This is a genomic window from Paenibacillus crassostreae (assembly GCF_001857945.1).
GTDB classification, from domain to species: domain Bacteria; phylum Bacillota; class Bacilli; order Paenibacillales; family Paenibacillaceae; genus Paenibacillus_AQ; species Paenibacillus_AQ crassostreae.
Genome location: NZ_CP017770.1, coordinates 57,672 through 980,417 on the forward strand (window position 1 = coordinate 57,672; position 922,746 = coordinate 980,417).

At 39.6% G+C, this 922,746-nt stretch carries 910 protein-coding genes, 1 tRNA gene, 17 pseudogenes, 3 riboswitches and 2 other annotated features (2 of these 933 running past the window's edge); of the genes and pseudogenes, 290 read left to right on the forward strand and 638 right to left on the reverse strand.

Features of this window, described 5'->3' with window-relative positions; all coding sequences use genetic code 11:
- From LPB68_RS00350 to LPB68_RS00370, 5 genes are all read left to right on the forward strand, one after another.
- On the forward strand, positions 1 to 898 hold the 3' portion of the coding sequence (locus tag LPB68_RS00350; protein ID WP_068655140.1) for a response regulator. The gene continues 695 nt to the left of window position 1, outside the view; the window shows 898 of its 1,593 coding nt (coding positions 696–1,593); its start codon lies beyond the left edge, outside the window; its stop codon occupies positions 896 to 898.
- Between the two features lie 37 nt (positions 899 to 935).
- On the forward strand, positions 936 to 2,687 hold the full coding sequence (locus LPB68_RS00355) for a sensor histidine kinase (RefSeq protein ID WP_068655138.1): 1,752 nt from the start codon (positions 936 to 938) through the stop codon (positions 2,685 to 2,687).
- Positions 2,688 to 2,958: 271 nt separating this feature from the next.
- A complete protein-coding gene (locus tag LPB68_RS00360; RefSeq protein ID WP_068655136.1) occupies positions 2,959 to 4,608 on the forward strand; it encodes a type 2 periplasmic-binding domain-containing protein in 1,650 nt (549 codons plus the stop codon).
- Between the two features lie 85 nt (positions 4,609 to 4,693).
- Complete coding sequence (locus LPB68_RS00365) at positions 4,694 to 5,584, forward strand: ABC transporter permease (RefSeq protein WP_068655134.1); 891 nt, start codon at positions 4,694 to 4,696, stop codon at positions 5,582 to 5,584.
- A gap of 19 nt (positions 5,585 to 5,603) precedes the next feature.
- Positions 5,604 to 6,494, forward strand: a complete 891-nt coding sequence (locus tag LPB68_RS00370; RefSeq protein WP_068655132.1) for a carbohydrate ABC transporter permease — start codon at positions 5,604 to 5,606, stop codon at positions 6,492 to 6,494.
- 94 nt (positions 6,495 to 6,588) lie between these two features.
- Here LPB68_RS00370 and LPB68_RS23805 read toward each other — a convergent pair whose 3' ends face one another.
- On the reverse strand, positions 6,589 to 6,705 hold the full coding sequence (locus tag LPB68_RS23805; RefSeq protein WP_099458654.1) for an IS3 family transposase: 117 nt from the start codon (positions 6,703 to 6,705) through the stop codon (positions 6,589 to 6,591).
- A gap of 291 nt (positions 6,706 to 6,996) precedes the next feature.
- Between LPB68_RS23805 and LPB68_RS00375 the strand changes: the two genes are divergently transcribed.
- The 17 genes from LPB68_RS00375 to LPB68_RS00445 all read left to right on the forward strand — a co-directional run bounded on the left by LPB68_RS00375 (position 6,997) and on the right by LPB68_RS00445 (position 20,120).
- Entirely contained in the window at positions 6,997 to 8,241 is a 1,245-nt protein-coding gene (locus LPB68_RS00375; RefSeq protein WP_068655129.1) for a hypothetical protein, read from the forward strand.
- A gap of 100 nt (positions 8,242 to 8,341) precedes the next feature.
- Positions 8,342 to 9,067 carry an ABC transporter ATP-binding protein gene (locus LPB68_RS00380; protein ID WP_068655128.1) on the forward strand — a complete coding sequence of 242 codons (726 nt, stop codon included), beginning with the start codon at positions 8,342 to 8,344 and terminating at the stop codon, positions 9,065 to 9,067.
- Complete coding sequence (locus LPB68_RS00385) at positions 9,054 to 9,806, forward strand: ABC transporter permease (protein WP_068655126.1); 753 nt, start codon at positions 9,054 to 9,056, stop codon at positions 9,804 to 9,806. The genes LPB68_RS00380 and LPB68_RS00385 overlap by 14 nt, the downstream gene beginning before the upstream one ends.
- Complete coding sequence (locus tag LPB68_RS00390) at positions 9,807 to 11,243, forward strand: sensor histidine kinase (protein ID WP_068655124.1); 1,437 nt, start codon at positions 9,807 to 9,809, stop codon at positions 11,241 to 11,243.
- Complete coding sequence (locus tag LPB68_RS00395) at positions 11,236 to 11,955, forward strand: response regulator transcription factor (RefSeq protein WP_068655123.1); 720 nt, start codon at positions 11,236 to 11,238, stop codon at positions 11,953 to 11,955. The genes LPB68_RS00390 and LPB68_RS00395 overlap by 8 nt, the downstream gene beginning before the upstream one ends.
- Before the next feature lie 267 nt (positions 11,956 to 12,222).
- Positions 12,223 to 13,098 carry a GNAT family N-acetyltransferase gene (locus LPB68_RS00400; protein ID WP_082865632.1) on the forward strand — a complete coding sequence of 292 codons (876 nt, stop codon included), beginning with the start codon at positions 12,223 to 12,225 and terminating at the stop codon, positions 13,096 to 13,098.
- A gap of 68 nt (positions 13,099 to 13,166) precedes the next feature.
- Positions 13,167 to 14,147, forward strand: coding sequence for a phosphotransferase (locus LPB68_RS00405; RefSeq protein WP_068655121.1), 981 nt, complete (start codon positions 13,167 to 13,169; stop codon positions 14,145 to 14,147).
- Between the two features lie 198 nt (positions 14,148 to 14,345).
- On the forward strand, positions 14,346 to 14,441 hold the full coding sequence (gene comI / locus LPB68_RS22565; RefSeq protein ID WP_157891894.1) for a competence inhibitor ComI: 96 nt from the start codon (positions 14,346 to 14,348) through the stop codon (positions 14,439 to 14,441).
- Positions 14,442 to 14,811: 370 nt separating this feature from the next.
- Complete coding sequence (locus tag LPB68_RS00410) at positions 14,812 to 15,342, forward strand: AAA family ATPase (RefSeq protein ID WP_068655119.1); 531 nt, start codon at positions 14,812 to 14,814, stop codon at positions 15,340 to 15,342.
- An 81-nt stretch (positions 15,343 to 15,423) separates the two neighbouring features.
- Positions 15,424 to 15,585: a hypothetical protein gene (locus LPB68_RS22570; RefSeq protein ID WP_157756145.1), complete on the forward strand. Its 162-nt coding sequence runs from the start codon at positions 15,424 to 15,426 to the stop codon at positions 15,583 to 15,585.
- Positions 15,586 to 15,852: 267 nt separating this feature from the next.
- Positions 15,853 to 16,299 carry a DinB family protein gene (locus LPB68_RS00415; protein ID WP_068655118.1) on the forward strand — a complete coding sequence of 149 codons (447 nt, stop codon included), beginning with the start codon at positions 15,853 to 15,855 and terminating at the stop codon, positions 16,297 to 16,299.
- Positions 16,300 to 16,539: 240 nt separating this feature from the next.
- On the forward strand, positions 16,540 to 16,704 hold the full coding sequence (locus LPB68_RS23235; protein WP_071193197.1) for a DUF2197 domain-containing protein: 165 nt from the start codon (positions 16,540 to 16,542) through the stop codon (positions 16,702 to 16,704).
- A 90-nt stretch (positions 16,705 to 16,794) separates the two neighbouring features.
- Positions 16,795 to 17,160 carry a DUF4180 domain-containing protein gene (locus LPB68_RS00425; protein WP_068655117.1) on the forward strand — a complete coding sequence of 122 codons (366 nt, stop codon included), beginning with the start codon at positions 16,795 to 16,797 and terminating at the stop codon, positions 17,158 to 17,160.
- A 284-nt stretch (positions 17,161 to 17,444) separates the two neighbouring features.
- Complete coding sequence (locus LPB68_RS00430; protein ID WP_068655116.1) at positions 17,445 to 17,912, forward strand: VOC family protein; 468 nt, start codon at positions 17,445 to 17,447, stop codon at positions 17,910 to 17,912.
- A gap of 52 nt (positions 17,913 to 17,964) precedes the next feature.
- Positions 17,965 to 18,318 carry a VOC family protein gene (locus LPB68_RS00435; protein WP_068655115.1) on the forward strand — a complete coding sequence of 118 codons (354 nt, stop codon included), beginning with the start codon at positions 17,965 to 17,967 and terminating at the stop codon, positions 18,316 to 18,318.
- Positions 18,319 to 18,576: 258 nt separating this feature from the next.
- Positions 18,577 to 19,296, forward strand: a complete 720-nt coding sequence (locus LPB68_RS00440) for a class I SAM-dependent DNA methyltransferase (protein ID WP_068655114.1) — start codon at positions 18,577 to 18,579, stop codon at positions 19,294 to 19,296.
- 134 nt (positions 19,297 to 19,430) lie between these two features.
- Positions 19,431 to 20,120: a DUF998 domain-containing protein gene (locus LPB68_RS00445; protein ID WP_068655112.1), complete on the forward strand. Its 690-nt coding sequence runs from the start codon at positions 19,431 to 19,433 to the stop codon at positions 20,118 to 20,120.
- Between the two features lie 158 nt (positions 20,121 to 20,278).
- Here the strand turns inward: LPB68_RS00445 and LPB68_RS00450 are convergent, their stop codons facing one another.
- Complete coding sequence (locus tag LPB68_RS00450) at positions 20,279 to 20,872, reverse strand: YdeI/OmpD-associated family protein (protein ID WP_068655110.1); 594 nt, start codon at positions 20,870 to 20,872, stop codon at positions 20,279 to 20,281.
- A gap of 523 nt (positions 20,873 to 21,395) precedes the next feature.
- Here LPB68_RS00450 and LPB68_RS22580 point away from each other — a divergent pair.
- Positions 21,396 to 21,653 (forward strand): hypothetical protein, encoded by a 258-nt coding sequence (locus LPB68_RS22580; RefSeq protein ID WP_068655108.1) that lies wholly within the window; start codon positions 21,396 to 21,398, stop codon positions 21,651 to 21,653.
- Positions 21,654 to 21,828: 175 nt separating this feature from the next.
- Here the strand turns inward: LPB68_RS22580 and lpxA are convergent, their stop codons facing one another.
- Genes lpxA through lpxC form a run of 3 tightly spaced genes read right to left on the reverse strand, consistent with a single transcriptional unit; the run spans position 21,829 to position 24,498 of the window.
- On the reverse strand, positions 21,829 to 22,611 hold the full coding sequence (lpxA, locus tag LPB68_RS00460) for an acyl-ACP--UDP-N-acetylglucosamine O-acyltransferase (protein ID WP_068655106.1): 783 nt from the start codon (positions 22,609 to 22,611) through the stop codon (positions 21,829 to 21,831).
- 16 nt (positions 22,612 to 22,627) lie between these two features.
- Positions 22,628 to 23,641, reverse strand: a complete 1,014-nt coding sequence (gene lpxD, locus LPB68_RS00465) for a UDP-3-O-(3-hydroxymyristoyl)glucosamine N-acyltransferase (protein WP_068655104.1) — start codon at positions 23,639 to 23,641, stop codon at positions 22,628 to 22,630.
- A gap of 23 nt (positions 23,642 to 23,664) precedes the next feature.
- Positions 23,665 to 24,498, reverse strand: a complete 834-nt coding sequence (lpxC, locus tag LPB68_RS00470; RefSeq protein ID WP_068655102.1) for a UDP-3-O-acyl-N-acetylglucosamine deacetylase — start codon at positions 24,496 to 24,498, stop codon at positions 23,665 to 23,667.
- Positions 24,499 to 25,066: 568 nt separating this feature from the next.
- Between lpxC and LPB68_RS00475 the strand changes: the two genes are divergently transcribed.
- The 6 genes and pseudogenes from LPB68_RS00475 (at position 25,067) to LPB68_RS00500 (ending at position 29,294) form a co-directional block, all read left to right on the forward strand.
- Positions 25,067 to 25,336: a hypothetical protein gene (locus LPB68_RS00475; RefSeq protein ID WP_162274303.1), complete on the forward strand. Its 270-nt coding sequence runs from the start codon at positions 25,067 to 25,069 to the stop codon at positions 25,334 to 25,336.
- Between the two features lie 24 nt (positions 25,337 to 25,360).
- Complete coding sequence (locus LPB68_RS00480) at positions 25,361 to 25,813, forward strand: GNAT family N-acetyltransferase (protein WP_068656604.1); 453 nt, start codon at positions 25,361 to 25,363, stop codon at positions 25,811 to 25,813.
- Between the two features lie 455 nt (positions 25,814 to 26,268).
- Positions 26,269 to 26,790: a DinB family protein gene (locus tag LPB68_RS00485; protein WP_068655098.1), complete on the forward strand. Its 522-nt coding sequence runs from the start codon at positions 26,269 to 26,271 to the stop codon at positions 26,788 to 26,790.
- Positions 26,791 to 26,866: 76 nt separating this feature from the next.
- A pseudogene (locus LPB68_RS00490) lies at positions 26,867 to 27,980 on the forward strand (aminopeptidase).
- 188 nt (positions 27,981 to 28,168) lie between these two features.
- A complete protein-coding gene (locus LPB68_RS00495) occupies positions 28,169 to 28,573 on the forward strand; it encodes a VOC family protein (RefSeq protein ID WP_068655096.1) in 405 nt (134 codons plus the stop codon).
- 277 nt (positions 28,574 to 28,850) lie between these two features.
- Positions 28,851 to 29,294 (forward strand): hypothetical protein, encoded by a 444-nt coding sequence (locus LPB68_RS00500; protein ID WP_068655094.1) that lies wholly within the window; start codon positions 28,851 to 28,853, stop codon positions 29,292 to 29,294.
- 92 nt (positions 29,295 to 29,386) lie between these two features.
- Here LPB68_RS00500 and LPB68_RS00505 read toward each other — a convergent pair whose 3' ends face one another.
- Positions 29,387 to 31,153, reverse strand: coding sequence for a sensor histidine kinase (locus LPB68_RS00505; RefSeq protein WP_068655092.1), 1,767 nt, complete (start codon positions 31,151 to 31,153; stop codon positions 29,387 to 29,389).
- Positions 31,154 to 31,587: 434 nt separating this feature from the next.
- On the opposite strand from LPB68_RS00505, the gene LPB68_RS00510 reads away from it, so the two are divergent.
- From LPB68_RS00510 to LPB68_RS00565, 13 genes are all read left to right on the forward strand, one after another.
- Positions 31,588 to 32,292, forward strand: a complete 705-nt coding sequence (locus tag LPB68_RS00510) for a phosphodiester glycosidase family protein (RefSeq protein ID WP_157756143.1) — start codon at positions 31,588 to 31,590, stop codon at positions 32,290 to 32,292.
- Between the two features lie 306 nt (positions 32,293 to 32,598).
- Positions 32,599 to 33,351: a GNAT family N-acetyltransferase gene (locus tag LPB68_RS00515; RefSeq protein WP_068655089.1), complete on the forward strand. Its 753-nt coding sequence runs from the start codon at positions 32,599 to 32,601 to the stop codon at positions 33,349 to 33,351.
- 52 nt (positions 33,352 to 33,403) lie between these two features.
- On the forward strand, positions 33,404 to 34,189 hold the full coding sequence (locus LPB68_RS00520) for an aminoglycoside adenylyltransferase domain-containing protein (RefSeq protein WP_068655087.1): 786 nt from the start codon (positions 33,404 to 33,406) through the stop codon (positions 34,187 to 34,189).
- Positions 34,190 to 34,195: 6 nt separating this feature from the next.
- Positions 34,196 to 35,017 carry a pentapeptide repeat-containing protein gene (locus LPB68_RS00525; RefSeq protein WP_083386540.1) on the forward strand — a complete coding sequence of 274 codons (822 nt, stop codon included), beginning with the start codon at positions 34,196 to 34,198 and terminating at the stop codon, positions 35,015 to 35,017.
- A gap of 26 nt (positions 35,018 to 35,043) precedes the next feature.
- On the forward strand, positions 35,044 to 35,217 hold the full coding sequence (locus tag LPB68_RS22125; RefSeq protein WP_232510148.1) for a hypothetical protein: 174 nt from the start codon (positions 35,044 to 35,046) through the stop codon (positions 35,215 to 35,217).
- A gap of 9 nt (positions 35,218 to 35,226) precedes the next feature.
- A complete protein-coding gene (locus LPB68_RS00530; protein WP_068655083.1) occupies positions 35,227 to 35,604 on the forward strand; it encodes a hypothetical protein in 378 nt (125 codons plus the stop codon).
- Positions 35,605 to 35,611: 7 nt separating this feature from the next.
- Complete coding sequence (locus LPB68_RS00535; protein WP_068655081.1) at positions 35,612 to 36,544, forward strand: phosphotransferase; 933 nt, start codon at positions 35,612 to 35,614, stop codon at positions 36,542 to 36,544.
- 35 nt (positions 36,545 to 36,579) lie between these two features.
- Positions 36,580 to 37,389 carry a class I SAM-dependent methyltransferase gene (locus tag LPB68_RS00540; protein ID WP_068655079.1) on the forward strand — a complete coding sequence of 270 codons (810 nt, stop codon included), beginning with the start codon at positions 36,580 to 36,582 and terminating at the stop codon, positions 37,387 to 37,389.
- Positions 37,390 to 37,490: 101 nt separating this feature from the next.
- Positions 37,491 to 37,982, forward strand: a complete 492-nt coding sequence (locus LPB68_RS00545) for an NUDIX hydrolase (protein ID WP_068655077.1) — start codon at positions 37,491 to 37,493, stop codon at positions 37,980 to 37,982.
- Between the two features lie 46 nt (positions 37,983 to 38,028).
- Positions 38,029 to 38,391 carry a VOC family protein gene (locus LPB68_RS00550; RefSeq protein WP_068655075.1) on the forward strand — a complete coding sequence of 121 codons (363 nt, stop codon included), beginning with the start codon at positions 38,029 to 38,031 and terminating at the stop codon, positions 38,389 to 38,391.
- A 67-nt stretch (positions 38,392 to 38,458) separates the two neighbouring features.
- On the forward strand, positions 38,459 to 39,061 hold the full coding sequence (locus LPB68_RS00555) for a GNAT family N-acetyltransferase (protein ID WP_068655073.1): 603 nt from the start codon (positions 38,459 to 38,461) through the stop codon (positions 39,059 to 39,061).
- Positions 39,054 to 39,482 carry a GNAT family N-acetyltransferase gene (locus LPB68_RS00560; RefSeq protein WP_068655071.1) on the forward strand — a complete coding sequence of 143 codons (429 nt, stop codon included), beginning with the start codon at positions 39,054 to 39,056 and terminating at the stop codon, positions 39,480 to 39,482. Before LPB68_RS00555 ends, LPB68_RS00560 begins: the two co-directional genes overlap by 8 nt.
- Positions 39,483 to 39,527: 45 nt before the next feature.
- Complete coding sequence (locus LPB68_RS00565; protein ID WP_068655068.1) at positions 39,528 to 40,514, forward strand: ROK family protein; 987 nt, start codon at positions 39,528 to 39,530, stop codon at positions 40,512 to 40,514.
- Between the two features lie 81 nt (positions 40,515 to 40,595).
- Here the strand turns inward: LPB68_RS00565 and LPB68_RS22585 are convergent, their stop codons facing one another.
- From LPB68_RS22585 to LPB68_RS00585, 5 genes are all read right to left on the reverse strand, one after another.
- Complete coding sequence (locus tag LPB68_RS22585) at positions 40,596 to 40,832, reverse strand: hypothetical protein (protein ID WP_157756142.1); 237 nt, start codon at positions 40,830 to 40,832, stop codon at positions 40,596 to 40,598.
- A gap of 85 nt (positions 40,833 to 40,917) precedes the next feature.
- Positions 40,918 to 45,024: a bifunctional nitrate reductase/sulfite reductase flavoprotein subunit alpha gene (locus tag LPB68_RS00570; RefSeq protein WP_068655066.1), complete on the reverse strand. Its 4,107-nt coding sequence runs from the start codon at positions 45,022 to 45,024 to the stop codon at positions 40,918 to 40,920.
- Positions 45,025 to 45,065: 41 nt separating this feature from the next.
- Positions 45,066 to 46,298, reverse strand: coding sequence for an MFS transporter (locus LPB68_RS00575; protein ID WP_068655064.1), 1,233 nt, complete (start codon positions 46,296 to 46,298; stop codon positions 45,066 to 45,068).
- A 377-nt stretch (positions 46,299 to 46,675) separates the two neighbouring features.
- Complete coding sequence (locus LPB68_RS00580; protein ID WP_068655062.1) at positions 46,676 to 47,710, reverse strand: NADH:flavin oxidoreductase/NADH oxidase; 1,035 nt, start codon at positions 47,708 to 47,710, stop codon at positions 46,676 to 46,678.
- A 44-nt stretch (positions 47,711 to 47,754) separates the two neighbouring features.
- On the reverse strand, positions 47,755 to 48,711 hold the full coding sequence (locus tag LPB68_RS00585) for a helix-turn-helix transcriptional regulator (protein ID WP_068655060.1): 957 nt from the start codon (positions 48,709 to 48,711) through the stop codon (positions 47,755 to 47,757).
- Between the two features lie 174 nt (positions 48,712 to 48,885).
- Here LPB68_RS00585 and modA point away from each other — a divergent pair, with 174 nt between their 5' ends.
- The 7 genes from modA to LPB68_RS00620 all read left to right on the forward strand — a co-directional run bounded on the left by modA (position 48,886) and on the right by LPB68_RS00620 (position 55,209).
- Positions 48,886 to 49,734 (forward strand): molybdate ABC transporter substrate-binding protein, encoded by an 849-nt coding sequence (modA, locus tag LPB68_RS00590; RefSeq protein ID WP_068655058.1) that lies wholly within the window; start codon positions 48,886 to 48,888, stop codon positions 49,732 to 49,734.
- Positions 49,734 to 50,396: a molybdate ABC transporter permease subunit gene (gene modB / locus LPB68_RS00595; RefSeq protein WP_068656600.1), complete on the forward strand. Its 663-nt coding sequence runs from the start codon at positions 49,734 to 49,736 to the stop codon at positions 50,394 to 50,396. The genes modA and modB overlap by 1 nt, the downstream gene beginning before the upstream one ends.
- A gap of 89 nt (positions 50,397 to 50,485) precedes the next feature.
- Positions 50,486 to 50,929, forward strand: coding sequence for a MarR family winged helix-turn-helix transcriptional regulator (locus LPB68_RS00600; RefSeq protein ID WP_068655056.1), 444 nt, complete (start codon positions 50,486 to 50,488; stop codon positions 50,927 to 50,929).
- A 48-nt stretch (positions 50,930 to 50,977) separates the two neighbouring features.
- Positions 50,978 to 51,919 carry a ring-cleaving dioxygenase gene (locus LPB68_RS00605; RefSeq protein WP_068655054.1) on the forward strand — a complete coding sequence of 314 codons (942 nt, stop codon included), beginning with the start codon at positions 50,978 to 50,980 and terminating at the stop codon, positions 51,917 to 51,919.
- 20 nt (positions 51,920 to 51,939) lie between these two features.
- Positions 51,940 to 53,004 (forward strand): LLM class flavin-dependent oxidoreductase, encoded by a 1,065-nt coding sequence (locus LPB68_RS00610; RefSeq protein WP_068655052.1) that lies wholly within the window; start codon positions 51,940 to 51,942, stop codon positions 53,002 to 53,004.
- Positions 53,005 to 53,084: 80 nt separating this feature from the next.
- Positions 53,085 to 53,480: a CHRD domain-containing protein gene (locus LPB68_RS00615; protein WP_418303848.1), complete on the forward strand. Its 396-nt coding sequence runs from the start codon at positions 53,085 to 53,087 to the stop codon at positions 53,478 to 53,480.
- Positions 53,481 to 53,619: 139 nt separating this feature from the next.
- Entirely contained in the window at positions 53,620 to 55,209 is a 1,590-nt protein-coding gene (locus LPB68_RS00620) for an alkaline phosphatase family protein (protein ID WP_068655050.1), read from the forward strand.
- Positions 55,210 to 55,305: 96 nt separating this feature from the next.
- Here the strand turns inward: LPB68_RS00620 and LPB68_RS00625 are convergent, their stop codons facing one another.
- Positions 55,306 to 56,922 (reverse strand): MDR family MFS transporter, encoded by a 1,617-nt coding sequence (locus tag LPB68_RS00625; protein WP_071193198.1) that lies wholly within the window; start codon positions 56,920 to 56,922, stop codon positions 55,306 to 55,308.
- Between the two features lie 34 nt (positions 56,923 to 56,956).
- Entirely contained in the window at positions 56,957 to 57,379 is a 423-nt protein-coding gene (locus LPB68_RS00630) for a MarR family winged helix-turn-helix transcriptional regulator (RefSeq protein ID WP_068655046.1), read from the reverse strand.
- Between the two features lie 331 nt (positions 57,380 to 57,710).
- Between LPB68_RS00630 and LPB68_RS00635 the strand changes: the two genes are divergently transcribed.
- From LPB68_RS00635 to LPB68_RS22130, 31 genes are all read left to right on the forward strand, one after another.
- Positions 57,711 to 59,267: an ABC-F family ATP-binding cassette domain-containing protein gene (locus LPB68_RS00635; RefSeq protein WP_068655044.1), complete on the forward strand. Its 1,557-nt coding sequence runs from the start codon at positions 57,711 to 57,713 to the stop codon at positions 59,265 to 59,267.
- Positions 59,268 to 59,492: 225 nt separating this feature from the next.
- Positions 59,493 to 59,768: a phosphopantetheine-binding protein gene (locus LPB68_RS00640; RefSeq protein ID WP_068655042.1), complete on the forward strand. Its 276-nt coding sequence runs from the start codon at positions 59,493 to 59,495 to the stop codon at positions 59,766 to 59,768.
- Between the two features lie 27 nt (positions 59,769 to 59,795).
- Positions 59,796 to 60,980, forward strand: a complete 1,185-nt coding sequence (locus LPB68_RS00645; protein ID WP_068655040.1) for a beta-ketoacyl-[acyl-carrier-protein] synthase family protein — start codon at positions 59,796 to 59,798, stop codon at positions 60,978 to 60,980.
- A 5-nt stretch (positions 60,981 to 60,985) separates the two neighbouring features.
- Positions 60,986 to 62,467 carry a phytoene desaturase family protein gene (locus tag LPB68_RS00650; RefSeq protein ID WP_232510180.1) on the forward strand — a complete coding sequence of 494 codons (1,482 nt, stop codon included), beginning with the start codon at positions 60,986 to 60,988 and terminating at the stop codon, positions 62,465 to 62,467.
- Positions 62,468 to 62,480: 13 nt separating this feature from the next.
- Entirely contained in the window at positions 62,481 to 63,626 is a 1,146-nt protein-coding gene (locus LPB68_RS00655; RefSeq protein ID WP_068655036.1) for a hypothetical protein, read from the forward strand.
- On the forward strand, positions 63,619 to 64,020 hold the full coding sequence (locus LPB68_RS00660) for an acyl-CoA thioesterase (RefSeq protein WP_068655035.1): 402 nt from the start codon (positions 63,619 to 63,621) through the stop codon (positions 64,018 to 64,020). The genes LPB68_RS00655 and LPB68_RS00660 overlap by 8 nt, the downstream gene beginning before the upstream one ends.
- On the forward strand, positions 64,013 to 64,726 hold the full coding sequence (locus tag LPB68_RS00665; RefSeq protein WP_068655033.1) for a hypothetical protein: 714 nt from the start codon (positions 64,013 to 64,015) through the stop codon (positions 64,724 to 64,726). The genes LPB68_RS00660 and LPB68_RS00665 overlap by 8 nt, the downstream gene beginning before the upstream one ends.
- Positions 64,727 to 66,043 (forward strand): DUF4872 domain-containing protein, encoded by a 1,317-nt coding sequence (locus LPB68_RS00670; protein ID WP_068655031.1) that lies wholly within the window; start codon positions 64,727 to 64,729, stop codon positions 66,041 to 66,043.
- 3 nt (positions 66,044 to 66,046) lie between these two features.
- Positions 66,047 to 67,108: a BtrH N-terminal domain-containing protein gene (locus LPB68_RS00675; RefSeq protein ID WP_232510179.1), complete on the forward strand. Its 1,062-nt coding sequence runs from the start codon at positions 66,047 to 66,049 to the stop codon at positions 67,106 to 67,108.
- Positions 67,071 to 67,523, forward strand: coding sequence for a 3-hydroxyacyl-ACP dehydratase FabZ (gene fabZ, locus LPB68_RS00680; protein ID WP_068656596.1), 453 nt, complete (start codon positions 67,071 to 67,073; stop codon positions 67,521 to 67,523). The genes LPB68_RS00675 and fabZ overlap by 38 nt, the downstream gene beginning before the upstream one ends.
- A complete protein-coding gene (locus LPB68_RS00685) occupies positions 67,520 to 68,515 on the forward strand; it encodes a beta-ketoacyl-[acyl-carrier-protein] synthase family protein (protein WP_068655028.1) in 996 nt (331 codons plus the stop codon). The genes fabZ and LPB68_RS00685 overlap by 4 nt, the downstream gene beginning before the upstream one ends.
- Position 68,516: 1 nt before the next feature.
- Positions 68,517 to 69,251, forward strand: coding sequence for a 3-oxoacyl-ACP reductase FabG (fabG, locus tag LPB68_RS00690; protein ID WP_068655026.1), 735 nt, complete (start codon positions 68,517 to 68,519; stop codon positions 69,249 to 69,251).
- Positions 69,251 to 69,970, forward strand: coding sequence for an SDR family NAD(P)-dependent oxidoreductase (locus LPB68_RS00695; protein ID WP_068655025.1), 720 nt, complete (start codon positions 69,251 to 69,253; stop codon positions 69,968 to 69,970). The genes fabG and LPB68_RS00695 overlap by 1 nt, the downstream gene beginning before the upstream one ends.
- 58 nt (positions 69,971 to 70,028) lie before the next feature.
- Complete coding sequence (locus tag LPB68_RS00700; RefSeq protein ID WP_068655023.1) at positions 70,029 to 71,324, forward strand: aminotransferase family protein; 1,296 nt, start codon at positions 70,029 to 70,031, stop codon at positions 71,322 to 71,324.
- On the forward strand, positions 71,317 to 72,693 hold the full coding sequence (locus LPB68_RS00705) for a phytoene desaturase family protein (protein WP_068655021.1): 1,377 nt from the start codon (positions 71,317 to 71,319) through the stop codon (positions 72,691 to 72,693). The genes LPB68_RS00700 and LPB68_RS00705 overlap by 8 nt, the downstream gene beginning before the upstream one ends.
- 4 nt (positions 72,694 to 72,697) lie before the next feature.
- Positions 72,698 to 73,393 carry an ABC transporter ATP-binding protein gene (locus LPB68_RS00710; RefSeq protein ID WP_068655019.1) on the forward strand — a complete coding sequence of 232 codons (696 nt, stop codon included), beginning with the start codon at positions 72,698 to 72,700 and terminating at the stop codon, positions 73,391 to 73,393.
- A gap of 5 nt (positions 73,394 to 73,398) precedes the next feature.
- Positions 73,399 to 75,657, forward strand: coding sequence for an FtsX-like permease family protein (locus LPB68_RS00715; protein WP_068655017.1), 2,259 nt, complete (start codon positions 73,399 to 73,401; stop codon positions 75,655 to 75,657).
- The gene (locus LPB68_RS00720; protein WP_068655015.1) at positions 75,657 to 76,250 is read left to right on the forward strand and encodes a 4'-phosphopantetheinyl transferase superfamily protein; all 594 of its coding nucleotides are present in this window, start codon (positions 75,657 to 75,659) and stop codon (positions 76,248 to 76,250) included. The genes LPB68_RS00715 and LPB68_RS00720 overlap by 1 nt, the downstream gene beginning before the upstream one ends.
- Before the next feature lie 15 nt (positions 76,251 to 76,265).
- Positions 76,266 to 77,114, forward strand: a complete 849-nt coding sequence (locus LPB68_RS00725) for an SDR family NAD(P)-dependent oxidoreductase (RefSeq protein WP_068655013.1) — start codon at positions 76,266 to 76,268, stop codon at positions 77,112 to 77,114.
- A 171-nt stretch (positions 77,115 to 77,285) separates the two neighbouring features.
- The gene (locus LPB68_RS00730) at positions 77,286 to 77,831 is read left to right on the forward strand and encodes a dihydrofolate reductase family protein (protein WP_068655011.1); all 546 of its coding nucleotides are present in this window, start codon (positions 77,286 to 77,288) and stop codon (positions 77,829 to 77,831) included.
- A gap of 303 nt (positions 77,832 to 78,134) precedes the next feature.
- Positions 78,135 to 78,872 (forward strand): hypothetical protein, encoded by a 738-nt coding sequence (locus LPB68_RS00735; protein WP_099458645.1) that lies wholly within the window; start codon positions 78,135 to 78,137, stop codon positions 78,870 to 78,872.
- Between the two features lie 11 nt (positions 78,873 to 78,883).
- Positions 78,884 to 80,572 carry a vWA domain-containing protein gene (locus LPB68_RS00740; protein ID WP_068655009.1) on the forward strand — a complete coding sequence of 563 codons (1,689 nt, stop codon included), beginning with the start codon at positions 78,884 to 78,886 and terminating at the stop codon, positions 80,570 to 80,572.
- Positions 80,573 to 80,594: 22 nt separating this feature from the next.
- Positions 80,595 to 81,734, forward strand: a complete 1,140-nt coding sequence (locus tag LPB68_RS00745) for a toxic anion resistance protein (protein WP_068655007.1) — start codon at positions 80,595 to 80,597, stop codon at positions 81,732 to 81,734.
- A gap of 201 nt (positions 81,735 to 81,935) precedes the next feature.
- On the forward strand, positions 81,936 to 82,757 hold the full coding sequence (locus LPB68_RS00750; protein WP_068655005.1) for a serine hydrolase domain-containing protein: 822 nt from the start codon (positions 81,936 to 81,938) through the stop codon (positions 82,755 to 82,757).
- Positions 82,758 to 82,853: 96 nt separating this feature from the next.
- The gene (locus LPB68_RS00755; RefSeq protein WP_068655004.1) at positions 82,854 to 84,632 is read left to right on the forward strand and encodes an acid phosphatase; all 1,779 of its coding nucleotides are present in this window, start codon (positions 82,854 to 82,856) and stop codon (positions 84,630 to 84,632) included.
- Positions 84,633 to 85,016: 384 nt separating this feature from the next.
- A complete protein-coding gene (locus tag LPB68_RS00760; protein ID WP_068655002.1) occupies positions 85,017 to 86,495 on the forward strand; it encodes an Lsa family ABC-F type ribosomal protection protein in 1,479 nt (492 codons plus the stop codon).
- 222 nt (positions 86,496 to 86,717) lie between these two features.
- On the forward strand, positions 86,718 to 87,272 hold the full coding sequence (locus LPB68_RS00765; RefSeq protein WP_068654999.1) for a biotin transporter BioY: 555 nt from the start codon (positions 86,718 to 86,720) through the stop codon (positions 87,270 to 87,272).
- 31 nt (positions 87,273 to 87,303) lie between these two features.
- On the forward strand, positions 87,304 to 88,122 hold the full coding sequence (locus tag LPB68_RS00770) for an energy-coupling factor transporter ATPase (protein WP_068654998.1): 819 nt from the start codon (positions 87,304 to 87,306) through the stop codon (positions 88,120 to 88,122).
- Positions 88,107 to 88,955 (forward strand): ATP-binding cassette domain-containing protein, encoded by an 849-nt coding sequence (locus LPB68_RS00775; RefSeq protein ID WP_068654995.1) that lies wholly within the window; start codon positions 88,107 to 88,109, stop codon positions 88,953 to 88,955. The genes LPB68_RS00770 and LPB68_RS00775 overlap by 16 nt, the downstream gene beginning before the upstream one ends.
- Positions 88,956 to 89,759, forward strand: a complete 804-nt coding sequence (locus LPB68_RS00780; protein WP_068654993.1) for an energy-coupling factor transporter transmembrane component T family protein — start codon at positions 88,956 to 88,958, stop codon at positions 89,757 to 89,759.
- Entirely contained in the window at positions 89,760 to 90,068 is a 309-nt protein-coding gene (locus tag LPB68_RS22130) for a CHY zinc finger protein (protein WP_082865563.1), read from the forward strand.
- 162 nt (positions 90,069 to 90,230) lie between these two features.
- Here the strand turns inward: LPB68_RS22130 and LPB68_RS00785 are convergent, their stop codons facing one another.
- The 3 genes from LPB68_RS00785 to LPB68_RS00795 all read right to left on the reverse strand — a co-directional run bounded on the left by LPB68_RS00785 (position 90,231) and on the right by LPB68_RS00795 (position 93,332).
- Positions 90,231 to 91,061 carry a carbohydrate ABC transporter permease gene (locus LPB68_RS00785; protein WP_068654991.1) on the reverse strand — a complete coding sequence of 277 codons (831 nt, stop codon included), beginning with the start codon at positions 91,059 to 91,061 and terminating at the stop codon, positions 90,231 to 90,233.
- Positions 91,061 to 91,933, reverse strand: coding sequence for a carbohydrate ABC transporter permease (locus LPB68_RS00790; RefSeq protein ID WP_068654988.1), 873 nt, complete (start codon positions 91,931 to 91,933; stop codon positions 91,061 to 91,063). Before LPB68_RS00790 ends, LPB68_RS00785 begins: the two co-directional genes overlap by 1 nt.
- 76 nt (positions 91,934 to 92,009) lie before the next feature.
- Positions 92,010 to 93,332 carry an ABC transporter substrate-binding protein gene (locus LPB68_RS00795; protein WP_068654986.1) on the reverse strand — a complete coding sequence of 441 codons (1,323 nt, stop codon included), beginning with the start codon at positions 93,330 to 93,332 and terminating at the stop codon, positions 92,010 to 92,012.
- Positions 93,333 to 93,592: 260 nt separating this feature from the next.
- Between LPB68_RS00795 and LPB68_RS00800 the strand changes: the two genes are divergently transcribed.
- The 4 genes from LPB68_RS00800 (at position 93,593) to LPB68_RS00815 (ending at position 100,124) form a co-directional block, all read left to right on the forward strand.
- Positions 93,593 to 95,311 carry a cache domain-containing sensor histidine kinase gene (locus tag LPB68_RS00800; protein WP_068656592.1) on the forward strand — a complete coding sequence of 573 codons (1,719 nt, stop codon included), beginning with the start codon at positions 93,593 to 93,595 and terminating at the stop codon, positions 95,309 to 95,311.
- Positions 95,312 to 95,327: 16 nt separating this feature from the next.
- Positions 95,328 to 96,833: a response regulator gene (locus LPB68_RS00805; RefSeq protein WP_068654984.1), complete on the forward strand. Its 1,506-nt coding sequence runs from the start codon at positions 95,328 to 95,330 to the stop codon at positions 96,831 to 96,833.
- Positions 96,834 to 97,035: 202 nt separating this feature from the next.
- Positions 97,036 to 98,058 carry an ABC transporter substrate-binding protein gene (locus tag LPB68_RS00810; protein WP_068654982.1) on the forward strand — a complete coding sequence of 341 codons (1,023 nt, stop codon included), beginning with the start codon at positions 97,036 to 97,038 and terminating at the stop codon, positions 98,056 to 98,058.
- 8 nt (positions 98,059 to 98,066) lie between these two features.
- Complete coding sequence (locus tag LPB68_RS00815; RefSeq protein WP_082865562.1) at positions 98,067 to 100,124, forward strand: iron ABC transporter permease; 2,058 nt, start codon at positions 98,067 to 98,069, stop codon at positions 100,122 to 100,124.
- 81 nt (positions 100,125 to 100,205) lie between these two features.
- On the opposite strand, the gene LPB68_RS00820 is transcribed toward LPB68_RS00815, so the two are convergent.
- Positions 100,206 to 100,661 (reverse strand): AraC family transcriptional regulator, encoded by a 456-nt coding sequence (locus tag LPB68_RS00820; protein ID WP_068654980.1) that lies wholly within the window; start codon positions 100,659 to 100,661, stop codon positions 100,206 to 100,208.
- A gap of 138 nt (positions 100,662 to 100,799) precedes the next feature.
- On the opposite strand from LPB68_RS00820, the gene LPB68_RS22590 reads away from it, so the two are divergent.
- Together LPB68_RS22590 and LPB68_RS00825 are read left to right on the forward strand one after the other, a co-directional pair.
- A complete protein-coding gene (locus LPB68_RS22590; RefSeq protein ID WP_068654978.1) occupies positions 100,800 to 101,012 on the forward strand; it encodes a hypothetical protein in 213 nt (70 codons plus the stop codon).
- 373 nt (positions 101,013 to 101,385) lie between these two features.
- The gene (locus tag LPB68_RS00825; protein WP_068654976.1) at positions 101,386 to 102,909 is read left to right on the forward strand and encodes a glycoside hydrolase family 43 protein; all 1,524 of its coding nucleotides are present in this window, start codon (positions 101,386 to 101,388) and stop codon (positions 102,907 to 102,909) included.
- Positions 102,910 to 102,987: 78 nt separating this feature from the next.
- On the opposite strand, the gene LPB68_RS00830 is transcribed toward LPB68_RS00825, so the two are convergent.
- On the reverse strand, positions 102,988 to 103,848 hold the full coding sequence (locus LPB68_RS00830; protein ID WP_068654974.1) for a helix-turn-helix domain-containing protein: 861 nt from the start codon (positions 103,846 to 103,848) through the stop codon (positions 102,988 to 102,990).
- A 192-nt stretch (positions 103,849 to 104,040) separates the two neighbouring features.
- On the opposite strand from LPB68_RS00830, the gene LPB68_RS00835 reads away from it, so the two are divergent.
- The 3 genes from LPB68_RS00835 (at position 104,041) to LPB68_RS00845 (ending at position 109,036) form a co-directional block, all read left to right on the forward strand.
- Entirely contained in the window at positions 104,041 to 105,744 is a 1,704-nt protein-coding gene (locus LPB68_RS00835) for an ABC transporter substrate-binding protein (protein ID WP_068654972.1), read from the forward strand.
- Positions 105,745 to 105,970: 226 nt separating this feature from the next.
- Positions 105,971 to 106,363 (forward strand): metalloregulator ArsR/SmtB family transcription factor, encoded by a 393-nt coding sequence (locus tag LPB68_RS00840; RefSeq protein ID WP_068654970.1) that lies wholly within the window; start codon positions 105,971 to 105,973, stop codon positions 106,361 to 106,363.
- A gap of 417 nt (positions 106,364 to 106,780) precedes the next feature.
- Positions 106,781 to 109,036 (forward strand): ATP-binding cassette domain-containing protein, encoded by a 2,256-nt coding sequence (locus LPB68_RS00845; RefSeq protein WP_068654968.1) that lies wholly within the window; start codon positions 106,781 to 106,783, stop codon positions 109,034 to 109,036.
- A 207-nt stretch (positions 109,037 to 109,243) separates the two neighbouring features.
- Here the strand turns inward: LPB68_RS00845 and LPB68_RS00850 are convergent, their stop codons facing one another.
- Positions 109,244 to 110,740 (reverse strand): glycoside hydrolase family 43 protein, encoded by a 1,497-nt coding sequence (locus LPB68_RS00850; RefSeq protein WP_068654966.1) that lies wholly within the window; start codon positions 110,738 to 110,740, stop codon positions 109,244 to 109,246.
- Positions 110,741 to 110,914: 174 nt separating this feature from the next.
- On the opposite strand from LPB68_RS00850, the gene LPB68_RS00855 reads away from it, so the two are divergent.
- Together LPB68_RS00855 and LPB68_RS00860 are read left to right on the forward strand one after the other, a co-directional pair.
- Positions 110,915 to 111,844 (forward strand): ArsR/SmtB family transcription factor, encoded by a 930-nt coding sequence (locus LPB68_RS00855; protein ID WP_068654964.1) that lies wholly within the window; start codon positions 110,915 to 110,917, stop codon positions 111,842 to 111,844.
- A gap of 223 nt (positions 111,845 to 112,067) precedes the next feature.
- Positions 112,068 to 113,240, forward strand: coding sequence for an MFS transporter (locus LPB68_RS00860; RefSeq protein ID WP_068654962.1), 1,173 nt, complete (start codon positions 112,068 to 112,070; stop codon positions 113,238 to 113,240).
- Between the two features lie 166 nt (positions 113,241 to 113,406).
- Here the strand turns inward: LPB68_RS00860 and LPB68_RS00865 are convergent, their stop codons facing one another.
- Positions 113,407 to 114,153 (reverse strand): EcsC family protein, encoded by a 747-nt coding sequence (locus LPB68_RS00865; protein ID WP_068654960.1) that lies wholly within the window; start codon positions 114,151 to 114,153, stop codon positions 113,407 to 113,409.
- A gap of 837 nt (positions 114,154 to 114,990) precedes the next feature.
- Between LPB68_RS00865 and LPB68_RS22595 the strand changes: the two genes are divergently transcribed.
- From LPB68_RS22595 to LPB68_RS22135, 10 genes and pseudogenes are all read left to right on the forward strand, one after another.
- Entirely contained in the window at positions 114,991 to 115,143 is a 153-nt protein-coding gene (locus LPB68_RS22595) for a hypothetical protein (RefSeq protein WP_157891897.1), read from the forward strand.
- 10 nt (positions 115,144 to 115,153) lie between these two features.
- Complete coding sequence (locus LPB68_RS00870; RefSeq protein WP_237087905.1) at positions 115,154 to 115,612, forward strand: phosphotransferase; 459 nt, start codon at positions 115,154 to 115,156, stop codon at positions 115,610 to 115,612.
- 169 nt (positions 115,613 to 115,781) lie between these two features.
- On the forward strand, positions 115,782 to 116,144 hold the full coding sequence (locus tag LPB68_RS00875; RefSeq protein ID WP_068654958.1) for a GntR family transcriptional regulator: 363 nt from the start codon (positions 115,782 to 115,784) through the stop codon (positions 116,142 to 116,144).
- On the forward strand, positions 116,144 to 117,019 hold the full coding sequence (locus tag LPB68_RS00880) for an ATP-binding cassette domain-containing protein (protein WP_232510145.1): 876 nt from the start codon (positions 116,144 to 116,146) through the stop codon (positions 117,017 to 117,019). Before LPB68_RS00875 ends, LPB68_RS00880 begins: the two co-directional genes overlap by 1 nt.
- Positions 117,016 to 117,732, forward strand: a complete 717-nt coding sequence (locus LPB68_RS00885) for a hypothetical protein (protein WP_068654956.1) — start codon at positions 117,016 to 117,018, stop codon at positions 117,730 to 117,732. The genes LPB68_RS00880 and LPB68_RS00885 overlap by 4 nt, the downstream gene beginning before the upstream one ends.
- A 364-nt stretch (positions 117,733 to 118,096) precedes the next feature.
- Entirely contained in the window at positions 118,097 to 118,837 is a 741-nt protein-coding gene (gene map / locus LPB68_RS00890; RefSeq protein ID WP_068654954.1) for a type I methionyl aminopeptidase, read from the forward strand.
- Positions 118,838 to 118,974: 137 nt separating this feature from the next.
- Positions 118,975 to 119,469, forward strand: a complete 495-nt coding sequence (locus tag LPB68_RS00895; RefSeq protein ID WP_068654952.1) for a pyridoxamine 5'-phosphate oxidase family protein — start codon at positions 118,975 to 118,977, stop codon at positions 119,467 to 119,469.
- Between the two features lie 612 nt (positions 119,470 to 120,081).
- The gene (locus LPB68_RS00905; RefSeq protein WP_068654948.1) at positions 120,082 to 120,792 is read left to right on the forward strand and encodes an alpha/beta hydrolase family protein; all 711 of its coding nucleotides are present in this window, start codon (positions 120,082 to 120,084) and stop codon (positions 120,790 to 120,792) included.
- Between the two features lie 484 nt (positions 120,793 to 121,276).
- On the forward strand, positions 121,277 to 121,381 hold the full coding sequence (locus LPB68_RS23255; RefSeq protein WP_232510143.1) for a DUF6254 family protein: 105 nt from the start codon (positions 121,277 to 121,279) through the stop codon (positions 121,379 to 121,381).
- A 104-nt stretch (positions 121,382 to 121,485) separates the two neighbouring features.
- A pseudogene (locus tag LPB68_RS22135) lies at positions 121,486 to 121,605 on the forward strand (transposase); the annotation flags it as partial.
- A 90-nt stretch (positions 121,606 to 121,695) separates the two neighbouring features.
- On the opposite strand, the gene LPB68_RS00910 reads toward LPB68_RS22135, so the two are convergent.
- The 3 genes from LPB68_RS00910 to LPB68_RS00920 form a co-directional block, all read right to left on the reverse strand.
- Positions 121,696 to 122,910, reverse strand: a complete 1,215-nt coding sequence (locus LPB68_RS00910; protein WP_068654946.1) for a sugar efflux transporter — start codon at positions 122,908 to 122,910, stop codon at positions 121,696 to 121,698.
- 296 nt (positions 122,911 to 123,206) lie between these two features.
- Positions 123,207 to 124,268 carry an NAD(P)-dependent alcohol dehydrogenase gene (locus tag LPB68_RS00915; protein ID WP_068654944.1) on the reverse strand — a complete coding sequence of 354 codons (1,062 nt, stop codon included), beginning with the start codon at positions 124,266 to 124,268 and terminating at the stop codon, positions 123,207 to 123,209.
- Between the two features lie 150 nt (positions 124,269 to 124,418).
- Entirely contained in the window at positions 124,419 to 124,820 is a 402-nt protein-coding gene (locus LPB68_RS00920) for a MerR family transcriptional regulator (protein ID WP_068654942.1), read from the reverse strand.
- A gap of 113 nt (positions 124,821 to 124,933) precedes the next feature.
- Between LPB68_RS00920 and LPB68_RS22140 the strand changes: the two are divergent.
- Positions 124,934 to 125,071: pseudogene (locus LPB68_RS22140) on the forward strand (PEP-utilizing enzyme); the annotation flags it as partial.
- Positions 125,072 to 125,096: 25 nt separating this feature from the next.
- On the opposite strand, the gene LPB68_RS00925 reads toward LPB68_RS22140, so the two are convergent.
- Positions 125,097 to 126,059 carry a helix-turn-helix transcriptional regulator gene (locus LPB68_RS00925; protein ID WP_068654940.1) on the reverse strand — a complete coding sequence of 321 codons (963 nt, stop codon included), beginning with the start codon at positions 126,057 to 126,059 and terminating at the stop codon, positions 125,097 to 125,099.
- Between the two features lie 109 nt (positions 126,060 to 126,168).
- On the opposite strand from LPB68_RS00925, the gene LPB68_RS00930 reads away from it, so the two are divergent.
- The 5 genes and pseudogenes from LPB68_RS00930 to ppsA all read left to right on the forward strand — a co-directional run bounded on the left by LPB68_RS00930 (position 126,169) and on the right by ppsA (position 131,059).
- The gene (locus LPB68_RS00930) at positions 126,169 to 126,648 is read left to right on the forward strand and encodes a GyrI-like domain-containing protein (protein WP_068654937.1); all 480 of its coding nucleotides are present in this window, start codon (positions 126,169 to 126,171) and stop codon (positions 126,646 to 126,648) included.
- 87 nt (positions 126,649 to 126,735) lie between these two features.
- Complete coding sequence (locus LPB68_RS00935) at positions 126,736 to 127,200, forward strand: phage tail protein (protein WP_068654935.1); 465 nt, start codon at positions 126,736 to 126,738, stop codon at positions 127,198 to 127,200.
- A gap of 144 nt (positions 127,201 to 127,344) precedes the next feature.
- The gene (locus tag LPB68_RS00940) at positions 127,345 to 127,980 is read left to right on the forward strand and encodes a hypothetical protein (RefSeq protein ID WP_237087906.1); all 636 of its coding nucleotides are present in this window, start codon (positions 127,345 to 127,347) and stop codon (positions 127,978 to 127,980) included.
- A 25-nt stretch (positions 127,981 to 128,005) separates the two neighbouring features.
- Positions 128,006 to 128,170: pseudogene (locus tag LPB68_RS23260) on the forward strand (phage tail protein); the annotation flags it as partial.
- Positions 128,171 to 128,443: 273 nt separating this feature from the next.
- Positions 128,444 to 131,059, forward strand: coding sequence for a phosphoenolpyruvate synthase (ppsA, locus tag LPB68_RS00945; protein ID WP_068654933.1), 2,616 nt, complete (start codon positions 128,444 to 128,446; stop codon positions 131,057 to 131,059).
- 477 nt (positions 131,060 to 131,536) lie between these two features.
- Here the strand turns inward: ppsA and LPB68_RS00950 are convergent, their stop codons facing one another.
- Together LPB68_RS00950 and LPB68_RS00955 are read right to left on the reverse strand one after the other, a co-directional pair.
- A complete protein-coding gene (locus LPB68_RS00950) occupies positions 131,537 to 133,135 on the reverse strand; it encodes a response regulator (RefSeq protein WP_068654931.1) in 1,599 nt (532 codons plus the stop codon).
- Positions 133,132 to 134,910 carry a sensor histidine kinase gene (locus tag LPB68_RS00955; protein ID WP_068654929.1) on the reverse strand — a complete coding sequence of 593 codons (1,779 nt, stop codon included), beginning with the start codon at positions 134,908 to 134,910 and terminating at the stop codon, positions 133,132 to 133,134. Before LPB68_RS00955 ends, LPB68_RS00950 begins: the two co-directional genes overlap by 4 nt.
- Before the next feature lie 283 nt (positions 134,911 to 135,193).
- On the opposite strand from LPB68_RS00955, the gene LPB68_RS00960 reads away from it, so the two are divergent.
- The 4 genes from LPB68_RS00960 (at position 135,194) to LPB68_RS00975 (ending at position 139,449) form a co-directional block, all read left to right on the forward strand.
- Positions 135,194 to 136,798, forward strand: coding sequence for an extracellular solute-binding protein (locus LPB68_RS00960; protein ID WP_068654927.1), 1,605 nt, complete (start codon positions 135,194 to 135,196; stop codon positions 136,796 to 136,798).
- Between the two features lie 255 nt (positions 136,799 to 137,053).
- Entirely contained in the window at positions 137,054 to 137,293 is a 240-nt protein-coding gene (locus LPB68_RS00965; RefSeq protein ID WP_157891898.1) for a hypothetical protein, read from the forward strand.
- Positions 137,294 to 137,586: 293 nt separating this feature from the next.
- Positions 137,587 to 138,510, forward strand: coding sequence for an ABC transporter permease (locus LPB68_RS00970; RefSeq protein ID WP_068654923.1), 924 nt, complete (start codon positions 137,587 to 137,589; stop codon positions 138,508 to 138,510).
- A 15-nt stretch (positions 138,511 to 138,525) separates the two neighbouring features.
- Positions 138,526 to 139,449: a carbohydrate ABC transporter permease gene (locus LPB68_RS00975; RefSeq protein WP_068654921.1), complete on the forward strand. Its 924-nt coding sequence runs from the start codon at positions 138,526 to 138,528 to the stop codon at positions 139,447 to 139,449.
- Positions 139,450 to 139,483: 34 nt separating this feature from the next.
- Here the strand turns inward: LPB68_RS00975 and LPB68_RS22145 are convergent, their stop codons facing one another.
- The gene (locus LPB68_RS22145) at positions 139,484 to 139,654 is read right to left on the reverse strand and encodes a hypothetical protein (protein WP_237087907.1); all 171 of its coding nucleotides are present in this window, start codon (positions 139,652 to 139,654) and stop codon (positions 139,484 to 139,486) included.
- 558 nt (positions 139,655 to 140,212) lie between these two features.
- Here LPB68_RS22145 and rsgA (LPB68_RS00980) point away from each other — a divergent pair.
- The 8 genes and pseudogenes from rsgA (LPB68_RS00980) (at position 140,213) to LPB68_RS01010 (ending at position 151,515) form a co-directional block, all read left to right on the forward strand.
- Positions 140,213 to 141,280 carry a ribosome small subunit-dependent GTPase A gene (gene rsgA / locus LPB68_RS00980; protein ID WP_082865561.1) on the forward strand — a complete coding sequence of 356 codons (1,068 nt, stop codon included), beginning with the start codon at positions 140,213 to 140,215 and terminating at the stop codon, positions 141,278 to 141,280.
- Positions 141,277 to 142,293, forward strand: a complete 1,017-nt coding sequence (locus LPB68_RS00985; protein WP_068654919.1) for an aminoglycoside phosphotransferase family protein — start codon at positions 141,277 to 141,279, stop codon at positions 142,291 to 142,293. The genes rsgA (LPB68_RS00980) and LPB68_RS00985 overlap by 4 nt, the downstream gene beginning before the upstream one ends.
- A gap of 408 nt (positions 142,294 to 142,701) precedes the next feature.
- Positions 142,702 to 142,902, forward strand: a pseudogene (locus LPB68_RS22150) (sensor histidine kinase); the annotation flags it as partial.
- Positions 142,903 to 143,190: 288 nt separating this feature from the next.
- Complete coding sequence (locus LPB68_RS00990; protein WP_068654917.1) at positions 143,191 to 145,749, forward strand: hypothetical protein; 2,559 nt, start codon at positions 143,191 to 143,193, stop codon at positions 145,747 to 145,749.
- Between the two features lie 41 nt (positions 145,750 to 145,790).
- On the forward strand, positions 145,791 to 146,510 hold the full coding sequence (locus LPB68_RS00995) for an ABC transporter ATP-binding protein (protein WP_068654915.1): 720 nt from the start codon (positions 145,791 to 145,793) through the stop codon (positions 146,508 to 146,510).
- Positions 146,500 to 147,891 (forward strand): ABC transporter permease, encoded by a 1,392-nt coding sequence (locus LPB68_RS01000; RefSeq protein ID WP_068654913.1) that lies wholly within the window; start codon positions 146,500 to 146,502, stop codon positions 147,889 to 147,891. The genes LPB68_RS00995 and LPB68_RS01000 overlap by 11 nt, the downstream gene beginning before the upstream one ends.
- Before the next feature lie 29 nt (positions 147,892 to 147,920).
- A complete protein-coding gene (locus LPB68_RS01005) occupies positions 147,921 to 149,006 on the forward strand; it encodes an efflux RND transporter periplasmic adaptor subunit (protein ID WP_068654911.1) in 1,086 nt (361 codons plus the stop codon).
- Between the two features lie 853 nt (positions 149,007 to 149,859).
- Positions 149,860 to 151,515: a M20/M25/M40 family metallo-hydrolase gene (locus LPB68_RS01010; RefSeq protein WP_068654909.1), complete on the forward strand. Its 1,656-nt coding sequence runs from the start codon at positions 149,860 to 149,862 to the stop codon at positions 151,513 to 151,515.
- A gap of 89 nt (positions 151,516 to 151,604) precedes the next feature.
- On the opposite strand, the gene LPB68_RS01015 is transcribed toward LPB68_RS01010, so the two are convergent.
- Positions 151,605 to 152,540 carry a dihydrodipicolinate synthase family protein gene (locus tag LPB68_RS01015; RefSeq protein ID WP_068654907.1) on the reverse strand — a complete coding sequence of 312 codons (936 nt, stop codon included), beginning with the start codon at positions 152,538 to 152,540 and terminating at the stop codon, positions 151,605 to 151,607.
- A 99-nt stretch (positions 152,541 to 152,639) separates the two neighbouring features.
- On the opposite strand from LPB68_RS01015, the gene LPB68_RS01020 reads away from it, so the two are divergent.
- From LPB68_RS01020 to LPB68_RS01035, 4 genes are all read left to right on the forward strand, one after another.
- On the forward strand, positions 152,640 to 153,398 hold the full coding sequence (locus LPB68_RS01020; RefSeq protein ID WP_068654905.1) for an IclR family transcriptional regulator: 759 nt from the start codon (positions 152,640 to 152,642) through the stop codon (positions 153,396 to 153,398).
- Positions 153,399 to 153,445: 47 nt separating this feature from the next.
- Positions 153,446 to 155,422: a YjhG/YagF family D-xylonate dehydratase gene (locus tag LPB68_RS01025; RefSeq protein WP_082865560.1), complete on the forward strand. Its 1,977-nt coding sequence runs from the start codon at positions 153,446 to 153,448 to the stop codon at positions 155,420 to 155,422.
- Complete coding sequence (locus LPB68_RS01030) at positions 155,422 to 156,999, forward strand: glycoside hydrolase family 43 protein (protein WP_068654903.1); 1,578 nt, start codon at positions 155,422 to 155,424, stop codon at positions 156,997 to 156,999. Before LPB68_RS01025 ends, LPB68_RS01030 begins: the two co-directional genes overlap by 1 nt.
- A 242-nt stretch (positions 157,000 to 157,241) precedes the next feature.
- Positions 157,242 to 159,317 carry a right-handed parallel beta-helix repeat-containing protein gene (locus tag LPB68_RS01035; RefSeq protein ID WP_068654901.1) on the forward strand — a complete coding sequence of 692 codons (2,076 nt, stop codon included), beginning with the start codon at positions 157,242 to 157,244 and terminating at the stop codon, positions 159,315 to 159,317.
- Between the two features lie 163 nt (positions 159,318 to 159,480).
- Here the strand turns inward: LPB68_RS01035 and LPB68_RS01040 are convergent, their stop codons facing one another.
- Entirely contained in the window at positions 159,481 to 160,380 is a 900-nt protein-coding gene (locus tag LPB68_RS01040) for an AraC family transcriptional regulator (RefSeq protein ID WP_232510140.1), read from the reverse strand.
- Between the two features lie 158 nt (positions 160,381 to 160,538).
- On the opposite strand from LPB68_RS01040, the gene LPB68_RS01045 reads away from it, so the two are divergent.
- The 17 genes and pseudogenes from LPB68_RS01045 to LPB68_RS01120 form a co-directional block, all read left to right on the forward strand.
- Positions 160,539 to 161,690, forward strand: coding sequence for a Gfo/Idh/MocA family protein (locus LPB68_RS01045; RefSeq protein ID WP_068654897.1), 1,152 nt, complete (start codon positions 160,539 to 160,541; stop codon positions 161,688 to 161,690).
- Positions 161,691 to 161,713: 23 nt separating this feature from the next.
- Positions 161,714 to 162,787 (forward strand): Gfo/Idh/MocA family protein, encoded by a 1,074-nt coding sequence (locus tag LPB68_RS01050; protein WP_068654895.1) that lies wholly within the window; start codon positions 161,714 to 161,716, stop codon positions 162,785 to 162,787.
- A 311-nt stretch (positions 162,788 to 163,098) separates the two neighbouring features.
- Positions 163,099 to 165,150, forward strand: coding sequence for a cache domain-containing protein (locus LPB68_RS01055; protein ID WP_232510139.1), 2,052 nt, complete (start codon positions 163,099 to 163,101; stop codon positions 165,148 to 165,150).
- 15 nt (positions 165,151 to 165,165) lie between these two features.
- Entirely contained in the window at positions 165,166 to 165,333 is a 168-nt protein-coding gene (locus tag LPB68_RS23265) for a helix-turn-helix domain-containing protein (protein ID WP_232510138.1), read from the forward strand.
- Between the two features lie 22 nt (positions 165,334 to 165,355).
- Positions 165,356 to 166,912 carry an extracellular solute-binding protein gene (locus LPB68_RS01060; protein ID WP_068654893.1) on the forward strand — a complete coding sequence of 519 codons (1,557 nt, stop codon included), beginning with the start codon at positions 165,356 to 165,358 and terminating at the stop codon, positions 166,910 to 166,912.
- Positions 166,913 to 167,221: 309 nt separating this feature from the next.
- Positions 167,222 to 168,166, forward strand: a complete 945-nt coding sequence (locus tag LPB68_RS01065) for an ABC transporter permease (RefSeq protein WP_068654891.1) — start codon at positions 167,222 to 167,224, stop codon at positions 168,164 to 168,166.
- 11 nt (positions 168,167 to 168,177) lie between these two features.
- A complete protein-coding gene (locus LPB68_RS01070; RefSeq protein ID WP_082865559.1) occupies positions 168,178 to 169,050 on the forward strand; it encodes a carbohydrate ABC transporter permease in 873 nt (290 codons plus the stop codon).
- Between the two features lie 45 nt (positions 169,051 to 169,095).
- Positions 169,096 to 170,652: an extracellular solute-binding protein gene (locus tag LPB68_RS01075; protein ID WP_068654889.1), complete on the forward strand. Its 1,557-nt coding sequence runs from the start codon at positions 169,096 to 169,098 to the stop codon at positions 170,650 to 170,652.
- Positions 170,653 to 171,206: 554 nt separating this feature from the next.
- On the forward strand, positions 171,207 to 171,608 hold the full coding sequence (locus LPB68_RS01080) for a MarR family winged helix-turn-helix transcriptional regulator (protein ID WP_068656579.1): 402 nt from the start codon (positions 171,207 to 171,209) through the stop codon (positions 171,606 to 171,608).
- Between the two features lie 24 nt (positions 171,609 to 171,632).
- Complete coding sequence (locus tag LPB68_RS01085) at positions 171,633 to 172,271, forward strand: nitroreductase family protein (protein ID WP_068654887.1); 639 nt, start codon at positions 171,633 to 171,635, stop codon at positions 172,269 to 172,271.
- Positions 172,272 to 172,279: 8 nt separating this feature from the next.
- Positions 172,280 to 172,576, forward strand: coding sequence for a putative quinol monooxygenase (locus LPB68_RS01090; protein ID WP_068654885.1), 297 nt, complete (start codon positions 172,280 to 172,282; stop codon positions 172,574 to 172,576).
- Between the two features lie 598 nt (positions 172,577 to 173,174).
- The gene (locus LPB68_RS01095) at positions 173,175 to 173,753 is read left to right on the forward strand and encodes a TetR/AcrR family transcriptional regulator (RefSeq protein WP_068654883.1); all 579 of its coding nucleotides are present in this window, start codon (positions 173,175 to 173,177) and stop codon (positions 173,751 to 173,753) included.
- A 261-nt stretch (positions 173,754 to 174,014) separates the two neighbouring features.
- Positions 174,015 to 174,713 (forward strand): SDR family oxidoreductase, encoded by a 699-nt coding sequence (locus LPB68_RS01100; protein ID WP_068654881.1) that lies wholly within the window; start codon positions 174,015 to 174,017, stop codon positions 174,711 to 174,713.
- Positions 174,714 to 174,812: 99 nt separating this feature from the next.
- On the forward strand, positions 174,813 to 175,886 hold the full coding sequence (locus LPB68_RS01105) for an alkene reductase (RefSeq protein ID WP_068654879.1): 1,074 nt from the start codon (positions 174,813 to 174,815) through the stop codon (positions 175,884 to 175,886).
- 172 nt (positions 175,887 to 176,058) lie between these two features.
- The gene (locus LPB68_RS01110; RefSeq protein ID WP_068654877.1) at positions 176,059 to 177,057 is read left to right on the forward strand and encodes an NADP-dependent oxidoreductase; all 999 of its coding nucleotides are present in this window, start codon (positions 176,059 to 176,061) and stop codon (positions 177,055 to 177,057) included.
- A gap of 182 nt (positions 177,058 to 177,239) precedes the next feature.
- Positions 177,240 to 177,793, forward strand: a pseudogene (locus tag LPB68_RS23810) (SDR family NAD(P)-dependent oxidoreductase); the annotation flags it as partial.
- Positions 177,794 to 178,147: 354 nt separating this feature from the next.
- Positions 178,148 to 178,403 (forward strand): annotated as a pseudogene (locus tag LPB68_RS01120) (VOC family protein); the annotation flags it as partial.
- Between the two features lie 422 nt (positions 178,404 to 178,825).
- Here the strand turns inward: LPB68_RS01120 and LPB68_RS01125 are convergent.
- Positions 178,826 to 179,377: a cysteine hydrolase family protein gene (locus tag LPB68_RS01125; protein ID WP_068654875.1), complete on the reverse strand. Its 552-nt coding sequence runs from the start codon at positions 179,375 to 179,377 to the stop codon at positions 178,826 to 178,828.
- 121 nt (positions 179,378 to 179,498) lie between these two features.
- On the opposite strand from LPB68_RS01125, the gene LPB68_RS01130 reads away from it, so the two are divergent.
- The 3 genes from LPB68_RS01130 to LPB68_RS23065 all read left to right on the forward strand — a co-directional run bounded on the left by LPB68_RS01130 (position 179,499) and on the right by LPB68_RS23065 (position 181,546).
- Complete coding sequence (locus LPB68_RS01130) at positions 179,499 to 179,939, forward strand: Lrp/AsnC family transcriptional regulator (protein WP_068654873.1); 441 nt, start codon at positions 179,499 to 179,501, stop codon at positions 179,937 to 179,939.
- A gap of 833 nt (positions 179,940 to 180,772) precedes the next feature.
- A complete protein-coding gene (locus LPB68_RS23060) occupies positions 180,773 to 180,913 on the forward strand; it encodes a hypothetical protein (protein ID WP_198402108.1) in 141 nt (46 codons plus the stop codon).
- Between the two features lie 300 nt (positions 180,914 to 181,213).
- On the forward strand, positions 181,214 to 181,546 hold the full coding sequence (locus tag LPB68_RS23065) for a hypothetical protein (RefSeq protein ID WP_204249605.1): 333 nt from the start codon (positions 181,214 to 181,216) through the stop codon (positions 181,544 to 181,546).
- 90 nt (positions 181,547 to 181,636) lie between these two features.
- Here the strand turns inward: LPB68_RS23065 and LPB68_RS01140 are convergent.
- Positions 181,637 to 182,017: pseudogene (locus LPB68_RS01140) on the reverse strand (NADPH-dependent F420 reductase); the annotation flags it as partial.
- Between the two features lie 225 nt (positions 182,018 to 182,242).
- On the opposite strand from LPB68_RS01140, the pseudogene LPB68_RS23270 reads away from it, so the two are divergent.
- The 13 genes and pseudogenes from LPB68_RS23270 to LPB68_RS01200 form a co-directional block, all read left to right on the forward strand.
- Positions 182,243 to 182,365, forward strand: a pseudogene (locus tag LPB68_RS23270) (winged helix-turn-helix transcriptional regulator); the annotation flags it as partial.
- Between the two features lie 260 nt (positions 182,366 to 182,625).
- The gene (locus tag LPB68_RS01145; protein ID WP_068654871.1) at positions 182,626 to 183,051 is read left to right on the forward strand and encodes a MarR family winged helix-turn-helix transcriptional regulator; all 426 of its coding nucleotides are present in this window, start codon (positions 182,626 to 182,628) and stop codon (positions 183,049 to 183,051) included.
- Between the two features lie 261 nt (positions 183,052 to 183,312).
- Positions 183,313 to 184,647, forward strand: a complete 1,335-nt coding sequence (locus tag LPB68_RS01150) for an NtaA/DmoA family FMN-dependent monooxygenase (protein WP_068654870.1) — start codon at positions 183,313 to 183,315, stop codon at positions 184,645 to 184,647.
- Positions 184,648 to 184,748: 101 nt separating this feature from the next.
- Positions 184,749 to 186,185, forward strand: a complete 1,437-nt coding sequence (locus tag LPB68_RS01155; protein ID WP_068654868.1) for a DHA2 family efflux MFS transporter permease subunit — start codon at positions 184,749 to 184,751, stop codon at positions 186,183 to 186,185.
- 159 nt (positions 186,186 to 186,344) lie between these two features.
- Positions 186,345 to 187,382 (forward strand): LLM class flavin-dependent oxidoreductase, encoded by a 1,038-nt coding sequence (locus LPB68_RS01160; RefSeq protein ID WP_068654866.1) that lies wholly within the window; start codon positions 186,345 to 186,347, stop codon positions 187,380 to 187,382.
- 32 nt (positions 187,383 to 187,414) lie between these two features.
- Complete coding sequence (locus tag LPB68_RS01165) at positions 187,415 to 188,542, forward strand: NtaA/DmoA family FMN-dependent monooxygenase (RefSeq protein WP_068654864.1); 1,128 nt, start codon at positions 187,415 to 187,417, stop codon at positions 188,540 to 188,542.
- 611 nt (positions 188,543 to 189,153) lie between these two features.
- Complete coding sequence (locus LPB68_RS01175) at positions 189,154 to 190,485, forward strand: NtaA/DmoA family FMN-dependent monooxygenase (protein ID WP_068654860.1); 1,332 nt, start codon at positions 189,154 to 189,156, stop codon at positions 190,483 to 190,485.
- A 35-nt stretch (positions 190,486 to 190,520) separates the two neighbouring features.
- Positions 190,521 to 190,592, forward strand: coding sequence for a 30S ribosomal protein S9 (gene rpsI / locus LPB68_RS23815; protein ID WP_157756165.1), 72 nt, complete (start codon positions 190,521 to 190,523; stop codon positions 190,590 to 190,592).
- 623 nt (positions 190,593 to 191,215) lie between these two features.
- Positions 191,216 to 192,502 carry an IS110 family RNA-guided transposase gene (locus LPB68_RS01180; protein WP_068654858.1) on the forward strand — a complete coding sequence of 429 codons (1,287 nt, stop codon included), beginning with the start codon at positions 191,216 to 191,218 and terminating at the stop codon, positions 192,500 to 192,502.
- A 706-nt stretch (positions 192,503 to 193,208) separates the two neighbouring features.
- Complete coding sequence (locus tag LPB68_RS01185) at positions 193,209 to 193,979, forward strand: nucleotidyltransferase domain-containing protein (RefSeq protein ID WP_068654856.1); 771 nt, start codon at positions 193,209 to 193,211, stop codon at positions 193,977 to 193,979.
- A gap of 304 nt (positions 193,980 to 194,283) precedes the next feature.
- Positions 194,284 to 194,760, forward strand: coding sequence for a GNAT family N-acetyltransferase (locus LPB68_RS01190; protein ID WP_068654854.1), 477 nt, complete (start codon positions 194,284 to 194,286; stop codon positions 194,758 to 194,760).
- Positions 194,761 to 195,104: 344 nt separating this feature from the next.
- On the forward strand, positions 195,105 to 195,404 hold the full coding sequence (locus LPB68_RS01195; protein WP_068656577.1) for an ArsR/SmtB family transcription factor: 300 nt from the start codon (positions 195,105 to 195,107) through the stop codon (positions 195,402 to 195,404).
- A gap of 211 nt (positions 195,405 to 195,615) precedes the next feature.
- On the forward strand, positions 195,616 to 196,641 hold the full coding sequence (locus LPB68_RS01200) for a zinc-dependent alcohol dehydrogenase family protein (protein ID WP_232510136.1): 1,026 nt from the start codon (positions 195,616 to 195,618) through the stop codon (positions 196,639 to 196,641).
- 129 nt (positions 196,642 to 196,770) lie between these two features.
- On the opposite strand, the gene LPB68_RS01205 is transcribed toward LPB68_RS01200, so the two are convergent.
- The gene (locus tag LPB68_RS01205; RefSeq protein ID WP_071193199.1) at positions 196,771 to 197,988 is read right to left on the reverse strand and encodes an IS110 family RNA-guided transposase; all 1,218 of its coding nucleotides are present in this window, start codon (positions 197,986 to 197,988) and stop codon (positions 196,771 to 196,773) included.
- Between the two features lie 1,039 nt (positions 197,989 to 199,027).
- On the opposite strand from LPB68_RS01205, the gene LPB68_RS01210 reads away from it, so the two are divergent.
- From LPB68_RS01210 to LPB68_RS01230, 3 genes are all read left to right on the forward strand, one after another.
- Positions 199,028 to 200,167, forward strand: a complete 1,140-nt coding sequence (locus tag LPB68_RS01210; RefSeq protein WP_083386541.1) for a protein kinase domain-containing protein — start codon at positions 199,028 to 199,030, stop codon at positions 200,165 to 200,167.
- A gap of 439 nt (positions 200,168 to 200,606) precedes the next feature.
- Positions 200,607 to 201,746: an SIR2 family protein gene (locus tag LPB68_RS01215; protein ID WP_068658637.1), complete on the forward strand. Its 1,140-nt coding sequence runs from the start codon at positions 200,607 to 200,609 to the stop codon at positions 201,744 to 201,746.
- Between the two features lie 1,540 nt (positions 201,747 to 203,286).
- The gene (locus LPB68_RS01230; RefSeq protein ID WP_068658631.1) at positions 203,287 to 203,511 is read left to right on the forward strand and encodes a fibronectin type III-like domain-contianing protein; all 225 of its coding nucleotides are present in this window, start codon (positions 203,287 to 203,289) and stop codon (positions 203,509 to 203,511) included.
- 79 nt (positions 203,512 to 203,590) lie between these two features.
- Here LPB68_RS01230 and LPB68_RS01235 read toward each other — a convergent pair whose 3' ends face one another.
- The gene (locus LPB68_RS01235) at positions 203,591 to 204,874 is read right to left on the reverse strand and encodes an agmatine deiminase family protein (RefSeq protein WP_068658629.1); all 1,284 of its coding nucleotides are present in this window, start codon (positions 204,872 to 204,874) and stop codon (positions 203,591 to 203,593) included.
- 203 nt (positions 204,875 to 205,077) lie between these two features.
- Here LPB68_RS01235 and LPB68_RS01240 point away from each other — a divergent pair, with 203 nt between their 5' ends.
- Positions 205,078 to 205,761: a response regulator transcription factor gene (locus LPB68_RS01240; protein ID WP_068658627.1), complete on the forward strand. Its 684-nt coding sequence runs from the start codon at positions 205,078 to 205,080 to the stop codon at positions 205,759 to 205,761.
- The gene (locus LPB68_RS01245; RefSeq protein WP_068658625.1) at positions 205,758 to 207,524 is read left to right on the forward strand and encodes a sensor histidine kinase; all 1,767 of its coding nucleotides are present in this window, start codon (positions 205,758 to 205,760) and stop codon (positions 207,522 to 207,524) included. The genes LPB68_RS01240 and LPB68_RS01245 overlap by 4 nt, the downstream gene beginning before the upstream one ends.
- Positions 207,525 to 207,601: 77 nt before the next feature.
- Here LPB68_RS01245 and LPB68_RS01250 read toward each other — a convergent pair whose 3' ends face one another.
- The gene (locus tag LPB68_RS01250; RefSeq protein ID WP_068658623.1) at positions 207,602 to 209,758 is read right to left on the reverse strand and encodes an amidase; all 2,157 of its coding nucleotides are present in this window, start codon (positions 209,756 to 209,758) and stop codon (positions 207,602 to 207,604) included.
- A gap of 350 nt (positions 209,759 to 210,108) precedes the next feature.
- Between LPB68_RS01250 and LPB68_RS01255 the strand changes: the two genes are divergently transcribed.
- Genes LPB68_RS01255 through LPB68_RS01265 form a run of 3 tightly spaced genes read left to right on the forward strand, consistent with a single transcriptional unit; the run spans position 210,109 to position 211,437 of the window.
- Positions 210,109 to 210,531 (forward strand): hypothetical protein, encoded by a 423-nt coding sequence (locus LPB68_RS01255; RefSeq protein WP_068658621.1) that lies wholly within the window; start codon positions 210,109 to 210,111, stop codon positions 210,529 to 210,531.
- Complete coding sequence (locus LPB68_RS01260) at positions 210,528 to 211,130, forward strand: hypothetical protein (RefSeq protein WP_068658619.1); 603 nt, start codon at positions 210,528 to 210,530, stop codon at positions 211,128 to 211,130. The genes LPB68_RS01255 and LPB68_RS01260 overlap by 4 nt, the downstream gene beginning before the upstream one ends.
- A complete protein-coding gene (locus tag LPB68_RS01265) occupies positions 211,090 to 211,437 on the forward strand; it encodes a hypothetical protein (protein ID WP_068658617.1) in 348 nt (115 codons plus the stop codon). Before LPB68_RS01260 ends, LPB68_RS01265 begins: the two co-directional genes overlap by 41 nt.
- Positions 211,438 to 211,772: 335 nt before the next feature.
- Here LPB68_RS01265 and LPB68_RS01270 read toward each other — a convergent pair whose 3' ends face one another.
- The 12 genes from LPB68_RS01270 to LPB68_RS01325 form a co-directional block, all read right to left on the reverse strand.
- Entirely contained in the window at positions 211,773 to 212,390 is a 618-nt protein-coding gene (locus LPB68_RS01270; RefSeq protein ID WP_068658615.1) for a hypothetical protein, read from the reverse strand.
- Between the two features lie 18 nt (positions 212,391 to 212,408).
- Complete coding sequence (locus LPB68_RS01275) at positions 212,409 to 212,612, reverse strand: hypothetical protein (protein WP_068658613.1); 204 nt, start codon at positions 212,610 to 212,612, stop codon at positions 212,409 to 212,411.
- Positions 212,613 to 212,702: 90 nt separating this feature from the next.
- Positions 212,703 to 213,722 (reverse strand): GTP 3',8-cyclase MoaA, encoded by a 1,020-nt coding sequence (moaA, locus tag LPB68_RS01280; RefSeq protein WP_068658611.1) that lies wholly within the window; start codon positions 213,720 to 213,722, stop codon positions 212,703 to 212,705.
- 63 nt (positions 213,723 to 213,785) lie between these two features.
- The gene (gene narI, locus LPB68_RS01285) at positions 213,786 to 214,478 is read right to left on the reverse strand and encodes a respiratory nitrate reductase subunit gamma (RefSeq protein WP_068658608.1); all 693 of its coding nucleotides are present in this window, start codon (positions 214,476 to 214,478) and stop codon (positions 213,786 to 213,788) included.
- 13 nt (positions 214,479 to 214,491) lie between these two features.
- On the reverse strand, positions 214,492 to 215,157 hold the full coding sequence (narJ, locus tag LPB68_RS01290) for a nitrate reductase molybdenum cofactor assembly chaperone (protein WP_068658606.1): 666 nt from the start codon (positions 215,155 to 215,157) through the stop codon (positions 214,492 to 214,494).
- A gap of 3 nt (positions 215,158 to 215,160) precedes the next feature.
- Positions 215,161 to 216,654 (reverse strand): nitrate reductase subunit beta, encoded by a 1,494-nt coding sequence (narH, locus tag LPB68_RS01295; protein ID WP_068658604.1) that lies wholly within the window; start codon positions 216,652 to 216,654, stop codon positions 215,161 to 215,163.
- A complete protein-coding gene (locus LPB68_RS01300; RefSeq protein WP_068658602.1) occupies positions 216,644 to 220,327 on the reverse strand; it encodes a nitrate reductase subunit alpha in 3,684 nt (1,227 codons plus the stop codon). Before LPB68_RS01300 ends, narH (LPB68_RS01295) begins: the two co-directional genes overlap by 11 nt.
- 5 nt (positions 220,328 to 220,332) lie before the next feature.
- Positions 220,333 to 220,602 (reverse strand): hypothetical protein, encoded by a 270-nt coding sequence (locus tag LPB68_RS01305; RefSeq protein WP_068658600.1) that lies wholly within the window; start codon positions 220,600 to 220,602, stop codon positions 220,333 to 220,335.
- A 20-nt stretch (positions 220,603 to 220,622) separates the two neighbouring features.
- Positions 220,623 to 220,952, reverse strand: coding sequence for a hypothetical protein (locus tag LPB68_RS01310; RefSeq protein WP_082865722.1), 330 nt, complete (start codon positions 220,950 to 220,952; stop codon positions 220,623 to 220,625).
- Positions 220,930 to 221,382 carry a hemerythrin domain-containing protein gene (locus LPB68_RS01315; protein ID WP_068658598.1) on the reverse strand — a complete coding sequence of 151 codons (453 nt, stop codon included), beginning with the start codon at positions 221,380 to 221,382 and terminating at the stop codon, positions 220,930 to 220,932. Before LPB68_RS01315 ends, LPB68_RS01310 begins: the two co-directional genes overlap by 23 nt.
- Positions 221,383 to 221,388: 6 nt before the next feature.
- Positions 221,389 to 222,885 carry a nitrate/nitrite transporter gene (locus LPB68_RS01320; RefSeq protein ID WP_068658596.1) on the reverse strand — a complete coding sequence of 499 codons (1,497 nt, stop codon included), beginning with the start codon at positions 222,883 to 222,885 and terminating at the stop codon, positions 221,389 to 221,391.
- A 220-nt stretch (positions 222,886 to 223,105) separates the two neighbouring features.
- A complete protein-coding gene (locus LPB68_RS01325; protein WP_068658594.1) occupies positions 223,106 to 224,206 on the reverse strand; it encodes a DNA alkylation repair protein in 1,101 nt (366 codons plus the stop codon).
- 119 nt (positions 224,207 to 224,325) lie between these two features.
- On the opposite strand from LPB68_RS01325, the gene LPB68_RS01330 reads away from it, so the two are divergent.
- Complete coding sequence (locus LPB68_RS01330; protein ID WP_068658592.1) at positions 224,326 to 224,688, forward strand: iron-sulfur cluster biosynthesis family protein; 363 nt, start codon at positions 224,326 to 224,328, stop codon at positions 224,686 to 224,688.
- Positions 224,689 to 224,700: 12 nt separating this feature from the next.
- Here the strand turns inward: LPB68_RS01330 and LPB68_RS01335 are convergent, their stop codons facing one another.
- Both LPB68_RS01335 and LPB68_RS01340 read right to left on the reverse strand, forming a co-directional pair.
- Entirely contained in the window at positions 224,701 to 226,533 is a 1,833-nt protein-coding gene (locus tag LPB68_RS01335; RefSeq protein ID WP_068658590.1) for a UbiD family decarboxylase, read from the reverse strand.
- Positions 226,534 to 226,615: 82 nt separating this feature from the next.
- Positions 226,616 to 227,503 carry an AraC family transcriptional regulator gene (locus LPB68_RS01340; protein WP_068658588.1) on the reverse strand — a complete coding sequence of 296 codons (888 nt, stop codon included), beginning with the start codon at positions 227,501 to 227,503 and terminating at the stop codon, positions 226,616 to 226,618.
- 175 nt (positions 227,504 to 227,678) lie between these two features.
- On the opposite strand from LPB68_RS01340, the gene LPB68_RS01345 reads away from it, so the two are divergent.
- Both LPB68_RS01345 and LPB68_RS01350 read left to right on the forward strand, forming a co-directional pair.
- Positions 227,679 to 229,286 (forward strand): glycoside hydrolase family 43 protein, encoded by a 1,608-nt coding sequence (locus LPB68_RS01345; protein ID WP_068658586.1) that lies wholly within the window; start codon positions 227,679 to 227,681, stop codon positions 229,284 to 229,286.
- 137 nt (positions 229,287 to 229,423) lie between these two features.
- On the forward strand, positions 229,424 to 230,791 hold the full coding sequence (locus LPB68_RS01350; protein WP_068658742.1) for an aldehyde dehydrogenase: 1,368 nt from the start codon (positions 229,424 to 229,426) through the stop codon (positions 230,789 to 230,791).
- Between the two features lie 115 nt (positions 230,792 to 230,906).
- On the opposite strand, the gene LPB68_RS01355 is transcribed toward LPB68_RS01350, so the two are convergent.
- From LPB68_RS01355 to tlp, 8 genes are all read right to left on the reverse strand, one after another.
- Positions 230,907 to 231,626: a class I SAM-dependent methyltransferase gene (locus tag LPB68_RS01355; RefSeq protein ID WP_068658584.1), complete on the reverse strand. Its 720-nt coding sequence runs from the start codon at positions 231,624 to 231,626 to the stop codon at positions 230,907 to 230,909.
- A gap of 158 nt (positions 231,627 to 231,784) precedes the next feature.
- On the reverse strand, positions 231,785 to 232,966 hold the full coding sequence (locus LPB68_RS01360) for an SGNH/GDSL hydrolase family protein (protein WP_232510227.1): 1,182 nt from the start codon (positions 232,964 to 232,966) through the stop codon (positions 231,785 to 231,787).
- A gap of 136 nt (positions 232,967 to 233,102) precedes the next feature.
- The gene (locus LPB68_RS01365) at positions 233,103 to 233,660 is read right to left on the reverse strand and encodes a nitroreductase family protein (RefSeq protein ID WP_068658582.1); all 558 of its coding nucleotides are present in this window, start codon (positions 233,658 to 233,660) and stop codon (positions 233,103 to 233,105) included.
- A 127-nt stretch (positions 233,661 to 233,787) separates the two neighbouring features.
- Positions 233,788 to 234,120: an AzlD domain-containing protein gene (locus LPB68_RS01370; protein ID WP_068658580.1), complete on the reverse strand. Its 333-nt coding sequence runs from the start codon at positions 234,118 to 234,120 to the stop codon at positions 233,788 to 233,790.
- The gene (locus tag LPB68_RS01375; RefSeq protein WP_068658578.1) at positions 234,093 to 234,833 is read right to left on the reverse strand and encodes an AzlC family ABC transporter permease; all 741 of its coding nucleotides are present in this window, start codon (positions 234,831 to 234,833) and stop codon (positions 234,093 to 234,095) included. The genes LPB68_RS01370 and LPB68_RS01375 overlap by 28 nt, the downstream gene beginning before the upstream one ends.
- A 133-nt stretch (positions 234,834 to 234,966) precedes the next feature.
- Positions 234,967 to 235,875 (reverse strand): aldo/keto reductase, encoded by a 909-nt coding sequence (locus LPB68_RS01380; RefSeq protein ID WP_068658576.1) that lies wholly within the window; start codon positions 235,873 to 235,875, stop codon positions 234,967 to 234,969.
- 44 nt (positions 235,876 to 235,919) lie between these two features.
- Positions 235,920 to 237,164: a DUF445 domain-containing protein gene (locus LPB68_RS01385; RefSeq protein WP_071193200.1), complete on the reverse strand. Its 1,245-nt coding sequence runs from the start codon at positions 237,162 to 237,164 to the stop codon at positions 235,920 to 235,922.
- A gap of 105 nt (positions 237,165 to 237,269) precedes the next feature.
- A complete protein-coding gene (tlp, locus tag LPB68_RS01390; protein WP_068658572.1) occupies positions 237,270 to 237,497 on the reverse strand; it encodes a small acid-soluble spore protein Tlp in 228 nt (75 codons plus the stop codon).
- A 178-nt stretch (positions 237,498 to 237,675) separates the two neighbouring features.
- Here tlp and LPB68_RS01395 point away from each other — a divergent pair, with 178 nt between their 5' ends.
- Positions 237,676 to 238,389, forward strand: a complete 714-nt coding sequence (locus LPB68_RS01395) for a glycosyltransferase family 2 protein (RefSeq protein ID WP_068658570.1) — start codon at positions 237,676 to 237,678, stop codon at positions 238,387 to 238,389.
- A 135-nt stretch (positions 238,390 to 238,524) separates the two neighbouring features.
- Here LPB68_RS01395 and LPB68_RS01400 read toward each other — a convergent pair whose 3' ends face one another.
- Complete coding sequence (locus LPB68_RS01400) at positions 238,525 to 238,821, reverse strand: hypothetical protein (RefSeq protein ID WP_068658568.1); 297 nt, start codon at positions 238,819 to 238,821, stop codon at positions 238,525 to 238,527.
- A gap of 136 nt (positions 238,822 to 238,957) precedes the next feature.
- Between LPB68_RS01400 and LPB68_RS01405 the strand changes: the two genes are divergently transcribed.
- From LPB68_RS01405 to LPB68_RS01415, 3 genes are read left to right on the forward strand one after another with little or no spacing between them, the layout of a single operon-like run.
- The gene (locus tag LPB68_RS01405) at positions 238,958 to 240,190 is read left to right on the forward strand and encodes an aminopeptidase (protein WP_068658565.1); all 1,233 of its coding nucleotides are present in this window, start codon (positions 238,958 to 238,960) and stop codon (positions 240,188 to 240,190) included.
- A 29-nt stretch (positions 240,191 to 240,219) separates the two neighbouring features.
- The gene (locus LPB68_RS01410; RefSeq protein ID WP_068658564.1) at positions 240,220 to 241,452 is read left to right on the forward strand and encodes an aminopeptidase; all 1,233 of its coding nucleotides are present in this window, start codon (positions 240,220 to 240,222) and stop codon (positions 241,450 to 241,452) included.
- Between the two features lie 48 nt (positions 241,453 to 241,500).
- Entirely contained in the window at positions 241,501 to 242,265 is a 765-nt protein-coding gene (locus LPB68_RS01415) for an SDR family NAD(P)-dependent oxidoreductase (RefSeq protein WP_068658561.1), read from the forward strand.
- Positions 242,266 to 242,562: 297 nt separating this feature from the next.
- Here the strand turns inward: LPB68_RS01415 and comI (LPB68_RS23275) are convergent, their stop codons facing one another.
- The 22 genes from comI (LPB68_RS23275) to LPB68_RS01525 all read right to left on the reverse strand — a co-directional run bounded on the left by comI (LPB68_RS23275) (position 242,563) and on the right by LPB68_RS01525 (position 264,031).
- Entirely contained in the window at positions 242,563 to 242,655 is a 93-nt protein-coding gene (gene comI / locus LPB68_RS23275; RefSeq protein WP_232510226.1) for a competence inhibitor ComI, read from the reverse strand.
- Positions 242,656 to 242,951: 296 nt separating this feature from the next.
- On the reverse strand, positions 242,952 to 245,858 hold the full coding sequence (locus LPB68_RS01420; RefSeq protein ID WP_068658559.1) for a glycoside hydrolase family 3 protein: 2,907 nt from the start codon (positions 245,856 to 245,858) through the stop codon (positions 242,952 to 242,954).
- Between the two features lie 311 nt (positions 245,859 to 246,169).
- Complete coding sequence (locus tag LPB68_RS01425) at positions 246,170 to 246,739, reverse strand: phosphoglycerate mutase family protein (RefSeq protein ID WP_068658557.1); 570 nt, start codon at positions 246,737 to 246,739, stop codon at positions 246,170 to 246,172.
- A 23-nt stretch (positions 246,740 to 246,762) separates the two neighbouring features.
- Positions 246,763 to 247,638, reverse strand: coding sequence for an aminoglycoside phosphotransferase family protein (locus LPB68_RS01430; protein ID WP_068658555.1), 876 nt, complete (start codon positions 247,636 to 247,638; stop codon positions 246,763 to 246,765).
- 148 nt (positions 247,639 to 247,786) lie between these two features.
- Entirely contained in the window at positions 247,787 to 248,179 is a 393-nt protein-coding gene (locus tag LPB68_RS01435) for a VOC family protein (RefSeq protein ID WP_068658553.1), read from the reverse strand.
- A 302-nt stretch (positions 248,180 to 248,481) separates the two neighbouring features.
- Positions 248,482 to 248,901: a hypothetical protein gene (locus tag LPB68_RS01445; RefSeq protein ID WP_068658549.1), complete on the reverse strand. Its 420-nt coding sequence runs from the start codon at positions 248,899 to 248,901 to the stop codon at positions 248,482 to 248,484.
- 96 nt (positions 248,902 to 248,997) lie between these two features.
- On the reverse strand, positions 248,998 to 249,741 hold the full coding sequence (locus LPB68_RS01450) for a GNAT family N-acetyltransferase (protein ID WP_068658547.1): 744 nt from the start codon (positions 249,739 to 249,741) through the stop codon (positions 248,998 to 249,000).
- A 71-nt stretch (positions 249,742 to 249,812) separates the two neighbouring features.
- Positions 249,813 to 250,022: a GNAT family N-acetyltransferase gene (locus LPB68_RS23280; RefSeq protein ID WP_232510225.1), complete on the reverse strand. Its 210-nt coding sequence runs from the start codon at positions 250,020 to 250,022 to the stop codon at positions 249,813 to 249,815.
- A gap of 1,117 nt (positions 250,023 to 251,139) precedes the next feature.
- Entirely contained in the window at positions 251,140 to 251,697 is a 558-nt protein-coding gene (locus LPB68_RS01465; RefSeq protein ID WP_068658543.1) for a GNAT family N-acetyltransferase, read from the reverse strand.
- 155 nt (positions 251,698 to 251,852) lie between these two features.
- The gene (locus LPB68_RS01470; RefSeq protein WP_068658541.1) at positions 251,853 to 252,359 is read right to left on the reverse strand and encodes an HIT family protein; all 507 of its coding nucleotides are present in this window, start codon (positions 252,357 to 252,359) and stop codon (positions 251,853 to 251,855) included.
- A 175-nt stretch (positions 252,360 to 252,534) separates the two neighbouring features.
- Positions 252,535 to 253,092: a DUF5412 family protein gene (locus LPB68_RS01475; protein WP_068658539.1), complete on the reverse strand. Its 558-nt coding sequence runs from the start codon at positions 253,090 to 253,092 to the stop codon at positions 252,535 to 252,537.
- A 594-nt stretch (positions 253,093 to 253,686) separates the two neighbouring features.
- Entirely contained in the window at positions 253,687 to 254,742 is a 1,056-nt protein-coding gene (locus tag LPB68_RS01480) for an ankyrin repeat domain-containing protein (RefSeq protein ID WP_068658537.1), read from the reverse strand.
- A gap of 568 nt (positions 254,743 to 255,310) precedes the next feature.
- Entirely contained in the window at positions 255,311 to 255,805 is a 495-nt protein-coding gene (locus LPB68_RS01485) for a hypothetical protein (RefSeq protein ID WP_068658535.1), read from the reverse strand.
- A 12-nt stretch (positions 255,806 to 255,817) separates the two neighbouring features.
- A complete protein-coding gene (locus LPB68_RS22620; RefSeq protein WP_157756198.1) occupies positions 255,818 to 255,970 on the reverse strand; it encodes a hypothetical protein in 153 nt (50 codons plus the stop codon).
- Positions 255,958 to 256,626, reverse strand: a complete 669-nt coding sequence (locus LPB68_RS01490) for a class I SAM-dependent methyltransferase (protein ID WP_068658533.1) — start codon at positions 256,624 to 256,626, stop codon at positions 255,958 to 255,960. Before LPB68_RS01490 ends, LPB68_RS22620 begins: the two co-directional genes overlap by 13 nt.
- A gap of 236 nt (positions 256,627 to 256,862) precedes the next feature.
- Positions 256,863 to 257,222 (reverse strand): avidin-fold protein, encoded by a 360-nt coding sequence (locus LPB68_RS01495; protein ID WP_068658531.1) that lies wholly within the window; start codon positions 257,220 to 257,222, stop codon positions 256,863 to 256,865.
- A 271-nt stretch (positions 257,223 to 257,493) separates the two neighbouring features.
- A complete protein-coding gene (locus LPB68_RS01500; RefSeq protein WP_068658529.1) occupies positions 257,494 to 257,847 on the reverse strand; it encodes a VOC family protein in 354 nt (117 codons plus the stop codon).
- Between the two features lie 231 nt (positions 257,848 to 258,078).
- Positions 258,079 to 258,717, reverse strand: coding sequence for an HD domain-containing protein (locus tag LPB68_RS01505; RefSeq protein WP_068658527.1), 639 nt, complete (start codon positions 258,715 to 258,717; stop codon positions 258,079 to 258,081).
- Positions 258,718 to 258,941: 224 nt separating this feature from the next.
- Positions 258,942 to 259,508: a histidine phosphatase family protein gene (locus tag LPB68_RS01510; RefSeq protein ID WP_068658525.1), complete on the reverse strand. Its 567-nt coding sequence runs from the start codon at positions 259,506 to 259,508 to the stop codon at positions 258,942 to 258,944.
- A gap of 246 nt (positions 259,509 to 259,754) precedes the next feature.
- Complete coding sequence (locus LPB68_RS01515; RefSeq protein WP_232510224.1) at positions 259,755 to 260,228, reverse strand: hypothetical protein; 474 nt, start codon at positions 260,226 to 260,228, stop codon at positions 259,755 to 259,757.
- Positions 260,229 to 260,910: 682 nt separating this feature from the next.
- Positions 260,911 to 262,716, reverse strand: coding sequence for a serine hydrolase domain-containing protein (locus tag LPB68_RS01520; RefSeq protein WP_068658521.1), 1,806 nt, complete (start codon positions 262,714 to 262,716; stop codon positions 260,911 to 260,913).
- Between the two features lie 619 nt (positions 262,717 to 263,335).
- Entirely contained in the window at positions 263,336 to 264,031 is a 696-nt protein-coding gene (locus tag LPB68_RS01525; protein ID WP_232510223.1) for an AlkZ-related protein, read from the reverse strand.
- 155 nt (positions 264,032 to 264,186) lie between these two features.
- Between LPB68_RS01525 and LPB68_RS01530 the strand changes: the two genes are divergently transcribed.
- Positions 264,187 to 264,672, forward strand: coding sequence for a zinc ribbon domain-containing protein (locus LPB68_RS01530; protein ID WP_068658519.1), 486 nt, complete (start codon positions 264,187 to 264,189; stop codon positions 264,670 to 264,672).
- Between the two features lie 78 nt (positions 264,673 to 264,750).
- Here the strand turns inward: LPB68_RS01530 and LPB68_RS01535 are convergent, their stop codons facing one another.
- Positions 264,751 to 265,755, reverse strand: coding sequence for an aldose 1-epimerase (locus LPB68_RS01535; RefSeq protein ID WP_068658517.1), 1,005 nt, complete (start codon positions 265,753 to 265,755; stop codon positions 264,751 to 264,753).
- A gap of 207 nt (positions 265,756 to 265,962) precedes the next feature.
- On the opposite strand from LPB68_RS01535, the gene LPB68_RS01540 reads away from it, so the two are divergent.
- Positions 265,963 to 266,550 carry an RNA polymerase sigma factor gene (locus tag LPB68_RS01540; RefSeq protein ID WP_068658515.1) on the forward strand — a complete coding sequence of 196 codons (588 nt, stop codon included), beginning with the start codon at positions 265,963 to 265,965 and terminating at the stop codon, positions 266,548 to 266,550.
- Positions 266,531 to 267,331 (forward strand): DUF4367 domain-containing protein, encoded by an 801-nt coding sequence (locus LPB68_RS01545; protein ID WP_068658514.1) that lies wholly within the window; start codon positions 266,531 to 266,533, stop codon positions 267,329 to 267,331. The genes LPB68_RS01540 and LPB68_RS01545 overlap by 20 nt, the downstream gene beginning before the upstream one ends.
- A gap of 71 nt (positions 267,332 to 267,402) precedes the next feature.
- Here LPB68_RS01545 and LPB68_RS01550 read toward each other — a convergent pair whose 3' ends face one another.
- The 4 genes from LPB68_RS01550 to LPB68_RS01565 all read right to left on the reverse strand — a co-directional run bounded on the left by LPB68_RS01550 (position 267,403) and on the right by LPB68_RS01565 (position 270,562).
- A complete protein-coding gene (locus LPB68_RS01550) occupies positions 267,403 to 267,885 on the reverse strand; it encodes a hypothetical protein (protein ID WP_068658512.1) in 483 nt (160 codons plus the stop codon).
- 85 nt (positions 267,886 to 267,970) lie between these two features.
- Positions 267,971 to 269,299: a hemolysin family protein gene (locus LPB68_RS01555; RefSeq protein ID WP_068658736.1), complete on the reverse strand. Its 1,329-nt coding sequence runs from the start codon at positions 269,297 to 269,299 to the stop codon at positions 267,971 to 267,973.
- Between the two features lie 304 nt (positions 269,300 to 269,603).
- Positions 269,604 to 270,098: a spore coat protein GerQ gene (gene gerQ, locus LPB68_RS01560; protein ID WP_418303813.1), complete on the reverse strand. Its 495-nt coding sequence runs from the start codon at positions 270,096 to 270,098 to the stop codon at positions 269,604 to 269,606.
- 77 nt (positions 270,099 to 270,175) lie between these two features.
- Positions 270,176 to 270,562 (reverse strand): cell wall hydrolase, encoded by a 387-nt coding sequence (locus tag LPB68_RS01565; protein WP_099458693.1) that lies wholly within the window; start codon positions 270,560 to 270,562, stop codon positions 270,176 to 270,178.
- 320 nt (positions 270,563 to 270,882) lie between these two features.
- Here LPB68_RS01565 and LPB68_RS01570 point away from each other — a divergent pair, with 320 nt between their 5' ends.
- From LPB68_RS01570 to LPB68_RS01580, 3 genes are all read left to right on the forward strand, one after another.
- The gene (locus LPB68_RS01570) at positions 270,883 to 271,833 is read left to right on the forward strand and encodes a carbohydrate ABC transporter permease (protein ID WP_082865719.1); all 951 of its coding nucleotides are present in this window, start codon (positions 270,883 to 270,885) and stop codon (positions 271,831 to 271,833) included.
- On the forward strand, positions 271,830 to 272,654 hold the full coding sequence (locus LPB68_RS01575) for a carbohydrate ABC transporter permease (protein ID WP_068658508.1): 825 nt from the start codon (positions 271,830 to 271,832) through the stop codon (positions 272,652 to 272,654). Before LPB68_RS01570 ends, LPB68_RS01575 begins: the two co-directional genes overlap by 4 nt.
- A gap of 158 nt (positions 272,655 to 272,812) precedes the next feature.
- Positions 272,813 to 274,168 (forward strand): ABC transporter substrate-binding protein, encoded by a 1,356-nt coding sequence (locus tag LPB68_RS01580; RefSeq protein ID WP_418303849.1) that lies wholly within the window; start codon positions 272,813 to 272,815, stop codon positions 274,166 to 274,168.
- A 72-nt stretch (positions 274,169 to 274,240) separates the two neighbouring features.
- Here LPB68_RS01580 and LPB68_RS01585 read toward each other — a convergent pair whose 3' ends face one another.
- From LPB68_RS01585 to LPB68_RS01635, 11 genes are all read right to left on the reverse strand, one after another.
- A complete protein-coding gene (locus tag LPB68_RS01585; RefSeq protein WP_068658503.1) occupies positions 274,241 to 274,660 on the reverse strand; it encodes a DUF2500 domain-containing protein in 420 nt (139 codons plus the stop codon).
- Between the two features lie 159 nt (positions 274,661 to 274,819).
- Positions 274,820 to 275,005 carry a hypothetical protein gene (locus LPB68_RS01590; protein ID WP_068658501.1) on the reverse strand — a complete coding sequence of 62 codons (186 nt, stop codon included), beginning with the start codon at positions 275,003 to 275,005 and terminating at the stop codon, positions 274,820 to 274,822.
- 153 nt (positions 275,006 to 275,158) lie between these two features.
- Positions 275,159 to 276,445 (reverse strand): WD40/YVTN/BNR-like repeat-containing protein, encoded by a 1,287-nt coding sequence (locus LPB68_RS01595; protein ID WP_068658500.1) that lies wholly within the window; start codon positions 276,443 to 276,445, stop codon positions 275,159 to 275,161.
- A gap of 271 nt (positions 276,446 to 276,716) precedes the next feature.
- Entirely contained in the window at positions 276,717 to 278,015 is a 1,299-nt protein-coding gene (locus tag LPB68_RS01600; RefSeq protein ID WP_068658498.1) for a hemolysin family protein, read from the reverse strand.
- A 238-nt stretch (positions 278,016 to 278,253) separates the two neighbouring features.
- A complete protein-coding gene (locus LPB68_RS01605) occupies positions 278,254 to 279,342 on the reverse strand; it encodes a DUF3900 domain-containing protein (RefSeq protein WP_068658495.1) in 1,089 nt (362 codons plus the stop codon).
- 234 nt (positions 279,343 to 279,576) lie between these two features.
- The gene (locus LPB68_RS01610; protein ID WP_068658494.1) at positions 279,577 to 280,497 is read right to left on the reverse strand and encodes a tyrosine-type recombinase/integrase; all 921 of its coding nucleotides are present in this window, start codon (positions 280,495 to 280,497) and stop codon (positions 279,577 to 279,579) included.
- Between the two features lie 42 nt (positions 280,498 to 280,539).
- Positions 280,540 to 280,803 (reverse strand): hypothetical protein, encoded by a 264-nt coding sequence (locus LPB68_RS01615; protein WP_157756197.1) that lies wholly within the window; start codon positions 280,801 to 280,803, stop codon positions 280,540 to 280,542.
- Positions 280,804 to 280,902: 99 nt separating this feature from the next.
- Complete coding sequence (locus tag LPB68_RS23070) at positions 280,903 to 281,109, reverse strand: hypothetical protein (RefSeq protein WP_068658489.1); 207 nt, start codon at positions 281,107 to 281,109, stop codon at positions 280,903 to 280,905.
- 7 nt (positions 281,110 to 281,116) lie between these two features.
- Entirely contained in the window at positions 281,117 to 281,701 is a 585-nt protein-coding gene (gene gerPC, locus LPB68_RS01625; protein ID WP_068658488.1) for a spore germination protein GerPC, read from the reverse strand.
- A 51-nt stretch (positions 281,702 to 281,752) separates the two neighbouring features.
- Positions 281,753 to 281,941 carry a spore germination protein GerPB gene (locus LPB68_RS01630; protein ID WP_068658486.1) on the reverse strand — a complete coding sequence of 63 codons (189 nt, stop codon included), beginning with the start codon at positions 281,939 to 281,941 and terminating at the stop codon, positions 281,753 to 281,755.
- A gap of 15 nt (positions 281,942 to 281,956) precedes the next feature.
- Positions 281,957 to 282,181: a spore germination protein gene (locus LPB68_RS01635; RefSeq protein WP_068658484.1), complete on the reverse strand. Its 225-nt coding sequence runs from the start codon at positions 282,179 to 282,181 to the stop codon at positions 281,957 to 281,959.
- Positions 282,182 to 282,294: 113 nt separating this feature from the next.
- On the opposite strand from LPB68_RS01635, the gene LPB68_RS01640 reads away from it, so the two are divergent.
- Together LPB68_RS01640 and LPB68_RS01645 are read left to right on the forward strand one after the other, a co-directional pair.
- The gene (locus LPB68_RS01640; RefSeq protein ID WP_068658482.1) at positions 282,295 to 282,744 is read left to right on the forward strand and encodes an Hsp20/alpha crystallin family protein; all 450 of its coding nucleotides are present in this window, start codon (positions 282,295 to 282,297) and stop codon (positions 282,742 to 282,744) included.
- 231 nt (positions 282,745 to 282,975) lie between these two features.
- Positions 282,976 to 284,196 (forward strand): MFS transporter, encoded by a 1,221-nt coding sequence (locus LPB68_RS01645; RefSeq protein WP_068658480.1) that lies wholly within the window; start codon positions 282,976 to 282,978, stop codon positions 284,194 to 284,196.
- 160 nt (positions 284,197 to 284,356) lie between these two features.
- Here the strand turns inward: LPB68_RS01645 and LPB68_RS01650 are convergent, their stop codons facing one another.
- A complete protein-coding gene (locus LPB68_RS01650; RefSeq protein WP_068658478.1) occupies positions 284,357 to 285,046 on the reverse strand; it encodes a DUF3221 domain-containing protein in 690 nt (229 codons plus the stop codon).
- 225 nt (positions 285,047 to 285,271) lie between these two features.
- Between LPB68_RS01650 and ppk1 the strand changes: the two genes are divergently transcribed.
- The gene (ppk1, locus tag LPB68_RS01655; protein WP_068658476.1) at positions 285,272 to 287,371 is read left to right on the forward strand and encodes a polyphosphate kinase 1; all 2,100 of its coding nucleotides are present in this window, start codon (positions 285,272 to 285,274) and stop codon (positions 287,369 to 287,371) included.
- Here ppk1 and LPB68_RS01660 read toward each other — a convergent pair.
- From LPB68_RS01660 to LPB68_RS01720, 13 genes are all read right to left on the reverse strand, one after another.
- Entirely contained in the window at positions 287,337 to 288,869 is a 1,533-nt protein-coding gene (locus LPB68_RS01660) for a Ppx/GppA phosphatase family protein (RefSeq protein WP_082865716.1), read from the reverse strand. The genes ppk1 and LPB68_RS01660 overlap by 35 nt on opposite strands.
- A 105-nt stretch (positions 288,870 to 288,974) precedes the next feature.
- On the reverse strand, positions 288,975 to 289,853 hold the full coding sequence (locus LPB68_RS01665; RefSeq protein WP_068658474.1) for an alpha/beta fold hydrolase: 879 nt from the start codon (positions 289,851 to 289,853) through the stop codon (positions 288,975 to 288,977).
- Between the two features lie 43 nt (positions 289,854 to 289,896).
- Positions 289,897 to 291,003, reverse strand: a complete 1,107-nt coding sequence (locus LPB68_RS01670; RefSeq protein ID WP_068658472.1) for a UDP-N-acetylmuramoyl-L-alanyl-D-glutamate--2,6-diaminopimelate ligase — start codon at positions 291,001 to 291,003, stop codon at positions 289,897 to 289,899.
- 149 nt (positions 291,004 to 291,152) lie between these two features.
- On the reverse strand, positions 291,153 to 291,401 hold the full coding sequence (locus LPB68_RS01675; protein ID WP_068658470.1) for a hypothetical protein: 249 nt from the start codon (positions 291,399 to 291,401) through the stop codon (positions 291,153 to 291,155).
- 23 nt (positions 291,402 to 291,424) lie between these two features.
- Positions 291,425 to 292,666 (reverse strand): hypothetical protein, encoded by a 1,242-nt coding sequence (locus tag LPB68_RS01680; protein WP_157756196.1) that lies wholly within the window; start codon positions 292,664 to 292,666, stop codon positions 291,425 to 291,427.
- An 8-nt stretch (positions 292,667 to 292,674) separates the two neighbouring features.
- Positions 292,675 to 293,514, reverse strand: a complete 840-nt coding sequence (locus LPB68_RS01685) for a hypothetical protein (RefSeq protein ID WP_068658466.1) — start codon at positions 293,512 to 293,514, stop codon at positions 292,675 to 292,677.
- Positions 293,511 to 294,200 carry an ATP-binding cassette domain-containing protein gene (locus LPB68_RS01690; RefSeq protein ID WP_068658464.1) on the reverse strand — a complete coding sequence of 230 codons (690 nt, stop codon included), beginning with the start codon at positions 294,198 to 294,200 and terminating at the stop codon, positions 293,511 to 293,513. The genes LPB68_RS01685 and LPB68_RS01690 overlap by 4 nt, the downstream gene beginning before the upstream one ends.
- On the reverse strand, positions 294,193 to 294,624 hold the full coding sequence (locus tag LPB68_RS01695) for a GntR family transcriptional regulator (RefSeq protein WP_232510222.1): 432 nt from the start codon (positions 294,622 to 294,624) through the stop codon (positions 294,193 to 294,195). Before LPB68_RS01695 ends, LPB68_RS01690 begins: the two co-directional genes overlap by 8 nt.
- 189 nt (positions 294,625 to 294,813) lie before the next feature.
- Positions 294,814 to 295,578, reverse strand: coding sequence for an ABC transporter ATP-binding protein (locus tag LPB68_RS01700; RefSeq protein WP_157756194.1), 765 nt, complete (start codon positions 295,576 to 295,578; stop codon positions 294,814 to 294,816).
- 19 nt (positions 295,579 to 295,597) lie between these two features.
- Positions 295,598 to 296,380, reverse strand: coding sequence for an ABC transporter ATP-binding protein (locus tag LPB68_RS01705; protein ID WP_068658461.1), 783 nt, complete (start codon positions 296,378 to 296,380; stop codon positions 295,598 to 295,600).
- 19 nt (positions 296,381 to 296,399) lie between these two features.
- Positions 296,400 to 297,200, reverse strand: coding sequence for an ABC transporter permease (locus LPB68_RS01710; protein ID WP_068658725.1), 801 nt, complete (start codon positions 297,198 to 297,200; stop codon positions 296,400 to 296,402).
- An 8-nt stretch (positions 297,201 to 297,208) separates the two neighbouring features.
- Positions 297,209 to 298,156, reverse strand: coding sequence for an ABC transporter permease (locus LPB68_RS01715; RefSeq protein WP_068658459.1), 948 nt, complete (start codon positions 298,154 to 298,156; stop codon positions 297,209 to 297,211).
- Positions 298,156 to 299,763 (reverse strand): ABC transporter substrate-binding protein, encoded by a 1,608-nt coding sequence (locus tag LPB68_RS01720; RefSeq protein WP_068658457.1) that lies wholly within the window; start codon positions 299,761 to 299,763, stop codon positions 298,156 to 298,158. The genes LPB68_RS01715 and LPB68_RS01720 overlap by 1 nt, the downstream gene beginning before the upstream one ends.
- 135 nt (positions 299,764 to 299,898) lie before the next feature.
- Here LPB68_RS01720 and LPB68_RS01725 point away from each other — a divergent pair, with 135 nt between their 5' ends.
- Positions 299,899 to 300,657 carry a class I SAM-dependent methyltransferase gene (locus LPB68_RS01725; RefSeq protein WP_068658455.1) on the forward strand — a complete coding sequence of 253 codons (759 nt, stop codon included), beginning with the start codon at positions 299,899 to 299,901 and terminating at the stop codon, positions 300,655 to 300,657.
- Between the two features lie 134 nt (positions 300,658 to 300,791).
- Here LPB68_RS01725 and rbsB read toward each other — a convergent pair whose 3' ends face one another.
- The 6 genes from rbsB to LPB68_RS01755 are packed head-to-tail and all read right to left on the reverse strand — an operon-like array spanning position 300,792 to position 306,470.
- A complete protein-coding gene (rbsB, locus tag LPB68_RS01730; RefSeq protein WP_068658452.1) occupies positions 300,792 to 301,709 on the reverse strand; it encodes a ribose ABC transporter substrate-binding protein RbsB in 918 nt (305 codons plus the stop codon).
- A 15-nt stretch (positions 301,710 to 301,724) separates the two neighbouring features.
- Positions 301,725 to 302,693 carry an ABC transporter permease subunit gene (locus tag LPB68_RS01735; RefSeq protein WP_068658451.1) on the reverse strand — a complete coding sequence of 323 codons (969 nt, stop codon included), beginning with the start codon at positions 302,691 to 302,693 and terminating at the stop codon, positions 301,725 to 301,727.
- Position 302,694: 1 nt separating this feature from the next.
- Complete coding sequence (locus LPB68_RS01740; RefSeq protein WP_068658450.1) at positions 302,695 to 304,176, reverse strand: sugar ABC transporter ATP-binding protein; 1,482 nt, start codon at positions 304,174 to 304,176, stop codon at positions 302,695 to 302,697.
- A 19-nt stretch (positions 304,177 to 304,195) separates the two neighbouring features.
- On the reverse strand, positions 304,196 to 304,594 hold the full coding sequence (gene rbsD, locus LPB68_RS01745; protein ID WP_068658448.1) for a D-ribose pyranase: 399 nt from the start codon (positions 304,592 to 304,594) through the stop codon (positions 304,196 to 304,198).
- Between the two features lie 2 nt (positions 304,595 to 304,596).
- A complete protein-coding gene (gene rbsK, locus LPB68_RS01750; protein ID WP_068658447.1) occupies positions 304,597 to 305,475 on the reverse strand; it encodes a ribokinase in 879 nt (292 codons plus the stop codon).
- Between the two features lie 5 nt (positions 305,476 to 305,480).
- The gene (locus LPB68_RS01755) at positions 305,481 to 306,470 is read right to left on the reverse strand and encodes a LacI family DNA-binding transcriptional regulator (RefSeq protein ID WP_068658445.1); all 990 of its coding nucleotides are present in this window, start codon (positions 306,468 to 306,470) and stop codon (positions 305,481 to 305,483) included.
- A gap of 183 nt (positions 306,471 to 306,653) precedes the next feature.
- Between LPB68_RS01755 and LPB68_RS01760 the strand changes: the two genes are divergently transcribed.
- A complete protein-coding gene (locus LPB68_RS01760; RefSeq protein WP_068658443.1) occupies positions 306,654 to 307,424 on the forward strand; it encodes a 3'-5' exonuclease in 771 nt (256 codons plus the stop codon).
- Positions 307,425 to 307,586: 162 nt separating this feature from the next.
- On the opposite strand, the gene LPB68_RS01765 is transcribed toward LPB68_RS01760, so the two are convergent.
- Entirely contained in the window at positions 307,587 to 308,060 is a 474-nt protein-coding gene (locus LPB68_RS01765; protein ID WP_068658441.1) for a DinB family protein, read from the reverse strand.
- 419 nt (positions 308,061 to 308,479) lie between these two features.
- Between LPB68_RS01765 and LPB68_RS23695 the strand changes: the two genes are divergently transcribed.
- Entirely contained in the window at positions 308,480 to 313,099 is a 4,620-nt protein-coding gene (locus tag LPB68_RS23695) for a S8 family serine peptidase (RefSeq protein ID WP_068658439.1), read from the forward strand.
- 137 nt (positions 313,100 to 313,236) lie between these two features.
- Here the strand turns inward: LPB68_RS23695 and LPB68_RS01775 are convergent, their stop codons facing one another.
- The 3 genes from LPB68_RS01775 to LPB68_RS01785 all read right to left on the reverse strand — a co-directional run bounded on the left by LPB68_RS01775 (position 313,237) and on the right by LPB68_RS01785 (position 321,462).
- Positions 313,237 to 318,957 carry a bacterial Ig-like domain-containing protein gene (locus LPB68_RS01775; RefSeq protein ID WP_198402157.1) on the reverse strand — a complete coding sequence of 1,907 codons (5,721 nt, stop codon included), beginning with the start codon at positions 318,955 to 318,957 and terminating at the stop codon, positions 313,237 to 313,239.
- Between the two features lie 343 nt (positions 318,958 to 319,300).
- Positions 319,301 to 320,872: an amidohydrolase gene (locus tag LPB68_RS01780; RefSeq protein ID WP_068658437.1), complete on the reverse strand. Its 1,572-nt coding sequence runs from the start codon at positions 320,870 to 320,872 to the stop codon at positions 319,301 to 319,303.
- A gap of 104 nt (positions 320,873 to 320,976) precedes the next feature.
- On the reverse strand, positions 320,977 to 321,462 hold the full coding sequence (locus LPB68_RS01785; protein WP_068658435.1) for a GNAT family N-acetyltransferase: 486 nt from the start codon (positions 321,460 to 321,462) through the stop codon (positions 320,977 to 320,979).
- Between the two features lie 156 nt (positions 321,463 to 321,618).
- Between LPB68_RS01785 and xerS the strand changes: the two genes are divergently transcribed.
- Positions 321,619 to 322,704 (forward strand): tyrosine recombinase XerS, encoded by a 1,086-nt coding sequence (gene xerS, locus LPB68_RS01790; protein ID WP_068658433.1) that lies wholly within the window; start codon positions 321,619 to 321,621, stop codon positions 322,702 to 322,704.
- A 72-nt stretch (positions 322,705 to 322,776) separates the two neighbouring features.
- On the opposite strand, the gene LPB68_RS01795 is transcribed toward xerS, so the two are convergent.
- The 7 genes from LPB68_RS01795 to LPB68_RS01825 all read right to left on the reverse strand — a co-directional run bounded on the left by LPB68_RS01795 (position 322,777) and on the right by LPB68_RS01825 (position 327,350).
- The gene (locus LPB68_RS01795; RefSeq protein WP_068658431.1) at positions 322,777 to 323,556 is read right to left on the reverse strand and encodes a DUF4247 domain-containing protein; all 780 of its coding nucleotides are present in this window, start codon (positions 323,554 to 323,556) and stop codon (positions 322,777 to 322,779) included.
- Positions 323,557 to 323,567: 11 nt separating this feature from the next.
- On the reverse strand, positions 323,568 to 324,074 hold the full coding sequence (locus LPB68_RS01800; RefSeq protein ID WP_068658429.1) for a DUF4178 domain-containing protein: 507 nt from the start codon (positions 324,072 to 324,074) through the stop codon (positions 323,568 to 323,570).
- A gap of 32 nt (positions 324,075 to 324,106) precedes the next feature.
- Positions 324,107 to 324,511 carry a DUF350 domain-containing protein gene (locus LPB68_RS01805; RefSeq protein ID WP_068658427.1) on the reverse strand — a complete coding sequence of 135 codons (405 nt, stop codon included), beginning with the start codon at positions 324,509 to 324,511 and terminating at the stop codon, positions 324,107 to 324,109.
- A gap of 108 nt (positions 324,512 to 324,619) precedes the next feature.
- The gene (locus LPB68_RS01810; protein ID WP_068658425.1) at positions 324,620 to 325,291 is read right to left on the reverse strand and encodes a PspA/IM30 family protein; all 672 of its coding nucleotides are present in this window, start codon (positions 325,289 to 325,291) and stop codon (positions 324,620 to 324,622) included.
- Between the two features lie 66 nt (positions 325,292 to 325,357).
- On the reverse strand, positions 325,358 to 325,693 hold the full coding sequence (gene lpdD / locus LPB68_RS01815) for a prenylated flavin chaperone LpdD (protein ID WP_068658423.1): 336 nt from the start codon (positions 325,691 to 325,693) through the stop codon (positions 325,358 to 325,360).
- A gap of 36 nt (positions 325,694 to 325,729) precedes the next feature.
- Entirely contained in the window at positions 325,730 to 326,662 is a 933-nt protein-coding gene (locus LPB68_RS01820; protein ID WP_068658421.1) for a dihydroorotate dehydrogenase, read from the reverse strand.
- Positions 326,655 to 327,350 carry a dihydroorotate dehydrogenase electron transfer subunit gene (locus tag LPB68_RS01825; RefSeq protein ID WP_068658419.1) on the reverse strand — a complete coding sequence of 232 codons (696 nt, stop codon included), beginning with the start codon at positions 327,348 to 327,350 and terminating at the stop codon, positions 326,655 to 326,657. The genes LPB68_RS01820 and LPB68_RS01825 overlap by 8 nt, the downstream gene beginning before the upstream one ends.
- A gap of 227 nt (positions 327,351 to 327,577) precedes the next feature.
- Between LPB68_RS01825 and LPB68_RS01830 the strand changes: the two genes are divergently transcribed.
- Positions 327,578 to 328,444, forward strand: coding sequence for a polysaccharide deacetylase family protein (locus LPB68_RS01830; RefSeq protein WP_068658417.1), 867 nt, complete (start codon positions 327,578 to 327,580; stop codon positions 328,442 to 328,444).
- A gap of 38 nt (positions 328,445 to 328,482) precedes the next feature.
- Here the strand turns inward: LPB68_RS01830 and LPB68_RS01835 are convergent, their stop codons facing one another.
- Positions 328,483 to 329,133: a 3D domain-containing protein gene (locus tag LPB68_RS01835; protein WP_068658415.1), complete on the reverse strand. Its 651-nt coding sequence runs from the start codon at positions 329,131 to 329,133 to the stop codon at positions 328,483 to 328,485.
- A 3-nt stretch (positions 329,134 to 329,136) separates the two neighbouring features.
- A riboswitch (cyclic di-AMP (ydaO/yuaA leader) is annotated at positions 329,137 to 329,305 on the reverse strand.
- A 192-nt stretch (positions 329,306 to 329,497) separates the two neighbouring features.
- Here LPB68_RS01835 and LPB68_RS23820 point away from each other — a divergent pair.
- On the forward strand, positions 329,498 to 329,851 hold the full coding sequence (locus LPB68_RS23820; RefSeq protein WP_082865713.1) for an MmcQ/YjbR family DNA-binding protein: 354 nt from the start codon (positions 329,498 to 329,500) through the stop codon (positions 329,849 to 329,851).
- Between the two features lie 290 nt (positions 329,852 to 330,141).
- On the opposite strand, the gene LPB68_RS01845 is transcribed toward LPB68_RS23820, so the two are convergent.
- From LPB68_RS01845 to LPB68_RS01880, 8 genes are read right to left on the reverse strand one after another with little or no spacing between them, the layout of a single operon-like run.
- Positions 330,142 to 330,717, reverse strand: a complete 576-nt coding sequence (locus LPB68_RS01845; protein ID WP_068658411.1) for a cysteine hydrolase family protein — start codon at positions 330,715 to 330,717, stop codon at positions 330,142 to 330,144.
- Positions 330,718 to 330,741: 24 nt separating this feature from the next.
- Positions 330,742 to 331,311, reverse strand: coding sequence for a cysteine hydrolase family protein (locus LPB68_RS01850; protein WP_068658409.1), 570 nt, complete (start codon positions 331,309 to 331,311; stop codon positions 330,742 to 330,744).
- 33 nt (positions 331,312 to 331,344) lie between these two features.
- Positions 331,345 to 332,427: an ABC transporter substrate-binding protein gene (locus LPB68_RS01855; RefSeq protein ID WP_232510221.1), complete on the reverse strand. Its 1,083-nt coding sequence runs from the start codon at positions 332,425 to 332,427 to the stop codon at positions 331,345 to 331,347.
- Between the two features lie 57 nt (positions 332,428 to 332,484).
- The gene (locus LPB68_RS01860) at positions 332,485 to 333,852 is read right to left on the reverse strand and encodes an MATE family efflux transporter (RefSeq protein WP_068658405.1); all 1,368 of its coding nucleotides are present in this window, start codon (positions 333,850 to 333,852) and stop codon (positions 332,485 to 332,487) included.
- On the reverse strand, positions 333,852 to 334,637 hold the full coding sequence (locus tag LPB68_RS01865; protein WP_068658403.1) for an ABC transporter ATP-binding protein: 786 nt from the start codon (positions 334,635 to 334,637) through the stop codon (positions 333,852 to 333,854). Before LPB68_RS01865 ends, LPB68_RS01860 begins: the two co-directional genes overlap by 1 nt.
- 23 nt (positions 334,638 to 334,660) lie before the next feature.
- Positions 334,661 to 335,467, reverse strand: coding sequence for an ABC transporter permease (locus tag LPB68_RS01870; protein ID WP_068658401.1), 807 nt, complete (start codon positions 335,465 to 335,467; stop codon positions 334,661 to 334,663).
- A 26-nt stretch (positions 335,468 to 335,493) separates the two neighbouring features.
- Positions 335,494 to 337,131 carry a PucR family transcriptional regulator gene (locus LPB68_RS01875; RefSeq protein ID WP_068658399.1) on the reverse strand — a complete coding sequence of 546 codons (1,638 nt, stop codon included), beginning with the start codon at positions 337,129 to 337,131 and terminating at the stop codon, positions 335,494 to 335,496.
- 41 nt (positions 337,132 to 337,172) lie between these two features.
- The gene (locus LPB68_RS01880; RefSeq protein WP_068658397.1) at positions 337,173 to 338,873 is read right to left on the reverse strand and encodes an allophanate hydrolase; all 1,701 of its coding nucleotides are present in this window, start codon (positions 338,871 to 338,873) and stop codon (positions 337,173 to 337,175) included.
- A gap of 390 nt (positions 338,874 to 339,263) precedes the next feature.
- On the opposite strand from LPB68_RS01880, the gene LPB68_RS01885 reads away from it, so the two are divergent.
- Both LPB68_RS01885 and LPB68_RS01890 read left to right on the forward strand, forming a co-directional pair.
- The gene (locus LPB68_RS01885) at positions 339,264 to 339,968 is read left to right on the forward strand and encodes an urea amidolyase associated protein UAAP1 (RefSeq protein WP_068658721.1); all 705 of its coding nucleotides are present in this window, start codon (positions 339,264 to 339,266) and stop codon (positions 339,966 to 339,968) included.
- A gap of 18 nt (positions 339,969 to 339,986) precedes the next feature.
- Positions 339,987 to 340,649, forward strand: a complete 663-nt coding sequence (locus LPB68_RS01890; RefSeq protein ID WP_068658395.1) for an urea amidolyase associated protein UAAP2 — start codon at positions 339,987 to 339,989, stop codon at positions 340,647 to 340,649.
- Between the two features lie 285 nt (positions 340,650 to 340,934).
- Here LPB68_RS01890 and LPB68_RS01895 read toward each other — a convergent pair whose 3' ends face one another.
- From LPB68_RS01895 to glgB, 4 genes are all read right to left on the reverse strand, one after another.
- Positions 340,935 to 341,657 (reverse strand): amino acid ABC transporter ATP-binding protein, encoded by a 723-nt coding sequence (locus tag LPB68_RS01895; protein ID WP_068658393.1) that lies wholly within the window; start codon positions 341,655 to 341,657, stop codon positions 340,935 to 340,937.
- Positions 341,644 to 343,110, reverse strand: a complete 1,467-nt coding sequence (locus LPB68_RS01900) for an ABC transporter substrate-binding protein/permease (protein WP_082865712.1) — start codon at positions 343,108 to 343,110, stop codon at positions 341,644 to 341,646. The genes LPB68_RS01895 and LPB68_RS01900 overlap by 14 nt, the downstream gene beginning before the upstream one ends.
- A gap of 192 nt (positions 343,111 to 343,302) precedes the next feature.
- Positions 343,303 to 344,751, reverse strand: coding sequence for a glycogen synthase GlgA (glgA, locus tag LPB68_RS01905; RefSeq protein ID WP_068658391.1), 1,449 nt, complete (start codon positions 344,749 to 344,751; stop codon positions 343,303 to 343,305).
- Positions 344,748 to 346,661 carry a 1,4-alpha-glucan branching protein GlgB gene (glgB, locus tag LPB68_RS01910; RefSeq protein ID WP_068658389.1) on the reverse strand — a complete coding sequence of 638 codons (1,914 nt, stop codon included), beginning with the start codon at positions 346,659 to 346,661 and terminating at the stop codon, positions 344,748 to 344,750. The genes glgA and glgB overlap by 4 nt, the downstream gene beginning before the upstream one ends.
- 186 nt (positions 346,662 to 346,847) lie before the next feature.
- Here glgB and LPB68_RS01915 point away from each other — a divergent pair, with 186 nt between their 5' ends.
- Positions 346,848 to 348,059, forward strand: coding sequence for a glucose-1-phosphate adenylyltransferase (locus LPB68_RS01915; protein WP_068658387.1), 1,212 nt, complete (start codon positions 346,848 to 346,850; stop codon positions 348,057 to 348,059).
- Between the two features lie 90 nt (positions 348,060 to 348,149).
- Here LPB68_RS01915 and LPB68_RS01920 read toward each other — a convergent pair whose 3' ends face one another.
- The 4 genes from LPB68_RS01920 to LPB68_RS01935 are packed head-to-tail and all read right to left on the reverse strand — an operon-like array spanning position 348,150 to position 352,333.
- Positions 348,150 to 349,580 (reverse strand): sensor histidine kinase, encoded by a 1,431-nt coding sequence (locus LPB68_RS01920; RefSeq protein ID WP_068658385.1) that lies wholly within the window; start codon positions 349,578 to 349,580, stop codon positions 348,150 to 348,152.
- A complete protein-coding gene (locus LPB68_RS01925; RefSeq protein WP_068658382.1) occupies positions 349,577 to 350,275 on the reverse strand; it encodes a response regulator transcription factor in 699 nt (232 codons plus the stop codon). Before LPB68_RS01925 ends, LPB68_RS01920 begins: the two co-directional genes overlap by 4 nt.
- On the reverse strand, positions 350,268 to 351,572 hold the full coding sequence (locus LPB68_RS01930) for a hypothetical protein (RefSeq protein ID WP_198402156.1): 1,305 nt from the start codon (positions 351,570 to 351,572) through the stop codon (positions 350,268 to 350,270). The genes LPB68_RS01925 and LPB68_RS01930 overlap by 8 nt, the downstream gene beginning before the upstream one ends.
- 35 nt (positions 351,573 to 351,607) lie before the next feature.
- Positions 351,608 to 352,333 (reverse strand): phosphonate ABC transporter ATP-binding protein, encoded by a 726-nt coding sequence (locus tag LPB68_RS01935; RefSeq protein WP_068658378.1) that lies wholly within the window; start codon positions 352,331 to 352,333, stop codon positions 351,608 to 351,610.
- Positions 352,334 to 352,645: 312 nt separating this feature from the next.
- Here LPB68_RS01935 and LPB68_RS01940 point away from each other — a divergent pair, with 312 nt between their 5' ends.
- Both LPB68_RS01940 and LPB68_RS01945 read left to right on the forward strand, forming a co-directional pair.
- Positions 352,646 to 353,563: an ArsR/SmtB family transcription factor gene (locus tag LPB68_RS01940; RefSeq protein WP_068658376.1), complete on the forward strand. Its 918-nt coding sequence runs from the start codon at positions 352,646 to 352,648 to the stop codon at positions 353,561 to 353,563.
- Between the two features lie 11 nt (positions 353,564 to 353,574).
- Positions 353,575 to 354,336: an HAD family hydrolase gene (locus LPB68_RS01945; RefSeq protein ID WP_068658375.1), complete on the forward strand. Its 762-nt coding sequence runs from the start codon at positions 353,575 to 353,577 to the stop codon at positions 354,334 to 354,336.
- Between the two features lie 42 nt (positions 354,337 to 354,378).
- Here LPB68_RS01945 and LPB68_RS01950 read toward each other — a convergent pair whose 3' ends face one another.
- Positions 354,379 to 356,604 carry a type IA DNA topoisomerase gene (locus LPB68_RS01950; RefSeq protein WP_068658373.1) on the reverse strand — a complete coding sequence of 742 codons (2,226 nt, stop codon included), beginning with the start codon at positions 356,602 to 356,604 and terminating at the stop codon, positions 354,379 to 354,381.
- 384 nt (positions 356,605 to 356,988) lie between these two features.
- Between LPB68_RS01950 and LPB68_RS01955 the strand changes: the two genes are divergently transcribed.
- Positions 356,989 to 357,255, forward strand: coding sequence for an AbrB/MazE/SpoVT family DNA-binding domain-containing protein (locus LPB68_RS01955; protein WP_068658371.1), 267 nt, complete (start codon positions 356,989 to 356,991; stop codon positions 357,253 to 357,255).
- 167 nt (positions 357,256 to 357,422) lie between these two features.
- Here LPB68_RS01955 and LPB68_RS01960 read toward each other — a convergent pair whose 3' ends face one another.
- From LPB68_RS01960 to pdhA, 7 genes are all read right to left on the reverse strand, one after another.
- Positions 357,423 to 358,910: a glutamate synthase subunit beta gene (locus LPB68_RS01960; protein WP_068658369.1), complete on the reverse strand. Its 1,488-nt coding sequence runs from the start codon at positions 358,908 to 358,910 to the stop codon at positions 357,423 to 357,425.
- A 205-nt stretch (positions 358,911 to 359,115) separates the two neighbouring features.
- On the reverse strand, positions 359,116 to 359,601 hold the full coding sequence (locus tag LPB68_RS01965) for a dihydrofolate reductase (protein ID WP_068658367.1): 486 nt from the start codon (positions 359,599 to 359,601) through the stop codon (positions 359,116 to 359,118).
- A 15-nt stretch (positions 359,602 to 359,616) separates the two neighbouring features.
- Complete coding sequence (thyA, locus tag LPB68_RS01970) at positions 359,617 to 360,411, reverse strand: thymidylate synthase (RefSeq protein ID WP_068658365.1); 795 nt, start codon at positions 360,409 to 360,411, stop codon at positions 359,617 to 359,619.
- A 179-nt stretch (positions 360,412 to 360,590) separates the two neighbouring features.
- Positions 360,591 to 362,015, reverse strand: coding sequence for a dihydrolipoyl dehydrogenase (gene lpdA, locus LPB68_RS01975; RefSeq protein ID WP_068658362.1), 1,425 nt, complete (start codon positions 362,013 to 362,015; stop codon positions 360,591 to 360,593).
- Between the two features lie 2 nt (positions 362,016 to 362,017).
- Positions 362,018 to 363,640 (reverse strand): 2-oxo acid dehydrogenase subunit E2, encoded by a 1,623-nt coding sequence (locus LPB68_RS01980; protein ID WP_068658360.1) that lies wholly within the window; start codon positions 363,638 to 363,640, stop codon positions 362,018 to 362,020.
- A gap of 36 nt (positions 363,641 to 363,676) precedes the next feature.
- On the reverse strand, positions 363,677 to 364,654 hold the full coding sequence (locus LPB68_RS01985; RefSeq protein ID WP_068658358.1) for an alpha-ketoacid dehydrogenase subunit beta: 978 nt from the start codon (positions 364,652 to 364,654) through the stop codon (positions 363,677 to 363,679).
- Positions 364,655 to 364,721: 67 nt separating this feature from the next.
- Positions 364,722 to 365,789: a pyruvate dehydrogenase (acetyl-transferring) E1 component subunit alpha gene (gene pdhA, locus LPB68_RS01990; protein WP_068658356.1), complete on the reverse strand. Its 1,068-nt coding sequence runs from the start codon at positions 365,787 to 365,789 to the stop codon at positions 364,722 to 364,724.
- A gap of 257 nt (positions 365,790 to 366,046) precedes the next feature.
- Here pdhA and LPB68_RS01995 point away from each other — a divergent pair, with 257 nt between their 5' ends.
- On the forward strand, positions 366,047 to 366,778 hold the full coding sequence (locus LPB68_RS01995; protein WP_068658354.1) for an alpha/beta hydrolase: 732 nt from the start codon (positions 366,047 to 366,049) through the stop codon (positions 366,776 to 366,778).
- A gap of 140 nt (positions 366,779 to 366,918) precedes the next feature.
- Here LPB68_RS01995 and LPB68_RS02000 read toward each other — a convergent pair whose 3' ends face one another.
- Positions 366,919 to 367,383, reverse strand: coding sequence for a low molecular weight protein-tyrosine-phosphatase (locus tag LPB68_RS02000; RefSeq protein ID WP_068658352.1), 465 nt, complete (start codon positions 367,381 to 367,383; stop codon positions 366,919 to 366,921).
- 134 nt (positions 367,384 to 367,517) lie between these two features.
- On the opposite strand from LPB68_RS02000, the gene LPB68_RS02005 reads away from it, so the two are divergent.
- Positions 367,518 to 368,159: a thiamine diphosphokinase gene (locus LPB68_RS02005; protein WP_068658350.1), complete on the forward strand. Its 642-nt coding sequence runs from the start codon at positions 367,518 to 367,520 to the stop codon at positions 368,157 to 368,159.
- Positions 368,160 to 368,425: 266 nt separating this feature from the next.
- Positions 368,426 to 368,935, forward strand: a complete 510-nt coding sequence (locus tag LPB68_RS02010) for a C40 family peptidase (RefSeq protein ID WP_068658348.1) — start codon at positions 368,426 to 368,428, stop codon at positions 368,933 to 368,935.
- 93 nt (positions 368,936 to 369,028) lie between these two features.
- On the opposite strand, the gene LPB68_RS02015 is transcribed toward LPB68_RS02010, so the two are convergent.
- The 28 genes from LPB68_RS02015 to LPB68_RS02145 form a co-directional block, all read right to left on the reverse strand.
- Entirely contained in the window at positions 369,029 to 369,715 is a 687-nt protein-coding gene (locus LPB68_RS02015; RefSeq protein WP_068658346.1) for a response regulator transcription factor, read from the reverse strand.
- 137 nt (positions 369,716 to 369,852) lie between these two features.
- Complete coding sequence (locus tag LPB68_RS02020) at positions 369,853 to 371,406, reverse strand: ABC-F family ATP-binding cassette domain-containing protein (RefSeq protein ID WP_068658344.1); 1,554 nt, start codon at positions 371,404 to 371,406, stop codon at positions 369,853 to 369,855.
- Between the two features lie 196 nt (positions 371,407 to 371,602).
- Positions 371,603 to 375,013: a DUF5704 domain-containing protein gene (locus LPB68_RS02025; protein WP_232510220.1), complete on the reverse strand. Its 3,411-nt coding sequence runs from the start codon at positions 375,011 to 375,013 to the stop codon at positions 371,603 to 371,605.
- Positions 375,014 to 375,028: 15 nt separating this feature from the next.
- The gene (locus LPB68_RS02030; RefSeq protein ID WP_068658342.1) at positions 375,029 to 376,249 is read right to left on the reverse strand and encodes an S-layer homology domain-containing protein; all 1,221 of its coding nucleotides are present in this window, start codon (positions 376,247 to 376,249) and stop codon (positions 375,029 to 375,031) included.
- A 125-nt stretch (positions 376,250 to 376,374) separates the two neighbouring features.
- The gene (locus LPB68_RS02035; protein WP_068658340.1) at positions 376,375 to 377,367 is read right to left on the reverse strand and encodes a hypothetical protein; all 993 of its coding nucleotides are present in this window, start codon (positions 377,365 to 377,367) and stop codon (positions 376,375 to 376,377) included.
- Positions 377,351 to 377,902 carry a hypothetical protein gene (locus LPB68_RS02040; protein WP_068658338.1) on the reverse strand — a complete coding sequence of 184 codons (552 nt, stop codon included), beginning with the start codon at positions 377,900 to 377,902 and terminating at the stop codon, positions 377,351 to 377,353. Before LPB68_RS02040 ends, LPB68_RS02035 begins: the two co-directional genes overlap by 17 nt.
- Positions 377,903 to 377,917: 15 nt before the next feature.
- Positions 377,918 to 378,253, reverse strand: a complete 336-nt coding sequence (locus LPB68_RS02045; RefSeq protein WP_162274305.1) for a hypothetical protein — start codon at positions 378,251 to 378,253, stop codon at positions 377,918 to 377,920.
- Positions 378,254 to 378,376: 123 nt separating this feature from the next.
- Positions 378,377 to 378,859: an ABC transporter permease gene (locus LPB68_RS02050; RefSeq protein WP_068658333.1), complete on the reverse strand. Its 483-nt coding sequence runs from the start codon at positions 378,857 to 378,859 to the stop codon at positions 378,377 to 378,379.
- Positions 378,860 to 378,900: 41 nt separating this feature from the next.
- On the reverse strand, positions 378,901 to 380,994 hold the full coding sequence (locus LPB68_RS02055) for a hypothetical protein (protein WP_068658331.1): 2,094 nt from the start codon (positions 380,992 to 380,994) through the stop codon (positions 378,901 to 378,903).
- Between the two features lie 7 nt (positions 380,995 to 381,001).
- A complete protein-coding gene (locus tag LPB68_RS02060) occupies positions 381,002 to 382,885 on the reverse strand; it encodes an ATPase, T2SS/T4P/T4SS family (RefSeq protein ID WP_068658328.1) in 1,884 nt (627 codons plus the stop codon).
- 7 nt (positions 382,886 to 382,892) lie between these two features.
- Entirely contained in the window at positions 382,893 to 383,723 is an 831-nt protein-coding gene (locus LPB68_RS02065) for a P-loop NTPase family protein (protein WP_068658326.1), read from the reverse strand.
- Positions 383,724 to 383,725: 2 nt separating this feature from the next.
- Positions 383,726 to 384,427 (reverse strand): hypothetical protein, encoded by a 702-nt coding sequence (locus LPB68_RS02070; protein WP_068658324.1) that lies wholly within the window; start codon positions 384,425 to 384,427, stop codon positions 383,726 to 383,728.
- A gap of 15 nt (positions 384,428 to 384,442) precedes the next feature.
- Positions 384,443 to 385,528, reverse strand: a complete 1,086-nt coding sequence (locus LPB68_RS02075; RefSeq protein ID WP_068658322.1) for an SAF domain-containing protein — start codon at positions 385,526 to 385,528, stop codon at positions 384,443 to 384,445.
- 107 nt (positions 385,529 to 385,635) lie between these two features.
- Positions 385,636 to 386,487 (reverse strand): hypothetical protein, encoded by an 852-nt coding sequence (locus tag LPB68_RS02080; protein ID WP_068658320.1) that lies wholly within the window; start codon positions 386,485 to 386,487, stop codon positions 385,636 to 385,638.
- 32 nt (positions 386,488 to 386,519) lie between these two features.
- On the reverse strand, positions 386,520 to 388,019 hold the full coding sequence (locus LPB68_RS02085) for a protein kinase domain-containing protein (RefSeq protein ID WP_068658318.1): 1,500 nt from the start codon (positions 388,017 to 388,019) through the stop codon (positions 386,520 to 386,522).
- A 237-nt stretch (positions 388,020 to 388,256) separates the two neighbouring features.
- Positions 388,257 to 389,297, reverse strand: a complete 1,041-nt coding sequence (locus LPB68_RS02090; protein WP_068658311.1) for an SAM-dependent methyltransferase — start codon at positions 389,295 to 389,297, stop codon at positions 388,257 to 388,259.
- Between the two features lie 6 nt (positions 389,298 to 389,303).
- Entirely contained in the window at positions 389,304 to 390,077 is a 774-nt protein-coding gene (locus tag LPB68_RS02095) for an ABC transporter ATP-binding protein (protein WP_068658309.1), read from the reverse strand.
- Entirely contained in the window at positions 390,074 to 390,394 is a 321-nt protein-coding gene (locus LPB68_RS02100) for a YbbN family protein (protein WP_068658307.1), read from the reverse strand. Before LPB68_RS02100 ends, LPB68_RS02095 begins: the two co-directional genes overlap by 4 nt.
- The gene (locus LPB68_RS02105) at positions 390,391 to 390,789 is read right to left on the reverse strand and encodes a cyclic-phosphate processing receiver domain-containing protein (RefSeq protein ID WP_237087908.1); all 399 of its coding nucleotides are present in this window, start codon (positions 390,787 to 390,789) and stop codon (positions 390,391 to 390,393) included. The genes LPB68_RS02100 and LPB68_RS02105 overlap by 4 nt, the downstream gene beginning before the upstream one ends.
- The gene (locus LPB68_RS02110; protein WP_068658304.1) at positions 390,746 to 391,552 is read right to left on the reverse strand and encodes an Fpg/Nei family DNA glycosylase; all 807 of its coding nucleotides are present in this window, start codon (positions 391,550 to 391,552) and stop codon (positions 390,746 to 390,748) included. Before LPB68_RS02110 ends, LPB68_RS02105 begins: the two co-directional genes overlap by 44 nt.
- Positions 391,553 to 391,638: 86 nt before the next feature.
- Complete coding sequence (locus LPB68_RS02115) at positions 391,639 to 392,442, reverse strand: TIGR01457 family HAD-type hydrolase (protein WP_068658302.1); 804 nt, start codon at positions 392,440 to 392,442, stop codon at positions 391,639 to 391,641.
- Between the two features lie 200 nt (positions 392,443 to 392,642).
- On the reverse strand, positions 392,643 to 393,569 hold the full coding sequence (gene rnz, locus LPB68_RS02120; protein ID WP_068658300.1) for a ribonuclease Z: 927 nt from the start codon (positions 393,567 to 393,569) through the stop codon (positions 392,643 to 392,645).
- A 95-nt stretch (positions 393,570 to 393,664) separates the two neighbouring features.
- Positions 393,665 to 397,111, reverse strand: a complete 3,447-nt coding sequence (metH, locus tag LPB68_RS02125; protein WP_418303814.1) for a methionine synthase — start codon at positions 397,109 to 397,111, stop codon at positions 393,665 to 393,667.
- 198 nt (positions 397,112 to 397,309) lie between these two features.
- Complete coding sequence (locus LPB68_RS02130; protein WP_068658298.1) at positions 397,310 to 397,723, reverse strand: FixH family protein; 414 nt, start codon at positions 397,721 to 397,723, stop codon at positions 397,310 to 397,312.
- A gap of 165 nt (positions 397,724 to 397,888) precedes the next feature.
- Positions 397,889 to 398,683: an HAD family hydrolase gene (locus tag LPB68_RS02135; protein WP_068658297.1), complete on the reverse strand. Its 795-nt coding sequence runs from the start codon at positions 398,681 to 398,683 to the stop codon at positions 397,889 to 397,891.
- A 21-nt stretch (positions 398,684 to 398,704) separates the two neighbouring features.
- Positions 398,705 to 399,235 carry a hypothetical protein gene (locus LPB68_RS02140; protein WP_068658296.1) on the reverse strand — a complete coding sequence of 177 codons (531 nt, stop codon included), beginning with the start codon at positions 399,233 to 399,235 and terminating at the stop codon, positions 398,705 to 398,707.
- Between the two features lie 52 nt (positions 399,236 to 399,287).
- Positions 399,288 to 399,464: a DUF896 domain-containing protein gene (locus LPB68_RS22160; protein ID WP_082865710.1), complete on the reverse strand. Its 177-nt coding sequence runs from the start codon at positions 399,462 to 399,464 to the stop codon at positions 399,288 to 399,290.
- 99 nt (positions 399,465 to 399,563) lie between these two features.
- Positions 399,564 to 399,938: a LysM peptidoglycan-binding domain-containing protein gene (locus tag LPB68_RS02145; RefSeq protein WP_068658295.1), complete on the reverse strand. Its 375-nt coding sequence runs from the start codon at positions 399,936 to 399,938 to the stop codon at positions 399,564 to 399,566.
- 172 nt (positions 399,939 to 400,110) lie between these two features.
- On the opposite strand from LPB68_RS02145, the gene lexA reads away from it, so the two are divergent.
- From lexA to LPB68_RS02165, 4 genes are all read left to right on the forward strand, one after another.
- Complete coding sequence (gene lexA, locus LPB68_RS02150; protein WP_068658294.1) at positions 400,111 to 400,737, forward strand: transcriptional repressor LexA; 627 nt, start codon at positions 400,111 to 400,113, stop codon at positions 400,735 to 400,737.
- A gap of 107 nt (positions 400,738 to 400,844) precedes the next feature.
- Positions 400,845 to 401,501: a pentapeptide repeat-containing protein gene (locus LPB68_RS02155; RefSeq protein ID WP_068658293.1), complete on the forward strand. Its 657-nt coding sequence runs from the start codon at positions 400,845 to 400,847 to the stop codon at positions 401,499 to 401,501.
- A 110-nt stretch (positions 401,502 to 401,611) separates the two neighbouring features.
- Positions 401,612 to 401,782: a YjfB family protein gene (locus LPB68_RS02160; protein ID WP_071193201.1), complete on the forward strand. Its 171-nt coding sequence runs from the start codon at positions 401,612 to 401,614 to the stop codon at positions 401,780 to 401,782.
- 287 nt (positions 401,783 to 402,069) lie between these two features.
- On the forward strand, positions 402,070 to 403,332 hold the full coding sequence (locus tag LPB68_RS02165) for a TraB/GumN family protein (protein WP_418303827.1): 1,263 nt from the start codon (positions 402,070 to 402,072) through the stop codon (positions 403,330 to 403,332).
- Positions 403,333 to 403,455: 123 nt separating this feature from the next.
- Here the strand turns inward: LPB68_RS02165 and glnA are convergent, their stop codons facing one another.
- From glnA to LPB68_RS02265, 20 genes are all read right to left on the reverse strand, one after another.
- The gene (glnA, locus tag LPB68_RS02170) at positions 403,456 to 404,784 is read right to left on the reverse strand and encodes a type I glutamate--ammonia ligase (protein ID WP_068658289.1); all 1,329 of its coding nucleotides are present in this window, start codon (positions 404,782 to 404,784) and stop codon (positions 403,456 to 403,458) included.
- A 30-nt stretch (positions 404,785 to 404,814) separates the two neighbouring features.
- Positions 404,815 to 405,225, reverse strand: a complete 411-nt coding sequence (locus tag LPB68_RS02175) for a MerR family transcriptional regulator (protein ID WP_068658287.1) — start codon at positions 405,223 to 405,225, stop codon at positions 404,815 to 404,817.
- A 79-nt stretch (positions 405,226 to 405,304) separates the two neighbouring features.
- On the reverse strand, positions 405,305 to 406,558 hold the full coding sequence (locus tag LPB68_RS02180) for a methionine gamma-lyase family protein (RefSeq protein WP_068658285.1): 1,254 nt from the start codon (positions 406,556 to 406,558) through the stop codon (positions 405,305 to 405,307).
- A gap of 24 nt (positions 406,559 to 406,582) precedes the next feature.
- On the reverse strand, positions 406,583 to 407,872 hold the full coding sequence (gene hflX / locus LPB68_RS02185; protein WP_068658283.1) for a GTPase HflX: 1,290 nt from the start codon (positions 407,870 to 407,872) through the stop codon (positions 406,583 to 406,585).
- A 22-nt stretch (positions 407,873 to 407,894) separates the two neighbouring features.
- Positions 407,895 to 408,887: an AAA family ATPase gene (locus LPB68_RS02190; RefSeq protein WP_068658280.1), complete on the reverse strand. Its 993-nt coding sequence runs from the start codon at positions 408,885 to 408,887 to the stop codon at positions 407,895 to 407,897.
- Between the two features lie 82 nt (positions 408,888 to 408,969).
- Positions 408,970 to 409,602 carry a YdcF family protein gene (locus LPB68_RS02195; protein WP_068658278.1) on the reverse strand — a complete coding sequence of 211 codons (633 nt, stop codon included), beginning with the start codon at positions 409,600 to 409,602 and terminating at the stop codon, positions 408,970 to 408,972.
- Positions 409,599 to 410,156: a ribonuclease FAU-1 family protein gene (locus tag LPB68_RS02200; protein ID WP_071193202.1), complete on the reverse strand. Its 558-nt coding sequence runs from the start codon at positions 410,154 to 410,156 to the stop codon at positions 409,599 to 409,601. Before LPB68_RS02200 ends, LPB68_RS02195 begins: the two co-directional genes overlap by 4 nt.
- Positions 410,157 to 410,396: 240 nt before the next feature.
- Complete coding sequence (locus tag LPB68_RS02205) at positions 410,397 to 412,991, reverse strand: transglycosylase domain-containing protein (RefSeq protein WP_068658274.1); 2,595 nt, start codon at positions 412,989 to 412,991, stop codon at positions 410,397 to 410,399.
- 122 nt (positions 412,992 to 413,113) lie between these two features.
- Positions 413,114 to 413,353: an RNA chaperone Hfq gene (gene hfq, locus LPB68_RS02210; RefSeq protein ID WP_068658272.1), complete on the reverse strand. Its 240-nt coding sequence runs from the start codon at positions 413,351 to 413,353 to the stop codon at positions 413,114 to 413,116.
- A 39-nt stretch (positions 413,354 to 413,392) separates the two neighbouring features.
- Positions 413,393 to 414,352, reverse strand: a complete 960-nt coding sequence (miaA, locus tag LPB68_RS02215; protein ID WP_068658269.1) for a tRNA (adenosine(37)-N6)-dimethylallyltransferase MiaA — start codon at positions 414,350 to 414,352, stop codon at positions 413,393 to 413,395.
- On the reverse strand, positions 414,336 to 415,121 hold the full coding sequence (locus LPB68_RS02220) for a class I SAM-dependent methyltransferase (protein WP_068658267.1): 786 nt from the start codon (positions 415,119 to 415,121) through the stop codon (positions 414,336 to 414,338). Before LPB68_RS02220 ends, miaA begins: the two co-directional genes overlap by 17 nt.
- A gap of 49 nt (positions 415,122 to 415,170) precedes the next feature.
- Complete coding sequence (gene mutL / locus LPB68_RS02225; RefSeq protein ID WP_068658264.1) at positions 415,171 to 417,024, reverse strand: DNA mismatch repair endonuclease MutL; 1,854 nt, start codon at positions 417,022 to 417,024, stop codon at positions 415,171 to 415,173.
- Between the two features lie 51 nt (positions 417,025 to 417,075).
- Entirely contained in the window at positions 417,076 to 419,706 is a 2,631-nt protein-coding gene (gene mutS / locus LPB68_RS02230) for a DNA mismatch repair protein MutS (RefSeq protein ID WP_068658262.1), read from the reverse strand.
- A gap of 37 nt (positions 419,707 to 419,743) precedes the next feature.
- Complete coding sequence (locus tag LPB68_RS02235) at positions 419,744 to 420,982, reverse strand: putative amidoligase domain-containing protein (RefSeq protein ID WP_099458684.1); 1,239 nt, start codon at positions 420,980 to 420,982, stop codon at positions 419,744 to 419,746.
- A gap of 113 nt (positions 420,983 to 421,095) precedes the next feature.
- Positions 421,096 to 421,647, reverse strand: coding sequence for an outer spore coat protein CotE (gene cotE / locus LPB68_RS02240; protein ID WP_068658259.1), 552 nt, complete (start codon positions 421,645 to 421,647; stop codon positions 421,096 to 421,098).
- 96 nt (positions 421,648 to 421,743) lie between these two features.
- Entirely contained in the window at positions 421,744 to 422,724 is a 981-nt protein-coding gene (locus LPB68_RS02245; RefSeq protein ID WP_068658257.1) for an aromatic acid exporter family protein, read from the reverse strand.
- 108 nt (positions 422,725 to 422,832) lie between these two features.
- Complete coding sequence (locus tag LPB68_RS02250; protein ID WP_068658256.1) at positions 422,833 to 423,675, reverse strand: ABC transporter permease; 843 nt, start codon at positions 423,673 to 423,675, stop codon at positions 422,833 to 422,835.
- A 92-nt stretch (positions 423,676 to 423,767) separates the two neighbouring features.
- Positions 423,768 to 424,541, reverse strand: coding sequence for an ABC transporter ATP-binding protein (locus LPB68_RS02255; protein WP_068658253.1), 774 nt, complete (start codon positions 424,539 to 424,541; stop codon positions 423,768 to 423,770).
- A gap of 28 nt (positions 424,542 to 424,569) precedes the next feature.
- The gene (locus tag LPB68_RS02260; protein WP_068658252.1) at positions 424,570 to 425,580 is read right to left on the reverse strand and encodes an ABC transporter substrate-binding protein; all 1,011 of its coding nucleotides are present in this window, start codon (positions 425,578 to 425,580) and stop codon (positions 424,570 to 424,572) included.
- A 157-nt stretch (positions 425,581 to 425,737) separates the two neighbouring features.
- A complete protein-coding gene (locus LPB68_RS02265; protein WP_068658250.1) occupies positions 425,738 to 427,255 on the reverse strand; it encodes a carboxypeptidase M32 in 1,518 nt (505 codons plus the stop codon).
- A gap of 116 nt (positions 427,256 to 427,371) precedes the next feature.
- Between LPB68_RS02265 and LPB68_RS02270 the strand changes: the two genes are divergently transcribed.
- From LPB68_RS02270 to LPB68_RS02290, 5 genes are all read left to right on the forward strand, one after another.
- Positions 427,372 to 427,938: a beta-class carbonic anhydrase gene (locus tag LPB68_RS02270; protein WP_068658248.1), complete on the forward strand. Its 567-nt coding sequence runs from the start codon at positions 427,372 to 427,374 to the stop codon at positions 427,936 to 427,938.
- Between the two features lie 168 nt (positions 427,939 to 428,106).
- Entirely contained in the window at positions 428,107 to 428,544 is a 438-nt protein-coding gene (locus tag LPB68_RS02275; protein ID WP_068658246.1) for a hypothetical protein, read from the forward strand.
- 5 nt (positions 428,545 to 428,549) lie between these two features.
- Entirely contained in the window at positions 428,550 to 428,831 is a 282-nt protein-coding gene (locus LPB68_RS02280; protein ID WP_068658244.1) for a YxcD family protein, read from the forward strand.
- A 271-nt stretch (positions 428,832 to 429,102) separates the two neighbouring features.
- Positions 429,103 to 429,468: a WGxxGxxG family protein gene (locus LPB68_RS02285; protein WP_068658242.1), complete on the forward strand. Its 366-nt coding sequence runs from the start codon at positions 429,103 to 429,105 to the stop codon at positions 429,466 to 429,468.
- A 116-nt stretch (positions 429,469 to 429,584) separates the two neighbouring features.
- Positions 429,585 to 430,718, forward strand: a complete 1,134-nt coding sequence (locus tag LPB68_RS02290; protein WP_068658241.1) for a zinc-dependent alcohol dehydrogenase — start codon at positions 429,585 to 429,587, stop codon at positions 430,716 to 430,718.
- Here LPB68_RS02290 and thpR read toward each other — a convergent pair.
- Complete coding sequence (gene thpR / locus LPB68_RS02295; RefSeq protein WP_082865708.1) at positions 430,707 to 431,156, reverse strand: RNA 2',3'-cyclic phosphodiesterase; 450 nt, start codon at positions 431,154 to 431,156, stop codon at positions 430,707 to 430,709. The two genes, LPB68_RS02290 and thpR, sit on opposite strands and share 12 nt — an antisense overlap.
- A gap of 219 nt (positions 431,157 to 431,375) precedes the next feature.
- On the opposite strand from thpR, the gene LPB68_RS02300 reads away from it, so the two are divergent.
- From LPB68_RS02300 to LPB68_RS02310, 3 genes are all read left to right on the forward strand, one after another.
- Positions 431,376 to 432,176, forward strand: coding sequence for a DUF2935 domain-containing protein (locus LPB68_RS02300; RefSeq protein WP_068658239.1), 801 nt, complete (start codon positions 431,376 to 431,378; stop codon positions 432,174 to 432,176).
- Between the two features lie 145 nt (positions 432,177 to 432,321).
- Positions 432,322 to 432,933, forward strand: a complete 612-nt coding sequence (locus LPB68_RS02305; RefSeq protein WP_068658236.1) for a pentapeptide repeat-containing protein — start codon at positions 432,322 to 432,324, stop codon at positions 432,931 to 432,933.
- A gap of 122 nt (positions 432,934 to 433,055) precedes the next feature.
- Positions 433,056 to 434,921 (forward strand): LTA synthase family protein, encoded by a 1,866-nt coding sequence (locus LPB68_RS02310; RefSeq protein ID WP_068658234.1) that lies wholly within the window; start codon positions 433,056 to 433,058, stop codon positions 434,919 to 434,921.
- 162 nt (positions 434,922 to 435,083) lie between these two features.
- Here the strand turns inward: LPB68_RS02310 and LPB68_RS02315 are convergent, their stop codons facing one another.
- Positions 435,084 to 436,055 carry a LacI family DNA-binding transcriptional regulator gene (locus LPB68_RS02315; protein WP_068658232.1) on the reverse strand — a complete coding sequence of 324 codons (972 nt, stop codon included), beginning with the start codon at positions 436,053 to 436,055 and terminating at the stop codon, positions 435,084 to 435,086.
- 132 nt (positions 436,056 to 436,187) lie between these two features.
- On the opposite strand from LPB68_RS02315, the gene LPB68_RS02320 reads away from it, so the two are divergent.
- Entirely contained in the window at positions 436,188 to 437,603 is a 1,416-nt protein-coding gene (locus LPB68_RS02320; RefSeq protein ID WP_068658230.1) for a glycoside hydrolase family 1 protein, read from the forward strand.
- A 143-nt stretch (positions 437,604 to 437,746) separates the two neighbouring features.
- Here the strand turns inward: LPB68_RS02320 and LPB68_RS02325 are convergent, their stop codons facing one another.
- Both LPB68_RS02325 and LPB68_RS02330 read right to left on the reverse strand, forming a co-directional pair.
- The gene (locus tag LPB68_RS02325) at positions 437,747 to 438,268 is read right to left on the reverse strand and encodes a DUF2798 domain-containing protein (protein WP_068658228.1); all 522 of its coding nucleotides are present in this window, start codon (positions 438,266 to 438,268) and stop codon (positions 437,747 to 437,749) included.
- Positions 438,269 to 438,329: 61 nt separating this feature from the next.
- Positions 438,330 to 438,890, reverse strand: coding sequence for a TetR/AcrR family transcriptional regulator (locus LPB68_RS02330; RefSeq protein WP_068658226.1), 561 nt, complete (start codon positions 438,888 to 438,890; stop codon positions 438,330 to 438,332).
- 174 nt (positions 438,891 to 439,064) lie between these two features.
- Between LPB68_RS02330 and LPB68_RS23725 the strand changes: the two genes are divergently transcribed.
- On the forward strand, positions 439,065 to 439,184 hold the full coding sequence (locus tag LPB68_RS23725) for a PepSY domain-containing protein (protein WP_332455182.1): 120 nt from the start codon (positions 439,065 to 439,067) through the stop codon (positions 439,182 to 439,184).
- A 71-nt stretch (positions 439,185 to 439,255) separates the two neighbouring features.
- The gene (locus LPB68_RS02340) at positions 439,256 to 439,696 is read left to right on the forward strand and encodes a DUF1259 domain-containing protein (protein WP_068658224.1); all 441 of its coding nucleotides are present in this window, start codon (positions 439,256 to 439,258) and stop codon (positions 439,694 to 439,696) included.
- A 67-nt stretch (positions 439,697 to 439,763) separates the two neighbouring features.
- Here LPB68_RS02340 and LPB68_RS02345 read toward each other — a convergent pair whose 3' ends face one another.
- From LPB68_RS02345 to LPB68_RS02440, 20 genes are all read right to left on the reverse strand, one after another.
- Entirely contained in the window at positions 439,764 to 439,955 is a 192-nt protein-coding gene (locus LPB68_RS02345) for a hypothetical protein (protein WP_068658222.1), read from the reverse strand.
- Positions 439,956 to 440,015: 60 nt separating this feature from the next.
- The gene (locus tag LPB68_RS02350) at positions 440,016 to 440,603 is read right to left on the reverse strand and encodes an MSMEG_1061 family FMN-dependent PPOX-type flavoprotein (protein ID WP_068658220.1); all 588 of its coding nucleotides are present in this window, start codon (positions 440,601 to 440,603) and stop codon (positions 440,016 to 440,018) included.
- A 33-nt stretch (positions 440,604 to 440,636) separates the two neighbouring features.
- Complete coding sequence (locus LPB68_RS02355; protein WP_068658218.1) at positions 440,637 to 441,491, reverse strand: ABC transporter permease; 855 nt, start codon at positions 441,489 to 441,491, stop codon at positions 440,637 to 440,639.
- Positions 441,488 to 442,402, reverse strand: coding sequence for an ABC transporter ATP-binding protein (locus LPB68_RS02360; RefSeq protein WP_068658216.1), 915 nt, complete (start codon positions 442,400 to 442,402; stop codon positions 441,488 to 441,490). The genes LPB68_RS02355 and LPB68_RS02360 overlap by 4 nt, the downstream gene beginning before the upstream one ends.
- A 112-nt stretch (positions 442,403 to 442,514) precedes the next feature.
- Positions 442,515 to 442,847, reverse strand: a complete 333-nt coding sequence (locus LPB68_RS02365) for an MDR/zinc-dependent alcohol dehydrogenase-like family protein (RefSeq protein ID WP_068658214.1) — start codon at positions 442,845 to 442,847, stop codon at positions 442,515 to 442,517.
- A gap of 74 nt (positions 442,848 to 442,921) precedes the next feature.
- Positions 442,922 to 443,830, reverse strand: coding sequence for an NAD(P)-dependent alcohol dehydrogenase (locus LPB68_RS02370; protein ID WP_068658213.1), 909 nt, complete (start codon positions 443,828 to 443,830; stop codon positions 442,922 to 442,924).
- Between the two features lie 75 nt (positions 443,831 to 443,905).
- On the reverse strand, positions 443,906 to 444,508 hold the full coding sequence (locus LPB68_RS02375; protein ID WP_068658211.1) for an ABC transporter ATP-binding protein: 603 nt from the start codon (positions 444,506 to 444,508) through the stop codon (positions 443,906 to 443,908).
- Positions 444,462 to 445,328: an ATP-binding cassette domain-containing protein gene (locus LPB68_RS02380; protein ID WP_068658209.1), complete on the reverse strand. Its 867-nt coding sequence runs from the start codon at positions 445,326 to 445,328 to the stop codon at positions 444,462 to 444,464. The genes LPB68_RS02375 and LPB68_RS02380 overlap by 47 nt, the downstream gene beginning before the upstream one ends.
- A 12-nt stretch (positions 445,329 to 445,340) precedes the next feature.
- Positions 445,341 to 446,213: an ABC transporter permease gene (locus tag LPB68_RS02385; protein WP_068658207.1), complete on the reverse strand. Its 873-nt coding sequence runs from the start codon at positions 446,211 to 446,213 to the stop codon at positions 445,341 to 445,343.
- A gap of 1 nt (position 446,214) precedes the next feature.
- Positions 446,215 to 447,183, reverse strand: a complete 969-nt coding sequence (locus tag LPB68_RS02390; protein WP_068658205.1) for an ABC transporter permease — start codon at positions 447,181 to 447,183, stop codon at positions 446,215 to 446,217.
- A gap of 19 nt (positions 447,184 to 447,202) precedes the next feature.
- Positions 447,203 to 448,852 (reverse strand): ABC transporter substrate-binding protein, encoded by a 1,650-nt coding sequence (locus LPB68_RS02395; RefSeq protein WP_068658203.1) that lies wholly within the window; start codon positions 448,850 to 448,852, stop codon positions 447,203 to 447,205.
- Between the two features lie 731 nt (positions 448,853 to 449,583).
- Positions 449,584 to 449,898, reverse strand: a complete 315-nt coding sequence (locus tag LPB68_RS02400) for a hypothetical protein (RefSeq protein ID WP_082865707.1) — start codon at positions 449,896 to 449,898, stop codon at positions 449,584 to 449,586.
- Positions 449,899 to 450,093: 195 nt separating this feature from the next.
- A complete protein-coding gene (locus LPB68_RS02405; protein WP_068658197.1) occupies positions 450,094 to 450,552 on the reverse strand; it encodes a hypothetical protein in 459 nt (152 codons plus the stop codon).
- Between the two features lie 149 nt (positions 450,553 to 450,701).
- A complete protein-coding gene (locus LPB68_RS02410; RefSeq protein WP_082865731.1) occupies positions 450,702 to 451,151 on the reverse strand; it encodes a hypothetical protein in 450 nt (149 codons plus the stop codon).
- Positions 451,152 to 451,296: 145 nt separating this feature from the next.
- The gene (locus LPB68_RS02415; RefSeq protein ID WP_068658194.1) at positions 451,297 to 451,761 is read right to left on the reverse strand and encodes a hypothetical protein; all 465 of its coding nucleotides are present in this window, start codon (positions 451,759 to 451,761) and stop codon (positions 451,297 to 451,299) included.
- 634 nt (positions 451,762 to 452,395) lie between these two features.
- The gene (locus tag LPB68_RS02420; RefSeq protein WP_068658192.1) at positions 452,396 to 453,298 is read right to left on the reverse strand and encodes a sensor histidine kinase; all 903 of its coding nucleotides are present in this window, start codon (positions 453,296 to 453,298) and stop codon (positions 452,396 to 452,398) included.
- Between the two features lie 30 nt (positions 453,299 to 453,328).
- The gene (locus LPB68_RS02425; protein WP_068658190.1) at positions 453,329 to 454,066 is read right to left on the reverse strand and encodes an ABC transporter permease subunit; all 738 of its coding nucleotides are present in this window, start codon (positions 454,064 to 454,066) and stop codon (positions 453,329 to 453,331) included.
- Complete coding sequence (locus LPB68_RS02430; RefSeq protein ID WP_082865706.1) at positions 454,059 to 454,979, reverse strand: ABC transporter ATP-binding protein; 921 nt, start codon at positions 454,977 to 454,979, stop codon at positions 454,059 to 454,061. Before LPB68_RS02430 ends, LPB68_RS02425 begins: the two co-directional genes overlap by 8 nt.
- A gap of 100 nt (positions 454,980 to 455,079) precedes the next feature.
- Complete coding sequence (locus LPB68_RS02435) at positions 455,080 to 455,772, reverse strand: response regulator transcription factor (protein ID WP_068658186.1); 693 nt, start codon at positions 455,770 to 455,772, stop codon at positions 455,080 to 455,082.
- Positions 455,773 to 455,836: 64 nt separating this feature from the next.
- A complete protein-coding gene (locus tag LPB68_RS02440) occupies positions 455,837 to 456,394 on the reverse strand; it encodes a hypothetical protein (protein ID WP_068658184.1) in 558 nt (185 codons plus the stop codon).
- Positions 456,395 to 456,660: 266 nt separating this feature from the next.
- Here LPB68_RS02440 and LPB68_RS02445 point away from each other — a divergent pair, with 266 nt between their 5' ends.
- Positions 456,661 to 456,978 (forward strand): hypothetical protein, encoded by a 318-nt coding sequence (locus LPB68_RS02445; protein WP_068658182.1) that lies wholly within the window; start codon positions 456,661 to 456,663, stop codon positions 456,976 to 456,978.
- Between the two features lie 108 nt (positions 456,979 to 457,086).
- Here the strand turns inward: LPB68_RS02445 and LPB68_RS02450 are convergent, their stop codons facing one another.
- The gene (locus tag LPB68_RS02450; RefSeq protein WP_068658180.1) at positions 457,087 to 457,305 is read right to left on the reverse strand and encodes a hypothetical protein; all 219 of its coding nucleotides are present in this window, start codon (positions 457,303 to 457,305) and stop codon (positions 457,087 to 457,089) included.
- Positions 457,306 to 457,665: 360 nt separating this feature from the next.
- Between LPB68_RS02450 and LPB68_RS02455 the strand changes: the two genes are divergently transcribed.
- Positions 457,666 to 457,896 (forward strand): hypothetical protein, encoded by a 231-nt coding sequence (locus LPB68_RS02455; protein WP_068658179.1) that lies wholly within the window; start codon positions 457,666 to 457,668, stop codon positions 457,894 to 457,896.
- 405 nt (positions 457,897 to 458,301) lie between these two features.
- Here the strand turns inward: LPB68_RS02455 and LPB68_RS02460 are convergent, their stop codons facing one another.
- From LPB68_RS02460 to LPB68_RS02490, 8 genes are all read right to left on the reverse strand, one after another.
- Positions 458,302 to 459,630, reverse strand: coding sequence for a serine hydrolase domain-containing protein (locus LPB68_RS02460; RefSeq protein WP_068658177.1), 1,329 nt, complete (start codon positions 459,628 to 459,630; stop codon positions 458,302 to 458,304).
- A gap of 199 nt (positions 459,631 to 459,829) precedes the next feature.
- The gene (locus LPB68_RS02465; protein ID WP_068658710.1) at positions 459,830 to 461,056 is read right to left on the reverse strand and encodes an MFS transporter; all 1,227 of its coding nucleotides are present in this window, start codon (positions 461,054 to 461,056) and stop codon (positions 459,830 to 459,832) included.
- A 174-nt stretch (positions 461,057 to 461,230) separates the two neighbouring features.
- Positions 461,231 to 463,900, reverse strand: a complete 2,670-nt coding sequence (locus LPB68_RS02470; RefSeq protein WP_068658175.1) for a winged helix-turn-helix domain-containing protein — start codon at positions 463,898 to 463,900, stop codon at positions 461,231 to 461,233.
- On the reverse strand, positions 463,897 to 465,852 hold the full coding sequence (locus tag LPB68_RS02475; RefSeq protein WP_068658173.1) for a GTP-binding protein: 1,956 nt from the start codon (positions 465,850 to 465,852) through the stop codon (positions 463,897 to 463,899). Before LPB68_RS02475 ends, LPB68_RS02470 begins: the two co-directional genes overlap by 4 nt.
- Positions 465,853 to 465,903: 51 nt before the next feature.
- Positions 465,904 to 467,202: a DUF4179 domain-containing protein gene (locus LPB68_RS02480; RefSeq protein ID WP_068658172.1), complete on the reverse strand. Its 1,299-nt coding sequence runs from the start codon at positions 467,200 to 467,202 to the stop codon at positions 465,904 to 465,906.
- Positions 467,195 to 467,452, reverse strand: a complete 258-nt coding sequence (locus LPB68_RS23730; protein WP_332455181.1) for an RNA polymerase sigma factor — start codon at positions 467,450 to 467,452, stop codon at positions 467,195 to 467,197. Before LPB68_RS23730 ends, LPB68_RS02480 begins: the two co-directional genes overlap by 8 nt.
- A 3-nt stretch (positions 467,453 to 467,455) precedes the next feature.
- Positions 467,456 to 467,740, reverse strand: a complete 285-nt coding sequence (locus LPB68_RS23735) for an RNA polymerase sigma factor (RefSeq protein WP_332455180.1) — start codon at positions 467,738 to 467,740, stop codon at positions 467,456 to 467,458.
- Positions 467,741 to 467,893: 153 nt separating this feature from the next.
- On the reverse strand, positions 467,894 to 468,733 hold the full coding sequence (locus LPB68_RS02490) for an oxidoreductase (protein WP_068658170.1): 840 nt from the start codon (positions 468,731 to 468,733) through the stop codon (positions 467,894 to 467,896).
- A 160-nt stretch (positions 468,734 to 468,893) separates the two neighbouring features.
- Between LPB68_RS02490 and LPB68_RS02495 the strand changes: the two genes are divergently transcribed.
- Positions 468,894 to 469,280 (forward strand): MerR family transcriptional regulator, encoded by a 387-nt coding sequence (locus tag LPB68_RS02495; protein WP_068658167.1) that lies wholly within the window; start codon positions 468,894 to 468,896, stop codon positions 469,278 to 469,280.
- 304 nt (positions 469,281 to 469,584) lie between these two features.
- On the opposite strand, the gene LPB68_RS02500 is transcribed toward LPB68_RS02495, so the two are convergent.
- From LPB68_RS02500 to LPB68_RS02550, 12 genes and pseudogenes are all read right to left on the reverse strand, one after another.
- Positions 469,585 to 470,460 (reverse strand): amidohydrolase family protein, encoded by an 876-nt coding sequence (locus LPB68_RS02500; RefSeq protein WP_068658165.1) that lies wholly within the window; start codon positions 470,458 to 470,460, stop codon positions 469,585 to 469,587.
- Positions 470,447 to 473,617: a GNAT family N-acetyltransferase gene (locus LPB68_RS02505; protein ID WP_068658163.1), complete on the reverse strand. Its 3,171-nt coding sequence runs from the start codon at positions 473,615 to 473,617 to the stop codon at positions 470,447 to 470,449. The genes LPB68_RS02500 and LPB68_RS02505 overlap by 14 nt, the downstream gene beginning before the upstream one ends.
- A gap of 221 nt (positions 473,618 to 473,838) precedes the next feature.
- Positions 473,839 to 473,948 (reverse strand): annotated as a pseudogene (locus tag LPB68_RS23825) (DUF255 domain-containing protein); the annotation flags it as partial.
- Between the two features lie 74 nt (positions 473,949 to 474,022).
- On the reverse strand, positions 474,023 to 474,889 hold the full coding sequence (locus LPB68_RS02510) for an aldo/keto reductase (protein ID WP_068658161.1): 867 nt from the start codon (positions 474,887 to 474,889) through the stop codon (positions 474,023 to 474,025).
- A 142-nt stretch (positions 474,890 to 475,031) separates the two neighbouring features.
- Positions 475,032 to 475,451 (reverse strand): RrF2 family transcriptional regulator, encoded by a 420-nt coding sequence (locus LPB68_RS02515; RefSeq protein ID WP_068658159.1) that lies wholly within the window; start codon positions 475,449 to 475,451, stop codon positions 475,032 to 475,034.
- Positions 475,452 to 475,561: 110 nt separating this feature from the next.
- On the reverse strand, positions 475,562 to 476,209 hold the full coding sequence (locus tag LPB68_RS02520; RefSeq protein WP_068658708.1) for a formylglycine-generating enzyme family protein: 648 nt from the start codon (positions 476,207 to 476,209) through the stop codon (positions 475,562 to 475,564).
- Positions 476,210 to 476,286: 77 nt separating this feature from the next.
- Complete coding sequence (locus LPB68_RS23300; RefSeq protein WP_068658157.1) at positions 476,287 to 477,417, reverse strand: hypothetical protein; 1,131 nt, start codon at positions 477,415 to 477,417, stop codon at positions 476,287 to 476,289.
- A gap of 719 nt (positions 477,418 to 478,136) precedes the next feature.
- Complete coding sequence (locus tag LPB68_RS02530) at positions 478,137 to 478,766, reverse strand: hypothetical protein (RefSeq protein WP_237087911.1); 630 nt, start codon at positions 478,764 to 478,766, stop codon at positions 478,137 to 478,139.
- Between the two features lie 47 nt (positions 478,767 to 478,813).
- Entirely contained in the window at positions 478,814 to 479,056 is a 243-nt protein-coding gene (locus tag LPB68_RS02535; RefSeq protein ID WP_068658155.1) for a helix-turn-helix domain-containing protein, read from the reverse strand.
- Between the two features lie 10 nt (positions 479,057 to 479,066).
- Positions 479,067 to 479,558, reverse strand: coding sequence for a DUF2975 domain-containing protein (locus tag LPB68_RS02540; protein WP_068658153.1), 492 nt, complete (start codon positions 479,556 to 479,558; stop codon positions 479,067 to 479,069).
- A 222-nt stretch (positions 479,559 to 479,780) separates the two neighbouring features.
- Entirely contained in the window at positions 479,781 to 480,350 is a 570-nt protein-coding gene (locus LPB68_RS02545) for an SF0329 family protein (RefSeq protein ID WP_068658151.1), read from the reverse strand.
- A gap of 33 nt (positions 480,351 to 480,383) precedes the next feature.
- Complete coding sequence (locus tag LPB68_RS02550) at positions 480,384 to 481,550, reverse strand: DUF4317 domain-containing protein (protein WP_068658149.1); 1,167 nt, start codon at positions 481,548 to 481,550, stop codon at positions 480,384 to 480,386.
- Positions 481,551 to 482,047: 497 nt separating this feature from the next.
- Between LPB68_RS02550 and LPB68_RS22175 the strand changes: the two genes are divergently transcribed.
- Positions 482,048 to 483,402, forward strand: a protein-coding gene (locus LPB68_RS22175) for an IS3 family transposase (RefSeq protein WP_099458683.1) whose coding sequence is annotated in 2 segments (ribosomal slippage) — positions 482,048 to 482,501 and positions 482,501 to 483,402 — 1,356 coding nt in all. Because the reading frame shifts where the segments join, the coding sequence is not laid out codon by codon here.
- Between the two features lie 33 nt (positions 483,403 to 483,435).
- Here LPB68_RS22175 and LPB68_RS02565 read toward each other — a convergent pair.
- Positions 483,436 to 483,762, reverse strand: a complete 327-nt coding sequence (locus LPB68_RS02565) for a hypothetical protein (protein ID WP_068658143.1) — start codon at positions 483,760 to 483,762, stop codon at positions 483,436 to 483,438.
- Between the two features lie 297 nt (positions 483,763 to 484,059).
- Positions 484,060 to 484,671 carry a TetR/AcrR family transcriptional regulator gene (locus LPB68_RS02575; RefSeq protein WP_068658139.1) on the reverse strand — a complete coding sequence of 204 codons (612 nt, stop codon included), beginning with the start codon at positions 484,669 to 484,671 and terminating at the stop codon, positions 484,060 to 484,062.
- A 440-nt stretch (positions 484,672 to 485,111) separates the two neighbouring features.
- On the opposite strand from LPB68_RS02575, the gene LPB68_RS02580 reads away from it, so the two are divergent.
- The 3 genes from LPB68_RS02580 to LPB68_RS02585 all read left to right on the forward strand — a co-directional run bounded on the left by LPB68_RS02580 (position 485,112) and on the right by LPB68_RS02585 (position 486,961).
- Positions 485,112 to 485,780, forward strand: coding sequence for an SDR family NAD(P)-dependent oxidoreductase (locus LPB68_RS02580; protein WP_198402154.1), 669 nt, complete (start codon positions 485,112 to 485,114; stop codon positions 485,778 to 485,780).
- A complete protein-coding gene (locus tag LPB68_RS23830) occupies positions 485,749 to 485,874 on the forward strand; it encodes an SDR family oxidoreductase (protein ID WP_198402153.1) in 126 nt (41 codons plus the stop codon). The genes LPB68_RS02580 and LPB68_RS23830 overlap by 32 nt, the downstream gene beginning before the upstream one ends.
- Positions 485,875 to 485,992: 118 nt before the next feature.
- Complete coding sequence (locus tag LPB68_RS02585; RefSeq protein ID WP_068658137.1) at positions 485,993 to 486,961, forward strand: SDR family NAD(P)-dependent oxidoreductase; 969 nt, start codon at positions 485,993 to 485,995, stop codon at positions 486,959 to 486,961.
- A 429-nt stretch (positions 486,962 to 487,390) separates the two neighbouring features.
- Here LPB68_RS02585 and LPB68_RS02590 read toward each other — a convergent pair whose 3' ends face one another.
- The 11 genes from LPB68_RS02590 to LPB68_RS02635 form a co-directional block, all read right to left on the reverse strand.
- Positions 487,391 to 487,882 (reverse strand): RrF2 family transcriptional regulator, encoded by a 492-nt coding sequence (locus LPB68_RS02590; RefSeq protein ID WP_068658135.1) that lies wholly within the window; start codon positions 487,880 to 487,882, stop codon positions 487,391 to 487,393.
- 50 nt (positions 487,883 to 487,932) lie between these two features.
- Positions 487,933 to 488,493 (reverse strand): class I SAM-dependent methyltransferase, encoded by a 561-nt coding sequence (locus LPB68_RS02595; RefSeq protein ID WP_068658133.1) that lies wholly within the window; start codon positions 488,491 to 488,493, stop codon positions 487,933 to 487,935.
- A gap of 240 nt (positions 488,494 to 488,733) precedes the next feature.
- Positions 488,734 to 488,961, reverse strand: coding sequence for a cyclase (locus LPB68_RS02600; RefSeq protein WP_068658131.1), 228 nt, complete (start codon positions 488,959 to 488,961; stop codon positions 488,734 to 488,736).
- Between the two features lie 151 nt (positions 488,962 to 489,112).
- Complete coding sequence (locus tag LPB68_RS02605; RefSeq protein WP_068658129.1) at positions 489,113 to 489,340, reverse strand: hypothetical protein; 228 nt, start codon at positions 489,338 to 489,340, stop codon at positions 489,113 to 489,115.
- A 297-nt stretch (positions 489,341 to 489,637) separates the two neighbouring features.
- Positions 489,638 to 490,180: a dihydrofolate reductase family protein gene (locus LPB68_RS02610; protein WP_068658127.1), complete on the reverse strand. Its 543-nt coding sequence runs from the start codon at positions 490,178 to 490,180 to the stop codon at positions 489,638 to 489,640.
- Positions 490,181 to 490,568: 388 nt separating this feature from the next.
- Positions 490,569 to 491,465: an RCC1 domain-containing protein gene (locus LPB68_RS02615; RefSeq protein WP_068658125.1), complete on the reverse strand. Its 897-nt coding sequence runs from the start codon at positions 491,463 to 491,465 to the stop codon at positions 490,569 to 490,571.
- 263 nt (positions 491,466 to 491,728) lie between these two features.
- A complete protein-coding gene (locus LPB68_RS23835; RefSeq protein WP_418303815.1) occupies positions 491,729 to 491,902 on the reverse strand; it encodes a hypothetical protein in 174 nt (57 codons plus the stop codon).
- Positions 491,903 to 492,367: 465 nt separating this feature from the next.
- Complete coding sequence (locus tag LPB68_RS02620) at positions 492,368 to 493,162, reverse strand: SDR family NAD(P)-dependent oxidoreductase (RefSeq protein ID WP_068658123.1); 795 nt, start codon at positions 493,160 to 493,162, stop codon at positions 492,368 to 492,370.
- A 168-nt stretch (positions 493,163 to 493,330) separates the two neighbouring features.
- A complete protein-coding gene (locus tag LPB68_RS02625; RefSeq protein WP_068658121.1) occupies positions 493,331 to 494,350 on the reverse strand; it encodes an AraC family transcriptional regulator in 1,020 nt (339 codons plus the stop codon).
- Positions 494,351 to 494,780: 430 nt separating this feature from the next.
- Complete coding sequence (locus LPB68_RS02630) at positions 494,781 to 495,314, reverse strand: DinB family protein (RefSeq protein ID WP_082865705.1); 534 nt, start codon at positions 495,312 to 495,314, stop codon at positions 494,781 to 494,783.
- 65 nt (positions 495,315 to 495,379) lie between these two features.
- Entirely contained in the window at positions 495,380 to 496,327 is a 948-nt protein-coding gene (locus LPB68_RS02635; protein ID WP_068658120.1) for a helix-turn-helix transcriptional regulator, read from the reverse strand.
- 78 nt (positions 496,328 to 496,405) lie between these two features.
- Positions 496,406 to 496,504, forward strand: a riboswitch (guanidine-I (ykkC/yxkD leader).
- A gap of 71 nt (positions 496,505 to 496,575) precedes the next feature.
- Between LPB68_RS02635 and LPB68_RS02640 the strand changes: the two genes are divergently transcribed.
- Together LPB68_RS02640 and LPB68_RS02645 are read left to right on the forward strand one after the other, a co-directional pair.
- The gene (locus LPB68_RS02640; protein ID WP_068658118.1) at positions 496,576 to 496,917 is read left to right on the forward strand and encodes a DMT family transporter; all 342 of its coding nucleotides are present in this window, start codon (positions 496,576 to 496,578) and stop codon (positions 496,915 to 496,917) included.
- Entirely contained in the window at positions 496,917 to 497,231 is a 315-nt protein-coding gene (locus LPB68_RS02645) for a DMT family transporter (protein ID WP_068658116.1), read from the forward strand. Before LPB68_RS02640 ends, LPB68_RS02645 begins: the two co-directional genes overlap by 1 nt.
- Positions 497,232 to 497,338: 107 nt before the next feature.
- On the opposite strand, the gene LPB68_RS02650 is transcribed toward LPB68_RS02645, so the two are convergent.
- From LPB68_RS02650 to LPB68_RS02695, 10 genes are all read right to left on the reverse strand, one after another.
- Positions 497,339 to 498,319 (reverse strand): aldo/keto reductase, encoded by a 981-nt coding sequence (locus LPB68_RS02650; RefSeq protein ID WP_068658114.1) that lies wholly within the window; start codon positions 498,317 to 498,319, stop codon positions 497,339 to 497,341.
- 142 nt (positions 498,320 to 498,461) lie between these two features.
- Positions 498,462 to 499,817: an FAD-dependent oxidoreductase gene (locus tag LPB68_RS02655; protein WP_068658112.1), complete on the reverse strand. Its 1,356-nt coding sequence runs from the start codon at positions 499,815 to 499,817 to the stop codon at positions 498,462 to 498,464.
- A 22-nt stretch (positions 499,818 to 499,839) separates the two neighbouring features.
- Complete coding sequence (locus LPB68_RS02660; RefSeq protein ID WP_068658110.1) at positions 499,840 to 500,685, reverse strand: carbohydrate ABC transporter permease; 846 nt, start codon at positions 500,683 to 500,685, stop codon at positions 499,840 to 499,842.
- Positions 500,675 to 501,631 carry a carbohydrate ABC transporter permease gene (locus LPB68_RS02665; RefSeq protein ID WP_332455179.1) on the reverse strand — a complete coding sequence of 319 codons (957 nt, stop codon included), beginning with the start codon at positions 501,629 to 501,631 and terminating at the stop codon, positions 500,675 to 500,677. The genes LPB68_RS02660 and LPB68_RS02665 overlap by 11 nt, the downstream gene beginning before the upstream one ends.
- Before the next feature lie 22 nt (positions 501,632 to 501,653).
- Positions 501,654 to 502,970: an ABC transporter substrate-binding protein gene (locus LPB68_RS02670; protein ID WP_068658108.1), complete on the reverse strand. Its 1,317-nt coding sequence runs from the start codon at positions 502,968 to 502,970 to the stop codon at positions 501,654 to 501,656.
- A gap of 146 nt (positions 502,971 to 503,116) precedes the next feature.
- Complete coding sequence (locus LPB68_RS02675; RefSeq protein ID WP_068658106.1) at positions 503,117 to 503,893, reverse strand: response regulator transcription factor; 777 nt, start codon at positions 503,891 to 503,893, stop codon at positions 503,117 to 503,119.
- A gap of 3 nt (positions 503,894 to 503,896) precedes the next feature.
- Positions 503,897 to 505,663, reverse strand: coding sequence for a sensor histidine kinase (locus LPB68_RS02680; RefSeq protein ID WP_068658104.1), 1,767 nt, complete (start codon positions 505,661 to 505,663; stop codon positions 503,897 to 503,899).
- Between the two features lie 179 nt (positions 505,664 to 505,842).
- Positions 505,843 to 506,232, reverse strand: coding sequence for a hypothetical protein (locus LPB68_RS02685; RefSeq protein ID WP_068658102.1), 390 nt, complete (start codon positions 506,230 to 506,232; stop codon positions 505,843 to 505,845).
- 53 nt (positions 506,233 to 506,285) lie between these two features.
- On the reverse strand, positions 506,286 to 506,888 hold the full coding sequence (locus tag LPB68_RS02690; protein WP_068658099.1) for a class I SAM-dependent methyltransferase: 603 nt from the start codon (positions 506,886 to 506,888) through the stop codon (positions 506,286 to 506,288).
- Positions 506,889 to 506,950: 62 nt separating this feature from the next.
- Positions 506,951 to 507,718, reverse strand: coding sequence for an AAA family ATPase (locus tag LPB68_RS02695; RefSeq protein ID WP_068658097.1), 768 nt, complete (start codon positions 507,716 to 507,718; stop codon positions 506,951 to 506,953).
- Positions 507,719 to 507,837: 119 nt separating this feature from the next.
- On the opposite strand from LPB68_RS02695, the gene LPB68_RS02700 reads away from it, so the two are divergent.
- Together LPB68_RS02700 and LPB68_RS02705 are read left to right on the forward strand one after the other, a co-directional pair.
- Entirely contained in the window at positions 507,838 to 508,419 is a 582-nt protein-coding gene (locus LPB68_RS02700; RefSeq protein WP_068658095.1) for a LysE family translocator, read from the forward strand.
- Positions 508,420 to 508,438: 19 nt separating this feature from the next.
- Positions 508,439 to 509,215 (forward strand): AraC family transcriptional regulator, encoded by a 777-nt coding sequence (locus LPB68_RS02705; RefSeq protein ID WP_068658093.1) that lies wholly within the window; start codon positions 508,439 to 508,441, stop codon positions 509,213 to 509,215.
- A gap of 146 nt (positions 509,216 to 509,361) precedes the next feature.
- Here the strand turns inward: LPB68_RS02705 and LPB68_RS02710 are convergent, their stop codons facing one another.
- The 3 genes from LPB68_RS02710 to LPB68_RS02720 form a co-directional block, all read right to left on the reverse strand.
- Positions 509,362 to 509,904: a polymer-forming cytoskeletal protein gene (locus tag LPB68_RS02710; protein WP_068658091.1), complete on the reverse strand. Its 543-nt coding sequence runs from the start codon at positions 509,902 to 509,904 to the stop codon at positions 509,362 to 509,364.
- A gap of 133 nt (positions 509,905 to 510,037) precedes the next feature.
- Complete coding sequence (locus LPB68_RS02715; RefSeq protein ID WP_232510219.1) at positions 510,038 to 511,057, reverse strand: phosphotransferase enzyme family protein; 1,020 nt, start codon at positions 511,055 to 511,057, stop codon at positions 510,038 to 510,040.
- Complete coding sequence (locus tag LPB68_RS02720) at positions 511,054 to 511,833, reverse strand: nucleotidyltransferase domain-containing protein (protein ID WP_068658089.1); 780 nt, start codon at positions 511,831 to 511,833, stop codon at positions 511,054 to 511,056. Before LPB68_RS02720 ends, LPB68_RS02715 begins: the two co-directional genes overlap by 4 nt.
- 208 nt (positions 511,834 to 512,041) lie before the next feature.
- Between LPB68_RS02720 and LPB68_RS02725 the strand changes: the two genes are divergently transcribed.
- Positions 512,042 to 512,470, forward strand: coding sequence for a VOC family protein (locus LPB68_RS02725; RefSeq protein ID WP_068658087.1), 429 nt, complete (start codon positions 512,042 to 512,044; stop codon positions 512,468 to 512,470).
- 424 nt (positions 512,471 to 512,894) lie between these two features.
- Here the strand turns inward: LPB68_RS02725 and LPB68_RS02730 are convergent, their stop codons facing one another.
- From LPB68_RS02730 to LPB68_RS02745, 4 genes and pseudogenes are all read right to left on the reverse strand, one after another.
- The gene (locus LPB68_RS02730; RefSeq protein WP_068658084.1) at positions 512,895 to 513,914 is read right to left on the reverse strand and encodes a ketoacyl-ACP synthase III; all 1,020 of its coding nucleotides are present in this window, start codon (positions 513,912 to 513,914) and stop codon (positions 512,895 to 512,897) included.
- A gap of 296 nt (positions 513,915 to 514,210) precedes the next feature.
- A pseudogene (locus tag LPB68_RS23840) lies at positions 514,211 to 515,046 on the reverse strand (formylglycine-generating enzyme family protein).
- Positions 515,047 to 515,218: 172 nt separating this feature from the next.
- Positions 515,219 to 516,112 (reverse strand): TauD/TfdA dioxygenase family protein, encoded by an 894-nt coding sequence (locus LPB68_RS02740; RefSeq protein WP_082865704.1) that lies wholly within the window; start codon positions 516,110 to 516,112, stop codon positions 515,219 to 515,221.
- A gap of 29 nt (positions 516,113 to 516,141) precedes the next feature.
- On the reverse strand, positions 516,142 to 517,026 hold the full coding sequence (locus LPB68_RS02745) for a TauD/TfdA dioxygenase family protein (RefSeq protein WP_068658078.1): 885 nt from the start codon (positions 517,024 to 517,026) through the stop codon (positions 516,142 to 516,144).
- 423 nt (positions 517,027 to 517,449) lie between these two features.
- On the opposite strand from LPB68_RS02745, the gene LPB68_RS02750 reads away from it, so the two are divergent.
- Together LPB68_RS02750 and LPB68_RS02755 are read left to right on the forward strand one after the other, a co-directional pair.
- Positions 517,450 to 518,217, forward strand: a complete 768-nt coding sequence (locus tag LPB68_RS02750; protein WP_068658076.1) for an ABC transporter ATP-binding protein — start codon at positions 517,450 to 517,452, stop codon at positions 518,215 to 518,217.
- Between the two features lie 38 nt (positions 518,218 to 518,255).
- Complete coding sequence (locus LPB68_RS02755; protein ID WP_099458682.1) at positions 518,256 to 519,080, forward strand: ABC transporter permease; 825 nt, start codon at positions 518,256 to 518,258, stop codon at positions 519,078 to 519,080.
- 238 nt (positions 519,081 to 519,318) lie between these two features.
- Here LPB68_RS02755 and LPB68_RS02760 read toward each other — a convergent pair whose 3' ends face one another.
- From LPB68_RS02760 to LPB68_RS02790, 7 genes are all read right to left on the reverse strand, one after another.
- The gene (locus LPB68_RS02760) at positions 519,319 to 520,383 is read right to left on the reverse strand and encodes a glycoside hydrolase family 43 protein (RefSeq protein ID WP_157891902.1); all 1,065 of its coding nucleotides are present in this window, start codon (positions 520,381 to 520,383) and stop codon (positions 519,319 to 519,321) included.
- Positions 520,384 to 520,398: 15 nt separating this feature from the next.
- The gene (locus LPB68_RS02765) at positions 520,399 to 521,361 is read right to left on the reverse strand and encodes a glycoside hydrolase family 43 protein (RefSeq protein WP_257786623.1); all 963 of its coding nucleotides are present in this window, start codon (positions 521,359 to 521,361) and stop codon (positions 520,399 to 520,401) included.
- A 15-nt stretch (positions 521,362 to 521,376) separates the two neighbouring features.
- A complete protein-coding gene (locus LPB68_RS02770) occupies positions 521,377 to 522,207 on the reverse strand; it encodes a carbohydrate ABC transporter permease (protein ID WP_068658074.1) in 831 nt (276 codons plus the stop codon).
- On the reverse strand, positions 522,200 to 523,123 hold the full coding sequence (locus LPB68_RS02775) for a carbohydrate ABC transporter permease (protein ID WP_068658072.1): 924 nt from the start codon (positions 523,121 to 523,123) through the stop codon (positions 522,200 to 522,202). Before LPB68_RS02775 ends, LPB68_RS02770 begins: the two co-directional genes overlap by 8 nt.
- Positions 523,124 to 523,147: 24 nt before the next feature.
- Positions 523,148 to 524,530: an ABC transporter substrate-binding protein gene (locus tag LPB68_RS02780; RefSeq protein WP_082865701.1), complete on the reverse strand. Its 1,383-nt coding sequence runs from the start codon at positions 524,528 to 524,530 to the stop codon at positions 523,148 to 523,150.
- 148 nt (positions 524,531 to 524,678) lie between these two features.
- Positions 524,679 to 525,530, reverse strand: coding sequence for a helix-turn-helix transcriptional regulator (locus tag LPB68_RS02785; RefSeq protein ID WP_068658070.1), 852 nt, complete (start codon positions 525,528 to 525,530; stop codon positions 524,679 to 524,681).
- A gap of 266 nt (positions 525,531 to 525,796) precedes the next feature.
- Positions 525,797 to 526,354 carry a TetR/AcrR family transcriptional regulator gene (locus LPB68_RS02790; protein WP_068658068.1) on the reverse strand — a complete coding sequence of 186 codons (558 nt, stop codon included), beginning with the start codon at positions 526,352 to 526,354 and terminating at the stop codon, positions 525,797 to 525,799.
- Positions 526,355 to 526,620: 266 nt separating this feature from the next.
- Here LPB68_RS02790 and LPB68_RS02795 point away from each other — a divergent pair, with 266 nt between their 5' ends.
- Positions 526,621 to 527,448, forward strand: a complete 828-nt coding sequence (locus LPB68_RS02795; protein WP_068658066.1) for an SDR family NAD(P)-dependent oxidoreductase — start codon at positions 526,621 to 526,623, stop codon at positions 527,446 to 527,448.
- 79 nt (positions 527,449 to 527,527) lie between these two features.
- Complete coding sequence (locus LPB68_RS02800) at positions 527,528 to 528,469, forward strand: aldo/keto reductase (protein WP_068658692.1); 942 nt, start codon at positions 527,528 to 527,530, stop codon at positions 528,467 to 528,469.
- Between the two features lie 256 nt (positions 528,470 to 528,725).
- On the opposite strand, the gene LPB68_RS02805 is transcribed toward LPB68_RS02800, so the two are convergent.
- Together LPB68_RS02805 and LPB68_RS02810 are read right to left on the reverse strand one after the other, a co-directional pair.
- Positions 528,726 to 531,050, reverse strand: coding sequence for an ABC transporter permease (locus LPB68_RS02805; RefSeq protein WP_068658064.1), 2,325 nt, complete (start codon positions 531,048 to 531,050; stop codon positions 528,726 to 528,728).
- Positions 531,050 to 531,754, reverse strand: a complete 705-nt coding sequence (locus LPB68_RS02810; RefSeq protein WP_068658062.1) for an ABC transporter ATP-binding protein — start codon at positions 531,752 to 531,754, stop codon at positions 531,050 to 531,052. Before LPB68_RS02810 ends, LPB68_RS02805 begins: the two co-directional genes overlap by 1 nt.
- A 240-nt stretch (positions 531,755 to 531,994) precedes the next feature.
- On the opposite strand from LPB68_RS02810, the gene LPB68_RS02815 reads away from it, so the two are divergent.
- Genes LPB68_RS02815 through LPB68_RS02825 form a run of 3 tightly spaced genes read left to right on the forward strand, consistent with a single transcriptional unit; the run spans position 531,995 to position 533,919 of the window.
- Positions 531,995 to 532,363: a GntR family transcriptional regulator gene (locus LPB68_RS02815; RefSeq protein WP_232510217.1), complete on the forward strand. Its 369-nt coding sequence runs from the start codon at positions 531,995 to 531,997 to the stop codon at positions 532,361 to 532,363.
- A gap of 4 nt (positions 532,364 to 532,367) precedes the next feature.
- Positions 532,368 to 533,240 carry an ATP-binding cassette domain-containing protein gene (locus tag LPB68_RS02820; RefSeq protein ID WP_232510216.1) on the forward strand — a complete coding sequence of 291 codons (873 nt, stop codon included), beginning with the start codon at positions 532,368 to 532,370 and terminating at the stop codon, positions 533,238 to 533,240.
- 1 nt (position 533,241) lies between these two features.
- A complete protein-coding gene (locus tag LPB68_RS02825; RefSeq protein WP_068658058.1) occupies positions 533,242 to 533,919 on the forward strand; it encodes a hypothetical protein in 678 nt (225 codons plus the stop codon).
- 633 nt (positions 533,920 to 534,552) lie between these two features.
- On the opposite strand, the gene LPB68_RS02835 is transcribed toward LPB68_RS02825, so the two are convergent.
- Positions 534,553 to 535,494, reverse strand: coding sequence for a helix-turn-helix transcriptional regulator (locus LPB68_RS02835; RefSeq protein ID WP_068658055.1), 942 nt, complete (start codon positions 535,492 to 535,494; stop codon positions 534,553 to 534,555).
- 118 nt (positions 535,495 to 535,612) lie between these two features.
- Here LPB68_RS02835 and LPB68_RS02840 point away from each other — a divergent pair, with 118 nt between their 5' ends.
- Positions 535,613 to 536,182 carry a dihydrofolate reductase family protein gene (locus LPB68_RS02840; RefSeq protein WP_068658053.1) on the forward strand — a complete coding sequence of 190 codons (570 nt, stop codon included), beginning with the start codon at positions 535,613 to 535,615 and terminating at the stop codon, positions 536,180 to 536,182.
- 311 nt (positions 536,183 to 536,493) lie between these two features.
- Here LPB68_RS02840 and LPB68_RS22975 read toward each other — a convergent pair.
- The 4 genes and pseudogenes from LPB68_RS22975 to LPB68_RS02850 form a co-directional block, all read right to left on the reverse strand.
- Positions 536,494 to 536,759, reverse strand: a pseudogene (locus LPB68_RS22975) (ATP-binding protein); the annotation flags it as partial.
- Positions 536,760 to 536,773: 14 nt separating this feature from the next.
- Positions 536,774 to 536,938 (reverse strand): hypothetical protein, encoded by a 165-nt coding sequence (locus tag LPB68_RS22185; RefSeq protein ID WP_232510214.1) that lies wholly within the window; start codon positions 536,936 to 536,938, stop codon positions 536,774 to 536,776.
- 62 nt (positions 536,939 to 537,000) lie between these two features.
- The gene (locus LPB68_RS22640) at positions 537,001 to 537,144 is read right to left on the reverse strand and encodes a P-loop NTPase family protein (RefSeq protein WP_157756190.1); all 144 of its coding nucleotides are present in this window, start codon (positions 537,142 to 537,144) and stop codon (positions 537,001 to 537,003) included.
- A gap of 12 nt (positions 537,145 to 537,156) precedes the next feature.
- Positions 537,157 to 538,284, reverse strand: coding sequence for an SGNH/GDSL hydrolase family protein (locus LPB68_RS02850; protein WP_068658051.1), 1,128 nt, complete (start codon positions 538,282 to 538,284; stop codon positions 537,157 to 537,159).
- Between the two features lie 215 nt (positions 538,285 to 538,499).
- Between LPB68_RS02850 and LPB68_RS02855 the strand changes: the two genes are divergently transcribed.
- Complete coding sequence (locus LPB68_RS02855) at positions 538,500 to 538,859, forward strand: putative zinc-binding protein (RefSeq protein ID WP_068658049.1); 360 nt, start codon at positions 538,500 to 538,502, stop codon at positions 538,857 to 538,859.
- 7 nt (positions 538,860 to 538,866) lie between these two features.
- Here LPB68_RS02855 and LPB68_RS22190 read toward each other — a convergent pair.
- From LPB68_RS22190 to LPB68_RS02865, 3 genes and pseudogenes are all read right to left on the reverse strand, one after another.
- Positions 538,867 to 538,992: pseudogene (locus LPB68_RS22190) on the reverse strand (DUF4256 domain-containing protein); the annotation flags it as partial.
- Positions 538,993 to 539,115: 123 nt separating this feature from the next.
- Complete coding sequence (locus tag LPB68_RS02860) at positions 539,116 to 540,108, reverse strand: aliphatic sulfonate ABC transporter substrate-binding protein (protein ID WP_068658047.1); 993 nt, start codon at positions 540,106 to 540,108, stop codon at positions 539,116 to 539,118.
- Between the two features lie 41 nt (positions 540,109 to 540,149).
- Positions 540,150 to 542,378: an arylsulfatase gene (locus tag LPB68_RS02865; protein ID WP_068658045.1), complete on the reverse strand. Its 2,229-nt coding sequence runs from the start codon at positions 542,376 to 542,378 to the stop codon at positions 540,150 to 540,152.
- Positions 542,379 to 542,704: 326 nt separating this feature from the next.
- On the opposite strand from LPB68_RS02865, the gene LPB68_RS02870 reads away from it, so the two are divergent.
- Genes LPB68_RS02870 through LPB68_RS02880 form a run of 3 tightly spaced genes read left to right on the forward strand, consistent with a single transcriptional unit; the run spans position 542,705 to position 544,083 of the window.
- Positions 542,705 to 543,031 (forward strand): PadR family transcriptional regulator, encoded by a 327-nt coding sequence (locus LPB68_RS02870; RefSeq protein ID WP_044876632.1) that lies wholly within the window; start codon positions 542,705 to 542,707, stop codon positions 543,029 to 543,031.
- Entirely contained in the window at positions 542,983 to 543,435 is a 453-nt protein-coding gene (locus LPB68_RS02875) for a permease prefix domain 1-containing protein (RefSeq protein ID WP_332455178.1), read from the forward strand. Before LPB68_RS02870 ends, LPB68_RS02875 begins: the two co-directional genes overlap by 49 nt.
- 15 nt (positions 543,436 to 543,450) lie before the next feature.
- Positions 543,451 to 544,083, forward strand: a complete 633-nt coding sequence (locus LPB68_RS02880; protein ID WP_068658043.1) for a hypothetical protein — start codon at positions 543,451 to 543,453, stop codon at positions 544,081 to 544,083.
- A 169-nt stretch (positions 544,084 to 544,252) separates the two neighbouring features.
- Here LPB68_RS02880 and LPB68_RS22645 read toward each other — a convergent pair whose 3' ends face one another.
- Both LPB68_RS22645 and LPB68_RS02885 read right to left on the reverse strand, forming a co-directional pair.
- Positions 544,253 to 544,456: a hypothetical protein gene (locus LPB68_RS22645; RefSeq protein WP_157756189.1), complete on the reverse strand. Its 204-nt coding sequence runs from the start codon at positions 544,454 to 544,456 to the stop codon at positions 544,253 to 544,255.
- A gap of 155 nt (positions 544,457 to 544,611) precedes the next feature.
- Entirely contained in the window at positions 544,612 to 546,066 is a 1,455-nt protein-coding gene (locus LPB68_RS02885) for a 4-hydroxyphenylacetate 3-hydroxylase family protein (protein WP_068658041.1), read from the reverse strand.
- Positions 546,067 to 546,222: 156 nt separating this feature from the next.
- On the opposite strand from LPB68_RS02885, the pseudogene LPB68_RS02890 reads away from it, so the two are divergent.
- Together LPB68_RS02890 and LPB68_RS02895 are read left to right on the forward strand one after the other, a co-directional pair.
- Positions 546,223 to 546,495, forward strand: a pseudogene (locus LPB68_RS02890) (GNAT family N-acetyltransferase).
- A gap of 37 nt (positions 546,496 to 546,532) precedes the next feature.
- Positions 546,533 to 547,387, forward strand: coding sequence for a GNAT family N-acetyltransferase (locus tag LPB68_RS02895; protein WP_068658039.1), 855 nt, complete (start codon positions 546,533 to 546,535; stop codon positions 547,385 to 547,387).
- 96 nt (positions 547,388 to 547,483) lie between these two features.
- On the opposite strand, the gene araA is transcribed toward LPB68_RS02895, so the two are convergent.
- Complete coding sequence (araA, locus tag LPB68_RS02900) at positions 547,484 to 548,977, reverse strand: L-arabinose isomerase (protein WP_068658037.1); 1,494 nt, start codon at positions 548,975 to 548,977, stop codon at positions 547,484 to 547,486.
- Between the two features lie 291 nt (positions 548,978 to 549,268).
- Between araA and LPB68_RS02905 the strand changes: the two genes are divergently transcribed.
- Both LPB68_RS02905 and LPB68_RS02910 read left to right on the forward strand, forming a co-directional pair.
- Positions 549,269 to 550,132, forward strand: a complete 864-nt coding sequence (locus LPB68_RS02905; protein ID WP_068658035.1) for a class I SAM-dependent methyltransferase — start codon at positions 549,269 to 549,271, stop codon at positions 550,130 to 550,132.
- Between the two features lie 4 nt (positions 550,133 to 550,136).
- Positions 550,137 to 550,850, forward strand: coding sequence for an RluA family pseudouridine synthase (locus LPB68_RS02910; protein WP_068658034.1), 714 nt, complete (start codon positions 550,137 to 550,139; stop codon positions 550,848 to 550,850).
- A gap of 81 nt (positions 550,851 to 550,931) precedes the next feature.
- Here the strand turns inward: LPB68_RS02910 and LPB68_RS02915 are convergent, their stop codons facing one another.
- Both LPB68_RS02915 and LPB68_RS02920 read right to left on the reverse strand, forming a co-directional pair.
- Positions 550,932 to 551,648, reverse strand: a complete 717-nt coding sequence (locus LPB68_RS02915) for a hypothetical protein (protein ID WP_068658032.1) — start codon at positions 551,646 to 551,648, stop codon at positions 550,932 to 550,934.
- A 96-nt stretch (positions 551,649 to 551,744) separates the two neighbouring features.
- Positions 551,745 to 551,939: a hypothetical protein gene (locus LPB68_RS02920; protein WP_068658030.1), complete on the reverse strand. Its 195-nt coding sequence runs from the start codon at positions 551,937 to 551,939 to the stop codon at positions 551,745 to 551,747.
- Positions 551,940 to 552,254: 315 nt separating this feature from the next.
- On the opposite strand from LPB68_RS02920, the gene LPB68_RS02925 reads away from it, so the two are divergent.
- Positions 552,255 to 552,476, forward strand: a complete 222-nt coding sequence (locus LPB68_RS02925) for a hypothetical protein (protein WP_068658028.1) — start codon at positions 552,255 to 552,257, stop codon at positions 552,474 to 552,476.
- Between the two features lie 100 nt (positions 552,477 to 552,576).
- On the opposite strand, the gene LPB68_RS02930 is transcribed toward LPB68_RS02925, so the two are convergent.
- The 32 genes from LPB68_RS02930 to LPB68_RS03080 all read right to left on the reverse strand — a co-directional run bounded on the left by LPB68_RS02930 (position 552,577) and on the right by LPB68_RS03080 (position 593,811).
- The gene (locus LPB68_RS02930) at positions 552,577 to 553,797 is read right to left on the reverse strand and encodes an MFS transporter (RefSeq protein ID WP_068658027.1); all 1,221 of its coding nucleotides are present in this window, start codon (positions 553,795 to 553,797) and stop codon (positions 552,577 to 552,579) included.
- Positions 553,798 to 553,863: 66 nt separating this feature from the next.
- Positions 553,864 to 554,277, reverse strand: a complete 414-nt coding sequence (locus tag LPB68_RS02935; RefSeq protein WP_068658686.1) for a MarR family winged helix-turn-helix transcriptional regulator — start codon at positions 554,275 to 554,277, stop codon at positions 553,864 to 553,866.
- A gap of 147 nt (positions 554,278 to 554,424) precedes the next feature.
- Positions 554,425 to 556,857: a DNA topoisomerase IV subunit A gene (gene parC, locus LPB68_RS02940; RefSeq protein WP_068658025.1), complete on the reverse strand. Its 2,433-nt coding sequence runs from the start codon at positions 556,855 to 556,857 to the stop codon at positions 554,425 to 554,427.
- A gap of 11 nt (positions 556,858 to 556,868) precedes the next feature.
- Positions 556,869 to 558,851, reverse strand: coding sequence for a DNA topoisomerase IV subunit B (gene parE, locus LPB68_RS02945; protein WP_068658022.1), 1,983 nt, complete (start codon positions 558,849 to 558,851; stop codon positions 556,869 to 556,871).
- Positions 558,852 to 558,927: 76 nt separating this feature from the next.
- Positions 558,928 to 559,917 (reverse strand): ABC transporter permease, encoded by a 990-nt coding sequence (locus tag LPB68_RS02950; RefSeq protein ID WP_068658020.1) that lies wholly within the window; start codon positions 559,915 to 559,917, stop codon positions 558,928 to 558,930.
- A complete protein-coding gene (locus LPB68_RS02955) occupies positions 559,910 to 560,893 on the reverse strand; it encodes an ABC transporter ATP-binding protein (RefSeq protein ID WP_099458681.1) in 984 nt (327 codons plus the stop codon). The genes LPB68_RS02950 and LPB68_RS02955 overlap by 8 nt, the downstream gene beginning before the upstream one ends.
- Positions 560,894 to 560,917: 24 nt before the next feature.
- Positions 560,918 to 561,739, reverse strand: a complete 822-nt coding sequence (locus LPB68_RS02960) for a GDSL-type esterase/lipase family protein (protein WP_068658018.1) — start codon at positions 561,737 to 561,739, stop codon at positions 560,918 to 560,920.
- Between the two features lie 203 nt (positions 561,740 to 561,942).
- Positions 561,943 to 562,707: a CAP domain-containing protein gene (locus LPB68_RS02965; RefSeq protein ID WP_068658016.1), complete on the reverse strand. Its 765-nt coding sequence runs from the start codon at positions 562,705 to 562,707 to the stop codon at positions 561,943 to 561,945.
- 245 nt (positions 562,708 to 562,952) lie between these two features.
- On the reverse strand, positions 562,953 to 563,960 hold the full coding sequence (gene mglC / locus LPB68_RS02970; RefSeq protein WP_068658014.1) for a galactose/methyl galactoside ABC transporter permease MglC: 1,008 nt from the start codon (positions 563,958 to 563,960) through the stop codon (positions 562,953 to 562,955).
- Positions 563,961 to 563,984: 24 nt separating this feature from the next.
- A complete protein-coding gene (locus LPB68_RS02975) occupies positions 563,985 to 565,496 on the reverse strand; it encodes a sugar ABC transporter ATP-binding protein (protein WP_068658683.1) in 1,512 nt (503 codons plus the stop codon).
- Positions 565,497 to 565,629: 133 nt separating this feature from the next.
- Positions 565,630 to 566,646 carry a galactose ABC transporter substrate-binding protein gene (locus tag LPB68_RS02980; protein WP_418303828.1) on the reverse strand — a complete coding sequence of 339 codons (1,017 nt, stop codon included), beginning with the start codon at positions 566,644 to 566,646 and terminating at the stop codon, positions 565,630 to 565,632.
- Between the two features lie 143 nt (positions 566,647 to 566,789).
- Complete coding sequence (locus LPB68_RS02985) at positions 566,790 to 567,767, reverse strand: substrate-binding domain-containing protein (RefSeq protein ID WP_068658011.1); 978 nt, start codon at positions 567,765 to 567,767, stop codon at positions 566,790 to 566,792.
- Positions 567,764 to 569,545 carry a histidine kinase gene (locus tag LPB68_RS02990; RefSeq protein WP_332455176.1) on the reverse strand — a complete coding sequence of 594 codons (1,782 nt, stop codon included), beginning with the start codon at positions 569,543 to 569,545 and terminating at the stop codon, positions 567,764 to 567,766. The genes LPB68_RS02985 and LPB68_RS02990 overlap by 4 nt, the downstream gene beginning before the upstream one ends.
- Positions 569,535 to 571,226: a response regulator gene (locus LPB68_RS02995; protein ID WP_068658009.1), complete on the reverse strand. Its 1,692-nt coding sequence runs from the start codon at positions 571,224 to 571,226 to the stop codon at positions 569,535 to 569,537. Before LPB68_RS02995 ends, LPB68_RS02990 begins: the two co-directional genes overlap by 11 nt.
- Before the next feature lie 217 nt (positions 571,227 to 571,443).
- Positions 571,444 to 571,899, reverse strand: a complete 456-nt coding sequence (locus tag LPB68_RS03000; RefSeq protein ID WP_232510213.1) for a GNAT family N-acetyltransferase — start codon at positions 571,897 to 571,899, stop codon at positions 571,444 to 571,446.
- A complete protein-coding gene (gene purT / locus LPB68_RS03005) occupies positions 571,892 to 573,079 on the reverse strand; it encodes a formate-dependent phosphoribosylglycinamide formyltransferase (protein ID WP_068658679.1) in 1,188 nt (395 codons plus the stop codon). The genes LPB68_RS03000 and purT overlap by 8 nt, the downstream gene beginning before the upstream one ends.
- Positions 573,080 to 573,223: 144 nt before the next feature.
- Positions 573,224 to 575,038: an ABC transporter ATP-binding protein gene (locus tag LPB68_RS03010; RefSeq protein WP_068658677.1), complete on the reverse strand. Its 1,815-nt coding sequence runs from the start codon at positions 575,036 to 575,038 to the stop codon at positions 573,224 to 573,226.
- A gap of 35 nt (positions 575,039 to 575,073) precedes the next feature.
- Complete coding sequence (locus LPB68_RS03015; RefSeq protein ID WP_068658005.1) at positions 575,074 to 576,846, reverse strand: ABC transporter ATP-binding protein; 1,773 nt, start codon at positions 576,844 to 576,846, stop codon at positions 575,074 to 575,076.
- Positions 576,847 to 577,099: 253 nt separating this feature from the next.
- Positions 577,100 to 580,786 (reverse strand): dynamin family protein, encoded by a 3,687-nt coding sequence (locus LPB68_RS03020; RefSeq protein WP_068658003.1) that lies wholly within the window; start codon positions 580,784 to 580,786, stop codon positions 577,100 to 577,102.
- Positions 580,787 to 581,002: 216 nt separating this feature from the next.
- Complete coding sequence (locus LPB68_RS03025) at positions 581,003 to 581,275, reverse strand: NAD/NADP transhydrogenase alpha subunit (protein ID WP_068658001.1); 273 nt, start codon at positions 581,273 to 581,275, stop codon at positions 581,003 to 581,005.
- Positions 581,276 to 581,307: 32 nt separating this feature from the next.
- Entirely contained in the window at positions 581,308 to 581,982 is a 675-nt protein-coding gene (gene nth, locus LPB68_RS03030) for an endonuclease III (protein ID WP_068657999.1), read from the reverse strand.
- An 89-nt stretch (positions 581,983 to 582,071) separates the two neighbouring features.
- Positions 582,072 to 584,798, reverse strand: coding sequence for an S-layer homology domain-containing protein (locus tag LPB68_RS03035; RefSeq protein WP_082865699.1), 2,727 nt, complete (start codon positions 584,796 to 584,798; stop codon positions 582,072 to 582,074).
- A gap of 198 nt (positions 584,799 to 584,996) precedes the next feature.
- Positions 584,997 to 585,587 (reverse strand): GerMN domain-containing protein, encoded by a 591-nt coding sequence (locus tag LPB68_RS03040; protein ID WP_068657997.1) that lies wholly within the window; start codon positions 585,585 to 585,587, stop codon positions 584,997 to 584,999.
- A 192-nt stretch (positions 585,588 to 585,779) separates the two neighbouring features.
- Positions 585,780 to 587,147: an N-acetylmuramoyl-L-alanine amidase family protein gene (locus tag LPB68_RS03045; protein ID WP_068658673.1), complete on the reverse strand. Its 1,368-nt coding sequence runs from the start codon at positions 587,145 to 587,147 to the stop codon at positions 585,780 to 585,782.
- A gap of 227 nt (positions 587,148 to 587,374) precedes the next feature.
- Positions 587,375 to 588,019 carry a GerMN domain-containing protein gene (locus tag LPB68_RS03050; protein ID WP_068657995.1) on the reverse strand — a complete coding sequence of 215 codons (645 nt, stop codon included), beginning with the start codon at positions 588,017 to 588,019 and terminating at the stop codon, positions 587,375 to 587,377.
- Between the two features lie 24 nt (positions 588,020 to 588,043).
- Entirely contained in the window at positions 588,044 to 589,573 is a 1,530-nt protein-coding gene (locus tag LPB68_RS03055) for an N-acetylmuramoyl-L-alanine amidase family protein (protein ID WP_068657994.1), read from the reverse strand.
- Positions 589,574 to 589,809: 236 nt separating this feature from the next.
- Positions 589,810 to 590,412: a 3-isopropylmalate dehydratase small subunit gene (gene leuD, locus LPB68_RS03060; protein ID WP_068657992.1), complete on the reverse strand. Its 603-nt coding sequence runs from the start codon at positions 590,410 to 590,412 to the stop codon at positions 589,810 to 589,812.
- 26 nt (positions 590,413 to 590,438) lie between these two features.
- On the reverse strand, positions 590,439 to 591,860 hold the full coding sequence (leuC, locus tag LPB68_RS03065; RefSeq protein ID WP_068657990.1) for a 3-isopropylmalate dehydratase large subunit: 1,422 nt from the start codon (positions 591,858 to 591,860) through the stop codon (positions 590,439 to 590,441).
- A 228-nt stretch (positions 591,861 to 592,088) separates the two neighbouring features.
- Positions 592,089 to 592,472, reverse strand: a complete 384-nt coding sequence (locus LPB68_RS03070; RefSeq protein ID WP_068657988.1) for a LytTR family transcriptional regulator DNA-binding domain-containing protein — start codon at positions 592,470 to 592,472, stop codon at positions 592,089 to 592,091.
- Positions 592,473 to 592,520: 48 nt separating this feature from the next.
- Positions 592,521 to 592,670 (reverse strand): cyclic lactone autoinducer peptide, encoded by a 150-nt coding sequence (locus LPB68_RS22195; protein ID WP_232510212.1) that lies wholly within the window; start codon positions 592,668 to 592,670, stop codon positions 592,521 to 592,523.
- Between the two features lie 6 nt (positions 592,671 to 592,676).
- Positions 592,677 to 593,192, reverse strand: coding sequence for an accessory gene regulator B family protein (locus tag LPB68_RS03075; protein WP_068657987.1), 516 nt, complete (start codon positions 593,190 to 593,192; stop codon positions 592,677 to 592,679).
- Entirely contained in the window at positions 593,185 to 593,811 is a 627-nt protein-coding gene (locus tag LPB68_RS03080; RefSeq protein ID WP_068657985.1) for a hypothetical protein, read from the reverse strand. The genes LPB68_RS03075 and LPB68_RS03080 overlap by 8 nt, the downstream gene beginning before the upstream one ends.
- A 166-nt stretch (positions 593,812 to 593,977) precedes the next feature.
- On the opposite strand from LPB68_RS03080, the gene LPB68_RS03085 reads away from it, so the two are divergent.
- Positions 593,978 to 594,886: a LysR family transcriptional regulator gene (locus LPB68_RS03085; RefSeq protein WP_068657983.1), complete on the forward strand. Its 909-nt coding sequence runs from the start codon at positions 593,978 to 593,980 to the stop codon at positions 594,884 to 594,886.
- A gap of 13 nt (positions 594,887 to 594,899) precedes the next feature.
- On the opposite strand, the gene LPB68_RS03090 is transcribed toward LPB68_RS03085, so the two are convergent.
- Positions 594,900 to 595,712: a carbon-nitrogen family hydrolase gene (locus LPB68_RS03090; protein WP_068657981.1), complete on the reverse strand. Its 813-nt coding sequence runs from the start codon at positions 595,710 to 595,712 to the stop codon at positions 594,900 to 594,902.
- A 161-nt stretch (positions 595,713 to 595,873) separates the two neighbouring features.
- Positions 595,874 to 596,089, forward strand: a binding site (T-box leader).
- 66 nt (positions 596,090 to 596,155) lie between these two features.
- Between LPB68_RS03090 and proB the strand changes: the two genes are divergently transcribed.
- The 3 genes from proB to proC all read left to right on the forward strand — a co-directional run bounded on the left by proB (position 596,156) and on the right by proC (position 599,537).
- Positions 596,156 to 597,259, forward strand: a complete 1,104-nt coding sequence (proB, locus tag LPB68_RS03095; RefSeq protein ID WP_068657979.1) for a glutamate 5-kinase — start codon at positions 596,156 to 596,158, stop codon at positions 597,257 to 597,259.
- Between the two features lie 143 nt (positions 597,260 to 597,402).
- Positions 597,403 to 598,656 (forward strand): glutamate-5-semialdehyde dehydrogenase, encoded by a 1,254-nt coding sequence (locus LPB68_RS03100; RefSeq protein WP_068657977.1) that lies wholly within the window; start codon positions 597,403 to 597,405, stop codon positions 598,654 to 598,656.
- A 23-nt stretch (positions 598,657 to 598,679) separates the two neighbouring features.
- Positions 598,680 to 599,537 carry a pyrroline-5-carboxylate reductase gene (proC, locus tag LPB68_RS03105; protein WP_068657974.1) on the forward strand — a complete coding sequence of 286 codons (858 nt, stop codon included), beginning with the start codon at positions 598,680 to 598,682 and terminating at the stop codon, positions 599,535 to 599,537.
- Between the two features lie 120 nt (positions 599,538 to 599,657).
- Here the strand turns inward: proC and LPB68_RS03110 are convergent, their stop codons facing one another.
- The 19 genes from LPB68_RS03110 to LPB68_RS03180 form a co-directional block, all read right to left on the reverse strand.
- Positions 599,658 to 600,536, reverse strand: a complete 879-nt coding sequence (locus tag LPB68_RS03110) for an NAD-dependent epimerase/dehydratase family protein (protein WP_068657972.1) — start codon at positions 600,534 to 600,536, stop codon at positions 599,658 to 599,660.
- Between the two features lie 25 nt (positions 600,537 to 600,561).
- Positions 600,562 to 601,692, reverse strand: coding sequence for a hypothetical protein (locus tag LPB68_RS03115; RefSeq protein WP_068657970.1), 1,131 nt, complete (start codon positions 601,690 to 601,692; stop codon positions 600,562 to 600,564).
- 23 nt (positions 601,693 to 601,715) lie between these two features.
- A complete protein-coding gene (locus LPB68_RS03120) occupies positions 601,716 to 602,165 on the reverse strand; it encodes a hypothetical protein (RefSeq protein WP_068657968.1) in 450 nt (149 codons plus the stop codon).
- Positions 602,162 to 602,710 (reverse strand): RNA polymerase sigma factor, encoded by a 549-nt coding sequence (locus LPB68_RS03125; protein WP_335582303.1) that lies wholly within the window; start codon positions 602,708 to 602,710, stop codon positions 602,162 to 602,164. The genes LPB68_RS03120 and LPB68_RS03125 overlap by 4 nt, the downstream gene beginning before the upstream one ends.
- A 262-nt stretch (positions 602,711 to 602,972) precedes the next feature.
- Positions 602,973 to 603,680, reverse strand: a complete 708-nt coding sequence (gene deoD, locus LPB68_RS03130) for a purine-nucleoside phosphorylase (protein ID WP_068657964.1) — start codon at positions 603,678 to 603,680, stop codon at positions 602,973 to 602,975.
- 59 nt (positions 603,681 to 603,739) lie between these two features.
- The gene (locus tag LPB68_RS03135; protein WP_068657962.1) at positions 603,740 to 604,660 is read right to left on the reverse strand and encodes an EamA family transporter; all 921 of its coding nucleotides are present in this window, start codon (positions 604,658 to 604,660) and stop codon (positions 603,740 to 603,742) included.
- A gap of 184 nt (positions 604,661 to 604,844) precedes the next feature.
- Positions 604,845 to 605,579 carry a DUF5643 domain-containing protein gene (locus LPB68_RS03140; protein ID WP_068657960.1) on the reverse strand — a complete coding sequence of 245 codons (735 nt, stop codon included), beginning with the start codon at positions 605,577 to 605,579 and terminating at the stop codon, positions 604,845 to 604,847.
- Positions 605,580 to 605,629: 50 nt separating this feature from the next.
- The gene (locus tag LPB68_RS22650) at positions 605,630 to 605,794 is read right to left on the reverse strand and encodes a hypothetical protein (RefSeq protein WP_157756188.1); all 165 of its coding nucleotides are present in this window, start codon (positions 605,792 to 605,794) and stop codon (positions 605,630 to 605,632) included.
- Positions 605,766 to 605,906, reverse strand: a complete 141-nt coding sequence (locus tag LPB68_RS22655) for a sigma factor-like helix-turn-helix DNA-binding protein (protein WP_418303816.1) — start codon at positions 605,904 to 605,906, stop codon at positions 605,766 to 605,768. The genes LPB68_RS22650 and LPB68_RS22655 overlap by 29 nt, the downstream gene beginning before the upstream one ends.
- A 6-nt stretch (positions 605,907 to 605,912) precedes the next feature.
- Positions 605,913 to 607,046: a phosphotransferase gene (locus tag LPB68_RS03145; RefSeq protein WP_068657958.1), complete on the reverse strand. Its 1,134-nt coding sequence runs from the start codon at positions 607,044 to 607,046 to the stop codon at positions 605,913 to 605,915.
- 61 nt (positions 607,047 to 607,107) lie between these two features.
- Entirely contained in the window at positions 607,108 to 607,434 is a 327-nt protein-coding gene (locus tag LPB68_RS03150) for a phosphotransferase (protein ID WP_068657956.1), read from the reverse strand.
- 19 nt (positions 607,435 to 607,453) lie between these two features.
- Complete coding sequence (locus tag LPB68_RS03155) at positions 607,454 to 607,762, reverse strand: hypothetical protein (RefSeq protein WP_068657955.1); 309 nt, start codon at positions 607,760 to 607,762, stop codon at positions 607,454 to 607,456.
- Positions 607,763 to 607,784: 22 nt separating this feature from the next.
- Positions 607,785 to 608,240, reverse strand: coding sequence for a GNAT family N-acetyltransferase (locus LPB68_RS03160; protein ID WP_068657953.1), 456 nt, complete (start codon positions 608,238 to 608,240; stop codon positions 607,785 to 607,787).
- A 21-nt stretch (positions 608,241 to 608,261) separates the two neighbouring features.
- Positions 608,262 to 608,528, reverse strand: a complete 267-nt coding sequence (locus tag LPB68_RS23940; protein WP_472462596.1) for an avidin-fold protein — start codon at positions 608,526 to 608,528, stop codon at positions 608,262 to 608,264.
- A gap of 12 nt (positions 608,529 to 608,540) precedes the next feature.
- Complete coding sequence (locus LPB68_RS03165) at positions 608,541 to 609,014, reverse strand: histidine phosphatase family protein (RefSeq protein ID WP_232510211.1); 474 nt, start codon at positions 609,012 to 609,014, stop codon at positions 608,541 to 608,543.
- A complete protein-coding gene (locus LPB68_RS23315; RefSeq protein ID WP_232510210.1) occupies positions 608,956 to 609,105 on the reverse strand; it encodes a hypothetical protein in 150 nt (49 codons plus the stop codon). Before LPB68_RS23315 ends, LPB68_RS03165 begins: the two co-directional genes overlap by 59 nt.
- A gap of 60 nt (positions 609,106 to 609,165) precedes the next feature.
- Positions 609,166 to 610,428, reverse strand: coding sequence for an MFS transporter (locus tag LPB68_RS03170; RefSeq protein ID WP_418303829.1), 1,263 nt, complete (start codon positions 610,426 to 610,428; stop codon positions 609,166 to 609,168).
- Between the two features lie 300 nt (positions 610,429 to 610,728).
- Positions 610,729 to 612,126, reverse strand: a complete 1,398-nt coding sequence (locus LPB68_RS03175; protein WP_068658668.1) for an RNA-guided endonuclease InsQ/TnpB family protein — start codon at positions 612,124 to 612,126, stop codon at positions 610,729 to 610,731.
- Positions 612,127 to 612,438: 312 nt separating this feature from the next.
- Complete coding sequence (locus LPB68_RS03180) at positions 612,439 to 612,861, reverse strand: DUF1801 domain-containing protein (protein ID WP_068657951.1); 423 nt, start codon at positions 612,859 to 612,861, stop codon at positions 612,439 to 612,441.
- 286 nt (positions 612,862 to 613,147) lie between these two features.
- Between LPB68_RS03180 and LPB68_RS03185 the strand changes: the two genes are divergently transcribed.
- The gene (locus LPB68_RS03185; protein WP_068657949.1) at positions 613,148 to 613,951 is read left to right on the forward strand and encodes an AAC(3) family N-acetyltransferase; all 804 of its coding nucleotides are present in this window, start codon (positions 613,148 to 613,150) and stop codon (positions 613,949 to 613,951) included.
- Between the two features lie 88 nt (positions 613,952 to 614,039).
- Here the strand turns inward: LPB68_RS03185 and LPB68_RS03190 are convergent, their stop codons facing one another.
- The 22 genes from LPB68_RS03190 to LPB68_RS03295 all read right to left on the reverse strand — a co-directional run bounded on the left by LPB68_RS03190 (position 614,040) and on the right by LPB68_RS03295 (position 635,759).
- Entirely contained in the window at positions 614,040 to 614,741 is a 702-nt protein-coding gene (locus tag LPB68_RS03190; protein ID WP_068657946.1) for a DnaD domain-containing protein, read from the reverse strand.
- 18 nt (positions 614,742 to 614,759) lie between these two features.
- Positions 614,760 to 616,055: an asparagine--tRNA ligase gene (gene asnS, locus LPB68_RS03195; RefSeq protein ID WP_068657944.1), complete on the reverse strand. Its 1,296-nt coding sequence runs from the start codon at positions 616,053 to 616,055 to the stop codon at positions 614,760 to 614,762.
- Positions 616,056 to 616,097: 42 nt separating this feature from the next.
- Positions 616,098 to 617,303 carry an acetate/propionate family kinase gene (locus LPB68_RS03200; RefSeq protein ID WP_068657942.1) on the reverse strand — a complete coding sequence of 402 codons (1,206 nt, stop codon included), beginning with the start codon at positions 617,301 to 617,303 and terminating at the stop codon, positions 616,098 to 616,100.
- Positions 617,300 to 618,172, reverse strand: a complete 873-nt coding sequence (locus LPB68_RS03205; protein ID WP_068657940.1) for a 3-hydroxyacyl-CoA dehydrogenase family protein — start codon at positions 618,170 to 618,172, stop codon at positions 617,300 to 617,302. The genes LPB68_RS03200 and LPB68_RS03205 overlap by 4 nt, the downstream gene beginning before the upstream one ends.
- Positions 618,173 to 618,308: 136 nt before the next feature.
- A complete protein-coding gene (locus LPB68_RS03210; RefSeq protein ID WP_068657938.1) occupies positions 618,309 to 619,811 on the reverse strand; it encodes an AAA family ATPase in 1,503 nt (500 codons plus the stop codon).
- Positions 619,804 to 620,334 carry a hypothetical protein gene (locus LPB68_RS03215; RefSeq protein ID WP_068657936.1) on the reverse strand — a complete coding sequence of 177 codons (531 nt, stop codon included), beginning with the start codon at positions 620,332 to 620,334 and terminating at the stop codon, positions 619,804 to 619,806. The genes LPB68_RS03210 and LPB68_RS03215 overlap by 8 nt, the downstream gene beginning before the upstream one ends.
- A gap of 219 nt (positions 620,335 to 620,553) precedes the next feature.
- Positions 620,554 to 621,069, reverse strand: a complete 516-nt coding sequence (locus tag LPB68_RS03220; protein ID WP_068657935.1) for a cell wall elongation regulator TseB-like domain-containing protein — start codon at positions 621,067 to 621,069, stop codon at positions 620,554 to 620,556.
- A 41-nt stretch (positions 621,070 to 621,110) separates the two neighbouring features.
- A complete protein-coding gene (locus tag LPB68_RS03225; RefSeq protein WP_068657933.1) occupies positions 621,111 to 622,421 on the reverse strand; it encodes an amidohydrolase in 1,311 nt (436 codons plus the stop codon).
- Positions 622,411 to 623,061, reverse strand: coding sequence for a redox-sensing transcriptional repressor Rex (locus LPB68_RS03230; RefSeq protein WP_068657931.1), 651 nt, complete (start codon positions 623,059 to 623,061; stop codon positions 622,411 to 622,413). The genes LPB68_RS03225 and LPB68_RS03230 overlap by 11 nt, the downstream gene beginning before the upstream one ends.
- A gap of 51 nt (positions 623,062 to 623,112) precedes the next feature.
- Positions 623,113 to 625,971 carry an ATP-dependent DNA helicase DinG gene (gene dinG / locus LPB68_RS03235; protein ID WP_068657929.1) on the reverse strand — a complete coding sequence of 953 codons (2,859 nt, stop codon included), beginning with the start codon at positions 625,969 to 625,971 and terminating at the stop codon, positions 623,113 to 623,115.
- A 184-nt stretch (positions 625,972 to 626,155) separates the two neighbouring features.
- Complete coding sequence (locus LPB68_RS03240; protein ID WP_068657927.1) at positions 626,156 to 626,785, reverse strand: tetratricopeptide repeat protein; 630 nt, start codon at positions 626,783 to 626,785, stop codon at positions 626,156 to 626,158.
- A gap of 122 nt (positions 626,786 to 626,907) precedes the next feature.
- Complete coding sequence (panD, locus tag LPB68_RS03245) at positions 626,908 to 627,291, reverse strand: aspartate 1-decarboxylase (protein ID WP_068657926.1); 384 nt, start codon at positions 627,289 to 627,291, stop codon at positions 626,908 to 626,910.
- On the reverse strand, positions 627,284 to 628,180 hold the full coding sequence (gene panC, locus LPB68_RS03250) for a pantoate--beta-alanine ligase (protein WP_068657925.1): 897 nt from the start codon (positions 628,178 to 628,180) through the stop codon (positions 627,284 to 627,286). Before panC ends, panD begins: the two co-directional genes overlap by 8 nt.
- Positions 628,181 to 628,182: 2 nt before the next feature.
- Positions 628,183 to 629,049 (reverse strand): 3-methyl-2-oxobutanoate hydroxymethyltransferase, encoded by an 867-nt coding sequence (panB, locus tag LPB68_RS03255; RefSeq protein ID WP_068657924.1) that lies wholly within the window; start codon positions 629,047 to 629,049, stop codon positions 628,183 to 628,185.
- Between the two features lie 256 nt (positions 629,050 to 629,305).
- Entirely contained in the window at positions 629,306 to 630,277 is a 972-nt protein-coding gene (locus LPB68_RS03260) for a biotin--[acetyl-CoA-carboxylase] ligase (protein WP_068657923.1), read from the reverse strand.
- The gene (locus tag LPB68_RS03265) at positions 630,270 to 631,550 is read right to left on the reverse strand and encodes a CCA tRNA nucleotidyltransferase (protein ID WP_232510230.1); all 1,281 of its coding nucleotides are present in this window, start codon (positions 631,548 to 631,550) and stop codon (positions 630,270 to 630,272) included. Before LPB68_RS03265 ends, LPB68_RS03260 begins: the two co-directional genes overlap by 8 nt.
- A 60-nt stretch (positions 631,551 to 631,610) precedes the next feature.
- Positions 631,611 to 632,783 carry an N-acetyl-alpha-D-glucosaminyl L-malate synthase BshA gene (gene bshA, locus LPB68_RS03270; protein WP_068657922.1) on the reverse strand — a complete coding sequence of 391 codons (1,173 nt, stop codon included), beginning with the start codon at positions 632,781 to 632,783 and terminating at the stop codon, positions 631,611 to 631,613.
- Between the two features lie 99 nt (positions 632,784 to 632,882).
- A complete protein-coding gene (gene bshB1 / locus LPB68_RS03275) occupies positions 632,883 to 633,575 on the reverse strand; it encodes a bacillithiol biosynthesis deacetylase BshB1 (RefSeq protein ID WP_068657921.1) in 693 nt (230 codons plus the stop codon).
- Positions 633,572 to 633,994 carry a methylglyoxal synthase gene (gene mgsA / locus LPB68_RS03280; RefSeq protein WP_068657919.1) on the reverse strand — a complete coding sequence of 141 codons (423 nt, stop codon included), beginning with the start codon at positions 633,992 to 633,994 and terminating at the stop codon, positions 633,572 to 633,574. Before mgsA ends, bshB1 begins: the two co-directional genes overlap by 4 nt.
- Before the next feature lie 20 nt (positions 633,995 to 634,014).
- On the reverse strand, positions 634,015 to 634,818 hold the full coding sequence (gene dapB, locus LPB68_RS03285; RefSeq protein WP_068657917.1) for a 4-hydroxy-tetrahydrodipicolinate reductase: 804 nt from the start codon (positions 634,816 to 634,818) through the stop codon (positions 634,015 to 634,017).
- A gap of 21 nt (positions 634,819 to 634,839) precedes the next feature.
- Complete coding sequence (locus tag LPB68_RS03290) at positions 634,840 to 635,379, reverse strand: tetratricopeptide repeat protein (RefSeq protein ID WP_068657915.1); 540 nt, start codon at positions 635,377 to 635,379, stop codon at positions 634,840 to 634,842.
- Positions 635,380 to 635,429: 50 nt separating this feature from the next.
- On the reverse strand, positions 635,430 to 635,759 hold the full coding sequence (locus LPB68_RS03295; protein WP_068657914.1) for a nucleotide pyrophosphohydrolase: 330 nt from the start codon (positions 635,757 to 635,759) through the stop codon (positions 635,430 to 635,432).
- Between the two features lie 185 nt (positions 635,760 to 635,944).
- Between LPB68_RS03295 and LPB68_RS03300 the strand changes: the two genes are divergently transcribed.
- A complete protein-coding gene (locus tag LPB68_RS03300) occupies positions 635,945 to 636,814 on the forward strand; it encodes a YitT family protein (protein ID WP_068657912.1) in 870 nt (289 codons plus the stop codon).
- 18 nt (positions 636,815 to 636,832) lie between these two features.
- On the opposite strand, the gene LPB68_RS03305 is transcribed toward LPB68_RS03300, so the two are convergent.
- From LPB68_RS03305 to LPB68_RS03365, 13 genes are all read right to left on the reverse strand, one after another.
- Complete coding sequence (locus LPB68_RS03305) at positions 636,833 to 637,672, reverse strand: sporulation protein YpjB (RefSeq protein WP_082865696.1); 840 nt, start codon at positions 637,670 to 637,672, stop codon at positions 636,833 to 636,835.
- Positions 637,673 to 637,751: 79 nt separating this feature from the next.
- Positions 637,752 to 638,393: a DUF1405 domain-containing protein gene (locus tag LPB68_RS03310; protein ID WP_068657910.1), complete on the reverse strand. Its 642-nt coding sequence runs from the start codon at positions 638,391 to 638,393 to the stop codon at positions 637,752 to 637,754.
- A gap of 76 nt (positions 638,394 to 638,469) precedes the next feature.
- Positions 638,470 to 639,339: a menaquinol-cytochrome c reductase cytochrome b/c subunit gene (locus tag LPB68_RS03315; RefSeq protein ID WP_068657908.1), complete on the reverse strand. Its 870-nt coding sequence runs from the start codon at positions 639,337 to 639,339 to the stop codon at positions 638,470 to 638,472.
- Between the two features lie 18 nt (positions 639,340 to 639,357).
- On the reverse strand, positions 639,358 to 640,029 hold the full coding sequence (gene qcrB, locus LPB68_RS03320) for a menaquinol-cytochrome c reductase cytochrome b subunit (protein WP_068657906.1): 672 nt from the start codon (positions 640,027 to 640,029) through the stop codon (positions 639,358 to 639,360).
- Positions 640,030 to 640,045: 16 nt separating this feature from the next.
- Positions 640,046 to 640,591: a QcrA and Rieske domain-containing protein gene (locus LPB68_RS03325; RefSeq protein ID WP_068657904.1), complete on the reverse strand. Its 546-nt coding sequence runs from the start codon at positions 640,589 to 640,591 to the stop codon at positions 640,046 to 640,048.
- 176 nt (positions 640,592 to 640,767) lie between these two features.
- On the reverse strand, positions 640,768 to 641,208 hold the full coding sequence (locus LPB68_RS03330; RefSeq protein WP_068657901.1) for a DUF2487 family protein: 441 nt from the start codon (positions 641,206 to 641,208) through the stop codon (positions 640,768 to 640,770).
- Positions 641,209 to 641,282: 74 nt separating this feature from the next.
- Entirely contained in the window at positions 641,283 to 641,462 is a 180-nt protein-coding gene (locus LPB68_RS03335) for an IDEAL domain-containing protein (RefSeq protein WP_068657899.1), read from the reverse strand.
- Between the two features lie 19 nt (positions 641,463 to 641,481).
- Entirely contained in the window at positions 641,482 to 642,612 is a 1,131-nt protein-coding gene (locus LPB68_RS03340; protein ID WP_068657897.1) for a hypothetical protein, read from the reverse strand.
- Positions 642,613 to 642,832: 220 nt separating this feature from the next.
- The gene (locus LPB68_RS03345) at positions 642,833 to 643,420 is read right to left on the reverse strand and encodes a histidine phosphatase family protein (RefSeq protein ID WP_068657896.1); all 588 of its coding nucleotides are present in this window, start codon (positions 643,418 to 643,420) and stop codon (positions 642,833 to 642,835) included.
- A gap of 36 nt (positions 643,421 to 643,456) precedes the next feature.
- Positions 643,457 to 644,059 (reverse strand): anti-sigma factor, encoded by a 603-nt coding sequence (locus tag LPB68_RS03350; RefSeq protein WP_068657894.1) that lies wholly within the window; start codon positions 644,057 to 644,059, stop codon positions 643,457 to 643,459.
- Positions 644,056 to 644,649, reverse strand: coding sequence for an RNA polymerase sigma factor (locus LPB68_RS03355; protein WP_068657885.1), 594 nt, complete (start codon positions 644,647 to 644,649; stop codon positions 644,056 to 644,058). Before LPB68_RS03355 ends, LPB68_RS03350 begins: the two co-directional genes overlap by 4 nt.
- A gap of 289 nt (positions 644,650 to 644,938) precedes the next feature.
- Positions 644,939 to 645,424 carry a competence protein ComJ gene (gene comJ / locus LPB68_RS03360; RefSeq protein ID WP_068657884.1) on the reverse strand — a complete coding sequence of 162 codons (486 nt, stop codon included), beginning with the start codon at positions 645,422 to 645,424 and terminating at the stop codon, positions 644,939 to 644,941.
- Between the two features lie 44 nt (positions 645,425 to 645,468).
- Positions 645,469 to 646,710: an MFS transporter gene (locus tag LPB68_RS03365; RefSeq protein ID WP_068657882.1), complete on the reverse strand. Its 1,242-nt coding sequence runs from the start codon at positions 646,708 to 646,710 to the stop codon at positions 645,469 to 645,471.
- A gap of 234 nt (positions 646,711 to 646,944) precedes the next feature.
- Between LPB68_RS03365 and LPB68_RS03370 the strand changes: the two genes are divergently transcribed.
- Complete coding sequence (locus LPB68_RS03370; protein WP_071193203.1) at positions 646,945 to 649,599, forward strand: cation-translocating P-type ATPase; 2,655 nt, start codon at positions 646,945 to 646,947, stop codon at positions 649,597 to 649,599.
- A gap of 241 nt (positions 649,600 to 649,840) precedes the next feature.
- A complete protein-coding gene (locus LPB68_RS03375; RefSeq protein WP_068657878.1) occupies positions 649,841 to 650,359 on the forward strand; it encodes a MogA/MoaB family molybdenum cofactor biosynthesis protein in 519 nt (172 codons plus the stop codon).
- Here the strand turns inward: LPB68_RS03375 and LPB68_RS03380 are convergent.
- From LPB68_RS03380 to spoIVA, 43 genes are all read right to left on the reverse strand, one after another.
- On the reverse strand, positions 650,354 to 651,088 hold the full coding sequence (locus LPB68_RS03380; protein ID WP_332455173.1) for a YwiC-like family protein: 735 nt from the start codon (positions 651,086 to 651,088) through the stop codon (positions 650,354 to 650,356). The genes LPB68_RS03375 and LPB68_RS03380 overlap by 6 nt on opposite strands.
- A gap of 15 nt (positions 651,089 to 651,103) precedes the next feature.
- Positions 651,104 to 652,111 (reverse strand): GTP 3',8-cyclase MoaA, encoded by a 1,008-nt coding sequence (gene moaA / locus LPB68_RS03385; RefSeq protein ID WP_068657874.1) that lies wholly within the window; start codon positions 652,109 to 652,111, stop codon positions 651,104 to 651,106.
- 45 nt (positions 652,112 to 652,156) lie between these two features.
- Positions 652,157 to 652,630 (reverse strand): molybdenum cofactor biosynthesis protein MoaE, encoded by a 474-nt coding sequence (locus LPB68_RS03390; protein ID WP_068657869.1) that lies wholly within the window; start codon positions 652,628 to 652,630, stop codon positions 652,157 to 652,159.
- A gap of 20 nt (positions 652,631 to 652,650) precedes the next feature.
- Positions 652,651 to 653,145 (reverse strand): cyclic pyranopterin monophosphate synthase MoaC, encoded by a 495-nt coding sequence (moaC, locus tag LPB68_RS03395; RefSeq protein ID WP_068657866.1) that lies wholly within the window; start codon positions 653,143 to 653,145, stop codon positions 652,651 to 652,653.
- A gap of 41 nt (positions 653,146 to 653,186) precedes the next feature.
- The gene (gene moaD / locus LPB68_RS03400; RefSeq protein ID WP_068657864.1) at positions 653,187 to 653,417 is read right to left on the reverse strand and encodes a molybdopterin converting factor subunit 1; all 231 of its coding nucleotides are present in this window, start codon (positions 653,415 to 653,417) and stop codon (positions 653,187 to 653,189) included.
- 24 nt (positions 653,418 to 653,441) lie between these two features.
- Entirely contained in the window at positions 653,442 to 654,476 is a 1,035-nt protein-coding gene (locus LPB68_RS03405; protein ID WP_068657862.1) for a ThiF family adenylyltransferase, read from the reverse strand.
- An 18-nt stretch (positions 654,477 to 654,494) separates the two neighbouring features.
- Entirely contained in the window at positions 654,495 to 655,091 is a 597-nt protein-coding gene (mobA, locus tag LPB68_RS03410) for a molybdenum cofactor guanylyltransferase (RefSeq protein WP_068657858.1), read from the reverse strand.
- Between the two features lie 15 nt (positions 655,092 to 655,106).
- The gene (gene narI / locus LPB68_RS03415; protein ID WP_068657857.1) at positions 655,107 to 655,787 is read right to left on the reverse strand and encodes a respiratory nitrate reductase subunit gamma; all 681 of its coding nucleotides are present in this window, start codon (positions 655,785 to 655,787) and stop codon (positions 655,107 to 655,109) included.
- A 5-nt stretch (positions 655,788 to 655,792) separates the two neighbouring features.
- Entirely contained in the window at positions 655,793 to 656,488 is a 696-nt protein-coding gene (gene narJ / locus LPB68_RS03420) for a nitrate reductase molybdenum cofactor assembly chaperone (RefSeq protein ID WP_068657856.1), read from the reverse strand.
- 168 nt (positions 656,489 to 656,656) lie between these two features.
- Positions 656,657 to 658,126, reverse strand: coding sequence for a nitrate reductase subunit beta (gene narH / locus LPB68_RS03425; protein ID WP_068657855.1), 1,470 nt, complete (start codon positions 658,124 to 658,126; stop codon positions 656,657 to 656,659).
- The gene (locus tag LPB68_RS03430) at positions 658,116 to 661,796 is read right to left on the reverse strand and encodes a nitrate reductase subunit alpha (RefSeq protein ID WP_068657853.1); all 3,681 of its coding nucleotides are present in this window, start codon (positions 661,794 to 661,796) and stop codon (positions 658,116 to 658,118) included. Before LPB68_RS03430 ends, narH (LPB68_RS03425) begins: the two co-directional genes overlap by 11 nt.
- A gap of 122 nt (positions 661,797 to 661,918) precedes the next feature.
- Complete coding sequence (gene mobB, locus LPB68_RS03435; protein ID WP_068657851.1) at positions 661,919 to 662,500, reverse strand: molybdopterin-guanine dinucleotide biosynthesis protein B; 582 nt, start codon at positions 662,498 to 662,500, stop codon at positions 661,919 to 661,921.
- Between the two features lie 77 nt (positions 662,501 to 662,577).
- Positions 662,578 to 663,840 (reverse strand): molybdopterin molybdotransferase MoeA, encoded by a 1,263-nt coding sequence (locus LPB68_RS03440; protein WP_068657849.1) that lies wholly within the window; start codon positions 663,838 to 663,840, stop codon positions 662,578 to 662,580.
- Positions 663,841 to 663,892: 52 nt separating this feature from the next.
- Complete coding sequence (locus LPB68_RS03445) at positions 663,893 to 665,401, reverse strand: nitrate/nitrite transporter (RefSeq protein ID WP_232510209.1); 1,509 nt, start codon at positions 665,399 to 665,401, stop codon at positions 663,893 to 663,895.
- A 115-nt stretch (positions 665,402 to 665,516) separates the two neighbouring features.
- Positions 665,517 to 666,440, reverse strand: a complete 924-nt coding sequence (locus LPB68_RS03450; protein WP_068657840.1) for a hypothetical protein — start codon at positions 666,438 to 666,440, stop codon at positions 665,517 to 665,519.
- A complete protein-coding gene (locus LPB68_RS03455) occupies positions 666,433 to 667,089 on the reverse strand; it encodes a response regulator (protein WP_068657839.1) in 657 nt (218 codons plus the stop codon). Before LPB68_RS03455 ends, LPB68_RS03450 begins: the two co-directional genes overlap by 8 nt.
- A gap of 8 nt (positions 667,090 to 667,097) precedes the next feature.
- The gene (locus LPB68_RS03460) at positions 667,098 to 668,342 is read right to left on the reverse strand and encodes a sensor histidine kinase (RefSeq protein ID WP_068657838.1); all 1,245 of its coding nucleotides are present in this window, start codon (positions 668,340 to 668,342) and stop codon (positions 667,098 to 667,100) included.
- Between the two features lie 186 nt (positions 668,343 to 668,528).
- Positions 668,529 to 670,223, reverse strand: coding sequence for a dihydroxy-acid dehydratase (ilvD, locus tag LPB68_RS03465; RefSeq protein ID WP_068657837.1), 1,695 nt, complete (start codon positions 670,221 to 670,223; stop codon positions 668,529 to 668,531).
- 21 nt (positions 670,224 to 670,244) lie between these two features.
- Complete coding sequence (locus LPB68_RS03470; protein WP_068657835.1) at positions 670,245 to 670,910, reverse strand: GntR family transcriptional regulator; 666 nt, start codon at positions 670,908 to 670,910, stop codon at positions 670,245 to 670,247.
- A gap of 263 nt (positions 670,911 to 671,173) precedes the next feature.
- On the reverse strand, positions 671,174 to 672,271 hold the full coding sequence (locus tag LPB68_RS03475; RefSeq protein WP_068657834.1) for a prephenate dehydrogenase: 1,098 nt from the start codon (positions 672,269 to 672,271) through the stop codon (positions 671,174 to 671,176).
- A 51-nt stretch (positions 672,272 to 672,322) separates the two neighbouring features.
- Entirely contained in the window at positions 672,323 to 673,402 is a 1,080-nt protein-coding gene (gene hisC, locus LPB68_RS03480; protein WP_068657832.1) for a histidinol-phosphate transaminase, read from the reverse strand.
- Between the two features lie 23 nt (positions 673,403 to 673,425).
- The gene (trpA, locus tag LPB68_RS03485; RefSeq protein ID WP_068657831.1) at positions 673,426 to 674,232 is read right to left on the reverse strand and encodes a tryptophan synthase subunit alpha; all 807 of its coding nucleotides are present in this window, start codon (positions 674,230 to 674,232) and stop codon (positions 673,426 to 673,428) included.
- Entirely contained in the window at positions 674,229 to 675,425 is a 1,197-nt protein-coding gene (gene trpB, locus LPB68_RS03490; RefSeq protein ID WP_068657829.1) for a tryptophan synthase subunit beta, read from the reverse strand. The genes trpA and trpB overlap by 4 nt, the downstream gene beginning before the upstream one ends.
- On the reverse strand, positions 675,422 to 676,096 hold the full coding sequence (locus LPB68_RS03495) for a phosphoribosylanthranilate isomerase (RefSeq protein WP_068657827.1): 675 nt from the start codon (positions 676,094 to 676,096) through the stop codon (positions 675,422 to 675,424). Before LPB68_RS03495 ends, trpB begins: the two co-directional genes overlap by 4 nt.
- 1 nt (position 676,097) lies before the next feature.
- The gene (trpC, locus tag LPB68_RS03500; protein ID WP_068657825.1) at positions 676,098 to 676,907 is read right to left on the reverse strand and encodes an indole-3-glycerol phosphate synthase TrpC; all 810 of its coding nucleotides are present in this window, start codon (positions 676,905 to 676,907) and stop codon (positions 676,098 to 676,100) included.
- Positions 676,897 to 677,922 (reverse strand): anthranilate phosphoribosyltransferase, encoded by a 1,026-nt coding sequence (gene trpD, locus LPB68_RS03505; protein WP_068658663.1) that lies wholly within the window; start codon positions 677,920 to 677,922, stop codon positions 676,897 to 676,899. Before trpD ends, trpC begins: the two co-directional genes overlap by 11 nt.
- Positions 677,923 to 678,041: 119 nt before the next feature.
- Positions 678,042 to 679,598: an anthranilate synthase component I gene (gene trpE, locus LPB68_RS03510; RefSeq protein ID WP_068657821.1), complete on the reverse strand. Its 1,557-nt coding sequence runs from the start codon at positions 679,596 to 679,598 to the stop codon at positions 678,042 to 678,044.
- A 325-nt stretch (positions 679,599 to 679,923) separates the two neighbouring features.
- On the reverse strand, positions 679,924 to 680,301 hold the full coding sequence (gene aroH, locus LPB68_RS03515; RefSeq protein WP_068657820.1) for a chorismate mutase: 378 nt from the start codon (positions 680,299 to 680,301) through the stop codon (positions 679,924 to 679,926).
- On the reverse strand, positions 680,294 to 681,400 hold the full coding sequence (gene aroB, locus LPB68_RS03520; protein ID WP_068657819.1) for a 3-dehydroquinate synthase: 1,107 nt from the start codon (positions 681,398 to 681,400) through the stop codon (positions 680,294 to 680,296). The genes aroH and aroB overlap by 8 nt, the downstream gene beginning before the upstream one ends.
- A gap of 2 nt (positions 681,401 to 681,402) precedes the next feature.
- Complete coding sequence (gene aroC / locus LPB68_RS03525) at positions 681,403 to 682,572, reverse strand: chorismate synthase (protein ID WP_068657818.1); 1,170 nt, start codon at positions 682,570 to 682,572, stop codon at positions 681,403 to 681,405.
- Positions 682,573 to 682,752: 180 nt separating this feature from the next.
- A complete protein-coding gene (locus tag LPB68_RS23080; protein ID WP_198402152.1) occupies positions 682,753 to 682,917 on the reverse strand; it encodes a hypothetical protein in 165 nt (54 codons plus the stop codon).
- Between the two features lie 92 nt (positions 682,918 to 683,009).
- Positions 683,010 to 683,843, reverse strand: coding sequence for a CheR family methyltransferase (locus tag LPB68_RS03530; protein ID WP_068657817.1), 834 nt, complete (start codon positions 683,841 to 683,843; stop codon positions 683,010 to 683,012).
- Entirely contained in the window at positions 683,834 to 684,277 is a 444-nt protein-coding gene (gene ndk / locus LPB68_RS03535; RefSeq protein ID WP_068657813.1) for a nucleoside-diphosphate kinase, read from the reverse strand. Before ndk ends, LPB68_RS03530 begins: the two co-directional genes overlap by 10 nt.
- An 18-nt stretch (positions 684,278 to 684,295) precedes the next feature.
- The gene (locus LPB68_RS03540; RefSeq protein ID WP_068657811.1) at positions 684,296 to 685,267 is read right to left on the reverse strand and encodes a polyprenyl synthetase family protein; all 972 of its coding nucleotides are present in this window, start codon (positions 685,265 to 685,267) and stop codon (positions 684,296 to 684,298) included.
- The gene (locus tag LPB68_RS03545; protein WP_068657809.1) at positions 685,264 to 686,130 is read right to left on the reverse strand and encodes a menaquinone biosynthesis protein; all 867 of its coding nucleotides are present in this window, start codon (positions 686,128 to 686,130) and stop codon (positions 685,264 to 685,266) included. Before LPB68_RS03545 ends, LPB68_RS03540 begins: the two co-directional genes overlap by 4 nt.
- 2 nt (positions 686,131 to 686,132) lie before the next feature.
- On the reverse strand, positions 686,133 to 686,738 hold the full coding sequence (locus LPB68_RS03550; RefSeq protein WP_068657807.1) for a UbiX family flavin prenyltransferase: 606 nt from the start codon (positions 686,736 to 686,738) through the stop codon (positions 686,133 to 686,135).
- Positions 686,735 to 687,607, reverse strand: a complete 873-nt coding sequence (locus LPB68_RS03555) for a UbiA-like polyprenyltransferase (RefSeq protein WP_068657806.1) — start codon at positions 687,605 to 687,607, stop codon at positions 686,735 to 686,737. The genes LPB68_RS03550 and LPB68_RS03555 overlap by 4 nt, the downstream gene beginning before the upstream one ends.
- A gap of 1 nt (position 687,608) precedes the next feature.
- Positions 687,609 to 688,367 (reverse strand): demethylmenaquinone methyltransferase, encoded by a 759-nt coding sequence (locus LPB68_RS03560; protein ID WP_068657805.1) that lies wholly within the window; start codon positions 688,365 to 688,367, stop codon positions 687,609 to 687,611.
- Between the two features lie 10 nt (positions 688,368 to 688,377).
- Entirely contained in the window at positions 688,378 to 689,133 is a 756-nt protein-coding gene (locus LPB68_RS03565; protein ID WP_068657804.1) for a heptaprenyl diphosphate synthase component 1, read from the reverse strand.
- Between the two features lie 112 nt (positions 689,134 to 689,245).
- Complete coding sequence (locus tag LPB68_RS03570; RefSeq protein WP_068657803.1) at positions 689,246 to 689,788, reverse strand: hypothetical protein; 543 nt, start codon at positions 689,786 to 689,788, stop codon at positions 689,246 to 689,248.
- 101 nt (positions 689,789 to 689,889) lie between these two features.
- Complete coding sequence (mtrB, locus tag LPB68_RS03575) at positions 689,890 to 690,111, reverse strand: trp RNA-binding attenuation protein MtrB (protein ID WP_068657802.1); 222 nt, start codon at positions 690,109 to 690,111, stop codon at positions 689,890 to 689,892.
- 253 nt (positions 690,112 to 690,364) lie between these two features.
- The gene (locus tag LPB68_RS03580) at positions 690,365 to 690,637 is read right to left on the reverse strand and encodes an HU family DNA-binding protein (RefSeq protein ID WP_068657800.1); all 273 of its coding nucleotides are present in this window, start codon (positions 690,635 to 690,637) and stop codon (positions 690,365 to 690,367) included.
- Between the two features lie 386 nt (positions 690,638 to 691,023).
- Positions 691,024 to 692,502 (reverse strand): stage IV sporulation protein A, encoded by a 1,479-nt coding sequence (spoIVA, locus tag LPB68_RS03585; protein ID WP_068657799.1) that lies wholly within the window; start codon positions 692,500 to 692,502, stop codon positions 691,024 to 691,026.
- A gap of 35 nt (positions 692,503 to 692,537) precedes the next feature.
- Between spoIVA and LPB68_RS03590 the strand changes: the two genes are divergently transcribed.
- Positions 692,538 to 692,753, forward strand: a complete 216-nt coding sequence (locus LPB68_RS03590) for a hypothetical protein (protein ID WP_068657797.1) — start codon at positions 692,538 to 692,540, stop codon at positions 692,751 to 692,753.
- 224 nt (positions 692,754 to 692,977) lie between these two features.
- Entirely contained in the window at positions 692,978 to 693,160 is a 183-nt protein-coding gene (locus LPB68_RS03595) for a hypothetical protein (protein WP_157891903.1), read from the forward strand.
- Positions 693,161 to 693,644: 484 nt separating this feature from the next.
- On the opposite strand, the gene LPB68_RS03600 is transcribed toward LPB68_RS03595, so the two are convergent.
- The 18 genes and pseudogenes from LPB68_RS03600 to LPB68_RS03685 all read right to left on the reverse strand — a co-directional run bounded on the left by LPB68_RS03600 (position 693,645) and on the right by LPB68_RS03685 (position 707,392).
- Positions 693,645 to 694,394, reverse strand: coding sequence for a hypothetical protein (locus tag LPB68_RS03600; protein ID WP_232510208.1), 750 nt, complete (start codon positions 694,392 to 694,394; stop codon positions 693,645 to 693,647).
- 37 nt (positions 694,395 to 694,431) lie between these two features.
- Positions 694,432 to 694,788 carry a 2Fe-2S iron-sulfur cluster-binding protein gene (locus tag LPB68_RS03605; protein WP_068658660.1) on the reverse strand — a complete coding sequence of 119 codons (357 nt, stop codon included), beginning with the start codon at positions 694,786 to 694,788 and terminating at the stop codon, positions 694,432 to 694,434.
- A 26-nt stretch (positions 694,789 to 694,814) separates the two neighbouring features.
- Positions 694,815 to 695,426, reverse strand: coding sequence for a nucleotidyltransferase family protein (locus tag LPB68_RS03610; protein ID WP_068657793.1), 612 nt, complete (start codon positions 695,424 to 695,426; stop codon positions 694,815 to 694,817).
- Between the two features lie 52 nt (positions 695,427 to 695,478).
- The gene (locus tag LPB68_RS03615; protein WP_068658658.1) at positions 695,479 to 695,781 is read right to left on the reverse strand and encodes a 2Fe-2S iron-sulfur cluster-binding protein; all 303 of its coding nucleotides are present in this window, start codon (positions 695,779 to 695,781) and stop codon (positions 695,479 to 695,481) included.
- 43 nt (positions 695,782 to 695,824) lie between these two features.
- Positions 695,825 to 696,004, reverse strand: a complete 180-nt coding sequence (locus LPB68_RS03620; RefSeq protein WP_068657792.1) for a DUF2768 family protein — start codon at positions 696,002 to 696,004, stop codon at positions 695,825 to 695,827.
- 152 nt (positions 696,005 to 696,156) lie between these two features.
- A complete protein-coding gene (locus LPB68_RS03625; RefSeq protein ID WP_068657791.1) occupies positions 696,157 to 696,432 on the reverse strand; it encodes a stage VI sporulation protein F in 276 nt (91 codons plus the stop codon).
- 67 nt (positions 696,433 to 696,499) lie between these two features.
- Entirely contained in the window at positions 696,500 to 697,540 is a 1,041-nt protein-coding gene (locus LPB68_RS03630; RefSeq protein WP_068658656.1) for an NAD(P)H-dependent glycerol-3-phosphate dehydrogenase, read from the reverse strand.
- Entirely contained in the window at positions 697,533 to 698,159 is a 627-nt protein-coding gene (gene plsY / locus LPB68_RS03635; RefSeq protein WP_068657790.1) for a glycerol-3-phosphate 1-O-acyltransferase PlsY, read from the reverse strand. The genes LPB68_RS03630 and plsY overlap by 8 nt, the downstream gene beginning before the upstream one ends.
- 11 nt (positions 698,160 to 698,170) lie before the next feature.
- A complete protein-coding gene (gene der / locus LPB68_RS03640; RefSeq protein ID WP_068657789.1) occupies positions 698,171 to 699,493 on the reverse strand; it encodes a ribosome biogenesis GTPase Der in 1,323 nt (440 codons plus the stop codon).
- Positions 699,494 to 699,705: 212 nt separating this feature from the next.
- Positions 699,706 to 700,941, reverse strand: a pseudogene (gene rpsA / locus LPB68_RS03645) (30S ribosomal protein S1).
- Positions 700,942 to 701,053: 112 nt separating this feature from the next.
- The gene (locus tag LPB68_RS03650) at positions 701,054 to 701,647 is read right to left on the reverse strand and encodes a lysophospholipid acyltransferase family protein (protein ID WP_068657784.1); all 594 of its coding nucleotides are present in this window, start codon (positions 701,645 to 701,647) and stop codon (positions 701,054 to 701,056) included.
- On the reverse strand, positions 701,644 to 702,351 hold the full coding sequence (cmk, locus tag LPB68_RS03655) for a (d)CMP kinase (RefSeq protein WP_068657783.1): 708 nt from the start codon (positions 702,349 to 702,351) through the stop codon (positions 701,644 to 701,646). Before cmk ends, LPB68_RS03650 begins: the two co-directional genes overlap by 4 nt.
- A gap of 109 nt (positions 702,352 to 702,460) precedes the next feature.
- Positions 702,461 to 702,679 (reverse strand): hypothetical protein, encoded by a 219-nt coding sequence (locus tag LPB68_RS03660; RefSeq protein ID WP_068657781.1) that lies wholly within the window; start codon positions 702,677 to 702,679, stop codon positions 702,461 to 702,463.
- 62 nt (positions 702,680 to 702,741) lie between these two features.
- Positions 702,742 to 703,395 (reverse strand): flagellar brake protein, encoded by a 654-nt coding sequence (locus LPB68_RS03665; RefSeq protein WP_068657779.1) that lies wholly within the window; start codon positions 703,393 to 703,395, stop codon positions 702,742 to 702,744.
- Positions 703,396 to 703,514: 119 nt separating this feature from the next.
- Positions 703,515 to 704,864, reverse strand: a complete 1,350-nt coding sequence (ypeB, locus tag LPB68_RS03670) for a germination protein YpeB (RefSeq protein ID WP_068657778.1) — start codon at positions 704,862 to 704,864, stop codon at positions 703,515 to 703,517.
- 353 nt (positions 704,865 to 705,217) lie between these two features.
- On the reverse strand, positions 705,218 to 705,913 hold the full coding sequence (gene prsW / locus LPB68_RS03675) for a glutamic-type intramembrane protease PrsW (protein ID WP_068657776.1): 696 nt from the start codon (positions 705,911 to 705,913) through the stop codon (positions 705,218 to 705,220).
- A 39-nt stretch (positions 705,914 to 705,952) separates the two neighbouring features.
- Positions 705,953 to 706,567 carry a genetic competence negative regulator gene (locus LPB68_RS03680; RefSeq protein WP_068657773.1) on the reverse strand — a complete coding sequence of 205 codons (615 nt, stop codon included), beginning with the start codon at positions 706,565 to 706,567 and terminating at the stop codon, positions 705,953 to 705,955.
- 462 nt (positions 706,568 to 707,029) lie between these two features.
- Entirely contained in the window at positions 707,030 to 707,392 is a 363-nt protein-coding gene (locus LPB68_RS03685) for a hypothetical protein (RefSeq protein WP_232510207.1), read from the reverse strand.
- Positions 707,393 to 707,484: 92 nt separating this feature from the next.
- Here LPB68_RS03685 and LPB68_RS03690 point away from each other — a divergent pair, with 92 nt between their 5' ends.
- Positions 707,485 to 708,363: a polysaccharide deacetylase family protein gene (locus LPB68_RS03690; RefSeq protein WP_068657771.1), complete on the forward strand. Its 879-nt coding sequence runs from the start codon at positions 707,485 to 707,487 to the stop codon at positions 708,361 to 708,363.
- 54 nt (positions 708,364 to 708,417) lie between these two features.
- Here LPB68_RS03690 and LPB68_RS03695 read toward each other — a convergent pair whose 3' ends face one another.
- Genes LPB68_RS03695 through LPB68_RS03705 form a run of 3 tightly spaced genes read right to left on the reverse strand, consistent with a single transcriptional unit; the run spans position 708,418 to position 710,233 of the window.
- Positions 708,418 to 709,260, reverse strand: coding sequence for a metallophosphoesterase (locus tag LPB68_RS03695; protein ID WP_068657769.1), 843 nt, complete (start codon positions 709,258 to 709,260; stop codon positions 708,418 to 708,420).
- A complete protein-coding gene (locus LPB68_RS03700) occupies positions 709,257 to 709,631 on the reverse strand; it encodes a hypothetical protein (RefSeq protein WP_068657768.1) in 375 nt (124 codons plus the stop codon). The genes LPB68_RS03695 and LPB68_RS03700 overlap by 4 nt, the downstream gene beginning before the upstream one ends.
- Positions 709,632 to 709,633: 2 nt before the next feature.
- Positions 709,634 to 710,233 carry a CPBP family intramembrane glutamic endopeptidase gene (locus LPB68_RS03705; RefSeq protein ID WP_068657766.1) on the reverse strand — a complete coding sequence of 200 codons (600 nt, stop codon included), beginning with the start codon at positions 710,231 to 710,233 and terminating at the stop codon, positions 709,634 to 709,636.
- 56 nt (positions 710,234 to 710,289) lie between these two features.
- Between LPB68_RS03705 and LPB68_RS03710 the strand changes: the two genes are divergently transcribed.
- Together LPB68_RS03710 and serA are read left to right on the forward strand one after the other, a co-directional pair.
- Positions 710,290 to 711,207: a hypothetical protein gene (locus LPB68_RS03710; RefSeq protein WP_068657764.1), complete on the forward strand. Its 918-nt coding sequence runs from the start codon at positions 710,290 to 710,292 to the stop codon at positions 711,205 to 711,207.
- A gap of 116 nt (positions 711,208 to 711,323) precedes the next feature.
- Positions 711,324 to 711,552: a binding site (T-box leader), on the forward strand.
- Positions 711,553 to 711,747: 195 nt separating this feature from the next.
- Complete coding sequence (serA, locus tag LPB68_RS03715; protein WP_068657762.1) at positions 711,748 to 713,340, forward strand: phosphoglycerate dehydrogenase; 1,593 nt, start codon at positions 711,748 to 711,750, stop codon at positions 713,338 to 713,340.
- Positions 713,341 to 713,503: 163 nt separating this feature from the next.
- On the opposite strand, the gene LPB68_RS03720 is transcribed toward serA, so the two are convergent.
- The 38 genes and pseudogenes from LPB68_RS03720 to LPB68_RS03900 form a co-directional block, all read right to left on the reverse strand.
- Positions 713,504 to 714,937, reverse strand: a complete 1,434-nt coding sequence (locus LPB68_RS03720; protein ID WP_068657761.1) for an ATP-binding protein — start codon at positions 714,935 to 714,937, stop codon at positions 713,504 to 713,506.
- 1 nt (position 714,938) lies between these two features.
- Positions 714,939 to 715,655, reverse strand: a complete 717-nt coding sequence (locus tag LPB68_RS03725) for a response regulator transcription factor (protein ID WP_068657760.1) — start codon at positions 715,653 to 715,655, stop codon at positions 714,939 to 714,941.
- A 184-nt stretch (positions 715,656 to 715,839) separates the two neighbouring features.
- Positions 715,840 to 717,099 (reverse strand): cytochrome c biogenesis protein CcsA, encoded by a 1,260-nt coding sequence (gene ccsA / locus LPB68_RS03730; RefSeq protein WP_068657759.1) that lies wholly within the window; start codon positions 717,097 to 717,099, stop codon positions 715,840 to 715,842.
- Positions 717,096 to 718,787 (reverse strand): cytochrome c biogenesis protein ResB, encoded by a 1,692-nt coding sequence (gene resB, locus LPB68_RS03735; protein WP_068657758.1) that lies wholly within the window; start codon positions 718,785 to 718,787, stop codon positions 717,096 to 717,098. The genes ccsA and resB overlap by 4 nt, the downstream gene beginning before the upstream one ends.
- Positions 718,784 to 719,311, reverse strand: a complete 528-nt coding sequence (locus LPB68_RS03740; RefSeq protein ID WP_068657757.1) for a redoxin domain-containing protein — start codon at positions 719,309 to 719,311, stop codon at positions 718,784 to 718,786. The genes resB and LPB68_RS03740 overlap by 4 nt, the downstream gene beginning before the upstream one ends.
- Before the next feature lie 126 nt (positions 719,312 to 719,437).
- Positions 719,438 to 720,178 carry a pseudouridine synthase gene (locus LPB68_RS03745; RefSeq protein WP_068657751.1) on the reverse strand — a complete coding sequence of 247 codons (741 nt, stop codon included), beginning with the start codon at positions 720,176 to 720,178 and terminating at the stop codon, positions 719,438 to 719,440.
- Between the two features lie 20 nt (positions 720,179 to 720,198).
- Positions 720,199 to 720,540 (reverse strand): hypothetical protein, encoded by a 342-nt coding sequence (locus tag LPB68_RS03750; protein WP_068657750.1) that lies wholly within the window; start codon positions 720,538 to 720,540, stop codon positions 720,199 to 720,201.
- 76 nt (positions 720,541 to 720,616) lie between these two features.
- Positions 720,617 to 721,150, reverse strand: coding sequence for a spore maturation protein (locus LPB68_RS03755; protein WP_068657749.1), 534 nt, complete (start codon positions 721,148 to 721,150; stop codon positions 720,617 to 720,619).
- Between the two features lie 6 nt (positions 721,151 to 721,156).
- Positions 721,157 to 721,792, reverse strand: coding sequence for a nucleoside recognition domain-containing protein (locus LPB68_RS03760; RefSeq protein ID WP_068657747.1), 636 nt, complete (start codon positions 721,790 to 721,792; stop codon positions 721,157 to 721,159).
- Between the two features lie 27 nt (positions 721,793 to 721,819).
- Entirely contained in the window at positions 721,820 to 723,016 is a 1,197-nt protein-coding gene (locus tag LPB68_RS03765; RefSeq protein WP_068657746.1) for a D-alanyl-D-alanine carboxypeptidase family protein, read from the reverse strand.
- 114 nt (positions 723,017 to 723,130) lie between these two features.
- On the reverse strand, positions 723,131 to 723,640 hold the full coding sequence (gene ytfJ, locus LPB68_RS03770) for a GerW family sporulation protein (protein ID WP_068657744.1): 510 nt from the start codon (positions 723,638 to 723,640) through the stop codon (positions 723,131 to 723,133).
- Complete coding sequence (locus LPB68_RS03775; protein WP_068657739.1) at positions 723,613 to 724,293, reverse strand: DUF2953 domain-containing protein; 681 nt, start codon at positions 724,291 to 724,293, stop codon at positions 723,613 to 723,615. The genes ytfJ and LPB68_RS03775 overlap by 28 nt, the downstream gene beginning before the upstream one ends.
- Before the next feature lie 235 nt (positions 724,294 to 724,528).
- Positions 724,529 to 725,134: an SMC-Scp complex subunit ScpB gene (gene scpB, locus LPB68_RS03780; RefSeq protein ID WP_068657734.1), complete on the reverse strand. Its 606-nt coding sequence runs from the start codon at positions 725,132 to 725,134 to the stop codon at positions 724,529 to 724,531.
- On the reverse strand, positions 725,103 to 725,894 hold the full coding sequence (locus tag LPB68_RS03785) for a segregation and condensation protein A (RefSeq protein WP_068657733.1): 792 nt from the start codon (positions 725,892 to 725,894) through the stop codon (positions 725,103 to 725,105). Before LPB68_RS03785 ends, scpB begins: the two co-directional genes overlap by 32 nt.
- Positions 725,895 to 725,978: 84 nt before the next feature.
- The gene (ribH, locus tag LPB68_RS03790) at positions 725,979 to 726,446 is read right to left on the reverse strand and encodes a 6,7-dimethyl-8-ribityllumazine synthase (RefSeq protein WP_068657732.1); all 468 of its coding nucleotides are present in this window, start codon (positions 726,444 to 726,446) and stop codon (positions 725,979 to 725,981) included.
- 35 nt (positions 726,447 to 726,481) lie between these two features.
- A complete protein-coding gene (locus tag LPB68_RS03795) occupies positions 726,482 to 727,714 on the reverse strand; it encodes a bifunctional 3,4-dihydroxy-2-butanone-4-phosphate synthase/GTP cyclohydrolase II (RefSeq protein WP_068657731.1) in 1,233 nt (410 codons plus the stop codon).
- A gap of 163 nt (positions 727,715 to 727,877) precedes the next feature.
- On the reverse strand, positions 727,878 to 728,543 hold the full coding sequence (ribE, locus tag LPB68_RS03800; protein WP_068657730.1) for a riboflavin synthase: 666 nt from the start codon (positions 728,541 to 728,543) through the stop codon (positions 727,878 to 727,880).
- 80 nt (positions 728,544 to 728,623) lie between these two features.
- Positions 728,624 to 729,724: a bifunctional diaminohydroxyphosphoribosylaminopyrimidine deaminase/5-amino-6-(5-phosphoribosylamino)uracil reductase RibD gene (ribD, locus tag LPB68_RS03805; RefSeq protein WP_068657729.1), complete on the reverse strand. Its 1,101-nt coding sequence runs from the start codon at positions 729,722 to 729,724 to the stop codon at positions 728,624 to 728,626.
- 279 nt (positions 729,725 to 730,003) lie between these two features.
- Positions 730,004 to 730,176, reverse strand: a riboswitch (FMN riboswitch).
- 254 nt (positions 730,177 to 730,430) lie between these two features.
- The gene (locus LPB68_RS03810) at positions 730,431 to 730,862 is read right to left on the reverse strand and encodes a peptidylprolyl isomerase (protein WP_068657728.1); all 432 of its coding nucleotides are present in this window, start codon (positions 730,860 to 730,862) and stop codon (positions 730,431 to 730,433) included.
- A gap of 95 nt (positions 730,863 to 730,957) precedes the next feature.
- The gene (locus tag LPB68_RS03815) at positions 730,958 to 731,944 is read right to left on the reverse strand and encodes a cation diffusion facilitator family transporter (RefSeq protein ID WP_068657727.1); all 987 of its coding nucleotides are present in this window, start codon (positions 731,942 to 731,944) and stop codon (positions 730,958 to 730,960) included.
- Between the two features lie 192 nt (positions 731,945 to 732,136).
- The gene (gene lysA, locus LPB68_RS03820; protein ID WP_068657726.1) at positions 732,137 to 733,468 is read right to left on the reverse strand and encodes a diaminopimelate decarboxylase; all 1,332 of its coding nucleotides are present in this window, start codon (positions 733,466 to 733,468) and stop codon (positions 732,137 to 732,139) included.
- A 133-nt stretch (positions 733,469 to 733,601) separates the two neighbouring features.
- Positions 733,602 to 735,161 (reverse strand): spore germination protein, encoded by a 1,560-nt coding sequence (locus LPB68_RS03825; protein WP_082865692.1) that lies wholly within the window; start codon positions 735,159 to 735,161, stop codon positions 733,602 to 733,604.
- A gap of 24 nt (positions 735,162 to 735,185) precedes the next feature.
- Complete coding sequence (locus LPB68_RS03830; protein ID WP_157756187.1) at positions 735,186 to 735,608, reverse strand: stage V sporulation protein AB; 423 nt, start codon at positions 735,606 to 735,608, stop codon at positions 735,186 to 735,188.
- Positions 735,608 to 736,252, reverse strand: a complete 645-nt coding sequence (locus LPB68_RS03835) for a stage V sporulation protein AA (RefSeq protein WP_068657723.1) — start codon at positions 736,250 to 736,252, stop codon at positions 735,608 to 735,610. The genes LPB68_RS03830 and LPB68_RS03835 overlap by 1 nt, the downstream gene beginning before the upstream one ends.
- A gap of 77 nt (positions 736,253 to 736,329) precedes the next feature.
- Complete coding sequence (locus LPB68_RS03840) at positions 736,330 to 737,541, reverse strand: GTP-binding protein (RefSeq protein ID WP_068657722.1); 1,212 nt, start codon at positions 737,539 to 737,541, stop codon at positions 736,330 to 736,332.
- A 590-nt stretch (positions 737,542 to 738,131) separates the two neighbouring features.
- Entirely contained in the window at positions 738,132 to 738,887 is a 756-nt protein-coding gene (gene sigF, locus LPB68_RS03845) for an RNA polymerase sporulation sigma factor SigF (RefSeq protein ID WP_068657721.1), read from the reverse strand.
- Positions 738,888 to 738,898: 11 nt separating this feature from the next.
- Positions 738,899 to 739,360: an anti-sigma F factor gene (gene spoIIAB, locus LPB68_RS03850; RefSeq protein WP_068657720.1), complete on the reverse strand. Its 462-nt coding sequence runs from the start codon at positions 739,358 to 739,360 to the stop codon at positions 738,899 to 738,901.
- Positions 739,357 to 739,710 carry an anti-sigma F factor antagonist gene (gene spoIIAA, locus LPB68_RS03855; RefSeq protein ID WP_068657719.1) on the reverse strand — a complete coding sequence of 118 codons (354 nt, stop codon included), beginning with the start codon at positions 739,708 to 739,710 and terminating at the stop codon, positions 739,357 to 739,359. Before spoIIAA ends, spoIIAB begins: the two co-directional genes overlap by 4 nt.
- A gap of 92 nt (positions 739,711 to 739,802) precedes the next feature.
- Complete coding sequence (locus LPB68_RS03860) at positions 739,803 to 740,984, reverse strand: D-alanyl-D-alanine carboxypeptidase family protein (protein ID WP_099458675.1); 1,182 nt, start codon at positions 740,982 to 740,984, stop codon at positions 739,803 to 739,805.
- Between the two features lie 236 nt (positions 740,985 to 741,220).
- On the reverse strand, positions 741,221 to 742,552 hold the full coding sequence (locus LPB68_RS03865) for a pyrimidine-nucleoside phosphorylase (RefSeq protein ID WP_068657717.1): 1,332 nt from the start codon (positions 742,550 to 742,552) through the stop codon (positions 741,221 to 741,223).
- Between the two features lie 57 nt (positions 742,553 to 742,609).
- On the reverse strand, positions 742,610 to 743,434 hold the full coding sequence (locus LPB68_RS23320; protein WP_335582304.1) for a purine-nucleoside phosphorylase: 825 nt from the start codon (positions 743,432 to 743,434) through the stop codon (positions 742,610 to 742,612).
- Positions 743,435 to 743,461: 27 nt separating this feature from the next.
- Positions 743,462 to 744,649, reverse strand: a pseudogene (gene deoB / locus LPB68_RS23325) (phosphopentomutase); the annotation flags it as partial.
- 35 nt (positions 744,650 to 744,684) lie between these two features.
- Positions 744,685 to 745,581, reverse strand: a complete 897-nt coding sequence (gene xerD, locus LPB68_RS03875; RefSeq protein ID WP_068657716.1) for a site-specific tyrosine recombinase XerD — start codon at positions 745,579 to 745,581, stop codon at positions 744,685 to 744,687.
- A 114-nt stretch (positions 745,582 to 745,695) separates the two neighbouring features.
- Positions 745,696 to 745,932 carry a DUF4227 family protein gene (locus LPB68_RS03880; protein ID WP_068657714.1) on the reverse strand — a complete coding sequence of 79 codons (237 nt, stop codon included), beginning with the start codon at positions 745,930 to 745,932 and terminating at the stop codon, positions 745,696 to 745,698.
- A 194-nt stretch (positions 745,933 to 746,126) separates the two neighbouring features.
- Positions 746,127 to 746,591, reverse strand: a complete 465-nt coding sequence (gene fur, locus LPB68_RS03885) for a ferric iron uptake transcriptional regulator (protein WP_068657712.1) — start codon at positions 746,589 to 746,591, stop codon at positions 746,127 to 746,129.
- 82 nt (positions 746,592 to 746,673) lie between these two features.
- On the reverse strand, positions 746,674 to 747,324 hold the full coding sequence (gene spoIIM / locus LPB68_RS03890; protein WP_068658650.1) for a stage II sporulation protein M: 651 nt from the start codon (positions 747,322 to 747,324) through the stop codon (positions 746,674 to 746,676).
- A 73-nt stretch (positions 747,325 to 747,397) separates the two neighbouring features.
- Positions 747,398 to 748,609, reverse strand: a complete 1,212-nt coding sequence (locus LPB68_RS03895; RefSeq protein ID WP_068657711.1) for an endonuclease Q family protein — start codon at positions 748,607 to 748,609, stop codon at positions 747,398 to 747,400.
- Between the two features lie 2 nt (positions 748,610 to 748,611).
- On the reverse strand, positions 748,612 to 749,190 hold the full coding sequence (locus tag LPB68_RS03900; RefSeq protein WP_232510206.1) for an NUDIX domain-containing protein: 579 nt from the start codon (positions 749,188 to 749,190) through the stop codon (positions 748,612 to 748,614).
- A 94-nt stretch (positions 749,191 to 749,284) separates the two neighbouring features.
- Here LPB68_RS03900 and mciZ point away from each other — a divergent pair, with 94 nt between their 5' ends.
- Positions 749,285 to 749,422, forward strand: a complete 138-nt coding sequence (mciZ, locus tag LPB68_RS22205; RefSeq protein WP_082865690.1) for a Z-ring formation inhibitor MciZ — start codon at positions 749,285 to 749,287, stop codon at positions 749,420 to 749,422.
- 117 nt (positions 749,423 to 749,539) lie between these two features.
- Here mciZ and LPB68_RS03905 read toward each other — a convergent pair whose 3' ends face one another.
- Entirely contained in the window at positions 749,540 to 750,685 is a 1,146-nt protein-coding gene (locus LPB68_RS03905; protein WP_068657707.1) for a tripeptidase T, read from the reverse strand.
- A gap of 89 nt (positions 750,686 to 750,774) precedes the next feature.
- Here LPB68_RS03905 and prli42 point away from each other — a divergent pair, with 89 nt between their 5' ends.
- Positions 750,775 to 750,876 carry a stressosome-associated protein Prli42 gene (gene prli42 / locus LPB68_RS22660; protein WP_099458674.1) on the forward strand — a complete coding sequence of 34 codons (102 nt, stop codon included), beginning with the start codon at positions 750,775 to 750,777 and terminating at the stop codon, positions 750,874 to 750,876.
- Between the two features lie 2 nt (positions 750,877 to 750,878).
- Here the strand turns inward: prli42 and lipB are convergent, their stop codons facing one another.
- The 5 genes from lipB to lpdA (LPB68_RS03930) form a co-directional block, all read right to left on the reverse strand.
- On the reverse strand, positions 750,879 to 751,586 hold the full coding sequence (gene lipB, locus LPB68_RS03910) for a lipoyl(octanoyl) transferase LipB (RefSeq protein ID WP_198402149.1): 708 nt from the start codon (positions 751,584 to 751,586) through the stop codon (positions 750,879 to 750,881).
- Between the two features lie 178 nt (positions 751,587 to 751,764).
- Complete coding sequence (locus LPB68_RS03915; RefSeq protein WP_068657706.1) at positions 751,765 to 753,138, reverse strand: dihydrolipoamide acetyltransferase family protein; 1,374 nt, start codon at positions 753,136 to 753,138, stop codon at positions 751,765 to 751,767.
- Between the two features lie 19 nt (positions 753,139 to 753,157).
- Positions 753,158 to 754,144: an alpha-ketoacid dehydrogenase subunit beta gene (locus tag LPB68_RS03920; RefSeq protein ID WP_068657701.1), complete on the reverse strand. Its 987-nt coding sequence runs from the start codon at positions 754,142 to 754,144 to the stop codon at positions 753,158 to 753,160.
- Positions 754,144 to 755,169 (reverse strand): thiamine pyrophosphate-dependent dehydrogenase E1 component subunit alpha, encoded by a 1,026-nt coding sequence (locus LPB68_RS03925; protein WP_068657700.1) that lies wholly within the window; start codon positions 755,167 to 755,169, stop codon positions 754,144 to 754,146. Before LPB68_RS03925 ends, LPB68_RS03920 begins: the two co-directional genes overlap by 1 nt.
- Before the next feature lie 175 nt (positions 755,170 to 755,344).
- Complete coding sequence (gene lpdA / locus LPB68_RS03930) at positions 755,345 to 756,766, reverse strand: dihydrolipoyl dehydrogenase (RefSeq protein ID WP_068657699.1); 1,422 nt, start codon at positions 756,764 to 756,766, stop codon at positions 755,345 to 755,347.
- A 197-nt stretch (positions 756,767 to 756,963) separates the two neighbouring features.
- Between lpdA (LPB68_RS03930) and LPB68_RS03935 the strand changes: the two genes are divergently transcribed.
- Positions 756,964 to 757,269, forward strand: a complete 306-nt coding sequence (locus LPB68_RS03935; protein WP_068657697.1) for a DUF2627 domain-containing protein — start codon at positions 756,964 to 756,966, stop codon at positions 757,267 to 757,269.
- Positions 757,270 to 757,461: 192 nt separating this feature from the next.
- Here the strand turns inward: LPB68_RS03935 and LPB68_RS03940 are convergent, their stop codons facing one another.
- Positions 757,462 to 757,764 carry a hypothetical protein gene (locus LPB68_RS03940; RefSeq protein WP_068657695.1) on the reverse strand — a complete coding sequence of 101 codons (303 nt, stop codon included), beginning with the start codon at positions 757,762 to 757,764 and terminating at the stop codon, positions 757,462 to 757,464.
- 89 nt (positions 757,765 to 757,853) lie between these two features.
- The gene (locus tag LPB68_RS03945; RefSeq protein WP_068657693.1) at positions 757,854 to 758,066 is read right to left on the reverse strand and encodes a hypothetical protein; all 213 of its coding nucleotides are present in this window, start codon (positions 758,064 to 758,066) and stop codon (positions 757,854 to 757,856) included.
- A gap of 93 nt (positions 758,067 to 758,159) precedes the next feature.
- On the opposite strand from LPB68_RS03945, the gene LPB68_RS03950 reads away from it, so the two are divergent.
- Together LPB68_RS03950 and LPB68_RS03955 are read left to right on the forward strand one after the other, a co-directional pair.
- Entirely contained in the window at positions 758,160 to 758,729 is a 570-nt protein-coding gene (locus tag LPB68_RS03950; protein WP_068657691.1) for a thymidine kinase, read from the forward strand.
- 82 nt (positions 758,730 to 758,811) lie between these two features.
- Positions 758,812 to 759,543: a ZIP family metal transporter gene (locus tag LPB68_RS03955; protein ID WP_068657689.1), complete on the forward strand. Its 732-nt coding sequence runs from the start codon at positions 758,812 to 758,814 to the stop codon at positions 759,541 to 759,543.
- Positions 759,544 to 759,567: 24 nt separating this feature from the next.
- Here the strand turns inward: LPB68_RS03955 and LPB68_RS03960 are convergent, their stop codons facing one another.
- Entirely contained in the window at positions 759,568 to 760,398 is an 831-nt protein-coding gene (locus LPB68_RS03960) for a stalk domain-containing protein (protein ID WP_068657687.1), read from the reverse strand.
- A gap of 195 nt (positions 760,399 to 760,593) precedes the next feature.
- Between LPB68_RS03960 and LPB68_RS23330 the strand changes: the two genes are divergently transcribed.
- A complete protein-coding gene (locus LPB68_RS23330) occupies positions 760,594 to 760,821 on the forward strand; it encodes a hypothetical protein (RefSeq protein ID WP_068657686.1) in 228 nt (75 codons plus the stop codon).
- 128 nt (positions 760,822 to 760,949) lie between these two features.
- Here the strand turns inward: LPB68_RS23330 and spo0A are convergent, their stop codons facing one another.
- The 31 genes from spo0A to LPB68_RS04120 form a co-directional block, all read right to left on the reverse strand.
- A complete protein-coding gene (gene spo0A, locus LPB68_RS03970) occupies positions 760,950 to 761,753 on the reverse strand; it encodes a sporulation transcription factor Spo0A (RefSeq protein ID WP_068657685.1) in 804 nt (267 codons plus the stop codon).
- Positions 761,754 to 761,961: 208 nt separating this feature from the next.
- Positions 761,962 to 763,296, reverse strand: coding sequence for a SpoIVB peptidase (spoIVB, locus tag LPB68_RS03975; RefSeq protein WP_068657683.1), 1,335 nt, complete (start codon positions 763,294 to 763,296; stop codon positions 761,962 to 761,964).
- Positions 763,297 to 763,412: 116 nt separating this feature from the next.
- Positions 763,413 to 765,137 carry a DNA repair protein RecN gene (gene recN / locus LPB68_RS03980; protein ID WP_068657678.1) on the reverse strand — a complete coding sequence of 575 codons (1,725 nt, stop codon included), beginning with the start codon at positions 765,135 to 765,137 and terminating at the stop codon, positions 763,413 to 763,415.
- 38 nt (positions 765,138 to 765,175) lie between these two features.
- Positions 765,176 to 765,625 carry a transcriptional regulator AhrC/ArgR gene (gene ahrC, locus LPB68_RS03985; protein WP_068657677.1) on the reverse strand — a complete coding sequence of 150 codons (450 nt, stop codon included), beginning with the start codon at positions 765,623 to 765,625 and terminating at the stop codon, positions 765,176 to 765,178.
- 28 nt (positions 765,626 to 765,653) lie between these two features.
- Positions 765,654 to 766,136, reverse strand: a complete 483-nt coding sequence (locus LPB68_RS03990) for a hypothetical protein (protein WP_068657676.1) — start codon at positions 766,134 to 766,136, stop codon at positions 765,654 to 765,656.
- A 66-nt stretch (positions 766,137 to 766,202) separates the two neighbouring features.
- Complete coding sequence (locus LPB68_RS03995; protein ID WP_068657672.1) at positions 766,203 to 767,045, reverse strand: TlyA family RNA methyltransferase; 843 nt, start codon at positions 767,043 to 767,045, stop codon at positions 766,203 to 766,205.
- A gap of 28 nt (positions 767,046 to 767,073) precedes the next feature.
- Positions 767,074 to 768,981: a 1-deoxy-D-xylulose-5-phosphate synthase gene (dxs, locus tag LPB68_RS04000; RefSeq protein WP_068658646.1), complete on the reverse strand. Its 1,908-nt coding sequence runs from the start codon at positions 768,979 to 768,981 to the stop codon at positions 767,074 to 767,076.
- A 104-nt stretch (positions 768,982 to 769,085) separates the two neighbouring features.
- Positions 769,086 to 769,991: a polyprenyl synthetase family protein gene (locus LPB68_RS04005; protein WP_068657669.1), complete on the reverse strand. Its 906-nt coding sequence runs from the start codon at positions 769,989 to 769,991 to the stop codon at positions 769,086 to 769,088.
- Positions 769,984 to 770,244, reverse strand: a complete 261-nt coding sequence (gene xseB, locus LPB68_RS04010; protein ID WP_068657668.1) for an exodeoxyribonuclease VII small subunit — start codon at positions 770,242 to 770,244, stop codon at positions 769,984 to 769,986. The genes LPB68_RS04005 and xseB overlap by 8 nt, the downstream gene beginning before the upstream one ends.
- Positions 770,228 to 771,598, reverse strand: a complete 1,371-nt coding sequence (gene xseA, locus LPB68_RS04015) for an exodeoxyribonuclease VII large subunit (RefSeq protein WP_068657667.1) — start codon at positions 771,596 to 771,598, stop codon at positions 770,228 to 770,230. The genes xseB and xseA overlap by 17 nt, the downstream gene beginning before the upstream one ends.
- An 11-nt stretch (positions 771,599 to 771,609) precedes the next feature.
- Positions 771,610 to 772,467 carry a bifunctional methylenetetrahydrofolate dehydrogenase/methenyltetrahydrofolate cyclohydrolase FolD gene (gene folD, locus LPB68_RS04020; RefSeq protein WP_068657666.1) on the reverse strand — a complete coding sequence of 286 codons (858 nt, stop codon included), beginning with the start codon at positions 772,465 to 772,467 and terminating at the stop codon, positions 771,610 to 771,612.
- A 37-nt stretch (positions 772,468 to 772,504) separates the two neighbouring features.
- Complete coding sequence (gene nusB, locus LPB68_RS04025; protein ID WP_068657664.1) at positions 772,505 to 772,957, reverse strand: transcription antitermination factor NusB; 453 nt, start codon at positions 772,955 to 772,957, stop codon at positions 772,505 to 772,507.
- Between the two features lie 207 nt (positions 772,958 to 773,164).
- The gene (locus LPB68_RS04030; protein WP_068657660.1) at positions 773,165 to 773,398 is read right to left on the reverse strand and encodes a DUF2273 domain-containing protein; all 234 of its coding nucleotides are present in this window, start codon (positions 773,396 to 773,398) and stop codon (positions 773,165 to 773,167) included.
- A gap of 14 nt (positions 773,399 to 773,412) precedes the next feature.
- A complete protein-coding gene (gene amaP, locus LPB68_RS04035; protein WP_068657658.1) occupies positions 773,413 to 773,958 on the reverse strand; it encodes an alkaline shock response membrane anchor protein AmaP in 546 nt (181 codons plus the stop codon).
- A 75-nt stretch (positions 773,959 to 774,033) separates the two neighbouring features.
- A complete protein-coding gene (locus LPB68_RS04040; protein WP_068657656.1) occupies positions 774,034 to 774,441 on the reverse strand; it encodes an Asp23/Gls24 family envelope stress response protein in 408 nt (135 codons plus the stop codon).
- A gap of 127 nt (positions 774,442 to 774,568) precedes the next feature.
- Positions 774,569 to 775,912, reverse strand: coding sequence for an acetyl-CoA carboxylase biotin carboxylase subunit (gene accC / locus LPB68_RS04045; protein ID WP_068657654.1), 1,344 nt, complete (start codon positions 775,910 to 775,912; stop codon positions 774,569 to 774,571).
- A gap of 112 nt (positions 775,913 to 776,024) precedes the next feature.
- Positions 776,025 to 776,516, reverse strand: coding sequence for an acetyl-CoA carboxylase biotin carboxyl carrier protein (gene accB / locus LPB68_RS04050; protein ID WP_068657652.1), 492 nt, complete (start codon positions 776,514 to 776,516; stop codon positions 776,025 to 776,027).
- A gap of 154 nt (positions 776,517 to 776,670) precedes the next feature.
- Positions 776,671 to 777,432: a SpoIIIAH-like family protein gene (locus LPB68_RS04055; protein ID WP_068657650.1), complete on the reverse strand. Its 762-nt coding sequence runs from the start codon at positions 777,430 to 777,432 to the stop codon at positions 776,671 to 776,673.
- A 41-nt stretch (positions 777,433 to 777,473) separates the two neighbouring features.
- Positions 777,474 to 778,112 (reverse strand): stage III sporulation protein AG, encoded by a 639-nt coding sequence (gene spoIIIAG, locus LPB68_RS04060; RefSeq protein ID WP_068657648.1) that lies wholly within the window; start codon positions 778,110 to 778,112, stop codon positions 777,474 to 777,476.
- Between the two features lie 15 nt (positions 778,113 to 778,127).
- On the reverse strand, positions 778,128 to 778,886 hold the full coding sequence (spoIIIAF, locus tag LPB68_RS04065; protein ID WP_068657646.1) for a stage III sporulation protein AF: 759 nt from the start codon (positions 778,884 to 778,886) through the stop codon (positions 778,128 to 778,130).
- A 16-nt stretch (positions 778,887 to 778,902) separates the two neighbouring features.
- Positions 778,903 to 780,099 (reverse strand): stage III sporulation protein AE, encoded by a 1,197-nt coding sequence (spoIIIAE, locus tag LPB68_RS04070; RefSeq protein ID WP_068657644.1) that lies wholly within the window; start codon positions 780,097 to 780,099, stop codon positions 778,903 to 778,905.
- Positions 780,100 to 780,116: 17 nt separating this feature from the next.
- Complete coding sequence (gene spoIIIAD, locus LPB68_RS04075) at positions 780,117 to 780,506, reverse strand: stage III sporulation protein AD (RefSeq protein WP_068657638.1); 390 nt, start codon at positions 780,504 to 780,506, stop codon at positions 780,117 to 780,119.
- Between the two features lie 10 nt (positions 780,507 to 780,516).
- Complete coding sequence (gene spoIIIAC, locus LPB68_RS04080) at positions 780,517 to 780,720, reverse strand: stage III sporulation protein AC (protein ID WP_068657636.1); 204 nt, start codon at positions 780,718 to 780,720, stop codon at positions 780,517 to 780,519.
- A gap of 13 nt (positions 780,721 to 780,733) precedes the next feature.
- Positions 780,734 to 781,252, reverse strand: coding sequence for a stage III sporulation protein SpoIIIAB (gene spoIIIAB, locus LPB68_RS04085; RefSeq protein WP_068657634.1), 519 nt, complete (start codon positions 781,250 to 781,252; stop codon positions 780,734 to 780,736).
- Positions 781,245 to 782,243, reverse strand: a complete 999-nt coding sequence (gene spoIIIAA / locus LPB68_RS04090; RefSeq protein ID WP_068657632.1) for a stage III sporulation protein AA — start codon at positions 782,241 to 782,243, stop codon at positions 781,245 to 781,247. The genes spoIIIAB and spoIIIAA overlap by 8 nt, the downstream gene beginning before the upstream one ends.
- Positions 782,244 to 782,371: 128 nt before the next feature.
- Positions 782,372 to 782,638, reverse strand: a complete 267-nt coding sequence (locus LPB68_RS04095; protein WP_068658645.1) for a YqhV family protein — start codon at positions 782,636 to 782,638, stop codon at positions 782,372 to 782,374.
- 166 nt (positions 782,639 to 782,804) lie between these two features.
- The gene (locus tag LPB68_RS04100; protein ID WP_068657630.1) at positions 782,805 to 784,058 is read right to left on the reverse strand and encodes an aspartate kinase; all 1,254 of its coding nucleotides are present in this window, start codon (positions 784,056 to 784,058) and stop codon (positions 782,805 to 782,807) included.
- 175 nt (positions 784,059 to 784,233) lie between these two features.
- Complete coding sequence (efp, locus tag LPB68_RS04105) at positions 784,234 to 784,791, reverse strand: elongation factor P (protein ID WP_068657628.1); 558 nt, start codon at positions 784,789 to 784,791, stop codon at positions 784,234 to 784,236.
- Positions 784,792 to 784,923: 132 nt separating this feature from the next.
- Positions 784,924 to 786,003: a M24 family metallopeptidase gene (locus tag LPB68_RS04110; protein ID WP_068657626.1), complete on the reverse strand. Its 1,080-nt coding sequence runs from the start codon at positions 786,001 to 786,003 to the stop codon at positions 784,924 to 784,926.
- A 42-nt stretch (positions 786,004 to 786,045) separates the two neighbouring features.
- Complete coding sequence (gene aroQ, locus LPB68_RS04115; RefSeq protein WP_068657624.1) at positions 786,046 to 786,492, reverse strand: type II 3-dehydroquinate dehydratase; 447 nt, start codon at positions 786,490 to 786,492, stop codon at positions 786,046 to 786,048.
- 81 nt (positions 786,493 to 786,573) lie between these two features.
- Entirely contained in the window at positions 786,574 to 787,068 is a 495-nt protein-coding gene (locus tag LPB68_RS04120; protein WP_068657622.1) for a YqhR family membrane protein, read from the reverse strand.
- Between the two features lie 184 nt (positions 787,069 to 787,252).
- On the opposite strand from LPB68_RS04120, the gene LPB68_RS04125 reads away from it, so the two are divergent.
- Positions 787,253 to 788,245 (forward strand): DUF1385 domain-containing protein, encoded by a 993-nt coding sequence (locus LPB68_RS04125; protein WP_068657620.1) that lies wholly within the window; start codon positions 787,253 to 787,255, stop codon positions 788,243 to 788,245.
- Positions 788,246 to 788,252: 7 nt separating this feature from the next.
- Entirely contained in the window at positions 788,253 to 788,585 is a 333-nt protein-coding gene (locus LPB68_RS04130) for a hypothetical protein (RefSeq protein WP_068657618.1), read from the forward strand.
- Between the two features lie 93 nt (positions 788,586 to 788,678).
- On the opposite strand, the gene LPB68_RS04135 is transcribed toward LPB68_RS04130, so the two are convergent.
- The 14 genes from LPB68_RS04135 to adhE all read right to left on the reverse strand — a co-directional run bounded on the left by LPB68_RS04135 (position 788,679) and on the right by adhE (position 806,977).
- On the reverse strand, positions 788,679 to 789,599 hold the full coding sequence (locus LPB68_RS04135; RefSeq protein WP_068657616.1) for a patatin-like phospholipase family protein: 921 nt from the start codon (positions 789,597 to 789,599) through the stop codon (positions 788,679 to 788,681).
- 70 nt (positions 789,600 to 789,669) lie between these two features.
- Positions 789,670 to 791,250, reverse strand: coding sequence for a family 10 glycosylhydrolase (locus tag LPB68_RS04140; RefSeq protein WP_068657614.1), 1,581 nt, complete (start codon positions 791,248 to 791,250; stop codon positions 789,670 to 789,672).
- 152 nt (positions 791,251 to 791,402) lie between these two features.
- The gene (gene mntR, locus LPB68_RS04145; protein WP_068657612.1) at positions 791,403 to 791,828 is read right to left on the reverse strand and encodes a transcriptional regulator MntR; all 426 of its coding nucleotides are present in this window, start codon (positions 791,826 to 791,828) and stop codon (positions 791,403 to 791,405) included.
- A gap of 162 nt (positions 791,829 to 791,990) precedes the next feature.
- A complete protein-coding gene (locus LPB68_RS04150) occupies positions 791,991 to 792,704 on the reverse strand; it encodes a cytochrome c biogenesis CcdA family protein (protein WP_068657610.1) in 714 nt (237 codons plus the stop codon).
- Between the two features lie 10 nt (positions 792,705 to 792,714).
- Complete coding sequence (locus LPB68_RS04155; protein ID WP_068657608.1) at positions 792,715 to 793,524, reverse strand: metal ABC transporter permease; 810 nt, start codon at positions 793,522 to 793,524, stop codon at positions 792,715 to 792,717.
- Positions 793,525 to 793,551: 27 nt separating this feature from the next.
- Entirely contained in the window at positions 793,552 to 794,310 is a 759-nt protein-coding gene (locus LPB68_RS04160; RefSeq protein WP_068657606.1) for a metal ABC transporter ATP-binding protein, read from the reverse strand.
- A gap of 33 nt (positions 794,311 to 794,343) precedes the next feature.
- On the reverse strand, positions 794,344 to 795,318 hold the full coding sequence (locus LPB68_RS04165; protein WP_068657604.1) for a metal ABC transporter solute-binding protein, Zn/Mn family: 975 nt from the start codon (positions 795,316 to 795,318) through the stop codon (positions 794,344 to 794,346).
- A gap of 152 nt (positions 795,319 to 795,470) precedes the next feature.
- On the reverse strand, positions 795,471 to 797,438 hold the full coding sequence (gene metG / locus LPB68_RS04170; RefSeq protein WP_068657602.1) for a methionine--tRNA ligase: 1,968 nt from the start codon (positions 797,436 to 797,438) through the stop codon (positions 795,471 to 795,473).
- Positions 797,439 to 797,865: 427 nt separating this feature from the next.
- Positions 797,866 to 798,120, reverse strand: coding sequence for a membrane protein insertion efficiency factor YidD (gene yidD / locus LPB68_RS04175; RefSeq protein ID WP_068657600.1), 255 nt, complete (start codon positions 798,118 to 798,120; stop codon positions 797,866 to 797,868).
- A gap of 5 nt (positions 798,121 to 798,125) precedes the next feature.
- The gene (locus LPB68_RS04180; protein WP_068657598.1) at positions 798,126 to 798,587 is read right to left on the reverse strand and encodes a Fur family transcriptional regulator; all 462 of its coding nucleotides are present in this window, start codon (positions 798,585 to 798,587) and stop codon (positions 798,126 to 798,128) included.
- A 173-nt stretch (positions 798,588 to 798,760) separates the two neighbouring features.
- The gene (locus LPB68_RS04185; RefSeq protein WP_068657596.1) at positions 798,761 to 800,851 is read right to left on the reverse strand and encodes a stalk domain-containing protein; all 2,091 of its coding nucleotides are present in this window, start codon (positions 800,849 to 800,851) and stop codon (positions 798,761 to 798,763) included.
- A gap of 176 nt (positions 800,852 to 801,027) precedes the next feature.
- Entirely contained in the window at positions 801,028 to 801,768 is a 741-nt protein-coding gene (gene pflA / locus LPB68_RS04190) for a pyruvate formate-lyase-activating protein (RefSeq protein WP_068657594.1), read from the reverse strand.
- A 60-nt stretch (positions 801,769 to 801,828) separates the two neighbouring features.
- Complete coding sequence (gene pflB / locus LPB68_RS04195) at positions 801,829 to 804,090, reverse strand: formate C-acetyltransferase (RefSeq protein ID WP_068657592.1); 2,262 nt, start codon at positions 804,088 to 804,090, stop codon at positions 801,829 to 801,831.
- A 274-nt stretch (positions 804,091 to 804,364) separates the two neighbouring features.
- Positions 804,365 to 806,977 (reverse strand): bifunctional acetaldehyde-CoA/alcohol dehydrogenase, encoded by a 2,613-nt coding sequence (gene adhE / locus LPB68_RS04200; RefSeq protein WP_068657590.1) that lies wholly within the window; start codon positions 806,975 to 806,977, stop codon positions 804,365 to 804,367.
- 335 nt (positions 806,978 to 807,312) lie between these two features.
- Between adhE and LPB68_RS04205 the strand changes: the two genes are divergently transcribed.
- Entirely contained in the window at positions 807,313 to 808,029 is a 717-nt protein-coding gene (locus LPB68_RS04205; RefSeq protein ID WP_068657588.1) for a Crp/Fnr family transcriptional regulator, read from the forward strand.
- 124 nt (positions 808,030 to 808,153) lie between these two features.
- Here LPB68_RS04205 and LPB68_RS04210 read toward each other — a convergent pair whose 3' ends face one another.
- The 10 genes from LPB68_RS04210 to LPB68_RS04255 form a co-directional block, all read right to left on the reverse strand.
- Positions 808,154 to 808,945, reverse strand: coding sequence for a formate/nitrite transporter family protein (locus tag LPB68_RS04210; protein ID WP_068658642.1), 792 nt, complete (start codon positions 808,943 to 808,945; stop codon positions 808,154 to 808,156).
- A gap of 13 nt (positions 808,946 to 808,958) precedes the next feature.
- Complete coding sequence (gene nirD / locus LPB68_RS04215; RefSeq protein WP_068657586.1) at positions 808,959 to 809,279, reverse strand: nitrite reductase small subunit NirD; 321 nt, start codon at positions 809,277 to 809,279, stop codon at positions 808,959 to 808,961.
- A gap of 36 nt (positions 809,280 to 809,315) precedes the next feature.
- The gene (nirB, locus tag LPB68_RS04220) at positions 809,316 to 811,757 is read right to left on the reverse strand and encodes a nitrite reductase large subunit NirB (protein WP_068657584.1); all 2,442 of its coding nucleotides are present in this window, start codon (positions 811,755 to 811,757) and stop codon (positions 809,316 to 809,318) included.
- Positions 811,758 to 811,927: 170 nt separating this feature from the next.
- Positions 811,928 to 812,647, reverse strand: coding sequence for an iron-sulfur cluster repair di-iron protein (ric, locus tag LPB68_RS04225; RefSeq protein ID WP_068657583.1), 720 nt, complete (start codon positions 812,645 to 812,647; stop codon positions 811,928 to 811,930).
- A gap of 83 nt (positions 812,648 to 812,730) precedes the next feature.
- A complete protein-coding gene (locus tag LPB68_RS04230; protein ID WP_068657581.1) occupies positions 812,731 to 813,417 on the reverse strand; it encodes a hypothetical protein in 687 nt (228 codons plus the stop codon).
- A 164-nt stretch (positions 813,418 to 813,581) separates the two neighbouring features.
- On the reverse strand, positions 813,582 to 813,899 hold the full coding sequence (locus tag LPB68_RS04235; protein ID WP_068657579.1) for a winged helix-turn-helix transcriptional regulator: 318 nt from the start codon (positions 813,897 to 813,899) through the stop codon (positions 813,582 to 813,584).
- A gap of 251 nt (positions 813,900 to 814,150) precedes the next feature.
- Complete coding sequence (locus LPB68_RS04240; RefSeq protein ID WP_068657578.1) at positions 814,151 to 815,119, reverse strand: sugar phosphate isomerase/epimerase family protein; 969 nt, start codon at positions 815,117 to 815,119, stop codon at positions 814,151 to 814,153.
- A gap of 53 nt (positions 815,120 to 815,172) precedes the next feature.
- Positions 815,173 to 816,255, reverse strand: a complete 1,083-nt coding sequence (locus LPB68_RS04245; RefSeq protein WP_068657576.1) for a Gfo/Idh/MocA family protein — start codon at positions 816,253 to 816,255, stop codon at positions 815,173 to 815,175.
- Entirely contained in the window at positions 816,248 to 817,015 is a 768-nt protein-coding gene (locus tag LPB68_RS04250) for a sugar phosphate isomerase/epimerase family protein (RefSeq protein WP_068657574.1), read from the reverse strand. The genes LPB68_RS04245 and LPB68_RS04250 overlap by 8 nt, the downstream gene beginning before the upstream one ends.
- A gap of 66 nt (positions 817,016 to 817,081) precedes the next feature.
- Positions 817,082 to 818,176 carry a Gfo/Idh/MocA family protein gene (locus LPB68_RS04255; RefSeq protein WP_068657572.1) on the reverse strand — a complete coding sequence of 365 codons (1,095 nt, stop codon included), beginning with the start codon at positions 818,174 to 818,176 and terminating at the stop codon, positions 817,082 to 817,084.
- A gap of 150 nt (positions 818,177 to 818,326) precedes the next feature.
- On the opposite strand from LPB68_RS04255, the gene LPB68_RS04260 reads away from it, so the two are divergent.
- Positions 818,327 to 819,148, forward strand: coding sequence for an AraC family transcriptional regulator (locus LPB68_RS04260; RefSeq protein ID WP_068657570.1), 822 nt, complete (start codon positions 818,327 to 818,329; stop codon positions 819,146 to 819,148).
- 75 nt (positions 819,149 to 819,223) lie between these two features.
- Here the strand turns inward: LPB68_RS04260 and LPB68_RS04265 are convergent, their stop codons facing one another.
- Entirely contained in the window at positions 819,224 to 819,541 is a 318-nt protein-coding gene (locus LPB68_RS04265; protein WP_068657568.1) for a hypothetical protein, read from the reverse strand.
- 222 nt (positions 819,542 to 819,763) lie between these two features.
- On the opposite strand from LPB68_RS04265, the gene LPB68_RS04270 reads away from it, so the two are divergent.
- Both LPB68_RS04270 and msrB read left to right on the forward strand, forming a co-directional pair.
- Positions 819,764 to 820,378: a TVP38/TMEM64 family protein gene (locus LPB68_RS04270; RefSeq protein ID WP_068657566.1), complete on the forward strand. Its 615-nt coding sequence runs from the start codon at positions 819,764 to 819,766 to the stop codon at positions 820,376 to 820,378.
- A gap of 107 nt (positions 820,379 to 820,485) precedes the next feature.
- Positions 820,486 to 821,454: a peptide-methionine (R)-S-oxide reductase MsrB gene (msrB, locus tag LPB68_RS04275; RefSeq protein ID WP_068657564.1), complete on the forward strand. Its 969-nt coding sequence runs from the start codon at positions 820,486 to 820,488 to the stop codon at positions 821,452 to 821,454.
- 178 nt (positions 821,455 to 821,632) lie between these two features.
- Here msrB and LPB68_RS04280 read toward each other — a convergent pair whose 3' ends face one another.
- On the reverse strand, positions 821,633 to 822,328 hold the full coding sequence (locus LPB68_RS04280; RefSeq protein WP_068657562.1) for a YitT family protein: 696 nt from the start codon (positions 822,326 to 822,328) through the stop codon (positions 821,633 to 821,635).
- Positions 822,329 to 822,702: 374 nt separating this feature from the next.
- Complete coding sequence (locus LPB68_RS04285) at positions 822,703 to 823,077, reverse strand: cupredoxin domain-containing protein (protein WP_068657561.1); 375 nt, start codon at positions 823,075 to 823,077, stop codon at positions 822,703 to 822,705.
- 189 nt (positions 823,078 to 823,266) lie between these two features.
- Here LPB68_RS04285 and LPB68_RS04290 point away from each other — a divergent pair, with 189 nt between their 5' ends.
- The 7 genes from LPB68_RS04290 (at position 823,267) to hmpA (ending at position 828,582) form a co-directional block, all read left to right on the forward strand.
- The gene (locus tag LPB68_RS04290; RefSeq protein WP_068657558.1) at positions 823,267 to 823,500 is read left to right on the forward strand and encodes a DUF2249 domain-containing protein; all 234 of its coding nucleotides are present in this window, start codon (positions 823,267 to 823,269) and stop codon (positions 823,498 to 823,500) included.
- Between the two features lie 12 nt (positions 823,501 to 823,512).
- Positions 823,513 to 823,851, forward strand: a complete 339-nt coding sequence (locus tag LPB68_RS04295) for a hypothetical protein (protein ID WP_068657557.1) — start codon at positions 823,513 to 823,515, stop codon at positions 823,849 to 823,851.
- 102 nt (positions 823,852 to 823,953) lie between these two features.
- The gene (locus LPB68_RS04300) at positions 823,954 to 824,496 is read left to right on the forward strand and encodes a DUF2249 domain-containing protein (protein ID WP_068657555.1); all 543 of its coding nucleotides are present in this window, start codon (positions 823,954 to 823,956) and stop codon (positions 824,494 to 824,496) included.
- Positions 824,497 to 824,510: 14 nt separating this feature from the next.
- Positions 824,511 to 825,755, forward strand: coding sequence for a hypothetical protein (locus tag LPB68_RS04305; RefSeq protein ID WP_068657553.1), 1,245 nt, complete (start codon positions 824,511 to 824,513; stop codon positions 825,753 to 825,755).
- Between the two features lie 20 nt (positions 825,756 to 825,775).
- On the forward strand, positions 825,776 to 826,069 hold the full coding sequence (locus tag LPB68_RS04310) for a metal-sulfur cluster assembly factor (protein ID WP_068657551.1): 294 nt from the start codon (positions 825,776 to 825,778) through the stop codon (positions 826,067 to 826,069).
- A gap of 30 nt (positions 826,070 to 826,099) precedes the next feature.
- A complete protein-coding gene (locus LPB68_RS04315; RefSeq protein ID WP_068657549.1) occupies positions 826,100 to 827,083 on the forward strand; it encodes a multicopper oxidase domain-containing protein in 984 nt (327 codons plus the stop codon).
- Positions 827,084 to 827,376: 293 nt separating this feature from the next.
- Positions 827,377 to 828,582 (forward strand): NO-inducible flavohemoprotein, encoded by a 1,206-nt coding sequence (gene hmpA / locus LPB68_RS04320; protein ID WP_068657547.1) that lies wholly within the window; start codon positions 827,377 to 827,379, stop codon positions 828,580 to 828,582.
- A gap of 107 nt (positions 828,583 to 828,689) precedes the next feature.
- Here hmpA and LPB68_RS04325 read toward each other — a convergent pair whose 3' ends face one another.
- A complete protein-coding gene (locus LPB68_RS04325) occupies positions 828,690 to 829,187 on the reverse strand; it encodes a Crp/Fnr family transcriptional regulator (RefSeq protein ID WP_068657545.1) in 498 nt (165 codons plus the stop codon).
- A 195-nt stretch (positions 829,188 to 829,382) separates the two neighbouring features.
- Here LPB68_RS04325 and LPB68_RS04330 point away from each other — a divergent pair, with 195 nt between their 5' ends.
- The 4 genes from LPB68_RS04330 (at position 829,383) to LPB68_RS04345 (ending at position 831,958) form a co-directional block, all read left to right on the forward strand.
- Positions 829,383 to 829,754, forward strand: coding sequence for a YhjD family protein (locus tag LPB68_RS04330; protein WP_157756186.1), 372 nt, complete (start codon positions 829,383 to 829,385; stop codon positions 829,752 to 829,754).
- Between the two features lies 1 nt (position 829,755).
- On the forward strand, positions 829,756 to 831,024 hold the full coding sequence (locus tag LPB68_RS04335) for a DNA polymerase IV (protein WP_068657542.1): 1,269 nt from the start codon (positions 829,756 to 829,758) through the stop codon (positions 831,022 to 831,024).
- Positions 831,021 to 831,503: a YhjD family protein gene (locus LPB68_RS04340; protein ID WP_068657540.1), complete on the forward strand. Its 483-nt coding sequence runs from the start codon at positions 831,021 to 831,023 to the stop codon at positions 831,501 to 831,503. Before LPB68_RS04335 ends, LPB68_RS04340 begins: the two co-directional genes overlap by 4 nt.
- Before the next feature lie 95 nt (positions 831,504 to 831,598).
- A complete protein-coding gene (locus LPB68_RS04345; RefSeq protein WP_068657538.1) occupies positions 831,599 to 831,958 on the forward strand; it encodes a hypothetical protein in 360 nt (119 codons plus the stop codon).
- Positions 831,959 to 832,082: 124 nt separating this feature from the next.
- On the opposite strand, the gene LPB68_RS04350 is transcribed toward LPB68_RS04345, so the two are convergent.
- From LPB68_RS04350 to LPB68_RS04365, 4 genes are all read right to left on the reverse strand, one after another.
- Complete coding sequence (locus tag LPB68_RS04350; protein WP_068657536.1) at positions 832,083 to 832,370, reverse strand: stage VI sporulation protein F; 288 nt, start codon at positions 832,368 to 832,370, stop codon at positions 832,083 to 832,085.
- 63 nt (positions 832,371 to 832,433) lie between these two features.
- Complete coding sequence (recG, locus tag LPB68_RS04355; protein ID WP_068658640.1) at positions 832,434 to 834,485, reverse strand: ATP-dependent DNA helicase RecG; 2,052 nt, start codon at positions 834,483 to 834,485, stop codon at positions 832,434 to 832,436.
- Positions 834,486 to 834,506: 21 nt separating this feature from the next.
- Positions 834,507 to 835,364, reverse strand: a complete 858-nt coding sequence (locus LPB68_RS04360; RefSeq protein ID WP_068657534.1) for a DegV family protein — start codon at positions 835,362 to 835,364, stop codon at positions 834,507 to 834,509.
- Positions 835,365 to 835,392: 28 nt separating this feature from the next.
- Positions 835,393 to 837,168, reverse strand: a complete 1,776-nt coding sequence (locus LPB68_RS04365; RefSeq protein ID WP_068657533.1) for a DAK2 domain-containing protein — start codon at positions 837,166 to 837,168, stop codon at positions 835,393 to 835,395.
- A 344-nt stretch (positions 837,169 to 837,512) separates the two neighbouring features.
- Between LPB68_RS04365 and rpmB the strand changes: the two genes are divergently transcribed.
- The 3 genes and pseudogenes from rpmB to LPB68_RS04380 all read left to right on the forward strand — a co-directional run.
- The gene (gene rpmB, locus LPB68_RS04370; protein WP_068657530.1) at positions 837,513 to 837,701 is read left to right on the forward strand and encodes a 50S ribosomal protein L28; all 189 of its coding nucleotides are present in this window, start codon (positions 837,513 to 837,515) and stop codon (positions 837,699 to 837,701) included.
- 313 nt (positions 837,702 to 838,014) lie between these two features.
- Positions 838,015 to 838,356: a transposase gene (locus LPB68_RS04375; protein WP_068659106.1), complete on the forward strand. Its 342-nt coding sequence runs from the start codon at positions 838,015 to 838,017 to the stop codon at positions 838,354 to 838,356.
- Positions 838,350 to 839,192 (forward strand): annotated as a pseudogene (locus tag LPB68_RS04380) (IS3 family transposase); the annotation flags it as partial. The gene LPB68_RS04375 and the pseudogene LPB68_RS04380, both read left to right, overlap by 7 nt.
- A 40-nt stretch (positions 839,193 to 839,232) precedes the next feature.
- On the opposite strand, the gene spoVM reads toward LPB68_RS04380, so the two are convergent.
- The 19 genes from spoVM to LPB68_RS04475 form a co-directional block, all read right to left on the reverse strand.
- Positions 839,233 to 839,313, reverse strand: coding sequence for a stage V sporulation protein SpoVM (spoVM, locus tag LPB68_RS04385; protein ID WP_068659829.1), 81 nt, complete (start codon positions 839,311 to 839,313; stop codon positions 839,233 to 839,235).
- 136 nt (positions 839,314 to 839,449) lie between these two features.
- Positions 839,450 to 839,710 (reverse strand): hypothetical protein, encoded by a 261-nt coding sequence (locus LPB68_RS04390; RefSeq protein ID WP_068659827.1) that lies wholly within the window; start codon positions 839,708 to 839,710, stop codon positions 839,450 to 839,452.
- Between the two features lie 4 nt (positions 839,711 to 839,714).
- Positions 839,715 to 840,377 carry a ribulose-phosphate 3-epimerase gene (gene rpe, locus LPB68_RS04395; RefSeq protein ID WP_068659825.1) on the reverse strand — a complete coding sequence of 221 codons (663 nt, stop codon included), beginning with the start codon at positions 840,375 to 840,377 and terminating at the stop codon, positions 839,715 to 839,717.
- A 3-nt stretch (positions 840,378 to 840,380) separates the two neighbouring features.
- On the reverse strand, positions 840,381 to 841,304 hold the full coding sequence (gene rsgA / locus LPB68_RS04400) for a ribosome small subunit-dependent GTPase A (protein WP_068659823.1): 924 nt from the start codon (positions 841,302 to 841,304) through the stop codon (positions 840,381 to 840,383).
- A 45-nt stretch (positions 841,305 to 841,349) separates the two neighbouring features.
- The gene (gene pknB, locus LPB68_RS04405; RefSeq protein ID WP_068659821.1) at positions 841,350 to 843,449 is read right to left on the reverse strand and encodes a Stk1 family PASTA domain-containing Ser/Thr kinase; all 2,100 of its coding nucleotides are present in this window, start codon (positions 843,447 to 843,449) and stop codon (positions 841,350 to 841,352) included.
- Entirely contained in the window at positions 843,446 to 844,222 is a 777-nt protein-coding gene (locus LPB68_RS04410; protein ID WP_068659819.1) for a Stp1/IreP family PP2C-type Ser/Thr phosphatase, read from the reverse strand. The genes pknB and LPB68_RS04410 overlap by 4 nt, the downstream gene beginning before the upstream one ends.
- A gap of 7 nt (positions 844,223 to 844,229) precedes the next feature.
- A complete protein-coding gene (rlmN, locus tag LPB68_RS04415) occupies positions 844,230 to 845,270 on the reverse strand; it encodes a dual-specificity RNA methyltransferase RlmN (RefSeq protein WP_068659818.1) in 1,041 nt (346 codons plus the stop codon).
- Between the two features lie 153 nt (positions 845,271 to 845,423).
- The gene (gene rsmB, locus LPB68_RS04420) at positions 845,424 to 846,806 is read right to left on the reverse strand and encodes a 16S rRNA (cytosine(967)-C(5))-methyltransferase RsmB (protein WP_082865765.1); all 1,383 of its coding nucleotides are present in this window, start codon (positions 846,804 to 846,806) and stop codon (positions 845,424 to 845,426) included.
- Positions 846,803 to 847,741: a methionyl-tRNA formyltransferase gene (gene fmt, locus LPB68_RS04425; RefSeq protein WP_068659816.1), complete on the reverse strand. Its 939-nt coding sequence runs from the start codon at positions 847,739 to 847,741 to the stop codon at positions 846,803 to 846,805. The genes rsmB and fmt overlap by 4 nt, the downstream gene beginning before the upstream one ends.
- 7 nt (positions 847,742 to 847,748) lie before the next feature.
- Positions 847,749 to 848,231 (reverse strand): peptide deformylase, encoded by a 483-nt coding sequence (gene def, locus LPB68_RS04430; RefSeq protein ID WP_068659814.1) that lies wholly within the window; start codon positions 848,229 to 848,231, stop codon positions 847,749 to 847,751.
- Between the two features lie 115 nt (positions 848,232 to 848,346).
- Positions 848,347 to 850,887 (reverse strand): primosomal protein N', encoded by a 2,541-nt coding sequence (gene priA / locus LPB68_RS04435; protein WP_068659812.1) that lies wholly within the window; start codon positions 850,885 to 850,887, stop codon positions 848,347 to 848,349.
- Positions 850,887 to 852,107: a bifunctional phosphopantothenoylcysteine decarboxylase/phosphopantothenate--cysteine ligase CoaBC gene (gene coaBC / locus LPB68_RS04440; RefSeq protein ID WP_068659811.1), complete on the reverse strand. Its 1,221-nt coding sequence runs from the start codon at positions 852,105 to 852,107 to the stop codon at positions 850,887 to 850,889. The genes priA and coaBC overlap by 1 nt, the downstream gene beginning before the upstream one ends.
- A 118-nt stretch (positions 852,108 to 852,225) precedes the next feature.
- On the reverse strand, positions 852,226 to 852,441 hold the full coding sequence (gene rpoZ / locus LPB68_RS04445; RefSeq protein ID WP_068659809.1) for a DNA-directed RNA polymerase subunit omega: 216 nt from the start codon (positions 852,439 to 852,441) through the stop codon (positions 852,226 to 852,228).
- Positions 852,442 to 852,486: 45 nt separating this feature from the next.
- A complete protein-coding gene (gene gmk, locus LPB68_RS04450) occupies positions 852,487 to 853,068 on the reverse strand; it encodes a guanylate kinase (RefSeq protein ID WP_068659852.1) in 582 nt (193 codons plus the stop codon).
- Between the two features lie 13 nt (positions 853,069 to 853,081).
- Complete coding sequence (remA, locus tag LPB68_RS04455; protein WP_044876249.1) at positions 853,082 to 853,342, reverse strand: extracellular matrix/biofilm regulator RemA; 261 nt, start codon at positions 853,340 to 853,342, stop codon at positions 853,082 to 853,084.
- Positions 853,343 to 853,399: 57 nt separating this feature from the next.
- Positions 853,400 to 854,296 carry a YicC/YloC family endoribonuclease gene (locus LPB68_RS04460; protein WP_068659807.1) on the reverse strand — a complete coding sequence of 299 codons (897 nt, stop codon included), beginning with the start codon at positions 854,294 to 854,296 and terminating at the stop codon, positions 853,400 to 853,402.
- Between the two features lie 35 nt (positions 854,297 to 854,331).
- A complete protein-coding gene (locus tag LPB68_RS04465; protein ID WP_068659805.1) occupies positions 854,332 to 856,209 on the reverse strand; it encodes a bifunctional homocysteine S-methyltransferase/methylenetetrahydrofolate reductase in 1,878 nt (625 codons plus the stop codon).
- Positions 856,210 to 856,384: 175 nt separating this feature from the next.
- Positions 856,385 to 857,221: a diaminopimelate epimerase gene (gene dapF / locus LPB68_RS04470; protein WP_068659803.1), complete on the reverse strand. Its 837-nt coding sequence runs from the start codon at positions 857,219 to 857,221 to the stop codon at positions 856,385 to 856,387.
- Positions 857,222 to 857,298: 77 nt separating this feature from the next.
- Positions 857,299 to 860,094, reverse strand: a complete 2,796-nt coding sequence (locus LPB68_RS04475; protein WP_068659801.1) for a calcium-translocating P-type ATPase, SERCA-type — start codon at positions 860,092 to 860,094, stop codon at positions 857,299 to 857,301.
- Between the two features lie 217 nt (positions 860,095 to 860,311).
- Between LPB68_RS04475 and LPB68_RS04480 the strand changes: the two genes are divergently transcribed.
- A complete protein-coding gene (locus tag LPB68_RS04480; protein ID WP_068659799.1) occupies positions 860,312 to 862,075 on the forward strand; it encodes an Rqc2 family fibronectin-binding protein in 1,764 nt (587 codons plus the stop codon).
- A gap of 98 nt (positions 862,076 to 862,173) precedes the next feature.
- Here the strand turns inward: LPB68_RS04480 and LPB68_RS04485 are convergent, their stop codons facing one another.
- The 7 genes from LPB68_RS04485 to LPB68_RS04515 form a co-directional block, all read right to left on the reverse strand.
- Positions 862,174 to 863,031, reverse strand: a complete 858-nt coding sequence (locus LPB68_RS04485; RefSeq protein ID WP_068659797.1) for a PHP domain-containing protein — start codon at positions 863,029 to 863,031, stop codon at positions 862,174 to 862,176.
- Positions 863,032 to 863,077: 46 nt separating this feature from the next.
- Complete coding sequence (locus LPB68_RS04490; RefSeq protein WP_068659795.1) at positions 863,078 to 863,968, reverse strand: selenium metabolism-associated LysR family transcriptional regulator; 891 nt, start codon at positions 863,966 to 863,968, stop codon at positions 863,078 to 863,080.
- A gap of 108 nt (positions 863,969 to 864,076) precedes the next feature.
- Positions 864,077 to 864,340, reverse strand: coding sequence for a YlbG family protein (locus LPB68_RS04495; protein WP_068659793.1), 264 nt, complete (start codon positions 864,338 to 864,340; stop codon positions 864,077 to 864,079).
- Positions 864,341 to 864,370: 30 nt separating this feature from the next.
- The gene (locus LPB68_RS04500; protein ID WP_068659791.1) at positions 864,371 to 864,805 is read right to left on the reverse strand and encodes a YlbF/YmcA family competence regulator; all 435 of its coding nucleotides are present in this window, start codon (positions 864,803 to 864,805) and stop codon (positions 864,371 to 864,373) included.
- A 117-nt stretch (positions 864,806 to 864,922) separates the two neighbouring features.
- A complete protein-coding gene (locus LPB68_RS04505) occupies positions 864,923 to 866,614 on the reverse strand; it encodes a hypothetical protein (protein WP_068659789.1) in 1,692 nt (563 codons plus the stop codon).
- The gene (locus LPB68_RS04510; protein ID WP_068659787.1) at positions 866,611 to 868,362 is read right to left on the reverse strand and encodes a DNA repair helicase XPB; all 1,752 of its coding nucleotides are present in this window, start codon (positions 868,360 to 868,362) and stop codon (positions 866,611 to 866,613) included. The genes LPB68_RS04505 and LPB68_RS04510 overlap by 4 nt, the downstream gene beginning before the upstream one ends.
- Positions 868,363 to 868,460: 98 nt before the next feature.
- Complete coding sequence (locus LPB68_RS04515) at positions 868,461 to 869,624, reverse strand: M20 family metallopeptidase (RefSeq protein WP_068659785.1); 1,164 nt, start codon at positions 869,622 to 869,624, stop codon at positions 868,461 to 868,463.
- Positions 869,625 to 869,804: 180 nt separating this feature from the next.
- On the opposite strand from LPB68_RS04515, the gene LPB68_RS04520 reads away from it, so the two are divergent.
- Positions 869,805 to 870,152 (forward strand): YugN family protein, encoded by a 348-nt coding sequence (locus tag LPB68_RS04520; RefSeq protein WP_068659783.1) that lies wholly within the window; start codon positions 869,805 to 869,807, stop codon positions 870,150 to 870,152.
- Between the two features lie 15 nt (positions 870,153 to 870,167).
- Entirely contained in the window at positions 870,168 to 871,391 is a 1,224-nt protein-coding gene (gene ftsW, locus LPB68_RS04525; RefSeq protein WP_068659851.1) for a putative lipid II flippase FtsW, read from the forward strand.
- 33 nt (positions 871,392 to 871,424) lie between these two features.
- Here ftsW and LPB68_RS04530 read toward each other — a convergent pair whose 3' ends face one another.
- The 6 genes from LPB68_RS04530 to LPB68_RS04555 all read right to left on the reverse strand — a co-directional run bounded on the left by LPB68_RS04530 (position 871,425) and on the right by LPB68_RS04555 (position 876,921).
- The gene (locus tag LPB68_RS04530; RefSeq protein WP_068659782.1) at positions 871,425 to 871,811 is read right to left on the reverse strand and encodes an Asp23/Gls24 family envelope stress response protein; all 387 of its coding nucleotides are present in this window, start codon (positions 871,809 to 871,811) and stop codon (positions 871,425 to 871,427) included.
- A gap of 203 nt (positions 871,812 to 872,014) precedes the next feature.
- Positions 872,015 to 872,302, reverse strand: a complete 288-nt coding sequence (locus LPB68_RS04535) for an Fpa/YlaN family protein (RefSeq protein ID WP_068659780.1) — start codon at positions 872,300 to 872,302, stop codon at positions 872,015 to 872,017.
- A 131-nt stretch (positions 872,303 to 872,433) separates the two neighbouring features.
- Complete coding sequence (locus LPB68_RS04540; RefSeq protein WP_068659777.1) at positions 872,434 to 872,679, reverse strand: HPr family phosphocarrier protein; 246 nt, start codon at positions 872,677 to 872,679, stop codon at positions 872,434 to 872,436.
- 95 nt (positions 872,680 to 872,774) lie between these two features.
- Positions 872,775 to 873,890 carry an aminopeptidase gene (locus tag LPB68_RS04545; protein WP_068659776.1) on the reverse strand — a complete coding sequence of 372 codons (1,116 nt, stop codon included), beginning with the start codon at positions 873,888 to 873,890 and terminating at the stop codon, positions 872,775 to 872,777.
- A 114-nt stretch (positions 873,891 to 874,004) separates the two neighbouring features.
- Complete coding sequence (locus LPB68_RS04550) at positions 874,005 to 874,823, reverse strand: hypothetical protein (RefSeq protein WP_068659774.1); 819 nt, start codon at positions 874,821 to 874,823, stop codon at positions 874,005 to 874,007.
- A 118-nt stretch (positions 874,824 to 874,941) separates the two neighbouring features.
- Positions 874,942 to 876,921 carry a sensor domain-containing diguanylate cyclase gene (locus LPB68_RS04555; protein WP_068659772.1) on the reverse strand — a complete coding sequence of 660 codons (1,980 nt, stop codon included), beginning with the start codon at positions 876,919 to 876,921 and terminating at the stop codon, positions 874,942 to 874,944.
- A gap of 440 nt (positions 876,922 to 877,361) precedes the next feature.
- Here LPB68_RS04555 and rpsD point away from each other — a divergent pair, with 440 nt between their 5' ends.
- Both rpsD and LPB68_RS04565 read left to right on the forward strand, forming a co-directional pair.
- On the forward strand, positions 877,362 to 877,961 hold the full coding sequence (gene rpsD, locus LPB68_RS04560; RefSeq protein ID WP_068659770.1) for a 30S ribosomal protein S4: 600 nt from the start codon (positions 877,362 to 877,364) through the stop codon (positions 877,959 to 877,961).
- A 154-nt stretch (positions 877,962 to 878,115) separates the two neighbouring features.
- Positions 878,116 to 881,220: a penicillin-binding protein 1A gene (locus LPB68_RS04565; RefSeq protein ID WP_068659768.1), complete on the forward strand. Its 3,105-nt coding sequence runs from the start codon at positions 878,116 to 878,118 to the stop codon at positions 881,218 to 881,220.
- 236 nt (positions 881,221 to 881,456) lie between these two features.
- Here LPB68_RS04565 and LPB68_RS04570 read toward each other — a convergent pair whose 3' ends face one another.
- Both LPB68_RS04570 and acsA read right to left on the reverse strand, forming a co-directional pair.
- A complete protein-coding gene (locus tag LPB68_RS04570; RefSeq protein WP_068659766.1) occupies positions 881,457 to 882,350 on the reverse strand; it encodes a hypothetical protein in 894 nt (297 codons plus the stop codon).
- 374 nt (positions 882,351 to 882,724) lie between these two features.
- Entirely contained in the window at positions 882,725 to 884,449 is a 1,725-nt protein-coding gene (gene acsA / locus LPB68_RS04575) for an acetate--CoA ligase (RefSeq protein ID WP_068659764.1), read from the reverse strand.
- 242 nt (positions 884,450 to 884,691) lie between these two features.
- On the opposite strand from acsA, the gene LPB68_RS04580 reads away from it, so the two are divergent.
- A complete protein-coding gene (locus tag LPB68_RS04580; RefSeq protein ID WP_068659761.1) occupies positions 884,692 to 885,324 on the forward strand; it encodes a GNAT family N-acetyltransferase in 633 nt (210 codons plus the stop codon).
- 40 nt (positions 885,325 to 885,364) lie between these two features.
- On the opposite strand, the gene LPB68_RS04585 is transcribed toward LPB68_RS04580, so the two are convergent.
- The 4 genes from LPB68_RS04585 to LPB68_RS04600 all read right to left on the reverse strand — a co-directional run bounded on the left by LPB68_RS04585 (position 885,365) and on the right by LPB68_RS04600 (position 888,151).
- Positions 885,365 to 886,072, reverse strand: coding sequence for a 5'-methylthioadenosine/adenosylhomocysteine nucleosidase (locus tag LPB68_RS04585; RefSeq protein ID WP_257786624.1), 708 nt, complete (start codon positions 886,070 to 886,072; stop codon positions 885,365 to 885,367).
- A gap of 83 nt (positions 886,073 to 886,155) precedes the next feature.
- Positions 886,156 to 887,169, reverse strand: a complete 1,014-nt coding sequence (gene ccpA / locus LPB68_RS04590) for a catabolite control protein A (protein WP_068659759.1) — start codon at positions 887,167 to 887,169, stop codon at positions 886,156 to 886,158.
- Positions 887,170 to 887,269: 100 nt separating this feature from the next.
- Positions 887,270 to 887,611: a bacillithiol system redox-active protein YtxJ gene (ytxJ, locus tag LPB68_RS04595; RefSeq protein ID WP_068659757.1), complete on the reverse strand. Its 342-nt coding sequence runs from the start codon at positions 887,609 to 887,611 to the stop codon at positions 887,270 to 887,272.
- Between the two features lie 87 nt (positions 887,612 to 887,698).
- Positions 887,699 to 888,151: a hypothetical protein gene (locus tag LPB68_RS04600; protein ID WP_068659755.1), complete on the reverse strand. Its 453-nt coding sequence runs from the start codon at positions 888,149 to 888,151 to the stop codon at positions 887,699 to 887,701.
- A gap of 225 nt (positions 888,152 to 888,376) precedes the next feature.
- Between LPB68_RS04600 and LPB68_RS04605 the strand changes: the two genes are divergently transcribed.
- Positions 888,377 to 888,904 carry a type 1 glutamine amidotransferase domain-containing protein gene (locus LPB68_RS04605; protein WP_068659753.1) on the forward strand — a complete coding sequence of 176 codons (528 nt, stop codon included), beginning with the start codon at positions 888,377 to 888,379 and terminating at the stop codon, positions 888,902 to 888,904.
- A 134-nt stretch (positions 888,905 to 889,038) separates the two neighbouring features.
- On the opposite strand, the gene ptsP is transcribed toward LPB68_RS04605, so the two are convergent.
- The 5 genes from ptsP to LPB68_RS04630 all read right to left on the reverse strand — a co-directional run bounded on the left by ptsP (position 889,039) and on the right by LPB68_RS04630 (position 895,130).
- Entirely contained in the window at positions 889,039 to 890,787 is a 1,749-nt protein-coding gene (ptsP, locus tag LPB68_RS04610) for a phosphoenolpyruvate--protein phosphotransferase (RefSeq protein WP_068659751.1), read from the reverse strand.
- Positions 890,784 to 892,670: a glucose PTS transporter subunit IIA gene (locus tag LPB68_RS04615; RefSeq protein WP_068659749.1), complete on the reverse strand. Its 1,887-nt coding sequence runs from the start codon at positions 892,668 to 892,670 to the stop codon at positions 890,784 to 890,786. The genes ptsP and LPB68_RS04615 overlap by 4 nt, the downstream gene beginning before the upstream one ends.
- 150 nt (positions 892,671 to 892,820) lie before the next feature.
- Positions 892,821 to 893,240 carry a CoA-binding protein gene (locus LPB68_RS04620; RefSeq protein ID WP_068659748.1) on the reverse strand — a complete coding sequence of 140 codons (420 nt, stop codon included), beginning with the start codon at positions 893,238 to 893,240 and terminating at the stop codon, positions 892,821 to 892,823.
- Positions 893,241 to 893,269: 29 nt separating this feature from the next.
- Positions 893,270 to 894,559, reverse strand: coding sequence for a 3-phosphoshikimate 1-carboxyvinyltransferase (gene aroA, locus LPB68_RS04625; protein ID WP_068659745.1), 1,290 nt, complete (start codon positions 894,557 to 894,559; stop codon positions 893,270 to 893,272).
- Positions 894,560 to 894,617: 58 nt separating this feature from the next.
- Positions 894,618 to 895,130 (reverse strand): shikimate kinase, encoded by a 513-nt coding sequence (locus LPB68_RS04630; RefSeq protein ID WP_232510261.1) that lies wholly within the window; start codon positions 895,128 to 895,130, stop codon positions 894,618 to 894,620.
- Between the two features lie 201 nt (positions 895,131 to 895,331).
- Here LPB68_RS04630 and LPB68_RS04635 point away from each other — a divergent pair, with 201 nt between their 5' ends.
- On the forward strand, positions 895,332 to 895,676 hold the full coding sequence (locus LPB68_RS04635; protein ID WP_068659743.1) for a hypothetical protein: 345 nt from the start codon (positions 895,332 to 895,334) through the stop codon (positions 895,674 to 895,676).
- Here LPB68_RS04635 and gndA read toward each other — a convergent pair.
- Entirely contained in the window at positions 895,660 to 897,069 is a 1,410-nt protein-coding gene (gndA, locus tag LPB68_RS04640; protein ID WP_068659741.1) for an NADP-dependent phosphogluconate dehydrogenase, read from the reverse strand. The two genes, LPB68_RS04635 and gndA, sit on opposite strands and share 17 nt — an antisense overlap.
- Before the next feature lie 174 nt (positions 897,070 to 897,243).
- Positions 897,244 to 897,840, reverse strand: coding sequence for a hypothetical protein (locus LPB68_RS04645; RefSeq protein ID WP_068659740.1), 597 nt, complete (start codon positions 897,838 to 897,840; stop codon positions 897,244 to 897,246).
- Positions 897,841 to 898,381: 541 nt separating this feature from the next.
- Here LPB68_RS04645 and LPB68_RS04650 point away from each other — a divergent pair.
- Positions 898,382 to 899,011: a YktB family protein gene (locus LPB68_RS04650; RefSeq protein WP_068659738.1), complete on the forward strand. Its 630-nt coding sequence runs from the start codon at positions 898,382 to 898,384 to the stop codon at positions 899,009 to 899,011.
- Positions 899,012 to 899,165: 154 nt separating this feature from the next.
- The gene (locus LPB68_RS04655; RefSeq protein WP_068659736.1) at positions 899,166 to 900,641 is read left to right on the forward strand and encodes an aminotransferase class I/II-fold pyridoxal phosphate-dependent enzyme; all 1,476 of its coding nucleotides are present in this window, start codon (positions 899,166 to 899,168) and stop codon (positions 900,639 to 900,641) included.
- 163 nt (positions 900,642 to 900,804) lie between these two features.
- On the opposite strand, the gene LPB68_RS04660 is transcribed toward LPB68_RS04655, so the two are convergent.
- The gene (locus tag LPB68_RS04660) at positions 900,805 to 901,119 is read right to left on the reverse strand and encodes a DUF1292 domain-containing protein (protein WP_068659734.1); all 315 of its coding nucleotides are present in this window, start codon (positions 901,117 to 901,119) and stop codon (positions 900,805 to 900,807) included.
- A 98-nt stretch (positions 901,120 to 901,217) separates the two neighbouring features.
- Complete coding sequence (locus LPB68_RS04665; protein WP_068659732.1) at positions 901,218 to 901,772, reverse strand: stalk domain-containing protein; 555 nt, start codon at positions 901,770 to 901,772, stop codon at positions 901,218 to 901,220.
- 484 nt (positions 901,773 to 902,256) lie between these two features.
- On the opposite strand from LPB68_RS04665, the gene LPB68_RS04675 reads away from it, so the two are divergent.
- Positions 902,257 to 902,994 carry an MBL fold metallo-hydrolase gene (locus tag LPB68_RS04675; RefSeq protein WP_068659729.1) on the forward strand — a complete coding sequence of 246 codons (738 nt, stop codon included), beginning with the start codon at positions 902,257 to 902,259 and terminating at the stop codon, positions 902,992 to 902,994.
- Positions 902,995 to 903,053: 59 nt separating this feature from the next.
- Here the strand turns inward: LPB68_RS04675 and LPB68_RS04680 are convergent, their stop codons facing one another.
- Both LPB68_RS04680 and LPB68_RS04685 read right to left on the reverse strand, forming a co-directional pair.
- On the reverse strand, positions 903,054 to 903,287 hold the full coding sequence (locus LPB68_RS04680) for a DUF3892 domain-containing protein (protein ID WP_418303830.1): 234 nt from the start codon (positions 903,285 to 903,287) through the stop codon (positions 903,054 to 903,056).
- A 156-nt stretch (positions 903,288 to 903,443) separates the two neighbouring features.
- Positions 903,444 to 903,887 (reverse strand): GNAT family N-acetyltransferase, encoded by a 444-nt coding sequence (locus tag LPB68_RS04685; RefSeq protein WP_068659725.1) that lies wholly within the window; start codon positions 903,885 to 903,887, stop codon positions 903,444 to 903,446.
- A 319-nt stretch (positions 903,888 to 904,206) separates the two neighbouring features.
- Here LPB68_RS04685 and LPB68_RS04690 point away from each other — a divergent pair.
- A tRNA-Val gene (locus LPB68_RS04690) sits at positions 904,207 to 904,278 on the forward strand.
- A 139-nt stretch (positions 904,279 to 904,417) separates the two neighbouring features.
- On the opposite strand, the gene LPB68_RS04695 is transcribed toward LPB68_RS04690, so the two are convergent.
- The 31 genes from LPB68_RS04695 to LPB68_RS04845 form a co-directional block, all read right to left on the reverse strand.
- Complete coding sequence (locus LPB68_RS04695) at positions 904,418 to 904,609, reverse strand: helix-turn-helix domain-containing protein (protein ID WP_068659723.1); 192 nt, start codon at positions 904,607 to 904,609, stop codon at positions 904,418 to 904,420.
- Positions 904,596 to 905,057: an ArpU family phage packaging/lysis transcriptional regulator gene (locus LPB68_RS04700; protein ID WP_068659721.1), complete on the reverse strand. Its 462-nt coding sequence runs from the start codon at positions 905,055 to 905,057 to the stop codon at positions 904,596 to 904,598. The genes LPB68_RS04695 and LPB68_RS04700 overlap by 14 nt, the downstream gene beginning before the upstream one ends.
- Positions 905,058 to 905,133: 76 nt before the next feature.
- Complete coding sequence (locus LPB68_RS04705) at positions 905,134 to 905,634, reverse strand: hypothetical protein (protein ID WP_068659719.1); 501 nt, start codon at positions 905,632 to 905,634, stop codon at positions 905,134 to 905,136.
- 79 nt (positions 905,635 to 905,713) lie between these two features.
- Entirely contained in the window at positions 905,714 to 905,938 is a 225-nt protein-coding gene (locus LPB68_RS04710) for a hypothetical protein (RefSeq protein WP_068659717.1), read from the reverse strand.
- A 73-nt stretch (positions 905,939 to 906,011) separates the two neighbouring features.
- Positions 906,012 to 906,215: a hypothetical protein gene (locus tag LPB68_RS04715; protein WP_068659712.1), complete on the reverse strand. Its 204-nt coding sequence runs from the start codon at positions 906,213 to 906,215 to the stop codon at positions 906,012 to 906,014.
- Entirely contained in the window at positions 906,212 to 906,757 is a 546-nt protein-coding gene (locus LPB68_RS22665) for a hypothetical protein (RefSeq protein ID WP_068659710.1), read from the reverse strand. Before LPB68_RS22665 ends, LPB68_RS04715 begins: the two co-directional genes overlap by 4 nt.
- Positions 906,758 to 906,777: 20 nt before the next feature.
- A complete protein-coding gene (locus LPB68_RS04725; RefSeq protein ID WP_068659708.1) occupies positions 906,778 to 907,719 on the reverse strand; it encodes a DUF3102 domain-containing protein in 942 nt (313 codons plus the stop codon).
- Positions 907,716 to 909,260 (reverse strand): PcfJ domain-containing protein, encoded by a 1,545-nt coding sequence (locus tag LPB68_RS04730; protein WP_068659706.1) that lies wholly within the window; start codon positions 909,258 to 909,260, stop codon positions 907,716 to 907,718. Before LPB68_RS04730 ends, LPB68_RS04725 begins: the two co-directional genes overlap by 4 nt.
- Position 909,261: 1 nt before the next feature.
- The gene (locus LPB68_RS04735) at positions 909,262 to 909,648 is read right to left on the reverse strand and encodes a hypothetical protein (RefSeq protein WP_068659704.1); all 387 of its coding nucleotides are present in this window, start codon (positions 909,646 to 909,648) and stop codon (positions 909,262 to 909,264) included.
- 13 nt (positions 909,649 to 909,661) lie between these two features.
- A complete protein-coding gene (locus LPB68_RS23340) occupies positions 909,662 to 910,411 on the reverse strand; it encodes a hypothetical protein (RefSeq protein WP_232510260.1) in 750 nt (249 codons plus the stop codon).
- Positions 910,411 to 910,863, reverse strand: a complete 453-nt coding sequence (locus LPB68_RS04745; protein WP_068659701.1) for a hypothetical protein — start codon at positions 910,861 to 910,863, stop codon at positions 910,411 to 910,413. Before LPB68_RS04745 ends, LPB68_RS23340 begins: the two co-directional genes overlap by 1 nt.
- A gap of 86 nt (positions 910,864 to 910,949) precedes the next feature.
- Positions 910,950 to 911,501 (reverse strand): RuvC family protein, encoded by a 552-nt coding sequence (locus LPB68_RS04750; protein ID WP_068659699.1) that lies wholly within the window; start codon positions 911,499 to 911,501, stop codon positions 910,950 to 910,952.
- Positions 911,498 to 911,833 (reverse strand): hypothetical protein, encoded by a 336-nt coding sequence (locus LPB68_RS04755; RefSeq protein WP_068659697.1) that lies wholly within the window; start codon positions 911,831 to 911,833, stop codon positions 911,498 to 911,500. The genes LPB68_RS04750 and LPB68_RS04755 overlap by 4 nt, the downstream gene beginning before the upstream one ends.
- A 17-nt stretch (positions 911,834 to 911,850) precedes the next feature.
- The gene (locus LPB68_RS04760) at positions 911,851 to 912,228 is read right to left on the reverse strand and encodes a hypothetical protein (protein ID WP_068659696.1); all 378 of its coding nucleotides are present in this window, start codon (positions 912,226 to 912,228) and stop codon (positions 911,851 to 911,853) included.
- Positions 912,206 to 913,540 carry a replicative DNA helicase gene (locus tag LPB68_RS04765; RefSeq protein WP_068659694.1) on the reverse strand — a complete coding sequence of 445 codons (1,335 nt, stop codon included), beginning with the start codon at positions 913,538 to 913,540 and terminating at the stop codon, positions 912,206 to 912,208. The genes LPB68_RS04760 and LPB68_RS04765 overlap by 23 nt, the downstream gene beginning before the upstream one ends.
- The gene (locus LPB68_RS04770) at positions 913,530 to 913,868 is read right to left on the reverse strand and encodes a hypothetical protein (RefSeq protein ID WP_068659692.1); all 339 of its coding nucleotides are present in this window, start codon (positions 913,866 to 913,868) and stop codon (positions 913,530 to 913,532) included. The genes LPB68_RS04765 and LPB68_RS04770 overlap by 11 nt, the downstream gene beginning before the upstream one ends.
- Positions 913,828 to 914,775 (reverse strand): conserved phage C-terminal domain-containing protein, encoded by a 948-nt coding sequence (locus LPB68_RS04775; protein ID WP_068659690.1) that lies wholly within the window; start codon positions 914,773 to 914,775, stop codon positions 913,828 to 913,830. Before LPB68_RS04775 ends, LPB68_RS04770 begins: the two co-directional genes overlap by 41 nt.
- Positions 914,776 to 914,789: 14 nt before the next feature.
- Positions 914,790 to 915,482 carry a hypothetical protein gene (locus LPB68_RS04780; protein ID WP_068659688.1) on the reverse strand — a complete coding sequence of 231 codons (693 nt, stop codon included), beginning with the start codon at positions 915,480 to 915,482 and terminating at the stop codon, positions 914,790 to 914,792.
- Complete coding sequence (locus LPB68_RS04785; protein ID WP_068659686.1) at positions 915,483 to 916,235, reverse strand: MBL fold metallo-hydrolase; 753 nt, start codon at positions 916,233 to 916,235, stop codon at positions 915,483 to 915,485.
- Complete coding sequence (locus LPB68_RS04790) at positions 916,232 to 916,726, reverse strand: hypothetical protein (protein WP_068659684.1); 495 nt, start codon at positions 916,724 to 916,726, stop codon at positions 916,232 to 916,234. Before LPB68_RS04790 ends, LPB68_RS04785 begins: the two co-directional genes overlap by 4 nt.
- Positions 916,723 to 916,935: a hypothetical protein gene (locus LPB68_RS04795; RefSeq protein ID WP_099458702.1), complete on the reverse strand. Its 213-nt coding sequence runs from the start codon at positions 916,933 to 916,935 to the stop codon at positions 916,723 to 916,725. The genes LPB68_RS04790 and LPB68_RS04795 overlap by 4 nt, the downstream gene beginning before the upstream one ends.
- A 139-nt stretch (positions 916,936 to 917,074) precedes the next feature.
- The gene (locus LPB68_RS04800; protein WP_068659679.1) at positions 917,075 to 918,001 is read right to left on the reverse strand and encodes a RecT family recombinase; all 927 of its coding nucleotides are present in this window, start codon (positions 917,999 to 918,001) and stop codon (positions 917,075 to 917,077) included.
- Between the two features lie 15 nt (positions 918,002 to 918,016).
- Positions 918,017 to 918,169 carry a DUF6906 family protein gene (locus LPB68_RS23845; RefSeq protein WP_418303817.1) on the reverse strand — a complete coding sequence of 51 codons (153 nt, stop codon included), beginning with the start codon at positions 918,167 to 918,169 and terminating at the stop codon, positions 918,017 to 918,019.
- Positions 918,166 to 918,525, reverse strand: a complete 360-nt coding sequence (locus LPB68_RS04805) for a hypothetical protein (RefSeq protein ID WP_068659678.1) — start codon at positions 918,523 to 918,525, stop codon at positions 918,166 to 918,168. The genes LPB68_RS23845 and LPB68_RS04805 overlap by 4 nt, the downstream gene beginning before the upstream one ends.
- Before the next feature lie 2 nt (positions 918,526 to 918,527).
- Positions 918,528 to 918,779, reverse strand: a complete 252-nt coding sequence (locus LPB68_RS04810; RefSeq protein WP_068659676.1) for a hypothetical protein — start codon at positions 918,777 to 918,779, stop codon at positions 918,528 to 918,530.
- A gap of 187 nt (positions 918,780 to 918,966) precedes the next feature.
- Positions 918,967 to 920,544, reverse strand: a complete 1,578-nt coding sequence (locus LPB68_RS04820) for an AAA family ATPase (protein WP_068659672.1) — start codon at positions 920,542 to 920,544, stop codon at positions 918,967 to 918,969.
- A gap of 58 nt (positions 920,545 to 920,602) precedes the next feature.
- The gene (locus LPB68_RS04825) at positions 920,603 to 920,983 is read right to left on the reverse strand and encodes a type II toxin-antitoxin system PemK/MazF family toxin (protein WP_068659670.1); all 381 of its coding nucleotides are present in this window, start codon (positions 920,981 to 920,983) and stop codon (positions 920,603 to 920,605) included.
- Between the two features lie 13 nt (positions 920,984 to 920,996).
- Complete coding sequence (locus LPB68_RS04830) at positions 920,997 to 921,272, reverse strand: hypothetical protein (RefSeq protein ID WP_068659668.1); 276 nt, start codon at positions 921,270 to 921,272, stop codon at positions 920,997 to 920,999.
- A gap of 70 nt (positions 921,273 to 921,342) precedes the next feature.
- The gene (locus tag LPB68_RS04835; RefSeq protein WP_068659666.1) at positions 921,343 to 921,627 is read right to left on the reverse strand and encodes a hypothetical protein; all 285 of its coding nucleotides are present in this window, start codon (positions 921,625 to 921,627) and stop codon (positions 921,343 to 921,345) included.
- 162 nt (positions 921,628 to 921,789) lie between these two features.
- Positions 921,790 to 922,506, reverse strand: coding sequence for a Rha family transcriptional regulator (locus LPB68_RS04840; RefSeq protein ID WP_068659664.1), 717 nt, complete (start codon positions 922,504 to 922,506; stop codon positions 921,790 to 921,792).
- Positions 922,507 to 922,721: 215 nt separating this feature from the next.
- Positions 922,722 to 922,746, reverse strand: partial view of a helix-turn-helix domain-containing protein gene (locus LPB68_RS04845; RefSeq protein WP_068659661.1) — the 3' end only. The gene runs 209 nt beyond the window's last position; 25 of the gene's 234 nt are visible here — the last part of the coding sequence; its start codon lies off the right edge, out of view — the gene reads right to left on this strand; its stop codon occupies positions 922,722 to 922,724.

The following is a 922,746-nucleotide window of genomic DNA, read 5'->3' on the forward strand; positions in this document are numbered from 1 at the left end:
CGATTATTTGCTGATGATTAATTCGGTTCGAACGGACTCCGCCCGTGCTGAGATCAAGAACCTGTGCGGCCTCATTCAACAAGCGATGAGGGATTTTATGAATTTAACGTTTTCCGTCGGCGTTAGTTCTGTTGTACATGACTTGAGGTGCTTGAGAACGGCTTGCCAGGAAGCGGATCATGCTCTTAGGAGTAGATTTTTTTTGGGAACCGGCCGAATCTTGTTTTATGAACATACCGGAACCGGGACTGGACGGAAAGAGATCAATTTCCTACGAAGCGGAGAATGGAAAACTGATTTTCGAAATGCGCTTGATAGCCATAAAGAAGAGAAATTAGTAAATATTCTGAATGAAATTCGGGCTAAATTGACATTTGATCAGGCAAAAGAACGTGTAATTCGGGAGTTTTATATTTGGTTGACCGAAATCATCAGCATTGAATTATCCTATGAGTGCAGGTTCCAGCTTCCACAAGCGGATATGTTGCCGTATGAGGCGGTGCTGGCCGCGGAGACTTGGGACGAAGTCCATAGTATTGTATTGAGCTATGCGAGACAGTACATCGTTGTCGGCCATCCGTTACCTGAGAGAAGCTATGCGGATCTTGCGGCTGATTTGATACACCGGGATTATGCCGAAGGGATTTCGTTGCTTAGTATCGCGAACCAGATCAACGTCAACCCATCGTATCTCAGTCGGGTCTTTAAGCAGGAGAAAGGTGAAAACTTCGTGTCATACTTGACCCGCGTGAGAATGGAACGGGCCAAGTCTTTTCTTGAGAGCCGGAAGTACAAGGTATCGGAAGTTGCAGATAGAGTCGGGTATCACAACTACCCCTATTTCAGTAAGATTTTCAAAAAAGTCGTCGGCATAAATCCCGAGGAATATCGCGGGTAATCCCATCCTTACAGGGAAGGAGATGCTGTGTGAACTAATGAGAAAGCGCTTACCATTTATAAGTATCAAATCGAAAATATTGATTATCTGCCTGACGGTCATCATCGTGCCGATCTTAGTGATGACGGCTCTCTCTTATTCCTCCTCTCAAAACTTATTGGAACGGAAATATACGGAATTGTTGATGGATATCGCCAAGCAGACGAATGTCCGAATCGACGAGTATTTTAAGGAAGTTGAAAAAATATCACTTGTGACCAGCTTCGGCATGAACAGTAACATGAACGATTCGTCAGAGAAAAATTATCCGATCCAGGAATTTCTTCGTGACGATAGCGAAGAGAACAAGAATGAAGTATACGGCATGATGATGAACTACGTGATGATGAAAGACCAGGAAATCTCCATCTATTTGTATAATTTGAACGGCGGACAAGATCTGATTGTTGGTGCCGATCAACCCTATGACTACACTTATCGTCCAACAACAGAAGAGTGGTTTCATTATTTTCAAGTTTCCACCAGCAAGATGATGATTCTGGATACTCACATCGATAGACAGACCAAGAACAACACGTTGGCGATCTCGCATATTCGCAAAATATTAGATACCGACAGCGGTACGCTGCTTGGGTTCATGGTAGTCAGCATCGACCTACATGTGATCGACATTGCCAGCAACAGGTTGCAGGAGTCCTTGCGCAAGCGCTTCACAATCGTAGATGAATCCGACAATATCATTTATAATGCTGATTTTTCATTGATCGGCCAGAAATTCTCCGATACGCTACGCCCGAGCAAGTCTGATCAAATCATCGTAGACAGCCAGTTCGCCCGTCAACGATGGACGACCTTTCTCTATATGCCGAGGCATGAATTATCGGCCGAGGGAAATATTTTGCGGCATAACATGTATCTCCTTGCTACGCTAATGCTGCTATTTCTCGTAATTGTCTCGATCTTTCTATCCAGTGTGATTACTCATCCGATCAAAAAACTAATGAGAAATATTCTGCTTGTCGAGAAGGGGCAGTTTGATCAGGTCGAAGAAATTCGCTCGCGCGACGAAATCGGTCATCTCTCTACTCGCTTTCAGAGGATGTCCCATGAATTGAAACGGCTTGTCGAGCGGATTCAACAGGAAGAAAAAGACAAGGCTTCCGCCGAAATACGCGCGCTACAGTCACAGATCAATCCGCACTTCCTCTATAATACGCTTGGTTCTGTAAAGTGGATCGCCTCTATGCAGCAGGCTGACAAAATCGTTGAAATGACGGATGCGCTTATCAAGATGCTGTTCTATGCCACACGGTCTGAAGGAGCTTTGGTAACGGTTCGTGAGGAGCTTGACAATCTTTACAATTACATGACGATCCAAAAAGTCCGCTATTACAATCGGATTCAATTGGTTATTGAGGCAGATGAGGAAGTTCTACATTACCGAATGCCCAAATTGATTCTCCAGCCAATGGTTGAGAATGCGATTTTTCACGGCTTAGCTTTGAAGGAAGAAGGTGGTGTGGTTACCGTCAAAGTCGAGCGTTCAAGTAGCGATGTTATGATCGAGGTTCATGACAATGGTGTCGGCATGGACGAGGAGACAATTCGGACCATTAAGGCTTCGCTTGCTCAAGAAAAAGATGGAATCGAACCCGAGAACATCGGTCTTTATAATGTAACACGGCGCCTTAAGCTTCATTATGGAGAGAGACATGGATTAACATTTGAGAGCGAATCGGAAATAGGCACAACATTCCGCATGGTTCTACCGAACATGAATGATGATTAGTAGGAAGAATCTAACTGGATCGTTGTGAAGCCAATCGAATTAAGGGGAAGCGACCTTTAGAATGGTCGCCTTTTCTTTTGGGGTACGTGTTGCTTATACACTTTTTTTACTTTCCCTTATATTATTTTTACTTTTGGAAAAATGTTAATACGGTTTTATAGGAAGGAAGTAAAGAAATCAACAAGGATTGGTCAATTCCGTTGATTTCTTGCTGCTGAATGCTTCTACTACAATAAAGAAGAAAGAAACTTATACCAAATGGGGGGTAAACATGAAAAGAAAGCCAATGATGTCTCTTTTATTATCCTTATCCTTAGTCCTTGTTCTGCTGTCAGCATGCACTAATTCGGCAAACAAGAACGAACCGGCCGTAAAGGGGGCTGAACCCAAACAGGCAACGAACGAAAAAGGGGAGATCGATTACGCATTCGGTGCCTACGAAGAACCCATCACGATTCATACCGTTCGTGCCGAATATGCATCCGCGCAATTCCAGAATGGAGACAACATGACAAAGAACGTTTGGACACGAGCCTATAAAGAGCGATTCAACATTGACGTAGTAACGGATTGGGTCACCGACGAGTATGACACCAAACTGAATCTGGCTATATCCTCCAATAAGCTGCCGGATGTATTTCATGTGAATCCGACACAATTGCAGCAATTGATTAAAGCAGACATGATCATGGATTTAACGGAGATATTTGATAAGTATGGTTCCGATCGTTTGAAAGGCTATATGGAAGCCGACCGTTCCAGTTATGAATCCGGGATGAAGGACGAGAAATTATACGGCATTCCCCAGTTGCACTGGGGTTTCATCGATCAGCCGGATTATATCTGGATCCGTAATGACTGGAAGGAAGAACTAGGGTTGCCGGATCCGAAGACGACAGACGACATTAAGAATATCGCTCTTAAGTTTAAGGAAGCCTATGGCGGTTTCGGTATTGCCGCCGATCAGACGCTCGATTATTTGAACCTGTTAGCCATCGGTTGGGGAGCCCATCCGGATATGTGGATCCCGGGCGAAGACGGGAAACTGACCTATGGTACGGTCCAGCCAGAGATGAAGGATGCGCTCGCCGCATGGGCGGAGTGGTACAAACTCGGCATTATCGATCCTGAATTCGCGATTAAAGACTTTAGTGCCATGAACGCTGGCGTTGTTTCCGGCAAATCCGGCATGCAACCCTATTACCAGTGGTGGGGATATAACCCAGGCGTTGACGTGGTCACCAACTTGGGCAAAGACTCGGTGTTCTATCCGTACAACATTCCGACCGACGATGGCAAGGAAGCAACACAATCCATCTTCTTTGCTAACGGTGTTTACACGGTTGTAAACAAAAACTATAAAAATCCGGAGGCGGCTATCAAACTGCTTAATTTCTACGCTTACATGCTTGATGAAGGAGCTCAGAAAGAAGATCAAGAAACGTTGTCATCCTTCCTGGACAACGATATTGCGCACGTAACCGGGGCATTCAAGATCATCAACCCAGAAACCGATTACGTACAATTCGAGCATGTAAACGAAGCGCTGAAAACAAACGATACGAGCAAGTTCACGACAAGCGGAATGTGGCAGAAGTATAACAACAGCGTGGAATATAAGAAAAACGGGACTCCGGCAGCCACCGGCGACTACCTTCAACAAGGAAGCCCGAAGCCTGCATACGGCTTTGGCAAATCCGTTCTTGATAACGAGCAATATATCAAGACCGCGTTATGGGGCGCTCCGCCAGAGGTGCTCGTGAAATACGGTTCGACCTTGGACGATATTCTAACGGAAGGCTTTACAAAGATCATCATGGGTGCTGAAAACATCGATTATTTCGATAAGGTGGTTGAAAATTGGCGAGCAGCTGGCGGTGACACGGTGACCGAGGCTGTTAATGAGATGTATTTGGAATAAGTGAAAAATACAAGAAATATCGAAGAGAGCGAGCTAGGCTCGCTTTCTTTTCCCAATATTGGCGATTCTGAATGGAGGATAGGACATGCTAAACAAAATATGGCGGCAGCGCGAATTCCATTTCATGCTGATTCCAGGAGTTGTTCTTGTTTTTATTTTCAGCTACCTGCCCTTTTACGGATTGATTATCTCCTTTCAGGATTATAATCCGGGACTAGGCTTCAATTCCCCATGGGTTGGAATGGAGAATTTTGAACACGTCTTTCATCAGCCTAACTTCTTGAGAACGATATGGAATACCCTGTACATGTCCGTGTTCAAAATCATAGGCGGCGTCATCGTGCCCGTCATCTTTGCTTTGTTGCTGAACGAAGTGGCACGAACATTTATCAAGAGAACATTCCAAACTCTGGTTTACTTGCCGAACTTTTTGTCTTGGGTCATTATGGCGGGGATCATGATTGATATTTTGGGCTCGGGAGGCATCGTGAATTCGTTTCTCGGTTTGTTTGGTGTGGCGCCTATCTCTTTTCTGGGCGACCCGTCGATATTTCCATGGTCGATGATCATAACGGACGTTTGGAAAGGATTCGGTTTTGGAACCGTCGTCTATTTAGCGGCATTGGCAAGTATTGACCCCGGTTTATACGAAGCGGCAGTCATTGATGGGGCGAAACGTTGGAAGCAAACGTTATATATTACATTGCCGTTGCTTACTCCAACGATTGTTCTCATGTCGGTATTGTCCCTGAGCAATGTCTTGAACGCGGGTTTCGATCAGATCTTCAATCTGTATTCACCTTCCGTTTACGAATCTGGAGACATCATCGATACGTATGTGTATCGGCTCGGTATCCAACAAGCGCAATATTCTGTAGGTACTGCGATCGGTTTGTTCAAATCGGTTGTTTCCTGCATCATGGTAACCTTATCCTATTTCCTTGCGCATCGGGTCGCCGGCTACCGAATATTTTAATGAAGGAGGAGGCAATCCCATGATTCAAGACAAAAGCCTGGGACGCAGGCTGTTCCAAGTGATAAATTACTTGATTCTGATTCTAACGTCGCTGCTCTGTATTCTGCCATTTGTAAACCTGCTTGCCGTCTCTTTCAGCGGCAGTGCGGCAGTATCCGCAGGAGATGTCGTATTCTGGCCGATTGATTTCAATACAAATGCTTATGAGTTTGCATTAAAGGGCGGGGAATTTTTCCAAGCTTTATGGGTGTCGGTCCAACGCGTAATATTGGGGACACTATTTAACCTTATCTTAATGGTTCTTACTGCGTATCCATTGTCCAAAACCAAGACCAAGGTAGCGGGTCGCGGCATCTATATGGGATTCTTCGTGATTACGATGCTGTTTAACGGAGGAATTATTCCGAATTACCTCATCGTTGTCAAAACGGGGCTTATCGATTCTCTTTGGTCATTAATCCTGCCGGGTGCACTTCCGGTTTTCAGTATGATCATTCTGATGAACTTCATTCGAGGTTTACCGGAAGAGATTGAGGAGTCGGCAACGATTGATGGAGCCAGTCCATTGCAGATTCTCATTCGCATCATACTCCCACTTCTTAAGCCGGCGCTTGCAACCGTCGGATTGTTCAGCATCGTTGGTCATTGGAATTCTTGGTTCGACGGCATAATCTATATGAATGACACAGCCAATTATCCGATACAAAGCTATTTGCAGACGTTGCTTCTCAACTTCGAACAGATTATGCAAAGATCGAACAATGATTATACTCAACTGCTGGCGATGATGAACGTGAGAACCGGACGCGCCGCTCAACTATTTCTGGGTGCTCTTCCCATTCTGGTTGTATATCCGTTCTTGCAGAAATACTTCACAACTGGTCTTGTGCTCGGTAGTGTGAAGGCATGATACTATTGAACTAAATCGGATATCAGTGTTGATAAGAAAAAATGAGGAACTCGCACTTGGTCAACACTTCATTTGGTAGACATTGTAGAAACACCTAGGTTACAAGCTGGTTCCTGTATTTAACAGGAATCAGCTTTTTCAATTTCCGTTGTGCTCTATCATCGTTATAAAAGCGAATGAATTCCTCAATACTTTTTTGTGCCTCATCGATACTTCATATATCATAAGGATAGAGTGCTTCGACTTTAAGATGAGAGAAGAAGCTCTCCATTGTGGCGTTGTCATAACAATCGCTTTTGCTGATCCTCAGATATACATAGAGCTCCTTTACGGTTTGTTTATGCTTAAGCTCGTCGATGACGACATATCTAATTGGTGGGTGTCCCTAGAAATGGATTCGTGTTTATATGAATTAATATTTTGTTAATATTTTCGCTATAAAGAATCAAGAATCATTTTATATACTTAGTCCATAAGTAATTATTGAAATGGAGTGAAGAGGATGAAAGTAAGCAAAACAGCAAAAACAGCAGCGATATTCGGAATTGGAGCATGTATTTTTGTAACGACTGCTTTTGCAGATATGGCATTGGGTTCGGGATATGATAAGCTGAAATCTTCGGCGAAGTATACCACAAGTCAATTGGAAAATGGGCTTAACAATTTTACGGTTGAACAAACCATGTCCGTTACATTGGATGATGAGATTGTCCAGTATCATAATTGGGTCCTGAAGACAGATAATGTTAATAAACGAACAGAAAATGTAACCGTCTCAAAATCATATAATGAGGATGAATCTGAATATTATGCTTATGATGATATGACCCATAGTGCATACAAAGATCGTCGAGATAACCAACTATATGTCACCGAATATTCATCTAACGAACGTAGAGAAGATTTCTATAAAGTGGAAGATCTTTTTCAAGAAGAAGGAGCTGTCGAGATTGAAAAAATCATTGACGCTGTTGTAGGTAATTTGAAAGATCTCGTTCAGGTTGATAAAAACAAAGAAGGTAACGATACCTTTAGCGGATCATTAAATACGTCTCAAGTACCTGCGTTAGTTAATGGAGTTAGTTCTTTTGGTATTAAACAAATTATTGGTAGTGAACATGAATCAAATCAAGATTCCTTGTTACCTAAGTTTACATCAGATATCTATGTAACCTCCGTCGAAGGTTTTGCAAGTGAAAATGAGCAAGGGATATTAACGCATTCACAAGGCTCTGTTTCATTCTCAGGTAAAGATATAAACGGTCAAGAGCATCAGATTGATGTGAGTATATCTATTGATTTAAAGGATATAAATAGCACTGTCGTAACTCCTCCTGACTTTACGAACGGAATTGTAAATCAATATGATGCTAATTCTACGCTTAATGAGAAGTATGAAGGGGCATATGTTAACAATATTGTTATCCAGGAAGGCTCTGACATTATTAAAATCGGTGAACGTAAGCTTGTTCTTGAAGAGATTAGTGATAATCAAATCATTGGAAATCTAGAAGAAACTGTGTATGAAGGTTATGAGAAGAAATATGAATCCAAGTCCCTAACGTTTACGAAAATCGAACAAAATAATTATCAAACCATAATTGACTATGTTGATCAGGAAGGTAATACAGGTAGCGCATTTATAAATAGAAATGAAGGATTGGATTCCATTTATTTCATTTATGGAGTAAATGGGGATATTCAACCGAACTTTTACAACGGAAATTATGTCAAAGTATTCGAATAATGATGATAGTGAAATAAAATAAGGCATCTGAAGGTAGGCGATCCCCTCTAAGGGGATTGCTTTGCCTTTGTTGGCTTAGTGAATGGAGGCAGACATAACAATGACTTGTGCAATTGAATTTGACCATCTGACCAAACTCTATAATAATGCTAGGGGAATTGATGACCTAAATCTAACCGTGCAGCAAGGCGAGATATTTGGATTCCTTGGACCCAATGGAGCAGGTAAAACAACAGTTATGAAAATGATGACTGGTTTAATAAAGCCGGATCGCGGTGATGTTCGTTTGTTTGGTTCCAGTGTGCAGAATCAATACATAGATGCGATACAACATGTTGGTAGTTTAATCGAAACAGCTGAATCCTTTCCGTATCTTACAGCCTTTGAAAATCTAAAACTTCATGGTAGATACTATGAACAGGTAGATAATAAACGAATTCATGAATGTCTTGAAATTACCGGTCTATCTAAATTCGCACATGAAAAAACAAGAAAATTCTCACTAGGTATGAAGCAAAGATTAGGAATAGCTACAGCTATTCTATCCGAACCAAAGCTTCTAATTCTGGATGAACCATTAAATGGACTTGATGTAGAAGGAATGCTTGATATTCGTGCATTAATCAAGAAAATGTCTTCTGAACAAGGAACAACTTTCTTTATTTCCAGTCATCTAATCCATGATGTCGAAGTAACTTGTACTCGAATTGGAATCTTATTAAATTCTAGGCTTACAAGTGTAGATTCAACAGAAACCATATTACAGAACTTTTCTTCGCTGGAACATTACTTTATAAATGAGGTGGAGCGTAATGCCCGGATTTAAAGCATCCTACATCAATGAATTGTTCAAAATACAAAAAAAGAAAAAACTAGTAATGGCGATTATACTATCGATATTAGCAGTTCTGATTGGACAAATTTCAGTAACGGTCGTTAATCAAAGCTTTGGCTTGCTCATTGTGAATAGTACAGAATTACCTCTGATGATATTAAGCGTTATGATGTATACCGTCTTCCCGCTATTTATAACGTTTATCGCAATTGATATGTTTAACGGTGAATTCAACAGTAATACAATGAAGTTGACCTTAACCAAGCCAGCTACACGATATTGTATTTTTACTGCCAAATTCGCGGCTATTGCAACAATCATAATCGTAAATCTATTATTTATACTTATTTTATCTCTTGTGATCGGTATCATTTTCAATCCATCATCAACGACGTTAGTGGGTATCGTGCATGCTCTTATCGCTTATTTCGTGAGTTTGTTTCCACTACTTGTTTTTGCTTTGCTTGTTATCGTATTAGCTAATATGGTACGTGGAGGGCTGACTGTATTCTTCTTAACAATCCTGATCTTTGGTGTACTTTACATAGGAGGTTTATTTTTCTCCCAAGTATCAAGCTTTTTATTTACGTCAATGTTTGATTGGTATCGATTATGGATCAGTGGGACTTTTCATCTATTTAAACTTTTACGTTTGAGCCTAATTATGATAGGATGTGGCATGATGCTCTATACCATAGGGTATACACTTTTTGAACGCAAGGTGATCTAATTGAAGTTATCTCGACGAGTCTTTCTATTTAATATATTATCTATCCTTCTTGCTATTGTTGTTGCGAGTCTGATCTATATGATTTCTATGGCGATCAGCACTCAGTTCAACATGACATCTGAGGCAACAGAGACGCTGGAACATACCATGGAAAGGCAAACTTTATTTGTTCAATTGGAAAAAGAAATCACACATCTCCCAGTGGAGAAGGTAACGGATGATATGGTGAATGCATTAAGTTCGCGACTCAAGCTAGTAGAAGCAGACATCGCTATCATACACAACCATACAGTTGTTGCTTCATCGATACCATTGAGTCGAGTAGATGTAATTGCATTGGTGCAAGGGTTCAACTTTTCACAGGATATCATCAATTTATCTAGTATGAAGGTCCAGTATAAAACCATTCCATTATTACAGGATAACGGCTATATCTTTCTGTTAAATGAATATCATGAGCAGACTTTTTCCATTTGGCTTAACGTCGCCGTAGCACTTATTACATTTTTGCTAGTATACATTGCCATGAGTGCCTATATATCACGTAAAATCACAAAGGGAATAATTCAGCCTATTGAACGTTTAAAAGAGGCTGCTATTCAAATTAGTGAGGGTGAATTAAATTCCTTCATTCCCGAGGAAGGGAATGGAGAGCTCCTGGAACTGTGTAAAGCGCTTGAACAAATGCGAATTAAATTGAAGGAATCTATTGATTTACAACAAAAATATGATAAGAATAGAAGTTTCCTTGTATCCAGCATTTCGCATGATTTAAAGACCCCTGTGACCTCGATTAAAGGTTATATAGAAGGCATCTTGGATGGTGTAGCTAATACACCTGAAAAGAAGCAGCAATATCTATTGACGGCACAACGAAAAGCCAACCTTATTAATACGATGATAGAGGATTTATTGCTTTATTCAAAACTTGATCTGAAACAGATGCCGTTTAATAAACAGCCTATTGATTTCGTTAGCTATATTACGGATGGAATACAAGAAAATATGGAACTCTTGAAATCAAATCGAGTTAGGATGGAGACCGAATTTAATATTAATAACAATTCCATGGTGTACCTCGATAGCGATCGATTCATGCGCGTGGTTCAAAATATCATAGATAATGCCCTTCATTATCATGAGAGGCAAGATCCTGTTATTACAATCATGCTTAGAGAGACATATTCCACAATTATTTTAGAAATAAAAGATAATGGTAAGGGTATGAAAGAGGGAGAGATAAATCGGATTTTTGATCGGTTTTATCGTTCTGATGAAGCTCGAACGGTAGATACGGGAAGTGGTCTGGGACTTGCGATTGCCAAACAAATCGTAGAAGCACATGACGGTAATATTTGGGCCAAGAGTCAAGAAGGTGTTGGTACTAGCATCTTAATATCATTACCAAATTACAAGGGGGGGAAAGGGCGTGAGTAAACGAATCCTTATTGTCGAGGACGATGTTTCTATCGCAGAGCTTCAAAAGGACTATTTGCAAATTAGCGGCTTTGAAGTCACGATTGTTGAGGATGGGAATCGCTGCTTATCCTTAATGGAACGTGAGCATTATGATCTGATCATTCTCGATATAATGTTGCCTGGCAAGGATGGTTTTGAAGTCTTGAATGTCATTAGAGAAAAAGAAGATATTCCTGTCTTGTTAGTAAGCGCACGAGCTGAGGAGATATATAAAATTAAAGGTTTAGGATTAGGTGCGGACGATTATATTACAAAACCATTTAGTGCGGCTGAATTAGTGGCAAGAGTACAGGCGCATGTGAAGAAATATGAGCGATTGGCTGAGCGGTTCTCACAACAAGCTCCTGATGATGAATATTTATATAAAAGAAATATGATTACGGCCCGTGGGCTAACGATTGATACAGATGCCAGACAAGTGTTTGTGAACGGTAAAGAAGTTGTTTTGCCCCAAAAGGAATATGATTTGTTATTATTCTTGATGCAAAATGCAAATCGAGTGTTCAACAAAGATGAACTCTTTGAACGAATATGGGGAATTGATGCTCTAGGTGATGTAACGACCGTCACGGTACATATTGCACGGATTCGTGAGAAAATCGAAGAACAGCCAAGTAAGCCAGAATATATAAATACAGTCTGGGGAGCAGGGTATCGATTCATGGTGTGAAAAAGACAAATTGCTGAATTAAGCAGTCTGTCTTTTTTTATCTATACATGTTGTTTGTATATGATATTTTTGGAGGAAATTGGATTGTGAAAGGCGAATGTATATATTCGAAGCTCAGTGGTATGAGTAATTTTTAAATAAGTAAAGAGTGATTATAACTTTTCTTTACTTATGAGAATGAATTATGGTGTCGAAAGGGGTATTTTATTGGGGAAATTAATACAGTTGTTGGACGGAATAGAAATACGCAATTTCCAACAAGATGACATGCCATTACTTGGTGAATTGTACAACTCGGTCAACGATAGAGAAAATGCTACGTTTTGGTGGGTGGGCGATTCGGAGAACTGGGTTAATGTGTTTTGTGCTTTTGAAAATGGAAAGATGGTGGCAAAGGGACAAGTCGAGGTGTTCAATATTGTTCCAAGTGGTCGCTCGACGAAAAGTAAACATGCGATCTATCTTAATCTAAAACCTATCCCAGAAAGAGAATCAGATCTCAATTTATTAGAACTACTCTATTCATATCTTTTCTCGCGTGCCAAGGAGATCAAAGAGTCTTTATCTCAGGAATACGCTACATATCTATATGTAGGTAACGATGCATCGGAGACTATCAATAGTCAATTTTTTATTGAGCAGAAGGGCTTCCGTCATAGTGAAAGTTTATTTACAATGAAACGCGACCTTAAGGAGCCGATTTCAGATTTGCCATTAAATGATGAGTTTCATCTGACGCATTGGAAAATGGAATCATCTCATGAAGAAGGAGAGTATTTGGAGTTGAATGCCGAGGTATGGCCTGATACCCCACTTGGGGTGGAGAGACTATCTCAATTCAAACAAAATTCACTGTGGACCGCGATAGTTGTTCGAGATGCCAATACGATTGTAGGTAGTTTAATGGTATGGCGGGAAGAGGATAAAGGAATTATAGAAGATGTTTTCGTACGTGATCCGTGGAGAAATCGTGGTATTGCAAAATATATGCTGACTCAAGCGCTGAGTTATTTAAAAAGTAATGAACTAGATTCTGCTGAATTGATGGTATTAACTACGAATGAGTCCGCATTGTCACTATACAGTTCTGTTGGATTTAATAAGATTAAAGAGGAAATACGATACGGTATTGAGCTTGGTTAGTAGAATGAATGGATTGTACATATACGTGACTAACTTTACGTGGTTGGTCATTTAAGGATGGTGTAAATATGAGTTTATTTCCGGTTGTATACTCACTCTTGTCTAAGCATGCGTTATTATTGCATATCAAAGACAATTATGAAGTTCATGAACCTATTAATTTAAAATACTTCCTTAGAGGCATGAACGATACTTATATTTTAGAGACTGGGTCAGGTAAATATATCTTTAGAGTATATCGTGCTGATAGAAGAAATAAATCAGAGATTTCTTTTGAATTAGATTTATTGAATTATCTAAATGAGAATGATGTAAGCGTATCAATTCCGATTACAAAAAAAGATGGCACACTCATAAACGAGTTTTTTGTCACTGAGGGTGTAAAGTTTGGGGTTATGTTTAGTTTTGCTGAAGGTAATGAAAAGCCTATTCATGCCGTAGAAGATAGTTATTTATATGGAAAATCCGTTGCTCAAATTCATAAAGTTACTGAAAATTTTAGAAGTGAACACGTAAGAAGTAATCTTAATTTGGAATATCTAATTGAGAAACCACTTAACATAATCAAATTACATATGGAACATCGTCAAGAGGATTACAATTTTATTATTGAACTAATCTTAGAATTAAAGGAACAGTTAGTGATGATGTTAGAAGAAGGCTTAGATTGGGGTATTTGTCATGGGGACTTGCATGGTAACACAAATGTAGCATTTACGGACAACGGGAAATTGACACATTATGATTTCGATATTTCTGGTTATGGGTGGAGATCTTATGATATCGCAGAGTTTAGATTAGCGAGAGAAATTCACAGTGGTCATAACAAGGACGAAGTTGAAAGGCTTTGGGAAGCTTTCCTACACGGGTACAGGGACGTAAGAGATTTCAGTGAAAATGATGTTAAAGCGGTTTCTATATTCGTTGCACTTAGACAACTGTGGCTCTTTGGCTTATGTTTTAGTGAATCAGAGCTAATAGGGGGAGCTGACTTCGATGATGGATTTATTGACAGTAAGATGGAGTATTTTAGGAAAGTAATTTTTTAATATTTTTCATAGCTCTTTTGGTGGATATAAAACATAAATCCTTCAACTCCACGATTTGATTCGTCGAGTAGTTAACAGGATACGATACATAAATCAAAATCATATAGGAACACTTGTACGTAATTGGAAATAAAGGTAAACTATAGATACAATTGAATCTTGGGTGGGCATGGTCTCCCTTCGAAGGGAGGTGAAGCCATGGAAGTAAAAGATGCAATAACGATTATGTTCCTATTTGGGACGTTTATCCTTGCTCTTTTAACATACATTAATAATAACAACAAGAAAAAGTAAAAACCCACCCATAGATTAAACGCCTAAGGTGGGTCTTGATTCCTGTACGACTTAGAAGGGAATAAACCATCCAAGCCAATTGTACTGACCAAGTGTACCAGCACTTGGTCTTTATTAAATATATAATAACACATTTGAAAACATGTATCCAAACAGAAAATGGTAGTAGCTCATAAATGAAATAGCACCGCATTCATGTATCGCCCCCTGTGTCATATGTATAATCATGAAAGATGATCAGACAACAAATGCCTCAGCCTAAGATTAAAGCTATCTAAGGGGAATCAACGTCAGGAATGCCAAACGTTAGCTGAAATCAGTTGAGAATAGAATAAAAAATAAATGTCGGTCTTAGCATGGGAGGATAAAGATGATAATTATGATTAATGGGGCATTTGGTGCAGGAAAAACGACCACTGCTCAGGTACTTCAAACACATATTCCAAACAGTATGATTTTTGATCCTGAAGTGATTGGTTATATGTTAAGGGAGATTATCCCTGAAGAAGTTAGATTACAAGAAGAAAGAACGGATGATTTTCAGGATATAGAATTGTGGAGAATACTAACTGTTAAAACGGTGGAAGAAGTAAAGAAAAAGTATAATAAACATTTAATAGTTCCAATGACAATATATAAATCTAGAAACTTTGAGTACATATTAAAGGAGTTCCAAAATATTGATAAACTTTATCACTTCTGTCTAATTGCTTCAGAAGAAACTATACATCAGAGGTTGGCTTCTCGAGGAGATAAAGAAGGAGGCTGGACCTACCAACAAACAAAAAAATGTATAAATACTCTAACAAATGAAGTATATAAAGAGCACATAAATACAGATCAACTAAGTACAAATGAAATAATAAATAGAATTCTGTTAAGGATTGGATTGATTAAGTGATCCTTGGATATTTCAAAGAAGTCAACTGACATTAGATGAAATCCCCATAAATATCAAAACCAATACATTGGAGGTATTATAATGAAACATTATGATTTTCTACCTGATGAACACATGGATCCAGTAATCGGGCTATTGCACTCCATGGTAGTGTATAACTACCAAAGATTGAGTAGTCTGGTTGATGGCCTTACACAATGTGTTCACGCATTGAAAGGCGATCTGTCTCGGTCCCAGAAGTAAAGTCGAGGAAGTGATTACCGGGACACATCTGCACCACCTACCCGTATCGCGGCCGGTCCTACGAACCTTAAGATGGTGGGACGTTGTGAACACGGAAACGTTATAGGAAATCGAACATCATAAAAACACACCATAAGTTCTTGATCATTTATTACATAGATGCTTTTCAGCTAACTGGTAGTTGAGTGTAAGAAGGGGGAGAATCTTGTTTTCTCTTTTTATAGAATTCATATAAAATAGGTGTTGATAATTTAGGAGGCGGTACCATTGAAAACAATCCATAATATGTTTGAGCATTTAAGCTGGGCTAATCAAAGTATTCTAGAAGCATTGCAAAATGTAGAGGTTGGGGAGCAACAGTTAAGTTTATTTTCTCATATTCTAAATGCTGAACAAGTATGGCTAACTAGATTAAAAGGTAAGGACAGTTCACAATTGCCCATCTGGTCGGATGGTGATATAACAGTCTGTACGAAACTTATTAAACAAAATGAAGAAAACTTCAAAACATATCTCGCTGAAATAGCAAAAACTGACCTAGATAACTTAATAACATACGCAAATAGTAGTGGTAAAGAGTTTATGACTTCTATACGAGATATTTTAACTCACGTAGCACTTCATGGTCAGTACCATCGTGGACAGATTAACTTGCGGCTTCGAGCAGATGGTAATGATCCAGTTAACATTGATTATATTACTTTTGTAAGATAGATGTATAAGATTAGGTAACCCCTCGATATTACGCTTTGTTGTTACGCTAAAAGGTATCCAAAGATATTTTCTGAGAAGTGGAATCAGGAGACATTAACCGGCTATGTCTAACGACCCGTTCCCTTCGATCACTTAAGCCAATGAGAAAGCCTCATTTAGATGTTCAGGAATATACTAGAGAACTGGTTACAATCTTCGATATATCAACTAAAAAGTAATGTGTCACTTAGGAGGATAACAATGTTTTACCAAGAGGTACTTTGTTTTAGTTGTAAAAAAATATTCAGAGTATACGAAGGTTCACTACAATATAAACAAGCAAAGGAAAGAAAGAGTAGTTTTTTTTGTTGCGAAGATTGTAGTCATAAAATACGCATTGAAGCAATCTTAAATTTCTTTAGATAGTTTTTTTTTGGAGAGTCCTACTAATAGATTGTGAAATAATGTACTTCAACTTTCGCAAATTAATGATTACATTTGAAGAGGGAGATCAATATGGACATTAGAAATATTATTAAGAATGGTGTAGAAATTGCTCTTGTAGATAGCAGTGAAATACTGATTAATGATACTCAGTCTGCCCTGGATCTTATGGCTACAATTAGATATCAAACAGGGGCTGATCGGTTTGTTTTAAATAAATCAGTCATAGATGAAAATTTCTTCGATCTGAGAACCGGACTTGCAGGAGAAATCCTTCAAAAATTTATCAATTATCAAGTAAAAGCTGCTATAGTAGGTGATTTCTCAAACTATTCAAGTAAAAGCTTAAGAGATTTCATATATGAGAGTAATAAGGGTAAAGATATATTTTTCCTGCCAAACGAAGAGCAGGCCATCGAAAGGTTAAGTAAAATCTAGATTCTTTATGAGCTATGATTATGAATGTAAATCGGAGATATCGTACATATCTGATAAACCAACAATGCATTCCTACTGCTGGCTTTCGCCCTTGATCGCTAAGAGGGAATTTCAAGGAGATTATTCAAGCGATGCGTATTCAACCATCTAGTCTGACGATCCGCTCCCTACGGTCACTTAAACTACTTGACGTCAGGAATACCATACGTTATAGGAATTCAGTGCAAACCATCAAGAGAAACCACTTAAATCATGAATTTATATTTTGAGAGGGGCAATATATTGTGGAAATTAACCAAAAAGCTGTAAACAATAAAACAGAAGTAAAGCTGGGACGTACAATTCAAGTAAGACTTGTTTCAGATTTAAAGAAATCTCAAGAATATTATCGAGATGTACTTGGATGTAAGGTAGATGACTGGGGGCATGCTGAAAGAGATGAGATGTTGTTTATTTTACAGCAAGCAACTTCACAAGATGATGTAAGACCCAATGCAATCTCACAAAAGCGCCCCAATTATCCGACAGAATGGGAAGGACCTGACCATGGATGGGATTCATTTATCCACATCTCATGGGAAGATTTAGATCAATACGTAGAAGAAGTACGTAGTAAGGGTGGAATAATTGCCATAGAGCCATTTACTGGAGCACATGGTAAGTGGGAGTTCAAAAATGCTCTTATTCAAGATATTGATGGTTATAATTTTGTATTAGGTGCAATGAGACTAAAGAATGAAGAGAATATATAGTTGATGGTATTTACCAGTACAAAGAATATTTAATAATATGGGAGGACTTCTGATGATTAGTCCAATTTTAAACAAAGTCGGTGCAACTTTTATTCCAGTTAGTAATTTAAAGAAGGCAAGAGACTGGTATTCAATCATTTTAGGTTTAGAAGTAAGGGAAGAATATTTAATTGATCATTTATATATCGTTCCAATGGACGGAACCGGGGTTGTATTGGATAGTCAGATCTACTCTAAAGAGAATGTATATAGAGTGCCAGCATTTCATTTTAATACGAATGATATAAAAACTTCTTACCAATTTATGAAAGATCAAGGTGTAGAATTATTAACTGAAATTGAGAATGGACATTGGTTTAATTTTAAAGATCCAGATGGTAATGTATTAATGATTTGTAAGTGCTAAAAAACAAAGACTATTTAGACTTATATTAATCCTTGAAGGTAATACAGAGAAGACATTGGCATAACATAACACCCGATTTACGCATCTAGCTGAAGCTTTCGGTCTTCCGAGGAATTTCGAAGAAATGGAATCAGCAGAGAACCCTACACCGACTAAGATAAGAGCCATCCGGACCTTCGGTCCTTATGCCGTTGGGATGTTATAAATGCGCAACAATACACGCAATTACCCAAAAACATTGATAAAGGTGGTATCAAGATGTTTGATAATAGCGCAGAAATCTATGATGCACTTTACAGTTTCAAAAATTATAAACATGAAGCTGATACAATTCGACAGTACCTTAACAGGCTAAACCCGAATGTAACCTCATTATTGGACGTTGCATGTGGAACCGGTAAACATATTGAATATCTCACAGATTATTTTACTATTGACGGGATTGATTTGAATGAGAGATTTATTCAGACTGCACAAAAGAGAAATTCATCATCAAATTTTTGGTGCGTCGACATGACTTCATTTCAACTGAATAAGAAATATGATGTTGTTATGTGTTTATTCAGTTCTATTGCGTACGTAAAGACATTAATTCGTGTTAAGGAGTCCATAGACCAATTTAAGAGGCATCTATCAGATACAGGAATAATAATTATTGAACCTTGGTATACACCAGATACATGGGAACCTGGTTTTGTTTCAGTATTAAATAGTGAAACTGAAAGTCATAAAATTAGTAGGATGTCACACGCAGCTAGAGATGGGGATATATCTATCTTAAACTTTGAATATCTTGTCGGTTCTATTCATGGGATCGAACATAAAAAGGAAAGGCACGAACTTGGATTATTTAAGCATGAAGAATTAATAGACGTTTTTGAGGCGACAGGGATGAAGGTCGAGTATGACTCTGAAGGAATAAGTGGAAGAGGTTTATATATATTAAGTTTTTTAAAAGAAGAGGACAACAGCGTATAACAATGTGTTCACACATCTGCGGACAAACCGTAAATTTAGTAGCTGGTGGAACTCAGCAGACACATCCGTAACACCTAAGTGCAAAATTAAATTTTTGATATTAAAATAAAATAATAGATAATGGAGTAACTAATATGAAGTTATTTGAAAAATATACAATGCCAATTGGGATGATTGGTGCAATAGCATATATATTACATACTGTAATTGGAAATTTATTATGGACTGAGTACAATCCTATAACTATGGATATTAGTTCACTGACAGCTGAGGGAGCTCCGAATACGAAACTATTAAAAATATTTACAAGTTTTTATGGTGTTTGTTCTGTTTTATTTGTGGCAGGACTAATTATTAAATCATTTAGGAAATATCATATATCAGTTCGCATAGGTTATATGATTATGATGATAATGCAATTGATTTCATTATTTGGTTATTATTATTTCCCTTTGAGCGGAGATAAAACAGATATGAATGTGCAAAATGTGATGCACATTGTGATTACTGTTTTAGTAGTATTTACAACAATTGCATCGGGATTTATACTTGCCTATGGTTACTTAAAGTATGAAAATATGATCAGATTTGGTAGATTTATACTTGTCATGGCAATAATAATTACTATAACAGGGGCAACTAATCCGATTGGTATTAGCAGGGGATTAAATGTATTAGGATTAACCGAGAGATTAGTAATTTACTCGTTACAATTCTTAATGTTTGTAATCTCGTATTACTACACCTTTTCTAAAATTGAGAACGATTATGATCTGAAATGTGTTAATGCATTGGGTGCCAAGCCCCCTCGGTCCCGGAAATAAAGTCGAAAAGGCGTGCATTTAATTGAATGCTTTTTCAATACAGTTAAGAACTACTTTCGCATGGCGACTCGCTTCGATAAACTGGCGCAGAGCTTCCGAACTTTTTTTAACGCTTGCTTCATTTCAAGTTTGGCTTGCTTAGGTTTGCATACACGCCCCTAATCATTTAATCCCTTTCCATTGAGAATTTGCTGCATATATTTTTTAACCCTTGACGCTCGAGTTTTGGATTGTTTGGCTTCAGAGAAATAATGAATGTATGCTCTTTGCCGTCCGGGTGTCAATGCTTCAAAAGCAGTTTTCAAGGCAGGGATTTCATCGAATTTATTTTGAACTTCTTCAGGAATTACGAATTCTGTATTCTTTTTAAAATCCACTTCCAAACCGGCTTTTTCAACTTCAATGGCTTCATGAATATAGGCTTTCAAGATGGATTCCATTTCAACTATTTCTTGAACATTGGTGAACCGAATCTGGCGCCCCGCCTGTACTTTCTCCGTTTGTTGGATTAGAATGCCATTGGCATCCTGTAACAAGGCACCTTTGATAAACAGAAGCGCACAGTATTCTTTAAATCCATGTATTAAAACGATGTTTTTTTTCTCAAACGTATAGCAAGGATGCATCCACTTAAATTCTTCGGTCAGTTCACAGTCAAGAACGATAGCTCTCAACTTCTCATATTCTTCCTTCCACTTTTTAGATTTACTTAAAAATTCATTAACCGTAGGATTCATTCTACTATTTGTCATCAAGAAACACCCCTTTCTTTATCGCTTATCTAGTATCTGCGTCTCATAAGTTTAATTGTACTTCTTTTTTATGGATTGTACAGTTTCGTACAAATTCTAGATAATAATGTGAAAATTGTGGGAAAATGGGAAGGTATTCAGAAAAATTGGGTTATTTAATCATCATATGAGCAGACTTTAACCGTTGTTGGAGAATGACTACTTCTGATAACAGAGCATTATCGTGGTGTCGTTTAAGCTCCTTGATCGCCAAGGGGATATTCCGTAATAAGCGCAAATCGTAGATATCTTATAAAGTACCTATTAGCAGTCAATGTTCCCAAGCGAGCAGCAAAGTTTGCCAAGAGAACTTGATTATCGTGATAATATTGATTATTCTCATTATTAAATTCATAATGAAGTCATAGTTTTTCAAGGAGGCGGTTCAATTGGTAACCATGATTATTCGGACAGAAATTAGAAGGATAGCGCCTAATCGTCCATAAACTGCGTGTTTCCTTCGTGATGAGGACGACCAGTACACATGCAAGAATATCAAATTATCAAAATGAATGATTTTTCAAGTCAGCAGATCGATCAAATCAGAATGCTAGAACAGCTGTGCAAGATATTCGATAGGTCAAGTTTGAGGGTGGGCATAGAAAGCCTTAAAGAGAAAGATGGAGATGAGGCGTTTCTTTGCAAAATTGAAGATCAGTTGATTGGTTTCCTTAGTTGGTATACTACGGATGGGATTGAAGCTAATATTAACGGTATGGTTCACCCGGAGTTTCGTCGTTGAGGCTGAAAATCAATGGTATTTGTTTAACTATACAGCAAGTCAATCTATTTATCAGTTAATTGATACCGCCTCAATGAACGGTTTTCTGACCACTATCAGTAATTCGGTTCCTTAAGGAAACAAATTTTTTCTTATTTAGCTAAGCGTAGTTTTTCACTATATAGAAAATATTAAATTATTTCGAACCCCTCATTCTTGCGATGCCACGTTCGGACTTGTTTAAGAATGCTAATGTATGCTCCTTAAACATGGATTGAGGCAAGTTATGAATCTCTTCGATTGCTTGAGCGAGTGGTAATTTTTTTCGGAACAAAAGGGTATTGATTCGTTTTATGGTCTTGATGTCATCATTAGTCATGCCGTTCCGTTTCAATCCAACAAGGTTAATGCCACATATTTTTGCACGATAACCACTGGCGATCGAGTAGGGTACAATGTCTAGATTGATAAAAGATGCAGCTCCAATCATTGAAAATCTACCAATCTTACAGAACTGGTGAATAGTAGCAGAACCACCGATGGTAACATTATCTTCAATTTCAACATGACCTGCAATTTGTACATTACCTGTAATGGTGGATTGGTTACCTATTACTACATCATGCCCGATGTGGACAATGCTCATAATCCAATTGTCGTCTCCAATTCGTGTCATACCGCCACCTTTTACTGTTCCTTTGCTAATCGTTGTGTATTCTCTTACGATGTTGTTGTTCCCGATGCTAAGATACGTTTCTTGCCCTTTGTGGGTTCGATCTATCGGAAAAGAACCAATGATGGCTCCTTGAAAAATATGGTTTTCTTCGCCGATTGTTGTGTGGGAGCCAATTAGAACATGACTTTCAATTTTGCATCCGTTCCCGATTTTGACGTTTTCCTCAATGATACTAAATGGGCCGATAGTGACATTTTCTCCGATTATCGCTGTTGGGTGAATGATTGCAGTAGAATGAATCAAATTTATTCCTCCTCATTTAAAAGTGTGTTTTTGTAATGTCTTCTAATTTCTTATTGAATTCCTTCAGTATTTTCGGAAGTCTCGCAAGCGTTGCATACTCCTTCAATTGTTCTTTATGAGGACGTGCAAAAATGCCAGATACAAATGATTTTTCCGGCAAGTCTTTGGCTACGCCTGATTTTGCCAAAACGACGGAATGATCGCCAATGGAGACATGGTTTGAGATAGTGCATCCACCTGCCAAAACAACGTAGTTCCCAATTTTTGAGGAGCCTGCAATCGCACATGTTGACACGACGATGCAGTGTTCTCCGATTTGTACGTTGTGCCCGATTACGACCATATTGCCAATTTTCGTTCCCTTTTTGATTATGGTGGAATCAATCGTTCCGCGCTCGATTGTTGTATTGGCACCAATTTCTACGTCATCCCCAATGACGACGTTCCCTATATGAGGAAATTTCAGATGTTTTTCTCCATCCCATTCATAACCGAATCCATCGGAACCGATGACGGAACAAGATTGGATGATGACGTTGTCACCAATTAACGTATCCTTTAAAATGGTAACATTAGGGTAGATTGAACAATTTTTACCGATCGTGACATTTTCGCCAATAAACGAATTTGAACCGATGGTGCTGTTATTGCCAATAGAAACGCCTTCTTTCACGACGGCGCCATCATCTACCTGCGTACAGCTACCGGATTTCAATGACAAATCAATCGTACTAGACGAGATTATTCCATTACTTTTCCTATCGTCTTGAAATGTCATTATCAAATGAATGAAGGCAAGTCTGGGATTCTTAACTTTGATGACTGGAATGCTATATTCACGAGTGTTTTCGGGGACAATCAATGCGGAAGCCTTGCAAGTAGCCAGTTGACCCATATTTTTTTCTGTTATGAAGGCAATTTGACCAATCTTGGCGTTCAATAGAGAGGCGATACTATGTATGACTACATCTTCATCACCAACTAAAAATCCATTCAATTTCTGAGCGATTTCTTTTAAGTTATATTCCATATTTATTCTCCCTTTAGTTGTGATTAATAAATATTGTTCAAAATCTCCTGTGCCAAAAGATTATTTAGGTGATGGGAAGTTCGTTCGCCATCAATTTTCGCTAAGAAAGGTGGAAGCAAAGCCAAGTCCCCCATAACATCTAAAAGCTTGTGTCGTGCGAATTCATCTGGGTAACGCAAATTAGGTATAATCTTTCCTCTACCAATTAGCAGGGCGTTTTCCAGAGAAGCACCTTTAATCAGTCCTTTGCTTTTGAGGTAGTCGATCTCTTTTTCGTAACCAAATGTACGTGCGGCTGCGATATTGATTAGAAAATCATGAGTGCCAACATTAAAAATAGCTGATTGATGAGTAAGGAATGAAAGGTTATGATCGTTTTTGAAGCCAATTGAATAGGATATCCCATCAAAGGGGGATGCTTCTATAAACGACAATCCTACTTCAACTCTAATGGTCTTTTTCAAGCGAAAATATCTTTTTTCAACTTGTTGTTCTAAAAGACCCACTTTACTAATTTTTGATGCAATAACGACAGCGCTTCCATCGAGAACCGGAATTTCTTCACCGTTGATGTCAACGATGACATTGTCGACGTCCATACCTCGAAGTGCAGACATTACATGTTCGACCATAGAAACTGAATAGTTATTATGATTTTTAAGCTGAGTGCAACGTTCGGTGTTTGAAACGTTCCCAACCGTGGCTTTAATTACTTCAAATGGTGTTACATCTGTTCTCCTGAATACGATGCCACTGTTCGGTGGTGCGGGGTGAAAAGTCATACATGTTGAAATCCCTCTGTGCAAGGTGATGCCCTCCAGTTCAAAGTTACTTGCAATTGTTCGTTGATTTACCATATAAACACCCTTTCGTTCATTTTTTATATTATAGGTTAATTTAGGGTTTTTTTGTAAAAAAAGTATTCTAAGAAAGATCCTTTCAAAGAATGGCATGGTTTTTGTATTTATCTGTTCCTATTTTTATATACAACATGAAACACTAATTCTCTTGAGAAACTTACAACGGAATATATGAAAATCTAAATAGATTTGTTAATGTAAGGAATGCGGGTACGTTATAGGGAATCAGCGTAAAGACATATGAAAACCAATAAAAAGCATTTGTGGTATCACTTGGGGGGATTTGATCATGAGTATAAGTTTCTTTCTTGTTAGACATGCAATAAAACCATGAAAGTGCTAGTTATACTATCGACAGTTTTGCATCAATCACACATTTAAGCTAACAAGACTTGTAAATACTGATTCAACTAGTAGGCAAAACATCTTTTTTGTTAACTTGATGAAGACACTGACATCATATAACAACTTATTCGCGCTTCGGATCATTCGGCTTTTTATCAAGAGAAAAGGTCTATTTCCACAAGCTAATATTGTATTATACCATCCTGGACACTTTCCTGAATTGAATAAAGATATATCCAATTTGTATCTAGAAGAAGGATTCGATGAGGTATGGATACCAGATTTACATAATAATTTTTTGAATGAAAATGAATATACATACCATAAAACAATATTAATATCTCAGGGTATTCCAGAGAACAGAATTAAACCTATAAAAGCACAACATAAGAATGAGAAGGGAAGAGATCGAGTAATAAGCGAGATAGGAAAGATTTCAGAAATATTAGAAAGACACAATGAGATATTAGCAGATTCGGAGATGTTGTAGTACTAAAGGAGAATATTCATGGATATGAAAATTAGATTATTAGAAGTTATCGAAGATTCACCTATAGAATTATTACTTCTTGCCGATCCTTCGGAGAAGTTGGTGAAAGAATATTTGAGCAGAGGTCAATGTTTCGTAGCAACAAAAAATGATGAAGTTATTGGTGTAATCGTACTAATAAGAACTCGTCCAGAAACTATAGAAATTGTTAATATTGCTGTTCGTGAAGATCACCAAAATAAAGGAATTGGAAAAAGATTAGTCTTATTTGCTATCGATAAAGCAAAAGAACAACATATAAAAACAGTAGAAATCGGAACAGGAAATTCAGGGTTGAATCAATTAGCATTATATCAAAAATGTGGATTTCGGATTACTGGAGTGGATCGTGATTTTTTTATCAGGCATTACAAAGAAAAAATATATGAAAATGGTATTCAAGTTATAGATATGATTAGATTAAGTCTTGATTTGTGATCGTTTTCCAAAAAGGTCGGCAGTATCCTAATAACATAAAACCAAATGAAAGAGGAAGAGATATGGGATTAATTGGACTTACCTTAAAGAAACTTATTCCCCACATCGATACAGAAGAACATCTCCAAAATACATCTTTAACAATTTTAAATAAAAATCAAATTAAATGGGATTGTGAACTGTATAACTGTATTAATCACTTAAAAGCTGAAAACTACGAGTAGTAAATTCGAAGAGGGATGATCCGTCATCTAATATAACATTTACGCTGCGGTCAGCAAGACGGCCCTTTGCGACATGCTATGAAAGAAGTGGAAATAATGGTAAAATATAGATACAATTGAATCCTGGGTGGGCATGATTCCCCTTAATCATAGAATTAGAGCCTAAGGTCAAGTCGAGATGTAATGTATTTGTATGAATATATAAATAGTACGATTTCAAAGGAGAATATTATGATTACAAGGCCAGAACCGAATGAACATTTACCTATAGTAAAGAAATATATTGACTCAGTACCTGAAGGCAATATTATTACCATCTTAAATGATCAATTTCAAAAAAATCAATCTTTATTAAATAATCTTACTGAAGATATTGGGAACTTTAGGTATGCCTCAGATAAGTGGTCATTAAAGAATGTTATTGGGCATATCGCTGATGTAGAGAGATTATGGAGTTATATGATTTTAAGAATAGCTCGTGGAGATGTAGGAGTATTATCAGGCTATGATCGCGATTTATTTGTTGCAAATTCATTTCGTGATAAACTTCCATTAATAATGGTACTTAAAGATTATGAAGCTGTCAGAAAATCTACAATCTCATTGATTGAAACTCTACCTGAAAAATCTATTAGTAATATTGGGGAGTTTAATAGTCATCCATTTTCTGTACGTGCATGTATTTATAGTATTGCAGGTCATGAAACACATCATATGAACATTATAAAATCTAAATATCTGAATATAGGGTAAATATGAAATTGATTCAGATAAAAATATAAATTTCAGCTGCGAAATAGTTACAAAAATATAGAGTAGGAGACTGACAATGAAAGATCCAAGAATTGAACAACTTGCTAAAAATCTTATTCAATATTCGGTGAAGCTACAACAAGGTGAAAAAATATTAATTGAGGTTGATGGTTTGGAAATCCCCTTAGCCAAGGAATTGGTAAAACAAGCTTATAGTGTCGGTGGAGTTCCATTTCTACTAATTAATAATCATGAAATATTGAGAGAGATATTAATTAGTTGTACGGAAACAATTAATTGCAATGGCATCCTACGACTTAAACAGAGTTAAGGATATGCAAGCCTACATACTCATTAGAGCCGGAGAGAATATGAGTGAATTAAGTGGCATTTCTCCTGAGAAAATGGGATTGTATAGAAAGCATTATTCGCAACAGATTAATGGCAGACGTTATAATCACACGAAATGGTGTATTCTTCGTTATCCTAATCATGCCATGGCTCAACAAGCGAACATGCCAACGGAGGATTTTGAGGATTTGTATTTTAATGTATGTAATTTGGACTATTCAAAAATGGATAAAGCTATGGATAATTTAGTTGAGCAAATGGACAAAACAGATAAAGTTAGAATTACAGGAATAGAAACAGATCTAGTGTTCTCTATTAAAGGTATGCCAACTATTAAAGATGCTGGAATCATGAATATTCCTGATGGAGAAGTATATACAATGCCAGTTAAGGATTCCGTCAACGGAGTTATTTCATACAATACACCTTCATTAAAAGAGGGGTTCACTTACGAGAATATTCGTTTTGAAATTAAAAACGGAAAAATTATTCATGCTACTGGAAATGATTCAGACCGAATTAATAAATTACTGAATACGGACCAGGGTTCGAGCTATTTTGGTGAATTTGGAATAGGTCTTAATCCATATATTGAAAATATAATGAAAGATACGTTATTCGATGAAAAAATATGGGGGAGTTTTCACTTCACCCCTGGATGTGTTCCAGTTAGTTCACCTGGAAATGAAAATTGGTCCGAACTACATTGGGATATTGTTAGCATCCAAAGACCCGAATACGGTGGTGGAGAAATCTGGTTTGATGATATATTAATTCGTAAAGATGGACTATTTGTTCCTGAAAATTTACAATGCTTAAACCCAGAAAACTTAAAGTGATGATACCAAACAAACTTATGTAATAACTACAATATATATAAAAGCATAATCTATCTACCGTATCCACTTACAATTGATTGTGCTTTGTCATGGATGGAACATCATGTTAAGAAAGAAAATCAATATGAGCATCTTATTTACTATGGAGTTATGAAAAAATTGAAATGAAGCGGTTGGAGGAGAAAAGTATGAAAAGATATATTTCTAGAATTTCTACAATAGAGATTCCTGTTTCAAATCTAAATGAATCGATCCATTGGTATACGAGTTTACTTGGATTAGAAGTGACACATCGTGATGATACTACAGCAGTACTGACATTTGATTCTTTAGGAGTTCCGGGTATCTTTCTATGTGAAACAAAAAGTGAAAATAGACTACAATTCCTCAACACGAATAATGATATCAAACATAGTGTGATTGATTTTTACACTAATGATCTTAACGGCTTCTATAATTTTCTAATAGAACAGGGAGTTCAGGTTGGAACATATAATATGATTACTGAGTTTGATACTGGTGGCTTTGGATTTGAAGACCCTGACGGAAATTTATTAGGTGCATGCAATGCTATTCAGCGAGGCCAAGAGTAAGATATGGAGTACGCTAGCAAATCCCCTAATAGAACTTTGTGAGGAGAGAGACTTTTGATAGAAACGGTAACTTTAGACATGAATAAGGAACCATTTTATATTTTGTTGGATATTTTTTGAAGGACTTTATTTTAGTTTCTTAGGTACCACTCCTGGCAAGGCGAGAGAAGTATATATTTTATTCGTTATCCTCGTAACCGTAGTAACTATTGGTATTGTTGCATGGGTATATAATAGAGTTTATTAATTTCACAAATACACCTGGAGGATTGATTTTGTGGGAAAAGGTAAATCCAGGAATAATTTATTACTGATGTTTTTTTGCTGCATTATATTTTCCTTGTTAGTAAGCCATGATGAATCAAGAGTTTTTTATCAAAAATTTGAAATAAATAACTACTATGGTTCTTTAATTTTAGATATCTTAATTAACTTTTTTTCAGCTTTTTTTATACTTAAGTTAGTTTCGAAATTGAGTTTTTTTGAACATTACCATAGATTTTTGCTGAATAATTTTAATAAAAAAACAGGGAAATTTATTTCTTTTGTAGTTGTTTTAATGTTACTCTTTTTAGTATTTTTACCTATTAACTATTTCATCGAACATCATTATATTGTAACTTTCTTAGGATATCATTGGTTGTTTGCATGGCTTTATTTACTAGACAGTTTTATAATTACTGAAACAACACATCACAATAGATCAGGAAATAAATCGTGAAGGTAGGACGGGTAATAAAGAAAAGGTGCATTTCGTTCAAAAGAACGTGAATGCACCTTTTTCTAATACGCCTTGAATAGGATCATTGAATATTAATCTTTATTCTTATACTCTCGATTTGTAAGTGGAATAAGAACAGTAAATGTAGTTTCCTCTTCATTACTTTCAACGTTAATTTGACCTTTATATTTTTTAACAATATTATTTACAATCGCTAGACCTAATCCGCTGTTGTTCTTTTTTGATTTTGTCGAGTAACCATGGTCGAAAATTTTTGAAAGGTATTCCTTTGGTATTTTGGAACCATTGTTTGAAATTCGGAAGGTCATATAGCCTTTTTGGACCGTTCCATACATAACCAACTTTTTCGTTGTTAGTTCTGTATCAATCATTGCATAAAAAGCATTATCGATGATATTTCCAATAATACGAACTGTATCCATTACTTTAATTGAACTTAGGTGAACTTTGTCAAATCCTTCAAAATCATGTTCGAATTGTATATCGTTTTCAGACGCTATAGCTAATTTGGTTTGGATTAATCCGCTAAAGGCAGGAATATGAATATTGATAATATTATTTAACGAAGTATTCATACGTGTGAGCGTTTTTAAATAATCATCCATAGCATCGTACTTTTTCAAACTAGAAAGACCAGCTAATGCGAAAATTTGATTATTGTAATCATGATGATATTCTTTAATCGTTTTAAATAAGCTATCTATATTATCCACATACATACTTTGAATATCAGATGAAATTTTATTTTGACGGTTTATGAAATGCGAGATAGTCCATAAAATTATTGTACTTATCGCAAGAGCTGCAAAGGATGCTAGAAGCATTTTTTCTTGCTTTTCTTTCATCATATTATCAATGATTTCGACATCAGATGTAGCAATAACGATTAATCGATTAAATTCTTTCGCCACATTCGTATCTAATTGTAGAGGAACATAGGATTTCATAACACGTTTACCATCTACGATTTGATCAAAATGTAGTGATTCTCCTTTACTAACTGATTGAGCAGCTAGATCTAAGTCTTCTTTTACAGCATATTCATAACTACCGAACAAGACTGTTCTTTCAGAATGCCAAATAGGGTATCCCTTTACTGGAGATTTCCATTCGCCTTGGAATATTTTATCGTTTAGAATTGCGATTTCCTTTAGAAAGGGATTATTCTCAATTAGTTTTTGGATGTGGAAATCTATCCCAGATATCTCATGAAATTTAAAAATGGAATCACTAGAAATATAAGTATTTATTAAATAATCGGTTGTTCCATCATTATAATAACCCCATTTTAATATTTTCGTAGGATCAGAGGTAGTGGTGTCATATTGACCAGCCCAAAAATTAGGGAGATTTTCACCGAAGTTTTCAATCGGAGTAGCTTCGTGTTTGTCGCTCATAAGTTGTTTAAACACGACATTCCATAATCCGTATGTAAATCTGCCTGTTTTCAATCCTATTTCATCAGGAATACTCGATTTCACCGCAACAAAATCATCTATTTCTTCTGAATATTTAAATAAAGTTATGCCATCAATTTGTAGCTTTTTACTCACTTCCAATAACTGTTTATTGGTCACATCTTCGAGTTTTGACGGAAGTTCGTTTTGAGCGGCTATAGCAGCATAGCGTAGGCCTTCTGCTAAAGATCCTTCAAATAAAAGTTCCCCAGCTTGAGCTGATTGAAAAGTAAATTTGAGGTTATCAATCATATCTTCAATATCTGTTTTCTGATCCTCAATAATCGTATTGCTTGCAGAATTGTAAAAAGACACATTAACAACGCTGAATAGAACTAGCATTGTTACAATGTAAATAGTCGCTATCGTTTTGGTTCTCATATAGCTAATAAACCCTCCTGTGCAAACTCTTGAAGCAAAGCGATTAAAATTTAGATTAATGCTAAATATTCAAATTAACATTTGCTTATGTAATTTTTTACTGTATAGATAATTCTTGCTAAAAGTTGTATCTATGCGTTATTAGTGGAATTGAATAATAAAGATAGAAAATGAAAGTAACAAGTATTACATCTTAATTATACTAGTGTATATGAATAAAAGTATATGCTATAAATGTTTGGTAATGTTATCCTATTTATTTTAAGATGGATACGGAGCAATTATGCAAGATTACTGTCAAATATAAAAGCGGTTAATAATTAGGGGGACGTATGGATATGAAAAGAAAAGGGTATGAAAGGTTCGCCGTTTTAAGACGTTCTTTTCCTTTTTACTTGTGTGCTTTCATTCTAATTTTGGGGGCCGGTTCTGGATTGCTTTTAAGTAAAGATGGCATTCCCGAAGATGCTAAGTACTTTCAAATAACCGCTGACAACGGGGTTGTTCTACATGTGCTGCGTACGGAACCGAGTAGTATTTCGCTTTATAGCATAAACGACAACGTCGTGCGATCGGAAACCAATGGAATCAATGGTGGATTCTTTTGGGATAATCAGTTGTTAAGTATCGCGGTTATGGATGGCATACCCGTTAACGGTAGCCCTAAAGAATATGGCTCAGGCTGGTTTAATATCAAATACGACCGAGGAACCATCGTATACGATCGGGTCACAGGGATGGTCGACGTACAACGAGCAGCAAGTGTCGACGATCTGCATATGTCAGACGCGACAAAATTCTGGGCGCAGGGCGGAGTCAGTATGAATTTAAAGGACGAAAGTAAGTGGTATAACTTAGCGGTCAAAGAAGAAAGGCTACCGTTTCCCGACGACGAGCGGCTTCGAAGTGCAATGGCCTATGATAATCTTGGAGAAATCTATCTGGTTGTAACTTCTTCCAAATGTACGGCAGGGCAATTTCGTACTGCTATTAAGAGAAATGTTGCCGTAGGAAATTTGAATGAGGCTATATTTCTAGACGGAGACGGTTCCTCACAATTACTCGCCGGTAACGTCAAATTGGAGGGTGATGCCCGAAAAGTGTTGCAGATGATCGGGGTAACCGGAGAGAGGCGCTAGAAATGCTAAATGGAAAATGGTATATCATCGGAGGATTGGAAAGTTATTTGAGACTCTGTAACTCTCCTTTTTTTAATTTCTAAAATTTACAACAAATGGTATAATCGAAGCCGGAACTTACATAATGAGGCAAACAAAGTGCCGGAAGAACAAATAAGGCCTTTAGATTCTCTAATGGTCAATATTCCAGAGGGTGAAGTAACCTTGAGAGATGATCGAATAAAAAGGAGTTGGAATGTCTATGGCTCCTATCGAGTTTTCCGTGGCGGTAGTTAGAGAAAATTCTATAAGAATGGAGAAGATAGCATGGTCGAAGTAGTAGATATAACACCAGAAAACATTAAAGAAAAAGGATTTTTTTGCATGAGAAGTAAACCTAAATCGCAAGGTTATCAGAATAAATTATCTTGGTTGTTAAATAGATTTGATGAAGGATTAAAACTGAAAATTATAGAAGTAGATGGACAACCTAAAGGCTTTATTGAATACATACCAATTGAATATGCTTGGCGTGCAGTTCAAGGGGAGAATTATTTATTAATTCATTGTTTGTGGATTGTAGGCAGAGGAAAAGGAAATGGGTATGGTTCAATATTATTAAATGAATGTATAGAAGAGGCAAGGCGCTTAAATAAGTCAGGAGTTGCACTGGTAACAAGCAGTCAAACATGGTTAGCTGATAAACATTTTTTTGTAAAGCATGGTTTTAAATCAATAGATCAAGCTCCACCGAGTTTTGAGTTACTTGTAATGAAGTTTGATGATCAAGCAGATCCAAAATTCAGTCATGGTTGGGATGAAAGGATTCAAAATTATCGAGACGGAATAACCATTTTTAGGTCAGATCAATGTCCATATATTGATGATGCAGTAAAGACAATTATAGAAGTTGCTAGTGAGAGAAACATACCAATAAGGGTTATTGAGTATGAGAATTCGGAAGATGCTAGATATGCCCCCTCTGCCAATGGAATATTCAACGTAATCTATAACGGGAAATTGCTAACATATCATCCAATTAACAAAAGGGAATTATATAAATTACTAGACCAAGCTTAGTTTAAGAGGTGCAGAACATAACCAAACAACAATTATTAAAGGTGTGATATTATTGGAAAAACAAATAAATTTAGACTCAGTCGTTGAGCTATTTAAGAAAGAACTTTCAGATGTACTCATTGGGATATATCTTCATGGGTCAATGGCTATGAAATGTTTTAATCCATCCCATAGTGATATCGATTTATTAATTATTACACGAGATAAAAGTCCTATTGAGACTTATCAGAGAATCGCGAAGCAACTTATTGTAATCGAAGAAGAGGAAATAAAAATTGCTAAGGGATTGGAATTAAGTATTATTTTGGAGAGAAACTTTAAGGATTTTGTTTACCCAACGCCTTTTGAATTTCATTATTCTGCGTTCCACAAGGAGAGATATAAGAATGAAGAGTTCTATTTCTGTGGTGGATATGATGATCCCGATCTAGCTGCTCATTTTGTAGTTGCATACAATCGTGGAATTACGCTCTATGGTCGACCTTTCAATGAGATTTTTAACTTAATCGACAAAAAATATTACGTAAATTCAATTACTTCTGATGTAAAAAATGCACAAGAGGAAATTGTGGATAATCCGATTTATTATGTTTTAAACCTATGTAGGGCTCTTCAATATTTACATGAGTCAACTATTTCATCTAAAAAAGAAGGTGGAGAATGGGCATTAGGGATATTGCCTAAGAAGTATGTTGATTTAGTTGATAAATGTTTAGCCAGTTATAACAATGCAAGTATCTCATTAGAATTAAACAACCAGTTCCTTTTAGATTTTGCGGAATACATGATAAATAATATCGATAATTCAAAGCTCAATTCACGCAACGAGGATGTGTAAATTATTGTGTCTAATAAATATAGTGCAGATTGTGAACAATGTTTTGGTTTATGCTGTGTAGCACTACCCTATGCAAAATCTTCAGATTTTGCGTTTAATAAAGATGGAGGGACACCTTGTCGAAACCTGCAAACGGATTATCGTTGTGGTGTACACAAAAATCTAAGAAATAAAGGTTTTCGGGGCTGTACGGTTTATGAATGCTTTGGAGCAGGTCAGATGATTTCCCAAGTTACTTACAACGGAAAAGATTGGCGAGAAAACCCTACGTTAGCTAAGGAAATGTTCGATGTATTTCCAATAATGCAACAACTGTATGAGATGCTTTATTACTTAAATGAAGCACTTAGCAATGATGATACTCAACCTATCCATAAAGACTTAAAACATATGGTAGCGGAAACTGAACGTCTTACTATGCAGGATCCCAAATTTCTCTTAGAGCTGCATGTCCCAACTCATAGGGCATTTGTTAATGGTTTACTGCTGCAAACAAGTGAATTAGTGCGTGCAAAAGTTAAGAATAACAAAGAAAAAAATAAACAGAATAAAGTTTTAAAGGGGAAAGATCTTATAGGTGCGAACTTAAGAGGTGCTAGTCTTATAGGTGACAATTTGCGAGGAGTTTTATTTATTGCATCTGATCTCCGAGATGCTGACATGAGAATGACCGACCTTATTGGTGCAGACTTTAGAGATGCTGATTTAAGTGGAGCTAATCTCACTGGAAGTATTTTTCTTACGCAAGCACAAGTGAATTCGGCTAATGGCGATAGTAATACTAAGCTGCCATCTACTTTAAACATTCCAAATCATTGGTTGAAATAAAATTTTAATCTTAAGGAGCAAACGGTATGATAGATATTTCTGAATTTGCTATAAATGAACCACTGAAGATCATTATTGGTGCTTCATCTCAATCATATCCTGGCTGGATACAGACTCAAGAAAATGGGTTGAATTTACTTAATAGAGATGATTGGGTGAAAAGTTTCGGTGATAGGAAAATTACATATCTTAAAAAATGAGGTGATGACATGAAGAAGTCCCTTTTTATTATCCTACTTACATTAGTATTTGTTGTTTCTTGTCAATCTAGTGATAATGTAGGGCAAGAGATAGAGGCCAATTTGAACAAAATTATAAATAACAAGGAAATAGCACACTCTAGTAATCCAAATGATTATATTAAACAGAATCAGAATGAATACGATAATATTATAAGTAAAGATGAACAAGGGCTCGAATATTTAATAGAAAATCTAAAAACTAGTAAAGAAGATGGATTAAAAGAATGGATAATGGCAAAGGCATGTAATGATATTTTGAAATCCGATAACCCGATCCAAGAATGGTCAACAGGGAAGGAATGGATTAACAAATATATGTTGCAAGGGCAGCTAGATGGAGGATGAAGATAATATGGATGATTGTAACATACAAGCAGAACGAATTGCTGCGGCTTATTTGCTAGAACAAGTGAAATCCTCATACCAGATCATCGGTAAAGGCTTCGTAAATCAAGTATTCGTAGTCGAGACGGAGTATCGGAAAGTTGTTATACGGATGAACGATAAAGGTACTTATCCTAGCTATATAAAAGAAAAATGGTGTATCGAGCAAGCAGCAGCAGTTGGCATTCCCGGGCCTGAGGTGCTGTCGATTGGTATAGCAGATGACACAGCATATATGATTCAATCTTTTGTAGATGGTGACAATGGTCTAGATAGTAGCGTTCTTAAGTCTGATATTTGGAGGCAGCTTGGTGTATATGCCGAACTTTTTCGTTCGATTCAAGTAAAGGGATACGGTGAAAATCTGATTGATCCAGTTCTTGGTGAGTTCCAATCACCTTCGCATGCAGGATCTGACGGTAGTTGGATAGGTTATGTGCAGTATAATATCAATAGTCTGACGGAGAATGATCGATTGATTGAGCTTGGAGTAATCACTCGGATGAAATCGCTGAAGGTACGACAACTCTTTGAGACTTTGAAGAAAGGATCATTTGACTTCGGTATAATACATGGAGATATCTCATTGAAGAATACGATTGTCAATCAAGCAGGTCAAGTTATATTACTGGATTGGGGTAGTGCAGAAGTAAGCGTGGTACCGCATGGAGAAATAATTTATTTGATACAGTGCCAAATCCAAAGCGGAGACCCGAATAATGAGGAATTCAAAGCATTCTTAGATGGGTATGGCATAAGTATAAATGATCTTGCTGAAATGAGACAATTACTACTATTAAGAGCTTTTGATAAACTTAGATGGGCAATTGATCGAAGTCCTGACCTGATCGAACCCTTTGCTGAGTACGCAAAGCAAGTTGTTGACATGGTGTTGGAATAGAAGAATGAATAATCTAAAAAATCATGGGGGTAATCATGGATAAAATCGTGAAATATTATAGTTCATTCGATGAGTGGGGACGTCTTGACCGGGAGCCGATTGAATTCCTAGTGAATCTACATTTTATAAAGCGGTATTTACCCGATCATGGAGTGATCCTAGATAACGGTGCGGGTCCTGGTAAATATTCCATTGAATTAGCTAAATCAGATTATCAGGTTACGCTTACTGATTTAACTCCAAAACTTGTAGAATTTGCGAAGGATAAAATAGCTGAAGAAGGAGTCAATCATCAAATTGAATGTCGAGTGGCTGATGCAAGAGATTTATCAATCTTTGCAGATCAAGGTTTTGATGCAAGCCTGATGTTGGGACCTATGTATCATTTGCAAACCGAAGTGGATCGCGATAAGGCTATCTCTGAACTGTTTCGAGTAACAAGAAAAGATGGCTATGTGTTTGTAGCCTTTATGTCTAGAATTAAGCATTTAACAACATCCATTTCATTCCCGAATGCTTGGAAGCCAAATCATACTGCGGATGGAATCTTAGAGTTTCTAGACACTGGCGTATTCAATCATAGTGATGAGGGACGATTTACGGGAGCGTATTATTTCAACATTGAAGACATTGAGCCAACTATGGAGAAGCATGGGTTTCAGACCGTTAAACTTATTGCATCGGGCAGTATTGCTGGAGGTATGAAGCCAGAACAATGGGATTATTGGCGGGAACAGGGAGAAGAAGAGTATCAAAAAATTATAAATATAATCATGGAATCAGCTGAGAATCCTTATATTCTTGGAGCCTCATCCCATTTATTATATATAGGGAAAAGGAAATAATAGTGATTTTTCTTAACGATTTCCTTACTTTTGTTTATGTTTATTATGAACCATCTTTCCTATAATGAAAGCGTAGTCAAAGTTGAAGGAGGGTTGATATTATGTTTTATGTGAATACAAGAGCAATAATTGAAAGAAAAATGGGTGCAGAAATAGAAATTGTCATTCAGAATAGGAACAAAGCAAATGAACCTATAACCATTGAATTACCCGGTGGACGAATTGAACCATTCGAATCACTAACGCAAGCCTTAAGAAGAGAGGTTAAGGAAGAAACAGGATTAGATCTCATTGTAATAGAAGAAGAAGATTTACGGATTGTTTCCGAGGGGGTTTACTTTGAAGTTGAATGTATACAGCCATTTGTCGCCTTTCAGACTATTAAAGGACCAGTAGATTCGGTTGGTTATTATTTTAGATGTAAAGCCGAGGGTGAATTATTGGACTCTGGTGACGAAACAACGGATATAAGATGGATTAATATAAAAGATTTGAAGGTTCTATTGGAGGATGATCCTAGACAATTCTCTGATGTAGACAGGGCTGGTATTGAATATTATTTGAAACATATAGAACGTAATGGATGCCGGTAATAACATTCGATGGTTAGTTGAACAAGAAATTAGAGGAGTGATATATATGATTAAAGGATTTCATCATGCCCAAATAACAATACCTATTGGTAAAGAAGATGAAGCTAAGAAATTTTACTGCGAAGTACTTCATTTGCAAGAGATTGAAAAACCAGATTCTTTGAAAGGAAGAGGTGGATTCTGGATTCAGGTTGGAGATAAAGAACTTCATATTGGGACGGAAGAAAATGTGGATCGAAGTAAAACTAAAGCACATATCGCATACGAAGTAACCGACTTATGTGAAATGGAAAGGCTATTAAAAGAAGTTGGTATAAAAAGATTAGAATCAATTGAAATACCGGGTTATGAAAGATTTGAATTTAGAGATCCATTTGGCAATCGAGTAGAATTTATTAAACGGAATTAGTTAGTTATTGAAATTATAACAATACATTACACAATAGAACTGCAGATATAAGAGAAAGGTGAAAATCATGGAAGTGGATATCTTATTCTCGGAGTCACCCGTTTTTGAAACAGAGCGGTTGATACTAAGAAAACTAAGTATGAATGACCTAGACAGTTATTTTGAATTTGCTTCGGATCCGATTGTGTCAGTAAGCACTCTATGGAATAGACATGAGACCATCGAAGATACAAAAGATTACCTTCATAAAGTAATGGGTAAATATGAATCCAAAGAGGCATTTCGTTGGGGAATTATATATAAACCAAATAATCAATTGATTGGAAGAACCGGTTTAATTAGTTGGGATGTGACGCATAGTAGAGCGGAGATTGGTTATGCTCTAGCAAGTCAGTACTGGAACAAAGGTATTATTTCAGAAGCAACACGGGAAGTAATGCGCTATGGATTCGAGAAACTAGAATTGAATCGAATAGAAGGAAGATGTAATTACAATAATGAAGGTTCTGCTCGGGTAATGGAGAAGCTGGGTATGAAGCTAGAGGGGATATTACGTGAACAATTAAAGATCAAGGGAACATTTATGGATCAAAGGCTTTATTCAATATTAAAGAGTGATTATGTAAGTACTATTAATAAAAGCAGTTCTAGGGGGATAAAAAATGAATAGTGAATATAAAACGTTAAATAGAGTACCTACAATTAAAGAATACATAAACCTTTGTAATGCAGTTGGCTGGAAAGATTATATGAACTTTGATGTTGCAGAAGAATCTTTAGCACAATCTTTATTTACTGTAGTTATTCAATATGAAGATCAGATCATTGGGATGGGAAGAGTGATTGGAGACGGAAAGATATATTTCTATATTCAAGATGTGGCAATTATACCAGAGCATCAAAATAAAGGGGTCGGTAATCTTATCATGTCTGCCATTACAGGTTTCTTAAAGGAGAATGCACCTGAGAAATCATTTGTTGGAATGTTTGCATCACAAGGAAAAGAAACGTTTTATCAGAAATATGGTTTTAATCAACATGAAGGAATGACAGGAATATTCGGAGTGAAACATGAAGGAGAAATAAAGTAAGTTCTACTAAAACTTTGTAATCTATGAAAAAGGAGTTTTATAAAAATGGATAGAAATCAGTTTATAGTAGGGATTGATCTTGGTGGTACTAACATTAAAGCGGCTATTTTTAATAATGAATTCAAAACGATAACTGAAAAGAGTATTTCTACAGAAGCGGCCCTAGGACCTAACCATGTATTGAATAGAATTATTGTAACCATAAAAGAAATGCTGGAGACAACAAATTTGTCAGTAAACGATATCAAATGTATGGGAATGGGTACACCAGGTCTATTAGATCCAGATGATGGGTTGTCTATTTTTTCTCCAAATTTTCCTAACTGGGAGAATATCCATGTTGTAAATTACATGAAAACTTATTTTGATTTTCCAACTTTCATTGATAATGATGTTCGTGTCAATCTTTATGGTGAATGGAGCTTTGGCGCTGGGGTCGGTTATCAAAACCTAGTATTAATTACATTAGGAACAGGATTAGGGTCTGGAATTATCAATGATGGAAAAGTTATTTATGGTAAAACTTCAAGTGCTGGAGAAATTGGACACATGAATATGTATAGAGAAGGAAGGCCTTGTAAATGCGGAAGTTCTGGGTGCTTAGGAAGGTACGTTTCTGCTATAGGAATGGTAAACACGTTTATTGAAAAACTCAATAATGGTCAAAGAAGTATCATTCAAGATTGGGTCGACCAAGACCAAAGTAAAATATCTGCAAAAATGATTTCTGAAGCATATGATCTAGGAGATCATCTAGCTATTGAAGTCTTACATGAAACTGGGAAAATATTAGGTTTTGGACTTTCTAATGTAATCAATTTATTAAACCCTGAAATCATTATTGTAGGTGGAGGCATGTCTGCTGCTGGAGATCGGTTGTTAAACATCGTTCGAGAAACCACTGCTAAACATTCATTAAAGTTATCTAATCAGGCATGTATAATACAGCAAGCTCAACTAGGAGAAAAAGCAGGAATGATCGGTGCCGCTACATATGCCAATGTGAGATTTACATCAATGTGGAGAAAATAACGATGAGCTTTTTCATCAACTGACAGTCGCCATGTTTCCTTACAGAAAAAAACCCACATAAGTGGGCCTTAGTAGATAGTATTAATCTATTACGGCAAATGTTCCTTCAACCAGAAGGAAGTGCCCTCCACGAACGAATGTCATAATTTTACTGACCGGTATCTTAGTCGCATGGGATATATCCATTACAATAGAATTAGGATGATCTGTTACATAGGTTCTAATATGTTCGTAATCGATCTTACAAGTTTCGCATATTCCTGTATTCGTTCTAGGTCTTAAATTACCGCAAAATTTACAAAGTATATGATCACTCATTGTAAGCCAAATCCCATCAAGTAATATAGTATTCAATATAAACTATATTACCATAAATTTAGAAATTATTCTCTGAACAATTCAATTAATATACATCCCGCAAATATCGTTTAGAATGAGACATCTCCCTGACATATCTTTCTGACTCTTCTTTAGTCATATTTCCATGCACTTGAATTATATTCTTGAGTGTTATATCGACTTCTTTAGCCATCGTTTCAGCGTCTCCGCATACATAAAAGTAAGCACCTTCTTGGATCCATGCCCACATCTCCATGCCATGCTCAAACATGCGATCCTGCACATATATTTTGTCCGGTTGGTCGCGTGAAAAGGCAGTATCCAATCTGTGTAAGCAACCCTCTTTCAGTAAGTTCTCTAGTTCTTCTTGGAAATAGAAATCACAATGTTCTCGTTGCTCTCCAAATATTAACCAGTTCTTGCCCTTGGCCTTCGTTACTTGACGTTCTTGTAAGAATGCGCGGAAGGGACCTACGCCAGTACCCGGACCGATCATGATTATGGGAACATCTTGATGATGTGGTGGACGGAAATGTGAAGTTTTCTGTATAAAAATAGGAATTTGTTGATTCTCATTCGCCCGATCAGCGAGAAAAGTAGAACATACGCCTTTACGAGCTTTACCATTGTGTTCATATCTTACTGTTGAGACGATTACATGTACTTCATCTGGATGTACTTTCTGACTAGATGAAATGGAATATAGACGAGGTTGTAGAACTTTGAGTGTTCTAATGAAATCTTCTGCCAGGGTAAAGCTATTAATCGGAAATTCCAGTAGTACATCAATCAGTTGTCGTCCCCCAAGCCAATCCTTCAGTTGTTCATTGTCCATCATCTTAAGTAACTGATTGAGTAGATTACTACCTGAATGATCCTGAACGAACTGTAGAAATTCTGGTGTTATACGAGTGATATCAAAATGTTGTAACAACGCTTTTTCGATTGTCATCTTACCCTTGCCTTCAATGAATACTAAAGAGGATGGTTGCAGTTTCATCGCTCCAAGAATATCTTCAACAAGTTGTGGGCAATTGGTCGGCCATATGCCAAGGGCATCACCAACATCATATTTCATTTGGGTATTTTTAAGGTTGAAAATAACATGCCGCGTTTCTTTCTCCGAGTTATCTGAATTTAGTCGATGATTAGACTGGATATTCGTATGAAACGGGTGATTTCGGTCGTATGTCATAACTTCCGTAGTAGCAGTTGTTTCTTTTATGACCAGATCGATATTGTTCATCCATGATTCGGCTTGATTATGGAAATCTGTATCGCAACAGACGAACTCAAAGGCTCTTTGAGCTCCAAGTTGCTCCATCCTAGCATCAAGTTGACGCCCGAATCCGCAAAACTGGTCATAATTCGTGTCACCAAAAGCAAGAACCGCAAATTGAAGCTGGGGTAAATGTGTCATGTCATCAGCACTTAGCGAATAGAAGAAGTTCTCACCGTTATCGGGAGGATCACCAGCACCAAATGTACTAGCAATGAATAAAACAAAACGTTCCGTGGATAGTTCTGATATAGAGTAGTCATTCATATTTAGTAATCGAATATTATACCCGGAACTTTGTAATTTCTTTGCACAGTCGATAGCAACATTTTCAGCATTACCGGTCTGTGAAGCCCATAGAATGGTGACAGGAAACTTGTTATCTTTATCTAACACTTTTGTCGACTCCATAGTCTTATCCGGCATGTGTAAGATTGAATTCGTTGGTATGAATTTAGCTTCAGGAAGATGAGTGCGGGAGAACATTCCAGCAAGCAAGCCATCCAGATAATCACGCTTTGACTCTTCAAGAGGTGCGCTGAGAGGAAGGAAGGGAACTCCAAAAGTTGATAATGATTCATCCGTACGTAGACTTGCTATGAAACCGGACAGGTATATTTTTTCGCGATGGTCTAATGTGATTGTCGATGAAGGTTGAATGTCCAACATACTCGCAAGTATATCAATTTGAGCCATAACCATTTCCTCCTTCTGTTTAGCAGTCTTAAGCTTGAGTTGATTAGTAACTCTTTCGAGTGAAACAGCACAATATTTAAATTCGGGCTGAAAAGAGATCGGATCTATGGCATCGTTAGTGACTTCGTTAATTGCAAGATTCTCACCAAAAATATCATTCCAATGGAAGGGTGCAAAGCAATTCCCAGGTCGAACTCTAGTTGTTATGACTGCCGGAAGTACTGCTTTACCTCGACGGGACCGAATTTCTACTAAGTCTTGATCGCTAATTAGGAGAATGGCAGCATCTTCTTCATGAATTTCGATAAAAGGACCCGCGTTTAGCTTATTAAGTATAGGAATTTTTCCAGTCTTCGTCATGGTGTGCCATTGATGTTGTAGACGACCTGTATTCAGGACAAAAGAAAACTCGTTGTCTGGCATTTCTGCAGGCTGCATGAATGGACGAGGCAGAAAGATACCCTTACCACTTTCAGTTGGGAATGCAAGGTTAGGTACGCTTCCATCATCATTCACCTTCAAAATTTGCGAGATACCATTATTCAGATATCGAATAGGATTACGATCATTGGGACTGTTCGGAGCACATGGCCATTGCATCGGTGTCTCGCTTAGTTTTTCATAGGAGGCACCTCGGATATCGTATCCGCTTTTAGGATTCCACGCTTGTTGGATCTCCTGGTAGACTTCGGATGCGGATTCATAGCTGAAAGCACTGGAGTACCCCATCTCACAAGCAACTCGGGCGATAATTTGCCAGTCGGGCAATGCTTCACCAGGTGGATCAACGGCTTTGTTCAACAATGTTAAGTTGCGTTCTGAATTGACCATAACGCCTTCAGTCTCAGACCATAATGATCCGGGTAACATAATATCTGCATATCGATTCGTCTCCGTGTGAAAAAATGCATCCTGCGTGATAACCAATTCAACTGCTTCGAGGGCAGCGATGACATTCTTGCGATTAGGGACGGTAGCGACTGGGTTGGTACAAATAATCCAACACGCTTTGATGTTTCCTGTCAGCATATTTTGGAACATAGAGATAGTTCCTGAACCTACATCAGTCTTCAGCGAGCCTTGAGGGATATTCCACATATTTTCGATAAAAATACGATCTTCTTCAACTAAAACAGAACGTTGTCCAGGTAATCCGGGCCCCATGTAACCCATCTCACGACCGCCCATCGCATTCGGTTGACCCGTGAGTGAGAAGGGCCCACTACCCGTTCTGCATATTTTACCTGTCGCTAAATGTAGATTACAGATGGCATTCGTATGCCATGTACCATGAGTACTTTGATTGAGTCCCATCGTCCAACAGGTCATCCATTCTGGCGACTCGCCGATCCATAGGGCTGCTTTGCGAATATCAGCTTCGGGTATACCCGTTATTTCTGCAACTATTTCTGGCGTATAATCATTTAGAAATTCAGTCATGTTCTCCCAACCCGAAGTGAATTTAGCAATGAAATTAGGATCCGCATGTCCGTTTTGGATCAATATATGCAGTATGCCATTTAAGAGAGCGAGATCCGTACCTGGCTTGATTTGTAAAAAGAGTGTTGCTTTATCTGCTGTATTGTTGCGTCGTGGATCCACAACAATCAATTTAGCACCAGATTTTACCCGATCCATCATGCGTAGGAATAGAATGGGGTGACAGTCGGCCATATTGGCACCAATGATAAAAAATAAATTCGTATGATCTATATCCTGATATGATCCTGGTGGCCCATCTGAACCAAGAGATAATTTGTAACCACTCCCAGCACTCGCCATACATAAACGTGAATTAGACTCGATGTTGTTCGTTCTGATGTAACCTTTAGCTAATTTATTGATCAAGTACTGTGCTTCTAGTGTCATTTGACCCGATACGTAAAAGGAGAGGGCATCGGGACCATGTTCATCGAGAATGGCGCGGAGTCGATGTGCTGTTTCACTAATTGCTAGATCAATACTCGTTCTCACGGGTTCATCCGTTCTCGACTGACGCCTATGAGCATATTCCAATCGTCCTGATTCTGTGATTGCTTGAGCACAAGTATTACCTTTCGTACACAATCTACCCTTATTCGTAGGATGCTCTTTATCTCCAGTGACTTTGACAACGTGGTTATTTGCTACTTCAAGTACAATTCCGCAACCAACACCACAATAGGGGCAGACGCTCTTTATTTTTTTATTTGTCATGTGGATTCACCGCCATTGGAGTGCTTAAGCACGGATTGAATTTAATAATTGATTCCAGATTCATTGGTAGCCCAAGATTTTCTCCATGAGCGAGTGACTACGTAGAATATAAGTGTTGTTGCTAGGACAATGGAGCCAATGACAAGAAATCCTGTAACGTGAGAACCTGTAGATTCTTTTAATGGACCCAGTATATATTTAGGTAACAGGAATCCTCCTAAACCACCTGCTGCTCCAACGATCCCAGTAACGACGCCAATTTCTTTAGAGAAACGTTGCGGAACAATTTGAAAAACAGATCCATTACCCATACCTAAGCAAGCCATCATCACACTTGTATATATAAGCATAATAAGGAATGAACTAGGCATTGTAGCGATGGCAAACGCACATAACGTAATGATGCTATACAGGACGGTTAAGAATCTCATGCCACCAATTCTGTCCGCAATCCAACCACCAATAGGTCTGAAAAAACTTCCCGCGATAACAGTAATCGTAACTAAGTAACCAACCTGTATCTTTGTGATTCCGCCTGGAACGATATGATCGCCATACACATCATAGAAGAAAATACTGAAATAGCTTGCAAATCCAACAAATCCACCAAATGTAATTGCATAGAACATAGAGAACCACCAAGTGTCGGCAGATTTGAATACACTTAGGTAATCTTTCATAGTTTTTGGTGCAGGTGCATTGGGAGCGTCCTTGGCCACAATCGCAAAGAAGATAATAACAAGAACCAAAGGAATGATTGCGATACCAAATACATTATGCCAACCATAAGCTTCCGCTAACTGAGGTCCAAAGAATGTAGCTAATGCAGTCCCACTATTCCCAGCTCCGGCAATCCCCATCGCTAGTCCTTGATATTCTGGAGGATACCACCGACTAGCTAACGAAAGGGATACAGCAAAACTTGCGCCAGCGATACCTAACAAGAATCCTATTGTTTGAACTTGAAGTATATTAGTTCCGCCCAACCAACCAAAGACTAGAGGTAATATCGTTAGCCCCATTCCAAGAAGGCCTGTTTTTTTAGAACCAATTCGATCAGCTAAGATTCCCAACGGTATCCGAAAAATAGAACCTCCAAGTATAGGAATCGCCACCATAGTCGCTTTCTGAGTATCTGTTAGCCCAAAATCCTTGGTAATGTAGAGCGATAGAGAACCGCAAAGTACCCAAATCATAAAACTAACATCAAAATAAAGAAAAGCTGACAATAAACTAGGAAAATGACCGGCCTTACGAAAACTTTTAACTTCCATCTCTATATTCTCCTCCATCCCATATAAATCAGGGTTATAAAAGGCCGATTCAACAAGATCCGCATAGTTGCGAATGATGTTTAATCGGCCTCGTTGCCCTAATAGTCAGCCACATCGTCGTGACTGACTGTATTCGATTAATGAGTTCTTATAGTGGTACTATAAGTAATTTTTATATGAATGTCAATAAACATAACGCAAAAAAACTTATTATATTTAATTATAGCTTGATTTTCTGATATTTATCTAAATTATGTAATGAAATTTTACATATACATATCATATAAGTAACATTATAATCAATGAGTTACTTATACCAATAAAATAAGCCGAAACACTCACGAAAGTGTTCGGCTCATGGCGTTGTACATGTTATGTTACATGCCTCTTAGATATTGTGCAGGAGGTACCACTTTATTGGTAACCGTCTTGATGGAATGAATTGCCCAATAAGGGTCATTCAACATTCCACGACCTACAGCAATAAGATCAGCATCATCATTTGCAATGGTTGCATCTGCGAGATAAGGATCATCGAGTCTACCAACTGCTATAACAGGTACGTTTAATGATTGTTTAAATGCTCGAGCAAATGGAATTTGATATCCTGAATGGTTAGCAGGCTTCACTTTTCCTGGAGGTGCTTCACCGCCACTAGATACATGAAAGATATCGACTCCAGCCTCTTTAAATTTCTCCCCTAACTTGAGGGAATGTTCTAGATCATAGCCTCCATCCATATATTCAACGGCTGAAATCCTCATGATTAATGGCATATCCGCAGGCATTACGCTTCGCACCGCCTCGATGACTTCAACTCCAAATCGAGACAAATCCTGGCCATATTCGTCTGTTCGGTTATTAATTCCTGGCGAATGAAACTGATGGAGTAAATAACCATGAGCGCCATGTAATTCGATCGTATCAAATCCCGCTTCAATCGCTCGTCTAGCTGTATCTTTAAACTGAGTAACCGTTACTTTAACTTCTTCGTTAGTTAGCGCTCTTGGTGGGTTCTGCGTCGAATTAATAGTACTATCATTTACTGGAATATCAGAAGATCCGACAGGTTGAATCGCATCTTCTGCTTTACGTCCCGCATGAGCAATTTGAATTCCAATCTTCGCACCATATTTATGAACTTCGTTAACGATTCGTTGATAAGCTGGAATCTGATCATCTGACCATAGTCCTAAATCTGCATTCGTGATGCGACCATCAGGGTCGATGTCCGTCATTTCTACAATGATAAGACCGGTTCCACCGATAGCTCTAGACACATAATGAACAAAGTGCCAGTCGTTTGGTATTCCATCTTTTGCTTCAACAGAATATTGGCACATTGGAGCCATAACGATCCGATTTTTTAACTTCAGACCCTTGTATGTAAATGTGGAATCTATTTGTACCATATAATCACTACTCCTCAATAATTTTATTTTCAAATAATATATCCTTACGTTTCCAGTAATATTTCCCCTGTCCGGGACAGATCATAACCCGCAATGGACTGAAGTTCTTTCCTGAATTCATCCGATCTTAGAATATGAAGTAGGGGCTCAATCCATATGTGATTATTTGCAGTTTTGAGCATAACAAGATCATAGTTTTCTTTGATTAATGGTATGAAATCGATATTGCCTACAATAGAAGCAGCTTTCTCGATGCCTACACCAACATCTGCTTCACCTGATGCCACCTTAGACGCTACCCCGAGATGATTGCTCTCCACTTGATTATAGCCCAATAGTTGATCGGGCTTTATTCCATGTAGACGTAGTTGTTCATCTAATAATACCCGAGCACCAGAACCTTTCTCGCGATTGGATAGACGTAAGCCCTTAGTGGCCAAATCAGCCCAAGTCTTTAATGATAGTGGATTTCCTTGCTTGACATACAATCCTGCATTTCTAGAGAGCAAATTGACAACGATATAAGAGTTGCCTACAAGAATTCTTCGGATATAGGGTAGATTGTATTCTCCTGTATCACCATCGAGAAGATGAGTACTGACAATGTCAGATTCACCCCGGTACATCGAGATTAAACTATCTAGGCTTCCTACATAAGCACGGAGTGGGCGTATTCCATCCATATGGGTCTCCATATATTTCGCTAGAATGTCAAGAACGAGATCCTGACCTGTAATAACGAGAGGTCGTAACCCAACATTAGTGGCTTGTGGTTGAGTCGGAGTTGGAGTTAGAGATTCCAATTTTATGGGCTGTTCGTTCATTGGTATTCCTTTGGATCGTTGTTTATAAGCTTCAAGGTCGATGGGGTCCACGCGCATCTGTTTACCAACCCGATATGACGCTAACTCACCTTTTTTTATTAAGTCATATACGGTGAGTTTAGATATCTTAAGTAACTTGGCAATTTCTTCGGTAGTATACGAGATATCGTCGGACATGATTTTCCTCCTTAATAACTTTTCTAGCTTTGTAATGATTAAGATTAGTGTAACATATTAGGATGTGACCGTTTTGTTAATAGTATTTACATGTGTTATTAATGGGTTATAATCAATACTAGATATAACTGATTATAACTAGTTATATCTAAATATAATAACGGAGGATAGATTATGTTCACTAGCAATAATAAAATATTCTTATCTATTCTATTGGCTATGACTTTTATATTAGCAGGATGTGGTACTACAAGTAATACTAATAACCAAATGAATTCAACTCATCTCAAAGACGATATAGATAATTCTGATCACGCCGTTGAGACAGTAGAACTGACGATTTCAGCAGCGGCAAGCTTAACTGATGCCTTAACGGAAATTATGTATACATATGAAGACAACAACCCGCATGTACATTTGAACATTAACTTTGGTGGATCTGGTGCACTTCAGCAGCAGATTGAACAAGGGGCACCCGTTGATATATTCATGTCTGCAGCAGTCAAGAATATGAATGCACTTGTGGACGAACAGTTAATTGATGCGGATCAACAGATTAATTTGTTGAAGAATGAACTAGTTGTAGTGACTCCACAAGATAACGGAACAACCGTTGATAAGATGAGTGATCTAACGAAAGATGCAGTGAAAATCATTGCTATTGGCATTCCAGAGAGTGTTCCTGCAGGAAACTACGCCAAAGCGGCACTAACTACTGTGAATCTATGGGATGTTTTGCAAGATAAAACGGTGCAAGCTAAGGATGTCAGACAAGTGTTGCAATATTTAGAAACTGGAAATGCGGATGCTGGATTTGTTTATAAGACAGATGCGCTAACATCGGATAAAGTAAAAGTTGCATTTACAGTTGATCAAGCCACTTATCCAGCAGTTCAATATCCGATAGGGATCGTGAAGGCTACTAGACAACTAATCGAGGCTGAACATTTCTATACATATTTACAATCGCAGGAGGCACTTGATGTGTTTATTAAATATGGCTTTTCTTCCTTAAACGAATGATGGATTCTATGAATTGGTATAATTTCTGGTTGCCCATACGACTATCTTTGCAAATCGCCTTATTATCGAGTGTAGTTGTTCTCTTGATCGGTGTAGCGGTTGCTTGGTGGATGTCTCGTCGGACCTTTAAGGGAAAGATCTTTCTTGAAACATTTTTTATGTTACCTTTAGTGCTTCCCCCAACAGTCGTAGGATTTCTATTACTAGTGTTGTTAGGGAGAAAAAGCTGGATTGGACAATGGATAGAGTGGTTGTTTAATGCACCCATAGTTTTCTCTTGGTGGGCTGGTGTTGTAGCATCGATTGTCGTTTCTTTTCCGCTAGTCTATCAAACGATGAAAGTAGGCTTCGGTTCCATCGACCGTGAATTGGAAGATGCAGCTCGTTCGATTGGGGCGAGTGAGTGGGGCGTATTCAGGTATATTACTCTTCCGTTAGCTTTTCGGTCGCTTATTACTGCATATATTCTTGGTTTTGCACGGGGGCTTGGAGAGTTCGGGGCTACTATAATGATCGCGGGGAATATCCCAGGCAAAACGCAGACGATTCCTACAGCCATTTATGTTGCAGTGGATTCGGGCAATACCGCAATGGCCTGGGCCTGGACATGTGCTATTATCGTAATCTCATTTGTATTGTTACTAATAAGTCGTAAAGGTTGATCTTGTGTTGCTAAAGGTTAACCTTTTTTGTTTGCTTTTTCATCAATTGAGTAGTAAAGTGATAACAAGCACTTAGGGGAGGAAACGAGATGCGTAATAATACGAAGGGCTCGTTAATCTGGTTACGCATACTACGTTTTACAAACCAAAGTAACCAGTTGTCGAATGCTTTTTTGAAACGATTTGATCTAACAATTGCTCAATTTGATGTACTTGTGCAAATACACACTTATCAGCCGCTGACGCAAATGGAGTTAGCTGAGAAAGCTACTGTTACACAAGGGGGTATTTCTCGGATGCTCGTTCGTCTTGAAAAGGAAGGCTATATTGTACGTAAACAAGATTGGAAGACGAAAACAATTAGTCTTACTGCAAAAGCCGAATCTATTCTGGAGCATGCAATGCCTGCACAGTTAGCATTTCAATCCTCATTGTTCCATGATGTATTAAGTGATGAAGAACAACGAATATTATATGAATTAATCACGCGTGTTCATAAACATAGCGAAAAGATTGAATTACCGACTGAGTAATTTTTTACTATCACTTGATTAGTCAAATCATATACAGGAGGGATATCAATGCATATTATTTCAGGACATCATCATATTTCGATGCTAACAAAAAATGCTCAAGTAAATAATCAATTTTATCAAGATATATTAGGACTTCGCAGAGTTAAAAAATCAGTTAATCAGGATGACCCTAGTATGTATCATCTTTTTTACGGAGATCTAGTTGGTAGTACAGGAACGGGTTTAACTTTTTTTGAAATGCCTAACGTGGGAAGAACCATTCAGGGTACCAATGCAATTACACAAATCGGTTTGCTTGTCCCATCATATGAAAGTCTAGTGTTCTGGAAAAAGCGTTTTGAGTTATTAGGTGTGAAGCACAATCAAATTACAACATATGCTGGGCGAGAAGCTTTGCATTTCGAAGATACGGATGGCTTACGATTGATATTGTTAAACAATAATGGTGATGCCGTTCCTGAAAGTTGGACTGTATGGAATGATTCCGTGATAGACCCACAGCATCGTATTCTAGGTATGGGTCCAATCGAGATTACAGTACGTTCCATCGATCGGTTAGCGAGAACACTAAAGGAAATGTTCGGTTATATAGAGGTGTCGCGCTCTGATCAAGATGCGATCTATCAATCTGTAGCTGGTCAGTCGTATGGAGAGATCGTCATTAAAGAATTGGAAGGAGTAAGTGAGAAGCCTGGAAGAGGGAGTATTCATCATTTAGCCATCTCTGTTAAGAACGTTGACGAGTTACAACATTGGGACAACATCGTTAAAGAACGTGGTTTCCATTCATCAGGAATTGTGGATCGTTTCTATTTCCAAAGCTTATATTTCCGTGAATCGAACGGTATTTTATTTGAAATAGCAACGGATGGTCCTGGATTCACTGTAGATTCAACAGTCGAGGAACTTGGTAAAACATTAGATTTACCCCCATTCTTAGAAGAACGTCGTGCAGAAATTGAATCTAATTTAACACCACTAGATTAACTAAAAGGGAGCTAATAAACATGGAGCAATATCGTATTCATCCAAGCAAGGGACTAGAATTTGGCTTATATTCGATTGGAGATCATTTACTTAACCCACATACAGGCGCAAAGATTAGTGCAGAGCAACGAATTCACGAATTAATTGAGGCAAGCAAATTAGCCGATGAGGCAGGGTTAGATGTATTTGCTGTTGGTGAAAGTCATCAGACAGGGTTTACAACGCAGGCTCACACGGTCATTCTGGGTGCAATTGCACAAGCCACAAAAAATATTAAAATTGCTAGTTCGGCAACGGTTTTAAGTACATCCGATCCGGTTCGTGTATATGAGGATTTTGCAACATTAGATTTGATATCTGGAGGGCGAGCTGAGATTGTTGCAGGAAGAGGTTCACGTGTAGGTGCATATAGTTTACTAGGATTTGATGTCAATGACTATGAAGAGTTATTTGAGGAAAAAATCGAACTTCTGATGAAGTTGAATAACGAGGATACAATTACATGGGAGGGTCAATTCCGCGCACCTTTACACGATGCTTCTATTTTACCGCAACCCCAATCAGGTCATTTGCCTATTTGGCGTGCAGTAGGAGGTCCCCCTGCTAGTGCAATTAAGGCGGGACATGCAGGAATACCAATGATGTTAACAACGCTGGGTGGACCAGCTATTAACTTTAAATTCTCGGTTGAGGCTTATCGTAATGCGCTTGCTGAAAGTGGATTTGATCCTGCGATATTACCGATTGCCACCACAAGTTTGTTCTATACAGCTGACACATCACAAGATGCACTACGTGAGTATTATCCTCATCTTCATACGGGAATGCAGTCTTTACGTGGTGGCGGGTATCCGAAACAACAATTTGATCAATCTACTGATTATCGAGAAGCACTTATGGTGGGTAGTCCACAACAAATTATTGAGAAAATTCTCTACCAATACGAATTATTTGGGCAACAACGATTCATGGCTCAAATCGATTTCGGTGGTGTACCGTTCGCTAAGATCGCGAAGAATATTGAACTGATTGCAACTAAAATAATGCCAGCGGTTAAGAAACATACAGCATCCGAACCTGTATAAAACATTCAAAATCAGAGGCTAATAAACAATCCACTCTTCTTCTTATCGAATACATTGGTGATAAGAGAGGAGTGATAACTATCAGAACATTTAGGACTTTCTTATCTGGACGAAGCGAAGTACCGCCTGTCAGAACATTTGCTACAGGCAATGCAGTATTCCACCTTAATGCTAGTGGCACTCGACTAAGATTTCGTCTAGTTGTCAATAATATCGCAAAAGTTACTCAAGCACATATCCATATTGGACGTGTAGGACGAAATGGCCCTGTTGTCGCATTTTTGTTCGGTCCGAGTAAATTTGGAATTTCAGTGAGACGTGGCGTTGTGTCTGGTGTCTTGACCAACCGTGATCTAGTCGGCCCTCTACAAGGGAGAACGATCCAAGATTTAGTCCGGGAGATCAATCGTGGTAACACTTACGTCAACGTGCATACCGAACAGTATCCGAATGGTGAAATTAGAGGACAAATCTAAATATAATGATATTACAGAAACAGCTGACATATAAAGATATGTCGGCTGTTTCTGTATCCATTGAATATGCATAACATATAGATAATAGTACAACCTAACCATGTTAACTACATCATGGTTAGGTTGGTGATATTTATTCATGCGTCAAAAAAATAGTTTATTTCTCATGTTGATCTGTATACTGCTATTAACTAGTGGATGCCTGAAACAAGAACCAGTACATAAGGAACAGGATTTAGTCCAAGTGAAATCTACAAATGATAAACATGTTAAAAAAGTGATCTTGCTACTAATCGATTCTTTAATGGCTCAAGCTATTGATGAAGGTATCGCGCAAAAAGAACTCCCAACTCTACAATTTCTGATACAACATGGTCAATATTATAAAGAGTTGGTCAGTTCTTTCCCCACCATGTCTGTGACGATAGATAGTTCGCTGCTTACAGGAACCTATCCAGATGGTCACCATGTCCCTGGGTTGACTTGGTATTCTACGAAAGAAAAGAAACTCATTAATTATGGAACTGGACCCATGGAGATCATTAATCATGGTGTTAATCCAGTATTAGAAGACGCGTTAATCAACTTGAACAGAAGCCATTTAAATCAAAAAATCCCTACTCTTTATGAAGATTTGGCACAGCGCGGGCTGAAATCTGGAAGTATTAACGGTTTGATATATCGAGGTCCCATTGGCCATGTATTAACCATTCCACCTTGGATTCAAGGTCCTACTTCTCTACCACGAACCATACCTGTCAAAGGACCGGATTATCTGTCTTTAGGATCGCTATCAGATCCGCTTGATGGATTGAAAGAACTTCCAGACGGATTAAGTAATCGCTTGGGTTTAAATAATCGATATTCCATTGAGACCGTCAAATATTTAATTCATGCGAATAAATTACCTGATTTCTTGTATGTATATCTACCTGATTTAGATCACCAAATCCATAAGAAGGGTCCTTCGGATCTAAAAGGTGTCAAGGAAATGGATAAACAACTTCAGTCTTTATTGCAGAGTTTTGGATCGCCAGAGGAAGCTTTGAAAAAAGCGACATTTATTGTCGTTGGAGATAGTGGAATGACCCAAATCTTGCCTGCTGAAGAAAATCCTCTGATCGAATTATCTTCCTTTTTCAACGACTATAAAGTGTTGCGAGATGGCGAATCTGTAACGGAAGAAACGGAAATCGTACTAGCCCTTAATGAAACGATGGCTTATGTCTATAAACTTAAAGCGGATAAGTTAAAAGACATTGCCTATCTATTAAAAGCTGATCCTCGGATTGATATCATTGCCTGGAAAGAAAAGAAGTGGATGTACGCCATTCAAGGCAATACCTCCAAAGAACTCAAATTTAAGGTCAATGGAAAACTAATCGATCCCTATCAGCAAAAATGGACAATCAAACAAGATGCTGAAGTGTTAGATTTGAAAATAAATGCTCAGCAACAAACTGTGAGCTATGGTAAGTATCCTGATGTACTGCAACGATTATATGGTGCATTGCATTCACACGACGGTGAATTTTTAATAGTTACTGCAAAACGTGGGTTTGAATTAGCGGATCGAAACTCACCGACACACAAAGGGGGTGGAGGTCATGGATCTATTGGAAAAACGGAGTCCCTAGTTCCTCTTATCATTAGTGGAACTGAACAAAAGCCACAATACTTACGGATCATAGATTTAAAATCGTTCCTGCTTAAACTTTTAACAAAGTAATGAAATATGCCAACCAGCTTCAGCATTGTAAAAAAACCTGCAATCGACCAATTCATTCATTGGTTGATTGCAGGTTTTCTTTCTTATATTTCCTGATTAAGCTTTATCTACAGCAAGTTTCTTTTCTTGATTTGCTTCCTCTGGAGTAGGCATTTCGTTTGATGTTCTAAGAGGTAACTCCTTCAGGAAGAAGACAAGAACAAAAGCAACTACGAGCACAATCGTTCCTGTTAAGAACACGGTTGACAACGTCAGACCCAGAGCATCACGAATTGAGTCGATCATTTGTGAGAATAAAGGCTGTATATCAGTTGGTAGACTAGCCTGAGTTTGCTCTAACAAAGGCTTATTCATCAGCGCCTGCGGATTAGCAAAAGAAAGCATTTGCTCCGTAACTGCAGGATCTATCTGAGAGAAATCTGGTGCAGATTCTGATTGCAAAGCATTACTCAAGTTCTTGGATAGATTATTCGCCATAACAGTACCCATCACCGCGATTCCGATCGTACCTCCGAGATTACGGAATAGTTGAGAAGAGGCTGTTGCTACACCTAACTCAGAGTGAGAAACTGCATTTTGTGTTGCTAGTGAGAACACCGGCATACCTAACCCTAGTCCAAGACCAAATACAGCCATACTGAGAACCGCCATTGGTACATTGTTCATGAATACCATAATGGTCATACCAGCAATCATGATGGGTATTCCGATTAAGGCATAACGTTTATACTTCCCGCTTTTAGCCATCAATTGGCCAGTAATTGCACTGGCTACAACCATGACGATCGACATAGGCATAGTTACATAACCAGCGTATGTTGCTGAGATACCCAGCACTCCTTGTACGAAAAAGGAGAGATAGATCATAGCACCCATCATTCCGAAGTTCATAATAAATCCAATAATATTGGATATAGTGACTACGTTGTTTTTAAATAGATGAAGTGGCAAAACCGGGTTCTTCGCTTTGGATTCGACCCAAATGAAGATAAGTGCTGAAATAACCGTTCCTGCCAAAAGACCAAGGATTTGTGAAGATCCCCAATCATATTGCGTACCCGCCCAAGTGAAAGCAAGAAGCAACGGAACAATAGTTGTTGTAAGGAATAGTGAACCCAAGTAATCAATGTTGGTTGACTCCCCACGTGTGCTTTTGGGAAACAAGGTAAGAATCATCACAAAGGCAACAACACCAAGTGGTAGGAAGATCCAGAACAGCCAATGCCATTCCATATTGTCAACTAAATATCCTCCAAGTGATGGTCCGAGAACGCTGGAGAAACCGAACACAGCCATCATTAGACCCATCCATTTACCGCGTTCGCGTGGAGGAAATAAGTCCCCAACAGCTGTAAATGCAGTGGATTGAATAATACCAGCACCAATACCTTGAATACCACGATATATAATAAACTGATACACGTCAGTAGAAGTTCCTGTCAGAAAGGCACCAATCATAAATAGTAAAATACCTGCCAATAGAAAAGGTTTACGCCCGAACATGTCTGACAGTTTACCGACCAGAACCGTAGCGATAGTTGATGTTAGCAAGTAAATATTAATCGTCCAAGTATAGTATTCCATGCCATCTAGGATAGAAATGATACGCGGCATAGCCGTACTTGTAATGGTCTGATTAATTGCTGCGAACAACATCGCAGCCATAGTTGCGATCATAATACTAAGTTTTCGTTTGCTTGATAAATGTTCCATTAAGTTATTCCCCACCATTATTCTAATTTTTTCTTTATCTATTACCTGATATTAATGTTGTAAAGATCCTTTTCAGATGCTCAACATCTTCATCGGGCAGTGTCTTAAAGTATGAACCTACAAGTTCTCGTTGATTCTCCTTTAGTCCTTGGACCATTTCTTCTCCTTTCTTGGTGATCGTTATATTAACAACTCTACGGTCATTTTCTGCGCGCTCTTTATTCACGTAGCCTTCAGTAAATAAATGATCTGTTATACCTGTGATAGCTGCAGATGTGAAGTTGAGAGAACAAGCTAGTTGGGATACTTTTTGAGGTCCGTCTTTAGATAACCTATAGAGCGTTTTACAATGTGTAATACTTAATTCGTGTCCTTGTTTATTCCAGTCTTGGGTGATTCCTTTTATAATGTTAGTAAACAAAGAGGAGATTTCATAAAAATCTTCATGATCAGCCAAAATTTGACCCCCTAGATAATTAAGTCGGAAATAAGTATATTCATAAAAATTTAGTTAACTACTTAATAATTAACGAATAAATTATTAACCGAACGAAATTATATCATGTGGTATAAATGCCGTCAAGAATCTATAAGATAATTTCAGTTTGCGCAATATATAGAAAGTTCATCCTTCGCACAATTTTCCTACAACTATTCTTAGATTAAGCTCGTCTAATGAAGATTAAATATCAAAAAATAGAGATGAGTTTAATATTTCTCCCATTGAGTTTTTACATCATTCTGCTTATAATATAACGATAAAAATATAACTAAAAAGGTGTCTATTCATGAGCATATTAAATGTTGAAGGATTAAGTCATGGTTTTGGAGATCGTGCTATCTTCAAGGATGTTTCATTCCGTCTACTGAAAGGCGAGCACATCGGATTGATCGGCGCAAACGGCGAAGGTAAATCTACTTTTATGAATATTGTTACAGATAAGTTGCAGCCTGATGAAGGGAAAGTCGAATGGTCTAAACGGGTTCGGGTCGGCTATCTAGATCAGCATGCTGTTCTAACCAAGGGATTAACGATTCAAGATGTATTACGAAGTGCGTTTCAATACTTGTTCGATCTTGAGCAAGAGATGAACGATATGTATGGCCGAATGGGCGATGTTACTCCAGAAGAATTGGAGAAGTTGCTTGAAGAGGTAGGAACAATTCAGGATACGCTAACAAGTCAAGATTTTTACTTGATCGATGCGAAGGTACAAGAGACGGCTCGCGGATTAGGTATTACAGATATTGGACTTGATCGTGACGTAAATGATCTAAGCGGTGGGCAACGCACGAAAATTTTACTTGCGAAGCTATTGCTAGAGAAACCTGACATTCTACTCCTCGATGAGCCTACGAACTATCTAGATGAGCAACATATTGAATGGTTGAAACGCTATCTTCAAGAATATGAGAATGCATTTATTCTAATCTCGCATGATATGCCATTCCTGAACAGCGTTATCAACCTTATCTATCATATGGAGAATCAAAAGTTGACCCGTTATGTTGGTGATTACGATCAATTCCAACAGGTCTACGAGATGAGAAAACAGCAGCTTGAATCTGCCTATAATCGTCAACAACAAGAGATATCGGAGCTGAAAGACTTCGTGGCCCGTAATAAAGCCAGTGTAGCTACGCGTAACATGGCGATGTCTAGACAGAAGAAGCTAGATAAGATGGATGTTATTGAGCTTTCGAAAGATAAACCGAAACCACAGTTCAACTTCAAGGAAGGGAAAACCGCTGGAAAGGTTATTTTTGAAGCTAAGGGCCTAGTGATCGGTTATGATAGTCCTTTGTCACGACCATTGGATTTGCAGATGGAAAGAGGACAGAAAGTGGCGCTTGTTGGTGCGAATGGGATTGGGAAGACCACGCTGTTACGTAGTATTTTAGGTGAGATTCCTGCATTAACTGGATCGATTGAGCTTGGATACAACCAAGAGATTGGTTATTTCGAACAAGAGATGAAGGAAGGCAACTATAATACATGTATTGAAGAGATTTGGGAGACCTTCCCTTCATTATCACAATACGAAGTACGTGCTGCACTTGCGAAATGTGGGCTAACCACGAAACATATTGAGAGTAAGATCGCTGTTCTGAGCGGTGGAGAAAAAGCAAAAGTGCGACTATGTAAGCTGATTAATCGCGAGTCAAATATACTCGTATTAGATGAGCCTACGAACCACTTGGACGTAGATGCGAAAGAAGAACTCAAGCGTGCTTTGAAAGCATACAAAGGAAGTATTATTCTTATTTCTCACGAACCTGAGTTCTATCAGGATATCGCAACAGACATCTGGAATTGCGAGTCTTGGACAACGAAAGTAATTTAACAAATGAGCCTATGGAGTGCTAACAATAATGTTAGTATTTCATAGGTTTTTTTGTGTGATAAAGATGTAATTACCAATAGGTCAAGTCATTATATTAAACGATCTATTAATAAAATTTTAATTAATAATAAATATTATGAAATATTAGAAGAATTAAACAATAATGTGCACTTATGTGTTATTCTATTTATATTAAAATAAATTTTACTATAGGAGGAAAATATTATGGAAAATATAGAAAAAAAGGTGTTTGAATTAATTGTTGATAGGCTTGAATTAAAGGATGTTCGGTTCGAAGATATAGATTACGATGATCCCATCTTTGCTTCATTTGATGAAGAAGGAAGAGGGATGCAACTAGATTCAGTGGATGCATTAGAAATTGTCGTTGGATTGAATGAAGAATTTGGTATTAAGGTTAGTGATGAAAACATGGCTGTATTTCGGAGCATTAGGACTATCGCTGAATTTATTCGTGAACAGCAGATTACGGTTGAATGAATTAAGTCTGAGATAGGGGTACAAGCGATGAAAAAAAGGGTCGTAATTACAGGTGTTGAAGTACTGAGCGCAAACTCCACAACTTATGATGATTTTGTTGAAGTATTAAGAACCGGAGAATCCGGTATTAAAGATTGCTCGATATTTGATACGATAAAGTTACGCACCAATAAAGTTGGCGAAATCCCTTTGGAATTTGATAGATTTGATGCTTCAAATGAAAAAGAACGGTTAGACAACATACTTGATAACACAATAAACAAATTATTTAATCAGACAGGAATTAATGCTGGCTATCTTCATCAAAAAGGATCAAGGGCCATACTTAGTTTTGCTACTTCCTTAGCCGGAAATGAAAAAATCATGGCATTCAGTGAAGGGAAAAGGGATTATCCCTACTTAGCTAAAATTCCGCAATTTCTAACTCATTTAAAAAAGAAGATTGGGATTATCGGTGAAAGCTATGTAACGATGACAGCTTGTGCATCAGGAACTGCAGCAGCAGGTATTGCCTATGATTGTATATTAAATGATAGTGCGGATATTGCAGTAGTAGGAGGTGCAGATCCACTAACATTATTTGCATGTGTAGGTTTTCATTCGTTGAAATCTCTTAGTAGTGATATATGTAAGCCATTCGATGAACGCAGAAATGGAATCAATATTGGTGAAGCTTCAGTTTTTTTCATCTTTGAAGAATATGAACATGCTATGAAAAGAAATGCGAAAATTTATGCAGAGGTTACCGGATACGGTATTGGAAATGATGCCTATCATATGACTACTCCGGATATTTCTGGTTTAGGTGCAAGTCGTACGATGTCCAAGGCACTCGATGCGGTAAAAAAAGTTGATTACATCAATGCACATGGAACGGCAACTATGATTAATGATGATATGGAACTTAAGGGAATAGAAGATGCATTTAAAGAGCTGGATCAGAAAGATCAGGTATTCATTTCATCGACAAAATCTATTTTTGGCCATTGTCTAGCAGCTGCTGGATCAGTGGAATTGGCTGTAGCCATTGCAGTATTAAATGAAGGTTTTATTCCCGCTTCAAGACGGTTTGAATCAAGAATGGTTACAAATGAAAAGTTTACTCTAGTAGAAGGAGATTCATTTGAATTTGAAGTGGGATATGTACTATCAAATTCATTCGCATTCGGTGGGAACACCGCCAGTATTCTATTGAGGAGGATGAGTCATTGAAAAACGTGGCGATCATCGGTTCAGGATTTGCTGGTATGACAGCTGCGGTGTTACTAGCTCAAAAAGGCTACAGAACTACGGTATTTGAGCGGCATTACAGATTGGGCGGATATGGACATAGCTTTCGTAGAAAAGGATTTGAATTTCATACTTCGATATATAAAATCCCCTCTCAATGGAATGGCTTAATGGAAGTAATGGATATCACTTTTGGCAATGATGAAAAAATGTTTTCGACATCGCAGTATATCTTTGAAGATTCTGGTGCAATCATATCTGGTGGAAATCCAGAACACCAACTTATTGAGAAGTTTCCTGAATCGTCTCAAATGCTTACTGATTTCTTCACAAAAATGAAGGATGTCGGAGAGTTATTCGAGAAAATTTTCGAATCTGGGTATAGCATCAAAAATTTAAAAGTTTCAGAAGCACAAACATATATTGAGTTTTCAAAAATGACAATTAGTGAACTATTGGACAAATATTTTGGAGATCAAACAAGGCTAAAAGATATGATCATGGCAACATTGGATTTCACAGGCGATAACATTGCCTTAGTCATCCCCGTTAGTCTAAAAGCCGTTAAACCCGATGTGGTAGATCAATTGCCTATTGGTGGAGCTCCAAGAATGATAGGCAGATTGAAAGAGCGTTTGATTCAGTATGGTGGGAAAGTCCGTTTGCGGGAAGAGGTAACCAAGCTAGAAATTGACGATTCAGGTGTCTGCATTAGATTTGAAACAAACAAAGATAATTACGAAAACTTTGATGAAATCATCGTCGCTTCAGATATTAATTTCTTTTATGATAAGTTGTTGAATTCTAATATTACTCATGATTTCAAAAAACAAGATTATGCGATATCCGAATCGAGTTTCTCCGTTTGGTTAGGACTTAATTGTTCTTATGAGGACCTATGTTTGCCATCAGAAACCGTATATTATTCACTAGCAAACAAGACTTGGGATCTTCTTTCAGTTCAAGAACCGCTAGTTCCAACCTCGGGATTTCTTTTTATAAGTGGTTTATTTAGTAAAGATCCTTTAAGTACACCCAAAGGAAAATCACAAGTGTGTATTGGATTGCCATGTAGCATGCAGTATTTTCAACAGTGCAAAGAATTGGGACTATATGAAGAAGTGAAGGCAGAGCTTGGAGCCAAATTGATTGACATCGTATCTGAATTAATTCCGAACATACGGGATTATATTTATATCCAAGAAATTGCATCGCCACTAACCTACTATTCCTATACCTTAAATACGAACGGTGCAACAATCGGATATCAAAAGAATAAAAATTTCGTATTAAGTTCGAAACGTCATAAAAATATCAATAAAAGTTTACGAAATATTACTTTTGGAAGCCAATGGACGTCACTTCATGCTGGCGTAATGGGAGCAATGGAGGAAGGAATTAAGGCAACTAATATTGTTTTGAAAAGATATGGTCATCTTCCTTATGACTATATGGAAAAATTACATTAGGATGTGAATAGGTTTGATAGTTAAATGCAATCCGATTACAGCGTACCTAATTGATCAATGGAAACAAAATGCCTTTTCAACTGAACCGAATATTACAACAATAACAACTACGAAAGATAAGCCTATTCCTCTTTTTTATGCAAATGATTGCAATGGTTATTTGGGATATTATCTAACTCAAGCCAATTTGCACCACCAATTCTCCAAAGAAAAAGTAAACATACTTCACATCGAAATAAATGATGAAAGCTTACAGTTCCCGATTCATACATATGATATTTTTTTTAAACATTTGATGCAACGATATCCTACAGAATCTGATGGTCTTACCATCCTTCAAGGGATTATTCAGCAGGTAGGACAAGAATGGTTTGAGTTTATCATCGAGGGTTTAGATTGGAAGAAATTCATGACATTACGTCACACGATTAAATATGCTGAATTGAACTTCATGGAGGTAGTTGAACAGCATATATCCAATGAAGAACTCCGTGAATTGTTTGTGTTATTACAACCGTATAGAGGCGATGTTGGATTCAATACGATGGCAGGATATTTGTATAAACAGCTCTTCGATATGCATAAAATGCCGGAATTCTGGATGTCAGCTCATCACTATAGGGGAGAGTATGAAACTGAGACCTTGGAAGAAGTAGAGATCTGTACATTTGTCGATGATGATAATGCGCAATATAAGGATCTATCATATACAAATTACAGTATTGTGTTTCACTCCTCTGATCTAAAGTTGAGTTCTGTTTTATTTACTAAAGTTAACATGGATGAATTTGCGCTTAACTTGTTCTTGTGGCCCTACGATTTCGTTGAAGTGGATTCTCCTCAAATATTCAAATTGGATGTATCCATTCCAGAGGATTTTACTGAGTTTGAGGAACTTCATGAAAAACTAGTAGACAAGCTGCAAAATATTGCGCCAGATTTCGAGATGCATAATATATATACACCAGAAGATTATCAGAATGGATATGGATTTAATCAAGGAACGGGTACACGTTGGGCACTTTCAGCGAAACAGGCTATGAAATTATCTACTAAACTAATGAGTAAGTCACTCTACAATCACTGGGGATATGCATGGTTTACTTCAGTTCCTATTTTTATTAATCATTGGAATGAAAAGGCGACACAATATGAATAGCTATTCATACTATTTCTATCCTCGTTTCTCAGACTCTGATGCATATAACATATTTCATCATGCTGCATACTACTACTGGTTTGAAGAAGCCAGATTTCAATTTTCTAGAGAAGTATTACAGTTCGATGAAGATATTATTTCTGGAAAGGATATTAAATTTCCGGTAATAGAAAGTTATTGTAAATATAAAAAAGCTATTCCGTTCAATACCATTCAACTTGAGATCCGTTTAGATTTTTCAATTACTAAGAGCAATAAAATTGTGTTCGAATATCGCGTTCTTAATGGAAAGACCCTGTGTGCTAGCGGAAAAACTGTACATGTCTTTTTATATCAGAATAAGTTGAAGTATGAAATTCCAGCTTGGTTTCTGGAGGGGATCGATATTGAGTAATATATACTTTTCGAAAAAAGTAGGGTATGTACTTAGGGAACCAGACGATATTTACTTTCATGCGATGTTCACTCTGTTGGAATATACAGGTTTACGAAATAATTCAATCATAGAAATTATGTATAATACCCGTGGTTACTTGATTTATGATTTGTTTGAAAAGAGATCTGAACTAAGAAAGATAGATTCACATAAATTACTTTCATATGGATTAGGTCTCTACTACGAACAGTTCTGTTTCAGAAATGTTGACCATTTCAAACATTACTTGCTACGTAATATGAAAATGAGACTATCTGTACCTCTAGTTAAAATAAATATGAGTGTACTTGGCTTACAAGATCATTCTTGTGAACATGTCTATGTGTTCTGTGTAGGTTACAACGAAACAAACGATGAGTTAATCATTATTCATCCCATAACAAATGAATATCATGCAATCCTCGCTACAGATAATTCCGAGACAGAATACGAGTTTATCCTTCTTAACTTCCCTGATATGTCAAAACCTAAGATGATCCATAATTACAACATTCGAATATTACATTATTATTATACGATTCTTAATCGAACAAAAGAGCAGTCAAGATGGTTGATAGGAAATGAAGCGATTCAACATATGACAAGCATCCTCATGACGACAGATTCTAATTTAAAGGTCCAATTGGATATGATGAATCATTTAGAAATGGAGGCTAATAAATAAATGGATCGTTCATTGCACCCTTCATGTTTAATAGCTACTTTCTCTAATACGATGAGGATACAAAATAAATTTAGCATCCATGATGATCTATTATTTGGTTTATCGAGAAGTTTTGATTTCCAATATGATATGACCAAACTACCTCTATCAGGAGAGACTCATACGTTTTGGGGTACCAATCTTGATGCATATATCAAATTAGCGACGGCCTTGAAATTTAAGTATATTGTTGTGTCCGTGGATGAAAATAACTTTATGGACGAACTTAAACTCAGGTTGGCTACCCATGGCAGTGTTGTTGTTGAAGTATCAATTAAAGAGTACTTGGATATCATCTTTCAAACTGATCTTAACGAATTTTTTGATGTAGTCATGGAAAGTAACACGAATCACACCATAAATGTGACCCGTATAGACGACGAAGTTCATTTTTTAGATAATTACAGCCTAAATCCTTTAACAATGGATATCGATCAGTTCATGAAATCTGTATTCCCAAAAGATGAGGCAATCATTCCATCGAGAGGAAGAATTCATTGTTTTGATGTTACTTCGATTGATCAAGAGGTAGGAAAGACGAAGTTACTAGAATGTATTCGAAGCAATATGCAAACATTCTTATATTCCACAAATACCTATACAGGAATGAGGGCTCTTCGTAGATTCCATAAAGAGATTGAGTTGATGTTTAAAGAAGATGATATCGACAAGAGAAAACGGAATATCTATATGTTCCAACTATCATGTTCGAAAGCAGGAAGCGGGAGTTTTTATCGCATAAATTATTTAAGGTTTCTAAAAAAGATAAGAACTTCTTTTTCCAATTCTGAGGAACTAGATAAGGTACAAAATATTTACAGTGAACTACACCACATGTGGAAAAAATTCAATGTTCTTATTAAAGGCTTGTTAGAAGAGCAAAACATAAATAACGAATTATACTATCAAGACATCGAAAATCATCTGGAATCTATTATTCAATCGGAGAAATTAGGATCAGAATTATTACTCGAGTTTTCATTAAGAAATATGGAGTTATTACAATTTTCAAATGAAGAGAGTGATCTTTCTTGGGAGTTCACTAATGTAAATTGTGCGTTGTATTTTGAAAAAATGAATTTGGATTATCAATTTAAATTCACAAATGTGTTATCAGACGTTAAGAATGATTATGTTCATTACAAGAACAAAGCCGAGGTCTTTATGGTCGATTATGAGCTAGAAAAACTCGTACCCTACGATGATGACTATGATTCAAATCATGACAATCAACAGACTTATCATTATTTTATTGTACATGCATTGGAGGCTGGATAGTTGATGATATTGAATCATGTCATAGACAATCACTCCATTGGCGTCAATTGTTGTACACGGTCAATAACAACCGTACTAAAGAGTAATAACATAGAAATTTCAGAGACAGATGTATTTGGAATGTCATCAGGGTTAGGTTTTATATATCAGTATTACAAAAATGAAGGTTACTTTGTCAGTGGTCGAAATGAGAGCCTAGAGTTGAATCTATGTTATCTACTTGGCATTGATTATAAACAAGGGTATTCAGATGATTTTGATCACACATGGATTTTGAATAAAGAGTATATCGATCAAGATATTCCCGTGATCGTAGATTTAAATATTGAGTTTCTCCCATATTACAAAGGTTATTTTGATGAAGGATTTAGGTTTGGTCTGCACAATGCTGTATTAGTTGGATATGATCATGAGCATGCTTATTTATTGGATGATCGATTTATAGATGTAAAAGCAGTTCCTTTAGATTTATATAAATTATCCCGTTCGTTAGATAATTCATCCAATGCCCCAAGAAATGGTTGGCGAGTCATGCTACCTGCAGCTGGTATAGATATTCGATGTGACCAATTCACTTTTTTCTTAGCAGTGGAGACGATGGTTTACCGAATGCTACATCCTTTTGCTTTTAAAATGGGTTTGGAAGGCATTCGGATGTTCTTCCGTGAGGTTAAGTTATGGTCCAAGAATTCGTTTGATGATGTTAGAAGACAAAATTATCAGACTGCAAGTTTTCTTCTTGAAAAGTTGGGAACAGGTGGAGGTAATTTTAGACGCATGTATAGTCGCTTTATTAAAAATTCATCGGAACGATATCATTTAGACAACGAATTCAACATCGTAAGTCAAAAATATGCCATTCTATCTGTTGAATGGAAGAGACTATCACAATTATTAGATAAAATGTCGCTAGATGATTCATTAATTTTACAACAAGAGTTTTTAGATATTTCATCGTTTATTTACGAACAGGAGAAGGAAGCAATTTATTTGCTTAAAAGACTATTGGAAGAGGGATATCCTTATGATGCAAAGGGAAGAAATATTAAGCGTATTATCACATAGGTACCCATTTTTATTTGTAGATAAAATTAAAGAGATTTGTTATATGGAATCTGTTATTGGTTATAAAAACGTTACCGGTAATGAGCCATGGGTAATTGGACATTTCCCTGAAAAAGCAATATTTCCTGGAGTACTCTTAATTGAGACAGCTGCCCAAATATGCGGGTTCATTTTCTATGATCAACAAAAGAAAAATGTATTATCAAATTCCTATCTTAGTAACGTGAAAAACTTCAAATTTTTAAAGCTTATAAGACCAGGAGATCAACTTGAAGTTAGAGGACAATTTATAACGAAGGCCTTCAATTTTGCAGATATAAAATGTGAAGTTTATGTCGATCAACAAAAAGTTGCGGAAGGAAGTCTTCGATATTATTTCGAAAATATTCCAAATGAACAGGAAGTGAACCAATGAAGTTAGAGATTGCAGGTGCAGGAATAATAACTACTGCAGGAATGAGTGCAAACGAAATATTGCAGAATCATCAGATCGATCAGGCTAACCATGGTATTCAAAATATAACGTTAAACTCTATCGATGGGAATGCCCTAAGAAGAACTACGCAGTATTCTAAAGTACTCATAAAATCAGCTGAGTTAGCACTTGAACAATCGGGAATTGATTTAAATCAAGTGAACAAAGAACGGTTTGGAACTATTATTAACACCGTATATGGTCCAATTGAAACAAATTTGAAATTTGCCAAGAGTGTCTTAAAGGGAGATCCTGATTTAGCTAGTCCGATGGTTTTCTCGAATACAGTTACAAATGCATCATTAGGACATCTTTGTATTACTTTCGGATTTAAAGGAGACAGTACCTTTTTGATGGGGAGCAACCCGATCAAATACTCAGATTTTTTGTTTAATAAAAAAACGATTGACCATATTTTAGTGGCAGGAATCGAAGAATATTCCGAAGGTCTTGCCATGGAGTACCAAAATTTTTATTCGGACAATCTAAAGCATGCTCCGGCAGAGTGTGGCGCTGCTCTAGTGTTAAGGAATGAGACTAATGAGGATGCTCTTGGATATATTTATAAAAGTTATGGCATGAGCTTATTATCGAATCCCTATTGGGAAACTGCAAATGAGAATGAATTTATGGAGAATCTGAATCTTTTATATAAGGAAGTTACAAATGATTTTGAAGATATTGATCTTGTGGTATTAGGTGCGGTAGGTACGCCATTAGAAGAAGCTGAGAAAGAGTTTTATAGCCATTTAGAATTTCAATCTATTAGAGAATTCAAATCATGTATTGGGGAAGTTTTTGGCGCAAGTTTAGTAGCCTTTATCGTTTTAGCATTGCAAATTTTTAATGAAAATAGAGATATTAGAAAAATTGCTGTCAATCATTTGGATGTATCTATGAATTATTTCACGGTCATTATTGGGAGGGAGTGAGATGGAGATGTTACGAGGGAAAAATATTCTTGTGACTGGTGGCACACGAGGAATCGGGAAAAACATAGTGGAGTGCTTAAGTGCCGCAGGTGCATATGTATCGTTCACCTACACCCAATCGGAACATGAAGCACGTAAAATGGAACAAACGTTAGAAAATGTTAAAAGCTATCGTTTAGCGCTTAATGCGGAACATGTGGATCAGCAATTAGAAGAAATCGCAAAGGAACATCGGACGCTACATGGTCTAGTAAATAATGCAGGAATTACAAATGATGGATTAATGCTTCTTCAGTCTGAAGCAAATTGGATGAAAGTAATTGATATCAACTTAATTGGTTCTTATAAAGTAACGAAAGCGTTCATACCAGCACTACTAAAGCAAAAAGAGAAGGCATCGATTGTGTTTATGTCCTCGGTCGCAGGATGTGTTGGGGTTGCTGGACAGACCAATTATAGTGTTGCAAAGTCAGGTTTGATTGCAATGGCCAAATCACTATCCAAAGAATTAGCTCCGAAAAGGATTCGTGTGAATTCAGTATCTCCAGGTTATATTGAAAGCGACATGACTGATAAACTACATCCTACTCTTCGTGAGACCTACAAGAAGAATATTCCGCTACAACGTTTCGGTCAACCTGAGGAAGTCGCAAATGTAGTTCAATTTCTTTTAAGTGAACAAGCTTCATATATCACAGGTCAAAACATCATTATAGATGGAGGTCTTATAAGTTGATGGAGGCTTTGAAGCGAGTGATTGTTCTCGGTGGTTGTGGTTTTATCGGTTCTAACATGGTCAACGCACTGACGGAACGGAATTACGATTGTATTGTATTAGATAATAAAGTTGAAGGACATCCACTAGCCTTCACAAATTTTCATGTAGATATTCGAAATCGTACGGAACTTGAAACAGCAATTACTACTATTTTTGAAGAATTCGGTCCTATTGAGGGGACGATATTTGCATCAGGCATCTCGAGAGCTGGTCATTTGTTAGATCAAGATTTCGAAGAATTCCTTGAAGTAATTGATGTGAATTTCTTGTCCGTCGCCTATGCGACGAAATATATGCTTCCTAATTATATTAAGCAAGGCCATGGTAAGTTATTATTCGTAGCCTCTGTATTTGCTACAATCGTAGCTCCTGAAATGATTGCTTATAATAGTTCCAAAGCTGCGTTGTTACAATTTGCTAAATCTATTACGGAAGACTTTGCATCAAGTCATATTATCTCGAATGTCATATCTCCAGGCTTCATCTATTCTCCAATGGTTGATGATGTACTAAATCAAGTGGGGAAGAATCCTAAATGGATGCATTTACTCGCAGGTTTACCAAAAAAATATATTGATTTGGATACAGTAATACATACGATGTTATATTTATTCGAACAAAATAATAGTGTGAATGGCGCTAATTTTATTCTAGACGGTGGCTACAGTATCCGATAGCAAAGGAGAGATTATTCTGCTAATAAATGATGATATCGACAAAGTGTGGCATTGTTTCATGCAGATGCAGGAATATATCAAAAACAAGCCACTTATTATTCAGAGAAGCGAAGGTAAATATCTATTTGATGATAAGAATCATGCTATATACGATGGAGTTTCGAGCTTATTAAATGCAAGTTATGGCCATAACATTGAACAGATTATTAGCTCTATGAAAGAACAGCTAGACATACTGGATAATAATAGTTTATTCCTATCAACTAATGAGCAATCCGTATTATTGGCTAAAAAAATAATCGAACTAACGAATGGTCATTTCTCCAATGTGTTTTTTACAAATAGTGGTTCTGAAGCAACAGAGACTGCTCTGAAAATAGCAAGGAAATATACTTTTAGAAAAAAAGGAATTGGAAATGGCAAAGTCATTGCTCTCAGAAACAGCTACCATGGGTCTACCATGTGTGCAACGCTTTTGTCTGGAAATGAACACGATATTCAAGGTATTTCGTTTGATGCTGGCTTTATACAAGTCCCTTTTCCGGAACCCCTTTATTACTCATCCGACGAAATTGAAGAGAAAGTGGATGAACACATCTTAGAGTTAAGAGAGATGGTAATACGCAATCCAGATGTATCAGCGATTATTACGGAGATTGTACAACTCTCCAATAAAGCATCCGTGGTTCCAAGTTCTTTTTTAGAAAAGATAAGATCTCTTTGTAATGAATTTGAGATATTGTGGATTGTAGATGAAATTGCAACAGGATTCGGAAGAACAGGTAGCTACTTTGCCTATCAATCATTAGATGTGGATCCTGATATTTTATTGTTAGGGAAAGCTATCAGTGGTGGTTATGTTCCATTAGGAGCAGTGTGTGTGATTAGGCCCATTTACGATGCCTTTATAGGGAAGGTTCAAGAGGGAAACGAACTCGCTCATGGATTCACTACATCTGGTCATCCGCTAGCTTGTAATGCTTCATTAGCTTGTATTCGATTCTTAGAAGAAAACAACTTAGTAGAGAACGCGAATGAAAAAGGACATATCTTGTTTGAATCATTAAATAAACTAATTCAAAACTATGATTTTGTCTTAACCATAAGTGGAAAAGGACTTTTACTGTCTATTATTTTTAAACCTGGAATAAAAGTCCCTATGATGCGTGAATGGGGTATCGCACATTTGATATCTAAACGACTTATTCATTATGGGCTACTGCTATATCCGGATAGCGACGATAGTCTAATTATTGCACCTCCACTTACCATTACTGATGAGGATATCCATTTTATTACCGATACATTATCCGAAGTATTCAGTTTGTTTTCCAATATTATCGCCTATGAATAAGTTCGATATTACTGTAGTTGGTGGGGGAATATCCGGTCTATTAATATCATGTTTATTAGTTGCACGTGGGTATCATGTGTGTTTGCTAGAATCAGGATCAAGGCTAGGAGGATATCTACAAAACATAACCAAAGATCAGATTCCTTATGGTGCTCATCATATAGCTATCCCAGATAGGGGGTTTATTGATCAATTATTCCAACATATAAATATCAAAATCTCTTCAGAACTAATTCCAGCTGATGACATAACCATCTTTCATAATGGCAAGAGATATGATCTGTCATTTAAATTAGATGACCTTAGGAAACAGTTAACGCTTTACTTTCCAAATGAAGAGGTTCAAATCAATAAATTTATTAATTATGTAAGATCTTTCGCACAAGCTTTAGCTGCGGACAATAAAGAAGATATAAAATCGATTTTTATGGATACAGTGTTTAAATCATTTGAACAATTTTTAAAAACCTATTTTCAGGACACTAAACTTATAGGTGTGTTATCGGCTATTGGACCTTCCTATGCAGATGTATATCTTGAAGACTCTGCATTTAGTTACCTCTCATTATTTGCAACTTATGGTGGAGGAACATATTATTTCAAAGACTATGGAGAATCGCTTATTAAGTCGTTAAGGGAATACATGGATAATTCTAACAGTATAATTAGATATAAATTTAAAGCTAATAAGATATGCAAACCTGACAATGAATATCATATTTATAATGATGATGGGCAGCAAATTATAACTGATCACATTGTCATTGCTTGTTATCCGGTTGATCTCCTACAGACATTGCCACAAACAAATGTACGACAACAAAAATTACTGGAGAAAATATACGAAATGAAAATTGGATCATCTGCATGGAGATTTTATTATAGAATTCCTCAAAAACTTTTTAATAACGAATACATTTATCACTATAATGAGTATCGTTCACCATGTTTAGATGGTAAAACACCAAATTTTATCATTAGTACAATGGATAAATCTAAAGGGCAGATCAATCTCATGGCAACGGTTGTTTGTCGATATATTTCCGAAGATCAAATACAAAATATTATATTGCCTCATCTCCATGCTGAAATCAAGTCTTTACTGCTTGTGGAAGACAAAAATATAGAACTAGCTGTATCGATTGGTAGATCAAATAGAGAAGTGGTTACATCCAATAAAAACGGCTCTGTTTTTGGGTGGGTTCGTGATGCTAAAGGGAATCTAATCTCTAATATGATTAAAAGTATTCCTACGGTATGGGAAGGCGTCTATGTCGTCGGTCATTGGTCGTCTACATTTGGAATTTACGGATCGATACTTACTGTCATCGATACGTTAGATAAGATTGATAAAAAGAGGGAGTGTTAACCTAATGTATTCAATTAACAATTTAAACAAGCATTACAGTAATGGTGAAATTTCACATCAAGTTCTCAATGATATCACTGTAACTATTGGCACAGGGGAGTTTTTGGCTATTCTAGGTCCTTCGGGTTCAGGGAAGTCAACTTTTCTAAATGTTCTTGGTGGACTGGATCGTGAATTCGAAGGAAATGTATTATTTATGGGTCATGATTTAGGTTCGTACAATGAAAAGCAAATGGTTGCTTTCCGCAGGGAGAATATCGCCTTTATTTTTCAAGAGTATCATTTACTACCGACATTGACCGTATATGAGAATGTGAAAGTAGGTCAATATCTGAATAAAAAGAACAGCTCAGTCGATGAAATATTAGAAAAAGTCGGATTGAAAGAACATAAACATAAGTTTCCAAATCAACTTTCAGGTGGACAAAAGCAGCGTGTTGCTATCGCCCGTGCGCTGATTAAAGGACCGAAGGTTATTTTTTGTGACGAACCTACAGGGGCTTTGGATAGTTCTACTGCAAAAATGATTATGAAATTATTGTTAGATTTGAATAAAGAACATAACGTTACCGTCATTATGGTTACACACAATCAAGAGTTGGTAAAGATATCAAATCGTTATATACGAATGATGGATGGAAGAATTCTATCCACAATACATAATAAACAGACATCTGATCTTGATGAGATTGGATGGTGAACTAGATGTTAATGAAACATTGCTCTAGATATTTATTAAACAAGAATCTATTTTTGTTCTCATCCATTCAACTTATGATAATCATCACAAGTTTTCTTGCTTTTACGTTAGTAACCATCAATTTGAATATCAAAGCCGTACAAGAAGAGTACCACAATCTTAATCAAGAAGATTTTCAATTTATTGCGAACTCAACTGCATATGATACCACTGATCCGGTCGCGTATAACAACGCAATAAAAACCTTAGAGAATAAATATGGATTTGAAAGTGAAATACAACGCTCTAAATATGCTTCCTTGAATGGAAACAATTATAGAATCATAAAAAATAATCAGAAAATAAATCAATTCTATTATGTAGAAGGTTCCATGGCGGTAAATCAAAATGAAATTGTAATCGATGTGGATACAGCTGAAGAAATGAAACTGAGTATAGGAGACACGTTTGAATTTTTGGACAATAAATATATGGTAAAAGGTATTGCCAGCTTCTCTGGCCTTGTTAATCCGAATATGAGCGCCACAAACTTTCAAATTTATAGGTCCGAATCTTCTAACTTAGTGTCTGTCAATGATAAGGTATATGATTCATTGAATCTGGAGGAAAAAGTATATACTTCAGGATTATGGTTAAATGGGTCTCAACAGATTTCTAGTGATGATGCGTCTTATGTCCAAGAAAGTAGCCATAATCCAGAAACGAAGACACTTGATCTTAGAATTCAAATGTTTCAAACCATTGTTGGTGTTTCGGTCTCTGTCATGTCTTCGATTGTTGCTATTATGCTTGCCTTAATTCTTATTAGGATGATCCAAGAGAACTTAAAAGTATTTGGAATTCTTAAGGCAATCGGATATAGAAATGTTGAGCTCGTGTTGAGTTTTATCCCGCTAGTCCTATTATTAGTGATTCCCGTGGTTATTGGCTTACTCATCGCTGAATTATTACAGCCATTCCTGTTTAGATTTATGAATACGGAATCGATGATACCTTTCTTAAATGTTAATATGGATTGGTCTTCGATCAGCGTAGTATTGGCGATTTACTTTTTAATAGTTATGACGTTTTCATTCTCTGTCATTTATCTGTACCTTGGCAAACAACCGATACGTCTTATTTGGAACAGTCATGTTGATAAGAATGGTCTCCTAAAAAGAATTCTGTTAAAAATCACAACTCGCAAAAACTTCCTAGGGAGTTTATCTTATAAAATAATGTTCAGAAATTTATTCGTATTGTGTCTAATTATTTTTTCGGGTTTTGCATTAGCAGTTCAACTATTTATAAGTTTTGCTATGGCTAATTTCCCTAATCAGATCGTAAACGCAGTTGAAGAACAATATCACTATAAATATAATACCGTATTTAAAAATAGCTTAAGTTTCTCCAAGATAGATTTCACAGATATGGACGCACAAGGATATGTAAAAAGGAATATGAAGATGGATAGTACGGATGGAAGCGAAGATGTCTCGTTGATTGCGCTAGAGACAAATGGCACAAGCCAGTATATTAATTTCTACGATTATGATACTCATAAAGATATTACTGGACAACTAGAGAATGGAATTATCGTTAGTAAGTGGTTTGCCAATAAATACAGCTTAAGGGTCGGAGATACTGTGTCCGTTATGGATCAAGACCATACGATTCTACTTCAAATTGCAGGAACCCACTTAGAATTACAGGGAAGCGAGTTATATACGTCTTTGGCTTATTATGGGGAATCTTTCACAGAACCCACCGAAGCATATCATGGATTATACAGTAATCAACTCTTGAATATCGATTCGAACGATATCCGCAATACACTGTTACAAAGTGATATTATTGAAGCAATGAGAATGTCTGTTGAAAACTATAAGGGTATTTCCGGAGGAATGCTTGTATTAGGAATTTTACTTGGGGGAGTATTGCTAAGTATTTCTATTTCAATCGCCATCAAAACTGGAGAAAAAAATATACTCTTGTTCAAATCATTTGGTTATACGAACAGAGAAATAAATCGTGTCTGTATTATAGGAAATATATATCCATTAATGATAGGAATTATTGTTTCGATACCTTACTATATTGTTTTAAGTGGATTACTGTTTGGTGAACTATCTAAGTCAACAAGGGTTTTTCTTCCTATGCAGTTGACTCTAACCAGTGTGTTGATCGTAATAGGAGGGACAATATTATTCTTCGCGATTATTGCTAGTATATATATGATGAAACTTAACAAAATCAAATCATTCCCAAAATTGCTGGTAGAATAATGGACATTGTGAAATGTTCTGTTATAAATACAAATTGTGATCAACTCATCTATTTTCAAATTAATACTTCAGGTGGACGGCTACTCCGTTTTGAAAAAGAACGGTTAAAGGATATTGCCAAGCAAAAATTAACAAGTGATTTACCTTTTATTGCAATCAGTTATGCATATCCACATGTCATCATATGGTATTCCATGTACAGAATAGCGGTAGATATCGAGTGTAACAACAAGATGAAAATTTCTTATGCTCCAATATTTACGAACAAAGAGGAGTTGACCTATTTTGGGAAACTCTTCAGAGAACACTCTGAGTTGAAACTTCTAACGATGATATGGACATGGAAAGAAGCAGTGGGAAAGTATTTTGGTGTCGGGTTGAAATACGGATATCAGACGATTCAAATCGAAGATAATCATTTTCATATATCTCCTGTTATATTAAAGGGCGTATGCACATTAGAATATATGTGGGGTATAAATGATGAATTTGCAATTACAATGATTCGTTCCGAGAACATCAAAACATACACTTTAACTCAGTTGCAAACGGCTTTGGGATTAAAAACATGTCGTACTATGTTCTATGTATGATTTTCGGAGGTGAACATGAGGGATTTTAAAGATAAAGTAGCTGTCATAACCGGAGCTGCAAGTGGAATTGGGCGCGCTATTGCCCTACATTGTGCGCAAGAAGAAATGAAGGTTGTATTGGCTGATATTGATGAAGAGGCTCTTGCAAGTGTTAAAGAAGAACTGTTATTAGCTGGGGTAGATATCCTTACTTTAACGCTTGATGTGACGAAAGAAGAAGATATTCAACGATTAGCTGACAAGACCATAGAGACTTTTGGAAGTGTAGATATGTTATTCAATAATGCTGGAGTTGAATCAAGCTCTTTATTATGGAACACTCCCATTGAAGAATGGGAATGGGTTCTCAATGTGAATCTATGGGGTGTAATTCATGCCATTAGGGTGTTTATTCCAATGATGCTTGAACAACAAACGAAGTGTTATGTCATTAATACAGCATCGCGAGTAGGTCTTGAGAGTGGGCCTGGAATTGGAATTTATCGTGTAACGAAACATGCCCTCGTCAGTCTTTCTGAAACATTGTATCACGAATTAAAGTTGGTTAATTCAAAAATCCAAGTCGCTGTTCTTTGTCCGGGGTATGTTCAAACGCAACTTTATAATTCAAATCGAAATGCCCCTGATAATGTTAAACATATTAAAAAGAAAGTTGTATCCCCTATGGAGAAAATCATAGAGCGGATGAACAAAGACGCCATGTTAAATGGTATGGATCCTTATGAGATAGCGAAGAAAACATTCGAAGATATTAGAAAAGGGACATTCTATATTCTTCCCGATTCAAATTCAAAAATTAGTGTTCAACAAAGAATGGAGGATATCTTAAAAGATAGGAATCCTACGGCTCACTTACCTAGATGATAATGCAGCATGTATTTAACAATAAATCAAAGATTACCAGATAAACGTGAATCCGGCACCCTTTGGTGCTTTTTCTATTTCATACATGCGACTTTCGTCTCAAATTGTGTCAACCATATAAGAGCTAATAAATAAACGAACACACATTTTATTATAATAGGGAGGACCACTATGAGTAATCAACGGAAATTGGTTTTGTTTATTGCTACGAGTTTAGATGGGTATATAGCTACACAAAATGAGTCTTTAGATTGGTTATTTAACGTTGAAGGGGAGGGGGATAATGGTTATTCAGAGTTTTATGAAACTGTGGACACCATATTAATGGGTAAAAAAACTTATGATTGGATAATGAAACACGAACCAGGAGAATTCCCATATATAAATAAAGAATGTTACGTTTTTACGAGATCACATGTAGAAGACACTAAAGATGTTAAATTCGTTAATGAGGATATAGTTAGTTTCACTAATAAACTAAAAAAAGAAAAGGGGAAAAACATTTGGATTGTTGGTGGAGGGGATTTATTACATTCCTTTATAAACAAAAAATTAATTGATGAACTTATACTAACAGTTGCTCCTTCTTTAATTGGTAAAGGAATACCGTTATTTAAAGAGGGAAATTATCAAACAGAACTTTCTTTAATAGGTACAAGGCATTTCAATCAATTTGTTGAACTCCATTATGAAGTTAAAAAAGAGATATCACAGTAACCGCGTGTAATAAAAACCACCTTTTTAAATAACTTTTAAAAAGGTGGTTTTGCTTCGTATTATTCACGAAAATGTAATCAGTGTTAAATATTTCATGTTATAGTGTCATTATGTGTAAATCCGTGAATATTCCAAATTAAGATAAGTCTGTTTGTTACCAAACCGAGAATCTTACGTAGAAATATTATCATATGCTGATAACAACCTGTTATCAAATACAATCCTGTCGGATGAAATTTGAGATTAGATAGGTGCACTTAGTAACATCTAAGTTTTTCCTAATGGGGAGAGGAGGTACAACAATTGACTATTTCAAAATACATAAAGCTACTAGGAATTATTGTTGGTGTTGTGGCTATGAATATTCTCGTGCTATCACCTGGATTCTTAGGGGTTAAGATCGGCGGAGATGCGCTCTCAACCGCATTTGGAGTAACGTTGCTATTCGTAAGTGCGCTTGTGTTACTTTACGGAAGTTATTCCCTACTGTTTAAGTCACCCATTGTTATTCCAGTCAAACAAATCAAAACGCGTGAGGACTATGAAGATGCTTTAATGCACTATAGACGAGTAAAACCGTTGGAGAAAGATATTACCCTTGCATTTGAGCAGTTGGAACGAATGGCGAAGCGAAAGGATACCTTGTTAAATGTTCTGAATCAAAGATTTGAATCGACAGAGTTAAGTTATAAGAAATTTGCCTCTGTTACGGAAGAGGTAGAAAAGCTATTTTACCTTAATATCAGAAGCATTCTGAATAGGCTCAATGTATTTGATGAATCAGAGTATGAGCGGGTGATGAATCCCAAAGCAACATCGTTTTCTAAGGAACTGCTTCTAGAAAAGAAAAAAGTCTATAACGAGTATCTGTCTTTTATAAAAAGTTCTATAGGTTCTAACGAAGAAATCTTGTTGAAGCTAGATAAGTTACTGCTTGAGATATCACGATTGGATAGTTTTGAGCTTGGTGATATTGAAGAAATGCCATGCATGCAGGAAATAGACATGTTGATTAAGCAAACCAAATATTATAAACAGTGAGGGGTGGCCCCATGACAAAGAAGAGTAAATTTTTCTTACTATCAGTTATGCTCGTGGTATTGGTGTTCGGTATTGTATATATAGGGGTTAATCTGACCTCGAATTTTGGGAAAACAGATAAAGAAGTATCCGTCGAAGATGCAGGTGAACGATTAAATAAGCTCTATTCCAAAATATCGGTAACTACGGAGACACCAGTAAAAGGACAAATCGATCTTAATCCCATTGATGTTGCAGAATCTTTACCCGATATATCTAAATTTCCTATTACCGTAGACAATACATCGGATTATTATGTAGAAATATTCTCTTCGACTGAGAAGTCGGGTACAGGTGTTGATGGCTGGTTAACGGATGTGGCAACTGAGTTCAATAAAGCCAACATAGACATCAACGGAAAAACGGCTTCTGTACAGATTCGGAATATTGCGTCAGGTACTGCCACCGATTACATCAAATCAGGGAAATATGTACCGGACGCTTTCACACCTTCTAACGAGTTATGGGGTGAAATGGTAAAAGCGAGTGGTGTTAATATTCAATTAGTATCGAATCGTCTCGTTGGGAATGTTCCTGGTATTGTTATGTCCAAAGTTAAATACGATGCACTAATAGATACTTACGGGTCAGTAAATGTCAAAACAGTTACGGAAGCCATCGCCAATAACGAGTTGTCTATGGGTTATACGGATCCGTTCGCAAGTTCAACAGGATTAAATTTTCTTGTAACAGCACTTAATACTTTTGATAGTTCAAATATTTTAGGTGATCAGGCTGTTCAGGGTTTTGAGAAATTCCAAGCTAATGTGCCATTTATTGCATCTACCACTTTACAAATGCGTGATGCGGCGAAATCTGGGATGCTTGACGGTTTTGTTTTGGAATACCAGACTTTTGCGAACGCTGCTGACTTAAAGGATGCGTATGTATTTACTCCTTTTGGTGTGAGGCATGATAGTCCGTTGTACGCATTAGGTGATGTACCAACAGATAAGTTGGACATCATTCAAAAGTTTGCAGAGTTCGTTGAGCAAGAGAAATACCAGAAATCAGCCACAGAAAAAGGGTTCAATCATCTTGATGAATATAAGTCTGAACTTGCAGTAGTTGAGGGTAGTCTTCTATCTTCAGCCCAGAAGGTGTGGAAGGAAAAGAAGAATGGAAGTAAACCAATTACAGCAGTATTCGTTACCGATGTTTCTGGTAGTATGGCAGGCGAGCCGTTAAACCGCTTGAAAGAATCGTTATTATCGGGGCAAAAGTATCTAGGCAAAGATAACAGTATCGGTCTTGTCTCTTATTCTAGTGGTGTATCCATTAACCTCCCTATTGGGAAGTATGATACGAATCAGCAATCGATGTTTGTGGGTACTGTGAATAGCCTGCAAGCGAGTGGGGGCACAGCTACTTTTGATGGAATCATCGTGGCTCTAAAAATGCTTCAAGATGAATTAGCACTTCATCCCGATGTTAAGCCAATCATCTTTGTCTTAAGCGATGGTGAGACGAACGAGGGATTTTCACTCAAGGATATCAAGGGGTTAATTGAGACCTACAAGATTCCTATATATACGATTGGATATAATGCCAACATAGAAGCCCTTCAAAGTATTTCTAGTATTAATGAAGCAGCTAGCATAAATGCAGATACAGATGATGTAGTCTATAAAATTGGAAACTTGTTTAATGTCCAAATGTAGTAAAAGCTAAGGGAGGGTTACGATGTCATTTACAATGGAATTACCAAGTCAAGAAGAGATCAAAGTAGCGATCGAAGAAGAGGTTAAGCCCGTTCCCGAAGAAGTGGCTAAGCTGAAAGAAGTGGCCGAGAACAACGTCGCAGCGATTATGGCATTAGATTTCGAATCTCTAGATAAGCGAAAAGAAATACTGCAGTCCATTGATACTTTTGGTCTTAATACAATGAAATCATCCTCAGATAAGAATACTTTACTTCAAGTGTCGGTAGGCAATCTCTCGAAGACAGGCGATGAAGGTGGGCAAGTAGCTCAAGGTCTAGCTGAATTGCACACACAATTGAAGGATCTGGACCCGAGTGCGATAGACTTTGCTAAGAAAGGTTTCCTCGGAAAGCTATTCAATCCGTTACGTGCTTACTTTCTTAAGTATCAAAAAGCAGATGTTGTCATTGCGGATATTGTTGTCTCTTTAGATAAGGGGAAGTCAACGCTTAAGAACGATAACACTACTTTAGAGATTGAACAACAGACGTTGCGTGAGCTGACCAAAAGATTGCAAAAAGAAATTCAGCTTGGCATGTTGATGGATGAATCAATTGATTCGCAAATCGAAGCGGCAAAACTACGTAATGAAGATCCTGACAAGATTCGTTTCATTACTGAAGAAGTACTGTTCCCTCTACGGCAGCGGGTCATGGATTTACAGCAGATGTTAGTAGTCAACCAGCAGGGGATTATGGCTATCGAAGTAGTCATTAGAAACAATAAGGAACTGATTCGTGGGGTAGATAGAGCTAAGAATGTTACGATTTCGGCATTGAAAATATCCGTAACCGTAGCAAGTGCTCTGTATAATCAGAAGATTGTTTTGAAAAAAATAGAGCTCTTAAATCAAACCACCAACGATCTGATTGCTGGAACTTCCAGACTGTTGAAGAATCAAGGAGTTGAGATCCAGAAACAATCGCTAGAAGCTAGTATATCGGTAGACACGATGAAACAAGCTTTTACGGATGTGTTGTCGGCTCTCGATTCAATCAGCACGTACAAGCAAGAGGCTTTGCCTAGAATGAGAGAAACGATTAATCAATTCCGAGAATTGGCTGATAGCGGCGAGACACAGATTCAACGTCTGGAGAAAGGACGTAAGTTGGGTCTGTAAAAGTAATCTGCTCTTAATGTAGTAAGTCTATTTAATATATGGGAATCAGTTATACATCGGGTGAGAGCAGATTTGCTCTCACCCGTTCTTTGTAATTAAACATTGGCATAAGCCGAGTCATAAATACGTATGAGTGATTTAGGCGACCCAGTGATTAAGTTATTGTTGAGTTGAAAATTGGAATGAAAGAGGTTGTTAAACATGATGAAAGTCATGAGTAAGTTAGTAATCATATATCTAATCTTTATACTTACGTCCTGTTCAGCACCTCAGAGCGAGGTAGATCATCCACCAGAAGTACACAAGGAAGTTATAGAGAACATTCCTGAAGAGAAAATCATAAGTTTTGAACAAAAACTTGATGACTATATGGATAATCTGAATTTTTCTGGATCCATACTTCTAGTTAAGAATAATAAGGTTAAGATCGCCAAAGGGTATAAAATGGCCAATTCTGAGGAAAAGAAAATAAATGGACCTGATACGGTCTTCCAGATCGGATCCCTGACTAAAGCTTTTACAGCTACAGCTATCATGCAATTACAAGAAGCGGGTAAGCTTCATATTGATGATCCTGTAAAAAAGTATGTAAAAGATTATCCTTATGAAAAGGTTACGCTCTACGAATTGCTTACCCATACATCTGGAATCCCAAATTTTACATACTTCCCAGATTACATAAGCAACATGCACATTCAAGTTAGCGTATCAGAGAATATAGACAAATTCAAAGATAAGCCTCTTGAATTCGAGCCTGCAAGCCAATTTAATTATAGTAATTCAGGATATATATTGCTTGGGGCAGTAATTGAAAACGTAAGTGGGGAATCTTATAGTCAGTATATCGAAGAGCACATTATATCACCATTAGGTATGGAGAGGTCAGGATATTTAAATGTAGAAAGAATGACTAATGATGTTGCCATAGGATATATGGAACCAGTTAACATAATTCCAATGAGAGTAATGAAATACGAATTGTCCAGAGAACGACTCGAGATTGGAGTCGTCTTTTCGTTTTAATTATTAATTAACAAAACTATGCTCTTTAGTTAATATACCAGCGATATAATGTGATTTGGCTGAAAAAAAGCATACTAGAGAGGAATTGATTTGAGAATGAAGTCATTAAAGAAACAAGTAATCGTAGCAGTACTATCTGTACCCATACTTTTAAGTTCCCTGGGTGGAAGTTATGTGAATGCGGCATCAACACCCGCAACAGTAACTCCCCCATCAGCTCCATCATGGGGCTATTTTGTAGATAACTACAAAAATAATAAAGCAGAAAATAAAACGGTAGATTCAAATCCGGCACTCGGGTTACTCTCCGAGTTTAATAATCTATGGACTGCGGGCACGACATGGAATACGGGTACCAAGCTAAACGATAGCGTTCTGAATCTCAATATTCTAAAAGTATTTAACACGTCTGTTCGTCGTACAGCCGAAGAGGCAGATGCAGCATATCTGGATGATCGCAGAAAGCAGAGCTACAGCGTAATCGATGGTCTGGGTTCGCTCGCTGATACATACCGTGCTAAAGCTGAAGCGACAACAACGATTAAGGATGTTGCTGCTGATGCCACAACCCAAAAATATAGTGACGAAGGTAATAACGCAGGTAGCGAAGATTCCGAACTAGGCAACATGGTGGGGTTGATCAATACTTTACGTGGTACATATTCTACAACGAACCCAGCTAAGGCTTACTTTAATTATCCCCGTCCGTTTCGTTGGGTCGATAACTCACTCGTAGTTTCTACCCTCATTCCTGTTCAGAATTCAGATCCAAGTAATGATGGTGGTTTTCCTAGTGGTCATACCAATGCTGCATATCTAAGCGCTATTGCCATGGCATATGCCGTACCAGAGCGCTACCAGGAACTGCTAACGCGTGCTTCAGATCTTGGCAACAGCCGTATTGTTGCCGGTATGCACTCGCCTCTTGATGTCATGGGAGGACGTGTCATGGCAACCGCATTGTCTGCGGCTATCCTGTCTGATCCTGACAATAATAGTTTGAAAACAGCCGCTTATCAAGAAGCGCATAGTGAACTATTAACGCAAACAGCAACAGCAACAGCAACAGATCTATACAGCGATTACGTTACGAACAAGAAAAATTATACCGATCGTCTAACATACGGCTTTAGCCAAATTGGATCTACGACTTCTCCCATGATTGTTCCAAAAGGAGCTGAAGTGTTGCTTGAGACACGTCAGCCTTATCTAGACAGTACACAACGTCGCTGGGTTCTGGCTACAACGGGTCTCCCTTCAGGCTATCCTGTACTTGATGATGCCGAAGGATGGGGAAGACTTAATCTCTATGCCGCTGCAGATGGCTATGGCGCCTTAGTCGATAACGTAACCGTGACCATGGATGCCCAGAAAGGTGGGTTTCATGCATTGGATAGCTGGCGTAACAATATTTCAGGTGTTGGAAAGCTAACCAAAAAAGGTACAGGTACGTTAAAGCTCGAAGGTAATAATACGTATTCCGGTGGTACACTGATTGAGCAAGGCATACTTCAAGGGGATTCGAAAACCGCTTTCGGAACAGCAAGTGTGACGAACAACGGAGGAACGCTACTAGAAAGTGTTGAGGGACAACTGATTATTGGAGAAAACTATCAGCAATCTGCTAAAGGTACGTTGGAACTTAGTATCGGTAGCAAAAATGATCTACTTCATATCAAGAAAGTAGCATCGTTCAACGGGAAATTACGTTTGAACTTTACGGACGGATATGTACCGGTTAATGGCACGTCAATAATAACGTTTGATAAACAAGAGGGATCATTTTCTGACATTGAAACTGTAGGTTTACCAAGCACTTATAAAGTAAAAGTGGTCTACGCATCTAAGAGTGTTCAAATAGAAGTGAGTAAATAACAAATCTTGTATAAGTAAAGGTTGATCTTTGATTGTTAAAGATCAACCTTTTTTAGTGGAAATAAGAATATAGTTATGATAAAATATTTGCAAATCAATGATTGGAGTTGGGAAAATGAAGTAATATTTCTTGCTAACTATGTTAAATAATAAAACAATGTATGAGTTTTTTTCGTATGTTTTATTTTTCATAAGAATTAAATTCATAATTAAGCTGCATAAGCGATTATGAATCTGATTCATGCAAGAAAGTTACTTTATCTTTTCACTCAATCAAAATATCCTTATCTGACTCCATGGCGGGTTGGATGAACTGTATTTATTTGAGCTACAAGAAAGTAACTTTCTTGTAGCTTTTGATTTTTCATACAGGAGGAATATTTTATGTCATTAATAAATGTTACAAACTTAACCTTTGCGTATGATGGCAGTTACGATAACATATTTGAGAACGTCAATTTCCAGATCGATACCGATTGGAAATTAGGATTTACAGGAAGAAACGGGAGAGGGAAGACGACATTTCTTAACTTATTACTTGGCAAATATGAATACAAAGGAAATATTTCAGCTAATGTTAGCTTTGAATATTTCCCATTTCATGTAGTAAATAAAGGAGAAAATACTCTTGATGTAATTGATAACATTTACCCAGACTATCTCCACTGGAAATTGATGCGTGAACTCTCTTTACTCGAGGTTTCCGAAGATGTTCTATACCGACCCTTTGATTCATTGTCCAATGGAGAGCAAACGAAGGTATTACTGGCTACTTTATTTCTGAAGGAGAATCGTTTTCTATTGATTGATGAACCCACCAATCATCTAGATATGAACGCAAGGAAACTTGTTAGTGATTATCTCAATGCCAAAAGTGGATTCATTCTGGTGTCTCACGACAGATCGTTTCTAGATAACTGTGTAGACCATATCCTCTCCATTAATAAGAGCAACATAGAAGTTCAAAAAGGTGATTTCTCCGATTGGTGGGAGAATAAAAAGCGTCAGGATAACTTTGAGCTAACGGAGAACGAAAAGCTAAGAAAAGACATTAAACACTTGGCGGAATCTGCTAAACGAACGAGTACATGGTCACATGAAGTAGAAAAAACAAAAAATGGAACAACGAATTCCGGTTCAAAGCTAGATAAAGGGTATGTTGGCCACAAAGCTGCTAAAATGATGAGTCGATCTAAAGCCATTGAGCATAGACAGCAATCTGCTATTCATGAAAAATCCAAACTTCTGAAAAATATTGAAAATTCAGATAGCTTGAAAATATCACAACTTGCATTTCACAAGAATCAACTTATTGAACTAGAAAAAGTATCCATAGTTTATGGCGAGAAGACGGTATGTTCGGATATAAGTTTTACGATAGAGCAAGGTGAGCGAATTGCCCTTTCAGGTAAAAATGGTTCTGGAAAAACAAGTATTATCAAGCTTATTTGCAGTGAGGATATACAATATACAGGTACTTTTAGGAAAGGGAGTCAGTTGAAAATTTCCTATGTTTCACAGGACACATCTCATCTCCAAGGAAATTTAACGGATTTTGCTGCTAAGTACGAGATTGACGAAAGCCTTTTTAAAGCAGTTTTAAGAAAGCTTGATTTTTCGAGAATACAATTCGAAAAGGATATTTCAGCTTATAGTGGTGGTCAGAAGAAGAAAGTGCTGATTGCAAAAAGTCTTTGCGATAACGTTCATTTGCACATTTGGGATGAACCTCTTAATTTCATTGATGTAATTTCTCGCATGCAGATAGAAGAGTTACTGCTTGAATACTCACCAACCATCCTTTTTGTGGAGCATGATAGAGGGTTCTACAATAGCATTGCAACAAAGGTTATTGAACTCTAAGGCTATCTATTATTTTAAGAGACAAAGTTTTGAAAAGCTGATCTTTAATAAATAAGATCAGCTTTTTTTTGTGGTGCAAATTTTTATAGCTAGTATCGATTGTTAACCTTATATTTATTTTATGGTTTACAATAGTGGAATATCAAGTTATTATCTAACTAATACATAGATGTCAAATCTAGTACAAAGTTAATATTTTTTCATAACAATGGAGGTATTTAAATGAAAACAAAAGAAATGGTTTATGCCGCATTATTTGCTGCATTAATCGGTGTATTAGGCATGATTCCACCCATTCCACTAGGTTTTATACCCGTACCCGTCACTGCACAAACCCTTGGTGTCATGCTAGCTGGATGCTTTTTAGGAAAGAAGACGGGTACGATTAGCTTAATTTTATTTATCGTTCTAGTCGCTTTAGGTTTACCTTTATTATCTGGTGGACGTGGAGGTCTATCTGTATTCGTAGGACCAACTATTGGATACTTTCTAAGCTGGCCAGTGGCCGTATTTTGCATCGGATATATGACTGAAAAAGTGTGGTCTTCGTTAAAAACATGGAAATTGATCGCCATTAATATAGTTGGTGGTGTTGTACTTATTAGTTTAATCGGTGCGCCGGTCATGGCTATGATTACACATACTTCTGTATGGGCTGGACTAGTGGGTGCTATCGCCTTTTTACCAGGTGATTGTATTAAAGCCATTATCGCAGCCGTGATAGTAACACAATTAAAATCTGTAAGTCCGATTGAACAAAACGCGCATAACAGATAGTTTATGAAATTGTGAATAGGTGTGATGAGGAATGAATTTAGAGAACACCAAGCTTATATTCGATAAAGTTCATTTTTCCTATAAAAAAGGGCAACCTGTCATCGAGAATATGAGCTTTACGATTGAACCAGGCCAGTTTGTGGCAATTGTCGGAGCCAATGGATGTGGTAAGTCTACGATTGCCAAGCTAATGGATGGATTGCTACTTCCAAAGGAAGGCCATGTGACTTTGAAGAGTCTCGACACGTCAAGACCTACAGATCTGGATATGATCCATGAGCAAATAGGATTTGTATTCCAAAACCCAGAGGATCAATTCATCACCACAACGGTTATGGATGAGGTGATATTTGGATTGGAAAATATTCGTGTGCCGAGAGAAGAAATACGAAGCAGGCTGGATCATGCACTAGAAGCTGTTCAGATGAAGGATTACATGAGGTCAATGCCACACCAGTTATCAGGTGGTCAGAAGCAACGCGTAGCGATTGCGGCGATTGTGGCCATGCGTCCGCAGATCATTATTTTTGATGAGGCTACTTCTATGCTTGATCCACAAGGGAGGGAGCAGGTACTTTCCATTATGAATGAGTTACACCGCCAGGGAATGACTATCATTCACATCACTCATCATATGGAGGAAGTATTATCAGTTGATCGTATTTTACTCATACATAAAGGCAGATTAGAATTTGATGGTGATCCATTAACCTTTTTTGAAACCGTAAACGTTACAGACTATCAATTAGAACCGCCCTTCGCGGTGAGATTAAATAAAATGTTACAAAAATCAACGCCATTAACGACAGATTGGAAGGAGATGATTCGCTTACAATGGTCTATCAACTAAACAATGTGAGCGTTCACTATGCCAATCAAGTGGCTTTGCAGAATGTCAGTTGCACAATCCAAGAAGGTAAATGGATTTCCGTCATTGGTCAAACAGGGGCTGGCAAGTCTACATTCGTCAAAGTGCTGAAGGGGTTGCTTCCTAGCGTCGATGGAGACTATTGGATAGATCAGGAGCCTATTCCTAGAGATGCCAAAGGACAATTAAAAGTCGTTCCTGACATAGGATACGTTTTTCAATATCCGGAGCATCAATGTTTTGAAACGAGCGTGTACAAGGAACTTGCCTTTGCACCGAAGCTACACGGATATTCACAACAGCAGATAACGAAGTCTATTGAAAAGATTTTACCCCAAGTGGGTTTGTCAGAAGAACTTCTTCCATTGGCACCATTTCAATTAAGCGGGGGACAATTACGGCGTGTAGCGATTGCTTCGGTATTGATGATGGATCCGAAATTACTTATTTTAGATGAACCAACAGCAGGTCTTGACCCAGTAAGCCGCACTGCACTGTTGCAATTATTAAAGCATTGGCAACAACAAGACAATCGTACCATTCTATTCGTATCACACCAGATGAACGATGTAGCTGAATACTCTGATGAAGTTATGGTATTTCATGAAGGATACCTAAGGGGGCATTATGCTACCAGCACTTTATTTCTTGAACAGACACAATTACTTGCGAAACTCGGATTATCACTTCCAGAACCTGTGCAGCTATTAAAGTTGGTCGAGGAATTATCTGGTCAGAAAATTAAGGTTGCAAGCTGTAGAGAGCAGGATATTATTGACAAAGTGTGGCCGATCTGGCACACAAGGAGTTGCTAAATGTCTAATACCGTATTAATAGGACAATATCTTGAGACAAATTCCTTATTTCATCGTCTAGATCCACGGACAAAAGTGTTAAGTATTATCGTCATCATGTTGAGTTTCCTAAGTTTAGAATCGTTCATTAGCTACGCAGTCGCTACTATCTTCGTTATTGGCATCATGTTGCTGTCTAGAATCCCACTTCATATTTTTGGGCGAGGATTAAAGCCTATCTTGTTTATATTGATGTTTGCCTTTCTTTATCAAGTCATGTTCACGCAAGGAGATGTCATTTGGTCTTGGTCATTCATCGAGGTGACATTGGAGGGTATACAAAATGGGATAAGATTACTCTGGCGAATTATTTTACTCATCTTACTCGCCTCCATTTTAACGTTAACCACAAAACCGCTAACCTTAGCCCATGGTCTAGAAAAGTTGCTAGCACCGTTATCCAGGTTAAAAGTACCTGTAGAGCAATTTTCATTAATGATCGTCATTGCAATTCGGTTTATCCCGACCATTTTACAGGAGCTAGATCGGATATTGTTGGCACAAAAGGCCAGGGGATATGATATTTCGTCTTTACCGCTACCGAAACGTATTTTTGCTTATATTCCGATTCTGATTCCTTTACTCTTCATGATTATTCAACGAGCCGAACAGCTAGCTTTCGCAATTGATGCACGTGCTTATGGTAAAGGTAAGGGGAGAACAGCCTATAATCAATTGAAATTTCAGCAAGTTGATTATCAAGTAGGTGGAATAGTTATGATGATGACGATGGCCTTGTTACTATTAAAAATCGGGGGAGTTTAGTTGAAAATATATGGGGCTGTCGTGGACAACGAAACACGATGTGTTCATTATCATACTGAACAAGATATTATCGCTATTAAGTTTAAGTGCTGCAATCGTTACTATCCTTGCTATAAATGCCATGAGGAGCACGCCAATCACAGCATCGAGCGTTGGCCACATGCCTATTTTGAAGAATTAGCCATCCTTTGCGGAAGCTGTCACACGGAGTTGACGATTCAACTGTATATGCATACAGCTAGTTGCCCGCATTGTCAGGCAATTTTTAATGAGAAATGTTATTTACACTATCCTATTTATTTTGAATGATTAGCCTACATCATTGAGATTGGCACTGTCAGTATGAGCGACCATGACATTGACGTATTTTTCTACTAAGCATGTGATATAGAAAGAGTGCCTCGCCTGTGAAAACGTTGGCGAGGCACTCTTTTGCACTTTAGGAGGTACTTTTTACAAACAAGGATAAGCTTAGCCCTTGACCGCCCCAGCTGTAAGTCCACTGACAATGTATTTTTGACAGAACAGATACAGGATGAGTACAGGTAGAGAGGTCAATACCAGATCCGCGAAAATCAAGTTCCAGTCTCGACTGTATTTTCCGTAGAAATTGTACACGGAAAGTGGCATTGTCCAGTCGGAGCTGTCGGTTAGGAAATAAAGCGGAATGGTGATGTCATTCCATACGGACATGAAGACCATAATAGCTACGGTTGCATTGACCGGAACGATTAGTGGAGTCACGATTTTGAGAAATACATCAAATGTATTGGCACCTTCCAGGAAGGCTACCTCATCCAGTGCTTTGGGAATAGAGCGGATAAATCCGCTGTAGAGAAATACGCTGAACGCGGTGTTGAGGGATGCATAGATTAAGATAACACTGGAGATGCTGCCGTAAAAACCCATCCACTGCACGACACGGATCGTTGTGATAGTGGACATTGGAGCAATCAGACCCATGAAAAAGAACATATACAGAAATCCAGACCATTTGGTCTCTCTACGAACTAGTATGAAGGAAGCCGCGGATGAGGTAACAATATTAAGAATGGAGGAAATGCTAGTAATCAATAATCCATTCAGAAAAGCACGCCCTAGACCACCTTCCCGGAACACTTCAGCATAGTTAGAGAATATCCACTTGTCTGGGAGCCGCAGTGAGAATTTCAGCACTTCAGAGCTGGTCATGAAGCTTCCGAAAACCATGATTAGCAGTGGTAAGATAATTAGCAGAGATGATAGGATTAGGAACCCTTCGACCAAATAGTTCCGCCAAGCCATTTTACGTGAATAACTCATTATTCCGATACCTCCTTACGCCGCATAAAAATCAGTAGTGGAATGGCAATGATGGTAACCACAGCGAATAGAAGTGTGTTGACTGCTGTACCTAATCCCCAACTGCCTTCACCGAACGAGCGCAGGATGATAGTACCCACCACCTGAGAGGCATTACCTGGGCCACCGCCAGTGAGAACAAATACTTCCGAGAACACTTTTAACCCCCCGATTAGGGTGAGCATCAGGTTGATGTTGATCGCAGGGAGCAGGAGCGGAAGTGTAATGCTACGGAAGCTTCTCCATGAACCGGCTCCATCGATGGTAGCAGCTTCATAATAATCTTTAGAGATGGACTGAAGTCCTGCCAAGTAAATTGCCATTTGGAAACCTACATGTTGCCAGATGGATACGGCGGCAATAGTCCAAATTACGATCGAAGGATCGGTCAGCCAAGCTTGATTCAGGGAATGCAGACCTATAGCGTCCAATACCCTGTTAATTGTACCGTCAGAACGTAGCATGGGTGTAAACACAATGCTAATAACCAATACGCTTAAAATCGATGGGGAATAGAATATAGCCCGGAGAATATTTTTTGATTTTAGCTTCATATTTAATGCAACAGCAAGCGCGATACCCAACAGATTTTTGCCAATTACGGTGACTACCGCAAAGATAAATGTATTCTTAAGAGCAAGGAGTAGGGTTTTGTCGGAAAAGATACGTTCAAAGTTGTCCCAGCCAATAAATATAATGGATTCCCGGTCCAGCCGCCAATCTGTGAACGAATAGTACAAGCCAGTGATTGCTGGGATTACAAAAAAAATGGAATAAATCAGTAATGCAGGCCAAATCAAATAATATGAGTAGAGTTTTTTTGATATTTTCATTTTTTCACACTCCAATATAGCTTAAGGACAGAATAAAGCCCTGATCCGGACTCTATTCTGCCTGTTGTATGGTTAATTAGAATCCCTCAACACCTTTGTCCTTCATCAATTGGCTAAATTTCTCATCCCAGGCATTGAGGACGCCTTGAGGGTCCAGCCCCCCAGTGAACTCGTCTTGAAGCAGGCGGTACAGCTCGCTGCGGTCTACAATCATGTAAGCATCAGTAGTAAGAATGGTTTTCTTAGGTGTGATGTATTGATCAAGAATCTCTTGCTTGTATTCTGGAAGTTCAGGTGTAGTAACGTCGCTGAAGTTCGACACATACCCCTGATCATCTACCATTTTCTGTGCTACTTCTTTGATAGCAATGAAATCCAAGAATTTCTTAGCTTCATCCATATGCTTGGCCTTTTTCGGTATGAATAACTGTCCACCCAGCGGGCTTCCACCTAGACTTGCATCTTCAGAAGAAGGAATGGCGAATAATCCCAGATGCATATTTGGATCTTTTTCGCTCACATTCTCAATCAGCCAGTCACCCATAAACATCATTGCTACTTCTTTTTCTAGAAATTTGCCTACAGCCATATCATAGCTATCGCTGAGAATGTCGGTGTTGGTGTAGCCTTTCTCATACACATCGTATTGCTGCTGCAGGAAGGTCTCAAACTCTGGAATGTCGGACCACTTTTTACGTCCCGTATTAATGTCGTCAAAAATCGTTGGTTCGTGTTTCGCAGCATAGTCGGCAAATGCGGCAGCTGGCCAAATGTTCGCGGCCCACGCATCTTTAAATGGCATAAAGACGGGAGTAATTCCGCTTGCTTTGATCTTCTCGCATACCGCTAAGAATTCTTCGAAATTGTTCGGAATGGTAAGCCCTAAATCTTTAAAGATATCCTTGTTGTAGACAACTCCTTGCATGCCTGTATCTTGGCTTACATGAAAGCTGTAGACATGTCCGTAAGCGGAGAGCACATCCTTATTCAGCAATCTGCTAACCCAGGGCTCGTTGTCGAGAATTTCGAAGTTGCGTTCCAAGTTAAGATCTGTCGTTGCACTGGCGAGGTTGTATTGAATAATGTCCGGTGTCTCGTTAACGGCGAGTTTGGTTTGCAGAACCGTTGCTGTCTGCTCAGCGGGAATTAGTTGAAGATTGACTTTAATATTGGTTTTCTGTTCGAATTCATCCAATAGATCCTGTGCGACAAACGCCGAATCCTGTGAACTCTTGGAAATGGCTAACTCAATGGTGACTTTACTGCCGCTAATGTTGTTTCCCGTGTCAGTTGCTGAAGCATTCTCACTATTAGTATTTCCAGATCCGCATGCAGCTAGCGAAACTGTCATTACACTGGCTAGTATGCCTGTTGCAATTTTTTTCATTTTGTCGTTCATAGTATCGCCCCCGAAATATAATTGTTTTACTCAACTGAATGCGTTTACATTTTGATTATAGAGTGATACCAGCATAACGTACATGTTTGTGTTTGACTCTTTCTGTGTAATATTCTGAACTGCGATATGCATCTTGTTCATTTGCTGTTTTGATTGTAAAGTAGGAACATCAACAAGTTCAAGGAGGATTCAACTTGCCTATCTTCAACAGAAAATTTGGCAACAGTAAGTATCAGACCAGCTTGCAAACGAAGTTCTTTATGACATTCGTATTTCTCCTACTTATTGTGTTGGGATGCTTTCTGGTCTATGTTAACTTTCTGGTCATCCAGCCCCTGAAGGGGAAAACGGAGAATGAAATGCAGATGACGGCCGCCAAGGTTAGCGATCAGCTGAACATCTATATCAATAATCAAAATCAACTATCTCAGCGAATTCTTTCGAATAAAGACGTATTCTCGCTACTGTCTGGTAGTGATTACTCGCGGCTTACGATTGAGGGCTTGACAAGAAGTCGCAAACTCAAAGATATCATGTTCCAGGCGATTGGCCCCAGTCTGAACATTGATGACATGATTATTTATGACCTTAATGGGGCAGAGATCGCTTCTTTTATCGGCTTCGCTGGTAACCCAACTTCGCTTGTACCGTTCCTGGAGGAAAGTGGTAACATTACCACTTGGAATGGAAGCGGTTACGCCTTGTATCGTCAGCCTTCAAATAGAATATCTTTTGTGCGGGCGATTATGAATCAGAACGGGCAGGTATTCGGCTATCTATCTATCCAACTGGATCAGGAATATCTGAAAAGATCTACATCCGGCATTCCGGACAGTAAGGTATATATTCTGGACCCGGAGAATCAGCTGATCTCAAGCTCGTCAGCACTTCAAGAAGGGCAGGAACTCCCCGAATTTGTAGCAACAAAAGCGACCAACGGAATCTATCTCGATAATAACCGTAACTATGTTGCCTATTACAAATCAGCCGAAACCGACTGGACAACTTACGTTGTAACCTCGAAGAGTTTTGTACTTGGACCAGTCAATTCGGTGAAATATATATCCATTTTGATCATTTCATCGTTAATTTTGTTCTCATTCGTCTATATCTACTTCTCGACCAAAAATCTATTGCTTCCTATCCGCAAGTTACGCAATCAGATTCTTCGAGTCAATTACAGCAATATGAATTTGAAGACGGATACGTACACCAACAACAATGAGCTGATTCAATTGAATGAAGCTTTTCAGGAGCTACTGGAACGACTACAGGAGTCTATTGATCGGGAAAAGCTAGCACTGCATGAAGAGGTGAAAGCCCGGAATTCAGCGCTTCAGGCACAGATCGCTCCCCATTTCTTCCACAACGTCCTATATTTGATCAGCATTGCATCGCAGGAGGGTAAGAATAGCTTGGTATCAGATATGTGTAAACATTTATCGGACAGCCTGCGATATATTGTGTCTTCTCCTTATCAGCATGTTAGTCTGACGGAGGAACTGAAGCATACTAAGCATTATTTGTCTCTGATTCAGCAGAATTTCGAGGATGATCTAGAATGGGAAATCGATGAGGATGAGGTGTTTGACCTGATCCAATTGCCACGACTAGTGATTCAGCCGTTCGTGGAGAACTGTATTGAACATGCTTTCAAATGCACCGATCCACCATGGAAGATCCAGGTAAAGGTTAAGGTCTACAATGGGCTGTGGGCCATTGAAATTAGGGATAACGGGGATGGTTTCTTACCTGGAAAGGTCAAGGAGATTCTAGACAATATCCAAAGCTCCGACTTAGGGGTTTACCAGCTCCAGCACAATACGTCCGGGATCGGTAATATGGGCATTGTGAACACAGTGAATCGATTGAAGCTGATGTACAAGAACCGATTATTCTTTAATATCTACAATCATTCAGAAGAGGGCAAGGGAGCAACGATCCAGTTGATTGCTTCGATGAGCAAAGAATTCTACTAAACTGGGAGGGACAAATATGTATTCTGCAATTATCGCCGAAGACAGTAAGCCGATTCTGAGAAATATCCAAACACTTATACAATCAACGGATCTTCCAGTCCGTATTACCGCCACTGTGTCGAACGGCATGGAGGCGCTAGAATATATAAAAGCACATCCTGTTGATATCCTACTGACAGATATCCGCATGCCTAAGCTGGACGGTCTTGCTCTAATTGAGCAGAGTAGGCTTGTGAATCCGAACCTGAAGGCTGTTCTGATTAGTGGATACAGCGATTTCGAATATACGCGAAAAGCGCTAAATTTGCAGGTGTTCGATTATCTACTAAAGCCTGTGGAGCGACACCAGCTTGTCGACGTTATGAATCGGCTAGTTAAGCATCTACACAAGCATCAAAGAAATGACATAGACCTTTTTGAGGGAATAGTGGAGCCAGAATTTCTCTCGAACTTGGAACTTGGAATGGATTTTTTCGTCGAAGACAAAATCATGTTGATCATTCGTAGGCAGCCGTTCACACGAGAACCGGAAGTAGGTAATTTTACTCAGAATGTACTTCAGGTATGTCTTACAAAAGCTTGTGGACCACATGGCTGCTGGGTATTTCCTGCATTGCTATCTGAACAGTTTATTGCCATAGTGAACAGTTCTATTCTGGATAACTATCCGTCTGTCCATGCCTGTATGGAGGCGCTGTCCAGTGAACTACAGACTGAGGCCATTAAGGTCTCCATCGCAGTAGTACCACAGCCAGCAGGGATACAAGCGTTGGTTAAGGACTATGGGAAGCTGGATACGATAATGAATGAACAGTTGTCTGTGTCGGGCGGTCTTATAGACACGATGTATTCCATGCCGAAGAGCATGCTACCCAGCGGTGAAATGGAGAAGTTGATGGGACTTTTTGCAGACATGATTGTACATCGGCAAAAAGAACGCTTCACTATACTACTCCAACAACAACTGCTGAATTTTAAAAGCAATAATATCCGAATGTCCGAATTGGATCGCTTCATCTGGTCCCTAGCGGAGGCCTTCAACAATATGGATACTCATAAGAATCCAAGGGACAGGCTGAGATTAGTAGAAGAAATACGGTGGCTGATGAATGGTGAGAGTTATGAGGCATTTGAGGAAGCGTTACTTTCGTGGACCAAACAGAACTTTGATAAGCTACAGGACCAGAATAAGAAGAGTAGTGAGGAGTTGTTCCGGCAGTTGGATCAATATTTGTTGCAAAATATTTACTCCCAACTGTCCATTGCGGACGTGGCGCTAAAATTTCATGTAAGCCCATCGTATATCAGTAGAATTATCAAAAAACACTCTCAGAGCACTTTTGTGCATTATTATATGCAACTTAAGATCTGCGAGGCTTGTCGGCTGATTGCAACTAGGCCCGAGTTGAAGATGAAGGATGTATCGGAGGTATTGTCTTTCGGGGATCAGCACTATTTCTCTAAGGTGTTTAAGGAATACACTGGATACAGTCCAACAGAGTATAGGGATGCCCGAAAATAACTGTTAATTAGGAGTGCCCCACCTTCTTTTTAGCTGTTTTCCACGTTGACCCGTCACTTTTTAAACAAATTTTAAATATTTACTTTGACTTTCCGGTAAATGGAATATATTATAACTAATATCATTAAAAATGATAATCATTATCACTCTATTGATAGTGATTATCATATAAAATTCATATGAATACTAGGGGGATATTAAATTGAGCAAAAAGTTATTGAGTTTACTCATGGTTATCGTTGTTATTCTCGTTGTCGCAGGCTGTGGTTCTAACCAAACAAATAGTTCGACAACTGACGGTGTAGCAACTGGAAATGCAGTCGCTACAAATACAGATAGTGAAATTACGAGCGAACCTATTGTACTAAAGGATGCTAAAGGCGAGTTAAAGCTGGACAAGCCCGCGCAAAAGATTGTAGTGCTGGAGTGGACATTTACCGAAGACATTATTGCGCTCGGCATGCAGCCGGTGGGAAATGCCGATAACGAAAACTATAAGTTGTATGTGACTTCAGAAGCATCATTGGATGAAGGTGTGACAGATGTTGGTACACGCGATGAGCCGAATCTGGAGACAATTGCTTCTTTACAGCCGGATCTGATTATAGGCGTTTCCGATAGCCACGAAGCGATATATGATCAATTAAAAGGTATTGCGCCAACGTTACTTTTTAGTCTCTATCCGCCTGAAGGAGAAGGTAATCATTACACGCAGATGGAAGAAATCTTTAGAACGATTGCAGTGGCTGTCGGCAAAACGGCGGAAGGCGAGAAGGTGCTCGCTGATTTGGATACGCATTATGCGGATGCGAAAGCAACTCTGGCCGCAGCAGGTAAGGAAGGTTTCAATTATGTGCTTACACAGGCTTATAGCTATCAGAATGCAGCACAGTTACGTCTCTTTTTGGATAACTCACTAGCTGTGCAAACTTTGAATCGAATTGGCCTGGTGAACGACTGGAAATCCGAACAGTTCGAGATGTGGGGATTCAGCACTTCTACCGTTGAGTCTTTACCTGCGGTTCAAGATTCGAATCTGATCCATATTGTACAAAAAGACGATGATATTTTCTCGAACGAACTAAAGGATAATTCCGTTTGGAATGGCCTCACCTTCGTGAAAGAAAAACGCATCTTCGGATTGGACAGCGCGACTTGGGTGTTCGGCGGTCCAATCTCCTCCAAAGTTATCGTGGATGAAGTTGTAGCCACATTAACAAAATGAGCACTTTGATGACCGGAACTAAAAAGAATAAAGCCTCAATCGGAATGACCTGGCGGTTAATGGGAATATTTGGGGGCGGTATTACCGCCCTTTTTGTTCTATTCGTGCTGAGTCTCTACTTCGGAGAGGCAAAAATCCCAGTTTCTACCGTTTTAGAAGCATTATTGAACCGACAAGATGTGATGGAGCATAATCTGCTTTGGGATATTCGGATGCCACGTACTGCAATAGGGATTATAGCCGGGGCAGCCCTTGCTGCAGCAGGAGCTTTACTGCAAACGATAACGAAAAACCCGCTTGCTTCCTCAGATACACTGGGCATCAATGCCGGGGCTTATTTTATGGTTGTCCTAGGCGTCGTTGCTTTCCCTGCTATGCAGCAACAGTTTCCATTTGTTTTGGCAGTTGCAGGTGGATTGTTGGCAGCATTAGCTGCTTATTTCTTGAGTGGAGGCCGGACGGCCACACCTGTTCGATTGGCGTTATCAGGTATGATAGTATCCATGGTGCTTGGAGCGTTTACATCAGCCATTCATATTTTCAAATCAACAGAAACACAAAATTTATTCTTATGGGGCGCGGGTTCCTTAATTCAGCTAGACTGGGATGGTGTTCAATTTGCGTTGCCTTTCGTTATCGTACTGCTTGGGGTAGCGATGTTCGCAGGCAGGCAATTCGATGCACTCGAGCTTGATGAGTCTACCGCTCGTTCACTGGGGCAGCGTGTAGAGTTAACTCGGGCGACGGGCCTTGGTTTATCGGTATTGTTGGCAGCGGTCGTGGTCAGCGTGGTTGGACCGATTGGATTCGTTGGTCTGGTCGCTCCACATCTTGTCCGGCTCAGTGGTCTTAGTAAACATCGTCTGCTCATTCCCGCAAGTGCGTTGTGGGGAGCGATACTCATTACGGTAGCAGATGTGCTTGCACGAATGGTGCGGAGCAGTCTGGGTGAAATGCCAGTTGGTGCAGTTATGGCGATTATTGGAGCACCTTGGCTCATTTGGTTGGTGCTTACCAAGATGAAAAATATATCCGGTTCAGGTAATGGTCAGTCATCTATGAGTATTGGTGGAACGTCGATGCGAATGCGATTTGCCATGACTGCGATATTCATGTCTGTTCTACTACTCGTAATCATGATCGCAAGCTTATCGCTTGGAGGCACAAGAATACCGATAAGTGATTTGCTGGGCAGTCTAATTGGCGGTAAAAATCAATCTTATTCCGTCCTGCTGAATTTACGGCTTCCGCGTACACTGGTTGCAGCGTTGGGTGGTATTGCGCTTGCGATAAGCGGTGTCTTGATTCAAAGTGCAGTTCGAAATCCGTTGGCAGACGCCTCCATTATTGGTGTGACCTCGGGTGCTGGGTTTGGTGCGATGGTCGTGATGGTGGCATGGCCGGGATTGTCGATAGTTGCACTTCCGTTTGCCGCCATTGTAGGTGGAGTTGTCGCAGCTGCCTTTGTGTTCTTTCTGGCATGGCGCAAATCCTTGAATCCGTCTGTACTTATCCTGCTTGGAATAGCTGTATCAGCAATCGGTTCTGCAGGTATACAGGCCATGATCGTTAAGGCAAGTCTGTGGAGCAGTAGTTCCTTTATATGGTTAACGGGTTCTACCTATGGACGAGGTTGGACTCAATTTTATAGTCTTTTTATATTGCTACTTGTGCTTGTTCCCGTTGCTTACTATTTAGGACGGAGATTCGATTTGCTGGCTTTTGGCGATGAGAGTTCAACAGGTTTTGGTTTGCCGGTACGAGGAACACGATTGTGGGCTATGATAATCGGTGTTTTACTTGCATCGGGAGCTGTTGCAAGCGTAGGGACGATTGGATTTCTTGGACTCATGGCACCGCATGCGGTGCGTATGATGGTCGGGCATCATACGAGACGCTCCATTATTTTGTCAGGATTGCTTGGTGGATTGCTTCTCGTCATTGCAGATACAATCGGAAGAACTATCATGGCGCCGAAAGAGATTCCATCAGGATTGATTATTATGCTGATTGGAGCTCCGTATTTCCTATTTCTAATGTATCGCTCGCTTGTCAGAAAAGGGTAGAACGATTTATAACTGATAGTTCGGCTTAACAGAAGGGAGTAGTTTGCTACGGCTACTACTCCTTTTTCTTGTCAAATAATACTATAACGGTATTACAGGCACACATAACTCGCAATAATCGTTGTAAATCATATCACCCTTGTATCTTTCAAGAATCGGTTTGGTATCAATTTGATATCCGCTGTTTTGTATCGCTGGAAAAATTTCAACCCATGCTTTTTGAATATCTTCCACTGTATGTTTGATTGTGTAAATAACATATTTCCCACCAGCAAGCTCACTTTCACATATTGAATTATCCATTTGATAATCGGCTGATATGACGACACAAGCATCATATCGACAGTTTTCGGAAGGTGTCGTCTCTGGGTTATCTTGCGGAATTCCGAGTATTATTGCCGATTCAGTAAGTAGATTTTTCTCCTTCATCCATTTTTTTAACTTTTCCATTACATGAATATTTCCAGGGCCATATTGTCCAACTTGTCGCATATATGCGATACGATATGTTGGAAGATTTTCGACGACAATATTCATATCTTCATTGTCCTTTCTATATCATATTTGCTACATTTCGTATGCTATCATGATATAAAAATATAATCATTTGATTTTTTTCATAATTCAAAACGTAGAGCCAAGAACCCCGAAGCGGTGATGAAGCACATTGATTTCATGACCAGAACTGAAACGGGACGGGTATTCAAGAACGGCTTTGAAGGAACACATTATACGGTGGAGGAGAATGGGCAGTTGGTGGTGAGTGACCAAGAAAAGTACACGAAGACCTGGTACAAAGATTGGTGGGCCAAAGAGAAGGACAACGTACTGGTATGGAGCGATTTCTACGAGATTTATGAACAGCAGCAGGCTGCTTTCAAGCAATAAAGTATCATGCTGCCCCAGTATTTGCCGTGTCGGCGACGAGTGCTATTTGGTCACGAGTTTATTGGAATATTTCCCTGGGGTCTTTATGCGTGTATGAACAAAGCAACTCTAATTACAATTTAACAAGAGTAAACGACAGCGTGGGTAAGTGGCGGGAGTATTGATGTCTAGATAATGCTACTTATACGACTTGAAAATGAAGGTTTATTATCTTGGATGTGAAATATAATGGATGTGGATTTAATGGAGCTTTATTTTCTCTATCCCATCTAGAAAACGTGAGGCACCACCGACCTGTGTGCGTTTATGAAACCGATAAAAATAAAAAGAAGCATAAGATTATCTAATGCTAACTAGACAGGAGTGCGGTTATATGCAATATACTAATCCCGTAATACCGGGCTTTCATCCGGACCCCAGCATTTGTCGGGCTGGTGATGATTATTATTTGGTCACAAGTACATTTGAATATTTCCCTGGAGTGCCTATTTTTCATAGCAAAGATCTAGTCAACTGGCGACAGATCGGTCATTGTCTTACAACAGAAGTACAGTTGCCATTAGCTAATTCATGGAGTTCAGGAGGGATATTCGCACCGACAATCCGTTATCATAACGGTTGGTTTTATATGGTGACAACCAACGTAAGCGGAGTCGGGAATTTCTTTGTTAAAACGAAAAACCCAGCAGAAACATGGTCAAATCCGATACTTGTTGCCCAGGACGGAATAGATCCATCGCTAACATTTGATGATGACGGACGCGTATACTTTCAGTCTTCCCGCACCGGTGATCAGGGTCATGCTATTTATCAGTGTGAAATCGATATTGAAACCGGCAGCATGCTGACAGAGAGCCACCTATTATGGAAAGGAAGTGGAGGGGCTTATCCGGAAGCTCCTCATGTATACAAAATAAAGGGTTACTATTATTTGATGATCGCTGAAGGTGGCACAGAATATGGACATATGGAAACCATCGCAAGAAGCAAACATCCATTTGGACCCTATGAATCTTATTCAAATAATCCTATTCTCTCGAATAGAAGTATGGAAAGTAGCATACATGCAACCGGTCATGCAGATTTGATAGAGACTCAGGACGGCAGCTGGTGGGCTGTTTGCTTGGGAATCAGACCGGCCTCATACCCTATGGCTCATCATTTAGGCAGAGAGGTGCATCTTGCTCCTGTAAGCTGGACATCTGAGGGTTGGCCGGTAATCGGCAATGACACGCATATCGAAACAGTCATGGAGTCTCCGAAGCTACCCGAAGTCCAATGGCCTGAGAAGTCGATCAGAGATAACTTTGACAGTTCAAATCTTAGATTGGATTGGACCTTTTTGCGAAATCCCGTGCAAGGAAGCTGGTCATTACAGGACCAACCAGGACATCTAGTACTGCATGGACATAAAACGTCTTTGAATGAAACGGGTTCTCCTGCCTTTGTAGGCAGACGTCTTTGTCACTTCACTTGTAAGGTAGAAGCACAGATGGAATTTGAACCGCTTAACGATGGCCAAGAAGCAGGATTAACCGTATATATGAACGAAAAGCATCATTATGATCTAGCTGTAAGGTCTATAGAAGGAAGCAAAATGATAGTCTTTCGGCGAACTGTCGGTTCACTGAAAGTAGAAGAAATCCGTGAATGTCCGGAGGGGCCAATTGTGCTTCAAATTCAGGCTCTGCGAGATAAATTTATAGCTTCAATCCGCACTCCAGAAATCGAACCCATTGAAATGGGGTGGGGGGAAACTCATTTTCTTAGCACAGAAATGGCAGGAGGTTTTACAGGAGTATTTGTTGCCATGTATGCAACCTCTGAAACGGGAGAATCCGCCCCTGCGTTATTTGATTGGTTCGATTATGAGCCGGTTGAATTGATGGAGAAATAAAAATAAATTTCAAGTGATTGTTGCAGCAGCTCAGAAGAGCCAGCTGCTATTTTTTTGTAAGATAGGGGACTAACGTATTTATTTTTTATTTCTAAAGGACTTAGGAGACATACCGTATGTTTTTTTGAATTGGCGCGTGAGGTAATTGCTGTCGTTAAAGCCGCACTCGTATGAGATTTCCGTAATTGAAAGATTAGTTTGATTTAACAACGTGCATGCTCGTTCTAAACGAAGACGCTGTAGATAAGCGATCGGCGTTGTCAGATAATAAGCCCGAAATAATCTATTTAAGTGTCTAACCGAAATATCTGATTTGGTCGCTATTTCTTCAAGTGTAACTTGCACAAGATAGTGATCCTCAATATAAGAAATCGCATTTGCTAGGTGCATTAGACTGGCATCTATTCCTTTCTCCTGATGGTCATATTGTCTTGATAAATAAACGACAAGTTCCATAAATCGGGAAGCGAGCATGGTTTTATAGCCGTGAATTTTCTCTTCATATTCCTTAATCATGATCGAAATGAGGGAGGCGACGTACTCCAGGCTTACAATCGATATGTTAAGTTTGCTTTTATAAGGATTAATACTACGATAAAACGGTTCCAAAATAAAAAGGGCTTGAAAACCGTTCAATGTTCGCAGATCAGATCCGGCAGAATTGAGCATTTCAGGTTTGTACATAATATTGCAAATTTTGAAGTCATACGGGTCCTTATAGGCATGCGAAGTTCCACTGTTAATAACAAAAACATTACCTTTTTTGATAAAAGATTCTTCGCTATTGACGATATGGGTAGCATGTCCATTCAGCACAATGACAAGTTCAGAAAAGTCTACATGGTTATGAAACGTAGTGTTCTCCTCATGTGATCCATACTGAATGAAAAAGGGGAAATGCTCATCCCTCGTAAACAAGTTCAAATATACATTACTCATACTTAATCGATTCCCACCTATAAAAAATTTATAATGTCTATATCATGCTATTTAATGACCTGAAAATCAAGGTTAACCGCCAAATTAATAGTTAAAATGAAAAAGGTAAAAGGGTAACATCAAATGATTAGGATGCCCTTCACAGATCAGTACGAAAGTCATATTTTGATAAAAATAAGGGGGAAAGATGGGATGATTACAATCTTATCCAAAAAAATTGGAATACTGGCTCTGACTAGTGCACTGCTTATTTCGGCAGGTTGTAGCAGTTCTGGTAACGATTCCGCTAGTACCAAATCTGGTAACAACGCAGACGATACAAGTCCAATTACGTTTTCTTTCTTTGGCGCTGACGCAAGTCCTAACTGGAACAACATGCAGGATGATGTGGGTAAAGAAATTACCGCAAAAACTGGCGTTACGCTAGAAGCGGAATACGATGTTGGTAGTGGCGGAGGACAAACCAAGATCGCTTTGATGGCGGCCAGCGGCCAATACCCCGATATCGTATATGCGAAGGGTGAACTCAACAAACTAGTTGATGCCGGAGCGATCATTGATCTAACAGATCTTATCGATCAGCACGCTCCCAATATTAAAAAGGTTATGAATAGTAACATGAATCGTATGAAATACAGTAATGATGACCAAGCAATCTACTCTATTCCGACTAACATTGGTGTAGATCAACAGGCCTTTGATGTAACCAACGGGTTTGAGGTCCAGCTTCGGGTATTAAAAGAACTGGGGTATCCAGAAATTAAAACGGTACATGATTTTGAAAGCGTACTAAAAGAATATGTAGCTAAACATCCAACAACGGATGGACTACCGACCATCCCACTTACACTGAACGCTGATGACTGGAAGATCATGATTACGGTAACCAATCAGGCTGATGTGACAACAGGTGGAACAAATGATGGCGAATATCATGTAAATCCCGATACTTATGAAGCTATGCTTCACTATAAACGGCCAGAAGAAAAGGATTATTTTCGCTGGTTAAATCACATGTATAACACAGGTCTGCTTGACAAAGATTCTTTTGTTCAAAAAGAAGACCAGTATAAAGCCAAAATTGCCAGTGGACGAGTACTTGGTCTCACCTCTGTGGAATGGGAATACCAGGACGCTGAAAATGCCTTGAAATCCGAAGGGAAGGACGAGTATACTTACGGGCATTTTCCGGTGACTTTGAATGAGCAGTATAAAGATCACTCTTTGCAGTCGATTGGTGTTGATGGATACGGTATTAGTATCACAACCGATTGTGAAGATCCGATCCGCGCGATCAAGTTCCTTGACTGGTTATCCTCAGAAGAAGGTCAAGTACTGAGAAACTGGGGCATTGAAGGCAAGCAATATAATGTAGAAGATGGGAACCGTGTTATTCCTGACGATATTCTTGACCAAAAAGTAAACGATGCGTCGAATTTCACGAAGGAAACAGGCATCGGTCTATATTCCATTTTTGGAGTCCGATATGGGGATGGCGTTAAAGATTCCACTAATAATTACTATACAACCAACTTCCCAGAACAAATTATCGCCAGTTACTCTGATGCTGAGAAAGAAACTTTAGCAGCTTATAACGCAACAACCTGGAAAGATTTGTTCCCCAGCGAAGATGAATTTCCTGTCAAAGAGTGGGGCGCATTATACAACATGCAGGCACCAACAGATGGAGACTATCCAGTCATTTATCAGAAAACACAAGATATTGTCCGCAAACGGATCCCAGAAGCAATAATGTCCAAACCGGCTGATTTTGATGGAATTTATGACAATTTTATTGATGAGTTGAACAAAGCTGGAGCAGAAAAAATGGAAAGTGAATATTCCGAATTGGTCAAAGCAAGAGTATCGCTCTTCACCGGCAAGGACGTTCAGTAATACCAAAGAGATTAGTAAGATGAAAAAGGCGACTTCTTCTTCGAATTATGAAGAGAAGATCGCCTTTCTTAAAATATAAGAAAGTATAAGTTGCATTAAAAAATACGAATCCGCTGGATATGACAATACAAGCATCATATCGACAGTTTTCATGTGGAGTTTAAGATTGTATTTGACACGACACCAAATGGTGTCTAAATATAAATAGTCATTTGGAGAGAATGTTGTGAACGATAATAACCAGTCGCGGGATGTATTTGACGCGATTGCAGACCCAACTAGGCGCCGACTGATTTACCTGCTAGCAGAGGCAGAGGAAATACCGCTTCATGAATTAACAGCACAGTTTCAAATGGGCCGTACAGCGGTATCCAAGCATTTGACAATCCTTAAAGAGGCCGGACTAGTACTTGACCGAAAAGTCGGCAGAGAAACGCGGTTTAGGCTGAACGCCTCTCCACTCAAAGAAACGGTCACCTTGACGCTTCAGGATTTAGGAGGCGGAAAGGTGAACCTTCATCTCGAACAATCCGGATTCTCAAATACTCAAGGACTCGAAGGTGCTAAGTATGGCTGGAGTGCTTGGTGCATCGAGCTTGAAAAGGTGTTGGAACAATAACCGCATTCGGCACTAACTATCTCCTCTCAAATGCTAATTTAGTGGGAACGATAATTGACTCTGCTTGACCGAATCATCATTAACCGGCTGCATGTCTTATGCATGCAGCCGGTTTATGTCTACTTAAGTCAATCTGATAAGATGGATAATATGAAAAGGTATCCTTTACAAAGTCCGGAGTTCAGTTCCCATTATGATTTTCTTAATTGAAGAATGGAGAGCATGAGGGTGGAGCCATCTCTAACCAATAAATTGTAATGTAAGGACACAATCTGAATATTCGGGAAAAAGCTATCGCATCATCTCCCTGGTTAGAAAAATAAAAGATGCAAATACGGGCTGCTGGACTTTCTATGCACGACGAATGGTACAATGTAAATTTAAGTTGAAATTAACACGATCGGAAGGATGTTAATCATGAGTGAATCTAATCAGGAATTTATCGTAATCTCAGGTGCGAGGGAAAACAATCTCAAGAACGTATCCTTGCGCATTCCCAAGCGAAAAATCACGATTTTCACCGGGGTGTCCGGATCTGGCAAGTCATCGATCGTCTTCGATACGATCGCCGCAGAATCTACACGATTGCTGAATGAGAACTTCAGCATGTTCGTGCGCACTTTCCTGCCCCGCGTTCCGCAGCCGGATACGGACGCGATCGAGAACCTGAGCATGGCCGTTATCGTGGATCAGAAACGGCTGGGCGGTGGTTCCCATTCCACGATGGGCACGATCACCGATATTTCTCCTATTCTTCGTCTTCTCTTCTCCCGAGTGGGCCAGCCTTTTGTTGGATCAGTGAACATGTTTTCGTTTAACGATCCGCAAGGCATGTGTCCCGAGTGCAACGGGATCGGTCGCAGGCTGGGCGTCGACATGAGCAAGGTGCTGGACAAGTCAAGGTCGCTGAATGAAGGGGCTATTATGTTACCTGACTATTCGGTAGGCGGCTGGGAGTGGAACATGATCGTGCAGTCGGGGGACTTCGATCTCGACAAGAATTTGAGCGATTATTCGGATGAGGAACTGGAGCATCTGCTGTATGCCAAGGCGAGGAAAGTAAAGATGGATTTCGCCGGAAAGGCAACGAATATTACAGTGGAAGGCGTCATTGAGAAATTCACCAACAAATACATCAAGCAGGATGTGAAGACGAAGTCCGAACGCACGCAAAAAGCGGTTACGCCTTTCATTTCCGAGGGCCCCTGCTCCAGTTGTCACGGCGCTAGACTCAGTCAGGCCGCGCTCAACTGTAGGATCAATGGACTCAACATTGCGGAGCTGTCCTCCATGGAGGTCGGACAGCTCATTAGCGTCATTCAGGAGATTAACGACGCGATCGCTGCGCCGGTCGTCAAGTCGCTGACAGAGCGGCTGCAACATCTGGTGGATATAGGACTTGATTACTTGACGTTGGACCGCGAGACTGATACATTGTCCGGTGGCGAGTCGCAGCGCGTCAAGATGGTGAAGCATCTGAGCGGCAGTCTGGTGGATGTCACTTATATTTTTGATGAGCCCAGCGTTGGCTTACACCCCCGTGATGTACATCGGTTGAATGAATTGCTTCAGAAGCTGCGCGACAAGGGCAATACCGTAATTGTCGTCGAGCATGATCCCGATGTGATCAAGTTGGCAGATCATATTGTCGACGTCGGGCCTTATGCTGGTAGCCGAGGAGGTATCATCGTGTATGAAGGAAGCTACCAAGGCCTACTGGAGGCAGGTACACTGACAGGTACCCATATGAAGCGGCCACTCCAGCTGAAGTATGATTGCAGGCAGCCATCCGGCAAGATGTCCATCAAGGATGCCGTACTGCACAACCTTCAGAACGTGAGTGTAGATATTCCAACCGGAGTGTTGACAGTAGTTACCGGTGTCGCCGGCTCAGGCAAGAGTACGCTGATTAACCAAGTATTTCTCAGCCAACATCCGGATGCGATCGTCATCAACCAATCGGCGGTAGGCGTGTCAACACGCTCGAATCCCGCGACCTACACGGGCATTATGGATGATGTGCGCAAAGCGTTTGCTTCTGCGAACAAAGTCAATCAAGGATTATTCAGCTTCAACTCCAAGGGGGCTTGCGAAAACTGCCAAGGGCTAGGTGTTGTTTATACTGACCTCGCATTCCTCGACAGCGTGAAGCTGCCATGCGAAGTTTGTGGAGGCAGACGATTCAAGGAAGAAGTACTCGAGTATAAGCTTAACGGCAAGTCCATTGCAGAAGTTCTCGAGATGACAGTGGAGCAGGCATTAGAATTCTTCCAGCTGAAAGAGGTTGTGCGCAAGCTCCAGGCGATGAGCGATGTGGGGCTGAACTATATAACGCTCGGCCAGCCGCTCAGCACGCTATCGGGCGGGGAATGCCAACGCATTAAGCTAGCAAGCGAGCTTCATAAACAGGGCAGTATCTACGTGTTGGACGAGCCGACGACCGGTCTGCATATGTCAGATATCGGTCATCTACAAGAGATCATGAATCGCCTTGTGGATGCCGGCAATACAGTAATCGTTATCGAGCACAACCTTGATGTGATCAGCCAAGCGGATTGGATCATCGATATGGGACCGGACGGAGGCAGCAAGGGCGGCCAGGTGGTATTCGAGGGCACACCGGCGCAGATTATCCATGCGGAGCAGTCGATCACAGGAAGATACTTGATGTAATCATCAATCCTCGTTGGTGCAGAGAAAATGGAGCAGGAATATACCAAATTAGTTAAAGTAAGAATGTTTCTCTTTACAGGTAAGGATGTACTATAATATTAACAAGCATATTGAAAAACCCTTACCAGCTTGAGGTAAGGGTCTTTATGCGTGTATGAAACAAAGCAACTTTGATTACAAATTATCAAGAGTAAACGATCAGACACATTAATAGTACTCGCAGCTAAAACGTGAAAACACTGCATTGCAATCAGGACTTTCTCCTGTGGCATATAAACCAATAAGTACACCTGTAAATCCTCCTGCTATTTCTGAGGAGAGATATTTCGTTTGCGCAGATCCAAGTAAAGTCTCAGTATCTTCAATCTGAACATAGAAGTGATAAAGAGTAGGAGTGGCCTTAATAATCAATGTAGCATGATTGCAATGGCCCAATTCTATAGCTTTTTCAGTTGATTTGATATCTCCGATATTAAGTCGTTCGATGACCTCGTATCCATGTTGATGGTTACGCAAGGCTAAATCATAATGGTGGTTTTCATCCATATAAAGAGTAATGCCAGCTTCACCATTCGTAAGGCTGATCTCACAAGAAATAACCGCGTTGAAGTCTTTTTGACGAATACCTAAAAATGTCGGGGATGCCGGAACATCTAGCGTCACTCCAGTTCCTTTAAGCTTTACCTTATCGGATTCTAACTGATAATGTTCTGCAACCGGATGACGAAGATAACACCAGTCCAGATTCCAATCCGTGTTTTCGAACGTGAAGACCTTTTTCTCTTGTTGAATGATTGTGTCAGTGATACGATCTGTCTCGAAACTCATAAGAGTGGTACCTTTATGTCCTGCCGTAAACCAGTCGTCTTCGCCAAAAGCAACTGGAGTAAGGAAAACTTCGCGTCCCAAGTGATGAAACGTAAGGTACTGTCCGGTTTGCCGGAATCCGAGATGAAGGAGCCACCAATTCCCTTCCTGATCTTGAACCAGATCACCGTGGCCGACTCCTTGCAGCTCGTAACCGCCTAAATTACGATTGGTCAGTACAGGATTGTTCTTATAGGCTTCGAACGGGCCGGAAGGTGAATTTCCGCGCGCATAAGTGACCATATGGCCATACTCCGTTCCGCCTTCAGATACCATCAGATAATATCGTCCATTAATTTTGTAAAGATGAGGACTTTCCAAATAACGTCCTCCGGTACCTTGCCAGACCGAACGACTTGGCGTTAACTTGCGTCCGGATTCAATTTCAATTTCGCACTGGACGATACCGCCAACTCCGTAATCGTCAGTCCCATTGCTCATGAAATACGTTTTACCCTCTTCAAAATATAAATCCGGATCGATCCCACCCTGGTCAACGTAGATTGGTTCAGACCATTCTCCGTAAATATCGTCAGTCCAAACATAGAAGTTTTGGTGTGTAGTGTCATTTGTGGTCGTCATGTAGAATCGTCCATTGTTATGACGCAGAGTGGGAGCAAATACACCTCCGGAACTGTTCACGGTGTCCAATTGAATCTGGCTTTTCCGGGTTAGGCAATGACCGATTTGGGTCCAATTTATCAGATCTTTGCTTTCAAAAATCGGAACGCCAGGGAAATACTGAAAGGAACTGCAGACAAGATAATAGGTGTTGTCCACTTTACAAACGCTTGGGTCAGGGTAGAAACCTTTAATGACTGGGTTATTGTAGTTCAATTGTCCACCTCTTCTTTAAATTTACATAAATAAGAATTCATTGTGATTACAAGCTAAGAAAATTAAACCCTATTGATCAAAAACTTTCAAGGCAATAGGGTTGAAGGTTCGCTTTAAATTTATTAAATTAATATATATATGATTTCAATAAATATCAGTCAGGAGATTATGTTTATGTTAAAAGCGAACGGGGAACCGAAATTCATGGCTTTATATGAAGCTCTGGCAAGCGATGTTAGATGGAGGATTATGGGTTTGATTGCGGATAACGAAATGAATGTGAAGGATATTGCAACATTGCTAGAACTTAGCCCCTCCATCATCACCATGCACATACGAAAACTCGAACAAGCTGAATTAATCGGGAGCCGCAGGATACGTCTAAATGGAGGAACTCATAAAATGTGTTTCCTCAAACAAAAAAACATCGAGATTAAACTACCATCCACCAGTATAACCACGAGGATTAGAGAGCAGACGATTTCTGTCGGTCATTATACCGCTTTTGAAGTACATCCTACATGCGGGCTCGGCACTCGTGAAAAAGAAATCGGAGTTTGGGATGACCCGCGCTATTTTCTCGATCCTGAGCGGGTTCACGCCGCCATTTTGTGGTTTGGAAAGGGCTATGTAGAGTACAAAACGCCTAACTATCTGCTTCCTGATCAAATTCCAGAGGCAATCGAGATTTCGATGGAACTTGCTTCTGAAGCGCCTGGCCTCCGTGATCATTGGCCTTCGGATATCGGATTCACGTTAAACGGTGTTTCGCTTGGAAACTGGACAAGCCCAGCAGACTTCGGAAGAGCTGCGCGTGGCAAGTATACGCCGGAATGGTGGCATCGAAATGTGAATCAATACGGATTATTGAAAACGCTCCGCATTGATTCATTGGGAACATTTATGGATGGAGAGTGCATGTCGGACGTGACTGTTGAGGATGTTATGCTAACGGAAAAATTCTGGACGCTTCGTTTCGTGGTTGATGAGAATTCCGTAAACGTTGGTGGATTGACGCTCTTTGGGGCTGGATTTGGTAATCATGACCAGGATATTGTAATTCGCGTATATCAAAACGATTTACATAGATTAAGGAATACCTAAAACGATGGAATAAATCTGAAATATCATATTATTGATATATTTAATCAAAATATAGGAAGTTTTCACTAATGAGATTCAATAATATTATATTTGTGATTCGAAGTTGGAATCAGATGAAAATTATAGATATGGAAGATAGGTAAAGAAAAAGTGAAAAGGAGAAAAGTATTCCAATGAATAACGTTAATAATGTAACAAAATCATTAATGAGGAGAGAGCCACGATGGTTATATTACTACTACTAATTATTTATCTCACATTTATAGGTCTAGGATTGCCAGACGCTTTGCTTGGCAGCGCTTGGCCCATTATGCAGCACGATATAGGTGCCACAGCAGAAATGGCTGGGTACGTAGCGTTAATGGTCTCATTATGTACGGTAATATCGAGTTTATTTGCTAGCCGATTGTTGCACAGATACGGCACAGGAAAAGTAACATTGGTCAGCATACTGTCTACGACGATTGCTTTGTTTGGATACTCTTTTTCAGATGATTTCATATTTCTAGTTCTTCTTGCTATTCCTTTGGGATTTGGTGCTGGTTCCGTGGATGCGGCATTGAGCAACTATGTAGCACTACATTTCAAAGCCAAACATATGAGTTGGCTACATTGTTTTTGGGGAATTGGAGCAGTTACGGGGCCAATTGTAATGTCATTTTGGCTGAATCATGAGAACAACTGGCGTGCGGGATACACTACGGTAGGGTTAATTCTATTTACTATAGCCGTGATATTATTGGCGTCGTTGTCTTTATGGAAGATCTTCGAGACAAGAAGAATAGAAGAAGGAAGCAACGAAAGAAAACTGGTCAGCAACAGGGAGGCTTTACGGATTCCGGGTGTGAAAATGTCCATGGTTACCATGCTCTGTTACAATGGTTCCGAAACAGCCGTTGGCCTATGGATGGCATCCTTTTTTATAGGAAATAAAGGGGTATCTCCGGGCACAGCAGCAGCTTTAACCTCCTTATTCTTTATCGGAATCATCATTGGACGAATTATATCTGGATTTCTTTCAACTAACGTATCTAGTAAAAATCTGATAAGATATGGCGCAATTGTAGGCTGTATTGGACTATTTATTCTTGTTTTGCCTGTCACTTATTGGATTGCGGCAGGAGCCCTATTTATGATGGGGTTGGGAGGAGCACCAATCTTTCCAAGTATTGTTCATGCAACACCGGAACGTTTTGGAGAAAAAGCTTCCCCAAGTGTAATTGGACTTGAAATGGCAAGCGCTTATATAGGTTCAACACTAATCCCATTAGTCATGGGTATTATTGCAAGTCAATTTGGAATGTCTATGATACCTATTATTTTGTTCATCCTTTTTAGCATCATGTTGGTATCTTCTGAAATGGTTAACGTAGTCTTGAGACGCAAGGTTGGATAACATTTGTATAGATGTGCCTATGTATATGTGTTAAAAACAGCTTACATAGCCACTCATTGAAATGATAGTTTATTGAAGAAACGAAGGCAGCAGATCTTAATGATCAGCTGCCTTTAGGTTTGTCCAAGCAACCATGTTTCTAGGATGTATATGGCGACAGAGAGAATTAACCCAAAACCTCGAAATCATCTTGCAATTTGCGCAGGCGGTAAGCGTTCATGGCGAATTCGCGGAGTTCTTCTAGAATGGTGTAATTCGCCCATGCGCCTGCGAAAGCTCCTATCCCAGGCACCATCTGAAGCATTTTCCGGAAGTCAATTGCGTCGCGATACTCGATTTGAAATATCCCCCAGTCCATATTCCGGGAGTATTCGGTGTCGGAGAGCCATTGTTCCTTTTCAATATGCCAATGCTTGATCGAATCCAACAACCTGGCACGGTTTTCCGACCCCGAAAACGTCATTTGAAATACCTTGAGAATGAATACCCTCTCGGAGAAATGTTTGGTGTCATAACCGTAAACATGCGCCAGCTCGAACAAAAATTTCATCTTGATCGCAATTAAAGCTGGAAAGTCTACCATGCTAAACATAATGCCGCCAGCTCCCGTTCCAGCACCTTCGGCAACCGCGATTTTTTGGTACAGGGCAAACAGCTCTTTCGCTTCTTGATCAGCAGACTCCAGTTCCAGAGTACGCTGCACCGGACGGCTAGGCGTATATTCCGCACCGAACAGTGCCGTGCGTACGATCGATCGTATGGTGGTCGTAATGATGCTGTGCACCTTCGGGGGAATCAAATGATTAATTCGTTTGCCGATAGTTTTCGATGTGTTTTCCAGCCATCCCGGAGGTTTGAACATTTGTTGTTCCCAGTTCGCAACTTCCCTCTTTACTTTATGTTCGTAATTCATGTTCAATCGCTCCTCCAAAAGACTTAGCTCTATTGTAAAGAATATCTCTGTGATTCGGAACAGACCGCGGCCGGGTACCGGACCTCGACTAAAGTCCAGCATCGCATAGAGGAAATATAAGATTGATATGTTCAACTCGAATGCCATTAAAGGTTTCTTGTGGTCCCTCACTTGAAGGTCGCAACGGACAGGATGTTTATATTTGGGGTTATTTCGGGCTAGAGTACATCTGTGTTCCACTTATTGGGGAATTCAGTCCTGGTGTTACCCAAAATATTGAATTTCTCCAACGGAACAATGCTAGCGACCATGTAACGCAACAATCCGTAGAGAACTTTTTATACACAAATTTGTGAACAGAAATAATGACATATACGAAGTGAACGACCGTAAAGATTGGCGAGATTGGCAAACTCTTAAGTAGCAAATTTGATCAACATCGATATTTTCTTAACATGCACTATGGAATCGAAATAGAATTTGGTATGCTCTTACAACTTTTTACACGTTAAATTTATAGAAAGTGCGGGGCTAAAGATATGTGATTAATACAGAGAGAGTAAGTTAGAGCAGGTACTTTTACGTGTATAACTTAAGACACGTTCATAAAGTTTTGAAGTGATACATTCACCATACTTTGTAATTATCCTTCCTGATGTTCTTAAAGAGGAACGCTGAAAAAACGAAGCAGGATAATTTAATTATATTTTTTTTACTATCCAGTTTATCAGTAGAAGCTGGTAAACTGGATACATTCTATTACGTGTTTATCTAGGAAGAGACAACTTTTTTGAAGAAGGTTATTTTAAATATGTTACTAGCTAAAGGAGAGATGCTATGATTTATAACGAGGTTGTTAAGATCGGTGATGCACATTTACTTCCATTAATATCGGAGTTGTACAAGTTGGAAGGCTATGAAATAAAGCTATTCTCTGCAGATGCTGGTAGAACACTTCAAAACTTTAGAAGATTTGGACATAAATCGTGAGTCTTACGGTATGGTTCATTTTGATTACAGCGATGGGAATTATATGATAGATTTTGATACAGGGAACATAACTGTTTTTGACTTCGATAACTCATGTTTCTGTTGGTATATGTATGACCTAGAAAATCTATGGACACATGGCGTGGGCTGGATACAATTTGAACAAGACGCCGGGAAACAAAGAGAGTTTATGGATGATTATTTTAATACAGTACTCGAGGGATACAAATCCGAGACCGAGATTGAAGATTCGATGTTGGATAAGTTACCATTATTCATTCAAATAACCCTCGTTGAAAATATAGTAGATGCATTCGAAGTGATGCGGAACAATGGAGAAGATCCAGCGTGTGATGAAGAGTTGTCCTATCGCATAAAATGTCTGGAAGACGATATCCCCTATGTGGGATTTTTCCATGAAATTTACTCGTGTGATGAACCCTTTGAGTATGAGGTGCGGAATATTTAGTCTGTGGTGGGCACATTCGGCATCCTTCTGCCTCTTCATGAGGTAGAGGGTTATTTTCGTTTATTTGGGCCGCAGCGGTTATAGACAGTAACCTCCTAATCATGTATAGTTGGTTAGATGAGTAACCAACCGTTCAACGTTAATTGTTCTTAGAGAAAAGAGGTATTAGATGAAACCGACATTGGATGAATCCCAACCAATCTTTCAGCAGATTGCCCAAATGATGATGGACGAGATCGTGGGGGGTGAATTGAACGAAGAGGAACAAATTCCTTCCGAAAATGAACTGTCACGCTTCTATAACATCAATCGGGCGACAGTACGGAAGGGTCTCCAGGCTTTGGTGGATGAAGAGATTATTTATAAACAAAGAGGAATAGGCATGTTTGTAAAGAGTGGAGCGAAGCTTCAATTGTTGAAGGAACGTCAGCTTCATTATCGAGAACAGTTCATCCTTCCCTTGTTGGAAGAAGCGAAGAGAATCGGAATAAGCAAGGAATCGGTCGTTCGGTTAATACAGGAGGAGGAGTAATGATGCTATACGTAAACGAAGTAGCATATTCGTACGATAACGTACCCGTTCTCGAAAAAGTATCGTTCGAGGAGAAGGAGCCGGTGATCGCGGGGTTGTGGGGTCGCAACGGGGCTGGCAAAACAACGCTGATGAGACTACTGGCCGGTCATCAACGGCCTCACGGCGGAACGGTTCAAGTTATGGGCTTGGCACCTTACGGTAACCCGGCGGCAGTTCGGCATGTCTGCTACATGCAGGAGGATCATCCGTTCAGCTCGATATGGACGGTACAGGATGCACTACGTTTCGGTCGATACTTCAATACCAACTGGGATCAAGCTACGGCAGACCATCTGATCGAAACTTTCAGATTGGACTCCAAGAAGAAAGTATCCAAACTGTCCAAAGGGATGAAGTCTGCGTTACAGTTTATTATCGGGTTATCTAGCCATGCTGACATAACGATACTCGATGAGCCAACGAACGGTCTGGATGCTGGGATGCGGAGAAAGCTGTATGAGGCATTAAGAGAAAGCCATGAGGATTCACCTCGTCTAATTCTAATTTCGAGTCATCATATTGAAGAAGTCCAAGCACTCTGCGAATCGTTGATCGTTATGCACAAGGGCAAGTTGCTGCATCATCAACCGATCGACGAGTTCCGCGAGCAAGGTATATGGTTGGTTGGCGAACGGAGCGCTGTCACAAACGTTATTGACGGTTATAAAGTGCTGGAGCAAAGCGTGATAGGATCGAAAATCAGGGTGATGCTCGACGCTCCATACTCGAAGCAATGGAAGGAGCAAGCGCAAGTTCATGGGCTTTCCATTGAAAAAGCTGACTTGCAAAATTATTTGTTAAATATAACGGAAGATGCGGAGGTATACGTATGAACGCAAGGAGCGCGGTATTTCGGTTGATGTACGAGGATGTGGGCTGGTATTTTGCTAAACTCTTGTTGTTATTCATTACCGTTCCGTTGACGATCGTATGGATCATCGTCGGCTTGGTCTTTGATCTCGATCGGGATACACTTGCTTCGATATCCGGGCCGACTTATTTCTTTATTCCCTTTTTCGGGCTCTTCGGATTCAAGTCCCTCTTTGCGATCTCGATCGGGATGGGAAGTACGCGGGAACAATTTCTTAAAGCTTTCTACGGCATAGGTTTGGTAGGCGTTATTTTCAGCATATTGTGTCTAAACTTATGCCAATACGTGCTATTGACAGTCTATCAATGGAATTCGGTAGAGGCAGGCATTATGCATGCTGCGAGGTTGTTTTTTAGGGAGTACCATTTCTTCGCCTATTTGTGGATCGATCTGATGGTAGGCATGGTTTGCTTCGGTCTTTCTTTCTTCGGCTATGCCATCGTGTATCGGGTAGGATTCACACGGAGCATTATCATGCTCATGATCGTAATGATCGCAGGCATATTTCTTTATTATGGAGGCACTATTTCGGCCTTGTTCGACTGGATGTCGAATTTCAAGATGAGTGTGATGACGATCGCTTCGTGCGTAGGGGCGGTGAGTCTGGCTGCATTATTCGCCACGTATCCGATGCTGCGCCATGCGCGATTACATCCGATGCTGAGAAAAGGTTAACGAACATGTGGATGGAACAGTATCAACAACATTTAGCGTCCGGATCAGGTGTACGAGCGTCATTAGAGAAGCGCACCCGGCAGAGATGCAATAGCCTATGACTTTTGAAAAAAAGAAAAGAGATAAAATTTAGGCCGCCAGTAGGGTGGCTATTTTAATTGTATCCACACTTTTTACGCCATAAACGTCCATATTCGGTACTTTTCTAGAAAAGGAAATGGATATTTATGATAATATAGAGGAGTGATTTTGAAGAATGTACTTAAAGTAACGGGCATTTAGTTGAAGGAAAAATTGTTTCGTTTATGCTAGAATCATAAATGGAATACTAATCATAAGATACTTTAAAAAGTGAGGATATACGATGATTGCAAAAACAGAAGAAGATTTTAATGGTTTGAAGGAAATTGGTAAAATTGTTGCCTCCATTAGAGATGAACTGGTACAAAGAACAATTCCTGGCATAACGACCAAAGAACTTGATGATATAGCCGGAGAGTTTTTAGAAAAAGCAGGTGCAGTTTCAGCCCCAAAAGGTGAATATGATTTTCCTGGCTATACTTGCATTAGCGTTAATGAAGAAGTGGCACATGGTATTCCGGGTCAACGGGTTATTCATGAAGGGGATTTAGTAAATATAGATGTTTCTGGTTCCAAAAACGGGTATTTTGCGGATACAGGAATCTCGTTTGTAGTAGGTGAAGGAGAAGAAGTATTAACGAAAATATGCGACGTTGCCAAAAAGGCATTTGAAGCAGGGCTTAAGAACGCAAAACCTGGTTCAAAAAAAAGTAGAATCGGAAAAGCAGTATTCCAAACAGCGAGAGAGAATGGATTAACTGTTATCAAAAACCTTACAGGACATGGTATTGGACGTACAATACATGAAGCACCTGACCATATTTTTAATTATAATGATACATGGGATAATGAATTATTAATGGAGGGGATGGTTATCGCATTCGAACCATTTATCTCGACCTTAGAAGAAGAAGTATCCCAAAAAGAAGATGGCTGGACCTATGTTACAGAAAAAAGTTTTGTAGCTCAATACGAACATACGATTATTCTTACGAAGGATGGACCGATTATTACTACATTGTAGGAGCTTCCAATAAGAGAATACGTATGAGTTTTGGCTTGACACTGACCTTCCTTTGGTCAGTGTCTTTTGTTATTCATAATAAGATTCTGAATTGGAAAAGATATAAAGAGGATAAAAAAACGAAATGAGGTGAACACATGTCGAATCAATCATTGTCAAACCAAGAGGCGATTGAGAAAGTCAGAGATCTGATTAAAGGGATCGACACAGCTATGCTCACGACGGTAACGGAGCAAGGATTGGTGTCACGTCCAATGAAGACACAAGAAGTTGAATTTGATGGTGACCTGTGGTTCTTGACGAAAAAAGATACTAACAAATATCAGGAACTCCTCCGTAATCGAAGTGTGAATGTAGCTTATGTAGATAAGTCCTACGTGTCTTTACGAGGAGAAGCAGAGTTGGTATCGAGTCCAGCCAAAATAAAAGAATTCTGGAACATTGCTTACGAGAAGTTGTTGGAGACTACACCGGACGATCCGAATCTCGTTTTGATAAAGATAAAAGCAGAGTCGGCCGAATATTGGGAAACGGGAAGTAAGACGAAGATGGTGAAGCAACTATTCTCGAAAATCACAGGAAAAGGATCAGATGAATCAAATCTGAACCAAACCGTTGACTTGAACGGATAACAGAATGCATGGAATCGAATCTCTAACTCCACAGGGTTGTTCCTGGAAAGGAGTAAAAAGAGCTTCGTGAAGACAACAACATTGTTAAACTGAAAGTCGCTCATATAGCGGCTTTTTTCATTTATGAGATGACGTCCTTGTCATTTGACGTTGAAAAAAGCTAATATAACTAAAAGATAACGGGCAGAGAGTGTAATCAATGTTCTTAAATTGTGTTTGTTATAACCTATATTGTTCTTCATAGTTTAAATTTCAATGATTTTTTTTGGAACTTTGATATCTTTTTAATTCCTTCAGTTCCAATAATACTTCCTACAGTCGCAATCAATATGCTTGAATAAATTATTTTGACCGCAAAATAAATAACGGATCCAGTAACCAAATCTAAGATTAAAAACTTTTTAATGGTTGATCCTTTAATTGTATAAAACACGAATTGGTTTTGTTTTTTTGATTTTAACATGCTCTCACACCTTTATCATTTTTTAAAAGATATGGAAAGAGAGGTTGTCATATACTTATTCCTTTTGTGTTGAGATAACTAATTTAAATAGACCGTATTATTTTTAATCGCGGGGCACTTATTCATCAAAAGGAGGTGGCTAGGAAATCATGATAGAGACGTACGTATCCTCCAATAGCACATGTACAATAAAGTGCCGCACGGTGGTTTGTTTTTTAGCCGGTGTATTGACTTATCGTAATAATTTTGAAGATGCTGCCAGTGAGATTGCCAAAAGATATCGAAATGTCAAAGTTGTGATGATCTTTCCCTATGGGATGGCAAACGGCACTACGGGTTCGTCGTTAATGCCTCTGCTGGCAAGGCAGCTTACTCAAGTTGGCTATGACCTGGCCCATGCCCAGTCCAAGCGGGTAACAAACGTAGCGCAAATCCTCCGCGAGCATGCAGTAGTGTCGGATCAGGTAATCCTTATCGGGCATAGTGCAGGAGGTGTGATCGCCTATCGGACAGGGCTTGATTTGGAGGAGAAGTACGGCTTTCAGCATATTCAAGTATTTGCAGTGGGATGTCCAAAGTTTCATTTGACGGACATTCCATACAATGACAGGTTTACATATATCACTGGCCAGAATCCGGACAGGATCACCCAAATTGGCAGCTGGCGAAAGCCGGGTTCTAGGGTATACCGAGGAAGACCGGGGTGCGAAATTCAAATGGAATTTAATCCAGCTCATCAGGGATGGCAGTTTCATGCTTCGTATTTTCTGAAATCGGCATGGACGGATTCAAACCAATTATTCCATACTAATTCAGAAAACTTGGTCTCCAAAATCCATGAACTGTACCCAGGAAACTGATTAATACCCTGATTAATACCTAATATGTTTATGTGAATTTAGGGAAGAATGCTTCAATGCTCCACGACTATATATCATATCATTTATTTTATATTCTCCGAATGTGAATTGAACCATGTAACAATATAAATTTTTTTCGGATATAGCATTTAAACCTGAAAGGTTTTTTTGAGTAGGCCGTGTCGGAGTTGAGGCTTCATCGCCGAATTATAACACTGACCCGAAGTATAAGTCGAAGTATAAGACTTTATTTTTAAACTCCTGATACGCCGCTTCGGATCGCTGTGAGCGGAGGTTCTAAAGTCCAAAGCAGGTGGAAGTGAACGGCACCTCCAGCACCATTTGGACTGAAAAGAGGAACAGTGTTACACTAAGCAATACCAAATATCCAACGTAAAAATATTATGAATGAACAGAGCCGAGGAATGACAAAATAAGAAAGTGGTATACATCTCAATCAATTTTCCAAAGGAGGATATCTGTTATGGCTCACCAGAAGAGAAGGAAAGATGCTGCCTGGAAGTCACGAAAGCAAGAACAGCATCCCCATGGTAAAATCAAATCGCTCAAGGAATTGTCCAGCGAATAGGACGAGGAGTATACTGCTTGGAAGAGAAGGACTGTCGGCGAAATTTACCGACAGTCTTCTTTCTTAAAAAATAAGAAAGTATAAAATTTTGGGTATACCACAGTTATTTAAAAAAGAAAGCAAAAGTAACACCGGCGATTATTGCTAGACTCCACACTTTTGGTTCAAGAGTCAACTTCAATCCTCTCGTTCATATGTTAGTTACAATGGGTGGATTAACAGAAAATTGGTGTAGGTGATGATGAACAAAAAACCATTCTCTTCTTCACATTAGAAGAGAATGGTCTAGAAGATTAAAAATGAGCAAATTAGGATTAAACCGCTAATTTTTGTGGTTCATTTACAGTGTGACGTCCACTTACCGCAAGCATGATTAGAGAAATAATCATGAGTATACAACAGAATACAAAGGAATACCGGTACCCTACAATACTGGCTAATCCCCCGCCAACAAGACTACCAACGAGTCTACCAATTGTGGATGAATTAGAGTAGAGCGTAGATGCATACCCAGGCTGGCTTGGAAGAAGATCCTGAATGTAGCTAATACCAATCGCAGAAATTACGGCAACAAACACGGCAAGCAGAATTTGAGCTGCAAGCATCTGCCACATCGAGTCTGAAATCATGACAACGACGTAATATACTCCTCCTAGAATGGAGCCACACATCATCAAGATTCTATTACTGTACTTTGCACTGAGTAGACCTAGCGTAATCATAAAAGGAATTTCCAGCGCAGCACAAATACTACTGACTAGACCAACATCGCTTGTTGTTCCCCCAAGATTGTTAGTAATAAAGAGGGCGGTATTAAGGCTACTTGTCCAGTGAGCTATATACATAAGTATCAGAATCAGGAAAGGAAGCAGAATATTATGGTTCTTACCCAGAGGGAGATTTTTTACTTCCACTTTAGCATTACTTCTTTTCAGTTCTTCTGTATTTGATTTGAGAAAAAGGAATATAAGCAAGGGAGCAAGCAGGAACACTCCGATCGTACCCGAGAATATCCCCTTAAACCCAACAGCAGCGATTAACATAGTACCGATTAATGGACCAATAATGAAACCAAGCGAGAAAGCAGAACGCAAGGTAGAATTAGCAAACGCATGATCAGTAAAATTACTCTTAGTCACTGCTTCTCTAGAAATGGCGAATAATTGAGGCATACCTGGTGCACCGAGGGCAGTAAACACAGTCATATAGATGAACAAGGTCGTAAAATCCTTAATGAGCAAGTATCCGCTAAAAGCCAATGCATTGCAGAGCATGGAGACAATGTAAATGTTTTTACGATTCATGCCGAGGTCAGAGCGTCTCCCGATTAGCATACTGATCCATATCCCAGCAATTAACGTGACGGCTAAAAAAATACCAAACATTCCAACAGATACTCCAAGCTGATCCGTAAAATAAATGGATAAAAAAGGTGAGCTGAGTGAAAGACCCATGCCCTGCAGTAACATACATAAAAAAAGTAAGCCATACGAAGGAATCGAAAATAGTGCAGTCAATCGTTTGATCATGATGTGAAGTTACTCCTCTATATTTGTTTAGATAGTCAATCTAGTTATAGTATACTTGAAAAAGACAGCAATAATATATATGATATTTCACTAGAAACCTCAACTATGGGCGGCAACTGTGATTTGCGAGTTGGATCGTAGGATGATCGTGCAAGGTGTAGATCATCAACAGCAGCTAAAGAAACGGATCGGTCAATTGATTCGATATACATCAAATAGAAAAAAAGCCATCGTTTTGTTCAAACTAAAACGATAGCCTTTTTCTTATGGTAGGAAGCGTTATGCTACTTTGCAAGTTATAAAGTAGAGATGTCAATAACGAATCGATACCGAACATCACTTTTGAGGACACGTTCATATGATTCTTCAACTTGGTCTGCACTGATCACTTCAATCATAGGAGCAATGCCGTGTTCATCTGCGAAATCGAGCATTTCCTGGGTTTCACGAATTCCCCCAACGAGTGAACCAGCTATGCTGCGACGACCCATAATTAATGAAAATACATGATACTTATCTGGTTTAGCTGGTGCACCAATATTTACAAGTGTCCCATCAATACGAAGCAGTGATAAATACGCATCAACATCCAGATTTGCAGACACCGTGTTTAAGATTAGATCAAAACGACCTGCTAGTCCTTTAAATGTAGCAGGATCACTTGTAGCAAAGTAATGATCTGCGCCAAATTTTAACGCTTCTTCTTTCTTATTAACGGAGCGACTCAATACTGTTACTTCAGCTCCCATAGCATGAGCAAATTGAATTGCTACGTGGCCAAGACCTCCCATTCCTACAATGGCAACTTTCTTACCTGGGCCAGTGTTCCAGTGTTTCAATGGAGAGAATGTGGTAATACCTGCACATAATAGTGGGCTTGCCACAGCCATATCCAGGCCGTCTGGGATTCGGACAACGAACCCTTCCGTTACAACGATTTTTTGGCTATATCCACCGTATGTTGGATTGCCATCGTAGTCTAGACCGTTATAGGTGTTGATAACACCTTTCGTACAATATTGCTCCTCTCCACTGAGGCAGTATTCGCATTCTCCACAGGAATCAACAAAGCAGCCAACGCCCACTCGGTCACCAACGACATATTTGGTCACTTCTGATCCTACTGCCTCTACGACTCCGGCAATTTCATGACCCGGAACCATTGGAAAGATTCCACCAGCCCATTCACCGAAGGCACTGTGAATATCAGAGTGGCAAATGCCACTATACTTAATGTCTATTAAGATATCGTATGGCCGTAATTCTCTCCGCTCAATAGTTGTCTTTTCAAATGAAGCTTTTGCACTTGGGACACTTAGAACACGTGTCGTCGTCATGGATTTATGATTATTGCACATAAAGATAACAATCCTTTCTTTTGTAAAATATTAAGTTGATTGAAGAAACTCGTAACAACGTAAGCAACAAAAATAGCTTAAGCCTTAAAGTTGACTTTAAGGCAAGACTTTTTTTGAAAATTATATAAAAGAACAGAGCGAGTCGCACTTTTATTTTACTAATAAGACCTCATTAAGCATGGATTTGTGGTAATTTTTTTCTAATTCGTCGTAGTATTCTATTTTCGATTCAATCTTAACAAAAGCGTTATCTAAGTCTCTTTGTTTCTCCATCATTTTTTCTTTATGTTTCTCAAATATTTGTTTGCGTTGCGAAGCTGTGCTTTCTCCTTCTTTTGTTAGTTCAACTACCGTACGTAACTCTGAAAGAGGTATGTCAGTTTTTCGTAAACATATAATCAACTCTAACCATAAAATATCTGATTCGTTAAAAATACGATTTTTATTTTCATCTCTATTTATAAAAGGTAGAAGACCCTCTTGTTCATAATATCGGAGTGTATGTGTAGGCAAACCTACCTTTTCTGCTGCTTCTTTTATATGAATTTTCATTGTATCCCTCCATAAATCTTATTTTATTTTAATAATTTTGTTCTTATTTCACTTTAATCTTTCCCTGAGGTTTTATTATAGACCTTAAAGTGAACTTTAAGGCAACCTCTTTAGTGATGACCCATGAAGCAGTAATCGCACGTGAATATGGCTTACCAGCAGTTGTCGGAGTGGAGAATGCTAACCAAATGATAAAAGTTGGGCAGCGAATTCACGTAGATGGAACAGAAGGGTATATCGAATTATTGTAATGGATGAATATGTCAAGTAAGATACTTATGGGCGGTATAAGCATAATCTTCCTTGTAAATCGTCTAAGACTTCTTCTGGTATCTCCCTGACCTTGATATCCTCACCTAGGAATAAAAGCCAATTGGTTATTTCCGTTACTTCTTCTGAATGATGAACATTGATAAAAGTCTTTAGAATGGCTGTGCTTTGGTAAGGATTCGTATAGGAAATTGAAATTTTTAAAGGATGGTATTTTTTGAACTGGGCAATCGCCTTTGGACCAAGTTCAAGGATAAGGTTGATTACTTCTTCCTGCTTGCTTAGTTGTTCTAAAATATTTTTCTTACTTACTCTCTTTTTGATAGGGTATGGTTTTACATCGGTGAGATTGTCGACAGGAAGAATCCGCCTCGTGTGTTCCTCTAAATCAAAGCCTTCGATTAGCCATAAGCTTTTTTCACGATAAAGGTGCAACATATAAATAGGATAAGACTTTAATTCCTTATCTTCTTTGATGGTAACAAATAAATAACTGTCCAACAAAAGGATTTGGATGAGTTTTTCTAACATAGGATGGGGTAGGTCTGACAGATCAAGAAGGTCGGGATTATGAGGGTTGGTCCCTTCAAAAAGCAATATTTGATTTAAAAGCACAAGGTCATCTTGCTGATTTTTTGAGATGAGGCCAAGTAATTTTTCAGATAAAGACTGTCGACTCTTTAGATAAGGGAGTTGTTGATTTCTTGTGGCCATAAAGGCAATAAAAAGAGCTTTAATCTCATTATCAGTAAAGCGGACAGTGGGCAGAACAGAGTTGTTCATGACAAAATATCCCCCATCCCTCCCAACTTCAGCGACAAGCGGCATTCCCATAGCTTCAATTTCTCTGACATCTCTAATAGCTGTTGAGCGAGAGATGTTAAATTCTCGCATGATTTCAGAAATCGTAAAGTGGGCGCGGTTGTTAATATAACGCATGATGATATTAATCCGTTCAACTTTTTTCATAGTGTCCCCTAAACAGTATCATTTTTTGACATGATTTAAGGCTATTATAAACCTATCAAGTGAAAAGACAACACATTTGATAAATTAAAAAAAGAGGAAGGTTTTGAATATGGCCAATTATACCCTTGAGGAAAAAGACAGCTTTATCGTTTTAGGTATTGGAACGGAGCTTAAGAGCGATTACACAGATTATGCCGGCATAAACAAGGAGAAGGCAGATTTTTGGTCAGAAATCGAACATGATGGAAGTCTTGGCACTTTAAAGGCCGTCGCTGCGAATGACTACATTTTTGCCGTGAACGAAGCGGTGAATAACAAAATGATGTACTATGCTGGCGTCATGACAGAGGCATCGGTACCAGAAGCGTCCAGAGTTATCCAATTTCCTAAGGGAGAATACCTCGTTGTTACTGGTGAAGGCAGGACGGCTGATGAGATGAGTAATACGCTTACGGGTATTGCCTTCGGTCAAGTCTTGCCGGAAGTAAAAGATATTGCCTATGTTGGCGGGCCAAATGCAACGGTTGAGATGGGACAACGAAACGGCTTGGTATTTGGTGAAATGTGGATTCCTGTTGTCAGGAAATAAAAGAGATCAGTGAATGCTTCCAATGCGAGTTTTGCCTGAAGTAGATTCTAAATTGTAACGTTTGCAAAACTTTTAGGAGGGATAATCATGTCCTGTATCGTTGATTTTAAAAATGTGTCTACGGTTGGATTAGAAACTTCTCCAATAGGAGAAGCGCTTGCTGGTTTACGAGCTAATGAAGCCCGCTACTTTATGAACAAATATAAGTATGAATTTACGGTTATACCAGCTAGCGAAAGCCACGATACCCTTGATTATGTGAACCAAATTTTGAAAGATGAACGTGATATTGAGTTTGCAGCCAGACCTTTAGAAACATCGCGTTTTCAAGTGGAAGATATTAAATTTGCCTACATCTTTTATGAAGATGGTCTTGTAGTCAATGTTATGTATACGGTTGATAATCCTAAGAAGCGGGCCGTTGGTTTTAAGCTCTCTGAGGGGATGGAGATACCAAAAGAGTTAGAAGGGAAGTTTAAGTTTGCCAGGCAGAAATCTAAACTAGCTGGAACCATTCGAGGCTCATTTTTTGTAATAAAAGGAGTATATTAAAGTATTACTATTCATATAAACCAGACCAACTCTCTGTTCGTCTGGTTTATATGAATGTGTCAGATTGTGAAATCAGTGGTTGTCTGAACATCAACTGTAGTAATGAAATATGCATGGACTAACGATAGAAAGGCGTGATTAATTGTGTATCAAAAGTATTCTGCTATCATGAAAATCTCGATTTTTGTCATAGTTCTAACTCTATCAGCATGCTCAGGAGCAACTGACCCTGCAGCCAACCCTGAAACTTCAACACCGGATAATGAAGTGGTCACGGTTCCTGCATCTGAGAACGAGAATAATCCCGAAGTGACGCGTCCCCAGACTGAAAGTTTTGATTTGATGACGAGTGAGGGTAACCAATCACATACGGCCACATTGCATCAAGGTGAAGGATTTTCCTTATACGTATTCGAAAAGTTTACTTTCGACGCTGCCGAAGGACGCCTGTTTTTTAGCAGCAATCCGGAATACGATGTCGAAATCGAATCGCTTACTGCAAATTATGATTTAGTGAAGCTTAAAACTGCAGGAAAAGAGGAGTTGGAAAAGTTCGGGGAAGTATCCGATTTTAGTGGTGAGCTTGTCGAACATCCCCTGGGTTCCGCCGAGATCTATCTTCAAGTCTCGAGTGGTGAAGGGATTAACGATTATATCGTGTGGAAGTCAGAAACAGGTGAGGCTTTCCTGTTCCGTCTTCACAATCCAAAAGGCGAAGAAGTCTCGGATTTTGCCGGTCCGGTCCTCGTTTCATTATCTACGGTTCAAAGTGATTCATAATGAACGAGGTTTTAGTACTTTCATAATATTTATCGTGAATAGTCTTGTGGTAAACGTTATGTATACGGTTGATGACCCTAAGAAGCGGGCCGTTGGTTCTAAGCTTTATGAGGGGATGGATGTACCCAAAGGGTTAGAAGGGAAGTTTGCTAGGCAGAAACGCCAATCGAGGATTTTATCCACTTTTTAGCTATTCGCACTTTCTATCAAGCTTATTTGGAGTTTAACGTAACGGTAAATTATATGAAGTATGATACTAATGATAGTGGGAAATCAAAAAAGAACATGGTAATTTTTACCAGGTTCTTTTTTATTGCATATAAAGAGACACGATGATATAATCGGATCACGACTTTAACAATTGAAAAAGGCATAAATATCTTATCTTACAATTATAGTTTATCATGCCGGTAAACTCTTGTCAAATCTTTTTTCTCAATTTAGTGATTAGGAGAGATGTAGAATGAATTCTTTGGTTCTCGGTTTTCAGGAAATAGAAAAAACGCAACTTTTGCTCGTTGGCGGAAAAGGGTTGAATTTAGGGGAATTATCAAAAATTCAAGGAATGCAAGTGCCAGAAGGATTCTGTGTTACAACCGTAGGATATCAACAAGCCATCGAACAAAACCAAACGTATCATGCTTTGTTGGATCAACTAACAATGCTAAAGGCAGAAGATCGAGATCAAATTGGTGAAATCAGCAGGAAGATTCGACAAATCATTATGGAAGCAGAAATCCCTTCTGATGTTGTAACAGCGGTTACTCACTATCTCTCCCAGCTTGGTGATGGTCATGCTTATGCCGTGCGTTCTAGTGCGACTGCTGAAGATTTGCCACATGCCTCTTTTGCTGGTCAACAAGACACCTATTTAAATATCATCGGTGTCGATGCCATCATGCAACATATCAGCAAATGTTGGGCTTCCCTGTTTACGGATCGTGCGGTGATCTACCGTATGAAAAATAAATTTGACCACAGTCAAGTTTATTTATCCGTTATCGTACAAAGGATGGTTTTCCCGCAGGCTTCAGGGATTTTATTTACCGCTGATCCGATTACTTCTAACCGAAAGCTGCTATCAATCGATGCCAGTTTTGGACTTGGGGAAGCACTGGTCTCTGGCTTGGTATCTGCCGATTGTTATAAAGTACAGGGAGAGGAAATCGTCGAAAAGATGATAGCAACCAAAAAATTGGCTATCTATGGACGAAAAGAAGGCGGAACAGAGACCAAGCAGATCAATCCCGATCAGCAAAAGACTCAAACACTTACTGAACAACAAATTTTACAACTAGCACGCATAGGAAGACAGATCGAGGCTTATTTTGGTTACCCACAAGATATCGAATGGTGTTTGGTTGATGAGACATTTTATATTGTCCAGAGTCGGCCAATCACAACTTTGTACCCGATCCCAGAAGCGAATGATCTAGAAAATCACGTTTACGTATCTGTCGGTCATCAACAAATGATGACTGACCCCATAAAACCATTGGGATTGTCTTTTTACCTGTTAATTACTCCTGCGCCCATGCGTAAAGCCGGCGGAAGGTTGTTTGTTGATAGTACAGCTATGCTGGCTTCACCTTCCGGCAGGGAAACTTTAGTAAATGTCCTGGGAAAATCCGATCCGCTCATAAAAGACGCACTCATGACCATCATTGAGCGCGAAGATTTTATCAAATTGTCACCAGATGGTGAAAAAGAACCGGGTCCCGCTAAAAGCAATAAAGGTAAACCACCTGCGGATTATCAAACATTAATCAAATACGATCCGACAATCGTTTCTGATTTGATTAAGCGTAGTCAAACATCGATAGAAGAGTTAAAACAAAACATCCAAACGAAATCAGGGTCGGATCTGTTTGGTTTTATTCTGGAAGATATTCAGGAATTAAAGAAGATTTTATCTGATCCACAAAGCTTTGGTGTGCATATGACAGCCATGAATGCTTCATCATGGATCAATGAAAAAATGAACGAATGGTTAGGTGAAAAAAACGCAGCAGATACGCTTTCTCAATCTGTACCGAACAATATCACTTCGGAAATGGGTCTGGCGCTATTGGATGTCGCAGATGTGATTCGTCCTTATCCAGAAGTAATAAATTACTTGCAACATGTACAAGATGATAATTTCCTGAATGGACTGGTTAAGTTTGAGGGCGGACAGGAAACCCAAGACGCTTTCTATGATTATCTCAGCAAATATGGAATGCGGTGTGCCGGAGAAATCGATATTACTAGAACTCGTTGGAGCGAAAAACCAACTACACTTGTCCCCATGATTCTTAGTAATATCAAAAACTTTGAGCCTAATGCTAGCAAACGGAAATTTGAGCAAGGGCGACAGGAAGCTTTGAAGAAAGAACAAGAGTTATTAGATCGATTGAAACAATTGCCGGATGGTGAACAAAAAGCCGAAGAGACAAAACGAATGATCGACCTAGTCCGGAATTTCATTGGTTATCGGGAATATCCAAAATACGGATATATTTATCGCTTCTTCGTTTATAAGCAGGCTTTAATGAAGGAAGCCGAACAACTCGTACAAGTGGGCGTTATTCATGAAAAAGAAGATATATACGATCTCACTTTTGAAGAACTTCACGAAGTCATACGCACAAATAAACTGGATTACCAGATCATCAGCAAACGAAAAGACGAGTACAAATTTTATGAAAAACTAACTCCCCCGCGTGTCATCACGTCCGATGGTGAAATCATTGTAGGCAAGTACAAACGAGAAAATCTCCCTGCCGAAGCTATTGTAGGTTTACCTGTTTCTTCCGGAGTTATAGAGGGCCGAGCACGTGTCATTTTAAACATGGAAGATGCTGATCTTGAAGATGGAGATATATTAGTCACCTCTTTTACGGACCCTGGCTGGACACCTTTGTTTGTATCCATCAAAGGTCTAGTCACCGAAGTTGGCGGACTGATGACCCATGGAGCAGTTATCGCACGTGAATATGGCTTGCCAGCAGTTGTCGGAGTGGAGAATGCTACCAAACTGATAAAAGATGGGCAACGAATTCGCGTACATGGAACAGAAGGGTATATCGAAATATTATAATTACTGAATACGTCAAGTAAGGTTTTTGTCATAATGGACGGCATTATTGAACAATCAACGGTTTCATAAATTTCCAGTTCGTATGTATACGATGCCCCTGGTTTCTCTCTTTCTGTTGGTAAGTATATGATAAATTGTAACTTTTCTGTGAGATGAAGGGACTGGGAGGTTAATGAACAGTCTTACTCTACTTTCCATTTTGTTGAAAATTTATAGGGACTAAAGTCTGTATTAATTTGATCCTAGTGTTAGAATAGAAAGTTCAATATAGTGGATATAATTACCGTCCACGTAGAGCTCTGCATGTGTGAAGCCATATGAAAAAAAGGCAGTGAGCGTCATGATCATTAATGCTGTGCCGGTAGTTAGAGTTGATGTTCGCTGATCCGATAATTTACTCCTTGTAATACTAATGAAAAAATCCCCCTCGTTCTGTAGTGACTCCATTATAGTCGGGGGATTTCTACGTTCAATGACTTAAGTCAAGATCTTCTTATACTCATTCGGCGACAGCCCGACCTCCTGCTTGAATAGCTTGGAGAAATAGGAATAGTTCGTATATCCGGTTTTGCTTGCAATGATGTAAACTGACAGATTGGTTGTCTCTAGCAGATGCTTTGCAGCGGCAATTCGGACTTGTATAACGTAGCTACCGAGGGAGATGCCGGTTTCCCGCTTGAACAGTCTGGCCAGGTAATCAGGATTGAGATAGACAATCTCCGACAGATCGTTGCGGGTAAGATCATCTCCGTAGTGCTCATGAATATACTGCTTAATCTCCTCCACGATCGATTTGCGCTGGGCGACGAAGTCGCGGTATTCCATGGCGGTATTAACCAGATACTTCAGATATTCCTCCATATCCTCGATTGAATGCAGGGAGTGGAGCAGTAGCTTGTCATTGGCCTTGCGGGCATACAATTTATGTACCTGAATGCCCTTCTGCTTGAGAAAAGAATACACCAGTTGCACGATATCCAGCCGATACAGGCCAAGCACGGAAGTGTCGAGCGACTTGTGGCTCAGCATGGTTCTTAAATAACGGATAGCCTCCTCCAGAAAAGCACTCAGCCTGTTCTGATTGAGCAACTCTTCCAGCTGGGCCAGATCCGGTGGGGTATAGGATGATTTCGGTTGACGCAGGTAGTTCTCCACCAGATAGGTCTGATTTCGACATCTCGTCAGCTCTTCGTCCATATTCAGTAGCTGCTTCAGGATGTTGCCAATTTGGTGCAACTCACCTGCCAAACCGATATTGCAGCAGGCGTCGCATTTTAGATAGGGAACGGCTTTTTGGATAAAAGAAGTCCCAGTAGCCTGTAGCACTACGGCATCCTCCGGTCGCTCATTCCACTTGAGGATGGCGATCCAGTTATAGTCTTTAAATTCCAGAATACTCTCGATCGTGTAATCGGAGCTTTGGAGCAGCTCATAGAGCAAATTCAGCAGCGCAAAGTCGAACAGATCCTTCTCTTCTTTGCCCATACTGCCGATATGGGGAAATACATTGAAAAGAATAGGCTGGATGAGATCGTTCATCTGATAGCACAGGTTCTGTTCTTTGATCGCATGGATGATGTCCACTTGTTTAAGCGGGAAGGAAGTGCTTCCGCTGACCAGCCTGCGCCAGAAATGCTCCAGGTTCTTGGACTGGTTCTTCTGCCAGAAGTAACCACCCAGAATGGCCTGCTCGTTGATCTGCTGCTCCTTGGCGCGGACAATTGCTTTTTGGATAATCAGCATCAGCTTGTCGAATTCAATCGGCTTGAGAAAATATTCAAAGCTCTGAAGCTCGATCGCTTTCTGGGCATAATTGAAATCCGCATAATTGGTCAGAAGGATCGTCTGCACGCTGTAATTTTGCTCTCTGATCCAGGCCAGCAGCTCTAGACCGCTGCCCTGGGGCATCTCAATGTCGGAAATCAGGATCTGCACCGGATGGTTCTCCAGAATTCCCCGCGCCTGGGCGACATTGTTGGCCGTATATACGGTTTCGATACCCAACAGCTTCCAGTCAAATTTTTTCTGCAGAGCTGCGATTACGTAGTAGTCGTCATCCACAAGCAATATATTCATAGTTTGCGCTCCATTTCTGTTGAAGGTTCGGGAAGATCCGGCAACATCAGAGTGATGCATGCGCCGCTGCCAGGCAAATTGGTGAATCTGACGGTTGCCAGATTGTAATACAGGTACTCCAGCCGTTTCAGCGTGTTCATAATGCCGATATGCGTACCTTTCGCCTGATCCAGCGGCAGTCCGGCCTCGAGCTTCTCTAGCACATTGGCCGGAAAGCCCGGCCCGGTGTCCGAGAATTGAATCTGCGTGGCTTCGATATCATCCTCCAGCAGGCACCGCTTCACTGTGAGCCGGATCTGAACTTCATTTTCCCGGGAGATGGCATATTTAATAGAGTTCTCAATGAAGGTCTGCAGCACGAGCGGCGGAATTTTCACGTCCTTGGCCTCCTCGCTCAGCTCTACTTGATAGCTGAAGGCGTCTTGGTAACGTTGCTTCTGAATCTCCAGATACATCTGCACATGCTCAATTTCATTCGCAAGCGGGACAAAGTTTTCGCCGCTCTGGAACAGATAGCGGAAATACCTGGAGGTGGTCATCGCCATATCCTCAATTTCCTGATACATTTGAATTTGGGCCATGCTGTATATGCTGGTCAGGCAATTCAGGAAGAAATGCGGCTTGATCTGCTGCTTCATATAATCCAGCTGGATGCGCTGCTTCTCCAGTTCCTGTTCATACATGGTGATCTTGAAGGTTTTGATCTGCTCTACGAGATCCTTGAACTGGGTATTGGCCTGCTCCAACTCAATGATTTTGCTGACCTTGTAGTCCGTCGGCTGGCTTTCTTCATTAATAAGCGCTAGATTTTCGGAGAAGCTTTGAATCGGCCCGAGCACTCTTTTATTGAAGAACAGTATAATGACAAACAGTGAAGATGTAACAATGAAGAACAGCAGGACAATCAGGAGCTGGACGATCATAATCTTTTCAAAGGCTCCGAACTTGATAACCATCTTCGCACTGAATGTTGTACCCAGGAACTCGCTGATAATCGTCGTTCGTGGCTGCATAAAGGAGGCGAAGCCTGTGTCTTCTGATATATCTTTGCCATTGTTCGAAATGGGGATGGTAAGGTCGGTGCCCTGATCATCCACGAGCGAAGCATAGCCGTTGGCCCCTAGATTAATTTCACGCAACGGGCGGATCAAGTTATCGGCGGAGATCAGTCCGATCAGATAGCGGTTGTTGTACGGGACAATGTTGATTACATAATATTTGCCGCCTACTAGGATGGGCGTCCATTTGGAATAGAACTTTTCGTACACCTCCTTGTCGTCGATAAAAGAAATAATCTGCTTCTTCAGCTCCAGATATTCGCCATAATTTACACTGATCGGCGCACAGTTCAGGAAGAATGACTGGTTTTTTAAATAATAGAAAAAGTTATATTCCTGTCCGTAATTCTTCTGCAGCTCGGCGAACCGGCTGTGCAGAATTTCGTTAGACTTGAAGAATTCGACGCTGTTGATGTCGTAGGCGTTCATTTTGTTCAGCGTTTCGTCATTCGCCAGCGTCCAGCCCATATAGTGATTCATGTAATCGAAATCATGATTGATACGATTGATGTACAGAGCCGCCGTATCCTTCAGATAGCGGGTGGATTGCTGCTTGACGATAATGATTGAAGTGATGCTGATCACCAGATCTACAATAAGAACCGTAACCGCTATAATAAGCATAGCTTTCACATAATGGCGGATCGGAAGCGGCTTGTGTAGTGCTGTTTCTTTGGCTATCACGTTTGTTGTACCGGGTCCTTTCTTGGCAATCATTTCTATGAATGCGTTTTAATAGGTAACATTAACATTATAAAAGGTTTGCTCCAAAAAAACATAAGAATAGAAAGGCATTTCGCCGTAAAGTCCGGAAAGCGCTAACAAAAGTCTGGAAATTGCTATTTTATGCTCTGTAAGACATAAATCCTGGCGTGCGAATTAATGGAGATAGTACCAGAGGTCCGAATAATGGCCCCAAAGTGTCCGGAATGAAAGGACCGGGGAGGTTATGATTACACATGTAAAGTAGAGTATATTTAAGAAACGGGGGATTATCACAATGGTCAAACAGGGCAACAAACTATCGGCCAAAAAGCTGGTAGCTGGATTTCTGGCAGCCGTGATGGTAGCAGGACTCGTAGGCTGCAGTAGCAACAATGAGAATACTTCAGCGGCAAGCGATACGAGCGACTTCAACAAGGAAGGCATGCCGATCGTTAATGAGCAGGTAACATTGAAGGTTCTGACGGTCCGCTGGGGCAGTATGGGAGATACCTTTACCCAGAACCAGTGGCTCAAGGATCTGGAGGGAAAAACGAATATCAAAATTGAATGGGAAGTCATGTCCTCCAATGACTGGGGAGAGCAGAAATCCATTATGCTGGCAAGCGGTACGCTTCCGGATGTAGTGCTGGGCAATCAGTCCTTCTCGGATTCGGATATCGTTAATAATCTCAGCTATTTCCGCCCGATTGATGACTACATCGATCAATACATGCCGAATCTGAAGGCAGCGATGGAAGAAACACCTGATATGAGAAAAATCAGCACCTTCCCTGACGGGAAAGTCTACTCAATGCCGACAAGACTTCCATCCCGTCCACAAAGCTCTCGTCAGCCTGTAATCAACAAGACCTGGCTCGATAATTTAGGCTTGGAGGTTCCGGAGACGATCGACGATCTGTATAACGTACTGAAGGCATTCAAGGAGCAGGATCCGAACGGAAATGGAAAACCCGATGAAATTCCTTATATCGAGATCAACAATGACACGATCAGTCCGTTCGGGATCGCTGATCTCAATAATAACTTCATGCTGGTGAAGGACGGTCAACCGGTATACTATCCTACTTCGGAAGAGTACAAGGAAGGCCTGAAATGGGAGAATAAATTATACGCTGAAGGTCTGCTCGATAAAGAGCTGTTCACACAAGACGATACGATGAGATCTGCCAAGTTCCAAAATCCGGATGCTCCGATTGTAGGCTTCACGTACCAATGGACTCCGGATGCTGTATTCGGTAAATGGAGCGACCAGTATGTAACCATTCCGCCGATTGCCGGACCGGATGGCAACCGTTACACCATCGGCAATCCGATCGGGATGAACCTGAGCCGCAACGAGCTGCTGATTACTACATCCAGTAAATATCCGGAGGTAGCCGCACGCTGGGCCGACGAGTTCTATACCAATGAAGCCAGCATCCAGAACTTCTGGGGCGCTATCGGTACCGTTATCCAGAAGAATGACGACGGCACGTACAGCCTGATGGACCCGCCGACAGGAACCAGCGCGGATGCTTGGTATTGGGATCAATCGCTGCGTGATTTCGGGCCGAAATACGTGAGCCCTTCCTTTGAGGAAAAAATTATCTTAAGTGAGAAGAGTGGAGACGGGCTGAAGCTACAACTGGATAAGCTGGGCAGCGAATTCGTTACTACACCGTTCCCTAACGTTATGTACACTGCGGAAGAATTCGAGGAACTTCCTACGCTGACCACGGACATCGACGGTTACGTGAATACTATGCGCGCCCAGTTCATTAGTAAAGGGAATATTGATGAACAATGGGATGCTTATGTGAAGCAGCTGAACGACATGGGTCTTGAAAAACTGATCAAAATCCGTACGGATGCATACGGACGTTATATGAAAGTGGAGTAAAATCGGGCCATCCGAACTTCAGGGAGGAAACCTCCCGCAAAGTGAAGGAAATCATGGAGAAACAAAAATAGATGGAGCGGTTTAAGCTTCATCTATTTTTTGATCTGCCAAAGATTCAGCAAAACAGTGAAAGGAGTGTATTGTCATGGCACAGCAGTGTGGTCTATTCCATTTATGTACGCAATCATAGCGGGGAGGGAACCTTCAAGGTCCTGGCTGTTCCAGGCGCTATATCCCATCAAGAAGTTGGATATTATGGCTCACAGCATGTACAGCCTAAAGGCGATGGATGAGGAAGACATCATATTCGGAACCCATACCTTGGCAGAACAAAAGCTGGTCGTGGTGTTCAGCCTGAAAGGCAAGATGGCCGAGGTAGATATGGGGTTTCTCGATGGAGTTTACGTAAATCTGATGGACCACAGCGAAGTAACCATCAACGGAGGCAAACTGCAGTTGAATTCCGGACCGGTTATTATCGGGATTCTCGAATAAAGAAATAATAATGCCGTCTATCGGAGGTTCACTGGGAAATGTATTTTTTTCCAGTGAAGAGTAGCCCTCACAACCAAAAGTCCGGAAATCAGCAGTAAAAGTCCATATAAAATATGGCTTCTTCCGCAGCGCGGATATGGCATCCCTTGTGCTTGAGACAGCGTCTCCAAAAGTCCGGTTAACGCTTCTATAAGGTCCGACAGGCGCAGAAAGTGAACGGTATACTGAAGAAAAATACACAGATAGGTTTATGCTTAGCGCATAGGCTCACAACACTTTTAGGAGGGGATTTCATGAGATCCGCTGGGACAATTCCAGGGAGAACGTTAGGACAAATGAAACGGAATTGGGGGCTGTATCTACTGCTGTTTCCCGCCGTGGTGCTTACCTTATTATTCGCATACAAACCAATGTACGGGGTTATAATCGCATTTAAGGATTATAGCCCAGCTCTGGGCATCGCTGATAGCCCATGGGCGGGATTTAAATATTTTGAGAAGTTCTTTAATTCCTATCAGTTCTCGAACACGATTAAAAATACGCTGATTATTAGCTTGTACAGCATGCTCACATTTCCAATCCCGATCATACTTGCATTAATGGTCAATCAGATGCGGCCAAACCGGTTCAGACGGTTTTTCCAGACTGTATCGTATATGCCGCATTTCATTTCAACGGTGGTTATGGTCGGACTGATGATGATCCTGCTGTCGCCAAGCACCGGTCTTGTCGGCAATCTGTACAGCCTGTTCGGTAAAGAGGCTCCCGATCTGATAGGATCTGCGAGTCTGTTCAGCAGCGTTTATGTCTGGTCAGATGTGTGGCAGCATGTTGGTTGGGACAGCATTATATTTATCGCCGCGCTCTCTGCGGTTGATCCTAGTCTCTACGAGGCAGCTACTGTCGATGGTGCAAGCCGCTGGCACAAAATCCGTTATATTGATATTCCAATGCTGATGCCGACAGCGGTTACACTGCTAATTCTGCGTGTCGGGGGGCTGCTTGGTATTGGTTTTGAAAAAGTGTATCTCATGCAGAACGATTTGAACGCCACTTCAAGCGAAATCCTGTCCACCTATGTCTACAAAATCGGGCTGCTCAGTAGCCAGTATAGCTTCTCATCAGCAATCAACCTGTTTAACACGGTTATTAGCTTTATTTTGCTGATCATCGTCAATCAGATTTCTAAAAAAATGAGCGAAAACAGCTTGTGGTAAAAGGGGAGAACTGGCATGGGAACACTTGCGCCTGCAGTTAAAGAAAATGCGAAAAAAATCAAAAACGACCGTTCCTCGGATACGGTTATGGAATATGTTATGTATGCAATTGCGGTGCTTTTTCTGGTCATCCTGATGTATCCGCTTTATTTCATCATTATCGCTTCATTCAGTGATCCTTCAGCCGTGGCCGGCGGCCAAGTATGGCTTTTTCCTAAGGGGTTTACGCTGGACGGCTACAAAGAGCTACTGAAGCATCAGAATATCTGGATCGGCTACCGGAATACGATTCTTTATACGGTGGTCGGTACAATTATCGGACTTGTTGTTAATATATCGGCGGCTTATGCATTATCCAGAAAAGATCTCGCAGGACGCAAACTTCTGTCGTTGTTTTTCATATTTACTATGTTTTTTAACGGCGGCTTGATTCCTACTTTCCTGACTATTCGTGATCTTCATTTGTATGATACGTTTCTGGTCATGGTACTTCCCTTCTCGGTGGGCGTGTTCAACATTATCGTCGCCAGGACCTTTTTCCAGACAAGTATCCCCGGGGATTTGTGGGAAGCAGCGCAGATCGACGGCTGCGGGAACCTCCGTTATTTTGTCCAGGTAGTACTACCGCTGTCCAAAGCGATTATTGCGGTTATTGGGTTATGGATCGCTGTCGGGCACTGGAATTCATATTTTAATGCCTTGATCTATTTGAAAAATCCGGACTTGCACCCGCTGCAACTGATTCTCCGCAACATTCTGATTACCAATCAGATGCAGTCCGGCATGGGGACAGGCGAGGCAGCGCAAATTGCCCTGCGCCTTGCAAATATGATGCGGTATTCCGTCATCATCGTCGCTACGATTCCTATTATGTGCGTATATCCGTTTGTGCAAAAATACTTCAATCAAGGGGTAATGATTGGTGCGGTGAAGGAATAGCCTGCTGTTCGTTACTTAACAACCAGGAAGAGGTCTATAGATGAAAACTAATATTCCGAATCGGATCCGTAGAAGCTTCCAGATCGATAGCACCACGTTCACCATTATAAAGATCCTGACTCGTTCCACTTCTGATAATTGTTGTATCTGAGAAAACAATACCTGCATTGTTTTGAAAATGATATCCGGGGAATACAGTGTTCATTCTGATACCAGAGGCGCCAACAGTATCTTCGAAATTGAGAACGAAGGTGGCCTTTCTCATGTTATATGCGATAGTTGGGGGATTGAGTTGCAGAGGTAGAGGACCGATAAAATTTACTTATAATCAAATTTTCCATTGAGCGCTTACAGAGGGTTATGTCACACTATAGAAGTGAATTCGTATTACAATTTTCCCCTCGAAAGGAGATGTTTGAAATGACTGCTTATATGGTATTGGTGGTTTTAACTTAACCGAATATCGGGCATAGTAAATTCCAGTCTTTGATGATAGCTTGGAATGAGAGCAACCGGGAATATCACCCGTGTTTTTTTGCTATGCCGTAAACAGTAACCTTTCGTGAATACTGCTGTTAGCGGGACTGGTCGTTGCCTTCGGCAACTGCTCGTCCATGCAACCTGGATATGATGTAGGTTGTATCCCTTTTGATTATAGCTGACTTTTGGCTTTCACCGCGAACAAGCATCTTCTTAGGAGGCTGCTTGTTCGCGGTATTTTTATGCCCAAAAACAACTTTAATGTTAGGAGAGGATCGATTCAATGATTGATTTGAAACAATATGGCTATATCGAAGCCGAAACGTCGCCGATAGGCTTAATACCCGGAAGGGTTACGGAACTACAACGAGAGCAATATACCGTTATCACCGAGCTAGGAGAAGTGACGGCTGTATTGAAGGGCGCGTTCTACCACACTGCGGGGAATCGGGAGGATTTTCCGAGCGTTGGCGATTTTGTCCTTCTACAATACAACGAAAACGGCGCTTCGCGCATTGCCAAATTGCTGCCCCGCCGCTCGAAATTTTCCCGCGCTGACTATTCAGGACACGCAGCAGGGTTTGTCAAAACTATACTTGAGCAAGTCGTAGCAACGAATTTTGATTACGTATTTATCGTATCGTCCCTAAACTCGGATTTCAAGGTCAGCCGCATCATGCGCTACCTGACACAGACGAGGCAGAGCGGCGGCCAGCCTGTCGTAATCTTAACAAAAGCTGACTTGGTCCCGGATTTCAGCGCACCGTTAGCTGAGGTTCAGAAAACCGATCCTAATGTGCCGGTACACGCAGTTTCCAGTCACACTGGGAGTGGTTTAGACAGGTTGAGTGAATATCTGCAACCAGGAAAAACCGTGGTATTCCTCGGCATGTCCGGCGTGGGGAAATCCTCGCTGGTTAACGCCTTGATGAATCAGGAAGTGATGACTGTCCAGGCTATCCGCGAGGTCGACAGCCGGGGCCGGCACACAACAACGCATCGCCAGCTTTTCATGCTCCCATCCGGTGCAATGGTTATTGATACTCCGGGTATGCGTGAACTTGGACTGTTCGATGCGGACGAAGGGATCAGCGTGGGATTTAACGACGTGGAGGAATTATTCACACAGTGTCGCTTCAATGACTGTCGCCATCAGACGGAGCCGGGCTGCGCAGTTCTTGCCGCCCTTGCCGATGGATCATTGGTGCCAGAGCATTGGGAGCGTTACCTTGTGCAGAAGCGGGAAAACAAGTTTGTAAATGATAAATCGGGGTATCTCATCGATAAACGGGCGTGGCAAAAGTCGATAGCTATGCAACATAAGGGTGAAAAAGGAGGATATAAGAAATGAACAACCATGATGCAAGATTTATAAAGCCCGAAGTACTGACGCTTGTTTTGAATAAAATGCTCAACAAGACGATAATCCGCGCAGATTATCAACTCAAAGAGTTGCAAGGCGGGACAATAGGAAATGTTCAGCTTGTAACAGGCACGGTTGAAACTTCTGATGGTGAAAATCTGCCGTATAAGATGGTTTGGAAAACAACGAAAAAATTTGAGCGTTATGGTGATCTAGATTCATGGCGAAGGGAATACGACCTCTATGCATCGGATTTCAAAAAGCTTTTCTTCGATTCGTTCCGTTGGCCGGAGTGTTACCACGCCGAAATAAATGGTGATGAGATTCAACTATGGATGGAATATATTGATGGTGTGTCAGGCTTAAATCTGACCCCGGAAATGTATGAACGTATAGCTGAGGAATTGGGGCGATTTCAAGGCAAGTTGTACACTGAACGACCAAACGTATTGCAGAATCTGTCCAATTTAAGCAATGTTGAGTTTACGAAAAACTACTATCTGCGGTATCGGTCATGGAATGTTTTGTATGATTACATACGCTCCGATGACTGCGAAATTCCTAAGCACTTGTGTAAAATGCTCATAGACTTAGATAACAATGCGGACGAAATATTCAGTCGCATTGAAAAGCTACCAATAGTGCTTTGCCACAGAGATTTTTGGGTGGCAAACATATTCTATTCGGACAGTAAAATCGTACTTATCGATTGGGATACCGCTGGATGGGGGTATATGGGCGAGGATATCGCGAGTTTAATAACGGATGAAGCGGATGTCTGTCATATGATTGAATACTATCAAAAATGCATTCCGGCGTATTACAGGGGTTTTTCGGAATATGCGGATGTGTCCCATATCACTGATCATTGTATCTATGAACTAATCCTTGCTATGTTCGGATACAGGCTTGTGGAGTGGTATAAATTCGCTGAGTCAACCGAAGATAAATCAATGCACCTTAATACCTTACAAAAAATCTATGAGATGAAAAATATGTAGATGAATATTACGATAAAATAATCAACTCTGCTCAATAACCAAGTAGGGAGTATATTGATCAAACACTAAAGTCGGAATACCAATGAAATAAGCTATTTTAAAAGAAATGAAAAGAAGAAATACATGACAAAAAACGAAGGCTATTTCCTAATGGAGATAGTCTTTTGTGCGCTTAGCAGCACAGCGACTAATGAGTGGAAGTCTCAAGCACACCGTAAGGTGGCGGAAGTGCATAGCTGACGGATAGTGCATAGTCTGTGAAGATATGTACGGAGGATCCGAAGGCAAACCCCGGAATAAACGGCAAACAACCAAGTTGGCTGACAGAGTCGGATAACCCTGCAAAAGAAGGGAACATCCAGTACCATCATAGACACTGGATGTTAGGAGGACTGGCTTCGGGCGAAAGTTGTAGATAAAATAAGTCTTCTATTTACACAGGTAAAGAAAGAACAGAAACAGAAGAATTAGGCAGAGTTACGTGTTCTACAAGCGCAAATCAAACCTCACTTTTTATTTAATACGCTTGAATCTATCAATGTTCTAGCGATGCAGAATGAGGGAGCGAAGGACAGCGTATCTATGTTGCTACGAGAACACACCATACTTTATGGAAGCTTTAGCTAGCATTCTGGTAGGACAGAGCACGGCAGAGGGGACTCTTCCCATTAGTTTGAACGAGGGACTTCATGCATTGTAGTGTAAATATAATAGGATGTATTTTTACAATATAAGCGAGAAGGTGGACACTTTGTATAAGTTGTCTACCTTCTCGCTTATTGCGTTAATGATAGCGTGTATCCTATGCCTATTGGCATATATAGTTACAACTTAGACACTATTGCCATTCCTTACCCAATTATAATTAGTCTAGTAAATTACTTTGGAGGTAAATAAATGAAAAATTTAAGAAATACATATAGCGTCGTGTTAGTAGGCTCACTTGTCATCTCGCAGTTGTCCGGATACACGGTATCTGCTGCGTCTACTGCATCTGGAGTCTCCGTCTATCCAAGTCCCGCGATTTCGGCTGTGACAGCTAGTGCAACAAGTAAATTAGGTTCGATTAAATTAGGCTCCAATTTCCAAGCTACACTCGAGGATGTCAATATATGGCCACAAGCTGGGGGCAATATTCTGACCTATACGCTTAACTATACTAATGGTAGCAATAGTAATGAGAATCTGCTCCATTACTTCTCAAGAGTTATTACACCCACTGGCTCCGTGATTCCGGGCAATCCGATTACCGGCGATGTGCTTAAGAAGAAGGTCATTTCCAAAGGGAATCTACGTGTGACGTACTATGTCAATATTGGCACGACGAATTCACTCAAAGGCTTGAAAATCCCCATGTATGTCTGGGATGCCAAAGTCAAAGGTTACTTGAGACAGGTGGGTAGCTTTAAACTGCCGACTAATTATTCCCCAACGGTTGCCATCGGTAAAAGTCTGAATACGACAATGAATGATCTACCTGTTACATCGTATACGGAGTCGTTACAAATCTATGAATATAGCGGAAAAGTATATGCTAAGGTTGGCGTTAGTCTGACCAATAAAGGGGATAAAATACTGGAAGACCCCGGGTATATGGTCTATTTGGTGTCTGCAGGAGGGACTTCGTTTGAAATGGTTCTAGATAGCGCTCAAGCGAGCTACAAGATTCAGCCCCAAGAGAAAAAGATAGTCTATTATATAACAGAGATCCCTGCCTATCTAAATACGAATAATATGAAGCTACAATTTGTTCAAAAGGATGAGACATTGAAGCTTGCTCTTCCCAAGTCCTCTTATAACCTGCCAGCGGCAACAAATCCTGATTTGATCGTTGAGAAAGATGTTGTCAAAAAAATCATGATTAACAACAATATGATCGAAACGCAATTGAACAATGCGACCGTATATGAAGAAAATAAAAAGGGCATGTGGTCTTTCCAACTGCGTTTAAGAAATACCGGCAACAAGGCAGTGAAAATGCCTTCCTATGATCTTGCTGTCAAATCACCAATAGGCAAAGCCTTTCCTGTCAATGCTAAAGATTTAAACGGATTGGTCATCAATCCATTGGAAGAAAAGATCATCCAGTTCGAGGTACAGGTACCACTTGAAGTGCAGCAGGATACGCTGCAATTGCAAATGGTTGAGGCAGTTAGTACTGTAGATTCACAAAGTTCCACAGCAGAGAATAAGGCAGTTATAGTTAAACCAGTGTTACCTATTGCTTATTATAATATTCCTTATAACCTTCGTACCAATACCCTCACAGGATACGAGTACCACGCCACGAATTCATATGGCTCTTTCGTATATAATCTGCTGTCTCTCCAACGTTTCCCTTGGATGGAAGACGATATTGTTGTAGCTAAATTACGCATTATTAACACTCAGTCAGTAACACTTTCCCTGCCTGAAATGAAGGGTGCATTAAAGATTGATTATGATGATTTGAAGGCTTCGACAGAGATATTTATGGATAAGCAATCTGTTGTACTAGCACCAGGTAAATCCGTGGATGTTAATGTCCTTGCCAAAATCCCTTACACAACGGATTTCAATCATATGCAAGTCAGTCTCTATTCTGTAGCAGATGAGCAGACTGTTCCGTTTCTTACACTCAGTACGAATAGCACTATGGATGCTATAAACACCATTGATCATGGAGGGATCTTTAGAATTACTGATCAAGGGAAGAACGCAACCATTCAGGAGAAAATGACCGTCGTTCATCACGGTGTCAGCTCCAACATCGTATCTACGGAATTGCTCATAAGTAATGAGGAAAGAAGACAAAGCAAGATGGTACGTCTCCACGCATATTACAAAACGACAAATGGTGAGTTTTACGAAGCTACTTCCAATCAACCAGAAGCTGCACTTAGTCCTGGAGGTAAACAATTAATTACGTTCTCGTCGAAGCTTCCTAAATCGGTGAACACTTCTGATCTCTCGCTTTATATGGGTTCTGGCATTACAGGTAATAAGTTAAGTGAACCGGGTCAAGAAGCAACTGGTTTTATCAATATAGCTTCTCTAGCACTGAATTCATATACACCATCGACCAATTTGGCACAGGTTACTCTATATCCATACACCTTATCTATTCATAGTTCCAACGGTAGGCTCCAAGAAGGTAGTGACAGTATAAAGATTGACGTGAACTATAATCTGTTCAGAGATGGTAGCTATGATACGGGAACTTCCAACCACAAACTTATGCTCAAAATGACGGATCCTTATGGCCAGTCACAGGAAAAAGCTTTAGCACTTGGCACAGATTTAACAGAAGGACATAATAATACGATTTCTTTGTCCTTCAGTAATGATCGATATAAGTCTCTGAACGGTGGTACTTACAGATTAACGTTATATGATGAAATTCAAGGTGAGCGGATCGAACTAGCAAGCCAAGAATACTCGTTAACTTATGAGGAACTCCCTGAAATGGAGAAATAGTATTTTATTAACAAGTATAAAAAGAAGGAGCAATAGTTATTATGTTGCGAGTCGAAAATATTACTCACTCATTTAAGAACGGTAATGAATGGACGCCGGTGCTTCATAACATCAACTTTGAAGTGAAGCAGGGAGAGATGGTGGCACTGCTAGGTAGCTCCGGATCTGGTAAATCCACATTACTGAATCTAATGGCCGGCTTGATGAAACCGACAGAAGGCGAAATTCATATTGCCGATCATAATATCGTTAAGATGAATGAGAACAAGCTTTCTATATTCCGAAGAAAGCATATAGGTTTTATCTTTCAAGCCTATGAGTTAATCACTAGTTTGACTGTCCGAGAGAATGTGGAATTGCCACTGGTGTTCCAATCTGTTTCTCCGTCCATACGCAAGCAGAAATCTCTTGCGTTACTAGAGAAGGTAGGTATTCCAGACAAAGCTGATCTGTTTCCTTCGCAGTTATCGGGTGGACAGCAACAGCGTGTTAGTATCGCACGGTCCTTGATTACGGAGCCGTCCGTCATTTTCGCTGATGAACCAACCGGTAATCTTGATTCGAAGACAGAAGAAGAAATTATTAGCATATTACTTCAACTGAATAAGACAATGGACACTACTTTTATTGTTGTCACGCATGAAACGGATGTAGCAGAACAAATGCAGCGGATTTTTACGCTTCGTGACGGTTATTTGGTACCAGAAAAGGGTGATTCTGCTGAAATGGTAACCCAAGGGGTGACAAACATTGAGAATTAGTGATATTTCACGCTTGGCTTGGGATCAGGTCAGACGCCGGAAAGTTGTCACAGGTCTTTGTATGGCTGGTATATCCATTGGCTGTGCAGCAATCATTGTTGCCTTAAGCCTTGGGGAATCCGCACAGAGTTATTCAGAAAAAACATTGAATCAATATTTAAAAATGGATGAAATCACAGTGATGCCTAATAGCGGAATCCCTTCTCAAGGTGGAGGTAACGGTAACGGTAGCGGCGGATCTGAGGAAATTACTAGTCTAGATCCTGGGAGATTAACCCGTCAGAAGTTGGAAATCATCCAAGGACTGAATCACGTAATCGCTGCTGCACCTTTTCAAGAATTAGGAAATATCCAGATGTACACAATGGATAACAGAATGGCCGATGTTCAGGTTATAGCAACGGATCTTCGCCTGCTAGCGAAATTTGATAAAACCTTTATGCAAGGAGGAGGTTCTGATTTGCCTAGCACGGCAGTTCTCAGCTATGGTGCCACATTGGGCTTAATCGATACGGAGACCCGACAAAAAATATTCGATGGAATGAATAACGATCCATTTAATATCCAGCTAAGGGAGCAGTACGACAGCTTAAGTATTCTTCCATCTGAGATGTATCAGCAGCAAATTCAACTACAAGCACAGGACTATTCCTCGATGAATGGGCAGACCTATAGCAGCAGTCCTCTACGTGTTAGCGGAATTCTTAACAAAGTTGCAGGAATAGACGATATGATGGCCGCCTACGACAAGGTTATCTATGTGTCACTAGAAAGCGCTGAGCGGCTAGTCGAAGAGTTGAATCTCCACAATGGTGCCGCTGGACAAGCAGGAGTCTATAACTCTGTTATTGTAAAGGTAGATAGCACAGATAACATCTTGCAGTTGGAGCAACTTATACAGAAGCTAACGTTAAGTACGAGTACGAATTTATATCAACAAGAGATGTTGGCACAAGAGTTCGATATGGTCAAAAAAGCAGCCTTGGGTGTAGGGGTATTTATTCTAATCATAGCTTCGATTTCCATTATCGTTGCGATGACCATGTCTACACATCAGCGACGACGTCAGATCGGTATTATGAAGGTACTGGGAGCCAACATGGGGCAAATCCGCAATATGTTTATTACTGAGGCTGCTTTGCTCGGATTAATGGGTGGTATTTTGGGTGTACTGATATCCTACTTGATTATATTTGCCATTAATCAACTCCTTGGCACACAAACAGGCACAGAACCAAGTGCAGGCGATATTGTATTTATTCCGATTATGACACTCCCGGTGGGCATAGCTTTTGCCTTAATGACAGGGGTGTTATCGGGAATTTATCCTGCAATTAGTGCATCCAGAACCGATGCGCTGACGGCAATTAAACGAGATTAGCAATTTCAAGTTGAGAGGAAGCCGAATTAATGAAGAGGATCATAAAGTGGATCATAATAGTATTGATCGTTTTAGGAATTGGGGTTACTGTATTTTTCACCATGAATAAATCGAATGAGCAAATGGAACTGATGGATATTCCGCAAGCTATCCCTTTTGAAGTGACTCAAGAAACGATAACCAATTCTGTGCAGGTAAAAGGGAAGTCAAAGTACGAGCACGAAACACTCGTATATGCCCCCTTCGCTTCCAAGGTAACGGAATGGAAAGTTGAAAATGGAGGTCAGGTAAAGAAAGGTGATGTGCTGTATATATTGGATCAATCAACACTAAAGAATGAAATTGCCTTACAAGAAGCAACGAACCGCAAGGCGAAGTTGGAAGCGGAACTGAATGAATTCGTAAGCCAACAGAATGATGAAGAAACAGCTCTTGGAGCGACAGAGGCGGAACGCTTAAAAGCACTTGCCGCCCAAGAGACAGGACGGTTAAATGATGAGTTGAATAAACTGAACGCGGATATCCAGAAGCAAGAGCTTGCAGAGAAGAAGGAAAAGCTAAAAACAGCGGTCTATAAAGCCCCGGCAACCGGAATTTTTCTATATGACAGTACGAGTGAGCGTCCACAATCTGTTACAGACAACCAATATATTGGTAAAATTGTAGATCTGAATAAGCTTGAATTCATTGCACTTGTGGGGGAACAGGATATTTTTCGAATTAAAGAAGGTATGAAGGTTGTCGTAAAAATGACCGCGTTGAAAGAATTAGAACTGTCTGGAGAGGTGACTAAGGTATCTAAATTTGCTGTGACCGCTGCAGGCGAGAATAATACAAATGCAGTGCCCCAATTTGAAGTAGTTATCACCCTTCAACCTAACGAGCATCTTATTGGTGGACTTAGTCTGAATGGTGAGATTGAGACCGTCCGCAAGGAGAAGGCCACCGTTGTATCTAATATTGCAATTATACGTGAGGGTGACATAGCTTACGTTATGCTGGATATGGGCAATGGTCAATATGAGCGTAGAGATATTGAGATTGGACTAGAAACAGCAGACAAGACAGAGATACTCTCGGGGCTAAATGTTGGGGATACGATTGTGTTGCAATAAGTAATCAAACCTACCAAACAAGAAGAATCTGCATTTATTGCGGGTTCTTCTTTGCTCAATAAGTACACGTGACATTTTATGATACAATCACTGTTCAACATTAGTTTCCTCATAGTAGATAAGATAGGTGAAAGATTCCATTTTACTGCGCTTTTAAACATAGATATGGATTAAAAAGATTAAAGTTGGTTATGGGCTAAGTTCATCAATTAATAACAAATTTCACTTCTGAGATGCCAATGATCTATGCCCAAATGATTCAAAAAAGTGGATAAATTAAAATACATAAGTTGATCTTGTTGAAGATCAGCTTTTTTTGTTATCTAGGAGTAAGAGGGAATGGGTATATGTTCTTGTCCTTTGCTCGAGACAAGAACTTGTACCGTTAGCCGCGGAGTCAAGTCCAGGACGTTTACAAATTTCGAATGACAACAATAATATCTCATTCAACACCGCTTATTAGCGTTCAAAGTAGGTTAGAATCAATTGTACTCCATAACACGGCATCTGTCGGAAGACAATAATATCTAATGCTAATCGACATAAGCCAAGAATATGTTACGGTGGACTATGATGATTATGCTAACAGACAGGATAGTTAAAGAAGCAGTATTGTAACAAAGGTAATTTTTACAATAATGTAGAATATCAATAATTAAGATATCATCTATTAGTGGGTGTAATTATGGATAATACTTGTTCTAAATGTAAGACAGCTACGGTTAAAGCTAATCTAGATAGTTTTCCCATTAGAATTCACTTTGATCGATAGGATATCCGAAACGTACAAGTGGTATAAGGTAAAGACATCTTCATTTAAGTAGAGGAATTTAGAGAGGTTGGGAGAAGAGCCATGAACCATTATCAATTTGAACAACCCATCCGAGAACAACATCAAGTGAAATACACAACAACAAAATGGGTAAATAGAATCGGTATACCAATCATCATAGTTGGTGCTATTCTAATAGGCCTACTGCAAATTAAATCTCCAGAGCCTGCGGATTTGAATGCACAGCCAGATTCGTTCTCGTCGGCACGTGCGATGGAGAAGCTCCAAATGATCGCAAAGGAACCGCATCCTATTGAAACACCTGAGCATGATAAAGTGCGTGATTATCTCATATCAGAGCTTGAAGGACTTGGCTTAAGTCCTGAAGTTCAAAAGACCTTTGTAACAAATGAATGGAGAGGGCATAAATTCTCCGGAAATATCGAAAATATTATTACGAGAATTCCAGGGACCGATAACAGTAAAGCGGTCATGATTGCAGGTCATTATGATTCTGTACCTACTAGCCCGGGAGCGGCAGATGATGGTGCGGCGATTGCTGCTATGTTGGAGACGGTGCGTACTTTACAAGTGTCTGGGCCGCTAAAGAATGATGTCATTTTGCTCATGTCAGATGGTGAGGAAGCAGGATTACTGGGAGCAAAAGCGTTTACGGATGAACATCCATGGGCTAAAGACGTTGGACTCGTACTTAATTTTGAAGCGCGCGGGAACAAAGGTGAGTCGTTTATGTTTGAGACGAGTGAGCAGAATGGCTGGATAGTAAAGGAGTTTTTGAAGGCAGCCCCACAACCGCTTGCTTATTCACTGCTCTATAATATCTATAAACTAATGCCTAATGATACAGACCTGACGATTTTCCGTGAGGGAGGATTAGCGGGACTAAACTTTGCCTTTGGATCGGGGTTAGACGCTTATCACCAGCCAATCGATACACCGGAAAATCTGGATCAAGCCAGCCTGCAGCACCATGGGGAATATATGCTTAGCTTGACTCAACACTTTGGCAATTTAGATCTGACTCAAGTGGAACAAGAAGATCGGGTGTATTTTAACGTAATCGGTTGGAATGTGATTAGTTATCCGGAGTCTTTGGCGACATGGTTCATGATCTTAGGTGTATTATTATTTGCCATAACCGTGTGGCACGGAATACGTAGAGGTCATATTCATCTTAAAGGGATGACAGGTGGATTCCTAATTACATTGCTGAATTTAGGGATTATATACGGTGTTGTTACACTTTTATGGAACGGATTAAAGGCAATAGTATCCGAAGATGAATATATTTCGTTACTGCTAGATCCTCAAATTAGTTTGTACTATCTTCTGGGATTATTGATCTTGACGGTCACTACTTCTTTCCTCCTCATACGTTTTCTTTCACGCTATATTCGTACAAAGAATCTTTGGATGGGCTCATTATTTCTATGGCTTATACTCTGTATTGTGACAACGTTGTATCTGACTGGCGGTAGCTATTTATTCACATGGCCTCTTATATTCAGCTTGATCGGCATGAACGTGTCCTTCCTGAATCGTGAGGGTTCGTTGACATGGATTTCGGCAGTATTTGCGACGGTTGGTTTCATTTTATTAACACCAATGATTCGGCTCGTGAATGATATGATGACGCTAGATTTAGCAGGAATACTAATGACAGTTTCAGGGTTAGCGTTCACTTTAATATATCCTGTGTTTTGTAGAAGGAACTGAGTGTTGATTTGATGCAGTGAAGCAGCAAAATAAGCAGAGCAGCGAGTCTCCACAGGGGAGAAGCGCTGCTCTGCTTATTTTGATTGCTATTATTCCCCAAAATTACCCGAAAAAGTGATGCCTGCCTTGTCGAAAATTTGCTTCAACTGTTGCTCCTTCCCGTCGTCCCAGGGGTTTGCCGGACTATGGCTGAAGGTAGGGACGGAGAGGCCGGCCAAGCGGACCGCTTCCTTGATGGTGGGGATGAACGGCTCATCGAGCGCATAGAGCGGCGGAATCTGAATCAGCTTCTGGTGGTACTCAAGCACCTCCGGCAGGTCATTGTTCTGATAGCTCTTATATAAGCCCAACATAAGCTGCGGGGCAAAATTGGCACTGGCTGCAATGGCACCGGCACCGCCTGCCGCGAGGGTGGGCAGCAAGTATTCGTCGAAGCCGCAGAACACCGCGAACGCCGGGTTGACTTCCTTGACAGTCAGAATCATCTGGCGGATATGACTAAGCTGGTCTACCGTTTCCTTGATGCCGACCACATGGGCGTATCGTACCGCAAGGCGTCTGACCAAGGATGGGCTTAAATCTTGTCCGGTAAGCGCCGGGAAGTTATAGAGCATAAGGGGCAGCGTTGATGCTTCGGCGATAGCGGCATAATGCGCGAACAGGCTTTCATCGCTTAGCTTGCAGTAGTAAGGATTGATAACGACAACACCGGTTGCACCGCTGCGGGCAGCATGCTGGGTAAGACGAATGGCCTCTGCAGTTGTGTTACTGCCTGTTCCAATCCAGACCGGAAGACGTCCATCCGTGTAGCGAATACAGAACTCCGCAATCTCTTCCCGCTCTTCTGCATTGAACTGGTTGAATTCCCCAGCGGTTCCCAGGAAGAACAGGCCGTGAACGCCTTTGTCAATCAAGTTGTTGATTAGAAGTTCCATCCCGTCACGATCAAATTTATGCTTCTCATTCAAAATAGTAGGGACAGGGGGGATAATGCCGGCATTTGTATGAATAAATTTATTTTTCATTTGTTTTTACCTCCTAGTTTGATATTATAAACTTGTGATTATTATATTGAACCTTGTGAGGATTATCAATTGTTGTTTTTAAGAGAGGGGATTGAAGGGGTGGACCGTAAATATTGGGTTCCCGCGTTAGAACGAGCCGATATGATTCTGACGGCGATTGCCAGGAAGCCGGGGGAATATAAAATGACCGATCTGTGCGAGGCCACAGCGATCAACAAAAGCTCAATGTTTTCCTTGTTACGGACGATGGAGGCTTTGAACTGGGTGAGTAAGGATGAGAAGGAAGCCTATGCCCTCGGAGCGGGAATGGCTTATCTCAATTCGGTGTTTATTGAATCGCATAAACAGAATTACAATTTGGTTGAGCAATTTTTGCAGGCTTCAATAGAGAGTGTCAAAAGCATCGGGGAGACCTTCCAGTTGTCCGTTCTGGACAGGAATGAAATCATATATCTAGCTAAACAGGAAGGGCCATCGCTGGTGAAGCTGGAGTCAAGTCCAGGCATGCGTTTTCCGGCCCATGCGACAGCGATGGGTAAGATGTTGCTTGCACTGCTTCCGCTTGAAGAACTGGAGAAGCAGTATCCAGACAAGATTTTATCTCCTGTAACATCTCATACCGTGACAGACTGGAAGGAATTCATGGTGAAAATGGCTGAAATCCGCTCCAATGGGTATGCGGTAGATGACGAAGAGATTATTCAGGGAATTTGCTGTGTAGCTGCTCCGATTACCGATTCTTCCGGAAGAGCCGTTGCTGCAGTGAGCACCTCTATGATGCGGCATGCTTACTTGGATAAACAGGATGCAGCGCTTCAGGAAGTCAAGCGGTTGGGGAAAAGCCTGTCTCTTGCTTAACATTTCGGTGCTTGCTCTACATTACAAGGTAGAAAGAAGGGCTTACAATGGAACTTAGCTTGCCAGAAATTATGAGGGAGAACTCAGGACAGTCCATACCTGTCGATACCGTTGCCGAAGGACCATCCGGCAGCCTCCCGATTACAGGTGATATGCTGCGGAATGCGCCGAGCGGTGAAATCTTCGGCATGACCCAGAATACGGGGATGGGCTGGAATCCGCTACTTTTAAATGGGTCGCAATATCTCATCTTGGGTACGATGGGGGGTATCCGGCGAGAGGACGGCAGTCCGATTGCCCTTGGATACCATACGGGCCATTGGGAAATCGGCTTGATGATGGAAGAGGTTGCTCACGAGATCACCGCACATCAAGGGATTCCGTTTGCTGGCTATGTCAGCGATCCCTGTGACGGCCGCTCCCAGGGGACAACGGGAATGTTCGATTCCCTGCCCTACCGGAACGATGCTGCTATGGTGCTACGTCGCTTAATCCGCTCTCTGCCTACACGCAAAGGAGTGATTGGTGTAGCCACCTGCGATAAAGGGCTACCCGCCATGATGCTTGCCTTGGCTGGCATGCGTGATCTTCCGGGGATTATTGTGCCGGGAGGTGTATCTCTGCCGCCTATTCACGGGGAAGATGCCGGTAAAGTGCAAAGCATCGGGGCGAGATTCAGTAATGGGGAACTGTCCTTGGAAGACGCAGCAGACCTCGGGTGCCGCGCCTGCGCAACTCCCGGCGGTGGATGTCAATTTCTAGGTACCGCCGCAACAGCACAAGTGGTCGCCGAAGCGCTAGGCATGTCGGTTCCCCATTCCGCTCTGGCCCCTTCAGGACAACCTGTATGGAAGAACATGGGGCGCCAATCTGCCCGCGCACTACTGCAAATGGAGCGTAGCGGAATGGTTATGAAGGATATTCTGACAGACCGAGCAATACGCAATGCCATGGTGGTTCATGCTGCATTCGGAGGATCTACAAATCTATTGCTTCATTTGCCCGCCATTGCACATGCGGCAGGACTAAGCATTCCGACCGTCGAAGACTGGAACGACGTCAACCGGAAGGTACCTCGTCTGGTCAGCGTGTTGCCGAACGGGCCGGTTCCGCACCCGACGATCCGCGTGTTTCTTGCGGGAGGCGTCCCCGAAGTCATGCTGCATTTGCGCCGACTGGGACTAATTGATGATTCCGTTCTTACGGTAACAGGGAGGACCCTTGGAGAAAACCTCGATTGGTGGGAAACCTCGGAAAGACGTCAGGACATGCGAAACCGATTGATTGAGGCTGATGGCATCGATCCGGATACCGTCATTATGAGTCCCCAAGAGGCGAAGAAACAGGGAATGGCCTCTACAATGACCTTTCCAACCGGAAATCTGGCTCCGCAGGGCTCGGTCATCAAGTCGGCAGCGATTGATCCCTCTGTTCTGGACAGTGAAGGCGTCTATCGGCATACAGGAAGAGTTAAAGTATTTACTGCGGAAAAAGATGCGATCCGAAGCATTAAGCTTGGACATATCCAGGCGGGAGATATCCTTGCCGTCATCGGTCGTGGACCCAGCGGTACCGGAATGGAAGAAACGTATCAGTTAACATCCGCGTTGAAGCATCTTCCCTTCGGCAAGTACGTTACTCTGATTACGGATGCCCGCTTCTCTGGGGTCTCTACAGGAGCATGCATTGGGCATATCGGTCCGGAAGCACTAGCTGGAGGCCCTCTTGGTAGACTCAGAGACGGTGACTGGATAGAGATTATTGTCGATACAGTTAAGCTTGAAGGAAGTGTGAATCTAGTTGGTGACGGGGAGCAATCGGGTAGTACGCAAGACGGAGCTGAACTTCTGGCTGTCCGCAGTGAGCATCCGTTCTTGGCCGTTGATCCGGGATTGCCGGACGATACTAGACTATGGGCTGCGCTACAGTCCGTAAGTGGCGGAACCTGGCAGGGCTGTGTCTATGATACCGATAAAATTATTGCCGCCTTAGATGCGGGCCGGCAAGCATTGGGGTGGAAATAATGAATAGAAATATAATTCAAAATCCGATTCTCCGCGGCTTTCATCCGGACCCATCGATCTGCAGAGTGGGAGAAGATTATTACATTGCCACATCTACATTCGAATGGTTTCCTGGCGTCCTCATTCACCATTCCCGCGATCTAGTTCATTGGCGTCCACTTACGCATGCGCTTACAAGACAATCACAATTGGATATGGAAGGGGATCTGGACTCCGGCGGTGTGTGGGCCCCGTGCCTCAGCTATGACAATGGAACCTTCTACCTCATCTATACCGATGTCAAAAGCAGACAGGGGGCATTCAAAGATACACCGAATTATCTGGTCACCGCTCCGAGTATCGAGGGTCCTTGGTCTGAACCGCTCTATCTGAACAGTAGCGGCTTTGACCCTTCTCTGTTCCACGATACCGACGGACGCAAATGGCTGATCAATATGTTATGGGATCACCGAACGTACAAGAACAGCTTCGCTGGGATAGTGCTACAGGAATATTCTACAGAGCTGGGGCAACTGATGGGTCCAGTGCTTCCTATCTATAGAGGGACAGAACTAAGGCTGACGGAAGGCCCTCATTTATACCATAAAGACGGCTGGTATTACCTCATTACAGCAGAAGGAGGCACTCAGTATGATCATGCAGTGACGGTAGCTCGGTCGAGGAATATTGAGGGTCCTTATGAAACTGATCCAAGCAATCCGGTCCTGACCTCTGCCGGCGATAGAGGGTTAGAACTGCAAAAGGCGGGGCATGCCTGTCTTGTTCAGACCCATACGGATGAGTGGTACATGGTCCATTTGTGCGGTCGACCGGTAAAGGATAAGTATTGCAACTTGGGCAGAGAAACTGCGATTCAGCGTTGTCGATTCACAAAGGATGAATGGCTGGCACTTGAGGATGGAGGCAACCGACCCTCCATTACCGTACAAGGTCCGAATATTCCGAGCCAACCCTTTGAGCTACCTGCTGAGAGAGATGATTTTAACTCGTCGGAGCTAGATATTCGCTGGAGTACCCTACGTGTTCCAGCCGATGACGCCTGGCTATCGCTTAAAGAACGGCGAGGTTTCTTACGTTTAAGAGGGAGAGAATCGATGAGTTCCATGCACCGCCAAAGTCTGGTTGCGTTGCGCCAGCAGGATTTTTACTGCAGCGCCGAAACTGAAATTGTATTCGAGCCGGAGCATTTTCAGCAGATGGCGGGGCTTATTGTTTACTATGATACGAAGGATTATGTCTATTTGCGAATCAGTCATGATGAGGAATTGGGGAAATGCTTGGGCATTGTTCGTTCCAAGGATGGTGTTTATGAGGATACTTTGTGTGCTGAGGTTCCCTTACGGCCCGGCGCGAGTTGCAAGTTGAAAGTGGTAATGGAGCGTGAGTTCATCCAGTTTTATTATAATGCTTCAGATTCTGGGTGGGAGAAGATTGGCTCAAGTCTGGATATCTCTCATTTATCTGATGATTTTCCGAGTTATATCAGATTTACGGGAACCTTTATCGGCATGTGCGTCCAGGACCTCGCTGGGACATTCAATGCCGCAGATTTTGATTATTTTGAGTACAAACAATAATAGGTTAATTTTTATTAGGTAGAGGTTATTTCGTAAAACACTGTTACGCTAACGAAAGTCGGTTGCTCAATAAATGCACAAAGGCAGAATAGTATCAATGTAACGAAACGTAAAATTCGCAATCTTGGTATATCCATCGGAAGCAATGGTAATTTACATCAGACGAGTATGGCTACCTCCGCGTGGGATTGAAATAACTGATTGGAAGAGCAGCGGTTTTGAGGTAATTAATGAGGTAGATAATGGGAAAGCCGCAAATGTGTGAAGATATAAAAGGAAAAGGTGGTTATCTAGTGGATTATCATGTTGCAATTCAAGGAAGCGATCAAGCACCGGGTACGGAGGCACAACCTTTCCGTACTATTTCCCGCGCTGCGGCTATAGCGGATCCGGGAGATATCATAACCGTGCATGCCGGTGTTTACAGGGAATGGGTCAACCCGGCCAATGGAGGCACAAAGGAACAGAGGATTGTATATCAGTCTGCCGGGGATGGAGAAGTGGTTATTACGGGTGCTGAACCTGTGGCTGACTGGAAAGACGAAGGGGATGGTGTCTGGAAGGCGGAGGTGCCAAACAGCCTGTTTGTCATCCGCAACCCCTATCAGACTAAATTGTACGGTGATTGGTTGTTCGAGGGTGAATTCGAGCCGCATCTAGGGGACGTGTATCTTGACGGAAAATCCCTGTATGAATGTGATAGCGTTAACAAACTGCACAATCCCCAGATTTGGCCGCAGGCTAAGTATGCGGATGACTCCTTGATGCAATGGTATGCGGAAGTAAGCTCAACTACCACAACCATATGGGCGAACTTCGGAGGCAAGGACCCCCGCCAAGAGAATGTGGAAATCAATGTGCTCCCTTATTGTTTCTGGCCTGAGAAGACCGGCCGTAACTATATTACCGTCAGGGGCTTTACGCTCCGGCAGGCATCTCCCCAGTGGGCTCCGCCAACGGCTTTGCAGGAAGGGCTTATAGGTCCCCATTGGAGTAAAGGCTGGATTATAGAGAATAACCTGATCAACGAGTCCAAATGTACAGGTATCAGCCTGGGCAAAGAAATAACTACCGGGCAGAACGAATTCTCGGACAAACGCAGCAAAGGCGGAACGCAACGGGAGCAAGAGGTTATTTTCCGTGCATTACGCATGGATTGGCATAAGGATCATATCGGAAGCCATATTGTCCGCAATAACGTAATTCATGATTGTGAACAGGCTGGAATCGTCGGACATTTAGGTGCTGCTTTTAGCCAGATCTACGATAACCGCATTTATAATATTCACCACAAGCGCATCTTCCACGGCGCAGAAGTGGGGGGAATTAAACTCCACGCCTCACTGGATACCCAGATTTGTGGGAATGTCATCTATAGCTCCTACCGGGCACTTTGGCTGGATTGGCAGGCACAAGGCACCCGCATCAGCCGAAATATCTTTTATGACAATTTGTCCGAGGATCTCTTTGTAGAGGTATGTCACGGCCCTTATATGGTGGATCATAACCTGTTCCTATCGCCTATGAACTTCCGCAATATGGCCCAAGGCGGTGCGTTTGTTCACAATCTGTTTACCGGAAGATTTGTGGTGCGCTCCGAGCTTACCCGCTATACTCCCTACCATATGCCTCATGAGACGGCAGTTGCCGGTTACAGCAATATCACGGGCGGAGACGACAGGTATTACAATAACATATTTATAGGTGATAACGATCCGAGTAAAGACCCGTTGCCTATGACCTTTTTCGAGCACCTTCCGCTCACTCCAAGGGAGGATATGCATTACGGCGGTGCCGCGGTGATGGATGGTGTACCGGACAACTCCCGATGTTACCTTCATCCTGCCGGACTGGGCGGCTACAACGATTACCCGAGTACTTATCAAAAGCAGTGGTGGGAATATACCAAGGAAGAAATTGCGGCTTTAAAGGAATCCGGTAAGCCGTTTCAGCCCGATAAGATGGCACTCCCCGTTACGATACAGGGCAATCTGTATTTGAAAGGCGCGGTGCCTAGTACTCATGATTTAAATGCAAAGGCTTATGTCGACAACGGGATCGAGATCGAAATCGATCTGGCTGCTTGCAAGGTACAGGTACATGTTCATAACCCTGAATTAATGCGTGCTGCAGCGCCTACGGTAGTCACAACTGAACTTCTCGGCAAAAGCTATCACGCTGAGATGTACTATGAGGAACCGGATGGATCTTCATATCGATTCGACCACGACTTCTTTCATAAGCTGCGACCGGAAAAAAATGTAACACCCGGACCGTTTGAACTATTTGACAACAGTCCGGTTGAGATAGTTCTGTAAATCGAATAAATATAGAAATACAGTATCTTGAATCTGCTGCTGAATGGAAACGGTGGTTTGCCTATATAACATATTTGAGAAAAGCTTGTTGTATTAGGCTTTTCTTTTTTTATGCAAGTATATGTGTCTCAATCAAAGTGCACAAAGATGCTAGACAGTATCTCTATTCCAAGCGAAACGAATGATTTATCCATCTTTTACGGTACTGGTGGGGCGTGACATCCATTTGTTCTTTAAATAGTTTGCAAAAATACGATACATTCGTCAAGCCTACCTCCTCAGCAATGAACGAGATGGGCTTGTTTGTCGTAGTTATTAAGCGAACAGACTGATGAATCCTGCGAGCAGCGATATATTGAGAAATGCTGACACCAGTTGCTTCTTTAAATAAATGAGAAAGGTGATAAGAAGAAAGGTGCAGTGATTGAGCCAAATCGTCTAACCGATAGGGAACATGATAGTTTTTTTCGATCCACTCTAGTATTCGTTCTACCTGGTGGCTTTTGCGTCCTACGGTAGAAACCGTCAATTGCCCCTCCAGCTCATCCCACAATGGCTTAAGCGTATGAAAGACATTTATAAGAAACAGTGAAACTTCTTCCGCACGGTTTGTTTCGTTCAAATAAGGTATGCGTTCCACAAAGGTTTTAAACAGGTGAACCAGGATATGTTGGTCATTGAGACCATACAGACAAGGGGAGGACAGATTCCCTAGATAGATATGCCTAAAGTAAGTATGGAGGATGGGCCACTTCTCGAAATAGGCTTCAAACATCGAGGGTTCAAAAATAGCCAAAGATCGTTCAAAACATGGGTTGTTCGAGTAGTCTAATTTAAGATGGTGAAGCTGATAGGGTTGAAAAATACAAAGCATACCCGGCTTAATCTCATAGCTTCGGTTGTTAACGATCATCGTTCCGGAACCTTGGTGGATCAACAGGAACTCGATACCTAGGTGGGAATGGAATGTTTCAATATGTTCTTTGTTTTCGCTTTTGCGTCTATAGGCGAAATGAATAGAGTTTTCATTGAAATTATATAGATCATATCGCAAACGGATCACCTCACCATGTTAGAATCTATTATAATTTTTTACTATAACCTGGAAACGGATAAACAGCAATACAACGTTATTTTTACCACATTACAGGAGCACAATGAAACTTCTTCCTAAGATAATATTGATTAAGGACATCAATAAGGTAAGAGGAGGGATTGACCATGCTAAAGGTTGCGATCATTGGAACAGGAGCCATCTCCATCACGCATATCAAAAGTTATTTAAAATTCAAGGAACGATGCGAGATTGTGGCTTTGTGTGATTTATATCCCGACAAAGCCGAAGCGAAGAAAATCGAATTCGGACTGGACGCTAAAGTTGTTAATGATTATAAAGAGCTTCTTCATGAGGAGATTGATCTCATTTCCATTTGTTTACCTCCGTATGCGCATGCTCCGATCGCGGTAGATTTTCTGAATGCGGGAAGCCATGTATTAGTGGAGAAGCCGATGGCATCCTCGCTCGAGGAATGCGACCTGATGATCGAAGCGGCGCTAAGGAGCGGGAAGGTGCTGTCAGTCGTAGCACAAAACAGGTTTACGAATCCAATCATGAAGCTGAAAAAGATGCTGGACACCAGACTCGCAGGCCCGATCCTCCATGCTCAGGTCGATTCCTTCTGGTGGCGTGGCCATAGCTATTATGATCTTTGGTGGCGTGGTACCTGGGAGAAGGAAGGTGGGGGGTGTACACTCAACCATGCCGTTCATCATATTGACGCATTGCTCTGGATGATGGGACGTCCTGAACAGGTGCAAGCCTTCATGAGCAATGTAGCACACGACAATGCAGAAGTAGAAGATCTGTCTATTGCAATGCTTCGTTATGCTAATGGGGCATTGGGACAGATTACGAGTTCGGTAGTGCATCATGGTGAGGAGCAACAATTCATTTTTCAAGGACAGCATGCCCGAATCTCAGCTCCTTGGAAATTTACTGCCTCTTCATCTAAATCGAATGGTTTTCCGGAAAAGAATGCCCAACTGGAAGAGCAGCTTCAACAGGCATACGATAGCCTACCGAACTTGCCATACGAGGGACATGCTGCTCAAATCGACAATGTCATGTACGCCATTGAGTCTGGAGAACCGCCATTGATTGACGGAATTAGTGGCCGAACAACTTTGGAAATGATCATGGCGATCTATAAGTCTGCCAGTACAGGTGAGAATGTCAGTCTTCCGCTGGTCGCCGGTGATCCGTTTTATACGAAAGCAGGCGTTCAACAGCATGCCATTCATTTTTACGAGAAAAGTGGACACGTTGAAAATTTCTCTGATCAACAGATCACGATCGATACAACTCAGGAATAAACAATCCTAATTTGAGGTGAATTATGAATAGTAAAGATGGAATGAACTATGCACCCGTTGGAAAACCGTCTCCTGTAGTCAACCCCGGCGAATTCGTCATAGCGGCCATTGCTCTTGATCACGGTCATATTTATGGCATGGTAAACGGGTTGCTAGAAGCAGGCGCTAATATCAAGTGGGTATATGACCGAGACCAAAAGAGAGCAGAGAACTTTAAGAGTAAGTATCCGCAAGTTCAAATTGCTTCTTCAGAAGAGGAAGTGCTGGCAGATCCAGAAGTTCAATTGGTCGCCGGTGCGGCCATTACTTCTCAGCGCTGTGCACTAGGACTACGTGTCATGGACGCGGGAAAGGATTATTTTACGGACAAAGCACCATTTACAACGCTGGAACAGCTGGAGCTGGCCCGTGCAAAGGTAATCGAAACAGGTAAAAAGTACATGGTGTATTACAGTGAGAGAATTCATGTCGAAGCTGCTGTATATGCGGGTCAACTGATCGACAGTGGGGCAATCGGAAGGGTCGTGCAGGTTACCGGCTTCGGACCGCATCGCTTGAACGCATCCGCACGTCCGGAATGGTTCTTCCAAAAGGAACATTATGGCGGTATTCTCTGCGATATTGGAAGTCATCAAATCGAGCAATTCCTGTATTATGCCGACTGCAAGAACGCCGAAGTGATGCACAGTAAAATCGCCAATTATAGCTGCCCTGAATATCCGGGACTTGACGATTTCGGCGATGCGACGCTACTAGGGGATAATGGTGCCACGAACTATTTTCGGGTGGACTGGTTGACGCCGGATGGTTTGAGCACTTGGGGAGACGGACGGACGCTTATTCTGGGAACGAAAGGCTACATAGAACTCAGAAAGTATGTTGATATCGGCCGAGACCGCTCAGGTGATCATGTCTACTTGGTCAACCAAGAGGGAGAATATCATTTCGAAGTAAGTGGGAAGGTCGGTTATCCATTCTTTGGTGAACTGATTTTGGACTGCTTGAATCGGACTGAAAATGCAATGACACAAAATCACGCTTTCCTGGCAGCGGAGTTATGCCTGATCGCTCAAAAAAGCGCATTTATCATTCAATAGTCAATGGTCTGTAACTGAAAACTTATATCGAGTTCGTAGGCCGATGTTCTATCCAACTGGATATATATAACATTTGCTAATATTCATTCCTTTTGAATAATTTAAAATGCCCAACAATTACTGATAAGTGAAGCAGATAGTTACGTCCTGATTGGATGTGTGTCTCTTATCAATTGTCGGGCTTTTATGCTGCTAATTACTGAATCGTATGGTTGGTATAGATTGATTAAATGGATAAATTACGATTTGAATTAACAAGTGTTTTTAGTTTGACGTTAGCATATTGGGAAGAAGATAGGAGCGTTGCGCACATGAAGAGGAAAAATTGGTTCTATCGCATGATGCTTTCGTATACTCCGATTTTCTTTGTGGTCATATCCTCAATCATATTTATTTTTTTTCTTGTGCTCAATAATACGGCAGAGAATAAGTATAGGGAGACCACAGAAGCCATCTTAGAACGGGTGGTCCATAATACGGATGTTCACTTCATGTTGATTGAGCGTAATGTTGTAAGTCAATTACTGAAGGACCGCACTATCCAATCCTTTTTTTCAGAAGGAAATAAATCCGCGTATCAATATTATGATATACAAAACAAATTAATTGAATTAAAGTCGACGTTCCCCTTTCAAAATACGATATACCTCTACAATGAAGCAGATGAACGAATCGTTTCTGATTCTGGTTCCTATTCTATCCAAAAATTTGGTGATCGAGAATTTCTCCAGACTAATTACGCGCTGGAAGAGCCAAGCGGTTGGAATAATCCCCGACCGTTTACACAAATGACCTTGGATGATAACCAACAGCATGTCGTTTCACTTGTGAAATATTACTATGATGGCGATAACAAAGTAGGAGCAGTCGCCGTAAACGTGTATTTAAGCTATTTTATCGATTACCTTAACAGTTTTAATGAAAGCGGCATCAATGTTATACAGTTAGCAGATGCCACATTTCACGAACCTTCCTATCAAGAGCCCAATTCTCCAGTTATTGTAGTTAGTTCTGATTACACGGGGTGGGAATATGCGGCAAGCGGCGTGGTTCAGAAGAGTTATAATGTGCTTTCTCACTTCTCTAAGGTATGGATGATTATTGTTGTAATGATCATTGTTATTGCCCTAATCGGGTTTACTTTGGTAACTCATATGCATTATAAGCCGATTGAGTCCATTCTGGAGAAGGTAGGTCATTTCTCTACACGGAAGAGTGAAGATTTAGGGATTAGAAAAACGAGAAAACAGAATGAGTTCGCGTTCATTGAGATGGCACTGGACCAGTTGATCAAGAAGTCACTCGACTACGAAAATCTGTTTAAGGAAGACAGCATGCTCAGAAAGCAAAAATTACTCCATGACCTTCTGTCAGGACATCAGGTGTTGTCGCAGGAACAGTTCAAGAACCAGCTTTCCGCTTGGAATGTATCGATTCAGTATGACCGGCTTAGTGTGATCGTTGCCGAAATCGATGATTATTCGGGCTTCACACAAAAGTATAAGCTTAGTGATCAACATTTACTTAAATTTATTGTAGAGAATGCCTTTCATGAACTGGGACATCAGAACAATATTTTCGTATGGCATGCCTGGATGGAGCCTGAGCGTATTGCATTTGTCACCCATCATCTGAAATCCGGATTTCATCACACCACAACAATAACAGAATTAGCCGAAGAACTGCAGAGATGGGTTCAGCTTAACCTGGAGTTAACCATTAGTATTGGAGTGGGGGCAGACTCAGATTCCATTATCAGTATCACAGAATCATATCAGAACGCAAAAGAAAATGTCTCCCTAAAAACCATTTTTGGTACCAACACCATCATTGACAACCGGAGAACCGCTGGAAAGTTAAGCCTGGACAGCTATGCCTACCTGCAAGTGCTGGAAAGCGCAGCTCAGTCCTTCCGCATGAATGAAAGTGATTGGAGAGAAAAACTGACGCATATTTTCAATAAGCTTCGGGAGATGCGGTTCGGGAAGTCTGATATGAATGTTTTCGTTTATAACTTCTTGATCCAGATCGAAAAGGTAATTGCTACCCTGTCCCCGGCTATTCAGGAAGGATGGAAAAACGACTACCAGCACTTAATTGTAGAATTGACGGATCGAATTGAAACGTTGGATAAGCTTGAAGAGAAGCTCATGACCTTGATGTCGGAATTCGAGGCCTTCGTGGATCTGGACCGACAAGCACGGAGACATCATAGCCTTGCTCTTCAGGCGAAATCCTATATTGATGCGAATTATGCCAATCCTGACTTATCCCTGACACGCGTAAGCGAATATCTCAATCTGCAACCCAGCACATTAAGTCAATTATTCAAGGAGGAGCTGGGCGGCAAATTTATAGATTAAGTTCTTAAGGTGAGATTGGAGCATGCCAAACACCTGCTAAAAGAGACAGATAATTCGATCCAATCCATTGCTGAACAAATTGGGTATTTGAATGTCATCTCTTTCTACCGTGTATTTAAGAAGGTTCAAGACGTGCCGCCAGGAGAATATCGAAATATGTACCGTGCCAGTCCGGACACTTAAATAATCATGGAGCGAGGAGCGGATGATCTTGATTGTCAGATATACCAAGTATCTCTTCATTGGATTGCTCATGTTACTGATGGGTTGCAGCGAACAGCTGGAGGCGGATCATGATGTTGTCAATCCTTTTGGAGATGAGAAGATGACAACATTAAGGATTGCGTTATTCGATAGGAATAATAAACCGAGCGATGCTCCTGAAATAACGAATAATTTCATGACACAATACATACAGGAGCAATTCGGAGATCCTAATCGAATTAAGATCGAATTCGTGACGATTCCCAGGTCGGAGGAAGTAGAGAAGCTGAATATTCTTATTAAGGCGAATCAGGCACCGGATATCGTCTTTACTTATCTAGAACCTGTCGTTGCAAATCTAGTATCCCGTGGTGCATTAACGGATCTGACCTCTTTACTTAATGAATATGGAGATGATCTCAAGCAGGTGCTGGGAGAAGAAGTTTTACAATATGGGGTATTTGAAGGGAAACAGTACGCTATTCCAGCCAAAAGAATATTACGGGCCCAAAGCACGACCCTGATCCGTGAGGATTGGCTTCAGGAAGTGGGACTACCGTTACCTGAAACAACAGAGGAGTTTTATACTGCCCTTAACGCGTTTAAGGAGAAGATGCCGGGAAAAGCGGGAGAGGAGGTTATCCCATACAGTCTCATTGATTATTACCATATGCTTCACCTGCAATATTCCTTTTGGGATTGGGACCACATTACGGAAGAAGACTTGTATGCGAATCCAAGATGGGTGATGCCTGGGAATAAGGATGCCTTCAGGTTCCTCAATCAGCTGTACCATGAAGGGCTGATCGATCCTAATTTTGCTTTTGATCGGGACATGAAAAAGTACAAAGAGGATTTCACTTACGGACGAATCGGAGCCACCACACCGAATACCATTGAGCCTGTATATATGGGTCATCTGGCAGAACTGAAGAAGCATGAACCTTCAGCTGTCTTCACACCGATTGATCCGTTTACTAGCAAAAATGGACAGCATCCTAAACCGATTAATGAAGTGAATGGCATGTACATCATGGTACCGAAGATCAGTAAACATGCGGAAGAGGCTGTGAAATATTTGAACTGGATGGCGAATCCCGAACATTATATTCCCTTGCAGAACGGAATTGAAGGATTAACCTATGAAATGAAGGATGGAATACCCGTCACGCTTGAGAACGAAGATACGAAACGTATGATGTACAATTACTTTGATTACTGTATCATTTTCAACGGGAAATTTATTAGTCCTGTGAATGAGGAACTTAATATTAATGCTAATACGTATAATCCACAATATAGTCAATTTACAATGAAAAGCATTGAGTATGGGATGAAGGATGGAATAGAACTTCCGCGTATTCGAACCGTTATTGAATCTGAGATTAAATATATGGATGTCTTAACGGAAAAGTATGATGAGGTTTTCGTAAAAGTGGTCACAGCCCAACCGGAACAATTTGATGCTGTATATGATAAGGAAGTTGAAGATTATATGTCCATGGGCGGAGAGCAAGTCATGATTGAGAAACGTACCGCTTATCGTGCAGAACAATAACTATATCTTTTTTCGTCCCATTACGGTGGGGCGTTTTTTTGTTTTTTAAGGCTGCGTCCGTAATCTTTACGGCTGTTAACAAATAATGAATACCTCATAAAAAAAGATAGTTCTATTCGCCAAGGGATGCGAAGACTTAAAAAAGAGTGAAGTAATCCAAAAACAAAAAGAGTAATCAGAAAAAATCAAGAGAATATTCAAAAACATAAGCGGTATTGTACTGTGGAGACATATAAAAGTCGATCACGCTTCTTGCTTGTAGTTAAGATGCTGTCGCTCTGGATCGAACTTGGAAAGGATATGAGGTTTATGCAAATTAGTACGCGTCAACAAAACAGGCTGTTTACGGCCAACCGAAGGCGGATAGCAGCTGTAAAACGTCAATGGCCATTGTATATCTTCATGTTAGCTCCAATGGCATTCTTCATTATCTTTAAGTACCTCCCCATGGCAGGGGTGGTGGTCGCTTTTAAGGACTATAACATCTTTAAGGGCGTCATTGGGAGTGAATGGATCGGGCTGGATGTGTTTCGAGAGATTTTTGCCCAACCGCAGTTCTATAAAGCGCTTCGTAATACGCTCATGTTAAATGTGATCTCATTGCTGACATTTCCAGTCCCGATCATTTTGGCGATCCTGCTGAATGAGCTGCGCATGAAATGGTTCAAACGACTTAGCCAAACGCTCTTGTATCTGCCTCATTTTATTTCCTGGGTTATTGTTGGTGGTATGGCAATCCGATTATTGGCCACGAATACAGGAAGTGTGAATGAATTCATTACAGGGTTAGGCGGAACACCTATTCCGTTTCTAGAGGACTCGTTACATTGGATAGCTACATATGTAGGAATTGGTGTATGGCGTCATGCAGGCTGGGGGATGATTCTCTATTTGGCAGCGCTTACCGGAATCAATAAAGAGCTATATGAAGCCGCTGATGTGGATGGAGCCAGTCGAATGAGAAAGATTTGGCATATTACACTGCCTGGGATTAAGCCTACGATTGTTGTCTTGTTTATAATCCAGATCGGGCATATGGCTGATATCGGCTTCGAACAGCCTTATGCATTGCAGAACGGATATGTGATGGATGTCGCTCAGGTCATCAGCACCTATGTTTACACAGTTGGAATTCAATCAGCTCAATTTGCTCTCGCTACAGCAGTTGGATTATTCCAATCCGTCGTCGGTGTAATCTTACTACTGTCTGCTGAACTGGTCTCAAGAAAAGTGAACAACCAAGGGATTTTCTAGGAGGTATAGAAGTGCTGCGAAACCCATCCGAAAAATTAACCAACGCCATGATTATGATTATCATTGGAAGCATTGCTCTGTTATGTATCGTTCCGATGATTCATATCTTCGCATTATCCTTCAGCGGCAACAGAGCCCTTATGTCAGGAGAAGTATTCTTGTGGCCAGTCGATTGGAACTTAAATTCTTACAAAGAAATTTTCAGCGATATGGCCATGATCCGCTCGCTTATGCTCACAGTTATTCTTGTTACTGTCTATACAGGTATCGCGCTTGCGATGACCACAATAGCGGCATATGCCTTAAGCCGCAGGGATTTTAAAGGAAAGAATATTATGTTCGGCATGATTATTATCACAATGTTCTTTAATCCGGGGATCATCCCTAACTATTTACTTATGAAAGAGCTTCATTTGTTAGATTCGTTGGCGTCGCTTATTCTACCGATTGCAATTAATGCTTTTCTATTGATCATTATGAAAACATCCTTTTCTCAAATTCCAACTGAATTAGAGGATTCTGCCTGGATGGACGGATGTAACCATTTTCGGTTTCTGATCCAGATCGTTCTTCCGCTGCAAGTACCGATTCTGGTGACCATCGCCCTGTACTCCGCCGTAGACAGGTGGAATATGTTTCAGGATGCATTGTTCTATATCAACAATATTGACCTCTATCCGCTGCAGCTTAAGCTCTATCAACTGGTCATCAACAGTCAAGTCAATGATGCTACAGCACAAGAGGGTTTCAATTCCTCTACACCAATCCCACAGGGATTACAATCAGCCAGTATCGTATTTGCAACCTTACCGATTATTCTGGTGTACCCTTGGGTGCAGAAATATTTCATCTCAGGAAGACTGGTTGGGGCTGTAAAAGGTTAATGAAAGTATTCCTATATTAAAGACGAGAAAAGGGAGGCTAATCACATGCGTAAATCTTTTCGCCAAGTCATGATTACGACGGTAGCTCTTATCATGGTATCTGTACTGGTATTATCAGGCTGTTCAAGTAAACCTCCAACTGAACCGGAAGGCAAACGGATTACTTTAAAAGTAGAACTGTTTGACAGAAACAATACACCTACTGGTGAACCGCCGATCACTGATAACTTCATGACGAAATTCATTCAGGAGAGATTTGGCGACCCTAACAACATTGATGTAGAATTCGTAACAGTTCCACGTGCGGAGGAAGTACAAAAGATGAATGTACTTATGGCTTCTAATTCTGCGCCTGATATCGTCTTCACCTATGATAAACCGACCATTCAGAATTATGTTAATAGTGGAGGTTTGACGGATCTGGGTCCAATCATTGAAGAACATGGACCTAACCTAAAAAAAGTCCTTGGTCCTTCACTGCCTTATGGTGTGTTCGAGGAGAAACAATATGTTATCCCAGCCCTACGGGTCATTCAGTCTCAGACGACAACATTCATCCGCAGGGATTGGTTGGATCAATTAAGTCTGCCGGTTCCTACAACAACAGAGCAGTTTGTGGATACGCTACGAGCATTTAAAGAGAAGGATCCTGGTCAGACTGGCGGGAAAGGCATTCCGCTTGGCTATATTGGCGTGTTCCACACCATGCCTTTAGTCAACTCTTTTTATAAGTGGGATGAACTTACGGAAAGAGATTTATATGCGATTCCACGTTGGAAGATGCCTGGCGCAAAAGACGGGTATAAGCTCTTGAATCAACTGTATCATGAGGGACTTATCGATCCGGACTTTGCACTAGCCAGTGATTTCGGTCAAGAATTTCCGCAGCAGGTTGTAAATAGCATTGTAGGTTCTGCAACCCCTAATACGAATGAACCTGTATACGGTGGTTATTATGAGAATCTGGTTAAGAATAATCCGAATGCAGTACTTGAGCCGATTGATCCTTACTCTACACCGGACGGTAAGCATCCTAAGCCAATTTATGAACCGATCGGAGCCTATATTATGGTTCCTGCCTCAAGCAAGAACGCAGAAGCTGCAGTGAAATACCTAAACTGGATGGCAGACCCGGCAAATATCCTTGTCCTCCAAAATGGTGAAGAAGGGCTGTCCTATAAAATGGATGAGGAGGGGCTACCTGTTTTATTAGATACACCAGAATCTCAGAATTTGCTGTATAACTATTTTGACTATTGTATTATTCTGAACGGTAAATACGTTTCCATCGAAGATCCTGATAAGAATATTGCCGCTAATGCATTTAATCCCGACTTCAAAGACTTCACCGTTAAAAGCATACAAGCGGGTAGCAACGACGGATATACACTGCCTCGTGTAGACATTCCGGTCGAAGCCGAAATCAAATATGCAACTATTCTAACGGAGAAGGATAAAGAAGTGCTGGCAAAGGTTGTTACTTCCAAACCTGAAAATTTCGATTCCGTATACGAAAAAATCGTTCAGGAGTATATGGATATGGGCGGAACAGCCGTGATGGAAGGCAAAATGGCCGCATATGATGAATTTTATAACAAGTAAAGTGGAATAGATAAACATAGGAAGTGGATGCTCTGCAATTTGCTCAGGAGCGCCGTTGTAAGATGACAAGAATATAGTCCGATTAAAATCCGCGTAGATCGCGGTTTTTTTATTTTATCGGAACAGATTCTTGTCATTGTGTATTGTCAAGAACCTGTTCCGATTGCCGTTTGGATGATAATAATTATTTCTTTTAGCTTGAATTCGAGAGAATAAAGTTATATTACATTATTCTGAAATGTGATTTCCCCCTAATAAAAAAGATTGTTACTAACCGGCTTGATAGTACTGAGCGTAGGCTGTATTCCGCTAAGATGGCTTTGATTCGATTTAGGCAATAATTTACCTATTTAAACGATTATGGATATCCACGTTGATGACGGTTTTATGGGAAGACCAAAAGTGAAAACTTAATCGACCTTTTTTTTGCAAATAGACTTGATTTTATATAAAAAAAGTTTTATCATTGACCCATCAACAGTTGATGGGTCAATGAATGAAAGGAGGTCTTTATCATCTCTACATGTCATACAGAAGATTTGCTGTACTTGCTAATGCATTTAAACAAGCATATTGCGACCCGGTTTGAACAATGTGCTGGAGTTAGTCCCAATCGGCTCGAACTCCTTTGCAAATTAACGAGTGGGCAAATAAGTCAGTCGGATCTGCAGAAAGCAGTGTCTATTGATCCAGCTGCGGTGACCCGTCATGTTCAGCAATTGGAAGCAGAAGGGATACTTCTGCGAACTAGGTCTGAGAGCGACAATCGGGTTACCTTAGTTCAGCTAACCGAAGAAGGCAAACATAAAGTAGCGATGTTTAAAGCGGAGAAAGATCGTTTTCTGGAGGAACTGCAGGAAGACCTCACGGAATCAGAACGACTCGGGTTTATTCAAGCTCTACGAAAGCTGAACAGCCAGATTCAACGAATGAAAGAAACAAGTAAGACTAATTAAAGATAGAGATTAGGAGAGAATAACATGACTGAAACAACTCTAAACAATGATTTTAAAGACATTATCACTTCTCGGCACTCTGTGCGTGTGTACGATCCAACGGTCACAATCAGCCGTGTGGAAATGACTGAAATTTTGGAAGAAGCGACTTTGGCCCCGTCATCCGTTAATCTTCAGCCTTGGAGATTTCTTGTCATTGATAGCCCAGAAGGTAAATCGACGCTTGAAGAGCTTGCACCAGGTAACAAAAACCAAGTTACAACCTCCTCTGCAGTCGTTGCCGTTTTCGGAGATATGAACGCATTTGAAAATGCTGACGAAATTATGAGTACTGATGTGGAAAGAGGGTATATGCCGCAAGAGATTAAAGATCAAGTAATGGCTAACTATACTGATCTTTTTGGACGTATACCAGCGCAAGCTTTTCGTGAAATGATTCTTATTGATGGCGGTCTCGTATCCATGCAACTTATGCTTTCTGCTCGTGCCCGTGGATATGATACAAATCCGATTGGCGGATATGACAAATCCCGTATTGCGGAAGCTTTTGGTATGGAGAAGGAACGTTATGTACCGGTTATGCTTATTTCAGTAGGTAAAGCTACTAAAGAGCCACGTAGGACTAGTCGTCTTCCTGTTGACCGTATTGCGGAGTGGAAGTAAGGCTATCTATGATTATTATTCATGCAGAAATGAAAGTTAATCGTGAAGTTGAAGCAGAATTTCTGGATTCCGTACAAGAACTTATTGAATTATCCCGCGCGGAAGCAGGGAATGTGTCGTATAAGCTCCTGCAGGATACAGATAAGGATGACACATATCTCATGGTCGAACAGTGGAAAGACCAAGAAGCAGTAGGAGCTCACAATACAAGTAGCCATTTTCAGGCGTTCGTAGCTAAAGCACCAAAATACTTGACAGCTCCGTTACATGCTCAAGCTTTTATAGGTCAACCCATCGGCAAATAATTAAAATTCTAAAGTATGTTGTTAGAAAAAGTAATGGGATTTAAATGGGAAGCCTTAAAAGAGGATAAACTCTTTTAAGGCTTCTTTAATACCTGATCCGGAGACTGGTTTTCATTGAGTCCATTCTTAGTTAGGATTATTCTGGCAGTAATTGGGATTATTATGGTTATCATCGGCGGTATGCAAGTTGCAAAGCAGAAGAATAAATAGTTGAAAGGATTGAGAGCACAACAATTGATCTTGTTACAATATTGAACATTTATAACCAAGGTATTGAAGACCGCAAAAAATTATTATAATCCCCAAACGGGGATTTTTGAAAGTTGACAAAAATGTTGTCCGATTAATATCTGCGAAAATCGCTTTTTTTTTGTTTTAACGAAATTGGACAAGAACTTGTATAGTTCCCCCTGGCAATATTCAAGGGGATTTAGGTTATAATGACAGATACAGTGCAGAAGAGAATGCAGAGCTTACTTACTTGAACTAGAGGTCGTTTCACTGCATATGATCATAATTTGAATGAGCATTATGATTTATTCATTCTTTACTGATCGTTCTCAATATGTTATATTGACAATGGCAGGAGGGGAATGGAATGGCAAGAAGCAAAGAATTCGATGAGAGCATAGTACTGGATAAGGCGATGAAGCTCTTTTGGGAACAAGGTTATGAGAAGACATCCTTGACTGATCTGGTGGAACATATGGGGATCCATCGTAGAAGTTTGTATGACACGTTTGGCGACAAACATATGCTCTTTCTTAAAGCAATGGATCGTTTTCGTGCTAAAATTAATACGGAACTTACAGGAGTAATTAAACGCTCCGAGACTGCCGAGGAAGCTCTTCAGTTGATTATTAATTTCATGATATATGGTGAAGAAGACTCACCTTCTGGTTGTTTAATGGTGAATTCGGCGGTGGAATTGGCAATGCGCGATGCCGAAGTAGATTCCAAATCCACTGAATCGTTTACACTATCAGAGCAAATGTTTAAGGATATTATTCTGTGGGGGCAGCGGAATGGAGAATTCACCTCAGATTACGATGCCGCAGAGCTAGCGGAGCATATGCATACAGTATGTGTTGGATTGAGGGTAATGACAAGAACCTCCATTGCCAAAGAAAAACTACTCCGTACAGCCAATATATCCATCAAACTTTTATGTAAATAGTTTAATATCTTTAGAATGATTGTTCTTATAGGTGGTAAGTATAAGCTGTTTTGTGAAGCTTACTCCTAAGAGGATAACATTCCTTATACCGTTTTTAGAATGATCGTTCTCATATGGTGAGTCTACAAACTTCTCTTCATGAAGGGATCATTCTTATATTTATTCTAGAATGATCATTCCCATATGCTTGGATTTTCCTCCGCCCAATACTTTAAGGAATTTGTTGTACCCATACCAAATAACAAAAGGAGCAAACTAAAAATGGAAATTTCTAAACAAATCGCATTTGTCACCGGTGCGAACAGAGGCCTTGGCCGAGCTCTGACGCTTGAACTTCTATCCAGAGGGGCTAAGGTTTATGCCGGAGCAAGAAATCCGGAGTCCATTGATATTCCTGGTGTAATACCTGTGAAGCTTGATATTACGAACCCACAAGAGGTAGCTGCAGCCGCTATGGTTGCTAAGGATACTACACTTTTAATCAACAATGCAGGATCGTCTACAGGAGCTTCTTTGCTTGATGGTGATCTTGACCAATTACATTTGGAGTTTAATACACATTTCTTTGGCACACTTTCAATGGTTCGAACTTTTGCACCGATTCTAGTAAATAACAACGGTGGCACGATTCTGAATATTCTTTCTGCATTATCTTGGGTTAGTTCAGGAACTGCTGGCGCTTATACGGTTGCAAAGGCAGCGGAGTGGGCATTGACGAACGACCTGCGAATAAATCTGTATCCTCAAAACGTGCGAGTAGCTGGATTACATGTGGGCTTTATGGAGACAGACATGACGTCGGGCTTAGAAGTTCCCAAGTCTAACCCTGCGGACATCGCAAAAATTGCTATAGATGGTATAGAATCCGACAGCTTTGAAATTGTTGCGGATGACACGAGCAGACATATCCAAAGTATTCTTTCCGGTGGAGTATCTGCGATATATCCACATTTATCCTAATACAAATGACTAATAAAGTATTTCGTCCAAGATATCAAATCAATACGTAACAGCAAACACCAGACAACTGGTAAAGAATTTTAAAGAGGGGTGTTAAAAATGGATAAATTATGGAGCAAAACAAAAATTGGGAATTTGGAATTACCTCATCGTTTAGCAATGGCACCAATGACACGTAGTAGGTCGAATGAAGATGGTACACCGGGAGAATTAACAGCCCTTTACTATGCTCAACGAGCGTCAATGGGACTCATTATTACAGAAGGTACACAACCTTCTGATGATGGTCAAGGGTACTTATGGTCACCTGGAATATATACGGATAAGCATATTGAAGGATGGAAAAAGGTTACCAATGCAGTGCATGAAGCAGGTGGATATATGTATATCCAATTAATGCATGCCGGTCGCATTTCGCACCCAGACAATACACCACATCATCGTCAATCTGTTGCACCATCTGCAATCGCGCCAGGTGAAGAAATGTTTACCGCTAAAGGTAAGCAGGCCATCCCCGTTCCGCGTGAGTTAAGTAAAGAGGATATTCAAACGACCATTGCCGACTTCCGAAAAGCAGCAGCTGCGGCTATTAAAGCAGGTGCGGATGGTGTTGAAATTCACGGAGCAAACGGTTATCTGATTAATCAATTTATCGGAGAAAATTCGAATACACGGACGGACGAATATGGGGGATCTATAGAAAATCGTACTCGCTTCGCGATTGAAGTAACGAAAGCCATCGTCGAAGAAATTGGAGCAGAAAGAACAGGTTTCCGGATCTCGCTAGGGACACCTCTTGGTGGGATACAAGATGGTGAACAAGGTCCTGAACTTTATCGTTATCTTGTAAAAGAATTAGCTAAATTGGATTTAGCTTACCTCCATATCATGCATCTTGGAAACGAAGAACTGCTCCAAGACATTCGCTCAATCTGGACGAATCCTTTGTTAGTCAATCGTGCTGGACGATCTCTGGAGGATCTCAGCGTGGATATTGATAATGCCCTTGCTGATCTGGTGCCTGTTGGTGTATGGTCATTAGCTAATCCAGATTTAGTGGAACGACTTCAAAAAGGTGCGCCATTAAATGAAGCAGATCCCACAACAATCTATGGTCTGGGAAGCAAAGGTTATACGGATTATCCCACAATGGTAGAATTAGAATCCCAATAAGGTAGTAATAGAGAATACACTAATTAATGGCGTACAACGGAAAAGTTGTGCGCCATGATTTATCTACAAATACTCAATGTTTTAAAGATGTATTTTGATTAAAAATGGTATACCCTCAGTGATTACATTCATGATGTTCTACCCCAAAATTAATAAAGGAAGAGGATGAAACATGAGAGCAGCACAAATACAGAAGTATTCAAAGAAAATCCAAGTGGAACTGAATGATGTTAAAATACCAGAGATCAATAGCCACGAAGTACTTGTAAAAGTAAAAGCTGCAGGTGTAAATCCACTCGATATTCTTAATTTGAATGGCAGCGTTCGATTGATTGCCGACTATGAGTTGCCATTAACTTTAGGAAATGAACTATCTGGTGTTATTGAAGCCGTTGGCGATGATGTTTTGAATTTTAAGGTTGGGGACCCTGTGTATACGAGGTTACCACTTGCTAGAATCGGTGCTTTTGCTGAATATGCGGCAGTGAATGAAGATGCCTTATCTATCATGCCTAAAAATTTGACTTTCATTGAAGCTGCTGCTGTGCCCCTTACTGCATTGACTGCTTATCAAGCGTTACATGGCGTACTCGATGCCCAGCCGAATAAAAAACTATTCATTCCCGGAGGAACCGGCGGCTTCGGTGCTATGGCAATCCCCATTGCCAAATCAATGGGATTATATGTAATTACAAGTGGCAGTGAAAGAGGCAGATCACGTACACTGTCCATCGGGGCTGATCAATTCATAAATTATAAGGCAGAGAACTATGCCGACATACTGTCCAATATCGATTATGTGATCGACACTTTGGGTACCAAAGAGATTAAAGCTGAACTGGGTATTTTAAAACCACAAGGGAAATTGGTGTCATTGAAAGCTGGACCTAATTATCGCTTTGCGGTTGACAATCATTTTCCGATGTGGAAAAAAGCATTGTTTGGTTTAGTGGGTGCTCGCTTAGATTCATTAGCACGTAAGAATCAAAATGAATATCGTTTTTTATTCGTGCAAGCCAATGGAAGTCAATTACAAGAAATCACTAAACTTGTTGAAAAAGAAAATATTAAGCCCTCTATAGATTCAACTTATACGTTCGATGACATTAATAAGGCGTTGGTTAAGGTGTCGACGGGCCACTCCCAGGGCAAAGTGATTGTGACTTTTTAAAGCGACATATTTTTTTCGTTTTATTAGAATGATCATTCCCTAATTTTCATTCTCTCCCTGACCTGGCTCAAGAAAACTAGAAACGGCTGATATCAAGCAATTATCACTTAGCTCGAAGTCTTCGAAACTGAGCACGTGTAATGGTCTACACATAACATTTAAATATGAGGTGGGATATCAGAATGAGAAAGACGGTTCTTATCACAGGGGTTTCTGGTGGGATCGGTAAAGAATTAGCTGATCGATTTGCCAAGGGCGGACATAATATAGTGCTGGTGGCTCGTAGTGAGAGTAAAACAATAGAACTCGCACAGGAATATCGAAAAAAATACGGCATTCAGGCAACAGTCATCGCCAAGGATGTGGCGGCAACAGGGGTACCCGAGGAAATCTACACGGAGCTAAAGGAGAAGGGGATTAGCGTTGACTATTTAGTCAACAATGCCGGCTTCGGTTTGTTTGGGACATTTTAGAAACGGATATGGAGCAAGAAGTGAATATGATTGACGTTAATATCAAGGCTCTGACGGTTATGACGAAGCTATTCTTGCCGGATATGATCAAGCGCGGGCAAGGTGGAGTGATGAATGTAGCTTCCTTGGTGGGTTTTTTCCCAGGACCGATGATGTCTGTTTACTATGCGACGAAGGCGTACGTGTTGTCGTTCACCGAAGCTTTGGCGAATGAAGTGAGCGGAACAGGCGTGACTGTAACCGCATTATGCCCGGGGCTGACGTGCCCGCAACCGTTTCATGGAATGAGGAATAAAAGGTAATTGTTTTAAAATGGAAGGGATATGCACAAGGTGGGATTGGTATCCAAGATCACTTGAAGCAGGACTCAAGTTTGTCCAACAATCGTGGAATCTCAAACTTTGTGTTGAACTAAGAGCCGTTAACGACTTACATACATATGTACAAAATACTACGTAATATTAATATATAAGTTTTGTTGACCAAGCTATGAATCAGCTATAAGGGAGCCATCGTTCAACGGGATGGCGAACCTAAAGGCGTTAAGGAAGCCGTTAGACTATATTTAATACAAGAGATGCATTGTAAAGTTCGTGGCAGAGAAAATCATACTAAGAATGGACAATGTTGGCATCGTTGTAGAATCCCTTGATGACGCAATCTCTTTCTTCGAGGAAATTGGCTTGAAGCTCGAAGGGCGAACTACTGTCGAAGGGGAATGGGCTGGTCGCCTAACCGCTCTGTCTGGGTTCACAGTGTGTAGAGATTGCTATGATGGTTACCCCAGATGGCCACAGCCAACTTGAACTTTCGCGATTTCCTAACCCACCTACTATATCAGACCACCGAACTGCTCCTGTAAATGCCATCGGTGACATCTTTATGCTTAAATCTTTGAAAATAAGTATATCCCTGTCTCAAACTAGGGATATACTTATTTTTGTTTTAGGATAAAATATACTTTTATGCTAAGCATTCAACTTCTCTATAAAGGAGCCATCTATTTGCATTATTTCTATTCGTTACTGTATAATTAGCCACCACAAACAACAATATTGTTTGATTACAAAGGTGTAAACGAGTCATGTCATGCTAAACTACTGGGCAACATGGTGTCCCATATGCAACGTAGAAATGTAAGACATGCAGAAGGTTCCAGAAAAATAAGAATGTATAAGTTTGGGCTGGCAATGTATCCGGAAATAGAATCGAATCCAAATAATGCACAAAAATTTGTAGTGGTATTGAATCTGATGTTGACAATTCCTCGAATCTGTATGTTCTCGAAGACTCTGTTAGTTTTGTTGCAGGAAATCGTCGGTCGAAATTACATTGGCATACATACCATTAAGTGCACCAACAAATGCATAATGAACCTGTTCTGCTGGAACGACTTTATCTTGATACGATAAGTCTCGTGTCGCACAAGCATCTTCAATTAGTGTAGTTTCATAACCTAAATCCACTGCAGCTCTGACTGTGGAATCAATACACATATGTGTCATCATACCTACAACCACTACCTTAGTTAATCCTTTTTCTTTTAATTTGCTTTCTAATTCAGTCTTTAAAAAGCTGTTAGGGAAATGTTTATTAATAATGGTTTCGTGTTCTAATGGTAGGACAGTCTCATGTATCTCTACTCCTTCTGTATCTGGAAGAAAGAAACCTGACCCTGGATCACTTGCGATATGCTGTATATGGAAAATGTTATCTTTGTAATTCTGTCTAAACCATTCAAGGACTTTCGCAGCATTAACGGCCGCTTTTTCAGGGTTGCTTAATTCCATCTTGCCATTTGGGAAATAGTCATTTTGTATATCTACGATTATTAGAGCTGTGCTCATTATTCTCCACCTCATTTAAAATATTTTGTTACTCTATAATCATAAATCGTTTTTTTCCTTTTATCGATAAGTTGATGAAACACTTTTAGCTAAATAAATTCATGGTGAAAGGAAATTAATAATGGAACTTGATAACATTGATTTTCAGCTCCTTCGGTTACTGTCCGAAAACTCACGCATTAAATGGAAATATTTGGGTGAACAAATTCATATGACGGGACAAGCAGTTGGGAATCGTATAAAAAAACTTGAGGAAAGTGGTGTAATTAAAGCCTATTCTCTAATAGTTGATGAAATGAAATTAGGACTTACTTATACAGCGTTTATCATTATTTACATGAAGACAACAAACCATGATTCATTTATACGATTAATGAATGATCGAAATGAGGTAGTGGAAGTTCACCGAGTATCCGGAGAAGGATGTTACCATTTAAAAATTAAAGTAAACTCGCAAGAAAAATTGAATAATTTACTGGATGTAATTCTTGAGTATGGGAATTATACTGTACATTTATCGATACAAGAGATTAAACAACAAAATCCGTTGACTGCTATATGATAAATGGTTATGGCCAGTGAACTGTACCACCCGTGTTTTTCTCACTATATCCCTTTTGTATAATTAGTGTGCACACCTATTGGTGTGCACACTAATTATACAGGAGGTTTTTTTGTCTGATTCATTATCGAAAGATAATGGAACTACACGATGAGGGGTAAGGCCCGTTTAGTAGCCCCTAAATATAGTAAATATAGTGTTTTCTATAATAAATTCTCCATCATTGTTACTAGATAGAGTTTTTTTCATTGTTAATGAAAGTGCATATTATTTTATGCATAATTGTACTTCGCACTAATTTGAATATAAAATAAAAATTCACTATCTAAATGAGATAACTAATTTTCAAGGCAATAAATAAACTTGATAATGCAAGTGTAATAGACACTTATCCTTTTCGATTCATAATTGATTCCCTTTAATTAATTCTATAACAATTCACCGCCCAATTGATGGAGGATGAAATGGATGCATTTACTTTCTTCATTGTTTGTAATACATTTCGCATTTGTTCTAAATCGATGTTAGCGAAGTGCTTCATCATAAATTCTTTGTCTGCTTCTTTTCCGTCTAGACTCCGTATGCCAGCCCCAAAAATCCCACTGAGTGGTTTCGAAATTCTCTCCCGTTATCAACTATATAATGTACTCAGATTCAAGTAATGCTTGTTCAAAACACACAAAATATATTACACTTCTAGATTCTATGGTAGGTCAACTATATCAAAACCATATAGAAATATTACTTGAGAAAATCGAAGAAGCTGGTGCAATTGTAGTTGGCGTGTATGTTTTTCAACTAGGAAGAAAAATCGTTAGGAGGACAAATGAATTATGTTATTACAACAATATCAAGACAACATAAACACATTACTAACAAAAATAGAAGAGGCAGAGGTAATTGTGGTAGGTGGTGCTGCTGGGATGTCTGAGGCGGCTGGATTTAGCTTTTATCAGACAGGACCGTTTTTTTAAAATTACTTCGGTAAATTTGCTGAGAAATACGGTATTTTAAATATTTTTGATGGATTTTATTATCCTTTCCCAACAAAAGAAGAGCGATGGGCGTATTTAGCTACTCAGATCAAATCTATTTACGATTTGGCTCCAGGTGCGGCCTCAATTCAAGGCGATTTACGTTGTTTCCAATGTGCAAAGCCTTGTCATGATGAGGTTTATTATAATGAAGAACAGATTAACGAAATGTATAGACAAATAGAGAGAACGGCTATTCCAACTGAATTAATTCCACAATGTCCGAGTTGTGGAGGGGACATGGAACCATGGGTGCGCTCTTATGTATTTTTGGAAGGAAGCTCTTACAGAAATGAATTAAGAAAATACAATGAATATCTTATCAATAACAAAGATAAAAAGATTCTCTTTCTGGAATTAGGCGTAGGAACGATGACACCGATGTTTATTAAAGAGCCATTCTGGAATATGACTTACAGTTTTCCGGATGCCTACTACATTACAATAAATCCTAAAGATGCGGTAGTTCCTCAAGAGTTAAGAGAAAAAGGACTTGCCATTAAAGAAGATATTGGACGTGTCTTACAAGATGCTTTGAACGGTAAGGGAAAAAGAGATTCGGATATCGGATAAGTACTGAAAAATGGAGGTTTGTATGGAAGAGAAGTATCAAGAAGTTTTAAGCAAAATCAAGAAGGCAGACAGTCTTCTAATAGGCGCAAGTAACAAATTGTTAAAAGCTTTAATGATAGGTCTGTCAAATTGATTGGAAACCCAAACACTTTCAACCATTCCGTTCTCGATTTCTTCAATTTTGCCGTCTCTAAAAGGGTAGTAATTTGAAGTATCTACAATGATTACTTCCTCCGCGACTTGATCGATAATGTTCCGAATGCTTGGCAGTGCCTTTATAGGAAGAGATATTATAAGAACTTCAATATTTTTAATTGCCTCCTCTACACGCACAGCTGTTCCAGCAAACTCTTTTCCTTCTAAACGTTCAATTCCTCTTGCATCTGCAATTTTGACGTCATATCCATTCTTAACTAATTTTTTAGAAATAATTGACCCAATTGGTCCTGCACCTATAATTCCAAATCTCATTATTGTTCCTCCTAAAGAATTTTTATATAAAAGAATTAATCTGCTTAAAGTTACACAATCATATGTTTATCGAACGGTAAACATATATTCATTAGATAATAAAAACGTATTGAGTATTTCTGATACATGTACAAGAATAAATTGATTTCTCATCTTTTTGAAGTAGGCAATAAAAATTGACGTAGTACATTTTTTTGTACTTAGCAGTAGAAAGCAGGTGAAAAGGTGTCTAGGATATGTAAGGATGGATTTGATAAAGAACGTATAAAGGAACAAAGAGAATTTTTTGGTATTGCTTATACCCAAAATATCCTCTCTGGACGTTGGAAATATGTAATCACAGTTTTTCCTTTTACGATAATAGATTTGTGAAGAAATGGATTAAGGAAACGGGGTAAGAGTTAAAGATTCGAAGCTGTCATAGTGGCAGCTTTTTTTGTACTAACTTGCTATAAGTACAAAAAAATGTACTACGGCAATATTTATTGCCCTCTTTTAAAAAATGAGAATAGGCTTTATTCTAGTGTCTGTAATCAAATTACTCATGAAACAAGTTGATGGGCAAACTGTGATATAGTTAGCTTGCTAAGTATATGGGAGGCATATCTATGAACGATAAGGTTGATTGCGATATTCGTGAGTCATTAGATAAAGTTTCATTCAAAATGCGTCGAGATTATAGCGAAAGTCTAAGAGAACTTAATCTTCATGTTGGGCAAGATAAACTACTCGCTCGTTTGTGGTTAGGTGATGGGGTAACACAAATGCAACTTTGTGAACATTTAAAATGCGAGCCGCCTACGGTAACAAACATGGTTAAATCATTGGAGCAAAACGGATTTATTTACCGTAAACGTGATGAACTAGATGCAAGGATTATGCGAATCTATCTAACAGACAAAGGCAATGAATTAAAGAAACCGGTTGATTTTAAATGGAAACAGCAGCAAGAAAAATTACTCCATTCAATTTTACCGGAAGAACGCTTAATCTTAAGGGAATTTATGAAGCGAATGGAGAGAAACTTGTTCTAAGTTTTCTCTATATTGATATTTAGCACCCTAAATATTAATTAGTCTATATCGGCTATATACCAGGAAAAGGTTTGGTTATGGGATTCCACTGAAGATGATGCGTCTATCCGAAACAATGATATTGGGTAATCACCAATAAATTACTTAGTAAGCTAAGTATTATTTCCGTTTTGACCGATCTACTGAAATTTGATTGAAAATAATTCACTCTAGGCTCTTTTGCTTATTTGGAGCCTATTTAAAATAAAGGAGAGAAGATACATGGAAAAAAGAAAAGAAATGCAGCTAGCACTACAAATGGTTTCGGGGTATGGAGCCGAATTCAATGCCTGGAGAATGCCTGGCACCGACCCAGCAGCCTACACAAATATGGATAGTTATGTGGAGCGAGCTAAATTAGCTGAAAAAGGAAAGTTTCAGATGATCTTCATCGCCGATACTCCGGCATTAGACGTTGATTTAGGTCCTCAGACCCCTAGTTACCCTATGGATCCTATGTTAGCTCTAATGGCTGTAGCCAGAGAAACGAAACATATTGGGCTTGTTGCTACCCTTTCAACGACATTCAATTATCCATATAACATAGCACGTCAGTTCAAAGCATTGGATGTGATAAGTCATGGACGTGTAGGGTGGAATGCGGTCACCACATCAAAACCGGCAGCAGCAGCAAATTTCGGTAAACAGGTTGCTAATCGCAAAGAACGCTATGAAATGGCTAATGAATCCATACAAATTGTCCAAGCATTATGGGGAAGTTGGGAAGAAGATGCTTGGACGTTAGATGTAGAAGGCGGAAAATTTGCCGATATGGAAAAAATTCAGCCTATAAATCTTCAAGGGCAGTATTATGCGTCGCGTGGTCCATTGCCAATCCCTCCTTCTGAGCAAGGTCAGCCAGTTATTTTCCAAGCAGGCGGAGGGGATGAAGGATTGGAATTGGCTGTTAGGTACGCTTCTGGTGTCTACGCTAACCCTTATGACATTGAGTCTGCTCGTGAACACAGGCAAGCACTTCGACAAAGTGCAGCTCGTTTTGGGCGAAATCCCGAAGACATCAAGATGTATGCAGGTTTTATGTTTTCCATAGGTTCAACGGAAGAAGAAGGTTTAGAACGACGAAGACAGCTTATGAGTTTTAATCCTGAAGAGATTCCAAGTAGAGTAAGGTACCTTGGTTCCATGGTTGGTTTACCACTATCGGTGAATTCGGTAGATATTGATCAACCTTTATCAGCTGACTTGTTGAAAAAGGCAAATGCCAACCCAATGGATCCACGTTCCCACAGAGCTTTAGAGTTGCTGAAAAAAGGGATATCCATTCGAGATGTTCTAGCGCATGGGGTCATAAACTATCATCCAGTAGTTGCAGGCACCCCCGTACAAGTTGCCGACTTCTTGGAAGAATGGTTTTTGGCTGGTGCATGTGACGGCTTCTCGGTTGTTCCGGATATAGCCTATGATGGAGTTGCTGATTTTGTGGAAAAGGTTGTCCCGATTTTACAGGAGCGCGGTTTGTTTCACAAGGAATATGAAGGAAAAACATTGCGCGAGAACATGGGAGTTCCTTATCAATACGGAAGGCTGAAATATTAAAATAACTAATAGATTAAACACCCCTTCCTGCTTGAATATTTAAACAAACTAGGATGCAAAAAAATAACTGTTATTAATTAAATTGACTAAGGAGATATACAATGAAGAAACAATACAATACGCGTGCCATCTTGACAGCCTTGCTCATCAGCGGTGCTGTTGGCATGTTTAACGAAACCGCTCTAAATATAGCATTGACTAATTTAATCGAAGTTTTTCAAATTTCGGCTGCAACCGCACAGTGGTTAACAACCGGTTTCATGCTGACTCTTGGCATTTTAATGCCAATAAGCGGGTTGCTGTTGCAGACGTTTTCGATGAGGAAGCTGTTCATAGGTTCGGTCATGAGTTTAATCGTAGGTACATTGATTGCGGCGCTCGCATTCAATTTTGAAATGTTGATGTTCGCCCGAGTTTTACAGGCGGTAGGCATGGGGTTGTTGCTTCCGCTCATTTTTAATACCGTTCTTATTATTTATCCACAAGAAAAACGGGGGGCGGCGATGGGATTGGTTTCACTGGTTATCATGGTCGCACCAGCGTCCGGACCGACCATAGGCGGTCTATTAATAGAATATTTAACATGGCATTATATCTTCTGGTACTCGCTGCCACTTTTGGTCATTGGGTTGTTGATAGGACTTAAATATTTGGAAAACGTCACCGAAGTCACTAAGCCTCGGATTGATCTGCTATCTGTTTTATTGTCAACGATTGGCTTCGGAGGAGTTGTCTTTGGCTTCAGTAAGGCAGGCGAAGGATCTGAAGGTTGGAGTAGCATGGCTGTGATTATATCAATCGCCATTGGGCTCGTCGCGTTGGTGTTATTCATACTGCGACAGAACGTCATGCGCGATCCGATGATGAATCTGAGCGTTTTCAAGTATCCAATGTACGTTATTGGGATGCTTCTTATAATGTCATGTATGTTGATCAGTATGTCGAGCACGATTATTCTTCCGATGTTTCTGCAGACTGGTAAAGGAATGTCTGTGTTAATCACCGGACTCATGCTTTTGCCTGGTAGTGTACTGAGCGGTATCATCCAACCATATGTGGGGCGTTTATTCGATAAATATGGACCGAAATGGCTTGTTATTCCCGGACTCGTTATCCTTACAGTCATGTTATGGTTCTTTACAACGATGTCCCCTACTTCTTCAGTGGCATTTATCATTGCTTTGCATATCGGGCTCACGGTTGGTATAGCCTTGATTTGGACGCCAGCTCAAACGAACGGGCTAAATCAATTGCCGCCGGAATTATATCCGCACGGCACAGCAGTCATGAATACACTGCAGCAGGTAGGAGGTGCAATTGGAACAGCAGTTGCAATCAGTATCCTTACAGGCGGTATGGACAACTATTTACACGGCTCCCCCGCCCCGACCAAGCAGATTGAAATTGCAAACGCGATGGCGTCGGGGTCACACAACGTGTTCTTGTTCGCGATGGTCATTGCATTAGTTAACCTGATCATGGGGTTCTTCATCCACCGTGTCGTAACCAACCACAAGGTGATGAATTCGCCACATTGATGTTTTTATAAAAAACAACAGGGTCACTTTGAAATAATCTATATAAGTTGACCCTGTGTATTTATATTTTTCGATATTTTATTTGTTATATAGCTGATAACTGTAAAGAAAAAGAGTCTTATATAATTAAAAGCTTGGATTGAAAAGGAGTTTTATTAAATGGTCAAAGATGAACTTTATAATGATCTGCAGTTATCCATCTTAGATTTTGTACATGTACATCCTGGTAGTAATCCTATTCAAAGTTTAAAAAATTCAACAGAGACGGTTCAACTAGCTGACAGATTAGGTTATAAGAGATACTGGTTCACGGAACATCATAATACTCCTAGCCAAATCAGTACATCTCCCGATTTGTTAAGTCTACACGCAGCCTCACATACCAAAAATATTCGTGTAGGTTCAGGAGGGATTATGTTACCTAACCATAGTCCTCTGAAAGTAGCCGAAAACTTTACATTACTTGAAGCCCTCTATCCTGGCAGGGTGGACCTTGGGATAGGAAGAGCGTCGGGAACAGATGGATTAACTGCATTAGCTTTACAACGTTCACAAGAGTCAATTAATGCAAATGACTTTCCAGAACAATTAAATCAATTACTTTCGTTTTTTTCACGAAATTTCCCAGCTCACCATCCTTTCAAGAAGATAGTAGTTCCAGGGAATGAATCAATAGTCCCTGATATTTATATGTTAGGTTCCAGTCAGGGCGGGGTACAGTTCGCTATCGATAAAGGACTTGGTTTTGTGTTTGCAGCCCACTTAGCACCTAGATTAGCTATACCAATGCTTAGTTTCTATCGTGAAAATTTCAAGCCATCTATTTATATGAATGAGCCAAAGAGCATGTTAGCAATTGGAGTTATTACTGCAGAAACTGAGGAAGAGGCAAACTATTTGGCAGGTCCAGTGGAATTAATGTGGGCAAGAATGGCAACAGGTTCAAGGGATTTTTCATTTCCAACAACGGAAGAAGCAAGTAAGTATGTTTATACACCACAGGAAAAGGAAGCGCGTCAATATAATAAAGACCGTTTTGTTATTGGAAGTGCAGCCAATGTTGCTGAAAAGTTAAAGCGGATGGCAAATCAAGCTTTAGTAGATGAAATTATGATCGCGGATTTTTATCCTGACCAAGCAAGCCGGCTAAAGGGATATCAGTTACTGGCGGAAGAATTTAATCTTAGTTCTAAATAGTTAACAGACTAGAATGAAAGAAGGCGAAATAAATGAAGGAGAAAAAACAGCTTAAAATTGGTGGAATTATAGATGGAGTAGGCTGGAATTACATGGGGTGGCGTCACCCAGATATGCCCGCTAATGCCAGTGAGAACATCGATTACTATGTACAAAAAGCAAAAAGATTAGAAGAAGGAAAGTTTGACACGATCTTTTTAGTTGATGTCAGCCATATTGGTCCAGGGATGATTCCTCATTATCTCAGTATGTTTGAAGGCGTAAGTATTTTATCTGCCTTAAGCATGGTGACTCATTCTATTGGGCTTACTGCAACAATTGCAACTTCCTATGCGGATCCATTCACTGTTGCCCGACAGATGGCTTCTCTTGATAAAATCAGTAATGGACGGGCAGGATGGAATGCCGTTACTTCGAATCCAGGAGGATTAGCAAATTATAGTCGCACACATCTTTCCAAAGCAGACTTGTATCCAATGAAAAAAGAATTTTTAGAAATTGTCGAAGGTCTTTGGGACTCCTATGAGGATGACGCTTTTATACGAGATAAAGAAAGTGGAGTATTCTATGATCATCGAAAAATGCATGCTCTAAATTATAGAGGAAACTATTTTTCAGTAGATGGACCTTTAAATATTAGCCGTTCCAGACAAGGAAGACCGGTAATTTTTCAAGCCGGAAGTTCTTCGGATTTCATGAATATTGCCTCAAAGCATGCTGACGGTGTATTTCTCCCAGCTGATAATTTAGAAGATGCAAAAGCTTTTAGTCAAGAGTTAAAGAGGAGAGTGGAGTTGGAAGGGCGTTCGTTTGATGATTTCCTACTTGCGATTTCACATAATCCGATTGTAGGACAGACAGAAAGAGAAGCTGAAGAAAAATTCCAGGAACTTCAAGCGCTGATGCCGATTTACCGTATACAAAAACCAAAACTTTTTGGTTCGGCAGAAAAGGTGGCAGATCAAATTCAAAGCTGGTACGAGGCAGGGGCAATGGATCTATTGCTGATAAGACAGGAGCATCCTTTAGGGTTTGATGACTTTATTGATTTAGTCGTTCCTATCTTACAAGAAAGGGGAATTTTCCGTAAAGAATATGAATCAAACAACTTACGTGGAAATTTGGGTTTACCTTATCCAGAAAATAGATATTCTATCTAATTATACTTTGATTAAACAGAGGAGAGGTGTGACCAATGAAAATGGAGGACATTATCCTCACTTGTATAAAAGAACACCCAGGAATAAGTGCAAAGAAGATTGTTTCATGTTTCGATTCAAAAACAAACAATTTATTAGTAACGGAAGAAACGAATCCTCAAGCTTCTATTTTTAAACAATTAAGGACCCTGAAGAAAAAAGGGAATCTTCATAACAGAGGTGATCGCTGGTACTTTATGAATCGAAATATTGGATAATTGGCATTTGATGGTTCTTTATTGGTTGTAATTGATTAACTATTTAGTATACTAAATATGTTTATTTACTGAGCAACAGCTAAGTATTATTTTCGTTTTGATCGATCTACTGAAATTCATTAAATTAGTCAATGCTATGTTTAAAGCTGTCTCGTTAAACATGCCAACAATCTAGATTATCAGCTAGGCGTTGACCCACGTATTTTAAATGAATCAGATCAGATTAAATGATTAGGAAATATAAGATTGAAGATTGTAGATATTTATAGAACGTTTGACTCGTTATTGTCTATTTATTTTTGAGTCATATTAGCAAGTAGATACCATATGAAAATAAATTAGGGGGATTTATTTATGTCTGAAAAAAAACAAATGTTGCTTGGTTTAGGATTTACAGGGGCATACGGTGCAAATGCTAAAGCTTGGAAAAGTGAGGGTGTCAATGTGACTACTTATCCAGATATTAATGCAGATATTCGCTATGCTCAACTTGCTGAAAAAGGTAAATTTCAATTTATATTTGTAGGTGATTTCCCTGGAGCAATACCCGATGATAACAGGGAGGTGCCATCGATGACGCTTGAACCTATCATTACTGCCACTGCAATATTACAACAAACAAAACACATTGGTGTGGCGTCAACTGTACATACTCAGTGGAATAATCCTTTTACTTTAGCACGTCAATTTAAAGGGATAGATTTAATGAGTGGTGGACGTATTGCTTGGAATGCTGTTACGGGATCAAGTCCAAAGGTAGCAGAAAACTTTGGTGTAAAACTAATGGATAGTAGATCACGTTATGAAAGTCATTATGAGTTCGTAGAAACTGTACAGCACTTATGGGCAACATGGGGAAAAGATGCTCTAAAAGCTGATAAAGAAACCGGTGTATTTGCGGATTATAGCCAAGTAAAACCTGTTCATATATCTGGTAAACATATACAGGCAAATGGAGCCTTGCCAATTCCACCTTCACCACAAGGACAACCGGTCATCTTTCACTCTGGTGGATCTCCAAATAGTATTGCGTTTGCAGGACGCTATGCGAGTGCAATGATTGGTGAAGTGTGGACGATAGAACAAGGTATTGCTACAAGAAATGCACTACGCCAGGTTGCGATAGACGCGGGTCGAAATCCAGATGAGATTAAATTTATCGCAGGACTCATGCCGGTTGTTGCAAATTCTAAACGTGAAGCAATAGATCGTCACGCAAGTTTTATGGATGAAAATATAGTACAACAACGTGCATTTCATATCGGAATGATATTAGGAATCAGCTTCACTCCTGAAGATTTAGAACGCCCGATCGCACCAGAACTTTTAGACAAGGTAAAAATCGACCGTTACTCTGATCCTCGTGCTGAGAATGTTTTAAAGGTGGCGCGTGAAGGTTGGACATTACGCGATATCATTTATCATTCTGTGATTGATTACCATCCTGCAACATTAGGTGATGCAAAAGAAACTGCGGATTACCTAACTGAAATGTTTGAAAGTGGCGCAGCAGATGGCTTTTGGATACTACCAGATGCTTATGAAACCGACTTAAAACGTTTTGTAGAAGAAGTGGTCCCTATCTTACAGGAACGTGGTGTATTCCATGAAGATTATGATGGAGAGACATTAAGAGAAAATCTTGGTGTGCCCTATCAATATGGTGTAGATAAACGATTATCTTAATAGAAGTAATATAGAGCACAGGCTGATAATGGCCTGTGCTTCTTTATGAGCGTAAAAAACCAGGTCTTAAGAAAGCACGTAAATCACCACGGTTCTCAAAACGTTAATAGAAACACTGATATATCAGTGTTTACAGAGCTTTTTTGGTTCAAGTTGGTTCAAATCAACTTGAACCTTATAAAGCACTCAACAGATTTAAAGCATCGGCAACTTTCTGGTGCTTTTTTTCTGGCATTAATTCCAGATATTAATTTGTAGTAAGGCTCTTATCTTTTTAACTTAAAATTAAATAACTTTATTATCTCTATACAATAATCCCGCTTAATTTCTCCCATATAATTCGGGATAAAATATGTACAAGTATAGAAAATATAAACTTTTATGTTTTTATCCCGATAAATTTAGCTGTACAATATACTTTAAAGGGTAACGTGATCATCGATAAATTCGACAATGTGAATCCTGATGAAGTATTATCTCAGGGTGATAACCTTGAAACGTATGTAAATAAATAGACCAAACATATTTTATATATATAATATGTTTGGTCTATTTTGTTATGATTTTGTTCGTAACTGTTGCTTATTATTTTCTTATTTCACTAACGGGCAGCATTCCTATAATGAAGAAAACGAGATTTGAGAAACAAAAAGAATCCTTGGTATGATGTTATTGGGTCCCAGAGCTGGCCAGCGAACGGATCCAAAAAACAAACCAAGGAGACTACAAAATGAATTCTACTCAAAATGAACGCATTAATCAAATTACTTCTTCTACCTTAATTGTCGGAGTCGACATTGCAAAGTTCAAGCATGTGGCTCGAGCACAAGACTACCGCGGAGTCGAGTTTGTGAAGCCCATTACGTTTGAAAACAACCGAGAAGGATTTGAGTTATTCGTGAACTGGTTCTGGGAGATCTCAAAGGAGCTATGTTTCCAGGACGTTATCGTTGGAATGGAACCAACAGGGCACTACTGGCTGAACCTTGCACATTTCCTAAAAGAAAAGCAAGTGAAATATGGTGTGGTGAATCCACTGCATGTGAAGAAAAGTAAAGAACTAGACGATAATTCACCTACGAAGAATGACGTTAAAGACGCAAAAATTATTGCTCAATTGGTCAAAGACGGGAGATACGCCGTACCTAGCCTTCCACAGGGAGTTTATGCAGAACTTCGGGAAGCAATAAAAATTCGCGATCACCTGACAACTGACCTTTGTGTTGTACAAGCACGTGTCCATAACTGGTTGGATCGTTATTTTCCAGAGTTTCTGACGGTATTTAAGGATTGGGAGTGTAAGTCAGCTATACAGATGCTGAGCCTTTATCTACTGCCACATGAGCTTGTTCAAGTATCGGACGATACCTTGTTGCAGTACCTAAGAAAAGTTGAAAAACTAGGGCTTGGTCAAGGCCGAATCCAGAATTTAAAGGCAGCAGCCAGCTGTTCAGTCGGCATTAAACAAGGATCAGATATGGCCAAGATGGAGCTGCGATTGTTGTTGGCCCAATATGAGTTGCTTCATGGTAAGCTTGAAGAACTAGAAGAAAAATTGGAAGAATTGTTAAAGGAAGTTCCATATGTACAGCAATTATTAGCGATAAAGGGGATTGGTCGAGACACCATCGCTGGTTTTCTCGCTGAAGTTGGAGATATTAGTCAGTACCGACATCCGAAGCAGATTATTAAGCTCGCAGGGCTGAATCTTAAAGAAAACACGTCGGGCAGACATAAAGGACAGACCAAAATTACAAAACGAGGCAGGAAGCGACTTCGAGCCTTACTCTTCCGTGTAATGATGCCGTTAGTAGCCAAGAATGAAGCGTTTAAAGCACTACACAAGTATTACACAACACGAGCGGTAAATCCGTTGAAGAAGATGCAATCCCTCATCGCGTTGTGTAACAAGCTTATTCGGGTACTATTTGGCATGTTGAAAAAAGGATATGAATTTAATGAAGGCAAGATGATGCAGGATATCCCTCGAATGGCAGAGTTACCGTTAGCAGCTTAACATAAACGCTTTTCTAAATGATGACCTAAACAAACCAGACAACAGAAGCACGGATGAGTCGGAATAAAACTAACATACGGATGAAGATCCTGTCGGGCAGCATATCTGACCTCCACCTCATGGAAAGGTTGAATGAAGGAATGTGGGAGCGTAGACTCTGTGAGACATGGGTTGACCTCCGTGAGCTATTGTGGAGATCCATAGGTGCAACCATACTTTACCGAAGCAACCACTTTTTGCATTGGGTGGTCTAGGTGAGGAGTTTTTGTAAATTAACAAAGTCCATTAATTTCTTTATCTACAACTTTGTTCCACTAAAAAGTTGTCTTCTAAGAAAAAAATTTGGTCAAAATCTAAGTAAACATGAGCATTTAAGAGAAAAGTGATTCTCCATAGAGGGAGTTATCTTGAGCAAGTTCTTGACTAAGGTGACGGGAAAGAGTAATATTTAACCAATATCCGTAAATCAATGATGGAACAAAAGTAAATCATTAAACTCTTCACAGGAAGGGGTTTCATGACTGAGAAAACCCTAGAGTACTGATTGAAAATGCCAGTTCCAGAGTATGGCTAATACCCATCGGTTTGACCCGTTATAGTCAATTAAGGTGGCTGTGTGAAAATACAGCAACCTGGGTGGTACCGCGATTAATATCGTCCCAGAGCATTTGGCTTTGGGGCGTTTTTTATTTTGGGAGGAGTCTATATGATATTAGAAAAAGTTATAAAAAGAATTGTAATACAAAGTGAATATAAGGATTTTGTTGATAAGTATATAGATAATATACTTACCGAATTTAAAGGTAAGATTCATAGCATTTATATGTGTGGCTCGATTCCAAAAGGAACTGCTAAACCTTTTAAGTCAGATGCAGACTTTACTATTGTATGTGTAAATCCCAATGATATTGATTACGAAAGATTGTCAAATATTAAAGAAAGGCTGTTGGAAGAATATCCATTACTAACTAAGATTGATACGATAATTTGCTCGATTGACGATGTATTAAGCAAACCAAATGAGTGGGGTTTTTGGATTAAGATAATTTGTGTTTGCATATATGGTCATGACGTTGGTGAAAAAGTACCACCGATAATTATTTCTCCAGAGTTCATTTTAGACTTAAATACAGAGACCAAGGAGGAAGTAGATCGTGTACGTAGTTCACTTTCTAATGCTAGTGATAACACAATGAAAACTAGATATATTAAAGGTTACTCTAAGAGATTAATTCGTGCATTATACTCTTTAATTTTAGAAGATACAGGTGTATGGCAAGATGACATTATTAAGATGAAGAATGCCATATTAAACTATTGTGAGATTGACTCCGCTTTAGTTGATTATCTCTATGCTTGTTACTTGGATAGTAATAATGTACTTGTTGAAGAGTTTCTGGTAATTGCAGATGAAGTATATAGCTATTTTGAGAATGCGTTAGATGCAATGGCTGCTTCCAGAACTTCCTTCGACTAACACCATATTGACGCTTCGGGTCACTCTGAGAAGCGAGTGACCACATTCAGCCCCCTAAGCCCGTCGGGACGTCACTGCATTAGGTGTTCGGCAAGCCTCACAACTATAAGCAGCGACTCTAATTAAAACATAAGACTATTGAGCTAACGGAGAACTTTAGTTGAATGATACACATTAATGAGCAGGCGCTACGGTAGCCTGCTGTTTTCATTGAAGTAACTGGCAGATTAGCACAACGAAGTCTGGAATTTAATAATACAATATCCATGCTCAGTAATTTAGATAATGAAGGGAGAAGCCCTGCATGATTACTCTCAGAAAAATCACGCTAGAAAACCGGCGTGTCATATTTAACCTGGAAGTTTCAGAAAACCAACGCCGCTTCGTTGCATCCAATCTTTCAAGCGCGGCTTCATGTTATGTCCTTGCAACCAATGGGGGCTATCCATTACCGTTTGCCATTTACGCGGATGAGCAACCTGTCGGTTTTGTGATGCTGACTTATGGAATCACCGGATATGAAGACCCGTCAATCGCAGAAGGTAACTATTGCATCCTGCGACTGATGATTGACAAGCAATATCAGAGCCGGGGCTACGCACGGGAAGCCATGAAAAAAATCTTGGAATTTATCCGCACCTTTCCAGCTGGGCCTGCACATTACTGTTGGATCCCATATTCGGCAGATAACTACGTCGCCAAAAGGCTTTATGAAAGCTTCGGCTTCCGTGACAACGGCGAAATCTGCAACAACGAGTCAATAACCGTATTGCGACTCTGATTTGTTACCACCCATGAAAAAAGAATGGTTAATTTTATCAAACTCTGCGTTCTTAGGATTGAACTAACGGAGAACTATAGTTCAATAATGAAAGGGCTGCCGTGAGGTAGCCCTTTGTTCAGCTAACGGGCAGCATAGTTAAATAACCACTGCTCTAAAATGTGGTAATGAATTTTCTAGTAGAAAAGCTGTAACAAAGAAAATAAGATATAGGGAGGTGCTTTCTCTTTTAAGAATCCATAGTGTTCAGTGAAAATAAAGTATTAGACTGAGGAAATAAAGTTGTAGACTGGACGAGAATCAATGATTTGACATATTGCAAAATGATAATATATAATGATCTCATGACCAACCCAATTGATACTTTTAAAGCTCTATCCAATGAAGCGCGTATTCAAATTCTAGAGTGGCTTAAAGATCCGTCCGCCCATTTTGCGCCCCAAGAAGGGATTGATCTTATTGAGGTTGGGGTTTGTGTAAGCCAAATTACTGAAAAATTGAATATGAATCAGTCCACTGCTTCGCAATATCTTTCCATACTGCAAAGAGCTGGATTGGTTCACGCTACACGTTTAGGGAAATGGACCTATTACAGAAGGAATGAACAGGCGATTAATGAAATCGGAAAGTTCCTGCAGAAATGAGCCGCTTGGTTAAACTGAATTCACTCGTTGAATTCAGTTTTTCTAAGGGTTTTCATTTTGACAAATTGCAATATGTAAATTTATTTACTCAAGCATATTAATATTTTTAAATATGTAAATATTATTTTGAGGAGGTGCTTTGTATCGTTAAACAACGTTAACTCCCCGTCTAAGGTCAAATTCAATACGAAAATTTAAAGAAGGAAAGGAAATGATTGAAATGAAAGCATGGCAAAAACAAGGTCTTGGGTTGGAGAACATTAAGCTGGTGGAAATTGAAACTCCGAAGCCAGGGGCTAAACAAATTCTCATGAAAGTAAAGGCCGTTTCTCTAAACTTCCGCGATAAAGCAATTGTTGATGGGGTATATATCCCAGATCTCATGAACAACAAAACGTTTGTACCTGTATCTGATGCATCTGGCGAAGTAATAAGTGTCGGTTCGGAAGTGACAAAATTTAAGGTCGGCGATCGTGTAACGTCCCATATGTTTACAAAATGGATCCAAGGAAAACCTAGTCCTGATGATTCTTTGTACTCAATTGGCGGACCAAACGATGGCGGGCTTGCGGAGTATATGTTGCTCGACGAAGATACAGCTGTATCTACACCGAATAATTTGACAGACGAAGAAGCCTCCACACTTCCAATTGCTGCACTTACCGTATGGTTCTCCTTGGTTGAGTATGGAAATATTAAGGCAGGTGAAACAGTTCTTGTATTAGGAACAGGAGGCGTATCCGTTTACGCTGTTCAAATCGCATCTGCATTGGGTGCAAAAGTAATAGTAACTTCGAGCAGTGATGAAAAGTTAGCGCAAGTGAAGTCATTAGGCGCGGATGAAGTCATTAACTATGGCAAAACCCCAGATTGGGAAAAAGAAGTTCTGAAGCTCACAAACGGTAACGGCGCAGATCATATTCTTGAGGTCGTTGGTGGAGAGAGCATTAACCGCTCGATTGAAGCAGTTGCCATGCAAGGAAATATTTATGTAATTGGTTTCCTTGGTGGGATGATGGCAGAGGTTAACCTCTTTGCCTTGCTTGCAAAACAAGTGAAAATCCATGGAATCAATGTCGGTCATAAAAAGGCCTTTGACGATATGCAAAGGGCATTTAACCAACTAAACATAAAGCCTGTAATTGATACAGTTTATCCATTTGAGCAAGCCATTGAAGCGTACAAGCATCTTCAACGTGGTGCATTTGGGAAAATTGTAATTCGAGTTTCAGAGTAGTCGCTATTCAACTCCCATGAAAATTAAATCTGCAGTTACTGTAAAAAGGCAAACATAAATAAGACGCGGTTCATTCATTTTTTTGAAGGTCACAGCACCTGAGATAAGGGATATTGGTATATTAATGAATTAAGAAACTTCTGCAATAGTTACAGAATAACCTAAGTTTTCTAGTCGTCGAACTGCGTATTTCACAATAGATTGTTGCTTCTGTTTGTCAAAATAATCTTCACCCAGGTCTACATACATTTCTTCACGTGTTAACAGATAGTAGGCTATTCTCAACATAGCATGCGCGACAGAGATCGCTGCCCGTTTCCTTCCTTTTCGCGCTGCGGTTCGTCTATACATGGCACCTAGATAGTTCTTTGACGCTGCAACAGAATGAGCTGCTTCAACTAAGGCGGACTTCAGATATTTGTTTCCATTTTTAGCTTTAGCAGATTTTCTCTTTCCTGCACTTTCGTTATGCCCAGGTACAAGTCCAGCCCATGAGCATAAATGCGCAGCACTGGGAAACTGCTTCTTAATATTGGTTCCAATTTCCGCTAAGATTTGTTCTGCCATTCGAGTGGCTATCCCAGGAATTGAATCTAAACGTTCGACATCGTCATGAAAAGGGACTACTCTCGTAGCGACTTCCTGATCTAAAATCACGATCTGGTCACTTAAAAAATCAATGTGAGTTAAAATGGTCTTAATCATCAGCCGTTGGTGAGGGTTTACATAACCTTGAAGAGCAAGTGCGAGCTCATCCTTTTTACGTTTCATGGTGCGTCTAGCGAAGTTCGCTAGTTTCTCAGGATCATCTTCACCATCAGCAATGGCACGGAGCATGTCGCGAGAGGAGACGCCCATAATATCAGAAACAACAGAACTGAGTTTAATATTGGCTCCTTCTAATACTTTTTGAATTCGATTATGTTGTCTAGCCCTTTCTTCAATGATACTACGACGATACCGAACAAGTTCTCGAAGTTCCCGTTGATTTCGGTCTGGAATGAAACTTGCTTTAAGTAATCCATGACGTAGGAGCTTTGCAATCCATTCCGAATCTTTGACATCCGTCTTACGTCCAGGCAATGCTTTCATATGCTGAGCATTTACCACTAAGAATTCAATTCCTTCAGCTTCAAGTAAATTAACAATAGGCTTCCAAAATACGCCGGTGCTTTCCATAGCAACGTGAGTACACTCATGCTGTTTAATCCAGTCAATTAATTGTAATAAAAACACCGTTTTAGTTGAAAACGTTTGAATCTCCTTTCCCTTCGACGTTAGAATACATGCTGTAATGTTATCCTTATGAATATCCATACCACATGCTCGTTCAACAACGATTTCCACCTTAAAAATATCCTCTCTATGGCTAAATTAGGTAAGAGGCTGGTGCAACAATCAGAGTAGGATTAATCTCCCATGAGTGCTTCCCAATAGATAGGGAGCGACAATCTGTGATGCACCGTGATCGTTGGAGTCAGACTAACGGATGGGCTCTAAGGCACCATAGTTGATCGACCTTCCTCTCCCAGCCATAGTAGCAGTATAGACAGATTTGTAGTCCCATTTTCATCATTTGTGGTGCAGCGCTTGCGCTGCATGCATGACTAACGGAGAACGTTAGTGCAATCAAGACACAAAGGTAACCGGCCATTATGATCGGTTGCCTTTACTTTTTTTGTCCAATGACACTAAAGTGCCTACATAAGCAGTATCTGTAAAAGCCTGATAAATCAGGTTTTTTTTATTTTTATGTAGGTAAAATAATGTCACGCTAAAATGCACTAAACTGCCTACATTATAGAATTTTGACATAAAGGTTCCTACATTGTGGCGGTGCTATTACTTACTGATAATTACAAAGTATCTAAAGAGACTTTGTAATCGGTTAATTGGGTAAGTAGTTCTTTTGACAGTCCCCAGATTTGAAGGCTTGTATCGAGGAGTAATTCTAATAAGTTTACTGGCAGACAACATCTTAGTAGCGAAAAATATTATCGGATTATGTAGCTGTTTTATTTGTTTTGAAAAGAATATAAATAGTACAATAAAAGAAGAAACAGACATGTCATATATATAGGCATTTGTAGCAATAGGATTTCTGGCTAATTCTCTATCCAGTTCGGAATAAATACCCCATAATAAATTTGGAAAGCCAAATGGCTATCTGAAATCATTTCCGTTTAGTAATATGAAAGTGGTAACCCAGCGAACGAGACAAACGTTTGTAGTACACATCAATGCTGTGGACATAAAAGTTAAATTGAAGGAGACTAAATAAAAATATTGGAGGTTGGTTTAAATTAAATCGGACATTGAGATCGAGAAAATAATAAATAAATTTAACCAAAAGATTGGTTTGATTACCCCTTCGGATAATACATCATTGTACGAGGACCTTTACGATGGAATTTTTAACGAGAATCTGAAATATGTATTTACCAGATTACATACAGAACTGAATGATCTTCTTCAATATATGAATGCTAGAAACACTCCAGGTGTAGGAGGGCATTATAATGCAGTACCTAGTAGAAAACTTTCGGAACTAATCGATATTTATCGCCAACTGCGTGCACAGTTGAGTAATTCATCATATCGCTTTATTATTGATCCTCATTACGAAGATATCCTTGAACGTTGCAGACGTTTTTTAAGAGAATCAAATGGCAGTCCAATACCAGAAGATTTTCCGCGTATTGATATCATAGAGTACACTCCGGCATTTATCTTACAGGATGTAACTGATGTAAAGAGATCGCAGACCGTAGATAGTTTTACTCTTAAATCCATAGGTGGGGGATCATATGCGACTGTTTATAAATTTAAAGATAAACACTATAACCGACATTTTGCTCTTAAGAAGGCAAAAAAAGATTTAACAGATAAGGAACTGCAGCGCTTTAAAAATGAATATCTTGAACTTAGGAAACTTAATTCCCCTTATATTGTAGAGGTTAACAATTATAACGAAGAGAAAAGTGAGTACACAATGGAGTTTGTTGACTCCACATTAGAGAAATATATCCTAAAGAACAATACGAAGCTTTCTATGGCACAACGTATTGCGCTTATTTCTCAATTATTCAAAGCTTTTTCCTATATCCATGGTACAGGTATTTTACATCGAGATATTAGCTATCAAAATATATTAGTAAAGATATACGATGATGGATCTAATATTATCAAGGTCTCTGACTTTGGATTGGTTAAACTTAGGGAAAGTAGTCTAACAAGTAATGGATCAAGCATTAAGGGTACACTCAATGATCCAGCCTTAAATATAGTGGGATTTAACAACTATGAAACGAGGCATGAGGTATATGCTCTGGCTCAGGTCGTGAATTTCATCCTATCCGGTAGAAAACTTGGTATCTATGATAAAACTGAATCAATTAAAAAATTCATCATAAAAGGACTTTCACCAGATATTGAAGTGCGATTCTCAAACATGAAAGAAATGAGTCAAGCATTTCAGAAATTGAAGTCGGAACTATTGAGCATAGAGGAAGAATCAAAAGACTAATAAAATAGAAAGTGCTCATGTTGTTAGACTTTACAAATAAAACAATATACTCAATTAACAAAGGATAATAAAGATCAGTCTATTTATTGTAATCTATATAAAGAGTAAAGGGATCACGCTAACATTAAACAACAGTTGTAAGAGCACAAGAACAAAGACCTTTTGGAATCCGCGATGGGCGCGGATTTTCTGTTTTGAAGGTAAAATTGTTGTTTATGCGCACAGCAGCTATTGTGTATAAATATTGATTACCTCAATAAGGGATATGAATTAGAATTTTAGTAGGTTTCAATAAAAAGATCATTATTCTTATCGGATGTATATCTATTTCGACTTCCAAAGGATATGGTAAGATAACCTTAGTAATAGAGATTTTATTCCAAATGCTTAAATCAAAGACCATTTCATAAAAAAAAACAAATTAGTAGGGGGAGTTCGATTGACCAACATAGTGGTCTTAACTGGAAATGGTTTATCTGTTGCTTTAAATAGTGAATTTTCTCTACCCAATATAACCAAGAAATTTTTTGATCGTTTAAATCCAGAACATAAAGCATTTATAGAACATCACATGTTGGATAAAAACAATAAAAGTGATTTTGAAGAATGTATAGCTTATATTGAAAAATTCTACGATGCTTTACATATCCACCAATCCTTCTTTAGAAATACTTTGCATGGAGATAGATTTATTGATGCTAATGGCTTGGAATTATCCGAACTAATGAAACATGAGAACTCCATACGAGAATCTATCAATCTGTATATGGCCCTGATTCTTGAAATTATAAATGGAAATGTAAAAATCCATCAGATTAATATGAAACTTCAGGGTTTTGTTAGTTGGCTCACTTCCATCATAAAGGACGAAAATGACGTGGATTTATTCACTTTAAATTATGATCTACTCTTAGAGACAATACTTCTGAACGCTTTAGATAAAAATGGATTTATGGAATATTATCATCAAGCTGGACCGTGGTTTGCAGTAAGTAATGAGATGCCTCGTTATTATTTCAATCCTGAGAAAGTGAAAAAAAGCAAAAAAGATTGTAAAACTAAGTTGTATCATTTGCATGGATCTTTATCTTCATTTAAAGATATGAAAAACAATAAGATTTTTAAAATAAAAAATGAAGTAATAAGAAAACATAATATATATAATAGAATTGCAGAGCTTGATATCGTCCCTTCAATAATAACCGGTGGACGGAAAAGTGATAAGATACAAGAAACACCTTACAATTTTTATTATGAAGAACTTGTAAAAAAGATGAGTGATATGGAGCAACTTTGCGAAGCTTTGTTTGTCATCGGATACAGTTTCAGGGATGAGCATATTAACATTGCAATTGCTGAAAGAATAAAGATTGCCACACAGTCTATAGATCCACGTCCTTTAAAATTCGTTATAGTAGATTATGCCACAACTCCAGAGGATAAGGCATCATTTATTAGACAAATTAATTCTGCATTAGGATTAGAAATAGGAGCTAAGGGAAGATTCATTGAAAACGATTCAAGGGTTTTATTTGATGGTGCTAACAGTATCAATTTTTACAGCCAACGCAGTGAATAGTATCACAAATAGGCCGAAATCTTGATGCCAATCCATTGTTAGGCTGGGTCCTATCGTGAATTCCTAAACATTATCAGAAATCAGTGCGGAGTATAGATGACGAAAAATCTTCGAAGAAGAGTATCTCTGAGGTTTTGTAATGAAGTTAGAATTGACAACAGAAAAAGGTTATAAGTACATTATTGAAAGACATAGACATATTCCTGAGACACTTGTAAGAATGAAAAGGTCTGACTACTTGGAGAATCTTGCTATTCGTTTTTAGGGCTTCCATCAAAAGAGTGTAACTTCTATCAGCTCGATTATCAGGAGTTAGATAATATGTTTTCTGAAAATAAAAGTGTCATACGTTCGAGTCGTGTATTCAAAATGAATCTTTATTTCTATATTGATTGGCCAATAAAACATTATAAAGGAGACTACTTAAGACTGTCTCCTTTTTGTTATGTCCATATGCCAAGATTCTGGGCAGTTCCAAAGGCTCTTATGGGCAGTGAAGATTTAGTGATGATCAAGATTAAAGGTCAAGGATAGCGCTTTCTATGAAGAAGTATCGGAGATACTCGGTATATCAAATGAAAGATCTATGAGATGGTAAGAACGAGTCAAATCCCACACATAAAGGTTGGGAGTTGAGTAATATTCCATTTCTGTTCTCCGAGAATGGATGGGCGCAGCAATGTTACACGTAGAGGTCCATTACTAAATCCATTGCCTTCAGATAGGAATGATCCGAACGATGGGCTAGTTGATACACGATTTGAAATACATTTATCTGGTGAAACCATTCGATTTATTCAGACAGTCCTGGTGCTCCAAAAAGCCGAAATAAAGAAGCCCTTAGATGATGTTTTCGATGAAAGTGCAACGAAAAGTGTTTACAAAGATAGACCAGAAGATTTAGAAAAGCGAAGATTTTATGCCAAAGGCGGTACCATGCCCTGGAGGGCGGTTAATAACTTTTGGATAATCCTTACCTAAAAAAACGATCCTATGCGGTACCTATAAAAAAGAACACCTCTTCCCAGTGGATCCTTCTTCTGAGCGTACAACTAAGAATATATACAGAGTGATGCTGAATATACAAAATAATCAGCAGGAGCGAAGAGAGTTAAATGGAGCATGTGAAACTAGTTTTCGCATGCTTTTGGTATGTACGCCTAACATGGGCGTCATCTCTAGGGTTACGCCTAGCCAAGCTAGGCACAACTAGCCGGTGCAAGTCCGGTCGAGGTAAGAACCAAGTCACCTCGTAGCTGACAGGCAACTGGTGGAGAGATCCTAAGGTTGAAGCCCTGTGACAAAGTAACTCCCTATGGAGTGCGAGCAAAACAGCAGACCCTAACATAAAGTGAATCCTGCCACATCGTCAAGATAAACCCGAAAGGGACAAGAGAGCGTCGAGTCTCAATCCTATGGGCGAAGACCATGGAACGTGTGAAGAACTTGGAGTTGCAGCACGGAAGAACTCTCCGGTGTAAGGGGATCGGGAGTCAGCATAAAGAATATTGGAGAAACATCAGGAACGGAAACTGTTCAAATGTATATCAGGGATGTCATTGGAAGCGTCGTAAGACCGCTCAGGGAACTAAAGCAAAAAGGAGAAAGTACAACCGTATCATTTACCATTACAGAAGATATGCTGAAATTTTATGGAATCAAGATGAATTACACAAGTGAGCCTGGGCAATTCATTGTTTATATTGGAAGTGATAGCACAACAAAGAATAAGAAAGAATTTATATTAGAACCTGAGTTTGAATGACGAGCACAAATGTATTGATAAAGAGGGCTGGATTAATCCAGCCCTCTTTACGCTTAAATCTATAATCAAAACAGAATTATTAGTATGCCGGCATTTGCTGTGTGATACAGTGGATACCTCCGCCCCAAAAATTAACGGCAAGTGGGTCGATTTGAACGATTTTATACCCCGGGTAAGCCGTCTGCATCGTTTTCTTGAACTGATCATCCAATGTCTTCACATGTTGCGGGAGGCCTTCCCGCCAGTATTTCGGAATAAGAACGACCTGATTCGAGATTAGAAAGTTCATATAGCTTACCGCAGGCACTTGATAAACCGTCTCACCGGCTTTAATACCAAAATGGCTGTATTCATCATCATTCGCAGGAACGATACGTTCCTCCCAGAATAATGCTAAATCAGGATTCTCTACTTGGATTACGGTGAAAGGTTTACCGTTTGCATCCGTTGCATTTCGCAGAGTTTCGGCGGCCTCTTCATACACATGATAATCAGCTTTTCCTAGTGGGTGCCCGTTTAAGGCCGATTTAGGATATGAAGCAACAAGGACTGTATTTGGATTAATGAACCTGGCTACTTCGTCTATATGGCCGTTTGCCCCGCCGCCAAAATAATTGCCGGTCAGCGGCTTATTATCGGGCGAACGCCGATCTTGTAAAGGGCTGCGTTCCAGCCATACGATCTTTTTCTGTCCGTACATCCGTAAATATTCTGCTTCAATTTCAGCAAGCGTCTTACCGGGATTACGCTGTAATGCAGTATCCTTAAAAGTAAGCAGAACTCCCTCGCCATTTACCTCTAAGCCACCGCCTTCAGCAACAAAGCTGGAGGTAATGGTCTTCATTCCCAGCTTCTTGGCCATAATCTTATCTACGCCTCCGCGGGATAGCGAGTAAGGTGCTCTTGTTGTATCTACTCCGTAATTATTCCAGTTAAAATCAGCAATGAGCGGTTTTCCGTCAGTCGTCTTTAAGAATAATGGCCCGGGATCGCGGATGAAAATATTGGCTCCTCCATACATATGGAACTGCACTTTTGATTTATCAATTTTATATGAATCCATCCAGGTCATAGCTTCTTTTTTGGCAGCTTCATTCTCGACAACAAGATCGATACGTACTTTCTTATGTAGAGCTGTAATGATTTGAATAGACACTTTGTTGGGTTCAACACTACCCGACCATGCCAGCCATACCGACTTCTGCTTTTCCCATTCAGCCGGATAGGTGTACCCGTAATCAGAACGTTCTGAAAAGGCCATCGTTTTATAATCGGCAATTGTTCCTTGGGCATGCATCGAAACGGGGAGACATAAGGTTCCAAGCAAGGCTACCATCAGTGTTTTCTGAGCAATTTTTTTCATGTTTGACCCTCCAATGATTTAATAACCACATCCTGTGATAAGTTGATTATAGTTTTCGCCTGTGTAGTTTTTGTGTCATATAATATTACACAATTCTATATTTTAGTGGTTTCGTTTTAAAAAACATCTTGTGTGGTCGAATGTTTATGTAATATTATATTACATAACTTATCAAACTCATCATCCAATGGAGGCAATGAATTATGAGCCAACGTACTTTGTTGATCGTTGAAGACGAAGCCAGATTGAGACAAGTCATAGCTGACTACTTTTTTCAAGCGAAATGGAATGTGGTTGAAGCAGAGAATGGGCGTGAAGCACTCTCGTTACTGGAAGAGAATGTTATAGATCTGATCATTACCGATATTCTGATGCCAGTCATGGATGGATGGGAGCTGTGTACAACTGTCCGGCGCAGATCAAACATTCCGATTATTATGTTGACTTCTAAATCCGAGGATGAAGATAAGCTTAGGGGATATAAAATGGGCTCCGATGATTATATTGGCAAACCATTCAGCCCAATGGTGTTAGTGGCTAAGGCCAACAATCTTCTGGATCGTACAGAAGGTTTTATCTCTTCAAGCGAGTCGGTGATTAAGGGCACCGAGCTCGCCATTAATCGCCCTGCACATGAAGTCAAAATTAACGGAAAGGCAATTTCACTCGGACCGAAGGAGTTTGATATACTGCTATATCTTGTAAAGAACCGCGGGATTGTACTGAGTCGTGAAAGTATCCTTAATCAGATATGGGGATATAATTATGACGGTGATATAAGGGTAGTAGATACCCAGATCAAACGGTTGCGGGCAAAAATCGGTAACGCGTCAGATTTGATTCAAACCATCCCTCGATACGGATATAAATTTGAGGTTAGAGCATGAATGGTAAGAGTGTTATAGTTAAGCTTTTCACATTAACATCTTCCGTTTTTATTGTATTGTTTCTGCTGATGTACGTGGGGCAGCTAGTATTCTTTGAAGACTTCTATAAGTACCGGGAACTAAAATCCCTTGAAAAAAATACACGAGCATTTGCTGATCAATACGAAAAGAGTACAGACGAGCTCAATAGAATTAACGCTTTGTCAGCATTTCTCAATGACAATAAAGCCCAGATTGTTGTTGTGGACAAAAGCGGGAATTATTTGTTCGATAATCCATTCAAGATTGTTATTACTTTGGAAAATGGCCAAGAAATTACAATTCCTCTATACGTGTACCCGCATTCCGGAGAACTGGAGAATACAGGGTTAAAGATCGGAGACACCATTTCCGTAACTGGTCTTTTTCAGTATGAGGGAAATAAAGAGATATTTTATTCAACACAAATTACAAAGAATGATGGCGCCCTGATTTCCAGGAGAACAGAACATTCACAAACCAGCATGCAGGTACTGACCGGAAGGATTGTCCATATCATTCTACCGCGGGCGGATCAGTGGAATATACGGGAGGGGATCCTTAACTTTGCGATTATAGGGAACTTTCCACTGGCTGATACTGAGCTGCAGATGCTTGAATCGGGAGAGGCGATTACTAAAGAATGGACTGAACCATGGAGTAACGCAGAAAATCTCATTCTTCTACACCCTATATTGGAAGAAGGGAACTTATCCAGCATAGCTATGGTCGTCTCTTCAGTAGCTGAGTTAGACACAACTTACGCCTCGCTTAGAATTTATTATCTGTACTTTGGTGCGGGCGGTATTTTACTCATACTACTGTTATCGGTGTTCTATTCAAAGGTTGTGGCGAAACCACTGCTGAAGATCAATGATATGGCTAAAAGATTAGAACGCATGGACTTTTCTGTAATTACACCTCTGCAGTGTAATGATGAATTTGGGATGTTGTCTCGTAATTTAACCAGTCTCGCCGGCAAACTGGATGTTGCCCTCTCCCAGCTGCGTGAGATGAACAGTCAATTGCTCTCTGATATTGAACAAAAAGAGCAACTTGAGCGGATACAACATGCTTTCATTTCGGATATATCTCACGAACTTAAAACACCTTTGTCCATCATTCGAAGTTATGCTGAAGGATTAAGGGATAGGGTAGCTGAGGATAGAAAAAGGTTATACACCGATACGATTATCGATGAATGCAAGCGGATGGAAGAACTCATTCTCAATATGTTGATGTTAATGCGGTACGATTCGGAGATGAACTTGTTTCACCCTGAAGCTTGTTCATTAAAGGAACTGTTGGAACGGGTTATCAGATTGATGAAAGAACAGCTTAATGGAAGTGAGCTGGAGCTCGTATTTAAGGCAGAGCAGAACTATATCGTGTATGTAGATCCTGTGTTAGTGGAAAGGATTATGTTAAATTTAATTAGTAATGCCATTCGGCATGCGTATCCTGAAAGTACAATCACTATTAGTGTAGAGGAGTTTTCGTCCCAAACCGTACGCGTTGCTGTAAAGAATCAGGGGAATTCGATTGCGGAAGAACACATGCAGCGGATATGGGACCGTTTCTATCAAGTTGCAGAGAGCAGAAGCCGGAACATGTCAGGCTCAGGTTTGGGACTGGCAATCGTAAAACAGATTGTAAATGATCATGGTCAATCCTGCGGCAGCTGTAATACGGATGAAGGGGTTGTTTTCTGGTTCACTCTAGAGATGTTCTTGGAAGAGGAATAAATGAAACATAGGGTAACCAGATAATTTCTGGTTACCCCTGTTTCATTTCAATTACCAGGTTAATAGATGTGAGTATCTTAAGGCGTTAAATCCACAGAGGCAATTTGAGCAGAGGTATTTCCATGAATATCTTTGGCCAGGGCAAGAACATGTAATGTATCTGCCTTAAAGGCATCAGGCCGATTATATTTAGCAGTTGACAATGTGGATGACCAATTGGCGAGATTTTGCTTCGTCTCTACTCGAGTGCCATTGACATAGACACGGAGCTCAGCAATCTTACTCTGATCGGTGACTGATCCGTTTAAGACAAGATCTTCCTCTTTGATGGCAGCATTCAATGTTATTACAGGAGTATCTTTCTCGAGCCGCTTAGCAGGAGTGATTGATGTTTTAGAATTGTATGAAATGGTCTCATTCTGAAGCGGAGGCGTACGAGTTGCAATCGGACGGTTGTGCGATGCCTGTTCATAGGAATATGCATATGTGAGCAGATCATTGTCGGTATAAGCTGCACCTGCCAAGGTTAGATTGACAGGCATGCCCGTATCCTTCATCACCCCCATACTTACAGACACACTTGGAATTCCATATTCACGTAGAACATAGTTCGTATTGGAGAAATAGTTACCATTCTCCCAGGCTTCGTCATAGGAAGACTCATTCACGTCTGCATCCGACTTGCCGATATTTGAATTGGCCGGGAAGGCGATGAAATCAAGTTCTTCTTTTTTCATCCAATCTTCAAAGTCAATTTTCCGGACCTTTTCAAGCCCTTGCAGTCCCTCGCTAAATTGTGGTATTTGTTCATATGGAGTAACTCCTTGTTTAACAGTCTCGATTAATGCATTATATCTGCCCAGGTCATTGCCCTGTTTGGCATCGACTGAATCAGGAGGATTCGGGAAGACTGTGGCCGGATCGATATTAGCCCAGGATGGGAAGTTCGGATCTTCAACACTTTTGAGGAACGTTTCAACTGCATATGGATTGATTAAGCTAAACTCTGTTCCTATCCAATTGGCCGGTAGCAGCCCCCGCTCCTCCGGTGTTATTGCTGTAACACGATCTTGCTCGCTGTTTGCTTGGAGCGGAAAATCCACTTCTACAATTTCTGCCCCCAGCGCAGTTAAGTCCGCTACTGTTGCTTCCCACAATGCCAGAATAGAAGGCCTGATCTCTATCGGCTTGGTGCCTCCATAGTCTTTGCCGATATAAATTTTCGGAACACCAATACGCTTACCTTTCAAAGCATCTGTATCCCTCAGTTCGAGATAAGTATCGGGACGAACACTGCTGACAGAAGGTAACTGAACTGCATCTTGCTCACGCCAAAGGTCACCTTTAGTGATATGGTCTTCAACCACAAGAACGTCCAGCAAGCGAAGCATATCTTCTACAGTTCTAGTATGGGGAACGACAACATCGCGGATCGGGAAAAGCGGCCAATTGCCGCGGATTGAAATCAGACCGCGTGAAGGTGTGTAAGCAATCAATCCATTGTTGGAGGCTGGTGATCTTCCGGATGATACAGTTTCTTCTCCCATTCCAAAGGCAGCAAAGTTGGCAGCCGTGGCGACAGCTGAACCATTTGATGAACCTGAGAACCATGCGGCTGCTAAATAATCTTTGTTATATGGACTTTCAGACCGGCCATAGATACCTCTTTGCATTCCCCCAGCTGCCATTGGAGGCATGTTGGTTTTACCGATCAGTACACCGCCGGATTCACGAATTTTCCCGACTGTAAAAGCATCGTCCTTTGCTGTTAAATTTTTAAAAGCGGGGGATCCTGAAGCCACAGTAAGCCCTTTAACCTTGTAACTGTCTTTAACTGTGTAAGGGATTCCTTGCAATGGACCGGTAACAATACCCTGAGATCTTAATTGATCCGCTTTTGCAGCTTCTTCTAATACATTGGGATTGAGCACGGGGATAGAATTGAGCATGATTCCGCTTGTGTCATAGGCGTACACCCTATTCAAATACATAGCAGTTAGTTCGACACTCGAAAGTGCTCCGGATTTCATAGCGTTCTGCATCTGAGCGATTGTCGATTCTTGCAGCCGGAAGGTGACTTGAGGAGCAGGAGCCGAGGTGGTTGTGTTCAGGGAGACAGTTGCAGCTGATGCAACCGGAGCTGCGGTGAGAGTCAGAATCATGCCGGCAGCGATCCATTTTGGATACCGGTTGAATTTAGATTTCTCTTTTGATTTTGTAGGAAGTTTTCGCAATGCTTGTCACTCCTTTTTAATGGTATTCATTCATTGTAAAAGGAGGTTTTGGAATTTTTGTGTCACATTTCTTAACATTACAGTAATAGTGTATCAAACGAATGCACTGTTTCAGACTTGAGTTTATGTTGTTATCACTAAAAGCTGGATCTCGTAACTCGCTTCATCAAGCGGTCAGACATACGTTCCTTCAGGTACTTTTTTTGAGTTTAATTTTTGATCCGGCTGCTCAAGAATAATGAAAATTTCGGAGACCGCGGAAGAGGGAGCTAAGCAAGGAATAGTCCCCAAAGGAAAAGACTATAGAAAATTTATTCAATGTAGTTAAGGCTTTAAAGTGGTGGAGAAGATTGAATGATGTGCCGAAATATCCAAAGGGTTATCCTTTTGAACATTTGATAGGCTTATGTTGCCCTGATGATATCAGTAGTGTCGGACAAGGAGTAACTGAAGTTTTAGAGGCTATTGTTAACGATCACCCAACAAAGCCTTTTATGGAAGACCATGGTGTACCCGAGCATGACGTTGTGGGAAGGGTTACTCCTGAAGAATACGATGAGTTCTATAAGCTTATCCAAGAAGTAGCTGTAATTGCTGGAAAGGCTACAGATGCGACCACAGTAAAAGAAAGTGCAGAAGAATGGAATAAACTCTTTGGTTCTAAATTCCCTACATCAGAGGCAACAACCGACAAGAATAACAGGGCAAGTGTTGGATTTTCAAAAAGAGAAAATCCGACAACTCCTAATATTGTAGGTGGACGTTTCGGATGATTAAATCAGTCCCTGAACGTATAATTACTGGATGTATTCAACTTGAAATTATAGATGGGTGCCAGCAGCTAGAAGAGGTGTATTGGTTTGAAAGGTTTCAGAGTTGGGTTCTTCATTTTAGCTTAAAGGTATCTGGGCTAGATATAAACTCATCGATACCCCAAACGACGCAGTGGTATATGCTTATAGATCCCCTTTATCCAAGGGGATCTATAAGCATATTTCCCGATAAAATTAATAGTATAACCCTTATCTATAAACATATGAATGAAAACATTGAAAAGGATCACCTTCATTGGAGGTTAGGGAAGATTTGCACTGATTGGGATACCGGTCAACTGGAATTACTGTCTGACAATGACGAGCTCATGGATGTAGAACAGCGCATTAATTGGCATGTGCAGCGACTGAAACAATGGCTGCTTGCTGCTTCAAATGATTCTTTAGCCATACCAGGAGACTATTTCGAATTACCTCATACTCATTTCGAACCGAAGTTTTCAGTGGTTTTTGCAGAAGAACGAATAATAATGATTATAGGGAAACAAGATGGTATATATGAGTCATTTAGTTTGGGAACTAGCGACATATCATTTTGAACATTGGTTAAACATTGCGAATATTTACGCTAAGAAAAAGATTAGGCCTAAGCCCAACTTTGATTTTGAATACGATTACAATTCAATAGTGATTTTTCCAAAGAGAAGTAACAAGCTTGAAAAGCACTCTTTTAATGCATTAACTTGGGGAGAATTAGAATGCCCTTATATACTTAACAAAAAAAGAGATCTTGAGGAAATTTCACATCTGCCAATGAGATTAGCAATTACGAATGGTAATGAAGAAGATAAAAAGGCAGCGGAAAAATATCTTAGAAACTTACGCGTATTATCTGCAATTCGTTAAAGTGTAATCACCAATAAAATTGGGAGATCTTAAAAACACATACACGTAAAAAGTCGCCAAGTTGGTGGCTTTTTTGTGTTGACGATATAAAGCTTCAATAAAAAAATAATCTATTTATTTGGTAAAAATCAACTTTTTATTGTACTCTGTGAGAAGAGTACATTGTAGGGAGATTAATGACATTAATGTGGGCACATTATTGTCATTGGACATTTTTTAACGGGGTACGATAGAACTACATGCGTATATGCTCATATATACATGTGTACAAAATACGGGTTTTGTGAACATGATTTCCGGATTTAAAAAGAAACCTCAATTATTACAAGGTTTCTTCAATCTTTCATATTTTCTTGTACCCAGTTGTATTCCAATTCAAGTCGTTGCAATAACTCTGGATTATCTGCTTCAGCACGTTTTCTCATATAGTCCAAATCTAGACTTTCGAATTGACTCGACATTAAATACCTTGCCCATTCAAGACTACGTGCGTCGGACCAGAATTCTGCTGCGTTCAGACGATCCATAATTAGATCTTCAACACCAATGACATAACAATAACCATCTGGTGTATTCAATTTCACAATACGATCTTTCGAACCTGCCAGATCATTCGATGGGATCTCGATCGGAATATCCATCTCAGTTACGTAATGAAATCGTCCTTCACGTACAAATCCTAGACGATCAAATAAATCACGAGCAAGATCATCACGAATCATAACCAAGTCTATATCAGCTGTCTTATAACTTCCAGATGTATACAATTCTACGGCATGTCCACCAACTATTATTGCCGGATCCGCACCTAAATCATCTAAAATAGGAGTAATTAACCCCATGACATAAAACTCTTTTAAATCACTTTTCGATGGATCAGAAGCTATTTCAGAAATTCTAGTCTTAACCGTAGCGATTCGCTCTCTCATGTCTTCCTTATCTAAGCGTTCCACCGATCATCACCTAAATTCTTAGCGTAGTGTCCACTCACGTTCTTTAACAATCTCGATTCTTCCAGAATCTATTGTCTTCTTGAATTTGTTCCGAGCGCTTTGCATTAGAATAACCATCTCATCTTCAGGACGTATTTTGCGAGATGCAGTAGTCTTAATGACTTTCAACCGATCACGATTATTGTTTGGACGCACGACATCCAATAAGTTCATTTCACGCATACGATACACTCCCTTTTACCTTGAGATTTATCAACTATTGCTACATCTCTACCCTAATTCATTATACGCCGAAAATCAATACAAAGTACGTTATCCACCCAAATAGGACATTTCAGGTTTGTTGACATGGATTATGGTGTTAGATAACCTTTCCTCTGAGTAGTGATCATCTCGCTTACTCCACACCTTGCTAATCAGATCCATCAATTGCTCATCACTAAACCCCTCTCTCAGAGGTGTCCGAAGATCGGTACCTTGAGATGCGAACAAACAAGTGAATAGGCGTCCTTCTGCAGATAAACGAGCTCGCGTACAACTCGAGCAGAAAGCTTGAGTTACTGAGGAAATTAATCCAATCTCTGTATCAGTTCCTACATAACGGTAACGGCTGGCTACTTCTCCATAATAATTAGGTTCTATCGGTTCCAATGGCATAACTGCATGGATTTGATCAACTATGAATTGATTAGGTACGACTTGATCGAGTTTCCAACCGTTACTATTTCCTACATCCATATATTCGATAAATCGCAACGTGTGACCTTTTTCTTTGAAGTAGTGAGCCATGGGGATAATATCGCTATCATTGGTTCCTTTTTTGACAACCATATTGATCTTAACGGACATACCCGCCTTGGATGCAGCTTCTATTCCTTCAAGAATAGGTTTCACTTGGTATCCAACACCATTCATCGTCGCAAACCTATCATTATCTAAACTATCTAGACTTACCGTGACTCTGTGTAGTCCTGACTTATGAAGGTTCCCCGCTAGCTTAGATAGCAAGGATCCATTCGTTGTTAAGGCGATATCTTTGACTCTATCTATCTCATTAATCATAGATACAAGCTTCGGAATATCTCTTCTAAGTAGAGGTTCTCCTCCGGTAATACGAATTTTCTCCACGCCCAGTTGCGTAAAGATGCTAGTCAATCGAGTCAGTTCTTCAAACGTCAACAATTTCTCATGACCTAAAAATGCATATCCTGCCCCAAATATCTCAGCTGGCATACAGTAACTACAACGAAAATTACAACGATCCGTTACCGATATTCTTAGATCACGAAGTGGCCTTTGGAGCTGATCCTTAACTGTAGTATTCTGGGTCATTCAATATGGCCTCCTCTCCAGGTGCCTATTCTTCTTTTCTCTGTTGTGAGTATTATATCATGTTTAGGTTCTTTTTTTATAACGAGATCTTGATCGGTATTGCAATGGTGCACGTGCCGGGTAACGCGCAGGAAAGGAAAACATATGCACCAACATTGTAAAGGGAATTGAGGCGAATAATAGAAAAGCAACGATAATGTGTATTTGGAAAAGGAGCGGAACATCACTCATCAATTGGTATTCTGGTTGAAAGATGAACAAACTCCTAAACCATGGGCCTATTGTAGTTCGATATTCGTAGGAGGTAACGGTAGTATTATAAATAAGAGTCATATACGTTCCCATCCCAGCAATGATTAGAAGCATGATTACTGCGAAGTAATCGCCAAAGTTGGCATGCATGCGTACACGGTTATTCGTTATTCTCCGAATGAGTAGGAAAATAAGTCCTGCAACAACCATTAAGCCAGCTATTCCGCCACCTATTATAGCGAATAGATGATATAACTCATCTGATACACCAAGGGCCTCGTACACGCCACGGGGGATTAACACACCCATAACATGACCGCCAAAGGCAAATATAATTCCCCAATGGAACATCCTAGAACCGATTCGAAGCCACTTTTTCTCAAAAATCTCTGTGGATGGTGCTGTCCATGTCATCTGGCGAAAGGCGAATTGGTACAGTAGCCCTACGATCATAATGGCTAAAGTGATATATGGAAAGATGACCCACCAAAAGATATCAGCCATGATAAATCTCCTTTCATTGACACATTTTCATGTTAGACATAGGGTTATTAGGGTTATCTGTTTTGGCCATACCATCCATACCATACAAGATAGGATATGGCATATCTTCCATATCCGTATGTTCCCTCGATTGCTCCAACTTCTGTATGTCTTCGGCTGTAGGTTCACCTAATACATCACTAACAATTAACTTGTAAGTAGATTTATAAGGATGATCCTGAGGTAGATTCTTTGCAATCCGATGGGTTGCGACTGAGAGGCGAAGCTGAATCGCCTTTAAATGAACATTATCAGGAGCAACAGCAATTAATTCATAAAGAGCTGGCATATAATCAGCCAACTCCCCATCAGCTAGTTCGAATCCAGCATCAGCGATGATGTGTTGTAGGAGAATGAGGGCAGCTCCTCGATCTCTACTGTCTCCAAGTTCATGTGCGGTTAAGTAAAGTCCCGTACTTTCCGTCCAATCAAATGTCGTTACATATGCTTCTCTAAGCACTTGGAGAGATAGTTTATATAGAGGTTCTAATGCTTCAAGCAACCGATCTTTGACATCTTCTTGCTGAATTTCATCTTGGATCGTTTGAAGTAAATCGTCTTTTTCATCAAAGAAGGCATCGTCTGGGTATCCGACAACACGCGATACAATGGCTAAGATCAAGCGTTGTTCTTCATTCAAAGCTTACACCCCTTTCTTAAATGGATATGAGACCAACCCTTCAGGTGGTGCAATGTCCTCGATGCTACAAGCACCCTGCTTATAATGAAGATTGTCATCCATTTCTCTTCTTCCAGTCGGAATAACGAACCGTTCACTATATTTAGCAACAGCAAACAAACGGGCCATATCTTCAATATCTTCCACACTCATACCGGATTCTTCTAGTAACTTGCTATACTTAAGTTCATCCATTCCCCCAACTGACTTTTGCCGCATATGAACACGCATAGACGTCATTTTCAACAATACTTGACGGATAACTTGGGTATCTCCAGCTGATAACAATGATGCTAGATAATCCATAGGAATGCGCATTTGATCAACTGCCGGAATATAATTGTCAGTTTGAAGTCCATCTTCTTCTATATGATTCATAATAGGGCTTAGCGGTGGTACATACCACACCATCGGAAGTGTCCGATACTCGGGATGTAGCGGCAGTGCAACTTTCCATTTCATAGCTAATTTGTATACAGGTGATTGTTGTGCTGCTTCAATCCAGGGATCGGTGATACCCGCTTGTCTTGCAGCTTCGATTACTTTGGGATCAAAGGGATCCTGGAATACAGATAGCTGAGATTCATATAAATCCTTGGGATCTTCCACAGAGGCTGCACTCTTCACTTTATCCGCATCATAGAGAACGACACCGATATAGCGAATACGACCTACACAGGTCTCAGAACATATGGTTGCTAGACCCGCTTCCGTCCGCGGATAACAGAAATTACATTTCTCAGCTTTATGTGTGTTCCAGTTATAATACACTTTATGATAAGGACAACCATTCATACAGAAACGCCAACCACGACAAGCATCTTGATCTACGAGAACAATGCCATCCTCATCACGCTTATAGAGTGCTCCTGATGGACATGAGGCGACACAAGACGGATTCAAGCAATGCTCACAAATTCGTGGCAAGTACATCATGAACGTCTTCTCATATTCCATCGCGATATGTTCATGAAGATTCTTAATATTAGGGTCAAGTGGTACAGTTTCGCTACCGCCTGCTAAGTCATCGTCCCAGTTAGGACCCCATGTCGGTTTATCAATAAATTCTCCCGTAATCATTGATTTAGGACGAGCCACAGGAAGGTTCTTCTTCTTCGGACTATCAAATAAATGTTCGTAATCATAAGTCCACGGTTCGTAGAAATCATCTAATTGAGCCATATCAGGATTGTAAAAGAGATTCGCTAGCTTGGTAATTGGTCCCCCTGCGCGAAGGGTTAGTTTGCCATTACGCAGCACCCATCCCCCTTTATACTTATGAGTATCTTCCCATTCTTTAGGGTAACCAGGTCCAGGACGTGTCTCCACATTGTTGTACCACATATATTCTGCGCCGGGTCTATTGGTCCAAGTATTCTTACAGGTGACAGAGCAAGTATGACAACCTATACATTTGTCTAGGTTCATCACCATTGCGACTTGTGCTTTAATCCTCAAGCCAGTCTACCTCCTTCAGTGGTCTGATAATCGTAATGGTATCTCTCTGATTGCCTGTAGGCCCATAATAATTAAACCCATAACTAAGTTGTGAATATCCACCAATCATATGCGTTGGTTTCACCGTAATTCTGGTCACACTGTTATGCGTACCCCCCCGCTTCTTATTAATCGCAGTACCGGGGACACCCATGGTTCGATCCTGTGCATGATACATATAAGCAATACCTTCGGGTATGCGATAAGTTGTAACCGCTCTTGCTACGACAACACCATTCCGGTTATACAATTCGATCCAGTCATTATCTTTGATGTCAATCGAAGCAGCATCTTTCTCATTCATCCAGACAACCTGCCAGCCACGAAATAGTGTAGACATTTGGTTGGTTTCCGTGAACATGGTGTGAATTCCCCATTTCTGATGAGGAGTCAAATATCTTATAGCTATCGATTTACCAGTGTTAGGGACTTCCTTCTCTCCTCGGAGGAAGGGTACGTGTTCCAACGGCGGTAAATATAGTGGAAGAGCTTCACCGAAGTCCAATATCATCTCGTGATCTAGATAGAAACTTTGCCTACCCGTTAATGTTCTCCAAGGAATGCTATACTCCGTGTTAAGGGTAAATGGAGAATACCGCCGATTATCCTTTTCTAATCCACTCCATACTGGAGCAGATATTGCCTGACGTGGCTGAATCGTTATATCTTGGAGTGTATAAGCATCTTCTTCGCGTGGCTCTGCAATTCCGGTTAATTTCTTACCCGTCTTAGCCTCCATAGACTTCCATCCTTCTACGGCTCTTTGACCATTCGTGGCACCGGACATCAGTAGTATTGCTTCTATCGCCTGTTTATCCGTATATAAATTAGGATATCCTTTACCAACCCCATCATTTCTTGAGACACCCAGTCGTTCAATAAGTTGTCCATATACCTTCTCGCCTGGAATGGTTACGCCTTTGACTGTATATCCGTTCTTGATGTTCGGACCAATTGTAATCATCTTCTGATAGATGTTTGGATAATCCCGCTGGACAATTTGAAACGTCGGCATCGTTTTTCCCGGAATAGCAGGAGTTTCCCCTTTGCGCCAATCCTTTATTTTACCGTGTACTTGTGCTATTTCATTTGGTGTATCATGTGCAAGTGGTGACATGACGACATCTTCTGTTGCGGGTAGATGCTTCTCAGCCATTTCAGAGAATACCTTGGCAATTTCTCGGAAAGTATCCCAATCACTTTTAGCCTGCCATGGAGGAGATATGGCTGGGTTAAATGGATGAACGAATGGATGCATATCAGTGCTACTCAAATCAAACTTTTCATACCATGTCGCAGCAGGTAACACGATATCCGAGAAGAGTCCGGAACTCGTCATGCGGAAATCCATGCTTATGAAGAGGTCTGTTTTCCCTTCAGGTGGAACCTCATCAGTGTGGACATCTTTCGGTTTCCATGAATGTGTCGTATCCGTCATGACTTGATTATCGGCACCAATTAAATGTTTGGCGAAATATTCATGGCCTTTTCCACTGTCTCCTAAGAGATTAGAACGCCAGTTAAAGAAGACACGCGGGAAATTGCGCGGATCATTCGGATGCTCAATAGACCATTGTATTTCATCTTTAGCTGCCTGATTCGCAATATATTGGGTGGCTTCCTCATCCGTCTTCGCACCATTCTTTCTTGCTTCACGTACGAGATCGATCGAGTTCTGAGAGAATTGAGGAAATGACGGTAACCAACCTAGCCGCACTGACAAAGCATTGACATCAGCAGGATGCATATGATTATAACGTCCACCCCATGGCGTCTGTTGTTCCTCATTAACATGTGCTTCGTAACGGAACTGTTCGGTTGCAAAGTAGAAGAATGATGTACCATTCATTAATCTTGAGGGTTTAGTCCAGTCCCCAGCAAAAGCTACCTGTTGCCAGCCTTCGAGTGGTCGAACCTTCTCTTGTCCAACATAGTGAGCCCAGCCACCACCATTGACACCTTGTGATCCAGTCAACAGAACCAAATTTAGAATAGCACGATAAATTTGATCACTATGATACCAGTGATTCGTTCCCCCACCCATAGCAATCATGGATTTCCCACCTGTTTTGGCTGCATTCTCGGCAAACTCTCTAGCAACCTGAATAACATGTGCCTTCTTCACACCAGTAATACCTTCTTGCCAAGCCGGTGTGTAAGGTTTGACGTCATTATAATCGATTGGATAATCTCCGATTAAGTCTCGGTTGATACCCACATGAGCCAACATTAAGTCATACACAGTAGCTACCTTAAGAATTTCGCCTGATTCACTTTGAATATGTTTAACTGGAACGCCGCGTTGGACGATCTCTCCCTCTTGTTCAGCGAAATATGGGAAGTCTACTAATAGGACTTCTTGCGAAGCATCAATAAATGTTAATACAGGTTGAATAACCGTACCATCATCTTTTTCTAGATCGAGATTCCACTTACTTCCTTTATCCCAGCGAAAACCTTGACTCCCGTTAGGGACATAGGGAGCTTCTGTTAACGAATCCCACACAAGTGTTTTCCACTCTGCTAGTTCCAAATCGTGATTAAGATCTGATGCACGCAGGAAACGATCTGAACGAATGCTACCATTCTCTTCGTTAAGCAGAACTAAGAAGGGTAGGTCGGTGAACTTTTTGACATAGTCTTGAAAGTAAGGAGTCTGCTGATCTACATAAAATTCCTTAAGAACGACATGAGTCATGGCCATCGCTAATGCTCCATCAGTTCCTGCTTTAGCTGGTAGCCAAATATCAGCAAATTTCTCATATTCCGCATAGTCAGGGCTGACACCGACTACTTTTGTCCCGTTATAACGTGCTTCTACCATGAAATGGGCATCTGGTGTACGCGTTTGAGGTAAATTCGTTCCCCAAATGATGAAATACTTAGCATTATACCAGTCCCCACTCTCAGGAACGTCGGTTTGTTCTCCCCATATTTGCGGTGAAGCAGGTGGTAAATCGGCATACCAATCATAGAAACTCAGAATGGAACCTCCGATTAATGATAAAAAGCGGGTACCTGCAGCATAACTTACCATGGACATAGCAGGGATTGGACTGAATCCAACAATACGGTCAGGGCCATATGCTTTGATTGTATGAATGCAAGATGCGGCAATGATCTGACACGCCTCTTCCCAACTTGCTCTCACAAGTCCCCCTCTACCTCTAGCTTTCACATAAAGCTCTCTCTTACTAGGGTCGTTTACAATATTCGACCAAGCTGTTACGGGATCATGACCTTGTTTCGTTTCAGATCGCCATAATTCTAAAAGATCGCCACGGATGTAGGGATATTTCACTCTTACAGGACTATAGGTATACCAAGAAAAGCTGGCACCACGTGGACATCCACGCGGTTCATATTCAGGGAAATCAGGACCTGTTGTTGGATAATCGGTTTGTTGCGTTTCCCAAGTGATGATGCCATCTTTCACAAAGACCTTCCAGCTGCAGGATCCCGTACAGTTAACACCATGAGTTGAGCGAACAACATTATCATGTTGCCAACGTCCACGATAAAGATCTTCCCAGTTTCTTGGTTTAACTGTCTCCTCAGACCAGCCGTCGTTAAATTTCTCTCCACGTTTTAGATGCTTTAAGGATTGCAGTAATCTGTTCTGTTTGCTGCTCACTTATTTCACCCTTTCATCGAAGTGATTCCCATAGGATTGAAACGTTCACCTACTAGTCTATTAGCTTGATCATCCTGATCTAGTTCCTCCAGAAAGATATTCCATTCAGGAGCGTTACAAGCTACTATGATAAGTCTTTGCAACTGATTAAGGTCTTGTATACTAGCGATTTTATGAGCGATTTGTAATGGAATTTCACCAAAACGCATATCTAGAATGGCGTTCAAATCCTCTCGATCTAGATCAAGATACTGTTCATCATGGGTTAGAGACATATGTTACCCCTCCTTCAATCTCATGGTTTCATCATCTTGAAGTAATCCGCAATTAATGCTTTCTTAATATCTTCTCCAGTAGAATGAAAGTATTCTTTGACTTCAACCTGATCCTCTTTAATCGTCTTCCAATCCCAATAATGTTCCTTCATATGAGACAAATTCTCTCCGTAGCGTAGAAAGACTGTGATTCCAACCTGATTAGAAATAGCCCCAGCCTTTACATCATAGGGATGCAAATTGAAATGTTCTAGTTCCTTTATGAGTATTAGATATAGCTCTGGATGGATATATTGAAGTGGCTTCTCTAGCAAATTATCCTTAGAACTAGACAGCTTCATCAGATTCATGCGACGATTCCTCCAATTCTTCTCCAATCATCTTTAGTTCATCTCGGTTATGCATCAAATCAATTAGTATTAAAGCGTGAAATCGTTGCAGAATCTTATCACTAATACCTTCACTAGCTAGTAATTCCCTAATCTCTCCAGCTAGGTATCTCATGAGATCATGGTCCCTAGTTAAGGATGTGATCGAATCCCTTAATTCTGGCTTGGACTCTACCGTCTCTTTATATAAACCTTCCTCTTCACTTGTTGCGTGTTGAAGTGTTCTCGTCTCCCAATGTTCAATGATAATATAAGCGACATCTAAAGCCTTATCCAGTTCATTCTTCATAAGGAATTGACCTAATAACTCGGTTAATTCTTTGGCTTCTTCGAGAGCGGCTTCATGGATCGAAGAATGACTATCTACATTTCTTAAGGCAGGTCCTGACATTGTAAATCACTCCTTTTTCTTTGAAATATCACTGAATATGGCCACATAGTTTTTTACCATATCTTGATCATCTTTGATTACACTAACCGTCAGCCATTCTTGAAATAGATGTCCATCAGCATGCTTATTTATAATCTCTCCCTGCCAATGCCCTTTTTCTAGTAATTGCTTCCAGAAAGATTCATAAAAAGTGTGATCATGTTGACCCGAGCTAAGGATATTAGCTGTCTTACCCAAGACTTCAGCTTGCGAATAACCTGTAATTTGAGTGAAAGCATGATTCACAGAAATGATGATACTCTTGTCATTTGTCACCATAACCGCATCAGCAGTTGATTCAATAATGTCATTAGATAGTTGTATTTTAGCTTGGAAGAACATCCAGAATACGATCACTAGACTTGCAAGAGCAGCCTCAGAAAGAGCCATGAAGCCAATAGAATAATGTCCAGTTAATCCGTATAGTGAAGTCAACATTAAGGGTGGAAAGAAACCTCCTAAACCTCCAGCTGCAGCTACAATCCCGTTGACTATGCCACTCTGTTTGGAAAAGTATTGTGGGACAAGCTTAAATACAGCCCCATTACCAATCCCACTAAACACTGCTACAGCCAAACACCCAATCGTGAATAGCACCATACTCAAGTTAAAAGATAATAAAATACCAGATAAGGTTAGCCCACCGAACACAAACATGAGCACCATGAAAGGGTTCAACTTGTCTGAAAGAATACCTCCGACAGGTCTTAATAGTGTTGCTAGAACAATAAAGCCAGCTGTTCGTAATCCAGCATCCACTTTATCCAGATCAAATTGATTAACAAAAAAATTCGGTAAATAGACCGTAAAGGCGACAAACGATCCAAAAGTGATGAAATAGAACAAACTGAGAAACCACAGTTTTTCATTGTGAGACACTTTACTAAACTGTTCCTTGATAGATTTATTGACTTTGGTTTCTTGTTTGTCACCTAACCAAAAATTCAATATTGCAAATACAGCAACAAGTACCAAATAACAGTAGATGGCAGCTCTCCAACCCATTGTATTCGCTAGAATTGGAGCACCGAATGTAGTAAACGCTGTACCCATATTACCTACGCCATAAATACCGTTAATCGTTCCATGTTTCTCTTCAGGATAATACTTTGGAAGGGAAGTAACACCAATAGAGAATGTCGCTCCTCCAATTCCCAAAAAGAAGCCACTAATCATCAAATCTAAAAATGAGTCAGAAATCGAAAGATACCAAATCGGTACTAAGAGAGCTACAAAACTAATAACAAATAACATTCGAGCACCTAATCGATTCGTTAAAAAGCCTACCGGAATACGCAAAATTGAACCCAAAATAACCGGAATAGCGGTAGCCCATGTGGATTGATTAGGGGTTAGTGGTATATCTGTTTGTATATATGTCATTAATGAAGATATCAGTACCCAGCACATGAATGAGGCTATTAAGCTACCCGTCTGTAAGGTTAATTGAATTTTGCGAATCAAACCATTTCCTCCCTCCCCAAGGTATTAGTAAAAAAATTGTTACTTTATATATAGCCAAAATCAACCAATTTTAAACAATTTAAATGATTTGATTCATGTAAATAAAAAGAATCTTCCTGTGATAAATTAGGAAGATTCTTTCTTTCGTTATATTTAATTAATGCTATTAAATAACCGATGAAGTGCCATTTGAATAATTGGTTAATTTGTTCATTTAAGGTTAATGAAGTTGAATGACTGTATGTGCGACTTCTACCCCGTTCAAGGTCAGCGTGATTCGATGTTCTCCTGGATAATGACGTCTTGTTGACAGGTCAGCCCAATGATGTGTACGAGTTCCCTTCAACTGTGCACCACCAGCTACAATCTTATCTGAGAGTAGAAAGAGCTTACGTGAAGTCTGTCCCCTCGCTTTTACAAAGTCGATCCCATATTCAATACGAATTCGTACAGGTTCACCTTCAAGAATATGAAGTTCATAGCTAAGTTCACAAGAATCACCTATCGATAGTATAGACGGCTCTGCAGATAAGTGAGCATATGTGATCAAAGACTCATCAACATCTGTTGTTCCATATCCGAATAACGAAAGAATCTCCGGATGTGCTTTACGGATCAAGGTACGACAGCCATGCCGAATGATCCAATCTGTATCTGAATGATGACCCATCCAACGACGAGCCGTATCAAGTACAACCGCTGGATGATCTTTGGCAATATCGTTAAGATTGTTCGCCACGCTCTTACGAACATAGAGCGCGGGATCCTCCTTAAGCAACTCTAATACTGGCAACAACGGAGCGGGATCTTTTTTATAAATAGTTAGCGCCTGCCCCCACGGTAGGCGGGGACGACATCCTTCACTTGCCAGACGACGGACATGCTCATTAGGATGCTGCGCCCAAGCTACCATCTGTTGCATCATTCTCTCTGGCGATCTTAATATAAACGGTCTAACAGCAAATTCTGCAGATGATCTACAAGTGAATCGTTCTAAAGCATTCATAGATAGTTCCCAATGTTCCTCTGCTTGACCATATACTTCTACGAAATCCGGAAAAAACAGGTATGGAAATCCGACACAAGATTCATCAATCCTAAATAACACTTTTAATGCTTCATCATAACTTTCAGGTAGATGCTTCCCGAGTGTATGGGTAATCCTGCGAATTCGTTCTTTTAATTTAAGTTCATCCCAGCCATGATCTAATGTATCGTTAACAAATGCTTCTATGTTGAATTCATCATATGCTGCTTTCACTTTTTCCCCAAATTGACTTAGAAACGTTTCATGATAAATATCTTTTAATGGTTCAGCCATTTTTGATCTCCTTCATTTCTTTTTATTATATGAAAATTTTTGATTATTTTTAAGGAATAAAGAATTGTAGTATGATGATATGAGATAGATATTACTACTTATAAGGATGTGGAATAAAAATGGAACTTCATATTAGTTCTTTGGCAAAGGAAAGATTAAAGAAGAGTCTTGGAGATCAACCTGGTTACTTTAAACTATTTTATGATACTGAAGGTTGTGGTTGTAATGGTATTATTGTGATATTAATCGTCGATCAACCAGAACAGTTCGATGTTGAAATAGATAGTAATCTGTTCCCATTCCTCGTGGATCCTAAGCAACAACATAACCTCGATGAATCCATGAAACTTGATGCTGAGGAGAACTATCCTGCATATAAATTAAGTAGTGATTCCAATAGTTTTGGAAGTAATATACGTGTTAGGGACATTCGCGGTAGCAAGACAACGACAGATGAATCTAGCAGTTGTCTCTTAAGCTAAGCCTGCTCTAATTCAAATTTGCAATACACCTAAGCTTGCCCCTTTGGCAAATAAACGCTCGATCTTACTCTCTACAGTTGGATCAACTACCAATGGTGGAGCTTGATGTGGCTTGATACGAGCATCGATGATGACGTTATCACAAGACCAATGTTTGTTCTCATAACTACTATTAACACCATAAATATCATGTGAAGGGTTACTACGTGTGAATGTAACCCACAGGAAATTCTGGATACTAGAACTTATAAAAGAACTATCGTCACTTAGTATGATCATCGGACATGAAGAAATCGGTCCATTCGCTTGAATAGCGTTCGTTAGCTCTTTCAATTCTACTTGTGTTGAAGCATAATCGATGAATTTAGATGCTTGCATGGACACTACGCCAGGCATCACTAAATGGGCATGATCATACCCCCGAATTCCTTTTAATCCGTTAGGCACCTCATGACATAATTCTCTTATCTGATCGCCATATGCAGCAAATACCACTTTACTACCACTATTAATGCCTGTTCCAGAATAATCTAACGTATCTATTGTTGTATTGGTATGGAAATGAATATCTCGACGTAGGTCGATTCTTTCTAAGATATAAGATAAGAACTCTACGATATGATGTGAATCTAATGGCTGCTTATCTTCTGCTGTTATGAACAAATACTTCGCTAAGCTCAGTTGTCCAGTACCTAAGATCCGATTGGCTAACGTGAGTAGTTCAGTTGGTTGTTTCACTTGTTGATATGGGGTATAACGTTCACTCCCGATCGCGAATAGCAATGGATGTACGCCTGCTGCATCAACAGCATGAACTTCTTTGACACCAGGAATTTCATTCTTAATTGCATCACCTGTTAACTCATGAATAAGTTCGCCGAATGAAGTATCTTCTTGTGGAGGGCGACCAACCACAGTAAACGGCCATATGGCATTGGGTTTCGCATACACTTTATGAACTTTCATAACAGGGAAAGGATGAGTTAGGCTATAGTAACCTAAATGATCTCCAAATGGACCCTCTGGTTTCGTATCTTCAGGATAAATCTCCCCTGTAATTACAAAATCAGCATCACTACTAATACAGTATCCATCGATATAGTTATAACGGAAATTACGTCCTGCTAACAAGCCTGCAACTGTCATCTCACTCAGACCTTCGGGTAATGGCATAACCGCTGCTAAGGTGTGAGCTGGAGGTCCACCAATAAAGATACTGACTTTCAGAGGAACACCTAACTTATTAGCTTTATCTTGATGTATTCCAATTCCACGGTGTATCTGGTAATGAAGCCCGACTTCTTTATTCATTTCATAATCGTTTCCATTAAGCTGAATACGATACATACCCAGATTTGAATTCATAATTCCTGGCTTGTCCGGATCTTCCGAATACACTTGCGGCAACGTTACGAAAGCCCCCCCATCCATTGGCCAGTGTTGGATTAATGGTAGGTCAGAGATTTGGATTTCCTGGAGAGTAACCGGCATCTTTCCGATTTTTTTGATAGGGAGTGCTTTTACTGCTGCTAAACCGCTTCCTATGTTGCTAAAAGGTTGTTTCAATGCTTTCATCGGATCATCGCGTAGTGCCATAACATTCTGTACGGATGTCCATGTATCTCGGAACATGAATTTACTACGTTCTAATGTGCCAAATAGATTTGAAACCGCACGGAATTTCGAACCTTTGACATTTTCGAATAACAAGGCTGGACCCCCTGCTTCATAGACTTTCAGGTGTATAGCAGCCATTTCTAGATAGGGGTCTACCTCTTCTTTGATACGGACCAAATGTCCATTCTTCTCTAAATCAATGATACACTCTTCTAAATTACGATACATATTTCATAGCTCCATTCTTTAATCAAACATAGTAATTACTATTATGACAGTTTTGTTAGTTAACTAGTATGAGGATTCACAACTATTTATAGAAACGATCACGAAATTTTCCGGGAGATTCTCCCGTCCAACGTTTGAACTGTCTACTGAAATGTGCAATATCTTTATAGCCTAATTTCACAGATATGGACTCTATCGTAAGTTCAGGCTCCATTAACAATAATTTAGCTTTTTTCAACATCAATGTTGATAAATATTGGCGTGGTGACATTCCAAATACATGATTAAACATTCGATTCACAGAAGACATACTGTAACCCATTTCTTTCGCAATGGATGCAACGGAGTCAAAATCACTTCTCCCAAGACTAGTATCTGCGGTTTCATTTACGGTACACTCTAGTCTTGCAGCAATATCAGATGCTATTTGGGACATATGAGCTGTTGATTTGCTATTACTCTCCTGTTTAGAAAGATGATCACTAATTGCTGCAAATAACTCAAAAAGTGTGGATAACGCTCTCATTCGCGATTCTACACGAACGCTAGTCTCCTCCAAAGTTAATGTGATTAACTTATCCAATGCCGGTCTGACCGCATGTGTTAGATTGCAATCTGCAGGTTGATAACAAATCGAATTTCTACATAATAGTTCTCTGAAAGCTCTCTCGTCTACGTCGAAATGGAGACAATAGTATGCCATATCTTCTCCACCAACCACTTTACTCTCATGAATATCTCCAGGATTCAGGAGTAGAATATCACCAGGTTTCTGTATGTAAGTCTTGCGATTAACGACCATCTCTTGGGTTCCCGCTAAGACAAGATTCACCTCAAACATGGGATGCGTGTGCTGAGGATAGGTCCAATCTTGATCTACCGTACGCCAATGTGCGGCGAATACCCGGAAAGTCGAATCCATATCGGGAAGCATGAATTCTTTGGTAGTTCGTTCGTATGCCACATCCACTATATTCACTCCTATTATATATTTCACATCATTAACTATCATGTGACTGATTTGGGTAAATTCATGCTTATTATGGACATATAATTAGTGTACCACCATTGATATAATAAAGTCATTATAACCCAAAACCTTGTGTAACGTGAGGTTCTTAAGATGGGTAAAAAGGAGTTTATCTATGTCTACTATTCAAAATCCAATTTTACCGGGATTCAATGCAGATCCCAGCATTTGTCGTGTAGGAGAAGATTACTATATTGCAGTATCAACATTCGAATGGTTCCCTGGTGTAGGTATTTATCATTCCAAAGATCTTAAGAATTGGCATTTAGTATCACGTCCATTAACTAGATTAAGCCAATTAAATATGATGGGAAATCCGGATTCGGGTGGCATCTGGGCACCTCAACTTTCTTATAGTAATAATCAATTCTGGTTGATCTACACTGACGTTAAAGTTGTTGAGGGTCAATGGAAAGACTGTCACAATTATTTAGCGAACTGCGATACGATAGATGGTGATTGGTCTGATCCAATCTACTTGAATAGTTCAGGATTTGACCCATCCCTATTCCATGATGAAGATGGAAAGAAATATCTAGTTAACATGAACTGGGATCATCGCATCGGTCATCATAATTTCTACGGCATCGCTATCCAGGAATATAGTGTCACGGAGCGTAAACTAGTTGGTAAAGCAGAGATTATTTTCAAAGGTACAGATATCATGTTAACAGAAGCTCCGCACTTGTATAAAATAAACGGTTTCTATTATCTTTTGACTGCTGAAGGTGGTACGAAGTTTGAACATCAAGCTACAATAGCACGTTCGAAAGACTTAAAAGGACCATATGAAGTTCATTCAGAGAATCCATTGATCTCATCCTTTGCACATCCACGTATTGCTTTGCAAAAAGCAGGACATGCATCCATTGTTCAAACGCATACCGACGAATGGTTCTTGGTTCACTTAACGGGGAGACCTTTACCAAGAGATGGACAACCTTTACTCGATCCTCGGGGATTCTGTCCACTAGGTAGAGAAACAGCGATTCAAAGACTTGAATGGAATAATGATTGGCCATATGTTGTAGGTGGTAATAAACCCTCGTTGCAAATTGAAGGACCTAAGGTCGAAGAAGTGAAATGGGAACGAGACTTCCCGGAGAAAGATGACTTTAATGATGATGTTCTCAACCTACATTTTCAAAACTTACGTATCCCACTAGGTGAACATATTGTTTCACTGAAAGATAATCCTGGGCATTTACGTCTTTACGGTAAAGAATCATTAACATCTAAATTCACACAAGCTTTTGTAGCAAGACGTTGGCAGCACTTTACGTTTAAAGCTGAAACTAAGATTGCCTTTAATCCGACAACCTTCCAACAATCTGCGGGTCTTGTGAACTACTATAATACACAGAACTGGACATCTTGTCAGATCTCTTGGAATGAAGAAAAAGGTAGAATTCTTGAATTGATGACGTGTGAACATTTCAACTTTGCACAACCTCTTCAAGGACATGAAGTTGTTATTCCAGAACATGTCGAGTACGTATATCTGCGAGTTGTTGTGAACGTGCATGAGTATCAATACCATTATTCGTATGATGGCACGAATTGGACCCCTATCCCAGTTAAATTCGAATCGTACAAACTGTCTGATGATTATGTTCAAGGTGGAGGATTCTTTACGGGTGCATTCGTAGGTATGCAATGCCAAGATACATCAGGTCAGAACCTACATGCAGATTTCGATTATTTTATTTATAAGAATCTTTAATACGTAAAAGAAAGGCTATCGATCATAATCGGTAGCTTTTTCTTCGCATTGACCCCGATCAGCAGAAGTAGTACGATTTCAGCATAGTTTGGTTAGTCTAGGAGGTATTATAGTTGGATAATTTAACAATTGAAGTAATGGATCAATATTTACAAGAGCATCAACAATTTTTCTATAGTGGACAAACTCGTAATATTCAATTTAGATTACAGCAATTAAGCAAATTGAAAGTAACAATTCAACGTTATGAACAGCAGATCATCTCAGCTTTATATGACGATTTACGAAAGAGTGAATTTGAAGCATACGCAACAGAGATTGGTTTTTGCTTAAGTAGTATTAGTCATACTATGAAGCATTTGAAACGATGGATGAAGCCGCAGAAAGTAAGAACCCCTATCCATCAGTACCCGTCTAAGAGTTATATTGTAAAAGAACCCTACGGTACCGTGTTAATTGTTGGTCCATTTAACTATCCATTTCAATTACTCATAGAACCGCTTATTGGAGCCCTCGCAACTGGAAATTGTATCGTACTTAAACCATCTGAGAATACCCCAGCCGTCACTACTATCATTAAAAAAATGATCAAAGAAACCTTCAACCCATCATACATTCGAGTCATTGAAGGAGAAAAGGAAACCACGTCTATCCTTATACATGCGGCATTTGATTACATATTCTTCACTGGTAGTGTTCCCGTTGGAAAGATTGTGATGGAAGCAGCTGCTAAGAATCTTACGCCCGTCACACTAGAATTAGGTGGGAAAAGCCCAGTCATTGTGGATCGAACCGCGAATATTCCCTTGGCAGCGAAACGTATTATATGGGGGAAGTTGTTGAATACAGGTCAGACATGTATTGCTCCTGATTACGTTCTAGCCCATGCAGATATCAAACAACAGTTAATTGAGGAAATGAAACATGTCATTACGAATTTTTATGGTTCAGATGCGAGAACCAGCAAGGACTATGGACGGATTGTCAATGAACGACAATTTGATCGGTTGGTTGCTATCATAAATAAAGATGAAGCGAACATCTTATTTGGTGGTCATGTAGATAAGGACGATCTATACATTGAGCCTACCCTTTTAGCTACGGAATCTTGGTCAGATACTGCGATGCAAGACGAAATATTTGGTCCCATTCTACCCATCATGACATATCACAAGTTAGAGGAAGCTATACAAATGATTCAAAGCCACCCTAAACCGCTATCTTTATATTTATTTACAGAGCATAAACAGGTCGAGAATGAAGTGTTAGGTCGAGTTTCCTTCGGTGGAGGCTGTGTAAATGATACAATATCACATGTTGCGAATACGTATCTCCCCTTCGGTGGTGTGGGTAACGCTGGAATCGGTGCTTATCATGGACAATACAGCTTTGATACCTTCTCACATGCTAAAAGCATTCTGAAGAAAAGTACGAAGTTCGATTTAAAGGTTGTATTTCCTCCATATGGCGATAAAGTAAAGTTGGTAAAGAAGCTATTAAAATAACTCCATCCGATCCGTTTGCCTAAAAGTCGACTAATTTTATAGCACCATCTTCTAACCACGTCGACAGGATTTAGATCATTGGCGTGGTTAATTCTTGTTCACAACGATTCAACCTCTATTTAATCTTCTGCACAGCGAGCGTAATACAATGACAACGAAATTGTGTAGGTGTATCATATTTGTCCTCAGCAATCGAGCGAATGACGGTCTTATGCTCAAGTATATTCCATTCGGCATACACTTCTTGGAGAATTGTTGTAGCTCTCTCCATGGGTAAGTTCAGTTCAATTAGGGGCTCACGCTCCCTACCGGATACTATGTCTACTTCTTGCACATCCGTGTTCATCGTAATACAGTGGATACCACCTAACTTCGTACCTAATTTCATTCGATTCAGCACTTTCACCAACGCTATTTCTGACGATACATGCTCAAGACAACCACATGCTACGATGAAGTCATAATGATTCTCAGCAATATTCGTCAGTTCTACATCAACCTCCTCAGCTTGTATTCCGTCAGTAACGCCATATTCTAGGGCATTCTCATGAAGCTTATCAATGGCTTCAGCTAATAGATCAGTACCTAACATTTGACTTCCCGTACCTTTAAGGCGCATAGCCATTGGAATCGTATTACGCCCCGCTCCACAACCAAGATCAAGCACATTCACTCGTTCTTTATGTTCTAACAATCGATCTAGCATTTCCATCACTAATGAGTTGGGTTTTGACATCCACGAACCCGCTTCTAATATCTCATGTTCATGATAAAGCTCATTATGATAATTAGCTTCTGCTTTGCGTGCTTTTGCGAAATCAGCTTGTTCCAACATCCTCACCTCCAACACAACTTACTTACAATCAATCCGCATATGAAGTATTAACCAAACGACAAAATACAAAACATAAATAAGACAGAGTAAACATGTACTCTGTCTTCCTTTCGCTATTTAATTAATTAATGTTATTAATCATTTATGATATGAACGATCTAATACCACGCTAAGAATGCTTCTGCTATAGCCTTTCCAGCAATTCCGTTAGGATGTGGATCATACATATTAGTCATATATTCTGGTTTTAGTTGATGATCGTTAGGAGCATCTTGTGACAATACTTCGGCAATATCAAAAACACGATCTACCCCAATCGGAGGCTTGGTACGAATCTGATCATTCACCTTACGCCAAGCTTTTTCTTGTTCATCAGTAAAGTTAAAGGTAGGTACTGTACACAATATGATATTGATTAATGGGTTATTGATCTTTAGGGTTGAGATAATCGTTGTTAAATCAGTCATCAGTTGTGTAGCAATCCGGTTGGCAGTACCCAGGTCATTCACACCTAATACGATGACAATCTCATCTGCTTGTTTAGCTTTGTATAACCATGCCCCATCGGTGGCTGCATCATAGGCTCTAGCCCATCCAGAACCAATATTCCAGACACCTGTAGTAGTAGGAAGTTCTGCCGCAATCCGCGCCACCCAGTATTCATATTGATCCTTGGCGGTACGAACACCCTGTGTAATCGAATCTCCTAAGAAAATAAGTTGCTTCTCTACTTGTTTCTTATAACCAATGAAGGTCGGAACTACTAATTGATTCTCCGATTCTTGATATGAGTTGGAAGATTCTTGATCTGCTAGAATACCTGGAGCATCATATACAGTTGCTAGTAATGTTTCGGTGTTAAACGGTATTGTTTTCCCAGAAGACATTGTCGTAATACTCCATGTAAAAGCTAAAAAATGACCCGCTGGAATATCAATCTGAACTTCATCACTCCAAAATTTCTCTCCTGATTGAACGATCTTCGAAATATTACCGTCAAACGTAAGTGGAACTTGAGAGCCTTTTACAACATCGCCCTTAGGCTCCATTCCACCATCAGCTACAAAAGCAGCTTCAATTCTCCACTTTCCACCTAAATCACTAGCGGCAGCAATTTGTCCCATATCCCATGTTGAGTCAACAGCATTACTATGCCAGAAATGAAGAGTCTGTGGACCACTCTCTCTCAGGCGAATATATGTACGATATGTATGCGTGAATGGCTTGTCATGGTTCATAATGAAATTCGTGACCGTCGATAGAATAGTCGCTGACGTATAATCATTATGCATAAGTCTATCATTGTTAGCTTGAATTACGTTGTTAGTTTCATTGCTCATCTAATCTCTCACACTCCAAATTCTATTTGATATTAAAGAAACCTATGTAACGTTAAGTTGTGATGAACTCACTTCTTATTGTTTCATAGGTTTGATCTATTTTACAATATTAAATATGCAATGATTCAAACCAAAATTATGCTTGATCAATAACCGTAATTAGATCTGATGCAGGAGTTCTAGGCTGAGCATTTGGAACTTGACTAGCATATCCAACATGGATACTTCCTACGACTTTTTCTCCTGGTTGAATTCCGAGTGCTTCACGATAGCCTGCTTCATACATGAACCCGTAACTCTTCCAGACTGAACCCAATCCTTGTTCCCATGATAGTAAACTGAAGTTTTGAATAATACAACTTACTGATGCATAATCTTCTTCCCTGATACTAATCACAGGATTTTCTTTCATTACAACTGCAATATACATCGGAACGTCCATCATTCGATTATAGAATGCCAAGCTAGCTTCTTGCGCCTTAGTTGAATCCTGAGCTTTTCCTTTCGATTGAATCTCTGCAATACGCTTACGTCCTTCACCATGAACAATGACGAATCGCCAAGGTTGTGTCATGCGATGATTAGGTACCCATACCGCCGTATCCAATAGATTCTTCACAAGATCTAATGATACCTCACGATCTTCATAAATATGAATAGATCTTCTTTCTTTTATGAGTTGAGATAATTCCATGGTCTTGCTCCTCCCTATTATTCACACTAATATGTAATCCAATAATGATTAATATGAATATTTCAAATTTAAATGATAAACATTATCATTACTTAGTTTAGATGGCGTGCAATCACTTGTCAACAAACTATAATAAAAATAACCATCTTAGTAACATCATGCATAGAAGCCCGATTAGTACGGTACCGAGTAAACTTCTAGTGATGATAGCAGTTGCAAATGTAGGTATGGCAGTTAACCACTCTAGTCGAGTATTAACTATTGAGAAATGACCATCATAGAGAAATAACTCATGTGCAATTAATGCGGCCATAACTGCAATCGGGATATGTTGTAACCATCTAATAAGCCCAGGAGGGATTCTCATACGACTAAGTAAGACTAGCGGGAGTACACGGGGGATAAATGTAACAAGTGCCGATCCCAGTATAATTATGAGGATGTACCATCTGATTTCCATTGTTCATATACAACTCCTATAGTAGCGCTTAGAACAGCTGCCATGATAATACCCATACTTCCAGGTATGAGATAGCTAGCACCGATCACAATCAGGACTGAGCTTAACGCCACGATGACTTGGGTTACAAATTTCTTACTATGATTCATTTGTAATACGAGAAGTCCAATAAACATAGCGGGTAAGGCGAAATCTAGTCCATATTTCTCTGGATGAGGAATCCATTTCCCTAGTAATCCTCCAGCTACCGTTGCTAGGAACCAGTTCAAGTATGCCGTGATATTCAGCCCCAGCATCCAACGATAACCTAAAGGTTTTCCACTCGCGACCTGATTCATCGCGACCCCAAAAGTCTCATCCGTTAGTTGAGAGCCAATCAGTACATTTTGTATGACAGACTTCCCTTGGAAATGTGGGGCTATAGCAGCACTGAGTAATAGATGTCGTAAATTGATAAAAAATATTGTAAAGATAATAGCAGATATAGGTGAACTCGCTGCGATCATCCCTGCTGCGATGAATTGCCCTGAGCCAGCATAGAGCAATGCACTCATTAATGCGATTTCAGTCAAGCTCATACCCGAGGTGTTCCCTACTACGCCAGCTGCAAATCCAATACTTAAGTATCCAAGCAGTGTAGGTACACAATCTTTTACTCCCTGCCAAAAACTATCTCCTTGCTGGCCTAATCTATGTTGTTTTTCTAATTCCATTACCTCAACCTCTTTTGTCAACATTGTATTTATAAGCATATCATCATAATTAGAAAAAAGCTTACCCTAGGGCAAGCTTAATTCAAGAATCACTTTCATCATCGCTTATACAGCTTAAATAATGACTATTAATTTAGCGATGGTCTGTATATAAATTAGCTTTACTAACCTTACGTATAAGTGTTATTTCATCTTCCGTTAATGGGCTTATGTCGCTAGCCATAATATTGTGCCTTAATTGCTCTATTGAACTTGCACCTGGGATAGTAACCGCTACGGCTGGATCTGACAATACATACCGTAATGCAATCTGAGCTAGGCTTCGTTCCTCAGTAACTAACGATTGTAACTGCTCATGAAGAATTCTTAAATCATCCGTATGGTGGTCCAGATATCCTTTTACTATTTTCTGGTCCCCACGTGGGGATAAAATCCCTCTAGCAACAGGTCCACGTACTATCATACTGATATCATTCTCAGCTAACAATGGTAATATCTCTTCTTCTGGTCGACGATCTAATATACTATATTGGCTCATTACACTTACAATATTGGCACGAGTCACATATTCACGAATAACATTCGGACGAATCGAAGAAATCCCATAATATCTAATAAGTCCTTCTTGCTTCAGTTGTTCAAAAGCTTCAATGGTTTCATCCATTGGATCATTCATCATGCCACCATGCAACTGATAAAGATCAATATAGTCTGTTTGAAGTCGTCTAAGACTATCTTTAACAGATGCTAAAATATGCTTTTTCGAAGGGTCCCATGCTAACGCTTCTTGACCCGGAATCCGTCGATTTCCTACTTTGGTTGAGAGAATGATATGATCACGGCGTCCGAGTATAGCTTTCCCTACAATGGCTTCGTTTTGACCATCATCATAAAGATCAGCCGTGTCTAGAAAATTAACGCCAAGATCCAAGGCTTCATGGATAATTGAAATACCCTGCTTCTCATCCGAACCGATTGACATACAACCCAGTCCAATCTCACTTACCCATAGATCAGAACTACCTAGCTTTGATTGTCTCATCTAATCTCTCCTCTTATTTAACAGGCTCTAAGTGTGATTCATCTTTATACCAACATATGAAGAAGAGCGAGGAATAACCCGATAATAAAGCCGCAAATCGCACCATTCACTCGAATCCATTGTAAGTCACTTCCTACTTTATCTTCTAACATTTGTACAAGAGTCTGGTCATCCATTTGATCTAGATTATCTTTGACCAATAGACCCAAACGATAATAATTTTTTTCCACAAGATTTACTATGATATTGAGAAGACCTTGCTCCCATTTCTGAACCCGTTGTTCTTGCTTAACAAGAATATTCGAGATCCAACGGTATGAGGATACAATTATACGACCGCCATTGTTAACTTCCTCATCCAGTTTGTGTAGCAATTGAACCCTAAGTTCTTCTAACTGTTCTACAATAAAACCATGAGTATTAGAATCAGACAGCTTATTATTCAACCATGTTTGGATCTGGATCGTTACTTCAGGGTTCAGAGCAGCAGTAGTTAATTGCATTCTAATTTCTGAAATAATACGCTCACGATATTGACTTTCCGGTTTGGAGAGATCTTCTATTGAAGAAACTAATAAGCCTGTGAGGAGAGAACCTAACTTGTCTTCGCTCATAAAACCTAGGAATGCTTGGACTGCGAATCCTTTCATGCCACCGAGTTGTAACTGCTCTAATTTACTATGTACCAAATTACCGAGTAACACTTCTGTTTCAGGCTTGCTCGCCCATCCCTTACCATAATTCAAAACATAGTCTAATATTTTCTCATCATATTCACTCTCTACGACGGAAATAGCAGCTCGTGCTATAAGCGGTTCTAGCTCTTTATTTCTAACATAGCCAACTAGGGCTGTTTGTACGAAAGAAGCTACATTCTCAAGTGCTATATTCTCAACCGTTGATTTCACGGAAAGGATAACATTCTCCCTAATTTCACGTTTGCGAATAAGTTTGAAAATGCCAGCTGATATATTATTAAATAGTTTCATCTGACTTAGTTTGCGTTTAATACTTTCTTTGTTCAGGAGTTCCGTCTCCATAGCGGAGATTAATGAATTTACAATTTTATCGCGATTGTTGAGAAGCAATGATGTGTGTGGAATTGGAATTCCCATCGGATGACGGAATAAAGCCGTAACTGCAAACCAATCGGCGAATCCTCCAACCAATCCAGCTTCAAACCCACCCTGTAACAGTCGAATCGCTATATTTTGTGGTAGAAATAATGTAATTATGAAGCCGATTCCCATCACAATCAGGGAAGAGCTTGCTATGTATCTTGTTCTCATGAACAGCCTCCTAACATTTCTTGATGTTCTACCTCTCCAACAGGTAACTCCATCATAAAAGATTAAAAGCAGGAAGTCCATGGACCCCCTGCAATGATTACACACTTACTGATTTTGTGAGCCCTGAGCTTCGTCTTTAATTTCAGATCTGAATCCACGAATACTTTCTTTTCGTCGTTCATTCTTATCTTCAATTGTATTTCTTTCTTCAACGGGAATTTCATCCCCGAATTCGTTCAAGTAATCTTCTGCTTCACGGAAATTCCCAATCGTATTCTGGACACTTTCCTGAAGTTTCTCAACATTATCTGAACGATCATCTGGCTTAGCCACTGACAAGCACCCCTTTAGTATCAAATTTGTGCAGTAACTTTCCATACGCACGATCTTAGCTTTTCCATAGGGTTGGATGATTTATTCAATGATTCGAAAGACGAAGGATAGTCTTAAAGCCGACACCATAATTTAATCAATTTCATATGTTGTAAGACTTTAAGAAAGGGGTGATAATTTGGGTAGAGCAACGGGTACAGTTGGGGTTTCTATAATCACATGCACAAATCGCCCTCAATTTTTTGATAATATACTTAAAAATTATAGAAGACAACAATACAGAAATAAAGAATTAATCATCATTCTTAATAATGACAGCATGAATCTGAAACAATACCGACGGAAAACACGAACCTACGATAATGTCACAGTATATAAAATACCCGAAAAAATATCATTAGGGCAATGTTTAAACAGTGGGATCTCCAGAACTAGATTACCGATAATCGCTAAGTTTGATGATGATGACTATTACTCACCGTTTTACTTAATGGAGCAGGTAAAGGCGCTTATACGCACGAAAAGTGATATTGTTGGAAAGCATGCTTGTCTTGTGTACCTGGAAGCTACCAAGAAGCTTGTTGTTAGGTCGCCCAAGGAAAAAAATAAGTATTTAGAATTTGTGCAGGGCGGTACTATTTTATTTAGAAGACGAGTGTTAAAAAAAGTTCACTTTGCAGATCGTTCAGTAGGAGAAGATGTTACTTTTTTGAAAGAATGTATGCATAAAGGGTTTGTAACATACGCGACATCGCCGTTAAATTATGTATATATGCGTAGAAAGAACAAAAAGAGTCATACATGGAGAGTTGGAGACGAACATTATTTAAATGGGAGTAAGGCCATAGCGGTAACTGAAAACTATCGTGTGATCGCAGATAGAGAAAAGTAAAGTAATGTAGTAAGGTATGCCAGCTTACTTTGCCGCCTTTTTAGTGGGCGGTTTCTTTGTCACAATCAAGTGTTTCGAAAATAAAAAAAACCGTGATTATACACGGTTAGTACATATACACATTCGTAATTCTAATTATTCTGAAATCTCGGATTCATCTGTTGAACTTAATTCCTGAGAATCAATCGCCGCATCTAGCAATTGATTGTAAATGTCATCATCTTCCTCAAGCAATTGGTCTAGGCGGAATAATTCTTCTTCACTTCCTGATTCTTTGTGAAAGTTAAGGCTATAATCCCATTCCTTTCCTCTCTTGCTGAAAAAGGTAATCTCAAAGGTATCTTTATACCCCTCTATACCAAATACAGTATGACCTACGAAATGTTCATCCTCGTTACGCTTCATATCAACATGTTCAATATGTATGTTCATCTATAATGATCTCCTTTATTTTCAAAGATGTACATATAGTATACCATTTATAGCTTAAATACATGACTGTTTTCATTCTTCTTACCAATTTAGTACAATATAGATTGTGGTTACTATTTATATTGGAGGATTACATATGACGGATTTTCAGCAACAGTTACTTAAATATGCCGACATCGCTGTTCGTATTGGCGTAAACATACAGAAAGGTCAGACACTGGTCGTAAATGCACCGATAACTTCTGTGGAATTTGTTCGATTAATCGTGAAGAAAGCTTATGAAGCGGGAGCTAAGTTAGTGAAAGTCAACTGGAGTGATGAAGTTATTACTCGCCTGCAGTATGAATTAGCAGCGGATGAGACTTTTAATCAACCACCAAAATGGTATGCTGGAGAAATCATCGAGCTAGTGGAGAATGGTGCTGCGGTATTAAGCGTTCTCGCAGAGAACCCTGATCTACTAACGGGAATACCTCAGGAAAGAATTACAAATGCTCAAAGGACTAGAGGTCTAGCTTTAGCTAAATACCGTCAATACGTACAGTCTGATAAATTCAGTTGGTCTATCGTTGCTGTACCTTCTGAAGAATGGGCAGCTAAAGTATTCCCTGATCTTGATCCAACAGAACAAGTTCAGAAGCTATGGGAAGCTATATTCCATACCGTACGAGTCGATCTGGTTAATCCAGTAGAGGCTTGGCAACATCATCTAGAAACATTAGCGACTAAATCAGCGATCCTTAATTCTAAAAAATACAAAAAACTTCACTACCTCGCACCAGGTACAGATTTAACGATAGAACTTCCAGAAGGTCATATTTGGGCTGCAGGTGACAGTACAAACGAACAAGGACATACTTTTGTAGCTAATATGCCTACAGAAGAAGTATTTACTGCACCGCTGAAAACAGGTGTTAATGGAACAGTAAGTAGCACAAAGCCACTTAGCTATGGAGGTAATATCATCGATCGCTTCTCTATTACCTTTGAGAATGGGCGAATCATTAAGGTGACGGCTGAACAAGGTCAAGAAGCACTAGAGCGTCTAGTCGCTATCGACGAAGGTTCTCATTACTTAGGTGAAGTTGCCCTTGTACCTCACCAATCCCCGATCTCAGAGTCTAATATTCTCTATTACAATACGTTATTTGATGAGAATGCATCGAACCATCTTGCGATAGGAAGTGCTTATGCATTCTGCATCGAGGGTGGTAAGGATATGACTCAAGAAGAACTAACACAACATGGATTGAATACAAGCGTAACACACGAGGACTTTATGATTGGTTCAGCACAGATGGATATCAACGGAATTACAGAAGACGGTACTGAAGAACCTGTATTCCGTAATGGGAATTGGGCTATATAAATTTTTACTCATATTGGAGGAATGACAGCATGTTGAATTTTGAAGAAAAATGTGATAATTATGCTACATTAGCTGTGCAAATTGGCGTAAATATCCAACCGGGTCAGACACTTGTAATAAGCGCTATGGTTGACTCTGTAGATCTAGTGAGACGAATCACACGGAAAGCATATGAAGCGGGTGCTAAACTCGTGAAAGTGAAATATACCGATGAAGCTGTATCCCGTATGCGCTATGAATTAGCTTCAGATGAATCATTTCTTGAAGCTCCAACATGGCATGCTGGCGAAATGGTAGAACTCGCTGAGGAAGGTGCTGCATTTCTAACGGTTATCTCTAGTAGTCCTGATCTTCTGAAGGGCATTGATCCTGAGCGTATTTCAAATCATCAACGTACGTTCGGTCAAGCGATGTATAAATACCGTCAATATCAACAAGCCGATAAAATGAGCTGGAACGGGATTGCGGCTCCCTCCCCTGCTTGGGCAGCCAAAGTATTCCCAGATGCAGCACCAGAAGATCAAGTAAATATGTTGTGGGATGCGATCTTTGCAGCAGTCCGTGCAGATCAACCAGACCCAATTCAAGCTTGGCATGATCATATCGACAAACTTCAAGCTAAATCAAATGAACTTAATAGTAAGAAGTACCGCAGTCTTCATTACGTTGCACCGGGTACGGATCTAACTATCGAGCTCCCTGAAGGTCATATTTGGGCACAGGCTGGTAGTGTGAATGAACAAGGAATTTCCTTCGTAGCTAATATTCCTACAGAGGAAGTATTCACCGCCCCACTAAAGACCGGAGTTAATGGTACAGTCAGCAGTACCAAGCCATTAAGTTATGGTGGTAATATTATTGATCGTTTCTCTATTACGTTCGAGAATGGTCGTATCATCGATTTCAGTGCTGAAGAAGGATACGATACGCTGGAACGCTTAGTGAACATGGATGAAGGATCACATTATTTAGGAGAAGTTGCGCTTGTGCCATTCCACTCTCCTATATCTCAAAGTAATATCCTTTATTACACCACTTTGTTTGATGAGAATGCATCTTGTCATCTTGCCATCGGTAGCTCCTACGCGTTCAATCTTGAAGGCGGAAAGACAATGAGTCAAGAAGAGCTTGCTGCCAAGGGAATGAATCAAAGTATAACTCACGTAGACTTCATGATGGGATCTGCTGAGATGGACATCTTCGGCTTAACTGATGATGGTAAGGAAGAACAAATCTTTGCCAAAGGGAACTGGGCGTTCTAAGCTAAGTTATTGATAAATAGATAGGTGCTACGAGAGGAGCTTAATCATATGTTACAGGTCGATCTTACGGGGAAAACTGCACTAATCACAGGAGCAACGGGACAGCTTGGTCGAGTTATGGCCCGTACACTTGCTGAGTGCGGAGCGAATATAATCATTCATTATCATGGTAATGAGACTAAGGCAAATGAATTAAAGCAAGAAATTGAATCCATAGGTAGACAATCTTTAATTGTCCGAGCAGATGTTACACAATTTGATGATATCATCCAAATGAAGAATTTGATCGCTGAACATTTCGACCACGTAGACATCGTTGTTGCTAATGCTGTTGTTCAATATGAATGGAAATCTGTTCTAGATCAATCTCTTGAAGATTATGCGAGTCAGATTAATACCTGCGTTATGCAAAGCGTCTATTTAGCTAAAACATTTGTACCTGCTATGATCGAGCGTAAGGCAGGAAGATTTATTGGGATTAATACCGAGTGTTCTATGCAGAACGCCCCTGGTCAATCTGCTTATGTTGCTGGGAAAAGAGGTATGGACGGCGTATATCGAGTCCTTGCTAAGGAAATTGGTGAACATCAGATCACCGTTAATCAAATCGCACCAGGTTGGACCATTAGTGAAAACGACAGAAACAATCACACTGAAGTTAGTGAAGATTACAACAAAACCGTTCCCTTGAAACGTCGCGGTACAGATCAGGAAATTGCAAACGTCGTAGCTTTCGTTGCATCCGATCTTGCAAGCTTTATCACGGGGGCATATATCCCAGTTAGTGGTGGGAATGTGATGCCTGCAATTTGAGTAAAATTAGTGTGATGGATGATGACAAGTACAGCTTAACTTGACACCTCGTTTCTTACAAAGAAAAGTTCTCTATGAACGATGATATATCGTTTATGGAGAACTTTTTTATCGTTAATTCATTTTACTCATTAGTTATTTTCCGTTTGTTGCAATTGCTTGATTGTGTTATCATATGATTAATAAAGACCAAGTGCAGCTAACACTTGGTCAGTACAATTGGCTTGGATGGTTAAATCCCTTCAAAGTCACATAGGAACAAAAACCCACCTTTTGCTTCTAATCTTGGGTGGGTTTTTATTTTCTCTTGTTGCTGTTAATGTATGTTAAAAGAGCAAGAATGAACATTCCAAATAGGAACATAATTGTCAATGCATCTTTTACCTCCATGGCTTCACCTCCTTTCGAAGGAAAACCATGCCCACCCAAGATTCAATTGTATCTATATTTTACCTTTTATCCATTCATCGTACAAGTGTTCTTATTCTTGTTTATTTTATGCGGTCTTGAATGGCCGAGTCAACTTCATTGATGCCACGCATATCACTATTAAACGTGAAATGGCAACAAGAGAGACCGTCTATCTTACGGTATAAATCAAGTTCCATATATCCTCCTCAAAAAAGAGCGAGTTCCAAAAGGGAACTCGCTCTTTTTCATAATCTTTTATAATTGATTGAGGTCGATTACACAAATTGAACCATGCTCAGTGAGACTTTACCATTGAGAATAAAGAACACGTCCTGACGTCCACTTACTCCGCTCACCTCAGCAGTATAGTCACGCCATTCTTGGGCACCACCTGCCAACAGTTCTACTCGACCCGCAAGCGGACCTTCTGGGCTCTGCAGACGAACTTCGACTGATGCTGCCGTCTGAGCTGCTGCGCGAAGCTTCACTGTGTTCACTCTCGCGCCAAACTCAGCGTCTTCGAAAGAGATCCATCCGGATTGTTCCTTCACTTTGGTAGCGCTGCCGCCTTCCCTACATTCATCGATCAGCACGCCTTCGTAAGCGTCATAGTTAATCGCCTTCACAGACTGCTTCAAATCACGCGGCGGAATAACTTCGCCTTGTACATCGAGCGCAGTATTCAGCGGCAAGTTTGCTGAAGAAGAACCAGCCATAAAGATGTATGTTCCGTTTTCGATTGCATAGCGCTCACGAGTAACATCCCACATCGCTAGCTCGGACATTGGTAGCTTGAAGCTCACGTCTACCGTTTCACCTGGTTGCAGCAGTACGCGACGGAAAGCAAGTAGCTGCTTCAACGGACGTTTAACACGAGAATTCTCTGCATGTCCATACAGCTGCACCACTTCTTCTCCTTTACAGTCACTGGTATTGGTCACACGAACTGTAAGGTAGATTTCACGATCTTGATCCACAGAAACCTGCTTACGATCAAGGGTTAAACCATCATAACGGAATGTGCTGTAGGACAACCCATGTCCAAACGGATAAAGTGCATCTCCTTTGAAATAGCGATAGGTTCTGTCACCCTTAATAATGTCATAATCCATAAACTCTGGTAGCTGATCAACAGATTTATACCAAGTCATATTCAGACGTCCTGCTGGATTTACGTCACCGAAGAGTACATCAGCTACGGCATTCCCCAGCTCTTGACCTGCATGAGTGGTGTAAAGAATTGCTGGAACGTTTTCGTCCACCCAATTCAGAGCAAATGGATAACTACCCACCACGACCACAATCGTGTTCGGGTTCACTGATAGAACTTCTCTAATCAATTGCTCCTGGGATTCAGCTAGTGTGATGTCCGGGCGGTCGACCGTCTCTTTACCATTGATGAGCGGATGATTGCCGACAAATACAACAGCCAGATCCGCATCGCTAGCCACTTCTTTTGCTGCCTGGAATTTGTCCGTGACTTTCTCCATTTCAAAGACATCGGCTGTAATCTTATCTTCTTCGCCATTTGCCACAGATGCCGCACCCGCTACATTAATCTCATTAGCGGTTTCTTCAGCGCTACCGCTACCTACGAGTAAATCTCCGCTATCAGAGTTAACCGTAATTGGCGTATCATTCCATGTTGAGAAGGTTACTTGATCAGGTCCTTCTTCCGAAGGACGAACAAGGAATACTTCCTTCGTGAACCACTCCCATATTTTATCAGCTGAGGCTTTTATGATCCGGTCATCCGTTGTTAGGTAAAGTCCGTTATTCTCAGCGATAATTGTATGGCTGTCCCAGCCCCAATCCGTTAATTCAAATACAGAAGCTTGTTCGCCAGCATCTCCAGTTGCAGCCAGAGCAGCTTGTTCGCCAGCCTGTACTTGAACATAACGTCCATTGCGCTTCGACTTCAGCTTAACTCGGTCTGTACCACCAGAGAATGTCGTTTGTCCACCATGTGCGTTCAGCTTTTCTTGAATACCTTGCAATGGCGTAATCACATAAGGCAGGGAACCGCTGTACCAGTCTCGATATACGGTACCACCAAGTGGTCCAATAACAGCGACTTTTTTCAGCTTATCTGCCTGTAGCGGTAATATGCCTCCTTCATTTTTCAGAAGAACAACAGCCTTTTCTGTAGCTTCACGCGATAGCTTAGCATGGTCTGGATGTAAAATAATTGACTCATCAATAGCAGCGTATGGATTGTCTTCTTCAGGATCGAACTCACCCAAACGGAAACGAACGCGGAACGTATTACGCAAGGCCACATCTAAGTCTCCCTCTGTGAGCAGTCCTTCAGCCAACGCTTCACGTAGTGATTGCTTCATCAACTCTCCATCGTCAGTGATACTGTCGATGCCGCCTTCTTTCACGGAACGGGCAACGGCTTCCTTATGCGTCTCCAAATAACCATGGTCGCGAACCGTACCAGACACGTCGAAAGCATCGCTGACGACAAAACCGTCCATGCCCCACTCTTGCTTGACAATTTCATTCACTTCTGGCATCAGATTCGCAGGCACTCCGTTAACGGCATTATAGGCCGTCATCATGGATTGGGCGCCACCTTCTTTAAACGGAATTTCAAATGCTTTCAAATAATATTCGCGCATATTACGCGGATCAATACTAACCGATTGGTCTCCGCGGCCTACTTCATTATTATTAGCAATAAAATGCTTTAGTGTGGCAATCGCTTTCAAATATTTCGGATGATCGCCTTGCATCCCTTGAACGAGTGCCGACGCCAGCTTACCTGCAAGGATCGGATCTTCACCGTATGCTTCTTCAGTCCGGCCCCAACGTGGGTCGCGCTCCATATCAACGGTAGGCGCCCAAAGCGTCAATCCGTTAATCTCCGGATTCTGTTTATAAAATCCTCTTGCTTCGTCACCGATAGCGCTACCAATTCTCTGCATAAGCTCGGTATCCCAAGTGCATCCAAGACCAATTGGTTGCGGATATCCTGTCGCTTCGCCAAGCCAAGCCATACCATGGGCAGCTTCTGTACCATGTTTATACGCTTTCACACCAAGCCGCTCAACGGCCGTTTGATATTGGATCATAAGTCCCACTTTTTCCTCCAACGTGAAGCGAGAAACGAGGTCGTTTACGCGTTCCTCCAGTGGAAGAGATGTGTTCTGGAATAGATAGTTGATTGTTTCAGACATGTTGAACCTCCTTTTGTCAGTTACCTCTTGCGTAATTTTATCGAAGATTGTCTCCTCTTGGCTACCCTAATAATTAGAGACGTTTTCATAGATTATTAGGGATATTTACAATACATAGTAGAAATCATGTTATAAGATGTTGGAGGCATCCGCAATAATAAATAATTTTATTCCTTATCAAGGCTACAGGTTCGATCATCTTAAATAGAAATGAATTACCATTTAAATACTCTTTAATATAAGCCTGAGAATATTTTTGTTCATTTATTAAACTGGAGGTCTCTCTAGGATCAGTTGAGTGGTGGCAATACTTACAAAATTACCTTATACCATTCTGTTTCTTTCAGAAAATCAGTTCTTGTAAGGTTTCTTTCTTCTAATATTTGTCGGTAGTTATTAATCGTACCGTCATGAGTTATTAAATAAACTGTGGTTTCGAATGTCTTAATCCAATCTATAAATCGTTCTACTAGTTCTTCAAATAATCTTTCATTGATTGTATTTATGCCTTCTGTCCATAAGTCTTCATTAAAATCAACCACTTCAAATTCTTTATACAGTTCCTCAATATCACCACTACAATAAATCTCATCACATGCTAAAGTTAACCACTCAGGATTTTGTGGAAACATTCTTGGACCGATTAATGGACTTATATACTTCTTTATCTTCTCTTCATTAATAAATATATTAGCGGTTTCAATTGTCCTTCTTGTAGGGCTCACAATAACAATATCTTCAGGTTTTAAGATAAATTTATTTGCCAATATTCTGCTCTGTTCTATTCCTGTTTTAGTAAGTCCAGGGTTTCGAATGTCTAAACTCACAGGCAAATTGACGGTATGTTCCCCTTGAGCATGTCTAATAAATATTAACTCCATCGAATCCACCTTTCAGCTTATTATTACGTGAATTGCTTACATAGACCTTTCCAGTGTTTCCATGCTTTTATGTATTCAGGTAAATCATTTTGATGATGCTTTACACTTAGACCCACACGACAATATAGTTGAACGGACACTTCTTCAATTAATCTTGATTGTTCAATTCTTCCTACCTTTAGATAATCATATGCGGTAAATAAAGTTTCGATATTTATGTCGTCAGGTGAAGAACAAAAAGCATAAATGAAATCATAAATCAGAGGACCTACCATTGGAGATGGGTCAATTACACCAATTAATGTGAACTGATCAAAAACAAAATTATGCACTCCAGTATCACCATGTAGTAAATATCTTTCTCCTTGCTCTAATTCATTATCAAACAATTTACTAGCTATTAATTTTACGAATTTATAATCATCGTTTGTTAATATACTTCCAATATTAATTTTGGCCTCCTCGATACTAATTTCATTAAATTCCTTCCAAGTTTGACGCGGGTATTCAATTCTCCCCCATATGTTACTATCATGATATTCAACATATTTATTGAGTAATTCTTTTACCAATATTGTTAACCAGTTCTTTTTTGTTCCACGATTAAAATGAGTTGTACCATCAATAAACGTGTAAAGAAAATGTGAGTTATCTTGGGCAGTAAAAAGAATTTTCGGTAATAAAACTGAGTTTTTATAGGTATTCAGCAATTGTTCAACTAAATGAATTTGATTCGGATAATCAAATTTCAATATATACTTACTGCCTTGAATGGATTCTAATCTTAAAACAATACCATTAGTTGTTCCGGATAATCTTTGCAATTGTACAACTTGATCTTTAATATTATGTAATTGGAATAACGTATTAATTTCACTTATAGTAATTTCGAGTTCCATGAATTCTTCTCCTCTTTGTCTTTAATAACATTTGCTAAACTCAGCCGATCGAATGTGTCGCTAATATGCTTCTTTGATATCCCTCTTGGCAACCAAGGAGCGTCAACGTCGAAGCAGAAATGTTATGTCATCAGATGTTGTGGCTTTTTTAGTTCCATACCTTCATTCTTTCCTCTAAATTTGATGTATGTAATTCAAGTTGAGTTCCATCTGGATCCAAGAAATTGATTGACCAGCCTGTACCACGCTTTATTGCTTCTCTTACTAACTTTACATGATTATCTTGGAGTGATTTTACTGCTTCTTTGAAATGATCCTCTGGAATATAAAATGCAACATGATCTACTCCTAGTTGTCTCTCTATATGTTCACTGTAACTATCTTGCTCAATCAAACAGATCCATGCACTTCCCCATTCTAAATATGCATCCTTGTTTCCTTTATGCCTTATATTTAGCCCAAGAACACTTGTATAAAAGTTTATTGATATTTCAAGATTTCTAACGTTTATTGTTACGTGATTGAATCCTTGAACTTTCATTTGAATTTCCTCTCTGAGATTACTTGATTAAGGATACTATTTCTTTTCTTGTAGTGCCACGATTTCTAATAGCGTTTGTATATCTTCGAATCCGATAGGCTTGCCGCGCAAGGTTGTTCGCTGAATCCGCTTCTCTTCTATTCACTTCTTGAGAACAATGAAGCAACTTGGTCCAGGATTTCATCACTATCCAAAGTGTTACCCCTTCCTTCTCCAATGTAATCGCCTTCAAACCTGCCTGCAGTAGTAATATGTTATTAGACGTTTTAATTACCTACAATGATATATTTACAAATCTCATATTAGCTATTAGTTCTATAAATTTCTATAAATTGTTCTTGATTCGGCATGTCAATTAAAAACATCTTTACGTTCTTATCTGGCCTATATGATGATAACGGATTTATAAAAGCCCCATAATAAACCTTCTTCTCATCTATTTTAAATACAAATCCTTGATTCAATTGCCCCCCTAACTTTTCATGAACTTTATTGATATTGACTTTCAAAACTTTTCCATCCCATAGATAGCTATCAATATCATTTGAGGTAATAATGGCGGAATTTTCTTCAACTATCTTTCCAGCTTCGCCAGAGTCAGTGCTCAATTCTGATGTTTTATATAATGAAAAGTCGAGATCATTTATAGTTTCTTTTTTATTACAACTAGATAAAAGAAATAGAACGACAAATAAAAAGGCAATTACTCTTATAGATTTCATTATCTTTTACCTCTTTCTATCAAGGGGGAATGCCCGCAGTAGGAATGTTGCCAACCTCGAAATACTCACTATCGAAACGACGGAACCTTGAGTTACTTACAACAACTTCTTATGTCTGTACCAATATGTATAAATCTCTTGATACCCGAGTCCCTCATATAATTTTAAAGCGGGTGCATTGCTTTTCACTACCTGTAAATAACTCTGACTTGCTCCATTTACTTTTGCCCACTTTAAAATATGCAAAATGAGTTCTCTACCATACCCTCGATTTCTATATCTACTATTTGTGACGATATCATAAAGTCCAACATAATTTTGTTCAATCACTCCGGCCCCACAAGCAACTGGTACCGAATTATCATACAGTGTAAAGAACCCCTTTTTTAGATATGACACGGAAAATAACTTTTTTGTAATTTCTGCATTAGAATCTGAAAGGTTATTAAAATCACTCAAAATATCTATCCATTCGTTATTAATTTCAGTTTTCATATTTACATTCGTTGTTACGGGTTCCTCAATCGCTGATAAATCAATTACCTGTACACTTGAAAGGTCAACAACATCATAACCTCGCTTATCTAAGATACTATCTATGTTCTTGGGTATAACAAAAGGAGTTACTTTAAAGATCGTATCCAATCCGACACTTGTGTAAATAGTTTCACAGTTTTGAATCTTCTCTTGAGTATTCTGCTCACTAGCATCATAAATGGGATTTATGGAATTAGACCTTTTAGTAAATCCGTTCGCGAAACGCAAGAGCCACCCATCATATACAAAGTTCTGTAATGCTGGCCAAGCATTTAGAGAAAACTCTTCAATTTTCTTATTCATGAATTACACCGCCATAATCAATATGTAAACGATAGTTTCCTTAACTAATTATTTGTTTCCTACTAGTCTGATTAATACTCTAGTTTATACACAACTTCCCCATCTATCACTCGGCCATCTTCATCAAATCCTAATTTTTCGTATAAACGTTTTGCCCAAACATTCTCTGGTTCAAAGCTTATGTATATCACCCGATGTTGTATATCTTCTTTAATCCTTTCGATGAGCTTCTTCATAGCAACTTCCCCATTACCTTTTGACTGATACTTAGTATCTATCATTAACCGATAAATCCAATATTCATGCGAGCGAAAACAAATTAGTTGCTACAAACTCTCTTTGTCCATCAGTTACACTCAGCTTAATGACATCAAAAAAATTGGTTCGATCTATTTCTTTGAGTAAGATCACAATTGCTCCCCCTGTCTTTATGCCAATCTTTAATAATATCCCAGTGTAGCAATACCTCGACCTTGATCCGTATTCAATAATTTATTAATTCTTTCTGAATCATTTCCGGTAGCATGTATAATTTTACCACCCTTGATTTCAAAACCACCAGCCAAACTTGCTCAAGCTATTAATTATATATTAAACTTTTGGTATATATCTTTTTGGTGAAAGTATCAGCTACAATAATATCGGATATGGCGTTACCATTAATTTCATTATCTCATTTCCAACAACATCACATCAAATGGAGGTTAAATTAATTTGGAGGGAATAATGTATATATTTTTAGCGATTAGTTTAATAACTTTGTGTATTTTGATTTATATTTTTCTAGGTTTATTTGGGATTAAAATATTATCAAAGAAAGTATTTAAAGGTACTTTTGACAACACAAAATTGTTATTAGTCGTAACATTATTAGTTTCTTTATCTCTAGTCCTTATCTATGCTTACCATGGTTCTAAGATTATACTTTTCCCATTAGTAATAAATTTAGGAGTCGCGCTGCGAACTTATATCGAAATGAAAAAGTCTGCTTCTAAATAAATTCAATGAATAATATTAGTTCACTTTTCTTTGGATATATTAAAATAATAATTTTGGGCTTGTTATATCCAGATAAATAATAAGTATAATCAATGAATCCCATCATGGAGACAGATTTTACGCTGATTTCCGATAACGATTGGCATTCCTGACGTTCAAGCAGCTTAAGGACCGTAAGGTCTGGTTGGCTTTATCACTTAGCTGGTTGGGTATGTCGCATGACTCTACATCCTTGAATCCCCTATCGGCGACTGAGGAGCGCTATTGACGATGATGAAAAACATTGTTAAGCGTAGTGCCCTCATCTTGAATATCTTTCAATCCGCTTAGTTGTTTTCCAATAATGCAACAAATTAGGTTTTTAATTAACTGTGATTTGGCACCATGGAAAATAAGAGGTTAATACTCACTTTTCAACTTAGAAAAGATAGCAAGATCAACATATTTCCCTTTTTCGAACTCATGTTGCCTTAAGACACCTTCTTTGTGGAAGCCGAGCTTATACATCAAACGGATCGACGCCTCATTCTCTGGTTCCACTTTTGCTTCGATTTTATTTACCTTCATGGTCAAAAATCCAAAATCCATGATGCATTTCACTACCTCTGTCATGATACCCTTACCCCAAAAGTGAGGAGTTAAGTCATAACCAATTTCTATGCGATTGTGCATCTTCTCGTAGTTCAAAAATCCGCATGTTCCAATCACCTTTTTAGACTCACTATCTTCTATCATCCACCGTAAACCAGATTGTTCCTTGAAAATTTTCTGATACCAACTCATTTCATTTATCGCATCCTCGACAGAAATAAATGGTGTGAATGGCATATATTTAATTACGCTTTCGTTTGAATAAAGCTCAAAAATATCATGTTGATCTTTTTCTTCTGCTTTACGTAGTGTGAAACGTTCTGTTTTTAAACGGGGGAAATTAATAAATGCGAACTCTGAATTCATGATAATTCTCCTTTTCACCTCAAAGCAACAACCCTGACAGTTCTAAAAAGTATCTATGAAATAGGTAGTTAATGGCTTATAGAGGTTTTTTATGATGTTCGATGATTTCCTATAATGTATCCGCACCCGCAGCACGAATATTGTGTTAGATGAAGTTACTTTGAATTACTTGCAAAATCCATTAACCCATCTCTTAATATTTCAATTCCTTCAATCACATATTTCATATTTTCTTCGTCATTCATGTTATTTCTTGCATGCAACAAAACGGGTCTTAATGATTCAACTGAATTGCCAAATTGATACATCCATTCATATCTTGGAACCATCCACAAATGAAAATGATGTGTTGTGTCTTCATTATAAAAGTAATACACCTTATCAATCCCCAATAATAACCTTTGTTCTTTCCTTATCTTATGTATTAAAGCGATATATTCAATTTGTTCTTCACTCGTTAACTCATCCATACTGTAAAAATGCCTTTTCGAGGCTAGTATCACTAAACCTCTAATTGGATAAGCAACATCTTGATGCACATGAAAATTTGTACTTTCATAAATCGTTCCACCCGTTGGTGTGATCAATCCACTTGTTAAAGCACAACTTAAACATTCGACTTTTAGCGATCTTCCATCAGCCAGCGTTATATATCTCGACATAATTTACCTCCTGGTTTTAAATAAAAACTCACTTCGTAATTTCATCTAACGTACCCACATTTCTGATGTTCGATCGGCTTAAGGTGCGTAGCACCGGGTCGTCAGCGCCTTCTTTGTAATACTCTCAACCTTAATTAACTTTAACTATCGTGTCCTATAAGTGCAACTAGATGCTTTATTTTTGATAGCAAGTTTCATACTTGTCCTTCATTAACAAACTTTGACAAGCTAGACCATTTTCGTGATAAATCTCTTTACCTATCTCCAATTCAATACTTCTATTGGAATTTGGATATTTAGGTTCTTCATTTACAATATATAGAGTATCTTCATCCTTCCACTCCATAACAAATTTACTTTTTGCATCACTATAATAAACAGTCTCGATTTTATCAAGCTCATCATTGTAAGTGATTTCTACCCATACATTGACACCACCAGCGGCACCACCATATGTCATATAGTAAGCATTAGCTGTATATTTTTCATTCGGTGAATCCACGGGTCCTTTGTAAAATTCACCCTCAAGGTTATTAAATGTAAAAAAGTATTGACTATATGCAAATAGTGCAAAAACCACAATAATCCCTGTCAGAGAAGCAAATAGTAGCTTTTTCGGGAATAGTTTCCTTCTTGTAAAAAAAAAAAATAATTTTAAACAAAAAATGATAAAAATCAAAACAGTTAAGAGAAGAATTGAAAGACCAAATAAATTTAAATAAAGACCATTCATATTTCTTCCGTTATTTGTTAAATTAACCTGCCTTAGCTAAAAAACATCTATGAATAGTTATAAAGGGTTATCATGATGTGCGCTGAAGTCCTATAACTTTGCGCATTCCTAACGTTCAAGCGGCTTTAGGACCGCAGAGGTCCGGGTGGCTCCGCCACTTAGCCGATTGGATGTGTCGCCTGAATAACCCCCTTGGAAATCCTTCTTGGCGATCAAGGGCGAATACGATGTTATCAGATGTGATTGCCTTCTTCGAGTTACTCTACAACTCACTTCATTAATTACTTCATTTCTCTTCGTTCTTTACATTTCTTTATAAAATTCTACTCTGAATGCGCCGCAATCCCTTTGATCAATAACTAACCTAGAGTCGGTTCTTAAATTATTTACCATTTCCTAATCTTCATGTTTCATTAGGGCAACCTCGCTTGGAACACAAACTAACTATGTATTTCAGATTTTACCATATTTACATTTCTTGTTGTATTGAACTATAAAAATATCCCTTTTTCTTAGCTAGAAAGTGCTTAGAAAAAAGGGATGTATTTTGCGTAGAAGATGCTTATTATATACGTTTAATAAATCGAACTTAAGTTATCGCTTATAGACAGGCTGTTCCAGAGTAATAGGATTCGGATTGCTGAGTACCCAATGCACTGACAGTTCGCACAGTCTCGCAGGTTCATCACTACCATTTCCGTTGTGAAGTTCTTTCGCTAATGTTACTGCCTCTTGAAGTGCAGCAGCATTTAATGGTGTGCCCAAGCTAAAGTAATGTATCAAAATATTAAGCATTTTACGATATTGATTATCCCAGTTGATACCGCCATTATCTAAAATTTCGTATGACACTTTACCTGTAATACGGATAACCTCACCCTGTACCGTTTTTGCATGTCCGTTTGAAGGAATGAGTAAATTCCAGAGTTCATTATGTTGCGCCTGCCAACCCTTTGTTGTTACTGTTATTGAAGAGGCACCGTCGTGCGTCTGTCGCTTCTCTACTGGAGGAACATCAAATAGCTCATATAGACGTAAAAGTGCCTCATCGGTTTGATTTAAATATTCTTTATTAAAGCCATCTCTGTGAAATTCAAAGTCGCTTCCAATTCGCTTAATAAAGTCTTTCATTTCAGGCGTTACTGTTGTTTCAGCGCTAAGCAAAATATCGGCAACTTCCGCCATATTGACAATATCCGCGTTTCTGCAACATGCCAAAGCTTTTACTAATGGAGTCTGTTTCATCTTATTTTCTGCATTGATATTTGCTCCTTTAGTAACCAACGTTTGAACCGCTTTTGGTTTAAATGAACCTACGGCAGCAAATAAAGGTGTCTCGTTTTGATAATCAATGGCTTCTATATCTGCACCTAAATCAAGCAGCAATTCAGTATTACCGCACCAACTTTTTGCATGTTCGTGCAAAGGCGTTTTTTCGTAATTGTCTCTAGCATTTATATCAGCACCCTGTTCCACGAGCCAGCGAACCAATTCATTCGGTATTTTGAAAAAGCTCAAGGCTGTTGATTTACTGTAACCACCACGGGCATCCAATTCACATTGGGTAAATACCTCTTTTAAAGCTGAAATATCGTCCGTTTTAATTAGTTCATCAAAATTTTTCGGCAAAGTTTTTTTCTTCTTTCCCATATGTACTTTCCTCCTTACTTCAGAGTATATAAATTTTCTTGATCACCAAATACATTTTAGATTTTATCATCTTTTCTTTTAGTATTAAAAATTGCTCTTGAAATCAAGTTTCTAAAATATATTTTTAGACATTGTCCTACAATCATTTCTGATAACGTTCAGACATTTACGACGTTCCATCCCCTTAAAGGCCGTAGGCCTGGCTACAAATGCAGTTAGAGGAATGTGTCCGGCAATACTTCATCGAAAATTCTTACCCGGACCAAGGAGAGTCATCGACAATGCGTAAATGTGCTGTTATCCGATGATTACATTCTAATTTCTTATAATCGTTAGAAAATTGTTCTTTGCAGTGGCATCAATTATCTGATTATTGGATTTACTTGCGGTATCACCAAGTGTATCAATGATGAGGCTTCAAGAGTTGTTTGCAGGAGCTTTGATCTTACGATCAATTTTCTTCAGTTTCTTCCCAAATTGCAAATTTTCCATAACCTAAAAACTCACGCACCTCAAGAACCTTACTGCCCCGTATAACAATTTCCATACCATTTTCAGAGTCCCATACTCACACATCATCTTCAATGAATTCTGTTCTATTCGCTTTAATCCAATCATTCATTCTATTTATTGAAGTTTCCGAGCAATCAATATACTTATCATATAGCGCTATCACGTCATTCATTAGCCTTTTGTCATTTTCTAAATCCCTTTGATTTACTGTTTTCTTCAATCTATTTTGTTCCGCTATGAGGATCTCTATATCCTCTAATACTTCGGACAGAGCAATATTCTTAAAATAATTTAGTCCTTTTTTTATTCCATTCCATGATTTCAGTTCATTGATGTTATAAGCAGAGAACCAATAAAATTCTTCCAAGGTCTTTGTATGGTTATGAAAAGAATAAAATAAGTAGAGTCCCTTTTGCCCTTCGTTTAATTGGTTATACATGTCGGACTTGGCTGAGAGGTCCTTCCCCCGAACAGCTAACAACATCGGCTTTATACATAGCCAGCTTAAAGATTGGCTTTCAATATCTATTGGATTAAGTTTTACCCTCATTGAATTCTCCTCTCACTTAAGTTTTGCAGGAATTTCACCTAACGTTTCGTATTTCTGACGTCCTACCGGCTTAAGCTGTCTGAATGAACTAGCGAAGCGTTCAATCTTGACCGGGTGTCTCTGCCACTTAGCTGGTTGGCACTTCTTCGAGTTTACTTGTGCCAAATCATTGAATATCTCCATAATAAATGGATTTTAAATTTACTTGCTGGTAGAAGCTTAGTGTATACCTTTCTCAACTGATTAGTATCCATGTACTTATCATGTTTTAAATGTTCAATCCATGCTTCAATTTCTTCTTCTGTTTTTATCTTCTTACCTTTCTTCGTTATTAAATGGAATTTATTTAGTGGAATTGCAAATAAATTTAGCAAGTATTCAATCATTGTAGACTGTTCATATAAATCTAGAATTGCTATTACTCCATTAGGCTTAAGAGCTCTCCTTAGTTTAGGTAATATTTCTTCGAGTTCAAGGTGATGGAATACAGCAATAGAAACAATATAATCGTATGAGTTATCTTCTAGAGGTAGTTCCATAATGTTTCCGGTTTGATATATTATATTCGGAAATAATTTAGAGTGTTCAATTGCCTTTTGAATCATGACTGGAGATAAATCAATACTTTCAACGCTCTTAACCTTTGTAGCTAGTATTCTAGAGAACTCTCCTTTACCGCATCCTATTTCCAATGCATTTATACTCTCATCAGGTATCTGCCTTAATAGGAAATTGTGATAATGATTATTGTGATTCCATTCGTCATCATCCCCATTAGCAATACGATCAAAATCATTTTGTATTACTTCAGAATTATTCAATTGAACTCATCCCTTCAAAGTTTTTAAAGCTTTGCCATCTTTCACATAACGTTTGGCATTCCTGACGTTCAAGTAGCTTAAGTGACTGCAGGGAACAGGTCATCAGCCTTAGCTGGTTGAATGTATCGCCTGAACTCATTTCTCTGATATCCCTCTTGGCGATCAAGGGCGAATGCCCGCAGTAAGTATGTGGTGTTATGTGATGCTCTCGGCTTCACTGAATTAACTTCAAATCATTAGTTATTATTATGCTTTATTTCTTCTATTACTGAATATCCTTTAGATCTATCTTTACATGTCCATTCCCATTCTTCAAAGATTCTTAATCTACCATCATCCATAAATTCTGGTATTGATTTACAAATACCTGTCATTATTTCTTTGTTTTCATTAATATGGTGATACCTCATATCTAAGCATCCATCTCCATCTACTACTGCAACTAAATGTCCCTTTACTACTCCGCCTCCTGAGTATTCTGCCCACACTGTATCTTCTTCTTGATAGTAATGAAAAATTGTTTCTTGATTTACTTCACCATTTTCAGTGTTCTTGACTGTCTTGAAGATCTTGCTATTGTAATTAACTGGATTCATAATAACTCCTCTGTATTCTCTAGTAATTTATTGATTTTATCCGATTTTCTGAGAGTTTCACATAACGTTTCCGTGTTCACGACGTCCATTCACCCTAAGCTGCACGAGTCCTAGCATGATCTCGGCCGGCCGCGATGCGGTTTTGGTGAATGGATGTGTCGCCTGAATCAGCCTCCCCGACTTATCATCTGGCGACCGAGGCGCTTGTCCAACGATACGTCAACACATTGTTATCTGACGTTGACGGCATCTTCGAATACTCTTTCAAATATTACTTACATATCATTAATATATTTCCATCAGGATCTTTTATATTAAACCAGTGTCCGTTTTCAATTTCTGTTATCAGTTCAATATTCATAGACTTTATGTATTCATAGGATTTTTCAATATCATCTGTAGCTAATTGAACACTTGGAATCTTAAATACATTATCTGGTGAATATATCTGGCTGTCTAATACAATATTTGTCTTTCCTTGCATTGAAAGAACATAAATATGTCCAAAAAATATCTCTCCATCGTTTGGTAGGTTAAGTAGATTACAATACCAATCTCTGGCGCTTTCAATATTACTAACAGGAATGAATACTCCATTAATTAGGTTTTTTATTGGACTTGTCATACAATTATTACCTCCGTTTATTGATTTGATCTTTATATGTATTTCGTCAGTTTCAGATAACGTTCTTGTATTCACGAAACTCCTAGCCTTAGATTGCTCTTATCTTAGGCTGGGGAATTGGTTGTCTGAGCTTCTTCCATGATTATACCTCTGACAACCAAAGGGCGATAGCCCTGCAGCGTAAATACTATGTTAGATGATGTTGCTTCTTCTCCGAAATACTTATAACAATTACTCTTTAAAATTCCATTCATCATAAAAGTGACTTAAATATTCTTCCATAAATAAATGTCTTTTCTGCGCTATCTCTTTCGCATAATTCGTATTCATCAAATCCTTAATTTTCAATAGTTTTTCATAGAAGTGGTATATTGCCGTTTTTTCATTTGATCTGTAATCCATATTAGTATTATCTTGTTCCAAATTATGTATTTGCTGTCCTTTCCAACCCGAATATACAAATGTTCTAGCAATTCCTATTGCCCCTAAAGCATCTAGTCGATCAGCATCTTGAACAATTTGACCTTCTATTGTTTTCATTGGTTTGTTCTGTCCGCCATTATAAGACATTGTTGATATTATACTCATGACTTTATCTATACACTCTTTATCGTCTATATTCTGTATCATCCAATTCCGTACTTTATCTAATCCTGCTTGTTTTGATTCATTTATTTTTTCATCAGCAATGTCATGAAGAAGTGCTGCCAATTCACATATAAAATAATCTGCCTTCTCGTTCTTTGCAATTTCTAGAGCTATATTTCTAACCCGATTACAATGCCACCAATCATGACCGGATCGATCAAATTCTAGTTCTTCCTTCACAAAATTCTCCGCAAGTTTGATAAGAGCTTTATTGTTTTTCATCTCTACCTCTTTTTCTGATTTTAGGCAATTTCATCTAACGTTTGACATTCCTGACGTTCAAGTGGCTTAAGTGACCGTAGGGAACGGGTCGTCAGACTTAGCTGCTTGAATGTATCGCCTGAATAATCTTCTTGCAAATTTTCCTAGCGATCAAGGGCGAATGCCCGAAGTAGGAATGCGGTGCTAGGTGATGTCACAGTCCTCTTGGATAAACCTTATAAAATCTAATCATTCCACATTCTTGTTACTACTTCTAATTCTAAGTCCTTGAATTGCATTTTATAGATATCTGGTTTCTTTAATTGATTCAAAAACTCCAAGCCAAAAGCTGGATCAAAATGATTCATCATCAAAGTCATTACAAGACCATGAGTCCCGATTGCTATTTTCTTCCCTCTGTGCTCTTTTAATATGAGTTTTAGAACTGAGATTGCTCTTTTCTGACAATCAGCATTAGACTCTCCACCTGGCAAGGTATAATCAGGGACATTAAAACTCTCTCTGATACTAGACATTAACTCTGCATTATCAATAATATAAGATCCAAAATGACGTTCTCTAAGATCTTCAAATACTTTAACATCTAACTTTAAGTGCTCGGCCAATCCCTCAACACTAAGAATTGCTCGAGTATAAGGACTTGATATAATCATGTCTATTCCTTCATCTATAAGTAACTTCGTTACTTTTTCAATATCGATCTTTCCTTTTGGGGTAAGCCCTCTTATTCTTTCATTTCCTTCATTGTATGGTGATTCTCCATGCCTAATCATATAGATAATTGTCTTCATACAGGCCTCCTTTAAATGCTTTCATTAAATGTCACACTGTGATTTCCTATAACGTTGAGCATTCCTGACGTTCAAGTGGCTTAAGGATCGTAGGTCCGGGTCGTCAGACTTAGCCGATTGGATGTGTCGCCTGAATTGACTTCTCCGAATATCCCCTTGGCGACCAAGGAGTGTCAGCGACGATGTATTAATGTTTTGTTATCGGATGTTATTGCCACCATGTATTACTATCAAATGAGTCAGTGATCATTCCCAAGATGTGTATTCCTCTAAGAAAAAATCCCCTTCTATTTCAAGGATCGTCTTCGGTTTACTGTCATCATAATAACTAATATCTATCGTTGTTCCACTCCATTGAAGAAAAAAGACCCCATTACCTCTATACTCCAAGTTTATTAAGTTTTCATCTACATCTTGATGTTCAAAATAATACAATCTAGCATCCAGGTCTTTATTTTCTTCGTTATATCCTTGCGAGAGTTCAAACGATCTAGTCCCAAATTCATTGAGTACTAACTTATCAAGATATATTGTAACTTCAGCATTTGGATTCATTGCGAAATTAGCAGTATCTTCAACCGACATAATAGCTTGAGAGTCTGTCTCAGTTTCAAACCACATCATTATTGTTTCATCAGCTCTACGAACAACATAAGCCCTTGATTCTAATAGTTTAAATTTCTCAGTTCCATTAAAACGTTTAAGGGTCATAGTACCCATAATATATTCTCCTTAAATTTGCAATAATTTCCGATAACGTTCGCACATTACCAACGTTCAAGTAGCTTAAGTGACCGTAGGGAACGGTATACCGCTCTGTGCTTCACACACTCTGGTGACCAAGTAATTCCTGGATGTAACGATATTAATCCCATCCTTCATAAGATAAGTCGTAAAGGAATGTCTCCATACATGACAACTGACATCCTTAATAATTTTGGCTTCAGCTAGTGCTTTGAGCTAATCGTCTGATTAACATGAGCGTGGGAATGACTCCTTTTTAGCATTGAAAGTGTAAATTACTGCACTGCCAAATATATAGTTACTCGTATGCGCAGACTCAAGAGTATAGGTGTAAAAACGTTCCACTTATGATATGTCTCGCTCTTTACCACCGCACCTTTCCAGACAGACACCGAGCTCTTTTTTATACAAAAACAACAAAATAACTTTCCCGTAAATTTATTCCTTTTAGTATAACAGCCATTCACATATATGGACATTGATATATAAAAAGGCCCTAAGATGATTGCTCATCTTAAAGCCCTATACTTCGGTGGAGAAATACTCTCCCTTATCGAATTTCACAACTACCCTTTCCTCACTCAAACAAGTGCCGGTGCCTATCAAAGCACCTCACCAGCTCATTAATATGTTTAGCTTAGGACATATCTACAACACTCTAAACATACAAATTCCATCCCACAATAAAAGCAGCCAATATAAAAGCCGAGATGCCAGTTATGATGTACATAACCTTTTGCTTTTTGCTGTAACTGCTCTTCCACAGTTTGTAAATAAGCAAGCCAAGATACGCCACTGCTAGAACCACATAAAGCAGGTTAAACATTAAATTGATGCGTAACGAAGAATAAGCGGGAAAACTTTGAAACCTTAACCTCGTGTGTATGATGAAAAGATTAAGAAGGAGTAAGACACCTGCAAAATTAATTGCAAGATGATATTTATCAAACTTGGTTGGATGATTTCCTCGTTTATATAGTTTGTAAAGAAGCATCCGGATTAAATAGCCGATCAAAGCACATAAACTGAAAATGATGGCTAGCGCAACAGGAATAAGAGATATCTTAATTAAGTTTACCTTTAAATTCGATACAGGCAAGAAATCAATATAAGGGGTGACGGAAATTTTCTCAACAACACCATTATGCTCGACAACATTATAAAAACTACTTAACTCAGCTTTTGTGTATTTTGTTATGTCAAGTGCTGTAAATAAGTCAGTAAATCTAGAGGCTGCCCGTCGTGCGGATTGAAAATATCCTCCCCCCTCCGAAGTAATTGAATTAGAATACATAGTACTACCAAAAATTTCTTTAATAAGTCCATAATAATAAATTTCTTCAAAAGACTGGTTTGTCATTACCACCATCCCAAATTTAGATTCTGGATCAAAGACAAGTTTACTTGAAAATCCTTTTAAATTCCCCTCGTGCATCAGTGTAGGTACCCAGTATTCCATCTCAACGAACCCATGCGCAAATCGAGGAATAGAAGTCCCGTCATAGTATAGACTTGTTGACAACATTTCGTTTAGCGTATCCCTGTTCGTAAATAATAAATTATTATCATCCACAGGCATCAGCGCTGCAAGGAATTTCGCTAAATCCTCTGCTGTTCCAATGGCTGCCCCTGTAGGATAAAACGTTACGTATACTCTGTTCTGAGGGATCAGTTTCAAATCTTTAGTATACCCTTCAATCTCATTCCTTCTTTGTACTAAATCTGGATGATCTTGCCCCGTTGGATGAATCGAGGTGTCGTTCATATTAAGCGGTTTAAATATATGTTGATTGACATATTCATAAAAAGGTTGGTCGCTTATCAATTCCACGATGTAACCGGCTAGACCAACGCCATAGTTAGAATAACCCACTATGCTATTCGGTTTATATATCTGTTTCGGTTCATTTTTACGCAAAGTTTCTCCTAATTCTAAAGTTTCATTCTCGGAATAATAGAACACCTCGGCCATTGTTTGATCTTCCCAACCCGCATTGTGATGCATCAGGTTCAAGAGGGTAATTGGATCATCATATTTCAGCTTTTTGAAAAATCCCTCTGGCAAATATTCCTGGATATCCGTCTCCAAATCAAGCTTTCCTTGTTCGACAAGCTGCATCACACTCGTATAGACCAACAGTTTAGAGATGGAAGCCCATTCAAAAACAGTAGAGGTATCCGCCTTTCGCTGATTCTCAATATCTGCGTAACCATATGCCTTATTCACAATAGTTTCACCATCTTTGATAACCACAATCGAAACGGCAGCGGTATACTTCTCATACGAGGCAACATAAGCATCAATCGTTTCCTCTAACTTGGATAAAGGAATCCTAGATGGTGTAGTCTCAACCTGTTCTTCTTCAGCGTGGGCAGGTACTGCTATTGCCATAATGATAAATATGAATGACAGAACACAAGCAATTACTTTGTTTACAGTGTGAACACTACGATCTTTCTGCATCAGCTACTCTCCTTCAACATCAAATAATAAGATCAGATCTAACTCATCTTCCTCAGCATATTTCGATAAGAAATACTGCCGAATCAATCTCACTCCATGCTGAAGTCAAGGTGTTTTAAGAGTGCACATTAAAATTTGTTCATTAAGTTATAATCTACGATTCTCCATCACTCTGTTTTTGGCAAGATTTGTTTTGCCACTTCCTTAGATTCATAGAATACAGGTCTACCTTCAGGCGAATTCACCTAATCGCCTTCTATAGAGTGATAGACGAGGCTCTTCATTATCTACAACCTACTTTGTCAGCAGATCAAGTGAACTCTGGAAGCAAAGGATATCTTCGATACTGCCATGAGTGTAGATTATGCGTATATTCCTATTCTATTTCTTCCCCGCATCGATATCTTGCGGTCGCAAGCCTTCCCAAATATTGGGCATGTCCACCAATTCAGGATGTTCTCTTTGTCACTTTTCTATTGTTAGCCGAAGTTCGACTAGGAATTGATGTAGAACCCATTAGATATTCCCCGACTCTGTTGTTAATCTCACTACTCATCTAAACGAAAAGTCTGGGTGAAAAAGTTTCTCTTCTAATGTTTTCCTTGAACCTCACCCTTGTCTAATCAGATATATGAAATTGTTTTTGCAGGTATTTAAGTGCCTCAGGAGTACATACACTCTTAAGCATATGATTTAGATCGGAGCCTGCTTCTTCGCGAGTTTTTGAAAGCTCAGTAATACCAGCATCTAACATCCAATGGCTCACCGTTTCATAAGATGTACTATTCCACCCATTTGGTTCTCCTTTGTCATTCACTTTTTCCTTCACACCAGAGATCACAATATCTAAATTTCCTTGGAGTTCTAACAGTGCATTATCAAATGTTAATTTCATTTCTTTAGCCTTCATACCAACACGTCCTCGAAGTTCACGCGTATCAATACCTTCATCATCAAGGATGACATGGTATACATCTAATGCAGCTTTGGATAATAAACCGTCCTTATATCGTTTATCAGGTTCATCTGAATGCCCGAGAACCTTAAGTACATAAGGAAACCAATCACGTGAGACTAGAATAGCTTTCTTTTTAAACATTTTGCCATATGCTGCCGTTCCGTCTCCTGGGAAGCGTACTCTCCACGACCATGGGTCATGAATTGTACCTGAATGCCATTGATTAGGTTCAGTAATACTTCCTAATGAAGGGTGTCCGGGAATAAGGGGAGCTAGTGGCAGAATACCAACTCGCTTGATTATCTGTGTAGCTTCCTCATATGTGTTTGTTATTTCGTAATTCATTTCTAATTCCATCTTTATTCCTCTCCTTCTTTTCTCTTAGTTAAAGGCCGAATCCAATGATATTACCAAGGTAATACAAGACAAACAATGACCATACAATAGAATCATAAACCATGTATTGATGTAGTACAGGGAGAATATTATATACCCTGAAAAGGAGGAATGGCATGTCACAATTCTTCAATAAGATGAAACAAGGTGTCTCTGATGCTGGTAAAAAAGCGCATAATACCGTTGAATCCGCTACATTGAAAATGCAAATATCATCGAAAGAAAAAGAAATAGATAAGAACTATACTGCTATTGGACGTATTGTACATCAAAGTATTGCCCGCAAAGAAAGTATGATCCCAATCAATAAACTACAGAAGAATCAACAAATCATTCTAAAACTTGAGAAAGAAATTGAACATATGCAACGAAAAGTCCAGCAAATCCAAAGTCAAAAGGAATGTGGTTGTGGAAAAATGTTACCTGCAGATGCTACGTATTGCCCTTTTTGCGGACAACAATTTCATACGGTTAAGGTTAAATCTGTCCCGCTTCAAGGAAGTAAATCTTCTAACATCATTCATTGTGTTCAATGCGGTACATCCGTTTCAACAATAGACCACTTTTGTAGGAGTTGCGGATATCAATTAAGGATGAGTTGAACCTCTTTAGTCGGATCATTGCGAGACTATTACCAAAAAGCGGAAGGCTTTTCATGCCTTCCGCTTTTGATTGGTATATTATGCTTCTACAAAATACAAACGACTTGTTCCTTCCCATACTTCACCCGGCTCAAGTCCAATAAGTCCAATCTCTTCGGCATCTCTACCATTAATATTAGGCGCATTCACGAGATTCATTTGTGGTTCTGGGCAGAAGAACTTCTCACACGCACCATTATTCCAAATCATCCAATGCTTATATGATGTACCAACATCATAGATTAACTTATCACCAGTTCTTGTATCCGTCAGTTCCATGAAATTCCGACCATTCTGCGTAACCGATGTATAGTGATTATCCATGCTTGCAAAATACGGATTAACTCCCTCACTCTTCATCAATTGTTCATCTGCGGTTAGAGGCTGAATTCGCCCGGTTGGCAAATTCCGTTCACTAAGTTCCTGGCGTTCACCTATACTGATCTTCACTAGATAATCTGAAGCTGAACTTTCAGGTACAAATGGAGCATTGATTGCCGTATGGAAAGCAAGTAAATTTGGCATCCGTTCTTTGCCTTCATTCTTCACAGTTACTTGTTGTTGAAGTCCTGCGTCACTGAGGGTATATCGTAATGTAATCGTGAATTCGAATGGGAAATACTTTTTATAGAGATGTCCCTCACTCACTTTCTGTGAAAGAACAACCTTACTCTCATATGTATCTGCGGAGAAATGAACTACACTCCATGGAAGGGTATGCATATATCCATGTAAATGATTGCCCATTGCTTGCTCATTGATTGGGAGTTCATAAACTTTACCTTCCCAAGGGAACTTACCATCTTCGAAACGGTTCGGTGGGAACAATACGGGAATACCATAAATTCCAGGATTAGCTTTGAAATCTTCCATTTCATTCGCTTGTGGTTCACGTAAGAAATGGTAACCTTTCTCTGTATCACGGAATAGAATTAAATTACCGCCTAGCTCAGGCAATATAGCAGCTTCATAGCGTCCATGCTTCAACCATATTGCTTTCTCTCCTTGAAAATCTGCTTCGTATGCGGAATATTGTGTACTCATGAATAGCCTCCTAAATGAATATTAAATAATATGCTATATCATATCATGTTCTTATAAGTTATCCAAAGCGTAAACTTCACAAAAAAGTTTGTATTCATAGAGAAATTATATCGGCAAGGATTTCATAAATAATGTAAAATATACATGTTGGTTGAAAAATATACCGTATATTACATTATCGTTTTATTTGTTAGAGAGGAGAGAATCATGTCGAACAGTTTAGAACTATTGGTTGCTACAGATTTCAGCCAATTAAGTGAGGTTCTGCAAGAAAAGATATATTATGAATATTATGATTATGTGTACGGCATGGTATATTACATAGTTAAAGATCATGCTGCCACGGAAGATATAATACAAGATGCCTTTATACAAATCATTAAAAAGAAACCTATTTTTGATAATGTGATCAAATTGAAAGCATGGTTAAAAGTCGTCACCAAAAACTCATCTATTAATTATTTAAGAAAAAACAAAAAACACCGTAACCAAGTCGACATTGAAAGTGTTTATACATATATAGATGAAGGATTGCAAGTTCCAATCTCTGTTGAGAATTTCGTGGAAAGTAAGATGATGGAAGATTCTATTCAAGCTATAGTGAATTCATTGAAACCTGAGTTCCGCGTGTTAATTGAATACCGCTGGAAACAAGGATTGTCCTATAGAGAAATTTCAGAATTGTTAGATATTAGTGAGGAAGTTATCAAACAAAGATTATTCCGCGCTCGTGAGAATGTGAAGAAAAAGCTACATAAAGAATGGGGGGTTATGGATGAACAACGAAAGATTTGATCAATGGTTTGATGATACCTTTGAGCAATCTGTTTCAACAACCTCTCTTACCTCCGATGAATCCAAAAAACAATCTTGGCAAAAAGTTCAAGTAGAAATTCATAAATTGAATAAGTCTAAAAAAAGAAAACGCCATTTCCAACTCGCAGGCATTGTCGCTGCGTCCGTCGCTGCTGGATCCATTATATTCAACCCGCCAGCTGTAACTCAAGCGATCTCACCCGTGTTCCAATCTATCAAAAATTTGGGTAATGGGGTTGTAAATATTATCGTCGAGACCTACAGTCAACCGAATCTAGACGAGGCAATCACTGCTCCTCCACCTGAGAACTATCCTGAAGATCCAAACAATCCTTCGGCTACATTGCATAGCATTTCTGAGGATAAGTCTTATGTCTTAACCATGGAAGAAGTACAGGACAATATTTCATTCATTTATCCTGATTTTCAAAAAATACCAGAGCGGTTTCAATTAATGAGTTCTGAAATGGCTGATTTAACTTCTGGTCAGAAGGCTGATTCAATCACAATGACATATAGAACAACGAATGGTGAACCCATGCGGATTATGCTACAATCTTTCAGCGAACGACAGATGGGCTCTTCTTCTTCTGGCTCTTTAGAAACAGAAATTCTAACTCTCAATAATGATATTGAAGTATTCTTCACACCAGGTAGGTTCAACGATGTTCAGTTCATATACAATGGATTATCCGTTCGAATATTCGGAAATGTAAGTAAGGAAGAACTTATTGCGATTACAGAGAGTCTGCCTAACTAAATCAGAATTAAATAACCCCCTTATCGCTAAAGGGAGGCATCAGCTAAGCTGACACCTCCCTTTAGTCTTTTCTATTTTGTAATAAGGATCGACGATGTATAAGTTACAAATTGTTCCTTAATATCACCCTTCTTAATCCAATGGTTACTCATTCCTCGGTAATAATAACCTTTTGTTACATCCCAATCTGCTTTACCTGTGAAATTATCACTTAGCGTGGTCGATAATACTGTACTTTTAATGGTAATCCAATCTTTCCCTGTCCATCGCTGTATAGATACGTCAGCCCCTAAAGAACTTACCGTTTCGTAAGCAACTGTTGTTGCATTGACTCGTACCTTCAGATTACCCTGATCCGTAATCGTGCTTATACCATCAAACAAATAAACAAAACTCGGATTTATTTCTGTTACCTTTATTTCCTCTTTAGGAGGTGGAGTTGTAAGTGCTCCCGATACTTTCGTATCATCAGCACCCACCTCAAGTGCAAACATCATACTCATTAATGTGACTAGCAAAGTAACGGTTAACGATTTCTTGAAAGACTTGCGCATAATTACTTAACTCCTCTCTGGATTTATATGGAATATAATATAAACGCTTATATCCAGAAAAAAGTTATATGTTTTTTTGATGAAATTATGATGCTCCTTCTTCTATACCTACAAATTGCTTTCTAATCAGTTGAATTCGCGAAATACGCTTATTATCTGTTTCATCAACTATATATACATGATTGTCGAATTCTACAGATTGACCTTTCTGTGGAGGTATGGTTTCAAGTCGTGAATACAACCAACCACCAATAGTATCATAATCCGTAGAATCCATATCCAATTCGAATCGTTCATTGACCTCATCAATCAACATTAATCCATCAATGGAATATTCATCATCACTTATTTTCTCGATTCCTGGCCGCTCTTCGTCAAATTCATCCTGTATTTCTCCTACAATTTCTTCCATGATGTCTTCCATCGTGACAAGACCTGAAGTTCCACCATACTCATCAATTAATATGGCTATTTGCGACTTGCCTCTTTGCATCAGCTTAAGTAACGTACTGATATGGATTGACTCTGGTACGGTAATAATAGGTCGGATAATCGATGGATACTCTTTATCATTCGTACGAATTAAATCCTTAATATGAATAAAACCGATAATATTGTCCTTATCCCCATCACAAATAGGATAACGTGTTCTCATGCCGTCAAATGCAATCTCGAGATTCTCTTCTCTTGTTCCATCTTGGTAAAGGCAGATCATTTCTGTTCGAGGGATCATGATCTCACGTGCGGTCGTTTCCGCAAATCCAAATATATTATCAACAAGTGCAAGTTCTGTGTTATTAATAAGTCCACTTTTATTGCTTTCTTTCATGAGAATACGTATTTCTTGCTCCGTATGAGCCGAACCTAGATCTGAATCCGTTGAGACATTGAAAATGCGTAATATTAGTTTAGCCAATCCGTTTAGAATCCAAATAAATGGAGACATCAGCTTATAGAACAACGTCATGGGTCCTGCTGATAGCAACGTGACAGCATCCGATTTATGCAATGCAAATGTTTTGGGTGCTATTTCACCTAATACAGAATGAAGAATTGTAATAATAACAAATGAGACGATCATTGATATAGTATATATCACTGTTTCACTAGTTCCGAATATGTCAAAAAGAGGATGTAACCATTGTGCCATAGCAGGTGCACCAATCCATCCAAGTCCTAATGATGATATTGTAATTCCAAGTTGACAAGCTAATAAGTATGAGTCCACATTGTTCGTAATATTTCTTGCTAATAATGCACCTTTGCGTCCATCAGAGACTAATGTGTCAATTCGACTACTCCTGGCTTTTACCATTGCATACTCTGCTGAAACAAAAAAACCATTTAATAATATTAATGCAATAACTAAAAATATACTTAGTTCACTCGGTAATGGGTCCAATCTTGTTCCTATTCGCCGTAATCCTCCACTGACGAATAGGTACACCTCCTTCGTTTTTTTAAAATGATTTGTGGAACGAATAGCATCACTGCATGATTAAACATCAATTTCCCAAGTCATTCATCTCCATTTCGTAAATGTTTGAAGCCTTATTATTAATTATATAGTTATACATTACACAGTCAAACGGTGAGGTATGACTATATTTTACAAAAACAATATGATTTGATCTAAAAACAACGATTAAACACTTCAAAAGGGATGCCTTCGTCAATTCAGACGAAATTGCATCCCTTTTGGCAACTTTATACTATGATTAACGTCTCATTGGTTGCATAGTACCCGGCACACCTGGATATTGATAATTAATTGGCTCATCAAAAGTAATATAATCCAAATAGATTGTTAACAATATAACTCTCCGTCCCGTATCGGGTTCACTAATAATAATGTGATCACGTCCGGCAGCTTCCACCACACCTTTAAATATTCTTGCATTCCATTCTTTGTTATTCTCATAGGTCATATAGAATGTTCCTACTTTACCTACATTAAGGCGTAAAATATTCTCAATATAGGATTGCTCAAATACAGGGGCATTGGTTGAAACAACGTTCCCAGTGGGCGTCATCGGATTTCCACTTGCTACTTGTGGGGGTTTCATATATGACCCTCCTACTCCATTACCCATACCATTATTCATTCCCATTCCATTATTCATACCCATACCCATTACACTACCATTTGGTGCACCGTTAACCCCACGTGTATTCCCAATGGTGTATCCTACCGGTTGAAATTGTTGCATCATGATCTAAATTCCTCCTTATGTGTACAAGCAATAACTTAATCTTCTAATTTTGTTTTTTTGATTCACTTTACATTCTGTTAATAGACTGTCGGACAATCTTGAGGTGTTGGTGTAAAAAAGCAATGTGCTTTAAATCTCCCAGTATTTTGCTGATTATACCAAGTGGCTGGGCAGTCCCCTACTGGTCTGAAGAACCAAAGCGCATTGCTAGCAGGCCATCTACGTTCCCCTCTGATGACTCTTTCAGCAAGTCGGATATCTTTGTCACGAGCTGCTTGATAGAAATATCCTTTTTGTGTAGCTTCAAATCCACCCGGGCTTTGGAAGACCATATCTTCTAAGTTGCGGATATTATTGAAATCTAGACAATCTCCTAATACACGATTGACCCCAACATTCCCGACCATTAACATGCCTGCTTCTCCATCTTCTTCAGCTTCAGCTCTCATTAATCTGGCTAGCATCTTCGTATGTGCAGAAGTCGTTTTTACAACGGGCACCCTTACACCTCCTAAAAGTTTTTGAGCATAACATCCTGATTGACATCGAAAAAACTACTTCGGAAGCATTGGCTAAAAGTTTTTGAGCATAACATCCTGAATGACAGCTTCTAATTTCACCATATCTTATGTGCGATAGCCCAGTTTGTGACACAACAAATATAAATTCCTATATTTTACATGGAGTTGATATCTGCCTAATATTCAAGAATTATGATGTGTTGGAAAGTTAGCTACTAATAACTGGAATTACAAAATTAGCTGAGAGTGAGGAATATCCGTTCATGGAAAAAGAAATCATCCTACATAAAGCAATACCGAGATCCTTTATACATTCTTTCTCTACCCGTTCCATACGAACTAATCGTTGGTTAGAACGAGTAATTGCTTATGCATTTCTAGCACCTTCCTTGGTGTTGTTTAGTATTTTTCTATTCTATCCGCTTATTAAATCGGTGTACCTCAGTATGTATTTAACAGATCCTCGCGGGCGTGTCGCACAATTTGTAGGCTTAAAGAACTTTACAGATCTATTGAGCTCTGAACTCTTCTATAAAAGTATTACAAATACTTTAAGTTTCATTCTACTAACCGTTCCTACTGGAATCATTCTAGCCATGTTGCTTGCAGCAATAGCACAGAATCGACTGCGCGGAATATTTCTATTTCGATTTATATTTTCCTTACCCATGGCAATATCAGTTGGTACAGGTTCTATCATCTGGATGATTCTATACCATCCTACCTTAGGGGTATTTAATTACTTCCTAACTCTAATGAATGCAACCCCAATCCATTGGTTAACAGATCCTAAATGGGCACTTATATCCATCTCAATCATGACGGTATGGATGAACTTAGGTTTTCAATTCATTGTATTACTTAGTGGTATGCAGAGCGTTCCCGAAGATATTTACGATAGCGCTAAAATTGACGGATCAGGTTCATTTCGTACTTTCTTCAAATTAACATTACCACTCATTACACCCTCTTTATTCTTTGTAGCCGTTGTATCTATGATTGGTGCATTCCAATCATTTGGGCAGATCAATATTCTGACCAAAGGTGGCCCGATGAATAGTACGAACGTCATGGTGTTTAATATTTATCAAGATGCATTTGTGAATTATAGGTTCGGTGTTGGTAGTGCTCAAGCGTTAATTCTCTTTACTATTATTCTCATTCTAACTTTGATCCAATTCAAGTTCCTAGAGAAGAAGGTGCATTATCAATGATCATCAACAAATGGAATCAAAGCTTCTTATATCTCGCATTAGCGATAGCTTCATGTCTAATCTTGTTTCCCTTACTTTACACGCTATCTTCCTCTTTTATGACAAGCGGAGAATCAGCTATATATCCACCACGATTCATTCCTAGTGAATTACGTTGGGATAATTATTTGGAAGTCTTACAGACCATTCCGGTTATAAGGTTTATCAGTAATAGTTTCGTTGTATCTACTTTTATCATGTTAGGACAGATCGTAACAGCGAGTACAGCAGCTTATGCTTTCGCATTTCTTCGTTTCCCTGGAAAAACATTTCTGTTCGCATTATTCCTTGCAACCATGATGATCCCTTGGGAAGTAACGATGATTCCAAATTATTTAACGGTAAAAGATTGGAATTTACTAGATAGTTATACGGGCTTAATCTTACCTTTTCTAGCTTCAGCATTCGGAACATTCTTATTGAGACAAGCCTATCTGCAATTGCCATCCGAATTATTTGAAGCAGCCCGAATCGATGGTTGCGGGCATTTCCGTATCTTTCTTTCATTAGTTATCCCTTTAACTACTCCTGCGATCGCAACGCTTGGTGTCTATACATTCTTAAATCATTGGAATAACTATTTATGGCCCCTTCTCATTACGAATAAAGAAGAAATGCGTACGGTTCAAATCGGAATCAGTATGCTGCAATTTGAAGAAATGACCTCTTGGAACTTAGTCCTAGCAGGCGTAGTGACTGTTCTGATTCCTTCTCTACTACTGCTTATTCTTGGCTTAAAACCACTCGTCAAAGGAATTACTGCGGGTGCTCTTAAAGGCTAAATGTGATGAAGGCTCAAATGATTCACCTATTATGGTCCGACATTAGAAAATCCTTTGTGGAATATTTCTAATTTCAGATAAAAACATTGATTTACTAAGGGAGAGAAAAAAAGATCATGAATTTAAGAAAAGTCGGTAGCAAGACCAATGTTCTAATGATGTTATTTTGTATCCTGTTTTTGACCTCCGCATGTGGATCAACGGTCAGTAACAATGCAACTGCAGAAACAGCTGTTGCTACATCCAGTAGTGAAGAAAAAACTGAAACTGTTAAGAAAACGGAACCAGTGAAAGTCGTATGGTGGCACTCAATGAGTGGAGGACTTGGAGAAGCAGTGGATAAGCTTGTTGCAGATTTCAATAGTTCACAAGAAAATGTTCAGGTTGAAGCCGTTTTTCAAGGAACCTATGATGAAAGTTTGAATAAATTAAAAGCTGCGATGGACTCAGATAGTAGCCCTGCTCTCATGCAGGTATATGAGATTGGAAGCCGCTTCATGATCGATACTGATGCAGTAACACCCGTTCAGACATTTATTGATCAAGAGAAATATGACATTTCATCTTTAGAAGCAAATATTCTAGGGTATTATACATTCGATAATCAGTTGTATTCTATGCCTTTCAATACCTCCAACCCTATACTCTATTACAACAAAGACGCTTTCAAAGCAGCAGGATTAGATCCTGAGAATCCTCCTAAGACTTATGAAGAGCTAGCTGTAGCTGCTAAAGCATTAACTAGTGAAGGTCAAACAGGCGCTTCTTTTGCAATCTACGGTTGGTTCATAGAGCAATTACTAGCGAATCAAGGTGTAGAATTCATCAATAATGGTAACGGACGAACTACACCTGCAACTTCTTCTTTATTAAATAGTGAAGCAAGCGTTGCAACATTAACATGGTGGAAACAAATGTTAGATGATAAATCTATGATGAATCTTGGTCGTAAAACAGATGATACTAAGAAAGCATTTGCTGCAGGACAGATCGCAATGACGTTGGATTCTACTGCTTCTCTACGCGGTATCGTTAGCTCAGCTGATGGTAAATTCGAAGTAGGAACGGGTTTCTTACCTAAACCTGAAGGTTCTTCTGATGGTGGAGTTGTTGTCGGCGGAGCAAGCTTATGGATTATGAATAATAAGTCCCAAGAAGAACAGCAAGGGGCTTGGGAGTTCATTAAATTCTTAGCAGAACCAGCAACACAAGCATATTGGCACGTAAACACAGGATACTTCCCGATCACGCAAAAAGCTTACGATGAGCAAATTGTAAAAGATAATCTAACTGCATACCCTCAATTTCAAACAGCTATTGATCAACTTCATCAAACGAAACTTAATTTAGCAACACAGGGTGCTGTGATGGGTGTCTTCCCTGAAGCACGTCAATTGACAGAAACAGCTATTGAAGAAGTATTAAACGATAGTAAATCTCCACAAGAAGCATTGGATGACGCAGCCAAAGCCATTAGTAGCAAGATCGAAGAATATAATTTGACCGTTAAATAATGATTTGAAACAAGAAAAGCTCTCCCATTCAACTGCAATTGCAGTATTGGGAGAGCTTTTTTTCAACATTAGTTAATCATATCCTTGTCGATTGCTTGAACCTTCTACTTGAGGGGTATTACGTGGGGTTCGAAGAAACCCCATATATCGAGTGCCTTTAAAGGTTAACTGACCTGTATCTCCTTCAGCACAAAGGCCATACTCTTCCCCATTCACAGCAAACTCAATTCGATCTCCACTGTCAACTTCAAAGGTAATATAGTAACTAGTACGAGTATAACTAGATATTTGATCATTTTGGTGGTTATGATGTTGGCTAACTTCGTTACGTTTACTCACAATACTCGACCCTACGGTGAGTACAGGTTGTTTATTATTATGCTTCCATTGTGATATCCCTTTACTAACACTCCATAACAAAATCCCCATAATGACAATCATGAAGATTGGCATGATCGTTCCTACAAAATCAAACATCCAGAATGAGTTCATTCCTAATCTTCTCCCCCTTATGTAATGCGATTAAGACTTGGTCACTTACTTCCTTATCATATATATGCTTGACACTTAAGATATTGATTGTTTTTTATAAAAAACAAATAAGAGATAAGGCATTGTTGCCCTATCTCTTCGTCATTCATTATTAGAGTATTAAACATTCATTAATTGCAGAAAAGTCTGAGTTTCATCCAATGCACTTTCTTCTGTCATAAGTCCTTGCTCGGTCCAACAAGCTCTACATTTCTCTTCAGTAGTACATAAATGAGCATCTTCACATGTATAGCAAAATTGAAGTAAGTTCTGAGTAATATCCTTATTATAATTGAAAGTTGTCATCGTTCCCACTCCTATCGACTTGTTTTATTTTCTATCTTGTTTATATATTTAAGATATCATAGTTATTGAAATTTATTTGTGATAATATTCACAATGTACATCAAAATTAATATTTTATTTTTTTTAATTTTATTTTTTTTAACAATTTAACAACTAAAGAACTTCCCAGCTAACGCCACCATTTATAGTCTGCAAAAGTAATGAACGCTTCTTTTCAGTGTTTTCTAACAATATCCAGCCTATATTAGATGAAACAAAATCTATTTTCGCTACTTTTGGGTAACTGTCTAAATATTGTTGTAATAACTGGCTAGCTGGTAACTCCATCCAATTCACTCCGCGATCGACTGTATGGTACATAAACGAATCATGTAAGTACCAACCTTCATTCTCATTAATAAATACGGGACTAAGCATCGCATTCAAATCATTTGCCCATTTCAGATTAAAAGGAGCAAACTCCCAAGTCTGTCCTTTATTCGTCGTGAAATAACCATTGAATTTACTTCCTTCATCTGTAGAACAATTCAAAGGTATATATCCATGATTAGTTGATCCATTAAGGATTCGAGGAGTTCCTAAATTCAATATGCTGCAACCCCTCATTTTATTAAAGTCTATGAAGTCTGAGAATATATTCCATGTATTCCCGCCATCTTCTGTTGTATATAGTTTTGGCGTCTCCATATCCTGTACGGTTACAAAGCCATGAAGTGAATCAACAAATGTCATGTCCTTGATGTTACCCGCATACGAAATGGAACTAACTGTATCACTTGATGAGGTTAATGATCCCGTATTCTGCATGATCTTAGTCCAACTAGCTCCACCATCATCAGTTCTATAGAGGTATTTCTCTTCACGACTCGTACTACTTTCTGAAGAGGTCATGATCCAACCTCTAGATAAAGTAGAGAAAGATATACCATTACTCTTATCTGACTTAGGTAATGCGGATATCTTCCATTGTCCTCCCCCATTTGTTGTACGAAGAACAACCGTTTCATTGATTTCTTGACCATCGCGGATTATCCAACCATTATTCTTATCTATAAAGAATAGGTCTGTACCGTATTTCGGATTCGTAGTAAATTGAACATTCTCTGCTGGGGAAATATTAATCCAGGTTTCTCCATTATCTTCGGTAAGATATAATCTCAGTGATTTGCGAGTTATCCCCCAAGCTAGTCCAGTTGTATTATCTATTAAATGAAAATCTATCAACCGAGTCTGAATCTGATATTGTTCCATCTCATTAGTTGTCTTATCCATCGCGTCCGAACTAACGATGTTCAAAGTCTGTCCTTGCTCACTTAAATCCTCTTGTTCTACGGATGTTGAATTATCTGATTCGATGACGTCGTTATCTTTATTACAAGCAGTCAGTATCAAACTGAGTATAAATATTAAGCTAAACAATATATATCGTCTTGATTGCATTATTCATGCCTCCGTGATTACAAACTTTATTGAGAATTAACACTATTACAAGTTAGTATTATAACATAAAATAGCGATATCATCGTTAGTATGAAACTCTAGATATCGAAAATCTCTCTTTCCCCTATTTACTTAAGTAAGTTGTTATCATATTGTAGTAAACGTAATATATATTATGTTAACCATATCGATGGAAGTACAAGCACAAACTTATACATTCTTATAATTCCAAAAAAAAACAGCCACTAGGGCTGCTTTAGTAATGAATAGGCTAAGCTAGAACTAAGACTTCAACTTTACAATATCGATGCTTATCTTTTTCAAGCAAAGTAAATGTGATATTATCGTGTTGCCATTGCTCGCCTTCTTCTAGTTCAGACTGATGACCATATAACCATCCACCGATTGAATCCCACTCTTCTGTTTCAAACTCAGTTGGTAGCAAATTGTTTATGAGTACTAAGGAGACCTTTCCATCGGCAATAATATGATTATCATCAATTCTAGTAATCTCTTGTTCTTCTTCTGAATCAAATTCATCACGGATTTCTCCAACAATTTGTTCCAATATATCTTCAATGGTTACCATTCCTGTGGTGCCACCATATTCGTCTACTAGAATAGCAAGGTGAGTACTTTCTCTCTGCATTTTCTTTAATAGAGCATCGATTGGTGTTGAATCTGGAACGGACATCACTTGCTGTAGTAGTGATTGTATTTCGACTTGAGGATTATCATTATAAGCTAAAAAGAATTGTTTGGTATTAATGATGCCAATAATATTATCTTTACTATCTTGTGCAACAGGGAATCGAGTATACTGCTCTGTTTTGATAATATCCATGTTCTCTTGCTGCGTTTTATCTGTATATAAGCACACCATATCTGTACGAGGTACGAGAATATCTTTTGCAAGCATATTATCGAAGGCAAAGATACGATTCACATAACCTAATTCATTCTTATTGATCTTTCCACTTTCATAGCTTTCATTTATTATAATCTGAAGTTCTTCTTCAGAATGGGCTTCCTCATGTTCAGATGCAGGTGTGATCCCAATCATTTTGACTAATTGATTCGCTGAACCGTTAAGAACCCAGATAAAAGGTCTCATGATCTTGTCAAACCAAATGATGGGTTGAGCTGTTAATAATGCAATCATTTCCGTCTTACGGATTGCAACTGTTTTTGGTGCTAATTCACCAATGACTACATGTAGGTACGTAATAACTCCAAATGCAATGATAAAGGAAACAACCTCATTAATTGCTTGTGATATATTCATCTTCTCAAATAAAGGATGTAGAATAGCCTCTACTGTGGGTTCCCCTAACCAACCTAATCCGAGTGATGTAATCGTAATACCCAATTGACATGCAGATAAATATCCATCTAAATGATTGAGTACTTTTTTTACAGCTGTTGCATTCTTTCTACCTTCACTAATCATTTGATCCACACGGCTTGAACGAAGTCGTACCATTGCGAACTCTACTGCTACGAAAAAGGCTGAAAATGCAATCAAAATAGCAATTAATAAAAGATTTAACCCGGTCCTATCACTTTCCACTACAACATCTTCTCCTTAAAAATTATAATTTTTATATACTTACAAATAGTAATTATACATTGTTCAGAGCTTTATATCAAAATATACTATAATAGACACCAAAAAACGCAACGATTGGAAATTGCTATCGTTGCGTTATATAGCCAATCATGAGTCAAATTATGGTTGAGTAATACATGAACTAAGCTAACTATTATCAAATATTTTAATTAATGATATTAATATTTAATGAGATTTATTACACATCATCGCCATCCAACTCATTCTGAGTCTGTAGGAGTCGTTCAGAAACCGTTCGAAAACTTTCTGGTTGTAATAATTCAACGGGTGAGTAACTTTTATCAAATGTAAAGGCGTCTCCTTCGATAATAACAGCATATCCATCGCGTAGCTTTGTAAGATGAATTTTGTCACCGTAATCGGCTAGGAAGCCTTTTATAAATGTTTCTCCCAGTTTGAACTTGATTTCGATTTCCGGCTTGATCTCAACAATTCGCTCTGCTGCCTCCACCACTTGCTCTGGCTCCCACTTTTCCTGCAAATTTCGTTTGTCACTCGCAGCCCAGAGCTCTAATTCACGTTCTTCTTGGTGACGTTCTTCTTGGCTAGCATCCGGCCATTTAGTCTCTACATACGTCTGAACAAATTCCATCACATGCTCATTTACGATCTCTGGAATGGATTGTTCATAAGTTACAAACTTCAAGAAATCTTCGAAATATCGGGCATGGGATGATTGATGGATTTTAAGTTCCCATTCCTCTATTATTCCCTCTTCTGGCATATAGGGATACTGAATAGATTTAATATTTCGGGCGTTGATCGCCATTTCAACCTGACTTACTAAATTCCGTTCATCAGATATCCGTGCTATTTTCTGTTCGAAGTCACATTTGAGCACGAAAATAAATGGATCATCTGAATGAGTAGACAATACCGCTTGAATGATAATCAATGCTCCACCGCGAACGGAACTTGTATCTAGGTAACTGCGGATTAGATCATCACAAGCATTCTTATAGTCTTCTTTATTATCCACCAAGCGAAGTCTAGTAAATAGATTATAGTTAGGATTACTATCTAATTCATGACCTGGTTCAACAATAAAACGACCAATTTTGGTCGGAGGCTGCTCAGTATTCGGATTCTTCTCTACCTTCCGTTTGGCCGTTCGTGCGAATTCTCCATCGAGAAATTTACTGATTTCACTATCCATATATTCTTCACTGTCTAGCGTTTGATAATGTTTATAGTTCTTAATGGTCTGACCTTCACGGCTTTCGACTTGTATCACAAAGAAAGATAAGTGCTGTACGTTAAATCGCATGTTGAACCCCTTTTATAATGTAATTTCTATATAATTCCGCAGATACGGATTTTCTAAAATGATTGTTCAATTAATATATTGGATATAAACAGTTATCGCAAGACAAATATTATTGGGATTTTACTAGAAAATGGGTTTGATAGTAAAACTATTTTAGTTGGTTTACATAACAAATATTATGTTAACCATTTTCAATATATGTCCAATTATTCTATTTATTTCGGACATATTTCATTAGTTCATAGAGAATTCAGGTAATTCTAATGTCAATTTCGACATTGCTTCCTCCTTCTCTCTACTTGTGATATGTGTGTAAACTGTCGTAGTCTGAATAGAAGAATGTCCTAGTAATTCTTGAACTGTACGTAAGTCTGCCCCTTTACGAAGCAGCATCGTTGCAAACGAATGTCGTAATTTATGGCTTGAATATGGCATCCGATTCATTACTGGTACATCATCTTGAAACCGAGCAAACGTATCCGAAGCCGCTTGCTGGATCGCACGAATCGATAACCGTCTTCCTTTTTGCGAGATGAACATGGCCGTTTCTTTATTACGTTTAGGTAACAACCTCTCTGCGATAGCAAGTTCCAATACAGGACAGACAGATTCCGGCACGGGTATAGTTCTCCACTTACGCCCTTTCCCGAATACACTAAGTAATCGTCGTTCCAGATTGAAATCAGCGATGTCAAGGGTATGGACCTCTCCCACACGAAGCCCCATGTAAGCCATTAACAGGAAGATCGCAAGATTACGATTACGGTACTTCCCATCAACTGCATTGAAGAATTTGTTCATTTCAGATTCCTCTAAATATACAGGTGCGCGGTTCTTATCCGTTCTAGATTTCTTAATATCTTGCGCTGGATTTACATTATGTAGTTCTAATTCGATCAGAGCTTTGAAGAAACAATTGACAGAAGCGTGCTTTCGATTACGTGTAGCATCACTCACGCCACGTTCTCGTACTGATGATAAATAAGATACAACATGAAATTTCTTAACATTTTCTAACGTTTTACCACCTAGCGAGTCCAGAAATTCATTCACATCAGATAGATATGACTTTTGTGTATGAACCGTGTAACCAGCATCTTTCATCCAAATTAAAAAGGCTTCCAGCGCTTCTTCGTAGTCTTCGTTCATATCCATCACGCCTTCACCTCCATTTCATCCTTCAGACAAATCATTGTATCATAGATTTGATCTACTGACCTGACTTCTCAGATTAATAGTGCCGTTGTTACCGATTTGAAAGGTCGTACCGGTGGAAATCGACAATACTTTGACCTGCTTCAACGTAATCAATGATTCTGTTGGAAGGATCTGAGCCTCAAACTCATCAGCATCATAATCTCTAACAATACACCCTAAGAATGGTTTTGCATAATGAGGTACGTCCCTATGATCTTTTTCCTGTTGATGTAAGTTAGGAGTGGTCTTTTCTCTTCGTTCCATAGAACTAGACCTTATACTACCAACATCACCATTAACAAATATAGAACTATTAGAAATGTTATTTATATAAACATTGTGAATTTTAGAATTTTTCATAAGTTAATTACCTTTAGTAGAAAGAGTATTACTGATAGTATCCCCGCTATTGCATCCAGCAGCAGACATACTATATTCCATAATATGATCATAAATAGATGAGCAATTAATCGTTTGGCTATCTCCAACTAGGAATACGGATGATCCTGCTATTGAAATAATTTTTACAGCATTGACTTGTAGTTCCTTATTAACGACGATCACTTTCATACAAATCTCACCCTTCGTTTATATTAAACTCCATATGACGTTTTACGGCTATATCGATATCGACTTGTATTTGTTTAATAATAGAATTGCAAACTTCTTCATCAGTTTCAGATCTTTCTTTAAGTTTAGGCATTTGTCCGAGATATTCATTAATTCTACCATCCATCTGTTGTTGAAGATCCTGAGTTACCATGTGGATGAACTGAGGGTTCATATTTAAATTCCGCTCACTCGCTAAGTAAGCTAGTTGTTTCGGGACCTCTTCTTGGACATATTGCTTAACCGTAGGATGTATTTTCTCGTATAAAGCCTTATTCTCTGCTTCATTTGTACCTATGGGTTGACCATTCACCATGACCTCTTCAAAGTTATTTCCCTCATTCGGATTTATCCCTATATTTAAAGTACCTTCTAACTTCTCTATTTTCAATTGTTCAAAGTGATAGTTAATCGGACCTATATTTGCTGATTTTTTGTTCTTCAGATGTTCTATTTCACTTTGTAGTTCACCATACCTCTTCTCTAACTGCTGAATCTTATCAGACTGCATTCTTAACTCATTAAAAAGCTGTTGAACGTAATATGGGTGCATGCCTTCCCTTCTCTCCAATGCTCATGGTATTGCGAATCTTATAATCATAATCTATGAGGTGAACAGAATTGCTGGTATAGGTAAAGGAATAAGAGGTCGATTTTTAGCATCCTTGGATGGAAAACGATGTGACAAAACATTGATTTTCCCTGCTGTACCTATCTGCAGAATCGAGGAATTGGAAATCGAACCAACTTTAAGATGATGAACCGTAACACACTGATATACTGAAATATTCATTACTAACCACACCCTTTAAGGAGGAGCAATCTGATCTACCACATCTGAGTCCATCGTATTAGTACTGCTTGCTTGGTTATTTGTAATGTTCGTACCGATGGAATCACCAATCGAGAAAGAGTTGGCACCGGCATAGATTTTTGAGTTACTGCTTAATATAACGGATGCTGTATTTCCTACTAAGACCGTGGAACTGGGACCTACATTATTAATTTTAATGTTGCCAATAATTGAAACCACCGTTCCACCCCTCTCTTCAGAAGATACACCATTCTATGTGGCTATAAGCCCAATTGTCACTGAAAAAGTCAACCGCCCATACAATGGATAAAAGAGAAGGAGGCCTAGAAGAAATGAGTTCCAATAAGTCCAATCCGTTAGATTGGTTTAATGAAGATCCTTTTTTCAAAAAACAACTATCTCTGAAGGACCTCGAAGAACAGTGGAAGCTAGATCCTAATCAGATCGAAGGTTATGTTGAAAAAGTTATAAGAGAAGCTACTTCTACTCCATTAACAACTGCCGAATCAAATTTAATCTATGAACATATCGATACACACAACCTCCTAATCACAAAAATAACGATACCCAAACACACCCATCCTGAAAATATTGGAGTTCAGCTAAATCGGACACAGATCAAAATCACGGGTCTGAAAAATGAACAGAGTAAAATTATCCAACTGCCTTGCTCCATTAATCCAGATATTAGCAAAGGGACTTATAAGCATGGATCTTTACAACTCAAGATGCCGAAATCGTCATCAGGTCGATTCAAAGATATTGTGGTCCGATATTTATAATTTCCTCGAAAACAATGGTTAATTATGTTGCCACTTACCCCTCCATCAATTTTAAAATAGCTTAAAATCAAAACAGCGTATAATTTATGTTATACGCTGTTTTTTGTGCCTTTTTATATGTTATTTCATATACCTAGTGACAAACTAAACATTATTGTTGATAATGATATAGTGGCTATTTATGCAACACGTATTTTCATAAATTTGTACGATACACAGGAGGTTTATTCTTTGACAGGATCCAAGACTCAATCATCAGCCAGCGCATCTGCTGCAACAACGGTCTACCCGATATTATTTGCGATTAGTATCGTTCATTTATTAAACGACACGATGCAATCAACGGTATCTGCTCTTTTTCCAATATTAAAAGATTCCATGAATCTTAGCTTTAGTCAGATAGGTCTGATCGCGTTCGCCATGAATATTACAGCATCCCTATTACAGCCTTTAATTGGAATGTATGCTGATGTCCGACCACGACCATACATATTGCCGTTTGGTGTCTGCTTTACTTTGATTGGAATCATCACACTAGCCATAGCACCAAGTTTTGCTGTAGTACTGTTCGCTGTCATTTCCATAGGGATAGGGTCAGCCATATTTCACCCAGAATCCTCACGTGTTGCATACTTAGCTAGCGGAGGTAAACGGGGGTTCTCACAGTCCTTATTCCAGGTCGGTGGAAACATAGGGAGTTCCCTTGGACCGATCATGACTGCACTCATTTTTGTAAAAATCGGCCAATTCGGTGTCATCTGGTTCACAATTGCTGCACTTACTGCCATTGCAATACAGTTCAAAGTAGCCCAATGGTACGGTAAACAAACCTTGCATGTCACCCCTACTAAGAAAAAAGCAGCTGCCAACGTTCGTCATACTGGGCTTAGTCGTGCTCAGGTCATCGGAACCATCGTTATCTTAGTATTTCTTGTGTTCTCAAAGAATGTGTACATGTCCAGTATCACTTCTTTCTATACTTTCTTCTTGATAGAAACTCATGGAGTCACTATACAGCATGCACAATACTTTTTATTCGCTTTCCTTGGGGCGGCAGCCCTTGGTACATTTTTAGGCGGTCCCTTGTCTGACAGATATGGTCGGAGAAATATCATCTGGCTCTCTATACTAGGTACAGCTCCCTTCTCGATTCTAATGCCACATGTATCCTTGGCATGGGCAGCTGTCCTAAGTATATTCGCTGGTTTTATTCTTTCATCAGCATTCTCAATCATCGTCGTTTATGCGCAGGAATTAGTCCCTGGCAAGATTGGTCTCATTTCTGGATTGTTCTTCGGACTGGCTTTCGGGTTAGGCGGATTAGGCTCTGCTGTTATGGGTAATATTGCAGATCATACAAGCATCCCATTTATCATGAACCTATCCTCATATTTACCGCTACTCGGGATGTTGGCTATCTTGTTGCCTAAAGATAAAGAGTTAATTAGATAATTTTTTGACCATTAGTACAAAACACTGGATAGAGCCTTAATAAGGCACTATCCAGTGTTTTGTTTATTAGAGTTTTTTTAAGTTAATCCCATCTGGTTTACATAATAAAAATTATGTAAACTAGTCGAGTCTAATCAAATTGTAAGATCTTATTTTCACTTCATCGAAAACTTTCAAGTGGTATACTAAACAAATTAATGACACTGCCATCCTCTGCACTATATTCAAATAACTCAAGGATAAGAGTTCCATTAAGTGGCAACTTTTCTTCTGGAATTTGAATATCGAGTGTGAAAGCAGACCACTCTGGCGCGCCCATATCCAAGGTTAGAAAATCCTCCACTAAATAATTATGACCGTCTGAAACTGCATAATTCATCGTTACTTCGAACACTCGACCCTCACCGGTTATCGTATACTTACCCTTTAAGCCAGTAACCTTAATATTTCGAAAAGCCTTATTTTCTACAGATCTTTCAGCGATCACTTCAATCTTCTCTGCTGATCCTTGCATGGGAAATGATTCTGCCACAGGTCCATCAATCCAATATTGAACCTTTTGCCCTACCATTAAGGTAGACGCTTCGTTTGTTTGAAGCCATATGGCGCTTCCTTTGTAGCTCTCAGAAATATCATTCCACGTTTTGTCGAAGTCTTCTGTGTTCACTTGATCCAACACCAACACGCTATTATCTGTCACTTCAAATATGAATCCTTCTTCCATTTGTGAAACTGTGCCTTCATCATTGGATACAGCTCCTCCAATAGATTTTGATTCTCCAGTAGAAGTACATCCAGTGACGACTAAGATTAACATCATGATCATCAACAAAGATTTGAGTTGTTTCATCGTATAACTCCTTCCTGCTTTCATTTAATGTCCCTTAAATTATAGACGATATTGAATGAGAATCCTTAACTTACATTTTATCACTTTCACATGGTGATATTAAATATAATTCCATAAACCATCTATGATGTTTTGTAAAAATTTACACAGTTTTTACACTTCTTCTTCGAGTTAATAGTAAAATGAATAAGAATATACAATAATCTAACAAGGTATGGTGGAAATATGTTGAACACTGCTGAAAAAACAACTATCAATCGTACTTTACCATCTGGATATCTTAATCGAGACTTAAGTTGGATTGAATTTAATCAACGCGTACTACAAGAGGCTCAAGATCCTAATAACCTTCTGCTTGAACGAACTCGTTTTTTAGCTATTGTCTCGAGTAATTTGGACGAGTTCATGAGTGTTCGTGTTGCTGGTATTCAAGATCAGATTAGAGCGGGTTATACGAAGAAAGATTTTACCGGCTATACCCCTTCTGGATTATACAAACGACTTTTGAAAAAAGTATCGAAAATCATTACAGAGCAATATCGTACATTTCGTGATATTTCTAGACAATTGAACAAAGAAGGTATTTATTTCACAGAGTATGAAGATTTAAATGCTGCTCAGAAACAAGCGATGGAACAATACTATCAGGAAATCATATTCCCTGTGCTTACGCCAATGGCTGTAGATCAAAGTAGACCTTTCCCACTTGTTCACAGTAAATTCGTCTATTTATCTGTCGTACTGAATAGAATTGATGACGATGGAAATGAACCCTTTTTTGCAATTTTGCAAATACCATATAACCTTGCTCGATGCATACCATTACCTCACCGCACCAATAGTAAGAAGAGACAATTTATTTTTTTAGAAGAGCTAATCAAACAACATATTCACACACTATTTAGTGGGTATACTCCTATTGCAGTTCATGAATTCCGGATCACCCGTAACTCTGATTTAAGCATTAATGAAGATGGTGCTGAGGACTTATTGGAAGAAATCGAGAAGGAAATACGCAAACGTAGATGGGGTTCACCTGTATGTCTAGAGGTAGATAAAGGAATTCATCCATATGCATTAAGTCTGTTACAAGAAGAGTTTGAAATTACGGATTCTATTTTTGAAATTGATGGTCCTCTCGACTTAAACTTCCTTCAAAATTTCGCAGGATCTTTGAAGGGATATTCACATTTGAGCCATCGTCCAATTGATCCAGTCTATCCGATGGAATTCGATGAGAATGAAGATTTCTTCGAAGTACTAAGAGAGCGTGATGTACTTGCCTATCATCCCTATGAGTCTTTCGAAGCTGTAACAGATTTCGTAACACAAGCTGCAGAAGATGAACATGTCATGGCCATTAAGATGACTCTATATCGTGTAAGTGGCAACTCTCCGTTAATACAAGCTCTAGCTTCTGCAGCGGAATCAGGAAAACAGGTCACTGTTGTGGTGGAACTAAAAGCTAGATTTGATGAGGAACGCAATATTGCGTGGGCGCGGAAGCTTGAGAAATCAGGTTGTCATGTTGTATATGGCTTAATTGGTTTAAAAACACATGCGAAAATAACCTTAATTGTTCGACAAGAAGGTCAAGAATTACAACGATATGTTCATGTAGGTACAGGGAATTATAATGATAGTACGGCCAAAGTATACACAGATCTAAGTCTGTTCACATCCAATCACAATATCGGACTTGATGCATCAGAATTATTTAACCAAATGACAGGTTACTCAACTAACTACGATTGGAATGCTATTACCGTTGCTCCGACAAATATGAGTAGTACTCTCTTCGATCTTATTCGTAGGGAAGCAGATCATGCTTCTGCCGGTAGACCAGCGAGAATTATCGCTAAAATGAACTCTTTGTCCAATCAAGAAATGATCGATGAGCTATATGATGCTTCCAAAGCTGGCGTTAATATTGATCTTATCGTGCGAGGCGTATGTTGTCTTCGTCCTGGTGTTCCCGGATTAAGTGAGAATATTACCGTACGTAGCATTGTTGATCACTTTTTGGAACATTCACGCATTTATTATTTTGAGAATGGTGGTACTCCTGAAGTATGGATATCTAGTGCGGATTGGATGACTCGTAATCTAACTAGACGTATTGAACTGATGTGCCCCGTGTATGATCCGCATATTCAAAAATTAGTCTTTCAAATCTTACACTTATCTCTAGAAGATAATGTCAAAGCGAGATTTCTCCAATCTAATGGGAATTATGAGTTTATGAACGACGAAAAGGCTCCAATCAGAAGCCAATTCGAAGCAATGAACGTTAAGAAATGGAAGGGAAGTCTACCTTCAATTTAAGATCCCATGCGCCCTTAAACACCTTGATTACACGATCTAATTCTTCTTGTTCGATATATGTCTCAACATCGCTACGAATGGTGAGATGCAGTGTTTTATCAACGATCTTGGTTGAGATAGATTGGACAGCCTGTGTTTCACTTTGATCTAACGCAATACACAATTGAACAATCGATCCTAACTTATGAATCCATTCCTCGTCGGATGGCAGTAATATATCCATATGATCTACGGATAATTTCTGCTTCCGGCTTTTTGTATTGTAGGAGGCTATTAAGCCACAGAGAATGATCTCCCGATGCGTAAGTCCTCGGATTGACGTATTCATAATCCAGTAATGGGTATGTTGATTATATTGATAATAGTTGATATGTCCACCAATACGATACAACATGATTGAAACGTACAGGAGCTTTTTAATTTCTTCAGTATCTCCCTCTTCACGTAATGTATCATACAAGGTAGTGGACAATTGATGAAGATGCTGTAAATGGGTCGGTGAAACTTGTGCTTCGAAGGTTAATAATCTCTTAATACTGAAATCCAGTGTATTGGACTTTACCGGACTAACTGGATCTAATAAATCATGGAGCATCCCTTCACGAAGCCCTTCTCCACTGATCAGACAACGAATTGCCTGAATATATTGATATACCGTATGGAAAATAATTAGTCCAGATACGATGATATCAGCTCGATTTTTGGACAATCCATTCACATTTTTACGTTGTTCTAACGTAAGATACGGAAGATCATCATATAGATGATTGATGACACCTGTCTCCAATGCATAATGATGTGAAGTGGGTAAGGAGTAGCTACATTGCTTCTGATCTATTTTACCAAGTGAACGTATCGTTCCGCCTAGACCAAACAAAGGTAGACCAGGTCTTGATTGTAACCATTCTTGCTCATGTAACTTGTCTAACACATATGTGCGAAGTTGCTGAATCTGATCGATATTCCAATGCCCACGGTCCCCGAACATGATATTGGTATTAACCGCTCCGAAGGGTAATGACACACTGCTAACATATCTTCGATTCTCAAATAGTGTAATCTCAGTACTTCCACCACCGATATCCACAATGAAGCCATCATCAATATCGAATGAGTTAATCACTCCAAGAAAACCAAAGTAGGCCTCTTCTTTTCCTGTAATGAGATGGATATCGATTCCTGATTGCTGTGATAAGTATTCAATGATTTCATCCGAGTTACTAGCATTTCGAATCGCTGCCGTTGCACCCGCACGAATCTGATTCACTCCAAATGTTGTACATACCAACTTGAATTGCTTCAGAATAGGAACAATTGAATCCATCCCCTGCTCTTCAAGTCGTCCCTGCTCATTTATTTTCTCACTTAAGCGTGCGGAACTCTTGCACTCTTTAATAACCCTATATCCACCATCAACTGTTGTATCATAAATAACCAAGCGTATGGAGTTGGAGCCAATGTCAATAATACCAATCCGATTGATCGTATCCTTCATCATTTATACTCCTCTTTCTTGTTGTATTGGCAACTTGTATTATCGATATCTAAGTTAATAATATAGCATATTTCTCCTATATTATTTAATATGATTGAACTTACATCATCATATTAGAAATTTGATAATCGTATCATTTACATATTCGTGGTTTTCCAATGATAAAGCATGACCCGCATTAGGTACGACATGGGACTGTATATTAGGAATTAATCGTAAAGCTTTAGACAACATCTTACGGTAATTATAGATTACTTCCTGATCACCAACCATCAGCAAGATCTTCATAGAAAGGCTTTGTAACTCATGATCTTTAAAGACAGAAGGCATCACACGGATCTGAGGTACACAATTCATTCCCGAGATGATGAACTGATGTATGAGTTGTTCGGCCTGATCATCCGGCTCATAGGTTCGGCTCATAAACCATGATAATTCCTTACGAAGACGAGATTCTGTGGGAAATACAATTGCTGGATATACTTTAAACATAAATTTCGGAGTTATTCTATAAATTCCTGATGCTGGTGCTAATAAGATTAGCTTCTCTACTTTCTCGGGGTAACGCAGGGCGAAATTTAATGATAGCCAACCACCCATCGAATGCCCCATAAATATAGCTGATTGAAGATGTAAGCCATGGAGAACGTCTGAAATCCAAAGAGCCGCTTCATCTCGTGTTTTCAGTGGAGATGTGTTCTTGCTTTTTCCTAAATCACCTATTGTATCTACCGCATACACCCTGAAATGTCTAGTTAAAGATTCAATATTCGGGTACCACATCGTTGCACTGAAAGTCATCCCATGAAATAACATGATTGCTGGAGCTTCAATCGAACCCGATGCAACGATGTGTGTATCTCCGAAACATGTGGATATCATTAAATCTTCAAAAGGTACAGTCCATAGTTTCATTGTCTCATCATATGCACGAGTGAACTTATCTCTATCAGCTTTAGCACGAAAAATTGAATTGCTTTGCTCCATAATTATTATATCCTTTCTAATAACTAATTCTCCCGTTGACAAACTAACGATTCTTCAAAGCGTCTGTTGTATGTGCGTAGTCAACATTCACAAGAGAATCTTGACTAGCATCAATAATCTCCATTCGTCCCGTAACATTCGTATACTCAGATAATGCTTGTCGTATGACACGAAGCGGGATTTGCTCCGCTAGGGCAGTTGCAATAGCCGCAAGCACATTATAAACATTAAAGGCGTCAATCATGTTGTATTCTATCGTTTCCATACCCGCAAAAGAAACAAGTCTGAACTTCGTACCTTTCGTGGTCAATTGAATGTCTGTTGCCATCACATCTGCTGAATGGTTAATACCGTATGTAATCACTTGAGCTGTAGTTAGATTATGGAATACATCTGAAGCGGGATCATCCACGTTGAGAATAGCAAATTTTTGTTTAGAAGGATCAGATGAGTACGTATTCCCCATTCTTGCGAATAGCGAAGCTTTTGCCATAAGATAGTTGTCCATCGTACCATGATAATCAAGATGATCTCCAGTTAAATTCGTAAAGACCGCTGTACGAAATTCACATCCAATAACTCGTCCCATATCTAAACCTTGAGAAGTCACTTCCATCACACAATAGTCTATCGAACATTCCTTCATTCTCGCTAAATTCGCTTGTAACTTATGTGGTTCCTGTGTATTGAGGTTACTTTTACGTATAGTATTACCGATCTTTGTTCCTAAATTGCCCATCAGACCTGTCCGGTAAAGAGCATAACCTAAGATGAATTCAATGATATGACTTGTCGTTGTTTTTCCGTTGGTACCTGTCACCCCGATTAATTTCAGTTCTTGACTCGGATAACCGTAGAAATGTGAAGAAAGTAGAGCTAGAGCAAATCTGGCGTTCGGCACTTTTATGGTAGGTACCTTGCCGTTGGCTGAGACATCTCTTTCAACGATTACCGCTACCGCTCCAGCTTTTATGGCATGATCAATATACGGATGGCGATCTTCTTGAAGACCTGGAATACCTGATATACAGACGAATAAATCACCTTGCTTCACTTCACGTGAATTCATACTTATTCCTGTTATGTCAACATTCACATTTCCTTGAGCTGAATAAATGGTTAGTTGCTCAATGAGTTCTTTAAGTTTCATGCTATATGCCTCCATTATTTAGTAAAGTTAGATATTAATATACATTCGCTTAAAAGTTATATTTTCCCTTTACATCATTAATTTTTCCAATAGAAAAGCCTCTGGAGATGTACTCCAAAGGCTCTTGATCTTTAAAATCATATATTTCCCTATACGGATATCATTTCGTGTCTGCAACGGATGGATTGGCTTGTGACCCTTTTCTTCAGTAAATCACGTTGGGTATCCACTGGCATATAGCAGAATTCATCGACCTCAGCTAAGGCAAGCAGTGTTCTCTTGGTTGCATCCATTGCTAATTCCTCATCTCGTAAAATGTAATATGCCAATTGGTACCCATACGTTTCCAATCTTCTTAATGTTTCTATTGTTCTATTAAAGTAATCTGTTGATTTCATTGGGATTACCTCACATTTACATGTTATTCAACAATCGCCAAGCTATAGAGTTCCACATTCTTCATATGATCCGTATTTTCCGATCCTGCGCCATCTAGCACAACTTCGCCTTTATAAACAATAACTCCATTCGCCAGATTTATTACAGCAACCATGGGATTATCATTGTGATGATAAAGGATATTTAATTTGTCATTGCTCATAATACCAGTAGCGATAGTGTCACCACTGAGTAGCTGGGTCGTTATCGAGATTACGTCTTTATCTAACTTCTCTGTAACTAGGTTGAAGCGTGATACTGTCAACCCATCGGATTCATAATTTAGGATAGAAAGAATGCTACCATCTAAACGATATGAAGTATTCACTCCCATTTTAACGGTAGATAGTAAACTTGAAAGATCTATCAGTTCTCCTGTCTGATACGTATAGGAATAGAAATGCTTATCCAGAAGTACACGGTTATATTCATCGTTCTTCATTGGAGCACGAGTCTCCTCACTTACTACAAATACAGCAACATCACTTTGTGTAGTTAAGTCCGCATTAGTAATTATATTATAATTCAACTCAACATTGTCCTTAGTCGATATCCCATAATTTAGAATCTCTTGGTCCGTCAAAGTTCCAGTATTTACATCCACAATATAATCATGATACTGATTTGAATCAGTAATATCCACTTCTGACCATGGGTGATTATTAAATGTTAGTATATGGATTTTATCTTCAAAGAATTGTACATCTACGACATAACTGAAGACATAGGGCATTTCGCCCACAATCGTATCATAATGTTTCACTTCACCTGAAGTTTGATTAAGAAGATCAATCTTTAGTAGTAGTTCAGGTTTGGTAGCATCAGGATTATTGACAGCTTCTGCATAAATAATCCACTCCTCATCCTTATAAAAGCTGTTACCATTACCCTTTCCCCACATGAAGGAGCGATGGTCTTTGATCATCTCACGGGTACCAGGCTGTTCGGCAATCCATGTTCGTGACGAATTTGAAAACATTTTACTATAAATACTCTGACTACTCTCATAATCACTACCATCCGTTGTCACGCTTAATATTTCAGATCCTCTTCCTCCGATATATGAGCCAAGAACCTGAATCTGTGCCCCTTCGTTAACATCCCCTTCAATAGTCGCTAGCTTATATTGTGGCAGATGATCTGTTGCGCCATATACATAATACGTACCTAATCCAACAATCATGAACACACTTAATAGTATTGAAAACCAATAACGTCTCATCATACTCCTCCTTACACTGTGATCTTCTTGGCCAAAAGTCTGCATCCAAGCCATACCGATATCGCAACAACACATATACACATAACCAATTCGATAACAAAAATCTCATTAGGATATAGGTATCCATCCATTACATTTAATCCTAAACTGACTATAGGAAGTATAACAGCTAATGAGCATATCGTTAGGTAAAGAACGGCATATAGAATGCCTATACGGCGATAGCTTCTTTCGATCAGAATAGCTGTAAAAATTGCTAAAACTGCCATAATACCTAATCCATATGAAACCAGAAACTCATCAAAATTGCCTGGTGTTAATATTGTCAAAGCTTGAGTGGATTTGATAATATCCAATAACGTGGACGGTTCCCTCAGATTAAGTGGTACGATAAGATTGAAGATGAACTCTTCCACAGGTAACAATGCTAACTGAAAAGATACAAGTCCGAATACAAATAGAAGAATAGCTGTGACTTTTGCGAAATAAATATGTTGTCTTGCAGTTGGTAGCGTTAATAACCGATAAATAAATGTATCTCGACCAAACCAATCGCGATACCATATTAGAAATACATAAATAGCAAGCACACCAACACTGAGTAGTATCGGGGCTATAAAAAGGATTTGTGTGTTGTAGATCATCTCAAAAAATGAAAGTTTGCCACTAGTTCCACCATACCCAAAGGAAGCTCCATTCTGTAAACCGTCTTCTACCCACTCGTTAATCCACCACTTAGTCCACCAGATCACAGCACCAAATTGACATAATGCCGTTATTCCCATTAACCCTAGCAGTATATATTTGAAACGATTGACCTCCATATGTACAAGCTTCAAATAACTTTTCACGGTAGGTACACCTCCCTCATGACATCAACGATGGACTTGCCTTCCTCGCTACGCATCTCTTCACAATTAAAGTCGCGATCGATCACTCCATCTTTCATGAGTACAGCTTTATCGATCAAATGCTCCATCTCCCCGATTTCGTGTGTTGTTAGTAATACACCACGATCTTCGATTAAATGGCTGGAGAACACTTCTGCAATCATACTTCGACTGAACATATCAATCCCTGAGAATGGTTCGTCCATCAATACGTATTGTGTATCCTGCGCAAGACCAATGACTAGATTGTATTTAGCAGCTGTTCCTTTTGAAAGGTTGCCAATTCTCTCTGTTCTATCCAAATTAAAAAACTGCATAAGTTCATCAGCCCGACTTGTATTCCAATTCAGATAAAAGTCTTTCATGAACTGTAACCCTTCGGCCAGCTTCATACTAAGCGGCATCGTTAAATGATCTGGGATAAATGACACCTTCTCATACATGCTCGTATTCATAGACTGGCCGTCAATCTGGATCTTACCTGATTTAAGTGGTGTTAATCCCATAATGGCCTTCAGAATCGTTGATTTACCTGCTCCGTTATTGCCGATGAGACAAGTGATTTGGCCTTTCTCTGCTGTGAAGGAGACACCGTTTAGTATAGATCGACCTCGATATCGCTTATGAATATCAATAACCTCAATCATGCAAGTCTCCTCCTTCCTGAACTTGTTGTTCTATCGTATTTCTTTCAAGATATTTCTGTTTAACGATATCCAATAGCTCATCTACGGGAACGTCTATTTTACGAACCGAACCAACAAAGGCATCAACAGCCTCACTAATTAATTCTGAACGAATCTTGCGTAGCACATGTTCATCAAGTGTAATACGACTTGGTGAATTTCCTTCCGTTATGATCAATTGCTGCTCCTCCATTTCTTTATACGCTTTCTGTGCCGTATTGGGATTAATCTTTAGCATTGCCCCTAGTTCCCTCCGCGAAGGAATGATCTGCCCCGCCTCCAGCCGACCGGTTGCAAGCTGTTCTTTGAAATGACGGACAACTTGCAAATATACCGGATCTCGGCCATTGAAAGTGACTTCCGTCCAGCCTTCATTCATTTTCATCCTGCTACCTCACATTCTTTTTTCAGCGTGTGTACTGCGTGGTTCATACACTTTTAATGTATTATCCCCATAATACAGTTGATTGTCAATAGCTATCATTTAGTTGTTTAGCGCTACGCAAATAGAGAGGAACATAAGTTTTCAGTTCCTCCCAAAGAGAATATTCCTTCAAGTTATTCTATTTTCAACTTAAAGCGCTATCCAGTTCCTTCTAAGAATTTCAACCGCATGCAATAGCGATTCTGTGTATGGATGATGGCTGCCGGTTTGTATGAAATCCGAATCGAAAATCTCAACCATTCTGCCATCTTTCATCACCAGGATATCCTCGCATAAGTTAGCCACGAGCGAAAGATCATGCGTAATGAATATAAGAGATAGCTGCTGCTCGGCTTTAAGCTGCTGTAGTAACTCAATGATTGTATGCTGATGAATCATATCCAGATTAGAGACGATCTCATCGCATACAAGCACCTTAGGCTTTACGATCAGTGCTTTTGCAATACAGGCACGTTGATACTGCCCTCCACTCAAATGACTAGGCGCCGCGTTCAATAACGTTAGAGGTAACCCCACTTTCGTGGCATATTCTATCACAAGTTCTTTTCTCTCGCTTTTGTTCAGCTTCGTGAAATGACATAATGGCTCCTCTATGCTTTGTGAAATGGTCATACGTGGATCAAGCGAAGCCGTTGTGTTCTGAAATACGAATTGAATTTGTCTATACCAGCTTCTGAAATCAGATGTCTTGTTCGTAGGTGCAGGGATGCCGTCAAGAAGAATTTGACCAGAGGTCGGACGCTCCAACGCCATAATGAGCTTCGCAAGCGTTGACTTTCCACTTCCGCTCTCACCAACAATCGCCAATGAACGACCTGCCTGTACTGTCAGATCAATACGTTCAAGAATAAGTGTTTTTCCAATCCTTTTCGATAGTTTTTTTATTTCTAACATAGTTAATTCAACTGTCTCCTTAAGAAAGCATAAATGGGGAGCGACATTGCCATAGCTCCTTCGTATAGGCATGCTTCGGATACTGTACCACAGCCATTGTGCTGTCTTGTTCGATGATTTCACCTCGATACATGACTGCAATGGTATCTGCCATGTAACCTGCTATAAGTAAATCATGTGTAACAAATAACGAGCTCATACCGCTCTCCGCCGTTAAATCCCGCAGCAGGGATAGAATATCAGCTTGCGTAGTTACATCTAGTGCGCTTGTAGGTTCATCTGCAATCAGTAATTCAGGTTCCAGCAAGAGTGCCATTGCGATCATAACTCGCTGATTCATACCTCCGCTCAATTCGAAGGGATACTGCTTCATCAACTTATCTACCGTTTTAAGAGAGACCTTTTCCAGCATCCTTCTTACTTTGCGCTCCGCTTCCAGTTTACTAACCGAGATATGACTCCGAAGTACGTCACCTAGCTGTCGTCCGATCGGTATGGCTGGGTGAAGAGCTTGTTCAGGATGCTGAGGTATTACACCGATCTGACTACCACGCACCCTTTGCCACTCACGCGGACTGAAATGAGCCGTATTATGTCCTTTAAAAAGAAGCTCTCCCGACATTTTCATTTGATTAGGAAGCATGCCTAGCATAGCTTTAATCGTCAATGTTTTGCCGCTGCCACTTTCGCCAATCAAACAAAGTGTCTTTCCGGCATGTAAGGAGAAATTACTATTCAGTACTAGATCTTGATTGTCGCTACTCCTAATCGTTAACTCCTTCACTTCGGCTATAATGGTCATTTGTCACTTCCCCTTTCACCTATTTTAGCTTATATCGGCTTCGTAATTTCTCTCCGCATAGCTGAAATGCGCATGCTGTAACAAAAATCATGAATCCTGGAAAGAACCCCATCCATGGGGCAATTTGCAAATAATTTTTCCCATCTAGCAGCATAACTCCCCACTCTGGCGAAGGAGGTTGCGCACCGATTCCAAGAAAGGATAAGCCTGATAATGTCAGAATGACCTTACTCACATCTAGAATCACAAGCGTTAATACCTGTGGAATAATATTGGGGACAATATGACGGACAATCGTATTCAAACCAAAAGAACCGCTTACTCGACTTGAGAGAATATATGGCTCTTTCTTCACATCGTGCACAAGACCTCGTATAATACGGACATATTTAGCCCACCATGATAACAGAATCGCTAAATAGACGTTTTCCATACCGAACCCCAAAAATCCAATAATCACAATAGTAAGTAGAATATTGGGTACCGCAACAAAAATATCCGTTATACTCATAATCAGCATGTCGAGGCGGCTACCATAATAACCGCTAAGCGTGCCAAGGGCCAAACTTATAATCATAACTATACCCAAAACGACAAATGCAGGAAAAATGGATTGTTTAATTCCGGACAGTATCCTGCTGAAAATATCTCGTCCTAAATAATCCGTTCCAAAAATGTGATGAAAATGAGGCTTTAGCAACTTGGCATCATAGTCCGGTTGAAAAGGATCATATGGCTGTAGCCACGGTGCAAAAATACCCGCTAGTATTAATACAATAATAAAAAGCAACGCGGCCGATACCATTTTATTTGTCTTCATAAAGGTAATCAATTCTCCCACCTCTGTTTCTCCATCTGGATGCGAGGGTCTGCTAAATAATAGCAAAGATCTGTTATAAAATTTAAAATGAAGATCGTAGCCGCTAGCAATAAGCCACACCCTTGTATAACGGGGAAGTCGCGGCTATAGATCATATCTAGCATATATTTACCGATACCAGGGAAGCTGAATACATTCTCGATAATAATAGCTGCACCAAAAAAACTAGGGAAACTCGTTCCGACAATCGTTATTACCGGAATGAGCATCGCTCGAAATAAGTAAGAAGGATAAAAGATCCACCCTTTCAAACCGCGAGCCGTTGCCGCTTCGATATAGGAGGCTTGTTTGTATTCAAGCGTAAAGGATCGAATCATTCGGATAAAATACATGCTTTCCACGATGCTAATGGTCGCTACAGGAAGAACATAGTGGCGTACCGATCCGCTTCCGATAATCGGAAATAATGGCCAGAACACACCAAAACAAAACATAAAAATAATAGCCAGCCAATACATTGGAATCGACAATCCTAACACCGTAACGGTGTACGTTATTCGATCGAACAAGCTCTTCTCGTGAAGTGCACTCATCACGCCGAGCGGAACAGACAGAACAAAGGTTACCAAAAAAGAACTAATCATAAGAAGAAGGGTAGGCCCCAATCTTGAGAAGATCTCTTCTGTTACAGGTGCATTTGAAATAAAAGAATAACCCAAATTACCTTGAACTAACTCAAGTATCCACGACATATATTGAACGACAAGCGATCGATCGAGTCCCCATTTATGTTGCATGATTGCAATCTGATTGGCATCAGGAACAGCTCCAAGTCCCTGCAGCAACAGCGCTGCTGGGTCCCCGGGAGCCAAATGCATAAGTATAAACACAAACACCGTTAACACGAAAAGCGTTAGGATAAGCATACCTAAGCGACTAGAAATATATCTCAGCATTACTTGTCCTCAATGTGCAGCTGATGCCATTTCACGGGGTTGTCTTCAATATTACCAAAGGTAAAATCAGAGATCTTACTGTTATGAATAAAGGTTTGCTTCGTGTAAAAAATCGGTACCGTCATGGCTTCTTCGTGAATGCGATCAAATACACGATCAAATATAGCCTGCTGCTCCGATTGTGAAATGGTATTTGCAATCTGGTCCAATTCAGCGGTTAACATATCATCCTGATAAGCAACCGCTGGCGTATCGACCGTGTTATAGAACAAGGAACTCAAGAAACGATAGGGTAGTTGCGCATCCGTGTAAGTGCGATACAACAGAAGATCATATTGTTTGTTCGTCCAAAGCGCATCGTAATAAGCTGCTCTCTCCTGATTTAGAATATCTACCTTCACTCCGATATCCTTCATCTGATCTTGAAAGATTTCGGCCATCTCCTTCCACTCAGGGTATTCTTCTGTTTGAATGACAAGTCTGAACTTGATTACCTGGCCATCTTTTTCGTATAACTTACTACTTGCGTTCAATTGATAGCCTGAGGCTTCTATTAATTGCTTCGCTTTATCTACGTTATAATCATAGAAGGGCTGGTTGTCGGGTGTAACAAAAGCGACGGTGCTTTGGAATAAACCCAATACTTCGGCACCTTTTCCGCTCATCATTTTGCTCGTATCTGTTCCATAGTTTATCGCCTGTCGTATATTCTTATCAGCTAGAAACTCATTTCTCTGGTTAATCACTATGAAATAGGACATCGTACTGGCATTCGTCTCAATTATGTATTTATCGTTATTCTCGAATAATGCGATATTCTCATAAGGAACATTACCTACCTCACCGCCAGCCATATCGATCTCTCCATTCTGAAGCGCTAATACGCGAGCTTGGGGATCGGTAATCACTTTGAATACAAGAGAGTAGTTCGCCACCGATTCTTTCCAATAATGCTCATTCGCCACTAATACCGTATCCGAGCCTTCCTTGTAGCTATCGAGCTTCCATGGGCCTGTACCGATTGGCTCCGTGAATTCGCCCCCTATTGCTCCATTGGGAACAACTGCATTTGGACTCATGATTCGAAACGGACGAGCTTGGCTAAGCTCTAGCAAGGTCTGAGATGCCATTTCTTTGAATGTTAGTACAACGGTATACTCATCTGGCGTTTCAATCTTTTCCAACTTTCGGACGATTTCTAATGAAGCCATCTCCTCGTTAACTGCAGTACGCTCCAATGAGAACTTTACAGCCGCAGAGTTGAATGCCGTTCCATCTGAGAATAACACGCCCTTTCTTAAATGAAAGGTATATGTCTTCCCATCTTTAGCAACCTCCCATGATTCCGCAAGACTAGGCTCTATTTTACCGCCCTCTCCAAATTCGACTAAAGCATCATAAATGGCTGTTTGGACTGCTCGAGCACCATTATATGTTGTGGCATCGATTTTATCCCCCTTTAGATCTTGCGTAATCGCAACCGTAACTCGCTTTATCGCCTCTTCTTTTCCAGTTGCTACGGGGGTAGAGTTAGGCGTACAGCCAGTTAATCCAACAACTATAATACAAAAACTAACCATCATAATGATACTAAATCTCCTAAACATGTATACTCCTCCTGATGTATGGTACGTGACCATCATAATTTAGCTTGACGTAAACATCTAACTAAGGTTAAATAATAATCGTAAAGATTACTATTAGCAAGTGTTTTTTACAAGCTAAATAAGAGGAGAGATAATATGACTGTTAACAAAGAGCAGCAAAAGGAACATCAAGCCTATTGGGATAAAGGTGCCGATATTTATGATGGGATTATAGAAAATGAAATTACGAATGAGTCTTATGATAAATGGGAAGCGATAATAAGTAAGCAGCTAAAGGATAAGAAAGAACTAAAGGTACTCGACGTCGGAACTGGCCCTTGCTTCTTCGGTATTCTGTTATCTCGTATGGGGCACCATGTAACAGCTATTGATTCCTCTCCTGAAATGATTCAGAAAGCTCATAAGAACGCCGAAAAATACGACTGCACGATCAGCATTATTCAAACAGATATTTTAGAATTCACTCCACTGCAGACATTTGATCTGATCATATCCCGCAATGTCACTTGGTTTCTACCGAATCCTGTAGCCGTTTATCAGAAGTGGCATGAATGGCTAAATGAAGGTGGAGAAACAATTATATTCGACGGTAATTGGAACTTGTTCTTAACTGACCCGAAGGAAGCAGCACTTTTCAACATTGCTCAGAAAGAGGCTATTGCAGCAGGTTATGTCCCTTATCGAACGGAGGAGGAAATCGCAGAAGGTGATCAAATCGCCTTAACGTTGCCACTAAGTTATGTGAAACGGCCAGCCTGGGATGTCGATATGCTGACCTATATTGGATTTCAATCTGTTACTGTATTGCAGGGCTTTGACTCAGCGGTTCACAGTGAAACCGCGCAGATTCTGAATCAGCATCGTCCAATGTTCGCCATTATCGCAGCTAAATAGGCGAATCAGTACTGCCTTGGTATGTATCATATCGTAAAGATTCATCATTGTTGATATCAAAAAACACTGCCCTAGCCAGATACGGCTAAGAGCAGTGTTAACAATGTGGAACTATATTGTAATCGTGTCCTCTATTACTCTTTCACTACCAACTTAAGTGGTGCAGCAATCAAACTTTCTACGTTCTTCCCTTCTAGAACATCTTTGGCTGCTTGAACGGATAGTTCCCCAATTAATTCAGGTTGTTGAGCAACAGTCCCTGTTAATTTACCAGCTTGAATTGAATCTAGAGCATCATCATTTCCATCAAATCCAATCACAGGAATATTTTTACCTGAACTTTGTATCGCTTCTATCGCACCAAGTGCCATTTCATCATTGTGAGCAAAAACAGCTTGAACTTCTGGATTTCCTTGAAGCAAGTTCTCCATCACGGTCAATCCCTTCGTACGGTCAAAATCAGCGGACTGCTTCGCAATAACATCAAGCTGAGTATCCGCAATTTGATGGAATCCTTCGCCACGTTCACGCGTAGCGGATGCCCCTGGTGAACCTTCTAGCTCAATCACTTTCGCACCTTTGCCAAGTTGTTCTACAATATACTCCGCACCCATTACTCCACCTTTTACATTATCTGAGGCCACGAGTGCTTCAACATCTCCTTGTTCAGAGGAGCGATCCAATGCAATGACAGGAATGCCTAGACTATTAGCTGTCTGTACTACCGTAGAAATAGCAGATGAATCCACTGGATTGATCAGAAGAGAATTCACGCCTTGTTGCATTAGATCTTCAACGTCATTACTCTGTTTCGCTGAATCATTTTGTGCATCAATCACAATAACTTCCATTCCTAGCTTATTAGCCTCATTCATAACACCATCTTTTAAAGATACGAAGAATGGGTTGTTTAGTGTTGAAATCGATAATCCAATTTTTATCTGATCTAAATTATCATTGTTATTCGATTTAGCCCACTCTGGTGGCTCTAATGAACATCCTGTTAGCAACACCAATAGTAATGAAATAAGAATTAGCGCACTCTTTTTCATATTTAATTCCCCCTCTTATGCCGTTTTCTTACGGTCAATTAATACAGCAATTGCAATAACGATCCCTTTAACTACCATTTGATAGAAAGAGGATACTCCAAGTAAATTCAATCCATTATTCAATATACCGATGATTAGTGCACCAATGAGAGTACCTACTATTCTTCCTCGTCCACCTGTTAAGCTCGTTCCACCTAATACAACCGCTGCGATCGCATCTAACTCATAGGATGTACCGGCAGTTGGTTGTGCTGAGTTCAACCTAGAAGTCAAGATAGCTCCAGCTAATGCAGATAACATACCAATCAATGAATAAATCATGATTTTTACACGTGCGACTTTGATACCAGAAATGATGGATGCCTTTTCGTTACCACCAATCGCATATGTTTTACGACCAAAAGGAGTTTTGTGTAATACGACCCATAAGACAATAAATACGATAATCATCGTGATCGCAGGTACAGGAATACCTAGAAAATATCCTCGCCCAAATAATTGGAACATCATGCTGTCACCAAGACCTGTTATGGGGTTACCATTTGTATACACAAGCGTTAATCCTCTGAAGATCGTCATCGTTGCCAACGTCGCGATAAAAGGCGCCATTTTACCTTTAGTAATCATTAGCCCGTTGACCATACCCATCACTCCACCAAGTAAACAACCCACGATGATAGCTAAGATCGGATCCAATCCTGAGAGCATAAGATTCGCCATCAACGCACTAGATAGAGCGAGAATTGAACCAACCGATAAATCGATACCTCCTGTTAGAATTACAAAGGTCATTCCAAAAGCAATCAGTGCATTAATAGCAACCTGTCTTAATAAATTTAAAATATTTAACGGATCTAAAAAGCTTGGGTTCAGCACGGTTACAATAATTATGAGTATGATTAGTCCTAATAATGGACCAAGTGTTTGCGTGATTTGACCGATTTTAAAGCCTTTATTACCTTTTTCATCGTTGATCGTTTTCATACTATTGACCTCCTGTAGCTAATGTCATAATGTTTTCTTGTGTGGCTTCCTGTTTCGAAAGTTCTCCACTTATATGCCCTTCATGAACGACTAGAATTCGGTCACTCATGCCTAAGACTTCCGGCAGCTCTGAGGAGACCATAATAATGGCAACACCACGTTCCGTTAACTCATTCATTAATTGATAAATTTCGCGTTTCGCTCCTACATCAACCCCACGTGTTGGTTCATCTAGTATTAGTACACTCAGTCCAATTCCTATCCATTTCGCAATAACCACTTTCTGTTGATTTCCGCCAGATAGACTACGAACTAGTGTTGCTGAGGACTGTGTCTTGATCTGCAGACGCTTAATGAGAACATCTACAAATTCCTGTTCTTTCTTATCTTTAATTAATCCTTTAGGTGCAAAACTATGAAGGTTCGTAAGAACCATATTGTCACGAATGGAGAAATCTAGCACTAACCCTTCGTCTTTCCGGTCTTCTGTAACAAATCCTATGCCTGCTTTAACAGCATCTTCAGGGTTTCGAATGGATACTTTTTTCCCGTGTACCCAAATTTCACCTTTATCTAAGGAATCTATTCCGAATACAGTTCTCATAATTTCTGTTCGTCCTGACCCCATTAATCCAGAGAATCCTAATATTTCACCAGCCCGTAAAGAGAAACTAACGTCTTTGAATTGCCCCTTCTTTGATGTATTCTTAACTTCTAGCACAATTTCTCCAAGATTGGATGTACGCTCTGGGTAGCGATCCGTTATTTCTCGCCCAACCATTTTTTTAACTACATCATCAAAGTTTGTTTCAGGGATCGCCTTAGTATCTACTGTTTTCCCATCACGCATGACCGTAATCCGGTCACATATCTCAAATATCTCTTCCATTCGATGTGAAATATATACGATTGATACGCCATCCTTTTTTAGTGATGCAATAACTTCAAATAGTTTCCGTATTTCTCTTTCTGTTAAAGCAGCGGTAGGCTCGTCCATGACAATAACCTTGGCATCAGTCATTAATGCTTTCGCTATCTCGATCATTTGTTTCTCACCTACCGAACATTTCCCTGCTTCTTGGTTCAGTGGAATGCTCACAGAGAGTTTCCGAAACTGCTCTGTAGCTAGCGCTTTCATCTCTTTCATATTTAATAGTCCAAAATTCGATGTCCGTTCCTTACCGATGAATAAATTATCGAGCACAGTCATATCTGACCATACATTAAGCTCTTGATGGATAAACGCAATTCCTCTTTGTTCCGCTTCTTTAGGACTCTCAAAATACGTTTCCTTATCATCTATCATTATCGTGCCTTGATCACGCTGATGAAGACCAATCAGAATGTTCATTAATGTAGACTTGCCCGCACCATTCTCGCCCATTAACGCGTGGATTTCACCTTCCTGTAAATCGAAATTCACACCCGTTAGCACGCGGTTAGTACCAAATGACTTATAGATATCGTGCATAGTAATATGCATGATTGTAGCCTCCCTTCATTTATCCGAAATTGACTCCAGCTTGTAGAATACAGTTAGCATAAGGACTAGCTTCACCCGTACGTATAATAACTTTAGCCTTATGTGTTAACAGCTTAAATTGTTCGTGTGATAATTTCTCTATAAGTATTCCGTTAAATTGGTTATTTATATATTGTGACGTTTTTTGATTTTCAGTATCTAACTCTTCCGCTACAATCACCTTTTCAATGACCATGTCCTCTATAATGATATCCACAACGTCTTGGAAGCTAGGGACACCCAACTTCAGAGCTAGATCAATCTTAGGAACCCATGCTGGAATCGGCAGGCCGACATCTGCGATGACAATAGTATCGGTATGACCTAAGTCAGCTAGAATCTTGGAAATATGACTATTTAAAATTCCTTGTTTCTTCATCACTAAAGGCTCCCTTCTACTTCTGCTCGTATGGGCATTCCACCTTGTGCACCGAATTTGGTAACGGATAACGAAGCCGCCCGGTTACCAAACCTCACACTATCCTGCAATGATTTCCCTTCAGCGAGACCTACAGCAAAGGCAGCATTAAAAGTATCCCCTGCTCCAGTCGTATCTATAGCATTCACTTTATATGCAGGAACAACAACTTCTTGTATCCCATCGTAATAGCGCACACCCTGACTTCCCTCTGTAATAAAAAGCTTATTCGGATACTTTCTTAAAGCTTCTGATGGACTCATGCCTGAGAATAGCACCGAACATTCATGTTCGTTGGGAGTTAAATACGTAGCATTCTCAATGACCGATTCGCTAATCGGACGTGCTGGTGCTGGATTGAGCATCATTGGAATTTTAAATTGATGGCAAATATCACTTACATAGGATACCGTTTCTTCTGGGATCTCTTGTTGAATCAATACCATGTCACTTTTACGTATTGCTTCAAGTGCCAATTCAACAAAGGCAGGAGTGACATGATCATTTGCTCCTTTTACGACGATAATACTATTATCACCTTCAGCTAAAATAATATGAGCCGTACCACTCTCCACACCTGTAACCGGTTCCACATTATCGATAAGTACATGATTCAATTGGAAGTTATCCATGATTGCTTTTCCATAGAAATCATCACCTACGCAACCAATCATCGTAACTTCAGCACCTAAACGAGCAGCCGCTACAGCTTGATTGGCTCCCTTTCCTCCAGGCACTGTTGTGAATTTATCTCCAAGAACTGTTTCGCCAGCAGTAGGACGCTTGGACGAACTCACCACCAAATCCATAGAACAACTTCCAATCACACAAATCTTAGCCATAATTATCAACCTTTCTCTTGGTTTCTTCTAGTGGTTTCCCGTTCAACGAATCTAACGGGGAGCTGAATAATTGAATCTTCCACTTTATCTTGCTCAATTAACTTAATAAGTAAACTAGCAGCCTCGCGCCCCATGTCATAAGTGGGTTGGTGTATAGTGGATAACGATGGCGATAACAAGCTGCTTAACGGTATGTCATCAAATCCAATAATTTGAACATCTTGCGGTACAGACTTGCCTAGACGAAGTGCTTCATGAAGAACTGCTGTTGCTACGATATCGTTACTGGCAATGACACCGTCCGTATTTATATATTTTTCAAATAATTCCTTAGCCCATGGTTCAACTCCAGTGTAAGAGAAAGAGGACGTCTGAATCACGTTATATGTCATATTCATTTCTTCAAGAACTTCTACAGCCCCTTGAAAACGATCTTGAGCCGGTTTGATATGTGCCGGGCCTTGGATAATCGTAATTCTCTTACTACCACGTGCAATAATTTCCTTTGCTGCAATACGTCCACCTTCTCTGCCATCAGCATAGACGGAAGGTCGTTCATTCGAAGTACGATCCAGAAAGACGATTGGAATTTGCAATTTAGTATAAATATCACTATCTGGAAAGTTTGTTGATGAAATCACACCGATAACGTTGTTTTGGACAAAAGTTTGAATGTAATCTAGCTCTTTAAATTCATTCTCATCACTATTCCCAAATATTAATCGATATCCATTCTCCTGCATCCGATCTTCTACACCTCGTGCTAACAATGGAAAATAGGGATTGGTTATATCAGGCAACAATAGGCCTATTAATTTTGATTTTCGTTTAAATAATGACCGGGCCACTTCATTAGGTGTGTAATTGATTTGTTTGATGGCTGCTTCAACTTTCTTACGAGTATCTGTGTTGACATATCCCGATTCATTTAAGACTCTTGAAACGGTAGCCACGGATACACCAGCAATTCTCGCAACATCCTTAATCGTTACCATGTTGGTCTCATCTCCCTGTGTAACCGGTTACACAGGTTACACTTATAAATTATCATATCATTTTAAAAATTACAATCTTTTTTTATTTCTTGACTTGCTTTTCATAAATCTAGGTTAATTAACCATGGACACTAACTATTGCGGCTGATAGAATAGAACAAGTTAAGGAACGGAGGCTTCATCGTGGATTATATCATTTTAGATATAGAATTTAACGGACGGAAATTTGCTAGTGATTTACCTATGGAAGTTATCGAGATTGGAGCAGTACGACTAGACTCTAATTTACGACACATAGACGAATTCTCAGCATTAATCAAGCCAGTTTATTTCTCAAAACTCAATTCTTTTATAAAAAAGAAAACAGGAATCCCGCAAGAAGATATTGATCAAGCTGCTGGATTTGTAAAAGTTATAGGTGATTTCACAAATTGGTTAAACCATAGTGAATCTTTCCTTCTGCTTACTTGGGGAGGCGAAGATTTAAAACGAATTATATATGATACTCGTATGCACAAGCTTGATGATACTTACTGGATGGCTGCTAACTACTTCGATTTATTAAAGGGTTATATAAGATACAAGAATGTTACTAATGATGTGAGTGTTGAAGGTGCTCTACAAGATCTAAACATCGATCCTTCTGGTTCTGCGCATAGAGCATTAGATGATGCGAGAATGACCTCTGAAGTATTTCGCGCTATTTTCGATAAATTAAGCTTCGAATATACTCAACAGTTCAAGGATGTTTACTCTAATGCGAAAGAACGAAGATTGGTGAAGAATGCGATTCGTTCAATGACGCTTCAGAAGTTACCTCTTACTTGGGAGAATCTACATGATCGTTATCTTAAAGAAAAGGTCACTCTAGAAGATCCAAGAAAACTTAAAGAACTTCAACAATATTTCACCACGGAATTAACGAAAGAAAAGCAACCTGTTGCTGCTAATTAGGAATTATACAATACCATTCTTATCAAAAAGAAATAATCACTATGGATAGCAATCCTAAGTGAATATTTCTTTTTTGGTCTCTGACAGACAATTAGACTCTTATTAGAGCTTATAAAATAACCTGATCCTCTAAATTTCTCCATAAGTGATGTGCCTCTCTAGCTACTCAAATAGTCCTCTTCCGATAAAGTTTGCAGAAACAGGCACCTTCTCTATTTCTCGTGCAAATATGGATAATTGTCCAATATGATGAATTTCATGTGCAATGATATGCCGAACTACTTCTCCCCATCTGTCTGTCACTATCGTTCCATCGGGTAGATGATCAATAAAAAGTTGGTTCTCCAAACTTCCATCCCAAGAATTTACGAACTCTTCCACTTCTTGACGGAATGTCGACTGGAGCATACGTACACGTTCTATACTTTGATAATCCGCGAAATTCTCCTGGAAATCAGATTGCCCCTGAAGTACACGAATCCAACTCCACTCTACGTCAATGATATGAAACAATGTATGCAATATTCCACCAACTCCACCGGTCCGCTTACATAGTAAATCTTCCAAAGGGACATCTTCGCACCAGCGAAGCCATTCCTCACGCACCATCCAATTATAGCGAAACATCGATTGCAATAGCTTCCAACTCCTTTATCCATCTTATTAAATAAAATGATCTCAAATAATCGCAAATTATATCCTATTTTCTCATTCTATGAATTGTTGCTTTGAATCATTTACATATACTATCTATGCAATTATACCTAGAAAATAAAATAAGTATACGAACAAATATGCGCAACAAGTTATTAGCCGAATATTTGTTCTGAATTAGAATCTGAAACTCTCAAAAGCGACACTATGTTCCGACAGCATGATGTGCAAACGAGACTAAATAGCTAGTTATCCTGTCTCATATCAAGAGCATGTAAAATATGTAAAATAAGGATAAGATTTAACTGTTGTTCGATTAATTAAAATGAAGGAGGAAAGATAGGTTAGATGCTCATCATGAATAACTAGCGCATTATACCTGTGATAAAGGAGGATATATTATGAGAAAAAGTAGAAAAATAATTCGAAGCTATATGATCTATTCACTAAGTATCCTTCTCATATTGGGTATTGGCTTCCCAACAGTCTCCTATGCTGCTAATGTGGAAGACTTATCAAAGGACACTCTCCCCATTCAATCGTCTCTCAAACCTCTTGGTAAAATAGATTTTAGCGATCAGACGAAGATTCCTGAGTTCAACAATATTGAATCACTTGGCCTTCATGAAGTTACAAGTACAGTCCCTCCAGAGAATTACGTTGCTTTTACCGATAGTACTGAACCTGTGACGGTGATTGTTGAACTACAGACTGAGCCGACGGAGGTTTTTGAAGCTACAATTCCATTAGGGGCCAGAGTTAGCATCAATAGTCATACAAATACACTTCGACAGGAACACAGTACATTCAAATCTGCTGCAACAAGTGAAGCGGGAGCACAATTCAATCGTGAATACACGAAAGTATTTAATGGCTACTCCATCACTCTTCCAGGTAATCAAATTGATCAATTACTCGATCTTCCTGGGGTCAAGTCCATCTATCCTAACGTTGAATATCACGCACTGGATGTCGTAGAATCAGAGGGTTTCACACCTTCGATGGATGTGAGTGCACCTTTTATTGGGGCAGATCAAATGTGGGAATCAGGATATTCAGGTAAAGGGATCAAGGTTGGTGTCATCGATACCGGGATCGACTACAATCATCCTAGTCTAAAAGATGCTTATAGTGGTGGTTATGATTTCGTTGATGATGATGCCGATCCAATGGAAACTTTACCTGATGAGACAAAACCATTAAAGAATGGAAAGACGTATGATACATCGCATGGAACTCATGTGTCTGGCACCATCGTAGGTCAAGGTGATCCTGAACATCCTGATGCAGGTAAAGGCTGGGTAAAGGGAATCGCACCAGAAGCTGATCTTTATGTATATCGTGTACTCGGACCTTATGGAAGTGGATCATCTGAAGATGTTATTGCTGCCATAGAACAATCCGTTGCCGATGGTATGGATGTTATTAATCTGTCATTGGGCTCGAGTCTTAACAATCAATATAGCGCAGACTCCAAAGCCGCGGATAATGCCACTCTTGCTGGTGTTCATGTTGTTCTAGCTAATGGAAATGATGGCCCCGATGAGAAAACGGTGGGTAGCCCTGCTGCTGCACAGTTAGCCATCTCAGTAGGAGCATCCTCACCACCTGTAAACACGCCGATTTTTGATTCGCAACAGATAGGTCGAATCTATGCACAAATCGCAACTTACGCACCAGAACTAACTCCGGCAGATCAAGACTTAGATCTTGTGTATGCGAATCTTGGGTCAAAAGAAGACTATACAAATTTAGATGTTCATGGGAAAACTGTTCTCGTATCTCGAGGAATCATTTCCTTTGCTGATAAAGCTATCAACGCAACAGAAGCTGGCGCAAAAGCTCTCATTATTCATAATAATACAGCTGGTGAAATTGCTGCTACTCTAGGATCTTCAGGAAATTATGTTCCTACTTATACTATTACCCAAGCAGATGGACTCGCGTTAAAAGATGAAATCATAGCAAATGGTCAATCTACTGTAACTTTTACAATAATTGAAGAACAAGATCTTCTAGCAGATTTCAGTTCAAGAGGACCTTCTTTACCCTATTACTCTATTAAGCCAGATCTGTCTGCACCAGGGGTTGGCATCCGTTCATCGATACCCTCGTTTACAGGAGAATACAATGAAGCTTATGAAGATTCTCAAGGCACGAGTATGGCCGCTCCACATATTGCAGGCGCAGTGGCATTATTACTTGAGAAAGCAGAACAAGACGGAATAGATTTAAATCCAGATCAGATTAAATCACTCCTAGCGAACAACTCCGTTCCACTCCAAGACCGTCAAGGCAGTCCTTACTCTGTGAATCAACAAGGTGCTGGCCGCGTGAGTTTAGTGAATAGTTCTGAAGCAGAGGCAATCGTGAAAGTGAAAGAACAACTGCCGGTACAACTACAAGGTGATGCTAATGCAGAATATTATACAAGTAGTGCATCGTTTGGTTTATTAAGTGCTCCAAGTAAAGCTTCTAAACTCATCACGGTTGATAATATAAGTAATTCCATTCAGAAATACGATATTACTGTGGATTGGTACAACAACGATGGTCTTATAGTAGAACCTAGTATGAATACCTTATTTCTACGTCAAGGAACACCTAGCAGTTCATTTTCTCTTCACTTAGATATTCCAGAAGGTACTCCCGATGGTGAGTATGATGGTCAGGTTGTTCTGACACAAGAAGGAACTGGGCATCAGTTAAGAGTTCCATTTGCAGTATTTGTAGGCGAAAGCTATGAACTAGCTGATATTTCAAATATTGAATTGGGTGATGTGGTATTTTCACCTAATGGGGATAACATTGTTGATACAACCGAAATTTCATTCGCAGTTAATACACCACTAGAAGACTTCTCATTCTTTATTTTCGATGGTATTACGGGCGATCCTATTGGTTACACGTATGATTCAATACCCGTACGGCCTACACATGGAATTGATTATCATAAATACACATGGGATGGTACAGTTACGATCTCAGACGGGAGTAAACTAAGCCTAACAAATGGTTATTATATTATGGTGCCTGTCGTCTGGGATACAGGTGATTTAATAACGAGTTCTGCAGAGGGATTCCTCGTAGATTTGACAGCACCTGAGATTGCTCTTGATAGTCAGAGTCTTATTTTAAATCCGAATCAGCCTGGCATAGGTATGATATCAGGAGAGTTTATCAACGATTTACAAATTGAATACTTGTATAGTGCAGAGACACTAATATCAGAATTAGTATCCGTATCAGCTATCTTTGAATCTGCAGATGGTTATAAACAAGTTGATGGTAAGGTGGATGAAGATGGATATTTTCAAGTAGATGTCCCACTGCAAAAAGGAGACAATACGTATTATTTATTCGCGTATGATTCTACAGGAAACGGCTTGCAGATCCCAGCTGAAGTTATTCAATATGACTTCGATCCAGACAGTAGCCAAGTCAACTTGTCAGCTTCTAATACTAAAGTAACTACTGGTGAGTCATTTAACGTAAACGTAAATTACTCCGTTACAGAAGATGTTTACTATGCAGAGTTCAACTTGACGTTCGATTCAAAACTTATTTTGAGTAAGGTTACTTCAACTGTCACCGATGATGTCTATGCTGGTACCGATCTCTCCAATCTCGACATCACCGATGTTGCTGGAACAGATCAGAAACAATTGCATTATCAAGTTTTTCTACCTAACGGAGGATTACAAGGTTCATTACTAGAACTTACTTTCGTTGGATCAGAAGAGGGATCTTATCCAATTAACATTTCAGATGTATTACTACTTAATGATAATCAAAAATTCATCCCGGTATATGGATTCTCGCCAACGGTTGTGAAAGTTAACAAGGAAGATGAGCAGGTGCCAACAGATCCGACTATTCCTACAGATCCGCCTACCCCACCACCTACTTATTCGGGAGGTACTTTCTCAACAACAACCCCTACACCTAAGAAGCTAACATTCAAACAGGGATCCGTAGTTGAATCAGATAAGAACGATTCACATACCGCCCTATTTAGCGCAACTACTTCTATTCTTTTAGAGCAACTTAAGAAAGCAGATGCGAAGCTAGTAACATTAGATATTAGTGATGTGCCTGTTGGTACCTATGACACATTTAATATTCATATCGACAGCTCCGTAGTGAAACAACTTCAAACAGATCAAAAAGATTTAGTGATTGTAGGTAAAGGATTCGAGATTGTTATTCCTTATCAATCCCTTGCTAATTTCACTGTAAAAGATGGATTCAACCTATCGCTTTCTATCGCCAAATCAGATAGTAGTAAATCAGACATTCAGACTCCAGTAGGTGGAACTGCTAAGTTAGCTTCTGTAATCCTGACTATTCAAGAACCATCAACAAAGCTGACTACACCAGTCAAAATCACATTAAACCTTGACTCATCTAACTATACAAATCCCCTTAAATTGGGTGTATACTACCAAACCGTAAACAAACAATGGATGTATTTAAGAGCGGGTAATCTGAGTGCATCAAATTCAATCCAGTTCTCCACAATTGACTTAGGTTCTTTTACTACTGCAGAAGTTACGAAGAGCTTCATAGATATTCTGAATCACTGGTCTAAGCATGAAATAGAGGTATTGGCGGCACATTTTCTAATCAATGGGAAAGAAAGCACTGAGACCTATAAGCCCAATGATCATGTTAATCAAGCAGAATTTCTAACAATTCTTGATCGGCTACAATCTTCTGCAACTACTTGGAATGATCGCATAGCTGAACAAGGATCTCGAAATAACCTAACACGTGAAGAAGCTGCTATTCTTCTTGCAAATGCACTTCTCAAAGATTCTGCTGAACATGTTGAGTTAACTTACAAAGATATAGACAGCATTTCTAGTAATGCTCAGGCTGCAGTCGCTTTTGTTACGAGCAAAGGTTATCTTAAAGGGAATCCGAACCAGACATTTAACCCTCAAGGTTATCTTACTCGTGCAGAAGTTGCCGTCATCATTTCTAGAGTATTAGCTGATTTACGATCAGACAATGAATAGGATGTAGAACCCACAAAATTCACAGATCATTTAAATCATAAAACAGGCACTGTAAGCTCGTTTCCTCGAGCTCTCAGTGCCTGTTTCCATATAATACTCATCTGTTATGTTTATGAAGATTTACTTCATAGTCAATTTTATTGCCGTGATTTATCCATTTGGTAAATGATCATAGCTGCCTCTGCTCTTGTTGAATGTTTAAGTGGATGCAGTCTGGAATGAGTATCACCTTTGACCAAGCCCGCCTTAACCAACTGCGCTACGTCCTCCATGGCATAGGAAGAAATGTCAGAACGATCGGTGAACCCATTCAATTCAGTTAAATTTGCTACACGATCTTCCCATTCATCCGCTACTCGAAGCGCTTTGGCTGTCATTAAGAACATATCTTGTCTTGTTATATTCTCCGTTGGATCAAACATTCCATTAGCTTTGCCATTTATGATACCGAGTTTCTTGGCAATTCCGACTTCATCATAATAATATGCAGTAGGTTTAATATCAGGGAAATTCGTATCCACTGTTGCAGAAAGACCTAACGCCTTTATCAGCATGATAATAAAGTCAGCACGTTTAATATTCTGACTTGGCGAGAAGGTAATCGACGATGTTCCATTTATCACACCTTTAGACGCCAATACTTCAATTTCATTTTTCGCCCAATCGAAATTAACCAGATCATTAAAAGACTTCTGCACAGATACAATACCAAATTGGCTGAAATGGGTTGTTATGAAAGATACTGTGCCTGTTTCGGCATCATATTTCCCATTAGGAACTGCAATCGGCTTTCCTGTATTATCAACATACCAGATCGTTATATGCTCCAGTAGTTCGAGTTCCTCTGCTGCAGGTTGATATGGAATAGTTACCTTAACGGGTGCGTCTGGATTATTGAAATCTATTTCGTTCCCATTAGCGTCTGTTAGGCTAAGCTCGATTACAGGACGGTTGCCGATTTGCTTACGTACCTCCGCAGATAATTTATTGAGATCAGCGTTTGCAATTTTTAACGCTAAGGTCGGAGAATCAGTCAAGTCTACATGACTTATCATATTTCCTGGTAGTACAACATCGGCGATTTCCGTGGACACAACAATTTGCTGTAGCTTTCCACTTGTCGATATGGATGCCGTTGGTAACGTCAATTCATACCCGAGGGCTCCTATCGTCTTTGGAAATTCAACTTCCACTTGTAACATGCCTCTATGATCAACAGTGGCTTGCGCTAATGCCCTACTCAGTTGAGTCTGATCTATCTTACCGTGTGCTGTGGAACCCGTTAATGTAGTAATAATTTTAACCAAACTACCCTTAATGGCTGGAGGAATACTTGATGAATCCGTATTTCGTACTGGACTTACGTTTCCTGTTTCATCACCTTTGGGTACATCAACATCATCCCCAGGTTTGGGTTGTGGTGCAATCCATTTCATGAAGTCTCCCATCATGATATTGCCTGTAGCATCTCTTGTGTAAGGAATGACTGGTACTAAACTTACAAAGTTAGCGTCAGTGAGTTCTACACCTGATTTATTGACAGATGCTGTTCCGTTATACATGTAGTTCGCATCAGAGCTTAATGCTAAAGGATAACTGTCTCTGACCTTAATATCTTTCTGATAGGAAACGAATCCGTCAATCGTAAAATCAGTTTGGATATTACCGTATGACGTGAAGCTAATATTTCCTTTAGCATTATTAAATGCAATGTTATTCCTTGCAATTACTCCAGGATTACTATTGCTGGTAAAACCATTAGCACCATTTCCAAATGCGATGCTGTTACGAATGATGTGCGGAACATGGATCCCTTCGCCGCCAAGTTTGAAGCCATTCTTATCTCCAGCTCCTATCTTTCCATCTGACAAGAATCCATTATTATAAGCGATGCTGTTCTCAATGATAACTGCTCCAATTGCTCCTGTTCCTGCTTTTGTGTATAAATCCCAACCATCATCTATATTGTTATGCGCAATACACCCTCTAAAAATATTCCCCTCACCAGATGTAAGCTTAGCAGCAAAACCATCCGCATTATTATTCGAGGGGTCTACGTTATCATGTGATGTATTGTTCAGGATAAGATTATACGATGGCCACATCGTGATATCGTTATCTGAGCTCTCGGTGCGGCTAATTTGTAGCCCTGTATCTCCATTCTCATAAAAATTGCTATTTTCAATGATGTTATAGCTACCACCGACGGTAAATCCTTTCGTATTGTCTGCGGAACGTGTGAAATCAATACCTTTGATATGCCAATAACTACCGCTTAGAACAACCCCTTCTGACTTTTTATCGAAATCTATGATTGGTCGTGCTCCTTGTTCTGCAATTAACGTTTTCATTGCTCCAGTTTTACCATCATTATATTTCTTAATCTTGAGACTTGTATTGCGGACATATTTGCCATCAAGCATGATAATCCTCTGACCTGGTTGAACAAATTGGATGGCTGTATCTAAATCTAGTGGATTACCTTCCGATCCTGATCCGTCATGTGTCCCCGATGGCGATACATAGATATCACCAAGATAAGATTTAGTTGTAACTGTAAAATTGCGAACTATTTTGTCATATGAGGTTAATTCCTGTGTGTCGTCTGGTAAGAACGTGACGCTGAAGTTGGTATTGCTATTTGGAGGAAGTAAGGTTGGTATGGACAGGATTTTACCAGATTCAATTGATCGATCCTGTGCAATGACCTTTTGCCCCTCTTTTACGATAACTGTTCCATTGACATTTGATTTAATGATTAATTCGTAATCCGTATCGGATGTTTGGGCTAACGAAAGAATCTCAAATTCAGGTTCTGTAGCCTGCTTAGGCGGTTCAATTTTCGGAGGATCAGTCTGTGTTGCTGTAACTGAGAATTGGATGTTACTGACTTCAATTGTTGCTAATCGAGCAGCATAGAACCCAACATAAATTTTTGAATCTTGTGCATTTAAAATATCCGGAGTAAAGAATATCACTTCTTCTCCCTGATTTAAATTCCCGCTATAGCCACTATTCGTTTTGGCCAATGTGAGTTTATAAGGCTGTATTGGATGTGTATTATTAGCTGTAGGTCTTACATTTTCTAACATGCTTGCTTTAATGCCTTGGCTTCCCGCACCGTCTGGTGTTGTAACACCCGTTCTGATGAATAACTGAGTTCCATTCGCTCCTGTTGTTGAACCACTGTAACCACCGATTGCTGCGATATTGGAAGCGAACACACTGCTATCATTAGCTGTACCAATGGCATCTCTAGCCATGATTCCGAATGACTCTTGACCATCCTGAGAGCTTTTGGCATAATCAACGACTTTAATATCTGCGGATAATTCAAAATTATCTTCTAGAGCATCAATCTCAGTATAGTAGAATGATATCCCATCGTGATCACCAGTAACTTTTCCAGCACTACCTCCCAGCGCTTCGATTGTAACGGATTGATCGTCGTGAACCGTCACTTTATTATTGGTAGCAGATGTAGATTGACCGAATCTAATTGATTTCCATATCACTTCTGTCTTTTCTCTTACAGTGACAGATAGTTCGATCGCCTGAAGTTTTGTATCTGTGGGAATAATATGGATGGCATATGTTCCTGGTTTAGAATTGTCAAATTGTGATATCGTATCAACTGCATATTCGCTTGCTGTTAAAGCCACTCTGTCTCCATTGTCATATACTTTAGAAACTTCCAATCCTGTTTGATCAAAATCTTCTAAAACATAATAGAGTGTCTTAGGATATTGAGTAACTTCCATTCCAACAAGCTCCTTCACCTTTACATTCACATGAAAGATAGCCTTCTTCCCTTTATGAGTAATAGTTACAGGCTTAGATCCAGCCGTAGTAGAATCAAGAGGTGAGGTTGTGTATTCGTCTTTCATAAGTCTAACTTGGGTCTTATCATCATATTGGGCATATACGACTAATCCGTTGAGATCTAGCTTATCACCGATAAAATAATCTATTGTAACAGGCGGTTGCTTGATATATAACCCTGTTATGGCTGTGCTTTTAACTTCCACGTTAAAAGTTGTTGATTGTGAAGGTGTTTCCATAGATGTGACAGTAATCTCTATCGAACCTGGTGTATTGAACACATAAGAAGATGGGATCTGCGCGCCTGATATGGCGAACTCGTATTGATCGCTAGGTAATTCTTTTATGGCATATCCGTTATTGTAATTTGCTTCTACTACCAAGCCTTGCGGATCAAAAGTGTCACCTACATAGTAGTCTGTTTTTGCGGGGAAATACTTAATCATTAAACCTGTCACTTCTAATGAAATAATGTGCAGATCAATCGTCCTTGCTATCCCATTGAATTGAATGGTTATTTGGTTCATGCCAGCTATACTGCTATTAAAACCTGTAACCGTATAATCTAACTCCGTTAGAATTTCTTGGGCACCATCAGCGTAAAATGCTGTTACAGTCATCCCATTTAAGTCTAAATCTTCATTAACTAAATAGGTGTTCTTCATCAATGTTGTGTCTATTAATAAATCGGAAGGCGTTCTTGTATCCACTCGGATATCATAGTTACTGAAAGTGATTTCAGCTTCTCTAGCAACATACAATCCCGCATAAATTTTATCACTGGATAGGTTTTGGTTAAGATCTATTTGTTCACTAACACCGTTCACCGTTACTACATAAACATTCCCCGACTTTTTGATTCTCAAATCATAAGACTCATTAGTGGCAGGAACATTAATCCCACTGAAAGGGTCAAGCTTGGTATGTTTATCGGCGGCGAATTTATACAGTCCTCTCACGTCATTTGGATTAGGTGACTTAGCACCAAACCCACCGATAGCTACGTAATTGGAACTGTGTTTATCTGAATTGCCATTCTCTCCTATGTCTTCTTTCAGCATTAAACCAAATGACTTTTGGGTTTCATTATTAGGAGATGTATGATTAAAATTCTGGATCGTGGCTCTAGCCTGAATTTCAAAGTTGGCATCTGCAGGCATTTCCTGATAGTAAAAAGACATTCCCTCTTCTGAACTAGCTAATTTTCCGCCATTATCTGCAGACAAGGTAACCGAACCGTCTGTATGAATGATAGGTTCAGGATTCTTCACAGCACTAGTATTTCCTCCAAATGCGCTAAATTCCCAATCCTTTACTACAGCTGGTTCTTCAATGCTTAAATTAACATTACTAAAGGTAACCGTTGTATTCCTTGCTGTAAACAATCCTGCATAATGAATACTACTCATAAAATTTTCTTCAACGACTATTTCATCGCCAACTTTTAAAATATAGTTATTCCCAGATTTCTTAATACTTAAATCGTATACTTGGCCCACTGCAGGTGCAGGTAAATCAATCGGATTATTGAAATCTACTTTCTTCTGGCTTGTATTTAAACGGGTAAATCCCTTCATGGTTTGACCAAGCGCACCTACAGCTACATAATCGCCTTGCCCATACACCGCATCACTAACGTTGATTGATACTTCATTTCGTAGCATAATACCGAATGAGACTTGATTATTTGCGGTCCAAGCATCAACCGTCGCTGTCGCCGTTAATTCATAGTCAACATCCATGGGAACATCTTTATAATAATATGCAATCCCATCCGTGCCATCTGAAATCTTCCCTCTGTTATTCGCACTTTTTAGCGTAACCGTATCATTTCCAGTCTCCCAAATGTTAAAATTTTCTGCGGTTATTTTATCTTGTCCTCCAACATCACCAAACACACTTCCTTGCCAATCACTGGTAATATTGATCATTCCTGCAGGTGGATCTGAGTCTGAAGCAAGCACCGGGATAGATATCGTAGGTAATATCAAGATGAATGACATCAAGCATGCTAACAACTTTTTTCGTGTGCGCATTAACCCATTTCCCCTCTCAATTCAAATAAGGTTCAGTTACCACCCATATTAAAGCACTTAAGAACGATAAATTATATAATCATTTGATCAGATGATCCTCTAAATGATGGTCTTATCTAGGATTTTCAAAAATAATGATGAAATGATATGTGAATTCCATTTAAACCAATTAGAACCATTTGAATGATGCATAAAGATGTATGATATAGATATAATTGATCTTTCTATTGTGAATTTTTCATATGGTGAGATATTCTTTATAGCGACAGAAAATAACCCCCAAACGGCTTAACTTCTCACAGTTCTACCGTTGGGGATTATTCAGCATTCCCTTTTTTTCAATCTATTCATGATTACGATATACAACTTTTTCGCCAACCACGGTCATTCCGATACAATCCGTTAACAATTTACTAGGTTTATTGAGAAAAGGGTCCATAGTTAATATGGTGAAGTCTGCACTATATCCTTCTCTGATCTTTCCACGATCATATTCATGACCACTTGCATTGGCACTTCCTGTTGTATACAAAGAAATGGCTTCGAACATACTTAGGCGTTCTTCTAATTGATAGATCGTTTCCGTTGAATCATCTGGTTTCATTCTAGTCACAGCTGCATGCATTCCAAACAGAGGTGAGACTTGTTCAATTGGAGCGTCAGATCCACCTGCACAACGGAGTCCATGATCAAGCAATGTTTTCCAAGCATATAATTGAAGGTCAGTGTCTTGTCCAATGCGATCCACAACCCAAGGAAAATCAGATGCGACAAAGGTGGGTTGAATATCTATCACGAGAGGAAGATTCTTCATTCGTTCAATCGTACTTCCTCCTAATATTTGTCCATGAATTAACCGATCTATCGCTCCATCGCAAGCAGGATGACGTTCAATCGCTGCAATGACTTTCTCTGCAGCCAAATCTCCAATCGCATGGACGGCAATCGGTAAACCATATGATCGTGCTTGGCTTACTAACTGCGCTAGTTCTTCATCCGAATGTATGGCTAGCCCGTTGGTGCTGGGTTCATCCGCATATGGAATACTCAGTAATGCTGTTCGTCCTCCCAATGCGCCATCTGCGAATATCTTCATCGCCCCGAATTCCAAATATGAGGACTTAGTTAGCAACTTCTCATCCGCGTTCCGCCATTCCCCAACAACCGAATGATGTACTAATAAATGCGCTCTGAAATTCATGGAATCCTCGTGAATGACCTTCTGATAAACACGTAATACATTGGAGCAACTTCCATAATAACTTAAATCTTCGGTATGACCTCCAACAACTCCTTGACTCCAGGCATGTTGAATAGCTACTCGCAATGCTTCTTGTATATAAGATTCCGTTACTTGAGGCACTGCATTAAGGATGATATCTTGATCACTATCTTTAAAGATCCCGCTATGTATTCCGTATTCCGTTCTTTCAGTATCTATTGGTACAGCCTTCATAGCCGGTGTATTCACAACTAACAAATGACGACAAATGCGTCTTAACAGGACTGGATGATGTGGTGCAATGGCATCTAATTGATCTCTTGTGATAGGACTAGCGTCTAACCAGCGATTCTCATTCCATCCCTCAGCTATAATCCATGAACCCCGTGGCACTGTTACACTTCGATCTGCAATAGCTTGAAGCACTTCCTCTTTACTATTCATATTCGATAGATCTAGCTTAAGAAAAGTTTCCCCATATCCAATCAAGTGCATATGGCTGTCAACAAATCCAGGAAACATCGTTCCACCTTGCAAATCAACCCATTCTTCGATTTGCCCATCATATTCCACTTCTATCACTTCTTTGCTTCCGGTTGCAACAATTATCCCATGTTCGGTATATACAACTTCTACCGTGTCCCCTTCATTTTGCATCGTATAGATTGTTCCGTTCCACCAGCATTTACCCATGATGTCTCTCCTTCTGTGCTTAGCCTTGCTATTCTTCAAGATTTATCATTCAGACAAACCAGATTGGAACGTTTATGAGCAGAATGATTCAATGTATAGTGATATTAAGACTTGAAATACTGGCTAAGATTCCCATTATTAGGACGTGACTTTTGAGTATACCTACCTCCGGTGTAGTTACCTATCACTTTCTGCCAAAATTTCTGCGCCGGAGTGTTATTTCTCATCTGAGTTACTTTCCACGTTCCCTTGAAGGTCTGAAACAGTTCTTTCGCTGCCCAACTCCCTAACCCGCTCCGCCGATATTTCTTCATAATAAAAAACTCCGTCATGTAATATTCACCTTCTACCGGATCAAAGGGTCTCTCTACCATTGCGAATCCTCCTGGTTTCCCATCCGCCGAAATCAAAAAAACATATTTACCTGTAGCAAGCTCCCAAAAGGTATCTAAATCTGGGTATGCTGTGAATTTTCCTGTTGCTTCAAGATCAATATCTAAGAATTCTGTGAAATCATATAAATAGAATTGCATCATATGATCGATAATCACTTTATTCTCTTTGGGAACGCGTTCTAATCTCATATCCATACGACCATCCACCCATTCATCACTTTTTATATCACACTATATTACTTTTTCCTTCACCTACGCAATTATACTCTTTCTTGCCAAGCTATGACTTCTATCCAGTTCCTATGGTAAAATAGCTAATATGCGGTATCACTTAATCAAGGGGGCACATTCGTGAACATACAAAAAGAACTTGATCGCAAACAGCTAGACGAGAAGGTTCTCGGGATGCCTTGGTTCGTACAACAGTTTATTGACTATAAATTACCCGATTTATCTCCATCAACACTTCTAGAATATATAAGAGATTATCAAACCTTCTTTAATTGGCTGCGTGGTGAATTACTATCTGAGGCCGATCATACCTCCAAAGTGACTTTAACTGAACTCGAAATGCTCCGCATGGAGAATATCGTGAGTTACCGACTTTATTTAACAACTCGACGAGAAGGTGCAAATTCCAAAGTAACGATATCTCGTAAGTTATCTTCTCTGCGATCTCTCTTTCATTATCTGAGTCAGATTGCCGAAGATGAGAATTTCTACCCTTTATTAAAACGAAATATTATGGCGAAAGTCGAAGTGAAACGAATTCACAAACCGAAGGATACCGCAGCTAAACTCAAAGGTAAGATTCTTGAGGACGAAGAATTATTAGAATTTATAGGATATATTCTTGAAGGTTACGGAATTGATGTCGCTGATAACAAGCAGGCTCTCTATTCCTATGAACTAAACAAAGAACGAGATGCCTGTATCGCAAGTCTGATCTTGAACTCTGGCTTACGAGTCTCCGAGATCATCAATTTGAACTTAGAAGACTTAGATTTCAACAACAAATTACTTTACATATTCCGAAAAGGTAATAATGATGAAACATATAAAACACCCGTCTATTTTCGTGAACAAGCCAAGGATGATCTCGCATTATATCTTAGCCTAAGACAACCCCGTTACCATCCACCTAAGAAGGAAAAGGCTCTCTTCCTCACGATTCCGAATGGACAACATGAGGGTAAACGAATGACGAAGCGCGCTGTACAAGCCATGATAATTAAATATGCATCGAGGTTCGGCAAGCCATTTCTAACGGTACATAAGCTACGACATTCATTCGCGACAGACTATTATCTACAGAATGATATTTACAAGACGAAGGAGCAGTTGGGGCATGCTTCTACAGAAACCACCGAAGTTTATGCTCATCTAACGGATAAGACGATGTCTGAGGCGATTGAGCGTCGTTCTGATTCCTTCTAAATCTAAAGAGAAGGGGCTATCCCTAGTCATTTTCATGACTTGGGACAGCCCCTTTATAATGTGGTTTAACAGCTATCTTCGCCCTCGCCTGCTAATTTTTCCAGATCCAATTCTTGTTTTTGGTTTACTAATCTTGGATTTAGAAGATCCAAATATACTACTTTTACTGCTGCTATCACCACTTCCTCTACTAATGCTACCCTTCGTAGTAGAAGAAGATCCTCTATTGAGAACACTGTCATCTGATTTACTGCTACTGGAAGTACTGGTACTTCCACGTCTTGTAATTGCTCCTTTTTTCTCAACGGTCAGTGGGGCTATGATTTTCTTGTCATTGGCCGTCGCTTGACGGTAAGTACCCTGGCTCGGTTTGTAGACGTCTTTACTGGAGTATCCACGATAAGTACCACTTCCACCTATTGAATCAAATAGACTGCCAATGATACTTGCTGTGATGTATCCTTGCAAGAAGCTCGAATTATAATTCTTTTGCACATATTCCTTGGAATCTAATTCGATCAATGTATCCTCAGGTTTGTCTGGATCCTGTTGTAAATGATACAATTCATTGCTGTATACGAGGAACATCCGCTCTTTATCTTCGACAGATATTTCATCTGGCTTACGTTCCTCTGATAGTTCTTTAGCAACCTCTGGTACGGTCTGACCTACGGCTCTATATACATAAGAAGTTGCATTACCATCTTTATTCACAGATTCAAGAGGATATGATTCCGTTAGACTCCCTGATAATACATTCTCAAATGAACCTATTCCACAACCGCTTAATAATGAGACCATTAAACTCAGAACTACCAATAATTTTATTGAAAGAACCGATCGTTTCTTCACATAATTCACCCCTAGCTTGCGCGAATGACTTTAACGTCTGCTGGTATCACTTGTTCACCTTCATACATCATAATGCGTCCATTCTGCCATTCGATCCGGAGCAATTGATTGTTATCCGATTGATACTGCCATACATGTTGCTCTCCACCTTGCATAAAGGGTGATCTCCCAACAACCAGCACATTCCCGTCGTATTCTTCTTCTAAATGATAGGAAATATCATCTAAATCTATGATACTTGGAACCTCATTCGGATTATCCAACCTACCATCAATTGGCTTATATAACCCGTACAGTAACTTTTCACGTTCTTCGATATGAAGATATTCGATATTCTGCCCGTCTTGTAACGTAAGTACAACAGCATTCCGACTGCGATTGTGGACTCTTCCCACCACTTCGTATGTCACTAGAGACACTTCACATATATCACCTGGTGCAAGTCCGAGCATACTTTTCTCACGGATTACAGGTACAGGTTTAGCAAATAGGTTTTTTACTCTTTTTAATAGACTCATATCCCTTAACTCCTCACGTACGTTAGTTCAATTTACAGACAGGCAGTTATTATTAATGCTCCGACAATATGCAATGAACCTGCGAACAATCCATACCCTAATTTCCCTTGTTGTGTTCCTAGGTCGAGATCCATCTTGACCCAATTCTTCAGTATAATACGTACAATACCTTCCAATATCAGAAGTACGATAAAGGATATAACCGAGACCACGATCGCTTCAAGCAATTCAACGGATGTCGAGATTGAAACCGATAGAATGTACCCTTGTGCAAGTAGCTTCAAGATCATCCTAGTCGTAACGGCCATGTTGCCATTCTTCACTTCTTCAAAATCCTTGTACTTCGTAAATAATGAATCTACATATAATAGAAAGCATAATAGCACCGAACCAACACCTGTCCAGACCAACACTCTTAGAATATATTCAAAATCCATGTTAACTTACACCCCATTCAAGCTATATTTTCACATTCATTACATAATAAAACGAAGGAGTTGTTCTCTTAAGATAGCTCCTTCGCTTGTAGTACTAGATATACTTATCTATTCTTGTTTACCAAATTCTTTCATCAGTGCCGCTAATTCATCATCTACTGCTTGGTCTTTGTTTAAACTTGCGAACTCATCATCCAATGATTTCTCATTAGAAGCTAATTCATTACTCGCTTCAGCTTGCGCTTCCATGTGCATCATTTTATCTTCCATACGCTTAAGACCATTTGCAGCAGAATCCGTGCTGAATCCTGTCATTGCTTTATTGATTTCAGTCTGTGCTTTTGCAGCGTTGTAACGAGCCACTAATGTTTCGCGTTTATTCTTCATTAGCGTCAATTGCTTGCGCATTTCTTCAAGTTTACCACGTAGATTATCAGCTGCAGCTTTATTCTGATCATAGTTCACTTTGTATTCGTTCATCTTCACTTCAGCCGCATTCTTCTCTTCTAAAGCACGACGAGCAAGATCCACATTCTGCGCTTTAGCAGCTGTTTGAGCCTGTAATGTCCGCTTATTCACTAGTGCTTCTTGTTCTTCATAAAGTTGTTTGAATTTCTTCTCGATGGCAATCTGTGCTGCTACAGCCTTTTCTGCATCTTCAAGATCTTCATGCATATCTCTAATATACTGATCTGTCATTTTAATCGGGTCTTCAGCCTTATCAATCAAACTATTGATATTTGACATCGTTACATCACGTAATCTTTTAAACATAGACATAAATTTCATTCCTCCTAGGGATGTGTTTTGTTATATCTGTTGTACGTATCAAGTTCAAAGAACGTTTCATTTTTTATTAAATAAATATTCGTCCATTCGCTTGTTTACAATCTCCACGATCATCTCAATCTCACTTTTCGTGATGTTGTCATAATGTATCCCAGCAGCAATCGTAACTGTTCGATTCAACACTTCTATAGCTCTACGCGCTAAACTCTCACTAATTGTATACTCTTTATGCCCAGGTATCTTTGTCGTCTGAACTTCAATCAACCCTTCAGGGGAATAATAGGCTGTTGATATAGCACCAATATGTACAGCTCCACCTGTGACGATAAGCATCATATCTCGACCTACAGGAACTTCAGTAATTTGAATGTCATTGGGATTGTATTCATGCACATTACATCAACCTTTCATAACTATGATGTTCTTAATCTACACGATTCCACGGATCTCGTCCAATGATTGAATTTTCTCATCTAGCATGAATTGCTCCAAACCTTCTAGCAAATCCTGACCCCCATTTAAATTCATGAAATTATAAGTCCCAACTTGTACAACCGAAGCCCCTGCCATAATAAATTCAATGATATCCGTTGCAGAGACAATACCACCCAGCCCCATAATGGGAATCTTCACATGTTGTGCCACTTGATGTACCATTCGTAATGCAATGGGTTTGATAGCTGGTCCAGAGAGCCCTGCATATAAATTGCGGAACACACTTGAACGTCGATGCACGTCAATCTTCATCCCTGATATCGTATTGATTAGAGAAATGGCATCCGCCCCTTCATCTTCGCACATGAAAGCCATCCCAACCAAATCCTCTGCATTAGGAGACAATTTGATCGTTAAAGGTAAGCTAGTTGCTTGTCTGACGAGTCGGACAACTTCTTGTGCAGCAACGGTCTTCACACCATAGGCTATACCTCCTTCTTTTACATTAGGACATGAAATATTTAATTCGATCATATCTATCACGACCTGTCCTAATGCTACCCTTTTATCGTGATCTGCTTGGATCAGCAATGCACCTTGAACATAATCATCTAAACAATTACCACCTAGATTAGCAATTCTAACGGTATCAAGTGTCTCCCAATAGGCACATTCATGCTCAAGGAAATAAGGAATTCCAGGATTCTCAAGCCCAACACTATTTAGCATTCCTGATGGTGTTTCATAGACGCGCAATCCTTCATTACCTGCTTTTGGATTCAAAGTAAGTCCTTTACCGCTGATTCCACCGAGACTGGATATATCATAACGTTGACCGTATTCTCTTCCAAAACCAAATGTCCCTGATGCCATTACAATAGGGTTCTTGAAAGGAACTCCAGCTACGTGACAAGTTAAATCAATCATGTAACAACACCTCCTCTGCAGCAAATACAGGACCATCTGTGCAAGCTTTTTTTCGACCATCATGACATGACACACTGCACACTAAACAAGCTCCAATCCCACATGCCATACGATTCTCTAATGAAATATATACTTCTGCTGTACACTGTGATTGTTGTTGTTTCCTCTGGATCGCCTTCATCATGCCATGAGGTCCACAAGCTAATATGGCATCGTATTGATTGAAATCGATATCATCGATAATGAACCCACCTACATTCGTCATTAACTTCCCTGCGACTTGATTGAAGGGTTCAAGTAAATATGCTTCTTTACTAAAACCTAAATATATATCCGCATTTGGTAACTGTTGCGCACAGTAATATAGTGGCGCAATCCCTATCCCACCGCCAACAAGTGCAACTCTGCCGTAGACATCAGGAAAGCCATTTCCGAAAGGTCCTTCTAAAGATATCGGATCACCCGGACGAAGTCTCGCAAATAGTTCCGTACCTTCCCCTACCACTTGGTACAGAAAGTCAATCGAATCTCCTGATATGTTAAATATACTTATCGGGCGAGATAGTATCGGATAATCCCCCCATGCTCTTAGCATATAAAACTGACCCGTTCGACCTCCAGCATGACCTTCAACACTCATTAGATACACTTGATCGGATACTTGTGTATTCGATATTACTTTCCCCATGGAAAATCCCCCAACATTCAGAATTCATTGATTTAAAAATCAATTTCATAATTACGCAAACTTATTTAAGCTGCATAGGCGATTATGAAACTGATTTAAAAATAACATTAGCCACAATATGTTCATGTGACTTATTTCACTTATATTCTTAGGATAATATTATCACAAGGGGGGCATAACAACATTTATGTGCGTCTATACATACAAAAAATTCGGAGGTTGTACACATGTTCAGAATGGCTTTTCTTAAAACATTGTTATTTCTCAGCATATTCAGCTTACTATTTACCACTATAACATTAGAAGTTCAAGCATCCCCACCGTCCAATATGGTAAAAACTGAATATAATTCTGAATCTGTAATCCAATCACAAGATAAATCTTCTAAGTCAAACCTTCAACAAAACTCAAGTAATAAGTTAAAGAAGAAATCTAAAACTACCTTATCTGAACTACATCAGAAATATCCTGGTACTATGGTTCTCAAGGGTCCTAAGAATCAAAGAATCGCTCTCACATTCGACGATGTCCCTGATCCTCGTTTCACACCTGCCATCCTCGACATATTATCTAAATATCATGTACCAGCGACGTTCTTCATTGGTGGAAAACGTGCTAAGGATTACCCAGAGCTTACAAGGAGAATACATCGGGAAGGCCATGCTATCGGGAATCATTCCTATGACCATCCTTTATTCACAAAAATTACTTTAGCCCAATTTCAAAGTCAGATCCTCACAACAGAACAAATCATTTATGATACGGTTGGCGTTAGACCTAGCCTTATTCGTCCACCTTATGGGGAAATTTCGGAAGCTCAGTTGAAATGGGCTAAGCAACAAGGATATAAAATTGTCAATTGGAATGTGGATTCACTCGATTGGAAAGGCATTGGTAAAGAAGAAGTGAAGAAAAATGTGCTGTCACATGTAGGACCTGGTTCAATTATTCTCTTTCATGCAGGTGGTGGAATTGGTTCGGATCTAACAGGTACGATTCAAGCTCTACCTGTTATTATTGAGACTTTACGAAATAAAGGATACACTTTTGTAACTGTCCCCATGCTCATTCAAACTTCTGAAACCAAAAAATAGATAGAGATATACTCTATCTATCCGAATGAATGATTTAATTAGTCAATGAAATACAATTCGATATCTTGATAACCGAATACTCGAACACTCTGCTGACTTCCTGGAATAAATATATCAATACGGTTGCCTTTTATTGCAGATCCTGCATCACTTGCTGTTGCAACAAATGCATCTTTAGGAAGACCATTGTGACTATGTCCAGTAACCAGCACTTTTGTACCGAAAGGAATAATACTTGGGTCTACAGCAATGGTTCCTAACTCAAGCGAATTTCCGAAATAATCAACAGCACCCCATTTACCATTCTCACTAGCAGCAGCAGAATATGCCGTTGCTTTAACTTTTAGTGTTTTGGAATAGTTAAATGTTTTTCCCCATGCTTCTATCTCTTTTTTGTTTGATGACGTTGTTAATATGGAAGCTGTGTTAGTCAGAGATGCAGCCTTAACCACATTGCCCGAAGTTGGAATGTTCAGTTTGATACCTGCATAGATATTGTCAGCTTTTGTTTTGGGATTAGCTTTCATTAACTTGTCCATGTTCACAGCATATTGTTGTGAAAGCTTGTAATATGTATCCCCTTCTTTAGCCACATGAAGTGATGAAGCATGAAGTGGTGTACTTTGCACCACCATTGCCATACCTACAGCTGCTAGTACAAATTTCATTTTCTTAAAATGGATTTTCATTGCTCCTCCTTATAATAACGCCTGCGAAGTTAGCTGTCGGATTCGGATTGGGAGTCAACCCTACACATGTTAAATGCGATTCACCCCTAGTTGTAAAGAACTTACACATTCTTGTACAAACTTAATTACATCCTCCACACTTTCTGTCTGAAAGTCTCGGCACAATTAATATATCACAATTTTGTAACCTTTTATTATGTAATGTTTTCCACTATGCTCTTCCGAAAGATAAGAAATAGAGGTTCAAGAATCAATTTCATAATTACGCAAATCGATTTAGATGCATCAATGTAATATACACTTCTTCGTCCCTTATTGCCTATAAGAGTGTCTCTTTATTTAATAACTATTTCTTAAATCCAAAATGTTTGCATTAATTTCCAACCAAAATAACCAACTAAAAATCAGTTTGAAATGTGATCCATTCATGGCGGAAAGTTTACGACAACAATACGCTTCGATTTCTCCGGGATATCACTTGAACAAAAACCACTGGAACACAATCTTGATCGATGGTACTCTTTCAGAACTAGAATTATGTAAAATGATTGACCACTCTTACGAATTGGTTTTTAAAGGGTTGAGAAAGTCGGAGAAAGATGTAGTGAACCCAAGCGCAATCATGGATGTTTTACTTTTTGACTTCGGGTTTGGTACGATCCGATTTTATCTAAACTCTGTTCCGACGCACCTTATCATTCTCTTACTGAAATTCTAGCATCTGGACAACTCCTTAAGCGAGCATGTCCGTATATGGAAATCATTTGAGTTGTAAAAAAAAGGATCATACTGTAAGGTTAATACCTTTAGGATGACCCTTTTTTTGCACTTTTTGTTAATTAATTGATTCATGACCCCGGATCCGCCCAATATACGTGTGGCACTCGGCACAATCTACTAAAACCTCATAATTGATGCTTAATCCAGCCTCACTGCTTCACCTTTTCTCAAATCAATTTCATATTCCCCCTCTGGTTAAGGAAATTCTGTTGTCGTATACAACAACTCTTATTTATCCCAATTTAACGCAAGAACTTGCTCCGTAGTCATATTAGCACCTGTTTGTAAATACTCCATATTTTTTAACGCCATTTTATGAGCCTGCTGACTAGAGCCAATCACTGAATCAGAAACGACATTAAAATAATAGTCATGTTGATGAGCATCTACTGCTGTAAAACGTACACATACATCTGTTAAGCCACCAATTAAAAATACTCTCTTAATTCCCTTACAACGCAATAACAGATCCAAATCTGTTCCTATAAAAGCACTGTATCGACGCTTCGTTATAATATATTCTCCTTCTATTGGTGCTGTTGATGGATGAAATTCCTCCGCTGAAGTACCTTCCAAGCAATGGATTTTTTCTACACCATCTAATTCACGGCCAAAGTCACTCAAATCTGCACGATGCAGCTCTCTTACTTGAATAATAGGTAGCTCTAATTCACGAAAGTGCTTTATAATTTTCGGTGAATTTAGCATGCATGTTCCGCCTTCCATAACAGGAATAGCATCACTTTCCATATCGTTTTGAATATCAATAACAAGTAACGCACTATTTTCTAATATATTTCTCATAGTTCTAACTCCTTTCAAGATAGATTAATTGAATAAATTCTCTACTGAAATAACCGAGCCTGTTTGAAAATACTCAATATTATCTAGAGCAGCTTGTGCAACTTCGTCACTACTTGGCGTGCCACACGCTTCCTTAAATACATGAACATGATAATTAAATTGATGAGCATCTACTGCTGTATAATGCACACAAATATCAGTCATTCCACCAATAATGAAAAGATGATCTGCCTTCAAACCACGTAATAATATTTCTAAATCCGTTCCAAAAAAGGCACTATAACGGCGTTTTTCTATTGTATATTCACCCTCGATTGGACCTGTAGGCTCATAATAAGTAGCTTCAGGTGTTCCTTCGACACAATGAATATTTTCAGCACCTTCAAGTTCGCGACCAAAATCAATAAGATCTTTTCGATGAATTTCTAATATATGAACAATTGGAACATCGCCACGCTCACGGAAATAATTTGTCACCCGCTCAGCATTTTTCAAATAGTTCATTCTTTTTTCTGGAATATCACGTTTTTTATTTGGATCTGAGTTTTGAATATCAACAATAATTAGTGCGCTATGCTTAGGAATTTCAATCATATCTGATTCCTCCAATATTTATTTTTCGAATACTTACCATAAAAATTCGTCTGTAATTAATAAGCTATAGTCATATGTGGTTGAAAGTGTTCCAATTTCCAAATAGAAATCTAGTACATCTTTCATCGTTTCAAAAATCCAACCGTTTTCACCCATACCCACTTTATTATCTTCATGTGTGTATAAATAGAAGGTAGGATACATTTCAATAACCTCTTCTTTCGACACCTGTAAATCGTCAGCCGCTAATTCAGCAGCACTCTCAAGATCAGTTGAAATAAATTGTGTTGCATCTTCTATCGACTTCAATACACCTGTAACCCACTCAGGTTTTTCAGCAGCTGTATCTGCTCTTACAACCACAACATCAAGAATCGTATTTGTTAGTGTTGTCGTATCGATAATAATTTTTCCATTACGAGATTTAACACCTTCAGATAAATATGGCTCAAACGTAACCGCTGCATCGATGCTACCTGCTACAAACGCAGATCCTGCTTTACTTGGTCCCATGTCTACCATTTTGATATCATCAATAGTCATGCCTTCTGTTTCTAACGCTTTTGCTAACATATAGTGGGTAACCTCACCAAACGAAGCACCTATCGTTTTACCTTTCAAATCAGCAACCGTTTCATTTTCACTATCTGTTACGATACCATCACCACCTGTTGATCCATTATGCAAATAAACAATTTTCGGTAATGAATTAATATCCGTTCCTTCTTCAATTAATGTACCAATGCTAACCATGTAGCTTTGTAGAGTCATAAAAGCTACATCAGTATCTCGAGTCATTAAACCCATCAGCGGTGAAGCAGCACCCATTGCATCAATTTGCAAGTTAACACCGTTTGCCAAATCATATTCCTTGTCCTTTAGAGCATAAATATTAAATCCTCCAATAAATGGATAATACGTGGTTTTTACAGAGACTGGTTCTTTCACTTCAGGTGCTGGAGCAGGTGTAGCATTTCCTCCAGAGGCTGTAACCTCTACAGATGCGTTAGTTGAAGAATTCGATGACTTCGTGCCCTCTCCGCAGGCTACAATTACTGAACACATCATTACTACCGCTAAAAACTGAGTCCCTAACTTCATCCACTTTGTACTCATATCCATCTCTTCCTCTCTCTTTTCCAATTTTATTGATAAAAATCTCATCTATCTATATCAAATGAGATTATGAATCCACTTCCTGCCTCGTATCCTCCACTGAATGAGTAAAAACTTACATATATCATCAATAACAACAAATAAGTATACAATCTCAATTCCAAAGTCTAAGAAGTAGCCAAATAGAAAGGTTAATGGAATAGATACACACCATAGAGAAAAATTATCAATAATCATGCACATGAAAGTATCTCCACCAGCTCTTAACGTACCCATGATATGAATGAAATTCATACCTTTAAGTGGCAAAATAAATGCTAAATATATCATAATCGTGATAATCGCATCTTTAACATCAGTTGAAATTCCTTGATAGAGAGTTAAATAAAGTGGTGTACCGATTAAAAGCATAAAACTTATTCCAATTCCACCCACTCCTGTATACAAGCCCATTTTTTTCGCTAATTCAGGTGCTTCATCTCGTTTACCCTCACCGATAGCTTGTCCAAGTATGATCGCACCTGCATGACCAGCTCCAATAAAGAACGAAATCAGCAGTTGTTCTAAAACCTTTGCAATTCCTACAGCAGCACCGATCGTGTAGCCCATTTTGTAAAAGACGATGCTGTACAAAGCAATACCGATGCTCCAAAAGGCTTCATTAATAATGACTGGTAATGAGGTTTTAAAGAAGGTTTTCAAAAATGAGCGATTGATTCCTAATAAATCCGTTAGTAAGGGTGCATAATCCGAAAATTTACGATATAAGAACCAAACAAACAAAATCATTTCAATAAATTTAGTAATAACAATACTTACAGCTGCACCATATATACCAAGCTCAGGAAACCCAAAATTACCAAAAATTAAGCTTGTACTTAATCCAACATTGATAAAAATACCCATAATAGTGATCTTAAGTGGTAATTTTGCTTGTCCAATATTACGAAACACCATTGAGACTGCTAGAGTAATACCTGTTGGAATATAGCTGATACATACGATTTTCAAATAATTCGATGCAAGTTCTATTAACTCTTTTTCCGTTGAAAATATTTGTAAAATTGAAGCTGGAAAAGCTAAACTAACTACTGAAAACAAGATACTTACAGCTATAATTAAGATAAATCCAAGAGCGATCGAGACTTTTAATTGCTTATGATCACCTTTCCCAAAATACTGAGCTAAAAATATGGTCGCTCCACTTACGATACCAACAATGATTAAGTTAAGAATAAAGAAAATTTGACCCGCTAAACTCGTAGCAGAAACCTCTAAATCCCCTAGCTGACCAACCATTAGTGAAGCAATTGTATGTGTGACATTCATAACCATACTTTGTAGCCCAATTGGCAAAGCTAATAATACAAATGTTTTAAGAAATGGCTTGTCCTCACGAAATGATTGAAATAATGTATTAATCATTATTCATTTATTCCAAAGTCATTCGAATGAAGCATGCTATGAATATACTTTCGTATTTGAATAAACTCTTGCGTATCCTTAATTTCTAGATCGCGAAGCTGTGGTAAATCTATTGGTATATTTGCGATTACTCTGCCTGGACGCGCACTCATCACATATACTCTTTGTGATAAAAATACCGCTTCTTCTATATCGTGAGTTATAAATATGACGGTATGTTTCTCTTTCTCCCATAATTCTCTGAGTTGAAGCTGCATATTGCCTTTAGTATCTGAATCTAATGCACCAAACGGTTCATCCATTAACAAGACCTCAGGATTATTGGCTAACGCACGAGCAATCGCAACACGTTGTTTCATCCCACCTGATAACTCTTTTGGTAGACGATTGCGAAAATCTTTTAGCCCTACTAATTCCAAATACTTCTCAACTATTGAATCAGCTTCTGACTTTGGCATTTTTTTAAGTTTTAATCCAAATCGGATATTTTTTTCTACTGTTAACCACGGAAATAGCGTATAGGCTTGAAACACCATCCCACGATCTGCACCTGGCCCGATCATGACTTGATTATCTAGTAAAATATCACCACTCGTTGCTTCATCTAACCCTGCAAAAATCCGAAGAAGTGTTGATTTACCACAACCAGAAGGACCAACAATACTAATAAATTCATTGTCCTCAATATCAATGTTTATATCTTTTAAAGCGATGGTTTGACTTTTTTTAGTTTGATATACTTTATTTAAATTTTTACAAGAAATTTTAATTATGGCTTCCATCATAAGCTCCTCCTTTGACGTTTAAGCTAATTGTCCTCTGCCCAATGAAATAGAACTTTGTTTATAATTGCAAACATGCGATCAAATAATAAACCTAAAATACCTATGATGAAGATACCTCCAAAAATGATATAGGTTTTCATAAAGCGCTCCGCAATCATAATGTTATAGCCTAAACCAGAGCTTGATGCTAACATCTCAGCCATAATAAGATACGTCCATGACCATCCCATGACCATACGCATTGTGTCCATCATATTAGGCATAATTGCAGGGACAATTACATTTTTAATAACTTGTCCTTGAGTTGCTCCTAATGTATAAGCGGTATTAATAAGATCAATTTGAATACCTTTAACAATATCCGTAATCATCGCTGTCATTGAGAAAACTGCACCTACTACGATTATCGTAATTTTCGCTTGCTCACCAACACCTGCCCAAACCATAATTAGTGGAATTAATGCTGAAATCGGTAAATATCTAAAGAACTCAATTAATGGCTTTGTAACTGCGTTTACGATCTTAAAAGCTCCAGAAAGTAACCCTAAAGGGGTACCTATAATAATTGCAATGGCAAAACCAGACAAAACTCGATAGCAGCTTATTAATATATCTGACCATAAACTTCCATTACTTAAACCTGACCATAAATACTTAAAAGTAGCTTGTGGAGTAGGTAAAAATATAGAATTTATGCCCGAGAAGTTACTAACTAAATACCAAGTTAAAATAAGTAAAGCAAATGTTGTTATCATAACAGTATTAAATACTCGGTTATTAATTTCTTTTCTTATCCTAAATAGACTTCGAAATGCACCGCTATTATTCATCTCCACTACCTCCTGTTGAATTGTCTTTATATAGTTTGACTCATTTCATATAGCTTCAAAGCGAGTAAGAGCTTCAGTTGTATTTCTGAATCATCAAATGAGATATCTAGTATCGCTTTGATTTTATCTAGTCGATATACAACGGTGTTATAGTGTGTAAACATGTGCTGAGCAGTTGATTTAATGTTACAACCCATTAAGAAATAACTCTTTAACGTGTGTAGTAAATTTGAATGATGTAGTTGGTCATAATCGATTATTGGCTGAATAAACTGAACTAAAAATTTGTCTATGTTTTTATGTGCAGGTAATAATGTTAACACTGAATAAATACCTAGCTTGTCCCATGTAACATTATCTGATTTTTCACAGCAGGCGTTAGTAGCAACATAGAGTCGTTCAACATCCTCTAGAGCATCAGGTAACTTAATTGGTGGAAATATTTCCCCTACACATAATGAAAATTGTTTAGTTTGAAGCACCTTTTCAAGTAATTTTCTTAATAAAATAAGTGATTGCTCAGTAGCTTGCTCGCAATCCTGTTCGCTTGGAATAATAACGATTAATTTCCCTTCCTTTATCGTGAACATGAACCTAGATTCATACTCGTGTTTGTTTAATGCACCAAGCGTTGAATAGTCAGGTCGAGCACTCAAAGAGGAGTAGAAGTTAACAATTGCAATTTGATAGTGCTGTGAAGCTAAATCTTCTAATTGATATAATTCCCCTTTTACATTTAACTCTTCTAAACTCTTAATATGTCCATTCAACCAATCCTGTAAAAAATCGTCAAAATATTTATTTTTAACTTGCAAATAGGTTACCTCACTACGAACACGAATATTTAAGTAAGGTTGAATGTGCGAGACAGTAGCCGAGTCAAGCTCATCACAGATATTATTTGCCTCTAAAACGATGGTTCGTAGTGGCTCCTTTTCAGAATCCCATAGATTAAATACGTGAATGTTTATTTGCTCACCATTCATATCGATTAGATCTAAACATGACTTTTGCAAATTCATCAACAGAGTTGTGTCTTTTAATAATAGTTGCTCATAGTAAAATTCAAACAGCTGTCCATTCTGCTTCCCTGTAATGAGTTGACCTCTGGAATCAACTACTGCAAGTGGATTACCAATTAACTTCTCTATTTTTTCTATAAGGGTTGAAATGGAATGATCTTGAATCATTAAATTTGAAACCAATGCTAACCTATCTTGAAGTTTCATAATATGCTCTGTTTCGGATGAAACAACTTTTTCCATCACTTCTCTCACTACATTTGAAAAGACAGTGTCCTCAGCTAGTTCAAATAAAGGCAGACCATAATGCTCAGCACAATCAATAACTGACTGTGGAATTTCTGTTATAAAGCGTTTTGGTTTAATAGCAAAAGCAGATACCCCTTTTTCTACTAAGTAAGGAATTAAAGTAAGAAACTCATCTAAATTATTTTGATAGGAAAACCCCGTCGTAATTAAAAATTCATTATGTTGTACCCAATTTTGAATATCGGGTACCTCCATAATATTCACCCTACTAATAATGTTTGATAGTTTTCTTTCTCCAGCTAATAACTTTAATTTAGGTAGTGCTGTCATATTGAACAAATCATGACATGAAATTGTTCTAATCATTCCAAAACTTGAACTTTGACTGGACATAGATCATCAATCCCCTTCATGCTAACTTAAGATTCTTCATGTTAGCGTGTTAATTGCGATGCTCTCCATCCACCAAATTCAGATATATCCTCACTTTCACCTTCTATATAAGACTCACATATAAATCCATTTACTGTACTACCATCTTGTAGCGTTACCTTTCCAATCCCTAAAGGTTGAGGAATTTGACGCATAAATTGACCTAACTTGCTTAATCTTATTTTCCAAACCTCTAATTCAATAGAATGTCCTTTACTATCTACCCTTATTAATCCAGGCTTAGCTGGTTCTGATTTTAATCGCAGCATTTTATAAGTTGGGGCAGTATGATCAGTACGAACAAATCTTGCATCACAATCTAGCATTTGCTTTTCAAGTGCGTAACCTTGCATATGCAAGCCACATACAGCTAGCTCAACCGATTCAGTATCTGCAAATGCTTTAGCTGTTCCTTGTAAGTAGGACTCGTTTCCTCTTGCCGCAAACAATGTAATACCGAATGGTAAGTCATCGTCTGCATCGTCAGATGGAATCGCTAGCGCACATAAATCCAGCAAATTACAATGATTCGTATAATAGCCCATCGCACTGTTCGTATGAATTGGTTGCAGTCTTACTTGTTCCCTACTCCATGAGCCACCACAGGTTGGCATAACCAATACTGCATCTTCAAGCAGTGGAGTAACCTCTTCCTTATAAGCCTTTAGCTTATGAAGTGCTGTGAAAACAGAAGCAGCATCATAGCCATTTTCGATCGCGGACTGAAGTATTTGTTTCGTGACGGGATAAATTTCATCAACATTATGTCTAATAAATTCACCTAGATCACTCCAACGCTCTGCAATCCACGGTCCATCATAGAGCAAGTTAGTAACCTCATTAAAAATAGTAGTATCGATATAGTGAATGATGACTCCCATTTGCTCTAAGCGTGCTAGCGTGGCTTGCCAAGCTTTTTTATATTGCTCTGCATAATATCCGAAAAAATATAAATCCTCCTTCGGAATTACAATTCTTTCAGGTAAAGCTGATGAGGTAACTTCTGATAATGAAGCAATTCGTTTCTTCCGTATAATTGCATCCACCAAATACGCATCATCTAACTGATTAGCAAATACAGTAACACAATCTAATGAAGCACAAGCTGGAACAACACCTTTATTTGACCAATGTCCTATTGTAGGCTTGTAACCTACTAATTTATTTAGTGCAGCGGGGACTCTACCTGAGCCAGCTGTATCCGTTCCTAAAGAAAATACTGCATGACCTCTTGCTACTGCCACAGCCGAACCACTGCTCGATCCTCCGCTTATTAAGTCTGGTCTATAGGCATTTGCGGTTTCACCATATGGACTTCTTACACCTACTAAACCAGTTGCAAATTGATCTAAATTCGTTTTCCCTAATGGAATTGCCCCTGCATCTATCAAGGCTTGTACTACTTCTGCATTTTGTTCTGGGATATAAGTGTAAGCTGCACACCCAGCTGTAGTTGGTATATTCACTAAATCAATATTGTCTTTAATAGCAAATGGAATTCCCCACAACGGATATTCATCTGGATTCATCGATTGCAAGCGATCAATATAAGGTTTGATACGCTCATAAGTAGGTAATTCAATCCAAATATTATAGGAAGTATCTTCTATTGACTTTTCAATAATCTGTTTAATGTATTGCTCTGGCGTAAGCTTACCTTGCTTATACATAAGCTTTACTGTTGAAATCGTTGTTCTTATCATTTCTCTACTCTCTCCTCACCACAGCTATACCATTTATTTATCTAACCAGTGTATTAATTAATGTTATATATGATTGGAAGCCAACTTCTGATGTTAGATAATATCACATAAACTTAACTTAACTCATTATCTTTCGATAACAACTAAACTGTCAATCCTTTTAAAGTATTTTGGAGTTTTTACTATTTTACATAGTATAATGTATGTTTGTTTTTGTGTTCACTTTACAAAACATAAATTAAACCATAATAAAACTGTATTTTTTTATCTATTTGGTTTATTATTCATAAAAAACAGGCTGTTTTGATTTGCATTATTTACAACTTTTTATAATGTGAATTAACATTACATCAACATTACAATTAAGGAGTGATATTAGTGGAAAAGCTTATGACGAGTTTTCAATTACTTCCTGGAGAAAAGTGGTCAGGCACAATTGGAAAAAACAAATTAATAAAAGTAACCACGCTTGGAGGAGAAGCAAATCTTTCTACATTGTTATTTTTTGCTGATGATTATAGTGAACGCTATAATATGCCCGATACATTAAAAGCACAGCATACAGCTCATCTAACAACAGGAAATGTTCTAATGAGTGATAATGGAAAGGCACTGGTTAGTATAATTGATGATTCTGTTGGATGGCATGATCCTATCGGTGGGTATACAAACCGATTAATGACAGATACAAAATACGGAAAAACCTCATATCAAGATAAAAGAAATGACTGGTTAAGAAGTGGTGAAGAAAATTTTATCGTTGAATTAATTCGTAATGGACTAACTCAACGTGATTTATCACCACCAATTAACTTCTTTTCGAAAATCGTTTGTGATTTAGAAGGAAGAATATCGTACATTGAAAAGCATGCAAAATCCAATGATTACATTACATTGCGAACAGAGTTGGACACGTTGTTTGTTTTTTCAAATACACCCCATCCATTAAATCCAAAAACAAGTTACCCTAATACAGTCATTTTATTTGAAGTATTTTCAACCGAACCCGCTGACGACAAAGATATATGTTTTATTAAATATGACGAAAATAAAAGATCATTTGAAAATACTTGGAAATATTTAAATTTACGATAATGATGAGGAGGGTTACATATGATAACACAAGCATTTTTACGAGTTGAAAGTGAGCGACTAACTACGGAAGCCGTTTACTCTGAGATTGTCAAAGCTGGGGACGGTTTTATGTATGAGTTAAAAAAAGGCCAAGTCATTCGCATATTAGATTTAGCAGGGAACCAAGCAGCCGATACATTGCTATTCGATGCTGATTTTCCAGAGGATCATTACAGTGCTATTCATACTATTTCAGCCCAACAAAACATTTATATTACAACTGGTACCGTATTACGTGCTGAATCAGGGACGGCATTAGCAACTGTAGTTGCCGACACTTGCGGTCGTCATGACACCGTTGGAGGCTCATGCTCATCACAAAGCAACACGGTTCGTTATGCACATAAAAAAGCATATATGCATAATTGTCGAGATACTTTCATGCTTCAATTATCAAAATATAAGAGCAGTTATGCATTTTCAAAGCGAGATTTAGCACCTAATATTAACTTTTTCATGAATGTCCCTGTTACACCAGATGGTGGACTTACATTTGCTGACGGTGTTTCTGCTCCAGGCTGCTATATTGAGTTAAAAGCAGAGAAAAATATCGTTATTCTCATTAGTAACTGCCCTCAACTAAATAATCCATGTAATGCATATAACCCTACTCCGATTGAGGTTTTAATTTGGAATAGTTAATAGAGTTCATACAACTGGAGAAACAGCATAAATTTCTCGACATTTTTGCTAGTAATAGGTATCCATCACATTGAAATATTTATCTGTACTTACCCGTACTAAATCTAAAGTTGTTTGTATAATGCAGCTGCATAATCGGCATCGTTATAATATGATTGACAAAAATGCTTCAACAATAGGGATACGCAATATTTCCGCATAAAAAACAGACGTAAAAATGACGAATATGTCATTTTTACGTCTGCCTATTCTCAACTTAATTTAGGAGTTTAAATCTACTCTACCTTACAATACTTTACTAAGAAATTCCTTAGTACGAATGTTCTTAGGGTTACCAAATACCTCTTCAGGTGAACCCTGCTCCGAAATACGACCTTCGTCTATGAACAGAATACGGTCCCCAACTTCACGTGCGAATCCCATTTCATGCGTCACAATAACCATCGTCATGCCTCCTAAAGCAAGTTTCTTCATGACTTCGAGAACCTCTCCTACCATTTCAGGATCAAGTGCCGAAGTTGGTTCATCGAACAACATGACGTGAGGTTGCATCGCCAGTGCACGTGCAATCGCTATACGCTGTTTCTGACCACCCGATAGTTGATTAGGGTATACATCCTTTTTGTCCGACAAGCCTACGGTTTGTAAAAGGTTCTCAGCAATGAGGTCAGCTTCTGCTGCAGACTGCTTTTTAACCGTAAGTGGTGCTATCGTAATATTTTGGCCCACTGTCTTGTGTGGAAAGAGATTGAAGTTCTGGAACACCATCCCCATTTTTTCACGCGTTGTATTGATATCATGCTTCGGAGCCGTAATGGATTCACCTTCAAAAGTTATTTCACCAGATGTAGGTTGCTCCAACAAATTTAAACAACGCAGAAATGTACTTTTACCTGAACCAGAAGGTCCGATTACAACGACAACCTCACCTTTAGATATTTCTATATCAATACCCTTCAGAATTTCTAATTGACCATATGATTTATGAAGATCTTTAACGGTTATCACTTGCACTCAACTTCCTTTCCACAACACTCAGTAACTTAGACAATGCAAACGTCATCACGAAATAAATGGCTGCTGCAATGATAAATGGACTAAGTCCTTTGTAAGTAATGTTCTTAACTACCCCTGCTTGATACATAATATCAGCCATTCCGATCACGGAAATAATAGAGGATTCCTTAATAATGGTAATAAATTCATTCCCTATCGCAGGAAGTACAGCTTTAAAGGCTTGTGGCAAAATAATATGTCTCATCGCTGTTCCACGTTTCATTCCTAATGAACGAGCAGCTTCCATTTGTCCACGATCTACGCCCTGTATTCCTGCTCTAAATATTTCAGCTAGATAAGCTGAACTGTTAATAGATAACGTGATAATACCAGATTGAAGAGGTGAGAAATTAATGCCGAATGTTAAGGCCATACCGTAATGAATGATCATCAATTGAACAAGCATCGGTGTACCACGTAACACTTCGACATAAGCCGTCCCTAACCACTTCACGATACCGATATTTGTCATTCTCAGTAAAGAGATAAACAATCCAATAATGAACCCGAATAATACACCTAAAGCTGATAGTAACAATGTATATCCAATACCTTGTATATAATAACTTCGATACTTCCATGCAACATCAAGAATGTTCCCTGATTTCTCTTTGCCAGCTGCAAGAAGACTCGCTTCTTTAACCATCCGCTCAATGTCTCCGTTACTCTTTAATCGAGTAAGTGTATCATTAACCGCATTTAGAAGCTCTGTATTACCTTTTTGAATTCCAATTGCTGCTAAGGACTCTGCATCTTCTGGCTCTGCATCCGCAAGAACAATCTCTGAATCAAGATACCCCTCAGCAACCGTGTCTTCTACTATAATTGCGTTGATTCTGTTCGTCTCCAACTGGAGAATAAGATCTGGTATTTTATCTAAAGATGTCAGGTCAGCGTTCGGAATCGTCATTCCAATCTCTTCTTGAATGGAACCTTTCTGTACGCCGATCTTCTCACCCTCAAGTTCCTTCATCGTTGGATACTTCGCTTGATCCTCTGCACGAACAACGATCACTTGATGTGCAACATAGTAATTATCAGAGAAATCTATACTTTTAAGCCTTTCTTCTGTTGGTGTTAATCCCGAGATAACGAAATCAACCCGACCACTTTGCAGAGCGGATAAAAGACTATCAAATCCCATATCTTCAATGACAAGTTTAGCCCCAAGATCTTTGGCAATTTCCTCAGCTATAGCAATGTCAAAGCCTACTATTTGATCTTTTCCGTCAATCGTTTTGTGAAATTCATAAGGCGCGAACTCCGCGCTTGTTCCAAGAATCAGTTCTTTATAAACTTTCTTTGTTTCTGATTCGGCGCTTACCGTCTCCGTCGTCTGCAAACCCGTAGTTAGCAGGATAACGGTGCTAAGTAGAAACACAATCATTCGAGTAAATTTCTTCAACTTCCAGTTCTCCCCTTACCATGAAAATATAATTGATCATTTTGCAACTGGACAATCATACGTGAAAATGTATGTTTATGCAATGACGTACACTAAATCGTTAAATTTTCAGTTCCATACGCCACAAAAAATCGCTCCTTTGTCTAGCTTTAATGGTCTAACCATTCAGCCTACAATGGAGCGGTTTTTATTTTACAATAATTCATCTTCTACTATGTTACCCATAATTCTTTCGTAAATACTAATATACTCAAGTGCAGATATGTTCCAACTATAATCACCGCAAAATGCATTCTGGGTGATGGTATCCCAATGTGAAGGTTGATGATAGAAAGACACTGCACGACGAAGGGTATGCATCATATCATGTGCATTATACGAATGAAATGTAAATCCATTCCCTGCACCCGTAAATTCGTTATATGCATGTACTGTATCATTCAACCCACCGGTCTCACGTACAACGGGGATGCTACCATAACGTAAAGCTAACAGTTGACTAATTCCACAAGGTTCAAATTTTGATGGCATGAGGAATAAATCACTGGCAGCATAACATAGGCGTGAAAGCCTTTCACTAAAGGTAATGAGCGATACACATTTAAGTGGATACCGTTGCATTAACTCTTTAAACCAAGCTTCATAATTAGAATCACCCGTCCCTAGAAGCACTAGTTGCGCATCATCATCATATAGCATTTCATCAATAACTCTGATGACTAAATCTATACCCTTAGAATCAACAAGCCGAGTGACCATTGCGATCAGAGGTACCTTCGCAGCTATAGGGAGATTTAATTCCTTTTGCAGTTCTATTTTATTGCTCTGTTTCTGCTCGAGATTAGAACGATAATTCGTGTAAATATAGGGATCATTCTCAGGATTATAGATCAACGTATCGATCCCATTCACAATCCCCGTCAATTTATCTCCTAATGTGGCTAATAACCCATCCAATCCATATCCAAATTGTGAGGTTTGAATTTCTTGGGCATATGTTGGACTCACCGTCGTGACATGATCTGAATAGAGAATACCAGCTTTCATAAAGTTAGCTTTCCCATAATATTCAACGCCAAGGTAATATCTATTATCTAGATCTAAAAATTCACTTAAATTATCGTAAGGAAAAACGCCCTGATACTGTAAATTATGAATGGTGAATACCGTACGTATTTGAGAGAAAAGGGGTTCATGGCGATAATGTGCTTCTAACAATAATGGAACCATAGCTGTATGCCAATCATGACAGTGGATCACATCAGCTTGAATATCTAACGCACGAATAACATCTAACACAGCACGATTGAAGAACGAAAACCGCTCTCCATCATCCATATACCCATAAATACCTTCTCGTCCAAAATAATATTCATTATCTATAAAATAATATGATATTCCTTCATGGTAGATAAACTCTATGCCACAGTATTGACTTCTCCAACCAACCTGTACAACAATTTCAGCCACATGTGTCATACGCTCACGATCAGCTTTAGGTATTCCCCGATATTTTGGAAGAATAACAGTCATTTCTATTCCATCCTGTTGGAGTGCTTTAGGTAAAGCGCCTATAACATCAGCAAGGCCACCTGTCTTGATGAAAGGTGTTGATTCAGCTGCAACGAATACAACTTTCATAATTCATCTCTCCTTCTAACTTTCCTCTTGTAAATCAACATACTTAGAGGAGGAATCGTAAGCTCAAGACTTTGTTTCTGCTGATGCCAACCCACATTTCCGGTCTGAATTGAAGGTTTAATCTCCCGCCCTTCCCCACCAAAATCAAGATCATCACTATTAAGCACACATTGATATGTACCTTTACGTAATACGCCTATGCGATAATCTGTCCTAGCTATAGGTTGGAAATTTATGATGATAATCAGCTCATCTACTGTCTTTTTACCTTTTCGGATATAAGAGATAACACTTTGTGATGAATCATCTGCACTAATCCACTGAAAACCCTCCATAGAATGATCTAGTTCCCAAAGTGCCTTTTCATGTAAATAAAATTGGTTCAAAACCTTTGTATAATTCTGCAATTGTCGATGCTTATCATAATCTAACAATAGCCAATCCAATTGTTCTTGATCTTTCCATTCAATAAATTGGCCAAATTCACCACCCATAAATAGAAGTTTCTTACCAGGTTGAGTCATTTGGTATCCAAGCAAACTACGCAGTCCTGCGAATTTCTCCTCGTATGTACCAGGCATTTTATTCAATAAAGATTTCTTCCCGTGAACAACCTCATCATGCGAAAGTGGAAGTGCGAAATTCTCAGCGTAGGCATAGCAAATTGGAAATGTTAATAAATGATGTTGAGAAGGTCTTTCCCAGAAAGGACTTTCTATGTATTTCAACGTATCGTTCATCCATCCCATATTCCATTTGTAATTAAACCCTAGACCCTCCTGATCAACAGGAGATGTGACTCCTGGCCAAGCACTGGATTCTTCCGCCATCATGAGTGTATAGGGATAATAACGGAATATGGTTGTATTCAGTTGTTGGATGAAAGCGATCGCTTCCAAGTTCTCTACACCACCCATTTTATTTAATTGGTTTTGCTCCACTTTCTTTTCGAAATCAAGCCGAATCATGCTCGTTACAGCATCCACACGAAGTCCATCGATATGATACATTTCCAACCAAAATAAGGCATTTGAAATAAGGTATGAAACAACCTCTGGTTTCCCATAATCAAAAGAGAGTGTTCCCCAACCTTCTTTCTCAGCTTTGAAGGCATCACTGTATTCATAACATGGCGTTCCATCAAACATTCGTAAACCATGTGCATCTTTAGCGAAATGAGCTGGCACCCAATCCATGATGACACCCAACCCTGCCTGGTGGCAGTGATCTACTAAAGACATGAATTCTTGAGGCGTTCCAAACCTACTTGTGATTGCAAAAAAACCAGTACCTTGATAGCCCCATGATAAATCATACGGATGCTCACTTAAAGGCATAAATTCAATATGTGTATAACCCATTTCTTTCACATATGGAATAAGAATGTCCGAAATTTCATCATAGGAATATAAAGATCCATCAGCCTTTTGTCTCCAGGTTCCAAGATGAACTTCATAGATATTAACAGGCTTCTGAAAAGGCTGTTGTTTACGCCATTCTGCGTCATTCCATTGATATTCATCCAATCTCGTCACAATCGAGGCTGTATTGGGTCTCAGTTCAGCTTGAAAAGCATACGGATCTGCCTTGAGGAATGTGACACCATCAGGTCCTGTAATTACAAATTTGTATAATGTACCAACACTTATTTCAGGAAAAAAGCGACTCCATATCCCCGAACCGGGCATCTTATGTAGTGAATGATCTTGCCCACTCCATGCATTCATATCTATTGCTAGTCCAACATCAAGTGCATGAGGAGCCCAGACTGCAAATCTTACACCACTCAGACCCATTTCTATCGTTGGATGTGCACCAAGGAAACGGTAACTATGGTGTGAAGTGCCTTCATGAAATAAATAATAATCATTCGCTGATATTAGTTCGTCTTGTTTTTCCTGAGCCATCATTCATATCACCTTCTTATACAAGTATAGTCAACATTACTATTAGCCTATTCCAACAATTCTGAAAATATAAATGATATTTCAAATCATTTCATTGTAATATTTCATAATAATTTCAATATACTCATTTCATGTGGGATTAAGGGCCTTACCTGCACTATATTGCACATCAATTAGGAGGGACTCAACATGATTAGAAAAGAATGCATTGCTATGCTACTTGCAGGTGGAGAAGGTCGAAGATTGGCACCTTTCACTTCAGAAATGGCAAAACCAGCTGTACCGTTTGGAGGGCATTATCGGATTATTGATTTTCCACTTAGTAATTGCGTAAACTCTGGAATTGAAACGGTTGGTGTACTTACTCAGTATGAAGCTAATTCATTACATGATCATATTGAATTGGGTGAACCTTGGGGATTACACAATACTCGAGATGGTGGTTTGACACTTCTGCCTTCTTATAAAACGGGTAATGATTACTCGGGGACAGCAGATGCCATTTATAAGAATATGGAGTATATCGATCAACACGATCCAGAACATGTCGTTATCCTTTCTGGAGATCATATCTACCACATGGATTATAGTCATATGTTGGAAGATCATAAGAATAAAAATGCTCAAGCAACCATATCAGTCATTGAAGTTCCACTAAAGGAAGCTAGTCGCTTTGGTGTATTAAGTGTGGATAAAGAAATGCAGATTTATGACTTCCATGAAAAACCAGAACATCCTGAAAGTAATTTAGCTTCTATGGGCGTATATATATTTAAATGGAGTTATTTAAGGGAATTATTAATTCATGATGCTGCTAATCTGACCTCAACACATGATTTTGGAAAAGACATTATTCCAACGATGGTATCTAAGCGTGATTCACTATTTGCATATCAATTTAATGGTTATTGGAGAGATGTGGGTACCGTTGAGAGTCTCTGGGAAGCTCATATGGATCTCTTAGACCATAATGTTGACTGGGAAATACATAAGACCAACTGGCCTATGTACAGCCGCCCTCAGAAATTAAATATGATACAACCGAAGCACAAGTCTGAAAATAGTACAAACTGCATGTTATCAGATTCTTGTTATATAGAAGGTTACGCAGAGAATTCTGTTATCTTTTATGGTGTCGAAATTGGTAAAAATTCTATGATTAAAGATAGCGTCATTATGCCACATGCAAAAATAGGTCGTCATGTGATCATCGAACATGCGATTATTGGAGAAGGTGCCGTCATAAAAGATGGTTCTGTGATTCAAGGATCTGTCAACCAAGTCAATATTGTTGGTCCTCGCGAAGTCATCAGTAGAAAACCTACTATACTGACACAACCAGCACGAATACTTCAAGATGTTTATGAGAATTCTACCCGACTTCGAGCGGAACTTTTATAATACGATAATTATATTTAAACAAATGGCGAACCAAGTTAACAAACCGGTTCGCCATTTAGTCATTTTATATTATATTCAGTACATTAATCATTAAATAGGAACACTATCTTCTGGTTGATCGGTGTCTTCCTTAATTTCCGCAAGTGGTAACATCACTCTAACAATGGTACCCTTACCTAGTTCACTAACAATTTCCATCGTCCCATGATGTTGTTCCACAAGTTGTTGAGAGATAGCTAATCCTAATCCCGTCCCACCATTCAAAGGATTAACCTGAAAGAACCGATCTCGCACTCTATTGAGATGTTCCTCACTAATACCTAACCCAGTGTCATGAACATCAACTTCCACTTGTCCAGGATAGCAGTTCAACACAAGTTGGATCACACTACCTTCATCTGAGAATTTAATGGCATTATCAACTAAGTTCAAGAAGATCTGCTTAAGTCGGTTACCGTCTCCTATGACAATAGGATTCTCATCTGATTCTAAGACTAGTTTAATATTCTTCTTCTCCGCTTTTGTCCACATATTCAGCATGATCTCCTGAAGCAGTTCTTTAAGGACAACCTCTCCAAAGACAAGCCTCATCTCATTCTGTTGAAGTTTAGAGAAGTCCAATATTTCTTCAACTAAGCCAATCAAGCGCTCTGTTTCTTTAGAAATAATCTGCATTCCAACCTTCGTCTCTTCAGGATCATATCCGCCTGAATCTAAAGTCTCACTCCATCCTTTAATACTCGTTAATGGAGTTCTTAATTCATGCGAAATGGATGAAATGAAGTCATCTTTAATCTGATTACTTCTGACAATCTCTTCTGCCATATGATTAAGTGTGCTCGCCAATTCACCTAATTCATATCTATAATCACCTTTCACTCTCACCTTATACTTCCCCTTGGCCATGAGTGCAGAGACTGCTGTAATATTATTCAGTGGCTTCACGATCGAATTCGCGAGTCCTAGACTAAAGGCAAGTACGATAGCTAATACGGCCACACCAATTCCCGTCGATAACATAGTCACATCAAAAAGTTTGTCGTTTACGGTTGTAAGAGAAGTTGTATACCGTAGAATATATGGTTCTTCTCCGTTCATTTGCAGCAGCTTAGACACAGCCATAACATCTTCATCAGTGGATGGCTGACGGCCAACCCATCGACCAAAATCCCCGGAAATGGCTTGAGGAATATCGCTTGTTGTAATCGTCGTATCGGGATTGAATTCAGTCGTATTGATTAATACATTACCGTTAATATCTAATATTTGCAGTTCTGTCGTGTTCATTTTAAAGTTAACCAGCATATCTGACAATAAGTTGATTTTCTCTTCTTCAAAGAACCTAAATTTCTGATAAAAATCTTCGGCATTTTTGACATAGCTTGAAATATAACTATACACGCTATCATAATAATACGATCTTATCGCTAATAAGAAGATCACTTCCACAAGCAGCAGCGCCGTAAACACTACGATGAAGTAGTGTAAGACGATCTGTCTGCGTATCCCTTTCTTACTCATTGGACATTGCCCTTCCACTTATATCCATGACCCCAAACGGTTTGTAAATACAATGGTTCCGATGGATTCTCTTCAATCTTCTGACGTAAGCGGCGAATATTCACATCTACAATCTTTGGATCTCCCATATATTCCTTACCCCACACATGATCTAACAGAACATCTCGACTAAGTGGTGTCGTTTCTTTCTCAAGGAAAAATTGAATCAGGGAAAATTCGGTTGGTGTTAATTCTATGGCAACACCATTCTTTTTAAATTGTTTGGTAATTAGATCTAAAGCAAATGGACCTGAATTAAAACTAACCTTTGCTGAATTTTCGCGTTGAACACTTACACGCCGTAACAACGATTGAATACGAGCTATTAGTTCTGTTGGACTAAATGGTTTACTGACATGGTCATCTGCACCCACAGATAATGCATATACTTTATCTTGTTCCTGAACTTTTGCTGTTAAGAATATTATTCCTATTCGTTCATTAGTCTCTCTAATTCTTCTGCACACTTCAAATCCATCGATACCAGGTACCATAACATCCAGAAGTGCAATGTCAATGTCAGGATTCGCATTTAACTTCTCAATCGCTTCATAACCATCCTCAGCCTCTACAACATCAAAACCATTACGCTTTAAATTTATGACTATAAAACTACGAATGGATTCCTCGTCCTCCAAGATTAGAACTTTACTCACTTTGACTCCCCTTCCTTTCAATCGGAGCAACATCTTTCTCCACTTTTTTATTATTGTTAAGCTCTAGATTTATGTCATAGCTTTTATAGCCGATCACTTTATCACTAGTTCGAACAAGTAATTCCCAATCACTATGATCCTTTTCCCAATCTAGTTGTGGGAAGAACTTAATCTCTGCTATTGTCTTGTCGGTGTCCAACATTTTAAATCGTAAGTACTCATCTTTGTTAGATGTTGTATCTAATGTGATATTACCATGCCATTCGGGAGGGAAGAAATTAAGCAAGAATCTATTCTTGTAATCATGGTATTGTTGTCGCACAAAATTCATCCCATCTGTTCCATCCCACTGATAATACGAGTAAAACCAAGGAATTTCTTCAAAACCAACATGTTCCCACCCTTTTGGTGTTTCCAAAATCCCAATTTCAATAATTCCATCTGAATTTACATCTTCACTATAGATTTGAATATCCTTATAGGTTTGATCCATATTTAGAACCGATATTAATTTATTCTCTTCCATGACAATTACTTCAGAATAGTAATACCCTGAACCAGAACCGCTAGCAGCATCTAGAATGATGCCTTTCTTGCCCTCAGATACATTACCAGCAACAACATTATAGTAATGATTAAGCAAAGGTTCCATTTCTAATTTGGCTAGCTCAATAAAACCTTCATCAAATTGATACACCGTCATGCGAGCATATTCATTTTGCTTCAACGATACGATCGTAAGATCATTCTGGTCATCTGAATTAAGATCATTCATAATAAAATGGGTATATGGGGTCTCCAAAAGCTTATCCACTGTCTCCCCATTATAATTATAGACAACGAGACCGTTCTGCAGGTCACCGTCACCTCTCGAGAATCCCGCAATGATATTAAGGCTACCGTCATTGGTTAAGTCTAATATCTGTAAAGATTCAAGAATTTTTCCTTCTGCATCAAAAGTAAATTGTTGTACCCAGGTACCATTTTGATTCTCAAATATTGAACCATGTAATGGTACGGCTTGATCCGTTGTCTCATAGAATACAACAACTTCCTTCTTACCATCACTATCTAGATCAGCGAAACGAATAAGACTTGTATTATCGTTCTCACGAGCACGAATCAGTTCTGCCCCTTTAGGAAGTTGCGATGTAATAAATGTACGCAGTGATTCATTCTCCGCAGAAATCTGCGGTGTTTTCATAAGAGATACTGGATCACTGATAATGCTACAACCGCCAAGAATAAGTAGGGTCAGGCAAGCAGTACATGCTCTTATGAAGCTTGATTTGTTCACCCATATCACTCTTTTCTATAATTACACTTGTTAATTTAGATTAAACTTTTCTCACGCTGAGTTAAGCGTCTTCCTTTAACGTCAAATACGATTTCTCCCTTAGAAAGACCAATAATTCGACTACCATATCTTTCAGCAAGGTCTAGAGGAATAACTGTTAGCACAGTAACCCGCTCCTCCTTACACAAAGTTCTTAATTGTTCTAAGACACTCTCTGCTGATTTGGGATCAAGACCTACTACAGGTTCATCGGCAAGGATAACCTTTGCACCGTGTACCAATGCGCGTGAAATCGCTATACGTTGACGTTCACCACCGCTTAACTGTCCCATTTTGAAATGTGCCTTCTCAAGAAGACCTAGACTCTCAATAACATCCATCGCACCCATATAATCATCTGAACGAACCGTCCCACTTAATCTACGCCACCATGGCGTCTGACCTCTTTGGCCGATGATCACATTCTTTAATGCTGTACGTTTGGGATTAAACTCAGGGCTTTGTTCCAAGTATGCCCATTCTTTTTTAATTTTTTGTTTACCCATAAATCCTAACTTCAATACATCTACTCCGTCCACATTAAATGAACCTTGATCCCATTTCTGATTCAAAGAGAGACATTGAAGTAATGTACTTTTTCCACTCCCACTACTTCCAACAATGGCAATCATTTCACCCTTATGGAATTGAAAATTCACATCATGAAGTATAGGATCTTTTTGTATCCCAATAAATTTAGTTAAATGTTCTATCGTAATCATCGCGATAACTCTCCTCTTAATCCTTTCCTATTAGTGTATGGGAAAAGACACTGAAATTCCATGCAAACAAGCGTTCTATATATTTAATTCGATAGAAACTCTTGAAACCCTGCTAATTATGAAATTGATTCCTGAATCAGTTTCATAATTATGTAAACTTATTATGAAATTGATTCTGAATCAGTTTCATAATTACGTAAACCTATTATGAAATTGATTCGTACATAAACTATCCCATATTATAGTGGACAATATCTATCCGAACAAGCCATAATAATAGTAGCCTATGATTAACAGAAAGGTATGAATGACATGAACTATATTGTGAAAGTCGATGTTTCACCGATCTACGAGCTTATGGCAAGTTTCATGGTCTATACATCGAAAAAATGGACGGATAACATGGATATGGGACCTGAATGGGTACAACAAGTTGATCATTCCCTTGCCCCAAATATTCGCACCTCATTAGCACCTGCATCATCTTGGCCGTTCTCTGATTTCGACGTTTTATATACATGGGCCATTCATAGACAAACAGGAAATAGCATCGATCCTTTTCTTGATCATCTATTGTTGTGCAGTGATGATTACTTATTCGATATCGCATCGTCCTATTTACCTTCACTAACTGTAAATGATACAAGACGAATTCGTGATGACTATACACCACTTTTGAAATTATGGTATTTACACTATTTCAGAAATATAGAAGACGAAATAACCCCTCTGATCGAAGAAGATGCACTTGAGAAGAGTACGCTTATTAGTAAAATGGATCCTGAAAATTTAATAGAATATGCTTCAGGTGGACTAATAGTTGAAGACATCGCTGATTTACAGACGGTTATACTCTTCCCTACTGTTCATAATCGACCTATTAATACTTATTGCTTTTATAAAGGTATGCTACTCATTCAATATCCTGTAGATGTCCCGGAGGATAACGAAGATGAGCCACCTATGTGTCTTACCCGTATGACGCATGCTCTCTCCGATCCTAACCGTCTTCGTTTATTAAGATACGTTGCAGATCAACCTAAGTCACTTAACGATATGAAGAAGGACCTGGATGAACCCAAAGAAACACTAATGCATCACCTCATGATCCTAAGAGTAGCAGGATTTCTACGAATTCACCTTGGTAATCATGATAATGAGAAATTTAGTATTCGCCCAGACGGAGTTGCGGAACTCCAGATATTCTTAGAATCGTATATTCATCTTTAGGAGTGAATGATTTGAACACACGTCAACAAATTCTTTTCGACTTGGATGATACACTCATTCACTGCAATAAATATTTTGGGATGGTTCTCGATCAATTTGATCAATTGATACGAAACTGGTTCAATGATGATGAAATAACAAGCGAAGAAATTCTACAGAAACAATTGGAGATCGACATCGCCTCCGTTCATCATGTAGGATTCAAAAGCGGTAACTTTCCTCAATCCCTCATCCAAACGTACCGTTACTTTTGTCAAAAGTTCCAACGCCTAATCTACCCACAAGAAGAGGATCAACTTCTGCTGCTGGGTAATAGTGTATACGAGCTTGAAGTCGAGCCTTATCCTGGTATGATCGAGACACTTGAATCCCTGAAGAGCGATGGACATCAACTTCACCTTTATACTGGAGGAGAAAGTGCCATCCAGCAGCGAAAAATCGATCAGATGAAATTGAATATGTATTTTGATGAACGCATATACATTCGAGAACATAAAAATACAGATAGTCTTGAACAGATTTTACGAAATGGTAGATTTGATCGATCATCCACATGGATGATCGGCAATTCACTTAGAACCGATGTCTTACCAGCGCTAACTGCAGGAATATGCAGTATCTATATCCAGATTTCTAACGAATGGGAATATAATATAGTTGAATTGAATCAAACTCCTGAGCAGATTTTATACACGGCCACATCCATTCATGAAGTTCCCGAGCTTATTGAACATAAAATAGAACATGAACTAAAACAACGGACCCTAGATTAGGATCCGTTGTTTTTAAGTTCACCATGTTACTGACGTATCACTTCATGGTTGAATCGTTAGTTCTCCTGTCTCCATATTATGCAATACAAGTCTACCTTCACTTGGTGTTCCGTCCTCAAGAGATAACTTCAACTTTCCCGTCTTACCTTTCTCAATGAGTGCCTTCACTTGTGAACCACTTAATGTCCGGCCATGATTTTCTTTCCAGATGACAAATTTACAACCTTCTTTATAATGTGAACAACCATAACCTTTACGCCCCATGAAAATCATGCCACCGCAACCTGGACGAGGACATTGCCCAATCATTTCCGGTGAATCTGAAGTAACTTTCCCCGCGACAGCAGGATTCTTTGTCATCGACTTACTGGTGGATGTAGGGGATTTTGTTGTCGATTTCTTCGGTGTACCTTCGCTCTCAAACGACGTCTTAGCAGCTCTCGATTGCAATCGAACCTTATCAACGATCATTGAAGCGAACTTCTTCACGCTCCCCATGAATTGCTCTGCTGAGGCCGAACCACGGGCGATCTCATTCAATCTTCGCTCCCATTGCCCTGTCATTTCCGGAGAGGTTAATAGTTCGATGCCAGCTCCACGAATTAATTCGATAGCGGTCCGACCTTTTTGTGTGATTTGGATTCTCTTCCCTTGCATTTCTACGTAGCCAACACTTTTTAAACGTTCTATCGTAGCTGCACGGGTCGCAGGAGTTCCTAATCCAGAATCTTTCATTGCATCACGTAATTCTTCATTCTCTATTTGTTTACCCGCGCTTTCCATCGCTTTCAGAAGTGTCCCTTCTGTATAATGCTTAGGAGGTTGTGTGTCCTTCTCCTTGATAAACGCATCTGAACACGTAACTTTCTCTTTAGCTTGGATGCTGAAGGGTTCATTAACTTCATTGTCCTCTTCGTCCTCTTCATCCTTATCCTTGAGTGCTGATTTTTTAACGATATCTTTCTTTTGATCAGCAATAATAATCTTCCAACCTAAATTTAGTAACTCTTTAACCGTCGTTTTGAACATTTCTTTTTCCACTTCTGTCAAGACGGTATGAACTTTATATTCAGCCGCTGGATAGAATTGAGATAGAAACCTTCGTACGATCAGATCATACAACTTTTGTTCATCTGGACTAAGATTGTTAGCCTTTCGATGGGTAGGTAAAATAGCGTGGTGGTCTTCCACCTTCGAGGGATTACATATGGATTTGTTTCCTTTATGAACTAAACTCCGATCTGCCCCTGCGACCCATTCACCATAAGATGTCCCTTGCAAAACAGTTAATGTTTTGTGCATTTCCGGAATATTCTGCTCAGTCACATAGTTAGAATTCGTCCGTGGATATGAAATCACTTTATGTTTTTCATACAACGCCTGTGCAATATCTAATGTTTTCTTCGCCGAAAAAGAATATTTCCCGTTGGCTTCACGCTGCAAAAGCGTCAAATCATATAATTTGTTGGGGTACTCTTTTGTTTCTTTTACTTCATAAGAGGAAATGTGTCCTTCTTTTCCCTTAACTTTGTTAGCTAAAGCCTCAACTTTAACCTGGTCCGTCATTCGTTCACCCTGCCACATTCCCTTATAGGTGACATCATTTTGTGTGAATTGAGCTTCAAGATCATAGAACTTCAATGAGGAAAAAGCATCTATCTGTTTCTGCCTATCATAGATTAACGCAAGTACAGGGGTCTGAACGCGTCCCACGGATAGCAGAACATTATGCTTCGTTGTAAAAGCCCGTGACCCATTCATTCCAATCAACCAATCAGCCTCACTTCGCGCCCTTGCCGCCTTCGTTAGATTCTCATATTCTGCACCTTCTCTTAACTCTGCAAAACCTTTTCTAATCGTTTCTGGCGTTAAATCTGATATCCAGAGTCTTTTGACAGGCTGACTTAGCTTCAGATGTCGCTGAATAAGTGAGAATATATGTTGTCCTTCTCTTCCAGCATCACAAGAATTCACTAGTAAGTTACTTCGTTTAGCTAATTCATCAATGACCTTAAGTTGATCTATCGTTCTCTTGTTCGGAATTAGTTTGAAATTCTCAGGAATGATAGGTAAATCTTTAATATTCCACTTTTTATATTTTTCATCATATGCTTCAGGTTCTGCAAGACCTATTAAATGTCCAATTGCCCATGTAATAATATATTGTTCACCTTCCAAGTAGGAACGATGATTTTTTGCTTTGGGCTCAATTGCGGCAGCTATATTTCGACCCATATCAGGTTTTTCCGCAATAATGAGTGTCTTCAATAGATGGTCACTCCTAACTTACTTAATTCAACACATTATATCGTATCATATTAAAGTTATGTAAACTATTAATTTTCGTAAACTATGGTTTTATTACTTTTTAGTAACCTATGTTAAGCTTTGTTAAATATAAAGTGAAAACACTCATAATGATTACTAGATATACATATATTCATATCGAATTTTGTCGAAATATAAAGTCCCTTATATAACTATATTCGTCTGTCAACCTAGATTAAACCAATATTAATTGCTTTTTCATGCCTAAATAGTTGACAAATAGCTATATATAGGAATAAAATTCAAAAAGAAGAATATCATAATAGGTCGAATTTGAATTCAATTTGTCGAATCGTCCCGATATATCACAAGGGGGAAATTATCATGTTAAAAGCAACAGGAATTGTAAGAAAAGTAGATGAACTAGGACGTATTGTTTTGCCCATAGAATTACGTAGAACACTAGGCATTGATATTAAGGACGGGCTAGAGATATACGTTGATGGAGATCGCATTATTCTTAAAAAGTACGAACCTTCTTGTATTTTCACAGGTGAAGCTGAGAATCTCGTTTATTTCAAAGGTAAAATGATTAGTAAAAGTGCTCTTGAAGAAATGATGGAAGTATATAATCAAAATTTCAGCAAATAATCAAATAGTAATAGATAAAACAAAAATAGAGGTGGCATAACAGTAGATAATTCTACTGATGAGGCACCCCTTTTTCTCATATATCCGAAATAAATGTAGGACTGCTCTCCTTAGATGGCTCATATTCCATGCTAAAGGTGCAGTCCTACTATTCATTCTATAACAGATTAGACAAGTACTGTAGAACCCATTAGATACTTATCTACTTCGCGCGCTACTTCACGACCCTCATTTATAGCCCACACTACAAGGCTTTGGCCACGACGCATATCACCCGCAGCAAATACTTTGTCCACGTTGGTAGTATAAACTCCTTTACGCGCTTTTACATTCGAGCGACGATCCGTTTCAAGCCCTAATTGTTGTATTACACTCTGTTCAGGCCCATCAAACCCTATAGCGATTAATGCCATTTGTGATTTGAAAATACGTTCCGTACCAGGTATTTGTTGATAAGTCTTACTTCCTGACTCATCTACGATCCGTTGAATTTGTATCGTATGCAATTCTTGCAATTGACCAGATTCATCCCCAACAAATTTTGTCGTCATGATCGAGAACTCCCGTGGATCCTGTCCGTACAAAGCCTTAGCTTCCTCTTGCGCATAATCTAAAGTATACACATTCGGAAATTGCGGCCACGGATTACCTAATGTATCACGTTCAAGAGGTGCCTTCTCATGTGTCCCAAATTGTGTGATACTACTACAACCATGACGTAAAGCGGTTGCTACACAATCTGAACCTGTATCCCCACCACCAATCACTATCACATCTTTATCTTGAGCAGTAATGTAGTTACCATCTGATAGATCTGAATCCAAGAAACTCTTAATAGTTCCATTTAAATATGTCATCGCATAATGAACACCCTTTAGATTAGAACCTTCAATGTTGAACTCTCGAGGTTTCGTAGCCCCTCCGCAGAGCACAACTGCATCATAATCATCTACTAATTGCTGTGCTGGGATGCTAACCCCAATCTCAACGTTCGTTACAAATTTGATTCCCTCTGCTTCAAGAAGATCTACACGGCGTTGCACCACACCTTTATCTAGCTTCATCGCTGGTATACCGTATGTTAACAAGCCGCCAATACGGTCAGCACGTTCATAGACCGTCACATGATGACCTGCTTTATTCAATTGAGCTGCTGCCGCAAGTCCAGCTGGACCTGAACCTACAATAGCTACACGTCTCCCAGTGCGATTCTCTGGAGGATGGGGAACAACCCATCCTTCTTCAAATCCTTTATCTATAATGGCTTGTTCAATGGTTTTAATGGTTACGGGTTGTCCTATCAATCCAACTGTGCACGAACCTTCACACGGTGCTGGACAAACTCTACCCGTAAATTCGGGGAAGTTATTTGTCTTATGCAGACGTTCAAGAGCTTCTCTCCACATACCACGATAAATTAAATTATTCCACTCAGGTATAAGATTGTTTACTGGGCAACCAGATGTTCCACCAGCCATATCAATTCCCGTGTGACAATAAGGTGTACCGCAGTCCATACAACGCGCACCTTGTGTCCGAAGTTCTTCTTCAGACATATGTTTATGGAATTCTTCCCAGTCTTTAATCCGATCTAGGGGATCTCTATCTATTGGTAATTGACGACTATATTCCATAAAACCTGTTGGTGTAGACATGGTTCCTTTCCCCCATCCGTTCTCTTCTTGTCAGTGTATATATGTCGGCATAGCCGTTTCTGCTTGATAATCCATAAATACATGCTTAATGTGAAATATTTGTTTACATTATATTAGCATTTGAGCGTTTTTATATTAATGGATTATCAGCCTTATTTTTTGTACTATTTAACACTAACATGACATCTGAAGGAACGATGAAGTATTATTTTCGCAAGTAAGTACAGAAATAATACTCGTATGGATTCTGCTCATCTTGTATACCTTTAGTTCTATCGGTTAAAGTCCAGGCGGTCCAATCTATCTCAGGAAAAGTAATATCACCTTCAAATTCCTCATCAATTCTCGTAACGAGAAGACGATCAGCATAAGGTAACCATTGGGTGTAAATCTGAGCACCACCTATAACCATAAGATCCGCGTCTTTTGCATAATTTAACGCATCTTCCACGGTATGTATCACATGAGCCCCTTGTACCTCGTATGTTTGATCACGAGTCATAATTATATTTATCCGATCCTTTAATGGTTTACCATTAAAGGATTCCCATGTTTTCCTACCCATGACAATAGGCTTATTTATAGTTTCTTGCTTAAAAAAAGCCATATCTCGTGGCAAACGCCAAGGTAGCCCATTATCCTTCCCCATCACACCGTTACGATCCATCGCCCAAATCATGGTAATAGACATTATTCTGCCTCCTTTCTAAATGGCTACTGGTGCTTTAATTCCAGGATGATGTTTATAATCATTGAATTCAAAATCCTCGAAATGATAGTCAAAGATTGAATCCGGTTTGCGTCTTATATTTAACGTTGGTAGTTCATAAGGTTCACGTTGCAACTGTGTCTGAACTTGGTCCATGTGATTTGAATAAATATGAACATCTCCACCAGACCATATAAACTCTCCGACCTCTAAATTACACTGTTGTGCCACCATATGTGTTAGTAACGCATAACTAGCAATATTAAATGGAAGACCTAAGAAGGTGTCTACAGAACGCATGGTAAGCATACAAGAGAGTTTACCTCCAGCCACGTAGAATTGAAATATAAAATGACAAGGCGGTAACTTCATATTATCGATTTCACCCACATTCCAAGCACTCACAATATGACGTCTTGAATCTGGATTGTTCTTAATCGATTCAATGACATTAGCAATTTGATCTATTTTCTTTCCCTCAGCTGATTCCCATGCTCTCCATTGCGAGCCATATACAGGGCCTAATTCACCATTCTCGTCGGCCCATTCATCCCAAATCGATACGCCATTGTCTTTCAAATACTTTATATTCGTATCCCCACTTAAGAACCACAGTAGTTCATGAACGACTGATTTAATATGAACCCTTTTTGTTGTTAAAAGTGGGAATCCTTTGGCTAAGTCGAACCGGAGCTGACGACCGAATACGGACACAGTACCTGTACCTGTTCGATCTTCTTTGCTTGTACCTTGATCTAATATATCTTGTAACAATTCTAAATAATTCTTCATAATGAAATAACACCTCACAATTTTTCTATATCCCTACTATACAACATTTATTATAGCTATTAGTAGATAATCTCAATACATGCCTTACTTATATTTGCACAAAAGAGGCTATCCCTAGCCATTTCCATGGTTTTGGGACAGCCTCATTTATAATGATAGATAAAATAACTTTTATCTTATTATTTCTTACGCGGGGCAATCATGTGAATTGGATTACCAAGACCTAACTCAGCAGTTTCCATGATGATTTCTCCAAGGGTTGGATGTGCATGGATGGTAAGAGCGATGTCTTCAAGAGTTGCACCCATTTCGATAGCTAAACCAAGTTCAGCAATCAAGTTAGAAGCTTCAAGACCAGCAATGTGGCAACCTAGTACAAGATCCGTACCTTCTTCAGAAATCAATTTAACAAATCCATCAGGACTATTCAGAGATAAAGCACGACCGTTACCGGCAAATGGGAACTTAGCTACAACAACTTTATAGCCTTTTTCCTTCGCTTCTTTCTCAGTATAACCTACACTTGCACACTCTGGATCTGTAAATGCTACTGCAGGGATGCATTTGTAATCTACAACAGAAGTGTGACCCGCTATAGCTTCAGCAGCTACTTTACCTTCGTATGAAGCTTTATGCGCAAGTGCAGGACCTGCAACGATATCGCCGATAGCGAAGATATGTGGGAAGTTCGTACGACCTTGATGATCTACTTTTACCAATCCACGATCGGTCATTTCGATTCCTACAAGATCAAGACCAAGTTCACCATCTGTATTAGGACGACGTCCTACAGTAACTAGAAGGTAATCAGCAGTTACTTCTTTGGCTTCTCCACCAACAGAATATTTGACTGTTACATCTTTATCTGTTTGTGTAGCACCTTCTGCTTTAGCATTGGTAATAATCTCAACACCTGTTTTTTCCATACTCTTCACAACCATCTTCGTCATATCTGGATCGAAACCATTAAGAATGGATTCTAGGCCTTCGATGATTGTAATCTTCGTACCGAATTTGGAGAACATTTGGCCAAGCTCAGCTCCAATATATCCACCACCGATAACGATCATGCTCTTTGGAATTTCAGGAAGATTTAATGCTTCTGTCGAAGACATGATACGTCCGCCGAAAGGAAATGGCTTAAGTTCAATTGGACGAGAACCTGTAGCAATAATACAGTTCTTGAAACGGTAACGTGGAGATTCGTGTTCGTTAAAGACACGTGCTTCGTTTTCATTGATGAACATACATTCACCATTGAATACTTCTACTTTGTTACCTTTGAGTAATCCAGCAACGCCACCAGTCAATTTCTTAACAACACTGTTTTTGAAAGCTTGTGTTTTTCCGAAATCCACTTTCACGTTTTCAGCCGTTACACCAAAAGCTTCACCATGTTGTGCAGACTCATATTGATGAGCTGCTGCAATCAAAGCTTTGGAAGGAATACATCCACGATTAAGACATACACCACCAACTTCATCTTTATCAACGATTAATACCTTTTGTCCCAATTGAGCAGCACGAATTGCTGCTACATAACCACCAGGACCTGCACCTATGACTAATGTATCGATATCTAAAGAAGCGTCTCCTACGACCATGATTAAACCTCCATAACTAGCGACTCGGGATTAGCGAGAAGCGATTTAATGTAGTTCATGAAATGTTGTGCAGTCGCGCCATCAATAATACGATGGTCAAAGCTTAGGGACAATGCCATAACTTTCGCTGCAACAATTTCACCATTCTTAATTACTGGTTTGTCAGAAATACGACCTACACCCAAGATAGCAACTTCAGGGAAGTTAATAATTGGTGTAAAGAACATACCACCAGCAGAACCAATATTGGAGATTGAAATGGTACTACCTTTCATTTCGTTCGCGCTCAATTTACCATCGCGTCCACGAATTGCAAGATCAGCAATAGATTCCGCAATCATCCAGATACTCTTACGATCAGCATCTTTAATAACTGGAACAATCAAGCCATTTGGTGTATCTGTTGCAATCCCGATATTATAGTACTTCTTATATACAATTTCATTACTTTCTTCATCAATCATCGCGTTAAGTGCAGGGAATTGGCGACTTGCCGCAACCAATGCTTTTACGATAAATGGAAGATAAGTTACTTTGATTCCTTTTTTCTCAGCGATTGGTTTCATACGAGTACGGAAATCTACTAGATCAGTTACGTCTACTTCATCCATAATCGTAACATGTGGTGCTGTGTAAGCAGATTTAACCATCGCATTAGAGATTGCTTTACGAATTCCTTTGAATGGTACACGTTCTTCATCAAGATTCGCATTACTCGCAACCGCAGTTGTTGAAGCCGCTTTTGCTGGAGCAGTTGTAGTTGCCGCATCTTTAGCTGCACTTGGCGCTGCCGATGCTGCTGGTGCCGCAGTTGCTTGACCACCACTCATGAAGGATTCAACATCTTTTTTCGTGATTTTACCATTTGTACCTGACCCAGTAACGTTAGAGATATTCACACCTTGCTCACGAGCAAATTTACGCACACTAGGTGTAGCTAGAACATCTTTATTGGGAGCAGCTACTGGAGTTGCTGTAGCAGTTGTATTCGCACTGCCTTTTGCTGTGTCTACTTCTTGTGCAGCATGCGCACCTTCTTGCTCAGGCACTTCTCCTTCAGCAGCTATAATAGCCACTACATCACCTACACGACATACTTGACCGTCTTTGGTAAGTACTTCAAGTACTGTACCGTTCACTGGACAAGGAACTTCAACAACGGCTTTATCATTTTGTACTTCCATGACGATATCATCATCAGTGACTTTGTCACCAACTTTGATATGCATTTTAATGATTTCGCCTTCATGCAAGCCTTCGCCTAGTTCTGGGAAACGATATTCAAAATTAACCGATCCAGAATTTGCTGCTGGTGCAGATTGAGTAGCTACTGGTGCTGGTACAGATTGTTCTGCTGCTGGTTCATCTTGCTCAGGCACATCGCCTTCTGCATCAATGATAGCTACCACTTCACCTACACGACATACTTGACCGTCTTTGGTAAATACCTCAAGTACCGTACCATTCACTGGACAAGGAACTTCAACGACTGCTTTATCATTCTGAACTTCCATGACGATATCATCATCAGTGACTTTATCACCAACTTTGATATGCATTTTAATAATTTCACCTTCATGTAGGCCTTCACCTAATTCTGGGAATCGATATTCAAATTTAGCCAATGTTCTTACCTCCTAGATTTGTGACTGACAACTATATTAAAATTCCATCACTTTGTTTACAGCAGTGATGATACGCGCAGGTGTTGGAAGCCATGATTCTTCGATTTGTGCAAATGGATAAACCGTATCTGGTCCTGCAACACGAAGAACTGGAGCTTCAAGATGAAGAATAGCTCTTTCATTAATTTGTGCAATAACTTCAGCTGCAATTCCTGCACTCTTTTGAGCTTCTTGAACTACAATCGCACGATTTGTCTTCTTAATAGAATTAACAATCGTATCAATATCAAGAGGATTCAATGTACGTAGATCAATGATTTCAGCTTTAATTCCGCTCTTTTCCAATTCATCAGCCGCTTTAGTTGCAGTATGCACTGTCATCCCATAAGAAATAATAGTTACATCGGAACCTTCACGAACGATATTAGCTTTACCTAATTCAACGGTATATTCACCTTCTGGTACTTCAGCACGGAAAGCATGATACAAATTCAAATGTTCCATGAAGAATACAGGATCATTATCGCGAATCGAAGCAATCAACAAACCTTTTGCATCATACGGATTGGAAGGTACTACTACCTTTATACCCGGAGTTTGAGCAATCAAACCTTCCAGAGAATCTGTATGAAGTTCTGCGGCTTTAACACCACCACCAAAAGGAGTACGGAAAACGATTGGTGATGTATAGCGTCCGCCTGAACGGTAGCGCATACGTGCTGCCTGAATCAACATTTGATCCAGCGCTTCAAAGATAAATCCAATAAATTGAATTTCTGCAATCGGACGGAATCCTTGAATTCCAAGCCCAACCGCCATACCACCGATTGCTGACTCAGCTAGTGGAGTATCCATTACACGATCTTCACCGAATTCTTTTTGCAAGCCTTCTGTTACACGGAAAACACCACCAACATTCCCTACATCTTCACCGAAGATGAGTACATTGGGGTCACGCTCCAATTCAACGCGCATCGCATCGCGAATCGCTTCTTTCATGTTCATTTGTGCCATTGTTCCATTTCCTCCTTAAACATTAACAGTCAATTACTTGCTTTATATTTCATTAATTAATAATTTTTTATAGAAAATCAGCTTTTTGTTCTTCAAGATATTTTGGTGTTGTTTCAAACATACTATCGATCAAACCAGAAATCGTCATTTTTTCAACTTTTTCTGCTTTTTTGATTTCATCATTTACTTTCGCTTTTGCTTCTTCTCTTACACGAGCAGTATCTTCTTCAGTCCAAAGACCTTTTTTCTCTAGATATTTAGCAAAGCGTGAAATTGGATCTTTTTCACTCCACTGAGTCTCTTCTTCTTTTGTACGATATTTACTAGCATCATCGGACAAGGAATGTGGACGGAAACGATAAGTCACAGCTTCAATCAATGTAGCACCTTCTCCATTACGAGCGCGTTCTGCAGCTTCTTGAACAGCACTAATTACAGCGAATACGTCCATACCATCAATTTTAATACCACGAATACCAGCAGCTACTGCTTTATGCGCGATAGATAGTGCAGCTGTTTGTTTCGAGAATGGTGTTGTAATGGCATAGCCATTATTCTGAACAAAGAAAATAACAGGAAGTTTAAATACGCCTGCATAGTTCAAACCTTCGTAGAAATCACCTTCAGATGAACCACCGTCACCTGTGTACGCAATTGCTACTTGTTTTTGTTTCTTCAATTTGAATCCCATTGCAATACCCATTGCATGAAGGATTTGTGCTCCAATAATAATTTGTGGCATTAGTACGTTAACACCTTCTGGAATTTGACCTCCATGTTGGTGACCACGAGAATATAGGAAAGCTTGATAAAGTGGCAAACCATGCCATACTAGCTGTGGAATATCACGATATCCCGGGCATACAAAATCTTCTTTTTGAAGAGCAAATTCACTACCAACCATTGTTGCTTCTTGTCCAGATACTGGAGCGTAGAAACCAAGACGGCCTTGACGACCTAAATTTACTGCGCGATCATCCCAAGTACGAGTAAATACCATACGGTACATTATTTCTTTCAATTGATCATCAGTAAGCTTTGGCATCATTTTTTCATTAACAATTTCACCTTCTGGAGAAAGAACGGATAGTGCCTCAACTTCCTCTGTATACACTTCATAAGGAACCTTACTCATTTTCTTCACCTCAATAAAAAAATTTGATTATCATGTGCACCTGTTATAGGATTATTATACACCTGTTCTATACGTCCGTCAAAGGAAATTACCTATTGATTTCATTTTCTTTTGATATTTGTATGTATAACAGGATAACATAATTTGTATAACAGTTTTAACAAATCCATAAACATCCATGAGAAAGATCACAAATGTGTACTAGCTTATTAGTAGATGGTATATTAACAACAAAATCCAAGAAAAGGTGATCCAATATGACAGACTCCCGTTATTTGAAACGGACCATTGTTAAAGATCAAATAAACAGCATTCACCTAAATGAAACCCGTAACCTTCGTATATATTTTCCACCAGGCTATAACGAAGTCGTGAGCTACCCCGTTATATATTGCCAAGATGGTGAAGAATTCTTCAATTTCGGAAGAATTGCTACGATCGCAAATCGTATTATTCTAGACGAAGGAGCAGAACCATTTATCATTGTAGGAGTAGAAGTAGATACCTCAGTGCGAACTGCTGAATATGCACCTTTTGGGAGTAGATTTCAATCCTATGTAAAATGCTTCGCTGAAGAAATTATTCCCTATGTGAGTCAGAAATATCCCGTAAGAACCAACCCAGCTGAAACTGTTATAGCAGGGGACTCATTAGGTGGCAGTGTTTCACTACATATCGCACTTCTATACCCACATTTGTTCACACGTGTTATGAGTCTGTCGGGTGCATATTATGAAGCTTCCCAAGAAATCATCGCTATGGAGCAGGACTTATCATGGTTAGACATCTATATGATTGTGGGTCTGCAGGAAAATGAATTCCAAACAGATACAGGTACCTACGATTTTGTCCAACTTAATAAAGATACGAAAAATCTATTGCAAGCTCGTGGAGCACAAGTCCATTACCAAGAAAAAGATGGCAAACATCTTTGGGGATTCTGGCAAAAGGAATTACCTGAAGCTTTACTATATTTTTTCGAAGAATAAGGTTTATTCCACCTCCCATATGTGAATCCTAACATCCTCCAACTATCAGAGAAGTTAGGGTTCATTTTAAATTACAATTATGTTTACGCTTACAAAATAATGTCGAAAAGTGGCATGCCTAGACATGCCCATCTGTTAAATTATAACTTTTCACTCACAATCTTGTCTAGTAATACAGCACACCCTGCATCCATTAGCGCATATACTTCTTCGAAATTACCTGTGTAATAAGGATCTGGTACTTCACGTAAGGTCTCTGAAGGCAATAAATCCATAAAACTAACGATAGTAGCCTCATCTCCACCTATCAATTTTCGCAGATTAGTCAAATTGGATTGATCCATACATATAACATAGTCGAATTCAATGAAATCCTGACTTGTTACCTGACGCGCTACCATGCCTTCATAACTTATTCCACGCTCATCTAGTAGCTTCCTTGTTCCTTCATGAGGCTGATGACCAATATGCCAATCTCCAGTTCCCGCAGAATCAACTAAAATTTGGCTCTCTAATCCTCTGTTCTTTATTTTATTACGTAGAACGGCTTCACCCATAGGTGATCGGCAAATGTTACCTAAACAAACAAACAGTACGTTAATCATATTTCCCATCCTTTTTGTCTATTATCAAATCTCATTGTACCAACAATACTTTATATTTGTACAACCCTCTATTCTCAATTATACTAAGTTCAAGCAAATCTTAAGTTAAACCAACTGGAGGATTATATACATATATGAAACAGAAACGAGTAATCATTTTTTCGGGTGGTCATCTTCATCCAGAGTTCCTAAATGAAATTCAAGCAGATGACTTCATAATTGGTGCTGACAAAGGTGCCTTATTTCTAATACATAACAACGTCCATCCACATCTTTCTGTTGGGGATTTTGATTCTATAACAGCCGAAGAGCAGCAACTAGTTACTGCATCTAGCGGTTCTACCCTAGCTTGTGATGCTTTTGATAAAAACCTTACGGATACCGAACTTGCATTTGAATTAGCTCTGGAACAACATCCTACTCATATCTTGCTAGTCGGAGCTACAGGCACACGTATTGATCACACTTTAGCTAATATTCATTTGCTAAGTAAAGCTTTAGAGCATCAGATTCCATTTGCTATTCTAGACAATCATAATTATATTACAATGACTGATTCTACTCTTATGGTCACAAATCAAGGTTATGATTACATCTCCCTTTTGCCCATGACACCTGAAGTGACAGGAATTACACTTGAGGGTTTCGTTTACCCATTATACAATGCAACTCTAACCATCGGACAATCCCTAGGTATTAGCAATCGTCTTTCTACGAGTACAGGTCATATCTCTGTCAGATCAGGTTCATTACTCGTCATTCAAAGTAAAGATTAATGATTACAAGATTGTAACAATTAATTGAGATTTCATTGAGCCGAAAACCTTATCCCACCTAGGTTTTCGGCTTTTCTATGTCTCAATATTTTTCTTTTCTATTATTTCTCAATATTTTTAATCAAATTTTAATAGAGTACGTTTAAACCTTGGTATATTCATCTTTTTATATCATATTCCTTTATTTGGTTGGTTACAAAACTGTTATACTAACTTCCGAGCCCAGAATCATCACTACTAGAAACCAACTATGGAGGTATTACAACATGACAAGACAGACATGGACTCATAGATTAGCAATCGTAGGAATTTGTTCAACATTAGCACTTGGCGGTGCTGTCACCATAGCTAACCCGGTAGCTGAAGCTGCTACTACTGCAACTGCATCAACAACGAAGGCTAATAAGATTATTAATTATGGTAAGTCATTCTTAGGGGTTCCATATAAATTTGGTGCTTCAACATCAACGACAAGATACTTTGATTGTTCATCTCTGATGAAACGAATCTATGGTAAGTTCGGTGTTACTTTACCCCGTACTTCTGCAGCTCAGGCAAAAAAAGGAGTCGCTGTTTCTAAAGCAAACCTAAAAAAGGGAGATTTATTATTCTTCTCTACTGGAAGTAGATCCACAGGTAGGAATATAACTCATGTAGGAATGTATATCGGAAATGGTAACATGCTTCACACTTATGGCTCACCTGGTGTTATGATCACAAATATTAACAAAGCACATTGGAAGAAAACATACGTCAAAGCACGTCGTGTTCTTTAAAACTTAATGAATCCTTATTCAATCAACTCATAAATATATTGATATTCTGAACAGCTGACAGTTAATAATGTCAGCTGTTCGTTTTTGATATACTCAATTCACTCTCAATATATAACCTACTCCACGCAAAGTATGAATCATTTTATCCCGATGGCCTTTATCGATCTTCAATCTTAAATAACGGATATAGACATCAACCACATTTGTACCCATTGCATATTCGTACTTCCACACTTCTTTCAATATTTGATCTCTGCTACATACTTGATTGACATGTCTCGCTAAATATAACATTAAATCATATTCTTTCGGAGTAAGAACAACAGCCTGTAAATTACGCATAACTTGACGACTTCTAAGATCAATATGGAGTTCACCAATTTGAATTGGTAAGTAATTCTCAAGCTGTTTAATTGATAAAAGGTTAAAAATATTAAGTATGCGGAGCAATAAAATATCGTTCACAACAGGTTTATTGATATATTCATTTGCTCCTAACCTAAAGGCATTCACAACATTTTCGTCTAACTCCATATGAGAAAGAACCATAATCGGAAAAAATTTTATTCTCGCCCTCATGGGTCTGATCACAGAATACTCATCTCTACTCTTTCCATAATCGAGTATGACCATATTAATGGTCTCATTATTTTCAATGAAAGACAAAGCCTCTTGGTCATGTTCAACCTCAACCACTTCATATTGTTCTATTCTTAATGCCTCTATAGTCGTGAGAGCAGTTTCGCTTTCATAATTCACATACAGGATGATATTAGCCATGTGCACTCACCAATTTCCCAGTGGTATGATGAAACGTATTACACAATCCTTAGCTTGCTCCACACAAAAAAATCCATCCCTTTTCTCCAGGAATGGATTATAATATGCAACCTTTTTAATATACTTAACAATCAATATTATTTCGTTTTAGATGCCCATTCTTCTACATTCCATTCTTTTGTTACCCAGTCTTCATAGAATTCAGGCTCATGGGATACTAGCACGATAGTTCCTTTAAATTCTGTTAGAGCCCGCTTCAATTCAGCTTTAGCAATGATATCTAAATGGTTCGTAGGTTCATCGAATAGAATCCAATTCGCTTCACGCATCATTAACTTACATATACGCACCTTGGCTTGCTCTCCGCCACTCAACATACTTAATGGACGGGTAATATGTTCATTCTTCAGACCAACACGTGCTAGATGTGAACGCACTTCACTTTGAGTGAGTGATGAGAATTCATTCCACACATCCTCAAGAGGCGTGATCTTAGCAGCAATCGCTTCCTGCTCGAAGTATGCTGGCTGCAAATACTCACCAAGGTATGTTCGACCACTTAACGTAGGTATTTTACCGAGAATCGTTTTGAGCAATGTAGACTTACCTACACCATTACACCCAACGATCGCAATTTTATCGCCCCGTTCAATCACCATACTCATCTTAGGCAATAGTGGATGACTATAACCAATTTCGAAATCAATACCTTCGAATACTGTCTTAGAACTTGCTCTTGATTCCTTAAAGTGGAATGTAGGCTTGGCAGCTTCCTCTGGTTTTTCAATTCGATCCAATCGACCTAGTTGTTTCTCACGACTCTTCGCCTGTTTAGAAGTAGAAGCACGTGCTTTATTCCGCGCGATAAAGTCTTCCTGCTTCTTAATAAGTTCTTGCTGTCTCTCATATGCGTCAATATGCTGACTCTTATTCATATCAGCCATCTCAAGAAATTTCTCATAATTGGCTGTATATCTAGTTAATTTAGTAAATTCCAAATGATAGATGATATTCACTATTTGATTCATGAAATCTGTATCATGAGAAATCAAGATAAAGGCATGTGGGTAATTCTTCAAATACTGTGTCAACCACTCAATATGCTCTACATCTAGATAGTTCGTAGGTTCGTCAAGTAATAGCACAGTTGGTTTCTCAAGCAGTAACTTCGCAAGTAATACCTTCGTCCGCTGTCCACCACTTAAAGAAGTTACATCGCGATCTAAACCAATAGCATTAAGTCCTAGCCCTTGGCTCATTTCTTCAACTTTAACATCAAGCATATAGAAATCACCGATATCTAACTGTTCTTGAATATCACCCATTTGTTCAAGTAATACTTCTAACTCTTCTGGTGTTGCTTCACCCATCTTGTTCGTAATCTCTGTCATTTCCTTCTCAAGTTCAAGAAGAGGTAAAAAAGCATCTTTGAGCACATCACGAATAGTTTTACCTGGAGTCAACTTGGTATGCTGATCTAAGTAACCAAAATGAACTCGAGGAGTCCATTCCACTTTTCCACTGTCTTTAAGAAGTTTACCCGTTAAAATATTCATCATTGTTGATTTACCAACTCCATTGGCACCAACAATACCTACGTGTTCCCCTTCTAACAAACGGAAAGAAACATCTTTAAACAACGTACGCCCTCCGAAGTTGTGGGAGAGATCCTCTACAGTTAATAAACTCATTTCTAATCTCTAACTCCTATCTATTGTAAAAATCATGTTATCTCTAATAGCCGGCCAACAAAATTTGATTATAACATAAATAGAAGGTTCACCGATAGAAGAAAATTTTGTACATATTATTTATCCCAATGTTAAATCTGCGCTACAAAAAGAGCCTCCCAAGAGGGAGACCACTGAAAAAGTCCAGAAATAGTTATTAGTGAGTTCCATTTATCTCAAAATCATCATATGAGGATTGATTACCATCATAGTAGACTACATCACCATCTTGCAGCATGTACTGAACACCATACGGATCAGTCACTACACGATCTCTCACCCCATCTGTTCCATCAAATCCTTCCATGTCCCACCACTGATTATCTAATGGTGCATGGATATATTGAAGATGCGGATGGTTAATGTCAGCATTTCGGATGGTCTCAATATTGAAATTAACGGATATATACCCATTACGTAAGAAAATTGGCGATTTTTCATCTAGTCTGTTAGCTCTGCCATAAGAGGCTAAGTCAGTTCCTTTTTCAACAACATAGACAGCTGCTGGCAAACTATATTCTCCATACCACTGTTGTATTGAAGCATTCGTTCTAGCAGGGCTAGCACTAGCATTTCCAGGTCTGCTGAATGTGTTTATAAATGTACGTAGTGGGGATGGAAGGAGTTGTATATCATATCCACCTACATACGTAGCTTCTGTTGCTCTTTTTTGGAAAGCAGATAAATACTGGGATCTTGTTATTGACCAACCTATATTCATATCGTATATCGTGCCTGCAGTGTTGACAATGTCTGTAACTGGAACATTACGTAAGCGCGTATTAAGAGTTATATTTCGACGTTCCTGATCAGATGCTGATCCGATTTTCACAAACTTTTCAGTATCCGAATGATAGTAAAGATCTACTTCTATTCTTTTGGCGGGAGTTGTTGCATTCTTGTCTTGGAAATAAAACGTCGGTGTGATCCGAATCGCATCCTTATCTCCGAACATATTCCCTTTACTCTTCAGATCAAATTTAAAATGATAACCCGTTTTGACAGACATGGTCTTGTAACTAGCAACTGGATGACTTCCGCGGAGAATAGGTAGAACATACGGAGCCAATGATCCGTTGGGATCACTATCTATTCCCTTTGAGCCAACTGTATATGATATACCCTTAGAGGTACTATTTCCCCTAGATGTTCGAAATACGGCTTCCCAGTTAGGATCGGCAATATCCGTTATACGGAAATCATATAATCTACCAATCACTTCTACGGGGACAGTATCTGTAGCAACATGGTTATCTAAGTTGAGATTTGCTTCCGATTCGGTAGTGAAGCCTGCTGATGGAGAATTCTCTGCAAAAGTTCTAAAGTAAACGGTATAATTCCCTTCATCTACCCACACAGGAGTATAGAACGCTGTAGTTAATTGATTTACGGGAATTGTGATCCAAGTATCTTTTGGATAAAATATAGATTTGTCAGATGAATAGACATCAAATTCAAATCGCACCTGTTTCGTCTTAATATATTTAGCGAAATCTCGATTTCCATATCCGGGAATGTTTCGATGTTGACCACTTGTTGGAATGGTAACCGTAAATGGTCGATCCAGAATAAAAGCTCTCCGCGAGTAGTTTGGAACCGTTTTTTGATTATGTGCAACATCATCCGATGCATCTGCATAAACAACCGTAGGTGTATGAACAGTTACAGTATTGATAGGATCAACTGGAAACTGTTTATCAGATCCCCCATTAATGTTCTGTGGAAGCAACTTATAATAAATCGTTCCAGTACTTATTGTATTAAGTTTGTTCAGTAAAGAATTTGAGATCAGAAGTGCATTTTTGTATAAAACTCGGTTGTTTATCATGGTTGGATTAGGAATCTTCGAAGGTGTTGGACCCGTTTTAACGACTTCTGTATCATCCATTATTTTTTGCCCATTAAAATCTACTTTATCATTTTTCACTAAAGGATCATCTGTTTGGCCTTCAGCCATACCTTTGAGAAGGCCCGTATCATCTGGTGGAGAGGGTCTGGAAGTCCCACCTATAACATCTGGTGGACTATAATCAATTCCTCCTGTTTCTTGTGCTTTAACATGATCTTCAACCGTATCACTATGTGAAGAAATGAGAGCCGGCGGGGTATAATTCGATGGTGTTAGTGTTACCTCACCATTCGGTATTGCATAGTTTCTCATGATTGATTTTTCGATTTCGTAGACTTCTAAATTTTTAATATTCCAGTAGGAGTAATCTTTTGTAAAGGTAAATGAGTAAGATTTCGATTCATTGTCTGACTTTTCAATGGGAGCCACTGGAACCGGTTTACCATCAGGACCTGGTACTGGTGGTTGGGGCTCTTTCCATTTCAGAACGTATTCTACATTTACGTTACAGGAGTAAGTGATTTTCCCTGCTAAATTTGCAAACGTATGTTGGAACAAATAATTGTAGCCTATTGTATTGGCATATAGGTTTTCAGAGGTAGGGATACCTTTTCCTACGTCAAAGCTATAAGGTGCGTTGTTCGGATCATCTGCTTTAACTTCTCCTGATGAAGCCGGACTCATAACACTTGTTTGTGGTGCAGAGACTTCTGATGGTGAACCAATGCTTGCAGTGCAAGATCCTATTCCACCACCAGGATTGGTTGGTACACCTGGATCTGGTCCTGGTATGGTGGTACCATCGTCATCCTTTGTATAAACTTCATATTCGTCCGGATACCGATAGGTAAAGGATTTGATGTCGAAAGTATATTTAGCAAAATAATACATCATAGCTGCGGACCCATTTCCACCTAATAAAACTCTGACTCCTTCATGATCATAGTTTTGAGTAAACCTAATTTTTACTGTATTTAAATCGGTTACTTCCATTCCAGTTAGAACTGTCGAATCATCAACTACGCCACTTGCTTCTGAACCTACTACGGTTTCTCCATCAAGAACCTTTATATTAATATCAGGTTGAAACGGGTTGAAAGAGCCCAAATTTTCAGAATCAATGTAGGTGGTAGCAAAACTACCATAATCAACAGGACCAATGCTTTCATATGCCTTGTTTCTACTATATGGCAGGTTCATGTATACTATTTTCCCCGGCCATTTATCTTTAACAACGCCATTAAATTCCTCACTGCCAGTATTCGAGTTCCCTATTATACCCCAATCATTTACACTAATACCAGGTATCCAACTTGTACCCGCGATACTTCTTGACCAAGCAATCCATGTACCATTTGGTGTATTTTCAATAGATTTAACTGGAACAGCTTCCCCATTTAAATTCAGTGTATTATTATACGTTCTGGCATTTACAGTAATTGGCGGGAGTGCTTGTCCGTCCTTCTTCAAAACAATTTTAGTTATTATTTTACCGGGACCAGCATCAACAACGATTGGTTTAGTAGTAATTACTTTTTTCTTATAAAAGACGGACTGATGTGATCTCAAAGTATCTACTGCGTTATATTCTATATTTTCTGTTTTGAATAAGGTTTCAGTACCTGCTGCATTACTAGGTACTGAAAATAAAGCATTCAGGCTTGTAAGTAATATTAACAACACCATAGAGATAGATGTTAATTTTTTCTTATTAAACAATGACTACCCCCACCTTTAATACTTTTTATAATACGGTCCATCAATTTCTAACAAGTAATTCTCAGCAACGAAGTAACTCGATACTGCTGGTGCAGAAATTTTTATTTTCAGTCTACTGTTCTGTGACCAACCCTTTTTAGGCAATAGGAAAATCGGCTGATCTAGCGGAGTATCTTTAAATACAAAGGCTACTCTGTTTAAAGTTCCATTTCTAAATGCCATTCGATCATTAGTTGTTCCAGTAAAAGACAAAGGAACATGTTTTAGATATGAGGCATAATGTTTAGGGGCCTTGTTATATATAATTTCATTATTATAATAGATTAAATAACTGTCTTTCCATTTAGAAACAGGGATACCCTCAGCTAAAGATGTGGATGAGTTATTCTGCCATTTCAACTTTGAAATTGGGGGTATCAATTTCAAGTTAGGATCACTGGGATCTGCTAGATCAATCGCGATGACGGAATATACTTCCCCACTCCAATCACCATCTTTTGAAGTAATCTTCATCAAATCTTTCTTCCAGAGTTCTGCATCTTGATCTTTTTTGGTAGGGTCATTAGATGTGAACACTTCGGGCATCACTGTGAATATATTCGTACCATGCCATACCACTTCGGCACTTGCCACAGCATACTTATCTACTGGAAGCGTACCACCAGCATTCACCGTTAATATACGATCGATGATCGTTACAGACTGAGCACGTGTAGTATTTTTGGTTTCACCAAGTTCACCTGCACCAAGCCCAGTGATCAGGCCATTCTTGGTTGCTAGATACATCCATTTGGTATCATCTGTTGTTTTTTCAGCTATCGCTCTCGCAGCTAGTCGAGACATTTCTTTTCTGGTCATCGGTGAATTCAAGTCACCACTTTTGAAGTCAGATGTGACAACTAACTCTGCTTTCTTAGCCGAATTAACGTAGATTTCATACCAAGCCCCTCCGGTATTTGTCTCTACAGGTAATTTCAAAGCTTCTACCGTCATCTTGATGAACTCAGCACGCGTTACATTAGAATTCGGCTTAAATGTGCCATCTGGATAGCCTGCGGTATATCCGAGTTGAACCGCTTTGTTGATCGTACCTTTTGCCCAATGTGTCTCAATATCGGATAATTGAACATTAGAAGTCTGTTCAGCATTTGCTATGTATTTGCTGTTCACAATAGTGAAAGCTCCTCCTAAAACTATAGAAGTTAAAAGGATAGTAAATATGGTTTTCTTTTTCATTGATTGTTTCCCCCTTGAATTTAATATTAAAATCGTGAATATCCCCTAATAAATTGTCTATATTTTACTATATACCATAATTACGGATAATTAGGGATTATACTTAATAGTGGAGAATAACAACTTCAATATCGATAGCCCACCGTACAATCCAAAGGAATATATCCACTAGACGCTGCATCACGTTCAGAGGTGAACATTTCCTCCGTCGTGAAAGTAGAAACACAAGCATTACGAGAGTAATAGTATTTACGTCCATTCGCTATAATTCCGTTGAATATTTCTTTCTTAACGATACGGCTACCACCTAAAGCGTAGTTATTATAATACTTCTCTCCCATAGGAATACCTTGAACAAATGCTAGAACACCAACATCATTGATCGTGTTATGCCAATCTTCTTCACTAATAAGTGGAATAGTAAAGGTATACGCTACTCCGAGTCGCTTCGAATACCTGTTGTATTGATTGATAACCATTTCAAGATCTTGTTGAAGTGCATTAACAATGGTAGTTCTCCGAACTTGATCGAATTTGTCAGAATCATTAAGCAAGGATATAGAAGCCTCTGAAGTTATTTCACTCCTGAACCCTTCAACCCACTTCTGATCTACATTCCGATTCACTACGACGTAATCATCTAAAGTAAATGCAAAGGTATTACCGTCTTGATCAACATAATCATAGGGTTTCTTGGGACTCCACACATGCTTAATCTCTTTTTCACCTGAGGCATTGATATATTCATCCCATGAATAAACATAATAGCCATCGTATCCTACAATCATTACAACAGGAACATAATTGTCCACCACACCTTGCCCTGCCGTATCGTTAAAAACTCCAAAATTCAAATACAATGAATTAAAAAACGTCTCTACCGCTTCTTCTTTATTGATCTTCACCCTCTTTAATGTCTCATACTGGGATTCATCTCGTTGGCTACTATTCGTAAGCAAAGCCCTTGCAGCATCTTGAGTGGCTGTATCAATTGCCCGATTATATCGAAGTTCTATAATAAGCGTCTGACGGTTTTGCTCAAGATTAATGTTGTTAATAATAAAATAGGGTAAGAGAATAAGTACTGAAAATATCGATAATTTAATGATAGTCTTCATTGAGGACCATGCCTCCATACGGAATTACTATTTTTTCATTAGGGTTATTGATACCACCTGTAAGGACATCATTCATCAATGTTCCCATGGTACGATTGGTATTCTTTACGGTTACATCAAAAAAATCTCCTGTTTCAAATTTATATATTCGGTTAGGAGATTCTACATTCTCTGTTGAATTCCTAGGAAATAGTTTTTCATTTATTTGCGCATTAAAAAATTCTTCATAATTCACATGATATCCACCTAGAAAAATACCTGCATCACTGTAATTAGGATCATATCTTTTATGTCTATGAACCATTTGAATATCATAGATATTTCTTGTAAGAGACATCCGATCCACAAATTCGGTATACATGGTCGGGGTTATATAACCCTTATCACGAACAGAATCTACAAAATGAGTCACAGAATTTAGAACTACCACTTCTGAAATATCGTCTTGTTTGTTCAAGGCACTTGTTACAGGCCATATGAAAAGAAGAACTATAGCTATTATCGCTGCAAATACTTTTGCAACAGAATTGGACAAAACGTTACATCCCCTTTAGTTAAATTGCAACAACGTTAACAACCCGGTGCTATCTCTTATATATGTAGGTGTAAAATATTGATTTAGGTTAATTGATGAGACATTTAATACAGTAGGATCTAAAGATTTGGAGTACAAAATACCATTGACTTCAATATCTACTCCAATCTCTCGGATTTGGTATAGTGATTGTCTAACTTCTGCACCACTAACCGAGTAAACTATCGGATCTTTGAGTGTTGAGTGGATATTGTTATCCGTATTGGAATTCATTTGATATGATTTCTGGATTGTTTCCCCTGTCGTAGTAAATAGATAAAATGATAGCGATAGCGAAACCATAAAAGCCATTACGGCAAAACTCAGACCTATTGCTTCAGAAGCATCATTGTCAAAAGCGATTATAAACACCTTCTTTTTATCAGAAAGGAGATGTGAAAAGCACATCCCCTTTCCAAAGTAGTAATAATCTTATTATTTTTGTTCAAATGTGATAGCACGGATGACATCGCTTTTATCTTTAATTACCTTAGCTAGAAATTTACCTGATGGATTTATATAATCAGGAGAGGACTCATTACTCGCGTTTGTTATGTTATCACTGGACGCACCGTTAGTTATAGAACCATATCCTATTGTGCCTTCAGCTACTGTTGTCTCGACATTTTCAAAATACCATGAACCTACTAAGCTTTTACCAGTTTCAACTTGCACTCCAAATTCACCTTTATCTTGAAATTTACGCAGCGCATTAAGCACCTGACTCCCGGATACTGTAGTATTGTCATAAACCGTAAAGGCTGCTTGGGACATTTCAGTCTGAATATCAGCAAAGTTATTCTGAGCTGATTTGGTTGCCTCTTGTGCAGAGATAAACAGCACCACGACAATGGTGATCAAAGCTATGGTAAGAAAGATACCTGCAGATACTTTTAAAGCAGTCGAAGCGTTATTCATTATATTTCCTCCTAATAGTTCTTATAATTTAAGGTACATATTTATAATTTGTTAATTTGATCGTAGTAGACTCCCATTTGGGTGAAACTCATATAGATAAGTGGGATGACCAAGTAAAGAAAAATAACGGTGTACAGCGGAGAAAAACCGATGATTCTCCCCCAGTTAGCTTTCGAGTCAATCATTCTTTCATAATTCAGTTTACGTTGCTCATAATTGTAGTTTCTTTCTGATTCAAGATCATCAAATGCTTGTTTGATAGGTATTCTCTCAACAGCTAACAGTAAACTTTCTACTGTTCTGACAAGAGGTACAAAAGGTGCGTCTATCTTCAATTTTTCAAGAGATTGTTCAGCTCCGCTCTCGAAGTTAATAATACAAGTGTGTAGCGGAGCTTTGAATATAGATGAGAATCGTTCCATCCATTCTAGAATAATCTCAACCGATACTCGGTCGATTTCAGATAACATAGCAATAATCGTATGAAATTGATCTACTTCATTCTGCATATCCATAGCTCTCATTTTTTTCTGGAAGAGCAGAATCCAATATGGCATCTGATAACCAAATGATCCCATCAATACACATATCAATATTTCCCACCATTTTAGATACTCGGAATCAATCTTATTCATTTTTTCAATAATTCTCTCAACAGAAGCATTTATAAGTGTGGCATCAGTTGCGATATTCTCATCTTGTTTTATTTGCTGTACGACATGATCCCTTAGGTGTTCTTTATTCACCTCCTTCAACTGAAGTATGATCTGGCTATCAAACTCAGTAAGGGTAAGTGAATCCTGGAGATCTTTCTCCGACATCTTTCCGAATAATGATCCATTAGAAGTAGGGTTGTTCATCACATTGTTAATAGCAATGAAATGCATTGCCACAAAGGATCCCAGCATTCCGATTGAAAGAACGAGACAGAGTATCAATCGATGAAGATAATGCCAGTTGATTGGATAACCCGCATTTGCATCCTTCAATAATCGACTTATCTTGAAATGCTCAGGTGTACTTCTAGAAGGTGTAAGCCGATATACGAACCAATCTACCATCGGTATTTTTAATGCAATTTTTTCCCATGGTCGTTTCCTCTCAACGACGACATAAGTGCCTTCTTGCTGGTCTTGCATTTTCCTTAGCAATACATAAGACAGAAATACGATTGCGAAACAAAGTATCTGAATAATAAACCCCATCTTACTTGAATAGAACTCCTGCATGGCTGGAAACATATTACTTGCCCAGAGTTGTATCGGTTTAGTAAAAACAATGGGTACTATAGCAATCATAGTTAAGCCTGAGAAGAGATAATGCAATTTAGATCTTTTTAAAATTTCTAAATTTATTTCTTCATTAAGTTTATTTAAGTTGTTTAAGTAAAGGGAGCCATTATCGACTTGTTTATCTCCAAACTCCTTTACTAAATACGATAGACCAGCTAAAGACTTCAAGAAACGGTTAGGAGCAGATTGATAATACTTTTCAAGCTTGTCCTCTGGGTTTTCGCTGTCATCCTTAATAATCTCATGGACTTTCCTAGCATGCAGACCCGCTTCAGATTTTGTTGCATCTGCAGCTTCCATAAGAGCTTCTTCAATCATTCCATATTGGTGGTAATGGTATCGAATATCCTTATTCAGATCCCGTAGTTGAATTAATAACCTATCCTCAACTCTATGTATGAAAGTATCGATCAACATACCATTGATAATGAGAGCAGCTAATAACAGCATAAATACAAAGGTAATATCTTGATTAAATAACAATAGAATCAGTATTGCAGTGGTCATAATCCCAAGTGTTGAAAAGACAATTTTCATAGTCTCTCTTCGCATCGTCATTTCATCATAGGAATGAATGGCTTGTAATCTCCTCCTAATTTTTAGAACATATGCACGGAGCACGGGAATTTTGAAATAAGCATGATATGAATCCTGCATGAAATTGTTGAACTTCTTTTTCCAATTGGGTTTATTTGAATCCACAAGATCCTCATAGCTTTTGAAAACTTCACTAAAGCCATTTCTGTCTGCTCTTCTAGCTAGAATTTTCACAAGAATATATAGAACAATACTTGTTGGTATAGAAACGAATAAGATGATTAGTGCAATTTCTTTCATATCCAATTATCTTTCACCCCCAGAATTCCTTAATGAATTCATGGAATTCTTCTTGATCACTCGGTGACATCAATTCCAACATTTCGATTGTATTTCTCTCAGAGATTGGATTCACAGCAATATACTCACCATTCTGATAGACGATAATATTCGATTCATCGAACACTTTACGATCCATACTGCGATTATAGTATTCAGTCGTCGCTTGAAAGAACGCTTGGGTCCGTTCCTCAGGATTATTGATACTCTCAAAATCTATTTTGAGCGATTCATGCTTCATAGGAATACACTCTGTAACTCGTGAAATCGTTCTTGTCCCATCCGGATCTTTCGTTAAATGAATATTAAAGTTGATGACTCGAACAACTTCTTCTTCAGCTATTTTTTCATCATTAAATATATTTGTTTTTAATAAAGAATTACGAAGGGAATATATGAGATTCGGAAACGTCTTGGCATGGTGAGTAAATATAGTGAATAAACTTGCAACCTGAGTAATTTGAATCATCCATGCTGCTACCGGATCTGTGGCAACTTCTCCAAGAATATTCACGGTACCATCCGTTTTCTTTTGTAAATCAAGTCCTTCTTGGCCTGAGATTGTATCCGTCTCTCTAATGGTCAGAATATTTCTCCATTTGTAGATCTTCCGGAGATGCAACTCAAATGACATCTCTTGAACCCGCAAAGTGTATGAAGCATTAATATAATTAACTAGAGCCATTAGCAAAGTCGTTTTCCCACTACCTTGTGACCCCGTAATCGCAGTGACTCGTCCACCTTTTATAAGGAATGATAATAGCTTTATCGATAGTTCACGATTTACAATATTCGGATTAATCAGTTGTTCTAGTGTCGCACTTTGAGTATCAAATTTCCTGACAAAAAAAGCCCATGATTCTGAAAAAGGGGGACGAACAACGACAATTCTAGAGCCATCCTTCATTTCATTTACTTTGTATCCATTATGCTCAGAGAGTTGCCCAGGATTTTTATATTTGTAAATATTCTGACACACTCTGATCAATTCACTCTCAGAACCAAAGGTTAAGAAAGACAGATGTATCGACTTTCCTTTGTAAAATATCCAGATACTATCATGTGCCATCATACGTGTATTTCGGTTCATTTGTTCGGCCAAGTGGATCATGCCATCATCTGGCGCAAGTTGACTGATAGGAGTACCTGATACTCCACCTGATACTCCATCAATTCGCATATCACGAATCTCATCGATCACACTAAAACCTTTGAATTGTTGATAAATCCGTTGAACAATGATATAAAGCTTATCTTCAAAACTCGGAACAATGCCTTCCTTTCTATAAGCATCATCGATTTCTTCTGGAGTAATAATATATGATTCCGAATTTGCATCTTCATGGACATTCTTCAGATTTGCTAGATTATGCGACTCGATAAATTCAGTAAGTGCATCGAATCGATGTTTTTTCTTATAATGGTGTATTATGATCTCGAATTTGTCCTGGTGAGTCAGGTCCTTCTTATTATTGAAAGGTATAACCCAATTAATATTCTCTTCATTCAGACTATAATTGTTCAGGAATAGGTCGAACATCGTTTCTTGGACGTAGCGTTTATCTTGTAGATCTCCGTAGGTACTCCCTTTAAGAGACTGTTTAAGCTGTAGCATCTGGTTTGTTCGACGTATATACTCCTCTTCAGATAATCCTAAATGTTCGAGATTAGTTTTTGTCATATCATCAAAGGCAAATCTGATATATTCAATCATCCCGCCAATCGTATATTTTTTATCTAGTTCATGAGGATCCCTTTGTTGTTTTCTTTTATCCGTTAATTTGAAAAAAATGACTACCCCAACCAGAAAAAGAATGAGTAATATGAATGCAATGTTGATGATATAGCCCAGACTCATTGAAGTTTTAGGCCCCCTTCTTACAAAAAATCCTTGTATCTATCCCGATTGCATTCATGATCCCTTTTGCCAGTTTTCTTACTTCCGTCATGAATATGTTATTCTCATGATTATTTCTAACATTTTGATTTTTCAAGAAAAATTCCACTACAGATTTATCATTACATGCATCCATAAATCCTGATAAATGAGGAACTGTATAAATAGGAATATCACATTTATATATTCTTTTGATATTAGAAACGGTGTACTTTGAATTAGCATCATATTGGCCTATAACGATGATATATTTCTTTTCCATAAGAAAACCTTGAGAATTGTTAAAGAAATCATTCAATACATTAATATTTTGATTTAGGTTTACTACAATCAGATCGGACGAAGTTAGAACTGAATTCGTCAGTACATTTCTTGTTCCACTATGCACATCAATGAAAGATAAATCATAATACGATTTGGCAGCATTAAGAATTGACCCAATGACGCCATTGACAGCAACATACATTTCTTCTGATGGTTTTGAAGTCCCTACGATTAGATCTAATCGATCCCGTAAAATGGGTACACAATAGTCTTTAACTTTAGAAGGCTCCAGACGATTGACCTTAGCTAATCTTTCGAGTGCATCGATTCCATGGTTCATATATTCTAGTTCGAACCCGTGATTTAGTCTTCTTTCCTTGATTAATGTGCTCTCCAATGTAGACATCTCCCAATGGGTATGACTCATTATGGTCCTCGCAAGATATTCTGTTCCAATTAACATTGAAACTGCGATCATATTTGCAGAATTTCCTGTTTGTCCATGCCAATTACTCCAAAATGCTACTTGTCCCATATCTAGTTCCTCCTCATTGCTAGTTTCATAGCTTTTTTAATATCCTTATCATTAAGATTTGTTAACTCTTTTGTTAGAAGTTGAATTACATGTTTATAATTCTTTGAAAGTTTCTTCATGTTAATTTTCCCTTGATGTTGATTATTGATTTTTGTTGCATAATCAATCTCATCGAACAGAAGTTCGAAAGGCTCCTCTGCCCAACTGATCGTACAATCTGATAACACTGTTTCTAGATAATTGTCGGCAATGCTGGTATCCACATTATTCAGAGATATTTTAGTGTAGTGATCACTTCGGTTGTTCCCTTTTTCATCTTCATAGAAGGATTTCATAATCTCTACCGTTTTTTGAATACTCCAATTCTCAGCAGTTACAGCGACATATTTCTTATCGATCCTTAACAGTTCTTCATGTTTCAAAAAATAAGGTGTACCACAATGAATGATGACTTGATTATAAGTATTTATCTCGGAGAGAAATTGTTCTAAATCACTTAGGTTGGAGAATCCACTAACTACATCAAATCCTTCAAAATCGATTACCTTCATATCCTTATTAGGAATGGGAGTTCCAAGCAATGTATATTTCTCTAATGTCGCATCGACAAGGAGAACTTTCTGTCCGGCATTTGTTATGACTTTACTTAGATAATGGATTAAATCACTAATATCTGAGACTCCTATGAATAAACCATATTTCACTTGAATACTCCTTCCTTATTTAACTAATGGTTGATCAAATACATCAACCTGTTTACCATCTACTGCAACTTGATCCTCTTCAGAGTTGATAGATTGAACTATTTCTCCTTTATGAACCGGTTCTATTTCATCCAATGTTATCTGTGTGTTGTCCGAATTATCAAATTCAGATTTCTGTGTTTTTTGAGAGTCAAGTGTAACCCCATTGTTTGGATTATTGGATATTGACCCTTCTGTTACCCGTTGTTGTACTATTGAACTGTCATTCTTAACTTTCATTTTGTCTGCTTCATCCATCTGAGAGAGGTTTAATTCAAGCTTTTTTCTAACCGACTTTTTCAGAGATTCAATAGCTTTCTTTAATACATTAGGATCAGATTGAATAAGATCAATAACGTTCAAATTTATCGGGTAATTTTCAATAGCCTTATCTTGCATAAATGGATCTGTATACGTTGTTGCATAGAGCGTGGCGCTATTTAGGTATGCATCAACTGTTGCACTAGACATCGCTAGTAGCTCAGCTTCGTTGACGTTATACCATACGGTGGCACCAGAAACGTCACTTATTTTTTTCTTAGATAGTACGATGAAATCTTCCCCTGTAGGAAATGTAATCCGAACATCTACAAACTGCCCTTTTTCAATCTTTGTAGGTAATGTCATAACATTATATTCCTGCTCACGAAGATCATTAGGTGTAGCTTCTTCTTCGAATACTAATGATTGAATTAGTGGCGTATTCTCACCAACGTCTATTTTAATTATTTTTCCGATCAAATCTTTTTTGGATTCAACCGTATTAACTGGAGCATCTTCTTTTGTTATCTGAATGATCTTTAAATCGTTCTCCGATAAGGCGATACCAGCTGGTAATACCTTTGTAGTAACAACTACCTTTTTCATTTCAGCGTCCTGATTTATTAGCAACTTCTCAGTTTCTTTCATCTTTGTTTCATATTCAATTCTTATTTTTTTTTGCTCTTCCGCCTGATGATTAATCATATAAATTGCTCCACCAGAAGCGATTACCCCCATAGAGATTGCACCAACTAAACCAGCAATAATAAGATTTTTGGTCCGCTGCCTTATCTTCGACACTTCTAAACACCCCTAATTTAATAATTCTTGAATCAATTTCATAATCGCTTATGCAGCTTAAATGAGGACTATATATAAATAGATTTGCGTAATTATGAAATTGATTCTTAAATAACATTCCTCTGATCGAGTTCAACTGATTTACACAGATTATGATTTTCCATAATAACTTTGGCTAATGTACGAACACTTTCATAAAAGGGTAATGCAGATTTTTGTGAATGGTTATGTCGGCTGCGATGCATAAATGGTATAACTGCTCCCATATTCCACGCATCAAAAAATGCAGTTGAATATGGAATGCCATAAATCACTCCATCATACCCAAATCTTCTCTTAATATGATGAATGTTATAATGTGAGTCATGATCATACCTGCTCAAGACTATGAGGTATGGTTTGTTCTGTAACGCTGTCGGAAGTAGCCTCCCAGCGAAAAAACTCTCTAGAACTTGAATATTTTGCGTCAAGCTAATGACTATCAAATCAGCTGAATTTAAAATAGCTCCATCGCCCCTGAGATCAAGTTCATCTTTTCCACATCCTGCATCCATTAAGACAAGATCATAGTATTTATTAGCACAAGCGAGAATTGTTGGTAATATAGATGCTCGATAACCAGGTAATGTCCCTTCCCGCTTCGCATTCCCAGTAACAAAATCTAATCCTTCATATATTAAAGGAATAGTATAATCACGAATATTCTCCTTATTTAGTCTTCGATTTAAACTTAATCTTTCTAAAGCATCCATACCGAAATCATGAATTGTTGGGATGGACTGATTTATGGAATTTTCCCCAATATGAAAAGCTCTCTCTAAGCGTTCTCCAACTACTCCACCATGACCAAGTAACACTCTAATACGAGACTCTAAGCCAATCATGGCGGCAACAGCAGCAGCATGTGCGGTATTCCCACTTCCACCAAGTAGAGGACTCCAAAATGCAATTGTACTCATGATTTTCATCCTTCCAATATTTAATAACGAGTTCATTGTGATCGTGATCCAACTCCGAAGCGAAATCTCTTACCTTTCTGTAATGAAGGAACATATCCATGTAGAATTTTGTTAAGTACCTTATCCATTTCCCCACTACGATCAAATGGATCTACATGTAAAGGCAAGGTATACACCTTTGTAGAACTTATTTTCTTCCGAAGCCGTTTTACTGCATCCAATGGTGCGAGGGGAATACAATAAACCCATTTATTCTGATGATATTTCATTAAACTCTTAATTAACTCTTCCAAATCCTGCAATTTCCATTCAGATCCCCACCCTACTAGAAGAGGGATATCAGCGCGTAGAAATTCATCCAACCGATCACTTTTTACGTACGATCCCATATCCAATACAATAAAATTATAGCCACTACTAAGTAACTCTATGACTTTGGCACTCGTTGCCTGACGGTAGTAATCAACACCTTCAACAGAGAATTGAAGATCTTGCTTATTCGTATAAATGCTAGTACCTTCTACAATTTGTTGTATCCTACTAAAGCTTATTGAATCCTCATCTAACTCAACAATAGCAACCTTTTTAAATAATCTAGCTAGATAATGAACAACACTTATGGCAGTATGTGTCGTTCCAACACCACTACTTACACCCATTACGGCAATGACATGAGTCCCCAGATGTATACCTTTCATTTCCCGATATGATTGATTATGATTTTGCTCTCTCGTCTGAGTCGTAGGAAACAGTGCAAACCTAACTTCATCGGTAGATTGATATCGATCATCAGGAACAATTTGCAGAAGTTTTCTTAAGATGGGTATTTTCCCTTTAGGAAAGTCAGATCGAATTCTATTCTCAACACCCTCTGACCATTCACTATGTGCCCCTTCTGTTACAAGATATAGCAGTAAAGCGCCTAAGCCATATAAATCGGATCTTGCATCACTTTGTCCACTACCGTATTGTTCTGGTGCTGCAAAACCAACAGTCCCCAATTTGACAGTATCTTGATCTTGTTCCTGTTTGTAATTTCTCGCGATCCCAAAGTCAATTAGTCGTAACTCTAGATTTGAAGTCAGCATAATATTTGATGGCTTCAAGTCACGAAATACAATGGGTGGATCATGTTTATGCAAATATTCCAGTACTTCAATTGCTTGTTGGGCTATTTGGAGGATGAAATCAGATTTCAATTTTCTATGATGAGATAAGAAATATTTCTCCAACGTCACCCCATGGATATAATCCATAACCAAATAGGAATCCCCACTTCCATCAGGTGGAAAAAAATCTACGATCCGTGGAAGTCGCGGATGACTAAGAGTGGTCAACAATTCAGCCTCATCTTCAATATTGTTGTGTTGATCTTGTAATAAGAAACACTGCTTCACCGCCCATTGCTTACCTGATAATTTCAGGTCATCTACTAAATAAACATGACTCATCCCTCCAGATCCAATGTTCTGTTGAACTTGATACCTACCACCTATGACATGTCCTTGATGATGAATGGCACGTTGAATCATATATACTCCTCCAATGGACAACAAAAAAAGGAAAGCATCCTAAAAAGTTAAGACCCGGACTTTACCGATAATCTTCAACTTTTTGGGATGCTTTCCCAGTTTGTTTTGTTTGGTTAATTTTGGGATTAGTATAGTACATCTTTACTAATTTTGTAAAGCCTTTATTTTCAAGGTGGATTAACCTAATTATCAACACACAATTTAAACAAAATTTTTCCAAAGTAAATGTTAATATCTTTAATACTTAATCATGTGAAGTGTTATTTCGTCACGGTTATGAAAGAGTTGCTTAGCATATTGTAATTGCATTTGATCCTCTTCGAACGAAGCAATAACTTCCTTGATTAAAGCCATTGGCTTTTTATGCATTAACTTAACCGTAACGATAGCTGTACCCCCCGGTGATAAACTATACAATAGATCTTTCACAAGTTTCACCATTTGTTTTGGACTCCAGCTCATATCACATACTAATAAATCGAATTGGTTGTCACGAAATTTAACTTCAGAGGCATTCTTACGCATGATCTTTAGTTGTGGATGTCCAACTAATGATTCATGCATTTTGGCTGGATCAACAGCTGTTACATGAATTCCACGATCGAGTAGGAAGGATGTCCATCCACCAGGTGCTGCACCGATATCAAGTGCATGACGAAAAACTGTAAAGTCTATTCCAAAGGTTTTCTCCGCCTCTAATAATTTGAATTTAGCACGTGATATTTGACTATCTTCTCTTTGGAAACGAACAGCTCCACCGCTCCAATCGGATATATTATCCTTAGGAAGTGATATCCCAGCATAAATCGTATCTGCAGAAACAAATACGGACAGAATCCATTCTGCATCCTGGACTGTAAATGTTGCGTGTAATTCTTCCCAATCTACAACCATTTGTTCACGTAATGCACCGGCATTTACTTCACTTAGGCTATGCTCAGATTTACGTACTTGTAGAGATACGCTTGTATCGTGTAATTCTTGTTGAGCAAGTACATAACTTTTCAGATCATTAAGTCCACTAACTAATTCATCAGTCTCAATCTCGATCGCAACAGGCTGAATATGACGCACGAAGATAGGTGCTTGCTTAGCAATCATCGAAGCTATTTCATTCCAAGTATATGATACACTCACTAGGAATACTTCACCAGAGACAAGTACAGTACTCTTAACGCTGCCGAACAACCGTCTTAATTCTTCCTGTGCAAATGGTGCGAAACCATGATTAGCCGTACAAATAAACCTTGTTTGTTGTGTTTCATTATTTTCATCCAAGTTGGATTAACCTCCAGAAGTTACCTTGATCCAGGGACGACCACCATCCCATTCCAGTTCAACTGGAATTTCATAGGTACGCATTATCATTTCTTTATTTAGAACTAGTTCTTTTGGTCCTGCACCAGCTAGCTTACCATCTTTAATAAGCGCAACATGTGTAAATAGTGGAACGATTTCTTCAACATGATGGGTTACATACACAACCGTTATATCACGCTGACGTAATCGATCTACTTCAATCAACATCTTTTCCCGTTCAAACAGATCAAGACCTGCGCATGGCTCGTCCATAATGAGTAGCTTAGGATCACCCATTAAACACCGGGCCAATAGCACCTTTTTACGTTCTCCCTGGGATAACGTACTGAGCGGATGCTCCGCCAATCTAGCGATCCCCATCTCCTCTAACAATCGATACGCATTTTCCTTAACCGCTTGAGGGATTACTTCGTAGAAGCGCAAGTAGGCAAATGCACCGGTAGCGACAACCTCCCATACGGGATCGCTCAGAGATAACTTCTCTAATAGGGAAGGACTGATATATCCGATACTTTTACGCACCTCACGAATATCACATTGCCCGTAGACATTCCCCATTACTTCGACACGACCACGACTAGGAAAGAGGTACCCCGTCATCATTTCTAAGAGCGTCGTCTTCCCTGAACCATTTCGTCCAAGGATGGCCCAATTCTCACCGCTCTTTATCTCGAGTGATACGTCATTTAGAATAGTATCATTCTCTCTTTGTAAGAAAATATGCTGCATAGATATCATTCTATCACACTCCTTATAGCACTTAATAACTCTTCTACTGAACCCATACGATAGTGTACACTTGGTGTTGCTTTACTATCTGAACTCAACAAGAGTAAGGCTGGCACGCTTCTAATCTGGAAATCCTGAGCTATTTGAGGCATTATATTAACATTTGCCGCTGAGATAGCATCTTCAGGAAGTAAATATTCAGCAACTTCAAGCATTCGTCTCGCTGCATTACAAGTACCACATAACGGAGTATATAGATATATCGCATTCGATATCCCTCTACCGTCCAGTTCTATACGTACATCTTGTTCATTTAACTCCCTCATGCCTGATCAACTGCTTTAGCGATACGATGTAGTGTCTCATCACTCATGGGACCATTATGAAGAATCATATCTGCTGGTTTATGCTCATATAACAACTGGTACATCTCTCTTTTGCCAAACATACTAGAAGTATGAAGGTACACTTCTCTTGGATACAATTTTTCAAGAATGATAGCCATGACAACGTCCCTTCCACACATCTTACTCTCAAATCCAAGTTCATAATCTAATGATAAAATATCGACTTTGCATTCGCGAAGTAACATGATACATTCTTCTCCGGTGCGCGCTAATGCGAACCCCTTAGGACAGCGACGCATATCATCTAAGTATAAATGAACTAAATCTTCATTATTCATGCTGGCAAATTGGACAAAAGAATGCCTTTCGCCCATTCAATTCTACCCGATCTATTGATCCTGAACATTGTTCGCAATTCTCTCCTGCGCGATCATACACCTGTAATTTATAATGACCTGTAATTGAGTCTGCTGTCATAAGAGGTACGTTTATAACACCACCCGTTTCCACTGCATCAGACAGAACCGATTTCATAGCGTGATATAAATTTCCAAGTGCTTCATTCTCAAGTTCCTGGACTTTAACTGATGGTAATAGTCCTGCTTTGAAGGCTATTTCATCAGCATAACGATTCCCTATACCTGATATCACGTTTTGGTTGACCAATAATGTTTTTAAAGCTCCACGTCGACCTTTAACCGCATGGATGAATCGCTCTATATTCATTCTACGATCCCAAACATCCATACCTAACTCAGCTAGTACTTCTCCAGCTTCCTTGGCAGACAATAAATGTACATAACCAGAACGAGCTAATACGAAAAACAATATATTCTCTCCAAAGCTAATTTCTACATGTGTATTACGGCTTGGTAGATCCTCTTGATTACCATAAAATATCGAACCACCAACCATCAGGTTTACTAACAATCGACGGCCATTATCTAAATGAAAGTTAAGTAATTTCCCCCGCCGTTCAACAAAAATAACTTTTCTATCCTGCAGCTCCGATGCAAAGTCATCGGCTACTATATTAATGGAACCTTCTTTATTTACTTTTGCATTTAAAATCGGGAGGTTCACGATTTGGTCAGATAATAATTTTCGAATATTTTCTAATTCAGGCATCTCTGGCATTCTGTATACGCCTCTTTTCAATGTTATGATGTCCTCAAGTGATTCTATACCATTATTAAATACATATAAGATAAGCAAAGTTCATATTATGAGCCTAACATATCATCAGATATGTGACGAAGAAGATCATGTAAATCCTTACAAATGACATTGGGCTCAACACCTGCAATGCGAATATCTTCCTGCAAGCTTGATTCTGTTGTAATTCCCGTGAGAACTAGAATCGTTTCACAACCAGCAGCAGCTCCAGCTGAAATATCTGTACGCATATTATCACCTACGACGATGACATCTTCAGGCATCATACCCAGAATATCTGTAGCATAACTCATCAAATGGCTGGAAGGTTTACCAATAACGATTGGTTTCACTCCTGAGCCCGCTTCAATTGCAGCGGCAAGTGTACCTGCACCTGGGGCTACCCCATCATCAGATGGAAGTTGTAAATCTGGGTTCGTTAAAATAAACTGAGCACCCTCACTTATCCAGCGCATTGCTGAAGCAAGCGCATGATATGAAAAATTTCTATCAATTCCTTGCACCACATATTGTGGATCTTGATCCACTTCCTCCAAACCAGCTTGGGTAAGTGCACTACGAAGACCATCTTCTCCAAGGATAGTAACTCTTGCATTAGGTGTTCTTGCAGCTATATATTTGGCTGTTGCTTGTGATGATGTACACACCTCTTTAGTTTCAGCTTGAATCCCCATACTATTCAATAGAGCTGCTACAGCTTCTGGCGTACGACTCGAGTTATTAGTTACAAATAAATGTGGAATATGATTGTCCTTCAATGTACGAATGAAAACATCAGCACCTTCAATCATATGTCTTCCATGATAAAGTGTCCCATCTAAATCGATTAACAGTGCTTTATGTCTTTTCATTACCAATGAATTTCCTTTCCTTATTCCTCTATTATGGCATCTTATCACGATACCAGCATATAAAATCAATTACACTCGGCATTCGTCGTAAATCATCGAAGCGTAGAATAAATCCCGCAACTAAATATGGAATGTAGTGTCATTTCCTGCGCTTTCCCGGAAAATAATTCTAGATATTTCCTGTACGAAACAGTAATTTATCAACTTCGTTCAATAGGATATATGATAAATTCCTCTGCTAGGCTCGTATTCGGAAACACAGATTGGGCTTCAGCAAGAACTTTATCCAGTTGCTCCATATCTTTATAGCGAGAACTAAAATGCGTAAGAATCAAATGCTTAACTTCTGCCTGCCGTCCTGCTGTTGCTGCTTGTAATGCGGTACTATGATAATATTCATACGCTGTATCAACCATTTCATTAAGAAAGGTTGCTTCGTGTACAAGTACATCTGCATGCTTCGCTAAATTGATCACGGAAGGACAAGGTCGAGTATCACCCAAAATAGTTACAATCAGACCCTTTTTGGGAGCTCCCAAAACGTCTTCAGGCCGTATCACTTGGCCATTCTCCAGTACAATACTCTCACCACGTTTGATTTTCCCATAATCTGGCCCAGGTTTTAATCCATAGGATTGTAATAACGGTAGATTAAGACTACCATTTCGATCTTTTTCTATGACACGATATCCATAACATTGGATACGATGCTCTAGCATTTCAGAATAGACAGCGAATGTCTCGTCTTCAAAGATCATACCCCCATCATGCTCCACTATGTCAAGTACATAATCCATCCTAGATTGGCTAAGGTTCATCGTGGTTTCTATGAATTTCTTAATCCCAAGAGGACCATAAATAGTTAATGGAGATTTACCACCTTGATTACTTCGACTTGCAAGCAACCCAGGTAGACCAAATATATGATCACCATGTAAATGTGTAATGAAAATCTTCTCGAGTTTACTTAGTTTTAATGGAGACTTTAAGATTTGATGTTGTGTCGCTTCTCCACAATCAAACAACCAGAAAGAACGTCTTTCCTCTAATAGACGAAGCGCAATCGCCGTTACATTCCTCTGTAAAGATGGAACTCCCGCATTGGTACCTAGAAATAGCAACTCCATGATGACCATTCACTCCTTCCAACAACTCAGCATAAGATCCTCCATGAAATAGAAGGATCTTAATACTAGTGTAAGCTATGGTATCTTATCTAATACTAAGCTTTCTCAACATTAAAGTACTGGGCTTGAGGATGACTGAATACCATCGCTGAGACAGAAGCTTCAGGTTCCATCATAAATTCTTCAGTTAACTCAATTCCAATATCCTCAGGTTGTAACAATTTAAACAATGGACCTTGATCTTCTAAATCTGGACATGCTGGATAACCAAACGATACTCTAATCCCTTGATATCGTGCACCATGACGTTGCTTCATTGTCATTTCAGCTGGATCAGGGAATCCCCATGAATCGCGAATCATATGATGAATTCGTTCAGCTAATCCTTCTGCTGTTTCTAAGGCAACAGCTTGCAGAGCATGCGATCTTAAATAATCGCCATTATCTTTCATTTCAGTAGACATTTTCGAAATCCCGTGGCCTGCAGTTACAATTAGGAATCCAACATAATCCATAACTCCGCTATCGACTGATTTCAGGAAATCTGCAAGGCAAAGATATGGTTCCACTCGCTGACGTGGGAATGTGAATGTATGAAGCACTTTCGATTGATCATTTGGATCATAAACGATGATATCATTCCCATTAGATTGCGCTGGGAAGAAGCGATAAATGGCATGAGCTTGAATAATCGCATCCTGCAATGCTTCATTCATGATCGTATCAACCGTTCCTTTTAATGAAACGGCCTTCTCGTTACCTTCTGCCAATAATTGTTCCACTGATCCACGTAACCCAAGGTGGTGACCCATCAGCATCTGCATATTAACGTAAGGCATAATATGAGATATTGGATAGTTACGCAGAACATGACGTTCAGTATCTGGCGGTATCAACACTGGATTATCAGTTGCAATACTAGACTTCACTGCCCGAGTTAATTGTGGTAATTCTGTAACTTCTTGTTTTGACGCCTCAAAAGCTTCTAACTCCTCTTGCATCTTCACTCGCATTTCTTCACGTTGCGTTGGATCCATGAGCTTATTCGCAATATCAAGTCCATCCATAGCGTCCTTAGCGTATACAACCATACCATCATACTCTGGCTTAATCCGAGTTTTGGTGAATTTCCGTGTAAGGGCAGCCCCACCAACCATGATAGGCACATCAATCCCAGTATTCTTCAAGTCCTGAGCCGTAATCACCATTTGTTGAGCAGATTTCACAAGTAAACCCGACAATCCAATGATATCTGCTTTCTCTTCTCGATAGGCTTCAATAATTTTCTCTGGTGGTACTTTAATTCCTAGATTTATAATTTGATAGCCATTATTAGATAGTATAATCTCTACTAAGTTCTTTCCGATGTCATGTACATCACCTTTTACAGTAGCTAACATGATTTTACCTTTAATACTAGTCTCATTCTTCTCCATAAAATCTTCAAGATAGGTGACAGATGCTTTCATAACTTCAGCACTCTGTAATACTTCCGCAACAATGAGCTCATTATTATTAAACAATCTGCCCACTTCCGCCATACCATCCATCAGTGGTCCGTTAATGACTTCTAATGCGGTATATTTTTTCAGAGCTTCACCTAAATCAGGAATTAATCCTTCTTTAGTTCCTTCAACGACATAAGAAGCAAGACGCTCTTCTAAGGATAGATTAGATACTTTTTCTTTGTTAACAACCTTCTTCTCACGAAAAGCAGCTACAAACTCTGCTAAAGTCTCATCATTCGTATTAAAAATTAAGGCCTCAGCAAGTCGGCGATCTTCCGCAGAAATGGAAGCATATCTCTCTAGCTTTTCCGTATTCACGATAGCGTAGTCAAGTCCTGCTTTCGTACATTCAAATAAATACACTGAATTTAGAACTTCACGTCCTGCATCTGGCAACCCAAATGAGATATTGCTCAGCCCAAGAATCGTTTTAACTTCTGGATATTTTTCTTTAATCAAACGTATTCCTTCAATCGTTTCTACAGCAGAACCGATGTATTGAGGATCTCCTGAACCAACAGGGAACATATTAGGATCAAAAATAATATCCTCTGCTTTAACACCATATTTATGAACAAGGAGTTCATAAGATCGAGTTGCTACTTCAAGCTTAGCTTCACGCGTTACGGCTTGACCTCTTTCATCGATAAGAATGCAGACAACTGCTGCTCCATAACGATGTATAAGTGGAACAATAGACTCGAATTTAACTTCACCATCTTCAAGGTTAATAGAGTTAATTATCGCTTTCCCTTGAGAATATTGAAGTCCTAACTCGATAATATGATCATAAGTGGAGTCAATCATCAAAGGAGCTTTGACTTTTTTCGCAACCAAGGGCAAGAAATGATTCACTGCAAATTCCTCATCAATATCTGTATCCTGAAGGTTGATATCAATAATCTGGGCTCCGCCCTTCACTTGAGAACGAGCTATTTCTGAAGCTTCATCAAACTTCTCTTCTTTTATTAAACGTTTAAATTTGCGTGATCCTGAAATATTGGTACGTTCACCAATCATGATGGGACGGTTATCTTCTTCAACAAAGACAGCATCTATACCCGAGATTGCAGGCGGATGATCACCATACTCACGACGCGGTGAATACTTAGAAAGAACATCTGCCATCGCTCGGATATGCTCAGGAGTTGTACCGCAACAGCCACCTGCAATATTCAACCATCCCTGCTCAGCAAAAGCTGCCATCTTTTTAGATAAGGACTCTGGTGATTCGTGATAATTCCCATCTTCATCCGGCAACCCCGCATTCGGATAACAACTTACAGCAACCTTAGACATAGCTGCAAGCGAACGAATATGATCTCGCATGAATTCCGGTCCTGTCGCACAGTTAAGCCCCACAGAAATCGGATTAAGATGCTCCAATGAGATATAGAATGATTCTATGTTCTGCCCAGATAAAGTCGTCCCCATTGGTTCAATGGTTCCTGAGATCATAATTGGTAGTGTTATACCTGATGTTTCAAAAGCTTGACGAATACCGATACTGCCAGCTTTGACATTCAAAGTGTCTTGACTCGTCTCTAATAGAAGTAAATCAACGCCACCTTCAATTAATGCAAGCGCCTGTTCCTCATAAGAAACGATTAGTTCTTTAAATGTTACTCCACCTGTGACTGACAATGTCTTGGTCGTTGGCCCCATCGCCCCCACAACATACCGTGGTTTATCATTCGTACTATATTTATCAACTGCTCGACGAGCGAGCTCAGCCGCTTTTAAGTTGATTTCACGAGCTCTCTCAGGTATATCATAATCAGCAAGGACAACAGATGTAGCACCAAATGTATTCGTCTCGATCATATCCGCACCAGCATCCAAATAACTTTCATGGATTCCTTGAATCACATCTGGTCGAGTAAGAACGAGCATTTCATTACAACCCTCCAACTCTTCTCCACCGAAGTCCTGTGGTGAAAGATCCTGTTGTTGGATCATCGTACCCATTGCACCATCCATAATAAATATTCGCTCTTTTAAAGATTCCTCTAAGCTCTTTATATTTATACCCATCTTGATTCCCCCCCGCTGAAACGTTAAATATTAGTTTAACAGAATAACTATCAATATAAAAGCTAACTCTCATGTTTTGTAAGCATTTTTCCAGTGAAACACGAATAAAGACAACAAAATTCTAATTAGCGTTCGTGAATATAAATAAATCTCCATTCTCATGATTGAGAGAATAAGGAGATAATCATCATTTTTTTATTATTCGGTTACAATTAAATTTGTCTTTGGCATTGAATGCATCGCTCCAACAGTCACATGAGAAATCACGCTATATGTATCCGCTTGATCTAAGCTTGTCTCAAGAACATATAAACCATCACTTATATGAGACGCTTCTAATTCAACATGTGTACCATTCGCCTCTGAAGGTATAATCTCAATTAGCACTTTATCAGCATCCGTCACCATTTCTTTATTCTGTGTCACTTGAACTTCAATAATAACATTCTCATTCACTTTTATCTGTTCTGGTTGAATACTCAATTCAACTTCTATGGGTGTCATGGGATAGTCATTCCCCATATCCATACCTTCATGATTACTATTACATCCAATGATCATACTTAATGAGATCAAAGATATAATTAAACCTAACTTCATTTTTAGCTGCATGTAGTCCCAACCTTTCTTCTTTAAACAACACCTATCCAACATAATATCTACGAAAGTGTGATCAATATCATACTAGCATAAAAAAGCCTCATCGTCTGCCGTTGAAGCAACGAAAAGGCTATTTATGTCGAAAGTCAATAATTTCTATGATTTAATAATGAGTCATTATGCAAAACTTGCAATAATATCATGCAACTGGGATAAATGTTGAATCTCAAAATCAGGAATAATATTAGGATCAGCTGGTTTGTTTGTACGGTTAATCCATACAGTCTTAATTCCTGCAGCTAATCCTCCACGAATATCAGTCGTTAATTTATCACCAACCATGAGAACCTGGTCATTAGTAACATCTAGTAAGGATAACGCATGATTAAAAATGGAAACATCCGGTTTACCAATACCAAAACTTCCTGAGATCACGATCTTGTCAAAATATGGAGCCAATTCTGGAACTCCATCCAGTTTCTCTTGTTGTAATGCAGGACATCCATTTGTTAATAACAGCAACTTCACATTGCCCTGCAATTCCTTAAGAATCTGGAATGTTTCTTCATATATATAAGGTAGAGCACGTCTCTTAGATGCGAAATGTTCAGATAGTTCAAAAGCTAAATCGCTATCATTCACACCCATTTTTTCAAGACCACGATGCCATGCATCTTTACGATATCCCTTTACAATTTGTTCTAATTGGCGGAATTCAGGTTGTTCACCTGCCGTGAAATTAGCCCATAATCCTTCAAATGGATTGATACCAATCTTTGTGGTGAATGGATACGTCTCATACGATTCATATAACGATCTTGCTTCACCTCGAACAGCCGCTTCAAGTTGTACATGATCTACTCCAGTAACTTCAGCCGCTCTTTTGCATGTGGATTCAAAGGCTTCTAACACACTGCGATCATCCCACAATAAAGTATCATCTAAATCAAAGAAAACTGCGTTGATTGACATTCCACGTCTCTCCCTTAACTATTATTTTTCAAAGTGAATATTGTTAGCTTTTGCAAATTGCTCTAGACGCTCACCCATAGCTTTAATATCATAACGGTTAATTAAACGTGTAAATACCCAATTACTTCCCTTTGCTTTCGGTTCAATGACTACCGATCCACTCTTAACCTTTATTCTAGCAATCTCCGAAGCAGATATCGTGCGAACCCGATTCAACTTCGTCGTCTGAAGATTATCTTTATTCACTAGTAAGTACGGTCGACGTAAATAAATGATGACCCCTAATACGATATATGCTGCGACGACAAACCAAGTCATCATTGGACTTGATTGATTCTCTTGATCTGGTAATGTACTTGAGGCCCAACCTAAAAGTCCATATAGTATCGCTAGCAAGATTAGAACTATTGGAAATACGAATTTACGGCCCTTATATGTATCACCGCTTACGACTATCCCATTTTTAGTGAACCCTGAATGACCTTGTTTTTTACGTTGTCTATTAAGCTGCGCTCTATTTTTCTGAACCTTTCTTTCCCAAGAACGTGACATTCAATGTCCCCCTTATATTGTAGAACTTCTGCTCTCATGGTTGTACTTTACTCTATTCTTTGTCAACTACTTCAATTGAATCTAATTGTTGACGAAAATTACTACGAATATTCTGTAGATAGATTTCACGTAGTTCAGATCGTTCCTGCAATTCTTCCTCCGTTAACCCTTCAGCTTTGTTTTTCTGAGCAAGTTCATTAATACGTTTAACTAAGTTGTCTATATCCATAAAACTATCCTCCAATCTTAACATACAATACTAACTTTGCCATGATAAAAAGAGCTTGTCAAGGAGTCACCCTCGTCAAGCTCTATTGCAGAATCAAATTTAATATGTAGGTAAACTTAGAACCTCACCAGCCATGATATTACCGCTAGACAACTGATTCATTCGTTTCACTTCTTTGATATATATACGAGTATCCATATTAGCTGGTTTCTCACGTAATGCTATTTCCCAAAGTGAATCACCACTCTGAACAATTAGATTCCTCGCAACTTTTACATCACCAGCAGAATTGGCGAAAGTTTGTACCATTCCAGTGCATGCCACACTAAGCAGCAAAATAACCCATAGCAATTTCTTAATCAATGGACGTGGAATCATCGACTTCACCTGTTCACTCCAACGATCTATTTGTGTATGTTTATTTTCTTCATTTGTATTCACATAAATACTTTCATAGGTACTGTATCTTAACATTTTACCCATCCCCCAAACGTTTGTTCTTGTTATTAAATCGAGTATAACACGAACACACGTTTTGTTCAATACATTTTAGAACAAATGTTCTGAAATATTTAGAACTCATGTTTGTGCGAACGGAAGTTCTATGTTATAATTTCACAAAGTAACTTTAATGAGGTGAATCAATATGTCTAAGGTATCTAGCCGACAACAAGCAATATTAGAATTCATTCGTAATGAAGTACGTGCTAAAGGATATCCACCTTCTGTTCGTGAGATCGGAGAAGCAGTTGGGTTAGCTTCTAGTTCAACTGTTCATGGTCATCTAGACCGTTTAGAGAAAAAAGGCCTCATTAGAAGAGATCCAACTAAACCTCGTGCAATTGAGATTCTAGGACAAGATGATTCTGAGAACATGCATCAGTTCAGTCATACTGTTTCTCGAGTTCCGATTGTTGGGAGGGTTACAGCAGGTGTACCTATTACAGCAACAGAGAATATAGAAGATTACTTCCCTCTACCTCAACATTTTGTAGGTGATGAGAAGGTGTTCATGCTCAACGTTATGGGAGATAGTATGGTTGAAGTAGGTATTCATGATGGAGACATGGTCATTGTCCGTCAACAACAGACCGCCGATAATGGTGATATCGTTGTTGCCATGACAGAAGAAGATGAAGCTACTGTTAAGACCTTTTATAAAGAGAAGGATCATATCAGACTACAACCAGAGAATCCTACATATGAACCTTTACGGTTGGAACATGTCACGATATTAGGTAAGGTCGTAGGCCTCTTCCGCGACATACATTAAAATCATTCATATATTCACCCTTGAAAAGGATTCAGTTGCATTATAGAGCTGTTTCCTTTTCTTCGTATTATCACTTATTCATTGATTACGTGCGAGGAGCGACACAAATGAAAGCAAAGAAATTAATATCAAAGATTGAGTCACCTAAAATACCTCAAGAATTGATGGATAAATCTTCATCCACAGTAGATATTGAATCCGAAGAATACATTGAAAGAGCGATTTTTCAGGATTGTACGATTTCATTAACAAAAATGGATCGGATCTCTTTCGATGAAGTGATATTTAGAAACGTCAATTTCTCCAATTCGCAATTCAATAATATTGAACTAACGGATATTATATTTGATAAATGTGACCTTTCCAATACCGATTTCAGTAATTCCAACATTCATCGGGTTGAATTTCGAGACTGTAAACTCATTGGATTAAACTTGTCCGAATCTACTTTAAGAAATGTACTATTTCACAACTGTTTAGCAGAGTTCGCAAATTTCCGCTTCTCCAATATGAAGAATGTAACAATTGAAGAGTGCATTTTATCCAGCTCAGACTTTTGTTATTCTACTTTAGAACATATGTATTTAATAAAATCTAATATTGATCAATCGCAATTCTCAGGAGCTAAACATTCAGGGTTGGACTTCAGTAGCTGTGAGTTTTATTCTTTAATTATTAATCTAGAAGACTTAAAGGGATCCACCATTTCAAGAGAACAAGCCTATGTTTTTGCTGGATTATTGGACTTAGTCATTAAGGATTAGATCATGCCAAGTAAAAAAATTTATCCACTTCTACATTTTTATTTATCTTTCAACTTCCGTTTACCGATATTGTTAATGTAGTAATCATACTAAAAAGGGAGGTAGAATATATGTCCATTACATCAATTGGTTTTTCTCAAAGTAGTTTAAAACAAGCGGTTAGTCTCTCAATATTAAAAATGTCTAACGATCAAGCTACCGTAAGTGGGAATGCTCTTACCAAAATGATGGAACAAAGTGTTCAACCCAATCTAGGCGGAACTATAGATATAAAAGCCTAGGCGTTAAACGGGCTGTCCCATACCATCATGGATTAACTGCCACCACCTAAGTGAAAATGTAATCAGTTTGTGAATCTACCTGTTCTTTTTAGAACGGTCGGTAACAGGCTGATTTTTTTGTTTCCACACTCGTAATATAGATGTATAGATCACGGCACTTGAATCATCCATTACGTTAGTTACAACTTAAATATCAGTGGACTATCTCATATTGGTGCAAGAGTGATATTAATGATTGTAAATATTTGGGTTGTCCATTATGCTTAATAATGTTAAATAAAGAAAAGGTGGAATTGAATATAAAAAAAATTACGGCATCATTATTATCATTGCTCTTGGTATTCTCCCTACTTAGTTCAACAACTTTTGCAGCCAAAGAAGAAGTATCATTGCAAGTAAATGGCGAATTAATCGAATTTAATTCTCATGAACCCATTATTGATAGTGGATTGACTCTAGTACCATTAGAACCTTTATTCCAAGCACTGGACATTACACTTGAACAGAATGCGACAGAACAACAGGTTACTGGAACTAAAGAGGGACTCGTTCTCCAACTTCAGAATGGTGTAAAATCGGCGATTGTGAACGGGGAATCAGTCGAACTTATTTCCGAACCGAAGATCATTAATGAAGTTACATACATTTCTGCGCGCTTCATTGCAGAAGCTTCTGGATACGAGGTACGCTGGGATGCAACAACTCGAACAGTCTTCTTGGAGACAAAAGGTGTTACCGCTGGTGGTCGCGGCTTCCTATGGGAAGTTGAGAAAGGCGGTAATAAAGTTTATTTATTAGGTTCAATGCACATAGCTGACAATAGCTTTTATCCATTACATTCTTCCATGGAGGACGCATTTGATGAAGCTGACTATCTTGGTGTTGAAGTAGATGTAAGTAAATCAGCTGACCCGCAAATTCAAGAGTTGGTTCTTAGCTTAGGTACTTACCAGGACGGAACGACACTGAAGGATCATATTTCTGAAGCGACCTATGCTACGATTGGTGGCATCTTAGAGGAGTTTGAGGCGCCAAAGAATAGTCTAGATCAATTTAAACCTTGGGTTGTTGAATCAACCCTCACATCTTTACAAGCGGCTAAATCAGGATATGAAGGGCAAATCGGTATCGATCTTTATTTCATCACACAGGCTATGGAGAATAAAACCCCGATCATTGAGTTGGAATCATTTGAATCCCAATTAAGCATGTTCAATAACTTCTCAACTGAATTACAAGAAAAGACTCTCAAAGACACTTTGGATAATTTCCATACAATTAGTGATAGTGTAGATAAAATGGCTGATATGTGGAAAGATGGAAACGACGCAGCTCTACTTGAGCTAACCAAAGAAATGGCAGTGAACGAGGAATATAATAAAGCGATGCTCATTGATCGAAATATTGCAATGGCGAACAAAATTGAAGGATACTTAAATGGATCGAATCAAGAAGTTTACTTAATCGTTGTTGGAGCAGCACATATGCTAGATGATACTGGCATTGTATCACTATTACAAAATAAAGGTTTTGTCGTAACCAGAAAATAAGGTTAATTCTCTTTCGCTAAATGATCTCTCCCCTCCCACCTGAACTTTGGAAGGGGATTTTTTTGTAACTTCCGAAATATAAGAAAAAAGCCTTATGCCAAGAGGCATAAGGCTTAATGTATATTAGTACAACGTCATATATTGATCGCGTTCCCAAGCGTGAACTTGAGTTCTAAACATATCCCACTCTATTTCTTTCAACTCGTAGAAATAAGCAAGCGCATGATCACCTAGTGCAGATGTAATAACTTCACTACGAATAAGTTCATTCAAAGCTTCTTTCAAATCAGAAGGTAAACTTGGAATACCTTCTTCAATACGTTCTTCTTCAGACATAACATAAATGTTACGATCTACAGGAGCTGGCAATTTATATTCATTCTTAATTCCATCAAGACCGGCTTTTAGCATTACCGCTAAGGCCAAGTATGGATTCGCCGCTGGATCTGGATTACGTACTTCAACACGAGTACTAAGTCCACGGGATGCAGGAATGCGGATCATTGGACTGCGATTGCTACCAGACCAAGCTACATAACAAGGTGCTTCATATCCAGGAACTAGACGCTTGTAAGAGTTCACTGTAGGATTCGTGATCGCTGCATATGCACGAGCATGTTTCAAGAGTCCTGACATATAGAAGCGAGCTGTTTTGCTTAATCCTAATTCATCTGATTCATCGTAGAACATGTTTTCTTTACCCTTAAATAAAGATTGATGACAGTGCATACCAGAACCGTTCACTCCAAAAAGTGGCTTAGGCATAAAGGTTGCATGAAGTCCATGTTCACGAGCGATTGTTTTGACAACCAATTTAAATGTTTGAATCTGATCAGCCGCTTTAATGGCATCTTCATATTTAAAGTCAATTTCATGTTGACCTGGAGCTACTTCATGATGTGATGCCTCAACTTCGAAGCCCATTTCTTCAAGAGTTAGCACGATTTCACGGCGGCAATTCTCACCGAGATCCATTGGTGCAAGATCAAAATATCCACCATGGTCATTCAATTCTGTTGTAGGATTACCATTAGCATCTGTTTTGAAGAGGAAGAATTCTGGTTCTGGTCCCACTTTCATGGATGTAAAGCCCATTTCTTCTGCTTCTTTTAAACAACGTTTCAGGATACCACGAGGATCCCCTGCAAATGGAGTTCCATCCGGCATATAAATATCACAAATTAGACGCGCAATACGATCTTCAGCTACCCATGGGAAGATAACCCAAGTTTCTAGATCTGGAAACAGATACATATCCGATTCTTCAATCCGTACATATCCTTCAATGGAGGATCCGTCAAACATCATTTTATTATCTAAAGCTTTCACCAATTGACTTACAGGAATTTCCACATTCTTAATAGATCCTAGTAGATCCGTAAATTGTAAACGAATAAAGCGTACATTTTCTTCCTTCGCCATTTTTAAGATATCTTCTTTAGTAAAACTCACAGTACCCTCATCCCTTCTCTTGTAGAAATGTTATTTATTAAAAAAACGAGACAATTCTCCTTGAATTAATGATACTTGTCCCGGTCTCTTGCCAGCAATTAATTCTTGCTTCAATAAACGATGTAGTTGTGAATCGGTTAATTCCCTACGTTTAACTTCTGTATCAACGGTAATCACTGTAGCCTCATCAGATTCCCTAGTCACTGGATCCATCACTTGCTTTATACCCGCAATGTTAACGCCTTTTTCTATAAGCGCTTTAATTTCTAGTAATCTCTCAACATCATTAAAAGAGAACATTCTCTGATTACCAGCTGTACGGGCTGGCACAATTAATTGGTGTTGTTCATAATAACGAATCTGTCTTGCAGACAAATCAGTTAACTTCATAACGATACCAATCGGGAATAATGCCATATTTCTACGTATTTCATCACCCATGACTCATCAACCTTCCAATGATCTAATATGATCATTGTACATTTCCTAATTTATGACGTCAAGGGTATGTTAGATAATCTCACAATAAATTTCTTTCTTTCATCGTTTGGATTGCTTTGAGCACACCATATTTCACATGTGAGTATGTTAATCCACCTTGCATATATGCAATATAGGGTTCTCGAACTGGAGCATCTGCTGACAATTCTAAGCTACCACCTTGAATAAATGTTCCTGCAGCCATAATGACAGGATGCTCATATCCAGGCATGTCCCATGCCTCAGGTACAACATGACTGTCAACGGCAGCTGCCTTTTGAATTCCTTGAACAAAAGCAATTAAATGATCCGCTTCGGTAAAAGAGATAGCCTGAATAAGATCAGTTCTCTTCTCATTCCAAGCAGGTTTCGTAATAAATCCAAATTTCTCAAACATCGCTGAGGCAAAAACACTTCCTTTCAGTGCTTGCCCTACTGTAGAAGGCGCGAGGAATAATCCTTGATAAATCCCTCGCGTCGTACCTAACATAGCTCCGACTTCTCCACCAATTCCTGGTGCAGTTAAGCGATATGATGCTAGTTCAACTAGATCTTTCTTTCCACAAATATAACCACCTGTCTCAGCGATCCCTCCCCCAGGATTCTTAATTAAAGAACCTGCCATAAGATCAACGCCTACATCAGTTGGTTCGGTTTCTTCCGTAAATTCTCCATAACAGTTATCAACAAACACAATAATTTCTGGTTTGATCGCCTTAACCCGTCGAACCATGTCCCCTATCTGCTCCACGGTAAACGAAGCACGCCAGTCATACCCTCTTGAACGTTGGATCCCAATAACCTTAGTCGATTCAGTGATACCCGCTTCAACTGCATTCCAATCAACACTTCCGTCTTCCAACAGTCCAGCTTCACGATAAGTGATCCCGAAGTCTAACAACGAACCAGTGCCATCGCCAACTGCTCCAATGACTTTATGTAACGTATCATAAGGCGTCCCGGTAATATAGAACAGCTCATCCCCTGGACGCAGTACGCCAAAAAGCGCTGTAGATATCGTATGTGTTCCGGATGCAAAATGAGGGCGAACGAGGGCTGCTTCAGCTCCAAATACATCCGCGTATACTAAATCAAGAACCTCACGGCCTCGATCATTATAAGCATATCCTGTTGATCCTGCAAAATGAAAATCACTCACATGATGACTCTGAAATGCGTCTATTACTTTCCACTGGTTGAAATCAACAATGCGATCTATCGCTTGAATCTGTCCTTGAATTTGATCTTCAACCGAAATCATGTATTCTTCTAATTCTTCTGTAAATCGTGCCATTTTTCTCCGGATTCTCCCTTGCTGTTATAACTCGATATAATCTTGAAGCATGTAACCATTTTTTTCGTAATCTGCTTTATGAAGGAGTACAGTATAAATTGAATCACTACCCTCAAATTCTTGATTTGTAATCTCACCTACACGATATAAAAGGGAGACTAAGTCTCCACGATTCGCGGGAATACGGAAATTGATGGTGTCCCCTTTTAAAGTGTTCTGTATCGCCTCTCGGATTGCTAATAAATCGGCATCATCAAAGGCACTGATTGTTAAATGATCATCACCTGAATTCAACATTTCCAGTTGTTCTGGCGTACAAGCATCTTTTTTATTATAAAGAACGATTTGTGGTTTATCTGATGAACCTAACTCAACTAATATTTTCTGAACAACAGCCATTTGGTCTTCTCTCATTTCTGAGGATGCATCTACAACATGTAGAATCAGATTCGCTTCATTCACTTCTTCCAATGTAGCACGAAAAGCTGCAATTAGATCATGGGGTAAGTTCTGAATAAATCCAACGGTATCCGTCAGAACAACTTCTTTCCCCGAAGGTAGCTCTAGTACACGCGAAGTAGGATCTAATGTAGCAAACAATTGATTCTGAATATACACATCGGCATCTGTTAATTGTTTCAACAAAGTCGATTTACCAGCATTGGTGTAACCAACCAGCGCTACTTGAACCGCATCACTTTTTTTACGCCGTTCGCGATACAATTTACGATGGCGAGAGATTTCTGCTAATTGATGCTTCAGATCATCTACTCGACCACGAATATGACGTCGATCCATTTCAAGCTTACTTTCACCAGGTCCTCTAGTACCAATTCCACCACCAAGACGTGATAAATTGGAACCATGCCCAGATAGACGTGGTAATAAATACGTTAACTGTGCAAGCTCAACCTGAATAATACCCTCACGTGTATTAGCTCTTTGGGCAAATATATCTAGAATTAATTGTGTCCGGTCAATGATCTTCGCATCAAGCCTCTCTTCTAAATGCCGCACCTGTGCTCCTGAGAGTTCATGATCAAATATAGCTGTATTCGCTTCTACTGCCTCCATAAGCATCCGAAGTTCATCCACTTTACCTTTTCCAATAAAATATTTAGGATCTGGTTTTTGCAGATTTTGACTAAGCGAATCCAGAACTTCAACGCCAGCAGTTTCAGCTAATTGTATTAATTCATGGAGGGAGTGCTCTGGATCGATTCCTTTTTTCTTTACTTCATCTGTCACTAGACTAACTAGAACTGCACGATCTTGTATTTCTGTGTCTGTATCAAAAGTAATGGAGTATGCCATGAATGAATTGCCCCTTTGTCTGCTATATCTTACTACTACTCTTATTATCAAATCTGAAATCTTCAGTTCGGAGTGTCATCAATTCTTGTTTGCCTGGATTCGTATTGTCATATTGATTCAATAACCTCACCGCATGATTTCTTATTGACTTCTCGATCAAGTTACGGACATACCTTGCATTGCTGAATGCATGATAACCATCATTCTTCTCTTGTGAAATATGATGTCTCAATTTAAGTATAGCCTGTGGCATTAAGATATAATCTCGTTCTTTGGCCATCAGTTCTGATATTTGGATAAGTTGGTCGATACTATAATCAGAGAAATCAACTTGAATGGGAAAGCGAGACGGAAGTCCAGGATTAGTCTGCAAAAAGAAATCCATCTCTTCACAATAACCAGCGAGGATAAGAATGAATTGGTTCTTATGATCCTCCATCGCTTTAACTAAGGTATCAATAGCTTCCTTACCGAAATCCTTCTCCCCACCTCGAGCTAAACTATAAGCTTCATCTATAAAAAGAATTCCACCTATAGCTTTTTTAACGAGATCTCTCGTCTTTTGAGCCGTATGACCAATATACTCACCTACTAAATCAGCTCGCTCAACTTCGATTAAATGCCCTTTGTGGAGTACGCCCATTTTTTGAAACAATTTAGCAATTATTCTCGCAACGGTTGTTTTCCCTGTTCCCGGGTTTCCCTTAAAGATCATATGATAGACTTGTGAGCCACTTGCTAGCCCCGCATCTACACGCATAACAGCAACCTGAAGGAGTGCATAGATCTCAAAAACCAAATCTTTAATATTATCCAATCCTACCAGTTGCTCCAGATCTCGTTGTATCTCTTGGTACAAACCCTGTTCAGGTATTCCCTTCGGAATTTTTGGATTTTCTCTTTCTGATACTGTGTTAGTTAGTACTGGTGTATCCTGACTTCGTAATACAACATTGATTTGCCTAGATGGCCTGCCATCAGCCTGGCCGTTTGTAGCTACGACACGCCCGCTCATGCACCCATCACCTCATTATCTACTGGGATGATACCTCTATTCAATGTATTCTACTTAAAGTTAGGTTATTAACAGTTTCGAGTTAATTCCAACCTAGTCTTAGAACCCAGCTATCTAGCGTCCATTTAGAATATGCCAGAATCTCTCTACTCTTATGATAAAACATCGACAGCACTTTCGATTCTGTTACTGCCAATGAAGGATGGTCATAATTTAAATACTCTGCTATTTCAAGTGACCGCATTCCATGGTATGTATGAGTTATAATAACTGCTGAATCCCAACCGTATTGCTCCATAATAAGTTGGCTAAATTGCAGATTCTCCAAGGTACTTGTTGCCTCGTTCTCTACAATAATAAAATCAGCTGGCACACCATGATCCAATAGATATTGGTGCATACCCTCAGCTTCAGTATATTGATATTCAGGCTTATCCAGTCCTCCACTGACGATAAACCAATCGAACATCCCTTCATTATACTGTCTTAGTCCATGATCCAGCCTTTCTTTAAGACTCGGACTTGGAACATCTCCCCACATCGAAGAACCTAGAATAATACCTACATCCGCTGATTGAGCAGCATCAGACGGATGAACGGTATTGATCTTCCATAATACATAACCGGACCATACTCCGACCAATAGGAACAACAATCCTACCAACAATATTATTTTCTTAAACACATGATAATATCGACTATGATTCCGACTCATAAATTCCTCCTGAATTCACCGTTCTCAAAGCAATGTTTACGGTGTTCTAATGACATCAGGAAATAAAGGAACTGTTTGTTGTTTATTTCACGCATTAGCTGTTGTGCTGTTGCCACCGCTAATTGGTAGTCAGTTTGTGTGATGTCATTGCGCTCTAATGCATCATCTAGCTCATCTTCATCCAGAAGAAATACTTCACCATTACGTAGCACAACAACATCTAAATACAAATCATCAAACCAAGGTACTCCTTGATCGGTTACTCCCTGTATTTTGCATGTATCAATATACCATTGTATAATTTCTTCCCGCTCATCAAACATAGCAGTTACGATAAAATGACTATCCTTGGGATAATATTGAAGCCAAGAATACCCTTTGTCAGCGATCCGATACGTATGTGTGCCATAAGTCTTCCACAAGGGTTCTTTTAGGTTATAAATCGTATATAACGTGATATAACCAGTGAACCTCTCACTCTCAACATAACGGCAGGTAAAGCGGCGGCGTGATATTCTTCGCCAATTCGCACGATCTCCAAATTTACGTTTCATGGGAATTACCCTCTCCAGTATGTTAGCTACAGCTTAACACATTTGTGAATCACACTCAAAAAGAAGCATTATGTTTATCAATCAAATATGTATCTTAATTATACAGCATTGCAACACATTACCCACGTCTTCTCATACTAAACCAGATGTTTAATTGAAAATCAGTGATGTAATATGAAAGTCCTGACGCAAATTTACCGTCAGGACTTTCATTACTTTCTTGATATCTTCAATTATTACTTAGGGTGTTCCATCCGTTGTAGTACCGTCAATCTCGGTTTGATCTGTAATAACTGGATCAAGTTCTGGAAGGGTCTGATCATTTAAGTCCTCTTCTACTGGTGGAAATGTCGGATCAATAGGTGGAGTTATTTCCTCCTCAATTCCTGGAATAATATCGCTGTCCGTATTGTCGTTGTTGTCATTATTTCCATTTCCGTTGTTACCGTTCCCGTTCCCATTACCATTACCGTTGCCATTTCCGTTGTTACCATTACCATTTCCGTTATTGCCGTTGCCATTACCGTTATTATTTCCTGGCATTTCCTCGATGTCGGGATCAGGTAGATTCTCATCGGGTTCCTCAGCAATTGTAATGATTTCTACGATATTCGATTGCTCTGATTCCATGTCACTGTCAGCACTATAAGCTTTGACATAATATTCATAATGGGAACCTTCTGTGATATCAAGGTCTTCCACACTAGTTGTAGATGTCGCTTCTACAACTAATCTAAAATCTGTTTCAGTAGATTCTTTACGATATAGATTATATTGAATATTACTACCTTCTACACCGTTCCAAGTCAGAGCTACAATTTGCGTATTGGCATCGTAAGAACCATTTAAACCTGTCACTACAGGTACCAATTCTATTTCTACTTCTGGTTCAATCTCTTCAACCTTATCAGCCACTGGGAAGCTCTTCTCATCAAATCCTTTAACTGCTTGCTCCATGACTTTAGCCCAGAAAGCAGATGCTAAAGAACTACTCCTCTTCAATAAATGTGTTGCATCAGGGTTATCGTATCCCATCCACACCGCGGCAGTTAGTTCAGGAGTATAACCCACAAACCATACATCTCGGTTCGAGCTGTTACCCGATATACCACTCTGTGTCGTTCCTGTTTTACCAGCGACAGGTCTGCTTATTGCCGCTTTCTTACCTGTACCACTCTCTACAACATTACGCATCATTTGCGTCATCTGAGCGGAAGTATTCTTGCTCATAACTTCTACTCCAGAGTTCTTGTGTTCATATTGGACTTTATCGTCACTATTCTTGATCAGTTTGATCGAGTAAGCATCATTTAAAGTACCACCATTCGCAAATGAACTAAATGCGCGAGTCATCTCCAGCGTATTCGTACCTGAATTCAGACCTCCTAGCGCCAACGATAGGTTCTTGTCTTCTTCTTCTAACTTAATTCCTAATTTTTGCGCAAACTTAAATCCTGTGTTAACACCAATTTCATTCAATAACCATACAGCTGGAATATTCTCGGATTTCTGAATGGCATCTGGCATACTTATTGTATCTGAATAGCCATGTAAATTACCTGGACAGTATCCATTGAAACATTGCTTCTCATTACTAAGCTTAGATGAACTAGAGAATTCTCCAGATTCTAACGCAGGAGCATAAGAGACAATTGGCTTAAATGCAGATCCTGGTTGTCTACGGCTACCTGTAACTCGGCTAAATCCTTTACGTTCATAGTCTCTACCACCCAACAGAGCTACAATCGCTCCACTCTCATTGTTCATGATAACCATGGAAGCTTGAACCTGCTCATCATCTGTACTTTCCTCAAAATTAGCATCATCTGCGAATTCTTTTTCGATCGCCTTCTGTGCATTTGAATCCATTGTGGTATAAATCTTATACCCACCTAAATTCAGATCATCCTGAGTTAGACCCGTAACATCTTCAGCTTCATCCATCACATAATCAATGAATGCTAAATATTGTTGTGTCTTAGCTGGTGGAGAATAGTCATAAACTACGTTCTTTGCAATTTCTCTTTCTTCACTCGTAATATATCCTTGTTCCTCCATGAGTAGCAACACTACGGATCGACGTTGCATAGAATTATCAGGATTACGAAGTGGGTTATATTTGGTCGGCCCTTTTGGCATCGCGGCTAGGGTTGCCATCTCCCATATTTCTAAATCATTGAGATCACTTTTCCCAAAATAATACTCTGATGCAGCCTTAATACCATAACGCTGTCCACCAAAATTAATTCGATTAAGGTACATGGTAATAATCTCATCTTTCGTATTGTTCCGTTCCAAAGCCATAGCGATCGACATTTCCGTTGCTTTCCGGAAAAATGTTTTATCTGCTGTTAAGAAGATGTTCTTGGCAAGCTGTTGTGTAATCGTACTACCACCTTCAACTTTTGCTCTTGCGATAATATCCTTAACTGCTGCACGTCCGATAGCCCATATATCTACTCCACTATGCTCCATGAAACGCTTATCTTCCGTAGCGATAAATGCATCCTTCAACAGCTGAGGAATTTGATCGCTCTCCACAGGCTCACTTTGTTGGATCGATAACTCGTACATCAGATTACCATTACGATCATACAACTTTGAACTTTCACTAGGAATAAGCTTATCCTGATTTTCTAGGAATAGCTTTTCACCACTAACCGTGATAATTAGATATCCTGCTAGAGCACAAAAAATAGCTATGGCAATTGTAAAAAACAAGCTCCAAAATACTTTCTTCTTGGATATCTTTCTTTTCTTCTTTAACTGGGGCTTTTTAGTATTTGAATTTGAATTCGAATTTGAATTCGCCCTAGTAGGTCGTTTATCGGCCATTGTAATTCCCCCTAACACTTTAATACTAGTACTGGAATGAAAAGAACAACCCATAATAGGTTGTTCATGTCTATTTCCTATTCATTTAAACGAAATATCTTCACAAAAGGTTTCAATCAACTTTAACCCACAGTGGGTGGTTCTTGCATCAACGAAACATTACGTTGTGGTGTAATCGTTGAAATCGCATGCTTAAAGAGCATTTGTTGACGGCCTTCACTATCCACAACAACCGTGAAATTATCAAAAGCTTTGATTGTTCCTCTGATTTGAAAACCGTTAACCAGGAATATGGTAACAGAGATGTTCTCTTTTCGTAGTTGATTTAGAAAAGTATCTTGGATGTTGATGGATTTGTTCATAAACCGTACCCCCAATAATTCAATTAGTTGTTTTAATATCTATTCTATAACTGAAAGAAGCTTTCCTGCAATTATATCACGAATCTCGATGAAGTTCTCAGAATATTTTTCTTTATCCGTTACATCAATCCAGACTATATCTCCCATGTGTCGGAACCAGGATAGTTGTCTCTTAGCAAATCTTCGGGTATCCCGCTTCAACAAAGTGACCATTTCCTCCCGGGTCAATTCATCCTCTAAAAAGGATATAACCTCTTTGTAACCTAAGCCCTGCATGGAAATCAGACCCTTTCCATAACCCTTCTTCATTAATTCAGTTACTTCTTCTATCAACCCTTGCTGAAGCATCAGATCAATGCGGTCTTCTATACGTTTATATAGTATTTGCCTATCCATTGTCAAACCTACGATACATAAATCATAAGGAGATTCCTTACTTTGCGCAGCCATTTGATCTGAAAGAGTTGTATTCGTCAGATGATATATTTCAAGAGCACGAACAATTCTTCGTTGATCATTTACATGCAATCTCTCAGCACTCATCGGGTCTACGAGCCTTAAGCGATCATGTAAAGCTTCCGCACCGTGGCTCTCTGCATAGGCAAACTGTTCACTACGAAATTGTTCATCCGCACCAACGTCAGTAAATTGAAATCCATAACACACAGATTCAATATATAATCCCGTCCCGCCTACAATCATAGGAATCCGCCCTCGGTCATGAATTTCTCCGATCAGACGCCGACATTGTTCTTGAAATTCCGCGACCGAGTAAGCTTCATCTGGGTCATGAATATCAATCAGATGATGTGGAATGCCATCCATCTCTTCTACGGTGATCTTAGCTGTGCCAATGTCCATCTGACGGTAGACCTGCATTGAGTCACCAGAGATAATCTCGCAATTGAATAATTTGGCTATCTCAATACTCGTCTTTGTCTTTCCGACTGCAGTTGGACCCAACAGCACAAGTAAAGATGGTTTATTTTCTGTTGTCAAGGATGATCACTCCATACGTGATTTTTGAATGGTTACGTTCTAACATACGAAATCCAAGTCGAGCAAATTCCGGGCTACCCCATTTCTCTTTGAGAACGACGGATTTCCTTGCTACGCGGATCGCCTCTTGTACACTTTCTAGTTGAAGCGCCTCACCGTTGGCGAAATCCCGTAACGGATTAATAGCAGCTGAATCCATCAGAGGTTCGCGAAACATAGGATCGAAATACACAATATCCACACTCTTATCAGGCAATTCTCGTAATATTTCTAGATGATGTCCATGTTTCACTTTTATCCTACGCATAGCCTGATTAACTTCCTCAAGACCCGTTTCATAATGGGCTAGTCCTTCTTTTAATAGCACAGCCAGATCAACTGAGTTCTCTAGTGCTATCACGCTACCTTCTGATCCAGCCTTCACAGCAAATACAAGCGAATCACTTCCGAGTCCTGCTGTACAATCAAGCACCGAGTCACCACTTTGCATTCCCGCTGCTTCAATCATTGGATCACTATCGCCCTTAATGATTCGCTTCACTCTAACATACCCCATACTAGGATGATATTCAATCGATGGTTGACCAGGTCTGACTAATCTAGCACCATTGGCTAATACAACTAGTGCGACCGAATCTCTTGATCTTTCAATGAGTTTGTTGATGGAGGAAGACTGCCTTGGTATATATTTAAAACCTGTTTCAGCTGAAAGTTCCTCAGCACGCTTAACCCAATCGTCTGCGGCCGCGTTTCCAGTCGTAATTATCATGATTTTCTCCTGTCATTTGTAAATATCTGTTACTTCTAATCATAATACCCTACATCACTCGTTTAAATAATTTCTCTAGATCATATGTAGAGAACGAAATTACAATTGGGCGTCCATGTGGACAAGTGTAGGGTTGCTTGCAGGCAGCCAAGCGCTCTATGAGTGTATCTGATTCTAACTCTGTTAATCTCTGATTAGCTTTTATTGAGGCTTTACACGAGCAGAGAACAGATGATTTCTCTCTTAGCTTTGCTAGATCAATCATACGTTCACTTAGTACCCATTCTGCCATTTCTTCGATAATTTCTTGCTCCTCTCCTTTGGGGAACCAGTAAGGAAGTGATCTCACACGAAAAGTCTGTCCGCCGAAATGTTCTATATATACCCCAACTTGCTCGAACCAATTTAACTTTTGTTTCAATTTTTCCGATTCTGAAGGTGTAAACTCGATGGTTATAGGTAGTAAAAGTTCCTGTGATGCATCATCAGGACGACCAAATTGTTCATAATAAAATTCATAATTAATTCGCTCATGTGCAGCATGTTGATCAATTAAATATAGTCCATCTTCATTCTGCGCAATTAAATAAGTTCCATGATGCTGACCGATTAAGGTCAATTCTGGGAATGGTGGAATCTCAGAGGAACCACCCTCTGGTCTAGCATAAATTTCTGGATTGAAGGGAGTTTGCTTACTATCTGTTGGACGATACCCTAATTCATCTCTAACACGATAGTTCTGTTCACGATTCTCTCTCACAGGTGGAATGTTATCGTTCCAGTTCCGTTGAGAGTTCGATTGTGAGCTCAATCCATCATTAGGAGTAGGTTGATCTTTTGTGAAACGAAACTGTTCCTGAATGAAAGAGCTTGTATTATTTCCAATCGGATGCTTCACTGGTTGTGGAATCAATACTTCTTGACGTAATACAGCATGAATCGCTTGTTCAACGAATGGATACAATTCACTTTCTTTACTGAATCGAACCTCAAGTTTGGCTGGATGTACATTCACATCAACAATGGATGGATGCATCGTTAATGAAAGAATCACCAATGGGTAACGATTAATAGGCAACAGCGTGTGATAGGCTCTCAATAAGGCATGATTCAGACCATTACTACGAATATAACGACCATTTACAATCGTTGATATGCCATTTCGATTCGAGCGTGTCCATTCTGGAAGACTTACAAACCCTTGCATACTGAAGTCCAAATCTTCGGCTTGTATAGGAATCATTGCCTTAGCAGCTTGTGTTCCGTATATTGCTGCAACTACCTGTAATAGATCTCCATTTCCAATCGTTTGCAGAAGTGTATTTTCATTATGTCTTAATATAATTCCGATATTAGGATGCGATAATGCTATACGGTATATATAATCTGAAATATGACCAAGTTCCGTCTGAATGGTTTTCATATATTTCAGCCTGGCCGGTGTGTTATAGAATAACTCCCTTACGATAAAAGAGGTTCCCCTTGATGCAGCTGTATCTTCGTTAGTAATCAGTTTGCCGCCTTCAATGATCAGCTTCCGCCCTAATCCATCATCATTACTGGAAGTGGTAAGCGTCACCTTAGACACAGCGGCAATACTTGCTAATGCTTCACCACGGAACCCTAGACTTGTAATATTAAAAAGGTCGCGACCATGCTGAATTTTACTTGTGGCATGACGATAAAAAGCTGCCTCACAATCATCTGGTTCTATCCCCGATCCATTGTCGCTCACTCGGATGCTTTGAAGCCCACCTTCCTCTATGACGACCTCGACCTTCGTACTCCCTGCATCGATTGCATTCTCAACGAGTTCTTTAACAACGGAGGCAGGTCGTTCTACAACTTCCCCTGCAGCAATTTGATTGGCAATATGCTCGTCCAATACATGGATTTTGGCCATAGGTATCCCCTCTCTTCACCGAAATATAGTCATTCTTTCTGATAGATTAAATTAAACCCCTTTAGCTTTTACATGAAGATCATGCAGTATTTGCATCGCTTGTAAAGGTGTCATATTCATAAGGTCAACATTTTTGACAGATTCGATAATTTGGGTTATAGAAGGATTGATCGGAGCTGCCTCTTTTTTCTTAGGCTTCAAATCCTCTTCGGCAAATATAGATAATTGAACAACTTCGCTACTTTCCCTTATAACTCCTCGTTCTGCCTCTGCACTCACTGCCACAAGCGAAGGAATTTGTTCCAAATTATCAAGTAAAATATTGGCGCGATCAATGATTGATTCTGGCAATCCAGCTAGACGTGCACAGTAAATCCCATAACTACTTCCCGCAGCACCTGGAATTAATTTGCGAAGGAAATGAACTTTATCTCCTGCCTCTTGCACGCTCATAGAATAGTTACGTAAGCCTTGCAAGCTTTCTTCCAGATGGGATAATTCATGGAAGTGAGTTGATACTAAAGCCTTACATCCTATCTTGTCATGCACAAATTCTATAACGGCTTGCGCAATAGCCATCCCTTCACTCGTGGATGTCCCACGACCTAATTCATCGATAATGATCAGACTACGTGAAGTTGCTTTCTCAGTCATCACTTGAATATCTGCCATTTCAACCATAAAAGTACTTTGACCGCCAATCAGATCGTCGGCAGCACCAATTCTTGTGAATATACGATCTACCATTGGGATTTCAGCTACATTCGCAGGAACGAAACATCCCATTTGAGCCATAATCGAGATTAGAGCCACTTGTCGCATATACGTACTTTTCCCAGCCATATTCGGGCCTGTAATCAGTAATATATTTGCTGACTCTTTCGATAATTCCGTTGCATTCGCGATAAAAGAAGAATCCTTCATCACAGCCTCGACAACTGGATGACGTCCTCCTTCAATGACTAGATCGTAGTTATCTGTCAGAATTGGCTTCACAAAGCCATGTTCAACACTTATCGCAGCTAATGACTGGTATACGTCCAGTTCCGCTACTTTTTCTGCGAGTGATTGTAATCGTTGGATCTGCGTATTTAATGTCTCCCTGAGTTCAGTAAAGAGAGTATATTCTAGATCAACCATTTTCTCCTGAGCTTCGAGAATCAGGCCTTCTTTCTCTTTCAATTCAGGAGTGACATATCGTTCGGCATTAGCAAGCGTCTGCTTACGTTCATATCTACCTTCCGGTAATGAGCCAATATTAGACTTTGTAATTTCAATATAATATCCAAATACTTTATTGAATCCAATCTTCAGTGACTTGATTCCTGTCGCAACTCGTTCTTGTGCTTCTAGCTCCGCAATCCATCTTTTTCCATTGGTACTTGCCTCGCGTAGCTCGTCCAAATGCGCATGATATCCTGGTTTAATTAAACCACCATCACGAACAGAAATAGGTGGTTCATCTACAATAGCTTGTTCAATCGCATCATGAAGATCAACACAGGGATCTAGTTCATTAGCAATCTTACTTAATGTTGTTGATGATGATACAGCACACAACTCTTTCAGCGCTGGAATCTGTCTTAATGACATCTTAAGAGCCGTAAGATCGCGCCCGTTAGCATTACCATAAGCTATTCTGCCAACAAGTCGTTCTAGATCATAGATTTCACTTAGAGAATGACGTAAATCCTCACGTAATATGAGTTGATTATATAGAAGCTCAACAGCTTCCAGTCTCTCTTCAATCCGACTGCGGTGTAAGAGTGGTTTATCTATGCGTCGTCGCAGTAGACGTGCACCCATCGAAGTCTCTGTTTTATCTAAAAGCCATAGTAATGACCCTTTCTTCGATCGGTCGCGTACAGTTTCAACAAGTTCCAGATTACGACGTGTAAATGGATCCAATATCATATAATGTCCCGGTTCATAAGAAGAGATCTGTGTTAATTGACCTAATGAACGACGTTGTGTCTCATTAAGATAAGAGATCAATACAGATATACATACACCACGCTCTTGTTCCAGACGAGCCCATGCTGCTTCACCAAATTGACTTCTGACCAATTTCTCTTCTTTTTTATCCCAAGGCGTATACATCACAGGTCTATTACCTTGTAACTGTAGCGAGCGAATGCTCTCTATCATGCCTTCATCACCAATAATCTCAGAAGGTTCATATATGTTAATCTCATCGCGTAACCATTCCAGTGAAGATGGGACAGATGTGACATAGAGTTCACCCGTTGACAGATCACAAGCAGATAAGCTCATCATCCCACCTGAAGTTGTTACGCAGACTAAATAATTATTCGATTTGTCCGCAATGTTCTTACCATCCATGAATGTTCCAGGAGTCACAACTCGAACGATATCACGGTGTACCATTCCTTTAGTCGTTGTAGGATCCTCAAGTTGCTCACATATGGCTACTTTATATCCTTTTTCAATCAATCGTTGGATGTAGCCCTCGGCCGCATGATATGGTACACCACACATTGGGATTTTCTCATCTCCCCCACCACCGCGACCCGTTAGTGTAATCTCAAGTTCGCGTGAGGCAAGGATGGCGTCATCAAAGAACATTTCATAAAAATCCCCTAGACGAAAAAATAAAAAGGCATCTTGGGCTTGTTGTTTCACTTGCAAATATTGTTCGATCATTGGCGTATACTGAGTCATGAGTTACCTCCACTACATCAAATTAAGCTAATCATTATTATACCACAGGAACATTCCAGAGCGGACGGATATCCCGTGATTCATCCCAGACTCCCCCTCTAGCAATATGTTCCAGTAGAGGATCAATGTATTGTGCATACTGTGGGTAATCACTCAAAGATCTCACTTCACTAAATAAGGGATCTACACCATTTCGAATGATTTGCTTTCTCCCCTCATAATAAGCTCGATGTATAATCTCTTGTTCCAGTGGACGTGATCGTAATTCTTTATAGTGGCGAACGATGAGAAAAGACAGGCATACGATCCCTTTTGTAAGCATAGGTGATACTAAAAAACTAGGTAAGGTTCGGTATTCAAATCCACCATGAGGTTGACGTCTGAAATCCCCTAGATAACCATAAAGAGGTCGCCGCGCTAAACTTGATTGATCCTCGAGTAACATCACTGGTAATGCTAGATAATTATCTAATGTATGTAACAACGATGAAGTTAGCACGATGCCACTGAAATGAAGATGCCCTCCTAAAGGTAATCCAGGCACAGGCATTCCCCCAGCTTTCCACAATAAGGTTCTATCATGAATCATTTGACTAGCCAATCTCATAGCATGCATTAGCTCCACAATTAAGCCACGTGGTTGATGGCTTGGTTCAGGTCGTAATTCAGCAACAGGATAACTCGTTACTCCATTCATACTTACGGCATCACACCCTACTTCTCCTGTTCTCTCAAGAAATTCTGATGCTGGAATCACCTCCATGGAAGATGAATCAATGAGAAGAAATTCGGGGTCCATTCCCATGACCAATTGAATGCCATCCGCCTCTTCTTTTATTAATGCATTATGTAAATTGGTTTGATGCTGTTTATATAAATCTAATAATCTAGGGTCATCTAATCTAAACATCGGTGTAATATGTTCCAGTACACAACGGCGCTCGCCATAAGTAGAGAGAATAACTTCACCGGAATCTAACCCCAAAGCATACAAACTTCGTACAGCTAATTTCGTCAATCGGTTCACTAAAGATCGATGACCACTTTCTGAAGTTGAAGTGATAAATATTTCAGTCCGTATCCCTCCACTACCCAACTTCAAGACCTCTAGCCCAGTTAAATTGCATACTTGTACAGCATATCTACTTCTATAGGACATTGTTGGCTGATATCTCAAATTAGCTGATATTAAGTCAGAAGATATACCGGAACGTATAAGACGAGCTTGACGAACAGAGAGTGGCATCGAGTCGTAGAACAATAATTCTTGATCCAAGTATAGGACTCCTTTATAGGTGAAATAAAAACAAAAAAGGAGGGCATTCGCCCTCTACATCGACGCCCTCGCATCATATATTACAATATAACCTACTACATTTACCTATTTGATTACAGGTCATCATCCAATAAATCTGGATCCAGATCTTCGTAGTTGATGCTATCATCCGTAAACTCGAATTCTTTGTCATCATAAGATTCGTTACCAACGAGAACAAATACCTTTGTCTCTGCAACCAATTCTACTGAGAATTCCCGTTCAACACGGATAATGACACTTCCACCTCCCGATGACACGCTTGCTTCAACACAACTGGGTTCCTGCGTTGCCTCCGCAGACACCTCGACTGTAGAAGCTCTGTGTCTCGGGTCTACATAGGATAACGAGACAAATTCCACATACGGTACAGTTTCTTTCGCAACATCTGTTTGAGAGTTTTTGTCATAGGAATACCAAATGTTGATATCGTAAGTACCAATAACTTCAATTCCGTCTCCAGCCGCAACCGCTTCATACTGGTGGTTTATAATCCACGCCCCCAAAATACTGGTTGGATTATGTGGTGGAGTTACGGTATGTGTTACGGTAGAGAACTTACGACCTTTCCCACAGATCGCTTTCGTTATGATCTCTCTACTTTGTTGTTTACGACTTAATGACATGTTTGAACCTCCTCCATACAATCATTCACTACTAAGTGTATGCAGGGACTAGGCAAAAGTTGATTAGCCCAGTACAAATTTATTTTCCTATCACATTTATGTGTTTTGAGTAGATTTGACACGAGGTTTCACAGGATGTGGGGCTTTATTTTTTTTAGCTATTTTTAGATACAAAGATAGTTCACGACTCAACTGTAGTATAGAAGATCTAATCTCGAATTCCTCACGAGTTGTTGGTAGATCCATCCCTTTGAAATCCTGCTCCAATATATTTAATAATACCTCAGTCCTACCTGTGTAATTTGCCTCTGTGACATCTCGACTAAGTTGCTCGAATAAATCTGCCACCAAATCGGCTTGGGGAAGCTTCTGATAGACATCAGCAATTCTTTGCATCATAGTCAATATCAAATCTAGCTGCTCCTTACGCATATAGAAATAAATATTCCATGTCTCGTCCGGATGTACCATTTGATTCTCCATCGCTCTATTCGCAGCCTGGGAACCTTCCTTAATCGCTTTCCCTGCCTGAATCAATTCACTTCCACTCCATAAATAACTTGGGTCGCGTAAAGTGTGGGCAATATGGTTGAAGATGACAGCGAATAGCCCGTCCACCTTTTGACGAATCTCAACCATTTGCTCGCTACCTTGTGGCATATAGATCATATTAACAACCATTGCAGATCCTAGCCCAATGACCAGTAAAGCAACTTGTGTAAGTATCGATTCCCATGTCAGAACATTAGTCCCAAATAAGCGAAATACAACGACTGAACTGGTCACAATACCTTCTTTAAAACTAGATTTCACAATCAAAGGGAAACCAAGTAATACGAACAAAGATAATACCCAATAATGAAACCCAAAGATCTTAAATAATACACACGCAAAGAGAAGCCCCACAATGGAGGCGAAGAATCGAGCTGAAATGGTTCGAAGACTTCTTTTACGAGTCACTTCTACTCCTAGAATAGCTAGTAATCCCGCACTTTGGGGGCTAGGAATCCCGACCATAGCAGCGATCAGTACGGACATGAGTGTTGCTATTGCTGATTTTATAACTCGAAACCCCATGAGAACGCCTCTCTTTTCTGAGATGATGATTGTAGTCTCATGGTACTAGATTTCAAAAAACTACACAATGTAACATCTATCACTTCATGACATCTATCTTCATATTAATTATTTGTGCAAAAGAATTTTCCGTTCCATATATACAACCAACTGGTACATTATCGTAGCTACAACTGCAATAATAAGTAAGCTGGACATCACTAAAGTAAAGTTGAAAACTTGAAACCCATATATGATTAAATAACCCAACCCTTCCTGTGCCACTAGAAATTCACCTACAATAACGCCCACCCAGGCCAGACCTACATTTACTTTTAATGTCGATATTATCGCGGGGAAAGAAGCTGGAAATATGACTTTACGAAAAATATCTTTACGTGACCCTCCGAATGTATGAACAACTTTAACCAAGTTACCATCTACTTCAGAGAAACTATTGTATACGACTAATGTCGTTATGATAACGATAACTGATAATGTAGTGACTACTATAGCTGTATAACCAGCACCAAATACAACGATAAATAAAGGGCCCAAAGCCACCTTAGGCATACTATTAAATACAACCATATAAGGATCTAGAACTTTCGATATGAAAGGAGACCACCATAATAAAATGGCAAGAGCTGTTCCAAATAATGTACCTAGCAAGAATCCTACTACTGTCTCACCAACGGTCGTTACGATATGCACCCATATCTCACCGCTCATAATATCGCCTAATATATGATTAACAATCTTAGTGGGATAGCTAAATAATAGAACATCAATCCATTTTAATCTTCCAGCGGTTTCCCATAGGATAAAAAATAACAACAACATACTTAATTGGACAGTGAATACATTTCTTTTTTGCTTGTTCTTCTGAGTAAGATACTCACGATAACGTTCCGATAGCCGATTCTTCTCTGCTTCAGACGACTGATCTTCAACCTTATTTCTCCTGAGCATAGTTCTTCACACCTCCTCATTCCAATTCACTCGTCATCGAATCAATTTCATAATTACGTAAGCTGCTTTAGCTGCTTTAGCTGCAAAGGCGATTATGAAATTGATTCCTTCTCCATCGCATTCCAAATCTCATGAAAGAGATCTTGAAAGCCCTCTTGAGCACGAGCATGAAAAGGAAGTACCTCACGAATATTCTGTGGCACATCAAACCATTTACGTATTCTGCCGGGATTGCTACCTAGCAGGATAATACGGTCACTCATGGCGATCGCTTCAGATAGGTCATGAGTAACTAAAACAGCTGTCTTTTTCCGCTCTCGTAAAGTACGTGAGATGAGATCCTCCAATTGTAGCTTTGTCTGATAATCCAATGCTGAGAAGGGTTCATCCAACAGTAGTAGATCAGGGTCAGTAGCCAATGTACGTACTAATGCTACCCTTTGGCGCATCCCACCTGATAATTGGAGTGGATAAAAGTTCTCTTTGCCTTGCAGTCCCATTTCTGCGAGTAAAGCAGACGTCTTGGCTATATTCTCACGCGTGAGAGCGCCTGTTAGTTCTAATCCTAAGAGGGCATTATTTAGAATCGTCCTCCAGGGGAATAGATAATCCTGTTGCAACATATAACCGACCTCAGATGTGGGTCCTGCTATGTTACGACCATTCACAAGCACTTCACCTTGGCTAGGAATAATCAATCCTGCAATGATGGAAAGAATCGTTGTTTTTCCACAGCCACTCGGACCAACCAGACTAACAAATTCTCCTTGCGAAACTGTCATTTGGAGTTGATCCACAGCCAGAGAGGCTTCGCGGTCAGTAATATAGATATGTGCGACATCATTCAACTCAACAACAGGTACCATAAGCACTCTCCTTTTGGCTGAGGATTAGTTATTTCACAGTTGATTTTGCTTTCTCAGCGAAAGTATTATCTACAATTTCTTCTCGTGTCACGCGTTCTTCCAATTCACCCGCTTGTTCCATAACATCAAGAAGGTTATTCCATTCTGCTTCATCCAATACTGGATCAGTTGCAAAGCTTTCTTGTTCTTGATATCTTTTCACTGCTGATACAATAATGTCACGATCTGTATCTTCGAAATATGGCAGAATCGTATCTGTAATCTCCTCAGGGCTATGTTCCGCAACCCAAGTCTGTGCCTTCTGTACTGCGTTCGTAAATTTCTGTATCGTATCTGCATTGTTCTTTATATAACTTTGCTTAGTCATGAACACGGTATAGGGTAGGTGTCCACTTTCTACACCAAATGAAGCAACGACATGTCCTTTACCCTCTTTTTCAAAAATGGAAGCTTGTGGCTCGAATAATTGTACATATTGCCCTGTTCCCGAAGCAAAAGCTGATGCGATATTCGCAAAGTCAATATTCTGTATCAACTCCAGATCCGCATGAGGATCAATGCCTTGTTTCCTCAATGTGAACTCTCCAGCCATTTGTGGCATACCACCTTTACGTTGCCCTAGGAAGACGCTCCCCTTCAGCTGCTCCCAATTGAACGATTCTTCAACTTCTCTGGACACAAGGAAAGTTCCATCTGTCTGAGTTAATTGAGCGAAATTGATCACCGGATCATCTGATCCTTGCTGATACACGTAAATAGATGTCTCTGACCCAACCAAGGCCACGTCGATAGCGTTCGATAACAATGCTGTCATCGTCTTGTCTCCGCCAAAAGTCGTCTGTAATTCAACATCCAATCCTTCGTCCTTGAAGAACCCCTTCTCTATAGCAACATATTCAGGAGCATAAAATATGGAACGAGTCACTTCCCCAATCTTCACCTTTGTTGTTGAATCTTTTCCCCCACAACCAACTGCAACAGTGGCACAAAGGAGAAGAATGCTTGCTGTAGCCACCAACTTACTTTTTACATTCCACATATACATCCCTCCATTCTTTCGAGTAATTATATTGCATGATATGCAAAAGCCTAAAAAAGGTTATTCTTGATTCAATTTCATAATCGCCTAAGCAGCATAAATAGGCATCATCTGCACAAATAGATTGTGTGAATGATGCCTATATGGACTATATTGCTTACAATTTATAGATTTCCTTGTATTTATCCTCCAGGTAGTCTGCTAAGTAATTTGGATTCAATTCTTCACCCGTTACTTGGACAATAATTTGTGCTGGTGTAAGACTTTTACCATATTGATAGATCTTGGCAGTAAGCCATTCTTTAATAGGAAGAAGATTCCCCTCAGCAATCCATTCGTTAAATTGTGGTAACTCTTTATGCATCGTATTTAGAAATTGGGCAGCATACATATTCCCTAATGAATATGATGCGAAATATCCAAAGTCTCCACCCGACCAATGTACATCCTGAAGGACACCTTGACCATCATTCGGAGGTGTAATACCTAAATATTCATTATACTTCGCATTCCATACCTCGGGTAAATCCTTAACAGACAAATCTTCGTTAAATAACATTTTCTCAATCTCATAGCGAATAATGATATGTAGGTTGTAAGTTAGTTCATCTGCATCTATTCGAATCAATGAGTTCTGCACGCGGTTTATCGCACGATAGAAATCCTCTAGTTCGACGTCTTTCAGCTGTGAAGGATATTGTTTCTGTAAATCAACATAATATCTTTCCCAGAACGCACGACTCCGTCCAATCATATTTTCCCACAAGCGAGACTGAGACTCATGTATTCCCATCGAGGTACCTTCTGCAAGAGGTGTGCCTGCAAATTTCTCATCAATATTCTGTTCATATAGCGCATGCCCGCCTTCGTGTAATGAACTAAATAATGCATTCGTCACATCACTCTCAATGTAGTTGGTCGTAATACGTACATCACCAATGTTCAGACCTGTAGCAAAAGGATGAACACTTTCATCCTGACGTCCAGCTTCAAAATCATATCCCATTTGTTCCAGAATGAATAACCCAAATTTCTCTTGTTGCTCTTTCGCAAATATTTGATGAAGGAAATTATGTTCTGGTTGATTTGGTGATGCTTGTATTGCTTCTACTAAAGGGACTAACCGCTTACGTAATTGATTGAATATTTCATCCAACTTCTCAACTGTCATGTCAGGTTCATACATATCAATCAGCGTATCATATGGCGTTCCCTTAACACCCCAATAACCAATAAATTCTTTCTTCAATGCCACAATCTTACTCAAATAAGGTTCGAAGCCAATAAAGTCACTCTCTTCCTTCGCTTCCTCCCATAAGGTCTGTGCATGCGCAGTCAATACAGAATATTCTTGGAACTTATTCGCAGGAATTAACTTGTTCAGCTCAAATTCCTTTTTACATTCTTGAACGATTTTACGATCCAATTCATCGAGCTGTTTAACAATTTCATCCCTTGAAAAATAATCCAACCAATTTGCCATCTCATCTGATATTTGTAGTTTGAACATTTCTGTATCTAACATTCCGATGGTTTCAGAGCGAAATTCAGCACCTTTGCGAGGAGCACCCGTCCGTAAATCCCAATTTAAGAGCCCAACAGCTTCATAATAACCTCTTATTTTGCTAACCAATGCGCGAAATTGTGCTAATTTATCTTTTATATCATCTTCCATTATAAAGTTCACCTCATGTAATTTTTTTCTAGCTTCCTCTTGATGATACTTTTTACAGAACGTATAATCAACTTCTAAGAAATAAATATTATGATACAGAGGAGGGAGCGCTTCCCATGAACCACATTTCAGAAATTCTAGAATACAATCGTCAATTTGTTCAAGACAAGGAATACGAAGCATACCGAACAAGTAAATTTCCAGATAAGAAAATTGTTGTTATTGCCTGTATGGATACTCGTCTAACGGAATTACTTCCTAAAGCAATGAATTTTAAAAATGGTGATGTAAAACTCATCAAGAATGCGGGAGCTGTTATTTCCCAGCCTTTCGGAAGCGTTATGCGCAGCGTATTAGTTGCCATATATGAACTACAAGCAGACGAAGTATTCGTAGTAGGTCACTTAGATTGCGGTATGGCATCATTGAATTCAGACGAAATGATTGGGCATATTAAAGAGCGTGGAGTTTCGGAAACCGTATTAAGTACATTGGAGAATTCAGGGATCAAATTATCGAAATGGCTTAGAGGATTTAATAATGTGAATGACGCCATCATTCATACTGTTAATGTTATCAACAAACACCCTCTACTACCAGCTGATGTTCCTGTACATGGAATGGTCATAGATCCAGAAAATGGAGCTTTAGATTTAATCGTTGATGGTTACGAAAATATATAAGAATTATGATGTGATATTAGGGCATGAATCTATAGGGTTCATGTCCCTTTTCTTAAGTGGCTACATCAACAATATTATTAATTTTTTTAATTATGAAACTTTTAATATTTAATGACGTATATTCTAGATCACAACCATATTAAAAATATCAGGGGGATTCAACTTCTTATGAAAAAATGGCTAATGGTAGTAATGGCTTTCACTCTATTCTTTGCAACAGTAGCACCAGCTAGTGTAGACGCAGCAAGACGCGGTGGTGGTTTTAAATCAGGCAAGAGTTCTTTCACAACAACGCCTAAGAAATCTACAACAGATAGTAATGTGAGTAAGACTACAACGAATAACAAAACCAACACAGGAACAACTGCAGGAACGACTGCAAATCGCGGATTTTTCAGTGGTGGTGGTTTAATGAAAGGTCTTATGATTGGTGGATTAGCTGGAATGTTATTCGGAGGAATGTTTGGTAATATGGGCTTCATGGGTGACTTTCTTGGATTAATCATTAACTTGTTAGCTATCGTAGTTCTATTCAGTCTTGTTCGTGGAATCTATCGCGCTTACAAGAATCGTCGTAAACCAGATCCACGTGATGGAAGGTACTAATTGATATGGTACTTAGCATGGATGAGTTAATAAATGCAATCTGCCTCCATATGGCAGAGCGCAAAGGATTACGTCCTACGGATGTACAAGTTGAACTAAGCTGGGATGAAGAGAATGGTTATTCCGCTGAAGTATGGACACAAGGTCGCAGCCAATATCTTGTCGAGTCTAACATGATTGAAGCTATCCTTCGGTACTTACAAAGTGAATACGACATTCGTGCTTACCGCGAACAAGTAACACTTGATCTTGATGAAGAGATTACTGCACATGTTGTAACGAATTAACACACAAGATATATTTCTATCACCTTACTGATACTCGTATCCGTTCCAAAGAGGATGTTTCTATTGCCAACTTTATGGCAAAGAAACATCCTCTTTTTTTGTCATATAAGAAAGTCTCGGTATTGCTAACACCGGAAGGATAAACTCCTTGAAAAGGACGATATAGTCGTTTCTGCTTGTTTAAAGAACATATCCCATTGTTTTGAATAATTGTGGTCCATTTTCAGCAGAATATCAATTGTATAAAACTATATGAAAGCGAGGAAAAATTATGAAGAAGACATTGATCACATGGCTCAGTATAACTGTACTATTGTTCTCTGCTTATCCTGTATATGCTGATATGGATCGTAACATCACTACAAGAAATAACATTTATCAAAATAACGGAGCTAGAGGTGTTACTGGAACTACAGGAACTACTGGCACAACAGTCAATACGGGTATTACGGGGACAAACCGTACAACAACGGGGACAGATTACAATCAAAACGATCGTAACAACTTAACTACAAACAACTACAGAACAAATGCTGCAACAGATAATAATGATAATTTTAATTGGGGTTGGCTCGGCTTGCTCGGCTTACTTGGATTTGCAGGTATGAGAAGACGCGAGCCTGATCCTAAGAGATGATCAGTATACGTTATTCCTAAGTACCAATATAAATTGTACTTACTTAGAACCTCTTGTCCAACAAGAGGTTCTAACATCTATATGGGTTGATACAATATATATAAGTGGGGTGTATCATGAGAGCTGTTACCTATCAAGGTCCGAAGAAAATTGAGATCCATAATGTTAAAGACGCTACCATTGAGAAGAATGATGATATTCTAGTCAAAATAACATCAACTGCCATTTGCGGTTCTGATCTACATTTGTATCAAGGTAATTTCCCCCTCCCTAATGGATATGTCATCGGTCACGAACCGATGGGTATTGTTGAAGAAATTGGACCAGAAGTAACACATATTAAGAAAGGTGATCGAGTTGTCATCCCCTTTAATGTCTCTTGTGGACAATGCCATTATTGTAAACATGAGATGGAAAGTCAATGCGATAATAGTAATCCACACTATGATTCTGGTGGATTCTTAGGTTATTCTGAGAAATTCGGCAACTATCCTGGTGGACAAGCTGAGTATTTACGAGTACCATTTGGTAATTTTGCACCTTTTGTTATACCTCCATCTTGTGAACTAGAAGATGAATCACTGTTATTCCTATCTGACGTCCTTCCTACTGCTTATTGGAGTGTAGATAACGCTGGGGTAAAAGCTGGCGATACGGTTATTGTTCTAGGATGCGGTCCAGTTGGGCTGATGGTGCAGAAATTCGCCTGGTTGAAAGGTGCTAAGCGCGTCATTGCCGTTGATTATTTACAATATAGGCTTCAACATGCCAAACGTGAGAATCATGTTGAAACCTTTGATTTCACAAAGCAAGACGATATGGGTGAGCATTTGAAAGAAATTACGAGTGGTGGTGCAGATGTTGTGATCGATTGTGTAGGTATGGACGGTAAGAAATCTCCGCTTGAGTTCATTGAACAAAAATTGAAATTACAAGGTGGAACACTTGGACCTATCCAAATCTCAACGAAAGCAGTACGTAAATTTGGCACTGTTCACCTTACCGGTGTTTATGGTGGGAATTACAACGTATTTCCTTTAGGCGCATTCTTTGCGAGAAATATCACGCTCAAAATGGGTCAAGCCCCAGTTATACATTATATGCCTGAGTTATATCAAAAAATTGTGAAGGGCTTATTTGATCCAAAGAGTATTATCACGCATCGTTTGACACTTAATGAAGCTGCTCACGCATACCATATTTTTGACAACCATGAAGATCAATGCATTAAGGTCATCTTAAAACCTTAAATTCAATGGATAACTTTCAATAATCTCATACATGGGTGAAGCATTCATATGAGTGCTCATCAATGTAAATCGATCTGCCTTCCACCCCACTCCTATAGGTGCAGACTGAATAGCTTCTACATTAAATTCATGTTCTCCTACATAGTTTCGGGCGAGAGTTATATGTGCGGCAAATCGACGCTCTTCCACTATAAATCCACACTGATGTGTCGCTTGAATTACCGATGCATGAAGGTTATTTAAGCCGGTTAAATTACCAGACACACCTGCCCATAGAATTCGTGGAGCTTTTGAAGAACCGAAGAAGCCAGCACCGTTTAATTTAAGGGATAATGGTTGCTCATTAATACTACTCAAAACAGTTTGTAAACCACCCATTTGTTCTGGGGTAGTCTCACCTAGAAATTGTATGGTGATATGGTAGTCTTGTGGATGCACTCATTTACGAAAGGCGAATAACTCTCTATTCTCCTGCGTCCAACTTTCCAACTCATCTGCTATATCCCTTTGCAAGGGTATGCTTACGAATAACCTAACTGATTCATGATGTGACTTCATCCTCTACAACTCCCTATTTATAAGTGATTGAGCATAACTTAGCTTTTGTTATCATACAATCACCAAAGAATAGACATTTCATACGTAGGAGATGAGGTCTTGGATCAAGAAGCTATATTTGAACATCAGTTTTGGTTACAAATATTGGGGGATCATGCAAGATTCATTAATAATGCCTTGCCACCAGTAGAGAAGAAAGATATTGAAATAGCACAACAATTCATTCAAATTTTTGATCAACTGTTAGAACAATCCCGTCGACCATTGGATATGCCACAATTCATGGAATTAAACAAATTAGCACACCAGAATGCTCTAAGTCTTCGTGCATTTAAATTGGACCTACTAGAAAGATTACTGCTCGGGAAGGTTATGATTGGGTTAACCCCTACCTTCATAAACCATATGGTCAACGAACTCGAAGAATATATCAGAATTTTGGATGAACTTATACAAGGAAAACCAGTACCTAAGTATCACTCCCTCCATCATGACTTATTATGGCTCCAGGACGCTTCAGGTCATGCCGCTACTATTGCGATGGACTTGGACGCCGTAGAGAAACGCTGGATTGAGAAAAGTGAAGATTTCGAACAACACTTCAACCAATTTTTACTCAAAGCTATTGAATTGACAGGTTATTTAAGAACCTTGAACAATCAATATCCTTCTATCATTAAATTCCATGAGGATGTTAATCTTGAAATGGTTGTCTTCATGAACTTTCTGCAAGAAGTCGAAGAAATGGGCTTAACGAATACCTTACTCAGCCGTATAAACCCATTGGTACCAGATCATATGTTTCGCGAAGAATGCTATTATTTAATGAAATTATCACAGAGCGGCCAGATCACACCACCTAATTGCAATCCAGCCAAACCGCGGGTAAAGATCCCATAGAAGGAAATCTCAAACATCCCCTCAACGAATGTTGTGGGGATTTCTTTATTATATGAACACTTTATAACTTTTTTTCTACTAACACACGATCTATGAAAGTTCGGTTATAATATACAAAAGATATAGAAACAACTGGGGGCAAAATATGTTTCAGTATATAGATCAACATTATGTAGAAGTTAATTATAACGGAAAAGATTTAAAATTCGGAGAACTCATTCGCTGCACCTTTGAACGCTGCACATTTACAAATGGTTCATTAGAAGAAATCACAACAAGCAACTGCCGTTTCATTGAATGTGATTTTAGTGGAGCTTATTTGAATGGTTCGATCCATACAGAATCAGCTTTTGTGAATTGTATTTTTGTTGATACTAACCTCTTCGTCGCAAAATTTGATAATTGCAAAATGACCGGTTCAGACTTTTCAAATGCACAAATGGATGGTATAACAATCTTCCAAGGGGATTGGTCTTATACAAATTTAAGACATACTAGGCTGGTGAAACAGGACTTAAAAGGAGTACGTTTTTATGAAGCGGACCTCTCCAATACTAATCTTGAAAAGGCAGATCTAAGAGATTGCGACCTAACTAGAACAATTCTAGCTCATGCCAAGTTGCATGGAACTGATTTACGTGGTGCTAATTTAGATGGAGTTGATTTCAAATCTATTAATGTTAGCGGTGCACGAATGGATAGAGATCAAGCTGTTCATTTTTTGCGATCATTTGGTGCGAAAGTAGAAGGAGATTGATACTATTCTTTTGTTCATAGGTTATTATGTCGAATTGATAGTCCTTAGGTCTAGTTGATTTATGGTCCTTCTATGTACTAGAATAGACTAATCATTAAAATAGAAAAGGATGCGCAAATGCAATGTCGTCTACAATAAATCGTACGATCAGTATGAGATCTATACTACTTTTTTCACTAATCATGCTAGCGAAGAGTTATTTTGCTTGGTATTTTCTATTCGAAGACGGTCCCTCATGGAGCATATTAGTTAAGGAGATTCCTTTTGTTCTACTACTATTTTGTTTGATAGAATGGTTCGCTACCAAACGAAAAATCGCCATCTATATGCTTGTGAATCTCATAATTACCATTTTGTTCTTTTCATTAATTGTATATCATAACCATTTCGGTATTATTGCTACATCTCAAGTATTAGATCAGGTCAAACAAGTTGGAGCAGTAAAGAAGAGTATATTCTCGGTAATGCATCCGAAATATATGCTAATTTTTGTGGATATCATTATTATTAGCTACGTTATGCTTAAACGACAGAAAGCCCTCGATTGGAAGAGATCCATGGCACGTAAGACGAACAGGAAAACAATTACGGCTGTGTTCTGCATCTCCGTCATGTTATGTTCGTTAAATATTTTACCTAACCGGGCAAGTATGAATGAAACTGTTAAAGCCGAGCAAATGGGAATTCTTAATTATGAAGCGTACTCTCTCATAGCTGATAAAGAGGAAGAGCCCATTGACGCTTATGAAATTACGCAGGAAATTATCAATGATACGAAAGGTATTCAAGCGTCTGTGAATCCAGTTCTCTCTGGGGCCGCTAAAGGAAAGAACCTTATTATCATTCAAATGGAGTCATTCCAGAATTTCTTAATTAATCTATCGATCGATGGTCAAGAAATAACTCCTAATATGAATGAGCTTGCGGGAAGTAATTTCTATTTCCCACGTTTCTATCAGCAGGTTGGACAAGGAAACACATCCGATGCGGAGTTTATCGTCAACACGTCGTTTTATGTACCACCAGATGGTGCGGCTACCCAGTATTACGCACCTAAGGAACTTCCAAGCTTACCTAAGCTTCTAGAAGATCAAGGCTACGATACCGCAACGTTCCATACCAATGAAGTTGAGTTCTGGAACCGTGGTGAACTTTATACCGCATTAGGATTTAATCGATACTATGACAAAACTTACTTTGGCGAAGAAGATACACTCTTCTACGGAGCATCTGATGAAGTGCTTTATGAAAGAACTGCAGCAGAGCTAGCCACAATGGATCAGAATGATCAACCATTCTATTCACATGTGATCTCAATGTCCGCTCATAATCCCTTTACGATTCCAGAAGAGAAATACAAGATGACGCTCCCAGAACGATTCGAAGGTACGTTCGTTGGTGATTATATTCGGTCACAGAATTATGCCGATTATGCGCTTGGTCTCTTTATAGAAGACCTCAAACAGAGCGGAGTATGGGATAACAGCTTAATCGTTCTGTATGGCGATCATCGTGGACTTCCTATCTTCTCTCTCGATAATGATGATCAAATATTAATGCAAGAGATTCTCGGTCATGAATATTCGGAACGCGAGTTGATTAATGTTCCTATGATCATTGCATCAACGGGTATTACATCTCCAAGTGTAAATGAACAATTAGGTGGTCAAGTTGATATTTTACCTACTGTTTCCAATTTATTAGGTCTATCGCTCGATAACCATCTTCATTTCGGACAGGATCTATTGAATCAAACGAAATATAACCTACTACCACAACGCTATTATTTACCGACGGGATCATTCGTCAACAACGAAGAACTCTTCTTATCAGGTAGCGGATTCGAGGACGGTCAACATTATACTTTAGCTGGTGATGGTGTTAAAACACTTAAAGCCACAGAAAATGAATTTGATCGTGCACTTGAACTCCTTCATTTATCAGACAGCTATGTAACACAATTACCTGACAGAGTAGTCGAGGAATAAGCAATGTTACTTCAAACAACTGTACTCATAAAAACTTTATAAACTCACTAGAAATACGCCAGAGAGCAGCTAGCATGCACTCTGGCGTATTTTTTAATTACTTACATACCCTTAAGTTACTTATTCCTAGCCATAATCTAGTGTATAAGAATCAACAACTACTTAGGTAGTAAACCGTTGTATCAGGCTGAATTGGAGAATTTCTAGCTCTACTTCAGTATCAAGCAATTGCAGCAACAAAAGATAGAAAGCATTCTGTGCCTGTGCTGCAATGGGATTATGAATGGATGTTATACCCATGGTATGGGCGAGTTCGGTATTATCAAATCCGACAATAGCTAAATCTTCAGGCACCTTCAATTGCTGTCTACGGGCTTCACAAAGAGCACCAGCCGCCACATAATCATTCGCGCACAGAATAGCATCCGGCAAATCATCCTTATGCTCAAGTAAATCACGAACTACCTGCTCTCCGTCACGGATTGTATATACTGAAGAGAAGGACCACTTGGGAGATACGGTAAGGTGATGTTTCCCCATCATGTCTGCATAGGCACGCATTCTGTTATGCGTATTTATGCTGTTCGGTCGTCCGAATGCATTAGCTATACGATTGTAGCCCTTCTCTATTAAATGTTCCAATGCTAACCAATACCCTTCATACTGATCCATAGCCACCGAAGAAATATCCGGTTGATCCATTCGCTGCCACGACACAATAGGTCCATATTTACAGTATGACCTTAATAAGCTTGGGTCATTGACACTGGTAATGATGACGAGAGCATCGACTCTTTTTCTCCGCAAATCTTCAAATGGCTGTAGCTCTTTCTTTGCATCCCCTCCTGATGTATAGATAATCGTCTGATATCCGTATTGGCTTGCTATCTCAACAAAACCATTCAGGAATGGTAACATCAGATTATTGATCCCTTCAGTGCTGATCCCGATTTGCATTGTTTGTCCTTTAGACAAGGAAATTGCATTCCGATTGGGGACATAGTCCAGTTCTTTCATAATACTTAAAATTTTATTTCTCGTTTCTTGACTCACATGGGGGGATTGATTTAGGACTCTAGAAACCGTAGCTTTAGAAAACCCAGCCATCTTTGCAATAAGATCAAGATTCGACATCATCATTCTCCTAACAAAAAAAATTTGACATGTAACGCGTTACAACGTTTATCATTCACACAATAGGCAATATTCATAGTGTACCACAGTCTATCTATATCCCTATAAACATGACAAAGGTGGGAGTAAACAATGAATCTACAATTTCCAGATGGTTTCTTATGGGGCGGAGCCGTAGCTGCTAACCAATGTGAAGGAGCTTATAATGAGGATGGCAAAGGTTGGTCCACTCAGGACGTGGCACCAGAAGGAATTAAAGGCCCTATTACTGAGGTGCCTACTGATAACAATATGAAACTGATTGGTATTGATTTTTACCATCGCTATAAAGAAGATATTAAGTTATTTGCAGAAATGGGATTCAAAGTATTCAGAACTTCCATTGCTTGGTCTCGGATTTTTCCGAACGGTGATGAATTAGAACCTAATGAACAAGGCCTACAATTTTACGACGACCTGTTTGATGAATGCCACAAATATGGGATCGAGCCTCTCGTTACGATCTCTCATTATGAGACACCGCTGCATTTGTCCAAGCAATATAATGGCTGGGTCAACCGTAAGTTAATTGGATTTTATGAGCGTTACGCAAGAACACTATTTACCCGCTATAAGGACAAAGTGAAATATTGGTTGACCTTCAATGAGATCAATTCGATTCTCGAAGAACCGTTTATGAGTGGCGGTATTTACACACCTAAGCAGGATTTAAGCAAACAAGACCTATATCAGGCCATCCATCATGAATTTGTAGCCAGTGCGTTAGCTGTCAAAATCGGTCATGAACTTGCACCAAATGCACAGATTGGTTGTATGGTGCTCAGTATGCCGACTTACCCATTGACTCCAAATCCCGATGATGTGATCGCAACTATGGAATATGAGCACAAAAACTATTTCTTTGCCGACGTTCACGCCAGAGGGATCTATCCTGGTTATATGAAACGCTATTTCAGAGAGAATAACATTAACATTCATATGGAACCAGAAGATGCAGAAATTCTACGGCACACCGTGGACTTTATTTCATTCAGCTATTATGTGAGCACTTGTGAATCGGGTGCATCGTCCCAGCTGGGAGAAAGCGAAGGCAACTTGATGGGTAGAGTGGCTAACCCGTATTTGAAAACGAGTGAATGGGGTTGGCATATAGATCCTCAGGGTATACGTTATGTCATGAATATGTTCTATGATCGCTATCAGAAGCCACTGTTTGTTGTAGAGAATGGCTTAGGCGCCATCGACAAATTGATCACCAATGATCAAGGTGAAAAGACAGTTGAAGATGACTACCGAATTGATTACTTGAATGATCATCTGGTACAAGTAGCCGAGGCAATTGCAGACGGCGTCGAAGTCATAGGTTACACATCGTGGGGATGTATTGACCTTGTCAGTGCTTCTACCGCTCAATTAAAGAAACGTTATGGATTCATTTATGTAGACCGTCATGACGATGGCTCGGGCACACTTGAACGATACCGTAAGAAGTCATTCCATTGGTATAAGGACATCATCAGTTCCAACGGGCAAACTTTGCAGCGTTAAATTTTAGATAACAGAAGCTGTCCCCTCTTCGCCTATGTCAGGGAAGTGTGGGCACTTCTGTTTTTTTATAGTAACTGAAGCTAAATAAAAAAGACGCAAGGCAGAAAGCCTAGCGTCTTTGATCGTAATATTAATATCTTCCTTTAAGCAACGTTATCCTCTATCGACATCGCTGCATTACTTTTGTGATCTTGATAAGCATGTAGTTTTACCATCGCAAATCTTGCAATGGGTTGAATCACTAAACTCTCAGCTATGAGTACGATCAAGAAATTTCTTGGCCAATTTGTTAACCAGTTACTAAATGTTGCGGAACTAATACCGTTTCCTGCGATACCCCCAATAAGTGTCATGCACGCTGACATTCCCAATACAGTGAATAAGATACGAAATAATATCTTTGAATTAAAGCTATCTGTTGGTGCAGTAAATTTCCCAACTAATTTTTCTGCAATGCGACCTATAAATACCGATTCAAGAATCATTGCAATAACCAGCATAATTGGAAACACTTTAAGAATCGATACTACAACTTCTCCATTCAATTTACCCATGCCGAGAGAAGTATTTAGTGTTGTCATAAACAAAGCAGTCAGCGTACAAATGATAATACCATACAATGCTCCCTCTTTACCGTTTCTTGGTAGTCTTGTTTCTTGTTGCATGTTTTTCTTCCTTTCAAATGTGTATTTCAAGATGTTTGTAAAGATGTTTGTTAATTCTTCTTTATAAAACTCTCAATAAATTTGGTAATACCTGCGAAACAATCTTCAGTGGTTCACTTGTTTGTTGAGTTAAACAAAGCATAATACTACCTTCAATAGCTGCCGTCATCATTAAAGCAATTGAACGAGCTGTCTCTTCCGAAAAACCATCCGTTACTAATTTGTTCGAAAAAATACCTTCAATTTTTGTGAAAGATAGAGCGCAGGCATATCTAACGGGTTCACTTAATGATCCTATTTCACTAACGATGCTACTAAATGTATAACCAGTAATCATCCCATCTCGTTCAAATTGTTCGATCAATTTCTTAATCATTGCTTGTGTAGCTGTAACAGTAGATGGATAATGTTGAAAAATCTCTTCCATATCTGTTGTAATTGCTTCATTTAATGAATGAAGACAAGCGATAAGCAATTCTTCTTTCCCATTTGGAAAGTGGTGATAAAGCGAACCTTTTGACAAGTTACATGCTTTCAAAATTTCGTTTAATCCTACACCCAAATATCCTTTTTTCTGAAAAAGAGCTGTCGAGATGTTGATGATCAGCGATTTTGAATCCATTTCCTAGTACCTCCTCCATACAAACCGGTAGGTCTGTTAATATAACATAATTTTTTAATAATGGCAATTCTCACAAAGTGGAACGCCAATAAATAACCTCAATATTTCTATATCCTTCACACCAAAATCTTACCTATTACATATTGATAAATGATATCTATTTAATAAAGGAGAATGCGAATTTTAGTTTATGAAATATTCATTGTGACAACCAACAACAGGTTGTTTGAAGTAGAGTTAGCAGCAAAAACTGGAAGAATCTTAAAAATCGAAGAAGAAAATGAGGATGATTAATGAGAAATACCGTTCCTAAAGTAATCACTTTTTAATACTATATCTTATCTAGTAAAGGAAGGTGATAAGTTATGAGTGTTAGTCCACAGTGTAGACAGTTTGCAGAAATATTTGGTGGTGAAGCACAAGTCATTAATGGGGTATGTGTAGCAACAAAGTTAAGAACAAATATTAGGGTGAATATATTGAATAGACGTTCAAAAGGTCTTTTCACAATCCCCTTCGGCATTTCGTACGAAAGCGTAAGTGCTGATGGTAGAGCATTATGTTTAGGAGAAACAGTTATACTCACTAGTGAAATAAACCCATTTATATCTAGGCTCCGTAGAGCTGGTATAAAAGTAACATCTCTTCATAACCATTGGTTATTTACAAATCCAAACATATGGTATATCCATTGGGAGGCTATTCAACGTCCATTAGTATTTGCTAGGAATGTGCGGAATGCCTCTAGTGTTTTGACGACCCAACCCGTTGGTCCAATTGCTTGTAGAACTACTAGAAAAAAGTAAGAAGTTAATGTTAACTTAACATCGTATATGAGAATAAGGCTGCCGAGAAATCGACAGCCTTATTTCTTTATACTTCTCGTTCATTGTATTCAACAATCTCGTCTAACGAGGTATGTGCATCCCGTTGGTCCTCTTTTTCAATTTCACGGTCCACTTCACTTCCGCCTTGAATAGCATTTGTCGCATTTACTTGTTGCTGCAATTGTTCTTCAATTTGACCGATCCCATGTGCCTCTTGATGATTTCTGCTTGTTGGCATAGTTATCACCCCCAATATTGTTCACAACCGAATGTCCATCATACAAAGTATGTCCCAATATTAACTTTTATAATTATTGATTTTCAAATGTGCCTGGAACAATTCACTAACCACTGGCAATTCATCTTTTGGCGACCATTTATCAATGTTCCATATCCCTGCTTGATTAAAGGCTCTTGGGCAATGAATAAAACACTCTTCCACTTCAATAATTACAGCTATCCCAGTAGTTTTCTTTTCCCATTGCATATCATTGATAAATTCTTTATTACGAGTAAGTATAGCACGTCCATTGATACGAAGAACCTCCTCCAAAGGTGGAATAAGAAAAATCATCCCTACCTGTGGATTCTCGAGCATATTCAACATTGAATCGATACGCCGATTACCTGGTCGATCCGCGAAAACAATTCTATTGTTATCTAAAACTTTAACGAACCCTGCACGATCTCCTCGCGGTGAGACATCTGTCCTACCGTCCGTACCCGAAGTTGCTAGAAAAAAAAGTGGGGATTTGGCAATAAAATTCTCAATATGTGAATCAATTTGTGTGACGACTTTCTTAATTACAGCTTCATGAGGTGCTCCTATCATCTCCCTTAATTCTTCAGCAGATCTGATGATATCGTCATTCCATGGATTGTTCATTAGTATATCCTCTCGTAGGTCGAAATTAGTTGATCATTTGTTTTTGCGTGACATATTCAATACGGCCAGTCCGAAGCAGATAACTGTTGTTATGATTAGAATAAGTATACTAATCCAAACACTTACCTCAGTATCACCAAAGTAATAGGTTACACCCATCAATTTCTCGAATTCGATCAAAGTCTCAGCAGGTGCTCCAGCAAAAGCTTTCGAAAGAGGTACATCCATAATAACCTGTCTAAAAATAGAGACTGCATGTGATACAGGGAATACTTTGATCACCAACTGGACCGCATCCGGTAAAGCACCGATGGGAACGTATATCCCAGTCAAAAATCCAATCAATGTACCGATTACCGTACTCGCTGTAGCAAATGCATTATTACTTTTAAAGAAAGAAACTACAAAAAACATGATAGTTGTGTTCACAAAAGTACAACCTAAAATAAGTGCAACAACCTTAGCGAACGCCACTACAGACAGTAATTTCCCTCCGCTTGACACGATATATAGTTCTACTAATATAAGTGCTACAAAACTCATGATGCAGCCGATCACAAACGCACTAATCATATATCCACCAGCAATGCTACTTCTACTTATCGGAGCGGAATTGAAATCCTTATAAATTTTCTTTTCCCGATCACTGACCAATGCACCAAATGCACCCATTGTTGTTGTAACCGATGTCACAGCTAGTAGCCCTGCCATTATCCATCTGTCCATAAGAAAGCGAATATTATCGATATCCGGATAGTTACTCGCCCACACATCACCCAGAAACAAAGCGTAAAGACCAATAATTATGAACACAGCAAGAAGCGAGAAGAAGACAGCATTTTTATCCCTGAAAAAGAGGAGTAGATTTCGTCTAGCAAATCCAATCATTGTCTAATCTCCTTTCCTGTTATACCAATAAACGCATCATCCATCGTCCCATTTAAGACTTCAAAGCCTTTGATATACGGTTTACATTGTTCCAGGATCGGTAGAGCATCCAATGTTGATGAAATTTTAATAGATATTTTATCGACATTTCGGGTGAAATCAATTTGTGCTTCCATCAGGAACTCATCTAACTTTTCGATATCCTCCGGGAATAGATTTAATTGATCGCTAGCATAGGTGTTTTTTAATTCGGTTGGCGTTCCTCTTGCCGCAATATTACCATTGTCGATCACGACAACATAATCTGCATCTGCTGCTTCCTCCATATAATGTGTAGTAAGAAATACAGTCATGTTATTTTCCTTTTGTAGCTTTTTAATGATCTCCCACACATTTTTTCTGGTTTGCGGATCAAGACCTGTTGTAGGTTCATCTAAAATTAGAATCTTAGGTGTATGAACTAGTGCCCGCGCTATATCAGCACGTCTACGTTGACCGCCCGATAACTTCCCATAAGGACGATTCATGAACTCAGTTACACCTGCAGCCTCAGCTGCTTTTTGCACCGATTGCGCTAGTTCATTACCTTTTGCGCCATAAAATCCACCTCTAATTCTCATGTTTTCTTCCACGGTTAGCAACGCATCTAAAAGCCCGTCTTGAAACACCGCACCAATGATGGAGCGAATCTTATCATCTTCTTTACCTAATTGGTAGCCATCTATCGAAATCATACCTGAGTCCTGTTGTAAAAAGGTACAAATAATATCAATCGTCGTTGACTTCCCCGCCCCATTCGGCCCAAGAAAAGCGAACATCTTCCCCTTCTCCACGTAAAAACTGATATCCTTGACGGCCTGCACTTTACCATAGGATTTGCTTAGATTAGTAACTTCAATAATAGGATCCATCCCAATTTCTACCTCGCCTTCGAAATAATATCTTTTCTAGACACATTGCAGATTCAAGTTCAACTTATCTTATTTAGTGTTCACTTCAAGAGTTTCATTAAAGTATATACTATCAGATATTAAAATGTAATCTATTACCTAATAGATTAATAAAGAAGCTAGCAGGGCCATGGATCAGGTGATTAATCCATCGACATTCTGCTAACTTCATTTCATTACTTCTTATTATTGATACACCTATAACCATCTTCTCTATTTGTTCAAAATCGTTGCGCTTAGGCTGTAGGTTAGGCTGTACTACAGCTAATTTTGCATCAATATTATATTTCTCTGCAGCTTCCGAAATGCTTGTAGGAATGATAGTAACTAGCCTGCCACCTTCTCTTAAAACCTTATAGCTCTTCTCTTGAACGTCACCACCTAAAGAATCAAGAACAAGATCCACAATGTTTCAAATTTGTGCATCCGAAACCCTTTTCATGACTTATGGGATACCCATTGCAAGTTTCTAATATCATGTTACACCGTAATGACTACATTTCCTTTTTTGTGCCCTTTTTCAACATATCTGTGAGCTTCAGGAATTTGAGCTAGTGAATAGCGTTTATCGATGACCGATTTTATTTTGTTCGCCTCCATAAGCTCTTTCAGGAAAATCAAATCTTCCGTACGTACCTTTGCCATTCCTTGCCCATCCACTGTCACATAGGATCCGTTCGGAGTGAGTGCTTTCTGGCAATTTGACTTTGAGTTTTTCCCAACGGCATCAAAGATGATATCATAATGCTCACCGTTCTTCGTAAAATCCTCTTTCGTGTAATCCATGACCTTATCGGCTCCCAGAGATTTCACCAATTCAAAATTTGCGGTGCTACATACCGCGGTAACCTCCGCCCCATAATACTTGGCAAGTTGTATAGCGGAAGTCCCCACTGCTCCCGAAGCTCCATAGATAAGTACCTTATGTCCTTTACGGATCTTTGCTTTTCTAAAAAAATATAAGGCTGAGGTTCCTCCAAAAAGAACTGTAGCTGCTTCCTCATAGCTCGCATTGGTTGGTTTTATGGCTACCAACCCATTTTCAGGCATACATGTGAACTCAGCATGAGCACCAAGTCTCATCCCTGTTAATGAAAAAACTTGGTCACCTTTCTTATATCGTGTTACATCCTTGCCAATCGCTTCGATTTCTCCAGCTAACTCCGTGCCGAGTATAGGCTTTCTTGGTTTTCTGAAGCCTAATACAATTCGCATAGGAATCCATAACATGAGAGGACTTTTGAATCCTCGAATTCTTAAGTCCCCTGATGATACTGATGTCGCGTGAACTTTTATCAGTATTTCATTTTCCTTAGGGGTGGGCTTATCTACCTCTTGGAGCTCTAGAACATCGGGTGAACCGTATTTTGTGCATACCATTGCTTTCATAGACTTCCTCCAATACCTCAAGTTTGCTAATAATATACCTGTATAAGATATAAAAATATAGATACTAAAGTATTGTTAATCACTACCTACCTTATAAATACTGTCACACAATCGATTCAACAGGCTAGTCTCATGGCTAACGATAATCACACCAATGTCTCTGCTCTTGCAGATGCGGATAAATGCATTCCAAATTTTCGCCTGTGTAATTGCATCTAGCATGGTCGTCATCTCGTCGGCGATTACATATTTCGTATCTGGATTCAGAGCGCGTACAATACAAAAACGCTGTTTCTCACCACCGGACAGCTCAACAGGCCAACGGTCCATCCATTCCTTCTTTATTTCAAAAGCATCTAGAATATCTTGTGAAGGCGTATAGGATTCGGTCAGAACGTCGTGCATACGCCACTTTGGATTAATGGCTTTTTCCGGGTGCTGATAAATAAGTTGAACCGGGTTAAAAGTATGTCGCACCTGAGTATGGTGATCTAACGATACACGCCCTATGCGAGGGGAAATGTATCCGGCCAGAATTCGAGACAGTGTCGTTTTTCCGCAACCACTATAGCCCGATAACCCCAGCACCTCACCTGGAGCGATAGAAATGTTGATATCCTTAATAATCCAGTTATTTTGATGATAATAGTGGCTCAGGTTCTCTCCAATCAGGGACATGGGTTACAGTCTCCTCCTCTTTATATTCCATATCGAAATCATTCTGCGGTAAAGCACGCCACAACCTTTTTGTATAATCATTTGTCAGACGTTCACCATTTCCTTCAAAAGCCGTAGCCTCTGAAATTTCCAATGTAGCTCCATCCTTGATGACAGCCACTCGATCTGCGATTTGGAGTGCTGACATCATATCGTGAGTAATTAACATGACTCCAGCACCCTCTTGGGCAAATTGCTTAAGTTGCTTCAAAATCTCAGCTAACGCCTGTGGATGAATTCCGGGTGTCGGCTCATCAGCAATGACAAGCTTGACACCCTCTCGGACGCTTGTTGCAAACAACACCCTGCGAAGCATCCCCCCAGACAACTCATACGGAAACAACCTTCCATCACTCTTCTTTAGATCGTATTGTGCAAATAGATTTTCCTGTTGTCTCCGCGCAGTCTTCTTATCCAACCCAATCTGTACCTGCCGGTCCACACGCATGAGGGGGTCAAGATAATTAACGGACTGTGGAATAAAGGAAATTTCTCGTCCTCGAAGCAGTTCTTTTCTCTTCGTTGTTAATTCTTCTCCTTGGTAAACAATACTTCCGCTGCAGATGGCATTGCTGGGTAGGATTCCCAACACGGCGTGCGCCAATAAACTTTTACCCGAGCCACTAGCTCCTACTACAGCTACAATTTCCCCTTCATTAATATCCACATGCATATCAGCGATCGGTCGGATTATACGTTGTTGTATTCCTTTAACATATTGCGAGAAGCCAATGGACAGGTTGTTCACTTGCAATAATGGCTTTGTCTGTTTCATATTCATTGTGTGTCCCCCTTAATCATTCGAGCTAGCAGGTTCCATCAAGATACGAAGCTGCTCACCAATACTGTCGAAACTTTTGATCGTTATGACTAACAGCAATCCCGGAAACACGACCAACCACCATTTCCCGGTAGAAATATGGTTCATCGCTTCGGATAATATAATACCGATAGCCGGAGTTTGTGGAGAAAGTCCAAATCCCAAAAAAGTCAATGCTGCTTCATGCAAGATCACATGGGGAAACATCAGTAGAAAACCAATCATAATTTGAGGAAATATGGACGGTAGGATATGTTTTCTTGCGATATACCACGCAGATTTCCCATAGCTTTTCGATAATTGGATATATTCAGCACTCTTGATTTGAAGCACCTCAGAGCGAACCACCCTCGCTAGCGCCGTCCAATGAGTTAGACAAACTCCAAGGATAATGCCATGCACCCCTCCACCTACGATGAAACAGATCAGAACCATAAAAACAAGATGGGGCATACCGATGAACAAATCTATCATCCAGGAGATAACGGCATCAATGGCTTTGCCAAAGATAGCTGCACAAATTCCCATCACGGTTGCGATAAGAACACTAATCACAGAGGCGAACACTCCTACTGCTAGTGACAGACGTAATCCCTTGATTGTCCGTGTGAACATATCCCGTCCGAGCCAGTCCGTACCGAATATATGTTCAAGACTTGGAGGGAGGTTTCTGCTCGTTACACTCAGACGAAGATTGTCATTACTCAACCAGAAACTAAGAATTAGAATGGTCATGAGAAGTCCGGAAGAAAACGCTATGAACAGTAGCATTTTAGTTCGAACATTAACATTACGCTTTCGTTCAAAAAACCTTCGTATATTCAGCCCTTCTTGTATCCTCTGCATATTAGACTACCCTCCTCATACGTGGATCGACAACCTTATTCAACAGATCGGCTATTAAATTCCCTGCGAAAACAAATAAGGAACTAATCAGAATAATTCCTACCATTAAAGGAAGGTCACCCTTTAACCCGGCATGGGTCAAGGTACTTCCGAGTCCTGGATAGGCAAACACTTGCTCAGCTAGCATGGACCCTCCGAATAGCTCCCCGAAGTAGGCAAATTGTAGGGACATAGCAGGAATAATAGAGTTCCGAAAGCCATGATTGATGAAAATCTGCCACTTGCTTTCCCCTCTTGCCATCGCAAAAATAATATACTCCGTATTCAGAATATCGATCATCTTCTCCCGGGTATGCATGGCTACATTAGCAACCCCAAGAATACTTAATGTCAGAGCCGGTAGCACAAAATGATGAACCCGGTCAATGAACCGTACTTCACTCTCCAGCACTCCAATAGGTACCGCTAACCCAACAGGAAACCATTGGAGCCATACGGCAAAAATAATGAGTAGAATGAGTCCCATCCAGAAGATTGGAGTAGATACCAATGTGTAGCTGTACCATTTAATGATCGTATCCGTTAACTTCCCCCGCTTCATAGCGGCGGTCACCCCAAGAATGTATCCGATAACCCCTGATACAATCCATGCGGTACCCATTAAAGCAACGGAAGTTAAGAACCGACTTTGGATAATATCCATAACAGGGCTACGGAAGAGCTTTGAAGTTCCGAAGTCGCCGTGTAGCAACGCCCCTGCCCATGAAATATATTGTTCTACGGGGCTCTTATCCACTCCCCAGTATTCTTTGAATTTCTCAATCTGCTCAGGTGATGCCGAGCTATCCCCTCCGATATAAGCGTTAATCGGATCCATCGGTGATAGATGGATCAATGTAAAGGTCAGTATGGATAATCCGAACAGCAGAGTCAGAGCGCGAATCAAACGAATTATTATTCTTTTTGTCATAAAAAATCCCCCCGATGGATCAGTTACTCCATGTCCATTCTGTGATATTTCCGAACAATGCCCACTCATGGCCGTGCGAGTGAATCGGTTGTTTGCCGAGATCCAGCTTGTCATTAGCCAAGTACAGATGATCTACACGCAGTAACCACACAATCGGAGCATCTCCTATACCGCTAAAGCCGGTTTCTCCGTCCCACTGGGCAAGTTTCCAATATTTATTAGCTTCTTCCTGTGATGAGGCTGTGAGCGCTAGATCCAAATACTCGTTCACCTTATCGTTATGGTAGTTGGACATATTATTAATACCTTTGTTACTAGCTTTGGAAGAATTCATCGTGTACAACTGATAAGGATGATGCCTCCCACCACCCCATGCCACTGCTGCAGTCTTACCTTTCAGATAAATATCATCCCAGGTCGTGCCGATCGTATTGATCTTCATGCCTAGATCACGCGCCTGATCTGCCACAGCAAGAGAAAGATCACTGCGAAGTTGATCATTTGAGCTGAAAAACATATCAAATTCTGCGTTACGTCCGTCTTTTTCCACAATGCCATCTTGGTTCGAATCTACCCAACCGCCATCAGCGAGAATTTGTCTGGCAGTTTCAATGTTACCGTCTTCTACAACCGTTTCCTCATTAAACCATGGCAAATCATCACACAGACAATAGGCCTTTTGTCCATGTCCATTCAACACAATATCTAGAAGTTCTTGGCGATTCAGACCTATATTAAGCGCTTGACGAATGGCGAGATCACTGGTTACATCGTTGCCAGATTCAACTTCTTCCCCGTTTGTCATACTTGAGCCTCCGCTTGGCTGCGTAGGAAACATGATTCCACGGGAGTCGATGCTCTCATATGTACGTAGCGTCATTCCCTCTACTCTTTGCTCAGCGAAAGTAGGTGGGACATAGACAATATCCGCTTCCCCGGACTTGGCTGCTGCCAGAGCAGCATCTTCATCTAATAGTAGGAAGGTCAATTTTTTGAACTGTGGCTCTGTGCCATACCAATATGGATTGTATTCCATAATTATTTGTTGACCATCATCGTACTGAACAACCTTGTAAGGACCCGAGCTAATCGGATTTTGAGAATATTGATCATTGTAGTGATCCTTGGGGACAATTCCAATCTCTGTTAGTTGACTTACAAAAGTCGAACGCGGTTCGTTAAGCGTAATAACAATGGTGTTGCCTTCAGTGACTTCAATCGTCTTCACGAAAGTTAGATCGAATTTAATGCCATCCTCCTTGAGCATTTCATATGTAAACTTCACATCATCCGCAGTGACCGGCTCACCGTTCGAGAATTTAGCATCATCACGCAATGGGAAAGTCCAATTCAGGCCATCCTCGCTGACTGTATACGATGTGGCAAGATCTCCAATAAAGTTAAGGTCTGAGTCGATAGCTAGCAGTGAACTGTGGGTCAGACGAATTTGTGTCATTCCCCAGCCTTTCTTAGGATCGAACTGCCCACCATCCAGTTTTCCTATGGCAAGCACCAAATCCTCTTTTACAGGTATTGAACTCTGTGAGTCAAGTACATTTTCAGATTTCTGAGAACCCGTTCCACAACCTGCCAATAATATGAGTGACAACCCGAGTGTTATGATAGAAAAAGTCCTATTTTTGATAAATTTTGTTCTTTTGGCTTTCATGCGAAACCTCCTATGTTATTAAATATCGAACTACCTTCATTCCATTGGCCTCTCTATTTTTATTTGTAATTTTTATGATTAATTCCTCTACATTGTAAATATTACTATTAGAATTGTCAATATTTACTTTTTTTACATTTAGCTCACAATAAAAAAGCCTAACTCTATATAAGTTAAACATTCAATAACCACTCAACATTTGACCAAAAGTCCAGAATTATTTAAACATATAAAATAGGTTTGGCGTCAGATCTTTCATTGATTCACACGAATATCCCATCGAACCTGTTATTTCTCATCGTCTGATAAAAGGTTTCATAAATCATTTATACACTCTCTTTATATCTTTATTAAACCAATGAACATAACCACAACGGTACATCAAAGGCTTTTTTTATTAGAGTTTGACTCACGTTTTTTGAGCCTCCTCTTTTTTGACAAGCGCTGATACCGTAGTATCTTCATTTTGATGAATTCCTCGCTCACAAATCTTTCTTAGAACTGTATATGTAATGGATTTTTCCCAACCAAGCTTTTCAAGGATAGGTCTTACAATAATATACTAAAATCATCCAATGGATATGGTAGATATTCATGTGACTCCTTTAGCTGGATACCCTTGGAAAGAAAAAACACTAACGAGGGGTTAGTGTTTCTGGTGGTATTAACCAGTAGTATATTAGGGATAGTATGTTGCTTTATTGAACTAACGGGTCCCGTTAGCACAACGCTCATTTCACCTCAACAGTAATGCTCTCGAACATGTTGGCTTCTAAATAAGCATCCAGTTGCCAAACCCCAGGCTGGGGCAGTTCCATGGAAGATGGTACATGACCATCCGCGCCATTATTAGGACCTCCAATAGGAGTAGGATTATCCAGCGGTAAAGGGTTAATTTTTTTGCCAGTTTTCGTGTTGACAGCTTCAACTCTAAAGTTCCCGCTCAATTCTTCTTTTGTTCCCCAAAAATGCCACATGTGCTTGTTTGGCTTCCCTGCAACGAATTCGGGTCCTAAAATTCCGATCCTCCCTTCGATTCCCTGCATCTCGAGTCCCTCGCTTGTGAAAGTCGGACTGATTTCCACGGAGGTATTCGCAGCTTTAGTACAACCGCTGAAAATCAACAAAACAGCTATTAATATACAAGTGTCCCGTTAGCGTAACGAACAAGCATGTCATTCTGGTTAAGCTCATCCTCTGAATAAGATAATGAACGTATCTAATAATGCTTTTGAATACACTTATATCCACGTTTGAAACGATTTATTGACCATCTTTACATTGTTCATTTTTGCCCAACTCTTTAAATCCGAGATACCTCTATCCTCATCCTTTGAATATCTAAATGCCATACCCAATGGGACGATCTTCCTCCTGTAAGGTAATATCCCAATAACAGGCCTAAAGTACCCCTTAGTCATTATCACTTTAATATCCCTTGAATTAATTATATTTCCATTTAATATGATTTGCTCATTGGATAGGCATAACTCCGTTGGTTTCTTAAAAAATGTTCTGAACAATGCGAGTAACAGTACAACTAAACCCATAAGAACCGCTGTTATCGAAGCGTAGAACACACCCCTCTGATCCCATAATCTCAATACAAGAATAGATTGACTCGATATAATAGCTATCATGCCTATAATGGTTCCAATCCTTGGTGGACTCTTAACTGGATGCTTTATTTCCCTCAACATTGCCCCCCCCCCCCCCGTTCAAATCCCTTTCCTTAGAATACCACATATTGGAACTATTCTGCTCGTTAGCGTAATGAAAAAGCAGCCGATCGTCTGACCGGCTGCCATCGTGTCTTGATTGAACTATCGTACCCCGTTAGCACAATAATTTAGGGGTTTATATTATTCTCACTTACATGTGTAACAACGAATCCTGAATCGTAATTGTGACGGAATGTGATTTGATAATTTTCTGTTTTCTTATCTACCACGTTATTAATAACTTCATGTACACTCGCTAAAACATCTAATTCGTAAAATCCCCCCTTAACCTCTCTCATATCGGTTACTTGAAATGGGTCAAAGTAATAAACATATTCTTTCCCTGTCTTTAAGTATTTCTTTTCTTGGAGTACCCATAGTGTCCTCCGTTGCAATTCAGTTGTTAACATTCGTTCCAATCGTTCTTCCCTTGTTTGTGGGGATCCCCATAAAGCAATCCATTTAATTGCATCTTTTCCTTTAGTCATTTCATCATGTGGTTGAGCAACACTTGCTGACTGAATGGATAGTATTGCCCCAATGGAAAGGACTATAGTAGATATCAATTTATGATTCACATTATCACCCACCCATAGATTCCCTCATTTGGCTAGGTTTTATGTGCCAAGAAAATGTTCTGTTAAACTGCCCGTTAGCTGAACAAAGGGCTACCTCACGGCAGCCCTTTCATTATTGAACTATAGTGTCCCGTTAGCTGAACAATTACATCTTCTTTGGCTCTTCCTTCGTGTTTTCCAGTTCAACAGACAGAAACCCTGACATCATCCCACCGTTTTTAGTGCTGAGGGCAACCCAGTGAGTGCCCGTTGCCCAAGGTTGCGTTCCATTTACAGCCTTTTGAGCACCAGGAGCCACCTCGAAGAACATTTTTTCCGTTCCCGTAATTGTGTCTTGAGTAACTCGGACCCTCAGGGTTTCAGATGATGTATTGTGAACCCGAACTTTTACCCATCCGAAATGGGCTGGAATATTTAAATCTTTATTAAAACTAGGCCCAGAAATTGGAAAATGAACAATCTCGTTATCATCCACGATAAATGCAGCGGACTCACCTGAAGGAAGTAACTCAGGAGCATCTTGAATAACATTTTTTTGGGTAACTGTACTCGCGCAACCTGTGACAACAGTAATAAATGCTAGGAGTAAAACAACCATTCGAAATTTCATTTCATATTCCCCTTTTCTTAGATGCTACATTGGGGTTAGACGTTCTGTTTGTTCTATTGTTACGGTTTACCTGTTTGGGAAATAGAGGGAACTCTCCTAGCTGTTAAGCAATCCTGCCCCGTAGCCATACATGCAGCCCAAGAGCGGGCTGCACCACAGAGGATGAAAATGGATACCTCAGTCTATACTGTTTGTACGGCTGGCGAAGAAGGTCGATAAGCTATGGTGCCATAGAGCCCAACCGTTAGTCTGACTCCGACCACCACGGTGCATCACAGATTGTCGCACCCTATATGGGTAGCACTCATGGGAGATTAATCCTTTTTTGGTTGTTGCACCAGCCTTGCCTTTTTGTTTGTTATCTATGATGTTTTTTGTGCTTAAAAGATCTAACAATCTTTATATGATTACTCAAGAGGCTCAGCCTTTTTTTAAAAAGTGTTATTCTGGGTTTGCTTTATTATGCTCTTTTTCAGGTTTAGAGCTAATTTAATTTTCATGGGAGCTTAATGACGAATCTAATACCTTATTTCATCTGAGAGCTGAATTCTCTTACTTCTTCAACACCGGATAACCGTGCATTGGTAGCCTTTCCGAGTGGGCATAGATGTTGATGGCCTATTCCTCCATCTGCTTATTCCCCAAAAGCGAACACCAACTTAAACTCCCCATTCACAAGAACGGCTTCAATGCTCCCCTTCTGTTTCTCTACCAATTGCTTCACGATGGATAGACCGAGTCCAAGCTGGCCGTTTGCTCTGGAGGGATCACTGGTATACGTTCGTTCGAATAGCTTGGGAAGATCCTGTGCATGAATTTGATCGGTATCATTTGCGAAGATAATCATCACTTTGTGATCCTGTTCGAATAGAGAGATCGTAAGCTGGCTTTTGGCATAACGGAGAACGTTCTGCAATACATTTGAAAATATTCGAATCATTGCTTTTTCATCCAACCAAAGGGTTCGCACCGTTTCATCCAAGTTCAACTCAACTGCAATGTTCTTCCGCTCCAAATCGTTGTGAAATGCAAGAATCACTTCACTTAGTAAGCTGTAGAGATAGATGGATTGTAACTCTAAGGGGTAGTCTCCGGATTCCAAACTTGATAATTCATAGAACGATTCTACCATGTTGTTCATTACAGCCATTTTATGTAGGATAGTATCCAGAATCTCATGACGCTCCGCTTCCGGGACTGATGGGTCTTTAAGTAAATTCGCATAACCCTGCATGGAAGTCAGAGGTGTCCGTAAATCATGAGAGATGTTGGCGATTTCTTGTTTGATTATACGTTCTCTGGATAAGTGGCTTACCTGTTCCTTTTTGCGCTGTTCGAGTTGCTGGTTGATCGCAACTACTAGTTGTTCCATTTCACGTCCTGGAAGTGGCATCTTAACGTCGATGTTATGAGTGGGGTGATTGTCAATATCCATAAGTTGCTTTCGTACTTTGGTAATGCTTTGACGCTGCAGTAGGTAGGGAATAAGAAACACAGCAGCGAACAATGTAGCAGAAATAACGAGAGTTTGTTGCATGTTTCTTATTCCTCCTTAGCTTGATAATGATCAGAACTCTTGTTTTTTGAACAGGTGTAATCCCAGCACATAAAAGACCAGCGTGTAGATTCCCCCAACCGCCCATGGCTCCCAAGCGGCATAAGATACCTCACCATGAGCATTGAATAGATAATACATAGGTTGATGTTTAAATACCCACGGTGCCCATGTCAATCGACCTTGCAGGTTTCCTAGCACATAATAGGGAAGAAAGTAGATAAGCAGGCATGCGATAACAAGATGTGAGCTCTTTCTCATCATGGATGCCAAGCAGAAATATGTGGTTACACCAGCGATCATGATGGGCAACAGATTAATTAATATCGCCATATAATCTAATAATGCATTCTCATCATTCCTATTTAATAGGGTAGATCCTAGCAGAATGGAAATACCAACTAACACCAGAGAGAACACCATAAATCCAGCTAACGTTACGAGCAGTTTTCCGGTATAGATGGTTTGCCTGCTGTAGCCGTAAGCTAGTGTATTCTTAAGCACATTACGGTCTTCTCCCATTAGAATAACAGGAAAAATGAAGAGTAAGACGAATACAAGCCCCATCATGCCGAGGACGTTACTGTAAAGGAATCTTTCATTTGCATATGGGAAACTAGGGTCAATCTGATCGAATATCCCCAATATGATTGTGGCAGCAAACATGAGCAGGATGTATATCAATCCCGTGAAATAATAACTTCTGGTACGTATCCAACGATACTGCTCACCTTTCAAGACATTAAGCATTTCGTTCACCTCCAAGTAGACTTAGATAGTACTCTTCCAAGTCCTCCCCCTTAATATTGATAGAGATCACTGCAATATTGTGGTTATGGAGTACACGATTAATCTGATCTGTCATATCCATACCACCGAACAACTGAATGTGGTGATTGGGCAGAATTTGATATGGAATATCCGGAAAGTTCTTTTCCAGAATCGGTGCAGCTTGCCTACTGTCCTTCACAACCAGTTCGATGCTCTTCCGAGTCTTATTAAGCAGTTCCTCTGCCGTCAATTCTTGGATTATTCGTCCCTGATCAATAAAGATATACCGAGTCGCAATACTCTGTAGTTCAGACAGTACATGGCTTGAAATGAGCATCGTCACATTTTTTTCACGATTTAAACGTTGAAGGAGTTGGCGGATTTCAGCCTTTCCTTCCGGGTCTAAACCGTTCGTTGGTTCATCCAGAATCAAGAATGTGGGATGTGTCATCAAGGCCAGCGCCAACCCCAGCCGCTGCTTCATCCCCATGGAAAATGCCTTGAATTTCTTCTTACCCGTATCCATAAGGTTCACTTCGCGCAGTGCCTGATCGATCGAGGATTTACCCGCGATACCCCGTTGTTGACGATAATACTCCAAGTTCTGCCGTGCCGTGAAGTCTTGGAAGAAAGCAGGTTCTTCAATGATTGCTCCCATCTTGTGGCGTTCTTGTCTCACCTCGACTCTGTCACTTTTTCCGTAAAAAGAGATCGTACCCTTAGTCTGAAAAACCTGTTCGGTGATACATTTGAATAAGGTTGTTTTACCTGCTCCATTCTTGCCAATCACGGCACAAATGTCTCCTGCTACAATGTTCAGATGAATATCTTGAATCGCATAAAAATCCCCGTATGTTTTGCTTAGCGACTCAATTTCCAGCATACAATTCATTATCGTTAAATCCCCCTTGCTCTTGTGATAAATTAATTGTATCGGGGTTCGCTTTAATAAGCTTTAAGCAAAACCTAAAGAAAATCTAAAGAAGCTTATACTAACCAATTTTAAAGCCGATCCCCCATATGGTCCGGATGTATTCCTCTTCGGTAAGACTGGCGATCTTGGCACGTAGATTGCTGATGTGAACATTAATGGTGTTGTCATCACCTAGATAAGTACCCTGCCAGATGTTCGAATAAATCTCGCTTTTCGAAAAAATCTTATCTGACCTCGACAAGAGCAACGCCAGAATATCAAATTCAAAATTGGTTAAAGTCAACAGTTGACCGGCTAAGGTAACTTCATGCCTATCCTTATTCATGATCAATTCACGGACTTGCATGATCTCTTCGCTGTTGTTCGATGTATGTACATAGTGAAGACGTCTGAGCTGAGCTTCAACCCGGGCCAAGACCTCCTCTTTTTCAAAAGGTTTGGTAATATAGTCATCCGCACCTAACCGTAGTAGCATAACTTTATCTTCGAGCGCACTTTTCGCAGAAATGACAATGATCGGTATCGTGAATTGTTCCCGAATCTTTGCAATCAACGTCTCTCCAGGGATTCCAGGCAGCATCAAATCTATCAGCACCAACTGGTACTCTTCCAGAGACAGCCTGAGTGAAGCTTCACTTCCAGAGAACGCAGAGACGGTGGTAATCCCTTCATCCGTGAGAATGCGACACAACAGACGATTGATATCTTCATCATCTTCTACCACTAATACTTTTATATTTGAGTAATCCACTATTGTCTGCCTCCATCTATAATCATTGGAATCGTATCCATCTTGGATTTAACACCATTTATATCTATTTCTTATCCTTAACCCATTCTTTATATTCTGGTAAAGTGTATTCGTCAGTTTTTACGACCGTCCAATGATTTTCCTTATGTTCTAAGAAGAGTTTAATTAAATACTCTCCTCCTGACTCTTCGAAATCATCTCTCAAATAAATAATACTACCATGAACAAGAACTACCGTTTCGTTATCTTTGATATTTTTTATTTTGATACGTTCATAACTTTCAATGTTGTAATTGGCATCTAACAAATTAAAACTTTGATTTAAGGATTCAACCTCATCTTTCTCAATATTAATTCCTTGCTTACGGTCAATATTATCTTTTAGCTTTGGATACTTATCCCACAGAATATTTATATCCTTGTTAACTACGGCTTGTGTTCTATAGTACATATACTCTCTTGCAGGCTTCGAATATTCCACCCAATCTGATGGTTCTGGCTCTACAAAACCTTCCATATCTGCTTTTGTACTAATGTTTTCTGTTAGAGTTGTATTTTGTTGACACCCTATTAAAGTTAATATAATAGCAACCATTATACCTCTTAGAAGAAAATTCTTCATATCATATTCTACCCCCTATATTAAAAGACGAGCAAGGTTTCATCTGGAAAAGATTTTATTAAAGTATAACTATCAAAACGCTTCAGGCTATGGTTTCGTTATATGCGTTTCCACTCATTTGCTGCACTACGCCGACCTGCACTGTCATATATCGCTCCGCCACATGGGAACCTCCAAGAATGGGGGTTCATTTGATTTGAGCAAGACACAGGAAAACCACGCTCAGCATACGATGTATGACTTTATTAAGGAAGGTAGTGCTAACGATGGGTTTCCAAATGGGAATGCAACAAAAAGTGATTTACCAAGCAGACAATAACTTTATGGAGAACCTGAAGTCCATTCGGCATCGCATCCACAATATCTGTAGACAACACGCCAATCAAATTGTACGAATCGAAACGTTAGACGGTCAAGTCATTGTAGGAAGGATTGTTAGTTGCGACAGGGGTTTACTATATCTGGCAGTACCTAGTCACGGCGTACAACGCGCCTTTTACGGAGGTCCTTCCTACACGAGTGACGAAGCTATTTTAACCCTTGTCCTTTATGAATTACTAGTAATCACATTACTATACACGTAAAAAATCAAATGAAAAAGATCGGGTACTTCGCTCGTAGATGAGTGAAGTAAACCCGATTTTTTTTCGGTTAGACTTACGGTTACTTAGTAAAAAGTTTTCTGCACCGAGTCACAAAATATAACGAAAGTGATTATGAAGCATGTCTGGCACCGCGAGGTGCCAGAATATAAAGAAACCCATGTCGTGGTCAAACTGAAAGTCCAGCACGAACAGCTTGTGCAGCGCAAGACCGAGGGTATCGGGATCGAGCTTGATCCGATCGTCCAGAAGCATTTTTTTGAACTGGCCATTCCCACCAAAACAGCGAACCTTTGCTTCCGTACGCAAAAGTCCCCCTCCAGGTACCGCATCGTTCTGTGACCCCAGAAAGCTCACAGAAGCAGGTTTGTGCCGACTTTTCCGTTTTGCGCTGCCCTTTTATTGATTCAGAATCATCAATATTAAGCACTCCTGTGGGTTTGAAATAAAGTTTGATCATTTGTAATAAAGTTCGATGATTTAAAAAAGTTTGATACAATTACATTAACAGGACGGGTTGTGACAATGCCAAAAACGGGCCAGATTGCGGAAGACTTTCTTCAAAGGCAATTGGAAACTATATTAAAAGGATATAATAGATATTGTGTTGGGTCGTACTTTAACTATGTAGCTGGTTAGGAAAGTAACTCATAAAAAAGGGGTGTAAAAATGGATTTGTTACTTTGGATAACTGTTGGTTTCATCGTAATCGGATTTGTTGTTCTTGTTTCTATGAAAAAAAGTATGGAAAGTAGAGTTACTTTAATAATAGAAAATGAGAAAAATATAGAGAATGAACAGGTTTCAAATAAACCCGTTATCTGGTGGATAAAGGGAACCACAGTTTGGGGACTAGTAAGCATGTTTTTAATCGTATGGTCTTTTTCTGTTTATATGTAAAATGGTGAGTGTCGGATAATGGATTTTGGGGACGAAGTAATTCATTTTTATGAAAGACAGTATTTAAACAATCGGGCGCGTTTGTGGAACAATTATAAACAGAAAATGATCAAACTTTTTTATAAAAATTGTTGATACTTTCACAAGGTAATAATCCATTTTGATCAATCTTTCCCAAAATAGATTCTCCTTGTTTATGGTAAAATGCGGATTTGTTAGATGTTTTTGATCAATCTTTATTTTAATGCTACAACTCCACATGAGTCGAGTGCATATGACCTACATACCTACTGTTATTTACGAAGAGGCGATCTCTGATTATACCAGTTATAGACCTATTAAATGCTATTCGAGGGTTGCAGACTAAACTTTATAACACAATTAACTACTTGTAATTTACAAGAATCAATTTCCTTGGAGTTCCTGTGACCTGCTAGAAATTGAGCTGTTATTAGGAAATATTGTTGAAGCACAGGTCAGAATACGAACAGCATCTTCCTTGTCGCCACTCCAAGTTAATGCTTCGGTGATTCGCATAAATTCATATTCCATTAAATAATACTTATCTTGTTCCATCCTCATGATCCGGTGATACTCTGCCATCGCTTGATCGACTCCATCAGATACAGCTATAGCTGCAACTTTATGAGCAATAGATCGCTTGATCTGGTGAATATTCGAACCAAGCAATAGATCTAGTATTGGAAAAGAGACGCTCTCTAGCCAGACATAATCACAATTGGTCATAACAGAAATAGAGATTTTCTCATCAGGGAGCACGTACAGATTGCTCAGAAATCCGGTATCCCACCCTGTATGTGAGATGACACGTGAACCCTTATATTCTCCCAGAAACCAACCTAGTCCAATCTGTGCATTTTCTTGCCCGTATCCAGTTTTTGCATGTGGCTTCCACATTTCATTATAGCTAGTTGATTGCAGGATTTCATGGCCATTCCCTGCAATTCCACAGTTTTGATGCATCAGCAGAAATTGGCACATATCCTCAACATTGGTATATAAAGTGGAGCTAGGTCCATGCGCCCTATTATATGGAAAAATATCACTGATGCAACCTCCGTATCCACTGGAAGTTCCGAGCACATGAGGTGTGGCTAGATGAGCATCAACCTCCTGTTTCAGAAAAGAACTGGACCGCATTCCTGTCGGTTCAAGAATATTTTTTTTCATATACTGCTCGAATCTCATTCCGCTGACCTTCGCTATCACGTCTCCCAAAATCTCGTATCCTATATTACTATAGGCAAATACTTCTCCAGGATCACTCAGTAACTTGTGATGAGATATACCTTTTACGTATCTTTCAAGACTTTGCTCGTCGTATTCAGGCCGGTCCCACGCATAATCTTCTTCATCTGGCATACCGGATGTATGGTTCATAAGCTGTCTTATTGTAATATTTCGATACCGCTCGTCTGCCATCTCAAAATAAGATAGATATTGGGTGATTGGTGAATCCAATTCTACTTCACTACGTTCAACTAATTGCATAATGGCAGTAGAAACGAAGGTTTTTGAGACAGAGGCTTGATGAAACAAAGTGCCACGAACAACGGGCTCACTTGTCAATATATTTGCTGTTCCATATTCACCAGTAAACAAAACTTGGTTGTCCTTCACTATTCCGACAGCTAATCCGGGAAATTGTTCATGTTCTAAAAACTCGATTAGCATTTCGTGCAACAGACCCTGTATATTCTGATATTTATACATAATGACCTCCCAACTCTCACTTCGCTCAAACCACAATAACTACCATTTTTTATAAATTAACCCACAAATATATTACTATGATATGGATACTATGTCTGGTAATAAATAATTATAATTATTTAGAGTTTATGATAACCGTAAATAGCGTCACTTTATAGAAAAGGGCGCCTTCCTGTGAAGAAAGCGCCCTTAACTACTCTTAATTGTTTGATTCTTTTAATGCAGGCTTTCCAACCTCAATCAATACTTTGCTTCGGCCCAGAAATAAGGAAACGATACATAAGAGAATTCCTGTTCCTATAAGCAGCCATTCTATTTTTACGATATCCGCGATAGGTCCAAATATCAACATGCCAATCGGCATCATGGATGTCGATATCATCCCAAACACGCCGAAAATTCTGCCCAAATAATCCTCGTCCACATTCTCCTGGACTAATACCATGGTTGGAGTATTAAAAACAGGCATCGCTAGGCCAAAGACTGCCATAAAAAATAAATAGATCCAGAAGACGGGAATGACGCCGAGAGCAAACGTACAAACCCCCATGAGCAAACTTGCAACCATCATCGTATGAATTTTATTTTGAAAACCACCCCATGAGGCGATAAGAGCTCCACCCGCCATCATGCCAACGGAGAAAGCAATCTCGATCGCGGTTAAGCGCCAGATTTCATCCCCAAAGCTACGGGTAACCTGAAGTGGCGTCATAAAAGCAGCTGGTGCCATTAAAATAAAAAACAAGGAGAAGAACAGAAAAAATTTCTTTAAAAAATCATGTTCCCGGATATAGATGAGCCCTTGCTTAAAGTCATCGAAATAACTGGTACTTTGTTGTTCAGTTGCTTTCTTGTGAAGCGGAATTCTGAAAAACAGCAATAATGTCAGGATCGCAATCGCGGCGGTAATGACATCAATAAAGAAAATGGTCTCCAGTGTGGTCATAGTCATCAATGCCGCACTCACCATTGGTGCTACAAACATCATAATGGCTTGTAACGATCCATTCGTACCATTTACTTTTGTCAGATGTTCAGCGGGAACGATTTGCGGTAATATGGCGCCAACAGCTGGTGTTTGAATTCCTGCACCTACTGCACGTATAGCCGCCATCACAAAGAGTAGCCCGATCGATTCATGTCCCATTAAAAAAATGACGGCGAGAATCAATGTTGCTACTGCGATCAATGCATCTGCCAGAATAATTAGTATTTTCCGATTGTATCGGTCCGCCCAAACTCCAGCAAAAGGAGATAAAATAAACGTGGGAACGAATCCGCAAAGGATATACAAAGTCATCATCATACCTGACTGTGTAGTTAACGTAATATGCCACATAATGGCATATTGTACTAAAGATGAACCAAATAGCGATATCGTCTGACTGCTTAAAAAGAGAATGATATTTTTTTTCCAATGGTCCATAGTAACTTGTTCATTATTTGAATTCAACTCATTCACAACCTTTTCTGTTCAAAAAAATATTTTAAAGCGGAGACTCATGGATATGATGATTGCATTTTAACATATTCGTATTTATGAGGCTATACTAAAGCAATGATGGTTCAGATATGGTTATGCTCTTAAGAGGGAAGAGGTTTACAGCAGGCCTAACTTTCTGGCATGTGCTACAGCTTCAGTTCGTCGACCAACCTGCAGTTTATCAAAGATCATTCGGTTGTGCCCTTTAACTGTACTGAGCGCTAGGAAAAGTCGCTCACTAATTTCACGATTCGATAGTCCTTGGGCAATGAGATGTAATACTTCTAACTCCCGCTCGCTTAATGGCTCTATAAGGGGAATAGCTAAGCGTTGATCCGATTTGGATTCACTTTTCCGCACCTCTGCTTCAAAATCAGCTAGCAGTTTACTAAGATAATCCTGCCTACTTCCATGTTTAACGGCTTCGATAAATAACCTATACATCGGAATCCCCTCATCGACTAAGATCCGTATGAAGCCTCCGGCTTCAATCATCGTCAGTGCTTCAAGTAGGATTTGAACAGCCTTGTACTTTTCACCATGCACTTGCATAGCAACTGCTTGTAGAACTATGACTTTGAGCCGTTCATCCGCCCAACCCTTCGCCTCTACATGTTGTCTCCATTTCTCTAACACTTCAAGTGCTTCAATTGTGTTACCCTGTGCTAAATGAACACGAGACTGGCTCATGGGAGACTCATACTTCTGTAACAGATGAGTGGCGGCTGTCAGATTACCTTGTTGAAGCAACACAAGCACTTGTACATCTGAAATATGTGCCATTTGATTCTCGAAATGATGCTGACGAGCGATCTGGTCAGCTTTTGCTAAAGTAGCTACTGCCCCACCCATTTCCCCGTGCGCGAGATCTAGTCGAGCGAGAAATACTTCACCTGCTACAACTCTATCCGATTGTTCTAACTGCATAGCCAGTTGGACCGACTGATATCCGTGCGTCTTTGCAGCATCCAGGTCATTCCATTCATACAGAATTCGAGCTAGACCCAAGTGAGCTTCACAAGCAACTGACAAAGGCGGATTACCTGCTAATTTCAGAACAGTTCGATAGGTCTCAGCCGCCGTATAAAGTTGGTTTTCTGCTTCTTGTATAGTTCCTAGACCGAGAGTAGCCATAATCGTGATCATGACATGCCCGATCTTCTGACTGATCGATAATGCTTCAGAATAGGCATTGCTCGCCTCTTTCCGATTCCCTTGGAGCTGGTAAGCATATCCCAATGCCCAAGTAGTGGCTGTGCGGACAGGTAGGTTGTCCGGGTGCAGAAATTCCAGTGCACGGCGAGACTCCGTCATGATCGTTTCTGATTGATGCTTACTGACCGCCATTGTCGCACGTATGGAGGCAATATGTCCAATAAGATCCAGTGTCTTAACATCTTGCTCGGCATATTGAAGAGCTTTGTCAGCGGCATGCAGTTTCTGCTCAACGCCGGTCATTTGACCCACCAGCAGTAATGCAGAGGAATACATTACCCATAACGAGGGTTTGGCATCTAATATATCCTTGGGTAATGAGTCTAGCCATTTCAGTACAGGAGCGACTGCTCCTCGAAATAACAAGGGCATTCCCTCTCCTTCCATCAGGCGAGCGGCGCGATCAACATCATTGGCAACCGTAGCATGGTGAAAAGCTTCAATCTCAAGACCATTGTCTTCATACCATTCACTGGCACGTATATGTAATTCAGCCACTAACTCCTCATCGCATTTAGAAGACGAGGTGATACTCTGATGTAGTCGTTGCCTCAACAAATCAGCAAAGAGATGGTGATAACGGTACCAACGCCTCTCGTTGTCCAGAGGGACAATGAACAGATTGGCACGTTCAAGATATTCCAAGGTTTCTTGCCCATATGATGAGGGAACCCTATGTTGTTCCCCGACTATCTTATGAAGAACAGCATCACAAAGAGAACCGCAGAATCGATCAAGAATGGATGTACGTAACAAGAACGTCTGAATGCTAGCCGATTGGTGTTGCAGAACTTCTTCTATCAGATAATCTAGAACGAAACGGTGACTACCCGTGAAAGAATTGATGAAGCTGGTATTGTCTTCATGTCCCTGCAAGGAAAGAGCGGCTAATTGCAGACCGGCAATCCATCCTTCCGTGTGGGATTCAAGTAGAATGATGTCTTCTGATGAAAGATTTAGACCTTTGACCTTATTGAGATATTCAGCTACTTCAGAGGAAGTAAATCTTAAATCTATGGATCGTACCTCAATCAATTCGTCCTGAACACGCAACCTTGCCATAGGAAGATGTGGATCCTCACGCGTGACGATGAACAGATGCATCAGTGGCGGCATATGCTCGAGTAGAAAGGCGATGGCCTCGTTAATCGGTTGGGCATCTATTACGTGGTAATCGTCAAGGACGAGTACGAAATGATCCTTGATTGTGGTGATTTCATTAATAAACGCGTTTAGTATCATTTCAGTTGGCGGCGGTTGTTGAGATTGGAGTAAACCAAACAGACCTTCTCCTGTATTATGTGAGAACGTCTGTATAGCAGCTATGAGGTATGTCAGAAAACTTGTAAGGTTGTTATCCCCTTCGTCCAACGACAACCAACCAACAGGTTGTTTACAACCCCTGAGCCATTCGCTGACCAGTGTTGTTTTACCAAAGCCGGCAGAAGCAGAGATGACCGTCAGTCTGCGATGCAGACCCTCATTCAGGAGCTCATTCAGGCGAGGGCGAAGAACAACATTCGACCGAGCTGGAGGAATAAATAGTTTCGTAGATATAATTGGAATATTCATTTCCCATGCATCATCCCTTCCGCCTCTTCCCAGCTTACCGTATATCCTTGACCCTTAGAACAAAAGATAGACGATGAAATATATTCAGCATCTGCACCCTTATTGTATCCGATCCGATTGATAACCTCTTGTTCGTTATGACAGACATCATATCCGGCAAAAGTTAAGCTCAAAGAGCCTTTTCCTTGAGTAAATGAGGACAACTTACTATTGTAATCCATAAATGTAGCCACAGGTACCGTTCCAGTAAGTATAGTTTTATTACCATCCGTTTGTGGAGGATCGAAACTTCCATGAGCCTGCTGAATATCTGATAGGACACGACCCATTTGGTCCAATTCAACTTTAATTTTAAAATAATAATAAGGCTCCAGAAGACGATTGTCTGCTTGTTCCAAACCCTGTCTCAAGGCTCTATATGTTGCTTCCCTGAAATCCCCACCCGATGTGTGCTTATTATGAGCCCTTCCCGTCAACAGAGTCACAATAACGTCAGTTAGCGGTGAGCCTGTTAGTAAACCATGATGTTCCCGTTCAAAAAGATGATGACGAATCAAATTCTGGTTACCGACAGACAAATCATCAGCATGGCAAGCATTTTTAAACCGAATTCCACTGTTTCTCTCACCCGGTCGTAATTGGATATGCACCTCAGCATAATGCCCTAAGGGTTCAAAATGACCGTAACCGACCACCTCTGTACCAATCGTTTCTTTATATAGAATTTCCGGTTGCTCAAATTTAACATTTAAGCTAAACCGTTCCTTGACGATTTGCTCCAAAACTTCAAGTTGAATTTTTCCCATCACATGAAGTTGAATTTCCTGCAAACTTTCTTCCCAGATCACATTGAGAGAAGGATCTTCAGCATTCAACATTTTAAAATATGTTAAAGCTTCTTTTACATGGACAGTAGGTTCAAAAATGATCTTAGATTTTAAAGTCGGTACCATTTCGTAGACCATTCTTTCTTTCAAAATTCCTACATCATCACCGACAGTGGTCATTGATAAGCCAATAACTGCAAATAGCTCTCCTGCTTCAACCTGATTCACCGCCTTATACTCACGTCCATTATAAACACGGATTTGTGTGATTTTCTCGGTCACTACATTCTCTTCATCACCGTAATTTATCGAATCTCTTACTTTTAGCGTTCCACTTAATGCTTTGATATAAGTAATTCTTGCTCCATGATCATCATGACGAATACGATAGACACGACCAGCAAATGCCCCCTCACTTGAATAATCGGTTACCGTGAGTAGATCCAGCTTCTGCAGAAATTCATCTACACCTATTCCTTGAAGAGCAGAACCACATGCATAAGGGAATATGATTTGTTCTTGAATCAAGCGCTTCATCGTATTTAACCATAGATCCTTACTGTAACCATTCTCCATATAATGTTCCAGTAGAACTTCATCGCGTTCTGCGATAAAATCAACTAGCTCCTCGCTCATCCCGCCATCTTCAAATAGTGAATCAGTCATATTACATACATCTTTTGTGAAATTCGTCTGAATATCTTGCAAGACTTGATGAACATCAGCACCTACCCGATCTGTTTTATTAATGAAAAAGAAGCAAGGGACCTGATATTTACGCAGAAGCTCCCACACGATCTCGGTCTGGCCTTCGATTCCTTCCACCGCACTAATAATAATGATCGCAACATCCATCGCCTGAATTGCCCGCTCCATCTCAGGTGAGAAATCAATATGTCCTGGTGTATCGATCAGATAATAATTAGAAGCACCGTAGGTGAACATTCCCTGATCCGAGAACACCGTAATCCCCCGTTGCTGTTCGATTTGATGGCTATCCAAAAATGAACTCTTATGATCTACTCGGCCACGCTGTTTAATACTCTTTGTATTATATAATAGTTGTTCCGAGAAGGTTGTCTTCCCGGCATCAACATGCGCTAGTATTCCAATGGTTTTGTTCATCGTTTACCCTCTCATCTATCATATTTATATAGATTATAGAGTTTAGAAGTATTAATCAACCGGTATCTCAATTATCTGATTATATGTTTTCATGTAATGCATACCTTCAACTAGCAGATATTCAGGTTCGATCATGGTATCAAATAACAAGGTACGTTCCTTCAATTGACGTCCATCTTCTTGCTTTGTATAGATTTGATTTCTTGTCGTATTTAAAACCGTGTTCTTGTTTTCCGTTTGTATTGATACACCATCAAGCATCACATCTTCATCTGTAACGATGGTTATCTCAACCCCTTGCGATGTCGTGTACACATCTTTCACCCATAATTTTCGAGTATCATCAATAGAAAACGGCTTATCGCCTACAGAAGCAAGGCTAAGCTTTTCTTCTAGTTTTTTATATCCAACAAACTCCTTCATGACTAGTTCTAGCGTATCCAGTTGTTCTGGTAATGTATCGTAACGAATATCAAACTTTTTACCACTAAGTGAAGAGCTAGCACTACTCCCTAAGATTTCTATAGGTGTTCCATTCGCAATTAATTCTATTCCGTATAACTCGCCGCCATTCACTCTATCAAAATTCTCGACATTCAATGATCCCTTGACTACTGTCATAGTAGGAGTTGCTGTTATCGAATGGAATCTAATACTACCTCTGTCAACTTTAAAAGTATCCTTTATTGTCTTTTTAATCCCAGTTTGCATGGCTTCGTCTGGATGATAATCAAAAGTAATAACATCTTCTTTCATCTGGTTGTTCTCTATTTCTTGCCAAAAGTGTAATGTTAAATTTTTGGCAAAGGGACTCACAGGTTCAAAGAACATCGTTCCCTTGATCTCAGTATGATCCTCATTCACAATTGACGTACCGGATTCCATAAATGAATTCGTTAAAAACCCGGATATGTTTGACGGTCTAAAATGCTCTATATCACTGTCCTCCTCTACCCCATCAGGATTGGATAATGTGTAATACATAATCAATTGATTGACATCCGACATAAGCCCATTAATCGTTAGCATAGTGCCATTCGCTAGTGTTGTTGTCTCGTCCACAATTTGCCCCATACCTGCTTCATTCAGTTCTTTGAGCGTTCCATTAATAATTTCATCAAAGCCTAATAACTTCTTGCCATAATAAGCAAAAGCATTATAATTATTTCCTACGATAACCATGAAAATGATGGCGATCGCTACGACCTTCCACATTGGAGTGATTCGTTTCGTTCTTTTTGGAGTAGCTGTATTCAATGCATTTCTTAATCTCATTTCTAATTCTTCAGGTGCTTTTAAGGAGTCCATGCGCTGCTTCTCATCCACTAATTGTTGCTCAATGCTATTCATCAACATCACCCCTCTCAAGATCTCTTAGCTTCTTCAATCCTTGAAATATTCTTGATTTAACAGTCCCAATCGAAACATCGGTCGTGTCAGCTATGGTCTGATTATCGAGATCATGTAAGTACTTTAATTGGATCGCTTCTCTTTGATCTTGATTGATGTTCAATAACAATGTCTGAATATCCATTTGTTGATCACGACTACGATAAGGATCACTGGACTCAGATTGGCTTATTCCGTTCTCACCAGCCACATTTCAATTCTCTATCAACACCAACTTTTTTTGCTTACGAAGTAAGCTTTTACAACAATTCACTAGAATAGTTTTACTCCAGCTGTAGAAAGATTCTTCTTTCTTAAGTTGCTCGATCTTGTCATATAGTCTAACGATCATATCTTCCATTGCATCCATAGCATCATGCTCATTCCCCATATAGGTGAAAGCAAGTTTATAATAAGCTTCTTTCTCAGCCATTATTAATTGAAGTAAGGCTTCTTTATCTCCCTTTTTCGCCCTTTTCACCGATCGAACGACATTCATTCCTTCACCTCTCTCCACTATAAGAGTCATGAGCATAGTAAAAAGTTCATTTTCCTAAGCATTATTATATTTTAAAATAGAAAAAAGGCGTAATTCTAATGAATTACACCCATCAACCCGATCCGTCCATGAACCGCTTAGAAAAATAAGTTCCTACATAAAATCTGTTGATGTACCAAGAACTTCCCATTCAGTCAAAGATTTTTGGAGACTCGTGATTTTATTGTTAGCTACATCATAGGCATCCTGTCCAAGGAAAAGATGTACGGGTGGGTTCTCTGACTCTGTTACTTTGATTAATATATCCATCGCTTTTTCTGGATCACCTGGTTGATTCTTATCAAAATCTCTTAGAAAGGCTTCCTGCTCATCCCGCATGGCTTTATAATCATCAATTAGGTTTGTAGTAGTTCCACTAATAGAGCCCTCGGATAAGAAATTCGTACGAAAGTACCCTGGCTTAATGGCAGTTACATGAATTCCGAATGGCTGAACCTCTTGAGACAGAGCTTCACTCATTCCATCTACAGCAAATTTAGTTGCTCCATAAATACCGCCTCCTGCAAAACCATAAAAACCACCTACGGAAGAGAAGTTAATAATGTGCCCAGATCTTTGCTTTCGCAATTGAGGGAGTGCTTGCCTCACAACGTTAAGTGTACCAAATACATTAGTCTCAAAGTTTTTACGGACTAATTCATCCGACACTTCCTCAATAAACCCTATTTGACCATAACCGGCGTTATTGACGACGACATCAAGTCCGCCAAAATATTCAATTGTTGCAGAAATGGCTTGTTGGACATCTTTCTCATCTGTTAAGTCCAGGTTTATAGCAAGAAAGCGATCATGGCTTCCGACTGCTTTTACCAAGTCGGCTTTGGATCTTGAGGTTGCAGCTACTTTATATCCTTGCTCTAATAGTTTTCTGACCAGTATCAATCCCATTCCCTTGGAAGCACCGGTTACAAACCAAATTTTATGACTGCTCATTGTTCTTCACATTCCTTTCCTGATCCTTGTATTGGATTCTTAAGTATCATACTCGTTAAAGTATTGTCTAAGTCAAATAGGTCGACACCATTGAGTAAACAGTTAAAAAGATGTACTTTATACTAGAGTAACTCTAACTATTATGGAGGGGGATAAATAAATGTCCTATACGGTTAAGGATATTTCAACAAAAACAGGGGTAACAGCTCATACACTTCGCTTCTATGAAAAACAGGGAGTCCTGCCTTATGCAGAACGAACTAAAAATGGAATCCGAATGTATGACGAATCGAGTATTGAGTGGATAGAAACCATATTAGCACTGCGTTCGACTGGAATACCTTTAGCTGATTTAAAACACTATGTAGATTTGTATAAAGAAGGGGACAGTACTCTACAACAGCGAAAAGAGATAATGAACAACCACAAAGTAAAAGTCGAGGAACAAATACTTCAGTTAATTAAAACCTTAGGAAGAATCAATTACAAAATGGCATTGTATGACGTACAATTAGAAGAATTGGAAAGGTCGAATTGCACTTTGTGATGTTATTCCAAAAATAGCATCTATGTAGCGATTATTATTGAGTCATCTTCCAACAAAAAAGCGAATTCTTAAAGGTTAAGAACCATTAAGAATTCGCTTTGCCAGCTTTATTTTTCAGGCAGTGGTAACTTAATCAAACTCAAAATAGTGTTGAATGAGAAATACCTTCACCCGATAAGGAGGTAAAATTCAAATTGATAAACAGCACTGTAAATACCAGGTGAACCTGAATTGAGTGTAGGTAATAATCTACCAATCAAGAATCTTCTCATAGCCTGGAAGCTGACTATGAGAAGTTAATTAATCAGAGTGCCGCAACCCGCTGCTGGATGCGCGGAAACAGACCAAAGGCATTCTCGTAAAACACCTTCTCGTGATGTTGCTCAGGTACGAGTCGGCGGACGAATTCTGCATACAGGTCAATTGGTGCGAGTGGCCAATCGGTTCCGAACAACATTTTCTCGTAATGATCGGAGTACACCAGCGCCCGGCGAAAATGGTCCATGTACAAGGGCTCATCCATGAACCGTTCGAAATGGGGCCGATCGCCTACGACGAGCCCGGACAAATCGGCATAGACGTTAGGATTCTTAGCCACCACTTCGGCAGCGTCCATCACCCAGGGATCGCCCAAATGACAGATCATAAAGTTCACACCGCGCTGCTGGTATGCTAATTCATCCACTGTAAGAGGATGCGAATACTTGAGCAATCCATTCATCGAGTACGTATCACCGGTATGAATGACCACCGGCATGCCATATTTGGCCGCCAGTTCATAAATTGGTGTATAGATTTTGTCATAGACGTAATGATGATAGTACCCAGCATATAGCTTAATTCCCGCTACCTCAGGAGCTTGCAGCCGCGTTTCGATTCGGTCTAGTTCCTCTTGGGTGTGTTTCCCTGTGAGCATGTTCGGATTAATGCCCACGCATTCCATTAAGAACGGTGGAACACTGTCTTCTAAATCAAGGTGCATTGGATTAGGTGAAGTGGAGTCTGGAAAGGCTCCCTTACTCTGCTCCGTGACCCCCATTCCAATACCGAGAACAACGTCGTTCTTGTCAAACTCCGCCTTGAGGCCCGCGGCAGTGTAATCAACTTTGGAGAGATCCCTCGCTGTTTGATGAAAGCTGTCGATGTCCGACAGATGAATGTGAATATCAATAATCGGCATTTATGTTCCCCTTTTCGTCAGTAGGAATGGCAAAGGTCAGCTTCAGAAGGCCACGAACTTCCTCTGGATTCAGATCCATCTCACCCAGGATTAGGAAGGTCGGCTGGGTCCAAGACGTTTCTCCATTCAGAAGTGGAAGTTGTTGATTCACACCGAAAGTGAATACTTTATTGTTCACATACGCCGAAGCCCTCTGATTGGGATAACTATTCACAATATGCAACATATCCTTCCGTGAGGTCGCACCGATTCGCATGATCCCCTTAGACTCAAGACCAGCTTCCACCTTCCCAAGAAGAAACTTTCTTTCCCCGGGGAGTTCCATCCACCCTTCAGAAAAGATTGGCGAAGGCTTGAAGTAACTATCCTGAGATAGCGAATAATGTGGCAGAGCCAATCCACTTTCGTTGCTCACCGAATGCAGCACACAAAGTACAGGAACTCCGGGCAGCATAAGATAATGCTGGTTGATGGTAATCCCGCGGTTTGCTTCCTGTTTTTCTATGGAGGTAGTTATTCGAAGCCCTTGCCAAACGTTGCCATGAGCATCAATCCGCTCCACCCAACCCGCAGTTCTCGGTTCCTGCTGTCTACTGAATCCATTGATGCCGGGAATTCCCACGTCGAGTCCACCGTACCAGGGATTCCACCAGGAACGCGGGGCCGCTTCCGGATAAGAACTGTCCAGCCATTCTTCCCCATGATACTTCAGGGAATGCACGCAGCTGCTGAACTCAGGAGTAGCCGCAATTGAGAGAACTCCGTTGCTCACTGTATAAATAGGACCAGCCGTGCCTTCTTCTACTCTGCAAACAACAGATGTTTCCGTTTGAGGCAACCAGAGACTCGATCGTTCCTGAACGCGATCTTCTCCACGATAGACAGTCCGGACCTTCCAACTGGAATCTCCGTGTCCTGACATTTCCGTTTTTTCAGGAGAGAACTCAAAGCCCGCGGAGTGTAAATCCTGCTCTCTTAGCAGCTCAATGTCAGCTGCCTTCCGTTCCTTTCCACCATCGTTTTGCACATACAATTCGAGGCTTCCTGCGAGTGGAGTCATCTTACGTTCGATTAGTTCTGCATTAAGCACACCTCCCGCAAACGGATTTCCGCCACAGAGTGTCAATTCAAGATGATCATCCAGCACAGGGACAACCATATTCCGCTGCTTCTGAGCGAAGGAACGGAAATCCGACCATTTGGCGAAAGTGTTCAGAGCAAACACAGTCACCTTTGTTCGCACGACATCCCCAGCGGAAATTTGACCAAGATTATGCTCAAGCCCTAGCGTATATTCGGGGCGAAGCAGCTTCAGTGAAGGGTCCCAGCAGATCCCGCATGTGACGTTCTCTTCCTTGCAGAACAGCCAGTTCTCCGTAATTTGTGCGCTATCCCAATGACTCGGGTCACCGGAGTAAGAGTCGCCCATGTCCACATAATAGCCCTGGTATGGCAAGATGAGCCGCTTTCCGAAGAACCCAAAATTCGTCAGCATATACATGTTCTCTGTAAGCGTTGTGCTGTTGGTATTACAGATCTCGTTATGAAACTCAGCGATTCCATTTGCCAACAGCTTGACCACTACTTTTATCTCCAAACCCGGAAAGTCCTCCGACTCGTAGAGAGCTTCGAGAACTTGGCGCTCCCCTTCCGAATAAATCTTTACTTCTGTGGCCCGCTTCTTAGAGAATTCTTCTGCGAAGGGCTTGCCTAGCTTCGGAAAGGTCCACCAGAAGTTGTGGCTTGAGCCGGGATATTCGATCCATATTCCATTATCGATCTTGTTCAAATGGAGGGAAAATGCGCCGTTTACGGCGACCCACTGATCCCCGTCTTCCCCACCAAAACGACCATCCTTTCCCTTCATTAGGACAGAGAGTTTACTTGTGAAGTTAACCGCATTCTCCCCCGTTGGAATAGCCGTCACCTCTATATCTTGTGAGTAAAGTCCATAAGATCGTAGTGTGAAGGGTACAGGGATAGAGGTTTTGCTCTTAGCTGGAACAGTAAAGCGTACCGCACGATCAGCCCATTCCAAGAATTCATCCTCCGGCAAATCGAAGACGAACTCCGCCTCCGAGGTGAAATTATTCTCCACATTCAGATACAGTTCAGTCGGAACGCCCGGATACAGTTCACGGGTTGGGAGTACCATTTTCATCTTGAGAGGAAATTTGGGAGCGACGCCTATACGGAATTCAGCCCGCTTACCACCAATGATCCATGTGCTCATAACAACGGGATGGGTCTTCTTATCGTTCTGTTCCTCCCGTACAGGATCAAGCTCAAACTCACCTTCCACGATGATCGATTCTCCCGGAGCGAGCGTTGGTGCAGCGGTCAGTGCAAAACGGATATTCTTGTCGTTCTGACCTTTGATCTCAATCGCCAGCTCAGACGCAGAGCGATTCTTGATATGGTAGCGAATCTTGTAGACCGAGCCGAACACAAGATCATGGTCGTCGATCTCAGTGAAGATTTTATAGTCGGGTGTTTCAAGTGCGGTCAACCCGCGACCAGTCTTCTCGAATTCTGCCCGCAAGAAGAGCTCCCCCTTTTGCCAAGTATAATCAAAGAAATCAAAGCCACGCTCCCGACGGCCATCCGGTTGGATGACGAGTTCGCGTGTGCTGTCTGCATACCAGTCCAGCTCCTCGAAATATGGAGCAAGCGCTTCCGTTTGCACAACGGTTGGAATAAAGTTCATCAGATGAACGTAATCTTCATTTTTTTCCCAGAAGAACCCGCATTTCTTATACATCGGTACAGCCTTGGTGTTGCCTGCCCAGGTAAACAGATCAAGACGCGGCCAGCCTGCTTCGACTGTTGTGCGGACGGCGTTCAGAATCAAATTACGACCGACCTTGTAACCGTGATAATCCGGGCGCACATTCAATAAAGGTACATACAACGCTCCTTCGTCTTGACGGTAGTGGGAGAAACTGCAGAACCCGACTACCTCTTTGCCATCTATTGCGAGAAATACATGAAGATTGGACGAAATCTCCATCTCTCGGCGCACACTGTCCTCTGTTCTCTGATTGGTTCCACCGCCCCAGCTTTCGTTGCTACGGTTCCACATCTCAGCGACCGCTCCAGCATAAGAAGGATCGTATTCAATAATTCGGATTTGTTCCATGGTGGTATTTACTGTCATAAACTCATCTCCTTATTTTTCAAAAAAAATGAATATGTATTTATCATAAAGTTATTCTAGAATGTGTTCATATTATACTATCAATTGGAAGAATATGACGAGAACTAAGTCTCTTTCACAACAACAAAAAAACTCCGACGGGTACTAAACCGTTGGAGCTTCAAATAAATTAATTTACGCTAACTTCTCATCAGTGGCAGGTACGTGTGTGGAAATAATTAACTATAGCCAATAGAATAAGAAGTCAGGTTTGTTGTCGCGTCTGGCGATTTCAAACGCTTCACCCATCCGACCAAGGGAATCAGTTCACCGGATTGTGAGTGTGTTGCATTAAATAAGGCGACTTTTCCTTGGCTAATCTATTGGGTGCTTTTTAGGTTGTCATGGGTCATAAGCTACATCCAACTAAATAAAAATCTTCATCAACTTATTATAGATCGGATTAATAATATAACCCGTTGGATTAATCGAATATCTTTTACCTGTATTAAGCTGATTGATCTTTTCTATATCATCGCTAGTTAGCTCAAAATCAAATATCTGGCTATTCTCTTTCATTCTTTTTAGGTTTGATGATTTAGGAATGATGATGATTCCTCGTTCGATGTGCCAGCGTAAAATGACTTGAGCGACCGTGATCTGATGGGCTAAGGCAATTTTTTGTAATACCGGATGCTCTAATAAGGCTTTATTCCCTTGTCCTAGGGGACCCCAGGCCTCGTGTAAAATCTGGTGTTCTTTAAGATATTCATGCAATTCATTTTGCGGAAACTCTGGATGAGTCTCAATCTGATTGATCATCGGCAGGATTTTAGAATGTTTTCTTAATTCTTCAAGATGTTGGATTTCAAAATTAGCAACGCCAATCACTTTGACTTTGCCACGCGAGTACAACTCTTCCATCGCTCGCCAAGTTTCCAGATAATTCGGTGAGGCGAAATGAATTAAATACATATCCAGATAATCTACTTTCAGCTTATTCATCGTTTGTTCAAAGGCTTTCAATGTAGCTTTATAACCATGATCCGTATTCCAGACTTTCGATGTAATAAAAAATTCTTCACGAGGGATCTTACTTTTCTGAATCTCTCTTCCTAAAACATCCTCATTTCCGTAAATTTTAGCGGTATCAAAATGTCGGTACCCAATCCGAATCGCCTCACTGATTACAGTTTCAAACTCTCCCTCCTTAGTTATTTTGTAAACCCCAAAACCTAATTGAGGAATTGTGACACCATTTATCGCTTTAACGGTTTTATTTTTTAAAATCATTTGACAGCTCCTCATTTTCACTTCATTATCCGAGAATGCAATATTCTGAATATTAATTATATTTAGATCTATCAAAAAAAAGAGAAGATCCCCGTCATTATAGAACATGAACTTGAGAATACCACTACATTCTCAAATCATTTTATTCGTTCAATAAATCGGTTAACCTTACTTCTTTTAAAGAATTCTGCATGGCTATCTCCGCTGCTTGTATACTATTAGCAATCTTTTGTTTCACTTCGTCTACTTCTTTTCCTTGCAGGGTTACATCGGTATGGAGTTTGAACAAAGTTTTTCCAGGCTCAACAGCCAGAAAGACATCCAGCAAAGTAATTTCCGATATTGGCCTTGCCAGCAAAATCCCCCCTTTAGCTCCTTCTTTAGCAACGGTTAGTCTAGCATTGTTCAAGTTACGAATGACTTTTACCATCGTTGGGGCAGGAATATTTAATTGTTCTGATATCACTTTGGTGGATAAAAAGTTGTAACATCCCTCCTCTGTAATACTGTGAATATACAGTAATATTGAAATTCCTTGTGATAAAGCTGTAGAGTATGCCATTATTAATTCTTCCTATCTTTTTCATCTTTTCTAAGTATACTATATATCTTATATATTTAGATTTCAACAAAAAGAAAAACCCGTGTCTGCTAACACGAGCTTTGGTATCATCAGCTTAGAGACTTGGCAAGACGAAAGCCGAGATCCTCGATTCGAAGCGTAGGGTGACTGCGACGACGACATGTCGCCCCGCATCCCCTTTCTTCTTCAGCCCAACTTCCGCCGCGAAAAATCCTGTAGGAGCCATATACATTCGCGTCATACACATCCCAACACCACTCCCACACATTTCCTAACATATCATAGAGTCCCCATGCATTCGGCAGCTTCTTCCCTACCACATGTGGCTTATCCCCGGAGTTCTCCAGATACCAAGCGATATCATCGAGCTCTCCGTAACGATAACCAACCGTTCCAGCTTTACACGCATACTGCCATTCCGCTTCTGTAGGAAGACGATACCCATCTGCCTCCCAGTTGCAAATAACATTTTCTCCATCATCGCTTATCAAGTAACATTCCTTTAGACCCATATGCTGAGAAAATAAATTACAAAACGAGACTGTATCTTTCCAAGAGACATCTGTAACTGGCACCTGCAATTCCTCATTCAGTTCACCGGTCTTTTGTATGATCGAGAAATATAACTCCTTCGTAACAGGTATCGGTGCAAGTAAAAAAGAATTCACTTTAACCGTCCATGTCGCTTGGATCCTGTCATCCCTTAATTCGATTTTTCCATCTAAGATACATACCATTGGATAATCTTCTTTAGACAATGATCTCTCTCCTTTGGTATCATCTACTACGACATCTGTAATCCCTTTGACCACATTTACTGATCCTCCACAATATAATCAACTACCACAAGCGTTTCGTTCTCTTTACCAAAGGTAATCGTCTCCATCGTGTTGTAGTAAGCAGGCTCAGTAGTCTTTGTTACATAAGTTATGTTCGCACTCGTGCCGTCTAATTCAACTTTGAAATCGACGACCCAGGGACTGGAAACTCCGATATTGAAATTCCAATCCTCACCGCTTCTAACGATCTGCTCTTGTTTAAATTTTTCTTTCATTTCCTCTGACATCATTTCATAACGTTGTTGTCCATCCCGTGTTTGAAGTCCCTCTGCCCAAGCCGTAGCAAGCACTAGCTCATGAATGAGGTCATATTCGGATTCCGGAATTTTATAATAACGGAATTCGCCTCCACGCTTGACCATTGCAAGGGAAGGATCAGAATTGTAGAACCTGATTTCTTCGTTTACCTTAGAAGTAATGTTGATAGTAATGGATGCGGATTGTTCTTCAGGTGAAGGAACATTTTGTCTGTTCCATGCTTCATAATCGAAAAGTTTAATCAGTTGATTCCCATCCAATTGAAATTCACCGTAAATAGAAATAATTGAGAGCGTAAGATTATGTTCTGATTCTGTATCGAAAAAAGATGCATGCTTTATTTTATCAATTACTTCTGGAGTTCCATCTTTTTTTACTATCTTTACCTCTACATCTTTAATATTACTGATGGCATACCAAAACATTTTGTCGCCATCAACCTCAATGATGTTTGCTGGTTCTTCACCTGCAAACACTTCAGAAATAGAGTCATCGTTAATAGTTCCCGAATAAATGTATGGAACTTCATGCATTGAGGACCACTGTTCAGAGGTATTCCACTCCGCTCCTCTTGTTTGTCTCCATTTCCAATTTTCGTTTTCTCTCTCAAAATATGCAATGAATATTTGTTCACCTTGAAGATTGTTTTCTGTGAAAATAGCAATCGCATCGTTTTCATGAACAACATTATGTTCTTGGTGAACAAGAGAATATGAATACTTATCTTCTTCATATTCATGCATATCTTCCATCACTGTATGAAAATATTCGTCAAAAGTTTGTTCATTTGAACAAGCAACAAAAAATACGGCAAAAATAAAACATAAAAAAAGTATCTTTTTTTTCAATCTTCTCTCCCCTTTTAAATGAACTGCTAGTTGCAGTAAAGAAATACAGTGTCCATACACCTTCTTGGAGTATAGACGCTTATGGAATAATTTAGTTACGGATTAGTGAAGATAAACTCATACCGTATTTCCCTACTGAGACGAAACTAATTGAACAAGCATAAACGCCTTCGGCGTCCTTATAAGGACGGTAAGTGTTTAAGCGAGAAATATAAGACATAAAGTATAGCGTAAAACTTATACTTTCTTATATTTTAAAAAAATCTGCCCTCCATGGGCCACTTAATTCTATTTTTATTCTTTGGCTTTTTTAGTAACTCTGTTGGTATTTGATTAAACCGAATGAATATTCGTTTTTAGTCTGATTAGAAAACTGAATATACAGTGTTATCTACATGAAGTATAATGGTCTATTTGACACTAGATATCCCGTTCGCATGTTTAGCGTTTGCAGCTTTTCTTCTGTGTGCTTGTAATGCTTTACAATCGCGATCTGCTGCTGTAACCTTTCGCTTAGTAAATTAACTGTTATCGGATTGTTGGAATCTCCATTCAACCGCTAGGATGATTATCGGTGATAAACTTCTATACTACAGGTTAATAGTTATCAATCTAAATAAAATCAAAAAAACCTTGATTTCTCAAGGTTTTTTTGATTTTATATTTTGGTGGAACCTATGGAGAACGCTTCACAGCTAAGCTCACATATTTAGCATATCTTAGTCCATACCATGTTCTTTACGAATCTTATACAAGCCTTGAAGTAGTAGCTCTGACGGGTCCCGATTCAATTGCAAATGTGTGAACAATAGATGTAGTGGGAAGGCGCACACGTTATTTCCTTCTTTTATCGCTGGGAATCCAGCTTCGAAGATCGGACCGAGCTCTTGGTTCCAGCCTAGCCCTGCATGTACTTCTTCCGGAGCAAATTCCTGACGTACTTCTTCTATACATTTGGGAACTAACACCTTATCTATAATTGCCTTCGCTTCATCTTCGCTTGAAGCTGGTTTCGGAAGACTTTTGCCTCCCTTATTCTTCATCAGTTCAATGAAAAATGAAGCCATCCAAATTGCCGGATCCTTGCCCGACTGGAATCTAGCGACTAACTCTCGCAGAAAAAAAACACAGGAATATACATCATTGGAATCATCCTTCACATGATACACAAAAACCGGACCGTAAGCATCCAGATTCAACACCTGTCCTTGGACTTCGCTAAAGTGCCTTTTCAAAGATACGATGCCGTTATGGTGAACAGCTTTTAGAAGCTCAACCCTGTTTTCTTCGGAATTGGTTTCTTGATTATTGTTTACTTCCTCGTTTGATGTCTTATTATTCATATTCATATTCACCCCACTTTCTATCATACCATTCAGTATCTTGAACTTAAATATTAGTATAACGAATCTTCATGATACCCTTGGGTGTCTTCGTCAATTTTGTATTCTAAAATATCGCCGGGCTGACATTCTAAAGCTTTACAAATCGCCTCTAAAGTTGTTATTCGAATCGCTTTTGCCTTTCCATTTTTCAATATAGAAATATTAGCCATCGTTATTCCAACCCGCTCAGAAAGTTCTGTAACACTCATTTTCCTTTTAGCTAGCATGACATCAATATTGATTATAATGGACATATAATTCACCTCAGACTATTAAGTCATTTTCTGATTTTATATCGATGGCTTCTTTTAAAAGCCGTTGAAGAACAGCCGCGAAGACTGCAATCACCAAGGGAGCAAAAATCATGACCATTCCGATTAGTATGAGACCCGGTGCGTCGTCTATCTCCGCCATGATATAGACGAGTGGTAGGGCTACCACATACAAGCCAGTGATAGTGAGGGCACAGTTTTTGATTTTCTTTAGAGCCTTTACAGATAATTCGGAGAAAGCTTGGTTCTTGTCAATATAGCTTAAAAGCTTAAAAGATTGATACAAAGCGAAGTAAAATGGGATCGCCGAAACATACATAACCAGTAAAATGCCATATACCACAAAAGCTAAATCAAAACCTCTTTCTGCTGCTTCATGTGCTTCATTCGCTATCATAGGCAACAAAAATAGACACAAAGCAAGAACTGGAATGCCAATAAAAATTACAGCTATCTTTAAAAAGAGTGTTGAACTTCGTTTCACAAAAAGCACCTCATTTATTTATTGTTAATTTGAATTTAACATATTATTTATCGTTTTACAATATATTTTGATTGATATGGAATGCATTATGATTGTTTTGTAGATTCCCTTTCATTTTATACAAAGAAAAAAAGCATTCTTCTTTACAAAGAAATGCTCTATTACTAAAACTATTCAATTTGTGACTTGATCAAATAACCTGCCTGTTATCGTTATTTATTTTCATAACTTGCTTAGACGTAGTTCATAAAAATACTGTACAATTGGATGCTTTAACTTCATCTTCTCCGTCATGTTTAAAATTCGCTTTTTTCCAACTCGTCTGTCCACCAATGCTAGAATATTCAACAAGATATCATTGCTCTCTAAACTTTCATCTATAGGAGTAGATAAATACTTATTAGCCACAACGTTAAAGTTTGATTTACTTAATGATGACTGTGCTGACAAAAGCTCCTTTGCATATGATGATATTTTTCTACTTCTTGCCATTATTTTTAGACGATCCTCCGGAACGATCCCCTTCGTATCTTTTCTAACCGCTTCAATTTCTTCATTGTTGATAGGAATTTGGATATCTGAATCATTCTTAATTTCCAGCTCTGTCTGATACCATCTGATTAAGGTAGTTATATCACTCATATTAAGTACGTTCTTTTTATCTACCGCAATATAACAAATCCCTGCTTTATCAGGTAAATAACGATAACTAGTTGCACGGTATTCAACCCTTCCATGTAACGCAGGACAGAGAAAACTCTCTAGTTGTTGCTTCAATTTGCTCCAGGACATGTTTCCTCCTATGTTTTATATTATAAATAAAGTCTATAATATCTCTGTACTGAGCGTAAATCCTTCGATTACGGCATCTTCGTCAATCTCAATCAGGATGCATCGTCTCCCTTGATAATTCACCTGTTTCACATACTTTAAATCCTGTGGGCTAACCGAAATCGTGGCAACCTTTGTGTCGATCTTAATCGATTTTGACGTAAATTTCGGCATAACGCTGCTTGCCTTCATTTCATAGTTCCTATCATCGATGATCGTTTGAAACGCTCGTTCTACTTTTTCCGTCGTCACGTTCTCTACGCCGCTTATTGTCAACACGCGTTCCACATCTTTATAATCCAACTTCGGAGGTTCTTCCTCATCTTTATTAATTTCGATTACCTGGTGGATTTCCTCGTATACCTGTGCGAGAGTGGCTACATCGAGTTGTTCGCCCGCCACTTCCTTCACGATGTCTTCGAAGATAGCTCTCTCTTCCATTGCTGTCATGGATCTTTCGGCATTTAAAACCTGTTCGATGAAGTGTGGATCTGGATAATTTGATTTTGCCGTACAATACAAAATGCGGTTCACATCGGAATAGTTATCCGTCACGCTAGGGTAAAAGAACCCTTGCTCCGGCGAGCTTAACTTGATAATCGGATCTACAATGACATTGTACTTAAATTCCCGCTCCACATAATCGAACAAAAGCGTTTTCTTTTGCTTCTCCGTGGAATTCACACTGCATAGAATGAACGGATTTGCGAACATTTCGTCCTTCCCGCTCTCTTCGGCTTCTTCATTTCTGCCCTTGGTCGGCCGGAAATACTGTCCACGAACGAACGTGACTACTGTATCCTGTTCATACTTAACATCCACCAGCATTTTATCCACCAACAACAGCATCAGGTCCTTCCATTCTTCAGGATCCCCTGTCGCCAAACCTTGGTGCAGCAGTACTCGTGTTGGCTCCACTGCTTCCTCCAGAAACTTCAACTCGAACAACTTCTGATCCAATTCGCCAGTCAAGAGTTTTTTGAAATTTCCCATATACAGCTCCTGCTTCTCTCTGTCGACCAGAGCAAACGCCTGGCGCTCCCAATGATAGACCTCGTTGCTCTCCTTCATAATATACACATTGAGAATATCGTTAATATTCATCATATCGTGATCCAGCTTAAATTGCTTACGTATATGTGCGACTTCTTTCTTTATCATGATTCGTTAGACATCTCCTAAGAAGTAAATTGGTCTCATCAGTATAAATGATATAAAAACCCTTCGCTAGAAGGGTTTTAAAAATACTTCTCTTTAACTCTGATCCTCACCAATAACATCAGCCCTCCACATGTGGTAATTCCTCTTTGAAGTTAGCTTCAACTAACCTCCACCAGTATTTAGATTCTTAGTTTCTTACTACATGAGCCATTTCCGCATCTTATAGTTGTATTTCTAGATCTTTGATTATGTTATCTTGTCGGTACCTTACAGTTATCAATTTACTGTTCATGTCAAAAAAATCTATAGGTAATATAATCGTTAGTTTTTCTGTATCATTTTTCTTTAATAGCATTGAGTCAACTGATGGACATACTCCCGTACTAGATGCAAATTCACTATTTGAAATTAGAAGACCACAATCAAAAAGCAGATCTAAAGATGAACTGCACCCCAATTGTTAGACACAATCTAACAATTGGAGGTGCAGTTTTTTCATGAGTAAATTTACTGTTGAACATAAAATCGATGCAGTGGATAGATACCAGAAGCAATTAGAGAGCGTGGATAAAATTGCTCGTTCAATAGGAGCGAATAAGGAAGTTGTACGTATGTGGATCAAACAATATGAATATCACGGATTAGTAGCTTTCGAAAAGTCCTATACTTCTTACACAACACAGTTTAAAATGGATGTACTTCATTATATGAACGAAAATGGGGCGTCCCCAAACGAAGCTGCAGTAATCTTTAATATTTCATCTCCTGCATTGATTCGAAAATGGAGAATACAGCTGAGTACTATCGGAATAGACGCTCTCTTTTCGAAGAAAAAGGGGCGTCCATCAATGATAAAAAAGCCAACGAAACAAGTAATACAAGCATCCGTTGAAGGATCTGTTGAAGTACTTGAAGCGCGAATTAAACAACTTGAAATGGAGAACGAATATTTAAAAAAGTTGAATGCCTTAGTTCAGAACAAAGAAAAATCACCAACCAAGACAAAGCGCAAGTAGTCTATGAGTTAAGGCATAAATATCCGGTGAAGGCGCTCGTGAAGCTTGCTGGCATTCCACGTAGCACGTATTATGATTTTATAAAGAAAATGAACCGACCCGATCTTGATGCCGATTTAAAGGCTGAAATCGAATCAATTTACGATGAACATGAGGGCCGCTATGGTTATCGTCGTATTCGTGATGAACTAGTGATTCGTGGGAAGAAAGTTAATCATAAGAAGGTTCAACGCATTATGAAAGAGCTTGGTTTAAAATGTCTTATACGTATGAAAAAGTATAAATCGTATAAAGGTACAGTTGGTAAAATTGCGCCCAATCATTTAGATCGTCAGTTCAATACGGAAGCACCGAATGAAAAATGGGTTACGGATATTACGGAGTTTAAATTATTCGGAGTAAAGCTGTATTTATCACCTGTATTAGATTTGTTTAACGGAGAAATTATAACATACACTATTGGCTCACGACCGACCTATTCACTTGTTTCAGAGATGTTAGCGAAGGCGTTAGTACGCCTACCAAAAGACCGCCAACTGCTCATGCACTCCGATCAGGGTTGGCATTATCAAATGAAGCAATATCGCCATGCGCTTCAAAAAAGAGGCGTCCTACAAAGTATGTCTCGTAAAGGAAACTGTTATGATAATTCCGTGATGGAGAATTTCTTTGGCATTATGAAATCAGAGTTTCTCTACTTCAAAGAATTCGAAAGTGTAGAACACTTTAAACTAGAATTAGAAAAATATATAGAATACTATAATACGAAACGGATTAAGGCAAAATTAAAAATGAGTCCGATACAATATCGAACTCATTTTGAGCAAGCAGCCTGATGAAATAACCGTGTCTAACTTTTAGGGGTCACTTCAAGATATGCCTGTTTTATTACTAAATACAATATTGGTCTTATAATTTAATTTATCTGTGTCAAGTTCCGCAAGTATACTTGCTCTTAATGCATCATCTTCAATAGAACCTTTTAATTGCCTCGGAACTTCCTTTACTATTACTTCATCCGAATGTTCCTTTTCTATAGGTGGGGTTTCGATGAAATCTTCGTTAGTTAACTTAGTACTTGTGGGTAAAAATTTAGTAGTGTTCAACTCTGATCCATTGTTGTTATCCTGAAGCGAAGTACAACCTGTTAAGGAAACAATTACTATGATTACTCCCAATAAAAAAAGTCTTCTCATCCAAATCACCTCAATATTCAGACGAAGGAGATAGGTAAAATGTTCCAATATATTCAATCTATTATTGAGTTATCGTGTTCTGTTAGCTTAATCGGCAATAAAATTAGAGGAACTCTATTGATGAGAGTTCCTCTGCTATCATTCTTTGTTAGCATAAAGACGGCAACCGTCTCGCTTTGCCAACAGCAATTCATATGCCTGATGGAACCCCGTGGCACCATGGCCGATTGTCGAGACTTCGGGGTTATGATTGCCGAGTTTGCGTTTTTGCATAACAATATTCTTCTGCTCTAAGGTTTAGGATGACTTTCCAGAAAGTGTGGAACTGCCGGTAGGCCAGGTGGAGAGCGCTTGCTCAGCAACAGACTCTAGCATGTCGCGACTGAAGCCGGCTTTGGCTTGAACAGCCATACCGTGGAGCACCGCCAGCACGAATGCAGTTAGCACAGCACAGTTAGTAGTCTCCGGCAGATCTCCCTCTTGCTTTGCCCGTTCGAAGCGATTGCGCAGCGACGCCTCTCCGTCTGCACGCGCATTGATCAGGGCAAGTCGAATAGGTTCGGCATCATCCGAGCCAGCCAAGGCACCGTGGACACCTAAACAACCCTTGCGATCCGGGTAACGAGTATTTAATTCGGCCGTTCTAAGGAGGATGTGTGCGGCCACCTCCCGCGAGGTCGGCAGCTCCAGCGCCACCGGGATGAAATCCAGGTAGTCCTCATAATAGCGCGCCAGAACTTGGCGGAACAACGCTTCCTTGTTGCCAAATGCCGAGTAGAGCGCGGGTCGTTCGACACCCGTGGCCTGCGTCAGGTCAGTGTACGACGTACCCTCGTAGCCTTTACGCCAAAACACGCAAAGCGCCGCGTCCAGTGCTTGATCCACATCGAATTCGCGGTTACGTCCCATCAGTCAGATCACCTCTCTTTTTTTATAACCGTCAGATTAAAAAGATTTTCGTCCAATTTCATACTTTACGTTATCATAACATACGTTACATATCGCTACCAGTCCATCAGGCAATTGCACGATCGGTGAAAAGTGTGGATCTTGTGTCACACATCAGGCGCCAGACTCGGCTCGAGCTAATGGCCCTTCCCAGAGTTCGACGCATCATCCTAACTTGACGGCACTTGGCACCCCAGCAATTGACAATTCACAGTGGGCGCCATAATATAAAATACAATTTAACATAATGATCGTTATGATATTGACAATACACAAAAAAATGTATAACATAATTTTACGTAATGATCGTTATGATAATCCGCCGATTACCGGTGCTAGAGTGTCCAGCGACGTACAAAGAAGATCTTCACATGCAGAAATCATTTAAGGAGGTTTTTTTCATGCAGCAATCATTGAAGGGTAAGGTCGTCCTCATTACGGGTGGCTCACGTGGCCTTGGCGCCGCTATGGCGGAAGCGTTTGCCGATCACGGCGCGGATGTTGCGATCAGCTACGCCGCTTCGGCCGAAAAGGCGGCTGCTGTTGTAGAGAAGCTGAAGGCCACGGGGGTACGTGCATTGGCAATCAAAAGTGACCAAGCGGATCTTTCTTCCGCCAAGCCCCTAATTAACTCGGTGATTGCTGAATTCGGCAAGCTCGACATCCTCGTAAACAACGCCGGTATCGCGATCCAAGGCCAAATGGTAGATGATCCCGACTTAGACGAAGAAAAATACAATCGTCAGTGGCAAGTTAATGTCATGGGGTCGATCGCCAATACCCGCGCGGCGGCACCCAAACTAGCGGACGGAGGTCGCATTATTTTTATCGGCTCTCGGCTCGGCGATTACGTACCCTTCAGAGGAGTCGCCGACTACGCCGGAACAAAGGCGGCGCTCGCCGGATATGCGAGGGGCATCGCGCGTGACCTCGGCCCCCGTAATATCACTGTAAATATCGTGCAGCCGGGCGTCATGCCTACGGACATGAACAAGGATGTGGCTGATCATCTTCCCCCCCCTAGAAACCTTCCTGGATATGCATCCGATCCGTCGCTTTGCAACCCTTGAAGAGGTGGCAGAAGCCGTCTGCTTCCTCGCCGGACCACATGGGGGTTACATCACCGGTGAGACCCTCAATATAGCTGGCGGCATCGGAAACTAAGCCTGTCCGGAGCAGGTGCCAATGCATGGGCACCTGACAAGCAATCGGTATGTCAAAGATCGGACCGATAAAGAGAAAAGCTTCTAAATTAAAAATATGTATTTAAAGGAGAAAATATATGACTAGAAAATTCAGTGCAAAGTCAACTGCCGATCAGGTGCTTTCCGGCGTTGATCTTAAGGGAAAGCGACTTCTCATAACGGGTGCATCATCGGGTATTGGCCTCGAAACCGCCCGCTCACTGGTCTCTCACGGCGCCAGCGTCGTCGGCACGGTCAGGGACCTCACCAAAGCCGAGGCGTCCACTGCATCGGTCCTTGACGCCGCGGCGCAAGGAGGCGGTAGCCTAGCGTTGATCGAACTCGATCTCGCATCTTTGCAAAGCGTTCGCGCATGCGCGGATAAACTGTTAGCTACCGGCCAGCGGTTCGATGCCATCATCGCCAACGCTGGCGTCATGGCAACCCCGTTCGGTCGGACGACCGACGGCTTCGAAGTCCAGTTCGGGACGAACTATCTTGGTCATTTCGCTTTGATCAATTGGATCGAGCCACTGCTCGTCGATAATGGGCGCTTGGTGATGTTGTCGTCCCAAGCTCATCGCGCGGCCGATGTTGACCTGGACGATCCGAATTTCGAGCAACAGGCATACGATCCATTTGTCGCCTATGGTCGATCAAAAACGGCCACTATTCTCTTCGCAGCGGAATTCGATAAGCGGCATCGCAATCGAGGCATCCGAGCTGCTTCGGTGATGCCAGGGAATAGTCTTACCAATCTCCCGCGCCATTTCTCGCAGGAAGACTTGCAGGGTCTTTTCGAGAACGCTGGCAAAGCTCGCGCCGAAGCAGGTCTTCCGCCAGCGGAGCTCAAAGAAATCGCGCAGGCAGCCGCAACGTCGGTCTGGGCCGCAGTCGTGGCTGACAAAGACGAAATCGGTGGACGCTATCTCGAAGATTGTGCGATTGCGCCGATCGATGACTCGCCCAACCCGTTTGCCGACGGTGTAAGGTCGTATGCGCTCGACGCTAACAAAGCCGAGCGGCTTTGGGCGAAAAGCGAGGAATTGATAATCGCTGCGTTGTGAGGGTTGTTTCGCACACGGTAGTAGGCGAAGACTCATTTACAATATGGGGTACGCAGAACGACGGTAGCCGATCATCTAGGCCGGCTACCGTCGTTTTATGGTTGAGCAATTGTTCCCAGTTAGTTGAGCGCCGGGAGCACATAGTATGGTCTTCAATAATTACATCTTCTGTCTGAATACCGATAAGATCCAGGAAGCACGGCATCACCGCATCTTCTTCACTTTATTTCATTATAATTAGCCGCTTACCGCTGGTTCACTGCAAGGCTGATCCCTTTTGATAACATATAACATTGTGTTGCAGTACATTATGCCTTTGCGGTCTTTTTGGTGTTGAATGATTTTAATTCTTGTAAGAAAAATTATTGAACTATCGTGTCCCGTTAGCGTAATGTTCGGATTGCTATGATACAGAACGGACAGCCAAAATCAGTCTCTTTCTTTTTGCAAATGATTATTACAGTCTTTATTAGCCTTATCTAAAATAGATTGTATGGAGTGATTTTTAAAAAATAGGTGTAAGGCACTTTCAGCATTATCCATGACCTCTTTAATTCTACAAACACCTAGATTCTCTTCTTTACCCATTATTTGGACATTGCTTTCATCTGTCAATAACGTATGTTGTCTAGAATCTGAATTAGAACAATTAAACATTTGTTGTCTACCTTCAGTAGACAAAATAACATCTAAAAATGTGATATGACTAGCTGAACGTGATAGTTCATATCCGCCTTTTACACCAGGGACAGCTCTAACAATCCCATCTTTCCGTAACTTAGTCATAATTTTTGACAAATAACTCTCCGATACGTCTAGCATATTGGATAATTCTTTAATACCTATTTTATATTCGCACTCTGAATTAGCCAAATGAACTAAGGCATGTAGTGCATAATCAGTATTTTTCGCAAATTGCATCCTTTTAACCCCATTTATTATATTATCAGCATTGCTGGTACAATACCTTTTTATTCATTTTTTTGTGCAACAATTATATAAACAGGTTGATTAGCCACTTTAGTTTGAGGATAAAAAATATCGACTATATCAAAGCCAGCATTAAGAACTTCTTCTTGCATATTTTTTGATGAAACTCTCGGACCAGTTGATAATTCTGACTTCTCTAATTCAATACAAAGAAACACTCCTTTATTTTTTAAGACCCTATATATTTCGCCTAATGCAAGCGAAAGTGGTTTAACTTCGTGAAGTGATATTGAAGCAACAGCCTTATCAACTTTTTCGTTACCTAGTTGTATATCTTTGAAATCTGATACAAGAGTTTTAATATTGGTAATTCCATTTTCCCCAGCTTTTGTTTCCAAGTACTTTAAAATATCTTCATCATAATCAAGTGCAATTACTTCATCTACATACTTAGAAATTGGAAGACTTATATAGCCACCTCCTGCTCCAAGATCTAATAATTTATCCTCTTTATTAAGGGATACGAACCGAAATAGCTCATCGGCAGGGAATCTATTTATATTCTCCAAATTATTTACTTTTCTAATTAATTTTTGATTCATTTCAAATCACCTTCTTATTATAGATATTTTGACTCTATTTTAACTATAATTGAATTATTATTATTTGTAAACATTTTGATCTAAAGGATATTAAGATTGCATCCTTTTTAAAAGCTTATTGGAAAATTTAATTTAAACTATCATGTTATTTCATTAACGGGGGCGTTAGGGAAACGAGTTAAATAAAAAACGGTTCCTATACGTAAATTTGCAGGAATGCAAAATAAACTTAAATAATTCTCAGGGTTGTTCATCTGAAGGTCTTCTTTTATGTTTTTCATTAATGATTTTCTTGTTAAGTATCCTTACTTTACCAATCATTAGCAACCTCATATCTTCTACAATATATTTAGCCAACTCTTCGTCAGAAATGTCATCGCCATCAATATCAAGATGAAATTCCTGGCCTTGAATACCACCGCCGTTCGTAAACTCGATATCAAAGTCGAATAGAACTCTTTTATCCATTTCGAATCACCTTAACCTTAGTTTTAAAATGATATATATTCTGGTTTTAAAAAACAATTACCTTCTTCCTCAAACCTGTTTCATTACTTTAATAAGGTAAAAGCGATCCTCCGTTATTGAAGCATCGCACCTGTTACTTAAAAAAATAAATTTATATACCCGAATTAACGAGATACAAAAATAATGCAACCAAGCCTACAACAATAGCAATGCTTAATAAAGCAATCGTATATTTCTTTCTTAACAGATTATATATCGAAGCGATAACCCCAAGAGATAAAAGGACAACAGTTGAAACAATGTCTTTAGCTACATACATATAGTTTAGAATCCCTAAAATCACTAAGAGTAAAGGCAACATATTTATTAATAACTTCATTTTTCCCTCCCAATAACTCTCTTTATATTAACATAATTAACCAAATATCGATTCAATCTTATTGAAGTAAACTGCCAGTTAGTTCAATAAAAAGAACGCTCCCCGCCTTCGCTTGGGCTACGTCCTCCTCATTATATTCCATTTCCAATCACCTATTAAAGAATGTACGTGGGTAGCATGTAGTGCTTAAACAGGGGACTTATCTTAACCTAAGCACTAAGAAAATACTTTACTTTCTTCTGACACCTTGATGTTTATGAAGGTAAGAAGTCTGTTTCAAAACCTAGCAATGATACGTTACTTTACAACCCGGTACCGTAGATGGGTCTCACTCGCAAAGGCAGATGTTTCTATACGCTCCAACTTAATACGCTCTCCGAGCCCGCCAAATAATGAAATGCCGTCACCCAGCAGCAGGGGTACTACATCTAATACGATATCATCCACTAAACCAAGTTTGAGGCATTGCCGGGAGATGCTGCCACCCAAAAGAGCGACACTTTTATCGCCAGCGCTTGCTTTGGCAGCCTCAACGGCTTGCTTAATATCGTTAACGACGAAACTATACGTAATACCATCTTTTTCAACCGGTTCATGGGCTTCGTGGGTCAAGAGGTATATTGGAATTTTCAACATACCACCGTACGGGATCTCCCCTTCTTCAATCGTGTTCGTTTTATTGGCGCCACCAACTACGGCGCCTATTTCCTCCATGACTTTATTGACTACTGCGTAATCTTGGTCCGTAGCTTCAAAATCGAACATCCAATCGATACCACCGTCTTTGTCGGCCATGTATCCATCTAGTGTGGTTGTTGCGTGAATAATAACTTTTGCCATTATTATATCTCCTTTACTTCTTAGTTTCTAAATACGGGTTAATAAACTGTGTAAATTGTTAGCGCATCCAGTCTGAGAGTGTCCCTTCCTCGATATAATCGATAAATTCGTCACTATTGTTACGATGGAAAATCCCTTGTAAATGGATTTAGACATTGGCTAAATAGCACTTTAATTTCTTCTGATACTGAACCAACGGGAGCCAGTCTAACACTTTATTTTTCAGTCTAATACTTTATTTTCTTCTAACATTAATCTGTTTTACTGAACTAGCGTTCCCCGTTAACGCAACGAAGCTGCCACAGATCGATCTGCGGCAGCTTCGTAGTGTTGTTTATTGAGCTCTCATCTCCTAAGTTGCTGTGTATTTTATTATTAATATTGAAAACTAATTTCCGGGCAGTTGGATGCCACGCCAGCCGCTTACATCGCATTGGCCATATTCATTATCACCCACAGCAACCACCGTGCCGTCCGATTTAAGCCCTACGGTATGGGCACAACCGGCCGAAATCGCCACAATATCGCGCCAATCACTTACATTACATTGGCCATACTCATTCCAACCCACAGCTGCCATAGTACCGTCCGATTTAAGGCCGATGGTATGATTACTACCCACCGCTATCGCCACAATATCGCGCCAGCCGCTTACATCGCATTGGTCATGTTTATTCAAACCCACAGCCGTCACCGTACCGTCCGATTTAAGACCAATTGTATGAAGATAACCAGCCGCGACCTCCACAATATCGCACCAGCCGCTTACATTGCATTGGCAATACCGATTATTACCCACAGCCGTCACCGTGCCGTCTAATTTAAGACCGATGGTATGCCAGTCACCCGCCACGACCTCCACAATATCATGCCAGCCGCTTACATTGCATTCACCTTCATTATTTCGTCCCACTGCTACCACCGTGCCATCCGATTTAAGCCCAATGGTACGACGCCAACCCGCCGCAACCATTACAATATCGCGCCAGTCGTTTACATCGCATTGGTCATACTTATTCCAACCAACAGCCGCGACAGTTCTGTCAGATTTAAGACCAATTGTATGTGCATTACCCGTGTTCGTCGCCATATGAACATTACCAGCCGCGACCGCCATAATATCACGCCAGCCGCTTACATTACATTGACCATATTTATTATCACCCACAGCCGTCACCGTGCCGTCAGATTTAAGCCCCACGGTATGACGACGACCCGTCGCTATGGTATCTTTAGGCCACCGTTTCACCTTTAACATCGCTTCTTTCGATGAAATGTAATCCATGTTTTAGCTCCTTGTAAACAAGACCTTTTTTATATACGTTTCATCGTGGTCAACTACTTGCGAGAGTTGTACGTTCCATCAAGAAATATTACCACGAACTGTCGTTCTTGGGTTTTGTTAATCTGCCCGTTAGCGGAAAAGACCTGCCGATCCATTACTGTTGGCAAGTCTTCCCCTGATGTTTATTGAGCTATAGTATCCGTAAGCTTAACGAAAAGCGGTTAATTATGAGTATTCTTTTCCTCTTCATTGTTTTGCGTTGTCTAAATATTTCCTAACAAAGCGGACATATTTTTTTGACTTTCAGCAAGCCAAATCATTTCCTTTGCGAAGCGAGCTGGCGGTACACTATGTTGATCCATGTTAGCATTAATCCACCATGTACTTTCCATATACCACAACAACTGTAATGAATATGTTAAATAACCCTCTACCACGTTGTGTTCCTCACTGTACCCTTCCATAAACGCCGAAGCCAGGGAGACATCTAAATTATCATCTAAGGCACATGATATAACAGCACGAGCTACATCAAGTTGCGGATAGTCATACTTTAGTCGATCAAAATCTAAAATTGCAGTTAAAAAAATGCATTTATATAATCATAGTTTTGTCCTTGACACGAACTATCTCAACTAAATATACAATACCTTCCTTTTCATCTATATACTACTACAAAATACGTGATACCTCCAGTGTCAGGTTGATTAATAAGAAAATATGTTTAGCTTTCGCTTTTCATGAAACTAGCCTGCCTGTTAGCGCAATCTTACTGCAATAATTCTTTCTCTTCTGTATAGAGAAGATGACGAGTGAAGGTTTTCGGTCTTAGTACAGAGTCAAATAAAAGAACCTTGAGAGTAAATTCAAGGTTCTTTTATACAAGAATAAGTTAGATATATTTAATAAATAGTCGGTACAATTCCCCCATCCATACGGATTGGAGAGCCTTTAAATGCTGATGCATAAGGACTACATACAAATGTAGTTAGTCTACCTATTTCAATAGGTTTGATAAAGCGCTGTATTTCAGATTGAGGTAGGTTTGTAGTCATGAATTTTTTCTCTTTTTCTGAAAAAGTTATATCTTCATTAGGGTACATACCATCAATTATTTGATACACATTTTCAGAGAGGGTTGGTCCTGGCATGATCGTATTGACTGTAACTTCTGTTCCTATGGTTAATTTAGATAAGGTTTTTGACAATGATAATAGCATGGATTTGGTCATACAATACTGAGGCATTTGTCCTGAAGGCATAATTGCTTCTTCACTCGCGATAAAAATAATGCGACCATAATCATTTTTCAACATTTTAGGTAAATAAAATTTAGATAGTCCATTTGCAGCAAGAACATTAGTACGGAAGTATTTTTCCCATATGTCATCGTCAACATCCTCATATTGCATAATTTCATAAATACCCATATTGTTGACTAAAATATCCACATTGGGGTACTTTTCAAATAGTGCCTCTCTTTGCCCAATATCCACAATATCGGCTGTAACGTTTTGAGGAGAGGTAGCCGGGAAATCTGACTTAATTTCATTTACAGTTCGTTCTACCTCATCATAATTCCGTCCATTAATGAGTACATTAACACCTTCTTTAGCAAGTTCAATGGCAATTGCTTTGCCTATACCTTTCGTTGATCCTGTCACTAAAGCTGTTTTATTGTTTAATCCCATATCCATAAGTTTAAAAATCGCCTCTTTCATTCGTTAGTCATTTACGGCAAGCTGATTCAAGTCGATTGTCAAACAGTCTTGTGCTCCGGATAGTGATTATATTACCTTCTATGGATTGTTCAGTAACTAGCACATCGCGCCAATGTTCTTGTATAACACGCCAAAAGATAAAACTCAGTAAATTGAGTTTGTACCTATATGTTCAGCACGCCAATTGGCAGGAGTATCACCCTCCCACTGGCGGAATGCGCGATAGAATGAGTTCTGGTCTTCATATCCTATCAAGAAAGCCACTTCTTTAATATCGAGTGAGGGATCTGCCAAATACTCTCGTGCCTGCTCATGTCTTGCTTGTGCCAACAGTTGCTTAAAGTTCGTGTTCTCGTCAGTAAGTCGGCGCTGCAAGGTGCGATCGCTCATACCCATTTCCTTCGCGATAGCCTCAATATCAGGACGACCTCCTGTTAGGCTACGTTTCATGATCCATTTGACCATCTCGGTATTTGAGCGACTGAGTTGCTGTTCATCCAACGATTGGTCTAAAACGGGAGTCAGGATCTCCAGTAACTCCTCGTTGTACGAGACAAAGGGACGGTCTAGATCTTTGCGATGTAATGTTAATCGGTTACACTCTGCACCAACCCGGATACGGCACCCGAAATACGATTCAAGGGCTTGTACATCGCCCATGGAGTGCGCAAATTCGACTAACCGGGCTGTCAAAGGTTGACCTGTGCCACGTCGTCCAAGCTCCAGAAGAATTGCTAGCGTAATACCAACCAGCAACGGAGGACCGGATTGCTCGGTAACCAACCATTCCAGTTCGATTGTACAGTTCTCACCATCCTCGATGATACGTAAGCTTTCGGGCGGGCACAGTTGTTTGTACCGAGCCATTCGGTTTAGAGCATCTCGGTAGTCCCGTGCGTGGTAAGTTGCTAAGACGGTCGGTGGGTACTGCGCTGTTTCAAAGACGGTCACAAGCTTGATGATTCCTTCAGCAGTGTCCCCTATAAGATCTGAATAAGCCTGCCAGATTGCTAAATATTGGGCGTTGGTGACTACTGGTCCATTAATAATGGTGAGCGGCAGTTGTGCTTTGCGAGCTACGTCGTGGGCTTGAATCCCTAATTGACGTAATCCAGCCCAGAATCCTGGCGGGATTTTAATACGGTCAGAGGTATGAGATTTCAAACATATGGACCTCCTTTAGCTATTCATATATTCCATTAGTTTTGGTTGTGATTAGGGTGCAGTACCTTATCTAAAATACATATAAGAATACTCTTAAGTCTATTAAAGTGTCTACATTAACGTAATAAACTACGAAACTTCATTAGAAAAGTCATAGCTAAAAAATGAGCAGGCTATCGCTACATCATTCTTAACGCAGGCCTTTTTAATCTCATTTGAAAACTTAATCATAGATTTGTTACTGTGCTTAATCGTTTCCTTTGGATTCGATGTACAAGATTTATTCCTAAATCAATAATAATCGGTTTATCACTTGGCATTTTCAACAAATCGATAACAAAGAATTCCATCATCTCTTCGACGATCTGAAGTAGCCATTGATAATGGTCTTGAATTCCCTTCATTTTTCAATAAATGTTTATCTCGCTTTCTAAACCAATCCTTGTTTTAAGCGATCCAGCTGTAGAAGATGATGACGGTAATGCATTTCAACAAGCAGAAACCATTCCTCCGCACACAGTCCACCGAATGACGGATGAGGCATCGTATTTTCTTTGGACGCTTGCACAAGGATCGGTTCAATCTCTTTCATTCTCTGGATGACAGTGTGTAATCCTTGAATTAGCTGTTCTTTGTTTTCCGGTTGCTCCGGGGTATATTGTGCGGAAGGCGGAACCTGAATCCGAATGGGTGGGAAACTTCCTTGCCCAAATACAGTTGCACCAACCTCGCTTTTTAGTGCTTGAGGTACCTTGAGTTCTTCATTTGGCACCAAGCATTGATCAAGATTACGAAGCTGCATATAAAGCGCCGAGCTAATGAGATGTTGAACCATCTGCCCGATGGACCACTCGTTGTCACTTGGCTTTTGCTTCAGCTGATCCAGATTGAATTGATCCAGTTCATGAATATAATATATCGCAGTCTCCTCAAAACGTTGTAATGCTTCCTTTGTTGTAATCATCAATTATTAGCCCCTTTAGTCATCTTTTTATCTTAGTATACAAAAACACTACTGACACCATTATGTCAGTAGCGTTTTAACGTTTTTTCCAGTTCGTCTCTAACCCGATGTCGGAAAGATTCCGGCTCTAGTACAACCACACTGCTTCCCCAGGCGAGCACGGAGTGCAGTAATTCTTCAGGCTCTCGAACGCGAAAGGTCACCAGCAATCCTTCTGTGTGATCCTCTACGGTTTCTATATAGAAGTTGTTCGATTCTCTAACCTTATCGGCAATATCAGGTTGGACCTGGATGCGCACACGAATATTGCGATCGTCTGGTGGCTGGTATACATCTAAATGAAAATCCGCCGGTAGCATAAATCTATCTTCTAGATCGATAAGCTCACTCATCCGGGACAACCGGAAATGACGGATCTCTTGACGCAATTCACACCATGCGATGAGTACCCATGACCCTTGATGAAGCACAAGTCCATAAGGAGCAACTGTACGAACACTTTGGCGGTTTCCATCGACTTCAGCGATTCTTTTAGAATAGCGAAATCTTATTTTCCTTTCCTCCAGTATCGCTCGCCGAATCGCTTCCAAGAAAGCCTTCTCTTGTATTCGTACTACATCCTTTGCCGTTGTAATCAAACGAAAACTCTTGCGAATCCGGGATGCCTCACTGCAGATCGGTTCCGGTAGGATGGCTTCAATCTTCCCTCTAGAAGTTCGAGACTTACTGCCATAGTAGGCATCAAACCAATGCTCGATAAAATCTGTTCCAATAAGTAAAGCCACTGCTTCTTCCACTGTGAAACTAACTGGCGGCAAGAAGTATCCCTCCATTAAGGAGTATCCCTGCCCTGGTGCTCCTATCACGGATACACCAGCTTCGCTCAAAGCCTGAATATCCCTGTAGATGGTCCTCACACTTGTTTCAAATGTAGCAGCCAAATCCTCGGCTCGTAACACTTTATTTCGCTGTAGTTCAAGCACTATAGCTAACAAACGGTCTGTTTTGTTCATGCAATGCACCCTTCTCCGAGATTATTCTAATCTTGACTATGATTTAAAAGTGTATATAATACAAATTAATTGCATATGTTGAATGTTTTCTAGGGTTCCGCAACAATAAATGTTGGTCTGGTCCGAGAGAAAACTCACAGCTATGCTGTGCCACGGAAGGATAAAAGCCTGGGAGATACTGTTTTACAGTTATCTCTTTGGCTTTTTTTGCTTTTTGGTAACAATAAAAAAACGGAGGTGTTGTTTAAATGAATACAAACTGGATGAAAGTATTCATCGCTGCTTTTCTAGAAATATTTTGGGTGATTGGATTAGCCCACTCATATGATTTTTGGACTTGGACTGGAACGGTAGTTGCAATTATTGTGAGTAATTATTTAATGATTACAGCAGCACAAGTACTTCCCGCTGGAACTGTTTATGCTGTTTTTGTGGGATTAGGTACAGCAGGTACTGTCATTTCTGAGATTCTCTTCTTTGGTGAGTCCTTTAAATGGGAAAAGATATTTTTAATTATACTATTATTATCCGGTGTTATTGGCTTGAAATTGATTACAGATAGCAAAGGTAAAGAAGGAGTTGAATCCTAGTGGCTTGGTTTACTTTAATTTTAGCGGGATTATTTGAAGCATTTGGTGTCGCAATGATTAATCAATTGAATAAAAGTCGTAATTGGCAGACTATTATTTTATTAATTTTGGGATTTGGTATAAGTCTTTTATTACTAGGTTATTCATTACGAACTCTACCTATGGGAACAGCCTATGCCATTTGGACAGGCATTGGTGTCGTTGTTGGTACCTTAATAGGAATGTTATTATATAGTGAATCCAAGGATTGGAAAAGGCTTGTTTGTATAGCTATAGTATTAGGTGCAACGATTGGTTTGAAAGTTGTTTCTTAAAAGAATAATTCAGGAGCGTCACCTGTACAGATTTAATTTTCACGGGAATTGAATAAAGTCTACCGATCGTTTACATCGGTAGACTTTACTTTTTTTGTTATCACTGATTATAGAGCACCAATTACTGGATGAGGAACATATGGCTCTTCCATCGATGCAATTTCTTCAGGTGTTAACGTAATTGAAAGAGCACCTACCGCATCTTCAAGATGAGAGTTTTTCGTTGCCCCGATAATAGGAGCTGATATCGGTTCTTTCTGCAACAGCCAGGCTAGGGCAATATGAACGCGGGATACGCCTCGTTGTTCTGCGATAGCTGCAACCCGCTCCACAATCAATCGATCAGTAATTGCAGTGGCATCATACTTAGATTTCTGAACTTCATCAGTTTCAGAACGATGTGTTGTTTCCGACCAATCACGTGTCAATCTTCCCGATGCGAGTGGACTGTATGGAATCACACCGATTTTTTCTTCCTTACAAAGCGGCAACATTTCTCTCTCTTCTTCACGGTATAATAGGTTTAAATGGTTCTGCATCGATACAAAACGGGTCCATCCATTTTTCTCAGCTACATATAACGCCTTCTGGAACTGCCATGCGTACATTGCAGAAGCACCAATGTATCTTGCCTTCCCAGCCTTCACAACATCATGCAGGGCTTCCATCGTCTCTTCAATAGGTGTATTGTAATCCCAGCGATGAATTTGGTATAAATCGACGTAATCTGTTCCCAATCTCTTCAGACTCTTATCAATTTCACTCATAATTGCCTTTCGTGAAAGTCCGGCACCATTTGGACCTTCATGCATACGGAAATTGACCTTGGTCGCGAGGACAATTTCATCCCGATTCGCATAATCCTTGAGGGCCCGTCCCACAATTTCCTCACTTGTTCCATCCGCATACACATTCGCAGTATCAAAAAAGTTGATCCCTAACTCAATGGCTTTTTTAATAATGGGACGACTGCGCTCTTCTTCCAGTACCCATGGATGAATCCACTTCTCTGCCACACCAAAGCCCATACAGCCAAGACAAAGTCGTGATACATCTAAGCCAGTATTTCCAAGTTTCACATATTCCATTTGATAGTGCCTCGCTTTCAAATATTTTGTTCAGATACAGTTAATTCACTTCGATTTGGTCTATTCTGATTATATAACGATCCAAGATCTTTCTAACAGGGCAAATGTCAGCCGGGGGACGATCTATCTTCATTCTATATTATTAATCCAAAATAGCACCATTCTGATACAGCAATGCTTGCAGTTCTTTAATACTTACATCCTGAGGTGAGATATTGTGTTTAATTGCAAGTGCCGCAGCCGTTCCGCTCGCCTGTCCCGTAGCCATACAGCTTGGAGACAATCTCGTTGTCCCTAAGGCTTCATGTGAAGTAGAGATACATCTTCCGCCCACAAGCAAGTTATCAATATTCTGCGGAAGCAAACAACGATAAGGAATATCATAAGCGCCATCCCCTTCAATCCATGACACATTAACATTATTCCCGGATGGTGCGTGCACATCAATGGGGTATCCACTCCGGGCAATTACATCCTCAAACCGTTTACCCTCAATAACATCATGCATTGAAAGAATATACTGCCCTTCAATTCTACGACTCTCACGAATCCCAATCTGGGTGCCTACCTGTGAGATGCTCGCTTCTTCAAAACCGGGTAAAGATCTCTTCATAAAATCAGCTACCATTAGTACCTGCTTGCGTCCCAATTCCTCTGCTAACGTAAGATCTTCAACATTGGTTCCATCCAAACCCTGGATGCGTGTCATATTCACCAGTACCTCATCGGCCTCTGGCCCGCTGAAAAATAATACTTGGTCCCGTTTAATTGGTAGATCTGCTTCCTTCCAATGTTTATAAAACCCTTGAACAGCAGACAAATATAGATCAGGCAGCTCATCAAACGGAGTTTTGTGATAAAATTCATCCGGGTGTTCGATAATATATGCTTTAACCTTAGATAAATTAACACCTCGCATACGAAACTTCATCGTCATGGGTTGCGTCAAGTGGTCTCCTTCGCGACCTTGAAGAACAGGCGCTCCGGACAAGTAAGCCAAATCCGCATCACCGGAAGTATCAATGAAGATACGACCCTTCAGCTTAATCCGTCCAGATTTAGTAGTCACTGTTACCCCGTTAATGCTGTTATCCTTTACCGAGACGTCATCAACAAAACTGTGAAACAGTAAGCGCACGCCGGCTTCTTTAAGCATGTCTACTGCAAGTACTTTATAGACTTCGGGATGGAAGGGAGTAATGGTATGCACAAATCCACACGTATCGCGTACATGTCCAGGGGAGGCATTCAAAGCGGTTAATCGATCCACCATTTCTTGGCCCGTCCCTTTGATTACCTGCTTACCCTCCGTCGTATGGAAGGTCATCCACGGATATACCAAGGCTGCTGTAGACATCCCTCCGGCAAAACCATAACGTTCGATCAATACCGTCTTCGCGCCTCCCCGCCCTGCTGCTAAAGCTGCATGTATACCTGCTGGACCCGCTCCGACTACAACTACGTCGGCTTCTATAATGGATGCAATTTGATTTGTCATGAGAGTTAACTTCCTTTCTGTCCTACTTCAGTCCGGTTAATGCAACACCTTCAATAAATTTTTTCTGGGCCAGGAAGAAAACGACTAGAAGGGGTACGGTTGCCATAACAGAAGCCGCCATAAGTAACTGCCATTCGGTCCCCGCTGTATCCGTGAATAACTTAAGACCCACGGGAAGTGTAAATAAATGATTGGAGCTAATAAAAATAAGCGGATCAAAGTAGTTATCCCAGCTATGCAGAAATGTAAAAATGGCTAGTGTAGCTAATGTTGGCCCTGCTAACGGAAGCATGATACGCCAGAACGTCGTCCACGGCGAGCAGCCATCTATTTTGGCCGCTTCATCTAACTCACCAGGCACTGTGATAAAAAATTGGCGGAGCAGAAAAACACCAAACATTCCACCTGCGCCAAGCATCGGCGGCACAATCAACGGAAAATGTGTATCTGTCAAATGGAGTTTCGTAAACCAAATAAACATCGGAATCGCTGTAACCTCTGTTGGGATCATCATTCCTGTCAGTAACACAAGAAATACGATATGTCTTAAAGCAAAGTGAAGTTTAGCAAATGCATATCCTGCCAGAGCGGCAAACACACAAGTTCCTACAGTAACAAGGACTCCGATATATACACTATTAAAGAAATAAAGTGGAAACTCCGGCTGAGCTTTGAACACATCCGAGAAGTTCGACCATACAAAGGGATCAGGCCACCATTGTGGCGGGAACATGAAAATTTTGGTCTGCTGCTTAAGTGCCGTAGTTACCATCCAGAAAAAAGGAAATATAACTAGGATGGAAACGAAGGATAATAACAAATAGATCGGCAGATTTTTCACTACTATAGCCAGCTTTTTACTCTTCATGATGTACCCACCTTTTTCTCATATTCCATTGTAAGATGGTCAATACCAGTACAAGGAAAAACAATATAAAAGCTATTGCAGATGCATACCCAAAATCAAATATTTTAAAAGCTTGCTGGTAAATATAGTACACAAGTACGTAAGTACTCGTACCCGGACCTCCATCCGTCATCACTTGGATTTGCGAGAATACCTTTAACGAACCTATCAGGGTTAGGATCAGAGCCAGAAAGATTGAAGGCGAAATCATCGGCAACGTTACATGAGTAAACATTTTTGATTTAGAGGCACCGTCTATCCTCGCGGCTTCATAATATAATTTGGGCACATCCTGCAGCGCAGCAAGAAAAATAACCATATTCAATCCTACATTTTTTAATACACTTACGATGATCACCACAGGCATTGCCAATTGAAAATTATATAACCACGCGGGTCCCTGAATGTGAAACAGCTGTAATATTTCATTTATAAGACCTGATTCCGTTGCGAAAATATATTTCCAGGCGATCGCCCACACCACAATCGAGGTAACGACAGGTGTGAAAATAGCTGTACGAAACAATCCGATTCCCGGTATTTTTCGATTAAGCAATACTGCCAATCCTAAAGCTAAGCAAAGATTTAAAGGAATCAACCCTGCAGAGAAATAAAGCGTTTGTCCTACAGACTTCCAGAAAAGCGGATCCTCGCTAAACGCCTTTTTATAATTGTCCAGACCAATAAAAGACGATGTATGAAGTAAGGAATAATCGGTAAAACTCATAAAAAAAGCACCAACAATCGGGACAAATAAAAACAAAATATAACCCAAAACCATCGGTGAAATAAAGAGCCAAGCAAACCAGCCTTCACTGCGATGCAGACGACTTTTTTTGCGTTTCCCTAGTCCTGCCTGAACCCTGTATTCTTCAGCTTGAGCATTTTTTACGCCCGTAATATTCACGGCACTCTTTCCTTTCTTGGACTTACTTTAACAAAGGTGTAATCGCTTCATCTGCATTCTTCAATACTTCTTGGACTGTTCCAGATTGCGAATATAAATAATCAAGCACTGATTTCATATTCGAATCAATTTTTGCCCAATCCTTAAAGCTTGGTAAAGTTTGCGCTGCAGCCATTTGATCAATTACAGCCAGTTTCATACTTTCAGCAGACGGACCTTGGTTTAAGAAAGCATCTGATTCAAGTACACTTTTACGACTAGGCACAAAATATTGAGATGTGATGGTCATGTTATCTGGATTTGTAATATATTTCAGGAATTCAATGGCCTCCTCAGGATGTTGTGAATCTTTGAAAAGGGTAACTGCAGCGTACCCGAGTGTTGTTCCAAGTCCATTGGGTCCAGCTGGCAAAGGTGCAATATCCCATTCAAAATCCGTAACCGCCTTGGCTTTACCCATATAACTGAACAATTCTTTTTGCATCGCTATTTTTCCTGAATCAAATGTCGTTTGATCACCCGGCTTCGGATGAACACCATCTTTAAAAATCATATCCGAAAACAATTGCAAGGCTTGCTCCCCTTGGCTCGAATCCAATGTGAATTCTGTACCTTCTTTGTTAATTAATTCTGCTCCATAAGCGTTAAAAAGCGTTTGCAACGCATCAGGCCAATTCTCCCACCCATTCCGAATAAGATTAGTGCCATATATGCCCTTGGAGGAATCCGTAAGTGCTTTTGCCGCCTTCAAATATTCGTCGTAATTCCACTTGCCCTCAATATAAAGTTCTGTCGGTGTTACCAGACCTTTTTCTTTAAATAGTGTTTTATTGTAGTAGATCATTGAAGGTGGTGTTGAAAATGGAATACCATAATGGTTGTCACCCTTACTTATCAATTCAAGACCTGATGGAAAAATATCAGCAAAATTATACGCTTCATCTGATTTCAAATCGGAAATATCCAGCAAAGCATCTGTCGAAATAAATTGCGGAATCATCCGTTCGGCTAACCATGCAATATCCGGCGCTGTTCTCGAAGCTTGCATAATCGTCAACTTTTGCTGATAATCAGCTAACGGAATGACCATAATTTCTACTTGAATATTCGGGTTCTGTTCATTAAATTTCGCGATCATATCTTCATACATCTGTTTATGTGTATCATTTCCCCAGATGCTGAACTTCAGTGTGACTTCCTTTTGTGAAGCTTCCGTTGCTTCTGGTGCTGTTGTTGCTTGCTCTGTATTTCCTTTAACCTCCGTCTTATTTGTACCGCAGCCCGCGATCATAACCAACATGAGCAGCAGTGACATGATGATCGTTGCACCTTTTTTCATAGGTATTTACCCCCTTTAAATTTTGAAATCACTATTTATGGAGCGCTTTCATAATTTGATTATATAAAAGATGGCCACTCCATTATAATGACCTAATGTTCAGAAAAGGTTTGAATTGTATTGAACTATTATTAACGTGCTGAGTATTAATGATCATGATCCCGGTACTCCGTAGGTGTAAAACCCACTACTTGTTTAAACACAGACATAAAATATTTATTGTTTGGATATCCCACGAGTCGCGAAATATCTTGAATTTTTAGCTGCGTATGCTTTAACAACCCTTTTGCTTTCTCCATACGGCACTTCGTTACGTAATCGGAAAGATTAATACCTGTTTCCGTTTTAAATAACACCGATAAATATCGATGATTCAGATGTACCTGATCAGCCAAATATTGCAAAGAAATATCCTGTTCCAACCGTAATGTGATAATTTCTTTAATTTTACGAATGATTTGACGCTCCTTCACCACATCTACAGGATCTGAACTCATAGTATTAGTTGATAAAGTCTGCAAAGGTTGCTCCATATGAATTGTATTATTTCCTTTAAGCTTATTAGTCAACTTTTGGATGACATGTGCCAGCTCAACTCGATCTAGCGGTTTAAGCAAATAATCGGTTACTTCATAACGCAACGCTTCTCTTACATAGGCAAAATCACTGTAACCACTGATAATCACCATTGGCATGGAAGGACTTTGTTCCTTCAAACGTTTCATCAGCTCGATTCCATTCATGTCCTTCATCCGAATATCTGTAATAACGATTTCTGTGACATTGGTTTTAAGCCATTCCAGAGCTTCCAGACCGTTCGATGCTTCACCTACTACCTTGCAACCTCCAATCACATCCTCAAGCAGCTTGCGAAATCGTGAACGCAAATTAATTTCATCCTCGACCAGTAGAATTTGAAGCATAGGTTAATTATCCTCCTCGTAGCGTAATGGGAAACGTAACGTTAATTGAATGCCTCTATCCTTTGCCCCATTAATAAACAGACCATAACCTTCTCCGTACAGTAAATACAATCGCCGATGCACATTCCGAAGCGCAAACTCCTTTTTCTTTTCCCCAAATCGTTGTCTAAGCGTTTCATCCCGCTCTGCATATATATGCTTTTTAACATAGGCCATACGTTCAGTTGTCATTCCAGCACCATTGTCTTCAATGAGAATGATAAGATCTTCCTCTTCTATTGTAGACATGATTTTGACCGTAACCGGATCATCTTCAAGGGCATGTTCTATCACATTCTCAACTAATGGCTGTAGGATTAACTTCGGAATTAATAGGTAGTCATGACCGATTTCAATATAAAATTCTGTAGAAAGGTTAATTCCTAAGCGTGTTGATTGAATATCCAAATAGGCTTTCACAAAAGAAATTTCATCTTTCAAAAAAACATATTTGTCCTGTCGATCTACGGTATACCTTAGAAGACGCCCCAGGTTCACAACCACATCAGATACCTCGAATTGATTGGATTGCAAAGCAAGTGAATTAATAGATTCCAACGTATTATATATAAAATGAGGATTCATCTGACTCTGTAGTGCGTAGAATTCAGCTTCCTGTTCACGCAGCTTACTCTCGTATACTTCCTTAACCAATCTTTCAATTTCAGTGACCATAATATTAAAACCAAAAGTAAGCTGCCCAATTTCATCATACGTTGTCACTACCGCCCGTTCTTGAAAATCACCTTTTTGGACCTTCCTCATCTTCATTTGGAGATGTCTTATTGGCTTAACTAATCTTCCTGAAGCAATTCCTGCAAAAAAATAAGCGAGCAGAATAGCTCCTAAAGAAATGAAGAGTGTAGAGCGAGTTAATTGGCGTGCACCCACCTTCATATCATCTTGTGGGATTAGCACCGTTACTTTCATGCCTGTATAACCAGATTGTTTGGTCGCTGTAATTAATGTCTCCCCGTCTATGGTTATTTTAGGTCCTGTTGCAATCAAATCAACCTTGCCATGAAGCGGATACAACAGCTTATTTTGACGATCCGAGACATAGAGCTGACTATTCGGGCTAAAACTGGCTGAACCGAGAATTTTTCGAAATCCGGTCTCCGTGAGATCGACCTTCACAATTCCCAATTGTTCATTCGTCAGCGTTGCCCTAACCACTCTTGCAATCGAAACGACCTCTTTATTCTGACCAATATAGTAATTCACCGTATGCGGCGGGATAATGACTAGATCGCCATTCGCTGCAATCACATCGTCCATCCAATGATTGTCTTCATACGCCCAATTCTTAGCGATACTTTCTTGCAAATTACTGAATATCGTGCCGTCATTAGCGAAAATAGTAATGCTCTGAAGCTCGCTGCGATCAATGGCAAGCGACGAAATCATCAGATTCATTTTTGCCGCTTCTTCCGATTTAACGAAATTGCCACTCGTGTTAGTCGTCGATAAATGTGCATTAAGAATGCCAATGACATTATTGTCGTAATATGGCGCCAAGGTTAATCTGTCCATATCTTTGATATAGCGATCTAAATTAATAGTTATCTGGTCTATTATCTGCTCTGTATAAGTAATTGCATCCGCCTCTACATTTCTCGAATATTGCTTATATGTAATAAATCCAATTAAGAAAAATGGTATCGTAATCAGCACTAATAAAAGAATAATAAATTTCATCCGAAGGGATAAAAACAACCTTTTTGATTTCAAAGTCTGAATCCCACCTCACCTAATAAACCTTATTATGATAATCAATTATAATTTTACTGAAAGCGGTTACGAAAAATGTAGAGGAGCGTTATTTATGAGTTCAAACTTGTTCAAATACCTGAAAACCGGAATTTTCGACTTCGGGAATTGCCCGATCATTCAATCTGAAACGGATTCGATCAACGAGTATTCTTTTCAGTTAGTAGAATATCTTTATCTAGTACTTTTTCAAGTTTTATTAATTTATCGTAATTTACATTTCCATCGTTCACTGCATATGTAACTTCTGCAGCTGCTATATACTTACCCCCTTTAACCTTTAATACTAAATCAGTAGTTATATATTCATTAGCAGCATGGTCGGTTTTGTAGTATATGTATGTATTGGTTCCATCTTGAAATATACTAAATCTCAATTTATCATTATTTTCTCGAATAGCAGCTTGAATCGAAGTAGGAGCATCTTCTATTGCTACAACTTCATATTCAACACTTTTACCCAAGAACATATAAACAAATAACAAAACGATAATGATGCTTAAAAAAATGATAACAATATTTTTTTTCATAAAGAATTACTCCTCTTTTCCTTAAGTTAGACTGGTTCATATTTATTGACTTATTACCTCGGGTTCGCCCAAATAAGATGAACTGTGTTAAGCCAGTAGCTTTCCACCTTATTGATTTTGAGACCTGACTCTCGAATTAGTTCCATAATGTTTCTTGTATGGTGACATCCATAAGCACGATATAAAAGCGGATTAAGTACTTTTTGGACAGTGGAAAACGCAAGGTTAGAGCTGATCCCATGTTCCATGAGAAGGATTTGCCCATCCGGCCTACACCACCGATTGATTTTATCCAACACCATTGATGGATTATCATAACTGCAAAATGATAACGTAGATACAATAGTATCGAATGATTGGTCGGAAAAGTTCATTTCTTCAATATCAGAACAAAGAAATTCACCGTCAATATGATATTGTTTTGCCGCTCGTTTTGCTTTCTCAAGCATCGTGTCACTAAAGTCAGTTGCGGTAACCTTAATTGCTGGAGGATAAAATGGGAAATTAGCACCTGCTCCTACTGCAAGCTCAAGCACCTCGCCCTTCGCGTGGCTTAAAAGATGTTGACGCCAACGGTGTTGTTCTGGGTTTTCTCTTTTTTTCTCATATTGGGTTGCTTGCTTATCAAAGATACGTATTAACTTCTGCTTCTCCATTTATATCCCACCTTTCGATATAGTAATTAGCTCGTAAGCTTAACTCATACTCGTAACTTTCTTCATTCGTCTTCCGCTTCACTTTCAAATAACTGATTCAGCATTTTATCTTTATTATTAAGGAACTCCTTCATAATCACGTAATGATCGGTTTCCTCTAAAGAACTCATTTCGATGCCATCTGGATTTAGATTATATATAATTGAGTCTGGGTATGCCATCAGGATTGGTGAATGAGTTGAAATGATAAATTGTGAGTTTTGTTGAACCAGTTCATGAATTCGTGCAAGCATCGCCATTTGGCGGAGAGGGGACAATGCAGCCTCTGGTTCATCCAAAATATATAATCCTTTACCTCCGAAGCGATGCACGAATGTTGAAAAAAACGACTCACCATGTGACTGCTCGTGTAAAGACTTCCCACCATAAGATTCTTTAATTGGGCGATCGGATGAATCTTGACTATCGAGATCATCTATATTCGTAGCGAGGTTATAATAACTTTCAGCTCTAAAAAAGAAGCCATCTTTAGGTCTATAAGGACCTTTAATCAATTGAATATATTCATACAAGTCAGAATGAGTAGATCGAGTCGAGAAAGAAAAGTTAATCGTTCCACCCTCAGGATTAAACCCCCACGCTACTGCAATTGACTCCATTAGAGTTGATTTCCCCATTCCATTCTCACCAACTATATAGGTTACCTTAGGGTGGAGATCAAGCTTATGGAGACTCTTAATTACCCCTAAATTAAATGGATAGTTATCGTAAGATGGGATACCCTGTCTTTTTAGCTGAATCTGCTTTAAAAAACATTCATGAGAATTCAAATTTTATCACTCCATTTACTAGAACTGTTTCATCCAAGTTTAACTGACTGCAATAATATACTATAAGCATGCTAGATGAAAGGTGTATATTCATGTGATACTTTTATAGGAGGTTTAACATGAATTTAACATCCTTTTTGATCTATTGTGTTGTGGTTACAATTACACCTGGACCTACCAATATTGTTATTTTATCTTCCGTACAACACTTTGGCGCCAGAAAAACAATGCAGTATGTATATGGGGCCACTATAGCTTTTGGTTTGTTACTCGCCACATCTTCCATACTCAACCGCATTCTTGTTGAGATCATTCCGAATATTTTGAGTATTATGCGGATCATCGGCGGTTTTTATATGCTCTATCTTGCTTACCAAATCTATCAAATGGGTTCAACGGAAACTAAAAATCATCAACCAGCTAATTTTGTCTCTGGCTTACTAATGCAATTTGTAAATCCAAAGGTGCTATTGTTTACGGTAACCGTTATACCTAGTTATGTGTTGCCCTATTATACATCATCACTTGCATCGTTCCTATTTGTTATAATAATATCAGTTATCGGTTTTTTGGCATTTACGACCTGGGTTATATTTGGTACGATCTTCAGAAGTTATCTGCAGAACCATCAAAAGGTGATTAATGTCCTGATGGCGCTCTTTTTAGTGTACTCTGCAATATTGGTTTCGGGGATCCTATAGAGATTGGGAGGCGAAGAGTATGGAGAAATTCAACTATAGAAAGTCAACAGATATTCTGGCCTTATCGGCGAGTATGACTGATTTCACATATAAAAAGCACTGCCACGAGGAATATGCGATCGGTGTAACCCTGCGTGGCATTCAGCAATATAACCTAGACGGTAGTTTTCAATCATCCCATAAAAATGGCGTAATGCTGTTTAATCCCGAGCAGTCGCATGACGGTAGGTCATATGATAAATCTGGTATTGAATATGTCATGCTCTATATCAAGCCGGATCTATTCTTAGAGATATCGAAAAAGAAAGAATTAGTGAATTTCTCATCTCCAATCATCTACGATGCCAGCTTAGCACAATGTATATTATCCCTAAGCCATGCAATCCAGAACGGAAAAGAAGAATCACTATGCAATGAACTGCTATTAACTCTAGTCGACTATGTATCCAATACAGAAATAGATACACCCCATAGAAAAAATAATAAACTTGTTAAAAAAACAAAAGAAATGATGTTTGGCAATATAGAAAATGTGCTTAAGCTTGACGATCTCTGTAAAGAATTTGACCTGTCCAAATATCAGTTTATTCGTGAGTTTAAAACTTATACAGGAATATCACCCTATCAGTTTTTTCTGAATTGTAAGGTAGAACATGCCAAGCATTCCATTGAGAAAAACAAAGATATCTATTTGGCAGTGGCGGAATGCGGATTTGTGGATCTAACTCACATGAACAGGCATTTTAAGAGTGTGTTCGGAATAACTCCATATGAATACATGTCACAACTTAACTGATCAGGATTGATATTTCATTATCGTTATTCATGCTTAAGGTTATGTTCTCATCTTTGTGTAAAACGAAAAAAGGCCTGTATACAAAGCCACGATTACGAGGCTCTGCATACAGGCTATTTATATTAATGATCAGTATGATTACGAGATTATTTAACTTCAGTTGCTCCAGTTACTTTACCTTCAAGTACTGCAGTTGCTTTTACATCTTCGCTAGCAAAGTAAAGATTACCATCGATCGTTGCATCTTCAGTTAAAGTAAATCCATTGGCTTCTACATAAACGTCACCTTTGATTGTTCCGCCTTGAGCTTTCAAATTCTCACTTTGTACAGTTAATTTAGGTACTGTAAGTGTGTATGTTGCAGTCACTTTGTGATCCGCATCCTGTGCATAAAGGGCAATCTTACGATAGATATCGCCTTCCGCTTCGTTCTTATTACGGAATTCACCAGCAACGGTAACGTCTTGATCTATGGTTACATCATTTAGAATAGCAATGATCCATGTTCCATCTGCACTTACAGCTTTAGTGAATGCTTCTCCTTCATTTACAAGTGATGCTGTTGTTACAACATCTGCTTGTTCTGTAGCTGGAGCAGCTTCATTAGCCGCTTTCTCTTCATTAGCACCACAACCTGATAATAAAGCAACCGATACACCTGCAACTAATAACATTTTAGCAAATTTCATTTTTATTCCCCCTATTTCTTATTATAAATTTATTATATATTAAAATTTCATAATTACAACGTGATAAATTTCACAATATTGTGTCAGAATTTATACTACCTTCATTTGAAGGAATTTTTTCATGAATCACAACTTATGTTCCCTTCGCTAATATATTCAACTCTTTTTCTATCCAAATCCAACTTAACTCCAATTGCTTCAGATCAGCAACCAGCAACTGCACTTGCTCTCGTAATACCTCCGGTCCATCTGTATCCATAAGGTAGCGACTTAGAAAATGAAGAAACACATCCACTTTACGCAAGCGCATAAGTATGGGTATTGCAGCTACTTCTTCTGGTAACAACTGAACTTTGCTTGCAAAGCCTGTACAAAATTGCCGCACGGTTGCTATTTCATCTTGGTGACCAAGTAGTCCCGAGATCACAACAGCAGGCTCCATCGCTCTCACATCGATTGTACAAAATTCAAAATCAAGTAATGCACATACCTGATCGACATGTTCCTTATGTACCAGAAGATTGGATTCGTTCAGATCACCATGTACAAGCTGTTGTGGCAACTTTTCCAGTCCAGTTAGTGATTCACAGATTTCGATATAGGCTATTCTAAGTTTATGTAGGATGTCTGTCAGATCATCGAAGGCTTCCGGAGGATTCTCGCAAAAGTCTAATACGACCTCACGTGTACATATTGGATAAGACTTCTCCAACTCATAATACGGTCGATACGCAGGTGCAATATCTAGATTGACCCTTGCAAGAGTAACAGAAAGCTCACCCGTAACTTCACCGAACGAGTTAGCTATGACGGTGTTGCTCTCTTTAGGAGACAGTCCTTCAATATATTCGAATAGACAGGCAAACTTTCCACTTCCATCATCCATCTGAACGATGGTTTGACCATCGAGTGCTTTGACTGGAATAGGAACCTTAAAGCTTAGTGACTGATGCTGAAGTGATTCTAAAATAGCATGTTCAAATTCAATTTTTTCTCGATCTCGATGTGTTTCATAACAACGTAGAACATAGCGCAGATCATCATTTCCCACAAAATATGTTGTATTGTTCCACCCACCTATTCCCTTTTGGATGGAACCTCTCCATGTTAACCAATACTTTCTCACCACGGATTCAATCAACGACCCCATCATCCTGTATTCCCCCATACTATCTTTAAGTACTTTCTATATAAAATATCCAGTAGGTTCGTAGGATCCTCAAGTTCGCTTGTACATGAATTAGCAAAATCCGTCAGATACTCAATTTCTTGTTCTATAAATTCATTTACCCTTTCAACTTTCTTCTCTAAACTTAGTTCTTCACCGGCAATCTTTCTACTTAATAATTCATTGATTTCACTTTTCAATACGGGATCAGTTACCATTTCAGTTAGCAGATCCTGAAATGAAATAGGCGGATTCGTATTGTACTTCTCAATCCATTTACATGCCAATATAGGACGTAACACATAAAAGTATTTTTTAATTTTTACTTCATCACCCTGTAAGTACATTCGGTAGTTTCCTTTAGCCATACTTAAATAATGATGAACTGAGGCTTTTGGAGAGAATACTTGATGCCGTAACCTTAACATTTCATCTTTAAATCCATATGTATCATAATAAATGATCTCAGAAACTAACCATTCTAATAGTGGTGGATTGGATTTCCGAAACAACTTTAGAGCTTTTCTAATATCCCACCCATTGATGTCTAATAGGTCATTGATAGGAACCTCTATAACATCCCGCTTCTCGTCAATAGATAAATACCAATCAGGTTGTCTAATATATACAAAACGAACGTCATAATCACTATCTTTGGAAGGAAACCCCCATGCGCGGCTGCCTGACTCAACAGCAAATAGTATTTTGACATCATGTTTTTGTTCAATTTCTATTAACTTTTCTTGAATCATTTCTTTCATATTCTTCAGCTCCTTCTGCCTTGTTACAACGAACTTTAAATGGAGTGCTATACCTTGTCTTTAGTTTAATAGAAAAGGGAGTTTATTCAAAGGATTTAAGACACCCGTTTACAATTTTTAAGTTTTTGGATATTTCTCGAATAAATGCTACAATCCATATATAAATCATTAGTAATGATTTACAGTTCATATCGAAGGAGAGAAGCAAATGTCAATTGATGTATACCTAAATTTCAATGGAAACTGTCGTGAAGCTGTAGAATATTACGCCGAGATATTTGGTACAGAGGAACCACAGATTATGTCCTTTGGAGATACACCTCCAGATCCAAACTTCACTCTCCCCGAAGAAGCAAAAGATCTCGTCATGCACGCTCGACTTCAAATTCAAGGAAGTAATGTGATGTTCTCTGACACATTCCCAGGTATGCCATTTGTAGTAGGGAACAATATCAGCCTAGCCATCGTAAGTAAGGATTTAGATGACGTAAAATCTTTGTTTGCGAAACTCCAAGAAGGTGGCAAGGTCGGAATGGAACTCCAGGAAACATTCTGGAGCGCATGCTATGGCAATCTAACAGACAAGTTCGGTATAGAATGGCAGTTCAACTATGACAATGGTCAGTTCACAATGTAATTGTTCATATCAATAGACCAATAAACAAAGGATATGGAACTTCTCATTTAGAGAAATTCCATATCCTTTGTTAATACAATTCCCATATAACCTAACCTGTCGCCACACATCTAAATCCCATATGTCCTCCCTTTCCAAATATTACAATGATGTTCGCCATTTTCATAAAGTTCATTTCCCCAAGTGTATTTCCTGTCTATTACCCCACTAGACGCATCATACTCCCATTCATCGCTATGTCATTGAAAGTGTTCAGACGGTCCGCAAGTCGATTCAGTACACCTTATCACCTCGGGCCAAAATGATATTGAAAAATCACCATCGACTGCTGAATCCACCCGTCGCTAGACGAACATAAAAAGGCCCAAGATATCTTGAGGCCCGTTTATGTATTTGGAAATTGTATATTAGTTAGTCATTTCTATTATAGTTCACTTTCTGGTAAATAAACCTGCTTATCAGGATTCCAGTTAAGCAATAAACCTGCTTGCGTAAGCCCTGCACCAAATCCGTAGATTAGGATACGCTCCCCATCGTGAATCTTACCTTCACGAATACCCAAATCTATAGCCAGTGGAATGGTAGCCGCTGACGTATTACCGAAGTTCACTAAACTATATATCGTTCGTTCAAGTGGAATCTTCGTCCGCTCGCAGATCGGTTCAATAATACGTAAATTGGCACTGTGAGGAATAAACCAATCCACATCATTTATGGTTGAAGCGCTTTTCTCTAGAAGAGCTTTTATACCCTCAGGTACATTTCTAACAGCCCAACGAAATACTTCCTTCCCATTCTGTACAAGTGCTCCCGTGTTACTCAGATCTACACCGTTCAACTTCTCAGCTGTACCATTTAAATATACGTGAGCACCACCGATCCCTTCGGTCTCATGATGGTAGGCCACAAAACTTGTATGTTCTGGGTCAGCTTCTACAAGCACAACACCAGCACCGTCACCGAATAAGATACACGTTGACCGGTCCGTATAATCCGTAATTTTAGACATAGCATCCGCACCAAACACGAGAACCTTACGATGTAATCCGGAAGCCACCATGCCGTCCGCTACGTGAAGTGCATAAGCAAATCCAGCACAAGCAGCACTGAGATCAATAGCTCCAACCGAACCGGAAATACCAAGTTTATCTTGAAGCAAAGCTGCTACGCTGGGAAAAATAAAATCTGGTGTAGACGTCGCTACAAGGATAAGATCCACATCTTTCAGGGATTTATCGTATCTTCGCATTAAGTCTTGAGCAGCGGATACGCACATATCACTTGTATATTGATCTGGTTCACTGATGCGGCGCTCTCGGATGCCCGTACGTTGTACTATCCATTGATCATTTGTATCTACTAACTTTTCTAAATCGAAATTGGTCATTCTTTTGACTGGTACATAGGATCCAATGGCAGTGATACGTGCTTTCGATTGCTCCATTACCTCACACTCCTAATTATTATCTGGTATTAGTACCTGATACTATTTTTATATTAACACATAATCATCCATTTTAATACTGTTTCCAATCGGGATAGATACTACTATCCAAACTAATGAACACAAGCAAAAAACTCAGCATTTGAGGTGCTGAGTTTCGACGAGATGATTATTTTCAACAAACATACATTTGAATTTCAAGTATCCTCGGAATTACCAAAGCTCCCTAAAGCTCTGTCTCCTGTTCTCAATCATACGATTGAATTTTGCTTTTAGACCCTCATTATCGAACCGCGTTAGTGTAAAGCATCAGCCACACATCTAAATCCCATATGCCCCGTCGAGCTATCGACCGTATTGAACGTGCGTGCAGCTATCCGATATCGGTTACAATACGAACGATGGCACAGATAGGATCCCCCTTTGATTAACTTGATCGATGGGTCTAATAAAATGTTAGTAGCATCAGACGGTTGATTTGAAAATGATTCCTCGCTCCATTCCCATACGTTCCCTGACATGTTATACAGACCAAATGCATTGGCATCATAACTGTCTACTGGTGCAGTACCTATGAATCCATCCTCTCCACTATTCGTATGTGGGAATTCCCCTTGCCATATATTACAGTGATGTTCGCCATCTTCTTGGAGTTCATTCCCCACGGGTATTTCCTGTCTATTACCCCACTAGAGGCAGTGTATTCCCATTCAGCTTCCGTAGGTAACCGTTTCCCAGCCCAAGTAGCATAGGCTATCGCATCATTCCATGATACGTGAACAACAGGGTGTGTAAGTCGGTGATCTGTGGAAGAATTCCGCCCTTCAGGACATTTCCAACTTGCCCCTTCCAGCCCGATCCACCATGGCGTATCCTTCGGCGAACCAAGAATATCTTGTTCCAATTCATCACTCACAAATAAATGAAAGACAAAAGACCACCCATATTTCTCAGCATCTGTCTCATAGCCTGTCTTTTCAATGAAACGTGCAAATTGTTCATTCGTTACAGCATATTTGTCCATGTAAAAAGAATTTATGTACACTTCTCTTCGAATCGTCTCTCCATCTTCTTCCGAGCTTTCGTCATTCTCTGAACCCAGTATAAATTCACCGGCTGGAATCTGGACCATATTGTTTAAGTCTAGGGTTTGGAAATCTGTCAGATTCGTTTCTCTTATATGCATACTTTGATCTCTTGAGACAGAACAACACGATTGGGGTTTTGAGAGTTGCATCGTTATCACACTCCATAGTCGTTAATCTAGAGGAAAACTGCCGAAGGTCATTCGGCAGTTTTCCATGTTATTTCTTTGTAATTAATTTACTTGGTTCTTGTTGCTGATTCACAGGGATGTTCTTCCCTACGGTCACACGGCGTACAACACGGCGTTCTTCATAGTCTGCGATAGCATAATGTTGGGTAGCTAAGTTATCCCAGATCACAACATCCCCTTCTGTCCATTGCCAGCGTACTGTATTCTCTAAACGCTCAACATAGGAGTTAAAAATACTGCGTATTTTTTCAGATTCGCTTGAACTGAATCCTTCTAATTTATTGACAAAACCACCTAACAGGAGATGCTTTTTCCCAGTTTCAGCATGGACGTGTACAACAGGATGTCTCGTCTTAAATACAGTGGATTCAAAGGTAGCTCGATATGCTTGATAAGTCTCATTATCTTCAAGATTAACTGAATTTGGTTTAAAATCCGCATAATCAAAGTCATTGGTGTGGACAGCCCACAACTCATCGGCTAATGTTCTTAATCCCTCTGGGAGATCTTCATAGGCTGTATTGGTGTTAGCCCAGACCGTATCGCCACCCACAGAAGGAATGGTTACACCTCTTAAAATGGAGTATTTCGGTACTTCCGGTACGAACGTCACATCCGTATGCCAGTGATTGGCTTTTGCCCCATGCTCAGAATCCAATTCAAAAATGTAATTAGAGTTTTCTTTCACAGGAACGGTTGGATGTGCATAAGGTTCTCCTAATAAATGAGCAAATGCTTCTTGGGCTGCGTCATCTAGATGATGTTGTCCTTTGAAGAAAACCACCTTGTGCTCTTGGATCGCTTGCTGTATTTCATTAAATACTTCTGGATCTAACTCCCCACTTAATTGAACACCCTGAATCTCGGCTCCAATTCGTCCTGCCACAGGTACCACTTTTAATTGCTGTTTTTGTGTTGTCATCTTATGATTCCTCCTCATTTTTAATTGATTTATTTTTTCAAAAGAAGCGCACTTGACTCGTTATGTTGATTCTTCGGTACGTTCTTACCAACTGTTACACGACGTACGATACGACGTTCTTCATAATCCGCAATCGCATAATGTTGGGTAGCTAAGTTATCCCAGATCGCTACATCACCTTCAGTCCATTGCCAACGCACTGTATTCTCAAGACGTGTTACATATGATTGATAAATGCTGATTAGGCTTTCCGATTCACTACTTGAATACCCCACAAGTTTCCGAGTAAAGTTCCCTAGAAGCAGATGTTTCTTACCACTCTCCGCATGAATATGTACAACAGGATGTTTGGTATTGAACACCGTTGATGCAAAAGACTTCCGGTATTTCTCCTCCGCTTCCTCATCTGTTGCTTGGCTAATCGTCAACTTGGCATAATCAAATTCATTGGAATGAATTCCCCACAGCTCATCCGCTAGTTTTTTCAAGCCTTCAGGTAGATCTTCATAGGCTGTATTCGTATTAGCCCAGACCGTATCGCCACCCACAGAAGGAATGGTTACACCTCTTAAAATAGAATACTTCGGCACTTCAGGTACAAATGTAACGTCTGTGTGCCATTGATTTGCTCTTGTGCCTGAATGAGAATCAAGCTCTAAGATCGAACTTGTATGATCTCTAACGGGTACAGTCGGATGTGCATATAGCTCGCCTAGTAATGTTGAGAATGCCTCCTGACTCGCATCATCTAGATGTTTCTGCCCTTTGAAGAAAACAACTTTGTGTTCCTGTAAAGCCTCTTTGATCTCATTGAGCACCGCAGAATCTAACTCTCCACTTAATTGAACACCTTGGATTTCAGCTCCGATACGACCCGCTACGGGTACTACTTTGATCTGTTGTTGTGTTGTCATTGTTTTTCCCTCCGGGATATTATTTTTTGGTTCATCTCACATATCACATCTGGATAGCTGACTTAGAAAGAAAAAAAAGAGATTCAGCAAAAGGTAATGAAGCCCTTTTACCGAATCTCTGACCGAACAGTCGATTCTTTTCTTTGGTTTAATAAACTATTGAACATGATGTAATGTGGGTGTGATGTTGAATTGAACGTATCATAACAAGGTCGGAAATAGTCTGTCAATCATTATATTTATTATTCCCATAAATTTAGTTGGTATTAAGTATTGATAATGATTTAAATTCGTGCTAAATTATACCCAGTTCCATAAATCACGTGAATCCACTAGCCAACTAGAGATTCAGTAGAATGATGTTTCTGTCATTTTACTGGGTCTCTTTTTAATTATATATCTCTGGAAGGGTGAGAAAGATCCATGGTATCCACATTAGAAATTACACAAGTCAGCAAATCTTTTAAGAATAATAATGGGAGTGTTCACGTCCTCGATCAATTAGATCTTTCGGTTAAAGACGGAGAATTCGTGACCATCATCGGTCCAAGTGGTTGTGGTAAGAGTACATTACTCAAGCTCATTGCAGGTCTAGATTTAGACTTTCAAGGTCACATTGAAGTGGGGTCTCAAGAAGTTCACGGACCCTCTAAGGACAGAGGTTTTATTTTTCAAGAACATCGCTTATTTCCTTGGCTAACGACGGAGAAGAACATTGCGAGCAATCTATCCTTGAAAGACCCCGATGTTCGTCAAAGAGTTGACGATCTCATTGCTCTCGTGAACTTAAAAGGATTTGAAAAAGCATATCCACGTCAATTATCTGGTGGGATGTCCCAACGCGTAGCGATTGCTAGAGCACTGCTTCGTAATCCGAAGATTCTTTTGTTAGATGAACCGTTTGGTGCACTGGATGCTTTCACACGTTCTCATTTGCAGGAAGCCTTACACCACATTTGGGAAAGTAATAAAACAACGATGGTGCTTGTCACGCATGATATTGATGAATCTGTCTTCTTATCGTCTAGAGTTGTCGTGATGGATTCGAAACCAGGTCGTATTAAAGCCATCGTGCCGATAGACATTCCTTATCCTAGAAAAAGAACAAGCAAGTCTTTCCAAGAATTTAGAACCGTGATTCTAGAACATCTTGATCACAAGATCAATGAGAAAGAAGATTTCAGTATATAAGAGACAGAATATATTTGATAAAAGAAGGGAACATGATTATGAGCACAGTAGCACTTACGCAAAATAAAGAAAAAGTTATAAAGAAAAGAAAGTTGACGACGACCCGTGGAATCATTGTATTCCGCGCTTTGTTTCTCCCCATTTTGGTGCTGATTGTCTGGGAGTTATTAACCAAGATAGGAATATTGCCTTCCTTGTTATTCTCCTCACCCTCTCTGATCGTATCACGTGGCATCGAATTAGCTGCTTCAGGGAAACTGTGGGATCATATGGAGATCAGTCTAATCCGTGCTTTACTAGGCTTCTTATTAGGAGGCGCACTCGGGTTATTATTCGGTATTTTGGTTGGCATGAACAGCCGATCTGAACACTATCTAAACCCTACTCTTCAAATGATTCGTACCGTTCCTTTGCTAGCGATCACCCCCCTCTTTATCCTGTGGTTCGGGTTTGGTGAGCTATCCAAAGTCCTATTAATATCCCTAGGATCATTCTTCCCATTGTACCTACAAGCCTTTCTCGGCATAAGAAACATAGATAACAAATTATTCGAAGTTGCCAAAGTCATGGAATATAATCGTTTCCACCAAATCACGAAACTGATGTTACCCTCCGCACTACCCAATATTCTATTAGGTGTCCGGTTGTCTTTAAGTGTCGCATGGATGTGCTTAGTTGCAGCTGAACTATTAGGCGCAGACCGGGGGATCGGCTTCATGATCCAAGATGCTCGCTCCTTCATGCAGACAGATACCGTCTTCGTCGGCATTATCATCTTCGCCCTTGCAGGTAAACTCTCGGATTCATTTGTGAGGTTCTTGGAGCAGAGATTATTGAAGTGGCAGGATAATTTTAAGGCTTGAGTTGTAGGGATTTTGGATGCGTTGAAATCATCACGAACACCTGCCTAGATTTGATACCTTCATTAATACAAAAACAGGCATCAATCGCACAAATAGATTGTGTGAATGATGCCTGAAAACCGGAATTAAGCCTAAAGATTAATCATCAAGTTAATATACTAACAGTTTCATACACTTCGGCATATCCGATCTATCACGGTTATTGAAGCTTGAGAAATAGAACAGGGAGTTCCCTGTCCTACCTTTTCTGAACAACGGGCCCATCCGTTTGCAATTCGGAGGTTGGCCCTTTACCGCCATTGATGACCGGCCAGCCGTTCTCCCAATCGATTCGGTCGAGCAACATGGCTCGGCCTGGTACGTCAGCATGGATAAGATCATAAGCATGATAAAGTATCCAATCCTGCCCCGCATCGTCCTGGATGACTGCATTATGTCCCGGCGCTAAAAACTTATCATTCATATCTAGTATCGGATTATTTGCATAGATCTCATATGGGCCCATAGGCGATTCGGATCTTGCAACCATTACCGCATAATGAGCGTTATGACCGCTGACCTGACAGCAGTAATCTCCAGAGTAGAACATATAATAATAGTTTTCCCGCTTGATAACCCAAGGTCCTTCGACCAACTTGTCATAACCGTCGCGAACATCATACTGACCCGCCCATATCGCTTCGGTCTTTTTGCCAATAACACTCATTCCGTCGCTTGCCAGTTCCTGGGCATAAATTGGCATACCGTTGGAGCCCCAATACATGTAGCGCTTGCCATCCTCATCATCAAAAACAAACGGGTCGATCGTATCGAAACTAATCCCAGCAAGAACGGGTTCGCCTTTATCCACATAGGGACCTTCTGGATGATCCGCCACCGCTACTCCGATGCCCATACCGGTTGACTCGATATTGTCATTCAACATTGTCGAATAGTAAACGTAGTACTTCCCGTCATGGTAAGTCAAATGGGGAGCCCAAAAATAATTGTAGGTCGTCCACTCCGGTACGCTTTCCACTGTAAAGACGGTTCCCCGCTCCTCCCAATTGACCAAATCCTTCGATTGCAAAATCGGAAGCGGCGTAAATGTCCCATCGCGGTCCGTTTGGGTCGTGACCGCATAATAATACCCGTCGTCAGCTTTCAAAACAGTGGGGTCAGGCGCGTCAGACTGATAAACCGGGTTCGTAAACGGAACAGGATCTCCGAGTTCTTTCTCAGAATACTGCCATACCAAGCTCATTCCTATAGCTATTGCGCACATAAAAAGTAATAACCCTATCCACTTCCAACGTTTTGTCATTAACATTAAGTTCCTTTACTCGTCGCCCGAGGGTACCGGGATATCCGTAGCTTGGGGCACTGGGGCTCCAAAGTCCGGGTTCCCATTCTCGGTCCAACCGAATTTCTGCATCCTCGTGCTGCGTTTTTCACTTCCCCCGCCAGATTCCGGAATAGCGTGATAAACAATCCAATCCTCAGTTCCGTCAGGCGACACTGTGAAGCTGTTATGTCCAGGACCGAATACGCGGTTCTGCAACGATTTGTAAAAAACCGGAGTATCACTTTTCGTCCAGGAAGACGGATTTAAGAGGTCACTATTTTCAGATGCGCTCAGCATGCCTAGCGAGTAGTCATCCGACCAGCAAGTGCTGGCCGAATAAATTAGAAATACTTTGCCGAACCTTTTCAAAAAGCAAGGTCCTTCGTTAATTGCCATCCCGCCTTGCTGCTCCCATTCATATTCCGGCTTTGTGAGCAGCACGTTCTCGCCTTTTAACGTCCACGGGTTTACCATTTCAACAGCATAGATGGCAGAACCATATGCCGGGAAGTTTCCATATCCCGCATACATAAAGATTAGCTTCCCGCCATGCTCCAGCACAGTACCGTCCAAGCCGGCAAACTCTGTGTTGACAACGCCCTTTTCGGTCCATTTCCCTTCAAACGGATCCTCGTTCTCGTTTTCGAGCACATAGACTCTCCTTGTGTCGTCTCCGCCACCGTCATTCGCAGTAAAGTAGATATACCACGTTCCATTCAAATGATGAATCTCCGGCGCCCATAAGTTTTGGCTGTTCATTCCGGATGTCGAAGGAAGCCATACAATTTTACGGTCCCCTTCCGCAATTCGGCTCATGGAGCGGGATTTCATCAATTCAAGACGATTTCCCCTAGTTACCATAAAGTAATAATTGCCGTCCGTATGCCTGTACATCCACGGATCGGCTCCCTTTGCCAGAATCGGATTGTTAAATGTCTTCTCTACTGTAGTTCCCAATTTTTCGTCTCCTCCCTATCCTTTCATCCCAGACATAGTGATGCCCTCAACGAAGTATCGCTGAGCAAAGAAAAATAAAATCACAGTTGGGATGAGCGCCAGAACGGATCCAGCCATAATCAAAGTCCAATTCGAAACGTAATAACCTTGGAACGACGCCAGAACTAGCTGTAACGTGAATTTCTCCGGACTATTGATATAAATGAGCGGTCCCATAAAATCGTTATAACCGCCAATAAATCCGAATATGGCCTGCGCGGCGAGTGCCGGCTTCGATAGAGGCAATATAACTCGTACAAAAACGCCGAACGGATTCAGACCATCCATCTTTGCTGCATCCTCCAGTTCGGACGGTATCGTCCGGAAATACTGGCGCAAGAAGAACACGCATGCCGCGGAACCGAACATACCGGGTATCATAAGCGGATTCCAGCTATCCAACCATCCGATCGTTTTGAACAGAATAAAAGTTGGAATCATGGTTACAACGCCCGGAATCGTCATTGTCGCAAGCATCATCATGAACAGAAAATCCCGTCCTGGAAAGCGCAGTTTAGCAAATGCATAAGCGGCCAACGCGCTTGTAAGCAGCCCGATGAACATCGGAGGTAAAATGATTATCAGTGTATTCATAAGCCCGCCAATCAAAGGGGCTTCTGTTAATACGGTTAAATAATTGCCCCACTCGACAGGATTTGGAATCCAGCGAACTGGATATTCGAATACTTTTCCTTCCTGTTTGAGCGACGTAGAGATCATCCAGGCGAACGGCAAAAGCATGAATATCGAGCCGCAAATCAGAAATACGTAAGCCGAAATTCTCCCGAACATACGATTCTTATTCATAGTGCACCCACCTCCGCGACAGCCAGAAATTAATCAGAGTGATGATCATGATCAGGATTCCGAGCATCCATGCCATAGCAGAAGCGTAACCCATATCCATGTACCGGAATGCATTTAGGAATAAATAATACACAACCGTCATCGTCGAGTATTCAGGACCGCCTTCGGTCATGATCATAAACCGGACAAAATCCTGCAAAGCTCCGATAATGGCGGTGATCAGAATGAACAAGGTTGTGGGTGAAATGCCTGGAATAGTGATATAGCGGAACTTTTTCCAGCTTCCGGCACCGTCGATCTCAGCAGCTTCATATAGCGTAGAGGACACACCTTGCAGCGCGGCCAAATATAAGATCATATGGAATCCAAGCCCAGCCCATACGCCTTGAATGATCATGGAGGGCATAGCCCAACGATAATCGTTGAGCCATGCAGGACCTTCAACATTGATTAAGCTGAGCAAATAATTGAGCAAGCCGTAATCCGCATTAAAGATCCATTTCCAGAGCAAGGTCAATGCAACAACAGAGCATATTGTTGGCAAGAAGAAAACCGTTCTAAAATACTTGATTCCAACTATTTTTTGATTCAAGGCAATTGCAATCGCAAGTGCCACCGCCATGCCAATCGGAATACCGACAGCGGCATAAAATGTATTGACCAACGACTTCCAAAATAGCGGATCCTCAAACAAGAGTCTTGCGTAGTTCTCTGCTCCGATAACTTCCGGCGGATTAAACGCATCGTATTTCGTGAAGCTCACAAAGACCGAATAGCCGATCGGAATGAAGGCGAACAGCAGAAAACCTAAGATGGGTGCAGCTACAAATGAATATCCCCATAAATACTCTTTTTTGAACCTTCGTTTTGCTTTGCGATTAGGCTGTGCTAGTCGGGTTTCGGAGACTTCTGTCATCGCCAACTGCGCCTCCTCCTTTCGTTATTCAAATAGCTTCGGATTTCCTTCTTTAATTGCTTTATCGATTTCTGGCTTCAACTCTATAAAAAGTTGTTCGGCTGTTTTTCTGCCATCCCATAATTGAGCCAGGTTTTGGTTCAACGTATCCCACCATTTCGCATTTGGCAGGTACGTCCACGGTCCTGCTTTCTGAGCTTCAGCCGCCTTAATAAATACTTCTGCGTGCTCCGGCTTTTGTCCAGGCTGCAGGAACACATCAGTGTTTGCCATCGATTTGAAGCTCGGAATCGCAAAGCCCATTTCGGATTGTAGTCTTTGACCTTCTGGACCGCCCAAGTATTCTACCAATTTATAAGCAGCGTCAGCATTCTTTGTTTTTGAATAGATGCCTAGGCCAACGGAACCGCTATGGCCGTCCCACTTGCCGTTTGTTGGTTTCGGTGCAACATCCCAATCAAAATCCAAGTTCCGATATGTCGGTACCATCCAACGACCTTGTTCCATCATGGCCAACTTGCCTGTCTCAAACATTTGACCGTCGTTCATTGCCTGCAATGCTCGGCTGTCCGGCGTTACCTTGTACTTATTGCGCAAATCTGCGGCAAATTGCATCGCGTCAACAGCTGCTTTCTCGTGCATCAAGAACTCCGTACGGTCTTCGCTTATGATATCGCCGCCGTTACCCCAAATCCAGCCTTCCCACCAAGCCGGACCCATGCCGTATTGCTCTGGTTTGCCGTCGCCGTTCTCATCAATCGTCAGCTTTTGCGCTGTTTCGAGCAGTTCATCAAACGTCATTGGGTTTTCTGCGCTAGGATACGGAACATTAGCAGCGTCGAACAGCACCTTGTTGTAATACAACACGATTGGGCCGATATCCTTAGGCAAAGCATAAAGCTCGCCTGCTCCTGTCTTTACCCCGTCAAAACTATAACGCGTAAGCGCGGAGTCCCACATATCCGCTGTGTCGATATCGCTTGCTTCAACATAGGAATCGATCGAAAGCAGCAAGCCTGCGCTTACCCATCTGCCGAAATCGCCATCCGGTACATACAGCACGTCAGGAGCGGTGCCGCCAGCCAGCATCGTGTTCATCTTGCCGACATAGTCGGCTGGCATATGCAGGTATTCTACTTTAATCGTTGGATATTTTGTTTCAAAATCTGCGATAAGCTGATTGAATACTTTCTTCTCCGACGGGTCGCCCCAACCGGCAAATTTGATGTTCACCTCTTCGCCTGTATTCGCATCACCGTTATTTCCAGGGGCAGCGGTGTTATTGTTGCCTGCATTCTGATTAGCAGCGTTGTCATTTGTATTTGTCTTTGTACCTGCGCAGCCGATTACAGTAGCCGCAAATAAAATGAAACAAATCACAAGAAATACTGACTTTTTCGCTTTCATTCCCATTCCCCTTTTGTAATTGAATTATTTTATTACATTTAAATCTTAGCAGGTTATTTTCACACTTAGTTAATGGAAACGCTTCCGATTACAAGCCAAAAAAAACAAAAAACCGCCGTTTTCGTCGGTCGGTTTTGTATCAGTAGGCTCACGTTGAACCAGATTCTTCTTGTTTTCTCCATTCCAACGGGGTTTTTCCAAAGTGTTTGACGAAAAGCTCATGAAAGCGACTGGATGAAGTGAATCCAACCTCAGAGGAGATCCATTCGATTGGTTTGCGGGTATACTGTAGCAGTCTTTTTGCTTCATTCAGACGAAGTCTGATGATGTATTGCTTTGGAGATACGCCGACAATATCCGTGAATTTCTTGCGGAAGATGCTTTCGGACAAAAAGTAATGTACTGCCAAATCAGATATTTTCAACGTGGTTTGATAAGCGCCATGAATCACTTTTAATGCATCCTGGATAATCTGATTATCGCTTCCTTGCTCAATCCGGCTCGCCTTCATCGATTCCGATGCGTTCGCATGATAACTGAGAAGCAGCGATTCAAGCGCGTTTCGCATCAAATCATAAGATAATTCACCGTGCTGCTTCCTTGACCATTCTTCCTCCAATTGCTTCAAAGCCAACTCAGCCTTGTCCAATTGCCACCCGTTCAATCGGGAGACCAGAATATGATCCGGATTTTGTTGAAAGGCATGGTTAATTAAATATTGACAATAAGATGGAACTTGTTCCTTCAAAAAATGTACAGATATCCCTTTCCATGCTTTTAGACAAACGAATCCATGAAACAAATTTGTCGGGATGAGGATCAGATCTCCTCTTGCAACTAGGATACTATGACTCTGTGTGGTATAGCTGCCTTCTCCTTCCAGTATGAGAGTAAGCTCGTCAGATTCGTGAGAATGTGAACGATACAGCCCTTCACCCTCCAAAGCTTGGAATATATGAGGCGCAAAATGTTCCATGTTTTCAACGAAAGCATACCCCATTCGAGTTCCCCAACTTTCTATTAGAAGATACTAAGTTCCATTATAGAGGAACATGAAAGGGTTTTCTAGCGTTAGTTATCCACCGCTAATGCATCTTGAACTCATATGTTTTGAACAGCACTCCACATGTGTGCCGTGCTTATATTTGACTGGCCGTCTGTGATTTTCAGCAAGGAAATCTGGCGCTGAACCACTTGTTGGACGTTGAGGAACTTTCTTGGCACTTGCTGAGGAATTGTCGCCTAATATTGTCACAAGCTTTTTCACTAAACCTTAATTGCTTTCCAGCAAGCTTCTAGAGTCTGCTGAATTTGATATTCATCAAGAGAATATTTCCCTGCCAAATAGCCGTTTATGACAGAGTTAATCATTCCAGTGACGAGTTGGCAACATAATATGATATCCATTTCCCGGATAATACCCTGTTTTTGACCCTGTTCAATGATTGAGAAAATTTCGATTGCCGAGGGATCTAACTTATTCCTCAATTCTTCGGAGATATAGGGTGACTGACAATGGTTCTCAATAAATGAAAGCTCCTTGGGATAGTTAAGCGCATAATCTGCAGTGCTTTTTAGAATGCCTTTTATTCTTTCATAGACAGTCAGGCTGGGATCATATCCGATCATAACTTCTTCTCCCATATGAGTACGAGTATTCATAAAGAGTTCACTGACCAGCTCCTCCTTACTTTTATAATAATTATAAAAGGTGCTGGAACCCACATTTGCCCTCTTAAAGATTTTCGAAAAGGTAACGGACTGCAAGCCCTCTTCCGTTATTAAATCAAGGGTTGCCACCAAAATATCTTCACGTTTACTCATTTCGCACCTCACTAAGGAATAATTATTCCAATCAATCATACAACTTGATCAATGGCACGTCAATTTTAGGAATAAATATTCCGTACATATAGCGGTTATATGTTTGAAATTAGCTGTTTTACGCACGGAATCCGTAAATGTAGAACTATTTTTCTAATTCAGTTGACTTTTTCATGTTAAATACCTATTGTTGAGTGGAATAAATATTCCAAAAGAGGGGCTAAGTAACACAGAAACTCAAATTTTTTATTTAGGAGGCTTTAACAATGATCGATTACAAAGGCAAGGTGGCACTGGTTACCGGTGCTTCAACAGGTATCGGCAAGGCATACGCTACGGAACTGGCTGCTTTAGGCAGCCATGTGATTTTGGTGGCGAGGTCGAAGGACAAATTAGAGGCTCTGGCAAAGGAATTATCATCTAAATACGGTATAGAGGCATATGCCCTACCAGCTGATTTATCCAAACCAGGTGCGGCGCGATTGTTGGCTGAACAAATTGCCGTGCTTGCCCTTAACGTGAACATTCTGATCAATAATGCAGGTTTCGGTACACACGGTCGTTTCGAGGAAATTTCAAGTGAGCGAGAACAGGAAATGATTAGCCTGAATGTAGCTTCGCTCGTGGATATGACCCATCAATTTTTGCCCTACATGCAGCAGAAGAAGAATGGAATTATTGTAAATATAGCTTCCCTTGGCTCCTTTCAGTCAATCCCCTATATGGCTACTTATGCAGCTACCAAAGCGTTTGTTCTTTCGTTCACTGAGTCAATCTTTGCAGAAAACCGCCATCTTGGGGTGCGCGTCCTTGCCTTATGCCCGGGAACGACCAAGACGGAATTTTTCGATGTGATTGGCACAACGGAAATGCCAGGAGGAATTAACGGCACTCCCGAGTCAGTTGTGAAAGCTGGCTTCCGAGGGATCGAGAAAGGGCGAAGCTATATCATAGATGGAATATCCAATTATTGGATAGCTCAAAGCGCTCGCTTTCTCACACGAAAATTTACGGCGATCATAACCGAGCGAATGACGCGTCCTGCTTCGTCTAAGACTGCCGCTTCAATACCAGCTTCGGGTAAATCCAAATAATAGGTTGGGCAAGTGGAAACCAAAAAATGAGTTCCATCAATATTATTTCTAGGAGGTAGAATGCATGAGGTCGGAATCTATACAAAAAAGGACGCTTGGACGTGAGGGATTAGAGGTTTCAGCATTAGGACTTGGAACCATGATGATGCCAAATAACGAGGAATCGGTTCGCGTGATTCATGAGGCGCTCGATATCGGCGTCACTATGTTTGACACAGCGGATATTTATGGTGAATTTGCACAGCAACGGTTTGGAGAAAACGAGAAGTTGGTAGGACGGGCGCTTAAGCATAGACGGGATAAAGCGGTGATTGCCACGAAATTTGGTGTAACGCATACCCAGGGGCCGAAAGGTGATCGGGCGTATATCAAAAAATCGGTGGATGCTAGCTTATACCATCTCGGATTGGATTACATTGACCTCTATTATCAGCACCGCTACGATCCGAATACCCCTATTGAAGAAACCATTGGAACGATGGCTGACTTGGTCAAAGATGGAAAAATTCGTTTTATCGGTCTATCCGAAGCACCAGCTGATATCATCCGCCGTGCGCACGCCATTCATCCCATTACGGCAGTGGAAACGGAGTATTCTTTATGGAGTAGGGAAGTGGAAGATGAAGTACTTCCACTTCTCAAAGAATTAGGAATTGGTTTTGTACCTTATAGCCCGCTGGGACGAGGATTCCTGACAGGACAAATTAAAAAGTTCGAAGATTTGACAGAGGATGATTATAGGCGACATTATGAACGGTTCCAAGGCGATAATTTCATTAAAAATGTGGAAGTCGCAGCGCTGATCGAAGAGATGGCTTCAAAAAAAGGGTGCACCTCTGCTCAACTTGCATTGGCGTGGCTTCTCGCCCAAGGAGACTTTATTGTGCCAATCCCCGGTACCAAACGAATAGACCGAGTGAAGGATAATCTTGGCGCTCTACAGGTTCAACTTACTCCAGCGGATTTCGAAGAAATTGAACGTATCTCTCCAAAAGGCTTCGCTGCCGGGGGGCGTTTCTAAATTTACAGAAGCCATTCACGTGCTAACATTGTTTATCAAAAAAACTCCTAGATAGGAGTTTTTTGATTTTTACAAACATGTTCAAGACGAGTCGCCAATTACTAGGCGTGCTTGAACAATATTGCCACACCTCATTTTTTATTCATTGCCCGATCCATGCTGATCGCCCTTCTCACTTTCAGGAGCCTCTTCTGACATTCAGGAGCCTCTTCTGACATTCAGGACGGTTTTGGAATAAAGGACGGGACTTGCCGATTTACTCTATACTTTTTAAGGATTCAATCATATTAATTCGGGATACCTTTCTCCGAAGCATCAAGTTAGAGAGAGTGGTAAGCAAAAATGCAATAATGATTGATACCAGCATCACAAACATATTTATTTGATCTGGGATTTGTTGATGAGTACTCGACAGCGCCTCTATAATAATGGAATACATGTAGCCACTGATCGGCAGTGCTATAATGACCGCAAAGGTGGTGAGTATCATGTTTTCAGAGAAGATAAGTCGATTTATTTTATTTTTTTGATAACCCAATACCTTAAGAGTAGCCAGCTCGCGATTCCTTTCGTAAATGTTGATGGAGGATATCGTGTAGATGGCACCAAACGAAAGAATGACGGCACTAATGATAAACATGATGAAGATAAAACTATTTTGCTTCAGAATAAATTGTGCAGATTCTTTCAAATCATCCTTGTCCGCGATTGTATCTACCTGATTGTCTTGTTCGAAGAACTGTCGGACGCTAGTAAGGTCTGCGGTGTTACTGGCTTTCACTAGAATCGAGGATGGATTGTAGTCGATTCCAAAGCTCTTGAGATACGCTATCGAGCAAAAGAACGACGGATTCGAATACTGATTGGATATTTGCGTAACCTTCATATCGACCGTTTTATTCGCAAACGACGGATCGGTGAATCGAATTCGGATCGTATCCCCTATAGCAACCTTATATTGATCCGCATACGATTTGGGTACCAGTACGCCGCTGTCCATAAGCGTCATCGGATTGTCGTTCTCGTCGAAGAATTGAATAAGAGCGTTGTCCTTCTCCGTAACAGTCAACGTGGCATTCTCATGATCATCGCCTTTGACGAATTCCACGGGAAAGGCCGATTGATAATAGCTGCTTTCAATCCCGGTGGGTAACTCTACCTTCTCTAACTCTGCTCCCCTCGTGTAATCCACCTTCAGATCATAGGTATTTACCTCTTCGATTTGGTCAGCCACCCTTTGCAAGGACGTTTGAGTCCCGAAAGCAGTGATCAATAACACCGTGCTCACCACAACGCCAACAGAGCTCGCTATCGCCTTTTGCTTATTAAGAAAGATGTTTCTTAAAATGAGCTTATTGCTATAGGAAATGCGTCTCCAGATTTCCGGAAGCCGTTCAATGAGCAGCTTCTTCATCTTCTTCGGCGGTTTAGGTCTCATCGCCTCCGCTGCGTGTTCTCGCAGAATACCTATGCCGCTTAAGTAACAAGCCAACATGCCGAATGCGCTCGAGAAGAGGATAGGCGTAATGACCGAGAAGGGGGATAGGGAGAAGGCAATGCTCGGCAGCGAGTAGGATCGAGCATTCGACGTCTCAATCATTGGAACGAATATGATTGCCGAAACGATGCAACCAATAATGGATCCTATGATGCCGACAAGCACCGGAAACCCCATGTAATGGAGCATGATGCTACTGCTCTTCACTCCTAACGCCTTCATAATTCCTACTTGGTTCCTTTGCGAATCGATGATCCGAGACATGGTGAGGAAGAGAATGATCGCTTCGATTATAAAGAGAACCAGCGGAATAACCTTGCTCATCAATTTATTGTTATAGACTGTTTGTTGGAGCTGCGAATAACTAAATGTTCGGTCTTTGCTTATTTGGCTTACATAAGAATTTTTATAGGATTGCGCTTCAACATTTTGGCCTAACCGGTCTATATCGTACCCTTCTTCAGCATCGATCAAAACCTCATTATAATAAAGGCTACCGGCGATTCGAGGAATTCCCGCTTCAGCCACATATGCGAATCCGGAAGTTTTATGGTCCTGGGTTTCGTTCTTTTTGGCATATTCCACATTTTCGCCCAAGCCGCTAATGGTGAATGCCACATCCTCGTCATTAACGCTTAACTTTATTTGATCCCCCACTCTGTACTGATGTTCCCTGGCGTAATGGGAATCAAGCAAGATTTGATCCTTGCGAGACGGAATGTTGCCCTCAATCACCGTAGGCGTATTAATAATATTGTTGGCGGGGATCGAATGGATCTTTAAGGTCGCTTTCGTATCGCCAAAAGATTGCGTCGCATCGAAGGTGTACCGTCCTTCAACCTTGTTTGTCCCTTCGATTTCATCCAACTCCGACGTGTCCTGCTTGGAAATTTGGTCGTAGTAGACGTTCAAGTCGCTTAAATTATGTGTATGAAAGTATTCCTTCGTATAAGTGCTAAGATTATCGCTTAACGTGACCAGCCCCGTGTAGAAAAAAGCGCCTATGGTGATAACCAATACAAAGGCAAGAAATTGGCCGATCGATTGCTTGATATCCCTTAACAATTTTTTGATTAATTTCATCACCACTCAATCCCTTCAACGCTTTGTTTGTGCTCATTGACCGTTACGCTTTCGATTTTTCCGCTTTTCACCCGAATGATTTTATCCGCCATCGGCACAATCGCGGAGTTATGCGTGACCAGCACAACACACTTTTTCGTTTCCGTGTTCAAATCCTGAAGAAGCTTCAAAACGGACTTGCCGGTTACATAATCCAACGCACCAGTCGGCTCATCGCAGAGCAATAGCAAAGGGTTCTTTGCAACGGCGCGTGCTATAGCAACTCGCTGCTGTTCTCCTCCGGAGAGCTGGGACGGGAAGTTCTTCATCCGGTTCTTTAACCCGACTTTATTTAATATCTCTTTGGCATCCAGATGGTTTTTACATACTTCAGTGGCGAATTCAACGTTTTCTAAAGCATTCAAATTGGGGATTAAGTTATAGAATTGAAAGACAAAACCTACCTTCTCGGCGCGATATCCCGTAAGCTTCTTCTCGTTGAAGCTAGTAATATCCTTATCGCCAACAGTCACTTTACCCGAGGTAGCCGTATCCATGCCACCAAGTATATTCAGAATCGTGCTTTTACCAGCTCCGCTTGCACCCAGAACAACGACGAATTCGCCCTCGTTGATGGAAAAGTCAACGCCGTTCAGCGCCTTGATCGGCACTTCGCCTATTTTGTATTCTTTCGTTACGTTTTTGAATTCGATTAATGTATTCATAATTTCTATCTCCCCATTATTTATTTGTCACACTTTTGAAGTGCTCCCTTTAGTAAAGTATGTTAGTATGTTACTCATGTAGCATACTGTAATTCAATCGAAATCAATTGTCAATAACTGGCTTGTATGTAAAAACATCAACTCACTCTTTTCGAAAAGTTAATTATTGACAAATGTTTGCATGTAAGTTATGTTTTTCTGCTAGATGGGTAACAAACTACGATGCTGAGTGGTGAGGTAATGAACGTCACTTTCGACGAAAAGCAGCCAATTTTTCAACAAGTAGCGGATATAATTGAGGACGATATCCTGAACGGAACTTACCGAGAGGACGAGCAGATTCTTTCCGTGGCTCAGTTTTCTCAGTTGTTTCAAATCAATCCTGCGACTGTAGTGAAGGGGATCGGCCTGCTCGTAAATGAAGGTATTTTGTATAAAAAAAGAGGGCTTGGCATGTATGTCTCGTCTGATGCTAAACAAAAGATTCAGAATCAACGAAGAGATCGTTTCTACAAGGAATTGCTGTCCAATCTGCTAGATGAAGCCGACAAACTCGAGCTGACAACCGATGATATCATTAACATGATTAAACAATTAAAGAAGGAATGAATTCATGGTGAGCATCGTATTGAGTTGTGACAGATTAAACAAAAAATATGGTCAAAACTACGCCTTACGGGATCTGGATATACAACTGGAGGAAAACGTTATTTATGGCTTGCTCGGGCGAAACGGCGCTGGCAAAACGACCTTGCTTAACATAATAGCAGGCGGAATCTTTGCGAACGACGGCACCATTGAGGTAAGAGGAAAAAAGCTGGACAAAGGTGAACTTCCGGAAGATTTCTGTTTCGTACGGGAGAAAAACAAGCTATTCGGAGGAGCGCGATTGATCGAGGTTTTGCGGTTTGCTGCGAATTTTCATCCCAATTGGGACTGGACGTTTGCTCATAAGCTACTTCAAACGTTTCGGCTCGATCCAAACAAAAAAATCAAACATCTCTCAAGAGGTACGGAATCACTCATAGGAAACATCATCGGTCTGGCCAGCCGGGCTTCGTTGACAGTATTCGACGAACCGGTGCTTGGACTTGATGTTTTGATGCGGGAAAGGTTTTACAAGGAACTGTTGGAGGATTACGCCAATCACCCCCGTACGATTTTACTTTCAACGCATTTGATTGACGAAATCGCCCCAATCGCAGAGCGAGTATATATCATTGATGAGGGCTCCCTTCTGCTTCATGAAGAGATGAATCAAATACGCATGGCAGCTTATTTGATTCGGGGAAATTCAGATGCCGTGTCTTTATTTACCGAAGGGAAGCGATTATTACATACGGAATCCTACGGCCACGGGAAGATTGCCGCCATTTTCGAAAAGTTGAACGATGGGGACAGGCTGCAGGCGCGAAAACTAGACATTACTATTGAAAATTTGACGCTTCAAAAGTTTTTCTCGTATTTGATCGAAGGAGGTCACTAAATTGGGTGCATTGGCCGTTCATTTAAAGGCGACCTATTTGCAATTGAGGATTTCCATCTGGATCGTCATTATTTCCATCCTCCTTGGCAGGGTGGCAGAATTCATTGTTGGTATCTTTACAGACAGCAGCCAAAACACAAGACTTTCGGATGGCAACCTACTGCTTCTCATTTTGCTCATTATCGCAATCGTACTTCCGCTTAGTTATTACAAACGCATCGTACATTTAGGTGCAAGCCGCAAACAATATTTTTGGGGGCTTCAATTCGTTTATGCCGTGTGGGCAGTGGCCATCGCTTTATTCAATTCTTTATGGCCTATGCTTGAAGTGAACGTGCTCCACAAGAACACTGTTAATCTTATTGAAGCATTTCATTGGAATGAATTTGGTGTGGCAGGTTCTTTTCTCTACCAAACCATTTTTTATTTGATGGCGATGGCGCTCCTAAACATGCTGATCTCCGGTTACTACCACCTTGTCGGTTGGCTGCTGTGGGCGACTTTCATTGTGGCGATCCCGACCGGAACGGCGATTCCCTCGCTACGCGTTCATGTTGTTTCTTTTTTTGAAGCATTGTTATTCAACGGTTCACTGCTCGCTGGTGTCGGATTTAATATTATACTTTACATCGTTTTCGTGGCCGGCGGTTGGTTTTTCACCAGGGGAAGAACACACTAAATACACACAAAATAGGTCCCTCTAAAATATATTTAGAGAGACCTAAGTCATAACCGGTTTTCTGTTGCTGTGATATTATGCTCTATTCATGGGCGTTCCTCGAATCGTTCTATCTGACCACAATCGACCTGTTTAATGTAACGCTTCGTCGTCAGCAACACCAACCATTAATACGCTATTTCTTCATCGATTTGTACGAATTTTCCCTTTGCATGACGGAGACGGTGGTCTTTGACCAATAATTGTCATCGACTCCCCCCATTTCCTTCCTGTGGCGCCTTCTCTTCTTTTCTAGTAATTCTATTAATTCATTTACCTGCTTCCTAGTTTTCACCGTAATTACTTGTTGATGTTCTTTTATTACAGCCATCAGATTTTACCACTCTCGCCATACTTTTTACCAATGTTCGCCAAGGGATTTACCACGCATCGCCAAAATATTTACCAAAGGATGAAAAAAGCCCTACAGATTAAGATTTTAATAATCTTGTAGGACTTTTCTTTTGCAATCAGTTAATTAGATTTGTTACTGAAGTATTCGGCGATTAATTTTCTAGAACTTTCAAGTAGGGGTCCATTGAAATAGCCTTATTAGCTCCAGATTTCAATGGAGGATTGATAAAAAACAAATACTTAATTCTCATCTTGATACATAGTTAAAATTTCTTCAGCTTGTTTACGTAATCCAACTATTAATTCCTTTGGTTCTAAAATTCGTGCATGACTTCCAAGTCTTAAAAATAGGGATGTTATAAAACTAAGTTCACCTTTATCAATGATTGTATCTATGTATCCAGTTCCATCTTCTTGTGTGACTACAAAACCATCAAAATAAGGAACACTTTTACATTGACGGACACCTTCCATTGTTAAGCGTACATGCAGCCGAATTGGGTTTTTTACTTCATGAGAGTTGAACCATTCTTTTAAATTCATGAATTCATCTTCACTTTTTTCAGTTGATAAGATTGAATGAATGCGATCTACACGATATAGTAATATTTTTTTCTTATGATAATCGTAAGCAGGCAAATACCATAATCCATCATGAGCATATACACCGATAGGACGAATGTGTTTTTTTCTCATACCTGATTTAGATTCATATTGAATGTGTAAATTTCTATTCTCAATAGAATGCTCTAAAACATCTTTTAAAAATGGAGCATCAATCATTCTTTTAGGGTTCCAAAAATCAATATAAGAACGAATTTTATCCACTTTTATTTTAGCTTCACTCTGAAGTGAACTATATAATTTATGTGCAACCGAGGTAATTTCAGTATCAAAAGGCAAGCTACGATAGTAATTTAGAGATTGAAAAGCCAAGAAGATTGAAGCAGCTTCTTCTTCTGTAAATAAAATAGGGGGAAGAAGTCTACTTGTTAATACTGTATATCCCCCATTCCGTCCTTGTTCAGCGTAAATTGGCAATCCCATATCACATAAATCTAATATGTATCTATGTACAGTACGTATGGATATGTGGAATTCATCTGCTATTTCTTGTGCTGTAAACTTTTTTTTAGCAGTAACAAAAATAAGAATATCTAATAGTCGCTTGGCTTTTGACATACTTCTCACCTTTTTTATTTAATCATGCCATTACTTGTCATGTTTTAAAGATAGTATAGTTTATACCTTATGATTTTATCAACAAGGGAAATTCTATAAGATAAAAGGAGATAAAAATATGGAAATTAAAGAAAGATCAAGAAGAATAATTTTAGATTTAGCAGTTTCATTAGATGGTTTTATTGAGGGGAAAAATGGGGAAGTTGATTGGTGTATCATGGACTCTGAGATGGGTTTTATTAATTTCTTAAATCAAATTGATACTATTTTATATGGAAGAAAAAGCTACGATTTATGGGGAGAATTCACTCCAGAAATTGAAGATACTGATACTGAAAAAGAAATTTGGGAATTAGTTCATAGTAAAGAAAAATACGTGTTTTCCAAAACGCAAAAAGGGACAGATAATAAAGCAATATTCATAAATGATAGTATTCTTGAAGAAGTAAATAAATTAAAGAATAAGCCTGGTAAAGACATCTGGCTATATGGTGGAGCAAGTCTTATAACAACTTTTATCGATTTAGGGCTTGTTGATGAATTTAGATTATCTGTTCACCCTGTTATTTTGGGAGAAGGAAAACCGATGTTTATTGACATAAAGGAGAGATTGAATCTAAGACTGGTTGATACAAAAAGATTTTCCTCTGGCGTTGTTCAACTTTGCTATCATCTTAATGAAGAATAATTGATAAGCATAATGATATGCTTAATCCAAGGTGAAAATAAATTGCTTCTTCAACTAATGGGGGAGTTTGCGGAATAAGGATCATGGAAATGATCAAACTTTTTTATGAAAAATTCATATTTAGATAAAAAGAGTAACTCCATTTTGATCAATCTTTTTTCAAAATGGAGTTTTTGTATTTGCTGTTAAACAAGTATTGAAGGGAATTTTTTAATCAATCTTTATTCTAAAGCTACAAGGGGTTCCTTTCCATAGACATTCAAGAGCTTTGATTTTAGTTCTTCAGGAAATGAATACCGGTTTTTGTAACCTATGATATTGTGACTCTCTTGGATATAGGTACCGCTAGCCAGTTTCAGAATCAACCCTTTATCTAGTCTTCGATCCTCATGATATTCCATATCTTCGATACAGGCGTTGGAGTTTAAAAAAGTAGCTGTCTGAATTAAACATTGAAGCTTGTTACTCTTACGACGGGAATGTTCTAAATCGACGAGTAAACTAAAACGGTCTTCATTTGAAAATCTTTGTTCAATGATAGTTCCTTGTATGCTTCTGCCATACCGCTTAATTTCATTTCTATTAATTTTGTTAATGTTTGTATTTATCCGCTCCCCCATAATAAGAAGCCCCACGTGTAAAGCCAAAGTTATTTTTGCTAATTTCTGTTTTACGTTTCAACTCTTGTTTGGCATCATTCTTTTTGTTACTCGTCAAAATCGTTTGGATACTTTTGACCTTAGGTCTTTTAGTCATAGAGATTACCATTTTACAAGCACGTTCAATTTGATATTTGGTGTACCGACGCTCTGATTTTTTCAATGATTGGGTTTAGGTACCCAATTGGCATTCCAAAAATATGTATCCAAATGGATGACTGGGAGATCCAGTATGCTACCAAGCTTTTGAGATAGGGTAGATTTGCCCGATTCCCCTGATCCAATAACTAATATTCGGTTCATATTTCCTCCTTTTTATCTCGTTAAAATATCCTTCAAATATGCAGCTAACTCTTTGGCTGTTTGTTCATGGGCTAATACTCCAGGATGACTTCTTGAACCGACAGTTTCCTCTGTCATATTCGGAAGTTGAACAACAGAGATGTTCTTGTCTCCTGTTTTCTTGGTATAGGCATCGACCGCACGGTAGATTGCCGGCATCATGGGAATACCTAGCATTCCGTAAGCCCATACGATATGCGCATTTTTATTATTTTTTCTGAGCTTCATCAGAAACTTCTCGGTAGCGTCCTCAAAAGCTTGTATGTCATCCTTATGAAAAGTACCGTCATCATTTAATCGTTGCTTATGGATCTCCCCAGTTAAGCTATCTTCCCATTCTGGTGAATGAAAAGCTCCCCCATCGTTTGTTCCAAGATTAACGACAACAACATCTGGCTGCCACGTATCAAAATGATGTTCTTCCAAAGCGCCCAAAGCTTCATTCTTAGTTCCATTAAGAAGACCACAAACCTGCTCATAGTACTCTGGAATATTACCCTGTGGATTATTATCCCAACTCGTAAGAACTCCCCAACCACTTTGGGAAATCACTCTATAGTCTGCATTCAGAGCTGCTGCTGTCATCGCGGTATAATTATGTATTGCACTAAACCACATCGGAATCCAATCTTCTTCAGCTTGAGCTCCTATCGTTCCTTCTCCTGAAGTAATACTGTCACCTATAAATTCTATTTTATAAGGTTTGTCCGCCACGGGTAGAAATTCTCCATCCACCTTCACGGCATGAATCTGTAAAGAGCAGTCAGGATCCCCACTCATCGCTTGCACATCTTTTACAATACGAACATTCTTCACAACACTGTTATTCATGCCTCTAAATACACAGATCCAATACTTTCCTGCTGTTAGCATTTGTCTGCTTACCGGAACTGAATTAATGACTATGCTAATCCAAGGCTCATAAACATCATAATCCGCTTCTACTTCAATCCACAGCTCAGATCCCTTTACATTGAATTCAATAGCACTACCTGTCCAAAACAACGTTAAAGGAGTTAAGCATCCTGTTGTTCTACCATGAACTTTTAAATGTTCGACATCAGATAAAGCATTTACCTGCAATTGATCATTCTGCTTCATTATATTACCTCCTAATTTCCCTACACGATAATAATTATATGATACCAAAAATATGAATAACTTCCGTAACTTTCATTGGAGAATAAATAATATTTTATTAAAACTAAAAGTGACCTACCTCACTGTTGAGTCAGTAACCTCAGGTTATGATACCTAAAGATTTATTCAATGCAAACATTAACGGATCGAAAATTGAAAGTGAGGAGAGATACCCCATGAAAAATAGTGATTTTCCTCTTGTCTATTCATGTTCTGGATGTTCATCGGCAGCGCAGACCGCCAACATGATTGCAATAAAAATGGATCGACAAAACATAGCTGAAATGTCCTGCATTGCTGGTGTCGGTGGTGATGTCAAATCACTTGTCAAAACAGCAAAGTCGGGACGTGACATCATTGCAATTGATGGTTGTCCCTTGGCCTGCAGCAAGAGTTGTTTAGCTAAGCATGATGTTCAACCTAAGCATCATTTCGATTTATCTAAATTTGACGTTCCAAAACTTAAAGGAGAAGATCCTAACCCCGCTCAATTCCTGAGTGCTTACAATCAGATTCTTGAACTAATAGCTAAATAACAACGGTTTAGACCCTCAGTGTGCCGCGGAACCCTTTTGCAGCATAGTAGGATTCTGCCCCATTGAGGTACACGAAGACCGTATCGTAGCGACGATCGCAAAAGATGGCTCCGCCAAGTTTTCTAATGACTTCTCCACCTCCTACACTCAATCACAAAATTCCCCCACCTACAATTCTCATAACAACTAGAGAATAACAGTGAGGGACAATATGACTGATCTATTACTTCTATGAAACCTCTAAATCATCACTTAGCTACTTCCCCAAACCCACAACAAACGTATTATCCACCAACGGTTTCACATCTACGTCCTTCGTTAAATACTCTAACTTCGTCAGAATATCTGCTGAAGTCTGTAACTCTTTTAATATCTCATCAGAAATGGGTGAGCTTTGATACTCCGCTTTCGTAGCGGAGCTTTCAATTAATGAACGATCGCGCCCAGTACTCTTCGCGGCGATATCAATGAATTCGTCATGGTTGTCTTTGGAGAATTGAATCGTCTTCTCGATCACTTTTAAGAATGACTCTATTACTTCTGGATGTTCCTTCGCAAAGTCACCACGAGCGACGTAGAACGTTGGAGAAGTAATATGGAGTGACTCTCCTGAAGAAATAACTGTTGCACCATTCGTATTTACTTCTATTTCTGCAAATGGATCTGCTGTAATCCATGCATCCAATTGACCTGTTTGAAATGCAGGTTGTGCATCGGGGATCGACAAATTCACGGCCTTAACGTCAGATTGCTGAAGTCCCGCTGCCTCAAGAATTTTAAGAAGAAATACATGATGTGATGTTCCTAACATAACTCCAATTTGCTTTCCTTTTAGGTCAGAAACATCTTTAATATCACTACCTTTGGGTACAATAAGATAGTTAACGCCATGCAGTCCATCCGTTAATAAAGAGATTAATTTAATATCCACCTTATTATTCGCTCCAGACAATATTGCACCTTCACCCAACACAGCCAAGTCGATGCGCTTAGAAGCAATCCCTTCATTAATGGGTGGTCCGGCAGTATGAGTCGTCCAAGCTACCGTCGCCCCTAATTTTGCAAATTCTTCTTCCAACCACCCCTGCTCTTTCACCACATTTAATAGAGGTAAACTCATATTAGCTATATTTACTGTAAACGAATTATCTTTTGCCTTAGCTGAACCATCTTTAGAAGAGTTGCATGCTGCCAACATCACGACAGACACGATCATTAATACGAGTATGTGCATTTTTTTGCTATACATAACACGACCTCTTTTCATCCTACATAGATTTACTTACCATCCTAATCAACGGCTAATTCGATAGCTGTCTTTATATCAAGATCCCGAACAAATCGGAGAATAGTTAATCGAACTTCCTTAAGGTCACCTGTGAACGCAAAAGGAGATTCATAACTTTCTGTGACTGGTGTTAATGCACTTTTGCCAACCGAAAATACACCAGGCCCACCCAAATTAGAAATTTGGGATATTACACCTTCTCCTACTTGTTTGTTGTTGATAAATAATGTGATCGTTTGGTCTTTCGCATCGAAATCAAACCTTACAGTAACAGATCCTATCGGTAGTACTTCATTAGATACGACCGTATCATGATGCTCACCAATATAATTGTTATGGTATACAAGCCGATTATACTGAACAAAAAGTGCCCATCCACCAAATCTACCACCTTGAGCAATAATAGCCCCTTCCTCGTCCACAGAAGATCGAATAAATTCAGCTTCAATTGAATGGGTTAGTTTCGTATTGAAATGAATATTATGATGGTACCCGCCCGGATTCGGATAATATGTATACGTCACGGTGTGGGGGATATCCTGTTGTCCAGACCTTCCAAACAATCCACGCCCATCAATAGGAAGAACGCCGTATTGTTCCGCTTGTACCCACCATAGTTCAATGAGTTCTTGTAACTTCTCAGGTTCAGATGCCGCAAGGTCATTCACCTCTGAGAAATCCTCTTCTACATGATATAGCTCCCACTGATCTGTATCGAAAGAAGTACCTGGGATATGATACGTCACGGCTTTCCATCCTCCATGATAAATCGCTCGATTACCAAGCATCTCATAATATTGAGTCGTTCTGTGGCTTGCTTCGGATTGACTGTCGAAACTATAGGCTAGACTAACGCCTTCTATTGATTTCTGCTCCGTTCCCTTCACGACAGAGGGTTCCTGAATACCTGCCAGTTCTAGAATTGTTGGAACAACATCGATCGCATGGTGATATTGACTTCGTATGCCTCCGACATCTTTTATTTTATCTGGATACGAAATAATGAATGGATCTTTCACACCACCTGCATGCACAAAAGTCTTATACCATTTCAGCGGTGTATTCCCTACTTGCGCCCAACCGGTAGGATAGTGATTGTACGCTTCTGGTGAGCCTAGCTTATCTATATGTCTGATTTCTTGTTCCGCTTGTTCTGCAGCTCCGTTAAAATTCTTATACTCATTCCATGTTCCAACTTGTTGTCCTTCAGGACTTGCACCATTATCGGATACAAGTACAATAATCGTATTATCGAATTGATCGATGGCCTTCAAAGCATCCAAAAATCTACCAATATGGTAGTCTGTATGATCCAAGAACCCAGCGAATGCTTCTTGCATTCTTGCGAATAAGCGTTTCTCCGTAGGCGTCAAAGACTCCCAAGCTTTCACTCCTGGATTACGTGGTGGAAGAACCGTATGTTCAGGGATGATCCCTAATTCTTTCTGACGCTCGAACCATTGTTCACGGGCGACATCCCAACCCTCATCGTAATTACCAGCATATTTATCGATATATTCTATAGGTGCATGATGTGGAGCATGCGTGGCCCCATAGGCAAGATATAGGAAGAATGGTTTGTCTGGCGCTGCACTTTTCTGTTCTCTCACATATTTGATCGCCTTATCCGTTAGATCTTCTGTTAGGTGATAGCCTTCTTCTGCTTTCCTCGGTTGGTCAATATACTCATTACCCACGACCAAATCTGGATTCCACTGGTTCGTCTCTCCACCTAAGAAGCCATAATAACGTTCAAATCCTCGAGATAACGGCCAATGTTCAAACGGTCCTGCGACAGAACGTTCACCTGACGGAAGTAGATGCCACTTACCTACAGCCAGCGTACTATATCCTTCTTCTTGTAATATCTCACTTAGCAATGCCGTCTCTTTACTAATTCTTCCTCGCACATTCGGGAACCCATTATTCATATCCGCAAGAAATCCCATACCTACAGAATGATGGTTTCTTCCTGTCAATAAACAAGCTCGAGTGGGAGAACATATAGCCGTTGTATGGAAATTCGTATACCGAAGTCCACCGCTAGCTAATTTATCAATATTGGGGGTGGATATATCAGACCCATAACATCCCAGGTGAGAATACCCCGTATCATCTAGAACAATATAGACTACATTCGGCGCGCCTACAGGTGAAAGTTTGGCGCTCGGCCACCATGGTGTACTCTCTTCGTAATAACGCTTGATCTCTCCTTTAAATTCATTAGACATGTTCTCTTCTCAGCTCCTATCCATTAGATAATTAGACAAACAAAAAAGAGATCCAATAAGAAAGTAACATCCTTTCTATACTGAATCTCTGGTTAACCAGTCGATTGATTGCACGGTATTCAATTGGGGGTTGATGCGTAGTGAATCTGAATATGAACTGAATACTATCAGCTAATGTGATGGTCTGTCAATCACTAATTTAATTATTCGCATTGAATTAATGGGTATTTAAAATATTAGGTTTCAAAAATTACTTTGACAGATAGAGCAATGTGTGATAATTTTACTCTATCAGGTAGAACACTTTTTCAAGAAGGAGGATACTAATGGTTCGTAGTGACATCATTCGTGGACATTTAGATGCTATTATTTTGCGGCTCATTTATGAGAAGGATCAATACGGTTATGAAATTTCCAAAGAAATCAGTTTGCGCACTAATGACCGATTTCAGATTAAAGAGGCCACGTTATATGCCGTATTCCAAAGGTTAGAACGAAGAGAATTAATTGAATCCTATTTCGGAGACATTTCACATGGGGGCAAACGTAGGTATTACAAAATCACCAAGCTTGGAAAGGCTTATTTCAAAGAAACGGTTGAAGAATGGCAAGAAATCAAGGAAATAATAAATATTTTTATGGAGGGTATGTAATTCGCAAAATTAAAGATCATGTTAAGGAATTGTTCAAGGATGTTCCTGCAAGCGACCACAAAGAACTGATGATGCAAGATATTATTCAGAACTTGGAAGAGAAAGTTAGCGATCTGATGTTTAGTGGTAAAGATGAGGAAGATGCCATTAACAAGGCCATTGTTGAGTTTGGTGATATTGAAGATATTAAAAAAGAGCTGGGTACGAACCGATTGCCCGTTAAAAACCCCAAACGCTATTCTTTGCATTTAGGATTCTCACTTTGGGGAAGCGGACTCATTACGGCATTGTTTGTGTTTATCAATCTTTATTATTCACCAGATGTGATCTGGTTCGTATATCCCGTGTTCGCTGTAGCTTGGTGGCCGCTCGCGATGTTCTATAAATGGTTAGGAATGAAATAAGGAGGATTACAAATAATGAATAAGCATCAAGCAAGTTTTGCTACCGTTGCAAGTGTGCTAAGCATCCTGTTTTTTGCCTTTATTAATTACAGCACCACACCTCATGATTTATGGTTTATTTACCCTTCCTTTGCTATTCTACAGTGGCCGATCTCGATGTACTTTTTGACCAAAGGAAAACTTCATCACTATTCAGCAATAACCTCATTCATCCTCATTTCATTTCTAATTATTGAGAATATGCTAAATAGTCCCGAACATATATGGTTTGTATTTGCAATCTTTCCCATTCTCTTGTGGCCCATCCTTATGTATTTAGGAAAATATCGTTCAGCATTAACAACCGCCATCATTGGAAGTGTATGTACAATCCTGTATTACGCAGTGCTCAATTCATTCTATGCGCCTCAGTATCTATGGGTCATATATCCTGCATTTCTCGTATTATGGTGGCCTTTAGCTATATACTTCGGGAGAAATAAGAGTCATTTCACATTCGCCATTGTAGGAAGCCTCCTCACAAGCCTATTTTTCATCATCACAAATGTTATTTCAACCGCGAACACCGTCTGGGCAGTCTATCCGATCTTCGCCATTCTTTGGTGGCCTCTTAGTATGTATTATTACGGTAAGCGGAGATCATGGTAATCCAATCATAATACACAAAAACTGTAACATCGCATTTAATTATACTTGCACTAGTCATACGTCGTCTTGGGGTCAATCTAGCCCCCTTCTCTGAATACTGCAAAGAGCGCCACATTGGGCGCTCTTTGCTTGTTTCTTTTTTCACTAATGACATTCTCTAACTTATGACTTACCTTTTCCAACCACGAGCTGTATGATCATAATCATCAGCACAAGCAGTTGAATGAGCTGTTCTACGGTCATATCCGTCCGCCTCCATCTCGTAAAGGATGGCTCTTTCGGACGATTTCCCTCTCCTTGTAACCCGGACTTTCCCCCTTACATATGTATGCACGTGAGTATCTATATATTCCCATCTGCTAAATTTAGCCATTCGAGTGAACTCTTCACCATTAACCGCTGAAGAGTGGCAACAATTACTAATGGTAAATCCCCATATTCTATCGAATCCCCTGCCCTTGTGATCATCGCAACAAAATAGTAAATAAATAAAAACCTCCTTCTTATAGAAAGAGGTTCTCTTGTTCTTTATAGGCCCATAAAATCATTCACACGCTTGATATATTGATCTTTATGATCATAACCTTGGTAAAGTCTCCTATTCACCGCATTGGCATCTCCGAAGAAGAATCGTTCATACAATTGTTGTCTCCCCCCGAACCCACTTGAACTAAGTTCCCAAGCTAGTCTGAATAACTGAACCTTATCTTTAGCATCCCGATCATTCCCTTTCAGATAGATGTCTAAGTAAGGATTTAAATCTGGATTGAAGTCCATCTCAGACGGAGTCATAATTAATCCACTAGCTCCTATAAGTTGAATGATCTCCAACATTCGGGGATATATTTTGGGGAAAATAACATTAGCTGTCCATAGCGGATTCCGATCAGGAAGCATACTTCCCCAACGATCGGCAACCGCATTGTGTTCAGCTGCTAAGAGCAGTGATTTCAAGGTCTCAACATGAACAATAATTTCGTTTATCTTTTCTATCACTTGTGGGTAATATCCGATATCTAAAGTATCAACCATTTGAAGCACAATCCCTAGAATAAACTCTGATTTCGCAATATAGCGACATAACACTTGATGTGCTGTATGCGTATGAAACCCGCTCGCAGAGAACAGTTGTTGTGATAAATAATCGTTACCATCCACAAACACACGATCCCAAGGAACAAGTACATGATCAAATATAAGCAAAGTATCCATTTCTTCAAAACGTGAACTTAGTGGATAATCATAAGTTGAATCTCCTCCAACCATGCTATCCCGACAGATCCACTTCATTCCCGGTAGATGATTTGGAACAGCAAAAACAAAGGTATTGGGGTTATTCTTTTCAAGTAGTTGAGTATAAACAGGTGGATGAACCCATATTTCGTCAGCTGTTATCCCTTGAGTTGCTAATAGAAATGCACCATTAACAATCAATCCATCCTTATTCTTATCCACAATCCGAGCTGCTGAGGTGTCAAATGAACCGTCGTCCATCAATTGAACCACTCTACTTGCTTGTGGCTGAACAAACACATGCGATAGTGTCACGTCATTCTCACGGCAATACTCATAATAACTCATTAGATTATTCGCACGCTCCGGGGAATCCTCTGATAATAAATCCGCAGCTGATTGAAAGGCCATAAGTCCTGTATTCATGTAATCTGGAGAACGGCCCATCATTCCATGATGCCGTTCACCCCACAATGACATCATCACTCGGCGTTTATATACATCTTCTTTATTCTTAGGTTGAAGAAATGACAATCCAACTGGATTGCCAGTTATCGGCGATATATAGCTCATTCTGTCCTTATAATCCAACTCATTCTGCATATCATATAATGTAGCTTGTGTGCACATTAGTCCACGGAATGCTTTGTGATTTGACAAACTACCCATGATTTTCTCTCCATGAAACCAGACTTCAGGCTTAGATTGATCAATTTGCTGCATATATTGTGAACCGTTCTTGATCCCCATTATCTAGCCACCTTCTAAACATGGTATGATCACAGTTTATTCTTTTATCAATGAGCGGGAAACAGGCACTAACCCAAAGTTAGCAGAACTTTTTTCATTTATAGTATTCATTAAGTATCAGTTGTATAATCAAAATAAACCAAGGAGGCTACGTTAATGAACAACATCCAATCCGAAGAAGGTAGATTCTATATTGAAGAAGATGGTCAGACCATTGCGGAAATTACATTTAGTAGACCCGAGCAACAGCAACTTCATATTGATCATACCTATGTATCAGAGTCACTACGTGGACAATCTATTGGACAATAGCTCGTGCGTCAAGTCGTAGATCTAGCAAGACAGGAAGACAGCAAAATCATACCCGTGTGCACATATGCTCAAGCTCAATTCAAGCGACATCCGGAATATGCTGATGTATTGAAGTGAAGTTTTTCATGGGGGAGAATATTAGGAGGAACTGCTAATGCTTAGTCATCAACAACTTCAACAAATTCAAACACTGCAACAGTTATGTGAAAATATTGATTATATAGCCCTTAAGCTGAATTGGGAGACATTACGTACACGTAAGCCACAGGACAAGCTGGATTATTTACATTATTCGGGGGATCTACTTACCGGTTTCTTAGGTGTCTATAAATTTGGTAGTAAATTCGAGATATGTGGAATGGTACATCCCGATTTTCGTCGTCAAGGGATTTTTACATCCTTATTTCAAAAAGCTATCCATGCTACATCCGAAGTAAGTTATTCATCGTTACTATTGAATACACCATCTAATTCACTCTCTGGAGAAAAGTTTCTTCATACGATCTCCAGTCAATATGAGAGCTCCGAGTATCAAATGCGATGGAATTCTGCTCATACACAAGACTCATCAGACGAAAATGCTCCGAATAACCCTACATACGAAATTACCCTCCGGAGTGCTGTTGATGATGATATCGAAGAATTGATACGTCTAGACAAAGAAGGATTCGGGATGAGTAATGAGGATGTGCTCGATATGTATAAGACGATAACCGAAGATGGACTAGAAAATATGTACGTTGTGAACTCTAACGGTGTAACTGCCGGTAAAGTTAATGTTGTCCCATCGGAAGCACAAACATGGATATACGCCTTCACAGTGGATCAAGCTCTTCGTAGCCAAGGAATTGGACGTAGAACACTTCAACTCATTATCGAGCAGGAAGGACCAAACGATAAAGAATTGTGGCTAGAAGTAGCCGTCCATAACCCTAAGGCATTGAAACTTTATGAATCCTGTGGGTTCGTCACGCAGGAGAAGCAGGATTATTATCAATACACGGGATAGCAGTATTCCATTTCTTATAACAATATGACAAAGCAAAGGCCATTTCCAATGGAGGAAGTGGCCTTTGCTTTATTGGTTGAATCATAAATGATGTAATTAAGAATTCAATTTCCAGTACATATCATTCCAACGTAATTCATTCTTGAACAATGGCGTAGTTGTATTCTTATCAATGATGACACATTCGATTCCAACCATCTCAGCCCAGTCTACTAACTGTTCTGTTGTTACTTTATATGAGAATACGGTATGATGTGCCCCACCTGCTAGAATCCAAGATTCAGCAGATACAGATAATGAAGGTTCTGGCTTCCACATCACGCGTGCCACTGGTAGTTTCGGCATATCCTTCACTGCTTTAACTGCATCTACTACGTTAATGATTAGGCGGAAGCGATTACCCATATCAACAAGTGAAGCAACTAAAGCTGGACCGCTACGACCATCAAAGATCATACGTGCTGGATCTTCACGATCACCGATCGATAGAGGCTGAACATCAATACGAGGTTTACCTGCTGCGATCGTTGGACATACTTCAAGCATATGTGAACCAAGGATTAACTCGTTACCAGCTTCGAAGTGGTAAGTATAATCTTCCATGAAGGAGGTTCCTTCATTATGAGCAATAATCTTCATTAGGCGAAGTAATGCGGATGTCTTCCAATCCCCTTCTCCCCCAAATCCATAACCTTTTTCCATTAGTCGTTGAACTGCAAGTCCAGGTAATTGCTTCATACCATGTAGATCTTCAAAATTCGTAGTGAATGCAGAGAATTCACCTTGCTCTAAGAATGCTTTCATCCCAAGCTCGATCCGAGCTTGCTCAAGAATGGCTTCTTTTACTGGACCAGCCGCTTTCGCTTGTTCAGATAACTCATATTTCTGAGTGTATTCTTCAAAGAGTGCCTTCACATCGCCTTCTGACACTTCATTAATCACATCAACTAAATCGCCAATACCATAGGCTCTAACATCCCAACCAAGCTTAATTTGCGCTTCAACTTTATCACCATCTGTAACGGCAACATTGCGCATATTATCTCCGAAGCGTGCTACTTTAAGATGCTGACTTTCATTATAAGCTGTAGCCGTAGACATCCAACTGCCAATACGTTCAACAACAGCAGCATCATCCCAGAATCCAACAACAACTTTGCGAGGAATTCCCATACGAGCACCAATGAATCCATACTCACGGTCACCATGAGCGGATTGATTCAAGTTCATGAAGTCCATGTCAATCGCATCCCAAGGAATTTCACGATTAAATTGTGTATGCAAATGTAGAAGCGGTTTTTTCAATTGTAAAAGACCTGCGATCCACATTTTAGCTGGCGAGAAAGTATGCATCCAAGTGATGATACCCGCGCATTGATCATCGCTATTCGCATCTATACACAATCTGCGGATTGAATCTGGATTCGTTAATACGGGTTTGCTCACAATTTCGAATGTCACACTATCGTTACGGTTAAGTCCTTCGACAATTTTACGTGAATGATCCTCTACTTGCTCAAGTGTTTCAGGTCCATATAAATGTTGACTTCCAGTTACGAACCAGAATTGAAACGGTTTCACTTTTAACATCACAAAAACCTCCTAATTATTCTTTAATATGAATTGTGCGTACAACATAAAACAAATTAAATTTCCTTTTTCAAGAGTATTTAACTTCATATACAAAAAAAATATAGTTCATAAGTCATACTCACTATCATCTTGTACGTACAACCTATTACATCCTCATTCTACTCGTAAAATACTAGAATTTCAAGTGAATATTGCGAAGCTCTCTTTGATTAAGATGCATTATTAAGGAAAAATGATGTACAATATATACTTAATGACTATTAGACTGAAACGAAGGATGGATTAATGATGTATGTAGCACAAGATTGGAAAGATTATGAATTATTAGATACGGGTGATGGTGATAAGCTTGAAAGATGGGGCGATGTCATTCTGCGTAGACCAGACCCACAGATTATATGGCCATTAAAGAACGAAACAGATACATGGCGTAATGTTCATGGTCATTACTCTCGTAGCTCTGCAGGTGGTGGACAATGGGATATGAAGAAAGCGATCCCTGAACGTTGGAACATTTCATATGGTAAGTTAAAATTCCATATCAAACCAACTAATTTCAAACATACGGGACTATTCCCTGAGCAAGCTGTGAACTGGCGCTGGATGATGGATAAAATAACTGCAGCTAAGCGTCCTATTAAAGTATTAAATCTATTTGCTTATACTGGTGGTGCTACCGTTGCCGCAGCCTACGCAGGTGCTGAAGTCGTACACGTTGATGCAGCGAAAGGTATGGTTCAGTGGGCCAAAGATAATATTCAACTATCCGGTCTTCAGGATCGCCCTGTTCGCTTCATCACTGATGACGTATTTAAGTTTGTTCAACGTGAACAACGTCGTGGTAACAAATACGATGCTATTATTATGGACCCTCCTTCTTATGGTCGTGGACCCGGCGGAGAAATGTGGAAGCTTGAATCAAGCCTATATCCATTTATTGAGAGCTGTATGGAGATTATGTCGGACAACCCTCTCTTTATGCTTATTAATTCGTATACCACAGGGATTTCACCTACAGTATTGAGTAATATGTTAACAATGACAGTGTCTCGTAAATATGCTGGTAAAATATCTTCTGGTGAAATCGGTTTGCCTATCTCTGCGTCAGGTCTGACGTTACCTTGTGGTATTCTAGGTCGTTGGGAGGCTTAAGACCATGAAAGATGGGCTCACTTCTGAATCAAATATTCCAATCCTCTATGAGGATAATCATTTGCTTGGAATCGTTAAGCCTGTGAACGTACCCACTCAAGAAGACGCATCTGGTGATCCTGATTTAGTTAATATACTTAAACAGGATATCAAAGATCGTTATAGTAAACCGGGCAACGTATTTGTTGGACTTATTCATAGACTAGATCGACCTGTTGGTGGGGCTATGATCTTCGCTAAGACATCTAAAGCAGCGTCACGCCTCTCAGAGTCTGTTCGTAGTCATAAGTTCCGCAAAGTGTACTTAGCTGTGATCCATGGTTCGCTTAAATCTTCACAAGGAAGACTAACGGATACATTATTAAAGGATTCGCGAACCAATACAGTATCTGTTGTTCCGAAGGGAACTGCGGGCGCTAAAGATGCGATTCTCGACTATAAAGTTATCGGGACTTCTGATTCATTAAGTCTAGTACAGGTAGAGCTGTTAACAGGTAGATCCCATCAGATCCGTGTACAATTCAGCCATGCTGGTCATCCGCTCTACGGTGATCAGAAATATGGCGTTCACCTCAATAAAGCAGGACAACAAATTGCCTTATGGTCAGTTTTCGTGGGATTTCCTCATCCAGTAACAAAAGAAGAGGTAACATTAGTTTCCTCTCCTCCATCACAATATCCTTGGGATTTGTGGCCGCAGGAGCAAGTTGAGCTATAGCATGCTTTTACAAAAATAAAGAGGATCGTCCAAAAGTAAATTAACTTTTAGATGATCCTCTTCTTATTGACGTAGCAGCCACTATTTCCATTCTCGCTTATTAAGCCCATCATTCAAAATAATGCTCATACCCCCATTCCCACCTCCTGAACTATTGCCCCGAATATCCGTCTCAATATTAAATTCACCTAGATGAGAGTATTCTGCTCGTGGTGGAAGGTCAATTGTGGATAATGTAATCACAGGTAACGTTATTTCTGATCCACGTCCGAACTCCAGAAATGTAATTGTAGGAGTAATTTCAACCTTCTCACTACTATGGTTAATTAATAACAAATGACAAGTACCATCAAATTTACCATTCCTAAGATCGTAGTTGCAATTCACAGGCTGTTTCAGTTCTACAGCATAAACTCCAGTAGTGAATACGCGTTGATAGATGACCGTCAACCAATCCGGCGCTTGAGTTATCAGTACGATAATGATGATAAATCCTACAAACTTCGATCTGTTAAGTGCTCTCGTCATAAAGAAGATAGCAATTACCAAGAGAGCTAGTAGGAATATGTTCGTGAAGTATAAACCCATTCCATTTTCCTGTGAATGAATAGGAAGTCCAATCATCTGAATGAGCCTTTCGACGAACATCCACGGCCCAGGATAGCGAATGCTCAAAAAGATAATTATAGCTATCAATATAAATGAGAACAATAAAAAGCGCTTATTTCCAACTAGTGGAACTTGCTCATACTTATTACGGTCATATAATGTCCTATCTCGAATCTTGTTCAGGAACATGTATGATGCCTCCTTACTTATTAGATATAGGATATAACGCTAATTCCATCACATAAGTTATATCATCGACAATTAATATGTTTTCTTAGTCCCGTCTTAGGAAACAACCTTTGTACGCACTTTTCCTGCCATGGTCTCAATCTCTACACAGTCACCCTTTTGCAGAACAAAATTAAGAAATTTCTGAGAGATCTCTAATCCATTAAGCTTCATTGTCTTTATATTCTCAAAATTCCATCCGAATTCATCATGCACATCCATCTCAAATATAACATCAAACAACGTTTGCATCTAATCACCTTTCTTACATGGATCTAGTCTTCTATGTATCCCTTGTTTATGATAACCTTCACAACCATAGATATATATTATCATAATCTTCTCAAATCTTTTCGCGGAAAGATTACAGGATGTAACAATATATATGTACTTTCACAGGTTCCCAAACAAGAACGTATAAAGAATAAATCAAAGTTCATCATTTAATAGCGAATTATAGCTGAAAATTATTAGGCATTTCTCGCATCGTATGACATTCTTTTCTATGAGTTGATGATATATTAAGTATGCACTTAGTGAACTAGGTGTATAAATGGAGGGATCAATATGGGAGATTTAGAAAATGAAGTTGTTGTAGACGAAGTAGTTAGCTTAGATGAACTAGAAGTATCTGAGGAAGTTGAAGATTCTACGGAAGAAGTACTTAGTGAAGAACTTGCTGAGGATGAAGAAGTAGAAGAAGTAGAAGAAGTAGAAGAAGTAGAGGATGTAGAAAACGAAGACGCTGACGATTCTTTTGAAGATGAAGCTGATGACGAACTCATCTAATAATTATAAGTTTTTACCTCCCTTCTCCTAGTAAATACATCAAAGACAAAATCAACCTGTTCATTTATGAACAGGTTTTCATTTTGCCCTTATAACCTAACTATTCATCCTGCAGTTCAATCCCTTTCGTTTCTTTCCCAAGAAACAATACAGACATAGCACCTATAAGGATAACCACAAAGAACATGATAAAGATAACATCAATCGCAATATTGCGTGTAAGTAATATACCCACAAGTAATGGAGCGATCACACCACCTATACGACCCACGGCTGTAGCCATTCCAACTCCAGTGGTACGAACCTTTGTAGGATATAACTCTGGGGTATAAGCATATAGTCCACCCCATGCTCCTAGATTGAAGAAGGATAAGAAAATACCTGAAGTGATCAGCATGCCCACAGATGTTGAATATCCGAACCAGGCTGCACTAATCGCTGTCATGATTAAATAAGTAACGAGCACAAATTTACGTCCAAACTTCTCTATTAAATATGCCGCAGTGAAATATCCAGGTAATTGAGCTAACGTCATAATTAGAACATACTCAAAACTCTTGATAAGACTAAACCCTTTTAAGCCCATAACCGAAGGCAACCACAGGAACATGCCATAATAAGAGAATACGACAGTAAACCATAAGATCCATAACATAATTGTTGAACGTCGATGTTCACTAGACCACACTTCTGTTACTTTTTCACGTAAAGTAGGACGACGTTGACCTTGCTGCTGAACGAATCGTGGAGGATCCTCAATTGCTCGACGTAAATATAATGCATAAAACGCTGGAACAGCACCTATCACGAAAGCAGCCTGCCAACCGAATTTAGGAATGATAAAGTATGCAATGAGTGCAGCACATATCCATCCTACTGCCCAAAAACTTTCTAATAGTACTACTGCACGTCCACGCTCTTTAGCAGGTACGGATTCGGATACCAAAGTCGATGCGACCGGAAGTTCTCCACCAAGCCCAATTCCAGATATGAAGCGTAATAAACATAGAACCCCAAATCCAGTAGCCAAAGCTGATAACCCACTTGCAATAGAAAAAATTAATAATGTCCACAGAAGAATTGCTTTACGTCCATAGCGATCTGCCATAATGCCTGCTAACGCAGCACCCAGCACCATCCCTACGGAGCTTATACTTGTCAGAAACCCAACCTGTCCTGAAGACAAAGTCCATTCTTCTTTCAGTGCTGCAACGATAAATGATATGATTCCTACATCCATTGCATCAAATAGCCAACTAAGTCCAACGCCAAAAAGTAATTTGCGGTGTTTCGGACTTCTTAATAATTGTGATTTATTCATATGTAAGACTCCCTTTAGCTGTCTCTACTAATAGTAACCTAAGAATTAAATTCTATTCTAAATTCATCAACCAACCCTTGATGTGATCTTACCTAGAAGATAAATAAGTAGTTGTTGATTATGAGATGAAATACGATTTAATACAGTGGACAGAAATTCATCACGAATTTTCATTCCTCGATCTACTTCCTGCATTCCCTTCTCAGAGATCGACACCCAGACTATTCGTCGGTCATTACTATCACGTTCCCTTGTCAATAAATCGTTCTTCTCCATCCGATCAAGTAGCATCGTGACTGCAGCCGGACTCGTGGCTAAATAGGGGATAAAATCAGAAGGTTTCATTGTGCCGCGCTCCATTATGACTTCAAGTACAGTTAATTGTGGTTCTGTTAGTATAGGTGCTAGCTCGCTCTCCATATGCAGTTTATAATCTTTGCTGAGCTGGGACCATAATTTCGCGAATTCAGAAGTCTGCAATGGTATACCTACCTTTCTTTGGTAAATCATCATTCATACCATTCATTTTCGAGAAATATGTTCCAATTCCTTCCTAGATCACATTTTTTATATAAAAATAGAACATTCCCGCTCACATAAAAGCGGGATGTCTTCTGAATTATCTCTTTATTTCACAAATATATCAATGATTTGATCATTCTTCTCTAGGTGAATTAGATGCTTACCAATTGATTTACGATCTGAAATAGGTGCCTGATCGGATGTAATTTCAGTAAATACACTAGCTTGACTGACCGCACAAATCCTTAATGGCTCTTTGCAGTAGAAAGCCCCTACTAAATGGCTACCATTCGGTTTCACACGTTTGCCTTCTTTAAATTCGAAGGTTGGTAATCCTTTACCCCCACGACTTTGTGATAAATAATCGACTAATAGTGACCGTTTAGCATAACCAATATCACTAATCGTCAGAATCTCACCTTCATCTTCCTCTACCCAGAGGGCTGAGATGATCTCGTCACCATCACGTAACTGAATTCCCTTAACGCCACCAGATACACGACCCATCGCGTTTACTTCTTGTTCCTTGAAGCGAATACTCATTCCTAATTTACTAACTAGGAGAATATCCTTTGTACTATCACTCAGTGTCACAGAGATGATTTCATCTTCATCTCCAACTTTACAAGCAGCAATTGCACCTGAACGAGTGGTCATGTATTCTTTCAATTCTGTACGTTTCACTTGTCCTTTTTTCGTAACAAATACAACGCTTTTACCTGGATCATCTAACGTTGTAGCAGGAATAACGCCTACGATCTCATCCTCTTTAGACAAATGTATGACATTAACAATCGCGGTACCTGCATCTTTCCATTTAAATTCAGGGATTTGGTGAACCGGTAGCATGAAGTATTGACCTTTTTGCGTAAAGACTAACAAATTATCAAGTGTATTAAGCTCCATCACTTGTCTTAGGTAATCGCCATCTTTCACACCAGAACTTTCTCGATCCCCACCTGAACGCGTGAAAGATTGCATTCCCGTACGCTTGATATATCCGTCTTTTGAAAGGGTCACGATAACATCTTCTGCACTTACGAGAACTTCGAGATTCACTTTAATCTCTTCTACTTCACCCTGAATAACAGAACGACGATCTATTCCATACTTATCTCTTATATCCATTAATTCTTTACGAATCAATGCGAGCAACTTCTTATCACTTTCAATAATGGCCCGTAGATTTTCAACCTTCTTCTCAATCTCGTTCATTTCTTTCGTTAAAGTCGTGATCTCTAGATTCGTAATGCGATATAATTGTAAAATTAGAATGGCATCTGCCTGACGTTCGGTGAACCCAAACATCCACTGTAAGTTGTTCTGAGCATCCTGTCGGTTCTTGGAAGCCTTAATCGCTGCAATAACCTCATCAAGGATGTTAAGTGCCTTCACTAGCCCTTCTAGGACATGCAAGCGATCCTCTGCTTTGTTAAGATCATATTTAGTTCTACGCATAACGACTTCACGTTGATGATCAATATAAGCTTTCAGAATCGGTTTTAATCCTAATTGGTGAGGGGCTTTGTTAACAATCGCAACCATATTAAAGTTATACGTTACTTGAAGGTCTGTTTTTTTCAATAAATAATTCAAAATTCCTTGTGCATCGGCTTCTTTCTTTAATTCGACAACAATACGCAACCCTTCACGTCCGCTTTCATCGCGCACTTCAGCAATACCCTCTACCTTTTTCTCTAAGCGGATATTCTCCATAGCTGTAACTAGGCGTGATTTAACTACCTGAAAAGGAATCTCCGTAATAACAATCTGTTGCTTGCCACCGCGCATAAATTCAATTTCTGTTTTCGATCTTAAATAAATACGACCTTTACCGGTACGATAAGCATCCATGATGCCTTCTCCACCCATAATCGTTCCACCAAGTGGAAAATCAGGTCCTTTGATGAAGGTCATCAATTCTTCAAGTTCAATCTCAGGTTTCTGCATAACAGCAATACACGCATCAATGACTTCACGCAAATTATGCGGTGGAATTTCCGTTGCGAAACCTGCAGAGATTCCACTAGCTCCATTGACGAGTAGGTTCGGATATCTTGAAGGTAACACGGTAGGCTCTTGTGTTGTGTTATCGAAATTATCTTTAAATAATACCGTTCCTTTTTCGATGTCACGCAGTAACTCTAATGCGATGGGAGATAATCTTGCTTCCGTATAACGCATGGCAGCTGCTGGGTCATCGTCAATAGATCCCCAGTTACCGTGTCCATCTATAAGTGTATGCCCCATCTTCCAAGGCTGAGCCATACGGACCATCCCATCATATATTGATGAGTCTCCGTGAGGATGGTAATTTCCCATCACATCACCGACTGCTTTGGCCGATTTACGATAAGGTTTGTCAGGCATATTCCCTGAATCGTACATCGAATAAAGTATCCGACGTTGTACTGGCTTCAATCCATCCCGAACGTCAGGAATGGCACGATCTTGAATAATATATTTAGAGTACCGGCCGAAACGATCTCCTACAACCTCTTCTAAATAGACCGGTAGATATTCTTCTGATAAGCTCATACATTCACCTTCTATTCCTCAACATCTGTAAAGTCAACATTGTCTACAATCCAACGCTTACGTGGATCAACTTTGTCTCCCATCAACGTTGAAACTCTTCGTTCTGCTTTGGTAGCATCTACAATCTGAACTTTGAGTAATGTCCGCATCTCAGGATTCATCGTCGTCTCCCACAATTGCTCAGGATTCATTTCCCCAAGTCCTTTATAACGCTGTAATTCGAATTTATCCCCGAATTCCTTCAGATAATTCGCTAACTCTTCATCACTCCATGCATAACGCATCGTTTCGAGTTTCCCTGATTTACGAGTAATCTTGTACAATGGCGGTTGAGCGATAAAGACACGTCCTGCATCAATAAGAGGTTTCATATAACGGTAAAAGAACGTCAGAAGCAATACTTGAATATGTGCTCCATCCGTATCCGCATCAGTCATAATAATGATTTTAGAATAATTGCTATCCTCCACTACAAAATCAGGACCAATACCAGCTCCAATCGCTGATACAATGGCTCGATACTCCTCATTCTTAAGAACATCTGCGAGCTTAGCCTTCTCCGGATTCAATGGTTTTCCCTTTAACGGAAGTATGGCTTGAATTTTAGAGTCTCGACCCTGTTTAGCTGACCCACCCGCGGAATCACCTTCCACAATGAAAAGCTCTGTTCGTGTAACGTCTTTCGACTGTGCAGGAGTTAACTTTCCATTAAGATTAGAACTCTCGCTACGCTTCTTACCTGTGCGCATATCATCACGTGCTTTACGAGCAGCTTCACGCGCTTTCGAGGCTTGAATCGATTTCTTGATTAATGTTTGGGCGATCTGTGGATTCTCCTCTAGGAAGATTTGCATATTCTCAGAAACGATGGCATCTACCATACTACGAGCAGAGGCGCTTCCCAATTGATCTTTGGTTTGACCCACAAATTCTACATCGGACATTTTGACACTAATAACAGCCATCATACCCTCACGTAAATCAGAACCTTCCAAGTTTTTATCCTTTTCTTTGAGAAGGCTAGTTTTTCTAGCATAATCATTCATCACACGCGTATAGGCTGTTTTAAATCCAGTCTCATGCGTACCTCCACCTCGAGTAGGAATGGAGTTAACGAAGGAGGCCAATGTCTCTGTATACCCGGCATTATACTGAAGGGCTACCTCAACCTCAACATCATCTTTCTCAGCGCTGAAGTGAATCACATCATGGAGAACATCCTTACCCTCGTTCAAATACTCAACGAACTGGCTAGCACCACCCTCATAGAAGAATTCATCTTCTTTATCCGCTCGAACATCCTTGAGGACAATTCGAAGCCCCGAATTTAGAAAAGCAAGTTCCATCACGCGTTCTGATAATGTATCATAGTTAAGATGAATTCCAGCTGAAAAGACACGACTATCTGGTTTAAATGTAACTTTGGTTCCCGTCTTATTGGTGTTTCCAAACATTTCAAGACCCGTAGAAGGTTCACCTACATGTTCTCTGCCCTGATCATCGATCCAATATTCGAAACGTTGACGATGTATTTTTCCATCGCGATAAATTTCGACTTCGAGCCATTCCGATAGAGCATTTGTTACTGAAGCCCCAACCCCATGAAGACCACCTGACTTCTTATATCCTGATCCGCCGAATTTCCCTCCGGCATGGAGTATCGTGAATACGACCTGTGGTGTTGGTATACCTGTTTTATGCATTCCTGTTGGAATTCCGCGACCATTATCTTGAACGGTTACGGACCCGTCTTTGTGTAATGTAATTTCTATTCTTGTGCAGTATTTGGCTAGATGTTCATCCACCGCATTATCTACAATTTCCCATAATAGGTGATGAAGCCCCGAATTACTCGTACTACCAATATACATTCCTGGTCTTTTGCGAACTGCTACCAGACCTTCGAGCACTTGAATGTCGTCAACATCGTATCCAACATGACCTTTTTCGCCTTTATTGGATGACTCTGCAAACAAATCGATCTGCTCGACCATTCATGCTCCTCCTTTGTAAATCTTTATGTAGGATATTCATCCGATGCAAACAGATGTTTTGGTATCCTTGTCCATTTTAATTCAAGATGTCCCGTTTCGTAAAGACGGTGAATGAAACAATTACCGAGATAAATGCCCATAACCCCAATACAATCAACGAAAAATTAAGATTCATTCCTCCGATGGGAGCAGGTGTTCCTGATAAATAATTCGTAAGCTGTAAGTTTACCATAAATAAATATTTAGCGCTTGTCCAAGCTGAAGCCATATTGGTCAGAATAGAACCTGCAATAATCGCTGCCATCATAACAACAATACTTGCCGCTGTGCTTTTAACTAAGACAGACACCATGAAAGCTAGTAAGGCGACGATCACCCCGACGAACCACACTAATCCAGCTTGCATTAAAAGATACTTCCACTGAGGTACTGCATGTACAGCAGATATATCAACATCTGAACCAACCAATTGAAACCCTGTGAATACTGGAATATTAAATCCTTTATATCCAAAAAAGGCACCTGAAATAATGTAACTAATAACAAAAGTGCTTAATACGATCAGTGAAACGAACATGAGCATCGTAATTAGCTTACTGAGAAGTACTTTCCACCTTTTTACGGGTCTAGTCAATAACATTTTGATTGTACCTGTCGTTCTCTCACCTGATACAATATCTGATGCAATGGCCATAATTAGTAAAGGGATGAATAAAGAAATTGAATTATCCATAAATTCACGCGTAAAACTAACCCCATTAGGATCATTAGGATTTACATCATGGTCTAAATAATACTGAAGTTGTTGAATGAATATAATACGATATTTTTTCCATTCATCTGGGATTCGACCACTTCCAAGTGAGTTCTGATTATCGGTAATCTGTTGTTGGATTTCTAACTTCCAATCACCGTTGAACTTATCTCTAGTTTGTTCTGCGGAACGCATTTGCGCATATGTAAACATTGGAACCAATATGAATAAGATCAGCAGAATGATATAGAATCGCTTACGTTTAATCATTTTGATGCATTCATTTTTTATTAATGGGCGTATGCTACTCAATGTTCTCACCTTCAGTCATTTGCAGAAATAGTTGTTCTAGCGTTGGATTTATTCGATTCACACCCTTCACAGCGATACCTGCCTGAATCAATTGAGCTACGATTGTCGGAATGAGATTCTCTTCATTCTGCGTTACAACGGCATTAACAGACATGCCAGCTATAATGGAATCATCAAGCACTTCATCCACAGATTCAATTACTTTAATACCACCATTAGCTGATAGTATGTTCTTACCTTCCAGCATTGGTTCCATATCCCATATGACATAACCAACATTCCTAGATACGAGTTCATCCACATGACCTAGAGCAAGCACACTGCCATGACTAATGATCGCCACACGATCACACAATAATTGTATTTCACTCAATAAATGGCTAGATACGAATACTGCCATCCCTTCTGATGCCAGTTGCCTTATAAACAAGCGTAATTCTTTGATTCCTTTAGGATCTAACCCATTGGTTGGTTCATCTAGAATAAGCAACTTTGGACGACCCAATAGCGCTTGAGCTATACCTAATCTCTGACGCATTCCAAGTGAATATGTACGTACTTTATCATGAATTCGTTGATCTAATCGTACAATATCTACAACCTCTTGAATCCTCATATCATCCACACCTGGCTGCATTCGCGCAAAATGTTCTAAGTTCTCCCAACCGGTTAAATATGTATAGACTTCGGGATTCTCAACGATGGATCCTACGTATTGTAGTGCATTTTCTTGATCACGATTCACATCGTACCCATACACTTTTATAGTTCCACTACTAGGTTTAATTAAATCAACTAACATTCGTATAGTAGTTGTCTTACCCGCTCCATTAGGGCCAAGGAATCCGAATATTTCACCTTCAATGACGTTAAAAGATATATCTTCTATGATCCGTTTCTTACCAATTCGTTTACTGATATGATCAACGGAAAGCACAATGTTACCCTCAACAACGGTGTCCTTCATCCGGTCCATATGTACATTCCTCTCTATGTCTATTTACTGAATCCCTTGAACGATCCGTTCAGCAATCTGTTGATATCCATCGGCATTGGGATGGAAATGGTCCGAAGTTAGATAGCGATCTAAATTATTCACAAAGATATCATATGTCGGAACTAAGGTCATTCTTTCATCTCGATTCATCGTAGTTAGTACTATATTGTTCCAGGTCGTTACAACTTCATTCCCCACGGATGATATTTCTTGTAGATCTCCAAAAGGGTTATATAATCCAACATAAATGATATATGCCTTAGGATTAATTTCTCTCAATTTATCTAAAGCGATTTGTAGCTGTTCTGATGCTGGTGGAAGTACATTTCGAAGTCTCTCTGCAGTTATCTCTTGTGTTGATTCATCTGCTGATAATAACTTTGCCCCACGAAAAAGGTCATTTGCACCGATCGAAAGTATAATAATATCGGATTGTTTCAGTACGTATTGCACACCCGCTTCATCAAGCCTCGTCACTAAACCGGAAGTTGTCAGGCCATTTATGCCTAGATTGTTAAGTAGCGATGCTGTTTTTCCAGTTCTTTTGGATAGCATTTCAACACTTCTTTTCACAAAACCACTACCAGTATCATCACCTGTTCCCTTCGCGAGTGAATCACCAAGCCCAGATATTTTATATTCCTGCTTATCAGCCATGGATTCCTCGACTCCCTCGCCTAGCTCCTGTGATGAAGGTACTACCTCCACACTGGCCTTGGGCCAATTTATATCTTTAACAGCATATATAAAACCAATGAACAGTACGATTGTTGCCAACATTGAGATCACACTCACATAACGCCAGATCCATTTTGAAGAATTCAATTCCCATGCCTCCTACTATAAGTATAAATAACGGTATGTATAAATAATTATCACCTAATGGCCATCTATAATTACATTAAGACTTCTAATATTAATTTGCAAATAATGTAGAATCATGATCTTTCCTTGCTTCAATTTAAAAAAGCTGACTAATCCAAAAAGCGGATAGCCAGCCATTATTCGTTCTATATAATTATTCCATATTATTTACTAATAAATTCTTGCACCCAATATCCGTTGTAATAACCCACTCCGATAGTTGTAAAGTTAGCATTCAATATATTTGCGCGATGGCCTTCACTATTCATCCAAGCTTCCATCACAGCAGCAGGTGTCTTTTGACCTTTAGCTATATTCTCACCTGCATAACGATATGAGATACCATATTTTTTCATCATGTCAAAAGGTGACCCATACGTAGGTGATTGATGAGCAAAATAGTTATTATTATTCATATCTTTAGCTTTATCAAGAGCCATATTCGCGAGTTCCGTATTGCTAGTCAATGGTTGCAATCCTGCTTTACTACGTTCTTGATTTACTAGATTAACAACTTGAGAAGTAAAACTTGAAGTAACATTCGTTGTTGTGTTGTTCGTTGTGTTGTTTGTATTGTTTGTGTTAGTATTCGTAGTTGTCGTCTTATTATCTGCTGGTGTTTCTGTCTTTGGTGTTTCTGTCTTTGGTGTTTCTGTCTTTGGTGTTTCTGTCTTTGGTGTTTCTGTCTTTGGTGTTTCTGTCTTTGGTGTTTCTGTCTTTGGTGTTGTAATAGTAGTTTTCTTACTTACTGTTGTCCATGACCAAGATCCACTATTATTCTTAATCCAATTCTCAAGATATGTTTTTAAATCCGTATTGTTATTTATCTGATTCGAAGCAGCCGATGCAGTTCCTGGCAGTGCAATCCCTACAGCTAATACAGCAGCTAAAGTTCCAGTCATCATTACTTTTATGATAGATTTCTTCATTAAATTACATCTCCTTTAAATCGTTTTTGTTATTCTAGCAAAAGTATGACGAAATAGTTACAAAATTGTCATCACCAACAAACATATTGTAACATGCTAGATTTCATTTTGGAGCCCACAAATATTGGTAATACTGACTCTATAAAAACAAACACCAGAAAAACCTCATACAAACTACAGATTTTCACTGCGTTTGTACAAGGTATTTTCTCTTCTATTTGGTTAATCTTCTAAAATCCTAATTCTTATTTCTTAGCTGCATATTTTCGCATATCAAAGGCAACAGCAGCAACGATAATGAGACCCTTTATAATCAGTTGCCAGTATGGGCTGATCCCAATAAATGTTAAACCATAGTTTATGATCGTAAAGATGAGTACACCGACAACAACTCCAGGAACTGTTCCTATACCACCAGTTGTAGATACTCCACCAACTACACATGCGGCAATCGCATCTAGTTCGTACATATTTCCGTAGTTGTTCGTAGCTCCACCTGTTCTTGCAGCTTCTAGTACACCTGCTAGTCCATATAGGGCACCAGCAATCGCATAAATATAGATTAAGTATTTAGCCACATTAATACCAGATACCTTCGCAGCTTGGATATTACCACCAATAGCATACATATTTTTTCCTAGCTTCGTTTTATTGAAGATGACCCAGACAACGAATGCTACAAAGATAGCGATCAATACTATATAAGGTAAAGAATACTTTCCTTCACCAATGGCACCTGTTCCCAGATTCGTAAAGTCAAGGCGAAGACCACCAATGGGTTGAGAATTATTCGGTTCCATATCGAAGTATAGAGAGTTAACCCCATACACAGCAACCATCGTTCCCAATGTTGCTATAAATGGCGGAACATTGAGCTTAGCTACTATAATACCATTCACAAGTCCACATAAGAGACCAGCAAAAATGGCGATAACAATAGGAATAATATAGTTCATTTGTGGAAGGTCTGGGAAGAAACGAGCTGCATACTCTGCCTTCTGTAACATCGATGCCGCAATAACTGCGGTGAAACCAACGATTCGACCTGCAGATAAATCCGTTCCTGCTGTAATGAGAATAAATGCCACACCCAGCGCAATAATCGTACGTGTGGATGATTGTATCAATACATCTCGTAATGAATTAATAGATAGAAATGCTGGATTGTACGCTGTGATTCCGATGATTAATACCACTAAGACAATATAGATGGCATACTGAGAAGCAAAACCCTGTAATCTTTTTGTATTCATAAATAATCTCCCTTCGATAATGCCTTAGTGCTGAGCGGCCAGAGTCATAATTTGTTCTTGCGTGGCAACATTTCCTTCAACGATTCCGGTTAGACGGCCTTCGGACATTACCATAATCCGATCAGACATCCCAAGCAGTTCAGGCATCTCAGAAGAGATCATAATGATGCTTTTCCCTTGTTTCGCTAAGTCAGCAATTATGGTATATATCTCATATTTTGCTCCAACATCAATACCACGTGTTGGTTCATCTAATAACAATATTTCCGGCTCCGTCAGTAGCCATCTGGCCAATAGAACCTTCTGCTGGTTACCACCAGATAAATTCATCATAAGTGTGCGAGTAGTTGGTGTCTTTGTACGTAGTTTCTCGACCATTTGATCGACTTCTTTCTTCTTACGTTTCTCATCGAGTAACAGATACGGTTTCTGATACCGATCCATATTAGCAATAGCTCCATTCTCATGGACGGATAATACTGAGAAAATGCCAGTCGCACGTCGTTCTTCTGTAAGTAATGCCATCCCCACACGTTTAGCATCTTCAGCCGAGCGGATTTTGACCTCCTTACCATTTAAAGAAATGGTGCCGGAAGCAATTTCACGTAGTCCAAATAATGCCTCAATTAGCTCCGTACGCTGGGCACCTACCAAGCCACCTATTCCTAGAATTTCTCCTTTACGAAGATCAAATGAAATATTATTAAATGATTTCAACGACGTCGAAGTCAATTCTTTCACTTTCATGATCACATCACCAGGAATATTATCTCTTGGAGGAAACCGATTGGTAAGGTCACGCCCTACCATCTTCGATATGATCGTATCTGTCGTTAGTTCTGCTGCAGGCCATGTACCTATTTTGTTACCATCACGCATGATCGTAACATCGTCAGAGATTTGAAGAATCTCTTCCATTTTGTGCGATATATAAATAATGGCTACTCCCCGCTTCTTCAAGTCCCGGATAATTCGGAATAAATGTTCTACTTCAACGCTTGTCAGCGAGGATGTGGGTTCATCCATCACGATAACCCTCGAATGGAAAGAGACAGCTTTTGCGATTTCAATAGATTGAATTTTAGAAACGGACAACTTGCCCACAATAGTGTCAGGTTTCAAGTCAATATCAAGTTCCTTAAATAGGGCTTCCGTGTCCTGATACATCTTCTTGTGATCAATAAACTGGATGGGACCGAATCCCTTTGTCGGAAACCGTCCTAACCAAATATTCTCCATCACGTTGCGAAACGGAATCGGATGTAGTTCTTGATGAATCATTGAAACACCCTGATTTAGAGCGTCTTTTGAATTATGAATAAATACTTGTTCGCCATCCAAAAAAATTTGACCAGCATCTGACTCATAAATACCGTAAAGACATTTCATTAACGTTGATTTCCCTGCACCATTCTCACCCATAAGGGCATGAACCGTTCCAGGACGAACTTGAAGTGTAACGCCATCCAACGCTTTTACTCCAGGAAATTCCTTTGTAATTTCTCTCATTTCCAGCAAATACTCATGTTCAGCCATGATTTTCGCTTCCTCCTGCCCACACATATGTGTTACCTCTAACAAGGTACATCGCTTTTGTATGATGTTATTTTCTTGAGAATCTAAGAGAGCAGGATGATCGTGAACCATCCCGCTCCCCTGTAGATATCTCTTATTTCGCTTCGTCAACGTTGTCTTTTGTAATTTTCTTATATTTAATCCACACATATTGATTATCAGTAATCTCGAATCCAACATTATCATTCGTAGGTGTCTCACCATCAGCTAACAATGTAGCTAGCATGAGTGAAGCTTTACCTTGATTGTTAGCATCATTGAGGACTGTTCCAAGCATCGTTCCATCTTGTAATGCTTCGGTTGCAGGTGCCGTTGCATCAACACCTACTACTGGCATATATTTATCGCCTTTGAAATAACCAGCTGCTTTTAAAGCTTCAATAGCTCCTAAAGCCATATCATCGTTATTCGCAAGGACAGCTTCGATCTTATCTCCGTTGGCTCCTAAGAATGCAGCCATCTTTTCTTGACCTTTTACGCGATCCCACATAGCTGTGTCTTCAGCAACTTTTTCTACTTTGATTCCGGCTGCTTCAATCGCTTCAATAGAATATTGCGTACGTAACTCAGCATCTTGATGGCCGGGTTCGCCTTTTAGCATGACATATTGTAGAACACCATCTTTGTTCTTGTCCGCTTCTGGATGTGCTTTCCAGTAATCTACAATGAGTTCACCTGACATGGTTCCTGATTCTTCAGCCTTTGCGCCTACATAGTAGACTTTATCCCATTTCTTCATATCTTCCGGAAGAGGTTCGCGGTTAAGGAATACAACAGGGATTTCAGCAGTTTTTGCTTTATCAATGATGACACCAGCTGCAGTACGATCTACGGGATTAATCAAAAGTGCTTTTGTTTTCTTAGTAATAAATAGGTCAATTTTGTCATTCTGAGTAGGTTGGGAATTCTGGCTATCTACAATCTCTACAGATGCCTTGCCTTCTGCATTACTTTTAATAGAGTTCCGAACACCTGTCATGAAGGTATCATCAAACTTGTAAATCGCAACACCGATCTGAGGCAACTTTCCACCTTCTTCGGCATTCGAGCACCCAGCCACAACAGAACCGAGTAACGCACCTGCAAGCAAGACGGGTGTAATCTTTTTAATCCCTTTTTTCATTTAATTTGACCTCCCAATTACTTTTCTTATATTACTGTTATCCTCTTGGTTACGTTTTCATTATCATACAAATGAACGAATATCCAAATATAGAATCCTCATGCTTTATATAAAAATTCTCATACGTTCTTTCACTTCACAAATGGAAACAATTGTTTCTGGTTTTCTGGCCAGAGCATATTATCAAGATCAACCAATTTAGAGCCCGTATCATCTCGTTCAGGGACTTGGATCCCCTCGATCGCATCTACCGCATGTTTAACAGCCAAATATCCATTACTGAATGGATTCTGAATAACCGTTGCCTGAACAATCCCTTCTTGAATCATTTCAATCACTTCTGGGGGACTATCAAAAGTAATAATCTTTACCTCTCCACCTAATGAAAGTCTCTGAATTTCTTGGGAAACTCCGATACCCGCAACTTCATTTAATGCAATAATGCCACTTAAATCAGGATATTGGATTAGCATATCATGCGTTAATTCCGCGGCAAGCTGCACATCAGAACCACAATAGACGAGATCTACCACGTCGATATTCGGGAATCGAGCAAGATAATCCAACATTCCTGATGCTCTTTCATTCGCATTACGAGCTCCCTCAACAAAACTGACAAGGCCCACTTGACCACGTCCACCAATCAATTCTATTAATCTCTCTGCTGCTTTTTGTCCTGCTTCATAATTATTGGTACCTACGAAACTCTTCACCCGTGCGGATGCAACCTCTGTATCCATAGAAATAACGGGTATTTTATGATGAGAGGCTGTATCTGTTACTTGTGCCAATCTCATATAATCGCTAGCAGATAAAATAATAGCGTCCGCCTTATTCTGGATAGCATCTTCCACCAATGTTATTTGTCCTTCGATGTCATTCTCACTGTCGGGACCCGTAAATGTAAGCTCAACATTGTACTCTTTAGCAGCCACTTCTGCCCCCATCTTTACAGTGTTCCAGAATGAACCACTATTCATCTTCACGATCATACTCACTTTACGATCGGAATCTGTCTTACGTAAACTTGAAGGAACTTCTGCACAAGAAACTAATACTAATGACAAAAGTGCCATAAGTAACATCATTCTTTTTAGGATTCTATTCATAGAGCCCCTCCTTCTACTGCAACATCCATCCCATTCTTCATGACAGGTATCGTAATCGTGACTGTTGTTCCTTCTTCTAATTCACTCTGAAAAGTTAAACCATAACCTTTACCATAATAAAGTTGGATACGTTCATGTACATTTTTCACACCAACACCAGAACCATTTGAATTCTTCACGCCAATGGTTAATAGCTGTTCCATCACTTGTGTAGTCATTCCTAGTCCATTATCCGTAACCGAAATCATGATCTTCTCATCCTCAAGCTTAACTGCAATTCGTATACTTCCTTCATCAGGCATGAGTTCAATCCCATGATAAATTGCGTTTTCAACAATGGGCTGAACGATTAGCTTCAATGTAGTGCAAGTTAAAGCTTCTTTTTGAACTTCCATCGTATAATTGAACTTACTCTTATATCTTATTTTTTGAATAATCAGATAATTACGAACATGCTCTAGTTCTTCCTCAACCGTAATCACATTCTTCCCCTTGCTAAGACTAATCCGAAAGAACTTAGATAAAGAGGTGATGGCTGTTACAACATCTTCGTTCTTCCCTCGCTCAACCAGCCGAATCACAGAATTCAATGTGTTGTATAGAAAATGTGGGTTAATCTGTGCTTGAAGTACATCTAACTCACTCTTGCGCTTAGCTTCCTGTTCATGAATAATCTGTCCCATCAATTGACGAATACGCCTTAACATAAAGTTAAATCTTTTGGATAACTGCTCAACTTCATAAGCACCTTTCACATCTATAGGTGTATTGAAGTCACCTTGTCCAACCAATTTGACGGCTTTCTCTAGCCTACGAATGGGCTGGGATATCTTAGCAGATACAAAGATCGAGACCACCAAGACGACAATAATAACAAGGGATAAAAACCAGAAAATAAAGACTTGAAGATCACTCTTAGTAGTGACAATTTCATCTGGATAGGCCACGCCAACAATTTTCCAATCGATCGGTTTCGCTGTTCTCACGGTAATATAACGTTGCTCAGGTGTAGATGTATCTAAGTAACTTCCGTATGCATATTCAAATACAGGTTCTATATTCTCATATTTTAGCCCAGCATAAATTAACTGCTGTTGTGGATGATAGATGATATTTCCAGCCGAATCGATAATATATGCGTAACCTTTTTTACCTAGAGTAACTTTACTACTGAGTTCATCTATCGTCCGAAAGTTAACATCGACCAGCAAAATCCCCTTCTTAATAACCCCATCAGATTTATAGGTAATCATCTTACTTAGGGACACAACCCATTTATACTGACCTTTATATAAGTTCTGAATATGTGGTTGCGAGAATGATATTTCCTCCGACTCTTTAAGTGCACTTTGGAACCAGCTTTGCTCCGTTAATTGCGTGTTTTTACGCATGACTGCATTTGGGACATCAAGTACCATATTACCTTCGGGTGTAAATAAGGCTACACTGACCAGATCTTCACGCGTACGAAGCAGAATCTTCAATTGTTCTTTCAACAAAGAATCCGAAATCTGATCCGTTTGGTCAATCTGTTGTTCAACCACTTCATAGATATCCTGAGTTCCTTTAATATACAATTCCAAGTGTGAATTCACTTGATCAATAATCTGTTGTATGTTCAAAAATGCATTATCTTCCGCTGATTTGGCGAATTTATTATAGAGAAGAAGACTAACTAGAAGAACTACGATGATCGTTATCATTGTAAATGATATCGTAATAATGACCTGTATACTCCTCCAATTAAACGATAGTGGCACTTTCGATTTAGTCTTCACTCGTTACCGCCTCTCCTATATTATTCCGGTATTCTTTAGGAGAGATGCCAAACCTCTTTCGAAAACAAAAACTGAAATAATTAGGATCGATAAATCCTACCTGCTCGGCTATTTCAAAAGTACGCAACTGACTAGAACGTAATAAGTCCTTCGCTTGCTCCATACGTAAATGCATTAAGTAATTCACAAATGTCATTTTTACTTCTTTCTTAAAAATACCACTGAAATATCCCGTACTAATATGTAGATGCTTACAAACCGTATTAATGGAGATATCATTCTCTTGATAATGAATAGCAATATACGCTTTGGCGTCATTTACGAGTTGGTTGTAGCTTGATTGTCTTCCCTTAGAAATATGGTTCATCAGTTTCACACAAATACCCGCAATCCAACATTCGACTTCATCCAAGTTATTAAACTTCGTAAACTCAGCGAAATAATCTTTCGATGCCAGCAACTCATCTAACTCCATCCGAAACTCCTTAGCGATCTTCATAATAGACGTCAAAATCTCCAGTACATATACATGACAATCCTTAACCGAGAGATGAAGCATCTCCTGTCCCGCAAAAAGCGTCTCTACCATATGTCTTACTTCCTGCGCAGTCCCCACCTTGATCGAGCGAATTAACATTTGTTGATTCAATTCATCATATTGAAGGGGCTCAAGTTTATATTGTTCGGCTCTAGATTCCACATCATCGATCCATATCACGCGATTATTTCCCAACAATAAACGGTAATCCAAAGCCTGTAATGCATCATGATATGAAAAATTTATATTTTCAAGATTATTTGTTATGGTTCCAGCACCAATAGTTACCGTTAGCTTTAAATATTTCTCAACATTCTGTCTTACTTCATCTAGTATTTGTAGTATTTCTGGAAGTTCCTTCTGTGGATGTAAATCCTGATCATCCATCATCATTAATAGAACAACATCATCATGATGTAGAAACACTTCACCGATCTTGTGCTTGAGACAGATCTCATTGGCAATATTAAATACTGCGAATAATTGTAATTGACGATCTTTGGTATCTTTTAAAGATTCTTGTGATGTCAATTGCATAGGTGGATGTACCATCTGTTGAAGTTCAGCATTGAAATAATCCACTCGTACGATAGATACCATATATAATGAAGCTTTTAAGTTAAGCTCGTAACTTACGCTTTTTTCATTGATTTCTTCAATTGACAGTCGTCTAGTTACAAGAGAAGATAGAAATTTTCCTTTCATAATCGGAAGACTTTTACGGTAATGTTGGAGCAAATTATGTAAGTTAGCTTGATCAGCCAATTCTTCATCCAGAATACCTTTCACTTTCAACAATACATCCACTAATTCTTGGGCTGAAAAGGGTTTTAGGACATATTCATCAATCTGCATCTTAATCGCCTTTTGAGCGTATTCAAATTCATCAAATCCGGTTAATATAATAATTTTCGTATTCGGAACATTTATTCTGATCCACTCCGCAAGCTCCAATCCATTCATAAAAGGCATTTGAATATCTGTTACGACAACATCAGGATGATATCTCTCAATCAATTCTATCGCTTCTCGACCATTCTCCGCCTTATCCAGCACTTCGAAACCATGCTCTTCCCATGATATTTCATCAAGCAATCCTTCTCTTACGTCTTCTTCGTCATCTACTAGAATAAGCTTATACATCTCAATCATTCCTCGCTAATAATTTGAAAACGGTTACATAAGTAAGTGAAAATAATTAACTTTCGATCAGATGCAGGTATTGTATATCAAATCCTATGTCGGTGTAAACCATCATTTTCACATTCTAATATAGAAAAAAAGTGAGTATCCTCAAAGCCATAGACATGACTTGGACCACCCACTCTAATATAGTAACCATTCTTATATAACGATCTGTCTACAATGATTTACTAAAAAGGTACCCAACATTAGTAAAACCAATGTGTTTATAAAATGATCGTGCAGGAGCGCGTTCTACGCGATTTCCACTCTTAAGAAATAGAAGTTTGCTCCCATTACTCTTACTCCATTCTTCTGCGTTACGAACTAATCTCTTACCAATACCTTGGCCATGGTAATCTTTATCTACCACAATCGAGGTGATTTGTGTTGATGGTTCAGCATTAGCATAACTTACAACATTGCGAAGGCTTATTTCACCCACAACTTTGTCATTGACTTCAGCAATCAGGGTACAATGCAAAGGACTGGATTCCATTTCTTCCATCCGTTCTTTCATCACCGCTAATGTTGTAGGGTAATTCAATTCTCTCATTAATGCAGTAAGGCGTTCCAAATCATCCCATTTAAAATTACGTATACACAACGTTGGCGTAGAAAGACTACTATTCATGGTCAAATACCTCCACTTTCAAAAGACTGGCAGCATGCTTCGCATTTGCTCGTGCAATGTCAATATGATCAGCTGTACTCAAAGCAACAGCCATTCTTCTTCCTGGCTTCGCTTCCCCTTTACCGAAAATCCTAACTTGAGTACGAGGTAGTGAGAGTGCTTGAGCAACTCCACTTACAACATAATTAGAACTATAACCTGAAGATTTCAATGTTGCAGATGCACCAGTTGATAGAAGTTGTACCTGTTCGATTGGTAATCCCAGAATAGCTCTTACGTGTAATGCAAACTCTGATAAATCTTGAGTCACCATGGTTACCATACCGGTATCATGAGGACGTGGTGAGACCTCACTAAAGAGGACGCCATCTGAAGTTAAGAATAATTCCACTCCGAAAATGCCGTATCCTCCCAATTCATCCGTTATTGCTTTTGCAACAACTTGTGATTGTTTCAATTGTGCTTCACTCATCTGATGGGGTTGCCAAGACTCCACATAATCGCCATCTCTCTGTATATGGCCGATTGGTGGGCAGAACAGCGTTCCCGATACAGAACGTACAGTAAGAAGCGTAATTTCACTCTCAAAATCAACAAAAGACTCAATAATTACCCGTGTGTTTTTAGCTCGTCCACCTTCTAAAGCTGTAGTCCAACATGATTCTACATCATCTGGGGTACGGCAAACACTCTGACCTTTCCCCGATGAACTCATAATAGGTTTCACCACACATGGTGTGCCTAATTCCATAACAGCTGCTTTCAGTTCATCCAGATTATCCGCAAAGCGATAACCAGCCGTTGGTAAATGAAGAGTCTCTGATGCCAGACGACGAATCCCTTCGCGATCCATCGTAAGTCGAGCAGCACGCGCAGTTGGAACCACATGAAATCCTTCATTCTCGAGCTCTAGTAGTGCATGGGTTGCAATAGCTTCAATCTCTGGAACGATTACATCTGGTTGTTCTAGTCTTATAATCCTTTTCAATGCTTCTCCATCAAGCATATCAATCACATGCGACCTGTGGGCTACCTGCATTGCAGGAGCATCTTTATAGCGGTCCACGGCAATGGTCTCAATTCCCAAACGTTGAGCTTCAAGAACCACTTCTTTTCCTAATTCTCCACTGCCCAGCAGCAACATTTTTCTGGAATTCGCAGAAAAAGGAGCACCCCACACCACTTGCCATCCCCCCCATAGATCTTTCATATCTATTCTCGGGGATTCGCAAGCAGATTGCAAGAGCACTCCACTATTTTTCAGCAAATTCTTACATAAAATTGTGACATTCTCACGAAAACATGTCGATTATTCAAATCCACTTTAAATAAATCGAAATTGCGCTTCGATAAGACCATTATAGATTCCTTTTTGTTGGATCAATTCAGCGTGATTTCCTTCTTCCATAATTTCGCCATGATCCAGAACCACAATCTTATCCGCATGCCGTATTGTTGACAGTCTATGCGCAACAATAAATGATGTTCTGCCTTGAAGTAGAACTTTCAATGCTTCTTTGATCTTTAATTCTGTCTCCGTATCAATGCTTGCTGTTGCTTCATCCAATATGAGGATGCGTGGATTAGCAAGTAATGCTCTGGCGAATGATAAAAGTTGACGTTGTCCCATAGATAGGATATTCCCACGTTCTTCTACTTCTGTATCATATCCTTGTGGTAAATTTTGAATGAAATCATGTGCATTTACTGCTTTGGCTACAGCTTCAACTTCTTCATCCTTCGCGTCCAACCGACCGAATCGAATGTTATCTCGAATCGTACCTGAGAATATGAAGGTATCTTGCAAGACGATCCCGATCTGACTTCGTAAACTTTCCACCTTCACATCACGGATATCATATCCGTCAATGGTGATCTGTCCATCCGAAATATCATAAAAGCGACTCAACAAGTTGATAATCGTACTTTTTCCAGATCCCGTATGCCCCACTAATGCAATCGTCTGACCTGCTTCAACATTTAAGTCGATGCCTTTCAGTGCTTGACGACCTTTTTCATACTCGAATATGACTTTCTTAAGTTCAATATCCCCTTTAATTTGAGGAAGTGAAATAGCATTAGACTTATCGTCAATGTTAGGTTTCTCATCCATAAATTCGAAAATACGTTCCGAAGAAGCCATTGCAACTAATAACTGATTATACATCTGACCTAGACGATTAATTGGATCCCAGAAGTTACCTACATAACTTGAGAAAGCTACTAGCAAACCAATTGTTAGTTCACCTTGTTGGATTAAGTAAGCACCGAGCCAGAATAGAATCAATGTACCGAATCCACCTGTAATTTCTATCAACGGACCGAACCCTTGGTTCATCGTTGTTGCTCTATCCCATGACTTCTTCGCATCTTTGTTCATCGTATCGAAGAATTCCATGTTCTCTTGTTCTTGCGTATAGGCTTGAGTAACACGAATCCCCTGAATCGATTCATTTAGATGTGAATTGATCCGAGATCCTTTCATCCGAACTTCCTGCCAAGCGCCCCTGATCTTCACTCTTAATTTCGTTGAAATAAAGAACATAATCGGTACGGTTATGATTACTGCAAGACCTAGCTTGAAGTTAATCAGTAATAAAATAACCATGATCCCTACGAGCTGAACGCAATCAATCATTAAATTTACGACACCATTTGTAAAGAGCTCCTGTAATGAATTCACATCATTCGTTACTCGAACTAGGATGGAACCTGCAGGTCTTTTATCAAAGAAATTAAATGATAGCTTTTGAATATGCTTAAATAAGTCGGCACGTAGATCAAAAATAACTCGCTGTCCAATAATATTCATATACTTAATACGATAAGATGAAGCTATCCACTGAACAACATATAATACTAGTATCGCTGCAGCAAGCATGTATAACATCTTTAGACTAGGGCTAGCAGATGAAATTGCTTTATCGATCGCCAAACTGGTCAAAAAAGGCACTGTCAATTTCGTGATCGTTCCTAGAACCATCATTAAACCAATCAGCGGTAACAATTGTTTCGCATATGGTTTCATATATGCAAACAATCTGCGGAATTGACCCCAATCAAATGCTTTATCAATGATGTCATCATCCTGATAGACGAACCTTGCTCCACCTTTTTTGATGGCATTTGGTTCCTTCATTTGTTCTTTCTCAATTCCTCCATTGGTGACTGTACTCATGATCTCACCTGCTTTTCTGCTTCCCCGGGTATTCGGGAGATATGGTCAGCGTACTGGATTTGGTAAACATCTTGATAAGGGCCCGGTACACTAATTAAATATTCATGTTTACCTCTTTGTACAACCTTACCTTCATCTAACACTAGAATTTCATCCGCATGCCGCAGTGATGAAATACGATGGGCAATAATAAATGTTGTACGCCCTTTCATAACTTCTTGGAATCCGGACTGAATCTCATGTTCTGTTTCCATATCAACCGCACTTGTTGCATCATCTAGAATGAGAATCTTAGGATTCTTTAATAGAGCGCGAGCAATAGCAATACGTTGCTTCTGACCACCTGAAAGCCCCATTCCACGTTCTCCAACAATCGTATTATAACCATCAGGCATTTCCATAATAAACTCATGAGCTTTCGCTAACTCTGCTGCGCGAATAATTTCGTCCATAGAAACATTCTTCAACCCATATGAGATATTATTCTGAATGCTTGATGAGAATAGGAAAGTTTCTTGAAACACAGAAGCAATCTGGTTCCGCAGACTATAAACTGTAATATCACGTATATCTATTCCGTCAAGCTTAATATTTCCTTCATTCACGTTATAAGCATGCATCAATAATTGAATGATCGTTGATTTACCTGAACCCGTTCCACCGAGGAATCCAATGACCGAACCTGATGGAGCATCAAAATTAATATCTTTTACTGCTGGTACTGCATTTCCATAGGCAAAGGTAACATGATCAAACGTAATATGTCCCTGTACATCTTCTGACTTCAACTCTTTTGCATCTTCGCGGTCTTTAACATCTATTGGATGGTTAAGTAATTCTAATACACGCTCGCCTGATGCCTCAGACTGAGTATAGTTGTTAATTAGGAATCCAATATTCCACATAGGACCGATTATGTACCAGATCAAACTGAAGAATGCAACCAATTCTCCTAATGAGAGTGTTCCGTTAATAACAAAAGTTCCCCCGACCGTTAGCAGTAAGACTACACTAATTGAAGCTAGGAACTCCATGAGCGGGAAAAAATGACTCCATAAGGTAGAAGTAAAGATTTGGTTCGTCTTATACCGTTCATTACGAATGGAAAATTTCTCAACTTCATGTGGCTCACGCGCAAAAGATTTCACCGTTCTAACTCCGGTAACATTCTCTTGTACGGCAGTAGTCAGAGAACTTAGTGCTAAACGCATTTCTCGGAATGCAGGATGGATTTTCCCTTCAAATCTCAATGCTACAACGATTAAAAAGGGAACGCTTACCATTGTGCATAGTGTGAGCTGCCAGTTAATGGAGAACATCATTATAGAACCAAATAACACCATTAACCCAGTGTTCATCATTTGTGCTAATCCGAATCCAATAAAGTTACGAATGGCTTCTAGATCCCCCGTTAGACGAGACATAAGATCCCCTGTCTTGGCAGTATCATAATAACGAAAAGATAGATATTGCAATTTCTCATAACATGCATTTCGTAAACGATATGCTAAATGATTCCCCAATCTACCTCCTAATGTTCCACTCACAAATTGCATGAGCGCCTTTGCGATTACGACAAGTATGACACTAATAGCAAGCATCGGAACTTTGTCGAACTGCTTAGGTACAATCGCGTCATCAATCAATCTGCTAAGTAGTATGGGCGTTACTAAACCTAGCGCAGTTGCAATGGCCAATGCAAAGATCGATAAGTACAAGAACTTTCTTTTGTCCCAGAAGAAGCTCTGCAGTTGCCTTAGTACATTCATGTTTCTCCTCCTTTAGATGCGTAAGCTCCATATCATACATTTATAAATTTGTGAACATTAATGAAGTTTAACACCGTCCTCGGAAGCGAGCAAAGGCCAAACATCATCATAATTAGCCCCGTTTCGGATCCTTCTGCCAATTGCACCAAATAATCAATATTTACTTATTAAATGTTCCAGTTTCCTTCATATTCCTAACTAATTTGAACAAAAGAAAGGAAACGCCATAAAAGCGCTTCCTTATTCCTTCTATTTATCTAGTTAAGTCATTCATGACTTGCTCGAATATGATCAAATTCTTACTTAATTCTTGCCATTGACCAAGAGAATCTGCTCCTTGCAACGTCTCTTCCATCACATTATAACTTTCCTGTAATTGTTCGCTGAGTACAGAACCTCGACGATGAAGAGCCTGCTGAAATTCCGTATTATAAAAGTTAGCTAAATATTGTTGTCGTGATTGAACAACTTCTGCGATCGCCTCTTTCAATGTTGGTTCAATATCATGACGTAGTTTCTCTCGACCCTTCCCTTCAAAGAATGCTTTTGGTGACTTGAAAATATGCCATACTGCTTGCCAATCCATAGATTGATGAAAATGACTTGCTTGGATATTAGGAAGTTCCCAATCCTTAACTTCCTTTAGGTTAGTTAACAATATACCTTCATCTAGTTCTTGGAGTTGTTCGCTTAAGCGACTCGCTGCTTCATCTAGAATCTTTTTTGACTGCAACTCAAGTCTCAAGGTGGTAGCCCATACTTCTTGGTCAATCTCTCTTAATAAGATTTGTTCTAACTCACGACCACAATCCATGTAGATTTCTTTCAAAGAACCAGCTCCATCACGAAGTACGGATGGGTGAAAGGATTCTTGAAAGAATGTCCCTATGCGATAATAGATCCGTTGTCGCACATGAAATAGCAATTCTTTCGTTTCTTGTTCGATGTCCTTCTCGACGCCTTCCATCTTCTCAAACTGACTTAATAATCTACTTGCATCGATCCATGTCTTAGCTAACTCCTGACGTTGTACCCCTCTGGTAACCTCATCTTGTCGTGATATACGATCCCACTCATCTGCACGCATTCGTGCTGAGGTAATCTCCTGTCTGGCTGCTTGGATGGATAATCCAGGCAGCTCTTTCCCTGCGAAATCATTCAAGGAGTTCTCAAAAGCCGTAAATCCTGAATGCAGTTGTAATGAATCATCACCACTGATCTTCCCCTTCAATGCTTGCATACTGGATAAAGCATAAATATGTGGGGAACCAATACCACTACTCCGCAAATTTAATTTCACATGTTCCTTCACTTGCTCTAACTCATCACTAGAGCCAGCCAAGTCTGAAGCATTAATAATGAAATACATCTTATCCAGTGCGAAGCTATCTTTCACTCTCCCTAATTGGGATAGAAATTGTCTGTCTCCTTTAGTAAAGGCATGATTGTAATACGTGACAAACACGATCGCATCCGCATATTTCATATATTGAAAAGTCACACCTGTATGACGTGCATGCAGAGAATCTGCTCCTGGTGTATCCACGAGAATAATTCCTTGTTCCGTTAGATCGCAACTGTAGAATAAATCGATCCGCTCCACAAAACATGATTTGCTCTCATCTGCCACAAAAGCTCGATACTGTGCAAGATCAACAGATTGAACTGAACCTAACCGTTTCTCAGCATCTTTCCATCCGGCACTAGCCGCTTTTAGAAAAGTATAATGTGGTAATCCAGCAGGATGGATTCCATCAGAAGTGATATGATTTACAGTCTGACACCAATCCAATGGATCTGGTGTCCCGAGATGAAGGATTTCGAATGATATCCTTAAATCTTCCATCCATGATTCACGAGATTTCATGATAACATGCGCCGTACCATGTTTCATCTCGCCTTGAGGCGCGAGAATACGATTGATCGCTGCGGTGGTAGGATGCGGCGATACGGGCAATACATCTTCGCCGAGCAAGGCGTTGGCGAAGGATGACTTGCCGGCGCTGAAGGCACCGAACAGCGCCAGTGTGAACGTGCCGCTATGTAGCGCGGCGGCACGTTCAGTAATCCCCCGCGCGGCCGTTGCCATCGCGGGGTACTGCCCGAGCAGTGCGGCAGCGCCTTGCAGTTGCGCGGCCGCATCTGCTAAGCGCTGGCGGCGGCCTCCGGCAGCGCCGCCAGTTGCCCCGCCGCTTCGCGGTGGCGGGGCGAGCGCGGGCGCGACGCGAAGCGCGCCCAAAAGTGCGGAAGCCGCCACCGCCGGGGCGGGCGGCCGTAGGGGCCCCACCACCGGCAGGATGCCGGGGGTGAGGGCTTGGCGCGGCGGCAGCAGCTCCGCTAGAGCTGCCGCATGCGCTGCTTCCTCCCGCAGCAATGCTGCATAGCGGGAGGAAGCGGCCGACTGCTGCTGCAGGTCGGCCATGCGGGCCCGTAATTGCTGCAGCTCGCGCGCAGCAGCCTCCTCGAGCAGCAGCAGAAGCTGCTCGTGGAACTCCGTCACTCTACGACGATAGTGACTCTTAATCAGTTCAGACACAGTAGTACAATAATTCAAAACATACTCGCCAGATAGCGTAGCCTCATTTTGATATGCATTGGACACCATCGCCTCATCTATGGAAGGGATGAATAAATCCAGTTTCTTTTGCCATTCCACACTCCATAGATCATGTTTCGCTGCCCATTCAGATATCAAATGGCGAACATGATATTCTACCTGTGATGCTACTCGTTCTCCCAGATGGTTGAGAAATTGATTCTTCCTTTGTTCTTGCTCGACAAGCGTCTTATTTCCTACAAGCCATAACCCTTTCTTAAATCCAGGTCTACGGCTCTCTAAATAAAGCTGTGCTAGTTCTCTCATCTCAGCTGGCATTAAGTTTGAATTGTCTAACAATTTATTCAACTCAATACGTATTAATTCTCGTTCATTTTGTGACGCTCCCTCAAGATGTGTCTGCTCAAGTTCCAAGGAAGCTTTCTGAGCCTCAATCTGACCTAACCACTCTTCTCCTCCTAGTTCCTCCAACAGACTCTCTTTCTCCATATCTAGTGATTGTGTATATTGTTCTAAATGCTCTTCAGCCACATGTTGAACCGAACAAGAAACACTATAATCCACTAATACTTCTCTCTGAACAATTAAATCAGTTATTAATGACTTCAATCGATCATGCTGATTATATGGATGATTCATTTCCTTCAAAGAATTATACAGAATCCCTTCATAAGCCACCTGCCAACGTTCAAAGGCTGTGACCACTTCTTCATGATACCCTAGAAAAGATAACTCATGCTCTTGATGTTTATCGATTTGATTCACAATCAAATACAAAGGTTTACCCCAATCAGATAGACTCTTCGCAAACATTAAGTTATTCTCTGATTGAACATGGTTATAATCCATCACATATAGAACAACATCCGCTAAATGAAGTGCTGAGTGAGTAGCCTTCTGATGTCCATCATCTGTAGAGTCCACTCCGGGTGTGTCCATTAGCACAGTATTTGCACCTAGAAAAGGAATATGATCCCATACCTCGATCGAAGAATATTCACCACCGTTCTTACAATAATCATCAAGTTGTGTTGTTGATACTTCAAGTGGCATTAGTTCTTCATGACTAGCATCTACATCCGTTGGAACGGCAGGATATATGATTGCATGAGAAACTCCATTGCGAATCATGACAACATTAGCACTTGTAGGAACTGGACCAGAAGGTAAAATAGTCATTCCACATAACTTATTAATTAGACTTGATTTTCCCGCTGAGAAATGACCACACACTGCAATTGTAAATTCCCCAGCTCTTTTCTTACGCATGAGATCATTGATCGCTTGACTACTTTTCCAATCTCCCCAAGCGGATAACTTATGATGAAGCGTTTCCAATTGTTCTAATCCATTTTTAATATTATTTTGTGTTCCTACCACCATGAACAAATTCGCTCCCTTATGAACATACTGATCTCCATATATATGGTAGAATACTTCAATCAACCATTGTGATCATTTTCATTGAAATATCTATATCTTAACATTTCATATCCTTTTGGGAAATCCTTTGTCCCCGTTTAATGACACAAAAAAATAAAACCGAAGAATATTCTCCGGTTTTATTTTTTTATTCGTTTGTAAGTACCGCTTTAACTATTAAAGAACAGCACCCTCTAGATCAGGAATCAATATTTCAAATACAGAACCATGTTGGAGAATCGTCACACCACGTGATTTATCTCTCATAACTACAACTTCTGGTTTCTGTGACATACGTTCGAAATAATGTTCTGGTACTTCTCCGGAGTGGCTGACCGTGATGCCCTCCACTTCCTTCTCTTCATTCTCTGCAAATTCAGCATCAACAATCGTCTCGAAAATATCGGAAAATTGTTCAAAATTGTTTGTATATACGGAAATACATTTCATCTAAATCCCATCCTTCTCCATCTCTAATGTCACTATCCAATATTCTTTTTATCTTTCCTGTTTTGGGTCATCTTCATACGTTTTTTGCCTTCACGACATACATCAAGCAGTGGGCAGACCTCACACTGTGGATTTTGTGCTTTACAATGATAACGTCCAAAAAAAATAAGTCGGTGATGTGTTTCAGTCCACTCATCACGTGGAATCTTTTTCATGAGCTTCTTTTCAACTTCAAGCACCGAGTCATTCCATCCAGCCAATCCTAGACGCTTGGCCACCCGTTCCACATGTGTATCAACCGCTATGGCAGGAATTTCAAATGCGTTAGACACGACCACATTTGCCGTCTTACGACCAACCCCAGGAAGTAGCACCAATTGCTCATGTGTTCTAGGAACATCACCTTCAAATTGATCTATTACCATTCTACATAAACTCTGAATATGCTTGGCCTTATTACGAAAAAGTCCAATTCGCCGAATATCCTGTTCCAATTCTTCAAGTGGAACATCGATATAGTCTTGAGGTGATCTATACTTTTGGAACAGATCCTTCGTAACCTTATTAACAGTCTCATCTGTACATTGAGCAGACAAGAGCACAGCAATCGTCAATTCGAACGCATTGCTATGAATCAATTCACAATGCGCTTCAGGAAACATATTCCCCATTGTGTCCAATATATGTCGTACGGTTGCAGCTACCACGATGATTACCTCCTGCCATAAAAACGTCTTGATCCAGGAAGTACTCCCCGTATCAAGACGGTGTATTTCATGACACTCCCAAAAACAGTTTATTGTTTCTGTATTTCCACAATGACATCATTATTAAAATACAGTACAATATTATCATTTTCTTTGAGAGATTGCACGGGTAAAGTCGTGTCACCTTGGTGAATATATGCGGTTGGTGATAAAACAAATCGATATTTCTCATCTGAATATTTTCGCTTCACGAACAATTCGTTAGGTGAACTCGTATATTTCCAATAAGTATGATTGAGTGAACTTAGAACGTTAATGTTTGTAGTTCCATCCACATCCTTGCGAATTTCAACGCGATCACCTACAAGTAAACCATTCAAAACCGTACTCACACTACCTGTACGAAGTAGTTTAAGAGCACCCTCAACTTTATAGACTTCTGTACCACCTGAATAATTTTTAACCGTAATATTACCATTCGCCGTATCAACAGAGACAACTTCTCCTGTAATCAGCTTGATTAGTTGAGCTGTTTTAGCAGTATTGCCCATGAAATGAACATTTATGACTTGTCCAGCTTTTAGATCTGATGCCTTTATTGCTTGACCGGTATCATTAATCACGTTAGCATAGTTTAAATATATAGTAGTCGAACCAATTCCTGATTTCACTGTAATAAAATTACTTGTAGAGTTAACCGTATCTACTACATACTGAGCAACTGACTTCACGAGAATTCTTTGCACAATAGCTTGATCGTCCGAAAGTACAAGTGAAACTTCATTGCCAATACTAAGATCTAGCATATTGAGATAACCCTTACCATACTTCTCTATCGAAATTGTACCATATGGAAGAGTAATGCTCTGTCCTCCTGCAACTTTAATCGTTACTTTCCTAGCAATTGTATCCAATGCGGTTAAAGTTCCATCATACTTATACACAACATCAAGCGACAATGCACGATTACTGATATAAGTAAGGTTTACCACGCGCCCGTTCGTTAGAAGTGCTTCCATTCCAGTTAATGTTGGTGTTGTCGTATTATATGTTAACTTTGTTGTACTATCTAACGTCACTACTAAAGGATTCCCTTTTGCATCTTGGAGCGTCAATAGTTTTGTTTTCTTATCATAGGATACAACTGCTGAACCTGGTTTTTGTTCCATTTGTCTACTAAGCACAACAACCTTCGTTACTACTTCCTTCGAATCGAGCGTCAATTCAACTTTATCCCCTGAAGTACGGTCAGCTAAAAGATCAGCAAGAAGTGGCTCATCAATACCACTGATCACGATTTCTGGTTTTTCTGAAAGCATCTGCACTTCCAATCCACCTGTTTCTTTTGTATACGTGAGAGTTGTGCCACTTGATCCGATTTCATAAAGTGTTCCACGAACCTTACGTTCAACAGCTTCAGTCACTACAATGGATCGAAGGATATTGTTACCTATCTCATAAGTGATTACTGATCCTAATGATAATTCTGAAGGAATTAATATCTCATTTTGATAGCTAAATCTAGAGAAATCATCCCATGAATAAGTTTCAATAGTACCTGCTATATTCTTTATTCCAATAAGCTTATTGGTAGGATCCACACTTTCCAACGTACCTGAAGCCGTCTTATTCACAACTCCTGTCTTTACTTGAACAACAATGAGATTCTTATTCTCAGTGAAATTCTCTCGTTTAATAATGATTTGGCTTCCTGCAGTAATTGCTTCGGGCTTAATTACTAAACCATTCTCATCAAGGAATACCGTATTGGAATTATACACGAAAGATTCAAATGATGTATTAGTGGATACACCCAATGAATTCCCCGGGAATAACCGTTCAAAAGTTGTTTCAATACTCTCCAGTTGTTCTGTTGGATCGGTTACTTCAACATAGGATGCCTTGCCGTTATCCCCAACAATCATTACTTTTGAATATAACTTCAGGTCAGATAAAGAAATCTTCGTATCTAATGTTTTGGTATAAAAAGCTGTTGTATTCTCTAATGTAAAATTACGAACACTTCCATTAACGTATAAACTGATTGAATTATCAGTTAATCCAGTAACAATTCCCTCCGCAGCATTTGCATATTGAACATCACTAAACGCTCCACCACGGCTAAAGAATGTAGCAAGTTGCGCACGTGTAACCGATCCTTGTGGATCGAATCGATTACCCTCTATACCATTCGTTATTCCCATTGTGATTGCCGCGTTCACGTATCCAAGTTTAGAAGATGATATTTTGCTATTATCAACAAAAGTTGTGGCATTATTGGCTAAAGCAACTGCCTCACTATCCTTACCAATTGCTTTAACTAATAATTCCGTAATCCATTCACGACTGGCTCTTTTCTCGCCCCAAGTCGTTTTTGTTGTTGTATCATCAGTCTCAACGGTTTTATCCAATAGATTCTGTTTTAAAGCCAATGCAACAAAAGGTTTAAAATAACTATTTGCGGTAAAGTTAGCAGGCAACACGACATCGGAATTCGTATTGATTTGATCTTGAATATTCATAAAACGGATCGCCATTGTAACAGCTTCTTGTTGAGTGACATAATCATTGGGTCTAAATAGACCTTTATCACCTAAAAGTATGCCTTGTGCTGCTAATTTGTAAATATGCTTTTCAGCATAATTACTTTTCACATCACTAAATGATCCACTACTTGCTGCTACTGTACTGCTTACTACCGGTGTTGATTCATCTCCGAAAACAATACTCCCAGAACTCAGAGCTACTATACTTGCAAGCATAGCAGATACCACTTTCTTTGAACTTATAGAATGACTACTTTTGGATTGCATCATATTACCCCTCTCTCAAAACAACTAATCAAACATGAATCAATTTAATAATTACGCAAAACTATTTAGATGCAACTATATATTCACAAAGTGAATCGCTCTGATCAATATATAGTCCTTATTAAAGCTGCATAGGCGATTAGGAAATTGATCCTCGAATGAATTATTATTCGACAGATAATCTCTATTTCCTGCTTCGATCTACTTTTTCATCATAGGATGCTCTAACTCAACATGCCCCATCAGGCTCTCTATTTGAGCACCATCGACTAATAATTCGATAGATTTCACTTCTTCAAATTGAAAAAATGTGTTCTGAAGTGATTCAATAGCATACATTTCACCGCCTGAACCTAGACGTGCCTCATCTGGCATATGAATATCAATCGTTAAGGCCCCGTCACTGAAATCTATCGTAAGTAATTCAATCTTACCCCATAATGGTATAAGTTCATCACTACCACTGGTCTGAAGGGCCTTAAATGACGCTTGATATTTCTGTATGTCATCATTAAACGTGATCTCCTGTTGAGACTCTAGTAATTCCATTGCTTGAGGATCAGTATAATAGACTTTAATATTTTCCTTTTGTGATTGTTCAACAGTTGAATCCTTAGGAGGCTCATTATTGTTAACTCCACCTGAAGCGTTCGTTGTCGGTACATTTTCATCTGGCACCTGAACTACACCTGTTTGCTCATCTGCCGGCAGCACCTGAGGTTTATCACCACAAGCCGTTCCAATCGCTACGACAAGTACAAGCAACCCTGTACACCACCATTTTTTATTCATGTTGTTCCTCCTAAAAGTTTATAAGCGTTACTTCTTGGTATACTTCGAATAAACTACATCGGAAGCATAATCTTAAGTTTTTGAGCGTTACTTCTTATGGAATACTTCGAGAAAACTCTCTTCGTAAGCATAATCCAAGTTTTGTGAATAAACTTCTTGAGCATACTTCTTCAAAACTAGCATCGGAAATATTTATTCGATCTCGAGATACTCTTTAATTCCATCTACAATACCTTGAGCAACTCTATTTTGTAAGCTTTGAGTGAAGAGTGCAGCTTCATCTGATTTATTACTCAGATAACCAGCTTCTAATAAAACAGCGGCCATCTTCGTTTCGCGTATAACATGGAAATTTCCGTATTTAACTCCTCGATCCTTCAACCCTGTTGCTTCAACTAGGTACTTATGCATAACCTTAGCAAATGCTATACTACTTTGGTTTTTGTAGTATGTCTCACTTCCAGTTGCTGCAGAAGAACCTGAACTATTCGCGTGTATAGATACAAATACATCTGCGTTCAAGTCATTAGCAATTTTTACACGTTCTTTTAATTCTAAGAAAGTATCATCATTTCGCGTTAATACGACATCAATGTTAGGTTCATTCTGCATTAACTTCTTAACTTTTAACGCAATGGCAAGATTGAAATCTTTTTCCTTTTTCTTAGTTACACCAAGTGCTCCAGGATCTTGATTACCATGACCTGCATCGATAACTACGATATTCTTACCATCATCAACAGGAACAACCGGATTTACATCCTTCCCATTCAAATCAACAACGAAAGTGTTACCTTCAGAATATAGCGAATAAGATTTGGCGTAGTTCAAATCTAGAACAACCCTTACTGTAGATGGGGTATTACTAAATAATGAATATCTGACTTTCGAAATATCTGAATACCCAATAATATCAAAACTGCCCTGTGAATGTATATCTAGTTGTTGATTTTCTCCAAATGTATCCGAGAACTGAGCATAAGGAATATCAACGACAATTCGATCAGGAGAGTTCAATACAGACACCTTTGGTTCTACATTCTCGGTCAATGAAATCATTAAGCGATTATTACTAAAATCCATCCCATTGATAGCTGCTAGTTCATCTACTGCTGGCTTCTCAACATTAGTAGGAGATATCAAATATACTTTCTTCGAGATATTATCCCAATTCACTTGAATTCCCATCTGCTCACTCACGAATCGTATAGGTACGAAGACAGTATTAGATTTCGCAAATGGTGCGGTCGACAAGATTGTACTTTGGCTATTAACCCATGCTTTTTTATCATCAACTTTTAATTTTATTAATTTACTATTTTCTTTTATAGTTACCGTGTGATCTTGTTGCCCCCATATGACTTCAAATCCTAGATTCTCTGCGACCACACGAATTGGAATCATGATATTGTTATTCACATTCTCAATTTGTACATCTGTTGTAAAAATAAGTTCCTTACCGTCCAAAAACACATTTGAATGTTCTGAAGCTGCTTGTCCCTTGTTCGGAAATGCCATAACAAAGATGATAATTAACAATAGAAAGCTAAATTTCTTCATCATTCACCCTACCATTCTAAAATTTTTGTCATACCAAACTATTCGATTTCGATCTCACATCCTTTCTTCGAACAATTATTAGACGTATTTTTATACTAAAAGTTGCGAATATATTCCTTTTTCGATAAAAAGCCCCCTTACTTTCCAATAACCTTCACTTGACTAGAATGGCAAAGAACCTGATAGCTATTTTGCCATCAGGTTCTCTCTTCTTATCTATCAAATTCCTACTGTAATACATCCTCACGTAACATTGGATGTAATAGATCAACATGCCCCATGAGACTCTCGACAGACTGCCCATCTACTAGCAGATCAATACTGTTTACTTCTTCAAATTGAAATAGCGTTGAAGTTAGGGCAGTGAGCGCAAATTGTTCTCCGCCTGATCCTAATCTAGCCTCGTCTGGCATATGAATATCAATCACCATATCACCATTGTTGAACTTCAAGGTCTTCAATTCTATCTTTTCCCATAAAGGAATGAATTCAGAACTCTTACTACTCTGCAATGCCTTGAATGCAGCAATGTACTTTTCTTCATCATTTGAAAAGTTAATTTCTTCTGTTGTCTCTATAAGTTCCATTGCTTGCATATCCGTGTAATACACTTTAATGATCTCGCTTGAAATCGAATCTTCAACTCCAGGTACACCTTCTTTAGAAGGTGTTCCTTCATCTTCTACCTCAACTACAATCCCATTGTTAGCATTAACGGTAGAGGTTGTACCATTTGTTGTTGAACTACCTTCGGCCTCATTAGCAATTGGATCCTGCAAAGTCTCTGCTTCTGAAAGAGGTTTCTCTCCACATCCCAATCCAACAATCATTAGTAGTGATAATATCAATATACATCCCATTTTTTTAATCAATATAAGCACATCCTCCGGTGGAAATCACTTAACTACTTCTATTATGTTTTCTAATATCTCATCTGTTATTAGTTCATTCGTATTAGAAACACTACTTGGTTCAATATGAGTATTTAAATACTCCTTGATTCCATTGGCTGTAGCTTGCGCCACTCGGTTTTGCAATTCATCTGTGAACAGAATTGCCTCATCACCACTATTACTTAAGAAGCCTACCTCAAGTAGTGAAGCTGCCATCGTAGTCTCTCTGATTACTTTGAAGTTATTATCGGTCACACCACGATCCTTTAATCCTGTAGCTTGAATTAAATACTTATGAATGATGGTTGCCAACTCTTTACTATCACTACGTTGATAGTAAAAAGTTTCAGTTCCGTTAGGCTTCGAAGATGTATTGCTATTCGCATGTATAGATACGAATACATCTGCATTTAATTGATTGGCTTGTTCTACACGCTTAGATAAAGTAGGGTATACGTCACTATCTCTTGTCATCACGACATCAATATTCGGTTCTTTAAGAAGAATCTGTTGCACTTTCAAAGCAACGGCCAAATTAAAGTCTTTCTCTTTCTTCTTCGTTATACTTGTTGCTCCCGGATCTGTTCCGCCATGTCCCGGATCAATCACGACAACCTTACGTCCTGTATCAATCATAGGAACTTCTTGTTCTGCAGTCGCATTTAAATCAATTACAATGGTATTTGAACCCAATTCCTGCTTCAATTGATACTTATGAGCCGCACTTAGTCCAATCACGACACGAACGATATTGGAATCCCGACTAAACGAATATCTTACATCAGTTACATCAGGATTAATGCTAAGAGCCTCTGCAGTTAATGACCCTTGTAATGTGCTCTCCAAGCCAAATGTATCTGAAAAAGTAGTATTTGGTAAGTCCACCACAATTCGATCATTACCGGTCAACGTGAAAGCATTGGGTTTAATATCACCTACTGTAGCGATGATTAGTTGATTATTAACAAATTCTATACTCTTTACTTGATTTCCAGTACTGTTGCCTGCACTAGATGAATTTGGCTGTGTTGCACCATCATACGTTAAATCTGAATCTTCCAATACGACTTCAGAGTCGATATCCGTAACAGATTCAGGTACAGGACTTGTCAGATATACAGTCTTATATATATTATCCCAACTTACTAAGAGCCCCATTTGTTCACTTACAAATCGAAGAGGTACTACAACTGATTTATTCTTCACTTGTGGTGGAGCCATTAGCGTAATTTGCTCTCCATCAATCAAGACTTCTTGTTTATTAACAGTTAAAGTAATGTCTTTAGCATCTTGCTTTATTCGAACGCTTTGATCAGCTTGATTCCAATCCACATTAAATTTCAAACTTTCGACAACAACGCGAATTGGAATCATTACATTACCATTGACGGCCTCTATTTCAACATTTTCAGGCATTGTTATTTCATTACCATCCAGAACAATCATAGACTGAATTGCATCAGCCTTTCCTTCGTTTGGAAATACGATAAGAAAGAACACAAACAACATCAATACAAGACTAAATTTCTTCATCGTTCACCCCAGTTGGATATATTTCGTCTAAAATTCGTTCACGTCTACATTTTTCTCATTACAAACATAATTCTAGCTAATATGATGAATACCTTCTTTTATTTCATTTTTTTTTGAAATGATAAAATCCCTCTCCAATGTTGGATAAAAAAAAGGATACCTCAGCCAGTTTAAATGGCTTTGAGATATCCCAGATCAGTTATGAAATTGATTTGTATATCAACTATATTTTAATATTAAACTACTGCACTATTTGCTCTTTTTTGCTCAAATGCCGTAATGTCTGCTTCATGTTGAAGTGTTAGACCGATGTCATCTAGACCTTGTAGTAAAAATTGACGACGGTGCTCATCAATTTGAAAATCGATGTGTAGACCATAATCATCAGTCAATGTTTGATTCTCTAAATTCACATTCAACTTGTAGCCTTCATGTGCTTCAGTACGTTGGAATAGATCTTCCACTTGTTCTTCAGACAACTTAATAGGTAAAATACTATTTTTAAAACAGTTATTATAGAAAATATCTGCAAAAGAAGGAGCGATAACACATTTGAATCCATAATCTAGAATCGCCCATGGTGCATGTTCACGAGATGATCCACAACCAAAATTAGCCCTAGATAAAAGAACAGATGCTCCTTGGAAACGTGGCTTATTCAACTCGAAACTCTCTATATTGTTTCCTTCTTGATCAAAACGCCATTCGTAGAATAAAAATTGGCCAAATCCTGTCCGTTCAATTCTTTTCAGAAATTGTTTAGGAATAATAGCGTCTGTATCCACGTTCACGCGATCTACCGGTCCCACAATACCAGTTATTTTAGTAAAAGCCTCCATATTGATAACTCCTCTCTTATTGTACTTTAGTTAGCTATTTCCGTATTAAAGTTCCATTCACGAATGTCTACGAATCTACCTTTGACAGCAGCCGCTGCAGCCATCGCCGGTGATACTAGATGCGTACGACCTCCACGTCCTTGTCGACCTTCGAAGTTACGATTCGATGTTGAAGCACAACGTTGTCCCGGTTGAAGAACATCTGGATTCATCGCTAGACACATACTGCAACCTGCTTCACGCCATTCAAACCCAGCTGCAGTGAAAATCTTATCAAGCCCTTCTTCTTCTGCCTGTAGTTTAACTTTTCCTGATCCTGGAACAACGATAGCTGTAACTTTACCCGCTACACTATGACCTTTCGCTACAGCTGCGGCTGCGCGCAAATCTTCGATCCGCCCATTCGTACAAGAACCAATAAATACATAATCAATTTCAATATCAGTCATTGGAGTTCCTGGTTTAAGATCCATATATTCAAGTGCTGCCTCAGCAGCCTTACGTTCATTTTCAGTTGGCAATTCAGCTGGTACAGGCACTTTCGATGTAATATTTGTACCCATTCCAGGACTAGTACCCCAAGTTACTTGCGGAATCAATGAATCGACATCAAAATCAACCACTAAATCGAACGTCGCACCTTCGTCAGTACGTAATTGTTTCCATGCTTCAACAGCTATATCGAAGTCTGCACCTTGAGGAACATGCTGGCGTCCACGTAAGTAGTCGAATGTTGTCTGATCAGGAGCGATCATACCTGCTCTTGCACCAGCTTCGATAGACATATTACAGATCGTCATACGTTCTTCCATCGTTAATGCAGCAATAGAATCACCAGTGTATTCAACAACATAACCTGTTGCGAAATCTGTACCATACTGTGCAATAACACCTAGGATCATGTCTTTCGCTGTTACACCTAAATTACGTTTCCCTACGAAACGAATTTCCATTGTCTTTGCTTTAGACTGTTGTAAACATTGTGTTGCTAATACATGTTCAACTTCACTTGTCCCGATACCAAATGCCAAAGCACCGAAAGCGCCATGTGTTGAAGTATGACTATCCCCACACACAATTGTCTTTCCTGGATTCGTAAGACCAAGCTCTGGGCCCATGACATGGACAACACCTTGCTCAATTGTATTCAAATCATATAATGTCACACCGAAGTCACGACAGTTTTGTGAAAGAGTATCAATTTGTTGTTTAGAGATTGGATCCTTAATATTGAACCGATCTTGCGTAGGTACGTTATGATCCATTGTTGCAAAAGTACGTTCAGGTCTACGAACTTTACGTCCACTCAGACGTAATCCTTCAAAAGCCTGTGGAGATGTCACTTCATGAACAAGATGCAAATCGATATACAGGATGCTTGGTTTGCCCTCTTCTTGATGAATGACGTGATTTTCCCAAATTTTCTCAAACATTGTCTTTTTACTCATTATTATCACCTCGTCTAATATTCGAACCTTGGAAGTTCTGCCCTATTCACTAGCATCGCTTAATTAATTCATATATTATCATCAAAGCATTCATTGTTCCAAGATATAATATCTATAGAAGTTATAGGATCAAACTATAATACAAGCAAAGATTATATCATTTTCCAGAATATTAACAGGAACTTCCAACGAATTAATCTTGGAAGTCCCTATATATAACATTTACATTTATGTAACGATGATACTAGGATTACTAGTTACGATTTCTCTCTCAAGCTTCCGATATCTGTTGATCGCCATCGTACAATATTTCGAATTCTTATTAAGGTTATCTTCAAAATAAGCCTTACATAGTATGGGATCTAGCCGTTTAATTCTATCTACATTTACAGCATTGTTTCGATCGACAATCTCGAACCTATAATCACTGTTATTCAATACGGTTGTCCAATATTTCATCGTACCCATCGTGTAATAGGTGTGGTCAAGTGTATGAACAAGTAGACGTGCTAACCTCCCACTCCATTCCAGGAATATGATGTCTTTCCCATCAAGTGATACAATCCCTGATTCGCCTTCAATATCTTTAGTAACAGATAGATATTGTTGCATCAAATCAGCTCCAATTATTTTATTTGATATTGTGATTTATTACGGTAATTAACGTTGTTTCAATAATTCTTCTGGGACTTCTCCTTTGTAAATATAGAGGGCGCTTGGTGAGTTCACAGATAGCACAGCAAAGAAAGATAACAGAGTAGCCGTGCCATATACAAAAGATGTTATATATTTATTGATCAATCTTTTCAATTTAATTCACCTCTTCCACCTAACTAATGTTAATGCTTGAACAAAAAATGTAGCTGTTAGTATAGGCGATAGAATCCAAAAGTTAGTGGCTACAAGAAGTACGGAAATCATTTTTAAAATCCCATAATATTTCTTAGGTATTCTGGATTGATTCTCAATTCTTGAGGGTGAGTAAATGAACACTAAGATGAGACAAATCGAGGTCAAAATATACATTTGACCCAGACTCAGATTTACAAATAAAAGAAACGTAAATAATGTTGTTGTTAATAATACACAACTATCTCCACTTTTTAAGTGCATGCCCCCAGATACTAGTCTCAGCAATGCGAATGATACCAGTATAATGATTATTTCCTTAACGTTTCCTGTCACATAAGATACGACTAACGATAATAATATGATGAAAAAAGTATTCAACAAAATGGCAATGGCATGTTTTAATATTACTATTGATGATGGATGGTTAGGAACTTTTGATTTAATCCTTCGTGCCATCTTCATAGCAATGATCTCAATCATAAGACTTTTCCTTCTTTATTGAATAGAATAGCAAGAAAGCTATCGTCATGGAGAAGAAAAATACATTTATCCATATTTCATTAAATGAAAGAATAATAGAGACCGTTATTAGAAATACAATAATTAATGTAACTACGATCACATCTTCAAATTTCAGTCTAAGTTTATCAAAATCAAATGAGAATCCTATACCTAAGCGATATAATATCCATGAAAGTAACAGAGTTGTAGCAGCACTTACTGTTTGCAACATATATCCATTAACTAGCGTGGCCTGTGCTTCTGCGATTGAACCAAACATAAGTTCAACCAATAAGGTCTGAATAACAGCAAACATACCATAACCAAGAATTGTACATATTATAGACCATATTAGTGGTAATTTGATGACCGTCGTTAATAAAAAGATAAAGATCAATATACTAATAAGTGGGACAATGGCCGCTAAAGAAAAATCATTACGAAGTACAAAACTTTGCATATTCATCAACAATATTAAAAAGAGTGCAGGCCATATGTATTCTGTCGTTTTGAACCTAAATAAAGACATCATAATTGAAAATATAGCAATAAACTCAAGTGTTGAGAAAAACATAAAACCTAAAGATTCCAGAATCACATCAATTAACCTCCTCATGATAGCTTGACTCTATAGTTAACATTTTACACTTATTATTGAAGTTATCTAGTTATTTCTATATGAATTCACTATGAATCAATTTCATATGATAGAATTAATCTTTGAACAAAAAAATACATTAACCACGATAAAAGGATGGTTGAACATGGAACTAAGACAATTACAGTATGCCATACAAATTGCGACAGAACGTAACTTCTCACGTGCTGCCGAGAAACTACATATCGCACAGCCCTCTCTAAGTCAGCAATTATCTAAACTTGAGAAAGAGATTGGTGTACTTCTTTTCCAGCGCAATACGAGTAGTGTGGAGTTAACGCATGCTGGTGAAGCCTTCGTAGAACAAGCTCAGAAAATCATTGATGCAGTCGATTTATTACGGCAACAAATGTCAGATATCTCCCAGCTTCGTGGAGGTAAAGTCGTAGTGGGAAGTATGCCGATCACAGGTTCACATTTACTTCCGTACGTACTTCCAAGCTTCAAGCTCGCTTTTCCAGAAATAGAAATCAGTTTGCTAGAGGATTCATCCATGAATCTTGAGAAGTTAACTGCACTTGGAAAAACAGATCTCAGCTTACTATCTCTTCCTCTAGTGGAACCATCACTCGCTTATGAGATCATTGGTGAAGAATTGATCGATTTAGCTGTTCCGCCTCAACATCCTCTTGCTATTAGAGCACAAAGCAACACAACACCTATCCAATTAGCAGAACTTAAGGATGAATCTTTTATCGTACTCAAGAAAGGTCAAGGCTTCCGTACGATGACTTTTGATCTTTGTCAACAAGCTGGGTTTGTTCCACAAGTTGTATTTGAGAGCAATAACATGGAGACCATTCAAGCCTTAGTCGCAGCAGGAATGGGCGTCACTCTTGTTCCAAGATATATCGCTAGTGCTCCAAGATCTGAGTTTGTACCAGTATACTTACCATTGGCGGAACCCGTTCCCTATCGAACTTTGGTTGTAGCTTATCGAAAAGGTCGATATCTCTCAAAGGCCGCTGAAGCTTTTATCGCTACATTCAAACAATCAATGGAGGTATTAAAGTAGATTAGACTTCCACTTAATAAAGTTCTGGACGACGATCACGATAAATCGGAATCCGATTTCTTACTTCAGCAATAAGAGAGAGTGTGACTTCACCTATTATAATCTCTTCACTTTCTCCACCTTCTACAACCACCTCGCCCCATGGATCAATGATCATCGAATGTCCAAAAAATGTTGTATCGCCATTTCCACCAACGGTGTTACACGCTATAACATACATTTGATTCTCAATGGCTCTTGCCATGAGTAATGTCCGCCAATGATGTAACCTTGGATGGGGCCATTCAGCTGGAATAAATAATATTTCTGCTCCATTCAGCGCTAACGATCTAGCCATTTCCGGAAATCGAATATCATAGCAAATAGCTACACCGGCTCTACATTCAGGTAACACATCAAAAGTAACCAATTGTTGGCCAGGAACAATATATTTCTCTTCATTCATCAAACGAAACAAGTGAATTTTAGAATAGTTAGCGATTACTTCACCCTGTTGATCAAAAACATACATGGTATTGGACACTTGACCGGCATTAGATTCAGCAATTGATCCAGCAACAATCATCACCTGATGTTTCTTCGCGAAGGAGCTTAACCAACCCTTACTATACTCACCACCCGCATCCGCAATTTCTCGAAGTTTATCAAGCGCATACCCCGTATTCCACAGTTCAGGTAAGACTAGAATATCCACCTTGGGATTCTGAGTGACTGCTTCCTCCATAAGCGAAGTCACGTGCCTCTCATTTAGATCTGGTTCCCCTATGTGAATAGACATTTGAATTAATGCTATTTGTAAATTACGTTTGTCTGCATAATTGACCATAAGGATCCCTCTTTTCCTAATTCCAATTGATATTTCCATCATATCTTGTTGCTACATACTCTTGCAATAACCTTTGCTATTTGTCCTTGTATAACGTTTATCTTTGCAAAGCCATAGGTTCCATGGTATCCTATTTGAAAATAAAACTACGTTAATATCCATTAAACGCGTTGACGGGACCAGTAAGTAAGGTGACTTCACCATTCAGAGAGTAAATTCCTTGGCTGAAAGAATTTATCGTGAACCCTTGTCTGAACCTACCCCTGAGCGGCCTGCGTGATCAGCAGGACAGTCCCTTCTGTTACAAGGTTATGAAGTTGGATGATTTAATCATCAATAAAGGTGGTACCGCGGAAGCTATAACTTTCGTCCTTTGCTAGTTAAGGATGAGAGTTTTTTGTTGTACATTTATTGTTAGAATCAATGATGAGGAAGTGATCAACGTGTCATCCCGTATTGTTGTCAAAATCGGTAGCAGCTCGCTTACCTCTGCTGAAGGAGCATTAAATCGGGAGGCCATCCAATTCTTCGCAGATGAAATGGCTTCCTTAAGAACATCAGGTCATCAAATATTGTTAGTAACGTCAGGAGCCGTGGCAGCAGGCTTCCGTGAAATTGGTTACTCCATGCGCCCCAGATTATTACATGAGAAACAAGCTGCAGCCGCAGTAGGTCAGGCTTTATTAATGCAAGCATATCAGCAAGCCTTTGCAGCACATGGCATTATCACAGCTCAGATCCTACTCACACGTACTGATTTCTGTAGTCGCAAACGTATGAACAATGCTGGTATGACTGTTGACGAGTTATTGAAGCAAGGCGTGATACCTATTTTTAATGAAAATGATACGGTATCTGTTGATGAATTGAAGTTCGGTGATAATGATACGTTATCCGCTCTCGTTGCTAATCTAGTGAAAGCTAGCCACCTATTGATTCTAACAGATATGGATGGATTGTATTCAGGAGATCCGCGCCGACATCCAGATGCGGTTCGATACGAACGAATCCGTGAGATTACACAAGAAATATACGCTATGGCAGGTGGTGCTGGTTCATCAATCGGGACGGGTGGCATGCGTTCTAAAGTGGATGCTGCCAAAATTGCAACTCGAGGAGGTGTTCCCGTCTTCGTCGGCAAGGTATCCGCTCAAGGCGACCTTCAAAATGCTGTCAATGGAGTTGGACGTGGAACTTACTTCGATACCGCTCTCTCCTCCCTTTCCATGAAGAAGCAATGGCTTGGTTTCATGTCAACACCTCTCGGAACCATCACCGTGGATACTGGAGCCGAAGAAGCACTTACAACTGGAGGTCATAGTCTACTTCCTGTAGGTGTTAAGCAGATTGAAGGTCAATTCCATGCAGGTGATGTTGTTGAAGTTCTCAATATAAAGGCTGAAGTGATTGGGAGAGGTATTATCAATTATGATGCAGAACAACTACAACTTGTCCATGGTATGTCAAGTTCGAATGTATACCAGAAGCTCGAGAACATACATCGATTGGAAGTTGTTCATCGTGATGAATGGATTACATTGAAATAAAACTAAGCTAATGCTTCCGATGCTAGTTTTGAAGAAGTGTACTCAAGAAGTTTATTCACAAAACTTTAAGTATATGCTTTCGATGCTAGTTTTGAAGAAGTATACTCAAGAAGTTTATTCACAAAACTTTTAGGAGGAATACCATGAATGCTAATGAAGTAAGAATGAAAGCAACACTTGCTAAGACAGCTTCTACCGTGCTTAATCGTCTGGATACGGTTCAGAAGAATGAAGCATTACGACTCATGGCACAAGCTCTTAGGTCAGAACAAGATCTTATTCTAACAGCAAATCTTGAAGATCTTGAACGTGGGCGCCAGCAAGGTACAGCCCCTTCTCTGCTTGATCGACTAGCACTTACTCCAGAACGAATAGAGGCTATGGCTGAAGGATTAGAACAGATTATTGAACTTCCAGATCCTATTGGAGATACTCTTGAAGCGATTGATCGTCCCAATGGTTTGACCATCGACAAAATCCGTGTACCGTTGGGTGTTATCGGCATCATCTATGAAGCACGACCAAATGTAACTGTAGATGCCGCGGGACTCTGCCTGAAGACAGGAAATGCTGTTGTTCTCCGTGGAGGATCATCTGCCATTTCATCCAACCGTCAGATTATTGAAGTATTACATCGCGCACTTGCAACGTCATCTATCCCAGTTGATGCTTTACAGATTATTGAAGATCCCAATCGTAGTTCTGTCGATGAAATGCTGAAGCTAAAAGGGCTATTAGATGTTATCATTCCTCGCGGTGGTAAATCCCTTATTCAAAATGTAGTGGAGAATGCCAAGGTACCTGTTATAGAAACGGGTGCGGGTGTATGTCATACGTATATTGATGCTTCCGCAGATCCTGTGATGGCTGCAAATATTAGCATCAATGCGAAGGTACAACGTCCTTCTGTCTGTAATGCTATGGAAACTTTAATCATTCATTCAGATTTCGCAACACGTCACCTTACACAACTTGCTGAACAGTTCAAAGAATCCAATGTTGAATTACGTGGATGTGCGGAGACTCTAGCACTTATTCCATCAGCTACTCAAGCTACCGAAGATGATTATTACACGGAGTATAATGACTATATTTTAAATATGAAGATTGTCCACTCTCTTCAAGAAGCGCTTGACCATATTGCTAAATATGGTACGCAACATTCCGAATGCATCGTGACGGAAGATCAGGATCAAGCTGCAATATTTATTCGGGAAGTTGATGCTGCTGCTGTCTACCATAATGCCTCTACCCGTTTTACGGATGGTTTTGAATTTGGGTTTGGAGCTGAGATTGGGATCAGTACACAGAAATTACACGCTAGGGGTCCTATGGGTCTTCCTGCACTTACTTCTACTAAATATCGCGTTTATGGAAACGGACAAATACGTCGGTAAATTCGACAAGGAGGGACTATATTTTGAGCCAACAACACAGTTTATTTCAAAACAACATCGCCTTCTATGGAGCAGGATCAATGGCAGAGGCTATCGTTCGCGGTCTAATTGCGCGTTCAGTTGTTTCTCCATCTAATATCATGATGATGAATCGTAGTAATTCTACTCGGTTAGAAGAATTGAAGCAACGTTACAACGTTAAGACAAATAATGATGAATCTAACAAATCAGGAATCCTACGTAGCTCCTCTGTGATTGTGTTAGCAATGAAACCTAAAGATGCGGCTGCCGCGCTCAAAGAATTGGGACCCATACTATCAGAAGGTCAACTAATCATTTCAGTCATTGCAGGATTGTCGATTTCCACCATACAACAACTTTTAGGGCGTAAACAACCCGTAGCCCGTACGATGCCGAACACATCCAGTTCTATCGGTCTTGGTGCCACGGGTATTTCATACTCTGCGGAATTAACCGAAGATCATCGCCGCATGGTCAACACTCTTTTTGAAGCTGTAGGTACGATCACAATCATCGATGAGAAGCACATGGACGTATTGACCGGGATTTCAGGTAGTGGTCCCGCCTATATTTACTATATGATGGAAGCGATGATCGCTGCCGGTATGCGGAGTGGACTCTCACAACAGCAATGTAAAGAGTTGACCGTTCAGACAGTACTTGGTGCTGCACGAATGGTGCAACAAACAGGGGAAGAACCTGGTGCTCTGCGAGCAAAAGTTACCTCTCCTAACGGATCTACACAAGCCGCGATCCAAAAGCTCGATGAAGGTGATTTTTTCGAAGATGTTATTGCTGCTGTCAACCGCTGTGCAGAACGTTCGAAGGAAATGGGCGATGCACTAGTGAATGAACTATAATTAAGAAACACTCTTTAACTCAAAATATTCGGCAACAAATAAAGACACCCCCATCCTTGTACTTCAGCGGATGGGGGTGTCTTTAAAGATATAAGCATTTATCAGATATCATCAGAGTTGTTAAACATCGCTATATAAATAACTGATTAAATCAGGGAACCAGGAATTTAATTGTGTGAAATCAAACCCTGCTCTAACTCCCTTAGAATTACTCATGTAGAATGATTGCCCTACGCCATAAGGAGACATATTTATATCGTCCGTATTGTGTTCAATTATAGCAGTCTTGCCTACTCCCTGTTCCATTAAAGAGATAATCTCTGATAAGGATATTGATCCTGTGGAGCAGGCATTTAACGGTCCGGTAAGGGATTGATCCTTTAGCCAACACAGTAATGTTGCCGCTTCATCCGAAGAAATGAAATTAATCTTAGCATCCATTGAAGGAATTCCTATCGTAGTCCCTTGCCTCATCCGATCGATGTGAAATTCAAGCCGTCTAGTATAATCATCAGTTCCTACAACGAAGGAGAACCGTACACTACACACGGGGAATGTAGCCTTTTGGGCAAATACAGCTTCTGCTAATTTCTTTCCTGTACCATAGTCAAAATCAGCACGACCACCCATTCTTATTGGAACAGTCGCTGGATCAATTTCTAGCTCATGATGTTCATGCGGCGATAACTCATAAACAGACATGCTTGAAGTATTGATATATCGCTTTACCTTACCCGCAAACACCTCACAAGCATGCCATGCATCTAGCGGTGAATAGCAGATATTATCATAAACAACATCCCATTCAGAATTAGCAACTGCTTGTAATAACGAGTCATAACTTTCACGATCTACGATAAGACGATTAACTCGATCACCGAAGGAATCCGAAGTTATCCCTCTTGTAGCAATCGTAACCTGTATTCCTTCCTCTAAGAGCAACTCTACTAATCTTTTACCGAAGAATCGTGTCCCACCTAATAATAAGGCTGTTTTCATGAGCTTCCTCCTACACCAAAATAAATTAGCGACGTATACGAGATTTTTCAGGATTCGGTTTGATTTTCTTATTCCCCATTGCCAACTTCAATCCTCCACCAATGAGCAAGAGCGATACAATGAAGGTCTGAATATACGTCCGGAACCTATAATCAATAAGGAATTCTGGGAAACGTGTATCCAATACAGGAATAATAAATTGCGTTCCTAAATAATACAATCCAATCAGGAGCAAGGCAATCCCAACCAACCCACGATGATTTTCTATTCCCTCCACGATCGGACGATCAACAAGAGGTTCTTTACCATAGCGGGACGACTGCTGTAATCCGTCAAAGAAACTGTAGAACCAAATGACGGGAACTAGGAACATGAATAGAGATAATCTAAGAATATCTAGGATATAGATAGAACCCAGAAACAGTACCATCAGTTGTAGCCCTCTCTTTTGCAAACCTAGATACATATGCCCCGCACCGGGGAAGGCAGACAACAATGTCACTAAAATTTTACTACGTTTACCATCTTCTCGTGCAGCATCAAATTCCTCAAATAATGTGCGATCCACTAATAACTCACCTGCTTGTTTACGATTGATTTGTTGAACAGCATCGAACATGCAATACACCCAAATAATTGGAAGAACCCCGAGAAATAATAGAAATACAGACTGATTGGTAACCCCTGTAACAAACACCATAATGGTTGCTAAACCGAAGAAAGCGATTAGAAAAGACAACCCCCGTTGCATTAGCCCCAATTGTAGATGACCTAATCCTGGGATAAAGGATAACAGAATCGTATAGAAACGTTCACTATGCTCACTTGGTGTTCTTGTCTCTGTCAACAGCTCGCCATGTTCATTAATCGGATGACCGAGTTCATTTAACCTCTGTGGTACGGAAGGAGCTCGAAGTAATGCAACGATTAAATCAAGCATACAAATACACCAGATAAATAACGCGATCCCGATTCCAGAAAGAGCAAAGAATTCATCACCATTCGTGGCGGAATATAGCAATACACCTACTCCAATACTCCCAAAGAACATGAAGGGATATAAAATCCCTCTTATTTTTCTCCCTAAGTAATAATGTCCTAATCCGGGGAACGTATTTAATACAAACGCCAAAAATCCATTTCGGTCATGTTGCACATTCATCCATCCTTTCTATTCTTTTATCTCTTCAATTGGTCAAGCCAAGTTATTGTCATATCCATCATTTGATCACTAACAGGTTGAGACTGTCTTTGCTCGATGACATCCAATTTACCTGGAATTAACATATCGAACATCCCTGTAGTCATGAACAGTATAGTTATACAAGCAGCGACCGTATAATGGAAAATAGGGAGTTCGTACCAACGCCTCTTATGCTCAAATGAATTCATATCTGACTCATAGAGTTGAGTAGGTAATTTACTCATAACATCATTAGTGAATTGAACCGAATCCGTTAGTATTGGCATCCGTAGTTCCATGGAGGATAGGAGTTGGATATGTAGATCTATCGCTTCAGAATCATCAATCAAGAAAGCTTCCCAAGTTCTCTCTTGCTCCTTCGTACAAGTTCCATCTATATAGCTCTGTGCGAGTCTTTTCTTATCGTCTATACTCAAATGATTCATTTCCAATCTTCCTCCTTCCATTTATTCCGAATCCATTCTCTTGCCCGATATAATTTAGATTCCACCGTCTTCGGCTTCACCTGGAGCTCTTGACCGATTTGTTCATAGTTTTTCTCTTCTAAATAAAATGCTGTAAGCACGACCCTATGATTATCCGGTACGGTTTGTAACTTCTGCTTGAATAATTCCTTCTTTTCTTTACGAATCGTTCGAGATAACGGATCTTCTTCTCCATCTGGGAGCAGCTCCATATCCACTACTGGATATAGATTATCCTCTCCACGGCGCGTTTTCTTACGTTTCAGATCAATCGCTTTATTCGTCGCAATTCGAGTAATCCATGATTTGAATCCTTGGGATCGATACTGAGAAAGAGACTTATAGATCTGGATAAAGGTCTCTTGGGCAACATCTTCCGCATCCTTCACATCACGCAATACCGAATATGTTGTATGGAATATATGCTTACTGTATTGATCTACAATGTATCGAAAAGCATCCGAATCGCCTCGAAGAACATCTGCTATAATTTTGTCCTCGTCAATAGTTCTCCTCTCCTTCCCCTAATCTTAGACGCTCACTTTTTCATTGCCCCTGCACTTCTTAGAAAATAATATTATAGCATTAATGAATCAATTTCATAATCGCTTATGCAGCTTAAATAAGGACTATAGATTGATCAGAACGACTCACTCTGTCAATATATAATTACATCTAAATAGGTTTGCGTAATTATGAAATTGATTCATATAAAACAAAAAAGACTGAACAAGGATATCCTCATTCAGCCAATTTCTTTAATATATATTACAGCGTAATCGCTGTATCTAAAGCCACTTCCATCATTTCATTGAATGTCGTCTGACGCTCTTCAGAGCTTGTCTCTTCCCCGGTCAACAAATGATCACTTACTGTTAAAATAGTCAAGGCATTCACTCCGTACTTCGCTGCAAGTGTATATAGAGCCGTAGTTTCCATCTCCACACCTAGAACGCCGTATTTCATGAATTTCTGTACAACTGAAGTATCATCACGATAGAAAATGTCTGAACTAAATACATTACCAACATGTAGCTTAAGTCCTTTGGCAACCCCTAGATCATAAGCAGTTTTCAGAAGATTAAAGTTTGCAATTGGAGAGAAGTCATATCCTCCGAAATTGTGATGATTAACACTTGAATCCGTACAAGATGCTTGTGCAAGAATAACATCACGCACGTGAACATGCTCTTGCATACTTCCACATGTACCTACGCGCATCAGGTTTTTGACACCAAATTCACTAATTAATTCATTCACATAGATACTCGTAGAAGGAATTCCCATCCCCGTTCCTTGAACGGAAATTCGTTGTCCTTTATATGTACCTGTGAATCCAAGCATCCCTCTAACTTCGTTATAACAAGACACATCCTCCAAATAATTCTCGGCGATAAACATCGCGCGTAGTGGATCTCCTGGTAATAGAATCGTTTCGGCAATTTCGCCCGGTTGTGCTCCAATATGTGTGCTCATTCGTGGTCCCCCTGAAGGTAATAGATTATTTTAGAACCATCATATCATAATTCGCATAATTAACCATGTCTATTGTGAGACATCCACCTTTTCATTGGATAGTAATCAAGTGTGAATCTGTTGAGTAACTCCGGCGCAATAATTCCTATGACAATCAAGATCATTCCAATCCATTGAAGCGGTGTAACACCTTCATTTAACAACCAGACCGACATGATCATGGCTGAAGGTAGTTCAGCGGCACATAGGATCGTTCCTAATCCAGCCCCAATTTTGGGCATACCGATAGCAAATAATAAGAACGGAATGACTACACCAAACAAACCTAGAAATAATCCATACTTCCATAGATTCGTTTCGACAAGTTGAGTAACCATGCCTGTTGTCGGTGTTGTAAGTAATACCGTTAGAAACGCCCCCGTACCAATAAAGAAGAGTCTCTTTGGAGCCTTTTCTTGTGTGGCAACTTTAGAAGTAAGCACCATGTTAATCGCATTAAGTAAAGCTGCAAGCAGACCAAAAACAACTCCCTTGATACTTAATGCAGATAATGATTCTTCGAAGATAGCTCCCGCCAACAAAGTTCCCATAAGTAACAATATAATAGCCACTACTTTATTTCTACTCGGTTTTGTTCTGGTCAGAACACTTTCGATCAGAACACCCATCCATGTGAATTGGAAAAAGAAAACAACTGCGATCGATGCCGGTAATTCAGATACAGAAACTGCGTAGGTAATCCCCACTGATGCTGTAATGACCCCTGTAAACAATAATTTACCTACATTTTTCAATGATATCCTATAATTAAAGGTGAAGAGAAAAATTGCAGCAATAACAATCCAACCAATCATATATTGGCTACCCACTAATTCTCCTGAAGTGAAACCATCGACCATGCCGAGCTTAATCATCGTTGATAATGTTCCATACGATAATGCTCCCATTATAACAAAAATAGAATATTTCAATACGTTCAACCTAAACACTCCCTTATAAAAAATAAAATCGCCACCTGTCCTAAGGACAAGTGACGACTGAAAAAAAAGGTTTCCCTTTTAAAAATTTCGTCTCTCAGATCTGACTGAGTTTGTGATCGATCTAAATAACCTATGTTATTATAGGTCAAGTAGAAGGTGCTGTCAATAAGTAAAATAGGAATAATTATTTTATGCGAACCGTGTAGTCCTGATGGATATATGTTGGATAGTCATAAATGGTAAGTGTTAGTGGCTGTTTATAGGCAAGTTTATCTACATAAAATAGTGAATGTTGCGACTTTGGTTCTGAGCCATCCATATAACCACCGACAATATTATGAAGATCTGCTGTCTTGTAGTGATTGCCATCTCCATCTGTAAACTCACCTTCAAATAAGAAATACATCATATTGTCTTTAGCGTCAAGACCACTAAGGGCAAAATCCAGTTTCATATATTTATCGAAGTTCGAGATCTTACTCAGATTAAGTTTCACATCTGGTGATTTTAGTAATTGTCCCTTTTCAGTGTCAATCATGACGGATAATTGATTTTTATCGAGTGCTCGGAACCAGCTTCCCTCAATCATCAATGATTTGGGCTTTTCAAAATACGGACTCTCAAAATGATAAACTTGATGATCCCTTCCCGGGCCCAAACTACCCGATATATTTCTCCAGACAGTGCCTTTATCATCAACTAAATGAATATCACCAGGTCCAAAAATCTGTTTGGAATTATCTTCATCGTAATCCACGTACAAGGAAATACGTAAAGGAGAGACAATTGCTTTGGTAAAGCTGATACTCTGACCTTCAACTTGGATGGTCTCTCCAATGATATACTCACTCTGAAGTTCAGCGAACCTCTCGTGATCAACAGGTATTGTCAGATTAAATTCTGAATTCTTAAGCAGCACATTAAGAACAACTTCATTCGGCAGTGATGTACCTTCGGGTAGTTGAATATCTATTGTTCCGTATGAATACCCGCTTCTTCCTTATTCTCATTCACATCATCCTGATTATTATAACTATAGGATGCCAGTAAAGCTTCACCAGAGATATATGACATAGAGAGGTGGTCAAGTTGAATAACCATATCTTTATCTGATGATTGAATATCGTAGAACACGAGCATCCTCCTTCCGAAATCCGATTCGGAGTTCCTTTAATGCTTTATTCAACCATGTTTTCACTGTACCTTCCGGTCTCTCCAGCAGGTTGGCGATCTCACTTAAGGTCATTTGAAATTAATTATTTAACTGATCGGCCTCTAACGCCATTTTCATGTGAATATTGATAATTCCCTCAAGTTGAGCAACTCGATCTTGAATCTTTGAGTTACAAGGATCCACTTCTAACTGAGACACTAATGATATGAACTGAGGAACCTCCCAGACGCTTCGTAAAGCAGTACTTAAACAGTAACCATATCTAGCTAGTCCCTCGTCCCCCTGCCAACCCATATCTCTCAATCCTTTAATGTATGCTTTGAATAAAGAATTTTGAAAAACTTCGTATTCATGAATGGGTATGATGCCCAAGCTCATATTTACACCAAACATCTTACCAAGGTCTTCACCAATACCTGATATACTCATGAATTGCCAGTCTATTAACACTAATCGACCGCTCTCTGAATGATCCTTGTTTAATAGCATATTCATTTGGCTCAAGTCTTGATGTGCTAACACACGCGGCAAGTTTTCTAATGAAGCTAGCTTATGTTCTATATCTTTAGTAAAACCTTGAAACCATTCCCAAATGCTCAGCACTTTTTCTCTATGTAGTATATTTAAATAAGGTTCTAGAATAGGAGCGTACATTCGACTTGATGTTGTCCATGACTTAAGCCAACCTCTACATATCCATTCCTCATCAGGTATTCCTGTTCCTGTAAGATAACTCCCATTAAACCTTCCTAGCTGACGAGCTATAAAGTTAAATTGTTCTTGAGAGTGGGCATGAATCCCTTCAACATATTCCATCCATAACCAAATCGTACCATCCTGCTGTTCTTCAACAAGATAACTCTTGGCTACTTCAATTGATTCAGGCAGATTATCTAATACCTTTGATTCAAATATAAGTGCTTCCCGACGCCAGTAATTGTGATGTTGAGGTTCTTCTTTCTCTGCACTATCTGGTTTGATCACTTTTAATATAATGGACCACGGTAGCTGCTCATTATTAGTTCTTACGAGGCCATGTAGGTGATAGATACCCGCCGTTGTAAAATTTGGTGTATTATAACCTAAATCATCACAAATGATCGTTAAAGGTTTAAATGCAACTTCCCCAAATATTATTTGCATACAAACATAGATTTGATCCATCTTATTGCGTATAGGTAACCTTGTATTGTTATTTATCAACAGATCCAAACCCCAGGATCCCCCTCACAAAAACTCATATAGTCCCGCATTAAAATATTGAAATACTTCCTTATGATATTTTATACCGATGATATCCATCATAAAATGCTCGTATGTATATAGGATTATCTTCACAACTTTCGATCGCTAAGAATTCATCATAACGTGGGTCTCCCACCGTCATAACTGCTACATCTATGAATGTCTGCACTTCTCCATTAATCACAAGTACATTGTCGGTTGTGCAATCTCCGTGAATCATCGTTTGCTGTACCGACAACGGCTTGTTCAATATTAATTGCTCTAACAATTCTAAGCTACCTTCTGTTTGTCCATGATCAACATAACTTTTCGCCTTAACCAGTTGTCCTTCTAGCCATTCACCTTCATGTTTCATTCATTTCATACACCTCAATTTAATCTCCTTGCACATCTGCTCTCAATTCGCTTGCAACCTCAATCATGATGGGGATCACTGCTTCATTCGTTCCGGATACGTATATATCTCCCTGATAATACCTAAATGGGATCTTAATATCGCCATAGCTCCACATGAAAAAGTCTCCCTCAATAGACATACTCGTTGCTCCAGTCACCGTAAAGACGGGTGTATAGGTAAAATCAGGTTTGATCTCGAAATATTTTTTGCATTCTTCCAAAGATATGGTTTTTTCTGAAATGTCAATTTCCTGAAATTCTCTTGTAATTCGATAGCGTTGATTCATGATGATGCCTCCAATATTATTCTTATAATTCTTTTGTCATAAATACACTATATGGATCCTCTATGTAATTCGAAAACGGCTTACAATATTGAAACCCAACACTAGCATATAGTTTCTTAGCTGGTTCGAAAGCATCCATTGAACCTGTTTCTAAACTTAGACGGCGATAACCACGATTCTTTGCTTCTTGAATGATATGTTCAAGGAGTTGCTTTGCGACACCCTTTCTTAAATATAATGTAGAAGTTCGCATTGATTTGATCTCACCATGTTGACCATCAAGTTCTTTCAGTGCCCCACAGCCAACCAATTCATCATCTTCCCATGCACTCCAGAATGTAACTTCTGGTCTTTTCAATCCCTCTAGATCTAGGGCATGAATACTTTCTGGCGGGGAATGTAATGCCATACTATGTAGATGTTCTCCTAATAATTGGGCCACTTCAGACCCACTTAAGTCATCTAATTTAATTTCCAAAATGATCACTCCATATCTTTATTATATTATAGCTATTATATAGTATAAAAAAAGCACCATCCAGCGAATGGTAACGAACAAGCTTATAGCAAGCATCAGCTCGCCAATCCTATTACTCACGACTGCCCCAAAATCATGTGCATACCTTTTGATATGATACGACTTACTACTATCTTTTATCGCTTCCATTATTGAATACCCTTTCGATCTATCTTTACATGTCCATTCCCATTCTACTAAGATTCTTAATCTACCATCATCCAAATACTCCGGCTTCGATTTACAAATACCTCATTTTCTTTAGTTATTATAATTCCATACCCTCTCCACATGTTCTAACTGATTCTTATTAAATATCATTCTGTAAATATCAGGCTTCGAAGTCGTATTCCAGAAATCGAATCCAAACGTTTCATCGTAGTAATTTATGATAATGGTCATGATATTACCATGTGTACCTATCACTATATTCTTCCCCCGGTATTCCTCTAGGAGGCTCTCCATGATTGGAATTGCTCTTTGTTGTGCTCTGTGCGTAGTTTCTCCACCTTCTAATGCAAAATCTTTATCCACAAAGGATTTACGTATAGCTTCATGTAATACATCCCAGGAAGTTTTGGTTTCCAAGCCTTTTATCGGACGTTCAACGAGTTCTTCGTACTCAACAATATTTAACGACTTCTGTTCAGCTATGTATTGAACGGTCTGTTTGGCTCTAGCGTAGGGACTTGATGCAATAATCAGCCAGCATTTCAGCAACTCGCTTCGCTTCAATCCAACCCTCTTCCGATAGCCCACGTGTTCTCTCCTGTCCAAATTCAAAGGGTGATTCTGCATGCCTCACCATATAGATGTTTGTTTTCATGAATCCTCCTCCAGATCGTAAATTCAGTAATCTTCATTTTCTTGCATATAACACTTATCACTAAGAAATATGCATAGTTATATCTTCTGTAATACGACCAAGATTCCCTTTAAATGGTTCTTTCATTACATATACCAATAACGAAATCCCTAATAATACCATCACCAAAACTCCTGCAATCACGGAGAGTCGAAGTGAAATGATTTCTGCTGCAATACCAAGAGCCACGGTTGCTACCATCATAAATATGGCTTCTATAAACGCATTGATACTACCTACCCTACCCATAACATCCACTGGAATATGATTTTGATAAAATGTAGCGAAACCTGTGTTAACAAAAGCTAAACAACAAGCCAAGACTAAGAATCCAATAGCTGCTATTAAGAATGAACTTGAGAAAGCATAGATCACATACCCAAGACACACGCCCAAGGCTCCTAACCCAATCATCCATAAACCATCCATTTTATTTATAAAAAGAGTGTTCATGATAGCCCCAACGATGATACCTGCCCCTGCAATACTCACAAGAATCCCATATTCACCATCTGTCATATGGAGGACCAAGGTTGCAAATGAAGCTTCAAGTGAGTCCACCGCCGATGCCATTACCACGAATACACTTCCAAATAGAAAACAAATAACCATGATAGATATGTTTCTTCGATAGAATTGTAAAACCGTGTTCCAATCGTCTTTTAATACAGTCATAGTCCCCCTCTGTTCTTGTACTTTCAAGCTCTCGTTCATGGATTGTCTATCCAAGTCTGGCATCAACCATGTAATAATTCCTGAGATCAATAAGGCGATAGCATTAATATAAATGGCGAAGATCGGTGAACCAACTAGAAATAGAATTCCAGCCACCGCTGGGCCCAATAGAAATGCTCCAGAACCAATTAAACTGTTAAGCGAATTAAACCGAGGTCTTTGTTCTGTTGGAATGAGTTGAGTTATGTATGACATGGATGTAGGACCAAACATGGAACCCACCATATTGATTAGAAAAACAAGCATGTATATGTACCCGACCGATGAGAATAAGGGTAAAAGAGTTATCAATATCGCCCTTAATATGTCGAGTATGACCATTAGATTTCGCTTATTTAAGCGGTCAATTAAGCTACCAGACCACACATTCGTGAATATAGTTGCTAATGGTTTCAGAATATAAAGTACCGAGACAGCGAGTGGTGATTGTGTCATGTGTAACACTATTAGGTTAAGTGCGATAAAGTAAATCCAAGATCCCACATTAGATACGCCTATACCAAACAATAACATGGAAGAATATTTCCAATGATCTGACATTATTTTCACTTTCATACGATTCTCCTTTTCGGCACCGACTACTAACAAAAAAATCCCACCCCCAAGACCATAGTCTTGAGGACGAGATTTGATATTCGTGGTACCACCCCAGATTCGTCAATACGTTACCGTATTAACCTCTTCAAGTACGGCAGCTCATAGCGATGCTTATACTCTAACTCTAGAACGGGAGCTCCCGTCAAACCATCCCCCACAAACTAGGTTCCGATATGATACTCATGAATACTCCCGCCACTTACCAACGCTATCGCTTTGGCTGAAGTGGGGGTTTCTGATGTATCATCCAACTTATTTCAGGATGCTTAACACCAGTGGAGTTGACACGTTGATGGTCTGCTTACCATCCAACCCCTCTATCCCATTTGCTCCTTTGGCGGATACGTTTGGGAATACTTTTCGCATAATGTTGGCTGCGCCGTTTACATCGGCATGTACTAAGCCCTTCGTATTCTTATACAGACCCCGATATACCCGTTTGCCTGAGAAGATCCATCTTCCCTCTACACCATAATTCGGCAACGGGTCTTGATCCAGGAAGCTTGCTTTTGAGGTATACGCCTCTTCCGTCAGGATAACGACTATTCCTTGTTCTGTTGCCTTATACTTGATCATCTCGATGAGCATCTGATGGGGAATATGACTGAAGGACTGATTGTTTCGCCGTCCGATTCCGGGCGCTTGCTTCCATCCATCGTTATGACCAATGACGATCGTACCGATGTTGTGCTCCACTGCCAACGTAACGATATGATGACTTACCTTGTGGAACAAGTCTTTGATCCTACGGTGGCGCTTCAAATGAAGCCGTTCTATTCGTCTGGACGTGTACGCTCCTTCACGTGGTTCCTTGCCCTGACGAAGAATGCTGGTATAGTACGCCTTCATCTTGTTGTAATACTGATTAATCGCTTTAACGATCTTGCCCTTCACGATGATCGGTTTTGCTCCGGTGGTCGTGACGATGGTTGCAAGATTATTGACGCCAAGATCAATCGCTAGCACGTGTTCTTGTACCGCTTCCTTCTTCTCGATCGGATAAGCGAAGATCATTTCAACCACATATTGCCCATGGCTTGGGACGACACGTACTTGCATCAGTTGTCCGTCAGTACAGCCCAGTTTGCCAATGTTCAACTGCAACTTGGTCTTTGGAAACTTAAGACATTTCCGTTCCTTGATCAAACAATCTTGATTGGAGAAAATGACTTCCTTCACCTTATTCCGAGAATACCCTGGAATATTAGGCTTGCCGTTGTACTTCTCAGGATGCTGGCGGTAATCCTTGATACTGGCAAAGAAGGCATTCCAATTGTGGAACACCACCTTCATAATTCCCTGACTGCACTGCGTTGGGAGCGCTCGGTAATCGATTTGATTCATCACTTTGAACAAAGCATCCAAGAAATTATAATGAACAAAGGGACTCTCTTTCGAGGGTAGCTTGAACGGATGGGAACAGTTCTTATCTCTTCGCCGTTCGTTCATGACGTCAATATGGGATGCCAGCGTGTCCAGAACTTCCTCTTGCAACGGCTGAAGAGGCTCATTCTTCCCAAAAGCGGTAACAATCTGTCGGATGTAAAAATTGGTCGTGTTATACAGATTTTTGGCATCCTGACATGCTTGATCGAGGTACGCAAACAAGCAATGACCTGGCTTAATCCACACTTGATGGGTTCTGTACATTGACTTTGAATCTGACAAAGTTTCACCCCCTTCCAGTCGCACAATGCGAATGTATGTTCTTGTATAATTATACCTCTAAAGATATAGGAAGGAAAGAACATCTTGTGCGATTATTCAGGAGGTCACCGATTCACCTCGCCACTTATAGAAGTGGGAGTCCTCTCGGCGAAAAATGATAGACTTGTTTCAATAAATCATTCTTTACTCCTTTTCACCCTTTGGAGCTCTCTGCTAAAAAATGAATTTTATTTACTCTTCTATTCATCGCATTTTAAATATTTTAACTATAATACTACGTTATCCACTTAGAATTCAATCATTAGGATACGTCTCTCTTAAGAATTGAACGGATTCCTTTATAAGACTTTTAAGTACCTCAACATCGATGTCTGCGATCTTATTAATATATACACATCCCTTACCAGATGTATGTTTTCCAAAATCCTTTAATAAGAGCTCACGTTCTGTGTCTCCTGTTGCAAAATATAAACTGATTTTTGCCTTCCGCGGTGAAAAACCAACTAATGGAGCATCACCTTCGTGGCCTGATTCATATTTATAGTGATAAGATCCGAAACCAATAATACTAGGACCCCACATCTTTGCTTGAAAGCCAGTCGTTTCAGTAAATATATCTAATAGCTGATAGGCATCTTCACGTTTCTTAAGACTCTCGACATTTTCAATAAACTCAATGATACTGCTTTCAGTTTCTTTTGTTTTCTGCTCATACATGAATGAAAAACCTCCGATCTATAGAGATATCTTTTACAGAGTTATAACGAATCAATTTCATAAAATTGATTCATACCTACACTCATTATATCTTACTATATAATTATATAACCACGTCATAGTTGAAGTTAATTTACGTTGTTGTCGTTCAATATTGTTGGTACAATATTGAAAACAATCCAATTAATCTATATAAGGGCAATGCTTTTCTGGCCATTCCCCCAGAGACAACCCAGTATCTTACCTAGGGTTGTTTTTGTATTCTTATTGATAATGGAGGGTGAACATGACCATGATACAAGAAAAAAGAATGATCTTAACGAAAGATAATTTAATCGAACAATTTAAAAACTGTGGATTAACTGCAGGACAGACCGTATTTATTCATACTTCTTTAAAATCAATGGGATTTGTTGTAGGTGGGGCTGAAACGTTAATACGAGCACTTCTTGAAATTGTGGGTGATAAAGGAACATTAATGATGCCCTCTCAGACATGGAAGAATCTCGATCCAGCCACGGGTGTTCATTGGGAAGAGCCGGTTGAATGGTGGCCTATCATCCGTGATTACTGGCCCGCTTACGATAAAGTAATTACCTCTACCTTAACTATGGGTGTCGTCGCTGAAATGTTTAGAAAGTGGCCTGGAGCCCACCGTTCAGATCATCCCGCAAGATCAATTGCAGCTGTAGGTAGACATGCGGAATATTTAACAGCAGATCATGAATTAAGTAATATTTTTGGAAGCAACTCACCCGTAGATAAATTGTATACATTAGATGGATATATACTATTAATTGGTGTCGGCTATGATAAAAACACATCCCTTCATTTAGCTGAGACTAGAGCAAACTTTCCTACCAAAAAATTTACAGATGAGAGCAGCGCCATTATGATCGATGGGAAGAGATCGTGGATAACTTATACGACCCAAGCAGTTGATGATGCAGATTTCATACAATTAGGCAACGAATATGACAAAGAAAATAACAATAGAATTTATAAAGTAGGCAATGCTGATGTAAGATTTATAAAACAGAGACATCTCATCGATTGGTCTGTCAAGTGGATGGAAAAGCATAGAGTATGAAGTGAAACTTATACTTTCTTATAATTTAAAAAGGATATCCCTCAGCCATAACACTGACTTGGGATATCCTTTCATTAAATCTAACCGATTAACTTCTACCTGTATTACGGAACTTCTGTGTATATGCTTTCGCATCATTCACATTCTTGACGCGATTGCGGCTCCATTCCAACAGGATACGATCAATATATCGAAAATGAATTTTACCTGCAAATACAGCTTCTTTTAAAGCCATGAGGATGAGTTCATCAGCATATTTGTCCTGATCAAGCCATCCAGAGATCGCCTCACATTCCATCGGTGACAAAGGACGTCCAAATTCCTTCTCGAAAATGGAAAACATGTTGAGTTCACCTTCAGGTTCGCTCGTATTTATAAGTGCCGTTTCACGTTGAGCTACAGCTTGTTTCGCCTTGTTCTTGGCATCATTCGCCATACATATACTTAACTTGTCATACAGCCCAGATACGTTATATCGTTCGTATAGAATACCACTTTCCTCATCGAACTCTTCATCAATGCTGAGGAATCCATCCTTCATCAGTTTCTGCAGTGTTAAGGAGATTTCTGTCGTTGTTCCTCCAGTAATCTCCATCATATCTTCTAACATCGGGAATTCTTTATGTTCTACTTGTTTGAAATTCATCAGATGAATGAGCAACAATAGTTCATCATCTTGTAGCTTCAATCTACGATAGTAACGAAAGAGAGCATATGGGAGCACAGCTATTCCTGCCCCCAACCCAGATGAAGCACCCTCAGCCCATGTTCTCCATCCTGAATTATCCATGAGCTTCACCTCTTCAACTTAAGGATAAAGACGATACAACGTACGTGGGAAGGCAATTGTCTCACGCACATGATCAAGTCCGCAAATCCAGGCTACAGTACGCTCTAGTCCTAGACCGAAACCAGAATGCGGGACAGATCCATATTGACGTAGATCCATGTACCATTGATATGTGTCTAATGACAATCCATGTTCCTTGAATCGTTCTTCAAGTAGTGCTTGGTCATCAATACGCTGTGATCCACCGATGATTTCACCATATCCTTCAGGTGCGATCATATCAGCACAGAGTACAACTTCAGGTCGGTTAGGATCTGGTTTCATATAGAATGCTTTGATTCCAGCTGGATAATGCGTAATAAATACGGGTTTATCATAACTTTCAGCAATAGCAGTCTCATGAGGTGCGCCGAAATCATCACCCCAAGGAATATCGAATCCTTTTTCATGTAGGAATTCTATAGCATCATCGTAAGTTATACGTGGGAATGGTGCTTGAATTTGTTCAAGTTTCGAAATGTCACGACCTACAGTTTCTAATTCTGTACGACAATTTTTCAAGACTGATTGTACAACATGACTGATAAAGTTCTCTTGTACACGTAGACTTTCCTCATGATCGGTAAAAGCCATCTCAGGCTCAATCATCCAGAATTCAATGAGGTGACGACGTGTCTTTGACTTCTCGGCACGGAATGTCGGCCCGAAGGAATAGACTTTGCCTAACGCCATTGCTGCAGCTTCCATATACAATTGACCACTTTGAGTTAGATAGGCATCTTCATCAAAGTATTTGGTATGGAAAAGATTCGTTGTTCCTTCTGCAGAAGTAGGTGTTAGGATTGGTGGATCTACCAAGGTGAATCCGTTAGTATCAAAGAACTGGCGTACTGAACGAATAATCTCTGCACGGATAACTAGTATCGCACGTTGTTTATTCGAACGAAGCCATAAATGCCGATGATCCATTAAGAAATCTACGCCATGTTCTTTAGGTGTAATCGGATAATTCTCAGTGATGTGTATCACTTCTATACCCGTAACCGTCATTTCATACCCCGATGCACTTCTTGGTTCTTCACGGATAACTCCTGTCACATACAAAGAACTTTCTTGTGTTAGACTTTTGGCATCATCCCATACCTGTTCAGATACCTCGCTCTTGACAATAACTCCTTGAATATAACCTGTTCCGTCACGCAACTGTAAAAATTGAATTTTACCGCTAGAACGCTTATTGTTAATCCAGCTTCCAATGGTTACAGTTTCTCCTACATGTTGATTCACATCACGAATCACGCTTTTCGTGGACATACATTAATCTCTCCCTTATGAACAATAAGTTCATTAATAAGACTATTTCGATTCATTAACGATACGGTAAGTATCCCGAGCAATAACCAATTCCTCATTGGTTGGTACGACTAACACCTTCACCTTAGAGTTAGCAGTTGAGATCAAACGTGGTTCGCCTGAACGAATAGCATTCAATGCATCATCAATTTCAACACCTAGATATGTTAAATTCTCGCATACTTTCTCACGAACTACGACAGAATTTTCACCAACACCAGCTGTAAATACAATAACGTCAACACCATTCATTGCCGCAGCGTAAGAACCAATATATTTACGCATACGATATTCATACATTTCAAAAGCTAATGTACAATTCGGATCGCCTTCTGCCAAGCCATCTGTTATCTCTCTCATGTCACTGCTAACACCAGATATCGCTAGAAGCCCACTATGTTTATTCAACATAGAATTAACTTCATTGACAGTCAATTCTTCTTTATTCATAACATACGGCACAATAGCTGGATCGAGGTCTCCACTACGAGTTCCCATCATCAATCCCTCTAATGGTGTCATTCCCATTGAAGTATCAACAGAATGTCCACCTAGAACAGCCGTTATACTTCCTCCGTTACCGATATGACAAGTAATGATCTTCAAGTCCTCAATTGATTGCCCTAAGAATTCAGCTGCTGCTTTACTTACATATTCATGCGAAGTACCATGGAAGCCGTAACGACGTACTTTGTATTTGTTATAAAGTACTTTAGGTATCGCATATAGATATGCCTTTTTAGGCATATCTTGATGGAAGGCGGTATCGAATACAACAACCATTGGAATTCCCGGCATGTTTGCTTCTGAGGCTGTAATCCCCATCATCGCTGCCGGATTGTGTAGTGGTGCTAAATCGATCAATCGGCGAATTTCCGACTTCGCATTATCATCAACGAGAGCAGATGCCTTAAATGATTCTCCCCCATGGACTACACGATGACCTACAGCATCTATTTCATCTATGGATTCGATCACACCGTGCTCTGAGTCTGTCAGCATAGCAAGTACTTTACGAATAGCAGTATTATGCTCTAAGATCTCTTTGACCTCAGTTACTTCCTGACCTCCAGTAGGTTTATGATTAAGGATGGAAGACTCCATTCCAATGCGCTCTACAAGACCTTTTGCCAGAACCGACTCATCAGTCATATCGTATAATTGATATTTCAAAGAAGAACTTCCTGAATTAATAACTAGAACTTTCATATTCTGTCACCATCCTTGTCATACGTAAAGAATCCTTCACCTGTTTTAACCCCTAAATTCCCAGCACGAACCATCTTCTTAAGAATGGTTGAAGGACGATATTTCAATTCGCCAAATTCACGGAACATTCTTTCAAGTGCTGCAAGTACAGAATCAAGCCCGAAACGATCTGCCATTTCAAGTGGACCATTCTGGAATTGATATCCAATACGCATAGCATCATCGATATCCTCAGCAGATGCTACTCCTTCTTGAAGAATATGTAGTGCTTCATTAATTAATAAACAAATTAAACGAGAAGTAACAAATCCAGGGGATTCATAGATCATAACACCCTTCTTATTAACTATTTCTTCAACAAAACGTTTTGTTTCTACAAAAGTAATTTCTGATGTTTTCAATCCACGAATAATTTCAACTAAATCCACTTTTCCTACGGGATGGATGAAATGCATACCAATTACACGTTCTGGATACATCGTGGAACTTGCAAGTTCAGTTAAACTAAGTGTAGAAGTATTACTTGCAAGAATTATATTATTAGGACAAACTTGGTCCAATTGTGCAAAAACTTCTTTTTTCGCTTCTATATCTTCATAAATGGCTTCAATAACCATGTCACAAGTACCTAATTCAGCGAAATGAACCACCTTTTGAATTCTGCTAAGAATCAATTTCTTCTCAGTTTGAGTAATTCCCCATTTCTCAAGCTGTTTGTCGAGGCTCATTTCGATCATATGATAAGAATAATCTAATTTTTCTGCAGTTTTCTCAACTAACAATACATCAATGCCCTTTGCAGCCAGCATTTCAGCAATTCCTTGCCCCATCGTGCCGCCGCCGATGACACCTATTTTTTTGAATAACATATGGTATGCTACTCCCTTTCTCTGCTTATATTTTGGTGTTGTACTATTCTTGTCGAATAATACACATTCACCACTCCAACATCTAATAATATCTTAGCACGGATCAAAAGTAAAAAAAAATAACCAGCATCATGTTTTATGCTGGTAATTGTGAAGATTCATTGAATAGATATCGAAATTGTTCTCCAGATAGGTTTTCCTCTTTCATAAGGATATCTAATGATTGATCAAATATATTTCGATGTTGCTCAAGAGTCTCTCTTGTTCGTGTCATTAATTGTTCTAATATGACATTATTTTCTTTCATCAATTCTTCTGTTGTTACCATTTCTAGCTTCACAATCCCTAATGATGTTAATCCAGACTTCATCATCGTTTGGACGATATTTAATGCTTGTTCGAAATCATTACTTGATCCAGTACTACGCCCACCATAATATATTTCTTCTGAGGCAGCCCCACCAAGAGCAATCATGATCTGTTCTTCTAGATATGATTTCGTATAGAGGTACTGCTCCTCTTGAGGATTGTGACGAACATATCCAAGGGCTTGACCTCGTGGACTAAGGGCCACTTGACTAACACTACCTGGACGTACAATCTCAGCCATAATAGCATGCCCTAATTCATGAATGGCAACTCTCTTTTTCTCTTCCTGTGTAGAGTCACGATCCGTTTTCTCACCCATCATCACTTTATCAATTGCCATGGATAAATGCTGCTGCTCTATTTCTGACTTATTCTCTCTCATCATGTATATTGCTGCTTCATTCATCACACTTTCAAGCTGAGCTCCCGAGAAGCCATATGACTCTTCAGCAATTTTATCCAAATTAGTGTCTATATGAATGGGTTTATTCTTAGCATGTATTCCGAGAATATGTTTGCGCCCTTTTTTATCCGGTAAATCAACCTGAATATGTCGATCGAATCGTCCAGGACGAAGGAGCGCGCTATCTAACATTTCCTTACGGTTCGTTGCAGCTATGATGAGTATTCTTGGACTTTCATTATCGTATATACCGTCCATCTCTGTTAATAGCTGATTTAAAGTCTGGTCATACTCACGTTGCTGACCACCTTCACGTTTACCACCTATAACGTCAATCTCATCAATAAAAATAACGGCGCTTTTCTTCTTTTCTTTAGTTGCACGAGTGCGTGCATCGCGGAATAAATCACGAACTCTACCCGCTCCAACACCAACGTACATTTCAACAAATTCACTACCTGCGACTGCAGTAAATACAGAATCAGTATATTGACTGGCTGCTTTTGCGAGTAATGTTTTCCCTGTTCCTGGAGGTCCTGTTAGTAAGATTCCTTTCAAAGGTCGAATTCCAAATTTCTGAATTTCTTCATGTCGGATGAGAAAATCTAATGCTTCCATCAATTCCTCTTTGGGATGCTCTTGCCCCCCAATCTCATCAAAGGTCAGCTTACTTGGAAGTTTCTTCTTACGCTTCCGGTCAGCCATTGCTCCAACAGCAACTCCACCTCGATTATTCATAAAAAACAATAATCCTGCCACTAGCACTCCTGCTAATAGAATGGGAACAATATTCACACCAATATAGCCAAGAAAGATTAGCAATACTGGAATAAATCCGATAAGCACTTCTTTGATCCACTTAGGCATTATTCCACACCTCCAACACTTCAGGTTCACGTGGCAGAATGATAAACTTACTTCCCTCACCATCGGTTAGGCCAACATACACGTTTTTGTCATCCATTTCTGTGGTCACCTGCACCGTTGAATCTTGTTCCATCTCTTGTAATTTCTCAACGATCTGAGTATAGCGTCTATTCTCCATTGCTTCGGCTACAGGAAATAGTGCTTCATCCCAGAAGTCATCTAAAGCATCATTCGAATGATCAACCACATCAAGTTTTAATGTTCTTCCATCAATGATTGATTTACCTTCTGAATTAATTTGTTGAACTAGCCCTGACAATTTCGTACCCGGCTCCACATCAATCTTTACTACAACCTCATTGGGACTTATTTCTAGTGTTGATTGATTGATACCTTCATAATGGTTAACAATATTTTCAAGTGGGGTTTGTTGAGCTACCTGGCGAAACGTAAACCATCCGCCAAATAGAAGTCCACCTGAAATAATCACAGTTAACACAACCGGAATGATACGTATTTTCATCCAACAATCTCCTCTCGTATAAATGCGTATTGTAAATACAAATAATAGTATATATAATCGTATATCATTTCGTATATCAAAATAACATAAATAAGTATATCACATCGTATACACTTTTTTTCTGAAAAAATATGGTTTTTTTAACACAACAAGTACTTCCTTATATTTCAAAATAACCAGCTGAATCATTCTTTTTAGAATGGCTCAGCTGGTTATTTTTTATCGATTTGGCAATGTGAATTGTTCACCTATTTGTTGACCATCACTAAAGCGATAGAAGCGATAGTTATAATGATCTTGATCTTTGTAAAATACTTGCCACACAGCACGCCCATTAAATAATCCCAATTCCAATTGGATATCTTTCGTATCCGGGAGTTCCCGTTGAATGATACTCATCATTTGACTTCTCGATAATCCATCTTCAAGTAATTCACTTTTAATGGCTCCAGAAGTAACATTCACTTCCTGATCACTCGTGAATGGGACCCAGACGATCATATGCTGATCTTCCTCATTTTGCCCTTCGATAACCCATACCACATCATTCCAGACCGATTTAGAAGTACGAGTCACTTTGATTAATTCACTATGCTGCTTAGCTGCGACAATTGCTATTTCTTCTTGTCTCCATTGGTCTTGCATAATGTATATATAATATCGGTAGAGCCCGAATAATAGAACGGCTATGATAACAATAATTAACCAAATCAGCTTCTTTTTATTCTTTTTCAACCCGAACTTCCTTTCTTCAGGGATCAGGAATAACTCATATCCTAACGGTTGAGTAATCCTTCAAAAGCAGATTGTGCTTCATGACGAATACGTTCTTCGTCTAAAGTTAGACAAGCTCCATTCTTCACAACTTGTTTACCATTTACCCACACATGTTCTACATCTTTACTACACGCAGAATAGATCGCATGCGAAATGAAATCTGTTCGAGGTATGAAATGTGCCTGATCTGTATTTATTGCAATAAAATCCGCTTTCATCCCTGGAGCCAAAGATCCAACTGAATCGAGAAATAATGATTTCGCACCGTAAATAGTCCCCATTCGTAAAGCTTCAGCCGCAGGAATAGCAGTAGGATCTCCAGAAATCCCTTTATGAATAAGAGCAGCTAGACGCATCTCTTCAAACATATCTAAGTTATTATTACTAGCAGGTCCATCTGTTCCTAACGATACAGTAACTCCTGCTTTTAACAAATCTGTAATACGCGCAATACCGCTTGCTAATTTCAAATTACTACCTGGATTATGTGAGACACCTACGTTATACTTTGCTAGAATCTCAATTTCTTCATCGGTTAAATGTACTCCATGAGCCACAATAGAAGGACGTGTAAACATACCTAACTTCTCTAAGTGTTGAACAGGTCTGAGACCATAATCAGCGACATTCTGCGCGACTTCACTTCGTGTCTCCGACATATGTGTATGCATTGGAATATCAAGATCATGTGCAGCCTGAACAAATTGTGTGAAGAAATCTGGTGGGCATGTATATGGTGCATGTGGTGACATCATCGTTGTGATTCGACCCTCTGCTTGTCCATTCCAATCCTTAGCAAAGTTGATTGCTTCCTGAAGTTTCTGTCTTTGAACCTCTTCAGAGCATAAACCGATGACACCTCTAGTAAGTACAGCACGAATACCTGACTCTTGAACTACATTCGCTACTTGGTCCATATGATCATACATATCTAGAAACGTCGTAGTTCCACCCTTAAGCATTTCTAATACAGAAAGAGACGATCCCCAGTAGACATCTTTAGAAGTGAATTTCTCTTCCATTGGCCACATTTTCTCTTGCAACCAAATTTGAAGAGCCAGATCATCACCATATCCTCTAAGTAATGACATAGCAGCATGTCCATGTGTATTTACGAGACCTGGCAAGAATAATAGATTATTCCCATCAATAACTGGAATTTCTTCATCAATGGATGGCTTCTCTTCACCAATATATGTGATTAGATCATTCTCAATAAGCATATACCCTTTAACAATCGACTGCTTATTGTTTAGAATAGTAAAAGTACCATTCTTAATCATCCATTTCTTCGTTGTACTATTCACCATCAGTGGAATCTTCCTTTCCTTCTTCCAAATAATACGCCAAACTAAGCATTTCCGTTGTAAAATCAGCAGCGTGAATACGAACATGCGGTGGAGTCTTTAATATAATAGGTGCAAAATTAAGAATAGCTGCAATACCCGCTTCGATAAGTTGATTTGCAACCTGCTGCGCTTCATACTCAGGTACTGTAATAATTCCGATTCTAATATTGTGATTCTTAATCGTATCATAAAGTTCATCCATAGGTTGAACTTTCAAAGTGTTGATTTGTGTGCCTACCTTAGGTTCGTATGCATCAAATACAGCAACAATTTTTAAATTTTCTTTCAAATAAGCATTATAGTTAGAAAGAGCGTGTCCCAAGTTACCTGCACCCACTAGAACAACATTAATCTGTTGATCTAAATTGAGGATATGACGGATTTTCTCTATGAGATAAGCCACATCATACCCAATCCCCTTCCGACCGAAATCGCCGAAATAAGCAAGATCCTTACGAATTTGAGCCGGGTTCAAATCAAGCTTTTGACCAAGTTCTTGTGAAGAGACTGTTGACACTTCTCGTCTCTGAAGTTCGGAAAGATAACGCCAATAAATAGGTAATCTACGAACGACAGCTTCTGAAATTTTTTCAGATTTCATATTTGCTCCTCCTCATAATTAGTGTTCACATATGAAATAACTTTAGGTTTATTAGCGGGAATCGTCTTGTAACCATTCAGAAATACGTGGAACCATTTGATTCGTTGGCATATGTTCCATTTTGGGACCAGGTAAAGAATATAAGAAATACTTTCCATAATATGATTCAATCACACGTGTATCATAGACTATGACGATTCCTCGATCATTCGCTGTACGTACTAAACGGCCAAAACCTTGTTTGAAACGAATGACTGCTTGCGGAACGGAAAGCTTCATAAAAGGATTTTTCTTTTGTTGTTGTAATAATTCACTCTTCGCTTCCACAAGTGGATGGTTCGGAGGTTGAAAGGGCAGTCGTACGATAGCCAGACAAGTTAACGCTTCACCTGGAATATCTACCCCTTCCCAAAAGCTACTTGTGCCAAGTAATACTGAAGCACTACTGTCTTGGAATCGACGAATCAACTTAGTTCTACTTCCATTGTCCACTCCTTGACCAATCACTGCAATATCTGTGGATGATAAGGCTTTAGTTAACGGTTCATGGACCTGTCGTAGCATCCGATATGAAGTAAATAATACTAACATACGTCCATGCGTAGCTATCGCGGTGTCAGCCAACGACTTCACTAATGTTTCAACAAAGAGTGCATCACCTATGCTCCCTTTCACACTTGGGAAATCACGTGGAATAACTAATAAGGCTTGATCTCGATAACGGAATGGTGATGGAAGCATGACTGTATTCACTTGATCCTTGTCTGCCGCCTCTTGAAGTCCCAAATTCTCGATCATATACTGGAAAGACTTATCGATAGAAAGTGTTGCAGAAGTTAGAATAATACTCTTCTTTTTATCAAAGAATACTTCCTTCAATTGCTTACTAACATCAATAGGAACGGCATACATTTGTAATGACTTACTACGATAGTGGCCATTAGCCTCCATCCAATATACATTCGTTACATCGTTTAGTGAGATAAAGAAATGCAGGTCTTCTCGTTGAGTTGCTAAATCTTTCACAAGACCACTTACATCTGTAAGGAGGCTTTCTAATTGTTGGTCATCAAGATTCTCTCTGATTTCATTTATCATTTTATCAGCATTACGGATAACTTCACCTAACGAAACATAAATTTGATTCTCTATTGCTGCTAGTTCTTCCCAATCTTTTGGCTTCTTTGAAGGTTGTAAGCGAAGGACAAATTGTCCCGTTTCTCCAGGTGCAGCATCACTTCGCTCAGGTAGCAGTGTAAACAGCATGTCACTTAATCGGTCCCAATGCTCCTTCACTTCAACTAAATCACCACTCATACGATCAATCAGTACAGCCCAATCCTGAGATTTCTCATTAAACGATTGGCGAAGTTGATCTCGTAGAACAGGGAATTGTCCATTTCGGTTATCTTTGTACAGTCGTACAAGGGTGTGGATCACATTGAAATACCTCATATGTAGCCCTAAATGTTTACCTGCAACATCTTCTAAGTGATGAGCTTCATCAACGACTAAATACTCATAAGCAGGCAATAATTGATGACCCGCTTTCACATCCGTGAACAATTTAGAGTGGTTAGTAATGACAACATCCGCAATACTCGCTTCATGTTTAGCTCGATGATAATAACATTTACGGAACCAAGGACAGGCCCGACCCAGACAAGAATCCGAATCACTGGACACTGTTTCCCAGAAATCCGCACCACGACCGACAAGATTTAATTCTTCATCATCACCTGTCAAAGTCTGCGTTAACCATACGATCATTTGTGCAGCTATAAGCATATCCTCTTTAGGATTACTGAAGTCTCTAGTATTTATTTTATGTTCAAATTTTCTCAAACACAAATAATGTTGTCTACCCTTAAAAACGGCAGCTTTAAATGGAAAGGGTATTACTTGAGTTAACAGTGGAATATCACGTTCACGTAACTGCTCTTGAAGGTTAATCGTATGCGTGCTGATCATAACTTTCTGCTCACGCTTCACACTTTGATAGATAGCAGGAATCAAATATCCTAGTGATTTACCAGTACCTGTTCCAGCTTCTATAAGTAGATGCTTTTCATCCTGTAGTGCTTTCATTACTTCATTGAACATCATGTTTTGTGATTCTCGTGCTTCATACTGAGGCATCAATGTGCGAAGTTGGTCTTGAATTTTCTCAAGGTACTCATTGAATTCCATATTCTTTAATGGATTATCGTCTGCATCATCTCGTGGCGCTGAAATATCCGTCCAATCTTCAACTGCTAATGCCAAGCGACGATAAAATGTATGTTTCTCCAAGTCCTGTGCGGGCTCTTTCTCTTTCTCACGACACAAAACATCGAAGAACCAAGCTAAATCACTATCATCATCACCAAATATTTCATTAATTCTTTGTAAGCTAATAAGCGGAAGACTAATTAATTCGTCTAAGCATTTCAGTAACACATGCGCAGTTGCTAATGCATCACTATCGGCTTGATGCGGTCGATCATGCTGAATACCGAATTGTGAAGTAACTAGACCTAATTGATATGTCGATAATGAGGGAAAACTTATTTTTAGCAAATCTATGGTGTCTAACAACCGACCAGCGAATGGTAAATAACCACATCGATCGAGTGCGTTCTGCAAAAAATTAAAATCGAAGGCAATATTATGACCTACCAAAACAACATCATCTAACAGTGGAACTAACTCCATCAACATTTCTTCTAATGAAGGAGCATTCTCAACATCACCAGCTGTGATGCCTGTTAATTGACTTATAAAAGGAGGAATAGATATCCCGGGATTAACAAATGATCCATATACTTGTGATATTGATAGATCTTCCTCAATAATGGCAAGCCCCACTTGAATGATCTCATCCGTGGACTGGTTGCCCGTAGTTTCAAAGTCCAGTACAGCAAATTTCATGTTCAATTATTCCCTTTCAATCCAGTCTCATTTTACAGCATAACAGAAGATTTAAATTTATTCATTAATTTGAATTATGAAATTGTATGCAGAAGATGGAATAGTTCTCTAATATGTTGAAAAAAAAGGCGATGCTCTGTTGCTTTCGCTTAACAGGCATCGTCTTCTATAGGATGTCCTTACTTTAAAATAATGAAATAAGCTGACTTCCATATTGAAGTTGACCATGATTGTGGGAACACACCTGTAAATTAACTAGTGGATCAGGCATGGTCGGATCATTCTGTAAAGCCAACGCAAAGTACTCCTGAGCTTTAGATGTATCCGATAATTTGACGTGAATACATCCTAAAGCGTTATAGATCATTGCTTTTAAACGATTATGCTCTGCCATAGGAAGAATCCTGTGAAATTGTACAAGAGCTTCGCTTGTCTCCTCTAAATGAAGATGGGCCATAGCAATATATAGTCTGGCGAGCACGCTGTCAGGCATTTCGTTAACAATATTAGAAAATTGCTGGATCGATTGACGAAACATCAGTAATTTGAAATACCCTTGACCGCGTATGAAGGACTCCATCTCCATTTCAGGTGTTGCAGCTAAAGAAAACACAGGTGAGAGTACCATATATTCTCGGAATGTGCTCATTTTCTCTTCAAAACAGAGCCATTCCTCAATAATTCCATCACTCATCGCTTTAAGCATATTCCACCTTTGAAGCAAAAGTTGCTTTTGAGTCTCTTGTGCTGTTGGGTAATGCTTGACAATTTCCTCTAACATGTCGTTCATTTCAGCGAATACATGTTGAAACATGACCTGCATCCCACCTTCAACAATCATAATATTAGTGCAAACTTACTAATATCATTTTTTGTTTAAGTGGACCTTTTCATTCGTTGTTTCCATACATTGCATCAATTCACATAACCCATGGTTTACAGAATCGTCGCATGCACTTCTTTATCCATTAATTGAACAGGTTTATTGTTCTCATCAACGAATACAACTGTTGGCTTATGTGATTGTAAGCTTTCCTCAGACATAACAGCATACGAAATAATAATAACCGTATCCCCAGGTTGAACTAACCGTGCAGCTGCTCCATTAAGGCATATAACTCCACTATCCCTTGGACCAGGAATAGCGTACGTTTCCAAGCGTGCACCATTATTATTATTTACGATCTGAACTTTTTCATTTTCGAGAATATTTGCCGCTTCCATTAAATCCTCATCTATAGTAATACTTCCAACATAATTTAAATTCGCTTCAGTAACTGTTGCTCGGTGAATTTTAGATTTCATCATATGTCTAAACAATTGAAAAAGCCCCCTTTGGCATAAATAACATATTATCAATAAGTCGAGTTGTTCCAAACTTCACAGCAAGCGCAATTATTATTTGAGATTCAACCTCTGTCACAATGGCATTATCGGCCACTGGAATCAATTCAGGAAATGTCAGCACTTCTATATAATCGATCTTTGCGAGTGGCGAACTCTGAATCATAGATAATATCTTCTCACGCAATTCAGATGCTGTTACAGACTTGCTATCATTAAATGCCACCTCCGCATCGCGAAGGGAACGAGAGAGCACAAGGGCCTGTTTACGTTCTTCTGTGTTTAAATAAACATTTCTGGAGCTGAGTGCTAGTCCATCCTCTTCTCTTACAATCGGACATGGAACAATCTCCACATTGATATTCAAATCCATAACCATCTGTTGAAGTACAGCAACTTGTTGAGCATCTTTCTGTCCAAAAAAGGCGAATTGAGGTTGCACAATGTTGATCAATTTACTTACAACAGTCGTCACACCATCAAAATGTCCCGGACGAGATGCTCCACATAGACGATCGGTTCGTTCAGACACTCTAATTTTGGTTTTTGTCGGTTGAGGATACATTTCAGCAACTGTGGGTATAAAAACAATATCGACACCTTGTTTTTCAGCTAACGCTAAATCACGTTCTTCATTACGTGGGTATGTCTCATAATCTTCACCAGGTCCAAATTGGATTGGATTGACAAAGATACTAACAACGACTACATCAGCGAATTCACGTGCACGAGTCATCAGACTCGCATGTCCATTATGGAGGAATCCCATAGTTGGTACTAATCCAATCTTTGCATTATGCTGACTGCTTACTCTATATTGTTGTAACTCATGTTTTAATTCAGAAATGGATCTAATAACTTTCATGCTTACTCCTCCTTTGATGTATCACTACCATAAAGGGAATCTAATACTTGTTCATCCGCTGTGAAGACATGTTCCGCAGATGGGAAAGAGCGCTCCTTCACTTCTTTAACATAATTCCCTAACCCTTCACGAATTACTGAACCAATGTCCGCATAAGTTTTGACAAAACGTTTCTCCATATAAGGTGATGCATATTGTAAAATATCATGGAATACCAACACTTGTCCATCACAATATCGCCCTGCACCAATACCGATGGTCGGAATGGATAATTCCTTGGAAATGGCTTCAGCCACCTGCTCAGTGACCAGTTCTAATACAATCCCAAAAGCTCCTGCCGCTTCTAACGCTTTAGCTTCATCCATTAGCCGTTGAGCATCCTTAGCGTCTTTTCCTTGAATGCGATATCCACCAATTTGATTCACCGATTGTGGGGTCAGACCAATATGTCCCAGTACAGGAACACCCGATTTCACAATTGCCTCAACGGTAGGGCATATTTCTTTTCCACCCTCCATTTTGACAGCATGGGCATGACCCTCTTGCATAATCTTCCGTACACCACGTAAAGTTTCATCTATACTTCCATGATAAGTCATAAATGGCATATCTGTTACGATAAAAGTATTTTCCGCACCTCTAGCCACCGCACGAGAATGATACACCATGTCCTCCAAGGTTACTGGAATGGTTGAGTTATAGCCAAGTACGACATTTCCTAATGAATCACCGACAAGTATGATGTCCACATTCGCTTCCTCTGACAACTTAGCTGATGGATAATCGTAAGCTGTAACCATACTTATAGGAATTCCATCCTTTTTCATTTTTTTAATTTTCACAATATTTAGCATTGATTTTCTTGACATATAATCCGTGCTCCCTTCTTCATTAACAAAACAAAAAAACCTTTTAGCTTTTCCACTAAAAAGGTCCGATAGTCAAAAAAGAGTCACTTTCGATCGTCCCTTCTGTCTCGGTCCTTTCGGCTCAGAGCAGAATCCAACGTACTCACGATATACAGTAAGTAATGTTTAATACAAATAAACCATGTAACATAAGTGCAGTTCGATTCATATCGATACCGCCTCAGACACAGTATACCAAACCATATCGTATTTTACACTATTTAAGTTTGACATCTCCAGAGATCACAGGCTTGATTTCACCCATCCCCATATCTACAAGCAATGCACCACTTGAGTCTAAACCAACTGCTATACCTTCTTGTATGCCTTGATGCGAGTGAACAATAACCTCTTCGTTAAGATTCAACGACAATGCTTCCCATAAATTTATGATCGGACGAAAACCTTTCTGTTGGTAGATTTGATACAATGTTTCGAACTCTTCCATGACCGCAGCGATCAATAATGTTCGATTGACTGTGCTTCCACTCTCTATCTTTAAAGATGTAGCAATTGTCTTTAACTCATCAGGATAATCGTTATCATCCACATTGACACTAATGCCTATCCCTGCAATACAATAACGCATGACATTATCTTCTATAGCCGACTCCAATAAAATACCACAAATTTTCCGTTTCTGAATCAGAATATCGTTGGGCCACTTAATTCCAACCTCTAATCCTGTCACTTGTCTAATGGCTCGACAGACGGCAACACCTGTAAGAAGGGTTAGTTGTGATGCGAACTTCAAAGGTTGCTGTGGTCTAAGGATCAAGCTCATCCAGATCCCCTTCCCATAAGGAGAGAACCATTTCCGACCCAGTCGCCCTTTCCCCCCAGTCTGTTCCTCCGCAATAATAAGCGTACCTTCAGCCGCACCTTGCTCTGCTCTTCTTCGCGCATCCTCTTGTGTAGAGAACGTCGTCTTTATTACCTCCACCTTAGACCCCATAACCGTTGTATGAATAGCATTAGTTAATGTCAGTGGGTCAAGAAAATCTGGTGACACTATAATTCGATACCCTTTATGTGAAATTGCCTCAAATTCATATCCTAAGCTTCTTAATTTATTTATTTTTTTCCATACTGCCGTTCGACTAATCGATAATCTCCGACTGATTTCTTCACCCGATATAAATTCATTTTCCGCTTCAAGTAACATACTCAACAAAGTATCATCAACCATGATTCTTATTCACCCGCTTCATTTCATCCATTAAAGATTCTTTAGTATTCTCGACGATTCCTGCAGATACAACTAATAATAAATGTTGAAGCATTTCTCTTAGCCAAGGTCCTGAAGGCATCTTCAAAGTCTGCATGATGTCTCCACCTGACACAACTAATTGTTTCAGATGGTGAATTCTCATTTGACTTGTCCAAACCGCCAAAATGGTTAAATCATATGTGGACACAACACGTCTATGCTCAGGAATTACACCTTGTATTTCTAACCATCCTTTAGCAGTTGCCAATCCTGATTGTAGAACGATACTGATCCAGGATAATCTCTGTGAATCATCCAAGCTTATGAGATTATTTGTTTCAAATAGAAATCGAACTTGCTCATCTATGTCAATCAGACTACTGATATCATCTTTTTTCTGATTACTGAATGTCCATTTCTTTAAGTATGTTCTCGCTTCATTGCCATTGAAATTCCCTGCATAAAGTAATAACCCCCATCTAAGATGAACAGATTCAGCACTTAACTCATGAATTCTTGATAATAATTCAGAATCAAATCGCGAACACAATACAGGTACTTTCGCAAATTCTAATAAGCGACTACGATTTAATAATTCAAACCCTCTTAATGGGTCCTCCCCACTCATCACCTTCTCAATCTCAACACGAATCCGTTCCATTGCTATGTATTGGAGATGACTCCGTTGAGTGCATAGTCCCTTCCATGTATTCTTTGCGATAGAATATCCGAATACAGATGCAAAACGAACACAACGTACCATTCGCAATGCATCCTCATCGAAACGCTCAAGTGGGTTTCCTACACAACGGATTTTGCCTCTACGTGTATCCATTAAACCATCGAAAGGGTCAATATATGTACCGTCCAAATCTCTAGCAATCGCATTCATCGTAAAGTCACGACGTTGCAAATCCTCTTTAATATCTTTGACAAAAGTGACTTCGTCAGGACGTCGATGATCGATGTATGTCCCTTCCACTCGATAAGTAGTGACCTCAAATGGTTGACCTTCCATCATAACCGTTATTGTTCCATGTTGGATTCCTGTAGGAATCGTATGCTCGAATAACCTGATGATCTCTTCAGGATGCGCCGATGTCGTCAAATCCATATCATGGACAGCACGACCCATTAATTCATCACGAACGCAACCGCCTACCCAATAGGCTTCGAAGCCGTGAGCATGTAACGTTTGAAGAATAACTTCACTTTGTTTCGCCATACTTACATCCGCATGTTTCCATTTCACCAATGATAGCTACCTCCACCATTACAACCTCAGGCTTTCCAAACCTTATCGGATTTGAATTTACTTACACATTTCTTTTATTAGAGACTTATTTGGAGATGGGCGTCCTAAAACGCGATAATATATATCTTCATATTCCTTCGTAATCAGTTCATCACAGAAATCTTCTCTTGCTCGTTTCAGTGAAGCCTTTCTGAATTTCTCGGATAGAGCAACATCAGATAATAAAGTAATCGCGTACTCAGCCATTAACTCAACTTCTCCAATGGGTGCAAGGAAACCTGTCTCACCATGTTTGACAAGTTCTGGTATTCCTCCAGCTTCAGAACCGACGGTAGGGACTCCACAGCCCATTGCCTCTAAGGCTACCAACCCGAAACTTTCTTTCTCAGACGGTAATAACAGCACATCAGCTAATGAAATAACATCAGCGATTTCTTCTTGCTTACCAAGGAAGTGGACTTTATCTCCTAGTCCTAATTCATTTATTTTACATTGAATTTTAGGTAGGTCCGGGCCTTCTCCGACGAACAATAATTTGGATGGGATCACTTTATTCACTTTTGCAAATATGTCAACTACATCCGATACACGTTTAACAGGTCGGAAATTTGAAATATGCATCAATATTTTCTCATTAGGGTTTGCAAATTCTGCTCGTAATGAAGGCATATCCCGCGGATAATACACACGTTTATCCACGAAATTATATGTCAAATCAATATCTCGATTAATGTCCAAGACATTTCTTGTTTCTCTGATTAAGTCATTCGAGACCGCCGTTACTGCATCGCTCTTGTTAATAGCTAGACGAATGAGGTCTTTAAGAGACTCATCTTGTGCTAATACCGTAATATCGGTACCATGGAGCGTTGTAACAACTTTCAATTGATCACCTACCATCTGCTTTGCCAGAAAAGCACATGCAGCATGCGGTACAGCATAATGTACATGAAGAACATCCAGGTTCTGCATCTTTGCTACTTGAGCCATCTTGTTAGCCAATGATAAATCGTAGGGTGGATACCGGAATACATAGTAATCGCTCACTTCAACCTCATGATAAAAAACATTCTTCTGGAATGTTTTCCCTAATCGAAATGGAATACTATGTGCAATAAAATGTACCTCATGACCTTTTTCTGCTAATAATTTTCCGAGTTCAGTCGCTATGACACCCGATCCTCCGAGAGATGGATAACATGTAATACCAATTTTTAATAATTCACTCACACGGTCGCCTTCTTTCCTCATCGACTTCACAGACCTATACTATGCTTGGGATGAGACGAATATATAAAATGATAACAATACGTTATTTTAAATTTAAAATTAAAAAACTTCAACTAAAAATGGCGTCTTCACAGCAAAACCTTCTGCGAACGGAACAAGTCGACGTTGCCCCACTAATCTGTCACGTGATTTCACCCGTTCGATATATCCTTGATTGAGTGGAGTAGCAACCGTATCTGTTACCTTTTGTTCAAATTGAGAACGATAACATGACAGCGCCTTTTCCTTCATTTCATATTGTTGCGTGGTATCTACTATAAGATCAACTTGTCCTAAATCATTAATGAAATAGAAATATAGTTGCTCCACATTCACGATAGGTAGATCAGGCATATAGCGACGTAGTTTAGCATTAAATACAGCCTCTTCTACTAATTTGCTACAAGCTACATGATCTGGATGTCGATCCTCCCAATACGGAGCAAATACGATACGTGGTGCATGTCTACGAATCTCAGCAGTTACTGCTTCAATATGACCTGGCGTAATCGTTAACCCACGATCTGGAAGGCCTAGATTAGTTCTAGAAGACAGTTTTAACAACTCACCTGCTTCTATTGCCTCCTGTTTACGGGTCTCTACAGTACCATTAGAAGACATTTCAGCATAAGTCAAGTCGCATATCCCCACTCGAAGTCCTGCTTCAATATGCTTATATATTGTTCCCGCCATGCCAATCTCTGCATCATCTGCATGAGCACCGAACACAAGGATATCAAGTTGATTTATCATACTTCATCACTAGTTGGCTTATATTTATGTACAAGTTCACGCCACGCAAAGTCACCACGATCAAGTGCCTTAACGAGAATTTCAGCTGTTGCAATATTCGTAGCCAAAGGAATACCTTGAACATCACATAGACGCAGTAAAGCATTGATATCTGGCTCATGTGGTTGTGCCATAAGTGGATCTCTTAAGAAAACAATTAGATCCATTTCATTCTGTGCCACAAGTGCACCTATCTGTTGGTCACCGCCAAGAGGTCCTGACATGAAACGATGAATTTTCAAATCCGTATTTTCCATAATTCTTGATCCGGTAGTCCCAGTTGAAAATAGTTCTTGTCCTTCAAAGACATGTTCATAGGCAATGACGAAATTAACCATTTCTTCTTTTTTGCGATCATGTGCTATAAATGCGATTTTCATAGTTTCTCTCCTCCTAATAGTTAGTCAATGAATTGTTCGAAACCATATACCAGCCCTGTATATTCCATTACCTTTTGAATTCCTACTTTGACTCCCGGCATATATCCTGCACGCTCATAAGAATCATGTCGTATTTTTAGAGATTGACCGAATCCACCAAGTATAACTTCTTGTTGAGCAAATACGCCTGGCAAGCGTACACTATGAATTCGAAAGCCGTTATAATAACCACCGCGAGCTCCTTCGATCGTCTCTTCCTCTTTAGGATTCCCTTGACGAAGCTCCTTACGATTCTCAACAATCATTTCAGCTGTTTTAATCGCTGTTCCTGAAGGTGCATCCAGCTTCTGATCTCCATGATATTCAATAATTTCAAGATGCGGAAAGTACTTACTCGCCTGTGCAGCGAATTTCATCATCAATATCGCGCCAATAGAGAAGTTAGGTGCAATCAAACCACCAATTTCTTTCGCTTGACACAGCTTGTCCAGTTCTTCAATTTGTTCTGGTGTAAAGCCAGTCGTTCCAATCACTGGGCGAACGCCATGTTTAATAGCTAAAAATGTATTGGTATAAGCAAATTCCGGTGTAGTGAAGTCAACCATCACATCTGGCTTTTGCTCTACAAAGGCAAGTTCAATATCTGTCGTTATGATGATACCACTTGCGGGTAGTCCCACAAGACTAGCAGCATCAACTTCTCCTGCAGATCGATCCACCGCTGCAACTAATTCAAGTTCTGGGTCTTCTAATACCAATCTAACTACTTCCTTGCCCATGCGGCCACCCGCACCTACAACTGCTACTTTTATCGGATCTGACATTTTGTAATTCTCCCCACTTTCTTATCTTTTGAATGAATCATTTATATACTCTTTAAATCTCTTTTTAAGTTGTTCTAATAATTTATCCAGACCCTGTTCTGCTGGTAATAGAAACAATCCCTCTTTCAGCGTTGAAATAGCCGTAGCATGTTCATTGAGTTCACTATAAGCTAGCGCCAGCCATACATATGCATCACCATATAACGGATCTAGTTCGATGGCCTTTTTTAGTAAAGATACCACCTTATAATAATCAATAACTGTTGCCGCGTTTAATTGTTCCATTTGCTTCTTAGATTCTTGAACTATTAGTTTCGCATTAAGATGCTGGATATACAACTGATAGACCACTTTTCCCTGATCTAGCTGATGTGCCTTTTCAGCATGTTCGATCCCTTTGACAAGGTGATTATTCCGAGCATAGGTAATGGAACATTTATAATGTAGTTCTGCATCCAAGGGGTTTAATGTAATTGCCTCTTCAAACAGACGAATGGCTCCAATGAAATCATTTTGCAAAATACAACGGTACGCTTGCTGAACATAATCCTCCGTTTTCATGTGCTGTTCCCACCTTCGAATGGGTTTTGTACAGCATATGATAGTTTTACCTAATCGGTGTTCTTTTTGGTCCAGCGATTAGCATCACGCGTATTAAATTTATGCATCACAGCATCATGTGATTTACTCAAGTCAATTCCTAATGAATTAGCGAAACACATGGTTATAAAAAGAATATCTCCCAACTCAAGCTCAATGGAATTATCCTCTTCACTTGCTTTCTTAGGTTTCTCACCGAATTGATGATTTACCTCTCTTGCTAATTCGCCAACTTCTTCTGTCATTCGCGCTAGCATGGACATTGGGCTGAAATACCCTTCTTCAAATTGCGAAATATAACGATCAACTTCCCGCTGCATTTCCGCCAATGATTTCTCCATATTCCTAACCATTCTCCTTTAGGTTGTACACGAAAATATAACCAATTTCTTTTTTTCATTTTACTCCAATTGTCATACTAAAGCTATTTTGAAACTAATATTTTTTAAATAATTCACTTTAAAGGTATACTAAACATGACATAATAATCTATGTTTTTCCTATTTCTGATATTGCGGAGGATAACATGAAGACATTGAAGATCGGTTTACAATTCAAAATGATCGTACCCATCATTATAGGGACAGCCATATATGCTTTTGGTTTACTCTATTTCATAATCCCTAACCAGCTGATGGAGGGTGGAGTGACAGGGATTACACTATTACTCAACTATGCTTTCCATATCCCCCCTTCCTTATCTACATTAATTCTCAATATCCCTCTATTTATTCTGGGATGGATAATCCTAGGTAAGAAACAGATGCTTTATACCGGGATAGGGATCGCTTCCTTAACTTTTTTCCTTTGGTTTATTGAAAGACTCATTCTTAAGGGCCTGATCATTCCCTTTGAGACACAATACGATTATATTTTAGCTTCATTATATGCTGGGATTACCTTGGGTGCCGGTCTTGGCATAGTATTCCGTTCAGGAGGAACTACAGGAGGATCCGATATTATCGCCAAAATATGTAATCGTAAATTCGGATGGAGTATGGGTCAAATCATATTAGCATTGGATATCATCATTATCGGTGCAGCTTTATTCTTCATTCCCATTGAAAAGATACTATACACTTTTGTAACTGTATATATTGCATCTAAAGTAATTGACTTCATCCAAGAAGGAGCATATGCTGCTAAAGCCTTTACAATTATTAGCGACCATGCGCCAGAGATTGCTGATCGCATCACAAATGAAATGGATCGAGGGGTAACCATCATTCCTGCCATTGGTGCCTATTCAAAGAAAGCCAAGTATATTGCCTATTGTGTTGTCTCAAGACAAGAAATCCATCGACTCACACTTATTGTGAAGTCAATGGACGCTAAAGCATTTATCATCATCAATGATGTACGAGATGTTCAGGGAGAAGGATTTCACGAAGAGTGATCGGGGAAATACATATGATTAAGGGAGAAATGATTTCCATGTCCTTTTCTCCCCTTGGTATTTCTTATATCCAACGTAAATCAATATAGATAGAATGAAAATTGCAGCAATCCAAATACTTTTATGATAGGAATATGGGTCATATTGTACCGAAAAAGCCGCTTCATCTCTTTTCTTCCCAAATAATTCATTAAATAATTGTTCCCCTTGAGCAATAGCACTTCTTATCGATTCTGGCTTAGAACTCAACGAAGTTGTTATCCCCCCCGCAAAAGAAATCCATGAATCAATCATATTCACCTCGTAAGGTTTCTTATGTATAACTACGGCTGGTCGAATTAATTCATAGTGTGCTTGTAGATTATCATACGCTTTTTTTAAACCGACATTATTATTCTCATTCAATTGATTATGCATCTTACTTAAGTCCTCACGTACGACTTTATAATACTGATGCCATAATGGTTGTTCTGTATTATTTAGACTATCTGCTGCTAATCTTAATTTTGCTGCTGCAGTTAACCAAAGATCAGGTTGAATCGTTGCTTGAGCCGTAGCAATTTTCATTTCAATGATACATTCTGATAGAGCATGAATACCTTCAATACCGGTAATATTTTGGAACGAAGAGGATGTGAAAATCTGCTCTATTTTTTCCGTTTCCAAACGCACCTCTGTTAAATTCCCATCTACAACATTACGATATAATCTCTCAGCAACCATGCTCAGCTCTTTAGCCTGTTGAGTTGGTTCTGATGATATCTCCTTTGCAACAATCACATCATCATTCATTACGATCATGATTATGAAGCTTAATACCAGCAATAACAGTGGATGAGATTTGATCATCCTAGACATGGGACATCCCTCCTACCGTAAATGTATGGTACGAGGGATGCTTATAGAACCGGTGATTTATATTTCCATGATTACTCTCTCACTTGATTACATGCTTATGAACTCTAGTATATTTCAAGGTAATCCAAGTAACGACAACACTAAAAATCGTAAGAACAATCGTAAAATTCTGTACCTCTGTTATATTATCTCCCAAGACATTAGGCAACCAAGGATAAACTCCATATGTATAATCTATGAAATCATTCAGTAGAGTCCATGCGGCAGCTCCAAGTAATATACGTGAATTGAATTTAAAAAAGCGAACATACAATAATGATTCAACAACCATAGCCGAATGAGATACAACAAGCATCCAATCCTGCCATTGAAGAATATCTCCTTGGTATTGACCTGCAAAAATTATACTACTTGCCCATATCCCATATTTCACGGAAGTCACTACTGCTAGCGCTTCGATTATATAACGAGCATTCTTCCCCCAGGTTGTCCGAGGTGGAAACAATAAACATCCGACAGCGACCGTAAAGAACAAACTAGCAGTAGGACTATCAGGAACAAATACTACAATCCATGATGAATAATGTTCAAGTGTGTATTCCATCTGTCCGCCATACCATATATATCCATATACTGTTCCCAATAAATTACAAATGAATAAAAGCCAAAGGAAATTATTTTTACTTAAAAATGTTTTACTCCAGAAATAGGAAATGGACAACGATGTACCTCCTTATGTAATAACCATTAAAAGAAACCTGATCTAATAAAACGATCAGGTTTTTCATTTCATTTTACTATTCTGCTTTTTGTTTCGCAAGCCAAGTTGCAAGTTCAGTCACGTCTTGATCGGTTAACCCAGTTGCAATCGCATTGTCATACATAGGAGGCATAGTTCCTTGACCCTCTTTAATGATCCCTAGAATAGCAGCTTCATCATGAGTATCACCAATACCCCGTAACGATGGTCCAGAAGCCCCTTTCAAATCTACAGCATGACAACTAATACATCCTGCTAATTTGAACGTCTCCATCGCTACATCATCCTTGTCCACGATCGCCACTTCTTCAGTTACAATAGCGTTAGAAGTCGGAAGACCTTGCGCTCGCTTCTCCTGCGCTTCTTCCTCACGTTGAATATGCTCTGGTACCTGATTCGTAGCTTCTAGTTCATGAACATAGTGAGTCCAAGCCGTATTAGTCAGATACACGATCGCCGCAAGTGATAATAACATAAGTGATGAAGCAATCGGTCTACGATAGAAACGTCTCTCTTTACCTGTATCTAGGAAGGGAGCAAGTAATAATGCCGTGAAAGCTACCCCTGTTACACCGATTACACCAAGTGCCACATAGTCTCCTGAGGCATATGGTAATTTCAAATACTCATATAAGAATAAGAAATACCAGTCTGGCATCGGTATGATCGATGCGCTTGGATTAGCTGGATAACCAAGCGGAGCTGGTTCAGCAATCGTTAATACTAAGAACCCTACCAGAACAACAACCCCAACCATCCATTCTTTCAACAAAAAGTTAGGGATAAAAGCTTCCGATTTACCAGGATAAGCTGTGTAATCTGGGGGTACAATATAACCATTGGCTTTTTTTACACGCGAATCTCCAACAAAGACTACCTTTTCTTTCGAATCTTTTCCGTGCGCCATCAGTAAACCTCCCTTCTTTTATAGTGGACCGGAAATTCCTTGTCTGCGGATCATAATGAAATGTCCGACCAACAGAGTTAGCAATACGGCCGGGAGGAAGAATACATGTAATGCAAAGAATCTAGTAAGCGTCTGTGCACCTACGATAGTTCCACCTTGCATTAATTCCTTCAAGACAGGTCCTAAATAGGGTACAGAGTTAGCAATTTCCATCGTTACTTTCGTTGCAAAGTATGCTTTGTTATCCCATGGGAGTAAGTAACCTGTTAATCCTAAGCCCAGCATAACAAAGAATATAAGCATACCTACAACCCAGTTCATTTCACGAGGTGCTTTATATGAACCCGTAAAGAAAACTCGCATCGTATGTAAAAACATCATTACAATAACTAAACTCGCTCCCCAGTGGTGCATTCCTCGTACAATTTGACCAAATGCAACCTGTGTCTGTAAGTACTCTACACTGTTGTAAGCGTTCATAATATCAGGCACATAATACATTGTCAGGAACATACCTGACAAAATTTGAATAACAGTAATGAAGAATGTCAATCCACCGAAGCAATAAACAAAAGCAGAGAAATGATGTGCCGGGTTAACATGTTCCGGAACTTCATGATCTGCAACGTCTCTCCATATCGGCGTGATATCAAGACGTTCGTCAATCCAGTTATAGATATTCTTAAACATCCGAAATATTCGCCTCCTATTTCACTACCGTATTTGATTCAGTACTGCCCAAGTAAACCCATCCATTTTCAATTTTAACTTTATAAGTATCAAGTGGTTTTGGTGATACAGCCAAGGTCTGGCCTACTTTCGTATAACGCGCACCATGGCAAGGACAGTGATACTCATCTGGATAAGATTTATTATTATTCCATCCAACAGTACAGCCTAAATGTTTACAAATAGGAGATAATGCATAAATGGTACCGGATTCATCCTTACGAATCCATGCAACTAAATTAGCAGTACTTGGATACCAGCCATCCTGTTGCTTTAGTTCAAAAGAAAACTCTTGTGGTTCATTGTTAATTTTAGTTACTTCAGCTACTTTTACGTAATCACCGTCAGCTTTCTTTTGCAGAATAGGATCTACTGCGAAACGTACCATTGGCAAGATTGCTCCTGCTGCCATATAGGCTGTGGCACCTCCCAATGTATAAGTAAGAAATTGTCGACGGGACATTTCCTTATTACTATTGGGTATGTACTCTGCTTCATGATGATCATTTTGGTTGTTCCCCATATCTTCAACCCCCTTTTTCAACCCGTTCATTAAGTAGTAATTCAATGATATTTATCACACCAATTACCAAGACAACTTAATAATATATGAGCCTCTTAAGACCGTCAAGAATTCACGTTCATTTTCTTGTCACAAATAAATCATGTTTCGAATTAATTGTTGAAAATTTGTCACATTTATAATGGATCACCTTTCATCCAGAGACGTTCAATCCTATTTTGTACGATAGCAGTTAAAGTCAACTGTTCATTGCCCATGATCTTTTCTAATAGCGGTTGCGATAGTACTAAATCCGAATAAGGACATTGGGATGACTCTACATATGTATCCGCTGTCACAATGATAACATACTTGAATCCACTTTTTTTGATTTTGTGACAAAGTTCATTTACCAATTCGTATTTTTCGTTAATATCATAATGGAAAGCGGGATAAGTAATCGTTCTGCCACGGTATCTATTCTCAACTAAATCCAATAAATCACGTAATCTTTCTAAAGCTGCTGTAGCTTCAATGGGGCTTTCTACACCCTTGAGCCCGGTGAAAGGAATAATACAAGTGTCTAAATACGGTTGTAGTTCTAGCCAAGATTCAGAGGATATTTCGCTGAATTTCATATAAGTCATCCTTTCTGTGTTGCTTCTCTCCTATAATTTAAACTAAAAAAAAAGAAATGCATAGTTGCATTTCTTTAAATCAAAGTCTTAAGCTCTTCGGTTAGTTCGGTGAAAGCTACCTTATCTCTATTAGCTAATGCTTTGTCAATCTTCTTATAGACCTCTTCACTGCGATATTTACGTAGTGCCTCATCCCAGATCATTTCAGCTGATAACCCTAGCATGACTTCGTAAGTAACTTTCAACTTATCCAATTGAATGCACCTCCAAACTTCAGATCTTAATATTACCTTTAGTAAGAACCATATCGTTCTCAAGCATTCTGTTGCCCCATAGTGTCATTTTTACAACGGTCCCTTCCCCTTCACTCTCTCCAATACGAACAAACCCTAAATGCATCATCATCTGTATGATTCGTTGCTCGATGATTGACTGTGATGTATCGTAGTAGAATGGTTTAATCAGCCACCCTATAGCCTCATACAACGAAGAAAGCGTAACCCAATCATGACAACACTGTCCAATCCAATACACAATGGAGTTTAAATTCGGAATAGGACGTTTATACAATCTTAACCAATAACGAAAAATATACACCATATCTTCGCTTTTTCCTTGTTCCAAGTATTCGAGTCCTATCTTTGTCATTATTAGTCTATGAGATAATTCATCTATATACCCCATATGTAGGGCATAATCATAGATCAAAGATAATCTACTTGGATATAAATGAAAAGTTTTACCATATCCGAACCTCCATCCTCCTTTTGATAAAAGAGGTTCTGAAATGTGAAAACTCTCCATCAACTGTTGTTGATTTCTTCGATACATCGCACAATCATGGTTCATTTCAATCTCATGTTGATGAACATAACGAAGAAAACAATCTAAATCCTCCACCAATAATCCTTGTTCTTCACGATAAACAGCGGGTTCCCCAGAGTGTATTAGAGAACTCTTGAAATATTCACCTAATTCCTTACGAAATCTTTCCTTTAGATCACGAGGAACTTGATACAAATACTTCGTATCCTGTAACAAACCATTAAATAGCCATCCACTTTTTTTGAAGCGTGCAATCGTTTCACGTGAACTTGGATTTTGTATCTGCTCTCTCGAAGTCCCATTCTCAACATCCGCAAAGGAAGTTTGCTTTATGATTGCAATAAGTTCCTCAACATTGAAGTAATTCCGACTATCGAATAAAATCGCATTCAGAAATCTCAAATCGTCTACGGAAAGAGATCGAATTTGTTGGCCAATGAAATCTTTTCCATTCAAAGCTACTAATATACTCTGAATTAATTCATGTTTCGAATTCTTCCTGCACTCACATTGATAGTGGCTTGCTATGGTTGTTAATTGACCAATATCGGCAAACGTGAGCATATCCGCTAGATTCATCGTTGATCGCCTCACCGTTTTAGTAGCATTATTGGTAATTAATTCGTTTTTGATACATCCAAACTTACTAACTAATCATTTTTATCTAGATAAAATACAAAAAAAGTCCTAAAATCAGGACTTATGTTCAAATATAAGAAAGTATAAGTTTTACGCAATACATTATATCTTATATTTCTCGCTTAAACACTTACCGTCCTTATAAGGACGCCGAAGGCGTTTATGCTTGGGTTTCATATAAATGTCGATTACAATTATAAAGTAACGGTATCCAATCGAAATCCACTTTTTCCAAGATCGTTAAGGATAAATTGCCGATTCTCTCATTATATTTATCCCTAAACAAAGCTGAATATAGTTGCGCTAGAAAAGCTCCATGACTGATAACAAGTATATTCTTATCATGATACTGCTTCCATATATCATCCAAGAATGTAAGACCTCTAGCTTGAATATCTTCATCCTTTTCTTGTCCGAGGTCTAATTGATCCCATTCTTTGCCCCACGTTTGCTCTCGTTGCTCTGCTGTTAACCCCTCTACATGTCCAAAATAGCGTTCACTAAGCCGAGGATCAGATTCCAGAATGGGTAGAGATAATATAGATGCAATAATAGATCCCGTCTCATCTGCACGTGATAATCCACTACTAATCACATAATCCCATGTATCAGGATCATCCTTTAAGCGATTGCCTAACAATAAAGCCTGTTTTCTGCCTTCATCATTTAATGGAATATCTGTCTGCCCCTGAATCCTACCTACGAGGTTCCAGTCAGTCACACCATGTCTTATCAGTCCTATTCTCATCTAGCGTACCCTCTCCTATCCTCAACATGGTAATCATCAACGACGGTTACGACTTAGCCTTCTCAGTGATAGTAGGGCTAGAGCAATACTCATAATTGATAATATCATCCAGTATAGAGGATGCGCAGGACCCATATTGACTACCAAAGGTTCAATAATTCCACTGTTTAATTCAGGAATGATATATGACCCTTCTTGGGGTAGTACGGTTGGATTACCTGCAATCCCTGTTGGAAGAATACCATTTGAGGGTGTTGTTTCAATCTCAGTTGCTCTAGGATCCAACGAAATAAAGAATACAAAACTTATGAAAAATAGCATCAGACAACCAAATATCCATAAAGAAATTTTACGTCTAGTCGCACCTGATAGTTCAAATGGTTTACTCTTATCTTGAATCAACCATGGTGATTCGCTGAAAATCCGCTCCATCACTTGTTGATTCACAGCTTCTGAACGCAATTCTGCCCATTCATCATCTATATCTAACATTAACATTCGGCTTTCTTCCCAAAGCTCGAATTTAGCAGAACACTCGCTACAGGTTGCTATATGTTGTTCTAACATAAGCCTCTTCGGATCATCTGTTGGAATGTCCCACATCAATCCGAACAATTCCTGAGCCTCAGAGCATTTCATCTGCTAGTCATCCCTTCAAATTCATCATTAATGTGGTTGTAAACGTATGGTTCAAGTTGTATTTTCACACTAGAACGAGCTCGAAATAAAAGTGACTTAACAGAACTTACGCTTTGTCCCATAATTTCAGCAATTTCCTGATAATCTAATTGATCATATTCTCTCAAGATTATGGCAGAGCGTTGTTTCTCAGGTAAATTGTTGATAGCATTTCGCACCATATTAACTTTTTCATTTCGCAAAATAGTCTGTTCTGGAGCAACTTCCGAAGGTGCAATAGGAATAACTCCACCTTCATCTAGTGGAATATTTACATTACGATGTTTACGCAATTCACTCAACACCGTATTACGAGCAATCGTATAAAGCCATGTGGAAAATGTTGCCTCCACTTCCCTAAATGTATCTAGACTCCGATACGCTTTGTAGAAAGTTTCTGAACAGAGATCTTCTGCCATATTCTCCTGATTTGAGCTCTTAAGCATATGAAATACAAAAGCTAATATTTTTCGTTGATAACGACGCATTAATACAGAAAAAAGCTCAACATTTCCCTCTTTAATCTCACGTATCATCTGGGAATCTGTCATATTTATGCGACCTCCTCGCCAACCATCTACTTATTCCCTGTGATTTAGCTAAATTTATACACCTAATTAGAATGTGAAATTTATATTTGCTGTACTGAAAATAATATGAATCTATCATTTATCTTTCTATGTAATGTAGGTAAAAGGAAATCTATCAATAATTTAAAACAGGATCTTTCATATTGTAACATAAACTCGAATGATAGTCAGTTATATTGATTGAATCCCGCAAATTGGCAGATAATCAATTTATTTGTTGCAATGTCCTATCAAAATTAAATCAAATCACTTAATTCGTGAATCCCTCCATTAATAAATGGTCACAAACTCCACCCCAATCATCATTTAAAAGAACCTTACTCTGGACCTTTTGTCCTACTGGAACAAAGGTCAGTTTATAGAAAGGGGCCTCCTCACCATAGACTTCATAATATAACTCGTAATGACAATTCCCTAGAAGTGGTATCTGAATAGTCACCACTGTTCCAACCGATAAGACTTCTAAATGTTCCAGCTCCAACACTTCAAAGGGTACGACATAACATCTCTTTGAAAGTAGATCCAGCGAGAAATTATCTTTCAATACTAACAAAACATCCGCTTCAAAACTCCCTTCAATTAGTGGATCGAAAGTGATGTAACCCGGATGGATAATCGCGCCTTGTTCTATATTGCTATCTCCCCATTGACACCATTCTTCAGCATAAGCTCTGGATCGTACTTGAATCTGATGGTGAGATATACTCATTTGTATCTTTTGGATTTCCGCGTTCATTCTCTGCCTCCTCAGATATATATGAAATGCACTTGGAATCATTCTTAAATTAATTCATTTCGTTTTTTCAAATATTTATATAATATCATCCCTGCGAAAGAACATATTAAAGCGCATAATCCGATAAAGCCATATCCTGCTTGCAAACCACGCAGTAGTCCTATTTCTGTTGTTGTTCCGTATATATTCTTTACCACATTGATAATGGCTCCAATTATATAATTGCCTATTACGCTCCCGATCCCCATCATGGTTACGGTAAAGGTAATAGCCGTGTCGCTTCCTGTTGGATATCTTTTAGCAATAAAAGCCATGACAGTCGGGTATATTGGCGCAATACCAATACCAGCCAAGGCAAAGAAGATGGCGGCTGGTTCACCAGCTAGAATAGCTATAAATGTACATATCCCCGCAAATCCAGATAATAGAATGATAGATAGGTTAAACCCTATTTTATCGGTAACAGGCCCTAGAAACAGTCTTGCTCCTGAGAAAAAAAGAAAGAATGTCGAAAGCATTCCTGCGGCTACCGTTGTATTCCAACCGTAAGATTTCTCAAGAAAATTGACAAGCCAACCACCCACAGCTAGCTCAGATACAACTCCGAAAGAAAGAATGGCAACTAATAACCACAATGCAGGGTCACGTACTAGGACCTTAAATGGAATACGATCCTCATCTAATAGATCATCACCTGGGAAGCGGCTCATCACAGCAGGGATCATAGGGATCACGGAGAGACATAACATCACAAGGTACATTCCACGCCAATCCAACGTATATTCAAACACTGTTAGAGTCATTAATCCCGATGCTAATAATGGAGCCACTGTAGAGCTTAGTCCATAAAAAAAATGAGATAAGTTCATCATCGTCCCGGTATTTCTAACAAAAATCCGTGCTCCAAGAATAGCTAGCGCAATTTCTAGCATGCCATTTCCAATATACATCAAGAAATAAGAAGCCGAGAAAAATGTGTAATTATGCGAAACAAATATAAGAATCCCTGAGATTAGCATCGACCCAAAAGCAATAAGACTCGACCATTTGATCCCGATTTTTCTCGTTAATAATGCTGTAAAGGAACAAGCTATTAAATAACCTAAGGCATTGAGTGATAACAATGTTCCCAATTGAATCTCGTCCAGATTGAAATCCATCTGAATTCGCGGAATCGCAGGACCTTTAATATTTTCAGAAATACCAAAAATAATAAATCCAATAAATATCGTGGCTAATTGTAATCCATAATTCTTCTTAAAACCTTTTGCTCGTTGTTCTGACATGATTATTCTCCTAATCCTTTTTATTAGAATTTTGTACCTCTATCATTATATAGTAATGAAGATATTTTTCTTTAAAATTTCATGATGAATTAATAGATTACAATAATTTATATGGGTTTAGAAACTCATATGAGTCTGATTCGTATATAACTAAATGCATCATAATTGAGTTGCTTTCAGTTAACACTACTGTTTAGGAACAAGATTAACCACTACAAGAGAGGAGCTGTATAGATGGATTTCTATCGAAGCAGCTTTTCAGAAGCATTAACAGAAGTACAAAGTAATGAAACTGGACTTTCAACCGAAGAAGTTGCGAAGCGGATCGCAAGTGACGGTTACAATGAATTAAAAAACAAAGAACAAGTTCCTATATGGAAGTTATTCGTGGAGAATTTCAAAGACCCCATGGTTATTGTTCTAGTCATAGCGGCAGTCGTGCAAATCATTCTAGGACATTTTATGGAGTCGCTAATTATATTCGCTGTTCTTATATTAAATGCTATAGTCAGCGTAGTGCAGACACGTAAAGCAGAGAGTTCACTTGATGCTTTGAAGAAAATGTCTGCTCCCGAAGCTAAAGTTATGCGTGATGGGGCAATAATGACTGTACCCGCACGAGAACTTGTCAGTGGCGATATCGTCGTTCTTGATGCTGGTGATTACGTACCTGCTGATGGTCGCTTGATTGAATCAGGTAGTCTTAAAGTTAACGAGGGCATGTTGACGGGAGAATCTGAAGCTGTTGAGAAACATGTGAATACCATCCATGATGAATCCCCGCTTGGAGACCGTAAAAACATGGTATTCAGCGGATCACTAGTTGTATATGGTAGAGGGAAAATGCTTATAACGGGTACAGCACTTCATACGGAAATTGGTAAAATAGCCACTCTACTTGAAAGTGCCGAAGCGAAGCAAACTCCATTACAGCGTAAGCTTGAGGCTTTCAGCAAAAAACTTGGTATCGCAATATTATTACTAAGTGTTCTTATTTTCGCAGTACAAGCTGGACGTGCAATATTCTCGGATGATACGGTAGATATGACAACAACTATTTTAAATGCATTAATGTTCGCCGTTGCTGTTGCTGTTGCTGCAATCCCTGAAGCGCTCTCTTCTATCGTTACTATTGTTCTATCAGTTGGTACTAACAAAATGGCAAAACAAAACGCTATTATTCGTAGCCTACCTGCTGTTGAGTCATTAGGATCAACTAGTATCATTTGTACAGATAAGACAGGAACATTAACTCAGAACAAAATGACCGTCGTTGATTATTTCCTACCTCAAGGAACTAAAGATAACTTCCCTGACGATCCAGATTCCTGGTCGATCGGAGAACGTCGATTACTACATATCGCTGTTCTGTGTAACGATTCTAACATTAATGAAGATGGAAAAGAATTAGGTGATCCAACAGAAGTTGCTCTAATCTCATTTAGTAATAGTATGAACAAAGACTATAAAGAAATTCGAGACAACTTTCCACGAGAAGCCGAAATTCCATTTGATTCAGACCGTAAGCTAATGGCAACTTTACACACTTTCGATGGACAAAAAACAATCATTGTTAAGGGTGGTCCAGATGTGCTCTTTAACCGCTGTAATCAAGTCCTCTTAGGTGATGAAGTTGTCCCTATGTCTGAGGAAATTCTTGAACGTTTACAGCAAGCCAATGAGAACTTTTCTAAGAAAGCCCTTCGTGTCTTGGCTTACGCATATAAACCTATGAAAACTGATAACATAAATATAGGACTTGCAGATGAACAGAATCTAATTTTGGTAGGTTTAACCGCTATGATCGACCCTCCAAGAGAAGAAGTATATGCTTCTATACAAGAATCGAATAAAGCTGGAATTCGCACAATTATGATTACTGGTGACCATAAAACAACTGCGCAAGCGATCGGGCTTGATATTGGCTTAATGAATAAAGATGATATTGCCTTAACTGGCCAAGAATTGGATGCCTTATCTGACGAAGAATTAGATCAGAAATTAGAAAAGATCAGTGTCTATGCCCGGGTCTCTCCTACCAACAAAATCAGAATTGTTCGCGCTTGGCAAAAGAAGGGCAAAATCACTGCCATGACTGGTGATGGTGTAAATGACGCCCCCGCATTGAAACAAGCTGATATAGGTGTTGCTATGGGTAGTGGGACGGATGTCGCCAAAGATTCCGCGGCTATGATTCTTACGGATGATAACTTTGTATCCATCGTAAAAGCAGTGGGTGTCGGAAGAACGGTATTTGATAATATTAAAAAGGCAATCTCATATTTATTCGCAGGTAATTTGGGTGCGATTATCGCTATCTTATTTGCACTAATATTCGATTGGATTAATCCTTTCACGGCAATTCAACTCTTATTCATTAACCTAGTTAATGACTCATTGCCTGCTATTGCATTAGGTATGGAAAAGGCAGAACCTGATGTCATGTCACGTAAGCCAAGACCTATTGATGAAGGGATTTTTGCAGGTGGTACGTTAAGAGCAGTCATTACTAGAGGTCTACTCATCGGTATTGCAGTCATTATCTCACAGTACATCGGATTACAGGAATCACCTGAAATGAGTGTCGCTATGGCATTTACAACGTTGATTCTAGCACGTACTCTTCAAACATTCGCGGCACGTTCAAATACGCAAACAGCATTCCAAGCTGGATTCTTCAGTAACAAGTTCGTTATTGGTGCAGTATTAGTCTGCTTTGTATTCTATGGTATTACCGTTATTCCTGGAATTCGGGGAATCTTCTCCATCCCAGATGCATTCGGCATGCAACAATGGTTCATCGCTGCAGGTCTTGCATTAGCTGCTGTTATTATGATGGAAATTTTAAAAGTCATTGTGCATGCATTGGGTAACAATAAAAAGTCTTAAATAAGTTAAGTGAAAGATAAAAAAGGCGACTTACCGTTCGAATATGAACGGTATGTCGCCTTTTTTTATGCTATATTTTTATGAAAATCAAAATTATGTAATAAACTCGAAGTAGCGAAGAAAATGGATTTAAGGACAATTCGCTATCGTAACGATCACGATGAACTAGATAATTCAACGCGAAAGCTGTACTCTATAGATAGAACTTCGTAAATATTATTGTCAGGAAAGGTTGATCCGCATGTTAACATCCGTTGAATCTCATCGTAATGAAGCCCCAACTTCTGTGCGTTGTATGATCATAACCGTCTCAGATACGAGAACCGTAGAGACAGACAAAAGTGGGGCATTACTTCGAGAACTTATGATGTCCTCTGGTTACGATATTACCGATTATCAAATCGTTCACGATACCTATGAAGAAATTCAGACGGCTATACGCCAAGGGTTATCGAATCCTAACGTGGAAGCTATTCTCCTGAATGGTGGTACTGGAATCGCTAAGCGAGATACCACTTATGAAGCGGTCCGCGATATGCTTGATAAAGAAATGCATGGCTTCGGTGAAATATTCCGTTATCTAAGTTTCGTAGACGATATAGGTACAGCAGCTATTCTAAGTCGTGCTATTGCGGGAGTTATCCATAATAAAGCTGTGTTCTCCATGCCAGGCTCTACAGGAGCTGTGAAACTTGCTACGTCACGGATCATTATCCCAGAACTACGACATGTGATGCGTGAGATTTATAAAGATCTATAATTTCATCTGTATAACAATGACTGTAACAACTAAAAAGTAGACTGCACCCACAACCTCTAATATACCTACTTTCATAGGACGAATTTGCTTACCTCCGTATATGAAAGCACGGACTAGCGCGAAAACATAGGCCAATGTCATCCAAGGAAGGCCAACGATCCATGGGATAATCAGCAGAAGGATATGATATATACGTGAAGCTGTGAACCAACGTTGGTTTCCTCTTTTTCGGAAAACCGTCTTGACAAAGAAGACAGTACCTATAAAGTATATAAAGTTAAATAGAATAACCCACACCATTGTACGGTCCCATCCACCATCACCAATCAAGTAAGCAGCGGCACCACCTAGAGCAAAGATGAGGAGTGCGCAAAGATCATTTAACATCTCACGTTCCGCTTTACGTTTCACATGCCATATATTAACTAATAATAAGCAGACTAAAGGAATCGCAAAATAGAATAACTCTGGATGCTTAACCAAAGGTACAAGGACGCATAACACAGCAATTACACTATAAGTAATTCCCCACTTAATCAAGTGTCCACGTTTAGATCTTTTTTTGAGTGCTTGAAGGAATGGATACGATGCCAAATATAAGAACAACCACGCTAGAAAAAGCAGCACATGCATCCAACTTGGATGCCCCGCTAACATCCCAATAATAAATGGAACACTCACCATCGCCCACCCACCATGTTCATGTGGGATCACAATATTATTCTTCATCAATAATCACTCCAATTATCCACCAATCTGTGACATTCTGCGCATTGTAGGCGTATGTGTTGTCTGTTCCTCCAACAAATGCCTAGACATTTCATGGCTCTCTGGTTTGGTACCTAGTGCCTCTAGAAATAATTGACGTACAGCTTCATCATCACCAATAACATTACGAACTTGATAATGCTCAGACCATGCAAGACATGGCTTAATAACACCATCAGCTGTTAACCGTAGACGATTGCAGGTTTTGCAGAAATGATTGCTAATCGGATGAATGAGTCCGAAGCTTCCTTTTGCACCTGCTATTGTATAATTATCTGAAGGTCCATTTCCTTGTAGTGAAGAGGCAGCCTCGTAAGACCAACCTTTCTCAGCACAGACTTCAAATACTCGGTCAAGAGAGAAATATAAACTCTTCCACTGTGAATCATGATGCCCTATCGGCATATACTCAATAAATCGAACATTAATTTCTCGATCCATCGTTAGCGCAAGGAAATCAGCGATTTCATCATCATTGATACCTTTCATCAAGACAACATTTAATTTTATGGGTGATAGACCAACCCTTATACATTCATCAATACTGGCTAATACTTTCTTAATGTCTCCACCACGTGTAATGGATTTAAAGCGTTCAGGTTGTAGGGAATCCAGACTTATATTAACACGTGTTAATCCGGCTTCCTTTAAGCGTGCTGCACGGGGTGCAAGAAATATAGCATTGGTTGTTAAAGCAATATCCTCAATGCCTGGAATTTGTGAAAGCATCGCGACTAGAACATCCAATTCTTTGCGAACTAAAGGTTCGCCTCCAGTTAATCGTAACTTTCGCACTCCCATTCCAGCCAATATTCTAACTACATCAGTGATTTCTTCATAACTTAATAGATGCTCTGCAGGCTCAAATTCCATTCCCTCTTCAGGCATGCAATAGATACATCTTAAATTACAACGATCTGTCACTGATATTCTAAGATAGTCATGTTTCCGGCCGAAAGGATCGATTAATGTTTGAATTGACATCTGTTCACTCCCTTTACATTTTGCAACAATGAACTACCGAATCAATTATTCGATATCGCTGTCTATTAATGGCTTCCCATCCGGATATGCGTTTTGTCCTGATTGATCACCAATCCATTCAGAACCATCTTCCCATTGCTCTTTTTTCCAGATTGGAACGATTTGTTTAATCCGCTCGATGATGTATTCATTCGCTTCATAAGCTGCTTTTCGATGTGGTGAAGATACTGCAATAACAACTGCAATATCAGAAATTTCTAAGTGTCCAGTCCGATGGGTAATAGCAGATATCGTATCTGGCCATCTATCTCGAACTTCTTGTCCAATACGCGTCAATTGCGCAATAGCCATAGAAGTATAAGCTTCGTATTCTAGATAAAGAGTTCGCTTGCCTAATGTAAGTTCACGAACCGTACCGATGAACAAGGTTATCGCTCCTGCTTCCCGACGCTTCACTTTATCTGTAACTTCTTCTGGAAGGATCGGCTGATCCGTAAGTACATATAGCGCAGAATTCATCACTCAGCCACCTTTCTCATTCACAAGGAATCCGTTTCTTGACGAATATAATCGCCACTCTTACCGCCACTCTTACGCTCAAGGTACGTAACCCCAAGCACCATATCTTTATCTATCGCTTTACACATATCATATATTGTTAATCCTACGACTTGAGCCGCAGTGAGTGCTTCCATCTCCACGCCAGTAACACCAGTTGTCTTAACAGTCACTTGGAACGATAACGTCTCTGCATCCTCTTCATGAAAGGTAATATCTATTCCTGTCAATGGTAATGGGTGACACATAGGAATAATGTCCGAGGTTTTCTTAGCAGCCATGATTCCTGCAACTTGCGCTACAGACAGAACATCACCTTTACCAATACTGCCTTCTCTAATTTTATTTAATGTTTCTGGACGCATACGAATTTGACTCTTGGCTATAGCCACTCTTCGCGTCTCTGATTTCTCAGTAACATCTACCATTCGTGCTCTACCTTGCTCATTGAAATGCGTTAAATTTGATTCACTCATCATAGGTTCCTCCTGACTTTATTGAGTTAGCGATACTTCGATCAACCACCACTTACAGGTGGAAGTAAGGCAACCGTGTCATCTGCTTGAATAAGATAATCACGATTAACGAATTGTTCGTTCACTGCGACCATGACCTGATGAAGTGAGGAATTCGCATAACGTTTCTCTAACTCTTCAAACAAATCGGTTACCGTTATCTCTCCAAGATCAAGTGATAAGCTAGAAGCACCAAATTCTTCTCTTAAATGTGCAAACAATAAAATTTTCATATCTCTGTCCCTCCCTAACACATATTAACCCAAATAACGGTAATATAATTCTTTAGCCAAAAGCGGGTCTGCTGTCCCATGGATTAAAGCTCTACCATCTTTAAAAATAACTAAACGATACTCTTCTTCATGAATTTGAACAAGATATGGATTAGAGGTCACACGACTACTCCGCTTCTGAGCGGATTCGATCACTTGTTCCAAGTCCAAAGGCGACACTCTAGATGGCCGTATCCAAACTGTGGATCTACCACATAAAGTTTCTGTTTTCATAGAAGCAACCTCTTGCAGAAATGGATATGAAGGATCGTTTCCACAAGTATTACATTGTTCTTGTCTTAAACTTGAGCTAATTTGTATAGTTTGAAACAGGCTGGACCATAGATCAAATACACGAAAAGAATTGGACATACTCTCCTCATTACCTGTTAACCATTTCAATGCTTCTGCAGATTGCAATGAAACAACCATTTGAACAGCAGGAGCGATAATTCCATTTATTTCACAGTTTGCTGCTGAAACCGGCATACTAGATAATAAACAGTGCAAGCAAGGCGTTTGTTGATGTGGTAAGAAACTACACATCACGCCATAACTACCTGAACAAGCACCATATAACCACGGAATCTTATATTTGTATGCGATATCGTTAATCATATAACGGATCGAGAAATTGTCCGTAGAATCTATGATCAAATCTACTTTAGATGCCTCGACAAGTCGAATTAATTCAACAGCTGTGCAATCTAATACCTCAGCATCTATTTGGATACTTGCGTTAATCTGACGCAATCGGCGTGCCGCTGCTACTGCCTTGGGCAACTGCTCCTTAGCATCCTGTTCGCAATATAGTGTTTGTCGTTGTAAATTACTCCAATCCACATAATCACGATCTACTATCGTTAGCTTCCCTACACCAGAACGTGCCAATATTTCAGCATTGCCAGAACCTAGTGCACCAGCTCCGATAATAAGTACATGTTTATCGTGAAGTAAAGCTTGCCCCGAGGAGCCAATCGGTGCGAAGCTTTGTTGTCTTACATATCTTTCATTACACACGATCGTTGCCTCCTCGTTTCAATCTTCTAATATAGCTAGATATTGTTCTGGTGTATCGACATCCTTAGTGAAATCCGTAGATATCCCACGGGCTATCCATTCAGACTCATCAATTCCAACCCAATTCATGACATCTAACAGACCTGAAAGTCGATATTTCTCCGCTTCGATGAGTTGAATGACTGAATTCAGTATAGACTGCGGTCGATATACACCATGAAGCATTTGATGCTTGCCACCAATGACGGGTATAACACTATCAAAATCATTTTTCCGAAGATAATCTAACATCAATTGTGCTGCAGTTACAGATAATGAAGGGTGATCACAGCCCACAACCCACGCAAATTCAGTTCTTATCTTTGAAAAAGAAGCGTGTATTCCTGATAATGGTCCATGACCAACGTATACGTCAGAAAGGTATTCGATTTCCCCCAACATAAGATCTATATATATGCTCGGGTCAGGTGTAACAATCATAATCTCATCACAGAGTGTCCGCAGAACACGCACTTGCCTTTCAATAAATGTCTCTCCATCCAAAGATAGCAACGCTTTATTGAACCCTTGCATACGCGAATTACGCCCTCCTGCTAGAATCACACCTGTAACCATTTAAATACCACCTTTTTAGCTACGTTTACGATATAACACATAAGTTCTTTTCAAATATTGTATCGGCATACTCAACATATGCACAAGTCTTGTGAACGGAAATACTGCGAATAGTGCGAAACCTAACATCACATGTATTTTAAAAATAATCGGAACATCCTTCATTAAATTACCATCAGGTGTAAAAGTTAATACTCCACGAATCCATGGTGAGATCGTCTCACGATAATCGAAATCTGTATGTCCCGCTGCGTTAAATATCGTTGCACCCATTCCAACGACAACGATAGTCGTAAGCATTATGATGGATAACATATCTCCGAAACTACTCGTTTTACGAATACGTGGGTCGGATATACGACGATATAATAGTATTAGACAACCTGCTAAAGTTAACACTCCTGCAAATCCACCAGCACCAACCGCCATGATATGATAGAAATGATCGCTTACGCCAATAGCAGCAAGCCAAGACTTAGGAATAAGAAGTCCACCAATATGCCCGAATAACACAAGCATAATCCCTATATGAAATAGAAGACTTCCCCAACGTAGTTTCTTCTTTTCAAGTATTTCACTTGATTTAGCTGTCCAACCAAATTGGTCTGTTTGATACCGATAATACAATCCTAACAGAAAAATAATAACAATGATATATGGGTATATGACCCACAAAAGCTGACTACCCGATGACATTCTGACTACCTCCCCTTCATTTGGTTCACATCTAGATTTGGAAAGGATGAGCCTCCGCCGCCATATCCCGCGGCTGCCCACATTGGGCCACAACCCGCCGCGCCAGCATTGTTACCACCGTATCCTACAGATGCGTCGAATTCAAAGGATCCTTCTTCCACTGATGACTGATCGAGAAGTAATAATATACCTGACATTACATGACGATAAGGGCTATTACCTGCAGTAAGTGCATCTCTTACACTTTCTAAAGCTTTACGGAAAGAGATCAACAGGGAGACACCTTTGTCCTCTTCTGCAACGGCTACATACTCAAGCACAAGTGGCAAATAATCAGGAAGTTCTTCACTTGCAAGTAACATATCTTCTTCTTCATAGATTTGTTTCAACTTGAGCAAGGCTGGACCCCGCTCACGCTCTTCACCAAGCTGACCATAAGTCAGATATAAATTTGCTTTTTTATTGAAATCAAAGGTTTTTACGTAGCTCTCTGTTATCGTTTCTGAGTCCATTCCAATGAACTCTGCGATACATTCACTGACAAATCCTTTAATCTGTTCTACACTTTCCTCGTTCTCGTCTTCTAGCAAATGACACCAATCGACGTACATTTCATCAGCTGTCTCTTGCCACTCTGCATCGGGATACTGTAGTAGAAACGATAGCATCATCCAACTCGAACGGAGCGTCATATCTTGCATTTTTATCACTCCTAAAGTTTTGTGAGGGATTACTTCCTGAATTACTTCGAACAAAACTAGCTTCGGAAGCATAAGCTTAAGTTTTGTGAGGGATTACTTCCTGAATTACTTCGAACAAAACTAACTTCGGAAGCATAAGCTTAAGTTTTGTATGTGTTAACTACCTGATTAGCCTCCGCATGGACCAGGTCCACCCGCCATATTGGTAAATCCGCATGCTCCTTGCTCACTATAGAGATCCGCAATTTCTTCACGATGTGCTGATGGAATAACAAAGCGATCATCATATTTAGCGATTGCAAGTAAGCGATACATCTCTTCAATTCCTTTTTCCGTCAAACCGAATTGCTCAAGTAGTTCAAGATTTGGTTCCTTCTTCAAATTACGAGACCGCATATGTGAACGCATAAGAGCCATCTTCTTAAGGACGTTCTTGATCACTTCGGTATCGCCTGCTGATAGCAGATTCGCAAGGTATTGAACAGGAATACGCATATCATCAATAGCTGGGAAAATATCATCTGGATTTGCTGATGTGCCTTTACCTTCAACCATATTCGTAATCGGGCTAAGCGGTGGAACATACCATACCATCGGCATCGTTCTATATTCTGGATGAAGCGGAAGTGCTATCTTCCAGTCTACCGCCATTTTATAGATCGGAGAACGTTGTGCAGCATCGATCCAATCTTCTGGGATACCTGCTTCACGAGCAGCTGCAATCACTTCTGGATCAGATGGGTCTAGGAAAATATCAAGCTGTGCTTCATATAACTTCTGTTCATCCTCAACGGAAGCTGCTTCTTCGACACGATCTGCATCGTAGAACATGACACCGAGGTAACGAATACGTCCAACACAGGTTTCCGAACAAACCGTCGGTAGACCTTGCTCAATCCGTGGAAAACAGAGTGTACATTTCTCAGCTTTGTTTGTCTGCCAGTTAAAATATACTTTTTTATAAGGGCAACTAGTTACACAGAACCGCCAAGAACGGCAAGCATTCTGATCGACAAGAACAATTCCATCCTCTTCACGCTTATACATCGCACCTGAAGGGCAACTGGACACACAAGATGGATTGATACAGTGTTCACAGATACGAGGTAGATACATCATGAATACTTGTTCGAACTCCATCCGCACGGATTCTTCAATACCTGCCATATCTGGATCAAGTAATCCTGTTTCGTGGACGCCTGCCAGATCATCCTCCCAGTTAGGACCCCACTTGATTTCCATATGTTCACCCGTAATTTGTGATTTCGGGCGCGCCACAGGTTGATGTTTCGTTTCTTTCGTTGGGTTTAATTTTTCATATTCATAGTCCCAAGGCTCATAATAATCATCAATGGTTGGTTGGTCTGGATTATGGAATATATTCATCAGACGTTTGGAACGGCTACCGGAGCGTAGCTCCAGTTTACCGTTCTTAAGTATCCATCCGCCCTTGTATTTCTCTTGGTTCTCCCACTGTTTCGGATAACCGATCCCTGGCTTGGTCTCTACGTTATTGAACCACATGTATTCGGCACCTTTACGGTTTGTCCAAGTATTCTTACACGTAACAGAACACGTATGGCATCCGATACATTTATCTAGGTTCATTACCATTCCAATCTGTGCTTTAATCTTCAAGCCAATTCACCTCCGTAAGTTTACGTATAACAACATTCAAGTCACGTTGGTTCCCTGTCGGACCATAATAGTTGAAGCCATAGCTCAATTGTGCATATCCACCAATCATATGTGTTGGCTTCACATGAATTTTCGTCGGACTGTTATGAGTTCCACCACGAGTAGAAGTTACATCTGTTGCAGGAACGTTGATCGTGCGATCTTGTGCATGGTACATATAGCACATTCCACGCGGCATCCGATGTGTGACAACAGCACGAGCGACAACCGCACCATTCTGATTGAAACATTCAATCCAGTCGTTATCTTTAATATCTGTTTCCGCTGCATCGTCTTTATTCATCCAAATGGTTGGTCCTCCACGGAACAATGTGAGCATTGGCAGAGAATCATAATACATACTGTGAATTGACCATTTACTATGTGGAGTCATGAAATTCAATACAATTTCTTTCCCTTTAACACCTGGACGATCTTTAACTGTATGGAAAGGTGAATGTTTCAACGTTGGTTTGAATATCGCCATATTCTCACCGAATTCTGTTAACATTTCATGATCGACGAAGAAATGTTGTCGTCCCGTCAATGTTCTAAATGGAATCATTCGTTCAATATTCGTAGTAAATGGTGAATATCTGCGCCCATGCTGTTCCGTTCCACTGAAAGCAGGTGAAGTAATAACCGTCTTCGGTTGTGCTGTAATTTGACTAAAGGTAAATCGTTCATCTTCACGATCCGTCGCCAAATCCTTCAGCTTCAAGTCTGTTTTCTTCTCAAGAGATTCCCATGCTTTTACTGCCATTTTTCCGTTACTTGTTGAAGATAAGGTCATGATCGTTTCAGCCATATGGATATCTGTGTCTAGCTTAGGACAACCTTCGCCTACACCTGGCTCATCAATTACACCATTAATTTTCTTCAGTAGCTCATATTCATCATCAGCTGACCAATTCATCCCTTTAATACCATAAGGCTTTTCTTTCACCAATGGTCCAAGTGAGGTCATCTTCTTATAGACTTGAGCATAATCACGCTCTACAATAATAAATTTCGGCATTGTCTTACCAGGTATAGCTTCGATCTCTCCCTTACTCCAATCACGCACTTTACCAAATGGTTGTGCTAACTCTTCCGGAGTATCATGCATTAAAGGTACGGATACGAGATCCTGTATAGGTCCATCGAATTGCCCTTCCGCCATTTCCGAGAAGGTCTTGGCAATCGACTTGAACGTTTCCCAGTCTGAACGTGACTCCCAGAGCGGCGGAACCGCTGGGTTGAATGGATGGATAAATGGATGCATATCTGTTGATGAGAGATCACTCTTCTCATACCAAGTAGCAGCCGGAAGAACGATATCGGAATACACAGCCGTACCTGACATACGGAAGTCTATGTTGACCATCAAGTCAAGTTTGCCCTCTGCAGCTTCATCTCTCCAGGTTATTTCTTCTGGTCGGATGGTATTTGTATCATCATTTAGTAAGCCGTTGTGCGCACCTAGTAAATACTTCAAGAAATACTCATGTCCTTTACCAGAACTTGAGATCAGATTCGCACGCCATACAAACATCACCTTCGGATGATTGATTGCTGCATCTGGATCTTCCATAGCAAATTTCATTTTACGATCCTTCAATTGCTGAGCCACATATTGTGAAACAGCTTCTGCCGTTGTGGCACCATTGGCATTGGCTTGACTCACTAGATTGATCGAATTCTCATCGAACTGAGGATAGGATGGTAACCAACCAAGTCTGGATGCGAGTACGTTATAGTCAGCAGGATGTGCATAACGTGTCTTATCCACAAGTGCTGATGTATGTCCATCTACCGGGTTCGATTCGAACCGCCATTGATTCGTCGCGAAATAGAAGAACGAGGTTCCGTTCATTTGTCGAGCAGGCATCGTCCAATCTCTTGCAAAAGCAACTGTAGCCCATCCTTCGGCTGGACGTAGTTTCTCTTGTCCTACGTAATGCGCCCAACCACCACCATTAACACCTTGACAACCCGTCATGAGAACCAAGTTCAGAATACTACGATAAATCGTGTCCGAATTGTACCAGTGATTAATTCCTGCACCGACAATAATCATCGAACGTCCTTGGCTTTCTACAGCATTTGTAGCAAATTCACGAGCAATTTGAATAATTGAAGCTCGATCAACACCTGTAATGGCTTCTTGCCAAGCTGGTGTATATGCGGTGTCTGCATCGTCATAGCTACCAGCACCCGTAGGATCAACTCCATACTGTGCAAGCATCAAGTCAAACACAGAAGTTACCCGATATGTTGTGCCATCAGCAGCCTCAATTGTTTTATAAGGAATGCTGCGGGATATGACCGTCTTACCGTCATCATCAAAGTATGGCAAGCTGATGTCTAAATTCCCATTTGCATATTGGCCTAGTCCAAGCTGTGGATTAATGTCGTCACCAGTAATCGTATCCACCGGATTCAAGTTCCATTTACCATCCTCACCCCAACGTGATCCAATTGTGCCATTCGGGATATGAAGTTCTCCTGTATTTTCATCAATAAGAACTGTCTTCCATTCAGGATTATTCGTTTTAATCCCTAGATCTTTCGCTGTTAGGAAACGATCTGCTGTGCAGACTCCGTTCTTCTCTTCCAATAAAAGAAGAAATGGAAAGTCAGTATATTTTTTAGAATAATTTTCGAAATACTCCGTGCGATTCTGAACATAATATTCATTTAAAATAACATGACCCATCGCCATGGCAAGTGCTCCATCTGTCCCTTGCTTCGATTGTAGCCATTTATCAGCGAATTTCACAAACTCAGCATAATCTGGGCTAATAGATACGACCTTAGTTCCACGATATCGAGCTTCTGTCATAAAGTGTGCATCTGGCGTTCTTGTCATTGGAAGGTTAGATCCCCATACAAGCAAGTAGCTAGAATTGTACCAGTCACTACTTTCAGGCACATCCGTCTGATCCCCCCAAATTTGAGGCGAAGCTGGCGGAAGATCTGCGTACCAGTCATAGAAACTGAGTAGTGGCGAACCGAGTAACGAGAGAAATCTCGATCCAGCAGCATAGCTAATCATGGACATTGCCGGAATTGGCGAAAATCCAAATACGCGGTCTGGGCCATATTTCTTAATCGTATACAGTAATGATGCGGAAATAATTTCATTGACCTGATCCCATGATGCACGGACCATGCCGCCCTTGCCTCGGGCAGATTTATAGGTTAATTTCTTGTCTTCATTCTCAACAATAGAACCCCATGCTAGTACTGGATCTCCGTATTGTTGTTTAGCTTCTTGCCACATTTGTAGCAATTTACCTCGGATATATGGATATTTCACCCGAAGTGGACTATATAGATACCAAGAGAAGCTTGCTCCACGTGGACAGCCCCGCGGTTCAAATTCAGGCATATCAGGTCCTGTTGTTGGATAATCTGTTTGTTGTGATTCCCAAGTGACAATACCGTTCTTTACGAATATTTTCCAACTGCAAGATCCTGTGCAGTTAACACCATGGGTAGAACGGACAACTTTATCATGCGACCAGCGGTTACGATACATATCTTCCCAAGAACGATCAGCTGTTGTTACTTCGCTCCATCCTTCGGCATTCTTTTCTCGCTTGCGGAAAAATGTTAGTTTTTGCAATAGAGGGTTATTCTTCTTCATTCGGTCATCTCCTTGCGCCATATTCTACTTATCATTGTAGACTCAAATACTGGCGAAAAAGAGAGGGGAAAACCCTCAATCGACTTAGGGCTTTCCCTAGTTTTATATGATTGGCTTACAAATTATGATTTAACGTCTGGTGAAAGGAGTGACATTGCGAGGGTATGGATACTGTTTAAGACAGTTTCCTCATCATGAATAGAAATAATCGGGGCATTATAGTCTTGCGGATTGACTTCTCTATGATCTGACAATTTTTTCGGATTTAACCAACTTATCCATAGACGTACGTCAGATGCCTCTTGGAGTAGCTCTTCCATCTGATCCGTTTCTCGAATGAGAGCAACCTTGGGGTAATGTGCTGATTTAAATCCTTCTGCAATTAATATATCTACACGTCCATATAGCATTTCAGCAATTTCCGACAATGAGGTAGGTTCTTGACGCATCCACCGGGTAGCTGTGTTTGATGTAAGGACGGTTTCTACCGATCCATGCATTAGGTGTTTACTACTATCAGTTCTAGGTTCATCCAATTGAAATCGATGTGCATCATGCTTAGCTGATCCAACTTTTAGTCCATCATTAGCAAGCGAAGCGATAATCTTACAAGCAAGTGTCGTCTTACCACTATCTTTAAAGCCGACGATTTGTAACACTGGTAAGCCTCCGCTAGTAATATCATCATAAAAATCTCTGGGCATTAAACTTTTCCTCCTTTCTTTTAAAACTTGGTGATTCAGGTTGAACTCATACGATTGATCGATATTGTTGACAATTTCTATAACTGTATAACTTCCACTAAAGTACCTTTTTTATAACCGTTAGGTGAGCCCGGGATACAGATCAAACAATTAGCATCTCGTAAAGATACCGTGACACTTGACATATCCAGACCAACAGGTGCTGCTTGCAGCATGCCATCAACGCTCGATAGTACACCACGAACAAAACGTGTAGAACGATCTGATTTAAGATAATCCTCAGTTAATATAGCCGTCATGCGCTGTTCAGGAACAAGTTCAGCCCCCATCATGCCACGAATAGCTGGGCGAAGAAAAAGCCTTGCGCCAACAAAACAGGCTGAGGGATTTCCGGAAAGTGCAAATAAAGGTTTGCCATTCCATAATCCATAGGTGGTGGGACTTCCTGGGCGCATTAGTAATCTGTTGAACTTGAGATCTCCATCCCAAGTTTGGGTAACATCATAAATAATATCGTGATCCCCCACAGAGACACCACCTGTTGTAACAACTACATCATATGTATTTAGGGCAGACATCACTTGTGTTCTAGCTAATTCAGAATCATCTGGAATTCGATCCAACATGATGGGGATCCCGCCATAATCCATAATAGCAGCTGCAATCATATATCCATTACTGTTGCGAATCTTACCTGGTTCAAGTGGAGCTTGAACGTCTAATAATTCAGCACCTGTCGTTATTATAGCAACTCTTGGTTGCCGATAGACTTGAACTGTTGCAACGCCGAACATAGCCAGCAAGGCAATCTCTCCTGGTCCAATACGTATACCAGTACGAAGGATGATTTCACCTTCTGAAACTTCAATGCCGATCGGAGAAACATTCATTTCCGGAGTGACAGCACCTTTGATTCGGCAGGTATCTACTCCATCCAAGTCAATGCCGCCTTCTTCTGTCATTTCATATTTAATAACAGCATCTGCCCCGTCAGGAACAGCACCGCCCGTCATAATCCGCGCACATTCACCACTCTTAATCACCTTTTGCGAGACATTCCCAGCTGGAATGTTATCTACAACTTTTATAGTCACAGGTGTCTTTATCGTAGCTTGGGAGGTATCCGAACTAATAACCGCATAGCCATCCATTCCTGAACGACGAAAATGCGGGACTGGCTGTGGCGCAACGACCTCCACAGCTAAAAATCTCCCTACACTTTGCATAATTGGAAGCTCTTCCTTCACCATCACGTGAACATTACTTAATACGATTTGGGTTGCTTCCTCCACACTGATCGCTTTTCGCATAAAGTTCTGTTGATTCTTTCTACCACTCATAGAATAAACATCCCTTCCTAAAACTTAGTCATTTCGGTTATTACCACTAGAACTAGATTAACTTAGCCAAGGTTGGATCTACTTCGCTAAATACTCCGACGTAATAATTTGTTTCACCTACATCATTTTGTACTGCATTAATGGTGATATGTTGTAGAAAAGCTTCTCCGTTTCTTTTCTTATTCCAAATATTCCCGCTCCAACAATTATTCTCTTTCAATCCCTTCCACATAGACTCGTAGAATTCTTTATCATGACGACCTGATTTGAGAAATCCGGATTTTTGCCCAATAGCCATGTCAGCAGTATATCCAGTGACTGCTGTATACGCAGGATTTACGTTGATGATTATGCCTTTTTTGTTTGTAACAAGCACGGCTTGCGAAGTACTTTGAATGATTTGCTCTGCTAACTTCACTCGATCCTGCCAGTACAAATATAGCACAAGCAACAAGCTACATAATGCAACCATGGATAATGCCATGAATCCAATCGCATAATGACCTGTTATTGCAAGAAGGGCTGATAACATAAGTGGAGGGAAGAATCCCCCGAGACCACCAAGGGCAGAAATAAGTCCATTAGCAATACCTGCTTGCTTCGAGAAATATAGTGGAACTAATTTAAATAGTGTACCATTTCCTGTTCCCGAACAGAAACCAATAAGTAAACATCCTACTGAATACAACATAATGGATGGTGAAAATGCTAGCATAATACCACCGATTGTCAATCCTATGAATACAAATGATAGAATTTTAAATGGATTAAGCTTATCACCTAACCAGCCACCTACAGGACGCATAATTGTTGCCAATAGCACAAAACCAGCGGTACGAAGACCTGCATCTATTTTACTAATACCAAAATGTTGAACAAGATGGTTGGGTAAGAATACTGTGAATGCAACAAAAGAACCGAACGTTATAAAGTAAAAGAAGCACAGAAGCCATAATTTCTCATTTTTGTAGATCCCTTTAATTTGCTCCATCAAAGGAACGCTCGATTTATTCTCTTTACGATCACCTATAAAGAAGTTAGCAATCGCAAATATAATGAGAAGAATAAGATAAAACTGAACCGTAGACCGCCATCCAAACTGCGTTGCTAATATTGGTGCGAAGAATGTACTTAATGCAGATCCAATATTCCCCAGTCCGTAAATACCATTAACGAGTCCGTGTTTCTCGCGTGGATAATACTTAGGAATTGAAGTAACACCTACAGAGAACGTAGCGCCTGAAACCCCCAGGAATAATCCCCCTATGATAAGGTCAGCAAAACTGTCAGCTCTACTGATATAGAATACTGGGACTAACAAGACAACGAAGCTGATTAAGAACATCAGTCGAGCCCCATACTTATTCGTCCAATAACCAAATGGAACCCGTAAAATAGAACCTAATATAATCGGTACGGCCGTGACTAACGATAATTGTCCTGATGTTAAAGGAATTCCGTCTTTAATAAATACGATTAGCGATGATAAGATACCCCAAACAGCAAAGCCAAGCACTAGACTTAACGTTTGTAAGGGTAATATTGCCTTTTTTTGTTTCACAGCTATACCTCCTGATTTATGGAAATGAATACTTTTTATTATCATGGAAACCTACTGGGAAACAAACAGGGGAATTCCCTCATTTCATGCTAGGAATTCCCCACATATCGTAATTTTAATTACTCCAATTTATTTCATCAAGTAAAAGTCGTGTTGGTATTGAAAATCTTACCGATTGTTTTTCCTTCTCAATCAGGATTTCTAGATCACATTTAAGTGATTTAAGCTGGGGCATGACAGATTGAAATAACTCTTGTGATGCAGGGTGAAGAAGATAACCCTCATATTCGATCACAGTGTGCCCTAACTCATCTTGACCAATAATTAATTGCGAAGCTTCTGTAGAAATAGCATACTCTTGTACCAATAGGGATATGATTGCTGCAATTTCCTCCTGACGTTCTCCACTCAATCGTGTTATTCGCTGATCTAACAGTTCACAAGTAATTCCTGCTGCTTGCGCCTCATGAAGTAGTTGGACAATTGGCCCTGTTTTATGATTCATTGCAGATTCAGTATCTTTATATAGTTGCTCATTTGATTTAGGTATTCCAACAAACTCCTCAACATCTCCAGAGTTAGTAACCTCGTCATACAATTGAGCAAGCACACTAGCACAGTCTTGCACACGTGCAATTTCCTGTGCAAGGAATATACGTCTGCTTCGATGACCAACGAGCAGTACACCATACGCTAGCCTTTGTGCCTGAATAGTAGATTTAATGGATACACCTACTCCAGAGTGAAGGGATTCCACTATGAAGATCGGATATTCTAATACCTCTTCCTGTACATCTCCCGGAAACACATTAACAACGTGTGGAGTCATCCCCTGCAGAACTTTACCAGCCATTCCTTTACCCATACGAACTGAAATTTTCTTGTATTGATCTGATTTGGCACCGAGGGCAAATCGCCAATAAATATCACGGTATATACCATCTGTTAACGCTATGGCAACAAAATCCAATCCTATTTCTTGCTTGAGTTCTTCTAGTTCTCTTTGGATTTTCTGCTGGATCGTAGTACTGTTAATCAATATCCAGTAACCCCCTTCTATAAGCCAATTTCACTAACTCTCGGCGATTATCTAATTGCAACTTATCCATCATATTTGCTTTATGATTCTCAACTGTCTTTACGCTAATCAATAGCAATTCTGCCACTTCCTTATTAGTATATCCCTTTGCTACTAGACTAAGAATTTCCTTTTCCCGTTCTGTCAGAGATTCGAATACATCCTTTGGATCTTTCGGCTGTCCTTGCAGATACCCTTGAATAACCTTTTTAGTTGCAGATGGATGTAAATATACAAGCCCTTGTTGAACCTGTTCAATGGCCGTTACAAGTTCGGATAATGGTGCTGATTTCAGAATATATCCTGATGCTCCTGCTTTTAGTGCGCGAAATAAATACTGTTCATCATCATGCATCGTTAGAACAATAACCTTCACTTCGGGCATTGATTGCAAAAGCTCCTTCGTTGTATAGAGACCATCACGGCCATTTGGAAAGCTTAGATCCATCAGCACAATGTCTGGTTTAAGTTCCATGGCTTGCTGAATACAGGATACACTATCTGCTGCTTCACCAACGACTGTGATACTGGCTTGTGCATCAAGTACAGCACGAAGCCCACTTCGCACGACAGCATGATCGTCTACAATGATAACCTTTATTTTCAACATATACCCTCCTATGATTTCGAACCAAAATGATCTGAATTAGAGATTTGCACCTGTATTGTAGTCCCTTCTCCCAACTTAGATTGAATGTCAAACGCGCCACCTAGAATCTTGACTCTCTCCTCCATACTATATAACCCAACTCCTTGACGGAGCTCAGAAGTAATGACAAAACCTAATCCGTAATCTCTTACCTTTAATTCTGCGGAAGTCTGATTAAGCTTTAACTGAACATCTATCATATCAGTTTGTGAATATTTAGCTGCATTCGTAAGTGCTTCTTGAACGATGCGGTAAAAGGCTGTCTCAATTGCCGCTGGCATACGCGCACCCTCCTCTTCCACTTTGAAATGAACCTGAATACCAAATTTCTGCCCATACATGCGGAAATATTTGCGGAGAGCAGCGATCAATCCAATATCATCAAGCGCAGATGGCCGTAGTTCGGCTGATAAGTCACGGATATCCTCGATCGTATTGCGAATAGCATCCTGCAAAGGGTCCATGTGATCATCAGATATCTCATTTCCAATATTCTGTTTCAACACTTCAGATTGAATCAGAATGCTATAGAGCGACTGTCCGATTCCATCGTGTAACTCGCGCGATATAAGTTTTCTTTCATTCTCTTGTGCGAGCAGTATGGAATGTGTAATCATCTTGGCAATTTGATGTTGTTCTTCCTGACGTTTCTCTTCAACTTCTTGAATACGCAATATACTTAAGGGCCCATGCATCGTGTCTACATAATGCGATACGCTAGCATTGACAGATTTGGTAACTCCCTGTGGAGTAACTACTTGAAGCTCTATTAACTGTTGAGATGAATCAGAAACAAAACAATCTTGATAAGAACAAAGTTTATGCAACCCTGGATAATTCGAACACATATTGCAGAAACTCAAGGTCATTTCACCATCATCTATATTTAACATTTGCTGAGCAGCTGGATTAATTCTCTTAATATTCATCTCTTTGTCAAGCACAAGAACACCATCTGAAATATGCTTAAATACACTTGCCAGTTGTTCTTGCTCTGATCTAAGCCTACGCCCTTGGGAATAAATAATAAAGAAAAATACAGTTGTAATAATTAATACAAAACAAAATGTCGTTATAAAATATTTCCAATCGTTATCATCGATCCCTAGCATAATTCGAATCGAGAATACAATGATTAAGGTAGTGCTGATCGTTAATAAGCCATTTCTAACCATGAACTTCGCTAATCCAAGTGACTTTCGAAAAGGTATCATTTTACTTCTCCTTTCATTGACTGAGATTACAGTCGACTTCTAGTCTACCACTAGCTTACATCCGTTGTGAATCATTAATCAAAACAAATTTTAAACAAGCAGAAACGGCAATACCGTCCCTTTTCAAGGGCGGCATTGCCATGAGGTCAAAATATAAGAAATAAAGTATCAAATGAAATCGTTTAATTACAATATATCTAAATCTGTTACTGCTCCATTGGATGCAGAGGATACTAAAGCTGCATATTTCGCTAGCGCACCAGTCTTAAACTTAGGTGATGGCTTAACCCATTTCTCGCGTCTTGTTTGTAGTTGTTCTTCCGTCACATTGAATTTGATTTCTTGCGTAATACTGTCGATGATGATAATATCATCGGTTTCTAAGAAAGCAATGGGACCACCCACTTGTGCTTCCGGGGCTACATGTCCTACAACAAAACCATGGGAACCTCCAGAGAACCGACCATCCGTAATTAGCGCTACTTCTCCACCCAAGCCTTTACCAACGAGCATGGCCGTTAGAGACAGCATTTCTGGCATCCCGGGACCACCTTTGGGACCCGCATAACGGATGACAACGACATCACCCTTCTTGATCTCATCGTTAACTATAGCTTCGGTTGCTTCATCTTCACTATTGTAGACACGTGCCGGTCCTTCGAAACGAAGATTTTTTAATCCTGACATTTTGGCAACAGCACCGTCCGGGGCAAGATTCCCTTTAAGAACGACTAATGGTCCACTTGTCTTCAATGGGTTATCAAATGAACGGATTACATCTTGATTTTCTTGCAAAGATGGCATTGCGGCTAGGTTCTCTGCAATAGTCTTGCCAGTAACCGTCATACAGTCACCATGTAGCAATCCTTCTGCCAACAATAGCTTCATCACACCAGGTACTCCACCAATATCATTCAGGTCTTGCATAACAAACTTCCCACTCGGTTTCAAATCAGCGAGATGAGGAACATTTTTGCGAATGCGATCGAAATCATCTAATGATAGATCAACTTGAGCGGAATGGGCCATAGCCAGTAGATGCAAGAAGGCATTGGTTGAACCACCAAGAGCCATAACAACTGTAATGGCATTCTCAAATGCTTCTTTCGTCATAATATCACTCGGAAGAATGTTTTTCTCAAGCAGACCTATTACAGCTTCGCCTGCTTTAGCACACTCTAGCGCTTTGTCAGAAGATATAGCGGCTGTTGATGAAGATCCAGGAAGACTCATTCCTAAAGCTTCAGCAGCTGATGCCATTGTATTCGCAGTATACATACCACCACATGCACCAGGACCTGGACAAACAGAACATTCAACTTTGTGTAGTTGCTCTTCATCAATTGTACCTTCGTGATATGCTCCAACCGCTTCGAATGCTGTAACGATATCAACATCTTGTCCATCTAACTTACCAGGCTGAATCGTTCCCCCATAGACATATACGGAAGGTATATTCAATCTACCCATGGCCATCAAGCAAGCAGGCGTATTCTTATCGCAACCCCCAACAGCTACTAATCCATCAAAACGTTCCGCATTCGTTACGATCTCAATAGAATCGGCAATAACCTCCCGACTTGGTAGTGAAAATAACATACCTTCATGTCCCATAGCAATACCATCGGATACGGTAACTGTATTAAAGATTAAAGGTGCTCCACCATGTTCCTTAACACCTTCTTTAGCTGCACGTGCTAAACCATCGATATGCATATTACAAGGCGTCACTTCACTCCATGTACTTGCTATACCAATCATCGGTTTTTTGAAATCTTCATCTGTAAAGCCAACTGCTCGAAGCATAGCACGGTTAGGTGTTCGATTAACTCCTTCACTAATATCCTTACTACGTGTTCTCAAGTCTTTTTGTTCTGTCATCCTAAATCAGCTCCCTTGTTGCTATATTAATGTATAAAGCTCGTTCATCGGTCTTAATAGGTTCTGTTTCATGATCGCTGAAGCTGTAGAAGAGTCACGTTGTTCCATGGCAGCGATAATTGCAGCATGTTCTTCCACTGATGAATTCGTAGAAGTCTCATGTTGTTGCAGAAAGACATACTTAAACCGCCGGATATGTGTTTGAATCGTTGAACTAAAAGAAGAAATATAGAGATTATCAGATATTTCAACAATCAGATTATGAAACTGCTCATCCATCTCCATCGCTTGATAGGGTTGTTTATTCTCAATCGCCTCAGCGAACCTAACGTTTAATGATTTTAATTGTTCAATCTGTTCTAGTTGGATTAGCGATGTTGATATCTCGGCAGCCAATGCATGCAATGATGCAAACACAGGATATAATTTAAGAATGTCATCCTTTTCAATATCCTTCACCCTTGTAGCTTTGCCAGGGTGAACCTCAACTAATCCTTGAACCTCTAGTAATAATAAAGCTTCTCGAATGGGCGTTCTACTTACACCAAGTGCTTCTGCTAATTCAGCATCAATTAATTGCTCTTTAGGCTGAAGCGTTCCATCAATAATCCATCTTTGGATTTGTGAGTATGCTCGCTCTTTCGCTGACATTCTATTCGGTGATGAGAAATCACTTGGAATTGGCATGCCGATTCTCCTCTTTTCATTTATTTATTATATGCAATATATCGCATACATATATTAAAATCAAGTGAACATTATTTTATTTTAAAAATTATCTTTTCTTAAAGCATAAAAAAAGACCACTTTTTTCAAAGTGGTCGCTGCTCAATCTAGAGCAGAAGTATTTGGATAGGAGTGGAGAGAAACCATACTGTAAGTTCATTGTAATGTATCCGTTTTCATTTGTCAATAACTGTTTTAAAAGTTAATGTAACCACTTTTAAAACTTATACAAACACCGTATATTCTAGCTCATGAAGTACAATTCTTGCCCGTTCCATATCCTCTTCTTGACGAAATGAAAGACGCATGACACCTGGAACATCCTCTCTACTCTCGATAATTTGAATATTACTAAGATTTATCTGTTCGGACCCAAGTTCGGTAGCGATCTTCCCGATAATCCCAGGATGATCTGGTACATTCAGATATAAATCAAATAGTGGCGTGATCATGCCCTTTCTACCTTCTGGAAGTTCATTGCGAAAGGCATTAGCCTTCTGGAATGCTTCTTCGATCGCCTGTCCATTACTACCTTTAAGCATATCAATAAAAATTGAAATTCCCTTATTCCAATCTTCAAGTAGACGTAACATCACTTCATTATTATTCAGAAGAATATCACGCCAGATGACGGGATCACTAGATGCTATCCGAGTAATATCTCTAAATCCACCTGCCGCCAATCTTCGATAGAGCATATTTGATTCGTTATAATCACTTATTTGGTTAACTAAAGCTACTGCGATAATATGTGGCAAATGACTGACTGCTCCCACGATTTCATCATGCAATTTTGGTTCTACCTTCACGATTTGTGCTCTAGTGTATAATAATAATTTCTCTAACGATTCAATGGCATATTCAGGGATACTAGCCGATGCACATAGAACATAAAAAGCATTCTCGAAGAGAAGAACTGAGGCAGCATCTACACCTGATCGCTCAGACCCAGCCATGGGATGTCCACCAATGAAAAATACATCTTTAAATTTCAATGCCTCGGCTGCTACCGATACGCTTGCTTTAGTGCTACCTACATCCGTAATAATACAGCCCTTCTTCAATGGCATTTCACTTAATTTAGTCAAGTATTCTTCTAATTTCCCAACAGGCACGCATAGAAAAATAAAGTCAGCATCCTTTGCCGCTTCTTCCATAGAAAGTGTCGCTACATCTACAACACCCTTACTCATATATTTGTCTATAGATTCAGGGCGGTGGGCGTGACCCACCACCGTTATACCTGGCTTATTCTTAAAACATAAGGCCAGTGAACCTCCGATTAAACCTACTCCAAAGATTGCAATTTTTGTTGTGTTCATGTTTCCTCACTTCTAATCGTCATGGATTCATTTTTTAAAATTAATCTCAAGCTAAGCTATTACCTTCTCAAGCGCTTGAATAAACACTTTATTCTGTTCCTTTGTACCTACGGAGACCCTGATATAACTAGGATACTTTTGATGACCAGCACGGATGATCACTCCTTGGCGTAACATAGCTTGAAATACCTCACCTGATGGCTTACGCACATCGACCATAATGAAGTTCCCATGTGCAGGTAGATGAGACAGGCCTAGACGGTCAAATTCCCCCTGCAAATAAGTAATTCCCTCTGCATTCAATCTTCTGCAATCTTCCACAAACGCCTGATCTTCTAGTGCTACAATAGCAGCAGCTTGCGCTATACTTGAAGTATTAAAAGGTTCACGTACTTGATTAATCAGTTTAATCACTTCAGGACTACCAACACCATAGCCTATACGAAGTGAGGCTAAACCATATATTTTGGAGAACGTACGCAACACAACTAGATTTGGATATTTATTTAATAACGATAGACCATCTGGGTAAGATGAATCTGTTACAAACTCACAATACGCCTCATCAAGCACGACCATAACCTGTGAGGGGATAGCATCTAAGAATGATGTAAGTGCATCTTCTGAAACAATCGTTCCTGTTGGGTTGTTAGGGTTACAGACCCAGATAATCTTTGTGCGCTCATTTACAGCAGCAAGCATAACGTCCAGATCATGGACTCCATTCTTTAAAGGAACCTCAATGGATTTAGCTCCTTCGATATCTGCGTTACTCTTATATACGGAGAACGTCTGATCAGCCATGATCGTCTCATCACCTGGAATAAAGAATGCACGTGTAATTAACGAAATGACTTCATCAGATCCACAACCGAAAATAATCTGATCTTGATTTACACCTAAGTATTTGCTTAAAACTTCCGTTAGGTTTACCGCACCCCCGTCAGGATATATGCTGATATTTTCTAGTTCAGATAGAATCGCATCTTTAACCCGCGGTGATGAACCATACGGGTTTTCATTAGAAGCTAATTTAATAACATTCTCTAATCCTAGTTCCCGCTTCACTTCTTCAATTGGTTTTCCTGGTTGGTATACAGGTAGATTAACAATATGTGCTTTCGGTTTCATAAATGACCACTCACTTTCTATCTTTATCCTTTTAATTGTGCCACGAATTCTCGTATTTGCAAAAGTCCCTGTTGTCTTGTGTTCTTATCATTTAATAATGGGATCACAGATTCAATTTCACGAACGATGGCACTTCCCACAACGACACCATCGCAAATTTTAGAGAAACGAGCCACTTGTTCATGTGTAGATATGCCAAAACCAACAGCAACGGGAATACTCGTGAACTGTTTGACTGTCTGAATAAATTCATCCACACCTTGGTGAAATGACGAACGTTCTCCTGTTACACCTAGAGAGGATACACAATATACAAATCCGCTAGCATTACTAACAATCTTCTCTATTCGCTCATGCGATGTTGGTGCGACTAATGGAATTAGACTAATACCCGCTTCATCCGCACGACGACGTATATCTCCTGATTCCTCTACTGGAAGATCAGGAATAATCAAGCCGCTGATTTCGTGACTTTTCACCTCTTCGAAGAAATGATCTAACCCCATTTGTAATACAGGGTTGTAATAGGTGAATAGAATAAAAGGCATCTTAACTCCAGCTTTACGAGCTAGTACGGCTGTCTCCATACAAGTTCGAAGATTAACATCATGCTTCAGCGCACGTTGTGATGCACGTTGAATAACAGGACCATCCGCTAGAGGATCTGAATAGGGAACACCTAGTTCAAGAATATCTGCACCCGCTGCTTCAAGTTGAATAATAATTTCTACTGTGGTCTCAATATCAGGATCGCCAACAGTCAAGAATGGAATAAGCGCAGTTTGATTCTGCTTTTTCAATGTTGCAAATCTCTGGTCCATCAAATTCATGACTGCTCACCCCCTGTATATGCCATGATGGATTCCACATCCTTATCTCCTCGTCCAGATAAACAAATAACGATAATATCATCCTTCGTTAGTGTCGGTGCAAACTTAATAACTTGCGCAACAGCATGAGCGGATTCAAGTGCAGGGATAATACCTTCAGTTCGACATAGCAACTGCAAAGCATCAAGCGCCTCTTGGTCCGTAATCGGGACATATTTAACTCGTTCAATATCTTTTAAATAAGAATGTTCTGGTCCTACACCTGGGTAATCAAGCCCCGCAGATATGGAATGTGCCTCTTGCACTTGTCCATGTTGATCTTGTAACAAATAACTCATCGACCCTTGGAATACACCATGGGTTCCTTTACTCATTGTGGCTGCGTGGAATTCAGTATCAACACCTTTACCAGCTGCTTCCACTCCAATCATTGCCACATCTTTATCTTCGATAAATGGATAGAACATCCCAATTGCATTACTCCCACCACCTACGGCAGCAACAAGCACATTGGGTAGTCGTCCTTCACATTCAAGAATTTGGCGTCTCGTCTCATCTCCAATAATTCTCTGGAAATTACGTACCATCATCGGATATGGATGTGGTCCTACAGCAGAACCAAGAATATAGAACGTATCTTCTACATTGCTAACCCAATAACGTAGCGCCTCATTTCCTGCATCCTTCAATGTACGTGAACCTGAAGTAACAGGAATAACCTCTGCACCCAACAATTTCATTCTAAATACATTCAATGCTTGACGTTTCGTATCATCTTCACCCATAAACACTTTACACTCCATACCAAGAAGTGCCGCAACTGTAGCTGTAGCCACACCATGTTGACCTGCACCCGTCTCAGCAATGACCTTTTTCTTACCCATACGTTTAGCCAGAATACCTTGTGCAATGGCATTATTGATCTTATGTGCACCTGTATGGTTTAAATCTTCACGCTTCAAATATATTTTAGCTTCACCTAAATGTTGACTGAGTCTTTCGGCAAAATAAAGGGGTGTCTCACGTCCTGAATACTGTTTCAACAAATAATCGATTTCCTCTTGAAAACTAGCATCGGCTGCATTTTGTTTATAAGCATCCTCTAATTCAATGAGCGCATTCATCAATGTCTCTGGTACAAATCGACCACCGAATTTACCGAAACGACCGTTCTGATCTGGAACTTGCATCATATCTGTTTCACCCTTTCAACAAAAGCTTTTATTTTCTCTATATCTTTCAAGCCATTACTTTCTACCCCACTAGAAACATCTACTCCATATGGATGGTAATTCGTAATCAGTTCTCCTACATTCGAAGGTTGAAGCCCCCCTGCAACAAACAGTGGGATGTTATGTTCCTCACACCACATCTGATATTGTGAAATTTGCTCCCATGCGAATGTCTGTCCAGATCCTCCACCATACACAGGGTCAAACGTATCTAGTAATAATGCATCTATTGCACCAATATACTCCTTGGGAACAAGTTGCTCATGACTATTCTCGATTCCATTTCCATTCACTTGAATTACTTTAAATACCTTCACTCCGAACCGTTGTTTCACCTTTAGACAGAAGTCAGCATCCTCTTGCCCATGTAACTGGATAACATCCAACCGTACTCGATTCATTACTTGATCTAAATAATCCAGCTCAGGATTTACGAATACACCTACACTCCCAGGTTGTTGACCATTCTGCCAACTCTTAAGTTGCAATATAAGTTCAGCTGCAAGTTCCAAAGTCACTTGTCTACGACTCTTCGCGAATATAAATCCAATGTAATCCACCGGTAAGTTTAACATAGATTTTAGCACTTCAACGTCCTGAAGTCCACATATTTTTACAACTGTATTTCCCATTCTAAAGCCTTCCCTTAGACTCACCAAGAGGTCCCATTAAATCTTGAACAGCCACGCCTACATCATTCTGACGCATGAAATACTCTCCAACAAGAACTCCATGGGCACCCGCCTGTTTCAGGAAATCCATATCAGATGTTCCTGCTATTCCACTCTCACTAATGATTGTCAATCCTTCCGGAATCATCTGAATTAGTTTAGCCGTCGTTTCCAATGATGTCTCAAATGTTTGCAGATTACGGTTATTGATCCCAATTAAAGAAGCTGACCCTAGATTTAATACAGTTTGCAACTCTTTTTCGCTATGAACTTCGATCAACGTATCTAATCCAATGGAAGAAGCAATCTCGATGTACGAAGATAATTGTTCTTTCTTCAATATGCTTACAATCAGCAGAACTGCATCAGCACCCAACAATCGGGCCTCATAAATCTGACGTTCGTCGATAATGAAGTCTTTGCGTAGTAAAGGTAACTTCACAGCCGCATGAACCGCCTGCAAATATTCTGAGCTGCCTTGGAAATAATCCACATCGGTTAATACAGACAAACAATCAGCACCAGCCTTTTCATAAGCTAGAGCAATCTCTACGGGATCAAAATGTGGACGAATTAACCCTTTGGATGGTGATGCTTTCTTCACCTCGGCAATTAACCCCATATCTCTATTACGGCTATTGGATAATGCTCTTTCAAAACCTCTTGTGTTCGACATGTCAGCAATTTTGCGTTCTGCATTTGCGAGATCGAAGGTCTTCGCAAGTTCTGCCACTTCTTTCACTTTTGTTTCGACTATTTTATCAAGATACATGGGATTCTTCTCCTGTCATTTGGATCAATTGATTTAGTTTCGCATAAGCAGCTCCACTATCTATGGCTTCTGCAGCAAGTTTCACACCTGCAGCTATACTATCAGCTATTCCAGAAATATAAATACAAGCACCTGCATTAGCTAGAACAACATCTCGGTAGGGACTTATCTCTCCTAGTAGAACGGCTCGTGTGATTTCAGCATTTCGTGCTGCATCCCCACCTAATACATCCTCTAATGGGTGCATTTCAAGTCCTAAATCATGTGGATTTATATCATATGTAGTAACTATACCTCTTCTTAATTCTGATATTTGTGTAGGAGCTGAAATACTAATTTCATCCAATCCATCATGACTTGAGACGACTAGAGCACGTTTAAGACCAAGTTCTCTGAGTGAATGTGCAATGGTCTCAGTCATATTCCGATTATAGATCCCTAATAGCTGGCGATCAGCACCTGCAGGATTGGTCAGTGGCCCTAATATATTAAAGACGGTTCGAATGCCAAGTTCCTTCCTTGGAGCGGCTGCATGTCGCATAGAAGGGTGATAAATTTGGGCGAATAAGAAACAAATTCCGATCTCATCCAAACAGTATTTCGCATGTTCAGCCGTTATGTTAATATTCACGCCAAGTGCTTCCAATACATCCGCACTTCCTGCACGTCCGGAAGCTGAACGGTTACCATGCTTGGCAACACGCACAGACACAGCAGATGCAATGATTGCAGATGTGGTCGAGATATTAAATTTATGAATTCCTGATCCACCAGTACCACATGTATCTAGCAATTGAGCACCCTCAGTCTGTATTCTACTACCCGATCCACGCATAGCTTCAGCAAAACCAGTGATCTCATCTACTGTTTCACCCTTGATGCGTAGCGCAGTTAGCAATCCACCGATCTGAGCATGAGTTGCTGCACCATCCATGATAATCTGCATCACTTTCCTAGCCTCTTGTCGTGAAAGATCATTTCCATTTATCAATTGATTTAGACTAGTTTGAATCAAAGTTGCATGATCTACTTCTACCGATTTCTGATTTACTGAACTCAACTTTTCTATACTTTTCTCCACTAGGCTCATCTCCATTGTTTATATTAGCTTCATCTCATCTCAATTTCAGCACATCACTTAGGTGTATATTCGTATAAATAATCTTGATTAATCATATCTTCATCATTTTTTATAGGAGGAAACATTAATTCTGCTGTACGGATCGCTTTTAATAATGCTTTCGCTTTATTAACTGTTTCTTCATACTCTTTCTCCGGAATAGAATCCCATACAATTCCAGCACCTGCTTGTATATAAGCTTTTCCTTTACGGAAAATCAATGTACGGATTGTTATGCATGAATCCATATTCCCTGAGAATCCAAGATAACCAATCGCCCCTGCGTAGGCACCACGAGCTTCCTTCTCTAACTCAGCAATAATTTGCATAGCTCTTAGTTTCGGTGCACCTGATACCGTTCCTGCTGGTAAGCATGACAGAAAAGCATCAAAGAAATCCTTATCTTCGCGTAGTTGTCCCGACACATTCGAGACAATATGCATTACATGTGAATACTTCTCTATTTCCATAAAAGAATCGCATTTCACAGTCCCAAATTGAGATACTCTTCCAAGATCATTACGGCCAAGATCAACGAGCATTAAATGCTCTGCACGTTCCTTCTCATCTGCCATCAATTCTTCAGCTAATGCTCGATCTTCACTTTCAGATAACCCACGCGGTCTTGTACCCGCTATAGGACGCGTTTCAACACGGTCTCCATCTACTTTAACCAATGCCTCCGGCGAGGTACCTACGATAATCTCTTCGCCCATTTTTAAATAATACATATAGGGTGATGGATTTAATGTTCTAAGAACACGGTAAACATGTAACGGAGATACTTCTGTTTCAATATGAAAACGTTGTGACAATACAACTTGAAATATGTCTCCAGCTCGGATGTATTCTTTGGCTTGTTCCACATTGGATATATATTGTTCTTTCGTCATATTCGATTTAATATCACCTAGTTCCACATCTTGTGGAATGCTATGGCGGTTCACATTTTCACGTGGTCCTTGTTCTTGCAATTGCTCAGCAATGTATTCTAACTTATGACTAACGGCATCATATGCCTTAGCAATATCTTGATCTCTATCCCCTTCGTTGACGTGTACATTGCCTACTAAGAGGATTTGTTGCTTCACATGATCAAAAGCAATAATAGAATCACAGAACATGAAGCGAATATCATCCATATGGAGATCATCGACGGCATGTGCAGGTAGATTCTCATAATACTGCAGTAGATCATATCCAAAGAATCCAATGGCACCACCTGTAAATGGTGGCATTTCTTCAAGCTTCGGGCTTCGATAAGAGCGTAACAATGCCTTCAGCTCTTCAACTGGTTTACCCTTCATTACTTCCTCTACACCATTCTTTTCTAGCACAATTCTGCCCTGTTTTCCAGAAATCATTAGAAAGGGATCCGTTCCGATAAAGGAATATCTAGCCCATTGACTACCTCCTTCTACGCTTTCCAGCAAAAATGAATGCTCGCGTTGGGCATACCTCTGAAAAATACGAATTGGCGTTTCCATATCTGATAAAAGACGTTTCACAACGGGGATTAAATTATATTGCTTTGAAAGTGTAATTACTTGATCTAAACTGGGGGTCATCATGACCATCCCTCCCTGATTATATTGGTCTTACGAATGCCAAAGCCAGTATAAACATTTCTTATAATTAAAGAAAAACCTCTACAAAAGTAGAGGTTTTGGGGTCATGAAGTATATGAAAGAGTCCGGTTACTAATCCCTTCTTCAATTCAAGAACATATTCCCTTAATAAAGAATCAGAAATAGGTTCATGAATCGAAAATACGATTCAGTACCGAAATAAAGTACATATGGACTCTGCTCAACTCTTCTCAACTCAGCTAACTCTACTCAACTAAGACTACTATACATGATTCCAATAACTTTTGACAACCCGATAGTTAAAATTTTAATTAGTTCCTTGACCGGATAGGTCAGGACGAAGTTTACGTGCATCATTTAAATACACATGCTTCATTTCACGCTGACTTTTCTCAGTGTTCACTTGAATCATAAATCTGATGCAATGAGGTAGACTCCCTTGAACAGGGATTTCAACCGAGCACATCAAGGGAACGAGTTCCCAACCTTCCAATTCTCGAATGGCTCTCGCAGGGAAAGTAGCATCTAAATCATGAGTCATGGTAATCCATACACTGCAGATATCTTCCGGTTCAATCTCATTACGGATCACAATTTCTCGTAGTAATGTCATCGTTTCTTTAATTATTTCTTGTTCTTCATTCTTTGTTACACTCGTTGCTCCACGAATACCGCGATTATACAAGAACTTCCCCTCCTTCTCTAAGTTGATCAATTGTTTCTCGAACAAGTTGTACAGGCACATCCTTCACAATACTTACCGACCCAATCGATTCAGGTATGATAAAGAGCATATGCCCTTCTCTAAATTTCTTATCATGCATCATTGCCTTTATAATATCATCCGTTGATAGATGCGCTGCCATTGTCACTGGAAGTTTAAGCGATTGGAGCATACTAACCGTCTCATCGTAAATACTAGAATCACGACCTAGACGACCAGCTAGTAACGCTGATCCCGCCATCCCGATTGCAATAGCTTCACCATGCAAGTATTCTCCATATCCAGCAACAGCTTCTATCGCATGCCCGATAGTATGACCCAAATTAAGAATTGCTCGTAAACCATTCTCTCTTTCATCTTGGGAAACAACATCTGCTTTGATGCTACAACCTCTTTCCAATCCATAACCAAGTGCATCTGGATCAAGTGCTACTAATTCTGAGGAATGTTCTCTACACCATCTAGCGAAGTCACCATCACGAATCAAGCCATGTTTCACCATTTCAGCTAGACCAGCAGATACTTCACGTGGAGGTAATGTCTGCAATGTGTCCAGATCGTAGAGCACAAGTTCTGGTTGATGGAAAGCCCCAATCATGTTCTTAGCAAGTGGATGATTAACAGCTACCTTCCCGCCTACACTGCTATCATGAGCGAGAATCGTAGTCGGAACCTGAACGAACTTGATCCCTCTCATATACGATGCGGCTACGAATCCAGCTAAATCACCTACAACACCACCACCAAGTGCAATGACAGTTGAATTACGATCTAGTCCCCCTTCGATCGCGGTTGTCATAACATCTTCAAAGACGGTTAATGATTTAGAAGGTTCCCCTGCTTTTACTATTTTGGATACGGATTCGTAACCTGCTGCGCTTAATGTACTTTCTAGTGAGGAAAGGTAGGTTGGAGCAATATGGTCATCCGTCACAATCATTAATGGGCTCTTAGTAGAAATCCCGTGATTTTTGAAATATTCTCCAATATGTTGTAATAGGCCCGATCCAATATAGATCGGATACGAACGATCGCCCAAATCCACATTCACGGTTCTCATATCTAGTAATTCTCCAATTGAGAAAGATAGCTCTTGTAATTTGCTCTAATCTCATCCATAGAATCGCCACCGAATTTTTCTAGGAATGCCTTAGCAATCTCCCAAGCAACAACATGTTCCATAACAACACTAGCTGCAGGAACTGCGCATGCATCAGAACGTTCTACTTGTGCAGTGAAAGCTTCCTTCGTATCGATGTCTACACTTTGCAGTGGTTTATACAATGTTGGAATAGGCTTCATGACACCACGAACCACGACGGGCATACCATTCGTCATTCCACCTTCAAATCCACCCAGACGATTACTTGCACGATAATACCCTTTTTCCTCACTGTACATAATCTCATCATGTACTTGCGATCCTCTTAGAATTCCTGCTTCAAACCCAATACCAATCTCTACGCCCTTGAATGCATTAATAGACATAACACCTTGTGCAATTCGTGCATCTAATTTGCGATCATATTGAACATAACTACCAAGACCAATTGGAACGCCTTCAACGATACACTCAACAATACCACCGATCGAGTCTCCGTCTTCCTTAATCTGATCAATGTAAGCTTCCATCTTCTTCTCTGTTTCAGCATCAATTACCCTCACTGAAGAAGCTTCTGTCTGTTCAATCAATTCATCAATAGATAAGTTATTAGCTGGAGCCTCAATTTCACCAATACGTATCACTTGTCCTGCAATCTTAATACCGAACTCTGCTAGAAATTGACGAGCTATTGCCCCACAAGCAACACGAACTGTTGTCTCACGTGCACTTGAACGTTCCAGAACATTACGTAAATCCTTATGATTATACTTAAGTCCACCATTAAGATCTGCATGCCCCGGTCGAGGACGGTGTACACGTCTCTTCTCTTCGTCTGTCCCTTCAATTGGCTCGATATTCATAATATTACGCCAATGTGTCCAATCATTATTAGCGACTACTAATGCCAATGGTGCTCCTGTTGTGTAGCCGTGTCTAACTCCACCCACGATTTGAGCGGTATCCTTCTCAATTTGCATACGTCTTCCCCGTCCATAACCCTTTTGACGGCGATGAAGTTGGAAATTCAATTCATCAAAATCTAATGTTAAATTACTAGGTAAACCTTCAATAATAGCTGTGAGTTGGGGTCCGTGAGTCTCCCCCGCTGTTAAATAGCGTAAACTCATGTTGCTTTCCCCCTTTAGACTTTCATACTGTAAATGGCTAAAATCCGATAATATCTTTGCTTATTATAGTATAGGACATACACTTTGACAAGAAAGGTAACATCACTTTTCTTATCTGAATATAAAAAAAGCACCGTTCCTCACAAATACAGGATACGGCGCAAATAACACATAGGCTTGTCAACCATTGATTGGTTGGTTCTTCAACTCAATATTTTTGGGATCCTTCAGAGAATTTAGAACTAGTACATTAAGATGTGCTTGTTCTAAACCTAAGATCTGTCCACATTCCTGAATTGTAATGAAACCTCGATGGTAAGCTTTGATGACCTTGCGTTTATCCATACTAAGTAAATCCCTCCACTAACATCCATTAGATTCTATAAGATATTAGTATCGCAAACTGCTCATGGAAATATACATTAATGAAAGATCATCTATGCCTTTTTTCGATAAAAGAATGTTTCAGTCGGCTCAAGATCATATTGTGCTGGCGAAAAAATCTGTTCTGTGCTACCTACAAATAAATATCCACCCGGACGCAAACTCTTTGCAAATTTATGATAAAGATTATTCTTAGCTTCTTCTGTAAAGTAGATCATTACGTTACGACATACAATAAGATCATAGGAATTCTCGAAAGAGTCTAATAATAAGTTCTGCTTCTTAAATTGAACAGCTTTCTTCAAAGATTCATCAATTGCGTACAGCATCCCATTTGCAACAAAATGTCTAGCAGCTACATCCTTCGGTACATCTTTTAATGAACGCTCCAGATATAATCCCTTACGAGCTTTCTCTAATGCACCATCATCTAAATCTGATGCTATAAGTGTTGTATTCTTTAAAAGCCCTTTATCTGCTAGGATCATAGCTAATGTATAAGGTTCTTCTCCTGTTGAGCACGCTGCACTCCAAATTTTGAGACGTCCCTTATTACTCTGAATAATTTCTGGAAGAATGATATCACGAAGAACTTCCCAACGGTTCCGGTTACGCCAGAACTCAGATACATTGATCGTCATTCGATCTAGAAATTCATAAAGGAGGTCTTTATTTTGTGTCATCCCCTTAAAGAATGAATCAAAGGATTGATAACCATGCTTAACACGGAGTGTCGTCAATCGGCGCTTCATCTGTCCTTCTTTATATTGCGCAAGGTCAATTCCAGTAGATTTCTTAATTGACTCAATGAATTTAACATAATCGAGATCAACTGCTTCATTCTCTATTCGGGAATCTTGAGGTAATAATTTCGGTTTTATATCCATGGTTTTAGTCCTTTGTCATAATTCACGAGTTCATTCGAATCAAAGAAATTACGAATCTCTCTTGTACTGCTCTCTACAGAGTCCGAGCCGTGAATCAAATTATTTGGTGTATGTGCAGCAAAATCTCCGCGAATCGTACCTGGTTGTGCTTCTCTGACATTCGTTTTACCAATAAGAATACGAGATAAAGTAATGATGTCATCACCTTCCCATACCATGGCTAGAACCGGTCCTGAAGTGATCATTCTAACAAGATTAGGGAAGAAGTCTTTTCCCACATGCTCATTGTAATGAAATTCTGCTTGTTCTATAGTTACTTGAACAAACTTACATGCGACTAAAGTAAAGCCCTTATCTTCAAGACGACTTATGATTCGACCCACTAATCCACGTTGTACACCATCAGGTTTAATCATTAGAAAAGTACGTTCCACGGGATCCACTCTCCATTTTCAATATGATCTTCTTGTAACAAAGTGAGCTATATCCTTCAAATTTCGTTTAATTTTGAGATCTGGAAGTTCAGCTAATACTTCCAAAGCCTTGTTAATATACCTAGTAGCTAATTGTTCCGATCTGCTAATGCCTGAACTACTTTTTATTAGAGATATTGCTTTAGCAACATCACATTGTCCATTCAATTGATGGATATGAGCTAATTCATCAATTAATGATTGCCGGACTTCAAGATCTTGTAGTGCATAAATCACAGGTAAGGTTATATTTCCCTGACGAATATCACTTCCAGGTGGTTTGCCAATTTGCTTCTCAGTTCCGCAAAGATCTAGTAAATCATCTTGTATCTGAAAAGCCATCCCCACATAATATCCATATCGGTAAAGAAGGCTACTAATTTTAGAGTCTGCCTCTGCAGCGACAGCACCTAGTTGACAACTTACAGCAATCAATAATGCTGTCTTGCGACGAATACGAAGCATGTATCGTCGTACACTTTGTCCTGTATTAAAAAAGTCTCGAATTTGCTCCATTTCTCCGATGGACATCTCAACCATAGCTTTAGATAATATTTGATGGATTAAAGGATTTGGAAGCTGTGACACGATATCTAGCGCTTTAGCATAAATGTAATCCCCTGTATACATGGCGATTTTATTATCCCATTTCGCCTTCACAGTGAGTTGTCCTCGACGAGTATCCGCATCATCAATGACATCATCATGAACGAGCGAAGCCATGTGAATCAATTCAAGGGGAACCGCTACTCGCATCAGCTTCTCTAGATCGTATTCACCAAATTTACCTCCTAACAATACAAAGACAGGACGTAACCTCTTCCCACCTGCTTTTAGAAGATGAAGTGATGTCTCATGAATAAGCTCATCGCCACTCATACTACGAAAGAGTTCCTCTTCTATGTATGCCATATCTTTTTTTAACAATCCGAACATATCTAGTTTTTTCATTCTTTCACCTGTATTCGCGTTTTCTCTTGCCATAATTCCATAGTCACTTCATGAGATATAAGCCCTAGTTCGTAAGCATAACGAAAATATAGTTCTAGCCCCTGTCGTTGTCTAGCCCCATAATCGTAACATAGATTCTCGAAATAACGCTGCCAATATTTCATTGTTCCACCAATAGTCTTCATAGCTTCATAAACTATAGGAGATAAATCTGATAAACTCTGACGTTTACTTGCAAGTAAAGCATCTACGATCTCTCGAATGACTTCAGGTTTATTCTCAGCGGCATCACGATGTACAGCCCATACTGCAAAGGTCATGCTAAACCCTGTCCACTGATTCCAAAGTTCACTTAGGTCTGTCACATACAACCCATGATCTTCCCAAGAAGCCTTAATCGCATGATCTCCAATGAGGAGTGCAGCATCTGCAACTTCCATCATACGACTGAGATCTGGATCCACAGTGATATATTCCGGATTCCCCTCCAATGCTTTACTCATTAATATTTTTAGTAAATTAGTGGAGGAGGCTGATGTATTGGTCACAGCAATTCTACCATTAATAATATATTCTAAAGGTACCTTAGAGAATAATAGGATGGAATGTACAGGGCCATCTGCGCTAACAGATAAGTCCGGCAGTAACAATAATGAATCTGATATCTCCCCATAGGCGAACGAAGATAAGGCTCCAATATCAATCTGACCTTCACCCATCCCTCTATTTAGTATAGAAGGAACATCTGTTATCATCTCCACAGTGCCATGCAACGAGTCTGGTTCAAAATAATAAAAAATAGGCCAAGCATTTGTATATTGGATTTTGCCAAGAACGGTCTTGTCATTATCCTGTGAGCCCATCGTCAACCCTCCCATCTTTTGAATAATTGATGATCAATGCGGAGATTATCGAGTACTTTACCCACAACGAAATCAATCAAGTCGTTTATACTCTGGGGATGGAAATAAAAAGCTGGCATCGCTGGAATCAATCTCACCCCAAGTCTAGCCAACTTTAGCATATTCTCTAAATGAATAGCATGAAGTGGCGTTTCACGAGGTACAATCACTAATGGACGTCCTTCTTTAAGCATAACATCGGCTGCCCGGGATAGTAAGTTATCAGATGAACCATTTGCAACAGCGGATAAGGTTCCCATCGAACATGGTGCAATAATCATTCCATCCACTTGAAAAGACCCACTCGCAATCGACGCACCAATATCTGAATTTGGATGGTACTGATACACTCCAGGATAATGTCCAAACTTCTCATTCAAGATCCCTTCTCGATCAGTAGTACTCCAATCCAACTCCTCCTGCAACACACGCCAACCTGCTTGAGATATTACGATATGTACATCTAGATGATTAGCTAACAAGGTCTCAATCAGTCTAATACCATAAATAGAACCGCTAGCCCCAGTTATGCCAACAACCCACCTTTGTTTCCTTCCTAGGATATTCAACCTGTTAGCACCACCAAATCAACCAGTGTGAACACAAACACTATGATACTTAGAACACTATTCATCGTGAAGAAAGCGGTTTGCAATTTACTCATGTCTTTTGGTGAAAGAATAAGATGTTCATAAATTAAAATACCACATGATATTATAATTCCTACGAAATACCACCAGTTCAAAGAAGTTGTAAAGTAAAGAGTGATAAAACCGATCGCTGTAATCACGTGAAAAACACGGGCAACCTGCAATGATTTATGAATACCGAAACGTGCTGGAATAGAATATAATCCTTCTTTTTTATCAAATTCCATATCCTGAATGGCATAGATAATATCAAAACCAGCAGTCCAAAAGGACAATGTGATATAAAATATGAAAGCACTTGAGTCCACACTATTCGTGACAGCAACCCAGCCACCAAGCGCTGCCAGAGATGTAGTCAACCCAAGAACAACATGGCATAGCCACGTAAAACGTTTCGTGTAGGAATAGATAACAAGCATAAATACCGCAATTGGTAATAACTTCACGGAAAGCGGCGTCAATTCATAGGCTGCCCAGAATAATAGGATGAATGATACAATTGTAAAGATTAACACTTCCATCGTTTTAAGTAATCCAGCTGGAATAGCTCGATTAGCCGTACGTGGATTCTTCTTATCAATTACCTGATCAATAATTCTATTTAAGCCAAATGCTGCACTTCTAGCACCAAATAATGCCATCACAATCCAACCGATCTGTGCCCATGTTGGGAGTTCACCGTGAACCGTAACCGAGCCAAGTAAAGCACCCATGAACGCAAATGGTAGTGTAAATAGGGTATGCTCAATTTTAATCATTTCAAGATATACTGCAATTTTTTTAAACATGCTAAATCTCCTTAATCCCAATATGTAATGCTGCTATTCCACCAGTTAGGGGGTGAGCTTCGACATGCTGAAGTCCGACTTGTTCAAATATCTTTGCAAGTTCATCTCTCCCAGGAAATAAAGAGACTGAGACAGGTAACCATTTATACTGTTCATATCTTGAGGCGAATAATTTACCTAAGTTTGGTAGTATTTTTTCAAAATAGAAATAGTAAATACCCTTAAATGGCTGCCATGTAGGCTTCGATAGTTCAAGACAGACTACCATTCCACCAGGCTTGACAACTCGTTTCATTTCATGTAGAACCTGTACAAGATCCGGAACATTCCGTAATCCAAACCCAATTGTTGCATAATCGAACTTATGATCTTCAAAAGGGAGACTCATGGCATTACCTTCGATTAACGTGATGTTCTCAGCTAATTTATGATTATTCACTTTACGACGACCCACTTCAAGCATACTTGGACTGAAATCCAGCCCGATGATCTTCCCTGATCCACTTGCCTCAGCTAAACTAAGTGTCCAATCACATGTTCCACAACAGATATCAACAGCGTTCTCACCCTGTTTCATATCCATTCTTGCCATTGCGAATTTTCGCCATGCTTTATGTCTGCGAAAACTTAAGATATCATTCATCACGTCATATTTCGTAGCAATACTCTCAAAAACAGATTGTACGAACTGTTCTTTAGGCACATCCTTTTCCACTTCCTGTACAACACCAACATGTTGATCAGAGGTATTACGTTTCATTCAATTCACCCTATCCCTCTCTTGCCATAGTTCTAGTACAATTTAATAACTTCTGAAATGGTTCTAATACTTGTCCAATATTAGAGGAGGTAATATCCCCATTAAGACCCTCACTTAATAATTGGATCCGTTCTACCGCATCACGCAGTATGACCATCAATTGTTCAGTTGAGATATACGGCCTAGCAGTTAAGTTATGTTCGATTTCATTGGTGATCGTCTCACACAGACTGAAATCATGTAATAACTTTTCCCATATCACATGCAACGAATCTTCAATCATGGGTGCAAAAGAAAGAAACAGCTGCATATTCAGCTGTACCTTTTGCTGCAGATAATGTTCTGAATTCAGTTCTTGATTTTGTATATTGATGTAATGACTCATTTTCATTTTATTCAAATCACAAATTGATCTACTTAATAATGTTATGACCTCAACTTGGCCTTGATCAGACAGTAGCTGATAGAAACGACTACTATAATAATCACCTGCCAATACTTTCAATTGACGTGAACGCATGAGACCCTCTGATTGACTGCCTTGCTCTGTATCGATACTCTCATGTGTATCAAGCCCCATCTGGATCAGGGATGTCACCATAGCATAAAGCTCTGTGTTAACCCATGATATACGGCCACCCACATTCAAAAAAATATATAATAAATGGACACGGGCATCCGGGAAATTAGGCAATTTCGTATTTTGTTCTATCATGTCATACTCGATATAGCTACTTGCGAGTTGGGGAATGCGGTAAGATTTCATTGTTAGCCTCCGAGCTGATAACTTTAACACTCATTCTAGTCTTTACAATCTCGACTATTATAGCACATGTCTATTCAGCACGCACAGTGGTTCTTCTATCTTTTTAGCTTGATCAATGTCTATAAAACTGATTACGCCATAGTTTGGTTTCTGTCATGTGAAATGTATGTAACAAATGTTCTGGAAGTGGGTTTTCTCCATTACCCTTCAATGCCTGAGTCATTTCAGTGCTCCATTGAGGTCGACTCACATCCGCAGCCAATAGTAAATGACGCGTATTCAACCATTTATTCTCAACAACAAGCCTCAACATCAATCTATCCACATTAGTAGTATTCTCGAAGCTGAAGGAAATAACTTCGGCCAAATTCTCATAAATATCTTCAACAGTATCATCTGAAGACACTACTTTTAAATCTAACGATAGAATCGATTTACTCCATTCCACCCTACTTATAAGTACTGTTAAAGGGAGAGAACTAAGCGTGTCAACAAGGTTGTCGTTAGTAAGAACCATGCTTGAATGAGGATTAAATACCATAATATTACCTTTCAGTTGCGCAAGTGAGGGTTGAAATGTAAATAGCTTGGGTAGAACAATCAATACCCCTATGCATAGAAATAATGAACAACACAAACCAACCCATCGATTCATCTGTTGTGCTCCTTTCACCATTTCACTCTAATTATCATCGATCTCACGATTAGATCCCTTACCTCATTGTACAAACAAAAAAAGCAGGCTATGCCTGCTTTTTAACTCTCGCTCTCAACTTTACCATGCTTTGTTAACACTTCAGCTTTCCCACGGATCTTTACAGCTGAGGTATGGCTTGTGAACTGAGCAATAAGCACTTCACCTTTATCCAATTTCTCAGTGTGATGGAACTTTGTATCCTGTCCTCGTGTAAGTCCGATGACCTGAACACCATTCTCTTTTGCTTTGACAACTATAAAATCATCATTATTTGTTTCCACGATCTACTTCCCTCCCTTTTTATAGTCTTTATCAAGCAGAAATGGCTATGCCGTCCTCGTTCAAGGAGTATACCCTTCCGATGTTAGTGATACTTCGTATCACTTTAAGGTATCCGTCTCTGCCGAAATATAAGAAATAGAGTATCGAGTGAAACTTGTACTTTCTTATATTTAGAAAAGAAAAGGCCGTGAACAAACGTCACGGACCTTCCTTTTAATCATACAATCTTGTTCTATGGATTTTGTGGAAATCTTATTTAATTCCGTCTTTAAGCGCTTTACCTGGTTTGAATGCAGGGATTTTGCTCGCAGCGATTTCGATTTCTTCACCTGTTTGTGGATTACGTCCTTTACGTGCAGAACGTTCACGCACTTCAAAGTTCCCGAATCCTACAAGTTGCACTTTGTCGCCATTTTGTAGCGCTACGGAAATCGCTTCGAATACAGCATCTACTGCTTTTGTAGCATCCTTCTTCGATAATTCCGATGTTTCAGCTACTTGGGAAATCAATTCCGATTTATTCATTTCTATTCACCTCCCCAGCAAGAAATGAGATCGATTGTTATTCTTTGTTTCCGTTTTGTCGCAAAATATACTCTACAATAGCTTTTTTTACAGACATAATCGCCCTTTTCAATAATAAACCAAGAGCGCGGAACAAATTTATAGTAATACAGTGAACCTATAATATCAAGTATTTTAGGTCTTTTCACCATTATATTCGTTAAACTATGACCAATTATCTAATCGTTTGACATTGATTTCACATCCCTAGCGAGGTGTAACCATGAGAATATACTACTCTATTTATATAGATTTTGGCAATCATTACTCAGAAGCGTTGTAAGTACAATACGAATAAACCGTATGCAGGGATACATTCCTGCATACGGCTATTGACGATCAAAAGGTTATAAGATAATAGCAATTAATCCGCCTGATCCTTCATTAATGATTCTTCCCAATGTTTCTTGAAGCTTATATCTAGCATTATCAGGCATCATAGCAATTTTCCCTTGGATTCCTTCACGCACTATAGAGTGTAATGAACGACCAAAGATGTCTGAATCCCATATCTTTATCGGATCGTTCTCGAAATCCTGGATCAGATAACGCACAAGTTCTTCACTCTGTTTCTCAGTTCCAATGATAGGTGAGAACTCCGATTCCACATCTACTCGAATCATATGAATCGATGGGGCAGTCGCCTTTAACCGAACACCGAATCGAGATCCTTGACGAATCAATTCTGGTTCATCTAAAGTCATCTCCGCAAGCGAAGGGGCTGCAATGCCATATCCAGTCGTCTTGACCATTTCCAAAGCTTCTGCGAAACGATCATATTCCCTCTTGGCATGTGAGAATTCCTGCATCAATTGGAGTAAATGATCCTTACCACGAATTTCGACCCCAACGACTTCCATTAATATCTGATCGTACATTTCATCAGGAGCGAATAGATCAATCTCAGCAACACCTTGACCCATATTCATCCCACTAAGAGCTGCACGGTCAATAAATTCATAATCCATAAACTGAGTTACGACACGGTCCACATCCCGTAAGCGGCGAATATCTTTTACCGTATCACGGACAGAATTCTCGTAATTATTACGCAGCCAATGCTTATCATTTAAGACCATAACCCAGCTAGGAAGATTCACATTCACTTCATGCACTGGAAATTCATATAACACCTCACGTAAGACACCCGTTACGTCTTCTTCAGTCATTGTCGCGGCACTTAAAGATATAACTGGAATATCATATTTCACCGCTAATTCACTGCGTAATTGAAGTACTTCTTCACTTCGTGGGCGTGTTGAGTTAATGACCAACACAAATGGCTTGCCTACTTCTTTCAACTCTGCAATGACACGTTCTTCTGCTTCAACATATGAACTTCGAGATATCTCAGCAATGGAGCCATCTGTCGTGACCACTACACCCAATGTTGAGTGTTCTTGAATGACCTTTCTTGTACCGATCTCTGCAGCTTCTTGGAACGGAATCGGTTCCTCAAACCATGGAGTAGAGATCATTCTTGGACCATTCTCATCTTCATAACCCTTGGCACCTTCCACAGCGTACCCAACACAATCCACTAGCCGAATATTCACATCTAAGCCCTCGGCTACATTAATCTGAACTGCATTGTTTGGGACAAACTTAGGTTCGGTAGTCATGATTGTTTTGCCAGCTGCACTCTGCGGAAGTTCGTCAATGGCCCGAACGCGATCTGATTCATTCGCGATGTTCGGTAGCACAATGGTTTCCATAAATCGTTTGATAAAAGTTGATTTTCCTGTACGAACAGCACCGACGACACCTAAATATATATCGCCACCTGTTCGCTCAGCAATATCCTTAAAAATATCTACCTTTTCCAAGAGAGATCCCCTCCTCATATTACTCCGAAGGAAAAATGCTGCAAGAGCATCCGCTTCGTGTTCCATCTGAGGCCTCAACCATTGCAACGGATGAGCAGCCTTTCCATGTCGTTAGTAGTCCGCCGCTGGAAGAATACATCGGTTCAGAACGGCAAGCGGCGTTACTCGTTCGGGCATTTGGACTAGTATCATATTATGTATCTTCACAAAACAATATGACCGGTATTTTTGAAATGTGGACAACTGTATAACTTTCTTCACACTATCCAACTCAGTTATATGCGATTTTTTAATGAAGTATGACGAGAATACATATTTATTAATGTGACCGCTACGATAACGGATTGTCCTAACGATCGCTGTTACCCTCAGCATAAAGAAAGGGGCTGTCCCATAAGTCTTGAAAATGGCTAGGGGCACCCCTTTTTTTTGTTTTTTTGTAGGAGAAGGTTTAGGTGTTCTGAGAGGACGCTCCGTGAACGGACCGTTGTTACAATCGCTGTGGTCTCCAGATTTTTTGATTCCCCTTAGCGGTGAAAATCCAGAGACCAAGGCGACCGCTGCCGCTTTTTCACAATCGTTCCGTCCTCTGCGCTACTTTATGCATATTTTTGCAACTTTTCAACCGAAAACAAAAAAAAACGCCCTTTTTTGGTAACATGGAAGTACCATCAACCATTACCAAAGGAGCGATTTCTTTGTATATTTAATATATCATGGACCAACTTTTTCTGCCAATAGATTTGGAAGAAGACCTCCTCAAAATCACCACGTTCTCCCTATTAACACGGCAAAAAATCGAATAGATGATGCTATGTTTGACATTGGAAAATCGGCTACTTCTTCAACCAGAATCACGTGTTAAATTCGAAGTAGCGAAGAGAACGGAATTGTCCTGAAGAAGCGGTAGCGTTCGCCTACAAGCTTTCCGTAGGAAAGCTACTACGAAAGCATATGCTTTGCCATCGGATTTCAACCGCTATAGGGGTTATACAATCAAGAAATCTGAGGGCAACAGCGATTGTAAGGACAATCCGTTATCGTAGCGGCTACACTAACAACTGTTTCTGGAATTTTTCAGTGGCCTCCTTTGGGGACAGCCTCTTTTTCAGCTTACATAAGTTTACAACGTAAATGATCTTTTATTTCAGTAATTGAGTAGTAGCTACTGGTGCCCCATTATTCCAAGTATAGGGTAGTGATTTAACAGGTACAAAATAAGAATGATTCACAAGATACTCTCTCAGATCTTCATTACTTTGCGGATTAAGATCATTGAGATCAATAGTTTGCATGATGTCATATCCATAATCTACATAGACAATTCCTTCTGAATCCATCATAAAAGTAACATCCTCATTCGTGAATATACTTGCTAGTCGAATGGAGGGTACACCTGCCTTTTGTAAATCTATACTATATATATTTGGATACAATTCAACACCTAATGGAAGTTGGTTATCATGCTCCCGTTGATATTTACTCACAGCTTGTTGAACATCGTTCACTTTCTGAACAGTTACTAAGTCCATCACTCGAACCGTTGGATCACTTTCTTCATTAATTATTATGAAGTACGCACTTCCACCCTTTTCAAAGGCAGTATGCGGCATATCATCAATATAACCATATTTTTTTAACGCATCCATATCCACTCTGAATTTCTCGTAGCGTGGAATATCTTGATCTGCATTCAGTATAGGCAATATTTCTAAATCTTTCTGATAAGCATCTACAGCAGATTGAATACGATTCACACTTTCACGGTATGAAATCTGCTCCTTATTTTCTTCAGGGTATAGACAACCAGTGGTTGCCAACATGAGTATCATGACTGCAATCCCTAATTTAAGCCATGTTTTTTGTTTGTTTTTACTATTGGGGGTTATCAACCATCATCATCCTCTTCACATGAATTACTAGTATTACTCACCATAACTCATCATGTTCCTGATTTCTCGCAGCCTCTAGTTGTTTTCGAATAGCCGCCTTTAGAGGATCTTCTGGAATAGTAACCTCGACATCATCTAGAATAATAGTCTGACAGGATAGACGTATCCCTTCGTTTATAGAAGCTCCTAATTTGCGTTTTTCAACATCGCTAATAGATGAGAGTGCTGATTCATATTGTTCACTAATCTTTATTTTACACATTAAACAGTTTGCTTTCCCTTCACAACGCGTTGGAATATATACGCCTGCTTTACGAGCAGCATTTAGAACATTAGTTCCTTGTCTCACCTTAATGATTTTCCCTGCGGGTTGAAATGTTATAACATGATCCATAACGATCACCTTTCTATACTCCTTTACTATCGTTTAGACATATAACGGAGTAAAGTAGGAGCTTCCAATAATTTAGCGATTAACAATATTTGGTTCTCTTCTAACCAATGATGACGTACCAACTTCTCTAACAACGGCAAATGTTTCTCCAGCTCTTCTCTCATCCTCATCGCTATCGCTTCATATCTATCTATACGCTCTCTAAGCATGTTAAATATGAGTTCGTGACTTAGAGGTGTCAAACACATTTGAACACCATCTAGTTCAATCTCAGGAGCATCAGTCCACAATGTATCTTCTACTTTAACGCTATACTCGAAAGTATTCGAAGATATTCTAAAATCTCCGACCAACTCAATCTGTGCATCGTTTAATACATAATGACTAAGAATGGATGAATATAATCCTTCTTTATTCAATTCTTGTTCATCTACCGACCATTTTTTAATTGCTGTATGTAGCATTTCAACCGCCTTAGCGTCTGCATATAAATCAATATCACGTGGAGGGATATGGACTTTCACTTCCTGCAAGATCAAGCTACAACTCCCGCCTAATAGCCACTTTTGGTTAGTAGAATTCAAACATTTTGCAGTCATCTTCAATACCTGCTGCAATTCGTTTGTTAGATGATGCATTAAGGTCACTTCCCTCATTCAAATCAAGTGAAACATATACTTTCTTATATTTTTAAAAATAAGTTTTATTACGCGCCTTTATCTCTCCAACTTGCTTCACTATGGACTGACATCCTAACCGGTAACCTTCTTCGAACTCTTCCGGATCAAGACGACGATATTCTGCTTCGGTTGGATCCTCCAAATATTCTGAACCCGCTTCGATCAAACATCTACAGCGAGCGCAAGTCCCACGAGTACAAAGATGCTGCCAATCAACACCATGTTGAATCGCATGTTGAAGAATAGAATCTCCAACCTTCGGTTCCACCGTTTTCGTTATAGTTCTTCCAATGAGTTGTAATGATGGTTCCATCTCACATTTCACCAACCCTCTTATATAGTTACAGATGTAGGATTTAAATTAAAGACACTAACCCGCCAAGGAATCCAACAAGCATAAAAACAAAGGCAAGAACTGACAATATTCCTCGAATGATCCCTTTTGTTTTACTCCGAGCAAATGTTATAAGAAATACAGAACAACCCATTATTAATATGGCGATGAGGGATACCCACATTTTTGTCATTGCATCCATAGAATAAATTCTCCATTCTTTCGACCATTTTATTTAGGTTATTATAACATGAAACATGTCCCATTTCGCAAAAATAGGACAAAACAGATTGAAATAACCACTTCAATCTGTTTTGTCCATATCGTCAAATCCTATCCTACTGAAACATGATCCTATTTCTTTATCATCATTTTCATCAATGATTCCATACTTTGGGGATCCATACCACTTTTTTTGACTGCACTCACAATATCTTTTATTGTACTTTCACTGACGGGCACATTCGCCATGGCAGACACTTGCTTGATTAATTGACGTAGTTGTACCTCACTCTGCATTGTCGACGGTTTTACCGTGCTGGCGAGTTTCTTAACTGCATTCTCAGAAATTTGTTTTCCATTTTTTTTATTAATCGCATTCAGCGCATCTTTGGGTATATTGTTACTCAAATGTTATCCCTCCTCCGACAATCCTCACACCATCATATGAGAATAGGTCAAAAAAGGTGAATAGTACTTAAGTATGCCACTGCTCCCAAGTCTCCAAGCGAATGTTTTCCATTTCTGTCTTCGGATCACGACCCATTAATGTTTCAACAGCCACTCTTGCGTCCATCTCTTTGAATAGTACATTATAAATCTGATCTGTTATAGGCATTTGGACTCCATGTTGAATCGAAAGACTATGAGCTGCCGCTGTAGTACGAATACCTTCCACAACCATCCCCATAGATTCTAGAACGTCGTCCAGTTTATTCCCTTTACCGATCAATGATCCAGCACGCCAATTTCGACTATGCTGACTCGTAGCGGTCACAACCAAATCACCGATACCCGCTAGTCCTGAGAAGGTGAGTGGGTTCGCGCCAAGTTCAACACCAATTCTAGATATTTCTGCTAGACCTCTAGTCATTAATGCTGCCTTCGCATTATCTCCAAACCCTAGTCCATCAGACATTCCTGCACCAAGGGCAATAATATTCTTAAGTGCTCCCGCTAACTCAACCCCAATCATATCGCGATTGGTGTACACACGGAAATAAGAATTCATAAATAATTCTTGCGCTCTTTCAACCGCTGATTTGTTTAGCGATGCAACAACAACCGTAGTAGGACAACGACGAATAACTTCCTCAGCATGACTTGGACCTGATAAGACAACGATGTCTCCTTCACTGCAGTCAAGTTCTTCAGCAATAACGGTGGACATCCTCTTTAGACTCTCTGTCTCGAATCCCTTAGTTGCATGAACACAAAGCATGTCCTTGTTCCAATAATTCTTCAGTTCACTTGTGACCTCTCTCATTGCAGAGGATGGTGCAACCAAAATAACAGCGCTAGAGTTTTCTACAGCAGCTTTCATGCTGGTTGTAGCCGTTATATTAGAGGCCAAGGTAATTCCAGGTAAGTATTTGCTGTTCGTATGGAACTCATTTATCTCTTTCACTTGTTCAAAATTACGACTCCATAGGACGACATTATTATGATTCATAGCTAGAACGCTGGCAAGTGCTGTTCCCCAACTTCCTGCAACTAGTACGGAAACTTTGTTAGACAACATGTTTTCCTCCTTTGCCAGATCCCCCTGAACCAATTTTATTCTCGCGATGCTGTACAATTTTCACTATATTACTTCTATGTCGCCAGAAGACAAATATGGCAATGATGATGCTGGTCCAGAATACTGGTTGTGGGTATCCACCTAGAATTAATAAAAATACGGGTGTGAGTAACACGAGTATTAACGACCCGAGGGATACATATCTTGTTAATACAATCGATATAATAGCAATAATTCCAGCCAAGAGTGCAGGTAAAAAACTTAATGTGGCCATCACACCAATCGTTGTCGCAACTCCTTTACCTCCACGGAAATTGAAGTAAATGGGCCAGTTATGGCCCATAATTGCAGCAATCCCGCATAATGCCGGAATCCACGCTTCATCTCCGCCTAGCCATTTACCAATCCAAACTGCTACGATTCCTTTAAGTACGTCAAGTAAAAGAACAACTATTGCTGGTCCTTTCCCTAATACACGCAAAGTATTTGTAGCTCCAGCGTTTCCACTACCATATTGACGTATATCGATCCCCTTGAGCATCTTTGCCAATAAAACACTAAAACTGATAGAACCCAATAAATAACAAATTGTGAGTGTGATTATTTGTATCAACAAACCTACATCACCTAGCTTTCATCGGACTTACGCCGGGTGAATATCCGTATCGGCGTCCCTTCAAAATCAAATGCAGCGCGAATTTTATTCTCTAAATAACGCTCATAAGAGAAATGCATCAACTCAGGATCATTCGCGAACACAACAAACGTTGGTGGTTTCGTTGCCACTTGAGTCGCATAGTTAATGCGTAATCTACGCCCTTTATCTGTTGGTGGTGCATTGGAAGCTACCGCATCAGAAACTACATCATTCAAGATATGTGTTTGTACGCGTAATGCGTGTTGTTGGGCAACATGCTTCACAACTGGCAATAATTTTTGCAGACGTTGTTTCGTCTTAGCTGATAGAAATACAATTGGAGCATAGGTCATAAACAAGAAGTGATCTTTGATTTTAGTCTCGAAATTTTTCATGGTTTTATCGTCTTTTTCGACCACATCCCATTTATTTACGACGAAGATTGAAGCTTTTCCTGCCTCATAAGCATAACCAGCAATGTGCTTATCTTGTTCGATTATGCCTTCTTCAATGTTAACTACCACAAGTACCACATCTGCTCTTTCAATGGCTCTCATAGCTCGCATTACACTATATTTTTCAGTATTCTCATATACTTTTCCACGTTTACGCATACCCGCTGTATCGATAATGACATAGCGTTGCCCATCACGTTCAAAAGGAGTATCAATTGCATCGCGAGTCGTACCTGGGACATCGCTCACGATTACACGTTCTTCACCTAGTATAGCGTTAACAAGCGATGATTTCCCTACGTTTGGTCGTCCAATTAAGGCTACCTTAATGACGTCCTCATCATATTCTTCTTCAATTAGATCAGGTAGATTATTGACAATTGCATCAAGAAGATCACCAATCCCTGTTCCATGACTTCCCGATATACCAATTGGATCACCGAATCCAAGACTATAGAATTCGTATGTATCTTCGACCTTTTTGATGTTATCCACTTTATTGATAGCTAGTACGACAGGCTTTCCAGAACGGAACAACAGTTGAGCAACTTCCTCATCCGCTAACGTTATTCCCGTCTTAGCGTCACACATAAACACGATAACGTCGGCTTCTTCAATAGCAAGCTCAGCTTGCATCCGGATCGATTTCAACATCATGTCTTCTCCGTCGATTTCAATCCCACCCGTGTCAATGACACTGAAACTTTTACCATTCCAATCTGAAATGCCATATATTCGGTCACGTGTAATACCTGGTTTATCTTCAACTATAGCCAACCGATCACCAATTAACCTATTAAATATCGTTGATTTCCCTACATTTGGTCTACCCACGATCGCAACTACAGGTCTTGCCATCATACATTCCTCCTTCAATTCTTACGATTATCATCATAGCAAAAAACGTTAACCTTTGCTAACCTTTCTAAATTCGTAATATTTTATTATATATGACCGATTGTCAAAGTCGAATATTGCGATTAATTTGACAATCCGTCATATATAAATATAAAAAAATATCGGCGAACCCGCGGGAGGGTTCGCCGATTTTAAAAATTATCAGATCCCGATCATTTAAATTTATCTAGCTTATCACCAAATAGGTCGCCAAGTGTGAAACTTAGACCTTCATTTGAAAGTGATACGTTCGGATTGTTAATTTCTACTTTTGGTTCTCTACTATTTCTAGGAGCTCTTGGTTTATCATTTTTTGCTTCATGAGCAGGAGCGTCTTGTGTTTCTTTGATGCTCAGGCTAACTCTCTTCTCATCAGCATTCAATTCAAGAATTTTAACTTGAACTTGTTATCCTTCTTGTAATACTTCTTGTGGAGAAGCAATGTGGCTATGAGAAATCTGTGAGATATGAACTAGTCCTTCAACACCTGGAGTTAATTCAACAAATGCACCGAAAGCTGCAAGACGTTTAACTTCACCAGTTACAATATCACCAGCATTAAACTGACTAGTAGCATTCTCCCAAGGACCTGGTTGAGCTGCTTTGATACTAAGGCTGATTTTTCCTTTTTCAGAATCAACTTTAAGTACCTTAACTTTAACTTGTTCGCCTTCAGAAATAACATCAGAAGGTTTCTCAACACGGCTCCATGCGATTTCAGATACATGAACCAATCCATCTACGCCACCGATATCTACAAATGCACCAAATTGAGTAAGACGTTGAACAGTACCTTCGATCACTTGACCTTCTTTCAAGTCAGCCATGATTTTCAGTTTATTCACTTCAAATTCAGCATCAAGAACATCTTTTTGCGACAAGATTACTTTGTTGTTCTCACGATCAAGTTCTTTCACCTTCACGCGCAATGTGCGACCTTTATAGTCACTGAAATCTTCAACGAAATGGCGTTCAACCATAGAAGCTGGAATGAATCCACGAGCCCCAACATCTACTACTAGACCACCTTTAACAACGTCAGAAACTACAACTTCAATGATTTCTTGACTTGTAAAATGTTTTTCTAGTTCTTCCCAGCCATTTTCACTATCAATAGCGCGTTTGGAAAGAAGTAATCTTTCTTTCTCATCGTCAATGCTGACAACTTTACATTCAACTTCTTGGCCGATTGCAACGGCATCAGATGCGTTATCAACTTGTACAGAAGATAACTCACGAACCGGAATCACACCGTCATATTTATATCCAATGCTTACATAAGCTTGGTTATCTTCTAGTTTGACGATCGTCCCTTTCACTGTATCCCCTTTTTTCACGGATACACCTTTGTCCAATTCCTCTTGGTTTGATACTTCAACTACTTCTTCATTCTTGATTTCTTCCGACATATCAATGCCCTCCTCAATTCAAAATCCCATTTATTTAAACCTGCTATGCAGTGTTCAAAACATTCATTTTCTAGTATCTTTCCATAAAGCGTCATACTTCATGCAAAGAAATCTAATGTGTTGTGGGTTGACCTGTTTTTTGCATTTCATGAATACGTGACATAATCACTTCCGTTACAGCCTCTAGCTGATCACCTGAGGCAGTCTCATCCATAAACTCTGATAAATCTACAGGTACTCCGTATACAACCTTCATTTTTCGAAATAACTTGTATTCCCCTAAGATCGCCACAGGGATAACTGTTGCTTTGCTACGGAGCGCAAAACTTGCGGCCCCTTTCTTAGCTGTTCCTGATGTTGAATTGCGGGTACCTTCCGGGAAGATCCCCATCATTTCACCCTGTTGCAAGATTTTGATTGCCATACGAATTGAATCTCTACTAAATCCGCCACGTTTCACAGGGAATGCTCCTAATTGATGAAGCAATGGACCGAATACAGGAATTTCAAATAATTCCGCTTTGGCCATATATTTAACCTGACGTTTCAATTTAATTCCCACAGTGATTGGATCCATCATACTGATATGATTTGCACACAACAGTACGCCACCATTATCAGGGACGTTATCTTTGCCAATCGATTCTAAACGATATAGAACTGCAAATATCAATCGCAATAATCCTCTGCAAAAGACATAGATCATCGTAATCTCTCTCCATCCATCTGACTTCTGCAAAGTGAAACAATCTTTTCCACAACTTGATGAATATTCATCTCGGTTGTATCTAGGAGAATGGCGTCTTCAGCACGACGTAAAGGAGATATTTCCCTCTGTTCATCCAAAGTATCACGCATTGAAATATCCTTCTCAAGTTGTTCAAGTGACGTTCGTTCTGCATCATTCATTTCATTGAAGCGACGTAGAGCACGTTCTTTCACAGTAGCAGTCATAAAAATTTTGACCTCAGCATCTGGAAGTACTGTAGTTCCGATATCACGTCCATCCATTACGACGCCTTTACGCAAAGCCATTTGCCGCTGAAGTTGCACTAAATGAGTTCGCAGCCCCTCGATTTGCGCATATCGGGATACTAATCCATTAACTTGTGGTGTACGAATATAAGATGTGACATCTTCTCCATTAACCCATACACGTTGTCCACCATGATCTGGCGTTAATTCAATGAGCATATGTTGCACATGTTCAAGTACCTGATCTGGCACTTCTGGTCCTACTCCATGTTTCGTCAAAAACCAGGTTACAGCTCGATACATGGCACCCGTGTCAACATATATGTACGACAATTGATTTGCCACTAAGCGTGCAACAGTACTCTTCCCTGCACCTGCTGGACCATCAATTGCAATATTGATTCTGTTGTTCATATCTGTCACCTGCCTAACCAATGGAGTATTCCCCATAACATTAACTCAAGAAAAAAGCAGGCAATGCCTGCGACGTAAAGATTATATCATATATAGTGTATTCTTGCAAAACAGAACCGAATAAAATGATCTACCAATCATTTACACTCTGATCGATCATAGGTTCACCGTCCAACTTGTATACTGATGATATAAAAATTCGTAATGTTGGACTATGTAGGCCCAATTGAAGAATAACCATCATACAAAGCAACGTTATGAACACATATTTCGCAATTTTACTACTCAATGTGAACCATTTATCGAAGTCGTTTATTTCCTGTTGATTATCATGTTGTTCGTCTTCCATACGCTAATCTCCCGATAATTTTCGATTAGTATATCTAAGATATACTTCTTTTATACTATCGATTAACGGTTACGAAACTCTATTTGTCGCTCAAAACAATACCGTATTAACTTTTGCCGTTCCGAATGAAAAATGTCCGTAAATTTCAACATGGCGATATTCCGATTCTGATCACCATTCTTAACTCTGACTATTTCCGCTATAAAAGGAACATGCTCAACCGAACCATTCTTATAAGGAATCAATAACCAACAAGATAATATATCTCCTTCTTTAAGACTATATTTCGCTTCTGAAAAGAATGATATCCCACCACCACTCACATCTTCTGTATGCGTAATGAATCGCATATTGTTTTCTTTCTTAATAGCAATCTCAAGATTCGCATTCACACGAAAATAGGTTCGACGTTGTATTTTCGAAATATCATCAAGATGCGGTTTGTGAATTCGAACCATTCGAATAACATCTTCCTTGAAACCCAATACATACGTATTGAAATAATTTTTAATCCCACCTTCCGTTATGTATTCAACGGATAATTCATCACCGAAATATAATTTTTTTAATTTTCCATTCGATTCATTCATAGGCATCTCGATCAAGAAGGACTCTTCATCAATATCTGAAAGTCTTGATTTGTACACAACTGTACCATCTTTATTGTCATCAGAGTCTATGTGAATATAAAAAATTTCAGTTACCTTTGGATACAAGCCTACTCACCACCATCATTAAATTATGACATATTCTTAATTATAACATGTATTTTTGCACAGAAAAACGACATTCGAGTAAAGTACTTATCCGAATGTCGTTATATGATTTGCAGCCCTTATTTTACAGGAGTTCTTATTTCTTCAACACTTACTTCTGAACCATCTTCAGCATTAATAAATACTCTATAATTTGTTCCATTCACTTTTCCACCAAACTCATAACATAAAACTTCCTTTGAATATTCATCTTCGATTAAGGACTTACGATTGTAATTCTCTGTGAATTCTTGATTTAACATCTTTCTCGCTTCTTCAAGGTTAAGCTTTGCTGGAGGTATTTTACGGTTATTCTGCTGCTCATACACGAATTCACTGGCTTGGAACCCTGTTACTTCACCATTATCAAGCCCCACTCGAACAGTCATCTTCTCGGGGTAAATGAGCACCCCATCCTGCTTACGCACGTATGTGAATGTACCCATATTTCCATACTCATCATACATAATAGGTGTCATTTCATGATAACCCTTATTAACTAGAAATTTATTTACTTTATCCCTGGCTTGCTCCATATCTACTTTTTTGTTCCCAACTTTACGATTATCAGAATACGAAATTAGCAAGCCGCCCTTTTTAGTGAAATCCATAGAAATTGTAGCAGCCTTACCCTTACTACTCTTTGTTTGAGCTGTATAAGAAGCCCATTCCGTACCCTTCCCATTTTCCGTAATTTGCACCTCAACGTTTGACCCGAGATCAGCAAATTTGATGGATTTTCGCCGAATATCTTCTTCCGTCACCGGAACCCCATCTAATTTTTTCACAGAGCGTTTGTCATTTATTGAAGCAACGGATGGTCCCCAATCCAAATCGGGATATTCACCTACCGTTTTATCCACTAATTTAAATCCGTCAATGACACTGTTATCTTCCATCTGATCTTCATTGGCAATCGTTGCTTCTACATCCATCCAACGTATCCTATTCTTGATTACTTTATCTTGTACTGCCTGTAATTCCTTAGATATTTGAGCTGAATTCTTATATAGCACCTTTAAAGTATTGAATTCCTGTTCACTTAAAGGTTCCTTATCTAAATCCCGGATCGATGTTTGATATGAGAATTTAGAGATTTTTGATAAAAACTCTTCCGTTTTGTTAAAAGGTAACAATGCGAGGGGTAGTTGATTGATTTCATTCTGAGCTTCACTAGTCATTCGCCATACATTAACCAACCCTTTTCGATGCATAGACCTCGAAGCTGAATTAACTGCTAACGTATTCCCAATTTCTCCATGTAGTCGATCAACATGATAAGACAAATCGTGAAATGCTCGTTGATATTGATTTTCCGCTTTGATCAGAATTGAATTTTTCTCTTGATTTTCTTGATAACCCCATACCATAGCACCTATTAACAACACCGTCATGACTGGAAACAATACAGCGCTTAATCGCTTATACATATACTTTCAAGTCTCCTTTCTTCTTATCCTTGCCGTTAGTGTGACAAGAAGAAAGAAGTCTTATACATGCTTACCAATTCTTTCGTAATTAAAATATTTGTTGCTCAATTTCAAAATGCAGTTGATTATCACAAAGACATTGTTTAAACCCAGTTTCAAGTTTACCTTGTACTTCTCTGCCACACAGAATAAAACATTCTCCGCACTGTTGACATACAATTTTCACTTTTACACGCAAAAAAAGACACCTCCTGTAAATGTCATTAATCCATTGCTAATATTCTCAAGTAAGATTTCTTGAAATAAAAGCGCCGCATAAGTTCATTTCATCAGAATCAGTGTCTCCAAAATTGTTACGTATTAACCTCTTCTTCCCTCTTTTGGAAGCGAAGCGGCGAACGATTGTTTGCACGAATTACTTTATCCATGCCACCATACCATAATAAAACCATCAAAGGAACAATAAGCCATACCCAATAATCCGTTACTGTCGTTAATATAAGATCATATATCCCATGAAATAACCAAGGTATCAATAAAGAATACACAAGATAACGTTTCGTATTATTCACTTTACGGAAACGCGCTAAACCGAAGTAATAACCCATAATAACCCCGAATAAAGCATGACCCGAAACGGGCAAGAGTGCTCTTATAAACATCGTCCCTATTGATGCTTGGCTATACCAGGCATACATAAAGTTTTCTACAGTTGCAAATCCAAGTGAAATGGTCACAGCATATACAATACCATCATAGGGCTCATCGAACTCCACATGGTTGTAAATGATGAAATATAGAACTAACCACTTCAATAATTCCTCAACTCCAGAAGAGATGAAGAATGACTGCACAAAAGGATGAGTTCCTAATCCCAAAGTCAGTCCTCTCTGTATAATGATGACTGGGATCACAACAAGTAAACCCAGTAAAAATATACGTACAACCATATGAATCGGCTCAGCATCATATTTATCTTTCAGATAAAAAAACGTCAACAAAGCAAGCCCTGGCGCCACTGCAGACGCAATAACTGAAAACAATAGCACCCTTACTCCTCCGTCTCTGACGATAAGTGATTTATGCTGTTATTCCTGACGAGCGAAATGATGACAAATAACTCCGATCGCATCTTCTGGGATAATTACTTTACCATACTCTTCAAGAACAGCTTCTGTTGTTGAAATAGACTCACCAAATTCAGCTAAAACAGCTATCAATGATGGATGTTTATCCTCATCTAAATCGGCAGGTTCTAAATACAAAACCCATTTATCATTATAGTTATACAGCTTCCCAGCTTTTGTAATATTCCATTGAAGTACGTGTGCAGCTTCAATTAACACTTCAAAATCATTAAAAGCGTATACGATGGTATCACTTTCTTCAAGTGTAACTTCCATTTCATAAACGTCCTCTGGAATCTCATCTTCAATATGCCCCATGTATTGATGGTGATCATATTTACCTCGAGTCACAATGACGACCATTCCTTGAGCTGGCAATGCGAAAACTTCTACAGCCAAAGGTCCTGTTGCATCGAAACCGACTTCATTGTATGCCTGGTCCATCATATCAGTAAACAGGTCATGTACCTTCGGTATTTCTTGCCACATGTCTTCCTTTTGGATGCCACGCTCGCTCAGATCATCAAACGTTAGGAAAATCCGTATCTTATCTGGACTCAAACGTTCTATTTTCATGACAGGATCCTCCTTTGCAAGCAATGAGATATAACAAATTATGATGTCTCATTTAAATTGTGCTAAAAATAATTCTTATGTAAGTATCGTATCATTTTCTATACATAAATGCACGTAATAAAAAATATGATGGATCATCATTTCGCGATACCGTTTTTGACAATCCATCATACAAGTAGAACCGGCTATGCCGTCCTTTTTCAAAGACGGCATCCGTTTCAGCGGAAATATAAGGATTAAAGTATCAAGTGAAACTGATACTTTAATCCTTATATTTTAAAAAAGAATCATTTAATTCGGACAAATCCTGCCCGTTAAATGATTCTATATAAGAATCAATTTCATAATTACGCAAACCCATTTAAATGTGACTATATATTGACAGAATGAATCACTCTGATCAATATATAGTCCTCATTTGAGTTGCATAAGCGATTATGAAATTGATTCACAAGCAATAAATTACAATCCCGGAATAACTGTATTAGTCTCTTTCAGAATCTGATCTACTTCGTATTTAACCTCAGGGTTTCCTTTAATAAAATCCTTCAACATTGTCATGTTTGATTCCTTCGAATGGGTCTGTGTCTGTATTCCGGTTGTATTGAACGTTTCATTCGTTGAGTTGAAATTGGAGCCCACCGTGGGACTTTCACTTTCACGATCGCTCCCTAAAATTGAACCCATGCCTGTGAAGTCCATCATTTTCCCTCTTGCCTTATCAGCTAATTGCTGTCCAACTGCACCATTCTGATTGTTCTTAGAAATCATGTTAGTTGCTGCAGCTCCAATAACAATCCCAGTTAAAAGTGACGAAAAATTCACACGTATTACCTCCTTCTGTGATAGAATCATCGCTAGTATTAGCAAAAAGTTCGTAACTCATACGGTATATTAAAGGGAAGTGAGATGACATTATGAAGAGACAGACAACAGCATTTGTTCTTGCTTGTACCTTTCTGCTTAGTTCATGCAGTAACATGAACACAGCAACAAGTGATTCGGAATCGAATCAAATTCTAAAATCACAAGAACTAGAACAAAGTAAAATTACCCAGAAACAAACCCAAAAAAAAGGAGAGGAACTACCTACATTAACTGAAGAATCTCCTAAAGATATTACTCCTGAAGTCAATAAAGAACCTAAAATTGAATTGAATTATCATATGAACAGTAACTATGACATTATCCCTAACAATGAATCCATATCCAAAAAGGTTGTATTGCTAACATTTGATGACGGCCCAAAAGATGCGGATATGATCAACGGATTAATCGATATATTAGACAAGCATCAAGCAAAGGCCATATTCTTCGTAAATGGATATAAAGTCAAAGAAAATCCACACCTGCTGAAACTCATTCATGACCGTGAGCAAATCATTGGTAACCATAGCTGGGATCATGTGGTATTGAAGAATAAGTCAGAAGCAGAAGTCAAACAACAAGTTAAAGATGTTCAAGAAATTGTTGCCGATATAACCGGTGAAAAGCCCGTATACTTTCGTGCTCCACATGGTGCAGGTGGGGATGTCACTAAAAAAGTTACCAAAGACAATGGTATGTTATACATGACTTGGTCTATTGGTTCACTCGATTGGGAAATGAAATCAACGGATTCAAATCCAGCAGCAACTATCATAAAGAACGTAACGGAACAACTTCATTCTGGAAGTAATATCCTAATGCATGAATTACCGTGGACAGTCCAGAGTCTCGATAAATTACTGACAGAGCTAGAGACGAGGGGATATACTTTTGTAGATCCTAGAAGCATTGAATTACAAATGCGTTAAATTAATTTTAGAGCTTAAAAATATAGGACAACCCTATGTAGTTAGTTATCTTAACTACGCAAGGCTGTCCTCTTCATTAGAACGTAGGGTAATCAGGTTCATTTCAGCAGGACATCGAAATCTCAGTGGAAGATGTCGATACCCAAATCCCCGACTAACAAATAACCTAGATCTTGTAATTAAAGTATCCTCTTGCTCCCATTCAACCAACCCACTCGCAATATCGCGATAACATTTATCTAAGTGAATAGGACCTATCCAAGGAAAAATAATTTGCCCTCCATGAGTATGTCCAGCTAAGACAAGGTCAGCAGGTTTTGTCGAAAAACGGTTTATCCACGCAGGATCATGAACTAATACCAGCCGACAAACATCCATTTCACTATTTGGTAGCTTGGGTAACGGAGAATACTTTTTTAGGCGAATGTTAGAATAGTCCATTCCTGTTAACCATATGAAAGATCCATTTTTCTCAAGCTTCACGTTTTGATTCATTAACAAATTTACATCACATAATCTCAGTATCTGATCTAGAGAAACAATGTCAGCTTTATAATCATGGTTACCATGCACGGCATATACGGGAGCAACACTCGATAATAGTCTCATATTTCTCTCCACACGTGATAATGGGACATTCTTTTCCATAATATCCCCACCCAACAATACCCAATCAACCTGACCTTTTAATGACATCAATAATTCTTTAGGAAGATGTCGTCGGTGAATATCCGTAATGAAGAGAATCCTACTTCCATCAAATGACCTCGGTAGTCTACTCAACTTGAATTCAACAGGATTGATCACGACTCTAAGCGCTTCATGTATCATCCAATACAATAAAATCACTGCTGCTAGAGTAACACAACCGGATAATAACCAGATCAATGCAGTCATTTCCATATCTCCTTTAATGGCGGTGCACCTTCTAGACCCCACCACAATAATGCAGCTGTTAGCATCAAAAATAGAACAATGAGTGTATTCAGAAAAATTCTACTAAGTTTTATTTTATTTGAATAATAAGTTTCTGTTCGAGCAGGAATAATAACTTCAGCACTATTCTCATGATCACTATCGTCATAGTCGTTAGACTTCACTTCTTTAATTATCATCAATTCATCTTTCGAGGTGTTATCCTCTAAATATTGTCTTGCCTCTTCTTTACTGATAAAAGCCCAAGAAAGCCATACCTTCCTCGCTTGCTTTTTCTCATGATTCTGGTCTTCTCGCCGCTTCTTCTGTGTTTCTACTCTGCTAAGCCCCATGTTCATTCTTCTCTCCGAAATCGAATCATCATTCCAGAAATGACATCAATAATAAAATGACATAAGATGGGTGCCCACAATGTACCAGACAAAATGTAAATAGTTCCTAATCCATAACTACTTAGGAAGACCCAACCCGTAGGAATCCAATGCTTCAAATAACGTATGTGAATGACGGCAAAAATAATACTCGTCCAATAAGGCCCGATTGCATACTGAATCGCTCCTCGAAATAGTAATTCTTCACAAATGGCTACGATTGCTGCAATACAAATAATATGCCATACAGGGCGTTTTCCAAACAACATGTGATTTATACCACCATCATCCATCGAATCTTCTGGCATAATCTTCGATAGGAAGAAGTCAATAATGAGCATACATCCTGCTAAACCCATACCCCATGCCACAAAATTGTCATTATTTTGCAACGAAAAAAGGTCAAATATATTTCTCTTCTGAAATAATAGCCAAATAATACCGATAACCAAAGTGAGAGCTTGAGTTATGTAAAGATTTAATAATAACAACCGATCATTTAATTGATTTACGGTAACTTGTTTAATTTTTATTTTTGGAAACTTTAATTTAATTTTTTTCATCTTGTCCTGCCTGTTCTATATATTTTCTTATTAATACACTAAAGGAGACTTTATTTATGCAAAAGCGTTCATCACGGTTTGAAATGGTTTTCAGCTTAACTTTTATCCTTGTCTTCATTTTAATATCAGCAGCCTTCTTATCAGGAGTGAGGGTAGGAGCCAATAAAGTTGAGACGAAATATGAGAACTTAGCTATCGTCCCTTCATCAAGTGAATTTGCCGATTCTTATCAACAACAAGATTTAGTTACATTTTATCATACCGTATTTTTGCCTTATCGAGAATTTAAATCTGAATGGGTCTCTTTGACTGACGAAATAAGTCGTACTGATGATTCAAATCAAGTGAATAAAGTTCTAAAACAACTTCGCACGCTAGCTGATGAGCAATACAGTGCAATCACTAAGACAACGATGTATTCATCATCACCACTTTTACAAGAAGCACAAACTGATTTTCTGAAGAGTGTCCGTCTGTTCGGTAACTCTGCTGACAATTATAAGATGTCTTCAAGCCTATATAATGGTGAGAAATTAATGAATAATTTGAAACAAGATCAGTTATATAAGAATGGCGTGAGTTACGGTCTACTAGCTCAAAAGAAATATTATATCTCCATGATTAAATGGAATATTAATGTAGATCCATCACTTAAAAAAGAGTATGATTTCACAAAAGATTTTTCATTTGACGAGTGGGAAGGATTCCCTTTAATCGTTAAGAATGCAGCAGTATCTACATCATTACTAACCAAATCAATCTATGATGCATACGATCCACAAGACATGACTGCTCGTATAGATGATATGATTCAGTCCGGTAATGCCGATACTATGAATTTAACTTCTATCGGGGCTATTATTAAACTATTAGATCGAACTGATGCAGTGAAAGAAAATGACTTCACAAAATGGAATAATAAATACTATAGCCAAGAACTTCTTCCACAGCTACCTTTCTTCTACGATAATTAAGCCTGAATATGAACAGTATAAAGAATCATAGCGAATAATAATGTTAATTTCAAGTTCATTCATTGTACTATTGACAACAATATCGTAGCCATGATACATTATGAAAAATTAAGTTAACGAAATCGATGATGGAAAAAAGACATGTATAACGTCAACAGAGAGTCGGTGGTTGGTGCAAACCGATGACAAGTCCTTGTCTTAGCATTCCTGAGAAATTGCATTGAATACAAGTAGGTGCAATCGGATAAACTCCGTTATCAGTTATGGTCACTAGGTGATCATTTGAGGCTGCTTCTATAATGGCAGTGAATTAGGGTGGTACCACGAACAACTCTCGTCCCTTACTACGCAAGTAGTATGCGAATCGGGAGTTTTTTTGTTACTCTTTCATTAACATTATCATAAAGCAGTCTTATTGCTACACTCATCGCCTTTGATGCGGTAACGCGTTGCTTTATTATCAATGGTATTGCGGTCATGTGTCTACCTAGATACAGTCCTAATTATATACGCTTTAGAATATTAAGGAGGAAAGAAACCATGTTTAAAATACTCGTATCGGATCCAATCAGTGATTTAGGTATTCAACAACTAGTTGATGCAAATGATGTTACCGTTGTTAAGAAAACAGGACTAAATGAAGATGAGTTAGTAGCAATTATAGGTGAATTTGATGCTCTTATGGTTCGTAGTCAAACGACTGTGACTGAACGGATTCTTACAGCTGGAACTAATTTAAAGGCTGTAGGACGTGCAGGAGTCGGTGTAGATAATATCGACCTAGATGCTGCTACAAAACGAGGAATCGTTGTTATCAACGCACCAGATGGTAATACGATTACAACTTGTGAGCATACCTTAGCTATGATGATGGCGCTGGCTCGTCATATACCTCAGGCTTATGCCAAAACAATTTCTGGAACATGGGATCGTAAGACCTTCATTGGCGTAGAACTTCGTGGAAAAACATTGGGTATATTAGGTATGGGGCGTATTGGAAGTGAAGTAGCTAAGCGTGCGAAAGCTTTCGGAATGGATATCCTTGCATTTGATCCGTTCTTAACTGAAGACCGCGCAGAGAAATTAGAAGTAAAACTAGCTACAGTCAATGATATCGTCCTCAATGCAGATTTCATGACCGTTCATACTCCATTAACACCGGAGACACGTAATATGATCTCACGCCCCCAATTCGAAGTTATGAAAAAAGGCATGAGAATCATCAACTGTGCACGTGGTGGACTCATTGATGAAATGGCATTAATAGAAGCTATTGATCAAGGAATTGTTGCAGGTGCAGCATTTGACGTATTCGAACATGAGCCACCACAAAGTGATCATCCTTTCTTGAATCATCCGAAGGTTATTGTTACACCTCACTTAGGTGCATCAACCATTGAAGCTCAAGAGAATGTTGCCATTGACGTATCTGAAGAGATCTTACACATTTTACGTAACGAACCATTTAAGAACGCTGTAAACATCCCGCCAGTTGCTCCTAGTGTGATGAATAAGCTTCAACCCTACTTCTCTCTAGGTGAGAAATTAGGAAGCTTTGTTGCACAGATTACAACAGGAGCTGTAAGTGAAATTCATATCGACTATGCAGGAGACCTCTCTGATGTTGATACATTACCACTTACGCGTTATATAGTGAAAGGTGTTCTTTCACACCATTTAGGTAGTGATGTGAATATCGTTAACTGCTCACATCTAGCTAAATCTCGTGACGTGAATATCGTTGTATCCAAAGCACCTAAAACAAAAGGTTTCACTAATCTCATTTCAGTAAGTCTAAAAACACAAAATAATCAAGACCGTCTAGTTGCGGGAACACTGCTTCAAGGTTACGGAGAGCGTATTGTATTACTTGATAAATACACGGTTGATATTGCACCAGATGGTAATCAAATCTTAATCTCTCACAATGATAAACCAGGGATTATCGGTCTTGTAGGTACTCTTCTTGGAGAGAATGATGTCAACATTGCCTCCATGCAAGTAGGTCGTACGCTTGTTGGCGGCTCTGCCCTTATGATCCTAACTGTAGACAAGGCTCCATCCAAAGATGTATTGGTTAAACTCGCATCTCTTCAAGAGATTAACTCTGCTCTTGAAATCATCCTTAACTAGATTCAATATATTGTAAGGAGACCGTTGATCTTCAGATCGGCGGTCTCCTTTATTTATATGAAACAAGGGAATCTCTCCAATTGTTCCACGATGAACAAGATTAATCTTTTTTCTTCTACAAAAAAAGCACCTCCCATGGGAGGTGCTTGTTCATTATATTTCATTATTTCCGATATTCGACAGGAATCCTAATTATAAAATCTGTTCCTTGTCCCAACTCACTTGTCACTTTGACACTTCCATGATGTGATTCAATAATATTCATAACGATAGCAAGACCTAGTCCAGTACTCGCAGATTCTCCACGAACACGTGCCTTATCCGCTTTATAGAATCGTTCGAAGATAAAAGGTATGTCTTCCTTTGGAATTCCAACACCTTCATCCCTAACATGTATTTGTAGAAATGGATGATGATCACTTTGCACTCGTTCAGCGATAATATATACACTTTTACCTGTTGGCGTATAACGAAATGCATTATCTAGTAAATTCGTCATAACTTGTTCTAACTTATCCTCATCTCCAGATTGTATAAATAAATCTTCTGAAAGTTTCTCGTAATAGAGATTCAAATTACACTCCCTAGCACGAACTGAAAATTTACGATAAATTCGTTCAAGTAACTCATTTACATCTAGTTTAGTCATCGCTAAATCTGGATGTCCGGCTTCCATGCGGGCTAGAATTAACAGATCTTTAACAAGTCTCCCCATTCGTAATGACTCATCATGAATGACTTGGATCAATTCTTGGCTTTCTTCAGGAGATGCTGCCATCCCGTCCAATAAAGCTTCGCTATAACCTTGCATCATCGACAATGGAGTTCTAAGCTCATGGGATACATTAGCTACAAAGTCAGTTCGCATTTTCTCCAGCTTAACCTCTTCGGTCACATCACGTAAAACTGCCACGGCTCCACGAATATCATTGTTTGAATATAAGGGGGTCATGATCACAGACCATACATCCTGCTTCACATATACCAAGGTACTACAATCCCCACTCTCCGTTAGCGTCATACTAAATAATTCCTCTAACGGTTTCGGAACTTCTAGCGTTCTTAATTGATTTGATCCCTCAGGTTCGTAATCCCATTCCATCGTTTTCCACATTTCGGATATTCGTTGACCTGGTGGATTAGTAAGAATGATTTTGCCTGAATTATCAAATGTTATGACCCCATCGCTCATACTTCTAAGGACACTAGATAAGTGTTCCTTTTCTTGATTCAGATTCCGAATGTTATCTTCCAACTCGGCAGCCATGTGATTAAACGTATTGGCTAACTCTCCAATTTCATCACTAGCTTCTACATATACCCTTGTCCCATACTCTCCTTTACGAATATTATTCGCAGCATGAATCAACTTTTGCATGGGCTGAGTAATTCTAGAAAATAAAAACAATCCGAAAAAGGTCGTCATTGAGAAGCCAACAATCGCTGTGTATGTAAACAAACGTTTGATGTCACCTGAATTCGAGAAATTGGTATCTATATAGGGTAATAAGAACACACCTAACGTAATGAGCACACAAGCGACTAAACAAATAATAGTAATCCAAAGTTTGCCGACGAGGGATCTCCAGAAATTCAACTTATTTCGAGACCTCTAACTTATAACCTACGCCCCATACCGTGGTAATCATAGTCGCTGATTCAGGAGATACTTTATTCAACTTTTCTCTTAAACGTTTGACATGAGTATCCACCGTCCGTAAATCTCCGAAGAATTCATAATTCCAGACATCTTTTAACAACTCTTCTCTAGAGAACACTTTATCAGGAGAAACTGCTAAATAATGCAGTAATTCATATTCTTTAGGCGTAAGACTTACTTCTTCACCACTAGCTGTTACACGATGAGCATCATGTTCTATCACTAAATGTGGAAATACGATATCGTTGCTCGACATCCCGTCTTTAGATAAATAGGCAGTTGTGGAAGATCGACGTAGAATTGCCTTCACACGATAAATTACCTCACGCGGACTAAATGGTTTAACCACGTAATCATCTGCGCCCACTTCGAATCCTTGCACTCGATTAATTTCTTCTCCTTTAGCAGTCAACATTAAGATAGGAGTTGATTTTAATTGTCTTAATCTAGTACAGACTTCAACGCCGTCCATACCCGGAAGCATAAGATCTAGTATGATTAATCCATAATCCGTCGCCGTTGCCTTTTGAAGGGCTATTTCACCATCTTCAGCTTCATCAATTTCATAGCCTTCTTTTTCCAAATACATTTTAATTAATCGTCGAATCCGTTCTTCATCATCTACAATTAATATCCGATTTAATTCATCTGGCATTATCAACAACCCCTTAATTATCTTACATTGGACTTTCCTTAATGAACGTCCTTCATACGGATATATAAATTAATACAATTATACAATATTCACTACTAATTGCTAATTATAACGAAAATCCGCAACAACATTCAACATCAAATGTGAAACGGATTACAAAAAATTATAAATAATGCATACTTGTTCAGTCTGTACCTGCATAAGAATGCAATCCAGCAATAATAAGATTAACGCCAACTAACGTAAACATAACAACAATAAAACCTAGAACAGCAAGCCAAGCAGATTTACGACCTTGCCATCCACGTGATAATCTTAAGTGTAAATATGCACTATAGAACAACCATGTGATAAGTGCCCACACTTCTTTCGGATCCCAACCCCAGAACCGTCCCCAGGCAATTTGAGCCCACATCATCGCAAAGATGAGTGCCCCTAGAGTAAAGATTGGGAATCCAATAGCGATTGAACGATATGTAATCTCGTCAAGGTCATCTGCATCTAAACTTTTGAGTAAAGGATGCACCGCACGCCCAATCGGTTTACGAAGAATAAGTCGAATTAATCCGTAAAGTATGATTCCTGCAAGTAATGACCAGACAACAGTATTCAACTTTCTACCTGCGTTAATTCCATGCATCCAAGACGGTGCTTCGAATAAAGGTGCATCCATCCCAAGGAAAGATTGGAAACTGACTATTTCACTCTGATAGGGTGACACAATAGGTGGTAATTTATATTCAACCTTTTGCATCGTAGTTGATACTTCCCCGTTATTGGCCACTTCTTTTTGTGAGAATACGGATTCATATCCACCTGCGCGAAAAGCAAATATAGCAATAATAAAACCAACAAGAATAATAATTGTGAAAAATGTAAATTCTACACCACGTTGCTGACGTCGCTCTCTCTTATCTTGGCTATTGAAGTCAACAGTTCGGAGCAAATACATAAATCCAGCGGCAAACCCTATAGCGAAGAAGGACTCACCTAAAGCTGCCATCGTCACATGAACCTGTAGCCACCATGATTGAAGAGACGGAATTAGAGGTTGAGCTTCCTGCGGAAATACAGCAGCATATGCCATAATAATAATAACTAATGGAACAGCGAATAGTCCCAGTAAAGTCTTACGGTAAATGAGAAAAATAATCGTGAACGCTATCATGATCATCATGGAGAGGCTAGTCATGAATTCGAACATATTGCTAATCGGAATATGTCCTGATCCTATCCAACGTGTAATGAAATAGGTCAAGTGTGCAATTAGTCCAATGGAAGCAAGCAAGAATGCTGCCTTCCCCCATTTCTTCGTATGTACTATAGGGTCACGATTTCTCCAAACACGACCCATGATAGCAACTCCATACATAATGAAGGCCACACAGTATATCAAGAAAGAGATAGTAAAAAACACACTACTGACATCTAATAGAAGACTCATGGTTGATTTCCTCCGTTATCTAGGGATTTTTCATCTACTTCCATATTCATTTTCCGTAACATGTCAGTGATCTCTCTGCGTATACCAAACCAATTCTTATTCGTATGGGCAGCTAATGTTAAAGTACCATCATCGATACGTATCCAGATGCGCCGATGTTGCCAGTAAAATCCCATAATAAGCCCAAGCATAACGATCGCAGCACCAATCCATACAAATGGCATAGCTTTGTCTATACGAATGTTCAAGTAAGATGTCGACATCGAAAAATCCACATTACTCATACCTTGCACATCTAATTCCAAAAAGTTGTAATCGCCAGCTAGTTGCTCGTTGATTATATTTTGTTGAAACCGTTGCTTATCTACTTGTTTAGGAAAATAGAAATAATTGATTCCTTCTTCTGGTAAATTCGCTCCAGTGATCACGAATAGAAATGCTGGCGCATTCGCTGTAGGTGAGATGGAAACTGGTTCACCAAGATCATTTAATCCAAAATCCATATATTTCTCTGCTAGTTTAAGGGAGTATTCCCCCACTTGATAATTTCGTTCAGGATCACGAATATCCAACTTGAATTGACCTATAATCTTACCACTTTGCGTATCAACTAAAGAAGGTGTAACCGATCTCAATATCGGCGTAGTATCAAAATCAAATTGAAACGCCATCAAGCCCTTATAGTTTAACGGATCATTCACTTGAATGGGATGACGATCTACTTCAATAAGCTTAGGTTCCTTCAAGGGATCATTACAATTTTCTGTACATTCATATAAGACCGCTTGTGTTTCAAATAATTTAGGTAGAATTTTGTTTTTCCCTTTAAATTCTTCTGGAAGGTCTTCCTCTGTGTAGTATTCAACAGTGAATTTCTCGTTCTCTAAATACATACTTGTATTAGGAATCGGTATAATCTCACCTTCTGGGAAAGCTAAATGCTGATCCATATTAAATCCAGGCAGGCCTCGTGCAAGTACTGCCAATAAGAAAATGATTAACCCAATGTGGATAATATAAGGTCCCCAACGGCTAAAGCGTTGTTTCTCGGCGAGTAATGCACTACCATCCGTATGTACTCGGTATCCCTTTTTCTTAAGTGGAGATTTAACATCATTAATCCAATCTTCTCCAACACTATCAATTCGAGTCTGATAGACTACTTTTTGACGTGTTAGAAATTGCATATGCTTTCGAACCTTCCGTTTCGAAAGTGCCTTGTACAATGGCAGTACACGATCTAGACTACAAATGACGAGTGAAGCTCCAATCATCACAAGTAGTAATATAAACCACCACGATTCGTACGTATGTGACAAGCCGAGTTTATAATAAATCGTACCTGCCTTACCATATGTTTCGGGATAGTACGTTGCTGGATCAATATTTAAAAACGTACTTTCTTGTGGAAAGATAGTTCCAAGCATTGAACCAAGCAACGTTAGGATAATCATGTATACCGCAATTTTTACAGAACTGAAAAAATTCCAAATACGATCAATGAAATTAGGACTACTTCGTTGAGAACGACGTGCCATCCCATCATATCTCATCTCAAGTAATTCCTTAGATTCTTGATCCTTCTCACTTAAAGGTTTACCACATGCTTCACAGAGCACAGTCCCCGTAGGATTCTGATGTCCACATTCACACTTCGTATTCTGAAAAGCCAATAAGTCATGAATCATGGTATACTCACCAACTGTTCAATTTCGTTATCAAGAGTACCCAGATCTAGTCCACCTAAATGGATATTCCTTATTTTCCCATCGGCTGATACGAATAGCGTTGTCGGTAACGGTGAGATACCATAACTTCTCACGGCATCTCTATTAGGATCCAATAGAATAGGGAAATCCAAATTCGCCTGCTTCACAAAATTCTCAACAGACATCACATCTTCCCCTACATTGATCCCAATCACAACGACATCTTTATCTTCCCACTTCTCCGATTGTACTTGAAGTGCGGGCATCTCTTTAACACATGGTTCACACCATGTGCCCCAGAAATTTATTACCATGGATTTCCCTTTATATTCATCAAGGTTATGAACACTTCCATCCAACCCTAGAAGATTAAAGGAGGGTGTCTTACTACCAACCTCAGGCTTCCCTCCTGAACCATACACGTTAGAGATAATAGCATAACCACCGAGAATAAATACCAGCAGTAATACAATAATCTGGACTTTTTTTCTGGATTTGCCCATTCCCAAAGCCCCCTTCTATGACATTAGTCATAATCAATCCACCCCTTGTGAACATCCTATGAATAATTATAACGAAGTTTGTCAGAAATGTGGCAATTGTTTTTGAATTTTGTGTGTCAACCAACATTACTTTTTCGGTGATTTGGGGGATTTAGCCAATTTTAATAAATCTTCAATTTCATCCTTTGTTAAATGACGGAATAATCCTCTTTTGAGATTATGCAACAGAAGATCACCAAAGGCGATTCTTTTCAGCTTAATAACGGGATGTGAAATTGCCTCGAACATTCTACGAACTTGACGATTGCGGCCTTCATAGATCGTTATGGAGATCGTTGCCTCATTTTTCGCGGTATCGATATCCTTGTACTCCACTTCTGCAGGCGCTGTCATGCCATCTTCAAGCTTTATTCCTGCTCTAAGTTTGTCCAAGTCATCTCCGTGAGGCACCCCTTTCACTATTGCCATATAGGTTTTCGGCACATGGTGTTTGGGATGTGTTAACAAATTAGCGAACTCTCCATCATTCGTAAGAATGATCAATCCCTCTGTGTCATAATCAAGCCTGCCCACAGGGTATACTCTTTCTTTAACATCTCTTAAATAATCTGATACAATCTTACGGCCTTCAGGGTCGGAAGCACTAGTTATGACACCTTTAGGTTTGTTCATTACAATGTAGACCTTCTTCTCATTGCGAATCGGCTTTCCATTTACCGTAATGATATCTTGGTCGGGGTCCGCCTTCGTTCCTAGCGTAGTTACGGTCTCTCCGTTAACTTCCACTTTACCTGCAACGATCAAATCTTCACATTTACGTCGCGATGCTACCCCTGCTTGTGCTAAAATTTTCTGTAATCTTTCCATATTCGATAATTCACCTCATGCTAATGATACCCATCAACAGGATAAATCACAAGTTCATTCCAAGGAAAATGTGAACCAGGACAAATCTGGCTATGCGGTTGGAGAAATAACGGGGATATATTGTACAAATTCGAGAGTTCCATAATGAGTTTACTTGCGGTAAAAAGTTGATGTTTGGCATTAGCAGACATACGTTCATATTCAAGATTGAAATAACCTTCTAGACAAATATGAATATACTCGTTGTCAGAAAGTACTGGTGCAGCAATGACCGAAGCGTCCTTACTAATCCAGAAATCATATCCCTTTCCATCCATTGAAGAACAAAACGAATGATGAATCATAAATCCTTCATATAGCATGTACTCACCTCATTCTAGGCAACATGAACTGTTATAGAATATGAAGATTGAGGTGTTTTGGCTTGGGCAAAGTTTTTTATCCAAAGAAAAAAAGGCAGACGGCAATAGCAGCAATAAAACCAACAGCATCTGAGAATAATCCAACCTTAAGAGCATACCGTCCATTTCGAATACCAACTGCCCCCATATATACAGTTAGGACATATAAAGTTGTATCCGTACTTCCTTGAATCGTTGAAGCCATTCTTCCAATCATAGAATCGGGACCATGTTCTCGAATTAAATCTGTTGCGAATGCAAGTGAGCCTGTTCCGGTTAAAGGTCGAAGAATACCTAAGGGGATAATTTCACTTGGAACACCTAGGAGTTGTAAAAATGAGCCTGTCCAACCAACGAAGAAATCTAAAGCTCCCGATGCACGAAAAACACTGATTGCTACCATCATACCTACTAGATGAGGGATGATTTGGACTGCTGTATCGAACCCCTCTTTGGCACCGTCTATAAATGATTCATATACAGGCACCTTACGTGTAAAGGCGAATAAGGGGATAAATGCTATGATTAAAGGGATAGCCCAAGAAGAAATGAGATTAATAAAAGCAAGCACAACCCATCATCCTTTCATACTCGGCTTAGAAGGAATACCTTTCATAGGTGGTGTACGATCACGATGTAGATTCCATCTTCTGCACCATCGGTCCGCCAATATTGCAGCAACAGTAGCAATGAACGTAGCTACCAAAGTGGTCCCTACAATATCCGTTGGACTCGCTGAGTTATAATTCATACGAATTGCAATAAGTGTAGTGGGTATGAGAGTAATGCTGGCAGTGTTGAGAGCAAGTAATGTGCACATAGCAGGGCTTGCGACATCTTTATCAGGATTAAGCGTTTGTAGTTCTTGCATAGCCTTTATTCCCATTGGAGTAGCTGCATTACCTAGGCCAAGTAGATTGGCACTCATATTAGACAGAATATATCCTAATGCAGGATGGTCACGAGGTACATCGGGAAACAAGAAAGTAACAAGTGGACTTAAGATTTTGGCAATCTTCTTCAAAAGTCCCGAGTCTTCAGCAATCCTCATCATCCCCATCCAGAACACCAACACACTAATAAGTCCGAAACAAACGCTCACACCTGTCTTCGCACCTTCAAAGGCTGCTGTTGTCACAATTTCAACATTCCCCGACACAGCTGCGAATACAAATCCAATAAGAATAAGTGCAAGCCAGATTGTATTTATCATCCCACTTACCTCCCCTTTATGGCTTCACTAATCTTCGAACAACAATTTTTTGAACACATGACCTAATGATTGTAACCAAGTACTATTTTGTATTGAAAATGAAGGTTTTTGTAACAAAACATCTTTAGAAGACTCAACCTTTTTGGGAAGAACACTTCCTATCGTATATACTGGAACTTTCCCAATAATAACTCCATCATGTATTACTTCAATCCTGCCTCTCAGGCCAAAAGAAAGATCTTCTCCAGATTTTCTTTGATCTGTTAAGACTAGTCTATTGGATATTTCATTTTGCTCGCCATTTGCAACTGGATATGAGAAAGATTGACTAACGACAATCTCATAACCATCAATCTTCTGTCCCCTCTTCAGGAACTCAACAAGTGGATAGTTAGCAAACCCGTAATCAAGCATCTTACGATGATCGTTCCAGTCATCTCCATCATTAATCGTTACTGTTACCAGTTGTTGTCCATTACGCGTAGCAGAACTAACCAAGCAACGAAATGCCTTTTTGGTATAACCTGTTTTTACGCCATCTGCACCTTCATAGAAACGTAACATTTTATTCTTATTATCCCATTTGTAGTCCCATGATTCATTGGGATTAGGTACTTTTTTTACTGGCGTCTTTACAATTTCTTTGAAAATAGGATTATGCATAGCATAGGCAGTTAATCGTGCAAGATCATTGGCAGAAGAATAATGACCTTCAGCATCTAACCCATGCGGATTCATGAAATGAGTATGTTTCAATCCTAATTCAACTGCTTTGGCATTCATCAAGAATACAAATCCCTCTTCTGAACCCCCGACATGCTCTGCAATTGCTGTTGCTGCATCATTACCTGAACGCATCATAAGTCCATACAGCATATTCTCCAGACTCATTTCTTCACCTAGCTTCAAGAATATGGACGATCCTTCCTTGGCATATGCATTCTTACTCACTCTTACTGGTTTATTAAATTGTCCCTGTTCAATGGCTACAATAGCTGTCATGATTTTTGTTAAACTAGCAATTCGCAACTCTTCATCACCTTGGTGAGAATATAACAACCTCCCCGACGACACATCGATTAATGCAGCCGCCTGTGCATGAGTACTTATGGATGGGAGATCCTTCTGTGCTAATACTACATTCATCATAATTGCACTTAGCGATACTACAATAAGAAGTGCCATTGATATCATATATTTCATCTTCTTGTTCACGTTATTCATTCCTCCAGCTGAGTTCTAGGGGATCTTGTACAAGTATATGCATTCCAATAAATTGGTATGTCTCAAGAAAAACGAATCCCCCCATCCGTATATGCCTGGAAGGGGGGATGGATTTTAAAGATTGGTCAATTCTGACATATTCCCAATAGGTGCTGATCCTGGTGTACCTGTATTTGAGTTGTTTGCATTCTTATTGTTACTATTGCTCTTATTGCCACTCTTCTCACATATGGTCTGAATCTTCTCCATTACATATGGCACAGTATCAATCAATTTCTCATAAATATGAGTCTGACTATCAAGAGGTAGGATGTACACTCCGTCTTTACCTACTACCAAAAAGGCGATTGGTCGAATGGATACACCTCCACCGGTCCCACCTCCAAATGGAAGTCTTTTTGAGTCTTGATGCTCATTTGACGAAGATCCTGAACTTTTTGCTTTCCTATCCACATTAAAATCACTACCCCCAGCTGCAAAACCAAAGGCCACTTTACTAATCGGTAAAATCACACTGCCATCAGGTGTTTGAACTGGATCACCTACAATTGTATTGACATCCACCATGCTCTTCAGATTTTCCATGGCTGTTTGCATTAAGCCTTTGATAGGATGGTCTTCCATCTCTTAACTCCTCCTTTCACTTTCAGCACGCGTACAATAAGAACCAAGCCTGCGTATATAGCGTATCCGCATGAGAATTTTACTATACAAGACATTTCACTGGAAAAATGCGGATAATCATCGTATTCAGGTACGACAAATAACCGCGGATGGTCCTTCATCTTTACATAATGTGAAAGCCAGCCCACAATGAATGTCTTAGTACTCCATACCATTCCCGTTGACACTGCGGTATATGCAGCATCCCCAGCACAGAAATTTGTTGACCATTCTAACTTTGTAACCGTTAAGCGAGATAATGTCCTTTTCAACCATAAATTAAATGAATGTGTCGCTTCTAATACCCGTAAAAACTGATCTAACCAATTATCTATTTTTTGCTTATCCACTAATGTTTCATTGTGCTTTTCTTTATTGTGACCCACGTTATTTGTCTTATCCACTTCTACGAAAATGCCTTTATCCTTTTCCTTAAACTTCATCATTGGAAGTTCATAGTGTAGACGTACTAGACCAAATATCATCCTAATACGAACTACTATTTCGTCATCTTTCCCATTCTTTCTAACCCAAAGATTCACTTTTATCTTCGATAAAAGAATCGCGACAATAAGCAATAATAATACAATCACAATGATCAAAAAGATCCTCACTTGCTAGCCCCCATGCATTTGTAAAATTGATCTATGTTGCTTAGTATGGCAAATTTAGTTAGGGATAATTCAACAAAATTCTACATTCTGGGAAACCACGGAGGAATTGAAGTATTATTAAAGAATCAATTTCCTATTTGCGTAATTATGAAATTGATTCAGAAGTAAACAAATAGCACGTACCGAAATTCAATCGGCACATGCTGGAGGTACGGCTTTATTAATATCTATTTGTCTAAGGTTCTTTTACATCATCAAATGTCAACTGACGTCCATCCAAGCGATCAAAGAGCATTTGTGTTTCTTCTTCAAGATTATCTTTGTTCTCAAATAGAGAAGGTTCCGGTAAATCCTGTATGCCAGCCAAAGCGAAATAATCCAGGAAGGCTGCAGTTGTACCATAAAGAATAGGTCGGCCAACGGCCTCCGCCCGCCCTTTCTCTTCAATAAGGTCTTTATTAACTAGTGTATGGATAGCACGTTCCGCTTTGACACCACGAATCTCCTCGATCTCAACCCGTGTTATCGGTTGGCGATAGGCCACAATTGAGAGCGTCTCAAGCGCTGCTTGGGAAAGTGTAGCACGGGATGGTGAGTAAGCTAATTTCTCGAAATATGCTGCATGCTCTTGATGTGTAGCCAACTGATAATGCCCAGCGATCTGAATAATCTGTAATCCACGTTGTTGACGTACGAAATCGTCCTTCATTTCTTCTAATGCATCTTTCACTAACTCATTGCGTTGTTCAACAATTTCAGAAATTTGTTTGACACTAAGACCCTCATCACCTGCAAGAAATAGCAGTCCTTCAATAATCGATTTCAGTATCGGGTATTCCATATAATTCTTCTTCCCCTTTCCATTCCATGACAATATCATCGAATAGTTTTTCCTGATAACACAATATTTGTTTCATCTTCATAAGTTCTAAAATAGCTAAAAAAGTCACCACAATTTCATGGCGAACCATATCCTCATGCAGTAGCTTGGAGAACAATAGTTTACCACCTTTACCGCTACGTTGTAGTGCTTCGACAACATCCCGAATACGATCTTTCACAGAAATTTCATCTCTCTGGATCCGAGAATACGAATTGCGCTTAACTACCTTTCGCAAAGCTTTTTGAAATGCTGCGACTAAATCTGCCGTATGTAATCCCTCAACAGGATTCGTGGATAGGGTGGGCATCCATGAAGCTAAATCCTCTGGTTCTTTTGAAAAAATAAGGCTTCTATCCCACTCAAGTTCATGCAGATGTTGAGCAATCCCTTTGTATTTACGATATTCGATAAGCTTCTGTACCAATTCCATTCGAGGATCGTAATCATCCTCCTCATAGAAATCGAAATCATCCATTTCGATGATCGGTGGTTTCGGAAGCAGTAGCTTACTCTTAATTGATAATAAAGTAGCTGCCATCACAAGGAATTCACTCGTTACTTCCAGTTCAAGTTCCTGCATACTCTGCAAATAACTCATATACTGATCTGTAATTTCAGTGATAGGAATATCCTCGATGTTAATTTCTGCTTTATCTATTAAATGTAGAAGTAAATCCAGCGGACCTTCAAAGGTTTCCAGCTTATATAACACAGACACGCTATGATCCTCCCACCAATATAATCAAAAATGTAGCACCCTAACTTAAAGGGTACTACATAAAGGCAATACATTAAATAAGCACTATTTAAACTGTTTAGTCAAGTTCGCCATTTCAATAGCAGAGATTGCTGAGTCATATCCTTTGTTACCAGCCTTCGTCCCAGCACGTTCAATAGCTTGCTCGATGTTCTCTGTAGTGACAACTCCAAATATCGTTGGAATACCACTCTTCAAGTTAATTGCAGCTACTCCTTTGGCTACTTCATTACATACAATGTCATAATGTGAAGTTGCTCCACGAATGACAGTACCTAATGTAATGACAGCATCATACTTTCCGCTTTCCGCCATTTTTTGAGCAATCAATGGAATCTCGAACACGCCGGGAACCCAGGCAACATCGACTTCGCTGTCTTGAACACCATGTCTTGTCAAAGCATCAAGTGCTCCGTTTAATAATTTGCTTGTGATAAATTCATTAAAACGACTTACAACAATACCATATTTCAAACCTTCGGATACTAAGTTACCTTCAAAATAATGTGTCATAATTAACAATCTCCCTCTCAAATTAAATAATCTAATTAAATTTCATTTTGTTCTATATCATCAAATTTCAATAGATGACCAAGTTTAGCTTGCTTCGTATGCAAATAGTTTGTATTGTCTATATTTTCTTCCATTTGGATCGAAACTCGTTCAACCACTTCCAGTCCATAACCCTCTAATCCTTTTATTTTACGTGGATTATTCGTAAGAAGTCTAATTTGACGCACACCAAGATCTTTCAAAATTTGTGCACCAATCCCATAATCGCGTAGATCAGCAGGGAATCCCAACTTCAGATTCGCATCAACAGTATCTAGACCCTCTTCTTGCAGTTTGTAAGCTTTCAATTTATTTAGAAGTCCAATACCTCGTCCTTCCTGACGCATATAGAGTAATACACCACTACCTTCTGCCTCTATCTGTCGCAATGCTGCTGCAAATTGTGGACCGCAATCACAACGATGAGAGTGGAAGACATCCCCTGTCAAACATTCAGAATGGACGCGTACTAGCACTGGCTTCTCCGGATCAATAGTACCCTTAACTAAAGCTAGATGTTCTTTATCATCCACTTCGTTAGTATAGGCAATCGCCTGAAATTCACCGAAATCTGTAGGCATACGCACAGCCACTTCGCGATTCACTAATCTTTCTTTTTCATTACGGTAGTGAATCAATTCCTTGATGTTGATCAGTTTTAAGTCTTGTTCACGAGCAATTTTAGCTAGATCAGGCAATCTCGCCATCGTTCCATCTTCTTTAATAATCTCACAGATAACCGCTGCTGGATATGATCCACACATCCGAGCTAAATCAACTGCTGCTTCTGTATGACCCGATCTACGAAGAACTCCACCCTTTTTCGCGATTAGAGGGAACATATGCCCTGGTCTACGGAAGTCTTCAATAGTTGCTTTAGGGTCAAGAAGTGCCTTCACTGTTAATGAACGTTCATACGCTGATATGCCTGTTGTGGTGTCCTTATGATCAATGGATACAGTAAAGGCAGTACCATGATTATCTGTATTTTTAGCAACCATCGGTTTCAAATCCAATTCATCCGCACGTTCTTGCGTGATCGGCACACATACCAATCCCCGACCTTGAGTTATCATGAAGTTAATGACTTCTGGCGTTGCCTTCTCAGCAAGAGCGATGAAATCCCCTTCATTCTCACGATCTTCATCATCAACAACAATAACAACCTTACCCCGCATCAGATCATATATAGCTTCTTCAATAGGATCAAATACAATTTCATTCCCCATTATTATTTCCTCCTAAAAGTTTTGTGAATTACTACCTAGCTTTCACTTCTTCAAAACTCTCTTCGAAAGCATAAGCTAAAAGTTTTTGAGCATAGGCATCTTGAATAACTTCGAAAAAACTACATCGGAAGCATATGCTAAAAGTTTTGTGAATTACTTCCATTCAGACAAATCCGTTTTTTGCTAAATACTCCATGTTTAATCCTGAACTTTTCGCATCATTACCCTGATTAGATGAACTATATTGAAGTAAATGTTCTACATATTTACCCAGCACATCACATTCGATATTCACTGTATCACCAGCACGTTTATTTTGAAGCACCGTCTGGGCTAGTGTATGCGGAATAATAGACACCTGAAAATCATTTCCGGTTGATTTAACAACAGTGAGACTGATACCATCCAACGTTATTGATCCCTTGGGTATGATGAATTTAAAAATATTCGATTTTGCCGGTCTAATTTCATATACAACTGCGTTCTGATTCCTCATCACATGTTGTATAGAACCTATGCCATCAACATGTCCTTGAACAATATGTCCACCAAAACGTCCATTGGCAATCATTGCTCTTTCTAAATTCACTGCACTTCCCATTTGGAGATCCTTCAGGTTGGTATGACGAAACGTTTCCGGCATAACATCAACGGCAAAAGATTGAGAATTCAGTGATGTAGCTGTGAGGCATACCCCATTAACAGCAACACTATCACCAATCTTTAAATCGTCCATAATGATTGATGCTCCAATATGTAGCACCATTGCTTCACCGTTTCGCGTAATACCACGAAGTGTACCTATCTCTTCGATCAACCCTGTAAACATATGTTAACCTCCCTCCAAGGTGGAAATATAAGGTATGGAGCATCAAATGAAACATTTATTATACTTCCATATTTTTTGAATTAGGACCATACAGGTATGCCACTAATACACACGTTATCATCTAATAGTTCTACTTCTAATGATTCCAAACGAACAGCATCCTTCATCCATTCACTTCCTTCAAAAGAAAAACTACTAGGAGAATTCATGCCACCCACAATTTTCGGAGCCAAGTAAAGGATAACTCGATCAATTAATTTAGCTTCTAGCATGGCACCATTTAATTTCCCTCCACCTTCAAGAAGAATGGAGCCAATCTGCATCTCACCTAACTTCTTCATTGCTAAAGGTAGATCTACACGTGGACCTTCACCACAGATGAGAATCGTAACACCTATTTTCTTTAGATTCTCAACTCTTTCAACATCTATCTGCGCTGTCGTTAATATAACCGTCTGTGCCAATCCATCTTTAACAATATTGGAATCTAAAGGTGTTCGAAGCTTAGAATCCACAACAATTCGTGTTGGGTTCAAACCTCCGACCGAAAGACGCGTCGTCAAATGTGGGTCATCCTTAATGACAGTCTCTACACCAACCATAATTCCCTGGTGACGATGACGGAGAGTATGTACCTGTTCCCGTGCAGCTTCGTTAGAAATCCACTTACTATCACCAGTTCTGGAAGCAACTTTACCATCTAATGTGCTGGCAGTCTTCAATGTAACGTAAGGAAGACCTGTCGTAATATATTTAAAGAATTTATCATTAAGTTTCAGAGCTCGATCTTTAAGTAGCCCAACTTCAACTTCAATCCCATGTTCTCGTAGCATTGCAATCCCTTTACCTGCGACCTGAGAATTAGGATCTTCGCATGCTACCACAACCCTGCGAACGCCTTCTTTCACCAATCGTTCACTGCAAGGCGGTGTCGTACCATAATGACTGCAAGGTTCCAAAGTTACATAGGCTGTGCTTCCTTCTGCTTTGTCACCTGCCATATTCAAGGCATGAACCTCAGCATGAGGTGTACCTCGCTCTAAATGCGTCCCAATTCCAACCAAGACACCATCCTTCACAACAACGCAACCTACAACCGGATTAATATGCGTCTGCCCTTGAGCTCTTTCCGCCATATCCAGTGCAAGTGCCATATAATACTCATCATTCACAATATCCATTACTCATTTCACCCCAGCTTTCTAAAAAACAGATAAAGTATTTATGAAATGTTAGATACAAAAATACCCTGTAACAGATGAACATCATTCATCCGATTCAGGGCTGGGTATCAGAGCCATTAAAGTACACACGAAAAACAAAGCAGTAATTAGTTCACAAATAACCTATTCATGATTCTACAATCACTCATAACAGTTATATTGTGAAATTGGTCACATAGATCATTGCCTTATTTGGTATGTTACTATACGTTGTCACATAAGTGAGTTACGCATGCTGCTCTCCTTCTCCCATCCAGACTATACTGTCGGTCCTGGAATTTCACCAGATCAACCATACGCCTCAAACAACAGCGTGTGGGTCACGGACTAAGCCATATCATCTTCATTCGTATGATCAATTATATGGCATCACCGTCGGTAGGGAATTTCACCCTGCCCCGAAGGATAAATCAACAAAATTATTTATTGTATGTACGAATTTTACCATCAAAAAAATAAAAATACAATAGTAACGCTATATTTAATATAGCAAGTTACAAATAATATGACTAATTTTATTCACATATTCTATATCATCATTTTTTACTGTACTTCTAGCTAACAAATTATAAAAATAGCCCTTCTATCAGTAGATTCTGAAGGAAGGACTATTTCAATATTATAATTCGAAACAGTAACTCAATTGTTACTTAGGCGATCAAATTTATGCTTCGTATACTTCTACTGTAGACATTACATCGCGACCTTTAAATGCTTCAACTTGGTCCATACCTTCAACCACTTTGCCAAATACAGTATGTTGACCATCTAGATGCGGTTGTGGTGCATATGCAATATAGAACTGGCTACCACCAGTGTTACGACCCGCATGTGCCATTGCTAAGCTTCCACGTTCATGTTTGTTCGGATTGATCTCACAGTTGATTTGGTATCCTGGTCCACCTGTTCCTGTTCCTTGTGGACAGCCACCTTGAGCTACGAAACCTGGAATAATGCGGTGAAATACAAGCCCATTATAGAATCCAGAGTTTGCTAACTTTTCAAAGTTAGCTACTGTATTAGGTGCATCTTGTTCAAACAAATCGATAATTACTGTACTTCCATTTTCCAACGTGATTTTTGCTTGTTTTGCCATTTGTGAATGACCCCTTCCAAAATGTTAAATATTCCATACTTTTTCTAGTTTACTATGAATGGATACATGAAAGCAAAAGAAACTAAGTATACCTACTATTCGTTACTCGTCCAGGTTACTTGTTCATCGTCCTCAATTATCCCGAACGTAACATCTACAATATCGTGATCTTCTAATACAATTCTTCTTATATCGAATTTGATATCATCTGCCGCGGCAAGTGTTAATCCTTTTTCAAGTTCAATCAGACCATGTACATGGTAGTAACGACCTTCTTGCATGATCCGTAATGAATAGATATCTTTTACATAGGGTGCTTGTAGAATAAGATTCGAAATTCTTGTCTCTATTTCTTGCGGTGCTGCAACACCAATCAGACCGATCATATTGTCATAACCCACCTTGAAAGCAACACAGACCATTAATATACCAATTAGAATGGTTGTTATCCCGTCCAAATAAGGTGCCGCTACGAACGAAGTGATAATGATCGCAATCAATGCAAGAAAGGCCCCCGTTACAGCTACAAGATCCTCGTAGAATACCAATCTTGTAGGTGGCGCCGAACGACTAACATTGTTAAAAGCACCTGTTACAATACCAAAACCTTTCGCTTCTACGCGGGCTTCATGTAGAATTTCTTTCATCGCCTTATAAAGGATAACACCATCAACTACTATATTGATTACTAATACTCCCACACTTAACCAGAAGTACCCCCCACTTGCGACTGGATGCTGGATTAAATGTATCCCTTCAAGAATGGTCTCATATGCCATAATTGAAACGACAATAACAGCGATCATACAGAAGATGTTGATGACACGTCCAAACCCAGTTGGAAATCTTCGGGTAGGTTTTTTTTCCGAAAGTACACTTCCAATAAATACAAAAGCTTGATTAATCGCATCTGCAAATGAATGCATAGCCGACGCAAACATCGCACCGCTACCACTCATCGTGGCCGCAACCGTCTTAATGGCAGCCAAAATTGCGTTACCAGTCATTGCAATCGCTGATGATTTGTTTCCTTTTTTTATTAACTTCCATAATGATTCTTTTTCTACGTGTCCGGATTTCATAGTTCCTCCTATTTTTTTCGAGAGTGAAATTTGTAATAAAAATACAATACTTGGATCATACCATTTTCCTCATAGATATTGGAGAACTATTTTTATTTCCACATCAATTATGGCAAAGGTAAAATTCATTAAACAACAAAAGCGACAAAAGTCTGATTCACTTTTGTCGCTTTTAAATATTGATTATACTTTTTACTTCAAGACAGCTTGTTTACGTATTCTTTCTGGAACAAGGTCATTCCCAATGATATCCTGAAAGCTTTCACGCTTTACAACGAGGTCACTCTGACCATCTTTAACAAACACGACACCTGGACGGCGAATACGATTATAATTGCTCGCCATGGAATAGTTATAAGCACCTGTGCAAGATACTGCTAATAAATCTCCACTTTGCACTTCTGGAAGATTAACATCCCAGATTAGCATGTCTCCGCTCTCGCAACATTTACCGGCGATGGATACGATTTCCTTCTCTTCATCATTTGCACGATTGGCAAGCAACGCTTCATATTGAGATTGATACAGAGCAGGACGTGGATTATCCGTCATTCCACCATCAACAGCAACATACTTACGTACACCTGGAATGTTCTTTTGTGTACCTACTGTATAGAGAGTTGTCCCTGCATCCCCTATAATACTGCGTCCCGGCTCTACCCAAATTTCCGGAAGAGTGTTCGATATCCCTGCAAAATGCTCTTTCACCGCATTCGTAATAGCTTTAACATACTGGGATACTTCGAGCGGTGTATCTCCATCAACATAACGAATTCCAAATCCTCCGCCAAGATTGACTACTTTAAAACTCACCCCAAGTTGTTCATGAACCTCTTTTGCAAATTCTGCAACCTTCTGAACAGCCATCTGGAAACCTTCAACTTCAAAGATTTGCGACCCAATATGGGAATGTACACCCAGCAACTTAATGTTGGAAAGATTAGAAGCAATTTTCACACCTTCGAATGCCGAACCATTACCGATATCGAATCCAAATTTGGAATCTGTCTGCCCTGTAGAAATATACTCATGAGTGTGTGCTTCTACTCCTGGAGTAACTCTCAGTAGAACATTAACATGCTTGTCCATATCAGCCGCAATTGCCTGCAACAAGTGTAATTCAATCAAATTATCCACTACAAAACAACCAATCCCCGCTTTAATCGCCATTGTGATTTCTTCTGGTGTTTTGTTGTTCCCATGGAAATGAATTCGCTCAGCTGGAAATCCAGCTTGTAGAGCTGTGTATAATTCACCCTCTGATACGACATCCAGTGACAATCCTTCTTGCTCTACAACTGTACACATAGCCATCACACAGAATGCTTTACTTGCGTATGCCACTTGAAATTGCAATCCAGACTCTTTAAATGCTTCAACATACTGTTTACAACGTTCACGAACCAATTGTTCATCCACAATATATAGCGGTGTACCGAATTGTGATTTAAGATCAACCACATCACAACCACCGATCTCTAAGTGTCCACTTGCATTTATTTCACTTGTTCCATGTAAATACATCTTAACAATCCTCCACTTATCTGGAATATCTTATTCCATCTGAATTTTCATTAGTATATCAGAATCATGAAATAAGAGTAAATGGATTTATATGCTGAACATTTGTGTTTTTCTACAAGGTCTGTTTATCGCCTTATTTTTGCGGCATTCTCGTATTATCCCGTGGTTTATTGAAAGAAGGACGTTTCTTGTTCGACAACACCGGCATACGGAATAGAATTTCAGCCATAGCCTTTGCATTAAAAGGTATAAACGGCCACAAATAAGAAGAATTATATGATCTGTGGAGCGTCAACAAAAGAATGAGCAATGTTGTACCTACAACAAAACCTGGAACGTGAAAGATGGCTACAGCAATGAGTAACACTAACCTCACAATTCGGTTAGCAAGCCCCAATTCGTAGCTAGGAGTGGCGAACATCCCAATCGCGGCAATTGCCATATATAATACAACTTCATTCACAAATAGGCCTGTCTGCACAGCAACATCTCCGATCAGTATAGCCGCGATCAAGCCCATAGCAGAAGAGATCGATGTTGGGGTGTGTACAGCTGCAAGTCGAAGTAAATCGACACCGAATTCAACCATGAGAAATTGTGAGATCAACGGAATTTTTCCTGTCTCTTGTGGACCAATAAAATCTAGTGCAGCTGGCTTCAATTCTGGGTTCAGGACAAGTAACATCCAAAGTGGAAGTAGAAACATCGAGAATAGAACCCCTGCAAATCTAACCCATCTTAAATAGGTTCCAATAAATGGCGTCTGACGATTCTCTTCTGCATGCTGACATAAATCAAAAAAGGTAGTAGGCATAATCATGACACTCGGTGAGGTGTCTACGAATACAGCAACTCTTCCTTCAAGCAAATGTGATGCCACTACATCTGGTCGTTCTGAGTAGCGAACTAGTGGGTATGGATGCCACCCTTTATTAATAATCGCTTCCTCCAGTTGTTTATCACCAAGGGGTAGACCATCTATTTTCACTTTTTTTATCTTATCTCGAATCGAATTAACCTGTACCTTATCTACAATATCATCAATAAAAGCGATACATACATCTGTTCTTGTTCTTCGACCTACTTGTACAACCTCGCACTTCAATCCAGGGTCTCTTATTCGACGCCGTACCAACGCCACATTCGTGTTCAACGTCTCCGTGAACCCATCTCTTGATCCCCTAACCACCCGTTCTATTGACGATTCATCCGGGTTACGAGAGGGATAAGTGCGTGTATCTACTAGGATAATTGTGTTGTCTCCATCAATGAAGAACGCACTCATACCTGTAAGCACCTTATTAATAGCCTTACTTAATTCCGTCACTTTCTCCACTTGAACATGTGGTATGTATTTATCAAAGAAAGACATCATAACGTGAGATCGCATCTCTCCATGATCAATATAGGTCAATCTAGTGATAATATCAGTCATAATATCACTATTTGTAAACCCTCCTATAAATAATATCCCTACTTCGATTCCACCGTAGTTCATTTCCCGCAACATAACATCAAAAGAAGATCCTAATCCCATAACCTCATTTAGCACTTTTTTAACTTGATTTAGATCACCTGAAAATTCATCATGCCCCTGCCAATAGATGGTCGATTCCTCAACTGTATCTGACATTTCTGCTTCTCTTTTATCCTGTCTATGCTTATCATTATCACTGGATGTTTCCTTTGACATGATGAATCACTCCCTTAATGCAAGCTATTTTTGAAATACAAACCAATCAAACAACGAACCTGCAACTTTGCCAGCAACCATGGCCAGTAGTAATCCTAAAATATAATGATGCATATGAAGTCGTTTCGCCAATATAGGAAGTACATTGAGAACTTCAGTTAGTGCAGCTGCGAGAAGACCATTAAATATTCCGTAGAACAACCCAATTAAGATCCCCACAAGCGGATTAAATGCACCTTTCCAGTTCCAGAAATCACCTACCGTTCCTACAATCGATCCAGTGATAAGTGCTCCTTCGTACCAGTGTACTCTATGATAAGAGAAGGTTAATTGGGCGAGTCTTGGGACGATATCGAGGACTAGAATAAAGGCAATGACGCCACTACCAACGGCTATTCCTCCCGCAATACCCAGTAATATTTCTATGCCCCAAATGATCGTATTCATCACGGATTCTCATCTTGCTTCTGTAGAATGGTACCTGCCTTCTTATATTCCTCGGCTACGACATATTGATCAATATTCTCTTGGTACAGATACATTTCCACTTCAAGTGGAGTCGGCTCATCATTCCACTTCTTCTTAAACAGATGATTGAAGAACACTACCATACCAAAACCAATCCCAATCGAATAAGCAACCTGAAAAAGATAGGGGTGCTCATCAGGGTGCCCTGTAATCATCTCTACAACTCTTACCTGCACCTCCATCATATTGACATCTGCATGGAAATTCATAATGGTCAGTGCCGATCCAAAGAATAATAGGATCCACACAAGCACGAATAAAGGAAAGGATGGTTTCTTTGGATTCTGAACAATCTCAACAATCACCTGTTGATTGCCAATCGATTCGATATATGCATTCGGAATGATCGTTTTCATTTTAGGTATAATCCACATGAGATCCATCACAAGTAAATTACCATCTTTTTCGTGTGGTTGCGCTAATACAAGACTGTACAGTCGCTCTTCCATTTCTGGTTCGCAAAGAATAAGTGCAATATCTCTAAGCGTAACCACTTTACCGCGTTTGATCTGAACACGCTTTTTAAGCTGGAGATAAACCGTATGAATGGTGGCATCTGTCATAACGAATTACTCCTTTACAGTTAAATTATTGATAGTATGTGGTTGAACTTGTTTTTTTAGTCAAAAAAAAGAGCACATCATTGTGCTCTTAACTGCTGACTATCTCCGACCCAAGGTAACGGATTCTCGAACAAAGACCAATCTTGGTTCATTTCACTTTCCTCTAAAAGACATGAATCCAACAAAACTTCAATTTCATTCTTGTCCATTTTAATACCTATGAACACTATTTCGTTCATCCGATCTCCCCATTGTTCATTCCACTTTTCACTCAATTCTGGTTCATTTGTGAATACATCTTGACGCTCTTCTTCCGAAAGCGTTGCTAGCCAGAATCCTGCAGGCCCGAATTGAATGGATGGCCCCGCTTGGCTTATACTAGCCGCCATATCCTCTTCAGTTGCAATCCAGACTAATCCTTTGGCACGTACTACCTCTTCTGGCCAGTCAGACATAAATGCTGCCAACCGCTCTGGATGAAAAGGTTGAATACGGCGATACACAAAAGAACTGATTCCATATTCATCACTTTCAGGTATATGATTCTCTATCTGTAGCTCGTGAATCCATCCAGCCGATAGAGAGACTTTATCGAAATCGAACAATTCCGTATTTAATATTTCAACAGGATTAACCTGCCCATGGACTGTTCGAATAATCTTAGCTGAAGGCTGTAATTTTCTAATCACTCCTTCAAGCTTATTCAACTCAATCTCTTCAATTAAGTCACATTTGTTGAGTAACAGCACGTCACAAGTTTCAATTTGATCAATAAGCAGATCAACCACATCACGAGTGTCATCTTCTCCAGTTCCTTCATTTCGATCGAGGAGACTTTCCCCAGAAGCGAAATCATGCCAGAAACGATTAGCATCCACTACAGTAACCATACAATCTAGTTTTGCGTGTTGAGTCAAATCTATCCCTGACTCTTCATCGGCATAAGAGAACGTTTGAGCAATCGGAATCGGCTCACTAATGCCTGTTGATTCTATTAGTATATAATCAAATCTTCCTTCCTCAACCAGAATCTGAACTTCTTTCAGTAAATCCTCGCGAAGCGTACAACAGATACAACCATTGGACATTTCAACCAATTTCTCTTCTGTACGAGATAATACACCCTCGCCCTTAACGAAAGCCGCATCGATATTAATCTGACTCATATCATTAACAATGACGGCAACCTTTAGACCTGTACGATTATGTAGTACATGGTTTAGAACTGTAGTCTTACCGGAACCAAGATATCCACATAGAACGGTAACAGGTATTCTCTTTTTAGTCATCTTATTACACCTCTTTTCATAAATTGTAATTATTACGATTAGATAACTATATCCTTTCAGGTCTATTTCGTCAATATCAATTTATATTTAACAAGTAGAATTTGCTACACCATCCTTTTTCAAGGAGTTTATTCTTCTGATGTTAGAAACATATACTTTCTTAAATTGAAAAAAAGCTGTTTTTATCAGTAATAAAACTACTGGTAAAAACAACTCCTAAGAATAAATGCAGCCTATTTATTTAGATGATATGGAACGGTTGTAATTACAATATCCTTCTGATTGACTAAGAAAGTACTTCCCTTGATCATCGGTTTATAATCAGGTTGAATATAGAGTGATGGTTAATGTCGTCAACATTCCGATCATATTAACAATAAATCGATGAATCCAACCCGCTGGCTTCAATTTGTACCAACGAATCATCATACCCAACTGAGAAAGCGTGAATGGGATAGCAAGTTAAGAAAAGTTAATATGATAATAATGGTAATTGCAATCAATACACTGTGATCATGAAGAGATGGGCAAAAAACCTGAGCACATTTGTCTCAGGCTTACTCATTCATTCCATATTCAACAACATATTTCTATAGCGCAATTTGATCACGAATCAACTGAAGAATCTTCTTCTCTAGGCGAGATACCTGAACTTGAGAAATCCCAAGTCGACTTGCGACTTCAGATTGGGTCTGATCCCGATAATATCGTAGATAGACAATCAATTTCTCACGTTCCGATAGGCCGTCTATCGCTTCATTCAAAGCTAATTTCTCAAACCACTTATCTTGAGATTCATCTGCAATCTGATCCATTAATGTAATCGGATCCCCATCATTCTCATAGACTGTCTCATGAATAGAGGTTGGTGGCTTATTAGCCTCCTGTGCGAATACAACTTCTTCAGGTGAAACACCAAGATCCTCCGCGACTTCCTTAATTGTGGGCAAGCGGTTAAGCACCTTGGAAAGCTCGTCCTTCTTCTTCCGAACTTTATTCGCCATTTCTTTCAATGATCGACTGACTTTGAGTGTTCCATCATCACGTAAGAAGCGTTGAATCTCACCTATAATCATAGGTACTGCATAAGTTGAGAACTTAACATCATAACTCAGATCAAATTTATCAACTGATTTCAGTAGACCGATACAACCAATCTGGAACAAATCTTCTGGATCATACCCTCTGTTCATGAACCGCTGTACAACAGACCAGACAAGACGTATGTTGGAGTTAACCAATGTATCTCTGGCAAAGGTATCTCCTGTTTGGCTAAGTGCAATGAGACGTTTGACTTCCGAGTCTTCCAAGTAGGTTTGCGAAGCTTTCTTCACATCAGCATCCATTTGTCCAACCCCTAATTATATAAAGCTTTCTTAGATTCAATCCTCTTCTTCATCCTAATCGAAGTACCCGAACCCAGTTCACTAGACACTTCAAATTCATCCATGAAATTTTCCATAATGGTAAATCCCATCCCTGATCTTTCTAGCTCAGGCTTAGAAGTGAATAGAGGTTGCTTCGCAAGATCAAGATCTTCAATACCATGTCCACGATCTTCAACAGTCATTGTAACCGTATCTCCATTGATCTCAGCTGTAATAGTGATCATCCCTGTAGGATCGGAATCATATCCATGAATGATACAATTAGTAACTGCTTCAGATATGACCGTCTTAAGATCACTCAGCTCGTCCATGGTCGGATCCAACTGCGTCACAAAAGCAGCCACCGTAACTCGTGCAAAAGATTCATTCTCTGATTTCGCGGAAAATTGTAGCGTCATGACATTATGTGCAGTGGCTTGTACTTCACTCATGACACAACCTCCAATCCCGAGAGCGCTTCGTCCTCGTTTTTATAGATTGGAATAATTTTGAATAACCCCGACATTTCAAATAGGCGATACACCGGTGGGTTCACATCACATACAGCCATTTTGCCACCTTTACTCTTAATTAACTTATACCTTCCAAGAATCACGCCTATCCCTGAACTATCCATGAACTGTAGATCTTTAAGACTGAGGACGATATGTTCCGTCTGTTTCATATTAATTGCTTCATCCAACTTCATCCGAACATGATCTGCCGTATGATGGTCAAGTTCGCCTGAGAAACGAACGAATAATACTTGACGTTGATGTTCCATAGACATTTGAAGATTCACGTCCTACTCACTCTCCTCCCTATCATGAACAAAGAGTTCTAGAAATGAAATTCAAATTCCTGCCTGACGACAAAACTAGAAGAAAACCCCTATCAATCTACAAAAAACATTTTAGCTGTTGTACGTTTGAACATAGTCCACCACCCAGCCTTGCCTACACTAGCTGGTGATTTCAATTCAAATCTCTTAATTACCTGATCACCTTGATAAACAACTAGCTGTCCAAGAACTTGCCCCTCTTCAATCGGAGCTTTTAATTGAGGTTCAATTTGCAATTCATGTCTAATATCTGAACTCTTCCCAATTTTCTTCATAAGCACACTATAAGGTTGTCCAGCAATCAATTGGAGTTCTTTACTCTTACCTTTGTTGATCTCGACATTTCCAATCACATCGCCCGTCTTATAAATCGTATGCTTCGTGTATTGTGCGAACATATAATCGAACATCGTTGATACTTCACTATTACGAGTCTTTGTATTAGGCTCGCCCATGACTACAGAGATCGCCCTAAGCCCATCGCGTACCGCCGTTGCGGACAAACAAAATTTAGCTTCTGATGTATAACCCGTCTTCAAGCCATCTGCGCCATCATAGAATCTGACTAATTTATTCGTATTCACTAACCAGAACGGTTTGTCTGAATCTTTACGTAAATGATCCTGATACGCCCCAGTATATTTTGTAATTTCTGAATGTTTAAGCAACTCTCGGCTTATGACTGCAATATCATGGGCTGATGAATAATGATTCTTAGCTGGCAGTCCGTTACAATTAACGAAATGAGTATCCTTGAGTCCAAGTTTAGTCACACGTTCATTCATCATATCTACAAAGGCTTCCTCGGTACCCGCAATCTTCTCAGCTATAGCAACTGATGCATCATTACCCGATGCCATGGATATCCCTTTCAACATCTCATCCACCGTCATTTCCTCACCTGGTTCAAGGAAAATCTGTGATCCACCCATGGAAGCAGCATATTCACTCGTCCGAACTTTGTCCGTAAGCTTCAGTTGTCCCGCGTCAATAGCTTCCATCGTTAACAGTAATGTCATGACCTTCGTTATACTCGCTGGTGGTAGCTTAGCATGACTATTCTTCTCGTAAATAATGGTACCTGTATCTGCATCCATCAATACAGCTGAAATCGCATTAGCTGCCAGGTCTTGACTAGCAGTCTTTTTCTCCTCAGAGGCTGCGTAAATGTTCGTTGGATTACATAGAGCAATAAGACATAACACCGTAAGTCCTATTCGTAGCCATTTTTTCAAAATTAGTCCCCTCCAGACTTGTGATTGGTTATTGAAATGTAATAGGCCATTGTTACAATGCACCTTTCTTTCAGTGTCGTCAGGTTAAGTGAAATATATTCCAATGGGGACTAATTTTGATACGAAAACTTTTCTGATTACAAAAAAACTTTACACTGCCATTTAATTCACGTTCATATCAATGTGAAAAAGCCAAAGGAAGATTCCTTTGGCTTTTTCACTCTACCTAATTCACTTTAGAAACGTTGTACGCCCTCACGGGTTACAAGGGCGTAGATCAGAGGTGGAATCTGAACCTCATTCTTGGAAATCTGATAGGATTCCAACACTTTTTCCTTAATCTCTTCTAACTTGATTTCATCCTCTAAATTCACGTGAAGCACGGCTAGCGTATCACCTGGCTGTACCGGATCACCAATCTTCTTAGATAATCGGATTCCAACAGCTAAATCTATAATTGAATCCTTCGTTTCACGCCCCGCTCCAAGTAGCATGGCTGCAATCCCTATGGACTCTGCTTGAATGGCAGCTACATAACCTGCTTTAACAGCTTTCACTTCAATGGTTCGTTTTGCCGTTGGAAGGGTATCTGGATGATCAATCTGACTTACGTCGCCATTCTGCGATCGAACCAACTGTCGCAATTTCTCCATGGCTGAACCATCTTCTAAATGCCCTTTAAGAATCTTACGAGCTTCCTGTTCATCCTTCGCTTTCCCTCCCAGCACTAACATTTGAGAACCGAGGATAAGACAGACTTCTTGAAGATCTTCTGGACCTTTCCCATTCAGTACTTCAATAGCTTCCTTTACCTCAAGTGCATTCCCAATACCGAGTCCAAGAGGTTGGTCCATATCACTGATGACCGCAATCGTCTGTCTCCCAACATGACTGCCGATATCTACCATCGCCTGTGCTAATGCAATCGAATCATCCAGTGTTTTCATGAAAGCACCACTACCTGTTTTCACATCCAGAACAATTGCATCGGCTCCAGCAGCAATTTTTTTACTCATTACAGAACTTGCAATGAGAGGAATAGAATCAACGGTTGCTGTGACGTCACGAAGTCCATATAACTTCTTATCTGCAGGAGTAATATTTCCACTCTGTCCAATAACAGCAGTACCAACTTCATTGACTTGTTTGAAGAACTGCTCAGCCTCCAGTTCAACAGAGAATCCAGATATCGATTCAAGCTTATCTAAAGTTCCACCCGTATGGCCAAGTCCTCTGCCTGACATTTTCGCAACAGGTACGCCCGCAGCCGCTACCAAAGGTGCTAACACAATGGTCGTCTTGTCCCCTACGCCCCCCGTAGAGTGTTTGTCGACCTTGATTCCAGCAATAGGGCTTAAATCTACTTGGTCACCTGATTGAGCCATTTCTAACGTTAAATCACCTGTTTCACGCGCGGTCATTCCTTTGAAATACACAGCCATCGCCCAAGCTGACATTTGATAATCGGGAATATCCCCATTCACATAACCCTTTACCAGAAATGCAATTTCTTCACTGCTCAACTCATGACCGTCTCTTTTGTGTTGAATAATATCTACTGCTCTCATTTTGCAGCCCCTTCCATAAGCCAATCCTACTTTAGACGATTGCCTTCCAAATTCAAATTACATTTGTGGAATAAGATCTACAACCAAACCTAAGAACTTTTCGCGAACAAGTTCAGCCGTTTCCATAACTTCATCATGTGACAAAGGCTGATCAAGAATTCCTGAAGCCATATTCGTAATGCATGTAATACCTAACACTTCAATTCCTGCATGTCGAGCTACGATAACCTCAGATACTGTGGACATCCCAACGGCATCAGCACCTAATACACGTAACATTACAATTTCAGCTGGTGTTTCATAGGTAGGACCTAGAAGTCCGGCATATACACCTTTCTTCAATTTAAAACCTCTTGCTTTAGCTGTATTTTTTGCTATTTTACGTAGACGTAAGCTGTAAGCTTCAGACATATCCGGGAAACGTACTCCTAGAGCTGCATCGTTCGGTCCAATTAAAGGATTCGTACCCGTCAGATTCAAATGATCCGTAATGAGCATAAGATCACTTGGTTCAAATTCTGTATTCACTCCACCAGCCGCATTCGTTACTAGTAAGCTCGATACGCCTAACTCTTTCATCACGCGCACAGGAAATGCAGTAACTTCCGGTCCATATCCTTCATACATATGAAAGCGACCTTTCATCATTACAACTGGACGGCCCTTGATCGTTCCCAACAATAGTTCACCTTCATGACCTTCCACTGTCGAAACAGGGAAATGTGGGATCTCTTCATATGGAATCGAGACACCATCTTCGATTAGATCCGCTAATACACCTAATCCCGAACCTAGAATAAGGCCTACTTCAGGTTGTACACTACTCTTACTGGAAATATATGCTGCAGCTTCTTGGATCATTTCACGTTTGGAATACGCCATCTTATTATCCCCCTTTTGTTCTCCTAATAACTCTTGTAGAAAGCTTGTCCCATATTTGGGTGCTTGTGCACCGAAATTATCCGCAATTGTTGCTCCTACGTCCGAGAAGGTCCCACGAATACCTAGACTGGTTGGCTCACTAAAACGAGGACTAAACACAAGTAAAGGCACAAATTCCCGGGTATGGTCTGTTCCACTATGAATTGGGTCATTTCCATGATCCGCTGATATAATGAGTAGATCATCTTCACCTAACTTCGAGATAAGATCTGGAAGGGCTTGATCGAATACTTCCAATGCCCTACCATATCCTTCAGGATCGCGGCGATGACCGTATAATGAATCAAAATCAACAAGGTTGGTAAACAGAAACCCATTGAAATCTTTAGATAATTGGTCAATCGTCACTTGAATACCATGTTCATTACTCTTGGTTGGATAAGATTCTGTAATACCTTCACCTGTGAAAATATCATGTATCTTCCCTACCGAAATAACATCTTTACCTATAGCCTGCACAGCATTCATGATCGTATCTTCTGGAGGCTTCACCGCATAATCATGACGATTCGATGTTCGTGTAAAGTTGCCAGGTTCACCAACATAAGGACGTGCAATCACTCTACCTACAGAGAACTCAGGTACCATTGTTAGTCTGCGGGCAATTTCACAACCTTTATATAACTCATCTAGTGGAATAACATCTTCATGTGCAGCGATCTGGAATACACTATCTGCCGATGTATAGACGATCCAAGCACCGGTCTTCATCTGCTCCTCACCATACTCCACTAGAATATCCGTACCTGAAGCTGGTTTGTTACCAATTACTTTACGTCCTGTTTCTTCCTCGAATTTCTTGATTAGTTCTTCTGGGAAACCATCAGGGTACGTATTAAATGGAATATCAATCTTCAGCCCCATAAGTTCCCAATGTCCTGTCATCGTATCCTTTCCGACAGATACTTCCCGCATCTTTCCATAATATGCTGTTGGTTTAGCAACCGGGCTAAGAGGTGGTATCGATGCGATATTACCTAGTCCCATTTGCTGTAGGTTAGGTAGCTTAATATCCTTGACTTTTTCCAAAATATGTCCAAGAGTATGAGCTCCACTATCTCCAAATTCACTAGCATCTGGTGCTTCACCAATTCCCACACTATCTAGAACGATGAAACAAACTCTTTTAAAACCATTATTTTTTGAATTAGTCATGCAAATCACTCCTTCATTATTATCTATTACTCAACCTACTTAGACGATCTAGGATGGTGATCATCGTATTGTTCCTTCATATTCTTCCTAAGCATTGAACTATATACTTGTGTTGTAGAGATATCAGCATGTCCAAGCATTTCTTGAACAGATCTAAGATCCGCTCCGTTATCTAATAAGTGTGTCGCAAAAGAATGCCTTAACGTATGCGGGGTTATCTCCTTGTGAATCTCTGTTTCTTTCGCGTATTTCTTAAGCATTTTCCAGAACCCTTGACGAGTAAGACGACTTCCTAAATTGTTGAGAAAAAGTGCCTGTTCTTCTTTATTCCCCTTCAATAGCTTGTCTCGGTGATCCTTTATATAAACATCCACATAATTAGCAGATACTCTGTTCATAGGCAGAATTCTCTCTTTACCCGATGCACCAATACAATGCAAATATCGAAGATCCGTGTGAATGTTCTGGATATCTAATGATACGATTTCTGAGACCTTCATACCCGTCGCATAGAGAAGTTCAAGCATGGCTTTATCACGAATCCCTTGAGGCCCTGAAGACGCTGGAGCGGATAACAATTGATCCACTTCTTCTACAGTTAATACACGGGGTACCTTCTTCACAATCTTGGGTGTTTCCATATGAATTGAAGGGTCTTGATCAATCGTTGACTCTTTTAATAAGTATTGAAAAAAAGAGCGAATAGAAACCGTCTTGCGGGTCACAGTAGCATCAGCACGACCTTCTTGCTTCATTTTTCCTAAGAATAAAAGAATGTGACTTCTATTGATTTCTCGAAGAAAGTGAATTCCTCTACTCTCAACAAACTCCAGAAATTGAGTTAAGTCTCGCTCATAGCTTTGCAGTGTATTCAGAGAGAGCCCCTTTTCTTCATCCATATATCGTATAAAGGATGCCAAATGTTGTTTCATAGGCCGTTATGCTCCTTTTGGTAGACATTGCACAAAGCTCAGACGATAGTTAAGCTTCATAATTATTATATTTGTATTTTCGACAAAGTTCTTCATTTTCCTGCATTATATCGTTTATTCTCCATACCAATAAAAGACTCGGAGTCTCTCACCCATACTCAATTCTCCATCTGTGTCTCCTGCTTTCAGCTGAAATGCTTTTATTGCATATCCTTTTGGAGTTGAATACGGATCTACTGGATTTATCCAATCCCCTAATACATTTAATATGCAGAATAATAAATAAGCTAAAGCTAAAAAGATAACCACAAATCGAATACTATTTAACCATTTACGTAAAGATATAACCATAGAACCCCTCCTCATTACCATGAACATATGATGAATTGTCCACATTTATGATGTTGAGATGAATTCTATAGTCACTATGCAATAATCCTATGTAGAGCAATTAGTATACAGCAAAAAGCTCCCTCTTAACAAATTTTCTGCTAGGGGAGCTTGGTTCTATCCTTATATCTATTCATATGTTTACAACTGCGTATTTAAGAGTTTTTATTATTTTCTGAGTTCTTCTCATTACAGCGACTACAAATACCATGGAAATCAAGTCGATGATCCGTCACAGTAAAATTAAACTCCCGATCTAGACGTTCTTCCAATGCGCCCAACCAATCTTCGCGAATCTCGTCCATTCGACCACATTGAATACAAATGAGATGATGATGATGATGTTTCGCTGTATCCGTACGCAAGTCATATCGAGCAACACCGTCACCGAAATTTATCTTCTCCACGACATGCAATTCACTCAATAGTTCAAGTGTACGATATACTGTGGCCAAGCCAATCTCAGGAGCTATTTCCTTCACAAGCATAAATACATCTTCCGCACTGAGATGGTCTTCTTCATTCTCTAACAATATTCTGACGGTGGCTTCCCGCTGGGGTGTCAGCTTATAGCCCTGGGATTGTAATTGTTGTTTGATTTTATCGATCCGAGCCTGCATGCTCTCCCCCCTAGGAAATACTGCCTTATTTAATCACTTCCTTCATTATAGGGTGAGAATATAAATAAAGTCAAACGCATTTCTAATATACAAAACTGATTGTTTCTGGATTTACTAACAACGGTGTCACCCAACTCATCATCACCGGAGTGACCCAAGTTTCAAATGATGCAATACCAAGCATGAGCAATCCCATCACCATGGTGACCATGACATAATTTATGAATGGGCGTGTGAAATTCCCTTGACGATTCATTAACATTCTATTCTTTATTATATATAAAGAGAATGAAATCGCAGCGACACTACACAGTACAAGGACTGGTATGACTAGTAAATTGTGAGGCGCAACAGAAACTAACGCAAAAAGTAAGCCTTCCCACGAAAATTGACCAACTAAATATCCCACCGTGAAACCAATCAATACTCCTTTGAGAAAATCCAGTATTAATATACCTGGTAAGCCAATAACGGATAAACCACAAATCCAAATCAAACCTATCCATTTCAAATGCAATATCGCAATGCTCCAAAAAGTAGCTTCATTAGAACCCACATTCCCTTGGCTTAGTGTTACAAAATAATCACCTAGATAGGTTGCTAAATCTTGCTGCTGCTCTAAAGAAAGTGCATTCACCATTAATGCACCAAATACGACACCGACGAGAAATAATACAGCTACAAAAATATACAGCATTATTTGCTCTCTAAAGGAATTTCGAATAGACTGCATCATACAAGAGTCTCCCTTCATCTCACATACTTCTAAGTTATGAGAGACTCTTGCAAACTATGACTTGTCCATATTAAGGGCTGATTACTTTACCATAAACACCTCCACCGCCTGATGACAGTTGAAGACTTCCGTTTCGAGCTTTAACAATCTGTTGCGCCATGACCGGGCCTACAATAGAGGCAATTGCCTCTTCTTCTACTTGATGCAGAATATTCATTTCCGTTCCAAATGCTTGGAGCAGAGAATTTAATTTAGCTTTGCCAAGACCAGGAATGAATTCTAGCGGAACCTGATAATGATACGGTGGCCGATGTTCCGGTATGAAAGGTTCCGTTCGGTCAGAAATGTTATTTATTCGATCCAGAACACCCTGTACGATCTTGGTACTTCCACATAAAGGACATTTCAGATCTGATGTGGTATCCTCGTGTTCGTTAATAACCACATTACACTGGCTACAGTATGTGCGGTGATACTTCCCTAGACGAGGATTCAAGCCATAATTGGCTATCACACGACGGCCATCTTCTCTGTACAAAGCTTTACGGAATTCAGTAAAGGAAGGGTTAGCCAATCTCATGATATTGTATTCTCGTCCTATTTTCCCAAGAGAATGTGCATCAGAATTACTTAAGAATGTTAGATCCTCCAACTCACTTAACGTATCCGCCATGATGGAATCCGCACTTAATCCCAACTCAATTCCGCTAATTAAGTTTACATCAAGGACATCCTCCATACGGTTCGTCACATGCCCATAGATCCCCTTATGGGGCGTGAATACATGAGCTGGAATTAGTAGACCTCCACGTTGTACAATTTCTTCTTGCAATAAACGGACAGGCACATAGATCCGCTGCGTACTTAGATTAATATTGGTCATATGCTGACTCAACCAAACACTAAATTGCTGTATCACGGTTAGGTTCGGAAAATATGCTAGTAAATGAGCAGCGCCTTTGTCTGGCTCAAAAAATTCAATCTCGCAACCGAGGAGAATGGTCGTTCCGCGGTATTCAATCCCACCGCCATCAATCTCGTTCATTTCCCCAGAATACAAACAAGACAGTATGTCATTCTGTACTGAAGGCGAATGACAATCGATAATACCAATCAATTCAATCCCTTTTCGCTCTGATGCTTCTTTAGCAATATTAGCGAATGTAAGATTGCGACTTCCCGTTATCTTTACAGCTTGACCATCAGTTGCTCTACCAATATGAATATGCAAATCAGCATAATAATCATGGAGTATTTCTTGATGCGGATCTACTGGTTTCATATTCAATCCTCAAACTTTCCTGTCAAAGTATAAAGATGCCACGCGTAAATAGCCATTATCGTCTTAGCATCACTGATTCTTCCTTCTTTTATATACCGGTAGGCTTCTTCAAGTGTAATTTCTGACATCTCTAGAAACTCATCTTCATCTGGAGACATTTCACCAATAATCAAATCTTCCGTCACATACATATGTATAATTTCATCGGCGAATCCAGGGGATGTATAGAATGATTGTAGAAGCCTGATATCCTTGCACCGATATCCCGTTTCTTCTTCTAGTTCGCGGATTGCAGCTTCTCTCGGATCTTCACCTGGTTCAAGTTTCCCTGCGGGAATCTCAATTTCACAGCGTCCCATAGGTTGCCGAAATTGATCAACAACGATCATTTTCCCATCATGAAGCGCAAGAACCGCAACCGCTCCAGGATGCCTTACAACTTCACGCGTGGCTGTATTTCCGTCAGGTAGGCGAACCGTATCAACCTGTAAAGTAATTATTTTTCCTTGAAATATTGGTTGTGTCGATATAGTTACTTCATCCAATGCAGAAGATGAATGAATAGATTTGTTCTCTTTCACAAAAATCCCCCCTTAATTTATAGATAAGCATATTAAGACAAGCTAGATCATATGGTGTTATTATAACAAACTCCATTTGAAAGTAGGAATATCTATGAAAAGCTATTCTAAAAGCGATTCCATCCATATCGTAGGACAAGCCTGGCAGGCAAAATATCTGCTTAAACAATGGCAGCATCAATGGGGACCAAACACCACCATTAAGGAAATGCTGCAAAAAATGAATGCTTAGAAATATCTACATAGTTTGTTCATTTTTTCATTAAAATAAATAACAAAAAGCAATCCAAAAACTAGGAAAGTTAGTTTTAGATTGCTTTTTGATGTTCAATTACTATTCTTCATTACATTATTTCATTTTACTTGAGATTTCTTTCCCTGTTTCCTGAATAATTGCAACGACCATTTCCGATGCTTTGGACATATCCGCTGCTTTAATTCTTTCATTCGTTGTATGAATATTCTCATATCCAAGCGCAAGGTTTACTGTAGGAATTCCAAATCCATTAAAAATATTAGCATCGCTACCTCCACCGGAATGGAACACACGACTAGTTAAACCCATATTCCCAATTGCACGTTGAGCAAGCTGTACAACTGCATCTTGGTCTGTGAAATTAAAAGCTGGATACACGATTTCACTTTGGAATTTACATTCCGCATGGAATTCTTGACAAGTTAACTCCAACGCTTCTTTCATATTTGCAATTTGCTTTTCCACTTTTTCTTGAACAATACTTCTAGCCTCAGCATCCAATTGTACATGGTCACAGACAATATTCGTTGGACCACCACCAAAGAACTTACCAATATTTGCAGTTGTTTCATGGTCAATTCGGCCAAGCTTCATACGTGAAATAGCCTTAGATGCTACTTGAATGGCACTGATTCCATCTTCTGGATTCACACCCGCATGTGCCGATTTACCGTCTATTATCATTGTAATCTTCGCCTGCGTAGGTGCAGCGACTGCAATTGCACCAATCTCTCCATTCGAGTCTAATGCATATCCGAACTCTGCATCCATATGTTTAGGATCAAATGCTCTCGCACCACGAAGACCAGATTCCTCACCTGCCGTAATAATAAATTGAACTTGTCCATGAGGGATTTTCTGCTCCTGAATAACACGGATAGCTTCAAGAAGTGCGGCAATCCCAGCTTTATCATCTGAACCGAGAATGGTCGTCCCGTCACTTGTAATCCACCCATCTGCACCAAGCGATGGTTTAATACCTACGCCAGGTGTTACGGTATCCATATGACATGTGAAGAATATATGTGGAGCATCATTAAGCCCTTCTGCCTCCCAAGTAATAATAAGATTTCCCGCGCCATGACCCGTTCGTTCCTTACTATCATCCTCTATAACCTTCAACCCAAGATCAGTGAATTTTTGCTTAAGTACGACCGAAATTTCCTCTTCATGCATCGTCTCACTATCAATTTGTACCAATTCCATAAATTCCTTTACAATACGTTCTTGTGATATCATTAGACTTCCCTCTCTCTCGCGGATAAGTTACAATAGAGAATAGCTATTAACTTGTACAATCAACTACACTAATATAAAAGGAGTTCCCTATGCAACGAAAAAAAGTATTTCGTATCTTCATTTATCTCATGCTTATTGCCATGCTGGGCTCTACCCTTCTTATGGTCGTAGAACCTTTCATAGCCCGCTAATATTAGCGGGCTTCTCTCATTCCATCCAATATAGGTACATCATAATTAAATAATGTTGTGAACAACGGAATGATCTCCTCTGCCACATCCCTCATATTGAATTTCTTACTTGTACAATCCTCAAGTGAAGTGACACCAAAATCTTGAATCCCACATGGAATAATCCCTTGAAACCCTTCATTCTGAATGCCAGACAATACGTTAAAAGCGAAACCATGACTCGTCACAAAACCTCTACGATGACGACAACGATTAAATTTAACGCCAATCGCACAAATTTTACGATCTCCCACCCATACACCTGTATATTCAGGCTTTCGAGTACCCTCAATCCCATGATTAGCTAAATAGTTGATGATCACTTGTTCAAGATCACGTAAATAACCATGTAAATCTAAATTCATCTGCCCATCAATGAAGATCAATGGGTACCCAACAAGTTGACCAGGACCATGATAAGTAATATCCCCACCTCGGTCGATTTCAAACAGCGAAATACCACGTTCCTTCAACTGTTCTTTACTTAGTAAGAGATGTTCAGGATGGTTCTGTACACCCATCGTATATGTTGGTGGATGCTGTAAGAGCAACAGGTTATCCTGTTGCTCTCCGAGATCAATTTTAGTAACGATTTTCTTTTGCAAATCCCACGCTTCACCATAATCCATCAAAGGTGCATATGAAATGTCCAACGTTCTAAGCAATGTCATTCCTTCCCTCTTTGTAAAATGAAGAAGCCAACCCATTACTCAACTATTAATTATAGAAGAATCAATTTCATAATTACGCAAACCCATTTAAATGTAACTATATATTGACAGAATCAGTCGCTCTGATCAATATATAGTCCTTATTTTAGCTACATAAGCGATTATGAAATTGATTCAACTAATATAATTTAGTGTCCAATGTATATCCTTCAAGATTCTCCTTCACTCTTTGGAGGAATCGCCCACAGATAACACCATCTAGAATACGATGATCTAGAGACAAACATAAGTTAGCCATCGATCGTACAGCAATCATATCGTTAATCACAACCGGCTTCTTCACGATCGATTCAAAAGTTAGGATAGCTGCTTGAGGATAGTTAATAATCGGATACGACAGGACGGACCCAAAAGATCCTGTATTATTGACAGTAAACGTTCCACCTTGCATATCATCAAGTTTCAGCTTACCTTGTCGAGTCTTCGTGGCAAGTTCTTCAATTTCCCTTGCCAGACCTGCAATATTCTTCTGATCTGCTCTTTGAATAACAGGAGTCATCACAGTATCCTCTGTTCCAACAGCTAGAGCGATATTGATGTCACGCTTTACAATAATTTTGTCAACAGCCCAGACAGAGTTCATAATTGGATAATCTTTGATTGCGTTCACGACAGCTTTAAGTAGGAATGCTAGATAAGTTAAGTTGTATCCTTCATTCCGTTTGAATTCATCCTTCAGCTTATTGCGTAACAAAACCAAATTCGTTACATCCACTTCGATCATTGTCCATGCATGAGGAATTTCCGATACACTTTGTCTCATACGGGTAGCAATCGTATTCCGCACAGGTGTAATATCAATTAATGTTTCTGATCTGCCCTGTTGAGCTTGAATGTTGTTATTAGGAATTTGTGGAGTTTCGGTTAAATGCATCCCTGAATTACGTTCTGTAGACGATGCATTCTCTACATATTGTGCAGGTGTCACTGCAGGATTCGTATGAGTCATACCTTTGAATGGAGAAGTTGCACTTACATGCTCTAACGCTTGAGATGAAGATTTCGTATCCCCATTACCAGATGAGAGATTATCAACATGTGCTAGTACATCTTTGCGAGTGATACGTCCACCCATCCCTGTTCCTTTGATATCATTGAGATTCAATTGATGCTCCGCAGCTAAGCTTTGAACCGCTGGTGAATAACGGCTACGCATTGATTGACCCTCTGATGTGGAAGCGGTAGTTGCTAGAGATTCCGTATGGATTGGAGCATTCACTACAGTAGATTCATTACTAGACTCCACTACAATTTTGCAAATAATCTGACCAACCGCGATCGTTTGTCCTTCCTCTGCAACATGCTCACCCATGATTCCATCAACAGTTGCCGGAATTTCAGCGTTCACTTTATCTGTAATCACTTCACAAATAGGCTCATATTGTTCTATTCGATCTCCAGGTTGTTTAAGCCATTTGCCAATCGTTGCAGAAACGAGCGATTCGGCGAGTTGTGGCATAAGCACATCGGTTAATTGTTTATTATGTGTCATATTCTCACTCCTTAGCTTCCTAATAATTCGCTAATTGGGTCATAGCTTCTTTCACTTTGTCCTTACTTAGCAAGAAGAATTTCTCCATCGGTGGACTGATTGGCATAGCTGGAACATCTGGACCACATAATCTCATAATTGGAGCATCTAGTTCATACAGACATTCTTCAGAGATAATAGCTGCTACTTCAGCACCAATCCCACCTGTTTTATTATCTTCATGCACAATTAGGACCTTACCTGTCTTACGAACCGCAGCTATGATCGCATCACGATCAAGGGGTTGCAACGTACGTAGATCGAGAACATGCGCTGTAATCCCCGCTTCTTTCTCTAATTCTTCAGCAGCCTGCATGCAGAAATGTAGTGGCATGCTATAACCAATAACCGTGATATCGTCGCCTTCACGTAGGAGATTAGCTACCCCTAGTGGTACAATGTAATCATCCAATGGTACATCTTCTTTAATGAGCTTATAACATTTCTTATTCTCGAAAAAGAGGACTGGATCAGGGTCACGTATCGCTGCTTTCAGTAATCCTTTGGCATCGTATGCCGAATAAGGAGCAACAATCTTCAATCCCGGTGTACCAAAGAAGATCGACTCTGGACATTGTGAGTGATACAAACCACCAAGAATCCCTCCACCAATAGGTGCACGCACTACAATAGGACAATTCCAATCATTATTTGAACGGTAGCGTATTTTGGCCGCTTCGCTAATAATCTGATTTGTTGCAGGTAGCATAAAGTCAGAATATTGCATCTCAGCAATAGGCTTCATACCATACATCGCAGCACCAATGGCTACACCAGCTATAGCAGATTCAGCCAAAGGGGTATCCATAACTCGAAGTTCGCCGAACTGATCCTGTAAGCCTTTGGTTGTTGTGAATACACCACCTTTTACTCCAACATCTTCACCTAGGACAAATACGTTCTCATCCCGTTCCATTTCTTCCTTCATTGCAAGACGAATCGCGTCAATATACTCCATTATTGCCATTACTTTTCCTCCTCACCACTTGCATAGACATGCAGAAGCGTATCCTCAGGTTTCGGGAACGGCGCACGATCAGCATATTCAATAGCTTCTTTAAGCTCTAAATTAATCTGTTCTATCAAATCTTTATCTTTATCTTCATCCCATAACCCTAAACCTATAAGGTAGGATTTCATCCGGGCTACACCGTCATTCTTCCAGTTCTCATCCACTTCTTCTTGTGTACGATAAGCCATATCATTATCTGAAGTCGCATGAGGTGATAATCGATACATTACTGCTTCTATTAACGTTGGACCTTCGCCTTGAATTGCCCGTTCTCTTGCTTCCTTGACGACACGATACACTTCCAATGCATCATTACCATCCACACGGATCCCAGGAAAACCATACCCAAGAGCACGATCGCTAATTTTGCCACTTACTTGTTTATGCAATGGTACTGAGATCGCATACTGATTATTCTCACACATAAGGATAACTGGTAATTTATTCACACCCGCAAAGTTACATCCTTCATGGAAATCCCCTTGATTACTTGATCCTTCTCCAAAAGTAACGAAAGTAACGAAATCTTTCTTTTTCATTTTAGCAGCTAGTGCTAAACCAACAGCGTGAGGAACTTGCGTTGTAACTGGGCTAGAACCTGTTGCAATCCGCAATCGTTTACTACCAAAGTGCCCTGGCATTTGACGTCCACCACTATTCGGATCTTCTGCCTTAGCAAAAGCAGAAAGCATCAATTCTCTAGGTGTCATACCTACTGCTAATACGAATCCATAGTCCCGGTAATACGGAAGGAAATAATCTTGCTCACGGTCTAAAGCAAACGCAGCCGCAACCTGCGCTGTCTCTTGACCCACACCAGAAACGTGAAAGTTAATTTTCCCTGCACGTTGAAGCAATAAGTTTCTCTCATCAAATTTGCGAGCTAACAGCATATATCTGTACATGTCGATCACTTGACCATCGCTTAGCCCAAGTTGTTCATGCTGATTATTAACGATCAAATTTTCATTGTCACTCATTGAGGTACCTCCTTGTTCATAACGTCATATTAGTTTCCTTGATCTGATCTTAAAACCAGGTACTAAGACTAGACTAAACCTATTATAATCCTTTTTCCCTCAAAAAGAAAAGATAGTAATGTCACATTTCCCATAATCCCTCGTACATAGAGCTATCCATCCACTCAATAACAGCTTACATACCAATAGCTAAACCATCTACAGCAAGCATGGCTTCCCCTAGAACTTCAGACAATGTTGGATGTGGATGAATCGTCTGACTAACTTCCCAAGGTGTAGCATTTAATACTTGAGCTAATGCCGCTTCACTAATTAGATCCGTCACATGAACACCGATCATTTGGACCCCAAGAATGTCATTCGTATTACGATCAGCAACTACCTTTACGAATCCATCTTTACTTCCTTGTACTAATGATTTCCCGATCGCTTGAAAAGGAAATTTCCCAACCTTAACATCCAATCCTCGCTCTTTACATTCTTTCTCGGTGTAACCCACGCTAGCTACTTCCGGTCGCGTGTACACACATCTTGGAATGAGTTGTGATTCATATGGATGAACGGTTTCGCCAGCGATGTGATTTACAGCAGCCACACCTTCATGACTTGCGGCATGTGCTAATTGCACACCACCGATGACATCTCCAATCGCATAAATATGCGCTTCATTTGTCTGCATGAATGTATTAACAGCTATGAATCCTTTTTCGGTACGAATATCTGAATTTTCAATCCCAATGTTCTCTATATTGGCTTGTCTTCCGATGGACACAAGTAGCTTCTCAGAGTTAAGAGTCTTCGTTGACTCCCCTTGTTGAATATTCAAGGTAATTCGGTCATCCTTAACTTGATACGTGTCGGCGAGCACCTTACTACCCGTTAGCACTGTAATGCCACGACGTTCAAAGATTTTCTTTAATTCTTTGGAAATATCTTCATCTTCTTGTGGAAGCAGTTGATTCGCTGCTTCAACAATCGTAACCTCAACACCGAAGTCATTCAGCATAGAAGCCCATTCCACACCAATCGCACCCCCACCCACGATGATCATAGATTGTGGCAATTTCTCCATTAAGAGTGCTTCATCGCTACTAAGAATATGTACACCATCTGGTTCAAGACCTGATAAGATTCGTGGACGTGATCCTGTAGCAATAATCAAATGAGCTGATACCACCGTCTCCATTTCTCCATCTGCTAATTCCACAGCTACCGCACCAATCTGAGGAGAGAATATAGAGGGTCCTGTCACACGGCCTTTACCATGCAATACCTTTATTTTATTTTTACGCATTAAATATTGGACGCCTTGATGAAGTTGTTCGACTATATCAGTCTTACGTTGCTGCACTTTAGGAAATACTACTGTCGCACCGCTCGTCTCAATACCGTAACTTTCACTTTCTTTAATCTCTGCATATACTTCTGCACTACGTAGTAAAGACTTACTTGGGATACAACCACGATGTAGGCATGTCCCACCTAATTTGTCTTCTTCTATAATCACGACATCTTTACCTAATTGAGCAGCGCGGATTGCGGCCACATAACCACCTGTTCCTCCACCAAGTATTGCGATATCACATGTAATAGTCATATAAATCCTCCACCTATTTGGTTTTTATCTGATGCAATATTAAAGCATATTGCACTTGGGATATCTTTACTTACCTTTTTTTATTCTACTCTTTTTCAGTCGTATTACAAAGTAGAGCTTATCACAAATAGACAAGCTTACTTGAACACGGTATTATACTTGAAGATATACAATCCGATAAAAAGAAAGGTTTAGCTATGAAATTACTTATTTCTCGTTTCATCGCGATTCTAATATTAGTTATTCCAGGCTTAATGGCAATGAAGGGATTTCTATTAATGAAAGACTCGTTATTCGAATATATTTCGGCTCATGGTGATAACGCAGTCTCTGATCCGTCCTTCCAATGGCTTCATTTCGGAGGTGGACTGCTATTATTCGCTGCTGGCATGACCTTTCTAGGTGGCTGGATTCTAACAAGAGATCGCAAACGGAATTATGTAGGACCTCGATTTAAAGAAAAGCGGAAACCTAAGCAACCTCAAGCACCTACTCAACCATAAATTGGATTGATGCACTAATAATTAACAAGCTGAAACGGCTACGCTGTCCTTTTAAAGGACGGTATCCGTCTCTGCCGAAATATAAGGGTATAAAGTATGAAGTGAAACTTATACTTTCTTATATTTTAAAAAACTATGTTCGAAAATGCTAACATAGTCTCTTTGCACTAATTTTATTCTTAATTTCAGTAGTTATCTCATATTACTCGCAATGATATTAATTGTATCTTGAATTTCTGTTTGTTCCGGTGGTCCGAGTATGGGAAGTTCAGTTAATTTATTGGTCGTCAATAGAACCTGTAATACATTATCACGAGTATATATCACTGAATCTATTGAAAAGTACCCTGCCAATATCCCGGCAACAACAGATATCTGTTGTGGTGTTAATTTCGGTGTGGCTCCATTGACACTTTGCCCATTGTTAGCTATTTGAACTCTTTTTTTGCGTTGCGTTTTTTTTGAAGATAGACCCACACTCAACCCACCCTTCACCAGAACTTCTCCTTACTACAACATATAGCGAGGAATATGAATTGGTGTGATGGATGAGCACATTTTTCGTGAATTAATAAGATGTTCTTCTATTCATACAAGGCATCGCGAAGTTTACTAGACATTCTTGATTCTTTCGAGTTTGATTTCAAAACTGCCTTTCGTAAAGAAAGGTTCTGTTGTACACATTTCTCTAAATCTTCTATAAGATGATTCAAAAGAATTTGCATTTCCGAGTTAAGCGCACCATCATTTTCTAAATTGGCTATCTGTTCTTTATATTGTTCTAGCGTTTCATTCAAGATAATCCCTCCGTATGAGTAATACTATTTATGTGATTTGAGTTTTGCTAAAATAGGTTAATGACACAGACATATTGAAAGGAAGTTGTTAGATTGGCACAGTTATTTTTTAAATATGGAGCAATGAATAGTGGTAAATCGATTGAAATCTTAAAAGTAGCACATAATTATGAAGAACAAAATAAACATGTATTGATCTTTACATCGGGTATTGACGACAGAGACGAAGTTGGTTACGTATCATCACGTATTGGACTACGTAAACAGGCGATCCCTATCTATGAGGATACTAATCTTTTTCAGATCGTACAAGAGCATCAGCCGAAACCTTCTTGTGTTCTTATCGATGAATGTCAATTTATGAACAAGGAAGGCATTCTTCAACTAGTCCAGATTGTGGATGAACTTCAGGTTCCCGTTATGGCCTTCGGTCTTAAGAACGATTTCCAGAACAACCTCTTTGAGGGGAGTAAATATATGTTGATCTACGCAGACAAAATTGAAGAGTTAAAAACCATCTGCTGGTTCTGCGAACGCAAAGCGACTATGACATTACGAGTAGAAAACGGAAAACCCATTTATACTGGACAACAAATCCAGATTGGTGGAAACGAAACCTATTATCCCGTATGTCGTAAATGCCATTCCAATCCACCACTATAAACTATTCATGATCTTTAGAATGCTGGATTGTAAAGCTCAGTTAGGCTTGGCTTGATAATCCATCAATAGAAGGAGTTTAGCTATGCAAGAAGCTATCATTGGGAGTTTCATCTCTGCTATGGCTACCGTATTAGGAGCCGTTCCCTTATTCTTTGTCAAAAACCTTTCTGAGAAATGGAAAGATATCCTCATCGCATTTACTGCGGGAATCATGGTATCTGCCTCCACTTTTGGATTGATGCCTCAGGCTTTAAATGAATCAGGAATTATCGCGTTGACGGTTGGTTTATTATTAGGAATTATTGTTCTCGATCTAATTGAAAAGAATATCCCACATATTGATGTTGAGACGGATGCTGGTATTAGTAAGTTCGATTCCAAATCACTGTTAGTCATTATCGCACTATTCATCCATAATATCCCTGAAGGATTAAGTACGGGCTTCAGCTTCGCAAGTCAGAATGAGAGCCTGGGCCCCATGGTTGCGATCTCCATTGGTGCTCAGAATATGCCTGAAGGACTCATCTTAGGGGTGTTCCTTCTCAATTCTAAAGTAACGAAGCTTAATACCTTCCTTCTTGTCGCTCTCACAGGGTTAATGGAAGTCATTTCGGCAATTGTCGGATATTTCACCGCAAGCTATATTGAAGCACTAATAGGTTACGGTTTAGCTTTCGCAGCTGGTGCCATGATGTTTATCGTTTATAAAGAACTCATTCCGGAAAGTCACGGAGATGGTTACGAAAGAGTCTCAACATACTCCTTTATTATTGGATTACTAGTTATGATATATATCAGTTTTTTCTTTGGTTAATTTAAGTACTTTACAGGGATCAGGCTATTCATCAAATTTTGAAAAAGTAGCCTCTCCCGCTACAAAAATACCATTTATATACTCGTAATGAGTTTCAAGCTCACCAATAAACTCCCCAGGTGATATTTGTACTGCAGCCGAAGCCTTTAATGTCTTATTCTCAATATAATAATGAACAATATTACCGATCATAGGCTCCTCGAACCAGTTCTCCCTCTCCTCGTTCAACAACTCATTTGGAAGAAGTATTTGCTTGTCATTGATCCGCATTTCAATTCCTTTATTACTGACTTTCCCTGTCCATTGTTTCTTAAATGTAAATAATGCATCCTCTACAGGCATATTTCTCCCTAAATCATCGCTTAATATTCGAATTTCACTTAGGTACACACCTGTTCCATAGCCTGTTGTTAGAATAATGGCAATTTCACGCTTTTCATCACCATTTAAATCGACGGAACTAATCTCTGGAGCATACGTTGGGTTCATTACATTATAGCCAGCGAGTGATCGGTTAGTTTGATCTTGATAGATACGCAAATGTTCATATACTCCATAATCATCTTCCATACCGGTTATCTTAATGTTACCTAATTCTGAAATCACAATATCTTTTTTATCTTGGATATTCACTACATTAATGTTCGCGTCGTAAGATATTTTTTTATTAAATAATTCTGTAACTATATTCAATGGCAACATGACTTGTCCATTTATGATTTGAGGAGGTGTATCGGTCTTGTGTTCATGACCATTTATCATTAATTTGATTGGATTTGATGCTAATGCAATGACAGAAGTTCCGAGTAATAGACATGCTGTTGTGGCAATAATAGCCCACTTCCTAGATTTCAAGGATAGTCCACCTTCCAAGGTATTGGTATATGTATGTATATCCTATACTCTTCTTAACAAAACTACCAGAAAAAAGATTGTAACTATTTATGATTTGTCATCTTATGCTTTTATATTATTCAGGTAATTTAGCCGACACCAGCTTATCCCCCCTCTCATACAATGCCTCATGAGTGAAAGGAGGCGACGAAACCAGTGGAAGCCTATTATAATTGCTTGAGATGTATGAATCATAATGTCCGTATACTAACGGTTGACGGGAAAACGTATGAAGGTGTCATCACTAAGGTGGATTACAATAATGTATATTTAAAAAGAAGTTCACACGGACAAGTGCATACTTCTGCTTTTTATAATCCCTTTTACGCTAATCAAATTATCACATTGAGCTTATTTACCTTATTGGCTATTGCTTTAATCTAATAAATTCTAATAACTACCATACAACATTAAATAACCCGTAAGATCCACACTCGATTAGAGAGTCCATCTTACGGGTTATATATTCTTTAGTGAAAGTAAATTGATTATAGATTAAGGATCACAGCCTCTTAAGACACCTTATGCTCAATTCTAAGCTTGTCAGCTACCATCGCTATAAATTCCGAGTTAGTCGGCTTAGACTTGCTTATATTGATCGTGTAGCCGAACAGATGACTGATGGAGTCGATGTTGCCGCGTGTCCAGGCCACTTCAATGGCATGACGAATGGCACGTTCTACGCGAGATGGTGTTGTTTTGAATTTCTCAGCGATTGCGGGGTAAAGGGTCTTCGTGATGGCTCCTAGAATCTCAATGTTGTTATACACCATGGTAATGGCTTCGCGCAGATATTGATATCCTTTAATATGTGCTGGGACACCAATCTCATGAATGATGGACGTAATATTTGCATCTAAATTTTTACCTTTACCAAGTGGAAGAACGTTAGATCTATTGTTTGACATGGTCATGCTAGGTGAACTCACGTTTGGTTGACCCACTAATTGACGAACACGATTCGCAAGCACTTCCATATCAAATGGTTTCAAAATGTAGTAGGAGGCACCAAGTTGCACTGCTCTTTGGGTGATGTTCTCTTGACCGAATGCTGTTAGCATTACGATTTTAGGTTGCGGGGAGATATTCATTTCTCGCAAGCGTTCAAGTACTCCAAGACCGTCTAGATGAGGCATAATGATATCTAAGATGAGTACATCAGGGACTTTTCTAGATTCATTGATCATATTGAGAACTTCCTCGCCATTATAGGCGATTCCGGTAACAACCATATCCTCTTGCTCCGATATGTATTCGGCAAGCAAATTTGTAAATTCCCGGTTATCATCCGCTAATAAGACCTCGATTTTTTGCAATTTTGGTTCCTCCTTGGTTTTTCTTGATAATAATCCAACTGTGATTTTTTTCCTCTCAAGACATAGTTTCGACATCCAGATTCAAATACCTTCTGTCGAATATTATTTTTGTTTATTTTTTTATTATCTTCATTTATAATTAAATATTTATTTACACTATATGACTAACTTCGTCTATTTATGACAAATAAACAAATAAATCTTAAGGCTAACTCGCCTTAAGATTTATTTGTTGGTTTGATTGTTTGGGTATTACTCCTGAATCTTGGAGCATCCATTCAATGAAACATCCATAACCTGACTTAGGATCATTTACAAAAACATGCGTTACAGCACCAATTAATTTACCATTTTGTACAATTGGACTTCCACTCATGCCTTGAACTATGCCACCAGTCTTATTTATTAATTTTGGATCTGTAATTTTTAATACAAGTCCCTTGGTTGAGGGAGCATCCTGTCTTGCTACATGAACAATTTCAACTTTGAACTTTTCTACTTGCTGACCATCCACTACAGTTAATATCTCAGCAGGACCTTCCTTAACTTCTTCCGCGAAAGCGATAGATATAGGTTCTTTATACAAACCATGTTCAGGGTTTTTTGTCATTTTACCGAAGATCCCAAAATGTGTATTACTAATAATGTTACCAAGAATATTAGTTTCCTTTAGGAAATGTGCTCTTTTCTCCCCTGGTTCACCATCTTGACTTTTGGAGATGGATGTAACGTTTGATTCAACAATTTGACCACTTCCAACTTCGATTGGAGTTTGTGTATTCATATCTGTAATCACATGTCCAAGTGCTCCATATACACCCTGATCAGGTGCATAGAATGTTAAAGTACCTACACCCGCAGCAGAATCACGTATATAAAGACCAAGCCTCCAAGCTTTATCCTCTTCATCATAAGCAGGTGTTAATTTTGTTGATAATTGCTTCTCTCCTCTTTTGAAGGAAATTTCTAGCTTTCGCTTACCGATCCCAGCTTCTTCAACTATTGTTCCCACTTTACTAATATCCGTTAGCGGAACTCCATCCATATGCGTCATAAGGTCACCTAATTGAATTCCAGCATTCTCACCTGGCGAGATTCGATTATCTTGGCTTACGGTCACTAAATGATGGCCTACGACGAGAATCCCTGCAGATTTCACTTTTACTCCAATTGTTTGTCCCCCAGGGAATACCTTTAAACCCGGAATAACTTGAATTCGTACCGTCTTGATTGGGATGGTACCGAATAATTTCAGAGTAAGTCGAGCGTTACCAATACGGTGAGAACTAAGGTTCAAAGGTTGTTTAGGCGATACTTGGAGCGTTGGAAGCGACGATCCGTTCATTTGTAATACATCGGGTCTATCCACGGATGCCTGAGCATTAACTGGAACTGCTAATTGAAGCATACTTGAATTACCTGTAAAGAGCCTAACATCATTAGGTATAGCAGCGAAACTTTGTACAGGTTTACTTGTACCAAGGAAACACAAAAGACCGGCAGATAATAAGACAAATAATTTCTTCCTAAGGTTGGAGCTCAATGGCTGTCACACTCCCTTATGCTTCTTTCGCTTGACGAAAGGTGGTCGCCAATTGCGTACCCTTAAGATAACCCTGCTCACAGGCTTTTATTACTGTCAATCATTACTCCAATCCTTCATCTGACAGCTTTTCTAGCTTCAGCTAACTTTAGCATTTCTTGAGCATGATGACGTGTTTTGGTCGTAATCTCAACACCACCGAGCATTCGGGCAAGTTCTTCAATCCGTCCTTCATCAGATAAATTGTCCACACTTGTCATGGTTCGTCCATCTATAATGTTCTTTTCGATTAAATATTGGTGATCCGCCATACATGCCACCTGAGGTAAATGCGTAATGGAGAATACTTGACAACTATCAGATAACTTAAAGAGCTTCTCTGCAATGGATTGGGCGGCTCTACCGCTCACTCCAGTATCAACTTCATCAAAGATAAGTACTGGGATTCGATCATGTCGAGCGAATATCGTCTTCATAGCCAACATTATTCTTGAAAGTTCCCCACCTGACGCAATTTTACCAAGGGGTCTTAATGGTTCTCCAGGGTTAGGGGATATCATAAATTCAACATTATCCATCCCTTGCTTCGTTAATCGTACCTTATAACCTTCCACTTCATAACCACGTGGATCCTCAAGCAAATCATGTTTCACCTTAAGTGTCGTCCGTTCCATTTGAAGGTCTTTCAGTTCACTTTCTACCTGGGATGCTAAATCAGCCGAACACATTTTTCTAGCCTCACTCAACTCATATGCAACCTGAAGTAAACCAACAAGAAGTTCATCACGTCGTTGAATTAGTTTCTCCACATGTTCATCTTTATTTTCTAGTAAATCACTTTCCTTTTTGATCTTATCGTAATACTCAATAATCTGTTCAACACTGTCGCCATACTTCCTACGTAACGTGATGATTAAGTCTAAGCGATGTTCAACTTCTTCCAATCTCTCAGGATTAAATTCAATATTCTCTCGATAATCCCTTATTTGAAAAGCGGCATCTTCAAGCTGGAAATAAGCAGATTGTAGTTGCTCAAGTATAGGTTTTAACCCATTCTCATCATAATTAACTATGTCTTTAAGCAATGAGACAGCAGAGCTTACATAACTCACGCCATGTTGTCCATTCAGAATATTGTATGCCCCTGATACGGAATCCATCATTTTCTCACTATGAGATAGCTTGACCCTTTCCTCCGCTAACCATTCATCTTCACCAGGTTTTAATTGCGCTACAGCGATTTCCTCCAGTTGGAATCGATATAAATCTAGCATCTGAAATGACTTTTGACTAGTACTTTGCAGCTCTCGCAATTCCTTTTCAACTTTGACAAAAACAGAATATTTCTCCTGATAACTCGCCTTTAGTGGTCCGATAATATGCTCACCATATGTATCTAGAAGATATAAATGTCTTTCCGGTCGAAGCAAGCTCTGATGCTCATGTTGTCCGTGAATATTAACTAATTGCTCTCCAACTTCACGCAGCATCGTAAGATTCACAAGCTGTCCGTTAATTCTAGAAGCACTCTTACCTTGAGATGTAATTTCACGTCGGATAACTAAATACTCCTCATGATTACATTCAATACCAATCTTAATTAGTGCATCCCACACGGGGTGGCCTTCCTGCAGCTCAAATAATGCTTCAATCTCAGCCTTATCACATCCATAACGAATAAGATCAGCAGATCCTCTTCCTCCTGCTAATAGACCAAGAGCATCGATGATGATTGATTTACCAGCACCAGTCTCTCCTGTAAGGACATGAAATCCCGAATAAAAATGTACGTCAACCGATTCAATAACTGCTAAATTTCGAATGGACAAAGTTACTAACATATATCAATCCCCCCTTTGGTCTTTGCTACATTTCAAGATTAAGAAATAAAGCTCATAATTTGAGAAATCACAAACTCACTATCTTCACCAGTTCGGCAAATCAACAGAATCGTATCGTCCCCACATATAGTTCCAAGAATCTGGTTCCATTCCATATTGTCCAGCAATACGGCAACTGCATTGGCTGATCCAGGAAGACATTTCACGACAACTAGATTGCCTGTATGATCAATGTGAACGAAGTTATCTACCAGTGCTCGCTTCAATTTATTAACAGGATTGTAACGTTGTGCTGAAGGCACGGAGTACTTATATTCCCCTTCATCCGTAGGCACTTTAATTAGTGCTAATTCTTTAATATCTCTAGATACCGTCGCTTGTGTAACCTGAAATCCTGAACTTCTTAATGCTTCAACTAATTCATCCTGTGTTTCAATATCTCGTTGGGTAATAATTTCACGAATCTTTATATGCCGCTGTCCTTTCATAAAAAAGCCTCCTGATGTTTGATCATATTTATACATTCTCACCTATATACTCTTCTTCATCCCATTCGAAATGGATCTGTTTAATCACTTCTTCGTAGACATCTACATATAGCACACCAGCACAATCCGGATATAATAAGAACAAAGGTAATAAACGGTCTCTTAACGAGCTGCCTGTCCACTCTAAGGGCATTCGCTGACGTGCTATCTTAACTAAATAAATATCCCCATCTTCATTCAGCGCTACATAATCGATAAATAATCTGCTATAGAATTCCTCTTGATCCGCTTCGAAATAAAGTGGAATTTTCACTTTCCCACCAACCACTTCATATCCTTTACGTTGTAATAAATCCACGGCAGGATGTTCTAATATGTACTCATTAAAAGGGATATTCAGCTCATGCTTCAACGAAGGATTCTGAATCCAATATTTAATTAAATTGAATATGCCAATCACCATAAGTAGACCGATAATCGCCATAACGAAAAAATCAGATTTCCCTTCCACATGTATCACCTCGTAGAAGTATTCGCGAACTCTAGATTAAATCCTTTTTTCAGCAAAGAAACCCATCTATTTAGATGAGTTCCCCGTAAACGTATGTTTTGCTTCCTTGATAACTTGATCTATTAAATCTTTGATCTGCTCGTTATCCATAGGTAGTTCTTCCTCACTAGAAGTTTCCAGCCTCCAATGCGCTAGAAATTCAATATTACCCTCTCCGCCTGTAATTGGTGAGAAGGTCAACCCCTGTAAACGATAACCCAATTCTTCAGCATACGTGAGCACGGTCGATAACACGTCTTGATGAACTGCAGAATCACGAATCACGCCAGATTTACCTACCTTATCTCTTCCTGCTTCGAATTGTGGCTTAATCAAAGCTACCACACTTGAAGACTGCTGCAATAACGCCATCAAAGGTGGCAGAATAATCCGAAGTGATATGAATGAGACATCAATGCTAGCAAAATTTGGTACAGATCCTTTCAAATCGTCTGGGGTCATATAACGAAAGTTTGTTTTTTCCATGACACATACACGTTCGTCATTACGAAGAGACCAATCTAATTGGTTAGTTCCAACATCAATCGCATATACGTAATTAGCTGCATGCTTAAGTGCGCAATCTGTAAACCCCCCTGTTGATGAGCCAATATCCAACATCACTACATTCTCTAAATCAATTTCGAATAGATCGATGGCTTTCTTTAACTTCAACCCACCTCGACTGACATAAGGATGTACAGCTCCCTTCACCCGAATGACAGCTTCTCTAGGAACCTTCATTCCCGGCTTTTCAATCCGTTCTTCAGCGGCAAAAACTAACCCTGCCATAATAGCTGCTTTAGCTTTTTCACGACTATCATATAAACCTTGCTCTACAAGTAGAATATCAATACGTTCCTTTTCCATACAATCACCTAATTTCCGTCTTTACGCCTTAGGATGAAAAGCTGCTTTTTTCAACTTCATAAGGATGAAGAGTCATCATTTTACGAATCTCCTCACATACTGCTATAGCCGTTAAATTCGTTTCTTCACGTTGTTCTTTGATACTTCCATGTTCGATGAATCGATCAGGAATACCCATAACAGAAACCGTTGTATTGAATAGATAATGACTTGAATAGAATTCTAGGATTGCACTACCTAAACTTCCAGCTTCCGATGACTCTTCCAGTACAATCATATTAGTGTTTGATTGTGCTAATGATCGCAACATATCTTCATCTACTGGTTTTAAGAAGCGCGCATTCACAACCTGCAATTGTACACCTTCTCGTTTAAGTAGTTCCGCAGCTTCTAATGCTACTTGAACCATTGGTCCAACTGCTAGAACCGCATATCCTTCACCTTCACGAACCGTTTCCCATGTTCCAATTGGAATTGGAACTAATGTCTCATCAATGGCAACACCTTGTCCGTTAATCCGTGGGTAGCGATAAGCTATTGGCCCGTCATTATATTCTAATGCTGTAAGCATCATATGACGCAGTTCGTTCTCATCTTTAGGCATCATAAGAACAATATTAGGAATGTGGCGCATGAAAGCAACATCATATACACCTTGATGTGTTTCTCCATCAGCTCCAACAAAACCTGCTCTATCGATAGCGAACGTTACGTTAGCATTTTGTCTGCAAATATCATGAACGATCTGGTCATATGCCCGCTGCATAAAGGTAGAATACACTGCGAATACAGGTTTCAATCCTTCCATAGCTAACGCAGCACACATCGTTGCAGCATGTTGTTCGGCAATGCCTACATCAATCATTCGATCAGGGAATCGCTTGCTGAACGGGACAAGTCCTGATCCACCTGGCATCGCTGGTGTTACAGCCACTAATCTTGAATCACGTTCTCCAAGTTCAATTAAAGTCTGTGAGAACACATCCGTATACATTGGATTCCCTACAGATTTCAGCACTTGACCAGATTCAATCTTATACGGTGAAATCCCATGCCATTTATAAGAGTCCGCTTCCGCGGGTGTGTAGCCTTTCCCCTTCGTTGTCAGTACATGAACAAACACAGGGCCCTCTACATTATCCGCTTGTTGGAAAGCTTCGATTAATTTCGGAAGATCATGTCCGTCAACCGGACCTAAGTACGTAAATCCTAATTCTTCAAAAAGAATGCCTGGGACAACCATATATTTAAGGCTGTCTTTTAATTTTTCTACAGTTTTGGCTAATTTACCACCAATCGCTGGAATTTTCTTGAGCAATCCTTCAACTTCATCTTTCGCTCTTAAGTAATGGCGATCCGAACGGATTTTACTTAGATAATTGTGCATCGCACCTACATTTGGAGCAATAGACATCTCATTATCATTTAGGATTACCATTAGTTTTTTCTGCTCATGACCAATATGATTTAATGCTTCAAACGCCATACCACCCGTTAACGCACCATCACCAATGATCGCTACTACTTTATTATCTTCACCCTTCAAATCTCTTGCAAGAGCCATACCCATGGCAGCTGAAAGAGACGTACTACTATGTCCCGCTTCCCAGACATCATGTTCACTTTCTGATCTCTTTACGAAGCCACATAATCCATTATATTTTCTTAACGTATCGAACCGTTCCATACGACCCGTTAGTATTTTATGAACATACGCTTGATGTCCAACATCAAATATGAATTTATCCGTAGGACTGTTATAGGAGTAATGAAGGGCAATTGTTAACTCCACTACCCCTAAATTAGATGCCAGATGCCCACCCGTAACAGACAATTTCTCAATAAGAAACTGTCGTATTTCACTCGCAAGAGAGGCTAGTTCATCAACCGATAGAGACTTTAATTGTTCTGGTTGTTCTATTTGTGGAAGCTGCACTTGAATCTCCCCACTTTTCTTCAATAGGATTTGTTTATATTTCAATTCTAAAATCTTTCCGCTCATTATATCACAGATACACTATTTAATTAAAATAGCTAAGATTAATGATCTCTACTGACCAAATAATCAGCTATTTCCAGCAAAAGCTCTGGATAAGGAAATTGTGCATTAAGTATAATTTTTTTAGCTTCTTCAGTATGTCTTTTAACTTCCATTTGTGAATTTTCAAGTCCAATGAAAAAAGGATACGTCACTTTATCTTGTTTAATATCACTTTGTGTTTTTTTGCCCAATTTAGCCTCATCACCGATTAGGTCTAAAATATCATCTTGAATCTGAAAGGCCAGCCCTAAATGTTCTCCAAATGTTCGAAGTGCTTCAATTTTGGTCTCTTCAGCACCAGCAATACGCCCACCAGCCATAAGAGAAAATATGATTAAATCACTCGTTTTATGAAGGTGTATATACTCTAGTTGGGATAAATCAGTTAATCCTTGCTCACCCTCCATGTCCGCAACTTGACCACCCACCATTCCTCTTGGCCCAGACATTTCTGATAATTCCTCAATAATCGTAAGCACTTGATCTGCTGGAATACCGTGTTTACGTGGAATTTGCGATAAATGGTAGAAAGCATGCGTTAACAGCCCATCACCGGCAAGAATCGCCATTGCCTCACCATATACTTTATGATTAGTCAGTTTACCCCGTCGATAATCATCATTATCCATGGCAGGAAGATCATCATGAATGAGCGAATAGGTATGTACCATTTCCACAGAACATGCTACTTCAATAGCTGCATCACGATTACCTTTAAGTGCTTCACATGCCGCAATCACTAGTAAGGGACGTAAGCGTTTCCCCCCAGCTAGAAGTGAATACGTCATGGACTCTTTTAAGTTAACAGGCACATCCCAAACGGATGGGATTATATTTTGTAAGGAGGATGTCATTCGATCCGAAACATCCTCAATAAAATGTTGTAATAGCGGAGTGCTAGTCATTAGAGTTCCCACTTTCCAACTCTAATGAAGTACCAAAAGGTTTTTTGCGAATTTGGCCATCTTCCTGTACAATCATTTCGATTTTTTGTTCTACAACTTCGAGCTTCTGACTACATAATTGTGAAAGTGCCATTCCTTTTTGAAATAACTCAATCGCCTTTTCCAAAGGGACATCACCGTGCTCGAGTTCGTCAACAATCGCTTCTAATTGGCTCATTGCTTGTTCAAACTTCAGTTCAGTTGCCTTCGCCATGTTCCAGATCATCCTCCTTCACTGCCCATACCTGAGCATCGAATTGGCCGTTATTTAACCTTATTTTTACCAAGTCGCCTAGCTGTACGTCACGAATTGATTTAATTAAATGTTCTTCCTTCTCATCATAGATAAGACTGTAACCCCTAGACATTACTTTCAAAGGACTAAGCGCATCAAGTTGCTTGATCGCTGTTCCCAGCTGATGTTTATTCGTCTTATGAATGGACGCCATCGCCAAATGGAGCTGATGTTCATTCTTCTCTCTTTGCTTTTTTGCTGCAGCCAACTGATCTTTCGGATTGAAACGTAAAAGACTTTGATGTATACGTGATTTCTTCTCTTTACTTAGCTTTACTCCAGATGACATAGATCTCGTTAGTTGTTGATGCAACTTGTCCAGCCGTTCCGAGTGTTGTAGTAACGATCTTCGAGGGTGTACCATCACTGGTGACCGTTGCAATGCTCCTAGACGCTCACGATAATTGGATACCCGTTGTTTCAATGATTGACGCAACTGACGTTCTATCACCTGAAGAGTGGCTTTCATATCTGACATGTTGGGGACTGCTAACTCCGCAGCTGCTGTAGGTGTAGCTGCTCGTAGATCAGCAACAAAATCAGCAATTGTAAAATCAGTTTCATGACCAACGGCTGAAATAATAGGGATTTTTGATTTATAAATAGCTCTGGCAACAACTTCCTCATTAAATGCCCATAATTCCTCTAAAGATCCACCACCACGGCCTACGATAATCACTTCAACCTCTGCTAAACGGTTCAATAGCTCTATCGCCTTAACCACTGAAGGTGCAGCGTCTTTACCTTGTACCATTACAGGGTGCAATATAATATTCGCTAGCGGATACCTTCTCTGCAAAGTAATCATGATATCCCTTACCGCAGCTCCCGTTGGCGAAGTGATTACACCAATCGTTTGCGGATATGTAGGTATAACCTGCTTATGTTCTTGGGTGAATAACCCTTCTGATTCCAACTTTTTCTTTAATTGTTCATAGGCAAGATATAAGCTACCAATCCCATCTGGCTGCATATGCGTGGCATAGAATTGATATTGACCGTCTCGTTCATATACCGTTACATTACCTCTCGCAATTACTCGTGACCCTTCTTTAGGTAAAAAGGGTAATTTTTGATTATAAGATCCGAACATGATAGCACGAATCCGACTACTCTCGTCTTTCAACGTAAAGTACATATGTCCGCTAGAATGATGAGTGAAATTAGAGATTTCGCCTCGAATCCATACGTCAGACAACACTGAATCCGAGTCCATCTTCATCCGGATGTATCGGTTTAAATCTTTAATGGATAATACATTCTGTTGGTCCATGACAGACCCCTTTATGACAATCGGTGATGCCGTTTAGCAGCGATCAACGTATTCTTCATTAGCATAGTAATCGTCATCGGTCCAACACCACCTGGTACAGGTGTGATCGGTCCAGATACTTCTTTAACACTCTCAAAATCAACATCTCCAGCCAATTTACCATTATCTAAACGGTTCATTCCAACATCAATGACTACTGCTCCAGGCTTCACGTAACTTGCATCTATAAAGTTAGCTCGTCCAATAGCTACAACTAGAATATCAGCTTGTCGTGCAATTTCAGCCATATTAGCAGTGCGAGAATGACACATCGTTACGGTTGCATTCTCACGTTGAAGCAATAATGATACAGGCTTTCCAACAATATTGCTCCGACCAATAACTACTGCATGCTTACCGGATATTTCAATTCCAGCACGCTTTATAAGTTCTATAACACCTGCTGGAGTACAAGGGAGAAGACTATCATCCCCAATGACCAAGTTTCCGACATTAACAGGATGGAATCCATCTACATCTTTTTCCACAGCGATTGCATTAATAACAGCCTTCTCCTCAATGTGACTAGGAAGAGGCAATTGAACTAAAATCCCATTGATACTCTCTTGATGATTAAGTTTATTGACTAATGCCAACAAATTCTCTTGGGATGTATCTCCAGGCAGACGATGTACTTCGGAGTAGAAACCTAAATCATGGCAAGCTTTCTCTTTATTGCGAACATACACTTGAGAAGCAGGATCCTCCCCCACTAGTATGACAGCAAGTCCTGGGGTAACCCCTTTTCTTACAAGATCCTTCACTTCCTCTATCATGAAACTACGGATTTCATCTGATATTTGTTTACCGCTAATAATCATTGCTGTCATCATCATCTCTCCTCAAATTAAGTATATAAATATAATTCTATTGACGTTTTTCTTTAAGTTCCTCAATATCACCAATCATATTCCCAAGAACACCATTTACGAATTTCCCAGAATCATCAGTTCCGAAATGTTTAGCAAGGTCAATAGCTTCATTCACGACAACTTTAGCTGGAACATCCTCTTGATAGATCATTTCATAAGTAGCTAAACGTAATATTTGACGATCTACACGGGATAAACGACTAATCTGCCATCCAACTAAATAATGACCAAGTAATTCATCAATCGCCACTTTGTTACTCCATGTTCCATTAACTAATTTTAATACGTATTCCTTCAGCTTGACTGCATCTTTAATTACTCTTTCAGTCTCGTTCTCTTCAGAGGCTTCTTCTAATAAAGTAGTTACAGCCTCATCACTTTCTACCAAATTCATTTCCATTTGATACAAACTTTGTACCACGATCTCTCTTGCTATACGTCTCTTCATAATTATCCCGTCCCTCTCTTGATCTCATAAACAATATAACCTAATTGTATTTCAGGCCTCGGTTGTGCTTTTTGATGAACTATTAACAAAGTATAATGTAGAACTTATGCTTTCTTAATATTCACAAAAAAAACCCAAGAACACTTTCTCCAAAAATTGGCCTGGCATAGCTGCAGCTCTTCTTCCGGAGAAAGCATATCTTAGGGCTCATTTAAAAGGGCGCCACTGTTTCGATAACCATTGCACAATTTCTCTCCAATGAAACAAAGATCCTTGTTGCAAGTCTTTTCTTTTACCGAAAGTGTATCCTATGAACACTACTAATGCAAAGAACAACATATCCCAAAAACCTGAAATCAAATAAACAATTCCTAATATAATACCACTAAGACTTCCTATAATTTTCCCACTGTGATTCTCCCACATTTCTTTCCAGTGCATCGGGAAATCCACCTCTATTCCACTCGACTCTTAAAGCTTGGTGATTGTGCGACATTAGCTATAAATACAGATACATTGGCCACAGGAATACCCGTAGTTTCTTGCAAATAATCATGAATCTGCTTCTGAATATCGGACGATAAATCTGGAATAGAATATTCCCCATCTACAATAGCGCGAATTTCGATATCAATTCCTGCTTGGACTACTCTGATACGGGACTTCAAATCTTTAACACCACGAACTTTTGACGCCGCTTTAAGACATAGATTCTCGATCGTTTCCACAGAAATTTGAATATCACCAAACTCTGTCCTTTGATCAATTGATGGAATTTTAACTCGATCTTTACGGATAGAAACATAGAAAAAGCGAAGACTAAGAAGAAATAATATAACTAATACAACGATCGCTGTAATAAACACACCATAGTCTAATTCTTTAATCCAATTCGTTGATACTTCTAACACACCACTAAGATGAAGGATTGCAGCTATAGAAAGAATAGCGATAACCAAGCTATAGAAAAACAGCAAAATTCTATCAAGTATTTTAGCCACGAAACAATCCTACCTCCCAAAAATTATAGTAAACCCTCGACATGAACCGTCGGGGGTTTAGATGCCAATCATCAGTTATTTAACACGTTGGCTAAAATCAACCTCTTCATTCTTCTCTGTTTGTTTGAAGATAACATCATGAATATGAACATTAACTTCGACCACACTCAGACCTGTCATGTTCTCAATCGAACGTTTTACATTACTTTGAATTTGAGCAGCTACTTCTGGTAGACGATAACCATATTCAATAATGACAGATACATCTATGGCAGCTTCCTTCTGCCCTACTTCTACTTTCACACCTTTGGATTGATTCTTTCGGCCAAGAAGTTCCGCAATCCCGCCAGCAAATCCACCACTCATACCTGCTACACCACTAATTTCAACTGTAGCCAATCCTGCGATCACTTCAATCACTTCAGGAGCAATCTTGATTTCACCGATATCCGTACGTTCAAACTCAGTCGGTAATGTACTCATAATTAATTCGTCACACCCTCCAAGTAAATTATCTGACAACAATAAAGTTACATATCGTTAATCAGGCACGTAAAAATTGATATTAATACTATATCATTTAGGGTTCGTTAAGACAAATAAAGGTTTATCAAATATCATTTTCTTCAAGGAATTTGATATCGAAATCCCCTTCAATAAATGTCGGATGATTCAGAAGTTTTTGATGAAAAGAAATCGTCGTTTGAATTCCCTCAACTGTAAATTCAGATAGAGCACGTTTCATCTTCGCAATTGCTTCTCGACGCGTTGGCGCCCATACAATTAACTTCGCAATCATTGAATCATAGTATGGAGGAATACTGTAACCTTGATAAGCCGCACTATCTATACGCACACCAGGACCTCCTGGGGGCAAGTAGAACGTTATTTCACCTGGACACGGCATGAAATTCTTCTCAGGATCTTCTGCATTAATTCGACATTCAATAGCCCAACCATTGATAGAAATGTCCTCTTGCGTGAAGGAAAGTGATTGACCTTCAGCAATAGCGATCATTTCCTTAATAAGATCGACGCCAGTTACCATTTCAGTTACAGGATGTTCAACCTGAATACGTGTATTCATCTCCATGAAATAAAACTGTTCATCAGTTCCTAGGAGAAATTCGAGTGTTCCTGCACCTGAATATTGAACTGACTTTGCAGCCCGTATAGCTGCTTCACCCATCCGTTCACGTACATCAGGTGAGAGCACAGGACATGGAGCTTCTTCTAGCAATTTTTGTCGGCGACGTTGAACCGAACAATCACGCTCACCCAAATGCACTACATGACCATAATTGTCAGCAATAATCTGAATTTCCACGTGTTTCATTCCAGTTAAATATTTCTCTAAATACACACCAGCATTACCAAAAGATTTCTGAGCTTCTTGTTGCGCCGCCGTAATCTGTTTAATTAATTCATCTTCATTCTCAGCAATACGAATACCCTTGCCTCCACCACCAGCAGTTGCTTTGATGATCAACGGATATCCAATTTCCCGACCAATGACTATTGCTTCATCCAAATTGTCAACAATTCCATCAGAACCAGGTATTACGGGTACCCCTGCTTCCTTCATTGTCAACTTAGCAACCGATTTATCACCCATTCTAGTTATTGCATCTGCGGATGGTCCGATAAAAGTAATATTGCATGATTCACATATCTCTGCAAAATCTGCATTTTCAGCTAAAAAACCATATCCAGGATGTATCGCATCACATTCTGTTAGCGTGGCAACACTCATAATATTGGCAACATTAAGATAACTATCTTTTGACGAAACCGGTCCAATACAATAAGCTTCATCTGCTAGACGGACATGAAGTGATTCTTTATCTGCCTCTGAATATACGGCCACTGTAGATATATCAAGTTCCCGACACGCTCGGATAATACGAACCGCAATCTCTCCTCGGTTCGCGATGAGTATTTTATGAAATTTCATTGCAGGTATCATCCCCTTAAAAGGTTTCCGAAGGAAAACTTTCTCCGGAAGCATAAACTTAGTTATCCGAAGGAAAACTCACTTCGAAAGCATTTACTTTATTTTAAATATTTTACTCAGGTTTTACCAAGAATAATGGCTGTCCGAATTCTACCAATTGGCCATTGTCAACCAATACTTCAACAATTTCGCCTCTTACTTCTGCTTCCAATTCATTCATTAATTTCATAGCTTCTATAATACATACCGTTGATTTAGAATCTACCTTATCTCCTTTGCTCACTAGAGGAGCTCCTTCAGGAGATGCAGCTCTGTAGAATGTTCCCACCATTGGGGATACTATTTTATGTAATAATGATTTCGAATCTACTTCGACTTGTTGTACAACCGTAGCCGTACCTTGATCAGATCCATAAGTTGTTTGTTGCACATGTAGAGGGGTCGTTGGATGAATCTGTGGTATGGAAGGTTGAACGTTAATGACTTCCTTTTGCCCAGGTTTACGAATAGATAGACGACTACCTTCTTCTTCAATCTCTAGCTCATGAACAGAAGATTCATCTAATAATTTGATCAATTCCTTAATTTCACTCAACTTAAACATTTTCAATTCACTCCTTCAGCTTTCAAAACCGCATAGCATATGACATGCACACATATACAGATATGTATTATATCACAAACGAAAGAAATGGAAAGAGCCCAGACCTAGTTGGGCTCTTTATAATATTAAACTATTTTAGGGATTATTGGATAGTTTATGGAGCAACATTTCTCACACTCACCTTATTTTGAGAAACATTTAATTCTTTCATTACCAGTTCCACGATGTTTACAGCCTGTTTCACATCCAATTTTTCGGTCAACACCAACACTTCATACTCATTATTCTCCTCTTTAACCACAACTTCATCGTATTGTTGATGAAGCTCCTCTTCGATTCCTGTTATAATGGACTCTTTTTCTTCTAAACTTTTCAATTCATCATTTGCTTTTGCTAATTCTTCTGGTGTACTTTGCTGATTATCTATCATTACATATAGTTCGCTCTCTTTTTTCATGTTGTTTTCTTTACGTTCCCATTGATATGAGTCCAGAGCACTTCTGCCCGATACCGCTTGCGAAGCAACTTCTTTTAGCACTTCATCATCACTTTTGCTCTCGGTTACTTGCGCTGTATCTGTTGACACTTGCTCTGTAGGCTTAACTTCTGCTACTTCAGGAGCTGTTACTTCAGGAGCTGTTACTTCAGGAGCTGTTACTTCAGGTGTTTCTACTTCAGGCACTGCTACATCAGCTACGTCTGTAGTTTTTGTGGGATCACTTGCTTCACCTTCCGTGACCACTTCAGTAATGACTAATTCCTCATTATCAATTGTTTGCTGCTCTACAACCTGTTGGCTATCAGCAATTGGAACTGTTGAAGTACCCGAATCTTCTGTGAAAAGATAATAAGCTGATAATATCACCATCAAACTGAGCATGGATACTAACCATATTGTTTGTCTTTTATTATTCATTCCTAATTTCCTCCTTCGTTTTCTTGAAAAGTGGTGTACCTTTATTCTTGTTTACGTGGTACGACTGAAATTCTGTAACTGGGTACATTTAATCCTTTGGCTACAGCATCAACAATTAGATTTCGAACTACTTGGTTCTCTGCCCCCTTAGCAACGATTAGCACCCCCCTAACTTGTGGCTTAACTTTTTTCGTAATGATTGGAGTTTCGCTTCCTGAAGATTCATAAGTTACTATTTCACCATCACGGGTATATTGGGTTGTACTTCGTTTGCCGCCATTGGAGTCATTTTCCTCCGATGTTTGTTGGGTATCTTTCACATTCCGCTGAATGACAATTTCTTCTGTAGAATCAACTGTAACTAATACATCTACCGTACCCACTCCGACTATTTTTTCTAAAATATCTTTGATGTTACTTTCGAATATCCCTTCAATATTTCCAAAGGAATCCAACTGCTCTTCTGCATTTTGGAATGTTTCTTGAGTTAACATTGAGCTTGGTGGTTCTCTGCCTATATTCTCATTTTCCACCTTTTTCACATTGACAAAGGAATTGAATAACACAATTGCTACACCTACCAACCCTAGTATAATCAGCCAACGAAAAGCCGATATTCTTCCGGATCCTCCATTGCTCCCACCTACCCATTGCTCTATTTTCTTATACCATTTCCCCAATACCCATCACCCCCTTTACACTTTGGAATCTCCAACGACTAGTACACGAATTTGTTCTGTTTTTAAATTCCACTCATTACTAAGTAATTGTTGAATATCTTCTGCCCCTTCGATCTGTTGCGTTAATCCCTCAACTGACGAATTATTCACAGATCTATCGTCCTCAGAATAACTATTCTTACTATCTATAGGTTTCATATCGACCTCCACCTTTACTGGCGCGATGGGAGTGATAGCGATAGGTGTTGACAACTCCTGATCTTGACGATCATCTAACTTTCCCAGTTCATCTTCCACTTCGAGTTGTAGCACGACATCAACAGATATGATGTATGGTGATTCTGGTTCATTTACCTCATTCGTTGAAGGTAACTCGAGTGCAACCTTTACTTCTTGCACTTGTTTAGAGATCTTCTCTTCGATTTGTTGCTTCATTTGTCTTGCAACCTCTTCACCAGCCCATAGCAGACTCTGACCTTGTTGTTGATGTTCTATCTTCTCACCTTGGGATAAAATTTGTTGTAATGTCGTCTCTTTCCCATTCGTGAATTGTGCTGCATTGGTATCTTGATTCTGAAAAGCCGCACTCAATTTCATTTCAGGTGAATCCGTAAATAGACTAATAATTGGCTGCAACAAAGTGAGCAGTATAAGCAGACTGAGAACAAGCTTGACATAACGTTCCATGGATCGGCTGGGGAGAATAAGATCAACAAACGTAGCCAGAAGTACAATCATAATGACTTCTTTTATCCATTCGTTTAACCAAGTCATAGCATCTCTCCCTTCATCACCTCATCATGACCGTTATATTGCCAGCCATCAGCAAGATCGTAATTGCCAGAAAGAACATTAATCCAACAACCGCCATAGCTGCAAATACAAAGATCATGCTTTTACCTATCGTCTGTAAGCAAGTCACGATGGGAGTATCCCCTAGAGGTTGCAAAACGGCTGCTGCCAGTTGATAAATTAGTGCTAGAGTTAGAATTTTAATGGCTGGAAAGGCACACAAGAACAGGATAATGATGACGCCTACCAAGCCGATTGAATTCTTAACTAATACCGAAGCAGAAATCACCGTATCTGTTGCGTCTGCGAACATTTTGCCAACGACTGGGATGAAACTACCAGATACATATTTTGCTGTACGAATGGTCACTCCATCTGTCACGGAACTTGTGATTCCTTGAACTGAAATGACACCTAGAAAAATGGTTAATAATATCCCCAACAACCCAACACTAATTTTTTGCAATAGATTAGCCAACTGCGTCAGTTTATATTTATCAGACAAGGAGCTCACAATGTGTAGTAATGCTGAGAAAAATAGAAGTGGAAATATTGTCGTATGAACCACCGCTCCAACGGTATGAATCATAAACACAATTAAGGGATGCGTAACCGATACGGTCACAATATTCCCCATAGATGCTAGTAAGGAGAATAACAGTGGTAGCATAGCCATCATGAAATCAATCATTTGATTGATCGCACCTTTTGCGTAACCTATGGCTACGGAGAAACTATTAATTGCAATGACCATAACGACCATATAACATAGGGAGTAGGCAACCTTACTAACGTTATTTCGTTCAAAGGCAGTCTGCAAGGTCTCCAGTATTAAGCTCATAATACTTAGCATCACAATGGATACTAGAAGCTTTCCGTTGTATAGCACTTCATGCCAGAAGTAGGAAGTTAAACCTTTCAATATATTCTTGATGCCAAAACCTTCACCACCAGGAAGTAATATATCCATAAAGGAAGGGGTTTTCTGATCAGGAAAAAAACCACCGTAATCTTTCATCAATTGATCCCAATAACTTTCCACCTGATCTTTTGGCAAGTTATCAGCCTGCTGTTGTATGAGAGTATTCGCTGGAGATTCAGCGTAAACGTCACCTCCCCCTATCAGCAGAAAGAATAGGATCATTACAAATAAATTTATATTTTTCACGTCTGGAGAACGGTAGCTTCCTAACATGGTTATATCCCACTTTCTTAGGTAGGCAGCAGCTTCATGACTGTTTCAATGATGATTCCAATGATCGGTATAGCAAGTACCATAATAAGCACCTTCCCTGCCAGTTCGATCTTGGATGCGATGCTCTCCTGCCCTGCATCCCTTACGATCTGGGACCCAAATTCAGCAATATAAGCAATACCAATGATTTTGAGAATAGTCTTCAAATATATCATTTGAACTCCAGCTGATTCTGCCATGTTTTCTAATTCACGAATCACAGTATCAATCTTTCCAATCAAGAACAGGAATATCAGAATACTAGTAGATGCCGTTAACAGAAAAGCAAAAATGGGCTTCTGTTCTTTAATAATTAGAATTAGAATCGTAGATATCAACCCGAGCCCAACAACTTGTATAATTTCCATAATGACTCTCCTACTGGAATAGAAAAATAGACTTGATCTCTTGCAGCAGGTCATCAAGCATTCGAACAACCATGAACAGGACCACAACAAAACCGATAAGCGTCACCCAATGAGCCATATCTTCTTTCCCCATCTGCTTGAGCACTGTGTGAATCATGGCGATGATGATACCGATTCCCGCAATCTGGAAGATGGCGTTCACATCTATATTCATTTCCTGCACCTCGCTAAAAGATCAAAATAACAACCAGTATTCCAACTAGAAAACCTAAGTTTTTGCTTAATTTCCCGTATTTCTCTAGTTCCTCCCGCGCTGCCGTTTCTTCATGTTTCAATTGCTGTGCAGCTAATGCAAGATGTTTGATCTGATCCTGCCGATCGCTTGTACCTAACGTATAGCTAAGTTGGTGGAGCACGTCCATTTCTAATGATTTCATAGAAGTATGCTTCCAATGGTTATTTAATGCTTGTTGTATACTCTCTTGAGCTGTTAATCCATGGGGGGCATTCATATATTGGGCCGCATTTTGAAAAAAGGATTTCAATGGTTCGCGCATTTGCGCTCCCATTTTATCAAGAGCTTCAGGTAATGGTGTATATCCATATGATATTTCAGTCTCTAGTCGCTGCATTGCAAGAATGAGTTCGCGAATTTGTCTAGGTCTGTTCTCGAACTGTCTAGCTTTGCTTATACCAGCTAAGGTTCCAGAGAGCACGATAATCAGCATTCCTATTAGCTTAACCATAGACATCTACACCCTTTTGATTCGGCAAAGATAATTGAATGGAGCGCTGTTGTCGATCAAAGATATGATAGTTCATGTTGCCGGCGATACGATTAAGTATGATATAGGTTTCAAACATCTGATTCTCTATTAGACTGGCTAATGCTGGGCGTTGTGAAAGTTCATCAATAGAAGAACCATGCGCTGTCGCTATGACCGATATACCCGCATGCAGCGCTTCTGTGATGGCTACAGCGTCTTCAGTGCGGCCTATCTCATCAACGAGTAAGACTTCAGGTGACATAGATCGGATCATCATCATCATTCCTTCTGCCTTGGGACAGCCATCCATAACATCTGTTCTTGCCCCTACATCGAAACTAGGCACACCACGAATACTCCCTGCAATCTCTGAGCGTTCATCAATAATTCCAACCTTCATTCCTGACCACTTCACATTGGCATTCCCATATCGACCATTACTAATCTGTCTCGCCATATCCCGTATCAAAGTCGTTTTGCCATGTTGGGGTGGAGAAAGAATCAATGCATGCTTTATTCTCTTCTCTTTCTTATCTAGCATATGTGGAAGAATGCCATCTGCTGCCCCACGTATTTCCTTAGCAATCCGAATATTAAAACCACTAATATCTCGTAAATGTTCCACTTTCCCACCACTTAGAACTGTTCTGCCAGCTAAACCGATGCGATGACCACCAGGTATCGTAATAAATCCTTTGCGTAACTCCTCTTCCATGGTGTAAAGGGAGTGATTGCTTATCCTATCTAATAGTCGATGACTATCCTCTCTAATTGGCTTGTACGATTCCTCGACACGATATGTCAATTTCCCACCCAATGTCACAAAATGATGTTCTCCAGCAGCATTAATCTCAAGAGGTCGTCCTTCTCGTATGCGAACTTCTTCCAATCGATCTAGAATGGAGGTTGGTAGTTGTTCAAGGAGCGACTTGATCGGCTCTGGAAATAGCTCCAACCAATTCAATTTCATGAAGACCCCTCCTACAATTTTTGTGTAACAAAAATACTTCGGAAGCATTATGCGGTCAATAGAGTCCGCTCGATGTTTTCTTACCTCATATGTATGCTTGTACTCCACTTTTATGACCACGGAGTCTATCATTTTTTTAGAATACCAATTAAGAGACAAGCAACTCCCAACAGAATCCAAGTCATTTTCGCCCAAGATAACTTATCCGCCATCCCTATCAATCCAATGCTCGTTGTAAGGATCAAAACGGTCGGTCCAACTAAGGCTAATGTAGTATTAATAGTAAGCGCCTTATCTACTTGTCCAACCTTTAACATGAATAGTGCAGCTGCGATTTCAATGCTTCCGGAGATGACACGTAAGCTTGCCATGCTGGCTACGAATTTATCCAAGATTAACAACCTCCTTTCATTTCACACCCCTAACCTAAGGTATGCACAAATCTCTCTTTTTAGGTGTAGAGTTTAGAAGAATCTTTCAAAAACAATAAAAAAGAACCTAACGATAGATTAATCGTTAGGCTCTAAATATATTATTTCACAAATGATAACTTCATTTAGATTATCGGCGATCTTGCGGGCCACCAACAAACACTTGATCTTCTGCATCAAGATTATAAGCTGTATGAAGTGCTTTAATGACTTCATTTAATTTATCACCATTGATGACACATGAAGTTTTGATCTCGGATGTACTAACCATTTTGATGCTTACACCTTGTTTAGATATCACATCGAACATCTGAGCTGCAACTCCAGGATGACTAATCATTCCTGCACCTACAATAGATATCTTCACTAGTCCATCTTCCGAAGTCACTTCACGATACGGAAGATGACCTTTAAGATTGTTAATTACCGCTACTGCATTATCACATTCAGCTAGTGATACCGTAAATGAGAAGTCTGCTTCACCATTCTGCACGCCGCTCTGCACGATGATATCAACATTTATTTCTGCTCTAGCCAATTCACCAAATACTTCTGCAAGCACTCCTGGGGTATCCGATACACCCAGAATACTAATACGAGCAACATTCTTATCATAAGCTATGCCACTAACTACGACACCTTGTTCCATGGTTGCTTCCTCCTTAACAACAGTACCTTCATTATTATTGAAACTTGATCTAACAACAAGGCGAACCTTATTATGTTTCGCATACTCTACGGCACGGGGGTGAAGGACAGCTGCTCCCAGACTCGCAAGCTCAAGCATTTCATCATAAGATATTTCCTTAAGCTTAGTTGCACACTTTACAATACGTGGGTCAGTAGAATAAATACCATCTACATCTGTATATATTTCACATACATCCGCACTAATCGCAGCTGCTAAAGCCACTGCTGTTGTATCAGAACCTCCACGGCCGAATGTCGTAATCTCTCCATCTTCCGTCATTCCTTGGAATCCGGCAACTACAACAATTTTCCCTGCTCGTAGCGCTTCCTGAACACGACCAGGCAGAATATCTATTATTCTTGCTTTTCCATGGACGGACTCCGTACGGAAACCAGCTTGCCATCCAGTAAATGAAGCAGCCTCACGGCCAAGTTGATGAATAGCCATCGATAACAGGGCCATAGATATCTGTTCACCTGTTGTCATTAACATATCCATTTCTCTTGCTGGTGGATCTGGATTCAATAACTTAGCTTGATCTATTAAATCATCCGTGGTATCTCCCATAGCTGAGACTACAACCACACATTGATGACCTTCATCTTGTTTCTCAACAATACGCTTAGCAACACGTTGCATACGTTCCGTATTACCAACAGAACTACCACCAAATTTCATTACATACAGTGACAACTTTGATTCACTCCCCACTCAATATCACATGAACACTCTGTTATGCTTTAAAACAGTATAATACTAAAGCAACAGATTTCTCAATGTTTTCTTGTATTCATTGAATAAAAACCCTCCCTCGCCATAAGCGCAGGAGGGCAAAATAAGAATCTATCCAACTTCTTGCATTTGTTGATTAGGCGCGCGAAATATATTTACCGTCGCGTGTATCAATCAATAAAACATCTTCTTCATTAATGAATAGAGGAACCTGTACAACAAGACCTGTTTCTACTGTAGCATTCTTAGTAGCCCCTTGAGCTGTGTTACCTTTAACACCAGGTTCTGTTTCAGTTACTTTAAGTTCAACACTATGCGGTAAGTTAATACCTAGAATTTCACCTTGGTAACTAACAATATTGACATTCATGTTTTCTCTGATGAAGTTCAATTCCCATTTAAGTTGATCACTAGTTAAAGTGAATTGGTCATATGTTTCATTATCCATGAAAGCATGCTCTTGTCCACTAGCATACAAATACTGAACCGGACGGTTCTCAATAATAGCACGTCCAATTGTTTCACCTGCACGGAATGTACGTTCAACCGTGTTACCATTACGTAAGTTCTTCAATTTAGAACGAACAAATGCTGCACCTTTACCTGGTTTTACGTGTTGGAAATCGATAACGCTGAATATATCACCCTCAACTTCCACCGTTAATCCTGTTTTAAAATCGTTTACTGATATCATAAATGATAACCTCCAAAAGTTTTTTTATATAGCGGTACTTCTTTGATTATACGACGATAAAAAAACTAGCATCGAAAGCATACGCTTAAGTTTTTTTATATAGCGGTACTTCTTCAAAATTAGATAAAACTATTAACTATTTAGTACAGTGTAATCCTTACTACTATGCGTTAGAATTTCAATACCTGTCTCCGTAATAAGGATATCATCCTCTATACGAACACCACCAATTCCCGGTAAATAGATACCTGGTTCAACCGTAACTACCATACCAGGTTGTAAGATGTCATCACTCAACTTAGAAAGCCGTGGAGACTCATGGACTTCCATACCTAAGCCATGTCCCGTGCTATGTCCGAATTGATCTCCATATCCATATTTGGTAATGATATCACGAGCAAGTGCATCCGCTTCACGCCCAGTCATCCCCGATTTAATATTGGTGAGTGTATGAAGTTGTGCTTCAAGCACAATGTCATAGATCTCTTTCAATACAGGTTTCGGATTTCCTAAGGCAATTGTACGTGTTACGTCCGAACAATATCCATCGAGTAATGCACCGAAATCGAAGGTTATCAATTCATTCCCTTGAATAACACGTTCACTTGCTACACCATGTGGCATTGAAGAACGTTCACCAGAAGCAACAATGGTATCAAAAGAAGATGATGTTGCACCATGACTACGCATATAAAATTCCATGGCTAGATCAACTTCACGCTCTGTCATACCCGGTTTCACAACACCCAAAATATAACTGAATGTGTCATCAGCGAGATCTGCTGCACGTTGCATGATCTTCATTTCTTCCTCGTCTTTGAACATCCGGAGTTGTTCAACTAAACCCTTAACAGGAACCAAATTAATCTCAGGCTGTAACTGCTCCTTATAGGTACTATAGGCGCTATAAGACACATCGTCTTGTTCAAAACCAAGTTGATCTATTTTACTGCTAATTAATAACTCTTTCACATTATCTATGACGCGAATACCGTGTTCGACAACTGTGAAGCCTTTTGCTTGTTGTTGAGCTTGAGTCATATAACGGAAATCTGTTAGTAAGTATGCATTAGATAACGTAACCAGAACATATCCTGATGAACCAGTAAATCCTGTTAAATAACGACGATTAATGGAACTTGTTATAAATACAGCCTCTAGGTTCATCTTTTGCATAACTTCTCTCAACTTAAGTACTCTTAAATTTCCCATGATGCGATCTCCCTTTCTAACACTACTAAGGAGAGCAACATACTACTGTCCCTGATCTTCCAAATGCCGTAACAGTGCAATCAATCCAAGTTCATAGCTTGTTGCACCGAATCCAGCAATCTGCCCAATGGCAACTGGGGCAATCACAGACGTATGTCGAAAAGGCTCTCTTGAGTGAATATTGGATAAGTGTACCTCTACTGTTGGAATGCGTACAGAACTAATTGCATCGCGTATTGCATAACTATAATGAGTCAATGCTCCAGGATTAAGAATAATTCCATCTGCCGTTCCCATAGCTTCATGAATCCAATCGATCATGACGCCTTCATGATTTGATTGATAGAAAGCAACATTCACATCTAGAACACTTGCTTGTTTCCGAATGTTATCTTCAATTGTATGTAAGTTTTGTGACCCGTAAATTCCAGGCTCTCTCACTCCCAAAAGATTGAGGTTCGGTCCATTAATCACCCATATCGTTGTCAAAATGATATTCCCACCCTTATTATCAAATAACCATCTGCTATTTTACCATAAGAAATATGCTCTTGAGAAGTTATTTCGACATCAACTCTCCACTTCGTTAGGTTCTCTCATTCTTTCATCTGTAAATTCCATGGCAATCGTATAGCCTATAAACAATCCCCACAAAAGATATAAGCAAAATTCGCTGATAATTGTCGTAGCAGTCAGAGCTGATAGTGGCTTGACCATATTGAACAACGGACCAAACAACATAAAGACAAGTAGCCACCATATGATTCCATAAATCACTCCTGGCCAGGGTCCATTCATCTTTCGAAACAATGATACATAAAGCATAGAAACCAAAATTGAAAATACAATAAAAGCTAATAAACCTATAAGATGTCCCGCACCACTATTTAAAAACTCATGTTTAAAAAAAGGTTCTACTAAATATGCTGGAATAATCTTCGTAAATTTCAAAACATAAAAAAACCAATGTATCGTCCCCCAAAATAAACCTGCAAAGAAACCCAACTCTATTGCAAAAGGAATCACGCTGGTATATGTATTATTCTTCTCTTGATGTTGATTCATGACCAAGTCCTCCTCACGATATGACTAATACTCCATTTTACTCAATGCATAGTATGTACATATCATGTGTGAGTAAACCACAATATCCTTATGAATTATTGTTGGTAAGCAATGAAACTAGATATTGGTGCTAAAATTCTATACAATAGAATTAAAATAAACCAACTTAGGGATGGTGAAATGGTTGCCTCAAGATTCTAGTACTGTCAGTTATGGTGGCCAAGCTGTCATAGAAGGCGTAATGTTTGGCGGAAAAAATATCAATGTCACCGCAGTAAGACGGAAAAGCAATGAAATTACTTTTTTAGAAGTTCCTCGTGAGGATAAATCCTGGGTGAAGAAACTGCGTAAAATCCCTCTTATTCGTGGTGTTGTCAGTATTATAGATTCTAGTGCTAAGGGATCCAAACACTTGAATTACTCAGCAGATGCCTATGCAGATGATGAGATTGACCCAGAAGAACGTACCAAGCAGAAAGAAAAAGAAGAATCCGGATTAAGTTTATCGATGATGATTGGTGTTGCTGCAGTTGGTGTGCTCTCTTTTATCGTTAGTAAGCTAATCTTTACACTTGTACCGGTGTTTCTTGAAGACTTCATATTCGGTGGGTTGTTTGATAACTATATTCTGCATAACTTAGTAGAAGGTGTTATCAAACTTACACTGTTACTTGTATATCTTTGGGCGATTACCTTAACTCCCGTTGTAAAGCGACTATTCCAATATCATGGTGCAGAACATAAAGTTATATCTACCTATGAAGCAGGAGATGAATTGACAGTCGCTAATGTACAGAAGCATAGCCGTCTACATTATCGTTGTGGTAGTAGCTTTATGATGCTTACCATCGTGTTGGGCGTTCTTATCTATTCACTCGTACCATGGGATAATATGTTGGATCGTGTTATGCAACGTATTATTTTATTACCTGTCGTGATTGCCGTTTCCTTTGAATTCTTGAAGCTCACGAATGCCTTAAGAGAAACTCCCGTTTTACGGTATCTCGGCTACCCTGGACTATGGTTACAACTACTCACTACTAAGGAACCTTTAGATGAACAAGTAGAAGTTTCTATTGCTTCTTTTAACCGCATGAGAGAACTCGATGTTGAACTTGAGAAGTCTAAAGTGAATTCCTCGATCAGAAACGGAGTCATAGATGCTGTGAAAGGATGAGGATGCGATGAAGATTCAATCTTTTGTCACGTGGACAGTAATCGTATTAGCAGCCTTAGGATTGTTAAGCGATATCGTATTAGAGGGTTTCATATTATTAAAGGGTCTGCTCATCCCTGTCGTCGTGTTCATTGTCATATTTCTACTATTTAGATTTTATCAACCTAAACGTTCCAAGGCTTATCCCAAGGTGAAACCATCTCTCAAAACGATGGAAAAAGTTTCTGGAATCAAGAAAAACTCATCGGGTATATCATCAAAAAAACATAAAAATTATCCTTTTCAAGTCATTGAAGGACAAAAAGGAAAGCAGGATGACGATACACCTAAATATCATTAAACTTTTCTATACCAGTAAAATAAAAAGCAGGCAATCGCTAAATCTTAAGGGATTTCAGCGATTGCCTGCTTTTTCACTTACAACACCTTACCATCAACCCTTCCAATGGCCAAAAAACTTATTTCCTGCCTCATATCCTGATGCGAACAATGACATACTTTCTTCCTTCGTTATATGAAAATTTGTAGTAGTGACGCCTAGAGTAGGAATCTTAATCGTCCGAAAACTTTTATCTTGCTCGATATATCGTTCATCATGGGCTGATAACATCGTCTCAACCATCGCTTGAAGCATACTGAATGGGCCTCGAATTCGGCGAGGTACACCTTCATTCTTACCTACCATCTGGAATCCAATCGTGGGGATCGATAACCCTGTAGTTGTAGATTTATCATTATCAAATAACCATAATGGGAAATTACTAAGTAATCCTCCGTCAACAATATAGATAAATTGCTCTGAAAAAGATTTCCCACGAGCAGCTGTCCCACGTAATCTGAGCATCACAGGATCGAAGAAATAAGGAATACTAGTACTCATTCTTATCGCCTTAGCTATTTCGAACGTATCTGGGTTAATCCCATATTCCCGTAATCCATCAGGTATAATCAATATTCGTCCATTCGTGATATCCGATGCAATAATTTGTAACTTCCCGGAAGGAAGATCGGAGAATTTAGAAATATTTTTTTTCATTAAAATACGTCGAATCCATTGTTCAAGTGCCTCACCTGAATATAGTCCTTTTTTCAACATTACTCGTAAAGGAGGACCGATATATTTAGTATTAAACACAGGTGACCTAGTTAGAAAAGATGAAAATGGCATCTGCTGAATGATCTCTTTCATTTCCTTTGATGTATATCCAGCAGCCAATAGCGAGGCTACTATAGCGCCTGAAGAAGTCCCAGCAAGCTTTTGAAAGACTACATCTGCTTGTTCAGCTGATTGGACAGCACCCGCAAGAGAGATTCCTCTTACACCGCCTCCTTCAAAAACCGCATTAATTAACATAAACATTCCTCCGTTCTCTCATATATTGTTACTTATGAGTACGGGGGAATGTTCATGACTACAATCATGATTATTGATGATAATATGTCGTCAGTGCAGGAAGCAACTCCAGCGGATTATTCAGAAGATGTCTGGCACTAAAGAAAATACTTCCCTTCACTTCCGGCTGCTTCGCATTATATTTTAATTGATTAATAATTTCTTGAGCATTCTGCCAGCCTATTTCAGTCGTTCCTAATTTATATGGTGCATGACCAATATATAGTTCCACATCTGTTCCCTCTACTTCGTTAACCCACCAATTCACTAATGTATCATACCTTACATTGGCATTGGATAGACTCCAATAAAGTTGTGGTACCACATAATCAACCCAGCTATTCTGTATCCAAGTTCGTACATCAGCATAATAATTATCATAAGAAGTAATGCTTGCTTTAGTATCTGAACCCGTACGGTCAGTAGCATCATTCCGCCATACTCCAAATGGACTAACGCCAAAAGAAAGTTGTGGTTTAACAGAATGAATAGATTGATTTAATTGCTGAATAAATTGATTAATGTTATCACGACGCCAATTAGCTTTTGTAGCTATATGATTTGAATTATATGTTACGTAAGTGCTGTCATCGTCAATGGTACCACCTGTTGGATAGAAATAATCATCAAGATGAACACCATCAATATTATATTTGTTTACGACTTCCATAATAACTTCAATCACATGCGCACGTGCCTCGGGAATACCAGGGTTAATAATGAGCTGACTTTTGGTATTCAATACCCACTCAGGATGTTCTATCGCGATATGATTACTTGCTAAAGTTGACGTATTTAAATCCGTATTGGCACGAAATGGATTAAACCAGGCATGGAACTCCATATCCCTTGCATGAGTCTCATCAATCATAAATTGAAGAGGGTCATACCCTGGATCCATCCCCTGAGTTCCAGTTAAAGTCTTAGACCACGGTACCAACATCGACGAATAGAGTGCATCTCCTGCAGGGCGAATCTGTACGAAAATAGAATTCAATCCAATAGCTTGTAGGTTGTCGATCAGTTTGATATACTCTTCTTTTTGTTTCTCTATATCTCCATATGAAGTCGATGATGGCCAATCTAAATTATATACAGTAGATACCCATGATCCACGAAGTGATCCATTATTTCCATTACCACCATCACTTCCAAGATCCGGCCTCACAACATCTCTAATTAATGTAATGCTTTGATCAGCCTGATTCCAGTTCACTTGTAATCCAAGCGCTTCTCCAACGAAACGAAGTGGTACCATGATACGCCCATTTCTACTTTGTACAGAAGCATCCAACGATACAGTCGCACCGTTTACTAATCCTGTCGTTTTACCATTCGTAAGTTGAATGAAGTTGGAAGTATTCTCGATGATTGCCGTTTTTGTACTTTGTTTCCAAGTAACCACAGCACCTAATCCTTCACTAATCACTCGAAGAGGAACCATTGTGATGTTCAACTTAGGGATAACATAAGGTGCTGTGTCACTCGTAAGTTGAACTCCATCTAATATAATACGGATATTCTTGCTGCTCTGTGCTTCAGCTGAAGGAATTAACCCTGGAAACAATAGGATCATGATGACAACCCACAACAATCGTTTACTTAATTTCATTTCTAATAACCTCCACAATAAATGAATGATATGATAGTCCCTGAATCAATTTCATAATCCCCTATGCAACTTAAATAGGTTTGCGTAATTATGAAATTTATTCCTATAAAAGGAAAAAGCATCTGTCTCTGAGGGGGCGACAGATGCTTGGCTTACGAATCGCTAACTAATTCCTTGTGTACATCACGTAACTGCTGAATACGTTGCTCATCCCGACGGAAATATTCTAATAAAATCTCGATCTGAGTAATAGAATCCCAGCTTAAATGGTGCTCGATCCCTTCGACGTCAGCATAAATATTCTCTTGTTGGACACCGATCACAGTCAAGAATTCCTCTAACAATTCATGACGATCAACAAGCCTCTTTCCGATTTTTTTACCTTTTGAAGTCAGTATAAGTCCACGATACTTCTCATAAATAAGATATTCATCTTTATCCAATTTCTGGATCATTTTCGTAACTGATGAAGGATGGACTTCTAACCCCTCAGCAATATCCGAAACACGCGCATAACCTTTCTCATCGATCAGCTTATAGATGCGCTCTAAGTAATCCTCCATACTAGGCGTTGGCATCTTGTTCCCCTCTTTTCTCTTTACGGTTCAGAAGCCAAATCTTCTTGGCCTAATGATCCTTCTCTAAAAAACATGAAGCCTTACTCCGAATTCCCGCTTATGTAATGATACCTGTTACATAATACAATTGGCAAGTCCCTGCCTAATAGCTTATTCCATTCATCAGAACTTCAGCCATTCTGGTGTTAATTGTTGAAGCCATATCGTAATTCGAAACATTTGATCTGTAAATAATAGAATTCCCATCAATAGCATCAGTATGCCGCCGATTTTCATCATAAGATTAGAATATTTCAGGATCCATTTCGTAGATCCAATAAAAAAAGCAAGAATAAAGAACGGGATCGCAAATCCCACTGTATATGCTGTGATCAAAGGAAACCATGCCCCAGGTTCACTAACAGCCATAGCAATAATAGCTGCTAGAATAGGACCAATACATGGAGACCAACCTGCGGAGAAACCAATACCAAATATAAATGAGCCGATATAACCTGCCGGCTTAAATTTTATATCCATCTTCCGTTCTTTCATCAAGAACTTAGGTTGAATCACACCTAATAAGAAGAGCCCCATCAACATAATCAAGATAGCAGATAATTGCCTAATTAAACCTCTGTTGTCTGAAAAAAAGTCTCCAAAAAATCCTGCCCCGATTCCAAGCGTGTAGAATACAACAGAGAATCCAAGAATAAAGGCCAACGTATGAGTTAATGTCCGAAAACGTACTTCCTTTTTATTCTGCTCAGTCTTTAGTTGATGTACTGACATGCCCGTTATATACGATAGATAGGATGGATATAGTGGCAGACAACATGGCGAAATAAAAGAAGCAAAACCTGCAATAAATGCTAATGGGACAGTAATATCCGACATCTGGCACCTCCTATATTGATCGTCCTTTTTTACCAAGCAACGTCATCACTAACATCGCTATTAACAATAAGACAATGGTAGCACCTGGTGCAAGATTCCAAATTCCTGCAACCACGAGTCCTATGACAACAGCAATTTCAGCAATAATTACAGACCATACTACAGAAGCTTTAAAGCTCCGAGCAAGGAGTAAACTGATGGCCACTGGGATCGTTAGCAAAGCGGATACTAATAGAGCCCCCACAATCTTGATCGCTGTACTAACCACCAGTGCTGTAAGAATCGTTATCAACATATTGAGCAACTTAACAGGCAATCCACTTACACTTGCTGCATCTTCTTCGAAGCTCAATAGGAAGAATTCCTTGAAGAATAAAGATACAACTAGTACAACAACAACTGTAACCCCTCCAACAACATATAAATCCATCAAATCCAATGTGTATATGCTACCGAACAAATAACTCATAACGTCGGTATTGTATCCCATTCCTAACGTAAAAAAGAGCGAAGCCAAGGCCACGCCTCCTGACATTATAATCGCAATGGAAAGTTCCGCATAACTTTTATAAGCTTTACGTAATTTCTCGATAGCAAAAGAGGCTAAGATAGCAAATACGAGTCCCACACCTAATGGGTACACTTCAATCAAGAAACCTAAAGCGACACCAGCTATGGTGACGTGCGCTATGGTATCTCCAATCATGGAAAGTCTGCGTAGCACCAGAAATATTCCGATGAGAGGGGCAGTTATTCCTATCAATATTCCACCCGCAAGCGCTCGTTGAAAAAAATCACTAAATAATATTTCAAGTGGCAATATTAACGACTCCTTAAGCTAATTCCATCAATTAATTGATAAAGAATGTTCTAAATTATTCTCTGCACAATTCTGCAGGTCATGAGAATGTCTGACGAACAAATTTATATTACCGTTCTTCTGTACAGGTGTTGTCCCCAAATACCCTTCGATCATATCCAAATCATGGGATACCATTAAAAAAGTCATATGATGATGTGCATGCATATGGGTAATCAGTTCAAAAAAACTCGCCTGTGTCTCAGCGTCAATCCCGACCGTAGGCTCATCCAATACGAGTAAATCCGGATGGTTAACGAGTGCACGTGCCAAAAATACACGTTGTTGTTGCCCTCCAGAGAGTTCCCCAACACGTTTGCCCGCAATATCCTGTATACGCATCACTTCTAATGCATCGTCACACTGTTGTTGCATAGAGCGGCTCACACGGCGGAAGAGTGATTTATTATTGTACATCCCAGAGAGAACCACTTCACGAACCGTAGCTGGAAATAGGGGATTGAAATTATTCTTCTGAGGAACATACCCAATACGTTCCCAATCCTTAAATGAATGAATGGGTTGACCGAATAAATTAATATTTCCTTTTTCCATAGGGAGTAGACCCACGATTAATTTCATCAAGGTAGTCTTTCCTGCTCCATTAGAACCAATAATTCCTACAAAGTCACGTTCTTTCACAATAAAGTTCACATCAGATAATACCTTTTGATTCCTATATGAGAAAGATACGTTCTCAATTTCAATAATATGTTGATGGCAATCTTGGGCCGCCAGTGACTTCATAAGTACTCCGCCCTTCTAAGTTAAGTTCTATCTTTATTTTAAAGCTATAATTAAATTTTGCAAATTTTTCTCCATCAAAGTAAAGTAATTCTCATTATTCTGTTGTTGCTCTTTCGTTAAGCCTTCAACCGGATTGAGTACCATTGTATCAACATCAGCTTCGGCAGCCAAAGTCTTCGCCAGTCGATCAGACACTAATTCTTCGAAAAAGATATATTTGATACCTTCTTCTTGTACTAGATTAGCTAGATTGATAATATCCTGTGCACGTGGTTCAGCATCTGCTGATAGACCCATGATCGCATGTTGCGTCAATCCATAATCACGTGTCAAATACCCAAAGGCTTGATGCGAGACTACAATTTCTCTCTTCGATAAGTTAGATAATTCGGTTGTAAACTTACTATCTAATGCTAATAATTTATCATTTAATTCTTGATATCTTTGCTCGTATTGACTCTCATTCTCCGGATCAACCTCAATGAAGCTATCCTTAATATTGGCAGCCATCACAAGTGCTGATTTAGGACTAACCCACGTATGCGGATCAATATGATGTTGTTCGACGTTTGGATCACTAATCTCTTCATTGCCTTCTTCGCCGTGATCATGCTCATGATCCTCTTCAGATTCAATAAGGTCTACTCCTTGGCTTACTTCCACAGCCTTCACTTCACTATCTTTATTAAGACCCTTTAGAAAGTCAGGCACCCAACCTTCTAAACCAGCTCCATTGTACAAAAATAACTGCGCCTTCGAAGTACTTAAAATATCCTGACTTTTCGGTGTCCAATCATGAGGTTCAATTCCTGCTGGAATTAAATTAACAATATTAGCATTCTCTCCACCGATCGCTTGGGCAAATTCATATATTGGATAAAATGTTGTCATTACATTTACCTTGCCTTCAACCATACTATTATTCGATTTACTTCCACACCCAGTTATCAACACAACACTTATTAACCCTAGAATAAAAAGGTTCTTTCCAACATTTAATTTCTTCATGTTACCCGTCAACTCCACCCTTTAATCGTAATCATTATCATCTGATTATAAAGTACGATTGATTCAATTGTCAACAAAACTACCCTGACATAAAACGGTATCCCCTATTGGAGATACCGTTTTATAAATATTCATCAAGTTAACTAACCCTATTATTTCACAATAGCTCCATTTGGCATATCATCAGGGACCGTTGCTAATGTTAATTGGTCTCCATGAGAAGCAGCAAGAATCATACCTTGTGACAATTCACCACGCAATTTAACAGGTTTTAGATTAATAACACAAATGACTTTACGTCCTACTAATTCCTCAGGTGTATAAAACTTAGCGATACCTGATACTACTTGGCGTTGCTCAAATCCTAGGTCCAGTTGAAGTTTCAGCAATTTATCAGCTTTCTTGACAGGTTCTGCTGCAATAACTTGGGCAACCCGAAGCTCAACTTTAGCGAAATCCTCTATACCAATTTCTTCACTATGTTCGATAGGAGCTTGATCTTTTGCTTGCTCTATCGCTACCTCAGCTGCTTTCACTCCACCAGACATTGCTTCTGCGATATAAGCAACTTCTTGCTCCACATCTAAGCGAGGGAATATAGGATCACCTTTTACTAACTTGGTTCCAGCTGGGAACAATCCGAATTCTTTACCACTATCCCATGACGTTAATTCTCCTTGCTCTAAACCAAGCTGCTGCCATATTTTAAGTGGTGCTTGCGTCAAGAATGGTTGCAGTAGTATCGATGCAATACGTAAACTCTCGACAAGATGAGTCATGACCGATGCCAATTCTTTAATCTTCGTCTCGTCTTTCGCAAGTACCCAAGGTTGCGTCTCATCAATATATTTGTTACTACGGCTTACAAACTGTCCAATAACAGTTAAGGCAACAGAGAACTCCATGTTCTCCATTAACTCCTCGACTTTATCATAAGTAAGCTTTGCAGCTTCTTCCACTTCATGATCAAATGGAGTTACTCCAGCTTGGTATTCCGGTACAATTCCGTCAAAATATTTATCAACCATAGCTACTGTCCGATTCAACAGATTGCCTAAGTCATTCGCTAGATCCGAATTAACACGTTCTACAAAGCTCTCAGGTGTAAATGTTCCGTCTGAACCAAAAGGGACTTCACGCAGTAAGTAGTAGCGTAGCGAATCCAATCCATATCGACTAATCAACGTTACAGGATCTACTACGTTACCCTTAGACTTGGACATTTTACCATCCTTCATTAGTAACCAGCCGTGAGCGAATACTTTCTCCGGCAACGGAAGATCTATAGCCATAAGAATAATCGGCCAATATATTGTATGGAAACGGACAATTTCTTTACTCATCAAATGAACATTCGCTGGCCAATATTTGTCAAACAACTCTGTATTGTCTGTTCCATACCCTAAGGCCGTAATGTAGTTCAATAAAGCATCAATCCAAACATAGATAACATGTTTCGGATCACTTTTAACCTTGATTCCCCACTCATAAGTGGTTCGAGACACAGCCAAATCCTCAAGACCTGGCTTTATGAAATTGTTAATCATTTCATTTTTACGAGATACCGGTTGTATGAAATCAGGATTGTCCTCATAATGCTTCAACAAGCGATCTACATACTTACTCATCCGGAAGAAATAACTCTCTTCCTTGACACGTTCCACTGGTCTACCACAGTCAGGACAGTTCCCATTGACTAACTGGCGTTCAAGGAAGAAGGACTCATCTGGCGTACAATACCAACCTTCATATTCACCCTTATAAATATCACCTTGTTGCAAAAGGCGTTCAAATACATCCTGTACAACCTTCTTATGACGTTCTTCTGTCGTACGAATGAAATCATTATTTGAAATATCTAGTGTACCCCACAGTTGTTTAATGCCTGCAACAATATCATCAACAAATTGTTGTGGTGTTTTCCCCGCTTCTGCAGCTTTTCGTTCAATCTTTTGACCATGTTCGTCAGTTCCTGTTAGGTAGTGAACATCATATCCACGAAGCTTCTTATAGCGAACTAATGCATCTCCCGCCACTGTAGTATAAGCATGCCCAATATGTAGCTTATCACTTGGATAATAAATCGGAGTCGTTAAATAAAATGTTTTATTGTCAGTCATTGATCATCATTCCTTCCTTCTATTAGATAACTCGTATGACTCAAAAATCACAAAAAACTCCCATCCCCATATGGGACGAGAGTTATCTCACGTGTTACCACCCAATTTTCCTGTACCTTTGCAAGTGACAGGCTCCATCAGTCCCGTATTAAACGAGAACTGTCCATTAACGCTGGCTCACGTTGCTCCCTTACGTAGAATATCCATAGATACCCTCGGCGCTCGAGAACAATTCCTCCCGGACCATATTCTGAGTCTCACCTAGACCGGTTCACAGCTACTCCGGCTCTCTTTACTAAGTGAAGTCCTCGTACTCATCCGTTCCTTGGAAATCAACATATATATTTCTTAATATACTGAAGTGCATTGATATTTGTCAAGTCATACCAGCTTATAGTAGCTTATATAGCTTTATCTCATCAAGTTTCTAAGAAGATTGTCTTTGCTCATCCGTAGCTTTCCGAGGAGGTACAAGGTCAACTCCACCAGGGTGAAAAGGCTGACATTTTACGATCCTTTTCATGGCAAGCCAACTCCCCTTAACTGCTCCATGTACCTCGATAGCCTCAAGTGCATATGCCGAACAAGTTGGATAGAAACGACATGTTGCTGGTTTTAAAGGCGAGATAACTTTGCGATATACGACAATAGGACCTTTCATAATTGTGCGTGTAAGTCTCATTACGGTCATTCTCCATTCATCAGCGTAGGCATAACAAGACCATCATCTTCCGTAACTTGTTGGCAATCTTGGCAGTACCCAAAAACTTCGAATTTATGCTTAACCACTTGGAATTGTTCTGGCGTATCCGTTAAATTCATCGGGCAGAATGTAATCGGGTATGTCTTCTGACACTGTAAACAAATCATATGATGATGGTGATGTCCTTCACTACAATTAACTTTAAATTTCACACCATCCTCAAACACAATCTGCTCTAATACATCTAATTCCTCCATCACTCGAAGGTTACGATAAACCGTGTCAAAACTAAGTCCACTATATTTCTTACCCATATATTCATAGACTTCTTTCGCTGATAAAAAGTCTGAATTCTCACCAAATAGTTTGGCTAATGTCTTCCGTTGATCCGTAATACGAAGGCCTTGACCGGCCATCACTTCAATGATCTGTTCTGTGGACAGCACTAATTTCAACCTCCTTCAAGTTGTTTATCGCAATCTTTTACTAAACAACATTATTACTATTAATAATGCAACATTATAATGTCAACGTCAATTCAGCACCACAATACCGTTTACTAACAACAAAAAGAGGACCTTAATATTTTAAGGTCCTCCTTTGTGAAACATCTATTCTATTATTTCCGCTCTGGCATCTGTTGGAATAATAAATTTACTGGTAAATTACTACCTGGTGCAGGTGTGAACCAAATTTCAACCTTTTGTTCATGATCCCCTGTTCGATAGACTACACTTGTATCATTCGGAGTAGCTAACGATCCAGCAGCACCATTGCCCTCTGGTAAACCTATAATATTTCCATTTACCAAGAGCATTCCCGAATATTCTCCTCCACGTGGATTGAACGTGATGAGTGTATTCGCAGCAACACGGTTTAAAGTAACCTTATACATCACCCCAAAGTTACCAAGGTTGGATTCTGGCAGACCTGTCAAAGCATCCACACCAGTTAGATTAGGATCTCCAGTGTTATCTCCTAATGAGATACGTTGATTCGTTAAACCTAACACATCATTATATTCAATAAGACGTGTTGAATTAGGGTATGTTCCACGGTTATGAACACCATCGCGTGCAATATCCATTAAATATGGAATACTTGTAAGAGCATCCTGATCCGCATCAATCATAATAACGGTATATTCAACTGGTAAATCACTATTAACATCTGCCAATAATGAAATCACTTGCATCGGCTTCATTTCTAATGCATTTAACTCGTTAAAAATAATTTTGCTTTCGCCAGGAGCTAGTGCAACACTCTGCTCCACTAAATTATTTTGCATCGATTTATAGTAGCGCTGAACTGAAAGTTTACCCACTAATGTAGCATACATATTAGGACCAGCAAAACCAGAGTCAAGAATATTCACAGTTGCTGGCGTCAGGTTCTTATTCGTAGCAATTACATACATTCTTACATCTTTACCTAATGCATTAACATGATGCACCATGAATCGTGTCAATCCTGCAGCAGTCTCACGGTAAACAACACCCTCAGAATAGACTGTTTCAGGACTATTACTTCTTATTAATGTTGCTGGCTCCGATGTCATCGTATACTGTACTTTTTCCATAGTAGGGACAGTTGAACCATCGAATCTATATTGCCGTCCTACTGGAACAAATAATTTATTGAAGTCTGGTTCACTGTAAAGTCTTTCATTCGTAATATTGATCGTCTTCTCATAAGTCCCTACAGCACCATGTCCATCTATGACTTCGAGTTGAATCGTTACGGGACCTGATCTGAAAAAGGCTAATTCATTATTCAACCAATTACGTTTCACAATATCATTATCTTCATCCGTACTTATATCATTAATTGTAATAAGTTCACCCATTTTATATTCATCTTTATCCGTTGTAAACATAGCTACAGGTGGAAGATTAGGTGCTTTTACTTCGATAGTTATTGTGTAAGGATCGCTCCACTCTCCGTTACTATCAAGCACAGCGTAAGTAACAGTATGCGTTCCAACCTCCTGGAAAATATCTTCCCTTCCTTCCCAACGTTCTTCAACAATTGGAAATCCCTTAGGAGAAGAGGAATTAGTTACATAAGTAACCAATGTTTCACCAGCAATGATCTCTTTCTGTTGTACCGTAAATGAAGCTACAGGTTTCGTAGAAAGGGTCAGTATGACTTGTTTTTGAACTCCATCAAATACATAAGGTATATGAAGTGCTTCTGTAATAGCAGTCAATGGAACCATAAATATATTCTCTTGTTGGTATGACGTACCCTTCATTACTTGCGAGACACCATTAACAGTATATTTATTACTGTTAAGTTTGAATCGTAGTTCATTACTACCACTTATAATAACAGTTTCCTTTGTCTTACTATCATATGTAAGAGTTAGGCCAATGCGATCCACCAATGAACGAACGGCAATATAAGAGACACCCTTCTTCACAGTCATAGGTTGACTCGCAGTATATAAAATACCATCTTGAAGCATTTCCGCACCATTTACTTTAAGGATTAATTTACCTGATGATGCCAAATCTGTTGATGTACCGTTTGCTTCACCAGTATTATCAATAATCAAAGGATCTGTCTCACCCGCATCTGATCCATATACCGCTTCTGTTACTGCAGTATCAGATTTTATCGGAGTTGTATCATCCGCACTTACCGGTGTAATCATTGCAATTTGTGACACGGCAAAAATAGCTAAAAAAGTTAGTTTCTTAAAATTCATCCTTCTGCTCCTCTATTCCCAAATCTGTCTGGTATAATATTCATCTTCTATAATAGACGCAATTTATCACAAATAGTTGCTACTTTGCAATAAAGGAATTTTACATTGGTAAATTTTAGAAAAATAGGATGTCCCAAGTTATTATTAAAGATAACCTTTGGGACATCCATTTGTAATTAATTTACTGCGTATGATTGGTTTCTACCTGCTTCGATCAGTCGGTAGGCTCGCTGTATTTCATCTTCAGAAGGTGATGGAACTCCTTGTAGTGGGTATTCTTTACCTAATGCTTCCCACTTATAAACACCCATCTGATGGTAAGGAAGAATTTCGAATTTTTCTACGCCACTTAATGTTCCTATGAATTGACCTAATTGGACAAGATCTTCTTCTTGATTATGAATACCTGGTACATACACATGGCGTATCCACATTTTATGACCATTTTCTGATAACCATTGAGCCGTTTTAAGTGTTTTCTCATTGCTCTTTGAAGTTAGCTTAATATGTTTCTCGTCATTAATATGTTTAATATCCAAGAGTACCAAATCAGTTACATCTAATAAATCCTTAATTTTATCCGGATCATTAAAACCGTTACTATCTAATGTCGTATGAAGATTCCATCGTTCCTTCACTTCTCTAAATAGTTCAGCAACAAAACGGGCTTGTAAGCTAGGTTCGCCTCCTGAAACGGTAAGACCACCGCCAGAGGAACGATAATAGTTGATGTATGGCTCTATCTCAGATAGAGCCTCCTCAACCGTCATTTCTTTGCCCTCATTTAATCCCCAAGTATCTGGGTTATGACAGTATTGACACTTCATCAGGCAACCCTGCATAAATAGGACAAAGCGGATACCTGGCCCGTCAACCGTTCCAAAAGTCTCCAAAGAGTGCACATGTCCTTTAATCATAAGAAGCCACCCTTTCTGCATCCGCTGTCTAATATCGTTAGTTATTTAATGTTTTTTAATTTACATTGAACCATGGAATGTACGATTAATAACATCCATTTGTTGTTCACGAGTCAATTTAATGAAGTTAACCGCATATCCAGAGACACGGATCGTCAATTGAGGATATTCTTCAGGATGTTCCATCGCATCCATCAATTGATCACGATTAAATACGTTGACATTAAGATGATGAGCGCCACTACCGAAATATCCATCCAGCATCGCTACAAGGTTAGATTTACGAATTTCTTCTTCTTTACCTAATGCCTTAGGAACGATAGAGAATGTATTAGAGATTCCATCCAAGCTATCTTCATAAGGAAGTTTAGCAACAGAGCTTAGTGAAGCGAGTGCACCCTTCTTATCACGTCCATGCATTGGGTTAGCACCTGGTGCGAACGGTTCACCTGCTTTACGTCCATCTGGTGTATTTCCGGTTTTCTTACCGTACACTACATTTGAAGTAATCGTCAAGATTGACTGTGTCGGCAAAGAGTTACGATAAGTTTTATTCTTACGAATCATACTCATGAAGGATTCAACCAATTTAACGGCAATTTGGTCAACACGGTCGTCGTTGTTACCGTAGCAAGGATATTCGCCTTCAGTTACAAAGTCTACTGCAATTCCATTTTCGTTACGAACCGGTTTAACTTTAGCATATTTGATGGCACTCAATGAGTCGGCAACAACGGATAAACCAGCAATACCACAAGCCATTGTACGAAGAATATCACGATCATGTAACGCCATTTCAATACGTTCGTAAGCATATTTATCATGCATATAGTGGATTACGTTAAGCGTATTTACGTACAGATTAGCCAGCCATTCCATCATTGGTATGAAACGTTTCATCACTTCATCGTAATCCAAGTATTCGGAAGTAATTGCTGGATATTCTGGACCAACTTGCGTACCATATCTTTCATCCTTACCACCGTTAATTGCATAGAGAAGGCATTTAGCTAAGTTCGCACGAGCCCCAAAAAATTGCATTTGTTTACCAATTCGCATAGCCGATACGCAGCAAGCAATACCGTAGTCATCGCCATAGATTGGACGCATCAAGTCGTCGTTCTCGTATTGAATTGCACTTGTTTCAATGGAAACTTTAGTACAATATTTTTTGAAGGATTCAGGCAATCTTTCTGACCAAAGCACTGTTAAGTTCGGTTCTGGAGCAGCTCCCAAATTGTTCAGTGTGTGCAAGAAACGGAAGCTACTCTTCGTAACACGAGTTACCCCGTTTACAGACATACCACCTATGGATTCAGTTACCCAAGTTGGATCGCCACTGTATAGTTCGTTATATTCAGGAGTTCTAAGGAATTTTACAATTCTGAGCTTCATAACGAAATGGTCAACCAGTTCTTGAGCAGTTTCTTCAGTCATTGTTCCTTCGGCAAGATCACGCTCGATGTATGCGTCAAGGAAAGAGGATACACGGCCGAGGGACATAGCTGCTCCGTCTTGTTCTTTTACAGCTGCTAAGTATCCGAAGTATAACCATTGGAATGCTTCTTTTGCAGTATTTGCAGGTCTGGAAATATCAAATCCATACATTTCACCTAGTTGTTTCAATTCGCCTAAAGAACGAATTTGCTCGGACAATTCTTCGCGAAGGCGAATTACATCTTCATCCATAACAGCAACTTCAAGATCTTTCAACTCATGTTGTTTTTGTGTGATCAGGAAATCTACACCGTAAAGTGCTACACGACGATAGTCACCAATAATCCGTCCACGGCCGTAAGCATCAGGCAATCCTGTAATTATTCCAGTGTGACGAGCATTTCTCATATCTGCAGTATAAGCATCAAAAACACCTTGATTATGTGTTTTACGAACATTTGTATACAAGTCTACAATTTCAGGTGGCAAGTCAAATCCGTAAGCTTTACATGCTGTGATGACCATTCTAACACCGCCATTAGGACGAATCGTGCGTTGGAATGGTGCGGAACCTTGTACACCAATAATTTGTTCTTTGTCTTTATCTAAAAAGCCTGGCGCATGAGAAGTTATGGTAGATGGTGTGTTGACATCAACATCTAATACACCGCCAGCTTCTCTTTCTTGCTTGGACAAGTTCGACACGATCTCCCACAATGCTTTTGTGTTTGCAGTCGCTCCCTCCAAGAAAGACTCGTTACCCTCATAAGGCTTAATGTTAGTATCTAGGAAATTACTTGTGTTGACTTCTTTCATCCATTTTCCTGCTTTGAAACCTCTCCACGCATTTTGCACTTTTAGCACTTCTTTTTCGATCACCGACATCTTAATCCCTCCATCTATATATTTATATTTCTTTGTAGAGATCATGAGTTTGAAGGAATCTCATGCCTCTCAGACTCTAGAATGTGATCTTTTTCACATTTATCAATACACTTTTTTTAATAGAGTCTTTATCTGGTTTTATTATAGTTCAAATACTAGTAAATAACAGTGACAAATATCACTTTCAAGGTGATATTTGTCACTTTGATTCCACAAAATTTTTATTTATAATTCTCAATTTTACAACCATCTCTTTTTTATAACTAGGTAAATATTATTCGAATCTTCCATAGAAAGCATCTCTATATACATCAGCAAGTTCTGTTACTAAAGGTAATTTCGGGTTCGCTGTTGTACATTGGTCTTCAAAGGCACGATCTGCCAAGTAATCAACACCTGATTCAAATTCCTTAGCATCAAAGCCAATTTGTTGGAACGACTCCTCGATACCCAATGTTTTATTCATTTTACGAATAGCATTGATCAAGCTGTTTACGCCTTCTTCAGTAGTACGTGCAGGCAATCCAAGAATGCGTGCAATTTCTGCATAGCGTTCGTCAGCTACAAAATGCGAATATTTCGGGAACGAAGCAAACTTCGTTGGTTTTTTCGCATTGTATCGAATAACGTGTGGCAACAGAATAGCATTTGTACGACCATGAGCAGTGTGATATTTTCCACCCCATTTGTGCGCTAAGCTGTGGTTAATTCCTAAGAATGCATTGGCAAAAGCCATACCTGCAATAGTGGAAGCATTGTGCATTTTTTCACGTGCTAGTTTATCACTTTCCAATGCTGACTTCTCAAGATATTGGAATACCAATTGGATCGCTTTAATTGCAAGACCATCTGTATAATCGTTAGCCATTACTGATACATAAGCTTCAATCGCATGTGTTAGTACATCCATACCTGTATCTGCTACAGCTACACGAGGTAGAGAGTATACGAACTCAGGATCTACGATGGCAACATCTGGAGTTAATTCATAATCTGCTAACGGATACTTCGTATTTCCATTATTTTTATCTGTGATAACTGCGAACGAAGTTACTTCTGAACCTGTACCAGATGTTGTTGGGATAGCTACGAACTTCGCTTTTTGACCTAGCGATGGGTATTTATATATACGTTTACGAATATCCAAGAATTTTTGTTTCAAGCCATTGAAATCAGCATCTGGGTATTCATAAAATAACCACATTGCTTTTGCAGCATCCATCGGTGAACCACCACCAAGTGCGATAATACAGTCAGGATTAAATCTATTCATCATAGCTGTACCACGGTTTACTGTATCTGTAGATGGATCTGGTTCTACTTCTGAGAATACTTCAATAGCAACAGGAACTCGACGTTGACGAAGGTAATGTTCAACTTTCTCAACATAGCCTAGTTTCACCATCATAGGGTCAGTGATAATAGCTACACGAGTGATATCAGGCATTTGAGCAAGATACTGAGTTGAACCTTTTTCAAAATAAACCTTGTTCGGAATTTTAAACCATTGCATATTCACAGTACGACGAGCCACCCTTTTCACATTGATCAAATTGATTGCACCCACGTTAGAAGAAACGGAGTTTTTACCGTAAGATCCGCAACCTAGTGTCAATGATGCTAAATTTGTATTATAAAGATCACCAATAGCTCCATGTGTCGAAGGTGAGTTGACTAAGATCCGGCATGTTTGTAGGCGATCCGAGAATTTCATAATAACTTCTTCATTATTAGAATGAATAACAGATGAATGTCCCATTCCGCCAAATTCAACAATTTCAACCGCACGAGCGATCCCTTGTTCAGCATTTTTCACTTTATAACATGCAAGCACAGGACTCAATTTTTCTGCGGATAATGGATATTTCGTACCCACACCTTCAATTTCAGCTACTAGGATTTTAGTTCCAGCTGGAACTTGAATACCAGATAGTTCAGCAATCTTCACAGCAGATTGACCCACGATTACTGGATTAACAGCACATTTGTCAGCAATCATAGCACCAGCTGTTAACTTAGCAACTTCTTCTTTATTTAAAAAGTAACAATTATTTGCAATCATCTTTTTCTTCACTTGATCAAAAATAGGTTCTTCTATGATTACAGCTTGTTCAGAAGCACAAATCATACCATTATCGAACGATTTTGATAGGATTAAATCAGTTACCGCTTGATTGATATCAGCACTCTTTTCGATAAAGCAAGGAACGTTACCAGGTCCTACTCCGAGTGCTGGCTTACCGCAACTGTATGCTGCTTTAACCATTGCTGATCCCCCGGTTGCTAAGATCATTGAAATACCCGGATGATTCATTAGGATGTTAGTTTTGTCCATTGTTGGTTCTTCAATCCATTGAATACAATTAGCTGGTGCACCACATTTCACTGCAGCTTCCACCAGGATTCTTGCGGCTTCACTACTACACTTTTGAGCTGATGGATGAAAACCAAAAATAATAGGATTACGAGTCTTAATGGAAATGAGAGCTTTAAACATCGTTGTTGAAGTTGGGTTAGTAACAGGAGTGATACCCATGATTGTTCCGATTGGTTCAGCAATTTTTTGAAAACTATCATATGCATTATCTTCAATGACACCCACAGTTTTTTCGTTCTTTATACTGTGGTAGATATATTCTGTTGCGAACATATTCTTAATGATCTTGTCTTCATAAACACCTCTACCTGTTTCTTCGACTGCCAATTTTGCAAGGTACATATGTTGGTCAGAACCCGCAACTGCCATAGCCTGTACAATCTTGTCAATTTGTTCCTGATCCATTTTCATGAATTCAGCTTGAGCAATATTAGCCTTGTCAATTAAGGATTGAATATATTCCTCTGCTCCCTGTTTCTTCTCTTGAACTACTTCGTTTTTAACTGCCATCTCCACTCATCCTCCTAGTAAATTATTTGTATCTCTCTTGCTTGATTTCATCATAGCACATCCTTTTATCGATTTATAGTGAATTATTTCACAATCTTTAAAATTATTTTGATTTATTTTCATAGCGCTTTCATTTCTATAAAAACCTCTTCATTCTAATTGCTTTGATAATTCAACAGGATTATTTATCTTAAAATACTCGCTAAAAAGTGAAATTTATCACAATGTTTTAAAATTCGCCACTTTTAAAGCTGTTTATCCCCCCACAAATGTGATTTTTAACGTTATAATTAGTTTAAAATTTACTGAAAATTAAAGACAAGGGGATAACGACTATGAATGAACAACTTACTGTTATCGAAGCCCGTGGAAATACTAACTGCTTTTCTGAGACAAACTTTAATCGTCTTCTAGTGAGCATGAAGGACCGTATTATTCCTGAGGGATCACATCTTTTTTGGGAAGGTGACTTATCTGATAAGCTCTTCTATATCAAACGTGGTCGTATCAAATTAACCAACTCTACTGATGAAGGAAAAGAACTTATCTTATATATGTATCAAGCAGGAGATCTGGTTGGCCAGGCTGACCCTTTCTTTAGTACCAAACATACCTTTAATGCTGAAGTTATCGAAGAGGCTGAAGTTGGTGTTATCGAACAAAAAGATCTAGAGATATTGATCTGTCAGCATTGCGATTTTTCAATTGATTTCATGAAGTGGATGGGTATTCATCATCGTTTAACACAGACTAAATTCCGCGATTTGATGCTATATGGTAAACCAGGTGCCCTCTGTTCTACATTAATTCGTCTTGGTAACACTTATGGTGAGAAGCATGGTAATCATACTCTTATTAATAAGAAAATTACTCATACTGATTTATCCAATATGATTGGGGCTACTCGTGAAAGTGTTAACCGAATGCTTAGTGATCTACGTAAAAAGGATGCTGTTGAATATGATGGCGGAATGATTGTTATTAAGGATCTATCGATGCTTCAAGATATTTGTCACTGTGAATTATGTCCAAGTGAAATATGCCGAATCTAGGTAACTAGTTCAAATCATCAGGGTCCATTTCCAAGAGTATCATGTACTTTTGAGAATGGACCCTCTTCTTATTGTAAATGAAAAGACGACAGGCTCTGAATTACGCCTGTCGTCCTAAATATGATTATTTATCTTTTGATTTTTTCCGTACTGGGGATATATACCAATAAGCCATACCTACGAACAATCCACCACCCACAATATTTCCTAATGAGACAGGAATCATATTATGAAACCAACCCGCGATTGAAATGGTTTCAGGATGATTCGGTAGTAGGGTTGCCAGGCTGAGCAGCGTCATATTGGCCACACTATGCTCATATCCACTCGCAATAAAAGCGAATAAGCACCACCAAATCAGAATTAGTTTTGCAACTTCTTCTTTTGCTCTCATCGACATCCAGATAGCCAAACATACTAACCAGTTACAAAGAATTCCACGAAAAAACAGTTCCATAATGGGTAGATTCATCTTTTTCGCCGTAGCCGTAAACAGAAGATGCTCCGCTGGGATGTCTTTAAACAGCCCCGTGCCAATAATTAATAAGCTTAGTATAATTGCACCTAATAAATTTCCAATAAATACGATACTCCAGTTCTTAAGTGTATCCTTGATCGAGGTTCTCCCTGCTAATGTACTCGCTGTAAAAAACATATTGTTCCCGGTAAACAACTCTGAACCGGCAAAAATGACTAAAGTGAGTGCAATCCCAAAGGAAGCTCCCATTACGAGCGATTGAAAAGGAGACTTCACCGCAGCTAACGGTGCACCTAGTGAGAATATAAGAATAATCCCAATTCCCACATAAGCACCAGCTAATGCTGCAGCTACCAGATATCTTGTTAAACTTTCATTCATTTTATTCTTTTTCTGTACAGCTGATTCAATAATAGTCTCGACGTTTTGTGTATACAGATGACTCACCTCATCATAGTGTAAGATGTATTTCTCCATTCTTTACATTGACAGGATAAGTTACGACTTGACCTGTATCTGGAGATTGTACCAATCCTGTAATTAGATCAATCTTCCAGTCATATAAAGGGTCGTAGATATAATGTCCTGCTACGATCGCTTCAGCCAATGGTCCTCCCTTAGGATGTGGCGACTTATTCTCAATCGCATAGACATTCCCATCCGAAGTGCGGAATATAGCAATCTCCTGATTATCAACCATCACGACTCTACCTACTTGTAATAAATAATCATCTAGTGAACCTACAGAATATATCTTAGTAGTCATTTCCATTTGACAGATCTCCTTCCCATATATCAATCTAATTTGTTATTCAACTGAAATCGCTAATTTATGATCCTCATATAGCGCTGTGCGTGTTTTATCATCATTAAGCATTTTCTTCCAAGGATCTTCTACTTGTTGCAGCGCAATTTCTATACGTTTCACAAGTTCTTTCCGGTTATCTTGACTATCCAATATAACGGACTGAATCTTCTCAAGCCCTACTCGCTCAACCCACTCCGAGGTTCTTTCCAAGTAGTTACCTGTTTCACGGTAATATTGCATAACAGCCCCACAAATTTCTATCAATTCATCATCAGTCTTCACTTTACAGAAGCTATCTGCAATACGAGGTTTGATCCCCCCATTACCACCGATAAAGATTTCCCATCCTCCATCATTTCCAATGATACCAATATCCTTTGTACATGATTCAGCGCAACTCCGCGGACATCCATTGACAGCAATTTTAAATTTCGCTGGGAAATCTAAGCGTTCGAATTTACGTTCAATATAGGCACCCATACCCATTGAATCCTGTGTACCAAAGCGACAGAATTGCGAACCTACACAAGTCTTGACTGTACGTAATGATTTGGCATAAGCATATCCTGAAGGCATATCAAGTTCTTCCCATACTTTAGGTAGATCTTCTTTTTTCACTCCAATAAGATCAAGTCGTTGTCCACCCGTAACTTTTACAACCTTCACATCATATTTCAAGGAAACATCTGCAATCTTCTTGAGATCTTCCGGTGTTGTTACACCACCATACATTCTTGGAACAACCGTATAGGTACCATCTTTTTGAATGTTTGCATTCATCCGTTCATTCACAAATCGTGATTCTTTCTCATCCTCATGAGTTTCAGGATTCAACATGTGTAAATAGTAGTTTAGAGCTGGGCGACATTTCGAGCATCCTTCCTCGTTACTCCAACCTAGTACATTCATGATTTCACGTGTAGTCGACAATCCTTTTATTGTTATTTCTGCTATGATTTTATCCCGATCAAGAGTCGTACAACCACAAATACCTTGTTTAGCAGCCGTCTTGAATCCATCTCCTAGAACGTACTGCAATATTTGCTCAACGACTGGTTTACAGCCACCACAAGAACGTGTTGCCCCAGTACAAGCCTTAATTTCATCAACACTCGTTAATCCTTGGTTCGTAATTACATCTACAATTGTTTTTTTCGTTACACCGTTACATCCACATACAATTTCTTCATCAGACATAGTCTCAATCGATGATTGCTTACTAGCTCCACCACCACAGCATCCAGTTCCCATAATAGTGCTATAAATATCATCCGTCATTTCTGATTGTTGTTTAATCAATTTTTGCAAATTAGAAGACTCTGTCACATCACCGAATAACACAGCTCCAACGATTGTATTGTTACGAAGAAGAACTTTTTTATAGGTTCTCTTCCACTCATCTTTAGCAGAAATCACTGTATGTTCGGGTCCTTCAACAAAATCACCTGCTGAGAACACATCAACACCCGAAATTTTTAGCTTCGTTGCTACAATAGAACCTTCATAAGGTGCAGTATCCACTCCACAAATATGTTTAGCTAATACATGACCTTGCTCAAATAATGGCGCAACAAGTCCGTAACACACTCCACGATGTTGTGTACATTCACCGACAGAATATACTCCTTCTATTGATGTCTGCATGTAATCATCAACAACAATACCTCGTCCTACTTCCAATCCACTTGCTTGAGCAAGCGCGATGTTCGGTTTAATACCTACCGCCATAACCACAAGGTCTGCCATTAATTCACTACCATCACTAAATCGCAATCCGCTTACTCGTTCGTCTCCCATGAGTTCGGAAGTTTGTTTTCCCATAGCAAATTTAATTCCTTGACGTTCTAATTCAGCTTGTAGCATAGAAGAAGCACTGCGGTCCAATTGACGTTCCATAATATCTTCCATCAGATGAACTACGGTTACATCCATACCTAGATTTACAAGCCCTTTAGCTGCTTCTAAACCTAAGAGTCCTCCACCTATGACAGCTGCCTTTTTATAATTACGTGCTGCCTCAATCATTTGGTTACAGTCATTTATATCTCTGAAACCTACAACCCCTTCTTTATCACTACCAGGAATCGGTAATATAAATGGGTTAGATCCTGTAGCCATAATGATTTTGTCATATGACTCCTTCTTACCATCATCTGTAGTTATCTGTTTAGTAACCGGATCTATATGTGTCACTGTTGTTCCCGTATGAAGTGTAATTTGATTATCTCGATACCAGTTCCAATCATTTAATACAATATCATCAATCGTCTTGCTACCTTCTAGAACATAAGATAACATGATGCGGTTATAGTTAGGGTGTGGCTCACTTCCGAATACCGTAATATCAAATGAATTGTTTAATTTTAGAATTTGCTCAACAGTACTTATCCCAGCCATCCCATTACCAATAATGATTAGTTTCTCTTTTGATTGAGTTTGCATAATAGAAAGCCTCCCTTTCTGCCTTGCTTGATACTATCATTTTATACTAATAAAAATTCAAGGTTGTGATTTGATTCACATTAAATGTGAAATTAATCACAACAATGTTCACAATTATACTTAAGAAGGGTAGAGTTCTTCGTATAAACTCTACCCTTCTTTGCTACACATTAGGCTTGGAAACGTGGGAATAAAATATTATTCTCTAAATGCACATGTTCATACGTCATACGTTCAAGCTCAGCAAGTCGATCATAAGTTAAACGATAAGTAGTACAAGCGTGAGCAGGAGGTGTGAAATCATTCGTGATTTCTCTAATTTCTTTTAGAATATCACCAGCTGTGTCGTGTTCATCTTCAAGCTGTGCAATTGAATCTTGAAGTTCTGTTCTCGCAGATTCCTCAAATTGATGTTCTAATGCAATCATTCGTGGAAAGAACCGTTCTTCCTCATCAGTGGTATGTTCCAGTAATTCATCCTTCAGTCTTGTATATAAAACATATACCTGTGCCAAATGAAGATCATGACTTCCATGAACTCGATTAATCTTTACCACATTCTTATTGATTTCAGGAAGTTCCTCACGTAAGTAATCATGATGCTTTTTCACAATATAGTTAATCAAAGATGGAGAGTCCATTTCCACGAAATTCTTCATACTATCCTGATCTTCATGTAGACCAGCATAGGTAGCTGCTAAATGGTTTAGCTCTTCTAATACTTGATTCATCTCCAATCCTCTTTGCTCAACAGCATCTTTGAGAGGTCGTTTACCTCCACAGCAGAAATCAATTTTACGATCACGGAAGTAATCACTAGATTTTGGAAATCTTATAACAATATCACTAATGATATGATCAGCACTAAAAACAAGAGATTCAATTGACATTACAAATTCCTCCTAGTCATCTTTTCTTTCATATATAGGCTATACCGAGATGAAGAGAAGGTTTGTGATTACAGTCACGATATCTATTTTTGATTGATAAATGTTTCCTTGAAGGTTCTACGACCATTATGATCCTGAATATATGGACTAATTCCTTTGAAAAGTTCTTGATGCAAGTATACGCCAGTCATCCAGGTTGCTGGTAATGAAATACCATCCAACTCAATTGTTAAGGAGGGTGCAGAAATATATTCTTGATATATTGGGATGTCTACATTATGTTTCTTGATTAATTTACCGCGTTTAATAAGAGGGGATGTACTCATATAAGTAGGTACGAAATACAAAGAGATTGTCTCTAATTCTTCTCCAGTATAAAATACCTCCTGGTCTAATAAGGGATGGAATAAGCTGATCTTCTCAAATTGAGACCAGATCACCATTTGTAGAATCATGATCTGTAATTTGGTATTTGGCATACAATTCTGTAACACATTAGAATCCATATCCGTTTGCCATTCATACCCAACACACTTCCAACCCTTCGGACTTTGAATCCATTTTTGAAATATACCAGAATGAGCGGCATTCTTATGAGGAGCGGTGGTACTTCGCGAAATTGCGTTATCACATATGATCTGAGGCATAAAACGACATAACATTGCCGCTGCCTTATTATAAACAGATTGAACTTTTAGCGAAGCAGATTTTAATTCAGAGATATCATTTCTACCATACACAAGTGGGTGGGTTAGCTCTACTCTTCGCATTTCGTTCCCTCCTTTGGTATAGAATAATTCATTTTTTATCCAATTATACTATGACTTCTTATTAACGCGACTAATTTATGGGAAAATACAGTAAAAAAACCCTGATTTCATTATATGAAAAAGGGTTTTTTCTTTGCGCTAATGTTCAATTTATAGTATTGGCTTTAGTCAATCCAGCTTTCAGCCCACAACTGAATTTGCTGCATAACAGGTTGTAGACCTTTACCTTTGTCTGTTAGTTCATACTCAATTCGTACCGGTGTTTCCGGGTACACATGCCGAACTAGAATTCCTTCACATTCTAAATCCTTCATTCGTTCAGATAACATTTTATCACTCATCGAAGGAATTAAATTAGAAATATCTTTAAATCGTTTGGGCCCACTCATCAATCCTTGAATAATTAACCCATTCCATCGTTTGCCCAAAAAAGAAAATGCTGTTTCAAAGCGCGGACACATTCGTATTTGATCAGTTTCCATGAAACTTTCACCTCTTTGTAGTATAACTTATTATCTAACTGAGATATATTGATAGTATATTATCAAAAAATACTTTCGATTAGTAAGTACATTTCATTTTAACACATTCACTATTTATTTTAAACATTCAATTGGAAATTTTATAATATAAATTATAACATAGCAATACTTAATTTTTCTAAACCCTATGTAAAAGACGACTACCTATCGGTAGTCGCCCTCTATCTACAAGCTATATGCGCTTGTTCTTTCTACACCCACCACATATCTCCAAGTGGTTCTTCGATAAGTACTTGTTGAAGATTCTGTACCGCCTTCGAGAAACCTTCCTCAATAGACATTAGACCATCCTCATGTTCAATACTAACGACATAATCATATCCAACCAAACGTAGAGCGCTGATAATATCTGCCCATGTTTTGATGTCATGACCATAACCAACGCTACGGAATTGCCAAGCACGATCCAACATATTCTCATATGACTGCATATCTGTAAGACCATACCGACTTACATTAATTGGATCGATCACAGTATCTTTAGCATGGAAATGATGAATAGCTCCTGCACGACCTAGGATATGCACCGCCTGTACGGGATCAATTCCTTGCCACCACATATGACTCGGATCTAAGTTCGCCCCAATCGTCTCACCCGCTGCTTCGCGTAGCCGCAGCAGCGTTGCTGGTGTATGTACAGAGAACCCACCATGAAGCTCTAGTCCGATTTTGATATGATGATCTTTGGCGAATTTGGCTTGTTCTGTCCAATAAGGAATAACCTTCTCTTCCCACTGCCATTTCAATACTTCTTGAAAATCATTCGGCCAAGGTGCTACTGGCCAGTTCGGATATTTAGCATCTTCATGATCACCTGGACATCCAGAGAATGTATTCACCACAGGCACTTCTAACTTTTCGGCAAGTAAGACCGAATTCACAAAATCATCATGATCCGCTTTCGCAAGATGTTTTTGCGGATGAAGTGGATTACCGTGACAGCTAAGAGCACTGATAGTTAGTCCACGTGATTCCACTGCTTTTTTGAAGTTTTTCAGTTCTGTGTCATTGTTTAGAAGATCCGCTGGGTTGCAGTGCGCTTTACCTGGATTTCCACCTGTTCCGATTTCGACAGCCTTCAGACCTTTAGAAGCCACATAGTCTAATGCATCCTCAAGCTTACGTCCACCAAACAACACCATAAATACGCCTAATTTCAATGTTATCCCTCCTAATTTTTTTTACATTTTCTATTATTTATACTATCAATCAATTATTCAAAATATACTGCTTTACCTGTTTTTGCAGATTCATAGATCGCTTCAAGAATTTCAGTTACGACTAATGCTTGTTCTGGTTTAACAACAGGATCTTTATCTTCTATAACAGCCTCTAACCACAATCTTGCTTCACGATCTGCATCAGATTCTGTCGCGCCAGTGTAGAAAGCAACCCCACCTGCACCAAGATCAACTTGTGTTTCATACAGACGGCTTAATTTCTCCCCGTTAATGGTTAGACCATCTTTCATATCTGCTCCACCTTCTGTACCTGCTAGAACAGTCTTCGCTTCACTAAATTCACGAACATTCAGTGCCCAGCTTGATTCTAGCACAATGGTAGCCCCATTCTCCATCGTGATGAAACCAAATGCAGAATCCTCTACTTTGAATTCTTCAGGATTCCATGGTCCGAAGGCATTGGCTGCATTCTCACGATGTCCAAGCTTATGGAAGGTTGAACCCATAACACTCTTAGGCTTGTAGTTATCCATCAACCATAACGTCAAATCAAGGGCATGCGTACCGATATCAATAAGCGGACCTCCACCTTGCTTCTCTTCATCTAGGAAGACACCCCATGTTGGAACAGCACGACGACGAGTTGCTAAAGCCTTACCGTAATATACTTCCCCCAGCTCACCATTCTCACATAATTGTTTCAAATATTGACTATCATCACGAAATCTATTTTGATACCCAATCGTCAGTTTTTTACCTGTGCGCTTTGCGGCTTCCAACATTTCTCTTGCTTGTGCTGCTGTTTTGGCCATTGGCTTTTCACACATTACATGTTTACCCGCTTCAAGTGAAGCTACCGTAATCTCGGAGTGAGAATCATTAGGTGTACATACGTGAATAACATCAATACTTCCGTCTTTAAGTAACTCACGGAAATCACTATATACTTTGGCGTTTTCTACACCATATTTCTCAGCAGCTTCTTCTGCACGTTCTTGAACAATATCACAAAAAGCTACTAGTTCAGCATTCGCTTGTTTAGCTAGGCTAGGTAAATGTTTACCTGTAGCAATACCTCCACAACCAATAATTCCGATTTTTAATATTTTAGACATTGATAGGTCCTCCATTTTGTACGAATTTTTTTACCCATGCCATACTTGTTGCAATACTCTCAAGAGGTGGGTTCTGACAAATATCTTGTTCAACTACAATCCATTCTGCTCCTACTTGATCTGCAGCTTCAGCAATGGCAGCTAGATCTACTTCACCATGACCCAATTCAACAGTAAGTGCTGAGCCGTCTACTTGTCTCTTTACATCTTTCCAGTGAACAATAGGTAAGCGTCCCGCATAATTATGAACATACTCTACTGGATCAAATCCAGCAAAATGCACCCAACAAGTATCCATCTCAACTTCTAGTTGTGAAGCTGGAACTTCCTCATACATCGCATCGAATACCGTCTTATCCCCATAAGATTCCGTGAATTCAAAATCATGATTATGATACAACAACACCATATCTTGCTCTTTACACTTTTCACCAAGAACCTTGAGATTCGCAAATACCTCATCCCACTTACGTTGCTCCTCAGATAGATAAGGAACGATAATATATTTATTTCCAATCTCCTTATTATACGTAATAATGGCATCTAAATTCGCTAACATATCCACGTATTGTGTATGTGTTCCAATAGCTATAAGGCCATTCTCGTCTAGTAGTTTTTTGACTTCAGAGCTACTACGACCGAAAAAGTCATGAAATTCTACACCTTTATAACCAAGTTCAGCTACTTTTTTCAGCGTTCCTTCGAAATCTTGTTCCATTTGGTCACGAACGGTATATAGTTGTAATCCTAGTTGTAACATTGCTTATTCACTCCTATTTAATTTATTTTTAGTTCTTAGCTTTAACTTGCAAAATATTCATTGGTTTCACACAACTTCGGTAGCCATTACATGTTGTTGTCCATATTGGTAAGTGCTTTCTAGAATAATATGCTTACCTTCCGTAGATGATTTCTCGAAGGCATACATCGCTTCAAGCACATGGTAGGCTAATCTTCCACTCGCTTGATGATCTCGTCCTGCGTGAATGGATTCCGCCATGTCGCGAACACCGATGCCACGTTCATTATGAGCACTTTTAAATATAGGAGTTAGTATTTCCCATTGCTCCTCACCTCTACGACGTAATTTCACATCACCATCAAAGAAATTAGGATCTGGGATGGCTAGTGTCCCCTCAGTTCCGTAAATTTCCAGACAAGGTAGAGCTGAACCTCCAGGAATATCAAAACTCATAATCATTGTGGCTATCGCACCCTCCTCGAAGTCAAGCGTTCCAGAGAAGTGTGTTGGCGTTTGAACCGGAATCATAGTATCCTTCTTCGGTCCAGAACCAATGACTCTTGTAAATATTTGTATTCCAGCAGAAGCACTGATCCGATAGATCGGCCCAAGCAAGGTAACTAACGCTGTTAAATAATACGGTCCCATATCAAACATTGGACCTCCACCAACTTCATAGAAGAATTCAGGAGATGGATGCCATGACTCAGGTCCTCCTCCCATCAGAAAACATGTAGCAGAGATCGGTTTCCCAATAAGTCCATTAGCAATGGCCTGCTTCGCTGTCTGGATTCCCGAGCCGAGAAATGTATCTGGAGCCGAACCAACACGCAATCCTCTATCTTCAGCTAGATCTAATACTCGTCTACCATCTTCTAAAGAAATAGCCAAAGGCTTCTCTCCATAAACATGTTTCCCAGCTTTCAACACAGCTTCATCAATAGCAGCATGCGTTGCTGGAAGAGTTAAGTTAATAATAAGTTCAATCTCTGGACGAGCCAGCATTTCTTCCACACTGTATACGCTTGCAACTCCATACTCTTGTGCCCGCTCCTTCGCACGATCCTGGACCAAATCTGCACAAGCAACAACTTCTATCATAGGATCACGCTTTAAATTCTCCAGGTATATGGCACTTATATTACCACATCCAATAATACCTACCTTTACCTTTTCCATTTACTGTCACTCCTTTTGCGCAAATACAGATGTGACATTCACAATCTAATTACATGGTATTCCGAATTACTTTATATTAAAATGAATAATATGATTCAAACATGAACAATCTGGTCATTATTTAAATTTTATATTAAAGGAGTGCTAGAAATGACACACGAGAATTCTTGTCAAGTTCATTTAGCAGGCTTCTCCTTCCATAAAAAGCCATTCTATACTTCGCAATTAGATGGTGTAAGCAGCTACTTAATGCGGCTACAGACAGATGGAAGATGCCGTGCTCGATATGATGGTAAACTTGGAATGATTGAAACCGGTGATTTATTACTATATTCTCCAGATGATCCCTACGAACTAAAAATCGATTATGAAATCAATCCCCTCGGTGAATCTATGATTGAGAGTGGCGATTACCATATCTTCTTTAGAGGACCATGGATCGATAACTGGTGGAAATCTGAATCTCGACCTACACGTATGAATTTTCCTCTTCATGAGAGTTTTCTAAACTTATTTCGACAGATCGTACTCGAGCAACGTCGAATGGAGAATCCCTATCCCGAGATTTCAGAATACTATATGAAGATTCTATGCCTAGAAGTAGATCGTCTACTGAAAGAACAGCCAAAGACTACACAGAAAACCTATTTGGCCTATCAAATTAAACTTTATATTGAAGAAAATGCTTCATATATGTTCAAATTGGAAGACGTTGCCACGCATGTGGGGATTAGTATCTCACGTGCCGTTCACTTATTTAAGCAAACTTTTGGTACTAGTATCATGCAATATACGCTTGACGTAAAGCTTGACATGGCAAGAGAACGTATTATATTCAGCCCCATGTCTCTAGAGCATGTAGCCGAAACTTCTGGATTTGCGAATTACACCTATTTCCACCGTGTGTTCAAAGCTCGATTCGGTATGTCTCCTAAGCAATTCCGCATCGCTAATCGAGAACAACTGAAGTAGTGTTAAGGTGTTAAGCAACAAGAACAACCATTGGAGTAAATCCCAACGGTTGTTCCTAATTTAGAAAGATGTATTTCAGACTCTTTTGTTAATCGCTTCGGTCACTATAAATGCAAGATCATCATTCCCGAATAGAGATAGCACTCCTAGCACCGTATCGTCAGGTATATCGCCAGCTTCATCTTTGGATACCGTTAGCTCTATCACTTTATTCAATCGCTCATTATGTTCTTGATGTGGGTATGCCTCATTATATAATGCCACAGGGTCAAGATTATTGTTAATGCACCATTGAGCAAAAACAAGGATCATCATATCTTCATCTTGACGATAACTCTCCTTGATCTGTTCTTCTAGGGACAACTCTGCTGCTCTTCTGTATTCTTCGTCCATTCGTGTCAACCTTTCCATACCAAGATAAAGTACCCTCGTACTTTTTCTATAGTATAACAAAGTTTGGTATGATATATAGAAACATATCCAAGTGTTGTTCAATCAAGCATAAACGCCTTCGGCGTCCTTATAAGGACGGTAAGTGTTTAAGCGAGAAATATAAGACATAAAGTATAGTGTAAAACTTATACTAATGTCTTATATTTCAAGAAAGGATGTTCTATGAAGAAATTATTACTACCATTACTCTATGTACTCGTGTTGGGGGTAGCCTTTATTTATAAATCGGCCATTTGGGAGTATTTAAATAGTGTTCACTCTCTAACTCTATTGATATTGATCGCTACGTTGTTAGCCTTATTCCCCATTCTTCCTTATAAAATAGTCATTGCTGCTCTGGGCTATGCCTATGGTACCGTATCAGCAACTTTAATCGCCTGGATTGGAACCACACTTGCCGCAGTCATAATCTATGCCATTGTGAGATACGCTTTTCGTGAACAAGGAAGACGATATCTAAGTCGGCGGAGGTCTATTCATTCTTTTACCACATTGACTGAGACACATCCCTTTATAGCCATTATCGTTGCCCGTCTTCTACCTATTCTTCCTCAAATGGTCGTGAATATATTTGCTGGAGTCGCCTCCATATCCCTATGGACATATACCCTCGCTTCAGGACTCGGTAAAATTCCAGCTATTCTCCTATACGCTTATTTGGGCGGAAATGTTATGGACCATCCTCTTATTTCCCTCATCGCACTGTTGGGTTATCTCTTATTGATCGGTATTGTCCTACTTATCTATAGAAGAGTCACACAGAAAAGACTGAACTAACTCGAATATGAAGACTATCCTCTTGTTGCTTGGTTCTAGGTTATAAATGAACTATAATAGTTAAAAGTGACTTATATCATTTACAGTCAAAGAAATGGAGTGAGCTCATGAGCAATCTTGAATCAAACATATATGAGAAGGCTACTTTTGCAGGTGGATGCTTCTGGTGCATGGTAAGCCCATTCGAAGAGCTTCCAGGCATTATCAAAGTAGTATCTGGCTATACGGGTGGACATACAGTTAACCCAACATACGAAGAAGTATGTACACATACAACAGGGCATGTCGAAGCCGTGCAAATTACTTATGATCCGAATGTCTTCCCATACGATAAATTGCTAGAGCTTTTCTGGCAACAGATTGATCCCACCGATGCAGGTGGTCAATTCCACGACAGAGGTAGCTCTTATGGTACAGCCATCTTCTATCATAATGAAGAGCAACATGTGAAAGCAGAGCAATCTAAACTAGACCTAGAGCTCAGTCAGCGTTTTGATCAACCTATTGTCACACCAATTCTGCCAGCTAGCCAGTTCTACGAGGCTGAAGAATATCATCAAGGATATCATAAGAAAAATCCAGGTCATTATAAACGCTATCGCAAGGGCTCAGGACGTGAAGACTACATCGAGACTCACTGGGCAACACCAGTAGATAAACATGAATTGAAGCAACGTTTATCACCAATTCAATATGCAGTAACACAGGAGAATGGAACAGAGCCTCCATTCCAGAACGAATTCTGGGATCATCATGGCTCAGGGATATATGTTGATATCGTATCTGGTGAAGCTTTATTCAGTTCTCTAGATAAATTTGACTCAGGATGTGGCTGGCCAAGCTTCACTCGTCCCCTACGTGAATATACGGTTAGAGAGAAAACGGATTCCAGCCATTTCATGATTCGTACTGAAGTACGCAGTAAAGAAGCCGATTCCCATCTAGGTCATGTATTCAACGATGGACCAGATCCTACCGGTCTACGATATTGTATTAACTCTGCTGCACTTCGTTTTATATCTTTTGAGAAACTTGAAGAAGAAGGTTATGCGGAGTATCGCGTACTGTTTCAGTAAGACAATAATGTAGCTTACGTTGCCGTGTTCCATCACTTGAGGGTGCAACACGGCTTTAGTACTAAATAGCAAAAAACCACAAAGTTCATGATACGAACTTCGTGGTTTTTTTTGCTTAGACACCGCAACCCTATACATCATGATGCTGTGCGTCAAGGGATTCTGCCGTGCCTTACTATTAACGTGCATTGTGCATTACAGGAACAGTTGTCGAATTAACCGATGTAGATAAAGTCTCTTTCGCTAACTTACGTTTGGTTACTGGACTCTTTCTACCGGAAGTTGTAGTCAAAGTAATCATTCTTCCCGCAATACTTACAGCGAGAATGGTATACAATGTCTCTCTTAACGGCATATAGAATAATGAAAGTAATAAAACGATAGCATCAAATAAGAAGAATACAGTACCTAACTTCAGTCCAGTCCAACGACTTACAAGAAGTGACAATATATCATCCCCACCACTTGCTCCACCGAAACGTAATACAAGACCAGTAGCAAATCCCGTCAACAACCCGGATAGAAGCGCTGCAATAAATAAATTATTCTGCAAATCAATAACGATCAATGAGTAACGTTCAAATAAAGCATAGAAGATTGAAAAGGATGTTGTAGCGATTATCGTATTCACAAGGAACTTACGACCCTTCAAGAATAACGCAATCAACAATACAGGGATATCCAATGCAAGCATACTTATTGCTGGTGGTAGACCTAATACGTATTTACCCAATAACGCAAGACCAACAAATCCACCCTCGGTTAAATGATTCTGAAAATTAATGTGATAATAAGCAAAAGCCATTAATAGTGTTCCTAATAGCATTATAGCGACTTGCGGCAACATAGAAATTAGTTGTTCTCTTTTCCTCATACAAGTTTCCCTCTTTATCGTAGATTGTGGTCATAAGTGAGACAACCTTTTTCTACGAGGAGAAAACCTTGAGGACATTGTCCTTCGCATACTTAGCTTCCTTCTTTCGCAGAGGTTGTCATTAATACCCGACTTTGTCTCTACGAAGCAAGCTAAGTGTATGAGAGATCATAACGTTTCCAGATCGTCCTTTGGGGAATGTTCCTTCGGGGACACATGGTATCCTGATCCTTTCTCTTTTTGGATGTGTTCTACTATTAGTATATCACCATCAAGGGCATTTCTGAACAATTAATTTTACAATAGCAACTATTTTCTTTGTCATCCTGTCCGTTGTAGCGGTGATTAGTAATCAATTCATCCCAATAAAACAGCTACGTTACAATCAATTTTCCTACCATCTTATTATGACCAGCACCACAGTAAGCAGAACATTTATACTCAAACTCACCTTTTTTATTCGCTACAAATGAAATCGAGCGATTTGGACGTACCTGCTTATTATACCCTTCCACTGTGATCCCATGATAACCTTTCTTATTCTTCAATGTTATCTTTACCGTATCTCCCTGCTTCACTTTGATTTCCTTCACATCAAATTCAAATGAAGTAGCCTCAATCACGAATTCTTTCACATCACCACTAGTAGTAGTTCCATCTGAATTATTCTCTGCTGTTTCTTGCCCACAAGCCGTTAACATTATAATACAAACACTCATGATAAGCGTCAGATTTATCCATTTTTTCATATACTATTCCTCCTAAAAGTTTTTGAGTATATACATCTTGAGTTTTCGACTACTCCAATATCAGCGATTATTATACATGTATCGTAAATCAATCCTATTTCCAGAATTGTGATTATAATCACAATATTCATCTCTACATCACTTATAATGGGGCTTGTAATGATAATAATTCTCAGGAGGAATTCAATTATGAGTAATATAACTGTCACTGTCAACGCTACCGAGTATCCACCGCAACTAAAACATAAGGTCATTTTCCAAACTTATAATCAACTTAAGCCTTCAGAGGCAATGTTGTTAGTCAACGATCATGATCCAGTTCCATTACGTTTCCAATTCGAATCCATGCATCCTAATGAATTCACTTGGGAATACCTTGAACAGGGACCAGACATGTTCCAAGTCAAAATCAGCAAATTTTAGGAGTGGATTCTTGTGGCTGAAATTACAATCGTAGATAAACAAACTATCAAAATTGGTGTCAGCTTAAAAGATGCTATCAAGATGGTAACAGAAGCATCTAGGGATATCCCCCTCTATGCTTTTGACATCATAACAATTTATGAGAAAATGCCTGTTTTTGAGTATACGTATTTCTGTTTCTACGCTTATGATAGTGCAACCTTATTTGAATACATGTTAGATATCGACCCTAAACAATATAATTCTTTCTCACTGGATGCGCCGGATTCCTTCTTCTATGCATTATATGGTGGAATGGCTGCTCTATACGAGCAAGCTAAACAATTTCATCCGGTTGCAATCGAGGAGTAAAACATAAAAAGTAACGCTACAAAACTTAGTTTACGCTTCCGATGCTAGTTTTGCGAAGTATCATCAAGGAGTAACGCTACAAAACTTTTAGGAGGTGCAAGCATGGAACGTACAGGACAGACAGTAGAACTAGATGTTCGACCTTATTTACGCAAAAAAATGGAGCCATTTAAGATCATCATGGATACGGTAAACGAACTAAATAAAGATGATATCTTTATTCTACATGCTACTTTCAAACCTACGCCCCTTTATGGATTAATGAAAACCAAGGGCTATGCTCATAAAGTTGAAAAAATAGAATCCGATCATTGGATCAGCACATTCATTCACAAGAATAGTGAACATCATCTGGAAGACTTAGCGGAATATCAAATTAAAGAGGAATCGCATGATGAACAGGAACGTTTGGCTGAATCGTCTCCTTCGCAAATCTACGAGTTAGATAATCGTGGATTAGAACCTCCACAACCCATGATTCGTACTTTGAAGAAACTTGAAGAAGCACTCCCAGGGGATGAGGTTATTATTCATAACGACCGTGTACCCGTATTTCTAATCGAAGAGCTTAATACCTTAGGCTATAGTTACGAAGTTGAAGAACAGCCTGATGGATCAGCAAGAATTCATATTCACAAAAAGTAAGGTGGTGTACGCCCATGTTTCGCCTGCCGTTTCTGTTCATTTTCACGGGACTCGTTAGTTTCGCTTTATTTCAACTATTTTCTTTATTTGATTTTGCTACATGGCTGACTGTCTTAGGCGATCAACCTAGGTATCCTACCGGATGGTCTCGTATTCATCTGCTTGTACTCGGATGGGCAACGATGATTGCAATGGGTGCTGTGTATCAGCTTGTTCCTGTTGTACTGCAGAACCACGGCTTATTCAGCAAAAAACTCGGCTATGTTCATTATTGTTTTTTTGCAATTGGAACGGCAGGTTTACTCATTGGCTTTCAAACGATGCAGGTCATGATGATCGCTACGTTCGCCACTCTTGCTTTCATCGGCATTCTTCTATTTGCTTTCAACATAGCTACCACCCTTATTCGTGCTAACAAATGGGACCCCATAACGATCAGTGTGGCTTGTTCTGTGGTCTACCTCGTTCTCGGGGGGACCGCAGGTATGCTCATGGGGTTAAACTTCTATTTCCAACAATGGGGTGACTTCCACGAGAGATTACTTGGTGCTCATATCTGCCTAGCTGCGATTGGTTGGTTCGGAATGCTCATCACAGGCCTCAGTTACAAAATGCTTCCGATGTTCTACCTATCCCATGGATACCCAGTGAGATTACAAAAAGTAGTGATTGTACTATGGAATGCAGGTGTACTTGTAGGTGCGTCATCTTTTTTATTCAATGGGCCTGGATGGCTCAAATGGACAGGATTACTACTCATTGTATTAGCAATGATCACTTATTCTTATCATCTGTCTCAGATGGTTAAACATCGTCACAAACCAAATCCTGGAGTAGGTATACTTTGGTCTTATTCCATAGCTCATTGTATGACTATCATTGGAATTATACTTGTCATCCTTATCCCTTTCATTCCTGAACTGATCGTACAATCGCGAATGATCGTGATCCTAGGCTGGCTATACTTATGGGGATGGATTGGACTCACGATTCTCTCTTATTTATCTAAAATAGTTCCGTTTCTGTGGTGGACACATAAATACGGGCCTAAAATAGGTAAAGGAAAAATGCCGACCATGTCTGATCTGATCGATGATCGTCATGTTCGTATCACATTGTCTGTCATCGCCAGCTCATTATTTATATTATTGGTAGGTCTGGGCTGGAATCAACCCATGATTACATCTGTAGGTGGAAGTATACTTGCTCTAAGTTCGCTCTTCTATATAAGTATGATCGGATATGTATTTGCTAAATAAAACAAACTGGAGGGAATACAATGGAAATGATAACGGAATGTCTCAAAGAGGTATATGACCCGGAACTTGGAGTTAACATTGTCGACCTTGGACTTGTTTACGATATTCAGTTCGTGGACGGAAACGTAACAATCGTCATGACACTAACTACCCCAGGCTGCCCTATGCATGATACGATTGTCGGTGGTGTGCGAAGAGCACTCGATACATTACCTGAGGTTCTATCTGTTGATGTTAAAGTTGTATGGGAACCTGCTTGGTCCCCACATCTCATGTCTGACGAAGCAAAAGAGGATCTTGGATATATGCAGTAATGAATCATCTCAGATTGGAGGCTGTTTACCATGTTCAACTGGAAGTTATACTTAGTTGTTATACTCGGATTTGTTATTATCCTATCTGGATTCTACGCCAATCCTATCCCTTTAATCGAAGAAGAACTCGAATCAGCCTTAGAAACACTGAATCAGCCTCCAGTTGAGCCTGTTATTCTGCGAGAAGGCAATACCGTTCATATCGAAATGACTGCTCAAGTAACAAATGTAGAAATATCCACTGGTGTGTTCTATAATGCCTGGACATTTAACGGTACTGTCCCTGGCCCCGTCATTCGGGTGAAACAAGGAGATACGCTCCATTTCACACTAAACAACATGGATCCCAATATGCCACATTCGATGGACTTTCATGCTGTTGAGACTTCTCCTAGTAAGAATTTTGTGGATATCATGCCCCTCGAACACAGATCATTCACTTACGCAGCTAACAGACCTGGGGTATTCATGTACCATTGTGGTACAGCTCCCGTATTAGAACATATCGCCAATGGTATGTATGGCGTTATTATCGTTGAACCCAAAGACGGTTATCCAACGGATTCCGAAGTGGATCGCGAATATACTATAGTACAAAGTGAGTGGTATGCTGAACATGATTTCAATGCCTTTTTGGATGGTTCTCCTGAATACGTCGTATTTAACGGAGATGACTTTACACTTAAAGAGCATCCTTTATTAGCTAAAGTGGGCGATCGAGTCCGCATATATATTAATAATGTAGGACCCAACAGAGTATCCTCCTTCCACATCGTAGGCACAATCATGGATCGAGTATATACGGATGGCAATCCGAAGAATATGCTTTATGGTCTACAAACCGTTATGCTTCCGGCTAGTGGTGGTGCAGTCATAGAGGTAGTCGTGAATGAAGAAGGCGATTATCCTATTGTAACTCATCAGTTCAACGATGCTACTAAAGGTGCCTCAGGAATTCTAAGGGTTACCGCGGATGGATTAGATACGGGTGAGGAACCAGCAATGTCACATTAAGTAGACAACTATCCTAATACAAATGAAAATAATATTGAATCAATTGCGATTATGAATTTGATTCTTATATAAGGAATAACACGATACTCTTATAAAGACATCGTGTTATTCCTTTTTATTCAAGACATATTTCATCATCTTTTTACAAATAATTGTGATTAATATCATTGCAATTTTCCCGCGTTCACATTTTATCAACTTTTCGTGTGACCAAGAACACACTTTTGCTAACCCGAATTCTATACGATTTATAAGTAGACAGTAACTAATTGTAGGAAAGAGGGTATGTATCAATGTTAGATCAACGTACTATTGAGATTATTAAATCAACCGTCCCCGTATTGCAAGTTCATGGAACGACGATCACTACCACTTTCTATGGCATGTTATTTGAGAATCATCCAGAGCTACTAAATATATTTAATCATGCTAACCAACGTCAAGGCAAACAACAGACTGCTCTATCTAACGCTGTACTCGCTGCAGCAGTTAATATTGATCAACTATCCAATATTCTGCCTGTCGTGAAACAAATTGCCGAGAAACACCGTGCATTAGGAGTATTACCTGAACATTATCCTATTGTTGGTGAGACGCTATTAGCCGCTATTCAACAGGTGCTTGGTGATGCTGCAACGCCAGAAATCATCGATGCTTGGGGTGAAGCCTATGGAGTTATTGCAGATGCCTTCATCAGTGTTGAAGTAGAGAAGTATCGTGAAGCTGCAGAGGCTTCTGGAGGCTGGGCTGGATTTAGAAATTTTGTCGTGAATCAAAAAGTTAAGGAAAGTGAATTTATTACTTCCTTCTACCTTTCTCCTCAAGACGGTGGCGCTATATCCTCTTACTTACCAGGACAGTATATCACTCTACGTGTTAAACCTGAAGGTGAGAAGTACACTCACATTCGACACTATAGCCTATCCACTGCACCCGGACAACCTTACTACCGCATCACTGTTAAACGCGAAGATGAGGCTGATAACAAGCCTGCAGGGGTCGTATCTACGTACCTACATAAATCCGTTGATGTTGGTACCGTCTTAGAAGTAAGCGCTCCTGCTGGAGAATTCACCTTAGATCAAAGTATTGATATTCCGGTCGTTCTAATTAGTGGTGGAGTCGGACTTACTCCATTAGTAAGTATGCTCGAGACGTTAGCGTCTGAACAGCCAGAACGTAAAGTCACATATATTCATGCTGCCATCAACGGAAAACTACATGCTTTAAAAGGATTAGTTGAGGATTTAGTTCAATCCCAATCTCAACTGACAACCTACGTATGTTATGAATCACCAAACGAAGGGGATACTTACGACAAACCAGGTTACATTGATCTACCATGGCTACAAAAGATCGCTGATCCTAACGCGGATTTCTATTTCTGTGGTCCTACCCCTTTTATGAAAGCTATATATAAAGCACTACTAGAATGGAAAGTACCTGAAGAAAGAATCCATTTCGAATTCTTTGGTCCTGCAGGTAGCTTGACAGAATAACAAAGAATCGCCCATCTCAACGAGTTGGATAAATAAATTAATAGGTCTATTCCACAAGCTGTAACATACTTGTAGATTAGACCCTTTTTTAGATATAATATCATGCCCTATTTCAATCTCAATAAACGATTTACCGTTTCTCTCCGAACCCCAATCAGTTGCCCGATCTCCTCTTGTGTCAACAGCTCTGTCACATCCACACCATGTGAGAAATCATGTAACCATTCTGTGAGCAGTTCCAAGCGCTCCGCAGGCGTACCAACCGTCAGATGATCCAGTCGCTGCTGCATAAACCGTAACTTCGCCTGCAGTAATAATGCTATTTCCAAAGGCTTCCCCGGTTCCTCCTGCAGTTGACGATACCATTCCGATGCAGGTATAACCTCTACCTCGCTACGCATCAATGCGATAGCTGTACCATGCATTTCCTTAGGAGTAATAAGAGAGTGATGCGGAACCGTTTCGCCCGAATATAGAATATTAAACAGTACCATATTTCCATTCTCATGCAGTCTGGTCACTTTGAATAGCCCACTTTTAATATGATATAGATATTCCCCGGTATCTCCTTGACGGAACAAAATCTCTCCTTTATGTAGAATCATTTCTGTCCCCCCCTTGCTTTATTGAAAATCCCAACCAACCTTATGGGTCACATAATTTTTATTATAACAGAAAAATGATGCTATCCAAAAATTCAATTTTACACGAATGTAACTTCCAAAAAATACACTTGCATAAAGAACACATGTTCGGTATATAATAAAAATAGAATGTACGTTCCCATTTTGGTGGTGTGAATGATGAGTATTTATCCAAGCATAGAAACAGAAGAAGATATTCGGATCATCAAGGAGTACACTCTGCTGCCTATATTACTCGATATGTTGGCCAGGGATATTGATAATCTAACAGTCTATAAAGATCAAGTCATCTACAATTACGTGATTTATCACCTGAGGGATGTTGAACAATCTATATATCCTGTACTGCACAACCTCAAGCACAGAATGAAGCAACGTCAGATTACTATTTTGAACACGGACATGAATCGACTTGGCATTGAAGTTGAATATAAAGTTCGTGGTTATATCCATCATTTCAATATGTTGAGAAGTTTAGTTAGAGCAGAACTCATCACCATGCTTAAGAACTTACACGGAGGCGGTTGACATGCGTGGCAAAGGTGAACGGATCATATTTCTAGCAGATTGCCAGAGCTTCTACGCTAGTGTAGAAAAAGCGGATCATCCCCAATACAAGGATAGACCCGTAGCGGTGGCCGGGGATCCCGCACGTCGCTCAGGTATTATTCTAGCAGCCTGTCCTATAGCCAAGAGCTACGGAGTAACGTCAGCCGAACGGCTGGGTGAAGCCTTGAATAAATGTCCGGATCTAGTTGTCATGCGACCCAGAATGCAACATTATATTGATATCTCACTCATGATCACACAAATTTACCAAGGGTATACTGATCTCGTTGAGATTTTCTCCATTGATGAACAATTTCTTGATGTCACAGGGAGTCTACGGATGTTCGGAGATCCAATTACGATAGCTCAATCCATACAGCGTAAGGTTCTCCAACAGACAGGAGTAAAAGTGCGGATAGGTATTAGCTCGAATAAAGTACTGTCCAAGATTGCAACGGATATTTGGGCGAAAAAGAACGAGAATGGCATCTTCACCTTACCTAAGTCCGAGATTGAGACCTTATTATGGCCGCAATCTGTAAACAAAATGTTCGGTGTAGGATCCCGCATGACAGCTCACTTCGCACGTCTCGGGATGCATACCATCGGGGATATCGCTAGAACCCCCTTACCTCGATTAAAAGAACGATTTCGAGCCCGATTCGGTAAACAAAGTGACATTCAAGCCGAAGTCATGTGGAGAACAGCTAACGGATTGGATGACTCTCCTGTTACACCAGGTACATTTAACACAGCACCCAAATCCGTCGGACATATGATCACCCTCCCTAGCGATTATACTGAGATCGATCAAGTGAATACCATACTGCTTGAACTCACAGAAGAAGTATGTCGCGACTGTCGCCGCAAAGGATATATGGGTTCCGTTATTTCAGTGAGTTGCATGTGTAGTCCTTATGAAGATCCTACAGGCTTCTCACGACAAATGAAGATGCCTGATCCTACCAATAATACGAACATCGTCTATGAAGCAGCTAAGACACTTTTTTACCGATACTGGAACACACTTCCGGTAAGGCGAATTGGTCTAACCCTTAGCAATTTTGTATCCGATCAAGAATATCAGCTGACTCTGTTTGATGATCAGATCAAAACTCGAGCGTTAGACAAAGCCACTGATATCATCAAAGACCGTTATGGTAGTGCCGCGATCATCAGAGCATCATCATTAACACCTTCAGGCCAAGCAATAGAACGATCGCACAAAATCGGAGGTCATTATAAATGAGTAAAAAATTAGAAGGAAACGGTCTATGGGAGTCCAGCCGCATGATGCTTCCACAGCATAAAGAGCAATCCTTGTTCATATCCGTGCAGAAAGACATCTCTCCACCGTCAAAAGAACCTCCAACAAGAAGGGAACTCGAGCTGATGCGGGAATATGTTCTGCTTCCTGTCGCACTCCACATTGTTGAGAAGAAAATCCTAGAGGTTGAAAGATCACCGCAAATGCTGAAATTGTTGTATTCCACCGCAGCGAAAGTACTGGCTAAACATATACGGGAGGATGTCAACAAATCAAAAAAAGCCCTTCATGAACAAACTATCCGTGTATACGAAGATAGTAAGAATGACTCAGAACTCACGTACCGTTACACTTGCCGCGGCTATGAGAATCAATTCATCATGACCCGAGATTTCATGCGCGCTGAGATCAGCGTTAGGATTGGAAAATATGTGAGGGGCTTGGCTTTGGAGATGAAATAAACCTATCTTCAATGTTGATAGGTTTATTTAGTTGTCGGGCAAAGCTGTTTAAGAATCTAATGTAAGCAAGTAAGAAACAAGGAGGTGAACCATATATGTCAAGCGTGAGACGTTCTGTACCTTCCCAGAAAGATCGTAGAAAGAATATCGGGGGAAGCGTTAGATCTCTTCCTAAAAGAATTAGATCTACACAATTGCTTACTCGCCTTACTATTCTTTGGGTCAACAATGCTGGTGTTCCATTTATAACAGCCGGCTTTACTTGTAGGGCTTTTTCCACAACTGGTACCCTTCTCGCAACCACTAATTTTGATAACTATGGTACTGCTATATTCAATACCATCGAAACTCCCACCGCAAGAGCTTTTGTGATTCGTACCTTTGATGCAGACGGTGTCTTGTTCCGTACACGGACCGTTTCATCTGGAAACTCTGCCTTTGCCATCATCGGCTAACGGAAAACGACGGTAGAATTATTCTACCGTCGTTTTTCCTCGTTCTCCGTTGGACAAGCATACCAGCAACTATTAGCACAAATAAATTGCACAAAAGATGGCTCTGAACGAACAATAAGGGTGCCTACCGAAACATACCCCACAACTTAATCAGATGAAATGTATTATTAGGATCAATACGTTGGCTTAAGACAAAACGAATAATTTGCTCTTCCTCCGCTGGTGTGAATTTCTCATTCAATAGCTTTGCTGTGGATTTCACTAGTCTCTGTACCTTCGGGCCATTCTGTAAATCCTGTTTTGTGATGCCGTCAACGAGCTCCTTGACGCGCTCCTTGGTGGCTGGATTTTTCAATTTAAGTTTAATACGCTCAACTAGCCTCGGACTAATTCCATACTGCTGATAACCCAAGATCGGCACCTCCCGTCAATTACAATATTCCTAAGTATATGACGAGAGAGTTGTCCAATGTACCTAATCGATCAGGTCTTCTTGGAAAATCTGCTCCTGTTGTAAATAATGACGAAGGGGTTCATAGGATGGCGATGTCCAGAACGAAGCCTCACTCAGTAACTCAGAGACATCATCACGTGCTTGTTCCAGCACTGCGAAATCACTTACCATATCCGCAAGTCGGAAATCAGGTAGACCACTCTGCTTCGTACCGAAAAAATCTCCAGGTCCACGTAAGTCGAGATCCCGACGAGATACCTCGAAGCCATCATCTGTCTCCGTCATGACTTTCATCCGCTCTTGTCCTACCTCAGACTTCGGATCTGCAATCAACACACAATAGGAGGCATGTTGACCTCTACCCACTCGTCCTCGTAGCTGATGCAGCTGAGATAGCCCGAATCGATCCGCATCCATAATGATCATGAGCGAAGCGTTGGGAACATCCACTCCAACCTCTACCACTGTAGTTGATATAAGTAACTGCACTTCATTACGATTAAAAGCTTGCATGACTTCTTCCTTCTCCGCTGGTGTCATTCGACCATGCAGTAGTCCCACACGATAGCTTGGAAAGGCTTGTTGCATCTGAATATGCAGATCAATTACATTCTGTACATCTAGCTTCTCAGATTCCTCAATCAACGGACAGATGAGATAAGCCTGCCGACCTTGATCCACTTCTCGGGAGATGAATCCAAGCACACGGTCCATCATACTATGTTTCACCCAATACGTAGAGATCGGGATACGTCCCTTTGGGCGCTCCGTAAGGGTAGAGACATCCATATCCCCAAAAGAAGTAATAGCCAAAGTACGAGGGATCGGTGTCGCTGTCATCGTCAATACGTCGGGATTATAACCTTTACGCCGTAATACACTCCGTTGGTTAACACCGAAACGATGTTGCTCATCCGTAACGACCAAACCAAGATTGCGGAAAAACACCTCATCTTGGATTAAAGCATGCGTTCCTACGACAACATCGATCAAGCCCATTTGCAAGGATGCCAGTAAATCCTTACGTTTACGTCCAGTTACACTACCCGTAAGCAGACCTACGGTGATGCCAAAAGGCTCAAATAAACGGACCAAGGATCGTAAATGTTGCTCAGATAATATCTCCGTGGGCACCATCAATGCACCTTGGAATCCTGATCTCACCGTGGCAAACAGAGCGATTGCTGCTATAATCGTTTTCCCTGAACCTACATCTCCCTGAAGCAAGCGATTCATACAATAGGAAGCTCGCATATCACGCAGGATTTCCAGTTCCACTTTCTTCTGGGCATCCGTCAATTCAAAAGGAAGACTTCTCACAAATTCACGTATTGCTGAATTCTCAACAGTATGGACTATACCATCCATCCGTCCTCTACTCAGAGATCGGAACGCTTGCATTTTCAACTGAAACAAGAATAACTCTTCGTACACCATCCGTCGTCTACCTTGCTGTCCCTCTTGGGTATCTTCAGGTTGATGAATAATTGAAATGGCCTTCTTACGTGGCAGCAACTGATATTTCCTCAGCAATTCCTGCGGAAGTATCTCGGGAATCATCTCTCTATACTGTGTCAGCGCTTGTCCGATCGTTTTGCGTATCCACGCTTGCGTGATCTTAGCTCCTACGGAATAGACAGGCTGCAGACTGCCACCTTTCTTGATCCCTTGATCAGGGAACTCCGAATCAGACACCGTAAGCTGCATCCGTTGCTGATCCCACTTGCCATTCAAAATGATTTCCCGGCCTGCTACCAATTGTTCACGCAGGAAATGGCGATTAAACCATGTCGCTGTAAACATCCATTCTTCCGCCATCATCTTGCAGCTTAACCGAGATTTGCCCCCGTAACGTTGCAAGACAGGAATCCCAATCACTTTAGCCTGAATCGTAATCTTATCTCCACTCTTAACTTCACTTAAAGAACGAAGGCGGTAGTCCTCATAACGATAAGGATAATATTCTAATAAATCTTTGACTGTAAAGACGCCAAAGGCGTGAAGTTCTCCCTCTTTAAGAGCACTCACGCCACGCACTTGTTTAACTGAAATTTGATCCAGTGAAAGGTTCATATTCATAATCTATACCTCAATTCAAGCAGGCCATATAAATACTGCAATAGTCCCTCTACCCACATGGCTGCCTACAACAGAGCCAACGTTAGTCAATACGACTTCTTCCAGTTCGAAATGACCAGATAGCTCAGTCAAGAAAGACTCTGCCGTAGCCGGGTTTGCTGTATGACCTACCGCAACGTTAATTTTTCCAATATTACCCAAATCCTGTTTGAATAATTCAATCATACGTGCAACTGCCTTATTACGCCCTCTTACTTTCTCAACCGCATAAATAATACCTTCTTGGTCAATCGAGAGAATCGGCTTAATATTAAGTAAAGTACCAAATAATGCCGCTGCTTTACCGATTCTTCCACCTTTTTGTAAATATTCTAAAGTATCCACAAGGAAATATAACTTGCGCTCCTTACGAAGCTGTTCGACCGCTATCACAATATCCTCTACTGCCATACCTTGACTAGCAAGGCGTGCTGCATGTACAACAAGGAGTCCAAAACCATACGAAGCTGAAAGAGAATCCACAACCGTAAGATCAACATTCTCTTCCATCATTGATTTCGCAATAAGTGCAGATTGATAAGTCCCACTTAACCCTGAAGATATATGAATGGAAAGAATCGATGCTCCAGGATGCTCCTCTTGAATTTGCTCGTACACGCGAACATAATCGGCAGGAGAAGGCTGAGATGTTGTTGGAAGTTCTGTCGCCTTATCTAAACGATCATAAAATTCCTTGGCTGAGATTTCCACCCCATCAAGAAGCGATTCCCCGCCAAATTGTAACCGTAACGGAACAACATGAATTCCATGTTTTTTCGCTAACTCCTCTGGAATATCGGCAGTACTATCCGTAACTATAACGGTATGAGTCAAGGAAATCCCTCCTCTACATAATTATAATTTAGGCTTCAACAGCAAATAAATAATAATAAATTGGCTGTCCACCATCATGAATCTCTACTTCTGCATCAGGATATTGTTCCTGTAACCAAGTTGCAAGTTGAGCTGTCATCGCTGGATCCGTATCTTCACCAGCTAGTACAGTTACAATCTCATCATGATTGACTAGCATCTGAGAGAGCAGATCCTGACAGGTTCCAAGAAGATCTTCACTAGCCGTTACAATGTTAGAGTTCTGAATACCAATATATTGACCAGCCTTGATATCCAATTCATCTATAACCGTATCTCTAATGGAATGAGTGACTTGACCTGATTTCACATGTGCGATAGCTGCTAACATGCTCTCGGTATTCGTCTCTTCACTCTCTTCTTCAGAAAATGCAAAAGCAGCCGACATCCCTTGAGGGATACTCTTACTAGGAATAACCGTTACACTGCGTTCTCCCTCCAATAGCTCGCGCGCCTGCTGAGCAGCAAGTACGATATTTGAGTTATTAGGCAGAATATAAATATGTTGCGCAGAAATAGTCGAAATAGCATTCACGAAATCTTCCGTACTTGGGTTCATCGTTTGTCCTCCGAAGAGCACAGCATCAACACCCAAGCTGGTGAAAATATCTGTAATCCCTTGTCCAGATGATACGGCAATGAAACCATAAGGTGCAATCTCGTCGGCAGGCGGTTCCGCTACAACCGGTGTCGCAATCTCGCCATCCATCGGAATATCTACGAATAATTCTGACATAGATGCACTATCTAATCCTGCAGAGAGTAAATCACGATGTTGTTCACGCATATTCAGAATATGAATTTGTGTAATTTCGCCATATTTTAAAGCCAGGTTAAGAACCTCGCCTGGTGATTTAGAGTGAACATGCACTTTGATGATTTCATCATCAGCAATCACGATAATAGAATCCCCGTTCACTGATAATGATTTCCGAAATTGCTCTTCATCAAATTCTTGTGCTTGTACCTCTCCTATTTGACGGTTAATAAAGAACTCCATATCATACAAGAATTCAATATCTTCTGTCTCTAAACACGATTGAGCACTCATAGGAACCTCAAAAGCTAGCTTAGTTGCCTGAATCGGTGATTGATTAGCTTGGGGAGCCGTTCTAGAAGCCAAGTCCCCTCCTAAATTCAACTCTGTTCCACCCTTCAAATACTGAAGGAATCCTTCATAAATATATACGAGACCCTGTCCCCCTGAATCCACAACACCTACCTGCTTAAGGATAGGTAGTAATTCTGGCGTCTGTGATAACGCTTCTTTCGCTTTCATAAGTACTTGTTCCATCAATTCGACAATGTCACTAGTGCGTCTAGCACAGTACACAGCATGCTTAGCTGCTTCCTTAGCCACCGTGAGGATTGTACCCTCAACAGGTTTAACCACAGCCTTATAAGCTGTATCAACACCAACTTGTAACGCTGCAGCGAATTGTTGTGTGTTCAACTCTTCATATGTAGCTGCGTAACGACCGAATCCACGAAATAGCTGCGATAGGATTACACCCGAGTTACCACGTGCCCCCATAAGAAGGCCTTTAGATAGTACACCAGCACTATGTCCGATCGATTCAGAATTATTCTTCTTTAACTCAGCCACTCCTGCGGTCATCGTTAAATTCATGTTCGTCCCCGTATCTCCATCTGGAACCGGAAATACATTTAGGGAATTAACATGTTCTGCATGTTGTTGCAATTGTTCTGCTCCTAGTAAAACCATTGAAGTAAAATCTATTCCATTCAAAGAACGCTTACTCAAGTGAGAAATCCCCTTCCTAGCTTGATACACAAACCATTGGCATCTTATTTATCTTTCATAATACTACATTTACTATCAAATTTTGCATTTTCTTTAAATAACATAAATTTGTCAATATATTTTTAATATGTCCACCCCTAGGCTAACTGTAATCAATAAACCAAATACTTATAAATCAGCCCGTATTACTCACTTTTTCCGATAAATATAGGCTATATAATATTGTACTATAAGAACCAAAAGAAATAAATGTTTTTGCCGATGGTTGACGAAGCAATTTTTGCTGTGATATTATATAAAAGTATTGTTTTATGCAGGTGTATTGGAACAAGGAGGTGTAATCTATGTCTCGCAAATGTTATATTACAGGTAAAAAACCAGGCACTGGTAACCATGTATCTCACGCAAACAACCGCAACCGTCGGTCTTGGGGAGTTAACGTTCAGAAGGTCCGCATTTTGGTAGATGGTAAGCCAAAACGTGTTTATGTCAGCACTCGCGCACTTAAATCAGGTAAAGTTACTCGCGTCTAATATCTACAACAGTATATAATCAATAAGAAACAGTTGCGTTAACCTACTTGTTAGGAACGTAACTGTTTTTGTTAAAAATATACGACTAAAGTAAAACGTAAACTGATTACTTTCTTATATTTGCAAAAAGCACCTAGTTCCAGCAGGTGCTTTTTTGATACCTCTGACCGTATACACTATACCTTGGTCAGAGGTTTTTTTTGCTCTCCGACATACCTGAGAAGATATTGTGGTAATATCCCCTTTAAGTAGACACTCAAAAAAAACCGCATGTTATCATGTGGGAAAGAGTGAACTTGGAGGGGATATTTTTATGGCTAAAAAAGGACAAGTATTTCAACAGTATACGAATGAATTTAAAGAAGTAGCGGTCAAAGAATACCTTAAGGGATTAGCAAGCTTCAAAGTGGTGGCAGAAAACTTGGGAATTAGGAACTGCACACAATTAAAAGTATGGGTGAGAAAGTGGCGAGATGGAGAGGAATTCGATGTACGTAAAAGCTTATCTAATCCGTTAAAAGGACGAACACGTACGTCTTTTGCCTCTGTAGAGGAAGAGCGAGATCACCTGAAAGTACAGGTGGACTACTTAAAAAAGCGGTATCCAAATCTGGTAAAGGAGGCTTCCTCAGTCAGCAAGACAACTATCAAGTAATTGAAGAACTCCGTGAGTTACACGGTGTCACGCGTTTATTAACCATTGCAGGTGTACCCAGAGCCAGCTACTACAAATGGCGTGCAACGCGATCTAAGCGTATTGAAAGACAAGCGCGAGATCATGAAATCAAGGAGCACATGATGGCTATTCATTCCGTTCATTCTTACTTTGGATATCCACGTATGATGACGGCTTTATGGGAAGCAGGCTATCGTGTCAACCACAAAAAGGTAGCGCGGCTCATGAGGGAATTATCCATCCAATCCGTGATACGAAGGAAAAGACAACGATTCAATTATACACCTTCTGTCGTATATCCTAACCGATTGAAGCGTCAATTTCATGCTACAGGCCCTCAACAAAAGATGGTCACAGATATCACCTATATCTCCGATGGTACACGCTTTTATTACCTGTCTGCGATTCAGGACTTATTTAACAATGAGATCGTAGCTTGGCAAATATCAGATCGTAACGATGTTAAACTCGTACTAGATACGATCGACCAGTGGACAAGAAAAAGAGACGTATCAGAAGCCGTGCTCCATTCGGATCAAGGTTTCCAATATACGTCTCAAGTGTACAACACACGACTAGAAGCATTCAGCGTCAAAGGCAGCCACTCTCGCAAAGCAACCTGCCTGGATAACGCGTGCATCGAATCCTTCTTTTCGCATCTCAAAACAGAGAAGTTGTATCTTCTCCAGTGTAAGTCAGAAGCCGAGATACATCAAGCCGTTGAAGATTATATCTACTTTTATAACTATCAACGGTTTCAGGCTAAACTCAAACAACGCGCGCCGATTGAGTATCGGCACGCGCTGGCTGCATAGTTTTTTCATCTGTCTACTTGACAGGGGTATGACCATTGTGTCAATTTTTATTAAAAGTATTAAGAATTGCTTTGACAAATCCCCCCAAGAACCTAGGTAGCTTGAATGTGTAAAATTTCATATTTCATCCTCCCCATCATTCTCATACCTTTCGATCTGGATCCACTGAGCCTTTACTATAACAGGAAACAAAAAAAGGCTACATGAAATTTCTGCTCATGTAACCATGTTTATGCGAAGATAGCATGCCCTATGACTTATACCGCTGGAACATCGCCTTGATAATATTGATAAATAGAAACCATAAATATAAATAAAATAAAATAGAGTAACGTAAAAATGACATACCCTATTCTTAAACCTTTACGCTCAAAATTACGAAAATAATAAATCGTAATAAAAACTGCAACAAGTGAAGTTATCGCGTTAAACGGCGACTTGAGGATAGCAAATGTACCTAGCATCATCCCTGCACCCATACTGGCAAGAGTCAACCATAAGGCTTCTTTAAAAGTCATCCGCTTACTTCCCCCTTATGCTTCCTCTGATCTGAGAAATGGCTAGCGCTCTATTAGACTGTCCAAATACTGCACTGCCTGCTACTAATACATCCGCGCCTGCATTAGCTACGAGTGGAGCAGTCTCCACTGTTACTCCACCATCCACCTCTATATGAACATCTAGCAATGAAGCTTCATTAAGAGATTGACGTATTTCACGGATTTTCTGGAGAGTTCGTGGAATGAAGGTCTGTCCACCAAAACCAGGATTCACTGTCATCACTAACACTAGATCAAGATCAGGTAGAACTTCTCGCAAGACCGAAGCAGGTGTACCAGGATTAATTGCAACCCCGGCTTGTACACCAAGCTCCTTGATCATATGAACAACACGATGCAGGTGTGTGCACGCTTCAGCATGTACCGTAATCACTTTAGCACCCGCCTTCGCGAAATCTGCTATATATCGTTCAGGTTGTTCAATCATTAGATGTACGTCAAGTGGGAGTGCAGTATAATGCTGAATGGCATTAACGATAGGTGGACCTAACGTAATGTTAGGAACAAAATGCCCGTCCATCACATCAACATGTATCCAATCTGCCCCGCCTGCTTCTACTTCGGCAACTTCCGCTCCTAGTTTAGCAAAATCAGCTGATAATATGGATGGCGCAATTTTGATCATATGTTAATACCTCCGCTTTTTATCTTTCATCTCTGCGTAGAACTGCATGTAATTATCATATCGAATCTGTGCAATTTCACCTTGTTTCACAGCTGCAATCACCTTACACCCAGGTTCATGTAAATGACTACAGCCACGAAATTTACATTCATCTGAAAAGGGCTTGAACTCTCTAAAACATGAGGATAAATCCCCTACTTCCATTTCTAAGAAATCCAATTGACTAAAACCAGGTGTATCTGCTACAAATGCACCATTATCTAATTCAATCAGTTCCACGTGACGAGTCGTATGTTTACCTCGACCCAACTTCATACTAATCTCATTTGTCTCCAAGTTAAGACTTGGCATTAGTGCATTAAGAAGAGAAGATTTACCTACTCCCGACTGTCCAGAGAATACACAAATGTGCCCAGCAAGTCGTTCACGTAATTGCTCTTGCCCCATCCCAGATCGAGAACTCGTTAAGATAACCTCGTAACCGATCTGTTCATAGAGTTCCTGCACAAAGATAATGGGGTCTTTTTTATCCATCACTTTTCCATCTAATAGATCCTGTTTAGTTAGACATATTATTGCATTAAGTCCAGAATGCTCAATATGCACAAGAAACTTATCTAATAGTGGTAAATTCAAATCTGGTTCACGTAAGGAAAAGACAAGCACTGCAAACTGTACATTAGCTATCGGCGGGCGAATTAATTGTGAATGACGTGGCTTGATTTCAGTCACTGTGCCCTCATCATGATCAGACAAAGTATATACAACATGATCTCCTACCAAAGGAGATATTCCTCGATCTCTAAATACTCCACGCGCTCTACATTGGATCGCTGGTTGCCCTTCCGTAGTTACCGCCCTACCATTAAGAATTGGCTTAACGTAATAATAACCGCTTAGCGCTTTTACAATTACACCATCTGGCATACAAGATTGGCCTCACTTTCCATAGAACTGTGGATGGTTATACGATCAATCAACATCAACAACATCTTCTGGAGCAGTAGGATCAGTAATGGTTCCTGGATCCGTAATAATCTCTGAATCTACATCATCTTCAGGAGAACCTTGATCACTTTGAGGAATGAAGATATCAGGTACTGAGCCATTCTTAACATCGTTATAGGATATCGTGTATGCTTCAAAGAATTCTCCATCACGATAAAGCGATACAACCGCGTCAATATTCGGTGCCAGTACTAACTCGATAGGGAATACTTGTGTAGACTTAATCGTCTTCATACCCCAATCCTTTTTCCCTTCATCATAACGTGCATCAGAATATTCAATTTTAATTTTACTATTTTTGCCGTCCTCTACAGGAGCAACAGGCAGATTGAACGTATAATTCAATGCTTCAGGAGGATACCCCGTACTGATAAATATCTTCACTTCGTCACCAACAGCTGCTTGAGAACCCGCATCATAAGGCCATTGTTTACTAACCAATCCTTTTTCAACTTTGAAGCTAGTCTCTTCCACGACTTCTCCTAATGTCAAGCCTACTTCCTTCAGCTTACTTTCCGCTTCACTTCGTGACTTACCCAGTAAATCTGGCATCTCGATGGATTCTAGCCCTTGGCTGACGGTTAGAACAACTTCTACCGTGTCCGGATTGAATTCAGAATTAACTCCAGGTTCTTGTTTAATAACTGTGCCAACAGGTTTATCACTATATTCAGGTGTCTCTTTAATATTAGCTTCTTTAACCATCATCGCCAACAATTCATCTGATGCTTCTTCGAAGGTCTTCTCTTTCAAATCCGGCATCTTAGGCAATGGTTTTTCAATGCTTACAGAAAGTCTAATGGTAGCTCCTTCCTTAACAACGGTTCCTTCACGTTTATTCTGCTCGAATACAACGCCATCTTCAAAGCCTTCTTTATAAGTGCGAATAATAGGATCATCAATAACAAGCCCAAGTTCGATCAATTCTTTAACAGCAATCTCTTCCTGTAAGTTAACGACATTAGGGATGGTTACTTCCGGTACGACCAATTTTTGATTCACGTACCAGATCACACCAACCATACTGATTAATATAATTAGAGTTAAGCTAATCCATAGTGTTGGTTTTACCCATTTTTTCGCGCGCTTACCATCTGATTCTAACAAATTATCATCATCATCTTCGTCAAACAACTTGTTTGCTCTAGAATACGATGCTCCTCTTTGCATAGGCTTTATCGCCGGCATAGCTCGTGTCTGATCCGCATCTGGATCTGCAAACAGAATTTTGGATTCATTTCGACGCTCAGTTAGCAAGCATGTATCTAAATCCTTTAGCATTTCTTTAGCAGATTGATAGCGTTCACTTGGGTTTTTACGCATTGATTTCAAAATAATATTCTCTACACTTTGTGGTATAAGTGGATTGGTATCTCGTGGATCCTCAAAATCTTCTTGCAAATGTTTCAAGGCCACACTAATTGGACTTTCACCCAAAAAGGGTAAGGTCCCCGTTAACATTTGATATAATACAATCCCTAGTGAATATAAATCCGACTTCTCACCTGTTAACACACCCTTAGCATGTTCCGGGGAGAAATAATGAACAGAGCCAAGAACAGAACCCGTCTGAGTAATCGTTGTTGAGGTTACCGCTCGCGCAATACCAAAATCCGTTACCTTTACACGACCATTACGACCAATAAGAATATTATGAGGCTTAATGTCTCTATGGATGATTTGATTCTGATGTGCGTGATCGAGTGCATCACAGATTTGTGCGGTGATCCGTATAGATTCTTCCACTTGTAATGGTGCACGATCCTGAATAATCTCATTCAAATTAAATCCTTCTATATATTCCATAACGATATAATGAATATCATCTTCTTGTCCCACATCATAAATACTCACGACATTCGGATGTGATAAAGATGCTGCAGATTGCGCTTCTCGACGGAAACGTCGAATAAACTCTTCATCATCCACGAACTGTTGGCGCAATACTTTAATGGCAACGTTCCGACCCAACAAAATATCATGGGCTTTATATACGAGTGCCATGCCACCTCCGCCGATTCGCTCTATAATTTCATAACGACCGCCCAATTCGTGTCCGATCATGAATCCCACTCCTTTACACTTGCCAATACGACATCATTTTGAAGTTCAAAGAGGGCGATCGTAATATTATCGTCGCCTCCCGCGAGAAGTGCTAGTTGTAATAGACGATCCGCACGTTCTGCAAGTGTCACTTCCTGCATTCCTACGATTTGGCCCAAGTGCTGATTACTCACCATATTAGTAAGACCATCGCTACATAGAAACAGAACTTCCTGAGGTCCAAGTGTAACTGAATCAACATCAACGGTTACTTCGATATCCGTTCCCACAGCTTTAGTAAGAACATTACGTCTCGGATGAGTATCTAATTCTGCTTCTGTGATCTGTCCATTCTTATACAATTCATTAACTAGCGTATGATCTTCAGTTAGCTGAATAGCTTTACATTCAGCAACTTTATATGCTCGGCTATCCCCAACATGTCCAATCCAACCCTGGGTTCCATTCATTAATAACACAACAGCCGTTGTGCCCATATTATGATACTGTTCGTTATTCGCAGCTTCATGATAAATAACATCATTCGCACGTAGAATAGCATCACTGAGAGCGGCTTGTAATGCTTCTGAGGACATCCCCTTTTCAAGAGCAGATAGATCCGCTAATATCGTTTCGACAGCAAACTGGCTTGCTTTTTCACCAGCTTGATGTCCACCCATTCCATCTGCAACGATCCCAAGCGTATAACCTGAGTCTGTATTACACACCTGAACAGAATCTTCGTTGATAGATCGAACGTTTCCAATATGGCTAACCTGAACATAATTGATCACAGTTATCTCACCTCAACTCCATATGCTTAGCCCGTAGCTGTCCACAGGCGGCCGCAATATCATGGCCTTGTTCACGGCGAATGGTTACATTCACTCCGTTATCTGCAAGAATCCTTTGAAACTGAAAAATATCATTACGCGATGTACGAACGTATTTACGTTCAGGTACATGGTTGACTGGAATGAGATTCACATGGCATAACATATCTTTAATAACATCTGCTAGTTCCTGAGCATGTTCCGGTTGATCGTTAACGCCACCAATTAAGGCATACTCGAATGAAATTCTCCGTCCCGTTTTGGCAAGATAATATCTTAATGATTCCATAACATCTGCAAAAGGAAAACGACGGTTGACCGGCATTAACTTAGAGCGTAAGGCATCATTAGGTGCATGTATTGAAATAGCAAGATTAATCTGTGTGTCTTCATCTGCGAATTTGTAGATATTAGGAACAATCCCGCTCGTGGAGACCGTAATATGCCGCTGACCTATATTCAGGCCTTTCTCATGAATCATAATTCTCAGAAATTTCATTGTTGCGTCATAGTTTTCAAAAGGTTCACCTGTTCCCATGATAACGATACTGCTGACACGTTCATTTCTAGCATCCAATATCTTCTGGGCTTGAACCACTTGAGCAACAATCTCACCTGCTGTTAAATCTCTTTTCAATCCGCCTAGTGTAGATGCACAGAAAGTACATCCAACTCGACATCCTACTTGAGTCGTCACACAAACACTGTTCCCGTAATTATGTTTCATTACAACCGTCTCAATGGCGTGATCGTCATGTAGACCAAATAAGAATTTAACTGTTCCATCCTTTGATTCGAACTTCGTAATCTCTGACAGAGTTACGAATTGGAATTGATCTTCTAATTTCTGCCGTAACTCTTTAGATAAGTTACTCATTTCTTCGAATTTATTAACTCTTTTTACGTATATCCAATCAAAAATTTGTCCCGCTCGAAAAGCCGGTTCTCCGTTCTCTTTCGCCCACTCTTGTAGATCATCTAAGTTGTAATCATATATAAAGGGTTTCATTCTTTTCTCACCTGCTTAATTTATTCTTATGCATATCATTTCTCATTCTTCCTATTTTAACACAAATAAAAGGCACAATAAAAGAGAAAACCCGCTAAACCTTGTGGCTAGCGGATTATGGGAACTCATTTACTAGAAATTGACCTTACAATACTAAGAGATTCGCTGGATCCGAGCAATAAAGAACCCATCACTTTTGAAATCTTGAGGTAAGATTTGTATACCTCCACCACGTGATAGAGCAATTCTCTGTAGTTCAGTCCATGAAGATGGATGCTCCTCAGCTAGTCCGTATTGTGGATGGTTCTCCAAGAATCGTCTCACCATCTCTTCATTCTCTTGTGGCTCAATTGTACAAGTGCTGTATACCAAGATTCCTCCCACTCGTAACAAGGGCGAAATCTTCTCTAGGAGTTCATATTGCAAAGTCGCAATCCCTTCAATATCAGCCGGCTTCTTAGCCCATTTCAGGTCAGGTTTGCGTCGGATCACGCCAAGTCCGGAGCAAGGAGCGTCCAGTAAAATACGATCAAAGGAAGATTCCGAATATGCTTCACTCAAATTCAGAGCATCTCCAACAACTGTCTCAATTGAAGAAAGTCCCAGACGCTCGGCCTGTTCACGGATAAGTTTCTCTTTATGAGGGTACATATCATTTGCGATGATATGTCCATCATCCTTCATTAACTCAGCCATATGTGCGGTCTTACCACCAGGTGCAGCGCAGCAATCTAGAATTCTCATGCCAGGCATTGGTCCAACAGCTTCAGCGACTAGCATAGAACTTTCATCCTGTACGGATAATAATCCATCACGATACCAGTCCGTTAAGGCCATATTCCCACCACTCTTGATGAGAATGCCTTCCAATGTCAGTGAAGAAGGCATTGCCTCTATACCTTGTTCCGCCATCACCTTCATTAGCTTCTCACGGCTAATCATCGTTGTATTCACACGTACACTGATCGAAGGAGGTGTATTGTTGGCAATACAAATCTCTTCAGCAGCCTGTTCGCCGTATTGCGTAATCCAACGTTTCACCAACCATTTCGGATGGGAATGCTGTAATGCTATTCTTTCAGCTGGGGTTAGTCCTTCAGGTATAACTAACTCTTCCTTACTACGTAGTATACTGCGTAGCACTCCGTTTACCATCCCGGAAATCCCTTGATGTCCCTTACTCTTTGCTATATTAACAGCTTCATTCACTACCGCATGTGGCGGAATTCGATCCAAATACATCAATTGGTATAAGCTCATTCGTAATAGATTGCGCACCCATGGTTGTAGCTTGTCCAATCCTTTGGCCACATATCTTCTTAAGAAATAGTCTAGCGTGTTCAGACGAGCGATTGTTCCATACACTAATTCCGTTGTCAATGCTACATCTTCGCGGATTAACGCGGCTTTTTGCAATCCAGCATTCAACTGTAAGTTACTATATGCGCCTTCCTGTTCTACCTTAGTTAATACGTCCAATGCTAATTCACGCGCGGTTACTGTGTGATTCTTGTTGGGTTTACGATCATTGCTCATGACAATACTGTTCCTTTAACCATACTCGTACCTCGAACAAACGCTTCAACTTCCATGACTTTCTTTCCACTAGGCTGAACTTTAGTCAACCAGACCGAACCATCACCTGTCTTCACTTCTATTCCAAGTTCAGTTAGTTCAAGAACCGTGCCGGGAAGTGTAGCATCCTGCTGTGAAGATATAGCGGAGGGGGAAGCCGCCCATACTTTGAATACCTCACCCTCCCACAGAGTAAACGCTCCAGAGAAAGGAACTAATCCACGAACCTGATTGAAAATTTCTCGAGCGCTTCGGTTCCAATCGATTCGTTCATCTTCACGCTTGAGATTTGGCGAATAAGAAGCATCAACATCATTCTGTGGAATTCTGGTAACTATACCTTCAAGAAGGTTAGGTAGTTGTTCTTGTAGTAAAGTGGCTCCGACCTTACTTAGCTTCTCGAACATGGTGCCGGATGTATCTTTTTCCTCAATAGCCACTTTTACCTGAGCAATCATATCTCCGGTATCCAATCCCTCTGCCATGTACATCAGAGTAACACCCGTCACCAACTCACCGTTTATAATGGATCGTTGAATAGGTGCCCCCCCACGATACTTAGGCAATAGCGATCCATGAATGTTAACACAACCACGTGTTGGCAGATCCAATACTGCTTTAGGAAGAATCTGACCATAAGCTGCTGTTACAATTAGATCAGGTTTATATGCTGCTAGTTCTTCTACTGCATCCTTATTACGCATACGTTCAGGCTGCAACACAGGTAAACCGTATTCAAGGGCTACTTCCTTCACGGGCGTTGGTGTTAGTATTCGCTTGCGACCTTGTGGGCGATCAGGTTGTGTCACGACGGCAACAACCTGATACCCCTCTTCAAGGAGCATACGCAAACTGGGAACCGCAAACGCCGGTGTTCCCATAAATACGATATTCATGATGTCGTCATTCCTTTCCAAGTCGTTCTGGAATATATTCATACACTTTCTCTGCAATGTCAGTGAATAGTACACCGTTCAAGTGGTCAATCTCATGTAAGAAGGCACGAGCTAATAGTCCACTTCCCGTTATCGTAATTTCCTTACCTTCTGGATCAAGCCCTTTAACCGTTACCGTCTCAGCACGTCGAACATCACCATTAATTTTAGGAATGCTTAGACATCCTTCAGGACCGAACTGCTCTCCTTCAGCAGAGACAACTTCAGGGTTAATCAATTTGATCAATCCATTCTCATCTCCCACATCAACGACAATTAATCGTTTAAGAATTCCAACTTGAGGTGCAGCAAGACCTACGCCTTCAGCGTCATACATCGTATCTGCCATATCATTCAATAATTTCTGAACGTTTGGTGTAATTTTCTTTACTTCTTTAGCCATCTGGTGGAGCACTTCATCAGGTTCAATAACAATAATTCGAATGGACATTACAACTAACACCTTCCTTAAATAAAAGTTCATTTATTAATAATACGAAATGATTGAATAATAGGTGAATCAATTTCATAATCACGTAAACTATTATGAAATTGATTCATGTTACTCACATTAGCATTTGAGGATCAATGTCTACACTAATTTGAAAATGTTGATCATGCACCGCATCCTCTATCTGATGAGCTGCCTCTAAGACAAGCCCAATAGCATCGATGTTCCCACGCCATTTTATCATACATTGGAATCGGTATCTATTTTTAATCCTAGGAATAGGAGAAGCTATAGGACCAAGAATATCTAAGGCATCTGCTGATAACCGATCGAGACTACCCAACCAGCCCCGTTGTCTCGCTTTACCTTGCAGCGTAATAGCCATGTTCTCGGACATCCTCAATAGTAGTGGAAGCTGCTCATGGGACATGGTTACAAGAATTAACCGACAATATGGTGGATAATGAAGCCCTTTCCGGTGACGAAACTCATCTCTAACAAAAGAAGTATAGTCATGCCCACTCGCATGGATAATAGAATAATGTTCTGGTGTATATGACTGAATAAATACTTCACCGGGTAATTGATGTCTACCTGCACGTCCGGCTACCTGTGTCAATAACTGGAATGTTTTCTCTGCTGCACGGAAATCTGGTAGATTAAGCGCCGAATCGGCAGTAATGACTCCAACCAACGTAACATCAGGGAAATCTAAACCTTTAGCGACCATTTGTGTTCCGAGAAGGATATCGGCTTTCTTCTCTCCGAATTGTTTCAGTAACTTTTCGTGAGAGCCTTTCTCCGTTGTCGTATCTACATCCATACGGATAACACGAATTCCTGGGAATAACTTCGCAAGCTCCTCTTCCACACGCTGTGTACCTGTTCCAAAAAAACGAATATGCTCGCTACCACACTCTGGGCACACTTGTGGTGCAGATTCTGCATATCCACAGTAGTGACAACGTAAATTATTCGACTTCTGATGAAAGGTTAATGATATATCACATTCTGGACAACCCGCTACATAACCACAACTTCGGCACATAACAAATGTTGAATATCCCCGTCGATTAAGCAGCAAGACCATCTGTTCTTTCTTTTCTAGGCGTGTAGCAATGGCTTCATGTAAAGTTCGACTAAACATAGAGCGGTTTCCTACACGTAATTCTTCACGCATATCTACAATATGAACTTCAGGCATTTTATTGCCTAACGCACGTGTTGGCATCTCCAATAACCAAGGCGAGAAATCAGGATTAGCATGAGATCTTGCCGCATGATAGGTTTCTAAGGAGGGTGTAGCGGAGCCTAAAATGACTACTGCACCAATTTGTTGCGCACGATGAACCGCCACATTCCGCGCATGGTATTTCGGACTTTCCTCTTGCTTATATGATGTTTCATGCTCTTCATCCATAATGATCAGACCTAAGTTAGTAAATGGTGCAAATACAGCCGATCGAGCACCAACCACCACAGATGCTTTACCTTCACGAATCTTACGCCATTCATCATAGCGTTCCCCACCTGATAGGCGGCTGTGCATCACGGCAACCAAATCACCAAACCGTCCTTTGAATCGCTCAACCATTTGAGGCGTCAATGAAATCTCAGGTACAAGCACAATAGCTTCTCGCCCTTGCTCCAAACACCGTTGTATACTCTGTAAGTAAATCTCGGTCTTCCCGCTACCCGTCACACCATGAAGCAGAAATACACCATGCTCCTGTGACTCTAATGTATCCACAATTCGGTCATATGCGTTCTGTTGTTCTTCCGTAAAAGTGAGTGGAGTCGTTGGTTCGAAATGACGGCCCTGATAGGGGTCTCGTAATACTTCAACATCTTCAACCGTCACATATCCTTTATCAACAAGACTTTTCACCGTACCTGAAGTCACTTGTAATGCAGACATAATTGTTTTCATAGGTAGAGGAAGCAATTCCTTCGAGTCATATATGAATTGGAGTACTTCCTTCTGACGTTTGGCTTTGGCTGGAAATTGATCTATAACCTCTAGAGCTTCCTCGCTACCGATTGCCAAATGAACAGCTTTCATCGTTTTTTTCTGCAATTTATCCTTAATGTGCCGATTTTCTTGCAGTATGCCTCTTCTTAACAATGATTTCAAAGTGGACGCTTGATCTGGAAAAGCATGGCTAAGCTGTTGCATTGTCACTTCAGCTTTACGTCGAACAAAGTCAATAATTTCTTCTTCCCCTAGCTGGACAAAAGTTTGCCTCGCAAAGAGACTATCTTCTAATTCTGGACTGAGTTGCCGTTCTTCATTCGAATCCGCTAGAGAAATATAACGTTCCGATTTGCCCTTTAACGCTGTGGGAACCATTACTTGTAAAGCCGTGATGAAGCGACAAGCATATTGCTGACTCATCCACTGTGCTAACTCTATTAACTCGACTGATAGAGGAGGAATGATATCCAACACTTCTTGTATGGGTTTCATTTTGAACGATCCACTTTGTTCTTGTGGTTGGATGGCTATGACGAATCCTTGCACAGTACGATGCCCGAACGGAACGCCAACCCGGCTGCCGACTTCAATCCAAGCTCGCATGGAATCCGGAATCAGATAATCAAATGGACGGTCTGTCTCCCTAACTGCAACATCAACAATGACCTTGGCTATTTCCATCAAGAGTGAACTCCACCCATTCGTGTAGCTGCAATAGTCAATAAGCGCTGAGCTACATCCTCTTTGGAGAGCATCGGTAACTGTTCAACAAGTCCTAGTCGATCATATATTTGCACAATATTCGTATCTGACCGAAATCCTGCACCTTCAGATGTCACATCATTAGCAACCATTAAGTCACAATTTTTACGGGTAAGCTTCTCACGTGAATATTTCTCAACATCGTTCGTCTCCGCTGCGAAACCAATTAGAAATTGCGATTTCTTTATTTGACCTAGCCGTTCTAAAATATCTACCGTTTTCACTAATTCAAGTGTCATGGTATCACCAGACTTCTTCATTTTACGATCCGCAGTATGAAGAGGCCTGTAATCCGCCACAGCAGCTGCTTTAATAACAATATCGCTGTCTTCCCAATGTTCCAGAACTGCATCAAACATCTCTTGCGCAGATTGAACACGCACCACTTGAATATTGATTGGGGGTACAACATCAATATGTCCCGCGACTAGAACAACTTCTGCACCCATATCGTGAGCTGCTTTAGCGATAGCGACACCCATTTTGCCGGATGAGTCATTCGTTATGTAGCGAACTGGATCAATTCGTTCAATGGTCCCACCTGCGGTAACAACAACCTTTTTTCCTGTAAGAAGTTGAGGCTTGTCCTGCAATGCTCCAGAGAAGAACTGTTCGACAATTTGTACGATACTTTCCGGTTCTTCCATACGGCCTTTGCCTACATATCCACATGCCAATAAACCTTCACCAGGCTCTATAAAGGATACACCTCTCGCATTCAGAATCCTCATATTATCAATGACTGCTGGATGTTGATACATGTGCACATTCATAGCAGGTACAACCATGATCGGGGCTGTTGTTGCTAACAATGTCGTAGACAACATATCATCGGCAAGTCCATGTGCCATTTTAGCTATCATGTTGGCAGTTGCTGGAGCAACAATAACTAGATCGGCTAGATCTGCCAAATGGATATGTGAAACCACCGAAGGCTCACGTTCGTCGAAAGTATCGCTGTATACAGGGTTTTTAGATAGTGACTGTAATGTAAGTTCCGTTATGAATTGCTGCGCTGATTCAGTCATAATGACATGGACATCGGCACCTTTTTGCACAAGCTTACTCACTAACGAAGCTGCTTTATAGGCAGCAATCCCACCAGTAACACCAAGCACTATTTTTTTACCACTCAGCATGAATACCTCCACCTTTCATCTGGAATACATAAAATACTTTCTTAAATTGAAAAAAAACAACAACCTTACGGTTGTTGCGTAATTAGACTTCATTCAATGCTATACAATCGTATCACAACTACTTATTGTTTTCTTCCTCTGTTCCAGGTTCAACAACGATCATATCAGCATATATTTCTTCAAGTGCAACACCAACATACTTATGGGACTTTGGAGCATTAAGTAGCGTTTTACCGCCTTCACGCAGTTGTCTTGCTCGACGTGAAGATGCTACAACTAAAGAATACTTACTGTCAACTTTGTTCATCATTTCATCAATGGAAGGATATAACATGTTAGGACACCTCTTCTTTTATTATGAAGTACAATGGTTCCAGATTCAGATGCCACTACTTCTAACCTTACAATGCTCGGCAATAACAATAGATTCTATTCGTTTGCACGCTTGATCAATCTGATCATTAACAACAGCATAATCATAATGCTCCATTAGACCAATTTCATCAACCGCTACTGAAAGCCGATGCTCAATCGTAGCTTGGCTCTCGGTTCCTCGACCTCTAATTCGACCTTCCAACTCATCCAATGAAGGTGGAAGCAAGAAAATAAATATTCCTTCTGGGAACTTTTCTTTCACTTTAAGTGCGCCTTGTACTTCTATTTCAAGAATAATATCTTTCCCACTAAGAAGTGTCTGCTCGACGAAATCACGAGGTGTTCCATAATAGTTTCCAACATATTCAGCATATTCAAGAAGCTGGTCATGTTCTATCATATCTGTGAATTGATCACGGGATTTGAAAAAATAGTTCACTCCGTCCTCTTCACCTACACGTGGATTACGTGTTGTCGCAGACACCGAGTATACCAAGTTATCCATTTTACCACGAAGTGCATTACATACAGTTCCTTTACCCACTCCAGAAGGACCGGATAATACGATTAATAATCCTTTAGACATACTTCTCTCCATCTTATTCGTCATTATCATCATCTTTACTCGATAGACGATGAGCAACCGTCTCCGGTTGTACCGCTGATAATATGACATGATCACTGTCAGTAATAATGACAGCTCTCGTCCGGCGTCCATAGGTTGCATCGATCAGCATATGCCGGTCTCTCGCTTCCTGAATGATACGTTTAATAGGCGCAGATTCTGGGCTAACGATTGAGACAATACGATTCGCTGACACAATATTCCCAAAGCCGATGTTAATGAGTTTGATTGCCATATCTCAGTTTTTCCCCCTATACATTTGACACAACGCTGTCCGTAAATGCACTCTTACTTATTCTATATTCGCTGCTTGCTCTCGAATTTTCTCTAGTTCCGCTTTCATTTCAACAACGCGGGTTACCAGAGCCAAATAATTGGATTTCGATCCGATCGTATTAACTTCCCTATTCATTTCCTGAATCAAAAAGTCTAATTTCCGTCCAATCACTTCATCCGCAAGAAGCAATTCCCTGCATTGTTTGAAATGGCTTTGCAGTCGAATTAATTCTTCGTCAATGTTTGAACGATCTGCGTAAACAGCGATCTCCATCCCTAACTTCTGGTCATCTAAAGTGAATGAATTATCCTGAAGTTCGGTTAGCCTTTGCCTGAGCTTGTTGCGATGTTCCTCTACCACATGTGGGGCATAAGTTACCATCTCATCATGTAACACCTGTAAACGTTCTAATCGTTGTTCAACATCCTGCATTAAATGTTGCCCTTCCTTACGCCGCATCGTCATCAGACTCTCTAGAGCTTTCCGAAGTCCTTCCTGAAGAACATCCCCCCACTTCTCCATATCTTCTTCATTATCAATCGGTACACGATCTGGAGATAGTAGAACATCAGGAAGTGCGAGTATATCCTTAACTGTTAATTTCCCCTCCAGTCCATATTGGACGTTCAGTTGATCAGCAGCATGCAAATACGCTTTAACGGCGGAGTGATTTAACGTAGCATAAGCCACATTCTCCAAATCCGCCTCTTTATTAATGTAGATATCGACCCTCCCGCGCTTCACGTACTGCTGCACTGTTCTTCTTAGAACATCCTCGAAGCACGTCCATTCACGAGGCATTCGAAGTACAACTTCACAGTAACGATGATTAACAGACTTGATCTCTAATTCAACCTTATAACCTGCATATTGCAGACTAGATTGACCGTATCCGGTCATACTGAATGACATCGGCACCACATCCATTTACCTATTGTAATTGATAATTATGATCGAAACAAGGGGGATAGTTCTCTACCTGACTTCTCCCACACATACTCCATCAGTTGTACACTCATATCATAAAACATAAAAGGAGTCATAATATAAATCCCATTAAAATGTTCCATGGCGACTTCAACCAATTCTTTAGCAATGGTTACACCCATAGCTCTTCCTTCTTCACCCTCGAGACCAGACATCCGGGTAAGTACCTCTTCGGATAATTGAATCCCTGGAACTTCATTGTGTAAGTATTGCGCGTTTCTACCACTAGCTAGAGGCATGATCCCTAGAAAAATAGGTGTGTCTAAATGTGCCGTTGCTTCTTTAATCGCTACAATTAATTTCGGATCATAGACAGGCTGCGTCATAATGTAATCTGCACCTGCAGCGATCTTCTTCTCTAATCGTTCTACAGCCTTATAAAGATACTTCACATTAGGGTTAAAGGCCGCTCCTACTTGGAAATTCGCTTTCTGCTTCAGTGGTTTACCTGAGAAAGCAACCCCATCATTGAGTTGTTTAATCATACGTATAATCTCAAAGGATGTCAGGTCGTATACAGAACTCGATCCTGGTAAATCTCCAAATTTAGCAGGGTCACCTGTCACAGCAAGAACATGATCAATACCAAGTGCATCAAATCCCATAAGATGAGATTGTGTGCCTATCAAATTACGATCTCGACATGCAATATGAATCAAAGGTTTGATGCCAATCTCAGCTTGAGCTAAATACCCTAATGCCATGTTACTCATACGAGTTACTGCAAGTGAGTTATCAGCTAAAGTCAATGCATCACAACCAGCCGTCTTCAGCGCTTTAGCTCCAATCATGAACTTTTTGATGTCCAAGTCACGTGGAGGATCCAGCTCAACAATCACTGTATGCCGCTGTTTAACAAGATCAACAAGATTCGGCTCACGATCGTCATCTTCAATATTACCCTCTAGGCTATCTTGTATAACAATTGGCGCTTCCAGCTCCATTACAGGGGTTCTATCAATTGGCTTCGGTATGTACCCGTGAAGAGCCTGAGATATTTCTTGGATATGTTCAGGTGTTGTTCCACAACATCCGCCAATAATTCGGGCACCCAAATCAGCAAATCTCACAGCCATCTGTCCGAAATATTCCGGCTTTGCAGTGTAACGAATTTCTCCATCCACATAATCCGCAACCCCTGCGTTCGGAAATACAGAGACAGGTACTGATAATTGACCACTAAGACTTTCAACTGCCCGCATAATGCCATTGGGTCCAGTGCGACAATTAAAGCCGATGATATCAGCGCCTTTTTGTTGAAGAATACGGAAGGCCTCCGGCATTGTATATCCATCTAATGTTCGTGCAACATCTTCAACCGCAAATTGACAGATGACAGGAATATCACTAAGCTTACGTACTCTGGACAGTGCAATCAGCAGCTCTTCAACATCATAGAATGTTTCTAGCAATATACCATCTACGCCTTCATCAAGTAGAATTGAAATTTGTTCTGCGAAATATTGTTTCAATTCCTTCGTAGACATATTGGTTCTTTTCCCACCACGAATAGATCCTACAGCACCTACCACATAGGCATCTGCCCCTGCTGCTTCTCGAGCAATCCGAACACCCGCACGATTAATTTCTTCTACTTTGGACTCTAGACCATATTTGGATAATTTATCGAAATTCGCTGAAAAGGTATTAGATTCTAATATTTGCGCCCCTGCAGCAATATAGCGACGATGAACATCCGCTACTACTTCAGGCGCTGTCAGATTGAACTCTTCATATGATATTCCCACAGGAAAACCCATTTGATATAAAAAAGTACCCATTGCTCCGTCCCCGATTAACACATTGTTCTCCAATGCCTTACGTAAATCCGGTTTCATGATTGCCCCTCCACATTGAAAGTAGTTTCGTATAAATGTATCATAGATCACTATGAATGATAAGCATTGTATTGTTCAAACAAAAATCCTAAGACCTAGATATCTTTCGATATTTAGGTACTTAGGATTGTGGCTATAAGTGGCTATTAATAGGTTGTACAATAATCTATTCAACTTATATTTCTATCGTACCTGTATATACAGCTGTTGCAGGTCCTGTCATATATACATGATTATCCACTTCATTCCACTCAATGAATAAATCGCCACCCTTGAGGCTAATCCAAGCAGAACGTTCTGTTGTCCCATTCAGAACAGAGGAGACAAGCGTCGCACAAGCCCCTGTACCACAGGCAAGAGTTGGACCCGCTCCCCGTTCCCACACTCTCATATCTACGTGACTGCGATCCCGTATTGTTGCAAATTCAACATTTGTTTTTTTAGGAAAAAGAGGATGTACTTCTAATGCAGAACCCCATTTCTCAAGATCAAATGAACACGCATCTTCGACATAAATCACACAATGCGGATTCCCCATAGAGACCGCTGTGAATTGGAATGAATTACCTTCCACCTCAACGGGATAGTTCACAATCGGGTTAGCGGTGAGCGTTGTCGGTATTTGAACACCATCTAAAATAGGTTCCCCCATATCAACGGTAACTTTCTCTACATTACCATCCCTCATATGAAGATGAACTTGCTGTGCACCCGCCCCTAAGGTTTCGATCGTTATTTCATCCGCTGTTACATACCCATGATCATATACGTATTTCGCCACACAGCGAATAGCATTTCCACATTGCTCCGCTTCTGAACCGTCTGAATTGATAATACGCATGCGGAAATCTGCAATATCTGAAGGCAATATATAGACAAGACCATCTGCACCAATTCCAAAAAAACGATGGCATAATTGAATCGCTAACTCGTTTGCATTTTGCGGTAACTCCTGTTCACCATATATAACTATAAAGTCATTGCCTAGTCCATGCATTTTTGTGAATTCCAATGATCCCCACTCCTTCATGATTGCTGATTATATTGTAAATAAGCATATCGTGAGGGAGGGGTCATAATCTATTAACTTTATGCTGAAATCTTTGTACTATTTGCTATAATACGTTGCGATCCATTGCGCCTTTGCTTTCTTCCACCCCATACACTCCCTGCGCCCATCAGGAAGGTCGGTATTCCAGCTGCTACAAGTGAGATTGCCCATTCACGAAATCCAAGTGGTACAGTTTTAAATATCGGTTGGAGCGGTTCGATATAGAACACACCTAGCATGAGGAGTACAGAGGATAGTACTGCTAGTACTAGATATTTGTTCTGGAATGGATTTCGATGAAATACAGAACGTGAACTACGGCAATCGAACACATGGAATAATTGTGCCATTACCAGAGTTGCAAAAGCAACAGATTGCGCCTTCAGTAACTGTCCATCTTGATCTGGTGCGACACGAAGTGTGAGCCAAAATGCTGCAAGCGTGCAGAGTCCAATTAATATTCCACGACTAATTATTTTCCAACCCAGGCGGCGGGCAAATATATTTTCTTTTGCACCTCTTGGCTTATGCTCCATCAGATCTTTCTCTGGTTGGTCTACACCTAATGCCATAGCAGGTAAACCATCTGTTACTAGGTTGACCCATAATATCTGAATCGGTAGAAGAGGTAGTGGTAATGCCAACATCATCGCAAACAACATCGTGAGGATCTCACCTACATTGGATGCCAATAGATATCGAATGAATTTACGTATGTTCTCATAAATATTACGACCTTCTTCAATCGCAGCAACAATCGTAGAGAAATTATCATCACTGAGAATTAATGATGAGGCTTCCTTGGTGACATCAGTCCCCGTTATACCCATTGCAATACCGATGTCTGCCGCTTTAATGGCAGGTGCATCGTTCACTCCGTCACCTGTCATAGCGACGACATGTCCTTTACGTTGAAGCGATTTGACGATTCGTAGTTTATGCTCTGGGGATACACGGGCATAGACGTAAATTTGATCGACCTTCGCATCCAGCTGATCATCATTAAGCTTCGCTAATTCTTGCCCACTAAGTGAAATTCCTCCTCGTGGCAAAATACCTAATTGATGGGCAATCGCTTCAGCAGTAGTTCCATGATCTCCTGTTATCATCACTGTCTTTATCCCTGCACGACGACATGTCGCTATTGAATCTCGGACTTCACGTCGTGGAGGATCGATCATTCCAGCTAACCCAACAAAGACAAGCTGTGATTCTGCATCTGCTTCACTTTCCACCCTTTCTTGTGGTCGTAATTCCCGATAAGCTGTTCCTAGCACACGTAATGCTCCTGAAGCCATGCTCTCGTTAGCCGTTAATACTTGCTGTCTCATCATCCCTGTGAGTGGAACAATATTTCCTCCCCACAGAATGTGTGAACACTGATTCAGCAAGACATCTGGTGCTCCCTTCGTATAGATGAGTCTCCCGCCTTGATGGGATACAATAACCGACATTAGCTTCCGTTCAGAATCGAATGGAAATTCAAGCTCTCGTTGATACAGACTTCCTAACGAATGAGAGTTCATCCCCATCTTGGAAGATAACGCTATAAGTGCTCCTTCAGTAGGATCCCCTTTCAAATCCCAAGTGGTATCTTTAACATCATCTTTTACCTTTCTTTTACCACGTGTCTCGTCTGACGTGACCTCTACAATCTCGGAGTTATTACATAATGCTCCGATCTGTAGCAATCGCCGCAATCCTTGGTCATTCTTAAGATCTATGGGTTGTTTTTTCTCTAATATTTGTCCTATGGGAGCATAACCATCCCCTGTTACCTCCAAGGAACGCCCCCCAACCCAGATTGAAGTGACGGTCATCTTATTCTGGGTTAATGTTCCTGTCTTATCAGAGCAGATAACAGATGCACATCCAAGTGTTTCTACAGAAGGTAATTTACGAACAATAGCTTTACGCTTGATCATCCGTTGCACACCGAGTGCCAAGGCAACCGTGACAATGGCCGGTAATCCTTCAGGAATTGCTGCAACAGCTAGACTAACACCCGCCAATAACATTCCCATGGGAGGCTGTCCGTGTAAGATCCCTGCGACAACCACTAGAATAGTAAGAGCTAAGGACAATATAATCAATATTTTGCCGAGCTGTTCCAATCTGTGTTGTAAAGGTGTCTCTTGTGCCTCTGTACTCTGAATGAGATCTGCAATCTTACCCATCTCAGTATCCATTCCTATGCGAATGACGATCCCCTTAGCTGTACCACGAGTCATCATCGTACCCATAAACCCAATATTTTTCTGATCTCCTAGTTGTACATCTTCTTCAGTAATCACTTGGCAATGTTTCGATACAGGTAAAGATTCACCCGTAAGTGCAGACTCCTCTACACTACAGCTATTGGTCTCCATCCAACGTACATCCGCAGGAACTCGATCCCCACTTTCTAATAGAACAACATCACCGGGTACAAGCAGCCTTGTGGGGATAATATTCACTTTACCACCACGGAGAACTTTCGCATTTGGTGCTGATAGATTCTTCAGTGCTCGAAGCGAACGTTCAGCTCTGAACTCTTGTACAAATCCAAGTATGCCGTTCAACAGGATGATGGCGATAATCGTAACAGCGTCTAGATATTCACCTAGAATAGCTGACAACAGGGTGGCTCCCATTAATACCACGACCATGAAATCCTTGAACTGATTCAAAAAAAGAATGATTGGAGAAATGCGTTTGCCTTCACTTAGTTCATTCCAACCACTCAGGGTCCTCTTATGTTCTACTTCTTCTTCCGTGAGGCCTTGCTGCGATTGAACACCCATGACATGTTGTAGTTCTTCCACATCCATCTGATGCCACTTTTTCAATTCCATGCTTCCCTTTCCCTCCCGGTCTACCCTCATTTTCGATGGTGCAACAGCTTTTCCACCTGGTATATCGTAATACTATTCGGACAGGTGTTAAAATATCACAGAACGTGCTCTTAAGTTTTTGCCTAAACTATGGCATCATAGAGAATGAAGGTTTTATTCAAGGGCAAGTCGAATTGATGGAATCATGTTCAATCATTAGAGATGGGAGATATAGATCATGGCATTAGACGGCATCGTAACAAGGGCTATTGTACAAGAACTTCAAGTTTATAAGGGCGCCCGTATTAGTAAAATATATCAACCGAACAATCACGACATCCTTTTCAATCTTAGATCAAGAGAGGGGAACTCCAAACTACTACTCTCTGTCAATCCAACATACCCACGTGTGCATCTAACAGATAAGAGCTTTCTTAATCCACAGGAAGCGCCGATGTTCTGTATGCTCATGCGTAAACATTGTGAGAGCGGTACAATCGAAGACATCCAACAAGTAGGCATGGAGCGGATTATTCACATTTCCATTCGCCAGCGAGACGAACTCGGTGATGTCTCGCTGAAGAAGATTATTATTGAATTGATGGGGCGACATAGCAATATTATTCTTATGGATGCTTCAAGCGGTATCATCCTAGACGGTATTCATCACGTTACTCCTGCGATCAGCAGCTTCCGCATCGTCATGCCTGGTGTTGCATATACGGAACCCCCGGAACAGCATAAGCTTAATCCTCTTGAAGTAGATCAAGACTCATTTATCAAAGCCTACACGGAAACTGAGCAAGAACCTATCTCTTGGATTGTAGATTCTTTCAGCGGATTAAGTCCTTTAATCGCACAAGAAGTCGTATATCGTGCTAATCAAGAACAGGATTCTGTACTTAGTGATGAGAATAGAATCAGTGCAACCTTGTTATGGAGGGCTTTTTCGCAGGTCATGGTGGCTGTCAGTAAGCATGATTATCAGCCGACCATTGGAGCCAACGTGAAAGGTAAGATGGTATTCTCAGCGATATCACTTTCCATGCTACACAGTGATGTGACTACCTATAACTCAATTAGTGAATGTCTGGAAGAGTATTACGGGGATAAAGCAGAACGTGATACCGTCAAGCAAAAGGTAAGTGATCTACTTCGTTTTCTACACAATGAACGTGCTAAGAATTTGAAGAAACTCGATCATCTCCAAGAAGATATACTTGAAGCTGGTGATGCCGATCAGTATCGAATCTGGGGTGAGTTAATCTTCGCATCACTGCATATGATTAATAAAGGTGACAAATCCGTCGAATTAACCAATTTTTATGATGATGAGCAAGCTACAATGACGGTACCATTGGATCCATTGTTAAGCCCTACAGAAAATGCTAAACGGTATTTCAAAAAATATAATAAATACAAAAATAGTCTAGTAGTCATTGATCAACAACTGATAAAAACCCATGAAGAGATTCGATATATGGACGACTTATTACAACAACTCTCTCACGCCTCTATGAATGATATAGAAGAAATCCGTGAGGAATTAATTCAACAACAATATTTACGAGATCGAAGTAAAAAGACTCGAAAGAAGAAGGTTAAGAAAAAGAATGATCGTCCAACGCTTCATGTATTTACATCATCTGAAGGAATTGAAATTTATGTTGGGAAGAATAATCTCCAGAATGAATATGTCACCAATCGATTAGCTAGCCCTAATGATACTTGGTTGCATACCAAGGATATTCCCGGTTCTCATGTTGTTATCCGAAGTGATTCATTCGGTGAGGCGACACTTGAGGAAGCTGCACAACTAGCTGCTTATTTCAGCCAAGCGAAGGAATCTAGTAGCGTTCCTGTAGACTCCACATTAATTCGTCATGTTCGCAAACCAAGCGGATCGAAACCTGGTTTTGTTATTTATGACCACCAGAAAACATTATTCGTTACGCCGGATGAAAGACGGATCAAAGAATTACCGAGCACTATTAAGAATTAACTTATAACACGTCAACTTATAGCAGAAGGACCTGACAGATTAACAACGTCAGGTCCTTCTATTATTCATCTATCCTTATTCACAAAAATAAATTAAATTTATGCTTGTGTGGATCTTCTCAATTGTTCTAATACTGCAGTAGAGACTGCAACCGAACCTATATCACCATGGAATACAACACCTTGCCTAGCGCCATGAAAATCCGATCCTCCAGTTATAATAAGCCCAAATTCCTCAGCCATAGCCATGTATCGAGTCTCATCCTCTTTCTCATGATCAGAATGATAGACTTCAATACCAGCTGGCGCAGCACTCTTTATAATCTCTCTTACTAGTATATCGTCCCCATAGATTCCCGGATGAGCTAATACTGGTGCACCGCCCGCTTCCCTAATCCACACACATGCATCTATTGGTGAAATACGAGGTTCAGATACAAAAGCCCGAGCCCCTTCGGCTAAATAACGATCGAAAGCATCCCGCATATCTGTAGCATACCCTTTATGAACCAATACATCTGCAATATGTGGCCGACCAACACTCTCATCAGGAAGTAATGTGCGGCCTAACCCCATAATAACTTCTTCCATCGTGATATTGACTCCTAAGTTTTGAAGTTTCTCGATGATTTTACTATTTCGAGATTGCCTGGTTTCACGCAATCCAACAAGTCGTTGAAGAAACATGTCATCCTTATAATTAATATAGTAACCAAGTACATGAATTTCTTTTCCTCCAGAACGAGTGCTGATTTCAATACCTGGAACAACGGTAATACCAACTTCTACACCCGCAACTAGTGCTTCCTCTATTCCCGCTACAGTATCATGATCAGTGATACTAATGGCAGATAAGCCTTTATCTTTGGCTAGCTGAACATTAACCGAAGCGGGTTGCATCCCATCGGATGCTTGTGTATGTGTATGAAGGTCACATCGTCCCAACTGATTGTTCATATCATCATTTCTCCTTCTGATTACAACATATGTTCTGATCTTATAATTACGTTTGTTGCCGTAGAAAGGTCAGAAATGTTACCGCTGAAATAGGCAATAAGGTTGACTTCAGATGGATAGCATAGAACTGCCTTCTAAATGCCACATCTTTAATATCAATCATCTTCACAATTCCTAAGGCGATCTCATGCTTGACCGATGATGGAGATAACATGGTGATCCCAAGTCCCGCTTCCACAGCTGACTTCACGGCACCTGTACTACCTAGCTCCATAACAACCTTAAGTTGTTCTAGATTTATTCCCTTATTAATAAATTGATCCTCCATCACTTGACGAGTCCCAGACCCCTGTTCACGTAATACAAACGGATATTGAACTACATCTTTTAAATCTACTACATCTTGTTGCGCTAAAGGATGGTCAGCAGGAACAATCAGTTTCAACTCATCCTTCATAACAACGTCTACGACCATATCCGGATGATGAATAGGTGCCTCGATCAATCCGAAATTCAGCTGGTGCTTGCAGATATCATCTATAATTTGTGCCGTATTCATCACTTTCATTACGATATTAATCTGAGGATATTGTTGCCCAAACGGACCTAATAATCTTGGTAACACATATTCACCTATAGTTAAGCTAGCTCCAAGTTGTAATCGACCTTGCAACATATGTGTAAATGAAGACATGGCCACATCCGCTTCTCGCATAATATCAATACTTCGTTGGGCATAAGGAATTAGGGTCTTTCCTGCTTCTGTTAATTCAATTTTCTTACTGCCACGTATGAGTAATTTCGTCCCGAAGTAGTCTTCCAAAGCCTGTACCTGCATCGTTACTGCCGGTTGTGTCATATGTAGCATCTGAGCTGCTGAAGAGAAACTCCCACGTTCAGCAACCGTGTGAAATATATGTAATTGGTGAAAATTCATCATGAACCTCCCCTTTCGTAATTCTATTATAACGAAACAATTACATATACAGGCGATTATGAAATTGATTCATTTTAAACAAAAAAAGGCCCCAAGGGACCGTATTATTTATAGACCGTAATAGCTTGTTTTATCCGGGATATCACTACTATATTCAGTCTGGATTTCATTTCTATAGGAGCGTTCAATCTTACGTACATAAGATAGCCTACGAATATTCTTGGCGGTTTCTTCTGCACGGTCAGCATTTACATACATCACAACATAATGCATCTTTTTAGAAATATAATGAACGGTTCCATACTTTTCTAGATTACGAGCTGCTTTTATATCATGGACCCAAATTATAAACCCTGTCCGTTCCGAAAACATCTACTAACCACCTTTCCTTCAACACCTTCATTAACCACAAGAACAACTACCCCCGCTGCCACATCCCTTAGGTTGTGGATCATTACTAGGTACTTTAATACTTTCTGATACGGAGAATGCTATCGTCTCTGACATTTGGTGAAGCATATCATCTAACTTCTTCTCAGCCCACTTGAAATTCCGAACTTCCTCAAACATTTCAAGTTCTAACTCCACAGCGTGTACAGCATCTTGAGCGGCATGATAATCCGGATGGAAATGTCCAAAACGTTCTGTTTCATCAAACAATTCTTTCTTAGCGGCTAGTTTCTTAATTAGGGCTTGGACACCCTCATGTACATCAACTTGCTGCTTCCAATATAAATAATCTGACACATCGACAGATTGATTGATCAAATCACCTAATTCATAGGCGTACGTCAACACTTCTGCCATGTCAAAGGTCTGTAATTCTGATACGCTCATGAACTTCATCCTCTATTCTTTAGAAAAAGTTGATATTATTACTTTCGCAGACTATTACATCATAACATATCTTTCGTAGCTTATGAAGAGGTTTCCATGGCGTGAAATAGAAGCAAATTAGGTGAAACTAGGAATGATTAATTTCATTTCTTTCCAATCATCGTAATTTAATTCAATCATTTCATACTGGTTCGTTGTTGGATTATATCTTTCTCCTGAAATCACATTTGAGTTATTTGAAAACATTAATGGGATGAAATCTACCTTTTCCCCATCCAATGATAACTTGACCTTCGTCTTCAGGAGAATTGCTTGTTCTATTATTTGCCTAACCGTCGAAATATGATAGCTTCTGAAATCCTTGACCCACATCGTTGGGACTTGCTCATACTGTTGAAATAATAATTGGGGTTGAGGGATTTCATCATCCACGGCATAGGGGTATTGCCTGGTTGCATCTTCGTTTCCAAATTGTTTAATAAAGGTCTCTTTATTTTGTTCATCCTCTACTAATAACCCCACTAACCAACACTGACATTCGGATGACATAGGATTAGGATCAGTATGATTCAACTCTTGATCCCATTTTTCAAGGGTTAATACAATATGATCCGGGAGTTCCACTTCACTATTCATAGTTAAAAAAGAAATAATCTCCGCTATTCCTAATCCTCTTCGTATAGATTGTGTGACACTTTCCATCGTAAGCTTATAAATGGATATCAAATCATTGTTAAGAAGACTTGTGAACATCGATAATGTCCAGCGGATAGAATAAGAAATGCTAGGCAGTACAATGATGTCAAAGTCAGGTTGTACATAGAAGCCACAAGGAATAGGAGGTGTGTCCAATTGGGATGGAGATAATTTCACCTCATCGTAAAACAAAGCATTTCGTACTAGTTCAAGTGGAACCTTCCAGCGAAAATATGGTTGATGGTCGTCATCTGACTCCCCTACATCCATCCACCCCAAGCCCGCTAAGGCCGTAATCCAAGCACTCGCAATCGTGGTGATCTGGTCAATACGTGTTCGGTTAAGCAACTGTTGCTCAGTAAAGTAGTCGATCAGATGCTTCATTCCAATCCACTGACCTGATAATACTTCTGGTTGTGATAGCAGACCGAATAGATGCTGCCTCTCAGTATCAGATAAACCCACACGCTCACTAATTAATACCACAAGGATACTGGTCATTTGTTCCGTATTCATTGTTAACCAGATAGACAATATTTCCTCATGCACAACTATCCGTTTGTTTTCCCTATGCACCAAATTCAAACGATCTAGCAGTTCTAAGACGAAAGTGATATGCCGTGGTTCACCTTCGTTATCGCGTAATTGTAATACATGCTGGCCCAGATCCTCTTCCTTTAATTGAAGCTTTTTGTTCAGCCTTTGAACACTTTTTTTATGTATGATCCCTTTCGAATTAAGCAAAAGTTGATCTTGAGCGATGAATACGAGAGCATTAAACAGATCAAGTACAATACCAGGCTTTGCTGCTTTGATAATTTGAATTTCTGCTCCCACTTTAGGTGGGATATAGTTAAACAATGCTTGATGGATTCGTGGTAACTGTTCTATAGGGATGTAATACCTACGTTCACCCCATGACTTCATAACCGTACGTATTCTTCCTTTCTTTCTCAAAGAAAGGAACAAGAGCAAATGTTCCGCTCCGCTATAACCCAGCATTCTTAATTTCATGAATTGTGTATCATCAAATAGCTGACTCGCAAAATTCATATAGATTATTTTCAACAAGGATTGCTCGCTTGTTACATTGGATACATCTACTTCTTTCATAGAAGAAGTTGACCTCCCTCTGTAAATTCATCTATTATTCCATCATGAATTGGAATGTATTCTATATCTGGTAGGCTCTGGATCGCATATTCATACCCCTGCTCAATTAGAAATAACTGACGCCGAATTGCGAAATCCTCTTCTTTACTATCCTTAGAGACTAAGGTGTAGAAATATGCTTTATTATCTGTAGACTTCAACTTAGGGCGTAATATTCTACCGAGTCTCTGAGCCTCCTCTTGCCGTGATCCGAAGCTACCTGACACTTCTATTGCCACAGTGGCTTCTGGTAGATCTACAGCGAAGTTAGCCACTTTAGAGACGACAAGAATCGTAATCTCACCTTTTCTAAAAGAATCATACAAGGTTGTTCGCTCATGCTGTGGCATTTTCCCAGTAATAAGTGGTGCATGAATAGATGATGCGATATGCTCCAATTGATCTAAATACTGGCCTATAACTAATATACCTAGCTGTGAATGCCGTTGCAGAATTCGCTGGATCACAGATAGTTTAGCTGGATTCTCTGCTGCAATCCGAAATTTATGCTTACCTTCAGCACAGTGGTACTCATTCTTCAATTCTACAGGCATGGGTACCCTAATCTCAATACAATCAACCTTCGCGATCCAACCTTCCGCCTCCAGTTGTCTCCATGGCATATCGTATCTCTTCGGCCCCACCAATGAGAATACATCCTGCTCACATCCATCCTCACGTATTAACGTTGCCGTCAATCCTAACCTACGTGTCGCCTGAATCTCGGCAGTTGCACGAAATACTGGTGCAGGTAAAAGATGAACTTCATCATATATAATAAGACCCCATCGGCGTTCATTAAATAACTTCATATGTTCAAACTCACTAGCTTTATTCTTTCGATGAGTAAGAATTTGGTATGTAGCTACTGTTACGGGCTTCACTTCTTTCTTCTGCCCTGAATACTCACCAACCTCAGAAGAGTTCAGCGTTGTTTTACTATTCAGCTCATCAATCCATTGTCTGACAGAAGTTGTATTTGAAGTTAAAATAAGCGTCTCACATTGCAATTTCGCCATGATAGCTATTCCAATCACCGTTTTGCCTGAACCACATGGAAGTACAACAACTCCGCTCCCCCCGCTACCAGGCGAACCTTCAAATGCTTTCACTGCAGCGTTCTGATAGTCCCTCATATGTAATAAGGCTTTAGCATCGGTATGACCTTCACTTTTCCAAGATAGCGACAGGGCTTGCCCATCATCATATCCTGCCAAATCTAATACCGGGTATCCGATTCTGGTTAATTCTTGCTTCAACAACCCTCGTTTGGCTACGTTTAACGAAATCTCTGTCGCCGAGATTCGTTGCATTCCATGATTGAGCATACCCGCTCTTTGAAAGATCTCATCCATTAAACCCTGATCTGAAGTTCTCAGAATGAGTTGATGAGCTATATTAGGATTACAATAAAGAGTTAGCTTCCCGTAACGAGAGATTAACTCATGTACATCCTGCAATAGATCAGACGGAACATCCCAGCGTGATAATGATTGAAGACTGTCCTTCACCATGATAGAAGACCATCCTGAAGAAGCAGCGTTCCAAAGAGAAAGTGGTGTTATTCGATAGGTATGGAATGAAGAAGGGCTCTTAACTAATTCTGCATAACAGACAAGTTGCTCGCGTGCTTCTTCAAATGTAGCATGTCCGCATTCAAGCAATACCGTACGATCACGCTGCACTATACATGCTTTTCTGTTATCCATAACTACCTCCCCCTCATGAGTGGTTAGCGTACCCAATCTTGTATTCATTGATAAGTAGTTTCACCCAATCAACTGAGGAGTATTCCTTATTTATCTATTTACTGATGGGACTCTACCATCGCTATAAAAAGTTTCAGTCCGTTATACATAGCTTCTTCATCAAAGTCAAAGAGCGGATGATGATGAGGGTAATCCATCGCTTTATCTGCATTTCCGGCCCCTACCAACATAAAGCATCCAGGGATTTCTTGAACATAATAAGCGAAATCTTCGGCAATCATTAACTTAGGAACTAATAACACTCGGTCACTCTTAAAATTCTTCTCGGCAACTCTAAAGAAACGCTCTACTTCTTCTTGATCATTCACAAGGGGAGGGTACCCCATCACATAGTCAACAATACTTTTTGCACCATATGATTGAGCTGTTAATGACACCATCGATTCAATTCGGTCGCGAATCATTAATCTTGTATCAATATCGAAAGTACGTACAGTACCAGTTATTCTACACTTCTCTGCGATCACGTTCTGTGCAAATCCACCTTCAATCGTTCCAATGGTCACAACAGCAGGCTGCAATGGATCTACCGAACGACTCACAATACTTTGTAATTGCATCACAACCGCTGAGCCAGCGACGATACTATCAATCGTTACATGGGGAATACCACCATGGCCACCCTTCCCAATCATATCGATAAAGAACTCATCCGCTGCAGCCATGAATGGACCTCCAGCAGTACCTACGGTTCCTACTGGGAGTGGCGTCCACAGATGTATGCCATAAATGGCATCTACACCATTTAATACACCACTCTGAATCATTCCCTGAGCCCCACCCGGACACACTTCTTCTGCGGGTTGAAATATAAACACAATATTCCCTCGAAGCTGACTTTGAAGTTGTGTGAAATAGGATGCCACACCTAACAACATGGATGTATGACCATCATGCCCACAGGCATGCATAACCCCTTTTACCTCTGATCTATATTTACAATCCTTTTCATCTTCAATCGGAAGCGCATCCATATCCGCGCGCAGAGCAATGGTCTTACCTGGCAATGCCCCATGAAGAGTTGCGACAACTCCGTAACCCCCACCGAATTTAGTCTGTACCTGTAATCCTAGCTCTCGTAATTTTGTTGCTACGAATAGAGCCGTATTCTCTTCCTGATAAGATAATTCAGGATGCTGATGTAAGTGTCTTCTCCACTGGATCATCCTAACCTGAATGTCGTTGAGTAATTTTTCATCCATCATGATCCGCTCCGTTTCCATTTATTAGTACTTAGAACAACAAATATATTGAATCTATTGTATCAGAAATGGCTTCAGAGTGTGTATTCACCATCGTTATCTAGCTTGCAGAAGTTCACGAAACATAATATCATGAGTAAAGAAGTTTAGAGAATGACGAATGAAGGAGCTGACTGAGCGATGATTTTTGAAAATACCGGTTTAGATGGCCTTAAATGTGATTTAGCTTATATGGATGAAACAGCAGAGAAAGCTGGATTTTTCCGTTGGCAATGGGAATATTACCGTGCGACCTACGAATATAAAATTGAAGACAATGGAAACAACAATGAATATTTCGTGCGAATTAACACACGAGCAGTAGAAGGCAAGCTAGAAAAACCAGATACTATTCTTGCAGTTGAAGCCGTTTATATGGGTAAAGGGACATTTCCTCATGGTTTAGATTATGAGACACCTATTCCAGATTCTATTCAAGTAATCGCAAACAAGAAATTACAACAATTTAAAACCTTACTTGAAGCTTAGTGTGGTATAACCATGATGAAAGAAAATAATCCTCTTCCCAAGAAGGGGGCCCCAGATTTCCAGTTACTTATTCTCACATTACTACTCGTAGGTTTTGGACTTGTCATGGTATTCAGTGCTAGTTCTAGTTTAACCGTTGCAAGTGAGAAATTTAACAATGATGCTCTCTTTTTCACGAAACGTCAATTTATTTCTGTTACTCTAGGTGGATTTTTCATGCTCATTGCAATGAATATTCCTTATCAGAAATACAAAGTGCTATTTATTCCTTTTTTTATGCTCACGATTATTATGCTCATATTAGTTCCTTATTTGGGGGATGCAACGAATGGTGCTAGAAGTTGGTTCCGCATAGGACCTCTTAGTATTCAACCAACGGAGTTTGCTAAGCTGGCCACCATTCTCTATCTGGCAGCCTTAATTACCAAAAAAGGGGAAAGATTACGTAACTTCAAAAAAGGATTCATTCCAGTTATTATGATTGCTGGTGGTGTAGCGGGGCTCATCATGATGCAGCCTGATCTTGGTTCTACAATGATACTAGTTGCAACATGTGGGCTTATCATTTATGCAGGTGGAGCTAGCATGAAGCATATTATGGGTTCGATTGCACTGTTCGTTCTAGGTGCTGGACTAGTTCTAGGTGTGGATACACTGATAGATTCCTTGTCTAAACCTAGTGAACCATCCACCACAGTTAATCAAAGTTATAAACAGGATCGTATTGCTGCCTTTATTGACCCCTTCAAAGATCCAGAAGGTTCAGGCTACAACCTTATTCAATCGCTTACAGCTATCGGACAAGGTGGTATCACGGGTTCAGGGTTCGGACAAAGTATTCAGAAGCTTCATTACCTTCCTAACTCATACAATGACTTTATCTTTGCCGTTATTGGTGAGGAATTTGGATTTATTGGTACCGCGCTATTCCTTTTGTTTTACTTATACTTCATCTGGCGCGGCATTCTTGTTTCACTCCGATGTCCAGATCCTTTCGGAACATTAGTTGGAATTGGAGTTATGGGTCTTATTGCTATCCAAGCTTTTATCAATATCGGTGGAGTTACTCAGACGATCCCTCTAACGGGGGTTACCTTACCCTTCATTAGTTATGGTGGTTCATCCACCTTGATTATGATGATCAGTATGGGTATTATTCTAAGTATTTCACGAGAAAGTAATAAACCTGTGGTAAAAGAATATATTAAATCACAAAAAGACTATCGGGTATCCCGATAGTCTTTTTGTGTCTATTAGATAGATCTGTTAGATTTACTTGTTACGAACAATGTAATCCTCAATTTCATCATCTTTGAAGGCTACACCTTCAACTTTAACATTAACTTCAACAACATGTAGACCTGACATTGTCTCAACCGCTTCACGAACATTTTGTTGCAACATACGACAAACTTCATGTATAGGTGTTTCGTAAAGAACAATGATACGCAAATCAATAGCTGCTTCTAGTTGCCCAACTTCGACAGTAACACCTTTCTGAACATTCTTTCCACTAAGACGTTTAGCCCATCCTTCAGAGAGTCCTCCAGACATAGCGGCAATTCCCGGTGTCTCAAGTGCTGCCATGCCAGCAATCTTAGAGACAACATCATTCGAAATTCGTATACTCCCATTATCTAGCTGAAGTTGTTCCGTCATGTCCATTCCCCCTGTATACCTTATTATTGGTAATTGTAAATCCAAAAGGATTGAAATGCAAATACTCTTCAATAAAAATGTTTGTAGCAGTCCATTTTATGCAAATATGAAGTGAAACTTATATTTTCTTATATTTCAAAAAAAATACATGCTCAATAAACGGCATGCATTAACGTTCTAAGTTCGCTTGTAAACATCATAGACTACTCTTTGTTATTCAATGCTTCATAAAGAATAGCTAAATTACGTTCAAGTTGACTTACCAATTGTCTCCCCGAGAAAACATCAAGTAGACCTAACCGTACTGCAAAATCAACTTCTTTAGAAAAGCCGTACATTTGAGTATCCAGAACTTCCTCATAGAGAGGGCAATAACGTGTTGCCAAGTTCTCCATCTGAACTTCTATAAGCTTTTGAATTTTATCTGCATCTTCTTGAAGAAGATTAAACGCTTTGAGATTTAAATGTTCCTGTATATCAGACGAAGTCATGTCTCTTCCCCCTATGTCCAAAAGTCAACGAATTAATTCTAACCTTAATATTAGTCGAAAATACACATCAATACAAGAACCCCGTAAAAAAAGCACCCTCACTAGTGAAAGTAAGGGTGCTTTCGCTCACATTATTCAGTGATGACAGCAATCTGCAAACCATGTTTAGCAAATACTTCAGCCATCGCTACTTTTGCTTCCTCAGCATCTGGACCATGAACATGTAGCTCATAATCTTTGTGGCTCACAAGTGTAGTGAATAAGCCTAGAATACTTTTTACATCGATGTACTTATTGTCTGCTTGAAGCACGATGGAAGAAGTAAACTTACCTGCAATTTGAGCAATTTCTACAACCGCTACATTGTTACTGGACATAGAGGATCCCTCCGTAACTTCTATTATAATTACTTTCATATTTTACCTATATAATGATACATTGAATCCGCTTTCTGATGCAAGTCATTTCTGACTTATTTTAATCGATCAGGGTTTAGCCCTTCGAGTTCTGGAATAACAAACAACCCATCTTTACGAATGAGTACATCATCAAAGTAGATTTCTCCACCACCATAATCAGGTCTTTGAATAAGAACTAGATCCCAATGGATGGATGATTTATTTCCGTTATCTGTTACATCATATGCTTGACCTGGTGTGAAATGAAGACTACCTGCTATTTTTTCGTCAAACAAGATATCTTTCATGGGATGAAGAATATATGGATTAAACCCTATTGCAAATTCTCCAATGTAACGAGCACCTTCATCAGAATCTAAAATATCGTTTAATCGTACTGTATCATTACTTGTAGCTTCTACAATTTGTCCATCCTTGAATGTAAACTTTAGATTCTCGAATGAAATACCATTATAAACTGTTGGTGTATTATAACTTATTGTCCCATTGACGGAGTTACGTACAGGGGCGCTATATACTTCACCATCAGGAATATTTTTTTGACCTGAGCATTTCTCAGCACCAATTCCTTTGATTGAGAAACTAAGGTCGGTACCTGGAGCTGTTATACGGACCTTATCCGTTCTTCTCATAAGTTCTGCAAGTGGGTCTTGAGCTTCGTCCATCTTCCCGTAATCAAGATTACATACATCGAAATAGAAGTCCTCAAAGGCCTCTGTGCTCTTATTCGCCAATTGTGCCATACTAGCATTCGGATATCGAAGAACTACCCATTTGGTATGGTTTACTCGTTGCTGACTATGTACCTTATGATTATAGATCGAATTGTAAAGTTTCATTTTCTCTTCCGGTACATCAGAAAGGTCATTCACATTCTCTCCTGCACGAATACCGATATAACAATCCATTTTCTTCATTCGTTCCAAATCAATTTCAGCCCATGTCTTCATTTGTTCTTCTGTTGCATAAGTAAATAACGTACGTTGAACAGACTTATCTGTATGTTGAACGAAAGAGTTACCACCTTTTTTGGATACTTCTTCTATAATAGCTTTCATTAAATCTTGTTCACTACCGATCATTTCGATCAGTACATTTTCACCCGGTTGTACATCTACAGAATATCCAACTAGATTTTCTGCTAACTTTTGAATTCTAGGATCACGCATGCTTTATTCTCCTCCTACTTAAGTATCTATATCTTTTTGAACAATGGTTAAATCATATTTTTATTGTATCACTTTTAGATATTCAAGTCAGTAAGAACTGTATCGTAATATCGCTTAGTTACGGTTGAATACAACATCTTCTACCATCGTTTCACTCTGCTCATTATTGTCTGCATCTAGATATAACATGTTACTCTCCGAAGTGAGTCTTAGCGGGAAATAACTCTTGCGCTCTATGGTTAAATGATACACTGTACTTACATTCGCATGTTGTAACATCGTCTGTAGTTGCTCTTCCCCTTGCTTCCATATTGCTTCTAATTCCAATTGCACTTCCGGATGATACGATGAGTCTGATTGGGGATTCAAGCTTGCCAATTCACTACTCAGTTCACTCTCTAACCAATTCAAGGCGTCCTCAGGATTCAATTCAATCCGAAGAACTCTCGTCCCTCTAGATGCACCAGCCTCCTCTTGAATACTCTTTCTTAGTCCAGCAATACCCTCCAACTGTCTTAATGGGTTAAATCTTGCAAGTGCTTGATCCACTTCATTTTCTACAGCTGAGGTACGTACCCATCCGCCCTGAATTCGACGTAAATCGGTAGAGACTAAACTTGAGTTATCTGATTGCTTATTCTCGATATTGGATGATGAACTTTGTAATGATAATTGGGTTTGCATGCTTAATAAATCATGCTCTGTAAGTTGACCTTCATAGGTGAAATGATGTTCAAACCATCGTTGCTCGTTCCTTCTTAATGCAGCTTCTCCATTAAACGACAACGCCTCGATTCCTGCTAATCCTGTTAATGAGAGTTGAAATTGCTCTTCTGGCGACTTGTTCGAAGACATAATATTACATCCGGATAATAGGGTACTAATACAAATAACAACGATCGGTGACCACAGGTGACTCACTCTATAGTTCATCTAGATCAACTCCTCCAAAGAATCATTGCCTTTATCGTTCCCATTCAACGCTAGTATAACCTCATTTGTAACATCACACAGATAGAAAAAAAACACCCTTTAGATTTAGGTGTTTTTGTCATCTAACACTATTCTCAACCTGTATCTGATTACGTCCATTATTCTTTGCTCTGTAAAGTGCCATGTCCGCTAAATAGAATAAAGAATCTACACTTATTTTCTCATCCATCCAGTTCCATTCCGAAATCCCACAAGATACCGTTACCGAAGGATCTGTATCCTTCTCAACACTTCTACGAATTCTTTCCGCAACAGTGATTGCTTGTTCTATGTCTACCTGCGGTAAATATACAGCGAGTTCTTCTCCTCCCCACCGTGCTGCTAAATCACCCGTACGAATGGAAGATTTAATAATTTCACTGACTTTCTTAATGACTTTATCACCTTTTTGATGGCCATATTTATCATTCACTTGTTTAAATTCATCGATATCGATCACGATTAACGATCCGCAATAATCACGTTTCTGTCTCTTTGCGATAACTTCATCAAGGTAATGTCGAGCATATAGATCTGTTAACATATCTCGATTAGCCATTCGCTTGACCTCTGTATGCAGCATTGCATTACTAACAGAAAGCCCGATATGATTGGATAGCGTTTGAAGTAATCTATAATCATTATATGTGAAAAAATGGGATTTTTGATGTGCTAGCAGAATAGCGCCTGTAACATCTCCCTTTACTACTAATGGGGTTGCAATCAGAGATTGTGAACCACTTTTCTCCATGAAAATAGAGGAAATATGCATTTTCACTTTATAATCTGATAATATGAGTGACTCCCCTTTTTCAAATACGAAGCCACCGAAACCATAATCTTTCTCAAAAGCTCTCCTTAACATCATCGGCATATTACTTGATACAACCTCTAAAGTATCAAGTTCCTGATTAAATTGCAGAATACAACAATACTCAGCTTTAAAAATATTTAAAAGCTCTTCACTTGAAAATTTGTATATTTCAGATAAACGGAGGCTTTGATTCACACGCTGTGTCAATTCATTAATTAAACGTAGTTCACGAATAAGTGAGTTTGATTGCTCATATAGTTTAGCGTTCTCGAATAGTGTGCCTGCGGTATCGACAAGCGTTGAAACAAATTGTTTATCTAATTCACTAATCCTGTTCTTATCTATAAGCATATGAAGGACTCCATAAGTCCCCTGGTTACCTCCAAGCGGAAACCCAATCTCTAGCCTAGCTTCACCATCCGCACGATTTGTTTCCCGAGTCGTTAATCGTCCATCCATAAATGTACGTACTCTAACATCATCTTCTCTTGTTTGAAGAATAAGTGGCTTCACACGCGGATTATCACTATGATGATCCTGCGACATAAATAACTCCATAGAAGCATCTGGACAGAGAATCGCTATACTATCCAACATCTCAGAAAGAACCATATTGACATCAATTCGACCTTGCATGCGCTGTACCATTTGATACAAAACTGCTCTACGGCCCGCCTCATCATTGACTCTATTTTGTTCACTCATCATGTCTTCCACAAATATGTTCTCAAAATTTTTATAGAAACAACTATGAAATAGAATCAACATAGCAGTAACCATGTCCCTCTCAGTACTACTGATCTTCTCATGAGGAAGAACACACACCATAATAGCGTACAATTCTTTAAGTCCCCGAGTGAATTGCGGAAACAAACAAATTGTACAGAATTCATCATTAGAATCCATTCTTACCGGTTCAATGACCTCTGCATGGTTAGATAGACATTGATTCATAAGGATTGCGCCTTCACCTGAAGCGTAATCAGAAATCTTCGAGTCTCCAGCAATAAATAAACCATCATACTGAAAGAGAGCCCACATTGAGTCTTGCATAAAAGGAAGTGAAGTAGATAGATTTTTCCAATCTAATAAACCACTTGATAGTATACTTTGAATAAACGGTAAATCGTATGTTGTAATATCTAGATTCTTTAGCCAAAAACTAACCGAGTCCAAAGATTCATGTTGACTATTCTCCTTAAGTAACTTTTCATGCTTTGAAATGATACTTTGATAATCTGGCATTACGAATAGCCCCTTTGCACTAGTTTGGAAAAACATTCTGCAACGCCTTATATATACTTCAAATAATAATCAACAAAAACTTGCAAGACAATAACCATATTCTACTCTTTCTAGCATTGCTTTGCACCCATATTTTATGTATTTTTTATATTTTTTTTAGTTCCAAAGTCCTATCGACAAATTTAGACTTTTTAAAACATAATATGGTGCTTGACTTAGTCCGGGTTAATCATATAAAATTAATTGTTGAATAGGCGGTATTTATATACTGCTTTTGGGAGTAACGTTGTGTCACCCTCACGTATTTTGTTACTGACAAGACAGCGGCTGAACTTTCATGTCAGTTGTGCTTTGGTCCCATGAGATGCAGCACATGAAACAATCTACGGCACAAATAGAACCCTAACTAAATTTCTATTATAAAAGGAGTCTACTATACAATGGCACGTTACACTGGTCCTAAATTTAAATTAAGTCGCCGTCTAGGCATATCTCTAAGCGGTACAGGTAAAGATTTGAAACGCCCTTTCCCTCCGGGACAACATGGCGCTAACCAACGCAGAAAAGTTAGTAACTACGGAATGCAATTACTTGAGAAACAAAAACTTCGTCACATGTATGGTTTGGGCGAAAAACAATTTAAAACACTTTTCAATAAAGCTCAAAAAATGCAAGGTATTGCCGGTGAGAACTTTATGTTCCTTCTTGAAAGCCGCCTAGATAACTTGGTATATCGTCTTGGATTTGCTAATTCTCGTGCTGGTGCTCGTCAATTGGTATCTCATGGTCATATCACTGTAAACGGTAAGAAAGTAAATATTGCTTCTTACATGTTGAATACTGGTGATGTTATCAGCCTTCGCGAAAGAAGCCGTAGCCTTTCTTCTATCAAAGAAGCTCTTGAGAACCGTAATCACCTTCAAGCATACTTGGAATTCAATGATACAGCTTTAGAAGGTAAATTCATTCGTTTCCCTGAACGTTCTGAATTATCTCAAGATATCGATGAGAAACAAATCGTCGAATTCTACAACCGTTAAGATTAATATTGTAAGCCTGGAACTTAAGTTCCAGGCTTTTTTATTTATAAAATTTCCATAATATTTCATATTATGACCCCTCACCTAATTTAAAGAGATTCAAAAACATGATTTTATGCTATAATAGTTCCGTTAAAAGGAGGAACTAATGCGAATGGATGATACAAATAAAAAAACATCAAAAGAAGAGCTCCCTCCAAAGAAATCCATAGGACGTGTACTAGGATTAACACTACTTTGGCTGATTGTTATCGGTTTTATGGGGGCCTTATTTGTAGGTGGAGCAGGAATTGGCTACGTTTCATCTATCGTTCATGATGAGCCTGTACGAACACGAACAGAAATTGAACAAAAGATGAGTCAGAATTCTATAACCGGATTTGCCTACTTCAGCGATGGTACACCGATTGGCCAGCTTCGAACAGAAGAGGATCGGCGCCCTGTTGATTTTGAGAAAATTCCGAATATCGTCAAAGATGCTGTGATTGCAATTGAAGATAACGACTTCTCTACGCATAATGGAATAGACATTAGCGGAACACTACGTGCAGTCAAACAAAGGGTATTGAACGAATCTATTCAAACAGGAGGAAGTACACTCACTCAACAACTTGCTAGACGTGTATTTCTAAATCTTGATCGGACAGACAACCGTAAAATCAAAGAAATGTTACTTTCATTAAGACTCGAACGCTACCTGACTAAAGAGCAAATATTAGCAGCATATCTCAATAAGGTCCCTTTTGGTAATGGTGCTAATGGTTATAATGTGTATGGTATTAAAGCAGCTGCCAAAGGTATATTCAACATTAGCGATTTAGAACAGTTAAATATTGCACAAGCTGCTTATTTAGCAGGGTTACCACAACTCCCCTCTACCTACTCGGCTTTTAACGGAAAGGGAGAATTCAATCCAACTGCATTCGGCCGTGCAATGGATCGCCAGAAATTAGTATTGCGACGTATGCTTGAAGAAGGTAAAATCTCAAACGGTGAGTATAATGAGGCGAGCGTATTCGATATTCAGGCTTCATTAGCTCAACAAACGGAAAAGGCCTATTCTACATTCCCTTATCTTATGATGGAGACAGAACGCAAAGCCGCAGAGATTTTATTGGAAATAAATGCAGCTACTACTGAAGACACTGAACAAACTGAGAAAAACAATAGTGAACTTCTAGAAGAGGCAACTTTACAACTGACAACAGGTGGTTATCGAGTGTATACCACTATTAACAAAACTGTATACAACACTATGCACCAAATTGCCGAGAATGATGACAATTTCAGTGCAGATAGCAAAACAAAAGGTAAAGAACAAACAGCAGCTATGCTCATGGATAACAAAACGGGTGCTATTCTTGGAATGATCGAAGGTCGAGATTTCTATGAAGAACAAATGAACTACGCAACACAGATGGTACGGCAACCAGGATCAGCAATGAAACCAATCGCTGCATACTTGCCTGCTCTAGACTCAGGAGCTATCCAGCCTGCTAGTATCGTAGATGATGCCCCGATCATACTGAAGGATGGTCAAAAGGGATTCCACATCCCTAAGAACTCATCTAGAGGTTATGAAGGTCTAGTTACAGCTCGATATGCGTTGAATATGTCTAAAAATACGATTGCCTTGAAATTATTTAATAATGTGATAACTATCGATAAGGCTTGGGAATTCGCAAAGCAACTCGGTATAACGTCAATTCAGGAAGCAGACTATGCAGCATCAACCGGTGTTCTTGGCGGATTAAAATATGGTGTATCAGTTGAGGAATTAACTAATGCTTATAGTTCAATCGCTAATCAAGGAGAATTTCTTGATGCCTACATGATCGAGAAAATTACCGATGCGAATGGCAATATCGTTTATAAGCACACACCTGATCCTGTTAAAGTCTTCTCTGAACAGACAGCCTATCTCATGACGGATATGTTACGTACTGTTATTACGCAAGGTACAGGAAGCACGGTCAAGAATAATTATAACCATTGGAAGGAAGTCCCTATTGTTGGAAAGACAGGTTCCACACAAAACTATGCAGATGTATGGTTTATGGGATATTCTCCAGATGTCACTCTAGGAGTCTGGGTTGGTTACAAGGAGCCTGTTAATGTACTGGAAGGTAACCAGAGGAAAAACGCACAGAGCCTCTGGGCGCTTATTATGAACGAGATGATTGACAAGAAACCTGATCTATTCGTTACCTCTTCATTTGAGAAACCATCAGGGATTACAAACAAAACAGTATCAGCATATAGTGGAAAGTTACCCTCTTCACTCACCGATAAATATGTAACCGACTTATTTAATACCAAATATGTTCCTAGTGAAAGTGATGATGGGATCGAAAAGGCAAAATATCTGACGTATAATGGTGTGAATTATATCCCTCAGGAGACTACACCAGACGATATGTTGAAAGAAAAGATCGTAATTAAACGTGAGTATCCTATTCAAGATTTGATCAAGGATCTTCAAGAAGCTTTCACAATCATGAAAGATCATGAATCTTTGGGATTTTATTTACCAAAAGATGCATCTAGTGATATGCCAACAGAGATTGATCCAAGAGTAGATGACGGTGGTGCACCTACACCTCCAGGTAATGTGAGTATCTCTTATGTGGATGGAACAGCACAAATCAACTTTAGTCAAAGTGCTTCGAAAGATGTTGTAGGTTATCGTTTATACCGATCGTTGAGCGGAAGTGAGTTTCAACATCAAGGTAACGTAATTATTGGCGATGCCCCATTAGTGTTTACTTATAATAATGCAACAAAGTATGCTTATAATTTCTATATTAAGGCAGTTGATGTAGCTGGTAACGAATCGGGTGCCAGTGCAGTCGTTGGTAATAGTGGCACGCAGGATACAGAACAGGGCGATGAGATCATTTCGAATCCAGATCAAGTTCTTGAACCGGGTCAGACCGATCAAGGTACTCCTATTGATGACTTTCTCATTCCTCCTGTAGGAGAGGGTGCTCTAACGATACCGTCAGCCCCGGGTCAACCCGTTATTACATCTACTGATAGCGGAATCCAGATAAATTGGTCTGCCAACAATACGGATACTATCATTTCATTCGTTGCTTATTACAGTAAAGATCAGAGCGGTACTTTTTCACAGGTAGGATCAAGTCAAGCAACGTCTATTGATTTGAGTAATCCAATAACAGGTTGGTATCGAATCACAGCCGTTAACAGTGCTGGAGAATCTTTACCCTCTGCAGCGTCTTATTTCGAGAAAAAATAATGTCTTTCTAATTAACGATTAGCTTCATCAATAACCAGAACCAAGCTGAAACGGATACCGTCCTTTTAAAGGACGGTATCCGTCTCTGCCGAAATATAAGGGTATAAAGTATGAAGTGAAACTTATACTTTATACCCTTATATTTGAACAAGAAGACCTGGAACTTTGCTTCCAGGTCTTCTTGTTCTATTTCAATAGGATTAGAGTTTGCATATTAACCTTTATTGATTCTCTGTCTATTCGATAATATGTTCAAAAAACTCCATCGCCTCATCCCTTTTCTCATTACTAGTTAGAATTCCCGCAATAAAAGTAGGAGCCGCATAATTAATTGGTAAGTCTGATGCGAAGCTTGTATCTGAAATATCTAAACCAACGATTTCTTGTTGTCCATTCTCATTCTTAGATCTTATTAATCGCAAATCATCTTCAGAGAGGTCTTTTGCAGAAACAATCGACTCTAGACTCTGGAGAGCATCCTGCTGATTAATCCAATCCATTGCTCCTTCATCCATAAAGATAATATCCGGTCGATCGGATGCAAGGACGGCAAGAGCTCGTTGTAAATAACTCATGTCCATTGTATTTGCGGTACCATCTGTTGAAGGAAGATACACAATGCTGGTCTCCACTCGCTTCCATTCCGGATAATGCGTGACGATCATTTCATTAAGATCATCCATTTTACCTGTATCCTGCGATTCATAATTACCTAGAAACATAATTGAGGCATCCACAGGTGGCAAAGAGGCTAGATATTTCTGTTCTTGCCAGTTCTTATACAGCGCATTCCCACCAACAACTAACACAATCAGTACAACGATTGTTATGATTGTATGTATTTTGTACAGTAGAAGAAAATTTTCGAATTTACGGGCAATACCAGATAATCTACCCCATTTCGCAAGTCTTTGATCTTCTTCGGCTTGAATCTCCTGTTGATCAAGAGCATCGAGGATGAGTTTATATGCCTGAAATTCATCATCATAGGTTGTACCATCAGTACCAATAGAACGCTGACGTTTTAAGAGTAGATCAAACCGCTTATTTAGTTCCTCCTTTGATATATCTTCAGGCAAATCCAATCGTTTATAAGCTTGTTTTAAGTTTTCATCTAAATTGTAATCCAAATTCATTTTCCCCTTCCGTTAATGATAGTAAGTAAATGAGTATGTATTAAGTATAATTCACTAAAGTCAGGAAGTACAAAGTATATTCAATGTCTAATAAGACTCGCTCATGTTGAACTAGGATAAACGATATATTCCAACCAAGCAGAAACGGCTATGCCGTCCTTTTTCAAGGAGTTTATCCTTCCGATGTTAGCGATACTTCGTATCACTTTAGGGTATCCGTCTCTGCCGAAATATAAGAAATAGAGGTTCAATAATCAATTTCATAATTACGCAACCCGATTTAGCTGCATCGGCGATTATGAAATTGATATTTAGAAAAGTCCACAACACATCATTCTGTGTTGTGGACTTCTTCTCAATCATTAATCTCAATCATCTATCGTAGATAAATCTCCTGTCGGAAGGTCTAGTTCCCATGCTTTAAGTACACGTCGCATTATTTTCCCAGAACGTGTCTTTGGTAACTTCTCTTTGAACTCTATTTCTCTAGGGGCTGCGTGAGCAGATAATCCCTCTTTCACAAATCTAACAATCTCTTCTTTCAACTCAGGCGTTGCCTCGTATCCTTCCCGCAGTGAGATGAATGCTTTAATAATCTCACCTCGAATCACATCGGGCTTCCCGATGACACCAGCTTCAAGTATAGCAGGATGTTCCAATAACTTACTTTCCACTTCAAAAGGCCCAATCCGTTCTCCTGATGAATTAATCACATCATCAACTCTACCTTGGAACCAGAAGTAACCTTCGTCATCCATATAAGCAGAATCCCCTGAAATATACCATCCTGGCACACGGAAATACTCTTCATATTTGGCCTTATTATTCCAGATGCGATTCATCATAGCAGGCCAACCCACCTTAATTGCTAGATTTCCCATTGTGTAAGGTGGTAATGTATTCCCCTTATCATCTTTAATGGTCGCTTCAATCCCAGGCAATGGGCGTCCCATCGATCCCGGCTTAATCGGCATTCCTGGATAATTACATATCATTTGAGCCCCTGTTTCAGTCATCCACCAAGTATCATGGATACGTTGTCCATACACCTTATAACCCCAACGAACAACCTCTGGGTTCAATGGCTCGCCTACAGATAGAACATGCCTTAAACTACTGAGTTTATAATTCGTCAGAATTTCTTCACCCGCACCCATAAGCATACGATAAGCTGTAGGAGCACTGTACCAGACTGTTACTTTATATTTATCAATCGTCGCATACCAATCTTGTGGGCTAAACCTACCTCCACGGACCACATTGGTTACTCCAGATAGCCAAGGTGCAAAAATACCATAAGCTGTACCTGTCACCCAACCAGGATCAGCTGTGCACCAATAAATATCATCCTCACGTAAATCAAGTACGATTTGAGCTGAATAATACTGTTGGATCATAGCATTCTGAACATGATATACTCCTTTGGGTTTTCCAGTAGAACCAGACGTATAATGCATAATAAGTCCATCATCTCGATCCAACCATTCAAGCTCTAAATCCGAAGAAGCGGAAGCCATTTCATCATGGTAATGAATGACAGAATCCTGCTGTTCCACTGTATCGCCCACAAGGAACACATGTTTCAAATCCGGAAGTTCTGACCTGGTTACCCTTCCTAACAGACTAGAAGTTGTAATTAAAGCCACTGCACCACTATCAATTAGTCTTTCTTTTACCGCCGTTTCCATGAAGGCCTCAAAGAGAGGGCCCACTACAGCACCAATCTTTAGAATACCTAATAGGCAAATATATAATTCTGGGCTGCGCGGCATAAAAATGAATACTCGGTCACCCTTACTAAGTCCATATTTACGAAGAACGTTACCAAACTGGTTCGATCGATCCCTTAATTGTCTAAACGTAAATGTCTCTTCACGTAGAGGATCACTATATAAAAGTGCCACTTTCTCACCACGGCCCTCAGTCACATGTCGATCAATCACTTCATATGCCATATTGCATTTACCTGTTTCATACCATGTGAAGTGACGTTCAATATCTTCCCAATTGAAATGTTCACAGGCTTGCTCGTAATCTCCCATATTAGACACAGAGCATATACTTGGAAATATTTCACTATGGTTTATTTCCATACGTCATTATTCCTCCATTCATACAAATCTCTCCTAAGACAGCGCTTACAATAGTTACTGAAATTTCATTCTTCATCGCTAAATCATGTAAGATATGGCATACTATACAATATATCATCACGTTCTATATGTGACTAATCTGTGTCTATTATAGTTCAAAGCGATTATAGCATACGTTTCAAATCTCTGCCATTTATTTTCATTTATACTTCTTTGTAGCTTGATCAGAAAGGCGGCCTAACATGGAACATCCTAAACTATACCACAGCCATTTCATATCCACTGATAATCACTTTCTTATAGTTGAAGGTCCTATATCAGGTGATGCTCTCTCACAATGGATACTTCATCCTGATCTTGATGCATTCCGACAACCCAAGGAACAACATAAAGCTCTAATCGAAATTTCCAAACTACCTGAAGGACGTATTATCATTGCCCGCGATGAGCAGACCATAGTTGGATACGTTACCTTCCATTACCCAGATGAACAGGAACGTTGGTCACAGGAACATATGATTGATCTCATTGAGTTAGGTGCTATTGAAGTTGCTGATGATTATCGTTCCATGGGTCTCGGTAGAACTATGATTGAGACTGCTTTTTCACATAACCAAATGGAGAGTTATATCGTATTCACAACCGAATATTATTGGCATTGGGATTTAAAGGGAAGTGGTCTAGATGTATGGAAGTATCGTAAAATGATGGAGAAGCTAATGAAATGCGTTGGTATGGAATGGTATGCAACAGATGACCCAGAGATTTGCTCTCACCCAGCTAATTGCCTAATGGTGCGAATCGGTAAAACGGTTCCCCTCTCATCGCAGGAACAGTTCGATCATATCCGATTTCAACAGCGATTTATGTATTAATCTCTCTTTTCGCATAGAAGTATATCTTCTTAGATAGCTTTTATAATTGTTTCAGCATATATTCTAAAATCGCATGCGAACGTTCTGCTGCTGTAATCGTAAATTCAGAATAATTCATATTCGCAGATCCATCTGCCTTATCAGACATGGACCGTATAATGACAAAATCCACACGATTCATGTAGCATACCTGAGCCACCGAGGCACCTTCCATCTCAACACAAGCTCCATCCATTTCCTTGTATAACCACGCAACTTTATTCCGATCTGCTATAAATTGGTCCCCCGACAACACCTTACCTAATCGGTACTTCCCCGCTGATATAGCACGACATGCCTGTTCAGCCAGAGATACTAAATGTTCATCTGCAACAAATATTGATTCTTCTTGATACGGAATAACCCCTCTTGCATATCCAAGTGCAGTTACATCCATATCATGCTGAATACATTCTGTAGAAATGACAATATCCCCAATGTTTAAGTCAGGATGTACCGCTCCAGCTACTCCAGTAAACATGATCTTGGATACTTTGAATTGATCAATTAATATTTGAGTGGTTACTGCTGCATTCACTTTACCTACCCCAGATTTACATACAACGACAGAATTCCCTTGAAATATTCCTTTGTTAAAACGAATTCCCGCTCTAGTTATTTCCTCGTATTGTTCCATCCCAGCTAACAATAACATAATCTCTTCATCCATTGCCCCAATAAGCCCAATCACTGAATTATTCGTTGTCACTCTGATCCCCCATTTTTAATAATGAATACGCATGAAAAAAGCTCCTAAAAGGAGCTCTCAATAGATAATATGCAAGTATAATGCTAGTCCTCATTCACAGAACGAACAGAAAGGCGAAGAATGGTCTCATGCGGTAAAATAACCCGCGGATTATCGACATTCTCTTTCTTCATTAGTTTGGTTAATAGGCGCATAGCAACTGCTCCCAAATCATACATTGGCTGAGCCACTGTTGTAAGTAATGGACGGACCATTGAAGCCATATGAATATTATCCACACTAATGATGGAGAAATCATCAGGTACTTTAAGTCCTTCATCCTGAATGCTATGAATAGCGCCGATTGCCATTTCATCTGTTGCAGCGAAAATCGCTGTTGGTTTTCTTCTCAATCCTAGGAAGTATTTCATAGCTTCTACACCCGACTCATAACGATAATTACCAATACGAACCCAGTCTTCCTGATATTCAATTCCTGCTGTTTCCAATGCTCTCTTATAACCTTGGAAACGGGAATACCCGTTGGCTGGATCTTGAAGTGTACCACTGATCATAGCAATCTCACGGTGTCCGTGACGAACTAGCGTACTCACTGCATCAAAAGCGGCTGCTTCATGGTCTATGTCAACTGAGGGATAATTACCTTTCTCATCACTAGTCGCGCAAAGTACAACAGGTACTGCAGAAGTCTGGAATGCAAGAATATGTTCATCCGTTACAGTTCCACCCATGAATAACAAACCATCTACTTGCTTCTCAAGCAATGTGTTAATAACTCGAATTTCCTTCTCTTTCTTCTTGTCAGCATTACATAGAATAATATTGTAATGGTACATGTTTGCAATATCCTCTATGCCCCGAGCAATTTCAGCAAAAATCGAATTAGAAATGTCCGGAATTACAACACCTACTGTTGTAGTCTTCTTACTAGCGAGACCTCTTGCAACAGCATTCGGACGATAGCCTAAACGTTCAATTGCCTCATATACTTTTTTACGGGTCTGTGGCTTAACGTTAGGGTTATTATTCACAACCCGAGATACCGTAGCCATAGATACGCCTGCCTCACGAGCCACATCATAAATGGTTACTGTCAAATTCTTTCTCTCCATTACAAATAAATTTTCATTCGATCAACCCAATATACTTAATATTACGACAATTTACTACTTTACGCAATGATAACGCTTTATAAATCTATTCTAACTCATGTTGTAAGGCATGAGAAGTAATCTTTGAATGCGAAATATGCCATACTGGCTGTTTATCTTTCAGAAGAATAACTTGTGGTGATTCATGTTTAACACCAACTAAATCAGCTAATTCACGGGAGATTGGACGATCCTCAATCACATAGATCATTCCATAATCAATAGATTCATTAGGTGTCTCCTCTAAATAGGACATCACCTGTTTGTATGCACTCTTACTGATAGAACATCGGGTACTATGTTTAAACAACAGTTGCGGCTTATTCTGTGATGCTTCCAATACCGTATTCAACTGCTCTAGTGTTGTTAGTCTAGTTATTGAAGCCAATTGAGACACCACCTTTACATGACATGAAACCTTTTTATTATCGTACCAAAATATGATGAAAAAAGCCATTAAAGAACAAAATATCACCTATTTTTCATGAGAATAAAGTTTTACATCATCCAATTCTGCTAAAACACTCGAATATTGACTTAATCTCTGTCGAAGATCCTCAATCCATTCGATGTCTTGCATACCCTCAGCATAATGAAATAAATCCAGTAATGCATTAATCCGCTCATCTATTATTTCCTTTAATGTTTGTGCGAGTACTTCACTCATGTCTTCTTCATTCTGTGAAAATACTTCGTAGAAGACTTCTGCTACTTCATTCATTTCTGTAAAGGATACTTTTATCTTATTCGATCCAACATCTATCGTCTGCATATAATGTACCAACATAGGCTTTATAGACTTTAAGAGATGATAGGATTTACATTCTTCGCAAATTTTGATGGGTACATATAGGATTTCAATATTTTCTGCATAAATAATCGTCCGCAATTCAATTCTCATCGGTTGACGACACTTACATTCATTCATATTAACACCTCATTGTGACATATTATCTTCTGACTCCAATAATATTGGGGTAGACATAACCCTATTCGACCTTAAGCAGAACAACTCCTTCCCTAGTTCATCTATTTTTTGTTGCCAAAAACCCCATTTTATAGGGTGGGTCATTGTGACTTCGGACAGAATTTTTGTTAAACTAAAGAAGTAGAACAGAAAGATTAGTCATTTATATATAGGGAGTGAGTCATGATGAGACTTTCAGATAAAAAAATAATCGCTCTTGTAAGCGACGATTTCGAAGATTTAGAGTTATGGTATCCGATATACCGATTGCGTGAAGAAGGGGCAGAAGTGCACCTTGTAGCCGAGGAAAAAGGCAAGACGTATATCGGTAAATATGGTGTTCCTGCAAAGAGCGATTATTCCTTCGAAGAAGTAAATAGTCAAGATTATGATGGTATTCTGGTGCCAGGTGGATGGTCTCCTGATAAACTACGTCGTTACAGTAAAGTTCTTGAACTTATTCGTGAAATGAACAACGACCGCAAACCAATCGGACAAATCTGTCATGCAGGCTGGGTGCTCATATCAGCCGGTATTCTGAAAGGAGTCACTGTAACCTCAACTCCAGGAATTCGCGACGATATGGAGAATGCTGGAGCTCTTTGGGTGGATGAGGCGGTAGTCGTAGATGGGCATATTATATCTGCTCGTAGACCTCCTGATCTTCCATCATACGGTAAGGCATATTGTGATGTCTTAGCAGGTGAGAAATAATAAATTGCTACTGTTCATAGATATGTTGAAATTACTGAAAAAGGCGACTTTTCGTTCTAATGAACGGAAGGTCGCCTTTATTTATGAATTGTTTTACTTTGTTTCTTTCATCAAAAGTTATAATTCACTTTTTATCATTCTGCTGCAATAGATCTACTACTTCTATGTGAATGATGATAATCATCCAATAGCTTTTGAATTTCTGTATTGGTATGCAGTTTGTAGCAAGCTTTAGCTACGGCCTTTTCTTCTTCAGCTGCTGTATTTAATAAGCGATGTTTGATCCTTAATAAGGATTGTGGAGACATACTTAGTTCATGTACACCTAATTCTATCCACAACGGGATAGAACGCTCGTCCCCTGCCATCTCGCCACACACACTAACAGAAATCCCAGCATTTCTAGCTGCTTCAACCGTTGACCGTAACATCCGCAGAATAGCTGGGTGATACGGATGATATAGATGAGCAATTTGTTCATTCATTCGATCAACAGCCAGTACATACTGTACCAAATCATTGGTACCAATACTGAAGAAATCTGTTTCTTCTGCAAGTAAATCCGCTATAGCTACAGCTGCTGGCACCTCGATCATTATACCAACCTGAATATTATGGTTATATTGTATTCCACGTGTATCTAATTCTGACATGGATTCATGGAGTAGCTCATTAGCTAGTCTTACTTCTTCTACCGATGAGATCATCGGATACATGATCTTCACCTTTCCGTAATGACTCGCACGTAGTATTGCTCTTAATTGAGTTTTAAAAAGTTCTTTTCGATCTAAACTAATACGTATCGCACGGTAACCTAGGAATGGATTATCTTCCTCAGGAAGAGAGAAGTAATCCAAATGCTTGTCCCCACCAATATCCAAAGTACGAATCACCACTGATCTACTACCCATCATTTCTGTTACCTGCCGGTATACTTCGAATTGTTCTTCTTCACTTGGGAAAGTTACTCGATCCATATACAAGAATTCTGTACGGAAAAGACCTACACCATCAGCACCATGTTTCAATGCCATATCCAATTCCTTCACTGAACTAATATTTGAAGATAAGGTCATTTGATATCCATCTTTAGTCACAGATTCAACTGATGCAAGCAGCTGAAGTTGCTCTTTCTTCTGCTGCTGCTTTACTCTTACTGCCTCATAATGAGCTAGTGCCGTTTCATTGGGATGGATAAATACCTGCCCTTGATCTCCATCAATAATTAACATATCACCTGTCTGAATCGGCGTCTTCAAGCTATTCTCTAAGCCAGATACTAGAGGTATCCCTAATGCACGTGACATGATTGCAGAATGTGATGTTTTTCCGCCAATTAGAGTAGCAATCCCAAGAACATGGGAAGGATTCAAATGAACTAACTGTGATGGAGACAGTTCTTTAGCAACTAATATATAGGGCTGGGTATCTTGAGGAAGTGTAATCTCTGGTGCCCCTAATAAATGCTTCAACAATCGATTTCCAACATCCTTAATATCCAAAGCTCTTTCTTTCATATATTCATCATCCAGTAGATCAAACATTGTTACGAAGTGGTCGATAGCCTCCTTCACGGCAACTTCAGCTGCTTTATATTGACGTTCAATGATGCCTTGAATTTCATTCATAAAGATTGGATCTTCCAGTATGGCAAGATGAGCATCAAAAATACTTGATTCCTCTTCACCTACTACCTCTTTAAATTCGTTGCGAATGAACTCAATCTCATTTCTAGAGGTGCGGATTCCTTCATACAATCGTTCAAACTCTTTGGACAAATCTATATTTTCCATTCTAGACTCAGGAAGATCCCATTCCCAGCTAGGAAGAACAAATGCTTTACCAATAGCGACTCCTGTAGCCGCTCCAATACCTTGTATCATAACTCAAACCCTCCAGCATTTCTGTCGTGTAGTACAACAGACATTACAGATGCCTGCCCTTTTTTAACAGCTTTAAAAGGAGCAAAGCTCCATGATTTCACTCGTTCCGGATTGGTAATGACCATCGGAGTAGCTAATGATTTAGCATGTTGACGAATATACGCCAGATCAAATTTAATAAGTAATTGGCCAGGAACAACAGAATCGCCTTCTTTGACGACAGCTTGGAAATAGCCGCCTTTCAATTGAGATGTATCAATTCCTATATGAAGAAGTACTTCTAGCCCTTCAGGAGTTGAAATACCAATCGCATGCATTGTTGGATACAAGTGAATGATTGTTCCGTAAACCGGAGACACCAATTCATCTCGTTCGGGAATAAATGCGACCCCATCTCCGACTAACTTAGCAGCAAAAATATGATCCGGGACTTCTTCAATCGGTAACATACGTCCTTGCATAGGTGCACTAAATAATACTTGAGGTAAGTCCCTCTGCATTAGCTTATTAACTTCTTCACGAATCAATTCTGAATACGTGCCAAAAACAATCTGAACATTTCCACCACCTAGCTTAATTAACCCTGCTGAACCAAGTAACTTAAGCGAGTTACTATCAATAAGGCGATCATTCTTAACAGTTATACGGAGGCGAGTAATACAAGATTCTACCTGTACAATATTCTCCTTACCTCCAAGAGCTTCTAGGATCAGTGGTGCTTGATAAGGGATATTCCCTGCCCAATCTTCCAAAGTCGAACCTTCTTCTCTTCCTGGTGTAGGGATCTGAAATCTATGGATAGCCCATCGAAATAACTTGTAATATATGACTCCATAGATCATTCCAATAGGAATGAGCATCCAAGCATTCTCTGACAAATGAAAGTTAAGTACATAATCAATAGCCCCTGCTGAATATGAAAACCCATGATGAATCCCTAAAGCATATGTAATCCACATAGCAATTCCAGACAACACAACATGAACCATATACATATATGGAGCTACGAATAGGAAAGCAAACTCAATTTGTTCGGATACACCTGTGAAGAAGCATACCAATGCAGCCGTTAAAAAAGTTTTCTTGATCTTCGGTTTCAGATCCTCACGTGCCTCATGAATGATGGCCAAGGCAATACCCGGTATAGCAAACATCATGATCGGAAATAATCCAGCCATAAATGTTCCTGCTGTAGGGTCACCTGCAAAATAACGAGGTAAGTCACCTTGTATGACATTTCCATCTGGTGTTGTGAAGTTACCAAGCTGGAACCAGAACACATTGTTAAGTAAATGATGCAAACCAAAGGCAGTTAGAATGCGATATAACATCCCATATAGGAAGAGTCCGAACCCACCTAAATGTGTGACCAATATTGTTAGTTCATCAAGACCTCGTTGTAAAAAAGGCGCTATTCCTATCATAAACCACGAGAATATTGCCGAGAACAAACCCATCGCCAGTAGTACAAAACGTGACCCACCAAAAAACTGGAAAATTTCTGGAAACTTTATATATTTAAACCGATTATATAACACACCTGCGATGATACCGAAAATAATTCCTATTAAAGTCGTTGGTTGTACACTTCCGTCACCTAGATGTCTTAGAATCTGTTCGTATATGAACATACCTGATAACGCCGCAAGTCCCGCTGGACCCGCTTGATTGGCAAGTCCCCATGCTACACCTACTGCGAATAAATAAGGCAAGAAGAAGAAAATACCTTGACCTGCCCATGTACTAACTTCTGCAATGGCTGGTAGTCCCCAATCTACCCATGGCAAGCTACCTACACTTAGTAGAATAGCTGCTGCAGGCAATACCATTGTAGGGAGCATGATCGCTCTTCCGAGCTGTTGCAAAGATCCCAACCAATTCAAGCTGACACTCCCCTTTCTCCACACGATCAAAAACAAATGATCCCACATTTATCATTGATCCTATGTATATCAAATGGTACGCTCTGACAGTCATTTTGTCAAAAACAAGAAAAGACCCCACCGGGTCTTCTCTATTCTATTCCATGTTGGTTAATTTAGTATGGCATCTTCAACTTTAATACAACGATCCATAATCACTATCAGTCCATGTTCTTCAGCAATCGTCGCAGCTTCATCGCTAATAATACCTTGTTGTAACCATAATACATTAGCTCCGATGGCCACTGCATCGCGCGCAACCTCTGCGCAAAACTCACTTCGACGAAATACGTTTACAATATCGATGGGTTCTGGCACATCTTGGAGCGAAGCATAGCAAGTTTCACCAAGAATGACTTTCCCACTTGCTGTTGGATTCACAGGTATAATACGGTATCCCTTTTTCTGCAGTGCATAGGCAACCATGTAAGATGTGCGATCACTCTTATCTGATAGACCTACTACTGCAATACTACCTGCTTGCTTTAATAGTCGTCCAATTTCTTCTCGCGATGGATTATTGAAAGACATTTCGACACCCCATTTCTATAAAAATATAGCTAGATCCATTTCACTTGAGCACCGAGGGCTTCTAAATGTTCGAAATATTGTGGATATGATTTAGCAACATGATGTGCATCCTTAATGGTGATCGGTTGGGCTGCTCGCAAACCTACGATACTCAAAGCCATAATAACACGATGATCGTAGTGCGCATTAATCTCTACGCCGCCTTCAACACCTTCAGGACGCCCGTGAACAATAATCTCTGCTTGTCTTTCTTCTACATTAGCACCAGCTTTACGAAGCTCTGCCAGATAGTCTGTGATCCGATCACATTCTTTATACCTTAGGTTCTCAACATTATAGAATCTAGATGTACCCTCTGCAAATACCGCTGCTGCAACCATAGCTAGCACGGCATCTGTAGCCGCATCACCATCAAATTCTATCGCTTTTAATCTACCATTCCCTTTAACATGTACAATATCATTCTCGTGTGTCAGTGGTACTCCCATCATTTGTAACACATCAACAATTGCCCGTTCTCCTTGCTTACTTGCAACCGACAATCGTTCAACAACAACATCTGATTGCGTTACAGCAGCAGCGGCCAATATTGCTGCAGATCCGGGATAATCACCTTGTACGGTGTAGTCTTGAGCTTTGTAAGATTGTCGTCCTGGAACGCTGAACGTCATATAATCAGGTGATGCATGAACAATAATTCCAGCCTGTTCCAGTACCTCCAGGGTCTGACCTATCACAACTTTAGATTTCAAGTCACCTAGAACTTCAATCTCACTATCTTGTTCCAATAGTGGTGTTAGAAACAATAGAGCACTTAAATATTGTGAACTTACCTCACCAGATACCTTAATCTTACCTCCGGTAGGTTTTCCACCACGAATAGTTATAGGTAATCTACCATCATTGTGTTCAACCTCTACACCTAATTGTCCTAGTGCTTCAATTAGATCATCATGAGGTCTTTTGCCCAAAGAATCTGGATATGTATTCACGAACGTTACATCTGGACATAGCGTAGCAATCCCCATTAAGAATCGTAGGACAGCACCAGCATTTCCAACATTCAGTTCTTGAACATCCAGTGGATGTTTACCAAATCCAGTAATAGTAGCTTTCTCATCGTCTTCGATAAGCGTTGCCCCAAGATCCTGAATACAGCGTCTCATCGCGTCACTATCTTCACTGTGTGCTGGATAATAAACCGTGCTCGTACCTTCTGCTAATGCAGCCACAAGCAAATAGCGAGTTGTATAGTTCTTCGATGATAAAGCTCCAATCTTTCCATTTAAACGAGGGGTTGGATTAACGATCATGTCCATTAGTAAATAACTCCTTTATATTCAATTCATTTAAGGTATTCTTATATTACAAACAAACTTAAACGCGGTAATTGGCTAAAATCATAGAACCTACTTGTTCCACTGAGTATAACGAAGTATTCACAGTGTAATCTGCGAATAGATATGCATTCTTGCGTTCTTCAAGAATTGTTCGTATTCGTTCTTCTGCATTACCCGCTAATAGCGGTCTCACACCATCACCTTGAACACGCGAAACAATATCTTCCACTTCAGCAGTTAAAGATACAACCCAGCCACCTTGTTGCATCAACATGCAATTCTCGTCCTTTAGTACAACTCCTCCACCTGTCGCAACAATCTGCTTCGTACCCGTTAATACTTTCCGTAATATAGCTGTTTCAGCCTGACGGAAATAAGCTTCACCCTGATTAGTAAAAATAGATGCAATACTGCAACCTTCATGTTCCACTAGAGCTTCATCTAAATCAACCAAATCATATTCAAGTTGTTGTGCGAGCCATTTGCCTACGGTAGATTTACCCGTGCCCATCATTCCTATTAGAATAATATTCTGTTGTGATTGACTCAATTTAACACCTCTTTATTCTACGCTATTTCTCTATCAGAAAGTCATTATTCAAACTCGTTGTTTCATATCATACCACAGCCCTAAAAGTTTCGACAATCGAACATCATAAGGATGATTCTATTTATGCTAGAGTTACATATACTAGATTAAACGAGGCTTTTTTTATATCAATATTCAAAACCATAAGGGGTGAATTGAACAATGCCTGATAATCATTGTCATTCTAGTATTCATAGTAAACATCTTTTACATATATTGGATGTCCGCCATGTGTTATGCCGCGATGATATCATTTGGGTATTACATTATGTTCACAAAAAAATAGCTCAGGATGATCCAGAATTTCTGGAACTTCCTAAGCCTCGTATATTACGTAATTTCAAATCTTTTACCGAGATCAGTATGTTACTTCTTAGCCGTACTGGGACAAGCTATCTAGAACAGGACAAGCTTCGTTCCTCTCTCTTAGAAGCTTTACACGGACTGATTCCCTTATCATATCTTGAGACAGATTCTGATTCAGTAGAATCTATTCCATCCAGTTAAAGTGGAAGCTACCTTCTTTATCTACACGTTTGAATGTGTGCGCGCCGAAGTAATCACGTTGTGCTTGAAGTAAATTAGCTGGCAATCTTTCTGTACGATAGCTGTCATAATATGCAAGTGCACTTGCAAAGCCAGGTACTGGAATACCTTTAGTTACAGCAGCTGAAATGGTTTGACGCCAAGCACCTTGATAGTTCTCCAAGATATCCTTAAAGAATGGATCAAGCAACAAGTTCTTCAAGTCTGCATTCTTCTCGTATGCATCCGTAATATTCTGTAAGAAGCGAGAACGGATGATACAACCACCACGCCAGATTTTAGCAAGGCTACCATATTTCAAATCCCAACCATATTCATCAGAAGCTACACGTAATTGTGCGAAACCCTGTGCATACGATACGATTTTACTTGCGAACAAAGCCTTACGAACACTTTCAATGAACTCAGCTTTATTACCTTGAAAAGGTTCTTTCGTAGGTCCGTTCAAGATTTTGCTAGCTTCAACACGTTCTTCTTTCATCGCAGATAAGAACCGTGAGAATACAGATTCAGTAATCATGGATAATGGTACGCCAAGATCAAGGGAACTTTGGCTTGTCCATTTACCTGTACCCTTTTGACCTGCAGCATCAAGGATAATATCTACCATTGGTTTACCTGTTTCGGCATCATATTTCGAGAATATGTCTGCTGTAATCTCAATTAGATAACTATCCAATTCTCCTTTATTCCATTCAGTGAAGATTTCATGCAATTCCTCTGCACTCAGATTCAACACGTCTTTCAAAAGATGATAAGCTTCCCCAATTAGTTGCATATCACCATACTCGATACCGTTATGAACCATTTTCACATAGTGTCCTGCTCCATCAGGGCCAATATATGTACTGCAAGCCTCTCCATCCACTTTAGCCGAAATGGCTGTTAAGATTGGTTCAACTAATTGATATGCGCTTTCTTGACCACCAGGCATGATAGAAGGACCCTTTAACGCACCTTCTTCACCACCTGAGACACCAGCACCAATGAAGCGGAAACCTTTCTCTTCAAGCTCTTTACTACGACGTTGTGTATCAGGGAAATAGGCATTACCACCATCAATAATGATATCACCTTGATCTAGATAGGGTAACAATTGTTCAATTGTTGCATCTGTTGCTTTACCTGCTTGTACCATAATAAGAATTTTACGAGGCACTTCAAGCGATTGGACAAATTCCTCAACAGAAAAAGCACCTGTTAGATTCTTGCCTTCAGCTTCTTTAAGAAGATCATGCGTTTTTTCAGGAGAGCGGTTAAATACAGAGACTGAGAATCCTCTACTCTCGATGTTAAGAGCCAAATTTTTGCCCATTACAGCAAGTCCAATGACACCTATTTGTTGTTTCGACATTTGCTTGACCATCCTTTGCTCTTTTTTTATTTACAACGTTGTTACTCATTTTATATATTAACGTTTTTAACCAAAAAAGTGAACCCCTCTTCCTGATTCCCAACACAGAAAACACCCCGAAGGATCGGAGGTGTATTCCTTATTTGTGTTCCTTATAGTAAACGAAAGATATGATTACCATTCTAGAGCCGACAACTCTCGACTTAATTCACGAAGTCGTTCTTTACATAATTCTATCTTATCTGTATCATTCGCCATCATCGCTTCATAGAGTTTTTCTAATTCTTCATCCACTTCAATACGTCGTAATTGTAGACGCATATCGCCTTCTAAAGAATAATACATATTGTTCATCTCACGTTCAGTAAAGTATGTTCCTTTCTGAAACAAGACTCGTTGTTGATAACCCGATATCTCTACCAAGCGTATCACTTCCCCAAACAATATATTTTCAATCAAAATCTGTCTGTCCTTGAATCGTTTCACAACCGCATGCCCCTTTGTGTCTCCAATCAATTTCTCTATCCAATCAGAAAGCTTAGCATCACGGATCACGTAATCTCCTACCATTTTATAACCTCTACGTGTTCTCAAAAAACGAAGTTTAACTAACTTCCGCCCTGTTCTAACTGAAATAATAAAAAGTGTCTCATTTTCGCTCCAATAAAGGGAATAGCCCTCTTGAATCAAATCTTTGATCAAGTCCTGGATATGTTTTCGACTGAAGCGAAGTTCCAGATTACAATATTCAACTTCACAATTTTTGTTCACGGCACTCCCCCCTAAATTAGATATTACAATTAATGTTTGAATCAGTTTCATAATCGCCTAAGCAGGTTTGCGTAATTATGAAATTGATTCTTGAATCAGTTTCATATTCGCTAATGCAGCTCAATTATGAAATTGATTCTTGAATCAGTTTCATATTCGCTACAGCTCAATTATGAAATTGATTCTTGAATCAGTTTCATATTCGCTACAGCTCAATTATGAAATTGATTCTTGAATCAGTTTCATATTCGCTACAGCTCAATTATGAAATTGATTCTTATATGAAGAAACGTACGCAATAGGATCATTTGCTTGATATATTTTATACTTTATCTTATGTGATGGTAACTTGGTTTATTGACTATTTTTACCCTAAAAAAATCATCATTAAACCTTTATATGAAAAATAGAGAATTCATACATCACAATCCCCAACTTTTCGGTATGTTATAATATTATGGTATGTAGAAACAACTTCATAATTACGCAAAGGCGATTATGAAATTGTTTCTAGGCAAATCATTACACAGGAGGCACTACCATGACGTTCACAGGATTTACGAAACAAGATTTTGATGTATTTAACGTTCCAGGTCTTGAACAGAGAATGGAGGCTCTTATAGCCAATGTTCGACCTAAATTAGAGATCCTCGGAACTGAAATAGCCCCATTCTTATCAGCCATTTGCGGTGAGGAGATTTTCCCACATGTAGCGAAACACGCTCGTCGTAAGGTCAATCCACCGAAAGATACTTGGGTCGCTTGGTCAGCTAATAAAAGGGGATATAAAGCACTTCCACATTTCCAAGTAGGTATGTTTGAATCACATCTATTTATAATTTTCGCCGTTGTTTATGACTGTACCAATAAATTACAATTTGCTAAGCAACTACAAGCTCACACAAATTCTATTAACAAATTAGTACCTGATCAATTCTACTGGTCCATGGATCATATGGATCCTAGTGGAACACTTCATTCAGAAGTTACAAAAAGTGACCTAGAGGCCATGGCTAAGAAATTAGCAACGGTTAAAAAAGCCGAAATTTTATGTGGATTGCGCATTGATAATCATGATTCCATTCTTCAGAATCGTGAAGAACTACTACCGCTTATTCAGTCGACATTCGAACAATTATTACCTTTGTACAAGCTATCATTCAAAAATTAATTCTCTCAATACTCTCTATACTACTTACCAATCAATGGGGCTTCATGCCCCATTACATTCCATTAAAAAGTTAATGTTTACAAAAGCTTGCATTCCCCCCCCGATTTGTTATACTCATCTTTGTATTTTATTTAAGAAAGGGTGGGTATAATCCATGGACCATAGCAATACACCACTTTTTACGGCAGTAAAGAATCATGCTGCTAGTAAACCCGTGCAATTTCATATTCCCGGTCATAAACAAGGTAGAGGATCGGATGAAGAATTCCGACAATTCATAGGGGATAATGCCCTTTCCATAGACTTGATTAACATTGCTCCACTTGATGACTTACATCAACCTACGGGTGTCATCGAAGAAGCACAAGCATTGGCGGCAGATGCCTTCGGCGCAGATTATACCTATTTCAGTGTACAAGGTACCAGTGGTGCTATTATGACCATGATCCTTTCCACTTGCTCACCTGGTGACAAAATTATTATCCCTAGAAATATTCATAAATCGATCATGTCAGCCATTATTTTTTCCGGTGCTAAACCTGTATTTGTCTCCCCTGCTCGCGATGAGAACTTGGGGATAGATCATGGAATTACAACCAGTTCTGTAAAAAGAGCATTAGATCGGCATCCCGATGCCAAGGCAGTCTTAGTTATTAATCCGACTTATTTCGGTTTATGCGCAGACTTGAAGGAAATCGTAGAACTTGCACATAGCCGTCATGTTCCTGTTTTAGTTGATGAAGCACATGGCGTATTGATCCATTTCCATGATGACCTCCCAATCTCAGCTATGGAAGCAGGAGCAGATATGTCTGCTACCAGTGTTCACAAACTGGGTGGTTCCATGACTCAAAGCTCAGTTCTCAATCTTAATGTGAAGAATGGCTTTGTAAATTCGCAGCGAGTACAGACTATATTCAGTATGTTGACAACAACTTCTACTTCATATATTCTACTATCTTCACTAGATACATCAAGACGTAATCTAGCTCTTAATGGACAAGCTATTGCACAGAAAGCAATTGACCTTGCCCAATACGCACGTAAAGAAATCAACACCCTACCTGGTCTCTACTGCTTCGGCGAAGAAATACTGGGTGGAGAAGCCACTTATGATCTTGATCCTACGAAGCTAACGATACATGTTCGCCATCTCGGTATTACCGGCTATGAGACTGAGAATTGGCTACGTGAGCATTATAATCTAGAGGTTGAATTAAGTGATATGTACAATATCCTTTGTCTAGTTACACCAGGGGATAAGGAAGATACCGTTGATATTCTTCTATCAGCCTTACGGGAGTTATCTGATACCTATTATTTGGTGAACCAAGCACATGAGTTAGTTATCAAAATCCCAGAGATCCCGCTCCTATCCATTAACCCGAGAGAAGCCTTCTATGGAGATACAGAGATCATTCCTTTTAAAGAATCCGCTGATCGCATCATAGCTGAATTTATTTATGTCTATCCGCCAGGGATTCCAATTCTACTTCCAGGTGAAGTTATCTCTCAAGATAACATCGATTATATTATCGAACATATCGAAGTCGGATTACCTGTAAAAGGACCCGAAGATCGCTATATTCACAACATCAAAGTAATCGTTGAGACAGATGCTATATTCTAAATTAACCAAGCAGAAACGGCTATGCCGTCCCCGTTCAAGGACGGTATCCGTCTCTGCCGAAATATAAGAAATTGATTCAAGTGAAACTTATCTTTCTTATATTTCAAAAAGGCTCCGTACCTAATTAAGGTACAGAGCCTTTTCAAATTTACAGGAAAATAATCTATTCTTGCTGTGCAATTAGCACATTATATACTTCTTCCACAGACTTCCATTCTTCTTCATCTTCGATGTTATAGAGAACCATTTCTTCGTTCTCTTCTTCCATACGTAAGATAATTCCATCTGCTTCAGGATTTTCACGTTCAAGTAATAGTGCATAGACCTTTTCGCCTACGTCAAAAGTCTCAACAAGAACCATTTCCACGTCAGTTCCATTCTCGTCGGTCAGAGTTAAGATAAACTCTTCGTGCTCACCATGGTCATGATCATGACCGCAGCCGCAATCATCGCCGTGTTCATGTTTTTGATCGCTCATTTAAATACCTCACTTCGGTTTGAATTTTAGTACTTTGGTATCGTAACATGGAAGGCATTTAAGGTCAATTTTACCTTTAATATTAACATCAAAGCATATTAATCTAAGGCTGTAATGACCTTTTGTGAAACCAATTCATAATCTGAGTTTTCAGAATATTTAATATAGAATCCTATTTTATATTTACCGGATGTTTTGAAGTCATATGTAAAATCATCAGTTCGAAACCAGAAATTATCCTTCTGATCACTATCTAAATCCTGAGATTGGATGTCTTTCGTTGTACCTGCTGGATCAGTGATTGCTACCTTAACAGATACTATATTTTCGGATAAATTATCCACTTGACTAAATACATTAAATTTCAGTTTACCTTTATTTACGTTACCGAATATAGTATCTCCTTTGAATAAGAAAATATGAACATTTGGTTTAATAAACTTCACTTGATTACTGACCGAATCCCAATTCACTAGGCCCTCAAACGCGCGTAACGGTACGTAGGTCTTACCCTCTATGACATAACCACCATCTTGAACTTCTTGCCCATTCACCCAAAAATGAACCTTATTATTGACTGAATCAGCAAACAGCAAAGATCCCCCCATGAGGGATAAGACTAATGTGCTTACTACAACTTTTTTCCATCTCATAATTTAACGCCCCCTCCAACCTATTCCATTCATGATGCTATACATATATACACAAAAATAGTCATCAAGTTGCGGTCAATCGGATACTTATACCAAAAAAACCACAGAAGGAACATCTGCAGTTTTGATGATTATTCACTATTCATTGACTCCATTTAGTTAAAATACAAGGAATACCATTGCCTACCGCACCTGGAAGTCTCATTCTTTCTCTGTAACGTATTCCTGCTGCACAAGGTGTTTTACATTCTTCACACACGTGAGAGGTCACTAATTTCATACCTTTTATAACTTTATCCGATTTAAGCGGCTTCTTACTTTTAGATTTAACCATCATCACACCCCATTCCAGATGTAGACCCACACGGTATTGTATGAGGATTCCATTCAATGGGAACTCTGAACTTATAACTATTTTGACAATAACTTCTGTTGTCATTTCTGAATGAATGATATATTAATCACATGAAGGGAGGTATTCGTCATGAGTTTACAATTAGAGATGCTCGGAACGGGAAATGCCTTTGCTAAAAATTACTACAATAATAACGCACTACTCTTCGATGACCAGTTCTCACTTTTAATCGATTGTGGGGTAACAGCTCCCATAGCACTACATAACCAAGGTAAAACCTTTGATGATATAGATGCTGTATTAATAACCCATATTCATGCCGATCACGTAGGTGGGCTCGAGGAACTAGCATTCAAGATGAAGTATTTGCACCATCGTAAAATGATCCTATATATTGCAGATGATCTTGTGGAGACATTATGGGAGAATACGCTAAAAGGCGGTTGTTATCAAGCGGGGGAAATTACTTCATTAAATGATATATTTGACGTTCGACCACTTCAGCCACTGAAGCCTCATTATATATCCGAACATATTACAGTGGAGTTAATCCCTACTAAACATATACCGGAAAAATCTAGTTACTCACTCTATCTAAATGAAAATATATTTTACAGTTCGGACATGGTCTTTGATCCTGCACTCCTAAGTCATCTAATTAATACACGTGGTTGCAAGACGATCTTTCACGAATGTCAATTTCAGGGATCAGGAGTGGTACATACAACGCTTCAAGAGCTTCTATCACTCCCACTAGAAATCCAGCAGTATATCTATTTAATGCATTATGGTGATGATAAAGATCGATACATAGATCAGATTGGCGATATGACATTCTTAGAACAGAATCTGATCTATGAGCTTTAAAAAAGAAAGCCAGCTGAGTCTCCATTGAGGAGTCTACAGCTGGCTTTTTGCTATCTATTTTATTCAAAAATAGGAAGTTGATCTAAATTGTTCGATGGGTCTCCATCCGCATCTCCACGGATATACATTCCCCCATCTCTCCCCTTAAATATATTAACGCCAGCAATTGCACCTGCATTCACTTCCTGAAGGGCTTGCTCATAGGCTAACACGCGACCTGATGAAGTTTGAAATGCGGTCAAATCACCATCACCATTCTTCTGCACAGCAATAAATTGTTCACGGCCTGACATTCCCATAACGATCACTCCTAAATTTTTTTGAGCGATACTTCTTGAGTTACTTCGACAAAAATACTTCGGAAGCATTAGCTTAAATCAGCATTTTCTATTGGCTTCTAGTGCTAACGTCTAGGTTACCCCGTATACCGTGTTTCCATGCAGTTCCAGTTATAATTTCTTTTTCATCCGTACATGCATTATTCCTGCGTCCAAGAAAGGCTCTTTCGAAATCACTTCATAACCCTGTTTAGCATAGAAGTTCTCCGCCTGAATCTGGGCATCCAACACCGCATAATGCAATCCAAGCTCCAACGCTAGTTCTTCCATCGCAATCATCAACACACGACCGAAACCCTTTGCACGATATTCTTTAAGCACAGCAATACGTTGCATCTTCGCAGTATCATCATCGTAATAAATAATCCGACCGGTAGCCACATATTCACCGTTATCTTGGATCAGCACATGATGAACATCAGGGCTAATGTTATCATATTCGTCTATTTCAAGTTCTAGCGGTACTTTTTGCTCGTCCACAAACACCTTTTTTCGAATATCCATACCGTACTGTAACTGTTCCTCTAACTCAACATAAATAATCTCTGCAGCCATCTCTGATACCTCTCTCTCTAATTTAACCTTGCCAATTCAATCTAATCGAATTATTATACAAAATAATGATTTTAATGTATAGTTTGATTCATTAAGAACACCTTATTCAAGCTTGAAAGGAGCCAATTTCTTCATGGGTATGGGAGTCACTATCGTTATTGCTATCATTATGACCGTTGTCCTCATTTACTCCTTCTTCTACGTTACTAAAAAGGGATATTCCCGCAAATGGGAAGATGATTGATCGAAAGTGTTATTGACACTCACTCCCGCTGCTGGTATGATATTCATTGTCTCTGACCAAATATTATACCTTTTTGATCTGTTAGCTCAGCGGGAGAGCACTATCTTGACAGGGTAGGGGTCAATGGTTCGAATCCATTACAGATCATGACCGAGAGCCCTTGCGTAGCAGGGGTTTTTGTTATTTTAACCCTTATCGTTTTATATCGATATTATCAATCTGGTGCCATATTGGTGCCCTGTACTCAACTAAAGTAAAAGGTGGTGCCATTTGAGGCACCACCTTTTTATCCTTCTAACCATTTTAGGAATATATCTTTCGATACTTTAATCATTCTTCCTACCTTCACCGTATGAAACTGTCCAGAATTTAAAAGTTCGTACGTTTGTCTTTCCCCTATCCCAAGGATGCGTTGTATATGTTTAGCATTCAACACTGAAGGATATTGGTCCTTACTTATAAATTCAAGGTTCTCCATCAGTTCTACCTTCTTTCTCAACCATCAAATTCAAGTCTAACGCTAGCTTGTAAAACGCCTTCCAACGTATCTTACTGTACTTCCCTTCGCTAATTGGAGGCTGAAAAACAAAGCAATAAACATGTTGATCCGTGATATAATCGTGCTCTGTTGTCATATATCTTTCTTCTATTAAAAAGCGTTCAAGTCTGGGCATCCTCTTCACTACACGTTCGACACGTTCACAATACTCTTTGCGATAAGTAACATTGTCCACATTATAGATTGCGATACTAGCCGTTTGATCCGAGGTTTCATTAGTAGGACCGTGAAAACGTTCGTTATACCCTGCTGTTATTCCAGCTTCTCGCTCCTCGAATGATAGGAATTTAAACATCCGATACTTTTCCATAGCTGCTTCTACTGCTGCTTGCGTCCTTTTGCGGTCGATCTCTGGAAGGAAGCTCATTTGCCCCACCTTGCATCACCTCAATCTTTTAAAGAATCCCCCGACCGAAGCCGGGTAGTATGGGATATATGATTGCTTAGAATGGTAGGTCATCGTCGCTGTCAATAGGATCAACACCAGCCATCGGATCGTTGTCATCATCTTTCTTTAAGGCTTCATCAATGGTCATTTGATTCGGATCTACCACTACAACCGTGCCATCAGAGTTGACCTTACCCTTCAAACCTTCTCTGTACTTCTTTTGATGCTCTTTAAAATCATCAACTGATTCCTCCGTCTTAGCTATAGTCAGAACAACATCGGTTCCTGATCGTTTATAAAAAGCTGTACTACTTTCTTCAGACGTACCGCCCTTGATCTCAAAATCCAATGTTGTTTTCTTGTCATCACGGTTCAGTTTTTTGAACTCTGCCACTACGTTTGCCTCTACACCTTCTATTTGTAAATTGACTACACTCCGTGATAAATCTCTTAATTCAGCGTTATCCTCGTCCTCACCCTTGACCCAAAAAGTCATACTCTCCTTTTTACTGTCTCGAGTTTGTTTATTTAATAATGCTTTGATTGTTATAGACATTTATAATTGCTCCTCTTTAATTGAATTTAGTTGATCATATCGTTGAAATCAGCGGGATGATGTGTACTCGTACTTTGACTTACTCATTAATTGGAATAAACATTACATGTCCTTTACAACCTTTCGCCATTTGAATAATTGCTTGGACTTTGTATGTTTTTAAATTACTGTAATCGTCACCTGTATGGACTTCTACAACTCCTTCTGTTCTTAGCTTTTTGCTTAGTTCAAGAAGAAGCTTTTCGTTAATTACGAGTGTCTTAATACTTCCTTCTTCATTAACTACACCGATAGGGAGATTCACTTCCTTCACTCCTCTCTATTTTTCATCATGAGTCTGCCGTGCCTTAGTGATATCCGTATCAGGGTTTAAACAGTTAATCTAGTTCCTCTAAATCCTGCTTGCAATCAACACACTGGAATTGATATTGCGGTGGATTACCTGAGTAATAGTGAACTGCCGCTTCGCCACACGCACACCACAGACGGGATAACCCATCCTTCAATTGTTTCGTTCCGTCCTCATTCTCAAAAATTGTGATCGGTCCATGTCCAAGTTCGGGAATCTGTAAGCGTGTCATGACTCTACCTCTTCCAAATACTTTGATCTGAAATAATCCCGTTCCTTTCTTGCTCTTAATGCCCTCTCTTTCCATTTGTACCCGTAGCCCCTCTTTGCATCTGTTAATCCCTCTAACAAGCACTTAAGATCCTCTTGTGTTTCTGCTAACGTAATCAGTACAGCATCAATAATCTTGTCAGCATCTACAGTGATAGGCAATCCATTCCCAGTGGTGGTACGTACAGCTAGTACGCGATCACCCTCAGAAAGTATGACCTCTGATCCGTCTAGTAGCTTGCATGTGATTTCTTTTGATTCGATAAATACTAACTTTCCATCTTGATAATCAGTGGCAAATCCCTCATTACAAGCCAAAGCCAAAATACAAAACTGTTCTTCATCCCCAACCCCTAGAATCTGTTCGTCTGTCACTCCCACGGTGTTCAACTTAGCTCTGGTTTCTATTGAATTTTCAACAAGAATATAGGCATCATCACCGCCGTATTGTTCTATTACTTCTAAACTGTTTAACACGTCCAAAATTGCTTGATTGTTATTCATCCGTTATCGCTCCTTTATGGTTAAACTCGATCTGACATTTTGCCTAGCAATCCGGCTACTGCGCCTTTGTATTTCTCGTGCAACTCCGGATCAGCGCTTCTGATGACTTCCAGGGCAGACAATAAGTTACTAAAAGTGTCAGTTAACGTTTTAAAATGAGCTTTGAATACTGCAGTCTCCTCGCCGGTTCCAGAAGCGACCTTTTTGCGAAGATCCTCTAACTCCTTTTGGATGTTATCAGGAATCTTCTCGACAATTTCTTTCACTGGAACATCAATCGGCTTTTTCTTAAGCTCTTCCTCTAACTCTTTAACTCGTTCTCGAGACTCAGCAAGATTAGTTTCGGATCCCAGAAGGGTTACCTGCAATTTCTCGACAGCCTCCTTATCACCTAAAGCTTTCGCTTCTTCAAGTTCCGCTTCTAATCGTTTGGCCAGATCATTATGAGCATTGCTTACCTTTTCAAGTTCCGCATAACTATCATCTATTTTCTTTCTTGCAGCACGTTCCTTCTCGGCCTTCGCTTCGCTTTCTTTCAGTTGTCTCTCAAGCTGTTGTTTCTCTTTTATTGCTTGTTGCAGATCCCTTGTAGACATGTTCTCAACATCGTTATCTGCCACGAATCGTTCTCGATCATCTTCGGAAATACCAAGTAGTGCAACAGCCTGGGTATAGGTTAAATTACCAATCGCTTGAGACTTTGCGTTATCACCGAAAAGAGATAGTTGATTGGATCCATACTGCTCAAATATTTTCAAAAGGTTGTTAGCAGTGGTTGGTGAATAGTCCACCGATTCTTTCAGCCATGCGCCCCACTCCCCATGAGGTACCATAGTCTTAGCTTCAAATAATCGACGACCTATTTCGATACTGTTATACAGAGCGATCTTACGCGTTTGATCCTTTATGCTATTTATTTCAACTGCTATAGTCTGTGTTGTTCTCGTCGATAGTTGGGTCATACGGCTACCTCCTGTCGAATACCAGTTACATCAACCCGGCTCCGTTTTTTTGTTAAAAGCTTTTTCTCGACGAAGCGATCAACGAATGTCTTTACCTCTGGAGTCATATTGCAATTTTTCAATCCTCGGCACTGTTGGATCTTTCCGTTATTAATTTCGATCGTATAGAACGGCTTGTCCGGCTCTTCCACCTTTCGGATGACGAATATATCAGTCTTGGCTTCAGCGTATCTCTGAGAGTAACCACCCACACAATGTTGCAGTTCCTTTCCCTCTTGGAATAGTTCCGCATTAGTAGCGATTGGCCGTAAGGTCAACCCGTTGTACTCGAATCTGTATTTTCCCAAGCTCTTAGCGCGATTCATTATTTTGGTATTAAGAGCCTCATCCTTTTTAAATTTGATTTTGCTAGATGTTTTCTGGTGAGCCTCATGCAGGTTATTCGGAAATAAATTACTTTCATTTCTAAGGTCAAGTCCAAGCTCTAAGCATTCTCCGATATAATCCTTCCAGTCTGACAACATTGTCGTGGCACTAAAATGACTTATCTTTTCGCGGTTTACCTGTTTTAAAATATACTTAAAGATCTCTTCGATTGGTGTGTATTGAATCAATTCCTTAACTTTATGCAAATTTTCTTTTAATGCGATTGAAGAGATTGAATGTGATTGTTCATAGTTTAGTTTCAGCCCTAGCTTCTTGAATTGTTGATAGGCATATAGGGAAAGCAAAACACCTTTGAATGGTTGTTTAACCCATTCCTTAAATTCCGCTTTCGTAAGGCGTAGAACTTTTTCAATGGACTTTCCTCTCCAGTTGATCGCGCCATACGTGCTTTGTCCGCCTAACTTGGATTCGATCATCGATCCCATCCCTAGCTTTGTTAGATACTCCATACAAGGATATTTAGCAGCGAGATCAAATACTTTTACTCGGTCATCAAAATCGTAATGTTCCCAAGTGCAGTATTGAAACGGTGTTCCTTGAACCGCTGTTTGAATACTCTCCTTACAGTAGTAACTTGGTGTGTTAGACATGGACGTTTTAGCTTCGGAATAGACGCTGTCTCGATTTACCCAACGACTATCACCGCCGTAATAAGAGCGGTTCATCATCTTCCCACCTTTACCAGGCTCAAACACGTACGAGGAGATATGTTTTATCACAGTTTCCGTTCTTCGGTAGTCTCCTGTGTAGTCCCTTGTTGCATAGAAACCTCTTGCAATAATTGCTTCTGGATTAATAACAGACTTTTCATACCACAGCAGGTACACATTATCTATTAGAGTCTTGCGTCCTCGACCACTGGCCTTAATATGCGCTGCAGTTCCACAAAGTGGACATCTCTCTATTCCTCCATAGTGCATTCCAGTAGACTCGTGTTCTCGCTTGCAGTGTGTGCAAAAAGAATATTGCTTTCTACCCTCTCTTCGTGTAAATAAATACCTACTTTCTATCATTACTTCGTCGTTGATATAGTTGCGTATTTCCTCTCGAACATTAGTAGGGAAGTGGTCTAGGAATTCAACAGCACTAGGCATATCACAATCCTCCTAGCAGATCATCCAAGTTAACATCGAATGAAACTGTCTTCACTACCTGAGCAGCTTGTGGAGAAACTAGTACCGGCACCCCTGATGGAGATGCAACAGATGCAATGGATGCTCTTTCTATCCCAAAGTAATTCAAAACAACAGCAAACCCTTCCTGATCACTCAACACTGCACAATTCCCAACCTTCTTCTTTTCAGCGACTTTACGCATTTCATCCAAGCTTTTTATGATCGTTTTATCAGTGGCCATAATCTTCTCGGCATCCTGAGGATTTGAATTGATGTGTTGGAGTAGAAAACTTCCAACCGCTTGAACGTAAGGATTATTACTTGCTGCTATTTCACCATTTAACTTATTGATCGCTTCAACTGACATTTCCATCCCCCCCTTAAACCGTTATTCCGGTTACTTGGATTCCTGCTATATCACATACCGACTTCATTCCCGCTCGGAACGCTCCTACATTTGCGAACACATCGACCCCACAACCTTTGTAACTGCTGTATACTTCAAGCAATCGTTCCTCGACTGTTAATTCAACTTCATAGCCAATGTAGAGGGAGCGTATAAGGGTATCCAGTGGTATGTTATTCAAGGCATATGCATCCACCCAATCATCCGGGTAGTCCACATGAGTTCGTACAATGCTCGCTAATGATGCCGTACCTTTGACCTCCTCAACCGCTTCTGCTTGAGCCTTTGTTAATGTCGCTTTGCCAATGACGGATTCAGGAGCTTTACTTTCAGCAGGAACAACAACCTCTTCAGGTCCTCCCTCTTTCTCCATGCGCGCCTTATACTCAACAATCTCCGCATTCTCAGCTGCTTCACTCTTAATACCCCATACCTTAGTCAACCAATAGGATTCAAGACTCAATAATGTAGTGGCTAATTTTTCGGCCGCTTGCGAGCGAGTTAACCCTGAAGCTCGCTCTTTCAAATAATCTTCCTTGCTCACTTTAGCCACTGGATACTCCTCCTTCGATCTTCTTCTGAGATTAATAGGTTTGTGGTGTCCCGCTGGAATTGGCTTGCCTACAATTGCGTCGATCTCATCTTTCGATAGCGTGTAACACTTGATCTCACCTTGACCCTTTGAGCTCATTTCATTCGATTTTCTCGGGATTGACGTCCCCATTAATCACACCTCGATCCCTTATTTTTTTGGTCGAGCTTTAATGCTATCGCCATCCTGATCACATCAGTCTTACTGCGTTTCAAGTGCCGAGCTATCTGGGTGCGGGTTCCAAATTTCTTATAGTTTTTAAGCATCCATGATCGCTCTTTTTTCGACATTATTACCTCTGTCTTAATTGGATCAGGTGGCGGTGGAAGTTCCTTCTTGATCGTTCCGACATCATCCGTTACCTCGTATTGTCCTCGACCCATTTTTATCAGAATTCCTTCTCGACTAAGACCAGATAATATTGCCGACATCGAGGTAGGGATCATTCCTAGTGAGTGACAAGCTTCTTTCTGAGTGTCGAAAGTGTAATAGGCTTTTAGGATGCGAGCTTCGACTGTTGACACATATCCATCTTCGAGGAGATTGTCTATTCTAGATTCAATTTCAGGTGTTAGTTCAGGCATTGATTTGAGCTCCTTTCCCTCAAAATAAGAACTAGCGTTCTGTCACAGGCATGCAGAGGGTCGTCTCGCTTGTCTTTATGCGAGTGCTAGGCTTTATTCAAGATATCGTTTATAACCTCTGTTTGGTAGGTCTGAGTGTCTAGAAGTGGCATGTACTCACGCATGCGATAAAGGTTGAGAGAGATTCGTGCAATGATATAAGCATCGACCACGTTATGACTCTTGTGAGTGTAATTGAAGAATTGGAGAGCAGATTCTTTCACCGCTGCCTTCTTCTCTTTGTCCACCAATCTCCTCTTATTCCCTGCCTGTCCAATCCAACCTGTAACCCCGACATACTTCTTCGTCTGCATCGGATTAACAAAATTCATGGCAAGTTTTTTTCTAACAATCATTGATCGTAAACCACCGTGGATCATGCCTGTTGTAATGCCTTTTTGCGTACCCATTGCAGGACCTTCTATCACGATCTCATCTTCAGCCATGAGTAATTTATAAAGTGCGTCTTGTAACTCTACGTTTTTATGATCTTCATTCTTACTCTTACCCGATAGCTCTACTTCCACAAGGACATTTCCATCGATATCTAAGGCGACAAATCCAGTCTTAGTTGCTGGGTCAATTCCTATAAATCTCATGATGTCTTCCTTCCTGGCTCATAACCGCTTTTCGTCCAGATCGCTAATTTACGATAAGGAAGCCCGTTTTTATGCATTACCCCTAACTTATCGCATATAGCCTGCTTGCTTCTCCCAAACCGCCTTGCAATATCTCTCAGGAGAAAACCTTTCAAGTAAAGTTCAGAAATGGTTCGCTCTTCCTTGCCATCATATTTCCGAACCGTTTCTGGATACTTTGATTTTCCTCTCCGTTGCAATTCCCGGAGTGCTTCATATTTAAGTGATAAGTCACAGTACTCGTGAAGTGCGATTTGTAATAGTTCACGCTTGTACGCTCTCTGAAAGTTCACTTGTTGTTACCCTCCTTCTAATCATCTAACCATGCCATTAGGTTTGGCTTTGACTTGATCGGCATCTGTTGTGGTTGTTCAGATTCAGGTATTGGTTCAGGTGGTAACGGTTTTTCTGCAGGTAATTCGGGCTCTACTTGAATCGGATCACCGAGCTCTTGCCACTCCAAGCCGAGTATCTTGTATTGTTCGCGTAGTCCTGGGAATAGTTGGACCAGTTCTCCACGTCTATAGAAGCGCATTAGATCAGTTGTACGATCGTAAATCCTCATCGTCCTTGTTCGCTCATCATCAGACAGCAGCAAGGGGTCATCTAATCTATCCGCCAAATCTAGAATTGCGACCCTAGCCTTTTCGTACTGTTCATCATCTTTAATGACCTTTGCTCCGCTCATGTTCTTTCACCTTCTCGCCAATCTCGTATTTTTCATCATCCGTGAAATTGATGAATCGACCAGTCTTAGATTGAAAACCCATCAACACAGTGCCTGTACCTACGTTCCGACCTTTAGCAGCGATTAGTTCGACTATGCCCTTCATGACTGAATCAGCATTGTAGTAATCATCGCGGTATAAAAAGATTACGATATCTGCATCACTCTCGATGTTCCCTGATTCCCTTAGATCACTCAGCAAAGGGCGCTTGTCTACCCTCTTCTCACATTCACGACCAACTGCCGATATCATGACCACCTTGACGCCTAGTTCTCTTGCAATGTTCTTGCTGTACTTAGAAATATGGTCCACTCTCGTTTTCCCATCCTTGAACTTTTGTTCTGATGAGACGAATTGTAAATAGTCCACATAGATCATTAATTTAGGGTGTTTACGTTTGAGTTTCTTAGTCTGTCTCTTGATGTATTCGATGGTCATGTTGGGCTTGTCATCGATATAAATATCTAGGTTAGATATGATTTCAATCGCTTTACTGTAAGAGTCCCAATCATTGTCTGTCATTTGACCGTTAGCAATCTTCTTGTGATCAATGCCTCCAACAGTGGCAATCATCCGATCAACAACTTGCATCGTGGACATCTCAAGACTAAACATTGCTACAGCCCAACCATCTTTAGCCGACCTAATCTCATCGTTTATAATATATTGGGTCTTACCTACGGATGGTCTAGCAGCTACTATCTCCAGGTCACCAACACTATGACCACCTATCATAGTGTTGAGATCATCGCTTGCTCGTGCAGCTCCCACGATGCCTTTCAATGTCGCTCTCTTGGATATGATTCGTTCATGACCTTCAAGAAGCACAGACAGTCTAACTGGTCCTTCATTCTCATCCGTTTTTTCTAGCTCGGTTAGCTCTTCTAATCTTTGCTGTACTTCAGCTGGTTCGAGTTCGCCTTCTTTGGCAAGATCATATATCTTGTTCCGTTCGCGTTGAATGTGACCTGTTCTGATCATCCCTTGATAATCCATAAAGTTAGCAGTGGTAGGCGTTGAACTCCTTAATTGCATCAAGTACGTGGTGCCGCCTATCTTCTCTATGTTTTTTCCCCAACGTGTTACCATGAGGACTGGATCAAATGGATCTTCCTTATCCGAGAACTTCTCATAAGCGAGTTTAAGTGTCTTTAGGATAAGTGAATGTCGTTCGTCTTCGTGGAACTCATTCGGCTGGTTATAGCAATCATCCAGTAAGGATGGTTTTAACAGGATTGCACCAAGAACCGCTTGTTCAGCTTCAAGACTCATCGCTGATCACCTTCATTCGTAGCTCTCTAAGTTGCTTCTTGATGTAATCCGGCATAGGTTTTACATCTTCGTTCTCTTGGTACTCTTTGAGTTCGAACATATGCTGTTCAGTTTCTAAGCGCTGGACCTCGTAGACACTCAAGCTTTGTTTCCTATCGGATCGAATAATATCTGCAGGAGTGGGAGGGAACTTGTTAGTTCTAAAATGATCCATGAGATTCTGCTTCGCTTCTATCACATCTGTCTCTCTTAAAATAGCAGTCCATACTTCAATTTTGGAAGAGTCGTTAACCTCGAAATTCTGGTAAACGTTCGTGATCAGCTTCATGAGTAATATCACGTCGGGCCGTTCCACTGCGCTCACCTTCCTTTCGCAACTCTTGGTCCAGAACGGAGTTCGCTCTCTGCGACTTTGTTTGATACCCTGTTTCTTCTTTGGTCACTACACTCAGCTGCTGTTGCAGATACTTAGGAAACTTAGTCGGTCTAAACAATGTTTCATAATCCAGGTACTTTTCTTGACTGGTACCCATCCATTCCGCGCACTTCACATCAATTACATGGACACAATCTTCTTTTGTGTACCCTTCATGTAAACGTCCTAGTAAATAGAGGAGAGTGTTCTTGGTTGCTCGAAAGTTCTTTCCTGTTTTTGTATTAAGGTATTCGATTATTTCCTTTGCAACAGGGGTATGATCTATTGGGATTTCACTAGGCATAGGTTTAAAACATTCTCCTTTCAAACCTTCTTCTTTAATACCTTCTTCTTTCTTTGGTTGCTGTGCTGGTTGTTCTGCTGGTTGATTGGAAAATTCCTGCTGGTTGCTATCGCCATCAATCCCTTGTGGGTCAAGACTTTCAGGTGGTTGATTTTCATTTTCCTGCTGGTTGCTGTGTTGGTTGTTCTGCTGGTTGATTAAAGGCACATATTCGAAGGAATAAACCGTAAATCTGTTGTGTCTTTGGGTCTGTTTTATAAACCCTTCATCAACCAACTTCTTAACCAACGTCTTCAACCTCTGCTCCGATATATCCAACCTTCGACTCCATGCAGGGCGACCAAAGATAAATTCATTTTGATGAATGATTACTTCATAACCTTCAATACTCCGAACCTCTGGCTTATCGGAAAATCTAGCAAGGAAGTACATTTCACAGAAGACCATCCAATAATCTTTATCACGTCGAAGCCAGTGATTTTGTAGTTCTCTTCCTATTTGGATGAACCCACTCATACCGCCTCACCCGTTCAGCTTTTATTATGCTTTTGTACAAAGTCTGAGATTTCAAAAGCGAAGGAAACAAGTTCTTCGTATTCAACGTCATCAGGGTGCTCATCGTCGAAGCGAGCGCAAATATTCGTGATGCCCTCTGTAAACTGTTCTTCAGGTGTTTGTTCGACGGTGTAACTGTTAACAATCACAGATGCAAGAGCGAAGTAATTCATACCGAAGTGGTTCTTGATTAATCGAGCAGGTATGTCTAGGTCATCGTATTTACATTTAATGATATTGAATAATGCCCAACCCTTGGCGTCGTCGTCATGACCATCACTGACATACAGATCAAGTGCGTCAGCCACTTCTCTCGGTACTAGTACCTTCTTGCTCTCACGCTCCTGGACCAATTCCTGCTGTATCTGAACAAGTGTTCCAGCATGCTGAGCCAGATCATCAATCGCCTTATCACGTTGACGTTGTACCTGGTCGTTGATCTCTCTGAGTTGACTGTATTCAGCTACCGTATACGTCCGTTCTTCTGGGAGGAGAACTGCATAATGATATGGGATTATTATGCCGGACATGGGACTCTCTATGATTTGAAATTCAGGATGTTGGTCCATAAATATCCCTTCTCGATTTAACTTTCGAACCTTGAATTCATCCCCAGTTTTAACCTTCCATGTTCCGTTGCTGTAGTTTTTGATCATCTTGATTTTCACCTAAAACACCTCCAAAAAGTAATGTTTCCCTACTTCAAATCCTTGTTTCCTTAACGCTGTGTTAACTATCATTTCAGCAAGCTTAGGCATGTTGTTAGAGGATGATAGATGTGTAAGATAGATTCGTTCCCCTCGACCTTTGATGAGCCTAGCAAGCGCACTAGCTGTCTGATCATTGCTTAGATGACCTATATCGCTTAGTATCCGAGCCTGTACACTTATTGGATAATTTGACTCGACTACCATGTCTGGGTCATGGTTTGATTCGATGATGTAGATGTTGCCTTCCATCATGTCGAGCATGTCTGAATCAACGTGCCCTGTGTCCATCACCACACAGCAACGGTTACCAGTGTCGTCCTCAATCGCATATCCAACAGGTTCGTAGGCATCGTGATGAGTCTTGAATGGGTAAATGTGTACACCTTCGAGTGGGATCATTTCGTATTCGCCGTGAGTAGTTGACACTACACGTTGTAAATCATCATCAACACCCGAGATACCTTTCCATTCGCCATCACTGGCATACACTGGAATGCGGTATTTATTAGCAAGAGGTAATCCTTTTATATGGTCACCGTGCGCATGGGTCACGAATATGGCTGCTATCTGATCGGCTCGAATACCGACCTCGTTTAATCGCTTCTCTATTTTCGTCTTAGCAATTCCTGCATCTATCAAGATTGTTGTTTCTCCTGAAGTGAGGGCTATGCAGTTTCCTGAACTACCAGATGCGAGAATATCAACTTTCATAATCTCTCTCGCTCTTCTCTCCGATCGTTATCCGCAAGCATCATGGCGAAATTTGCGATGTTCGCACATCTGCGTCTAAATTCAGAATGTGAAGTGCGTTTCATCAACTTCCTGAAGTTTTTTTCAAGCTCATTTCTGAGGTATTGATAAGTGTAATTCTCCCAACCACCTTTGTGGACATTTGCTTTAAGCTGTTTCTCCATCTCCTCGGAGAACTCCGCAATCTCTGTTCGTACCTCACCCAATTTGAGACCATATCTATTTCCTATAGATTCAATGAATTCAGTTCCTACCGTTGCAGGAATCACTTTAGCGAAGAGAGCAACCTCATCCCCGAGTTCATAAACTTGGACGCAATCTCTATCGAAACTACGACGGAGGGCAATCAGGCCCTCCGCTTCATTCCGATGTGTTTCAAGCCGTACATCATTTTCAAAGCTCATCTTTGCCTCTTCCAAAAAATCAAGATGACGTTTAGTTATTTCTTTCATATCGCACGCTCCCTCTTCGTTTTCTCCTGCCATTCCTTATCAAACGAACACTTCTTTGCCGACCATTCATAGTGCCTACGACCAACTACAAAGGATACATACTTGCATGTAGACTCTTCGTAATACACGCCATTTAATGGTTTTGCTGGATTCAGGTCTTCACTTCCGAATAAGTCGAGTTGTTCGAAGTCGCCTTCTTTTTCTTCCACGTCCGTTGCCCTCCCAACCCTTTGAAGCATTGAGGGCATACCCGCATGTGGCGGATATACTCCTCTTTGTCTTTGTTGATTTCGTTCCCACATATCTCGCAGTCAGGACAGCGAACATATATTTCGACTGATATGACCATTACAATGGAAGTTCGTCGTCGGAGTTGGATTGCTTTTGTTGGATCTCCATTTCGATGATTTTGAGAAGGCCCTTTTTCTGACCGAGTGTAGGCATCGTGCCTTCTTTTAAATCCTTAATGTTTTTAAGCATATATGAGAGCCTACCGTCTGGAGTTGTTACCCCAAGCTTTTCAAGAGCCTCGGTTATCTGACCGTTAACGCGTTGAGATTCAGTGAGCGGAGCAATTGGTTCTGCAGGTCTTTGATCCGTGTTATCATCTTGTTGCGATACATCTATAACCTCAACCTCGGGACCGACCTCACGGCGTTCATATGGAGCCGGTGATGAATTTTGATTATTCGAACCGAACTCATCTTCGGATACCTCAATTCCATACTGTCGTTTAAATGCTCGTTTGATTGCATGCTTTACAATCATGTCGTCGAAGTAGTCCTTCCACATCTGACCGTTGCGACCTTTTACCAAGTGATCCACTTGATCAGAAGTGATGATGACTGCAATATTCGGAGCATTTTCGCGATAAGCTACGCAATAAGCACCTACCGTCTTCCCACGCTGCATAGATACAATCCGGTGTTTTGGTTCGCCAGTTACCATATCAATCTCGAATTCATCCTCTTCCTTAACCTCAGAAGCAATGAAACCTTTATACTGTTCATGCTTTTTAGCTAGAGCGACGATGCCCTCGACAGCAATTTGCATGCTCATTACAGGACCATCTTTACCGTTGTATACGATACAGAAGATTTGATTAAGGAAAGGATCAAGCCCTGTTCTAACACAAGTCTGCATGAAGAGAGAGAACTGTTCGTTGCTTGTACCTTTTGCAATAGTGGACTTCAAAGTATCTAAATGTTTCTGAGTAAAGTTACCGACAACAACTTCTTCGTTGATTGCTTGAATCTGTGTATTTGTTTTAGTCATTTGAATGATTGCCTCCTATAAATGAATGATTTTAGTAGAGCTGGTAAAGCGGTGTACCAGATGAAGCTCGTCCGTTGGCGACTTACATACTAGCCAGTTATCAGGATTGAATCCTGCGTCCTTGATTACCATCTTTTGGCGGAGTGTTGGGTTTTTACCGTTCTTCATATGAATTCCAGCGGAACATTCGTTTGAGCACAATATTCCATCCCTTCTATAAGAAGTTCCGCCTGAGCCTTGTCGTAGTCATCAGGTGCGTTCCAATTCGCGATAATTTCTTTCAACCTCGGAGCAATTGAGCGACACTGATCAGGAGTCAGTCCACCGTCACAGTCAGAGTGATTCAGCAATGGAACAACTGGATCAGTAACCCAATCCCAACCGATCCCTGAGTTGTCAGTTAACGAAGCGAATCCTGACATCTTATCGAGATCGATCCCGATAGTTTCCGCAACCCTTACTCTAAATCTGTAGAAACCACTGTAACTCCAATGTGCACCACCCTTGTTGAAATCAAGTCCCATACCTAATTACCTCCCTGTGCATAGAACTTTTGAAATACCGGGGACTTTCTACGCTCTTTGCGGGATAAGATGGTACCGAACTCTTTCTTGATTGCAGTCGATACAGCAGATAATCCTAGTTTCCCAGGTACATACTTTTTCTTGTCCGACTTCTCACGTTTGAACTGTCTACGAGACTTAAGGATTGCAAAGTCATAAGCGGCACCGGCTTGTAATGCGGCAGTAAGTGAGTACTTTTTAATGTTATTTTTCATGGGTTAATTCCTCCTAATAGGTCTGTTGTTTGTTCTAAGGCTCTGAAAAGGAAAGATAACGCGGTAATAAAAAAACTAATTGCAATGATGGTTTTTACCGGTTTGTATTTGTTTAAGAGAAACATAATTAGAAGAGCACCCCAGAAGATGAAGAAGAACGTGTTAGCGATAAGGGATAAATTTTTCATTAGGCAACGACCTCCGATTCTATTTTCAGTTCCTGATCTGCTACAGCTCGTCCGGTAATTAGCTGACCATATACCGCAACTTTGCCTGTGTATTCTCCGATAGAGTCGATGAATGTAGGGACTATGAGTTCTGATTGCTTGAAGAAAAATTCTGAGAGTTCCAATCCTGCGCCGACTCGCTGTCCAGTTGACAGTTGCACATAGTCTTTGTTGTTGCTTTGGATAGAGAAATCAGGTTCATATTCTCCTGTTGTCTTAACGTGCTTGAAGAGTCGGATCTTGAGTGTTGTGAATAGTGACTGAACCTTATCTGCTTGTAGTTCTGCTTCTTTTGCTCGGTATGACTTGATAGCATCTAGGATGAAGACCGACTCTTTCAAGCTTGCTAGCGTGTCTGCTTCGTCTGCTTTTGCCTTGTCTACATCAGCTTGCAGGCGTTCACGTTCAGTCTCATTTCTGATTGCGGCTAGGACTGGATCAAGCTGATCCTCAAGCACTCTCACCTGAGCCTGTTGTTCTGACATATCAACGACTACTATTTCGGCAAGTTCAGTTTCAAGTTCCGTTCGTTTGTCTATGAGAACCTGATGGTCTGCCCTAGCCTTATCAACGCGCTGCTGTTTATCCGATTTAGTAGCCTCTATCGCTTCGGCATTTAAAGGTTGTTTACATGTGCGGCAATTTTCCTCGATTGTCTCGCCATGAAGTATTAAGAATTTATCCTTACTGCGCTTGATGCTATCTGACTGGTCTGTTATCCGACACACTAATTCAATCCGTTTGTTATTGATTCGATGAGCATCAGCCACACCGCCATCAATCTCAGCGATCTTTTCACGAAGTGCGGATTCCTGAGTCTTCAATGCTTCTATATCAGAACCGCTTGCTGGATACCTTTGAAGTTGCTCTACTAATGTCTTAGTCCGACTTTGTGCCGCAATGGATTGCTTCTCCAACTTCGACTTCTGCCCGCCAGTACCACCGTGGATCTTCTGCAGATCATCTAATGAATGCTTCTTTGTTAATTCTGCTAGCTTCACAGCTTGTGGATTATGCTTAATGTCTTTGGTTTTCTGATCAGCAGATGTTCTGGACATTTCCGCAAACACTTCTGACTTGGCAGGCGGAGTGGAATACTTTAGAATCTGTTCCCGCTGTTTAGTCCAGTGTTGAGTGAAGAAATAGACTGGATTATATAATGAAAGGAATTCGTCTTTATCGAACAGGCTTGCTACCGCTTCTTCGAATTCTTTGGCTTTAGCTGGCACATCGTTTAAAAAGAAAACATTCGTTCCTTTGGCGTTGATTTCTCTAGCGAATTTCAACTCTGCATCATCTACTGACATCAGGAGGGACACGTGCACACGGTCGTATTCATAGGTAGTTGGAGTTGGGTTGTACTTACTTCCATATAGATCAACACCATACAAGGTCCATACTGGAGCAGTACCGAGAGAAGTCTTGCCCTCACCGTTCATGCCTGAGAATGCTGTGATATCTCCATAAGTGACTGTCTCAGATGGAAGCCCTGCAAAGTTCTCAACCTCTAACCTGATAAACCTTACTTGCTTTGCCATTTGCTATCCTCGCTTTCTGTGATATGATCGATTCAGATATTTTCTTATTGACCACTCTCTATTGGGTGGCTTTTTTTGTGCTTACAGTGACACCTACTAATCCCAAACTGATAAGGATACAATCATCAACCAGTGACATATTTTCGGGTGATAGTGTTCCGATGTAATATCCGAGCCTTTTCTTATCAATCGTGCGAGGCTGTTCAAGAAGGACAACTGAATTTTTCTTAATCCCAGCTAACTCTTGTTCGAGTGTGACCCGTGCATGTGTTGGGAGATATTTTTTTTGTGCATCTGTGATCGGTGCGACGATTACTGTCGGTGAATACCTATTGCCTTCGTTATTTTGGATGATCAGTACAGGTCGATGACCAGCTTGTTCACTACCGATTCCTTTACCAAGATCAGTCCAGTAAATTTGACCTCTGAGTATTGGCATGTGTGGCTCCTTTCTATAGTTCAGCGAGTTCTTGTTCGAGCAATGCGATCTGTTCGTCAATTACGACTAAGATAGCTTTAGTCATCGCCTGCACAACTCGCTTGTTTACGCATGCTTCAGAACCAAACCACCTAAACTTTGAACCGATAACACTTCCGTCGACAGTAATTCCATTCACATCGTGAATGGATATATTGTGCTTTCTTGACTCCAAAGCCTTTATCTCCTTAGTGATATCCCGTGCCTTATCCACACGATTTCCCATGTACTCAAGTGTTTTAATATCCATGATTCCCTCCTCATTCCGCTTGAATTTGGGCTTAAATCCCCGATTTTGGCAAAAAAATAATAGGACTACGTTAAAACGGCTTATACTCCCCGCGGTAATTCGTGTTAGATACAGGAGTTGGTTCGGTCTCGTCATGCTCAACGATCTCCTTATAATCCACGATAACCGGGCAGTTCTCGATGCTGGATATCAGGTTGTTGTTTTCATCAAAGATTACATATTCGGAATGAACACGATCCTCGAAAGTCGCTCCAACCTGTGCAATCTCGATTACTTCACGACCGCCTATTTCAGTACCAACTTCGAAGGTTCTAGTTGGATTAGATACGACTGTTAGCTTTTGAATGATTTGCATTTGCTTGTTCACCTCCCTCCGCGTAAACGATACTTATTTCCCATGCCTTGCCCACTTCTTGCTTGTCCGATCTGCTAGATACTGCAATGCTGACATTCGCTCTCCAGATGTGAGAGCTAACCAAGTTCTTGCTTTAATGATCATGTTTTTTTCCTCCTTCTATTAAATGAATGATATCTGCAAGTTCTTATCTTCTATCTCCCTCATCAAGTTATTAGGTGGAGTCCAACGCGGTACATATTGCAATCCGGACTCATAATCCTTGTTCAGGGTGTTGTTATAGGAGTTAATCCCGAAATACTCCTGGTAGTCATTCCAAAGTGCCGAATAAACACTACTGCGAATGCTACTGTTTCGGTATGCAGCTGACCCTTTACCGCCAAGAAGTTTCACAACCCTCGCATTACCTAATTTTTTCAGTTCCCGTTGTTGGCCATAATCAATGGTCGTCTTATTCTCGAGTTTTTCAACCCTGTCTTCAAATGCCTGAGTACGCTTGTCCAACGTGAATATCGCTTGTAATTCTGGACTTAACCCAACCAAGTTAACTACTTGATTTAATCGTTTCTCCATTTCTTCGAACTCGGTTACGTATGTTGCTGTAAAGAGGACTCCTTTTTCTCCTGTCATCTTGTTAGCTACCATGTCGCAACCTTTCTTAGTAAGTAGAAAGTGACGGTATGACTTACCTGTTCCAGCTTCATAGCTACTTTCAATGAAGAAATGGTCAGAACGCAGATTTGCGTTTTGATCTAAAACGGCTTTGTATCCATCGATATCTCGGATGAGATCCGTATGTCTCTTCCCTGTCATCTCAGCCACTTCCCGACTGTCTACCAGTAACCGTCCACCTTGATTAATAACTAGTAGTTGATTCATATGATTACTCCTCTCATATTTGATTTTGTAGCTCTTCTACGACTGCCATCATTTCGGTGTTGCCTGACCAGTGAATGCGAGCTCGATTTATAAAGTCTTGCAGTTGCTGTTTAGTGGCTTTACGATATAGGCAGTCTTGGAATGCTGCTTGTAGGCAAGTCGCCGCTTTGTTCATGTTTATCATCCTTTCTAGGGGAGTGTGTATAATAAGATGCCTACACGGATACAATATTTTTATCT

Bases quoted from the DNA above. Each gene is read 5' to 3' on its own strand.
- LPB68_RS00355 (WP_068655138.1), top strand. From the start codon at position 936: ATGAGAAAGCGCTTACCATTTATAAGTATCAAATCGAAAATATTGATT.
- LPB68_RS00360 (WP_068655136.1), top strand. From the start codon at position 2,959: ATGAAAAGAAAGCCAATGATGTCTCTTTTATTATCCTTATCCTTAGTC.
- LPB68_RS00365 (WP_068655134.1), top strand. From the start codon at position 4,694: ATGCTAAACAAAATATGGCGGCAGCGCGAATTCCATTTCATGCTGATT.
- LPB68_RS00370 (WP_068655132.1), top strand. From the start codon at position 5,604: ATGATTCAAGACAAAAGCCTGGGACGCAGGCTGTTCCAAGTGATAAAT.
- LPB68_RS00375 (WP_068655129.1), top strand. From the start codon at position 6,997: ATGAAAGTAAGCAAAACAGCAAAAACAGCAGCGATATTCGGAATTGGA.
- LPB68_RS00380 (WP_068655128.1), top strand. From the start codon at position 8,342: ATGACTTGTGCAATTGAATTTGACCATCTGACCAAACTCTATAATAAT.
- LPB68_RS00385 (WP_068655126.1), top strand. From the start codon at position 9,054: ATGCCCGGATTTAAAGCATCCTACATCAATGAATTGTTCAAAATACAA.
- LPB68_RS00400 (WP_082865632.1), top strand. From the start codon at position 12,223: ATGCCATTACTTGGTGAATTGTACAACTCGGTCAACGATAGAGAAAAT.
- LPB68_RS00405 (WP_068655121.1), top strand. From the start codon at position 13,167: ATGAGTTTATTTCCGGTTGTATACTCACTCTTGTCTAAGCATGCGTTA.
- comI (WP_157891894.1), top strand. From the start codon at position 14,346: ATGGAAGTAAAAGATGCAATAACGATTATGTTCCTATTTGGGACGTTT.
- LPB68_RS00410 (WP_068655119.1), top strand. From the start codon at position 14,812: ATGATAATTATGATTAATGGGGCATTTGGTGCAGGAAAAACGACCACT.
- LPB68_RS22570 (WP_157756145.1), top strand. From the start codon at position 15,424: ATGAAACATTATGATTTTCTACCTGATGAACACATGGATCCAGTAATC.
- LPB68_RS23235 (WP_071193197.1), top strand. From the start codon at position 16,540: ATGTTTTACCAAGAGGTACTTTGTTTTAGTTGTAAAAAAATATTCAGA.
- LPB68_RS00425 (WP_068655117.1), top strand. From the start codon at position 16,795: ATGGACATTAGAAATATTATTAAGAATGGTGTAGAAATTGCTCTTGTA.
- LPB68_RS00435 (WP_068655115.1), top strand. From the start codon at position 17,965: ATGATTAGTCCAATTTTAAACAAAGTCGGTGCAACTTTTATTCCAGTT.
- LPB68_RS00440 (WP_068655114.1), top strand. From the start codon at position 18,577: ATGTTTGATAATAGCGCAGAAATCTATGATGCACTTTACAGTTTCAAA.
- LPB68_RS00445 (WP_068655112.1), top strand. From the start codon at position 19,431: ATGAAGTTATTTGAAAAATATACAATGCCAATTGGGATGATTGGTGCA.
- LPB68_RS00450 (WP_068655110.1), bottom strand. From the start codon at position 20,872: ATGACAAATAGTAGAATGAATCCTACGGTTAATGAATTTTTAAGTAAA.
- LPB68_RS22580 (WP_068655108.1), top strand. From the start codon at position 21,396: ATGCAAGAATATCAAATTATCAAAATGAATGATTTTTCAAGTCAGCAG.
- lpxD (WP_068655104.1), bottom strand. From the start codon at position 23,641: ATGGAATATAACTTAAAAGAAATCGCTCAGAAATTGAATGGATTTTTA.
- lpxC (WP_068655102.1), bottom strand. From the start codon at position 24,498: ATGGTAAATCAACGAACAATTGCAAGTAACTTTGAACTGGAGGGCATC.
- LPB68_RS00480 (WP_068656604.1), top strand. From the start codon at position 25,361: ATGAAAATTAGATTATTAGAAGTTATCGAAGATTCACCTATAGAATTA.
- LPB68_RS00485 (WP_068655098.1), top strand. From the start codon at position 26,269: ATGATTACAAGGCCAGAACCGAATGAACATTTACCTATAGTAAAGAAA.
- LPB68_RS00495 (WP_068655096.1), top strand. From the start codon at position 28,169: ATGAAAAGATATATTTCTAGAATTTCTACAATAGAGATTCCTGTTTCA.
- LPB68_RS00505 (WP_068655092.1), bottom strand. From the start codon at position 31,153: ATGAGAACCAAAACGATAGCGACTATTTACATTGTAACAATGCTAGTT.
- LPB68_RS00515 (WP_068655089.1), top strand. From the start codon at position 32,599: ATGGTCGAAGTAGTAGATATAACACCAGAAAACATTAAAGAAAAAGGA.
- LPB68_RS22125 (WP_232510148.1), top strand. From the start codon at position 35,044: ATGATAGATATTTCTGAATTTGCTATAAATGAACCACTGAAGATCATT.
- LPB68_RS00530 (WP_068655083.1), top strand. From the start codon at position 35,227: ATGAAGAAGTCCCTTTTTATTATCCTACTTACATTAGTATTTGTTGTT.
- LPB68_RS00535 (WP_068655081.1), top strand. From the start codon at position 35,612: ATGGATGATTGTAACATACAAGCAGAACGAATTGCTGCGGCTTATTTG.
- LPB68_RS00540 (WP_068655079.1), top strand. From the start codon at position 36,580: ATGGATAAAATCGTGAAATATTATAGTTCATTCGATGAGTGGGGACGT.
- LPB68_RS00545 (WP_068655077.1), top strand. From the start codon at position 37,491: ATGTTTTATGTGAATACAAGAGCAATAATTGAAAGAAAAATGGGTGCA.
- LPB68_RS00550 (WP_068655075.1), top strand. From the start codon at position 38,029: ATGATTAAAGGATTTCATCATGCCCAAATAACAATACCTATTGGTAAA.
- LPB68_RS00555 (WP_068655073.1), top strand. From the start codon at position 38,459: ATGGAAGTGGATATCTTATTCTCGGAGTCACCCGTTTTTGAAACAGAG.
- LPB68_RS00560 (WP_068655071.1), top strand. From the start codon at position 39,054: ATGAATAGTGAATATAAAACGTTAAATAGAGTACCTACAATTAAAGAA.
- LPB68_RS00565 (WP_068655068.1), top strand. From the start codon at position 39,528: ATGGATAGAAATCAGTTTATAGTAGGGATTGATCTTGGTGGTACTAAC.
- LPB68_RS22585 (WP_157756142.1), bottom strand. From the start codon at position 40,832: ATGAGTGATCATATACTTTGTAAATTTTGCGGTAATTTAAGACCTAGA.
- LPB68_RS00570 (WP_068655066.1), bottom strand. From the start codon at position 45,024: ATGACAAATAAAAAAATAAAGAGCGTCTGCCCCTATTGTGGTGTTGGT.
- LPB68_RS00575 (WP_068655064.1), bottom strand. From the start codon at position 46,298: ATGGAAGTTAAAAGTTTTCGTAAGGCCGGTCATTTTCCTAGTTTATTG.
- LPB68_RS00580 (WP_068655062.1), bottom strand. From the start codon at position 47,710: ATGGTACAAATAGATTCCACATTTACATACAAGGGTCTGAAGTTAAAA.
- LPB68_RS00585 (WP_068655060.1), bottom strand. From the start codon at position 48,711: ATGTCCGACGATATCTCGTATACTACCGAAGAAATTGCCAAGTTACTT.
- modA (WP_068655058.1), top strand. From the start codon at position 48,886: ATGTTCACTAGCAATAATAAAATATTCTTATCTATTCTATTGGCTATG.
- modB (WP_068656600.1), top strand. From the start codon at position 49,734: ATGGATTCTATGAATTGGTATAATTTCTGGTTGCCCATACGACTATCT.
- LPB68_RS00600 (WP_068655056.1), top strand. From the start codon at position 50,486: ATGCGTAATAATACGAAGGGCTCGTTAATCTGGTTACGCATACTACGT.
- LPB68_RS00605 (WP_068655054.1), top strand. From the start codon at position 50,978: ATGCATATTATTTCAGGACATCATCATATTTCGATGCTAACAAAAAAT.
- LPB68_RS00610 (WP_068655052.1), top strand. From the start codon at position 51,940: ATGGAGCAATATCGTATTCATCCAAGCAAGGGACTAGAATTTGGCTTA.
- LPB68_RS00620 (WP_068655050.1), top strand. From the start codon at position 53,620: ATGCGTCAAAAAAATAGTTTATTTCTCATGTTGATCTGTATACTGCTA.
- LPB68_RS00625 (WP_071193198.1), bottom strand. From the start codon at position 56,922: ATGGAACATTTATCAAGCAAACGAAAACTTAGTATTATGATCGCAACT.
- LPB68_RS00635 (WP_068655044.1), top strand. From the start codon at position 57,711: ATGAGCATATTAAATGTTGAAGGATTAAGTCATGGTTTTGGAGATCGT.
- LPB68_RS00640 (WP_068655042.1), top strand. From the start codon at position 59,493: ATGGAAAATATAGAAAAAAAGGTGTTTGAATTAATTGTTGATAGGCTT.
- LPB68_RS00645 (WP_068655040.1), top strand. From the start codon at position 59,796: ATGAAAAAAAGGGTCGTAATTACAGGTGTTGAAGTACTGAGCGCAAAC.
- LPB68_RS00660 (WP_068655035.1), top strand. From the start codon at position 63,619: ATGAATAGCTATTCATACTATTTCTATCCTCGTTTCTCAGACTCTGAT.
- LPB68_RS00670 (WP_068655031.1), top strand. From the start codon at position 64,727: ATGGATCGTTCATTGCACCCTTCATGTTTAATAGCTACTTTCTCTAAT.
- LPB68_RS00675 (WP_232510179.1), top strand. From the start codon at position 66,047: ATGATATTGAATCATGTCATAGACAATCACTCCATTGGCGTCAATTGT.
- fabZ (WP_068656596.1), top strand. From the start codon at position 67,071: ATGCAAAGGGAAGAAATATTAAGCGTATTATCACATAGGTACCCATTT.
- LPB68_RS00685 (WP_068655028.1), top strand. From the start codon at position 67,520: ATGAAGTTAGAGATTGCAGGTGCAGGAATAATAACTACTGCAGGAATG.
- fabG (WP_068655026.1), top strand. From the start codon at position 68,517: ATGGAGATGTTACGAGGGAAAAATATTCTTGTGACTGGTGGCACACGA.
- LPB68_RS00695 (WP_068655025.1), top strand. From the start codon at position 69,251: ATGGAGGCTTTGAAGCGAGTGATTGTTCTCGGTGGTTGTGGTTTTATC.
- LPB68_RS00700 (WP_068655023.1), top strand. From the start codon at position 70,029: ATGCAGATGCAGGAATATATCAAAAACAAGCCACTTATTATTCAGAGA.
- LPB68_RS00705 (WP_068655021.1), top strand. From the start codon at position 71,317: ATGAATAAGTTCGATATTACTGTAGTTGGTGGGGGAATATCCGGTCTA.
- LPB68_RS00710 (WP_068655019.1), top strand. From the start codon at position 72,698: ATGTATTCAATTAACAATTTAAACAAGCATTACAGTAATGGTGAAATT.
- LPB68_RS00715 (WP_068655017.1), top strand. From the start codon at position 73,399: ATGTTAATGAAACATTGCTCTAGATATTTATTAAACAAGAATCTATTT.
- LPB68_RS00720 (WP_068655015.1), top strand. From the start codon at position 75,657: ATGGACATTGTGAAATGTTCTGTTATAAATACAAATTGTGATCAACTC.
- LPB68_RS00725 (WP_068655013.1), top strand. From the start codon at position 76,266: ATGAGGGATTTTAAAGATAAAGTAGCTGTCATAACCGGAGCTGCAAGT.
- LPB68_RS00730 (WP_068655011.1), top strand. From the start codon at position 77,286: ATGAGTAATCAACGGAAATTGGTTTTGTTTATTGCTACGAGTTTAGAT.
- LPB68_RS00740 (WP_068655009.1), top strand. From the start codon at position 78,884: ATGACAAAGAAGAGTAAATTTTTCTTACTATCAGTTATGCTCGTGGTA.
- LPB68_RS00745 (WP_068655007.1), top strand. From the start codon at position 80,595: ATGTCATTTACAATGGAATTACCAAGTCAAGAAGAGATCAAAGTAGCG.
- LPB68_RS00750 (WP_068655005.1), top strand. From the start codon at position 81,936: ATGATGAAAGTCATGAGTAAGTTAGTAATCATATATCTAATCTTTATA.
- LPB68_RS00755 (WP_068655004.1), top strand. From the start codon at position 82,854: ATGAAGTCATTAAAGAAACAAGTAATCGTAGCAGTACTATCTGTACCC.
- LPB68_RS00760 (WP_068655002.1), top strand. From the start codon at position 85,017: ATGTCATTAATAAATGTTACAAACTTAACCTTTGCGTATGATGGCAGT.
- LPB68_RS00765 (WP_068654999.1), top strand. From the start codon at position 86,718: ATGAAAACAAAAGAAATGGTTTATGCCGCATTATTTGCTGCATTAATC.
- LPB68_RS00770 (WP_068654998.1), top strand. From the start codon at position 87,304: ATGAATTTAGAGAACACCAAGCTTATATTCGATAAAGTTCATTTTTCC.
- LPB68_RS00775 (WP_068654995.1), top strand. From the start codon at position 88,107: ATGGTCTATCAACTAAACAATGTGAGCGTTCACTATGCCAATCAAGTG.
- LPB68_RS00780 (WP_068654993.1), top strand. From the start codon at position 88,956: ATGTCTAATACCGTATTAATAGGACAATATCTTGAGACAAATTCCTTA.
- LPB68_RS00785 (WP_068654991.1), bottom strand. From the start codon at position 91,061: ATGAGTTATTCACGTAAAATGGCTTGGCGGAACTATTTGGTCGAAGGG.
- LPB68_RS00790 (WP_068654988.1), bottom strand. From the start codon at position 91,933: ATGAAAATATCAAAAAAACTCTACTCATATTATTTGATTTGGCCTGCA.
- LPB68_RS00795 (WP_068654986.1), bottom strand. From the start codon at position 93,332: ATGAACGACAAAATGAAAAAAATTGCAACAGGCATACTAGCCAGTGTA.
- LPB68_RS00800 (WP_068656592.1), top strand. From the start codon at position 93,593: ATGACATTCGTATTTCTCCTACTTATTGTGTTGGGATGCTTTCTGGTC.
- LPB68_RS00805 (WP_068654984.1), top strand. From the start codon at position 95,328: ATGTATTCTGCAATTATCGCCGAAGACAGTAAGCCGATTCTGAGAAAT.
- LPB68_RS00815 (WP_082865562.1), top strand. From the start codon at position 98,067: ATGACCGGAACTAAAAAGAATAAAGCCTCAATCGGAATGACCTGGCGG.
- LPB68_RS00820 (WP_068654980.1), bottom strand. From the start codon at position 100,661: ATGAATATTGTCGTCGAAAATCTTCCAACATATCGTATCGCATATATG.
- LPB68_RS22590 (WP_068654978.1), top strand. From the start codon at position 100,800: ATGACCAGAACTGAAACGGGACGGGTATTCAAGAACGGCTTTGAAGGA.
- LPB68_RS00825 (WP_068654976.1), top strand. From the start codon at position 101,386: ATGCAATATACTAATCCCGTAATACCGGGCTTTCATCCGGACCCCAGC.
- LPB68_RS00830 (WP_068654974.1), bottom strand. From the start codon at position 103,848: ATGAGTAATGTATATTTGAACTTGTTTACGAGGGATGAGCATTTCCCC.
- LPB68_RS00835 (WP_068654972.1), top strand. From the start codon at position 104,041: ATGATTACAATCTTATCCAAAAAAATTGGAATACTGGCTCTGACTAGT.
- LPB68_RS00845 (WP_068654968.1), top strand. From the start codon at position 106,781: ATGAGTGAATCTAATCAGGAATTTATCGTAATCTCAGGTGCGAGGGAA.
- LPB68_RS00855 (WP_068654964.1), top strand. From the start codon at position 110,915: ATGTTAAAAGCGAACGGGGAACCGAAATTCATGGCTTTATATGAAGCT.
- LPB68_RS00860 (WP_068654962.1), top strand. From the start codon at position 112,068: ATGGTTATATTACTACTACTAATTATTTATCTCACATTTATAGGTCTA.
- LPB68_RS00865 (WP_068654960.1), bottom strand. From the start codon at position 114,153: ATGAATTACGAACATAAAGTAAAGAGGGAAGTTGCGAACTGGGAACAA.
- LPB68_RS22595 (WP_157891897.1), top strand. From the start codon at position 114,991: ATGATTTATAACGAGGTTGTTAAGATCGGTGATGCACATTTACTTCCA.
- LPB68_RS00870 (WP_237087905.1), top strand. From the start codon at position 115,154: ATGGTTCATTTTGATTACAGCGATGGGAATTATATGATAGATTTTGAT.
- LPB68_RS00875 (WP_068654958.1), top strand. From the start codon at position 115,782: ATGAAACCGACATTGGATGAATCCCAACCAATCTTTCAGCAGATTGCC.
- LPB68_RS00880 (WP_232510145.1), top strand. From the start codon at position 116,144: ATGATGCTATACGTAAACGAAGTAGCATATTCGTACGATAACGTACCC.
- LPB68_RS00885 (WP_068654956.1), top strand. From the start codon at position 117,016: ATGAACGCAAGGAGCGCGGTATTTCGGTTGATGTACGAGGATGTGGGC.
- map (WP_068654954.1), top strand. From the start codon at position 118,097: ATGATTGCAAAAACAGAAGAAGATTTTAATGGTTTGAAGGAAATTGGT.
- LPB68_RS00895 (WP_068654952.1), top strand. From the start codon at position 118,975: ATGTCGAATCAATCATTGTCAAACCAAGAGGCGATTGAGAAAGTCAGA.
- LPB68_RS00905 (WP_068654948.1), top strand. From the start codon at position 120,082: ATGATAGAGACGTACGTATCCTCCAATAGCACATGTACAATAAAGTGC.
- LPB68_RS23255 (WP_232510143.1), top strand. From the start codon at position 121,277: ATGGCTCACCAGAAGAGAAGGAAAGATGCTGCCTGGAAGTCACGAAAG.
- LPB68_RS00910 (WP_068654946.1), bottom strand. From the start codon at position 122,910: ATGATCAAACGATTGACTGCACTATTTTCGATTCCTTCGTATGGCTTA.
- LPB68_RS00915 (WP_068654944.1), bottom strand. From the start codon at position 124,268: ATGTGCAATAATCATAAATCCATGACGACGACACGTGTTCTAAGTGTC.
- LPB68_RS00920 (WP_068654942.1), bottom strand. From the start codon at position 124,820: ATGAAAATTCATATAAAAGAAGCAGCAGAAAAGGTAGGTTTGCCTACA.
- LPB68_RS00925 (WP_068654940.1), bottom strand. From the start codon at position 126,059: ATGAAAAAAGTTGAACGGATTAATATCATCATGCGTTATATTAACAAC.
- LPB68_RS00930 (WP_068654937.1), top strand. From the start codon at position 126,169: ATGGCCAATTATACCCTTGAGGAAAAAGACAGCTTTATCGTTTTAGGT.
- LPB68_RS00935 (WP_068654935.1), top strand. From the start codon at position 126,736: ATGTCCTGTATCGTTGATTTTAAAAATGTGTCTACGGTTGGATTAGAA.
- ppsA (WP_068654933.1), top strand. From the start codon at position 128,444: ATGAATTCTTTGGTTCTCGGTTTTCAGGAAATAGAAAAAACGCAACTT.
- LPB68_RS00950 (WP_068654931.1), bottom strand. From the start codon at position 133,135: ATGAATATATTGCTTGTGGATGACGACTACTACGTAATCGCAGCTCTG.
- LPB68_RS00955 (WP_068654929.1), bottom strand. From the start codon at position 134,910: ATGATTGCCAAGAAAGGACCCGGTACAACAAACGTGATAGCCAAAGAA.
- LPB68_RS00960 (WP_068654927.1), top strand. From the start codon at position 135,194: ATGGTCAAACAGGGCAACAAACTATCGGCCAAAAAGCTGGTAGCTGGA.
- LPB68_RS00965 (WP_157891898.1), top strand. From the start codon at position 137,054: ATGGCTCACAGCATGTACAGCCTAAAGGCGATGGATGAGGAAGACATC.
- LPB68_RS00970 (WP_068654923.1), top strand. From the start codon at position 137,587: ATGAGATCCGCTGGGACAATTCCAGGGAGAACGTTAGGACAAATGAAA.
- LPB68_RS00975 (WP_068654921.1), top strand. From the start codon at position 138,526: ATGGGAACACTTGCGCCTGCAGTTAAAGAAAATGCGAAAAAAATCAAA.
- LPB68_RS22145 (WP_237087907.1), bottom strand. From the start codon at position 139,654: ATGAACACTGTATTCCCCGGATATCATTTTCAAAACAATGCAGGTATT.
- rsgA (WP_082865561.1), top strand. From the start codon at position 140,213: ATGATTGATTTGAAACAATATGGCTATATCGAAGCCGAAACGTCGCCG.
- LPB68_RS00985 (WP_068654919.1), top strand. From the start codon at position 141,277: ATGAACAACCATGATGCAAGATTTATAAAGCCCGAAGTACTGACGCTT.
- LPB68_RS00990 (WP_068654917.1), top strand. From the start codon at position 143,191: ATGAAAAATTTAAGAAATACATATAGCGTCGTGTTAGTAGGCTCACTT.
- LPB68_RS00995 (WP_068654915.1), top strand. From the start codon at position 145,791: ATGTTGCGAGTCGAAAATATTACTCACTCATTTAAGAACGGTAATGAA.
- LPB68_RS01005 (WP_068654911.1), top strand. From the start codon at position 147,921: ATGAAGAGGATCATAAAGTGGATCATAATAGTATTGATCGTTTTAGGA.
- LPB68_RS01010 (WP_068654909.1), top strand. From the start codon at position 149,860: ATGAACCATTATCAATTTGAACAACCCATCCGAGAACAACATCAAGTG.
- LPB68_RS01015 (WP_068654907.1), bottom strand. From the start codon at position 152,540: ATGAAAAATAAATTTATTCATACAAATGCCGGCATTATCCCCCCTGTC.
- LPB68_RS01025 (WP_082865560.1), top strand. From the start codon at position 153,446: ATGGAACTTAGCTTGCCAGAAATTATGAGGGAGAACTCAGGACAGTCC.
- LPB68_RS01030 (WP_068654903.1), top strand. From the start codon at position 155,422: ATGAATAGAAATATAATTCAAAATCCGATTCTCCGCGGCTTTCATCCG.
- LPB68_RS01035 (WP_068654901.1), top strand. From the start codon at position 157,242: ATGGGAAAGCCGCAAATGTGTGAAGATATAAAAGGAAAAGGTGGTTAT.
- LPB68_RS01045 (WP_068654897.1), top strand. From the start codon at position 160,539: ATGCTAAAGGTTGCGATCATTGGAACAGGAGCCATCTCCATCACGCAT.
- LPB68_RS01050 (WP_068654895.1), top strand. From the start codon at position 161,714: ATGAATAGTAAAGATGGAATGAACTATGCACCCGTTGGAAAACCGTCT.
- LPB68_RS01055 (WP_232510139.1), top strand. From the start codon at position 163,099: ATGAAGAGGAAAAATTGGTTCTATCGCATGATGCTTTCGTATACTCCG.
- LPB68_RS01060 (WP_068654893.1), top strand. From the start codon at position 165,356: ATGATCTTGATTGTCAGATATACCAAGTATCTCTTCATTGGATTGCTC.
- LPB68_RS01065 (WP_068654891.1), top strand. From the start codon at position 167,222: ATGCAAATTAGTACGCGTCAACAAAACAGGCTGTTTACGGCCAACCGA.
- LPB68_RS01075 (WP_068654889.1), top strand. From the start codon at position 169,096: ATGCGTAAATCTTTTCGCCAAGTCATGATTACGACGGTAGCTCTTATC.
- LPB68_RS01080 (WP_068656579.1), top strand. From the start codon at position 171,207: ATGCATTTAAACAAGCATATTGCGACCCGGTTTGAACAATGTGCTGGA.
- LPB68_RS01085 (WP_068654887.1), top strand. From the start codon at position 171,633: ATGACTGAAACAACTCTAAACAATGATTTTAAAGACATTATCACTTCT.
- LPB68_RS01090 (WP_068654885.1), top strand. From the start codon at position 172,280: ATGATTATTATTCATGCAGAAATGAAAGTTAATCGTGAAGTTGAAGCA.
- LPB68_RS01095 (WP_068654883.1), top strand. From the start codon at position 173,175: ATGGCAAGAAGCAAAGAATTCGATGAGAGCATAGTACTGGATAAGGCG.
- LPB68_RS01100 (WP_068654881.1), top strand. From the start codon at position 174,015: ATGGAAATTTCTAAACAAATCGCATTTGTCACCGGTGCGAACAGAGGC.
- LPB68_RS01105 (WP_068654879.1), top strand. From the start codon at position 174,813: ATGGATAAATTATGGAGCAAAACAAAAATTGGGAATTTGGAATTACCT.
- LPB68_RS01110 (WP_068654877.1), top strand. From the start codon at position 176,059: ATGAGAGCAGCACAAATACAGAAGTATTCAAAGAAAATCCAAGTGGAA.
- LPB68_RS01125 (WP_068654875.1), bottom strand. From the start codon at position 179,377: ATGAGCACAGCTCTAATAATCGTAGATATACAAAATGACTATTTCCCA.
- LPB68_RS01130 (WP_068654873.1), top strand. From the start codon at position 179,499: ATGGAACTTGATAACATTGATTTTCAGCTCCTTCGGTTACTGTCCGAA.
- LPB68_RS23060 (WP_198402108.1), top strand. From the start codon at position 180,773: ATGTTATTACAACAATATCAAGACAACATAAACACATTACTAACAAAA.
- LPB68_RS23065 (WP_204249605.1), top strand. From the start codon at position 181,214: ATGGAACCATGGGTGCGCTCTTATGTATTTTTGGAAGGAAGCTCTTAC.
- LPB68_RS01145 (WP_068654871.1), top strand. From the start codon at position 182,626: ATGAACGATAAGGTTGATTGCGATATTCGTGAGTCATTAGATAAAGTT.
- LPB68_RS01150 (WP_068654870.1), top strand. From the start codon at position 183,313: ATGGAAAAAAGAAAAGAAATGCAGCTAGCACTACAAATGGTTTCGGGG.
- LPB68_RS01155 (WP_068654868.1), top strand. From the start codon at position 184,749: ATGAAGAAACAATACAATACGCGTGCCATCTTGACAGCCTTGCTCATC.
- LPB68_RS01160 (WP_068654866.1), top strand. From the start codon at position 186,345: ATGGTCAAAGATGAACTTTATAATGATCTGCAGTTATCCATCTTAGAT.
- LPB68_RS01165 (WP_068654864.1), top strand. From the start codon at position 187,415: ATGAAGGAGAAAAAACAGCTTAAAATTGGTGGAATTATAGATGGAGTA.
- LPB68_RS01175 (WP_068654860.1), top strand. From the start codon at position 189,154: ATGTCTGAAAAAAAACAAATGTTGCTTGGTTTAGGATTTACAGGGGCA.
- LPB68_RS01180 (WP_068654858.1), top strand. From the start codon at position 191,216: ATGAATTCTACTCAAAATGAACGCATTAATCAAATTACTTCTTCTACC.
- LPB68_RS01185 (WP_068654856.1), top strand. From the start codon at position 193,209: ATGATATTAGAAAAAGTTATAAAAAGAATTGTAATACAAAGTGAATAT.
- LPB68_RS01190 (WP_068654854.1), top strand. From the start codon at position 194,284: ATGATTACTCTCAGAAAAATCACGCTAGAAAACCGGCGTGTCATATTT.
- LPB68_RS01195 (WP_068656577.1), top strand. From the start codon at position 195,105: ATGACCAACCCAATTGATACTTTTAAAGCTCTATCCAATGAAGCGCGT.
- LPB68_RS01200 (WP_232510136.1), top strand. From the start codon at position 195,616: ATGATTGAAATGAAAGCATGGCAAAAACAAGGTCTTGGGTTGGAGAAC.
- LPB68_RS01230 (WP_068658631.1), top strand. From the start codon at position 203,287: ATGTATATCAGGGATGTCATTGGAAGCGTCGTAAGACCGCTCAGGGAA.
- LPB68_RS01235 (WP_068658629.1), bottom strand. From the start codon at position 204,874: ATGAAAAAAATTGCTCAGAAAACACTGATGGTAGCCTTGCTTGGAACC.
- LPB68_RS01240 (WP_068658627.1), top strand. From the start codon at position 205,078: ATGAGCCAACGTACTTTGTTGATCGTTGAAGACGAAGCCAGATTGAGA.
- LPB68_RS01245 (WP_068658625.1), top strand. From the start codon at position 205,758: ATGAATGGTAAGAGTGTTATAGTTAAGCTTTTCACATTAACATCTTCC.
- LPB68_RS01260 (WP_068658619.1), top strand. From the start codon at position 210,528: ATGATTAAATCAGTCCCTGAACGTATAATTACTGGATGTATTCAACTT.
- LPB68_RS01265 (WP_068658617.1), top strand. From the start codon at position 211,090: ATGAGTCATTTAGTTTGGGAACTAGCGACATATCATTTTGAACATTGG.
- LPB68_RS01275 (WP_068658613.1), bottom strand. From the start codon at position 212,612: ATGCGTGAAATGAACTTATTGGATGTCGTGCGTCCAAACAATAATCGT.
- moaA (WP_068658611.1), bottom strand. From the start codon at position 213,722: ATGACCCAGAATACTACAGTTAAGGATCAGCTCCAAAGGCCACTTCGT.
- narI (WP_068658608.1), bottom strand. From the start codon at position 214,478: ATGGCTGATATCTTTTGGTGGGTCATCTTTCCATATATCACTTTAGCC.
- LPB68_RS01305 (WP_068658600.1), bottom strand. From the start codon at position 220,602: ATGTCTCTAACCCATGATGAACAGTATCTTGATCTAGATCGAGAGGAT.
- LPB68_RS01310 (WP_082865722.1), bottom strand. From the start codon at position 220,952: ATGAATCTGATGAAGCTGTCTAGTTCTAAGGATAATTTGCTAGAGAAG.
- LPB68_RS01315 (WP_068658598.1), bottom strand. From the start codon at position 221,382: ATGTCAGGACCTGCCTTAAGAAATGTAGATAGTCATTCTTCGATCCAT.
- LPB68_RS01325 (WP_068658594.1), bottom strand. From the start codon at position 224,206: ATGGCTGAACCATTAAAAGATATTTATCATGAAACGTTTCTAAGTCAA.
- LPB68_RS01330 (WP_068658592.1), top strand. From the start codon at position 224,326: ATGGAACTTCATATTAGTTCTTTGGCAAAGGAAAGATTAAAGAAGAGT.
- LPB68_RS01335 (WP_068658590.1), bottom strand. From the start codon at position 226,533: ATGTATCGTAATTTAGAAGAGTGTATCATTGATTTAGAGAAGAATGGA.
- LPB68_RS01345 (WP_068658586.1), top strand. From the start codon at position 227,679: ATGTCTACTATTCAAAATCCAATTTTACCGGGATTCAATGCAGATCCC.
- LPB68_RS01350 (WP_068658742.1), top strand. From the start codon at position 229,424: ATGGATCAATATTTACAAGAGCATCAACAATTTTTCTATAGTGGACAA.
- LPB68_RS01355 (WP_068658584.1), bottom strand. From the start codon at position 231,626: ATGTTGGAACAAGCTGATTTCGCAAAAGCACGCAAAGCAGAAGCTAAT.
- LPB68_RS01360 (WP_232510227.1), bottom strand. From the start codon at position 232,966: ATGAGCAATGAAACTAACAACGTAATTCAAGCTAACAATGATAGACTT.
- LPB68_RS01365 (WP_068658582.1), bottom strand. From the start codon at position 233,660: ATGGAATTATCTCAACTCATAAAAGAAAGAAGATCTATTCATATTTAT.
- LPB68_RS01370 (WP_068658580.1), bottom strand. From the start codon at position 234,120: ATGGAAATCAGATGGTACATCCTCATAATTATACTGGGATCGGCACTT.
- LPB68_RS01375 (WP_068658578.1), bottom strand. From the start codon at position 234,833: ATGGAATTAGAAAAACAACATAGATTAGGCCAGCAAGGAGATAGTTTT.
- LPB68_RS01380 (WP_068658576.1), bottom strand. From the start codon at position 235,875: ATGAGACAATCAAAGCTAGGTAGTTCTGATCTATGGGTAAGTGAGATT.
- LPB68_RS01385 (WP_071193200.1), bottom strand. From the start codon at position 237,164: ATGAGAACAAGATACATAGCAAGCTCTTCCCTGATTGTGATGGGAATC.
- LPB68_RS01400 (WP_068658568.1), bottom strand. From the start codon at position 238,821: ATGAACATACATATTGAACATGTTGATATGAAGCGTAACGAGGATGAA.
- LPB68_RS01405 (WP_068658565.1), top strand. From the start codon at position 238,958: ATGACGGATTTTCAGCAACAGTTACTTAAATATGCCGACATCGCTGTT.
- LPB68_RS01410 (WP_068658564.1), top strand. From the start codon at position 240,220: ATGTTGAATTTTGAAGAAAAATGTGATAATTATGCTACATTAGCTGTG.
- LPB68_RS01415 (WP_068658561.1), top strand. From the start codon at position 241,501: ATGTTACAGGTCGATCTTACGGGGAAAACTGCACTAATCACAGGAGCA.
- comI (WP_232510226.1), bottom strand. From the start codon at position 242,655: ATGGAGGTAAAAGATGCATTGACAATTATGTTCCTATTTGGAATGTTC.
- LPB68_RS01420 (WP_068658559.1), bottom strand. From the start codon at position 245,858: ATGTCTGAAACAATCAACTATCTATTCCAGAACACATCTCTTCCACTG.
- LPB68_RS01425 (WP_068658557.1), bottom strand. From the start codon at position 246,739: ATGGAGTTAATATTTATTAGACATGCTCAAGGGGAACATACCGTCAAT.
- LPB68_RS01430 (WP_068658555.1), bottom strand. From the start codon at position 247,638: ATGGAACTCGAAATTACTATAAGTGAAATTAATACGTTATTCCAATTA.
- LPB68_RS01435 (WP_068658553.1), bottom strand. From the start codon at position 248,179: ATGAAAGTTCAAGGATTCAATCACGTAACAATAAACGTTAGAAATCTT.
- LPB68_RS01445 (WP_068658549.1), bottom strand. From the start codon at position 248,901: ATGAAATCTATAAGAGTAATTGCCTTTTTATTTGTCGTTCTATTTCTT.
- LPB68_RS01450 (WP_068658547.1), bottom strand. From the start codon at position 249,741: ATGAATAAGAAAATTGAAGAGTTTTCTCTAAATGCTTGGCCAGCATTA.
- LPB68_RS23280 (WP_232510225.1), bottom strand. From the start codon at position 250,022: ATGATAGATACTAAGTATCAGTCAAAAGGTAATGGGGAAGTTGCTATG.
- LPB68_RS01465 (WP_068658543.1), bottom strand. From the start codon at position 251,697: ATGAATTCAGAGTTCGCATTTATTAATTTCCCCCGTTTAAAAACAGAA.
- LPB68_RS01470 (WP_068658541.1), bottom strand. From the start codon at position 252,359: ATGTCGAGATATATAACGCTGGCTGATGGAAGATCGCTAAAAGTCGAA.
- LPB68_RS01475 (WP_068658539.1), bottom strand. From the start codon at position 253,092: ATGAATGGTCTTTATTTAAATTTATTTGGTCTTTCAATTCTTCTCTTA.
- LPB68_RS01480 (WP_068658537.1), bottom strand. From the start codon at position 254,742: ATGGGAAAGAAGAAAAAAACTTTGCCGAAAAATTTTGATGAACTAATT.
- LPB68_RS01485 (WP_068658535.1), bottom strand. From the start codon at position 255,805: ATGAGGGTAAAACTTAATCCAATAGATATTGAAAGCCAATCTTTAAGC.
- LPB68_RS01495 (WP_068658531.1), bottom strand. From the start codon at position 257,222: ATGAATCCAGTTAATTACAATAGCAAGATCTTCAAGACAGTCAAGAAC.
- LPB68_RS01500 (WP_068658529.1), bottom strand. From the start codon at position 257,847: ATGACAAGTCCAATAAAAAACCTAATTAATGGAGTATTCATTCCTGTT.
- LPB68_RS01505 (WP_068658527.1), bottom strand. From the start codon at position 258,717: ATGAAAAACAATAAAGCTCTTATCAAACTTGCGGAGAATTTTGTGAAG.
- LPB68_RS01510 (WP_068658525.1), bottom strand. From the start codon at position 259,508: ATGAAGACAATTATCTATATGATTAGGCATGGAGAATCACCATACAAT.
- LPB68_RS01515 (WP_232510224.1), bottom strand. From the start codon at position 260,228: ATGGGTACTATGACCCTTAAACGTTTTAATGGAACTGAGAAATTTAAA.
- LPB68_RS01520 (WP_068658521.1), bottom strand. From the start codon at position 262,716: ATGCAGAAAGATCGTAGTGTTCACACTGTAAACAAAGTAATTGCTTGT.
- LPB68_RS01525 (WP_232510223.1), bottom strand. From the start codon at position 264,031: ATGGAATTAGAAATGAATTACGAAATAACAAACACATATGAGGAAGCT.
- LPB68_RS01530 (WP_068658519.1), top strand. From the start codon at position 264,187: ATGTCACAATTCTTCAATAAGATGAAACAAGGTGTCTCTGATGCTGGT.
- LPB68_RS01535 (WP_068658517.1), bottom strand. From the start codon at position 265,755: ATGAGTACACAATATTCCGCATACGAAGCAGATTTTCAAGGAGAGAAA.
- LPB68_RS01540 (WP_068658515.1), top strand. From the start codon at position 265,963: ATGTCGAACAGTTTAGAACTATTGGTTGCTACAGATTTCAGCCAATTA.
- LPB68_RS01545 (WP_068658514.1), top strand. From the start codon at position 266,531: ATGAACAACGAAAGATTTGATCAATGGTTTGATGATACCTTTGAGCAA.
- LPB68_RS01550 (WP_068658512.1), bottom strand. From the start codon at position 267,885: ATGCGCAAGTCTTTCAAGAAATCGTTAACCGTTACTTTGCTAGTCACA.
- gerQ (WP_418303813.1), bottom strand. From the start codon at position 270,098: ATGATGCAACAATTTCAACCGGTAGGATACACCATTGGGAATACACGT.
- LPB68_RS01565 (WP_099458693.1), bottom strand. From the start codon at position 270,562: ATGCTAGCCAGATTAATGAGAGCTGAAGCTGAAGAAGATGGAGAAGCA.
- LPB68_RS01570 (WP_082865719.1), top strand. From the start codon at position 270,883: ATGGAAAAAGAAATCATCCTACATAAAGCAATACCGAGATCCTTTATA.
- LPB68_RS01575 (WP_068658508.1), top strand. From the start codon at position 271,830: ATGATCATCAACAAATGGAATCAAAGCTTCTTATATCTCGCATTAGCG.
- LPB68_RS01580 (WP_418303849.1), top strand. From the start codon at position 272,813: ATGTTATTTTGTATCCTGTTTTTGACCTCCGCATGTGGATCAACGGTC.
- LPB68_RS01585 (WP_068658503.1), bottom strand. From the start codon at position 274,660: ATGAACTCATTCTGGATGTTTGATTTTGTAGGAACGATCATGCCAATC.
- LPB68_RS01590 (WP_068658501.1), bottom strand. From the start codon at position 275,005: ATGACAACTTTCAATTATAATAAGGATATTACTCAGAACTTACTTCAA.
- LPB68_RS01595 (WP_068658500.1), bottom strand. From the start codon at position 276,445: ATGCAATCAAGACGATATATATTGTTTAGCTTAATATTTATACTCAGT.
- LPB68_RS01605 (WP_068658495.1), bottom strand. From the start codon at position 279,342: ATGCGATTTAACGTACAGCACTTATCTTTCTTTGTGATACAAGTCGAA.
- LPB68_RS01610 (WP_068658494.1), bottom strand. From the start codon at position 280,497: ATGGATATGAACGAAGACTACGAAGAAGCGCTGGAAGCCTTTTTAATT.
- LPB68_RS01615 (WP_157756197.1), bottom strand. From the start codon at position 280,803: ATGGAACGAAGAGAAAAGACCACTCCTAACTTACATCAACAGGAAAAA.
- LPB68_RS23070 (WP_068658489.1), bottom strand. From the start codon at position 281,109: ATGAAAGTGATCGTCGTTAATAAGGAACTACAAGTCAATGCTGTAAAA.
- gerPC (WP_068658488.1), bottom strand. From the start codon at position 281,701: ATGCACCCATATTACGTTCAACAGCTTTTTAATGAGTTAAGAATGCAG.
- LPB68_RS01630 (WP_068658486.1), bottom strand. From the start codon at position 281,941: ATGAATATTTCAGTATATCAGTGTGTTACGGTTCATCATCTTAAAGTT.
- LPB68_RS01640 (WP_068658482.1), top strand. From the start codon at position 282,295: ATGAGTTCCAATAAGTCCAATCCGTTAGATTGGTTTAATGAAGATCCT.
- LPB68_RS01650 (WP_068658478.1), bottom strand. From the start codon at position 285,046: ATGAAACAACTCAAATCTTTGTTGATGATCATGATGTTAATCTTAGTC.
- ppk1 (WP_068658476.1), top strand. From the start codon at position 285,272: ATGTTGAACACTGCTGAAAAAACAACTATCAATCGTACTTTACCATCT.
- LPB68_RS01660 (WP_082865716.1), bottom strand. From the start codon at position 288,869: ATGATGAAGGATACGATCAATCGGATTGGTATTATTGACATTGGCTCC.
- LPB68_RS01665 (WP_068658474.1), bottom strand. From the start codon at position 289,853: ATGGAGCAAAGCAATTCAATTTTTCGTGCTAAAGCTGATAGAGATAAG.
- LPB68_RS01670 (WP_068658472.1), bottom strand. From the start codon at position 291,003: ATGAAACTTAAAGAACTCATTGAGCAACTAACCATTTATTCAGCTCAA.
- LPB68_RS01675 (WP_068658470.1), bottom strand. From the start codon at position 291,401: ATGAAATCAACAGATTACTTTAATAGAACAATAGAAACATTAAGAAGA.
- LPB68_RS01680 (WP_157756196.1), bottom strand. From the start codon at position 292,666: ATGATGAGACGTTATTGGTTTTCAATACTATTAAGTGTGTTCATGATT.
- LPB68_RS01690 (WP_068658464.1), bottom strand. From the start codon at position 294,200: ATGATTGAGGTTATTGATATTCATAAGCGATATCGAGGTCGATCTATA.
- LPB68_RS01695 (WP_232510222.1), bottom strand. From the start codon at position 294,624: ATGAAAATGAATGAAGGCTGGACGGAAGTCACTTTCAATGGCCGAGAT.
- LPB68_RS01700 (WP_157756194.1), bottom strand. From the start codon at position 295,578: ATGTTAGAAATAAAAAAACTATCGAAAAGGATTGGAAAAACACTTATT.
- LPB68_RS01705 (WP_068658461.1), bottom strand. From the start codon at position 296,380: ATGACCATTATAGCCGAAGTGAAGGAGTTAACGATTAGGAGTAGCGAC.
- LPB68_RS01710 (WP_068658725.1), bottom strand. From the start codon at position 297,200: ATGAAGACAAATAAAATGGTATCGGCCGCGTTGCTTTTTATTATTGTA.
- LPB68_RS01715 (WP_068658459.1), bottom strand. From the start codon at position 298,156: ATGCTGAGATATATTTCTAGTCGCTTAGGTATGCTTATCCTAACGCTT.
- LPB68_RS01720 (WP_068658457.1), bottom strand. From the start codon at position 299,763: ATGTTTAGGAGATTTAGTATCATTATGATGGTTAGTTTTTGTATTATA.
- LPB68_RS01725 (WP_068658455.1), top strand. From the start codon at position 299,899: ATGACTGTTAACAAAGAGCAGCAAAAGGAACATCAAGCCTATTGGGAT.
- rbsB (WP_068658452.1), bottom strand. From the start codon at position 301,709: ATGAAAAAGAGTGCGCTAATTCTTATTTCATTACTATTGGTGTTGCTA.
- LPB68_RS01735 (WP_068658451.1), bottom strand. From the start codon at position 302,693: ATGAAAACGATCAACGATGAAAAAGGTAATAAAGGCTTTAAAATCGGT.
- LPB68_RS01740 (WP_068658450.1), bottom strand. From the start codon at position 304,176: ATGCATATTACTATGCACGATATCTATAAGTCATTTGGTACTAACCGC.
- rbsD (WP_068658448.1), bottom strand. From the start codon at position 304,594: ATGAAGAAACAAGGAATTTTAAATAGTCATATTTCCAAGATTCTAGCT.
- rbsK (WP_068658447.1), bottom strand. From the start codon at position 305,475: ATGGCTAAGATTTGTGTGATTGGAAGTTGTTCTATGGATTTGGTGGTG.
- LPB68_RS01755 (WP_068658445.1), bottom strand. From the start codon at position 306,470: ATGGTAACGATTAAGGATGTTGCGAGAATTGCTGGTGTATCCGTGGCT.
- LPB68_RS23695 (WP_068658439.1), top strand. From the start codon at position 308,480: ATGAGAAAAAGTAGAAAAATAATTCGAAGCTATATGATCTATTCACTA.
- LPB68_RS01775 (WP_198402157.1), bottom strand. From the start codon at position 318,957: ATGCGCACACGAAAAAAGTTGTTAGCATGCTTGATGTCATTCATCTTG.
- LPB68_RS01780 (WP_068658437.1), bottom strand. From the start codon at position 320,872: ATGGGTAAATGCTGGTGGAACGGAACAATCTATACGATGCAAAATGAA.
- LPB68_RS01785 (WP_068658435.1), bottom strand. From the start codon at position 321,462: ATGGATATGAGATTAGAACGCGTTCCCAAAGAGAATAAAGTGATTATC.
- LPB68_RS01800 (WP_068658429.1), bottom strand. From the start codon at position 324,074: ATGAGTCTATTAAAAAGAGTAAAAAACCTATTTGCTAAACCTGTACCT.
- LPB68_RS01805 (WP_068658427.1), bottom strand. From the start codon at position 324,511: ATGGATTTTGAATATATTCTAAGAGTGTTGGTCTGGACAGGTGTTGGT.
- LPB68_RS01810 (WP_068658425.1), bottom strand. From the start codon at position 325,291: ATGTCTATGTTTAAAAGATTACGTGATGTAACGATGTCAAATATCAAT.
- LPB68_RS01820 (WP_068658421.1), bottom strand. From the start codon at position 326,662: ATGATTGATTTAACTTGTCACGTAGCTGGAGTTCCTTTCAAGAACCCT.
- LPB68_RS01825 (WP_068658419.1), bottom strand. From the start codon at position 327,350: ATGGGGAAAGTAATATCGAATACACAAGTATCCGATCAAGTGTATCTA.
- LPB68_RS01830 (WP_068658417.1), top strand. From the start codon at position 327,578: ATGTTCAGAATGGCTTTTCTTAAAACATTGTTATTTCTCAGCATATTC.
- LPB68_RS01835 (WP_068658415.1), bottom strand. From the start codon at position 329,133: ATGAAAATCCATTTTAAGAAAATGAAATTTGTACTAGCAGCTGTAGGT.
- LPB68_RS23820 (WP_082865713.1), top strand. From the start codon at position 329,498: ATGTTTGCATTAATTTCCAACCAAAATAACCAACTAAAAATCAGTTTG.
- LPB68_RS01845 (WP_068658411.1), bottom strand. From the start codon at position 330,717: ATGAGAAATATATTAGAAAATAGTGCGTTACTTGTTATTGATATTCAA.
- LPB68_RS01850 (WP_068658409.1), bottom strand. From the start codon at position 331,311: ATGATTGAAATTCCTAAGCATAGCGCACTAATTATTGTTGATATTCAA.
- LPB68_RS01855 (WP_232510221.1), bottom strand. From the start codon at position 332,427: ATGAGTACAAAGTGGATGAAGTTAGGGACTCAGTTTTTAGCGGTAGTA.
- LPB68_RS01860 (WP_068658405.1), bottom strand. From the start codon at position 333,852: ATGATTAATACATTATTTCAATCATTTCGTGAGGACAAGCCATTTCTT.
- LPB68_RS01865 (WP_068658403.1), bottom strand. From the start codon at position 334,637: ATGATGGAAGCCATAATTAAAATTTCTTGTAAAAATTTAAATAAAGTA.
- LPB68_RS01870 (WP_068658401.1), bottom strand. From the start codon at position 335,467: ATGAATAATAGCGGTGCATTTCGAAGTCTATTTAGGATAAGAAAAGAA.
- LPB68_RS01875 (WP_068658399.1), bottom strand. From the start codon at position 337,131: ATGTCCAGTCAAAGTTCAAGTTTTGGAATGATTAGAACAATTTCATGT.
- LPB68_RS01880 (WP_068658397.1), bottom strand. From the start codon at position 338,873: ATGATAAGAACAACGATTTCAACAGTAAAGCTTATGTATAAGCAAGGT.
- LPB68_RS01885 (WP_068658721.1), top strand. From the start codon at position 339,264: ATGACGAGTTTTCAATTACTTCCTGGAGAAAAGTGGTCAGGCACAATT.
- LPB68_RS01890 (WP_068658395.1), top strand. From the start codon at position 339,987: ATGATAACACAAGCATTTTTACGAGTTGAAAGTGAGCGACTAACTACG.
- glgA (WP_068658391.1), bottom strand. From the start codon at position 344,751: ATGAAAGTTGTATTCGTTGCAGCTGAATCAACACCTTTCATCAAGACA.
- glgB (WP_068658389.1), bottom strand. From the start codon at position 346,661: ATGATGGCTCAGGAAAAACAAGACGAACTAATATCAGCGAATGATTAT.
- LPB68_RS01915 (WP_068658387.1), top strand. From the start codon at position 346,848: ATGATTAGAAAAGAATGCATTGCTATGCTACTTGCAGGTGGAGAAGGT.
- LPB68_RS01920 (WP_068658385.1), bottom strand. From the start codon at position 349,580: ATGAGTAAGAAAGGGATACGCAGACAGATCGTCTTACACTACTTCATC.
- LPB68_RS01935 (WP_068658378.1), bottom strand. From the start codon at position 352,333: ATGATTACGATAGAACATTTAACTAAATTTATTGGGATACAAAAAGAT.
- LPB68_RS01940 (WP_068658376.1), top strand. From the start codon at position 352,646: ATGAACTATATTGTGAAAGTCGATGTTTCACCGATCTACGAGCTTATG.
- LPB68_RS01955 (WP_068658371.1), top strand. From the start codon at position 356,989: ATGTTAAAAGCAACAGGAATTGTAAGAAAAGTAGATGAACTAGGACGT.
- LPB68_RS01960 (WP_068658369.1), bottom strand. From the start codon at position 358,910: ATGTCTACACCAACAGGTTTTATGGAATATAGTCGTCAATTACCAATA.
- LPB68_RS01965 (WP_068658367.1), bottom strand. From the start codon at position 359,601: ATGTCTATTACCATGATTTGGGCGATGGATCGTAACGGTGTGATGGGG.
- thyA (WP_068658365.1), bottom strand. From the start codon at position 360,411: ATGAAGAATTATTTAGAATTGTTACAAGATATATTAGATCAAGGTACA.
- lpdA (WP_068658362.1), bottom strand. From the start codon at position 362,015: ATGGTCGTAGGAGACGCTTCTTTAGATATCGATACATTAGTCATAGGT.
- LPB68_RS01985 (WP_068658358.1), bottom strand. From the start codon at position 364,654: ATGGCACAAATGAACATGAAAGAAGCGATTCGCGATGCGATGCGCGTT.
- pdhA (WP_068658356.1), bottom strand. From the start codon at position 365,789: ATGAGTAAGGTTCCTTATGAAGTGTATACAGAGGAAGTTGAGGCACTA.
- LPB68_RS01995 (WP_068658354.1), top strand. From the start codon at position 366,047: ATGACAGACTCCCGTTATTTGAAACGGACCATTGTTAAAGATCAAATA.
- LPB68_RS02000 (WP_068658352.1), bottom strand. From the start codon at position 367,383: ATGATTAACGTACTGTTTGTTTGTTTAGGTAACATTTGCCGATCACCT.
- LPB68_RS02005 (WP_068658350.1), top strand. From the start codon at position 367,518: ATGAAACAGAAACGAGTAATCATTTTTTCGGGTGGTCATCTTCATCCA.
- LPB68_RS02010 (WP_068658348.1), top strand. From the start codon at position 368,426: ATGACAAGACAGACATGGACTCATAGATTAGCAATCGTAGGAATTTGT.
- LPB68_RS02015 (WP_068658346.1), bottom strand. From the start codon at position 369,715: ATGGCTAATATCATCCTGTATGTGAATTATGAAAGCGAAACTGCTCTC.
- LPB68_RS02020 (WP_068658344.1), bottom strand. From the start codon at position 371,406: ATGAGTTTATTAACTGTAGAGGATCTCTCCCACAACTTCGGAGGGCGT.
- LPB68_RS02030 (WP_068658342.1), bottom strand. From the start codon at position 376,249: ATGAAAAAGAAAACCATATTTACTATCCTTTTAACTTCTATAGTTTTA.
- LPB68_RS02035 (WP_068658340.1), bottom strand. From the start codon at position 377,367: ATGAAGACTATCATTAAATTATCGATATTTTCAGTACTTATTCTCTTA.
- LPB68_RS02045 (WP_162274305.1), bottom strand. From the start codon at position 378,253: ATGGCTTTTATGGTTTCGCTATCGCTATCATTTTATCTATTTACTACG.
- LPB68_RS02050 (WP_068658333.1), bottom strand. From the start codon at position 378,859: ATGAATAACGCTTCGACTGCTTTAAAAGTATCTGCAGGTATCTTTCTT.
- LPB68_RS02060 (WP_068658328.1), bottom strand. From the start codon at position 382,885: ATGAGTCTGGGCTATATCATCAACATTGCATTCATATTACTCATTCTT.
- LPB68_RS02065 (WP_068658326.1), bottom strand. From the start codon at position 383,723: ATGGGACAAGTAGCATTTTGGAGTAATTGGCATGGACAAACAGGAAAT.
- LPB68_RS02080 (WP_068658320.1), bottom strand. From the start codon at position 386,487: ATGAGTACAATTGCATTTTGGAGTCCTCTACTTGGTGGAAGTGGGAAT.
- LPB68_RS02085 (WP_068658318.1), bottom strand. From the start codon at position 388,019: ATGATTCAACGTGCCATTCATCATCAAGGACATGTCATAGGTGGTAGG.
- LPB68_RS02095 (WP_068658309.1), bottom strand. From the start codon at position 390,077: ATGATATCTATGCAGCATATTTTCTTACAAAGAGAGAATGATACTATT.
- LPB68_RS02100 (WP_068658307.1), bottom strand. From the start codon at position 390,394: ATGAGGGAGTTAAATGAACAAGATGTACGTATAGAACTGGACGGTAGA.
- LPB68_RS02105 (WP_237087908.1), bottom strand. From the start codon at position 390,789: ATGGGCGAAAGGCATTCTTTTGTCCAATTTGCCAGCATGAATAATGAA.
- LPB68_RS02110 (WP_068658304.1), bottom strand. From the start codon at position 391,552: ATGCCAGAGATGCCTGAATTAGAAAATATTCGAAAATTATTATCTGAC.
- LPB68_RS02115 (WP_068658302.1), bottom strand. From the start codon at position 392,442: ATGAAAAGACATAAAGCACTGTTAATCGATTTAGATGGGACACTTTAT.
- rnz (WP_068658300.1), bottom strand. From the start codon at position 393,569: ATGGAGTTGCTATTTCTAGGTACCAATGCGGGAGTTCCATCTTTACAG.
- metH (WP_418303814.1), bottom strand. From the start codon at position 397,111: ATGGGTATAAATATAAAGAGCTTAGAGGAATCTTTAAAAGAGCGAATA.
- LPB68_RS02130 (WP_068658298.1), bottom strand. From the start codon at position 397,723: ATGCAGCTAAAAATGAAGTTAGGTTTAATTATATCTTTGATCTCATTA.
- LPB68_RS02135 (WP_068658297.1), bottom strand. From the start codon at position 398,683: ATGTCAATCAACGCAGTTTTCTTTGATTTAGATGATACTTTATTGTGG.
- LPB68_RS02140 (WP_068658296.1), bottom strand. From the start codon at position 399,235: ATGTCACGTTCTTGGGAAAGAAAGGTTCAGAAAAATAGAGCGCAGCTT.
- LPB68_RS22160 (WP_082865710.1), bottom strand. From the start codon at position 399,464: ATGGATATAGACAACTTAGTTAAACGTATTAATGAACTTGCTCAGAAA.
- LPB68_RS02145 (WP_068658295.1), bottom strand. From the start codon at position 399,938: ATGTTAAGATACAGTACCTATGAAAGTATTTATGTGAATACAAATGAA.
- lexA (WP_068658294.1), top strand. From the start codon at position 400,111: ATGTCTAAGGTATCTAGCCGACAACAAGCAATATTAGAATTCATTCGT.
- LPB68_RS02155 (WP_068658293.1), top strand. From the start codon at position 400,845: ATGAAAGCAAAGAAATTAATATCAAAGATTGAGTCACCTAAAATACCT.
- LPB68_RS02160 (WP_071193201.1), top strand. From the start codon at position 401,612: ATGTCCATTACATCAATTGGTTTTTCTCAAAGTAGTTTAAAACAAGCG.
- LPB68_RS02175 (WP_068658287.1), bottom strand. From the start codon at position 405,225: ATGGGTGATGAAATACGTAGAAATATGGCATTATTCCCGATTGGTATC.
- LPB68_RS02180 (WP_068658285.1), bottom strand. From the start codon at position 406,558: ATGGCACGATTTACAGAAGAATTAGAAGAATACATGATTTCGGTTGAA.
- hflX (WP_068658283.1), bottom strand. From the start codon at position 407,872: ATGGCATACTCCATTACTTTTGATACAGACACAGAAATACAAGATCGT.
- LPB68_RS02190 (WP_068658280.1), bottom strand. From the start codon at position 408,887: ATGAGCGGGCGTGTCGTAGCTACAAACGGCCAGGCTGATGGCAGGCCA.
- LPB68_RS02195 (WP_068658278.1), bottom strand. From the start codon at position 409,602: ATGAGTCGGAATCATAGTCGATATTATCATGTGTTTAAGAAAATAATA.
- LPB68_RS02200 (WP_071193202.1), bottom strand. From the start codon at position 410,156: ATGAAACGTAAATTTGGAGATCGTGCGAATTGGCGAAGAATATCACGC.
- LPB68_RS02205 (WP_068658274.1), bottom strand. From the start codon at position 412,991: ATGGCCGATAAACGACCTACTAGGGCGAATTCAAATTCGAATTCAAAT.
- hfq (WP_068658272.1), bottom strand. From the start codon at position 413,353: ATGAACAAATCCATCAACATCCAAGATACTTTTCTAAATCAACTACGA.
- LPB68_RS02220 (WP_068658267.1), bottom strand. From the start codon at position 415,121: ATGATAATTACGACTGGAAACGCGGCCGCAGACGATTGGGTTAAGCGT.
- mutL (WP_068658264.1), bottom strand. From the start codon at position 417,024: ATGGCCAAAATCCATGTATTGGACGAGCATATTGCCAATCAAATTGCT.
- mutS (WP_068658262.1), bottom strand. From the start codon at position 419,706: ATGACTCAGTATACGCCAATGATCGAACAATATTTGCAAGTGAAACAA.
- cotE (WP_068658259.1), bottom strand. From the start codon at position 421,647: ATGTCATTAAGTCGTAAACAACAAAGTAGAGAGATCATAACGAAAGCG.
- LPB68_RS02245 (WP_068658257.1), bottom strand. From the start codon at position 422,724: ATGGGGTTTCGAGTTATAAAATCAGCAATAGCAACACTCATGTCCGTA.
- LPB68_RS02250 (WP_068658256.1), bottom strand. From the start codon at position 423,675: ATGCTCAGGAGAAATAAGGTTGAAGATCAGTCGTCTGAAGCAGAGAAG.
- LPB68_RS02255 (WP_068658253.1), bottom strand. From the start codon at position 424,541: ATGGTACCTGTTGTTGAGTTGAATGATGTCGCACATATCTATATTACT.
- LPB68_RS02260 (WP_068658252.1), bottom strand. From the start codon at position 425,580: ATGTGGAATGTAAAAAGTAAGTTGGTGGCTACAGCAAGCATTCTTCTC.
- LPB68_RS02265 (WP_068658250.1), bottom strand. From the start codon at position 427,255: ATGGAAGATGATATAAAAGATAAATTAGCACAATTTCGCGCATTGGTT.
- LPB68_RS02270 (WP_068658248.1), top strand. From the start codon at position 427,372: ATGAACCACATTTCAGAAATTCTAGAATACAATCGTCAATTTGTTCAA.
- LPB68_RS02275 (WP_068658246.1), top strand. From the start codon at position 428,107: ATGAAAAAATGGCTAATGGTAGTAATGGCTTTCACTCTATTCTTTGCA.
- LPB68_RS02280 (WP_068658244.1), top strand. From the start codon at position 428,550: ATGGTACTTAGCATGGATGAGTTAATAAATGCAATCTGCCTCCATATG.
- LPB68_RS02285 (WP_068658242.1), top strand. From the start codon at position 429,103: ATGAAGAAGACATTGATCACATGGCTCAGTATAACTGTACTATTGTTC.
- LPB68_RS02290 (WP_068658241.1), top strand. From the start codon at position 429,585: ATGAGAGCTGTTACCTATCAAGGTCCGAAGAAAATTGAGATCCATAAT.
- LPB68_RS02305 (WP_068658236.1), top strand. From the start codon at position 432,322: ATGTTTCAGTATATAGATCAACATTATGTAGAAGTTAATTATAACGGA.
- LPB68_RS02310 (WP_068658234.1), top strand. From the start codon at position 433,056: ATGTCGTCTACAATAAATCGTACGATCAGTATGAGATCTATACTACTT.
- LPB68_RS02315 (WP_068658232.1), bottom strand. From the start codon at position 436,055: ATGTCGAATCTTGATCTTATTGCAAAGATGGCTGGGTTTTCTAAAGCT.
- LPB68_RS02320 (WP_068658230.1), top strand. From the start codon at position 436,188: ATGAATCTACAATTTCCAGATGGTTTCTTATGGGGCGGAGCCGTAGCT.
- LPB68_RS02325 (WP_068658228.1), bottom strand. From the start codon at position 438,268: ATGCAACAAGAAACAAGACTACCAAGAAACGGTAAAGAGGGAGCATTG.
- LPB68_RS02330 (WP_068658226.1), bottom strand. From the start codon at position 438,890: ATGGATTCAAAATCGCTGATCATCAACATCTCGACAGCTCTTTTTCAG.
- LPB68_RS23725 (WP_332455182.1), top strand. From the start codon at position 439,065: ATGCGAATTTTAGTTTATGAAATATTCATTGTGACAACCAACAACAGG.
- LPB68_RS02340 (WP_068658224.1), top strand. From the start codon at position 439,256: ATGAGTGTTAGTCCACAGTGTAGACAGTTTGCAGAAATATTTGGTGGT.
- LPB68_RS02345 (WP_068658222.1), bottom strand. From the start codon at position 439,955: ATGCCAACAAGCAGAAATCATCAAGAGGCACATGGGATCGGTCAAATT.
- LPB68_RS02350 (WP_068658220.1), bottom strand. From the start codon at position 440,603: ATGAACAATCCATGGAATGACGATATCATCAGATCTGCTGAAGAATTA.
- LPB68_RS02355 (WP_068658218.1), bottom strand. From the start codon at position 441,491: ATGATTGGATTTGCTAGACGAAATCTACTCCTCTTTTTCAGGGATAAA.
- LPB68_RS02360 (WP_068658216.1), bottom strand. From the start codon at position 442,402: ATGGATCCTATTATTGAAGTTACTAATCTAAGCAAATCCTATGGTAAA.
- LPB68_RS02370 (WP_068658213.1), bottom strand. From the start codon at position 443,830: ATGAAAGCAATGGTATGCACAAAATACGGTTCACCCGATGTTCTAGAG.
- LPB68_RS02375 (WP_068658211.1), bottom strand. From the start codon at position 444,508: ATGTCCCTGATTGGAGAGAACCTGAGCCACTATTATCATCAAAATAAC.
- LPB68_RS02380 (WP_068658209.1), bottom strand. From the start codon at position 445,328: ATGAATATGAAACAGACAAAGCCATTATTGCAAGTGAACAACCTGTCC.
- LPB68_RS02385 (WP_068658207.1), bottom strand. From the start codon at position 446,213: ATGCAGAGGATACAAGAAGGGCTGAATATACGAAGGTTTTTTGAACGA.
- LPB68_RS02390 (WP_068658205.1), bottom strand. From the start codon at position 447,183: ATGACAAAAAGAATAATAATTCGTTTGATTCGCGCTCTGACTCTGCTG.
- LPB68_RS02395 (WP_068658203.1), bottom strand. From the start codon at position 448,852: ATGAAAGCCAAAAGAACAAAATTTATCAAAAATAGGACTTTTTCTATC.
- LPB68_RS02400 (WP_082865707.1), bottom strand. From the start codon at position 449,898: ATGCAGGGAATCGAAGGGAGGATCGGAATTTTAGGACCCGAATTCGTT.
- LPB68_RS02405 (WP_068658197.1), bottom strand. From the start codon at position 450,552: ATGTTGAGGGAAATAAAGCATCCAGTTAAGAGTCCACCAAGGATTGGA.
- LPB68_RS02415 (WP_068658194.1), bottom strand. From the start codon at position 451,761: ATGAAATTTCGAATGGTTGTTTTACTCCTAGCATTTATTACTGTTGTC.
- LPB68_RS02420 (WP_068658192.1), bottom strand. From the start codon at position 453,298: ATGCAACAAACTCTCGTTATTTCTGCTACATTGTTCGCTGCTGTGTTT.
- LPB68_RS02425 (WP_068658190.1), bottom strand. From the start codon at position 454,066: ATGCTTAATGTCTTGAAAGGTGAGCAGTATCGTTGGATACGTACCAGA.
- LPB68_RS02430 (WP_082865706.1), bottom strand. From the start codon at position 454,979: ATGAATTGTATGCTGGAAATTGAGTCGCTAAGCAAAACATACGGGGAT.
- LPB68_RS02440 (WP_068658184.1), bottom strand. From the start codon at position 456,394: ATGAAGAATTTTCTTCTAAGAGGTATAATGGTTGCTATTATATTAACT.
- LPB68_RS02445 (WP_068658182.1), top strand. From the start codon at position 456,661: ATGGGTTTCCAAATGGGAATGCAACAAAAAGTGATTTACCAAGCAGAC.
- LPB68_RS02455 (WP_068658179.1), top strand. From the start codon at position 457,666: ATGGATTTGTTACTTTGGATAACTGTTGGTTTCATCGTAATCGGATTT.
- LPB68_RS02460 (WP_068658177.1), bottom strand. From the start codon at position 459,630: ATGTATAAATATCAGAATATACAGGGTCTGTTGCACGAAATGCTAATC.
- LPB68_RS02465 (WP_068658710.1), bottom strand. From the start codon at position 461,056: ATGGACCATTGGAAAAAAAATATCATTCTCTTTTTAAGCAGTCAGACG.
- LPB68_RS02470 (WP_068658175.1), bottom strand. From the start codon at position 463,900: ATGAATATTCCAATTATATCTACGAAACTATTTATTCCTCCAGCTCGG.
- LPB68_RS02475 (WP_068658173.1), bottom strand. From the start codon at position 465,852: ATGAACAAAACCATTGGAATACTAGCGCATGTTGATGCCGGGAAGACA.
- LPB68_RS02480 (WP_068658172.1), bottom strand. From the start codon at position 467,202: ATGAATAGCATTGAGCAACAATTAGTGGATGAGAAGCAGCGCATGGAC.
- LPB68_RS23735 (WP_332455180.1), bottom strand. From the start codon at position 467,740: ATGAATGTCGTTCGATCGGTGAAAAGGGCGAAAAAGGGAGATAAAGAA.
- LPB68_RS02490 (WP_068658170.1), bottom strand. From the start codon at position 468,733: ATGAGCAGTCATAAAATTTGGTTTGTAACCGGTGCTTCCAAGGGAATG.
- LPB68_RS02495 (WP_068658167.1), top strand. From the start codon at position 468,894: ATGTCCTATACGGTTAAGGATATTTCAACAAAAACAGGGGTAACAGCT.
- LPB68_RS02500 (WP_068658165.1), bottom strand. From the start codon at position 470,460: ATGCCGATTATTGATATTCACATTCATCTGTCGGACATCGACAGCTTT.
- LPB68_RS02505 (WP_068658163.1), bottom strand. From the start codon at position 473,617: ATGACAGTAAATACCACCATGGAACAAATCCGAATTATTGAATACGAT.
- LPB68_RS02510 (WP_068658161.1), bottom strand. From the start codon at position 474,889: ATGATTTTAAAAAATAAAACCGTTAAAGCGATAAATGGTGTCACAATT.
- LPB68_RS02515 (WP_068658159.1), bottom strand. From the start codon at position 475,451: ATGGCATACTCTACAGCTTTATCACAAGGAATTTCAATATTACTGTAT.
- LPB68_RS02520 (WP_068658708.1), bottom strand. From the start codon at position 476,209: ATGGTATGTATCTTAGATGGAAAAATCGAATTAAGGGATGACAGGATC.
- LPB68_RS02530 (WP_237087911.1), bottom strand. From the start codon at position 478,766: ATGAATATGAATAATAAGACATCAAACGAGGAAGTAAACAATAATCAA.
- LPB68_RS02535 (WP_068658155.1), bottom strand. From the start codon at position 479,056: ATGTCCATTATAATCAATATTGATGTCATGCTAGCTAAAAGGAAAATG.
- LPB68_RS02545 (WP_068658151.1), bottom strand. From the start codon at position 480,350: ATGTCCTGGAGCAAATTGAAGCAACAACTAGAGAGTTTTCTCTGTCCT.
- LPB68_RS02550 (WP_068658149.1), bottom strand. From the start codon at position 481,550: ATGATAAAGAAAGAAGTCGCACATATACGTAAGCAATTTAAGCTGGAT.
- LPB68_RS02565 (WP_068658143.1), bottom strand. From the start codon at position 483,762: ATGAGAAGACTTTTTTTATTGGGAGTAATCATAGTAATTGTTTCCTTA.
- LPB68_RS02575 (WP_068658139.1), bottom strand. From the start codon at position 484,671: ATGGGACGTAACCGCGAATTCGATGTGGATCAAGCACTGGACGCGGCG.
- LPB68_RS02580 (WP_198402154.1), top strand. From the start codon at position 485,112: ATGCAGCAATCATTGAAGGGTAAGGTCGTCCTCATTACGGGTGGCTCA.
- LPB68_RS23830 (WP_198402153.1), top strand. From the start codon at position 485,749: ATGCATCCGATCCGTCGCTTTGCAACCCTTGAAGAGGTGGCAGAAGCC.
- LPB68_RS02585 (WP_068658137.1), top strand. From the start codon at position 485,993: ATGACTAGAAAATTCAGTGCAAAGTCAACTGCCGATCAGGTGCTTTCC.
- LPB68_RS02590 (WP_068658135.1), bottom strand. From the start codon at position 487,882: ATGCAATTTGCGAAAAATACTGATTATGCACTACATGCCTTAGTTCAT.
- LPB68_RS02595 (WP_068658133.1), bottom strand. From the start codon at position 488,493: ATGAATCAAAAATTAATTAGAAAAGTAAATAATTTGGAGAATATAAAT.
- LPB68_RS02600 (WP_068658131.1), bottom strand. From the start codon at position 488,961: ATGGATAAAAGAGTTCTATTCGACTTTGATATCGAGTTTACGAACGGC.
- LPB68_RS02605 (WP_068658129.1), bottom strand. From the start codon at position 489,340: ATGAAGTTATTAATAAATATGTTGCCTTTACTCTTAGTGATTTTAGGG.
- LPB68_RS02610 (WP_068658127.1), bottom strand. From the start codon at position 490,180: ATGGCAAAAGTTATTATTCACGCAACAACCACACTAGATGGATACATG.
- LPB68_RS02615 (WP_068658125.1), bottom strand. From the start codon at position 491,465: ATGGATTACATTTCATCGAAAGAAGCGATGTTAAAGGTGAAACGGTGG.
- LPB68_RS02620 (WP_068658123.1), bottom strand. From the start codon at position 493,162: ATGGATATGGGATTAAACAATAAAACAGCTTTAGTGACAGGATCAACG.
- LPB68_RS02630 (WP_082865705.1), bottom strand. From the start codon at position 495,314: ATGATTACAACAAAGGAAGCATTACAACGTTTTGAGGAGACTGCGATA.
- LPB68_RS02635 (WP_068658120.1), bottom strand. From the start codon at position 496,327: ATGAACAAAACAGACCGTTTGTTAGCTATAGTGCTTGAACTACAGCGA.
- LPB68_RS02640 (WP_068658118.1), top strand. From the start codon at position 496,576: ATGAATACAAACTGGATGAAAGTATTCATCGCTGCTTTTCTAGAAATA.
- LPB68_RS02650 (WP_068658114.1), bottom strand. From the start codon at position 498,319: ATGGAATATGTGAAACTTGGAAATACTGGCTTAGATGTATCACGACTT.
- LPB68_RS02655 (WP_068658112.1), bottom strand. From the start codon at position 499,817: ATGACAAATCAAATTGCATCCATTATAGAAGCCGACGTAGTTGTAGTC.
- LPB68_RS02660 (WP_068658110.1), bottom strand. From the start codon at position 500,685: ATGAAGAGTAAAAAGCTGGCTATAGTAGTGAAAAATCTGCCGATCTAT.
- LPB68_RS02670 (WP_068658108.1), bottom strand. From the start codon at position 502,970: ATGAAAAAAGGTGCAACGATCATCATGTCACTGCTGCTCATGTTGGTT.
- LPB68_RS02675 (WP_068658106.1), bottom strand. From the start codon at position 503,893: ATGCTTCAAATTCTACTGGTCGAGGATGAAATTAATTTGCGTTCACGA.
- LPB68_RS02685 (WP_068658102.1), bottom strand. From the start codon at position 506,232: ATGAAAAAAAATATTGTTATCATTTTTTTAAGCATCATTATCGTTTTG.
- LPB68_RS02690 (WP_068658099.1), bottom strand. From the start codon at position 506,888: ATGGAGAAGCAGAAGTTAATACGTATCTTTGATAAGCAAGCAACCCAA.
- LPB68_RS02700 (WP_068658095.1), top strand. From the start codon at position 507,838: ATGAATTTAACATCCTTTTTGATCTATTGTGTTGTGGTTACAATTACA.
- LPB68_RS02705 (WP_068658093.1), top strand. From the start codon at position 508,439: ATGGAGAAATTCAACTATAGAAAGTCAACAGATATTCTGGCCTTATCG.
- LPB68_RS02710 (WP_068658091.1), bottom strand. From the start codon at position 509,904: ATGAAATTTGCTAAAATGTTATTAGTTGCAGGTGTATCGGTTGCTTTA.
- LPB68_RS02715 (WP_232510219.1), bottom strand. From the start codon at position 511,057: ATGATGGGGTCGTTGATTGAATCCGTGGTGAGAAAGTATTGGTTAACA.
- LPB68_RS02720 (WP_068658089.1), bottom strand. From the start codon at position 511,833: ATGAAAGAAATGATTCAAGAAAAGTTAATAGAAATTGAACAAAAACAT.
- LPB68_RS02725 (WP_068658087.1), top strand. From the start codon at position 512,042: ATGTCAATTGATGTATACCTAAATTTCAATGGAAACTGTCGTGAAGCT.
- LPB68_RS02730 (WP_068658084.1), bottom strand. From the start codon at position 513,914: ATGGAGCAATCGAAAGCACGTATCACTGCCATTGGATCCTATGTACCA.
- LPB68_RS02740 (WP_082865704.1), bottom strand. From the start codon at position 516,112: ATGACAACACAAAAACAGCAATTAAAAGTGGTACCTGTGGCAGGACGA.
- LPB68_RS02745 (WP_068658078.1), bottom strand. From the start codon at position 517,026: ATGACAACACAACAACAGATCAAAGTAGTACCCGTAGCGGGTCGTATC.
- LPB68_RS02750 (WP_068658076.1), top strand. From the start codon at position 517,450: ATGGTATCCACATTAGAAATTACACAAGTCAGCAAATCTTTTAAGAAT.
- LPB68_RS02755 (WP_099458682.1), top strand. From the start codon at position 518,256: ATGAGCACAGTAGCACTTACGCAAAATAAAGAAAAAGTTATAAAGAAA.
- LPB68_RS02760 (WP_157891902.1), bottom strand. From the start codon at position 520,383: ATGACAAAACGTTGGAAGTGGATAGGGTTATTACTTTTTATGTGCGCA.
- LPB68_RS02770 (WP_068658074.1), bottom strand. From the start codon at position 522,207: ATGAATAAGAATCGTATGTTCGGGAGAATTTCGGCTTACGTATTTCTG.
- LPB68_RS02775 (WP_068658072.1), bottom strand. From the start codon at position 523,123: ATGACAGAAGTCTCCGAAACCCGACTAGCACAGCCTAATCGCAAAGCA.
- LPB68_RS02780 (WP_082865701.1), bottom strand. From the start codon at position 524,530: ATGAAAGCGAAAAAGTCAGTATTTCTTGTGATTTGTTTCATTTTATTT.
- LPB68_RS02785 (WP_068658070.1), bottom strand. From the start codon at position 525,530: ATGGGGTATGCTTTCGTTGAAAACATGGAACATTTTGCGCCTCATATA.
- LPB68_RS02790 (WP_068658068.1), bottom strand. From the start codon at position 526,354: ATGAGTAAACGTGAAGATATTTTGGTGGCAACCCTTGATTTAATAACG.
- LPB68_RS02795 (WP_068658066.1), top strand. From the start codon at position 526,621: ATGATCGATTACAAAGGCAAGGTGGCACTGGTTACCGGTGCTTCAACA.
- LPB68_RS02805 (WP_068658064.1), bottom strand. From the start codon at position 531,050: ATGAAATTAATCAAAAAATTGTTAAGGGATATCAAGCAATCGATCGGC.
- LPB68_RS02810 (WP_068658062.1), bottom strand. From the start codon at position 531,754: ATGAATACATTAATCGAATTCAAAAACGTAACGAAAGAATACAAAATA.
- LPB68_RS02815 (WP_232510217.1), top strand. From the start codon at position 531,995: ATGAACGTCACTTTCGACGAAAAGCAGCCAATTTTTCAACAAGTAGCG.
- LPB68_RS02820 (WP_232510216.1), top strand. From the start codon at position 532,368: ATGGTGAGCATCGTATTGAGTTGTGACAGATTAAACAAAAAATATGGT.
- LPB68_RS02835 (WP_068658055.1), bottom strand. From the start codon at position 535,494: ATGTCAAAAGCCAAGCGACTATTAGATATTCTTATTTTTGTTACTGCT.
- LPB68_RS02840 (WP_068658053.1), top strand. From the start codon at position 535,613: ATGGAAATTAAAGAAAGATCAAGAAGAATAATTTTAGATTTAGCAGTT.
- LPB68_RS22185 (WP_232510214.1), bottom strand. From the start codon at position 536,938: ATGACTAAAAGACCTAAGGTCAAAAGTATCCAAACGATTTTGACGAGT.
- LPB68_RS22640 (WP_157756190.1), bottom strand. From the start codon at position 537,144: ATGAACCGAATATTAGTTATTGGATCAGGGGAATCGGGCAAATCTACC.
- LPB68_RS02850 (WP_068658051.1), bottom strand. From the start codon at position 538,284: ATGAAGCAGAATGATCAATTGCAGGTAAATGCTTTATCTGATGTCGAA.
- LPB68_RS02855 (WP_068658049.1), top strand. From the start codon at position 538,500: ATGAAAAATAGTGATTTTCCTCTTGTCTATTCATGTTCTGGATGTTCA.
- LPB68_RS02860 (WP_068658047.1), bottom strand. From the start codon at position 540,108: ATGTATAGCAAAAAAATGCACATACTCGTATTAATGATCGTGTCTGTC.
- LPB68_RS02865 (WP_068658045.1), bottom strand. From the start codon at position 542,378: ATGTCTAATGAATTTAAAGGAGAGATCAAGCGTTATTACGAAGAGAGT.
- LPB68_RS02870 (WP_044876632.1), top strand. From the start codon at position 542,705: ATGGTTCGTAGTGACATCATTCGTGGACATTTAGATGCTATTATTTTG.
- LPB68_RS02875 (WP_332455178.1), top strand. From the start codon at position 542,983: ATGGCAAGAAATCAAGGAAATAATAAATATTTTTATGGAGGGTATGTA.
- LPB68_RS02880 (WP_068658043.1), top strand. From the start codon at position 543,451: ATGAATAAGCATCAAGCAAGTTTTGCTACCGTTGCAAGTGTGCTAAGC.
- LPB68_RS22645 (WP_157756189.1), bottom strand. From the start codon at position 544,456: ATGGCTAAATTTAGCAGATGGGAATATATAGATACTCACGTGCATACA.
- LPB68_RS02885 (WP_068658041.1), bottom strand. From the start codon at position 546,066: ATGGGGATCAAGAACGGTTCACAATATATGCAGCAAATTGATCAATCT.
- LPB68_RS02895 (WP_068658039.1), top strand. From the start codon at position 546,533: ATGCTTAGTCATCAACAACTTCAACAAATTCAAACACTGCAACAGTTA.
- araA (WP_068658037.1), bottom strand. From the start codon at position 548,977: ATGTTAAAAGTGAAACCGTTTCAATTCTGGTTCGTAACTGGAAGTCAA.
- LPB68_RS02905 (WP_068658035.1), top strand. From the start codon at position 549,269: ATGTATGTAGCACAAGATTGGAAAGATTATGAATTATTAGATACGGGT.
- LPB68_RS02910 (WP_068658034.1), top strand. From the start codon at position 550,137: ATGAAAGATGGGCTCACTTCTGAATCAAATATTCCAATCCTCTATGAG.
- LPB68_RS02915 (WP_068658032.1), bottom strand. From the start codon at position 551,648: ATGTTCCTGAACAAGATTCGAGATAGGACATTATATGACCGTAATAAG.
- LPB68_RS02920 (WP_068658030.1), bottom strand. From the start codon at position 551,939: ATGCAAACGTTGTTTGATGTTATATTTGAGATGGATGTGCATGATGAA.
- LPB68_RS02925 (WP_068658028.1), top strand. From the start codon at position 552,255: ATGGGAGATTTAGAAAATGAAGTTGTTGTAGACGAAGTAGTTAGCTTA.
- LPB68_RS02930 (WP_068658027.1), bottom strand. From the start codon at position 553,797: ATGAATAAATCACAATTATTAAGAAGTCCGAAACACCGCAAATTACTT.
- parC (WP_068658025.1), bottom strand. From the start codon at position 556,857: ATGAGCTTATCAGAAGAATATCTACCGGTCTATTTAGAAGAGGTTGTA.
- parE (WP_068658022.1), bottom strand. From the start codon at position 558,851: ATGGTCGAGCAGATCGATTTGTTTGCAGAGTCATCCAATAAAGGCGAA.
- LPB68_RS02955 (WP_099458681.1), bottom strand. From the start codon at position 560,893: ATGGACCGGATGAAGGACACCGTTGTTGAGGGTAACATTGTGCTTTCC.
- LPB68_RS02965 (WP_068658016.1), bottom strand. From the start codon at position 562,707: ATGAAGAAATCTATCATAAAAGTAATGATGACTGGAACTTTAGCTGCT.
- mglC (WP_068658014.1), bottom strand. From the start codon at position 563,960: ATGAATACAAAAAGATTACAGGGTTTTGCTTCTCAGTATGCCATCTAT.
- LPB68_RS02975 (WP_068658683.1), bottom strand. From the start codon at position 565,496: ATGGCTGAACATGAGTATTTGCTGGAAATGAGAGAAATTACAAAGGAA.
- LPB68_RS02985 (WP_068658011.1), bottom strand. From the start codon at position 567,767: ATGAATAGAATCCTAAAAAGAATGATGTTACTTATGGCACTTTTGTCA.
- LPB68_RS02995 (WP_068658009.1), bottom strand. From the start codon at position 571,226: ATGTATAAGCTTATTCTAGTAGATGACGAAGAAGACGTAAGAGAAGGA.
- LPB68_RS03000 (WP_232510213.1), bottom strand. From the start codon at position 571,899: ATGAATAGTAGTCTTTCTACGCCAACGTTGTGTATACGTAATTTTAAA.
- LPB68_RS03010 (WP_068658677.1), bottom strand. From the start codon at position 575,038: ATGAAGGAACCAAATGCCATCAAAAAAGGTGGAGCAAGGTTCGTCTAT.
- LPB68_RS03015 (WP_068658005.1), bottom strand. From the start codon at position 576,846: ATGAATGTACTAAGGCAACTGCAGAGCTTCTTCTGGGACAAAAGAAAG.
- LPB68_RS03020 (WP_068658003.1), bottom strand. From the start codon at position 580,786: ATGGTGGTAGGAACACAAAATAATATTAAAAATGGATTAGAACAATTG.
- LPB68_RS03025 (WP_068658001.1), bottom strand. From the start codon at position 581,275: ATGAAATGTATTTCCGTATATACAAACAATTTTGAACAATTTTCCGAT.
- LPB68_RS03035 (WP_082865699.1), bottom strand. From the start codon at position 584,798: ATGATGCAATCCAAAAGTAGTCATTCTATAAGTTCAAAGAAAGTGGTA.
- LPB68_RS03040 (WP_068657997.1), bottom strand. From the start codon at position 585,587: ATGAATAAAAAATGGTGGTGTACAGGGTTGCTTGTACTTGTCGTAGCG.
- LPB68_RS03045 (WP_068658673.1), bottom strand. From the start codon at position 587,147: ATGAAGAAATTTAGCTTTCTATTGTTAATTATCATCTTTGTTATGGCA.
- LPB68_RS03055 (WP_068657994.1), bottom strand. From the start codon at position 589,573: ATGAAGAAATTTAGTCTTGTATTGATGTTGTTTGTGTTCTTTCTTATC.
- leuD (WP_068657992.1), bottom strand. From the start codon at position 590,412: ATGGAGGCTTTTACTAAAATAACTGGTATTGTGGGACCGGTAGATCGC.
- leuC (WP_068657990.1), bottom strand. From the start codon at position 591,860: ATGAGTAAAAAGACAATGTTTGAGAAAATTTGGGAAAATCACGTCATT.
- LPB68_RS03070 (WP_068657988.1), bottom strand. From the start codon at position 592,472: ATGCAACAATATCTATCTGTTACTAAAGATATTGAAGGCGAATCAGGG.
- LPB68_RS03075 (WP_068657987.1), bottom strand. From the start codon at position 593,192: ATGATTGAGATCATTGCTATGAAGATGGCACGAAGGATTAAATCAAAA.
- LPB68_RS03085 (WP_068657983.1), top strand. From the start codon at position 593,978: ATGGAACTAAGACAATTACAGTATGCCATACAAATTGCGACAGAACGT.
- LPB68_RS03090 (WP_068657981.1), bottom strand. From the start codon at position 595,712: ATGGTCAATTATGCAGACAAACGTAATTTACAAATAGCATTAATTCAA.
- LPB68_RS03100 (WP_068657977.1), top strand. From the start codon at position 597,403: ATGAATGCTAATGAAGTAAGAATGAAAGCAACACTTGCTAAGACAGCT.
- LPB68_RS03110 (WP_068657972.1), bottom strand. From the start codon at position 600,536: ATGAAAACAGCCTTATTATTAGGTGGGACACGATTCTTCGGTAAAAGA.
- LPB68_RS03120 (WP_068657968.1), bottom strand. From the start codon at position 602,165: ATGAATCATTTGAGTATAGACGATAAGAAAAGACTCGCACAGAGCTAT.
- deoD (WP_068657964.1), bottom strand. From the start codon at position 603,680: ATGAGCACACATATTGGAGCACAACCGGGCGAAATTGCCGAAACGATT.
- LPB68_RS22655 (WP_418303816.1), bottom strand. From the start codon at position 605,906: ATGACCTTAAGTGAGATCGCCAACCTGCTGGAGAGACCGGAAGGTACA.
- LPB68_RS03150 (WP_068657956.1), bottom strand. From the start codon at position 607,434: ATGAAACATGAAGGTGAATGGCTAGAAGGACAACTGGTTAAGGCGAAA.
- LPB68_RS03155 (WP_068657955.1), bottom strand. From the start codon at position 607,762: ATGAATCAACGCTATCGAATTACAAGAGAATTTCAGGAAATTGACATT.
- LPB68_RS23315 (WP_232510210.1), bottom strand. From the start codon at position 609,105: ATGAAAACAAACATCTATATGGTGAGGCATGCAGAATCACCCTTTGAA.
- LPB68_RS03175 (WP_068658668.1), bottom strand. From the start codon at position 612,126: ATGTACAGAACCCATCAAGTGTGGATTAAGCCAGGTCATTGCTTGTTT.
- LPB68_RS03180 (WP_068657951.1), bottom strand. From the start codon at position 612,861: ATGTATGAGCAGAAAACAAAAGAAACTGAAAGCAGTATCATTGAGTTT.
- LPB68_RS03185 (WP_068657949.1), top strand. From the start codon at position 613,148: ATGACCATGATACAAGAAAAAAGAATGATCTTAACGAAAGATAATTTA.
- LPB68_RS03190 (WP_068657946.1), bottom strand. From the start codon at position 614,741: ATGGATAATTCAGGATGGAGAACATGGGCTGAGGGTGCTTCATCTGGG.
- asnS (WP_068657944.1), bottom strand. From the start codon at position 616,055: ATGTCCACGAAAAGCGTGATTCGTGATGTGAATCAACATGTAGGAGAA.
- LPB68_RS03200 (WP_068657942.1), bottom strand. From the start codon at position 617,303: ATGAAAGTTCTAGTTATTAATTCAGGAAGTTCTTCTTTGAAATATCAA.
- LPB68_RS03205 (WP_068657940.1), bottom strand. From the start codon at position 618,172: ATGTTATTCAAAAAAATAGGTGTCATCGGCGGCGGCACGATGGGGCAA.
- LPB68_RS03210 (WP_068657938.1), bottom strand. From the start codon at position 619,811: ATGCCTAAGTGGATCAAAGAAGTGCTTATCGGATTTATTCCAGTATTG.
- LPB68_RS03215 (WP_068657936.1), bottom strand. From the start codon at position 620,334: ATGAAAATACGTATCATTCCGGTTGTGTTAACTGTGATTATTTCAGGT.
- LPB68_RS03225 (WP_068657933.1), bottom strand. From the start codon at position 622,421: ATGGTGAATAGTACAACGAAGAAATGGATGATTAAGAATGGTACTTTT.
- LPB68_RS03230 (WP_068657931.1), bottom strand. From the start codon at position 623,061: ATGAAATCTGAAAAAATTTCAGAAGCTGTCGTTCGTAGATTACCTATT.
- dinG (WP_068657929.1), bottom strand. From the start codon at position 625,971: ATGAAATTTGCTGTACTGGACTTTGAAACTACGGGCAACCAGTCCACG.
- LPB68_RS03240 (WP_068657927.1), bottom strand. From the start codon at position 626,785: ATGTTTCAACATGTATTCGCTGAAATGAACGACATGTTAGAGGAAATT.
- panC (WP_068657925.1), bottom strand. From the start codon at position 628,180: ATGAAAGTTATTAGATCCATTTCTGAATTAAAACATGAGTTACAACAA.
- panB (WP_068657924.1), bottom strand. From the start codon at position 629,049: ATGTCAAGAAAATCAATGCTAAATATTGTGAAAATTAAAAAAATGAAA.
- LPB68_RS03260 (WP_068657923.1), bottom strand. From the start codon at position 630,277: ATGGTTGATGATACTTTGTTGAGTATGTTACTTGAAGCGGAAAATGAA.
- bshB1 (WP_068657921.1), bottom strand. From the start codon at position 633,575: ATGATAAATCAACTTGATATCCTTGTGTTCGGTGCTCATGCAGATGAT.
- mgsA (WP_068657919.1), bottom strand. From the start codon at position 633,994: ATGAAAATCGCATTTATAGCACATGATCGCAAAAAAGAAGAAATGGTT.
- dapB (WP_068657917.1), bottom strand. From the start codon at position 634,818: ATGTCAGATCCGATAAAAGTAGCAGTTGTAGGTGCGGGTGGCCGCATG.
- LPB68_RS03290 (WP_068657915.1), bottom strand. From the start codon at position 635,379: ATGAAAACGGAGGATTATGTTCAGCAAGCGTACCGTTGTATTTTGCAA.
- LPB68_RS03295 (WP_068657914.1), bottom strand. From the start codon at position 635,759: ATGGAGAAATCATTGGCGGAAATGCAGCGGGAAGTTGATCGTTATATT.
- LPB68_RS03300 (WP_068657912.1), top strand. From the start codon at position 635,945: ATGAAGACATTGAAGATCGGTTTACAATTCAAAATGATCGTACCCATC.
- LPB68_RS03305 (WP_082865696.1), bottom strand. From the start codon at position 637,672: ATGTCTAGGATGATCAAATCTCATCCACTGTTATTGCTGGTATTAAGC.
- LPB68_RS03315 (WP_068657908.1), bottom strand. From the start codon at position 639,339: ATGGCGCACGGAAAAGATTCGAAAGAAAAGGTAGTCTTTGTTGGAGAT.
- qcrB (WP_068657906.1), bottom strand. From the start codon at position 640,029: ATGTTTAAGAATATCTATAACTGGATTGACGAACGTCTTGATATCACG.
- LPB68_RS03325 (WP_068657904.1), bottom strand. From the start codon at position 640,591: ATGGGGAACAACCAAAATGATCATCATGAAGCAGAGTACATACCCAAT.
- LPB68_RS03330 (WP_068657901.1), bottom strand. From the start codon at position 641,208: ATGAAATTCAGCGAAATATCCTCTGAATCTTGGCTAGAACTACAACCG.
- LPB68_RS03340 (WP_068657897.1), bottom strand. From the start codon at position 642,612: ATGAATCTAGCGGATATGCTCACGTTTGCCGATATTGGTCAATTAACA.
- LPB68_RS03345 (WP_068657896.1), bottom strand. From the start codon at position 643,420: ATGAGAATAGGACTGATAAGACATGGTGTGACTGACTGGAACCTCGTA.
- LPB68_RS03350 (WP_068657894.1), bottom strand. From the start codon at position 644,059: ATGAAATGCTCTGAGGCTCAGGAATTGTTCGGATTGATGTGGGACATT.
- LPB68_RS03355 (WP_068657885.1), bottom strand. From the start codon at position 644,649: ATGACAGATTCCCAGATGATACGTGAGATTAAAGAGGGAAATGTTGAG.
- comJ (WP_068657884.1), bottom strand. From the start codon at position 645,424: ATGAACGCGGAAATCCAAAAGATACAAATGAGTATATCTCACCATCAG.
- LPB68_RS03365 (WP_068657882.1), bottom strand. From the start codon at position 646,710: ATGTCAGAACAACGAGCAAAAGGTTTTAAGAAGAATTATGGATTACAA.
- LPB68_RS03370 (WP_071193203.1), top strand. From the start codon at position 646,945: ATGGATTTCTATCGAAGCAGCTTTTCAGAAGCATTAACAGAAGTACAA.
- LPB68_RS03375 (WP_068657878.1), top strand. From the start codon at position 649,841: ATGTTAACATCCGTTGAATCTCATCGTAATGAAGCCCCAACTTCTGTG.
- LPB68_RS03380 (WP_332455173.1), bottom strand. From the start codon at position 651,088: ATGAAGAATAATATTGTGATCCCACATGAACATGGTGGGTGGGCGATG.
- moaA (WP_068657874.1), bottom strand. From the start codon at position 652,111: ATGTCAATTCAAACATTAATCGATCCTTTCGGCCGGAAACATGACTAT.
- LPB68_RS03390 (WP_068657869.1), bottom strand. From the start codon at position 652,630: ATGAATTCTGCGCTATATGTACTTACGGATCAGCCGATCCTTCCAGAA.
- moaC (WP_068657866.1), bottom strand. From the start codon at position 653,145: ATGAGTGAATCAAATTTAACGCATTTCAATGAGCAAGGTAGAGCACGA.
- moaD (WP_068657864.1), bottom strand. From the start codon at position 653,417: ATGAAAATTTTATTGTTTGCACATTTAAGAGAAGAATTTGGTGCTTCT.
- mobA (WP_068657858.1), bottom strand. From the start codon at position 655,091: ATGGTTACAGGTGTGATTCTAGCAGGAGGGCGTAATTCGCGTATGCAA.
- narI (WP_068657857.1), bottom strand. From the start codon at position 655,787: ATGTCATCGGGTAGTCAGCTTTTGTGGGTCATATACCCATATATCATT.
- narJ (WP_068657856.1), bottom strand. From the start codon at position 656,488: ATGCAAGATATGACGCTCCGTTCGAGTTGGATGATGCTATCGTTTCTA.
- LPB68_RS03430 (WP_068657853.1), bottom strand. From the start codon at position 661,796: ATGAAGAAGAATAACCCTCTATTGCAAAAACTAACATTTTTCCGCAAG.
- mobB (WP_068657851.1), bottom strand. From the start codon at position 662,500: ATGCCCAGAGATTTTTATGATGATATTACTAGCGGAGGCTTACCAGTG.
- LPB68_RS03440 (WP_068657849.1), bottom strand. From the start codon at position 663,840: ATGAGTGGTAGAAAGAATCAACAGAACTTTATGCGAAAAGCGATCAGT.
- LPB68_RS03455 (WP_068657839.1), bottom strand. From the start codon at position 667,089: ATGTTGAAAATAAAGGTTATCATTGTAGACGATCATGCTGTCGTGCGA.
- LPB68_RS03460 (WP_068657838.1), bottom strand. From the start codon at position 668,342: ATGATACCTTTTCGAAAGTCACTTGGATTAGCGAAGTTCATGGTTAGA.
- ilvD (WP_068657837.1), bottom strand. From the start codon at position 670,223: ATGACAGAACAAAAAGACTTGAGAACACGTAGTAAGGATATTAGTGAA.
- LPB68_RS03470 (WP_068657835.1), bottom strand. From the start codon at position 670,910: ATGCCAATTCCAAGTGATTTCTCATCACCGAATAGAATGTCAGCGAAA.
- LPB68_RS03475 (WP_068657834.1), bottom strand. From the start codon at position 672,271: ATGAACACAACAAAAATTGCAATCTTTGGAGTAGGTTTAATCGGAGGT.
- hisC (WP_068657832.1), bottom strand. From the start codon at position 673,402: ATGAAACCGAAAGCACATATTGTTAATCTACCTGTATACCAACCAGGA.
- trpA (WP_068657831.1), bottom strand. From the start codon at position 674,232: ATGAATTTGATGGACCAGAGATTTGCAACATTGAAAAAGCAGAATCAA.
- trpB (WP_068657829.1), bottom strand. From the start codon at position 675,425: ATGATGCAAGTTCCAGATCAGAACGGTCGTTTCGGTAAATTCGGTGGT.
- LPB68_RS03495 (WP_068657827.1), bottom strand. From the start codon at position 676,096: ATGGGAAATACAGTTGTAAAAATATGTGGACTTCAGGACGTTGAAGTG.
- trpC (WP_068657825.1), bottom strand. From the start codon at position 676,907: ATGTATCTTGATAAAATAGTCGAAACAAAAGTGAAAGAAGTGGCAGAA.
- trpE (WP_068657821.1), bottom strand. From the start codon at position 679,598: ATGATGACCCCCAGTTTAGATCAAGTAATTACACTTTCAAAGCAATAT.
- aroB (WP_068657819.1), bottom strand. From the start codon at position 681,400: ATGAGAACCGTGAATGTGGATTTGGGCGATCGTTCGTATCCGATCTAT.
- aroC (WP_068657818.1), bottom strand. From the start codon at position 682,572: ATGAGTTTACGCTATTTAACAGCGGGGGAGACTCACGGACCCCAACTC.
- LPB68_RS23080 (WP_198402152.1), bottom strand. From the start codon at position 682,917: ATGGATAAACGCAAGGTCATCAAAGCTTACCATCGAGGTTTCATTACA.
- LPB68_RS03530 (WP_068657817.1), bottom strand. From the start codon at position 683,843: ATGGATATAAAACCGAAATTATTACCTCAAGATTCCCGAATAGAGAAT.
- LPB68_RS03540 (WP_068657811.1), bottom strand. From the start codon at position 685,267: ATGAAAAAACTAGATATGTTCGGATTGTTAAAAAAAGATATGGCATAC.
- LPB68_RS03545 (WP_068657809.1), bottom strand. From the start codon at position 686,130: ATGGGCTCACAGGATAATGACAAGACCGTTCTTGGCAAAATCCAATAT.
- LPB68_RS03555 (WP_068657806.1), bottom strand. From the start codon at position 687,607: ATGTTTAAAAAAATTGCAGTATATCTTGAAATGATTAAAATTGAGCAT.
- LPB68_RS03560 (WP_068657805.1), bottom strand. From the start codon at position 688,367: ATGAAACGTAATACCTCTGATCAACATGTTGGTGTTGTACAGGAAGTG.
- LPB68_RS03565 (WP_068657804.1), bottom strand. From the start codon at position 689,133: ATGAAATCTTACCGCATTCCCCAACTCGCAAGTAGCTATATCGAGTAT.
- LPB68_RS03570 (WP_068657803.1), bottom strand. From the start codon at position 689,788: ATGAATCGATGGGTTGGTTTGTGTTGTTCATTATTTCTATGCATAGGG.
- LPB68_RS03580 (WP_068657800.1), bottom strand. From the start codon at position 690,637: ATGAATAAATCGGAATTGATTTCCCAAGTAGCTGAAACATCGGAATTA.
- LPB68_RS03590 (WP_068657797.1), top strand. From the start codon at position 692,538: ATGCTGCAAGAGCATCCGCTTCGTGTTCCATCTGAGGCCTCAACCATT.
- LPB68_RS03605 (WP_068658660.1), bottom strand. From the start codon at position 694,788: ATGGATCATGTTATAACATTTCAACCCGCAGGGAAAATCATTAAGGTG.
- LPB68_RS03610 (WP_068657793.1), bottom strand. From the start codon at position 695,426: ATGCATCATCTAACAAACGAATTGCAGCAGGTATTGAAGATGACTGCA.
- LPB68_RS03615 (WP_068658658.1), bottom strand. From the start codon at position 695,781: ATGGAACCATCATTACAACTCATTGGAAGAACTATAACGAAAACGGTG.
- LPB68_RS03620 (WP_068657792.1), bottom strand. From the start codon at position 696,004: ATGGATGCAATGACAAAAATGTGGGTATCCCTCATCGCCATATTAATA.
- der (WP_068657789.1), bottom strand. From the start codon at position 699,493: ATGGCAAGACCTGTAGTTGCGATCGTGGGTAGACCAAATGTAGGGAAA.
- LPB68_RS03650 (WP_068657784.1), bottom strand. From the start codon at position 701,647: ATGATCTATGTCTTTTGCAGAGGATTATTGCGATTGATATTTGCAGTT.
- LPB68_RS03660 (WP_068657781.1), bottom strand. From the start codon at position 702,679: ATGGAAGACGAACAACATGATAATCAACAGGAAATAAACGACTTCGAT.
- ypeB (WP_068657778.1), bottom strand. From the start codon at position 704,864: ATGTATAAGCGATTAAGCGCTGTATTGTTTCCAGTCATGACGGTGTTG.
- LPB68_RS03680 (WP_068657773.1), bottom strand. From the start codon at position 706,567: ATGAAAATAGAACGTTTGAGTCCAGATAAGATACGGATTTTCCTAACG.
- LPB68_RS03690 (WP_068657771.1), top strand. From the start codon at position 707,485: ATGAAGAGACAGACAACAGCATTTGTTCTTGCTTGTACCTTTCTGCTT.
- LPB68_RS03695 (WP_068657769.1), bottom strand. From the start codon at position 709,260: ATGACTGCATTGATCTGGTTATTATCCGGTTGTGTTACTCTAGCAGCA.
- LPB68_RS03700 (WP_068657768.1), bottom strand. From the start codon at position 709,631: ATGGGGCTTAGCAGAGTAGAAACACAGAAGAAGCGGCGAGAAGACCAG.
- LPB68_RS03705 (WP_068657766.1), bottom strand. From the start codon at position 710,233: ATGAAAAAAATTAAATTAAAGTTTCCAAAAATAAAAATTAAACAAGTT.
- LPB68_RS03710 (WP_068657764.1), top strand. From the start codon at position 710,290: ATGCAAAAGCGTTCATCACGGTTTGAAATGGTTTTCAGCTTAACTTTT.
- serA (WP_068657762.1), top strand. From the start codon at position 711,748: ATGTTTAAAATACTCGTATCGGATCCAATCAGTGATTTAGGTATTCAA.
- LPB68_RS03725 (WP_068657760.1), bottom strand. From the start codon at position 715,655: ATGCCAGATGAATTAAATCGGATATTAATTGTAGATGATGAAGAACGG.
- ccsA (WP_068657759.1), bottom strand. From the start codon at position 717,099: ATGAGTCTTCTATTAGATGTCAGTAGTGTGTTTTTTACTATCTCTTTC.
- resB (WP_068657758.1), bottom strand. From the start codon at position 718,787: ATGATTCATGACTTATTGGCTTTTCAGAATACGAAGTGTGAATGTGGA.
- LPB68_RS03740 (WP_068657757.1), bottom strand. From the start codon at position 719,311: ATGGGCAAATCCAGAAAAAAAGTCCAGATTATTGTATTACTGCTGGTA.
- LPB68_RS03745 (WP_068657751.1), bottom strand. From the start codon at position 720,178: ATGGAAAGATTACAGAAAATTTTAGCACAAGCAGGGGTAGCATCGCGA.
- LPB68_RS03750 (WP_068657750.1), bottom strand. From the start codon at position 720,540: ATGCTATATGAAGGATTTATGATTCATCATTCGTTTTGTTCTTCAATG.
- LPB68_RS03760 (WP_068657747.1), bottom strand. From the start codon at position 721,792: ATGATAAATACAATCTGGCTTGCACTTATTCTTATTGGATTTGTATTC.
- LPB68_RS03765 (WP_068657746.1), bottom strand. From the start codon at position 723,016: ATGAATAACGTGAACAAGAAGATGAAATATATGATATCAATGGCACTT.
- ytfJ (WP_068657744.1), bottom strand. From the start codon at position 723,640: ATGGAAGACCATCCTATCAAAGGCTTAATGCAAACAGCCATGGAAAAT.
- scpB (WP_068657734.1), bottom strand. From the start codon at position 725,134: ATGGAATACCCGATACTGAAATCGATTATTGAAGGACTGCTATTTCTT.
- ribH (WP_068657732.1), bottom strand. From the start codon at position 726,446: ATGACACATTATTTTGAAGGTAACTTAGTATCCGAAGGTTTGAAATAT.
- LPB68_RS03795 (WP_068657731.1), bottom strand. From the start codon at position 727,714: ATGGGGAATGAAATTGTATTTGATCCTATTGAAGAAGCTATATATGAT.
- ribE (WP_068657730.1), bottom strand. From the start codon at position 728,543: ATGTTTACAGGGTTGATCGAAGAGATAGGTACACTTCGTGGTATTACG.
- ribD (WP_068657729.1), bottom strand. From the start codon at position 729,724: ATGGATATTGTGAATGATGAGTATTATATGGCACTTGCACTGGATATG.
- LPB68_RS03810 (WP_068657728.1), bottom strand. From the start codon at position 730,862: ATGGCAAAACAAGCAAAAATCACGTTGGAAAATGGAAGTACAGTAATT.
- LPB68_RS03815 (WP_068657727.1), bottom strand. From the start codon at position 731,944: ATGAAATCCGGACACGTAGAAAAAGAATCATTATGGAAGTTAATAAAA.
- lysA (WP_068657726.1), bottom strand. From the start codon at position 733,468: ATGTATTTACATGGAACAAGTGAAATAAATGCAAGTGGACACTTAGAG.
- LPB68_RS03825 (WP_082865692.1), bottom strand. From the start codon at position 735,161: ATGTCAAAGGAAACATCCAGTGATAATGATAAGCATAGACAGGATAAA.
- LPB68_RS03830 (WP_157756187.1), bottom strand. From the start codon at position 735,608: ATGAATACGATCATTTGGGGCATAGAAATATTACTGGGTATTGCGGGA.
- LPB68_RS03835 (WP_068657723.1), bottom strand. From the start codon at position 736,252: ATGACAGATGCCACCATTCATACGGTTTATCTCCAGCTTAAAAAGCGT.
- LPB68_RS03840 (WP_068657722.1), bottom strand. From the start codon at position 737,541: ATGACTAAAAAGAGAATACCTGTTACCGTTCTATGTGGATATCTTGGT.
- sigF (WP_068657721.1), bottom strand. From the start codon at position 738,887: ATGGATGCTGATGTGAAGAAAGCTTCGCAAACCTACTTGGAAGACTCG.
- spoIIAB (WP_068657720.1), bottom strand. From the start codon at position 739,360: ATGAGTGAAGTACAAGCCACTGCACATAATGTCATGACGCTACAATTT.
- LPB68_RS03865 (WP_068657717.1), bottom strand. From the start codon at position 742,552: ATGAGAGCAGTAGATATTATTCAACACAAAAGAGACGGTCATGAGTTG.
- LPB68_RS23320 (WP_335582304.1), bottom strand. From the start codon at position 743,434: ATGGCGTATTCCAAACGTGAAATGATCCAAGAAGCTGCAGCATATATT.
- xerD (WP_068657716.1), bottom strand. From the start codon at position 745,581: ATGAAACAACATTTGGCATCCTTTATACGATATATGGATGAAGAAAAG.
- LPB68_RS03880 (WP_068657714.1), bottom strand. From the start codon at position 745,932: ATGGTTATATCTTTACGTAAATGGTTAAATAGTATTCGATTTGTGGTT.
- fur (WP_068657712.1), bottom strand. From the start codon at position 746,591: ATGCAGGCTCGGATCGATAAAATCAAACAACAATTACAATCCCAGGGC.
- spoIIM (WP_068658650.1), bottom strand. From the start codon at position 747,324: ATGCAGTCTATTCGAAATTCCTTTAGAGAGCAAATAATGCTGTATATT.
- LPB68_RS03895 (WP_068657711.1), bottom strand. From the start codon at position 748,609: ATGAAACCAGTAGATCCGCATCAAGAAATACTCCATGATTATTATGCT.
- mciZ (WP_082865690.1), top strand. From the start codon at position 749,285: ATGAAAAGCTATTCTAAAAGCGATTCCATCCATATCGTAGGACAAGCC.
- LPB68_RS03905 (WP_068657707.1), bottom strand. From the start codon at position 750,685: ATGATATCACAAGAACGTATTGTAAAGGAATTTATGGAATTGGTACAA.
- prli42 (WP_099458674.1), top strand. From the start codon at position 750,775: ATGCAACGAAAAAAAGTATTTCGTATCTTCATTTATCTCATGCTTATT.
- lipB (WP_198402149.1), bottom strand. From the start codon at position 751,586: ATGACATTGCTTAGAACGTTGGACATTTCATATGCACCTTTGATGGAT.
- LPB68_RS03915 (WP_068657706.1), bottom strand. From the start codon at position 753,138: ATGACACATAATAAACAATTAACCGATGTGCTTATGCCACAACTCGCC.
- LPB68_RS03920 (WP_068657701.1), bottom strand. From the start codon at position 754,144: ATGGCAATAATGGAGTATATTGACGCGATTCGTCTTGCAATGAAGGAA.
- LPB68_RS03925 (WP_068657700.1), bottom strand. From the start codon at position 755,169: ATGAGTGACAATGAAAATTTGATCGTTAATAATCAGCATGAACAACTT.
- lpdA (WP_068657699.1), bottom strand. From the start codon at position 756,766: ATGACTATTACATGTGATATCGCAATACTTGGTGGAGGAACAGGTGGT.
- LPB68_RS03935 (WP_068657697.1), top strand. From the start codon at position 756,964: ATGAAATTACTTATTTCTCGTTTCATCGCGATTCTAATATTAGTTATT.
- LPB68_RS03955 (WP_068657689.1), top strand. From the start codon at position 758,812: ATGCAAGAAGCTATCATTGGGAGTTTCATCTCTGCTATGGCTACCGTA.
- recN (WP_068657678.1), bottom strand. From the start codon at position 765,137: ATGTTAGTAACTTTGTCCATTCGAAATTTAGCAGTTATTGAATCGGTT.
- ahrC (WP_068657677.1), bottom strand. From the start codon at position 765,625: ATGAAAGGACAGCGGCATATAAAGATTCGTGAAATTATTACCCAACGA.
- LPB68_RS03995 (WP_068657672.1), bottom strand. From the start codon at position 767,045: ATGGAAAAGGAACGTATTGATATTCTACTTGTAGAGCAAGGTTTATAT.
- LPB68_RS04005 (WP_068657669.1), bottom strand. From the start codon at position 769,991: ATGACTAGCACTCCGCTATTACAACATTTTATTGAGGATGTTTCGGAT.
- xseB (WP_068657668.1), bottom strand. From the start codon at position 770,244: ATGGCGAAGGCAACTGAACTGAAGTTTGAACAAGCAATGAGCCAATTA.
- xseA (WP_068657667.1), bottom strand. From the start codon at position 771,598: ATGGACCAACAGAATGTATTATCCATTAAAGATTTAAACCGATACATC.
- folD (WP_068657666.1), bottom strand. From the start codon at position 772,467: ATGACAGCAATGATTATTAGCGGTAAACAAATATCAGATGAAATCCGT.
- nusB (WP_068657664.1), bottom strand. From the start codon at position 772,957: ATGAAGAGACGTATAGCAAGAGAGATCGTGGTACAAAGTTTGTATCAA.
- LPB68_RS04030 (WP_068657660.1), bottom strand. From the start codon at position 773,398: ATGCACTGGAAAGAAATGTGGGAGAATCACAGTGGGAAAATTATAGGA.
- LPB68_RS04040 (WP_068657656.1), bottom strand. From the start codon at position 774,441: ATGAGTACATTACCGACTGAGTTTGAACGTACGGATATCGGTGAAATC.
- accC (WP_068657654.1), bottom strand. From the start codon at position 775,912: ATGAAATTTCATAAAATACTCATCGCGAACCGAGGAGAGATTGCGGTT.
- accB (WP_068657652.1), bottom strand. From the start codon at position 776,516: ATGTTTAAGTTGAGTGAAATTAAGGAATTGATCAAATTATTAGATGAA.
- LPB68_RS04055 (WP_068657650.1), bottom strand. From the start codon at position 777,432: ATGAATAATAAAAGACAAACAATATGGTTAGTATCCATGCTCAGTTTG.
- spoIIIAF (WP_068657646.1), bottom strand. From the start codon at position 778,886: ATGACTTGGTTAAACGAATGGATAAAAGAAGTCATTATGATTGTACTT.
- spoIIIAE (WP_068657644.1), bottom strand. From the start codon at position 780,099: ATGTTAGGAAGCTACCGTTCTCCAGACGTGAAAAATATAAATTTATTT.
- spoIIIAD (WP_068657638.1), bottom strand. From the start codon at position 780,506: ATGGAAATTATACAAGTTGTTGGGCTCGGGTTGATATCTACGATTCTA.
- spoIIIAC (WP_068657636.1), bottom strand. From the start codon at position 780,720: ATGAATATAGATGTGAACGCCATCTTCCAGATTGCGGGAATCGGTATC.
- spoIIIAB (WP_068657634.1), bottom strand. From the start codon at position 781,252: ATGGTTAAGCTAATAGGAATGCTGATTATCGTGCTCTCTGGAACCTTA.
- spoIIIAA (WP_068657632.1), bottom strand. From the start codon at position 782,243: ATGAAATTGAATTGGTTGGAGCTATTTCCAGAGCCGATCAAGTCGCTC.
- efp (WP_068657628.1), bottom strand. From the start codon at position 784,791: ATGATATCAGTAAACGATTTTAAAACAGGATTAACGGTGGAAGTTGAG.
- LPB68_RS04110 (WP_068657626.1), bottom strand. From the start codon at position 786,003: ATGGGAAATTTAAGAGTACTTAAGTTGAGAGAAGTTATGCAAAAGATG.
- LPB68_RS04120 (WP_068657622.1), bottom strand. From the start codon at position 787,068: ATGAATCAACATCAAGAGAAGAATAATACATATACCAGCGTGATTCCT.
- LPB68_RS04130 (WP_068657618.1), top strand. From the start codon at position 788,253: ATGAAGATTCAATCTTTTGTCACGTGGACAGTAATCGTATTAGCAGCC.
- LPB68_RS04135 (WP_068657616.1), bottom strand. From the start codon at position 789,599: ATGTTAATTAATGCGGTTTTTGAAGGAGGCGGTGTAAGAGGAATCTCT.
- LPB68_RS04140 (WP_068657614.1), bottom strand. From the start codon at position 791,250: ATGAAATTAAGTAAACGATTGTTGTGGGTTGTCATCATGATCCTATTG.
- mntR (WP_068657612.1), bottom strand. From the start codon at position 791,828: ATGCCAACGCCTAGTATGGAGGATTACTTAGAGCGCATCTATAAGCTG.
- LPB68_RS04150 (WP_068657610.1), bottom strand. From the start codon at position 792,704: ATGTCGGATATTACTGTCCCATTAGCATTTATTGCAGGTTTTGCTTCT.
- LPB68_RS04160 (WP_068657606.1), bottom strand. From the start codon at position 794,310: ATGAAGTCACTGGCGGCCCAAGATTGCCATCAACATATTATTGAAATT.
- LPB68_RS04165 (WP_068657604.1), bottom strand. From the start codon at position 795,318: ATGAAGAAATTAAATGTTGGAAAGAACCTTTTTATTCTAGGGTTAATA.
- metG (WP_068657602.1), bottom strand. From the start codon at position 797,438: ATGACTGACAATAAAACATTTTATTTAACGACTCCGATTTATTATCCA.
- yidD (WP_068657600.1), bottom strand. From the start codon at position 798,120: ATGAGACTTACACGCACAATTATGAAAGGTCCTATTGTCGTATATCGC.
- LPB68_RS04185 (WP_068657596.1), bottom strand. From the start codon at position 800,851: ATGAATTTTAAGAAACTAACTTTTTTAGCTATTTTTGCCGTGTCACAA.
- pflA (WP_068657594.1), bottom strand. From the start codon at position 801,768: ATGATTAAAGGACATGTGCACTCTTTGGAGACTTTTGGAACGGTTGAC.
- pflB (WP_068657592.1), bottom strand. From the start codon at position 804,090: ATGTCGGTGATCGAAAAAGAAGTGCTAAAAGTGCAAAATGCGTGGAGA.
- adhE (WP_068657590.1), bottom strand. From the start codon at position 806,977: ATGGCAGTTAAAAACGAAGTAGTTCAAGAGAAGAAACAGGGAGCAGAG.
- LPB68_RS04205 (WP_068657588.1), top strand. From the start codon at position 807,313: ATGAATGAACAACTTACTGTTATCGAAGCCCGTGGAAATACTAACTGC.
- nirD (WP_068657586.1), bottom strand. From the start codon at position 809,279: ATGGAAATGACTACTAAGATATATTCTGTAGGTTCACTAGATGATTAT.
- nirB (WP_068657584.1), bottom strand. From the start codon at position 811,757: ATGCAAACTCAATCAAAAGAGAAACTAATCATTATTGGTAATGGGATG.
- ric (WP_068657583.1), bottom strand. From the start codon at position 812,647: ATGTCAATTGAATCTCTTGTTTTTAGTGCTGATCATATCATTAGTGAT.
- LPB68_RS04230 (WP_068657581.1), bottom strand. From the start codon at position 813,417: ATGCGAAGAGTAGAGCTAACCCACCCACTTGTGTATGGTAGAAATGAT.
- LPB68_RS04235 (WP_068657579.1), bottom strand. From the start codon at position 813,899: ATGGAAACTGATCAAATACGAATGTGTCCGCGCTTTGAAACAGCATTT.
- LPB68_RS04245 (WP_068657576.1), bottom strand. From the start codon at position 816,255: ATGTCTAAAATATTAAAAATCGGAATTATTGGTTGTGGAGGTATTGCT.
- LPB68_RS04250 (WP_068657574.1), bottom strand. From the start codon at position 817,015: ATGTTACAACTAGGATTACAACTATATACCGTTCGTGACCAAATGGAA.
- LPB68_RS04255 (WP_068657572.1), bottom strand. From the start codon at position 818,176: ATGGAAAAGGTAAAGGTAGGTATTATTGGATGTGGTAATATAAGTGCC.
- LPB68_RS04260 (WP_068657570.1), top strand. From the start codon at position 818,327: ATGACACACGAGAATTCTTGTCAAGTTCATTTAGCAGGCTTCTCCTTC.
- LPB68_RS04265 (WP_068657568.1), bottom strand. From the start codon at position 819,541: ATGGACGAAGAATACAGAAGAGCAGCAGAGTTGTCCCTAGAAGAACAG.
- LPB68_RS04270 (WP_068657566.1), top strand. From the start codon at position 819,764: ATGAAGAAATTATTACTACCATTACTCTATGTACTCGTGTTGGGGGTA.
- msrB (WP_068657564.1), top strand. From the start codon at position 820,486: ATGAGCAATCTTGAATCAAACATATATGAGAAGGCTACTTTTGCAGGT.
- LPB68_RS04280 (WP_068657562.1), bottom strand. From the start codon at position 822,328: ATGAGGAAAAGAGAACAACTAATTTCTATGTTGCCGCAAGTCGCTATA.
- LPB68_RS04285 (WP_068657561.1), bottom strand. From the start codon at position 823,077: ATGAAAAAATGGATAAATCTGACGCTTATCATGAGTGTTTGTATTATA.
- LPB68_RS04290 (WP_068657558.1), top strand. From the start codon at position 823,267: ATGAGTAATATAACTGTCACTGTCAACGCTACCGAGTATCCACCGCAA.
- LPB68_RS04300 (WP_068657555.1), top strand. From the start codon at position 823,954: ATGGAACGTACAGGACAGACAGTAGAACTAGATGTTCGACCTTATTTA.
- LPB68_RS04305 (WP_068657553.1), top strand. From the start codon at position 824,511: ATGTTTCGCCTGCCGTTTCTGTTCATTTTCACGGGACTCGTTAGTTTC.
- LPB68_RS04310 (WP_068657551.1), top strand. From the start codon at position 825,776: ATGGAAATGATAACGGAATGTCTCAAAGAGGTATATGACCCGGAACTT.
- LPB68_RS04315 (WP_068657549.1), top strand. From the start codon at position 826,100: ATGTTCAACTGGAAGTTATACTTAGTTGTTATACTCGGATTTGTTATT.
- hmpA (WP_068657547.1), top strand. From the start codon at position 827,377: ATGTTAGATCAACGTACTATTGAGATTATTAAATCAACCGTCCCCGTA.
- LPB68_RS04325 (WP_068657545.1), bottom strand. From the start codon at position 829,187: ATGATTCTACATAAAGGAGAGATTTTGTTCCGTCAAGGAGATACCGGG.
- LPB68_RS04330 (WP_157756186.1), top strand. From the start codon at position 829,383: ATGATGAGTATTTATCCAAGCATAGAAACAGAAGAAGATATTCGGATC.
- LPB68_RS04335 (WP_068657542.1), top strand. From the start codon at position 829,756: ATGCGTGGCAAAGGTGAACGGATCATATTTCTAGCAGATTGCCAGAGC.
- LPB68_RS04340 (WP_068657540.1), top strand. From the start codon at position 831,021: ATGAGTAAAAAATTAGAAGGAAACGGTCTATGGGAGTCCAGCCGCATG.
- LPB68_RS04345 (WP_068657538.1), top strand. From the start codon at position 831,599: ATGTCAAGCGTGAGACGTTCTGTACCTTCCCAGAAAGATCGTAGAAAG.
- recG (WP_068658640.1), bottom strand. From the start codon at position 834,485: ATGAACCTTTCACTGGATCAAATTTCAGTTAAACAAGTGCGTGGCGTG.
- rpmB (WP_068657530.1), top strand. From the start codon at position 837,513: ATGTCTCGCAAATGTTATATTACAGGTAAAAAACCAGGCACTGGTAAC.
- LPB68_RS04375 (WP_068659106.1), top strand. From the start codon at position 838,015: ATGGCTAAAAAAGGACAAGTATTTCAACAGTATACGAATGAATTTAAA.
- spoVM (WP_068659829.1), bottom strand. From the start codon at position 839,313: ATGAAATTTTACACATTCAAGCTACCTAGGTTCTTGGGGGGATTTGTC.
- LPB68_RS04390 (WP_068659827.1), bottom strand. From the start codon at position 839,710: ATGACTTTTAAAGAAGCCTTATGGTTGACTCTTGCCAGTATGGGTGCA.
- rpe (WP_068659825.1), bottom strand. From the start codon at position 840,377: ATGATCAAAATTGCGCCATCCATATTATCAGCTGATTTTGCTAAACTA.
- rsgA (WP_068659823.1), bottom strand. From the start codon at position 841,304: ATGCCAGATGGTGTAATTGTAAAAGCGCTAAGCGGTTATTATTACGTT.
- pknB (WP_068659821.1), bottom strand. From the start codon at position 843,449: ATGATCGGACACGAATTGGGCGGTCGTTATGAAATTATAGAGCGAATC.
- rlmN (WP_068659818.1), bottom strand. From the start codon at position 845,270: ATGAAACCCTTTATATATGATTACAACTTAGATGATCTACAAGAGTGG.
- rsmB (WP_082865765.1), bottom strand. From the start codon at position 846,806: ATGAGCAATGATCGTAAACCCAACAAGAATCACACAGTAACCGCGCGT.
- fmt (WP_068659816.1), bottom strand. From the start codon at position 847,741: ATGAATATCGTATTTATGGGAACACCGGCGTTTGCGGTTCCCAGTTTG.
- def (WP_068659814.1), bottom strand. From the start codon at position 848,231: ATGTCCATTCGAATTATTGTTATTGAACCTGATGAAGTGCTCCACCAG.
- priA (WP_068659812.1), bottom strand. From the start codon at position 850,887: ATGGAAATAGCCAAGGTCATTGTTGATGTTGCAGTTAGGGAGACAGAC.
- coaBC (WP_068659811.1), bottom strand. From the start codon at position 852,107: ATGCTGAGTGGTAAAAAAATAGTGCTTGGTGTTACTGGTGGGATTGCT.
- rpoZ (WP_068659809.1), bottom strand. From the start codon at position 852,441: ATGTTATATCCTTCCATTGATGAAATGATGAACAAAGTTGACAGTAAG.
- gmk (WP_068659852.1), bottom strand. From the start codon at position 853,068: ATGTCTAAAGGATTATTAATCGTATTATCCGGTCCTTCTGGAGTGGGT.
- remA (WP_044876249.1), bottom strand. From the start codon at position 853,342: ATGGCAATCAAACTCATTAACATCGGCTTTGGGAATATTGTGTCAGCG.
- LPB68_RS04460 (WP_068659807.1), bottom strand. From the start codon at position 854,296: ATGTCATTCAGTATGACCGGATACGGTCAATCTAGTCTGCAATATGCA.
- LPB68_RS04465 (WP_068659805.1), bottom strand. From the start codon at position 856,209: ATGAAACCGGATTTACGTAAGGCATTGGAGAACAATGTGTTAATCGGG.
- LPB68_RS04475 (WP_068659801.1), bottom strand. From the start codon at position 860,094: ATGGAATTGAAAAAGTGGCATCAGATGGATGTGGAAGAACTACAACAT.
- LPB68_RS04480 (WP_068659799.1), top strand. From the start codon at position 860,312: ATGGCATTAGACGGCATCGTAACAAGGGCTATTGTACAAGAACTTCAA.
- LPB68_RS04485 (WP_068659797.1), bottom strand. From the start codon at position 863,031: ATGAACAATCAGTTGGGACGATGTGACCTTCATACACATACACAAGCA.
- LPB68_RS04490 (WP_068659795.1), bottom strand. From the start codon at position 863,968: ATGAATTTTCACCAATTACATATATTTCACACGGTTGCTGAACGTGGG.
- LPB68_RS04495 (WP_068659793.1), bottom strand. From the start codon at position 864,340: ATGTTTTCGGAACGGACAGGGTTTATAATTTGGGTCCATGATATAAAA.
- LPB68_RS04500 (WP_068659791.1), bottom strand. From the start codon at position 864,805: ATGAGCGTATCAGAATTACAGACCTTTGACATGGCAGAAGTGTTGACG.
- LPB68_RS04505 (WP_068659789.1), bottom strand. From the start codon at position 866,614: ATGAAAGAAGTAGATGTATCCAATGTAACAAGCGAGCAATCCTTGTTG.
- LPB68_RS04510 (WP_068659787.1), bottom strand. From the start codon at position 868,362: ATGGATAACAGAAAAGCATGTATAGTGCAGCGTGATCGTACGGTATTG.
- LPB68_RS04515 (WP_068659785.1), bottom strand. From the start codon at position 869,624: ATGGATGAAAAATTACTCAACGACATTCAGGTTAGGATGATCCAGTGG.
- LPB68_RS04520 (WP_068659783.1), top strand. From the start codon at position 869,805: ATGATTTTTGAAAATACCGGTTTAGATGGCCTTAAATGTGATTTAGCT.
- ftsW (WP_068659851.1), top strand. From the start codon at position 870,168: ATGAAAGAAAATAATCCTCTTCCCAAGAAGGGGGCCCCAGATTTCCAG.
- LPB68_RS04530 (WP_068659782.1), bottom strand. From the start codon at position 871,811: ATGACGGAACAACTTCAGCTAGATAATGGGAGTATACGAATTTCGAAT.
- LPB68_RS04535 (WP_068659780.1), bottom strand. From the start codon at position 872,302: ATGACTTCGTCTGATATACAGGAACATTTAAATCTCAAAGCGTTTAAT.
- LPB68_RS04540 (WP_068659777.1), bottom strand. From the start codon at position 872,679: ATGTCCAGTAACAATGTAGCGGTTGTAGAAATTGCTCAAATTGCAGGT.
- LPB68_RS04545 (WP_068659776.1), bottom strand. From the start codon at position 873,890: ATGCGTGATCCTAGAATTCAAAAGTTAGCAGAAAATCTAGTTGGATAT.
- LPB68_RS04550 (WP_068659774.1), bottom strand. From the start codon at position 874,823: ATGAACTATAGAGTGAGTCACCTGTGGTCACCGATCGTTGTTATTTGT.
- LPB68_RS04555 (WP_068659772.1), bottom strand. From the start codon at position 876,921: ATGCCAGATTATCAAAGTATCATTTCAAAGCATGAAAAGTTACTTAAG.
- rpsD (WP_068659770.1), top strand. From the start codon at position 877,362: ATGGCACGTTACACTGGTCCTAAATTTAAATTAAGTCGCCGTCTAGGC.
- LPB68_RS04565 (WP_068659768.1), top strand. From the start codon at position 878,116: ATGGATGATACAAATAAAAAAACATCAAAAGAAGAGCTCCCTCCAAAG.
- acsA (WP_068659764.1), bottom strand. From the start codon at position 884,449: ATGGAAATAAACCATAGTGAAATATTTCCAAGTATATGCTCTGTGTCT.
- LPB68_RS04580 (WP_068659761.1), top strand. From the start codon at position 884,692: ATGGAACATCCTAAACTATACCACAGCCATTTCATATCCACTGATAAT.
- LPB68_RS04600 (WP_068659755.1), bottom strand. From the start codon at position 888,151: ATGAATGAATGTAAGTGTCGTCAACCGATGAGAATTGAATTGCGGACG.
- LPB68_RS04605 (WP_068659753.1), top strand. From the start codon at position 888,377: ATGAGACTTTCAGATAAAAAAATAATCGCTCTTGTAAGCGACGATTTC.
- ptsP (WP_068659751.1), bottom strand. From the start codon at position 890,787: ATGATACAAGGTATTGGAGCGGCTACAGGAGTCGCTATTGGTAAAGCA.
- LPB68_RS04620 (WP_068659748.1), bottom strand. From the start codon at position 893,240: ATGTCTTTCAATAATCCATCGCGAGAAGAAATTGGACGACTATTAAAG.
- aroA (WP_068659745.1), bottom strand. From the start codon at position 894,559: ATGGACATGATCGTTAATCCAACCCCTCGTTTAAATGGAAAGATTGGA.
- LPB68_RS04635 (WP_068659743.1), top strand. From the start codon at position 895,332: ATGCCTGATAATCATTGTCATTCTAGTATTCATAGTAAACATCTTTTA.
- gndA (WP_068659741.1), bottom strand. From the start codon at position 897,069: ATGTCGAAACAACAAATAGGTGTCATTGGACTTGCTGTAATGGGCAAA.
- LPB68_RS04650 (WP_068659738.1), top strand. From the start codon at position 898,382: ATGACGTTCACAGGATTTACGAAACAAGATTTTGATGTATTTAACGTT.
- LPB68_RS04655 (WP_068659736.1), top strand. From the start codon at position 899,166: ATGGACCATAGCAATACACCACTTTTTACGGCAGTAAAGAATCATGCT.
- LPB68_RS04660 (WP_068659734.1), bottom strand. From the start codon at position 901,119: ATGAGCGATCAAAAACATGAACACGGCGATGATTGCGGCTGCGGTCAT.
- LPB68_RS04665 (WP_068659732.1), bottom strand. From the start codon at position 901,772: ATGAGATGGAAAAAAGTTGTAGTAAGCACATTAGTCTTATCCCTCATG.
- LPB68_RS04675 (WP_068659729.1), top strand. From the start codon at position 902,257: ATGAGTTTACAATTAGAGATGCTCGGAACGGGAAATGCCTTTGCTAAA.
- LPB68_RS04680 (WP_418303830.1), bottom strand. From the start codon at position 903,287: ATGTCAGGCCGTGAACAATTTATTGCTGTGCAGAAGAATGGTGATGGT.
- LPB68_RS04685 (WP_068659725.1), bottom strand. From the start codon at position 903,887: ATGGCTGCAGAGATTATTTATGTTGAGTTAGAGGAACAGTTACAGTAC.
- LPB68_RS04695 (WP_068659723.1), bottom strand. From the start codon at position 904,609: ATGGAGAACCTTGAATTTATAAGTAAGGACCAATATCCTTCAGTGTTG.
- LPB68_RS04700 (WP_068659721.1), bottom strand. From the start codon at position 905,057: ATGAGCTTCCTTCCAGAGATCGACCGCAAAAGGACGCAAGCAGCAGTA.
- LPB68_RS04705 (WP_068659719.1), bottom strand. From the start codon at position 905,634: ATGTCTATAACAATCAAAGCATTATTAAATAAACAAACTCGAGACAGT.
- LPB68_RS04715 (WP_068659712.1), bottom strand. From the start codon at position 906,215: ATGACACGCTTACAGATTCCCGAACTTGGACATGGACCGATCACAATT.
- LPB68_RS22665 (WP_068659710.1), bottom strand. From the start codon at position 906,757: ATGAATAACAATCAAGCAATTTTGGACGTGTTAAACAGTTTAGAAGTA.
- LPB68_RS04725 (WP_068659708.1), bottom strand. From the start codon at position 907,719: ATGACCCAACTATCGACGAGAACAACACAGACTATAGCAGTTGAAATA.
- LPB68_RS04730 (WP_068659706.1), bottom strand. From the start codon at position 909,260: ATGCCTAGTGCTGTTGAATTCCTAGACCACTTCCCTACTAATGTTCGA.
- LPB68_RS04735 (WP_068659704.1), bottom strand. From the start codon at position 909,648: ATGTCAGTTGAAGCGATCAATAAGTTAAATGGTGAAATAGCAGCAAGT.
- LPB68_RS23340 (WP_232510260.1), bottom strand. From the start codon at position 910,411: ATGGGGACGTCAATCCCGAGAAAATCGAATGAAATGAGCTCAAAGGGT.
- LPB68_RS04745 (WP_068659701.1), bottom strand. From the start codon at position 910,863: ATGCCTGAACTAACACCTGAAATTGAATCTAGAATAGACAATCTCCTC.
- LPB68_RS04750 (WP_068659699.1), bottom strand. From the start codon at position 911,501: ATGAGATTTATAGGAATTGACCCAGCAACTAAGACTGGATTTGTCGCC.
- LPB68_RS04760 (WP_068659696.1), bottom strand. From the start codon at position 912,228: ATGAGCGGAGCAAAGGTCATTAAAGATGATGAACAGTACGAAAAGGCT.
- LPB68_RS04765 (WP_068659694.1), bottom strand. From the start codon at position 913,540: ATGAGTCTTGAAGCTGAACAAGCGGTTCTTGGTGCAATCCTGTTAAAA.
- LPB68_RS04770 (WP_068659692.1), bottom strand. From the start codon at position 913,868: ATGAAGCTGATCACGAACGTTTACCAGAATTTCGAGGTTAACGACTCT.
- LPB68_RS04775 (WP_068659690.1), bottom strand. From the start codon at position 914,775: ATGAGTGGGTTCATCCAAATAGGAAGAGAACTACAAAATCACTGGCTT.
- LPB68_RS04785 (WP_068659686.1), bottom strand. From the start codon at position 916,235: ATGAAAGTTGATATTCTCGCATCTGGTAGTTCAGGAAACTGCATAGCC.
- LPB68_RS04790 (WP_068659684.1), bottom strand. From the start codon at position 916,726: ATGAAAGAAATAACTAAACGTCATCTTGATTTTTTGGAAGAGGCAAAG.
- LPB68_RS04800 (WP_068659679.1), bottom strand. From the start codon at position 918,001: ATGACTAAAACAAATACACAGATTCAAGCAATCAACGAAGAAGTTGTT.
- LPB68_RS23845 (WP_418303817.1), bottom strand. From the start codon at position 918,169: ATGAAGAACGGTAAAAACCCAACACTCCGCCAAAAGATGGTAATCAAG.
- LPB68_RS04805 (WP_068659678.1), bottom strand. From the start codon at position 918,525: ATGGGACTTGATTTCAACAAGGGTGGTGCACATTGGAGTTACAGTGGT.
- LPB68_RS04810 (WP_068659676.1), bottom strand. From the start codon at position 918,779: ATGAAAAATAACATTAAAAAGTACTCACTTACTGCCGCATTACAAGCC.
- LPB68_RS04820 (WP_068659672.1), bottom strand. From the start codon at position 920,544: ATGGCAAAGCAAGTAAGGTTTATCAGGTTAGAGGTTGAGAACTTTGCA.
- LPB68_RS04825 (WP_068659670.1), bottom strand. From the start codon at position 920,983: ATGCCAATACTCAGAGGTCAAATTTACTGGACTGATCTTGGTAAAGGA.
- LPB68_RS04830 (WP_068659668.1), bottom strand. From the start codon at position 921,272: ATGGATATTAAAACACTTGAGTACATGGGAAATCGTGTGGATAAGGCA.
- LPB68_RS04835 (WP_068659666.1), bottom strand. From the start codon at position 921,627: ATGCAAATCATTCAAAAGCTAACAGTCGTATCTAATCCAACTAGAACC.
- LPB68_RS04840 (WP_068659664.1), bottom strand. From the start codon at position 922,506: ATGAATCAACTACTAGTTATTAATCAAGGTGGACGGTTACTGGTAGAC.